The sequence below is a fragment of the Listeria grayi DSM 20601 genome, from assembly GCF_000148995.1.
Lineage (GTDB): Bacteria > Bacillota > Bacilli > Lactobacillales > Listeriaceae > Listeria > Listeria grayi.
Genome location: NZ_GL538353.1, coordinates 1 through 922,746, shown reverse-complemented (window position 1 = coordinate 922,746; position 922,746 = coordinate 1). Strand labels below are relative to the sequence as shown.

General features: G+C 42.4%; 897 protein-coding genes, 4 tRNA genes, 5 rRNA genes, 1 other RNA gene, 9 pseudogenes, 6 riboswitches and 5 other annotated features (1 of these 927 only partly in view). Of the genes and pseudogenes, 201 read left to right on the top strand and 715 right to left on the bottom strand.

Going from position 1 to position 922,746, the window contains the following annotated elements; translation table 11 throughout:
* The 5 genes from HMPREF0556_RS11990 to rapZ form a co-directional block, all read right to left on the bottom strand.
* On the bottom strand, positions 1 to 79 hold the 5' portion of the coding sequence (locus HMPREF0556_RS11990) for a GyrI-like domain-containing protein (protein ID WP_003758980.1). The gene continues 323 nt to the left of window position 1, outside the view; the window shows 79 of its 402 coding nt (coding positions 1–79); it begins with the start codon at positions 77 to 79; its stop codon lies beyond the left edge, outside the window.
* Between the two features lie 108 nt (positions 80 to 187).
* On the bottom strand, positions 188 to 1,201 hold the full coding sequence (namA, locus tag HMPREF0556_RS11985) for an NADPH dehydrogenase NamA (protein WP_003758979.1): 1,014 nt from the start codon (positions 1,199 to 1,201) through the stop codon (positions 188 to 190).
* Between the two features lie 20 nt (positions 1,202 to 1,221).
* On the bottom strand, positions 1,222 to 2,193 hold the full coding sequence (gene whiA, locus HMPREF0556_RS11980; protein ID WP_036105710.1) for a DNA-binding protein WhiA: 972 nt from the start codon (positions 2,191 to 2,193) through the stop codon (positions 1,222 to 1,224).
* Positions 2,194 to 2,206: 13 nt separating this feature from the next.
* On the bottom strand, positions 2,207 to 3,166 hold the full coding sequence (locus HMPREF0556_RS11975) for a gluconeogenesis factor YvcK family protein (RefSeq protein ID WP_003758975.1): 960 nt from the start codon (positions 3,164 to 3,166) through the stop codon (positions 2,207 to 2,209).
* Position 3,167: 1 nt separating this feature from the next.
* Entirely contained in the window at positions 3,168 to 4,043 is an 876-nt protein-coding gene (gene rapZ / locus HMPREF0556_RS11970; RefSeq protein WP_003758973.1) for an RNase adapter RapZ, read from the bottom strand.
* 192 nt (positions 4,044 to 4,235) lie between these two features.
* Between rapZ and HMPREF0556_RS11965 the strand changes: the two genes are divergently transcribed.
* The gene (locus HMPREF0556_RS11965; RefSeq protein WP_003758971.1) at positions 4,236 to 6,383 is read left to right on the top strand and encodes a HelD family protein; all 2,148 of its coding nucleotides are present in this window, start codon (positions 4,236 to 4,238) and stop codon (positions 6,381 to 6,383) included.
* Positions 6,384 to 6,423: 40 nt separating this feature from the next.
* Here HMPREF0556_RS11965 and HMPREF0556_RS11960 read toward each other — a convergent pair whose 3' ends face one another.
* Positions 6,424 to 6,990 (bottom strand): GNAT family N-acetyltransferase, encoded by a 567-nt coding sequence (locus HMPREF0556_RS11960; RefSeq protein WP_003758969.1) that lies wholly within the window; start codon positions 6,988 to 6,990, stop codon positions 6,424 to 6,426.
* Between the two features lie 149 nt (positions 6,991 to 7,139).
* On the opposite strand from HMPREF0556_RS11960, the gene HMPREF0556_RS11955 reads away from it, so the two are divergent.
* The gene (locus tag HMPREF0556_RS11955; protein WP_003758967.1) at positions 7,140 to 8,198 is read left to right on the top strand and encodes an ABC transporter ATP-binding protein; all 1,059 of its coding nucleotides are present in this window, start codon (positions 7,140 to 7,142) and stop codon (positions 8,196 to 8,198) included.
* A gap of 217 nt (positions 8,199 to 8,415) precedes the next feature.
* Here the strand turns inward: HMPREF0556_RS11955 and HMPREF0556_RS11950 are convergent, their stop codons facing one another.
* The 14 genes and pseudogenes from HMPREF0556_RS11950 to HMPREF0556_RS11890 all read right to left on the bottom strand — a co-directional run bounded on the left by HMPREF0556_RS11950 (position 8,416) and on the right by HMPREF0556_RS11890 (position 22,313).
* Positions 8,416 to 10,143 (bottom strand): phospho-sugar mutase, encoded by a 1,728-nt coding sequence (locus tag HMPREF0556_RS11950; protein WP_003758965.1) that lies wholly within the window; start codon positions 10,141 to 10,143, stop codon positions 8,416 to 8,418.
* A gap of 19 nt (positions 10,144 to 10,162) precedes the next feature.
* Positions 10,163 to 11,158 (bottom strand): LacI family DNA-binding transcriptional regulator, encoded by a 996-nt coding sequence (locus tag HMPREF0556_RS11945; RefSeq protein WP_003758964.1) that lies wholly within the window; start codon positions 11,156 to 11,158, stop codon positions 10,163 to 10,165.
* 108 nt (positions 11,159 to 11,266) lie between these two features.
* Complete coding sequence (gene galT / locus HMPREF0556_RS11940; protein WP_003758963.1) at positions 11,267 to 12,742, bottom strand: UDP-glucose--hexose-1-phosphate uridylyltransferase; 1,476 nt, start codon at positions 12,740 to 12,742, stop codon at positions 11,267 to 11,269.
* Positions 12,743 to 12,758: 16 nt separating this feature from the next.
* Positions 12,759 to 13,751 (bottom strand): UDP-glucose 4-epimerase GalE, encoded by a 993-nt coding sequence (galE, locus tag HMPREF0556_RS11935; RefSeq protein ID WP_003758961.1) that lies wholly within the window; start codon positions 13,749 to 13,751, stop codon positions 12,759 to 12,761.
* The gene (locus HMPREF0556_RS11930; protein WP_003758959.1) at positions 13,748 to 14,920 is read right to left on the bottom strand and encodes a galactokinase; all 1,173 of its coding nucleotides are present in this window, start codon (positions 14,918 to 14,920) and stop codon (positions 13,748 to 13,750) included. The genes galE and HMPREF0556_RS11930 overlap by 4 nt, the downstream gene beginning before the upstream one ends.
* Positions 14,921 to 15,024: 104 nt before the next feature.
* The gene (locus tag HMPREF0556_RS11925) at positions 15,025 to 15,729 is read right to left on the bottom strand and encodes a glucosamine-6-phosphate deaminase (protein ID WP_003758957.1); all 705 of its coding nucleotides are present in this window, start codon (positions 15,727 to 15,729) and stop codon (positions 15,025 to 15,027) included.
* Between the two features lie 127 nt (positions 15,730 to 15,856).
* A complete protein-coding gene (gene trxB / locus HMPREF0556_RS11920; protein ID WP_003758956.1) occupies positions 15,857 to 16,816 on the bottom strand; it encodes a thioredoxin-disulfide reductase in 960 nt (319 codons plus the stop codon).
* A gap of 70 nt (positions 16,817 to 16,886) precedes the next feature.
* The gene (locus HMPREF0556_RS11915) at positions 16,887 to 18,248 is read right to left on the bottom strand and encodes a tetratricopeptide repeat protein (protein WP_003758955.1); all 1,362 of its coding nucleotides are present in this window, start codon (positions 18,246 to 18,248) and stop codon (positions 16,887 to 16,889) included.
* A gap of 127 nt (positions 18,249 to 18,375) precedes the next feature.
* Positions 18,376 to 18,858 carry an acyltransferase gene (locus tag HMPREF0556_RS11910; protein ID WP_003758954.1) on the bottom strand — a complete coding sequence of 161 codons (483 nt, stop codon included), beginning with the start codon at positions 18,856 to 18,858 and terminating at the stop codon, positions 18,376 to 18,378.
* Positions 18,858 to 19,514 (bottom strand): pyrophosphatase PpaX, encoded by a 657-nt coding sequence (ppaX, locus tag HMPREF0556_RS11905; protein ID WP_040486796.1) that lies wholly within the window; start codon positions 19,512 to 19,514, stop codon positions 18,858 to 18,860. Before ppaX ends, HMPREF0556_RS11910 begins: the two co-directional genes overlap by 1 nt.
* A 44-nt stretch (positions 19,515 to 19,558) precedes the next feature.
* Complete coding sequence (lgt, locus tag HMPREF0556_RS11900) at positions 19,559 to 20,371, bottom strand: prolipoprotein diacylglyceryl transferase (RefSeq protein WP_003758952.1); 813 nt, start codon at positions 20,369 to 20,371, stop codon at positions 19,559 to 19,561.
* A gap of 20 nt (positions 20,372 to 20,391) precedes the next feature.
* The gene (gene hprK, locus HMPREF0556_RS11895) at positions 20,392 to 21,330 is read right to left on the bottom strand and encodes an HPr(Ser) kinase/phosphatase (RefSeq protein WP_003758951.1); all 939 of its coding nucleotides are present in this window, start codon (positions 21,328 to 21,330) and stop codon (positions 20,392 to 20,394) included.
* Positions 21,331 to 21,404: 74 nt separating this feature from the next.
* Positions 21,405 to 21,626 (bottom strand): annotated as a pseudogene (locus HMPREF0556_RS13090) (helix-turn-helix domain-containing protein); the annotation flags it as partial.
* A 12-nt stretch (positions 21,627 to 21,638) separates the two neighbouring features.
* Positions 21,639 to 22,313 (bottom strand): AraC family ligand binding domain-containing protein, encoded by a 675-nt coding sequence (locus HMPREF0556_RS11890; protein WP_050777032.1) that lies wholly within the window; start codon positions 22,311 to 22,313, stop codon positions 21,639 to 21,641.
* A gap of 125 nt (positions 22,314 to 22,438) precedes the next feature.
* Here HMPREF0556_RS11890 and HMPREF0556_RS11885 point away from each other — a divergent pair, with 125 nt between their 5' ends.
* The 7 genes and pseudogenes from HMPREF0556_RS11885 (at position 22,439) to HMPREF0556_RS11860 (ending at position 32,178) form a co-directional block, all read left to right on the top strand.
* Positions 22,439 to 25,711 carry a DUF5107 domain-containing protein gene (locus tag HMPREF0556_RS11885; RefSeq protein WP_003758948.1) on the top strand — a complete coding sequence of 1,091 codons (3,273 nt, stop codon included), beginning with the start codon at positions 22,439 to 22,441 and terminating at the stop codon, positions 25,709 to 25,711.
* Between the two features lie 52 nt (positions 25,712 to 25,763).
* A complete protein-coding gene (locus tag HMPREF0556_RS11880) occupies positions 25,764 to 26,747 on the top strand; it encodes an aldose epimerase family protein (RefSeq protein WP_003758947.1) in 984 nt (327 codons plus the stop codon).
* Between the two features lie 165 nt (positions 26,748 to 26,912).
* Positions 26,913 to 27,098: a hypothetical protein gene (locus tag HMPREF0556_RS13085; RefSeq protein ID WP_206740633.1), complete on the top strand. Its 186-nt coding sequence runs from the start codon at positions 26,913 to 26,915 to the stop codon at positions 27,096 to 27,098.
* A pseudogene (locus tag HMPREF0556_RS13630) lies at positions 27,058 to 28,164 on the top strand (ABC transporter substrate-binding protein). Before HMPREF0556_RS13085 ends, HMPREF0556_RS13630 begins: the two are co-directional and overlap by 41 nt.
* A gap of 76 nt (positions 28,165 to 28,240) precedes the next feature.
* Positions 28,241 to 29,119 carry a carbohydrate ABC transporter permease gene (locus tag HMPREF0556_RS11870; protein ID WP_003758940.1) on the top strand — a complete coding sequence of 293 codons (879 nt, stop codon included), beginning with the start codon at positions 28,241 to 28,243 and terminating at the stop codon, positions 29,117 to 29,119.
* Positions 29,120 to 29,136: 17 nt separating this feature from the next.
* Complete coding sequence (locus HMPREF0556_RS11865) at positions 29,137 to 29,961, top strand: carbohydrate ABC transporter permease (RefSeq protein ID WP_003758938.1); 825 nt, start codon at positions 29,137 to 29,139, stop codon at positions 29,959 to 29,961.
* 18 nt (positions 29,962 to 29,979) lie between these two features.
* Positions 29,980 to 32,178 (top strand): annotated as a pseudogene (locus tag HMPREF0556_RS11860) (alpha-galactosidase).
* Between the two features lie 38 nt (positions 32,179 to 32,216).
* Here HMPREF0556_RS11860 and HMPREF0556_RS11855 read toward each other — a convergent pair.
* From HMPREF0556_RS11855 to HMPREF0556_RS11825, 7 genes are all read right to left on the bottom strand, one after another.
* Positions 32,217 to 32,570, bottom strand: a complete 354-nt coding sequence (locus HMPREF0556_RS11855) for a phage holin family protein (protein WP_003758932.1) — start codon at positions 32,568 to 32,570, stop codon at positions 32,217 to 32,219.
* 6 nt (positions 32,571 to 32,576) lie between these two features.
* Positions 32,577 to 32,777 (bottom strand): PspC domain-containing protein, encoded by a 201-nt coding sequence (locus HMPREF0556_RS11850; protein ID WP_003758930.1) that lies wholly within the window; start codon positions 32,775 to 32,777, stop codon positions 32,577 to 32,579.
* 2 nt (positions 32,778 to 32,779) lie between these two features.
* Positions 32,780 to 33,976, bottom strand: a complete 1,197-nt coding sequence (locus tag HMPREF0556_RS11845; protein ID WP_003758929.1) for a DUF4097 family beta strand repeat-containing protein — start codon at positions 33,974 to 33,976, stop codon at positions 32,780 to 32,782.
* 71 nt (positions 33,977 to 34,047) lie between these two features.
* Positions 34,048 to 35,289, bottom strand: coding sequence for a DUF4097 family beta strand repeat-containing protein (locus HMPREF0556_RS11840; RefSeq protein ID WP_003758926.1), 1,242 nt, complete (start codon positions 35,287 to 35,289; stop codon positions 34,048 to 34,050).
* 174 nt (positions 35,290 to 35,463) lie between these two features.
* Positions 35,464 to 38,328 (bottom strand): excinuclease ABC subunit UvrA, encoded by a 2,865-nt coding sequence (gene uvrA / locus HMPREF0556_RS11835; RefSeq protein ID WP_003758924.1) that lies wholly within the window; start codon positions 38,326 to 38,328, stop codon positions 35,464 to 35,466.
* Positions 38,329 to 38,335: 7 nt separating this feature from the next.
* A complete protein-coding gene (gene uvrB, locus HMPREF0556_RS11830; RefSeq protein ID WP_003758921.1) occupies positions 38,336 to 40,309 on the bottom strand; it encodes an excinuclease ABC subunit UvrB in 1,974 nt (657 codons plus the stop codon).
* A 182-nt stretch (positions 40,310 to 40,491) separates the two neighbouring features.
* A complete protein-coding gene (locus tag HMPREF0556_RS11825; protein WP_003758919.1) occupies positions 40,492 to 41,193 on the bottom strand; it encodes a cyclic nucleotide-binding domain-containing protein in 702 nt (233 codons plus the stop codon).
* A gap of 325 nt (positions 41,194 to 41,518) precedes the next feature.
* Between HMPREF0556_RS11825 and HMPREF0556_RS11820 the strand changes: the two genes are divergently transcribed.
* The 3 genes from HMPREF0556_RS11820 to HMPREF0556_RS11810 all read left to right on the top strand — a co-directional run bounded on the left by HMPREF0556_RS11820 (position 41,519) and on the right by HMPREF0556_RS11810 (position 44,093).
* Positions 41,519 to 42,442, top strand: coding sequence for a LytTR family transcriptional regulator DNA-binding domain-containing protein (locus HMPREF0556_RS11820; protein WP_003758917.1), 924 nt, complete (start codon positions 41,519 to 41,521; stop codon positions 42,440 to 42,442).
* Positions 42,443 to 42,538: 96 nt separating this feature from the next.
* Positions 42,539 to 43,387 carry an ABC transporter ATP-binding protein gene (locus HMPREF0556_RS11815; RefSeq protein WP_003758914.1) on the top strand — a complete coding sequence of 283 codons (849 nt, stop codon included), beginning with the start codon at positions 42,539 to 42,541 and terminating at the stop codon, positions 43,385 to 43,387.
* A gap of 1 nt (position 43,388) precedes the next feature.
* On the top strand, positions 43,389 to 44,093 hold the full coding sequence (locus tag HMPREF0556_RS11810; RefSeq protein WP_003758911.1) for an ABC transporter permease: 705 nt from the start codon (positions 43,389 to 43,391) through the stop codon (positions 44,091 to 44,093).
* Between the two features lie 45 nt (positions 44,094 to 44,138).
* On the opposite strand, the gene abc-f (HMPREF0556_RS11805) is transcribed toward HMPREF0556_RS11810, so the two are convergent.
* The 30 genes from abc-f (HMPREF0556_RS11805) to HMPREF0556_RS11660 all read right to left on the bottom strand — a co-directional run bounded on the left by abc-f (HMPREF0556_RS11805) (position 44,139) and on the right by HMPREF0556_RS11660 (position 75,178).
* A complete protein-coding gene (gene abc-f, locus HMPREF0556_RS11805; protein ID WP_003758910.1) occupies positions 44,139 to 45,689 on the bottom strand; it encodes a ribosomal protection-like ABC-F family protein in 1,551 nt (516 codons plus the stop codon).
* Positions 45,690 to 45,987: 298 nt separating this feature from the next.
* Complete coding sequence (locus HMPREF0556_RS11800) at positions 45,988 to 46,224, bottom strand: CsbA family protein (protein ID WP_036105802.1); 237 nt, start codon at positions 46,222 to 46,224, stop codon at positions 45,988 to 45,990.
* A gap of 17 nt (positions 46,225 to 46,241) precedes the next feature.
* Entirely contained in the window at positions 46,242 to 46,892 is a 651-nt protein-coding gene (locus HMPREF0556_RS11795) for an HD domain-containing protein (RefSeq protein ID WP_003758906.1), read from the bottom strand.
* A gap of 4 nt (positions 46,893 to 46,896) precedes the next feature.
* Positions 46,897 to 47,277 (bottom strand): hypothetical protein, encoded by a 381-nt coding sequence (locus HMPREF0556_RS11790; protein ID WP_040486793.1) that lies wholly within the window; start codon positions 47,275 to 47,277, stop codon positions 46,897 to 46,899.
* Between the two features lie 95 nt (positions 47,278 to 47,372).
* Positions 47,373 to 47,678 carry an ArsR/SmtB family transcription factor gene (locus HMPREF0556_RS11785; protein WP_036105657.1) on the bottom strand — a complete coding sequence of 102 codons (306 nt, stop codon included), beginning with the start codon at positions 47,676 to 47,678 and terminating at the stop codon, positions 47,373 to 47,375.
* 80 nt (positions 47,679 to 47,758) lie between these two features.
* Positions 47,759 to 48,418 (bottom strand): phosphate signaling complex protein PhoU, encoded by a 660-nt coding sequence (gene phoU, locus HMPREF0556_RS11780; protein WP_003758900.1) that lies wholly within the window; start codon positions 48,416 to 48,418, stop codon positions 47,759 to 47,761.
* Between the two features lie 12 nt (positions 48,419 to 48,430).
* Positions 48,431 to 49,207, bottom strand: coding sequence for a phosphate ABC transporter ATP-binding protein PstB (pstB, locus tag HMPREF0556_RS11775; protein WP_003758898.1), 777 nt, complete (start codon positions 49,205 to 49,207; stop codon positions 48,431 to 48,433).
* A 12-nt stretch (positions 49,208 to 49,219) separates the two neighbouring features.
* Positions 49,220 to 49,990, bottom strand: a complete 771-nt coding sequence (pstB, locus tag HMPREF0556_RS11770) for a phosphate ABC transporter ATP-binding protein PstB (RefSeq protein ID WP_003758896.1) — start codon at positions 49,988 to 49,990, stop codon at positions 49,220 to 49,222.
* A 22-nt stretch (positions 49,991 to 50,012) separates the two neighbouring features.
* Entirely contained in the window at positions 50,013 to 50,897 is an 885-nt protein-coding gene (gene pstA, locus HMPREF0556_RS11765) for a phosphate ABC transporter permease PstA (protein ID WP_003758893.1), read from the bottom strand.
* Complete coding sequence (gene pstC, locus HMPREF0556_RS11760) at positions 50,894 to 51,820, bottom strand: phosphate ABC transporter permease subunit PstC (protein ID WP_003758890.1); 927 nt, start codon at positions 51,818 to 51,820, stop codon at positions 50,894 to 50,896. Before pstC ends, pstA begins: the two co-directional genes overlap by 4 nt.
* 92 nt (positions 51,821 to 51,912) lie before the next feature.
* Entirely contained in the window at positions 51,913 to 52,812 is a 900-nt protein-coding gene (locus HMPREF0556_RS11755) for a phosphate ABC transporter substrate-binding protein (RefSeq protein WP_003758888.1), read from the bottom strand.
* Positions 52,813 to 53,026: 214 nt separating this feature from the next.
* A complete protein-coding gene (locus HMPREF0556_RS11750) occupies positions 53,027 to 53,686 on the bottom strand; it encodes a TetR/AcrR family transcriptional regulator (RefSeq protein ID WP_003758885.1) in 660 nt (219 codons plus the stop codon).
* Positions 53,687 to 53,700: 14 nt separating this feature from the next.
* The gene (locus HMPREF0556_RS11745; protein ID WP_036105646.1) at positions 53,701 to 54,837 is read right to left on the bottom strand and encodes an ABC transporter permease; all 1,137 of its coding nucleotides are present in this window, start codon (positions 54,835 to 54,837) and stop codon (positions 53,701 to 53,703) included.
* Positions 54,837 to 55,556: an ABC transporter ATP-binding protein gene (locus tag HMPREF0556_RS11740; protein ID WP_003758879.1), complete on the bottom strand. Its 720-nt coding sequence runs from the start codon at positions 55,554 to 55,556 to the stop codon at positions 54,837 to 54,839. The genes HMPREF0556_RS11745 and HMPREF0556_RS11740 overlap by 1 nt, the downstream gene beginning before the upstream one ends.
* 132 nt (positions 55,557 to 55,688) lie before the next feature.
* Positions 55,689 to 57,464, bottom strand: coding sequence for a two-component system histidine kinase PnpS (pnpS, locus tag HMPREF0556_RS11735; RefSeq protein WP_003758876.1), 1,776 nt, complete (start codon positions 57,462 to 57,464; stop codon positions 55,689 to 55,691).
* Positions 57,464 to 58,171 (bottom strand): response regulator transcription factor, encoded by a 708-nt coding sequence (locus HMPREF0556_RS11730; RefSeq protein WP_003758874.1) that lies wholly within the window; start codon positions 58,169 to 58,171, stop codon positions 57,464 to 57,466. The genes pnpS and HMPREF0556_RS11730 overlap by 1 nt, the downstream gene beginning before the upstream one ends.
* A gap of 133 nt (positions 58,172 to 58,304) precedes the next feature.
* Positions 58,305 to 59,480: a S1C family serine protease gene (locus HMPREF0556_RS11725; protein ID WP_003758872.1), complete on the bottom strand. Its 1,176-nt coding sequence runs from the start codon at positions 59,478 to 59,480 to the stop codon at positions 58,305 to 58,307.
* A gap of 21 nt (positions 59,481 to 59,501) precedes the next feature.
* The gene (cls, locus tag HMPREF0556_RS11720; RefSeq protein WP_003758870.1) at positions 59,502 to 60,950 is read right to left on the bottom strand and encodes a cardiolipin synthase; all 1,449 of its coding nucleotides are present in this window, start codon (positions 60,948 to 60,950) and stop codon (positions 59,502 to 59,504) included.
* A 152-nt stretch (positions 60,951 to 61,102) separates the two neighbouring features.
* The gene (locus HMPREF0556_RS11715; RefSeq protein ID WP_040486887.1) at positions 61,103 to 62,428 is read right to left on the bottom strand and encodes a murein hydrolase activator EnvC family protein; all 1,326 of its coding nucleotides are present in this window, start codon (positions 62,426 to 62,428) and stop codon (positions 61,103 to 61,105) included.
* 109 nt (positions 62,429 to 62,537) lie between these two features.
* Positions 62,538 to 63,791: an NlpC/P60 family protein gene (locus HMPREF0556_RS11710; RefSeq protein ID WP_003758866.1), complete on the bottom strand. Its 1,254-nt coding sequence runs from the start codon at positions 63,789 to 63,791 to the stop codon at positions 62,538 to 62,540.
* 74 nt (positions 63,792 to 63,865) lie between these two features.
* On the bottom strand, positions 63,866 to 64,750 hold the full coding sequence (gene ftsX / locus HMPREF0556_RS11705) for a permease-like cell division protein FtsX (RefSeq protein WP_036105629.1): 885 nt from the start codon (positions 64,748 to 64,750) through the stop codon (positions 63,866 to 63,868).
* Positions 64,740 to 65,426, bottom strand: a complete 687-nt coding sequence (gene ftsE / locus HMPREF0556_RS11700) for a cell division ATP-binding protein FtsE (protein ID WP_003758860.1) — start codon at positions 65,424 to 65,426, stop codon at positions 64,740 to 64,742. The genes ftsX and ftsE overlap by 11 nt, the downstream gene beginning before the upstream one ends.
* Before the next feature lie 374 nt (positions 65,427 to 65,800).
* On the bottom strand, positions 65,801 to 66,664 hold the full coding sequence (locus tag HMPREF0556_RS11695) for a YitT family protein (protein ID WP_003758859.1): 864 nt from the start codon (positions 66,662 to 66,664) through the stop codon (positions 65,801 to 65,803).
* Between the two features lie 10 nt (positions 66,665 to 66,674).
* Positions 66,675 to 67,776 (bottom strand): peptide chain release factor 2 gene (gene prfB, locus HMPREF0556_RS11690; protein ID WP_139028115.1). Its coding sequence is split into 2 segments (ribosomal slippage): positions 66,675 to 67,703 and positions 67,705 to 67,776, totalling 1,101 coding nucleotides; the frame shifts between segments, so codons are not numbered across the junction.
* 264 nt (positions 67,777 to 68,040) lie between these two features.
* Positions 68,041 to 70,554: a preprotein translocase subunit SecA gene (secA, locus tag HMPREF0556_RS11685; RefSeq protein ID WP_003758854.1), complete on the bottom strand. Its 2,514-nt coding sequence runs from the start codon at positions 70,552 to 70,554 to the stop codon at positions 68,041 to 68,043.
* 183 nt (positions 70,555 to 70,737) lie between these two features.
* A complete protein-coding gene (gene hpf, locus HMPREF0556_RS11680; protein WP_003758852.1) occupies positions 70,738 to 71,307 on the bottom strand; it encodes a ribosome hibernation-promoting factor, HPF/YfiA family in 570 nt (189 codons plus the stop codon).
* Between the two features lie 187 nt (positions 71,308 to 71,494).
* Entirely contained in the window at positions 71,495 to 72,163 is a 669-nt protein-coding gene (locus tag HMPREF0556_RS13230) for a ComF family protein (RefSeq protein ID WP_003758850.1), read from the bottom strand.
* A complete protein-coding gene (locus HMPREF0556_RS11670) occupies positions 72,160 to 73,470 on the bottom strand; it encodes an ATP-dependent helicase ComFA (protein WP_003758848.1) in 1,311 nt (436 codons plus the stop codon). The genes HMPREF0556_RS13230 and HMPREF0556_RS11670 overlap by 4 nt, the downstream gene beginning before the upstream one ends.
* 158 nt (positions 73,471 to 73,628) lie before the next feature.
* Positions 73,629 to 74,480, bottom strand: coding sequence for a DegV family protein (locus HMPREF0556_RS11665; protein ID WP_003758846.1), 852 nt, complete (start codon positions 74,478 to 74,480; stop codon positions 73,629 to 73,631).
* Positions 74,481 to 74,491: 11 nt separating this feature from the next.
* On the bottom strand, positions 74,492 to 75,178 hold the full coding sequence (locus tag HMPREF0556_RS11660) for a response regulator transcription factor (RefSeq protein WP_040486792.1): 687 nt from the start codon (positions 75,176 to 75,178) through the stop codon (positions 74,492 to 74,494).
* Between the two features lie 398 nt (positions 75,179 to 75,576).
* On the opposite strand from HMPREF0556_RS11660, the gene HMPREF0556_RS11655 reads away from it, so the two are divergent.
* The 3 genes from HMPREF0556_RS11655 (at position 75,577) to HMPREF0556_RS11645 (ending at position 78,063) form a co-directional block, all read left to right on the top strand.
* Positions 75,577 to 76,209 carry a YigZ family protein gene (locus HMPREF0556_RS11655; RefSeq protein WP_003758842.1) on the top strand — a complete coding sequence of 211 codons (633 nt, stop codon included), beginning with the start codon at positions 75,577 to 75,579 and terminating at the stop codon, positions 76,207 to 76,209.
* 3 nt (positions 76,210 to 76,212) lie between these two features.
* Positions 76,213 to 76,767: a GNAT family N-acetyltransferase gene (locus HMPREF0556_RS11650; RefSeq protein WP_003758840.1), complete on the top strand. Its 555-nt coding sequence runs from the start codon at positions 76,213 to 76,215 to the stop codon at positions 76,765 to 76,767.
* Between the two features lie 210 nt (positions 76,768 to 76,977).
* A complete protein-coding gene (locus tag HMPREF0556_RS11645; RefSeq protein WP_003758839.1) occupies positions 76,978 to 78,063 on the top strand; it encodes an LCP family protein in 1,086 nt (361 codons plus the stop codon).
* Between the two features lie 41 nt (positions 78,064 to 78,104).
* Here HMPREF0556_RS11645 and HMPREF0556_RS11640 read toward each other — a convergent pair whose 3' ends face one another.
* From HMPREF0556_RS11640 to fba, 41 genes are all read right to left on the bottom strand, one after another.
* Complete coding sequence (locus tag HMPREF0556_RS11640; protein ID WP_003758837.1) at positions 78,105 to 79,157, bottom strand: glycosyltransferase family 4 protein; 1,053 nt, start codon at positions 79,155 to 79,157, stop codon at positions 78,105 to 78,107.
* A 3-nt stretch (positions 79,158 to 79,160) separates the two neighbouring features.
* Positions 79,161 to 80,285 (bottom strand): o-succinylbenzoate synthase, encoded by a 1,125-nt coding sequence (gene menC / locus HMPREF0556_RS11635; RefSeq protein ID WP_003758833.1) that lies wholly within the window; start codon positions 80,283 to 80,285, stop codon positions 79,161 to 79,163.
* Positions 80,286 to 80,290: 5 nt separating this feature from the next.
* Entirely contained in the window at positions 80,291 to 81,031 is a 741-nt protein-coding gene (locus HMPREF0556_RS11630) for a WecB/TagA/CpsF family glycosyltransferase (RefSeq protein WP_003758831.1), read from the bottom strand.
* A gap of 140 nt (positions 81,032 to 81,171) precedes the next feature.
* Complete coding sequence (gene apf / locus HMPREF0556_RS13625) at positions 81,172 to 81,906, bottom strand: aggregation-promoting factor (protein ID WP_003758830.1); 735 nt, start codon at positions 81,904 to 81,906, stop codon at positions 81,172 to 81,174.
* A 617-nt stretch (positions 81,907 to 82,523) separates the two neighbouring features.
* On the bottom strand, positions 82,524 to 82,958 hold the full coding sequence (gene fabZ, locus HMPREF0556_RS11620) for a 3-hydroxyacyl-ACP dehydratase FabZ (RefSeq protein ID WP_003758829.1): 435 nt from the start codon (positions 82,956 to 82,958) through the stop codon (positions 82,524 to 82,526).
* A gap of 21 nt (positions 82,959 to 82,979) precedes the next feature.
* Positions 82,980 to 83,978, bottom strand: coding sequence for a rod shape-determining protein MreB (mreB, locus tag HMPREF0556_RS11615; protein WP_003758827.1), 999 nt, complete (start codon positions 83,976 to 83,978; stop codon positions 82,980 to 82,982).
* Positions 83,979 to 84,124: 146 nt separating this feature from the next.
* Complete coding sequence (gene murA / locus HMPREF0556_RS11610; protein ID WP_036105602.1) at positions 84,125 to 85,420, bottom strand: UDP-N-acetylglucosamine 1-carboxyvinyltransferase; 1,296 nt, start codon at positions 85,418 to 85,420, stop codon at positions 84,125 to 84,127.
* A 320-nt stretch (positions 85,421 to 85,740) separates the two neighbouring features.
* Complete coding sequence (locus HMPREF0556_RS11605; protein ID WP_040486791.1) at positions 85,741 to 85,977, bottom strand: DUF1146 family protein; 237 nt, start codon at positions 85,975 to 85,977, stop codon at positions 85,741 to 85,743.
* Between the two features lie 62 nt (positions 85,978 to 86,039).
* Positions 86,040 to 86,444, bottom strand: coding sequence for a F0F1 ATP synthase subunit epsilon (locus HMPREF0556_RS11600; protein WP_003758820.1), 405 nt, complete (start codon positions 86,442 to 86,444; stop codon positions 86,040 to 86,042).
* A gap of 21 nt (positions 86,445 to 86,465) precedes the next feature.
* On the bottom strand, positions 86,466 to 87,887 hold the full coding sequence (atpD, locus tag HMPREF0556_RS11595; protein WP_003758818.1) for a F0F1 ATP synthase subunit beta: 1,422 nt from the start codon (positions 87,885 to 87,887) through the stop codon (positions 86,466 to 86,468).
* A 46-nt stretch (positions 87,888 to 87,933) separates the two neighbouring features.
* Positions 87,934 to 88,803: a F0F1 ATP synthase subunit gamma gene (locus HMPREF0556_RS11590; RefSeq protein WP_003758817.1), complete on the bottom strand. Its 870-nt coding sequence runs from the start codon at positions 88,801 to 88,803 to the stop codon at positions 87,934 to 87,936.
* 34 nt (positions 88,804 to 88,837) lie between these two features.
* The gene (gene atpA / locus HMPREF0556_RS11585; protein WP_003758815.1) at positions 88,838 to 90,352 is read right to left on the bottom strand and encodes a F0F1 ATP synthase subunit alpha; all 1,515 of its coding nucleotides are present in this window, start codon (positions 90,350 to 90,352) and stop codon (positions 88,838 to 88,840) included.
* A 26-nt stretch (positions 90,353 to 90,378) separates the two neighbouring features.
* Positions 90,379 to 90,918 carry a F0F1 ATP synthase subunit delta gene (locus HMPREF0556_RS11580; RefSeq protein ID WP_003758813.1) on the bottom strand — a complete coding sequence of 180 codons (540 nt, stop codon included), beginning with the start codon at positions 90,916 to 90,918 and terminating at the stop codon, positions 90,379 to 90,381.
* On the bottom strand, positions 90,915 to 91,424 hold the full coding sequence (atpF, locus tag HMPREF0556_RS11575) for a F0F1 ATP synthase subunit B (protein ID WP_036105595.1): 510 nt from the start codon (positions 91,422 to 91,424) through the stop codon (positions 90,915 to 90,917). The genes HMPREF0556_RS11580 and atpF overlap by 4 nt, the downstream gene beginning before the upstream one ends.
* Before the next feature lie 57 nt (positions 91,425 to 91,481).
* Positions 91,482 to 91,700 (bottom strand): F0F1 ATP synthase subunit C, encoded by a 219-nt coding sequence (gene atpE / locus HMPREF0556_RS11570; RefSeq protein WP_003758810.1) that lies wholly within the window; start codon positions 91,698 to 91,700, stop codon positions 91,482 to 91,484.
* Between the two features lie 68 nt (positions 91,701 to 91,768).
* Positions 91,769 to 92,485: a F0F1 ATP synthase subunit A gene (atpB, locus tag HMPREF0556_RS11565; RefSeq protein WP_003758807.1), complete on the bottom strand. Its 717-nt coding sequence runs from the start codon at positions 92,483 to 92,485 to the stop codon at positions 91,769 to 91,771.
* 6 nt (positions 92,486 to 92,491) lie between these two features.
* Positions 92,492 to 92,890 carry an ATP synthase subunit I gene (locus tag HMPREF0556_RS11560; RefSeq protein WP_003758805.1) on the bottom strand — a complete coding sequence of 133 codons (399 nt, stop codon included), beginning with the start codon at positions 92,888 to 92,890 and terminating at the stop codon, positions 92,492 to 92,494.
* Between the two features lie 620 nt (positions 92,891 to 93,510).
* Complete coding sequence (gene wecB / locus HMPREF0556_RS11555) at positions 93,511 to 94,650, bottom strand: non-hydrolyzing UDP-N-acetylglucosamine 2-epimerase (RefSeq protein WP_003758803.1); 1,140 nt, start codon at positions 94,648 to 94,650, stop codon at positions 93,511 to 93,513.
* A 24-nt stretch (positions 94,651 to 94,674) separates the two neighbouring features.
* On the bottom strand, positions 94,675 to 95,304 hold the full coding sequence (upp, locus tag HMPREF0556_RS11550; protein ID WP_003758801.1) for a uracil phosphoribosyltransferase: 630 nt from the start codon (positions 95,302 to 95,304) through the stop codon (positions 94,675 to 94,677).
* A gap of 144 nt (positions 95,305 to 95,448) precedes the next feature.
* Positions 95,449 to 96,690, bottom strand: a complete 1,242-nt coding sequence (gene glyA, locus HMPREF0556_RS11545) for a serine hydroxymethyltransferase (RefSeq protein ID WP_040486790.1) — start codon at positions 96,688 to 96,690, stop codon at positions 95,449 to 95,451.
* A gap of 108 nt (positions 96,691 to 96,798) precedes the next feature.
* Complete coding sequence (locus HMPREF0556_RS11540; protein ID WP_003758798.1) at positions 96,799 to 97,212, bottom strand: low molecular weight protein arginine phosphatase; 414 nt, start codon at positions 97,210 to 97,212, stop codon at positions 96,799 to 96,801.
* A gap of 17 nt (positions 97,213 to 97,229) precedes the next feature.
* Positions 97,230 to 98,261 carry an L-threonylcarbamoyladenylate synthase gene (locus HMPREF0556_RS11535; RefSeq protein ID WP_003758796.1) on the bottom strand — a complete coding sequence of 344 codons (1,032 nt, stop codon included), beginning with the start codon at positions 98,259 to 98,261 and terminating at the stop codon, positions 97,230 to 97,232.
* A gap of 275 nt (positions 98,262 to 98,536) precedes the next feature.
* A complete protein-coding gene (gene prmC, locus HMPREF0556_RS11530; protein ID WP_003758794.1) occupies positions 98,537 to 99,394 on the bottom strand; it encodes a peptide chain release factor N(5)-glutamine methyltransferase in 858 nt (285 codons plus the stop codon).
* A complete protein-coding gene (gene prfA, locus HMPREF0556_RS11525; protein WP_003758792.1) occupies positions 99,384 to 100,460 on the bottom strand; it encodes a peptide chain release factor 1 in 1,077 nt (358 codons plus the stop codon). Before prfA ends, prmC begins: the two co-directional genes overlap by 11 nt.
* A gap of 18 nt (positions 100,461 to 100,478) precedes the next feature.
* Entirely contained in the window at positions 100,479 to 101,054 is a 576-nt protein-coding gene (locus HMPREF0556_RS11520; protein WP_003758789.1) for a thymidine kinase, read from the bottom strand.
* 126 nt (positions 101,055 to 101,180) lie between these two features.
* On the bottom strand, positions 101,181 to 102,596 hold the full coding sequence (locus HMPREF0556_RS11515; protein WP_003758788.1) for an MDR family MFS transporter: 1,416 nt from the start codon (positions 102,594 to 102,596) through the stop codon (positions 101,181 to 101,183).
* A 127-nt stretch (positions 102,597 to 102,723) separates the two neighbouring features.
* Positions 102,724 to 103,191 (bottom strand): MarR family transcriptional regulator, encoded by a 468-nt coding sequence (locus tag HMPREF0556_RS11510; protein WP_003758786.1) that lies wholly within the window; start codon positions 103,189 to 103,191, stop codon positions 102,724 to 102,726.
* Positions 103,192 to 103,299: 108 nt separating this feature from the next.
* Entirely contained in the window at positions 103,300 to 104,166 is an 867-nt protein-coding gene (gene thrB / locus HMPREF0556_RS11505) for a homoserine kinase (protein ID WP_003758785.1), read from the bottom strand.
* Complete coding sequence (gene thrC, locus HMPREF0556_RS11500) at positions 104,166 to 105,221, bottom strand: threonine synthase (RefSeq protein WP_003758783.1); 1,056 nt, start codon at positions 105,219 to 105,221, stop codon at positions 104,166 to 104,168. The genes thrB and thrC overlap by 1 nt, the downstream gene beginning before the upstream one ends.
* Positions 105,222 to 105,224: 3 nt before the next feature.
* Positions 105,225 to 106,511 (bottom strand): homoserine dehydrogenase, encoded by a 1,287-nt coding sequence (locus HMPREF0556_RS11495; RefSeq protein WP_003758781.1) that lies wholly within the window; start codon positions 106,509 to 106,511, stop codon positions 105,225 to 105,227.
* Positions 106,512 to 106,695: 184 nt separating this feature from the next.
* The gene (locus HMPREF0556_RS11490) at positions 106,696 to 106,881 is read right to left on the bottom strand and encodes a hypothetical protein (protein WP_003758779.1); all 186 of its coding nucleotides are present in this window, start codon (positions 106,879 to 106,881) and stop codon (positions 106,696 to 106,698) included.
* Between the two features lie 122 nt (positions 106,882 to 107,003).
* Positions 107,004 to 107,498: a hypothetical protein gene (locus HMPREF0556_RS11485; RefSeq protein ID WP_003758777.1), complete on the bottom strand. Its 495-nt coding sequence runs from the start codon at positions 107,496 to 107,498 to the stop codon at positions 107,004 to 107,006.
* Positions 107,491 to 108,291, bottom strand: coding sequence for a DUF3100 domain-containing protein (locus tag HMPREF0556_RS11480; protein WP_003758774.1), 801 nt, complete (start codon positions 108,289 to 108,291; stop codon positions 107,491 to 107,493). Before HMPREF0556_RS11480 ends, HMPREF0556_RS11485 begins: the two co-directional genes overlap by 8 nt.
* 15 nt (positions 108,292 to 108,306) lie before the next feature.
* Positions 108,307 to 109,563, bottom strand: coding sequence for a M20/M25/M40 family metallo-hydrolase (locus tag HMPREF0556_RS11475; protein WP_003758772.1), 1,257 nt, complete (start codon positions 109,561 to 109,563; stop codon positions 108,307 to 108,309).
* A 174-nt stretch (positions 109,564 to 109,737) separates the two neighbouring features.
* Complete coding sequence (locus HMPREF0556_RS11470; protein WP_003758770.1) at positions 109,738 to 109,983, bottom strand: type B 50S ribosomal protein L31; 246 nt, start codon at positions 109,981 to 109,983, stop codon at positions 109,738 to 109,740.
* A gap of 101 nt (positions 109,984 to 110,084) precedes the next feature.
* Positions 110,085 to 111,356 carry a transcription termination factor Rho gene (gene rho / locus HMPREF0556_RS11465; protein WP_040486789.1) on the bottom strand — a complete coding sequence of 424 codons (1,272 nt, stop codon included), beginning with the start codon at positions 111,354 to 111,356 and terminating at the stop codon, positions 110,085 to 110,087.
* 99 nt (positions 111,357 to 111,455) lie between these two features.
* Positions 111,456 to 112,730 carry a UDP-N-acetylglucosamine 1-carboxyvinyltransferase gene (locus HMPREF0556_RS11460; RefSeq protein ID WP_040486880.1) on the bottom strand — a complete coding sequence of 425 codons (1,275 nt, stop codon included), beginning with the start codon at positions 112,728 to 112,730 and terminating at the stop codon, positions 111,456 to 111,458.
* 90 nt (positions 112,731 to 112,820) lie between these two features.
* Positions 112,821 to 113,876, bottom strand: coding sequence for a lysylphosphatidylglycerol synthase transmembrane domain-containing protein (locus HMPREF0556_RS11455; protein ID WP_040486788.1), 1,056 nt, complete (start codon positions 113,874 to 113,876; stop codon positions 112,821 to 112,823).
* Positions 113,877 to 113,878: 2 nt separating this feature from the next.
* Positions 113,879 to 114,904 carry a glycosyltransferase family 4 protein gene (locus HMPREF0556_RS11450; RefSeq protein WP_003758762.1) on the bottom strand — a complete coding sequence of 342 codons (1,026 nt, stop codon included), beginning with the start codon at positions 114,902 to 114,904 and terminating at the stop codon, positions 113,879 to 113,881.
* Positions 114,897 to 116,183, bottom strand: coding sequence for a glycosyltransferase family 4 protein (locus tag HMPREF0556_RS11445; RefSeq protein WP_003758758.1), 1,287 nt, complete (start codon positions 116,181 to 116,183; stop codon positions 114,897 to 114,899). Before HMPREF0556_RS11445 ends, HMPREF0556_RS11450 begins: the two co-directional genes overlap by 8 nt.
* 274 nt (positions 116,184 to 116,457) lie before the next feature.
* Positions 116,458 to 117,312: a class II fructose-1,6-bisphosphate aldolase gene (gene fba / locus HMPREF0556_RS11440; protein ID WP_003758756.1), complete on the bottom strand. Its 855-nt coding sequence runs from the start codon at positions 117,310 to 117,312 to the stop codon at positions 116,458 to 116,460.
* A gap of 505 nt (positions 117,313 to 117,817) precedes the next feature.
* On the opposite strand from fba, the gene HMPREF0556_RS11435 reads away from it, so the two are divergent.
* Both HMPREF0556_RS11435 and HMPREF0556_RS11430 read left to right on the top strand, forming a co-directional pair.
* Positions 117,818 to 119,620 (top strand): GW domain-containing glycosaminoglycan-binding protein, encoded by a 1,803-nt coding sequence (locus HMPREF0556_RS11435; RefSeq protein ID WP_050777027.1) that lies wholly within the window; start codon positions 117,818 to 117,820, stop codon positions 119,618 to 119,620.
* A 77-nt stretch (positions 119,621 to 119,697) separates the two neighbouring features.
* Complete coding sequence (locus tag HMPREF0556_RS11430) at positions 119,698 to 120,330, top strand: LysE family translocator (protein WP_003758751.1); 633 nt, start codon at positions 119,698 to 119,700, stop codon at positions 120,328 to 120,330.
* Positions 120,331 to 120,374: 44 nt separating this feature from the next.
* Here HMPREF0556_RS11430 and HMPREF0556_RS11425 read toward each other — a convergent pair whose 3' ends face one another.
* From HMPREF0556_RS11425 to HMPREF0556_RS11405, 5 genes are all read right to left on the bottom strand, one after another.
* The gene (locus HMPREF0556_RS11425; protein WP_003758749.1) at positions 120,375 to 121,970 is read right to left on the bottom strand and encodes a CTP synthase; all 1,596 of its coding nucleotides are present in this window, start codon (positions 121,968 to 121,970) and stop codon (positions 120,375 to 120,377) included.
* Between the two features lie 270 nt (positions 121,971 to 122,240).
* A complete protein-coding gene (gene rpoE / locus HMPREF0556_RS11420) occupies positions 122,241 to 122,744 on the bottom strand; it encodes a DNA-directed RNA polymerase subunit delta (RefSeq protein WP_036105852.1) in 504 nt (167 codons plus the stop codon).
* Positions 122,745 to 123,124: 380 nt separating this feature from the next.
* The gene (argS, locus tag HMPREF0556_RS11415) at positions 123,125 to 124,795 is read right to left on the bottom strand and encodes an arginine--tRNA ligase (protein WP_003758745.1); all 1,671 of its coding nucleotides are present in this window, start codon (positions 124,793 to 124,795) and stop codon (positions 123,125 to 123,127) included.
* Positions 124,792 to 125,244 carry a YwiB family protein gene (locus tag HMPREF0556_RS11410; RefSeq protein WP_003758743.1) on the bottom strand — a complete coding sequence of 151 codons (453 nt, stop codon included), beginning with the start codon at positions 125,242 to 125,244 and terminating at the stop codon, positions 124,792 to 124,794. The genes argS and HMPREF0556_RS11410 overlap by 4 nt, the downstream gene beginning before the upstream one ends.
* A gap of 74 nt (positions 125,245 to 125,318) precedes the next feature.
* The gene (locus HMPREF0556_RS11405) at positions 125,319 to 125,969 is read right to left on the bottom strand and encodes a site-2 protease family protein (RefSeq protein ID WP_003758741.1); all 651 of its coding nucleotides are present in this window, start codon (positions 125,967 to 125,969) and stop codon (positions 125,319 to 125,321) included.
* A gap of 60 nt (positions 125,970 to 126,029) precedes the next feature.
* Here HMPREF0556_RS11405 and HMPREF0556_RS11400 point away from each other — a divergent pair, with 60 nt between their 5' ends.
* Positions 126,030 to 126,215: a 2-hydroxymuconate tautomerase gene (locus HMPREF0556_RS11400; RefSeq protein ID WP_003758739.1), complete on the top strand. Its 186-nt coding sequence runs from the start codon at positions 126,030 to 126,032 to the stop codon at positions 126,213 to 126,215.
* A gap of 31 nt (positions 126,216 to 126,246) precedes the next feature.
* On the opposite strand, the gene HMPREF0556_RS11395 is transcribed toward HMPREF0556_RS11400, so the two are convergent.
* Together HMPREF0556_RS11395 and lipL are read right to left on the bottom strand one after the other, a co-directional pair.
* Positions 126,247 to 127,566 (bottom strand): HD domain-containing protein, encoded by a 1,320-nt coding sequence (locus tag HMPREF0556_RS11395; protein ID WP_003758738.1) that lies wholly within the window; start codon positions 127,564 to 127,566, stop codon positions 126,247 to 126,249.
* A 16-nt stretch (positions 127,567 to 127,582) separates the two neighbouring features.
* A complete protein-coding gene (gene lipL, locus HMPREF0556_RS11390; RefSeq protein ID WP_003758737.1) occupies positions 127,583 to 128,428 on the bottom strand; it encodes a lipoyl-[GcvH]:protein N-lipoyltransferase in 846 nt (281 codons plus the stop codon).
* A 217-nt stretch (positions 128,429 to 128,645) separates the two neighbouring features.
* On the opposite strand from lipL, the gene HMPREF0556_RS11385 reads away from it, so the two are divergent.
* The gene (locus tag HMPREF0556_RS11385) at positions 128,646 to 130,385 is read left to right on the top strand and encodes a glycosyltransferase family 2 protein (protein ID WP_003758734.1); all 1,740 of its coding nucleotides are present in this window, start codon (positions 128,646 to 128,648) and stop codon (positions 130,383 to 130,385) included.
* Between the two features lie 45 nt (positions 130,386 to 130,430).
* Here the strand turns inward: HMPREF0556_RS11385 and HMPREF0556_RS11380 are convergent, their stop codons facing one another.
* From HMPREF0556_RS11380 to HMPREF0556_RS11290, 19 genes are all read right to left on the bottom strand, one after another.
* On the bottom strand, positions 130,431 to 130,622 hold the full coding sequence (locus tag HMPREF0556_RS11380; protein WP_115345989.1) for a hypothetical protein: 192 nt from the start codon (positions 130,620 to 130,622) through the stop codon (positions 130,431 to 130,433).
* Between the two features lie 16 nt (positions 130,623 to 130,638).
* Complete coding sequence (locus tag HMPREF0556_RS11375; RefSeq protein WP_040486787.1) at positions 130,639 to 130,974, bottom strand: YxeA family protein; 336 nt, start codon at positions 130,972 to 130,974, stop codon at positions 130,639 to 130,641.
* A 165-nt stretch (positions 130,975 to 131,139) separates the two neighbouring features.
* Positions 131,140 to 132,753, bottom strand: a complete 1,614-nt coding sequence (locus HMPREF0556_RS11370; protein ID WP_050777041.1) for a peptide ABC transporter substrate-binding protein — start codon at positions 132,751 to 132,753, stop codon at positions 131,140 to 131,142.
* A 163-nt stretch (positions 132,754 to 132,916) separates the two neighbouring features.
* Complete coding sequence (locus HMPREF0556_RS11365; protein WP_003758725.1) at positions 132,917 to 133,534, bottom strand: DUF1648 domain-containing protein; 618 nt, start codon at positions 133,532 to 133,534, stop codon at positions 132,917 to 132,919.
* 18 nt (positions 133,535 to 133,552) lie between these two features.
* Positions 133,553 to 134,188: an isochorismatase family protein gene (locus HMPREF0556_RS11360; protein ID WP_003758723.1), complete on the bottom strand. Its 636-nt coding sequence runs from the start codon at positions 134,186 to 134,188 to the stop codon at positions 133,553 to 133,555.
* The gene (locus HMPREF0556_RS11355; RefSeq protein WP_003758722.1) at positions 134,185 to 134,712 is read right to left on the bottom strand and encodes a dihydrofolate reductase family protein; all 528 of its coding nucleotides are present in this window, start codon (positions 134,710 to 134,712) and stop codon (positions 134,185 to 134,187) included. Before HMPREF0556_RS11355 ends, HMPREF0556_RS11360 begins: the two co-directional genes overlap by 4 nt.
* A gap of 3 nt (positions 134,713 to 134,715) precedes the next feature.
* Positions 134,716 to 135,735: a zinc-binding alcohol dehydrogenase family protein gene (locus HMPREF0556_RS11350; RefSeq protein ID WP_003758719.1), complete on the bottom strand. Its 1,020-nt coding sequence runs from the start codon at positions 135,733 to 135,735 to the stop codon at positions 134,716 to 134,718.
* A gap of 114 nt (positions 135,736 to 135,849) precedes the next feature.
* A complete protein-coding gene (locus HMPREF0556_RS11345) occupies positions 135,850 to 136,080 on the bottom strand; it encodes a hypothetical protein (RefSeq protein ID WP_003758718.1) in 231 nt (76 codons plus the stop codon).
* A gap of 70 nt (positions 136,081 to 136,150) precedes the next feature.
* Positions 136,151 to 137,047, bottom strand: coding sequence for a cation diffusion facilitator family transporter (locus tag HMPREF0556_RS11340; RefSeq protein WP_003758717.1), 897 nt, complete (start codon positions 137,045 to 137,047; stop codon positions 136,151 to 136,153).
* Between the two features lie 80 nt (positions 137,048 to 137,127).
* Positions 137,128 to 137,928, bottom strand: a complete 801-nt coding sequence (locus tag HMPREF0556_RS11335; RefSeq protein ID WP_050777040.1) for a Cof-type HAD-IIB family hydrolase — start codon at positions 137,926 to 137,928, stop codon at positions 137,128 to 137,130.
* A gap of 51 nt (positions 137,929 to 137,979) precedes the next feature.
* Complete coding sequence (proC, locus tag HMPREF0556_RS11330) at positions 137,980 to 138,786, bottom strand: pyrroline-5-carboxylate reductase (RefSeq protein WP_003758715.1); 807 nt, start codon at positions 138,784 to 138,786, stop codon at positions 137,980 to 137,982.
* 82 nt (positions 138,787 to 138,868) lie between these two features.
* Positions 138,869 to 140,344, bottom strand: coding sequence for an MDR family MFS transporter (locus tag HMPREF0556_RS11325; RefSeq protein WP_003758714.1), 1,476 nt, complete (start codon positions 140,342 to 140,344; stop codon positions 138,869 to 138,871).
* Between the two features lie 93 nt (positions 140,345 to 140,437).
* Positions 140,438 to 141,328, bottom strand: coding sequence for a TetR/AcrR family transcriptional regulator (locus HMPREF0556_RS11320; RefSeq protein WP_003758713.1), 891 nt, complete (start codon positions 141,326 to 141,328; stop codon positions 140,438 to 140,440).
* A gap of 142 nt (positions 141,329 to 141,470) precedes the next feature.
* Positions 141,471 to 141,543, bottom strand: a tRNA-Thr gene (locus HMPREF0556_RS11315).
* 24 nt (positions 141,544 to 141,567) lie between these two features.
* Positions 141,568 to 141,643: transfer RNA gene (locus HMPREF0556_RS11310), tRNA-Asn, on the bottom strand.
* A 14-nt stretch (positions 141,644 to 141,657) separates the two neighbouring features.
* A 5S ribosomal RNA gene (gene rrf / locus HMPREF0556_RS11305) occupies positions 141,658 to 141,773 on the bottom strand.
* A gap of 73 nt (positions 141,774 to 141,846) precedes the next feature.
* Positions 141,847 to 144,779: ribosomal RNA gene (locus HMPREF0556_RS11300) — 23S ribosomal RNA — on the bottom strand.
* Between the two features lie 234 nt (positions 144,780 to 145,013).
* Positions 145,014 to 146,566: ribosomal RNA gene (locus HMPREF0556_RS11295) — 16S ribosomal RNA — on the bottom strand.
* Positions 146,567 to 146,887: 321 nt separating this feature from the next.
* Entirely contained in the window at positions 146,888 to 147,484 is a 597-nt protein-coding gene (locus HMPREF0556_RS11290; protein ID WP_040486786.1) for an HD domain-containing protein, read from the bottom strand.
* A 79-nt stretch (positions 147,485 to 147,563) separates the two neighbouring features.
* Between HMPREF0556_RS11290 and HMPREF0556_RS11285 the strand changes: the two genes are divergently transcribed.
* Complete coding sequence (locus HMPREF0556_RS11285) at positions 147,564 to 148,337, top strand: ABC transporter ATP-binding protein (RefSeq protein WP_003758711.1); 774 nt, start codon at positions 147,564 to 147,566, stop codon at positions 148,335 to 148,337.
* Positions 148,338 to 148,354: 17 nt separating this feature from the next.
* Positions 148,355 to 149,170 carry a dihydrodipicolinate synthase family protein gene (locus HMPREF0556_RS11280; protein WP_139028111.1) on the top strand — a complete coding sequence of 272 codons (816 nt, stop codon included), beginning with the start codon at positions 148,355 to 148,357 and terminating at the stop codon, positions 149,168 to 149,170.
* Between the two features lie 47 nt (positions 149,171 to 149,217).
* Here HMPREF0556_RS11280 and pepT read toward each other — a convergent pair whose 3' ends face one another.
* Positions 149,218 to 150,450 (bottom strand): peptidase T, encoded by a 1,233-nt coding sequence (gene pepT / locus HMPREF0556_RS11275; RefSeq protein ID WP_003758709.1) that lies wholly within the window; start codon positions 150,448 to 150,450, stop codon positions 149,218 to 149,220.
* Positions 150,451 to 150,587: 137 nt separating this feature from the next.
* On the opposite strand from pepT, the gene HMPREF0556_RS11270 reads away from it, so the two are divergent.
* Positions 150,588 to 151,352 (top strand): exodeoxyribonuclease III, encoded by a 765-nt coding sequence (locus HMPREF0556_RS11270; protein WP_003758708.1) that lies wholly within the window; start codon positions 150,588 to 150,590, stop codon positions 151,350 to 151,352.
* Between the two features lie 34 nt (positions 151,353 to 151,386).
* Here HMPREF0556_RS11270 and HMPREF0556_RS11265 read toward each other — a convergent pair whose 3' ends face one another.
* Positions 151,387 to 152,559 (bottom strand): amidohydrolase, encoded by a 1,173-nt coding sequence (locus tag HMPREF0556_RS11265; protein WP_003758707.1) that lies wholly within the window; start codon positions 152,557 to 152,559, stop codon positions 151,387 to 151,389.
* A gap of 149 nt (positions 152,560 to 152,708) precedes the next feature.
* Here HMPREF0556_RS11265 and HMPREF0556_RS11260 point away from each other — a divergent pair, with 149 nt between their 5' ends.
* Positions 152,709 to 154,130 (top strand): MFS transporter, encoded by a 1,422-nt coding sequence (locus HMPREF0556_RS11260; RefSeq protein ID WP_003758706.1) that lies wholly within the window; start codon positions 152,709 to 152,711, stop codon positions 154,128 to 154,130.
* 105 nt (positions 154,131 to 154,235) lie between these two features.
* Here the strand turns inward: HMPREF0556_RS11260 and rplT are convergent, their stop codons facing one another.
* The 12 genes from rplT to neuB form a co-directional block, all read right to left on the bottom strand.
* Complete coding sequence (gene rplT, locus HMPREF0556_RS11255) at positions 154,236 to 154,595, bottom strand: 50S ribosomal protein L20 (RefSeq protein WP_003758704.1); 360 nt, start codon at positions 154,593 to 154,595, stop codon at positions 154,236 to 154,238.
* A 41-nt stretch (positions 154,596 to 154,636) separates the two neighbouring features.
* Entirely contained in the window at positions 154,637 to 154,837 is a 201-nt protein-coding gene (gene rpmI / locus HMPREF0556_RS11250; protein ID WP_003758702.1) for a 50S ribosomal protein L35, read from the bottom strand.
* A 21-nt stretch (positions 154,838 to 154,858) separates the two neighbouring features.
* Complete coding sequence (gene infC, locus HMPREF0556_RS11245) at positions 154,859 to 155,374, bottom strand: translation initiation factor IF-3 (protein ID WP_077904819.1); 516 nt, start codon at positions 155,372 to 155,374, stop codon at positions 154,859 to 154,861.
* Between the two features lie 77 nt (positions 155,375 to 155,451).
* Positions 155,452 to 155,590 (bottom strand) — a sequence feature (ribosomal protein L20 leader region).
* A gap of 51 nt (positions 155,591 to 155,641) precedes the next feature.
* Positions 155,642 to 157,240 (bottom strand): HAD-IIIC family phosphatase, encoded by a 1,599-nt coding sequence (locus tag HMPREF0556_RS11240; protein WP_003758698.1) that lies wholly within the window; start codon positions 157,238 to 157,240, stop codon positions 155,642 to 155,644.
* Positions 157,233 to 158,897, bottom strand: a complete 1,665-nt coding sequence (locus HMPREF0556_RS11235; protein WP_040486785.1) for a polysaccharide deacetylase family protein — start codon at positions 158,895 to 158,897, stop codon at positions 157,233 to 157,235. Before HMPREF0556_RS11235 ends, HMPREF0556_RS11240 begins: the two co-directional genes overlap by 8 nt.
* A gap of 88 nt (positions 158,898 to 158,985) precedes the next feature.
* Positions 158,986 to 159,195 carry a phosphopantetheine-binding protein gene (locus HMPREF0556_RS11230; RefSeq protein ID WP_003758694.1) on the bottom strand — a complete coding sequence of 70 codons (210 nt, stop codon included), beginning with the start codon at positions 159,193 to 159,195 and terminating at the stop codon, positions 158,986 to 158,988.
* A complete protein-coding gene (locus HMPREF0556_RS11225) occupies positions 159,185 to 159,967 on the bottom strand; it encodes a hypothetical protein (protein WP_003758691.1) in 783 nt (260 codons plus the stop codon). The genes HMPREF0556_RS11230 and HMPREF0556_RS11225 overlap by 11 nt, the downstream gene beginning before the upstream one ends.
* Positions 159,954 to 161,282 carry a hypothetical protein gene (locus tag HMPREF0556_RS11220; protein WP_040486784.1) on the bottom strand — a complete coding sequence of 443 codons (1,329 nt, stop codon included), beginning with the start codon at positions 161,280 to 161,282 and terminating at the stop codon, positions 159,954 to 159,956. Before HMPREF0556_RS11220 ends, HMPREF0556_RS11225 begins: the two co-directional genes overlap by 14 nt.
* Positions 161,279 to 162,529 carry a cytidylyltransferase domain-containing protein gene (locus HMPREF0556_RS11215; protein WP_003758686.1) on the bottom strand — a complete coding sequence of 417 codons (1,251 nt, stop codon included), beginning with the start codon at positions 162,527 to 162,529 and terminating at the stop codon, positions 161,279 to 161,281. The genes HMPREF0556_RS11220 and HMPREF0556_RS11215 overlap by 4 nt, the downstream gene beginning before the upstream one ends.
* A gap of 16 nt (positions 162,530 to 162,545) precedes the next feature.
* A complete protein-coding gene (locus HMPREF0556_RS11210) occupies positions 162,546 to 163,172 on the bottom strand; it encodes an acetyltransferase (RefSeq protein ID WP_003758683.1) in 627 nt (208 codons plus the stop codon).
* Positions 163,173 to 164,324, bottom strand: coding sequence for a UDP-N-acetylglucosamine 2-epimerase (gene neuC, locus HMPREF0556_RS11205; RefSeq protein ID WP_003758682.1), 1,152 nt, complete (start codon positions 164,322 to 164,324; stop codon positions 163,173 to 163,175).
* On the bottom strand, positions 164,321 to 165,349 hold the full coding sequence (gene neuB, locus HMPREF0556_RS11200) for an N-acetylneuraminate synthase (protein ID WP_003758680.1): 1,029 nt from the start codon (positions 165,347 to 165,349) through the stop codon (positions 164,321 to 164,323). The genes neuC and neuB overlap by 4 nt, the downstream gene beginning before the upstream one ends.
* 452 nt (positions 165,350 to 165,801) lie before the next feature.
* Here neuB and HMPREF0556_RS11195 point away from each other — a divergent pair, with 452 nt between their 5' ends.
* Positions 165,802 to 167,916, top strand: coding sequence for a CDP-glycerol glycerophosphotransferase family protein (locus HMPREF0556_RS11195; protein WP_003758678.1), 2,115 nt, complete (start codon positions 165,802 to 165,804; stop codon positions 167,914 to 167,916).
* Positions 167,917 to 167,958: 42 nt separating this feature from the next.
* On the opposite strand, the gene HMPREF0556_RS13065 is transcribed toward HMPREF0556_RS11195, so the two are convergent.
* From HMPREF0556_RS13065 to HMPREF0556_RS11080, 23 genes are all read right to left on the bottom strand, one after another.
* Entirely contained in the window at positions 167,959 to 171,336 is a 3,378-nt protein-coding gene (locus HMPREF0556_RS13065) for a CDP-glycerol glycerophosphotransferase family protein (RefSeq protein ID WP_003758676.1), read from the bottom strand.
* Between the two features lie 249 nt (positions 171,337 to 171,585).
* Complete coding sequence (rplS, locus tag HMPREF0556_RS11185; protein WP_003758674.1) at positions 171,586 to 171,930, bottom strand: 50S ribosomal protein L19; 345 nt, start codon at positions 171,928 to 171,930, stop codon at positions 171,586 to 171,588.
* Between the two features lie 127 nt (positions 171,931 to 172,057).
* Positions 172,058 to 172,795 carry a tRNA (guanosine(37)-N1)-methyltransferase TrmD gene (trmD, locus tag HMPREF0556_RS11180; protein ID WP_003758672.1) on the bottom strand — a complete coding sequence of 246 codons (738 nt, stop codon included), beginning with the start codon at positions 172,793 to 172,795 and terminating at the stop codon, positions 172,058 to 172,060.
* Positions 172,796 to 172,797: 2 nt separating this feature from the next.
* Positions 172,798 to 173,313: a ribosome maturation factor RimM gene (rimM, locus tag HMPREF0556_RS11175; protein WP_003758670.1), complete on the bottom strand. Its 516-nt coding sequence runs from the start codon at positions 173,311 to 173,313 to the stop codon at positions 172,798 to 172,800.
* Between the two features lie 9 nt (positions 173,314 to 173,322).
* Positions 173,323 to 173,712 carry a YlqD family protein gene (locus HMPREF0556_RS11170; protein WP_003758667.1) on the bottom strand — a complete coding sequence of 130 codons (390 nt, stop codon included), beginning with the start codon at positions 173,710 to 173,712 and terminating at the stop codon, positions 173,323 to 173,325.
* Positions 173,713 to 173,803: 91 nt separating this feature from the next.
* Positions 173,804 to 174,535, bottom strand: coding sequence for a gamma-glutamyl-gamma-aminobutyrate hydrolase family protein (locus tag HMPREF0556_RS11165; RefSeq protein WP_003758664.1), 732 nt, complete (start codon positions 174,533 to 174,535; stop codon positions 173,804 to 173,806).
* 90 nt (positions 174,536 to 174,625) lie between these two features.
* The gene (locus tag HMPREF0556_RS11160; protein ID WP_003758662.1) at positions 174,626 to 174,856 is read right to left on the bottom strand and encodes a KH domain-containing protein; all 231 of its coding nucleotides are present in this window, start codon (positions 174,854 to 174,856) and stop codon (positions 174,626 to 174,628) included.
* 14 nt (positions 174,857 to 174,870) lie between these two features.
* A complete protein-coding gene (gene rpsP, locus HMPREF0556_RS11155; protein ID WP_003758659.1) occupies positions 174,871 to 175,143 on the bottom strand; it encodes a 30S ribosomal protein S16 in 273 nt (90 codons plus the stop codon).
* 96 nt (positions 175,144 to 175,239) lie between these two features.
* Entirely contained in the window at positions 175,240 to 176,601 is a 1,362-nt protein-coding gene (gene ffh, locus HMPREF0556_RS11150; protein ID WP_003758657.1) for a signal recognition particle protein, read from the bottom strand.
* 12 nt (positions 176,602 to 176,613) lie between these two features.
* Positions 176,614 to 176,946, bottom strand: coding sequence for a putative DNA-binding protein (locus HMPREF0556_RS11145; RefSeq protein WP_003758656.1), 333 nt, complete (start codon positions 176,944 to 176,946; stop codon positions 176,614 to 176,616).
* A gap of 108 nt (positions 176,947 to 177,054) precedes the next feature.
* On the bottom strand, positions 177,055 to 178,038 hold the full coding sequence (ftsY, locus tag HMPREF0556_RS11140) for a signal recognition particle-docking protein FtsY (protein ID WP_003758654.1): 984 nt from the start codon (positions 178,036 to 178,038) through the stop codon (positions 177,055 to 177,057).
* An 18-nt stretch (positions 178,039 to 178,056) separates the two neighbouring features.
* The gene (gene smc, locus HMPREF0556_RS11135; RefSeq protein ID WP_003758651.1) at positions 178,057 to 181,614 is read right to left on the bottom strand and encodes a chromosome segregation protein SMC; all 3,558 of its coding nucleotides are present in this window, start codon (positions 181,612 to 181,614) and stop codon (positions 178,057 to 178,059) included.
* A gap of 25 nt (positions 181,615 to 181,639) precedes the next feature.
* Positions 181,640 to 182,332, bottom strand: a complete 693-nt coding sequence (rnc, locus tag HMPREF0556_RS11130; protein ID WP_003758648.1) for a ribonuclease III — start codon at positions 182,330 to 182,332, stop codon at positions 181,640 to 181,642.
* A gap of 189 nt (positions 182,333 to 182,521) precedes the next feature.
* The gene (locus HMPREF0556_RS11125; protein ID WP_036107204.1) at positions 182,522 to 182,755 is read right to left on the bottom strand and encodes an acyl carrier protein; all 234 of its coding nucleotides are present in this window, start codon (positions 182,753 to 182,755) and stop codon (positions 182,522 to 182,524) included.
* Positions 182,756 to 182,830: 75 nt separating this feature from the next.
* A complete protein-coding gene (gene fabG / locus HMPREF0556_RS11120) occupies positions 182,831 to 183,577 on the bottom strand; it encodes a 3-oxoacyl-[acyl-carrier-protein] reductase (protein WP_003758645.1) in 747 nt (248 codons plus the stop codon).
* A 6-nt stretch (positions 183,578 to 183,583) separates the two neighbouring features.
* The gene (gene fabD / locus HMPREF0556_RS11115) at positions 183,584 to 184,525 is read right to left on the bottom strand and encodes an ACP S-malonyltransferase (protein ID WP_003758644.1); all 942 of its coding nucleotides are present in this window, start codon (positions 184,523 to 184,525) and stop codon (positions 183,584 to 183,586) included.
* Positions 184,518 to 185,531, bottom strand: coding sequence for a phosphate acyltransferase PlsX (plsX, locus tag HMPREF0556_RS11110; protein WP_036106919.1), 1,014 nt, complete (start codon positions 185,529 to 185,531; stop codon positions 184,518 to 184,520). The genes fabD and plsX overlap by 8 nt, the downstream gene beginning before the upstream one ends.
* Before the next feature lie 5 nt (positions 185,532 to 185,536).
* Complete coding sequence (gene fapR / locus HMPREF0556_RS11105; RefSeq protein ID WP_040486783.1) at positions 185,537 to 186,118, bottom strand: transcription factor FapR; 582 nt, start codon at positions 186,116 to 186,118, stop codon at positions 185,537 to 185,539.
* A gap of 192 nt (positions 186,119 to 186,310) precedes the next feature.
* Positions 186,311 to 188,383 carry an ATP-dependent DNA helicase RecG gene (recG, locus tag HMPREF0556_RS11100; RefSeq protein WP_241762108.1) on the bottom strand — a complete coding sequence of 691 codons (2,073 nt, stop codon included), beginning with the start codon at positions 188,381 to 188,383 and terminating at the stop codon, positions 186,311 to 186,313.
* Positions 188,343 to 189,242: an L-serine ammonia-lyase, iron-sulfur-dependent, subunit alpha gene (sdaAA, locus tag HMPREF0556_RS11095; protein ID WP_003758635.1), complete on the bottom strand. Its 900-nt coding sequence runs from the start codon at positions 189,240 to 189,242 to the stop codon at positions 188,343 to 188,345. Before sdaAA ends, recG begins: the two co-directional genes overlap by 41 nt.
* A 72-nt stretch (positions 189,243 to 189,314) precedes the next feature.
* Positions 189,315 to 189,977 (bottom strand): L-serine ammonia-lyase, iron-sulfur-dependent subunit beta, encoded by a 663-nt coding sequence (sdaAB, locus tag HMPREF0556_RS11090; protein ID WP_003758633.1) that lies wholly within the window; start codon positions 189,975 to 189,977, stop codon positions 189,315 to 189,317.
* Between the two features lie 26 nt (positions 189,978 to 190,003).
* Complete coding sequence (locus HMPREF0556_RS11085; RefSeq protein WP_003758631.1) at positions 190,004 to 191,662, bottom strand: DAK2 domain-containing protein; 1,659 nt, start codon at positions 191,660 to 191,662, stop codon at positions 190,004 to 190,006.
* A gap of 16 nt (positions 191,663 to 191,678) precedes the next feature.
* Positions 191,679 to 192,041, bottom strand: coding sequence for an Asp23/Gls24 family envelope stress response protein (locus tag HMPREF0556_RS11080; protein ID WP_003758629.1), 363 nt, complete (start codon positions 192,039 to 192,041; stop codon positions 191,679 to 191,681).
* Positions 192,042 to 192,289: 248 nt separating this feature from the next.
* Here HMPREF0556_RS11080 and rpmB point away from each other — a divergent pair, with 248 nt between their 5' ends.
* Entirely contained in the window at positions 192,290 to 192,478 is a 189-nt protein-coding gene (rpmB, locus tag HMPREF0556_RS11075) for a 50S ribosomal protein L28 (protein WP_003758626.1), read from the top strand.
* A gap of 93 nt (positions 192,479 to 192,571) precedes the next feature.
* Here rpmB and HMPREF0556_RS11070 read toward each other — a convergent pair whose 3' ends face one another.
* On the bottom strand, positions 192,572 to 194,317 hold the full coding sequence (locus HMPREF0556_RS11070; RefSeq protein ID WP_139028109.1) for a sigma-54-dependent transcriptional regulator: 1,746 nt from the start codon (positions 194,315 to 194,317) through the stop codon (positions 192,572 to 192,574).
* Between the two features lie 185 nt (positions 194,318 to 194,502).
* On the opposite strand from HMPREF0556_RS11070, the gene pdxA reads away from it, so the two are divergent.
* From pdxA to HMPREF0556_RS11055, 3 genes are read left to right on the top strand one after another with little or no spacing between them, the layout of a single operon-like run.
* Positions 194,503 to 195,540, top strand: a complete 1,038-nt coding sequence (gene pdxA, locus HMPREF0556_RS11065) for a 4-hydroxythreonine-4-phosphate dehydrogenase PdxA (RefSeq protein ID WP_003758622.1) — start codon at positions 194,503 to 194,505, stop codon at positions 195,538 to 195,540.
* Between the two features lie 22 nt (positions 195,541 to 195,562).
* Positions 195,563 to 196,522 (top strand): 2-keto-3-deoxygluconate permease, encoded by a 960-nt coding sequence (locus HMPREF0556_RS11060; RefSeq protein WP_003758620.1) that lies wholly within the window; start codon positions 195,563 to 195,565, stop codon positions 196,520 to 196,522.
* Positions 196,523 to 196,528: 6 nt separating this feature from the next.
* Positions 196,529 to 197,746 (top strand): four-carbon acid sugar kinase family protein, encoded by a 1,218-nt coding sequence (locus HMPREF0556_RS11055; RefSeq protein WP_003758618.1) that lies wholly within the window; start codon positions 196,529 to 196,531, stop codon positions 197,744 to 197,746.
* A gap of 46 nt (positions 197,747 to 197,792) precedes the next feature.
* Here the strand turns inward: HMPREF0556_RS11055 and HMPREF0556_RS11050 are convergent, their stop codons facing one another.
* The 17 genes from HMPREF0556_RS11050 to HMPREF0556_RS10970 form a co-directional block, all read right to left on the bottom strand.
* Positions 197,793 to 198,134: a hypothetical protein gene (locus HMPREF0556_RS11050; protein WP_003758617.1), complete on the bottom strand. Its 342-nt coding sequence runs from the start codon at positions 198,132 to 198,134 to the stop codon at positions 197,793 to 197,795.
* A 1-nt stretch (position 198,135) separates the two neighbouring features.
* Complete coding sequence (locus HMPREF0556_RS11045; RefSeq protein WP_003758615.1) at positions 198,136 to 198,789, bottom strand: thiamine diphosphokinase; 654 nt, start codon at positions 198,787 to 198,789, stop codon at positions 198,136 to 198,138.
* A 21-nt stretch (positions 198,790 to 198,810) separates the two neighbouring features.
* Positions 198,811 to 199,467, bottom strand: coding sequence for a ribulose-phosphate 3-epimerase (gene rpe / locus HMPREF0556_RS11040; protein WP_003758613.1), 657 nt, complete (start codon positions 199,465 to 199,467; stop codon positions 198,811 to 198,813).
* Positions 199,468 to 199,470: 3 nt separating this feature from the next.
* Positions 199,471 to 200,343 (bottom strand): ribosome small subunit-dependent GTPase A, encoded by an 873-nt coding sequence (gene rsgA, locus HMPREF0556_RS11035; RefSeq protein WP_036106940.1) that lies wholly within the window; start codon positions 200,341 to 200,343, stop codon positions 199,471 to 199,473.
* Positions 200,344 to 200,356: 13 nt separating this feature from the next.
* On the bottom strand, positions 200,357 to 202,321 hold the full coding sequence (gene pknB, locus HMPREF0556_RS11030) for a Stk1 family PASTA domain-containing Ser/Thr kinase (protein WP_003758610.1): 1,965 nt from the start codon (positions 202,319 to 202,321) through the stop codon (positions 200,357 to 200,359).
* On the bottom strand, positions 202,318 to 203,073 hold the full coding sequence (locus tag HMPREF0556_RS11025; protein WP_003758608.1) for a Stp1/IreP family PP2C-type Ser/Thr phosphatase: 756 nt from the start codon (positions 203,071 to 203,073) through the stop codon (positions 202,318 to 202,320). Before HMPREF0556_RS11025 ends, pknB begins: the two co-directional genes overlap by 4 nt.
* A gap of 14 nt (positions 203,074 to 203,087) precedes the next feature.
* Entirely contained in the window at positions 203,088 to 204,425 is a 1,338-nt protein-coding gene (rsmB, locus tag HMPREF0556_RS11020; RefSeq protein WP_003758606.1) for a 16S rRNA (cytosine(967)-C(5))-methyltransferase RsmB, read from the bottom strand.
* Positions 204,426 to 205,370 (bottom strand): methionyl-tRNA formyltransferase, encoded by a 945-nt coding sequence (gene fmt / locus HMPREF0556_RS11015; protein ID WP_003758604.1) that lies wholly within the window; start codon positions 205,368 to 205,370, stop codon positions 204,426 to 204,428.
* A 15-nt stretch (positions 205,371 to 205,385) separates the two neighbouring features.
* Complete coding sequence (gene priA / locus HMPREF0556_RS11010; RefSeq protein ID WP_003758602.1) at positions 205,386 to 207,785, bottom strand: primosomal protein N'; 2,400 nt, start codon at positions 207,783 to 207,785, stop codon at positions 205,386 to 205,388.
* On the bottom strand, positions 207,786 to 208,988 hold the full coding sequence (coaBC, locus tag HMPREF0556_RS11005; RefSeq protein WP_077904818.1) for a bifunctional phosphopantothenoylcysteine decarboxylase/phosphopantothenate--cysteine ligase CoaBC: 1,203 nt from the start codon (positions 208,986 to 208,988) through the stop codon (positions 207,786 to 207,788).
* A gap of 137 nt (positions 208,989 to 209,125) precedes the next feature.
* Positions 209,126 to 209,326: a DNA-directed RNA polymerase subunit omega gene (rpoZ, locus tag HMPREF0556_RS11000; RefSeq protein ID WP_115346412.1), complete on the bottom strand. Its 201-nt coding sequence runs from the start codon at positions 209,324 to 209,326 to the stop codon at positions 209,126 to 209,128.
* Positions 209,326 to 209,943, bottom strand: a complete 618-nt coding sequence (gene gmk, locus HMPREF0556_RS10995) for a guanylate kinase (RefSeq protein WP_036106949.1) — start codon at positions 209,941 to 209,943, stop codon at positions 209,326 to 209,328. The genes rpoZ and gmk overlap by 1 nt, the downstream gene beginning before the upstream one ends.
* Before the next feature lie 168 nt (positions 209,944 to 210,111).
* A complete protein-coding gene (locus HMPREF0556_RS13225; RefSeq protein WP_003758593.1) occupies positions 210,112 to 211,254 on the bottom strand; it encodes an ABC transporter permease in 1,143 nt (380 codons plus the stop codon).
* Positions 211,255 to 212,358 carry an ABC transporter permease gene (locus HMPREF0556_RS10985; RefSeq protein WP_003758591.1) on the bottom strand — a complete coding sequence of 368 codons (1,104 nt, stop codon included), beginning with the start codon at positions 212,356 to 212,358 and terminating at the stop codon, positions 211,255 to 211,257.
* A 15-nt stretch (positions 212,359 to 212,373) separates the two neighbouring features.
* Positions 212,374 to 213,315, bottom strand: coding sequence for an ABC transporter ATP-binding protein (locus HMPREF0556_RS10980; protein WP_036106954.1), 942 nt, complete (start codon positions 213,313 to 213,315; stop codon positions 212,374 to 212,376).
* Between the two features lie 95 nt (positions 213,316 to 213,410).
* Positions 213,411 to 214,538 carry a sensor histidine kinase gene (locus HMPREF0556_RS10975; RefSeq protein WP_003758586.1) on the bottom strand — a complete coding sequence of 376 codons (1,128 nt, stop codon included), beginning with the start codon at positions 214,536 to 214,538 and terminating at the stop codon, positions 213,411 to 213,413.
* Positions 214,538 to 215,179, bottom strand: a complete 642-nt coding sequence (locus tag HMPREF0556_RS10970; protein WP_003758585.1) for a response regulator — start codon at positions 215,177 to 215,179, stop codon at positions 214,538 to 214,540. Before HMPREF0556_RS10970 ends, HMPREF0556_RS10975 begins: the two co-directional genes overlap by 1 nt.
* A 111-nt stretch (positions 215,180 to 215,290) precedes the next feature.
* Here HMPREF0556_RS10970 and HMPREF0556_RS10965 point away from each other — a divergent pair, with 111 nt between their 5' ends.
* Entirely contained in the window at positions 215,291 to 216,979 is a 1,689-nt protein-coding gene (locus HMPREF0556_RS10965; protein ID WP_003758582.1) for an Rqc2 family fibronectin-binding protein, read from the top strand.
* A gap of 313 nt (positions 216,980 to 217,292) precedes the next feature.
* On the opposite strand, the gene HMPREF0556_RS10960 is transcribed toward HMPREF0556_RS10965, so the two are convergent.
* Positions 217,293 to 218,036 (bottom strand): LysR family transcriptional regulator, encoded by a 744-nt coding sequence (locus HMPREF0556_RS10960; RefSeq protein ID WP_003758580.1) that lies wholly within the window; start codon positions 218,034 to 218,036, stop codon positions 217,293 to 217,295.
* Positions 218,037 to 218,146: 110 nt separating this feature from the next.
* Here HMPREF0556_RS10960 and HMPREF0556_RS10955 point away from each other — a divergent pair, with 110 nt between their 5' ends.
* Positions 218,147 to 218,671: a DUF4865 family protein gene (locus HMPREF0556_RS10955; protein ID WP_003758578.1), complete on the top strand. Its 525-nt coding sequence runs from the start codon at positions 218,147 to 218,149 to the stop codon at positions 218,669 to 218,671.
* A gap of 39 nt (positions 218,672 to 218,710) precedes the next feature.
* Here HMPREF0556_RS10955 and pyrE read toward each other — a convergent pair whose 3' ends face one another.
* From pyrE to HMPREF0556_RS10890, 13 genes are all read right to left on the bottom strand, one after another.
* Positions 218,711 to 219,334, bottom strand: coding sequence for an orotate phosphoribosyltransferase (pyrE, locus tag HMPREF0556_RS10950; RefSeq protein ID WP_003758576.1), 624 nt, complete (start codon positions 219,332 to 219,334; stop codon positions 218,711 to 218,713).
* A gap of 2 nt (positions 219,335 to 219,336) precedes the next feature.
* Positions 219,337 to 220,041, bottom strand: a complete 705-nt coding sequence (gene pyrF / locus HMPREF0556_RS10945) for an orotidine-5'-phosphate decarboxylase (protein ID WP_003758573.1) — start codon at positions 220,039 to 220,041, stop codon at positions 219,337 to 219,339.
* Positions 220,042 to 220,045: 4 nt separating this feature from the next.
* Positions 220,046 to 220,948 (bottom strand): dihydroorotate dehydrogenase, encoded by a 903-nt coding sequence (locus HMPREF0556_RS10940; protein WP_003758571.1) that lies wholly within the window; start codon positions 220,946 to 220,948, stop codon positions 220,046 to 220,048.
* A complete protein-coding gene (locus HMPREF0556_RS10935; RefSeq protein WP_261795817.1) occupies positions 220,945 to 221,751 on the bottom strand; it encodes a dihydroorotate dehydrogenase electron transfer subunit in 807 nt (268 codons plus the stop codon). The genes HMPREF0556_RS10940 and HMPREF0556_RS10935 overlap by 4 nt, the downstream gene beginning before the upstream one ends.
* On the bottom strand, positions 221,729 to 224,938 hold the full coding sequence (gene carB, locus HMPREF0556_RS10930; protein ID WP_003758568.1) for a carbamoyl-phosphate synthase large subunit: 3,210 nt from the start codon (positions 224,936 to 224,938) through the stop codon (positions 221,729 to 221,731). The genes HMPREF0556_RS10935 and carB overlap by 23 nt, the downstream gene beginning before the upstream one ends.
* A complete protein-coding gene (locus tag HMPREF0556_RS10925; protein WP_003758566.1) occupies positions 224,931 to 226,025 on the bottom strand; it encodes a carbamoyl phosphate synthase small subunit in 1,095 nt (364 codons plus the stop codon). The genes carB and HMPREF0556_RS10925 overlap by 8 nt, the downstream gene beginning before the upstream one ends.
* On the bottom strand, positions 226,026 to 227,303 hold the full coding sequence (locus tag HMPREF0556_RS10920; protein ID WP_003758565.1) for a dihydroorotase: 1,278 nt from the start codon (positions 227,301 to 227,303) through the stop codon (positions 226,026 to 226,028).
* The gene (locus HMPREF0556_RS10915; RefSeq protein ID WP_003758563.1) at positions 227,291 to 228,202 is read right to left on the bottom strand and encodes an aspartate carbamoyltransferase catalytic subunit; all 912 of its coding nucleotides are present in this window, start codon (positions 228,200 to 228,202) and stop codon (positions 227,291 to 227,293) included. Before HMPREF0556_RS10915 ends, HMPREF0556_RS10920 begins: the two co-directional genes overlap by 13 nt.
* A gap of 25 nt (positions 228,203 to 228,227) precedes the next feature.
* Complete coding sequence (locus HMPREF0556_RS10910) at positions 228,228 to 229,511, bottom strand: solute carrier family 23 protein (protein ID WP_003758562.1); 1,284 nt, start codon at positions 229,509 to 229,511, stop codon at positions 228,228 to 228,230.
* Positions 229,512 to 229,723: 212 nt separating this feature from the next.
* Complete coding sequence (gene pyrR / locus HMPREF0556_RS10905; RefSeq protein ID WP_003758560.1) at positions 229,724 to 230,269, bottom strand: bifunctional pyr operon transcriptional regulator/uracil phosphoribosyltransferase PyrR; 546 nt, start codon at positions 230,267 to 230,269, stop codon at positions 229,724 to 229,726.
* Positions 230,270 to 230,483: 214 nt separating this feature from the next.
* Positions 230,484 to 231,392 (bottom strand): RluA family pseudouridine synthase, encoded by a 909-nt coding sequence (locus tag HMPREF0556_RS10900; RefSeq protein WP_003758558.1) that lies wholly within the window; start codon positions 231,390 to 231,392, stop codon positions 230,484 to 230,486.
* Positions 231,392 to 231,856, bottom strand: coding sequence for a signal peptidase II (gene lspA / locus HMPREF0556_RS10895; protein ID WP_036107219.1), 465 nt, complete (start codon positions 231,854 to 231,856; stop codon positions 231,392 to 231,394). The genes HMPREF0556_RS10900 and lspA overlap by 1 nt, the downstream gene beginning before the upstream one ends.
* A gap of 98 nt (positions 231,857 to 231,954) precedes the next feature.
* Positions 231,955 to 233,238: an NCS2 family permease gene (locus HMPREF0556_RS10890; protein WP_040486867.1), complete on the bottom strand. Its 1,284-nt coding sequence runs from the start codon at positions 233,236 to 233,238 to the stop codon at positions 231,955 to 231,957.
* A gap of 178 nt (positions 233,239 to 233,416) precedes the next feature.
* On the opposite strand from HMPREF0556_RS10890, the gene HMPREF0556_RS10885 reads away from it, so the two are divergent.
* Positions 233,417 to 234,760 carry an MATE family efflux transporter gene (locus tag HMPREF0556_RS10885; protein WP_003758552.1) on the top strand — a complete coding sequence of 448 codons (1,344 nt, stop codon included), beginning with the start codon at positions 233,417 to 233,419 and terminating at the stop codon, positions 234,758 to 234,760.
* Between the two features lie 71 nt (positions 234,761 to 234,831).
* On the opposite strand, the gene HMPREF0556_RS10880 is transcribed toward HMPREF0556_RS10885, so the two are convergent.
* From HMPREF0556_RS10880 to HMPREF0556_RS10795, 18 genes are all read right to left on the bottom strand, one after another.
* On the bottom strand, positions 234,832 to 235,305 hold the full coding sequence (locus HMPREF0556_RS10880; protein ID WP_003758549.1) for a hypothetical protein: 474 nt from the start codon (positions 235,303 to 235,305) through the stop codon (positions 234,832 to 234,834).
* 17 nt (positions 235,306 to 235,322) lie between these two features.
* The gene (locus HMPREF0556_RS10875; RefSeq protein ID WP_003758547.1) at positions 235,323 to 236,228 is read right to left on the bottom strand and encodes a hypothetical protein; all 906 of its coding nucleotides are present in this window, start codon (positions 236,226 to 236,228) and stop codon (positions 235,323 to 235,325) included.
* Between the two features lie 258 nt (positions 236,229 to 236,486).
* Positions 236,487 to 237,665, bottom strand: a complete 1,179-nt coding sequence (locus HMPREF0556_RS10870) for an NAD(P)/FAD-dependent oxidoreductase (protein WP_003758545.1) — start codon at positions 237,663 to 237,665, stop codon at positions 236,487 to 236,489.
* Positions 237,666 to 237,685: 20 nt separating this feature from the next.
* Positions 237,686 to 238,483, bottom strand: coding sequence for an SDR family NAD(P)-dependent oxidoreductase (locus tag HMPREF0556_RS10865; RefSeq protein ID WP_036106982.1), 798 nt, complete (start codon positions 238,481 to 238,483; stop codon positions 237,686 to 237,688).
* 144 nt (positions 238,484 to 238,627) lie between these two features.
* Positions 238,628 to 239,044 (bottom strand): MarR family winged helix-turn-helix transcriptional regulator, encoded by a 417-nt coding sequence (locus HMPREF0556_RS10860; RefSeq protein ID WP_003758540.1) that lies wholly within the window; start codon positions 239,042 to 239,044, stop codon positions 238,628 to 238,630.
* A 10-nt stretch (positions 239,045 to 239,054) separates the two neighbouring features.
* Positions 239,055 to 240,518, bottom strand: a complete 1,464-nt coding sequence (locus HMPREF0556_RS10855; RefSeq protein ID WP_003758538.1) for a lmo1851 family serine protease — start codon at positions 240,516 to 240,518, stop codon at positions 239,055 to 239,057.
* A gap of 160 nt (positions 240,519 to 240,678) precedes the next feature.
* The gene (locus tag HMPREF0556_RS10850) at positions 240,679 to 240,882 is read right to left on the bottom strand and encodes a heavy-metal-associated domain-containing protein (RefSeq protein WP_003758535.1); all 204 of its coding nucleotides are present in this window, start codon (positions 240,880 to 240,882) and stop codon (positions 240,679 to 240,681) included.
* Between the two features lie 3 nt (positions 240,883 to 240,885).
* A complete protein-coding gene (locus tag HMPREF0556_RS10845; protein WP_003758534.1) occupies positions 240,886 to 243,108 on the bottom strand; it encodes a heavy metal translocating P-type ATPase in 2,223 nt (740 codons plus the stop codon).
* Positions 243,109 to 243,125: 17 nt separating this feature from the next.
* Complete coding sequence (locus HMPREF0556_RS10840) at positions 243,126 to 243,419, bottom strand: metal-sensing transcriptional repressor (RefSeq protein WP_036106994.1); 294 nt, start codon at positions 243,417 to 243,419, stop codon at positions 243,126 to 243,128.
* Between the two features lie 130 nt (positions 243,420 to 243,549).
* The gene (locus HMPREF0556_RS10835) at positions 243,550 to 244,386 is read right to left on the bottom strand and encodes a M15 family metallopeptidase (RefSeq protein ID WP_003758530.1); all 837 of its coding nucleotides are present in this window, start codon (positions 244,384 to 244,386) and stop codon (positions 243,550 to 243,552) included.
* 30 nt (positions 244,387 to 244,416) lie between these two features.
* The gene (gene deoD / locus HMPREF0556_RS10830) at positions 244,417 to 245,118 is read right to left on the bottom strand and encodes a purine-nucleoside phosphorylase (protein ID WP_003758528.1); all 702 of its coding nucleotides are present in this window, start codon (positions 245,116 to 245,118) and stop codon (positions 244,417 to 244,419) included.
* A 14-nt stretch (positions 245,119 to 245,132) separates the two neighbouring features.
* Complete coding sequence (locus tag HMPREF0556_RS10825; protein WP_036106997.1) at positions 245,133 to 245,363, bottom strand: YozE family protein; 231 nt, start codon at positions 245,361 to 245,363, stop codon at positions 245,133 to 245,135.
* A 61-nt stretch (positions 245,364 to 245,424) separates the two neighbouring features.
* Positions 245,425 to 246,330, bottom strand: coding sequence for a Gfo/Idh/MocA family protein (locus tag HMPREF0556_RS10820; protein ID WP_050777024.1), 906 nt, complete (start codon positions 246,328 to 246,330; stop codon positions 245,425 to 245,427).
* A 59-nt stretch (positions 246,331 to 246,389) separates the two neighbouring features.
* Positions 246,390 to 246,827 carry a peptide-methionine (R)-S-oxide reductase MsrB gene (msrB, locus tag HMPREF0556_RS10815; protein ID WP_003758523.1) on the bottom strand — a complete coding sequence of 146 codons (438 nt, stop codon included), beginning with the start codon at positions 246,825 to 246,827 and terminating at the stop codon, positions 246,390 to 246,392.
* 6 nt (positions 246,828 to 246,833) lie between these two features.
* The gene (msrA, locus tag HMPREF0556_RS10810; RefSeq protein ID WP_003758520.1) at positions 246,834 to 247,367 is read right to left on the bottom strand and encodes a peptide-methionine (S)-S-oxide reductase MsrA; all 534 of its coding nucleotides are present in this window, start codon (positions 247,365 to 247,367) and stop codon (positions 246,834 to 246,836) included.
* 13 nt (positions 247,368 to 247,380) lie between these two features.
* The gene (locus HMPREF0556_RS10805) at positions 247,381 to 247,992 is read right to left on the bottom strand and encodes a YpmS family protein (protein ID WP_003758519.1); all 612 of its coding nucleotides are present in this window, start codon (positions 247,990 to 247,992) and stop codon (positions 247,381 to 247,383) included.
* A 15-nt stretch (positions 247,993 to 248,007) separates the two neighbouring features.
* Positions 248,008 to 248,826 (bottom strand): SGNH/GDSL hydrolase family protein, encoded by an 819-nt coding sequence (locus HMPREF0556_RS10800; protein WP_003758516.1) that lies wholly within the window; start codon positions 248,824 to 248,826, stop codon positions 248,008 to 248,010.
* A gap of 5 nt (positions 248,827 to 248,831) precedes the next feature.
* Positions 248,832 to 249,665, bottom strand: coding sequence for a DegV family protein (locus tag HMPREF0556_RS10795; protein ID WP_003758515.1), 834 nt, complete (start codon positions 249,663 to 249,665; stop codon positions 248,832 to 248,834).
* A 321-nt stretch (positions 249,666 to 249,986) separates the two neighbouring features.
* Here HMPREF0556_RS10795 and trhA point away from each other — a divergent pair, with 321 nt between their 5' ends.
* The gene (gene trhA, locus HMPREF0556_RS10790; protein ID WP_040486775.1) at positions 249,987 to 250,625 is read left to right on the top strand and encodes a PAQR family membrane homeostasis protein TrhA; all 639 of its coding nucleotides are present in this window, start codon (positions 249,987 to 249,989) and stop codon (positions 250,623 to 250,625) included.
* Positions 250,626 to 250,699: 74 nt separating this feature from the next.
* Here trhA and HMPREF0556_RS10785 read toward each other — a convergent pair whose 3' ends face one another.
* The gene (locus HMPREF0556_RS10785; protein WP_003758510.1) at positions 250,700 to 251,572 is read right to left on the bottom strand and encodes an SDR family oxidoreductase; all 873 of its coding nucleotides are present in this window, start codon (positions 251,570 to 251,572) and stop codon (positions 250,700 to 250,702) included.
* A 144-nt stretch (positions 251,573 to 251,716) separates the two neighbouring features.
* Between HMPREF0556_RS10785 and HMPREF0556_RS10780 the strand changes: the two genes are divergently transcribed.
* Positions 251,717 to 252,298, top strand: coding sequence for a TetR family transcriptional regulator (locus HMPREF0556_RS10780; RefSeq protein ID WP_003758508.1), 582 nt, complete (start codon positions 251,717 to 251,719; stop codon positions 252,296 to 252,298).
* A 234-nt stretch (positions 252,299 to 252,532) separates the two neighbouring features.
* Positions 252,533 to 253,912, top strand: coding sequence for an L-cystine transporter (locus HMPREF0556_RS10775; protein ID WP_003758506.1), 1,380 nt, complete (start codon positions 252,533 to 252,535; stop codon positions 253,910 to 253,912).
* A gap of 42 nt (positions 253,913 to 253,954) precedes the next feature.
* Here the strand turns inward: HMPREF0556_RS10775 and HMPREF0556_RS10770 are convergent, their stop codons facing one another.
* Genes HMPREF0556_RS10770 through abc-f (HMPREF0556_RS10750) form a run of 5 tightly spaced genes read right to left on the bottom strand, consistent with a single transcriptional unit; the run spans position 253,955 to position 259,118 of the window.
* Positions 253,955 to 254,905: an aromatic acid exporter family protein gene (locus HMPREF0556_RS10770; protein WP_003758505.1), complete on the bottom strand. Its 951-nt coding sequence runs from the start codon at positions 254,903 to 254,905 to the stop codon at positions 253,955 to 253,957.
* Between the two features lie 20 nt (positions 254,906 to 254,925).
* Positions 254,926 to 255,774, bottom strand: coding sequence for a methyltransferase domain-containing protein (locus tag HMPREF0556_RS10765; protein WP_003758503.1), 849 nt, complete (start codon positions 255,772 to 255,774; stop codon positions 254,926 to 254,928).
* A complete protein-coding gene (locus HMPREF0556_RS10760) occupies positions 255,771 to 256,262 on the bottom strand; it encodes a dihydrofolate reductase (RefSeq protein WP_003758501.1) in 492 nt (163 codons plus the stop codon). Before HMPREF0556_RS10760 ends, HMPREF0556_RS10765 begins: the two co-directional genes overlap by 4 nt.
* A gap of 16 nt (positions 256,263 to 256,278) precedes the next feature.
* Positions 256,279 to 257,223: a thymidylate synthase gene (locus HMPREF0556_RS10755; RefSeq protein ID WP_003758499.1), complete on the bottom strand. Its 945-nt coding sequence runs from the start codon at positions 257,221 to 257,223 to the stop codon at positions 256,279 to 256,281.
* Complete coding sequence (gene abc-f / locus HMPREF0556_RS10750; RefSeq protein WP_003758497.1) at positions 257,220 to 259,118, bottom strand: ribosomal protection-like ABC-F family protein; 1,899 nt, start codon at positions 259,116 to 259,118, stop codon at positions 257,220 to 257,222. The genes HMPREF0556_RS10755 and abc-f (HMPREF0556_RS10750) overlap by 4 nt, the downstream gene beginning before the upstream one ends.
* A gap of 192 nt (positions 259,119 to 259,310) precedes the next feature.
* Between abc-f (HMPREF0556_RS10750) and HMPREF0556_RS10745 the strand changes: the two genes are divergently transcribed.
* The gene (locus HMPREF0556_RS10745; protein WP_003758495.1) at positions 259,311 to 260,498 is read left to right on the top strand and encodes a serine hydrolase domain-containing protein; all 1,188 of its coding nucleotides are present in this window, start codon (positions 259,311 to 259,313) and stop codon (positions 260,496 to 260,498) included.
* Positions 260,499 to 260,541: 43 nt separating this feature from the next.
* Here HMPREF0556_RS10745 and HMPREF0556_RS10740 read toward each other — a convergent pair whose 3' ends face one another.
* Positions 260,542 to 262,224: a formate--tetrahydrofolate ligase gene (locus tag HMPREF0556_RS10740; protein WP_003758493.1), complete on the bottom strand. Its 1,683-nt coding sequence runs from the start codon at positions 262,222 to 262,224 to the stop codon at positions 260,542 to 260,544.
* A 90-nt stretch (positions 262,225 to 262,314) separates the two neighbouring features.
* Complete coding sequence (gene mntR, locus HMPREF0556_RS10735) at positions 262,315 to 262,734, bottom strand: transcriptional regulator MntR (RefSeq protein WP_040486773.1); 420 nt, start codon at positions 262,732 to 262,734, stop codon at positions 262,315 to 262,317.
* A 306-nt stretch (positions 262,735 to 263,040) separates the two neighbouring features.
* Here mntR and cspD (HMPREF0556_RS10730) point away from each other — a divergent pair, with 306 nt between their 5' ends.
* Both cspD (HMPREF0556_RS10730) and HMPREF0556_RS10725 read left to right on the top strand, forming a co-directional pair.
* Positions 263,041 to 263,244, top strand: coding sequence for a cold-shock protein CspD (cspD, locus tag HMPREF0556_RS10730; RefSeq protein WP_003758486.1), 204 nt, complete (start codon positions 263,041 to 263,043; stop codon positions 263,242 to 263,244).
* Positions 263,245 to 263,359: 115 nt separating this feature from the next.
* Positions 263,360 to 263,752, top strand: a complete 393-nt coding sequence (locus HMPREF0556_RS10725) for a ribonuclease HI family protein (RefSeq protein ID WP_050777036.1) — start codon at positions 263,360 to 263,362, stop codon at positions 263,750 to 263,752.
* A 17-nt stretch (positions 263,753 to 263,769) separates the two neighbouring features.
* Here the strand turns inward: HMPREF0556_RS10725 and HMPREF0556_RS10720 are convergent, their stop codons facing one another.
* The 3 genes from HMPREF0556_RS10720 to HMPREF0556_RS10710 all read right to left on the bottom strand — a co-directional run bounded on the left by HMPREF0556_RS10720 (position 263,770) and on the right by HMPREF0556_RS10710 (position 266,493).
* The gene (locus tag HMPREF0556_RS10720; protein WP_003758481.1) at positions 263,770 to 265,077 is read right to left on the bottom strand and encodes a DNA-directed DNA polymerase subunit UmuC; all 1,308 of its coding nucleotides are present in this window, start codon (positions 265,075 to 265,077) and stop codon (positions 263,770 to 263,772) included.
* A gap of 130 nt (positions 265,078 to 265,207) precedes the next feature.
* Entirely contained in the window at positions 265,208 to 265,672 is a 465-nt protein-coding gene (locus HMPREF0556_RS10715; RefSeq protein ID WP_003758480.1) for a GNAT family N-acetyltransferase, read from the bottom strand.
* A gap of 71 nt (positions 265,673 to 265,743) precedes the next feature.
* Complete coding sequence (locus HMPREF0556_RS10710) at positions 265,744 to 266,493, bottom strand: SDR family oxidoreductase (RefSeq protein WP_003758478.1); 750 nt, start codon at positions 266,491 to 266,493, stop codon at positions 265,744 to 265,746.
* Between the two features lie 159 nt (positions 266,494 to 266,652).
* Here HMPREF0556_RS10710 and HMPREF0556_RS13060 point away from each other — a divergent pair, with 159 nt between their 5' ends.
* Positions 266,653 to 267,258 (top strand): TetR/AcrR family transcriptional regulator, encoded by a 606-nt coding sequence (locus HMPREF0556_RS13060; protein ID WP_003758476.1) that lies wholly within the window; start codon positions 266,653 to 266,655, stop codon positions 267,256 to 267,258.
* Positions 267,259 to 267,305: 47 nt separating this feature from the next.
* On the opposite strand, the gene HMPREF0556_RS10700 is transcribed toward HMPREF0556_RS13060, so the two are convergent.
* The 10 genes from HMPREF0556_RS10700 to HMPREF0556_RS10660 form a co-directional block, all read right to left on the bottom strand.
* Complete coding sequence (locus HMPREF0556_RS10700; protein WP_003758473.1) at positions 267,306 to 268,178, bottom strand: 5'-3' exonuclease; 873 nt, start codon at positions 268,176 to 268,178, stop codon at positions 267,306 to 267,308.
* Positions 268,179 to 268,246: 68 nt separating this feature from the next.
* Positions 268,247 to 268,516 carry a 30S ribosomal protein S14 gene (gene rpsN / locus HMPREF0556_RS10695; RefSeq protein ID WP_003758471.1) on the bottom strand — a complete coding sequence of 90 codons (270 nt, stop codon included), beginning with the start codon at positions 268,514 to 268,516 and terminating at the stop codon, positions 268,247 to 268,249.
* Between the two features lie 122 nt (positions 268,517 to 268,638).
* Positions 268,639 to 269,943 carry a nucleobase:cation symporter-2 family protein gene (locus HMPREF0556_RS10690; RefSeq protein ID WP_003758469.1) on the bottom strand — a complete coding sequence of 435 codons (1,305 nt, stop codon included), beginning with the start codon at positions 269,941 to 269,943 and terminating at the stop codon, positions 268,639 to 268,641.
* A 3-nt stretch (positions 269,944 to 269,946) separates the two neighbouring features.
* Positions 269,947 to 270,525, bottom strand: coding sequence for a xanthine phosphoribosyltransferase (locus HMPREF0556_RS10685; RefSeq protein ID WP_003758468.1), 579 nt, complete (start codon positions 270,523 to 270,525; stop codon positions 269,947 to 269,949).
* A gap of 81 nt (positions 270,526 to 270,606) precedes the next feature.
* A riboswitch (purine riboswitch) is annotated at positions 270,607 to 270,708 on the bottom strand.
* A gap of 29 nt (positions 270,709 to 270,737) precedes the next feature.
* Positions 270,738 to 272,252: a carboxypeptidase M32 gene (locus HMPREF0556_RS10680; RefSeq protein ID WP_003758467.1), complete on the bottom strand. Its 1,515-nt coding sequence runs from the start codon at positions 272,250 to 272,252 to the stop codon at positions 270,738 to 270,740.
* Between the two features lie 2 nt (positions 272,253 to 272,254).
* Positions 272,255 to 273,403 carry a THUMP domain-containing class I SAM-dependent RNA methyltransferase gene (locus HMPREF0556_RS10675; RefSeq protein WP_003758465.1) on the bottom strand — a complete coding sequence of 383 codons (1,149 nt, stop codon included), beginning with the start codon at positions 273,401 to 273,403 and terminating at the stop codon, positions 272,255 to 272,257.
* Between the two features lie 165 nt (positions 273,404 to 273,568).
* Positions 273,569 to 273,937, bottom strand: an RNA gene (gene rnpB / locus HMPREF0556_RS13220) — RNase P RNA component class B.
* 15 nt (positions 273,938 to 273,952) lie between these two features.
* Positions 273,953 to 274,288, bottom strand: a complete 336-nt coding sequence (gene gpsB / locus HMPREF0556_RS10670; RefSeq protein ID WP_003758462.1) for a cell division regulator GpsB — start codon at positions 274,286 to 274,288, stop codon at positions 273,953 to 273,955.
* A gap of 113 nt (positions 274,289 to 274,401) precedes the next feature.
* On the bottom strand, positions 274,402 to 274,950 hold the full coding sequence (locus tag HMPREF0556_RS10665) for an SLOG family protein (RefSeq protein ID WP_003758460.1): 549 nt from the start codon (positions 274,948 to 274,950) through the stop codon (positions 274,402 to 274,404).
* Positions 274,947 to 275,315, bottom strand: coding sequence for a YppE family protein (locus tag HMPREF0556_RS10660; RefSeq protein ID WP_036107046.1), 369 nt, complete (start codon positions 275,313 to 275,315; stop codon positions 274,947 to 274,949). Before HMPREF0556_RS10660 ends, HMPREF0556_RS10665 begins: the two co-directional genes overlap by 4 nt.
* A 270-nt stretch (positions 275,316 to 275,585) precedes the next feature.
* On the opposite strand from HMPREF0556_RS10660, the gene recU reads away from it, so the two are divergent.
* Together recU and HMPREF0556_RS10650 are read left to right on the top strand one after the other, a co-directional pair.
* The gene (recU, locus tag HMPREF0556_RS10655; protein WP_003758457.1) at positions 275,586 to 276,185 is read left to right on the top strand and encodes a Holliday junction resolvase RecU; all 600 of its coding nucleotides are present in this window, start codon (positions 275,586 to 275,588) and stop codon (positions 276,183 to 276,185) included.
* Positions 276,186 to 276,215: 30 nt separating this feature from the next.
* Positions 276,216 to 278,795: a transglycosylase domain-containing protein gene (locus HMPREF0556_RS10650; RefSeq protein ID WP_003758455.1), complete on the top strand. Its 2,580-nt coding sequence runs from the start codon at positions 276,216 to 276,218 to the stop codon at positions 278,793 to 278,795.
* A gap of 50 nt (positions 278,796 to 278,845) precedes the next feature.
* On the opposite strand, the gene HMPREF0556_RS10645 is transcribed toward HMPREF0556_RS10650, so the two are convergent.
* The 21 genes from HMPREF0556_RS10645 to HMPREF0556_RS10545 all read right to left on the bottom strand — a co-directional run bounded on the left by HMPREF0556_RS10645 (position 278,846) and on the right by HMPREF0556_RS10545 (position 298,426).
* Positions 278,846 to 279,334 carry a YpoC family protein gene (locus HMPREF0556_RS10645; protein ID WP_003758453.1) on the bottom strand — a complete coding sequence of 163 codons (489 nt, stop codon included), beginning with the start codon at positions 279,332 to 279,334 and terminating at the stop codon, positions 278,846 to 278,848.
* The gene (gene nth, locus HMPREF0556_RS10640; protein WP_003758451.1) at positions 279,327 to 279,986 is read right to left on the bottom strand and encodes an endonuclease III; all 660 of its coding nucleotides are present in this window, start codon (positions 279,984 to 279,986) and stop codon (positions 279,327 to 279,329) included. The genes HMPREF0556_RS10645 and nth overlap by 8 nt, the downstream gene beginning before the upstream one ends.
* 8 nt (positions 279,987 to 279,994) lie before the next feature.
* Entirely contained in the window at positions 279,995 to 280,702 is a 708-nt protein-coding gene (locus HMPREF0556_RS10635) for a DnaD domain-containing protein (RefSeq protein WP_003758450.1), read from the bottom strand.
* A 164-nt stretch (positions 280,703 to 280,866) separates the two neighbouring features.
* The gene (asnS, locus tag HMPREF0556_RS10630) at positions 280,867 to 282,159 is read right to left on the bottom strand and encodes an asparagine--tRNA ligase (protein ID WP_003758449.1); all 1,293 of its coding nucleotides are present in this window, start codon (positions 282,157 to 282,159) and stop codon (positions 280,867 to 280,869) included.
* A gap of 14 nt (positions 282,160 to 282,173) precedes the next feature.
* Positions 282,174 to 283,358, bottom strand: a complete 1,185-nt coding sequence (locus tag HMPREF0556_RS10625; protein ID WP_003758448.1) for a pyridoxal phosphate-dependent aminotransferase — start codon at positions 283,356 to 283,358, stop codon at positions 282,174 to 282,176.
* Between the two features lie 19 nt (positions 283,359 to 283,377).
* Positions 283,378 to 283,893, bottom strand: coding sequence for a cell wall elongation regulator TseB-like domain-containing protein (locus HMPREF0556_RS10620; protein WP_232020851.1), 516 nt, complete (start codon positions 283,891 to 283,893; stop codon positions 283,378 to 283,380).
* A 107-nt stretch (positions 283,894 to 284,000) separates the two neighbouring features.
* Positions 284,001 to 286,790 (bottom strand): ATP-dependent DNA helicase DinG, encoded by a 2,790-nt coding sequence (gene dinG / locus HMPREF0556_RS10615; RefSeq protein WP_003758446.1) that lies wholly within the window; start codon positions 286,788 to 286,790, stop codon positions 284,001 to 284,003.
* Between the two features lie 90 nt (positions 286,791 to 286,880).
* Entirely contained in the window at positions 286,881 to 287,267 is a 387-nt protein-coding gene (gene panD, locus HMPREF0556_RS10610; RefSeq protein ID WP_003758445.1) for an aspartate 1-decarboxylase, read from the bottom strand.
* Complete coding sequence (panC, locus tag HMPREF0556_RS10605; RefSeq protein ID WP_003758444.1) at positions 287,260 to 288,129, bottom strand: pantoate--beta-alanine ligase; 870 nt, start codon at positions 288,127 to 288,129, stop codon at positions 287,260 to 287,262. The genes panD and panC overlap by 8 nt, the downstream gene beginning before the upstream one ends.
* A 4-nt stretch (positions 288,130 to 288,133) precedes the next feature.
* The gene (gene panB / locus HMPREF0556_RS10600) at positions 288,134 to 288,967 is read right to left on the bottom strand and encodes a 3-methyl-2-oxobutanoate hydroxymethyltransferase (RefSeq protein WP_003758443.1); all 834 of its coding nucleotides are present in this window, start codon (positions 288,965 to 288,967) and stop codon (positions 288,134 to 288,136) included.
* Positions 288,968 to 289,148: 181 nt separating this feature from the next.
* Positions 289,149 to 289,610, bottom strand: a complete 462-nt coding sequence (locus HMPREF0556_RS10595) for a hypothetical protein (protein WP_003758442.1) — start codon at positions 289,608 to 289,610, stop codon at positions 289,149 to 289,151.
* Between the two features lie 26 nt (positions 289,611 to 289,636).
* Positions 289,637 to 290,077: a hypothetical protein gene (locus HMPREF0556_RS10590; protein ID WP_003758441.1), complete on the bottom strand. Its 441-nt coding sequence runs from the start codon at positions 290,075 to 290,077 to the stop codon at positions 289,637 to 289,639.
* Positions 290,078 to 290,143: 66 nt separating this feature from the next.
* Positions 290,144 to 290,599, bottom strand: coding sequence for a hypothetical protein (locus HMPREF0556_RS10585; protein ID WP_139028105.1), 456 nt, complete (start codon positions 290,597 to 290,599; stop codon positions 290,144 to 290,146).
* An 18-nt stretch (positions 290,600 to 290,617) separates the two neighbouring features.
* Positions 290,618 to 292,534, bottom strand: coding sequence for a GW dipeptide domain-containing protein (locus HMPREF0556_RS10580; RefSeq protein ID WP_003758438.1), 1,917 nt, complete (start codon positions 292,532 to 292,534; stop codon positions 290,618 to 290,620).
* 211 nt (positions 292,535 to 292,745) lie between these two features.
* Positions 292,746 to 293,204 carry a thioredoxin family protein gene (locus tag HMPREF0556_RS10575; RefSeq protein WP_003758436.1) on the bottom strand — a complete coding sequence of 153 codons (459 nt, stop codon included), beginning with the start codon at positions 293,202 to 293,204 and terminating at the stop codon, positions 292,746 to 292,748.
* Positions 293,205 to 293,222: 18 nt separating this feature from the next.
* Positions 293,223 to 294,197, bottom strand: coding sequence for a biotin--[acetyl-CoA-carboxylase] ligase (locus HMPREF0556_RS10570; protein ID WP_003758434.1), 975 nt, complete (start codon positions 294,195 to 294,197; stop codon positions 293,223 to 293,225).
* Positions 294,181 to 295,368, bottom strand: coding sequence for a CCA tRNA nucleotidyltransferase (locus tag HMPREF0556_RS10565; protein ID WP_003758432.1), 1,188 nt, complete (start codon positions 295,366 to 295,368; stop codon positions 294,181 to 294,183). Before HMPREF0556_RS10565 ends, HMPREF0556_RS10570 begins: the two co-directional genes overlap by 17 nt.
* A gap of 34 nt (positions 295,369 to 295,402) precedes the next feature.
* The gene (dapB, locus tag HMPREF0556_RS10560) at positions 295,403 to 296,194 is read right to left on the bottom strand and encodes a 4-hydroxy-tetrahydrodipicolinate reductase (RefSeq protein WP_003758430.1); all 792 of its coding nucleotides are present in this window, start codon (positions 296,192 to 296,194) and stop codon (positions 295,403 to 295,405) included.
* Entirely contained in the window at positions 296,191 to 296,523 is a 333-nt protein-coding gene (locus HMPREF0556_RS10555; RefSeq protein WP_003758429.1) for a nucleotide pyrophosphohydrolase, read from the bottom strand. Before HMPREF0556_RS10555 ends, dapB begins: the two co-directional genes overlap by 4 nt.
* Positions 296,524 to 296,676: 153 nt before the next feature.
* The gene (locus tag HMPREF0556_RS10550; protein WP_003758427.1) at positions 296,677 to 297,786 is read right to left on the bottom strand and encodes an NAD(P)/FAD-dependent oxidoreductase; all 1,110 of its coding nucleotides are present in this window, start codon (positions 297,784 to 297,786) and stop codon (positions 296,677 to 296,679) included.
* Entirely contained in the window at positions 297,779 to 298,426 is a 648-nt protein-coding gene (locus HMPREF0556_RS10545; protein ID WP_040486770.1) for a uracil-DNA glycosylase, read from the bottom strand. The genes HMPREF0556_RS10550 and HMPREF0556_RS10545 overlap by 8 nt, the downstream gene beginning before the upstream one ends.
* A gap of 92 nt (positions 298,427 to 298,518) precedes the next feature.
* On the opposite strand from HMPREF0556_RS10545, the gene HMPREF0556_RS10540 reads away from it, so the two are divergent.
* Complete coding sequence (locus HMPREF0556_RS10540; RefSeq protein WP_003758424.1) at positions 298,519 to 299,520, top strand: serine hydrolase domain-containing protein; 1,002 nt, start codon at positions 298,519 to 298,521, stop codon at positions 299,518 to 299,520.
* On the opposite strand, the gene HMPREF0556_RS10535 is transcribed toward HMPREF0556_RS10540, so the two are convergent.
* The 25 genes from HMPREF0556_RS10535 to HMPREF0556_RS10415 form a co-directional block, all read right to left on the bottom strand.
* Entirely contained in the window at positions 299,517 to 300,800 is a 1,284-nt protein-coding gene (locus HMPREF0556_RS10535; protein ID WP_040486768.1) for a BaiN/RdsA family NAD(P)/FAD-dependent oxidoreductase, read from the bottom strand. The genes HMPREF0556_RS10540 and HMPREF0556_RS10535 overlap by 4 nt on opposite strands.
* A 125-nt stretch (positions 300,801 to 300,925) precedes the next feature.
* Entirely contained in the window at positions 300,926 to 301,609 is a 684-nt protein-coding gene (locus HMPREF0556_RS10530) for a zinc metallopeptidase (RefSeq protein WP_003758420.1), read from the bottom strand.
* A gap of 146 nt (positions 301,610 to 301,755) precedes the next feature.
* A complete protein-coding gene (locus tag HMPREF0556_RS10525) occupies positions 301,756 to 302,355 on the bottom strand; it encodes a DUF1405 domain-containing protein (protein WP_003758418.1) in 600 nt (199 codons plus the stop codon).
* A 72-nt stretch (positions 302,356 to 302,427) separates the two neighbouring features.
* A complete protein-coding gene (locus HMPREF0556_RS10520) occupies positions 302,428 to 302,967 on the bottom strand; it encodes a ReoY family proteolytic degradation factor (RefSeq protein ID WP_003758416.1) in 540 nt (179 codons plus the stop codon).
* Between the two features lie 28 nt (positions 302,968 to 302,995).
* The gene (locus HMPREF0556_RS10515; RefSeq protein ID WP_003758415.1) at positions 302,996 to 304,249 is read right to left on the bottom strand and encodes a tetratricopeptide repeat protein; all 1,254 of its coding nucleotides are present in this window, start codon (positions 304,247 to 304,249) and stop codon (positions 302,996 to 302,998) included.
* Between the two features lie 128 nt (positions 304,250 to 304,377).
* Complete coding sequence (gene aroA / locus HMPREF0556_RS10510) at positions 304,378 to 305,667, bottom strand: 3-phosphoshikimate 1-carboxyvinyltransferase (RefSeq protein ID WP_003758413.1); 1,290 nt, start codon at positions 305,665 to 305,667, stop codon at positions 304,378 to 304,380.
* 3 nt (positions 305,668 to 305,670) lie between these two features.
* Positions 305,671 to 306,783, bottom strand: coding sequence for a prephenate dehydrogenase (locus tag HMPREF0556_RS10505; protein ID WP_003758411.1), 1,113 nt, complete (start codon positions 306,781 to 306,783; stop codon positions 305,671 to 305,673).
* A gap of 11 nt (positions 306,784 to 306,794) precedes the next feature.
* Positions 306,795 to 307,886: a histidinol-phosphate transaminase gene (gene hisC, locus HMPREF0556_RS10500; RefSeq protein WP_003758408.1), complete on the bottom strand. Its 1,092-nt coding sequence runs from the start codon at positions 307,884 to 307,886 to the stop codon at positions 306,795 to 306,797.
* 2 nt (positions 307,887 to 307,888) lie between these two features.
* Entirely contained in the window at positions 307,889 to 308,260 is a 372-nt protein-coding gene (gene aroH / locus HMPREF0556_RS10495) for a chorismate mutase (RefSeq protein WP_036107134.1), read from the bottom strand.
* A 14-nt stretch (positions 308,261 to 308,274) separates the two neighbouring features.
* Positions 308,275 to 309,354 carry a 3-dehydroquinate synthase gene (gene aroB, locus HMPREF0556_RS10490; RefSeq protein ID WP_003758404.1) on the bottom strand — a complete coding sequence of 360 codons (1,080 nt, stop codon included), beginning with the start codon at positions 309,352 to 309,354 and terminating at the stop codon, positions 308,275 to 308,277.
* Positions 309,355 to 309,356: 2 nt separating this feature from the next.
* Positions 309,357 to 310,523 (bottom strand): chorismate synthase, encoded by a 1,167-nt coding sequence (gene aroC, locus HMPREF0556_RS10485; RefSeq protein ID WP_003758402.1) that lies wholly within the window; start codon positions 310,521 to 310,523, stop codon positions 309,357 to 309,359.
* Between the two features lie 183 nt (positions 310,524 to 310,706).
* The gene (gene ndk / locus HMPREF0556_RS10480; protein ID WP_003758399.1) at positions 310,707 to 311,150 is read right to left on the bottom strand and encodes a nucleoside-diphosphate kinase; all 444 of its coding nucleotides are present in this window, start codon (positions 311,148 to 311,150) and stop codon (positions 310,707 to 310,709) included.
* A gap of 19 nt (positions 311,151 to 311,169) precedes the next feature.
* Positions 311,170 to 312,141 (bottom strand): heptaprenyl diphosphate synthase component II, encoded by a 972-nt coding sequence (gene hepT, locus HMPREF0556_RS10475; protein WP_003758398.1) that lies wholly within the window; start codon positions 312,139 to 312,141, stop codon positions 311,170 to 311,172.
* Between the two features lie 9 nt (positions 312,142 to 312,150).
* The gene (locus tag HMPREF0556_RS10470; protein WP_003758396.1) at positions 312,151 to 312,864 is read right to left on the bottom strand and encodes a demethylmenaquinone methyltransferase; all 714 of its coding nucleotides are present in this window, start codon (positions 312,862 to 312,864) and stop codon (positions 312,151 to 312,153) included.
* A 19-nt stretch (positions 312,865 to 312,883) separates the two neighbouring features.
* Positions 312,884 to 313,648, bottom strand: a complete 765-nt coding sequence (locus HMPREF0556_RS10465; protein ID WP_003758394.1) for a heptaprenyl diphosphate synthase component 1 — start codon at positions 313,646 to 313,648, stop codon at positions 312,884 to 312,886.
* Between the two features lie 65 nt (positions 313,649 to 313,713).
* A complete protein-coding gene (gene folE, locus HMPREF0556_RS10460) occupies positions 313,714 to 314,271 on the bottom strand; it encodes a GTP cyclohydrolase I FolE (RefSeq protein WP_003758393.1) in 558 nt (185 codons plus the stop codon).
* Positions 314,272 to 314,467: 196 nt separating this feature from the next.
* The gene (locus tag HMPREF0556_RS10455) at positions 314,468 to 314,776 is read right to left on the bottom strand and encodes an HU family DNA-binding protein (RefSeq protein ID WP_159099860.1); all 309 of its coding nucleotides are present in this window, start codon (positions 314,774 to 314,776) and stop codon (positions 314,468 to 314,470) included.
* Positions 314,777 to 315,017: 241 nt separating this feature from the next.
* Positions 315,018 to 316,043 (bottom strand): NAD(P)H-dependent glycerol-3-phosphate dehydrogenase, encoded by a 1,026-nt coding sequence (locus tag HMPREF0556_RS10450; RefSeq protein WP_003758389.1) that lies wholly within the window; start codon positions 316,041 to 316,043, stop codon positions 315,018 to 315,020.
* 12 nt (positions 316,044 to 316,055) lie between these two features.
* Positions 316,056 to 317,366 carry a ribosome biogenesis GTPase Der gene (der, locus tag HMPREF0556_RS10445; RefSeq protein ID WP_036107159.1) on the bottom strand — a complete coding sequence of 437 codons (1,311 nt, stop codon included), beginning with the start codon at positions 317,364 to 317,366 and terminating at the stop codon, positions 316,056 to 316,058.
* 157 nt (positions 317,367 to 317,523) lie between these two features.
* Positions 317,524 to 318,672, bottom strand: coding sequence for a 30S ribosomal protein S1 (gene rpsA, locus HMPREF0556_RS10440; RefSeq protein WP_003758384.1), 1,149 nt, complete (start codon positions 318,670 to 318,672; stop codon positions 317,524 to 317,526).
* A 342-nt stretch (positions 318,673 to 319,014) separates the two neighbouring features.
* The gene (gene cmk, locus HMPREF0556_RS10435; protein ID WP_036107245.1) at positions 319,015 to 319,686 is read right to left on the bottom strand and encodes a (d)CMP kinase; all 672 of its coding nucleotides are present in this window, start codon (positions 319,684 to 319,686) and stop codon (positions 319,015 to 319,017) included.
* Positions 319,687 to 319,700: 14 nt separating this feature from the next.
* Complete coding sequence (locus HMPREF0556_RS10430) at positions 319,701 to 320,663, bottom strand: asparaginase (RefSeq protein WP_003758377.1); 963 nt, start codon at positions 320,661 to 320,663, stop codon at positions 319,701 to 319,703.
* 78 nt (positions 320,664 to 320,741) lie between these two features.
* A complete protein-coding gene (locus tag HMPREF0556_RS10425) occupies positions 320,742 to 321,515 on the bottom strand; it encodes a LysM peptidoglycan-binding domain-containing protein (RefSeq protein ID WP_003758375.1) in 774 nt (257 codons plus the stop codon).
* 176 nt (positions 321,516 to 321,691) lie between these two features.
* Positions 321,692 to 323,098 (bottom strand): RecQ family ATP-dependent DNA helicase, encoded by a 1,407-nt coding sequence (locus tag HMPREF0556_RS10420; protein ID WP_003758372.1) that lies wholly within the window; start codon positions 323,096 to 323,098, stop codon positions 321,692 to 321,694.
* Positions 323,098 to 324,129 (bottom strand): YpbB family protein, encoded by a 1,032-nt coding sequence (locus tag HMPREF0556_RS10415; protein ID WP_040486764.1) that lies wholly within the window; start codon positions 324,127 to 324,129, stop codon positions 323,098 to 323,100. The genes HMPREF0556_RS10420 and HMPREF0556_RS10415 overlap by 1 nt, the downstream gene beginning before the upstream one ends.
* Before the next feature lie 100 nt (positions 324,130 to 324,229).
* Between HMPREF0556_RS10415 and HMPREF0556_RS10410 the strand changes: the two genes are divergently transcribed.
* Positions 324,230 to 324,463 (top strand): ferredoxin, encoded by a 234-nt coding sequence (locus HMPREF0556_RS10410; RefSeq protein ID WP_003758367.1) that lies wholly within the window; start codon positions 324,230 to 324,232, stop codon positions 324,461 to 324,463.
* Positions 324,464 to 324,494: 31 nt separating this feature from the next.
* On the opposite strand, the gene HMPREF0556_RS10405 is transcribed toward HMPREF0556_RS10410, so the two are convergent.
* The 14 genes from HMPREF0556_RS10405 to HMPREF0556_RS10340 all read right to left on the bottom strand — a co-directional run bounded on the left by HMPREF0556_RS10405 (position 324,495) and on the right by HMPREF0556_RS10340 (position 337,805).
* Positions 324,495 to 325,097, bottom strand: a complete 603-nt coding sequence (locus tag HMPREF0556_RS10405; RefSeq protein ID WP_003758365.1) for an ECF transporter S component — start codon at positions 325,095 to 325,097, stop codon at positions 324,495 to 324,497.
* Between the two features lie 162 nt (positions 325,098 to 325,259).
* A riboswitch (FMN riboswitch) is annotated at positions 325,260 to 325,382 on the bottom strand.
* Positions 325,383 to 325,434: 52 nt separating this feature from the next.
* Entirely contained in the window at positions 325,435 to 325,974 is a 540-nt protein-coding gene (locus HMPREF0556_RS10400; RefSeq protein WP_003758362.1) for an acyl-CoA thioesterase, read from the bottom strand.
* A complete protein-coding gene (locus HMPREF0556_RS10395; RefSeq protein WP_003758360.1) occupies positions 325,952 to 327,757 on the bottom strand; it encodes a HAMP domain-containing sensor histidine kinase in 1,806 nt (601 codons plus the stop codon). Before HMPREF0556_RS10395 ends, HMPREF0556_RS10400 begins: the two co-directional genes overlap by 23 nt.
* Positions 327,758 to 327,815: 58 nt before the next feature.
* Positions 327,816 to 328,535, bottom strand: coding sequence for a response regulator transcription factor (locus HMPREF0556_RS10390; RefSeq protein WP_003758358.1), 720 nt, complete (start codon positions 328,533 to 328,535; stop codon positions 327,816 to 327,818).
* A gap of 130 nt (positions 328,536 to 328,665) precedes the next feature.
* Positions 328,666 to 329,397 (bottom strand): pseudouridine synthase, encoded by a 732-nt coding sequence (locus tag HMPREF0556_RS10385; protein ID WP_003758356.1) that lies wholly within the window; start codon positions 329,395 to 329,397, stop codon positions 328,666 to 328,668.
* Complete coding sequence (scpB, locus tag HMPREF0556_RS10380) at positions 329,397 to 329,990, bottom strand: SMC-Scp complex subunit ScpB (protein WP_003758355.1); 594 nt, start codon at positions 329,988 to 329,990, stop codon at positions 329,397 to 329,399. Before scpB ends, HMPREF0556_RS10385 begins: the two co-directional genes overlap by 1 nt.
* Positions 329,987 to 330,736 carry a segregation/condensation protein A gene (locus HMPREF0556_RS10375; protein ID WP_003758353.1) on the bottom strand — a complete coding sequence of 250 codons (750 nt, stop codon included), beginning with the start codon at positions 330,734 to 330,736 and terminating at the stop codon, positions 329,987 to 329,989. The genes scpB and HMPREF0556_RS10375 overlap by 4 nt, the downstream gene beginning before the upstream one ends.
* A gap of 12 nt (positions 330,737 to 330,748) precedes the next feature.
* Complete coding sequence (lysA, locus tag HMPREF0556_RS10370) at positions 330,749 to 332,062, bottom strand: diaminopimelate decarboxylase (RefSeq protein WP_036107186.1); 1,314 nt, start codon at positions 332,060 to 332,062, stop codon at positions 330,749 to 330,751.
* A gap of 145 nt (positions 332,063 to 332,207) precedes the next feature.
* Entirely contained in the window at positions 332,208 to 333,026 is an 819-nt protein-coding gene (locus tag HMPREF0556_RS10365; RefSeq protein WP_003758350.1) for a purine-nucleoside phosphorylase, read from the bottom strand.
* Positions 333,027 to 333,058: 32 nt separating this feature from the next.
* Entirely contained in the window at positions 333,059 to 333,949 is an 891-nt protein-coding gene (gene xerD / locus HMPREF0556_RS10360) for a site-specific tyrosine recombinase XerD (RefSeq protein WP_003758348.1), read from the bottom strand.
* A 111-nt stretch (positions 333,950 to 334,060) separates the two neighbouring features.
* Positions 334,061 to 334,519: a ferric iron uptake transcriptional regulator gene (gene fur / locus HMPREF0556_RS10355; protein WP_036107192.1), complete on the bottom strand. Its 459-nt coding sequence runs from the start codon at positions 334,517 to 334,519 to the stop codon at positions 334,061 to 334,063.
* Positions 334,520 to 334,706: 187 nt separating this feature from the next.
* The gene (locus tag HMPREF0556_RS10350) at positions 334,707 to 335,729 is read right to left on the bottom strand and encodes a FecCD family ABC transporter permease (protein WP_003758345.1); all 1,023 of its coding nucleotides are present in this window, start codon (positions 335,727 to 335,729) and stop codon (positions 334,707 to 334,709) included.
* Position 335,730: 1 nt separating this feature from the next.
* On the bottom strand, positions 335,731 to 336,756 hold the full coding sequence (locus HMPREF0556_RS10345; RefSeq protein WP_036107194.1) for a FecCD family ABC transporter permease: 1,026 nt from the start codon (positions 336,754 to 336,756) through the stop codon (positions 335,731 to 335,733).
* 116 nt (positions 336,757 to 336,872) lie between these two features.
* A complete protein-coding gene (locus tag HMPREF0556_RS10340; RefSeq protein WP_003758342.1) occupies positions 336,873 to 337,805 on the bottom strand; it encodes an iron-hydroxamate ABC transporter substrate-binding protein in 933 nt (310 codons plus the stop codon).
* A gap of 159 nt (positions 337,806 to 337,964) precedes the next feature.
* Between HMPREF0556_RS10340 and HMPREF0556_RS10335 the strand changes: the two genes are divergently transcribed.
* Together HMPREF0556_RS10335 and HMPREF0556_RS10330 are read left to right on the top strand one after the other, a co-directional pair.
* A complete protein-coding gene (locus tag HMPREF0556_RS10335; RefSeq protein WP_050777022.1) occupies positions 337,965 to 338,807 on the top strand; it encodes an ABC transporter ATP-binding protein in 843 nt (280 codons plus the stop codon).
* Entirely contained in the window at positions 338,788 to 339,792 is a 1,005-nt protein-coding gene (locus HMPREF0556_RS10330; protein WP_003758338.1) for an NAD(P)/FAD-dependent oxidoreductase, read from the top strand. The genes HMPREF0556_RS10335 and HMPREF0556_RS10330 overlap by 20 nt, the downstream gene beginning before the upstream one ends.
* A gap of 117 nt (positions 339,793 to 339,909) precedes the next feature.
* Here the strand turns inward: HMPREF0556_RS10330 and HMPREF0556_RS10325 are convergent, their stop codons facing one another.
* Positions 339,910 to 340,452, bottom strand: coding sequence for an NUDIX domain-containing protein (locus tag HMPREF0556_RS10325; protein WP_003758337.1), 543 nt, complete (start codon positions 340,450 to 340,452; stop codon positions 339,910 to 339,912).
* A 200-nt stretch (positions 340,453 to 340,652) separates the two neighbouring features.
* Here HMPREF0556_RS10325 and HMPREF0556_RS10320 point away from each other — a divergent pair, with 200 nt between their 5' ends.
* Together HMPREF0556_RS10320 and HMPREF0556_RS10315 are read left to right on the top strand one after the other, a co-directional pair.
* A complete protein-coding gene (locus tag HMPREF0556_RS10320; protein WP_036104728.1) occupies positions 340,653 to 341,303 on the top strand; it encodes a 5-bromo-4-chloroindolyl phosphate hydrolysis family protein in 651 nt (216 codons plus the stop codon).
* Complete coding sequence (locus HMPREF0556_RS10315) at positions 341,290 to 342,477, top strand: toxic anion resistance protein (protein ID WP_003758334.1); 1,188 nt, start codon at positions 341,290 to 341,292, stop codon at positions 342,475 to 342,477. The genes HMPREF0556_RS10320 and HMPREF0556_RS10315 overlap by 14 nt, the downstream gene beginning before the upstream one ends.
* A gap of 38 nt (positions 342,478 to 342,515) precedes the next feature.
* Here the strand turns inward: HMPREF0556_RS10315 and dinB are convergent, their stop codons facing one another.
* The 3 genes from dinB to rnz all read right to left on the bottom strand — a co-directional run bounded on the left by dinB (position 342,516) and on the right by rnz (position 345,379).
* On the bottom strand, positions 342,516 to 343,586 hold the full coding sequence (gene dinB, locus HMPREF0556_RS10310) for a DNA polymerase IV (RefSeq protein WP_003758332.1): 1,071 nt from the start codon (positions 343,584 to 343,586) through the stop codon (positions 342,516 to 342,518).
* An 88-nt stretch (positions 343,587 to 343,674) separates the two neighbouring features.
* Positions 343,675 to 344,451: an SDR family NAD(P)-dependent oxidoreductase gene (locus HMPREF0556_RS10305; protein ID WP_040486759.1), complete on the bottom strand. Its 777-nt coding sequence runs from the start codon at positions 344,449 to 344,451 to the stop codon at positions 343,675 to 343,677.
* Between the two features lie 13 nt (positions 344,452 to 344,464).
* A complete protein-coding gene (rnz, locus tag HMPREF0556_RS10300) occupies positions 344,465 to 345,379 on the bottom strand; it encodes a ribonuclease Z (RefSeq protein WP_040486861.1) in 915 nt (304 codons plus the stop codon).
* Between the two features lie 259 nt (positions 345,380 to 345,638).
* Between rnz and zwf the strand changes: the two genes are divergently transcribed.
* The 3 genes from zwf (at position 345,639) to HMPREF0556_RS13455 (ending at position 347,922) form a co-directional block, all read left to right on the top strand.
* On the top strand, positions 345,639 to 347,108 hold the full coding sequence (gene zwf / locus HMPREF0556_RS10295; RefSeq protein WP_003758325.1) for a glucose-6-phosphate dehydrogenase: 1,470 nt from the start codon (positions 345,639 to 345,641) through the stop codon (positions 347,106 to 347,108).
* A gap of 216 nt (positions 347,109 to 347,324) precedes the next feature.
* Complete coding sequence (locus tag HMPREF0556_RS10290; RefSeq protein WP_003758323.1) at positions 347,325 to 347,771, top strand: YueI family protein; 447 nt, start codon at positions 347,325 to 347,327, stop codon at positions 347,769 to 347,771.
* Positions 347,772 to 347,784: 13 nt separating this feature from the next.
* Entirely contained in the window at positions 347,785 to 347,922 is a 138-nt protein-coding gene (locus HMPREF0556_RS13455; protein WP_003758321.1) for a hypothetical protein, read from the top strand.
* Here the strand turns inward: HMPREF0556_RS13455 and HMPREF0556_RS10285 are convergent.
* The gene (locus HMPREF0556_RS10285; RefSeq protein WP_003758319.1) at positions 347,919 to 348,362 is read right to left on the bottom strand and encodes a DUF6884 domain-containing protein; all 444 of its coding nucleotides are present in this window, start codon (positions 348,360 to 348,362) and stop codon (positions 347,919 to 347,921) included. The two genes, HMPREF0556_RS13455 and HMPREF0556_RS10285, sit on opposite strands and share 4 nt — an antisense overlap.
* A gap of 4 nt (positions 348,363 to 348,366) precedes the next feature.
* Entirely contained in the window at positions 348,367 to 348,900 is a 534-nt protein-coding gene (locus tag HMPREF0556_RS10280) for a GNAT family N-acetyltransferase (protein WP_003758318.1), read from the bottom strand.
* 602 nt (positions 348,901 to 349,502) lie between these two features.
* On the opposite strand from HMPREF0556_RS10280, the gene ilvD reads away from it, so the two are divergent.
* From ilvD to ilvA, 9 genes are all read left to right on the top strand, one after another.
* Positions 349,503 to 351,194 (top strand): dihydroxy-acid dehydratase, encoded by a 1,692-nt coding sequence (gene ilvD / locus HMPREF0556_RS10275; protein ID WP_003758312.1) that lies wholly within the window; start codon positions 349,503 to 349,505, stop codon positions 351,192 to 351,194.
* A 26-nt stretch (positions 351,195 to 351,220) separates the two neighbouring features.
* Positions 351,221 to 352,936, top strand: a complete 1,716-nt coding sequence (ilvB, locus tag HMPREF0556_RS10270) for a biosynthetic-type acetolactate synthase large subunit (protein ID WP_040486757.1) — start codon at positions 351,221 to 351,223, stop codon at positions 352,934 to 352,936.
* Position 352,937: 1 nt separating this feature from the next.
* The gene (ilvN, locus tag HMPREF0556_RS10265; RefSeq protein ID WP_003758310.1) at positions 352,938 to 353,429 is read left to right on the top strand and encodes an acetolactate synthase small subunit; all 492 of its coding nucleotides are present in this window, start codon (positions 352,938 to 352,940) and stop codon (positions 353,427 to 353,429) included.
* Positions 353,430 to 353,487: 58 nt separating this feature from the next.
* On the top strand, positions 353,488 to 354,483 hold the full coding sequence (gene ilvC / locus HMPREF0556_RS10260; protein ID WP_003758309.1) for a ketol-acid reductoisomerase: 996 nt from the start codon (positions 353,488 to 353,490) through the stop codon (positions 354,481 to 354,483).
* 157 nt (positions 354,484 to 354,640) lie between these two features.
* Positions 354,641 to 356,179, top strand: a complete 1,539-nt coding sequence (locus HMPREF0556_RS10255) for a 2-isopropylmalate synthase (RefSeq protein ID WP_003758307.1) — start codon at positions 354,641 to 354,643, stop codon at positions 356,177 to 356,179.
* Complete coding sequence (gene leuB, locus HMPREF0556_RS10250) at positions 356,176 to 357,228, top strand: 3-isopropylmalate dehydrogenase (protein ID WP_003758305.1); 1,053 nt, start codon at positions 356,176 to 356,178, stop codon at positions 357,226 to 357,228. The genes HMPREF0556_RS10255 and leuB overlap by 4 nt, the downstream gene beginning before the upstream one ends.
* A gap of 1 nt (position 357,229) precedes the next feature.
* Entirely contained in the window at positions 357,230 to 358,627 is a 1,398-nt protein-coding gene (leuC, locus tag HMPREF0556_RS10245; RefSeq protein WP_003758303.1) for a 3-isopropylmalate dehydratase large subunit, read from the top strand.
* The gene (leuD, locus tag HMPREF0556_RS10240) at positions 358,605 to 359,195 is read left to right on the top strand and encodes a 3-isopropylmalate dehydratase small subunit (RefSeq protein WP_003758299.1); all 591 of its coding nucleotides are present in this window, start codon (positions 358,605 to 358,607) and stop codon (positions 359,193 to 359,195) included. The genes leuC and leuD overlap by 23 nt, the downstream gene beginning before the upstream one ends.
* A 24-nt stretch (positions 359,196 to 359,219) precedes the next feature.
* Complete coding sequence (ilvA, locus tag HMPREF0556_RS10235; RefSeq protein ID WP_003758297.1) at positions 359,220 to 360,488, top strand: threonine ammonia-lyase IlvA; 1,269 nt, start codon at positions 359,220 to 359,222, stop codon at positions 360,486 to 360,488.
* Between the two features lie 44 nt (positions 360,489 to 360,532).
* On the opposite strand, the gene HMPREF0556_RS10230 is transcribed toward ilvA, so the two are convergent.
* Positions 360,533 to 362,062 (bottom strand): putative mucin/carbohydrate-binding domain-containing protein, encoded by a 1,530-nt coding sequence (locus tag HMPREF0556_RS10230; RefSeq protein ID WP_003758296.1) that lies wholly within the window; start codon positions 362,060 to 362,062, stop codon positions 360,533 to 360,535.
* Positions 362,031 to 362,756: a hypothetical protein gene (locus HMPREF0556_RS13725; protein WP_003758294.1), complete on the bottom strand. Its 726-nt coding sequence runs from the start codon at positions 362,754 to 362,756 to the stop codon at positions 362,031 to 362,033. The genes HMPREF0556_RS10230 and HMPREF0556_RS13725 overlap by 32 nt, the downstream gene beginning before the upstream one ends.
* A gap of 215 nt (positions 362,757 to 362,971) precedes the next feature.
* Between HMPREF0556_RS13725 and budA the strand changes: the two genes are divergently transcribed.
* A complete protein-coding gene (gene budA / locus HMPREF0556_RS10225; RefSeq protein WP_003758292.1) occupies positions 362,972 to 363,688 on the top strand; it encodes an acetolactate decarboxylase in 717 nt (238 codons plus the stop codon).
* Between the two features lie 40 nt (positions 363,689 to 363,728).
* On the opposite strand, the gene HMPREF0556_RS10220 is transcribed toward budA, so the two are convergent.
* The 39 genes from HMPREF0556_RS10220 to HMPREF0556_RS10030 form a co-directional block, all read right to left on the bottom strand.
* A complete protein-coding gene (locus HMPREF0556_RS10220) occupies positions 363,729 to 364,841 on the bottom strand; it encodes a low temperature requirement protein A (RefSeq protein WP_003758290.1) in 1,113 nt (370 codons plus the stop codon).
* A gap of 245 nt (positions 364,842 to 365,086) precedes the next feature.
* Positions 365,087 to 365,485: a DUF4064 domain-containing protein gene (locus HMPREF0556_RS10215; RefSeq protein WP_003758289.1), complete on the bottom strand. Its 399-nt coding sequence runs from the start codon at positions 365,483 to 365,485 to the stop codon at positions 365,087 to 365,089.
* Positions 365,486 to 365,555: 70 nt separating this feature from the next.
* Entirely contained in the window at positions 365,556 to 366,086 is a 531-nt protein-coding gene (locus tag HMPREF0556_RS10210) for a hypothetical protein (protein ID WP_040486754.1), read from the bottom strand.
* Between the two features lie 157 nt (positions 366,087 to 366,243).
* Positions 366,244 to 366,870, bottom strand: a complete 627-nt coding sequence (locus tag HMPREF0556_RS10205) for a DUF5105 domain-containing protein (protein WP_040486752.1) — start codon at positions 366,868 to 366,870, stop codon at positions 366,244 to 366,246.
* A 183-nt stretch (positions 366,871 to 367,053) separates the two neighbouring features.
* Complete coding sequence (locus tag HMPREF0556_RS10200) at positions 367,054 to 367,359, bottom strand: hypothetical protein (protein WP_003758282.1); 306 nt, start codon at positions 367,357 to 367,359, stop codon at positions 367,054 to 367,056.
* Between the two features lie 418 nt (positions 367,360 to 367,777).
* The gene (locus HMPREF0556_RS10195; protein WP_003758280.1) at positions 367,778 to 368,053 is read right to left on the bottom strand and encodes a hypothetical protein; all 276 of its coding nucleotides are present in this window, start codon (positions 368,051 to 368,053) and stop codon (positions 367,778 to 367,780) included.
* Between the two features lie 260 nt (positions 368,054 to 368,313).
* Positions 368,314 to 370,587: a glycoside hydrolase family 31 protein gene (locus tag HMPREF0556_RS10190; RefSeq protein ID WP_003758278.1), complete on the bottom strand. Its 2,274-nt coding sequence runs from the start codon at positions 370,585 to 370,587 to the stop codon at positions 368,314 to 368,316.
* 30 nt (positions 370,588 to 370,617) lie between these two features.
* Positions 370,618 to 371,646 carry a LacI family DNA-binding transcriptional regulator gene (locus HMPREF0556_RS10185; RefSeq protein WP_003758277.1) on the bottom strand — a complete coding sequence of 343 codons (1,029 nt, stop codon included), beginning with the start codon at positions 371,644 to 371,646 and terminating at the stop codon, positions 370,618 to 370,620.
* A gap of 61 nt (positions 371,647 to 371,707) precedes the next feature.
* A complete protein-coding gene (locus HMPREF0556_RS10180; RefSeq protein WP_003758274.1) occupies positions 371,708 to 372,541 on the bottom strand; it encodes a carbohydrate ABC transporter permease in 834 nt (277 codons plus the stop codon).
* Positions 372,538 to 373,422, bottom strand: a complete 885-nt coding sequence (locus HMPREF0556_RS10175; RefSeq protein WP_040486750.1) for a carbohydrate ABC transporter permease — start codon at positions 373,420 to 373,422, stop codon at positions 372,538 to 372,540. The genes HMPREF0556_RS10180 and HMPREF0556_RS10175 overlap by 4 nt, the downstream gene beginning before the upstream one ends.
* 59 nt (positions 373,423 to 373,481) lie before the next feature.
* Positions 373,482 to 374,861, bottom strand: a complete 1,380-nt coding sequence (locus HMPREF0556_RS10170) for an extracellular solute-binding protein (protein WP_003758270.1) — start codon at positions 374,859 to 374,861, stop codon at positions 373,482 to 373,484.
* Positions 374,862 to 375,217: 356 nt separating this feature from the next.
* The gene (locus HMPREF0556_RS10165; protein ID WP_003758268.1) at positions 375,218 to 376,231 is read right to left on the bottom strand and encodes a LacI family DNA-binding transcriptional regulator; all 1,014 of its coding nucleotides are present in this window, start codon (positions 376,229 to 376,231) and stop codon (positions 375,218 to 375,220) included.
* A gap of 129 nt (positions 376,232 to 376,360) precedes the next feature.
* Entirely contained in the window at positions 376,361 to 378,052 is a 1,692-nt protein-coding gene (alsS, locus tag HMPREF0556_RS10160) for an acetolactate synthase AlsS (RefSeq protein WP_003758266.1), read from the bottom strand.
* Positions 378,053 to 378,261: 209 nt separating this feature from the next.
* Positions 378,262 to 378,462 carry a cold-shock protein CspD gene (gene cspD, locus HMPREF0556_RS10155; protein ID WP_003758264.1) on the bottom strand — a complete coding sequence of 67 codons (201 nt, stop codon included), beginning with the start codon at positions 378,460 to 378,462 and terminating at the stop codon, positions 378,262 to 378,264.
* 366 nt (positions 378,463 to 378,828) lie between these two features.
* Positions 378,829 to 379,527, bottom strand: a complete 699-nt coding sequence (locus tag HMPREF0556_RS10150) for a phosphatase PAP2 family protein (protein WP_003758261.1) — start codon at positions 379,525 to 379,527, stop codon at positions 378,829 to 378,831.
* Between the two features lie 12 nt (positions 379,528 to 379,539).
* Entirely contained in the window at positions 379,540 to 380,529 is a 990-nt protein-coding gene (gene dapF / locus HMPREF0556_RS10145) for a diaminopimelate epimerase (RefSeq protein WP_003758259.1), read from the bottom strand.
* 97 nt (positions 380,530 to 380,626) lie between these two features.
* Positions 380,627 to 383,389: an isoleucine--tRNA ligase gene (ileS, locus tag HMPREF0556_RS10140; RefSeq protein WP_040486858.1), complete on the bottom strand. Its 2,763-nt coding sequence runs from the start codon at positions 383,387 to 383,389 to the stop codon at positions 380,627 to 380,629.
* 50 nt (positions 383,390 to 383,439) lie between these two features.
* Positions 383,440 to 383,661: a binding site (T-box leader), on the bottom strand.
* The gene (locus HMPREF0556_RS10135; protein ID WP_003758256.1) at positions 383,636 to 384,166 is read right to left on the bottom strand and encodes a DivIVA domain-containing protein; all 531 of its coding nucleotides are present in this window, start codon (positions 384,164 to 384,166) and stop codon (positions 383,636 to 383,638) included. (Overlaps the previous feature by 26 nt.)
* A 120-nt stretch (positions 384,167 to 384,286) precedes the next feature.
* The gene (locus HMPREF0556_RS10130; RefSeq protein WP_003758254.1) at positions 384,287 to 384,808 is read right to left on the bottom strand and encodes a transcription repressor NadR; all 522 of its coding nucleotides are present in this window, start codon (positions 384,806 to 384,808) and stop codon (positions 384,287 to 384,289) included.
* Positions 384,809 to 384,823: 15 nt separating this feature from the next.
* Positions 384,824 to 385,600 (bottom strand): YlmH family RNA-binding protein, encoded by a 777-nt coding sequence (locus HMPREF0556_RS10125; RefSeq protein WP_003758252.1) that lies wholly within the window; start codon positions 385,598 to 385,600, stop codon positions 384,824 to 384,826.
* An 88-nt stretch (positions 385,601 to 385,688) separates the two neighbouring features.
* A complete protein-coding gene (locus HMPREF0556_RS10120) occupies positions 385,689 to 385,979 on the bottom strand; it encodes a YggT family protein (protein ID WP_003758251.1) in 291 nt (96 codons plus the stop codon).
* 22 nt (positions 385,980 to 386,001) lie between these two features.
* Positions 386,002 to 386,448, bottom strand: a complete 447-nt coding sequence (locus HMPREF0556_RS10115; RefSeq protein WP_003758249.1) for a cell division protein SepF — start codon at positions 386,446 to 386,448, stop codon at positions 386,002 to 386,004.
* 25 nt (positions 386,449 to 386,473) lie between these two features.
* Positions 386,474 to 387,142, bottom strand: a complete 669-nt coding sequence (locus HMPREF0556_RS10110; RefSeq protein ID WP_040486748.1) for a YggS family pyridoxal phosphate-dependent enzyme — start codon at positions 387,140 to 387,142, stop codon at positions 386,474 to 386,476.
* A 60-nt stretch (positions 387,143 to 387,202) separates the two neighbouring features.
* Positions 387,203 to 388,357 carry a cell division protein FtsZ gene (gene ftsZ, locus HMPREF0556_RS10105; protein WP_003758246.1) on the bottom strand — a complete coding sequence of 385 codons (1,155 nt, stop codon included), beginning with the start codon at positions 388,355 to 388,357 and terminating at the stop codon, positions 387,203 to 387,205.
* Between the two features lie 49 nt (positions 388,358 to 388,406).
* Entirely contained in the window at positions 388,407 to 389,684 is a 1,278-nt protein-coding gene (ftsA, locus tag HMPREF0556_RS10100) for a cell division protein FtsA (RefSeq protein ID WP_003758244.1), read from the bottom strand.
* A 222-nt stretch (positions 389,685 to 389,906) separates the two neighbouring features.
* Positions 389,907 to 390,683 (bottom strand): cell division protein FtsQ/DivIB, encoded by a 777-nt coding sequence (locus HMPREF0556_RS10095; RefSeq protein ID WP_040486745.1) that lies wholly within the window; start codon positions 390,681 to 390,683, stop codon positions 389,907 to 389,909.
* Positions 390,684 to 390,704: 21 nt separating this feature from the next.
* Positions 390,705 to 391,790, bottom strand: coding sequence for an undecaprenyldiphospho-muramoylpentapeptide beta-N-acetylglucosaminyltransferase (gene murG / locus HMPREF0556_RS10090; RefSeq protein WP_003758240.1), 1,086 nt, complete (start codon positions 391,788 to 391,790; stop codon positions 390,705 to 390,707).
* Entirely contained in the window at positions 391,787 to 393,154 is a 1,368-nt protein-coding gene (gene murD / locus HMPREF0556_RS10085; protein ID WP_003758238.1) for a UDP-N-acetylmuramoyl-L-alanine--D-glutamate ligase, read from the bottom strand. The genes murG and murD overlap by 4 nt, the downstream gene beginning before the upstream one ends.
* A gap of 123 nt (positions 393,155 to 393,277) precedes the next feature.
* Positions 393,278 to 394,255: a phospho-N-acetylmuramoyl-pentapeptide-transferase gene (gene mraY / locus HMPREF0556_RS10080; RefSeq protein ID WP_003758236.1), complete on the bottom strand. Its 978-nt coding sequence runs from the start codon at positions 394,253 to 394,255 to the stop codon at positions 393,278 to 393,280.
* 53 nt (positions 394,256 to 394,308) lie between these two features.
* Complete coding sequence (locus tag HMPREF0556_RS10075; RefSeq protein ID WP_040486743.1) at positions 394,309 to 395,784, bottom strand: UDP-N-acetylmuramoyl-L-alanyl-D-glutamate--2,6-diaminopimelate ligase; 1,476 nt, start codon at positions 395,782 to 395,784, stop codon at positions 394,309 to 394,311.
* Positions 395,785 to 395,964: 180 nt separating this feature from the next.
* The gene (locus HMPREF0556_RS10070; RefSeq protein ID WP_003758233.1) at positions 395,965 to 398,223 is read right to left on the bottom strand and encodes a penicillin-binding protein; all 2,259 of its coding nucleotides are present in this window, start codon (positions 398,221 to 398,223) and stop codon (positions 395,965 to 395,967) included.
* Complete coding sequence (ftsL, locus tag HMPREF0556_RS10065; protein ID WP_003758231.1) at positions 398,220 to 398,588, bottom strand: cell division protein FtsL; 369 nt, start codon at positions 398,586 to 398,588, stop codon at positions 398,220 to 398,222. The genes HMPREF0556_RS10070 and ftsL overlap by 4 nt, the downstream gene beginning before the upstream one ends.
* A gap of 22 nt (positions 398,589 to 398,610) precedes the next feature.
* A complete protein-coding gene (gene rsmH, locus HMPREF0556_RS10060) occupies positions 398,611 to 399,543 on the bottom strand; it encodes a 16S rRNA (cytosine(1402)-N(4))-methyltransferase RsmH (protein ID WP_036104611.1) in 933 nt (310 codons plus the stop codon).
* Positions 399,544 to 399,557: 14 nt separating this feature from the next.
* Positions 399,558 to 399,989: a division/cell wall cluster transcriptional repressor MraZ gene (mraZ, locus tag HMPREF0556_RS10055; RefSeq protein ID WP_003758227.1), complete on the bottom strand. Its 432-nt coding sequence runs from the start codon at positions 399,987 to 399,989 to the stop codon at positions 399,558 to 399,560.
* A 468-nt stretch (positions 399,990 to 400,457) separates the two neighbouring features.
* Complete coding sequence (locus tag HMPREF0556_RS10050) at positions 400,458 to 400,805, bottom strand: DoxX family protein (RefSeq protein WP_003758225.1); 348 nt, start codon at positions 400,803 to 400,805, stop codon at positions 400,458 to 400,460.
* Between the two features lie 178 nt (positions 400,806 to 400,983).
* Positions 400,984 to 401,370: a DUF3397 domain-containing protein gene (locus tag HMPREF0556_RS10045; RefSeq protein ID WP_003758223.1), complete on the bottom strand. Its 387-nt coding sequence runs from the start codon at positions 401,368 to 401,370 to the stop codon at positions 400,984 to 400,986.
* Position 401,371: 1 nt separating this feature from the next.
* On the bottom strand, positions 401,372 to 402,274 hold the full coding sequence (locus tag HMPREF0556_RS10040; protein ID WP_003758222.1) for a 2-dehydropantoate 2-reductase: 903 nt from the start codon (positions 402,272 to 402,274) through the stop codon (positions 401,372 to 401,374).
* A 140-nt stretch (positions 402,275 to 402,414) separates the two neighbouring features.
* Complete coding sequence (gene rpmF, locus HMPREF0556_RS10035) at positions 402,415 to 402,588, bottom strand: 50S ribosomal protein L32 (RefSeq protein ID WP_003758220.1); 174 nt, start codon at positions 402,586 to 402,588, stop codon at positions 402,415 to 402,417.
* Positions 402,589 to 402,680: 92 nt separating this feature from the next.
* Positions 402,681 to 403,211 carry a YceD family protein gene (locus tag HMPREF0556_RS10030; protein WP_040486741.1) on the bottom strand — a complete coding sequence of 177 codons (531 nt, stop codon included), beginning with the start codon at positions 403,209 to 403,211 and terminating at the stop codon, positions 402,681 to 402,683.
* A gap of 151 nt (positions 403,212 to 403,362) precedes the next feature.
* Between HMPREF0556_RS10030 and HMPREF0556_RS10025 the strand changes: the two genes are divergently transcribed.
* Positions 403,363 to 404,535, top strand: coding sequence for a nucleotidyltransferase (locus HMPREF0556_RS10025; RefSeq protein WP_003758217.1), 1,173 nt, complete (start codon positions 403,363 to 403,365; stop codon positions 404,533 to 404,535).
* On the opposite strand, the gene HMPREF0556_RS10020 is transcribed toward HMPREF0556_RS10025, so the two are convergent.
* The 7 genes from HMPREF0556_RS10020 to cyoE form a co-directional block, all read right to left on the bottom strand.
* Positions 404,528 to 405,574 (bottom strand): SepM family pheromone-processing serine protease, encoded by a 1,047-nt coding sequence (locus HMPREF0556_RS10020; protein ID WP_003758215.1) that lies wholly within the window; start codon positions 405,572 to 405,574, stop codon positions 404,528 to 404,530. The two genes, HMPREF0556_RS10025 and HMPREF0556_RS10020, sit on opposite strands and share 8 nt — an antisense overlap.
* Before the next feature lie 20 nt (positions 405,575 to 405,594).
* A complete protein-coding gene (coaD, locus tag HMPREF0556_RS10015) occupies positions 405,595 to 406,077 on the bottom strand; it encodes a pantetheine-phosphate adenylyltransferase (RefSeq protein ID WP_003758213.1) in 483 nt (160 codons plus the stop codon).
* Entirely contained in the window at positions 406,070 to 406,639 is a 570-nt protein-coding gene (gene rsmD, locus HMPREF0556_RS10010; RefSeq protein ID WP_003758212.1) for a 16S rRNA (guanine(966)-N(2))-methyltransferase RsmD, read from the bottom strand. Before rsmD ends, coaD begins: the two co-directional genes overlap by 8 nt.
* A gap of 64 nt (positions 406,640 to 406,703) precedes the next feature.
* On the bottom strand, positions 406,704 to 406,985 hold the full coding sequence (locus HMPREF0556_RS10005) for a DUF2129 domain-containing protein (RefSeq protein WP_036104632.1): 282 nt from the start codon (positions 406,983 to 406,985) through the stop codon (positions 406,704 to 406,706).
* A 30-nt stretch (positions 406,986 to 407,015) separates the two neighbouring features.
* Positions 407,016 to 407,465 (bottom strand): YlbF/YmcA family competence regulator, encoded by a 450-nt coding sequence (locus HMPREF0556_RS10000; RefSeq protein ID WP_036104633.1) that lies wholly within the window; start codon positions 407,463 to 407,465, stop codon positions 407,016 to 407,018.
* 74 nt (positions 407,466 to 407,539) lie between these two features.
* Positions 407,540 to 408,598, bottom strand: coding sequence for a CAP domain-containing protein (locus tag HMPREF0556_RS09995; RefSeq protein WP_003758207.1), 1,059 nt, complete (start codon positions 408,596 to 408,598; stop codon positions 407,540 to 407,542).
* A gap of 145 nt (positions 408,599 to 408,743) precedes the next feature.
* The gene (cyoE, locus tag HMPREF0556_RS09990) at positions 408,744 to 409,652 is read right to left on the bottom strand and encodes a heme o synthase (RefSeq protein WP_003758205.1); all 909 of its coding nucleotides are present in this window, start codon (positions 409,650 to 409,652) and stop codon (positions 408,744 to 408,746) included.
* A gap of 229 nt (positions 409,653 to 409,881) precedes the next feature.
* Between cyoE and HMPREF0556_RS09985 the strand changes: the two genes are divergently transcribed.
* The gene (locus tag HMPREF0556_RS09985) at positions 409,882 to 410,799 is read left to right on the top strand and encodes a COX15/CtaA family protein (protein ID WP_003758203.1); all 918 of its coding nucleotides are present in this window, start codon (positions 409,882 to 409,884) and stop codon (positions 410,797 to 410,799) included.
* A 40-nt stretch (positions 410,800 to 410,839) separates the two neighbouring features.
* Here HMPREF0556_RS09985 and HMPREF0556_RS09980 read toward each other — a convergent pair whose 3' ends face one another.
* The 4 genes from HMPREF0556_RS09980 to HMPREF0556_RS09965 all read right to left on the bottom strand — a co-directional run bounded on the left by HMPREF0556_RS09980 (position 410,840) and on the right by HMPREF0556_RS09965 (position 416,779).
* Entirely contained in the window at positions 410,840 to 412,612 is a 1,773-nt protein-coding gene (locus tag HMPREF0556_RS09980) for an ABC transporter ATP-binding protein (RefSeq protein ID WP_003758202.1), read from the bottom strand.
* Positions 412,612 to 414,333, bottom strand: coding sequence for an ABC transporter ATP-binding protein (locus tag HMPREF0556_RS09975; protein WP_003758201.1), 1,722 nt, complete (start codon positions 414,331 to 414,333; stop codon positions 412,612 to 412,614). The genes HMPREF0556_RS09980 and HMPREF0556_RS09975 overlap by 1 nt, the downstream gene beginning before the upstream one ends.
* 205 nt (positions 414,334 to 414,538) lie before the next feature.
* Entirely contained in the window at positions 414,539 to 415,159 is a 621-nt protein-coding gene (locus tag HMPREF0556_RS09970) for a YcnI family copper-binding membrane protein (protein ID WP_003758198.1), read from the bottom strand.
* A 15-nt stretch (positions 415,160 to 415,174) separates the two neighbouring features.
* Positions 415,175 to 416,779: a copper resistance CopC/CopD family protein gene (locus HMPREF0556_RS09965; RefSeq protein ID WP_003758196.1), complete on the bottom strand. Its 1,605-nt coding sequence runs from the start codon at positions 416,777 to 416,779 to the stop codon at positions 415,175 to 415,177.
* 150 nt (positions 416,780 to 416,929) lie between these two features.
* Between HMPREF0556_RS09965 and mscL the strand changes: the two genes are divergently transcribed.
* The 3 genes from mscL (at position 416,930) to HMPREF0556_RS09950 (ending at position 419,405) form a co-directional block, all read left to right on the top strand.
* Positions 416,930 to 417,316 (top strand): large conductance mechanosensitive channel protein MscL, encoded by a 387-nt coding sequence (mscL, locus tag HMPREF0556_RS09960; RefSeq protein WP_003758194.1) that lies wholly within the window; start codon positions 416,930 to 416,932, stop codon positions 417,314 to 417,316.
* 69 nt (positions 417,317 to 417,385) lie between these two features.
* On the top strand, positions 417,386 to 417,868 hold the full coding sequence (locus HMPREF0556_RS09955; RefSeq protein ID WP_003758192.1) for a GNAT family N-acetyltransferase: 483 nt from the start codon (positions 417,386 to 417,388) through the stop codon (positions 417,866 to 417,868).
* A 178-nt stretch (positions 417,869 to 418,046) separates the two neighbouring features.
* Positions 418,047 to 419,405 (top strand): branched-chain amino acid transporter BcaP, encoded by a 1,359-nt coding sequence (locus tag HMPREF0556_RS09950; protein WP_036104743.1) that lies wholly within the window; start codon positions 418,047 to 418,049, stop codon positions 419,403 to 419,405.
* Between the two features lie 263 nt (positions 419,406 to 419,668).
* On the opposite strand, the gene HMPREF0556_RS09945 is transcribed toward HMPREF0556_RS09950, so the two are convergent.
* Complete coding sequence (locus tag HMPREF0556_RS09945; protein ID WP_003758188.1) at positions 419,669 to 419,911, bottom strand: hypothetical protein; 243 nt, start codon at positions 419,909 to 419,911, stop codon at positions 419,669 to 419,671.
* A 569-nt stretch (positions 419,912 to 420,480) separates the two neighbouring features.
* On the opposite strand from HMPREF0556_RS09945, the gene HMPREF0556_RS13710 reads away from it, so the two are divergent.
* A complete protein-coding gene (locus HMPREF0556_RS13710) occupies positions 420,481 to 420,609 on the top strand; it encodes a hypothetical protein (protein ID WP_261795815.1) in 129 nt (42 codons plus the stop codon).
* Between the two features lies 1 nt (position 420,610).
* Positions 420,611 to 420,796, top strand: a complete 186-nt coding sequence (locus HMPREF0556_RS09940) for a hypothetical protein (RefSeq protein ID WP_003758185.1) — start codon at positions 420,611 to 420,613, stop codon at positions 420,794 to 420,796.
* Between the two features lie 62 nt (positions 420,797 to 420,858).
* Here the strand turns inward: HMPREF0556_RS09940 and HMPREF0556_RS09935 are convergent, their stop codons facing one another.
* From HMPREF0556_RS09935 to HMPREF0556_RS09895, 9 genes are all read right to left on the bottom strand, one after another.
* Entirely contained in the window at positions 420,859 to 421,095 is a 237-nt protein-coding gene (locus HMPREF0556_RS09935; protein WP_003758184.1) for a hypothetical protein, read from the bottom strand.
* 1 nt (position 421,096) lies between these two features.
* Positions 421,097 to 421,384 carry a hypothetical protein gene (locus HMPREF0556_RS09930; protein ID WP_003758182.1) on the bottom strand — a complete coding sequence of 96 codons (288 nt, stop codon included), beginning with the start codon at positions 421,382 to 421,384 and terminating at the stop codon, positions 421,097 to 421,099.
* 19 nt (positions 421,385 to 421,403) lie between these two features.
* Positions 421,404 to 422,003 carry a hypothetical protein gene (locus HMPREF0556_RS09925; RefSeq protein ID WP_003758181.1) on the bottom strand — a complete coding sequence of 200 codons (600 nt, stop codon included), beginning with the start codon at positions 422,001 to 422,003 and terminating at the stop codon, positions 421,404 to 421,406.
* 161 nt (positions 422,004 to 422,164) lie between these two features.
* Positions 422,165 to 422,737 carry a PBECR4 domain-containing protein gene (locus HMPREF0556_RS09920; RefSeq protein WP_139028103.1) on the bottom strand — a complete coding sequence of 191 codons (573 nt, stop codon included), beginning with the start codon at positions 422,735 to 422,737 and terminating at the stop codon, positions 422,165 to 422,167.
* 338 nt (positions 422,738 to 423,075) lie between these two features.
* The gene (locus HMPREF0556_RS09915) at positions 423,076 to 424,062 is read right to left on the bottom strand and encodes a GH25 family lysozyme (RefSeq protein ID WP_003758179.1); all 987 of its coding nucleotides are present in this window, start codon (positions 424,060 to 424,062) and stop codon (positions 423,076 to 423,078) included.
* Positions 424,062 to 424,346 carry a phage holin gene (locus tag HMPREF0556_RS09910; RefSeq protein ID WP_003758178.1) on the bottom strand — a complete coding sequence of 95 codons (285 nt, stop codon included), beginning with the start codon at positions 424,344 to 424,346 and terminating at the stop codon, positions 424,062 to 424,064. The genes HMPREF0556_RS09915 and HMPREF0556_RS09910 overlap by 1 nt, the downstream gene beginning before the upstream one ends.
* A 12-nt stretch (positions 424,347 to 424,358) precedes the next feature.
* Entirely contained in the window at positions 424,359 to 424,754 is a 396-nt protein-coding gene (locus tag HMPREF0556_RS09905) for a hypothetical protein (RefSeq protein WP_003758177.1), read from the bottom strand.
* Positions 424,721 to 425,176 carry a hypothetical protein gene (locus HMPREF0556_RS09900; RefSeq protein WP_003758176.1) on the bottom strand — a complete coding sequence of 152 codons (456 nt, stop codon included), beginning with the start codon at positions 425,174 to 425,176 and terminating at the stop codon, positions 424,721 to 424,723. Before HMPREF0556_RS09900 ends, HMPREF0556_RS09905 begins: the two co-directional genes overlap by 34 nt.
* Positions 425,177 to 425,205: 29 nt before the next feature.
* Positions 425,206 to 425,892: a hypothetical protein gene (locus HMPREF0556_RS09895; RefSeq protein WP_040486738.1), complete on the bottom strand. Its 687-nt coding sequence runs from the start codon at positions 425,890 to 425,892 to the stop codon at positions 425,206 to 425,208.
* 120 nt (positions 425,893 to 426,012) lie between these two features.
* Between HMPREF0556_RS09895 and HMPREF0556_RS13705 the strand changes: the two genes are divergently transcribed.
* The 3 genes from HMPREF0556_RS13705 (at position 426,013) to HMPREF0556_RS09885 (ending at position 427,508) form a co-directional block, all read left to right on the top strand.
* Positions 426,013 to 426,141, top strand: coding sequence for a hypothetical protein (locus HMPREF0556_RS13705; protein WP_003758174.1), 129 nt, complete (start codon positions 426,013 to 426,015; stop codon positions 426,139 to 426,141).
* Complete coding sequence (locus HMPREF0556_RS13700; RefSeq protein ID WP_003758173.1) at positions 426,135 to 426,266, top strand: hypothetical protein; 132 nt, start codon at positions 426,135 to 426,137, stop codon at positions 426,264 to 426,266. Before HMPREF0556_RS13705 ends, HMPREF0556_RS13700 begins: the two co-directional genes overlap by 7 nt.
* Before the next feature lie 69 nt (positions 426,267 to 426,335).
* Complete coding sequence (locus HMPREF0556_RS09885; RefSeq protein WP_003758172.1) at positions 426,336 to 427,508, top strand: site-specific integrase; 1,173 nt, start codon at positions 426,336 to 426,338, stop codon at positions 427,506 to 427,508.
* A gap of 109 nt (positions 427,509 to 427,617) precedes the next feature.
* Here the strand turns inward: HMPREF0556_RS09885 and groL are convergent, their stop codons facing one another.
* Together groL and groES are read right to left on the bottom strand one after the other, a co-directional pair.
* Complete coding sequence (groL, locus tag HMPREF0556_RS09880) at positions 427,618 to 429,246, bottom strand: chaperonin GroEL (RefSeq protein ID WP_003758171.1); 1,629 nt, start codon at positions 429,244 to 429,246, stop codon at positions 427,618 to 427,620.
* 28 nt (positions 429,247 to 429,274) lie between these two features.
* The gene (gene groES, locus HMPREF0556_RS09875; RefSeq protein WP_036104647.1) at positions 429,275 to 429,556 is read right to left on the bottom strand and encodes a co-chaperone GroES; all 282 of its coding nucleotides are present in this window, start codon (positions 429,554 to 429,556) and stop codon (positions 429,275 to 429,277) included.
* Positions 429,557 to 429,775: 219 nt separating this feature from the next.
* Between groES and HMPREF0556_RS09870 the strand changes: the two genes are divergently transcribed.
* Both HMPREF0556_RS09870 and HMPREF0556_RS09865 read left to right on the top strand, forming a co-directional pair.
* Positions 429,776 to 430,459, top strand: coding sequence for a CPBP family intramembrane glutamic endopeptidase (locus HMPREF0556_RS09870; protein WP_003758167.1), 684 nt, complete (start codon positions 429,776 to 429,778; stop codon positions 430,457 to 430,459).
* Positions 430,460 to 430,462: 3 nt separating this feature from the next.
* Positions 430,463 to 430,657 (top strand): YdiK family protein, encoded by a 195-nt coding sequence (locus HMPREF0556_RS09865; RefSeq protein WP_003758166.1) that lies wholly within the window; start codon positions 430,463 to 430,465, stop codon positions 430,655 to 430,657.
* Positions 430,658 to 430,703: 46 nt separating this feature from the next.
* Here HMPREF0556_RS09865 and HMPREF0556_RS09860 read toward each other — a convergent pair whose 3' ends face one another.
* The gene (locus HMPREF0556_RS09860) at positions 430,704 to 431,345 is read right to left on the bottom strand and encodes a redox-sensing transcriptional repressor Rex (protein WP_036104659.1); all 642 of its coding nucleotides are present in this window, start codon (positions 431,343 to 431,345) and stop codon (positions 430,704 to 430,706) included.
* Positions 431,346 to 431,663: 318 nt separating this feature from the next.
* On the opposite strand from HMPREF0556_RS09860, the gene HMPREF0556_RS09855 reads away from it, so the two are divergent.
* Positions 431,664 to 433,616: an ABC-F family ATP-binding cassette domain-containing protein gene (locus HMPREF0556_RS09855; RefSeq protein ID WP_003758163.1), complete on the top strand. Its 1,953-nt coding sequence runs from the start codon at positions 431,664 to 431,666 to the stop codon at positions 433,614 to 433,616.
* A gap of 32 nt (positions 433,617 to 433,648) precedes the next feature.
* Here HMPREF0556_RS09855 and tsaD read toward each other — a convergent pair whose 3' ends face one another.
* The 6 genes from tsaD to HMPREF0556_RS09825 all read right to left on the bottom strand — a co-directional run bounded on the left by tsaD (position 433,649) and on the right by HMPREF0556_RS09825 (position 437,064).
* A complete protein-coding gene (gene tsaD / locus HMPREF0556_RS09850) occupies positions 433,649 to 434,665 on the bottom strand; it encodes a tRNA (adenosine(37)-N6)-threonylcarbamoyltransferase complex transferase subunit TsaD (RefSeq protein ID WP_003758161.1) in 1,017 nt (338 codons plus the stop codon).
* Entirely contained in the window at positions 434,665 to 435,144 is a 480-nt protein-coding gene (rimI, locus tag HMPREF0556_RS09845) for a ribosomal protein S18-alanine N-acetyltransferase (protein WP_003758159.1), read from the bottom strand. Before rimI ends, tsaD begins: the two co-directional genes overlap by 1 nt.
* Positions 435,117 to 435,788 (bottom strand): tRNA (adenosine(37)-N6)-threonylcarbamoyltransferase complex dimerization subunit type 1 TsaB, encoded by a 672-nt coding sequence (gene tsaB, locus HMPREF0556_RS09840; RefSeq protein ID WP_003758157.1) that lies wholly within the window; start codon positions 435,786 to 435,788, stop codon positions 435,117 to 435,119. Before tsaB ends, rimI begins: the two co-directional genes overlap by 28 nt.
* The gene (gene tsaE, locus HMPREF0556_RS09835) at positions 435,785 to 436,243 is read right to left on the bottom strand and encodes a tRNA (adenosine(37)-N6)-threonylcarbamoyltransferase complex ATPase subunit type 1 TsaE (protein WP_003758155.1); all 459 of its coding nucleotides are present in this window, start codon (positions 436,241 to 436,243) and stop codon (positions 435,785 to 435,787) included. The genes tsaB and tsaE overlap by 4 nt, the downstream gene beginning before the upstream one ends.
* An 82-nt stretch (positions 436,244 to 436,325) precedes the next feature.
* Positions 436,326 to 436,682 carry a fluoride efflux transporter CrcB gene (gene crcB, locus HMPREF0556_RS09830; RefSeq protein ID WP_003758153.1) on the bottom strand — a complete coding sequence of 119 codons (357 nt, stop codon included), beginning with the start codon at positions 436,680 to 436,682 and terminating at the stop codon, positions 436,326 to 436,328.
* Positions 436,672 to 437,064, bottom strand: coding sequence for a fluoride efflux transporter FluC (locus HMPREF0556_RS09825; RefSeq protein WP_003758152.1), 393 nt, complete (start codon positions 437,062 to 437,064; stop codon positions 436,672 to 436,674). Before HMPREF0556_RS09825 ends, crcB begins: the two co-directional genes overlap by 11 nt.
* A 152-nt stretch (positions 437,065 to 437,216) precedes the next feature.
* On the opposite strand from HMPREF0556_RS09825, the gene HMPREF0556_RS09820 reads away from it, so the two are divergent.
* Positions 437,217 to 437,300, top strand: a tRNA-Leu gene (locus HMPREF0556_RS09820).
* Between the two features lie 155 nt (positions 437,301 to 437,455).
* Positions 437,456 to 438,400, top strand: a complete 945-nt coding sequence (locus HMPREF0556_RS09815; RefSeq protein ID WP_003758151.1) for a tyrosine-type recombinase/integrase — start codon at positions 437,456 to 437,458, stop codon at positions 438,398 to 438,400.
* Positions 438,401 to 438,600: 200 nt separating this feature from the next.
* Here the strand turns inward: HMPREF0556_RS09815 and HMPREF0556_RS13695 are convergent, their stop codons facing one another.
* The 4 genes from HMPREF0556_RS13695 to istA form a co-directional block, all read right to left on the bottom strand.
* Positions 438,601 to 438,732, bottom strand: a complete 132-nt coding sequence (locus HMPREF0556_RS13695; protein WP_003758148.1) for a hypothetical protein — start codon at positions 438,730 to 438,732, stop codon at positions 438,601 to 438,603.
* Positions 438,733 to 438,757: 25 nt separating this feature from the next.
* Positions 438,758 to 439,282, bottom strand: coding sequence for a hypothetical protein (locus HMPREF0556_RS09810; RefSeq protein ID WP_040486735.1), 525 nt, complete (start codon positions 439,280 to 439,282; stop codon positions 438,758 to 438,760).
* 595 nt (positions 439,283 to 439,877) lie between these two features.
* Positions 439,878 to 440,633, bottom strand: coding sequence for an IS21-like element helper ATPase IstB (gene istB, locus HMPREF0556_RS09805; protein ID WP_013315180.1), 756 nt, complete (start codon positions 440,631 to 440,633; stop codon positions 439,878 to 439,880).
* A 10-nt stretch (positions 440,634 to 440,643) separates the two neighbouring features.
* Positions 440,644 to 441,870 carry an IS21 family transposase gene (istA, locus tag HMPREF0556_RS09800; RefSeq protein ID WP_003755396.1) on the bottom strand — a complete coding sequence of 409 codons (1,227 nt, stop codon included), beginning with the start codon at positions 441,868 to 441,870 and terminating at the stop codon, positions 440,644 to 440,646.
* Between the two features lie 277 nt (positions 441,871 to 442,147).
* Here istA and HMPREF0556_RS13450 point away from each other — a divergent pair, with 277 nt between their 5' ends.
* Entirely contained in the window at positions 442,148 to 442,297 is a 150-nt protein-coding gene (locus HMPREF0556_RS13450) for a hypothetical protein (protein WP_003758142.1), read from the top strand.
* A gap of 11 nt (positions 442,298 to 442,308) precedes the next feature.
* Here the strand turns inward: HMPREF0556_RS13450 and HMPREF0556_RS09795 are convergent, their stop codons facing one another.
* Together HMPREF0556_RS09795 and HMPREF0556_RS09790 are read right to left on the bottom strand one after the other, a co-directional pair.
* A complete protein-coding gene (locus tag HMPREF0556_RS09795; protein WP_003758140.1) occupies positions 442,309 to 443,667 on the bottom strand; it encodes a DUF2254 domain-containing protein in 1,359 nt (452 codons plus the stop codon).
* Positions 443,668 to 443,776: 109 nt separating this feature from the next.
* Complete coding sequence (locus HMPREF0556_RS09790) at positions 443,777 to 444,820, bottom strand: alpha/beta hydrolase (RefSeq protein ID WP_003758137.1); 1,044 nt, start codon at positions 444,818 to 444,820, stop codon at positions 443,777 to 443,779.
* Between the two features lie 204 nt (positions 444,821 to 445,024).
* Here HMPREF0556_RS09790 and HMPREF0556_RS09785 point away from each other — a divergent pair, with 204 nt between their 5' ends.
* A complete protein-coding gene (locus HMPREF0556_RS09785; RefSeq protein WP_003758134.1) occupies positions 445,025 to 446,239 on the top strand; it encodes an argininosuccinate synthase in 1,215 nt (404 codons plus the stop codon).
* A gap of 3 nt (positions 446,240 to 446,242) precedes the next feature.
* Positions 446,243 to 447,610, top strand: coding sequence for an argininosuccinate lyase (argH, locus tag HMPREF0556_RS09780; protein ID WP_003758133.1), 1,368 nt, complete (start codon positions 446,243 to 446,245; stop codon positions 447,608 to 447,610).
* 21 nt (positions 447,611 to 447,631) lie between these two features.
* Here argH and HMPREF0556_RS09775 read toward each other — a convergent pair whose 3' ends face one another.
* Genes HMPREF0556_RS09775 through HMPREF0556_RS09765 form a run of 3 tightly spaced genes read right to left on the bottom strand, consistent with a single transcriptional unit; the run spans position 447,632 to position 449,801 of the window.
* The gene (locus HMPREF0556_RS09775) at positions 447,632 to 448,498 is read right to left on the bottom strand and encodes an ROK family protein (protein ID WP_003758131.1); all 867 of its coding nucleotides are present in this window, start codon (positions 448,496 to 448,498) and stop codon (positions 447,632 to 447,634) included.
* A gap of 40 nt (positions 448,499 to 448,538) precedes the next feature.
* Complete coding sequence (locus HMPREF0556_RS09770) at positions 448,539 to 449,081, bottom strand: HD domain-containing protein (RefSeq protein WP_003758129.1); 543 nt, start codon at positions 449,079 to 449,081, stop codon at positions 448,539 to 448,541.
* 24 nt (positions 449,082 to 449,105) lie between these two features.
* Complete coding sequence (locus HMPREF0556_RS09765) at positions 449,106 to 449,801, bottom strand: carbonic anhydrase (protein ID WP_003758127.1); 696 nt, start codon at positions 449,799 to 449,801, stop codon at positions 449,106 to 449,108.
* A gap of 214 nt (positions 449,802 to 450,015) precedes the next feature.
* On the opposite strand from HMPREF0556_RS09765, the gene HMPREF0556_RS09760 reads away from it, so the two are divergent.
* Entirely contained in the window at positions 450,016 to 451,311 is a 1,296-nt protein-coding gene (locus tag HMPREF0556_RS09760) for an arsenic transporter (protein ID WP_003758125.1), read from the top strand.
* 34 nt (positions 451,312 to 451,345) lie between these two features.
* Here HMPREF0556_RS09760 and HMPREF0556_RS09755 read toward each other — a convergent pair whose 3' ends face one another.
* The 5 genes and pseudogenes from HMPREF0556_RS09755 to HMPREF0556_RS09735 all read right to left on the bottom strand — a co-directional run bounded on the left by HMPREF0556_RS09755 (position 451,346) and on the right by HMPREF0556_RS09735 (position 455,694).
* Positions 451,346 to 452,419 carry an ABC transporter substrate-binding protein gene (locus HMPREF0556_RS09755; RefSeq protein ID WP_003758123.1) on the bottom strand — a complete coding sequence of 358 codons (1,074 nt, stop codon included), beginning with the start codon at positions 452,417 to 452,419 and terminating at the stop codon, positions 451,346 to 451,348.
* Positions 452,416 to 453,224, bottom strand: a pseudogene (locus tag HMPREF0556_RS09750) (ABC transporter permease). The gene HMPREF0556_RS09755 and the pseudogene HMPREF0556_RS09750 overlap by 4 nt, the downstream one beginning before the upstream one ends.
* The gene (locus tag HMPREF0556_RS09745; protein WP_003758120.1) at positions 453,221 to 454,036 is read right to left on the bottom strand and encodes an ABC transporter permease; all 816 of its coding nucleotides are present in this window, start codon (positions 454,034 to 454,036) and stop codon (positions 453,221 to 453,223) included. Before HMPREF0556_RS09745 ends, HMPREF0556_RS09750 begins: the two are co-directional and overlap by 4 nt.
* Positions 454,037 to 455,131 (bottom strand): ABC transporter ATP-binding protein, encoded by a 1,095-nt coding sequence (locus HMPREF0556_RS09740; protein WP_003758117.1) that lies wholly within the window; start codon positions 455,129 to 455,131, stop codon positions 454,037 to 454,039.
* Between the two features lie 20 nt (positions 455,132 to 455,151).
* On the bottom strand, positions 455,152 to 455,694 hold the full coding sequence (locus HMPREF0556_RS09735; RefSeq protein ID WP_003758116.1) for a helix-turn-helix domain-containing protein: 543 nt from the start codon (positions 455,692 to 455,694) through the stop codon (positions 455,152 to 455,154).
* A gap of 270 nt (positions 455,695 to 455,964) precedes the next feature.
* Here HMPREF0556_RS09735 and HMPREF0556_RS09730 point away from each other — a divergent pair, with 270 nt between their 5' ends.
* Positions 455,965 to 456,330, top strand: a complete 366-nt coding sequence (locus HMPREF0556_RS09730) for a hypothetical protein (protein ID WP_003758112.1) — start codon at positions 455,965 to 455,967, stop codon at positions 456,328 to 456,330.
* A 19-nt stretch (positions 456,331 to 456,349) separates the two neighbouring features.
* On the opposite strand, the gene cobA is transcribed toward HMPREF0556_RS09730, so the two are convergent.
* The 8 genes from cobA to HMPREF0556_RS09690 form a co-directional block, all read right to left on the bottom strand.
* The gene (gene cobA / locus HMPREF0556_RS09725; RefSeq protein WP_003758110.1) at positions 456,350 to 457,327 is read right to left on the bottom strand and encodes a uroporphyrinogen-III C-methyltransferase; all 978 of its coding nucleotides are present in this window, start codon (positions 457,325 to 457,327) and stop codon (positions 456,350 to 456,352) included.
* On the bottom strand, positions 457,324 to 457,638 hold the full coding sequence (gene nirD / locus HMPREF0556_RS09720; protein WP_003758108.1) for a nitrite reductase small subunit NirD: 315 nt from the start codon (positions 457,636 to 457,638) through the stop codon (positions 457,324 to 457,326). The genes cobA and nirD overlap by 4 nt, the downstream gene beginning before the upstream one ends.
* A 4-nt stretch (positions 457,639 to 457,642) precedes the next feature.
* Positions 457,643 to 460,042 (bottom strand): nitrite reductase large subunit NirB, encoded by a 2,400-nt coding sequence (gene nirB, locus HMPREF0556_RS09715; protein ID WP_003758105.1) that lies wholly within the window; start codon positions 460,040 to 460,042, stop codon positions 457,643 to 457,645.
* A 131-nt stretch (positions 460,043 to 460,173) separates the two neighbouring features.
* Positions 460,174 to 460,656: a precorrin-2 dehydrogenase/sirohydrochlorin ferrochelatase family protein gene (locus HMPREF0556_RS09710; RefSeq protein ID WP_003758103.1), complete on the bottom strand. Its 483-nt coding sequence runs from the start codon at positions 460,654 to 460,656 to the stop codon at positions 460,174 to 460,176.
* On the bottom strand, positions 460,653 to 461,363 hold the full coding sequence (locus tag HMPREF0556_RS09705; protein WP_169309001.1) for a sirohydrochlorin chelatase: 711 nt from the start codon (positions 461,361 to 461,363) through the stop codon (positions 460,653 to 460,655). Before HMPREF0556_RS09705 ends, HMPREF0556_RS09710 begins: the two co-directional genes overlap by 4 nt.
* Positions 461,364 to 461,462: 99 nt before the next feature.
* Positions 461,463 to 463,511 carry a Na+/H+ antiporter gene (locus HMPREF0556_RS09700; RefSeq protein ID WP_003758100.1) on the bottom strand — a complete coding sequence of 683 codons (2,049 nt, stop codon included), beginning with the start codon at positions 463,509 to 463,511 and terminating at the stop codon, positions 461,463 to 461,465.
* Positions 463,512 to 463,608: 97 nt separating this feature from the next.
* Complete coding sequence (locus HMPREF0556_RS09695; protein WP_003758098.1) at positions 463,609 to 464,247, bottom strand: GTP pyrophosphokinase; 639 nt, start codon at positions 464,245 to 464,247, stop codon at positions 463,609 to 463,611.
* Positions 464,248 to 464,589: 342 nt separating this feature from the next.
* Positions 464,590 to 464,907 carry an iron-sulfur cluster biosynthesis family protein gene (locus HMPREF0556_RS09690; protein ID WP_003758097.1) on the bottom strand — a complete coding sequence of 106 codons (318 nt, stop codon included), beginning with the start codon at positions 464,905 to 464,907 and terminating at the stop codon, positions 464,590 to 464,592.
* A 135-nt stretch (positions 464,908 to 465,042) separates the two neighbouring features.
* Between HMPREF0556_RS09690 and ytvA the strand changes: the two genes are divergently transcribed.
* The 7 genes from ytvA to HMPREF0556_RS09655 all read left to right on the top strand — a co-directional run bounded on the left by ytvA (position 465,043) and on the right by HMPREF0556_RS09655 (position 471,151).
* On the top strand, positions 465,043 to 465,816 hold the full coding sequence (gene ytvA / locus HMPREF0556_RS09685) for a YtvA family blue-light photoreceptor (protein WP_003758096.1): 774 nt from the start codon (positions 465,043 to 465,045) through the stop codon (positions 465,814 to 465,816).
* Between the two features lie 75 nt (positions 465,817 to 465,891).
* Positions 465,892 to 466,082: riboswitch (Lysine riboswitch) on the top strand.
* An 86-nt stretch (positions 466,083 to 466,168) separates the two neighbouring features.
* Positions 466,169 to 467,626: an amino acid permease gene (locus HMPREF0556_RS09680; RefSeq protein ID WP_003758095.1), complete on the top strand. Its 1,458-nt coding sequence runs from the start codon at positions 466,169 to 466,171 to the stop codon at positions 467,624 to 467,626.
* Positions 467,627 to 467,704: 78 nt separating this feature from the next.
* The gene (locus HMPREF0556_RS09675; protein ID WP_036104711.1) at positions 467,705 to 468,241 is read left to right on the top strand and encodes a YceI family protein; all 537 of its coding nucleotides are present in this window, start codon (positions 467,705 to 467,707) and stop codon (positions 468,239 to 468,241) included.
* Positions 468,242 to 468,361: 120 nt separating this feature from the next.
* Positions 468,362 to 469,267, top strand: coding sequence for an EamA family transporter RarD (gene rarD, locus HMPREF0556_RS09670; protein ID WP_003758092.1), 906 nt, complete (start codon positions 468,362 to 468,364; stop codon positions 469,265 to 469,267).
* An 82-nt stretch (positions 469,268 to 469,349) separates the two neighbouring features.
* Positions 469,350 to 469,991 (top strand): NAD(P)-dependent oxidoreductase, encoded by a 642-nt coding sequence (locus HMPREF0556_RS09665; RefSeq protein WP_003758091.1) that lies wholly within the window; start codon positions 469,350 to 469,352, stop codon positions 469,989 to 469,991.
* A gap of 122 nt (positions 469,992 to 470,113) precedes the next feature.
* Entirely contained in the window at positions 470,114 to 470,584 is a 471-nt protein-coding gene (gene ybaK / locus HMPREF0556_RS09660; RefSeq protein WP_003758089.1) for a Cys-tRNA(Pro) deacylase, read from the top strand.
* Between the two features lie 99 nt (positions 470,585 to 470,683).
* Positions 470,684 to 471,151 (top strand): DUF986 family protein, encoded by a 468-nt coding sequence (locus HMPREF0556_RS09655; RefSeq protein ID WP_036107840.1) that lies wholly within the window; start codon positions 470,684 to 470,686, stop codon positions 471,149 to 471,151.
* A 47-nt stretch (positions 471,152 to 471,198) separates the two neighbouring features.
* Here HMPREF0556_RS09655 and HMPREF0556_RS09650 read toward each other — a convergent pair whose 3' ends face one another.
* The gene (locus tag HMPREF0556_RS09650; protein WP_040486732.1) at positions 471,199 to 471,579 is read right to left on the bottom strand and encodes a hypothetical protein; all 381 of its coding nucleotides are present in this window, start codon (positions 471,577 to 471,579) and stop codon (positions 471,199 to 471,201) included.
* 128 nt (positions 471,580 to 471,707) lie between these two features.
* Entirely contained in the window at positions 471,708 to 472,601 is an 894-nt protein-coding gene (locus HMPREF0556_RS09645) for a diacylglycerol/lipid kinase family protein (RefSeq protein ID WP_040486729.1), read from the bottom strand.
* 169 nt (positions 472,602 to 472,770) lie between these two features.
* Here HMPREF0556_RS09645 and HMPREF0556_RS09640 point away from each other — a divergent pair, with 169 nt between their 5' ends.
* Positions 472,771 to 473,772, top strand: a complete 1,002-nt coding sequence (locus HMPREF0556_RS09640) for an oxidoreductase (protein ID WP_003758081.1) — start codon at positions 472,771 to 472,773, stop codon at positions 473,770 to 473,772.
* A 60-nt stretch (positions 473,773 to 473,832) separates the two neighbouring features.
* Positions 473,833 to 474,687: pseudogene (locus HMPREF0556_RS09635) on the top strand (aldo/keto reductase).
* 70 nt (positions 474,688 to 474,757) lie between these two features.
* Here the strand turns inward: HMPREF0556_RS09635 and HMPREF0556_RS09630 are convergent.
* From HMPREF0556_RS09630 to HMPREF0556_RS09620, 3 genes are all read right to left on the bottom strand, one after another.
* Entirely contained in the window at positions 474,758 to 475,405 is a 648-nt protein-coding gene (locus HMPREF0556_RS09630; RefSeq protein WP_003758074.1) for a GntR family transcriptional regulator, read from the bottom strand.
* A 24-nt stretch (positions 475,406 to 475,429) separates the two neighbouring features.
* Positions 475,430 to 476,191 (bottom strand): hypothetical protein, encoded by a 762-nt coding sequence (locus tag HMPREF0556_RS09625; RefSeq protein WP_003758072.1) that lies wholly within the window; start codon positions 476,189 to 476,191, stop codon positions 475,430 to 475,432.
* Positions 476,192 to 476,312: 121 nt separating this feature from the next.
* Complete coding sequence (locus HMPREF0556_RS09620; RefSeq protein WP_003758070.1) at positions 476,313 to 477,254, bottom strand: NADP-dependent oxidoreductase; 942 nt, start codon at positions 477,252 to 477,254, stop codon at positions 476,313 to 476,315.
* A 147-nt stretch (positions 477,255 to 477,401) separates the two neighbouring features.
* On the opposite strand from HMPREF0556_RS09620, the gene HMPREF0556_RS09615 reads away from it, so the two are divergent.
* Positions 477,402 to 478,034 (top strand): FMN-dependent NADH-azoreductase, encoded by a 633-nt coding sequence (locus HMPREF0556_RS09615; protein WP_040486723.1) that lies wholly within the window; start codon positions 477,402 to 477,404, stop codon positions 478,032 to 478,034.
* A gap of 39 nt (positions 478,035 to 478,073) precedes the next feature.
* Here the strand turns inward: HMPREF0556_RS09615 and HMPREF0556_RS09610 are convergent, their stop codons facing one another.
* Positions 478,074 to 485,528, bottom strand: a complete 7,455-nt coding sequence (locus HMPREF0556_RS09610) for an isopeptide-forming domain-containing fimbrial protein (RefSeq protein ID WP_003758068.1) — start codon at positions 485,526 to 485,528, stop codon at positions 478,074 to 478,076.
* Between the two features lie 236 nt (positions 485,529 to 485,764).
* On the opposite strand from HMPREF0556_RS09610, the gene HMPREF0556_RS09605 reads away from it, so the two are divergent.
* Positions 485,765 to 486,262 carry a VanZ family protein gene (locus tag HMPREF0556_RS09605; RefSeq protein WP_003758066.1) on the top strand — a complete coding sequence of 166 codons (498 nt, stop codon included), beginning with the start codon at positions 485,765 to 485,767 and terminating at the stop codon, positions 486,260 to 486,262.
* A 41-nt stretch (positions 486,263 to 486,303) separates the two neighbouring features.
* On the opposite strand, the gene HMPREF0556_RS09600 is transcribed toward HMPREF0556_RS09605, so the two are convergent.
* Entirely contained in the window at positions 486,304 to 489,195 is a 2,892-nt protein-coding gene (locus tag HMPREF0556_RS09600) for a S8 family serine peptidase (RefSeq protein ID WP_003758063.1), read from the bottom strand.
* A gap of 214 nt (positions 489,196 to 489,409) precedes the next feature.
* On the opposite strand from HMPREF0556_RS09600, the gene HMPREF0556_RS09595 reads away from it, so the two are divergent.
* Positions 489,410 to 489,637, top strand: a complete 228-nt coding sequence (locus HMPREF0556_RS09595; protein WP_143471292.1) for a DUF2798 domain-containing protein — start codon at positions 489,410 to 489,412, stop codon at positions 489,635 to 489,637.
* Positions 489,638 to 489,712: 75 nt separating this feature from the next.
* On the opposite strand, the gene HMPREF0556_RS09590 is transcribed toward HMPREF0556_RS09595, so the two are convergent.
* Genes HMPREF0556_RS09590 through HMPREF0556_RS09575 form a run of 4 tightly spaced genes read right to left on the bottom strand, consistent with a single transcriptional unit; the run spans position 489,713 to position 494,098 of the window.
* Positions 489,713 to 490,063, bottom strand: a complete 351-nt coding sequence (locus HMPREF0556_RS09590) for a hypothetical protein (RefSeq protein ID WP_003758059.1) — start codon at positions 490,061 to 490,063, stop codon at positions 489,713 to 489,715.
* Between the two features lie 23 nt (positions 490,064 to 490,086).
* Entirely contained in the window at positions 490,087 to 491,910 is a 1,824-nt protein-coding gene (locus tag HMPREF0556_RS09585) for an ABC transporter ATP-binding protein (protein WP_003758057.1), read from the bottom strand.
* Complete coding sequence (locus tag HMPREF0556_RS09580; protein ID WP_003758055.1) at positions 491,907 to 493,631, bottom strand: ABC transporter ATP-binding protein; 1,725 nt, start codon at positions 493,629 to 493,631, stop codon at positions 491,907 to 491,909. The genes HMPREF0556_RS09585 and HMPREF0556_RS09580 overlap by 4 nt, the downstream gene beginning before the upstream one ends.
* An 8-nt stretch (positions 493,632 to 493,639) precedes the next feature.
* Positions 493,640 to 494,098: a MarR family winged helix-turn-helix transcriptional regulator gene (locus tag HMPREF0556_RS09575; RefSeq protein ID WP_003758054.1), complete on the bottom strand. Its 459-nt coding sequence runs from the start codon at positions 494,096 to 494,098 to the stop codon at positions 493,640 to 493,642.
* A gap of 217 nt (positions 494,099 to 494,315) precedes the next feature.
* Here HMPREF0556_RS09575 and HMPREF0556_RS09570 point away from each other — a divergent pair, with 217 nt between their 5' ends.
* Positions 494,316 to 495,656 carry an MATE family efflux transporter gene (locus HMPREF0556_RS09570; protein WP_003758053.1) on the top strand — a complete coding sequence of 447 codons (1,341 nt, stop codon included), beginning with the start codon at positions 494,316 to 494,318 and terminating at the stop codon, positions 495,654 to 495,656.
* 66 nt (positions 495,657 to 495,722) lie between these two features.
* Positions 495,723 to 496,106, top strand: a complete 384-nt coding sequence (locus HMPREF0556_RS09565) for a hypothetical protein (RefSeq protein ID WP_036107874.1) — start codon at positions 495,723 to 495,725, stop codon at positions 496,104 to 496,106.
* Between the two features lie 39 nt (positions 496,107 to 496,145).
* Here the strand turns inward: HMPREF0556_RS09565 and HMPREF0556_RS09560 are convergent, their stop codons facing one another.
* From HMPREF0556_RS09560 to HMPREF0556_RS09550, 3 genes are all read right to left on the bottom strand, one after another.
* Complete coding sequence (locus HMPREF0556_RS09560) at positions 496,146 to 496,649, bottom strand: GNAT family N-acetyltransferase (protein WP_003758049.1); 504 nt, start codon at positions 496,647 to 496,649, stop codon at positions 496,146 to 496,148.
* Between the two features lie 81 nt (positions 496,650 to 496,730).
* The gene (locus HMPREF0556_RS09555; RefSeq protein WP_003758047.1) at positions 496,731 to 497,054 is read right to left on the bottom strand and encodes a DUF1700 domain-containing protein; all 324 of its coding nucleotides are present in this window, start codon (positions 497,052 to 497,054) and stop codon (positions 496,731 to 496,733) included.
* The gene (locus tag HMPREF0556_RS09550) at positions 497,051 to 497,377 is read right to left on the bottom strand and encodes a PadR family transcriptional regulator (protein ID WP_003758044.1); all 327 of its coding nucleotides are present in this window, start codon (positions 497,375 to 497,377) and stop codon (positions 497,051 to 497,053) included. The genes HMPREF0556_RS09555 and HMPREF0556_RS09550 overlap by 4 nt, the downstream gene beginning before the upstream one ends.
* 144 nt (positions 497,378 to 497,521) lie before the next feature.
* Between HMPREF0556_RS09550 and HMPREF0556_RS09545 the strand changes: the two genes are divergently transcribed.
* The 5 genes from HMPREF0556_RS09545 (at position 497,522) to metX (ending at position 501,791) form a co-directional block, all read left to right on the top strand.
* A complete protein-coding gene (locus HMPREF0556_RS09545) occupies positions 497,522 to 498,079 on the top strand; it encodes a biotin transporter BioY (RefSeq protein ID WP_003758042.1) in 558 nt (185 codons plus the stop codon).
* Positions 498,080 to 498,142: 63 nt separating this feature from the next.
* Complete coding sequence (locus tag HMPREF0556_RS09540) at positions 498,143 to 498,832, top strand: Crp/Fnr family transcriptional regulator (protein WP_040486719.1); 690 nt, start codon at positions 498,143 to 498,145, stop codon at positions 498,830 to 498,832.
* 116 nt (positions 498,833 to 498,948) lie between these two features.
* A complete protein-coding gene (locus tag HMPREF0556_RS09535) occupies positions 498,949 to 499,293 on the top strand; it encodes a hypothetical protein (protein WP_003758038.1) in 345 nt (114 codons plus the stop codon).
* Complete coding sequence (locus tag HMPREF0556_RS09530) at positions 499,266 to 500,438, top strand: Ig-like domain-containing protein (RefSeq protein WP_003758037.1); 1,173 nt, start codon at positions 499,266 to 499,268, stop codon at positions 500,436 to 500,438. The genes HMPREF0556_RS09535 and HMPREF0556_RS09530 overlap by 28 nt, the downstream gene beginning before the upstream one ends.
* Positions 500,439 to 500,494: 56 nt before the next feature.
* A riboswitch (SAM riboswitch) is annotated at positions 500,495 to 500,595 on the top strand.
* Between the two features lie 86 nt (positions 500,596 to 500,681).
* Complete coding sequence (gene metX / locus HMPREF0556_RS09525) at positions 500,682 to 501,791, top strand: homoserine O-acetyltransferase MetX (protein ID WP_040486718.1); 1,110 nt, start codon at positions 500,682 to 500,684, stop codon at positions 501,789 to 501,791.
* Between the two features lie 28 nt (positions 501,792 to 501,819).
* Here metX and HMPREF0556_RS13055 read toward each other — a convergent pair whose 3' ends face one another.
* Together HMPREF0556_RS13055 and HMPREF0556_RS09515 are read right to left on the bottom strand one after the other, a co-directional pair.
* Complete coding sequence (locus HMPREF0556_RS13055) at positions 501,820 to 502,767, bottom strand: class F sortase (protein ID WP_003758033.1); 948 nt, start codon at positions 502,765 to 502,767, stop codon at positions 501,820 to 501,822.
* Positions 502,768 to 502,779: 12 nt separating this feature from the next.
* The gene (locus HMPREF0556_RS09515) at positions 502,780 to 504,126 is read right to left on the bottom strand and encodes a hypothetical protein (protein ID WP_003758031.1); all 1,347 of its coding nucleotides are present in this window, start codon (positions 504,124 to 504,126) and stop codon (positions 502,780 to 502,782) included.
* 191 nt (positions 504,127 to 504,317) lie between these two features.
* Between HMPREF0556_RS09515 and HMPREF0556_RS09510 the strand changes: the two genes are divergently transcribed.
* On the top strand, positions 504,318 to 504,875 hold the full coding sequence (locus HMPREF0556_RS09510) for an RNA polymerase sigma factor (protein WP_003758028.1): 558 nt from the start codon (positions 504,318 to 504,320) through the stop codon (positions 504,873 to 504,875).
* Positions 504,868 to 505,596: an anti-sigma factor gene (locus HMPREF0556_RS09505; RefSeq protein ID WP_003758026.1), complete on the top strand. Its 729-nt coding sequence runs from the start codon at positions 504,868 to 504,870 to the stop codon at positions 505,594 to 505,596. Before HMPREF0556_RS09510 ends, HMPREF0556_RS09505 begins: the two co-directional genes overlap by 8 nt.
* A gap of 102 nt (positions 505,597 to 505,698) precedes the next feature.
* Here the strand turns inward: HMPREF0556_RS09505 and HMPREF0556_RS09500 are convergent, their stop codons facing one another.
* Positions 505,699 to 506,499 (bottom strand): formate/nitrite transporter family protein, encoded by an 801-nt coding sequence (locus HMPREF0556_RS09500; protein ID WP_040486849.1) that lies wholly within the window; start codon positions 506,497 to 506,499, stop codon positions 505,699 to 505,701.
* Positions 506,500 to 506,719: 220 nt separating this feature from the next.
* On the opposite strand from HMPREF0556_RS09500, the gene HMPREF0556_RS09495 reads away from it, so the two are divergent.
* Together HMPREF0556_RS09495 and HMPREF0556_RS09490 are read left to right on the top strand one after the other, a co-directional pair.
* Positions 506,720 to 507,598, top strand: coding sequence for an SDR family oxidoreductase (locus HMPREF0556_RS09495; protein ID WP_003758022.1), 879 nt, complete (start codon positions 506,720 to 506,722; stop codon positions 507,596 to 507,598).
* 17 nt (positions 507,599 to 507,615) lie between these two features.
* Positions 507,616 to 508,032 (top strand): DUF2188 domain-containing protein, encoded by a 417-nt coding sequence (locus HMPREF0556_RS09490; protein WP_003758021.1) that lies wholly within the window; start codon positions 507,616 to 507,618, stop codon positions 508,030 to 508,032.
* A 24-nt stretch (positions 508,033 to 508,056) separates the two neighbouring features.
* Here HMPREF0556_RS09490 and HMPREF0556_RS09485 read toward each other — a convergent pair whose 3' ends face one another.
* The 3 genes from HMPREF0556_RS09485 to secA2 all read right to left on the bottom strand — a co-directional run bounded on the left by HMPREF0556_RS09485 (position 508,057) and on the right by secA2 (position 512,369).
* Entirely contained in the window at positions 508,057 to 508,716 is a 660-nt protein-coding gene (locus tag HMPREF0556_RS09485; protein ID WP_040486717.1) for an N-acetylmannosamine-6-phosphate 2-epimerase, read from the bottom strand.
* Between the two features lie 62 nt (positions 508,717 to 508,778).
* Positions 508,779 to 509,969, bottom strand: coding sequence for an AI-2E family transporter (locus HMPREF0556_RS09480; RefSeq protein ID WP_003758016.1), 1,191 nt, complete (start codon positions 509,967 to 509,969; stop codon positions 508,779 to 508,781).
* Between the two features lie 75 nt (positions 509,970 to 510,044).
* On the bottom strand, positions 510,045 to 512,369 hold the full coding sequence (secA2, locus tag HMPREF0556_RS09475) for an accessory Sec system translocase SecA2 (RefSeq protein WP_003758014.1): 2,325 nt from the start codon (positions 512,367 to 512,369) through the stop codon (positions 510,045 to 510,047).
* Positions 512,370 to 512,808: 439 nt separating this feature from the next.
* On the opposite strand from secA2, the gene HMPREF0556_RS09470 reads away from it, so the two are divergent.
* Both HMPREF0556_RS09470 and HMPREF0556_RS09465 read left to right on the top strand, forming a co-directional pair.
* On the top strand, positions 512,809 to 514,350 hold the full coding sequence (locus HMPREF0556_RS09470; protein WP_003758011.1) for a LysM peptidoglycan-binding domain-containing protein: 1,542 nt from the start codon (positions 512,809 to 512,811) through the stop codon (positions 514,348 to 514,350).
* A gap of 72 nt (positions 514,351 to 514,422) precedes the next feature.
* The gene (locus HMPREF0556_RS09465; RefSeq protein WP_003758010.1) at positions 514,423 to 515,610 is read left to right on the top strand and encodes a class I SAM-dependent rRNA methyltransferase; all 1,188 of its coding nucleotides are present in this window, start codon (positions 514,423 to 514,425) and stop codon (positions 515,608 to 515,610) included.
* Positions 515,611 to 515,821: 211 nt separating this feature from the next.
* Here HMPREF0556_RS09465 and HMPREF0556_RS09460 read toward each other — a convergent pair whose 3' ends face one another.
* Positions 515,822 to 516,028 (bottom strand): YdbC family protein, encoded by a 207-nt coding sequence (locus HMPREF0556_RS09460; protein WP_003758007.1) that lies wholly within the window; start codon positions 516,026 to 516,028, stop codon positions 515,822 to 515,824.
* A gap of 128 nt (positions 516,029 to 516,156) precedes the next feature.
* Here HMPREF0556_RS09460 and HMPREF0556_RS09455 point away from each other — a divergent pair, with 128 nt between their 5' ends.
* Together HMPREF0556_RS09455 and HMPREF0556_RS09450 are read left to right on the top strand one after the other, a co-directional pair.
* On the top strand, positions 516,157 to 516,867 hold the full coding sequence (locus tag HMPREF0556_RS09455) for a threonine/serine exporter family protein (protein ID WP_050777034.1): 711 nt from the start codon (positions 516,157 to 516,159) through the stop codon (positions 516,865 to 516,867).
* Between the two features lie 12 nt (positions 516,868 to 516,879).
* A complete protein-coding gene (locus HMPREF0556_RS09450; RefSeq protein WP_003758004.1) occupies positions 516,880 to 517,332 on the top strand; it encodes a threonine/serine exporter family protein in 453 nt (150 codons plus the stop codon).
* 53 nt (positions 517,333 to 517,385) lie between these two features.
* Here HMPREF0556_RS09450 and HMPREF0556_RS09445 read toward each other — a convergent pair whose 3' ends face one another.
* Both HMPREF0556_RS09445 and HMPREF0556_RS09440 read right to left on the bottom strand, forming a co-directional pair.
* On the bottom strand, positions 517,386 to 518,114 hold the full coding sequence (locus tag HMPREF0556_RS09445) for a GntR family transcriptional regulator (RefSeq protein WP_003758003.1): 729 nt from the start codon (positions 518,112 to 518,114) through the stop codon (positions 517,386 to 517,388).
* Positions 518,115 to 518,158: 44 nt separating this feature from the next.
* On the bottom strand, positions 518,159 to 519,550 hold the full coding sequence (locus HMPREF0556_RS09440) for a glycoside hydrolase family 1 protein (RefSeq protein ID WP_003758000.1): 1,392 nt from the start codon (positions 519,548 to 519,550) through the stop codon (positions 518,159 to 518,161).
* Positions 519,551 to 519,655: 105 nt separating this feature from the next.
* Positions 519,656 to 519,757: riboswitch (purine riboswitch) on the top strand.
* Between the two features lie 77 nt (positions 519,758 to 519,834).
* Between HMPREF0556_RS09440 and HMPREF0556_RS09435 the strand changes: the two genes are divergently transcribed.
* A complete protein-coding gene (locus HMPREF0556_RS09435) occupies positions 519,835 to 521,130 on the top strand; it encodes an NCS2 family permease (RefSeq protein WP_003757998.1) in 1,296 nt (431 codons plus the stop codon).
* Between the two features lie 39 nt (positions 521,131 to 521,169).
* On the opposite strand, the gene HMPREF0556_RS09430 is transcribed toward HMPREF0556_RS09435, so the two are convergent.
* Complete coding sequence (locus HMPREF0556_RS09430; RefSeq protein WP_003757994.1) at positions 521,170 to 522,165, bottom strand: alpha/beta hydrolase; 996 nt, start codon at positions 522,163 to 522,165, stop codon at positions 521,170 to 521,172.
* Between the two features lie 50 nt (positions 522,166 to 522,215).
* Here HMPREF0556_RS09430 and HMPREF0556_RS09425 point away from each other — a divergent pair, with 50 nt between their 5' ends.
* On the top strand, positions 522,216 to 522,515 hold the full coding sequence (locus HMPREF0556_RS09425; RefSeq protein WP_040486715.1) for an MGMT family protein: 300 nt from the start codon (positions 522,216 to 522,218) through the stop codon (positions 522,513 to 522,515).
* Here the strand turns inward: HMPREF0556_RS09425 and hisJ are convergent.
* The 4 genes from hisJ to HMPREF0556_RS09410 form a co-directional block, all read right to left on the bottom strand.
* On the bottom strand, positions 522,512 to 523,321 hold the full coding sequence (hisJ, locus tag HMPREF0556_RS09420) for a histidinol-phosphatase HisJ (RefSeq protein ID WP_003757991.1): 810 nt from the start codon (positions 523,319 to 523,321) through the stop codon (positions 522,512 to 522,514). The genes HMPREF0556_RS09425 and hisJ overlap by 4 nt on opposite strands.
* Positions 523,322 to 523,408: 87 nt before the next feature.
* Positions 523,409 to 523,837: an NAD(P)-dependent oxidoreductase gene (locus tag HMPREF0556_RS09415; RefSeq protein ID WP_003757989.1), complete on the bottom strand. Its 429-nt coding sequence runs from the start codon at positions 523,835 to 523,837 to the stop codon at positions 523,409 to 523,411.
* Positions 523,804 to 524,040, bottom strand: coding sequence for an NAD(P)H-binding protein (locus HMPREF0556_RS13620; protein ID WP_241762101.1), 237 nt, complete (start codon positions 524,038 to 524,040; stop codon positions 523,804 to 523,806). The genes HMPREF0556_RS09415 and HMPREF0556_RS13620 overlap by 34 nt, the downstream gene beginning before the upstream one ends.
* Before the next feature lie 105 nt (positions 524,041 to 524,145).
* The gene (locus tag HMPREF0556_RS09410) at positions 524,146 to 524,469 is read right to left on the bottom strand and encodes a winged helix-turn-helix transcriptional regulator (RefSeq protein ID WP_040486714.1); all 324 of its coding nucleotides are present in this window, start codon (positions 524,467 to 524,469) and stop codon (positions 524,146 to 524,148) included.
* A 166-nt stretch (positions 524,470 to 524,635) separates the two neighbouring features.
* Between HMPREF0556_RS09410 and hisZ the strand changes: the two genes are divergently transcribed.
* Genes hisZ through hisE form a run of 9 tightly spaced genes read left to right on the top strand, consistent with a single transcriptional unit; the run spans position 524,636 to position 531,037 of the window.
* Entirely contained in the window at positions 524,636 to 525,820 is a 1,185-nt protein-coding gene (gene hisZ / locus HMPREF0556_RS09405; RefSeq protein WP_003757984.1) for an ATP phosphoribosyltransferase regulatory subunit, read from the top strand.
* A 1-nt stretch (position 525,821) separates the two neighbouring features.
* Positions 525,822 to 526,454, top strand: coding sequence for an ATP phosphoribosyltransferase (gene hisG, locus HMPREF0556_RS09400; RefSeq protein WP_003757982.1), 633 nt, complete (start codon positions 525,822 to 525,824; stop codon positions 526,452 to 526,454).
* Positions 526,455 to 526,456: 2 nt separating this feature from the next.
* Positions 526,457 to 527,746 carry a histidinol dehydrogenase gene (gene hisD, locus HMPREF0556_RS09395; RefSeq protein ID WP_003757980.1) on the top strand — a complete coding sequence of 430 codons (1,290 nt, stop codon included), beginning with the start codon at positions 526,457 to 526,459 and terminating at the stop codon, positions 527,744 to 527,746.
* Positions 527,747 to 528,331 carry an imidazoleglycerol-phosphate dehydratase HisB gene (gene hisB, locus HMPREF0556_RS13500; protein ID WP_003757977.1) on the top strand — a complete coding sequence of 195 codons (585 nt, stop codon included), beginning with the start codon at positions 527,747 to 527,749 and terminating at the stop codon, positions 528,329 to 528,331.
* Positions 528,332 to 528,964 (top strand): imidazole glycerol phosphate synthase subunit HisH, encoded by a 633-nt coding sequence (hisH, locus tag HMPREF0556_RS09385; RefSeq protein WP_003757975.1) that lies wholly within the window; start codon positions 528,332 to 528,334, stop codon positions 528,962 to 528,964.
* Entirely contained in the window at positions 528,937 to 529,659 is a 723-nt protein-coding gene (gene hisA / locus HMPREF0556_RS09380; protein ID WP_003757973.1) for a 1-(5-phosphoribosyl)-5-[(5-phosphoribosylamino)methylideneamino]imidazole-4-carboxamide isomerase, read from the top strand. Before hisH ends, hisA begins: the two co-directional genes overlap by 28 nt.
* The gene (gene hisF / locus HMPREF0556_RS09375) at positions 529,649 to 530,404 is read left to right on the top strand and encodes an imidazole glycerol phosphate synthase subunit HisF (RefSeq protein ID WP_003757971.1); all 756 of its coding nucleotides are present in this window, start codon (positions 529,649 to 529,651) and stop codon (positions 530,402 to 530,404) included. Before hisA ends, hisF begins: the two co-directional genes overlap by 11 nt.
* A gap of 2 nt (positions 530,405 to 530,406) precedes the next feature.
* Positions 530,407 to 530,736: a phosphoribosyl-AMP cyclohydrolase gene (gene hisI, locus HMPREF0556_RS09370; protein WP_139028124.1), complete on the top strand. Its 330-nt coding sequence runs from the start codon at positions 530,407 to 530,409 to the stop codon at positions 530,734 to 530,736.
* Positions 530,726 to 531,037 carry a phosphoribosyl-ATP diphosphatase gene (hisE, locus tag HMPREF0556_RS09365; RefSeq protein ID WP_040486711.1) on the top strand — a complete coding sequence of 104 codons (312 nt, stop codon included), beginning with the start codon at positions 530,726 to 530,728 and terminating at the stop codon, positions 531,035 to 531,037. The genes hisI and hisE overlap by 11 nt, the downstream gene beginning before the upstream one ends.
* A 43-nt stretch (positions 531,038 to 531,080) precedes the next feature.
* Here hisE and HMPREF0556_RS09360 read toward each other — a convergent pair whose 3' ends face one another.
* Positions 531,081 to 531,647, bottom strand: coding sequence for a TetR/AcrR family transcriptional regulator (locus tag HMPREF0556_RS09360; protein ID WP_003757964.1), 567 nt, complete (start codon positions 531,645 to 531,647; stop codon positions 531,081 to 531,083).
* A 97-nt stretch (positions 531,648 to 531,744) separates the two neighbouring features.
* Here HMPREF0556_RS09360 and HMPREF0556_RS09355 point away from each other — a divergent pair, with 97 nt between their 5' ends.
* A complete protein-coding gene (locus HMPREF0556_RS09355) occupies positions 531,745 to 532,494 on the top strand; it encodes an MBL fold metallo-hydrolase (protein WP_040486709.1) in 750 nt (249 codons plus the stop codon).
* The gene (locus HMPREF0556_RS09350; RefSeq protein WP_077904801.1) at positions 532,445 to 533,563 is read left to right on the top strand and encodes an AbrB family transcriptional regulator; all 1,119 of its coding nucleotides are present in this window, start codon (positions 532,445 to 532,447) and stop codon (positions 533,561 to 533,563) included. The genes HMPREF0556_RS09355 and HMPREF0556_RS09350 overlap by 50 nt, the downstream gene beginning before the upstream one ends.
* Positions 533,564 to 533,875: 312 nt before the next feature.
* Here HMPREF0556_RS09350 and HMPREF0556_RS09345 read toward each other — a convergent pair whose 3' ends face one another.
* The 3 genes from HMPREF0556_RS09345 to HMPREF0556_RS09335 form a co-directional block, all read right to left on the bottom strand.
* Positions 533,876 to 534,187 carry a PTS sugar transporter subunit IIB gene (locus tag HMPREF0556_RS09345; protein WP_003757958.1) on the bottom strand — a complete coding sequence of 104 codons (312 nt, stop codon included), beginning with the start codon at positions 534,185 to 534,187 and terminating at the stop codon, positions 533,876 to 533,878.
* Between the two features lie 68 nt (positions 534,188 to 534,255).
* Positions 534,256 to 534,798 carry a DUF1697 domain-containing protein gene (locus HMPREF0556_RS09340; protein ID WP_040486708.1) on the bottom strand — a complete coding sequence of 181 codons (543 nt, stop codon included), beginning with the start codon at positions 534,796 to 534,798 and terminating at the stop codon, positions 534,256 to 534,258.
* Positions 534,799 to 534,858: 60 nt separating this feature from the next.
* Entirely contained in the window at positions 534,859 to 535,632 is a 774-nt protein-coding gene (locus HMPREF0556_RS09335) for a 2OG-Fe dioxygenase family protein (RefSeq protein WP_036107978.1), read from the bottom strand.
* A gap of 214 nt (positions 535,633 to 535,846) precedes the next feature.
* Here HMPREF0556_RS09335 and gdhA point away from each other — a divergent pair, with 214 nt between their 5' ends.
* Positions 535,847 to 537,205: an NADP-specific glutamate dehydrogenase gene (gdhA, locus tag HMPREF0556_RS09330; RefSeq protein WP_040486847.1), complete on the top strand. Its 1,359-nt coding sequence runs from the start codon at positions 535,847 to 535,849 to the stop codon at positions 537,203 to 537,205.
* Positions 537,206 to 537,480: 275 nt separating this feature from the next.
* Positions 537,481 to 538,527, top strand: a complete 1,047-nt coding sequence (locus tag HMPREF0556_RS09325) for a lactonase family protein (RefSeq protein WP_003757946.1) — start codon at positions 537,481 to 537,483, stop codon at positions 538,525 to 538,527.
* 43 nt (positions 538,528 to 538,570) lie between these two features.
* Here HMPREF0556_RS09325 and HMPREF0556_RS09320 read toward each other — a convergent pair whose 3' ends face one another.
* A complete protein-coding gene (locus HMPREF0556_RS09320) occupies positions 538,571 to 539,308 on the bottom strand; it encodes a tyrosine-protein phosphatase (protein ID WP_003757945.1) in 738 nt (245 codons plus the stop codon).
* A gap of 106 nt (positions 539,309 to 539,414) precedes the next feature.
* Between HMPREF0556_RS09320 and HMPREF0556_RS09315 the strand changes: the two genes are divergently transcribed.
* The gene (locus tag HMPREF0556_RS09315; protein ID WP_040486706.1) at positions 539,415 to 539,996 is read left to right on the top strand and encodes an FUSC family protein; all 582 of its coding nucleotides are present in this window, start codon (positions 539,415 to 539,417) and stop codon (positions 539,994 to 539,996) included.
* A gap of 56 nt (positions 539,997 to 540,052) precedes the next feature.
* Here HMPREF0556_RS09315 and HMPREF0556_RS09310 read toward each other — a convergent pair whose 3' ends face one another.
* Positions 540,053 to 540,808 (bottom strand): alpha/beta hydrolase, encoded by a 756-nt coding sequence (locus HMPREF0556_RS09310; protein ID WP_003757941.1) that lies wholly within the window; start codon positions 540,806 to 540,808, stop codon positions 540,053 to 540,055.
* 247 nt (positions 540,809 to 541,055) lie between these two features.
* Here HMPREF0556_RS09310 and HMPREF0556_RS09305 point away from each other — a divergent pair, with 247 nt between their 5' ends.
* Positions 541,056 to 542,294, top strand: a complete 1,239-nt coding sequence (locus tag HMPREF0556_RS09305; protein ID WP_003757940.1) for a sugar ABC transporter substrate-binding protein — start codon at positions 541,056 to 541,058, stop codon at positions 542,292 to 542,294.
* A gap of 42 nt (positions 542,295 to 542,336) precedes the next feature.
* On the opposite strand, the gene proS is transcribed toward HMPREF0556_RS09305, so the two are convergent.
* The 3 genes from proS to HMPREF0556_RS09290 all read right to left on the bottom strand — a co-directional run bounded on the left by proS (position 542,337) and on the right by HMPREF0556_RS09290 (position 545,996).
* Entirely contained in the window at positions 542,337 to 543,773 is a 1,437-nt protein-coding gene (gene proS, locus HMPREF0556_RS09300; protein ID WP_036108050.1) for a proline--tRNA ligase, read from the bottom strand.
* 39 nt (positions 543,774 to 543,812) lie between these two features.
* Positions 543,813 to 544,010: a binding site (T-box leader), on the bottom strand.
* Positions 543,995 to 545,434, bottom strand: a complete 1,440-nt coding sequence (locus HMPREF0556_RS09295) for a DHA2 family efflux MFS transporter permease subunit (RefSeq protein ID WP_003757936.1) — start codon at positions 545,432 to 545,434, stop codon at positions 543,995 to 543,997. It overlaps the preceding feature by 16 nt.
* A 130-nt stretch (positions 545,435 to 545,564) precedes the next feature.
* Complete coding sequence (locus HMPREF0556_RS09290; protein ID WP_003757934.1) at positions 545,565 to 545,996, bottom strand: universal stress protein; 432 nt, start codon at positions 545,994 to 545,996, stop codon at positions 545,565 to 545,567.
* Positions 545,997 to 546,142: 146 nt separating this feature from the next.
* On the opposite strand from HMPREF0556_RS09290, the gene HMPREF0556_RS09285 reads away from it, so the two are divergent.
* Complete coding sequence (locus HMPREF0556_RS09285; protein ID WP_003757930.1) at positions 546,143 to 546,598, top strand: MarR family transcriptional regulator; 456 nt, start codon at positions 546,143 to 546,145, stop codon at positions 546,596 to 546,598.
* Positions 546,599 to 546,604: 6 nt separating this feature from the next.
* Entirely contained in the window at positions 546,605 to 546,964 is a 360-nt protein-coding gene (locus tag HMPREF0556_RS09280) for a Lin0512 family protein (RefSeq protein ID WP_003757928.1), read from the top strand.
* Between the two features lie 39 nt (positions 546,965 to 547,003).
* Here HMPREF0556_RS09280 and HMPREF0556_RS09275 read toward each other — a convergent pair whose 3' ends face one another.
* The 11 genes from HMPREF0556_RS09275 to aldA form a co-directional block, all read right to left on the bottom strand.
* Positions 547,004 to 547,939, bottom strand: a complete 936-nt coding sequence (locus HMPREF0556_RS09275) for a ribose-phosphate diphosphokinase (protein ID WP_003757926.1) — start codon at positions 547,937 to 547,939, stop codon at positions 547,004 to 547,006.
* Positions 547,940 to 548,164: 225 nt separating this feature from the next.
* A complete protein-coding gene (gene aroD / locus HMPREF0556_RS09270) occupies positions 548,165 to 548,920 on the bottom strand; it encodes a type I 3-dehydroquinate dehydratase (protein WP_003757924.1) in 756 nt (251 codons plus the stop codon).
* A 17-nt stretch (positions 548,921 to 548,937) separates the two neighbouring features.
* The gene (locus HMPREF0556_RS09265) at positions 548,938 to 549,633 is read right to left on the bottom strand and encodes an NUDIX domain-containing protein (RefSeq protein ID WP_003757922.1); all 696 of its coding nucleotides are present in this window, start codon (positions 549,631 to 549,633) and stop codon (positions 548,938 to 548,940) included.
* A gap of 169 nt (positions 549,634 to 549,802) precedes the next feature.
* Complete coding sequence (locus HMPREF0556_RS09260; RefSeq protein ID WP_003757920.1) at positions 549,803 to 550,069, bottom strand: hypothetical protein; 267 nt, start codon at positions 550,067 to 550,069, stop codon at positions 549,803 to 549,805.
* Position 550,070: 1 nt separating this feature from the next.
* Positions 550,071 to 550,439: a hypothetical protein gene (locus tag HMPREF0556_RS09255; RefSeq protein ID WP_003757919.1), complete on the bottom strand. Its 369-nt coding sequence runs from the start codon at positions 550,437 to 550,439 to the stop codon at positions 550,071 to 550,073.
* Positions 550,439 to 551,689 carry a lipase family protein gene (locus HMPREF0556_RS09250; protein WP_003757917.1) on the bottom strand — a complete coding sequence of 417 codons (1,251 nt, stop codon included), beginning with the start codon at positions 551,687 to 551,689 and terminating at the stop codon, positions 550,439 to 550,441. The genes HMPREF0556_RS09255 and HMPREF0556_RS09250 overlap by 1 nt, the downstream gene beginning before the upstream one ends.
* On the bottom strand, positions 551,682 to 552,083 hold the full coding sequence (locus tag HMPREF0556_RS09245) for a DUF1310 family protein (protein WP_003757915.1): 402 nt from the start codon (positions 552,081 to 552,083) through the stop codon (positions 551,682 to 551,684). Before HMPREF0556_RS09245 ends, HMPREF0556_RS09250 begins: the two co-directional genes overlap by 8 nt.
* A 239-nt stretch (positions 552,084 to 552,322) precedes the next feature.
* The gene (locus tag HMPREF0556_RS09240; protein WP_003757912.1) at positions 552,323 to 552,901 is read right to left on the bottom strand and encodes a nitroreductase family protein; all 579 of its coding nucleotides are present in this window, start codon (positions 552,899 to 552,901) and stop codon (positions 552,323 to 552,325) included.
* Between the two features lie 21 nt (positions 552,902 to 552,922).
* The gene (gene isdG, locus HMPREF0556_RS09235) at positions 552,923 to 553,291 is read right to left on the bottom strand and encodes a heme oxygenase IsdG (RefSeq protein WP_040486705.1); all 369 of its coding nucleotides are present in this window, start codon (positions 553,289 to 553,291) and stop codon (positions 552,923 to 552,925) included.
* A 133-nt stretch (positions 553,292 to 553,424) separates the two neighbouring features.
* Positions 553,425 to 554,528: a dual-specificity RNA methyltransferase RlmN gene (rlmN, locus tag HMPREF0556_RS09230; RefSeq protein WP_003757909.1), complete on the bottom strand. Its 1,104-nt coding sequence runs from the start codon at positions 554,526 to 554,528 to the stop codon at positions 553,425 to 553,427.
* Positions 554,529 to 554,619: 91 nt separating this feature from the next.
* Entirely contained in the window at positions 554,620 to 556,047 is a 1,428-nt protein-coding gene (aldA, locus tag HMPREF0556_RS09225) for an aldehyde dehydrogenase (RefSeq protein ID WP_003757907.1), read from the bottom strand.
* A 130-nt stretch (positions 556,048 to 556,177) separates the two neighbouring features.
* On the opposite strand from aldA, the gene HMPREF0556_RS09220 reads away from it, so the two are divergent.
* Genes HMPREF0556_RS09220 through HMPREF0556_RS09210 form a run of 3 tightly spaced genes read left to right on the top strand, consistent with a single transcriptional unit; the run spans position 556,178 to position 560,384 of the window.
* Complete coding sequence (locus tag HMPREF0556_RS09220) at positions 556,178 to 557,125, top strand: AAA family ATPase (protein ID WP_003757906.1); 948 nt, start codon at positions 556,178 to 556,180, stop codon at positions 557,123 to 557,125.
* Positions 557,126 to 557,131: 6 nt separating this feature from the next.
* On the top strand, positions 557,132 to 558,244 hold the full coding sequence (locus HMPREF0556_RS09215) for a DUF58 domain-containing protein (protein ID WP_003757905.1): 1,113 nt from the start codon (positions 557,132 to 557,134) through the stop codon (positions 558,242 to 558,244).
* Positions 558,237 to 560,384 (top strand): transglutaminase TgpA family protein, encoded by a 2,148-nt coding sequence (locus tag HMPREF0556_RS09210; protein ID WP_003757904.1) that lies wholly within the window; start codon positions 558,237 to 558,239, stop codon positions 560,382 to 560,384. Before HMPREF0556_RS09215 ends, HMPREF0556_RS09210 begins: the two co-directional genes overlap by 8 nt.
* A 71-nt stretch (positions 560,385 to 560,455) precedes the next feature.
* On the opposite strand, the gene HMPREF0556_RS09205 is transcribed toward HMPREF0556_RS09210, so the two are convergent.
* Positions 560,456 to 561,388 (bottom strand): LCP family protein, encoded by a 933-nt coding sequence (locus HMPREF0556_RS09205; RefSeq protein ID WP_003757903.1) that lies wholly within the window; start codon positions 561,386 to 561,388, stop codon positions 560,456 to 560,458.
* Between the two features lie 183 nt (positions 561,389 to 561,571).
* Here HMPREF0556_RS09205 and pbp4 point away from each other — a divergent pair, with 183 nt between their 5' ends.
* Positions 561,572 to 563,617 carry a penicillin-binding protein PBP4(5) gene (gene pbp4, locus HMPREF0556_RS09200; protein ID WP_003757902.1) on the top strand — a complete coding sequence of 682 codons (2,046 nt, stop codon included), beginning with the start codon at positions 561,572 to 561,574 and terminating at the stop codon, positions 563,615 to 563,617.
* A gap of 51 nt (positions 563,618 to 563,668) precedes the next feature.
* Here pbp4 and HMPREF0556_RS09195 read toward each other — a convergent pair whose 3' ends face one another.
* The 7 genes from HMPREF0556_RS09195 to HMPREF0556_RS09165 all read right to left on the bottom strand — a co-directional run bounded on the left by HMPREF0556_RS09195 (position 563,669) and on the right by HMPREF0556_RS09165 (position 570,083).
* Positions 563,669 to 565,057 carry a polysaccharide deacetylase family protein gene (locus HMPREF0556_RS09195; RefSeq protein ID WP_003757901.1) on the bottom strand — a complete coding sequence of 463 codons (1,389 nt, stop codon included), beginning with the start codon at positions 565,055 to 565,057 and terminating at the stop codon, positions 563,669 to 563,671.
* A gap of 187 nt (positions 565,058 to 565,244) precedes the next feature.
* Positions 565,245 to 565,463, bottom strand: coding sequence for a hypothetical protein (locus tag HMPREF0556_RS09190; RefSeq protein ID WP_036108062.1), 219 nt, complete (start codon positions 565,461 to 565,463; stop codon positions 565,245 to 565,247).
* A gap of 66 nt (positions 565,464 to 565,529) precedes the next feature.
* The gene (locus tag HMPREF0556_RS09185) at positions 565,530 to 565,949 is read right to left on the bottom strand and encodes a NusG domain II-containing protein (protein ID WP_036108012.1); all 420 of its coding nucleotides are present in this window, start codon (positions 565,947 to 565,949) and stop codon (positions 565,530 to 565,532) included.
* Positions 565,950 to 566,015: 66 nt separating this feature from the next.
* Complete coding sequence (locus HMPREF0556_RS09180) at positions 566,016 to 567,023, bottom strand: inorganic phosphate transporter (protein WP_003757898.1); 1,008 nt, start codon at positions 567,021 to 567,023, stop codon at positions 566,016 to 566,018.
* Positions 567,024 to 567,111: 88 nt separating this feature from the next.
* On the bottom strand, positions 567,112 to 567,486 hold the full coding sequence (locus tag HMPREF0556_RS09175) for a hypothetical protein (protein ID WP_003757897.1): 375 nt from the start codon (positions 567,484 to 567,486) through the stop codon (positions 567,112 to 567,114).
* Between the two features lie 8 nt (positions 567,487 to 567,494).
* Positions 567,495 to 568,898 carry an amino acid permease gene (locus tag HMPREF0556_RS09170; protein ID WP_003757896.1) on the bottom strand — a complete coding sequence of 468 codons (1,404 nt, stop codon included), beginning with the start codon at positions 568,896 to 568,898 and terminating at the stop codon, positions 567,495 to 567,497.
* A gap of 126 nt (positions 568,899 to 569,024) precedes the next feature.
* Positions 569,025 to 570,083 carry an FAD:protein FMN transferase gene (locus HMPREF0556_RS09165; RefSeq protein WP_040486703.1) on the bottom strand — a complete coding sequence of 353 codons (1,059 nt, stop codon included), beginning with the start codon at positions 570,081 to 570,083 and terminating at the stop codon, positions 569,025 to 569,027.
* A gap of 146 nt (positions 570,084 to 570,229) precedes the next feature.
* Here HMPREF0556_RS09165 and HMPREF0556_RS09160 point away from each other — a divergent pair, with 146 nt between their 5' ends.
* Positions 570,230 to 571,081, top strand: coding sequence for an STAS domain-containing protein (locus HMPREF0556_RS09160; RefSeq protein ID WP_003757894.1), 852 nt, complete (start codon positions 570,230 to 570,232; stop codon positions 571,079 to 571,081).
* A gap of 44 nt (positions 571,082 to 571,125) precedes the next feature.
* Here HMPREF0556_RS09160 and HMPREF0556_RS09155 read toward each other — a convergent pair whose 3' ends face one another.
* From HMPREF0556_RS09155 to HMPREF0556_RS09125, 7 genes are all read right to left on the bottom strand, one after another.
* On the bottom strand, positions 571,126 to 572,007 hold the full coding sequence (locus HMPREF0556_RS09155) for an ROK family protein (RefSeq protein ID WP_003757892.1): 882 nt from the start codon (positions 572,005 to 572,007) through the stop codon (positions 571,126 to 571,128).
* A gap of 79 nt (positions 572,008 to 572,086) precedes the next feature.
* On the bottom strand, positions 572,087 to 573,181 hold the full coding sequence (gene uvrC / locus HMPREF0556_RS09150; protein WP_040486845.1) for an excinuclease ABC subunit UvrC: 1,095 nt from the start codon (positions 573,179 to 573,181) through the stop codon (positions 572,087 to 572,089).
* Between the two features lie 166 nt (positions 573,182 to 573,347).
* Positions 573,348 to 573,986 (bottom strand): NlpC/P60 family protein, encoded by a 639-nt coding sequence (locus HMPREF0556_RS09145; protein WP_376701033.1) that lies wholly within the window; start codon positions 573,984 to 573,986, stop codon positions 573,348 to 573,350.
* Positions 573,987 to 574,180: 194 nt separating this feature from the next.
* The gene (locus tag HMPREF0556_RS09140; protein WP_003757885.1) at positions 574,181 to 575,644 is read right to left on the bottom strand and encodes an MFS transporter; all 1,464 of its coding nucleotides are present in this window, start codon (positions 575,642 to 575,644) and stop codon (positions 574,181 to 574,183) included.
* 121 nt (positions 575,645 to 575,765) lie between these two features.
* A complete protein-coding gene (locus HMPREF0556_RS09135; protein ID WP_003757883.1) occupies positions 575,766 to 576,509 on the bottom strand; it encodes an SDR family NAD(P)-dependent oxidoreductase in 744 nt (247 codons plus the stop codon).
* A gap of 92 nt (positions 576,510 to 576,601) precedes the next feature.
* Positions 576,602 to 577,234, bottom strand: a complete 633-nt coding sequence (locus HMPREF0556_RS09130; RefSeq protein ID WP_003757880.1) for a nitroreductase family protein — start codon at positions 577,232 to 577,234, stop codon at positions 576,602 to 576,604.
* The gene (locus tag HMPREF0556_RS09125) at positions 577,234 to 577,533 is read right to left on the bottom strand and encodes a putative quinol monooxygenase (RefSeq protein ID WP_040486701.1); all 300 of its coding nucleotides are present in this window, start codon (positions 577,531 to 577,533) and stop codon (positions 577,234 to 577,236) included. The genes HMPREF0556_RS09130 and HMPREF0556_RS09125 overlap by 1 nt, the downstream gene beginning before the upstream one ends.
* A gap of 116 nt (positions 577,534 to 577,649) precedes the next feature.
* Here HMPREF0556_RS09125 and HMPREF0556_RS09120 point away from each other — a divergent pair, with 116 nt between their 5' ends.
* The gene (locus HMPREF0556_RS09120) at positions 577,650 to 577,958 is read left to right on the top strand and encodes an ArsR/SmtB family transcription factor (RefSeq protein ID WP_003757877.1); all 309 of its coding nucleotides are present in this window, start codon (positions 577,650 to 577,652) and stop codon (positions 577,956 to 577,958) included.
* 40 nt (positions 577,959 to 577,998) lie between these two features.
* Complete coding sequence (locus HMPREF0556_RS09115) at positions 577,999 to 578,598, top strand: short chain dehydrogenase (RefSeq protein WP_003757876.1); 600 nt, start codon at positions 577,999 to 578,001, stop codon at positions 578,596 to 578,598.
* A 199-nt stretch (positions 578,599 to 578,797) separates the two neighbouring features.
* Here the strand turns inward: HMPREF0556_RS09115 and HMPREF0556_RS09110 are convergent, their stop codons facing one another.
* Genes HMPREF0556_RS09110 through HMPREF0556_RS09100 form a run of 3 tightly spaced genes read right to left on the bottom strand, consistent with a single transcriptional unit; the run spans position 578,798 to position 581,733 of the window.
* On the bottom strand, positions 578,798 to 579,514 hold the full coding sequence (locus HMPREF0556_RS09110) for a LutC/YkgG family protein (protein WP_003757875.1): 717 nt from the start codon (positions 579,512 to 579,514) through the stop codon (positions 578,798 to 578,800).
* A complete protein-coding gene (locus tag HMPREF0556_RS09105) occupies positions 579,511 to 580,983 on the bottom strand; it encodes a LutB/LldF family L-lactate oxidation iron-sulfur protein (protein WP_003757874.1) in 1,473 nt (490 codons plus the stop codon). The genes HMPREF0556_RS09110 and HMPREF0556_RS09105 overlap by 4 nt, the downstream gene beginning before the upstream one ends.
* A gap of 12 nt (positions 580,984 to 580,995) precedes the next feature.
* A complete protein-coding gene (locus tag HMPREF0556_RS09100) occupies positions 580,996 to 581,733 on the bottom strand; it encodes a (Fe-S)-binding protein (RefSeq protein WP_036108452.1) in 738 nt (245 codons plus the stop codon).
* Positions 581,734 to 581,965: 232 nt separating this feature from the next.
* Here HMPREF0556_RS09100 and HMPREF0556_RS09095 point away from each other — a divergent pair, with 232 nt between their 5' ends.
* The 4 genes from HMPREF0556_RS09095 (at position 581,966) to HMPREF0556_RS09080 (ending at position 585,183) form a co-directional block, all read left to right on the top strand.
* Positions 581,966 to 583,633 carry a peptide ABC transporter substrate-binding protein gene (locus HMPREF0556_RS09095; RefSeq protein ID WP_003757869.1) on the top strand — a complete coding sequence of 556 codons (1,668 nt, stop codon included), beginning with the start codon at positions 581,966 to 581,968 and terminating at the stop codon, positions 583,631 to 583,633.
* 257 nt (positions 583,634 to 583,890) lie between these two features.
* Complete coding sequence (locus HMPREF0556_RS09090) at positions 583,891 to 584,307, top strand: SRPBCC family protein (protein ID WP_003757866.1); 417 nt, start codon at positions 583,891 to 583,893, stop codon at positions 584,305 to 584,307.
* Positions 584,304 to 584,768 (top strand): MarR family winged helix-turn-helix transcriptional regulator, encoded by a 465-nt coding sequence (locus tag HMPREF0556_RS09085; protein WP_003757865.1) that lies wholly within the window; start codon positions 584,304 to 584,306, stop codon positions 584,766 to 584,768. Before HMPREF0556_RS09090 ends, HMPREF0556_RS09085 begins: the two co-directional genes overlap by 4 nt.
* A complete protein-coding gene (locus tag HMPREF0556_RS09080; RefSeq protein ID WP_036103299.1) occupies positions 584,761 to 585,183 on the top strand; it encodes an EVE domain-containing protein in 423 nt (140 codons plus the stop codon). Before HMPREF0556_RS09085 ends, HMPREF0556_RS09080 begins: the two co-directional genes overlap by 8 nt.
* A 26-nt stretch (positions 585,184 to 585,209) precedes the next feature.
* Here the strand turns inward: HMPREF0556_RS09080 and HMPREF0556_RS09075 are convergent, their stop codons facing one another.
* From HMPREF0556_RS09075 to HMPREF0556_RS09040, 8 genes are all read right to left on the bottom strand, one after another.
* Positions 585,210 to 586,157, bottom strand: a complete 948-nt coding sequence (locus HMPREF0556_RS09075) for an NAD(P)-dependent oxidoreductase (RefSeq protein ID WP_003757861.1) — start codon at positions 586,155 to 586,157, stop codon at positions 585,210 to 585,212.
* Between the two features lie 17 nt (positions 586,158 to 586,174).
* Positions 586,175 to 586,867 (bottom strand): thiaminase II, encoded by a 693-nt coding sequence (tenA, locus tag HMPREF0556_RS09070; RefSeq protein WP_040486700.1) that lies wholly within the window; start codon positions 586,865 to 586,867, stop codon positions 586,175 to 586,177.
* A 194-nt stretch (positions 586,868 to 587,061) separates the two neighbouring features.
* Positions 587,062 to 587,457 carry a cytidine deaminase gene (locus HMPREF0556_RS09065; protein ID WP_003757857.1) on the bottom strand — a complete coding sequence of 132 codons (396 nt, stop codon included), beginning with the start codon at positions 587,455 to 587,457 and terminating at the stop codon, positions 587,062 to 587,064.
* A 13-nt stretch (positions 587,458 to 587,470) separates the two neighbouring features.
* Positions 587,471 to 588,772, bottom strand: a complete 1,302-nt coding sequence (locus HMPREF0556_RS09060) for a pyrimidine-nucleoside phosphorylase (RefSeq protein WP_003757855.1) — start codon at positions 588,770 to 588,772, stop codon at positions 587,471 to 587,473.
* A 20-nt stretch (positions 588,773 to 588,792) separates the two neighbouring features.
* Positions 588,793 to 589,977 carry a phosphopentomutase gene (gene deoB, locus HMPREF0556_RS09055; RefSeq protein WP_003757853.1) on the bottom strand — a complete coding sequence of 395 codons (1,185 nt, stop codon included), beginning with the start codon at positions 589,975 to 589,977 and terminating at the stop codon, positions 588,793 to 588,795.
* 21 nt (positions 589,978 to 589,998) lie between these two features.
* The gene (locus tag HMPREF0556_RS09050; RefSeq protein WP_003757851.1) at positions 589,999 to 591,180 is read right to left on the bottom strand and encodes a NupC/NupG family nucleoside CNT transporter; all 1,182 of its coding nucleotides are present in this window, start codon (positions 591,178 to 591,180) and stop codon (positions 589,999 to 590,001) included.
* A 118-nt stretch (positions 591,181 to 591,298) separates the two neighbouring features.
* Positions 591,299 to 591,964 (bottom strand): deoxyribose-phosphate aldolase, encoded by a 666-nt coding sequence (gene deoC / locus HMPREF0556_RS09045; RefSeq protein WP_003757848.1) that lies wholly within the window; start codon positions 591,962 to 591,964, stop codon positions 591,299 to 591,301.
* Positions 591,965 to 592,114: 150 nt separating this feature from the next.
* Positions 592,115 to 592,453, bottom strand: a complete 339-nt coding sequence (locus HMPREF0556_RS09040) for a zinc ribbon domain-containing protein YjdM (RefSeq protein WP_003757846.1) — start codon at positions 592,451 to 592,453, stop codon at positions 592,115 to 592,117.
* Positions 592,454 to 592,588: 135 nt separating this feature from the next.
* On the opposite strand from HMPREF0556_RS09040, the gene HMPREF0556_RS09035 reads away from it, so the two are divergent.
* Both HMPREF0556_RS09035 and HMPREF0556_RS09030 read left to right on the top strand, forming a co-directional pair.
* A complete protein-coding gene (locus HMPREF0556_RS09035) occupies positions 592,589 to 593,308 on the top strand; it encodes a YebC/PmpR family DNA-binding transcriptional regulator (RefSeq protein WP_003757844.1) in 720 nt (239 codons plus the stop codon).
* Between the two features lie 113 nt (positions 593,309 to 593,421).
* Positions 593,422 to 594,309 (top strand): LysR family transcriptional regulator, encoded by an 888-nt coding sequence (locus HMPREF0556_RS09030; protein WP_003757843.1) that lies wholly within the window; start codon positions 593,422 to 593,424, stop codon positions 594,307 to 594,309.
* A gap of 30 nt (positions 594,310 to 594,339) precedes the next feature.
* Here the strand turns inward: HMPREF0556_RS09030 and HMPREF0556_RS09025 are convergent, their stop codons facing one another.
* Positions 594,340 to 594,870, bottom strand: coding sequence for a GNAT family N-acetyltransferase (locus HMPREF0556_RS09025; RefSeq protein WP_003757841.1), 531 nt, complete (start codon positions 594,868 to 594,870; stop codon positions 594,340 to 594,342).
* Between the two features lie 5 nt (positions 594,871 to 594,875).
* The gene (gene fabF, locus HMPREF0556_RS09020) at positions 594,876 to 596,120 is read right to left on the bottom strand and encodes a beta-ketoacyl-ACP synthase II (RefSeq protein WP_003757839.1); all 1,245 of its coding nucleotides are present in this window, start codon (positions 596,118 to 596,120) and stop codon (positions 594,876 to 594,878) included.
* Between the two features lie 98 nt (positions 596,121 to 596,218).
* Between fabF and HMPREF0556_RS09015 the strand changes: the two genes are divergently transcribed.
* The 6 genes from HMPREF0556_RS09015 to HMPREF0556_RS08995 all read left to right on the top strand — a co-directional run bounded on the left by HMPREF0556_RS09015 (position 596,219) and on the right by HMPREF0556_RS08995 (position 604,062).
* On the top strand, positions 596,219 to 597,046 hold the full coding sequence (locus tag HMPREF0556_RS09015) for a helix-turn-helix transcriptional regulator (protein WP_036103322.1): 828 nt from the start codon (positions 596,219 to 596,221) through the stop codon (positions 597,044 to 597,046).
* Between the two features lie 117 nt (positions 597,047 to 597,163).
* Positions 597,164 to 598,795 carry an NAD-dependent malic enzyme gene (locus tag HMPREF0556_RS09010; protein WP_040486699.1) on the top strand — a complete coding sequence of 544 codons (1,632 nt, stop codon included), beginning with the start codon at positions 597,164 to 597,166 and terminating at the stop codon, positions 598,793 to 598,795.
* A gap of 31 nt (positions 598,796 to 598,826) precedes the next feature.
* A complete protein-coding gene (locus HMPREF0556_RS09005) occupies positions 598,827 to 599,792 on the top strand; it encodes an AEC family transporter (protein ID WP_003757833.1) in 966 nt (321 codons plus the stop codon).
* 183 nt (positions 599,793 to 599,975) lie between these two features.
* Positions 599,976 to 600,071, top strand: a complete 96-nt coding sequence (locus HMPREF0556_RS13325) for a type I toxin-antitoxin system Fst family toxin (protein ID WP_115346255.1) — start codon at positions 599,976 to 599,978, stop codon at positions 600,069 to 600,071.
* A 238-nt stretch (positions 600,072 to 600,309) separates the two neighbouring features.
* Positions 600,310 to 600,657, top strand: a complete 348-nt coding sequence (locus HMPREF0556_RS09000) for a hypothetical protein (protein ID WP_036103329.1) — start codon at positions 600,310 to 600,312, stop codon at positions 600,655 to 600,657.
* 291 nt (positions 600,658 to 600,948) lie between these two features.
* Positions 600,949 to 604,062 (top strand): CDP-glycerol glycerophosphotransferase family protein, encoded by a 3,114-nt coding sequence (locus HMPREF0556_RS08995; RefSeq protein WP_003757827.1) that lies wholly within the window; start codon positions 600,949 to 600,951, stop codon positions 604,060 to 604,062.
* A gap of 53 nt (positions 604,063 to 604,115) precedes the next feature.
* Here HMPREF0556_RS08995 and HMPREF0556_RS08990 read toward each other — a convergent pair whose 3' ends face one another.
* The 3 genes from HMPREF0556_RS08990 to HMPREF0556_RS08980 form a co-directional block, all read right to left on the bottom strand.
* Entirely contained in the window at positions 604,116 to 604,901 is a 786-nt protein-coding gene (locus HMPREF0556_RS08990; protein ID WP_040486698.1) for an alpha/beta hydrolase, read from the bottom strand.
* An 82-nt stretch (positions 604,902 to 604,983) separates the two neighbouring features.
* Positions 604,984 to 606,330 carry a PTS sugar transporter subunit IIC gene (locus tag HMPREF0556_RS08985; RefSeq protein ID WP_003757823.1) on the bottom strand — a complete coding sequence of 449 codons (1,347 nt, stop codon included), beginning with the start codon at positions 606,328 to 606,330 and terminating at the stop codon, positions 604,984 to 604,986.
* 13 nt (positions 606,331 to 606,343) lie between these two features.
* On the bottom strand, positions 606,344 to 608,575 hold the full coding sequence (locus HMPREF0556_RS08980) for a glycoside hydrolase family 3 N-terminal domain-containing protein (RefSeq protein WP_003757821.1): 2,232 nt from the start codon (positions 608,573 to 608,575) through the stop codon (positions 606,344 to 606,346).
* Positions 608,576 to 608,694: 119 nt separating this feature from the next.
* On the opposite strand from HMPREF0556_RS08980, the gene HMPREF0556_RS08975 reads away from it, so the two are divergent.
* Positions 608,695 to 609,864 carry a helix-turn-helix domain-containing protein gene (locus HMPREF0556_RS08975; protein ID WP_003757820.1) on the top strand — a complete coding sequence of 390 codons (1,170 nt, stop codon included), beginning with the start codon at positions 608,695 to 608,697 and terminating at the stop codon, positions 609,862 to 609,864.
* Here HMPREF0556_RS08975 and HMPREF0556_RS08970 read toward each other — a convergent pair.
* The 5 genes from HMPREF0556_RS08970 to HMPREF0556_RS08950 form a co-directional block, all read right to left on the bottom strand.
* Positions 609,859 to 610,755 carry an ROK family protein gene (locus HMPREF0556_RS08970; RefSeq protein ID WP_003757818.1) on the bottom strand — a complete coding sequence of 299 codons (897 nt, stop codon included), beginning with the start codon at positions 610,753 to 610,755 and terminating at the stop codon, positions 609,859 to 609,861. The genes HMPREF0556_RS08975 and HMPREF0556_RS08970 overlap by 6 nt on opposite strands.
* 12 nt (positions 610,756 to 610,767) lie before the next feature.
* Positions 610,768 to 611,709 (bottom strand): DUF7916 family protein, encoded by a 942-nt coding sequence (locus HMPREF0556_RS08965; protein WP_003757816.1) that lies wholly within the window; start codon positions 611,707 to 611,709, stop codon positions 610,768 to 610,770.
* A gap of 127 nt (positions 611,710 to 611,836) precedes the next feature.
* Entirely contained in the window at positions 611,837 to 613,102 is a 1,266-nt protein-coding gene (gene efeB, locus HMPREF0556_RS08960; RefSeq protein ID WP_003757813.1) for an iron uptake transporter deferrochelatase/peroxidase subunit, read from the bottom strand.
* A gap of 19 nt (positions 613,103 to 613,121) precedes the next feature.
* On the bottom strand, positions 613,122 to 614,279 hold the full coding sequence (efeO, locus tag HMPREF0556_RS08955; RefSeq protein ID WP_003757812.1) for an iron uptake system protein EfeO: 1,158 nt from the start codon (positions 614,277 to 614,279) through the stop codon (positions 613,122 to 613,124).
* Positions 614,280 to 615,707: an FTR1 family iron permease gene (locus tag HMPREF0556_RS08950; protein ID WP_040486842.1), complete on the bottom strand. Its 1,428-nt coding sequence runs from the start codon at positions 615,705 to 615,707 to the stop codon at positions 614,280 to 614,282.
* A 180-nt stretch (positions 615,708 to 615,887) separates the two neighbouring features.
* On the opposite strand from HMPREF0556_RS08950, the gene HMPREF0556_RS08945 reads away from it, so the two are divergent.
* The gene (locus HMPREF0556_RS08945) at positions 615,888 to 616,067 is read left to right on the top strand and encodes a twin-arginine translocase TatA/TatE family subunit (protein ID WP_003757809.1); all 180 of its coding nucleotides are present in this window, start codon (positions 615,888 to 615,890) and stop codon (positions 616,065 to 616,067) included.
* Complete coding sequence (gene tatC, locus HMPREF0556_RS08940) at positions 616,060 to 616,776, top strand: twin-arginine translocase subunit TatC (protein ID WP_003757807.1); 717 nt, start codon at positions 616,060 to 616,062, stop codon at positions 616,774 to 616,776. Before HMPREF0556_RS08945 ends, tatC begins: the two co-directional genes overlap by 8 nt.
* 81 nt (positions 616,777 to 616,857) lie before the next feature.
* Here the strand turns inward: tatC and HMPREF0556_RS08935 are convergent, their stop codons facing one another.
* The 6 genes from HMPREF0556_RS08935 to HMPREF0556_RS08915 form a co-directional block, all read right to left on the bottom strand.
* Complete coding sequence (locus tag HMPREF0556_RS08935; RefSeq protein ID WP_003757805.1) at positions 616,858 to 617,490, bottom strand: DUF5105 domain-containing protein; 633 nt, start codon at positions 617,488 to 617,490, stop codon at positions 616,858 to 616,860.
* Positions 617,491 to 617,673: 183 nt separating this feature from the next.
* Positions 617,674 to 618,408 carry a carbohydrate deacetylase gene (locus HMPREF0556_RS08930; RefSeq protein WP_036103393.1) on the bottom strand — a complete coding sequence of 245 codons (735 nt, stop codon included), beginning with the start codon at positions 618,406 to 618,408 and terminating at the stop codon, positions 617,674 to 617,676.
* A 105-nt stretch (positions 618,409 to 618,513) separates the two neighbouring features.
* On the bottom strand, positions 618,514 to 618,807 hold the full coding sequence (locus tag HMPREF0556_RS13720) for an MFS transporter (protein WP_003757799.1): 294 nt from the start codon (positions 618,805 to 618,807) through the stop codon (positions 618,514 to 618,516).
* A gap of 47 nt (positions 618,808 to 618,854) precedes the next feature.
* Complete coding sequence (locus HMPREF0556_RS08925; RefSeq protein WP_003757797.1) at positions 618,855 to 619,664, bottom strand: MFS transporter; 810 nt, start codon at positions 619,662 to 619,664, stop codon at positions 618,855 to 618,857.
* Between the two features lie 195 nt (positions 619,665 to 619,859).
* Positions 619,860 to 620,705, bottom strand: a complete 846-nt coding sequence (locus HMPREF0556_RS08920) for a chitosanase (RefSeq protein ID WP_003757795.1) — start codon at positions 620,703 to 620,705, stop codon at positions 619,860 to 619,862.
* A gap of 21 nt (positions 620,706 to 620,726) precedes the next feature.
* A complete protein-coding gene (locus HMPREF0556_RS08915; protein WP_036103362.1) occupies positions 620,727 to 621,989 on the bottom strand; it encodes a PTS sugar transporter subunit IIC in 1,263 nt (420 codons plus the stop codon).
* Between the two features lie 204 nt (positions 621,990 to 622,193).
* On the opposite strand from HMPREF0556_RS08915, the gene HMPREF0556_RS08910 reads away from it, so the two are divergent.
* Positions 622,194 to 622,958: a MurR/RpiR family transcriptional regulator gene (locus HMPREF0556_RS08910; RefSeq protein ID WP_003757791.1), complete on the top strand. Its 765-nt coding sequence runs from the start codon at positions 622,194 to 622,196 to the stop codon at positions 622,956 to 622,958.
* 114 nt (positions 622,959 to 623,072) lie between these two features.
* Positions 623,073 to 623,966, top strand: coding sequence for a L,D-transpeptidase family protein (locus HMPREF0556_RS13050; RefSeq protein WP_003757789.1), 894 nt, complete (start codon positions 623,073 to 623,075; stop codon positions 623,964 to 623,966).
* 42 nt (positions 623,967 to 624,008) lie between these two features.
* On the opposite strand, the gene HMPREF0556_RS08900 is transcribed toward HMPREF0556_RS13050, so the two are convergent.
* The 18 genes and pseudogenes from HMPREF0556_RS08900 to fdrA form a co-directional block, all read right to left on the bottom strand.
* Entirely contained in the window at positions 624,009 to 624,602 is a 594-nt protein-coding gene (locus HMPREF0556_RS08900; RefSeq protein WP_040486697.1) for a YdeI/OmpD-associated family protein, read from the bottom strand.
* A 29-nt stretch (positions 624,603 to 624,631) separates the two neighbouring features.
* The gene (locus tag HMPREF0556_RS08895; RefSeq protein WP_003757785.1) at positions 624,632 to 624,934 is read right to left on the bottom strand and encodes a rhodanese-like domain-containing protein; all 303 of its coding nucleotides are present in this window, start codon (positions 624,932 to 624,934) and stop codon (positions 624,632 to 624,634) included.
* Between the two features lie 15 nt (positions 624,935 to 624,949).
* Entirely contained in the window at positions 624,950 to 626,383 is a 1,434-nt protein-coding gene (locus HMPREF0556_RS08890) for a polysaccharide pyruvyl transferase family protein (protein WP_003757783.1), read from the bottom strand.
* Positions 626,384 to 626,436: 53 nt separating this feature from the next.
* Positions 626,437 to 626,715, bottom strand: coding sequence for a toxin-antitoxin system YwqK family antitoxin (locus HMPREF0556_RS08885; RefSeq protein ID WP_040486695.1), 279 nt, complete (start codon positions 626,713 to 626,715; stop codon positions 626,437 to 626,439).
* Positions 626,716 to 626,950: 235 nt separating this feature from the next.
* The gene (locus tag HMPREF0556_RS08880; protein WP_003757780.1) at positions 626,951 to 627,241 is read right to left on the bottom strand and encodes a hypothetical protein; all 291 of its coding nucleotides are present in this window, start codon (positions 627,239 to 627,241) and stop codon (positions 626,951 to 626,953) included.
* Between the two features lie 420 nt (positions 627,242 to 627,661).
* Positions 627,662 to 628,159, bottom strand: coding sequence for a hypothetical protein (locus HMPREF0556_RS08870; RefSeq protein WP_003757776.1), 498 nt, complete (start codon positions 628,157 to 628,159; stop codon positions 627,662 to 627,664).
* A 24-nt stretch (positions 628,160 to 628,183) separates the two neighbouring features.
* Positions 628,184 to 629,372, bottom strand: a pseudogene (locus HMPREF0556_RS08865) (glycoside hydrolase domain-containing protein).
* 443 nt (positions 629,373 to 629,815) lie between these two features.
* Complete coding sequence (gene map / locus HMPREF0556_RS08860; RefSeq protein WP_003757771.1) at positions 629,816 to 630,571, bottom strand: type I methionyl aminopeptidase; 756 nt, start codon at positions 630,569 to 630,571, stop codon at positions 629,816 to 629,818.
* Positions 630,572 to 630,666: 95 nt separating this feature from the next.
* Positions 630,667 to 631,881 (bottom strand): amidohydrolase family protein, encoded by a 1,215-nt coding sequence (locus tag HMPREF0556_RS08855; protein ID WP_003757769.1) that lies wholly within the window; start codon positions 631,879 to 631,881, stop codon positions 630,667 to 630,669.
* Between the two features lie 10 nt (positions 631,882 to 631,891).
* Positions 631,892 to 633,115 (bottom strand): amidohydrolase, encoded by a 1,224-nt coding sequence (locus HMPREF0556_RS08850; RefSeq protein ID WP_003757766.1) that lies wholly within the window; start codon positions 633,113 to 633,115, stop codon positions 631,892 to 631,894.
* Positions 633,115 to 634,428: an amidohydrolase gene (locus HMPREF0556_RS08845; protein WP_003757764.1), complete on the bottom strand. Its 1,314-nt coding sequence runs from the start codon at positions 634,426 to 634,428 to the stop codon at positions 633,115 to 633,117. Before HMPREF0556_RS08845 ends, HMPREF0556_RS08850 begins: the two co-directional genes overlap by 1 nt.
* 14 nt (positions 634,429 to 634,442) lie before the next feature.
* Positions 634,443 to 636,107, bottom strand: coding sequence for a peptide ABC transporter substrate-binding protein (locus HMPREF0556_RS08840; protein ID WP_003757763.1), 1,665 nt, complete (start codon positions 636,105 to 636,107; stop codon positions 634,443 to 634,445).
* A 103-nt stretch (positions 636,108 to 636,210) separates the two neighbouring features.
* Positions 636,211 to 637,437: an amidohydrolase family protein gene (locus tag HMPREF0556_RS08835; protein ID WP_003757760.1), complete on the bottom strand. Its 1,227-nt coding sequence runs from the start codon at positions 637,435 to 637,437 to the stop codon at positions 636,211 to 636,213.
* Between the two features lie 20 nt (positions 637,438 to 637,457).
* Positions 637,458 to 638,816: a hypothetical protein gene (locus HMPREF0556_RS08830; RefSeq protein WP_003757758.1), complete on the bottom strand. Its 1,359-nt coding sequence runs from the start codon at positions 638,814 to 638,816 to the stop codon at positions 637,458 to 637,460.
* 33 nt (positions 638,817 to 638,849) lie between these two features.
* Positions 638,850 to 639,797, bottom strand: a complete 948-nt coding sequence (gene arcC / locus HMPREF0556_RS08825) for a carbamate kinase (protein WP_040486693.1) — start codon at positions 639,795 to 639,797, stop codon at positions 638,850 to 638,852.
* Positions 639,797 to 640,633 carry an oxamate carbamoyltransferase subunit AllH family protein gene (locus HMPREF0556_RS08820; RefSeq protein ID WP_040486692.1) on the bottom strand — a complete coding sequence of 279 codons (837 nt, stop codon included), beginning with the start codon at positions 640,631 to 640,633 and terminating at the stop codon, positions 639,797 to 639,799. The genes arcC and HMPREF0556_RS08820 overlap by 1 nt, the downstream gene beginning before the upstream one ends.
* Positions 640,634 to 640,637: 4 nt before the next feature.
* Positions 640,638 to 641,891: a YlbE family protein gene (locus HMPREF0556_RS13615; protein ID WP_232020862.1), complete on the bottom strand. Its 1,254-nt coding sequence runs from the start codon at positions 641,889 to 641,891 to the stop codon at positions 640,638 to 640,640.
* A gap of 18 nt (positions 641,892 to 641,909) precedes the next feature.
* Positions 641,910 to 643,628 (bottom strand): annotated as a pseudogene (fdrA, locus tag HMPREF0556_RS13610) (acyl-CoA synthetase FdrA); the annotation flags it as partial.
* 194 nt (positions 643,629 to 643,822) lie between these two features.
* On the opposite strand from fdrA, the gene HMPREF0556_RS08805 reads away from it, so the two are divergent.
* A complete protein-coding gene (locus HMPREF0556_RS08805) occupies positions 643,823 to 645,451 on the top strand; it encodes a PucR family transcriptional regulator (protein ID WP_040486691.1) in 1,629 nt (542 codons plus the stop codon).
* 89 nt (positions 645,452 to 645,540) lie between these two features.
* Here HMPREF0556_RS08805 and HMPREF0556_RS08800 read toward each other — a convergent pair whose 3' ends face one another.
* The 3 genes and pseudogenes from HMPREF0556_RS08800 to HMPREF0556_RS08790 all read right to left on the bottom strand — a co-directional run bounded on the left by HMPREF0556_RS08800 (position 645,541) and on the right by HMPREF0556_RS08790 (position 649,062).
* Complete coding sequence (locus tag HMPREF0556_RS08800; RefSeq protein ID WP_003757747.1) at positions 645,541 to 646,092, bottom strand: NADPH-dependent FMN reductase; 552 nt, start codon at positions 646,090 to 646,092, stop codon at positions 645,541 to 645,543.
* A gap of 193 nt (positions 646,093 to 646,285) precedes the next feature.
* Entirely contained in the window at positions 646,286 to 647,626 is a 1,341-nt protein-coding gene (locus HMPREF0556_RS08795; protein WP_003757744.1) for a PTS sugar transporter subunit IIC, read from the bottom strand.
* A pseudogene (locus HMPREF0556_RS08790) lies at positions 647,610 to 649,062 on the bottom strand (glycoside hydrolase family 1 protein). Before HMPREF0556_RS08790 ends, HMPREF0556_RS08795 begins: the two are co-directional and overlap by 17 nt.
* A gap of 163 nt (positions 649,063 to 649,225) precedes the next feature.
* Here HMPREF0556_RS08790 and HMPREF0556_RS08785 point away from each other — a divergent pair.
* Positions 649,226 to 649,942 (top strand): GntR family transcriptional regulator, encoded by a 717-nt coding sequence (locus tag HMPREF0556_RS08785; protein WP_003757739.1) that lies wholly within the window; start codon positions 649,226 to 649,228, stop codon positions 649,940 to 649,942.
* On the opposite strand, the gene HMPREF0556_RS08780 is transcribed toward HMPREF0556_RS08785, so the two are convergent.
* The 20 genes from HMPREF0556_RS08780 to ssuE all read right to left on the bottom strand — a co-directional run bounded on the left by HMPREF0556_RS08780 (position 649,936) and on the right by ssuE (position 668,394).
* Entirely contained in the window at positions 649,936 to 650,775 is an 840-nt protein-coding gene (locus HMPREF0556_RS08780) for a fructosamine kinase family protein (protein ID WP_003757737.1), read from the bottom strand. The genes HMPREF0556_RS08785 and HMPREF0556_RS08780 overlap by 7 nt on opposite strands.
* Before the next feature lie 118 nt (positions 650,776 to 650,893).
* Complete coding sequence (locus HMPREF0556_RS08775; protein ID WP_003757735.1) at positions 650,894 to 651,616, bottom strand: hypothetical protein; 723 nt, start codon at positions 651,614 to 651,616, stop codon at positions 650,894 to 650,896.
* 166 nt (positions 651,617 to 651,782) lie between these two features.
* On the bottom strand, positions 651,783 to 652,220 hold the full coding sequence (locus HMPREF0556_RS08770; protein WP_003757733.1) for an Lrp/AsnC family transcriptional regulator: 438 nt from the start codon (positions 652,218 to 652,220) through the stop codon (positions 651,783 to 651,785).
* A gap of 35 nt (positions 652,221 to 652,255) precedes the next feature.
* Entirely contained in the window at positions 652,256 to 653,371 is a 1,116-nt protein-coding gene (gene ald / locus HMPREF0556_RS08765) for an alanine dehydrogenase (protein WP_003757732.1), read from the bottom strand.
* A 16-nt stretch (positions 653,372 to 653,387) separates the two neighbouring features.
* A complete protein-coding gene (gene kynU / locus HMPREF0556_RS08760; RefSeq protein WP_003757731.1) occupies positions 653,388 to 654,671 on the bottom strand; it encodes a kynureninase in 1,284 nt (427 codons plus the stop codon).
* A complete protein-coding gene (locus HMPREF0556_RS08755; protein WP_003757727.1) occupies positions 654,668 to 655,861 on the bottom strand; it encodes an MFS transporter in 1,194 nt (397 codons plus the stop codon). Before HMPREF0556_RS08755 ends, kynU begins: the two co-directional genes overlap by 4 nt.
* A gap of 259 nt (positions 655,862 to 656,120) precedes the next feature.
* Positions 656,121 to 656,750, bottom strand: coding sequence for a Cna B-type domain-containing protein (locus HMPREF0556_RS13040; RefSeq protein ID WP_050777019.1), 630 nt, complete (start codon positions 656,748 to 656,750; stop codon positions 656,121 to 656,123).
* Complete coding sequence (locus HMPREF0556_RS08750; protein WP_003757723.1) at positions 656,701 to 658,323, bottom strand: SpaA isopeptide-forming pilin-related protein; 1,623 nt, start codon at positions 658,321 to 658,323, stop codon at positions 656,701 to 656,703. Before HMPREF0556_RS08750 ends, HMPREF0556_RS13040 begins: the two co-directional genes overlap by 50 nt.
* Positions 658,324 to 658,769: 446 nt before the next feature.
* On the bottom strand, positions 658,770 to 659,612 hold the full coding sequence (locus HMPREF0556_RS08745; RefSeq protein WP_050777018.1) for a pyridoxamine kinase: 843 nt from the start codon (positions 659,610 to 659,612) through the stop codon (positions 658,770 to 658,772).
* Between the two features lie 126 nt (positions 659,613 to 659,738).
* Entirely contained in the window at positions 659,739 to 660,866 is a 1,128-nt protein-coding gene (locus tag HMPREF0556_RS08740; RefSeq protein WP_003757720.1) for an amidohydrolase, read from the bottom strand.
* Complete coding sequence (locus HMPREF0556_RS08735; RefSeq protein WP_003757718.1) at positions 660,859 to 662,166, bottom strand: LLM class flavin-dependent oxidoreductase; 1,308 nt, start codon at positions 662,164 to 662,166, stop codon at positions 660,859 to 660,861. The genes HMPREF0556_RS08740 and HMPREF0556_RS08735 overlap by 8 nt, the downstream gene beginning before the upstream one ends.
* Entirely contained in the window at positions 662,167 to 662,436 is a 270-nt protein-coding gene (locus HMPREF0556_RS08730) for a glutaredoxin family protein (protein ID WP_003757716.1), read from the bottom strand.
* A complete protein-coding gene (locus HMPREF0556_RS08725) occupies positions 662,423 to 663,436 on the bottom strand; it encodes an MsnO8 family LLM class oxidoreductase (RefSeq protein WP_003757714.1) in 1,014 nt (337 codons plus the stop codon). Before HMPREF0556_RS08725 ends, HMPREF0556_RS08730 begins: the two co-directional genes overlap by 14 nt.
* Positions 663,433 to 664,215: an amino acid ABC transporter ATP-binding protein gene (locus HMPREF0556_RS08720; RefSeq protein WP_003757712.1), complete on the bottom strand. Its 783-nt coding sequence runs from the start codon at positions 664,213 to 664,215 to the stop codon at positions 663,433 to 663,435. The genes HMPREF0556_RS08725 and HMPREF0556_RS08720 overlap by 4 nt, the downstream gene beginning before the upstream one ends.
* Positions 664,212 to 664,919, bottom strand: coding sequence for an amino acid ABC transporter permease (locus HMPREF0556_RS08715; RefSeq protein WP_040486689.1), 708 nt, complete (start codon positions 664,917 to 664,919; stop codon positions 664,212 to 664,214). Before HMPREF0556_RS08715 ends, HMPREF0556_RS08720 begins: the two co-directional genes overlap by 4 nt.
* A 16-nt stretch (positions 664,920 to 664,935) precedes the next feature.
* A complete protein-coding gene (locus tag HMPREF0556_RS08710) occupies positions 664,936 to 665,652 on the bottom strand; it encodes an amino acid ABC transporter permease (protein ID WP_040486688.1) in 717 nt (238 codons plus the stop codon).
* 14 nt (positions 665,653 to 665,666) lie between these two features.
* Positions 665,667 to 666,464, bottom strand: coding sequence for an amino acid ABC transporter substrate-binding protein (locus HMPREF0556_RS08705; protein ID WP_003757707.1), 798 nt, complete (start codon positions 666,462 to 666,464; stop codon positions 665,667 to 665,669).
* 14 nt (positions 666,465 to 666,478) lie between these two features.
* On the bottom strand, positions 666,479 to 667,285 hold the full coding sequence (locus HMPREF0556_RS08700) for an amino acid ABC transporter substrate-binding protein (RefSeq protein WP_040486687.1): 807 nt from the start codon (positions 667,283 to 667,285) through the stop codon (positions 666,479 to 666,481).
* Positions 667,286 to 667,298: 13 nt separating this feature from the next.
* Positions 667,299 to 667,838 (bottom strand): GNAT family N-acetyltransferase, encoded by a 540-nt coding sequence (locus HMPREF0556_RS08695; protein ID WP_040486686.1) that lies wholly within the window; start codon positions 667,836 to 667,838, stop codon positions 667,299 to 667,301.
* A gap of 13 nt (positions 667,839 to 667,851) precedes the next feature.
* On the bottom strand, positions 667,852 to 668,394 hold the full coding sequence (gene ssuE, locus HMPREF0556_RS08690; RefSeq protein WP_003757701.1) for an NADPH-dependent FMN reductase: 543 nt from the start codon (positions 668,392 to 668,394) through the stop codon (positions 667,852 to 667,854).
* Between the two features lie 226 nt (positions 668,395 to 668,620).
* On the opposite strand from ssuE, the gene HMPREF0556_RS08685 reads away from it, so the two are divergent.
* The gene (locus HMPREF0556_RS08685; RefSeq protein ID WP_040486685.1) at positions 668,621 to 669,520 is read left to right on the top strand and encodes a LysR family transcriptional regulator; all 900 of its coding nucleotides are present in this window, start codon (positions 668,621 to 668,623) and stop codon (positions 669,518 to 669,520) included.
* A 4-nt stretch (positions 669,521 to 669,524) separates the two neighbouring features.
* Here HMPREF0556_RS08685 and HMPREF0556_RS08680 read toward each other — a convergent pair whose 3' ends face one another.
* Positions 669,525 to 670,289 carry a flavodoxin family protein gene (locus HMPREF0556_RS08680; RefSeq protein WP_003757698.1) on the bottom strand — a complete coding sequence of 255 codons (765 nt, stop codon included), beginning with the start codon at positions 670,287 to 670,289 and terminating at the stop codon, positions 669,525 to 669,527.
* A 115-nt stretch (positions 670,290 to 670,404) separates the two neighbouring features.
* Positions 670,405 to 671,373, bottom strand: coding sequence for a YeiH family protein (locus HMPREF0556_RS08675; protein WP_077904815.1), 969 nt, complete (start codon positions 671,371 to 671,373; stop codon positions 670,405 to 670,407).
* A gap of 152 nt (positions 671,374 to 671,525) precedes the next feature.
* Here HMPREF0556_RS08675 and HMPREF0556_RS08670 point away from each other — a divergent pair, with 152 nt between their 5' ends.
* A complete protein-coding gene (locus HMPREF0556_RS08670; protein ID WP_003757694.1) occupies positions 671,526 to 672,410 on the top strand; it encodes a LysR family transcriptional regulator in 885 nt (294 codons plus the stop codon).
* 181 nt (positions 672,411 to 672,591) lie between these two features.
* Here HMPREF0556_RS08670 and HMPREF0556_RS08665 read toward each other — a convergent pair whose 3' ends face one another.
* Entirely contained in the window at positions 672,592 to 673,446 is an 855-nt protein-coding gene (locus tag HMPREF0556_RS08665; RefSeq protein WP_003757692.1) for a CPBP family intramembrane glutamic endopeptidase, read from the bottom strand.
* Between the two features lie 124 nt (positions 673,447 to 673,570).
* Here HMPREF0556_RS08665 and HMPREF0556_RS08660 point away from each other — a divergent pair, with 124 nt between their 5' ends.
* Complete coding sequence (locus HMPREF0556_RS08660) at positions 673,571 to 674,473, top strand: MerR family transcriptional regulator (RefSeq protein WP_003757690.1); 903 nt, start codon at positions 673,571 to 673,573, stop codon at positions 674,471 to 674,473.
* Positions 674,474 to 674,589: 116 nt separating this feature from the next.
* On the opposite strand, the gene HMPREF0556_RS08655 is transcribed toward HMPREF0556_RS08660, so the two are convergent.
* Genes HMPREF0556_RS08655 through norA form a run of 5 tightly spaced genes read right to left on the bottom strand, consistent with a single transcriptional unit; the run spans position 674,590 to position 678,773 of the window.
* Positions 674,590 to 675,396, bottom strand: coding sequence for an ABC transporter ATP-binding protein (locus HMPREF0556_RS08655; protein ID WP_036107731.1), 807 nt, complete (start codon positions 675,394 to 675,396; stop codon positions 674,590 to 674,592).
* A complete protein-coding gene (locus HMPREF0556_RS08650) occupies positions 675,396 to 676,430 on the bottom strand; it encodes a FecCD family ABC transporter permease (RefSeq protein ID WP_003757686.1) in 1,035 nt (344 codons plus the stop codon). Before HMPREF0556_RS08650 ends, HMPREF0556_RS08655 begins: the two co-directional genes overlap by 1 nt.
* On the bottom strand, positions 676,427 to 677,422 hold the full coding sequence (locus HMPREF0556_RS08645; RefSeq protein ID WP_382311535.1) for a FecCD family ABC transporter permease: 996 nt from the start codon (positions 677,420 to 677,422) through the stop codon (positions 676,427 to 676,429). Before HMPREF0556_RS08645 ends, HMPREF0556_RS08650 begins: the two co-directional genes overlap by 4 nt.
* 28 nt (positions 677,423 to 677,450) lie before the next feature.
* Positions 677,451 to 677,609 carry a hypothetical protein gene (locus tag HMPREF0556_RS13210; RefSeq protein ID WP_422119872.1) on the bottom strand — a complete coding sequence of 53 codons (159 nt, stop codon included), beginning with the start codon at positions 677,607 to 677,609 and terminating at the stop codon, positions 677,451 to 677,453.
* Between the two features lie 21 nt (positions 677,610 to 677,630).
* A complete protein-coding gene (gene norA / locus HMPREF0556_RS08640; RefSeq protein WP_003757679.1) occupies positions 677,631 to 678,773 on the bottom strand; it encodes a multidrug efflux MFS transporter NorA in 1,143 nt (380 codons plus the stop codon).
* Positions 678,774 to 678,895: 122 nt separating this feature from the next.
* On the opposite strand from norA, the gene HMPREF0556_RS13035 reads away from it, so the two are divergent.
* The 3 genes from HMPREF0556_RS13035 to HMPREF0556_RS08625 all read left to right on the top strand — a co-directional run bounded on the left by HMPREF0556_RS13035 (position 678,896) and on the right by HMPREF0556_RS08625 (position 681,155).
* Entirely contained in the window at positions 678,896 to 679,426 is a 531-nt protein-coding gene (locus tag HMPREF0556_RS13035; RefSeq protein ID WP_003757677.1) for a TetR/AcrR family transcriptional regulator, read from the top strand.
* A gap of 79 nt (positions 679,427 to 679,505) precedes the next feature.
* A complete protein-coding gene (locus HMPREF0556_RS08630; protein ID WP_003757675.1) occupies positions 679,506 to 680,576 on the top strand; it encodes an LLM class flavin-dependent oxidoreductase in 1,071 nt (356 codons plus the stop codon).
* 12 nt (positions 680,577 to 680,588) lie between these two features.
* Entirely contained in the window at positions 680,589 to 681,155 is a 567-nt protein-coding gene (locus tag HMPREF0556_RS08625; protein ID WP_003757673.1) for an NADPH-dependent FMN reductase, read from the top strand.
* A gap of 165 nt (positions 681,156 to 681,320) precedes the next feature.
* Here the strand turns inward: HMPREF0556_RS08625 and HMPREF0556_RS08620 are convergent, their stop codons facing one another.
* The 13 genes from HMPREF0556_RS08620 to HMPREF0556_RS13680 all read right to left on the bottom strand — a co-directional run bounded on the left by HMPREF0556_RS08620 (position 681,321) and on the right by HMPREF0556_RS13680 (position 693,141).
* Positions 681,321 to 682,070: a PRD domain-containing protein gene (locus HMPREF0556_RS08620; protein WP_003757671.1), complete on the bottom strand. Its 750-nt coding sequence runs from the start codon at positions 682,068 to 682,070 to the stop codon at positions 681,321 to 681,323.
* 6 nt (positions 682,071 to 682,076) lie between these two features.
* Positions 682,077 to 682,487, bottom strand: coding sequence for a sulfite exporter TauE/SafE family protein (locus HMPREF0556_RS13690; RefSeq protein WP_003757668.1), 411 nt, complete (start codon positions 682,485 to 682,487; stop codon positions 682,077 to 682,079).
* A gap of 17 nt (positions 682,488 to 682,504) precedes the next feature.
* Positions 682,505 to 682,852 (bottom strand): TSUP family transporter, encoded by a 348-nt coding sequence (locus HMPREF0556_RS13685; protein ID WP_003757666.1) that lies wholly within the window; start codon positions 682,850 to 682,852, stop codon positions 682,505 to 682,507.
* On the bottom strand, positions 682,852 to 684,318 hold the full coding sequence (locus HMPREF0556_RS08610) for a sulfatase (protein WP_003757664.1): 1,467 nt from the start codon (positions 684,316 to 684,318) through the stop codon (positions 682,852 to 682,854). The genes HMPREF0556_RS13685 and HMPREF0556_RS08610 overlap by 1 nt, the downstream gene beginning before the upstream one ends.
* 1 nt (position 684,319) lies before the next feature.
* Complete coding sequence (locus HMPREF0556_RS08605) at positions 684,320 to 685,432, bottom strand: radical SAM/SPASM domain-containing protein (protein WP_003757662.1); 1,113 nt, start codon at positions 685,430 to 685,432, stop codon at positions 684,320 to 684,322.
* A gap of 19 nt (positions 685,433 to 685,451) precedes the next feature.
* Entirely contained in the window at positions 685,452 to 685,637 is a 186-nt protein-coding gene (locus tag HMPREF0556_RS13600) for a hypothetical protein (RefSeq protein ID WP_003757660.1), read from the bottom strand.
* Positions 685,638 to 685,648: 11 nt separating this feature from the next.
* Positions 685,649 to 686,857 carry a PTS transporter subunit EIIC gene (locus HMPREF0556_RS08600; protein ID WP_003757658.1) on the bottom strand — a complete coding sequence of 403 codons (1,209 nt, stop codon included), beginning with the start codon at positions 686,855 to 686,857 and terminating at the stop codon, positions 685,649 to 685,651.
* Positions 686,858 to 687,058: 201 nt separating this feature from the next.
* Entirely contained in the window at positions 687,059 to 688,390 is a 1,332-nt protein-coding gene (locus tag HMPREF0556_RS08595; protein WP_003757656.1) for a GntP family permease, read from the bottom strand.
* A gap of 16 nt (positions 688,391 to 688,406) precedes the next feature.
* Positions 688,407 to 689,408: a sugar kinase gene (locus HMPREF0556_RS08590; protein WP_003757654.1), complete on the bottom strand. Its 1,002-nt coding sequence runs from the start codon at positions 689,406 to 689,408 to the stop codon at positions 688,407 to 688,409.
* A 17-nt stretch (positions 689,409 to 689,425) separates the two neighbouring features.
* Positions 689,426 to 690,166: a 2-dehydro-3-deoxy-phosphogluconate aldolase gene (gene dagF, locus HMPREF0556_RS08585; protein ID WP_003757652.1), complete on the bottom strand. Its 741-nt coding sequence runs from the start codon at positions 690,164 to 690,166 to the stop codon at positions 689,426 to 689,428.
* Positions 690,166 to 691,281: a DgaE family pyridoxal phosphate-dependent ammonia lyase gene (locus tag HMPREF0556_RS08580; RefSeq protein WP_003757650.1), complete on the bottom strand. Its 1,116-nt coding sequence runs from the start codon at positions 691,279 to 691,281 to the stop codon at positions 690,166 to 690,168. Before HMPREF0556_RS08580 ends, dagF begins: the two co-directional genes overlap by 1 nt.
* The gene (locus HMPREF0556_RS08575) at positions 691,271 to 692,374 is read right to left on the bottom strand and encodes an amidohydrolase/deacetylase family metallohydrolase (protein ID WP_040486683.1); all 1,104 of its coding nucleotides are present in this window, start codon (positions 692,372 to 692,374) and stop codon (positions 691,271 to 691,273) included. Before HMPREF0556_RS08575 ends, HMPREF0556_RS08580 begins: the two co-directional genes overlap by 11 nt.
* A 65-nt stretch (positions 692,375 to 692,439) precedes the next feature.
* Positions 692,440 to 693,141 (bottom strand): GntR family transcriptional regulator, encoded by a 702-nt coding sequence (locus HMPREF0556_RS13680; RefSeq protein WP_003757646.1) that lies wholly within the window; start codon positions 693,139 to 693,141, stop codon positions 692,440 to 692,442.
* Positions 693,142 to 693,290: 149 nt separating this feature from the next.
* On the opposite strand from HMPREF0556_RS13680, the gene HMPREF0556_RS08565 reads away from it, so the two are divergent.
* Together HMPREF0556_RS08565 and HMPREF0556_RS08560 are read left to right on the top strand one after the other, a co-directional pair.
* Positions 693,291 to 694,223, top strand: coding sequence for a DMT family transporter (locus tag HMPREF0556_RS08565; protein WP_003757644.1), 933 nt, complete (start codon positions 693,291 to 693,293; stop codon positions 694,221 to 694,223).
* Positions 694,224 to 694,372: 149 nt separating this feature from the next.
* Positions 694,373 to 695,896 (top strand): AMP-binding protein, encoded by a 1,524-nt coding sequence (locus tag HMPREF0556_RS08560; protein ID WP_040486682.1) that lies wholly within the window; start codon positions 694,373 to 694,375, stop codon positions 695,894 to 695,896.
* A 141-nt stretch (positions 695,897 to 696,037) separates the two neighbouring features.
* Here the strand turns inward: HMPREF0556_RS08560 and HMPREF0556_RS13585 are convergent, their stop codons facing one another.
* Positions 696,038 to 696,424, bottom strand: a complete 387-nt coding sequence (locus HMPREF0556_RS13585; protein WP_003757640.1) for a 3D domain-containing protein — start codon at positions 696,422 to 696,424, stop codon at positions 696,038 to 696,040.
* Positions 696,425 to 696,675: 251 nt separating this feature from the next.
* On the opposite strand from HMPREF0556_RS13585, the gene HMPREF0556_RS08550 reads away from it, so the two are divergent.
* From HMPREF0556_RS08550 to HMPREF0556_RS08540, 3 genes are all read left to right on the top strand, one after another.
* Positions 696,676 to 697,068 carry a DUF4064 domain-containing protein gene (locus tag HMPREF0556_RS08550; protein ID WP_036103244.1) on the top strand — a complete coding sequence of 131 codons (393 nt, stop codon included), beginning with the start codon at positions 696,676 to 696,678 and terminating at the stop codon, positions 697,066 to 697,068.
* A 215-nt stretch (positions 697,069 to 697,283) separates the two neighbouring features.
* Entirely contained in the window at positions 697,284 to 698,150 is an 867-nt protein-coding gene (locus HMPREF0556_RS08545; RefSeq protein WP_003757636.1) for an LptM family lipoprotein, read from the top strand.
* A 135-nt stretch (positions 698,151 to 698,285) separates the two neighbouring features.
* A complete protein-coding gene (locus tag HMPREF0556_RS08540) occupies positions 698,286 to 699,653 on the top strand; it encodes an amino acid permease (RefSeq protein WP_003757635.1) in 1,368 nt (455 codons plus the stop codon).
* 40 nt (positions 699,654 to 699,693) lie between these two features.
* Here the strand turns inward: HMPREF0556_RS08540 and HMPREF0556_RS08535 are convergent, their stop codons facing one another.
* The 12 genes from HMPREF0556_RS08535 to HMPREF0556_RS08480 form a co-directional block, all read right to left on the bottom strand.
* Positions 699,694 to 701,454 (bottom strand): oligopeptide ABC transporter substrate-binding protein, encoded by a 1,761-nt coding sequence (locus tag HMPREF0556_RS08535; protein WP_003757633.1) that lies wholly within the window; start codon positions 701,452 to 701,454, stop codon positions 699,694 to 699,696.
* A gap of 18 nt (positions 701,455 to 701,472) precedes the next feature.
* Entirely contained in the window at positions 701,473 to 702,375 is a 903-nt protein-coding gene (locus HMPREF0556_RS08530) for an ABC transporter permease (RefSeq protein ID WP_003757632.1), read from the bottom strand.
* Positions 702,376 to 702,394: 19 nt separating this feature from the next.
* Positions 702,395 to 703,363, bottom strand: a complete 969-nt coding sequence (opp4B, locus tag HMPREF0556_RS08525; RefSeq protein ID WP_003757628.1) for an oligopeptide ABC transporter permease — start codon at positions 703,361 to 703,363, stop codon at positions 702,395 to 702,397.
* On the bottom strand, positions 703,363 to 704,304 hold the full coding sequence (locus HMPREF0556_RS08520; RefSeq protein WP_003757625.1) for an ABC transporter ATP-binding protein: 942 nt from the start codon (positions 704,302 to 704,304) through the stop codon (positions 703,363 to 703,365). The genes opp4B and HMPREF0556_RS08520 overlap by 1 nt, the downstream gene beginning before the upstream one ends.
* Complete coding sequence (locus HMPREF0556_RS08515) at positions 704,305 to 705,312, bottom strand: ABC transporter ATP-binding protein (protein WP_003757622.1); 1,008 nt, start codon at positions 705,310 to 705,312, stop codon at positions 704,305 to 704,307.
* Positions 705,313 to 705,668: 356 nt separating this feature from the next.
* On the bottom strand, positions 705,669 to 706,394 hold the full coding sequence (locus HMPREF0556_RS08510; RefSeq protein ID WP_003757620.1) for a DUF981 family protein: 726 nt from the start codon (positions 706,392 to 706,394) through the stop codon (positions 705,669 to 705,671).
* Positions 706,395 to 706,694: 300 nt separating this feature from the next.
* On the bottom strand, positions 706,695 to 706,946 hold the full coding sequence (locus tag HMPREF0556_RS08505; protein WP_003757618.1) for a hypothetical protein: 252 nt from the start codon (positions 706,944 to 706,946) through the stop codon (positions 706,695 to 706,697).
* A gap of 14 nt (positions 706,947 to 706,960) precedes the next feature.
* Positions 706,961 to 708,265, bottom strand: coding sequence for a PTS sugar transporter subunit IIC (locus tag HMPREF0556_RS08500; protein WP_003757616.1), 1,305 nt, complete (start codon positions 708,263 to 708,265; stop codon positions 706,961 to 706,963).
* A gap of 304 nt (positions 708,266 to 708,569) precedes the next feature.
* Positions 708,570 to 709,325: a MurR/RpiR family transcriptional regulator gene (locus HMPREF0556_RS08495; protein ID WP_003757613.1), complete on the bottom strand. Its 756-nt coding sequence runs from the start codon at positions 709,323 to 709,325 to the stop codon at positions 708,570 to 708,572.
* Positions 709,326 to 709,422: 97 nt separating this feature from the next.
* Positions 709,423 to 710,409, bottom strand: a complete 987-nt coding sequence (locus tag HMPREF0556_RS08490) for a sugar kinase (protein WP_003757612.1) — start codon at positions 710,407 to 710,409, stop codon at positions 709,423 to 709,425.
* Entirely contained in the window at positions 710,406 to 711,059 is a 654-nt protein-coding gene (locus tag HMPREF0556_RS08485; protein WP_003757611.1) for a bifunctional 2-keto-4-hydroxyglutarate aldolase/2-keto-3-deoxy-6-phosphogluconate aldolase, read from the bottom strand. Before HMPREF0556_RS08485 ends, HMPREF0556_RS08490 begins: the two co-directional genes overlap by 4 nt.
* Positions 711,060 to 711,084: 25 nt before the next feature.
* Positions 711,085 to 712,920: a glucose PTS transporter subunit IIA gene (locus HMPREF0556_RS08480; protein ID WP_003757609.1), complete on the bottom strand. Its 1,836-nt coding sequence runs from the start codon at positions 712,918 to 712,920 to the stop codon at positions 711,085 to 711,087.
* 254 nt (positions 712,921 to 713,174) lie between these two features.
* Between HMPREF0556_RS08480 and HMPREF0556_RS08475 the strand changes: the two genes are divergently transcribed.
* Positions 713,175 to 714,374: an enolase C-terminal domain-like protein gene (locus HMPREF0556_RS08475; protein ID WP_003757607.1), complete on the top strand. Its 1,200-nt coding sequence runs from the start codon at positions 713,175 to 713,177 to the stop codon at positions 714,372 to 714,374.
* 39 nt (positions 714,375 to 714,413) lie between these two features.
* Here HMPREF0556_RS08475 and HMPREF0556_RS08470 read toward each other — a convergent pair whose 3' ends face one another.
* The 6 genes from HMPREF0556_RS08470 to HMPREF0556_RS08445 all read right to left on the bottom strand — a co-directional run bounded on the left by HMPREF0556_RS08470 (position 714,414) and on the right by HMPREF0556_RS08445 (position 721,740).
* Positions 714,414 to 715,136: a GntR family transcriptional regulator gene (locus HMPREF0556_RS08470; protein WP_003757605.1), complete on the bottom strand. Its 723-nt coding sequence runs from the start codon at positions 715,134 to 715,136 to the stop codon at positions 714,414 to 714,416.
* A 125-nt stretch (positions 715,137 to 715,261) separates the two neighbouring features.
* On the bottom strand, positions 715,262 to 717,853 hold the full coding sequence (locus HMPREF0556_RS08465; RefSeq protein WP_003757603.1) for an alpha-mannosidase: 2,592 nt from the start codon (positions 717,851 to 717,853) through the stop codon (positions 715,262 to 715,264).
* 14 nt (positions 717,854 to 717,867) lie between these two features.
* Complete coding sequence (locus HMPREF0556_RS08460) at positions 717,868 to 718,974, bottom strand: PTS fructose transporter subunit IIC (RefSeq protein WP_003757600.1); 1,107 nt, start codon at positions 718,972 to 718,974, stop codon at positions 717,868 to 717,870.
* An 11-nt stretch (positions 718,975 to 718,985) separates the two neighbouring features.
* Entirely contained in the window at positions 718,986 to 719,306 is a 321-nt protein-coding gene (locus tag HMPREF0556_RS08455; RefSeq protein WP_003757598.1) for a PTS fructose transporter subunit IIB, read from the bottom strand.
* A complete protein-coding gene (locus HMPREF0556_RS08450) occupies positions 719,303 to 719,767 on the bottom strand; it encodes a PTS sugar transporter subunit IIA (protein ID WP_003757596.1) in 465 nt (154 codons plus the stop codon). Before HMPREF0556_RS08450 ends, HMPREF0556_RS08455 begins: the two co-directional genes overlap by 4 nt.
* On the bottom strand, positions 719,767 to 721,740 hold the full coding sequence (locus HMPREF0556_RS08445; RefSeq protein ID WP_040486681.1) for a BglG family transcription antiterminator: 1,974 nt from the start codon (positions 721,738 to 721,740) through the stop codon (positions 719,767 to 719,769). The genes HMPREF0556_RS08450 and HMPREF0556_RS08445 overlap by 1 nt, the downstream gene beginning before the upstream one ends.
* Before the next feature lie 157 nt (positions 721,741 to 721,897).
* Between HMPREF0556_RS08445 and HMPREF0556_RS08440 the strand changes: the two genes are divergently transcribed.
* Entirely contained in the window at positions 721,898 to 722,755 is an 858-nt protein-coding gene (locus HMPREF0556_RS08440; RefSeq protein WP_003757593.1) for a GRP family sugar transporter, read from the top strand.
* 85 nt (positions 722,756 to 722,840) lie between these two features.
* On the opposite strand, the gene HMPREF0556_RS08435 is transcribed toward HMPREF0556_RS08440, so the two are convergent.
* The 4 genes from HMPREF0556_RS08435 to HMPREF0556_RS08420 all read right to left on the bottom strand — a co-directional run bounded on the left by HMPREF0556_RS08435 (position 722,841) and on the right by HMPREF0556_RS08420 (position 728,544).
* The gene (locus HMPREF0556_RS08435; RefSeq protein ID WP_003757592.1) at positions 722,841 to 726,038 is read right to left on the bottom strand and encodes a CDP-glycerol--glycerophosphate glycerophosphotransferase; all 3,198 of its coding nucleotides are present in this window, start codon (positions 726,036 to 726,038) and stop codon (positions 722,841 to 722,843) included.
* A 175-nt stretch (positions 726,039 to 726,213) separates the two neighbouring features.
* Entirely contained in the window at positions 726,214 to 727,293 is a 1,080-nt protein-coding gene (locus HMPREF0556_RS08430) for a hypothetical protein (RefSeq protein ID WP_003757591.1), read from the bottom strand.
* Positions 727,290 to 728,174, bottom strand: coding sequence for an ATP-binding cassette domain-containing protein (locus HMPREF0556_RS08425; protein ID WP_003757590.1), 885 nt, complete (start codon positions 728,172 to 728,174; stop codon positions 727,290 to 727,292). The genes HMPREF0556_RS08430 and HMPREF0556_RS08425 overlap by 4 nt, the downstream gene beginning before the upstream one ends.
* Position 728,175: 1 nt before the next feature.
* A complete protein-coding gene (locus HMPREF0556_RS08420) occupies positions 728,176 to 728,544 on the bottom strand; it encodes a GntR family transcriptional regulator (protein ID WP_003757589.1) in 369 nt (122 codons plus the stop codon).
* A 201-nt stretch (positions 728,545 to 728,745) separates the two neighbouring features.
* On the opposite strand from HMPREF0556_RS08420, the gene HMPREF0556_RS08415 reads away from it, so the two are divergent.
* On the top strand, positions 728,746 to 729,186 hold the full coding sequence (locus HMPREF0556_RS08415; RefSeq protein ID WP_003757588.1) for a hypothetical protein: 441 nt from the start codon (positions 728,746 to 728,748) through the stop codon (positions 729,184 to 729,186).
* A gap of 42 nt (positions 729,187 to 729,228) precedes the next feature.
* Here the strand turns inward: HMPREF0556_RS08415 and HMPREF0556_RS08410 are convergent, their stop codons facing one another.
* Positions 729,229 to 730,200, bottom strand: a complete 972-nt coding sequence (locus HMPREF0556_RS08410) for a Gfo/Idh/MocA family protein (RefSeq protein WP_040486680.1) — start codon at positions 730,198 to 730,200, stop codon at positions 729,229 to 729,231.
* Positions 730,201 to 730,335: 135 nt separating this feature from the next.
* On the opposite strand from HMPREF0556_RS08410, the gene HMPREF0556_RS08405 reads away from it, so the two are divergent.
* The gene (locus HMPREF0556_RS08405) at positions 730,336 to 730,701 is read left to right on the top strand and encodes a cupin domain-containing protein (RefSeq protein WP_003757586.1); all 366 of its coding nucleotides are present in this window, start codon (positions 730,336 to 730,338) and stop codon (positions 730,699 to 730,701) included.
* On the opposite strand, the gene HMPREF0556_RS08400 is transcribed toward HMPREF0556_RS08405, so the two are convergent.
* The 3 genes from HMPREF0556_RS08400 to HMPREF0556_RS08390 form a co-directional block, all read right to left on the bottom strand.
* The gene (locus tag HMPREF0556_RS08400; RefSeq protein WP_003757585.1) at positions 730,698 to 732,017 is read right to left on the bottom strand and encodes an FAD-dependent oxidoreductase; all 1,320 of its coding nucleotides are present in this window, start codon (positions 732,015 to 732,017) and stop codon (positions 730,698 to 730,700) included. The genes HMPREF0556_RS08405 and HMPREF0556_RS08400 overlap by 4 nt on opposite strands.
* Before the next feature lie 89 nt (positions 732,018 to 732,106).
* Positions 732,107 to 733,057, bottom strand: coding sequence for an alpha/beta hydrolase (locus HMPREF0556_RS08395; RefSeq protein ID WP_003757584.1), 951 nt, complete (start codon positions 733,055 to 733,057; stop codon positions 732,107 to 732,109).
* Positions 733,058 to 733,163: 106 nt separating this feature from the next.
* Positions 733,164 to 733,706, bottom strand: a complete 543-nt coding sequence (locus HMPREF0556_RS08390; protein ID WP_003757583.1) for a DUF924 family protein — start codon at positions 733,704 to 733,706, stop codon at positions 733,164 to 733,166.
* Positions 733,707 to 733,815: 109 nt separating this feature from the next.
* On the opposite strand from HMPREF0556_RS08390, the gene HMPREF0556_RS13675 reads away from it, so the two are divergent.
* Positions 733,816 to 734,430 carry a pentapeptide repeat-containing protein gene (locus HMPREF0556_RS13675; RefSeq protein ID WP_077904813.1) on the top strand — a complete coding sequence of 205 codons (615 nt, stop codon included), beginning with the start codon at positions 733,816 to 733,818 and terminating at the stop codon, positions 734,428 to 734,430.
* 236 nt (positions 734,431 to 734,666) lie between these two features.
* Positions 734,667 to 734,972 (top strand): Cif family virulence factor, encoded by a 306-nt coding sequence (locus HMPREF0556_RS08385; protein ID WP_003757581.1) that lies wholly within the window; start codon positions 734,667 to 734,669, stop codon positions 734,970 to 734,972.
* 41 nt (positions 734,973 to 735,013) lie between these two features.
* On the opposite strand, the gene HMPREF0556_RS08380 is transcribed toward HMPREF0556_RS08385, so the two are convergent.
* From HMPREF0556_RS08380 to HMPREF0556_RS08370, 3 genes are all read right to left on the bottom strand, one after another.
* Positions 735,014 to 736,147, bottom strand: a complete 1,134-nt coding sequence (locus tag HMPREF0556_RS08380) for an MFS transporter (protein WP_003757580.1) — start codon at positions 736,145 to 736,147, stop codon at positions 735,014 to 735,016.
* A 65-nt stretch (positions 736,148 to 736,212) separates the two neighbouring features.
* Positions 736,213 to 736,764: a TetR/AcrR family transcriptional regulator gene (locus HMPREF0556_RS08375; protein ID WP_040486678.1), complete on the bottom strand. Its 552-nt coding sequence runs from the start codon at positions 736,762 to 736,764 to the stop codon at positions 736,213 to 736,215.
* 75 nt (positions 736,765 to 736,839) lie between these two features.
* A complete protein-coding gene (locus HMPREF0556_RS08370) occupies positions 736,840 to 737,331 on the bottom strand; it encodes a kinase (RefSeq protein ID WP_003757578.1) in 492 nt (163 codons plus the stop codon).
* 260 nt (positions 737,332 to 737,591) lie between these two features.
* On the opposite strand from HMPREF0556_RS08370, the gene HMPREF0556_RS08365 reads away from it, so the two are divergent.
* Entirely contained in the window at positions 737,592 to 737,969 is a 378-nt protein-coding gene (locus HMPREF0556_RS08365; RefSeq protein WP_040486677.1) for a hypothetical protein, read from the top strand.
* 57 nt (positions 737,970 to 738,026) lie between these two features.
* Here the strand turns inward: HMPREF0556_RS08365 and HMPREF0556_RS08360 are convergent, their stop codons facing one another.
* Entirely contained in the window at positions 738,027 to 738,575 is a 549-nt protein-coding gene (locus tag HMPREF0556_RS08360) for a hypothetical protein (protein WP_003757574.1), read from the bottom strand.
* A 56-nt stretch (positions 738,576 to 738,631) separates the two neighbouring features.
* Entirely contained in the window at positions 738,632 to 738,958 is a 327-nt protein-coding gene (locus tag HMPREF0556_RS08355; protein ID WP_050777017.1) for a DUF1433 domain-containing protein, read from the bottom strand.
* Positions 738,959 to 739,078: 120 nt separating this feature from the next.
* On the opposite strand from HMPREF0556_RS08355, the gene HMPREF0556_RS08350 reads away from it, so the two are divergent.
* Complete coding sequence (locus tag HMPREF0556_RS08350; protein ID WP_003757571.1) at positions 739,079 to 740,191, top strand: DUF6792 domain-containing protein; 1,113 nt, start codon at positions 739,079 to 739,081, stop codon at positions 740,189 to 740,191.
* A 23-nt stretch (positions 740,192 to 740,214) separates the two neighbouring features.
* Complete coding sequence (locus tag HMPREF0556_RS08345) at positions 740,215 to 740,601, top strand: hypothetical protein (protein WP_003757568.1); 387 nt, start codon at positions 740,215 to 740,217, stop codon at positions 740,599 to 740,601.
* Positions 740,602 to 740,724: 123 nt separating this feature from the next.
* Here HMPREF0556_RS08345 and pdxT read toward each other — a convergent pair whose 3' ends face one another.
* On the bottom strand, positions 740,725 to 741,300 hold the full coding sequence (pdxT, locus tag HMPREF0556_RS08340; RefSeq protein ID WP_003757566.1) for a pyridoxal 5'-phosphate synthase glutaminase subunit PdxT: 576 nt from the start codon (positions 741,298 to 741,300) through the stop codon (positions 740,725 to 740,727).
* 1 nt (position 741,301) lies between these two features.
* Positions 741,302 to 742,189 (bottom strand): pyridoxal 5'-phosphate synthase lyase subunit PdxS, encoded by an 888-nt coding sequence (pdxS, locus tag HMPREF0556_RS08335; protein WP_040486676.1) that lies wholly within the window; start codon positions 742,187 to 742,189, stop codon positions 741,302 to 741,304.
* Positions 742,190 to 742,310: 121 nt separating this feature from the next.
* On the opposite strand from pdxS, the gene HMPREF0556_RS08330 reads away from it, so the two are divergent.
* Entirely contained in the window at positions 742,311 to 743,741 is a 1,431-nt protein-coding gene (locus tag HMPREF0556_RS08330; RefSeq protein ID WP_003757562.1) for an aminotransferase-like domain-containing protein, read from the top strand.
* 62 nt (positions 743,742 to 743,803) lie between these two features.
* Here HMPREF0556_RS08330 and HMPREF0556_RS08325 read toward each other — a convergent pair whose 3' ends face one another.
* Positions 743,804 to 744,202, bottom strand: coding sequence for an Lrp/AsnC family transcriptional regulator (locus HMPREF0556_RS08325; protein ID WP_003757561.1), 399 nt, complete (start codon positions 744,200 to 744,202; stop codon positions 743,804 to 743,806).
* A 119-nt stretch (positions 744,203 to 744,321) separates the two neighbouring features.
* Here HMPREF0556_RS08325 and HMPREF0556_RS08320 point away from each other — a divergent pair, with 119 nt between their 5' ends.
* Positions 744,322 to 744,867, top strand: coding sequence for a cysteine hydrolase family protein (locus tag HMPREF0556_RS08320; protein WP_003757559.1), 546 nt, complete (start codon positions 744,322 to 744,324; stop codon positions 744,865 to 744,867).
* 12 nt (positions 744,868 to 744,879) lie between these two features.
* Here the strand turns inward: HMPREF0556_RS08320 and HMPREF0556_RS08315 are convergent, their stop codons facing one another.
* From HMPREF0556_RS08315 to HMPREF0556_RS08265, 11 genes are all read right to left on the bottom strand, one after another.
* The gene (locus HMPREF0556_RS08315) at positions 744,880 to 745,692 is read right to left on the bottom strand and encodes an NAD(P)H-dependent flavin oxidoreductase (protein ID WP_003757557.1); all 813 of its coding nucleotides are present in this window, start codon (positions 745,690 to 745,692) and stop codon (positions 744,880 to 744,882) included.
* Positions 745,658 to 746,431 (bottom strand): SDR family NAD(P)-dependent oxidoreductase, encoded by a 774-nt coding sequence (locus tag HMPREF0556_RS08310; RefSeq protein ID WP_003757554.1) that lies wholly within the window; start codon positions 746,429 to 746,431, stop codon positions 745,658 to 745,660. The genes HMPREF0556_RS08315 and HMPREF0556_RS08310 overlap by 35 nt, the downstream gene beginning before the upstream one ends.
* Positions 746,421 to 746,702 (bottom strand): hotdog family protein, encoded by a 282-nt coding sequence (locus HMPREF0556_RS08305; RefSeq protein ID WP_003757553.1) that lies wholly within the window; start codon positions 746,700 to 746,702, stop codon positions 746,421 to 746,423. Before HMPREF0556_RS08305 ends, HMPREF0556_RS08310 begins: the two co-directional genes overlap by 11 nt.
* Positions 746,703 to 746,705: 3 nt before the next feature.
* Positions 746,706 to 747,026: a hypothetical protein gene (locus HMPREF0556_RS08300; protein WP_003757551.1), complete on the bottom strand. Its 321-nt coding sequence runs from the start codon at positions 747,024 to 747,026 to the stop codon at positions 746,706 to 746,708.
* The gene (locus HMPREF0556_RS08295; protein ID WP_003757548.1) at positions 747,023 to 748,171 is read right to left on the bottom strand and encodes a thiolase family protein; all 1,149 of its coding nucleotides are present in this window, start codon (positions 748,169 to 748,171) and stop codon (positions 747,023 to 747,025) included. Before HMPREF0556_RS08295 ends, HMPREF0556_RS08300 begins: the two co-directional genes overlap by 4 nt.
* 1 nt (position 748,172) lies before the next feature.
* Positions 748,173 to 749,474 (bottom strand): AMP-binding protein, encoded by a 1,302-nt coding sequence (locus HMPREF0556_RS08290; RefSeq protein ID WP_003757546.1) that lies wholly within the window; start codon positions 749,472 to 749,474, stop codon positions 748,173 to 748,175.
* Positions 749,464 to 750,009 carry a biotin transporter BioY gene (locus HMPREF0556_RS08285; RefSeq protein WP_003757544.1) on the bottom strand — a complete coding sequence of 182 codons (546 nt, stop codon included), beginning with the start codon at positions 750,007 to 750,009 and terminating at the stop codon, positions 749,464 to 749,466. Before HMPREF0556_RS08285 ends, HMPREF0556_RS08290 begins: the two co-directional genes overlap by 11 nt.
* A gap of 178 nt (positions 750,010 to 750,187) precedes the next feature.
* The gene (modD, locus tag HMPREF0556_RS08280) at positions 750,188 to 751,048 is read right to left on the bottom strand and encodes a ModD protein (RefSeq protein ID WP_197531926.1); all 861 of its coding nucleotides are present in this window, start codon (positions 751,046 to 751,048) and stop codon (positions 750,188 to 750,190) included.
* 14 nt (positions 751,049 to 751,062) lie between these two features.
* Positions 751,063 to 751,629, bottom strand: coding sequence for an ATP-binding cassette domain-containing protein (locus HMPREF0556_RS08275; protein WP_003757540.1), 567 nt, complete (start codon positions 751,627 to 751,629; stop codon positions 751,063 to 751,065).
* Positions 751,626 to 752,393 (bottom strand): ABC transporter permease, encoded by a 768-nt coding sequence (locus tag HMPREF0556_RS08270; RefSeq protein ID WP_003757538.1) that lies wholly within the window; start codon positions 752,391 to 752,393, stop codon positions 751,626 to 751,628. Before HMPREF0556_RS08270 ends, HMPREF0556_RS08275 begins: the two co-directional genes overlap by 4 nt.
* A complete protein-coding gene (locus HMPREF0556_RS08265; RefSeq protein ID WP_003757537.1) occupies positions 752,390 to 753,397 on the bottom strand; it encodes an ABC transporter substrate-binding protein in 1,008 nt (335 codons plus the stop codon). The genes HMPREF0556_RS08270 and HMPREF0556_RS08265 overlap by 4 nt, the downstream gene beginning before the upstream one ends.
* A gap of 211 nt (positions 753,398 to 753,608) precedes the next feature.
* Between HMPREF0556_RS08265 and HMPREF0556_RS08260 the strand changes: the two genes are divergently transcribed.
* Positions 753,609 to 754,625: an alpha/beta hydrolase gene (locus HMPREF0556_RS08260; protein ID WP_003757535.1), complete on the top strand. Its 1,017-nt coding sequence runs from the start codon at positions 753,609 to 753,611 to the stop codon at positions 754,623 to 754,625.
* Positions 754,626 to 754,732: 107 nt separating this feature from the next.
* Here the strand turns inward: HMPREF0556_RS08260 and HMPREF0556_RS08255 are convergent, their stop codons facing one another.
* The 15 genes from HMPREF0556_RS08255 to HMPREF0556_RS08185 all read right to left on the bottom strand — a co-directional run bounded on the left by HMPREF0556_RS08255 (position 754,733) and on the right by HMPREF0556_RS08185 (position 775,651).
* The gene (locus HMPREF0556_RS08255) at positions 754,733 to 756,235 is read right to left on the bottom strand and encodes a DNA/RNA helicase domain-containing protein (protein ID WP_040486674.1); all 1,503 of its coding nucleotides are present in this window, start codon (positions 756,233 to 756,235) and stop codon (positions 754,733 to 754,735) included.
* Positions 756,236 to 756,333: 98 nt separating this feature from the next.
* Positions 756,334 to 759,765, bottom strand: coding sequence for an FtsX-like permease family protein (locus HMPREF0556_RS08250; RefSeq protein WP_003757531.1), 3,432 nt, complete (start codon positions 759,763 to 759,765; stop codon positions 756,334 to 756,336).
* Between the two features lie 13 nt (positions 759,766 to 759,778).
* Positions 759,779 to 760,480, bottom strand: a complete 702-nt coding sequence (locus HMPREF0556_RS08245) for an ABC transporter ATP-binding protein (protein WP_003757530.1) — start codon at positions 760,478 to 760,480, stop codon at positions 759,779 to 759,781.
* Positions 760,481 to 760,625: 145 nt separating this feature from the next.
* Entirely contained in the window at positions 760,626 to 761,276 is a 651-nt protein-coding gene (pgmB, locus tag HMPREF0556_RS08240) for a beta-phosphoglucomutase (RefSeq protein WP_003757526.1), read from the bottom strand.
* Between the two features lie 14 nt (positions 761,277 to 761,290).
* Entirely contained in the window at positions 761,291 to 762,916 is a 1,626-nt protein-coding gene (locus HMPREF0556_RS08235; RefSeq protein WP_003757525.1) for a glycoside hydrolase family 13 protein, read from the bottom strand.
* Position 762,917: 1 nt separating this feature from the next.
* The gene (locus tag HMPREF0556_RS08230) at positions 762,918 to 765,212 is read right to left on the bottom strand and encodes a glycoside hydrolase family 65 protein (protein WP_003757522.1); all 2,295 of its coding nucleotides are present in this window, start codon (positions 765,210 to 765,212) and stop codon (positions 762,918 to 762,920) included.
* Positions 765,193 to 766,008 carry a hypothetical protein gene (locus tag HMPREF0556_RS08225; RefSeq protein WP_003757521.1) on the bottom strand — a complete coding sequence of 272 codons (816 nt, stop codon included), beginning with the start codon at positions 766,006 to 766,008 and terminating at the stop codon, positions 765,193 to 765,195. The genes HMPREF0556_RS08230 and HMPREF0556_RS08225 overlap by 20 nt, the downstream gene beginning before the upstream one ends.
* 21 nt (positions 766,009 to 766,029) lie before the next feature.
* Positions 766,030 to 766,878 (bottom strand): sugar ABC transporter permease, encoded by an 849-nt coding sequence (locus HMPREF0556_RS08220; RefSeq protein ID WP_003757519.1) that lies wholly within the window; start codon positions 766,876 to 766,878, stop codon positions 766,030 to 766,032.
* Between the two features lie 3 nt (positions 766,879 to 766,881).
* Complete coding sequence (locus tag HMPREF0556_RS08215) at positions 766,882 to 768,174, bottom strand: carbohydrate ABC transporter permease (RefSeq protein WP_040486673.1); 1,293 nt, start codon at positions 768,172 to 768,174, stop codon at positions 766,882 to 766,884.
* A gap of 73 nt (positions 768,175 to 768,247) precedes the next feature.
* Positions 768,248 to 769,510, bottom strand: coding sequence for an extracellular solute-binding protein (locus HMPREF0556_RS08210; protein ID WP_003757514.1), 1,263 nt, complete (start codon positions 769,508 to 769,510; stop codon positions 768,248 to 768,250).
* A gap of 82 nt (positions 769,511 to 769,592) precedes the next feature.
* Positions 769,593 to 771,377 carry a glycoside hydrolase family 13 protein gene (locus HMPREF0556_RS08205; RefSeq protein ID WP_003757512.1) on the bottom strand — a complete coding sequence of 595 codons (1,785 nt, stop codon included), beginning with the start codon at positions 771,375 to 771,377 and terminating at the stop codon, positions 769,593 to 769,595.
* The gene (locus HMPREF0556_RS08200; protein ID WP_003757510.1) at positions 771,377 to 773,041 is read right to left on the bottom strand and encodes an alpha-glucosidase; all 1,665 of its coding nucleotides are present in this window, start codon (positions 773,039 to 773,041) and stop codon (positions 771,377 to 771,379) included. The genes HMPREF0556_RS08205 and HMPREF0556_RS08200 overlap by 1 nt, the downstream gene beginning before the upstream one ends.
* A gap of 114 nt (positions 773,042 to 773,155) precedes the next feature.
* Positions 773,156 to 774,112, bottom strand: coding sequence for a LacI family DNA-binding transcriptional regulator (locus tag HMPREF0556_RS08195; protein ID WP_003757507.1), 957 nt, complete (start codon positions 774,110 to 774,112; stop codon positions 773,156 to 773,158).
* 216 nt (positions 774,113 to 774,328) lie between these two features.
* Positions 774,329 to 774,769, bottom strand: coding sequence for an Rrf2 family transcriptional regulator (locus HMPREF0556_RS08190; RefSeq protein ID WP_003757506.1), 441 nt, complete (start codon positions 774,767 to 774,769; stop codon positions 774,329 to 774,331).
* 36 nt (positions 774,770 to 774,805) lie between these two features.
* On the bottom strand, positions 774,806 to 775,651 hold the full coding sequence (locus HMPREF0556_RS08185; RefSeq protein ID WP_040486672.1) for an NAD(P)H-binding protein: 846 nt from the start codon (positions 775,649 to 775,651) through the stop codon (positions 774,806 to 774,808).
* A 279-nt stretch (positions 775,652 to 775,930) separates the two neighbouring features.
* Between HMPREF0556_RS08185 and HMPREF0556_RS08180 the strand changes: the two genes are divergently transcribed.
* The 3 genes from HMPREF0556_RS08180 (at position 775,931) to HMPREF0556_RS08170 (ending at position 780,898) form a co-directional block, all read left to right on the top strand.
* The gene (locus tag HMPREF0556_RS08180; RefSeq protein ID WP_003757501.1) at positions 775,931 to 778,306 is read left to right on the top strand and encodes a phosphoketolase family protein; all 2,376 of its coding nucleotides are present in this window, start codon (positions 775,931 to 775,933) and stop codon (positions 778,304 to 778,306) included.
* Between the two features lie 228 nt (positions 778,307 to 778,534).
* On the top strand, positions 778,535 to 779,704 hold the full coding sequence (locus HMPREF0556_RS08175; protein WP_003757500.1) for a hypothetical protein: 1,170 nt from the start codon (positions 778,535 to 778,537) through the stop codon (positions 779,702 to 779,704).
* A gap of 12 nt (positions 779,705 to 779,716) precedes the next feature.
* Positions 779,717 to 780,898 carry a metal-dependent hydrolase family protein gene (locus tag HMPREF0556_RS08170; RefSeq protein WP_003757498.1) on the top strand — a complete coding sequence of 394 codons (1,182 nt, stop codon included), beginning with the start codon at positions 779,717 to 779,719 and terminating at the stop codon, positions 780,896 to 780,898.
* 360 nt (positions 780,899 to 781,258) lie between these two features.
* Here the strand turns inward: HMPREF0556_RS08170 and HMPREF0556_RS08165 are convergent, their stop codons facing one another.
* A complete protein-coding gene (locus HMPREF0556_RS08165) occupies positions 781,259 to 781,825 on the bottom strand; it encodes a TetR/AcrR family transcriptional regulator (protein ID WP_003757496.1) in 567 nt (188 codons plus the stop codon).
* A gap of 123 nt (positions 781,826 to 781,948) precedes the next feature.
* Between HMPREF0556_RS08165 and HMPREF0556_RS08160 the strand changes: the two genes are divergently transcribed.
* Positions 781,949 to 782,866 carry an SDR family oxidoreductase gene (locus HMPREF0556_RS08160; protein ID WP_040486671.1) on the top strand — a complete coding sequence of 306 codons (918 nt, stop codon included), beginning with the start codon at positions 781,949 to 781,951 and terminating at the stop codon, positions 782,864 to 782,866.
* Positions 782,867 to 783,059: 193 nt separating this feature from the next.
* Here HMPREF0556_RS08160 and HMPREF0556_RS08155 read toward each other — a convergent pair whose 3' ends face one another.
* Positions 783,060 to 784,433 carry an MATE family efflux transporter gene (locus HMPREF0556_RS08155; RefSeq protein ID WP_003757489.1) on the bottom strand — a complete coding sequence of 458 codons (1,374 nt, stop codon included), beginning with the start codon at positions 784,431 to 784,433 and terminating at the stop codon, positions 783,060 to 783,062.
* 163 nt (positions 784,434 to 784,596) lie between these two features.
* On the opposite strand from HMPREF0556_RS08155, the gene HMPREF0556_RS08150 reads away from it, so the two are divergent.
* Positions 784,597 to 784,935 carry a hypothetical protein gene (locus tag HMPREF0556_RS08150; protein ID WP_040486670.1) on the top strand — a complete coding sequence of 113 codons (339 nt, stop codon included), beginning with the start codon at positions 784,597 to 784,599 and terminating at the stop codon, positions 784,933 to 784,935.
* 54 nt (positions 784,936 to 784,989) lie between these two features.
* On the opposite strand, the gene rpmF (HMPREF0556_RS08145) is transcribed toward HMPREF0556_RS08150, so the two are convergent.
* On the bottom strand, positions 784,990 to 785,154 hold the full coding sequence (gene rpmF, locus HMPREF0556_RS08145) for a 50S ribosomal protein L32 (protein ID WP_003757485.1): 165 nt from the start codon (positions 785,152 to 785,154) through the stop codon (positions 784,990 to 784,992).
* A 12-nt stretch (positions 785,155 to 785,166) separates the two neighbouring features.
* On the bottom strand, positions 785,167 to 785,289 hold the full coding sequence (locus tag HMPREF0556_RS13435) for a putative metal homeostasis protein (RefSeq protein ID WP_003757483.1): 123 nt from the start codon (positions 785,287 to 785,289) through the stop codon (positions 785,167 to 785,169).
* A gap of 168 nt (positions 785,290 to 785,457) precedes the next feature.
* On the opposite strand from HMPREF0556_RS13435, the gene HMPREF0556_RS08140 reads away from it, so the two are divergent.
* On the top strand, positions 785,458 to 785,832 hold the full coding sequence (locus tag HMPREF0556_RS08140; protein WP_003757481.1) for a hypothetical protein: 375 nt from the start codon (positions 785,458 to 785,460) through the stop codon (positions 785,830 to 785,832).
* Here HMPREF0556_RS08140 and HMPREF0556_RS08135 read toward each other — a convergent pair whose 3' ends face one another.
* Positions 785,833 to 787,206: a cryptochrome/photolyase family protein gene (locus HMPREF0556_RS08135; protein WP_003757479.1), complete on the bottom strand. Its 1,374-nt coding sequence runs from the start codon at positions 787,204 to 787,206 to the stop codon at positions 785,833 to 785,835.
* A 4-nt stretch (positions 787,207 to 787,210) separates the two neighbouring features.
* Positions 787,211 to 787,672, bottom strand: a complete 462-nt coding sequence (locus tag HMPREF0556_RS08130) for an antibiotic biosynthesis monooxygenase family protein (RefSeq protein WP_003757477.1) — start codon at positions 787,670 to 787,672, stop codon at positions 787,211 to 787,213.
* Positions 787,673 to 787,886: 214 nt separating this feature from the next.
* On the opposite strand from HMPREF0556_RS08130, the gene HMPREF0556_RS08125 reads away from it, so the two are divergent.
* Positions 787,887 to 789,368: an aldehyde dehydrogenase family protein gene (locus tag HMPREF0556_RS08125; protein WP_040486668.1), complete on the top strand. Its 1,482-nt coding sequence runs from the start codon at positions 787,887 to 787,889 to the stop codon at positions 789,366 to 789,368.
* 67 nt (positions 789,369 to 789,435) lie between these two features.
* Here HMPREF0556_RS08125 and HMPREF0556_RS08120 read toward each other — a convergent pair whose 3' ends face one another.
* Positions 789,436 to 790,380, bottom strand: a complete 945-nt coding sequence (locus HMPREF0556_RS08120) for an NAD(P)-dependent oxidoreductase (RefSeq protein WP_040486667.1) — start codon at positions 790,378 to 790,380, stop codon at positions 789,436 to 789,438.
* Positions 790,381 to 790,630: 250 nt separating this feature from the next.
* On the opposite strand from HMPREF0556_RS08120, the gene HMPREF0556_RS08115 reads away from it, so the two are divergent.
* The gene (locus tag HMPREF0556_RS08115; protein WP_003757470.1) at positions 790,631 to 791,377 is read left to right on the top strand and encodes a sulfite exporter TauE/SafE family protein; all 747 of its coding nucleotides are present in this window, start codon (positions 790,631 to 790,633) and stop codon (positions 791,375 to 791,377) included.
* 102 nt (positions 791,378 to 791,479) lie between these two features.
* Positions 791,480 to 791,944 (top strand): GNAT family N-acetyltransferase, encoded by a 465-nt coding sequence (locus HMPREF0556_RS08110; RefSeq protein ID WP_036103675.1) that lies wholly within the window; start codon positions 791,480 to 791,482, stop codon positions 791,942 to 791,944.
* On the opposite strand, the gene HMPREF0556_RS08105 is transcribed toward HMPREF0556_RS08110, so the two are convergent.
* From HMPREF0556_RS08105 to HMPREF0556_RS08080, 5 genes are all read right to left on the bottom strand, one after another.
* The gene (locus HMPREF0556_RS08105; protein ID WP_040486666.1) at positions 791,939 to 792,685 is read right to left on the bottom strand and encodes a DUF6612 family protein; all 747 of its coding nucleotides are present in this window, start codon (positions 792,683 to 792,685) and stop codon (positions 791,939 to 791,941) included. The genes HMPREF0556_RS08110 and HMPREF0556_RS08105 overlap by 6 nt on opposite strands.
* Before the next feature lie 734 nt (positions 792,686 to 793,419).
* On the bottom strand, positions 793,420 to 793,911 hold the full coding sequence (locus HMPREF0556_RS13025; protein ID WP_003757462.1) for a hypothetical protein: 492 nt from the start codon (positions 793,909 to 793,911) through the stop codon (positions 793,420 to 793,422).
* Positions 793,912 to 793,939: 28 nt separating this feature from the next.
* A complete protein-coding gene (locus HMPREF0556_RS08090; RefSeq protein WP_003757460.1) occupies positions 793,940 to 794,227 on the bottom strand; it encodes a hypothetical protein in 288 nt (95 codons plus the stop codon).
* Positions 794,228 to 794,609: 382 nt separating this feature from the next.
* Positions 794,610 to 795,260, bottom strand: coding sequence for a beta-phosphoglucomutase (pgmB, locus tag HMPREF0556_RS08085; RefSeq protein ID WP_003757457.1), 651 nt, complete (start codon positions 795,258 to 795,260; stop codon positions 794,610 to 794,612).
* Between the two features lie 20 nt (positions 795,261 to 795,280).
* On the bottom strand, positions 795,281 to 797,980 hold the full coding sequence (locus HMPREF0556_RS08080) for a glycoside hydrolase family 65 protein (RefSeq protein WP_003757456.1): 2,700 nt from the start codon (positions 797,978 to 797,980) through the stop codon (positions 795,281 to 795,283).
* A 159-nt stretch (positions 797,981 to 798,139) separates the two neighbouring features.
* Between HMPREF0556_RS08080 and treR the strand changes: the two genes are divergently transcribed.
* The 3 genes and pseudogenes from treR (at position 798,140) to HMPREF0556_RS13580 (ending at position 800,954) form a co-directional block, all read left to right on the top strand.
* Positions 798,140 to 798,865: a trehalose operon repressor gene (gene treR / locus HMPREF0556_RS08075; RefSeq protein ID WP_003757454.1), complete on the top strand. Its 726-nt coding sequence runs from the start codon at positions 798,140 to 798,142 to the stop codon at positions 798,863 to 798,865.
* A 139-nt stretch (positions 798,866 to 799,004) separates the two neighbouring features.
* Positions 799,005 to 800,417 (top strand): annotated as a pseudogene (treP, locus tag HMPREF0556_RS08070) (PTS system trehalose-specific EIIBC component); the annotation flags it as partial.
* A complete protein-coding gene (locus HMPREF0556_RS13580; RefSeq protein ID WP_241762106.1) occupies positions 800,400 to 800,954 on the top strand; it encodes a PTS sugar transporter subunit IIA in 555 nt (184 codons plus the stop codon). The pseudogene treP and the gene HMPREF0556_RS13580, both read left to right, overlap by 18 nt.
* A 188-nt stretch (positions 800,955 to 801,142) precedes the next feature.
* Here the strand turns inward: HMPREF0556_RS13580 and HMPREF0556_RS08065 are convergent, their stop codons facing one another.
* From HMPREF0556_RS08065 to HMPREF0556_RS08035, 7 genes are all read right to left on the bottom strand, one after another.
* Positions 801,143 to 801,529 (bottom strand): DUF956 family protein, encoded by a 387-nt coding sequence (locus HMPREF0556_RS08065; protein ID WP_003757449.1) that lies wholly within the window; start codon positions 801,527 to 801,529, stop codon positions 801,143 to 801,145.
* Between the two features lie 235 nt (positions 801,530 to 801,764).
* Positions 801,765 to 802,676, bottom strand: coding sequence for a PTS system mannose/fructose/sorbose family transporter subunit IID (locus tag HMPREF0556_RS08060; protein ID WP_003757445.1), 912 nt, complete (start codon positions 802,674 to 802,676; stop codon positions 801,765 to 801,767).
* A gap of 22 nt (positions 802,677 to 802,698) precedes the next feature.
* On the bottom strand, positions 802,699 to 803,511 hold the full coding sequence (locus HMPREF0556_RS08055; protein ID WP_003757443.1) for a PTS mannose/fructose/sorbose transporter subunit IIC: 813 nt from the start codon (positions 803,509 to 803,511) through the stop codon (positions 802,699 to 802,701).
* A gap of 29 nt (positions 803,512 to 803,540) precedes the next feature.
* Positions 803,541 to 804,524 (bottom strand): mannose/fructose/sorbose PTS transporter subunit IIA, encoded by a 984-nt coding sequence (locus HMPREF0556_RS08050; RefSeq protein ID WP_036103656.1) that lies wholly within the window; start codon positions 804,522 to 804,524, stop codon positions 803,541 to 803,543.
* Positions 804,525 to 804,678: 154 nt separating this feature from the next.
* A complete protein-coding gene (locus tag HMPREF0556_RS08045; protein ID WP_197531928.1) occupies positions 804,679 to 805,167 on the bottom strand; it encodes a PTS sugar transporter subunit IIB in 489 nt (162 codons plus the stop codon).
* A 178-nt stretch (positions 805,168 to 805,345) separates the two neighbouring features.
* The gene (locus tag HMPREF0556_RS08040; protein ID WP_003757436.1) at positions 805,346 to 808,153 is read right to left on the bottom strand and encodes a sigma-54-dependent transcriptional regulator; all 2,808 of its coding nucleotides are present in this window, start codon (positions 808,151 to 808,153) and stop codon (positions 805,346 to 805,348) included.
* Between the two features lie 145 nt (positions 808,154 to 808,298).
* Entirely contained in the window at positions 808,299 to 808,868 is a 570-nt protein-coding gene (locus HMPREF0556_RS08035) for a hypothetical protein (protein ID WP_003757430.1), read from the bottom strand.
* A 118-nt stretch (positions 808,869 to 808,986) separates the two neighbouring features.
* On the opposite strand from HMPREF0556_RS08035, the gene HMPREF0556_RS08030 reads away from it, so the two are divergent.
* The gene (locus HMPREF0556_RS08030) at positions 808,987 to 809,721 is read left to right on the top strand and encodes an epoxyqueuosine reductase QueH (RefSeq protein ID WP_003757410.1); all 735 of its coding nucleotides are present in this window, start codon (positions 808,987 to 808,989) and stop codon (positions 809,719 to 809,721) included.
* Between the two features lie 25 nt (positions 809,722 to 809,746).
* Here the strand turns inward: HMPREF0556_RS08030 and HMPREF0556_RS08025 are convergent, their stop codons facing one another.
* The 25 genes from HMPREF0556_RS08025 to HMPREF0556_RS07910 all read right to left on the bottom strand — a co-directional run bounded on the left by HMPREF0556_RS08025 (position 809,747) and on the right by HMPREF0556_RS07910 (position 839,401).
* Positions 809,747 to 811,654 carry a BglG family transcription antiterminator gene (locus HMPREF0556_RS08025; RefSeq protein WP_040486663.1) on the bottom strand — a complete coding sequence of 636 codons (1,908 nt, stop codon included), beginning with the start codon at positions 811,652 to 811,654 and terminating at the stop codon, positions 809,747 to 809,749.
* A 75-nt stretch (positions 811,655 to 811,729) separates the two neighbouring features.
* A complete protein-coding gene (locus tag HMPREF0556_RS08020; RefSeq protein ID WP_003757406.1) occupies positions 811,730 to 813,175 on the bottom strand; it encodes a glycoside hydrolase family 1 protein in 1,446 nt (481 codons plus the stop codon).
* A 2-nt stretch (positions 813,176 to 813,177) separates the two neighbouring features.
* A complete protein-coding gene (locus HMPREF0556_RS08015) occupies positions 813,178 to 813,537 on the bottom strand; it encodes a PTS lactose/cellobiose transporter subunit IIA (protein WP_003757403.1) in 360 nt (119 codons plus the stop codon).
* Positions 813,538 to 813,552: 15 nt separating this feature from the next.
* Positions 813,553 to 814,821 carry a PTS sugar transporter subunit IIC gene (locus HMPREF0556_RS08010; protein WP_003757401.1) on the bottom strand — a complete coding sequence of 423 codons (1,269 nt, stop codon included), beginning with the start codon at positions 814,819 to 814,821 and terminating at the stop codon, positions 813,553 to 813,555.
* Between the two features lie 4 nt (positions 814,822 to 814,825).
* Positions 814,826 to 815,131 carry a PTS sugar transporter subunit IIB gene (locus HMPREF0556_RS08005; protein WP_003757399.1) on the bottom strand — a complete coding sequence of 102 codons (306 nt, stop codon included), beginning with the start codon at positions 815,129 to 815,131 and terminating at the stop codon, positions 814,826 to 814,828.
* 180 nt (positions 815,132 to 815,311) lie between these two features.
* Positions 815,312 to 819,163 (bottom strand): GH92 family glycosyl hydrolase, encoded by a 3,852-nt coding sequence (locus HMPREF0556_RS08000; protein ID WP_003757397.1) that lies wholly within the window; start codon positions 819,161 to 819,163, stop codon positions 815,312 to 815,314.
* Positions 819,164 to 819,278: 115 nt separating this feature from the next.
* Complete coding sequence (locus HMPREF0556_RS07995; protein WP_003757395.1) at positions 819,279 to 821,882, bottom strand: glycoside hydrolase family 38 N-terminal domain-containing protein; 2,604 nt, start codon at positions 821,880 to 821,882, stop codon at positions 819,279 to 819,281.
* A gap of 31 nt (positions 821,883 to 821,913) precedes the next feature.
* Complete coding sequence (locus HMPREF0556_RS07990; protein WP_003757393.1) at positions 821,914 to 822,948, bottom strand: PTS fructose transporter subunit IIC; 1,035 nt, start codon at positions 822,946 to 822,948, stop codon at positions 821,914 to 821,916.
* Between the two features lie 28 nt (positions 822,949 to 822,976).
* Positions 822,977 to 823,285 (bottom strand): PTS fructose transporter subunit IIB, encoded by a 309-nt coding sequence (locus HMPREF0556_RS07985; protein ID WP_003757390.1) that lies wholly within the window; start codon positions 823,283 to 823,285, stop codon positions 822,977 to 822,979.
* A 19-nt stretch (positions 823,286 to 823,304) separates the two neighbouring features.
* Complete coding sequence (locus tag HMPREF0556_RS07980; protein ID WP_003757387.1) at positions 823,305 to 823,754, bottom strand: PTS sugar transporter subunit IIA; 450 nt, start codon at positions 823,752 to 823,754, stop codon at positions 823,305 to 823,307.
* Positions 823,738 to 825,678, bottom strand: coding sequence for a BglG family transcription antiterminator (locus tag HMPREF0556_RS07975; protein WP_003757384.1), 1,941 nt, complete (start codon positions 825,676 to 825,678; stop codon positions 823,738 to 823,740). Before HMPREF0556_RS07975 ends, HMPREF0556_RS07980 begins: the two co-directional genes overlap by 17 nt.
* A gap of 210 nt (positions 825,679 to 825,888) precedes the next feature.
* The gene (locus tag HMPREF0556_RS07970; RefSeq protein ID WP_003757381.1) at positions 825,889 to 826,791 is read right to left on the bottom strand and encodes an aldo/keto reductase family protein; all 903 of its coding nucleotides are present in this window, start codon (positions 826,789 to 826,791) and stop codon (positions 825,889 to 825,891) included.
* A gap of 138 nt (positions 826,792 to 826,929) precedes the next feature.
* Entirely contained in the window at positions 826,930 to 827,508 is a 579-nt protein-coding gene (locus tag HMPREF0556_RS07965; RefSeq protein WP_003757379.1) for a 2-hydroxycarboxylate transporter family protein, read from the bottom strand.
* Between the two features lie 20 nt (positions 827,509 to 827,528).
* Positions 827,529 to 827,699, bottom strand: coding sequence for a hypothetical protein (locus HMPREF0556_RS13195; RefSeq protein ID WP_241762100.1), 171 nt, complete (start codon positions 827,697 to 827,699; stop codon positions 827,529 to 827,531).
* Between the two features lie 574 nt (positions 827,700 to 828,273).
* The gene (locus HMPREF0556_RS07960; RefSeq protein WP_040486662.1) at positions 828,274 to 828,477 is read right to left on the bottom strand and encodes a hypothetical protein; all 204 of its coding nucleotides are present in this window, start codon (positions 828,475 to 828,477) and stop codon (positions 828,274 to 828,276) included.
* A gap of 433 nt (positions 828,478 to 828,910) precedes the next feature.
* Positions 828,911 to 829,390, bottom strand: a complete 480-nt coding sequence (rlmH, locus tag HMPREF0556_RS07955) for a 23S rRNA (pseudouridine(1915)-N(3))-methyltransferase RlmH (protein ID WP_003757370.1) — start codon at positions 829,388 to 829,390, stop codon at positions 828,911 to 828,913.
* Positions 829,391 to 829,913: 523 nt separating this feature from the next.
* Positions 829,914 to 830,429, bottom strand: a complete 516-nt coding sequence (locus HMPREF0556_RS07950) for a type 1 glutamine amidotransferase domain-containing protein (RefSeq protein ID WP_003757368.1) — start codon at positions 830,427 to 830,429, stop codon at positions 829,914 to 829,916.
* 282 nt (positions 830,430 to 830,711) lie between these two features.
* Complete coding sequence (locus HMPREF0556_RS07945; protein ID WP_003757366.1) at positions 830,712 to 832,124, bottom strand: S1C family serine protease; 1,413 nt, start codon at positions 832,122 to 832,124, stop codon at positions 830,712 to 830,714.
* Positions 832,125 to 832,245: 121 nt separating this feature from the next.
* Positions 832,246 to 833,076 (bottom strand): MBL fold metallo-hydrolase, encoded by an 831-nt coding sequence (locus HMPREF0556_RS07940; protein ID WP_003757364.1) that lies wholly within the window; start codon positions 833,074 to 833,076, stop codon positions 832,246 to 832,248.
* 72 nt (positions 833,077 to 833,148) lie between these two features.
* The gene (locus tag HMPREF0556_RS07935) at positions 833,149 to 833,991 is read right to left on the bottom strand and encodes a two-component system regulatory protein YycI (protein WP_036103574.1); all 843 of its coding nucleotides are present in this window, start codon (positions 833,989 to 833,991) and stop codon (positions 833,149 to 833,151) included.
* Position 833,992: 1 nt separating this feature from the next.
* Positions 833,993 to 835,312 (bottom strand): YycH family regulatory protein, encoded by a 1,320-nt coding sequence (locus HMPREF0556_RS07930; protein ID WP_036103570.1) that lies wholly within the window; start codon positions 835,310 to 835,312, stop codon positions 833,993 to 833,995.
* A complete protein-coding gene (walK, locus tag HMPREF0556_RS07925; RefSeq protein ID WP_003757359.1) occupies positions 835,305 to 837,137 on the bottom strand; it encodes a cell wall metabolism sensor histidine kinase WalK in 1,833 nt (610 codons plus the stop codon). The genes HMPREF0556_RS07930 and walK overlap by 8 nt, the downstream gene beginning before the upstream one ends.
* A 9-nt stretch (positions 837,138 to 837,146) precedes the next feature.
* On the bottom strand, positions 837,147 to 837,860 hold the full coding sequence (yycF, locus tag HMPREF0556_RS07920) for a response regulator YycF (protein WP_003757357.1): 714 nt from the start codon (positions 837,858 to 837,860) through the stop codon (positions 837,147 to 837,149).
* Positions 837,861 to 838,065: 205 nt separating this feature from the next.
* Positions 838,066 to 838,138, bottom strand: a tRNA-Asp gene (locus tag HMPREF0556_RS07915).
* A gap of 84 nt (positions 838,139 to 838,222) precedes the next feature.
* Positions 838,223 to 839,401 carry a pyridoxal phosphate-dependent aminotransferase gene (locus HMPREF0556_RS07910; protein WP_003757354.1) on the bottom strand — a complete coding sequence of 393 codons (1,179 nt, stop codon included), beginning with the start codon at positions 839,399 to 839,401 and terminating at the stop codon, positions 838,223 to 838,225.
* 156 nt (positions 839,402 to 839,557) lie between these two features.
* A riboswitch (SAM riboswitch) is annotated at positions 839,558 to 839,665 on the top strand.
* Positions 839,666 to 839,758: 93 nt separating this feature from the next.
* Here HMPREF0556_RS07910 and HMPREF0556_RS07905 point away from each other — a divergent pair.
* The 4 genes from HMPREF0556_RS07905 to HMPREF0556_RS07890 are packed head-to-tail and all read left to right on the top strand — an operon-like array spanning position 839,759 to position 843,074.
* Complete coding sequence (locus HMPREF0556_RS07905) at positions 839,759 to 840,577, top strand: MetQ/NlpA family ABC transporter substrate-binding protein (RefSeq protein ID WP_003757352.1); 819 nt, start codon at positions 839,759 to 839,761, stop codon at positions 840,575 to 840,577.
* A gap of 11 nt (positions 840,578 to 840,588) precedes the next feature.
* Positions 840,589 to 841,605 carry a methionine ABC transporter ATP-binding protein gene (locus HMPREF0556_RS07900; protein WP_003757350.1) on the top strand — a complete coding sequence of 339 codons (1,017 nt, stop codon included), beginning with the start codon at positions 840,589 to 840,591 and terminating at the stop codon, positions 841,603 to 841,605.
* Positions 841,602 to 842,264, top strand: coding sequence for a methionine ABC transporter permease (locus tag HMPREF0556_RS07895; protein ID WP_003757348.1), 663 nt, complete (start codon positions 841,602 to 841,604; stop codon positions 842,262 to 842,264). The genes HMPREF0556_RS07900 and HMPREF0556_RS07895 overlap by 4 nt, the downstream gene beginning before the upstream one ends.
* Positions 842,265 to 842,291: 27 nt before the next feature.
* Entirely contained in the window at positions 842,292 to 843,074 is a 783-nt protein-coding gene (locus HMPREF0556_RS07890) for a carbon-nitrogen family hydrolase (RefSeq protein WP_077904812.1), read from the top strand.
* Positions 843,075 to 843,148: 74 nt separating this feature from the next.
* On the opposite strand, the gene nrdG is transcribed toward HMPREF0556_RS07890, so the two are convergent.
* Together nrdG and nrdD are read right to left on the bottom strand one after the other, a co-directional pair.
* Positions 843,149 to 843,700, bottom strand: coding sequence for an anaerobic ribonucleoside-triphosphate reductase activating protein (gene nrdG / locus HMPREF0556_RS07885; protein WP_003757343.1), 552 nt, complete (start codon positions 843,698 to 843,700; stop codon positions 843,149 to 843,151).
* Positions 843,693 to 845,846, bottom strand: a complete 2,154-nt coding sequence (nrdD, locus tag HMPREF0556_RS07880; RefSeq protein WP_003757342.1) for an anaerobic ribonucleoside-triphosphate reductase — start codon at positions 845,844 to 845,846, stop codon at positions 843,693 to 843,695. The genes nrdG and nrdD overlap by 8 nt, the downstream gene beginning before the upstream one ends.
* A gap of 260 nt (positions 845,847 to 846,106) precedes the next feature.
* Between nrdD and HMPREF0556_RS07875 the strand changes: the two genes are divergently transcribed.
* Complete coding sequence (locus tag HMPREF0556_RS07875) at positions 846,107 to 847,207, top strand: ABC transporter ATP-binding protein (RefSeq protein ID WP_003757341.1); 1,101 nt, start codon at positions 846,107 to 846,109, stop codon at positions 847,205 to 847,207.
* A gap of 60 nt (positions 847,208 to 847,267) precedes the next feature.
* Here the strand turns inward: HMPREF0556_RS07875 and HMPREF0556_RS07870 are convergent, their stop codons facing one another.
* Genes HMPREF0556_RS07870 through HMPREF0556_RS07860 form a run of 3 tightly spaced genes read right to left on the bottom strand, consistent with a single transcriptional unit; the run spans position 847,268 to position 850,680 of the window.
* On the bottom strand, positions 847,268 to 848,368 hold the full coding sequence (locus HMPREF0556_RS07870) for a DUF871 domain-containing protein (RefSeq protein ID WP_040486660.1): 1,101 nt from the start codon (positions 848,366 to 848,368) through the stop codon (positions 847,268 to 847,270).
* The gene (locus HMPREF0556_RS07865; RefSeq protein ID WP_003757338.1) at positions 848,356 to 849,294 is read right to left on the bottom strand and encodes an ROK family protein; all 939 of its coding nucleotides are present in this window, start codon (positions 849,292 to 849,294) and stop codon (positions 848,356 to 848,358) included. The genes HMPREF0556_RS07870 and HMPREF0556_RS07865 overlap by 13 nt, the downstream gene beginning before the upstream one ends.
* 15 nt (positions 849,295 to 849,309) lie before the next feature.
* On the bottom strand, positions 849,310 to 850,680 hold the full coding sequence (locus HMPREF0556_RS07860) for a glycoside hydrolase family 1 protein (protein WP_003757337.1): 1,371 nt from the start codon (positions 850,678 to 850,680) through the stop codon (positions 849,310 to 849,312).
* Between the two features lie 108 nt (positions 850,681 to 850,788).
* Between HMPREF0556_RS07860 and HMPREF0556_RS07855 the strand changes: the two genes are divergently transcribed.
* The 3 genes from HMPREF0556_RS07855 to HMPREF0556_RS07845 all read left to right on the top strand — a co-directional run bounded on the left by HMPREF0556_RS07855 (position 850,789) and on the right by HMPREF0556_RS07845 (position 853,624).
* On the top strand, positions 850,789 to 851,910 hold the full coding sequence (locus tag HMPREF0556_RS07855; protein WP_003757336.1) for a helix-turn-helix transcriptional regulator: 1,122 nt from the start codon (positions 850,789 to 850,791) through the stop codon (positions 851,908 to 851,910).
* A 197-nt stretch (positions 851,911 to 852,107) separates the two neighbouring features.
* Complete coding sequence (locus HMPREF0556_RS07850; RefSeq protein WP_003757335.1) at positions 852,108 to 853,370, top strand: MFS transporter; 1,263 nt, start codon at positions 852,108 to 852,110, stop codon at positions 853,368 to 853,370.
* A 17-nt stretch (positions 853,371 to 853,387) separates the two neighbouring features.
* Positions 853,388 to 853,624: a hypothetical protein gene (locus HMPREF0556_RS07845; RefSeq protein WP_003757334.1), complete on the top strand. Its 237-nt coding sequence runs from the start codon at positions 853,388 to 853,390 to the stop codon at positions 853,622 to 853,624.
* Between the two features lie 59 nt (positions 853,625 to 853,683).
* Here the strand turns inward: HMPREF0556_RS07845 and HMPREF0556_RS07840 are convergent, their stop codons facing one another.
* The 3 genes from HMPREF0556_RS07840 to HMPREF0556_RS13020 all read right to left on the bottom strand — a co-directional run bounded on the left by HMPREF0556_RS07840 (position 853,684) and on the right by HMPREF0556_RS13020 (position 855,681).
* The gene (locus tag HMPREF0556_RS07840) at positions 853,684 to 854,247 is read right to left on the bottom strand and encodes a Crp/Fnr family transcriptional regulator (RefSeq protein WP_169308999.1); all 564 of its coding nucleotides are present in this window, start codon (positions 854,245 to 854,247) and stop codon (positions 853,684 to 853,686) included.
* Between the two features lie 18 nt (positions 854,248 to 854,265).
* A complete protein-coding gene (locus HMPREF0556_RS07835) occupies positions 854,266 to 854,940 on the bottom strand; it encodes a cyclic nucleotide-binding domain-containing protein (protein WP_040486659.1) in 675 nt (224 codons plus the stop codon).
* A 303-nt stretch (positions 854,941 to 855,243) separates the two neighbouring features.
* The gene (locus HMPREF0556_RS13020) at positions 855,244 to 855,681 is read right to left on the bottom strand and encodes a GNAT family N-acetyltransferase (RefSeq protein WP_050777015.1); all 438 of its coding nucleotides are present in this window, start codon (positions 855,679 to 855,681) and stop codon (positions 855,244 to 855,246) included.
* A 106-nt stretch (positions 855,682 to 855,787) separates the two neighbouring features.
* Here HMPREF0556_RS13020 and yidA point away from each other — a divergent pair, with 106 nt between their 5' ends.
* A complete protein-coding gene (gene yidA / locus HMPREF0556_RS07825; protein ID WP_040486658.1) occupies positions 855,788 to 856,603 on the top strand; it encodes a sugar-phosphatase in 816 nt (271 codons plus the stop codon).
* A gap of 121 nt (positions 856,604 to 856,724) precedes the next feature.
* Positions 856,725 to 858,161 carry a glycoside hydrolase family 1 protein gene (locus HMPREF0556_RS07820; RefSeq protein WP_040486657.1) on the top strand — a complete coding sequence of 479 codons (1,437 nt, stop codon included), beginning with the start codon at positions 856,725 to 856,727 and terminating at the stop codon, positions 858,159 to 858,161.
* A 42-nt stretch (positions 858,162 to 858,203) separates the two neighbouring features.
* Here the strand turns inward: HMPREF0556_RS07820 and HMPREF0556_RS07815 are convergent, their stop codons facing one another.
* The 13 genes from HMPREF0556_RS07815 to HMPREF0556_RS07760 form a co-directional block, all read right to left on the bottom strand.
* Positions 858,204 to 858,830 (bottom strand): histidine phosphatase family protein, encoded by a 627-nt coding sequence (locus HMPREF0556_RS07815; protein WP_003757324.1) that lies wholly within the window; start codon positions 858,828 to 858,830, stop codon positions 858,204 to 858,206.
* 63 nt (positions 858,831 to 858,893) lie between these two features.
* A complete protein-coding gene (locus tag HMPREF0556_RS07810; RefSeq protein WP_003757322.1) occupies positions 858,894 to 859,736 on the bottom strand; it encodes a VOC family protein in 843 nt (280 codons plus the stop codon).
* A 130-nt stretch (positions 859,737 to 859,866) separates the two neighbouring features.
* On the bottom strand, positions 859,867 to 860,388 hold the full coding sequence (locus HMPREF0556_RS07805) for a GNAT family N-acetyltransferase (protein WP_003757320.1): 522 nt from the start codon (positions 860,386 to 860,388) through the stop codon (positions 859,867 to 859,869).
* Between the two features lie 105 nt (positions 860,389 to 860,493).
* The gene (locus HMPREF0556_RS07800) at positions 860,494 to 861,948 is read right to left on the bottom strand and encodes a glycoside hydrolase family 1 protein (RefSeq protein ID WP_003757318.1); all 1,455 of its coding nucleotides are present in this window, start codon (positions 861,946 to 861,948) and stop codon (positions 860,494 to 860,496) included.
* Between the two features lie 73 nt (positions 861,949 to 862,021).
* Positions 862,022 to 863,674, bottom strand: a complete 1,653-nt coding sequence (locus HMPREF0556_RS07795) for a glycosyltransferase (protein ID WP_003757315.1) — start codon at positions 863,672 to 863,674, stop codon at positions 862,022 to 862,024.
* Between the two features lie 358 nt (positions 863,675 to 864,032).
* Entirely contained in the window at positions 864,033 to 864,278 is a 246-nt protein-coding gene (locus tag HMPREF0556_RS07790; protein WP_040486656.1) for a hypothetical protein, read from the bottom strand.
* Between the two features lie 198 nt (positions 864,279 to 864,476).
* The gene (gene rpoC / locus HMPREF0556_RS07785; RefSeq protein ID WP_003757308.1) at positions 864,477 to 868,088 is read right to left on the bottom strand and encodes a DNA-directed RNA polymerase subunit beta'; all 3,612 of its coding nucleotides are present in this window, start codon (positions 868,086 to 868,088) and stop codon (positions 864,477 to 864,479) included.
* Positions 868,089 to 868,314: 226 nt separating this feature from the next.
* Positions 868,315 to 871,869: a DNA-directed RNA polymerase subunit beta gene (rpoB, locus tag HMPREF0556_RS07780; RefSeq protein ID WP_115346132.1), complete on the bottom strand. Its 3,555-nt coding sequence runs from the start codon at positions 871,867 to 871,869 to the stop codon at positions 868,315 to 868,317.
* 481 nt (positions 871,870 to 872,350) lie between these two features.
* Positions 872,351 to 872,869 (bottom strand): histidine phosphatase family protein, encoded by a 519-nt coding sequence (locus tag HMPREF0556_RS07775; protein WP_003757301.1) that lies wholly within the window; start codon positions 872,867 to 872,869, stop codon positions 872,351 to 872,353.
* 4 nt (positions 872,870 to 872,873) lie between these two features.
* On the bottom strand, positions 872,874 to 873,134 hold the full coding sequence (locus HMPREF0556_RS13670; RefSeq protein WP_003757299.1) for a phosphoglycerate mutase family protein: 261 nt from the start codon (positions 873,132 to 873,134) through the stop codon (positions 872,874 to 872,876).
* A 253-nt stretch (positions 873,135 to 873,387) separates the two neighbouring features.
* Positions 873,388 to 874,398 carry a type I glyceraldehyde-3-phosphate dehydrogenase gene (gap, locus tag HMPREF0556_RS07770; RefSeq protein ID WP_003757297.1) on the bottom strand — a complete coding sequence of 337 codons (1,011 nt, stop codon included), beginning with the start codon at positions 874,396 to 874,398 and terminating at the stop codon, positions 873,388 to 873,390.
* 55 nt (positions 874,399 to 874,453) lie between these two features.
* Entirely contained in the window at positions 874,454 to 877,150 is a 2,697-nt protein-coding gene (locus tag HMPREF0556_RS07765; protein WP_003757295.1) for an alpha-mannosidase, read from the bottom strand.
* A 12-nt stretch (positions 877,151 to 877,162) separates the two neighbouring features.
* Positions 877,163 to 878,452 (bottom strand): glycoside hydrolase family 125 protein, encoded by a 1,290-nt coding sequence (locus HMPREF0556_RS07760; protein WP_003757293.1) that lies wholly within the window; start codon positions 878,450 to 878,452, stop codon positions 877,163 to 877,165.
* 154 nt (positions 878,453 to 878,606) lie between these two features.
* On the opposite strand from HMPREF0556_RS07760, the gene HMPREF0556_RS07755 reads away from it, so the two are divergent.
* Positions 878,607 to 879,641: a GntR family transcriptional regulator gene (locus HMPREF0556_RS07755; RefSeq protein WP_003757291.1), complete on the top strand. Its 1,035-nt coding sequence runs from the start codon at positions 878,607 to 878,609 to the stop codon at positions 879,639 to 879,641.
* 14 nt (positions 879,642 to 879,655) lie between these two features.
* The gene (locus HMPREF0556_RS07750) at positions 879,656 to 881,842 is read left to right on the top strand and encodes a GH92 family glycosyl hydrolase (protein ID WP_040486655.1); all 2,187 of its coding nucleotides are present in this window, start codon (positions 879,656 to 879,658) and stop codon (positions 881,840 to 881,842) included.
* A gap of 62 nt (positions 881,843 to 881,904) precedes the next feature.
* On the opposite strand, the gene xylB is transcribed toward HMPREF0556_RS07750, so the two are convergent.
* From xylB to HMPREF0556_RS13425, 9 genes are all read right to left on the bottom strand, one after another.
* Entirely contained in the window at positions 881,905 to 883,362 is a 1,458-nt protein-coding gene (gene xylB / locus HMPREF0556_RS07745) for a xylulokinase (RefSeq protein ID WP_003757287.1), read from the bottom strand.
* Between the two features lie 11 nt (positions 883,363 to 883,373).
* A complete protein-coding gene (locus HMPREF0556_RS07740) occupies positions 883,374 to 884,333 on the bottom strand; it encodes an aldose epimerase family protein (protein ID WP_040486654.1) in 960 nt (319 codons plus the stop codon).
* Positions 884,334 to 884,376: 43 nt separating this feature from the next.
* Positions 884,377 to 884,895, bottom strand: a complete 519-nt coding sequence (locus tag HMPREF0556_RS07735; RefSeq protein WP_003757283.1) for a D-lyxose/D-mannose family sugar isomerase — start codon at positions 884,893 to 884,895, stop codon at positions 884,377 to 884,379.
* An 11-nt stretch (positions 884,896 to 884,906) separates the two neighbouring features.
* Positions 884,907 to 886,004, bottom strand: a complete 1,098-nt coding sequence (locus HMPREF0556_RS07730) for a PTS fructose transporter subunit IIC (RefSeq protein ID WP_003757277.1) — start codon at positions 886,002 to 886,004, stop codon at positions 884,907 to 884,909.
* 19 nt (positions 886,005 to 886,023) lie between these two features.
* Positions 886,024 to 886,332, bottom strand: a complete 309-nt coding sequence (locus HMPREF0556_RS07725) for a PTS fructose transporter subunit IIB (protein ID WP_003757276.1) — start codon at positions 886,330 to 886,332, stop codon at positions 886,024 to 886,026.
* Positions 886,333 to 886,353: 21 nt separating this feature from the next.
* Positions 886,354 to 887,220: a ketose-bisphosphate aldolase gene (locus HMPREF0556_RS07720; RefSeq protein WP_003757275.1), complete on the bottom strand. Its 867-nt coding sequence runs from the start codon at positions 887,218 to 887,220 to the stop codon at positions 886,354 to 886,356.
* A gap of 13 nt (positions 887,221 to 887,233) precedes the next feature.
* Positions 887,234 to 887,695 carry a PTS sugar transporter subunit IIA gene (locus tag HMPREF0556_RS07715; RefSeq protein WP_003757274.1) on the bottom strand — a complete coding sequence of 154 codons (462 nt, stop codon included), beginning with the start codon at positions 887,693 to 887,695 and terminating at the stop codon, positions 887,234 to 887,236.
* Positions 887,696 to 889,171 (bottom strand): BglG family transcription antiterminator, encoded by a 1,476-nt coding sequence (locus HMPREF0556_RS07710; RefSeq protein ID WP_003757273.1) that lies wholly within the window; start codon positions 889,169 to 889,171, stop codon positions 887,696 to 887,698.
* A gap of 195 nt (positions 889,172 to 889,366) precedes the next feature.
* On the bottom strand, positions 889,367 to 889,525 hold the full coding sequence (locus HMPREF0556_RS13425) for a hypothetical protein (RefSeq protein ID WP_003757272.1): 159 nt from the start codon (positions 889,523 to 889,525) through the stop codon (positions 889,367 to 889,369).
* Positions 889,526 to 889,545: 20 nt separating this feature from the next.
* On the opposite strand from HMPREF0556_RS13425, the gene HMPREF0556_RS13810 reads away from it, so the two are divergent.
* Positions 889,546 to 889,629, top strand: a complete 84-nt coding sequence (locus tag HMPREF0556_RS13810; protein WP_077904811.1) for an LPXTG cell wall anchor domain-containing protein — start codon at positions 889,546 to 889,548, stop codon at positions 889,627 to 889,629.
* Positions 889,630 to 889,718: 89 nt separating this feature from the next.
* On the opposite strand, the gene HMPREF0556_RS07705 is transcribed toward HMPREF0556_RS13810, so the two are convergent.
* The 26 genes from HMPREF0556_RS07705 to HMPREF0556_RS07585 all read right to left on the bottom strand — a co-directional run bounded on the left by HMPREF0556_RS07705 (position 889,719) and on the right by HMPREF0556_RS07585 (position 911,337).
* Positions 889,719 to 891,173, bottom strand: coding sequence for an ABC transporter substrate-binding protein (locus tag HMPREF0556_RS07705; RefSeq protein WP_003757270.1), 1,455 nt, complete (start codon positions 891,171 to 891,173; stop codon positions 889,719 to 889,721).
* Between the two features lie 121 nt (positions 891,174 to 891,294).
* Positions 891,295 to 892,779, bottom strand: coding sequence for a response regulator transcription factor (locus HMPREF0556_RS07700; protein ID WP_040486653.1), 1,485 nt, complete (start codon positions 892,777 to 892,779; stop codon positions 891,295 to 891,297).
* Positions 892,779 to 894,500 (bottom strand): sensor histidine kinase, encoded by a 1,722-nt coding sequence (locus tag HMPREF0556_RS07695; RefSeq protein ID WP_003757266.1) that lies wholly within the window; start codon positions 894,498 to 894,500, stop codon positions 892,779 to 892,781. Before HMPREF0556_RS07695 ends, HMPREF0556_RS07700 begins: the two co-directional genes overlap by 1 nt.
* A gap of 23 nt (positions 894,501 to 894,523) precedes the next feature.
* A complete protein-coding gene (locus HMPREF0556_RS07690) occupies positions 894,524 to 895,138 on the bottom strand; it encodes a YesL family protein (protein WP_003757264.1) in 615 nt (204 codons plus the stop codon).
* Between the two features lie 117 nt (positions 895,139 to 895,255).
* Positions 895,256 to 896,179, bottom strand: a complete 924-nt coding sequence (locus tag HMPREF0556_RS07685; protein ID WP_003757263.1) for a carbohydrate ABC transporter permease — start codon at positions 896,177 to 896,179, stop codon at positions 895,256 to 895,258.
* Positions 896,180 to 896,190: 11 nt separating this feature from the next.
* Entirely contained in the window at positions 896,191 to 897,120 is a 930-nt protein-coding gene (locus HMPREF0556_RS07680) for an ABC transporter permease (protein WP_040486652.1), read from the bottom strand.
* A gap of 149 nt (positions 897,121 to 897,269) precedes the next feature.
* A complete protein-coding gene (locus HMPREF0556_RS07675; protein ID WP_003757258.1) occupies positions 897,270 to 897,602 on the bottom strand; it encodes an AzlD domain-containing protein in 333 nt (110 codons plus the stop codon).
* Complete coding sequence (locus HMPREF0556_RS07670; protein ID WP_003757256.1) at positions 897,575 to 898,300, bottom strand: AzlC family ABC transporter permease; 726 nt, start codon at positions 898,298 to 898,300, stop codon at positions 897,575 to 897,577. The genes HMPREF0556_RS07675 and HMPREF0556_RS07670 overlap by 28 nt, the downstream gene beginning before the upstream one ends.
* A gap of 29 nt (positions 898,301 to 898,329) precedes the next feature.
* The gene (locus tag HMPREF0556_RS07665) at positions 898,330 to 898,932 is read right to left on the bottom strand and encodes a class I SAM-dependent methyltransferase (protein ID WP_003757255.1); all 603 of its coding nucleotides are present in this window, start codon (positions 898,930 to 898,932) and stop codon (positions 898,330 to 898,332) included.
* A 131-nt stretch (positions 898,933 to 899,063) separates the two neighbouring features.
* Positions 899,064 to 899,429: a 50S ribosomal protein L7/L12 gene (rplL, locus tag HMPREF0556_RS07660; RefSeq protein ID WP_003757253.1), complete on the bottom strand. Its 366-nt coding sequence runs from the start codon at positions 899,427 to 899,429 to the stop codon at positions 899,064 to 899,066.
* A gap of 38 nt (positions 899,430 to 899,467) precedes the next feature.
* Positions 899,468 to 899,968 (bottom strand): 50S ribosomal protein L10, encoded by a 501-nt coding sequence (gene rplJ, locus HMPREF0556_RS07655; RefSeq protein ID WP_003757252.1) that lies wholly within the window; start codon positions 899,966 to 899,968, stop codon positions 899,468 to 899,470.
* Between the two features lie 47 nt (positions 899,969 to 900,015).
* Positions 900,016 to 900,158: a sequence feature (ribosomal protein L10 leader region), on the bottom strand.
* A 47-nt stretch (positions 900,159 to 900,205) separates the two neighbouring features.
* Positions 900,206 to 900,895 carry a 50S ribosomal protein L1 gene (gene rplA, locus HMPREF0556_RS07650; RefSeq protein ID WP_003757250.1) on the bottom strand — a complete coding sequence of 230 codons (690 nt, stop codon included), beginning with the start codon at positions 900,893 to 900,895 and terminating at the stop codon, positions 900,206 to 900,208.
* Between the two features lie 41 nt (positions 900,896 to 900,936).
* Entirely contained in the window at positions 900,937 to 901,362 is a 426-nt protein-coding gene (rplK, locus tag HMPREF0556_RS07645; protein ID WP_036103429.1) for a 50S ribosomal protein L11, read from the bottom strand.
* 500 nt (positions 901,363 to 901,862) lie between these two features.
* Positions 901,863 to 902,651, bottom strand: a complete 789-nt coding sequence (locus HMPREF0556_RS07640; protein WP_197531927.1) for a tandem-type lipoprotein — start codon at positions 902,649 to 902,651, stop codon at positions 901,863 to 901,865.
* An 85-nt stretch (positions 902,652 to 902,736) separates the two neighbouring features.
* Positions 902,737 to 903,033 carry a WXG100 family type VII secretion target gene (locus HMPREF0556_RS07635; RefSeq protein WP_040486373.1) on the bottom strand — a complete coding sequence of 99 codons (297 nt, stop codon included), beginning with the start codon at positions 903,031 to 903,033 and terminating at the stop codon, positions 902,737 to 902,739.
* Positions 903,034 to 903,261: 228 nt separating this feature from the next.
* Positions 903,262 to 903,795 carry a transcription termination/antitermination protein NusG gene (gene nusG, locus HMPREF0556_RS07630; protein ID WP_003757240.1) on the bottom strand — a complete coding sequence of 178 codons (534 nt, stop codon included), beginning with the start codon at positions 903,793 to 903,795 and terminating at the stop codon, positions 903,262 to 903,264.
* Between the two features lie 127 nt (positions 903,796 to 903,922).
* Entirely contained in the window at positions 903,923 to 904,102 is a 180-nt protein-coding gene (secE, locus tag HMPREF0556_RS07625; protein WP_036108387.1) for a preprotein translocase subunit SecE, read from the bottom strand.
* A 20-nt stretch (positions 904,103 to 904,122) separates the two neighbouring features.
* Positions 904,123 to 904,272, bottom strand: coding sequence for a 50S ribosomal protein L33 (rpmG, locus tag HMPREF0556_RS13185; protein ID WP_077904810.1), 150 nt, complete (start codon positions 904,270 to 904,272; stop codon positions 904,123 to 904,125).
* A 96-nt stretch (positions 904,273 to 904,368) separates the two neighbouring features.
* On the bottom strand, positions 904,369 to 904,983 hold the full coding sequence (locus HMPREF0556_RS07620; protein WP_003757234.1) for an RNA polymerase factor sigma-70: 615 nt from the start codon (positions 904,981 to 904,983) through the stop codon (positions 904,369 to 904,371).
* 93 nt (positions 904,984 to 905,076) lie between these two features.
* A complete protein-coding gene (locus tag HMPREF0556_RS07615; RefSeq protein WP_003757232.1) occupies positions 905,077 to 905,589 on the bottom strand; it encodes an NYN domain-containing protein in 513 nt (170 codons plus the stop codon).
* Positions 905,590 to 905,592: 3 nt separating this feature from the next.
* Complete coding sequence (gene rlmB, locus HMPREF0556_RS07610; protein ID WP_003757230.1) at positions 905,593 to 906,342, bottom strand: 23S rRNA (guanosine(2251)-2'-O)-methyltransferase RlmB; 750 nt, start codon at positions 906,340 to 906,342, stop codon at positions 905,593 to 905,595.
* Between the two features lie 14 nt (positions 906,343 to 906,356).
* Positions 906,357 to 906,758 (bottom strand): Mini-ribonuclease 3, encoded by a 402-nt coding sequence (locus tag HMPREF0556_RS07605; protein ID WP_003757227.1) that lies wholly within the window; start codon positions 906,756 to 906,758, stop codon positions 906,357 to 906,359.
* Positions 906,755 to 908,176, bottom strand: coding sequence for a cysteine--tRNA ligase (cysS, locus tag HMPREF0556_RS07600; protein ID WP_003757225.1), 1,422 nt, complete (start codon positions 908,174 to 908,176; stop codon positions 906,755 to 906,757). The genes HMPREF0556_RS07605 and cysS overlap by 4 nt, the downstream gene beginning before the upstream one ends.
* Entirely contained in the window at positions 908,176 to 908,796 is a 621-nt protein-coding gene (gene epsC / locus HMPREF0556_RS07595) for a serine O-acetyltransferase EpsC (RefSeq protein WP_040486650.1), read from the bottom strand. The genes cysS and epsC overlap by 1 nt, the downstream gene beginning before the upstream one ends.
* 314 nt (positions 908,797 to 909,110) lie before the next feature.
* Positions 909,111 to 909,345 (bottom strand) — a binding site (T-box leader).
* Positions 909,346 to 909,618: 273 nt separating this feature from the next.
* Positions 909,619 to 910,467, bottom strand: coding sequence for an aldo/keto reductase (locus tag HMPREF0556_RS07590; protein WP_003757223.1), 849 nt, complete (start codon positions 910,465 to 910,467; stop codon positions 909,619 to 909,621).
* A 24-nt stretch (positions 910,468 to 910,491) separates the two neighbouring features.
* On the bottom strand, positions 910,492 to 911,337 hold the full coding sequence (locus tag HMPREF0556_RS07585) for an oxidoreductase (RefSeq protein WP_003757221.1): 846 nt from the start codon (positions 911,335 to 911,337) through the stop codon (positions 910,492 to 910,494).
* A 105-nt stretch (positions 911,338 to 911,442) separates the two neighbouring features.
* Here HMPREF0556_RS07585 and HMPREF0556_RS07580 point away from each other — a divergent pair, with 105 nt between their 5' ends.
* Entirely contained in the window at positions 911,443 to 911,823 is a 381-nt protein-coding gene (locus HMPREF0556_RS07580; RefSeq protein WP_003757219.1) for a MerR family transcriptional regulator, read from the top strand.
* A 38-nt stretch (positions 911,824 to 911,861) separates the two neighbouring features.
* On the opposite strand, the gene gltX is transcribed toward HMPREF0556_RS07580, so the two are convergent.
* From gltX to HMPREF0556_RS07525, 11 genes are all read right to left on the bottom strand, one after another.
* Complete coding sequence (gltX, locus tag HMPREF0556_RS07575) at positions 911,862 to 913,328, bottom strand: glutamate--tRNA ligase (RefSeq protein WP_040486814.1); 1,467 nt, start codon at positions 913,326 to 913,328, stop codon at positions 911,862 to 911,864.
* A gap of 16 nt (positions 913,329 to 913,344) precedes the next feature.
* Positions 913,345 to 913,818, bottom strand: a complete 474-nt coding sequence (gene ispF / locus HMPREF0556_RS07570; RefSeq protein ID WP_003757215.1) for a 2-C-methyl-D-erythritol 2,4-cyclodiphosphate synthase — start codon at positions 913,816 to 913,818, stop codon at positions 913,345 to 913,347.
* Positions 913,815 to 914,513 carry a 2-C-methyl-D-erythritol 4-phosphate cytidylyltransferase gene (ispD, locus tag HMPREF0556_RS07565; RefSeq protein ID WP_003757213.1) on the bottom strand — a complete coding sequence of 233 codons (699 nt, stop codon included), beginning with the start codon at positions 914,511 to 914,513 and terminating at the stop codon, positions 913,815 to 913,817. The genes ispF and ispD overlap by 4 nt, the downstream gene beginning before the upstream one ends.
* A gap of 16 nt (positions 914,514 to 914,529) precedes the next feature.
* On the bottom strand, positions 914,530 to 915,606 hold the full coding sequence (locus HMPREF0556_RS07560; protein ID WP_003757211.1) for a PIN/TRAM domain-containing protein: 1,077 nt from the start codon (positions 915,604 to 915,606) through the stop codon (positions 914,530 to 914,532).
* A gap of 111 nt (positions 915,607 to 915,717) precedes the next feature.
* Positions 915,718 to 917,127: a DNA repair protein RadA gene (gene radA, locus HMPREF0556_RS07555; protein ID WP_050777033.1), complete on the bottom strand. Its 1,410-nt coding sequence runs from the start codon at positions 917,125 to 917,127 to the stop codon at positions 915,718 to 915,720.
* 97 nt (positions 917,128 to 917,224) lie between these two features.
* The gene (locus tag HMPREF0556_RS07550) at positions 917,225 to 919,690 is read right to left on the bottom strand and encodes an ATP-dependent Clp protease ATP-binding subunit (protein WP_003757207.1); all 2,466 of its coding nucleotides are present in this window, start codon (positions 919,688 to 919,690) and stop codon (positions 917,225 to 917,227) included.
* Between the two features lie 29 nt (positions 919,691 to 919,719).
* A complete protein-coding gene (locus tag HMPREF0556_RS07545) occupies positions 919,720 to 920,751 on the bottom strand; it encodes a protein arginine kinase (RefSeq protein WP_003757205.1) in 1,032 nt (343 codons plus the stop codon).
* Positions 920,748 to 921,266 carry a UvrB/UvrC motif-containing protein gene (locus HMPREF0556_RS07540; RefSeq protein WP_003757203.1) on the bottom strand — a complete coding sequence of 173 codons (519 nt, stop codon included), beginning with the start codon at positions 921,264 to 921,266 and terminating at the stop codon, positions 920,748 to 920,750. Before HMPREF0556_RS07540 ends, HMPREF0556_RS07545 begins: the two co-directional genes overlap by 4 nt.
* A 12-nt stretch (positions 921,267 to 921,278) precedes the next feature.
* Positions 921,279 to 921,737, bottom strand: a complete 459-nt coding sequence (locus tag HMPREF0556_RS07535) for a CtsR family transcriptional regulator (RefSeq protein ID WP_003757202.1) — start codon at positions 921,735 to 921,737, stop codon at positions 921,279 to 921,281.
* A gap of 126 nt (positions 921,738 to 921,863) precedes the next feature.
* Positions 921,864 to 921,979, bottom strand: a 5S ribosomal RNA gene (gene rrf, locus HMPREF0556_RS07530).
* A gap of 73 nt (positions 921,980 to 922,052) precedes the next feature.
* Positions 922,053 to 922,746 (bottom strand): 23S ribosomal RNA (locus HMPREF0556_RS07525); the annotation flags it as partial.

The window sequence follows — 922,746 nt, the reverse complement described above, 5'->3', positions numbered from 1 at the left end:
CACCTGCCTCTTGGTTGTCCATTCGTTTTTTGCTACCGAGGACCATTTGATCTTCTAAAATTACTGGTTTACTGTTCATTTCTCCGCCTCCTTGAAAACAGTGTAGCAGATTAACTCTGACAACTGGATGTCAGCTTTTCCCTAAAAAAAACAGAGCCAAGAAAATGGCTCTGTTGATGTCTATTTATTACCAACCGCGTTCATATTGCTTAGGCGGTGTGATCTCTTCGCCTAATTCAAGTGCTGCTGTGCGGGCAAAGTATGGATCGCGTAATAATTCACGGCCAATGACGATCAAGTCGGCGCGTTCATTACCGAGAATCTCTTCTGCTTGCGCACCAGTCGTGATCATTCCAAGCGCACCGGTCGCGATGCCTGCTTTTTGACGCAGATCATCCGCATAGCGGGTTTGATATCCTGGGTAAACATTTGGACGGACAGGAACGTTTCCGCCTGTACTTACGTCGATCAATTGCACGCCATCTGCTTTCATCCATTTCGCGAAAGGAACATGATCTTCTAATGTCAAACCTCCATGAACATAATCCGTAGCGGAAATGCGGACAAGCAGTGGTCCATCCCAAACTTCGCGAATCGCACGAATGATCTCGCCGAGGATGCGATAGCGATTGCCTGCCGGACCGCCGTAAGTATCTTCGCGCCGGTTAGAAAGCGGGGATAAGAATTGATGCACTAAGTAACCATGTGCTGCATGTAATTCGATCACATCAAAGCCTGCTTCTTTTGCACGGAAAGCTGCACGTTTGAAGTCCGATACGATCTCTGCGATCTCATCTTTCGTCAATTCTTTTGGCTTTTTGTAGTCATCACTGAAAGCAATCGCAGAAGGCGCAACGATCTCTTCATCTAATTCTGCTTTTCGGCCGGCATGTGCTAATTGGATACCGACTTTCGCGTCATAGCTGTGAACACTGTCTACGATGCGTTTCAATGCCGGAATCTGTTCATCATTCCAAATCCCTAGATCTTGGTACGAGATTCTGCCGACTGCTTGGACAGCTGTTGCTTCAAGTAAGATCAAGCCAGTGCCGCCAACTGCTCTGGAAGCATAATGCGCTAAATGGAAATCTGTCGCGATTCCATCTTTCTTCTCCACCGAATACATGCACATTGGTGACATCACCAATCTATTTTTCAAAGTAACGTCTTTCATCTTATATTCTGAAAACAATTTTGACACGTTTACCGCTTCCTTTACATTTATAATTGTTTGACTTTGAGTCCCAGTCCTGAAGGTGATTCTCCATTTCTAAGCCGTTCTGCGATGGTATCCAGTTTCCGCAGCCGGTGATTGACCCCCGATTTACTTACTTGTCCGGAAGTCATCATCTCGCCCAGTTCTTTGAGTGAAACATCTTCGTGGGCGATCCTGAGTTCTGCGATTTCTTTCAATTTATCCGGCAAAGCTTCCAAGCCTACTTCTTGCTGGATGAATTTAATATTGTCGATCTGTCTTACCGCCGCATTGATCGTTTTATTCAAATTGGCTGTTTCACAGTTTACCAGACGATTGACGGAATTACGCATGTCACGCATGATCCTGACATCTTCAAAATGAAGTAGCGCCGTTGTAGCTCCGATCACGCTTAGAAACTCCGTGATTTTTTCGGCTTCTTTCAAATACGTGATAAAACCGTTTTTCCGTTCAAGTGTCCGGGCATGGAGCTCGAAACTATTCATCAGCTTACAGATCGCTTCATTGTGTTCTTCATATACAGAGAAAATCTCTAAATGATACGAAGAAGTATCCGGGTTATTGATCGAACCGCTTGCTAGGAAAGCACCGCGTAAGTATGCTCGCTTGTCGCCCCGTTTTTTGACGAAATCAGCATCGATCGATTTCGTAACAGAAAAATCATCCTGTAAAATGTGGAGATCTTCCAAGATGGCACGAGTGCGGGTCTTAAATCGAACAATGTAAACATTATTTTTCTTTAACTTCATTTTTTTACGAACTAATAATTCAATTGGGATTTCATAGAGGTCTTTTAAAAGCCGGTACATCCTTCTAGCAATCGCAGCATTCTCTGTTTGGATGTCCAAAACAAATGTCTGATTGGAAAAGGATAAGGCGCCATTCATCCGAATAAACGCGGCCAGCTCTAATTTTGCATCATGGTTATTGATTTCCAATTGTGTCAATTCTTTTTTAGTTTCTGATGCAAACGACACGCCTCTCACTCCTTTAATTATTATTTTGCGCCAATAACTTCATTAATACCGCAGCTACCTTCTTAGCATCGTGGCGTACTAACCCTTCTTCTGTAGAAAGAAAATCATCCGTCAGTGCATGGATGCCTAGCTTACCGATCTGCTCTGTATCATGCGCGACTTGCCGGACATCTTCCGGAAACATTAATTCGCGTGGTACTTCTGCTGTATTGATGAGCGTATGGTTGATGATCGGTTCTCCAACGTGATCATGGATAACGCGAATATGATCCAGATCGCTGAAATTATCTGTTTCACCGATCTGCGTAAGAATATTTGAAATATAAACTACGGGAGCTTCTGTTCGGATAAGTTCCGCAGCAATATCTTTTACCAATAAATTGGGGAGGATACTAGTATACAAGCTACCAGGCCCAATTACAATCAAATCAGCTTCGGCAATTGCTTGCACTGCTGTATCCAGTGGCTTTACATCAACAGGATCAATGAATACTCGCTTGATCGGCTGACCTTGCAGCGGGATCAATGACTCGCCGTTGATAAAACTGCCGTCTTGCATCTCGGCATGTAGCACAAGTGGTTCATCTGTTGCCGGAATCACCTGACCGCGAATCTTCAACACTTTTGAAAGCACTTGGATCGCATCGACGTAACTATCATTCAGCTGCGACAAGGCAGTTAAGATCAAATTTCCGATAACATGTCCGGACAGCTCTCCTTCGACTTCAAACCGATATTGAAAGAGATCGACGACACGCTGATCCACGTTGGAGAGCGCAAGCATTACATTACGGATATCGCCCGGTGGCAATACATTCATCTGTTTGCGGATCATGCCAGAACTTCCGCCATCATCTGCAACGGTTACGATCGCAGTGATGTTTACCTTTTCTTTTTTCAAACCTTTAAGTATGACCGGAAGCCCTGTTCCGCCTCCGATAACGACCACTTTCGGTAGCGTTTCTCTATCCATCTTAATTTCCCTTTCTCCGCTTCATATCTCTATGCGAAATAGTAACATCATATTTTTGACCGATCGCTTTTCCTACAAACGCCGACAAGGCGACTGAACGATGCTGACCGCCAGTACAACCGATCGCAATGCTGAGCTGCGTCTTGCCCTCCCGTTTGTAATAAGGAAGTGAAAACCAGAGCATATCGAGCAGTTTATCCAAATACGTCTGCGTTTCCGGCCATTTCATTACATAATCATTGACCTCTTCATCCAGCCCTGTTAGCGGCCGTAGGTTATCGACCCAATGCGGATTCGGTAAAAAACGAACATCAAACACCAGATCGGCATCGATCGGCAAACCATATTTAAAGCCGAACGAAGTCACTTGAACATTAAAAATATCTTTGCTTTCCGCCTTGAATTCTTGGTTGATCCGCTCACGCAGTTCACGCGGCGTCATATTCGATGTGTTGATAAGGAGTTGCGCGCGCCCCTTGAGATCTTGTAGCAACGCTCGTTCCGCTTGGATCCCTTCTAAAATCGAACCGTTTGGCTCCAGCGGATGATGCCTTCTTGTTTCTTTATAACGGGACACCAGTACTTGGTCATCCGCCTCCAAGAAAAGCACTTTCGTCGTAATAAAGCTCGTATTATCTAAATCATCTAGCGCCTTTTCAATCGAATCGAAGAACTCCCGTCCACGTAGATCCATTACAATCGCGATTTTATCCGTCTTACCGGATTCTTTCATCAGTTCCCAAAAGGTAGGCAGTAACGTTGGCGGCAAGTTGTCTACACAAAAAAACCCTACATCCTCTAGTGACTGCATCGCTACTGTTTTACCAGCTCCAGACATCCCTGTAATAATCACCAATTGAAGTTGGTTAGTGGACATTATTCCTCATCCTTCCCTATATATAAAACCATGTATTTTCTTCTATTCTACCATATTTTTAGTAAGAAAGAATCGGAATACGACCTAACCTCATTAGAAAAAAATGATTTCTCTCTATTTACTCGCTTGTAATGATTCCTCCTATGACTTATAATGATTGGTTAGTCTACTTTTTTATAAAGGAGAATGTGTATGAGCGATAAAGAAACCGAAAAAGAGGTGCGTTATCTCCAAGAAGTCTACGCAAAGTTGCTACACCAAGAGGAGGAATTAACTGCACTACTCAAAACAGCAAAAGAGGAAGGCATCTCATCAATAAAATCGATGGCAGAAGATACCAGTATGAATTTCGATAATATGTTCGATACAATGGAATCACTGGCGGCGATCGAATCCAAGAATAAAGAAATCGATCAGCTGAATATTAAAGTCAAAACTGCCGATACCCTTCTTCAAAAGATCAAACGTCTATTACAATCACCTTATTTCGGTAAAATCAATGTTGACTTTTTAGATGCGGAAGCGCCGGAAGACTTCTACATCGGTATCCATAATTTCGCAAATGATGCCGGCGATAACTTGATTTACGATTGGCGCTCCCCAATCGCGGAATTATTTTATAATAACGCTCTTGGAAATTCCTATTACAGCGTCCAGCAGCGGAAGATCCAAGTTGCCATCAACAATAGAAGACAGTTTATCATTGCAAAAGACAAGTTGCTCAAATTTTTTGATACCTCGATCGCGATCCAAGACGATGTATTGCTGGAAGCGCTCGAACATAACGCCACTACTCAAATGAAAGACATTACTTCTACCATCCAGCAAGAACAGAATCGTATTATCCGCGACCAGAAAAATCATATCATTTTGGTAAATGGTGTCGCGGGAAGTGGGAAAACATCGACGATCATGCAGCGCATCGCCTATCTGCTTTATTCACTGCGACAAGAAATCACTGTAGACAATATGTTGATTTTATCGCCCAACACTAACTTTGTTACTTATATTTCCAATGTTTTACCTGCTCTAGGTGAAAAGAATCCTACTAACCTTACATTCCGGGAGCTCATTCAGCGTCAGCTAACTGATCCACTCGAAACAGAACCACAGTATTTCGCCAGGATCAGCAAAGAAACCGTTGATGCACAAGCAGTAGTCCTACGCAGCAAAGCTTTTATCGATCACATCAAACAAGTTGACGAGCTGCCGCTGAACGATTCCTTTATTCGTAGCATCACTCAAAATGGTAAGGTCATTATTTCTAAAGAGAGAATAGCCGCAATCTATGCAAACGCCCCAGCAGCACCGCTGAAAAAAGTACAAGCCGTCAAAGAAGCACTACTAGATCATTGGAAAAAGCGCCTTCGCACCGAAGCAAAAAGCGCTGCCGCTCAAGATTTATTCTTATCCTTAACAGAAGATCAACAGCAGAAATACTTTGGGAAATTGATCACCGCAGACGATGAAAAAAGTGTTTTAAATTATACGCAACTCTTATTGGCAAGGCGCTATCGTAAAGTGACCAAAGCCATTCAGGAAAATAAATGGCTCAACAGCGCAAAAATATTGGAACATCTATATTCCACCTATCAAAAGCAGCCCTATCAATGGCAGGATCCTGCCACTTTCACAGTGGATGAAGCGACCGCTTTGCTTGCTATCCGTCATTTTCTGATCGAAAAAAGCCATACACCCGCGATTCGCTTTCTATTGATCGATGAGGTTCAAGATTACACGCCAGCGCAGATCTGCTTACTAGCTGAACTATTTCCCAACAGCGATTTTACCATGGTCGGCGATGAAAATCAGGCGATCTTCAACACAGCGATCTCGTTTGCTGAGATCACCTGCTGTTTTTCTACTCGAAATACATCCATCGCGCGATACGATCTGTTAAACAGCTACCGTTCCAGCGGCGTCATCACTGAACTCTTCGGTCAGTTAGCTGCCTCCACTAAAAGGCTGACCATTGTTCCCGTCCGCCCAGCAGGACACCCGCCGCAAGTTTTTAAAATCGAAGACCCGCGAGAACTGATCCCATTGGTAGGCAAGCTGTTGGAAGAACTACAACACGAACTGCTAACGATCATTACAAAGACAAGCGCAGAAGCGGACAAAATCGCTGCCTTATTTGCCAGTGATGCACAGGTCAGCGTTTTGCCGATCAGTGTCTCGAAAGGGCTGGAGTTTTCCAATGTGCTTGTGTACGATATTTCTGCGGATAATTATAATACCGCTAGAGATAACCGCATCCTCTATACGGCGATCTCGCGGGGAATGCAGCGACTGTTTTTGACGTACGCCGGAGAAATGACAAAAAGCCTTCATATTGAATAAAAAACGAGACGGGAACAATCCCGTCTCGTTTTGCTTTGTTTCAGTGCGGCCCATGAATCGCTGCAAATTCTGACTTTAATAAAGCATAGGTGTTAAAATCTCGAAATTCTCCCCTGATCAACTTACTTTGTTTCAGTGTGCCTTCTAGCATAAATCCGCATTTTTCCGCAACTCGATTACTTCCTTTGTTTTCTGTGTCGGCAACCAACGTGATTCGGTTCAATGCCAGCGTTTCAAACCCGATCTGACAAAGTTTTTGTACACATTTAGGGGCAATACCTTTTCCAATATAAGCAGAATTGATCCAATATCCGATTTCTGCAGAATGATTTGCCGCATCAATAAAATGCAAGTCGATTGCTCCGACAATCTTGCTTTCATAGGCAATCAGATACAGTCTATCTGTCCCCTTCGCATAACCCGCCAGCTTGATCCTGAAATAATTTTCTTCATCTGCAAGTTCGTTCGTATCATCCACATAGTTTAAAAACTTCCGCAGATGTTCGCGATCGTTATCCAACACGGCATAAAGATCCTTGGCATTTTCAAGTGATGGCTGAACTAAATCAATTTTTTCGTCGACAGATAATGTGAAATTATAATGCATTTTCCCTCTCTCCCGCCATTCTTATTTTCCTAATAATAGCATACCAGCAGGTGTTTTAGAAATTCTCCACTTCCACATTGACGATTTCCGCTATTAATTATACGATAGAAAGAGAATGAATCTGAATCTAGTAAAGAAAAGGGAAGAATATGGAAAAAAAACAGGCAGTTCAACTTATAAATGTATCCAAAAAATATAATTTATTAAAAAGCCGCAACGATAAACTTAAAAATATGTTTTTCAATAAACAAACAGATACTTTCTGGGCATTGCGCAATGTTAATTTGACGATTTATCAAGGCGAGACAATTGGATTAGTCGGGATCAATGGCGCCGGGAAATCCACGCTTTCCAATGTGATCTCCGAATCGATCATCCCCACGCACGGTGAAGTGCTTATCAACGGCGAAGTTTCTTTGCTTGCGATCAAAGTTGGTCTGAAAAATGCCTTATCTGGTGTAGAAAATATTAAATTAAAACTATTGATGCATGGATTGAACCCCAAACAGATCCAAGAACTGTTGCCTTCTATCATTGAATTTGCCGATATTGGTACCTTCATTGACCAGCCAATCAAGAATTACTCTAGCGGAATGCGGTCACGGTTGGGATTTGCAATTTGTGTGCATTTAGATCCAGACATCCTCATCATTGATGAAGCACTCTCTGTCGGCGACCAAACTTTCTACCAAAAATGTGTAGACCGAATCGATGAATTGAAAAATTCCGGGAAAACCATTATTTTCGTCAGTCATTCTTTAGCGCAAGTCAAAAAACTTTGCGACCGGATCGTCTGGATGCATTACGGTGAAGTCCGCGCATTCGGCGAAGCACAGCAGATCGCAAAGGATTATGACGCCTTTATCAAAGAATATAAGGCGATGCCAAAAAAAGAGCGCAAAGCCTACATTGCCGCCTATCGGGAAGAACAAAAGCAGGACACACATATTCTTGTTGATGAAAAAGAGACCGAAAAAAAACACAAGCCGATCACGAATATTCTGCTAGGGATACTATTAGTGGAATACCTGCTCTTCTTCGGTGGTTTAGTTGTGACAGATACATCGCTGTCCGGTCTGATCAAAAGTTGGGGGAAACACGCCCCGGCAACTAGCCAGCAGAGTCCGAAAAAGATCGATCAGGCGGATAAAAAAATAAAAAAAGGACGAGCTTTTTCACAAATAGCTCGTCCTTTTTTTATACATTAACGATTGCAGGCTTCACGATTCTGCGCTCGCGAATAGCTAAGAATACACTTATGAAAATAAAATCGACTATTGCTAAGCAAGTACGATCTGCCAAAGCAACACATGCTGCTCCGCCATTATCAGTTCACCCATATAAACTAAACTCCAAAAAGTAAATAAACAAGTCCATTTTTTTAAACAAAATAAACAGGCTCCCCTCCCGGAAAGCCCGTTCCTTTTATTCTACTTTTGCCAGCAACCCTGCTTTGACTGCTTCTAATTTTCGTTCACTTGCCTCGGCACTTTCGCCTTTCACGCTAAAATAAAATTTGATTTTTGGCTCTGTTCCAGAAGGACGCAGTGCGAACCAGGAACCATCTTCAAGAAAACATTTCAATACATCTGCTTTTGGAAGCTCGATTGCTGTTTCTTCACCGGTTTCTAAATTCGTTTCTATTTGTGTTAAATAGTCTTCAATTCGAGCGATTGGTTCGTCCCCGATTTTTTTCGGGAGTTCTGCACGGAAATCATGCATGATTGCTTTGATTTTCTCTGAGCCATCTTTTCCGGACATCGTTTTGGAAATAAGGGCCTCTTTGTAGTAGCCAAATTGCTCAAACAAGGCTTCCAGTTCTTCAAAGAGTGTCCGATTTTGCTGTTTGCTGGACAGGGCTACTTCGCAGATCGACAGCACTGCTTGGATCGCATCTTTGTCGCGTGTGAAGGATTTGACCATATACCCGTTGCTTTCTTCATAACCGAATTCAAAAGTATGGGAGCCGCTTGCTTCAAATTCTTTGATTTTTTCTGCAATAAATTTGAAACCAGTCAAAACTTCGATCATTTTAGCGCCATAGAAGGAAGCGATGTCTTTACCAATGTCGCTTGTCACGATTGATTTTAAGACTGCTGCGTTTGCCGGAAGCTGGCCGAGTGCTTTCATTTGTTTCAGGCGATAGTTTAAGATCAGCGCACCGATCTGATTTCCAGACAACACTTCAAAACTACCAGAACTATCGCGAACAGCAACGCCTAAGCGGTCTGCATCCGGGTCGGTCCCCACTAAGATATCAGCATCGTATTTTTCCCCATATTCAATTGCTTTTAGGAATGCTTCCTTATTTTCTGGATTTGGCGATTTGACGGTTTTAAAGTCAGGATCATTGATGAATTGTTCCTCGACTTTGATGATATTTGTAAAACCAACACTTTCCAGAGCTGGTACGCCTAAGATTCCGCCAGTTCCGTGCAATGGCGTAAAGACGATTTTCAGATCTTTTCCTTTTGTATTTACTAGATCCTTATCCACGATCACCTCTTTAACACGGTTTAGATAAGGTTCATCAACTTTGCTGCTGATGACTTCTAACAGCCCTTTTTCTTTTAATTCGTGGATAGGAGCTGCTTTGATTGCAAAAATATCCTCGATCGCTTCGATATGATTCGTCACGATGTCAGCAGATTCTGGCGGCATTTGCCCGCCATCCTCGCCGTAAATTTTATAGCCATTATATTCCGGCGGATTGTGGCTCGCCGTAACAACGATCCCGCTGAAGCAATTTAAGTAGCGTACTGCGAAAGAAAGTTCGGGAGTAGGACGTAATGATTCGAATACATACGATTGAATCCCGCGTTCGCCTAAAACAGCAGCAGATTCATACGCAAATTCTTGTGACATATGTCTTGGATCATAAGCGATCGCTACTCCGCGTGCTTTTGCCGCGTCTCCATTGCTTTCAATAAACGCAGCCAGACCACTGGTTGCTTTGCGGATCGTATAGATATTCATTCGATTCGATCCGGGACCGATGATACCGCGCATGCCGGCAGTTCCGAACTCCATGTCGCGATAAAAACTGTCCTCCAACTGTTTATCATCTTCTTTGATTGTTTCTAATTGTTTTTTTAAAGCTGGATCCAGTTCTTTATTTGCGACCCATTTTTGATAATTTTCTTGCCAACTCATTATATGTATCCCCTCTCCTTTATTTTACCTCACTACTTTCGCGGATAATCAAATCGGTTGCGATCATTACTTTTTTGGCAACGTCTCTTTCCCCAGTCAATCGCTCATGTAAGAGCTTCATCGCTGTTTCGCCCATCAGTTCGGTGTAGACCCGCACCGTGCTAAGTGGTGGATAGACGTACTTTGCAACACTGGTATCATTCAATCCAATCACTGCCACTTGCTCTGGCACCTTGATTTTCGCATGTTGAAGTGCACGCAATGCACCGATCGCAATAGAATCATTTGCAGCAAAAAAGGCGGACGGCAGCTGCGTTCCTAATGTTTGGATCGCTTCCGTCATTAACTGATAACCTGATTCAACGTTGAATGCCCCTGTAAATACCATCTGTTCATCATAGCGGCCCTTCTTTTCCAAATATGCCTGAAAACTACTGGCTCTGGTGTCTGTGATGATCGAGGAATGGTCAGTGAAAAACTCTTCTCCGCCTAAAAAGCCGATCTTCGAATGACCTTGATCAATAAAATAATCGATCACGCTAATAACACCCTGATCCAAGTCGGCGACGACCGAATCCAATCGACGAACAGACATATCTTGATCTGTAAAGCAAATCGGTACTCGATATGTCTCCAGCTTTTCAATTTGCTTGTCGCTGAATTTACCAATGGCAATGATTCCTTCTGCGCCCTTGAGCATCGTTTCTGCGTCTTGTGTAACAGAAACAAACTGGTAGCCAAGCTCTGCGGCTTTTGCTTCGACGCCCATGCGGATCGCCAAATAGTAAATGTCCATCAGCTCTTCTTGTTCAGTATACCATTTGACAAGTGCGATCTTGGCATGCTTTTTTTGTTTTTTCTGTTTATGTTTCGTATAATGCAGAGACTCCGCGACTTCAAAAATTCGTTTTTTTGTTTCATCGCTGGTCGATAATGTATTGTCAAAATTCAAGACTCGTGAAACCGTTGCTGCGGAAACACCCGCTTTTTCAGCAATATCTTTGATTGTTGCCACGCTGCCACCTCCACATGTTTCCCCTTTATTCTACCAAGTTATCTGCCATTCGTCTATTTCAAAATCAGAAGCACCTGAAACCGCTTCGATTCCAGAGTGATCCGTTTTTTATAATGTAGTTGTAAATCGCTGGAAGGCGACTTTTCCTGCCGTTGTCTGCTTGAACACACCGGCATCGGTCAATACCTCCAAGAACCGTTCCGCTACTGCTTGTTTGAGTACGTCTTGGCTATTGGCTTCTGTAATTGTTTGCTTGGCTTTCACAGTATCTGCCCAGTCGAGATGGATCGCTTTGATATTCGATGGTTTGTTCAGCCAGTAGGCCCTCACTTCTTCCAGTTCTTCTTTCAGCCTTGCTGGTAAAATTGCCAATCCCATTACTTCGATCAAGCCGATATTTTCTTTTTTGATATGTTGTACGTTGGGATGTGGGTGAAAAATGCCATCTGGAAACTCGGCGGATGTCCGATTATTGCGCAACACGATATCCAGTTCGTAATCATCCGCTTTTTGCCGTGCGATCGGTGTGACTGTATTATGCGGCTGATCCGTTTCCGCAATGATAGAAGCGCTTTCATCGTTATAACTTTTCCACGTGTTAAATACGTGTACAGCTGCATCTATTAATATGTCTTTCTTTTTATGACGCAACCTAATAACAGAAAGCGGCCAATGTAAGACTTCTGCTTCTATTTCTGGAAAATCAGTCATTACAAACGAATACCAGACTTCTGCCTGTTCCATTGGGAAATTATGCGCCCCGCCTTGATAGTGATCATGCGTCAAAATCGAACCGCCCACGATTGGTAGATCGGCATTTGAACCAACAAAGTAGTGTGGGAACTGCTCTACGATCCCTAACAAATTAGCAAACGTCTTCCGATTAATTTGCATAGGTCGGTGCTCTTTTGCTAAAAAGATCGAATGCTCTTCATAATACGCGTAGGGCGAAAACTGAAAGCCCCATGGCTCCCCAGCCAATTCCAGTTGAATAATACGATGATTTGTTCTCGCAGGGTGCTTGCTATTGCCCAAGTAGCCTTCATTTTCCATACATAACAAACAAGTAGGATAATTCCCAGTCGGCGTGTTTTTTTCAAGTGCGATCTGCTTGGGATCTTTCTCTGGCTTCGCAAGATTGATCGTGATCTCTAAATCGCCATAGTTAGTTGCTGTCTGATAACGAATATTTCTCGCTAGTTCACGCGTTTTTATGTAATTACTGGCTTTGCTCCATTCGTGAAAATAATCGGTCGCTTGCTGCGGAGATTGCGCGTAACGTCGCTGAAATTCTTGATTCAATTCGGATGGAAGTGGTACAAATAGATCCATGATAGCACTTTCAAGTTGTTCTTTTTCAGAATCGATTGCTGAAATAATACCGCTTTGGACAGCAAATTCGATCAGTTTATCTAATAATTGGAGGAGCGGTCCAGGCTCCTCCGCAGGCATGCAGTTTTCATAATCGGATAACGCCAATAATGCCAGTAGCCGGTTTCGGATATAGATTTCATCGGCTTCGGTCAGATTTCCAGCTTGCTTGTTTGCTGCTAGGAAATCTGTTATTACTTGGGAAATATCCATGTAGATTCACTCCATTTTACTTGTCCTCAAAACCGTGTGGATGCGATTGATGCCAATTCCATGCAGAAGCAATGATTTCGGACACGTTTGTATTTTTGGGTTCCCAACCTAATATTTTTCTAGCTTTGTCACTAGAAGCAATCAGTGTACTTGGATCTCCTTTTCGTCTCGGAACTACTTTCGCCGGGATCTCTTTTCCGGTAACTTCTCTTGCTGCTTCCAGCATTTGTTGCACAGAGAAGCCGCTGCTGCTGCCTAAGTTGAAAATATTGCTTTCCCCGCCTTTTTTCAAATACTCCAAAGCCAAAATGTGTGCGTCGATCAAATCAACGACATGAACATAATCACGGATACATGTGCCGTCTTCGGTCGGATAGTCATCACCAAAGATCGATAGCTCTTCCCGTTGACCTAAAGCAACTTGTAGAATGATCGGCACTAAGTGTGATTCCGGGTCATGATCTTCTCCGATGGTCCCATCTGCCTTTGCACCGGCAACATTAAAGTAGCGTAACGCGACAAATTTTATCCCGTAAGCAATATCACACCATTTCATCATTTTTTCCATGATCAATTTCGTATCACCGTAAGTGCTTTCCGGATTTGTCCGCATGTCTTCTGTGATCGGAATCTGTTCTGGTTCGCCATAAGTAGCTGCGGAAGAAGAAAACACGATGGCTTTCACACCAAATTTCTCCATTACTTCCAAGACGATTTGTGTACCATACACATTGTTATTTAGATAAGTCAGCGGAATCTCCATGGATTCGCCAACTAGTGAGTTAGCGGCAAAATGGACGACTCCCTCTACATTTTCTTTTTCAAAAACACTTTCCAAAAAGGCTTTATCCCGAATATCTCCTTGATAGAATGTTGCTTTTTCATGAACGGCTTTTTCATGACCAGTCTGCAAATTATCTACCACAGCCACTGCGTAGCCTTTCTCAATCAATTGATCCACTGCATGCGAGCCAATGTAACCAGCTCCTCCAAGTACTAAAATACTCATGTTTCATCCTCCTCCAAAATCGTTGCCCCGTCACTAATATCTGCTATATAAAAATCAGCTGCATAACCTATTTTTTCTTGGTAACGTTGGCCTACTTGCTGGATAAACGTGTCAATATGAGCATCTTCTACAATCGCGATCGCGCAGCCGCCAAAACCTGCTCCCGTCATTCTCGCCCCGACGACGCCCGGCAACTGCCACGCTGTCTCCACCAGTATATCTAATTCTACACCAGTTACCTCGTAATCGTCACGCAAAGATTCATGTGATTCATTCATTAGTTTGCCGAAAGCCGCTAATTTTCCCTGTTTCAGTGCCGCCGCAGCTTCCAATGTCCGAATATTTTCGCTAACAGCATGTTTGGCCCGTTTTCGCATGAGTGGCGGTAGCTGTTCTGCATGGGAGGTAAATTCCTCATTTGTCAATTCACCCAGCGCTTGGATCGAGAGTGCTTGATTGAGTATTTTCACGGCTTCCTCACATTCTTGGCGGCGCTCATTATACTTCGAATCGGCTAATTCCCTGCGCTTGTTCGTGTTCATAATAACGATCTTGTGCGCCTGCAGTTCTAGGGGCACTAACTCATAGTCCAATGTCTGACAATCAAGCAGAATCGCATGATCCTTTTTCCCCATTCCCACGGCAAATTGATCCATGATCCCTGAGTTGACACCAATAAAAGCATTTTCGACTTTTTGTCCTAGTTTTATCAGTTCAAGCCTCGACACCTCTAATTGGAACAGGTCTTTGACAATGACCCCGGTCAACATTTCAATCGAAGCAGAGGAACTCAGCCCAGCGCCATTAGGCAGATTCCCATAAAACAGAATGTCCATTCCTTGGTTGATCGCATACCCACTATCTTTCAAGTAGCGAATGACGCCTTTTGGATAATTTGCCCAATCATCTTTCTTGCGATAATCCAATTCGTTGACGGTACACGAGATAATTCCTTTATCCGGAAAATTTTCCGAATAGAACCGAACCTGATCGTCTTCCCGCAAGCTAGCTACTCCATAAGTTCCGAGCGAGATCGCACAGGGGAAAACATGTCCTCCGTTATAATCGGTATGTTCCCCGATCAAATTGATTCTTCCCGGAGCAAAAAACAGTATTCCTTCTTTTTTGAATACGCTTTCAAAAAGAGATTTCACCTTTTGTTTTTCCATGACTTACCTCCTAGCTTTGATAAATCCACTATATAACATTTACTAAATTTTATCAACCTTTTTACTAAAAAACATCTTTCTAATTATAGAAAGATGTCGTTTACTTATAGATCCGCTGCCGCTTCCTGATCAAGAATAACAGTGAGGTTCGGATGTAATTGCAAGATCGAGGCTGGGATATTCCTATCGATCGGACCACTTAGCGCCCGTTTGATAATACCTGCCTTATGCGAGCCATTCGCTATCAGTATTAGCTGTTTTACTTTCATAATGGAAGCCGCCCCCATCGTAACGAATGATGCGGGAAGCTTTTCACCGGAATCGGCCTTTGCCCATTCATACCACGAATACTCTGGCTTTATCAGGACTTCATGTGTATGACGATTGAATTCAGTGGACTGCGGCATATTCGCACAAAAATGTCCATCCTCTCCAATGCCGATCAGCATCGCATCCAGTCCACCTGCGTTTGCGATTCTTTGATCCTGTTCTTGATAATTACTTAAATTCAATAGGTGGATCTGTTCGGACGAAATATTAGCTGGCTGGAAAAACAACTTTTGCAACGCTGCTTCCGTCATTCCTTTTTCTTCTCCTAATTCGACGATCTCATCAAAATTATAATAATGCACATTTTGATAGGCTGCATTGTTTTTTACTCGCGGAATCAGCGCCGTATATGTGCTTTGCGGCGTATTTCCGGCAGTAATGGAAATATTTACCCGCTTATCTTCCGTCATTTTCCCTAAAAGGATACTTGCTGCTAGATTTCCTAATGCTTCATAACTTTCTGTGATGATTATTTTCATGTCTTCGGCTCCTTTGTTTTAAAATGGATTACTTTTTTACTATACGTCATGTAATGCATTACATGGCAAGTCATAAAATAAAAAAAGGAAGGATCTCCATGGAGATCCTTCCTTTTTTACAATTTCTCTATTCTGAAACCGTCTCTGTGAGCGATTCCTTCAACTCTTCTACATATTTTTGCGCATTTTGTCCAGCTAGACCGCCGTCGCCTGCTGCGGTAACGATCTGACGTAGACTTTTCGCCCTAACATCGCCTGCTGCAAAGATTCCGGGAATCTCTGTACGCAATTCTTCATCTGTTATGATGTAGCCTTCTCCGTCTGTGATCCCCAAATCTTGGAATGGTTTGGTAAGCGGAACTAAGCCAACGTAGATAAACACGCCGTCAGCAGAAACCGTTTTTTCCGAACCGTCTTCTGTCGAAATAATTTTCACACCAGTTACTTTTGAGCCGTCGCCAACGATTTCTTCTGCTGTATGGTTCCAAATGAAATCTACTTTGTCATTTTTAAAAGCACGGTCTTGTAAGATTTGTTGCGCACGCAATTTATCGCGGCGATGAATGATCGTCACTTTGCTTGCATATCTTGTTAAATAGGTTCCTTCTTCTACCGCGGAATCGCCACCACCGACTACCACCAATTCACGGTTTTTGAAAAATGCTCCGTCACAGACTGCGCAGTAAGAAACGCCACGTCCGCTAAGTTCATCTTCGCCCGGAACACCTAATTTGCGATGTTCTGCTCCTGTTGCGATGATGATTGCTCGACCTTTATATGCCTTTGATCCTGCATATACTGTTTTGTATGCTAACTCATTATCGATTCCTTTAATATCACCATATGCATATTCAGCACCGAATTGTTTTGCACCGCTGAACATTTTGTCTGAAAGATCCGGTCCTAAAATAGAATCAAATCCTGGATAGTTTTCAACTTCTGCCGTATTCACCATTTGTCCACCAGGAACACCGCGTTCGATCATCAACGTATCAAGATCTGCGCGTGAAGTATATAAAGCTGCTGTCATCCCAGCTGGTCCTGCTCCAATAATAATCACATCATAAATTTTGTCTTCGCTTGCCATGCTGATACCTCCTTGTCCGTCTAACTACTCTAATCCTAATACGATAGACGTATTAAGTCTATTTTTCTGCTCATTTTGAGGATTTTAGCCCCTCTAACCCAGGCAAACTGAGTTCCTCTTCCTTTGCATTTGCAGAAAGCAGCTCCGCAAAAACATCCTTGTAAAAGCCGCTATCCGCTGAAGTCAGCTGGTCTGTTTTATGTTCTAGCAAACGACAAAGATAGTAGGTATTTTTTTCTTCTATGGAATCGCCCATTGTTTTAAAATCTGTCAATATCAAATATGCGTCATAATCCCAACTGCTTTGATCGAACAGTGGGTCAAATAAAAGCAGCTCCGCCCGATTAGCAGAATGTGCCAACTGATACGCCCCATAAAGTTTTTCAGCAGGTTGCGTTGACCGAAGCAGCGCAATAATTTCCAGTACATCGTTTTGGCGATCATTCTTCCATGGAAAATTCGTTGGTTCATAGCCACTGATAATTGTGAAAAGCTGCCATAGATCTTCGGCCGACTCCATTTCACCGCTGAATGCTTCTACTTTCGCAAAATAGTAATAGTAAGCTGTTTTATCTACGACTTCCGTCTCTGCCAACTGAACAAACAACGCCCGTGCTTTCTCAATGTTGCCCAGCATCGTGTGGACGATCGCTAGTTTTTCTTTGTGATGCACTAGTGTTGGTGCAACATGATCCAAGCGGCCGTAAATTTCCCGACAACTTTCCATATCTGCTTTATAAAAATAATACATACACAGATCCGCAAGTCCCATCAAGTTTCCTGGATCACGATCGATCAGTTCCAGCAATACTTTCAATCCTTCCGCTTCTTTCAATTGACGAAAATCCAGCAATGCCAGTTGATTGTATGCTGGCCAAAAATTCGGCTCCCGGAGCAGGACGCCTTCTAAGAACTGAGCAGCTGCTTCCATGTTTTCGCTAGCTTCATAGCGCCGCCACTCTTTGATATAATCCTGAAATTGTTGTTCGATATTCGCAAACTGGTTTTCCCGTAAATGACGGATAGGATTTTCTTCCGCCAGCACTTCCAACAGATCCTCGACTTCTTCTGCATATTCACCATCCGGATCAAGCTCCAAATAGCGTTTTGCATATTGGATCGCATGACTGATATCGTTCAAATACGCAAAGTTATTGGCAATAAAATAATAACAATAGTGCAAGGAAGTATCGAGGGTATCGATCACTTGCAGCAGCAAACGGTTCGATTTCAAAAATTGTCCTAATTCTGTATAACAAATTGCCAATTGGCATAAAATAATTGGATCATTTGGAGATAAGTCGTTCGCACGCAGAAGATAGCGGACTGCTTCTTTCATTTCTCCTTCTCGAAAAGCATGAATACCGCGTTCAAAATAATAATGACCACTGGGAAGAAAACGAATAATATTTTGTTTGGACTCTTGTTTCATAGTTCTCTCCACCTCTTTCGTCTATGTTTAAGAGTATAACATAGACCTGTTTATGCGAATAGAGCGCCTTGTTATTTATCCGAATTTTCCCCGCAAAAAAAGAGTTCCGTTTTCCCAGAACTCTTTTTTAGTCTCGGATCTGCAGTGGATTCCCATAAGCAAAACTGCCAGACGGAACATCTTTCGATACCACTGCTCCAGCTGCTATCGTTGCATTGTCGCCGATCCTAACGCCCGGCAATACCGTTACATTCGCGCCGATCATTACGTTATCGCCGATCGTCACATTTCCGACACGGTATTCTTTGATCAAATATTCATGTGTCAAGATCGTGCTATGAAAACCAATGATCGTATTTTGTCCGATCGTGATTTTTTCCGGGAAAAACAAATCCATCGTGACTTTAAAAGCTACGGCAGAATGTGTTCCGATCTTCATCCGCATTCCGCGCCGATAAAGATTGCGTTTCCCCGTCATAAATGGATAATAGCGGGCGATCTCATTGATGAGCGTATTCTTGAAGACTTTCCAAAACGATACGGTGCGGTAAACTTGAAACAGCGTATTCACTTCTGGATCAGGGGCTTGGAATCGCTCGAGCTTTCTCATTATTCATCCTCATCTGCCATGATCGGCAAGATGTCGCTCATCTTTTCCAGCAGAAAATCTGGTTCTAGCTGCTGCATGAAGGCTTCTCCCTTCAATGACCAAGCTACACCAGCCGTTTTCGTTCCCGCATTTTTCCCCGCTAGGATATCATGCGAATTATCGCCGATCATAATAGCTTCTTCTTTCGTTGAATTAAGTAGGCTGAGCGCCATGTTGATGCCTTCCGGGTCTGGTTTTGGCTGGCTTACTTGATCTAAACCGATCACTACTTGGAAAAATTTGTCCAAACCAGTCAACCGTAAACCACGCATGACTGTCTCGTACATTTTGGTCGATACGATCGCTAATTTATAATCAGATTCATATAAAGAACGGATCGTTTCATAAACACCGTCAAATTCCACAACCATTTCATCATGATTCTCTAAATTGAATACCCGATAGAATTCCATCATTTCTTCCGCCCGATCCGGATCGATTTTTGAAAAAGTATCGATCAATGATGGTCCCATAAATGGCAGGATATCTTCCTGAGTATATTCCTTTTCAGGTGTAAAATGTTTAAAAGTCTCTTGAAAAGAACGAATGATCAAGTGATTCGTATTGATCAACGTGCCATCTAAATCAAACAATAATGTTGTAAGTGCTTTTGTCATTTTCATTTCCTCTCTTTTCGGTAAAGACATGTCCCGTGCACTAGTTATTTTTTCGTATCCAGATAATAAGGTGGATTGCTTCTCACACGGCGATATACGATGATCGCGATTGCTACGACAACTAATATCACTGCCAACACTTGGGAAACTCTAAACGCCCCCCACATCAAGCTGTCTGTACGCATTCCTTCGATAAAGAAACGACCGACGGAGTACCAGATCACATAGGATAAAAAGACCTCTCCACGGCGTACTTTTGTCCGTCTAATGATAAGCAGAATGATAAAGCCGATGACGTTCCATAAACTTTCATACAGAAAAGTCGGCTGATAATAGACACCGCTGATATACATTTGATCGATAATAAATTTCGGCAAGTGCAGATTTTCCAAGAAACCTCTTGTCACGGCTGCACCATGCGCCTCTTGATTCATGAAGTTGCCCCATCTGCCGATAGCTTGAGCAATGATCAGGCTCGGTGCTGCGATGTCTGCAAGCTGCCAGAAAGAGATCTTCTTCACTCTGGTAAAAATGATAGCCGTTATTACTGCTCCGATCAAAGCGCCATAGATCGCGATGCCGCCGTGCCAGATTTTAATGATCTCACCAGGATTTTCCTTGTAGAAATCCCATTCAAATGCGACATAATAGATTCTCGCTGAGATGACAGAGATCGGAATTGCCCAGATCAACAGATCAACAAAAATCTCTTTATCAAATTTCCGCTTGGAAGATTCGTACAAAGCTAGCAGTAATGCAATGACAACACCACAGGCAATGATCACCCCATACCATTTGATCGATATTTCTCCGATTTGCAGTGCCACCGGGTCCAGCGGCTTGATTCCATTTTCCATTTAAATCCTACTTTCTTTCATCAATCGCTGATACTGCGATTGTGATCAATATATTTGCTTAAATCACTTGTGAATTTTTCTGCGGCGTCGTATCCCATGTTTTTCAACCTGAAATTCATTGCCGCTACTTCGATAATGATGGCTAAGTTTCGTCCGGGACGAACTGGGATCGTTATTTTCGGGATTTCCAAATCGAATATTTTCGTTGTTTCGGTAGTTAGCCCCACGCGGTCATATTGTTTATTTGGATCCCAGTTTTCCAAATCGACCACCAAAGTGATTTTTTTGCTGGAACGCACTGCGCCGGCACCAAATAATGTCATGACATCAATGATACCAAGGCCGCGGATTTCAAGCAAGTGTTCGATGATCGCCGGTGAGGAGCCGATCAATGATATCTCGTCTTCTTGACGGATCTCGACATTATCGTCCGCTACTAAGCGATGACCGCGCTTGATAAGTTCTAGCGCCGTTTCGCTTTTGCCTACTCCGCTGTTCCCAGTGATCAGTACGCCTAAACCGTAGATATCGACCAAGACGCCATGCTTGGAGATCACAGGAGCAAGTTTGCTCTCTAAAAAGTTTGTGATATATACCGAGAGCCGCGTCGTCTTAAGACGTGAGCGTAGTACTGGGATACCTGCCTTATCCGCTGCTTCGACCAACTCTTTCGGAACTTCTAAACTACGGGCAATAATAAACGCCGGTGTACGGCTAGTACACATTTGCGTATAACGTTTCAAGCGTTCTTCGGCGGACATTCCTTCTGAAAAGGAGATTTCCGTCATTCCAAATAATTGTACACGGTCTTCTGGGTAATAAGAAAAGAAACCTGTCAACTCTAAACCGGGACGCGACAGATCACTTGTCATGATCGTCCGGTCGAGTCCTTTATCTGAGCCAATCAATTCTAGTTTCAAACGTTTTTTCAATTCATTTACGGTAACGGTTTTCGTCATCCAAATACCTCCGTTGTTCTCTTTTTAGCAGTTCCCCTTCATTTTACCACTTTCGCGGCATGTGTAACAGTGATTTATTTGAAGTGAAATTCCTGACGCATGAGTGAAGGCTCTTGGACCGACACTTGTTTCCGATATACTTTTGGTGAAAGTCCCATATATTTCTTAAACAAACGTGAAAAATAGTATGGATCTTCGTAGCCGACTTTCTTGGCGATCTCATAGATCTTCATATCGGTCAATTTCATAAATTTACAGGCTTGGTCGATCTTCAATTGAATGAAATACTCGATCGGCGAAGTTTGTGTCTACTTTTTAAAAATACTGCCTAAATAACTTTGCGATATATTAAGCTGATAAGTCAGATCTTTCAGCGTCAATTCTTTCTCAATGTTTTCATTCATATAGCGGATGCATTTAGTCAGATACTGATTCTGTTTGTCATAAGAAACTTTATCTTCCAGCAGATAAATTTCCACCAATAGCAGTTCGAGCAATTTGGAGGCTGCAATAATATGATGCAGATGATGTTCTTTCTCCGACACATCAAGCAGATCGATAAAATGGTTTTGAATCAAGCTTTTTTTGGCCGGTAAATTGATTTTGACCTTTTTCTTCGCGACATTGCCGATGTTCGTTGTGATATCGCTTACAAAACGGATCCATAAAATCGACCACGGATGGTCGCCTTTCGTATAATAGCGATGCGGCGTTTTAGCAGGAATACAGAAAATTTCTCCATTTTTAAGTTGGATCGTTTCCTTGTTCAGCAGTTCGATGATTCCTTCGCCTTCGATACAATAAATCAAAATATTTTCCGGTGTGCCTTCGAATCTCTCGCGATAATGATACTGCGCAGATGGATACAAGCCGATCTCAGTGATGTAAGAACCATGGATCAAAAGATGTGCCAAAAGTTCTGATTGATTATCGAGTGGGAAAACGATATGTTTTTCATCTTTAAAACCATCTCGTTTTTGCATCATGTCCCCTCCTCTTTTTAAACTAAAAAAATAAAATAGTCCATTAATTCAATAGTATAACCTATTTTTATCTGAAACGCTTCCTTGTATGCTTTAATTAACCAAACTAAAAGGAGTGTTTTATTATGAAATCTGGTTCTGTGACCGCCTGGGAAGAAAGTGTTGTTATACCTACCTATGAAGTAGGCGATCCTGACAAAAACCCATTGTTTTTTGAAAAGCGCGTTTACCAAGGAAGCAGCGGAAAAGTCTATCCTTTGCCGGTAACCGAGAAAATCAGTGATACAAAAGTCGACAAAACTTATCAAGCTGTCTTCTTAGAAAATGATTATTTAAAAGTAATGCTCTTACCGGAATTAGGTGGACGTATCCATTCTGCAATCGATAAAACCAATCAATATGATTTTGTTTATCACAATCATGTTATCAAGCCTGCTCTGGTGGGGCTTTGCGGACCATGGATCTCAGGCGGGATCGAATTTAACTGGCCGCAGCATCATCGTCCCAGCACTTTCATGCCAGTTGAGTATACAATCGTAGAAAATCCAGATGGCAGCAAAACCGTATGGACTGGCGAGATCGATCAAATGTACGGAACAAAAGGGAGCGCCGGTTTCACGCTATATCCGGATAAAGCTTACATTGAAATAACGGGAAAAGTCTTTAATCGTACAGATATTCCGCAAACATTCTTATGGTGGGCCAATCCAGCTGTCCCCGTCAACGATCATACGATCTCTGTCTTTCCTCCTGACGTCCATGCCGTCATGGATCATGGGAAGCGTGCCGTATCAAGTTTTCCGATCGCTACCGGTGAATATTATAAATACGATTATTCAGCAGGAATCGACATTTCCCGCTATAAAAACATCAAAGTCCCTACCTCATATATGGCTTACCACTCTGATTATGATTTTATCGGAAATTATGACGAAGCCAAACAAGCCGGCCTCTTGCATGTTGCTGATCATCACGTTTCCCCAGGGAAAAAGCAATGGACATGGGGAAACAGCGATTTCGGAAAAGCATGGGATCGCAATTTAACAGATGAAGATGGTCCTTACATCGAGTTGATGACAGGTGTCTTCACGGATAATCAGCCAGATTTCACTTGGCTCAAACCGTATGAAGAAAAAACTTTCAAGCAGTATTTCATGCCATACAAAGGCGTTGGCCGAATCAAAAATGCGACGATCGATGCTGCCTTGAATCTCGAGACAAATGAAGCCGGCGTTTGTGCAAAAGTCTATGTCACCGCCATTCAAAAAGACGCAAGGCTGACATTAGAGCAAGCGGGCAATTTGCTATACGAAGAAGTGGTTACGCTTACACCGGAGAGTTCCTTTGAACGGATACTTACGAATATACCACCGCTCACAGATGCAACCCTTTCTCTGTATTCTGCCGACGACCACTTATTAGCAGACTACCATCTCCACTCACAAGATTTGCAACCACTGCCCGAACCAGCTGAAGCACTGGCCGAGCCACAACAATTGAAGTCGACAGAAGAATTATTCTTAGCAGCGACACATATCGAACAATACCGTCATGCTACTTTAGATGCTGAAACCTACTATGTGGAAGGACTTCGTCGCGATCCTTCTGACATTCGTTTGAATAACGCTTATGGTCTCTTTTTATTCAAAAAAGGATTGCTGGAAGAAAGCAAGCGCTATTTCCAACGTGCATTGCAGAAACAAACTTGGAAAACGCCCAACCCCTATAATGGTGAAGCTCGTTTCAACTTGGGGATCGTACAAAAACTACTCGGCGAAGAGCAAGCGGCTTATGATGCTTTTTACAAAGCAACATGGAATGAGGATACGCAAGCTGGTGCTTTTTACCAATTAGCTTCTCTGGAAGCCAAACAGCATCGCTATCCGCAAGCGCTGGAATTTGTTGACAAAGCGCTGGTCAAGAACAGCCATAATATGAAAGCTCGTGTCCTACGACTCGCACTGCTTCGCAAACTTGGCGAATCTACAGAAACAGAGATACTTGCTAACCTTGAAATCGATGCCCTTGATCTAGGAACTTGGTACGAATATTCCCAGCTCTTCCCAGATAAACAGTCACACTGGGAAAAATTGATGCGTGGATCACGCAATAACTATTTAGAGTTGGCGCTTGATTATCTTCATGCCGGCCAATTTGAAGAAGCAGAACAAATTCTTAAACACTTCCCAGGAAATAGTCCGCTGCCACTTTATTATCGCGCTTATATCCATTTACTGAAAGAAGAGCAAACACAAGCGCAAGCTCTTATTGAGCAAGCAGAACAGGCAGATCCTGACTATTGCTTCCCAAACAAGATCGAAGAAGCAGTGATCCTTTCGGCCATTGTCCGTTATGATCCAACTGCCGGCTTTGCAAAATATTTCCTGGGTAATTTATTGTATGACAAAAAAAATCGGGAACAAGCAATGCAACTATGGGAGGCAACCGCGGAACTTCTACCCGACTTTCCAACCGTACACCGCAATCTGTCTTTTGCTTACTATAATGTTGCGCATGACCTGACTAAAGCCAGCCAAGCCATCGATCGCGCTTTTGCGCTTGCACCAACCGACGCACGTCTTCTACTCGAAAAAGATCTGCTGGCAAAAAAACAAAACCTTTCGTTGCAAACGCGTTTGACGATTTTCGAAGCACATCTCGAAACTGTTAAGAAACGTGATGATCTCTATATTGAATATATTACGACCTTAAACACGCTCGGCCATTACCAGCAAGCGCTGGGATTATTAGAATCACACATTTTCCATCCATGGGAAGGCGGAGAAGGCAAAGTCAGCGGGCAATACGTCTTTGCTTTGATCGAATCGGCGAAACAACTGCTAGACTCTGATCCCACTAGAGCAATTGAGTTATTGGAACACACCCTTGTTTACCCTGATAACCTGGGAGAAGGGAAATTGCCAAACGTAAAAGATACGCTTTCCTATTATTATTTGGCAAAAGCGCATGAAGCACAGGGTGATGTAGCGAAGGCAAAAACTTACTATCAATTAGCAACAAGCGGTGATATCGAACCGGAAAGTGTACTCTATTATAATGATCAGCCCGCAGATACCATTCTTTATCAAGGTCTAGCGTATGAAGCACTAAACCTTCCCGAAAAAGCCAGAACTTGCTATCATAAATTGATCAGTTATGGCGAAAAGCATCTTTTCGATGATGTAAAATATGATTATTTTGCTGTTTCTTTACCGGCAACAGTGGTGTATGCAGAAGATATCCGACAAAACAACCGTTTTTACTGCCGTTATTTGATTGCTCTTGGCAACGCTGGTTTAGGGAACAATGTATCTGCGCAAGAGCAACTTGCTAAATTAGCCCACGAAGACTATTCGCACCAAGGCGTTTCCCGCCATTTGGAGCTTGTAGCAAATTAAGATCCGGACAGCAGAGAACCATCTCTGCTGTCTTTCCAAGGAGGAAAAAATAATGACTACACTCACGATACATCGCTTGCAAAACAAACAAGGTACGTCTTTAGAATTACTTAACTACGGCGCCACACTTTATCGTGTATTAACCAAAGATAAAAACGGTGAGCTGCGAAATATCATACTTAGTTTATCCTCGCCAGAAGCCTATCTTACGCAAAAAACCTATCTGGGTGCCAGTATTGGTCGCGTAGCAGGTCGAACTAGCCAAGGCGTTTGGGGAGCGCATCAGCTTGAACGAAATGAAGGACTGAATCACCTACATGGCGGGACGATCGGCTTCGAATCACGTTATTTTTCTGCTCAACCATTCAAAACCGAGAATTCCCAAGGCGTTACTTTTTCCTATGACAGCCCTGATGGGGAAAATGGTTACCCCGGAAATCTACATGCCGAGATCTGTTATACACTGTATGAGGACAATCACTTTACCATCGAATATACCGGTGAAACAGATGCAACGACCCTATTCAATCCGACTAACCACGCCTATTTTAATCTTTCCGGCGAAACAACGATCGCGCAACACGTTCTTTCCGTAAAAAGCACTGCCTATCTACCTATCAATGCTGAAAATCTTCCCAGCGACAGCATCCATTCCGTAACTGACACCGGGTTCGACTTGCAAAGTCCAGCACCCCTTTCAGAAATACTGACAAAGCCAGATATCAAAGCCGACAACGGATTGAACCACCCCTTTATGCTAGAAGAAAAAGCAACACAGATTCACCTCGCTTCGTCCAAGAGCGGTATTGATCTGCAGATAGGCACTACTTATCCCTGCGCTGTGCTCTACACAGGAAGTCACTTCAACAATGATTTCCAATTAGATAATGGACATGCCGTCAGCCCTTATGCCGGCATAGCTTTCGAGACTCAGTTTCCTCCCGATGCCATCCGTCACCCTGCCTTTGGCGATATCCAATTGCATCCGGGAGAAAAATTTCACGCAAAAACCAGTTATCAGCTTGGTATCTTTTAAAGGAAGATTGTCCATTTTTCCAGCAATTTAATCTATTTGAAAGCCTAGCTAATTCTCATATAATTAGCTTATTCGTTAGCATCTCTACTCACCATCGGTAATGACCAGTTCGTTTTTTAGTAAGCGCTTTCTTAAAAATATATTACAAGAAGGGAAGAAAATATGATGAAAAAATGGATGCTTTTGGCACTTACCCTTATTCTTGCAATCGGACTAAGTGCATGTGGCGGTTCTTCATCCGGAAAATCAGCAAATAATGGAAAAACTGTTCTGACACTAGCTCTTTGGGATACCAATCAGAAAAAAAGCGATGCAAGAAATGGCAGATGCCTTTACCAAAGAAAATCCTAATATCAAGATCAAAGTCGAAGTAACACCTTGGGATCAATACTGGACCAAATTACAGGCAGGTGCTTCCGGCGGAAATACAGCAGATGTCTTCTGGATGTCACCAGAACAAGTATTTACATACGCAAACGGCAATGCCTTAATGGACTTGAAAGACCGCATCAAGAAAGACAATTATGATATGAGCAAGTATCCGAAAAACTTGGTAGACTCTATGAACGTAAAAGGCAAACAATTAGGTATACCAAAAGATGATAGCACTGTTGGACTTTGGTATAACAAAGATCTTTTTGATAAAGCCGGCGTTTCCTACCCTGATGACAAGTGGACTTGGGATGATTGGATGGACGCTGCTAAAAAACTGACAGATAAGAAAAAAGGGGTATATGGTATGGCTGCCCCGGATAACGGTCAAAATTTCATCTATAACCTTATTTATGCAAATGGTTCCGATTTCTTCACCAAAGATGGGAAAAAGAGCCTTTATGACACACCTGCCAATATCGAAGCGATCAAATACGGTGTCTCTTTCATCAAGAATGGTTACTCTCCAACTACTGCAGACTTCGCAAGTACAACGCCAGATCAATATTTCGAATCTGGGAAAGTCGCCATGATCACAGCAGGTTCATGAATGGCGACCGAATATACCGCCATTGACGGTTTAAATGCAGATGTCGCGCCTATTCCGAAAAACAAAACTAAAGGTACCATCTCTTCAGGAATGGCTTACTCGATCTCAGCTAATACGCAACATCCAGATGCAGCATGGAAATTTGTGAAATTCATGGGCGGCAAAAAAGCCAATACGATTCAATCCTCTTCTGGAGCAGCTGTTTCCGCATATGAAAATACACAAGAACCATATGTTAAGAAGTTCCCATCTATCAATGCTCAAGTATTCGTTGATGCAATCGATTACGGCAAATCTTCCTACATGGTAGAGAGCCGAGCAGATTGGATCACAACAGAGCAGGAAATCATGACAAAGATCTTCTCGCTTCAAGAATCCCCTGAAAAAGGATTAAAGGACCTTGCCAAACAAATCAATGGCTTCACAAATAAATAAACTCAGAAACGCCTCTGTCAGCATTTTTTTAGAGGCGTTTCCCTTACCATATCCCGATCAAAGGAGATGAATCCACATGGAGCGAAGTACTGGCACGTTACAATCCAACAAACGAAAAAAACAAGTATGGGCCCTCCTGTTTGTTGCCCCTACCATTTTATTGATCTTGATCTTGAATGTCTGGCCGATCATCCAAAGTATCTGGTATAGCTTCAATGATGTCAAAGGCTTAGGAAAACCGACTTGGGTCGGAATGGCGAACTATTTCCAAGCATTTCATGATCCTGCACTTTTAAAAGCTTTATGGAACACCGCTCTTTATACGATCGTGACCGTTCCAGTAGGTACGATCCTATCACTTGTAGTAGCAGTGTTTCTAAATTCTAAAATAAAAGGAAAAACCTTTTTCCGTGTTATTTATTTTATCCCTGTCGTCTCTGCACCCGTTGCCGTTTCGATGGTATGGAAATGGCTTTATAACGGGCAATACGGATTGATCAATTATTTCTTGTCCTTTTTCGGTGTGAAGGGGCCTGATTGGATAGGTGACCCGAAATTCGCACTTTGGTCGATCATTGGCTACAATATGGTCATTCTGCTCGGCGGTCTACAAGATATTCCAAAAACTTATTACGAAGCCGCAGAGATCGATGGTGCCGGACCAATCACCAAATTTTTCAAAGTAACGATCCCACTTGTTTCCCCTACTCTATTTTTTGTCGTCATCACGACTTTCATAGGGGCCCTTCAAGTATTCGATTATATCTTGATGATGCTCGGAACCAGTCCAGCGCTTCAAAATTCAAAATCGATCGTTTACTTGTTCTACCAATATACATTCGTCAACAATAACAAAGGTTATGGCGCAAGTATCGCGATCATTCTGTTAGTTATTATCCTCATTCTGACGCTTATCCAAATGAAGCTGCAGAAAAAATGGGTCCACTATAAATAATAAAGGAGTGCCTTTACATGAAAAAAATGCAAAAAGGTCATCTGCTCATTTATCTGATCCTTTCATTAGGCGCGGTATTGATGGTTGGCCCGTTTATTTGGAGTATCTTGACTGCCTTTAAAACACTTACCGAATCATTGCGTTTCCCGCCGACTTTTTTACCCGCTCACTGGGGCTGGCAAAATTTCGTTGACGTTTGGCAAGCATTGCCATTCACGGATTACTTTCTCAATACATTTTGGATGATTTTGGGACGCGTTCTTATTTCTACGATCATCAGCGCGACTGCCGGATTCGCCTTTGCAAGATTGAAATTCAAAGGAAACAACCTGCTTTTTATGCTCGTTCTGCTTACCATGATGATCCCCGCTCAAGTGTATATCTTGCCACAATACTTAATGATCTCCAAACTAGGCTTGACCAATACGATCAGTGCCTTGATCATCCCAGGCATGGCAAGCGCATTTGGAACTTTCTTGATGCGACAGTTCTTTATGAGTGTTCCTGATGAATTAGAAGAAGCGGCAGAATTAGATGGTTGCAATACTTTACAGCTATTCTTCCAAGTAATGCTTCCGCTGGCAAAAGCACCGTTGACATCCTTAGCGATCTTCACCTCGCTTTTCGCCTGGAAGGATCTCATGTGGCCGCTGATCGTCAACATGTCCCCTGAGAAGATGCCGCTCTCATCTGGGCTTGCTCTACTGCAAGGACAATACACTACCAACTATCCGCAGCTCATGGCCGGCTCTGTTATTGCCACTATTCCAATGGTCATTCTTTTCATCATTTTCCAAAAACGATTTGTGCAAGGAATCGCCTCTACCGGTTCCAAAAATTAACAAGGAGCGTTTTTATTTATGCCAATTCAATTCAATCAAAAAAAGAAACAATTTCACCTTTATAACGATACATTAAGCTATATTATGGAACTCGACCAAGACAAATATCTTACTCATCTCTATTACGGTGAAAGAATTCGCAACTTTACCATGCAACGTCCCTATCCAGAGATCGACCGCTCCTCCTTTTCACCTAATCCTGAAAATCCCTCTACACGAGGATTCTCACTGGATGTTATTTTACAAGAAATGCCGGGGCAAGATTCCGGCGATTATCGTGAACCGGCCTTTGAGATCATTTATCCAGATGGCACAAGTGCTACTCATTTCGCCTACAAAAGCCACCGAACCTTCGCTGGTAAAAAAGCGCTTCCCGGTCTCCCAGCTACATACGTAAAAACAGACAGCGAAGCAGAGACTTTGGAAATCACATTGATCGACTCCATTCGGCAAGTTGAAGCTGTCCTTAGCTACACCATCTTCGAAAAATTATCCGTTATCACCAAATCGATTTCCTTTAAAAACACTGGTACAAAAGCAGTTACGTTGCTTCGTGCTTTTTCCAGCTGTTTCGAATTTCCAGATGCCGACTTTGATTGCATTCAGCTGCCTGGTGCGTGGGCTAGAGAAAAGCAGCTAGTCAGACATCCGATCCACCACGGCTTCCATGTACTAGACAGCAAACGCGGAGCAAGCGGTGTTGCACAGCAGCCCTTCATGGCATTAGCAAGAAAGGGAACCGATGAAAATACCGGCGAAGTCTATGGTTTCCATTTCGTCTATAGTGGGAATTTCAGCATCCGGACCCAGGTCGATACTTACTCGCAGACTCGTGTGCTAGTTGGTCTTAATCCATATCACTTTTCTTGGAAACTCGGCCCCGGAGAGTCATTCCAAACACCTGAAGTCGTTTCTGTTTACGCTAAAAATGGCCTGAACGAAATGAGCCACAATTATCATGCCTTGTACATCAATCATCTTGCTCGCGGGGAACATCAATATAAAGAACGACCTGTTTTGATCAACAATTGGGAAAGCACTTACTTCGATTTCAATGAAACCAAGCTGCTTCAACTGGCAAAGAGGGCCAAAGACATCGGCGTTGAATTACTCGTGCTGGACGATGGTTAGTTTGGCCACCGCGATGATGATACGACCTCCCTCGGCGATTGGAGCGTTGACAAACGAAAACTTCCCAATGGTCTGGATCATTTAGCAAATGAAGTAAATAAACTTGGTTTGAAATTCGGTCTTTGGTTTGAACCGGAAATGGTCTCCAAAGACAGTAGCTTATACCGCGAACATCCTGACTGGCACATCCATGTCGACAAATACCCGCTTTCAGTCGGTAGAAATCAATATGTACTGGATTTCAGTCGGGAAGATGTCCGGGAAGGTATCTATCAACAACTGACAAAAATCTTGGACGCAACACCGATAGACTATATCAAGTGGGACATGAACCGCAATATCACCGAGCTTGGCAACCGTATCCTTCCCGCTGATCAGCAAATGGAAATCAGCCATCGCTATATCCTCGGTCTTTATGAACTTTTGGAAAAATTGACGACGCGCTATCCGCATATTTTATTTGAAAACTGCTCCGGCGGCGGTGGTCGCTTTGACCCGGGAATGACTTACTACATGCCGCAAAGCTGGGCAAGTGACAATACAGATGGCTACGATCGTATCAAGATCCAATACGGAACAAGCTTGATTTTCCCGCCCGTCATGATCTGCGCTCAGCTTTCTGAAGCACCTAATCATCAGGTCGGTCGCACCACGCCACTTGCTACTAGAGCAAATGTAGCAATGAGCGCAAATTTTGGTGTCATGCTCGATTTGGAAAAAGAAAGCAAGGAAACACTCGATTACACCAAACATGCGATCACGTGGTATAAAGAGCACCGCCGACTGCTACAGTTCGGGACCTTTTATCGACTAGAAAATCCCTTCACCAGCAATTTCGCTGCCTGGAGTTTTATTGCTCCTAATCAAGAAGAAGCAGTCGTTTTCTTTTTCAAAGCATTGGGTAGTGCCTCGGAACCCTTGGTAAAATTACATTTACAAGGTCTAAACCCTGATTATTATTATCAATGTGATCAAAAAGTATATAGCGGTGAAGAATTGATGAAATTCGGGCTTTATTTAAATGAAGATCTGCACGGCGATTTTCTCAGCCAAGTCTTTCATTTCACTAAAATAGATCAACCATAAAAAAACCTACTAAACCTTAAAAAAGGTTTAGAGGTTTTTTAATGAGCTTTGCGTTCGCCGATAACCGAATTGATGACCATATTGGCAAATGCCATCAAAGCCGCGATCAGCAAGGCCACTCCAAAACTAGCAATTTCAAATCGAGCACCGACAAAGTAAGATGTCAGTTCCAACATCACAGCGTTCACTACAAAAGTAAATAAACCCAATGTGAAAAAGTTGATCGGCAATGTCAGTAATAATAAAACCGGTCGAACGAGCAGATTCAAAATAGCCAATACAACACTCGCGATCAATGCAGTCATAAAACCATCCACATAGAAGCTAGAGAAGAAGCCGGATAATGCCATGAACAACAAAGCATTAATAACGATTCCGCTTAAAAAACGCATAATGATCTATCCCCTCCACTCCGAGTCAGGATCTGCTGGAATAATGATTGCCGCCAAGATATAGAGCAGAATGCCGCTACCAAAGATCAAGCTCGCCACGATCCAAAGTAATCGCACTAATGTTGCGTCAATACCAAAGTAGTCGGCAAGTCCACCACATACACCTGCTAATTTTTTATCATAAGTAGATCGATATAGTTTACGCATCCTTAAACACTCCTCTCTTTTGTTTCACTGAGTTTAATAATTCCTTTGCCGACTTTCGCTTCTAATGTCGACGTACTTATTTCTTCTGCATTTTGTGTGAATACAACTGTATCCTCGCTATTATCCCAGATTTTAGCATTTTTTAAGTCGAAGTAGATTTTTTCTTTTTTCGTGTGCAGTGAACCATCAACATTCCAGCTATCAGGTACTTGGATACGAATATCGCCGTTCGGTGCCTTTAAATCGACACTGCTTGCTAAATCGTTCTCCAATATAAAGTCGATATCGCCTTGTTCAGTTCGCGCAGCAGTAGTTAGTGCATTTCCTTGGATAGTGATGTCGCCTTTTCGTGTGCTAATGTCGACATTTTCCACCCGGCAGTTTTGAACATAAACTTCGCCTTCTGTCAATTCAGCATTCAGAAATTTCCCGCTGACACCTCGTGATCGTAATTCGCCATTGCGCAGTTTTAAAATAATGTCATCTGTTTCAACATCGTCAAATCTTAATTTCCCATTTAAAATCTGGATCTTGATTTGTTCATACAATCTTTTCGGGATCGTAAGCACCATATCTGTTTTTAAAATATCTTTTTTAGATTCAAATAATAATGTATCCGGAGAAATATCCAACATAGTGTTGCTGAAAAAGTAATCCCACATTTTTTCTTCGCTTAGATGTCTTACGGGACCGCCGTTGTCTTGAGTACTCAATAATACACGCAGCTTGGCTTCTTCTTTTTCCCATGTGCGAACAACTACATCACCATGAGACACCCGCAAAATCAAATTAGTGAATGTTGCTTCTGGAAAAGGAAATTCTTTACTGAAATGCGGTCTTGAAGTCGCGGTTCTTTTTTGTGCGTGATGATTTCCCTGTGCTGTAGAATGTCTTGGGTGACGGTGGTGTGAATAACCACTTCTTTTACGATCGATGCGGCGATTGATGCGGTCGTAGCGATCAGCGATTTTCTGTGCTTGCCGCTCCCGCACATCTTCCATTGTGACTTTTTCAGAAGGAATGATAAACAGCGCAATAATATAGACCAAGATTGGCAAACCTGATTTCATTGTAAAAATAGTGATAGCAACATATATGATGCGGAGGATGGTGGAATCTATACCGATGTATTCCCCTAACCCTCCTAAAACACCGCCGATTTTCCTATCTACTCGTGATCTTTGTAATTTTTTTTCCATATCAGTGCGCGTCCTTTCTTTTGATTATGTAACGCCCAGAAGCAGCAAATGCTGCCTCTAGAACAAAGCGGTTATTTTGCTTCTTTGATCTTCACACTTCCAGCAGTTGTTTCTGCGCGGATCGCGATGTTTGCTTCACCGTTCGGGATTTTTGTGAAAGTCATTTTTTTGTGGACCGTTTCTGATTTTGAATCCAGCACTTCCACGTCTTTGAAATCAACACGTAGTTTTCCGAAATTGGTATGGATCTCGCCATCGATCCCAATTTCTTTCGGTAGACTGATCTCCACGTCGCCGGTACCTGTTTTCGCTTCAATCGAAGTCGCAGTGGGTTCTGTTAAGTAATATTGGATATTGCCGTTTTTCGTTTTCAAAACGCCTGCGTAAAATTCTCCTTTTGCTGCTACACCACCGTTGAATGTCTTCAATGAAATGTCGCGCACTTCCCCATTTTGGATGCGGACATTACCATTCACTGTTTCAAGTTCTACTAGCGTTGCCGAGATCGTTCCAATACTTACATTACCATTGGTAGTCTTGACGAAGAGATCTCTTCCTTGTAATTCATCCATATGGACATTGCCGTTGAGTAATTTGATCGATGCATAATCATATAAACGTTTTGGTAGATAAACTGTCAGGTTCGTCACGATCTGCTTCGATTTAGATTCAAAACGCAGTGTTTCTTCATCGACACGTAATGTTGTTTTATCAAAAAAGATCTGCAATGCTTCGTCTTCTGGATATTCCTTGAACAACTTGATCGTCGCTTGGATGCGAACATCTTCATTGTCGGAAGGCTTGAATTCTACATTCCCATTCGCGATATCGAATTCTAAGATGGAAAGTGTCGTATCGTGATAAACGAATTCTCTTTCCAATTTGGTAGATGTTAAGAACGGGAATGGCATATCCTTAACTTGTTTAAATGCAGAGTTTAGGAAAGAGCCTAGTTTCTCGCCTGCTTGGGAAAGATCGCCTATCACACTTTGGAAACGATCGTTTTCTTCTGCGGTCTCTTTCGCATTTTTTGCGTTATCTGCTTTCGTTTCTTTTTTACGTTCATGAGATCTGCGGTTGTTGCGCGGTCTATGAGGATTGCGTCCGTTATTCCACCCTTGCGAGAAGTCGTAGGATTCTTCTTCAGCGGTTTCCGCTTCTAATTCTGGTTCTTGCTCTGTTTCTCTGATCTTCTCCGTTGCAACGGTTTTTCCTTCTTTTTTCGAAATATTTTCAAGCAATGTTAATGCTTCATCTGTTGAAAGGATACCTTGTTTTACGAGTTCAATAATGCGTTCACGTTCGTTTTCCACTGCTAATCTCCTCCTTTTATACTTAAAGACCTTGGATCGTTCATTAGCTTATAGTCTTATTATGAAGGATTTCTTGGATTCTGTCATACAACTAGAGAATGATTATTTATATAGACTTTTGATGTGTTCGTATCAAAAAACGTATCGAGGGTTTAATCTCGATACGTTTCGGCATTATTTTTCTGCTGCTTTGATTTTATCTTTTGTGCGTTTGGTGTCTCTCTCAAGTACTGGTTTCAAGTATTTTCCTGTATAGGATTTCTTGGAGCGGGCTACTTTTTCAGGTGTCCCTGTGGCAACGATCTCACCACCGCCATCGCCGCCTTCTGGTCCAAGATCGATAAGATGATCCGCTTGTTTGATGACATCTAAATTATGTTCGATGACCAATACGGTATCGCCATTATCGACTAATCGCTGTAAGACTTTCAGCAAACGGCTGATATCATCGGCATGAAGGCCCGTCGTTGGTTCGTCTAAGATATAGAAAGATTTCCCTGTACTGCGTTTATGCAGCTCGGAAGCCAGCTTGACCCGTTGTGCTTCCCCACCGGAAAGCGTGGTAGCTGGTTGGCCAAGCCGGATATAGCCTAATCCTACATCCACGATCGTTTGCAGTTTGCGTGCGATTTTCGGTTGATTTTTGAAAAACTCCAGACCTTCTTCAACGGTCATTTCCAATACTTCGGCAATGTTTTTACCTTTATAATGGATGTCCAGTGTTTCGCTATTGTAACGTTTGCCATGGCAAACTTCACATGGCACATAAACGTCTGGCAAAAAGTGCATCTCGATCTTGATGATTCCGTCTCCACGACAAGCCTCACAGCGACCGCCTTTTACGTTGAAACTGAATCTTCCTTTTTTATAACCGCGCATTTTCGCTTCATTCGTGCTGGCAAACAAATCACGGATATCATCAAAAGCACCTGTATAAGTAGCAGGGTTAGAACGTGGCGTTCTACCGATCGGTGATTGATCGATATCGATGATTTTTTCTAAGTTGTCGATCCCTTTGATTTCTTTGTGCTCACCTGGCTTAGCAGTCGCTCGGTTGAGTTTGCGTGACAGGGCTTTACGCAACACTTCATTGACTAGTGAACTTTTTCCTGATCCAGATACGCCGGTCACGGCGGTGAACGTTCCTAGCGGGATCTCTGTGCTTACATTTTTCAGGTTATTGGCTTTGGCACCAATGATCTCCAGCTTTTTGCCATTGCCCTTTCTACGTTCGGTAGGAATGGCAATGAATTTTTTACCGGATAAATAGTCGCCTGTGATGGAATTTTTATTGGCTTTTACTTCTTCTGGTGTTCCTTCTGCAACGATCTGACCGCCATGTTCTCCTGCTCCGGGTCCGATATCGATCAGATAGTCAGCCGCCATCATCGTGTCTTCGTCATGTTCTACAACGATCAGTGTATTGCCGATGTCACGCATATTTTTCAGTGTATGGATCAGCCGATCATTATCGCGCTGATGCAAGCCGATCGATGGCTCATCAAGGATATATAAGACTCCTGTCAGCCTAGAACCGATCTGTGTTGCCAAGCGGATCCGCTGGGCTTCCCCGCCGGATAATGTTCCAGCTGAACGACTCATGGTCAAGTATTCTAACCCAACATTTTCTAAAAAGCCAAGTCTTGAATGAACTTCTTTCAAAATAGGTGCTGCGATCTGCGAATCTTTTTCAGATAAAGTCAGGCTATCGAAAAAGGCCAATCCTTCTACAATCGAAAAATTGCTTACTTCGCCAAGATGCTTATCTGCGATCTTAACAGAGAGTGCTTCTTCTTTTAGACGATAGCCATGGCAGGTCGGACATGGCAGGTATGTCATGTACTGCGACATTTGTTCTCTGGTAAAATCAGAATTTGTTTCCCGGTAGCGTCTTTCGATATTCGGCAGGACGCCTTCAAAAGGCATCCATATTTCCCGCGTCATACCGAAGTCATTTTTATATTTGAAGAAAAATTCTTCGGTCCCAGAGCCATGCAGAATGATATCTTGTTTGACTTTCGGGAGTTTCTCAAAGGGCACATCCATGTCGATATCAAATTCTTCACAGGCAGATGCCAACATTTGTGGATAATATTGTGAACTGATCGGTTTCCATGGAACGATGGCACCAGCACTAAGTGATAGCGACCGATCCGGGATCACTGTATCTACGTCTACCTCTAGTTTTGTTCCCAAGCCATCACAAGTTGGGCAAGCACCAAATGGACTGTTGAAAGAAAACATCCGCGGTTCTAATTCGCCGACAGTGAAGCCACAATATGGGCAGGCATAATGCTCGCTGAACAAAAGTTCTTTCTCGTCGATAATGTCTACGATCGCATAGCCGTCTGCTAAACGAAGCGCAGATTCCAGCGAGTCGTATAGCCGGGAATGAACCCCTTCTTTTAATACGATCCGATCGATGATGATCTCGATCGAGTGTTTTTTATTTTTCTCAAGTTCGATCTCATCGTTGATATCAAGAATCTCACCGTCTACTCGTACACGAACGAAACCTTGTTTTTTGATTTCTTCTAGCGATTTTTTATGAGAACCTTTTTTACCGGAAATAATCGGTGCCATTACTTGCAGTCTTGTCTTTTCCGGATATTCCAACACGCGTTCCACCATTTGTTCAATGGTCTGTGAAGTGATCTCGATACCATGATTGGGACAAATTGGATGTCCGACACGTGCATAAAGCAACCGTAAATAATCATGAACTTCTGTCACGGTACCAACTGTGGATCGTGGATTGCGGCTAGTTGTCTTTTGGTCGATCGAGATCGCCGGGCTTAGTCCTTCGATCGTATCAACATCAGGTTTATCCATTTGTCCTAAAAATTGACGGGCATAGGCGGATAATGATTCTACATACCGTCGTTGCCCTTCGGCGTAAATCGTGTCGAAGGCTAATGATGATTTCCCTGAACCGGATAAACCAGTCATAACGACTAATTTATCGCGAGGTATAACCACATCGATATTTTTTAGATTATGTGCGCGTGCACCTTTGATGACAATTTTATCTTTTTCCAAATTCGTCTCATCCTTCCGCCTTTATTTCTAATAAAGCATCCCGCAGTTCCGCTGCTCGTTCAAAGTCAAGCGCTTTGGCAGCCTGCTTCATTTCTCGTTCCATTTCTTCGATAAAAGCGGCTCTTTCTTCTTTCGTCATTTTGCTGATGTCTGTCAGTTCTGCTTCTTCCTCTTCAGCGGCGACGGTGGCTGTGATTGCTCCGCGGATATCTTTCTTGATCGTTTGTGGTGTGATACCGTGTTCTTCATTGTAGGCGATTTGGATCTCACGGCGACGTTGCGTTTCATTGATCGCATTCGTCATGGAATCCGTATAACGGTCAGCATACATGATGACTTTTCCGTTTTCATTACGAGCTGCCCGGCCGATCGTTTGGATCAGCGAACGCTCGGAGCGCAGGAATCCTTCTTTATCGGCATCCAAAATCGCAACGAGCGATACTTCCGGAAGATCGATCCCTTCACGAAGCAAGTTGATCCCGACAAGCACATCATATACGCCTAAACGCAAATCGCGAATGATCTCGATTCGTTCAAGCGTTTTGACTTCCGAATGCAGATATTGGACTTTTACGCCTGCTTCTTTTAAATAATCGGTAAGGTCTTCGGACATTTTTTTCGTCAATGTCGTAATCAGGACACGTTCATTTTTGGTAACGCGTTCCGCGATCTCATCCATTAAATCATCGATCTGTCCTGGGATCGGTCTTACTTCAATGACCGGATCAAGCAGACCAGTCGGCCGAATGATTTGTTCGATGACATCTGGGTTTTTTTCCAATTCATATGGTCCCGGTGTTGCGGATACATACATGATCTGGTTGACATGCTTCTCGAATTCTTCAAATTTAAGTGGACGGTTATCCAGCGCAGAAGGTAAGCGGAAGCCATGATCGATCAAGACTTGTTTACGAGCTTGGTCTCCGTTATACATGGCACGGATCTGCGGCATCGTAACATGCGATTCGTCAATGACCATCTGAAAATCATCTGGGAAATAATCTAGCAATGTATATGGCGTTGACCCTGGCGCACGAAGCGCTAAGTGTCTGGAATAGTTTTCGATCCCCGAACAATAGCCCATTTCTTCCATCATTTCCAAGTCATAATTCGTCCGTTGTTCTAACCGTTGCGCTTCTAGTAATTTATCATTATCACGCAATTCTTTTAAACGGTCTTTTAATTCGGTCTTTATGTTGACCATAGCTTTTTCTAAAATATCACGACGGGTCACAAAGTGGGACGCCGGAAAGATCGATACGTGTTCCCGATCACCGATGATCTCACCAGTCAAGGCATCCACTTCGCGAATCCGTTCAATCTCATCTCCAAAAAATTCAACGCGGATACAGTGTTCATCACGAGAAGCTGGGAAGATCTCAACAACATCGCCGCGTACTCGAAAACGGCCACGCTGAAAATCGATATCGTTACGGTCATACTGGATATCGACTAATTTACGAAGCAACTGGTCGCGCCCGATCTCCATTCCAGTTCGCAATGAAACAAGCATCGCCCCATATTCCTCTGGCGAACCTAAGCCATAGATACACGATACACTTGCGATGATGATAACATCTCGTCTCTCAAATAAAGAAGCTGTCGCAGAATGTCGCAGTTTATCGATCTCATCATTGATGCTGGCATCTTTTTCGATATAGGTATCGCTTTGCGGCACGTACGCTTCCGGCTGATAATAATCATAATAGCTGACAAAATATTCGACTGCATTATTTGGGAAGAATTCCTTGAATTCACTATACAATTGTCCGGCTAGTGTTTTATTATGCGCCATTACTAGCGTTGGTTTATTGACTTCTTGAATAACATTGGACACAGTAAATGTTTTCCCTGTTCCTGTCGCTCCAAGTAATGTTTGATGTTTGATCCCTTTATTTAACCCCGCCACCAATTTTTCAATCGCCTTTGGCTGGTCTCCTTGCGGTGAATACTTAGAGACTAATTCAAATTGATCTTTCAATTCGGAATCCCCCGTTCTTTTCTGTTTATTCCCTGTTACCCGTTTTTTAAGAATAAAAAGCCTTTTCGCACGGAATAGTTACCTTTATTTTATCATAAAAACATCCATTCTCCTAACAAAAAGCGAAAATACGTTCGTCTTTTTGACTATTACATGAAAAAAAAGCTTACCGCAGTAAGCTTTTAATTTTGAGTTGTGATCTTTTCCGAAAAAGATGATTTTTTCTGCAGACTTACATAATCTAGCACGATAGGCGATTGTTTCAACAATAGCTGTTCTTCCCGCCATTTTTTGAAAACGATGGTTATTTCTGATTTATCTAGCTGTAAAAGCTTGGCTAAATAGGATTCATTGACATAATCTGGAAATACCAACATCCTATTTACCTTTTCTGGACTAAGTCCTAAATTCATCCAAGTAAGTTCCACCAGTTCATTAGCAATCTTTTTTTCTATTGTTGATTTTGAGTAATAATGTTGATGCGTCATGTACACTAAAAAAGAACTTACTTGCTGCAACATCAGCTGCATGTACTGTGGATTGGCAAACATGTGGTCTAGGAAATAATTCTTTTGCACCCGGAATACTTTTCCATCCGTAAGCGCCATGACCCGATATTCAAAAAATGGGCTGCGTAATTGTTCATTGACGAAATGTTCGATTCCACAAAAGCTCTCTGCTCCTAATAGATGGATTGGAACCCATTCTCCTTCTTGAAAAATCTCCATTCTGGCAGCGCCTTGTTCAATAAAACTAAAGTAATCCGGCGATAATGGTGCTTTATACTGATAGATGACCTCTTCTGCTCGCCAAAATTCCTTTTTCGTATATTCATTCGCCAACATTACGTTTGTAGTTAAAAATGTAATCAATTCATTTAACATGTGATTCCTCACTCCAATAATCTTTCTAAAACTATGTTCCCAACTTTTAAATTGCGTTCTATCTTTTAACTAGATAATCTCTTCCTGTTTTATCTATATTTTCATCATAAAGAAATTCACTTCAAAAAACAGTTCTTATTTTTAAAGTAAATTTTTAAAAATGCAAAGTACTGCTTTTCGACTATGGTTGTAATCCATCACTTTCTTCGCCTATTATAAAGATAGTTTTTATTGCCTTTAGGAAAAATGTCAAATATGAAAGTTATCTTTAAAATTAAATCTACTAAAAGTAAGCTATGCTATACTTAGTAAATATTAAATTTAAATGGAGATGGTCCCAATCGAAATTTACACACATCCTGATAAAAGAAGCGTAATCGATTCTGCATTATCTATAATTATTGCAGAAAATGAATTACAGCTTAATATACTGCACCTTAATGAGTTAGAAACCGTTCATCTTGACGTCTTGAATGACCGCTTGCCGGAACGGATGAAAGTATCCGAACTGATTGTGTTCTGGTTAAAATGGTACGACCTGCGTCAAGATGTAGCACTTATATTGGAAAAATACCATTTGACTCCTTATGCAGCAATCTATTATAAAGATCTACAGCCTCCACAGCGGCGTCTGCTGCAGATCGCCAAGCTGGCTATCAAGCCTTATACCAAAATCATCCTCAAAGAGCCGTTACAAAACATTGATATTGAAACGAAGGACCGCGTGATCGCATTATTAAAAGAAATCAGTGCTTCTAAACAGATTATTTGTTTGACTAACAATACCGAAGAAGCCATGTTACTGTCCAATAATTGTTACCGTTTAACGCCGCATGATTTTAAACCGATCCAGATACAGGAAAACAATAACGAAACTCCATTAGAAGAAGCTGTCCCGCGAACGCTCCAAGTGAGACGTATCGCAGTGAAAGTAAATGACAAGACAATGCTGCTTGATCCAATCGATATCGACTATGTCGAAAGCCAAGAAGGGAAAGTACTGCTTCATGTCGATGATGAGGTCTATTCACAAGAATCTACGCTTCAAAAAGTAGAGGATATAATCCGAAATTATGGCTTTTACCGCTGTCATCGTTCTTATATCGTCAATCTGCAAAAAATAAGCGAGATTGTTTCCTGGTCAAAAAACACGTACTCCCTTCGCTTGAATAATTCCAAAAGTACGTTGATCCCTCTTTCTAGACAAAAAATAAAAGAAATTGAACAACATTTCGATCTATCCTTGTAACTTTTCATCCGCTAAGAGGTACATCTCATCTCCATTTAGCTGCAACAGATCAGCCAGTATATTACACTGTTGTTGAATCTAAAGGAGGTTTAAGAATTGGAAAATATTATTAAAGTAAATCAGTTGACCAAACATCTTTCCGGCACCAGAATCATCGATGCGATGACATTCCAAGTGAAAAAAGGAGAGATTTTCGGTTTTTTGGGCCCTAGCGGTTCTGGAAAAACGACCACCATCAAAATGCTCACAGGGAAGTACTATCCATCTGGGGGCGAAATAGAGGTACTCGGCTTTCCACAATCAAAGATCGGCAGTTCTGCTTTCGCCAATAAAGTCGGCATACTATCGGATCATAGCGCCTTATATGAACGTCTGACCGTCCAAGATAATTTGATGCTTTTTGCGAAACTATACGATATGCCTCAAACAAAAATCGAAGAAGCCTTAGCATTTGTCGATTTAGCAGACAGCAAAAAGAAAGTGATCAAAACCTTATCTGCTGGAATGAAGCAGCGTGTCTTATTAGCCAAAACGATCATGCATGAACCTGAACTGCTTTTCTTAGATGAGCCAACTTCCTCTCTTGATCCGATGACAATGGCTCATATCCACAACGGGTTGAAAGCACTCAACGAAAAGGGAACTACTATCTTTCTGACCACTCACAATATGGAAGAAGCAAATCATTTATGCCATCGTGTTGCATTCATTGAATCAGGAATGTTAAAAGTCATTGGTACACCAGAGGAATTACGATTTAGGCATTCTAATCAAACAATCAAAGTAATCCATAAAAACGGCAATGTTAAAAGACTAGATATGAACATGGATGCCGCTCGTTATATTTCCGATATGATCGAAGTGGACGACCTCAAATTTATTTCCTCCGATCTACCGAGCTTAGGCGATGTTTTTCTAAAAGTTACTGGAAAGGAGCTGCTGTAAGATGCATATGAATCGGATCCATGCAATGATAGAAAAAGATCTTAAGGAATTTTTGCGAAATCCTGCATTATTCTTTATGCCGTTAGTCGTTTTTCTATTCAGTTATATTTATCGAATGGTCTCGCAATCAACTCCGAATGGACCGCATAGCACCTTAATATATTCAGTCATTTCTATGGCTTTTATTGCAGCAAGTGCGGCTGTCATTTTAGCATTGATGACTGAAGAACAAGAAAAAGGTACATTAGAGGGGCTCACCGAATCACCGGCGACTTCGATTGAGATCCTGAGTTCCAAAGCGGTCATTGGTATTATTATCTCGATAATTACTACCATTATCAGTCTGTTTATTTTAAATTTGTCCGTTCATTTACAACCAATCGAATATGCAGCATTAGTCATTCTGTTGCTGCTTTTCACGATGTTTGGTCTGATTGCAGGCTTGCTGGCGAAAAGCGCAGGGAGCTCAACGTTTTATAACATGCTTTTGTTTTTCATTTTTGGGATGAGTATTATGTATGAGTTGTTTTTCCCGACGATCGGCAGCCCATTGTTCGAGAAAATCATTTTGTTTCTCCCTTCTAACTTAGCTTATCATCTACATGCAGATAATAAGCCTATCAATTTTGTATACCTATCGATTTGGCTGATAGCAGCAATCATTGTGTTGACGGCCGTGTTTAAGTCTAATACCAAGAAGCGCTAAATAAAAAGAAGAGGCTGCCCTCTTCTTTTTTTATTTCCCGGGTAATTATCTTTCATCCAATTGCTTCTTCACTTCGGCGATTTCTTGATTGATCTGCTGGATCTTTTCAATCGGTATCTCCATGTCTGCGATCCATTCATTTTTTCTCATCGTCAGTAGCTGTAATTTCGACTCCAACTCCGCTGTTTCTGCTGAGGAGTGGTTGAGTTTCGTTGTGTCAAGCAGTTCCTTGGATTGGATAACTAATTCCCTCGTCGCTACTTGGTCGATAAATGCCTTATCATGTGAAACGATCAGAACACCGCCTTGATATGCATTTAAGAATCTTTCCAACGCTTCTAAGGCTTGGATATCCAAATAATTCGTTGGCTCGTCCAAGATCAAGACATTACTGTCGCTCACCAATATCTGGACAAGTCCCAGTCTGACCCGTTCGCCGCCACTTAAGCTGTCCGCGAGCTGCAAGACTTTTTCTTGACGAAAACCCATTGCTCCAAGAATATCAAAAATGACTTGATCCGGCTGTGTGGAAAATTGCTTGGCATTATCGAAAATCGTTTTTTGCATCTCGATCGTTTGGAAGTCTTGCGAGAAATAACCGATTTTGGCTTTCTCGGAAACATAAATCTCCGGACTATCATTTGCCAACAATTTTTTGATCAATGTGGTCTTACCGCTTCGATTCGGACCAATTAGTGCCAGCCGTTCCCCATCTGACCAATGGAAAGTTGCGTTCTTCAGTAATAGACGGTCAGCTACCTTTAGATCTAACGCTGTTATCCGCATGATCGTTTTACCATTGAACTGTGGCAGTCCTTGATCAACTAATTGAATCGTTTTTGCTTTTTTTACTTTTTCTACTTCGCTTAAACTTTCTTTGCGGTGTTCCAAACTTTTAGCCGTTGCCGCCATTTTCCGCTGTTTACCGTCGAAATTACCGACTAACGACATTGCTCGCGCTTCCGAGGAGCTCATACCTTTTGGCGGTTTACGCATACGATCCGCTTTTATTTTTCGTTTTTGGATCTCTGCTTCGAGTTTTTTCTTCTCTTGCGTATACTGCACAAAAGCTTGTTCTTTTTTCTCGATATATTTTTCTTTTTGCTCTAAATAAGTTTGATAATTCACTGGATACTCGGTATAAACCTGATTCTCGATCTCCCAGATCGAAGTTGCTAATTCTGTCAGCAAGTGGCGGTCATGTGTTACGAAAACAATGATCCCCGGATAGCGTTTCAGTTTATTGATCAGCCATTCTTGGTTAGCGCGGTCTAGGTTAGCGCTCGGCTCATCCAGCAATAAAATCTCTGGTCGTGCCTTCAACGCTTGATTTAAGTAGGCGCGAACTTGTTCTCCGCCGCTTTGTGTCGTATTTTCCTTTAATTGTGGTACTAGATAGCAACTTCCTGTCAAATCGATTTCGCCGTCATAGTCCGTATCTTTTCCTGTTAGCATTCGCAGTAAGGTCGTCTTCCCTCCACCGTTTTTGCCGACTATCCCTATTCTCGCGGCTTGTCTTGCTTGCAGATGTTTGATTGTAAACAATTTTTGTCCAGAAATTTCTTTTTGGATATTTGTTAGTATGATTTGTGCCATTACGCATCGTCTCCTTTTCTAGCTAATTTAAAAAGTGGAAACAAAAAAACCTCCAATCTTTACCAGAATTGGAAGTTGCATATAATGGCGCAAAAAAAACACTAATAAGCCGTATACGTAGGCTAAAAAGGAATATTTACTGCGTCATTATTTGCTTTAACACCGATTCTGGTCATAGTTATCCTAATAAAAAGTCGTTTTATTAAAATAGCAGCAGATTTCGGGTTAAAATTTCATAATGACACATACCTCTTACTTTCCTAGATTTTGTTTATAGTCTATCACAATTAATCATTTTTCACAAATTGTCTCTTTCTTTTAGTTTACGCAGCATCACGGTTGCCAAGTAAAAGCCGACTGTCATTGAAAAGGCATCGATCACAATAAGCCACCATGTGTCTGTGTATCCCAATTTGGAAGATGCAGCTATCAGTCCTACCATCAGTATCAGACCGACGTATCTGCTGTAAGTTATCCGCGCAAAGACAACAACTAATAAACAGGGCAGGATAAAAGCCGAGATAAGCTGGTCGATCATGCGCGAGACCTCCTTTATTCTTCTTCTTTTAAGACATTTGACATAACGGTATTCGTAAGTTGCGGTAGTTCTGTTTTTTCGATCCCTTTTTCGGCAAGCATATCTGGAAGGATCTCATCAAGAAAATACTGTGCACTTGCCATTTCCCGGAACTGATAAATCGTCGCTAAGGCTTCCGTATAGATCTCGATGAAGACATTTTCAGGATTACCTTTTTGAATCTCACCAAAGGATTCATATAGCAAGTCGACTTTATCCGCTACGGCTAAGATCTTGCCTTCAATCGTCTGATCCTTACCTTCTTTTAGGAAATAGCGGTAGGCTTTTTGGAAACGTTCCGGTATTTCCCGCTCAATAAAGTTATGTGTCATACTTTCTTCTACTTCCGAGAGCATTTCCCGTAGTTCCGGAGTGGCGTATTTTACCGGCGTTTTGATGTCGCCGATGAATAATTCGGAGTAATCATGGTTCAATGCTTTTTCATAAAGAGAACGCCAATCGATCTCATTCCCTGCTTGTTCCTCCACTAATCCTAAGAATTGGGCAATGCTGGTTACTTTATAAGAATGTTCAGCCACAGAATGTTCTTGGTATTTGAACTTTCCGGGGCAGCGATAAATATTTTCTAAATCCGATAAACTTTGGAAGTATTGATGAATCCCCATCGAATCAATCCTTTCCTTTTTTATTGGTAGGGCTCGTTTTTTCTACCTCTCGCATAATAAGCGCAGCGATATAACCGAGAATCATGATAAGTGCTGCGGAGAAATTGCGGAAATTGTCGCTGGCAAAAATAAGGATGATAGCGGCAAGCATAAGTGTGAGAATATTTCCCCACAAGAATAATTTCTGACGCCGGGCAGTGTTTACCTCAAGCGAGCGATAGATCGTCTGGTAGCACAGGTACTGTACGAGGACGTACTCGATGATCGACAGCACGATAACGAGTGTCAACTGTTCTTTCCAGATGATCGCTGCTACTGCGATCGCAAGTAGAACGATAAAGCAAGTGACGGCACTGATCTTTTCTAAAGTAGTCCTTTTTTTCAAATTTTTTCCTCCAGTACGATAGTTTGTTTTCATTTTACTACACATTGCAGGTTTTAGCAGTAAAAAAAGTTCCCTCTATAAGCAAGAGAGAACTTTTAATGATGTTCTACATGTCGGATCGTTTGTTTCAATAGTTCTAAAACGTGCTTGTCATCTTGTGTATAATAAATAGAAGTTCCCTCTCGTCTTGATTTTACTAGACGAAGGTTTTTAAGAAAACGTAGCTGATGGGATACAGTCGTTTGGTTAAAGCCAAGGCTTCTTGCGATCTCGCCGACTGAGTATTCTTTATCACTGAGCAGATATAATATTTGTACGCGTGTTGGATCAGCCATCGCTTTAAATATTTGCGTGATGGAGAATAAAGTCTCTTCATCTAGTTTTGTTTCTAATTCTTCCATCTTCATTCCTCCGTTCTGCTGACGATACTTATACATATCATAGCTAAATAGGAATGATTCCGCAAGTTATAGAGCTTTTTCTAACGATTCAAATCTTCAATTTGACCGCTTTTCAGATAAACGACCCATTCGCAGACGTTGGTCACGTAGTCGCCGATTCGTTCTAAGTATTGAGCGACAAACAGCAGGCGAGATGCTTCTTCCAGATCATCTGGGTGCGCCTGCATAAAGGCGATACATTTTTCATATACGACTTTGTGTAGCGCATCGACTTTGTTATCCCGCTCTGCCACGCTTCGAGCAGATTCGTCATCTTCTGCCAAGTATGCATTTAGGGCGTCATGAAGCATGTCTTTTACGATCGCGCCCATCTCACTGATTTCCGGTATCGGCTGAACAACTTTACTGTCACCGATTTTCCGTGTCATTCGAGCAATGCTGACGGCATGGTCACCGATCCGTTCCAAATCAGAGGTCGTTTTTAAGACGGTTACGATCTTACGCAGATCTCCACCGACCGGCTGCTGTAAGGCGATCAATTCAAAGGAAGTATGTTCTAATTCAAGCTCCATATGATTGATCGCTTTGTCTTCTGCGATCACTTGATCGGCCATGGCGGTATCGCGTTCTACTAATGCTTTTACTGCTTTGATAACCGCCTCATTTGCCAACATTCCCATTTCTAATAAATGCTGATGCAAGTCATTAAGCTGTTCTGTGAAATTTCTCCGAACTGTCATGGTTTGTCCTCCTTATCCAAATCTTCCTGAGATATAGTCTTCTGTTTCCTTTGCATGCGGGTTGGTAAAAATCGTCGTCGTATCTGCAAACTCTACGATTCTTCCGTTTAAGAAGAACGCGGTTTCGTCTGATACTCGAGAAGCTTGCTGCATATTATGCGTTACAATAATAATCGTATAATCTTTCTTTAATTCCAAGATCAATTCTTCTATTTTTGCTGTTGAAATCGGGTCTAGTGCAGAAGTCGGTTCGTCCATCAAGATAATATCTGGCTTCACAGCAAGCACGCGGGCAATACATAAACGTTGTTGCTGTCCGCCTGACATCCCTAAAGCACTTTCATTCAAACGATCTTTTACTTCGTCCCAAAGCACTGCTTTACGCAGGCTTTCTTCCACGATCGCATCTAATTCTTTCTTGTTTTTCACGCCGTGCATACGTGGGCCGTAAGCGACATTGTCATAGATCGAAAAGGGAAACGGATTCCCCTGTTGGAATACCATCCCGACTTTCTTACGCAGATCGACGAAGTCCACTTTAGGCTGCTGGATATTATGATCTCCTAATTCGATTTTCCCAGTCGTTTTCACAGATGGAATCAAATCGTTCATCCGGTTAAGTGTCCGCAGAAAGGTCGACTTTCCACAACCTGAAGGTCCAATCAAGGCAGTGACTTTGTTTTGCTTGATGGCAAGATTCACATTAAAAAGTGCTTGCTTCTCACCGTAAAACAAATTTAGATCGGTTACATCTACTGCTGTTTCGGTATTATTTAATGTCGTTGTCATGGTTTCCCCTCCTTAACCGAAATTCCCGGAAATATAGGCTTCCGTTCTTTTCTCTTGTGGATTTGTAAAAATTTGTACAGTATCTGCAAACTCCACGACTTCTCCTAAATAGAAGAAGGCAGTGTAATCAGAGATACGACCGGCTTGTTGCATATTGTGTGTCACGATCGCGATCGTATATTTTTTCTTCAACTCTGCTATCAGATCTTCAATCTTGCTTGTTGAGATTGGATCAAGCGCTGACGCCGGTTCATCGAGAAGTAAGATTTGTGGTTCCATTGCGATTGCTCTGGCAATACAAAGCCGCTGCTGCTGCCCACCTGATAATGCCAAGGCACTTTTATTCAGTTCATCTTTTACTTCATCCCAAAGCGCTGCATCGCGGAGACTTTTTTCGACGCGTTCGTTCAATTCTTTTTTATTTTTGATACCATGCCGTTTTAATGCAAAAGCAATATTTTCATAAATCGATTTACTGAACGGATTCGGTTTTTGGAAAACCATCCCGATTTCTTTTCTTACTTGATAAAGGTCGACTTCTGGTCGATTGATATCTGTGTCACCATACCAGATATGTCCTTCCATCCTACAACCGTCGATTTCATTGTTCATTCGATTGAGGGCGCGTAAATATGTGGACTTACCACAGCCGGAAGGTCCAATCAGTGCGGTGACTTTATTTTTTTCAAATGGCAGGCTGACTCCTTTGATGGCATGATTATCGCCATAATATACATGCAAGTCTTCCGTTGCCATAGCATGATGGTTTTTTGCTGTTATCATTTCTTTTCACTCCTTCTCGTCATCAGGCTGATGTCATCCGTTTATACAGGATGCGACCAACTATTCTTGCTAGGATGTTAAAGATCAAGACAGATAAGATCAAGACTGCTGAAGCACCGTCAGATACAGCGGCTGCGTCAGGCATGACCCCTTCCCCGTTGATTTTCCAGATGTGGACTGCAAGTGTTTCTGCTGGGCGGAAAATATTGAGCGGTGAAGTTGCGCTGAATGGATTCCAATTTGTAAAATCAAGAATAGGCGTACTTTGCCCTGCGGTGAAAATCAGTGCTGCAGCTTCTCCGAATACTCTTCCGGCACCAAGAATAACGCCTGTGATAATTGCCGGCAGAGCAGCTGGAACTAATACGCGTGTGATCGTTTCCCAGCGTGAAAGTCCTAATGCCAACCCTGCTTCCCGCTGTGCATCCGGGATCGAGCGCAGTGCATCTTCAACAACGCGTATCAAGAGCGGTAAGTTAAAGATCGTCAGCGTCAGAGCTCCGGAAAGGACGGAGAAGCTCCAGCCCATTTGAATAACGAATACTAAAAAGCCAAATAGGCCGACGACAATGGATGGTAAGGAAGATAAAACTTCGATCATCGTTCTTACAAAATCAGTGATCCAGTTTTGTTTGGCATATTCAGACATATAGATTCCTGCACCGATCGCGATTGGTACAGAGATGATCATTGTGATGACTAGCATATAAAAGGAATTCCAGATCTCAGGTGCGATCCCGCCGCCTGCTTGGAATGATTGTGGTGGTGTCGAAAGAAATTTCCAGCTGATCTCCGGTAGTCCTTTTACAAGGATATAGCCGAGTAAACCTGCTAGCACACAGACGATAAGGAAAGCGATCAAATAAAATATCACGGTAGCGATCTTGTCTTTTGTTTTAACATTCATTTCACTTTCCTCCTACGTCCGATAAACCGAATAATCAAGATAAACACTAATGACATTGCTAAAAGTACCATTGCAAGCGACCATAGTACGTTATTATCGAGGGTTCCCATGACCGTGTTGCCCATCCCCATTGTGAGGATACTGGTCAGCGTGGAAGCCGGTTCAAATAAGGAAGTCGGGATGACTGCTGAATTCCCGATGACCATTTGGACGGCAAGTGCTTCACCGAATGCACGAGCCATACCGAACACAACGGCGGTAAGCAGTCCGGAACGAGCACTTCGTAAAATAACTCTCCAGATCGTTTGCCATCTCGTTGCACCTAGAGCAAGAGAAGCTTGGCGATAAGAAGTCGGAACAGCTTTGATCGCATCGACACTAAGCGAGGTGACGGTTGGCAAGATCATAACTGTTAGAACGACTGTTGCTGCTGCGATACCAAAACCGCTGCCAGCGATGTGTTCCCGAATAAATGGCACGACAACGCTTAGTCCGATAAACCCGTAAACAACGGAAGGGATACCAACTAATAATTCCATTACCGGCTGCAAGATCCTTTTTCCAAAGCGAGGTGAGATCTCGACCATGAATACGGCTGCTCCGATCGCAAGTGGTGCCGCGATCACGGCTGCAAAGAGAGTTACCCCAAATGAACCGATGATCATCGGAAGTGCACCGACTAATGCATTTCCTGCGCTGTCTAATTTTGTTGGGTTCCAGTTTTTGCCACTAATAAAATCAATGAACGAGACTTTATTAGTGAAAAAAGTTGCTAGCCCCTTCGAGATGACAAAGTATAATATTGAAATAGCTGCGATCACCATAATGGCGATGCAGATAAATGTAATGACTTTACCTGTTGTTTCTAAGCGTGCTTTTTTGGAAGTGTGTTTTCGTTTACTTGTCTTAGATATTGCTTCCAATTGCGTAAGCTCCTTTCTTGCTCCCCTGTTTCTAAATAAATGAAGCGTCTATCCCTCCTATCGCTGGAAGGATAGACGTTCAGTTGGAATTTTTATTTTACGTCTGTTACTTTGCCGTCTGTTGTTCTTTCTACTTTCATGGACTTGATGGATTGGTAACCTAATTTGCCTACTAGCGAATCTTGAACATCACCGGAAAGCATGTAGTCGATGAATGTTTTAGTTAAGCCTTTTGCTTCACCATTCGTGTACATGTGTTCATATCCCCAAACTTTCCAATCGTTCGTTGCCACGTTGTCTTCTGTTGGTTTCACGTTGTCGATCGATACGCCAACTACGGAATCATCAATGTAAGAGAATGCTAGGTAGCTGATAGAACCTTTTGTTTCAGTAACGATTTTACGAACAGTTCCTGAAGAATCTTGTTCTTGTGCTTTGACCGGAGTTGCACCTTTTAATGCCCATTTTTCGAAAACAGCACGAGTACCGCTTCCTTCAGCACGGTTGATGATCGTGATTTTTTCATCTTTCCCGCCAACTTCTTTCCAGTTTTTCACTTTACCAGTGAAAACATCGATCAATTGTTTTTGAGATAAGTTTGTGATGCCTGTGTCTTTGTTTACTACAGGAGCCATACCAACAACTGCAACTTTGTGATCTACGATTTTAGAAGCGTCTACGCCATCTTTTTCTTCTGCGAATACATCTGAGTTACCGATATCGACTGCGCCTTGTTGTACTTGTGTAAGTCCAGTACCAGAACCGCCGCCTTGTACGTTAACTTGTGCTTTCGGGTTTTTGCTAGTGAAATCTTTGGATGCTGCTTCTACTAATGGTTGTAATGCTGTAGAGCCGACTGCTGTGATCGTTCCGGATGTATCTGATTTCTTGCTATCTGCTTTTGAAGAATTCGAACCACTATTTCCACATGCACTGAAAATAAGTAGTACTGCTCCCAATAATGCCACTATCCCAAATAAACGTTTTCTCATTTTTTATTTCCCACCTTAATTAGTTTTAGTAGTTAGTTCTTACAGTCTTTACTATAAAGTAGCAGCGTTAAGGCATTATGTAGCAAATGTTAAGATAATGTAAATGTTAAAATTTATATCGATATTCTGTAAATTTCGTTACAGAAACTATTCAAAACATTGCGTTTGCAATTAAAAAAGGACACCGGCGCTGTGCCCATGTCCTGCTTGGTCATTATTTCTTTACGATTCCCTTCGTTATATAAAGAATCGTGTTTTCTACTTCAACTTCATCTTCCCAAGAAATATTTGGAGCGAGGAAGAAACGAGTGAGCAGAAAACCGATCACATTAGTTAATATCGCCCGCAGAATCGTATCATCTGGCAAATCGACCAACTCTCCTTGCGCCTTGTAATGCTGGATGATTTTTACTAAAGTCGGTTTGACTCTGGTGGAAAAAATACCGATGAACCGCTCGCGCAGATCCTCTTGATAAAAAAGCTCCATGGCGAATATTTTAATGATCTGGCTATTTTCATCTACAAAAGCAAAACGATTTTTGATAATTTCCCTCAAAAATGAAGCAAAGCTTGGATACGCCTGGATCAATACTTCGCTTTTAAACTCTTCGGCAACTGGCGGCACGATCTTTCCAAGAATAGCAGGTGTGGTAATTGCCTGCAAGAGTTCTTTTTTAGTTTTATAGTGGCGAAATACCGTCCCTTCTGCTACATCTGCCAGCTTGGCGATCTCACTTGTACTTGTTGCCGCATAACCTTTTTCTGCAAAAAGAGCAATTGCAGCTATAAGAATATTTTTTTGTTTTGGGCTTAACTGTTTTTCTTCTTCTGCTGCCTCTAACACCAACTGCAGTAAATTTATTTTTTCCGCCACACTGATCCCTCTTTCTACATTTTTCGATATTTTTTAAGTGCAAACATATTTAAAATCAAAAAACCAATCGCAAAAAGTAATAATATGCCTATATCATATTGAATCGCTGAGAACCCTTGTCCTTTTATCATAACAGCTTGCAAAGCATCTGCACCATAATAAAATGGCATGATGTGAGCGATCCACTGAAGCCAGTTTGCCATTCCTTCGATCGAAAAGATGCCACAAAACAATACTTGCGGTACGATCACGATCGGAATAAATTGAATGATTTGGAATTCGCTGCTGGCAAAGGTCGAAAGCAACATCCCCAGCGCCATGGATACAAATGCCAATAATAGTGTGATCAGCAGGACGTACCAGATCGAACCATTTGCGATCATCCCCAATACGTTGACCGCATAAAAAACCACCAGCACCGATTGGATAACGGCAAAGATACCAAAACCAATCAGATATCCAAGTTCCAATTCGAACCGCTTGATCGGCGTCACCATCAATCTCTCCAATGTTCCAGTGGTTCGCTCCCTCAAGAATGAGATTCCTGCGATCAGAAAGACGAAGAAGAAAACAAAGAAGCCGATGAAGATTGGCGCGATCGTGTCGAAATAGCTAGTATCTTTATCTCCATATACATAGTTAGTATGGACCTTGAGATGTTGCGGTTTGCTGATTTTCGGCTGTTTGAGCTGTGGCCCTTGTGGAAGTTGTTTGACAACTTGCTGCAATTCCTTAATTGTTTGTGTCATTTCTTTCGTTGTCGCAGTAAATTGCTTTTGTTCGCTCTTTTTCAATGCTTGCTGAAATTTCTGCGCGATTTCTTTGGTTTTATTCGGGTCGTCGTTTTGAAAAGTAAGCGTGAGCGTCTTCCCTTTTTTGATGATCACGGCATCATAGTCATTTTCTTTGATGAGCTTGTCCGCGGAAACATCGGAAGAAATCGTTTTTAGCGTCATATCTGTATCCCGCAGTGTTTTTGTAAAAGTGGCGGATAATCCTTGAATCCCGACATTCGGTGTAATGCTGTCACTTTGAAATAAAAAGTGAAGTAGTGTAAGTAAGAGTAATGGTGCTAAAAACAGAAGCGCCAATGTGCGCTTGTCGCGGCGAAATTGATTCATGATCCGTTTTACAATGGCTGCGATCCGCATCATTCATCCCTCCCAAATCTCAAAAATGCTTCTTCCAATTCAGCGCTATGCGTCTGCTCTTTCAGCGCTTGCGGCGAGCCAGTCGCGATAACGCAGCCTTCTCGGATCATTGTCAACCGGTCGCATTTTTCCGCTTCATCCATGACATGCGTCGTTACCAAGATCCCTTTGCCACTCTCTTTCAACTTTCGTAATTCTTCCCAGATCGACTTGCGGAGTTCGGGATCGATTCCAACTGTCGGCTCATCTAATATCAAAACGGCTGGGTCAACGAGTAGAGCAATCGCCAATGACAGACGTCTTTTCATACCACCGGAAAAATCTGCCACTCTTTTCTTCATTTCTGCGGTCAATCCAACTATTTCCGCAGCATAGGTGATTCTTTCTTTTTTATATGTTTTTTTTAAGCCATAAAGCGACGCGAAGAAATCCAAATTTTCATACGCAGTCAATTCGGTGTATAAGGCATCCGATTGTGCCATATACCCGATCTTCTTCATTACTGTTAAGGTCGGCATCTTGGCATCCAGCACTATCACTTCTCCACTGCTCGCCTTTTCCATCCCGATGATCGCTTTCACCAGTGTTGTTTTCCCGGCACCGGAAGGCCCAATCAGCCCGTAGATTTCACCTTGCTTTACTTGAATCGCAACATCCTTTAAAATTTGTTTCTTTTGAAATTTAATATTGAGGTTGTTTGTTTCGATCAATATGCTCACCTTTCATCCCTCCATCTACTAAAATGAGTGATTACTCACTTACATTCTAAAAGATATAGATAAGAATGTAAAGCGTTATTATTTTTAGGTATCAAAAAAGACGCGAGATGTATTATACCCCGCGCCTTTCTATTATTTTGTTTTTGGCAAGTGGATAGAAAAAGTCGTTCCCTCTCCTTCAACACTTGCTACTTCGATTCTTCCGCCCAGCTGTTCCGTCAAATGTTTCACGATCGAAAGTCCCAGTCCTGTTCCCCCGGAGTACCGGCTGCGCGCTTTATCCACGCGATAAAAGCGTTCAAATACTCGCTCGATCTCTTTAGCTGGTATTCCAATTCCATTATCTGCCACCGTAAACAGGACTTCATGCGGGCTTTCTTCCACATCAACTTTCACTGTTCCATTTTCCGGCGTATACGCCACCGCATTGGAAACCAGATTGATGATGATTTGTTTCAATTTGTCATTATCCGTTTCGATTGGCAGTGGTTTAGCTGCATGCGGTAAGACTAAATCAATGTTTTTTTGCTTGGCTGATTCGGTCACTGTCTGCGCTGCTTCTGTGATGGTCTGGTAAATATCGACCACTTCTTGATTGATAGGCAAGGCATGCTGCTCGATCCTTGATAACGCTAAAATGTCTAAAATCAGTCGATGGAGCCTGTCGCTCTCATCTTTCATGATACCTAGGAATTTTTTCAAGAGTGCTTCATCATACATCGCGCCATCCAAGAGCGTTTCCGCAAAACCTTTGAGCGCAGTAACGGGTGTTTTGAGTTCGTGCGAAACATTCGTGACAAATTCTGTCCGAACATTTTCCAAATGCTTGATTTGGGTGATATCATGTAGCAGCAGGATCAATCCGGTTATCTCCCCTTGATCAGTCAGAATCGGCGATACGTTGGCGTCTAATGTCATCTCTTTCGGGAAATATAGCGTGATCTCTTCGCGTTGTAATGATTTCGTCTGAATGGCTGCTTCTACTAATTGGGTAAGTGCAAAGCTTTTGATGACCTCGTAGTAATATTTGCCAGCGATAGAAGGTGTATCAAGCAACTCGTACATCATTTTATTTGTCATGATGACCATCTTGTCATTATTTATCAGCATAACGCCGCTGACAAGATTTTGGAGAACCGCAGTCAAACGTTGTTCATTTTGCTTGATTGCCTGCATTTGTGATTCCAAGCTTTCTGCTAAAGCATTGACACTTATAGCCAAGTCTTGGAGTTCCCCACTCGCACGGCCTCGGATACGGCTGTTATAACGATGTTGCGCCAGGTTTTCAGATACTTCGATGATCTCTTGGACCGGTTTAGTTACTCGTCTTGCGATCCACAAGCTAATTAATGCAATAATGATTATCGCTACTCCAAAGACGATCGCTAAGTTTTCCCATAATTGAAAAACAGCTTTTTCGACCGAATCCAGCGATACCGATACTCGAACCACACCGGTGATCTGGTCATTATGCAGGATCGGAACAGCTACATACAACATCCCATAGCCCAATGTATGACTGCGATGTGTTGCTACGCCTAGATCTTCGCCACTTTTTAAAATCGCTCGAACTTCCGGCCGATTAGCATGATTTTCCAGTTTAGCAGGATCTTTTTTCGTATCCGCCAGCACTTTCCCATTTTTATTGATAACGGTGATACGAGCTTCGACTTTCTTGTTAAAAGGCATGAGTTGCTTCTGCAATGCTGCTCCATCACCTTGCAGATCTGTACTATCTTCAAGACGACTTGACTCGATCAAGATACGTGCATCATCCTGCAGCTCTTTTTCCTTATTTTCAATATATGTAGTCCGAATAAATTCACCGGAAACAAATCCGATGCAGACAATAACGATAAAGAACAGACTGATAAAACTGACCCCTATCTTCATCCATAACTTTTTCATTATTTCATATTCTCCATTTTGTAACCGAAGCCGCGGATCGTTTTGATGTAAAGCGGACGTTTCGTATCCGGTTCCACTTTTTCCCGCAAATGGCTGACATGAACATCAACGATCCGTGTTTCCCCAATATAATCATAGTTCCAAACCGCATCAAGAAGCTGATCACGAGAAAATACCTTACCTTTGTTGGTTGCTAGGAAAAGCAGCAGTTCGAATTCTTTCGGAGTAAGTTCTAAGAGTTGATCTCCGCGGTAAGCTTCATAACTCTCAGGGAAAATGTGTAAGTCTCCAATCGTTAATTCCGCCGTCGGGCTTTCGGTTTCCTCCGCAGCTTCCTTTCGGCTTTCCGTTCTGCGCATGATCGCTTTGATTCGAGCTACTACTTCACGCGGGCTGAATGGTTTTGTCAAATAGTCATCGGCCCCAAGCTCTAGTCCGATGATTTTATCCAGTTCTTCATCCTTCGCCGTTAGCATCAATATCGGTACATCGATTTTTTCCGAGCGTAATTTTTTAGTTACTTCGATTCCGTCCATTCCTGGCAGCATCAAATCAAGTACGATCAAATCAGGCTTTTCAGCAATGGCTAATTCGTATCCTTCTTGCCCGTCAGAAGCTGTAATAACCTCGAAACCTGCTTTTTCAATATTAAATTGTAATAATGTTACAATCGAAAGTTCATCATCTACTACAAGGATCTTCGTCATATCGGTTCTCCTTTATTCGTTCTTTTACTAAAATATAGCATGAATTTACAAATATGGTACCGAAAACACTTATTCTTTACACAAACTTAAAAAAAGTCGGTACTTATCATTTCCCCAGATAAGCACCGGCTTTCTATTTCGGTTCCACTAATAAAACGCCTAATTCATAAGACTCATTTTCATAAAGCGCCGTTTGCTCGATCCGCGGCTCTTGCTTCGTATCCAGTACTTTAAGCTTGCAGAAAGCGCGGTTGAGATTAAGTGCGGCGTAAAACTGTTCCCTATTCGCCACTTTTTTGCCATTCACTTCGACGATTTTATCGCCTGCTATCAAATTCATTCTTTCCGCTGGAGATCCTGCTTTTGCGCCTAAGAGCATAAGACCATCTGCTTGTGGAGCGTAGCGTTTTGGTAAATGTCGATCACGTCTGGTCTGCATGATTGAGATTACGATCCTACCGATGATCGCAACAAGCGCTGCAGCCAATGTAAGGATCGGCCAAACAAAGCTCAACCCGGCCAATATTGCTACCACGATCGCCAGTAACAAGACATGTTTCGCTAATCTTCTCACAGCTTGAACAGGCTCTTCCCCTTGCACCTCCATTTGATACCCGAAAGCAAAAGGAACGATCACTAATGCGAAGGTATGTGACCCGATCGATAAGACCGGCCACCAGTCAAACAGGCCTACAATGACACTTCCGGGGATGAATAAAACGACCGGAATAAACCACAATTTTTTCAATTGGAAAGCACCTATTAATTTGCCACGCCGGCTTTTGCGTAATGTCGGCATGTTTCCTTTGCGCTTCGTCACAAAAATCAGCAATGCTTCCGCGAAGAGAAATACGCTCAGCAGCACAGTCAACGAGAGCATCAACGGATCCTCCAAAACTGCCCCTTTTTTACTAGGGAATCCTATCAATGCCGGAATCTCCCATTTATTGAACAGTAAAATGTAAAAAAGCAAATTCGTTACACCAAGTAAGATCGCCGCTGAATGCAATCGGAAAGCAAATATCAGCAAACTGATGACACTTACGCAGTTGAACAGCACCAGCCATTCATATGTAACGGTTCCTCCAACCACGATACTGATAATAGAAATCACCAGTCCGACTAATAGTCCGTAGCCAAATAATCGTTTCAGTTCTTGCCCCGCAGGAGCGATCCCCACGTGGAAATATCTTCGTTCTTGTCTTACGCGTCTATAGCCTACTAGCAGCGTAGCCAACACAGTAATATAGAGTACTGGCTGCATAAACAATCTGCCGATCATTGCGAGAATTTCTATCCATAAGTTCATGCGGATTCCAGCCTTTCTTTTTTATAGTATAGGAGATAATAACCGACTTACCGCTTCTTTGAATTTGATCCAAAGCGAACGGCTGACATAAAGTTCCTTTGTCAGTTGATAAGACTTCAAGATATCTTCCAAATAAATATCCTCTAATTGCTGTACCAGTTTTTTATCATAAATAAAAGCATTGACTTCAAAATTCAACCGGAAACTTCTAAAATCCATATTGGCAGTACCGACAGAAGCGATCTCGCCGTCGACTACCATTGTTTTAGCATGGATGAAGCCATTATCATAAATAAAGATCTTCGCACCAGTTTCAATAAGTTCACCGATATAACTCGTCGTCGCCCGATATACGAAGGCATGATCCGGCTTATTAGGGATCATGATGCGTACATCTACGCCAGATAAAGAAGCGATTTTCAGCGCTTCCAACAAACTCGCATCCGGAATAAAGTAAGGCGTTTGCAGATAAATATATTTTTTCGCCGAATTGATCATTTTGATATAACCGTTCTTGATCTGCTGCCAATCGGAATCTGGTCCGCTTGAAACGATCTGCATGCTAGACTGCCCTTCTCCGTAGAATGCTGGGAAATAACGGGATTTATAATCTAGTTTCTGCAGCGGCTTCGCTGAATTCCAATCCATGATGAATCGCGTTTGCATCGCATAGACCGCTTTTCCACTCACACGCAAATGTGTATCGCGCCAATAGCCGAATTTCTTCGCTAGTCCGAGGTACTCCTCCCCAATATTGAACCCACCAATATAACCAGTCTTTCCATCGATGATCGCCAGCTTACGGTGATTGCGATAGTTCAGTCGGAAATTGATAAGCGGAAATTTAGAGGGGAAAAACGGATGCACTTCTCCGCCATTTTTCACTAATTGTTTAAAAAAAGATTTCTTTGTTGTTCTGGAACCCATTGCATCATAAACGACCTTCACGTTTAAGCCTTGAGCTGCCTTACGCTCCAGTACTTCCAAAATACGTTTCCCTAAATTATCCGAGCGGAACGTATAATATAGCAAATGGATATGATCGGTGGCATTTTCCATATCGCGCACCAATGCATCAAATTTTTCGTGTCCGTCGACAAAAATATCGACATCATTATCTTGCGTTAAAATTGCCCCATCATTGACAAGCAGTAAATAAATCAAATCACGATGTTTCTTAACATTGTCATCGCTGAATGGAAATTCTTTCTGGCGGATCAAATCGATTTGATTCGCGGTCGACTCTTTCAAGCCGATTTTTTCCTGACCTTTCCAATCAAATATTTTTTTCCTTGATAACTTTCTGCCGAATATCAAATAGATGAGAAACCCCAATATTGGAATAAAAGTCAATACTAGAAGCCATGCCCATGTCGCAGATGTATCACGTCTTTCCAAAAAGACAGTAACGGCTGCAAAGAACACGTTCAGCACTAATAAAACCACTAAAAACAAAGCTACTATCCCCATTGTGTTCCCCTTTCCCTAATTATAACTGTTCCTTTTATAATAGCATAAAATAATATCATTATGTTAAAACTTTCAGAAAAACAGTTTCGTGTTTATGCAAAAAAATGGCCCTTTGGATCAAATAACATCCAAAAAGCCATTTTCCCGATTTTTTATAGGTACGGTGCAGGATTGACCGGTACACCATTTTTATGGATTTCAAAATGCAGATGCTGACCAGTCGCTTGACCAGTCGCTCCCATGATCCCGATTTCTTGGCCTTGGCTCACGTGCTGCCCTGCTGTCACCTTTAGGCTTCCAGCTTTCATGTGTCCGTAAAGCGTTTGGTAGCCGTTGCCATGATTGATTTCTACGACATAACCATAACCGCCATAACCACTTCCGGAAACTCCAAATCCAGCAAAAACCACTGTTCCAGAAGCTGCTGCATGGATAGGAACCGTTCCACCTGTAGCGATATCCTGTCCTTTATGCGATTCATGCTGACCAGTTACTGGATTAGTCCGATCGCTGAATGGCGATGTCAGCATACCAGCAGCTGGCTTAATAAACATACCATTACCACTGTTATCCGCTGTTTTTTCCGTGCTGCTGGAAGATGAGCCCGCACTACGCGCAACCGTGTCATGCTGTTGGACTGTCTGCTGTTTAGATTCATCAGCTGCTTTTGCCGCTTTCTTCTCTGCTTCTGCTTGTCGTTTTGCTTCAGCAATTCGAGATTTTTCTGAAGTAAGTGCTGAAGCCACTTGCGATTCTGCTTCATTTAAAGAACCTTTTTGACTTTCTAAAGTAGCTTTTTCACTTTGTGATAAATGTTTTTTCTTCGCCAGGTTTAGGATCAAATCGTTTTTTTCTAATTTTTGACTTTCCATATTATTTCGAGCGATCTTGACCTCTTCTGCCAGCTGTTTCACTTTTGCAAGTTGTTTCTTTTCTTTTTCTTGCGTATCTTTCAAATCATTCTTATCTCGATTTTGCTCATCCATGATCGTTTTATCAGCTTTCACGATTGTTGTTACGATTCCAACGCGGTCGATCAGATCACTAAAATCATCCGAATCCATCAAGAGGGATAAGTAATTATCTGCTGTTCCGTTTTTTTGCAACGTCCGAGCGCGCTCATTGAGTACTTCTTGACGTGCCTTGATTTCTTTTTTCAAAGCTTGGATCTTATCCGCGATTCGTTTGATCTCTTGTTTTTCTTTTGTAACCGCTTCTTGCTGTTTCTTTAATTTTAAATTCGTTTTTTCGATATTCTCAAGTAATTCATTCAAATCCTTGGAAGCATCTTTCTTTTGTTCTTCTAATTTGTCGATTTCCGATTGTTTTTCTTGCGTTTCTTTATCTAAATTCGTTTTTTTGTCTTTAATAGATTCCTGCTTTTTCTCCAAATCACCTATAGTGGCAGCTTGTGCGTTAAAAGGCTGAAACATAAGTCCAACACTCAAAAAAGCAAGCAATCCAATATGTAAAATCAATTTTTTCATAACTCGTTCCTTTCTATTTTGCCGAAAAATAAAAAGTACCCCTGAAAATTCGCAAAGGTACTTTTCTATTTTTAAAATTCACATTAATTGGTCTTACTTATTAGAAATTTGCTACGCGACCGTAACCAACTAAATATTTAGCCCAATATCCGCTTGTGATGTTATCGTATTTTACGCCATCATTTTGCGCATTGATCATTGTTCCACCGCCAACGTAGATCCCAACGTGAGCGATTCCTCCACCGTAGCTGAAGAATACTAAGTCACCTGGTTTGGCTTGGCTTGCACTGATTTTTGTTGCTGCGCCATATTGTGCACCAGAAGTTCTTGGAAGAGAAATTCCAGCGGCACGGAAAGCATGTTGTGTGAATCCAGAACAGTCAAATGCGTCCGGTCCAGTTGCTCCTAAACGGTAGCTCTTTCCTAGTTGTGCTTTTGCATCTGCGATCATTGCTCCGTAACCTTTTCCTGCTGGAGCGCTCGAATTGTCGCCGCCTGAGTTAGATGAAGAGCTTGTATTGCTAGTGCTTTTTGAATTGTGTGAAGCGCTTGAGTTAGAAGAGCTGTTATCGTTGTTAGAAGTATGTGTGACAGCAGGTGTATTATCGGAATCATTTTCTTGTGTTGTTGCTACTGCTTTGGTTGCTTCTTCTAATGCTTTTGCTTTTTCTTCTGCTGCTTTTGCTTGCTTGTTACGTTCGCTTACAAGACCAGCTTTTTCGTTTTCAGCTTTTGCTTGTTCAGCAGCAATGCTCGCTACTAAAGCTTCTTTTTTCGCTTTTTGGCTTTCAATGCTGTTTTGTTCTTCTTCGTATTTTTGAATAGCAGTTTGTTGTTCCGCTTGTTTTTCTTTTACGGAATCTTGTTTCGCTTTAAGTTCGTTCACATCTTTTTGTTGTTCTTCTAATATTGATTTGTCAGAGGAAACTAATTGATTTACAGCAGATACACGGTTGATCAAATCAGATAAGTTTTCGGAATTGATAATGATGTCCACATACGTATTTGAGTTAGAAGTTTTTTGCATCGCACGTGCGCGTTCTTTTAAAACTTCTTGGCGTTGTTGGATACGTTCATTGATAACTTTAATTTGTTGGTTCAATTCTTTTAATTCTTTACTTGTTTGATCGAATTTCACTTGTAAAGATTTTGCATTTTCTTTAGTTTTTTCGATTTTAGTAATCAGATCAGATAATGTACTTTGTAAATCATCCTTTTTAGATTTCAAACTATCGATTTTGCTGTCTTTTGCTTGGATATCCTTGTTGATGTCCGCAAAAGCGTTTGTTGTGAACGCTGGTGTTAAACTAATGACTGCTGCAAGTGAAAGTGCTACAAATGCATTTTTTTTCAATTAATTTACCTCCTAAAGCTCCCTAGCCTTATTGTTTTATTTTCGTTTACACGGGTATATACCTACTATTAAAATTAAACTTTCAAGAATCTGCGAATGGAAATCGCGCTGCCCCAAATACCGATAACAACTCCGATAGCGATTACTAGACCGCTGATCTCATACGCGAATGGCGTCGGTGGTAATAGTGAAAGTGAACTGCTGGCTAATTTTGGATTTACGATACGATACGTATTGATATATCCAATGAATGTTAGGATAACCGGAATAATTGCTCCGATGAAACCTAGCCAAGCACCTTCCAAAATGAACGGCCACCTAATGAACCAGTTTGTTGCGCCAACTAATTTCATAATCTCGATTTCTCTTCTTCTAGAGAAGATAGCGATCTTGATCGTATTCGAGATCAGGAACATGGCTGTTAGTACCAAGCCGATACTTAAAACGATTCCACCATATCTTGCCCATTTAAGTGTGTTAAATAATTTATCAACTGTTTTCTTACCATAATCGACATTGTCGACATTTTTCAGTTGGTGGATTTCTTCGGCCACCATTTTCGTTTGTTCTGGTTTTTCAGCTTGAACCACAAAAACATCATAAAGCGGATTGTTTTGTTTGAAGAGGTTGAAGTTTTTGCCATAGAAGCCAACTAATTTTTTAAGTTGTTCTTCCTTGGAAGAAAAAGTGACTTTTTCAACTCCATTAAGCTGCTCGATTTGATTTTTCAATGTATCTTGTTCTGCTTGTTTCGCGCCGAGACTGATATGTACATTGATTTGTACGTTGTTCTCCACATCGGATGCAAGTTTATTGACGTTGAGCAAAATCGCGAAAAACACACTCACTAAGATCAACGTAACAGTTACTGCACTGGCTGCCGCAAATGTCATCCAGCCGTTCCGATAAATACTCTTGAAACTTTCTTTGACGTGTCGCCCAAATGTTCTAAATTTCATAGCCATATTCTCCTTGCTCTTCATCCCGTACGATTCGTCCATTTTCGATGGCGATAACACGATGTTTCAATGTGTTCACAATTTCTTTATTGTGCGTTGCCATTACGATGGTCGTTCCGCGATTGCTGATTTCTTCCAAGATATTCATGATCTCCCACGAAGTATCCGGATCCAAGTTTCCTGTAGGTTCGTCAGCTATCAAGACTTTGGGCATGTTGGCTATTGAACGGGCGATAGAGATACGCTGTTGTTCTCCACCTGACAGTTCATCCGGCAACATCCGAACTTTATGTTTCAAGTTTACTAAGTCCAGCACTTCCATGACACGTTCCTTGATAACGGCTGGCTCAGCTTCTACTACCTCCATTGCGTAGGCAATGTTTTCGTAGACGGTTTTGCTTTGGAGTAATTTGTAATCTTGGAAGACAACTCCAACGTGTCTACGAAGATATGGCACTTCCCGATTTTTCATATTGATCAGGTCAAAAGAATCTACTCTGATATTACCTTTCGTTGCACGTTCTTCACGATAGATCATCTTGATAAAAGTAGATTTCCCAGCTCCACTTGGTCCAACAACATAAACAAATTCACCTTGTTTTATATGTACATTGAGTCCGTTCGCAGCTGTAATGCCGTTTGGATATTTTTTATATACATCTTCCATGAGTATCATGTTATCACCTTGCTATGCCTTTCCTTTTTAGATTACTTAGCAATGCAAACCTGAGTTCTAGAAAGATATATATGTCTGCAGGGCATATCCCTGCATCACATGCTCCATTATACCATTCTAGTTTTTCATCTATAGGTTATTTACATTACAGTTATATGTCGCGCTTTACATTGACTGATTGATTTGTAACAAGTAATTTTTCATACTTTCAGAGCGGAACTTGGAAATTTCCACTGGTACCAATTGTACATGTTTTTACTAAGAATTAACATTACAACCACATTAAAAATGATTACAGTTGCTTCTCCCTTTTTTCGGGTAGTTATCGCGACTATAAAAAAAGCTTGAGACCATTGCGGTATCAAGCTTTTTCATTATAATGTAAATCCTTCTCCTAATACTTCGCTGGCGCTCATGACCACGACAAAGGCATTCGGATCGATTTCTTTGATCACTTCTTTTAAACGGGTAAATTCTCGTTGCTCGATCACGCAAAGCAGGATCTGCTTTTCATCATCTGTATAACCACCTTGCGCAGATAATCGGGTGATTCCGCGGTCGATTTTATAAAGCACTGCTTCCCGGATCGCATCTTGATTTTCTGAGATGATCAGGACAGATTTCGACTGGTTGAGACCTACTTGCACCAAATCGATGGTTTTACTAGTTGCGTATAGCGCAACTAACGCATAAAGTCCAGATTCCACGTCAAAAACAGCCATAGCCGTAACCACCACGAAGCCATCGATGAGCGCGACACATATACCTAAGGATAGATGCGTGTACTTATGCAATATTTGTGCGACAACATCTGTTCCGCCTGTCGAAGCTTTGCCACGGAAAACGATTCCCAATCCTGCTCCGACCAGCACGCCACCAAACAGAGCAGCAACGAGTGGCTGATGTGTCCACGTATCGAAATGCTGCGTCAGATAAACGAATAGTGGCAGTAGCATCGTTCCCACAAATGTCTTGATCCCAAACTGATAGCCCAAAAACAATACGCCTGCGATAAAGAGAGGGATATTAAACGCCCATTGAATAAATGCTGGTGTCCAGCCTGTAAGCGAGTTGAGAATCGTGCTTATCCCGCTTACACCGCCCGAAGCCACGTGGTTCGGTAGTAATAGCGTATTAAAAGCAATCGCAATTATAGCTGCTCCTATGATTACATATATATATTCCATCCATTTGGATACTATCCTTGCAGAGGACTTTTTACGACGTTTTTTATTCATTACTTACTCCTTAATTTATCTTTGAACGCAAGTAGGCGTTGATAAAGTCATCGATTTCCCCGTCCATGACAGCTTGTGTATTTCCGGTCTCGACTTCCGTGCGGTGATCTTTGACCATCGAATAAGGATGGAAAACGTATGAACGAATTTGACTACCCCATCCGATTTCTTTTTGTTCCCCACGAATCGCTGCAAGTTCTTGTTCTTTTTCTTCTTGTTCTTTTTGGTATAGTTTCGTTTTTAGCATTTTCATTGCTTGTTCCCGGTTTTTCAACTGTGAACGCTCTGATTGACAAGTAACCACGATCCCCGTCGGCAAGTGAGTCATCCGAACAGCTGAATCGGTCGTATTGATATGCTGTCCACCTGCACCAGTAGCGCGGTAAGTATCGATTTTCAAATCTTCAGGGCGCACTTCGATCTCGATATCATCATTCAATTCCGGCATCACATCTACCGAAACAAACGATGTATGACGACGGCCTGAAGAATCAAACGGCGAGATCCGTACTAAACGATGAATGCCTTTTTCTGCTTTTAAATAACCGTAAGCATTCAATCCTTTGATCAGCAGAGTGACACTTTTGATCCCAGCTTCATCGCCAGCTTGATAATCCAACATTTCAACCTTGAATCCTTTTTTATCGGCAAAGCGCTGATACATACGCAGCAACATCGATCCCCAATCTTGTGATTCTGTGCCGCCCGCGCCTGGATGAATTTCTAAGATCGCATTGTTTTTGTCATATGGCTCGCTTAAAATCATTTTCAATTCAAAATCTTTCAGTTCGCGGACAAACGTCTGCAACTCTTCTTCCACTTGCTCTTTTAGATCGGCATCTAGCTCTTCCCGTAAAAGCTCTAAGCTGACTTCCAGATTCTCCTGTTGTTCTTCTAATTGATGAAACGCTTGATACGTGTCTTTTAATCCATTAGCCTCATTGATGACCGTTTGAGCTCCTTGTTGATCATTCCAAAAACTCGGGTCCAGCATTTGATCTTCTAACTCGGCAATACGGGCTTCCATGCTTTCTAAGTCAAAGAGACCCCCTAAAGTCTTTGATTTGTACCGCCGTTTGTTCTAATTCATTACGAATATCCGCTAATTCCATTTCTATTTTCCACCTTTTGATTGTTATTTTAGGTTGCATACAGAAAGCGCCTTTTCTAAGGCGCTTCAGCTTGGCGAAAAACGCTCATCTTCGTCGTTAAAGCCTGCGTTCCGATGCTCACGTACACAAGTACGCTCCGCTTCGGTACTCAGCTTTGCCTAGAATCTAATCATTTTTCACCAAGCTGAAAACAGTAAAATAATGATTGAAATGGTGTTTTTCTTCAGTCTGAAGCGCCTTTTCTAAGGCGCTTTTCTATGTCGGCTAGTCTAGCTTACCATGACAGTTTTTGTACTTCTTGCCGCTGCCGCATGGGCAAGGGTCGTTGCGTCCGATGTGTTTGTCTTTTCTGATCGGTTGACGTTTTGCTTTTGGTTTTCCTTCTGACGGGTCGACTGCATCGCCTTTTGCCACTTGCTCCCGCTCAAGGTTTTGTTGGATCTCTGCTTTCATAATGTAGCGCGCCACATCTTCATCGATAGAATCGATCATTGTATCAAACATCGCAAATCCTTCAGATTGATATTCACGAAGCGGATCGATTTGACCGTAGGCACGTAAATGAATACCTTCTCGCAAGTGATCCATCGCATCAATATGATCTACCCATTTCGTATCGACTACACGAAGCAAGACTACTTTTTCAAATTCGTTAAACTCTTCTCGTGAAAGAAGTGTTTCTTTTTCATTATAGGCTTCTTTGATTTTTTCAAAGATAAAGTTTTGGATCTCTTCGCTATCTTTTTGTTTTAAATTATCCGTAGTGACAACGCCTTCTGGCAGCAGATTGGCATCTACATAATCAACGATCGCTTGTAGATTCCATTCCTCTTCTGGTTCATGACTGGAAGCATGAGCAGATACAATGCGGTTGATCGTCCGCTCGATCATCTGCTCAATGATCTCACGCAATCCATTGTCTGCATTGATAACTTCATAACGCTGTTTATAAATAACTTCACGTTGCTGACGCAAAACATCATCATATTGCAAGACTTGTTTACGGGAATCGAAGTTGTTTCCTTCTACACGTCTTTGCGCTGATTCTACAGCACGGCTAACCATTTTACTTTGGATCGCTTCATCACTCATGCCAAAGCGCTCCATCATGCTCTTCATGTTGTCCGACCCGAAACGACGCATCAATTCATCTTCCATAGAAAGATAGAATTGCGTTACACCTGGATCTCCTTGACGACCTGAACGACCACGCAACTGATTATCGATCCGGCGTGATTCATGACGTTCCGTACCGATAACCGCTAAACCGCCAGCTTCTACAGTACCTTCGCCAAGTTTAATATCCGTACCACGACCGGCCATATTGGTTGCGATCGTAACTGCACCTTTTTCACCCGCTTTGGCAATGATATCGGCTTCACGTTCATGCTGTTTTGCATTTAACACATCATGTTTTACGCCTTTGCGTTTTAGTTTTTGTGAAATCAATTCAGATGTTTCGATTGCTACCGTACCAACAAGAACTGGTTGACCATTGGCATGGCGTTCTGCAATGTCATCCACGACCGCACTGAATTTCGCATCCATGGTTGTATAGATCAAATCCGGTTTATCATCACGAATAATATCTTTATTCGTTGGGATCTCAATAACCCGCATGTTGTAGATATCGCGGAATTCTTCTTCTTCTGTTTTCGCTGTACCTGTCATCCCAGCTAATTTCTTATACATTCGGAAGTAGTTTTGGAAAGTGATCGTAGCCATCGTTTTCGATTCATTTTGAATCGTTACGCCTTCTTTAGCTTCTAAAGCTTGGTGTAATCCTTCGCTGAAGCGACGGCCTTTCATGATACGACCTGTAAATTGGTCCACGATCAGCACTTCGTCTTCTTGAACCACATAATCGACATCTAAGTCCATCGTGTAATTTGCTTTGAGTGCTTGCGCGATATGATGAAGAATCACCGTATTATCTAAATCAAAGAGGTTATCTACACCAAAATATTTTTCCCCTTTGGTCATTCCTTCTTCTGTTAATTGTACCGTTTTCGTCTTGATATCGACCGTAAAGTCAGTTTCTGCTGTTAAAGTTGTAACAAAAGAATTTGCCCGTACATAAAGCAGCGTAGATTTTTCTGCTTCTCCAGAAATAATCAGCGGTGTTCTCGCTTCATCGATAAGAATAGAATCGACTTCATCGATGATGGCAAAAGATAATGGCCGCTGAACCATTTCTTCTTTATAAACAACCATGTTATCACGCAGGTAATCGAATCCTAATTCGTTATTGGTATTATAGGTGATGTCAGCTAGATAAGCTTCTCGTTTTTCTTCACTGGACATAGAATTCAAGTTGAGTCCTACTCGCAAACCTAAGAAGTCGTAAAGCACACCCATTTCTTCTGCATCCCGGTGAGCCAAGTATTCATTGACCGTAACCACATGGACTCCTTCGCCAGAAAGCGCGTTTAAATAAACCGGCAATGTAGCTGTCAACGTTTTACCTTCACCAGTTTTCATTTCTGCAATATTACCCTCATGCAGCACGATGCCACCCATGAGCTGAACACGGAACGGATACAAGCCGAGTGCTCGTTTTGCGCCTTCGCGAGCAACCGCGAACGCCTCTACTAATAAATCATCTAAGGTCTCTCCATTTGCAAAACGCGCTTTGAATTCATCTGTTTTTCCGCGTAGTTGTTCATCAGATAGGCTTGCTGTTTCATCTGCTAATGCTTCTATTTGATCTGCCTTTTTCTCCAAATATTTTAAATCCTTTTTCCCAGATTCAAAAATTCGTTTTAATAAACCTGCCATTTTGATTCTCCTCTTCTGTTTCAACTTTATCCTGTCTTATATAAATTCTCGTTCATTTTTTCGATATGCTCCTTAATTTTATCACTAAACACGCAGAAAAGACAACATAATGATTAATTCACTTACTAGAAAAACGCCTTACCAATCAATCAGGTAAGGCGTCGCATTATTTTTAAAAATCACTCAGTCTGCTTCTGTTTCGATCAGACCATACTTCCCGTCTTTGCGTTTATATACAATGTTGGTTCCATTTGTCTCTGCATCGTTGAATACAAAGAAATTATGCCCCAACAAATTCATTTGCAAAACTGCTTCTTCGCTATCCATTGGTTTTAGAGAAAAACTCTTTGTTCTCACGATTTCAATATCATAATCGCTGTCCGTTTCTTCAGACGGCGTGCTATCATTGATCTCCGAAAATGCAAAGTAGTCTTTTTCGCTGCCTTTATCTCGGAATTTTCGGTTAACTTTCGTTTTATGCTTCCGGATTTGCCGTTCTAATTTATCTGCGATCAAGTCAACGCTTGCATACAAGTCACCATTTGTTTCTTCCGCACGTAATACTAGATTGGGAAGTGGGATTGTCACTTCGACCTTTGCACTCTTATCGGAATAAACTTTCAAATTGACGTGTACGTTTGCGTCTGGTGTTTCATTGAAGTATCTTTCTAATTTATCGATTTTCTTTTCCACATAATCTCGGATCGGTTCTGTAACTTCAATATTCTCACCACGAATGTTGTACTTAAGCATAGCAATTCCTCCTTTGAGATAAAACAAAAATCACAACCAAGAAGCGTTAACTTCTTACCTTTAGTCTACGGTATATACACTGTTTTTGCAAATATTTATACCATATTTTTGTAAAGGTTTTCTTTATTTTTATCCCATTATGATTTTATACTTTAGTTTCCACATTCGACCCGACCGCAAACCTTTTTTAACGAAAAATCGTAATTGCTTCAATTTGCTTTGCACCATGTTCATGCAAAAGTTCTGCTGCACAATGAAGTGTAGCGCCTGTTGTGTATACATCATCCACCAATAAAATCGTTTTGCCGTCTATAGTTGCATCCGCAGTCAAAGAGAAGATTTGTTCCATACGAAGTCGTTCTTTGCGGCTTTTTTTCGACTGTTTACCTTGCTCTTTTCGTTGCAGCCAGTTTTGGTACGGTTGGGCGATGACTTGCAAAAGCGCTTCTGTTTGATTAAAGCCCCGCTCTTGCAGACGGTCTTCATGCAGTGGAATAACAATGATTTCTTCTACCGAAAGCTGTTCCAATTGCTTTTGGAGCGGTCTGCTAAAAACACGTGCGATCTCATAGTCTCCTCGGAATTTAAATTGAGTTGTAACTTCCTTTGCAAATTCATTGTAGTGATATAGCGAATAGTTTTTTTGTAGATATGCACGGCCGCTAGTTCTCCAGCTTTCACAATCTCTACAGACTCCACTGACATCAGGTTTACTGCACCGCTCGCAACAAGGGGACTCTATAGGTTCAAAGGCATTCCTGCAGGTTTGGCAGCAGCGGTTTACATTGACCTCCCAAAAAGTCCAGCCGATTTTTTCCAGAATAACTGCTCCGCAAATAGGACACCTACGCTTCATCGCAGTAGTCCCGCTTCCCTAGCTAATCGGTTCATTTCATTGATTTGGCTGATCGCTCGGCAAATAGCAAGGGATTTTCCATAATGGAAAAAGCGTATCTCGCCTTGCGGGTATTCGGTTTTTCTTCCCACCCGTCCCGCGATCTGCACAAGTGCCGACTCGCTAAAAACTGCTTCTTCTGCACCGATAACACCGACTTGGACGTTTGGAAAAGTAACTCCCCTTTCCAGAATCGTAGTGGTGAGCAACAATTGTATTTTCCCTTGACGCAGTTTCTCTACTTTGCTCTTACGCTCCGGATCTTCTGCATAGACAGATTCCACATCTTTGTATGCCGCTTGAAAAAGCTGATAGCTTTTCTTCATCAGAGTAATGCTAGGAAAGAAGAGCAATACCGGTTTGTTTTTCGAGAGAATCATATCCAGCCATGTTTCGATCTGAAATGGCAGTTTGCCTTTTTTTAATCTCCTTTGCCAATTGCCTATCCAAACCGAGATTGGAACAGGAAGTGGATAGCCATGATATCGCGCCGGGATTTTGACATGATCGCGCAGCCCAGTCGCACATTCTTGTTGCCAAGTACGCGTTGGTGTAGCAGTAATATAAATTTGCGTACACTTTTCTTTCGCAGCTTTATCAACAGCATAAGCTAGAAGAGGATCTTGACTATATGGAAAAGCATCGACCTCATCTATAAAGACCGTATCAAAAGCTCGATAGTATCGGACTAGCTGATGGGTCGTCGCAATGACAAAGCGTTCTCCCAAGTACTTTTCTTCAGATCCGCCATATAAACAGCATTTCGAGACATGCGGAAATGCTGCTTCTAATCGCGGTTGTAATTCTAAGCATACATCTACCCGTGGTGTCGCCAGCGCCACGCGTTCGCCATTCTGCAAAGCCCGATCGATTCCGGCAAAAAGCATTTCTGTTTTGCCTGATCCTGCCACCGCCCATAGTAAGAGTGGCTTCTTCTCTACTACTGCTTGTACGATACGCTCACTTGCTTGCTGTTGCGCCTCCGACAAGTCTCCTTGCCATTCCAAAAATGTTCTCCTTGATGGTGCTTCTTCTTCGCTTTTTCTATAAAATAAAGTCGTGCAGGCATTGACGCGACCCATCTGAATACAGCGACGGCAATACAAACAATCCTTCTTCCCACATAAACAAGGCATCTTCCCAAAATCGTCCCGATTTCCGCAGCGAAAACAGCGAGGAGGGTTTCCATTGATCCCTGCAATTGTTTGTAAGCCATCCGTTGCTTCTAGTTCCGCCTTCGTATATAACTTCCCAGGAAAAACAGCCATTCTGCTACCTCCTTTGAAATAGTTATACACGATTTCTCCATTCTTTGCAGAAGCTACTTTCCTATTTTTAGCTAGGCTTCATTTCAAAAATAATATATTCTTCTATAAAAAAATAGTTTTTTGCACAGTGTTAGCTGCACAAAAAACTATTTTTACCTTTATTTGCTCGCCCAAGTCAATCCCAAAGCCTCTTCGCCTAAATGCGTTCCTATGACTGGACCGAAGTAAGACAAATGAAATTCAACCGTAGGGTAGTTTGTTTGTAAGACCTCTAGCCACTTTTGTCCACTCTCTGGATCATTGCCATGAATGACATAAGCTTGCTTTGCTTCTCCTCTTTTGACTGCTTGACCGAGTAATTCCTCAATTCGCTTCAATGCTTTTTTCTTAGTTCGTACTTTTTCAAAAAGTGTAATGACCTTATCTTCAAAATAAAGAATCGGTTTGATCTGTAATAAGCTTCCTATCAAGGCTTGCGCGCCTGAAAGGCGGCCGCCGCGTTGTAAGTTATTTAAATCATCCACAAGGAAATAAGCATCCATCGTTGTCAGCATTTTTTCCAACGCTTCGAGGATCTCCTGCGAATCACTGCCTTGCGCAATTAGTTCACTTGCTTTAATAGCTAGAGAACCTTGTGCCATGCAAGAAAGTCCAGAATCGATGCCGATCACTTCGATGCCTTCTACCATTTGACCAGACGACAGCGCATTTTGATAAGTTCCACTGATACCACTGGAAAGGTGGATGCTGAAGACATGGGTATACCCTTGTTCTTTCATTTCTTCAAATAATTGGACAAATTCCCCTGGTGAAGGTTGCGAAGAAGTTGGGAACTGGTCTGCCGCTTTTGCTTTTTCGTAAAATTCGGCTGTTGTAATATCAATTCCCTCTTTATAAACTTCACCGTCAATAATAACAGACAACGGGATGACGTGGATGTTATACTTTTCTACCGTTTCTGCCGGCAAATAAGCAGTGCTGTCCGTTACAACCGCAATCTTTTCTTTCATAATATCCCCCTTTAACGAATATAAACCCAACCATGCTTAATAGCAGTCACAACTGCTTGCGTACGATCATTTACTTTCATTTTCTGCAAAATACTACTCACATGATTTTTAACTGTTTTTTCACTGATAAAAAGTGCTTCCCCGATACTGCGGTTACTTTTCCCATCCGTCAACAATTGCAGTACCTCACATTCTCGATGGGTCAGCAAGTGCAATGGCATGTTCACTTCCGGCTGTCTGTAGCCATAATTACCCTGCGCAGAGCTGGAGCTGGCTAAATTTCGATATTCCCGAATCAATTTGATAGCGGCTTTTGGATGGATATAAGCACCGCCTTTATAAACTACTTTGATTGCTTCGATCAGTTCGTTCGCGTCCATTTCTTTTAATAGATAGCCGACTGCGCCAGTTTTCAAAGCAGATGAAACAAATTCATCAGAATCATGTATCGATAACATAATAATTTTTGCGCTTGGAAATTGCCTAATCAGCATCTCCGTGGCGTCTAAACCATTTACAGAGGGCATGTTGATATCCATCAAAATCACATCCGGACTCGCCTCTCTTACTTTTGACACAATATTTTTGCCATCTTCTGCTTCCAAGACCACTTCAAAAGAATCTTCCGTTTCAAGAATGTGTTTTAGTCCCTCGCGAAAGAGTTGGTGATCATCTACAATCATGATTTTGAGTGTCATTATGACTACTCCTCTCTTCATAAAAGTTATTTTGACCATGCAAAATAATCTTGTTGGTCAATTTATAGTGTTATTCATGATTTTCACCCTTTTTTAAGTAGTACTGGTTATTTATCATAACATACGCCAGAAATGGCCTGATGCCTTAGCTAATAACTTTCTATGCCATACAAAAATGTCTTAATACCTATTTACCCTTTTTCGACACCTGTCAAAAGTAATAGCAGAAATATTATAACATGGATTTGTTCCTACATCATCTCGAATAGCCCTTTTATGCAGAAACAACTGTACAAGCGTTCTACTATCCGCTAAAATAAAATCAGATTCGCTAGACTAAGTACAGCTTGCGGAAAAGGATTAGCTTTTAAGCAAGCGGCTTATATTGGAGGCATTTTATGCTGGAACAGTACCTTACCATCAAACAAACCGGTGAACATGAGATCGTGATCGATAAATCTCGCTTTATCTGTTCCGTTTCACGTGCAGAAACTGAGGAAGAAGCGCAATCATTTATCGCACAGATCAAAAAAAAGCATAATCAAGCCACGCACAATTGTTCTGCCTATTTGATCGGAGAAAGAGATCAACATCAAAAAGCCAACGATGATGGCGAACCAAGTGGAACTGCTGGCGTGCCAATGCTGGAGGTTTTAAAAAAACGCCGCTTAAAAAACACGGTGGTGGTCGTTACTCGCTATTTCGGCGGGATCAAATTGGGAGCCGGTGGTCTTGTTAGAGCTTATGGGAATTCTGTGAGCGAAGCACTCCAAGCGATCGGCGTCGTCGAACGGACACTGGCTACCTTAGTAAATTGTACGATTTCATATCCCCAACTTGGGAAAGTTGAAAATCTGCTTACGCAAGAAAATTATCAGATTTATGAAAAGAATTTCACCGAAAATGTTGTCTTGACCGTTTTTGTCGATCAAAATGATCTAGATACATTTGAAGCTTGGCTGATTGAAATGACGAATGGTCAAGTAGTATTAAAAAGGGGACAACAAAAATATCGCGAAAAGAGTGTTTAGTAAATGACAGACACTGAATTTTTAACGACTCTCCCAGAGGAGATCATCTCCAAGCGAGTCACCTTTAAGAAAACAAAAAGCGCTCATGCGGCGGCGCTTTTTTCCATTTGGTCGGATGAAGCTGTAGCAAGATACATGAATATCGAAAAATTCGCTACCGTTTCGCAAGCTCAAGAAATGATTCGATTGATCGAAGAAGAGCCTGCAGCCTGCCGTTATACATTATTCATTGAAGATCAGATCATAGGTTCGCTCGGCATCAATGATATCCTGTCTGCTGATAAGACAGCAGAGATCGGATACGAACTTGCCCAGCAATTTTGGCGCAGAGGCATTATGACTGAAGCGCTCACTACTTTTATCGAATTACTTGAAAAACAGACATATCTTCGCGGAGTCACAGCCAAGGTACTGCCCGATAATACCGCTTCGATCCGCTTACTAGAAAATCTGCACTTCGATTATCAGTCCACTACGAAGGAATTCGAGCTATATACACAAGACGTTTGTACGGTTCTGAATTTTTTTCGCCAGTTTCAGTCTCTAAAAGATACTTAAGAAATATTTAAATTTTCTTCTTTGTATATATATTTCGCATTTCATTAGGTATAATAAAGCGAGTACACACAAAATCGCTTTAATCTTTTTAAGAATTCTTTAGTTTTGTGTAATCTTCTTGTAGGAAACGCATGATAAAATGTTATCAGTGCGCAAAGCATTACAAACCAACTTGTTGTTGCTAAACCGAAATTTAAGGAGAATTGATATATGACTAAACAACCGAAAGATCGCTCTGCCCTGCGAAAATACAAAAAACGCAGAAGAGTTCTGTATTGGGTCTTGATTCCACTCATGGTGATTGTTCTATCTGGAGTCGGCTATGGTACTTACTTATTTGCAAAAACGAAACTAGCTGCTGATAATGCCTTTGAAGATGTACGGGACGGCAAAATGTCCGATCTGCGTACTTCCGAAGTGGAGCCTATCAAAGACAGTTTTTCTATTCTATTGATCGGTGTCGATACTGGTAAGAAACGAGCGTCTGACGGCCCAGCCCGAAGCGACTCGCTGATCTTAGCGACATTCAATGTGAAAGAAAACCGTGTAAAAATGACGAGTATCCCTCGTGACTCTTATGTACACATCAGCTACCCTAAGAAAGATATTGATACGTATACGAAAATAAATGCTGCTCATGCATATGGCGGCCCAGCGTTGACGATGCAGACGGTGCAGGAACAATTCAAAGTGCCGATCGATTATTATGTCCGATTCAATTTCGATTCATTCTTATCTATTGTTGATGCCCTCGGCGGTATCGATATGGACGTTCCAGTTACTTTCACCGAACAAAATTCAGACGATAAAGCAGGAGCGATCACACTTCACAAAGGAAGACAGCATTTGAACAGTGAACAAGCTCTAGCACTTGCTAGAACTCGTCACATCGATAACGACATCGAGCGCGGCAAGCGTCAGCAAATGATCATCAAAGCAATCGTGAAGAAAGCTTCTTCTATTAGCTCAATCAGTAAATATTCCAGCATTATCGACACCGTTGGAAAGAGCATGAAAACAAACTTGAAGTTTGATCAGATGCTTTCGATCGCTAAATACGGGATGACACACGATATCAAAATTGATTCTTTAGATCTTAAAGGCGGAGACGACCCGACAGATACGGTTTATTATTACAAATTAGATGAAAATTCTGTTCAGCAGATCGGTAATGAGTTTGCTAACGAATTAGACATCAACAAACCATTCCCAGGAGTACAGACTTATTCCGAAGCAATGAAGCAGGAAAATAAAGATTCTTCCTCAACGTCAACATCCGGAACAAGTTCTCCGTGATCACTAAAAAGGCTTCCTTCAATAATCGAAGGAAGCCTTTTTTATCTTCGTTTACGATGGATCTTCTGCAACAACTGCAGTATCGGCCGATAATTTTCCCCAACCAGACCAATAAATTCCACGATCACCTCTACACTTATAAGCAATAAGATCAACAAGATAGCCGCGCCCCAAGTAGTCGAAAACGAGAATACGAAGCCAGTCATTGAAAACAGCAATGCCATCGCATAGATCAGCAGCACCGTTTGGCGCGGTGTAAAGCCTAACGCCATCAGTCGATGATGCAGATGTGATCTGTCTGCCATGGAAATCGGAACTTTCGCTTTCCATCTTCGGATAATCGCAAAAAACGTATCGGAAAGTGGCACACCCAAGATGATGATTGGTACTAATAATGAGATAAAGGTAACGTTTTTGAACCCCATCAACGATAAAACAGCAATCATGTAGCCGAGAAATTGCGCTCCTGTATCTCCCATAAAAATGCTTGCCGGTGGAAAGTTAAAAATCAAGAATCCTAATACTGCAGCAGCTAGCACAAATGCGATCGGCGCAACAAAGGTATCCTTCAGCAAGATCGCCATGCCCGCAATCGTCATCAACGCAATAAAGGAAACTCCTCCTGCCAAGCCATCTAAACCATCGATCAAGTTGAGCGCATTAATGATTGCCACAATCCACAAAATAGAGATCGGGATCCCAAACACACCGAATTCCAGCTGTCCATAAAAAGGGATATTAATAAAGCCAATCGAAATATGCCCCCAAACCGTGACACATAATGCAGCAGCAATCTGGCCAAGCAATTTATAACGCGGCGCGAGTTCAATAATATCATCTATAATTCCTAAAATCACAATAATCAAGCCACCGACATAGACCGGCAAAAATTCCATCCAATCAATCGGCAAGAAAATGACGCCAGCTGTAAAGCCAAGAAAAAAAGCCACGCCGCCTAATGTAGCGGTGGTTTTCTTGTGCATATGCCTCTGTCTTGGCACATCTACCGCGCCAATCATAAAAGCGAGTTTCCTGACGACAGGCACTAAGATAAGCGCCACCAAAAAGCCAACTAAAATACTCCACCAAATCACCTATCACTCACCTTCTTTCTTATCGAAATAATATGTACCTTCACTTTTTGTAAACGTGCTCAGATCTTCTCGCAGTTCAACACCGATCCCAATACCAGAAGGAATACGTAGCGAGCCGTTTTCCAACACAAAATCTTCTGTCAAAATATCTTTTTCGAAATAACGGTCTGTCGCTGAGATATCCCCAGGGAACGTAAATACTTCATTCCCAGCCAAAGCCAAATTAAAAGCTCTCCCAATCCCCGCTTCATACATACCACCACACCAAACGAGCAGTTTGTTTTCCACACAAAATGAAATAATATCTAACGCTTCTGCGATCCCGCCAACTCTAGCGATTTTCAAATTAACTGCCTGACAGCTTCCCAAACGATAAGCTTGCTCCAAATCAGCAAGCGAACGGATATTTTCATCTAAACAGATTTTTGTCTGCAACTGTTTTTGGAGTTCTGCATGATAAAACAGATCGTTTACACCAAAAGGCTGTTCGATCATTTCCAAGTCAAGTGTGTCTATTTTTTTCAAGAGTTCTATATCCTGCCAGTCATAGGCAGAATTTGCATCTGCCATCATAGAAATAGACGGATATGCTTCGCGAACTGCTTTTAGATGTTCATAGTCTGAGCCTGGTTTGATTTTGATCTTGATACGCTGATAGCCTTCTTTCAAGTATGCTCCAACTGTTTTCACCAATGCTTCCGGCGTCGGTTGGATCCCAATGCTCACACCTACAGGAACAGTGCTTCTTTGCGTTCCCAGCAATTCGGCCAAGGAAATTCCTTTTCGTTTCGCATGTAAGTCCCACACCGCCGTTTCGACAGCAGCTTTGGCCATTTCATTCCCTCTGATCCAGCCAAACAGCGCTCTTACCTCTCGCGGATGACTAATCTCCTGCTTCATTAAAAGTGGCAGCAACAGCCTTCTAATAAGCCCAAATGCACCTTCTAAGGTTTCTTCGGTATAATCAGGCAACTCAAAAGCTTCTAATTCTCCATAACCAGTAAAGCCCTGCTCATCTTCTAAAGCCAGTAAAAAGAAGTGCTTGGCAGTCTGGACACCATAGCTAGTCTGGATATTTGCACGAAATGGCAAGGACAATTCTTTCCATTCTACTTTTCGGATCTGCATGTTCCTCACCTGTTTCTTCTTTTTTTCTCACGTCTGACCGCCATCATAAACTGCGGAATCGCAAAGTAGCGACGCCATCTGGAAGGATTCGTCATCAAGCGATAAAACCATTCCAACCGCAAGACGATCCAAAGCTTCGGCGCACGTTTGACGCTTCCAGAAAGCACGTCAAAGCTACCACCGACTCCCATGAAGATCCCTTTATCAAATGTAGGCAACTGCGATAAGATCCACTTTTCCTGCGCCGGAGCTCCTAAAGCCACAAAGACAAAGTCTGCTCCGCTACCACGGATCTCTTCCGCAATCGCCATGCTCTCATTCACATCAAAGTAGCCATGCCTGATCCCCACGATTTCTAACGCAGGATAAGCATCGGCTAATGTATTTTTCATTAATTCGCTTATTTCCGGCTTTGCGCCTAAAAAATAGACCCGTAATCTTTGCGCGCTTGCCGCCTCTAATACGCCCGTCAATGTATCAAACCCAGTTACACGTTCGGGAAGCGGATCACCGAATTGTTCAGCCGCCATTAAAATCCCGACGCCATCTGCAACGATATAGTCAGCTTGCAAAACAACTTGTTTAAAGGTGTTGTCTTGCCTAGTCTGCATGACGATCTCTGGATTCGCGGTCACAACAAACCGTTTTTTCCCTTCCAGTGCGTCTTGGATAAGCAGCTGCACAAATTCCGATTGCGTGACAGCCAAAAAAGGGATTCCTAATATATCTACTTGTTTTCGTTCCATATAATCAATTACTCCTCGTATAGACGATGATATCTTTTAGTTTATCATAAATCAATACGAGTTCCTAACCCTATCCGCGGCTTTCCACAAAAAAATAGGAAGCCTTAGCCGGCTTCCTATTTGATCATTTCATTTAATTCTTAGTACCAACCTTTAGATTCCCAGTGTGCTTTTGCATTGTCCCAAGAACCGTATCTTTCAGAAACATATTTGTCTGCTACACGTTCTTGGTTAGCAGCAGAATGATCCCCATTAAGATAAGAAGCGTCTAATTGATACTTCCCAACATAACGACCATTTCTAGCTGAGTAAGAACCGCCGGATTCGCGTTGTGCGATCCATGCTTTTGCAGAAGAGTTATTGCTTGAAGCAGCTGGTTTAGCTTCAGATGCAGTGCTTGCTTGTTGTTTGTTTTCAGCTGGTTGCGCTTGTTTTGGCGCTGGTTGTGCAGGTACTTGTTGTTTTGGTGCTGGAGCTGGTGTTGCCGCTACAGTTGGAGCCTCATTATTAGTGCCACCAATAGTTAATACTTGTCCTGTTACGATCAAATCGGAAGAAAGTTTATTCCAAGATTTCAAGTTAGCAACAGAAACGTTCTTCTTCTTAGCAATGTGACTAAGTGTATCTCCTTGTACTACTTTATATTTGGATACGTTAGAAGATCCTTCGTTAATTTTAAGAACTTGTCCAGGGAAAACGATGTTGGATTTTAGATTGTTTTCCTTCTTCAAGTCATTTATAGACACATTGTGAGTTTTCGATACTTTCCATAATGAATCCCCTTTTTGTACTTTAACCTCTGCGGCAAAAGTTGGGGTGGAGCTTGCTCCTGCGATAATCAATCCTGCAACTACCGCTACGAATGCTTTTTTCATGTAATAAAAACCTCCTTGTTAATTACGAGACTTATCGTACCACATGAAAAAACAGACTTGGTTACCAGAAAGTTAAACCTGTTTGACAGACGAGCCATATTTTGCGCTTTCATTGAAATATTTGTAAAAAAGCACGATTGCGGAATTTTTCAGACAACTTTAGTTTTTAGTGATTTCTGTCTTAAAAACCGACAAATCCCTTGTGCTGCAAGCAAATAACGATTTATCGTCAAAAAAAGTTCTTAGTTCATTAAATGAACTATTGATAGTAAAACAGACAATAATTGGAAAAATTTTCCATTACAATATTGAACTGTTTTTAGTGATTTTGTGGCTTGTTTTGTTGTTTTCTAGTTCTTTTTCGGGAAATTGAAGGAGTTTTATAACAAAATGTTACGAAAAAAGGCGAATTTGTGCGCTTTACTAATCAAAAATCTATTTTTGAGGGAGCTTTTTCTTTTCAAAATCGACATTTATTCTAAAGAGAAAATATCGTTTTATCCCGATAATAGCGCTACATAATCACTTTTTAACAGGTTGCCGAAAGCCAAATATTCCTGCATAATACTAAAAAAAAGAACCTACTCATTTTCACAAGCAAGCTCTTTTTTTCTCATTTATTCAGGTACATCCGATAAAGCAAACATAATTTCTGCTTCACAGACGATCTCATCTTCCACCGTTGCTTTCACTTTTGCTTTTGCAATAGCACCGCGCATTCTAGTGATTTCTGATTCTAAAACCAGCTGATCTCCTGGAATAACTTGGCGTTTAAAACGGCAACCATCAATGCCGGCAAATAAACCGATTTTATTTTCATTGCCATCAGCTCCTAGCATCGCGATCCCACTAGCTTGTGCTAATGCTTCTACGATCAAAACACCAGGCATAACCGGATAATCCGGGAAATGTCCATTGAAGAACTCTTCGTTCGCGGTGACATTTTTGATTGCTTTGACTTTTTTACCAGCCTCTACTTCAATTACTCTATCGATCAATAAAAAAGGATAGCGGTGAGGCAATATTTTTTTGATTTCTTTAATATCAAGCATGAACGATTTCCTCCTTATTACTTAGAATTTACTTGTCCCTTTCTTTTTAGAAAGAGCATCTAGTAAAATACCTGTTCCAAGCGCCACAACATCTAAAGGACTTTCTGTTACTAAAACAGGAACCTTCAATTGTTCTGCCAGCAATAAGTCTAAACCGTCCAGCAATGAGCCTCCACCTGTCATGATGATACCGCGGTCAATAATATCCGCAGATAATTCTGGTGGTGTTTGTTCGAGCACTTGTTTCGCCGCTTGAACAATGATCTGTAAGGAATCATGGATCGCTTCTTCCACTTCTTCACTTTGGATAGTGATCGTTTTTGGCAAACCGCTTAATAGATCTCTACCGCGAATCTCTAATTGTTCCTGCTTGTTCCCTTTAAAAGCTGTCCCAATTTGAATTTTAATGTTTTCAGAAGTTCTTTCACCAATCAATAAATTGTATTTACGCTTCACGTACTGAAGAATATCGTTGTCCCATACGTTACCGGCTACTTTTACGGATTGACTTGTTACGATGTCTCCCATAGAAAGGACCGCAATATCCGCCGTCCCACCGCCAATATCGATGACCATGTTGCCGCTTGGTTCATAAATATCCATGCCTGCACCGATCGCTGCGACTTTTGGTTCTTCTTCAAGGAAAATTTGCTTCCCACCGCTTTTCATTGCTACTTCTCTAATCGCATTTTGCTCTACCGTCGTGATATTCGTAGGGCAGCAGATCAAAATTCTCGGTTTTGAAAAAAAGGTACGCAAGTTAAGCTTTGTAATGAAGAAACGCAGCATCTCTTGTACAATATCAAAATCTGCAATCACACCGTCTTTCATTGGTCGAATCGCAGTAATATCTCCAGGTGTTCTCCCTACCATATTTCTTGCTTCAGTACCAACGGCTAAAACTGCACCCGTTTTATTGTTTACTGCTACTACAGATGGTTCATTAATCACAATACCTTTTCCCTTAACATGGATCAATACGTTTGCTGTTCCTAAATCTATGCCGACATCTTTTGCCATCTATCCATTAACTCCTCTCTTAATATGTATTTATCTTTTTATTTACACGCTTCTTTTGAATTATAGCACAAATCAAACAACGTTAGGAAAGCTTTTTCATAAAAAAACACCCCGTCAAAATTATTTGACGAGGTGTCGGATATTAATTATTCAAATAGAGAGGCAATTGGTTGAGTTTTTAAAACTTCATCATCTACACGTTCGATGTCAGCACCAAGCGCTTGAAGTTTTTTGTGGAAATTGAAGTAACCACGATCTAAGTATTTCAATTCTGTCACTTGTGTATATCCTTCAGCTACAAGTCCTGCAAGGATAAGTGCAGCCGCTGCACGTAAATCTGTTGCAGCAACTTCAGCTCCTTGAAGTTTTGCAGGTCCAGAAATAATAACCGAATGGCCTTCGATTTTCATGTCAGCATTCATGCGGCGCATTTCTTCCACATGCATAAAGCGATTTTCAAAAACCGTTTCTGTCATTAGGCTTGTACCTTCACTAAGCATTTGGATAATTGTCATTTGTGCTTGCATATCAGTAGGGAAACCTGGGTGAGGCATTGTTTTCACGTCAACAGCTTTTAGTTTTTCTGGAGCTATAACACGGATCCCTTTATCTTCCTCGATGATTTGAACGCCCATTTCTTCAAGCTTTGCAATAACGGAACTAATATGTTCTGGCACTGCATCTTCAATCAGAACATTACCGCCAGCGATTGCAGCAGCGATCATGAATGTTCCTACTTCAATACGGTCAGGAATAATATTATGTTCAGTTGCTACTAGTTCTTTCACGCCCTCAATACGGATAACTTCCGTACCAGCACCAATAACGCGTGCACCCATTTGATTCAAGAAGTTAGCCAAGTCAACAATCTCTGGTTCACGTGCTACGTTTTCGATAACAGTTGTACCTTCTGCAAGTGTCGCTGCCATCATGATATTTTGAGTTGCTCCTACACTAGGAAAATCTAAGTAAATTTTTGCACCTGTCAATTTTTCAGCAGTTGCTTCAATATAGCCATTTTCAATGTTCACGACAGCTCCCATTGCTTCAAAGCCCTTCAAATGAAGATCTACCGGGCGCGAACCAATCGCACATCCGCCTGGCAATGCCACTTTAGCAGAACCAGTTCGAGCCAACAAAGGCCCCATTACAACAACAGACGCCCGCATTTTACGCACATACTCAAACGGTGCATCAGAAGTGATCGCCCCGCTTGCATCTACAGTAACTTGTCCATCTTCAAATTGCACATCTGCGTTTAAATACTTCAATACTTCATTAATCGTATAGACATCTGATAAACTAGGTACATTATCTAATTTGCTTTTGCCTTTGCTCGCCAGTAAAGTTGCAGCAATAATTGGAAGAACAGCATTTTTTGCACCTTCGACCTTAACGGTACCGTTTAATTGTTTTCCTCCGCGAACAATAATTTTTTCCAAAACTAACCCCTCCGTGTTACTGATAACATCAATCAATTATTATTTATTCTCATTTACTTTATTTAGTTCATATAATTAATAATATCCAAATCATTCTACCATTTTTTACTATAACATTTCAACCGAAAAAAGACTACTAGAATTACTTCTATAAGTATACACAGAATGTAAGAAATTAAACTGTTTTCCATGAAAATCATGCTAAATTACCTAGGAAAAAGTTAATTACCTTGAAGATTTTGGCAAATATTATTGGCCACAGTAGAAAATTAGGCCTTTAGTAACAATTGTAACATTTAACATCTTTTCGACATATTTTGTTAAGAAAATAAATTCACGAGCTGTTTCGAAGCGGCAAGATATTCGAGAAAAAACTTGCTGACTGTATAACCGATCGCCACGGAAAGCAGTACGAAAAGCAATCTTGCTTGCATGACATGATTTTTTTTCAGCCATTTTTCGTATTGGATCGCTTGTAATGCCCAAAAAGCAATCACGGTGAAAAGTAGATGCGAGATGATGATCGTGATGGGTTGCTCCATAATAATATTATACATTTTAGTCTCCTTCCTTTTAATGAAGAAAAAACTCTCCATCTTTACGACAGAGAGTTTGGTTTTTAACGATGATTTTTTGCTTGAATGCGGTTTATTGCTCGTCGAAGCGCCAATTCAGCCATCAACTCGTCTACTTTTTGATCTTTTGCGAGTTGAAGTTCTTGTTCAGCACGTTCTTTTGCCTTCTCAGCGCGGTTGATATCAATATCTTGTTCACGTTCTGCCGTATCTGCTAGGATATTAACTTCTTCCCCATTAACTTCCATAAAGCCGCCGTTAACAGCCACCCATTCTTCTGAATCCTCCAACTTTATGCGGACGATATCAATGTTGAGTGGTGCGACAAGCGGGACATGTCCGTGCAAAATACCAAGTTCACCGGCTTTTGTCCGAGCAATCACCATATTAGCGTTACCTTCGTAGACAGGACCATCGGGAGTAACAATACTTACGTTTAATGAGCTCATTTTGTATCCCCTCCTGGATTATCAGACTTCAACGCCCATGTCTTTCGCTTTTTCCAGCACTTCTTCAATGCGTCCAACTAAACGGAAAGCATCTTCAGGAATGTGGTCATATTTACCAGCTAGAATATCCTTAAATCCTTTAACAGTTTCTTTTACTGGTACATACGAACCTGCTTGACCAGTAAATTGTTCTGCTACGTGGAAGTTTTGAGATAGGAAGAACTGCACGCGACGTGCACGTGAAACAGCTAGCTTATCTTCATCAGATAATTCATCCATACCTAGAATAGCAATGATATCTTGCAGTTCACGATAACGTTGCAATAAACGTTGTACGCCAGTTGCGATATTGTAATGTTCTTCTCCTACGATCTCTGGAGAAAGCGCACGGGAAGTAGAAGCAAGTGGGTCAACAGCTGGGTAAATACCTTGTTCTGTTAATTTACGTTCCAAGTTTGTTGTTGCATCTAAGTGAGCGAATGTTGTTGCTGGCGCTGGGTCAGTATAGTCATCGGCTGGTACATAGATCGCTTGGATAGAAGTTACAGAACCTACATTTGTAGAAGTGATCCGTTCTTGTAATTGTCCCATTTCCGTTGCCAGTGTTGGTTGGTAACCAACGGCTGATGGCATACGGCCTAATAGCGCTGATACTTCTGATCCGGCTTGAGTAAAGCGGAAGATGTTATCAATAAACAGCAATACATCTTGGTGTTCTACATCACGGAAGTATTCCGCAATTGTAAGACCAGTTAGGGCAACACGCATACGAGCACCTGGTGGCTCGTTCATTTGTCCAAATACCATGGCTGTTTTTTCAATAACGCCAGAATCTTTCATTTCAAAGTAAAGGTCGTTCCCTTCACGAGTACGTTCTCCAACGCCGGCGAATACGGAAATACCACCGTGTTCTTGAGCGATGTTATTGATCAATTCTTGAATAAGTACCGTTTTACCTACACCGGCACCACCGAAAAGTCCGATTTTACCACCTTTAACATATGGCGCTAGCAAGTCTACTACTTTGATACCTGTTTCCAGGATCTCCGTTTTCGTTGCTAGTTCATCAAAAGTTGGTGCCGGACGGTGAATTTTATTACGCTGTATATCCGCTGCAATTGGTTCGTCTAAGTCGATAGTTTCTCCTAATACGTTGAATACACGTCCTAGAGTAATATTTCCTACTGGAACAGTGATTGGACTTTCTGTATCACGTACAGCCATTCCTCTTTGAATACCATCTGTAGATTCCATTGCAATTGTACGAACCACGTCATCACCAAGTTGGATCGCAACTTCGAGTGTTAGACTGATGTCTTTTTCATTTTCGGACTTCGCTGAACCTTCCACAATTAGGGCATTATAGATTTCAGGCAGATTTCCGCCTTCAAATTTAACGTCTACAACTGGGCCCATAACTTGGATTACTTGTCCTTTTGCCATGCCGTTTTTCCTCCTCACTTACTTAACCGAAAATCGCTGGAACAGGCTACTCGAGTGCAGCTGCTCCTCCGACGATCTCAGTGATTTCTTGTGTAATCGCAGCTTGACGTGCGCGATTATATTGTAATGATAAATCATCGATAACATCCGATGCATTATCAGTTGCGCTCTTCATAGCTGTCATACGAGCAGCATGTTCCGCCGCTTTGGCATCAAGTAGGGAGCCAAAAATCAAACTCTCTACATATTGTGGTAACAAGACTTCTAGGATTTCTTCCTCAGAAGGCTCAAATTCATATGTGGTAAGATCTACTTCTTCTTCCCCCGCCTCGTGGAACTCTGTAAGTGGTAAAAGTTTTTCCTTACGAAGTTCGTTTGAAATGGAGTTGATGTGATGGATGTAATGGATATACACTTCATCAAATAGACCGTCTTCAAACATTTGAACCGTGTTTTTCGCGATTTCTTTGATTTCGGCAAAGCCTGGATGATCGGATATCCCTTGTACTTCAAGGACGATATTCATTCCTCTCGCTTTGAAAAAGTCACGGGCATTTCTACCAATCGCGATAATACCATATTCATCATCTGAATGATGATTGCTGTCGATTTCTTGGAATACGGATTTGATTACATTACTATTATACGAACCTGCTAGTCCCGTATCCGAAGTGATGACGATATGACCGATCCGTTTTACCGGACGTTTTACCATCATCGGATGGTCATTGCCATTTCCCGTAGCTGCTACGTGGGTCACTACTTCTTTGATTTTAGACACATAAGGCTGATAGGCGCGAGCATTCGCTTCCGCACGGCCTAGTTTAGAAGCAGAGACCATCTGCATAGCTTTTGTGATTTGGCTGGTTTTTTTCGTGGAACTGATTCGTTGTTTGATATCGATTAAAGATGCCAAAGATTTTCACCACCTTTGATTGGTTTGAAATTATTTATTCTTCTTCAGAAGCAACGAAAGTCTTTTTGAATTCGCTGATCGCATTGTTTACTGCGTCTGCTTCCGGAAGAGCTTTCGTTGTACGGATTGTTTCAAAAATTTCTGGGTGATTATGATCTACCCATGCGTAAAGTTCAGATTCAAATCTGCCTACATCGTTTACAGGGACATCATCCAAGAATTTATTAGTCAATGCGTACAAGATAAGCACTTGTTTTTCAACCTTTAGCGGTTTGTGTAAATCTTGTTTCAATACTTCGATCGTGCGTTTACCACGTTCTAGTCTTGAGCGGGTTGCTGCATCTAAGTCGGAACCGAATTGAGAGAATGACTCCAATTCACGGTAAGCTGCTAAGTCCAAACGAAGTGTACCGGCAACTTTTTTCATTGCTTTGATTTGAGCGGAGCCCCCAACACGAGATACGGAAAGTCCAGGGTTGATCGCTGGGCGCACACCAGAGAAGAACAAATCGGATTGTAAGAAGATTTGCCCGTCGGTGATCGAAATAACGTTCGTTGGGATATAAGCGGAGATATCTCCGGCTTGTGTTTCAACAAATGGAAGTGCAGTGATCGAGCCTCCACCTAGTGCCTCACTTAGTTTAGCGGCACGTTCAAGTAAGCGGGAGTGCAAGTAGAATACATCCCCTGGATAAGCTTCACGACCTGGAGGACGACGAAGTAATAGGGATAATTCACGGTAAGCTGCTGCTTGTTTGGATAAATCATCGTAAACGATCAAAACGTGTTTGCCGTTATACATGAATTCTTCACCCATTGCTACCCCAGCATATGGTGCTAGGTAAAGTAGTGGTGCTGGTTGAGATGCGGATGCAGATACAACGATCGTATAATCTAATGCACCGTGGCTACGTAAAGTTTCCACAGCGTTACGTACTGTAGATTCTTTTTGGCCGATCGCTACATAAATACAGATCATATCTTGGTCCGCTTGGTTTAAGATCGTATCGATCGCAACAGAAGTTTTACCTGTTTGACGGTCACCAATGATCAATTCACGTTGACCACGGCCGATCGGAACCAAGGCGTCAATCGCTTTGATACCAGTTTGTAGTGGTTCATCAACGGATTGACGTTGCATAACACCAGGAGCAATTGCTTCTACCGGACGAGTTGCGCTTGTTTCAATTGGGCCTAGGCCATCAATCGGTAAACCTAATGAGTTGACGACACGTCCAATTAAAGCCTCCCCAACGGGAACTTCCATGATTTTACCAGTACGGCGCACTTCATCGCCTTCGCGAATCTCAGTATAAGGTCCAAGAATAATAATACCAACATCATTCGTTTCTAAATTCTGAGCCATACCCATAACACCATTGGAGAATTCTAATAGTTCTCCTGCCATTGCATTATCAAGTCCATGAGCTCTTGCAATACCATCACCAATATACGTAACAGTACCGACATCACTCACTTTTAATTCAGATTGATAATTTTCAATCTGTTGTTTGATAATCGAGCTGATTTCTTCAGCCTTGATGCTCATTAAATTCACCCCTCGTTAAACGGGAACTAAGCCTTAATTTGCCGTTCCATGTCTTTTAATTTCGTTTTGATCGTATCGTCATAGATACGGTTGCCGATAACCACTTTCACGCCGCCTAATAAGGAAGGATCAATATGATTATGGATATTCAATTTATTCTTATTCATTTTTTTCGCAAACGCGTTCGATAAAGTTTCCTGTTCTTTTTCCGACAATGGAATAACAGAATATACTTCTGCATCAGCAACACCGTGGATATCATTGACATACTGTTGATAGACGTCGATGATTGCTAATAAGTAATCTTCCCGTGCTCGATCGATCAACAAAGAAATAAAGTTTTTAAGCTTTTCATCTAATCCGGCAATTACACTATCTACTAATGATTTCTTTTGCTCGATCGTGAAGGTTGGGTTATCTAGTAACTTAATGAAATCGGGTTGTGCGGTGAATGCTTTTTTTATTTCTGTTAATTGAGCGGCATAGGTATCTAGCGCATCGTTTTCTTTTGCGACGCTTAAAAGCGCATTGGCATAGCGGCTAGCTACTTCGATATCTTTACTCATTTATCATCAAGCCTTTCGATGTACTCTTCGATTAGGCTGGACTGAGCTTCTTCATCAAGATTTTTCTCAATAACTTTCGATGCGATAAGGACAGATAAAGAACCAACTTGATCGCGAAGAGCTGCGATCGCATCTTCTTTTTCGCGTGCGATGTCGCTTTTTGCTTCTTCTTTCAAACGCTCAGATTCGCTGCGCGCTGTTTGAATGATAGATTCACGCTCTTTTTCGCCAAGCTGTTTCGCATTTTCAATCATATTTTGAGCTTCTACTCTAGCTTCTTTAAGAACTTGTTTTTGTTCTTCTAACAGACCTTCAGCTTGTGCTCGGCTTTCTTCAGCCGCATCAATTTCAGAAGCAATGTGTTCTTCACGTTCTTTCATGATACCCATTAACGGTTTCCACGCAAAAATGCGGATCAGCGCTAATAGAATAATGAAAGCAACCAACGTAAACAGTACATCTCCCGCTGCAAATTCAGCACCTATTACAAATTGTGGATGTAACACGCCACGTTCACTCCTTTCCAAACATTCGCTTTAAACTACTCAGACAAGATTCTATGATTATTTATTAAGAACCATGAACGCAATAACAACAGCGATGATCGGAAGGGCTTCAACTAGCGCGATACCGATGAACATGATCGTTTGTAGCATAGAACGAGCTTCTGGTTGACGTGCAACACCTTCAACAGTTTTTGAAACAATAAGACCATTACCAATACCGGCACCTAACGCACCTAAACCTACTGCGATAGCAGCTGCAATAACACCTAAAGACATAATAAAAATCCTCCTTGATTTCTTTGAAATTTTTTATTTTAAGAATGACTGGTTCAATAAGTTTTTAATTAATGTTCGTCGCTAACTTTGTGAGCCATATAAACCATGGTTAGCATTGTAAAAATGTATGCTTGGATCGCTCCGATAAAGACGGAGAATGCTTGCCAAGCAATAGCAGGGATAATAGAGAAAATACCTACGAATATATTGACATGCGCAAGTTGTGTCGCAATCAAGGATAACAGTACTTCGCCGGCAAAGATATTACCGTAAAGCCGTAGTCCTAACGTCAATGTATTTGCAAATTCTTCTATTATTTTTAATGGGAATAAGAATTTCATCGGACTTAGATAAGTACCTGAGAAATAATTCTTAAATCCGCGCATCTTCACACCATAATAATGTGTCAGCGAGACGATCATGATCGCGAGTGTCAGCGTTACGATCGGATCTGCGGTTGGCGAGCGCCACCATACATTTCCGTGAACGGCGATTTGCATTGGCAAGCCAAGCATATTTGCTACAAATACAAACAACAATATCGTAATACCTAAAACGTGAAAGCGTCCACCCGTTTTCCAGTCCATATTACTGTTAATAATATTTCTAACAAAATCCATTACCCACTCAATAAAGTTTTGTTTTCCTGTTGGGCGCCGCTTTAAGTTTCTCGTACAAAAAATCGCAATAAACAGCACGATCACACAAGTAACAGTAATCATCAGTACATTGGATAGATTAAACGAGATCGGACCCAACTTTAATATTGGAAAATGTTCATCCAACTTGGTTCACCCCTCTCTTTTTGCAAACTTTTTTCTACGGTATAAGGAATAAACAATAAAATCTAGAAATGTAATCACATACACTAACCCTACGCCAAGCAGCGTACTATATATATGAAAATACTCAGGAAGTTTTGTCGCAATTATAGTTGCAAGGATAACACTACCTATTCTAGCAATCGTTCCCATTCCGTAGAACGGCTTGTTCTCTGCAAGCGCCTTTGTCATTGCATGAGTTCTTCTCATAAGCAGCCAGTAATTAAACCAACCTACGATAAGCCCCAATTTAAGTCCTAGAAATATGTGCACATAGGGAGTGAAGAACCAGCCTAATAGACAGGCACCAATGAAAGCAGCAAGATATTTTTCGTGTCGTTGATACATGCCGATCAGTGACTCTAACATGTTGGATGCAATCCTTTCTGCCTTAAAATAGCACTCTGTCTATAAGAAACAGAGACTAGAGGGCAACATTGTGAAAATAAATACATTCCTTCCCCTTAACCCTTTTTCCGCCACGTCTGAAAGCCTTATCAGCGTGTCATTTTTAAGCATACACAGGGCTAGAAGAAAAGTCAATACGCTTTCACAAATTACTCAACCTCATGTTAATAGTAACATAATTAAGACCTTCTACAAAACAATTGTTAGAAAAATCGCTAATATTTAACAATTTTAAAACGACGTTCCAAATACCTTAATGAAAAACCTACAACACCTCCAAATGATCATGAAATCACGTTTGATTTCTCACAAAACAAAATAAAAAAAGTCCTTCACCAGATTGGTAAAAGACTTGTATTTGTTTTCCAAGCAATCAAGTTCTTTTCCAATGCAAAAGAACGGAAAAAATGCTTATGCAAGAAGCACTTTTTGGGCTCTGCTATCAATAACATTGTAAATCTTATCACATGTTACGGAAAAGCTCTAGTGAAATCGTGTCTTGTAACGAATATGTAATATTTATCCGCTTACATTGATAAATAAAGAAAAAGAGCCGATTTTTCTAGCTCTTTTTCCTCTATTTATACAGTAAAATCTGTCGGTTTTTCCGTGTTTTCAAAATAACTACGGATCGCTGCCAAGATTCTTTTCGCTGCTTCGCCATCACCATACGGATTGCTGGCTTTTGCCATCGCCTCGTAAGCTGCTGGATCATCCAATAATTCCAAGGCTTCCTTATATAACGATTCTTTTGCCGTACCGATCAATTTCAAAGTTCCAGCCTCAACGCCTTCTGGCCGTTCGGTCGTATCGCGAAGAACCAGTACCGGAGTTCCCATTCCTGGCGCTTCTTCTTGTACGCCGCCGGAATCGGTAAAGACTAAATAAGCGCGTTTTAAGAAATTGTGGAAATCGATCGCATCCAATGGTTCGATCAGATGGATACGGGGATGGTCGCCGAGTACCTTCAACGCCTTTTCACGTACAGCCGGATTCAAGTGCATTGGATAGACTAATTCCACGTCAGGACGATCTTCCACGATTTGCCGAACCGCTTCAAACATTCCTTGCATCGGAGCGCCAAGATTTTCTCGACGATGTGCTGTCATTAGGATCAAACGATTATCGCCAAGGTTGTTTAAGATCGGATGGTGATAATCTTCTTTGACCGTTGTCTTCAAAGCATCGATCGCAGTATTGCCCGTGATATAGATGCTTTCGTTATTTTTCCCTTCTGCAAGCAAGTTGTTTTTAGCTTGTAGCGTTGGTGCAAAATGCAAGTCCGCTATCACACCTGTCAATTGACGATTCATTTCTTCTGGGAAAGGAGAATATTTATTCCACGTGCGCAGTCCTGCTTCTACGTGCCCAACACTTTTTTGCTCGTAAAATGCTGCTAGTCCAGCTGCAAAACTAGTGGTAGTATCCCCATGGACCAGGATAATATCTGGTTGATATTCCCGAATCGCTTCTGTTAAACCGTTTAAAACGCGTGACGTAATATCTGCTAATGTTTGACCAGCTTTCATGATATTCAGATCCACATCTGGGACCACACTAAAAATATCCAAAACTTGGTCTAGCATTTCACGATGCTGTGCAGTAATGACAACTTTTGAATCAAAGACATCGGATTGTTTTTGTAGTTCAATGGCTAACGGCGCCATTTTGATAGCTTCTGGTCTTGTACCAAACACACTCATTACCTTTATTTTCGTCATTAAAAGCTCCCTCTTTTTTTCCTCTTATTTTGTGCCGAATAAACGGTCGCCTGCATCTCCCAAGCCGGGTACGATGTAGCCTTCTTCGTTCAATTTTTCATCTAATCCTGCAATGTAGATGTCTACATCCGGATGTGCTTTTTCTAAAGCCGCTACGCCTTCTGGAGCTGCTACTAAACACATGAATTTGATATTTTTAGCACCGCGTTTTTTCAGACAGTCGATCGCCATGATTGCGGAACCGCCTGTTGCAAGCATTGGATCTACAACAATGAATAAGCGTTCTTCTACATCAGAAGGAAGTTTCACGAAATATTCTACTGGTTCTAATGAGTCGTGATCGCGGTATAAACCTACGTGGCCTACTTTAGCAGCTGGGATCAATTTTAAGATACCGTCCTGCATACCTAGACCTGCGCGTAAGATCGGAACAACGCCTAATTTTTTACCGGTCAATGTTTTGGCTGTCATTTTTTGGATCGGTGTTTCTACTTCAAAATCTTCTAATTCCATATCGCGAGTGATCTCGTAAGCCATCAGCGTTGCAATTTCGTCAACTAATTCTCGGAAAGCTTTTGTTCCTGTATTTTTATCTCGAACGATGGTTAATTTGTGTTGAACTAACGGGTGATTGATAATGTGTACATTTGACATTTTCCGCTCTCTCCTTCTTCTACTAAAAATTTCCTTCTCTTATTGTATCAGAAGATAACACATCTGCAAGTTTTTCTTGGAATTAATTCTTTTCTAGACAAAGACCTGCTTTCAATTAAAAAGCAGGTCTTTGTTTCTTTTGATTTATAAACTCGGATACAATGGGAAGGATGCTGTCAAATCGGATACTGCCGATTTCACTTTGGCAAGTACTTCTTCATCTTCGGAATCATGTAACACTTCTGCGATCAATTCTCCGACCTTAGCTGTTGCCGCTTCATCAAAGCCGCGGGTAGTGATTGCAGCTACGCCGATTCGGATTCCACTTGTCACAAATGGGCTCTCTGTTTCAAACGGGATCGTATTTTTATTGACAGTGATGCCAACTTCGTCTAATCGTTTTTCAGCTACTTTGCCGGTTAGGCCGAGCGGTTTTAGATCGATCAGCAGCAAGTGATTGTCGGAACCGCCTGTTAAGACGCTAATGCCTTGTTCTGTCAATGTCTTCGCTAACGCTTGGGAATTCTTGATGATTTGTTCTGCATACGTTTTAAATTCAGGTTGGAGAGCTTCCCCGAAGGCCACTGCCTTAGCAGCGATTACGTGCATAAGCGGTCCGCCTTGTATGCCTGGGAAAATGGCTTTATTTAGTTTCGCTTCCCACTCTGCTTTGGCAAGGATCAAGCCGCCACGGGGACCACGAAGTGTTTTATGTGTAGTAGAAGTAACGAAATCTGCATATAGGACAGGATTTTGATGGAGTCCAGCTGCCACTAGACCTGCGATGTGTGCCATATCGACCATGAGATAAGCCCCGACTTCATCAGCGATCTCGCGGAATTTGGCAAAATCGATTGCACGTGGATAGGCACTCGCACCTGCAACGATCATTTTTGGTTTATGTTCTAATGCTAATTCACGCACTTTCTCATAATCCAACAATTTTGTTTCAGGATCAACACCATATTCGATAAATTTATATAATAGTCCGCTGAAATTAACAGGACTTCCGTGCGTCAAATGACCACCATGAGAAAGGTTCATCCCCAAGACAACATCACCCGGTTTAATTGAAGCCTGATAAACAGCCATGTTTGCTTGAGCACCGGAGTGCGGCTGAACATTTGCGTATTCTGCACCGAACAATTTTTTGACACGATCGATCGCCAGATTTTCTACGATATCGACGTATTCACAACCGCCATAATATCGTTTTCCCGGATAACCTTCTGCATACTTGTTCGTAAGCACTGATCCCATCGCTTCAATCACTTGTTCACTGACAAAATTCTCAGAAGCGATCAACTCAATATTATTACGCTGTCTGCCAAGTTCTAATTTTATTGCATCAAATACTTCTTTATCCTGTTTTTGCAAATAAACCATTCCTCTGCCCCCATCCATTTTTTAAATTGAAAGAAAATTCCGTAATACCCTTATAATCCCTTATCTCATTAATAAATGCAAGTGTTTTTTATGAAAATACGATGATTTTTATTCTTTTTCAACAAAACGTTCGGATATAGCTTCTTGAAGTTCAGCAAAGCATGCTCGATAAGCCTCCATGGACTGGCCGTATGGATCAGCAATAGCTTTAGATGGGCGCAAGCTTTGGATGTTCTTTTTTACAAGTGGATAGCGATAACGTAATTCTTCTGCTTGTTGAGCTGTCATTGTATACACCTCATCTGCCCAATCCAGCAGTTCTTCGGAAACAAGCTGGGCATAATGTGTTTCATTCAAGCCATGCTCTCGCAGCAACTGTTTCGCAGACATCGCCAGCGGTTGACCTTGCAAGGCATGTGTTCCGGCTGACTGAACGTTCAGTTCCGGTCGCTTTTTCGCCAGTATCTTCTCTGCCATCGGACTGCGGCAGGTGTTCCCTGTACAAACAAATAAAACATTCACGGCACTCTCTCCTTTAGCTATTCTGTTAAATATTTTCCACCTGCTGCTTTTTCCAATCGGTTCATAAGTGCGACACCGATGCCAGCTTGTGGATATGTTTCTGCGAAAATGCACGTGACGTCTAAATGATCAAAGCTTCTTAAACCATCATATAAATGAGTAGCTGCTTCTGCTAATGAATTACCGGTACTGTAAACAGGAATGTCTTGTTGCAATACTGCTTTCTGTTTTTCCGAAATCAACAGTCCCGGTTTTTCGCCTCGTGCTTTTGCCGCTTCGATCTGCTTGATCCAATATGCACTGCTTCCTTCTATTAAATAAACCGGGGCTTGCGGAGCGTAATGTGTGTATTTCATTCCCGGCGCTTTGGGAGCTTCTGCTTCCTTGCTGGTTACAGCAGTGTATGCCAGTTGACCAATAACGGCTTCGATCTCTTCTTGGGTTACGCCGCCTGGTCTTAGTATCGCTGGAATCGGGACGGTACAGTCGATCACGGTTGACTCCAATCCGACACCAGTATCCCCGCCATCAATAATCCCAGCGATTTTGCCAGTCAGATCTTCTTGCACGTGCTGTGCGGTAGTAGGGCTTGGCCTGCCAGAACTGTTCGCACTTGGAGCTGCTAAGGGCAGACCGGAATAAGCTAAAAAGTCATGAGCTACCTCATTTTCAGGCATACGGATCCCGACACTCTGCAATCCAGCTGTTACATTTTTTGCTAGGCTACCTGCTTTTAAAGGCAAAATAATCGTCAAAGGACCTGGCCAAAAGTGCTTGATCAGTTCTTTAGCCTTATCGGGCACATCTGTTACAAGGCTTTCCAGTTGTTCAAGGTGTGCAATGTGGACAATTAGTGGATTATCAGAGGGTCTCCCTTTTGCGGTATATATTTTATCCACAGCTGCTTCATTCGTGGCATCTGCTCCTAATCCGTAGACTGTTTCTGTCGGAAAAGCGATACACTCGCCTGCTTTTAATAAGTCAGTGGCTGCTTGATAGATTTCCTCATTAGATGAGGTATCTGTAAGCTTCCAATAGTTCGTTTCCATATTTAGGAGACTCCTTTATTTTGTAATATCTCTATTTTAACGTCTTTTTTCCTTTTTTCACAGCCTTTTTCATATAAAGTTATCCACTTTCTGTGGATAATAACTTTGTCAATGTGGATAACTTCTTGTGAATTGTGGAAAAATCGTAAATATCTTTATTTAATCGTATTTTTAACATTAAGATATGATTAAAAAATTTTTTTTGCACAAATTTTTATCCACAGTTTTGTGGATAAAATAAATTATAAAAAAAGCGTCCTCACAAGAGAAACGCTCTATACCAACGCATTTGAACAAATAACCATTCGATCCTTCCCGTTGATATCTTTGTGGATAACTACAGGAACCTGTGGAAAACTTTTTTGAAATAGCGCTCTGACTGATTCACCTTGTTGATAACCGATTTCCACACCGATCCAAAAATTAGCTTCTACGATCGCTGGAAGTTGTTTCACAAGCTTCTCATAAATTGCTAACCCATTATTTTCAGCAAACAAAGCCAGTTCCGGTTCGTTTTTCAACACTAGATCCGACATGCCCAGCCGTTCGTGCTCGGCAATATATGGGGGATTAGCTATGATCAGCTGATATTTCTCACAGTTATCCACAAAATAATCCGCAACATCCGTTTCGATGCATCGCACTTCTGCACCGAGCTGCTGCGCATTTTTTTTACTAACTTGCAGTGCTTCGGGGGAAATATCCGATAATGTAATCGTAAGCTCCGGCAGCTCTTTTTTCATCGTGATCCCAATAACACCACTACCCGTACAAATATCCAGCACTTTTCGAAAGCCTGTTTTCTTTGCCGTTTCCAGTGCCTTATAAACCAATTCTTCTGTTTCTGGTCTCGGGATCAGTACGTGGTTATCCACATAAAAATCGTAGCCGAAAAAAGGAGCGGTCTTTAGGATATACTGGATCGGCTCGCCAGCTAGATAACGATCCAAATCTTGCAGACATTGCTGGTACATTTCTTGTTCCAGTGGCATTCCATGTGATTGCCACAGTTCCGAGCGAGTCAGCTGAAGCCTTGTTTCTACAATGATCTCACCGATATTGCTGTCTAAGTTTCCGGCAGCAAGTTTTTCACGGCATAGTTGTAGAAAGTCACCGATTCGCTTATTCTGCATCGTTTAAATGCTCCAACTTGCTTGTTTGATCTTCTACGATCAGTGCGTCGATGATTTCGTCGATCTTACCTTCCATCACTTGATCCAGTTTTTGGATCGTAAGGCCAATGCGATGATCGGTTACACGGTTTTGCGGAAAGTTATACGTCCGGATACGCTCTGAACGGTCGCCTGTTCCGACTGCAGATTTTCGATTTGCATCGTATTCTTCACGTGCTTCGCGTTCAAATTTATCATAGATCCGTGCACGTAAAACTTTCATTGCTTTTTCTTTATTTTTGATTTGAGAACGTTCGTCCTGCATCGATACAACGATTCCAGTCGGGATATGAGTAAGACGAACTGCGGACATGGTGGTATTGACGCTTTGTCCGCCTGCACCGGTGGAAGCAAATGTATCTGTCCGAATATCTTTATCTTGGATATCGATCTCCACGTCTTCTGCTTCTGGTAAAATCGCGACCGTTGCAGTAGAGGTATGAATACGACCGCCTGATTCTGTTTCTGGCACACGCTGTACACGGTGCGCCCCGTTTTCATATTTTAACCGGGAAAAAGCACCATCGCCATTGATCATCACAATGACTTCTTTATAACCGCCGATCCCAGTTGGATTGGCATCCATGATCTCCGCTTTCCAGCCTCGACTTTCTGCATAGCGGCTGTACATTCGGAATAGATCGCCGGCAAATAGTGCCGCTTCATCACCGCCTGCAGCTCCGCGGATCTCCATAATAACGTTTTTATCATCGTTCGGATCTTTAGGAACTAATAGTAATTTAAGTTTTTCTTCTAAATGGGTTTTGTTTTCTTGCAGTTCATTCAATTCTTCTTTTGCCATTTCACGCATGTCATCATCTAATTTTTCATTCAGCAGTTCTTTCGTTTCTGCAATTTGATCCGTCACTTCTTTATAATCGCGGTAAGTTTCCACGGTCTGACTGATAGAAGATTGTTCTTTTGAAAGATCACGCAGGCGCTTCGGATCAGAAACCACATCCGGATCGCTCAGCAATTCGTTTAATTCTTCATATCGATTTTCTACTGATTGTAATCGATCATACATTATCCTTCACCTCGTTCATTAGTTGATCGGCGGATGCGAATGACATTTTCGGCATACTGGATAGTATCGGTCATTTCCACCAATCATGATTTGTTCTCCGGTGTAAACCGGCTTTCCTTTATCGTCCACGCGTAGGACCATCGTGGCTTTTTTCGCACAAAACCAACAAATCGTTTTCATTTCTTCGATTTTATCTGCATACAGCAATAAATATTTAGAGCCTTCAAACAACTCATTGCGGAAATCATTTTTCAATCCGTAAGCAATAACAGGAATATTCAGTTCATCGACGATCTTTGCTAACTGAAAAACATGTTCTTTCTCTAAAAACTGTGATTCATCTAATAATACACAATAAGGTCTTGCTTCCATGCCAGCTACGATCTCAAAAATATCGGTATCATGGAATACGGGAGTAGCATCTCTTTTTAAGCCGATTCGGCTAGAGATCGTCCCAACTTTATCTCGATCGTCAATGCCAGATGTGAAAATGACGACTGGCTTATTTTGCTCTTCATAATTATGGGCAACTTTTAAAATCTCGATTGTTTTCCCACTGTTCATCGCGCCGTAGCGAAAAAATAACTGTGCCATTTGAAAACGCTCCTTACCTTTTAAACTCTTTTCCTATTTTATCATATCGGTTGCGTGCGTGGGGATAGTTTTTCCTTTTCTTAGCAACAAAAATAGACACCCGATCGGTGTCTATTGGAATGGCAGTTACTTTTCTGCCGCTTTTTTATTGGTGAGAAAGAAGCTCGGAATGAAAATCAAGGCAAGCACAATAGCTGAAACCAAAAATCCTGCTTGGTAGCCTCTCAAGCCATTTTCAATCGTTGGTTGCAAGCCCTGAATGAACGTTGCGACTGTAGTTGCGATGACAGCAGAGCCAAAACTCGAGCCAAGATTCTCAATAATGTTGACGCCAACGCCCGCTTCCGGAAGTTGTTTATTGTCTAGTCCGGTATAAGCATCGCTCATTAGCGGCAGATTGATACCGCCGATACTAGTTCCGCGGACAAATAATACGATCGCTATCCAGATCATACTAGTTTGATCTGTAATGAATACGAGCGGGATCGAGCCGATCAGCGAGAGGACAATGCTGACCATGACCACATATTTCGCGCCGAAACGGTCAATCATTTTTCCGATTATCGGACGCGTCACTAGCATGCCCAGACCTTGCGGAATAAGTGCGATCGCTGCTTCCATCGCTGTAAAGTGGCGGGAATTTTGGAAAAACAACGGAAGGATCAGCATTGGTCCCATGATGGCAATATTGGCTAGGAAGAGACCGACGCTTGAAGCGAGAAAACGCTTATGTGTAAATAGATTCATCGGCAACACCGTCTGATTCTTTTTGATTCGGTTATAAATAAAGTAAATAACTGCAAGGCCAAGTCCGATCCCGACCCAGAGAATCGTTTCGCTATTTTGGAATGATGCGTGATCAGCAGCTTTGGTGATCCCAAAAATCAAAGCAGCACTCATCAAAGATAAGTCAATGATACCAAAAACATCGAGCCTGCTCGCTTTATTGAAAGGTTCAAAGTCAGGGATCGTTTTCATCATCAAAGGTACGGCGATCAATACAACGAACACATTGATGAAGAAGATCCATTGCCATGATGCAGCCTGTATGATAAAGCCACCGATGACAGGTCCCAATATCGGGCCAAAGATCATTGGCGTCGTTACAATTGAGATGACTTTCCCTAAGTTTTCCGGTCCGGCTGTTTTTACGAGCAACGTGGACATCAGCGGAGTAATGATCCCGGCGCTAAAACCTTGTAATAAGCGGAATACAATAAAGCTGGACACATTCCAGCTGATTCCTGCAAGTACAGAAGTGATTCCGAAGACGATTACCGCTCCGATAAAGATTTTTTTACCGTTAAATTTATTCATCAGCCAGCCTGCAATTGGAACAGCGATCGCCAGCGCGAGTACATAGCCAGTTATTGCCCATTGAATGATATCCAGCGTGGTGCCAAAATCTTTTGTAAGTTTATCGACGGCGATATTTACCATCGTAGAATCTAGCATTGGGGCAATTGCTCCGAGCGCGATCGCCCAAGCAGCTGCCAGCACGTCTTTTGGTATTCCTGATTGTTTGGATTGATTTGTTGACATATTATTCTCCTTTCAGGAGTCGATTTTTATTTCCTTGGAAACAAAATAATATTATCACCTTTTTGTTTCCTTGTCAACAAAACAAAAAAACAACCCATCTTTGCAGATCAGGTTGCTTGCAATTTAATTATTCCGGCTTGTTATCCAACTTCTTTATTTCTTCATCCAAATGCTGACTGTAACGATCCATGATCAGCAACATATTCTCCCATTGTTCCTCGGTTACTTGTTCAAACACAGCTTTGTCCCGCTCTTGAAATTCTTGATGCAGCGCTTCATGGATATTGAATACGGCTTTTCCTTGCGTTGTAAGTTTATAGTAGATTTCTTTTTTATTCTCAGGATTCTGATACGTTTCGATAAGTCCTTTTTGAATGAGTTTTTTCGTCAGCTTGCTCATGGCGCCTCTCGTCATATAAAAAGCCTCCGCAAGTTTCGTCACATTAGGATCGGTACTTTTACCGATAAATTCAATGCAATGCACTTCGGAAGAGGTATAGTCCTTTAAACTGGCTTCCATTTTGATTTTGTTGAGCCAAACCATTTTATTAAACACATTTCTTATATTACGCATCACTTCTTCTTGTTTACTCATGCGCTACCCTCCCGCTTACTGCTTTTAGTATAGCGAATTATTGTTTCCGACGCAACAATAATTACTTTTTGAAATAAAAAAGGCACCCATGGGCACCTTTTATTTTATTCAATCAAAAATTTCCGATCCGCTTCCTTCTACTTCCAATTCCAAAATCGCAGCATCGGGATCAATCGTTTGCAACCGTTCTTTCAGCTTGTTGGTTTTATCGCTTGGAGCAAAAACGAGGACGGTCGGGCCAGCGCCGCTTAAACAAGTAGCATAAGCCCCGTTTTCTCGAGCTATTTTTCTTATTTCCAACAAATGTGGTACAAGTCGGGCGCGATATTTCTCATGCCAGCGATCTTTTTCAATCATTTTCCCTGCTAGTACCATGTCATTTTGCAACAATGCACCGATCATAACATTTGCGATACTGCTTGCTCGAACCGCTTCTTTGAACGGGATCTCTTGCGGCAAAACTGCTCGGCTTTCCGATGTCAGAAGTTCTGTTTTCGGAATAAATGCTAAAATACTGCAATTTGGGAAAAGATGTCGAACGTAGAAATCTTCCCCTTCTAATTTAGCTCCAATAGCGAGATTTCCGAGTATTGCCGGTGCAACATTATCTGGATGGCCTTCGATTTCTGCGGCGATCTCCACTTTTTCTTCTTTTGTCAGCGAGAGTCCTCCCAGCGCAACTGCCAATTCGATGCCAGCTACGACTGCTGCCGAGCTACTTCCCAGACCTCTTGCCGGAGGGATCGCTGATTCCATCACTAGCCGACGAGGTTTTATATCCGGGGCTAGCTGGAGAGCGGTTTGAATGATGATGTTGGTCGCATCGGCAGGGATTTCCGCTCCTAGCCCATGCTCGATATGCCATTCTGCTTGTTCTTCCATAACATCAAGCGTTAAATATAATGTCAGCGCCAAACCACAGGAGTCAAAACCAGGACCAAGATTCGCCGTAGTTGCCGGGACACGAATCCGCATCACGCTTTTACTCCGGCACGTAAATGGGCGCGCATTGCTTCGATCCCTTCCACGTGTGAAATCGGGATCTCATGGACAGACATGGCTGTGTCAGGATCCTTCAAGCCATTACCAGTAAATACAGCAACAACTTTTTCGCCTGGCTGGATCTCACCGCTCTTCACGTGCTGGATGATCCCTGCAAGAGAAGCCGCGGATCCAGGTTCGATAAAGATACCATCTTGGGCAGCGACTTTCTTATAGGCATTAATGATCTCGTCATCTGTTACAGAATGGATAAAGCCATGCGACTCATCACGCGCCGCTTCTGCCAATGACCAGCTTGCAGGATTACCGATCCGGATCGCTGTCGCAATCGTTTCTGGGTTATCGATTGGAGCACCTTGCACGATCGCTGCCGCGCCTTCTGCTTCAAAGCCGTGCATGCGCGGTAGTTTTGTATCATGCTTTTCATGCCATTCTTTGAAGCCCTTCCAGTAAGCCGAAATATTACCAGCATTTCCGACTGGGATCGCGAGTACATCCGGTGCATCGCCTAACTGCTCGCAAATTTCAAAAGCAGCTGTTTTTTGACCTTCCAAACGATATGGATTTACTGAATTCACGAGCGTTACTGCTTCGGTTTCAGCCAATTCTCGCACTGCTTGCAGCGCTTCATCGAAATTACCTTCGATCGCGATAATATCAGCACCGTACATAACTGCCTGCGCTAATTTCCCAAGCGCGACTTTCCCATCTGGAATAACGATGTAAGCTTTCAAGCCCGCACGTGTTGCATAGGCGGCCGCAGCTGCGGAAGTATTTCCAGTAGAGGCACAGATGACTGCTTCGGCACCTTCTTCCTTCGCTTTCGCAACTGCCATGACCATTCCGCGGTCTTTGAAAGAACCGGTTGGATTTAGTCCTTCGTATTTACCGTAAAGTTCAATGCCTAATTCTTTTGACAAACTCGGAAGCGGGATCAGCGGCGTGTTTCCCTCAGCTAATGATATGAAAGGTGTTTTCTCCGTTACGGGCAAATACGCTTGATATTTTTCTAACAATCCTTTATACATCTTTTATCCCTCCACTACTAAATAATTGGTGAAAATCTGCATTTCCGGTTCCTCTTCCACCCGTTTGGTTGCTTGTTCCAACTGCGCTTTACTCGTCGCATGTGTAACAATTACAACACTTGCTGTGAAATCATCGACAGGCTCTTGAAGGATCTTGTCAAAACCAACACCTGCTTCAGCAAAAATTTGCGTCAATTTTAAGAATGTTCCTGTTTTATCCACCATAGTTAGTCGCAGATAGTGCTTGGAAAAGATTTGTTCTTTGCTTGTATGTTTCGTTTCATGACGGTAGCTGTTAAAAGCATTCCCATTCGTTCCGAGTTTTGAGTTTTTTGCTACAGTGATCAAATCGCTGACAACACTCGTCGCTGTTGGCAGCTCCCCGGCTCCCGGTCCGTAAAACATCGTTTCACCGACAGCAGCTCCGGTTACGAATACAGCATTATTTTCGTAGTTTACTCCTGAAAGCGGATGCGAACGTGGCAATAGTACCGGCCCGACGTTCACATTAACAGAGCCATTTGTTTCTTCTGCTGTTCCGACTAATTTGATTTTATATCCTAATTGATAAGCGACTTCGATATCTTCTTTATTGATCGTTCTGATCCCATTCGTTTCCACGTCGTCAAGTTGGACATTCATGCCAAATGCAAGTCTCGTCATAATAACCATTTTGCGGGCGGCATCGATTCCGTCTACATCACTCGTCGGATCTGCTTCTGCAAATCCAAGTGCCTGTGCTTCCTCAAGCGCTTCCTCATAGGTTTTCTTTTCTTCTGTCATTTTCGTCAGCATAAAGTTTGTCGTCCCATTGACGATACCCATTACTTTCTGGATCTTGTCAGCAGCTAGACTATTTACGATCGTTCGTAAAATCGGGATCCCTCCCGCAACGCTCGCTTCATAAAACAAATCACATTTATTTTCTTGTGCGACTGCTACTAATTCATCGCCATGCAGCGCGATCAGATCTTTGTTGGCAGTTACCACATGTTTGCCGGCTCTTAGTGCTTGCAAAATATACTCGCGTGCGGTGGTAATGCTTCCCATCACCTCAACAATGACCGCTATTTCCGGATCTTCTAGTACGTCTTGCGGCTCAGTAGTCAAGGTAAAACCATTGGTCTCATAACGTCTTGCTTTTTCCACATCTCTGACAAGTACTTTTTTCACTGCAATGTCATAGCCTGTTACTTGACTTATTTTCTCTTGATGCTCTTCCAGGATATGGATGACGCCACTTCCGACAGTCCCAAAGCCTAGCACCCCTACTTGTAATTTTGCTCCCACACGAAAACCTCCTTATCGTTTCTAATAAACTGAAAATTTGTTAAAATGAAAAAATGTATTAGTCCTATTATAAGCAATCTATCTCTTCTAGTAAACCCTTGTTCGCAAATTGAGTAGAAAAAAAGCCCTTGCATAGAGCAACGGCCGCGAAACACGTGAATTAAAAAGTAGATTTTGTTTTCATTTACGATTGATCTTTTTTTCGTTTTTTTGTAAATCCATAAACAGCAAAACTAATGATATACACGGCAAGTAGGATAGCCACAACAATATATTCCATACGTTCCGAAATAATATTCGTTCCTTCCAGCGCAATAACCACGATTAAGCACGCCATAAATAATAATTGCACGTAATGTGTTTTTTTCATTTCAACTCTCCTCGGCTAAATTCATCCACATCATTATAACATGTTTATCCTCTCTTGAGACAAGTAGTCCACCCTAAAATAAAACCGCGCAGCATTATTGGATGCTTGCGCGGTCTACCTATTTAAATCGCTCCTGTCATCCACAATCCGATTTGCGAAACAACTGCACAACCTAAGTAAATACCAATGAAAACAAAGACTGCGACGATCGCAACGCGCCAAGAAGTCTTGGATAGGTCGACTAAATGATCAGCGACAGAGATTCCCGCAAATGCCAAGACTGGGGTTGTGATCGATAAAAAATCGACTGCTCCGATCACTTGAACGAAGAAGTTGAAGATCAAGCAGAATATCAACGATACTAGCGATACCCAGCCCAAGACCGGGAAATTCCGAATGAAGCCAACAGGGATTTTTTTCGTCAGATCAGAAATCAATATACCTAAGAAAGCAAATGCCCACAATACAAGCAGCCCTACAAAAGTCTGCCATTCGATTGGTGTTGATTCCGGATTTTTCCAGAGTTTGATCTGCTGTGTGAATAAAATCAGCGCAATGCTGAGCAGTAGAATCAATCCTGTTTTGATATATTTACGTTTGATCGTTTCGTTAGGCATGTTTTCTTCCTCCCTTTGTAAGCACGCGGTACATAAAGCGCTGCAATGGCACTGCTAAGAACACCATGATATACGTTCCTAAGAAGCTGGTCAAAAGCTGACTAGCAGCGGCATAAGAAGTAATCGTTCCTGCCATTTCTTTCGGCGACTGCGCTACCAATGAGGAAGAAGCTGCCGTCATCATACTTGCCGAGCCAATGCCTGAGCTCATCGCCAACGCTTTGATATCGAATCCTATATATAGAAGCAATGGCGCAAAAATACTGAAGAAAATCGCGCCGAACAATGTCCCGATCAAATAGATCGACAAGACGCCACGGCCTTCCGGAGAATTCAGTGTATATTTTTCCGAAATGTATGCCAGCTCGCCTTCACGCCCTAATCCCAAAGTTGCTCCAATCGCTTCGCGGCGCAACCCCAATGCAATGGCAATCGGCAGCCCAAGCAGAACTGTTCCGAGATTACCAAGTTCATGAATTACAAATACCCAACCGATGCTTAAAATATCTTTGATATGCGGCGCCACATCTGCACCATACCGCGCCATTAGTGGCAGCATGATAAAAATCAGATTTCGTCCAGCAAATTTCACATTATGTTCACTGTATATTTTCTTAAAAATCCCTCTACGAAAATATGGGATCCCAAAGATCATCCCGATCGCCACCGCGAAAACGAGCGGCAAGATCGTAATATCTACTTTCCCAATCTCGATCGTCTTGATGCCGATCAGTTCAGATACAGTGATGACCAGCAGTACAAAGGCGATAAAATACCCAAAATAATTCTTCATCCAATAAACCCCTTTTTAATTAGTGATCGAATGCAGTAACTCTTCATACGCCGCAAAAGAACGTTTGTATAATTTGTCTCTGTCCACATCGTTTAATTTGACCAATACTTCGCTTAAAAACTCGGGAAATGTCGTTAATACAAATTCCTCATCCGTCATTCTAAAATCATCGCCATGGATCGTTCCGGCAAAACCGCCATAACTAATTTGGATACAAGGAAACATAAATGCAAGATCGCCGATATCCCCTGCTGCTGCGATGCCTCCCCGATCATCAATAAGTGCGGTGATTTTTTTATTTTCCTCAAATGCTGTTTTGACAAAGGTATTCAAGTAGCGATCCTGAACAAATGGGAGATAACCCATTTGCGTCTCGATCTCTACTTTCCCGCCTAATGCTTGGGCGCTCCCTAAAGCCACATCATCCAAGCGCTTCGCCACCATTTTCATATAATCCGTCGATTTTGTCCGTAGATCCGTTCCGATCGTTACATGATTGGGAATGACATTCGTACTCATATCACTTGCCATCACGATCGGATTGAATCTTACAAGCTGATCATCACGGACTTGCTGACGCATTAGCCCCAGCCCAACATTGAAAAGCGTGGACATGCTGTAGGCATTGACACCGGAAAATGGATCAAATCCAGCATGTGCCGCTTTTCCTTCAAAACGGTAATGCTTATATAAAAATCCGGCGAGATCACAATCGATCTCGATCGTTGGTTCGGAAAATTCCTCTCCGATACTATGTACGCAAACCCCAAAATCAATATCATCGAAAACTCCTAAACGCATCGCTTCCGGCTTTCCGCCAAAATAAACGATCTCGCCCTGTGCTTTCAATTTTTCACGGTATTCCAGATCCAAGTACTCTTCCGCGGGAACAAACACAAAGCAGACATTATAGTTCCAGTTTTCATAAATTTTCGTTTCAGCTAAATACGCATAGAGCGAAAGCGCCGAAGTGATCTGTGTGAAGTGACCGCAATTATGTGCAGCTCCTGTTTCTTTGTCACTGTTGAAGTGACTAGGTGCATAGACCGCATCCAATTCGGCAATGAATGCCATCGTTACCGGTTTATCCTTGCTAAGATAAGTTTTTATTCCGGTCGTGCTGAAATACGTCAACTCCGCATCTGCATTTTCTTTTTTCAAAAAAGTTTCCACGAGTTCTTTCGTTTTCCATTCTTTGTATCCTAATTCCGGATTATCAAAAATATGCGCAGCAATGGTCTTCATTTCTTCAAAGTGTTCTTCAAAAAACATATTATTCGCCTCCAGCCACTATACTATGAGAAAAAAGCAATATTGTCAAGAGCGTTTCATCAATAACACGAATATTAACTAATATAAAGGTGATTATTGTATGTTATTTAACACCACAAAAAAATGCACCTGTTAAAAACAGGTGCATTCCAATTATTTTTCAGTTCAGGCAGCTTATTTGATGCCGTATTTTTTGTTGAAGCGGTCAACACGTCCATCAGCGGCAGCATGTTTTTGTTTACCAGTGTAGAATGGATGAGAGTCAGAAGAAATTTCCACACGAAGAAGTGGATATTCGTTTCCGTCTTCCCATGTAATTGTTTCACTGGAGTTTTTTGTAGAACCAGACAAGAATTTAAAATCTGTAGTAGTATCTACAAATACAACTGGTCGATAATTCGGATGAATTTCTTTTTTCATTATTTTCAACTCCTTCGCCCTGAATCATCTGAAACAGAGTTATTAACTGCATTACTTGCACAGTATCTTCATTATAACAAGCGTAAAGCAAACAAGCAAGGTTATTTTTTAAACATTTCCTGCTGCAGAAGCTCGTAAAAATCTGTGTTTGTTTCCGTTTTTTTCATATAGCGGATAAAACGTTCCGAGATATCAAGCCCATCTCCTTGCAGCGGCAGGACTTTTCGTATTTTCCACAATTGTTCTAAATTGTCTTGAGATAATAGCAATTCTTCTTTTCTTGTTCCGGATCTGCGCATATCGATCGCCGGGAAAATTCTTCGTTCGGCGAGGGCACGGTCGAGATGCAGTTCCATGTTGCCGGTTCCTTTAAATTCTTCATAGATGACATCGTCCATTCGCGAGCCGGTATCAATCAGAGCAGTGGCTAAAATCGTCAAACTACCACCTTCTTCGATATTTCGGGCTGCTCCGAAAAAGCGTTTCGGACGGTGAAATGCCGCCGGATCGATCCCGCCTGACAACGTTCTACCGCTAGGCGGAATAACTAAGTTGTAGGCACGGGCAAGGCGCGTGATACTGTCCATCAGAATAATGACATCGCGTTTCTGCTCCACAAGGCGCATCGCTCTCTCAAGAACGAGCTCCGCCACTTTGATATGATTTTCAGGTAGCTCGTCAAATGTAGAGCTGGCGACATCCGCTTCTACAGAACGCTCGATATCCGTTACTTCCTCTGGCCGCTCGTCGATCAATAGCATGATCAGTTCGGCCTCAGGATGATTTTTTGTGATACTATTGGCGATTTCCTTGAGCAAGATCGTCTTACCCGCTTTAGGTGGTGCAACGATCAAACCTCGCTGACCAAAGCCGATTGGCGAGATCATATCGATCGTCCTCGTTGAAAGCGGAAATTTCCCGGTTTCCAATTTTATTTGCCGATCTGGATAAAGAGGTGTCAATCCAGGGAAATGGACGCGTTCTTTCGCTACTTCCGGATCTTCTCCATTTACTGCTTCTACTTGCAGCAAACCAAAATAACGTTCATTTTCTTTTGGCGGTCTAGCCTTTCCGGAAACTTTGTCCCCTGTCCGCAAATCAAACCGGCGAATCTGGGAAGCAGATATGTATATATCTTCACTGCTGGAAGAATAATTGATTGGTCTTAAAAAGCCAAACCCCTCGGAAGGAATAATATCAAGTACGCCTTCCATAAAAAAGAAGCCTTCTTTTTCCGCATTTGATTTTAGAATCGCAAAAATAAGTTCTTTTTTCGATAGTTTGCTATAGTAGCTGATTTTATGTTCTTTCGCCAAGGCATAAATTTCTTTGATCGTTAAGTCCTCTAAATAAGAAATCGTCATTTTCGCCATCTGTTTACCACCTTTGTCTTTCATTTTTGATATTTCATAAGGAAGGGGAATGATGATAAATGAGGTAATCCCGTTAATTTGGGATTACCTCATTTCCATTTATTGAGCCGCGACATCAGCGGTTGTTACTTTTTCGATGTCTGCTCCGATATTGGAAAGTTTTTCGATAATGTTGGTATAGCCACGTTCGATGTGCTCGATACCGGTGATTTCTGTTTCACTTTCTGCTGTCAGAGCGGCAATGACCAGCGCTGCTCCAGCTCGTAGATCAGAAGCCTTTACGCTGGCTCCTTTTAAAGAAACAGGTCCCGTGATAACAGCTGAACGGCCATCGAGTTTAAACCGTCCACCCATTCTTTCCAGCTCGGCAATATGTTTAAAGCGGTCTGGATAGATCGTATCAGTGATAACACTGCTTCCCTCCGCATGCATCATCAATGCCGTAAGTGGCTGTTGAAGATCTGTCGGGAAGCCTGGATAAGAGTATGTCTTGATGTCCACTTTTTTCAGATTTTTTGCTTGTCCGATATACACGCTGTCTTCACCAAATTCGATCGGAACACCCATTTCATGTAATTTAGCAGTGATTCCTTCTAAATGTTCCGGAATGATATTTTGGATCGTAACGCCATCCCCACAAGCAGCAGCAAGTGTCATAAACGTACCCGCTTCAATCCGGTCAGGGATAATGGTATGCTTGCAGCCGTGCAACTTCTCCACGCCATTGATGCGGATCGTATCTGTTCCGGCACCTTTGATATTTGCTCCCATATTGTTTAGCAATGTAGCAACATCAATGATTTCCGGCTCTTTGGCAGCATTTTCGATAACTGTTTTGCCTTCTGCCTTTACAGCAGCAAGCATAATGTTGATCGTAGCCCCGACGCTGACCACATCTAAGTAGATTCTCGCACCAGTCAACTTCTCAGCGCGTAAATAAATCGCGCCTTGTTCATTCGTCACTTCTGCACCCAAAGCCACAAAGCCTTTAATATGCTGATCGATCGGACGCGGACCTAAATAGCAGCCGCCCGGAAGACCGATCACCGCTTTTTTGAAGCGACCTAGCATCGCTCCCATTAAGTAATAAGAGGCTCTCAGCTTTTTGACATTGCCATTTGGAAGCGGCATCGCCACTAAATGGCTTGGGTCGATCACTGCTGTATGTTTATCTTCCTGAACGGTACCGCCCAGTTCTTCTATGATTCGGTATAATGTATGGACATCGGATATATCGGGAAGGCCGTCGATCGACACTTGCGATTCTGCTAATATCGCAGCTGGTATAAGTGCCACCGCGCTATTTTTCGCACCATCGATCTGTACAGTTCCTTTTAATTTCTTCCCACCATGAACAATGAAACTATTTGTCATTTGGCCTTTACCTTCTTTCTCTTGCATTAGCAACTTTCCCCTATTATCGCTAAAACAGTTTGGTTTTGCAATGTTTTTGCCATGCTGTTTTTAAAGATCATCCTTGATATCGTTAAAATTCGAACGGAGTTGTTTCGACGTTTCGTCACTGATAAGCAGCGCTGCCCCGCCGAAGATAATACAGCTGTAATAAGTCACGATCCGCCATAAGATCATCGCCGCAAGCGCCTCGGCCGGAACCAGTAAAGCACCGAAAAGCAGCATAAATGTATATTCCGCCCCGCCTGCTCCTCCTGGCGTCGGCATTACGGTAGCAAACATGATGATAAAAGCATGGTACGTCATGGCAACAAAAAAGCCGATCGTACCCACATGCAGGCTCAACAATACAAAATATGGTATTGCGAAAAACACCCATAGTTGCAAAGAAGTCATCACGCAAGCCTTTACTAGGAGCCATTTATCCGCCCCGATCCGGTTAGTTTCTTGATGAAAACTCGTGATTCTTTCATCCAAAGCAAAACGCAGTTGCTCGTGCCGTTCTTTTTTTATAAAAAGTCGTGCCGGTATCAATAATAGATGTACGATCCGCTTTGTCAAGAATGTACTTTTCGCGATCAGCAGCAAGGCGGTAATAACAGCTAAATGAACCAAAAAGCCGATAAACACCAGATATTTGAGCTGCGGGACACCGTTTAATAAGTAATGCAGACCAAAAATCAAGACGATCAGGAAATTAAATACGATCATGGCTTGATAGATGATGAATTTTATCAACAGAACCGAACTTGCTTTCCCTGCATCCATTCCCTGCTTCATCAGCATTACTAATTGAGCTGGCTGCCCTCCTGTAGACATCGGCGTGATCGTGTTGAAAAATTGACCGATCATAGTGATGCGGAACGACGAACGAAAATGTTGTTTCTGATTGGCCGGCTTAGCAGCCATGTGTAAAACAATCGCTTCAAAAAGCCAATAAAGGAACATCAAGATAAAAGCAACGAGAAGCCACCAATAGTTGATATTCCGCAACGATTTTACAAAAGCCGAAAAATCCACTTTGCGAAATTGCCAAGCAACGAAGCCAAAACTGATGACTAAAACAATAAGAATATTTAACACATTTTTTGTTCTGGCGTTCACCACATTCACTCCTTATTCAGCAAACTGTGGTAAAATTCATCCCAACATGCCGCTAATCGATCTTCTGAATAATAAGCCGCTCCTTCAAGCGCCATCGCTTTCATATGTTCATAATAAGTTTCATCTTCGCGGAATCGTTCGATCGCTTCTTTAAAACCTTGGTTATCTTGGGCTTCCGCATAATAGCCTGTAAGAATTTCTTCATATAAATCTAGATCACGTAACAATACGGGTACACCGCAGCTCATCGCTTCTAAGATCGCCATCGGGAATAGTTCATTATAGGAAGGCATGAAAAAGAGATCCGCAGCATTGATACATTCATTCATCAGTGCTCGATCAATGATACCCAGAAACTTTACATTTGCAGGAGGGTTTTCATACACTTTTTTTAATTCTTCATATCCTGAAGTGATCATTCCAAACGAGAAACCACCCGCCCAAATAAATTGAACATCGGGAAGTTGCTTCGCCGTTTCGATAAAATCCATTACTCCTTTACGATGCTGTACTTGACCACTTCCAAGTACCACAAATCGATCCGGGGCAATGCCCAACCTTTTTCTAGCTGTTTCTTTTTCTTCTGCGGTATACGGAAAAAATGATTTTTTGGAAACAAAATTGGGAATGTATTGGATTTTTTCTTTTGGGATGTCATAGGCTTCAAGCTTGGGGATAAAGGAAGGGTTGACCACGACGATGTGATCCATTCTTTTGTAAAAGGCAATCAGATACTTGTAAAAAACTACCTTTGCTATCCACGGTAATTTCAAACTACCTTCCATTGTTTCCGGGATAAAATGCACATAGCCCAGATTAACGCCTCGTTTGCGTTTATTGAATGTAGAGAGAAAGAAAGGGAAGTCAACGGTATGATAATGTGTGATATCAGATCGACGTCGCTCATTCAACTTCATATCGATCTTATCCGGAAGCCTTTCTGCCAATAAATTGACTAGCTCCCGGTAAGCAGAAGCCACACCTTGTCCTTTTACTTTCTCCGCTGACGATAGCATTGTCAGTTTAATCACGACTCCTTGACCTCTCTTTCTGTTTTACACTGGTAGATGATGATAATGAAAAAACACGTGAAGCTAATTTGCTTTTCAAGATCGTAGAACGCTCACGAATAGCGGAAATCTTATTTTTAGCAACATGCAGTTTGGCAGTTTCGATATACGCACTTTCGATATTCGTTCCAAATTTATCTGCAGATAATTCTTGTACTTTATTTAAACCAGATCCAGCAATGTGTTCTTTGAATGTGGCATCTTGCAAGACATGCTTGATGACTGCTGCGATCTCATTATCTTCTTTGAATAATGCGGCAGTTTCTCCATCGGTCAAAAAGCCTTCGATACTTTCATCTCGTTTGGCGACAACTGGTAGGCGTGAAGCCATTGCTTCCGCATATGTCAATCCTTGTGTTTCGGTAGTAGAGGCACTGACAAATACATCCGCCAGCTGGTAATAGCTACTTATTTTTTCCCATTCTACTGCACCAGTGAACAGGATGTTTTCTCCCATACCTAGTTTTTCTGTTAGTTCTTGCAAGTCGCGCCGAACAGGCCCGTCACCGACGATCACTAACTTCGCGTTGGGGATATCGGCCAGAACATCCGGAAATGCTTTGATGACCGCATCGATATTTTTTTCTTGCGCAACTCTTCCTAGAGACAGCACTACCGGAGCATCGACATCTAAACCGATCTCTTCTTTTAGTGCACGGATATCGTCATAGTTGTCACCGTGTAAAAAGGAGCTTAAGTCTGTCCCAGTGGGAATCGTATACATCCATTTATGCACGCGACAATCTTCTAAATGATGCTTCACTTTTAAAGTGGGGGTGATCACCGCATCATAGCTTTCACAAAATGATTTTGTCATGCGTTTGACCATTGCAGGAGTTAGGATCTTCCCTTTCGCAATATAATGCAGGTAATTGATATACATCGTATGATACGTATGAACAGAAGGGATATCATATTTCTTCGCGATTTTTTTACCCAATAGCCCTAATGAAAATTCTGTATGTGTATGAATAATATCTAAATCTAATTGACCGACTAATTTAATAAATTTGTTGACCCCTGCTACTGCGATACGGCGTTCCGGGAAAAACAAAAACGGAATACTCGGCATACGGAATACCCGGCCTTTTTCACTTTCACGATCGGCATTAGGATCTGTAGTCGTAAAAATATACACATTATGGCCTCTTTTACGTAGCTCTTTTTCCATTATTTTAATAGATGTTGCTACTCCGCTGATTTGCGGGCTATAGGTATCTGTAAAAATTCCTATATTCATCGTTAACGCCTACTCTCTTCCTAGTAATTCAGCAATTGCACTCTTATTATAGCACATCTACAGAATCTGTCTTATTCTCTCATTATGACGGATTTATATTTATTATGCATGCGTCCATAGCATGATTTTAGTCTATTATATACTCTTACGCTAGCTTTTACTATCATAACATATCACTTGTGCAACAAGATATTTTTTCAAAAAAAAGACCAAAACATCCATCATTACTGACTTTTGTCTTGATCTTTTTTATTATATTAGTGAAATCAGCTCTTTACGCTTTTCCGTTAGAACCGAATTCTTGGATTTTTTCAGTAACTGTTTTGATGATCGCATCTACACCAGGTCCGATAACTTTACGAGGATCGTAAACTTTATCGTCAGTAGCTAATTTTTCGCGAACAGCAGCTGTCCAAACGATTTGGCATTCTGTGTTAACGTTGATTTTGCTGTGACCAAGTTCGATTGCTTTTTTGATTTGGTGTTCAGGAATACCAGAACCACCGTGAAGTACAAGTGGAGCACCAGTTAATTCGGAGATCTCTTTCATTTCGTCGAAGCCAAGTTTTGGTTCGCCGCTATAAGGACCGTGTACAGAACCAAGAGCAGCAGCTAATGCGTCTACTTCTGCTTCTTTAACAACGCGTAAACATTCATTTGGATCAGCATAGTTGATTCCGCCTGTTACGCCGTCTTCAGTACCACCAACAGTTCCAACTTCTGCTTCTACAGAAACACCTTTTGCGTGTGCATAGTCAACAACTTTTTTAGTCATTGCTACGTTTTCGTCGATTGGGTGATGAGAACCATCGATCATTACAGAAGAAAATCCTGCATCAATAGCAGCTTTACATGAATCAAAGCTAGAACCATGGTCTAAGTGGATTGCAACTGGTACAGTGATTTTCAAGTCTTCTACAAGACCTTCTGTCATTTTAACAACAGTTGTGAATCCTCCCATGTATTTAGCAGCACCTTCAGATACTCCCAAAATCACTGGAGATTTTTCTGCTTCTGCCGCTTTCAAAATAGCTTGTGTCCATTCAAGGTTATTGATGTTGAATTGACCTACAGCATATTTGCCTGCTAAAGCTTTTTTTAACATTTCTGTCATGCTAACGATTGGCATAATACTTGTTCCTCCTCAGGAATATAGAAAAGCTTTCACTTTCCTACTGTGATTTAATTTTCACTTCAGGAAAACTCTGACATTTTCCTTAACATCATTATGATAACAGATTTGTGATGACTTTACCATAACCACGAGGAAAAAAATTGCTATGAAATCGCTTTAAAACCAGATTTATTTTACTTCTTGCGATTCCCGATTTTTCTTTTCTATAGATAAGCCCCCTTCTTGTTTTCCTATTATTCATGAAACATACATCATCGCTTATAAGAATATGGCGTTTTTGTGACAATTCCTTCCCCTTAGTCCTAAGGTTGTCGAGCCGTATTCACAAGGCTTTCCTCCCGTATTGTGAAAAAAGCCTTCCCCTGATATTACTCGCTATACAAAAAATATAAATAAAATGTAACTATCTATCCATTGACGGGGTGCTGTGCTCTTGTCATAATGTAAATTGGACGCTAGTCTGATTTGCTGGCCCAATAAAAAAAGGAGGAGCTTTCTATTGAAAAAAGCCTTAAAACCCATTGTTTCTTTGAGCCTTGCCTCTGTCTTATTAATTCCTACTATTTCTGCAGAACCATTCGCAAAAGAAACAGCAAAAACGGAACAATCTACTAAAGATGATTCCATTTATATACCTAAAAATATCCGTGAGGGTAAAACAACGGAAGAAAATGACGGATTCGAAGATTATAAAGCTGATACAAATACTATTTTTAGTGCTTATGCAGCAAAAGCATCTTATGAAAATGTCAATAATTACATTAAAAAGAAAAAGTTTTCGACAGCAAAGATCGAGCAACAGCTGAAATCACAATTTCCTAAATTCGGCTACCGCAACGGGACTGATAAACCTGAAGGAATCGTTTTACACGAAACTGCCAACCCGACCTCTACCATCCAAGGTGAGATCAACTATATGTCTAACAATTACAACAATGCTTTCGTACATGCCTTTGTAGACAAATCGCATATCATCCAGATCCATCCGACAAAATATGCCGTTTGGGGAGCCGGTAAGTATGCCAACCAGCGCTTCATCCAATTTGAACTTGTACGTCACAAAACATTCGATGAATTTGCCCGTTCTATCAATAACTATGCCTATTATGCTGCTTATTTACTAAGACAATACAATATGCCGTTCGACAGCGCAGAATCCGATGGCAAAGGAACCGTGTGGACACATAACGCTGTTACAAAATATCTAGGCGGTACGAACCATACCGATCCTGTCGGCTATTTCTCGCAATGGGGATACAGCGTTAGTCAATTGAATACATTGATCAAAGAAAAATACGATGCCATGAAGGTTTATGAAAAAATCAAATCTGATATCGTATATACAGCCTATGCAAATGTAAAAGACGCAAAGACTTATAACATCTACAGCAAACCTTACAATACTTCGGGCGCAAAAAAAGTCGGCACATTAGCTAATTATAAATCCAAACAGATCCGTATCCTGCGCAAAGCACAAACAAGCAGAAATTGGTATCAAATCAGCGTGGACGGTAAAACGATCGGCTGGGTAGATACACGAGCTTTCTCGATATACTACAAAAAAGGCTCCAGCGATAAAGCAGTCAATCTGACACGTTACTTGAAAAAAGGACAAAGTGGCGCTTATTACTATCAATTACCGGTAGCTGATCCGCCTATCCGAACAGCAACTTTAAAAGCTCTTACTTCTAAAAAAATCACCGTTTATCAACAAGCAACAGTGAAAAACGTTTTATGGTATCACATCAAAGATGGCAGCAAAGTTCTTGGGTGGACACAGGCATCTAACCTGACCGCCAATGCCAATACGGCTGAAAAATACGATACGATCTACTCCGACATCACGTATACGGCCTACGCTACCGTAAAAAACGCAACGACCTACAATATTTATAGTCGTCCATTTAACACTTCCGGTGCAAAAAAAGTCAGTTCACTAGCAAGTTACAAGAGCAAAAAGATCCGCATCCACAGAAAAATCGTGACGGATCGATCTACTTGGTATCAAATCAGTGTAGATGGCAAAACGCTTGGCTGGACAGATAGCCGCGCTTTCTCGATCTTCTATAAAAAAGCAGTAACGGATAAGGCCGCTTCGCTAACGAAAAAAGTAGCGAAGAAAACAGACAGCTATTACTTACTTCCTGTCGACGACAATTCGATCAAAAAAGGAACTCTTTCCAGCTATGCAAGCAAGACACTAAAAATCGACCGCACCGCTACCGTTCAAAAAGTTGTGTGGTATCACATTTTAGATGGTTCTAAAGCAATTGGCTGGGTAAAAGCCAGCTCGTTGAAATAAGTATATAAGAAAGGCTTGAATTGATTTTCAAGCCTTTTTTTAATTTTCTATTGCAAAGTACATGGAGGTAAAAATAAATGCACGGTATCATTAACTACGAAAGTTTTCTTATTACAGGAATTTTAATCAATCTGATCCCCGGCGTTGATACCATGTACATTATCAGTCGAAGCGTTTCTCAAGGAAAAGCAGCTGGTATTTACTCCGTCATAGGAATCATGACTGGATCACTAACGCATACCCTCCTAGTATCCTTAGGACTTTCGATCATTCTTACAAAATCACTTCTCCTCTTCAACATCATTAAGCTAATCGGTGTCAGCTACCTCATTTACTTAGGTATTACCATGTTGTTGAATAAGAAAGGGGATAAACTAGAAGTGGTCGCTACAAAAGTGATCTCCATAAGAAAGATATACTTACAAGGTCTGCTGACCAGCTTGACCAACCCCAAAGTTGCGCTGTTCTTTGTTGCTTTCCTTCCTCAATTTGTGGATAAAAATGCAGCTTCTCCACTTTCTTTTCTATTGTTAGGTGGTACTTTCACACTTACCGGATTGATATGGTGTCTCTTTATTGCCAATTTCGCTGCTTATGTAACGAAGAAATTAAGGAACAGCCCAAAAATAAAAACATACTTAGACAAGCTGACCGGAGCCATCCTTATTGCAATGGGAATAAAGTTGTTTTTGACCAAAGCTCCTAAATAAAAAAAGCAGCGTGAGAGGCTTATACCTTCACGCTGCTTTTTATTTTATTTTGCTAAAGTTGCTCCAATAAATGCATTGAACAAACTTTGTGGTCTATTTGGACGCGAGATCAATTCAGGGTGATATTGACAAGCAACAAACCATGGATGATCTTGTAATTCCACTACCTCTACCAAACGACCATCTGGGCTAGTCGCGGAAACGACCATTCCAGCCTCTTCCATTCTTTCCCGATATTCATTGTTAAATTCATAACGGTGACGATGACGTTCTTCAACTAAAGATTTACCATACGCCTCAGAAGTTTTTGTTCCCTCTTTGATACGGGCAGGATATAAACCTAAACGAAGTGTTCCGCCTAGATCCTCGATATGCTTCTGTTCAGGAAGTAAGTCGATGATGTTGTAAGGTGTTTTCGGATCGATCTCTGCCGAATGCGCTCCTTCCAAGCCAAGCACATTACGGGCAAATTCAACTGTTGCCAGCTGCATTCCCAAGCAGATTCCGAAGAACGGCACTTTATTTTCACGTGCATATTGGATCGTTGCGATCTTCCCTTCAATCGCTCGGTCGCCAAAGCCGCCGGGTACCAAAATCCCATCTGCATCTTTCAAACGTTCTTTCACGTTTTCTGCTGTGATCAATTCGGAGTCTACCCAGTCGATATCGATGTCGACATTATGGTTGAATCCAGCATGACGCAAGGCTTCTGCCACGGATAAGTAAGCATCTTGCAAGGAAACATATTTCCCAACTAATGCAATCTTCACTTTCGTCGATAAGTGCATGACTTTATCCACAAGTGCTTTCCACTCTGTCATATCCGCTTCCGGAGCTTCTAATTCTAAATGACGCAATACGATATCGTCCATTTTTTGTTTCTGAAGGGAAAGCGGCACATTGTAAAGCGTGTCTTCATCGCGGGATTCAATAACTTCCGAAGCCTTGATATCACAAAACAGCGCGATCTTTTCTTTCATTTCTTGAGAAACCGGTTGTTCCGTTCTAACAACAATAATGTTCGGCTGGATCCCCAAGCTACGCAGTTCTTTTACACTATGCTGGGTTGGTTTTGTTTTCATTTCACCCGCTGCTTTGATGTATGGGATCAGCGTTGTATGGATATAAAGTACGTTTTCCGCACCAACATCCCCTTTGATCTGGCGAATTGCTTCTAAAAACGGTAATGATTCGATATCTCCAACCGTACCGCCGATCTCCGTAATGATGATATCTGAATCCGTCATCCGAGCTGCACGGAAAACCCGATCTTTCAACTCGTTTGTGATATGCGGAATGACTTGAACCGTTCCACCAAGATAATCTCCACGACGTTCTTTTTTGATTACTTCCGAATATACCTTACCAGTAGTCACATTGCTGTACTTGTTCAAATTGATATCAATAAAACGTTCATAATGCCCCAAGTCCAAGTCGGTTTCGGCACCATCGTCCGTTACAAAAACCTCACCATGTTGGTAAGGACTCATTGTCCCTGGGTCCACATTGATATATGGATCAAATTTTTGAATAGTTACACTTAGCCCGCGATTTTTGAGTAAACGCCCTAATGAAGCAGCGGTGATCCCCTTTCCTATCGAGGAAACTACTCCACCTGTAACGAAAATATACTTTGTCATTTAAAAATCTTCTCCTTCCTGTTAATGAATGTAAGAATGCTTACTCTTACTGGGGAAGAACTGCCTTCGATAACAATCCTAATACATTTATTGATACAATAACAAAAAAACTCCGCTTACTTCAAACAAGTAAGGGAGCAATGATTTAACCGTATACGTTGTCCCTATAAAAGGGAGCCCAAATAAAATACTACCCATTATGCTAAGAGAAGTCAAGCCTTTCTTGAAACATAAATAAAAAAGCCCTCTCCAACCGCGGAGAGGGAACACTTATTTGTCTTCTGGATCTTCTGTATAATCGCCATCCGAGTAATCATCTTCGACTGTTGCCAGATCGCCTTCGATTCCATCTGGTAATTGATCCGTATCATCATCGTCGTCATCCGTAAGCGCTTCGCTTAGAGAGATCGATTCTTCGCCTAATTCGCCAACTACATCTTCTTCGACAAATTCTTCATCGTCTAATAGATCGTCTTCTGCTACAGGAGAAGTTTGTGTTTGTACTTCCTCATCGATCGCATCGATCGGGTACCAAGAACGTAGTCCCCACATGTTATTTCCTAGAGAAATAAAATTACCGTTGATATTGATATCTGTATAAAACTGTACTAAACGATCTTTGATTTCATCATCATTAAGTCCTACAAAGTCTTGAACTTCTTTCGCTAATTCCGGGAAAGAAATGACTTCTTTACGTTCTTCTAAAAGATGGTGTGCAATTTCAATCAACGACAATTCACTGCGTTGTTCATCTGATAAATTAGTGTAATCCAAAATTGGCACGTCCTTTCTATATGCTCTATCTATAAAATTATTCATTTATCCTATAAATTATCTAACTTCCCTATTTTACATGGAAACCTCACGGAATACAACTACATATTTCATTCTCACCGCGACTTTAAAATTTGATACGCAACATAAAAAACTAAAATTGCAATCAAAAGTATTGGTATAGAGCCAAGTTGGTAGTTATACAGCATGTAGACTGCCACACATAAAAATAGAAACAGCACTGTTAAGATTATGATTCGCTTCATTTTTTTAAATCTCTCCGTTTGAAATCCATCTTTTGTAACTAACTTTAGTATCTTTCAGGCACAGTGTCAAACACTAACCATTTCGGAAATTGTTTGACACTGCATTTTTGTTATTTACATTTTTTCTGGAGCAGATACTCCTAAGAGTTTCAAACCATTGCGTAGTGTGACTTGCGCAGCTTTGATAAGCGCTAACCTTGCTTTTGAAATATCCGCTTCATCCGGATTCAATACTTTATTTGTATTGTAAAAGCGATGGAACGCTGATGCTAGATCATTTAGATACCTTACGATCCGATGCGGCGCACGCTTAGCAGCTGCTTCAGCAACTACATCGCTGAACTCGCCCAGCACTTTCAGCAAATCGATCTCTGTCTCTGTTTGCAGCAAGCTTACATCCAGACCATCACTGACCACAATCCCCTGTTCCTCTCCGGAACGCAAGATGCTGGAGATCCGAGCGTGCGCGTATTGCACGTAATAAACCGGATTTTCATTGGAAGTTGCTTTCGCCAAGCCCAAATCGAAGTTCATGTGGGTATCTGAGCTACGCATCGCAAAGAAATAGCGGACTGCATCCAGCCCCACTTCTTCCACTAAGTCTCGCATGGTAACAGATTTACCAGTTCGTTTGCTCATTTTGACTTGTTCGCCATTTTCATAAAGATGTACTAATTGAATGATTTCTACTTCCAATTGTGTTGGCGCATAACCAAGCGCTTCGATCGCACCGCGCATTCTCGGAATGTAACCATGGTGATCGGCTCCCCAAATATCGATCAAGATATCGAAGCCGCGCTCCAATTTGTTTAAATGATAGGCAATGTCCGGCAAGAAATAGGTATACGAACCGTCTGTTTTGATTAAAACACGGTCTTTATCATCGCCAAAGTCCGTCGTACGCAGCCATGTTGCACCATCTTGTTCATAAACGTAGCCATTTTTGCGAAGCACTTCCAGCGTTGGCAAAATTTTATTTTCTGCGTATAGTGATGATTCCGAGAACCAATTATCAAATCCTACGCGGAATGCTTCAAGGTCTGTGCGCAGCTTAGCCGTCTCAAAAGCTAATGCTTCGGTACGGAAAACATCGCGGCGTTCTTGCTCCTCCGCTTCGATATACTTGTCGCCGTATTTTTCAAAGAGCTTATTCCCCAATTCTTTGATATCAACACCATGATACCCGTCTTCTGGAAATGGCTTATCGATACCGCACGCTTCAAAATAGCGAGCTTCTGCAGATAGAACTAAGTTATTGATCTGATTTCCGGCATCATTGATATAGTACTCTCTGGAAACATCAAAACCTGCTGTAGAGAGAATGTTGGCTAGAGAGTCTCCGATCGCTGCACCACGGGCATGTCCCAGATGCAAGTCTCCTGTAGGATTAGCCGATACAAATTCAAGCTGGATCTTTTGACCTTTACCAAAATCAGACTCGCCGTAGCTGTCGCCTGCTTCCAAAATAACAGGTACCAATTCAGTAAGATACGCATTGTCAACAAAAAAGTTGATAAAACCTGGACCAGCCACATCGATCTTACGAATCAAGCTATCTTCAGTATCGATTTCTTTGATGATCGCCTCTGCGATCTGTTTGGGTGCCTTTTTCGCTACTCGAGCCAGCTGCATTGCGATATTAGTAGAATAATCACCATGCTGCTTCTCCTTTGGCACCTCTAATAAAATATCAGGAATCTCGCTTTCTGATAGTCCTAACGCTGCCACCGTTGCAGCCTTGATCTGCTCGATCAGCTGTTTTTGACTTTTTTGAATGACATTCATGCTTTATCCTCCTCAATTTTCAATGTAACCGTATAGGAACCGATCGGCTCCGCTTGACTTAATAAATCATATTGAAAACTCATGTTTCCTAAAAATAGCGCTTCTCCTGTTTGGTAATCCTCTTGAAAAGAAAGCAATTCCGTTTCAAAAGCGATTTTTCCCGCACCAGTATTCACATGAGCATTGCTTTTATTTTTATTTTTCAAAAAATGCATTCGCATAGAAACGGCGCCGTTCCGCAGCAACAAAAGTTCTCGTGCCGAGCTTTTCCAGACAGTCCGAATACTTCCCGCTTCTTGCTTCTCTTCATATTGAAGGTAATAGGCATTGTTTTCCTTGTAAAAAACGCCTGAAACCGACATTTCCGTTTGCTCTTCCGCATCCATTTGTCTGATGACCGTCAAGACTTGGATCTTAACCGGAATACGTTCCATTTGTTCATTTGCCATGCCATTCAAACCCCTTTCTGACAGAAGAATAGACGAGTTCCATTATAGTGAAATTTTCGTTAAAAAGCAACCTGTCAGCCGAGGAGCGTCAAGAAGAAATGCATCATTCCTTCAAAAATCCCCGGAATGAGATAACTAAAGATTGGTGTGATCGTAAAATTGGCAATCGGCGTAAGTGCGATCACGAGTAAAATCAAGATCGAATACTGTTCCACTGGCTGTAGTTTTTCCCGAGCAGACAATGGCAGGAATTCTACCAAGATCTGATAACCGTCCAGCGGAGGAAGAGGAATCAAGTTAAAAACGAATAATACGATATTCAACTGGATAAAGATATTCAAAAAATCTGTGAATATATTGTTATAGAGCATGCCGCCATTGCTGACGATCAGCACATAAATGATCACTCCGATAGCTGCCAGCAAGAAGTTGCTGAGTGGACCGGCAAGCGAAACAAGAATGCTGCCCCACTTGCGGTTCCGTAATTTAAAGCGATTGACCGGTGTGGGTTTTGCCCAGCCGAAGCCAACGATGATGATCATCAGCAAACCGAAGATATCTACATGCTCCACAGGGTTGATCGATAACCGACCTTCTCGCTTTGCCGTATCGTCACCGAACCACAATGCGACCGCAGCATGCGACCATTCGTGGACGGTAAAGGCGATTAAGATCGTGATGATGACATAAGGTATTGTCTCTAATGGGTAGGCTAAAAAATGCAATTGAATTGCTCCTTTGCGATGATTTTATGATATAATAATTGCTAAAATGAGGTGATTAAGATGCCATTTGTTACGATCAAATTTTTAGAAGGCCGCGATGATAGTCAAAAGAAAGCTCTCGTCGAAGAAGTGACCGAAGTTGTTTCTAAAAACCTAAAAGCTCCAAAAGAAAACATTCATGTATTTTTAGAAGAAATGAGCCCTACTGATTACGGGGTGGGCGGCGTTCGCAAGTCTGACAATTAAAAAACAAGCTAAGCTGCGGGATTCTCGCAGCTTATTTTTGTTCATGCGCATGTAGCAACGCAATGATCGCTTCGGCAACTTCTGTTTCAATATTGCCGCTTTCGATCAGGTCTTTCGGATAATATAGTTTAATATCTGTCTTGCGCTTTTCTCCCAAGACCTCAACGATCGGTGATTCCGTGGAAAGCTCATGCAGATCGCCATTCGCCATCAGCAATTGGATCGGCGCCTTCATTTCTTCATCATCCGGTAGATAGTTGTCGTAGGGAAGATCACTTGAAAAATCGATGACTAAATAATAATTTGGATCGATATCCGCTTTTTCCAGCAGACCTTTTAAGCGGACGTACAAGTCAGCATCTTCTGTTTGATTATAATCAATGTAGCTGAGCAGTCTTCGATTCAAGAAGCGCTGACATAGATCACTTAAAATGGCATCCTTCTCCTGTTGCCATTTCGCAAAGTAATACATCAACACGACATCGTCCAGCTCCACATACGTTTTCAGTGGCACTTCCTCATCGCTGAAAAATGGCAAGATCTCCCGCGGCTCCATTTGAAATTCAAACCCACCCTCATAAAGGGCCTTCACTCGTTCTAAGATTTTCCAAAGCAGCACTTCCGCACTCCGACTGACCGGGTGGAAATAAACTTGCTGATACATTTGATAGCGGCTGAAAATATAATCTTCTACTGCATGCATGCCTGAATATTTGATAATGATCCCATTTCCATCTGGACTAGGCCGCATAACACGCAAGATCCGCTCCATATCAAATTGACCGTAGCTTACACCGGTATAATAGGCATCTCGCAGTAAATAATCCATTCGATCCGCATCGATCTGACTCGAAATAAGCCGGACCATCGTTTGGTTAGGATGCGTTTTGGCAATGACAGAGGCGACTTCGTACGGAAATTCAGAGCTTACTCGCCTTAATACCGCACCCACTTCCGTTTCACCAGTAATGATCGCGCGGGTAAAAGCTTCATGATCGGTCGCAAAGACTTTTTCAAAAGCATGGGAAAAAGGGCCATGTCCGAGGTCATGCAACAAGGACGCACAGAGCGCCACTATCCTGTCTGTTTTGCTAACTGGGTAGTCAGTAGCAAAAGTAACGTCGATCACCCTTCTGACGATCTCATACACGCCTAGAGAATGATTGAACCGACTATGCTCGGCTCCATGAAAAGTCAAAGAAGTGGTTCCTAATTGATGTATTCGACGCAAACGCTGAAATTCCTTTGTTGCGATCAGATCCCAGATGATTTGATCATACACATGTACGTAGCCGTGGACCGGATCTTTAAATACTTTTTCTTTTTTTAATTTTTCTCCAAGATAATCCAATTAGCGCCACTCCCTCCTATAAATTTTCCAATACTTTTTCATTTCTTTTGATCAATCGTTCGTAATAAGCAGGAAATCGATCTAATTCCGCTGCATTCAGTGGACTCGACGTCAATTTACCCGCGTAAGTATGTATCGTTTGCAGAACTTTGATCAACACCGCGTTGATGTCGAGCGGCTCGCCAAGTAGCTCCGACAATGTCCCCATCACGTTTGGATCGACTTCCGGATATTCATATTTTGTTTGTTCCTTGCTACCGCTGATTTGGTAAAATGTCCGGATCAATTCAGAGCGAGCCTGCTGATTTCCTGCTACGCCTAAATAGATTTGCACGGCTACCCCTTTAGCCATTCTACGCTGGGATATCCCGGCAAATTTCTTATCATCGATGCTTAAGTCAAAACTGCCTGGGCAATAAGAATGCTTGATCTCTTTTGCTTCGATCCTGTCAGTCTCTGCTGCGAACATTTCCTTCACGAGCGCAAACATCGCTTCATAACCTCGTTCGATCGCGATCCCGCGTTCGACATCCGGTAAGATCATCGAGAGGTTAAGGACATCTTTATCTAACACGACTGCCAACCCTCCGGAATTACGGACAACGACACGATATCCTTCTTTTTGTAAATAAGCGATACCTTCTGCTATATGCGGTAGCTTGGAATCCTGGATCCCTAGCGAGATCGTTTTTTCATGCACCCAAGCTCTTAACGTTGGAGGCGCCAAATGAGAACCTACTGAATAGCAGAGCGTATCATCGGTAGCAAAGGACTGGATGGCATCGAAAGCTAGCTGAACAGTGCTGTGATCCACAAAGCGCCACTCGGACTGACTCAGAAGTTCGTGATTTTCTTTCTCCATGATTTCTTTCCTCTCTTTTGCATTTTCTTTTTGTCATTATAGCATAGAGTTATAGACAAAACCCCCATTTGACACCATTCTAAAATTATTCTTCACAAAACATTATCATTTCTCTTTATTGTAATGTATACTTCTAATTAGACATTTCACAAATTACACTATTTGAAATAGTAAAACTTTTCAAATAGCATTAATCCAAAGCAAAGGTTTTGATATTATGATCAGCAACAAGAGGTTTACCATTGGCATTGCCGCATACAATGCAGAAGCTTTTATTAGTGAAGGGTTGGAATCCATCGCTAATCAGCAATTTGATTTATCAAAGGTAGAGGTTCTCATCGTTGACGATTGCTCAACGGATAAAACAATAGAGATAATCGAACCCTACCAACGAACACTTGATCTTCGCTTGATAAAATTACCGGAGAATTCCGGGGGACCAGGCAAGCCTCGTAATACCGTGATCAAAGAGGCGCAAGGAGAATTCATTCTCTTTTTAGATGCTGATGACTACCTTCATCCAGATCTGCTTCGGGATGCAGAAACGATGATCGAAAATCACCAGTCAGAGGTTCTTTTATTCAAAATGAAAGGTGTAAATGGTCGGGGCGTCCCAAAATCGATGTTCCAAGAAACTGCTCCAGCGGTGGACTTGGTAGCATCCAAGATCATTTACACATTAAGTCCGACAAAAATGTTTCAAACCAAGCTGCTTCGCGAGCACAATATCTACTTCCCTGTCGATCTTAAAAGTGCCGAAGATCAGTTATTTACGATGCAGGCTTACTTACAAGCCAAAACGATCTCTGTATTGGCTGAGAAAGATTATTACTACTTAGTAACGCGGGAAGGCGACCATATGAGCGCTGCATATGTTGCTCCCGACAAGTTCTATCTAGTCATGAAAAAGATCATGCAAGCGATTTATGAAAGCGACCGTGAAAATAAAGATAGCATTGCCGCCGTATTTGTGAAACGTCATTTTATGCATTCTCGAACTACAAATTTCACACAAAAAATCGCCGATCCCCAAGAAAAAACAGAATGGTTCGCCCAATTAAATGATTTTGCTTTACAGATTCCCACTACTGTCGATGAGCACCTACCCGCCAATCTGCAAATATTGTTATCCGCAGGGCGCGCCTTGGATCTCGCTGCCTATGAAGACTTCGAATATCGAATCACCAATCAGTTATTTGATGCTTTCACTGTGAAAGGTACGCAGATCTTTGGACAGATACAAACTGCTCATGGATTGGGAGAACAGAATCTCAACGCTTATATCAAACCAGTCATTTCCATTACAAAGTTCGATTTAGATGCAGAACGGCTTCAATTGGAGATCGAGCTGGGGGATATGATCAAGGGACTTCATTTCCAGCCGGAAATCTTGCTCTATGACCGTAACAAAACAGAGCAGATCACGATCCCGCCACAAAAGCAACACGGCAATCGTACATTTATCTTTGATATTACCTTTGCCGAGCATGCGCAATTACTCGTCCAGAAAAAAATTTGGGATTTCTTTTTAACACTTCATTTTCAGCGTTTCAAGCTCACCAGACGAATCGGAAAAGTGCGAGAACCTTATCCCTATTCCCAAAAAACCAGTATCCTGACTACCCATGCAGCTGTTCAGAAAACGATTCGTCCCTATTTTACGGAAAATGATTTCCTATCGTTGCAGGTCGCTGATGCAAAACATATCAGCGCCACTTGCCAAGAATGGAGACCGTTTAAAAAACAATGTACACTTCAACTAAACGGCGCACCGTATAAATTGAACGCTGCTGTTACACTGCAATTGCAAGACAAGAAATTTCCGGCAGTAATCATCCAAGCAGAAGAATCTGCAGATGCTACTGTCATCCAACTACAGCTCAACAAACGTTGCTGGCAAAAAGCGCATCCCACACACATCGAACTCTCGCCATTATTGCGCTTGCCTATTCAATGAAAAAACAGCAGCCTCCTGTATACTCAGGAGGCTGCTGTTACTCGTTCAATCAAAAAATTGATCCGAATGTCTGCGGTTGTTCTGGTGATACCAGATCCGGTAAAGTCCGAAACAGATCGCTGCCAAAATGACTATCGGGATAATAACTGAGAACAGCTTTCCGATCAAATGCAGCGCGATGTTAAATCCGATCAATACCAGAATAATAGTGACAATGATTTTTAAAATATGACGCATAACGTTTCCTCCGTTTCTATTTTTCATCTAAATATTGAACTGTGCTGCCACCTTTATCACTCATCGGCGTCGCATTTACTAATAAATTATTTGCTCGGATAATTACCTTGTAGCGTTTATTCCGCTCTAAACTCTTACTACTCAAAAATTCAATTGTTTTTCTTTCTCCATTGCGATTCATACATCTTTCTTTAAATAAGTATCCATGGAAATTATTGCGGTGAATGGGTTTCCCTGCTTTTTCAACCGCTATGTAATAAGTATCTGCGGAAGCAGCAGGTGTTTGAAATTCTACAATAAAAACCGTGATGATAAGTAGTGCTGTCAACAGACCAAGTATCCCTTTCTTCAATTTCCTCACACCCTTTTTGTTGTTATCCTTATTATAGCTAATAAAGAAAACAAGCAGCGAACGGCTTCCGACTGAAAAATAATACTCCTTGAGGCTGATTTCTAAAAATTGCTTTTCACGAAAAAAGCGAAAGAATACCTTTTTCAGATTTTCTTTCGCTCATTTTTATTTTTTCACGATCCATTTGTAATTTTCAGCACCGATCGGATAAGTCACATAATCCTGCAAGTTATCTTTTTGCAAGTATGCCCGGCCACCTTGATAAAGCGGGATCAAAACTGCATTATCTTTTATTAGGATCCGCTCAGCCTGCAGTAAAGCGGTCCAGCGTTTTTCAACATCATTAGACAGCTTACCTTTCGCGCCTAGAACCAGCTTGTCGTATTTCTCGTTCTCGAAGCCAGTATGGTTACCTGGGCTATTGGTAATGAACAAGTTCAGATAGGTCAGCGGATCTTGATAGTCGCCGCCCCAACCGCCAAGTAGAAGTTCAAAGTCTTGAGTAACATCTGCTTTGAAACTTGCTTGGGTCGGAAGATTACGAATCTTGATCTTCAAGCCTGGTAAATTATTTTCCAACTGTGATTGGATATACTCGGATTGTTTCTTATCAAGCGACGTATCGCCAGTCGTTAGCGCTAGGGTCAGCTCTTTTTTGCCAAGCTCTTTCAATCCTTTTTGCCAATGCTTTTTAGCACTGTCTAATTGATAACCAAGTAGGTCGCCGTTCTCTTTGCGGAAATCTTCTTTTGTTTTCGGATCAAACATGATTCCTGCTGGCACATTGCCGTCTAAAGGCTTAGAACCATCTGCCAAAAGCTTGTCGACCATTGTTTCTTTGTCGATAGCCGTTGCCAGCGCGATTCGGATATCTTTGTTGGCAAGCACTGTTTTCTTGCCGTCTTTCCCTTGGTTCATTTTCATGTAGATCGAACGCCCTGTAGCAATGCGATGGAAAGCTTTATTTTTTTCGTATTGCTTTACAAAATCACCGTCCAGCGTCACACGATCTAATTTCCCAGTCGTATATAAATTTAAAGCGGCATTTGTATCTTTTACAACAGTTACGTGGATTTTCTTAGTTTTTACATTCTTCGCATCCCAATACGTATCGTTTTTCACATAATCCCAAGTAAGATTGGTTCCATTCCAATTATCTAATTTGTACGGACCGTTGGAGATCAAATAACGACTCGCTGTTGCATAACGATCGCCTTGCTTTTTGACATAGGCTTTGTTTTGCGGAAAAAACGTACCTGTCGTAAGCAATTCTTTGAAAATCGGCACCGGATTTTCCAGATCGACACGCAGTGTTTTCTCATCCAATGCTTTTACACCTAATGTATCGGGATCTTTTTTACCCGCTAATATTGGAGTAGCATTTTTAACGATTTCTTCCATTTGCGGGCCATATGCCGCAGCGGTCTTCGGATCAACTACTGTTTTCCAAGCATATTCAAAATCCGCGGCAGTTACCGGATCGCCGTTCGACCAGTTTGCATCTTTTCTTATTTTAAAAATGTATGTTTTACCATTGTTTTCGATTTTCGGTTCTGCTGCTGCGAGCGCTAGCTGTGGTTTTCCTTTTTTATCTAAGCGATACAGACCTTCAAAGATTTGATTGATCACTCGGAAGCTCACACTGTTATCGGCAAGTGTGGGACTAGCACTAGGTAAGGCACTTGTTTCCATAATGTTGACAACTTGAGCTGGTTTATTCGCTTTGTTACTTTGTGTTGTATTTTTACTTTGACATGCAGCAAGTACAACTAACATCATTATCGCTAGGATACTGATGTAAAACCCCTTACGTTTAAACAAATTGAATTCCTCCCTTATTTGATTGCGCAGTATATAAAAAGAAAATGACGGACGCTTCCATAAAAGCAAATATCCGTCATCATTATAAACAAAACTGTACCAGTTGTAAACAAAAACTGTATTATTGTTTTTTATTTAAATAAACACCTGAACCAAAAACTACTAAACTGATAATCAAAAAGAGCACAATGAAAAACAAACTCGGGTCGGTCGGGCTCAAAAATACCCGCAAGAAACAAATCACACCTGCCACGGTGAGCGTACTGACCGTAATGTCTTTCAGGCGATTTCGCGCCCAGGCATCTACTTTTTTAAAGCCGATCAGCGTTAAGAATTTAAAAAAATTCTTTGAATGCAACAGATAATGCGCGATCAGCCACATAATAAGTCCAGCGATCGCCAAACTCATTTTCGCCGTCGTCAGATCATAGCCTAAGCTATACAAGATCACACTGCCCTGCATCACCGCCAAGAATACCAGCACCAAATAAAAACAATATTTGAATTCCAGCAAAATATCGCTTTTTACTTTCTCAATGCCGTAATACTCGGTCACTAAGAAAGCAAGCATCAAGATTGGAATGATAAGCAAGCCAAGCCATTTTTGAGCGAATGTATCCGGTGAGAAATCACTACCGAAATGGATAGCTATTTCTGCCGGCAACATCGGGTATGCGATCAATGTCATTACAATCACGATTATGAGTACGCCAGTTGGGAAATAACCGATCCGTTTCATTACTCTCACCTTCCTACTCTATTTAGCAAAATAAGCAGCAAGTTCCTCTCGGTTGTCGATCATTTGAATATTCTTTGTATGTAAAAAAGTTTCTTTTGTTTTCCCCGTTCCTTCTTCTGTCAAACCTCGCGTGGCCGGAAGATAAACTAGGACTTTAAATCCCGCCCGCTGCAACTGCCATACGGTCGTTTGCACACAATAATCAAATGCCAATCCACCCACAATGACACAGCCTACTTCGCGTTCCCGAAGAAATTCAATTACTCCTGTGCTTAGGTTTTCATGGATATCATGGTAACAAGCCCCATAAGGATGCAAGTCCGGCTCCATTCCCTTCCAGATATAATAGTCATATTCCGTAGGTCTTGGCAGGCCTTCTAGAGACTCGAACCCTTTTGTTCCTGGCACACAATGTTTTACCCAAGTCAGATCGGCTTCCGGATATTCCAACGGCTGCAACATTTCTTCCGGCGTTGCTACCGTCCATACTGCTTGATCGGGATGCGCATCTTTACTGCCGATCCGATAATCGGCAAAGCCAGCCATATACTCGAGTTCCGGTACAATGGTGTCGCCGCCAGGAACAGGCAGCTCTTCCGGGCATAGTGGCGTGAATCCTTTTTGAACATCGACATCAAAAGCGGCTATTTTCATTTTGCTTCCTCCTGATTGTGATAGGTCAGCTGGGCAAATTGTCCAAACTGACTTACTGCTTTCAATGTCAATCCGATACTGCTAGCGACATCGAACAGCGGGATCCCCTTCCCAAGCAAGATCGGCGCTACAGTAATGACATATTCATCAATCACTTTTTCTTTTAAAAATTGTTTGATCAAATCCGCTCCGCCGACCAGCCAGATTTTTTCACCTTCGATCGAATCCAGCCAATCTTCTGAGCTTCCTTTTACAAATTTAGCATGTTCATCTTCCGTATTTGCTTGCTTACTAGAAAAGACATATACGGCCTTGTCAGCATAAGGGAAAGCATCTGTTAAGGAAAATATCTGCTGATAGGTTTTCTTCCCCATGACGACTGTATCGATATTTTCAAAAAAAGCGGCATAGCCCATATCGCCATCTTGATCGACCTGGTCGAACCAAGCTACACTGCCACTTTCATCTGCAATATAGCCATCTAAACTCATCGCGATATAAAGTGATACGTGCTTTCCCTCCATAGCTTAGTCAAATCCTTTCACTACTAATTTCCCAACCATTTTGCCTCGTTCGACCTCTTGATGTGCCTCTCTCATGGTGGCAGCATTAATTGGATGAAGTACTTTTTTCACCGTTGATTTTAGTTTTCCCATATCAAAAAGTGCCCCCGCCGCTTGTAATATTTCATGTTGTCTAATTAGGTCTGGTGTTTGATATTTTGATCTGGTGAACATAGATTCATATACAAATGTCGCACTTTTATCTTTCAAAAGATTCATTTTCACTGGGTCACTCAATTCGACAATGCTACAGATTTTGCCTTGGGGACGAATCAGTTTCTGCATCGTATCCCAATATTGATATGTGTCATGCAAGCAAAGTATATAATCTACACCATTAGCAAAACCTAAATCTTGGAGTTGCTTCTCTAAGTCTTCACGATGATTGACGACATGCTTTGCGCCCATCTCTTTGATCCACGCTGCTGTTTCTTCTCGGGAAGCCGTACTGATGACTTCAAGACCTGCATAAGTCGCGAGCTGGATCGCCACCGATCCTACTCCACCAGCACCGTTGATGATAAGAATCGATTTCCCCTCATCTTTATCTTCCTCGATCCCCAAACGTTCAAATAACGCTTCCCATGCGGTGATCGTCGTCAGCGGCATTCCAGCAGCCTCTTCGATAGTCAGCGATTTTGGTTTATTCCCTACGATTCTTTCATCAATCAGTATATACTCCGCATTCGATCCTTGCCTTGTCACATCACCGGCAAAATAAACTTCATCTCCTGGTTTGAACAATCCAGCTTTTTCTCCGGTTTCTCGAACGACCCCGACGGCATCATAGCCAAGAATCCGTGGATTTGTTTCACGCGGAACCTCTGCCTTTCGCTGTTTCGTATCGACCGGATTAACTGACACAGCCAAAATTTCTACTAATAGATCATGTCCTTTAGGAGTTTCCGGTTTATCCACTTCTAGATCAAGCAGACTTTTCTCTGCTTCGATCGGTAAATGTTCATATAGTCCTACTGCTTTCATCACACAACACCTCTAATTTCTATTTTTCCCGCTTTTCTTGATTTGAAGCATTCATTTTTGAAAATATATTGAAAACCACTACTTATTTATGAGCTAAATAAGCAGCGGTCCCCCTTACCATTTGTACTTATGGGAACCTTCTTCATCTTCCCACTTTATTTTCCCGGACACATTGCCGCTCTGATGGAGCAGCAGCGCACGGGCACCTTTCTTAAATAATGGAATAGCAATCACAACGCCCACTAGCGTCAATGCCGCGATCAGGCCGAGCCCGATCAATCCTATACCCAGCGCTACAATAAAAGCTTTCTTTAGAAATCTTCCTAGATCAAATTCCTCAGACATGTGGCTCACTCCTTCCTTTATTGGTTACATAGTAACATGAAGAATCGGATGTAAGCGAGAGATTACCACTTTAATTACAATGGTGACACTGCTTCGAATGACTTTCCAATTGGATCGTGCTGTGTTCTAAGTGATAGTTGCTTTGTAGGTATTTCTCAATCTGCGTCAAAATCGATTCACGGTCAGCATCATCTGTAACTTTCACATGTGCCGTAAGCGCTGTGAAATCTGAAGTGATCGCCCATATATGGAGATCATGCACTTCCTTTACACCATTTATCGCAAGCATATCTGTCGTGATCTTATCCATGTCGATGCTAGTCGGTTTCCCTTCCATCAAAATATGGATAGAATCTTTCAAAATTCGGAAGCCGCTCACTAGTACAAGAAAGGAAACGATAACGCTGGCAATCGGATCGGCTAGATTCCAGCCGAAGAAAATGATGAGCAAAGCTGCAATAATAGCACCAACGGAACCAAGCAGATCGCCAAAGACATGAAGTAAAGCACTCCGCATATTCAGATTTTCATGACTTTCCCCGCGCATCAAAATAACCGCGACTAAAATATTGATTAGCAGACCGAGCACGGAAATAATCATCATTCCAGGCCCAATAACATCAGGTGGCGCAAAAAAACGGTGATAGGCCTCATAAAAAATAAATAATGCGATAATAATAAGTGCTAACCCATTTAAAAATGCTGCTAAGATCTCAAATCGTTTATAACCATATGTTTTCGATTGATCTGCCGCCTTTTCTCCAAATTTAAATGCTGCCAAACTCAATCCTAAGGCAACCGCGTCACTGAACATATGTCCCGCATCCGAGAGCAACGCCAGACTGTTGGTCAGCAAACCGCCAACTATTTCTGCAACCATAAAAACGGCAATCAATATAAAACTAAGGAAGAGCGATTTTTTATTCGCATTATGTGCATGATTATGGCTGTGATGTTCGTGTGCCATCCCACTTCATTCCTTTCTATTTTTATTATATGTATATATTAGCATATAAGCATTAATACTGCAAAAAAATTGCTAGGAACTTATTTATTCCCTAGCAATTTTTCTTGGATATACACACCGACGCCGCCACTTTCATTGTCCAACGTTACTTCGTCAGCTCGTTCTAATGTAGTCGGGATCGCATTGGCAACTGCAACACCGATTTGAGAAGCTTCTAGCATCCCAGCGTCATTTTCATTATCGCCAAAGGCTGCAGTAGTAGTCAAATCGATATACCCTTGCGAGGCTAAATAACGCAGCCCATTTTCTTTGTCGATACCTTTATTCATAATGTCCACTAAGTTGGAAGCTGAAGAAAGAACTGATAATGGTAATCCGCTCAACGCTTGTTTTATCGCTGCTTGTTTCTCTTTACTTTCCTCGATCACAAGGATCTTCAAAGGAAATTCGCCTTCTTTCAATTCAGCCAGTGGATCTGCGGAGATTGTAAGTGGAACTTGTTCATTTTCCGGCAATGTCTCATTCAGCTTGTCAAAAAAGGCAATCTTTCCTGATTTTGATGGCCCTAAAATCCGTTCTGTCGTATAAATGTGGAAGTCCAAGCCTTGCGCGTGGATCGTAGCCAACACTTCTTTCACTAGATCCAAGGAAATATCACTTTTATAAAGGATCTCATTTTTTGTAAAATCACGAATCAAACCACCATTACAAGAAATTACTGGTGTCGTGATATTCAATTCATGGATAAATTTCAAAATTGCTAGGTCAAGACGTCCGGTAGCAAGGAATAATTGGTTTCCTTCTGCCTGCCATTCTCCTAAAACTTCCTTATTCAACGGATGGATCGCATCCCCCGCCTTTAATAATAACGTACTGTCCATATCTGTGACAATCGTGTTTATGTTTGTCAAACTGGTTCCCCTCTTTCCCTATTATTGATCTTGTTCCATTTCTTTATCACGCTTGATCGTTGCCGCTACACTTTTCATTACTGTAGGGACAAAACTATTGTCCAGCAACGCATCTACGCCTGCAATCGTTGTTCCGCCCGGCGAACAAACTTTATCAATCAGCGGCCAAGGTTCTTCCTCTGATTCTAAGATCATTTTGGCACTTCCCAAAACGGTTTGAGCAGCGATCCGCAATGCTTTTTGTTTATTCATCCCAGCTTTTACAGCACCTCTCGCGATCGAATCCATATATAAGAACGCGAACGCAGGTGCACTTCCAGCAATAGCAGTAAAGATACTGAATTCTTCTTCTGACACACGTTCTACGGCTCCCACCGTTTGAAAAATCGCTTCCGCCTGCTGCAGCTGTGCTTCCGAAGTCGCATCATTTGCTGCGATACCGGACATTGATTCGCCGATGACAGCATTCATATTCGGCATGACCCGAATCGCAGGGACCTCTGCACCAAATTGTTCAGACAACCATGCAGTGGTGATTCCAGCAGCAATCGAGATCACTGGTATTTTTTTCGCTTGAACAGCCATGCAAATCTCAGCGACCACATTCGGAAATCCAACTGGCTTGACCGCAAGTACAACAATATCGCTTTCTTCAACCAGCGCTTGGCTCGATGCAACTCCTGTTACATCCATTTTTGCAGCATAAGCTTCTGTTTTTTCAGAATGATGGTTGTAAACGAATATGGACTTTTCTATTTCAGTATCTTTTTTCAACCCGGAAATGATTCCTGTCGCCATATTTCCTGTACCAATGAATCCTATCTTCATCCTTTAACATCCTTTCGCAAAAAGTTCTTCTTCTAATATAGCACAAAAAAAGAGCCAGAGCGGCTCTTTTGTTTGCTGATAACTATTTTTTGATGATTGCTTCTTTTTTACGGTCTTGGATAAAGAAGCTCAATATCAGACCCAGTACAGAGAAGATGACCGCAACCATGAAGGCTGCTTCCATCCCGCCTAAATTGGCATCAAGTGCTTTTTGAGCAGCTTGAGTCGGATGACCAGCCATCCACATCTTACTTGGCATATTGTTTTTCGTGACATTCGTTAATACAGTGATCAATATCGCCGTTCCGATCGAACCGGCAATTTGACGAATCGTATTATTCACGGCTGTACCATGATTGATCAGTTTTTCCGGCAAAGCATTCATTCCGGCTGTACTTACTGGCATCATGACCATTGCGATCCCTAGGAAACGAACCGCATAGAAAATCACGACGTACCAGATAGATGTATCTGCTTTTAAGAAAATAAATGGTATCGTTCCGCCCGTTAGAATGATCAGGCCGATAATCGTCAGCCAACGCGCCCCAATCTTATCAAAGATGATCCCAGTCACAGGGCTCATGATCCCCATTACAAGTGCCCCTGGAAGAAGTAATAATCCCGAATGGAACGCAGACTCACCAAGAATGTTTTGGGTGTAAAGCGGTAAGACGATCTCTGCTCCGATCATTGCCATCATGACGATCGAACCTAAGATGACGGACAACGTGAAAATCGGATAGCGGAAAACACGCATTTCCAAGATCGGATTGTCGATCCGCAACTGGCGCCATACGAATAGGAATGTAAATACAGCTCCCAAGATCAGCATCGTTACCACACCTGGATCAGACCAGCCATCGTTTCCAGCTGCACTAAATCCGTAGAGCAACGAACCGAATCCTAATGTAGACAAAACAATCGAGAAATAATCGATTTTTGTATTTTTAAGAATGACTACTTTTTTCATTCCGAAAATAGCCAAAATAATATCAATAACAGCAATCGGTATCAAGATGATAAAGAGGACATGCCAGTCATATGAATCAACGACCCAACCAGACAACGTAGGACCGATTGCCGGAGCAAAGGCAATAACCAGCCCCATCAGCCCCATTATGGCTCCTCGTCGTTCCCTCGGGAAGATCAGTAAGAAAATCGTTTGCAAGAGCGGCATCATAATACCTGCTCCAGCTGCTTGAATGATCCGACCAATCAATAAAGTAGAAAACGAACCCGAAATGGCCGCAATCACCGTTCCGATAGTAAATACTATCATTGCTGTAAGAAACAAGACTTTTGAACTTATCTTTTCAATCAATAAGGCAGTGATCGGTATCATAATACCGTTCGTCAATAAAAATGCAGTTGTAAGCCACTGACCAGTCGCCGCAGTTATATCCAGATCCTTCATGATTTTCGGCAATGCAGTAGCAAGTATAGTCTGATTCAATACGGCCACAAATGCACCGACGATCATCGTAACTACTAAGAAGGCACGGCTATAATTTTTACCGTTCACATCGACTGCTTGCTCTGTAGGTGTAGTAGTTGTCACAATTATTCCCCTTCCTTCTCGCAAATAGCGAATAATTGTAGTATAAATAAAAAGAACTGCTAAGTCAATAAAAATATACTCATAGTATAAAATTTAGAATAAGCGATTGATATTACCCTCTAACTCCACGATTTCACTTTGGATCTCCGGCAACGCATTTTGCTTCAAATAAAGTAGCGTTCCTTGCACAATAAAGTGCCGTGGCGTTTCCTGAGTATTGACCTCGATCAGCAATGCCTTGAGCGACTCTTTATACTGCCACTTATCTTGATCCAAAATATCAAGCTCATCGATTTTATCAGCCAACGCTTCTACAGCTTCTCTTACCAAAGCTAGCCGTTTGTTCCGAACAAGATTGCTGTCCGATATAATTGCTTCAATATCCTCTTTCGTCATCATCAGGTCTTCGGTTTGGACAATATCTTCCACCAAAACATCCATTCGGCGCATGATATATAAAAGAATCCGATCAATAAAACTTTCATCCATATTTTTATGAGCCATTGTAAGCACTGCAATAATAAGCATCCCACACAGCATCCACGTAATATCAGCCTCGTACTTTTTAACACGCTTACCATAGACCTCTACTAACATCTGCTTCAGAAATTCAATCCCTTTATAACGAATACCACGAAGATATTCATTAAATTCTTTATCCCCGACACTGTTAGAAATTGTCACATCCAACACTTCGCCGTTATTTTTATTAAAGTTGATCATCATTTTTAAAACATCGATAAAGTTTTCTTTCTTAGTTTGAGACTGATTTGCCATGATCTGCTCTAAACGCTGGAATAAAATGGCATGTTCTTGCTTAAAAATAGCAATTGCCAGCTCTTCTTTAGAAGTAAAATAATTATAAAATGTTCCCTTTGAAACGCTGCTTTTATCTATTATATCTTGAACAGAAACTTGAAAATACCCCTTCGTCTGGAATAATTCTTTTGCTGCGAGTACGATTTGCGATTTCTTGGTCTTCATTTACTCCCCTCCATTATACCTATAGTATAAAATAAACTAGACGTTTATTCAAGTATAGGGACAGATACCTTATTTCATTTTGAGATATATTTAGCAATAAAAAAAGATAGTCAGCATTGGGAGCTGACTATCTTTTTTATTAAGCCACTTGTCGGACTTGAACCGACGACCCCTTCCTTACCATGGAAGTGCTCTACCAGCTGAGCTAAAGCGGCAATTATATTTTTATACACAAAAAATGGCTCCACAGGTAGGACTCGAACCTACGACCGATCGGTTAACAGCCGATTGCTCTACCAACTGAGCTACTGTGGAACAATAAAAAAATTGCCCGGCAGCGACCTACTCTCACAGGGGGAAACCCCCTACTACCATTGGCGCAGAGAAGCTTAACTACCGTGTTCGGGATGGGAACGGGTGTGACCTTCTCGCCATAACTACCAGACAATATAAGAGAAAAACATTCTCTCAAAACTAGAGAAGAAAGATTGTAAAGTTTTCACCGATAATCATTTTTATTGGTTAAGTCCTCGATCGATTAGTATTTGTCCGCTCCATATGTTGCCATACTTCCACTCCAAACCTATCTACCTGATCATCTTTCAGGGATCTTACTTTCCGAAGAAATGGGAAATCTCATCTTGAGGGGGGCTTCACGCTTAGATGCTTTCAGCGTTTATCCCTGCCGCACATAGCTACCCAGCGATGCTCCTGGCGGAACAACTGGTACACCAGCGGTGCGTCCATCCCGGTCCTCTCGTACTAAGGACAGCTCCTCTCAAATTTCCTGCGCCCGCGACGGATAGGGACCGAACTGTCTCACGACGTTCTGAACCCAGCTCGCGTGCCGCTTTAATGGGCGAACAGCCCAACCCTTGGGACCGACTACAGCCCCAGGATGCGACGAGCCGACATCGAGGTGCCAAACCTCCCCGTCGATGTGGACTCTTGGGGGAGATAAGCCTGTTATCCCCGGGGTAGCTTTTATCCGTTGAGCGATGGCCCTTCCATGCGGAACCACCGGATCACTAAGCCCGACTTTCGTCCCTGCTCGACTTGTCAGTCTCGCAGTCAAGCTCCCTTGTGCCTTTACACTCTGCGAATGATTTCCATCCATTCTGAGGGAACCTTTGGGCGCCTCCGTTACTCTTTAGGAGGCGACCGCCCCAGTCAAACTGCCCACCTGACACTGTCTCCCCACGCGCTAAGCGTGGCGGGTTAGAATGGTCATACAGCCAGGGTAGTATCCCACCATTGCCTCCTTGCACGCTGGCGCGCGCAGCTCTTAGGCTCCTACCTATCCTGTACAAGCGGTACAAACATTCCATATCAGGTTGCAGTAAAGCTCCACGGGGTCTTTCCGTCCTGTCGCAGGTAACCTGCATCTTCACAGGTACTATAATTTCACCGAGTCTCTCGTTGAGACAGTGCCCAGATCGTTGCGCCTTTCGTGCGGGTCGGAACTTACCCGACAAGGAATTTCGCTACCTTAGGACCGTTATAGTTACGGCCGCCGTTTACTGGGGCTTCAATTCGCACCTTCGCTTGCGCTAAGCGCTCCTCTTAACCTTCCAGCACCGGGCAGGCGTCAGCCCCTATACGTCACCTTACGGTTTTGCAGAGACCTGTGTTTTTGCTAAACAGTCGCCTGGGCCTATTCACTGCGGCTCTCTCGGGCTTTCACCCTAATAGAGCACCCCTTCTCCCGAAGTTACGGGGTCATTTTGCCGAGTTCCTTAACGAGAGTTCTCTCGCTCACCTTAGGATTCTCTCCTCATCTACCTGTGTCGGTTTGCGGTACGGGCAGTACAGTTCTAACTAGAGGCTTTTCTTGACAGCGTGAAATCAGGAACTTCCGTACTTAATTTCCTTCCCCATCACAGCTCATGCTTCGCGAGAAGCGGATTTGCCTACTTCTCACACTCACTGCTTGGACGCACCTTTCCATTCGTGCGATTCCTTATCCTTCTGTGTCACCCCATTGCTCAAACAAACGGCACTGGTACAGGAATATCAACCTGTTGTCCATCGCCTACGCCTATCGGCCTCGGCTTAGGTCCCGACTAACCCTGAGCGGACGAGCCTTCCTCAGGAAACCTTAGATATTCGGTGGAAGGGATTCTCACCCTTCTTTCGCTACTCATACCGGCATTCTCACTTCTAAGCGCTCCACCAGTCCTTCCGGTCTGACTTCAACGCCCTTAGAACGCTCTCCTACCACGAACATCCGAAGATGTTCATCCACAGTTTCGGTAATACGTTTAGCCCCGGTACATTTTCGGCGCGGGGTCACTCGACCAGTGAGCTATTACGCACTCTTTCAATGGTGGCTGCTTCTAAGCCAACATCCTGGTTGTCTAAGCAACCCCACATCCTTTTCCACTTAACGTATATTTTGGGACCTTAACTGGTGGTCTGGGCTGTTTCCCTTTCGACTACGGATCTTATCACTCGCAGTCTGACTCCCGAGTATAAGTACATGGCATTCGGAGTTTATCTGAATTCGGTAACCCGAGAAGGGCCCCTAGTCCAAACAGTGCTCTACCTCCACGACTCTTTACCTCGAGGCTAGCCCTAAAGCTATTTCGGAGAGAACCAGCTATCTCCAAGTTCGATTGGAATTTCTCCGCTACCCACACCTCATCCCCGCACTTTTCAACGTGCGTGGGTTCGGGCCTCCAGTAAGTATTACCTTACCTTCACCCTGGACATGGGTAGATCACCTGGTTTCGGGGCTACGACCTGTTACTTCATACGCCCTATTCAGACTCGCTTTCGCTACGGCTCCGCTTTTTCCGCTTAACCTTGCAACAAATCGTAACTCGCCGGTTCATTCTACAAAAGGCACGCTATCACCCATTAACGGGCTCTAACTACTTGTAGGCACACGGTTTCAGGTACTATTTCACTCCCCTTCCGGGGTGCTTTTCACCTTTCCCTCACGGTACTGGTTCACTATCGGTCACTAGGGAGTATTTAGCCTTGGGAGATGGTCCTCCCGGATTCCGACGGAATTTCACGTGTTCCGCCGTACTCAGGATCCACTCTGGAGGGAAAGACGTTTCGACTACCGGGCTTTTACCGTCTCTGGCGGGCCTTTCCAGACCGCTTCATCTACATCCTTCTTTTGTAACTCCGTATAGAGTGTCCTACAACCCCAAGAAGCAAGCTTCTTGGTTTGGGCTCTTTCCGTTTCGCTCGCCGCTACTCAGGAAATCGATTTTTCTTTCTCTTCCTCCAGGTACTTAGATGTTTCAGTTCCCTGGGTCTGCCTTCCTAACGCTATGTATTCACGTCAGGATACTATCCGACTAAAGATAGTGGGTTCCCCCATTCGGAAATCTCTGGATCAACGCTTACGTACAGCTCCCCAAAGCATATCGGTGTTAGTCCCGTCCTTCTTCGGCTCCTAGTGCCAAGGCATCCACCGTGCGCCCTTCCTAACTTAACCATTTACGCGATTGCGTAAGGTCTTTTTGCTTCTTCTGCGGTCAGCGATGACCACTTCCAAAGCGGAAAGTTTCACTTTCAGATGATTCTCGGTTACTTCTTTTTACAAGTTTTCACTTGTGATAACTTTACTAACTTTCTTATCTAGTTTTCAAAGAACGATTTTCTTAGAGAGAAAAAACCTCTCAAAACTGAACAAAAGAAGAATGAAAAACGCAAGTTTCCTATTCCTTAGAAAGGAGGTGATCCAGCCGCACCTTCCGATACGGCTACCTTGTTACGACTTCACCCCAATTATCTGTCCCACCTTCGGCGGCTGGCTCCATAAAGGTTACCCTACCGACTTCGGGTGTTACAAACTCTCGTGGTGTGACGGGCGGTGTGTACAAGGCCCGGGAACGTATTCACCGCGGCATGCTGATCCGCGATTACTAGCGATTCCGGCTTCATGTAGGCGAGTTGCAGCCTACAATCCGAACTGAGAATGATTTTATGGGATTAGCTTCACCTCGCGGCTTCGCGACCCTTTGTATCATCCATTGTAGCACGTGTGTAGCCCAGGTCATAAGGGGCATGATGATTTGACGTCATCCCCACCTTCCTCCGGCTTGCACCGTCAGTCACTTTAGAGTGCCCAACTAAATGCTGGCAACTAAAATCAAGGGTTGCGCTCGTTGCGGGACTTAACCCAACATCTCACGACACGAGCTGACGACAACCATGCACCACCTGTCACTTTGTCCCCGAAGGGAAAGCTCTGTCTCCAGAGTGGTCAAAGGATGTCAAGACCTGGTAAGGTTCTTCGCGTTGCTTCGAATTAAACCACATGCTCCACCGCTTGTGCGGGCCCCCGTCAATTCCTTTGAGTTTCAACCTTGCGGTCGTACTCCCCAGGCGGAGTGCTTAATGCGTTAGCTGCAGCACTAAGGGGCGGAAACCCCCTAACACTTAGCACTCATCGTTTACGGCGTGGACTACCAGGGTATCTAATCCTGTTTGCTCCCCACGCTTTCGCGCCTCAGCGTCAGTTACAGACCAGAGAGTCGCCTTCGCCACTGGTGTTCCTCCATATATCTCGGCATTTCACCGCTACACATGGAATTCCACTCTCCTCTTCTGCACTCTAAGTCTCCCAGTTTCCAATGACCCTCCCCGGTTAAGCCGGGGGCTTTCACATCAGACTTAAGAAACCGCCTGCGCGCGCTTTACGCCCAATAATTCCGGACAACGCTTGCCACCTACGTATTACCGCGGCTGCTGGCACGTAGTTAGCCGTGGCTTTCTGGTTAGATACCGTCAAGGGACAAGCAGTTACTCTTATCCTTGTTCTTCTCTAACAACAGTGCTTTACGATCCGAAAACCTTCTTCACACACGCGGCGTTGCTCCGTCAGACTTTCGTCCATTGCGGAAGATTCCCTACTGCTGCCTCCCGGAGGAGTCTGGGCCGTGTCTCAGTCCCAGTGTGGCCGATCACCCTCTCAGGTCGGCGATGCATCGTCGCCTTGGTAGGCCTTTACCCCACCAACTAGCTAATGCACCGCGGGCCCATCTGTAAGTGACAGCCGAAGCCGCCTTTCAAACCCGCTCCATGCGGAGCTGATTATTATTCGGTATTAGCTCCGGTTTCCCGGAGTTATCCCAATCTTACAGGCAGGTTGCCCACGTGTTACTCACCCGTCCGCCACTAACGACCAAAGGAGCAAGCTCCTAAGGTCATTCGTTCGACTTGCATGTATTAGGCACGCCGCCAGCGTTCGTCCTGAGCCAGGATCAAACTCTCTTTAAAATAAAGTGCGTTTGAATATTTATTCGTTTGACCGAATAAATTCCTCGCGTCATATATTGACTTCGCTAGCAATTACTTACTAGTTTGTTACTATTTGGAAACAACTTTTTGTTTCCGCTTGCGATGTTCCGAAACATACTGTTCCGTTACCATTTCGTCTTCTTTTTGTTCAGTTTTCAAAGGTCATAGCGCCTCTTGAGGCAACTTTTAAAGTATAGCACTCTGGACAATCAATGTCAACATTTTTTTAAATCACTGTTTTATTGTTCCTCTAGAGCTATTCTATTATATAACTTATTTACTCTAAACACAAGTACTTTTTTAAAGACTTATTTCTGCTTTCAATTCTTGTATAAAATGCTCCATCAATTTATGTCTTTTTTCTGCCAGTTCTTTCCCTGACTTTGTTTTCATAAGGTCTTTGATCAAGAAGAGTTTTTCATAAAAATGATAGACAGTGCTTTCTTCTGGATTTGATTTACTTGTGATGGGACGACCCTTAGATCCTCCATATGTGAAAGCGCGGGCGATGCCAATTGCACCTATCGCGTCTAATCGATCAGCATCTTGAACGATTTTTTCTTCTATAGAAACTGCTTGATAGGGATTTTTACCTTTCTTAAATGATACTGCTTTGATACCATGCATGACTTCTTCAATTTTTTCTGATACCAAGTGATGTGTTTCTAACCATTGTTTTAGTTCTTTTTCCTTTTCTCCTGGAGCTGTAGTCAGCTTTTCATCCATAAAATCATGGAATAAAGCGATTAGACTGATTAATTGGTAGTCTCCGCCTTCGTGTTTTTGTAAATAAATACTTGTTTTCCACACGCGTTCGATATGTTCCCAGTCGTGTCCAGTCGTTTCTGACAGAAAATAATTTTCCATCCACTGCTTTGCTTCTTCTATTATATCCATTTTTAAGCCTCCGATAGTAAAAGATAATAGTATTTTTTCAGATTGTTTTGTACACTTGTATAAAAAAGAGGTGACAAGCATGTTCACATTCACAGATGTATCTTTTCAACGTATGGATCGTACTATTCTAAAGCATATCAATTGGGAGGTGAAACCGCAAGAAAATTGGGCGATCCTTGGACTAAACGGATCAGGAAAAACAACGCTCCTGCAACTTTTGAACGGTTACCTCTGGCCAAGTCAAGGTAAATTAAATGTACTTGGTCAGGAATTTGGTAAAACTTCTATTCCTGAGCTTAGAAAATCTATTGGTTGGGTAAGTTCTGCTTTATCCCAGCAGATGAAGGAATATGAGGACGCAGAAATGATCGTACTGAGTGGTAAATTTGCCAGTATTGGTATCCATCAACTGTATTCGGAAGGTGAGCTTCAGGAAGCAAAAGATACGTTAACAGCTTGCGGCGGTGAAAAACTAATTGGCAAACGATTTGAGGTTCTTTCTCAAGGAGAACGCCAATTGGTGTTGATTGCTCGGGCAATGATGGCCAAGCCAGAACTGTTGATTCTTGATGAACCGTGTAATGGGCTTGATTTATTCGCTCGGGAGCGACTTCTTCAGCAGGTCAAGCGTATTGCTGAATCAGATGATCATCCAACCATGTTGTTTGTAACACACCATACGGAAGAGATCCTTCCTTGCTTTGATCAGATGATCTTACTTCGTGATGGGGAAATTACCAAACAAGGAGCAACGAAGTCATTGCTTAATGAAACGGTGTTAAGTACTTTTTACCAACAGCCTGTTCAACTAGTTCCATTGCGCAACGAAGCAATGGCAGTCTATCCCTATTAATGAAAAGGAGATTCTTTATGATTACAACTGATTTTCATGTCGCCGTTCCTACTGCCTTTACCGCAGACGAGGAATTAGATATCGAAAAAACGATCCATCATATTCGCTTTTTGCAAAACCAAGGAGTCCAGTCCGTACTTGTATGCGGTTCGACTGGTGAGCAGCACAGCTTGTTATTAGCTGAAAAACTGCAAATACTCCACGCATTGGAACAATCTGGTTTATTAGCGGAAATGGAAGTACTTTTTGGAGTGGCGAGTATTCGTCAAAAAGAAGCTGTTCTTTTGGCAGAAGCAGTCGCTGCTACGAAAGTGTCCGGTATTTTGCTAGGCTTCCCGGCTTATATCCTTCCCTCTCAGCAGCAGGCCAAAGATTATGCCGATGCCATTATTTCGGTTTGTCCACTGCCAGTGATTTTGTATAACAATCCTAAACGGACAGGTTTTCATCTTGAAAGCACAACTTTGCTGGATATGGTGCAGCGCCATACAACGATTATTGGTTTGAAAGAAGCTGGCGATAAAAAACGAGTAACGGAAATCCGATCACAGTTACCTCCGGATGCTTTTGCTTTTTATGCCGGTGGAGAAGCAGATTTGGCAGGAAAAATCGCGGCAGGATTTGATCGTCTTTCTTCTATCAGTGCAAACGTTTTGCCTCAAGAAATCTTCAGCTGGTTTACTGCGTTGCTGCAGCATAAGGAATATCAAAATAAGGAACTATTTACCGTGGTCGATACTATTTTGAAAGCAGAAAGTCCCTTACCAAAATTAAAACAGCTTCTCAAAGAGAATGGCTCCGATGTAGGGAACTGCCGAAGTCCCTTAAAATAAAAAAAGCTGGAAGGCAGAGAATACTCTCACCTTTCAGCTTTTTCAAATTAAGCTTGTTCTTCAAATAAACGTGCTACTTCAATAATGACTTGGGTTGCCTTTTCCATACTTTCTAAGGAAATAAATTCAAATTTACCATGGAAATTCTCTCCACCTGCAAAGATGTTTGGGGTTGGTAATCCTTTAAAGGAAAGCTGAGCACCATCTGTCCCGCCGCGGATCGGTTCAATGATCGGCACGATCGATAGATTTTTAAGCGCTTGTTCGGCAATATCGACGATTTCTTTTACAGGCTCGATTTTTTCCCGCATGTTATAGTATTGATCACGGATCTCGACGCTGATGTTTGTTTCACCGTACTTTGCTTGCAGTGCTTTTACTTCTGCCAGCATGTTGGCTTTTCGCTTTTCAAAGTTAGCATGGTCAAAGTCACGAATAATATAGTAGGAACTAGCAAGTTCTACTTCTCCTTTGAGCGAAATCAAGTGATAAAACCCTTCATAACCCTCTGTTTTTTCTGGAACTTCTTCTTTAGGCAGTTTATCGTTCAGTTCCATGGCGATTTTTAGCGCATTGACCATTTTATCTTTGGCAGTGCCGGGATGAACGCTGTTTCCTTTGAAAGTTAATTTTACTGCTGCGGCATTGAAGCTTTCGTATTCTAATTCTCCTAGTGGGCCGCCGTCCATTGTATAGGCATATTTTGCACCGAATGCTTCCACATCGAAACGCTCCGGTCCTCTGCCAATTTCTTCATCTGGCGTGAATGCTACGCGAATCGTACCGTGTTTGACTTCTGGATGCTCAAGCAAGTAGTTCATTGCGACAACGATTTCGGTAACACCGGCTTTGTCGTCGGCACCAAGCAAAGTCGTTCCATCGGTCGTGATCAGCGTTTGGCCTTTGTAATTTTTTAGATTGGGATATTGTGCTGGAGAAAGCACTACGCCTAGCGCTTGGTTCAAAACGATATCCCCGCCGTCATAATTTTCATGTAGCTGCGGGGAAACACCTTTGCCTGTTAGATCGGTTGCGGTATCAACGTGTGCCATGAAGCCTATCACAGGAACTGTTTTGTCGGTGTTTGCTGGTAAAGTAGCCATCACATAGCCATTTGCATCCATAGTCACTTCGGAGAGACCGATTTCCTTTAGTTCTTCAACGAGTACTTTAGCTAGTTCTAGTTGACCGGGTGTTGTTGGACAAGTCGTGCTTTCCTCGTTTGATTGTGTATCTATTTTTACATATTTCGTAAATCGTTTTAACAATTCTTGCTTCATTTCAATCACTCCTCTATGTAATTCTCTTTCATTATAGCCAACTTTTTAGGATATTCCCACGATTCCGCATTCTTTTTCTTCAAAAAAGGGCCAAACTATAGTACCATTTAATCTATCAAAGTAAAGTAGGTGGGAAAATGCGTTTTATTTCATGGAATGTCAATGGATTGCGTGCTGCTGTCAAAAAAGGCTTCTCCGACTATTTCAAAGAAGCGGATGCAGACATTTTTTGTGTGCAAGAAACGAAATTACAAGCAGGTCAAATCGAGCTGGAGGGTTTGGAAGGCTATCATGATTATTGGAATTATGCTGTCAAAAAGGGGTATTCGGGAACGGCGGTTTTCACGAAGGAAGAACCGCTGTCCGTACAATATGGTCTTCCCGAGGATGTGCACAATCAAGAAGGACGTGTGATCACACTAGAATTTCCAGCTTTTTATTTTGTTACTGTCTATACGCCGAATTCGCAAGCGGAATTGAAACGACTAGACTATCGTACGGAATGGGAGCAAGCTTTCGCCGATCATATTATTGCGCTTGATAAGCAGAAACCGGTCGTTTTTTGTGGTGACTTGAATGTGGCGCATCAAGAGATCGACTTAAAAAATCCGAAGACCAACCGCAAGAATCCTGGCTTTTCTGATCAAGAGCGGGCGATGTTTGGGCAATTATTAGATAATGGGTTTGTCGATACGTTCCGCTATTTGTATCCAGAGCAAGAAGACGCTTATTCTTGGTGGTCTTATCGGATGAATGCCCGGTCACGGAACGTTGGCTGGCGGATCGACTATTTCGTCGTTTCCAGCCGCCTATCTGATTCGATCCAAGAAGCACGTATCCATGCGGAGGTCTTGGGATCCGATCATTGTCCGGTCGAACTTGAGATTGCGATCGAAGAATAAAAAACGAAGCTCGGTAATAAGCTTCGTTTTTTTGTTATTTCTCGTTCAGAAAATGTGCTGCTACTTGCGCATAGAGCTCTGCCCCGATCTTCAATGTGTCTTCATCGACATTAAAGCGCCCGTGGTGGTGAGCAAAAGTTGTTTCTTTAGCAGGATTTCCTGTACCTACTAAGGCAAAACTTCCCATTGCCTCAAGCTGATAATAACTGAAATCTTCTCCAACAGTAGTTGGTTTTGCCGTTAAAAGCGTTTCCTCTCCGAATGTTTTACGGATCACCTCTTGTACAAATGCTGCACTGTCGTCATCATTGATAACTGGTGCCGGGCCTCGGCGATAATGGATCTCAGCGGTTCCGCCATATAATGCGGCTGTTTGGTTCGCATAATGACGGATCGCTTCTTCCACTTGGTCACGAAGACTTGGCTCAAAACAGCGTACAGTTCCTTGTAAAACGGCTTTTTCAGCTATAACATTATACTGGGTGCCTACTTCCATTTTCCCGATCGTGATCACAGTAGGTTCCAAGGGATCGATTTTCCGAGAAACGATGGTTTGGACGTTCTGGACAAAATCTGAGGCAATAATGGCAGCATCTATGGTTTCATGCGGCATTGCGCCGTGGCCGCCTTTCCCTGTAAAAATTATTTCCAAAATATCGGCAGCTGCAAATGCAGGTCCCTTAGGGCAGATGACTTTTCCTGCTGGTGCAGGCGACCAGATGTGGATGCCGAAAACTTGGTCGACATCTTTCATCGCGCCTTGCTCGATCATGACTTTTGCGCCCTCCCCGTTTTCTTCGGATGGTTGGAAAATCAGCCGGACATTCCCTTCTAAAGTATCTTTCGCTTCATATAATACCTTAGCAGCAGTAAGCAACATAGCAGTATGAGCATCGTGACCGCAGGCATGCATTTTTCCGGCTTCTGTTGATTTATAGGCGATATCATTTAATTCTTCAACTGGAAGTGCATCCATATCTGCTCGCAAGGCAATCGTTTTTCCAGAGGAGCCCCCTTTTATTTCTGCGATGATGCCAGTGGGTTCAGTTCTCAGGTAGTGGATACCGATTGCATCTAATGCTGCTGCGATTTTCTCTGTGGTTTGATATTCCTGCCACTGCAATTCTGGATGGCGATGCAATTCTCTTCTGAAAGCGATCAAAGCATCCTCTTCTTCTAAAATTCGGGAATGGATTTGTTTATACATAAAATACCTCCAGCACGTTTACTTTACTTCATAATCCCTATTATAACGAACCCACCAGTTAGTCGCAAAGTTCAAGTTTTACTTGTTGACTGTTTCCCTTTATTTCGGTAAAGTAAGTCTATTACATCACTAAAGAAGGAGATTCAAAAATGAGTAAAGAAGAAACAGGGAAAAAATGGGCATTGATCGCGATCATGCTGGGTGCTTTTTTATCCTTATTAGATACCACCATCGTCAATGTCGCCTTACCGGATATTGGGCGCGTTTTAAAAACATCCAGTCAAACGATCGAATGGGTGATTTCCGGATATGCCTTAGCTTTTGGGCTTGTCTTGATCACTGCTGGACGGCTTGGCGATAAATTTGGAAGAAAGCCGCTTTACATTATCGGCGTTGCTTTATTTTTATTGATGAGTATTACAGCTGGTTTCGCAACGTCAGGAACGAGTTTGATTATTTCACGTGTTGTTCAAGGACTGGCTGCTGGATTGTTCTTCCCGCAGATCAATGCCACGATCATGGATCTCTATCAAGGACCGAAGTTAGCTAAAGTATTTGGTATTTTAGGGGCTGTTATCGGTGTTGCAACTGCGATTGGTCCGCTTACCGGTGGATTGTTGATCAATACGTTTGGTGCTGACGACGGTTGGCGCTGGGTATTTTTTGTTAATGTCCCTATTGTTATTATCACATTGATTCTTGCTTTTATTTATATTCCTAAAGACAAAAAACAACCACATCAAGTGAAGTTTGATATCCCCGGCGTTTTTGGAATAACATTGGCGCTATTATTATTGTTATATCCGCTGGTTGCTCATGGGGCAAATGATTTCAGCTGGTTAGATTTTATTGTGATGCTGCTTTCCTTGCCGGTCTTTCTACTGCTTTATTGGTGGAGCGCGCGTCAAGAAAAACTTGGCAATCAGCCGATCATTTCGCCGAAGCTACTCAAAAACAAGAAGTTCTTGTCAGGAATGATTTTTTCACTTGTTTATTTTGCAGCTTTTACAAGTATTTTCTTTGTCCTTTCGCTCACTTGGCAGACTGGTTTTGGGAAATCAGCAATCAGTTCCGGACTTGCACTTAGTCCATTTGCCTTCGGAAGTATGTTCGCAGCGGCGAACAGTAATCGTTTTGTTCAAAAGTTAGGACGTAATTTATTCTTTATTGGATTGATCTTTATCATTCTGGGGCTTGCTGGGACAGCACTTGTATTTTATCTGCATAGTGACGTCTTCTCTGCATGGTGGCTAACATTGCCACTTCTCTTGGGCGGGATCGGCAGTGGTCTGATTATTGCACCGATCAACAGCTTCACCCTCTCGACTGTTTTACCGGAGCAACGTGGAGGCGCAAGCGGGCTGTTTAACACCGCACAACGAGTTGGCACATCGTTTGGGATCGCGATCGTTGGGACAGTTTATTTCCGGACATTGAGTACGATTGATGGAACCAGTCGAAGTGACGTGTTTTCTGGAAGTTTGCAGATGAGTATGTTAGTGAACATTGCGCTCTTGCTTATCTGTACGGCGTTAGTGTTTGCGTTACCGAAGAAAATCAGCGAGCGTTAAAATAGCTATCAAAAAAACTCCAATGAGACAAGCCATTGGAGTTTTTCTTTTGCCATATATTAGTAAAAAAACAGCTTGGCTTTTGCCAAACTGTTTCTGTCTTACTTATTTATTCAATGCATTTTTAGCTTGATCTGCTAAAGCGCCGAATGCTGCTGTATCATTTACTGCTAAGTCAGCAAGCATTTTACGGTTGATATCGATGCCAGCAAGTTTAAGTCCATGCATCAATTTGCTGTAAGATAGTTCATGCAAGCGAGCTGCCGCATTGATACGTGTGATCCATAATTTACGGAAATCACGTTTCTTTTGACGACGATCTCTGTAAGCATATTGGTAAGATTTCATTACCGCTTGGTTTGCTACTTTAAATAATGTATGTTTAGCGCCATAATATCCTTTGGCTAGTTTAATGACCTTTTTACGACGTTTGCGTGTTACTGTTCCGCCTTTTACGCGTGGCATATTGTCTACCTCCTAGATTTTACATAAATTAGTTGAATTGATTATTTCATTTTTGCGACCATTTGACGAATACGTTTGAAATCGCCAGCTGATACCATTGCTGCTTTACGCAATTTGCGTTTTTGTTTTTGTGATTTGTTTGCGAACATATGGCTAGTGAAACCATGTCTGCGTTTTAATTTACCAGTACCTGTTCTTTTTAAGCGTTTTGCAGTCCCACGGTGGGTTTTCATTTTTGGCATGAATATTTCCTCCTTAAAACTTTACTTTTCTTGAAGTGGCGCTAGGACTAAGAACATTGAACGTCCGTCCATTTTTGCTTTTTGCTCCACAGTACTTAGATCTGTACATTCAGTTGCAAAACGGTCAAGCACCTTTTGACCAATTTCTTTATGCGTAATCGCACGTCCTTTGAAGCGAATCGAACATTTCACTTTATCGCCTTTTTCAAGGAACTTGCGGGCATTACGTAATTTTGTGTTAAAGTCATGTTCATCGATAGTTGGGCTTAAGCGAACTTCTTTCATAACGATGACTTTTTGGTTTTTCCGGGCTTCTTTGTCTTTCTTTTGTTGTTCAAAACGGAATTTACCGTAGTCCATAATACGAGCTACTGGTGGTTTCGCATTCGGAGCAACAAGTACTAAGTCTAGATTGGCTTTTTCAGCGATACCGAGTGCTTCGACTTTGCTTTTCACACCTAGTTGTTCGCCTTCTTGGTCAATCAATCGTACCTCACGTGCGCGAATCCCATCGTTTACCAACATGTCTTTGCTAATAATAAGCCACCTCCAAATATTTCTGGTCCAACAAGCGAGAAAATTGCCTGCTTTAGATCTCGCTAGCCTGAACATTTCAGACCATTAAAAAACGGGCATGCTAGAAAGCAAGGCCCGCACATCCAAAATCACGACGAACGTGATATAGTGTTTGAAATGTTTGCCTGAAAACGTTCCGTTAACGAGGCGAGAAGCGGGTTGCTTCTTCTTTCTTGTATGATAACCTTTATTACTATATCACATGCATGCTTGCCTGTCAACAACTCTTTAATGACTAGTTGTTAGCAGAGAAGCGGTAAGGTATTTTTTCCCTAGTTCGCTTTGCAGAAAATCTTGGAAATAATGGTTCTTGTCTGTTTTACGATAGTCGATCTGAATTTTATTTCCCATACCGATGTGCTTGCTGATAGCTTCTTCTACTCCCCGCTTAAATACGCGACAGCTCATGACCCAATAATGGATGCGAGGTGTTTCATCGTGGATCACAACAGAGATGATCCCTTCTTCCCCCAAGCGATCCCGATAGCTTACTGCTGTGATTTTTTTACCTTCTGCTTCTAATGCTTTCAGTTTAGACAATGTAAAAATCGTTTTGTTGTTGTTGAATTGATTGGTTTTGTTGAGTAGTTGGATGACCCGGGCTTCGTTTGCTTCTGTGAATGCTTCGTAGGTCAATTCAATTTGCAACGACTGCAGAAAGCTGGTCAAATCCGTGCTGCTAGCAAGTTCTGCTTCGATTTTTTTGAAATTGTTATTGCGAGCTTTATCCGTCTCGGTCAGACTGATTTTTTCAAAATAGCCTCGCCATTCGAGTTCATAGTATAGATCCAGTTGATTGTTATAATGGAGCGTTGGTTGCTCCTCTCCAAGCGTTGCCTTTATTTCTGCTAGTTCTCGCTGATTGTCATCAATAAAAATGGTGTCACGGGGGTTGATATTCCATTTTTTTGCGATTGCTTGCAAATTATCACTTTTTGGCAACCAATTCAATTGTTTCAGGGAGAAAAGCCAGTCAAAATCGGCGAGTTTTTTCGCTTCGGTGGAAATACTTGCATCATTTTTGGAGGCTGCTGCCATGAATATTCCGGCTGCTTCTAATTTTTTAAGGTGTTTTTGATAGATTCGGTGATTACTGTTCTTGCGCTCCTGCAGATTGGCTTGGATCATTTCTGCGCCTTTATCGCCGATGATACCTGGCCAGTAGGTATTATCCAGATCGCTGATAATGCCTTTTTTCGCTTTACCAAGCCAAGCTTTCAGAATGTTTCGCAGGCTTTGCGCGCAGTAATACTGTCCTTCTAAACTGCTGCCATAACTGAAATGGTACAGCATCGTGGTGTCGAAATAATGCTGTAAGCCGACGAAGTTCGCAATGTAATTGGTGTCATTGATCTTAATGTGGTTGTCAGCTAAGGCGAATAAGCGTGTGTTCGCTTCTCGAATGATCGTCACTAAGCCTTGTGCATCTACAGCTTCTAAGTTTCCAGTTGGCCGGAAAGGTAGATATTCCAGCGTATTGATGATCAATAATGTGTCCGGATACTTCGCGCAGATCTGTTCCACTTGCTTCACGTATTGCCATACTGCAGCTTCAAAATCTTCTGCGAGGTAAAGCTGGAAACTACTTTCGTGAATGTGGATCGCATCCGCCTGTTTATCTTCGAGTAATAATTCTTCCCAGTAACGGTTAAAATCGCCACTTGTGATCTCGATCGGTGTGTCAGCCAGTTCATATTCCATTGCTTTTACCAAGTGATTATTGGCTGTCTGACCCATTGCCATAAATAAATGGATGGATTCTGCATCCTTGTTTTTTTCAACTTTTGCTGTCTTACGGATCATTTGAAAATAGTCTTCTTTATACATGCGCTTCCACTCCTTCGTTTACATAGGCATTCAATTCATTACAATCATAGCGATTCAAGTTTAAAGCGCCGCCTTCTGGAACGATGCTATAAGCAGATCTCGTTCCCCAGCCGAAACGGTAGCCAGCCTTTTGGTAGCATGCGCGTACTTCCTCGTTTTGACTTCCGAATGGATATGCCACTGTTTTACGCTTCATCAAATGCCCTAGTTGCTTCTCATATTGGACGATATCTGCTTCGATCTCCGCTGGCGAGTTGTCTGGAAGATGCGTATGTTTGCATGTATGGTTGCCAATGAGATGTTTCGTTGCCAACTGCATTTCCTCCGCTTGAGTCAGATAATAATCTTGATAATTGGCGGCTGGGATCTGTTCAAATAACGTTTCGATCAAGGCTTTCGCCAGCGATTCTTTTTGGAAATAACGTTTGATAAAAATGATCTCAGGTTTATCAAGTGAAGCAACTTGGCTGTAGCTTGCGTATTTTTCTTCAAACTGTGGTTCCTCCGATTGAATAGCAGTTAAGATCGCAGAAGGCCGGTAGTAGTTCAGGATCTGATGGATCTTATTCACTTGAAGCAAGTCCGCTGTTTCTCTAGCGGGCAGGAAAAATTGTCCTTCGATGCCTTTTTCTTCGAGGTAGCTTGCTGCACTGTATAAATGCTCTTTATAGCCGTCATCAAACGATACCATAAAGTATTCTTGGCGCTCGTCAAACTCGCCTTTTTCCAGTGTAGCCATATCCAGTGGCGCATAGTGTTCTGTTAGGTAGTCAATCTGCTTTTCAAAAATAGTTTTTGGCAAATAGTTGTTTACTGTTTGGACAGTTTCTTCTGAACGGATATAGTGGTACATAAAATTATTCACCAGTGCATACCGCTGCGTTAAGCGATTTGGCCTTCCCTGATCGGATCGCAACTGGAAAATGACTGGTTTATCGCCTTGATACGCATATTTTAAAGTAGCATTTTCGCCTAAGTATGGAGCCGTATAGATGGGGAAAAGCTGTTTATTTTCTTGCACTGACTTTAATCCCACCAATGCTTGATTGGTATAGACGGTCGCGTAAGGAAATTGCTCGATTTCCATGATTTCCTGCAGATCCGTTTCTGAAAACAAGGAAAGGTCTCCGATAATATCGCAGATCAATAAGAAATCATTCGCTTCTGTCTGGTATTTTTTATAAACGTATACAAGACCTGATGGCGTGTAATAGAAATAATAGGTAGTAAATGGGTTTTGGAAAAACCGTTTTTGATAGCGCTGCTCATCCATAATGCCCGGAAGTTGTTTACTTTCCAATTCTTCGGCTGTCAAAATAGTTCCAGAGATCGGCGCTTTCAGTGGTCTTTTTTCCGAATACTGATAGGCAAGTGTCTCTACTTGATAACCTAAGCGGCTATATAGCTGCTCGGCCTGTTTAGATAGACCGATAATACGTAGTGGCTTGTCTGTCAATGTTTTTTCGACTTCTTTCAGTAGCAAAAGCCCGTAAACCGAGCCTTGTTTGGCGCTCCACAGGGAGAGGAAGTATTCCGTTTTGTCAGGATAGAAACCTAAAATAGCGACAATTTCGGCTGCTTCTTCTAGCACAAACATATTGATGGGTTGTTTCTGGTCAAGTGTATTGGTGCCGGAAAAATATTCAAATACGAACATGGCTTTGCTCTTGCTTAAAATGTGATTGGCTTGGTAATGACTGTGAATAAACTGTTGAATCGCTGGAATATCACGGTAACGTGCTCTTCTAGAGTGAGGCATTGATCTTCGTTTCCAATACCTGAAGATTTTCTGCTGCCATCACATCATCTAACGAAATCGTCGCGCCGTGTTGCTCGAGTAATGCCATCAATTCGATCAAGCTCAATGAATCAAACCGCGGTACTTCCAGCAAATGTGTTTCCATGGAATCGATCGTTACATCAAAATTATCTTCCAGAAAGGCTTTAATTTGCATATTTATGTTCCTCCATTACTAATTCATTCATAAACTTATCCAATTCTTCTTTTAAGATCACTGGATTGTTGCTGGTCATTCGGCTGGTCACGTCGTCAGTGAATTTGACACGGTCGATTTTTGATTTGATTTTGTAGATTCGCAGCCGATAGTATAATTCAATCATGCCCTTGACAATCAAATATTCCAATTGCTGACGTTTCTTGCTGCGGACACGAACTTTGTCGAGGAAGAAATCGCCTACGCAGATCGAACCGAAACGGCTCTCTTCGTTGATCGAATATTTTTGCGTCGTTCCTTGGCAGATATTAATGACTTCCAGATCATTGCCTTCGTTATAGGCAAAAGTCTGTTTGCTGAGTGGAAAATGGACTTTCTTTTTATACAGAGAAACAGTGCGCACATAACGCTCTGTATCCTCACGGTTGAAATGGACCGTTTTGCCATTAATGCGGATCAGCGGCATTTCCATTTGGATATAGGGAATCTGAACGATCCGTTTTACTGGCTCGTAGATCCGGTTGAATACTTGTGGTTTATAAATCTCGAGTTGGGGCGGCAGCTCTTTTACTGGCTCGCCTTCGATATCGATCATGAAATTCTCGGCATTGATATTCGGAAAGTACGTAATATAATATTGTTTCTGATTTTTATGATCCAATAGTTTAAAATCGAGCAACACGATGTCTTTTTGGAAAGAAATATTTTCCTCCTCTAAGGCAGTAAAATGTGTTTCATCGATAAAAAAGACAACATTATCAGCTAATTTCATCTAAAACCTCTCCTACTGCTTTTTTTTGAAAAATATGATCCGCTTGTTTCAGTAAATCATATTGACTGATCTGCATATCGGTTAGTTCGTGCATAAAACCGGTGTAGATATATTTCTGGAATTCTTCACTATTTGTCACTTCTTGATAGCTGATCGAAACGGAATTCTGGCTCATGCTCTCGATCAACGCCGTGGAATAGCCACTGATGACCCATTTACTCTCTTGGATCCGTTCAAATGTGCTTTTCACATCATCGCTATACTCTACTTGAACGCGATACTGTTTGAGTTTTTGGATAAAACTTCTTTCAAAGTTCACCCCTAGCGGCATTCTGAAAATGATCGGATATGGGTTGTGTTTGGAGAGTGGCTCGATCAACGCTTCAAAATCCTTGTATTCCAGCTTTTGGACCACGACTAGAATCTGATCTTTTTTCGTAATAGACTGATCTTCTAAGAAAGCAGGACAGCGGTAAAGCACCTTGGAAGGATTGAAATGTAGCCGTTCTCCGAATACTGGGCCCCAAGCGACTAAGTAATCTGCGGTCACGACGCTCGGTGCGGAAAAAGCGAAACCGGGATGTAGTTCAGAAATATTGGCATATTGGACTTCGACCGTTGTGATACCCAGTTCTTTGGCTGCGTGGATCATACCTTGGTGGGCATAGCCTAGTGAAAGGAATACTTTTTCAACATGGTTCATTTGGAAAAATAATTTATAATTCAATTTATCAATGTAGTAATCTCGTAATTTCATAGTCAATAATTTCACGATTGGCATCCCTGTATAGCCGTTTGCCAATAGATCTGCTTCAAAGGCATTTAATGCCGCCAACTCTTCAGGTGTCCATGTAACAATATCGCTGCCAACAAATTGTTTGCTATAAATTTTAAAATCATCCGTTGAAAATGAAGCTTCGTAGCGATTGGGAGCATTTTTCCCATCTAAGTAGCGGTCAATCGGAATGCAGCGGTAGCCGGCATTTTCATAGTAGCGATAATACTCATCAAGCAGATTATCGCAGCCATCTTCCGTATATCTGCCGCGAAGCATAAAGACCACTGCTTTCTCACCAGGTCGCACGATCCGAAGTGACTTTTGTTTGCTTTGCGGAATGGTGGCGGAGGTTTTGTAGCGTCTGATGATACGCCCGATCCGCCCTTCGCTGGTACGGATACTTTGGTCAGTGATCAAATTCATAGTCGTTGGCACGGCGATCAGTTGGTAGACAGAAAAGTCCTCGCGCTTAATCGCATATAGCTGATGTTTTGTTTCTAGTCTGCGGATCGTTTCGATCGCTTCTGCACGGTTCATTGGACCAGCCTCCTTGTCCATGTCGTCTGATAAAAATTTTCTAAGATCGTATTTCCCGCTGCTGAAAAATGCAAGCCGTCTGTCGTATAGCTATACAGTAATTGTTTGTCAGCTGCCAGCTGGCTATTTGGATCTATCACTTCACAATTCCATTTTTCGCCTAAATAGTCGATGCGCTCATTTACTTCGGCGATCTGCTGATTGGAAACAGAAGCAACATATAAGGTGTACACAATTTTGACCAGTATGACTTCACAGCCCACTTGCTGCAGGTGCTTTAGGATCATTTCTAAATGCTGGGCCGTTTCTGCGGGAGTGTAATCCGTGATCAGATCATTGACACCTAGTGCGACAACAGCCATCTCCGGGATTTGCTGACCAATCAATTGCGGCAAATTCGCAGCAACAGTGGCAGCGGTGATTCCACCCATTGCCAAATTGGAAAAACCTTCTGGCAGTTCAAGTAGTTCTCCTCGTGAATCTGCCAGAAACCAATTTGGTTTCAGCTGCTTAGCTTTCCATGTCGAAAATCGATTTTCGTATAAGGCTTGATTTGCCTGTTCACGCGCTTGATAGTCAAAGTAGCGAGCACCGACCGCTTGATAGAAATCGGCTTTATCGTCTACATCAATGGACGTTTCCTTTTCCATTTCAAAGCCGCACGTTTCTGTAGTAAAGAAACTTTTATCTGCTAGATAAGCTTCCTTGGTGGAAAGATAGATCGCACCGTTAGGATAATAATAGTCAGCGCTGTTTTGCCGACGGTAGTTCTGATCCACACCGGCAATATCCGGCAGCTTTCCATCTGCTGTCATTGTTGTATAAAGCGCGGGACTTTTATCCGCTTTACTAACACTGACCAAATGGCGTGCCCCTGTTTTTTCAAATTGCTCTATCGCCGCTTGCACCTGTTCTGCAGTACGGAGCGGAGAAGTCGGCTGCAAAAGTGCAAATAAGGTATTCTCTGAAAACTGTTGGAGAAAATCAAGTACTACTTCCGCACTAGTCGTCTGATCACGTGCTAGTTCCGGTTCACGCAGTAAAACAGTCACGCCAGTTTGACGAATGATAGCGGCATATGCTTCGGAATCCGTAGAAACGTAAATATCTTCCGGAGAAAATGCGCCCGATTGAAGCGCCGCCTCGATCGTATGAAAAATAAGCGGTTTTCCCGCTAAAAACAACATGTTTTTATCTCTAAGTCCTTTGGAACCAGACCTTGCTGGTATCAGACATATTTTTTTCATTTCTTCACCTCAAATGCTATTTCACTTTTCTCGCTGGTGTTCCGACATAAGTGCCTGATTGTTCAATTGGCTTTACAACAACCGCTCCTGCACCGATGATCGACCAAGAAGCGACCTTCATCAATTGGATCACGACACTGCCGCTGCCGATATAGGAACCTGTTTCGATAACGGAGAATCCATTGATCGTTGCATTTGGCGAAATATTGCAATGACTCGCTACCGTTGTATGATGTTCCACCACTGCGCCTGTGTTAACGATGGTATTATCATGAATTTTCACTTTAGAACCGATAAATGCGCTGTATCCAATGAAGATACCTTTGCCAGCTACACTATCTTCTGTAAATAAGTGCGCACTTTTACTAATGATATTGATGAATTTGTCATAGTATTTTGACTTTAATGTATGAAAAACTTCTTGGCGCTTGCGATTATCACCAATTGTAATAAAAATCGCATCAATTTCTCCTGTTTCAAGGAAAGCGGCTGCTTCTGCAATTTTCCCTAGGATCGGATAACCGTTTCGTTCTGTCCAATCTTTATCATCAAAATAACCTACAAATTCATACTTTGTCAGATCTACTACCGGTAATACTGCATCAGAATGGCTACCTGCACCAATAAAAGCTAACTTTTCCATCTAAATCACCTGTTCCTTCCTATCATAAAATGGTTTTTGTTTGGCGATGCCTTGTTCTAGCTTCTCTGTGATGATTTGATATGCCAGATAGCTGGAACTTGGTTTTTCATAAGGATTATCAAATACAGTGACTGCTGCTAGCTTTTTGATACCTGCTAGAATTGCTGGGGCAGTGGACTCGCAGTGGATGACGCTTGGACCGCTTGTTCGTGCTTTCTGCCGATCTCCGATATTAAGCGATGGCCTTTGCAGCGACGGTACCTCGATCAAGCCGGAGGAAGAGTTACCGATCAAACCTTCTGAGTAACGAACGAGGGAATGATAGCTTTGCGTTTCTAATGAAGGGAAATAATAATGCCTGTCTCCTTCTGCGATAAATGCCAGGCATGCTTCGCGGATATAATCAGAACCGGTATCCGAATTGGAACCGATGAAGATACACTGCTTGTCCGTGCTTTGCAATGCTTCTAAAAGTGCTGTGATCTGTGCTTTTGCACTAGCTTTGCTATCTAGTGTGACCGGATGGAAAAGGATCACGTAGTAAGCATCTTCTAAGCGGCAATCCAGTTTGTTTTCTAGAGAGGCTTTGGTTAAAAGCAAGGTTTGCTTGCTGTTTTCGACACCTAGCGAACCGATATTATAGACCATTTGCGGAAGTTCGCCCATTTGAATGATGCGGTCTCTATGGTCATCGGTGGACGCTAAATGTAGGTGGCTCATTTTTGTGATGGCATGACGGATAAACTCATCATAGTTACCAAGTGTCAATTCCCCGCCATGTAGGTGACAGATCGGGACTTGATAGATCACAGCCACATTAGCAGCTGCCAACATTTCATATCGATCGCCTAAGATAATAAGCAGATCATAATGGTTGGCCGTAAACACTTCGCCTAGCCCCGCGGTCAGCTTTGCTAAGCCGCTTGTAATCGTCTGATTCGTGGTGTCCCGCAGCCCCATTGGAATCTCTTTAACGATCGGGATCTCATCTTTTTTGATTGTCAAAATCGTTTTCCCATACTTTTCTTCTAAATGCGTACCCGTCACGACCAGTTCAAGGCGAATCTCAGGATCTTCATGAAGCAATGTGATCAAGTTACGGAGGATACCGTATTCCGCTCTGGAGCCAGTTACTACACAAATTCGTTTCACTGGACATTCACCTGCACTTCCGGAGCAGCTTCTAATTCGATCAGATCATCTTCTGCAAAATCACGAGTACTTTCTTTGCCAAGGATCTCATACCATTTCATTGGGGAAATACCATTACCCGGACGTTTGACCGTCAAATTATCGGCTGTGAATATTTCTCCTTTGCGAATGGATCGCTTTGCAACAATCGACTTGCGGGCTGCTTCTCGATTTGCTAGTTCCGCAGCGACCGGTTTTTTGTCGCCAGTTCCGAGTGCCAATTCGATATGGCGAATCCCTTCTACTAAACGTTTTAAGATATCCGGCGTTGCACTCGCCCGGTGGTCTGGTCCCGGCAAATCATTATCGAGTGTAAAATGCTTTTCAATTACTTGAGCCCCCATGGCAACAGCGGCGATCGGTACTTCATAGCCAAGGGAATGATCGGAATAACCGATTTCCAGGTCTGGAAAAAGGGTTTGAAATGTCCGCAAGACCTGTAGATTCACATCTGGAAAAGCCGTTGGATATTCCGTTGTACAATGCAGGAGCGCAATATCTGATGTTCCATTTTCCTGCAAGACTTGAATCGCCGTGTGGATCTCCTCCAGATCCGCCATCCCGGTAGAAAGGATTACTTTTTTCTGTAGACCGCCGATTTTTTCTAAAAATGGTAAATTTGTAAGATCCCCGGAGGAAATCTTATAGATCGGCATATCGGTCTGAATCAGAAAATCAAGCGACTCATCATCGAAAGGTGTAGAGAAGACGGCTAATCCCTTTCCTTCCGCATAATTTTTTAATCCTAAATAGTCGTCATGGGACAACTCTAGTTTTCGTGTCATTTGGAGTTGTGATTCTTGCTCGCCTGTAGTTTCTTTTTGATAATTGGCTTTCGGCGCATGTTTCGAAATTAATTTATCCGCTTTAAAAGTTTGAAATTTAACAGCATCAACCCCGCATTTAGCAGCCTCATCAATCATTTGCTTCGCTAAATTTACATCACCATTATGGTTACATCCGATCTCTGCAATAATATACGTCATGAGGACACTTCCTTTTCTCTCTTTGATAAGGTGATTATAGCACTCAGAAATGCTGAATTGGGTGGATTTACAAAGACTTAACGGGGATTTACGAAGGGTTAACGGGAAATTAATGTGGCGGGGGGTTGCTGTTTCAAAGGGATTTGGGTAAAAGCAAAAGTTGCTTCGAAACGGGGCAAAAATCCAGTTGCTTTACTGCTGCATACTTTGTTTTTCAAAAAAACTTTACAATTTCTTAATATTCCCTGATAATAAGTATATATATTATCGGATTCATCATTTTAGAGATAAAAGGCATTCTTGATTTTTAACAGGATACTTAAATGACAGAGGCGAGTTGTATTAGTATGCCTCTGTTTATATTTTCGTGTGGGGATGTTAAAGGAGAAGGGCCTGTATATGATGAAGCCATTAGCTAAATTTGGGTTTACAAAGCGAAGGGAGACGCTGAAATGAACAAAATAAATTTAGTGAGCCATGATATCGTGATTCATGATATTGTAGCTCACTCAAATAGGATTCAATTCCACTTTGATCCAACTGTGTTACAAGATGAGCCCCTTTCTTTTGTCTTAATTAAAAGAAAAGAAGCTTTTGAAGTTCCAATACCGCATCTACTTAGAAGCGACACCTCAGAAACCACCACTGTCCAATTAGAATTACCCCCCTCTGCTTTTTACACCACTGGACGATTTGATATTTTCCTCAAGACTACCCATACACTTCATCGATTAACTACCTCATTGAGTAACTTTCCAGAAATACATGACCGTTATTTTGACTATTTCAAGTGCACATCGGACTGGTATGCAGTCCCTTATGTGGCAAAAAACAGTGCTGTAAGCATTTTTGTAGAAGAAAAACGTAAAGTCATTAGTGATCCTTTTGATGATGCGATTTTTTTACATCAGATCCATAAAAAAAATAATGAACTTCTTTTGACATTTCGAAATGAGTCGGCTTTGCCTATTCAGCAAATTTTGATCAAATACCGCAAAGCGGATACTACTTATACGATTCCAATCAAAAAACAGTCCGAAAAATATTTTTCTATCGCTTTTTCACCTTCAAAAATGGATTGGGAACAATTTTATTGGGACTTTTATGCAAGTTTCGATGTAGATGACGAAAAGATTTTATTGCGTGTGAAAAATACCCGGCTACGTAATAAATTGAAGCTACAATACTTTTCCTCTCATTATGATTTTGAATTATTCAATGGTTTCCATGTGATTCCATATATCACGATCAACGAACAGTTTAGTTTGAATTTCCGCAAAAAATCAGAATATGAGACGCGTGCTTATAAAGCGAAAGAAATAACGGCTTACGTGTTATATTGTTTATTTGGCTGGTTATTTGCTTTTTCGAAGATTTGGCTGGTTCATGAAAAATTTTCGGAGACGGCGCAGGATAATGCGTTTGCGTTTTTTAAGTACTTATACACAAATGCTTCCGAAAAAAGAGCGTATTTCGTCATCAAGGCTAATTCCCCAGACGCCCTCCTAACTGCCCCTTATAAAAAGCGGGTTGTCCACTTTATGAGCATCAAACATTTATTCTTATTACTCGTATCAAAACGAATTATTTCTTCCGAATCAAAAGGACATGGTTATGCATGGCGAGTATCGCAAGGTTTTATTCGTCCGATACTTGATCAAAAGCCTTTTATTTTCTTACAACATGGCGTATTGGGCCTAAAACAAATCGATAATGTTTTTAGAGCACATGGGATGAATCATGCTGATCTATTTGTTGCTTCTTCGATTTTTGAAAAAGAAATTATCAAAAAATATCTAGGCTATGCCGACAAAAATATCATGGTCACTGGTTTGGCGAGATGGGATGAGATATCAGAGCGCCCCCTTACTACGGAAAGAAAAGAAATCTTATGTATGCCTACATGGCGAAATTGGCTGGAAGAGGCTGACGAAGATACGTTTTTAAACTCGGAGTACTTTAAATATTATCAAAATTTAATCACATCTGAACGGTTACAAGCAATTTTGGCTGAAAATCAGGTTACTCTAAATTTTTATCTACATCCTAAATTCCTCAGTCTCTCACATCTATTTATAGATAATGAAAATCCATTTATTCGAATTTTATCTTTTGGCGAGGAAAAAATGAGTCAGTTAATCACAAACTCTAGAGCTTTAATAACTGATTATTCTAGTGTCGCTTGGGAATATCTATATAGTGATAAACCAACTATCTTTTTCCAATTCGATATCAACCAATATTTAGAATCTCAGGGTAGTTATATAGACTTAAAAGAAAATCTCTTTGGCCCTATTGCTTATGATTATGAAGCATTGCTTGATCATGTTAGCAACTTGATTGCCACTGACTTTAAAGTATTTCCATTTCATCAAGAATGGAAAAATAACTATCTCGCTTATACGGATGGAAAGCATTCAAAACGTATACTAGACGCTATAGTCGCATATGAAGGAAAAGAAACTTATAAACAAGCTCTCATAAGCAGGTTAAAGCGGAACACATTTGTACGGACGATTTGGCGAAAAGTAAAAAAAAATCATCTATTAAAAAAGCTAATCCATTGAATAAATCAATGGATTAGCTTTTTTTATATCAGTTTGTCACGCTTATATTAATTTCATGAATTTCAATATTCCAAGCTTTACTCTATTGAGCAAGGGGCGATTGTTATATTTTTTCTTAGCGATTTGCTCATACATCGAACTATTCAATATACCAGTATAGACACGTTGACTATTTTTATCATCAATATAAGCGAAATAATTCGGACGTATTGCTTGATATTCCGCTTTTTCCGAGAAGTCATTATCTATATAAGTCTTTGCAGCTTCGACAAGCGTATCAATATCAATTGCTCTATCACCAAATAAAACATCTTTCATTTCGATATAGCTTCCAGTTAGCTCCATATAAGTATCATAGTCGAACTGATAGAAAATAACAGGCTTAGCCATATAATACATTTCCCAGGCAACACTTGAATAATCTGTAATCAATAAAGCAGAACGCATCAATAGTTCATTGATTTTCACTTCCCCAAATGGAACCAAATTGAAATTATCAGAAGTAACATCGAATGTTCCAATATATTGTTTGAATTTAGGATGTAATAAAAAATTAATTATAACGTTATGCTTTTCAATATGTGCTGCTAGTTCTTTAGAATTCAAAAGTTTCATATAGCCAATATAATAATCAGACTCTAAAAACTCTTCTTCGGATACCTCGTCTAACCAGCTTCGCCAAGTAGGCATAATAAGTATTTCTTTAACTTTATTTTGTGAAGCAACATCTTCAAGAACGTCCCAACGCGGGAACCCAGAAACAATAATGTCTTTCGAATCGTAGCCTAAACCATTTTTTATGATGTTTTTTTCAAATTCAGAAGTAGTAACATACATACTTGCACCACTTGGTGATTCTTTTCTTAATATACTGTCATTTAATTTAAATGCAGTTACTCCGTGTTGTAAAAAAACAAATGTTTTTTTATTTAGTATATCTTTGATCTTACCTTTTTGATATCTCCACAAATAAGCATGACCACGTGTTTCAGAAGCAACTAATAATTCCGCAGCCTGTAAATAAACTAAATGTTTTACGCTCATAAAGGTAAGAACTCGATCTTCCATACCTTTTAAATTAGCAATATCTGGAGAATTTTCTTTGATTATATAGTAGATTTTTTTATTCTTATGATGCTCATAGCAATATTTGAAGAAGTAATATGAATTGTCTTGCGCAGTTTCGGATTCCTTTTCATAGACCAACCAGACTTTTTCAGCATCTAATTGATACTTGAACCTTTCATATAATTTTATTGCCTTTGTTTCGTTTTTCAAAGCCATATTATATACAGATTCGTCCATATTCCGATAAGCTATAAAAAGTACCCCTCGCTCAGTAATATATGGATAAAGCATATTCTCATTTAAAAATAAATAATTCCCACTGATATTATGATTTAAAGCATTGTTAAATTCTTTTTCATGACTCTCAACTCGCGAGTATACCCTTTCTTCTTCTATTTGAGCCACGAGAAAAACATCATAATAAAATTGTTCATACTGATGTTCCATTAAGTTTAATGTTGCTCTAATTAAAATAGAATGCCCCGTATACGTATAATCTACTAAATCCGCCTTGATAATCTGCTCCTTCACTTTAGATCGCAAAGTTAAAATAACGGATTCAGGAGTAATATTTTTTACATTTCCTGGGATAGTGAATTCCAGTTCAAGATCTAATTTGCCTTTCATTACCTGACATTTTTTAAGATTTGTTTTAAATTCATATTTTTCTTCAAAGATAAATTTCTTGTCTCGAATTACTGCGGATAATTCGTTATATTTAGACAAAAAGAGCATAAATAGTTGGTTCTTATTTTTTAGTGTTAGCATATTTGCTGGAGGCTTCATTGTATTTAAATATCGTTTAGCCTTTTCTTCTATTTTATGGTTAGGAATAAATAACTTCCCTCTATATATCATGAAATCATATGTGATCTCACAATAGAAATCATATCTACTTTTTTGGAATACCAAATCATCTATTAGATTATCCATAGAAATTAAAAAGCCGTTTTCCGTTTCAATATATTGTAATTTCACCTCTGTTTTTTCAGTTCTTTCAATTAGATAGAAATCAATCTTTTTATACGATTGTTTATCGGTCAGTTGAAATAATAGCTCTTTATCATTTACTTGATTAATTTTGATTCCTATTGCTCTGTTAAATACAGGAAGATTTCCAGCTATTGCTCCAATATTGAGGAGTTCTTTCTTTTTCTGGGACATAATACTAATCGAATTTAGTTTATAGTTGAATATAATTGAAAAATCTCCAGCAATTTTCCCTATTTCTCTATTTAAATAGGTTTCTTCTTCTGAAAGTGTGAAAGCAACTTTTTTATTTCCAAAGAATATAATAAGTTTCGCCTTCTCATAGGTAGTCAAAAATTCTTCCACTCTATTATCAAATGAAATTACTAAATCGTTCTCTATTTGTTGATATTCCAACATGTGTACTTTATTTTGGGCTGTTAAACCGATCGTTACTTTTTCCGTTATCGGTTCTCTAAATGACATAACAAGTTCAGCAGCCCTAGCTTCACACGTGATTATATTTGCTCTTGTATTATTATTATTTAATTCTTGTATATGCGCCTTTTCTGCAAAAAAAGCGATAGCATCAAAATATACACGACAATTGCTTTCTGTAATCAATAGGTGTCCACCAAAGTCAACATCAATCGTATTTTCAGAAATATATTCTGTACTAGTCTCATTATTGATCCGCAAATCACTTTCGATATAAAAGCTTTCTCCAAATGTAAGGAACTTCAATACATAGCGATCTACCACACGATGTGGATCTAGCTCTACTCGATATTTCACGTATTGCCTATTACCCTCTCCAAGCAGTTCCCAAAATCTAAGTTTGATGTATTTGCCATTTTCTTTCGCCATAAACATAGAATCTTGTAATATATATTTTCGATCCAATACTATTTCTACATAAGTCCCTAAATATTTTTCTATTTTAATATCAACTACATTTTTAATTTTTTCTTTACTTTCCTGCGCCAGTTGAAGCCTGTTACTATATAAGATACTTAAAAATCCATTTTTGGCAATGTAAGGCAAGAAATAATTTCTATTAGCATCTTTGATCCAATCGTTATAAAACCGATATTCTTCTTTTACTGTTTTATAAGGATATATTTGTATCCGCTTATTTTCTTTTATCTCGTTCAGATAAAAATCAAAAATCATTCCTTCAATTAAATTCTTGAAGGCCGCATTCTCAAAATCAATTATTATTCTGCTTTCAACGCTAATATCAGCATGAAAAACGGCCAATACATCTTTTGTTTTCCTATTTACTACTAATAATTTATCCCAATTTCTAAGGTGCTGATCTTTTCCCAAATAAATCCATACCTTATTCTCTCTAACTACATATTGTTCTATCTCTATTCCCACTAAATTACTCCCCTTTTACTTTCTAAATATTCTTACGTTTCATCAAATTCATTTCCCTTTAAAGTTTATTTTTATTTGTCATTTTGTTTTTACTCGCTTATTACTTCTTTTATTATGCTATTTTATAAATTAAGTGTCAACAGGGTTAGGGCTGTTCTTAGTAAGAATTCTTCGTAGAAATTCAATTTCTTGATTTTGCCACAAAAAAACAGCCGGCCAAGGCCGACTGTTTTCTCATAAGTTTGATTCTTAACGAATCTCTTTGATACGAGCAGCTTTACCACGCAAGTTGCGTAGGTAATAAAGTTTCGCACGACGAACTTTACCGCGACGGATCACTTCTAATTTAGCGATACGTGGAGTGTGTACAGGGAATGTACGTTCAACGCCTACGCCATTAGAAATTTTACGAACTGTGAAAGTTTCGCTGATTCCAGCTCCGCGACGTTTGATAACAACGCCTTCGAACAATTGGATACGTTCGCGAGTTCCTTCAACAACTTTCGCGTGAACGCGAACAGTGTCTCCGGGACGGAAGCTAGGGATATCAGATTTCAACTGATCTTTTGTGATTTCTTCGATAAGTTTATTCATGATTTTTTCTCTCCTTTATTCCAATATTCATACATACTTGTTATGCAGCGGAACATTGTAGTTAGACTGGAAAATCCAGTACCTCTAATAGAATACCACTTAACGGAATGACTGTAAAGTTTTTTTCTTACTTTTTATCTAGTTTTATCCAGCTTGCGAGCCATTTTTTCTGTTGGTCGCTAAGTTCTAACTGTTCCAATAGATCTGGTCTTCGCTCCCAGGTCCGGCGCAGTGATTCCATTTGTCGCCACTCTTCTATTTTAGCATGGTTGCCGTTTAAGAGGACTTCGGGTACTTTTAAGCCACGGAAATCGGCTGGTCTGGTGTAATGTGGGTGTTCAAGCAATCCGGTGGAGAAGGAGTCGCTTGCAGCGGATTCGCTGTTGCCAAGTGCTCCTGGGAGAAGGCGTACGATGCTGTCAACCATTGTCATGGCTGCAAGTTCTCCTCCGGTCAAAATATAATCGCCGATCGAGATCTCATCGGTGACGAGTTCTGTGCGGATGCGTTCGTCGTAGCCTTCATAATGGCCGCAGATGAAAATAAGCTGCTTTTCTGTTGCCAGTTCTTCTGCCAGTTTTTGGTTGAAGGGTTTGCCGGCTGGGTCCATAAGGATAACGCGGGGTCTCGTTTCTTCTGCTCTGACGGCTGCTACTGCGTCGAAAATCGGTTGTGCTTTGAGAAGCATTCCTGCCCCTCCGCCATATGGATAGTCATCAACGACGTGATGTTTGCCCTCTGCGTACTGGCGAAAATCAGTGACTGCTATATCGACGATCTCTTTTTCGATTGCTTTTTTTAAAATCGAATTCCCAAATACTCCGGTAAACATTTCTGGAAAAATCGAAAGAATGTCTACTTTCATTCCTATAACAATCCTTCCATAACTTCGATCGTGATTGTTTTTGTAGGGATATCGATCGTTTTTACGACATCCGCGATATAGGGAATCAGGATCTCTTTTTTGGCAGCCGTTTCCACTACCCAGACGTCGTTGGCGCCTGGTGTTAGGATCTCTTTGATTTCGCCAAGCGTTTCGCCTTCAGTAGTGACTACTGTGCAACCAATGATCTCATGAAAATAGTATGCATTTTCTTCGAGTGGCTGCAACTGGCTTTCTGTTACTTTAAGGACGCCTTCTTTTAAATGTTCTACCTGATTGATGCCCGTATAGCCTTCAAATGTCAACAAATCGAATGTTTTATGCTGCCGATGACTTTTGATCGTCAGGGGCTGTGCTGATCCGCCGGTTTTTGGTACGTAGTAAAGTATATTACCTGGTACATAGCGTTCTGCAGCAAAATCTGTGGTGGAGATCACACGTACTTCCCCCATCAATCCATGTGTGTTGACGATTTTTCCTACTTTATACATTTTTTCCATAGTTCACCTCTACCGTATTTCAATAACGATACCGTCTTTGACAATGATCTCGCTGCTTGTTTGGACATTTTTCCACTCGTCGCCAACTTTCACTTCTTGCAGTGCATCCAGTTCACGTTCTCTGATCTCGCTTCCAAGCGGCAGTATCTCCAACTGATTGATCTGAAAGTCTGCTAGTTTTACTTTTTCTCCTCGAAAATTTATTTCGCGGGAAAAGTAAGTAGCGATTTGGTTTTGATTATAGCCGCCGCTTTTATGCTCGGCTTTTTTTTGTTCAAAACGTAGCTGTTCGATTTCATTTTCTAGTTCGGCTCGCTGTTTTTGATAATAATGTAATAATTCTTGCTTGCTTGTTTCTGTCAATATCTGTTTGACTACTACTTTTTGGATAATCTTCACGTTCGCCCTCCTCTTTCGGGTTACATGGATTTCTCTTTTATTTTAGCAGTTCAGATAGCTAATTCCAACTGTTTTCCGTAAGCGGCAAAGATTATTCGTGTTTTTGTGCCGCTTGTAAAAAGATCTGAAACAGTTTTTGCGTCTCAGGATCACGCTGGAACATCATTTCCGGATGCCATTGGACACCGATGAACCAACTTGCTAGTTCGCGGCTTCCCTCCATTGCTTCGATCATCCCATCGGTAGTCCGTGCGGAAACGACTAGCTTGTCAGCGACCGTTTTGATAAATTGATGATGCAGGGAATTTACTACTTTCTTATCGGAGAAAAGCTGATTCAGCTGCGAATCTTTTTCGATATTGATCGTATGTGAGCCGAGTGTTTCATCGACGTGTTGCAGATGCTGTACGAGCGGCTGTTTGACATAGTTGACATCTTGGTACAAAGAACCGCCTAGGGCAACGTTGACAAGCTGTAGACCACGGCAGATCGCGAAAATTGGTTTGCCTGCTTCCAGTGCGGCATGGACGAGCGCCATTTCAAAATGATCACGCTGCGGGGAATAGGCACCGATCTCTGGATTTGGTTCTTCTAAATATAAGTGCGGCGAGATATCTTGGCCGCCTGTCAGTAAGAGACCGTCAATGAGCGAAATAGCTTGGGCTGCTGCTGCTGGTTTATCAATTGGCAAAACGACAGGAAGTCCGCCTGTTCCCTGGATCGCATCGACATAATGCTGCTGCGTGTATGTCACGCGGTGTCCGTAAAATGTATCTACTCCTTTTACCAGCCTATTGCCGGTGATTCCGATTACTGGTTTCATGCCTAGATCCCCTTTGCTTTTTTCTTATCTTATCAAAAAAAGACTGGTATATAAATCAGTCTGTTCTGATTCATACCCAGCCTCTTTTCATTAATCAGTAATTTCGAGATGTAGCTTTTTATTGTATTTAGAACCAGCTGCATAAACAACTGTGCGCATCGCTTTTGCGATTCGTCCTTGTTTACCAATAACACGCCCCATATCTTCTTTGTTTACTGATAATTTATAGGAAGTCGTCTTACCTGTCTCGGAGACAGATATAAGCACATCTTCCGGATGGTCCACAAGGGGTTTCACGATGGCGAGAATCAATTCTTCCATTCGCGTGCTCCTCCTTATTTACCTAATTTTTGGTTGTGGAATTTTTCCATGATACCTTCGTTACTGAATAAGTTACGAACTGTATCAGATGGTTTCGCACCATTATGCATCCATTTCAAAACAGACTCTTCATTGATTTTCACTTCTGCTGGATTTAACAACGGGTTGTATGTTCCAACAGTTTCGATCGAACGGCCATCACGTGGATAGCGAGAGTCAGCTACAACGATACGATAAAAAGGTTTCTTTTTAGAACCCATACGTTTTAAACGAATTTTAACTGCCATGTTTTTATTTACACCTCCATAATGTCTTACACAAGTATATATATTACCAGTAAAGCATTTGTTTGTAAAGTGTTTTTTCTTTACAGAACAATTTTTTTAAAATGGTAATTTAAAGTTGCCAAACGGGTTTTTGCCTTTTTTCATTTTTTTGCCCATCGCGCCGCCAGTCATCTGCTTCATCATTTTTTTCATTTCATTAAATTGTTTGAGCAGACGGTTGACTTCTTGAATCGGTCTGCCGCTTCCACGGGCGATCCGTTTTCTGCGGCCGGCATTAATGATGTCTGGATTGTCTTTTTCCATTTTCGTCATTGATTTGATGATCGCCTCGATGTGACCAAGCTGTTTATCATCGACTTGCATGTTGTCCATGCCTTTCATTTTCCCTGCACCGGGAAGCATTTTCATCAATTCATCGAGCGGGCCCATTTGTTTGACTTGTTGCAACTGTTCCAGAAAATCGTCTAATGTCATGCTGTTATCTTTGAGTTTTTGTTCCATTTCTTTTGCTTTTTCCGTGTCGATGTCTACCTGTGCTTTTTCAATCAAGGAGAGGACATCGCCCATTCCGAGGATACGAGATGCCATCCGATCTGGGTGGAACGTTTCTAATGCTTCCATTTTTTCGCCGGTCGCCACGAGTTTGATTGGTTTTCCAGTTACCGCGCGAATGGATAAAGCTGCCCCACCACGTGTGTCTCCATCGAGTTTGGTCAGGATCACACCGCTGACTTCGAGCTGTTCATTAAAGCTTTCTGCGACGTTTACTGCGTCTTGACCGGTCATCGAATCGACTACTAAGAAGATTTCATCCGGCGAAGCGACTTCTTTTACTTGTTTCAATTCGTCCATCAACGCATCATCGATATGCAGACGACCTGCTGTATCGATGATCACATAATCTAAATGGTCTTCTTTTGCTTTCGCGATCGCTTGTTTTGCGATTTCGACTGGGCTGACTTGATCTCCCAGCGAGAAGACTGGCATGCTGAGCTGTTTACCTAATGTTTCCAATTGCTGGATCGCTGCCGGACGATAAATATCGGCTGCTACTAACAGCGGTTTGCGGTTATATTTTTTCCGTAATAAGTTAGCCAATTTTCCTGTAGTAGTCGTTTTACCGGCACCTTGGAGGCCGACCATCATGAGTACCGTCGGCGGTTTATCTGCTACGGCGATCTTGCTTTCTTCGCCGCCCATCAGGTTGGTCAGTTCCTCTTGGACGATCTTGATAACCTGTTGACCTGGTGTCAGACTCTTCATGACGTCAGAACCAACTGCACGTTCGCTTACGGTCTTGATAAATTGTTTGACGACTTTGAAGTTTACATCGGCTTCGAGTAGTGCCAAACGTACTTCACGCATCATCTCTTTTACATCGGCTTCGGAAACTTTTCCTTTACCGCGGATTTTGTTCATTGTTTCTTGCAGTCTTCCTGCTAAACCTTCAAATGCCATTTCCTTTGCCTCCTATTCGGTCGCTTTAAGCTTTTCGATCCATTCTTCCAGCTGCTTGTCGAGTAATTTATTTTCCTGCAGATAGGTTTCGAGTTCTGTCAGCAGCTTTTCACGTTCTTCATATTTAGCGAGCATCCCGAGTTTCTGCTCATAATTCTCCAAGCTCTCTTCGGTCCTCTTTATATTATCATAAACTGCTTGCCGGCTCACTTCATATTCATCAGCGATCTCTCCTAAAGAAAAATCCTCCAAATAATACAGCGACACATAGTTTTTTTGTTTTTCTGTCAGCAGTCCTTGGTAGAAATCAAATAATAGATTCATTCGATTGGTCTTTTCAAACAAGGCGTGTCACCTCTCTTCTTCTAAAGGATACGGTTAAATGGCAGTACTGTCAAGCATATTCCGGACGGAGAAAAACAGCTAGCAAAACTTACTTGCTAGCTGAAAAAATTATTTCTCGTCGATCAGATCAGCAAACAATCCGTACACGTAATCTTCCGCGTCAAATGGTTGCAGATCGTCGATTTTTTCGCCTAGACCGATATATTTTACCGGGATTTGCAGGCCGTTTCGGATCGCGATCACGATCCCGCCCTTTGCTGTGCCGTCGAGTTTCGTGAGTACGATACCGCTGACATCGGTTGCTTCTTTGAATTGTTTTGCTTGGACGAAGGCGTTTTGACCTGTGGTCGCATCGAGAACAAGTAGCACTTCATGCGGCGCGTCTGGTACTTCGCGTCCAATAACTCGTTTTACTTTTTCAAGTTCGTTCATCAGATTTACTTTATTTTGTAGACGACCGGCTGTATCGCAGAGCAAGACATCTACGCCTCGGGCTTTGGCTGCTTGCAGTGCATCATACATTACAGCTGCAGGATCGCTTCCGGCTGTTTGTTTGATGACTTCAACGTTCGCACGTTCTCCCCAAACTTCCAGCTGTTCGATCGCCCCTGCTCGGAAAGTATCTCCTGCTGCCAGCATGACTTTTTTGCCTTGACTTTGCAGCATGTGCGCCATTTTGCCGATCGTTGTTGTTTTACCGACACCGTTGACGCCGACGAATAAAATAATATTCAAGCGACCGTCCTTTATATCTAGCGCTGGCTTTGCTTCTTCTTCACCTTCGTAGATCGCAACTAGTTTCTCGACGATGACTTCTTGTACTTCTTTCGGATCACTGATATTGCGTAGTTTTACTTCTTCGCGCAGCTGATCCACGAGTTCCATTACCGTATCAAAGCCAACATCAGCCCCAATCAGTACTTCTTCGAGTTCTTCAAAAAATTCCTCGTCTACTTTACGATAGCGTGCCATCATTTGATTCAATTTTCCTGAGAAATTTTGACGTGTTTTGCTTAGCCCATCTTTAAATTTCCCTGTCACGGAGTCAGTTTGTCCCGTGATTTTTTCTTTGATTTTCTTGAAAAAGGTCATGTTATTCTCTCCCCTGCTTTATTTCACAAGTTCTTCGGTTTCTTCTAAACGGACGGATACTAGTTTGGAGACGCCGGATTCCTGCATGGTCACACCGTACAGAACATCTGCTTCTTCCATGGTTCCTTTCCGGTGCGTAATGACGATAAACTGGGTGTCTGATTCAAACTGTTTGATATAGCGGCTGAAACGGATGACATTTGCCTCATCCAGTGCTGCTTCGACTTCATCGAGGATACAAAATGGCACTGGGCGGACACGAATGATCGCAAACAATAACGCGATGGCTGTAAGTGCCCGTTCGCCGCCGGAACGCAAGCTGAGGTTCTGCAGTTTCTTACCTGGTGGTTGAACGATGATGTCGATACCTGTTGTAAGCAGGTTTTCCGGTTCGGTAAGAACGAGTTTTGCCTCGCCGCCGCCGAATAATTCTGGAAAGACGATCGCGAATTCTGTTTGGATCGCTTCAAAACTGGCTTCAAAACGAATCTTCATTTCCTCGTCCATTTCACCCATCACATCAAATAGGGTTTCTTTGGCTGCTAGCAGATCTTCTTGCTGACCATTCAAGAATTGGAAGCGTTCCTCGATACGTTCAAATTCTTCGATCGCACCGAGATTGACAACGCCGAGTTCATCGATCGAACGTTTGAGCAAACGGACCTTGGAGCGCAACTGTTCCTGATCGACATCTGGCAAAATGTTTTCCTTTGCTTGCTCGAAATCAAGTTCATATGCTTCCTGTAGGCGGTTGATACGGCTTTGCATGTCGACTTCATAGCGACTGATCGCTACTTCGGCTTTATTGCGCTGTTCGCTGTAATACTGTGATTGCTCATTTTTCTGCTGCAACGTTTCTTCTTGCTTGGTCAAACTTTCTTGCAAGGCGATCCGCTTTTCGCGAAGCTGTTTCGCAGCTGTTTCACAGGTCGCCTTATCTGTCCGCGTTTGCTCGATCAGCTGCGTATATTCTTCTTCCGTCCTTGATTCGCTACGAATGGTTTGGATGCTTTCCAAGCGGTCTTCTGCGGCTTGCTTTTGCTGATATAACTCATTTAATTGATCTGTCAGCCGAGCTTCTTCGGTGCTTGTGTAGCCTAATTCTACTTTTTGAGCGGTGATCGTTTCTTTGAGATCAGCTAGCAAATGTAGGACTTCCGTGCGCTTGCTGTCTTGGATCTTGCTGTCTGCGAGCATCGTTTCGATCGCTTCGTTCATTTCAATGAGTAAGCGTTCGTTTGTTGCTTCTTCAGTCAGCAGCGCTTGTTTGCGTGCTTCGAGTTCATTTTTCTCTTTGAGATTGTCTGCTTTTTCATAATCATAGATTTTCAATTGGTGATTTTGGCGTTCTAGATTCTCTCTGCCACTGGAAAATTTACTGGTCCATTCTTGTTCTTGGATACGGAGTTTTTCCCCGGTGGAACGGATTTCTTCCAGCTGTTCGCGTTTGGTTTGGACATTTACCTTGCCTGCTGCGACGCTTGATTCAAATTGACTCGTTTGCTGCTGAAGGCTCTTTAACTGACTTTCCAGCTGCTCCAATTCATTTTTGCGTGTCAAGATCGAGGAGCGGCCTTTCGTTGTTGCTCCACCAGTCATCGAACCGCCTGCATTCACGACATCGCCGGCCAGTGAGACGATCCGGTAGCGATAATGTACGAGTTTTGCTAATTCATTGGCGCCCTTTAAATCTTTTGCTAAGATCGTTGTGCCTAGCGCGTTTTGAATAACCGGAGCGAGTGAAGGATCATGCGTGACGATCTGGCTGGCTACTGCTTCGAACGCTGGGTTCGCTTCTAATTGTTTCAGCGTCCCAGCTGGAAGTTCACGTGGCTGGATCGTTGTCAGCGGCAAGAATGTAGCGCGACCGGCACGTTTGGTTTTTAAATATTGGATTGCTTCGCGGGCAGCGCGTTCATCTTTTGTGACAATATGTTGGGCATTATTGTTCAAAGCGATTTCCATCGCGGTCTGATAATGTTCTGGGATCGTGACCAGTTCGACTAATGCACCAATGATGCCTGGTATTTCTGTTTTTGCTTTTAATACTTCGCGGACCCCTTGAAAAAAACCGGCATAGTCATCTGCGAGTTCCGCAAGTGTTTCTTTGCGTGCCTTGACCTGTTCGATAGCTTGGTAGTGCTTATAAAGGGCGCCCTCTTCTTGCGCAAGGCTTTGTTCAGCTGCTGTCAGTTCTTTTTTATTTGTTTCGTAGGTCGTCAGTTGTTCTTCTAGCTGCTTTCGAATCGATGCAAGCGTATTTTCCGTTGCTTCGATTTCTTCTTGTCTGGCGATCCGTTCTTTGCTGCTGTCGCCGTTTTCTTGTTCTAAGCGTGTTAACCTGGCATCGATCTGTTTCAATTGACGGTCGATATAGCCAACATCATTATGGATCGTCGTTTGGCGGTGTTTCAGTTCAATGTAGTCACTCTTTTTGTTTTCGATCGTATCTTCGGTGATATTATCAAGTTCTGCCAAATTGCGTTCGTACGCCTTCCGCTGCCGGTCAGCCAATTCCAGTTTCGTTTCTTTTTCCAATTTTTCTTCGAGCAACTGTTTGCGCTCTGCTTCTAACTGGGTGATTTTAGCTGTTGTCGCAGTGAGTGTTTCTTGGTGCGTTTGTTCCGTTTCACTGCTGTGCTTTTTCCGTTCCAGTTGCAGGTTGCGCTCGCCTTCAAGCTTTTCGAGAGACTGCGCTAGTTGCAACAGTTTCTGCTGATTGGCATCGATTTTTTCGTCTAGTTCGGTTAAAGATCGTTTTTGTTCCGTTACGTGCTGTTCTTCTTCACGGATCTTTTCGCGCAACTTGAAAAGAGCTTGGCTGTTGGCTGCGAAATCATCGCGTTCTTTTTCCAATTTCGTTTCTAAGCCGCCGATCTCAGTTGCTAGTAAGGAAACTTCATATTTTTCAAGTTCCTCTTTTTGAAAGAGATAGTCTTTCGCGATCGATGCTTGCATTTCAAGCGGTTCGAGTTGTCCTTCTAATTCATATAAGATATCTTGGACGCGATTTAAGTTTTCTTCTGTCTCTGTCAGCTTTTGTTCTGCTTGTTTCTTTCGTTGTTTATATTTTAATACGCCGGCAGCTTCTTCAAAGATCGTCCGTCGCTCTTCGGGTTTGCTGTTTAGGATCTCGTCGATCTTTCCTTGTGAAATGATCGAGAAGGACTCTCTGCCGAGGCCGGAATCCATGAAAAGTTCCACGATGTCTTTCAAACGGCATTGTTCATGATTGATGAGAAATTCGCTGTCGCCGTTTCGATAGATTCGTCTGGTGATGGCAATCTCCGAATAATCTAAAGGCAGGAAATGGTCTTCGTTTTCTAAAACCAAAGACACTTCTGCGAAATTGATTGGTTTGCGCGAATCACTTCCAGCAAAAATAACATCTCCCATGCGCCCTCCACGAAGGCTTTTGGCAGACTGCTCTCCCAGTACCCAGCGAATCGCTTCGGTGATATTGCTTTTCCCGCTTCCGTTTGGTCCTACGACGGCTGTCATGCCGGGAACAAAGTCCACGGTTACTTTATCTGCAAATGATTTGAAACCATTCATCTCTAATTTTTTGAGTAACAAGGCGGATACCTCCTTTGCCTGCCTTTTATTTACGGTGTAGTAATTTATTGATTGCTTCTTTTGCTGCGTTTTGTTCCGCTTGTTTTTTCGTTCTGCCTTCGCCTCTGCCAAGCATTTGGCCATTGACGACGACTTGTGCTTCGAAGGCTTTGCTGTGGGCAGGACCACTTTCCTCTAAAATATCATATTGGATCAGAACGTCGCGGTCACGCTGGACGATTTCTTGCAGTTGCGTTTTATGATCGACGGTTTCCAAAAAAGCGCCGGTATCGATTTTTGGAAAGATGACTCTTTCCAAGAAGCGGATGACATTTTTGAGCCCATTGTCTAAATAGAGCGCACCGATAAATGATTCAAACACATCGGCAAGTAATGCTGGACGTGTTCTCCCTCCCGCTTTTTCTTCGCCATTTCCTAAACGGATGTACTTGGAAAAATGAATATTTTCCGCAAACTCGACTAGTGAGGGTTCACAGACGATCGCGGCACGCATTTTAGTCAGTTGTCCTTCTGCGAGATTGGGGTATTTTTGAAATAGGTAATCGGAGACCGTAAGTTCCAAAACCGCATCTCCTAAAAATTCCAAGCGTTCGTTATCATTTAGCTTTTCCTTGCGATGTTCGTTCACATATGAAGAATGTGTGAATGCTTCTTGCAAAAGACCCACGTTTTCAAAAGTGAATCCTACGCTTTCTTGTAATTCTTCCCATTTGTCCATGTTAGCTGCTCCTCTCTTCTCTGCAAGTTTATTTTCTAAAGAGCCGATCTATTTAAAAGCTGCTTAGAAAATAAACTTCACTTTAGAGTGAAAAAGAGGCTGTCTTTCTGCTCCGCTTCATGCGCAGATAAACTACGCAAGCGCATGTCAAGCAAAGAGACACCCTCATTTATTCTTTCACATAAAGTTTTATGCGTTCTGCTCTATGTACTTCACTGCATCACCGACTGTAGCGATTTCAGCAGCGTCGTCATCAGAGATTTCAACTCCAAATTCATCTTCAAGTTCCATAACAAGTTCAACAACGTCTAGAGAATCTGCACCTAGATCGTCTTTGAAGGAAGCTTCCAAAGTTACTTTAGATTCTTCGACACCCAAACGGTCTACGATGATTTTCGTAACTTTTTCTAATACTTCTGCCATTTCCACTTCACCTCCCTCCAAGTATTATATAAGATAATCATGCCGCCGTAAACACTAATCGTAAAATAAAATCGATTAGTTCATTACCATGCCGCCGTCAATGGCGATCGTTTGGCCTGTAATATAGGCAGAGGCGTCGCTTGCAAGGAATAAAACAGCATTTGCCACATCATCTGTTGTCCCGTATTTGCCTAGCGGAATTTGGCTGAGCATCATTTCTTTTGTCTGTTCGTCTAGTTCGTCTGTCATTTCTGTCGTGATAAATCCAGGTGCGACAGCGTTGACGTTGATACCGCGTGCTGCAAGTTCGCGTGCACTCGTTTTGGTCAGGCCGATAACACCTGCTTTACTAGCAACATAGTTTGCTTGACCCGCATTTCCGATCAAACCAACGACAGAAGCGATATTGATGATCTTGCCATAACGCTGCTTCATCATGGTACGGCTAACTGCCTTCGTCGTCAAGAAAGTACCCTTGAGATTCGTCGCGATCACATCATCCCATTCATTTTCTTTCATACGCATCAGTAAGTTATCCCGAGTGATCCCTGCATTATTGACTAAGATATCGATTCTGCCAAACCGCTCTACGGCTTGTTTGAAGAGCGCTGTTACTTCTTCTGAATCTGCGATATTTGCTTTCATTGCTTCTACTTCCACGCCGATCTCCGTGATCTTAGCAGCTGTTTCTTTTGCTGCATCTGGACTGCCGTTATAGTTAAAAAAGATGTTCGCGCCGGCTTCGGCAAGTTTGATCGCGATCTCTCTGCCGATCCCGCGTGAAGCTCCTGTTACTACTGCTACTTTTCCAGTTAAATCCATTACGTCTTATTCCCCCTTCAATGTCTCAATGACTGTGTCTACGGATGCTACATCTCCCGCTGATAAAACGGTCACGCCTCTGTCGATCTTTTTGATCAAGCCGGCCAATACTTTCCCAGCTCCGATTTCCACAAACGTATCTACACCTTGGTCGATCAAATAACGAACGGTGTCTTCCCATAATACTGGTGAATAGATCTGCTCGATCAGATTCTTGGCAACCGTATCGCTAGAAGTCGTTGCTTCTGCATTACTATTAGCAACAACTGGGATCGCTCCGTCTTGGATCGTCACTTCTTGGAGTACTGGTACGAAGGCTTCAGAAGCTGGTTTCATCAAAGTAGAGTGGAACGGTCCACTTACTGCAAGCGGCATGGCACGTTTTGCGCCTTTTTCTTTTGCGAGTTCTGATGCTTTTTCTACTCCAGCTACAGAACCAGAAATAACGATTTGTCCTGGACAGTTTAAATTCGCAAGCTGCACGTCATCGCCGCCAGCTGTAACTTCCTCTGTCACGCTAGTTAACGTTTCCCGGTCTAATCCCAAAATCGCTGCCATGGCACCTTGTCCGTTCGGAACGGCTGCTTCCATCAATTGACCGCGTTTATTTACCAAATAGATAGCGTCTTCTGCTTTCAAATAGCCGCCAGCCACTAATGCGCTGTATTCGCCTAGACTGTGGCCTGCCACGTAATCCGCTTTGATCGCATGTGCTTCTAAGACACGTAGGATCGCCGTGCTATTTGTAACTAATGCCGGTTGCGCGTTTTCTGATTTTGTCAATTTTTCTATCGGTCCTTCTTGGATCAGCTCGGAAAGCGAAAAGCCGAGGCGTTTGTCTGCAGCTTCAAAAATGGCTGCTGCTTCTGGATATTTCTCCGCAACATCAAGTCCCATCCCGATTTTTTGCGAGCCTTGACCTGGAAATACAAAGGCGATCTTAGTCATTGTTCTTTATTCCTCCTACATCGATTTTATGGATTTCTGCTTTGATTGTTTCTACGATTTGTTTTTCGACCATATCGCGCACTTGACGGATCGTTGTGAAGATTCCTTTTGCGTTTGTCGCACCGTGTGCTTTTACCACTGGCGCTTGGATACCGAATAGACAGGCACCACCGTATTCACTATAATCCATTTTAGCACGAAGGCCATAAAGATCTTTGCGTAAAAAACTGGCAGCGAGCTTGTTTTTGATTCCGTTGTTCAAGCTCATTTTCAGCATGCTCATGACCGAAGAGGCAGTTCCTTCTACGGTTTTCAGTACCATATTACCGGTGAAACCATCTGCTACGACGATATCTGCCACATCCATCAAGAGATCGCGTGCTTCGACATTGCCGATAAAGTTATACGCGTTTTGATTTTTCATATATTGGAAAGCCGTTTTTGTCAGTTCATTTCCTTTTGTTTCTTCTGTTCCGATATTGAGCAGACCGACCCGCGGGTTTTCGATCTTGCGTACTTTTTCTGCATACACGGAACCCATCAGACCAAATTGCAGCAAATGCTCTGGTTTTGCTTCTGCATTGGCACCGGCATCCAGTAATACGAATCCTTTACCAGTGATAGTCGGTAAAGTCGGTGCAAGTGCAGGACGATCAATGCCTTTGATCCGGCCGATGATAAACAATCCGGTCGACATCAATGCTCCGGTGTTGCCGGCAGAAATACAGGCATCGGCTTCGTTGTTTTTAACCGCTTGAGCAGCTAAAACCATTGATGCTTTCTTTTTTCGTTTTACTGCACGGACAGGTTCGTCATCACTTTCGATTTTTTCGTCCGTATGTACAATGGTGATCCTAGTTTTGTCCGTTAGATATTCATTGATCTGTGCTTCGTCCCCATAGAGGATGTATTCTACATCTTTAAACTGAGCGGCAGCTTTCATCACACCTAACACAATTTCTTTAGGTGCGTGATCCCCGCCCATCGCATCGATTGCTATTTTCATATTCGTCATTCCTTTTTACTTTTTTCTGTAGCATGATACATTTCAAATTTACCTTTTAAAACGATTTCGTCACCGACATAGCTGTTGATATCAACGATCGTGATCGAGCGGTTATTTGTAGTCGGTCGCACTTTTGCTTTGGCTACCACTCGTTCGCCTTCATAAACGGAACGCACGAAACGAATCGTTGCTTGCGTGGTGAGGGCAAGCTTATTTGGGATGACAGCAGTTGCTAAGGAGTTGGCTTGGGCAAACAAATGATGTCCACGGGCTATTTTGTTGCGTTTAAAGACGTGTTCCGGTGTGACATCAAAAATCGAGATCGCACTGCGATTCAATTCAATGTCAATGATCTCGCCGATGATTTCATCAATCGGCAGACTTTTTACTGCATCTACATAGTTTTCACTTGCTACTTCCTTGATACGCTCCCGAAGTTCGGGTATCGCTAAAGCTACTCGGTCCAGTCTGATCGTCTGCACACTGACTTGAAATTTTTTGGCAAGTTGTTCATCCGTAATAAAAGGATTGTCTTTAATTGCTTCTCGTAATTTAGATTGTCTTTCCTGTTTGGAATATTTTTTCATTGCCATTCCTCATCTCGTTTTTTCGGTATGGGGTTTTAATACCTGCTACTAAATAGGATTGCAAAAAATGGGACAACTCTCTGAAAAAGAATAGTAGTCCCGAGCTTCATGCACACAAGCATTACGCTATAATGGTATAAAAAAACAAGTCGATATGCAAGTGTTTTATTTAAATAGCGATAAATACAGCGCTTAGTCCAGCTTCTGTGATTCAAATACACCTTCTGCTTGTAGTTGGGCGTAAAGCGCTTGATAGGCTGGATTTTCAGTAAGGTTTTCTGTAAAGATCAGTTCCGCTGCATCTTGACGAGCGATTTCTAGGACGCGGTAATCATGTACCATATCTGCGACTTGAAATTCCGGCACACCGCTTTGCTTACTTCCAAAAAATTCACCGGGGCCACGCAGTTCCAAATCACGTTCGCTGACAACGAAGCCATCATTCGTCTCCGTCATGATACTCATACGTTCCTTTCCGACCTCTGTTTTCGGATTGGCGATCAAGATACAGTATGATTGTTCGCTGCCTCGGCCAACCCGGCCACGCAACTGATGAAGCTGCGCTAAGCCAAACCGGTCCGCGTCATAGATGACCATCATCGTTGCATTGGGAACGTTGACGCCTACTTCCACGACAGTAGTCGAAACTAAGCAATCGAGATTATTTTCATTAAAATCACGCATGATGTCTTCTTTTTCTGCAGGAAGTAGTTTCCCATGCATCAGTCCAACTTTGTGACGGCCATGCCATTTTTGTTCTAAGATATTGTATACGTCGATCGCATTCTGGACGTCTAATTTCTCCGATTCTTCGATCAGCGGACAAATAATATAAACTTGTCTGCCTTTTTGGATCTCTTTTTCCATAAAGCCGATCACGCGATCCAACATCTCATGTTTGACCCAAAAGGTTTCGATCGCTTTTCGTCCAGCTGGCAGTTCGTCGATAATCGAAACGTCCATTTCGCCAAATGCCGTGATCGCCAAGGTTCTTGGGATCGGTGTCGCGGTCATAAACAGCACATCCGGATATTCGCCTTTTTCGCGCAGCACTCTTCGCTGTTTGACTCCGAAGCGATGCTGTTCATCCGTGATCACAAGTCCCAGTTTGGAAAAAACGACTTCTTCTTGGATCAACGCATGGGTGCCGACTACGACATCAATTGCACCGTCTTCGAGCAACTGCAATAACTCGCGCCGTTTTTTCCCTTTCACACTGCTTGTTAAAAGGGCTACGGTGATATCTAGTGGCTGCAAGAGTTCCACTAGAGAATTCGCATGCTGCTCTGCCAAAATCTCTGTCGGTACCATCAAGGCGGCTTGAAAACCGCTTTGAACAGCCGCATACATGGCAATTGAGGCAACGACGGTTTTCCCGGAGCCTACATCTCCTTGCAGCAGCCGGTTCATGTGGAAATGGGATTTCATATCGCCACAGATCTCATTGACAACTCGTTTTTGGGCGGAAGTTAGTGGAAATGGCAGGCCTTCGATATAATGGCGCAGTTTTTCTACGTCATAGTCGATCGAGATCCCCCCGGATTTTTCTCTTTCCAGCTTGCGGAAAAACTGCATTTTCAGTTGAAAGAGAAGAAACTCTTCATAAACAAAACGTCGGCGTGCTTGCTTGAGCGCATCCTCACTTTTCGGGAAGTGCATCGTAGCCAGCGCTTCCTGCCTGCCGATCAGCTGATATTTCTCCAGCCATTTTGGAGGAATGATCTCTTCAATATCTTGGAGATATAAGTCTAAGGCTTGTTTGACATATTTCTGGATCGTTTTATTGCGGATCGTGCCCTTTAATCGATAGACGCCTTCAAGTTCTTGTTCTTCTTGAAGTTCGCCTTTTTTCAATTTGCTACCGGTGATTTGAGCACGTGCCTTGTTCCATTTTCCTGAAACGGTAACGGTCTCCCCGACCACGATATTGTTTTTCAAATAGGGCTGGTTGAAAAAATCGACTTTCACGACTTGTTCGTGATCCGAGATCCGAAAAGAGAGTTTTGATTTTTTTCTGCCGTAAAAGGCGATCGTTGCCTCAGTCAGGACTTCGCCTTGGATCGTGATTCGCTCTTCATCTGCAACATCCATCAGATCTTTTAAGCGATAGTCTTCATAGCGATGCGGGAAGTTCCACAGCAAATCAGCTATCGTGTCAATCGCCAATTCATGAAAATGCTTTGCTGTTTCTTCGCCGACTCCTTTTAACGCGGAAAGTGGCAGCTTAGATAGATTCGTCACTGGTATTCTCCGGTGATAGGCCAAAGATCCGTTGTTGGATCGCTCTGCCTGTTGGTGTAGCTGCGAGTCCGCCTTCTGCTGTTTCCCGAAGCGAGCCTGGTATTTGGAGTCCGACACGATACATCGCTTCAATAACTTCATCACATGGGATTCTGCTGGTTACTCCTGCTAGCGCCATATCGGCTGAAATGATCGCTTGTGAGGCACCTAGCGCATTACGTTTGATGCAGGGAACTTCGACAAGACCTGCTACTGGATCGCACACAAGACCAAGCATATTTTTCATCGTGATCGCCATCGCGTGCGCTGATTGTTCCGGCGTTCCGCCCGCCGCTGCTACAACTGCTGCTGAAGCCATTGCACTTGCTGATCCGATCTCTGCTTGACACCCGCCTGCTGCCCCACTGATAAACGCATTGTTGGCAACCACATAACCGAATGCACCAGCTGTAAATAGAAAATCGACCATATCGGCTTTGGAGAGGCCGAGCTTATCTCTTACAGCGAATAGCACACCTGGAACGACACCAGCGCTTCCTGCTGTTGGTGTGGCGCAAATGATTCCCATAGCAGCATTCACTTCATTCGTCGCGACCGCTTTTGCCACTGCATCCAATAAAACGGGGCCAGATAAAAAGTTGCCTTTTTCGATATATGCTTTTATCAATGTAGCATCTCCGCCCGTTAATCCTGTGGTGGATGTTACTCCTGCTTCCCCATTTTCGATGGCTTGTTCCATCACTTCTAAATTATGTTCCATGGCTTGGACGATTTCCTCGCGTGGTGTGCCGGCAATCGACATTTCCCGGCGAATCATCAGTTCCGCAATGGTAATATTTTCTTTCGTGGCAATCTCCACTAGTTCTGCGACTGTTCGAAACATTCTATCACTCTCTTTCCTTCACATCTTTACAGGAAGAAACTTATCACATGCGAGTGATAAGTTTCTGAATGTTCATATGATGATGCTGGCTACCTGATAAATACCAGCTAATGCTGCGATCTGATCTAGTACTTCCTTACTTGCTGTCTGGTCTACTTCGATGACCATAAGTGCCTCGTCGCCTTTTACTTTGCGTGAGACTTTCATTTGACCGATATTGATTTGATTATCGGCAATGATACGGGAAACAGCGGCAATGGCGCCGTATTTATCTTGATGCAAGATCACGATCGCCGGTGCGGTCCCGGTGAATTCCAACTCAAATTCATTCAAGCGGACGATCTCGACTTTGCCACCGCCGATCGAAGCTCCCACTAATGTCATTTGCTGCATCCCGTTTTTCAAAACTAATTTGACTGTGTTCGGATGCGGTGGTTCTTCTTGCTCTTCAATAAATTGGATATGGATACCGGCATCAAGTGCCAGTTGTTTGGATACTTTTAGCTGTGGATCGTCCGGAGCTAGTTCAAGCAGTCCGCCGATCAATGCCACATCGGTGCCGTGCCCTTTATAGGTCTTGGCAAAAGAGCCGTATAAATGGATATCTACTTGCGAAGGCTGGTCGCCGAAAATACTTCTAGCGATCGATCCGATTTTGTTTGCCCCTGCTGTATGGGAACTGGATGGTCCTACCATAACTGGACCAATGATATCAAAAACACTATTATATTTCACGTTTACCGACTTCCTTCCGCCTTTTTTTATTCGACCGAGAACAAGAACGGATAGACAGGCTGACCGCCTTGATGGATCTCCAACTCGATATCCTCGTCTGTTTCTTCTAAATATGCGGCGATCGCATCGATATTAGTCTGTTCGACATTCTCGCCGACTAATACTGTAACAATCTCTACATCTTCGTCCAGCATAGCTGCTAATGTATCGATCGCTGTTTTTTCTAACGACGGCGTGCTGACTACGATCTTACTTTCAACAAGTCCAATAAAGTCATTTTTCTTGATAGCAACACCATCGATCGCCGTATCGCGGACCGCTGTTGTTACTTGACCGCTTTTCACTTCTTGACTCGCTTCTTTCATTGCTACTTCATTTGTTTCCAAGCTCTCATCTTCTTGGAAAGCAAGCAGTGCCGCCAGTCCTTGTGGGATCGATCTAGTCGGGATCACTTTTACTTTATCGTTGCCTGCTACTTCTGCAGCTTGTTCGGCAGCCATTTGGATATTTTTATTATTTGGAAGTACAAACACATACTCGGCATTTACTTGTTCGATCGCCTTTGTGATGTCTGCTGTACTAGGATTCATTGTTTGTCCGCCGGAAAGCACATATGTCGTGCCCATGCTTTTAAACAGTTCCTCAATACCACTTCCGGCAGAAATACTAATAATACCGTACTTCACAGTTGGCGTGGCGGATGCAGCTTCTTCGCCCACAATCGCTTGGTGCTGTTCCCGCATATTTTCGATCTTGATTTTAAGTAGCGTTCCGTATTGTTCGCCATAATTCAAGACTTCTCCAGGATGTTCGGCATGGACGTGGACTTTGACGATCTCCTCATCCGCTGCTACAAGTAAGGAATCACCCATTTCACTTAGATCTTGGCGGAATGCACCTTCGTCAAATGCTTTTTTCGTTGCTGGCTGATCTTTGATCTGTACGATCATTTCGGTACAGTAGCCGAATTCGATCTCACTTGTATCCATAAAATCTTGGACATGCCGATGATGTTCGGCGTTCACCAATTCCTTCATCGAATCGATCGCTTTTGATTCTGGAATCACTTCACCGGTAAGAATGCTCAAAAAGCCTTCATAAATAAACATCAGCCCTTGACCGCCACTGTCTACTACGCCCACTTCTTTCAGGACAGGTAATTGCTCTGGCGTATGTTCGAGCGCGATTTGGCCTTTTTCGACCACAGCACGCATTACTTTTTCAACATCATTTTCCGCTTTCGCTGCTTCCATTCCTGCTTTGGCTGCTTCGCGTGCCACTGTTAAAATGGTTCCCTCTACGGGTTTCATTACTGCTTTATAAGCCGTTTCTACGCCACGCGCAAAAGCGGCTGCAAATGTTTCTGCATCTAATTCTGTCTTTGTTTCGATGGCTTTTGCAAAACCGCGGAATAATTGAGAGAGAATAACACCAGAGTTCCCTCTTGCTCCCATCAATAATCCCTTTGCTAAACTTGCTCCTACACTACTTACAGTAGAATGGCTCGTTTTCGCAACTTCTGCCGCCCCGCTACTCATTGAAAGATTCATATTGGTTCCTGTATCGCCATCCGGCACTGGAAAAACATTCAGCGAATCTACAAATTCTGCTTGTTTTGCTAAGTTTTCAGCACCAAGCGCTATCATTGCTGCCAATTTTTCTGCATCGATCTGTTTCGTTCCCACTAGATAGTGTCCTCCCTTATAATTCCTTGGTTACGCGCACACCCTGCACATAGATATTGACGGATTCAACATGAATCCCAAGTGTTTTCTCTAATGTATATTTGACACGTTCTTGCACGGTATGAGCTACCTCAGAGATTTTTGTACCGAAGCTGACGATAATGTACATATCGATATGCAGTCCTTCTTCTTGTCTGACAATTATTCCTTTGGTGTAGTTTTCTCTACGCAAGATATCTGTTAAGCCATCGCGGATCTGATGTCTGCTTGCCATCCCGACGATCCCAAAATTTTCTTCTGCAGCGCCGCCGGCAATGGCCGCGATCACTTCATTTGTTATGTCTACTTTTCCTAGATTTGTTTCATATTCTAAGGCCACATTAATTCCTCCAAATTAGCATAATTATACGGAACGATTTCGTCTCCACTCTATTTTACTATAATCATTTATCAATGGAAAGCATAGGCAAAAACTTCTCTTCTGTCAAGTAAAATTTCTTTGCACCTTTTTCGCATAAACACTTGCAATGTTGTAATCGGTATGGTAAATTATTCTAGTGTATGAAAACATCAAACGTTTTTAATTTATGATAAAACGTCAAAGTGACTCTGTAAGGAGGGGTAATAATGGCTAAAGAATGTGTCATCACAGGTCGTCGATCACGCTCTGGTAACAAACGTTCTCACGCAATGAACTATAGCAAACGTACTTGGAAAGCTAACCTGCAAAAGGTCCGGATCCTAGTAAACGGTAAACCGAAAAAAGTTTGGGTTTCCGCTCGTGCGCTTAAATCTGGTAAAGTGGAACGTGTTTAATCGTATATAAGCGATCATGTTTCTCTAGATAATAGAGAAATCCGGCTGCAAGGAAGTAGTTACCGCTACTTTCCTTGCAGCTTTTTTGTTTTGTCAGCGAATATAGCGCCATAACGTGGTTCGGCTGATCCCCAGCTCTTCTGCCAGTTTCGTCTTATTCATGCCTGTCTCCTTTAATCTTGTCTGGATCAAATGGCTTACGATCTCATCGAGCGGCTCTCCTTTTTGATAGCCCACCCATTTTTGTTTCTCCCCACTTTCAGTTGTCAGGTCCATTTTAATAACTTGTTGCAGTTGCGCCTGTTTGATATAGGAACTTTCCGCGAGATAAAAACTCTCTTTGATGACGCGCTTAAATTCCCCATAATTACCAGGCCAGTGATACAGTTCTAATTCCCGTAGTGTCATTTTGTCAAAACCGACGACTTGCCGTTCATACTGCCGATTGAGCTTGTTGATGTAGATCGTTGCTAAGTTGGGGATATATTCCCGCCGTTTCCGAAGTGGCGCCAACTCAATATGTAGCAACGATAAGCTTTCTTCAAAAATGCCTTCGACCTGCTTTCTGGACAGCTGCTTTTCTTCTTTTGTATAGAAAGACAAGATGATTTTATTGCGTAAAATGAGTGCGGTATCGCGGATCGCCGAAAAGAGTTGGTTTAATTGATACAGCGATAGTGCGCCGATATTTTTCCAATGTATGACTTTATTATTTTCATAGAAAAAGGATGTTGTATTTTCCAGCCATTGGCGCAGCTCTTTATCCGTTACTTTCGCGCAGTCGATCTCATACCAAGTGTCGTTTGGATACAGGCTTTGCCGGTGCACTAATTCTGCTACATAATCGATCCCTGTTCCTCTTTCACCAGTAATGAAGACAATGTCGTCGCGCACACTATAGGAAGCGATCATATTAAAAAACGGCTCCGTTTCTGTGATTCGATAAAACAAATCAAAGGAAGAAAAAGAAGCATGTTCGGTCTCTCGTTCGGCAACCGCCCCGTAAATACTTAAAAAGGGTTTCTGCGTAATAATAAGCAAACATTCTGACTCGGAAAGTGGTTGTTTTTCCACGATATAAATTTCTTCTGCGTCCTGGATCACCTGTGTTTTCATTGTTTCAAAATGAATCTTTCGCTGCAGTTTTTGAACCGCGGCATGGTGAATATCTGAGAAAGTTACTTTCCCTGTATGATAGTGATAGAGCAACAAAGAGTATTTTTTATGCTGCAGCAGTGCTTGATAATAAGCGATCATTTGCTTTTTTTGCTGTAGTTGCTGACCGAGCAGACGTGCAAACATCAAGCCACGCTCAATACTTTCGCTACTTGAAACGACTTGTACGTAATTGAGTCCGACTTCTTTCGCTGCTCTAGTGGTGATCATATCGCCTAAGACCGTATCAAATCCTTCACTTTTAAGTACTTGTAGTAGCCCGCGAACTTCATTTTGCTGATGGATCGTAAAAATCGCGATGTCGTCTTGCAGAATTTCAGCGACTACTCCGGCACTCGTCGTGATACTTTGAAATCCGACTAGTGCACGTTTCCCCATATACTCCCGGCTGGACTGCAACATTTGCATAATATCATATTGGGAAACGCCGACATCGATGACCGGTAGCGTCATATGTTCCTTCAACAAGGTTGCCGTCCCGCCTCGCGAAATGATGATATCAAATTCGTGCTGCTCGATTTCCCGAACGGCAATGTCGAGCCCTGCCTCTAAATCCCCGACAAAGCATGTCAGCTGAATATCCGGTTGCTGTCTGGCTGTTGTTTCCAATAATTTTTTCAATCCTAAATAAGGTGCAATACCGAGAACTTTGATGGCTTTCATGGATTTATCCTTTCCGTTCAAATTTGAAACATTTTTACGAAAATCTGTACTTTTATTTTTAATTTTACTATTAACTTCCAAACGTTTCAAATTTAAACGCTTTTCTTTTTGTAAAGCGCTATCATTACCTAGCTAAAATCTTTATCATCAGTTTTGTAATCGATAACAAAAAGGAGAGAATACAAATGAAAAAACCAATTATTGCGATCACCATGGGAGATCCTGCCAGCATCGGACCGGAAATCTCGATCCGCACTTTATTAAATCCCACTTTATACGATACGACAAAACCACTCATTATCGGTGATCTAAATGTACTGGAAAAAGTGCAACAACTTTTAAAAATCGAACAAGTCACTTTTCATCGAATCACCTCTGTTCAAGATGCCTTATTCCAACCTGGAACAATCGATGTTTTTGATATGGAACTCGTCGATATCGACAAACTTACTTTTGGAGAAGTTTCTGAAATGGCTGGAGAGGCTGCTTTTCAATACGTTGTAAAAGCAATTGAACTGGCAAATGAGAACGCTGTAGATGCGACGGTGACAAATGCGATCAATAAAGAATCAATTAATTTAGCGGGACATCATTTTGCCGGCCATACCGAAATCTATGCGCATTATACAAATTCTGCCAAATACACGATGATGCTCGCACACGATAATATGCGGGTGGTCCATGTTTCCACGCATGTTTCCTTGCGTCAAGCTTGTGATCTGGTAAAAAAAGAACGGGTTCTTGATGTTATCCGCATCGCAAATGATGCGTGTAAACAACTAGGCATCGAAAAGCCAACTGTCGCAGTCGCTGGCTTAAATCCGCACAGCAGTGAAAACGGGCTGTTCGGAACAGAAGAAGCTGCCGAGATCATTCCAGCGATCGAGGCTGCCGAAGCGGAAGGTATATCTGTCGCTGGGCCTGTTCCTCCCGATACATTGTTCCCGAAAGCGATGGGCGGCTGGTACGATATTGTGGTCGCTATGTATCATGACCAAGGTCATATCCCGCTGAAATTAGTCGGTTTCCAATATGATCAGGAAGCGCAAAAATGGAATAATGTTTCCGGCGTCAATATCACACTTGGGCTACCGATCATTCGTACTTCTGTCGACCACGGTACTGCGTTCGATCAAGTAAACAAAGGCACCGCCAACCCGATCAGTTTGGAAAACGCGATCGACTACGCAGCTACATTAGCCAATCATAGACTCGCACAATAACAGAGAAGAAGGAGAAGATAACATGCAAATTTTAAAAACGATTCAAAAAGTCCCAGGTGGGCTGATGGTAGTTCCTTTGTTAGCCGGTGCTGCGGTCAACACTTTTATCCCCTCTGCACTTGATATCGGCGGATTCACCTCCGCCCTTTTCAAAACCGGAACCACTACGATGCTTGCCTTTTTCTGCCTATGCAATGGCGCGCAGATCAGCATCAAACAAGCTGGCCAGCCTCTACTTAAAGGTGGCGCGCTGACGTTATTCCGGCTTATCCTCGGAATCGTACTTGGCTGGCTGATCGGAACATTGTTTGGCGAAGCAGGTATTTGGGGTATCACCCCGCTGGCTTTGATTGCAGCGATGACAAATGCGAACGGCGGTCTGTATGCCGCACTTGCCGGGGAATACGGTGATTCCAGCGATGTCGGTGCGATTTCGATCACGACATTGATGGATGGTCCTTTCTTTGCGATGGTAGCACTTGGTCTTACCGGAACAGCCAAAGTCCCGGTGGAATTATTTATCGCTTGTCTTGTTCCGATTGTAATCGGTTTCATTTTAGGGAACTTAGACAAAGATATGCAAACTTTTTTGGAAAAGGGAACCGTGCTTCCGATTCCATTCTTCGCTTTTTCATTAGGCGCAGGGCTTAATTTTGCGCAAATCATCAAAGCCGGTCTCCCAGGTATCGTACTTGGCTTAGCGGTAACCGTCATTGCTGGTTTCGGTGGCTATTTTATCATGAAATATTTGATTCGATCAAAAACACCAGCAGTCGGTGGTGCGATTGGAACAGTGGCCGGCAATGCCGTGGCTACTCCAGCCGCCATTGCCGCTGTGGATCCAAACTTTTCAGCCATTGCTGCTGGATCAACGGTGCAAGTTGCTGCTTCGGTCATCATCACCGCGGTGCTTTGTCCGATATTAGTCAGCTTTTTGGTGAAACGGGAAAACAAAAAACAACTTTTGAGTAGTAAGGAATGAGCCGTTATGAAACGATTTTTGATTATTGCCGATGATTTTACCGGTGCGAATGATACTGGCGTACAATTAAGCAAACGGGGGATCTCGACAAAAGTATTTTTAAAGACGCTGACAAACCAGACGGCAGATTCTTATGTCATTGATACTGAATCACGCAATATGCCCAGCGAAACAGCTTACTCACATCTTGAAAAAATCATTGCTCCGATCGATTTTGAGCCATTTGATTTTGTCATCAAAAAAGTAGATTCGACATTGCGGGGAAATATTTTGGAAGAGCTGCAGGCAGTAGATGCCGCCTATCAAAGTGAATTGATCTTGTTTATGCCCGCATTGCCAGACCTTGGCCGAACAACTGTCGAGCAGATTCATTATATCAATGGCCAGCGTCTACTCGACACGGAGATCGCAAACGATCCTGTCAAACCTGTAACCACAGATAATATCCAAACGTTGCTGCAAAATGCATTTCCAGATGAAACGGTACACGCCCTTTCCCTTGATGCTATTTCTGCTGATGCAGAAGTCTTTCAAAACGGGCGTCTCTGGGCTGTGGATGCCCAAACGAATCATGATATGCAGACGATCATCCAATTGGCCCTGCAAACGCAGAAAAAAATCTTGTGGGTCGGTTCGGCGGGAATCGCGGACAACCTCATGGCACTTGAGATGCCGACCGCTCCTGCTTTGGCGCTAGTTGGCAGTGTGAGCGAAGTTACCAAGAAACAGATCCAATATGCGGAAAAACATAATATCGCTGTCATCCAAGTACCGATCCATGAGATCCTGCTTCATAAAAACCGTAGTCAATATGCAGCCAAAATCGCTCAGTCGCTAGCAGCAGGCAAAGATACGATCGTCCTTTCTTCTGCGAGTTATCACCGTTCTGAACTGGGAAAAACGATGGAGACCTGTGCTAAGTTGGGGATCAAACCGGAAGATGTCAATTTTACAGTGCAGAGTATTTTAGGCGATATTACTAGACGCGGCATGCAGGATCAGCAGATCGCCGGTATTTTTCTGACAGGCGGTGATACCGCGATCGGGTTCCTCGATCAGCTGGCATGTAGTACCGTGGAGATCTTAGAAGAAGTGTTGATCGGAATCCCGCTCATGCGCGTTTGTGGGACTGAAAATGATGGTCTAAAAATCATCACAAAAGCCGGTGCATTCGGGAATGAAGATGCCATTTATTTTGCCATGAAAAAGTTGAAATCCTTATAAAAAAAACGTTGAAAGTAGGTCTTGAGCCAACTTTCAACGTTTTTTTCTATTCTTTTATCACTTCATTTTCCAGATACACCCGTCTCGTTAAAATACTTGTAATGATGAAAACAGCGCCGACAAAGAGATAAATAAAAATCATCGAGCCTACACCTGCGATCATTAGTATGTTGCTTGCCCGTTGATAATATCCTTTAAATAAATAGACCGTGCCGACAATCAAGAATAAGTAAACCACGAAACCAATAATTAAAAGTGTTACATGAACGGCATTTAGTTTGCCCTCTTCTTTTAATTTTAATATGTTCATTACTGTGAAGATTTGGATCAGCAAGCCAAAAACCAGACCAGCCGATGCCGCTATTTTTGCCCATAAAGCAATTTTCATCTTAAACTCCCTCGTCTCTACTTTGACTCATTAAGATCAGCCCGCTTTGAAAGGAAAACTCGCCTTCCGTACCTAGAAATTCATTACTGGATAAAGCGACTCCAAATGGAAACGCGGCGTCAGTCAATGGATATTTAAAGCCTTTCAGTGTCAGCCCGTCTACATTCCCCATTGTTGTAAAGGCGACATATTGCATATCTTGGATTTTAGTAATGGTATGAGTGCCAGGTGCATACATTTTCAAAAAATTATAACGATCGATCAACTCTACCTTTTCGATTGCTTCGCGAAACTGCGGTTTTGTCAACATCATCAGGTTAGCAAGCAAGTGATCGATTCGACCGCCGCTTGTTCCGAAAATTCGGATCACATCCGCGCCTTGATCGATCGCCCATGTTAAACCTAGCTCCGTGTCTGTCTGGTCTTTTTCGGCTGGAAACTGTTCGATAGTTGCTACCTTCGCACGTACCATTTCGAGTTCAGCGGCAGTCAATGAATCGAAATCCCCTAACGCATGATCAGGTACGATGTCGTTTTCCAGCAACCATTTTGCGCCGCCGTCTACACCAAGCCAGATGATCGTTGGTTGATTGTATGCCTCTAGATCCGGTATTTCTCGCTGTGGTCCGCCGACCATGATATGAATAACCTTCATTTTCTCACCTGCCCTGACCTTTTAGTCCCCGACCACATTTCGCAGTGTCTCGATCGGAATGCTGCGATCTTTGCTTCCATATACATAACTTCCGGCAACAAAAATATCTGCGCCAGCTTCCTTACATAATCTAGCGGTCTTTTCATTGACGCCACCGTCTACTTCGATTTTGATATCCAGACCTTTTTCAGTGATCAGTTGCTTGAACGCTTTGATTTTTTCTAAGACTTCTGGAATGAATACTTGGCCGCCAAAACCTGGATTGACTGTCATAAACAGTACCATATCAAGCTCATGAAGGACATGCTGAAGGGTATCGATCGGTGTTGCTGGATTCAATACTGCAGCTGCTTTGACGTCATAAGAACGAATCAGCTGCAGGGAGCGGTGGAGATGCCTAGTCGCTTCCACATGTACGGAAATGAAGTCGGCACCTGCTTTGGCAAAAGCCGGGATATATGCATCCGGATCCTCGATCATCAAATGGACATCCAGCGGTAGTTTTGTAATCGGCCGGATCGCTTCCACCATAAGTGGTCCAAATGTGATATTCGGTACAAAATGTCCGTCCATTACATCGACGTGCAAGTAATCTGCTCCAAGTTCTTCTACTTCCTTAATATCTTTTGCTAGATTCGCAAAGTCTGCGCTTAAAATAGATGGTGCGATTTTCCCCATTTTTTAATACCTCGGCTTTCTATTTTTGATTTCTGCTAGGATCTGAAGATAGTGTTGATAGCGAAATCCTGCGATCTCGCCAGCTTCTACAGCTGTTTTCACGGCACATTTCGGCTCGGAATCATGCAAGCAACCGCGGAATTTACAGCTGCTGCCTGCTGCTTCGATCTCAGGAAAATAAATCTCGACTTCCTCTGGTTCCATTTCTTGCCACTCGATGGAGCTGAATCCCGGTGTATCCGCCACAAAACCATCGCCGATCGGTAAAAATTCTACATGTCTGGTCGTATGCTTGCCTCGTCCCAGACTTCCGGATATCTCCGCCGTTTTAAGACTGAGATCCGGATTCAGCCGGTTTAGGAAAGTGGATTTGCCGACACCGGATTGCCCCGCGATGACTGCCGTTTTTTTGCTGACAAGTTTTGTCAACTCACTTAAACTATCTGGCTCATCCAACAACAGGAATGGATACCCGATAGTTTGGTATATTGCCTGATACTGCCGAACCTCTTTTTGCACATCATTATCTGCCAGATCCAGTTTACTTACGCAAATGATTGGCTGGATCGTCTCTTTTTCGATCGCGACTAAAAAGCGGTCCAATAGATTTGTCGAAAAAGCTGGTTCCACCGCGGAAAACACCAAAATCGCGATATCTACATTGGCGATCGGTGGTCTGACGAGCGCGTTTTTGCGCGGCTCTATGTCCAGTACATAGCCATCTGTCAGATTTTCCGCTTGGAATTCAACCTCATCCCCGACGAGCGGTGTGATCTTGCGTTTACGAAAGTTCCCGCGGGCGCGGCATTGATAGGTGACGCCGTCCGCATAGACATAGTAAAAACCGCTTAATGCTTTAATAATTTGTCCCTTCAGTTGAAGCCCTCCTTTACTCTGGATAATCTACTGTTCCTTCATCGACCGTTTCCTTTTCCCGTACGATCCGATATTTTGCTTTCGAACCTTCTTCGATATCAAAATTGATGGTTACCGAAGTATCTTTTGTGATGTCTAGCTCACGGAATACGGAGGAATACGTGTGATTCTTATCCTCAATGAAAATTTGGACATGCTCTTGTTTTGGTTGATCGTCATCTGCTTCGTCATCGCTGTTATCTTCCTCTTTGTATGGGATCGTAAAGTCCTTGCTCACAGTCTTCACTTGTTTTTCCTTCTCGCCTTTGGAGATCACGACGGAAATGTTATCGCCTTTGGCCATAGATGTTCCGGCAGAAGGTTTTTGTGAAATGACTTGTCCTTCTAGAACAGAGTCCGAGTATTCTTCTGAACTGGAGATTTCCAGCTGATTGGTTTTGGCATAGTCTTCCGCCGCTTTTTTCGTAAAGCCGGATAAGTTGGCAAGCAAGACAGGTTCAGGCCCTTTGCTGACAACGAAAGATATATCTGTATCTTTTGCCACGACATCTTGGTTTGCCAGTGGATTTTGCGAAATGATCATTCCTTTGTCTTGTTCATCGCTGTATGCTTCCTGGCTGGAAACCGAGCGGAAACCCTGTTCATCCAATGTCTTTTTCACCGTATCGTAAGACTTGCCTGTATAATCTTCTAGTGTGATCTTTTTCGAGCCGACACTGATATATAAATTGATCCGGGAACCTTTTTCTACTTTCTTACCCGCTTTTGGATCGGTACTGATAATCTTGCCTTCCTCGATCTTATCACTGTTTTTCTCTATTGTTTTATTGACGTTGAAGCCTTGTGCTTCCAGATTGGAGATCGCGCTGGACTCCGTTTGATTGCTGACATTCGGAACTTCCACTGTCGTAGGTTGTTTGCCTAGATACCAAAGCACACCGATCAGAGCGGCAAATAGGAGAATCAAGATAAAGGTGATCCAGAAAACTTTTTTCCGGTTCTTCTTCTTTTTCGGCTTTTTCGGTGGTGTTTTAGCAGCTTCCGGTTCCGAAACCTTTGTATCCTCGATATTTTGCATGATGTTTGCAGGGATGATCGGGATCGTTTTTGTCACTTCGTTATCTTCTTTGAAGACAAACGGTGCTTCGTTCTTTCGCTCTGGGTCAAGTGCCGTCCGCAAATCTTTTTCCATTTCTTCAATGCTTTGGTAGCGAAGGAACGGATCTTTTGCAGTGGAGCGTAAAATAATATTATCAATACTTTGCGGAATGTCGGGATTTTGTTCTTTCACAGAAGGAACGGTAGTCTGCAAATGTTTGATGGCAATCGATACGGCCGATTCTCCGTCAAAAGGAACTTTTCCCATGATCATTTCATAAAGTACGATACCAAGTGCATAGATATCTGATTTCTGCGTAGCCATTCCACCTCTGGCTTGTTCTGGTGACAAATAATGGACAGAACCTAGCAATGAATTGGTTTGAGTGATCGATGTTTCCGATAATGCCATTGCGATTCCGAAATCCGTGATTTTAACGTTGCCTTGTTTATCGATCAGGATATTCTGTGGTTTCAGATCACGGTGAATGATTTGATGTTGATGCGCCACTTTTACTGCGGAAAGAATCTGCAGCATGATGTCGACGGTTTTTTCATACGGGATCGGATAATGTTCGTGTATGTATTGCTTGAGGTCCATTCCTTCCACATATTCCATGACGATATAATGCAGGTCATTTTCTTCCCCGACATCATATACGCCTACGATATTCGGATGAACTAAACTGGTAGCAGATTGAGCTTCTCGCTGAAAACGTCGAATCAAGTTGCTTTCATCCGCAAGGTCGATACGCAGGATCTTCACTGCTACATCTCTATCTAAGATAATGTCATGTGCTAAATAAACATTTGCCATGCCACCACCGCCAATAGACTCTAGGATCTTATAGCGATTACTGATCCGTTTACCAATCATCATATAGATTCACCCCTTCCCGTCAACTTTCGCTTCGCCAGCAAAACCGTGATATTGTCTTCGCCGCCTTTGTCGTTTGCTTTCGCAATAAAGATATTCGCTTTTTCAGCAAGTGTCCGTCCACTTGCTAGGATTGCTTCGATCTCTTGTTCGGATAACATATTCGTAAGTCCGTCTGAACACAGCAGCAAGATGTCGCTCGTCTGAATCGGAAATACAAAGGTATCAGTCACAACATCCTTTTCCACGCCCAGAGCACGTAATAAAATATTTTTGCGCGGATGGTTGAAAGCATCTTCTGCCGTTATTTCTCCTTTGCGCATCAATTCATGAACAAGTGAATGATCTTCTGTCAATTGAGTCAACTTATTATTTTGGAACAAATAGCCCCTGCTGTCACCAATATTGGCAACTACGAGCTGAGAATCGATCACGATCGCAGCAACGAGTGTCGTTCCCATTCCTTTTAAATCTATTTCTCTTTGCGCACGTTCCAAGATCGTTTGGTTAGCTAGCTCGATATGCGTTTTGAGCCATTGTTCGATCTCTTGCACCGTAAACAGCGAATCTGTCTGCTGCCAAGCTTCACTCAATGTGTGGACCGCCATTTCGCTGGCGATATCACCGGCCTGGTGACCGCCCATACCATCTGCAACGATGACGATCGAGATCCCATTTTTATTTTGAAAAACGCCACCGTTATCTTCATTATGTTGTCTGATCCTACCTCGATCTGTACGAAACTCTACTTGCATCTGTTTCACCTCTTTTAGATTCTGCTATTTTTCCGAATACTCGAAACGAAGAAACCATCGCTCCCGATCGCAGTCGGAAGCAGCTCTAAGTAATCTTCTGTCAATAGCTCCGCAACTGCTTTCGGCACTTGTACACGCTCTAGCTGAAATTCGGGATGATTGGCTAAAAAGGTTTTTAAAACAGTCGCATTTTCTTCTTTATCGATTGTACAAGTACTATATACTAATATACCATTTTCTTTTAATAACTGGCTAACTTCTTCTAAAATTTCTAGCTGGATCGCAGCAAGCCTTTGAATATCATTTTCTGTCTTGCTGTATTTGATATCCGGTTTACGACGCAGTACGCCAAAGCCGGAACAAGGCGCATCCACTAAGATCCGATCAAACATTTCCGGTTCAAAGACTTCGCTTGCCTTTCTCGCGTCATAAGCTTTGGTCCGAATATTCATCAAACCAAGCCGGTCAGCTGCCTGCTCGATCAGTTTGGTTTTTTTCTCATGGATATCCAGTGCATAGACGATCCCAGTACCGTTCATTTTTTCAGCGATGTGGGTGGTTTTCCCCCCAGGAGCGGCACAAGCATCGAGAACGGTCATTTGTTCTTCTAATTGGAGCGCGTATGCTGGTAGCATCGAACTTTCATCTTGGATGCTGATGATCCCCTTTTGATAAAGTCTTGTCTGTGCGACCGTTCCTTTTTCGACAATCAACGCTTCATCGAGATAGGGACTAGGGGTCGTTTCAATGTCGATTTGGCCTAATTCCTTCGCAGTCTGTTCGCGTGGCTGTTCCAAGCGGTTGACGCGGATCGTTTGATGCGGTGGCACTAGAAATGCCAGACCGATTTCCCGAAGCTGAGTCAAGCCAAATTGTTTTTCCCATCGTCTTGCCAGCCAAAGCGGCAGACTTGTCTCGATCGCTACTTGTTCCACTGGATCGGCAATATCAGTGATCGCTGGGATGCCCTGGCGGATCAAATTACGAAGCACGCCGTTGACAAATTTCGTTACTCCTTGGTGACTACGTTGTTTGGCGATCTCGCCTGCTTCATGCAGAATCGCGTGTTCGGGGACTTTGTCTAGATAGACAAGTTGGTAGACAGACATCCGCAAAAGTTCCAGCACCCAATCTTCTGGCTGTTTTTTTAAGAAAGTTTGCAAATAGTAATCCAATGTCAAGCGACGCTGTAATGTCCCATAAACTAGTTCTGTCAATAGATTACGATCCAGTGCTTCTAGTTTTGTTTTTTTAAGTGCGTCATTGATAAGTAAATGACTGAAAGATTGATTTTTTTCGATTTTGAGTAAGATTTCAAGTGCTGCTTCTCGGACACTTTGTGTTTTTTTCATTTATTCACCAAACCTTGCTTCATTTTTCAAACTCGCCAGCGCACCCGCTAGATAAGATTGGATCGTCATTTTCGGCTTACCGGCCGGTTGGATCACTGTTGGGAAAATCACTGTACCGTCTCCGGCTGATATCCCCAGCTGATCTTTTTGAGCAATGACGATCGTACCTGCTTCTGCTTCCACATGCTGATTATCATCGATCGTCGCTTCCCAGATCTTGAATGTCTTTCCAGCCAGCAGCGTGTAAGCGACAGGCCAAGGGGATAGACCGCGGATCTGGTTGAAGATCGTTCTTCCCGATTTCGACCAATCGATTTTTTCTTGTTCCCGGCTGATATTGCGGGCAAAGGTGACCTGTGATTCGTCTTGCGGGATTGCTTTCGTGCGTCCTGCCAAGAAATCTGGCAATGTTTCCATCAGCAAGTCGGCTCCTAATTGGCTTAATTTATCAAATAGAATGCCCGTATTATCGGCGTCTGTGATCGGAATAGCACGGCTGGCGATCATGTCTCCCGCATCCAGCGCTTCTTCCATATACATGATCGTTACACCTGTTTCTTTTTCACCATTCATTACCGCGTAATGCACTGGTGCCCCGCCGCGGTATTTTGGTAGCAGCGATGCATGGACATTGATAGCACCATGTTTTGGAGCATCTAACAATGCTTTTGGCAAGATCTGACCGTAAGCAGCGGTCACCAATAGATCCGCTTCTAGATCGATCAGTGTTTGGAGTTCCTCAGATGTACGCAATTTCTCAGGTTGATAAACGGGAATGCCATATTCTTCTGCTGCAACTTTTACCGGCGGCGGTGTCAAAACCCGCTTTCTACCAACAGGGCGATCCGGCTGGGTCACAACAGCGATACAGTCATATCGCTCGGCTAATCTTTTTAGGACAGGAACAGAAAATTCAGGAGTTCCCATAAAAATAATTTTTGTCATTCGTTCGCACGCTCCTTACATCATAATATAGGGTTGGACATCGATCGCGATAACAAGCCCTTTTGCTTGTTCTTTTTGGTAATGCGCTATAATTTCTTTTAAATCTTTTTTTAGTTCTGGCTCCGATTTATATTTGATAATGCTTTGATAGCGATATTTATTTTTGATTCGAGTGATCGTGCTTGGTACTGGGCCGAGGACAATACTCTGATCGGATAATTTGGAACGTAAAAATTGGCTGATCTCTTGAATGATTTGGATCACTTGACGTTCATTCTCGCCGCTGACATTGATAAGTGTCAGGTAATAAAACGGCGGGTAACCACCTAATTTTCGGATGCGCATCTCATGTTCATAAAAACCGTGGTAATCATGTTCTTTCGCAAATTCAATGCTATAGCTTTCCGGATTGTAGGTCTGGACGATGACTTCTCCTGTTAAATGACTACGTCCGGCCCTTCCGCTTACTTGCGTCAACAACTGGAAAGTTCGTTCCGAAGCGCGGAAGTCAGGTAGATTGAGCATCGTATCTGCGTTGAGCACACCTACTAATGTGATCGAAGGGAAGTCCAGACCTTTCGCGATCATTTGTGTGCCAAGTAAGATGTCGGCTTGTTTCTCTTTGAATTTTGTCAGTAGTTTTTCATGCGCACCCTTTGTCCGTGTAGTATCTACGTCCATTCGAATGATTTTCGCTTCTGGGATCAATTTATTAAGATTTTCTTCCACTTTTTGAGTCCCGGTGCCAAAGTAGCGGATATGTGGGCTCTCACAACTTGGGCAGTGCTGCGGCATTCGTTCTTCATGACCGCAGTAATGACATTTAAGCTGATTGCTTGCTTGGTGATAGGTCAATGAAATATCACAGTTCGGACATTCCGCCACATAGCCGCAGTCCCGGCACATCACGAAGGAGGCATAACCACGTCGATTCAGCATGAGGACGATCTGTTCTTTTTTCGCTAACCGATCTTTGATTTTTTCAAGCAATGCGGTGGAAAACATTGTTCGGTTGCCGCTGCGCAGTTCTTCACGCATATCGATGACTTCTACACTTGGCAAGGCTTGTTGGTTCACTCGCGCCTCTAGTTCCAGCATCTGGTAGCGGCCTTTTTTAGCCCGGGCAAAACTTTCCAGTGAGGGTGTTGCACTACCGAGCACGACCGGACAACCATGCCGTTTGGCGCGCCATATAGCTACATCGCGAGCATGATAACGAGGATTTTCTTCTTGTTTATAGCTGGATTCATGCTCTTCATCCATAATGATCAAACCAAGATTTTCAAACGGAGCAAAGACCGCGGAACGAGCACCGACCACGACTTTCGCTTCTCTGCGCTCGATCTTGCGCCATTCGTCATACTTTTCTCCCGCTGATAGAGCGCTGTGCAGAACGGCTACTTCTCCGCCGAATCTGGCTTTGAAGCGCTCGACCATTTGCGGAGTCAAGGCGATTTCCGGCACTAAGACGATGGCTTCTTTTCCTTCCGCCAATGTGGCTTCGATACTTTGTAAGTAAACCTCGGTTTTCCCGCTACCAGTAACACCGTGCAATAAAAATGTTTCCGGCCGGCTGTTTTGGCTTGCTTCGATGATTCGCTCGCACGCCTCTTTTTGAGCAGGTAGTAAAACCAGCGGCTTGCTTGCTTGAAATTCTCTGCCTTGATAGGGATCACGATTGATCTGACGGTCTTCAATCTGGATAAATCCTTGTTCCGCTGCTTTGCGGATCGTTGCGTCGGTGGCGATTTTTTCATCTTTTAAATATTTCACACGGACTGGTTCCGGGTTCACTTGTAGGTAAGCAAGCAACCTGGCTTGTGCTTTTGCTTGTTTGGGCAGCTGTTCGATCTGATCCGCTAGTTGTTGAATAGATAAGTTAGTGACCACGTATCGAGCCGTTTTCTTTGTTACTTTATTTTTGACTTGGTAAACGATTTCGACGCTACCGTCTTGCAACGGCTTTTTCAACTTCGGTAGCAAATTGTTAACTTCTGCTTGTTTGAAATCGAGCGTTTCTAGTCCATCAAATAATTGCCACAGCATCTCATCACTTTCGTCGCGGATCACAAAATACTTCTCGTATTTAGCACGCATTGCGGCTGGCAGCATGGCTTGATAAGCTGTAACGCGAAATGCCAAGGTGTCTTCAGCCAAATAATCGCCTAGTTCCATCAGTTCCGTGTTCAAGACGGGTAAAATATCCATTGTTCGCTCGATCGTTTTTAATTTCGGATTTGGTTCGGTTTCCGCTATTTCAACGACAAATCCTTGCACTTGCCGATTTCCAAAAGGAACGGAAACGCGCATCCCGGGCCGCATGACTTCAAGCAATGCCTCCGGGATCATATAATCAAAGGGGCGGTCTACTTGAAGCGCAGGCACATCCACGATAACTTTTGCTATTGGTATCATTTATTCATTTTCACTTCGCTTTATAATGAGCGCGATGATCTTTTGTGCTACCTCTGCTTTTGCAAGGATCGGCAGCTCATGGACAGCTCCGTTGTCTTCGTAGATAGTAACGATGTTTGTATCTGTTCCAAAACCTGCGCCGGATTCCGCTACGTTATTAGCGACGATAAAATCTGCATTTTTTTCTGACAATTTCTTTTTCGCATTTGTTTCTAAGTCCTGCGTTTCAGCAGCAAATCCGACCACTACTTGTCCTGGTCGTTTTTCGGTTCCGATCGTTTTTAGAATATCTTTAGTACGCTTCATGCTAACGGTAAAATCACCCGGTTGTTTTTTGATTTTATGGGCATGGACTTCAAGTGGCGTATAATCGGCAACTGCAGCGGTGAAAATAAAAATGTCTGTATCGGCTTGGTGTGTTTGTACGGCCTGATACATGGACTCCGCAGAATCAACGAGGACATGCGTCACACCACGTGGTACTGGCAAGGCATTCGTTGTAGCGATCAGGGTTACTTCCGCACCGCGCAAAGCAGCAGCTTCCGCGATCGCATAGCCCATTTTACCAGTCGAATGGTTGGTAAAATAGCGTACTGGATCGATCCTTTCACGCGTTGCTCCAGCAGTGACAAGTACTTTTTTGCCTGCTAGGTCATGCTGGTCGCCCCCGAAAAATTCTTCGATCCGAGCCACGATCTTCTCGGGTTCTTCAAGACGACCTCTACCAACATACCCACATGCTAAATAGCCTTCTTCAGGTTCTATAAAGCGGATGCCGTCAGCATATAGTTGTTCGATATTCCGTACAACAGCAGGGTGGCTGATCATATGGACATTCATGGCTGGCGCGACCCAGACTGGCGACTCTGTTGCTAGCAAGGTGGTGGTGATCAGATCATCAGCGATCCCGTTTGCCATTCTGCCGATCGTATTGGCAGTGGCTGGTGCGACGATAACGAGATCTGCCCAGTCTGCTAGATCGATATGTGCAACAACGCGAGAATCTTTTTCATCAAATGTATCGGTATAAACGTCATTACGCGACAATACTTGGAAAGACAAAGGCGGTACAAAGTTTGCGGCATGTTCAGATAACATGACTTTCACATTTGCACCGGCTTGAGTTAATTTGCTAGTCAGCGCCACGGCTTTATACACAGCGATACCGCCAGTGACTGCTAATAAAATGTTTTTTCCGTTCATCATAAACTTCCACCTCATTCATAAACTCTTCCATCCATTATAACATGACAGGCCCTTATTCTTACACAAAAAAACCGTAACGGCAAAAGAAATAGATGTACTCCACTCTTTTACCACTACGGTCTTTTAGATCCGGCTTAGTCTTCTTCCGAAAGTACTAAATTACCAGAATAAATCTCTTCCAGCGCTTTACCGACATATTTATCGGATTGATAACTTTCAAGCGTGCCGTTATCATTGTCCTGCTGCATTTGACGAGCTCGTTTCGCTGCTACTGTAACCAGCGAATACTTCGAGTCGATTTTTAATAATAGATTGTCAATTGACGGATATAACATCATTTTAACCCCTCCAACATTTTTTGATAACGATGAATCACGCGCTCCGTTTTCAGATGCTCGGTTTCCACGATACCTTTTATTTTTGCAACTGCATGTGAGACTTTATCATTTACAACCGCATAATCGTAAGAAGACATCATTTCGATCTCTTTTTTGGCTGTTTCCATCCGTTCTTCCACAACCGCCATTGATTCCGTCCCACGACCGACGATACGATTTTTCAATTCGGCAAGGTCAGGTGGTGTCAAAAAGATGAAGATCCCTTCCGGCATTTTTTCTCTGACTTGAAGTGCGCCCTGCACTTCGATCTCCAAGAAAATATCTACGCCACTCGCAAGTTTTTCTTCCACATAGTCCAGCGGTGTCCCATAGTAATTGCCCACGTACTCCGCGTATTCCAGCATTCTCCCAGCAGCGATCGCTTCTTCAAATACTTCTCGCGTCCGAAAATAATAATCTACGCCATCTTTTTCTCCCACGCGCGGTTTCCGCGTCGTCATCGAGATCGAATACTCGAATGTCGTAGCTTCATCTTTAAAAATCGCTTCTCTGACAGTACCTTTCCCCACTCCAGAAGGACCAGACAATACAATCAAAAGGCCACGTTCTGCCATTACTTCCCCTCCTGCCATTCATTTCGACGCTCTCACTTTTAACGTCCTTGTCGCATGTATGTTTCATTATAGCAAAATAAGCAGGAAAATCATATAGATTACGGAAATTTTTACAGCAGGAAGTTGGTTAGCACAAAAATCATCCAGGAACAGCTGGCTACAATTCTGCTAGATAAAACTATGCGTTTCTTCTGTGTGTTTATGTTTGTAGATCGCGATGGAAGCAAACAGCAGACTGTAAGCAAATAAGACAAAAATGGCAAATAATAAGCGGCCGCTAAGCGCATCATGCTGCATTTCTCCAATTGCATCCATGACCCAGTACTGCGGCATAAAGACTGCAACTTTCTGCATGAAAGCTGGCATGATCGAAACCGGTATCAACGCCCCTGATAATAAAGAAGAAAGCGTGAAAACAATCATTTGCAGCGCACTGACACTTGTCCTGTTTTTCGCCATAAAACCAAATACTAACGATAAAAGCACCGCCATGATCGCATAGATCAGCAAGATAGCGAACAATTCCAGATAAGAAAAACCAGGCTCGATATGGAAAACGAATTTCATCCCCACTAAGCATAGCATGATCTGGAAAACTAATGTGGCGAGCGCGAACAAGGAATTACTCGTTAAATATTGTCTGCTGGTAAATGGTGCAGCCATTAAACGGTAATAAGTCCCGTCTTCTTTTTCTTGGAAGATAAGCTCCCCGAGATTTCCAGCTGAATACAGCAGCATCATGCAGAAAAAGCCAATGATCGCACTAGTCATCATGATCGTCGTATCCTTTTCTACTCCTACTTGTTGCTCTTTGATCGTCACTTTCGCGTGTTCATACGCCTCTTTATATGTTTGGAAAGAATGATCCGGATCACTCAGCTGGACAAACTTGACTGTTCTGCTGATTTGATTATTGAGCAATGCCTTCACTTGATTGGAGATTTCTGCTCCGCGAACAGTCTGTATCTCAAAACCGCGTGGCTTTCCCTCTTTTAGACTGGCATTGCTTCCGGAATGAAAAACAATCAGCCCATCGATATTGCCATTAATAACTTTCTTCTTCCCGGTTTGATAATCCAGCAATTTTGTGTCGCTATTCGCTTGTAAGCCTTTAACCACTTCAGCAGTATAAACGCCATTGTCCTGATTGACGACACCGATCCGAAGGTGACTGATATTATCGCTGGATTGATAGGAGAAAAAGTAAATAATAATGCTGATGATCGGTGTACCAACCAAGACTAGCAGCCGAAATTTATTTTTCCAAAGAACTTGCGCATTATGTTTAAATAACCAGCCGATTGCTTGCATTTAGTACACTTCCTTTCGATTTTGCCAGAGAGTCATTAAAATGATCAACCCAATACCGATACTTAGATTCAGTAAAATCGGCAACATGGCTGCATTTGGTTCATGATTATATAAAATTTGCTTAACACTGTTGCTCGCCCAACCCAGCGGTGAGAATTTTTCCATTGCTGCTCCGTTCGTTGGGAAATAGGCGCCGCCCATAAAAGCAAAGACTTGGATCAACATGCCGCCAGCTCCGGTTATCACAGGGTTCCCGTTGCTGATCATATCGACTGTCATCCCTAGCAGTATCGCTAAGATCCCCAATGTGAAATAAGTCAGAGAAACGATCAATATATGATTGCCCCATTCCACGTGGAAAATAAACTGGGAGACGATCATCAGTATCGCTAAAATAAGCGCTAAAATGACTAATTCACCTAAAAAGTTGCCGACGATCAGTGCTTGCTTTTTGACAGGTGCGGTATAGATCCTGCCGATCGTGTGACGGGTCTTTTCCCCGCGCATGACATATGTGCCGCTATAAAAGTTGAACATCATCGACAGGGCGATCAGCGCGATCGCATAGTATTGGAATGAACTGACATTCTTAGAAGAACTCAATTTATGGACCGTGATCGCATTTTCGTCTACTTGTGCGGATTGCAACGCTAGTTTGACCTTACTCGGATCAACACGCATGACGCCATTTATTACTTGATAATTGGCTGTGAAGGCTTGGAGATAATTTTGCAATACACTATTTTCCACAACATCGGGATTGTTAGTAACCACATGAAGCGTTTTTGCGTCCGTTTTCACTACTGCAGTCACCTTGCCATTTTTCACAGCCCGTTCCCCCGCTTGCGCTTCCATTGGTCGGAATCTGACCCTATTACTGTCCGCTTTTTTCGCAAATGTTGCAAATGCTTTTCCCATTTGAGTTTTAGTATCTGCTTGATAAGCAATCGTTAGCTTATCTAACTTGATATTTTCGCTAAAACTGTTTTGAAGCGCACTACCGAGCACAAACATTAAAGCAAGCGGGAAAAGCAGCATGTAGATCACGTAGCTGCGGTCGCGCATTCCAAGTTTTACACTCTTTTTGAGGATATGCCAAATCATATGCCGTTCTCCTTTCTAATCTCGTAATTTTCGGCCTGTTAAATTTAAAAAAACAGTTTCTAAATTCAGCGTTTGCTGATTCACTTCCATGATCTCGATCTTTGCAGCGATCAAAGTCGCTAATACTTGATTGAGATTATTGACTTCAGTAGAAGAAGTCACACTGATTTCCGAATTCCCAATCAATTCTACGGTTTGAACACCCTTGATCTGTTTCAGGGCTTCTATGTCGATCGCATTACCATTAGCATTTATCTGGATACGCATATCTTTGACGTCCGTCACCAGTTGGATCAGTTCTTCTTTTGTACCCTCAGCGATGACTTTCCCATGATCTACAATCGCGATATAGTTGCATAATTCTTCTACTTCTTCCATGTAATGGCTAGTGTAAATAATCGTGGAACCACGGCGATTGAGCTTGTGGATCGACTCCAAAATATAATTACGCGACTGCGGATCGATCCCAACGGTTGGCTCATCCATAATAATCAATTCCGGCGAATGCGCGATCGCACATGCAATATTTAGCCGTCGCTTCATCCCTCCCGAAAAAGTTTTCGGACGCTCATTTAAATTATCAGCTAATCCTACGAATACCAACGCTTCTTTCGCGGCATCTTCCAACTTTGCGCCCCGAAGACCATACAGTCCGGCAAAAAATTTTACATTTTCTAATGCAGAAAGATCATTGTAAAGCGCTATTTCTTGAGGAACAAGACCAATTCGCTTTTTGATAGTCAGAGGGGCCGCATCCAATGATTCACCAAACACACGGATGTCTCCGCTAGTTCGCTTCATTAAACCGCTTAAAATATTGATTATCGTACTCTTTCCCGCCCCATTCGGACCAAGCAGACCAAAGCTTTGCCCTTGTTCTACAGTTAAACTGAGATTATCCACTGCTGTTTTCTTTTGGAATTTTTTTGTTAACCCCTCGATTTCGATAATATTCATTTCACTGCCTCTTTTCATTTTTCGTGATAGTTTCATTATAAAAAAGAAGTGAGAAATGCAGTAGTGCATTTTCTCACTTCTTTTCCATGAGTTTCTCATGATGTTGTTTCTTCCGTCGGTAATAAAGTCACGATCCCAAAACCGGATCGTGTATCAATGACAAGATTTCCTCCTAGTTTGGATGTTCGTTCTTCCATACCGATAATGCCCAGGTGCTTCTCAAAATGAGCCGTTCCTAACCCATTATCTTGGATCTTAAAGCGCACGATCTTATTCAAGACGGTCAGTTGGATATTCACTCGTGTGGCTTTGCTGTATTTCAGCACATTGGTCAATGCTTCATTTAAATTATGGTAACAGACATACCACATCGCTTGGGTCACCCTGCGTAAATCACCTTCATAATGAAAAACCGTTCTGATCTGATAATCATTTTCAAATTCTTCTAACTTTGCCTTCATCTGACTGATTGCAATACTTTCCTGCGCTGGTTTGGTTGCTTGGAGTGTTTTACGAATCGAATCGATGCCATTTTTATTGATCACGATCGCATTCCCTAATAGTTCACTTGCTTTCTCTGGATCTTTATAGAGAATCGCCTGCGCGGCTTCCAGCTGGATCAGGCCGCCTGTCAATGCGTGTCCGAGTTGATCATGGATCTGATGCGACAAATGATTTCTTTCCTCTAGTTTTGCTAGTTGTGTTTCCCGGAGAAATTGTGCTTTTTGCTGTTCCACTTTTTGCGACAGTTCTTCCATGTGTCTCTTAAGTGCTTCGTTAGCTTCCTCTTTGGCTTTCATCAAATGGTAGCCGCGTCCAAGCAAATGATAAAACAGCGCCAATATAACAGTCAAAAAGACATATGCTAATCTTTCTGTGAAATTTGGTAGAAAAAACACGCAACTATTCGCAAGTAACAGATATAGTAATGTGTCTCTCAACCTTTGCACTTCTTTTTCTAAGATCAAAGAAAGCAGCGGAAATGGGGCGAAGAAATATAGATAAGGTAAAGCAAGGCCAGCACTAAACAAAATTATAACAAGCAATGTGATTTTCCAGTAAAAAGGCTTTGCCAAGCACTCGATCAAGAGCGCCGCACTCAAATAGAGAAGCACACTCACTAGATAATAGCCAATCTGCATGTGACTGAGAGGCTGTTGTGTCAAAAACAATAAGAAAAATAGCGTGAAATAAATATCGAACTGTAATTTATAAAACACCATTACTCCGTTCCCCCCGCCTTACCTGTCAAATAAAAGATCGCCAATTGAGTTCGATGTTCTAGTCCTAATTTATTTAATAATGCCGAAATATTATTGGCAACGGTTCCTTCCGAGATAAACAGCTTTTTCGCGATTTCCTTATTCGACAACCCACTCGCTACAGCTTGGATCACATCTTGTTCCCGCGAGGTGAGCGGTAATTTAGCCATGTGCGCTTTCGTTTGGTTACCCGACAAAGCTACCTTCACCTTTTCCCAGATCTCCGCTTGCATGATATTTTGGTTTTGAACGACGCCTCGAACTGCAGCAATGATGATTTTAGGATCATTGTTTTTCAGCAGGTAGCCTTCCGCACCATTTCGGATCGCATCGATAATGTAGGCATCATCATCAAAAGTAGTTAGGATAATCACCTTCGTCTCTGTTTCCGCAGTTATCCGCTTCGCTGCCTCGACCCCATTCATGACTGGCATCCGAACATCCAGTAAAGCTACATCGATATCATATTCCAAACAATAATCCACGGCGGCTTGTCCATTCGCCACCGTGGCTGCGACTTCGATATCCGCTTCCATATCGAGAATAATCTCCAAACCACCTGTGATAAAAGCATTGTCATCCGCTAGTAAAAGTTTTATCATTTACGCCCGCCCCTTTTCATTTCCTCTTCATTCTAATCGAACCAAAAACAAGTCGTCAAGGCTATTCTATGCTACAATAGATGAGGATTACAGATAAAGGAGAACTGACCTATGTTTGATGCAATGTTTTTAAAAGCCTTAACAAAAGAACTAACGCTTGGAGCTGAAAGTGGTCGAATCATGAAAGTTCATCAGCCCTTCGCCCACGAATTAGTTCTTTATATACGAAAAAATCGTGAAAATAAACGCTTGCTGATTTCTGCACATCCGAGCTATGCCCGTGTTCAATTCACTGCAGACATTCCCGAAAATCCTTCTACGCCGCCCATGTTTTGTATGTTGCTGCGAAAATATCTAGAAGGCGCGGTTATTGAAAAAATCACCCAGCTTCCAAATGAGCGTATCTTAAAACTAGAGATCCGCGGGAAAGACGACATCGGCGAAAACCGCTTTTGCGAACTTTATATTGAGATCATGGGCCGTCATAGTAATATCGTACTGGTAGACCGGGAAAAAGGAACGATCGTTGATACGATCAAACACATCTCTCCTGCTCAAAACAGCTACCGTACATTACTTCCCGGTGCAGCGTATCGCTTGCCGCCACAGCCTGAAAAGCAAGATCCCTTCCAGTTCGACAGCAGCCAATTTGCCAAAAACGAACTTCCTTCCACGAAGGAACTTGTCAGCCAATTTGCCGGATTCAGTCCGCTCCTTGCCCAAGAGATCCGCTTGCGTGCCCAGGAAAGCAGTCTCACGCAAGCTTTTGATCAGGTGATCACCGCGGTTCGCTTGCATAGCGAAGAACAACCAAAAGCACTCTACTTCCGAAAAAATGAGAAAGAAGATTTCTACTTCATGCCTCTAGAGAGCATGACGGAGATCCTTGGCAGCTATGATTCGCTTAGCGAGCTGCTCGATGCATTTTATCTCGGCAAAGCTCGCCGTGATCGCGTCCATCAAGTCGCAAAAGATCTAGAGCGTTTGCTGACCAATGAGATCCAGCGCAACAAAACAAAGATCGAAAAATTAAAGCAAACATTGATAGAAGCAGACGAAGCCGATAAATACCGACACTACGGTGAACTTTTGACAGCGAATCTTCATCAAGTAAGCCGCGGAATGACCACGATCACAGTGGAAGATTTTTATAATGACATGAAGCCAGTAGCCATCCCGCTCGACACACGAAAAAGCGCTTCGCAAAATTCCCAAGCGTACTTTGCGAAATATCAAAAATTACGCAATGCCGTCGCTTATGTCAATGAGCAACTTACATTGACCGCGCAAGAAATCGAGTATTTGGAAACGATCCAGTCGCAGCTAGAGCTCGGCAATTCAGCCGACGTGGAAGAGATCCGTATCGAGCTTGCCGAACAAGGCTATCTGCGCTATAAAAACAAAGCTGGAAAACGGAAAAAACCGACCAATCCAACTCCTGAAAAATACCGTTCCAGTACCGGCCTTTCGATATTAGTCGGCAAAAACAATAAACAAAATGATTATTTGACGAATAAATTAGCGAAAAACAACGAACTTTGGTTCCACGTAAAAGATCTGCCCGGTTCCCATGTAGTCATCCAATCGCCAGATCCAGACGAAACTGCTATCGAAGAAGCTGCGATGATCGCCGCTTATTTTTCCAAGGCACGCTTGTCAGGAAGTGTTCCTGTTGATGCGACGCTGGTAAAGCATGTCAAAAAGCCCAACGGTGCAAAGCCGGGTTACGTGATTTATACAGATCAAACGACTTATTTTGTTACACCGGATGAAGAAAAAGTGCGGAGTTTGCGTCAATAATGGAAAAACCTGCTGTAGAGCGGGTTTCAGACTGAAGAAAAACACCATTTCAATCATTTCCTAGCTATTCCCAGCTTGGCGAAAAATGATTAGATTCTAGGCAAAGTCGAGTACCGAAGCGGAGCGTACTTAAGTACGTGAGCATCGAAACGCAGACTTTAACGACGAAGATGAGCGTTTTTCGCCAAGCTGAAACCTGCTGTAGAGCGGGCTTTTTTGTTATATAGAAGGTATTTGGATGGTTGCTGATATTGTGGAAGAAGGATATGGTTTTGAAAAGCAGACTTGGCAGCTGCTTTTTTATTTTTGCTTGCTATAATAGCTCATGGATCTGATATTCTATCGCATACGCTTCTGTTCCCGCTTTTTCCAATCCAGCCTCCTGCTCTAACAAATAATCAGGCAGAAGTGCTATTCCTTGCGATGCTTTGACCAAACTGATGATATTCCGTATCGAATCGATTTCGTGAATAGGATTTCCAGTGTCGATCTCGTCCAGCGACTTTTTCCGAAAAGGACACGTTTTATCTTTATTTACAAATAATGGTAGCGAGTTAGGTTGTTCTGCAGCAATTGCAATCATTAGTGAAGCATTCATTTCACCTTTTGCTATTACTTTATATGGACTTGTAGTTGGCAATTCCGTATATGAGAAAATGATGTCGTGTTGCGCTTGATCGGCTAATCTATTTATCTCCGTGGTTTTAACAATGGTAAAATCATATTCCGCTAGCGCATACCGTTCTTGATAAACGATCAAATAGTCAAATAAATTTTCTGATGTGACGATAGAAGCTTTTTGCTTGTTTTTTAATGCTTTTTTTATATTTTCAGTCTCAATAAGGATCTTGTTAGTATGTGTATAAAATTTTTCCCCGGCTATCGTAGGGGTCAAGCCTCTGGAAGTCCGAACAAATAATTGCGCGCCATATTCTTTTTCGATCTGCTTCAAACGCATGGTAACATTGGATTGCGCATAGCCAAGTACTTTTGCATCTTTATTCGTCGACTTTTCTTCATAGAGCTTTTGGTAAATCAAGAAATCATTGAGATTCATTTTACTGTCTCCTGTCGTTATCACTTTTTACGATAATAGTATCACATTTCGGTATTATTCAGGTAATAGAAAAGCGACTATACTTGTTGGTAGAAAGGATTGTGATAACGATGATAGGCATGCAGTATCAAGTACAGCTTCCTGCTGATTATGATATGGAGATAATAAAAGAACGGGTGCGGACAAACGGAACTAAGACAGATGGACTTCCGGATCTCCTATTTAAAGCATATTTGATCAGTGAGAAGAAGAAAAACCAATTTAACAGCTATAGTCCGCTTTATGTATGGAAAAAGACAGAAGGAATGACTAAATTTATTTTTGACGGTTTTTATGATAATATTCTACGATCATTCGGCTGGCAGCATATCGAAATCGGGATAACACAAAATGTGATCCTCAAAGAAGATTTTTATCAAAGCCAATATCTAACCGAAGAATATGTGGATATCCAGCCAACTAGCTCGTTACAGCAAGTTGTTTTTCCAACGCAACCACATCCAGATTCTACGGGACAGGTCATTATTTATAATCCGGACAAATGGAAATATGTATGTTATACCTTTTTTAAAACCGTTCCACCTCAGCAATTTGAAAAAAGTTATGAAATCCTTCATTTATCTACAGAAAATTAAAGAGCTGTGCCTGATTTATAGTCAGGCACAGCTTCTTTATCATTTCCCCCAATTTTCTGGGTCCTTGTTCCATTGCTTCAGCGGCTCGATCTCTGCTTCCGCTATGTATCCTTCTTGAAGTGCTGTATCGATCAACGTTTCGTAATCGGTCAATGTTCTAAGTTCCACTCCGGCCTCAGTAAATAATGCTTTCCCTTTGGCTAATCCGTAATTGAAGATTGCGACAACGCCGAGCACCTCAAGTCCGGCTTCTCGCAATGCTTCCACAGCTTTCAGCGAGCTTCCTCCTGTGGAGATCAAGTCTTCGATGACTACGACTTTCTGTCCGGGGGTGGCGACACCTTCGATCTGGTTGCCTTTGCCATGCTCTTTTGCCTTTGAACGAACATAGGCCATCGGTAATTCTAATTGATCACTTACCCATGCTGCATGCGGGATTCCGGCTGTTGCTGTTCCGGCGATCAGCTCTACTTGTGGAAAATTTTCTTGGATCAGTGTGCTTAATCCTTTAGCAATAAACTGTCTCACTTTCGGATATCCTAATGTCAGACGGTTGTCGCAATAGATCGGTGATTGGATCCCAGACGCCCACGTGAATGGCTCGTTTGGCTGTAAAAAAACGGCTTTGATATTCAATAATTGTTTAGCTGTTTCGGTTTGCATATTTAGTTCCCCCACTCTTCCAAAATTTGCTGATACGCTTTTAGCGGTGACTTTGCTTTCGTGATCGAGCGCCCGACAACGATACTTGATGCGCCGAGTTCTCTAGCTTCTTTTGGTGTAACGACTCGTTTTTGATCATCAACGCTATCGGACTTCAGCCGAATTCCTGGTGTAACACATAGGAATTCCGGATTGGTCGCTGCTTTGATCAGTCCGGCTTCTTTCGCAGAGCATACCACACCGTCAAGTCCGGCTTCTTGGGCTAATCGGCTATAGTGAACGACGGAATCGTTTAGACTTGCGCTTATCAGTTGCTCTTCCTGCATCGCGGCTTCACTCGTGCTAGTGAGTTGTGTGACGGCGATTATTTTCGGGACCTTGGTTCCAGAGCCGCTGATCAATCCTTCTTTTGCTGCTTCCATCATTGCTCGCCCCCCAGCGGCATGGACATTGACCATATCTACTTCAAGTCCTGCCAATACTTTCATTGCGCTCTTGACTGTATTGGGGATATCGTGCAATTTCAGATCCAAGAAAATTTGGTGTCCTTGTGTTTTTAGCTCATACAATAAATGCTGTCCGCCGGCATAAAAAAGTTCCATGCCGATTTTCACATATAAAGAGTCGTCCGTCTGCATCTGCGTCAAAAAATGATCGATCTCTGCTTTAGTAGCAAAATCAAGGGCCACAATCGGCTTGTCTGTCATTATTTCATCTCCTCTTCAAATCTGCTAGTTTTTCGATTCCCAGCTCATTCATCCGGGCTGGCAGATCACGAATCAAATTCGGGCAAATATAGGGTTCGGTAAAGTTCATCGTTCCGACGGCAACTGCATCCGCCCCTGCGATCAAGAATTCCAGCACATCATCTACGGTTTGGACACCGCCCATCCCGATAATAGGAATATTGCTCACTTCCCGTACTTGATGAATCATCCGGATCGCTACCGGTTTGATGGCTGGTCCTGATAGGCCGCCAGTTTGATTGGCTAGAATCGGTTTTCTGGTTTTCAGATCGATCCGCATGCCAAGAAGTGTATTGATCATTGTGAGGCCATCCGCACCTGCTGCTTCGATTGCTTGTGCGATCGAAACGATATCTGCCACATTTGGCGAAAGTTTCACATAGACGGGAACTTTTGCTACTGCTTTAACAGCTTTTGTCAGGTCATGGGCAATGTGCGGATCCGTGCCGAAAGTGATTCCTCCTTTTTTTACGTTAGGACAGGAGATATTCAGTTCGATGGCTTTTACCACCTTTGAATCACCAACGCGGGCGCAAACTTTGACATAATCGTCTACGGTCGTCCCGGCGACATTGGCAATGATCGGGGTATCGTATTGTTCCAAAAATGGCAATTCATGCGCCATAACATGTTCTAAGCCTGGATTCTGTAGACCGATCGCATTCAGCATTCCTGCGCTCGTTTCGGCAACACGTGGGGTTTCGTTTCCCTTCCGTACTTCTGGCGTGATCGCTTTGACCATGATGGCTCCCAGCTCACCAAGATCATAATATCGGCTGTATTCTTTCCCGAAACCAAAACAACCGGAAGCGGGCATGATCGGGTTTTTCAAAGAGAGTCCTGGGATTTCTACTTGTAATCGGTTCATAATTCCACCTCATCTGCACGGAAAACGGGGCCGTCTTCGCATACTTTCAGCCAGCTGTCGGTATCTTTTTTAGGGCAGACGCACGCATAGCATGCTCCGATCCCGCATGCCATCCGTTCTTCTAATGAAAGATACGTCTTACTTCCAGCGTAGCTTGACTTGACTGCTTGTAGCATTGGTCTTGGTCCGCAACTATACACCCGGTCCGGTTCTGGAAGCTTTCTCGTGATATCTGTGACAAACCCTTGTGTCCCGTAGCTACCGTCTACCGTGGCAATGTGCACGCTGCCGTAAGCAGCCATTTCTTTCTCGTAAAAGATATCTGTGTGGGACTGAAATCCATTCACAAACGTGACTTCTATCCCTTGAGCAGCGAGTTCTTTTCCAAGCTGATACATCGGCGGGACACCGATTCCGCCGCCGATCAATAATGCCGATTTCACGCCGGCTGTTTGTGCTTCGGAAACATCGAAGCCCGTTCCGAGCGGGCCTAGGCAGTCGACCGAATCATTGCTTTGTAATTTACTGAAGTCTTTCGTGCCTGCTCCCTCTACACGATACAGTAATGTGCAGGTGCCCGCTGCTTTATCATAGGAGCAGATACTTATTGGTCGGCGCAGCAGCAGTTCTGTCCGTACGGGACGCACCATCAAAAACTGACCTGGCTGCATGGTTGCTACATTTTCACCTTGCAGTACCAATTCATAAACATGTCTAGCGATTTCGGTTTGTTTGACTACCGTCATTGTTGTTTGCAGCATGATTTCACCCCGTTTCCTTTTAAACTGTTGCTGTCGCTGGATTGGTCTTCGTATTCATTGCTTCCATGCCGAACGATCTGGATTCCAGAACGCTTAGGATCGCTGCTGCTGTATCGAGCGATGTACAGACCGGCGTACCGTTCTCTACAGATTCACGGCGGATCTGGAAGCCATCCCGTTCTGGTCGTTTGCCTGTTGTTAAGGTATTGACCACGAGCGTTACTTGACCGCTGCGAATATAATCGATCAGTGTTTCTGTGTTTTCTCCGATTTTCTTCACTTGGGAAACTGGCACACCGGCTGCTTCCAGAACACTGGCTGTTCCTTGCGTTGCCATGATGGTAAAGCCGATATGGTTGAAACGTTTGGCAAGTTCGATTGCTTCTTCTTTATCGCGGTCGGCTACTGTCAGTAAAACTGTGCCATAATCGTGCATTTTTGTTCCGCTAGCTACAAAACCTTTGTAGAGCGCTTTTTCGAGTGTCAGGTCTTTTCCCATCACTTCGCCGGTGGATTTCATTTCTGGGCCGAGTGAGGTATCGACGCTACGCAGTTTTGCGAAAGAAAAGACCGGGACTTTAACGAAAATCTCTTGTTTTTCTGGAGCTAGTCCGCTTTCATAACCTAATTCCCGTAATGTTTTGCCTAAGATGATCTTGGTTGCTACATTTGCCATTGGGATGTCGGTGATCTTACTTAAAAATGGTGCGGTCCGGCTTGAGCGTGGATTGACTTCGATAACGAAAACTTCCTCGCCAGCAATGACATATTGGATATTTAGCATGCCAATGATATCCAGACCGATTGCGAGTCTTGTCGTATAATCCACGATCGTATCTTTTACTTTCTGACTGATTCGCTGTGCAGGATAAACCGCGATCGAGTCGCCGGAATGGACACCGGCACGTTCGATATGTTCCATGATTCCAGGGATCAAGACATTTTCTCCGTCGCTGATAGCATCCACTTCTACTTCTTGGCCTTGTACATAACGGTCAACGAGTACGGGATGTTTTGGATTTACTTTAACTGCATTATTCATATAATATTTCAAGCCTTCTTCCGACTCGACGATCTCCATGGCCCGGCCGCCTAATACATAGGAAGGTCTTACAAGAACTGGATAGCCGATTTGTCGAGCGATCGTCAATGCTTCTTCGACGGAAGTGGCTGTTTTTCCTTCTGGTTGAGGAATAGCTAATTTTTCTAGCGCTTTTTCAAACTCATCGCGGTTTTCGGCACGGTCGATGGCTTCTAAACTTGTGCCAAGGATTTTCACGCCTTTAGCAGCTAATCCTTCTGCTAAGTTGATAGCCGTTTGACCACCGAATTGGACCACGACACCGATCGGCTGTTCTAAATCGATGACATGCATCACGTCTTCTACCGTCAATGGCTCAAAGTAAAGCTTATCTGAGATACTGAAATCGGTAGATACTGTTTCGGGATTATTATTGATGATAATGGCTTCGTAGCCTGCCTGCTGAATCGCCCAAACGGAATGGACGGTCGCATAGTCGAATTCTACCCCTTGGCCGATCCGGATCGGGCCTGATCCAAGGACGATCACACTCTCTTTTGCTGTCGGTACGGATTCATTTTCTTCTTCGTAGGTGCTGTAAAAGTACGGCGTGGTCGATTCAAATTCAGCGGCACAGGTATCTACCATTTTGTAGACTGGTCTGATTCCTGCTTCTAATCTAACTGCCGTAACTTCGTCTTCGGAAGTCTGCCATAAGCGAGCGATCTCACTGTCGGCAAAACCATTTTGTTTCGCTTTTAGTAAAAGTGCTTTGTCCTGTGGGGCTTCTTTCAACAAGTTTTCTAGCGCGATCAGTCGCTCTAATTTATATAAAAAGAATAAATCGATTTTCGTGATCGCATGCAGTTCTTCGATTGTTTGACCTTTGCGAATGGCTGCTGCCAAGAAGAACAGGCGGTCATCTTCTGGATAAGCGATTTTGCTTGCCAGCAGTTCACTTGTCGCTTGTTCAGCTTCTTCTAAATAAAGATGGCTAGCGCCGATCTCAAGAGAACGAACTGCTTTCAAAAGGGCTTCTTCCCAGCTTCTACCGATCGCCATGACTTCCCCGGTCGCCTTCATTTGTGTACCAAGTCTACGATCAGCTTGTTCAAATTTATCAAAGGGGAAACGAGGGATTTTGGCTACTACATAGTCGAGTGTTGGCTCAAAGTGCGCATAAGTGGTTCCAGTTACTGGATTCTTGATCTCATCGAGTGTTAATCCCACCGCGATCTTAGCAGCCAATTTGGCGATCGGGTATCCTGTCGCTTTCGATGCGAGCGCTGAGGATCTGCTAACGCGTGGGTTGACTTCGATGACATAGTAATTATAACTGTCTGGATCGAGTGCTAGCTGAACGTTACAGCCGCCTTCAATTTCCAGTGCACGAATGATTTTCAGAGAAACATCGCGCAAGAGTTGATATTCCCGGTCAGAGAGGGTTTGGCTTGGTGCTACAACGATAGAATCGCCCGTATGGATACCTACTGGATCAATATTTTCCATATTGCAAACGACCATCGCATTATCATTAGCATCACGCATGACTTCATATTCTACTTCTTTGAAACCGGCGATGCTTTTTTCAAGCAGACATTGCGTGACTGGACTTAATTTCAAGCCACTGGAAACGATCTCCTGTAAGTCTTTGTCGTCATGACAAATGCCGCCACCGGAGCCACCGAGTGTATAAGCTGGACGGACGATCACTGGATAGCCGATTCTTTCGACAAACCGTTTCGCTTCTTCTAAGTTGTGGATAATATCGCTATCTGGAACCGGTTCACCAAGTTCATTCATTAAGTCGCGGAACGCTTCACGGTCTTCTGCTTTTTTGATAGCCGTTAGGTCTGTGCCCAACACTTCTACGCCACATTCTTCTAAAATGCCGGCTTCTGCCAGTTCCATGGCCATGTTGAGCCCGGTTTGACCGCCGAGTGTCGGCAAGATTGCATCTGGCCGTTCCTTGCGGATGATCCGGGAAACAAAATCCAGTGTAATCGGCTCGATGTATACTTTGTCAGCCATTTCTGTATCGGTCATGATCGTCGCCGGATTGGAATTGACGAGTACCACGCGGTATCCCTCTTCTTTTAGACTAAGGCAAGCTTGCGTACCTGCATAATCGAATTCTGCCGCTTGTCCGATGATGATCGGGCCAGAGCCGATTACAAGTATCGTTTGAATATCCGTTCTTTTAGGCATGTTCGATTTCCCCCTTTATTTTTACATCCATCATTTCCATGAAGCCATCGAACAAGTAGTTGACATCACTTGGTCCCGGATTTGCTTCCGGGTGGTATTGGACGGTATAGGCAGGATATTCGCGGTGCGCGAGTCCTTCGACCGTTTCATCATTCAATTCGATATGTGTGATTTCTAAATCTGTGTCTTGGAGAGACGCTTTATCAACAGCGTAACCATGGTTTTGTGCAGTAAAGTCGACCCGACCCGTTTTCAATTCTTTCACGGGATGATTGGCGCCACGGTGACCGAATTTTAGTTTGAATGTGTCTGCCCCATTGGCAAGCGCGAATAGCTGGTGGCCTAAACAGATCCCGAATAAAGGAATCTTCCCTTGAATACCGCGGATAAATTCGAGCGCTTCCGGTACATCTTTTGGATCTCCCGGTCCGTTGGAGAGCATAACGCCATCCGGGTGCATTGCTAATACTTCTGCAGCTGTCATATTGTAAGGGACGATCGTCACGTGGCAGCCTCGTTTGTTTAGTTCTTTCAAGATCGAAGCCTTTACGCCGTAATCAACGAGTACGACCCTTTTGCCGCTGCCAGGGCTGGCGAAAGCTTTGGAAGAAGATACTTGGCTCACTTGATCACTCGGCAGCCGTACCGAACGCAGATGGTGCAGTAGTGCTTCTTTATCTGCATTTGCATCTGTCAAGATCCCTTTCAGCGTTCCTTCTTTTCGAATCAATTTCGTCAGCTTTCGTGTGTCGATCCCTGCGATTCCCGGAATATCTTTTTCTTTCAGAAAGGCATCGAGTGTCATTTGGTTGCGCCAGTTTGACGGGAACTCCGCTGCTTCTTTTACAACCACGCCTTTTACAGAGGGCTGGATCGATTCAAAATCATCGCGGTTAATGCCGTAGTTGCCAACTAATGGATAAGTGAATGTAATGATCTGCCCGTAATAAGATGGATCGGTAAGGGTTTCTTGATAACCAGTCATTCCTGTGTTGAAGACTACTTCACCGATCGATTCCTTTGTACTACCAATTGCTTCTCCGATAAAATAATTGCCGTCTTCCAGCATCAAAATCCGTTTTGCCATTTAAGCTTCCCCCTCTTGATAAACCAGCTCACCGTTTGCGAATGTCATCACTGGATAACCTGCACATGTCACGCCAGCAAATGGTGTATTTCTTCCTTTTGAGTAAAAGGTATTTGGGTCGATCGTATTTTCTTTTTCCAGATCAATGACTGTGATGTCGGCCACTGCGCCTTCTTTCAAATCTCCATAGGGCAGCTGGAACACTCTAGCCGGTTTCGTTGTCATCCAGTCGAGCAATTGCTTGAGTGTCCATTTATTTGTTTTGACAAAGTTGGTATATAATAATGGGAAAGCTGTTTCGAGGCCGACGATTCCGAAGGCTGCTTGTTCCATAGGTACATCTTTTTCTGCTTCACTGTGCGGAGCATGATCTGTTGCGATGAAGTCGATCGTGCCATCAAGCAGTCCTTCCAGTAGTGCTTCTTGGTCTGCCTTGCTTCGAAGCGGCGGGTTCATTTTCCAATAACCATGATTTTCTGGAATATCTTCTTCGTTCAGCAAGAGATGATGCGGTGAAACTTCGGCTGTTACTTTGATTCCTGCCCGTTTCGCATCACGAACGACGCGCACAGATTCTTTCGTGGAAATGTGGCAGACATGATAATGGCAGTCTGCGGCTTCTGCTAAAAGAACATCACGGGCGATCTGAACAGATTCCGCAATGTTCGGAATACCTTTGATCCCCAATTCTTCGGAGATTTTCCCTTGATGGACGACGCCTCCGTAGATAAGCGAGTTATCTTCACAATGGGCAACGACCGCCATATTTAATTTTGCCGCTGCCTGCATCGCTTCATACATTGTTCCAGCAAGCTGTACGCCTACGCCATCATCGGTAAAAGCGAATGCACCTGCTTCTTTTAATCCTTCAAAATCAACAAGCTCTTCCGTTCCAAGTGCTTTTGTGATGGAAGCATATGGTAGGACGCGAACAACTGCTGTTTCTGCAATCCGTTTTTGGATACTTTCCATGATTTCTTTCGTATCCGGTACTGGTTTTGTATTTGGCATGGCGCAGATCGTTGTGTAGCCACCTTTTGCAGCTGACTTGGTGCCGCTTGCGATCGTTTCTTTGTATTCTCCGCCAGGTTCGCGCAAGTGGACATGTACATCAATGAAACCAGGCGATACCAATTTCCCCTTCACATCGATCACCTTTTCATCAGCAGCTTCGATCGTACTTGCAATTTTAGTAATTCGTCCTGCTTCGATCAAAATATCTTTTTGTTCTTTTTCTCCAGATTCGCTGATGATTGTTCCGTTTTTTAAAATGTACATGCTTTTACCCTCGTTTCTTTTTCTTTTAAAACCATTGCTAGAATCGCCATGCGTATGAATACGCCATTTGTCATTTGTTCCACGATCCGTGATTGTTTTGCTTCTACTAATTCACCTGCGATCTCGGTATCGCGGTTGACTGGACTTGGGTGCATGATGATCGCATTTGGTTTCATTGTCTTTGCAAGATCTGTCGTAAGCCCGTACTTGCGATGATACGTCTCTTTGGAAAAACCGGTCGGACTATCGTGGCGTTCGTGCTGGACCCGAAGCAGCATGATCACGTCTGCGGTCTGGATACATTCTTCTGTCGATAAATGCGGACCGTATTCTTTTGCTGTTTCATCGAGCCATTCGATCGGACCTCCGAAGCAGACTTCTGCGCCGAGACGATGCAAGGCTTTCATATTAGAATGAGCGACCCGACTATGCGAGATATCCCCCATAATTGCTACTTTTAATCCTTTAAAGGTGCCGAATTGTTCTCGAATGGTGAAGAGATCAAGCAGACATTGGCTAGGATGTTCTCCGCAGCCGTCGCCGCCGTTGATGATCGAAATATCCAGTTTGCGAAGCGGCTCATAGTATTTTTCTTCAAAGTGACGGATCACTGCCACGTCAACTCCGATCGCCTGCATCGTCAGCAAGGTATCGTAAAGTGTTTCACCTTTTGTGATACTGGAATGTCCTGGATCGAACGAGATCTCCCGCATCCCCAATTTCTGCTCTGCCATTTCAAAACTATGATGAGTACGGGTACTAGCTTCAAAAAACATATTGACGGCATATTTCGGTTCTGGTAGTGAGACTGTTTCCTGATGTTTGAATGCTGCCGCTCTGTCTAATAATGCTTCGATTTCTTCAATCCCTAGTTCTTCCATCGTGAGCAAATGTTTCATTTACATACGCCACCTTTTCCGAATTTTATTGATGTGTTTTTTTATCCACAGGGATGATCAAGTTAAGAAGGATCCCTACAATTGCTGCCATTGCCATTCCTGCGATTTTCACAGTATGGATCTGAACGAAGAATCCGCCGATCCCAATCACTAGTACGACTGATACGATGACAAGGTTGCGATTGATATTCAAGTCGATTTGGCTGTCGATCAGCATGCGGAGACCGCTCGAAGCGATAACACCGAACAGTAGCAAGGAAATCCCGCCTAAAACCGGTGCCGGTACAGAAGTTATGACTGCATTGATATAACCGACGAAGCCGAATAACACCGCGAGAACTGCTGCGCCCGCAATGACGAACACGCTGTAAACACGTGTGATCGCAAGCACACCGATATTTTCTCCATATGTAGTTACTGGTGGTCCACCGAGTAAGGATGCGACGATTGATGCTGTTCCGTCTCCTAAAAGGGAGCGATGCAGACCAGGTTCTTTAAAGAAGTTACGGTTGGTGATTTTATTTAATACGAGCTGATGTCCCATATGTTCTGCCATGGTCACAAATGCGAGCGGTGCCATGCTGAGAATGACGGTCAACGTTACGATTGGATCTGCGTCTTTGAAGGGGATCGTGAAATCCGGTACTGCGAAAAGCGAGGCTTGTTTGATCAGTGTATAGTCGACCAAACCAAGCGCCATGCTCGCTACATATCCAGCTGCAAATCCGAACAAGATCGGGATCAGTCCGAAAAATCCTTTGAATACCAGCATAGCCAAAATCGCTACGCCTAGTGTGATAAGTGCAACTGCGATCGCCTTACCGCTGTATCCTCCGCTAGTTACCCCCATTGCCATATTCGCAGCATTTGGCGCTAAGCTAAGTCCGATAACCATGATCACTGGACCAACTACGACCGGCGGCAATACCTTTTGAATCCAGTCCACCCCGGCGTAATACACGATCAATGAGACGATCGCATAAACTACGCCGACCGAGAATGTTCCGACCATGACGGAGCCCGGCGAGTGCTCTTGTTTGATAAACATGGTAAGCGGCGCAATGAAAGCAAAGCTCGATCCGAGATAAGCCGGTATTTTCCCACGGGTGATAACGAGGTAGGCAAGGGACCCTAATCCGCTCGACACTAACGCGACACCCGGACTCATTCCGGTAACACTCGGTACAAAGATCGTTGAACCGAACATTGTAAATAAGTGTTGTAGGCTCAAGATAAGCCAGTTATTCCATTTTGGTCTGTCTCCGATATCTAAGATCGGTTTTCCTGCTTGCATGTGATTCTCTTCCATTTCTCCACTTCCCTTTCTTGAATAAAAAAACTCTTTGCTAGAGGGCAGCAAAGAGTTTTGGTTAGAACGGTGCCTGGGTATCACTTTAGGCCTCGTTTCTCCTATCTTGCACTCTTTGTCAGCCTCTCTGGACTGCTTTTAAAAAAGTGTTACTAGCTTGGTTGAAAACACTCGTTTTCCATCAAGCTGAATCTATTAATGTGTGGGCTTATTTATTTTGAAATAATGACTGCGTCACTTGCAGCATCACTTTCTTCTAAATGAACAGCGATTCGTTCTTCTTTGGAAGTCGGTACATTTTTCCCGACAAAATCTGCACGAATCGGTAATTCCCTGTGGCCTCTGTCCGCGAGTACGGCCAACTGGATCTGCGCCGGTCTGCCGATATCCATGATCGCGTCCATTGCGGCACGCACGGTTCGGCCCGTATAAAGTACGTCATCGACAAGGACGACTGTCTTACCTTCGATCGAGAAATCGATTGCCGATCCATTTACAGAAGGCTCTTTTGTTGCTTCGTCTTTAAATGACAGATCGTCTCGATATAAGGAGATATCCAATTCTCCAACAGGAACTTCCGTCGATTCGATTGCCTGCATTCGTTCGGCAAGACGTTTCGCAATAAATATCCCGCGGGTCTTGATACCAATCAGCGCTAAATTCTTTGTCCCCTTATTTCGCTCGATGATCTCGTAGCTTACTCGGGTCAAAGCACGTTTTACAGCAGCTTCATCCATCACAATAACTTGCTCTGGCATAACTTATAACTCCCCTCCAAATAAAAAACCCCTCACCAGAAGCGGCAAGGGGGTAGATCGACATTGTAGACCAGTGGCTATACCTATACTACCACTGTCAAACAAACTCCGTTACCTTCTTAGCCTCTCTGGACTATGTTAAAGGACTATTTAATTTCTTTCTTTACTTTACTAAAAAAGCATCCATCTGTCAACCAGATTGGCGAAAAACGATTTATTCTTTTGTTCTCAATTTTTCGAGTACTTCTTCAAAATCAGCAGGTAGCGGTGATTCAAATGATAGTTCTTCCTTCGTCCGTGGATGCACGAAGCCTAACTTTTTCGCATGCAGATATTGGCCGTTACCAGGCAATGTGTTTTTTGGTCCGTATTTCGGATCGCCGGCAAGCGGATGTCCGATATATTTTAAATGGACACGGATCTGATGTGTTCTTCCTGTGTCTAATTGACAAGTAATCAGCGTGAAATCCCCAAAACGTTCCAGCACTTCAAAATGGGTGCGTGCTTCTTTACCATCACCAACGACGGCCATTTTTTGACGATCATCTTTTGCACGGCCGATCGGTGCTTCGATCGTTCCTTTTTGATGCGCGATATCACCGTGGACTAAGGCAACATATTCGCGATGTGATGTTTTCGCCTTCAATTGGCTTGCGAGCGATTCATGAGCCGCATCATTTTTAGCCACCATCAGTAAACCGGATGTATCTTTATCGATCCGGTGAACGATGCCAGGTCTGATTTTCCCATTGATCCCGGACAGATCCTTACAGTGGTATAGCAGCGCATTGACAAGCGTGCCGGTATAATGTCCGGCAGACGGATGCACCACCATTCCTTCCGGTTTGTTCACGACTAGCAGATCTTCATCTTCATAATAAATATCGAGCGGGATATCTTCGGCTTCGATCTCGATCACTTCAGGAGCACGTTCCTCCATTTCAACGATATCGCCAAGCTGACATTTGTAATTCGGCTTCACTACTTCCCCGTCCACCGTAACTTGCCCATCTTTCAAGAGCTGCTGCACGGAAGAACGACTTTTCGAAGCTTTTTCAGCCAAAAACTTATCGATCCGCATACCTTTTTCTGTTTCTTTTACTTCCACTTTAAGAGATTGCATTATTTTTTTCCTTTCGTTTTGCGATCATCAAGGAACACAAAAATGAGCATACATACGACACCAATACTTAGTGCTGCATCTGCCAAATTAAAAATCGGGAAGTAGTAGTTTCCCCATACAGTTTGCACAAAATCTACGACCTCATGACGCCACAATCGGTCGATAAAATTACCAAGTGCTCCGCCAAGGATCAGTGCCAAGCTGATACCAAACAATGTTTTTCCTTTAGCATAACGCTGCATGATATAGATGATCACTGCTACCACGATCACTGTAATGATATAGAAAAAGCTCATATGTCCTTCTAATATGCTCCAAGCTGCCCCATTATTTCGGAAACTAAACCAATATAAAAATCCTGGTATGACCTCTACTTGCTGACCGATCGTCAAATGTTCCACGACGAGCCATTTTGTAAACTGATCAATGCCGACCACAACGAGTGCGATCAAATAATAATAGATCAACGCTACTCCTCTTTTCTTACCCATTTTTTATAAAAAAAACCAGATCCTCCGTGCACGCGGCACAGAAACGATCTGGTCCTTTTATACCGCTTTTTTTATTGTATGATAAATTGCAATAAAAATAAAGCAGCAATGATGTACATGATCGGCGATAACGCTTCCGCTTTTTTTGTAAAAATACGTAAAAGCGGGTACGCAATGAAGCCGATCGCGATTCCGTCGACAATACTATAGCTGAATGGAATAATCACCACGATCAAAAATGCAGCAAATGTTCCGGCTGAGTCGGAAAAATCCATTTCCTTGAGTTCTTGGACCATCGAGATCCCAATGACGATCAAGATCGGTGCGATCGCGCTGCTTGGGATGAATCCCAAAAACGGCATGAAGAACAATGAACCTAAAAAGCAGATCGCCGTGACGATCGTTGCAAGTCCTGTTTTAGCACCACTTGCAAACATCGAACCGCTCTCAAGTGCCGAAACTGTTGGGCTCGTTCCGAAAATACCGGAAAAGAAGACCGTGATACTGCTCGCCCGCAAAACGCGCGGAAGAGCCTGTTCTTGTTTCAGCTGTCTCGTTTGGCCGTTTGTCAGTCCTACCGTTTCAAATACGATCACCATTGTCATCGTAAAGACAGCACTCCAAAAAGAAACGTTTCCGATATGAGAGAAATCAAGATGCCCAAAAACCGTGCTGATCGGTTTCAAACTGATACCACTGACAGCACTTGTGCTGCGGATACCAAATGCATAACCAATCAAGCTCCCAGCTAGCAAGCTCCATAAAAAAGCACCTGGAACTTTCCGGATCACTAGGATCATCGTCAGTAAAAGCGTGATCAGTGTCGAAATAACATACGGATCATGCATGGAACCGAGCTGAAGCACGGCATGCTCTCCTCGCATGATGACCGCGCCTTTTTCAAGCCCTAGCAAAACTAGAAACAAACCTAATCCGACAGTGATCCCTTGTTTAAGAATCAACGGGATCGCTTGATTCAGTTTTGTTGCAAACGGCGTGAAACAAAGGATCATAAATAGCAGACCACTGATCGCACAACTAGCAAGTGCTTCCTGCCAGCTGAGCCCCATATTTCCGACAAGCGTATACGCAAACAATGCATTGATACCCATTCCCGGCATCAAAATCAGTGGGACATTTGCATAAAATCCCATGACTAAACAGCCGAAAACCGTAATAAAAATCGTTGCTAGTGCCGCGCCTTGAGCCGGTACACCGGCTTCGGCCAAAATGGAACTGTTTACGACGATGATGTAAAAGACTGTGAAGAAGCCGATGATACCTGCCAGCACCTCTGTTTTCACAGAAGAACCGCGCTGATCAAGCGCAAACTTCCTTTCTACAAACTTTTTCATTTTTGTTTCCTCGATATGAAATTGTCCCTCTCCCAACCCGCAGAGTATTGCCCCTGCCACAGACCTTCATTATACCAAACCTTTCCTGATTTACAAAGCTATTTTTATAAATACAAGCGAAAAAAGATATGCTATACTAAATCCGTAGTACGCAATTTAAAGAGAGAGGACGCTTCCATTGCTATTTGAATCCTACATCGCTAAGAGCAGACACTTTTTGACGATTTTCACACCAATCGTCATCACCCAACTAACATTATTCTCGATGACTTTTTTCGATACAACGATGTCTGGTCATTATTCCAGCGGAGCTCTCGCCGGCGTCGCGATCGCCAGCTCATTGTGGGCGCCTGTCAACGCCGCCCTTTCTGGACTATTGATGGCGATCACTCCGATTATTTCCCAATTGATCGGCGCAAAAAAAGAATCCCAAGTACGCTCCTTTGTGCATAATGGTTTTTATATCGCCCTGATAGTAGCACTTTTGTTATTTTTTGTGCAGTTTGCATGTGTTCCTTCGATTTTGGAACACCTAGGCGTCACAGCAGACGTAAGAAAAATCGCGCATTCGTTCTTGATCGGCATCTGCATCGGACTGCCGGCATTTTTCCTGTCAGCCGTTTTGCGTTCTTTTATCGATGCGCTCGGCTTGACGCGCGTAACGATGCTGATCACGATCACCACCGTACCTTGCAATATCCTGCTCAATTACTTGCTTATTTTCGGAAAATGGGGTTTCCCAGAGCTTGGCGGAGCTGGGAGCGGTTTTGCTACAGGGATAACGTATTGGATCGTTTTGCTAGTAACGGTCATTTTGACGCTGACTCAGAATCGAATTCAAACCTTTCAGATCTGGAAGGCGCTCTCACCAATTAGTGCAAGTAAAATGAAAGAGATCATTCAGATCGGGATCCCTAACGCACTAACGATCTTATTTGAAACGAGCATTTTTTCTGCGGTAACCATATTAATGAGCCGATTCGGTACTTTCACGATCGCAGCTCATCAATCCGCCAACAGTATCTGTACATTGCTTTACGCATTTCCGCTTAGTATCGCTTCGACACTGACGATCTTAGTCGGCTATGAAGTCGGGGCGAAAAAACGGGCAGCTGCCCTTGCCTATCGGCGAATCGGATTGTTTTTTGGAGTCGGGATCGGTGTAATAAATGGTATTATACTGTTTTTGTTCCGCGATACGATCGCTACGTTCTATTCCACAGACAACAGCCTGCAACAATTGATCGCGCATTTCTTGCTCTATGCCATTTTGTTCCAATTCGCTGACAGCGTGCTATCCCCGGTACTTGGAACGCTACGTGGTTATAAAGATGTCTTGATCACTACGATCGTAGCCTTTATCGCTTATTGGGCAATAGGCTTGCCGGTCGGGTACTTCCTATCGTTCACACCACTTGCTGCATTCGGTTTTTGGATCGGTCTCAGCACGGGGCTTGGAGTAGCCGCAGCAACCTTGTATTTGCGGATGCGATGGACGGAGAGACGATTTTCATTTGATTAATTCGTGAAAAAACACGTGGGTCAACCTTTTGGAAAGTGGTTGATCCCGTGTTTTTTTAGTTGTTTTAGTCATCAATCGGTCTTGAATTTATCCAATATTCTATAGGAAAAATATTCTTGAATTTGTTGTTTTGTTGCCGAATTTTCTCCATATATACAATCCACCTCTACAGACTTACTGCGTGCGCGGTAAGTAAAATCATAGGTTATTTCACAATTTTTTATTGAATTAACTGCATCTTTATTTTTTAGCTTATGCCCATTTAAATACCTCTTATTTTTCAAAACTATTTTTTTCCATGTCTCATAATCTTTTTTTGTTGTGATCGTTTTCGGAAACCATTCTGCGCTAAATAGCGGTTGTGCGTTATAAGCCGTTTTCTTTAAAACAACAATTTCATTTTGAGGGATCCCTAACTTTTTAATTGCTTGATCAATTTGCGTATTAGCTTGATGAACCCGAATATAAATATAGCTTGTATACCCAACTATTGGAACAATAACGATAACTACAAGGATGAAACAAATCAACTTCCATTTCTTCAATCATTCCACTTCCTTACTTAATATGTTCCAATTTTTTTCGGAGCATACTTACTTGTAAATGTATTTGGCAGAGCTGAAGGCGATACAAATGTTAATCCAATCAGTTGAGGTTGTATAACATTAGCGTTGCCTGCCCCATAATAATAAGCTTGAAATACTAACTTTGAGCAGTAATTTGGATTTTTTGTTGATGTATAGGTGGTCACACGATAATCGATTTTCTTATTTTTTTCATATTTATGGTTACTATTCCAAAAAATTTTATCCGCATAACTTGCTGCTTTATTCGCTATACTTTTATTGGGGACTCGCCATAACTGGATCCAATAAGCGATATGTTTATCCGGCTTTATTCCCTGTTCACTCTTTCTGCCAAATATCCAATTATCCTTACTAAATTGATGATTATTGTTTTTGATTGCTTTCACTGTCCAATTCACAATGTTTCCTCCCCCAGTCATTTCTAAAATATAGTTATCGCTCGTTGCAATAGCGGCGTGACCCGTTCCCCCACTACTAACAATCAAAATATCACCTTTCCTAATTGCTTTTTTCAATTTATTCCCATTTGAAGTTTGGCTGCCGCGAAGCATGCTACTTGTCTTAGCTTCAGACGACGAGTGGCCTTCTCCATCTGGAAAAGCCCCGTAATTGGCAATTTCGCCAAACCAGCTCTTATAATCCAATCCAGATCCGACTATATTTTTCATTGCAAAGTAATCTGCCTTTCCTAAGTTATAGTTTTCTTGAAAGGCTTGAAAGGTATACCTATTTGGATTCACTTTCTTTTCACTGATTGCTTTTTGATAAAGCATTTGAACATCATTCGTGGTTGCCTCTGCGGATACATCACTACTGTCAAAATGGATGAATACGAGGATAGAGATGATGACTGTTATCGTGCTAGCGATTCTTATTTTCATGTTGTCTTCCTCCTTGATGTGTCTATCGATTTAGGTATGTTCATTCATTCTCATTGTATTGTATGCGCTATCATAAGTAAACAGAACGAACTTTTAAAATTTGTTAAAGCTTTCCATACCTTCATACCAATTACTCATGTTAATAGTTAATTATATTTCTAAAAATACCATTATGCGGTAAACTTTCACTATTTTTAACCATCCCATAAAAAAAGACAGCAAATCAAGTGGATTTGCTGTCTCCTTATTTTCTTACGTTCAACTTTTCTCCTTTAACTTGCCAACAAGTGGTTCTTCTGGCTTCGCAAGCAAGGCACGAACATCGTCCAGTTCCACCTCTACATTCCACAAGAGCACACCTTTCAACTCTCCTTCTTGTAAATAAAAGACGATTTTCCCGTTTTCGCGATCATCGATCACGGTATCAAGCGAGGCATCTAATGCGCCGATCGCCTGCCAAGAAATATCGAAAACGACGGAGTATAAATACGGGGTGTAGGTATAAAGTACGCTTGCTCCCGCCATTGCTTCGCCGACGACTTTCCCGGAATTGCGGGCATGATCAACGTGCTCTACGCGTTGTTTTCCTAAAATAGCATCTGGATAAAAAGCAATATCGCCTGCTGCCCAAATATTCGGATCACTTGTTTGGAATTGTTCATCGACGATCACGCCGTCATCCACTGCCAAACCGCTTTTTTCAGCTAATTCGATGCGTGGTTCTACGCCCAGTCCGATAACAAGTGCGTCTGCACTCATAACATCTCCGTTATCCAAAGTAACCTGAAGTCCATCATCTGTTTCTTCATACTTGTCTGCTTTTCTGCCAGTCACGATCTCTACGCCATTTTTTTCAAAAGTTTGGTGATATTCGCTAGCCAGTTGATCAGGGAACATGGAACTTCCTAATTTCTCATCGCTAACAACAAGCGTTACCTCTGCGCCATTTTGTACGAGCGCCGCGGCAATCTCTGTTCCGATATATCCTCCACCGACAACGATGAAATGTTTTTGCTCTTTGACAAGCTTGCGTAAATGCCTATAATCAGCAAAAGTACGGAAAGCAATGACGCGGTCGCTCGGTTCGCCTTTGATGCGGTTTGGTTCTCCGCCAGTGGCAAGGAGCAACTGCCCATAGCCGATTTTTTCTCCGCTGCCAAGTTCGATTTGCTTCGCCTCGCGATCGATAGCAGTTACTTTTGTTTCCAGTGCGATGTCGGCTCGTGTTTCCTTTTTCGTGTTCAATGGGACTTTATCTTCTGTGAAAGATTCATCGGTCCATAGTTTTTTACTTAGAGCCGGACGCGTATAAGGTTCATCCGTATCTGTGGAAAAAATACCGATCGAGCCCTCCTTATCATGTTCTCTAATTCCTCTCGCCGCGTAATCAGCGACCATCCCGCCGCCGACGATCACATATTGATATTCTTTTTGCATGATTGGTTCCCCTCTCTTCTTTAAAATGTGGCTACTGAACCGGAGTCAACGCGATAATTCGACCCGTTGACAAACGAAGCCTTATCCGAACATAGAAAAGTGATGACACTCGCAACTTCTTCTGGTTCTCCTCGGCGCTTCAACGCCATAAACGGCCGTTTTTCATCTAAAAAGGATGCAATGGCTTCTTCTTTTGTTACAGCTAGTTCCTTTTTCCGTTTATCCATCATTGCATCGGTCATAGGAGTGTGGATAAAAGCAGGAGAAACACAGTTCACAAGTAAACCTTCTTTGGCATAGGTCCGCGATAAGCCTTTGGCGAACGCCAAGATCCCGGCTTTTGAACAGCAGTATGGCAGCTCATCATCATATGGCTGCACGCCATCTTCTGAAGCCAACAACACTAATCGGCCCCAACCGCCTGCGCGCAAATCTGCTAAAAATTCTCTGACCACTCGTACTGGTCCTAACAGATCCACTTCGATCGTATCGACCCAGCCAGCGTCGTCGATTTCATGGAACAATCCTTGCGCTCCAGTAATACCAGCTGATTGGACCAAGATATCGATCTTCCCGACTTTTTCGGAAATAAATTGATGAAGTGCTTCTAGATCGGACACTTTGGTAATATCCGCAGGGTGGTAAAACACCTTTGCTCCCGAATCAAATTGATCCGCTGCTTCTTTCAAACGCTCTGTTTCTTTATCCGTCAAAATAACGGTCGTTCCTTCTTTTACTAATTGTTTCGCTGTCGCAAGCCCGATTCCTGAATCAGCACCCGTTACTAAAGCGATTTTCCCTTGTAGACCTAACTCCATGCTGTTTCCTCCTTCTTGGATCGTTTTCATATGGTTACTTTTTCCACTAAAAACAGGGAGGTAAACGTACGCATGCAAAAAAGCCCCTTATTTCGTTTGAAATAAAGGGCTCGCTTTTACTTAGAAACAAGATGGAAATGGTTTTTAGTCTAGCGGTGCTTCTGCCAGCTTTTTCAATAATCGTTTGAACTCCATTTCTTCTTCTGGTGTAAAAACCGAGAAATGCTTCATCATGATCGCACGCTTTTGTTTTTCAATATCCGCAACGAATGCTTGGCCAGCTTCAGTCAGGGATAATTCAATGATCCGCCGATCTTTCGTAGACCGCGAACGCGTGATAAAATCATTTTCGACTAACGCGTCCGTGATCGCTGTGATATGACTCGCCGAAACATCTAGCAGTTTTGCGAGATCAGACGTTTTTGTTACTTGGTTCGCGATCAAGTTTAGGATACGATATTCGCTACCACTCAATTTTTTCTTGAGAACACCTTCGACTTCGTGGCGCATGCTGTTGAAAATTCGTTTCGTGAACGTTTCAATCTCTAAATAGTTTTCCATCGCTACCACCTCATTTTACAAGTTCTTTTGCTTTTTTCAATTGAGGATCTGTTTTTTGCAAGTGTTTTTGGATTGCTTCGATCAATTTCGTTGTGGTCTTTCCAGTTACTTTACCAGTTTGTTCCAAATCATTTTCCGCTTGGAAACGGCTGACCGCATATTGCGTATCTAAGTCATAAAGGCCATCCACTTTGCCGACATTAAAGCCAAGGGCTTTTAGATACGTTTCAATATTTTTGACTTCTTTGCCGAAATCATTGAGCTGATACGTATTCTTAGGAGAAGGAACCGCACTTGTTGCATAAGCTGGCATCTTCACTTCATAATCCGGTTTGATCCCTTTTTCATGGATCCATTCGCCATCAGGAGTAAGCCATTTTGCGATCGTAAGTTTGATCGTTGAGCCGTCTTCTAGTGGTTCAGCCGTCTGAACGGTTCCTTTACCGAATGATTTTGTTCCTACTAATTTCACATTGCCGGATTCTTTTGCAGCTGCCGCAAGAATCTCCGAAGCGCTGGCACTGCCGCCGTCGATCAGAATCGTTGTCGGAACAGTGACTTTGTAATTGTCATGTTTCGCGCTGTCAGCTGTAATAACTGCTTTTTTACCGTCCCGTGGCTGCTCTTGCACAACGGTCTTGCCATTATCGATGAACAAACTGCTGATGTCGACAGCTTGATCAAGCAGGCCGCCGGGATTGCCGCGTAAATCCAGCACTAACCCTTTCATGCCTTTATCATCTTGTTTTTTCAATGCTTTTTCCAGCTCATTATAAGTGTTTTCAGAAAATGTGCTGATCGTAATGTGGGCGATCTTGTCTTTGCCCATCGTGCTATAAACCGTTTCTACCGGGATCTTGTCACGAGTGATCGTTAGGTTGAAAGACTTTTCTTCACCTGGACGCTGGATCACTAAGTCTACTTTTGACCCTTTTTCCCCGCGGATCTTTTGCGTTGCTTCAGTTGCCGTATTCCCTTTCAACGCTTTGCCGTTGACTTTAACGATCACATCTTGCGGTTTCAGGCCTGCTTTTTCGGCAGGCGAATTTTTGATTGGCGACACAACGACGATATTACCGTCTTTTTCTTGGATCTCTGCGCCGATACCTTCAAAACTGGAAGAGATCGTATCATCAAATTCTGATGCTTCTTTTTTAGACATAAACGTGGAGTATGGATCATCAAGAGAACCGACCATTCCTTTGATCGCACCATCGATCATTTTGCTGGCACTCGGTTCCTTATAGTATTTTTTAGCGATCTCATCATAAACACTATATAGTTTCGTAAATTCTTTACGCTCTGGAATGCTTACTTTTACTTGTTTATCCGCACCAAGCGACATGACGATCGTCGTCACCAATGCTGTAACGAAGACAAAAGCAAAAATCAGCATGATAAACGGAAATAATTTTATTTTTATATAGCCTTTTCCAAGCTTTTCATCTTTGTCTTGGGGATTTTCTTCACTCATATTTTCACCGCTTCTTTCTTTAAAAAACTATGCACTATGTATCAAAATTACATTTAACTCCCTCATTTTACCAGTTTTTAGATAATTTGGGTATCTTTTTGTAGGAATATAAAGAAAAACACTTCTGTCAGTGGATTATTCACTAACAGAAGTGTTCTTTTTATACGATCTCATACCCCGCATCTTCCACTGCTCCCTCCAAAACATCGTCTGTAACAGCTGCTTGTAAATGAAGCTTTGCTGTGCCGGATTCTAAGTCGACCTCAGCGCTCGTCACGCCAGCGACGCCTTCTAATGCACTTTTTACACGAGCGACGCAATGCGCGCATGTCATACCTTCGATTTCTAATACTTTTTCCATCATTTTCTACTTCCTTTCTGATTTCCATTTATATTTTTTAAGGCGAAGGGCATTGCTGACTACAGAAATGGAACTTCCTGCCATCGCAAGACCTGCTACCCATGGTGCTAATAATCCTAGTGCGGCGATCGGAATGCCAGCGCAGTTATAAGCCAATGCCCAGAAAAAATTTTGCTTGATGTTACGCATACTAACGCGGCTGAGTTCAATGGTTTGCGGAACAAGGGTCACGCGTTCGCCGATCAATGTGACATCGCCAGTTTCGATCGCAATGTCTGTTCCGGTACCGATGCTGATCCCGATATCTGCTCCCGCTAATGCTGGCGCGTCATTGATGCCGTCGCCGACAAAGCCGACCACTTCGCCTTTTTCTTGTAAATGGTTGACTAGCGTTTGCTTCTCTTCCGGCGTCTGTTCACTGTAATAGGTGTCCATGCCAAGCTGTTTGGCCATATTTTGGACGACGATCGTTTGATCTCCAGATGCTAAGATCGTTTTGATTCCTAATGCATGTAATTGGTCGATCGCGTCTTTGGCCTCTTTACGGACCGTATCGCTCAGTGCGAATGCCCCGGCATATTTTCCACCGATCGCCATTGCGATAACTGTTTTGCCTGCTTGTTCCCAGCTTTGTAATACCGTTTGTTTATCAGCTGGGATCGACGCTGCCGCTTGGATCGTTTTGAGCGAACCAACCACCACTTTCTCGCCGGCTTTCTTCGCATGGATCCCTTTACCAACACGGCTGCGGATCTTTTCGAGGTTCACGGCTGCTTGTACATCCGGATGATGAGCGGTCACGTGTTTGACGATTGCTTTGGCGATTGGATGCTCAGATGTTTGTTCTAACGCAAGAATGTCTGATAAAAAGTCGGGGTCGGCTTGATCTGTCTCACTTACTTGCAGTTTTCCCTCTGTCAACGTCCCAGTTTTGTCAAATACGACTGTCGAGATTTTTGAGGTACGTTCTAAGTGTTCGCCGCCTTTGAATAAAATACCTGTTTCGGCGCCCTTTCCCGTTCCTGCCATGATAGCGGTCGGAGTAGCGAGCCCAAGGGCACAAGGGCAGGCAATAACCAGAACAGCGATCGTTGCTTCTAATGAGCTCCCAAAATCGCCTGTCGCCAGTATCCACACGACAAATGTCAGTGCGGCGATCGCAACGACGATCGGGACGAAAATACCGGAGATCTTATCTGCTAAACGCTGGATCGGTGCTTTGCTACCTTGCGCCTCTTCTACAAGACGAATGATCGATTCCAAGACCGTTTCTTCCAAACGTTTGGTCATTTTAGCATCGATGGTACCGTCATAATTAATCGTTCCGCCGATCACTGCATCCCCGACTTTTTTCTCTTCTGGAATTGCTTCGCCTGTAATCATGGATTCATCGACGCTCGTTTCGCCGTGAATGATCTCCGCATCGACGGGAATTTTTTCGCCTGGCAAGATACGGACGGTATCACCGACTTTTAATTCATCGATATCGATCTTCACTAAGTTTTCGCCTTGCCAGATCAATGCTTCTTTGGGTTTTAAAGCTAGTAGATTACTGATCGATTCTGTGGTTCGTGAGGTCGCATAAGATTCCAGTAACTTCCCAAGCAAAATCAGCGTGATAAGTACTGCGCTTGTTTCAAAGTAATAATGCGGCATCGCCATGTGATCAAGCATCGCTATCACATACATGGCCAAACTGTAAAAGTATGCTGCCGAAGTTCCGAGTGCTACGAGTACATCCATATTTGCCATTTTGCCACGAAGCGATTTATAAGCGCCGTCGTAGAAACGATAACCGATGAAAAATTGAACGATCGTTGCAAGTATCAGCTGCACAGTCGGTGAAACGATCTTCATCGTCTGTTCGGCAAAAGCGGTATGTTCCACAGCTGGGATATGGCCGATCATCGTCAGCAATAATGGGAGTGACAAAACAGCCGAGATAACAAACCGACGTACTTCCTTTCGGTAGTTGGCTGCCAACATGTCGTCTTTCTCTTTTTTGGAAAGTAGCTCCGTTGCATCATAGCCGGCATGCTCCACGATCTCAATCAGTCTTTCTGTCGTCACGACCTCTGGATCATAGTAAACAGCCGCGTTTTCTGTTACTAAATTGACATTGGCTTTTTCGACTCCTTCTGCGCCATTCAATGCTTTTTCCACCCGGGTCGCACAGGCTGCGCAAGTCATGCCAAACACATTTAGATCCTGTCTTTTGGATTCTTCCATGCTTATTCCCTTCTTTCTTATGTCTTCGAAAATTGGCGGATCGCTTGAAGCAGATCGTCCATTGCCTCGCCTTTATCTTCTTCTGTAGTATGTGTCATACAATGTTCCGTATGGTGTTCCAATACTTCGAGTCCTACTTTTTTAAGGGCCTTATTCGCGGCGGATATCTGTACAAGAATATCCGTACAATAGCGATCATCTGCTACCATTTGCTGGATTCCCCGGACTTGGCCTTCGATCCGGCGTAACCGATGTTGGATTTGTTTCGTTGCCTCCTCGTCACGTGGGACGATCGGATGTTTTTTATCCATGCTCACGACCTCCTTTACTTTTCCATTATACCCCCCCAAGGTATTTAAGTAAAGAAAAAAACACCGGAAATACCTTCTTCAGGGAAAAACAGTTTGCTCGTTCCGAAGATCCGTATTTGCCGGCGTTCTTTTATTTTTGTAACGCGTTTATTTTTTGTTCCAACTCATGAACATGCTCGAAAAATTCTTCCAGCGTCCAATCGTGCTGGTAAATAATTGTGGCAGCATCTTTACCTACATAGCGATAATGCCACGATTCATATTCATACTTCGTAATAGCTTCTTTCCCTTTCATATAGCGCAGGATGAAGCCGAATTTATGGGCATTTTTCATCAGCCACTTGCCTTCTGGCGTTTCTCCAAAGGCAGAAGTGAGTTCGTAGGATTGGCTTTCTGAAGAGATATCCATTGCGAGTCCGGTCTGATGTTCACTGGTTCCTGGGAATGCGACTGCTTCTCGGGCTGCTTTATCGCCTTTGCTGCTAACTTCCGCTTGAAAAACTTGCTGCTGGCGTTTATAGGAGCGATAGCCTGAAACTGCAAACAGCGTATGTCCGTCTTGTTGTGCTGCTTGGAACATTTCTTTTAAATGGTCGGCTGCCGTTTTACGCATGTGCGCTTTTTCGATTTTTTGATCTCCAAATGAGAATTTCACATCAGGAACGACTAGATCCGTAGGTGCGTAGGTGGGCTGCAGCGAAAAGTCTTTATTGGCAAGGACGAGTAAATTAGCTTCGTTCTTGATATACGTGATGTCGTTTTTTTCCGTCAGCTTATTTTGTTTAGCAATGAATGGATAGAGCGGATCTTTTTTAAGCGTGGCAAGTTTCTCTTCTTTAGCAGAAGTTTTACTTTCCGTAGCGCTATTTTTTTCTGTCCCTTCCTGCTTGTTCTGGTTATAGTGGCTATTCACTGTCCCGGTGCAGGCGATCATGATCGCGACCGTGATGGAGATGAACGTATTCATAAATCAACAACCTTCCTTACTTCAAAAAGCTTATTTTACTGCTGCGTCTAGCGCAACTTCGATCATATCATTAAACGTCGTTTGGCGTTCTTCTGCACTGGTTTCTTCGCCAGTGAAGATATGGTCGCTTACTGTCAAGATCGCCAACGCCTTGCGTCCATATTTATGTGCCAAAGTATAGAGAGCTGCTGCTTCCATTTCGATTCCTAAAATTCCGTAATCTGCTAATTTTTGTTTGTCCAACTCGTCATTGTAGAAACGATCTGAGGAAAAGACATTACCGACTTTCATCGCTAAACCTTTTTCTACGCCTGCATCATAGGCACGTTTCAATAGATCAAAATCGGCAACCGGGGCAAATTCTACGCCCGGGAACGTATTTGTATTGATCTTGGAGTCAGTTGAAGCTGCTTGTGCGATGACAACGTCGCGAACTTTTACATCCTTTTGCATACCGCCCATTGTGCCGACACGGATCAAGTTTTTCACATCATAGCTTTGGATAAGTTCATTCACATAGATAGAGATCGACGGGATCCCCATTCCAGTTCCCATGACAGAGACTTTTTTGCCTTTATATGTACCTGTATAGCCCAGCATGCCCCGCACTTGATTAAATAATTTAGGTTCTTCTAAAAAGGTTTCGGCGATATATTTGGCACGTAGTGGATCGCCAGGCAGTAAGATCGTTTCCGCGATTTCGCCTGGTTTTGCTTCAATATGGATACTCATTTAAGTATTCCTCCTCATTTATGTTTTTCTTCGTCTAACAAATAGCTTTCCCAAAGTTCGTCAAAAATGCGCATGCTTGGCAGATAAGTTACGTTGAATTCCAAGTAATCGCATAACTGATGATAATTCGTAGACTGTTTCGGAAAGCCATGATCTCGGTAGGCATGCCTTGCAAATTCTGTTTTTTCATCGGATAATTCCGGGTCGCGATAGGTCATTAAATAATGATAGAATGATCGGCCCACGGTTATCACCTCTTTCATTGTTTCTGTATTTAATATAGTTGATTTTTCGAAAAAAAGAAAGTTACGATTGGATACTTTCTAAAATTTTTTCACACCATTCATGAGTGGCCAGTGCTTCCTTCATTGGTATAATAGGTTCTTCGCCTGTTTTCACTTGCTCAATAAAAGCAGTGATGATGGATTCAAAGCCCCGTTTGTAGAGCGTCGTATCCCAATCAGGGAAACGGCTAGTCGTTTGTTCGATCCCGACTTTGTGTTTTTTTACATCTAAATTTTGGACGGTCTGCTTCCCAGTCTTGGAAATGACCGTCAGTTCTTCTTCTGCCACGCCGCTATTGCGGTTCATACTGGCAGTGGCTACTTTATTCTTCGTTTGGAACTGTACCGTGATACTTGCCAGCTTTTCCGCTTCCCACTGCGGAATAGCGTGGAATCGTTCGATTGGTTCTGCTAAATGGAACAGCACCGTATCTACTACATGGATGAAATCATCAAAGATAAAATTGCGTGCTTCTGCAGGCTGATTGGCGCGATTTTTCTGCATCGTGATCATATTGACATCTGCCGTTTCTTTCAAAGCTTGATAAAAAGGGGCAAAACGCCGATTGAAGCCAGTGATCAATGCTACTCCTTTTTTGCTCGCCAACTCTGTCAATTCGCGTGCTTGCTGATAATTATCTGCCAATGGCTTGTCGACATAAGTCGGTACGCTTGCTTCCATCAATTCGCGGACGATCTCCGGATGCGAGACGGTCGCGCTGTGAACAAAAACTGCTTCTACCTCGCTATCGATCAGACTTTTTACAGAGTCATGCTCCGTAGCAAAGCGATATTTGGCTAATAGTTCCTTACGTTTCACTTCATTGCGCGTGTAAAGGTGCACTTCCACATCATTACGTCCTGCTATCACCGGTAAATAAGCTTTTTGTGCAATACTTCCAAGTCCAATAATTCCTAAACGAAACATTTGCGATCCCTCCATAATAAAAGCTAGAGACCACGATGTGGATCTCCAGCCTTTCTTTTTCATTCAAACAAAATATGATATTCGCCGTATCCTTCTTTTTCCAATTGGTCGATCGGAACAAACCGTAATGCCGCGGAGTTGATGCAATACCTAAGTCCGCCTTTGTCGCGCGGGCCATCAGGGAAAACATGCCCTAGATGTGAATCCGCATCTGTCGAACGAACTTCGGTCCGAATCATCCCAGCTGAGATGTCACGTTTTTCTTGCAGTTCTTCTTCATTGATCGGCTTTGTAAAACTCGGCCAGCCACAGCCGGCGTCATATTGATCCGTTGAGCTGAAAAGCGGCTTCCCGGAAACGATATCGACATAAATACCTTTAGCGGCGTTATCGTAAAACTCATTTTGAAACGGTCTTTCGGTAGCATTTTCTTGTGTCACTTTATATTGTAGGTCTGTTAGCTGTTTCAGTTTATCCTTCTTTTCAGATTCTTCCATAGCTATTCATCCTTTCCAAATGGACTCAATATATTGATCCCGACCAGATGCGCTTCGATAACCTTGATAATGCGCCGGGTTTTTCTTATAGAAATCTTGATGATAATCTTCTGCGGGATAGAAAGTTTCAGCCGGCTCGATTTGAGTGACGATCTCTTTTTTGAAGCGACCGCTGTTTTGTAAAGCTGCTTTGGATTTTTCAGCGATTTCTTTTTGCTTCTCATTATGGTAAAAAATAACAGGACGGTAAGAATCACCGCGATCGACGAACTGTCCGGCACTATCAGTCGGATCAGTTTGCTGCCAGTAAACTTCCACTAGATCTTCATATGGAAACAATTCCGGATCAAATGTGATTTGCACTGCTTCTGTATGTCCGGTCGTTCCGCTGCATACTTCCTCATAAGTTGGATTTACTGTATGTCCACCGGTATAGCCGGAAATGACACTTTCGATCCCTGGAATAGAATCGAACGGTTTGACCATGCACCAAAAACATCCTCCTGCGAATGTTGCTTGTTCGAGATTTTTTTCTGCCATGTTGATTGCCCCCTTATTTAACTGGTACTAAGAGTGTAAACGATATATCATCTTTCTTCAAATCTAGCGTATCGATGCTTACTTTGGTATCACCTTTTAATTTCAATCTCGTCAAGTCCAAGTAGATCTCTTGTTTTTTAGGAATGATCGTTACCCAGTCTGGGAATGTAAAGGACTTGCTGACATAGCGCATGACATAAGAGACCGGCAGTGGCAATGCGCCGACTGACATGTCTTCCAGTTTCAACTGCACATTCCCATCATCGACTACTGTCGGCAAGAAGGAGAGTCTAAGTTCGATCGGATGGTCAAAAAGATGTCCTGTCGCTTTAAAGTAAACTTTATTCCCGACAAAAATATCGTAACCGATATCCTGCTCATTACTGAAATCCTGCAAATAAGTGGCTACTAATTTATTTAGATCCGCTTTAGTAGTCGTGGTATGAAACGGAACGGCTTTTTTGTTGGAGATCAATTTCGCTGGTTCCGGCTCACTTTGCGGACTGAGGATGAAAATAGAAACGAAGATCCATGCCAAAAACACGAGGATGATCCCGATCGTGATCCAAAAAGCTAATTTCCAAGGGTTTCTTTTCCCTTTATTTCGATTTATTCTTTCACTCACTGTTCTAACACCTTTCTATTTTACTGCGTATAATGGGATTTTATTCGCGCGTAATTGTTTGCGAATCGATTTTTCAAGCGCTGTGGCGATTTTTTCATATCCTTTGCGATTCGGGTGGAAATGATCTTTCGCAAGCAGCGGATTTGGTTTATTCTGCCATTTTTTATCAAAGGTTTCGATCTTATCTGCGATCGGTATAAAATGCGCATTCGGAACTGTTTGGAGCGTTTCCTTTGATTTTGCATTCCATGCCGAGATGATTTCTTCAAATTCTTTGATATCGCCGAAATAGGTCGTATATGGATTATAGATACCGACCAGATAGATCGGCGCTCGGCTATTTTCTTTGCGGATCGCCTTCAGCAAGTCTTTCAGTTGTTTTTGAAAATGCTTGTTTCCTGTTGAAAAATCACTCACTTTTGTATTCAGCAACCGGCTTTTTAAAATCTTCATGACGTCATTGCCACCGATCGTGATGGTGATGATATTTGCCTGTTTGACATCTTTTTGGAAATTTGGCTGCGTGTTGAAGCGCTTGCTCAGCTGATCGATCTTGTTGCCCATGACGCCATAGTTTTTTGTGGTTATTTTTGTCACTTGCTTATCTTTCGCCAAGTCTTCCTTGATGATACCGACATAGCCGCCCGCTTTCGTCTCATCACCGATTCCTTCAGTCAGCGAATCTCCCATTGCTACTAAGTGGATGGGTGTTTTTTTCGGGGCTACTTCTTTTTTCAGCGGCTGCTTCCAAAAAATAAAAGCTATCGCGGCGGCCGCAAATATCAAGATGACTGTCAATAAAACGATGATTGTTCTCTTTTTCAACTTCTTCACTCACTTTACTCGGTATAATACATAACTGCAAAGGCACCTTTTCCGGCATGTGTCGCGATAACCGGGTCTGCAAATGAGATTGGCAATTTCAAGTGATTGATCCATTCTTTGGCACTTGTTTTGAAACTTTCTGCCAGCTGCCAACCATCTGCATGGACGATATCCAATGCAACGATCTTTTCTTTTTCTTCTTTTATTTTGTCTACTAAATACGTAATGATTTTTTTATTGCTGCGTACTTTTGCTTCTTCGGCTAATTCTCCATTGGAAAGCTTTGCGATCAGCTTGATTTGTAGCAAGTTTCCCAAAAGACCTTTCATTTTCCCGACACGTCCGCCTTTGATAAGGTTGTCAAGACTGACCACGACGATATACAGGCTCGTTTTCGCGCGGATTTCGGCAAGTCGTTGTTCGATGGCTGAGACGGTTTCAGTTTTTGCCAATTTTGCTGCTTCGATGACTTGAAAAGCAAGTCCGCGAGCAATGTAATCGGAATCGATCACGGTAATATCACCGCCTACGATCTCACTTGCTTGTCTGGCCGTCGCCACAGTTCCGCTTAGTTTTTCTGTCAAGTGGATGGAGATGATCTGATAGCCTTCTCGCACATACTTTTCGTATAGTTCCACAAATTTGCCGATTGCCGGCTGAGAAGATTTAGGCAATTTTTCGGCATGCTCCATTTTTTCCATAAAGCTCTCGGATTCGATATCTTCCCCAGGTACATACGTCGTGCCGTCTATTTCCACCGTTAGTGGAAGTACGTCAATATTGTATTGCTCTGCTTCCGCTTGTGTGATTTCTGCTGTGGAGTCTGTAATGATTTTAATTTTTGCCATATGCCTTCACATCCATTTCTTTAATTAGCCGTAACATTGTAAAAAATAGTAGTTCCATGCTGACGGAAAATTCAAACCTCAGGAAAAGCCAAGTTTCGAAACGATGCGTACTTTGGACGCATGAATCAAGCAAAGGCTTTAGTATAGTTTTCGCCATGTTGGTTTTATTTCTTCTATTATACAGGAAGTAAAGCTAGGTAGCCATTCATACACTTAGATATCCGTATGTAAAAGTAAAGATTTGCTAAGTAATTCGGCTTTTCCTTTCCAAGTTGTCTGATAAAGCGTATGATAAAGGTAATTAGAAAAGATGGTGATAAAATGGAAACAGGCACGCTGCAATATAATTGGAAAGAAGAGCTCGCAAACGCGATCACGCATGGCTTGGGCTTTTTGCTCAGCATCCCTGCACTCGTTCTCTTGATCGTTTTTGGCGCTCAAAAAGAAAATCCGATTTATTTAACAAGTTTTTTGATTTATGGGATCTCTCTCATGATTTTGTATATTTGTTCCACCTTGCTACACAGTTTTAAACCATGTAAGGCACGAACGGTTTTTAACATTCTGGACCATTCAGCGATCTACTTATTGATTGCCGGCTCTTATACACCCTTTGTCTTGATCACACTGCAAGGCCCGCTTGGTTGGACGTTGTTCGGCGTTGTCTGGGGACTTGCGATCGCCGGGATCGTTTATAAAGTCTTTATGACAGGCAAATTCAAAACGCTCTCTACCATTATTTATTTGTTGATGGGTTGGCTGGTGATTTTCGCTGCTAAATCCCTATACACGAATTTAAGTCCGGCTGGTTTTTATTTGCTACTGACTGGCGGTATCATGTTTACTGTGGGAGCCATTTTTTATAGCATTCCACATGTTCCCTATATGCATGCGATCTGGCATTTGTTTGTCATCGCGGGTACAGCATTTATGTATTTCTGTGTGCTATTCTTTGTTTAAGATGACTTGCTGAGTGAGTCGTTTCTTGTAACAAAAAGCTCCGCCGAAGAAATTTTTCGGCGGAGCTTTTTTGTTTATTTTCGTTGCTCTAGATCTTCTAATAATCCAAGATGGGTCGGTTCCCATCCTAAAGCAGCTTTCGTTAGTTCGTTGTCGCCCCAAACATTTCTTAAAGTGAACTTGGCCAACCATGTAAACTTGCCAGGAGCTTCTTCATCAGCAATTGCTTCGACAGGCAATCCTAGGCTTTCACCGATTTTCTCAGCAATGCTTTTTAACGGAATATCTGATTCCGCAACGCCGTGGTAAGCAGCCCCTTTTTCGCCTTTTTCAATCGCAAGCCGGTACAGCGTTGCGATATCTGCCAAGTGGACAGCGGACCAGTGATACGCTCCCTCGGCATAATAAGATCTGCCATTTTGCTTTGCAAGGTCGAAAAGTCCATCGATAAAACCGGAGTGTCCGTCTTCATGGACACTTGGTGCCGGCCGAACGATCATTACACGCACACCTTTATCTTGGTAGGTTAAGGCAGTTGTTTCACTAGGACCTCTTAAACTGCTTTTATCGATCGCATCCGTCTCTTTTTTGAGCTCACCAGCCGGAAATTGACCGATAGCAGAAGTCACGATAAAGGCTTTTTCAGTTCCAACTAAGGCATCGCCGATCGTTTGGATCACTTCTCTATCGATCCGGCTCGAGTTTTCCATGTTCGCCCAGTCGTGGATAAATCCTAAATGAATAACGCCATCTGCCTCCTTGGCTGCCTCAGCAATGATCTCCGTCGATTCCAGATCCCCTATCACTACCTCTCCGCCAATAGCTAAGATTTTTTCCTTTGCTGCTTCCGAGCGTGCTAACGAAACCACCTCATACTCCTTTTCCAAGAGTTCTTTTAGAACAGCACTTCCGATAAAACCACTTGCTCCTGTTAAAAATATTTTCATTTAAATCCGTCCTTCCGATTGATATATTTGCCTCGTACCTGTAAAATTACTAGCAAATAAGATAATTTGACACGAATGTCAGTCACTGACAAAGCCATTATAACTCTGTCAGTCACTGACGTCAATAACTAGGAGCCACTTAATATGGATAAAGAAAAAAAACAACCGCAATTAAATACCCGCGACAGACTGGAACAAGCCGCTTTAGAATTATTTGAGCAAAAAGGTTATTCCCTGACGACAGCGGAAGAAATCGCCAAAAGAGCAAACGTCACAGAAAGAACATTTTTCCGGTATTTTTCAGAAAAGAAAGAAGTTCTCTTCAGCGAATCGGCCACTTTTCTTCATTCGATCTTAGCAGAATTAGATCAACAGCCTAAAACAGTTTCGGATTTCGAGAAAGTATATCAAGCTTTTTATCGGGCGACCAAAGTCTTTTTCAAAGATCTACATGCCCACTCTAAATACAGAGCCAAGGTGATCTCCTCAACACAAGAATTAAGAGAACGAGAACAAACTAAATTTCATTTTATCGAAGCAAAAATCACGGAAAAACTGATCGAAGAAGGCAGTGATCCTTTTCAAGCTTCGATCGTTGCTAATTTAGGGATCAAAATTTTTGAATTTGCTTTTAACGACTGGGTCAATACCGAAGCAGAACTTCCTTTTGATGAGAAAATGGAGGAGACCAAAGCAAAGTTTATGAAGACGATCCAGCTCCTTTGATCTATTCCATTGTCTGAGTATCTTAAACGCTAGAATCTGCCTTCCACTCCTCCTTAGAATCTCAGCATTTTCATCAACCAAATATGGCTGATTTTCGATAGTCTGACGGCTCGCTAAGCGTGTCGTCTTTTTTAGGATTAAATCCATTGACAAAAAAGCCAATTCCATGTAAGGTAATACTTACAATTCTTATCGGAATTATATATTTTATTTTATTAAAGGGGGAAAAATGAATTGAATACGTTTTTGTTAGTGGTTAACTTAGTGATCGCTGCGCTGATTATTGCCGGTTTTATTTTTCTGGAGAAGAAACATGTTTCTTTTTCTAAACGGGTACTGCTTGCGTTAGCGATCGGGATCATCGCTGGTTTTATTATCCAGTTTACGTATGGTTCAGCAAGTCAGGTAACAACAGATACTACGAGCTGGTTAGGGATTATCGGCAGCGGGTATGTCAAATTTTTACAAATGATCTCGATCCCGCTGATCTTCATCTCGATCATTACGGCATTCACCAGATTGCAGCTTAAAACCAACGTTGCTAAAATCGGTCTATGGATCATTGGAACTTTGGTAGTAACTGCGGCGGTAGCTGCTTTGATCGGGATCGGTTATGCCCTTTTATTCCAACTCGATGCTAATCATATCTCACAAGGCACAATCGAGATTTCTAGAGCAAAAGAACTGCAAGATAAGTTCGCAAGTATCAGCAATCTCTCCTTCCCGCAAAAGATCTTGGAACTACTTCCATCCAATCCATTCTTGGATTTCACTGGAGCTAGAGCAACTTCCACGATCGCAGTCGTTATTTTCGCTGCCTTTATCGGTATTGCTTTCTTAGGTGTCAAACGCAAACAGCCAAAAGAGGCAGCAAGCTTCTCTGCAGGTGTTGATGCCGTTTACGCGATCATCTTGCGTATCGTCCGCTTGATCCTTCGTTTGACGCCATATGGTGTCTTTGCGATCATGACCAGCACGGTAGCAACTAGTGACTTGAACGCGATCTTGAAACTCGGAAACTTCGTGATTGCTTCTTATGTAGCGCTGATCTCGATGTTCATCGTTCACTTGCTGATCGTAAGTTTGTCCGGTGTCAACCCGATCACTTATGTGCGGACTGCGCTTCCGACACTTACATTTGCCTTCACATCACGTACAAGTGCTGGTGCCCTACCACTTAATATCGATGCTCAGCAAAAACTAGGAGTTCCTTCTGGGATCGCTAACTTTGCCGCCTCCTTTGGTTTATCCATCGGTCAAAATGGTTGTGCTGCGATCTATCCGGCGATGCTGGCGATCATGATCGCCCCAACAGCGGGTATCAATCCTGCTTCTTGGAGTTTTATCTTTACGGTTATCGCCGTTGTAGCAGTCAGCTCCTTTGGCGTAGCTGGTGTCGGCGGTGGTGCAACATTCGCTGCGATCATCGTCCTTTCGACATTGAACTTACCGGTCGGACTTGCCGGAGTATTGATTTCGATCGAACCGCTGATCGACATGGGACGTACTGCACTTAATGTCAGCGACAGCATGGTAGCAGGTATTGTCACTAGTCGAGCTACCGGTTCACTCGATAAGGAAAGCTCCGATCAAAATCTTGCTAGCGAAGCATAAAAAAAAATCCCCTCTGGCTCTAACTAAGCCGAGGGGATTTTTTTATACGCGCTGGATAAAATTGCGCTTGATCTCTAAAAAGTATCGCAGATCATTCATATATTGAAACAGTTTTGCCCGATGCTCAAACTCATTTCGTGTCTGTGGCAATTCGCTCTCCCGAAATTGATGAACGAGCTCCGTGACTGCCGCCACTAGTTCATCGGCGGGATTTTCTTCGGATAACGAATCCGCTGTTTTCTGCGTGATCTTCGCTAATTCCTTACTGTAAAATGTATCTTCTGAAAGTGTTACTAAATGCTCTTTCATCTGCAGCAGGATCTGGTATTGAACCAGCCGCATATCCATGTATTGTAGATAATACTGTTCCTGCTTGAAAAACTGGTTCTCACTATGATTTGTAGCCGCCTGTTTGGCCTCGAGCAACGCCAGATGCAGTCCCGGCAGCTCCTGATCCCTATCCTCGAACGACACTTGATTTGCAAGTTGATCCGCCATGCCACTCAAAATCGAACGCATCAGTTGCTCGATATGTTTCTGACTCGCTTTGATCCGATTTTCCATTTTCGGCATGTATAGATTCAGCAAAATCGCGATTCCCGCACCGACTGCCATCAGCAGCAATTCATTGGCAAACAATCCGACTGTTATCACACGCTCTACTAAAAGATGCGTCATCAAGACAGAACTGACCACAATACCGTCCGTCAGTTTAAATCGAACTGCTAGCGGAATAAATATCAGCAATGCAAAGCCGAACGCAAGCGCATTAAAGCCGATCACGTAAAAACAAAGCGCTGCAACCGCTAGGGCAAGGATTGCTGAGAATAATCGCTGATACGCTAGCTGCAAAGAGCTTTTTTTAGTGTTTTGGATACTTAAAATCGTGATCACACCTGCAGAAACGGCATAATCCAGCGAGAGCCAGTTGGCGATCCATATCGCAATACAGGCACCCACTGCTGTTTTTATCGTTCGCATGCCAATTCGCATCGCCACGCCTCCTCCCGCTGTTATTTTGCTTTGCCGACTAAAATACGGTAATCCACTGTATAAGTAGTCTGCGTCAGTAAAGCTTCCTTATCTTCCGCCTTTAAATGCCAGCCAAGCGGCGTCATCGTCAGCAGATCAGGTACTCGTTCTGGCGGAAGTTCAGCCGTGTAAGTCAGCCGTTCACTGCCGATCCATTCAAATGAAGCACGGAAGCGGTCCAGCACTTCTTGGTTAGAATAGCTTTCCTGCAAACGCGGGTCAAATTGGCGCAATTCCTGCAGATAATCAGTTTCCGGAACGACTTTTAACAAATAGCCGCCGGGCTTTAAGATCCGGGCAAATTCTTCATAATTGGAAGGCGATAAAATATTCAAAATCACATCTACACTGCGGGAAGCAAACGGACTATTTGCCAGATCTGCTACCGCCCACAAGATATCCGAAAAGTCACGAGCAGCTTGTTTGATTCCTTCTTTCGCAATATCCACACCGATATAAGTATACTCCTCACCCGTTAGCTGCTTGATCGCGGCCAGCTGACTGCCTTCCCCGCTTCCAGCATCAAGCACGACACCGTGCGGAAGGGTTTCAAGCAATTCTGTCAAACGCTGCGTCAGCCCCTGAAAAAAACCCGCTTCCGCAATGTGGTGACGTGCTTCAAACAGTACTTTATCATATTTCGTTTTATTTCCATGCGCCAGCAGATATAGATAGCCCGGTTTGGAAACATCGAATTGATGCCCCCGCTCACATACGAACGAGCCGGCGTCATTCGTATGAAAGCTTGTTTTACAGAGTGGACACTGATATAGCGACAAATGTGCTGCTAGTAATTGTTTTGCGGCTGCCAGTTTTGATAATCGATTCATTGGATCTCCTGCTCACGTTCATAAACAAGAAATGCATGCGGATACTTATTTTTTTCATCGATGTGACCAGGGGTCTCTTGGACTAATCGAAAGGCCGACCAGTCCAAGACAGGAAATGCCGTATCTGCGTCAAAGGTGGCTGCGATTTTTGTGACATAGAGGCGATCTGCATCATCCGCAAATAAAGCATAGATCTGTGCGCCGCCGATAATAAAAATAGCTTCTTTTTCCGCACGCTTTAAAATGTCTGCCTTTGTATGGACGACAGAAGCATCTGCCAATGTCAGCTCTGGATCTCTCGTCAATACGATATTTTCCCGGTTTGGCAGTGCTTTTCCAAGCGAGTCATATGTTTTTCTACCCATCACGATCGTCTTGCCGGTCGTTTGTTTTTTAAAGTAAGCCAGATCAGCTGGCAGTCGCCAAGGCATTTGGTTGTCTTTGCCGATGTTGCCATTCGCATCTTGGGCCCAAATCAAATTGATCATTTTCTGTGACCTCCTTTTATACTGAGATCGGCGCTTTGATCGCCGGGTGTGGTTCGTAGCCTTCTAACGAAATATCCGCTACCTCAAAATCAAAAATACTCGCCGGTTCTTCGGCTAATCGCAGCGTCGGCAATGCTTTCGGCTCGCGGCTCAGTTGTTCCTTCACTTGTTCGATATGGTTATTATATAAATGCGCATCACCCATCGTATGGATAAATTCACCGACTTCCAGCCCCGTTTCGCGCGCGATCAGATGAGTCAGCAGTGCGTAGCTCGCAATATTAAAAGGCACACCTAGGAAAATATCTGCACTACGCTGATATAATTGACACGATAGTTTTCCATCTGCTACATAGAACTGAAACATAGTATGGCAAGGAGGAAGCGCCATAGTCGGCACATCTTCCGGATTCCATGCAGAAACGATCAGACGTCTGGAATCAGGTGTCTTTTTGATAGCTTCGATCACTTCTTTCAATTGATCAATCGTTTCTCCGCTCGACGTTTTCCATTCCCGCCATTGTTTTCCATAAATGTTTCCCAGCTCCCCGTAAGTAGCTGCAAAGGCTTCGTCGGTTAAAATCGCTTGCTTGAATGCTTCCATTTCTTGTTTATATACTTCCCGGAAAGCTGCATCTTTTTCAGCCCGCAAGCCGAAATCCGTCATGTCAGGTCCTTTGTATGCTTCGCTTTTGACATATCTTTCAAAGGCCCATTCATTCCAGATATTGTTGTTGTGCTGCAGAAGGTAGCGTATATTCGTATCCCCGTGCAGGAACCACAATAACTCGCTGACCACTAGTCTGAAAGCTACTCGTTTTGTGGTTAAGATCGGAAACCCTTTTGCAAGGTCAAAGCGCATTTGATACCCAAATGTACTGATCGTTCCAGTTCCAGTTCGATCTCCTTTTTGCGTGCCGTGTTCCAGTACAAATTTTTCTAGTTCTAGATACTGTTTCATCGTCTTCCTCCTTCGTTTACATACATCGACAAATATTCCCAGCGCTCCATTTTCGTTTCTAGCTCGCTTTCCATCGATTCGATCCCGGCACTGATTTCAGATGCTCTGGTATAATCTGCACCTGTTGCCTCCAGTTCTTGGTTAGCCTTGATAATCGCTTGTTCTAACTGTTCGATATCTGCTTCGATCGTGTCCCACTCGCGTTGCTCTTGGTAAGACAATCGTGTCTTTTGTTTTGGCTCAGGTTTAGCCTCTTCCATTATTGTTTTCTTTGGTTTCGCTGCCTTTTTTTCGGTCGCTTCTTCTGTATCCAAATAATCCGTATAGGCGCCATAAAATGTCGTTATCTCGCCTCTGCCTTTGAAAATCAGCAGGCGCGCTGCTACTTTGTCTAGAAAATAGCGATCGTGGCTGACCGTGATGACCGTTCCCGCATAGCTTTCCAAATAATCTTCGAGCACAGTCAGTGTTTGTGTATCCAAGTCATTGGTCGGTTCATCCAGAAGCAAGACATTTGGTCGTTCCATCAAAATTTTCAGCAGGAAGAGCCGTCGTTTTTCCCCACCTGATAAACTGCTGATCTTGTTGCCATGCATTTGCGGCGGAAAAAGGAATTTTTCCAGCATCGCACTGACACTTAAAACTTCGCCGCCTGCCGTTTCTACTTGATTGCCGATTTCCTGCAGATAGGTAATGATCCGTTTATCAGGATCTAGGTCTTCATTCTGCTGCGTGTAGTAGCCGATGTTGACCGTCTGACCAATTGCGAGTTCCCCGCTATCGGGAGTCAATCTGCCTGCCAATAAATTGAGCAGCGTCGATTTTCCAGTACCATTACTGCCGGTTATCCCGATACGTTCGCCAGGTTGGATGATCAGATTGACATCTGTAAGGATCGGTTGCTCAGCGAAAGCTTTGGAAAGGTGTTTGATCTCAAAGACATCTTTCCCAAGACGCGCTGTTTGAAAATCCAATTCCAGCTCAGAGGAATCGGTTTTTGTTTTTACTTTTGTTTCCAAATCTTGAAATCTCGATTTACGCGCTTCTTGCTTTGTCCCTCTGCCTTGCGGTCCGCGCCTCATCCACGCCAATTCCCGCCGATAGAGATTTTTATTTTTGTCGACTTCTTTCGCTTCATTTTCCACACGGACAGCTTTTGCTTCGATAAACTTCTCATAATTACCGATGTAGCGGTAAAGATTGCCTTGATCCAGCTCGACAATATGATTGGTTACCTGATCTAAGAAATAACGGTCATGCGTCACGAGCAGCACGGCACCCTTAAAGCGTTTTAAATAATCGGTCAGCCATTTGATTGAGGCATAGTCTAAATGGTTGGTAGGCTCGTCTAAAATGAGCAGATCAGGTGTTTCGATCAGCACTTGACTGAGTCCGACCCGTTTGCGCTGTCCACCTGATAGCGATTTGATCTTCATCCCTAGATTATTGATCCCTAGTTTCTCCACGATCATCTTCGCTTCTGTTTCCACATCCCACGCCGAACTGGCTTCCATTTTTCTGCTCGCCTGTTCATAAGCAGCTAGCGCATCGCTGTCTTCTGGATGCTTCTCCATCAAGGGCAAAGCTTTTTCATACATACGGATCGCTTTCAAGCTCTCGGTCTCGCCTTGGAAGATCGCATCTAAGATCGTGGCTTCTTCCGGGAGTGCAGGATCTTGCGACAAATAACCGATCCGGTAATCTTTCGGTTTGGTCACTTCGCCTTTATCCGGGGCATCTTTCCCACTGATGATTTGCAGCAGTGAAGACTTACCTGTACCATTGACACCAATAAATCCGATTCGTTCGCCTTCCGTAATGGTTAGGGAAATATCTTGAAAAAGTGTTTTTTCACCATAGGTTTTGGTAATATCTTCTATTTTTAATTGTTTCATTCCTTATCAACTACTTTCCTTCAGTCTTATTTATTTTAAAAGAAAAACCGGAAAAAGGAAAGGAGATAAGTAAGGAGAATTTAATTTTCCCTTATAAAAATCTTTCTGTTTCCTTTTATTTCTCCCCTTGAAATCTGCTGACTTTTGTCCTATTGTGGAGATATAAACTTATTAACTGCTAGGAGTATGTCCATGTATCCACCAAAGAAAACACGCTCAGAGATGAATCGCCGCCGCAAAAGGCGCCGTCAGCTACTCATTCTTCTTTTTTTATTGCTTATTGCTGTCATTGCTGTGAAAATGGCTTGGCCGTCGCAAACTGCCACGGATAAGCCTGCGTCGTCAAAAAAAGAACCTATCCAATCCGAAAACCTTTCAAAAAAGAAAGCTAAAGCCCCTCAACAAAAAGCTAAACAAACGAAAACCATCAGTAAGCTGCCGGTATTGGACAGCTATTTGTCTTCCCTTCATTTCAGCGGTACCGCCATCGTGGTTCGAAACGGGAAAATAATCCTCCATAAAAGTTATGGCTATGCTGATCGGGAGCAAAAAAAAGCAAATACCAATCAAACAGTTTACTACATTGGTTCCGCTCAAAAAGCATTTATTGCCACCAGTATCATGCAGCTACAGGAAAAGCATCAATTGACTATTGACGATCCGATCGCTACTTACTTCCCCGATTTTCCAAACGGGAAAAATATCAAGATCCGCAATCTTCTGACACACACATCAGGAATCGTCGGTCATACGGAAGGGCAAAATGCGATCACACCAAAAGCACTGGTGAAGGATATTGAAAAACAAGGCATCCTCATCCAACCCGGTACTTGGCATTATCTGGATTCCAATTATACCGTCTTAGCCTATTTAGTAGAAAAATTAAGTAAACAATCACTGGAAAGCTATTTAAAAGCACATGTCTTCAAGCCTGCCGGTATTAGAGATGCTGGTTTTTACAAAGACTTTGCCAAAAACAAACATGCTTCTACTGGCTATTATTTAAAGCAGGATGGCACATACATGACCCCAAGCCTTCCTGATCTCTCGCAATTGTTCGGAGTAGGGAACATGTATATGCGGCCCTACGATATGTATTTATTTGACAAGGCTTTAAGCACCAAGAAATTGATCAATGCCGATAGCTACAAGGAAATGTTCACCAAAGGCAGCTCTTCCGGTTATGGCTTTGGGTTTTATGTCGATCCTGGCAGCTATAATAATCATGGTGTGCTAAATGGATGGAATGTTTCCAATAGTTTTAGTCATACTGGCAAAACGTTTGTTGTTTTATTTTCCAATATCCAAAACAACATCGCTTCCTTTGGGCAGGTAAACAATCATGTTTACGAACTGCTGAACGCAAGTAAATTTCAATAATAAAAAAGAGCAGCGAAATGATTTTCCGCTGCTCTTTCGTTATTTAAAACAAACCGATCGCATGTCCGTTTTCATCTACATCCATTTGCAGTGCCGCCGGTTTTTTCGGAAGTCCCGGCATTGTCATCACATCGCCTGTCAGTGCTACGACAAAACCTGCTCCTAATTTTGGAATGAATTCTCGAATGTGGATAACAAAATCTTCCGGACGTCCTAGCTTCGCGGCATCATCAGATAAAGAATACTGCGTTTTTGCCATGCAGATCGGATAACGGTCCCAACCGTATTTCTTGAATGTTTCAATTTGTTTTTGCGCCTTTGTCGAAAGCTCGACCCCAATAGCGCCGTAAACTTTCGTCACGATCTTATCTAATTTCACTTCCATTGTTTCTGCATCGTCATAAAGTCGTTTGTAGTCTGCTTCATCTTTGTCGATCACCCGAATGACCTGTTCTGCAAGATCTACTCCGCCGCTGCCACCTTTTTCCCAAACTTCTGTAAGGGAGACCGGGAAACCCGCTTCGGCACATAATTCCTGCAGCGCCTCTACTTCTGCGTCTGTATCAGTAATAAATTTATTGATGGCGATGACAAACGGCAGCTGGTAATGGTGGATCGATTCTGCATGTTTTTCCAAATTGGCAAATCCAGCATTCAAAGCTGCGACATTTTCTTCTGCTAAATCGGATTTCGCCACACCACCGTGCATTTTCAATGCCCGGATCGTTGCCACGATCACCACGCAGTCTGGTGCTTTTCCTAGTACTGGCACTTTGATATCCAAGAATTTTTCCGCACCAAGGTCCGCACCGAATCCTGCTTCCGTTACCACATAATCCCCTAGTTTCAAGGCAGCTTTTGTGGCTTGGATACTATTACAGCCGTGTGCGATATTAGCAAATGGGCCCCCATGGACGATAGCGGGCGTGTGTTCTAGTGTTTGGACTAGATTAGGCTTCAATGCATCCTTCAAAAGCAACGTCAACGCACCTTCAAAACCAAGTTCACCCACTGTGACAGGTTCGCGTCCAAACGTGTAACCGACGACGATCTCGCTCAGCCGTTTTTTCAAATCGGCAAGGTCACTGGCTAAACAAATAATCGCCATGATTTCCGAAGCAACCGTGATATCGAAGCCATCTTCACGTGGCACCCCTTGAATCGGCCCGCCAAGTCCTACCACAACATGCCGCAATGCACGGTCGTTCAAATCCACAACTCGTTTCCACGCGATTCTACGGCCATCTAGCTGCATCTCATTGCCCTGCTGCATATGATTATCGATAAAAGCTGACAAAGCATTGTTCGCTGCCGTAATGGCATGAAAATCCCCAGTAAAATGCAGGTTGATGTCTTCCATCGGGATCACTTGTGCATAACCGCCACCAGTCGCGCCGCCTTTGATCCCCATCGTTGGTCCTAAAGAAGGTTCGCGGAGCGCAATGACTGTCTGTTTCTCTTTTTGAGAAAGTGCATCGCCTAAGCCGACTGTCACCGTAGATTTCCCTTCCCCTGCTGGTGTAGGATTGATCGCCGTTACCAAGATCAGTTTCCCATCTTCTTTTTGTTCTAATGATTGGAGTGTCTGATAAGTCAATTTTGCTTTATTTTTTCCGTACAGTTCTAAATTTTCTTCTTCTAACCCAATTTTCGCTGCAACTTCGGTAATTGGCAAAATCTCCGCTGCTGTCGCAATCTCGATATCTGATTTCACGTGGCTCGCCATGTCGCTTCCCCTCCAATTATGTATTTATTTCTCCTTTTGGACACAAATGAAAAGAGGATATGCTATCTCACCCGCCTATCCGTCTCTCCTTTATTCTCCTTGTTTCGCTTGCAGTTCCTTTAGTTTTTGCTGCGCAGCTTCATTTTCCTCAAAATATTGCACCACATCACCAATACGGTCAATAGAATTCCAACTCAAGTGATGCTCGATTCCTTCAACATCATGATAAATATGTTCTTCTTCTACACCAATGATCGTTAGAAATCGTTCCAGCAGTGTATGCCGCTCTAATAAACGTTTCCCAACTTTTTTTCCCTTTGGCGTCAGTACTAGCCCCCGGTATTTTTCATATACCAGATACTCATCTTTATCTAGCTTCTGCACCATTTTTGTAACAGAACTCGGATGTACGAAAAGTTCGTCGGCAATGTCGGAAACACGTGCATAACCCTTCTTTTCTATAAGCGAGTAAATTTTTTCGATATAATCTTCCATGCTCGGTGTTGGCATATTACTCCCTCCAACTTTCAGAATTAACACTTCCATTGTACTATAGAAAAGCAAAGGAAGGAAGCAATATATGTCCTCACACGTTCTCATGTCACACTTGTTGTTCCAAAATCGGCAAAAGTTAAAAAATATTCTTGACGATATCCGAACAATTGTTTATAGTAAAGTTATCATAAAGCAAGTCTTTATGAATTTAGGCTGACTTGTATCCATGAGTATTTGACTGCCTTGAAATGTAAGCGCTATATATTGTAAGTCAGTATTCATCTTTACGATGTGTCACCGATAAAATGGGAGGATTCAAACATGCAAAATGGGAAAGTAAAATGGTTCAACAACGAAAAAGGCTATGGCTTCATCGAAACCGAAAATGGTGAGGATATCTTTGCTCACTTCACTGCAATTCAAGGTGACGGCTACAAAACACTAGAAGAAGGACAATCTGTAAGTTTTGAAGTTGTCGAAGGTAATCGCGGACCACAAGCAGCTAACATTGAAAAATTATCTTAAAATTTGCTAGTCACGTGCTAGTCCTTATAAATGTCTTGAAAGATCCCCTCTTTCAAGACATTTTTTATGAGGTTGTTTATAATAAAAGGACGATGATATAAGGAGGTTTTTGATGATGGAAATTTTTGTCGATGCTGCTTCAGCTGGCAATCCCGGATTGAGCGGTGCTGGCATCGTACTTAGCCAGGGCGAACTGCACGAACAATTAGCGATCCCGCTAGGAACGATGACAAACCACGAAGCTGAATTCATTGCGATCAAACTTGGTCTCCGCCGTGCTGTCAAGTTGGGAGAAACCGCTTTTGTCCGGGTTTACTCAGACTCTAAAGTAGCCATTGAAGCGATTGAAAAGCGCTTTGTCAAAAACCCGCTTTTCAAACCGCATTTGGAAGAGATCTTACAGCTTATCTCTCATTTCTCTTTATTTTTTATTGAATGGCGTTCTGTGACCAAAAACCGGAAAGCGGATGAATTAGCACGGCGCGCAATTCAATCTCAGCGCAAATGAACATGTCAGAATGCGTGTTATTTTTTATGTCCGCCAACCTTGCCGTTACGTATAATCCCATTCCCTGAGGCTGTATAACTAACGGCGCGCATGATCGCCTGCTTGCCGTACCGACCTCTGATCTGGTCGATCGTAAAATCCAACCGCCGCTTTTCTTCCAGTATCTCAGGGCTAGCAAATAAATTGAGCTGATGATAGCTTTCGGGTGTCACTCCGCCGATCGATATTCCAATCGACCTCACAGCATCCCCTTCGTAGTATTTACGAAAAAGCCGTAGAAAGGCTTCTTGAAATTGCCATGTTAAATTCGTAGCTGTATGCAGCTTCATTTGCCTAGAAAACCCTTTGATGGTCGAATGCGCGCTATTTCCGATCGAAAGCCGAATAAAATCTCCGACCGCAGAGTGGTTGCGCAGACGCTCTGCTACATTATCCACCATTTCCGCGATCACTACCTCTACCTCCGCTTGCAGATGATAGTCACGCATCAAAATCTGATTTCCTCCATAGCTTTTTTCCAATGTCTGGATCGCTTGGTCAAGCCGCGTGTAGTCTAAACCATTTGCATGATAAAAAAGCTGCTCGCCGATAATGCCAAATTCTTTCTTTAAGGCGGTCAGCGATGCGTGTGCTAAACTTTTGATCGTATAGATACCCAGCTTTTCCAACCTTAAAGCCGTTCTTCTCCCGATCCCCCAAAAATCCGTCAAACGCTTGATCTGCCAGATTTTTTCAGGGATATTCTCGTAATTCCAATAAGCGATCCCGCTTTCTCGATGTTTTGCTTCGTTATCCATTGCCAGTTTTGCAAGCAGTGGATTATCTCCGATCCCGATCGTGCAGTAAAGGCGAAACTGTTTATACATTTCTTGCTGCAGCGCTTGCACTAAATTAGCCAACCCGCCATAGAGCCGAACACTGCCAGTGACATCTAGGAAAGCTTCATCAATACTGTATACATGAACAAACTTCTTCTCCGTGTAGTGGTAAAAAAGCTGCTGGATCTTCATATTCATGTCAATATACATCTGCATATGTGGCTCAACAATTTTGACAGACGGATCGTTCGGGACTTCAAAAAGCCGATTCGTGGTATTGATGCCATAGTTTTTTTTCATCGCAGGGGTAGCTGCTAAAATAACGCCTCCTTTTTGTTGCAGATCGCTCACGACCACTAGATTGGTCTTAAATGGATCCAATCCGCGGATCGCACATTCGACACTCGCAAAATAACTTTTGATATCTACTGCCAAGATGACTCTTCTAGGTGCATGTTGATAATCGAATACTGGGTTCATTGCACCTACCAACTTTCGTAATTCCATTTCTCTTTCATTATAAGAACACACGTTCGTTTTTGCAATGGGTAATTGGTCCCTTTCCCGAAAAAAAACACAGCAATGTGACATTACTGTGCTTACTTGAAAATAATAAAATTATGTTGGCGCTCCATTTTCAGAGGTCTTTTTGCATAAAACAGCTATTCGGATCTTCTTGATAAGATCCAAAAGGCAATGTCTCTATAAAACCTAATTTTTTGTATAAATGCTGCGCAGGGATAAAATATGGTTCCGTTCCGGTTTCCAAACTGATGCGTTGATAATGACGTTCTTGCGCCTTTTGTATGGCAAATTCGACAAGCCGTTTTGCTACGCCTCGTTTTAAAAACTGCGGATGTGTTTTCAGCGATTTGAGTTCGCCGTGATCTGCTGCTAATTCTTTTAGTGCCACGCATCCCAAAATATCATTGCCATCCGTCAGCGTCCAAAAAGAAATATGCTCCGCTTGCAGTTCTTCGATTGCCAAAGCATGGACGCTTTCCTTTGGTGAGGTCGCATACATATCTTGTAAATGAAGTTCCAGTAGCTCGATTAATTTCGGATTGTTGAAATCTGCCTGTATAATGTCCAAAGCAGCCACCCTCTCTAACCATTAGCCTTTTTCTTTAGTATAGGGGATATTAGCTTTCTATAAAAGTAATATACCTGCTTTTATTCGATCTCTGCTTTCATTTTCTGATACATTCCAGCAACAGTTTCATTGATTTCTTTACGCGACATTTCCAGTACTTTTGCCGAATGTGCAAAGCCGATTTCTTCTTTGCCAGCTTGCATATCGCGGAAAACACTGTCGGCAAATTCGTCGGCATCTTCTCCGTTATTATGAAGTCCTGTACCACCTAAATCAGTATTGACTGCTGGTGGCAAAATTTCAATGACTTTGATAGCTGTTTCAGAAAGCTGATGACGCAAAGCCATCGTGAAAGCATGGACCGCTGCTTTCGAGGCGGAATAAATCGGGCTGATGACCATTGGAATGATCGCCAGACCAGAAGAAACATTTACGATCGTTGCTTGTTCTTTTTCTGCAAATAATTGGCTAAATAAAATCGCTAAGTGGATTGTAGCTTCTTCGTTTGCTTTTATTTCCTGCAAGTAATAATCCCAATTATTTCGCACATCTGCTTTTAAAAGATTAAATCTTTGCTGGATGCCTGCGTTGTTCACGAGAATATTCGTTTCCGGGTGATCCGCGCTGATCCAATCTACTAAGGCAATACGCTCAGCTTCATTCGTTAAATCACATTTTCTTGTGATTACTTCTGGATGCGCCGCTTGAACATCTGCCAATTTCTGCTCATTTCGTCCGCAAATAATGACGCGATCCCCTTGTTTTAAATAACGTTCTGCCAATTTCCAGCCAATGCCGGAACCTCCACCTGTAATAAGTACGGTATTCATATTCTTTCCCCTCTCTTATCTAGCATTCTCCTCCAGCTAAATACTCATTAACGATGAATATATTCACTGAACGCATTCATTATAGACCTTTTCTTTTCTAATTGCAAGGGGTATAATAATGGTACCTTAAATTAAAGCGTATAGGAGTGTCGATAGAACATGCTTACCAATCGCCAATTGCAAAAAAAGAAGACTGCTGAGATGCTTTATCAAGCGGCAGTCGAACTTATTCAAGAAAATGGTTATGAAAATACGACCGTCAGCAGCATTACAAAACGAGCTGGCGTTTCGACGGGAACTTTTTATGTTCATTTTAAATCGAAAGAAGATATCGTTCGAGAGATATTCTTTTCGGACTATGAAAAGCTTATTACCACTAAATTCCCAGCTTTTCTAAAGGAGCATCCAGAAGCATCCGTTGCAGAAAAAATAACGTATTTTTTATGGCTGAAGATTCCCTTTGTTATGGAAAAAGGAATCGATGTGACGACACTCACCTATATGACTTTCTTTTCAGAAGCTATGGACAAAACAAAGCCACTCAAAGAATGGACAATGCTGGCCACGCTTCAGGAATTATTGCTGGAAGCCGAAGAAAAGCATCTGCTAAAAGCAGATTATACGGCAGAAGCAGCCTTTGAGATCCTTTACTCTGCTATCCGCGGAAATGTGATCACTTGGATCTTGACTCGCGGTCAATTTGATCTTGAGGCACGGACCAAGACGGCTCTTCATTTAATGCTGCAAGAACTTTTCACAACATGATCACTAACAAAAAAAGCACAGCCCCGAATCGGGACTGTGCTTTCCGCTTATAAAAATTCACGTGCCAACATTTTCAATCCGTATTGCTGAATAACATCCTGGGCTGAAGAATGGAAACCATCAAATCTGCACTGCTCATAATTTACTTCAAGCGGAACAGCTACGTGGATCTCGGCAAGCTGCCGGCTCAGTTCCAGCATTGCCAAATCTTCTTGGATCTTACGTTTCTGAGCTGGTTTCAGTTGTTCCAAGTTGGCAAGGACGCCTTCGATCGAGCCAAACGTTTGGATCAATGTCAACGCTGTTTTTTCTCCGATCCCGCGTACACCTGGATATCCGTCTGAGGTATCCCCCATCAACGCCTTGACGTCGATAAATTGTTTTGGTGTGATGCCCATTTCTTCATAAAAAGTCGCTTCATCATAACGCTTATAATTGCCAAAGCCCTTCTGCATGATCCACACTTGATTGGACGGAGAAAGCAGCTGAAGCAGATCTTTATCGCCACTCAAGACCGTCGTAGAAAGGCTTTGCCCTAGCGATGCCGTGATCGTACCGATACAATCATCTGCTTCATAACCGGGAACACCCACATTCACAAAGCCGAATCCAGCAGCTACTTCTTTTGCCAAATCAAACTGCGGGATCATTTCTTCTGGTGGAGCCGTGCGGTTGGCCTTATAGCCGTCGTACAATTCATTGCGAAATGTCTTAGAGCCCATATCCCAACAAATAAGTGCGTGGGTTGGATCACTTTGCCGAAGTGCTGCCAGCAAATGTTTCATAAATCCTTGGACGCCGTTTGTGGGAATGCCATCTTGGTTGAACATAAATTGTTTGGATACAGCGGTCGCATAAAAGGCGCGGAATAACAAGGCCATCCCATCGACTACTAATAAGTTTTCTTGTTTGCTAACCATGCATGATTACCTCGTTTCTTCTCTATTGTAGTCCATTGTATCATAATACCAATAGAGAAAAAACCGGTTTACCAGCTCGCTTTTTTCACGCCAGGAATCTGACCTTTGTGAGCCAATTCGCGGAACCGGATGCGAGACATGTCAAATTTACGCATGTAGCCATGGGGACGCCCTGTTAGTGCACAACGATTATGGATACGTGTCGGCGACGCATCGCGAGGAAGTTTGCGTAGTCCTTCATAATCACCAGCTGCTTTCAGTTCTTTGCGTATTTCTGCATATTTAAGAGCCGTAGCCACTTGACGTTCATGTTTGGCGATTTTCGATTTTTTTGCCATAATGATCCTCCTTTTTCTTTTTCAAATCGTAATGATTACGTTTTACATCATACACCTCTTTCTTCTTCATTACAAGTCATTTGCACAAAAAAACACAGCGTATTTTACGCTGTGTCTCTCCTTTATTGTTCTACAGAAGATTCCTGCAGCTTTGTTTTTTCTTTTGGTGCAAGCCGGATATTGAAAATAATATTTAGCAGAATAGCGGTAATGCTTCCTGCTACGATTCCGTTGCTTGTGAACAGCTGTAAAAAAGCCGGCAAAACGTGGAATAAATTCGGAACAGCTGTCACACCAAGTCCCACACCAACGGAACAGGCAATGATAAGCAGATTTTCCTGAGAAGCAAAGTCGACTTTACCCAGCATTTTGATCCCCTGGGCAACGACCATTCCAAACATAGCCACCATCGCGCCGCCGAGAACAGCGGTCGGGATCGTGGTCGTCAATGCACCGATTTTTGGTACTAAACCAAGTACGAGTAAAAATCCCGCTGCGATATACATCACTTTTTTCGTTTTTACGCCTGATAATTGTACTAATCCGACATTCTGTGAATACGCAGTGTAGGGAAAAGTATTGAAGATCCCGCCGAGAATGATAGCCAGCCCTTCTGATCGATATCCCTTCGTCAGATCATTTGCTTTCAATTTTTGGCCAGTAATATCCGAAAGCGCAAAGTAAACGCCTGTTGATTCGACCATGCTGACAAGTGAGATCAAGATCATCGTGATGATAGCAGAAGCATGGAACGACGGCATCCCAAAGTAAAATGGCGTCGGCAAATGTAGCCAAGTCGCTTCGCTCACTGCACTGAGCGAGAGTCCTCTTGTAAAAGCGTCCACGATACTCCCGGCAAGCAGCCCGATCAATACTGCAATCGCTCGTAAAAAACCTTTGCCAAATTTAAAAATAAGAATAATCAATAATAATGTCCCAAATCCTAAAGCTAGATTATACGGCGAACCGAAATCTTTCGCGCCTTCCCCTCCAGCCAGATTATTGATCGCAACTGGAATAAGTGTCAGCCCGATCACGGTTACGACAGAACCAGTAACAACTGGCGGAAAAAAGCGGACGATCATGGAGAAGAATGGTGCGATCAAGAATACGAACACTCCTGACACAATGATCGCACCATAGATCGCACTGATACTCATCGACTGCCCGATCAAAATGATTGGCGCGATTGCTTGAACGGCACAGCCCAAGATCACTGGCAACCCGATCCCAAAGAAGCGATTGACGAATAATTGCAGACAGGTCGCTACCCCGCACATAAAAATATCAATGGAAACTAAATAAGTCATTTGCGCTGGTGAAAAATGCAACGCACCACCGATCAAAAGTGGAACGATCACTGCACCGGCATACATCGCCAGTACATGTTGCACACCTAAAAGCGTCAATTTCCCTTTACCAAACATGGCTCAATCCTCCCTCACAAATTCAATTCCCTTATCTGACAATGACGCGATCCGAGCAAGTGAATAAATCGGCACACCCGTTTTTTCTACTAATGTGCGGCCCTGCTGAAAAGATTTTTCAATAACGATTCCAATACCGACTACTTCTGCACCGCTCATTTCGGCGATCTCAAGCAATCCAATGATCGCTTGCCCGTTCGCTAAAAAGTCATCGATCAGCAGTAAACGATCATCAGCCTCTAAAAAAGCTTTTGAAACGGCGATCTCATTGCTTTCTTTTTTGGTATACGAATACACGGTGCTGGTATAAAGATTATCAGTTAGTGTCACAGACTTTTTCTTGCGGGCAAAAATAACTGGTACCCCCAGCTTTAAACCAGCAAAGACTGCCGGTGCAATGCCGGATGATTCGATCGTTACGATCTTGGTGATTCCTGCCTCACGGAATCGCTCGGCAAACGCCTCTCCCATTTTATCCATCAGTTCCGGATCGATCTGATGATTCAGGAAACTATCTACCTTCAACACATTTCCTTCTAAAACCGTTCCTTTTTCGCGAATATAGTTTTCCAACAATTGCATAGTATGTCACTCTCCCTCAATAAATAAAAAAAGCTTGTTCTCTAGTGAGAACAAGCCAAGACAATAGGATATACGCCTACCGTCAACTTCTATCTCACTTATAGTCCAGTCATTTACGGTAACCGGGTAGAAACGCGCCATCCCTATTATGGCAATTATATAAGTGTTCGATACGTAATAAAAACCAATTATACAGCTTTGCTGCTTGCTGGTCAATCTAATTGATAAACGAACTGATATCTTTTTTCCAGTAGGTCTAATAAATAATTCGGGTTCAGGGATTCTCCAGTTGTATCTTGTAAAATCTCCAATGGTTCTTTGAGCTTGCCGTACTGATGGACATGCTCGGTAAGCCAATTTTTGATTGGCGAATAATCATCACTTGCGATCACTTTTTCCACATTCGGGATCTCTTTCTGCAACTGATGATACATTTGCGCTGCATACATTAAACCAAGTGCGTAAGAAGGGAAATAACCGAAATCGCCTCCCGACCAGTGGATATCTTGCAGAACGCCTTCTGTATCATTTTCCGGTCTAATACCTAAATAGGCTTCATATTTGTCAGCCCATACTTGCGGCAGATCTTTCACTTCCAGTTCTTCATTGATCAATGCTTTTTCCAACTCATAGCGAATCATGATGTGCAGTGGATAAGTTAGAATATCTGCTTCGATCCGGATCAGCGAACTTTCCGTCAAATTCACAGCTCGGTAAAAATCTTCCAAGCTGACATTATCCAGGTGCGAATCTGCAACTTGCTGAAGCGCCGGATAATTACTTTTCCAAAATGCCAAACTAGAACCGACGATGATCTCGTAAAACAGCGATTGTGATTCGTGGATACCCATGGAAGCACCGCTCGCTAGGTTTGTTCCTACTAATCTCGGTGCAAAGTTCTGCTCATAGATTGCATGTCCGCCTTCATGGATGATTCCAAAGACAGCCATTTTGAAATTAGCTTCGTCATAGCGGGTGGTGATTCGGACATCGCCGGGGTTCATTCCGATCGCAAACGGGTGGATCGTATCGTCTAGTCTTCCTGCTTCAAAATCAAAGCCCATTTTTTCTAAAATAGAAATACTGAATGCTTTTTGTTTTTCTTTGGAAATACTGACTTTCAAGATATCGCGGTTTGGTTCCGAATCACTAGCCGCGATCTTTTCGCGCAAAGCTGTGATCCCTTTGCGCAATTTGGCAAAAACATCATCCAGCAAGGCAACTGTCATTCCTGGTTCATATTGATCCAGTAGCGTATCATACTTATCTGCTTCATATCCCCAATATGCTACAAAGCGGCGTTTCATTGCGATGATCTCAGTCAAATAAGGCTCCAGTATGCCAAAATCTTTTGCTTCGCGTGCTTCCGCCCATGCGGTTTCGCCTTGCGCGACCAATTTGGTATAAGCGGCATATTCTTTCGCCGGGATTTTTTTATTCCATTCATATTCTTTTTGAGAAACTTCTAATGTCTTGCGCGTAACTTCATCCAGTTGCTCTTTTACTGGCGCTAACTCGGCAATAAATGCGGCCATTTCGGTAGACGTTTTCATGTCAAAAATCTCGCTGGAAAGGACGCTGACTACTTCGGAACGCTGCTGCATGCCTTTAGCTGGGGCTTTGGTTCGCAGATCCCAAAATACTAATTCCAATGCTTCGCTGACGGCTTCGATTTTACGAATGTAGGCTAAAAACTCTGCTTGTAACTCTGCTGTTTCTTCTGACATGATTATTCCTCCGTTTCCATTCTTTTCGGACGCGGGCCCCAATATTGATAAAGGTCCGTACGCAGGTATCCGTTATATAATTTTCGTTTTTTAGTCGCTTTCTTACCGAACGCTTCTTCAAATGTTTCCAGCGACGTCAAGACATAGAAGGACCAAGTCGGGATCGTTGCAAAGATCTGTCCCATTTCTTCATAAAGCTCACGGACTGCTTCTTCATCTTCCAACCGTTCCCCGTAAGGCGGGTTGGCTACCATAACGCCGTATTCGTCTTCTGTATGGAAATCTTTCAGTTGCATCTGTTTGAAATGGATCAAATCTCCAAGGCCAGCTTCGATCGCATTTTGCTTCGCGATCTCTACCAAGCGGTGATCGATGTCAGAAGCTGCGATATGGAGCGGCTGATCATAATTCGCCAATTCCTCTGCCTCACTCCGTGCTTTTTCCCATATCGAGGCAGGCATCCAATCCCACTTTTCCGAAGCAAAAGTCCGGTTGAATCCAGGGGCGATGTTTTGACCGATCAATGCCGCTTCGATCGGAATCGTACCAGAACCGCAGACCGGATCATAAAACGGGCGGTCGGGATGCCAGTTTGTTAATAATACAAGTGCTGCTGCCATGGTTTCTTTCAGCGGCGCCGCACCTTGGGCAGTACGATAGCCACGTTTATGTAAGCCTGCTCCGCTCGTATCTAATGTGATCGTAACTTCATCTTTTAACAAAGCTACTTCCAGTTTGAAAAGTGCGCCTGTTTCCATCAGTCTACCAGAACGGCGATATTTATCGGACAAGCGATTAACTACTGCTTTTTTCACGATCGCCTGACAATCGGGCACACTATATAAGGTTGATTTTACCGATTTTCCGGCTACAGGAAAATTAGCATCCAATGGTAAAAAGTTTTCCCACGGTAATGCCTTTGTTTTTTCAAACAGCTCATCAAAAGTCGTCGCGTTGAATCTACCCACGACGATCTTGACACGGTCAGCCACACGCAGCCACAAATTCGTCCGTGCGATCGCCAACTTATCTCCTTCAAAATATACCTTACCATTATCTACTTTTGCCTCATAACCCAAGCGGCGTACTTCTTTGCCGACGATAGCTTCTAAACCTGAAGCCGCGGTAGCGACTAATTGAAATTTGTCCATGTCAGTTCATTCCCTTATCTTTTTTTCATTATCAAAAAAAGCTGTTTCACTCCTGAAACAGCTCCAATTTTTGAAAAATGGCGAAACAACGCCGTTTTTCTATCTTGCAGCGGGACAGACTTGTGCCGTTCCGCTGTTTCATTTAAATTCATCCTGAAAATAACGTTCTATAAGCCATGTTCTGTTCATTACTGCGTACAGGATAACAGTAAATCGATAATCATCTATCTGCGCGAATTAATTCGCACCTCTTCCCTTGTTCAATTTCCTCGGGAAAAGTGCCCCTACCATAGTTTGAGTTTCTCGCTCGTGGGGTTTACCGCGTTCCACTTCTGACATTTCTATCAGAACTTCGTCACTGTGGCACTTTCAAGGCTACTACATCATATCTTACGACTTAGATGGTTTACCTGCCGTCAGAGTTTGGTGGCTCTGCCTTGGCTTATTGTTTCACCAAGCACGATCACTACAGGCATCTCAGCACTGTGCGAGCATGGACTTTCCTCTGCGATCAAGCAGCGATTATCCGAACGTTATTTCATTTTTTATTTAATAATTGTCATTCAATTTGTTGCCGAAAACATGCTTTTCTAAGTTGGACAACCGTTTCAAAATGTCGAAATTCGTTGTTCCGACAGGCTGAACAGGTGCCGAGTCTACTTGCGAACTTGCAGAGCGTTTAGGCGTTTCGTCTAAGGCTTGCACCAAGCGGATGTTTTCTTCTCGTAGTGTTTCTATTTCTTGCGTAAAACTTCCATAATCTTTGATCACTAAATCTAAAAATTCGTCCACATCTTCCGGATTATATCCGCGAAGTCCGGTTTTAAATTCTTTTTCTAAAATTTCTTTGGCTGTTAAATTATATTCAAACTGTTCAGAAGCCATTATACTTCACCTCTATTTATGTGCTAACATAATATTTATCATTCTTATACCTATTCTTCCAAATATCACGGCTTTTGTCAATCTTATTCCGCAAAAAAGCAAAATCTTTCCTGTTAAAAATCACTGTTCATGTCTTCTACTACTTCTTGGAGCGCATAAAAATCGATCACACGAAGGAGATATGCTTCCCTTTCCTGTACCTGCCGCACTCGATCGTAGAAAAACTTCGGGCTTCCTTCCCGCTCTGCATCATAGACCATCAGCACGCCATCCGTGTTGTCGATGATAAATTGATCACGTAGCTGGAATTGGCGCGGATTCTCATAGGGACGATTCGTGATCGCAGCCTGATAGTCAGCGTCTGCTAATACTTCCGCATACCAGAGCTGATTTTGCTCATTCCATTTACTTTGCTGCTCTAAAAAAGGTTCGAGGACTGCTAATTTGACATCATAACCTTTCCATTTGCATTCGGCCACGACTTCTCCTGCCCAAAGCTCGATTCCCAGCTGTCCAGAAATAATGACCCATTCCAATCCGTCTTCGATCATGGCGACCAGTTCTCTGCGGATCGCTTCCTTTATGTAGGTCGCTTCGGGGGCATCTTTTTTGAAGATTCCCAGCTCAAAATTTTTATAACCGGTAACAAAAACACTTTTCACAGCGTGTCCTCTTTTCGTTCCAACAGCAAAAGGATTTTTGATAATGTATATTTGCTTGATTCATAATGATCAACGAAATGCTTGTAAAAAGATTTACCATTAAATGCGTTGACGGCGGTCATTTGAATATTCTCCGCAGCTTGATTCAGCTGCAGCTCGCCCAAGTAAAGCGGACGTTCCGAAATCACCCAAGGCAAAGCCACCAGCAAAAACGCATCACAGCGACGTTTCGCTTCATCGACAAATGGTTTCATATCTTCATAAAAATCGAAAGGTTGCTGGGAATCACGGTTTTCCAGATAAAGCTGCCAATTTTTTTCATTTTGCTCCAAGAGCGCTTCTGTTTTTTCTTTTAATTCTTTCATTTTCCGTAACATCCTTTGTCAGATTCTATGTTCAATATAGCATACCTGCGGGCAGAAAAACATCATTTCGACCCTATTGCTGTTTTCCTTTACTTTTTTTGAAAAAATTTAAATAAATCTTTAAAATCCTGAAAAGTCCTGCTCCCCCAAGGCGAAAGTGTGTTCTTGTTTTACAAAATCCACCTCAATGACTACTAAAATAATTTTTATTTGTTATAATAAGGGATAGTCCACGAATAGAATGTTTTTGAATGATTGAGGTGAAAAAAATTGGCGATTGGCTATCCGAATGGTAAAAAAAAGGAGATCCACAAACAGGTCTCGAAAAAACAAAAAGGAGTTATTGATTACGGTCGCCGCGGAATGTCTTTGGAAGATGATCTTAACGATACGAATCTCTATTACCTCGAGGCAGAAAAGGCAGTGATCCACAAGAAACCGACGCCTATCCAAATCGTAGGTGTTGATTATCCCAAACGAAGCAACGCCAAGATTAAAGAAGCTTATTTTAAGCAGCCTTCTACTACGGACTATAACGGTGTTTATAAAGGAAGATATTTAGACTTTGAAGCGAAAGAAACGACTAGCACGACTTCTTTCCCATTGCAGAATATGCACGAACATCAGATCACGCATATGCAACATGTGTTAAAACAAGACGCGATCGTGTTTGTTATTATTTCTTTTCGGACGCTACAAGAATGTTATTTTATACCTTTTCAATCTTTTTACCCATTCTGGGAACGTATGCTGAGCGGCGGAAGAAAGTCGATCACGCTTGCGGAAATACGTGAAAAGGCAGACCTGATTCCTTATGGTCTAAATCCACGACTTGATTTTTTGACGATTATCGATAAAATTTACTTTTGATCAAGTCTTTTAAAAGGAGGGAGATTTTTAATGGCAGACAAACCACAGACAAGATCTCAGTACCGCAAAACAACTAAAAAACAACCAGCAACAGCTAAAAAAGCGCAATCTAAAAAGCGGAATATCCCGCTATTGATATTTAAAATTATTTTCTTTGCCGCTTTATTCTGTGCTTTCTCTGGTATTACAGTCGGAGCTGCTGTGTTTTACCATTATGCAAAAGAAGCACCAAAATTAGTAGACTCGAAACTGCGCGACCCGCTTTCCTCCAAGATATTGGATAAAGATGGCAAGGTCTTTGCTGAAGTGGGGACCGAACAGCGCGAATATATTGAATACAAAGCAATTCCGCAGAAATTAAAAGATGCGATCCTCTCCACCGAGGACAGCCGCTTCTATCAACATGACGGAATCGATCCGATCCGTTTTGGCGGAGCAGTCGTAGCCAATATCAAAGATGGTTTCGGTGCGGAAGGCGCAAGTACCCTTTCTCAGCAGATCATCAAGATGTCCTACTTAGACTACACCAACAAAACGCTTGCTCGTAAATCGCAAGAAGCTTGGCTTGCCCTGCAACTTGAAGAAAAATACAGCAAAAACGATATTTTAGAGATCTACGTCAATAAAGTTTACATGTCTGACCGTGTTCACGGCATGCAGACAGCAGCGGAACATTATTATGGGAAGAAACTCGACAAACTGACACTTCCAGAAACGGCGCTTATCGGTGGAATGCCGCAAAGCCCGAACAGCTATAACCCCTATGAACATCCCAAAGCTGCAAAAGAACGCCGCAACACGGTACTGCACAATATGTATAAACATAACAAAATCAGTAAAGAAGACATGGATAAGGCGATCGCAACACCGATCAAAAAAGGACTGGTATCACTTGCCAAACGTAATGATAAGACTTACAAATATGATGCCTATGTGACACAAGTGCTGAATGAGATCCCGAAAAAATACGATGTTTACCGAGATGGCCTAACGATCCATACTTCCCTTGATCAAGATGCTCAAAAATATACTGAAAAAATGATGAACACCAATGAAATCGTTAATTACAGCGATAAAGATATGCAAGCCGGTATCGTAATGACGGATACGAAAAATGGTCGTATCTATGCGATCGGCGGTGCTCGTAATCAAAAAGTACAGCGTGGTTATAATTATGCGACGCAACTAAAACGTTCGGTCGGTTCTACCATGAAACCTATTGCTGATTACGGTCCTGCCTTTGAATATTTGAATTGGTCTACCGCTCACGTGCTGGATGATTCCAAATATACGTATTCCAACGGCGTTCCGATCAATGACTTCGACTTTGGCTTTAAAGGAAAAATGTCCCTTCGCGCTGCACTTTACCAGTCGCGAAACATTCCTGCTTTGAAGACACTCCAAGCTGTTGGGCTGGAAAACTCCCAATCATTTGCAAGCAAACTTGGTATGGATTATCCGCTGAAAGATTACGTCGAATCTTTTGCGATCGGTGCAAATGAAGCAAGTCCGCTACAATTAGCAGGCGCCTATGCAGCATTCGGCAACGATGGAAATTATACCAAGCCGCATGCTGTTGAAAAAATCGTGCTTTCAGATGGAAAAACAAGTATCGACATGGAACCAAAATCGTCGCGTGCGATGAAAGAATCCACTGCTTATATGGTAACGGATGTTCTCAAAGATGTACTGAAAGTCGGAACTGGTACTACAGCCGCTGTACCTGGTGTACCGGTTGCAGGTAAAACTGGTACAACGAACTTCTCTGCTGAACAAGCAGCAAAACACTATTATCCAAGCGGCGCTGCCCGTGATGCTTGGTTTGCTGGCTATTCTACCAATTACAGTATTGCTGTTTGGACCGGCTACAACAATGATAAGAAGAGCGAGGCAAAATACCTGTCTCCAGATGAGCAGCGAATCTCTCAACGAATGTTCAGCGCATTGATGGGACATGTTTCCGCAAATAGACAAACAAGTGATTTCCAAATGCCAAGCAATGTCGTCCGCATCCCAGTGATCAAAGGCAGCGATCCGGTCGTTCGAGCAGCATCTGGCACTCCTAGTGATCAAGTCAGCTACGAACTATTCTTATCCGGTCATTTACCTGCTAAAACAGCTTCGGCTCCGAAAAAAGATAAAGATGCCGATAAGAAAGATGATAAGGATAAGGATAAAAAAGAAGACGACCAAGACAAGGATAAAGACAAAAAAGAAGATACGGAAAAAGATAAACTAGATGCCCCTAGCAATTTATCTGCTAAGTATGACCAGAGCCGTAAAATCATTCGCGTCTCTTGGAACGGTGTCTCCGGTGCTTCTTCTTACGTCGTTACTGTAAATGGCTCCGCATCGACTGTCAGCTCCACTGCGATCGAAGTCAGCGGCGGGAAAGCAGGCTCCACTGTGAGCATAAGCGTCGTCGCTAAAAAAGATGGGCAGACGAGTGGTTCCGCTAGCACCAGTGTAGCAATCCCGAAAGAGGAAACCAATAACGATCCTGCTGACAACAACAAAGATAAGGATAAAGACAAAGACAAAGATAACGATAAGAATAAAGACGCCAACAAAGACAAAAAGGACAAGAAAGACAACGATAAAAAAGATTAAAAAAGACGCCCTAGGCAAAAGAAGTTCACTTCTCTCGCCTAGGGCGTTTATTATTGTTTGGCAATCAGTTTGCGCTGTTCTAAAAGCAATTCTTCCCACTGTTTGAATCCCGGATAGGTATGTCCATTCTCTAAAATATAAGTCAGCCGTTCTTCGATATTCATCGGTTTGATCTCAAGGGTCGCAATTTGTTTATCCAGTTCCCGCAACTGCACAGGACGCCCATTGCTCCAAAATAAAATCGATAAAAACAAGCCCAATCCGTCCCGTACTGTTATAGATTCGGGTTTTTCTTTTGCCTCAAAAGCTGCTTGAATGACTTCCGCCACGCTGCTCGCTTGTTTCGCTAGTTTGCGGCAAGCTTTTGCTTTATCCTCTTTCCATGGCATCACACCCGCTCCTTCGCGGAAAAATTGATGTTCTTGCCAGAATGGAAAGCCGCTTACATAAATAGATTCCGGATCGATTTCCTGCCATTCTGCACTTGGGAATGGAAATGCCGGATGCTGCAGTTCAAATGCATAAGCCTGTTCAGCCATCAAAGCCCCTCACTTTCGCTTGTTTCTTTCCTTCTCTGCAAATCGAAAGCAGCGGACATACTTGGCACTCCGGCTTTCTAGCTTTGCAGTGATAGCGTCCAAAGAAAATCATCGCGTGGTGCGCGTCTGACCACATTTCTTTGGGAAGTTTACGCATCAATGTTTGTTCTACTTCGGTAACCGAATCTTTCCAGCGACAGATCGCCAGTCGCTTGCTGACACGTTCCACATGCGTATCGACTGCCAACGCAGGGATACCAAATCCCACTGACAAAACGACATTTGCCGTCTTTCTGCCCACACCCGGCAGGCTCTCTAGTTCCGCATGCGTAGCCGGTACTTGACCGTCAAACGTTTTTAGCAGTTTACGCGATAAGCCTTGGATATTTTTTGCTTTGTTTTTGTACAAACCGATCGACCGAATATCATCCATCAGCTCCTCTACAGAAACATCCAGATAGTCTTCCGGCCGATGATATTTTTCAAATAGCGAGGCGGTCACACGATTAACGAGTACATCCGTACATTGTGCAGATAAGACAACAGCCACTAGCAGTTCAAATGTATTACGATGCTCCAATTCGCAATGCGCCATTGGAAACATGCGCTCCATTTCCTCTATACACATGATCGTTTGTTGTTTGGTTAACATCTATGCCCTCATCCTTTTCTTTTTTCCAGCCAATCATAAAGCGGGATCGAACCATCGCTTTTTTTCACTTCTGTATTTTCTTCCTGTCCATTCGACTTATGAAAGTTTTCGGAAACTTTTTTCGCATCTTGAGAGGTTTTCACGCCTTGTTTCGTCCAATTCAGCAAAATACGATCGATATACCGGAAATTGAGTTTTTGCGAAATCACAGCTTCTTTCAGCGCCTCTTGAATCACTTCGTTGCTCAGCCCATCTTGATCTAACCAGCTGCTGATCATTTCTGCTTCCATTGGAGAGAGCGGACGGCCAAATTCGGCTTCAAAAATCGTATACAGATTGACCTCCGTTTGCTGCTGCGAGGCAACTTTTGCCTCTTCTTCCTTATTCCAATATAACAAGCTCAGTTTTTTCCAGAGCGGCTGCAGACTGAAGGCTTCCGAAATAACAGCTTGCGACGCATTCTGTTCGATCGTCAAAATCCCTTTTTTCATTAGGCCATCCACGATCGCCATGACCTGAGCGGCAGAAAGCGACATTCTCGCAGCAATATCTTCCATAGACGGAAAACTTTCCTTATCGGTTGCAAAAGATTGAATTTGCAGGATACACATCATTTCTTGCTCATTCAATCCTAATTTCGTATAGTTTTTTAATAATACCTGCGGAAAAGAAACATTTCCCTCCGCTATCCAATTTTCTAATACCTTTTCATCCATTTTGCACACCTCACAGTGAAATTATACCATGATTCCAGCTGGAAAAATATAAAGGAGGCATAAAAAAACAAGGTAACCCGCGATTACCTTGTCAAATTAAGAAAAAATAATTAGAATCTTTTTTTCTTGCATTTGTGAGATCATCGCGGATCCCTTGCTTTCACTTATGGATAAAGTCGGTTCAGCAAACGAGGGAATGGAATCGTTTCGCGAACATGTTCCGTTCCAGATATCCAAGCGACGGTACGTTCCAATCCTAATCCAAAACCGGAATGCGGTACGGAGCCGTAGCGTGCCAAGTCGATGTACCAGCTATAGGCTTTTTCATCTAATTCATGTTCTTTCATCCGCTCTAGTAAAACACCCAAGTCATGGATCCGTTCAGAGCCGCCAATGATTTCTCCATAACCTTCCGGTGCGATCATATCAGCACAAAGGACTACTTGCTCATTGTCTGGATCTTCCGGCATATAGAATGGTTTGATTGCTTTTGGATAATGGGTGATGAACACTGGTTTCTCAAAGCTGTCTGCGATCGCTGTTTCATGCGGTGCCCCGAAGTCATCTCCCCATTCGATATCATCAAATCCAAGTTCATGTAACTTTTCAATTGCTTCTGTATATGTGATACGCGGGAATGGAGCAGTCATGCTTTCAAGGACGCTCACATCTCTGCCTAGTCGCTCTAGTTCTAGTTTGCAATTATCAAGTACTGCTTTTACTAAGAAAGCAACATACTGCTCTTGTACTTTCAAACTGTCTTCTAATTGATAGAAAGCCATTTCCGGTTCGATCATCCAAAACTCGATCAAATGACGTCTTGTTTTAGATTTTTCAGCACGGAAAGTTGGTCCGAATGAAAAAACCTTACCGAATGCCATTGCGGCTGCTTCCATATACAACTGACCACTTTGAGAAAGAAACGCATCTTCATCGAAATATTTCGTATGGAATAATTCTGTTGTTCCTTCTGGTGCACTTCCTGTTAAGATCGGTGGATCGATTTTGATGAATCCTTCATTGTTAAAGAATTCATAAGAAGCACGAATGATCTCGTTTCTGATTTTCATGATCGCGTGTTGGCGATTGGAGCGCAGCCATAAATGACGATGATCCATCAGGAACTCGGTGCCATGTTCTTTTGGTGTGATCGGGAAATCATGCGATTCACTGATCACTTTGACTCCGCTCACGGCAATCTCGTAGCCAAACGGCGAACGGGTATCTTCGTTGATTATGCCGGTCACATATAAGCTTGTTTCCTGCGTCAAAGATTTTGCCGCTTGGAAAATCTCTTCGCCAACTTCTGCTTTCACGACTACGCCTTGCATGAATCCTGTACCGTCGCGAAGTTGCAAGAAAGCAATTTTCCCGCTGGAACGTTTATTGGCAAGCCAAGCGCCGATCGTAACTTCTTTGCCGACATAGTCAGCTGATTGATTAATTGTAATTTTCACAGATTCTACACTCCCTATTTACTCATAAACTCATTTATTCTATCAATTGCCATTTGGAATAATTCCGGATCGGTGGCGTAAGATACTCGGATATAATCCGGCATTCCGAACCCAGATCCTGGGATCACTGCTACAAGAGCCTCTTCCAGTAATCCTTCTACAAAAGCATCAACAGAAGCATACCCTTTTTGCTTCGCTGCTTCTTTAGTTTCAATAAAGAAGTAAAATGCGCCCGCCGGCTTTTTCGGACGAAAGCCTGGAATCTTCTCCAACTGCGGGTAAAAACGATTCATTCGCTCTTCAAACGCCTGATACATTTGCTGAGGAACTTCTTGACTGCCATTGTAGGCTTCCACAGCTGCATACTGCGAATTGGATGTTGGATTACTGGTCAAATGATCCGCCAGTTTTGTCATGCCTGCAATCAATTCTGAAGCTGCTGCTGCATAACCGATCCGCCAACCTGTCATTGCGTATGCTTTGGAGACGCCGTTGATCACAATCGTCTGTGCATACAGTTTATCACTGAGACTCGCGATCGAAACGAGATCCTGTTTGTTACCGTAATAAAGTTTTTCGTAGATCTCATCGGAAATAATGTACAGACCGTGTTCTTCAGCAACTTTTCCGATTGCTTCGAGTTCCGCCTTCGTATAAGCCATCCCGGTAGGATTGTTAGGAGAATTGAGAACTAAAGCTTTCGTTTTCGGTGTGATCGCTTGTGCTAAACGAGCATCACTCAATTTGAAGTCTTCTTCAAAAGTGGTATCGATAAACACTGGAACACCGCCAGCCAACTTCACTTGTTCCGGATAAGTCACCCAGTAAGGGCCGGGAATGATAACCTCATCGCCTGGATCAATAATCGCTTGGAAGACCGAATACAAGACGTGCTTTGCCCCTGTTCCTACGAAGATCTGATTTGGTTCGTATGTTAGATGCTGATCGCGTGCTAATTTATCGACGATCGCTTGTTTTAATTCTGGTATCCCTGCAGAAGGCGTATATTTGGTATAGCCCTTTTCCATGGAATCCACAGCTGCCTGAATGATATTCGCAGGTGTATTGAAATCCGGTTCACCTGCTCCAAGCCCAATGACATCAATGCCGTTTTTTTTCATTTGTTTCGCTTTGGCAGTGATACTAAGTGTGGGTGAAGGAGCTACTTCTTGAATTCTTTTTGACAATGGTGTGCGCATGTTATTCCCTCCTACATAATCATAGATTCTCAATTGAATGGAGCACTTTGCCGTCTTCAAAAGATAAGTTGACATAGTTAAGGTTGCCATTTCCAGTCAAATACGTTACTTCCCAAATGGCTTTTTCATTTTCCATTCCAAGCTTCGTATGAAGGATCTTTTCTGGATTTTTTTCGCTGTGGATGATCGATCTTGCCTGCTTCTCCGAGATGCCATCTGCTGCATACTTAACGAATACTTTGCCAGACTTTTTCTTGGGGACCCAGACGATGATCTTCTTGTTTGCCTTATTCTTTCCAACTAGAACAGAATAATCTTCTTTTGGCCCATTATACAAATAAAAGCGACTTACATCTTTGATCGTAACGTACCCATTGATCCGATCCAGCGCCTCTTTCTGAGCAGCACGAACGGGCTTGTCCGCACTCCGCAGATAAAGCAGGAAGCAGGCGATGAGGATGAGAACGGCAGCAATACTGATATAAACCCATTTATTCACGCGTCTTCTTTGCTTTTTAGTTCGAATTCGTTGCATATTCTCGCTCATTTCTATAACTTTTCTCGCCGAATGTTCCGGCGCGTTTTATACTGTTTCCATTATAGCAATTGACAGGCTAGATTTGAAGCTAAAACCGGAAAATTTTAACTATCCTTAAAAAATGATTCGGTGATCGTCAAGATTTCTTCTTCATCTGCCGTGATGACTGGTGTTTGCGGAATCGAGGTTAAAAAGGCTTTTCCGAACTTTGTGGTTTCCAGACGGCTGTCGAATACAAAGACGATGCCCCGGTCTGTTTCCCGGCGGATCAAGCGACCGAAGCCTTGTTTGAAACGTAAAATCGCCTCTGGCAGCGAGTATGTTTGGAAGGCATTTTCACCACGCTCTTTCCGCAGGCTGATCTGCGCTTTGGCATACGGATCGTCTAGTGGAACGAAGGGAAGCCGAACGATCGCTAAACAAGAAAGTGCCTTACCAGGAATATCGATGCCTTCCCAAAAACTGGATGTCCCCAGTAAAATCGATTTTTGGAAAACTTGGAATTGCTTGGCCAATCGTGTAACACTTCCGGGGGATACCCCTTGCGCCAAGATGCGGAATGTTTCTAGGTCATGACTGCTTTTCAGATGATAATAGGTTTTTTGCAACATTTCAAAGGAAGTGAACAAGACGAGCATGCGACCATCCGTCCGTTTGGCGATTTTTGCCAAGTAACGGGCTAATTGCAGTGTATACATATCGACCGGTGTATCCTTGATCGGGGGCATATCTGTAGGGATCAACACTCGCGCTTGATTCTCATAATCAAACGGGGACTCGATCTGTCTGGTTATCAGCTCGCTTTCTTCTAAGCCAAGATTTTGGCAGATGAAGCGAAAATCACCTGTGATCGTAAGAGTCGCCGAGGTCAAAATAACCGTTTTTTTCTGATCGAAAAAGGTTTGTTTTAGCTGTTCGCTATTATCCAAACGAACCGATTTGATTCGCATACTTGTGATCGAGCGTTTGCTGTCGCTTTCCAGAGATAGCGCTTGAACCGGTACCTTTTGGTAGATCATCTGCGCCAGATCGTCTGTCATTTCTTGCCAATCAAGCAAAAAGGCATAAATCTCTTCTAAGAAGGCGCTCTCTGCTTCATCCCAATTCGTTTCTTCGGCTTTTGCTTTTGCTAGCAGCGCGTCCATTTGAAGAGCCGCCTCACGTAACAATTTATATACTTTTTCAGCAGCATAGAAAATATCGTCTGGCAGTGGCTCCGTTTCACTATTAGAAATGAGGCCCCTTTCCAGCTGATACAATTTTGTCTGCTTGGCATAATCCTGCAGCACTACAAAAAGCTCCTCTGATGCCTCACCTAATTTAAAAGCGGCGACATCAAGGTCGTAAAGCATTTCTGCTTGCGGGAACAGCATCGCCATTTTAGCCAGCAGCGAATACTTTTCCAACGAGCCGAGCTGATTTAGGAAATATTTGATTTTGCGGTAGGACAAAATAAACGTCCCGCGATCGCGTGCACTATCGGCAAAGTGATGTGCTTCATCAATAACTGCGACTTCATAATCAGGTAGGATCGCTTGTTTGCCGAAATGATCTGCTAAGAGGAGCGCGTGGTTGACGATCAATAGATCAGCGTGTCTGCTTTGTTCATAATTATAGCGATAAAAATCATAGTCTAGCCAGGGATCATGCTGCGCAGACAGATACCAACCGGTATGTTTCATCCGATTCCAAAAAAGCTCTCCGCCACTGGAAAGGTTTACTTCGCTGATATCCCCGGTAGTTGTTTCTGTAAGCCAAACAAGCAGTTTTAGCTTCGTGACAACGACATCGTATTGTGATTCATTTTCTTCTAAAAGTTGTTCAAATTTAAAGAGATTGAGATAATGATCTCTGCCCTTGAGTAGACTCACAGCAACCGGGAATCCAACGATTTTTTCCAGTAAGGGAATATCTTTCTCTACTAGCTGATTCTGCAAGAGCGTTGTATAAGTACTGATCACAACAGGCATGCCGCTTTGTTTGGCGTGATAAACAGCCGGTATAAAATAGCCAAGCGACTTCCCGATACCGGTTCCGGCCTCAATAAGTGCATGTCGCTTTTGCTCGATCGCCTGCTGGATCACATCCATCATTTCAAACTGTCCTGTCCGTTTAGTCAATGAAAGACCATTCTGCTCAAATAGCGCTGCTTTTGCTTGCGCCGTTTTCGGAAAAACATAGCTACTACTTTCTGCTGGCTCGGAAATAGTCGGTTTCTTGCGAATGACGAGACCACGATATTCCATTAATTCATCCGGCAATGCCTTCAGTTCTCGGTCTTTCTGCATCTCCAGTTCAAATAACAATTCCGGCAGATAATTTTTCAAGGATTGCGAGATCGTAGCCATTTTGCGAATAACCGGCAGCGGTAGATTTTCCAGTTTATCTAATAACAAGAGCAGCAGGTCCGCGGTTACTTCTGCATCACTATCCGCTTGATGCGGCCTGTCATGTCCTAATTTAAATTCATCCGAAAGGTCCTGCAATTTGTAGCTGTCGATTCCGGGATAAATGATCCGTGCTAATTCGACCGTATCCAGTTTTTTCGTTTTCGGTAGCGGATAACCTGCCCGCTGCATTTCGCGTGCTAAAAAAGTCCAGTCAAAAGAAACGTTGTGGGCCACAAAAATACAGTCTTCCAGCAGATTTTGAATGATTGGCGCCACATCCGTAAAAATCGGTGCATCGTAACAGTCACTTGGTTTTATGCCCGTCAGTTGTTGGATAAAAGGCGGTATTTCCCGTTCCGGATTGATAAAGGTAGAGTAAGTTTCTAAACGCTTAGAACCTTCTACTAGCGTTGCTGCAAACTGAATGATGCGGTCATGCCTATTCGCTTGGTTACCAGTAGTTTCTAAGTCTACTACTAAATACCTTTTTTCTTTTCTCTTCATAACTTTCTCCTTCCAACAACTTTGAACGATGTAAAAATATTCCAGCTACTAGTACCCTTTCTTCGAGTAGTAGCTGGAATAAGGATTTTACTATTCTAATGTCGTTTGTGCTTTTTCCTCATAAAGCACTTGTTCAATTATATTATTTTCTCCGAGTACAACTACTTTCGGCTGATGTGCTTTCACTTCTTCTGCCGTAAAGATCCCATAGCTGATGATAATAACGGTATCTCCTACTTGGGTATGTCTTGCCGCTGCCCCATTCAAACAAACGATGCCGCTGCCTCGTTTTCCAGGAATAATATACGTTTCGAGCCGCGCACCGTTATTATTATTGACGATCTGTACTTTCTCGTTCGGCAACATATCGACTTGTTCTAGAATCGCTTCATCGATCGTGATACTGCCGACATAATTTAAATTTGCTTCCGTGACCGTGGCACGATGGATCTTGCCATTCATCATTGTTCTAAACATGTGCTATCGCTTCTTCCTTATTTATTAATTCATTATCGATCAATCTGGCCTTGGAATATTTGACAGCCGCGGCAATAATAAGCGGTGCCTGCCAGTCATGTACAGCTTCAAATTCTGGATAGCTGTAAATCGCCAAGTAGGCAATTTTTTCATGGCTTTTTTGACTGTTGATCTTGTCTGTCATCGCTTGGACAATCACGCTCTCATTCGTTTCTCCACTCTCGATCAACTGTCTGCCAAGTAGCAGTGCTTGATGAATGATCGGTGCTTCGCTGCGTTCTTTTTTGGATAAATAGACATTGCGCGAACTTTTCGCCAGGCCATCCGCCTCACGAACAGTCGGTACGACAACGATCGTTAACGGAAAGAAATAATCGCGAACAAATCCTTCGACCACTGCCACCTGCTGGGCGTCTTTTTGACCAAAATACGCGCGGTTCGGCGACATTAAATGAAATAGTTTCATCAAAACTGTCACGACCCCATCAAAGTGACCTGCACGCTCAGCACCATCCAAAACGGCAACTCGTCGCTCCACATGTGGTTTCATCGAAAGCGGCTCCGGATACAACTCTTCCGCACTCGGCATAAAGAGTAGATCAACATGATTTTCTTCTGCTGTAGCAATATCTCGAGCTTCATCGCGTGGATAAGCATCGAAATCTTCATTAGGACCAAATTGCGTTGGATTGACAAATACACTCATAACGACACAGTCATTTTCCGCCTTTGCGCGTTCAACCAGTTGCATGTGTCCCTCGTGCAAATATCCCATTGTCGGTACAAAGCCAATGGATTTATCCTGCTTTTTCCATTTTGCAATATGCGCTGCGAGCGCTTCTCTAGTCCGAATCACTTCCATGCTGTCACTCGCCTCCGTATAAGCCCTTGATTTCTTCTTCCTTCATGTTGAAACTATGCTCCTCGCGTGGAAACGTGCCTGCCCTTACTTCATTGGTATATGCCAGCAATGCTTTTTCGATCGGTACGTCGATATCTGCATATCCCTTCACGAATTTAGCTCTTCTCGTAATCCCGTAACCAATAACATCGTGATACACCAAAATCTGGCCATCCGTATCTGGACCAGCTCCGATCCCGATAACAGGAATTGTAAGCAGCCGCGTGATCTCTTTTGCCAGCTGCCTTGGGATCGCTTCTAAAACTAAGGCGATCGCCCCAGCAGCCTGTACTTCTAAAGCACTTTTGATAAGGGCGCTACCTTCCGCAGCCGATTTCGCCCGGACTTTGTAGCTTCCAGTCAGACCGACACTTTGTGGCGTCAATCCCAGATGTGCGACTACCGGCGCCCCTGCCTCCGTAAGTGCCGTGATTTTTTCTATCACTTGACCAGCACCCTCCAGTTTCACAGCATTTGCTCCCGTCGCTTGGATGATTTCCCGCGCAGTAGCAATCGTTTCCGTAATGGAACCGTGATACGTCATAAATGGCAAATCTGTTACCATAAAGGTATTGGGTGCCCCGCGCCTCACCGCCTTACTGTGATGGATCATATCCGCAGCCGTGACTGGAATCGTAGAATCATAGCCAAGCACGACCATCCCTAGCGAATCCCCCACTAAGATCATATCCACATCCGCCTTCTCTGCATTCTTCGCAGACGGGTAATCATAAGCAGTGAGCATAGTTATTTTCTCGCCTGCTTCTTTCATTGCCAAAAAATCAATCGGTTTTTTCATGATTCAATCTCCTATTCGTCCCTGCCGGCAGTTGCCGATCAAGGCAAAATTTTTTTAAAAAAGGCGTGCTGTATATGCCAAATCTGGTCACATCCGTTGCACACCTGTATCGTACCATATTTTTAGGGATACATAAAGCACCAGACTTGTGTCTGGTGCTTGGGTCGATATAGGGGCATGCTTAAAATAAGGGGAAGAGAAGTGGTATCACGAACAAGCGCTTTTTGCGTTTGAATTTGAATGATTCTGTATGTTTTTTGCCGTTTTCTAGCCAAGTGATTCGCATGCCTTTAATGCTGTTGTCGGGGCCGTTGTAAAATGTTTCGTAATCGGTCAATGTTTTACCATCAAAGTTCCCTCCTCCTTTTTCAGCATCCGTTTTCATATATTTATTCTGATAGTTATTATCAGTCAATAGATCAACCGATTCGATCTCTGGTTCACTACCTGCATTCTGCCACGTTATTTTACCATTCCATGGATAACGCTCCGTATCAACGCCATCCATGCCTTTTCGAGGTTTATAGGCGGCTTTCCAATTATCGGATTCACCAATGATGATTGCGGGTTGAAAAGCGGAGAAAATGAACCAGGCTAATAGAAGTAGTAAGCCAGATAGTAGAAATAGCATCATTTTTTTCATTCATTTTTCCTTTCTATTTGAAATCGTTAAAATAACGGAAGAACAAATAATCGTTTTTCCCGCTTAAATTTAAATGATTCTGTCTGCTTTTTGCCATTCTCTTTCCATGTAATTCGCATGCCTTCGATACTATTGTCTGGGCCATTGTAAAATGTTTCAGTATCCTCAATGACTTTTCCGTTAAAATTACCATTTCCTTTTTTAGCAGCGTCTCTATCTAATTCATTTACATACTTATTATCAATCCATAAATCGACCGACTCGATTTGCGGTTCACTAAAAGAATGACGCCATTTTATTTTCCTACTCCATGGATAACGCTCCGTGTCAACGCCATCCATGCCTTTTCGGGGTTTATAGACTGCTTTCCAGTTTTCAGACTCACCGATGATGATTGCGGGATGGAAAGCAGAAAAAATCAGCCAGGCTAGAAGAAGTAGAAAACAGACTAGTAAGCATTTTTTCATTTATGTTTCCTTTCTTAACGGAGGAATCAACCTAATAATTTTTTAACAGCTATCCCATTATTTTCACTAAAATAATGGGAAGAGAAGTGGCATGACTAATAGACGCTTCTTGCGTTTGAATTTAAAAGTTTCCGTATGCTTTTTGCCGTTTTCTTGCCAAGTGATTCGCATACCTTTGATGCTGTTGTCGGGGCCGTTGTAAAAGGTTTCGGGATCATAAATCACTTTTCCATTAAAGTTATATTTTCCTTCGGAGGCATCTTTATCCAGAATCTCTTTGTATGCGCCCTCATACAATCCATCTACAGCTAATAATTTTAGATTACCCTCTTTATTTTTCCATGTTATTCTCCCGTTCCAAGGATAGCTAATCGAATCAGCAGCATCCCCTTTTCTAGGTTTATAGGTAGCTTTCCAATGATCAGACTCGCCAATGATGATTGCGGGTTGGAAAGCGGAGAAAATGAACCAAATCAGAAGAATTGTTATACTTATTAATAAATATACATATACTTTTTTCATCATTAACATCCTTTTCATTTAAAATCTAATTACTCGTATAGAGTCTCCTTTTTCATGAGCCTTTTTAATATTCCTTTTATAGTAATCTTTCGTATGCCCCGCCATATACAAAGTCTTATTACTTTTCTCCACAGCTATCATCGAGTGATAGTATCGCTTTCCACCTTTTTTCTTAAACTGAATAATATCTCCCGGTCTCGCATAAGAAATGGCAGAGTTAACATTTTTAAAACTCCTCACCGGTTTTCTTTTCGACCAATAAGCAGCAAAATCAGACACATTTATCCAAGAAGAGGAAACAGCGATTTCGTGATAGTCTGTCCAGACATTTACGAAACGATGTACATGTTGACTATACCAGTAAGACTCTGTTTTGTAGATATTACGCGGCACAGGTTTTTTAACTTTTTCGGACATCCGACCATTATACACACATTGAGAAACAAAATTCGTACAATCAACACCTTCACGGCGATAATTTTTATTTCTGTGCTTCCCCCATTTCTTCGCATACGCAATCGCCCGCTTCCGGTTATACCCTTTAGCCCTAAAAGCGGTAATATCGCTCTCGACAATATCATTATTCTCGATTTCTTCTTCCTCTGCGATTCGATTTAACTCACGGACCGTAGTATTTTGTTCCGCGATCAAAGGAGACTTGTCCTCGTCTTTTTCATCCGAAATTTCAGCTGTTTGCCGGCTTGAAATAGTAGCCTTTTTTTCTGCTTTTTCATCTGGCTCCGGCGTAATCAAATTCTCATCATCGATAATCGGTTCTTCTACCAGATCATCGTCTAAGTCGACCGAACTTTCGGTTTGCTCTCCTTCTGGAAATGCTTTTTCAGAAGGGGTGGATGTGTGCTTATGCAGATATTCGCTTAGGTAAGCGGTGATAATATCATAATCTTCCCGCTCTGCCAAATCATTGTCGCTATCCTCTAGTAATTGTTCGGTCGCAAAATTTACAAATGCTTCCGAATTTATCTTCATCGCTTTGTTATTCAATTTTAAATACGTTTGAATCACGTTCTCTACCTGTGCTACTTTAGAATCTTCTGTTAAATAGGTCGTTAAGTGTTCCGGCTTTATCCAGCCAAGTTGTTTTCCATCTTTTTCGATAAGCAAATATTTGGTTTCTCCTGCGCTTGATTTCAGGATGCGCTCTTTACTTACATGAACGGTATTGGAGATATAGCCGTTAATATCGTACTCCGTTCCCGATCCGTTAACAGGATTCCAATCTCCTTTGTAAATATTATCGTTGCCTTTGGCGATGATCACCTTATAGGAAACCGGTTTGTCCACATATGTAAGCGGCGTGTATAATTTGGTTCCCGCTTTATCTATCCAACCCACTTCTTTATAGGTGGAACCAATGAAAGAATAAATATTGAGCCAAGTGACTTTATTATCCGTTACGATTTCTCTTCTAACTTGTAAACTAAAATTATAATAGGGAGCAGATGTCCCGACTTTTTTAGCCCCCGGTGTGTTATGTGGCCCTTTACTGTAGATGCCGTCACTTTTCCTTGTGATCGTAGCAAAGTAATTCACGTCTTTTTTAGAAGTGATTTTTCGAAAATCGGCGCCTTGTTTGATCGCTTTTTTATCCACCCAACCGATCGTTTTTCCATCCATGTCTTTAAAATTTACCCATGTTCGTTTATTGTCGGTGACCCATTCATTGACAGCTTGATATTTTTTACCTATGTATTGTACTGAATTCCCTAACTTTTTCGCGCCCGGTGTATTATATGGTGCATGCCCAAAAACATTATATGTCGTGCTTGTTTTTACAATATCCATCGAATAATGAACATTCTTTTTAGAAGTGATTTTACTTGCAGCAGCTTTCCCTTGCAGCGGTAATGGAGGTATTAGGATAACGATAGTCAGTATAACGAGTAGTAATTTCTTGAGAAGTGTTTTTTTCATTTGTAAGCTCCTTTGGTGTAAGTTAACACAAATACTAAATGAAATCTTTTTGTAATGCAAGCGAAATTATTGATATAATTAAGGAAATTTAAATTATTTCTCAGTATGGTTAGAATGATTACCTTTATTGTTTCTATTCGTACCAAATAGAACAAGCAAGCTGATGCTAATAAAAAAGCAGCAGGAAATTATTTTCCCACTACTTCCTTTATTATTTATACTCCTTAAGCCAATCCGCTAATTTCTTTTTATCCGGTGTTGGTGAATAGGTAGCTTTTACTTTTCCATCTTTCATCGCTACTAGAGTAGGAACGGAATCAATATCGTATTTTTTCAGCAGTGCAGTCATGGCCTTCTCATCGACTTTTCTAGCTTTATCAACATTATAATAATCGATTTTACCAAGCTTTTGTTTTTTTACTTCCTTTTGAAACATCGGTTGAAAAGCTTGGCAGTCTTCGCATGTCGGTCTACCGACATAAATAATTTGACTGGCTTTATTTTTGACTTTTGTCTGCCAATCGTTTGGGGTGATCACATGCAGAAAATTTTTGCCTGCCGCTTCGGTTTGCTTGGCTTTTTCAGCCGCTGTTTTTGAGTTCGCTCCCCCACACGCACTTAATGTAACTAGCGCGGCAACCGCGACGAACATGGCGATCCATTTTTTCATTTTTCTATTTTCCTCCCCTTATTCCTTATCGAATTCAATATCCGCAGAATAAATTTCATGAATGACACCTTGCGCGTCCTCCATCAGTAGCACTCCTTCGTCTGAGATGCCTTTTACTTTCCCGCGGATACTTCCTTTCAATGTGCTGGCGATCATGGTTGACTGAAATGGGATCGCCTTGGATTCCCATAATAATTTGATTGGTTCAAATCCTTTTTCTGTATATAGCTGATAATATTTTTCAAAATAAAGCATGGCTGCTTGAAATAAGATAGTTCGAGAAACGGTTTCCCCGATTTCCTGACGCAATGAGGTAGCTTTGTTTTTTATTTCATCTGGAAAAGCGGCTTGGTTGACATTGATGCCGATTCCCAAGATAAGTGCTTCGATCTGGTCTGCTTCTGCCTGCATTTCCGTGAGCACTCCACATACTTTGCGTTTACCAATATAAATATCATTGGGCCATTTGATTTGCGGCGTTAGATCCGTTACTTTTTCAATTGCTTCAACAATCGCGAGTGAGGCAATGAAAGTAAATTGTGGTGCTTTTGCGATTGGGATATCTGGTTTTACGATGAGACTCATCCAAATACCTTGTCCTTTTTGCGAATCCCAGTTACGGTTCATTCTCCCTTTTCCCGTTTCCTGCTGATCACCAACGATCACTGTACCTTCCGGCGCCCCGTCGTTAACAGCCTTTTTTGCAACTAGTTGCGTAGAACCCACCGTTTCATAGAAGTAGAGGTTTTTCCCCATGAAGGTAGTAGCTAAATTTAAGAGCAGGGCATCGCGCGTGTATTGTTCCGCAGAAGCGCGCAGACGATAACCTTTATTGCGTACTGCTTCAATCAGAAAGCCTTCCGTGCGAAGCTGTTCCATTTGTTTCCAGATCGCTGTTCGAGAACAATTCAAATGATCCGCTATTTTTTGACCAGATAAAAAGTCATTTTCGTGCGCTTGGAATAATGCTAATAATCTATCTCGATTCTTCATCTACGACCCACCTTTTGATTGCATCCGACGTATTAGATAAACGACCTTGCACAATCTCTTTTTCTAATTTTTCAATTGTTATTTTCAGCCATTTGCCAGGTGCTTTCCCCGTCCAAGCCATCAAGTCCCGTCCGTCTGCCATTAATTCGTCGCGACTATGAATGGGCAGTTCGCCGTATTGCTTCAATAATTCATTTACTACTCCATCTTTCGCATACATGATCTCAAAAGCTGATCCTACTAAGCAAAGAACCTGCTCTCCGGCATAATAGAGATCTGTAGCTGTCCATTCCTCCGGATAATCCATCAAGCGTTCATAAGCTTTACTCACTACCTGAATGGTTTTATTCGATAATTTCCACGCTCGGAGAAATTGACTGGCGGATTCAGGTTTTACTGCCGCTGCAAGTAGCAGCCATGTTGCTAGTTCGTCTTGCAATTTGCTGAAATGCCATGTTGCTAGCTGCAGCAATGCTTCCTGTTTTCCTTGCAGTCCGGGCAAATAGACTTCTACACCGCTATCCACCAACAGTTTCAGTGCCTTGTTCACGGCTTTTCCTTGGAGAAGCTTGACCCATTCCGTTGTTTTTCGCTCCACCGCTGTATGCGCTAATAATGCTTTATTCTCTTGAAGCGCCTGCCGCGTTGCCTGATCCAACTGAAAGTCCAGTTGACTGACAAAACGGATCGCCCGCATCATCCGAAGCGCATCTTCGTGAAACCGTTCGTGTGGATCTCCGACAGCACAGATTTGTTTGGCAGTGATCGCTTCTTTTCCACGAAAAGGGTCAATAAACCGGCCTGCTGCATCCATCGCGATCGCATTCATTGTAAAATCACGGCGCCTCAGGTCTTCTGTCAATGAACGGATGAAAGTAACTTCTTTTGGCCGCCGAAAATCTTCATAGGTACCCTCTGTACGAAAAGTCGTTATTTCATAGAAGGTGCCATTTTCTCTGACAGTGACCGTCCCATGCTCAATACCTGTATCATATGTCTTTGGAAAAATCTCTTTTACCTCTTCAGGAAAAGCGCTCGTTGCGATATCGACATCGGCGATCTTTCTGCCAATGAGAAAATCGCGCACCGATCCGCCGACAAAATACGCTTCAAAGCCGGCAGCCGTTAATTTTTGTAAGACTGGCAAGGCTTGTTTGAAAATCTCGTCCACGTGTCCTCCTCCTAAACAGCACTATAAGCGGCGCTTAATCTAAAATATTTTCTAGTCCATAAATCAATGTAGCTAGTTCTGCAGTTTTGCGGATGGAGAGTGCTACGCCAGACATGAAAGATTCGCGGTGATACGAATCATGGCGAATCGTGAGCCCTTGTCCTTTAGCACCAAAGATAACTTCTTGATGGGCAACAAGTCCCGGCAGGCGAACACTGTGGATCCGCATACCGTCAAATTCTGCTCCCCTTGCTCCTGGAATCGTTTCTTCTTCACCTTCTGCGCCTTGCGAGATCGCTTTCCGTGTTTCGGCCATCATTTCAGCTGTTTTTCTCGCTGTACCGCTTGGGGCATCCAGTTTTTGATCATGATGCAGTTCGATGATCTCCACATTCGGGAAATATTTTGCTGCTTTTTGGGCAAACTGCATCATCAATACAGCGCCAACTGCAAAGTTAGGTGCAATGATCGCACCGGTTTTTTTCGATTCTGCGATCTCTGTTAATTCCTGCAACTGTTCCGTAGTGATTCCAGTTGTTCCGACCACTGCTCGAACACCGTTTTCCAAAATCGTTTTCGTATGTACGTATCCCACTTTTGGTGTCGTAAAATCAACGACACATTCCGGCTCTGCAGCTTTCAGCATGGCTTGCATATCGCCAAAAACAGGCACATCCAGCTCACTGAATGCTGTCACTTCATTGATGTTTTTCTCGCTGGGTTCATGATCCAATACGGCTACGAGTTCCATGTCCTCTGCCGCTAAGACCGTTTTGACTACTTCATGTCCCATTCTGCCTTTAAAACCAGATACTGCTACTTTCATTTGTCTTCCTCCTTTAAAGTCCAACGATTTTTATCTCGTGTATTGAATTTATTCATCACTCCGTCATGCGCGGCTTCTAGATCAACACCCAAAGAATTTGCCATGCAAATCAATACAAATAAACAATCGCCTAATTCCTCTTCGATTTTTTTCTCGGTCTCTGTTGTTTTTTTCGGTTTTTCTCCGTAGTAATGATTGATCTCTCTCGCAAGTTCGCCCGTTTCTTCGGTAATGCGCGCCATCATTGCTAACGGCGAAAAATAGCCTTCTTTGAACTGACCGATATGGGCATCTACTTCTTGCTGGAGCGCTTGCATCGTTTTCGCCATTGTCTTTTCCTCCGCTCATTTTATGATTGCTTTTATTATACCTAAGTTGGCAGTTAATTCCAACTGACGCTATTTGGGAAAATCATGTTTCCACGTAGTGAAAACATCCTTTTTGCTTTAAGAAAAAACTGATTTTCAAGCTGCTTTATAAGGCTAATTATTTTTTATATACTTTTGCGGATCATATAAAGAAAGCGCAAGTGGAAGTTCGTTTTCTAACGCCATGTCTGCCAGTAGTTTTCCAACATAAGGCCCTGTCGTCAGCCCTGAAGCACCTAATCCGTTAGCCACGTAAATATGTGCTTGACCCGGCAAACGTCCCATGAAGGGCGTAAAATCATTCGTATACGGTCTTGTACCTACTGTAATTTCTTTTCGTTCCCAATCTCTGAGCTGCGGCATAAACGTTTCCAGATCGGCAAGGATCTCTTCAGCTGCTACTTCTGTTGGTATTCGATCGAAGCCTTTACCTTTTTCATGTGTAGCTCCAATCAGCAATTCACCAGCGCCAAAAGGAACGATCGACTTGCTACTTGGAGGCAATATCACCGGCCAATCTTCTGTCAAAAGTTCTGGGACTTGGAGCCGTAACAGTTGTCCTTTTTGTGGCACAACGTCGATTTGATAGGCTGTCTGTTCAAATAAAGCCGGTAGCCATGCACCAGCCGTGAGAAATATTTTATCTGCCCGTACATTCGCGCCGTCCACAAGCAGATTCAATTCTTTGTCAAAAGAAGCGGTTCCTTTATGATACACAGCACCATGAGCAAATGCCGCTTGCAATAGGCTTTCCGTATACTGTTTTCCTTTGATCCGAGCTCCTCCACTGACAAAAACAGCGCCATAATCAACTGAAAGGAAAGGATAACGCGCCTGTAGTGCTTCCGCGTCCCAAGTCGTGATCGCTCCGATTTCTGGTGCCTCTTTTCGCCGTTCATGCGCCAACTCTTCTAGCGCCATTAATTTGGTAGTGCTGTCGCGAAGTAAGAGCGCGCCAGTTTGTTTGTAACTGCTTTTCCGATTGGTCAACCGCTCGATTTCTGTTGTTAATACGGGGTAGTATGCCGCACTTTGTTTGGCTAGTTCGTACCAAATTTTATTTCTTCGTTTCGAGAGCCACGGACAAATGATACCCGCTGCTGCTTTCGTTGCCTGACCTGGTTCTTCTTTATCGATGATTGTCACTTTAGCGCCGGTTTTTGCAAGATGATAAGCCGTACTCGCTCCTACGATCCCAGCACCAACGACGATATATTCATGCATCTTTCTTCCTCCCTATGTAGATCGCGATCTTGTCCCAGTCTTGTTCCATCAACGGCAACAGTTTCCGGTTGTAAAAAATAGCAGCAGGATGAAAAGTCGGGATGACAGTATAGTCTTTTTCCGTCCAATCGTATTGTTCCTTTGTTTGATTCCAAAACTGGATCGGTCCCTGATAAACGGTACCATGCGCAGCTGATACCGACCAGTCGCTTCCAAGCAGCCGCTTTAAACCAATATTTCCAAGCGTGACGATGACTTCCGGTGAGCTGGTTTCAATCTCATAATCTAGGACTGGTGCGTGCGCAATGATCTCTCCTTTATTCGGCGTGCGGTTATATCGTTTCCATTCATTGCGCTCCGTTTTGCGGTCCCATTTTTGCCTTTCTTTATATGGTCGGCTGCGAACGGCGCTGGTGATATAGACCTCATCACGCTGCACATTGGCGCGTGTCATCATCTTTTCCAGTTCTTTTCCTGCCCTACCAGTGAACGGGACGCCAGTATGGATCTCTGTTTCTCCCGGCGCTTCGCCTACCAGCATCAGCGTCGGATGTTCGACATCAGGACTGATGACAAAGCCTTCTAAAGCATAATTCGCTGCCCTTTTTTTGACAGTTTCGATCAATTTCTTTGGCAACATGGCTTTCCCTTCTTTCTGCTGAAAATGATTTATTTGAAATTTAGCTGGCGAACATGTCATAATAAGAAAAAAACGAAAAGGAGCTGATTCTCTTGTTTACACAAACGATCAAAGAGCTAGAGGACCTTTATAAGCAAGGAATCATCCCTGGTATCAGCTATCGGCTTTACTCCCCTGAAACTGTCTATTCGCATGTAGATGGCTGGAAGCAGACTGAACCTGCGCCGATTCCATTAGATGCAGCGATATCGTACCGTTACGATATCGCCTCCTTGACCAAAGTGATCGCAACGACAACAAGGATGCTTCAGCTTTTAGAAACCAAACGCGTGCATCTTCATGATACCGTGAGTACTTATCTGCCGGAATTTCGTTTCCCAGACGTAACGCTTTCTCAGTTGCTCACACATAGCTCTGGTCTTGCAAAAAACATTCCCGGCTACACGATCGAAACACCTGCTGCGGTCAAACAGTATTGTTATGATACCCCACTCCAAAGCGAACCAGGTTCTAAAGTCGCGTATGCCGATGTCAATTTTTTACTACTTGGTTTTATTATCGAGCAACTCGACGGAGACTTTGCCGCCAGCATCCAAGCAAATGTCATCGATCCATTAGGATTAAAAGAAACAGGATTTGCTCCGATAGCTGCTGATGTAGCGATCCCCACTGAATGGACGCGTGATCGTGGTCTTATCCAGGGAGAAGTCCATGATTACAAAGCATGGCGCAATGGTGGAGCCGCCGGTCATGCTGGTCTTTTCAGTTCGCTAACGGATCTAGGACGTTTCGTTCACTGTCTGTTGTTTGACAGCGGCAAACCGCTTTTTCAAACTACCGACTGGCAACGGTTGATTTCAACCAAACAGACCCCCAGTGGGGTGTTTGACCGAGCAATTGGTTGGGATCTAATAGCCACAGGTGATCATTACGCCAGTTACCATACTGGTTTTACGGGGACTTTCATTATAATCGATTTTATAAAACAAACGGCACTGATTGCTTTAAGTAATCGCGTCCATCCTACAAGAAACAATCCTGCTTTTTTAGAAGCACGCAATCACATCGTTACGACTTTTCTCTCCGAAAGTTAATTGTTTTTCGCACGCCAATAGCTACTAGCTGTTTCCGCTGCATACTTGCCGGCAGTGTGGCCGGTCACGAGGGCGCAAGTAATATTATAGCCACCAGTGTAGCCATTGATATCAAGGATTTCTCCGCAGAAAAAGAGTCCCGGCATTTTCTTTGACTCCATTTTACGAGGGTGGATCTCTTTTACCGAGACACCGCCTCCGGTCACAAACGCTTTCTCAAAATCAAGCGTTCCAGTCACATCAAAGCGAAAATCTTTCAGTAATGCGATCAGCTTCTCTATTTTTTTGGAGCTGATTTGTTTGTATTCTGCCAATGGATCGATTTGCGCGCGTTCCAGCATAAAGAGCAGCAGTTTTTCCTGTAGTAAATTAGGAAGCGCGTTTTTGATCGCTTTTTTCTCGTTTTCCTGCAGCAGTTTCAGCACACGCTGACGAAGTGCTTCTGCTGACAACTCTGGGAAAATATCCAGTTTCATTGGCACAGCTTGCTTTTGTTTTTTCATTTCGCGCTGCACAAACATGCTGCATCGCAAAGCTGCTGGACCAGAAACGCCAAAATGCGTGAAGATCATATCCATTTGATGCGTAATAACGGGCTTTCCTCTTTGATTCAAAACAGACAAGGCCACGTCTTGCAGCGAGATTCCCTGCAACGTACGCTCCTTGATGAACGCTTCATTCGAGGTGATCGGAACTTCTGTCGGATAAAGCTCTGTAATCGTGTGCCCTGCCGCTTTTGCCCAAGCATAGCCGTCTCCGGTCGAGCCAGTTCGCGGAACGGATTTCCCACCGACGGCAATGATAACTGCTGGAGCACTGATCTCCTTACCATCTTCCAGTTGGATCCCTGCTACTTTTTCAGCTTCATATCGGACTTTTGCCACCTTGGTTTTCATGAAGATATCCACTTGATATTTTTCGAGCTGCGTGATCATGGCTTCTGCTACAGACCGCGCACTATTAGAAACTGGAAACATTCGGCCATGGTCTTCTTCTTTCAGCGCAACGCCCAGCCCTTCAAAGAAAGCAATGATCGACTCATTATCGAAATCGTGAAAAGCACTATATAAAAACCGGCCATTTCCGGGGATATGACGAATGATCTCTTCCACGGGCAATCGATTGGTGACATTACATCTGCCCCCGCCGGAAAGAATCAGTTTTCGTCCTAATTTCGGTCCTTTTTCAACTAATAAAACCTTTTTATTGTGGCTTGCTGCACTGATGGCAGCCATGAGTCCAGAAGGTCCTCCGCCTATTACTATCACATCATAATCCATGTCATAACTCCTTTTTTGTTTTCGCTTGTTAAGTATATCAATTTCCCTATCGTTACTCAAGGATAGAAACCAGTTGTCAAACGCAAAAAAACCGCTCTCCCATGAGGAAAGAGCGGTCTTTTTTATCAGCTGCGGTTGCTGTTCGTGAAAATCAAGATCAAACGAAGCAGCTCCAAGACAGCTACTGCCATTGCAGCAACATAAGTCATCGCCGCGGCACTCAATACTTTTTTCGCGTGTGGTAGCTCTTGGCTGGTAACGATATTCAAACCCTCGATTTGAACGAGTGCCCGTTTGCTGGCATCGAATTCAACTGGCAAGGTGATCAGTTGGAATAATACACCAACCGCCATTAAAATAATCCCGATCAGCATCACACCTCGAATTTGAGCAATCATTCCGATAATCAAGAAAATCCAGGCCGAGTTCGAGCTGAACATCGTTACCGGAACGAGCGCTGAACGGAAACGCATAAAGGCGTAATCTTCCGCATCTTGGATCGCATGTCCGACTTCATGAGCTGCGACTGCGGAACCAGCGATCGTTCTGCCGGAAAAATTAGCTTCGGATAAGAAAACTTTTTTCTTACCGGGGTCATAATGATCGCTCAAAAATCCGGATGTCGGTTCGACAGCCACATCATGTAAGCCATTTTTATCTAAAATCATCCGTGCGACTTCTGCCCCAGTCAGACCGCTCTGTACGCCTACTTGCGCATATTTGTTATAAGTCGATTTCACTCGGTACTGTGCCCAGATCGGCAAAGCAGCCACAATGATAAAATACACAATGTAATTAGTAATTGGCATAGGAACATTCTCCTTTTATAAATTAACTTTATTAACTATATTATAAATTGTCCTAACTTTCCCCGCAAGTGCTTTTGCTCTAAATGAGTAAAATCTCATTTTCAGTGGGAAATTTAGCTAAAAAATGGCTTATTCTCATTGGATTTTCATTTTTGAAGATGCGAAAAATCGAGTATAAACCGATTTTTTCGAAGTCCACGAATGTAAACAAGAGCAAGCACCGCGATCGTGAGCCAAAAGGTAAAATATCCGATGATCGGCAGATAATGCTCCAATCCCATGTAGATCGGCATCTGCCCAAACACATAATCGATCACATCGTTGTGCAAGACCCAAATCGCCGCGACAGCAAAGTGCCAAAAACGAAAACGGAAATAAGGAATAAAAATCACTGCTTCCACTGCCATGAATGCGTGTGTTCCTGCCAGCATCAGGCTGGTCCAATAAAAATTTCCGTCGTGAAACATCAAAAACACATTCATCCCAACTGCCCAGGTCCCATATTTGATCAGCGTGACAAGTGCCAATGCTTCCATCAACGGCCAATGTCTGTGCAGTAAAATGCTCCCTAATGCAAATAGAAAAAAGAGCAGCGCTGTTGGACTATCCGGTACAAACAGCCAGTATTTTGGCGCCGTGATCTGCAGCTGCGGGATATACCAGATATAACCATAGATCGTGCCCAAGAGATTGCCGATAAATAGCAACCATAAAAAACTTTTTTTGTTAAGCAATGTATGTAGCACCTGTTCCTCTCCTTTTTAAAAAATCAGCTTGCACGCCTTTTCAGAAAAGGGGGTCAAGCTGATTCTATCTCACTATTTTTCTTTTAATTGGTGATAGGCTTCTGCCAATTTATAAAAGTCTTCTTCATTACGCTCATCTAATGCTTTATCGACTTGTTTCATGAGGTTTTCCTTTGCAAATACCGAGATACTCTCATCTAAGAAGGTTTTCGCTTCGTCTTTCGCTTCGTCATCGAGATGGAGCAAGGCATGCGGATTTTCTTCGCGGACAAGCGCATATTCGGGAGAAAGCCGGGCGCCGGAGAAATGGAGTTCGATATAAAGATCTTCATCCCAATTCAACCGAATATCGTGAAATGCTTTTTCCGGATCCGTAGTGACAATGTTTTCTTTAAAAAAACGAAAAGGTTCTGCGTTGCTGCCATGTGCACCTAATGAAAGACCGCGCTTATATCCTTCTAGGCTATCTACGAAATGGGCATACTTCAGTATCTGGTCATGACCAGCGATATAATTGAGTACCCACATGGATTCTCTGATCTTCATTTGATGATTATCCAACAACCACCTGATAAAATCTTTTTTGTCATTAATCGAAATAGATGCTTTCATATCCTTATCTCCTCTCCGTAATGAGGTCTTATTCCAGTAAAGAATCGATTTCCTGATCGTCTGGTTCAAGTGCTAAGTAAGCACGCAACAGTGCTTCTGATTGTTCTATTTCCCCTTCTTCTCGCAAGAATAAACCATATTCTCGTAAAAAAGTAGGATTTTGCTGGAAGTGTGTGGCAGCTGCTTCGTAGTTTACTTTGGCTTTATTATAATTTTCTGTTTCCTGATAAGCAAGTGCTAGATCCCAGAAAAGTTGAGGTTCTTTGACGATGTCCTCATCAAGCTGTTCGCCCAGCTCGATCACGCCTTCATAATCTTCTTTCGCGAGCAGCAGTTTATTAAGCGCAAGAATCGCTTCGGCATATTCCTCGTCCAGTACAATGGCTTGTCGAAGATAGTTTTCCGTATCTCCAAGCAAATGTAAACTTTCAGCGAGTTTAGCTGCCTCAAGATATAGCTCTTTATTAAACTCATCTTGTACGAGTCCTTCTTTCAATACTTCAAGCGCCTGCTCCGGCTTATTGTTTTCTTGGTAACTCTTCGCCAGATAGGTATATAAAGTGGTATAAGCCGGATCATGTTCTTTTAGATGCTCCAATGCATGGATGGCTTGGGTATATTCCTTTGCTTGGTATGCTGTAAGTCCATAACCGAATAATGTATCCATCGATTCATTCTCAGCAGTTGCTTTTTCATAATAAGGCAGTGCTTCTTCAAACGCACCACTTGCGGATAAGGCTTCCGCGATACGCTCGTAGACAGATACATGAGCAGCTTCAATAAAAGTGATGCCATTATCTAAGACCGCTTGATAACTTTGGACACTGGAAGCAAATCGGCCTTGTGACAGATAATATTCGCCTAATGCAAAGTCGATGATCGGTTCATCTGGAGCAAGCTGTTTCGCGTCTTGTAGTTTGCGTTCACTAACTTCGAACAACCCCTGCATTTGGTAAAGATCAGCTAAGACCAGTAGGCTTTCTAAATACGCTTCATCTTGTTTGTCCACTTTTTCCAAATACGCTTGGGCACTCTCGATATCGTCTTTTTCCAGTGCTACCTCGGCTGCACGCACAAGCAGTTCGCCTTCATCTTTATATTTGGCAAGTAGTAATTCATACAGATCTTCCGTTTCGTTTAAAAATCCCAGACTGAATAACTGTTCCGCTAAAAAGAACTGCTCTTCATCTGATCCATTTTGCAGCACTTCGTTAAAATAACCTTGTGCTTTTTTTATATCTTCATGCTCTAAGGCATGGAGCATTTTTTCTGCATTTTCCATTACGTAACCCCTCGTCTATAAAATCGTAGTACCTATTATACCATTTGCATTTTGCGGATAGAAAGAAATATGGCTTATAACTTCAAAAAGCGGATCACACACTGCTGCCAGCTTGTGATCCGCTTTTCTTATTGGTGTATCAATTTTTCTAGATCTGCGAAAAAAGCTGGATACGAAACCGAAACGGCTTCTGCTTTATCCAATTCTACTTCTCCACTCGTTACTAATAAAGCAGCGATTTGAAGCATCATGCCGATACGATGATCGCCGTAGCTAGTCACGTTTGCGCCATGAAGCGCAGTTTTGCCATGAATGATCAAACCGTCTTCGGTAGGTTCGATTCGGGCACCAAGTTTTGTCAATTCCGCCGCCACCGCATCGATTCGATTGGTCTCTTTCACTTTCAGTTCGGCAGCGTCTTTGATCACCGTCGTTCCTTCTGCTTGAGTAGCAAGTAACGCGATCACCGGGATCTCATCGATCAAGCGCGGTATCAAACTACCACTTATTTCTGTACCGTGTAGCTCGCTTGTCCGCACAATCAGGTCTGCAGATGGTTCGCCTTGATGGGTGCTAGGATTCGCTTGTTCCACGCTCCCTCCCATTTGCTCGATCACATCCAAGATGCCTGTACGAGTCGGGTTGATCCCAACGTTTTCTAAATGGATCTCGCTATTTTCCGCAAGTAATCCGGCTGCTAAGAAAAAGGCTGCGGAAGAAATATCGCCGGGCACCGTGATCGTTTGACCAGTCAATGTTTGATTACCAGTCACCCGGATCGTTTTACCTTCCGTTTGGATCGTCCCGCCAAACTGCCGGATCATCTGCTCGGTATGGTCACGCGTTTTTTCAAGTTCATGAATGACCGTTTCACCTTCTGCCTGTAATCCAGCTAAAATAATCGCACTTTTGACTTGGGCACTGGCAACTGGCATGTCATAGGTGATCGCTTGCAGTTTCCCATTATCGCGGATCGTGAGCGGTGCGAATTCGGAATCATCTTTCCCCGCAATCGATGCGCCCATTTCCTTCAAAGGAAGCATAACGCGATTCATCGGCCGGCGAGCAATCGACGAATCGCCGAAAAGAACAGCTGGTATGCGAGCACCTGTCAAAATCCCCATCAGTAAACGGATCGTCGTCCCTGAATTACCGACGTCAATAGGACCATCTGGCGCTTCAAGACCGGCAAAACCTTTTCCATGAACCTTCACTTTTTCGCCGTCATCTTCAATTTTTACGCCTAATTTCTGAAAAGCTGCCAATGTACCAAGACAATCGTCAGCACGTAAAAAATGCGTGATCGTTGTCGTTCCATTTGCTAAGGCACCGAACATAATACTGCGGTGTGAGATCGATTTGTCGCCGGGAACTTGGATATTCCCCTGCAGATTTTGTTTATTTATCCATAATTTCAACTGCTATTCCTCCTCGCCGTAGTGGCAGGCATAGCCACTCTTACTTTCAATACATACTTTCGCGCGTTCGCGGTCTTTATTGGTTTGGAAAGTAATTTGCAATACCCCAAAAATATCTTCGCGTGTTTCTAAGATCTTGATATTGGTCAAGCTGATTTCTTCTTCGGCCAAAAAGCCTGTGACTTCCGAGATGACACCAGGATAATCGGGAACGTCAACAAATAGATCATAGAAAGCAGGAATCGCTCCGCCTTCGTGGATCGGCAGCGAATCGCGAAATTCTTTCGCATCGTCGAAAAAGGAGTAGATGGTTGTTTCATTCTCCTGATCAATCATACGGATCGCTTCGTTCATACCATCGCGCCATACAGAGAGCTGCTGTTTCAAGATCGTGCGGTTGCTGAGCGAGATGTCTGTCCACATCCGCGGATCAGAGGAAGCAACGCGGGTGATGTCCCGAAAGCCACCTGCCGCTAGACGAAAGGCGGCTGGATGATCATTGGTAAAGTTTCTAGTTTGATTGACTAATGCAGCTGCCACGATATGCGGCAGATGACTCAGCATCCCGGTGATTTGATCGTGCTCTTTCGGGGCGATCTCCATAAATTTCGCATTTGTCCCTGTCAGCCATTTCCGAAGTTCTGCTACTTTTTCCGCTGATACAGTTGGTGGCGGTGTCAACAGATAATACGCATTTTCAAATAAAAGCGCCTTCGCTGCAGTAACACCACTTTTATGCGAACCAGCCATTGGATGGCCACCGATAAACGTCTTCCCTAATTCCAACAGTTCTGCAGCTGCTTGGATGATTCCTGATTTTGTGCTGCCGGTATCTGTAATAATGACATCCGGTTTTAATTGGATCGCCGGCAAGCGCTGCAGCAAGGCTTCGGTCTGTTTGACAGGTGACCCGAAGATCAATAGATCCGCTTTTGGTCCATCAATCTGCAGACTTTCACCAATTTCGTCGATCACGCCGAGTGCTTTGCCTTTTTCAAGTGTTGCTAAAGAAACATCGATACCAATGATGTGTGCTTCGGGATGTTCTTTTTTGATTGCTAGACTGATGGATCCACCGATCAATCCCAGCCCTACAATGACAACTGTTCCTTTCATACTATTTCTCCTTATCTATTTGCCAAAAGTTGTTTCAGTAACGTAATGACTGCTTCATTATCTTCCCGGCGTCCTACTGTGATCCGAATCGCAGTTGGGAATCCTAATGCAGCTCCGGAACGCGTGATATAGCCGTTTTTTTCCAAGTAATCAAAAATTTCACCTGCTGGTATATCGAGATCGAGCAATACAAAGTTGCTCTTAGAAGGATAGAGTTTTACCTCCGGATATTCGCTAGCGAATGCCTCATATTGTTTGATCCCCTGAGCATTTTCTGTGCGACATTTTTCAATAAAAGCCTGATCATTCAAAGCTTCGATTGCAAGCTGCTGTCCGGTTGTTGTCGTATTGAACGGCGGACGGATAATATTTAGTTTTTCAATCACTTCTTTTTGAGCGATTCCATACCCGACCCGTGAACTAGCTAGACCGTAGATCTTGCTGAAAGTCCGTGTAATGATGACATTCGGATAGCGACGCATCCAATCTTCATGCCGCTCCGGCACAGGCAGTACATAATCGATATACGCTTCATCCACTACCACAAGGCAGTCTGCTGGTACTTTGGCAATAAATGCTTCTAATTCAGTGGTATCGATATAATTCCCGGTCGGATTGTTTGGGTTACAGATCCAAACGATCGCTGTATTCGCATCGATCGCCGCTAACATTTTTTCTAAGTCATGCGAGCCATCTTCTAGCAGTCCGATCTCTCGAACTTCTGCGCCTTCTATCAATGCATTTTGGCGATATTGGACGAAAGTAGGAACGGCCATGACGGTATTCGTTTGTTCCGAAAGCAGACCGCGTGTCAATAATGCGATCAGTTCATCTACTCCAGCCGTGAAAATCAATTCTTCTTCAGAAACGCCATGATAGGCAGCCACGACTTTACGTAGCTCGCTTGCCCAGCCGTCTGGATAAATTTCTGTTGCTAAATGGGAATGAGCGATGACATCCTTCACTTGCGGCGATGCTCCTAATGGGTTTTCATTCGAAGATAATTTCACAATGCTTTCCAAGCCTAATTCCATCATTACTTCTTCTTCCCGTTTGCCAGGTTTATAAGAAGCTAAGCCATTTAATGATTTCTTCCATTTCATTTTTATTCCTCCTTGTTAGCCAAATCAGGTCGTAAACGCTTTGCTGCGTTCAGATACACATGCTTAATCCCCGCCAGGTCTGCTTCGATATTGGTAAAGACCATCATGCGGATACAAAGTGGGAGTGCATTCGGAACTGCCATTTCTAATGTGCTCATAACAGGAACCAGCTCAAACCCTGCTGTTTCACGAACAGCACGAGCCGGGAAGCCAGCATCGACATCTGGAGTGACTGTGATGATGACCGATACAAGCTCCTCTGCGGAAGAGATCGAATTCGCTGTTAAAATTTGCTGGAATAGTTCTTTCGTATGACTATAGATCTGTTCTTGGGTATTTGCTGGGATCGTTGTTGCTCCTCGGATCGCTCGCATTTTCTCACTCCTTTTCACGCATTTAATTCGTCAAAAATATGTTTCAGTTCTTGTTCCGTAGCTGGATAGATGACTGGTTCGCCGATTTTTTTCAGCAACACCATATTTACCTGGCCGTAAGTCGTTTTTTTATCGTGTTTCATGTTTTCAAATAGGGCTGTCCAATCTAAAGCAGCAGGTAAATGGACTTCATAGCCAAGTTTGGCAAGCCATTTTTTCCATGTCGCCACATCAAAATCAAGCTGATAAACTTGTTGACTCATTGCGATTGCATACAACATTCCGTAAATAACTGCTTCCCCATGCAGCCATTTTCCAAATCCACCGTAGGCTTCAAGCGCGTGACCAAATGTATGACCGAAATTCAGAAATGCTCTTACACCTTGTTCGGTTTCATCTTCGGCAACGATCTGTGCCTTGATCTCGATTCCACGTGCTAAGAAACTACTGAGATCTTTGGTATAAAGATCACTGGGTAGCCTGAAAGTTTCCATTAAAGCCGTTAACAATGTATGATCTTGGATCAGTGCATGTTTGATAAGTTCGGCAAATCCCGAGCGCATCTCGCGTTCTGACAGCGTTTGAAGTAGCGAGGTATCATAGATCACTGCTTCCGGCTGATAGAAGTTACCGATCATATTTTTCCCAAGCGGATGATTGATCGCTACTTTGCCACCGACAGCACTATCATGTGCCAGCACGGTCGTTGGTAGTTGATAAAAGGCGATGCCACGCATATAGGTCGCAGCTACAAAGCCACCTAGATCACCGATCACTCCGCCACCAAAAGCCACTAGCGCTGATTTGCGGTCCAATCCTTCTTCGATCGCTTTCGTCATTACTGCTTCATACACAGGAAATGTCTTCGCTGTTTCTCCACTTGGAGTAACGTAGTAAACGACATCCGCAAGCTGTGAAAAAGCCGTTTGCAATTTATCCAGTTGATAGTTTGCTACGTTTTCATCAGTCAAAACAAACACTTTGGAATACTTGCCTAGCTCTTTCACTAATTTTGGAAATGTTTCTTCCAATGCATTTGCGCTGATATAGACAGGATATGTTTTACTTGCGGCATGCACAGTGATTTCTGGCATAATCAAAACTCCTTCATAGCTTGACGGTACGCTTCCACTTGTTCTTTCAGTCCTTCAAAGCGGTCGCTGTCAAATTTATCCAACACTGCTTCGGCGACTTCCCAAGCAACTACTGCTTCGGCAACAACACTAGCAGCAGGAACAGCACAGCTGTCGGAACGTTCAACGCTGGCCGTGAATGCTTCTTTAGAATCGATATCGACACTTTGCAGCGGTTTGTATAATGTTGGGATCGGCTTCATGACTCCACGAACCACGATCGGCATTCCATTTGTCATGCCGCCTTCGAATCCGCCAAGATTATTACTTGTCCGTGTGTAGCCATCTTCTTCGGACCAAACGATCTCATCCATCACTTCGCTTCCTGGTTTGCGGGCCGCTTCAAAACCAACACCGAATTCTGCGCCTTTGAAAGCATTGATACTCACGATAGCACGGGCGATCTTGGCATCCAATTTTTTATCCCATTGGACATAACTGCCAAGTCCTGCGGGTACACCGCCAACTACTACTTCGACGATTCCACCGATCGTATCGCCATTTTTCTTTGCTTCATCGATTTTATCCATCATGGTCTGTTCACTATTTTTATCTAATGTACGCACTGGTGATGCTTCGGAAATGCTTTGGATCTCTTTGACAGTATAGTCTTTGTCCAGATCAGCTCGGACACCACCGATTTCAAGGACATGACCTGCAACTTCGATACCAAGCTCTGCCAATAGTTTTTTCGCTACTGCACCAGCTGCGACGCGTACGGTCGTTTCTCTCGCACTAGAACGTTCTAGGACATTCCGCATGTCGCGATGACCATATTTGATCCCGCCGACAAGATCAGCATGTCCCGGTCTTGGTCTGGAAACGCGTCTCGATTGTTCTTTTTTATCGGGTACAGGTTCGATGCTCATTACTGTTTCCCAATGTTTCCAGTCTTTATTCTCTACAAATAAAGCAAGCGGGGAAGCGAGTGTCTTCCCATGTCTTAATCCTGCTGTTACTTGGACTTGATCATTTTCGATCCGCATTCTTGCTCCGCGACCATGTCCGCCTTGACGTCTGCGCAGTTCATAGTTGATATCATCCGGTAATAAAGGTAGCCCTGCTGGCAACCCTTCAATAATCGTCGTTAATCCTGGTCCATGGGACTCTCCTGCAGTTAAATATCTCATTTATGCTCTCTCCTTTTTCCGCTCAATATTTTAGCGCTTTAAAGTATATGTGTATAATCTTAACATACTAGCACTTAGAAAACAATTCTTTGCTTCTGCTTTTTGAAATCCAGATTTATCAAAATAAACAGTTAATTATGCGAAAATCTGCCTCTTCTGGACAGATTTTCAAAACATATTTTATTATAACCACAAATCGTCTGCTTTTGGATAAGTCAAAATCTCTTTCTCTTCAAAATAAAGGGCGATCTCACGTTCGGCGCTTTCTATGCTGTCTGAGCCATGGATGATATTACGATTCGTATGCAAAGCATATTTGGCGCGGATCGTTCCTTGCGCAGCTTGTAGTGGATCTTTATCGCCCATCAGCAGCCGCACTAATTTCACAGCATCATCGCCTTCCCATACCATTGCAAATACCGGTCCGGACGTGATGAATGAAACAAGGTCTGGAAAGAAAGGTTTCCCTTTATGTTCTGCATAATGTTCCCCTGCCAGCTGTTCATCTAATTGCAGTAATTTGGCAGCAACAAGTTTTAATCCTTTGGCTTCAAGTGCTGCGATGACTTTACCGATCAAATTGCGATTTACACCATCTGGTTTTATCATGACATACGTTTTTTCCATCTTTGCTTCCTCCTTTAGATCAACTCTTCCGTTTTTCCAAACTGCTTACAATTTGTTTCAGCGATTTTCGAGCGGTCGATCGTGGTAATGTTTCCAAGATCGCAGTAGCTTTTTCTAAATAGCGGTCAGCGATCTCATCAGCTTGTTCTGCCGCCTTGGATGCTTTGACAATGGAAATACATTCTGCGATAAAATCTGCAGAGCTTTCCGAGGATAGCTGTTGTAATTTGGTTTTGAATGTGGGCTCATTTGCCATCGCCATAAAGACTGGCAATGTGATATTTCCTTGGCGCAGATCTTCTCCTGCCGGTTTACCGAGTTCCTTTTGCGAACCAACGAAATCGAGAACATCATCTTGGATCTGAAAGGCCATACCGACATAATAGCCAAACTGATAAAGTTTTTTCGTAGTTGCCGCGTCCTGTCCGGAAATAACGGCGCCGAGTCCGCAGCTCACGGCAATCAGCAAGGCCGTTTTGCGTTTGATTCGTCTTAAATATGTACGAATGCTTTGTGTCACATCGTATTTGGATTTTAATTGTTCGATCTCGCCAGTTGCAAGCTCTACTGTCACACTCGCAAGCATTTCGTGCGCTTCGATTTCTTTGATATTGGTCATGTAATCAAGCGATTTTGCAAAGAGATAGTCGCCTGTGTACATAGCAATATGATTTCCCCAGCGCGATTTGATGGTTTCCCGGCCGCGCCTCAAGCTTGCATTGTCCACCACATCATCATGAACGATCGATGCCATATGTATCAATTCTACAGCTACAGCTGCGTATTTCATTTTACTTTGATCGGGCTTTTCGGTAAGCCGGGCTGTCAAACATACAAATAACGGCCGAATCCGCTTCCCGCCTGCTTCCAAAAGGTGCAAAGCAGAGGCAGTAGTCGTTTCTGCTTCTGCACTAATGATTGCTTGTTTCAGCTCATGATTGATCATGTCCATGTCTTTTTCAATATTCGGATATAGAAAATTCAATTTCATGCTTGTCACCTATTGTTCCTTCTTTTTAAACCCAAAATGTGTCGCACTTGCGCCGCCGCTGTGCGAAATATATCTGACGTAGGAAAAGCCCGCTTCTTGGAACATTTCCGCTAATTTTTTCATGTCCGGGAAGTGGCGGGTCGATTCTTGCAACCAGCTGTATTCATTATAGCTTTTTGCAAATAATTTTCCAAATACCGGCATGACGAAACGGAAATAGCCGTTAAACAATTGCTTCCAGCCAGGGATCGTCGGATGAGAAGTGTCTAAGCAAGCGAACTGGCCGCCTGGTTTCAATACACGGTGGATTTCCTGCAAGACTTGCATGTAGTCCGGTACGTTTCTCAGTCCAAATCCGATCGTCACGTAGTCAAAGCTATTGTCTTCAAAAGGTAGTTCCATGGCATTGCCGTGTAATAATGCCACATTCTCGTAGCCTAATGCTGCTACTTTTTCCCTACCGACTTCCAGCATATTCTCGCTGAAATCCAGCCCGGTGACGTGCCCTTTGCTTCCGACAGCTTCCCGCATCTGGATCGACCAGTCTGCTGTTCCGCAACAAACGTCAAGCACAGCTGCGCCAGGTTTTACACGCATCAATTCCATCGTTTTTTTGCGCCATTTGACATGCAGTTTGAAGCTGATCAAACTATTCATACGGTCATATTCCGGAGATATTTTTTCAAATACTTGATGTACCTTTTCTTCTTTCGATTGCGTCATCACTGAATCCCTCTCTTTCTTATGCTGCTAGAAGTTCTTTAATCCTGATCACCAGTTTGGCTGACAGCGCGCTGCTTGTCAAACTGCCGCTTACTTCTGCTTTGACCGTATTGATGATTTCTCCAAGCCAGATCGCAAATGTCGCCTGACCTGTCTTGGCAAAATAACCGTGGTCATATGCGCCGACAAGACGAGAAGTATTCGTGGTTTCATATAACTGCCGCTCTAGCAACAGCCGTTTCAAGAGCAAAGTCTGCTTCGCAATGTGAAGAAACGCTTCTTCATTTCCGAAGTATTCTGCAAATCGCAAGGTGATCGCAGCGTTAGACTTGATAAGTTCTTCTAAAAATTCTTCATCGGTTGCCACATGCAGCTGATAAATATTCGTTTTGGCAGCATTGGTTTCTTCGACGCCCTTTTGGATCGCTTGGATCAAATCGATCTTTCCTTGACTTGCCAATGTCCGATAATACAAAGCGCTAAAATAATCTCCCGCTAACACAACAAGTTCCCGTTCTTCTTCTTTGAGGGGAAATTCGGCATTCGGCTCGTCGATCGTTTCATGCGTATCATGTGCTAAAATCACATACAATACGGCTTCAATGATCGCTCGTTTCTGATCCTCATCCTTTACATCCTGGATAGCCTCTTGAAGCCAAAGTAATTGGTCTTTATCTAACTCCGGCAGCAGATTATGCTTTTCTAAAAAGCGGATAATCTTCGGATCGGTAATCAATTGCTTTGCCCCCTCTTGCTTCGTATGTTCAGCTTGATATATCATCATTTATTCCCCTTTGTCCATAAATCCAATGTTTTAATTATAGCACAAAGACCTGCTCAGGGCTTCTATCAGCCTTTGATCAGCGACATAACTTCGCTTCTTAATTTATCGTCATTTCGAAAAGCACCGCGTACGGCGCTTGTGATTGTCTTTGTTCCCGGTTTATTGACACCGCGGATCGTCATACACATATGTTCCGCTTCAATGATCACCATCACACCAAGCGGTTTTAATTTTTCCATCATGATCTCTGCTACGGTCGTGGTGATGCGTTCCTGCAATTGAGGACGTTTACTGACATCATCGACTACCCGTGCTAGTTTGCTAAGTCCGGCAACACGACCGTGCTGTGGAAGGTAAGCTACATGAGCTACGCCATAAAACGGAACTAAATGATGCTCGCACATGGAAGAAAAACGAATATCTTTTACAAGTACTAATTCTTCATGCTGTTCTTCAAATACAGTATTGAAATGAACAGAAGGATCTTGATGCAGCCCTGCAAAAATTTCTTCATACATGCGAGCTACACGCATCGGTGTATCTAATAAGCCTTCGCGCTCTGGATTTTCACCCACCGCTTCTAAAATCATTTTTACTGCTTCAGCAATCTTATCTTTATCCATGATAACTCCCCTTTACTCCAGCGTCTCTACTTTGTATATCTTAACACAGGCTGATAGTTTGGTAAATCTTATTTGCTTACTGCTGGCATCAAAAAAAGCTTGTCAAAAACAATTAGCCAATCACTAATCTGTTTTTGACAAGCTGAAACCCCCGCTTAAAAAGCGAGGGTTTTGTATGCTTAAAGGTCTATGTAAATTATTTAACAGCTTCTTTAAGCGCTTTACCAGGTTTGAATGCTGGTACTTTACTTGCTGGAATGTCGATTTCTTCTTTTGTACGAGGGTTGCGTCCTTTACGAGCCGCACGTTCACGTACTTCGAAGTTACCGAATCCAATCAATTGAACTTTTTCACCTTTAGATAAAGAAGTTTGAATTGTTTCGAATACAGCTTCCACTGCTTTCGCTGCGTCTTTTTTAGATAGATCTGCAAGCTCAGCAACGTTGTTTACTAAATCAGTTTTGTTAGCCATGTCCTTGTTCACCTCCTTCACAGAATATACCATATTAGTTGACTGAGTTCCCTCTATCTTCATAGAAAGAAAATGAGAAAAACAGTTAAAATGGCTTGATTACTATATCTATCAGTAATTCTGATAAAAGATTATCACATAATCCTTAGAACTGCAAGGATTTACCTGTATTTATCCTAAAAAACCGCAATTTTAAACAAAAAATTAATTTTTTGTACACAAAATCGCTTGTGTCAAAGATAGAAAGCGCTTTTTTGTCGACCAGAAACCGACTTTATTTGTTAAAATCTTCGGCTTCTTTTTTCTTTTCGCGACCCATTAATTGATCAACAGCTTCACGCGCATTTTTCTCTTCAAATAAGATCTTGTAGATCGCATCGGTGATTGGCATATCAATGTCCAAACGTTCCGCCCACTGTTTGACAGCACGTGCGGTTCTAACACCTTCAACGACCATTCCCATTTTGTCCAGCACATCAGCCAGGCGTTCGCCTTTACCAAGCATATTCCCGGCACGCCAATTACGCGAGTGGCTGCTGGTACACGTAACGATCAGATCACCGATACCAGTCAAACCGTAGAAAGTCTGCGGATCAGAACCGACTGCGACTCCTAAGCGAGTGATCTCTGCCATGCCACGCGTCATCAAAGCCGCTTTGGCATTGTCGCCGTAGCCAAGCCCGTCAGAAATACCGGCACCTAATGCAATAATATTTTTTAAAGCGCCACCGATCTCCGCACCGATAACGTCAGCATTCGTATAGATCCGCATATTCGCATTCAAGAAAGCATCTTGCACGAATTCTGCTTCTTTCAGCTGACTGCTGCTGGCACATAATGTCGTTGGGTGGCGCAATGCCACTTCCTCCGCATGGCTTGGCCCAGAAAGCACTACCACTGCCTGACGCTTCTCTTCACGGATCTCTTCTTCAATAACTTCGCTCATTCGTAAATTCGTATCAGGTTCGATGCCTTTACTTACATGGACGATGATTTTCGGTTCTGTCAGTTGATCGTTGACTTGCTTACAAACTTCACGCATTGCGCTAGTTGGTATTGCCAAAACAACAATGGCTGCATCCGTTAATGCTTCTTGCAAGTCAAGTGTTGCCTTGACTTCGTTCGGAAGTAAGATTTCTTTCAAATAATGCTCATTTGTATGCGACTTGTTGATTTCATCCACGGTGCGAGCATTATTTCCCCAAATAATCGGTTTTTTACCATTATCGGCAAGTACCATCGCAAGTGCTGTTCCCCAGCTTCCTGCGCCTAAAACGGCAACCTTATTTGTAGCATTCATTGCGATCCCTCCTTATTTCCTTTTTCGAGCGATTACGCGGATCGGTGTACCTTCAAACGAGAATGTATCACGGATTCGGTTTTCTAAAAAGCGCTCATAAGAAAAGTGCATCAATTCCGGTTCATTTACAAATACCACGAATACAGGAGGCTTGACCGCCACTTGTGTGGTGTAGAAAATCTTGAGACGTTTGCCTTTATCCATTGGTGATGGATTCATCGCGACCGCATCACTGATAATATCATTCAGCATGCTGGATTGTACACGCAAGGAATGGTTTTCACTCACTTGATTGATGATCGGGAATAAATTGGTCAAGCGCTGTTTTGTTTTCGCCGATACATATACAATCGGTGCATAAGAAAGGAACAAGAATTGTTCGCGAATATCTGTCTCAAATGCCTTCATCGTTTTTTCATCTTTTTCGATAGCGTCCCACTTGTTGACAACGATAACGATCGCACGTCCTGCGTCATGCGCATAGCCAGCGATTTTCTTATCTTGTTCACGGATACCTTCTTCCGCATTTAAAACGACTAAAACAACATCACTGCGTTCGATCGCCCGCATTGCTCTAAGGACACTGTATTTCTCAGTTCCTTCATAAACTTTACCGCGTTTCCGCATTCCTGCTGTATCGATCATGATATATTCTTGATCATCATAAATATAAGACGTATCGATCGCATCACGCGTTGTTCCGGCAATGTCAGAAACAATTACCCGCTCTTCGCCGAGCAGTGCATTCAAAATAGACGATTTGCCGACATTTGGGCGACCAATCAAACTGAATTTAATAATATCGTCATCTTCTTCTACTTCATCTTCCGCAGGGAAATGTTTGCGGACCTCATCTAATAGATCCCCAAGTCCCAGACCGTGTGAACCGGAAATCGGAAATGGCTCCCCGAATCCTAACGAATAAAAATCATATATCTGCGTACGCATTTCTGGATTATCTACTTTATTGATTGCCAAAACAACCGGTTTTTGCGAACGGTATAAAATTTTAGCAACTTGTTCATCTGCATCTGTTACGCCTTCTCTACCATTGGTAATGAAGATAATAACATCCGCTTCATCAATTGCGATTTCTGCTTGCGCTCTGATTTGGTCTAAAAACGGTTCATCCGACAAATCAATACCACCTGTATCAATGATATTGAAATCTTTTCCTAACCATTCTGCAGAATTATAGATCCGATCCCGTGTTACGCCCGGAACATCCTCTACAATAGAAATACGTTCACCTACAATACGATTAAAAATAGTCGATTTCCCAACATTTGGGCGACCAACGATAGCAACTACTGGTTTTACCATGATCTCACCTTCTTTTTTCTTCCTGTTTATCAAACTTTCTTTAGTTTATCAGTAAAGCCGCACTCTGGCAATGGTTATTATGGACCGATACCGAAAAACAGCCAAGTAATGATTGATAGAATCAGTACTTGGCTGTTGTTTCACTTATGAAAAATCATTATTCATTTTCTTTATTTTGAATGTTTTTCAGCTGGTCACCGATGATATCGCTCATTTGGAAGCCGGTGCTCTCTTCTGGCAATTCGTATTCTGGTTCAGCATCCGGATCTTCTTGTAATGCTTTGATGCTCAAAGAAAGTCGTTTCTCGTCCAAGTTGACATCTAGAACTTTCACTTCCACTTCTTGGCCTTCTTTTAGAACTTCTTGCGGCGTTCCGATGTGTTTATGCGCGATTTGCGAAATATGCACAAGTCCTTCCACGCCGGGAGCTACTTCTACGAATGCACCAAAAGATACTAAACGAACGACTTTACCAGACAATACGCTGCCAGCAGGCATTTTTTCTGCGATATCGTCCCACGGTCCAGGTAATGTTTCTTTGATGGATAAAGAAATACGTTCATTTGCTTTATCGACGCTAAGCACTTTGACTTTCACTTCTTGGCCTTCTTCAAGGACTTCGCTTGGCTTATCGATATGGCTATAGGAGATTTGCGATACATGCACAAGTCCGTCTACGCCGCCAAGGTCGACAAAAGCACCAAAATCAGCTAGGCGTGCTACTTTTCCAGTCAAGACATCATTTTCGTGGATTTTTTCTAAAACTTCTTTTTTCTGTTCTAATTTTGCTTCTTCTAAAACGACACGGTGGCTCAAGATAACACGGTTATTTTCCGGCTCGAATTCCACGACTTTGAAAGTAAGAGTCTTTCCTTTATAATCGGAAAAATCTTCTACAAAACGGTCTTCTACTAAAGAGGCAGGGACAAATGCACGGATGCCTAGGTCCACTACGAGGCCACCTTTGACAACGTCGCTTACTTCCGCTTCAAAGACTTCACCGCTCTCAAACTTAACACGAACATCATCGGCTGCTTGCAGGGCATCTACTTTGCGTTTAGACAGTACAAGTAAATCCTCTTCAACTTTTGTTACGACCAAATCTAATGTATCACCAGTAGAAACGATATCAGAAGCATTTTCTACATGGACATTGGAAAGTTCACTGATCGGAACTACACCGTCTAGTTTGCTATCTGGGATCCCAACATAGACTTGTTTCTCTTCCACACTTGAAACAGTCCCAGTAACTCGGTCTCCTTCTTTGAAATTTTTCACTTCTACGTTCTCTAATTCTTCAGACATAGGTAGTCCTCCTTCATTCGTTTATCGAATTTAGGACTTTCTTGGTGCAATCGGATAGAAGTAGCTGGGAGTTCGTGTTTACCTGTGTATTTAGGAATAAAATAACGATTGATACTACCTGTCGCTAGCCTTCGATTCCAAAGAAAATCCTAGAGAAAAAACAAAATCTCTCCCTTCTAACTTGCTACAATTCAAGGCTTTTGTCAAGTTTTTTCTAAGCTGTCTTTAGGGAAAACAGGTCGAGAAAAGCGCTGTGGAGTCATAAAAAAACAGTCTTTTAGCAAGACTGTCCCTTTTATCTGCGAAAAAACTTCTGATCGCATGTATTATTTAATTTTTCATTCAAGCAATTTTCTGCTGCGCTAGCTCGAAGATTTTCCCAGCTACTTCATCGATCGACATCGAAGTCGTATCCAGCTCGATCGCATCGTCTGCTTTTTTCAGCGGTGAATGTTCTCTTGTGTAATCTAAATGGTCGCGTGCTTCGATCTCTTTTTTCAGCTGTTCGATATCTTCTTCAAAGCCCTTACGCTTATTTTCTTTATAGCGGCGTTCTGCTCGTTCTTCGACGCTCGCCAGTAAAAAGATCTTCAGTTCTGCATGCGGCAAGACCGCTGTCCCGATGTCGCGGCCGTCCATCACGATACCGCCTTCTTCTGCTAATTGATGCTGCAGTTTTTGCAAAGCAGTCCGAATAGAAAGGTGTGCAGCTACGATCGACACATGATTAGTTACTTCCGCCTTACGAATGACTTCGGTCACATTTTCTCCATTTATGTAAACTTGTTGTACTCTGCCTGGCTCAAATGTGATCGTACTTTTTTCCAGCAAAGCATGGATCGCTTTTTCGTCTTCGTAATCCAAGTTGTTTTGAAAGGCTAAATAGGTGACTGCACGATACATAGCTCCCGTATCGATATATACAAATCCTAATTTTTTAGCAACTATTTTTGCTACTGTACTTTTTCCAGCTGCCGCCGGTCCGTCAATTGCGATACAAATTTTTTTACTCATGATCGGTTCCTTTCTCATCTAAAGTTCTTTTGACTGATCTCTTCTTTTGCTGCCAACAAGACAGCTAATTTCATGCGCGCTTTTTTACTGTCGTAATCTTTTCCCAGTATAACACCGCGGTTATATAAATCAAAGGTGCTTCCTTCATAATCGTAAGTCGTGTAAACATTGCCTTCTTCCGCACTTGTCGTGATAACGACGGGAACACCGGCATCTAATGCACGGATGATCGCCGGCATCATTTTCGGTGCGACTTGCCCGCGTCCGACGCCTTCCAGCACGATTCCTGCCACATGATTGTCAAGCGCAGCATCGATAAACATACCGTCTGCTTCCAGATAACATTTTATCACAACGACTTGCGGCAAGGACAAATGGATATCATAGCATTCACGTTCGACCGGCTTTTGGTAAACAAAAACCTGATCATTATCAATGATACCTAAGTAACCAAAACCAAAGGCGCTGAAACCTTGGATATTGGAGGCATGCACTTTTTTGACATATCGTGCAGTAAAGATCCGTTCATTGAAAACAACAACGGTTCCAGCATCTTTAAGAACCGGCTCACAAGCTGTATAGATCGCGTGCCGAATATTGACATAAGCATCTGTCCCGGGTTCGTCCGGGGCCCGCTGTGATCCTGTAACTACGACTGGGCGGCTGTCAGTGATCGCTAAGTCAAGGAAGTACGCCGTTTCTTCTAAAGAATCAGTACCGTGGGTCACTACAATACCGTCATAAGCCTCATCCATATAGATCGTTTCGATCAATTGCTTCAACGCGATCAGATCATCAAATGTAATATGCATCGATGGTAATTGAAAAGTGGAATAAATATCGATTTGGATTTCTGTCGGCAGCTCACAAAGTGCCGCCAGTTCTTCGCCGGAGAGTTCTCCCGACGCCAGCTTCCCTGACATCGTCTTCTTGCTAGCGATCGTTCCTCCAGTTGTTATTAGCGCTACTTTTGCCATTTCCTTCCTCCTTTACAAGGCGAAAGAGTCTAAGCAGCTCTTTTCAAAAGCAATGCTTAGCCTCTTTCTTAAAATGATTTATTTAGGGATCACAAGGGTCGTTCCAACCGGTACGCTATCTCCCGACAATCCATTTGCTTGTTTGATTTTTGCTACGCCACTACTTGCTCCGGCGCTTCCGTATGCTGCTCTGGCGATACTATACAATGTATCTCCTGCTGCAACAGTATGAGAGCTAGCTGCTTGCTGTTTTTCTTTCTCTGCCTGTTGTTCTTTTTCAGCTTTTTCTTTGGCTGCTTGCTCTTTTTGGGCTTGTTCCTTTGCCGCCTGTTCTTTTTGCGCTTGCTCTTTGGCTGCCTGTTCTTGCTTCGCTTTTTCTGCGGCTGCTTGCTCTTTAGCTTTTTGGTCTTTTTCTTTTTTCTCTGCGGCAGCTTTCTCAGCTTTGGCTTTTTCTGCTTTTTTCTTTGCTGCATCTTCTTTGGCTTTCTTGTCAGCTTTTTCCTTTGCTGCCTTGGCCTTTTGTTCCTTCTCCGCTGCTGCCTGTTGTTTATCTTCTTTATTACTTGATGAAGCAACGCTGACTTTATTTTCTTCCTGCTTGACAGGATCATCATTATTATGCGTATTTAAAACAATCACAGTGACGATAACGATCACAAGCGGTATCGATATTAAAAAAATCATTAGCATATTCAAAAACGGGTAGCGAAAGAAGGACTTCTTTCGAGTTCGGCGGCTATCGCTCCGGGACAACATGGGCGGCTCGTTATTGAATTCATCTTTCTCTTCGTCCGAATACTCCCATTTGTAATCCTCTGGCTCTCGGTATTCATGTTTCTTTTTACGCGCCATTGAAGTTTTCCTCCTTTGGTAAAATATGAATCATTCCTTTTGCGCATACTTATATGTAGGCAGGAGTCGAAATCTCCTTGCAATAATTATACACATTTTTGTAATATACAACAATAGAAAAAAAGGAATTTCATGCGTTTTCATCGAGATTAGTTCTTAGGTCGCAGGAAAGATTTTCATCGCAACAAGTACGTCAGGTAATCTTCCCAGGTCTTTTGCGGTTTTGATCTCGCCTTCTCTTCAGAGCCGAAAAAGGCATCTAGAGAAGCTCCATCATTGTCGCAACATTCATTCGGAGCTGTTTCTACTTCATTTTCCCCAAAGTAATCCGTCAAAAACCTCCGTCGGCAAGTTTTTGTTTCGATGAAATTTTTCATTTGTTTTAGGTTATTCAATTTCCATACTTGCCGGCTCTGGATCTGCTGATTTATCTCTGCAGCAGTCAGCCCGCTTCGTGCATAATAATTTAAAAACCGCTGCTGCTGATCAGGCAAAGAAGCACGTTCCTTATCAGATAGAGAGAGCAGTGCCGGATCAGGTAGATCCCGATCTAATAATTGCGCTTGGATAAATTCGTCGCCGGCAGCATAAAGCAACAGCGCGGCACTTGGATCACCATCCCGACCCGCACGTCCGATCTCCTGCAGATACGCTTCGATATCAGCTGGCATATGATAATGGATCACATAGCGGATATCCGCTTTATCGATTCCCATTCCAAAGGCACTCGTTGCACAGATCACCGCAAGTTGTCCGCTGACGAACTGCTGCTGGATCGTGATCCGGTCTTCGATCTCCATTTCGCCATGATAAAATGCAGCCTGCATCCCAAATTCCCGGCTCAGTTCTTCTGCGATCTGCTGTGCCAGTTTTCGACTGGTAAAATAAATGATCCCCGGCGGTTTCAATTCTTGCAGCACTTGTATCAAGGCATCTTTTTTTGCTTTTGCAGAAACATATTTTTGGACAAAAAGTGCAATGTTTTCACGGTTGACGGAATAAATGATCTCCTCCCCGGAAGTGAGTTCCAATTGTTTCCAAATATCTGCCCGTACTTTTGCTGTTGCCGTAGCAGTCAACACTAATGTCAATAGCTCGCCCGCTTCCCGTCTGAATTTACCGAGTTCCAGGTAATCCGGGCGAAAATCGTGTCCCCACTGCGAGATGCAATGCGCTTCATCCACTACAAAAAGCCCGATTTTGATTTGCAAGAGTGCGCTTCTCACTTCTGGGTTACCAAGCATTTCCGGCGATAGGAAAATAAATTTATAGGCAGCCAGATCGCGGATCACCTGCTCTTTTTCTTCCCAATTCAAAAAACTGTTTAATGCAGTGACCCGTTTTTCTCCATATGCTTTCATCCGTTCCACTTGATCCTGCATCAGTGAGAGCAACGGCGAGACAATGAGGACAGCCCCCTCTGATAAGTAGCCAGCCAGCTGATAGCAGACCGTTTTCCCGGTTCCTGTCGGCAGCATCGCGAAGCAGTTTTTATTCGCTAGGATCGTCTCGATAACTTCCTTTTGTCCAGGGCGAAAAGAGGGATAACCTAAATAGCGTTGCAATGCTTGTTCTAGTTCCATCAATTCCCCTTCCTTTCCTTGCTTACCACCGCCAGCCGGATCTGATAATAGCTAAGCTGCGGGTAAACTTCCTTGATTGCTTTCAATTGTATGTAATTGCCTTGTTTGATTGCCGCAATCGTTGTTTCATCGGGCAGACCCGGCACCTCCAGATCTTCAAAAGTTGCCCGTAATTCGACAAAATGATCATGGATCGTACTTTCTTTAAGTCTTCGGCGGCTAGCCAATTCTTCCACGGAAAGCGTTTTTTTATCTAAGGTGCGAAAGAACTGGAACGTTTTGGTTGCCGATTGTGTCAGCGTACTGCTCCGGGTTGGCAAAAGCGGGGTAAGCACCGGAAATCGTTCTGGCGAAACTTCTAATTGTTCCACAACAAGATGGATCTGTTCCAACCAGTCAAAATAAACATCCCAGCTGCTTTTCCCGTCCTCCTGAGCTAATTGTTGCATCGTCAGCCCCATCCATTCGCCCCCAGAAAATTGACGAACGATTGCTTCTGGTGACAGTGCCGGCGGAAAAAGCCGAAATAATAGTTCCATTTCAGCGTAAAGCTGCTGCCGTAACTGTAACTTATCGCCGCTTTGCAGCTGTGAGGCGAGCCAGCGCTTGATATGTGTCTGAACGTAGGCATCCCGTACCACTGGCAAGTAATGTTCCTTACGATGTTTCCAGTTACTGGTGACTTGTACCGCTAATTTCCACGCAGAAAAAAAGAGAATCCCGCGCGCCGTGTAAGTAAAATCCTTGTAGTTTCGCTTGGCAAAACGATTTTCCTCATGATTGTTGATTTCATAGCCTTGTGCTGTTTCTATAACGACACCCGCATCCACCAAGTGGCGAAGGCGTGTTTGCAATTGTTCTGATTTCAATGTCGGTGTCAATCCAAAAAAACGTTCCATCCGAAAAAGGTGAATATCTTGAACAGCTTGACCCGTTCGCTTACCCGTCATGATCGCATAAATAAAAGGAAGTTTTCTTGGCGTAGTAAAGCCATTTAAAAGCATGATTAAATAATTGTCTAATTGATCCACTGTGTGTTCACCACCTGCCCCTATCATATCATAGAAACACGTGTTCTACAGCAATTTTCTGTTTTGTGGTATACTACCTTGTAGAAAAGGAGGAGCTGCTATGCCGAAATACGTTTGTGTGGATAAAGAAACCTGTATTGCCTGCGGTGCCTGCGCCCTTCATGCCCCTGAGATATTTGACTATGACGACGACGGTATCGCCTATTCGATGCTTGACAATAATCAAGGAAATTCCAAGATCCCGGAAAAGTGGCTAGAAAATGCAGAAATCGCAGAAGAAGCCTGCCCTTCTTTATCGATCCAGATCGCGGATGAGCCTTTTCAACATAAGTAAAAGCAGTGCTAATAACTAGCACTGCTTTTACTTATTTTTTATGTTTGTAAGCTCGTTTGCTTTTTTCTTTCGGCGAACGGTTACGTAAGATCCAAGGCTCTAAATAATTATATAGGATAAAGAAAATAACGCTGACGATCACACCTTTTAAGAGGTTAAAGGGGATAATAGAGTACGTAATAAGCGCTGTGATATCTACATTCTTAGGCAGACCGCCAATCTTGATATAAAATGGCAATAAGATAAAGTAATTAAACAAACACATAACCACCGTTATCGATATCGTCGCAAGTCCCGATGAAATCGCGAGAACGCGCTTTGATTGATAATAGCGGAATAAATAATAAATTGGAAAAACAAAGCTTAGTCCGGACAGAAAATTCGCAAATTCACCAATGGGCACACCAGCGATTCCTCCCGAAAACATAAACCATAAAACATTTTTCAAAAGCTCGATCAAAATCGCAGCTAGCGGACCAAACATAAACGCGCCAACCAATGCAGCGATATCGCTAAAATCAAGTTTCAAAAATGGTGCACTAGGCAAGATCGGAAATTCGATCACCATCAGCAAAAAGCCGATCGTGCTCAGTACGGCAACACTAACAAACGTTTTCAATGAATAATTTTTCATCAACCTATTCTCCTTTGATGTCCATCCAAAGAAAAGGAAGACGGCAGCTTTTTTACTTGATCCGATAAAAATCCCCTAACCAAAATAAGTTAGGGGAGAACAGACGAATATTCTAAAAAAGGCATAGCCAAAGAACATTGCGCAAGCAAAAAAGCTTACTGCCTACATCTTCTCCCATCCAGACTATACTGTCGGTCCTGGAATCACACCAGAGTCACCCGCAAAAAATGCGGATCGTGGACTATTACCACCGGTCGGGAATTACACCCTGCCCCGAAGATGAACGATATTTAATTTCTACATTATTTTATCATATTTTTAAAAATTAGCAAGCACGTTATTCCAGCCACGGTAATTCTGTACTCAAAGAAGCTGCCAGCGCCTTGCTTTGCTTCACGCGGTCCTTACGAGCTAAGCTGCGCGCCTCTGCCCCGGCATGGATTCGTTTTTCTTCATCCGATTGTGGGATCACACTGGCTACTTCTACGGAACGACCTTCTTCATTCAGCGCTACAAATGTTAAGAAAGAAGTCGCCGCCAGATAGCGTTCGCCTGTTTTCAAGTTTTCGGCGATCACTTTGACAAAAATCTCCATGGAACTTCTTCCGGTTGAGGAAACATAGGCTTCTAAACAAACCGAATGGTCGTTCTTGATTGGATTCAAAAAATCCACGGAGTCTGTAGAAGCTGTGACGATATCTGTCCGGCAGTGTCTCGAAGCACAGATCGAAGCAGCATCATCGATATAGGTCATCAGACGGCCACCAAACAGTGTATTATGATTATTGGTATCTTGCGGGAATACCCGGCTTGTTTTTACTACTAATGATTCTCGGCAAAATTTCGGTTCTATTTTACTCAATTGTATTCTCTCCATTCATTTGTAAAGGTAATTGGATAATAAAGGAAGATCCTTTTCCAAGCACACTTTCTACTTTGATATAACCACCATGGGCATCCACGATATTTTTAACGATCGCCAGTCCGATCCCGGTTCCTTTTGTTTCGCCTCGAATACGGGCTTTATCTGCTTTGTAAAAACGCTCAAAGAGATAGGGGATATCGGCTTCGCTTATCCCAGCACCATTATCTTGGATCGCGATCTTGATCCGGTCTTCCAGTTTTTCTAGCTGAACAGCGACTTTCCCCTCGTGCCCTTCCCGGCCGGTGTGCTGGATCGCATTCATGATCAAATTGATAAACACCTGTTCCATGCGATCCTGGTCAAAGAAATATGGGATATCCGCTGGTGCTGAAGATACTGCTAGGCTCACATGATTTTCTTCGGCCAATACTTGGAGGTTAGCCGTTACCTTATTCGCAAGCGCAGTGAGCGAACCTGCTTTTTTATCTAAATTAGTGAAGCCCGCTTCCATCCGCGCCAGATCCAGCATTTCGTTGACCAAGCGGCCGATCCGGAGCGATTCTTCATAAATGATCTCCGCAAATGCCCGCACTTCTTCTTCATTCTGCGCCACGCCATCAATAATCGCTTCACTGTAACCTTGGAGCATCGAGATCGGTGTCCGCAATTCATGCGAAACATTATTGAGAAAATCCGTCTTCATTTTTTCCAAACGGCGTTCTTCCGTCATATCCCGTAAAACCACCACGATGCTACGGATGATCGTGCCATCATAAAGCAATGTCAAGATCGCGACATAAGTTTTATCATCAACAGTCAACTCGCCTGTTATTTCTTGCTTTTGCTCGACTGCCTTAGCGATCAGCTCAGAAAGAACGGGCGGAACCAAGACGCGTGTTTCGTTTTCGCTGGAGAAAAACCAATGATGCAGAAATTCTTCTGCTGGTGGATTACTTAGTATGATTGTTTGCTCCACATCGAATTTGATAACTGCATCCGCCATGCCGATCAAAACGTTGGAAAACTGTTCCTTCTCTTGCTGCAAGGCACCGATGTTTCCTTGTAACTGCCTCGACATCTCTTGCAGTGCATTTCCTAGTTCACCGATCTCATCATGCGTATACGTCGGGATCTTTGCGTGGAAATTCCCTTTTGCGATCTCTTTAGCTGCCTTCCGCATTTGATTGAGCGGCACCACCATACGAGAAGAAAATAAAAATGAGATAAAGGTGGTGATAATGATTGCTACAATAATACTTAGTACGATCGAGTTTACAGCAGTACGATTCAATTTGACGATATCATCATAGAACTTATAAACATAGATCGTTCCTACTTTATCATTCGGAAGTGCAAACCGTTTCGCTGTCAATTCGACAGACATGGTCTGTTTGTTTACTTTAAAGTCATATTTTGTGTTGATTTTTCCATCGTTTTTCAGTTGCTGATCGATTTTTTTATCGGTCACCAGCTGATTTACTTGCTTCTCAGTTAGCGATCTTTTTGTCGGACTTCGATAGACGCGTTCGCCATTTTCAAATATAAGGACACCGATATTATCTTCTAATAAGTGCATCGCTGATTCATCAGCTGTATTCTGACGTACGACTTCGCCATTCTGCTTCATAAAACTTGTCAACTTATTGGCGATTTCGATATTGAGCTTTTCTGCCCGATCAATGTTTGTCTTCTCGTACATGACAGCAATGACCAAACCGCTGATAGAAAGGACCCCGATCAACAATAAGATGATAGTGCTCCAAATTTTCCAAACAATGCTGCCTCTGAGTTTCATCTAGTCGTCCTCCTCCATAGAAAAAAACTGCCTGTTTTCAATAACAAGCAGTCTATAATCAATCGTCTGGTACTCCTAGCTTATAACCTAATCCCCATACGGTGACTATCATTTTCCCTGCTTCTTCGGAAATATCATACAATTTTTCGCGTAGTCGCTTCACATGCGTATCGATCGTACGCAGATCGCCGACAAAATCATACCGCCAAATTTCTTTCAGCAGCGCTTCCCGGCTGTGTACACGTTCGGGTGTTCGCGCCATGAAATATAGCAGATCATATTCTTTCGGAGTCAGGTTTACTTTTTCACCATTAATGGTTACCAGATGGGACTCGTTATCAATGGTAAGGTTTGGAAAAGTGATCGTATCGCCGATTGAAAGAAGTGTGTCTTTGCCTTGTTCGCCACCACTTGCCCGTCGTAATACTGCTTTGACGCGCAAAACGACTTCGCGTGGGCTGAAAGGTTTGACGATATAATCATCCGCACCGACTTCAAACCCTTGGACACGATTGGATTCTTCTCCTTTGGCAGTGAGCATGACGATTGGTGTGGCTTTTGCCATCCGTATTTCCTTGCAGACTTCGATCCCGTCTTTCCCTGGCATCATCACATCAAGTAAAATAACATCGTAATCATATTTAAGCGCCATGTCGAGCGCATCGTCACCATTATCCGCTTCATCAATAAGATAACTTTCTCGTTCTAAATACATTTTCAATAAACGACGAATGCGATCTTCGTCATCGACAATAAGTACTTTTATCTGATTATTCATCCGTACTCATCCCCTTGCAAAAAGATTTCATAAATTTGAATTGCTTCTTTTCAAAATTATACCTGTTTTTTCCCCTTTGTGCCACTTTTAGTTCTATCCAAGCGGTATTTCAAGGTACCGGCTTATTTGACTATTTCAGTTTTCCAAAATTCGCTTGGGTCTTCAGCAATTTGACTTCATGATGAGAAAGCTCACGGCGTTCGCCTGCATTCATGCCTGCCACATTTAAAAAGGCATAAGCTTCGCGCATCAATTTTTGCACAGGAAAGCCAATTGATTCAAACATCTTCCGGACTTGTCTGTTTCTGCCTTCGTGGATCGTGATCTCAATGATCGCTTTTTCCTTCGCTTTATCTGCGGAGCGCAGTTTCACTTTTGCCGGAGCGGTTTTACGGCCGTCAATGACCACACCGCGTTCCAATCTACGGAGCTGCTCTTTCGTCGGGATTCCTTTTACACGGGCGATATATTGTTTTTCCACTTCATGTTTAGGATGCATCAATTTGTTCGCAAAGTCGCCATCATTTGTCATCAATAACAAACCCGATGTTTCATAATCCAGTCGGCCGACTGGATACAATCGCTCTGGGATATCCACAAAGTAATCGGCAACTGTTTTTCGTCCTTTATCATCTGTGACTGCTGATACAACACCTCTAGGTTTATAAAAGAGGAAATAACGGTGTTCTTCTTTTGTCAGTTCGATTCCTTCTACTTCGATCCTGTCATTTGGAGATACTTTTGTTCCAAGTTCACGGACAACTTCGCCATTTACGGTTACGCGTCCAGCAGCAATCAATTGTTCCGCTTTACGGCGGGAAGTGACTCCGCTATTTGCTATTACTTTCTGTAATCTTTCCATTATTTCTCCTCCTCTCTTTGTTTCTGGTTAAACCTGTCGAAAAACAGATCTAATTCTGTCTGTTCCAGTTCTTCTGCTTGATCTTCCAGCTGCGGCAATTCTGCGAGCGACTTCAATCCGAAGCTGTCTAAGAATTCATCTGTCGTAACATACAGTTTCGCTCTTCCGGCACCTTCTGCGCGGCCATGATCTTTAACAAGCCCTTTTGCTACTAATGTACGAATTGGACCGTCTGTGTGGACACCGCGGATCTCATCGATCTCCATCCGCGTGATCGGTTGTCTGTATGCAATAATGGCGAGTGTTTCCAAAGACGCTTGCGACAATGTCGATTGATCCGGGATCTCTACTAACTTACGCAGGTAATCTGCATGTTCTTTCTTTGTGGCTAATTGAAAACTCCCCGCTGTTTCTAGCAAAGTCAGTCCTCGGCTATCTTTACTGCGATAATCTTCTCCGACCGCTTCCAATAGATTAAGTACTTCGATATGGGTGATCCCCATGACCTGTACTAATTGCTCTACGGACAGTCCTTCATCGCCAGCCGCAAAAAGCAGACTTTCGAGGACTCCCATTTGGTTATTATCTGTCACTTGTCTTTTTCTTCCTTTCCTTGCACATATAAATCAGCAAAATTACCTACTTGTTCCACGATCACAAGTTTTCGCTTCATCAATTCCAGCAGCGCTAAAAAAGTAACTACTAAAGCCTCTCTGGTATTGCCTTCAAACAGCGCTTCAAACTTAGTTCGGTTGTTTTTAGCTGCTTTCAGCGTGACCATGACTTCATCCATTCGGTCCCCGATCGACACTTCCTGCGTCGTTATCCTTGTATGCAGCGGCTTCGCAAGCTTTTGTCTTCGCATCATCTTGTGAAAAGCGCTCAGCATATCCGGCAATCCGACATCTAGTTCTGCTTTTTCGATATCCTTTTCATAAATCTCCAAGTCCATCGGTGCTTTGCCAAAATAAAAACTTCTTTCTTGTTCACGTTCTTTTAATGTTTTGGCAGCTTCTTTGTATTTTTTATACTCCATCAGCTTCTGCACTAGCACTTCCCGCGGATCTTCTTCCAGCTCGTCCATGTCGAGGTCGATCGCAAGTTCTTGTTTTGGCAGCAGCATTTTGCTTTTGATCTGCAATAGCGTCGCAGCCATCACTAAATATTCGCTAGCGATATTTAGTTCCAGTTCCTGCATGGTATGCACAAATTCCATATACTGATCCGTTATTTCAGCCATCGGTATGTCGTAGATATCGATTTCCAGCTGGTTGATCAGATGAAGTAGCAAATCAAGCGGGCCTTCAAAAGCATCTACTTTAAAATTCATTTCTATCATTTTTTTACCGCCTTAGAATAATGACAAATCATTTTGGATCAAGTCATCATAAGTTTCTCTGGCAACAACTAGCTTATCGATACCGTTTTCGACAAAAACAACAGCAGGGCGGCAGATTCGGTTGTAATTGCTCGCCATTGCATAGCCATAAGCGCCGGTACAGAAAACAGCCAGTATTTCACCGCTTTGCATGTTTGGCAATGGAATATCCCAGATCAGCATATCCCCTGATTCACAGCATTTTCCGGCAATCGATACCGTTTCTTCGGCAGCTTTTTCCGGATGATTCGCGATCACAGCTTCGTATTTTGCATCATAAAGTGCAGGTCGGATATTATCGTTCATCCCGCCATCTACCGCAATATAATCCCGAATTCCCGGCACTTCTTTTCGCGAGCCGATGGAATAGAGTGTCGTTCCTGCTTCGCCGACTAACGCACGCCCAGGCTCGATCCAGATCTCCGGTACAGCGAGTTCATTTTGCTGGGCAACTTCTTTCACCTCTAAGATGATCTGGCGCACATATTCTGCTGGTTCCAGCGGTTCATCATCCGCTGTATAACGCACCCCGAATCCTCCTCCTAAGTTTAACACACTCGCCTTAAAGCCAAAAGCATCGCGCCACTCTACTAATTTATCCATGACACGGTGAGCAGCCACCTTAAAACCAGTCGTTTCAAAAATTTGCGACCCGATATGGCAGTGCAGCCCTTTCACATCAAAATACGCGGAATCTTGAAGCAACAGTTGTAAAGCTTTTTCTGCCTGTCCATTATCCAATCCAAAACCAAATTTAGAGTCTTCTTGCCCGGTTAAAATATAGTCATGTGTATGCGCTTCGATCCCCGGTGTCACTCGGACAAGAACAGATACTTTCTGCTGCCGTTCACTTAGGATCGTTTTTAGCAGATCGATCTCATAAAAATTATCGACGACGATACAACCAATCTCATAGTCTAGCGCCATTTCAATTTCTTCACGCGTTTTATTATTGCCATGAAAATGAATCAGCTCTGCAGGAAAACCTGCTTTTATCGCTGTATAAAGTTCTCCTCCAGAGACCACATCAACAGAAAGCCCTTCTTCCGCCATCAACTGATAGATCGCGATTGCCGAGAAGGCTTTGCTCGCATAAGCAACTTGTGCAGTGATACCCATTTCTTCAAATGTTCGTTTAAATCCTCTGGCGCGATCACGGATTAAAGCAACATCATACACATACAGAGGTGTGCCGTACTTTTCAGCCAGCTTTATCGTATCCACCCCTCCGATTTCCAGATGCCCTTCTTGGCTTGTTTTCATCGTTCCAAGACGCTCAAATGTCACTTCAATCCCACCTTTATCTCCAATTTTTACATTCACTTGTCTATAGTAGCATAAGACAAACAGTCGCGACAATAACATTATCAAATATATGAAAAAAAGCGGCTTCCAAAGGGAAAGCCGCTTCACGTAATAAAACTGTTCGCGTTTAAGCAAGTTTACTTAAAATCGCCCGTACATATTTCAAGAAAGTCTGCTGCACACGATCTGTCGTTTCGATAACTTCCTCGTGCGAAAGCGGCTGGTCAAGGATGCCTGCAGCCATATTTGTGATACAAGAGATCCCCAGCACATTTAGACCAGCATGGTTCGCAATAATAACTTCCGGAACCGTCGACATACCAACTGCATCTGCTCCTAGCGTACGCATCATTTTGATTTCTGCTGGTGTTTCATATGTCGGCCCACTGAATCCAGCATAGACGCCTTCTTGGATCGAGATCGAAAGTTCTGCCGCTACTTTACGCGCTAACACACGTAGTTCTGTTTTATAAGCATCCGACATATCAGGGAAACGCGGACCGAATTGGCTGTCATTTTTCCCGATCAGCGGGTTAGTTCCTGTGAAATTGATGTGATCCGAGATCAACATCAAGTCGCCAGCTTCATACAACTCATTGACACCGCCGGCAGCATTCGTCACGATCAGTGTTTCGACGCCTAAAGCTTTCATTACTCTAACAGGGAAAGTAACTTCCTGCATCGAATAGCCTTCGTAAAAATGAAAGCGACCTTGCATCGCGACCACTTCTTGTCCTTCTAAAGTTCCAAAAACAAATTGTCCAGCATGTCCTTCTACGGTTGAAACTGGAAAATGCGGGACATCTGCATACGATAACGCTGTCCGATCTTCTATTTCATCTGCCAAAACACCAAGACCAGATCCTAAAATCAAGCCGATCTTTGGTGTTTTCTCATAACTTTCCCGAATTTTACCAACTGCTTCTGTTACTTGATCCATACTCATCAATCATTCTCCTTAAAGGTTTATTTTTCTATTTAGGCACGTGGGTGATATTTCTTGTAGACATCTTGCAAACGTAGCTTGGTAACGTGCGTATAGATTTGGGTAGTGGAAATATCTGCATGTCCCAGCAATTCTTGAACAGAACGAAGGTCAGCACCATTTTCCAGTAAATGGGTCGCAAACGAATGACGCAGTGTATGTGGTGTGATCGGCTTATCGATGCCGGCTTTCTGAGCAAGCTGTTTTAGTAGCTTCCAAAAGCCTTGTCTGGTGAGTCCGCCGCCATGATGATTCAAAAACACATAATCATTGCGATATTTAGGTTTTCTCAGCTTGGGACGTGCTTCTTCTAAATACTTAGTAAGTACGGCCGTAGCTGTATGTCCAAGCGGTATGATCCGCTCCTTATCCCCTTTCCCGATCGTTTGGATAAATCCCATATGTAAATGCAGATCATCCAGCTTCAAATGGATCAGTTCCGAGACCCGCAGGCCTGTGGCATATAAAATCTCAAGCATAGCCTGATCACGAAGCCCGAGTATCGAATTCGGGTCGGGAGCAGCCAAGAGTTTCTCTACTTCTTCCAAATGGAGTACTTTCGGTAGCGCTTTCGTTTGTTTCGGTGTCTCGATCTGGATCATAGGATCATGATCCATTTTTTGGTCATGCAGTAAAAAATGAAAAAAAGAGCGCAATGAAGCTAAATAACGTGCAATCGTACGCGGAGATTTATCAGCATCGCGTGCAAAAGCAATAAATGCCACGACCGTTCCTCTGGTAATGCTGTTTGGATCGGTTATCCCCTCTATTTCTAAAAAGGAATCAAAATAACGCAAATCCCGCTTATACGCTTGAATGGTATTTGCCGCTAATCCTTTTTCCACAACTAAATAGTGCAAAAAGTCTTCCACATATGGTTGCATGTTCGCACCCCCTACCTTTTATTTTACCATGGATCCCAGTAGAGTATAAGCCTAAAAAAAGACTTATAATAAATTGCTTGTCTGTTCAAACAATTCACTATAAATCTTCTATTATTTATTCGTTTTTTTCGCTTCTTCCCGGCAATTCAAACAAATGCCCTGGAAAGTCAAACGATGGTCTTTCACTTGGAATTTCCAGCGATCTTCAATAATTTTTTCGACATCTTCCAGCAGGTCCTCTTGGATTTCTTCCACCGAACCACATTCGATGCAGACCAAGTGATGATGGAAATGTTTTGCACCTTCTTGTCTTAGATCATAACGCGATACACCATCGCCGAAGTTGATCTTATCCACTACTCGAAGTTCGGTAAGCAACTCAAGCGTCCGATAAACAGTCGCCAGCCCCGTATCAGGGGCGATCGCCTTCACTTGTAAGAAAACATCTTCTGCGCTTAAATGATCTTTTTCATTTTCGAGTAGAACGCGGACAGTAGCTTCTCGCTGCGGAGTTAATTTATAGCTGGCTTCATGTAATTGTGTTTTGATTCGTTCAATTCTACCTTCCATTCTGTTTCCTCCCAAACTTGCTTCATTAATTCTCATTATCAATTACTCTAGTTTATAATAATTACAATTAAAATGCAAGTTCTATTTGAAAATATATCCCATTTTAGCATTAAAAATGCTTGCCATAATCGCATTCTCATTAAAAATAATTATTAGATTATAATCATTATTCTAATTGATAATTGCTTCAAGATTTTGCTTTCGCCAGTAAATATAAAAAATACGGTGCACCGATAACCGCCACAACGATACCGGCAAAAATTTCTGAAGGCTGAATAATCAAGCGCCCGATCGTGTCTGCTAGTAATAGAAGAAGACCGCCAGCTAAGGCAGAGACCGACAACAGCCATTTATGTTCACTGCCTACTAGAGAACGGGCGATATGAGGACCGATCAATCCGACGAACGCGATCCCGCCGCTGACCGATACACATGCTGCAGCAAGCGCGACAGCCACAATAAGCAAAATAAACTTTTCCCGTTCGACACGCACACCAAGTCCCGTTGCGATCTGATCTCCGAAACCGAGAATATCCAGAGTTTTTGCTTTCCAAACAGCGATCAGGCAAGTGACGACAAACCACGGCAGCAAAGCAAATACATACTGCCAGCTGGAAGCCCAGATATTTCCAGCCACCCATTCCGCATACTTTTGGTAATTAAGCGGATCGAGTCGTACTGATAAAACGGTTATCAACGCAGAAATAGCAGCCGCGATCGCGATCCCTGTCAAAAGCAGTCTGTTTGGCAGTAGCCCTTCTTTTCGACTATAAGAAAGCCCGTAAACAACAAATGCTGTGATAATCGCGCCAACAAAGCCAACAAGCGGCATGAATAATACAGGAACATCGATGGTCGAAGGGAAAAAGGAAATATACAGCATCACAGCAAGCCCCGCCCCATTATTGATTCCAAGTATCCCTGGATCGGCAAGGCCATTACCAGAGATCCCTTGTAAGATCGCGCCGGAAACAGCAAGTCCGGCACCAACTAACAGCGCCACCACGATTCTTGGTAAACGAAATTCTGTGATGATAAGCTGCTGTTGTGGAGTTCCTAATCCGAAAAACGTTTTCCAGATATCCAAAAAAGGAATTTTGGAATACCCAGCATTGACACTATATGTAAACACTAGCACGATCAGAATGAGAAATATCGCCAATACGGCCAGCCGTCTTTTACGTCTTCTTTTTTCAGCTACTGTATACATCTCACAAGTTCCTCCTTTCTTTTCTTGCTACATAAAGGAAGAAAGGAACTCCGATCAATGCAAAAATCACACTGATTGGTGTCTCATACGGCGGATTAATCGTCCGCGCCAGAATATCAGCAGCGAGCGTCAACAAGGCTCCGATCACGGCCGAACAAGGAATGATCCAACGATAGTCCACTCCAACCAAAAATCGCGTCAAATGCGGAATGATCAACCCAATGAAACCAACTGGTCCAACGATCGAAACAGACAATCCAGCCAAAATAAGTACGATCACCATCGTAAAAATTTTTACCAATCCTGTTTTTTCTCCCAGTCCTACTGCGATATCTTCCCCAAGACTTAAAATCGTCACAGATTTACTGATAATGATCGCCCCCAAGAGACCTGCAAGGAGCCACGGCCATACATATTGCAGCTGACTCCACTTTACCCCGGCAACGCCACCTGCATACCAAAATGTCAGATTTTGGCTCAGCTTAAAATAGATCGCGATTCCTTCACTTAATGCTGTCAGCAAGGAACTAACAGCCGCACCAGCAAGCACTAGTTGCGTTGGCGATAAACCTCTTCCAGCCAAGGCACTTATTCCGAAAACAATCATCGCACCGATTGCCGCACCTAAAAAAGAAAACAAAATCAAATAGTTATAGCTCAATCCTGGCAAAAATGCAAAGCAAAGAGCAATCACAAAAGCACTCCCAGCATTCAAACCAAGCAAGCCTGAATCAGCAAGCGGATTGCGCGTCATTCCTTGCATCAAAGCACCCGCCACTGCTAAAGCGGCACCCACCATGATATCGGCCAGCACCCGAGGCACGCGAAGCTCCCAAATGATTTGATGTTGCGTATTTGTTTTATCAAAGTGAAAAAAAGAATCCCACACTGTGTCTAAATGAATATGCGCCGCTCCAACTGCGATCCCAACGAAAGTCAGTAAAACGACCGCTGCGATCCCAACAATCAAAACAACGATAGCCGCTGCAGGACGCGTTTTTATTTTTTCTAATTCCGCAATTTCCATTTTACCTACCACTCTCTCTATGCCATGCAAGCAATCTTGATCCTCCAAATTATAGCATAATTACGGCATATAATTGAATAGAAGTAGGCTGCACATACCCGCAACCTACTCACTTATTAATTCTTCAGTAATTTGTCCACAATAATATCGAGCTGGCCTTCGATCGCAACAGGATCATAATAGAACATTTTGTTAAAATCCATTTCGAATAAATGATTTTTCTTCAAGGCAGGCAAATCTTTCCAAATACCGCTTTCTTTCATATCTGCCAGTGTCCGTTCTCCTTGTTTTTGGCTTGATGAATAGGCAGTGACAAACATATAATCAGCAGCATAATCAGGCAATACCTCTAAGGAGATCTTTTTCCAATCTTGTCCTTCAAATACATCTTTTTTGATTTTTTTGGGTGGTTCCAATCCTAGCGCGTGATAAATGATCTGACCACCGCGCCCCATATTTTGTCCCATGATATAAAAATCTTTATCCTGGACTTCATAGATACCGAATGTTGCATTTTTAGAGAGCTTTCCTTGGATTTTCGCACGAGCTTGTTTTGCTTTTTCGTGATAGTCCGTGATCCATTTTTTTGCTTCGGTTTTTTTGTTTAAAAGCTCGCCAAACATTGTCAACTCTTCTTCGACTGTTTTTGTTGCTCCATATGGAATCAACACAGTGGGAGCGATTTTCGATAATTTCTTATATGTGTCTTCCTTGCTGACAATGATCAGATCTGGACTGAGTTCCGCTACTTTTTCTGCAGAAACTGGATCCCCGAGTTTTTTGACTCCTTTCATGTCATCTTTAATGAAGGGATTGTCAAATTGTGAGCTTGCCGTTGCAATCGGTTTAATACCGAGCGCGATCAAATCACCTGAGTAATCCTCTGTCACGATTTTTTTGGGATGCGCAGGAATCTTTACGGTCTTTTTATTTGTCATCGTATATGTACGCGTATCTTCCTTCTTTTCTTTACTGCTCGAAGCTGTATTCCCACAAGCGGCAAGCAAGCCCACCGCAATGATAGCGATTAATAAAACTATTTTTTTCAAATCTTTTCCCTCCTACATGTAATGAAATTGATAATCATTCTCAATAAATATATCAGCATTCATGATTGCTGACAACCCTTTTTCTACTTGCATAATAAAATAAAAGAAACTATACTAAGTATTGAGAATGATTATCACTATATACTGGAGCGATGCCCTGTGAAAAATCTCTATACCGAAAATCTCGAAATTTCTTACGATAAACGTGTCATTATCCATGACTTGAACATAGAAATCCCTAAAGGAAAAATCACGGCGCTTGTCGGTGCCAATGGTTGCGGGAAATCCACTATATTAAAGACATTGTCGCGCTTGATGAAACCAAGTAAAGGCAGCGTACTATTAGATGGAAAGAAAATCCACCGCCAATCTACCAAAGAATTGGCTAAGGAGATAGCGATCTTACCGCAAAACCCTTCTGCTCCAGACGGTCTGACCGTATTTGAACTGGTTTCTTACGGCAGAGCACCTCATCAAAGCAGTTTCAAACCAATGAGCCAAGAAGATCGAGACAAGGTTTTCTGGGCCCTACGAGTCACTAATCTGTTGGATTTTGCCGATGATCCGATCGAAAACTTATCGGGCGGACAAAGGCAACGTGCTTGGATCGCAATGGCGGTCGCCCAAGAAACAGATGTGCTGTTCCTTGATGAGCCAACCACCTTCCTCGATATGACGCATCAGCTAGATGTCCTTAACTTGTTAAAACAGCTTAATGAGGTCGAGAAGCGTACGATCGTTATGATCGTCCACGATCTGAATCATGCTTCCCGCTATGCAGATCATATGATCGCCATCAAAGACGGTGGTGTCTTTGCATCCGGCACACCTGCGACAGTGATGACAGAAAGTACACTTGAATCGGTATTCAACATCAAGGCGGATATTTTGATCGATCCTCGCAGCGGGGTCCCACTCTGCCTGCCATATGAAACATGTAACGGCTGCGAAATCAAAGAAGCTGCGGGAGGGGTAACCAATCTTGTCCAAGGAATTGTTTGACATCACCATTATCGGAGGCGGCCCGGTAGGCCTTTTTGCCTCCTTTTATAGCGGCCTACGGGCAATGAAAACGAAAATAATCGAAGCAGAACCAGATGTAGGCGGCAAAGTCCGCTACTTCTATCCAGAGAAACTCATCCATGACATCGGTGGCATTCCGGAAATACGTGGCAGCGATTTTGTCAATGGCTTAAAAGAACAAGCCGAAACATTTGAACCTGAGATCTGCTATAACGCGAAAGTCATTGATCTCAAACGTCTGGCAGACGGTACTTTTGAATTAACGGATAATACTGGAACAACACATTACAGCAGAACGGTTTTGATCGCAGTAGGCAGCGGAACCTATATCGTCAATCAGCTAGAAGCAGAGAACGCAGACAGCTTTGAAACTGCTATCCACTATCATGTGCGTGATTTAGAAGCTTTCCGCGGACAAGAAGTGATTGTTTCCGGCGGAGGCGACGCGGCAATGGATTGGGCACGAATGCTGGAAGATATCGCTGCAAAAGTCCATCTCGTTTACCGCGGGGAAGATTTCCGAGGCCACGAACGGCGTGTCCAAGAATTGCGTGCTTCCAATGTTAACGTCCTGGTTCAGCATGAGATCCAGTCGCTTTATGGTGAAAATGGCCAGTTAGAAGGTGTAACGCTGTTTTGTAAACAAACCAGTACTTCTTTCCAATTACCAGCAGCAGCTGTGTTCGTGAATCACGGCGTAAAGATCGATATCGGTACCATGCACGACTGGGGCTTCCAAACCGAAGAATACGGTATCGTAGTAGACGAAACTATGGCCACCACCGTCCCTGGTATTTATGCTTGCGGCGACGTAGCCATTTATCCCCGCAAGATCCGGATCATCGCTGCCGGTTTTCACGAAGGTCCGATCGCTGTTAATAGCGCAAAAAGATTTTTAGAACCGGATGCAGCGAATGAAGCGATGGTTAGTACGCACCATGAGAAGTTTATGCATTTGTCGTGAAAAAAGAAATCGATTAATAAAAGAATCGCTTGAATCCATTTTTAAAAATGGTATTTTCAAGCGATTCTTCTTTGTTAGTATCTAGTATTTACATGGAAAGACGACTCGATCTGTTTTTCATCTATACTGTTCCAACTCCAAATACTGCACCGCATACATTGTTTTTACATCAAAAATATTTCCTGTCTCTATCAATTGCTTTGCTTCTTCTAAAGAAACTTCGACCACATTGATAAATTCATCCTCATCTTTTGCAAGTGGATCGTCGGCTTTTTTCAATTTTTTGGCAACGTAAACATGCAGTACTTCGTCGGCAAACCCCGGCGAGGAGGCAAATGACGTTACATATGCCAAGTCATCAGTTTGGTATCCGGTTTCTTCCTCTAATTCTCGTTTCGCAGCTTCTATCCTATCTTCTTCCGGCTCTAATTTGCCAGCCGGAATCTCGATGATCGTTTTTTCCAATGGTTTGCGAAATTGTTCGACTAAAACTAATTTATCGTCTATAACTGGAATGATCGCTACTGCCCCTGGGTGTTTGACCAATTCCCGTTTCGCTTGATTACCATCGGGAAGCAAGACATCTGCTACTGTTAAGTCGATTATCTTTCCTTTATAAATAGTTGTTTCCGAAATTGTTTTTTCTTCTAAAGACCTCACGCATCTCCACCTGCTTTCATTTTCTCAAAGTATATCATATTGCGAGTCTTAGAGTAATTTACGTCCTTCGACGGATAAACACTTTACTAAAATTATGGTATGATTATAGCAATAAAAGTTTTCCTAACAGGGTATAGATAAATATAATGCGATTTGTTCGGCTAACGGACATATAAGTACATTGAAGGAGTAGATAAATGATGACATATTTTAAAAAAATCCTGGCGTTCTTAGGCTCCATTATTATTGTTTCCATAATTGGTGCGATCATAGATACGATTTTTTCCAACGGCTTGCTTACGGGTATCATCGTAATAGTCGCCGCAGTTGTTCTCTTCTTCTTCTCTTCACGTGCTGGCGACAAGGCAAGGGAGATCACGACCGGTCTCAAGAAAAAAGAATATAAATACATTCGGACAAATTTAGAAGAGGGGCGTACCAAGATCTTGCGCCTACAAAAAATCATGAATCAAAATAAAAATCTGTATTCTTTTCAAGAAAGAAATAAAACACTCCAGCTCACGAAACGGATCTACGGCATCGTCAAGGAAAATCCAAAACGTTTCTATGAAACAGAAGATTTCTTCTTCTCTCACCTTGACTCTTTAGTAGAATTGACGGAAAAATATGCCTTCTTAGAAAGGCAACCCGTTAAAGACAAAAAAATCTATCAAACGTTATCGGATACAAGAACATTGCTGAATGATTTGAGCCGCGTTATCGAAAAAGATTTATTCCAGCTACTCAAACGAGATGTGAACAGCTTGGATTTTGAACTGGAAGTCGCGAAGAATTCTATTTCGAGACAAAAACAAAAAATGGAAGGAGAAACGCGACATGACTCAAACTGACCCTACGAATGAAAAAGACCAAGTATTAGAAAAAGAAATTAATCAAACACTAGATGATCTACTCGCTAATCCCTTCGGAGAGGCTAAAACATCCGAAACAGCGATCACGAATTCTGAAAATGAACCAGCTGAGCGTCTAGTTGATATGCTCTCTGAACGTAATAAACAGCAAGCACAAGAATTGGCCAAACAAATTGAACCGGGTAACCAATCCGCGATTTTGAGCTATGGTGCGCCGGCCCAAGCAAAACTACATGATTTTTCGCATTCGATGTTGAACCACGTACAAAAACAAGATGTCGGACCGATCGGAGAGATCATCAGCGACCTAATGTATCGTCTTCAAGAAGCAGATCCGGACGAACTAGCTGCAAGAAACCGCAATATTTTCACGAAAGTCTTTCACCGTGTGAAACAATCCGTCAATGAGATTACTTCTAAATACCAAAAAATCGGCACCCAAATCGACCGCATCGCGTTGAAATTGGAACATGCCAAAAAACGATTGATTGAGGACAACTCCTTTTTAGAACAACTTTATGACAAAAATAAAGATTACTTCCAAGCGCTTAACATCTATATCGCTGCCGGAGAACTCAAATTAGAAGAAATCAACAAGACATTGATTCCGGAACTACGTAAAAAAGCTGAAGATACTGGAGATCAAATGGCGTATCAAGACGTCAATGACCTTACTCAATTTGCCGACCGCCTTGATAAACGTGTATATGACTTGAAATTAAGCCGCCAAATCACGATTCAGCAAGCACCACAGATTCGTTTGATCCAAAATACGAATCAAGCGTTGGCAGAAAAGATCCAATCCTCTATCATGAATGCTATTCCACTATGGAAAAACCAAGTTGCGATCGCTCTTACTCTATTAAGGCAACAACAGGCCGTCCAAGCACAGCGCAAAGTTTCCGAAACAACGAACGAACTCTTGAAACGTAATGCGGATATGTTGAAAACAAATGCCATTGAAACTGCCCGTGAAAACGAACGTGGCATTGTCGACATTGAAACATTGAAAGAAACGCAAACAAGTTTGATCGAAACATTGCAGGAAACATTGAAGATTCAGCAAGAAGGCCGCCAAAAACGTGTAGCAGCTGAAAAAGAATTGATTTCGATGGAACAAGAATTGAAAGAACGCCTTATTGAAATGAAATAATAAAACCCGTTATCCTCTGCGTGAGTGATAACGGGTTTTTATATGCCTTCTAATCGTAAATTTTCATAATACACAGGTTTGAGATTTGTGACGGTGAGGCCAATCAGCCGGATACTCTCTTCCCCGCTATAGCTGGCATTGAGTAATGCTTTTCCTGCTTGGAAGATGGCCTCCGAATCGTTGACATATTCACTGAGCGTCAACCTTCTTGTATAGGTCGTAAAATCGCGGTAGCGAATTTTAAGAACGACTGTTTTACCGTTTTTATGGATTTTTTGCAAACGCTCCGAGATCTGCGCGGCGAATTTCCTTAAATAGCGTTGGATCATTATTTCATCCCAAACATCTTTTTCAAAAGTGGTTTCCTTACCAACGGATTTCCGATCGCGATTTGGGTTGACAATGTTGCTAGATTGCCCACGGACGTGACGGTATAATTGGTAGCCATGTTTATTCAGTTCCCGCAGCAGATCCCATTCGCTCCAGGCTTTTAGATCTGCGCCTGTGTATATACCCAGACGATGCAGTTTCTCTGCTGTGACCTTCCCTACGCCATAGAATTTCGTGATCGGGATCCCTTCCAGAAATGCTTCTGCTTCTTCCGGTGGAACGACGGTAATACCGTGCGGTTTATGATAATCAGAAGCGATCTTGGCGATAAATTTATTATAAGAAACTCCTGCTGAAGCAGTAAGACCAAGCTCTCTAAAAATCGTTCGCTGGATATCTTGTGCAAGATAAGTCGCAGATTTCATTCCTACTTTATTATCCGTGACATCTAAGTAAGCCTCATCCAACGATAAAGGCTCGATCAAGTCGGTGTAACGGTGGAAGATGGCCCTGATCTGATTAGAAACTTCGACATAATGCGACATATTTCCATGAATAAAAATACCTTGTGGGCAAAGTTTGACTGCTTGTTTGGTCGGCATGGCAGAATGCACACCGAATTTTCGTGCTTCATAAGAACAAGTAGACACGACCCCGCGTTTATTCGGATCTCCCCCGATGATAAGCGGTTTGCCGCGATATTCAGGATGATCTCGCTGTTCAATAGATGCATAAAAAGCATCCATATCAATATGAATAATCTTCCGACTTGTATCCATAAGCGCCGCCTCCTAAAAAGAACATTTGTTCTATTTTAGTTTATCATATTTTCTCCAAAAAGAAAAGAAGCTGCTTTGCAAGAGCTTCTTACTTTTTCATAAATGCACGTTTTCCTAAGACTTCGATTAAGCTTGGCATTATTTGGTATATTCGCGTACCGATATTCATGGCAAAGGGTAAGTTGATCTCACGTTTTTTCTTTCCGAAAATCGAGACGATTTTATGCGCTACTTTTTTCGGATCGAGAACGAGGAACCCGACACTTTTTAAATAGTTGCCTGACGAATCCGCAATATCGAAAAAATTAGTAGCGATGGGGCCGGGATTAACGGTGGTGACATAGATGTTTTCCGGTGCTAATTCCATCCGCAATGCGTTGGAAAAACCGAGGACCGCATACTTAGTCGCAGAATAAACGGCCGATTTTGGGGTTGCGATCTTGCCTGCCTGGGAGGCGATATTGATGATATGTCCCGACTTGCGCTCCTGCATGGCTGGCAAAAGCAATTGCGTCAGCTGCATCAATCCTTGTACATTGGTCGCGAACATCTTCTCGATCGTTGCAAATGGAATAGCAGCAAATTCTTCAAATAAGCCAAAACCAGCACAATTGACAAGTATGTCTGGTGGATAAGTGACTAATAGGTCAGCAGCTATTTCTCCCACCGCTTCTCTATCAGTCATATCAAGCGAATAAACAGGACAATCGACTGCATATCGCTTTTGGATCTCTTCTGCCAGCGCTTCCAGTTTGTCCTTGCGGCGTGCTAGCAAAACTGGTTGATAGCCTTTTTCTGCTGCTTGGGTGGCGATTTCCCAGCCTAGTCCACTGGACGCCCCCGTAATAATGACGATTGGTCTCATCAAAACATCCTTTCTATATCGTAAAACGGCTAAAGTCATTAGCTAGTTCAGTTTCTGGGAAAAGGCTGCGCGCTTCTTCAAGTAATTGTCCGCTTCCTTCCTTATCATAGCGTGCACTGATGTGCGTGATGATAAGTCGTTTTGCTCCGGTTTTTTTCGCCAGTTCGGCAGCTTGATGCGTCGTGGAATGCATATATTCATGCGCCAACTTTTCTAATCCTGCTTCAAAAGTAGCTTCATGAACAATCACATCCGCATTTTCCCCTAGTTCTAGACTTGCCGGTATTTGTCTGGTATCCCCATAGATCGCAATGATCTTGCCAGCTTGCGAGGGGCCGATATAATCGCTGCCATCGATCGTTCTGCCGTCTTCCAATTCCACAGATTCGCCTTTTTTGATTGCTTGAAAAATCGGTCCCGGTGGCACGCCGATCTCCTGTAGTTTTTCGGCATATAACGCCCCTGGCTTGTCTTTTTGGACGATCCGATAGCCATAGCTAGCAATCCCGTGATCAAGCAGATCGCAGCTGACGGAAAATGTGTCGTCATCGAAAAGCAGGCCCGGCTCAATTTCTTCAAAAGCGATGGTATACGATAAGTGTGTGCCGCTGAGCCGCAGTGCACTCTCTACATATTCTTGAATCCCTTTTGGTCCGTAAATCGTGATTGGCTTCTCCTTGCCCTGAAACGAGCGACTACTTAGAAGTCCTGGCAATCCGAAAATATGATCGCCGTGCATATGGGTGATGAATATTTTTTCTAATTTACTCAATTTGATCGTGCTTTTTAAGATTTGATGTTGCGTTGCTTCTCCGCAATCAAACAGCCAAATCGATTTCCGCTCATCTAAAAGTGATAATGCGATCGAGGTAACATTTCTGCTTTTGGAAGGAAGTCCTGCCCCCGTTCCAAGAAATATGAGTTCCATAATGATTTTGTCCTTTCTTTCAGCTTCATAGATCCATTTTATCACATTTTCATGTATGATTGGAAAAACAAGTCTCTCTCTGGCTTCAGAAGATAAAATCTTCGCTCTGCGGTTCAATCATTTGCACAAACTCTTATTAACGGCTAAAATAATATGGAACTACTGGTGAGTTTTTTACTCATCATTTAAAATGCGTAATCAACTTCTGGCTGATTTCATAAATAAGACCTATAGGGACAAGAAAGAGGGTAAATAAAGTATGGCAGACAAGTTAGAACAAAAAGCTTTAATTACTATATTTGGTGGTACAGGGGATTTAGCAAATCGGAAACTTTACCCTTCTCTTTATCACCTTTTCAGAAAAGGCTATCTAAAGGAGCATTTTGCGGTTATCGGGACGGCACGGAGAGAATGGAGTGACGATTTTTTCCGGCAAAAAGTAACGGAATCGATTCAAGACATTGAAGGCTCAGAAAAAGACGCTGAAGCATTTGCTTCTCATTTCTATTATCAATCCCATGACGTGACCAATCGCGAATCTTATGTGAAGCTAAAAAATCTTTCTGAAAAGTTGGATGAAAAATATCAATTAGAAGGCAACCGATTATTTTACTTAGCGATGGCACCGAATTTCTTCGGAACGATCGCGAGTCGAATCCAATCAGAAGGTTTTGTTGATACGGAGGGCTTCCACCGTTTGATCATCGAGAAGCCATTCGGGCATGATCTAGAGAGCGCGAAGGAATTAAATGATAGTCTTCGCCTTGCTTTTAATGAAAATGAAATCTATCGTATCGATCATTATTTAGGCAAAGAATTAGTGCAGAACATTCCTGTACTTCGTTTCGCGAATCCGCTTTTAAATGCGGTCTGGAACAATAAGTATATTGCCAATATCCAAGTATCCTTGACGGAAACATTGGGCGTAGAAGAACGCGGACGCTATTATGATGAAAGTGGCGCGATTCGTGATATGATCCAAAACCATACGTTGCAAATCGTCTCATTGCTCGCAATGAACCCGCCAATCGATCTAACAACAGAAGATATCCGCAATGAAAAAGTACGGGCGCTTCGTTCGCTTCGAGTTTATGAAGGCAAAGAAGTGGCAGAAAACTTTGTCCGTGGTCAATATGGTGCTGGAGAAGTGGACGGCGAAACTTTAGAATCCTACCGCGATGACAAAAACGTTGACTCTGCTTCTACCACTGATACATTTGTAGCGGCGAAACTAATGGTCGATAACGATCGTTGGGCCGGTGTTCCTTTCTATATTCGTTCTGGTAAACGTCTTAATAAGAAAGCCACCCAAATCGCGATCGAATTTAAAAAGAATCCGCATCACTTGTTCGGCGATGAATCATTAGCAGGCAACACGCTTGTGATCAATGTACAGCCTGACGAAGGCATCTACCTTTACTTGAATGCGAAGAAGCCAGGCGGTGGCATGGAAAGTATGCCGATCCAATTGGATTACAGCCATACTTCTCCAGATGGCTCGCCTATTCCAGAAGCATACGAAAAACTGATCTTAGACAGCTTACGTGGCGACGCTACTTACTTCTCGCATTGGGATGAAGTTTCGACCTCATGGAATCTAGTCGATCATGTTATCGAGGAATGGAATAAAGAAACACCCGAGTTTCCAAATTATGCATCCGGTTCTACCGGACCAAAAGCAGCGGATGAATTGCTTGCCCGTGACGGCTTTAAATGGTTTGATAAATAAAAAAAAGCTTGAGCCTTTGGGTTCAAGCTTTTTTTTGAAGATAAATATTATTTCCAACTTGCCTACATAACGATCAGATCCTAGACAACGTCGAATACCTAGGAGCTTATGAGGCGTGAATCGAAACTGAGCGTTTGTCTGGCAAATCGTTTTTTATTTTCAAATCACTCCGTTCTCATGTTAAAATGAAAAAAAGAGCAATCAGGAGGTCCATCCATGGCTGAAAACGTAGAAGATTACTTAGAAAAAGGAATGTACGGCGCGAAAGAGATCAATCCTGAGGAAAAGAAAAAATTTCTCGGTACTTATCGCGAACGTGTGATTCTGGCAATGCATAAAGAAGATGTGCTAGCCGGCAAGTTTTTTGAGGAAATCAAACAAGCAATGCAGGCAGATCCACAGGCGAGATTACTCTTAAATAGTCAATTATCGTATGATTACTTACGTCCGTATATCCACCTCGCTGAAAAATATCATCATGCTTTTTCCCTTGTAACGCGCAAAGCAGAGGAAACAGATGTTTATTTGGTATTGACTGCAACAGAAGCAGTCGATAAGGAAACGATCTTCCTTAGTGAAAACACTGCTGACTTGCCAGAAAAAGAAGAAGAACAAAAAAAATCTTTTTTACAAAAAGTACAAGACCTTTTGAAAAAAGATTAGGAAGGAATTATGTATGTTAGCCATTATTGTGAAAGCCCTCGCGATACTGATGCTGCTTCAAGCACTGTATCTCTTTATCCGCCGCAACTTCGAATACGGTGTCCTCTTCCTTTTGATCACTGCAGCGCTCTTCATTCTTTCGCAAATCTAAAGCGGGCGCTGTTTTCCAATGGCTTCTTTCAGCATCTGCTGCATTTCCCCTATTCCTCGCGCTCCGACCAGCGGAAAAACAAACTGCTGTTCTGGTGCAGTTTTCTCCAATAAACGAATAAATTTTTTCCCGCCCAACATCACTATTACTTCTTGATTGATTTCTAGCTGCTTCCAACCTGCCTGCAGTTCCGCCAGTGAGATCGTTTCTGCATTGACACCATTATAATCGAAGCGCACATCATAACTTCCCGTTACCAAATCATCAGGTTTCAAAAAGCCGTACTTCGGCGATAAGATCAAATAACTTTCTCCCAGCATTTCGGCATAGCCCCGGCATAATCGATGAAAGGTTCCTGTATAGGCTTCTTTTGCTGGAACTGGACCCTTTTCAGGTTGTTTATCCCAGATCTTCGGTTTCCCCGACGGAATAATCATCATGCTGTTATTCCCCCTTTTCACGCAAATATTCCCAGCGCAACACTTTCCCTACCGGTTCATTGACGTCTTGACCTTCCATATAGGTAAAATGATTGTGCCGCAATACTTGGATGGATGCTTGGTTAGTTGCATAGCAGCGTGCAAAGATTTTGTGGATCACCGGTTCCTGCAAGAGCCAATTCAATAATTCTGCGATTGCTTCCGACATGTAACCTTGATTTTGATACGCGGGTACGATACTGTAGCCCAGCTCGATCTCCCCTGTTTCATCAGGATCACCTTGCCCTCCGATCTCACCAATGATCATTTTCGCTTCTTTTAAGACGACTAATTTGGTCCATCTCGTCATCGCCGGTTTTTTTTCTACGTTTTCTAATACATAAGGTAAATAAAAGAAAAAATCGATCCCCGGCCAATCTCGTGAGACTTCATAACCTGTTATTTCTTCCAAAGCCTCTGGTCCCTCGATCGTTGCCCGAATCATTTCTAACGAATACGTGATCAACAGTAATCTATCTGTTTCAATAATATGGTTCATATTGGTTGCCTTCTATCTGTAAATTTTAATAAGAATCCTATTCCGATAGTAACGGATATCGTTTCAAATGTAAAATAAAGGTCATTTTCAAAAAATAAAATTATTCAGACTATTTAGTTGACCTTTTATTTTTGTAAGCGATTACAAGTTAGTTATAGCAAAGATATAGTACCAGGTACTAAAAATCATTATCCTCCCCATTTAGCAGAATTGCTTGAATTGATAGAAAAATCCAAAATTAGCTGTTGACTTTCCTTAGGCAGACGTATATATTAATACTAACATCACTTGGCACACATAAGTGATCGCTGAAATCAAAATCGATAATTTAGAATTCCATTATGATTAAAGGGGTACGAGATCATGAAAAAGGCAAATCTAGTCATTACAATTTTATTACGCTGACAGGGCTATGAACATACTGTTTGATTTAACAGTTGTTTGAGTCCTGTTTATGATTAATGGGATTCTTACAAAGCATCCCATTTTGTTTTTGACAAATTGGGGTGCTTTTTTATTAGCAGGTACTAGAATCAATAATTTGTTTTTTCTAAATATTCAGCATTCACGAGGATAATTAATAAAGAAATGAGGGGTACGTTATGCGAAGTGACAAAATCAAAAAAGGTGTCGATCAGGCTCCAGCGCGCAGTCTGCTGAGAGCAACCGGCCAAATCAAAAGTTCTGGTGATATGAATAAACCATTTATCGCCATCTGTAATTCCTATATCGACATCGTTCCAGGACATGTCCATTTGCGGGAGCTGGCAGATGTAGCGAAAGAAGCGATCCGCGAAGCCGGAGGTATCCCCTTCGAATTCAATACGATCGGCGTTGATGATGGGATCGCAATGGGACATATTGGAATGCGCTATTCCCTCCCAAGCCGGGAAATCATCGCGGATGCAGCGGAAACGGTTATCAACGCTCACTGGTTCGATGGTGTTTTCTATATTCCGAACTGCGATAAGATCACACCCGGCATGCTACTCGCATCCGTTAGAACCAACGTACCAGCTATCTTTTGTTCCGGAGGCCCAATGAAAGCAGGATTATCTGCACATGGGAAAGCATTGACCCTTTCTTCGATGTTTGAAGCAGTTGGTGCCTTTAAAGAAGGAAGTATCTCTCAAGAAGATTTTCTCGATATGGAAGCAAATGCCTGTCCGACATGCGGCTCTTGTGCCGGGATGTTTACAGCCAACTCCATGAACTGTCTAATGGAGATCCTCGGTTTAGCACTTCCGGGAAATGGGACAACACTGGCAGTATCCGATGATCGGCGCGAATTGATCCGAAAATCTGCTTTCCACTTGATGGATCTCGTGAAAAAAGATATTCGTCCTAAAGATATCGTTACGAAAGATGCGATCGATGACGCATTTGCCTTAGACATGGCAATGGGAGGTTCGACCAATACCGTGCTGCATACACTGGCACTTGCAAACGAAGCAGGAATCGATTACGAACTGGATCGCATCAATGATATTGCAAAACGCGTCCCTTATCTTTCCAAAATCGCTCCTTCTTCTGCTTATTCCATGCATGATGTTCATGAAGCAGGCGGTGTATCGGCAATCATCAAAGAACTTGTCGATCTTGGCGGAGCGATCCATCCCGACCGCATCACCGTCACTGGGAAAACGATCCGCGAGAATGTGGAAGATGCTGTCATCATAAATGAACAAGTCATTCATCCAAAGGAAGATCCCTACAGCCCAGTCGGCGGTCTTTCCATCCTCTTCGGAAATATTGCGCCAAAGGGTGCTGCAATCAAAGTCGGCGGTGTGGATCCTTCTGTAAAAGTCTTTCGCGGCGAAGCGATCTGCTTCAGCACACATGACGAAGCAGTCGAAGCAATCGATAACCATACCGTTCAGGAAGGTCATGTCGTCGTGATCCGCTATGAAGGTCCAAAAGGCGGTCCGGGAATGCCAGAAATGCTCGCTCCTACTTCCAGTATCGTAGGACGCGGATTAGGTAAAGACGTGGCACTGATCACAGACGGACGCTTCTCAGGTGCAACGCGTGGTATTGCAGTCGGACATGTTTCTCCCGAAGCAGCAGCTGGCGGTCCGATCGGTCTTATCAACGACGGCGACATCATTACGATCGACCTTCCCAACCGGACACTGAATGTAGAAGTTTCCGATGAAGAATTAGAAGCCCGCAAGAAAGATGTTCCAAAATTCAAAGCAAAAGTGAAAACTGGTTATCTAGCAAGATATACGGCTCTCGTGACATCAGCACATACTGGTGGTGTTATGCAGATCCCAGAAGATTTGATAGATTGATCAATAACGACAAAGAGGTGAGGAAATTGGTTACACAAAGAGCAGCAACAACACAAGCAAGTCAGACAAAATCAGGAGCCGAACTCTTTATCGATGCCCTGAAAAAGCAGGATGTTGAAATGGTTTTCGGCTATCCCGGCGGCGCGGTCCTACCTATCTATGATGCCTTTTACAAAAGTAATTTCCCCCACATCCTAACACGGCATGAGCAAGGCGCCGTCCATGCAGCAGAAGGATATGCGCGGGTGACAGGCAAACCAGGTGTGGTTGTCGTTACTAGCGGCCCCGGTGCTACAAACGTATTGACAGGAATCGCTGATGCCATGAGTGATTCGATTCCACTAGTCGTTTTTACCGGTCAAGTGCATACACCCGGTATCGGGAAAGATGCTTTCCAAGAAGCAGATATGATCGGACTGACGATTCCTATCACCAAATATAATTATCAAGTCAGAGATATCAAAGAACTGCCACGTATCGTCAATGAAGCATTCCACATTGCGAATACCGGCCGAAAAGGACCTGTAGTAGTAGATATCCCTAAAGATCTCGGAATCGCTGAAACAGATACCGTGCATCCCGATACGATCAAACTACCAGGCTATCAGCCAACCTACATTCCGAATCTATTGCAAGTCGAAAAATTAGCACAAGCGATCTTAGCTGCTAAAAAGCCACTGATCTTGGCTGGCGCGGGAGTCAATCACTCCAAAGCAACAGCAGAACTGTTAGAATTTGCAGAACGCTATGATATCCCAGTTGTCAACACACTGCTCGGCCTAGGTAGTTTCCCTAATCACCACGAATTGTTCTTGGGTATGGGCGGTATGCACGGCTCTTATTCGGCAAATATGGCACTTACCGACTGCGACCTGCTGATCAATTTCGGTTCCCGTTTTGATGATCGCTTGGCCAGTGCACCAAAAGAATTTGCACCAAACGCCGTGATCGCTCATGTCGATATCGATCCGGCTGAGATCGGGAAAATCATTGAAACGCAGATCCCGATCGTAGCTGATATCCGGGCTACATTAGAAGCACTGCTTGCCATCCAAGTAACAGAAGCTTTCGACTTCTCGCATTGGCATAAGCTTAATACAACGCGTAAAAATCGGCATCCCTTCTCTTATGACCGCAACACCAAGACACAGATCAAACCGCAGCGCGTTATTGAGATCATTGGCGAGATCACACGCGGCGAAGCATTGGTCGCGACCGATGTCGGACAGCACCAAATGTGGGTGGCGCAGTTTTATCCGTTCCAATTTGACCATCAGATCATCACTAGCGGTGGCCTCGGTACTATGGGCTTCGGCTTCCCGGCAGCAGTAGGTGCACAACTCGCCTTCCCAGAAAAAACAGTCGTCGCTTTTGTTGGCGATGGTGGTTTCCAAATGACCAATCAAGAACTCGCGATCCTTGCTGGATATGGGATCAACGTCAAAGTCGTGATTTTGAACAATCATTCGCTTGGTATGGTCCGGCAATGGCAAACCAAATTCCACGGGGAACGTTACTCCCATTCGATTTTCGACAGTCAACCGGATTTTGTTAAATTAGCAGAAGCCTATGGCGTAAAAGGCTATCGTTTTACGAATCCAGAAACGATCGAAAACGATTTGAAAAAAGTATTTCTACAAACAGGTCCGGCAGTTATCGATGTTGAGATCCCTGGGGACGAGCAAGTGCTGCCGATGGTGCCAAGTGGAAAACCAAACCACCAAATGGAAGGAGTCGAATAAGATGCGCCGTATCATCACTGCTACTGTGAATAATTCTTCCGGCGTGCTAAACAGGATCACCGGTGTTATTTCCCGCCGGCAATACAACATCGACAGTATCTCTGTTGGCTGGACAGAAGAAGAAAATATCTCACGAATCACGATCGTTGTTCATGTCGACTCACTCTATGAGATCGAACAAGTAACGAAACAGCTCAACAAACAAATCGATGTCTTGAAAGTCAGCGATATTACAGATGACCCGCATATCGAACGAGAGCTGGCATTAGTAAAATTAAATGCACCTGCCCCGCTCCGCTCGGAATTAAATGCGGTGATTGAGCCTTTCCGCGCTACGATCATCGATGTCGGCACCAAAAACATCGTAGTCCAAGTCAGCGGCACAAGTGAAAAAGTCGATGCGTTTGTCGATACAGTCAAACCATATGGCATCAAGCAATTAGCACGAACAGGCGTGACCGGGTTTACCCGCAGCAGTAAAAAAAATAGTTGAGATTTCACTGAGAGCATCTGCTTTCTGAAATAGATATCAAACGTTGGAGGTTAGGAAAATGACAAAAGTATATTATGAAGATGCTGTAAAAGAAAATGCACTAACGGGGAAGAAAGTTGCCGTTATCGGTTATGGATCACAAGGACATGCGCATTCGCAAAATCTGCGTGACAATGGCAATGACGTTATCATCGGTATCCGCGAAGGACGTTCTAAAGAAAGTGCGAAAAACGACGGCTTCGATGTTTACTCCGTTGCCGAAGCGAGTAAACAAGCAGATGTCATCATGATCCTTCTACCAGACGAAATCCAAGGAGATACATACGAAAAAGAAATCAGCCCAAACTTGGAAGCAGGAAATGCCATTGTTTTCGCCCATGGTTTCAACATCCATTTTGATGTGATCAAACCTCCTACAGATGTAGATGTTTTCCTAGTTGCACCAAAAGGCCCCGGACATCTAGTAAGACGTACCTTTGTAGAAGGCGGTGCCGTCCCTTCCCTCTTCGCCGTCCACCAAGATGCCACTGGCAAAGCGCAGGACCTCGCCCTTTCTTATGCCAAAGGAATCGGAGCTACACGTGCCGGCGTTATCGAAACAACTTTCAAAGAAGAAACAGAAACGGATCTATTCGGTGAACAAGCTGTCCTATGCGGCGGTGCCACTCACCTTATCCAAGCAGGCTTTGAAACACTTGTAGAAGCAGGCTATCAACCGGAACTCGCTTACTTCGAAGTACTGCATGAGATGAAACTGATCGTAGACCTGATGTACGAAGGCGGAATGGAAAAAATGCGCTATTCGATCTCCAATACAGCAGAATATGGCGACTATGTATCCGGTCCGCGCATCGTGACCAGCGATACGAAGAAAGCGATGAAAGAAGTATTGACCGATATCCAAAATGGTAATTTTGCCAAATCGTTTATCGATGACAATAAAAACGGCTTCAAAGAATTTCACCGAATGCGCAAAGAACAGCAAGGTCATCAAATCGAAGCAGTCGGCAAAAATCTCCGCGAAATGATGCCGTTCGTAAATCCAAGAAAATAATTGTTAAAAAGCATCTAGCTTGGGAACCTCTGCAGCAGCAGAGCTCTTCCCTGCTTTTTGTTATCAGTTATGGGTTTTTGCCAGTCCAATGCCTATAACTGATAACAAAAACAACGTGTTTTTTGTATCTACAATACTAATGAAGAGGTGAAATCGAATGAAAAAGGTCCAGTTTTTTGACACAACTCTGAGAGATGGCGAACAAACACCTGGCGTTAATTTTGATGTAAAGGAGAAAATAAGAATCGCCTTACAACTCGAAAAACTAGGCATCGATTGTATCGAAGCGGGATTCCCGATTTCCTCTCCTGGTGATTTTGAATGTGTCAAAGCAATTGCTGATCAAATCAAAACAACAGCCGTAACAGGGCTTGCTCGTTGTGTGGAAAGGGATATCGACCGCGTCGCCGAAGCGCTGCAAAACGCGTATGCCCCGCAGATCCATATTTTCCTAGCCACCAGCGACGTTCACATGAAATACAAACTAAAAATGTCGCGAGCGGAAGTACTAGCATCGATCGATCATCATGTCCGCTATGCAGCCAAACAATTTGAGATCGTCCAGTTTTCACCGGAAGATGCCACTCGAACGGACCGCAGTTTCCTGATCGAAGCTGTACAGACGGCGATCACAGCTGGCGCAAAAGTCATCAATATCCCGGATACAGTCGGCTATACTAACCCTACTGAATTCGGCCAACTGTTCCGCGAACTCAGAGCAGCGATTCCTGAATTTGATGCTGTCACCTTCTCCTGCCACTGCCACGATGATCTCGGTATGGCAGTTGCGAACTCGCTAGCAGCGATTGAAAACGGTGCGACCCGTGTGGAAGCAACGATCAACGGTATTGGAGAACGAGCTGGTAATACGGCACTTGAAGAAGTTGCTGTTGCCCTGCATATTCGGAAAGATTTTTATCAAGCAGAAACAACTATCACACTCAATCAATTTAAAACGACAAGCGATCTCGTCAGTCGGCTTTCCGGCCTTCCTGTTCCGAAAAACAAAGCAGTTATCGGCGGCAATGCTTATGCACATGAATCCGGAATCCATCAAGACGGCGTCCTTAAAAACCCCGATACGTATGAAATCATCACTCCCGCTCTCGTCGGTGTAGAAAAGAATTCCTTGCCACTCGGCAAACTATCTGGCAAGCACGCTTTCCAAACAAAGCTGGCAGAACTTGGCTATGAGATCACAGCCGATGAACAATCGCGCTTGTTCAAACGCTTTAAACAACTGGCTGATGCCAAAAAACAGGTTACCGAAGAAGACATCCATGCACTTGTTTTAGGGGAATCGCAAGAAGCAGATAAACCCTTTGAATTGGAACACATGCAGATCCAATATGTTACAAATGGCATTCAAGCAGCGGTGCTTCGTATTAAAGATGCAACTGGCAAGATTGCCGAAGATGCTGCGACTGGTTCGGGCAGTATCGAAGCGATCTATAACGCGATCAACCGCCTTACCAATCAAACAGTTACCCTCTCTGATTACCGTATTCAATCCATTTCCGCAGGGCAAGACGCCCAAGCAGAAGTCCATGTCATTATTGAGACAACGAATGGTCGTCAGCTACACGGGATCGGCATCGACTATGACGTCCTGACCGCCAGTGCGAAAGCTTATCTACAGGCAGTTGGCAAAGTAGGTCAGACAGTCGCACCGCAAGAGGAGGTAAAAGAAGCATGACTAAGAAAATCGTCGTGTTGGCTGGAGATGGTATTGGTCCGGAGATCATGGACAGTGCCCTTTCTCTCCTCCAAACTATTCAAGCAGATTTCGAACTTGATTATCAGATCGAAAAATTCCTCTTCGGCGGAGCAGCGATCGATGCAACTGGTGTGCCACTTCCAAAAGAATCACTCGCTGCTTGCCGGCAAGCAGATGCCATCTTGCTGGGAGCGATTGGCGGTCCAAAATGGGATAACGCCAGCGAGCGCCCCGAAAGTGGTCTGCTTGCCCTACGTAAAGCACTTGGTTTATTTGCAAACATTCGCCCCATCCAAGTTCCCGATTCGATTGCTGCACTTTCACCACTTAAAGCAGAAATCGTCTCTGGCAGTGATTTTATCGTTGTCCGCGAACTGACAGGTGGTCTGTATTTTGGCGAACCAAAAGTTTTGGAGGAAACACATGCCACCGACACGCTCAACTACTCCAAGAAGGAAATCCAACGTATTTTGATCCAAGCATTTGAGATCGCGAAAACGCGAAAACAAAAGGTAACTTCTGTCGATAAAGCCAATGTGCTTGCCAGTAGCAAATTATGGCGGGAAACTGCGAATGAAGTTGCTGCTGATTATCCGACAGTTACATTAGAACATCTTTACGTTGATGCAGCAGCAATGCTACTGATCCAAAAGCCGACCGCATTCGACGTGATCGTCACAGAAAATCTGTTTGGCGATATTTTAAGCGACGAAGCTTCTGTCATTACCGGATCGCTCGGTCTGCTCCCTTCTGCCAGTCATGCGGAGCAAGGTCCTTCGCTTTACGAACCGATCCATGGATCCGCTCCTGATATCGCCGGACAAGACATCGCCAATCCGATGTCGATGATCAGCTCCGTTTCCTTGATGCTCCGCCAATCATTTGGCGAGTATCAAGCAAGTAAAAGATTAGACGAAGCCGCAGAAGCAGTAATGAAGGCAGGCATCCTCACTCGTGATTTAGGAGGAGATGCTTCTACCAGTACTTTTACCAAGGCCATTCAAAATAAATTAAAAGGAGGAGACTAAAATGGGACAAACGCTTTTTGACAAACTTTGGGATCGCCATGTCATATATGGAAAAGAAGGTGAACCACAATTATTATACGTCGATCTGCATTTGATCCATGAAGTTACTTCTCCCCAAGCCTTTGAAGGATTACGAATGGAAAACAGACCTGTTAGACGACCAGATCGGACTTTTGCCACGATGGATCATAATGTGCCGACAGAAGATATTTTCAACATCCATGATCTTGTTTCTAAAAAACAAATCGAAGCATTACAGAAAAACTGCGAAGAATTCGGGGTACGACTAGCTGATGTCGGTAGTGAACGCCAAGGAATCGTCCACATGGTCGGTCCGGAAACTGGTTTGACCCAGCCTGGCAAACTGATTGTCTGCGGTGATTCTCACACTGCGACGCACGGCGCTTTTGGCGCGATCGGCTTTGGGATCGGCTCCAGTGAAGTGGAACACGTCTTTGCCACCCAAACGATCTGGCAACAGAAACCTAAAAACATGGGAATCGAGATCACCGGTAAACTTCCAAAAGGTGTCTATGCGAAAGATATCATTCTCCATTTGATCGCTACTTACGGCGTTTCATTCGGAACCGGATATGCCGTTGAGTATTACGGGGAAGCAATCGAAGCGCTGACTATGGAAGAACGGATGACGATCTGCAATATGGCGATTGAAGGCGGGGCTAAAGTCGGATTGATGGCACCGGATCAAACCACTTTCGAATATGTCAAAGGTCGTGAATATGCACCAAGCGATTTTGACGCGGCTGTTCAAGATTGGCAAGCGTTCTATACGGATGAAGATGCTACCTATGATCTGCACCTCGAAGTCGATGTCAGCAAACTCGAGCCGTATGTGACTTGGGGAACCAATCCAGAAATGGGAGTTCCTTATTCCAGCGCTTTCCCTCCTATTAAGGACAGCAACTACGAACGCGCCTATGACTATATGGGGCTAAAACCCGGACAACGGGCAGAAGATATCGAACTTGGCTATGTGTTTATTGGTTCCTGCACGAACGCAAGGCTTTCCGATCTGGAAGAAGCCGCTCGTATTGTTGCTGGGAAAAAAGTAAAAGAAGGCATTCGCGCACTCGTCGTTCCCGGTTCCAGACAAGTACGTACACTCGCTGAGAAAAGTGGTCTGGATAAGATCTTTAAAGATGCTGGTTTTGAATGGCGTGAGCCTGGCTGTTCCATGTGTCTCGGAATGAATCCCGATCAAGTCCCGGATGGCGTCCACTGCGCGTCCACTTCCAACCGAAATTTCGAAGGACGGCAAGGAAAAGGTGCACGCACACATCTTGTATCGCCAGCTATGGCAGCGGCTGCCGCCATTCATGGTCATTTTGTCAATATTCGCGAGGAGGGGATTCTAAATGGAAGCAATCAAGGTGCATAATGGAAAAACGGTCGCACTGATGTACGATAATATCGATACGGATCAAATCATTCCGAAAAATTTCTTAAAACGAATCGAACGGACTGGTTTCGGCGAATTTTTATTCGATGAGTGGCGCTATTTAGCTAATCGAAAACCTAATCCGGATTTCCCACTCAACGAACCCAACCGCAAAGAGGCAACGATCCTGATAACTGGAGACAACTTTGGTTGTGGTTCCTCTCGGGAACATGCTGCTTGGGCACTCTTGGATTATGGTTTCAAAGTCATTATCGCCGGGAGCTACAGCGATATCTTTTATATGAACTGCACAAAGAATGGTGTTCTGCCAATCTCACTTTCCCAAGCGTCACGTGATCATCTTGCCAAACTTGGTGCAGAAGAATCGATCACGATCGACCTTCCGAACCAGCAAGTGATCGCAGGAGGTAAAACTTATGACTTTGAGATCGATCCGACTTGGAAAAATAAATTTATCGAAGGTTTGGACGATATCGCCATCACGATGCAGTATATCGATAACATCACGGCATATGAAGCAAAAATCAACACATATGAACAGGTCTGAAATCAAAAAAAGGTTGTGATAGGAATGGAATTAGTGGACTTATTGGTCACGAAAGAAGATGTCTTAGCTGCGTATGATACACTCAAATCAGTGGTACGTCATACACCATTGGAATATGATTTTTATTTATCACAAAAATATGATTGTCATGTTTACTTAAAGCGAGAAGATCAGCAGCAGGTGCGTTCTTTCAAGATCCGCGGCGCTTATTATGCGATCAAGCAATTGACAGCCGCGCAATTAGCAAATGGAGTAGTATGTGCTAGTGCCGGCAACCATGCGCAAGGTGTTGCTTACACATGCAATCAGCTCAAAGTCCCGGCAACCATTTTTATGCCTACCACTACACCAAAACAAAAAATCGATCAAGTCACATTTTTTGGCGGTACAGAAGTTACCGTCGAACTGATCGGCGATACTTTTGACGCTTCCTCTAAAGCAGCTGTCCGTTTCGCTAATGACAATCAGAAAACTATCATCCCTCCTTTTGACGATGCTAATGTGATTGCTGGCCAAGGCACATTGGCTGTAGAAATGCTGGAAGATCTGACAAACGAAAACAACGCTGCAGATTTTGTGTTTGCCGGAATCGGTGGTGGCGGTCTGATCAGTGGGATAAGTGCTTATTTGAAATCCACCAGCCCTTCCACTAAAATCATCGGTGTCGAACCAAGCGGAGCTCCTTCTATGGCAGCTGCTCTTGAACAAGACCATGTCGTTTGTTTAGAACAAATCGATAAATTTGTAGACGGTGCTGCCGTCAAACAGGTCGGCGAGCGTAATTTTCTCCATGTCAAGACATTGGTGGACGATGTGATCGATGTACCGGAAGGCGAAGTATGCAGCACGATCTTGGATCTCTATTCCAAACAAGCGATCGTTGCGGAACCAGCTGGTGCTTTATCCGTAGCTGCCTTGAATCATTATCGTGACAAGATCAAAGGTAAAACAGTCGTCTGCGTCGTCAGTGGTGGTAATAATGATATCAATCGGATGCAGGAAATCGAAGAACGTTCGCTCTTATTTGAAGGACTCAAGCATTACTTCATTGTCAACTTTCCGCAGCGTCCGGGGGCATTAAAAGAATTCGTCAACGAGGTCCTAGGTCCTGAAGATGACATTACCAAATTTGAATACACGAAGAAAGTAAATCGCGGGAATGGCCCTGTGATCATCGGGGTACTTTTGAAATATAAACAGGAATATCCCGACTTACTGAAACGAGTAGAAGCCTTTGATCCCAGCTTTATCGCCATTAATGAAAATCACATGCTGTATGGTTTATTGGTTTAAAAAAGGTAGCAACTGCTGAGGTTGCTACCTTTTTTAGTACTTTATTATTCCGAAAAGAGCGCTTGATAGTTATCGAGATAGACCGTTCTATTCGGCTCATCTAACAATTGGATCGCCTGTAGAAGCTGTTTCTTTGCCTCGGATTCAGCAAATGGCACATCCTTCAAATCAGCGTCATTTAAAAGCCTTGTTCCTTCTGCCTTGATTTTAACGATGAGATCTTCCTGAGGATCATTGGCAAGTGTTTTATTGCGCAGTCCCCATTTTGTCATTACCAGCGTATTCGTCTTTGTTGCCTTATCGATAATAGACTCAGACGAGCGAAGACGATTTTTTGTCTCGGCATGATAGATTTCCACGATGTCCCCTTCTTTGAAAGGAAACGAATCTTTTCCAACCTTTGTTCCAGTTCCTTCCATCGTCTTTTCATAACGTGTCATTCCTGCTGCATCTTTGACGACCACTTTCGCATAAGTTTCCCCGCTGTAATAACTATGCGGTTTTTCAGCAGTAACATCGAGCGTGGCGGAATCATCGTTTCGATTCGTCGTAAAAGTCGCGAATTTGGCATCGCCTAGTCCTAGGAGTTGGATGCTTTGATTTGCTAATTTACTGATGTTTATCTTTTCAAGTGAGATCTTCGCATCATTTTGGGCTTCTTTCACATAAACATAATGCGTATCAGCAATATATGGAGCGACTTCTTCCCCTGTGAACGTTACAGTATAAATACCATTTGGCACTTGTTTAAAGTCTAGTGTCTCTCCTTTCACAGTTTGCTCCGCGATCATTTTTGTTCCGTCTTTGAGCTGCAGTTTTGCTCCATTTAGCGCCTTTACATCCTCCGCTTTTAATTGGATACTCAGATTTCCTTTTAATCCTAAGGAAGCGATATCCTTATTCTGTACCATTTCAAAATTAGAATTGATCAATATTGTCGGATCTACTAGAGTGCGTGCACTAGCTAATTTGCTCTCCGGTATGATATCAGCGAGTGAAGCTATTGCTGGATAGGATTTTGCGCGGTTTTTAACAGCTTGATCATCTGCTAGTACTAGCCCCCACCGCTGCAAAACGGGTGTAAAGTCTTGCTTACTTGTTTCGCTGTAGTAGCGATTTAGCAAATCTGGCAGTGGGTAATCCGTTTTGCTGAAACCATTCTGATTGGCAAGCTCTCGATATCCTTGGTACATCTTAGTAAAAGCTTCATTTCCAGCTTTTTGTTTCAACATCGTCAGCAAAATCAACTTTTCGCGTAGATCTACAGAGCCATATGTTCCGTCTTGTTTGACCAATTTCGTATACAGATTTTTCTCTACCGCTTCTTTTTTCCCGTAATTAAAGAGCCAGCCGATTTGATCTGCTTTTTTCCCATATTTTTCATATTGGTATTGGACACCGAATAAGTTATTGGAAACTTCCCCTGTATACATGCCTTGTCCATCGAAACCGGCTTGATAGCCATGAGCGATCTCATGAAGCGTTGCCCAATCTATCTTTGTCAGCCACATATCTGTCGTTGCGTAGCTATTTGCCGTCCAATTACCGCCATAATAGGCGCCCCCCTGCACCATGACTATCCGCTTTTAAAAAGTAGCGATTACTGCCATTTTTATTGACCGCAGAACTATCATCGAAACCAGCAATTTGATTATAATAAGCAAATAAATCTTGATAATGCGCTATTAATTCATCTAAGGAAGCATAATCTTTGAGATTGCGAACTGCATTTTTATCTCGCTTCGGGATAAGTAGTTGAAAATCTTTCCCTTTGATCAACGCATAATTTCCATCCTTATCGTCCCATGTTTGAAAAAAGGTTTCCGCATCGCCATGATATGCATAAACAGGAAGCGGCTTCTGTGCCTGCTCACTATCTACCTCATATTCCAGCTGAGCACCTGACTCGCCATAAGGCGTGTCGACAAAAGGAACAAGTGCTTCCGTTCCACTAACCGTCGTCCAATCACTGCCGACTTTTACCGATTTTTCGGTTGCTGAATCATTTCCTAAAAGCCGGACCGTCAATGACTGCTTATAAGCTGGATTAGCTTGGCGGACTTTCAAGACTGTGTTTTCTCGTAAAATAAAGCCTAGATCTTGACGATCATGGTTCTTTCCTTTACTCATTCCCGCTTTAAAAATCCAAGTTGGTTCTTGAATACTGAATACATCTTTCTTCCCTGTTTCTTTGGCTTCTGCTTGCATACTGCCGATACATACAAGCAACACACTAACTATTACTAATAAAAATCCCGTTTTTTTCATTTCTATTCCTCCTTTTCTATACCTTTACTATACAATAAAATTCAAGACTTGTTAGGAAAACTGGGTGGTGTTCTTTAAAAATCTGTATTACAATCAAAAACTAACTGTTTTAATCAAATCTCTTTATTTAAAACAATTAAAGGTTTATACTATAATAGTAGAGGGAAAACCTGTATTAATAGTATTTAACTTTTTCAATAACACAAGGAGTGTTTATGATGACTAGAAAAAATCGTTTATTCCAACATTCCACCATGGCCGCATTAGTTGGCGGTTTGTTTAGTGGGACGACCACCTTTAAGGAGTTGCTCGCAAATGGTGATCTTGGAATTGGTACATTAGATGAATTTGACGGCGAATTGATCGTGGTTGACGGTAAAGCGTATCAGATCCGTTCTGACGGTAAAGCATATGAAGTGAAACCAGAAGATACAACGCCATACGCAAGTGTTTCTTTTTTTGATGCGGATACTTCCCTAACCATCGAGGAATCCAAATCAAAAGATGAAGTCGAAGCACTGATGGCTTCCCATATGCAAGGTCCGAATGTTTTTTACGCAGTCAAATTAACGGGAAACTTTCGTTATGTGGATACACGAGTTGTTCCTAAACAAACTAGACCTTATCCGCCACTTATTGAAGCAGTAAAAGAACAACCGACTTATCACTTCGAATATATCACTGGTACGATCGTCGGTTTTTGGACCCCCGCTTATATCAGTGGGATCGGCGTGGCGGGTTATCATATCCATTTCATTGATGATATGCGCCAAGTCGGTGGACACGTTTTCGATTACGAAATGTTGGACGGCACGGTCGAATTTGCGCAACAAACGGAGTTCGAATTACAGTTGCCACAAACAACGGAATTCTTACGAAGTGATTTGACAACGCCAGATATGCTGGATCAAATCGAAGCGGCAGAAAAATAAAAAAACTATTTCCTTTTACTAGGAAATAGTTTTTTTTGCTTCAAATGCCAGTATGTCTTTCAACATCACTATGCTGCTTCGACCATCGTAAACTAGCGACCATGCCAGTAATCGATAGAATGAAGATAGCTAGTAAAATCGAAATATTCGATATAAAACTCATTGCAAGCGCATTTACAATAATAATGCCAATAACACTATAAGGCAGTATTTTTGTTCGGAAAGCACGGTTATACACCCACCAATTGATAACAATGACCCCCAGATAAACAAGAAATGCTAGCAGTAAGCCTATTTTATTCGCCGTATCCCATTCAACGCCCACAACGCCATAGGTGGCAATCAAGAACTGCAGATTGATCGCAATGATGATAAAGACATGTAGATAAGCTGTTGCAAATCCTGTACTATTTTTCACCTTATTCATACCAAATCGATAATGATACATATAAATCCAGAACAGCATGATGACAAAAACAAAATAAATGACACTTCGGATCGTTACATGCTCGATCTCAATAGCATTGACTAGGAAAATCAATCCTTCGCCAAATAATAAAATGACAAATAAGCTCAGCCGCTCAGCAAGATGCCCAAAGTGGATGGGACTTTTTTTGGAAACTGGATAAAACAACAGTGGAAATACCACCGCTACCATGACAGAGACAAAATAGATCCAAAAGTGGATCCCAGCTGGTGCCAGCAGTCCAACTGTCGCGATCGCGCAGGAGAGTAACAATCCACCTGCATATACCAAAACTATTGCACGACTGGTATTGTTGCGTTTCAATATATAATTCAACACGTACTGCAACGCGATACTTAAAAATATCAATGTGGTCAGTCCTGTGAAGCTGATAAATGTTTTTTCAAAATCAGCATTGATCGTTTTCGACAAGAGAATCACTAAAAACATGTCAATAAAAACAAACATGTATTGATACCACTCTTTCTCAAAAAAGCGGTTGACCAATAGCGTGCGGTAGATCCAAATAGCGAAGAACACCAGAAAGAGCATCGTATTTTTCCCTAAACTTTCTAATGTCAGCAAACTTGGTGAGATATGTTCGACAGTATGATTGATCTGCGACAGCACATAGACAAAGATCAAGTCAAAGAACAGTTCGGACATACTCACTTCTTTTTCTTTCATAATTCATTCATCCCCTTTTATTAAAACCTATAAAAAATAGTACCATATTTCCCAGTAAATTTCAGTCTTATAAAAAAACAGCCTTATTTGCTAAGGCTGTTAGCACGTATAAAAGATAATAGCCATGATTAACTGCTTTTACGTTTTGTATAGATGAAAAAATGTCGCGAATCCACTTCCTATACTCGTTGATCATGTCACTTTTTATTTACCTCTCCGTTTTACCCAAAATTTCGTTAATAGTATTAATCGTAAAAAATATTACGTTTCTCTCTAGATGATTTTACTACTGACATAATGCCTGATATCAAAAACAGAACGCCTGTTATCCAGCCGTAACTAAAAAAGCAAAGCCCTCCTACTACTATGAGTGTAATCGACCAGCCTTTGATATTCTGCCCATTTTTCATTTTAAAGGCAGCTATAAATCCAATGATACAAGCTGCCACTGCTAAAAGGAAAAAATAGAAAACAATCCCTCCGCCTACAGTCAAGCCAATCACATCATCTGAAGTTAGTGCATCCGTATTTATAGATGTTCCTATTCCTAATAAGGCTAACATAATCCCCATAAATAAAATCCCAAGTATTGCAAGACTCGCTCCGATAATCGTCATAATAAATTCTGCTTTTCTTTGTTCCATTTCTTTTCTCCTTCAACTAGTTATTTTGTGACTTGAATAATACGCGTTCTCCGATTATGGTGTGTCAACCCTAGCTTTTCTCTACATAAGTCAACCAATAATCTTCGAATTTTTCTTTAAACACTTCAGTCCCAATCCGACCGCGTAAAGCTAAAACATGTACGCTGTTATCTATAAATTTCACTTGATATTTATAGATAACACTTTGTTTTTTGTTATATTGGCGATAGCACCCTATATCAACAACTTCTATCCACCGCTTTTTATATTGCTTTCCTTCCTCATAATAAGTAAAACCTTGTTCCTCCATTTTGTATAAAATGCCCTCATATTTAAGCATAATATTCAGATCAACAATGGCTGTTGCTAACATCGCAAAAGAAAAGGTTCCTGCTACTGAAAATAAAAAAATCAGATACATTCCGCCTATCAATAAAACAAGTAGCAATGCGATGATATTTATGATTAGAGATTGCCTTAGTACAAACTTACATATCGCAACTACTACAGCTGTTAGTGTTAAAACAATTAGTATGCCCATCGTAAACTCTTTAAAAATATCAGCCCATGTAATTCTAATCTCAAGTTTCCCATTGATCATGATTAGCAACAACCTCTTTTTTTACTCTTTTATCAATAAGTAGTACCTTCAAATTTTTTAGCTATTTCGGCCGTGCTATTGATTCCGATATCTTCAGTATCTATTTTCCACTTACTATTTACTTTCTTTAAATGGACCGTCGAAACGGTACTTGTCTTCAAAGGCATTTTGTAAGGATTTCCGGAAATTCTTTAATGACAATCCCTATAACGGCACTTTGTGTTTCTTTATAGCTTGCTTTATAGTTTGTTTCCTTTTGAAGTTTATTGGAAAGGTCGGACATTTGTGAATTTAGATCTGTAAGGCTGATAGTGCGTACTTTAACGCCGATATAAGCATCTTCTCCGGAAAAAGATTCTAACGTGTAAGCAACATGACCTCTAGAAGCGTTTCCTTTTTTTAATTCCTTCAATAAAGCAGTAAGATCTTTATCCGCAATAGGGTTTGAAAAAGTAAAATTCCGTTGAATTTTTTCCTTTGTTTCTGTATCAAATTCCTTTTTATCTGCTGTCAGACTATTTTCCACATACTTATCCGCATATAGATCTGACTTTCCAAGGTAAACTTCATTCACATAAGCTTTCAATGCTTTTTCGGCTTCCTTGCTCTTATCCTCATAATTTCGTGTATCAATTTTAAGACTTATTGGTTTAGCCTTTTTAATATTGGGGGCATAATTTAGTGTGTATACGCCTTGCTTCTCAATTTTAAAGACAATGTTTCCTGTTAAGGACGTGTCTGCAGTTATTTTCTTAGCTGTTAGATAATCGTTGTCCATAGACATATGAGAATAACCTATATAGCTTTCTGCATTCGTTGCTTCTTTTTCTTTATTTACTAAAGAAATTATTTGCCAATAATCTTTCTGTATCTGTACTATTATTGGTTAGTTTTATACGTAAAGATAGGTATTTCTCGTCATTTTCAGATTTAGGAATAACATACGTTCCTGATAATACTTTTATTGCTATACTTTTTTAGAAACTTCTACCGTTTTCGTTTCCCCTTTTTTCTTTGGTGACTCTGACCCTAGTGAACATCCCATTAATGAAATGCATACTAGTAAGGTTATACCAAGCATGCCGAATTTTTTCATAAATACCTCCTCTTTTCTATCTAATGCATTAATCCATAAGGCTGTCTTTTTTACGTGAGAATGACGCCGCTGTTTTTTCATAATAAAGGAGAGTCTACTAAATCGTTTTTTTAGTGCTGCTCTCCATAAAGCCCTTATATATTTCGAAAACAAGAGATTATGGATTGCTTGTATCATAATTTTTCCCTTTATTATCCTTTAAATGCGTATATCTTGTTCGCTTCTATATCGTATTTTTCTCCCCTTATTCATTAGTATGCTATCACATTAATTATAGCCTAGTTTTTTCTATTAAAATGTGACAAATTTCCGAATTTTTATCTGATTTTGTATCAAAAAAGTGAACTTTTTCGATCCCGATCTCTTATGGGAGCATTAAATTTGATTTTGGTGTTTTATATCTACTTATTCTTTTTATTAAAGCTCCACTTAGTGACGTTTGATTGACTATCTAGGAATATAAAGGAAAGCCAATTCCATCGACCAACTTATCTTCCCTTTACGCATGGCTTTTGCCAAATTTGAACGTGAACTGATATAGTATAAAAAAAACAGTATGGAAAGGAGAAAGTCCCACACTGTTTTCCCTATTTTTTTATTTCTGAATTTCTGTTGTCACGTTAGAAATCTCCATCTGTTGACTGGAGGTGTCTACAAAAAAAAGCCATACACCCAATAAGGCAAGGATAATCACTATTACTTGATAAACAATCGCTGTGATAGCAATAATTTTTACGCTAGTTGGATAATTTCTCCGCTTCGCAAGTAAATAGATGCTAGGAACTAATCCAATAACTGGTAGAGTGAAAGCCAAAATAGAAGCGATGATCAACCCTAGTATATTCATTATATCCATCGGTTCTTTGTTCATTTTATTTACTCCTTTCTAATCTATGATGTATATCCAATGACTATGAGTTTCACATCTTTATATGTATGTGAATCTAGTAGCATTATAGCATAACCCTACGCCTATTTCTGAATCTATAGACACCTCATGTCCAACAAAGAAAAAAATCAACTTTCGGCTTAACTTAAAGCCTTCAAAAGTTGATTTTTCCGACCTGAGAGCCTTATCCAAACAAGGCTCTCCCATAAGTAACACTAATTCTATCATTTCCCATCAAACTGTCAACTGTTTTTCACGTATAACATCTCATATAGTAATCCTTCTAAGCCTTTGATCTGCAATTGTCCTAGTACGGCGCCAATTTGGAAATCATCGCCTTGTGATTGCCAGATCGTGTACAAGCGGTCTTTGAGATCATAAGCGATTTCCGCTTTATCCAGCCGCCGATATACTTCTGCGGTCACATCTTGAACCTTATTCGGCTCTAGGGAGGCGAATATGGCTGTTTCACTTTCTAAAGCAAACATTTCTTTTTCTACTCGCTTTGCACCAACTGCTTCACCAAGTGCGGCAAAACCTTTTAAATGCAGGAGATGTGTTCGCTCTTTTGGTAAAATGCCAGCTGGATCTTCGACATGGAGATGGACTTTTTTCGCTTCTATATCCAATTCGACAGTCGTTTTCGCTTCATTGTCTCCTGCTTTTTCCACCATTGTAAAACGATTGCTTGCTCCTGCAAACAGCTGCCATTCCAGTGTGAGCGGCAATGTTTCGCCTTTAGTCTCAGCCGGATATTTATCTAGTGGGATGATTGCTCCTGCTTTGGCAAAAACAGGGTATTCTTCCAGACTTCTGAATACTTCAAGCTCCACATTTCCTTTATACCTTCTACCTGTGAAAAAATCATACCAGCTGCCTTCTGGAAGCCAGACTTTTGTGGAACCGTATTGCAGCTTTTTGTCCATTCGTTCTGTGATCGGCGCGACGATCAATTGTTCACCGAAATAATATTCATTCGGAACGTGGTATGCTTCTTCGCGATCTGGATTTAGGTAATAAATCGGCATGATCAATGGGATTCCATCGCGGTGAGTTTGCACATTCAGTGTATACAGATAAGGGATAAACGCATGTCGAAGGCGTAAGAAATCTTTCATTGCTTCTGCGACGATCGGGTTGAAACGCCATGGCTCTTTCCCAGTAAATGGGCTGCAAGAGCTGTGCAGACGATTGATCGGACTGAAAACGCCGAATTGATACCAACGCAGTGCCAATTCATCTTCGCGGTAACCTTGCATATGTCCGCCAATATCATGGCTCCACCACGTATAACCGATATTGGAAGCGGTCGCCGTGAAATAGGGTTGAAACGCCAAGGACTTCCATGAGATCACGGCATCGCCGGAAAATCCGATTGGGTAGCGATGGCTGCCCGGCCCAGCGTAGCGGGATAAAATGATGCCATTGGCGTGATTGGCTTGGATATCTTGATAATGATAGTGGTTCAGTAGCCAAAGTGGATCTAAACCGCGGTTACAGGTATTTGTCCCTTGCTGCCAGTCGATCCACCAGAAATCAACTCCCTCTTTTTCAAGCGGATGATGGACATCTTCAAAATAGGTTTCCCGAAAAGCGGGATTGTCGATATCAAACTTAGCTGGCTCTTCGATGCTAGGGTCCAGTCCCAATTTTTCTGCGACGACAGGGTATTGTTCTTCAAAAGCTAAAATCCCAGAAGCAGGATGCACATTGAGCGTTACTTTTAACCCTTTTTCGTGAAGCGTTTTCAAAAACCGTTTTGGATCGGGAAATAATTCGCGATTCCATGTGTAGCCTGTCCAGCCGCTTCCGAAACGTTCAGGAAGATCAGTCAGATGCCAATCCATATCGATCACGCTGACAGATAGCGGTACCTTTTCGTTTTCAAAGCGATCCATTAATTCCAAATATTCCCCTTCGTCATATTTCCAATATCTGCTCCACCAATTCCCTAGCGCATAACGTGGTAAAAGCGGTGTTTTACCTGTCAGTTTGTAAAAATCTTGGATTGCTTCTAAATAACTACGGCCATAACCGAAAAAGTACAGATCTTCTTCGGGTTGTTTTCGCGGCTCTGGATTATTATTTTCATCTAAAACAAAAGAATCCGAATCATCGAGGATCGCCAAGCCGGCCTTGCTGATGATGCCCTCTCCTAGCTCCGTGCTGCCGTCGATCATATCTAGCGTTCGAGCAGTGCCTTTCAGGGTTTCCGGAGTTGTCCCGTAATACCAGCGATTATTGTAGAGCGAATATTTATTTAAAACATCGATGAACAGATTATCTTTGGAAAAAGCTGCTTTATTATAATAAAGATGAAAGTGAGTAGTAATGATCTCTAGACGATTCTCTTCATCGATAAGATGATAGGCTACTTTACCAAGATCACGGTTCAAAACGGTCTGGGTCGGTGCATCTTCAAACACGCCGGTCTCGGAATATTCCAAGCGGATCAGTTTCTCCGTGATCAATGTAAATCGATAGGTCTCTCCTTGAATGATATTGTCTTCTTGCATGTAGTCCACTCCTTTGTTCAAATCTTAACATTAAGTCCGTTTCATCACGGATTCTCGTTCGATCAATTCGCCAGGCAAGATAAAATTCTTTTCCTGCTCCGTCTCTTTATTTGTGGTACGGCTCGCTAATACATCCACGGCCAATTCGCCTTTGCGTACTTGATCCAGACGAATGGTGGTAAGTGGCGGATCCATTAGTTTAGCATAGCGGATATCATCAAAGCCGATAATGGAAATGTGCTTTGGATCATAGCAATGATTTTCCTTTAGATAATGAATAAATTCCACCGCAAGAAAATCAGCAGTAACTACCAATGCAGTGATTTTATCCAGTTGTGTCACTATTTTCTCGAATTCAAAACTAGTAAAGCTCAAACGGTCATCGTATTGAAGTCCGTGCTCCGCTAAAGCTTGCTTATAGCCTTCAAAACGGTTGTGGATAACACCAGTGGCATCGATCTTAAATGGATAAGATAGGAAACCGATCTGCTCGTGACCGCAGTTTGCTAAATAATCCGTTGCCTGATAACCAACTTTTTTATCATCTGTATGGATAAAGCAGCGTTCCCACTTGCTCGTTTTCACTTCTTGCTTGGTTTCTTCTGAAAGGTGGGTATCGATAAAAATAACTGGTGCCTGAATCTTATGATCAATGGCCGCAAAAAAACTTTCCGATACCCCGACAGCGATAAAACCTTCAAATTTCCAATTCATTTGTACCGCTTCGACGTCTTCTACAGAAGTAATGTTGTGGATCAAGGTAAAATAACCATATTCTTTTGCTTTTTTCTCAATACCTTCCAAAATCTCGGTAACAAACGGATCTGCAAAGTTGATGCGTTCATTTTCCGAATAATAAAGTAGACCGATCAGTCGGGAAGAAGATTTTACGAGCGAACGAGCATTCATATTCGGTGTATAATTGTACTTTTTCATGATGGATTCGATCAGTTTGATTTTATCCGCGGAAACGCGGTGTGCCTTTTTATTGATCACATTCGACACAGTTGTCACACTTACACCAGATTCTTCTGCTATTTGTTTGATTGTAATTTTCATATTCTCACCAACTCTATTTTAATACAGTCATTATATGGTTTTTTTCGAAAAATTGATAGTTTTATTTGCCTGAGCCTTTCGCGATCCCTGCTACAAATTGCTTCTGGAAAATCAAATAAATAATGATGACCGGAATGATCGAGATGGATGTAGCGGCAAATAAACCGCCGTAATCCGTGCCATATTGACCATTGAACAAGCGTAGCCCTACAGAGATCAATTGTTTGTTTTCGTCATTGATCATGAGATAAGGCCAGAGGAAATCTTCCCAGACCCAAAGGAATTGGAAAATCGCCAAACTTGCGATCGTGTTGCGCGACATCGGTAAAATGATGCGATGGAAAATATAAAAATCCGATGCTCCGTCGATCCGAGCCGCTTCCATCATTTCATCAGAGATCTGCGAGATACTTTGCCGGAATAAAAAGATCCCGAAAGCACTTATCATGGAGGGAATGATCAACGACTTATACGAATCGAGCCAGCCGAACTGTAGCATCATCTCATATTTAGGGATGATCGTTACACACCACGGTAGCATCATTGTGGATAACACGATTCCGAAAATTACCTTTTTAAATCGGAAATGGAATTTCGCAAACACGAAGCCGATTGCTGCGCTCGTATAAATAATGATCACAGTGACGACGATCGCAATAAATAGACTGTTTGCAAACATCCGCATAAAATTGAAATTTTCCTGAACATTGATATAATTCTGCAGCGTCGACATCTTCGGAAAAAACGATCCACCGATTTTGACGATCTCGCTGTTTGGTGCAAAAGAGGACACCAGCATCCAGATAAAAGGAATGACCGTAATCAGCGCAAGCACTAATAATATCAGGTTAAAACCCCATTTAAACATTTTACTGGTAAGGGATTCTTGGATCATGGCGTCATCTTCCTTTCTCCGGTTACTTTAAACATGATCGCTGTAAGCAGCGCGATCATAACAAACAAAATGATACTCATTGCCGAAGCAGTACCGAAATTGTATTTCACAAATGCCTCGTCATAGATCAAATAGGAGATCACATAGGTGGAAGTCCCCGGACCGCCGTCCGTCATAATCAAGATTTGGATGTAGGTCTGTAAGTACGTAATTAAAGAAGTAATGACTACGAATAATGTCGTCGGTTTCAAGAGCGGCCAGGTAATACTTCTGAACTGCTGCCATTTTGAAGCGCCGTCAATGCTTGCTGCTTCGTAAACGTCGTCTGGCAAACTCATCAATCCACCGATGAAAATAACCGTCGCATAGCCGAAATCTTTCCAGATCGTCATGATAATAATAGCTGGCAAGGCATAATGCGAATTGTTGAGCCAATTGATATCCAGCCCGAACACTTTGTTGATCAGCCCGAATTGCGGATTATACAACCACATCCACACAAAGGAAACAGCTACGAGCGGTGTGATCGTCGGCATGTAGAACATCCCTTGGAAAAAGGACTTTACCTTTGTCATTTTGGAGTAGATCATCAGCGCCAGCCCTAATCCGATCACGACACGAAAAACAATCGCGAAGAAGGAAAAAATAAAGGTATTGCTGATCGAGCTCCAAAATAATTTATCAGCAAGGACATCTTTAAAATTTTGCAGGCCGACAAAATCATATTTATCAATGAGCGGATTCCAACCATGAAAACTCCCGGCGAATGCTTTATAGATCGGGTATACTAAGAAAATCGCGAGATAGATCACTAAGAGCAACATGGTTGTATTCTTAAAATCGAAAAACCGTAGTGCCTTCCGCTTTGCTTTCACTTCCATATTTCTCATCCTTTTTTAAAGGAGTACACCAAGTTCATCCCTTGATGCACTCCCCAAAATTAATTTGCTTCGTTATAGAATTTATATTTCGATTCGCTTGCTTTAAAATCGCTCTTCGCCATTTCTTTATCGATTTTCGCTTGTCCGTCTTTCAGCGCTTGGTCGACTGATTTACCGTTATAAAGCACATCCTCCATTGTTTGTGTCGAAGTCGATTCGATTACTGCTGGGAATGCGCCCGGCCAGATCAAACGGTCGATGCGGTTAGATAACGCTTTCAAAACTGGATCCGCTAAAATATCTTTGTCTTTCGCTAAGGATTTCTTCGTTGGGAAGGAAGCTAGATTCAATGCTCCTTGTTTCGAATAGTCATCATTTGCGAGCAAGTATTTCAAGAAGTCCTGCGCTACTGCTTGTTGCCCTTTCGTTTGATTTTTGTTGATACCTGGAGTACTTTCCCCGTTGTAGCGGTCATACGCGAATGGGGTATCTTTTGTCGGTGTTGGCGTTGGGAAAACCCCATAATCGATGTCCGGATATTTATTTTTCAGTTCTCCTTGATACCAACCCCATTTATAAACCATCGCACTTTGTCCATTTCCAAAGCTTTGAGAAGAATCTGTTCCGAAATCTTTGGAGCCGACTTTTTCTTTGTCATAGAGATCTTTCAGGAATTGGGTGTTTTCTTTGGTTGTTTTATTATCGAAATTCACTTTTTTGCCATCTTTATCAAAAAGCAGTGTTCCTTTTTGATAATTCAAGCCCTCGATCATCGCACTATATGTTTCACTGTTAAAATTGAAACCAGCTTGCGTGATCTTATCATTTTTTTCTTTAGTCAATTTTTTCGCTACTGCTGTGAATTCTTCCCATGTTTTCGGAATATCGCTCTCCGTTAAACCTGCTTCTTTCCATAATTTCTTGTTATAGTAAATGTTACCAGTATTGATAGAGATATCTGTGTAATAGATTTTACCGTCTACTACATGAGAAGGTACAGAAGTAAAGTCTGCTTCTAAGTCTTTGACTGGGATTTTGTATGCTGCCATGTAAGGCATCAACAAATCATTTTGAGAGTTGTGAACATTAAAGATCGCTGGTCCATTTTTCCCTTTCAGTGCTAATGGCAACTTCGTCCAGAAATCATCCCAAGGCTGGATAACTGTTTTGATCTTGACATTTGGATATGTTTTTTCATATTTTTTTGCTAATGCAATGGCAGGATCATTGTCGACCCATGTCCAGTACTCGATATCGATCGGTTCGCCTTTATTCACGAGATGATTAGGATCATATTTGACAGTTTGACCAATCGGATCAAGTCCTTTGTCTTTCTTCGTATCTTTCTTGCCACTCCCTGTGCTACTTCCACCTGATGAACAAGCTGCTAAGCTTACAACCATTAAAACTAAAACGACTGTAACTAATTTTTTCCACATAACAAGCCCTCCATTTTTAAGGTTTAACGTTAAACTGAATTACAAACAAAGTTTAACGTTAAACTTAAATTTTGTCAAGCGCTTACATTTTGATTTTAATGCCGTTTATCCTCGAAAAGCTTTTCCGTTCTATGGTTTGTCTTTAGAAAAAAAATCAAAAAAACTTAACAGTTATAAGCTGCTAAGTTCAAACGGAAGAAAAACACTATTTCAATCATTTCCTTGCTATTCCCGGCTTGGCGAAAAAATGATTAGATTCTAGGCAAAGTCGAGTACCGAAACGGAACGTACTTATGTAGGTGAGCATCGGAACGCAGACATTAACAACGAAGATAAGCGTTTTTCGCCAAGCTGGCTCAAACCGGTTGGTTGACTCGCGCTACGCTACCGCGTTCGATCAATTCGATCTCAAAATGCTGATTGCCTACTTTTTCCGTGGGTGCTTCAACTTTGCGTAGCAACAGTTCCGCCGCTGTTGCTCCGATTTGATAAACTGGCTGACGGACAGTCGTAAGCGGTGGTGTTGTAAATGCAGACATCTCGATATCATCAAATCCGATCACACTGAGGTCTTCCGGGATGCGGATTTTTTCTCCCCAGGCTGCCCGGTACGTTCCAAATGCCATTAAATCATTCGTTGCAAAAATCGCGGTAACGTCTTCTTTCAATAATCGCTCTGCCGCTTCATATCCGCCTTGTGTCGTTTGATTTGCTCGCTCGATATACTTCTCTTGGACTGGGATCCCGGCTTCTGCTAAAGCTTCAAAATATCCTTCCAACCGACCGCTGACATTGTAAAAAGTAGTATCCGACGTAATGATTCCGATTTTACGGTGACCATTTTCGATCAAGTGACGCGTGGCGATATAACCGCCTTGGACGTCGTCGATCGTGATCCGGCCTTCTTGACGGGGATTCAGTTGATGATCCAGCAAGATGTACGGGCGCTTTTTCACACGAATCGCACTAAGTGTCTTCTCATCGATCAAATGTGGTGTCGCGATAATAACACCGTCCACTGCCCGGTGCAGCAACTCTTCGACATATTGAAATTCCCGCTGGCGTTCATTAGAAGAGTTGCAGAGAATGATCATGTAATCATTTTGATTTAGGAAGTCTTCTGCCCCTTTGATCATTTGTGAGAAAAACGGATCAGTCACTTCCGGAACGATCATACCAATCGTGTTGGTGCGGGTAATGACCATGTTTTTCGCGAAGAAATTCGGTTTGTAATTTTGTTCCTTCGCTGTTTTCAATACACGTTCTCGAGTTGCAAGGCTGAACCGTTCTCCTTTTCCATTTAAGATTTGTGATACGGCGGTGATCGATACCCCTGTTGCTGCCGCTATTTCACGGATTGTCACTCCCATGTATTCTCCCCCTCGGCTTAATAAAGCGCCTTCATCATTATACGAGCCTATTGTCCTTTCCTTTAGTATACAAATAAAAAAGCCGCTCGTAAACGTTATTCTTGCTTACAAGCGGCTTTTTGCGGATTTTTAATAGAATTGGTCAGGAAGTAAGGTTTCTCCGAGCTGGATATTGTCGCGATAATCGATCGGAATATCGACTACCACAGGGCCTTCTGTGCGCATAGCTTCGGAAAGAACACTTTCCAATTCATCTGGATGATTGACACGAAGTCCTTTGGCACCAAAGCTTTCTGCATATTTCACGATATCGACAGCACCGAAACGCACTGCTGCTTCTTTACCGTATTTCATTTTTTGTTGGAAAGCAACCATATCATAGCTACCATCATTCCAAACTAAATGAACAAGTGGCGCATGAAGACGAACAGCTGTTTCAAGTTCCATTGCGGAAAACAAGAAACCTCCATCTCCAGAAATCGAAACTACTTTTTCGCCTGGACGAACAAGTGTTGCAGCAATGCCCCAAGGGAGTGCTACGCCTAGCGTCTGCATACCATTAGAGAAAAGCAGACGGCGCGGTTCATAGGAGCGGAAATGACGTGCCATCCAGATATAATGAGAGCCAACATCAACGGTTACAGTCACGTTGTCATCGATCATCGAACGCAATGTTTGAATGACGTGAAGCGGATGCACGACGTTGGAATCAGGATAAACCGGGGGAACATCTCGTTCTTCTAATTTACTGCGCAGATTATCTAAAACGGCAATTTCTTTGTCAGCCAATTCCAGACCGTCAAATTTTGCGTTGATCGAATCCACTGTCAAAGCAATGTTGCCGACTAATTCTGTCACAGGTTGATAATAATGGTCGATATCTGCCATAATGTCATCGATATGCACAATGGCATGTTCAGAACCTGCATTCCATGCTTTTGGATCGTATTCGATTGGATCGTAGCCAACTGTGATTACTAGATCTGCTTTATTCAATAAAATATCTCCTGGTTGATTGCGGAATAAGCCAACTCGTCCGAAGAAGTTAGTTTCTAGGTCGCGAGAAATGACACCGGCTGCTTGGAAAGTTTCGACAACAGGGATACTCGTTTTTTCCAATAAGCGTCTGATCGCACCGGTCACTTCAGGACTTGATGCCCGCATTCCTAGTAACAATACTGGTAATTTTGCTTTCTTCAAGCGCGCTACTAATTTCGCTACTTGTTCGGAAGAAGCTGGACCGCTTTTCGGCTTTTGAAGTGGGCGAATCGCTTTCACCGGCACATTTTCTTCCCCCACGATATCTTGCGGCAAGCTGACAAAAGCAGCACCTTGATTCGGTTCAGAAGCGGCACGAAATGCATTCGTGAGTGCTTCCGGAACGTTTTCGGCATGGATGACTTCTTCGCTGTATTTGGTGATTGGACGGAACAACGCAGCATTATCCATTGATTGATGTGTCCGTTTCAAACGATCTTGACGCGTAACATTTCCGGCGATCGCAACAACCGGATCCCCTTCTGCGGTTGCAGTGACAAGTCCAGTTGCTAAATTTGAAGCTCCTGGTCCACTGGTTACCATGACAACCCCTGGTTTCCCTGTAAGGCGCCCGATCGCAGCAGCCATAAATGCAGCATTTTGCTCATGCCGGCTGACAATCAACTCTGGTCCTCGATCTGCCATCACATCAAATACTTTATCGATCTTAGCACCTGGGATCCCGAATACATGCGTAACACCTTGATTGATCAACGTATCAACCACTAAATCGGCTCCTGATTTGGTTGCTTGTGCTTCTTTTGCTTTTTCCATTTCCATCATTCCTTGTTATAATTTATTATATTGATTTTATTAATACAGTTATATCTATAAAGACGATTATACTCTTATAATTGCATTTTACAAGGATTTTGTTTTATTTTCTGTTATATAATTAGTTTAAAACTGTATCAAAAGCTGTGACAATAAAAAAACCGGCAATGCTCCTTTCCCTGAGCATTGCCGGTTTTTTCGCTTCAACGGTCAAACGATTAAAGTTTAACTACGTTTTCAGCTTGAGGGCCACGTTGACCTTCAACGATTTCGAATTCTACGCTTTGACCTTCGTCAAGTGTTTTGAATCCGTCGCCTTGGATAGCGCTGAAGTGTACGAATACGTCGTCTCCACCTTCAACTTCGATGAAACCAAAGCCTTTTTCACTGTTGAACCATTTAACTGTACCTGTTTGCATAATTCACAAACCTCCAAAAAATTTTCTTAATATGTTCCTTTACTAACAAAAAACGACTGGAAACTGCCTTACAACAAGCTAACCTTTGTTTTTCATAAAAAAATTCACATATTATAAAGGGAATTAGACCAAAATGAAGAAGTATTAACACCCTTTATAAAATGTGAATTCTCGGTAACACTTTTGGTTCTATATTTTTATTACATTTATATAGTAACGCTTGTGCAGAAATTTTGCAAGCAAAATATAATACGGTTACAAGATTGAATATTCTTGCTTTTTCATTTTGACATGTCCTACCTTTACACGATCAAAAAAGGAAAACGAGACCACTCTGTTTAATGTGATCTCGTTTTTTAACGCCGATTAATTACCTAGATTTGTCTTATCATTCAAACGCCATTTGCGTAGCAGCTGATGCAGTGGTGCTTTTACAAGCAAGTATACTGCCACGGAGATCGTCGACGCTGCAACGCCGATCAATAATCCGCCCAGTACATCGGTTGGATAGTGGACCCCTAAGTAGATGCGCGAGTACATAATGCTGAGGATCAGTAGAAAAGCTACCACACCGATCACGATTCTTTGATAGACTTTATGAACGACGAGCATCAAGAAAAGTGCCGCTAAACTGAAAAATACTGCTGACGCTGTAGCATGTCCACTTGGGAAACTAAAACCGCTTTCCTGCACGAGCCACTGTCCTTGTGCTGGCCGAACTCGGCTCACGATATGTTTCAAAAGATAGTTCACGATGATAGCGCCCACCAATACCGTGCCTCCGAACCATAAGCCAGTGACAAATTTACGGAAAGCGAACAGGATCAAGGCAATAATAACCGTATAAACGATCACGAATTCTGCACTGCCGAGGTGTGTATAAAATTTGATGAATGCCGTTTTGCCACTTGTGAAGTCGGTATGGATATGATGGATCCAGTAAAGATCAAATTTAGCTACCCAATTGCTTTCTTTGATAATGCCGACCATGTCGATCAGAAACAGGATCAATGCCACGATCCCAACTGCTAGTAATGCTGTAATTGTTTTTTGATTCTTATTCATTTTGAGCTCCTTTTAGACATTTTCTTGTAAAAACGCGGTTGTTTCCTTTACGAGCTGCTGATAATTTTCTTCCTCACCAGTTTCTTTTGCTTGAATGACAGAAATACCTTCCGCTTCATCAAAACGGACGATTCCTGTCTTGGTGAATGTCGCGTTTCCAATCAAATGAAGTTTGTAAGTGCCGTCGTCGGCTTGTTCCGCCGTTACTTGCACCCTTCCGCCGTCATTATATACATGCGTCACTGCTTCCAGTGTATCATCATCTAGTTGCTTTTTGATGAGACTAGAGGCTGACATTGCTGTCCCGCAAGCATTGGTAAAGCCTACGCCGCGTTCAAACGTACGAACATAGATCTTATCCGCTGCCAATCGTTTAACGAAGCTGACATTGACGCCGTCAGGGAAATACGGATTTTCCCCATTCAGATAACTGGCTAACGTTTCTTGTTTATCAGAGTCCAACTGCTCTTGATCGACAAAACTGATCAAATGCGGATTAGGAACCGCTACAGTAGAAAAGGCAAGTTCGTTATCCAGCTCAGGAATCGGTTCGTTGAATACGGCTTTCCCATTGTAATGGAACGGCAATGCTTCCGGTTCAAATAAAACCGGCGAGATCTCGACTTGGTAAGTTGGGATTCCAAAACCAAGAGATTCTGCCTGTGCCACTTCTAGATTTGCTTTCATCGTTTCAACGATCAGCTGCTTTTCATCTTCTTTTTCCAACAAATAACGTGCTACTGTCCGCAGTCCATTCCCGCACATAGAGGCTTCGGAGGTATCACTGTTGAAAACGCGCATTTTATAGGCTGCACCGGCATTGATGCTTGCACTGACGAATAAGACGCCATCAGCACCACCAAGTTCATGCGAACGGTCACAGATCTGTTTGGTGAAGATCCGGCGGTTCACATCGGTCCAATCCACAATGCGGTTATCGATCTCATCAATAATAAAAAAGTCATTTTGAGAACCATGTACTTTGATAAATGTCAGTTCCATTGCTTTCACACCTTTACCCGTTTTTTTCTATTGTACCATTAAAAAATGGAGTCAGCGAGAAAACTCCATTCGCTGACTCCGCTCTGATTTATATCACTTATGCTTCATAATTTTTGGTGACAATATCCGCACAGCGCGCACAAAGTGTTGGGTGATTATGATCATGACCAACATCTGTTTTCACTACACGGCAGCGTTCGCATGTTTCGCCTTGCGCTTTTTCGACCAGTACGCTCACGTCTTCAAAAACGTGTGCTTCTGCTGGTGCTTGTGTTTCAGTATCCGCCAAGCTGAATTGCGATACAATCAGCAACTGCGCTAGATCACTGTCCAATCCGTCGATCAATTCTTTTACAGAAGCGGATGGATAAAGCGTTACTTTTGCTTCAAACGATTTACCGATCAATTTCGCATTCCGCGCTTCTTCCAATGCTTTTAAGACTTTATCGCGCAAGCTCATGAACGCATTCCATTCTGTTAACAAAGCATCTTGATTCGCAAATGTTTCACCAGCCGGTAATTCTGCTAATTGGACATAATCCTCTTCTTCTTTATAGAATTTCCAGATTTCTTCCGAAGTATGCGGCAAGATCGGTGTCAATAGTTTAGTAAGTGCGACAGCCGTTTGATAAAAGACGGTTTGCATACAGCGACGGGCGTGGCTGTTCTCTGGCTCGATATATACCACATCTTTGGCAAAGTCTAGATAGAAAGCAGAAAGTTCGCTTGTACAGAAGTTGACGATCGTTTTGTAGACCGATGAGAAAGCGTACGCGTCATAACCTTTGCGGATCGAGTCGATCACTTGGTTCAATCGTACTGTCATATATTGATCTACGGAACGAAGATCTTCAAATGCAACAGTATCAGCTTTTGGATCGAAGTCAGAAACGTTCGCAAGTAAGAAACGCAATGTGTTGCGGAGCTTGCGGTATACCTCGGCTACTTGATTCAGCGTATTCATATCTACACGGACATCAGATTCATAATCGACACTTGCTACCCAAAGACGCAGGATGTCAGCACCTAATTGATTCGTTACTTTCTTCGGTTCGATCGTATTTCCAAGAGATTTACTTTGCTTGCGGCCTTGCGGATCAAGTGTAAATCCTTGCGAAAGGACGGCTTTATAAGGTGCAACGCCATTGATCGCTACGCTGGTCGTGATACTGGAGTTGAACCAGCCGCGGTATTGATCCGAGCCTTCTAAATAAAGATCGGCCGGGAAGGTAAGATTCGGACGTTGTTTCAAGACCGCTTCATGAGAAGAACCGGAGTCGAACCATACATCCATGATATCTGTTTCTTTCGTAAATTCGCCGTTCGGGCTTCCTGGATGCGTAAATCCTTTTGGAAGCAAGTCTTTTGCTTCTCTTTCAAACCAAACATTCGAGCCATGTTCTGCAAAAAGTGCAGCTGCATGTTCGATCGTTTCTTTGCTTAGGATCGCTTCGCCATTTTCGGCATAGAAAATCGGCAGTGGAACACCCCAAGCACGTTGTCTGGAAATCACCCAGTCGCCGCGATCGCGGATCATATTGTAAAGACGAGTCTTGCCCCAAGGGATTACCCAATCGACTTTTTCTACTTCATCCAAAATGTTTTGACGGAAAGCATCGATCGAAGCAAACCATTGAGCGGTCGCACGGTAGATGACCGGTTTCTTTGTGCGCCAATCATGCGGATAGCTATGCGTGAAGAAATCGAGTTTCAGCAATGCTCCTTTTTCTTCCAACAATTCGGTGATCATTGGATTAGCTTTATCGTAGAAGATTCCTTCAAACCCTGGTGCTTCATCAGTGTAACAACCTCTGCTGTCTACAGGAGATAGAACTTCCAAGTCATATCTTTTCCCGATGAAATAATCGTCTTCCCCATGTCCTGGTGCTGTGTGGACGAGACCAGTACCAGCATCTAATGTCACGTGGTCGCCGATCATGACAAGCGATGTCCGGTCGTAGAATGGATGCTGCGCTGTTACATATTCCAGTTCGTCGCCTTTCACTTCTTGAAGGCTCTCATAGTCTTCCCAGCCGATCTCTTTTGCTACTTGTTCTAATAGTTCTTTTGCGATCACAAATTTGCGTTCGCCGACTTTTACCACAGAATAAGTATATTCTGGATTAACAGAGATTCCAAGGTTTGCTGGCAAAGTCCATGGTGTTGTTGTCCAGATAACAAGTTCTGCATCATCAGGTAGCACATCTTTTCCGTCTACTACTTTGAAAGCTACATAGATCGAAGCGGATTTTACATCTTTATATTCGATTTCAGCTTCTGCGAGCGAAGATTCACTGGAAGGTGACCAATAGATCGGTTTCAACCCTTTATAAATATATCCTTTTTCTGCCATTTTACCGAACACGCGGATTTGAGCTGCTTCATATTCCGGTTGCAACGTGATATACGGATTTTCCCAATCCGCAGCAACGCCAAGCCTTTTGAAATCTTCGCGTTGTTTGTCCACTTGACTCAGGGCATATTCCATACAATGTTTGCGATATTCTGCCATGGTCATTTCTTTGCGCTTCACGCCTTTATTGGCAAGTACTTGTTCGATCGGTAGACCATGTGTATCCCAACCTGGTACATACGGAGAACGGAAGCCTGTCATTGATTTATAGCGTACAATGATGTCTTTACTGATTTTGTTCAGCGAGTGGCCTAAGTGGATATTTCCGTTCGCATAAGGAGGCCCATCATGCAGGATGAAAGTCGGTTTTCCTTCATTTAATTCTTGACGACGTGCATAAATATCATTTTCTTCCCATTCTTTTTGCCATTCTAGTTCACGTACAGGTAAATTTCCACGCATTGGAAATGCTGTTTTCGGGATCAATAATGTTTCTTTATATTCCATGTTCACTTCTCCTTTTTTATTTAACATAAAACAAAAAATCTCCTCCCTAAAAAAGGGACGAGATGAATCGCGGTACCACCCTTGTTGATGACGACGGATCGCCACCCACTTTGATACACCTATAACGCTAGGTTCGCGCCATTTCTTACTTACTTTCGGAAACGGGACTCCAGAGTGATTTCAAAAGCGTTAAAGTTATCAGCCTCGCACCGTTCGCTGACTCGCTCAAACTTGTCTGCTCGCTTTTTACTTGTCTCCATCTTCGTCTGTTTGTTTGACTTCTTTTAGTTGTTTCAATTCCGTCGCATCGACATCATAAGACATCAACTGCTGCCAATCGTCGCTTTTGATAAGATCCATTTGCGCTTCCACTAACATTTTCAAACGTTCGCGGAAAACTTTGGATTGGCGTTTCAAGTCTTCGATCTCGATAGCCACTTTGCGTGCTTTCGATAACGAATCCCCTAAAATACGATCGGCATTTTTTTCTGCTTCACGAACGATCAGTTTCGCTTCTTTATTAGCAGAATGTTTGACTTCTTCTGCAGCAGTCTGCGCAACGATCAGTGATTTATTAAGTGTTTCTTCAATGTTGGTGAAGTGGCCAAGGCGTTCTTCACTGTTATTCAAAGTATCTTCCAGCTTTTTCTTTTCTTTGATCAATTGTTCATAGTCTTTAATGATCTGATCCAGAAAATCGTTCACTTCATCTTCATCATAGCCTCGAAAACTTCTAGTAAATTCTTTGTTATGTATATCTAATGGCGATAACGGCATAACGAGCACCTCCGCATGATTATTTCGATTCTTCGTTCTTGTATCTAAATATAATTACATTGTCCATTCTATCATAGTTGCTAGACTTTTCCTAGTTTTTCCCGAAAATTATTCGTTTTTTCAAATCAAGAATCCTGCTTTATCGAGCGCCGCGATTCCTTTGGAAATCTGTTCTTCTGTATCTGCCTCGATCGTATGCAGATGAACGCTTCCGGTCAATTCAGCGAGGAGTGAGGCATTGGTCGTGCGCACTTTCTGAATGAATTTATCGACATCGAAACGATTTTTCACATGAAGTGCCGCCGTAATTTCGCCATAAATCGGGTGTTCTACTGTTACATCTACCACAGTTATTCCACAGTCGACGAGCAAGGTGAGCTCTTGTTCGGTTTCTGCTTTCGTATGGTTGACAGCGATGATTTTGCGAATGCGATTATCTGTTTCAGGACGGACATAGACATAACCTTGTGGAGTGGCAGTGATCGGCTCGTCTTTCGCTTTTAAGAGCGAGATATCTTGAACGATCACTTGGCGGCTGACATTAGCCGCTTTCGCCAGTTCACTACCTGAAACCGGCGTGTTTGCTGTTTTCAACTGTTCTAAAATATAGTGGCGGCGTTTCTCGCCGAGCAGTTTTTCCACGATGCTCCTCCTCTCTTATTGTAAATAACCGATCGTGATCTTGTCCTTATCTTTTTTCGACTTGCCGTTTGTTTCCATCAATTTGATTCGGCCGTAGCCGCGCACAGAGATAATATCCTCGGCGACGCAAAGAAAGTCGGCGTTCTCAATCGTCTTCCAGTTCACTCTTACTAGACCGCCTTGAACGAGTTGCTTGGCCTTTTGGCGTGAGATATTATGGCTGGCAGCGATCAAAACATCTAAGCGCAGACTAGAAACGGTGATCGCTTTTTCGATCCAATCTACATGTGTCAGGATCGCATCCGTCAACGGGACCTCTTCTAACATGACGTTCACCTTGCCGATCTTCTCGATTTGCGTCGATAAATAATCTTTCATACTTGCTTCTACGAAAAACTGCCAAATATCTTCTTTTTCCAAAATGTCGCCGAAGATATCACGTTTCATTCCAAGCGACATCAGTGTCCCCAATATTTTTTGGTGCGTGAGTGTTGTGAATTTGACTGGATAGCGGATTTGGAAAAGGGCAATCTCAAAATCAGTTTCTGCCGGTTCGTAATAATCTGGATAGATCAATGCGCGGACGCGTTCCGTATGCGCACGACCACCATTAAAAGCAACTTTGATATTTTCATAGCTACCAATGACCGTTTGGACGATGAACTCCTGCCTCGGATCAAGAAAATGTGTGAGCCGTGGTGTGTATTCATCCTCTACTTGCGCCACTAGAGCTGTCATTTTATCAATAAAATCATATTCTTCTGGTCTAAAATGCTGGTAAATGCCTTCCATCGTAAATTCCCTCTTTCATCCCTTTTATTATACCATTTCTCTAAAAAAAGACTCGCTTCTGACAGCAAGTCTTCCTGTTATCCACCTTTTAAAATAACAGAGGAACGATATAATTAGCAATCAACATCGTTAACACACGCATTGCATACTGAAATACAATATATGCAATCAATGACGAAATATCAAACATGCCAATCGGCGGAATTATTTTTCTGAACGGTTCTAAAATCGGTTCGAAAATACGTCCTAATATTCGTCCAATTTTAGATTGGCGTGCTCCTGGGAACCAACTCATCAAAAAGTAAACAAACATTAAAGTCGGTAACCATTGGATGATAAATAACACAACATTAATTATCTGTAATAAAATCTCTTGCACCCTGCGTTACACCTCTCTATTTCTACATGAAGTTTTGTTCATCTAACATTTCAGAAATAGCGCCATCCACTTCCACGTTTTCAGGCGTGCAAAGGAAAATATTATTTCCGATTCTTTGAATGTCTCCACCAAGTGCATAAACTGTTCCACTTAAAAAGTCGACGATCCGAATTGCTTGATCGCGATTGATGCGCTGCAGATTGACAACAACAGAACGATAGTCTTTCAAATAATCGGCAAGTTCTTGCGCTTCCGCATAAACACGCGGTTCAACTAAAACCATTCGGCTGGAATATTGTGCTCCTTGCATGCTGACCACCTTCGACTCTTTTTCTACTGCTTGGAATCTATTTTTCTCTTTTTTAGGTCTTGTTTCGACCGGCTGTTTTTCTACTGTCTGCTCTTCTTCATATTGTGCCTCTTCTTCATCTAAGAAGAAAAAAGTCTTGAATTTATTTGCAATTCCCATATGAGTCACACCTCCAAAAATTAAATTATTCCACTAATGCTCTGCCGATTCGTATATGCGTCGCACCTTCTTCGATCGCGATCTCAAAATCATTGGTCATTCCCATGGATAGTTTTAAACATGGCGCTTGTCGCACAGCTAGTTTTTGAATTGCTTGGCCAAGCGCAGCTAAGTCAGTAAATGCTTGGCGGATGATAGCGTCGTCCTCAGTAAGTGGCGCCATTGTCATTAGACCGATCACTTTGATTTTTTGAAAATCAAAGCGATTTACAAAAGCAAGTGCTTCTTCCGGCGAAAAACCGTGTTTCGATGCTTCTCCGGTAATATTCACTTGCAGAAAACAAGGGATCTCTGTTTCTGCCCGCTTTTCGATCTCTACAGCCAGCGATTCACGATCCAAGGAATGCAGGCAGCTGATCAGAGGCAAGACTTGACGAACTTTTCTGGTCTGCAAGGAACCGATATAATGCCAGTCGATCGAATGGTCTTTTAGCTCGGCCGCTTTCTTGACAAGCACGTCAGCTCGATTTTCCCCAAATTGGCTTAACCCCAGCTGATGCAGATCAAGAATCTTCGCTGCATCTACATGCTTGGTAACGGCGATCAATTCCACAGAATCTGTGGAACGATCAGCTCGCTTGCATGCTGCTTCGATACGCTGTTTTACTTCTGTCAGTTTCGTTTGCTCATTCATGACTTCCCACCTATTATCTTTCACATTTTCCCATAATCCAGTATGCTGAAACCTAACTGTTTATTTACGGCGGTTACGATTGCGGATAAATGCTGGTACGTCAACATCATTTGCAGGGTCTACTTGTTCTTCGTGTCGTTTCGGCTGTTCGCCTTTTGGTTCTTGGTTGTCTTGTGTAGCATAATTCGGACGGTTTACTTGGATCGGCTGTGCATTATTGTTCGAGCGCGTTGCTTGGTTGCTACGTTGTGCCGCTTGTTTGCTTTCATCAAAGCCTGTAGCAATAACCGTAACGATCAATTCATCCTTTAACTCGTCGTTGATAACGGAACCGAAGATCATATTCACATCTTCATCTGAGGCATTGGAAACGATCTCAGCAGCTTCTTGTACTTCATACAAGCTAAGGTTCGATCCACCGGTAATATTCATCAGTACACCTTTTGCACCATCGATCGATGTTTCAAGAAGTGGAGACGAAATTGCTTTTTTGGCAGCATCGGCTGCACGGTTTTCGCCAGTAGCGATACCGATACCCATTAAAGCAGAACCACGGTTTGTCATAATCGTTTTCACATCGGCAAAGTCAAGGTTGATAAGTCCCGGTACAGCGATCAAATCAGAGATTCCTTGAACACCTTGGCGAAGCACGTTATCCGCTTCACGGAAAGCTTCTAGCATCGGTGTGTTTTTGTCGACGATTTGCAGTAAGCGGTCATTTGGGATAATGATAAGTGTATCAACCGCTTCTTTCATTGCTTCTGCACCATTTGATGCTTGTTTCGTACGTTTTGGACCTTCAAATCCGAATGGACGTGTCACAACACCAACAGTCAATGCTCCCATTTCTTTTGCGATCTGTGCGATGACCGGTGCAGCTCCTGTTCCAGTTCCGCCACCCATTCCGGCAGTTACAAAAACCATATCGGAACCTTTTAACGCTTCTTCGATTTGTTCGCGGCTTTCTTCTGCGGCTTTTTTACCGATTTCCGGTACAGCGCCAGCTCCAAGACCACGAGTCAATTTTGTTCCGATTTGTAATTTTGTTTCAGATTTTGCAAGTTTCAATGCTTGCGCGTCTGTATTAACAGAAATAAACTCAACGCCTTGCACGCCATGATCGATCATACGATTGACAGCGTTATTCCCGCCGCCGCCAACACCGATCACTTTGATTGTTGCCAAGCTTTCTGAAGTCGTATCAAACTCTAACATACTTTTGCCTCCTAGTTAACTGTTTTATTTCTTTTATCTTCCACTTTATTTATTCAAAAAATGCACCAAAAAAGTTTTTGACTTTCGTCGATACTTTTTCGTTATCCGACTTCTTAGGCTTCGGTTTAGGTGCTGATGTATTTGCTTGTTCCGTTTCGGTTAATTCTTGCGGCTTGCTACTTACATCGCGTCCTTCTACAAGAGCTTGCTCATAAGCGGATTGGATCAATCCGACTGCTGTCGTGAAACGTGGTTCACGAACACCGATGTAATCTGGGCTTGCGAGCCTGACATGAGAAGCAAATACTTTGCCTGCTAGATCAATAGAACCAGGGACAGCAACGCCGCCTCCGGTGATCACATAACCACCCGGCAAGTTAGATTTACCGACGCTTGCCAGATCATTGATCACAAGCTGGAAGATTTCTTCCATTCTTGCTTCAATGATATCTGCTACTTCCAACTGTGTAAAATGTTGCTTTTGGTTGCTGCCGATCACATCCACGCCGACAACTTCATCTGCGGATGCGTCATCATAAAAAGCATAGCCATGTTCGACTTTTACTTGCTCTGCATTTGCTGTAGAAGTATTCAGCCCAAGTGACAAGTCTTTGGAAATATTTTCGCCGCCGACAGAAAGGACATTTGTATATGTCAATTTCCCTTGTTCAAACACGCTGATCGTCGTCGTTCCAGCTCCAACGTTGATCAGAGCCGTTCCAAATTCTTTGTCATCTTCTGAAAGCGAGATCGATGCCTCCGCAAGCGGCTGCAAGACGATATCAGTTACTTCGAGACCAGCGCGTTCTACGCAGCGAAGTGTGTTATGTAAAATAGTTTTTGAGCCCGTAACCAATGTCCCTTCCATTTCCAAGCGGACACCGATCATTCTTCTTGGGTCTGTGATGCCAGAAAAACCATCTACAATAAACTGATCCGGAATCGTACTGATGATCTCACGGTCGGGAGCTAATGAAACGACTTGTGCCGCATCCATTACATTCCAAACATCGTCATCTGTGATCTCGTTGTTTTCGCTGCTTATTGCCACGATTCCGTGACACGGTTCCAAGTGGACTTGATTCGAAACGATACCAACGATCACTTGAGAAATCTCAACGCCGACCATTCTTTCTGCTTGTGAGATTGCTTTTTTAATGGAATCTACCGTCTTATCAATGTCGATAATAATTCCTTTTTTGATTCCTTGCGATGGGGATTCCCCCACACCGATTATATTGAGACGCTCATTTGCCATTTCGGCAATAATGACTTTAACGGAAGACGTCCCAATGTCTAAACTTACATAAATTTCATTATCATCCACGATCGGCACCTCCTCTAGTTACTGAAAAATTTATTTTGTCAATGTTTTATTTTTTTGAGTGCAGTTTCTATTTCTTTTTTGGCGTTGTTTATTCCTCTTAAAGGTTGAAATAACTTATTTCTAGTCTACACTAACTAGAAGCGTAATTAAAGCAGAAACTCGCAATTTTAATGGTTTTTTAAAGAAATTGTGAATTTTTCGGTTTTTTCAGAACATGCGTTTCTATTTTTTCTTTTTTTGTTTATTTTGCTGATAATAACTTTCAAAAATCGTTCCAACTTCTAAATCGATCGTTCCTTTTTGCCCTTCTTGCAATTGGGAGACGATTTGCGGATAGTGTTTCATTTTATCGGCAAAGGAGTAGATCGTCGCCTGCACTTGATTTCCATCGTTCATGAAAAGATGGATATGCTTTTTGTCAGTCTTAGTCGGTTCATAAATGATTTCTGAGATCGATTCGCGCACATCATCTGGCAGTTGTCCGACTTCCTTGATGAGCGATTTCAGCAGCGGACCGTTTTGGAAGTTTTTGAATAATAGACTGTTGCCGATCGGGAATTTTCGAGATTGATTTTTCAGCAAGATACCATTTTCCAAAATATCATAGTAGCTGCCGTCTTTCTGTTCGTAGCCGATCGTTTGGTATTCTTCGATATGTAATTGAATACGATTCAAGCCTTGCTGGGTCACAGTGGCTTTTTTGACCAATTTGTTTTTCTTCAGGTGCGCTGCAACCTGCTTCTTGTTGATCGCAAAAATGTATTCACCTATTTCCAAGTCGCTTTGGTCTTTCACGTCTTGCTCTGTCAACTGCTTATTGCCCTCCACGTAAATAACAGAAAGTTTACTGAGCGGGGATAGGAAATAAACAGTAATAAGAATAAGTAATGCAAAAAAGCTTACTAAGATGGTAAGATGGCGAAGCAACTTTTTGCGGCGGTATTTTTTTAATTCCGGGACTCGACTTTCCATCGAAATGACTCGTCTGTTTTCTGCCATCTTTCCAGCCTCCTTCACGTATTACTTCCGGATTTCCATCACCAATCTTGCTAATCGATCTGCGGCATCCGGCGTACCCATTTGTTTCGCTTCAAATCGCATTGCTTTTAATTTTTCAGCATCTAATATGATACTGTCGATTACTTGCATCATGTCCGTATTTTTCAGTTCTGCTTCTGTAATAACGACTGCTGCACCGTTTTTCTCCAGCGCACGGGCATTTTTCTCTTGATGATTAGCTGTTACATATGGACTTGGGATCAAGATACTCGGCAGTCCCAAGGCAGTCAATTCCGCAAGTGTCGTTGCCCCGGCTCTTGAAACAACCAAATCAACTGCATTTAAAATACTTGGCATATCATAAATAAACGGTACCACGCTGATATGGGTCCCTAAATTTGGCAGTGTATCTTTGATTTTTTCATAATGTACATCGCCGGTAACATACAGTAGCTGGTATGCACGTTGATCCCATTTGGGCAGGATCGTTTCGATTGCTTCGTTGATGCCTCTTGCGCCACGGCTTCCGCCAAAAACAAGCACTGTCTGTTTTTCCGGATCCAAACCATATTTTTGCAGAACGTCTGGGGCATCGATGCCCACTACTTCCTGGGCACGTGGATTACCGGTAAAGACGATTTTTTCAGAAGGAAAAGCATCACTGGCTTCTTCAAAGCAGATCGCTACTTTCGTCACGAAACGGCTCAAGAATTTATTCGTCAGTCCAGCCACACTGTTTTGTTCATGGATGATACTGGGGATATTGAGTCTGCTCGCCGCGTAAACGACAGGACCGCAAACATAGCCGCCTGTGCCGATCACGACATCGGGGCGAAATTCTTTCAGCAGTTGTTTGCTTTTTTTGACTCCTTTGAAAAAACGCATGACCGTTTTGAAATTCTCCATTGATAAAGAACGTTTGAATCCGGTGATGTCAATTGTTTCAAATGGGATCCCTTCGCGCGGGACGATTTTATTTTCCAGTCCCTTTTCTGTGCCGATATATAAAAATTCGGCGTCGGGATGGTTTTTTTTCAATTCTCGAACAAGGGCTAGAGCAGGATAGATATGACCGCCCGTTCCTCCTCCGCTAATTGCTATCTTCATTTTTCCACCTCATTTTGTAATGCTTCGATTGCTTCCATGTATTTATTCCCACGGACTTCAAATGTCCGATATTGATCCCAGCTGGCACATGCAGGTGAAAGCAGGATCACATCGCCGGGGCTGGAAGCTTCAAACGCCACCGGTACAGCTGCTTCGACATTTTCTACGTAGAAGACCTCTGTCCCCGATTGTTTGCCGATACGCCCGATTTTTTCCGCTGTTTCGCCAAAGCAGACTAAGGCTTTGACATGTTGGAAAAACGGCAGCAGTTCGTCAAACTCATTGCCGCGGTCGAGTCCGCCTGCAAGTAAAACTACAGGTTCCTTAAAACCCTTTAATGCACTCTGAGTCGCTAAAATATTAGTTGCCTTGGAATCGTTATAAAATTTTCTGCCGTGCCATTCGGTGACAAATTGAGTCCGATGTGGAACACCTTTGAACGTTTTTAAGACTTGCATGATCTGCTCATTGCTGACACCGATCGTTTTTGCGACTGCGATCGAAGCAAGGATATTTTCTAAGTTATGATCACCGGGCAGCAGAATATCGGCGCGTTCACCAACGATTTCATCATTGAACATCAATTTACCGTTTTGCACATAGCTTCCAAGTCCCAGCTTCTGTGTAGTGGAAAAGGGAACGATCTGTGCTTTCGTTTTTTTCGTCAATGTTTTTAATTCTTCTTGATCCCAGTTGATAACAAGAATATCATCGGCAGTTTGGTTTTTTTGGATTTTCCATTTTGCTTGGACGTATTCATCACGATCCGCATGATAATCCAAATGTGCTTCATAAATATTGGTGATCACCGAAATATGCGGGTGGAAAGTATCGATCCCCATCAATTGGAAGGAAGAGAGCTCCATCGTGATATATTGTTCAGGAAGCGCTTTGCTTGCAACCATAGAAGCTGGAAAGCCAATGTTCCCGGCCAATAGGGAATTATCCGCCTGACGCTCATTGAGCATATGATGGATGATGGTTGTTGTCGTTGTTTTTCCGTTTGTACCTGTGATACCGATGATCGGCGCATCTGAGATCTGATAAGCCAATTCGACTTCGGTAATTACCGGGATCTTCAGCTGCAGCGCTTTTTGGATCATTGGATTGTTGTACGGGATACCCGGATTTTTGATAACTAATTCAAACCCTTCATCCAATAATTCAATCGGATGCGAGCCACAGATCACTTTTATCCCTTGTTCTAAAAGTCCCTGTGCTTCCGGGTTTTCGCTAAATGGCTTTTGATCATTAACAGTAACGAATGCGCCAAGTTTGTGCATGATCGAAGCAGCGCTGACGCCACTTCTTGCGAGGCCTAAAACAAGCACTTTTTTATATTGATAGTCTTCTACTTTTTTCATTACTTCCCCCACCCTTTCTCTTTTCCAGAGAAGAATTATATTAAATATGACAGAAAAGCGTCACTTTTTCAGCATTTTCTTGTTCAGAAACGGCTAAGAAGAGACGCTTTATTGATTAAAACATTATCCATACCAAACCATGCATAGTGCTATAACCGCAGAAGCAAGTCCTACCACCCAAAAAGTAAGAACGACGCGCCACTCTTTCCAGCCACCAAGTTCGAAATGGTGATGGATCGGGGTCATGCGGAATATTCGTTTGCCTCCAGTGAGTTTAAAGTAAGCTACTTGTAAAATAACGGAAGCAGTTTCAATAACAAAGACGATACCGATCAAGAGCAATAGCCACTCTTGTTTTAAAAGGATCGAAACAGCAGCAATCGCGCCACCGAGCGCAAGCGAACCAGTATCTCCCATAAAGATTTTTGCCGGATTTTTGTTGAAGATCAAGAAACCGATCATTCCCCCGACAATCGCGAAACAAAACAGCGCGACATCATTTTGCTGCTGATGGACTGCAATGATACCAAAAGCAAGAAAGGCGATACTGCTAAGTCCTGATACTAAACCGTCTAGTCCGTCTGTCAAATTCACAGCGTTGGAAAAACCAACTAGCCAGAATAAAATGAAAATCACAAAGAACCAAGAAAGTGATACTTCGATGTCAGTAAACGGAACGCGTAATGTTTCCGCAAAATGATTAACGTGATAGATCACGAAAAAGAGAAGTGAAATAACAACTTGTCCAATAAATTTTTGCTTGGATGTAAGTCCAAGATTTCTTTTCTGTACCACTTTGATATAGTCATCCATAAATCCTAAGATCCCGAACAATACCAGCGTGATCAAAAGAAGCCAGCTTCCTGCCGTCATCTCTTTGTTTACGATTGCCATAAATAAGAAGCTGACGCAGATCGCGATCAAATAAATGATTGCTCCCATCGTTGGTGTTCCGGATTTCTTTTCATGTAGTTTTGGGCCTTCATCCCGAATGCTTTGACCAAATTTCAAGCGTACTAAATAAGGTATGAAAAGTGGTACTCCGATAACGGTAATAATAAAGGCGATAACAAGTGCTGACAATAACATATAAATGGACAATCTTTTTCTCCCCAATCTTTTTTTAAAGCTTAAATGGATTCATTACGTATATTTTATGCGAGTCTTTCCTTTTTTTCAATAGCTTCCCTTGCAACGGCGCGGTCATCAAAATCCAAGACTTGATCGCCGATGATTTGATAGGTTTCATGGCCTTTTCCAGCAATCAAGATAACATCGCCTGCCTGTGCTTCATTTACGGCATAGGTAATTGCTTCTTTGCGGTCCGTTCGTACCTGATAAACTGCATTTGCGGGAAGTCCTGCAAGCATATCTTGGATGATCGCCTCAGGGTCTTCGCTGCGCGGATTATCAGATGTGAAGACAGGATCGGTCGCATAATCGATCGCGATTTTTGCCATTTGCGGTCGTTTTCCTTTGTCACGGTCACCGCCACATCCGACAATTGCGAATACACGACTTCGTTTGAATTCTTCAATCGTTTCTAATACATTTAATAGTCCGTCTGGTGTATGGGCGTAATCAACGATGACAGTAAAATCTTGACCAGCATCGACGATTTCAAAACGGCCGGCGACACCTTGGACCTTTTCCAAAGAAGTGATTGCCTGATGTATCGGGATCTCAAGAGCATAACTGGTGGCAAGTGCAGCCAAACAGTTATAGATACTAAATTTGCCGATCATTTTGATCCGGACGTCAAAATCGCCATCCGGGGTATGCAGCTTGAAGGTCGTACCGCTGCTTGTTACCATGACATCAGTCGCGCCAAAATCGGCAGCTTTATCTATACCATATGTAATCACCGGAGCAGCTGTAGCTGTTTTCATCCGCTGACTTACTGGATCGTCTTGATTAATAATAGCATACTTCGGTTTTTCACTATCGTAGCTATTGCCAAGTTGGGCAAACAGCAAGCTTTTTGCGTAGGCATATTCTTCCATTGTCTTGTGATAGTCTAAGTGATCTTGTGATAAGTTCGTAAAGACCGCGATATCGAAATCCGTTCCGTAAGTCCGTCCTTGCACGAGTGCGTGAGAAGAAACTTCCATCGCAACTGTTTGCACATCCGCTGCCAGCATTTCATGATAGGTCCGCTGCAGTGTCAGGCTATCTGGTGTGGTATTTTTCGTTTCTAAGATCTCACGGCCGATTTTGCGATACATGGTTCCGATCAGCCCAGTTTCCGAGCCCGCATCGCGAACGATTTGTTCAACCAAATGCGTTACTGTCGTTTTACCATTTGTGCCGGTCACACCGATCATTTTCATTTTTTGCGATGGCGATCCATAAAAGCGGTCCGCCAAAATCGCCATTGCCCGTTTGCTGTCTTTCACATAAACAACCGGGATCGAAACATCGATTTCTTTTTCAGCTAAAATCGCTGTTGCACCATTCGCTTCAGCTTGTTTAGCAAATTGGTGCCCATCTACGATCTCGCCGTCGATACATATAAAAAGTGTTCCTGAAACTACTTTTCTGCTATCTTGTTCGATATTTGTGATCTCACCGGATAGATCTTGACTTGTTCGGTAGGCAGGAATGCTTGTTAAAAGCGTCTGTAATTTCAAAACTTCCATCTCCTTTATATACTTTCCAAGGAATAATCCTTATCTATCTTAGCAAAAACGACGCGCTAATGCTAGTCACCAATAGTCCTAAACAAGAAAAAGCAAAATGTGTCTATTATTGCCTGTTTTCAGGATAGACAAACATTTTGCTTTTATCTTCTACTCTTTCATTCCCGAAAATTATCCATTTAAAAGACTGCCAATGCCTTCGTTTTCTTGGACATCCGTTTCTTTTTTTGTTTCCGATTGACTTTTATGGTCATTATTCTTGTTAAAGGCATCCAACTTATCTGGTGAGACCATCTTCAGACGAATTTTCGACTTACTGTTGATAGTCGTTCCTTTCGTCACGTTTTGGCTTTTCACATAGCCGTCGCCTTGGAATTCAAATGGGATACCTGTGATTTCGGATACTTTGAGTGCATCGTCTTTCGACCAGTTCCGCATGTCAGGCATCGTCATTGCGCCTTCTGTCAGCATGACGACCCGTTGGCCTTTCAATAGAGTGGTTCCTGGTTTTGGTAGTTGTTGGACGATTTTTTTGCCGCTGCCGATAATGACAGGTGCAAGATCCTTTTTCTCCAACAGCTCTTTTGCTTCGGTCACTGATTTATCGGTAACCACTGGCGCTTTGATCACTTCTGACTTTTTGACCGTCGAAGGTTTGATATTCATATATTGCAGGCTGGTTTTCATGACTGGATTGAAAATATCGGCAACTGCTTGACCACCTGTTGATCCGGCAGGGCCGTTTTCAAGTTGTGGTTGCTGCATGGTCACATACATGATCAGTTTAGGATCATCTGCAGGTGCCATTCCCATAAAGGAAAAGAGGTAGTTATCCATGCCGTACATATATTTACCAGTTTTCGGATCAGCGATTTGCGCTGTCCCTGTTTTCCCTGCCACATCGTAACCGGGGATAGCGTATAATTTCCCAGTACCGTTTTCGCCATCGATAACATAACGCAGTTCTTCGCGTGTCCGTTTTGCTGTTGCGGCACTGATCGGCTGCCCGGTGATCTTGACTTTGGTTTTTTTCGTTTTCCCTGTATTCGGATCGGTGATTTTAGCAATCACATGCGGCTGTTTCATTTTGCCATCGCTCGCTACTGCTGTTGCAGCTTGGAGCATTTGCATCATCGAATAACTTGAACCTTGTCCGAAAACATTAGTTACTTTTTCAACAGGATAATTATAGACGATCTTCCCACTGCTTTCGTTTGGAAGATCAACGCCCGTTTTTTCACCAAATTTGAATTTCTTCAAATAAGATAAAAAGCGGTCGGTGCCTAATTTATCTAATAGTCTTGCGAAAGCAACGTTACTCGAACGTTCGAGTCCTTCCCGAAACGGGATCGAGCCCCAACCGACGCGATTATGATCGTGGATTTGAATATCGCCGACTTTATAGATACCGGATTTATAATACTCGTTAGGATTGTAAACTCCGGCATCGATTGCTGACGCTAACGAAAAGACTTTCATAACCGAACCTGGTTCATACGCATATTCGACAGGAAGGTCTTGCCATACACCACTGTTTTTTGATTCTAATCCAGCTTTTGTGCTTGGATTGAATGTCGGACGCTGGCTCATCGCTAGGATCTCTCCTGTTTTCGGATTAGCGACCACTGCCATCATGTTTTTGGGATGATATTTTTCATTGACCGAATTCATCGTGTCTTCGAGGAAAGTCTGGATTTTCTTATCAGTCGTCAACGTAATATTTTTCCCATCTACAGCAGGTTTCACATTCGTCTTGGAATTTGGCAGGATATAGCCCATGCGGTCAGTGCTGTAATTCAATTTGCCGTCCTTGCCTTCTAATTCATCATTCAATTGTTTTTCCAGTCCCATTTTCCCAACTAGCTGGTTCGTTTTTTCATCTCGTTGGGCAAAGCCGATCACTTCGGCTGCTAAGACGCCATTTGGATAAAAACGTTCCGCTTGTCTAGTGAAAATAAGGCCTGGCAATTTCGCTTTTTCAATTTTTTCTTTTGTCGCAACCGAGATGTTTTTCCCAGCTGCCCCAAATTCAACTTGGTATTTGTCTTTTTTCTGCAACTCTTTTAAAACAGCGTCTTCTTTGATTGGCAGATATTTCGCCAATACTTCGGCTGTTTTTTCTTTATCCACGACATGGAGCGGTGTTTTTTGGTCCTTGGAAGCGTCTTTGCTGAGAACTGCTGCTAGTGTAAAGGTTGACGTATCTTCGGCAAGCACTTCGCCTTTGGAGTCCAAGATCGAACCACGCTTCGCATCGATCGTTGTTGATTTCAAATGCTGTTTCGCTGCTTTTGCGGCTAACGGTACACCGTTGGAATAACCGCTGATTTGCAAGTATAGGAATTTGGCTGCTAACGCTAGGAATAGAACGGTAAATAAGGCAACAAGCAATAACGCCCCTCTTCTTCGATTCCCTATTCGCCGTTTCACTGGCCGCCAACTACTTTCACGTTTTCACCGTTTAGTTTTAGTCCCTTTTTCTTTGCTAATTTATACACACGTTCATAACGGCTAAGTGATTTTACTTCCGTAGAAAGGTCACCTGTCTGTTTTTCTTTCGCACTTACTTTTGTTTCTTGGTTTTGCGTCTTTTCATTAATGGAATAGATCTGTGCTTGCACACTGATAATGCGGAAGGCCATGATGAGTACAATGGCTACAGCGATCGAGATCAGTAATTTTTCTCCGAGGGTTACTTTTCCGCGTCTTAATGGTTGTTTGGACGGTTCTGGTACCGGAGCTTGCTTTCTATGTATATTAGGTGCTGCATCGGTTTTATAGGCCACATTGCTCATTAATTTCAACTCCTACATTGGTTTATTTCTTAGCGATCACTCGTAGTTTTGCCGATCGGGCACGATTATTCGTTGCCATTTCTGCTTCACTCGGCAAAATCGGTTTTCTGGTTACTAGTTCAAAATCCGGTTGATATTCATCAGGGATAACTGGCAAGCCTCGTGGTGTTTCTTGGGCCGTGGTTTTTTGTTTGAATAGTTGTTTGGTGATCCGGTCTTCCAAGGAATGGAAAGTGATCACGCTGATCCTACCGTTTGTTTTTAGTAGTAGCAATGCCTTTTCCAGTGACTCGCTCACGGCGTCAAGCTCATCGTTGACTGCGATGCGAATTGCTTGGAAAACGCGTTTTCCGGGATGTCCGCCCTTTCGTCTTGCCGGGGCTGGAATCGCGGTTTTAATGATGTCGACTAGCTCTCCAGTTGTTTCGATCGTTTTTTCGCTGCGACGACGTTCGATTTCTCTGGCGATCTGTTTGGAAAATTTTTCTTCTCCATATTGGAAAAAGATACGAACAAGATCTTCATAACGCCATTCGTTCACCACTTCTTTGGCTGTGAGTGATTGCTCCTGATCCATTCGCATGTCCAGTTCTGCGTCTTGATGATAGCTGAAACCTCTTTCACGGACATCGAGTTGCGGTGAAGAAACGCCAAGATCATATAAGATCCCGTCCACTTCCGTCACACCATGTTCTGCTAACGCTTCTTTCATAAATCGGAAATTGCTTTTTACGAAAGTAACACTCCCTGTATAAGGCGCAAGCCGCTCTTTTGCATGATCAATAGCGGTTTGGTCTTGGTCAAAAGCATATAAATGCCCTTTTTTATTTAATTTACTTAGTAGGTATTCCGAATGTCCTGCCCCGCCAAGTGTTGCATCTACATAAATGCCGTCGGGTTTGATATCCAGCATGTCTACTGTTTCATGTAGCAAAACGGTATCGTGTTTAAACAATTTGCTCACTCTCCTTAGATATCGAAGCCAATCATATTCTCAGCGATATCGGCAAAGGATTCCTCTGCTTCGCTGAAAGTAGTTTCCCACTCTGGTTTGCTCCATATTTCAATACGATTAGAAACTCCAATGATCACTGTTTCCTTTTCCAAGTCCGCGTATTGAAGCAAGTTAGAAGGAATATTGATCCGTCCTTGTTTATCCAATTCGCATTCTGATGCACCTGAAAAGAAGAAACGTGTAAAAGAACGAGCGTCCTTTTTAGTAAGTGGTAGATTTTGTAATTTATTTTCTAATTTGTCCCATTCTGCTTGTGGATAGGCGAATAAACACTTATCCAGTCCGCGGGTAATCACAAAGCTCTCGCCTAATGACTCACGAAATTTAGCCGGCACGATCAGCCGTCCCTTTATATCAATGTTGTGTTGATATTCTCCCATGAACATTAGACTTCACCCACTTTCTTATGTACCACTTTACCACATCTCCCCACTTCGCACCACATTTTTTCTAAATTTTTTCGATATTTTTGCCTAATCTTTTCCCGCTACATCTATAAACCTTTATTTAAAGCCATTCTTCAATTAGATGGATTGTGAAAAATTTGTGGGGAGCGGTGGGGGGATCTCCCACTTCTCCCCCACTTTTTATAAAGACATAACAAAAAGCCAACTTTTCTGAAGAAAAGTTGGCTCAGACTGAAGAAAAACACCATTTCAATCATTTCCTAGCTATTCCCAGCTTGGCGAAAAATGATTGGATTCTAGGCAAAGTCGAGTACCGAAGCGGAGCGTACTTGTGTACGTGAGCATCGGAACGCAGGCTTTAACGACGAAGATGAGCGTTTTTCGCCAAGCTGAGCCAACTTTTATGAAGAAAAGTTGGCTCCCTAATGTGTTATTTTTTGAATGGTATTATGCTTTCCATTGTAATACTTTGCTGAAACTTGATGTTGCTAATAAGTACAATAAATTGACGATGTAAACAAATTCCAATTCCATACTCGCTAGCCCTGACTGCCTTTTCACAGTGAAAATGGCACCGGCTAAGACGATAATAAGTAAAATGCTCACGTATGGAACCAACAGACCTAAGGCAAGGGCCAATCCGCCAATGATCTCGATCGCCACCACTAAGACGAGAATTGCTTGATTCAGTCCTAATTGATTAAAAAATGCGCCTGTCTGATCAAAATCGATAAGTTTGATGACTCCGTGATAAACAAATAATAGTCCGATAATCGCACGTAAGATAATCTTCATAACATCCTCCTTTCTCAATATACGCCATATTGTATAACAGCTGCATATAAGGAACAAGCTACTTTTCCTAACAATATCGTTAAGTTATGTATTAGTTCTGCGACAGTTATGTTAAATCTGACAATTTCAGTAAGGTTTAATGCAAAAAAAAGACAGTTCCCTCATGATCTGTCTTTTTTTATACCATATATAAATAAATGCTCCAGCCGATTCCAAACAAGCACAAAAGCAGATAAAGGATCGTCAGCACTAAAAACAGTACGCGCCAATATAGCCGGAAAAGCTTTCCGTAATGGATCTCGCCTTCTTTTTTCGCATAAAAGAAAGTGAGGAGTACTCCCAGCAAAAGCAGTACCAATAGAAAATTCAGTCCATATGTACGGTGGAAAAGCTGCCCGCTGAATGCCGGGATCGCCGCCAGTAAAAATAATGTAGCAGCGTCACAGGCATATTTGACCGCCCGTTGACCTCTCCGATAGCGGAATCTTAAAATAAAAACCGTTAGAAAGAAAACAAGTAGTGGGGAAACAACAAGCCAATATGAGATCGATTTAAGCCATTCCAATTTAAGACTTCCTTTCCAAGTGGATTATTTTTTCATAGATCAATTCAAGTAGCGGTGTACCAATTCCTTTTTCAGTCGCCATTTCTAAAATCGGTTTAAGAATGCTGCCTGCTTCCGTCGGCCGCTGGTTGGCAATATCCGTCGCCATGGATGAAAAATTCTCTGCTGTTCCCCGGCAGATCGCCACCACTTGTTCCCACTGATCGGTAAGTCCAAGCACGCCTTCTACTTCCGTCACAAGCACTTTTAAGATCCGCCGGTAGCCTTCTACTTCGATCAATTGGCCATTATTTACTTGCCAGATCGCAGTGAGTGGATTGATGCAACTGTTTGCGATCAATTTTCGGAATAGCATGGGTAGATAGTCGGCATGCTTCTGAAAGATAAACTCTGTCTGCGCCTCAAAAAAAGCATCCAACATCACCGTATCTTCTCTTATTTGGCGATAATAGCTGTAATTCGTTTTACCCATTCCACGCCAATCTAGCTGATTAAGCTGCTCGCGTACAGCACCATGTTCACTTGTCGCTACGATCACAGTCCGGGCGGGCAAATCATTTAAGTAAGCCAAATGTCCGATACCATTGGAAAGAAAACAAAGGACAATGTGTGCTGGCAATTGTCTAAGTAGCGGCATAAATGCTGGGAGTTGATAGGATTTAAGCGCTACAAAAAGAATATCGATCGACTGGGAGCTAGCGAGCTTTCCGCTGACCAAAGCTGCAGGAAACAGCTTTTTCCGCTTCGTTCCGATTGACAGCAACAGGCCATTTTGCGTAATTTTGCGCGCTTGTTCCTCTGTTCTCGTGTAGATCGTGGTCGGATAAGTTTTGCTGAAAGCTCCGCCATACAGCATCCCTAAGGCTCCACCACCTAACACACCGATTTTCATTTTCTGCTCCATGGCACTCTTCCTTTACGTGATTTCCTTTTATTTTACCAAACTCCTAGCGGCTTTGTACATAAATAAAAAACCACAAAAGACCCATGGCGTCTTTTGTGGTTTACAGATCAACAAGTAAGCGTTACTTGTTTTTACGCAATTTAGTTATTTACTACATCTTTACCATCATAATGTCCACATTCAGGACAAACACGGTGAGAAAGTTTGTATTCTCCACAGTTCGGGCATTCAGTCATGCCTGGAACTTCTAATTTATAATGCGTACGACGTTTGCGTTTTTTTGCTTTAGATGTTCTTCTAAAAGGTACTGCCATTTCTATACACCTCCTTGATAAAATGAAGCGGTTAGTGCCACTTCTAAATGAAGCAATTTGTAAATATATTCCAGCTTTGCTCAGGCTTGTGGCTACTCTTTTTCTTCATCGAAAAATTGCGCCAGCCCAGCAAGACGAGGATCCACTTTTGGTGCTGTCTGTTCTTTTGCAGCGAGGTTTTGTTCTTCTGTTTGCAGTTCCCATTCTTTTCCTTTTGGCAATGTTTCGGAATCTGCATCGCTACTAAAGACTTGCATTGGGATTTCTACTAATAAAAGTTCCTCTACTACAGGTGTAAGTTCCACAATATCTTGCTCCATCAAATGCCAAGACTCATCTAAGAGTTGTGCCGTACTTTTCGTAAACGATTCGATGCTGTGGATATCATAAGGTACTTGTACGTCTACTAATGTGCGTGCACAAGGTAACGTCCATTCGCCTTGCAGACGAAGCGTTGCCGTTACACTATCTTGACTGACTTGCAGGTTTCCCGTCACGTGGACAGGTGTTGCTTTTCTTACGTCTGGGTTGTTTGCTTTTAGAAATTCTTCTAAATCAACCTTTTCGTCTATTTCTAGTAAGTTTTCTGGTTGTTTTCGCAATTGAATCATAGACCATTTCATCATTTATCACTCCAAGCGCAACAAAAGATATTATAGCTTTTTCAGGCTCTTTTGTCAATATTTTTTCTTGACATTCCCTTTGTTCCTTCTTTCTACTTTTATGATAAACTAGAAATAAAACTTTTGCGAATAAAAAAGCGGAGGAATCAAAATGAATGTCACTGGTATCATTGTGGAATATAATCCTTTTCATAACGGACACGCCCTACACTTAAAGGCGGCGCGGGAAGCAACCGATGCAGATGTCGTGATCGCTGTAATGAGTGGCTCGTTTGTGCAACGCGGCGAACCGGCGATCGTTCCAAAATGGGAACGCGCCCAAATGGCGATCGATGCGGGTGTGGATATCGTGATCGAACTGCCGGTCTTGGCAGCTACACAGCAAGCAGCGGTTTTTGCGGAAAAGGCCGTTGAGCTGCTTGCAGCAATGCGAGTCAACCACCTTTTCTTCGGAAGCGAACATGGCGACAGCGAAGCATTTGTTCAATTATCCGAACAGATGCTCAAGCAACATGACGAATTTGCACATACATTGCAACATTTGCTGCAGCGAAAGGAAACATCTTATCCAGTTGCTTTTGCAACGGCTCTCCGATCTGTTTTTTCAAACACGAGCATCGATGTCACTAAGCCGAATAATATCCTTGGCTTTCATTATGCGCTAGCGATCGCTAAGAATCAGTTTGCTATCCAGTTGCATACGATGCCGCGCGCACATGCCGGTTTTCATGATCAAGCAATTACTCACCCCAGTATCGCTAGCGCTACGGCTATTCGTAGACTCTTGCTTGAACAAGGTCTAGAAGCAGCAAGCCATTATCTTCCCGCTACTACCAAAGCAATTTTAGCAGCCTATCACGGTCCTTTTATTTCGTGGGCGGATTATTACCCTTTCTTGCAATATCGCTTACTAACGGCAGAGCCCGCAGAATTAGCCGCAAACAGACTTGTAAGTGAAGGCATTGAAAACCGATTCCAAGCAGCGGCTCAAAAAAGTTCGGATTTCACTGCTTTCCTAAAATCCGTTCAGACAAAACGCTACAGCAATGCCAGAATCCAGCGGACTGCGCTGCATATCTTGCTTCATCACTTAAAAAGCGAGCACTATCAGCCTTATCTACGGATTCTCGGCATGTCTGCGGCTGGACGTAAATATATGACGACATGGAAAAAAGAAATTCCGCTGCCGATCGTTTCTACAGTTTCCAAGGCACCAGCCGAACTGCTGGAACTTGATTTACGGGCCACAGCTGTTTATACGCTACCAGTTGCTCTACAAGACTACCGGCAGGCAGATTTCACGCGGCCGCCTTATCTTACTTAACATTGTGTGTTAAATAGTTGAGCGCATCTTGAAAAGTTTTGACAGGGACGATCTTCATTTTAGAATGGATCGCCTTGGCTGTTTTTTTAGCTTCTGCATAGTTGCTGATCGCTCCCGGCTCTACTGCCAAAACAGCTTTTGTGATTTTATCATCTGGGGCAAAGAAAATACTTGCTCCACTTTTATCGGCTGCGACGATCTTTTGATCAATGCCGCCGATCCTGCCGACATTTCCAGCCGGGTCGATCGTTCCTGTCCCGGCTATTTGTTTGCCCTTAGACAAGTCATTTGGTGAAAAACGGCTGTAAAGTTCTAACGTGAACATCAAGCCAGCGGAAGGTCCGCCGATTTTTTCTGAATCAATGTCAGCTTTTGGCGAGGCTTTCACTGTTTTATCGTCGACTAGCGTGATCCCGATTCCTGGAGTTCCTTTTTTGTCCAATGCTATCAGTTTGATACGAACCGTTTTTGCTGCTTTTCTATCGCGTTTGTAAGTAAGCGAGACGGTAGCTCCGGTTTTCTTTGCTTTGACATATTTAATAAATGCCTCACTCGATTTGAATGCCTTCCCGTCGATCGCAGTAATTAGATCACCGGCCTTGATTTTTTTAGCAGCCGGTGTGTTGGTGCGAACACTGAGAACATAGATGCCTTGATAGTTGACTTGAAGCGGTCTTTTTGCCGCATGATAAGCCGCTTGGATCGCATTGTTTTTGGATTCGTTCATCATATACAGCTGTCTGACATTATACTCTGCATCGGTTTCGTTTTTATAACGAACATCGTCTACTTTTTCCAATTCATAATAGGGCATCATTTTAGCAAGCAGATACGTATAGGGATTCGCTTTCGCCATTGCCACTGTTACCAAGCTGAAAGACCCTTTCTTATGATCTGCTTTTCCAGAAACGGTAACAAGATCATTCAACTTTTCGGTTCCGCCCGGTTTAGAAATATAATAGGGAACGGGGATAAAAAAGCCGATAATCAAGATAACTAAAATAATAATGACCGCTATTTTTGTTTTTTGTTTGCGCATACGCTTAGTCCTCTCTTGCTTTATCTAAATTTCGCCTGAATAGCTTCTTCTACTGCTTTCGGAACGAGTCCGCTGATATCACCTTGGTACTTCGCAACTTCTTTGACGATACTGGAACTGAGGAAAGAATACTTGCTGTTTGTCATGACGAAGAAAGTTTCTACGTCTTCTTCCAATGTCCGGTTCATCGAAGCGATCTGCATTTCGTATTCAAAGTCGCTGACGGCACGAAGTCCGCGTACGATGGCCACTGCTCCCTTAGAGGCAGCATATTGGACAGTGAGGCCTTGCGCGCTCTCTACACGAACCTGCGGGATATGTGCCGTTACTTCCTTAATCAGTGCTAAACGTGTATCTAGATCAAAAAGCGGTTGTTTGGATGAATTAGCGAGTACGGAAACATATAGCACATCAAATACTTTGGCAGCTCGTTCAATAATATCCAAATGTCCATTAGTGATCGGGTCAAAACTCCCCGGAATGATCGCGATTTTTTCAGTCATTAGCGGTTTCCTCCTTATAGGAATAAATAGATAAGATCGTGATTCCGTAAGCTACCTCGCGAATCAAGTCACAGCTGGCAATCTGATCCGGCAGCATTTCTGCTTTTTCATGTTCCGCAACGATGACAGCCCCGTCAGCTAGCAGTGCTTGTTCTTCTAACATCTGGATGATCTTTTCCAAAGCATGCAGTTTATAAGGGGGATCGAGAAAAACTAGATCAAACTGCTTTTCCGACTGATGCAGAAGTTTGAGTGCCCGCTGCCAGTCATTGCGATAAACGGATGCTTGTTTATCCAGACGGACGCTTTTTAAATTCGTTTGGATCGTTTTCACTGCACTGATCGCCTGATCGATAAAGACAGCTTCCCCTGCGCCGCGACTCAATGCTTCAATTCCTAATCCTCCGCTTCCGGCAAATAGATCTAATACTTTCTCTCCATCGAAATAAGGACCGATAATGGAGAATAATGATTCTTTGATTTTATCGGTGGTCGGTCTGGTATCGTTGCCGGGAACGGCTTTCAACGCATGACCCTTTCTGTCGCCAGCGATAACTCTCATGTTTATCTACACCTTTCTATGGTTCATAAAAAGGAACTTAGGAAAAAACCTAAGCTCCCCTTTTTTATATACTGATCTGTACATCTTCCTGCCGTTTTTCTAAACCACTTTCTTTTTTGGATTCGTATTCGGTCTTTAAGAATGGCCGGTACGATTCTTCAATACGCTTCACATAGTGAAATCGTGAAAGTTTCTCCGTGATCTCAGGAATTCTGTCCATATCACAGTAAAGTACGGCATATTTCAGTTTACGTGATACATAATGTACATTCCCAAAGCGTTTCAATGACCGCACTTGCTTCAAGTGGCTCATCCAAATTACGATCGCTTGACGATCATTTTCCATTTCCTTCATCCCCTTTACCTCTCAGGATGATTATGCAGAGCAACCGCAACCGCCGCCTGAACCACAACCGCCCGTACTGCAAGCCGATTTTTGTTCAAAAAACGGATTGCCGGTAGGTACTTTGATGTTGTCAGAAACAGCACTTGCAAGAAGGATACTGATCTCATCGAGCAAAGATTGAAGATCCATTTCTGCTCGGCGGAAAACAGCTACATTTTCATCCATATCTACTTCGCGCTTGAAGGCACGTGCTTTTCGCGTTACTTCTTTATGATCAGGATGATAGCGTCCGAAACGACTAACTTCCTCATATTGTTCTTTTATTTTGGTGAACTGTTTGATTCTTGCTTGTGTTTCTGGATTAGTCTGCAGCGCTTCTTTTGCTGCTTGATAGGCTTCCATTTCTTCAGAGCCGATTATCATCTGCGAAAGTTCATCTGCCGCATCTAATAATGCCAAGTTTTCCATTGTTGCAAGCAAAATTGCCACCTCCATCAGTTAATTAAAAAGATATCCCCTATTATACCACGCTAGGCTGCTGATTGTCTTGCGTTTTATTTGGTCAGGAAATTCTGCGTATAGTACTTTTGAAAGGTGCCATTTCCTACTTCTTTGAAGGATTTATTGAGCAGATTTGCCCGGTGTCCTTCCGAGTTGAGCCAGCCTTCGACGACAGCACCGGCATCGATATAATTGAATGCGAGATTCTCACCGGCTTCTTTATACGGAATATTGGCCCGGGAGAAACGATCGGCAAGACTTCCATATTTAGGTGATTCATGATCAAAGTAATCATTGACTTTCATATCAACGCTGTGATTATAAGCAACGGTTGCCACTCGATCATTATAGAGAAGTGTCCCTACTCCATAACGGTCGCGAATAATGTTTGTGATTTCAAAAATCTGCTGATCTTCGGCAGCATCGATCTTCTTCCGTTTTTCTGGAGAAACGGTTTCAGTAAAGACATCGCCCTGGTATGTCATTTCGTAGGGATGTAGTTTGATCAGCGCTAATTTATTTACATATCTAATGCTTACCAATTTAGATGTCATTCTATCAAAATTAAGTTGTGCGTATACCCCGCTGCCTAAGTTTACCAATGGATGGATATTCAAGTCTTCCTCGGAAAGCTCGAAGCGGTAATAATTATCTTGGTAATAGAAAGCCAGATCTGATTGCAGATTCGCATCGGTAAAGATTTTTTCAGCCGACATTCCGATTTTATAAGGTTCCAAATTCAAGTCGTTACCAAGCGCATAGATGGTCTGTACTTTCTGATCTCGCACGCCTGCCTGCATATAACCTGCATTTTTCGGATTGAAAATATAACTTTGATAGCCGTATTCAGAAGGATCGATCCGCACCGGTTTGCCAAATTCTTTTTCTAGGCTGCTAACGTTTTTGTTAATGTATTTTGCCAAACTGGATTTTGAGACTAATTCTTTCTTCTCGTCTTTTGTTAGCTTTTTGTCTTTGAGGTGTTCATCTAACTTGACAGCTTTATCAGAAGGATTTTCATTGTTTACAGGCTTGCTAAAAAACAAATTCGTATTATAACCGATGAATAAGCAAATGGCTAATAATAGAATAACTTTAAGAATAAATTTCACTTTGACCCTCCCAGCTTGTATTTCTGCTATTCTTGGTTAGATACTATTATTGTAACGCAAATAAGCAGAGATTGGAATTGCGATATCTCCATTTTCCAATCAAAAAAGCATACCAGAAAGATCCGGCATGCTTTTTTTAGCTTTCTTATAAGAAAATCGCGATAACGACCATTGCAACGAACAAGATCGTCATGTAATTCAGTGAGTAGATAAACATCCATGTCGCCCATTTAGTGATGTCTTTCATTTTAAAACCATATAAGCCTAATGCGAGCCAGCCTAGGTTCAAGACGGTTGCTAATACAACGTAAACAGGTCCTAACGCTGTCATAAAGAATGGCAATACAGTTAAAAATACTACCCAGATCAACATGCTGATCCGTGTGCGTTCAAAGCCTTTTACAACAGGAAGCATGGGGATGCCTGCTGCACGGTATTCTTCCACCCGGCGGATCGCAATTGCATAGAAATGCGGCGGCTGCCAGCAGAACATAACTAGAAACAGCATGATCGGTACCCAACTAAAATGTGGCGTCACGGCGTACCAGCCGATCAGTGGTGGTACTGCACCGGAAAAACTGCCGATAATCGTGTTGCTGACTAGGTGACGCTTTGCCCACATCGTATAAACAACAGCATACAAAAAGACTCCAGCAATTCCGATTACACCAGCTTGCCAAGTCGTCATAAACAGCAAGATCGTTCCGACGATCCCTAAAACGCTGGCAATGATCATGGCACGGCTGCCGCTGATCTTACCAGTCATTGTCGGCCGGTCTTTTGTACGCTCCATCGCGCCATCGATATCCCGATCATAGACATTGTTAAATGCGCCAGAAGCAGCGACGATAAGTGCTGATCCAATAATAGTAAAGATGACAATGTTCATATTTTGCATAAAAGAAATACCATTCAATTGAAAAGCTAACCACATTCCTGTGAAAGCTGTAATGGTATTCGAGTTGACGATTCCTATTTTCACTAATTCTGTAAAGTCGCGTACCGTGAAACGGCTGTTTACGGCCGTGCTATACGCTCTTTCTTTTTGACTCACAAGTCTTCCCCCTCAAAAAATGCAGATAGATATTCAGTGATTGCGAACTGATTGCATATCAACTACTATTATGTGAAATCATTCGCTCATTGTCAATCAATTGGCTTGTTTTTTCCATTTTGTTCTCCTTTACTTCTATTTTAAAACAAGCTACAATTAAAATAATGTGTTTGTTACATTATTCATTTGTTCAGCAAGCATCCATCTTTAAAGGAGAGATAACTAACTGATGAGAAAATTCCTAAAGGTATGGTCGGTACTGACGATTTTATGTATGACATTCGTTGTGTTTGGCGGAGCGCTCGTAACAAAAACCGGTTCGGCTGATGGCTGCGGAAATACTTGGCCACTGTGTAATGGTCAATTTGTCCGCTTGACAGACGTCACCCCGCAAAAGATCATTGAGGTCATGCACCGAATGACGACAGGAGTCAGCACTATTTTTGTACTCGTTCTAGCAATCTGTTCTTGGATCTATATCAAAGACCGCCGCGAAGCAAAACCATTTGCCATCGTTGCAGTTCTTTTCTTGATTTTGCAGGCTTTCATGGGAGCTGCAGCCGTGATCTGGGGACAAAATCCTTATATTATGGCGCTCCACTTCGGTATCTCTGTGATCTGTTATGCCGCGATCGTGCTCTTGTGTCTGATGATCTTTGAAGTCGACCGCAAATTTGATGCCCGCAATCTCGTAATGGATACGAAATTACGAATCCATTTTTATTTAGTGACACTGTATACGTATATTACCATTTATACAGGTGCTTTGGTCCGTCATGAAAAAGCCAGTCTTGCCTTGCCAGTTTGGCCTTTCAAAAAAGGCGGGATCGTATTTCCTTCTTCCGTACAGGATTACGTTCAATACCTACATCGCTTTGCCGCACTACTATTGATTATTTGGGTCTTCTATATTGCCTGGATCGTTTTCAGACATTATTCACATTATCGCGTGCTTACATTCAGCATGGGACTTGCAATCACTTTCGTAGTGCTTCAGGCTGCAACTGGTATATTAACCGTTTATACAGGTGTCAATCTTTATATTTCCTTATGCCACAGCTTGATCATTACATTGCTGTTCGCCTTGTTTATTTACTTATGCATGCTTGCAACGCGAAGCAAACGCAATCGCTTGCGGATCCGCTGAACGTAAAAAAGCCCACTCCATCTCAGGAGTGGGCTTTTTGTTATTCCAAAACAAATTGATTATGATAAAGTTCTGCATAAAATCCTTTTTGCTTAAGTAGGCTTTCATGCGTTCCCTCTTCAATAATCTCGCCTTGATGTAAGACGGCGATATAATCTGCATCTAAAATCGTTTTTAACCGATGGGCGATCACAAAACTGGTCCGTCCAGAAATAACAGCATCCATGGCTTTTTGGATCTTACTTTCTGTTACTGTGTCCACATTACTTGTCGCTTCATCAAGGATCAGCAGACTTGGATTGGTCAAGATCGTGCGGGCAATGCTGATAAGCTGTTTCTGACCGACACTGAAAATACTGTTTTCATCGCTGATTTGTGTGTCATATCCTTTTTCTTGCTGAATGATGAAGTCATGGATATTCGCTTGTTTGGCTGCAGAAATGACTTCTTCTTCCGTTGCTTCTGGTTTTCCGAAAGCGATGTTTTCCCGAATCGTACCTGAGAAAAGAACGGAGTCTTGAAGCACGATCCCTACCTGTTTGCGCAACGCATGCAGTTCGATATCACGAATATCTTTTCCATCAAATAGAATCGCTCCGCCATCAACATTGTAAAAGCGATTGAGCAAATTCATGATCGTTGTTTTTCCGGAACCAGTCGGCCCGACGATCGCAACCATTTTCCCTTTATCAAGGGTCAAGTCGATGCCTTTCAATACGGGCGTTTCTTTATCATAACCGAAAGAGACGTTTTTCAATTCGACGCGTTCTTTAATTTCACCGATCGTGCCGACATTTTCCCGCTCTACTTCGTTTTGTTCTGCAAAAACTTCACTGACACGTCTTGCGCCTGTAATAGCGAGCTGCAGCATGTTGTATTGAGAAGAGATCTGGGTCAGTGGCATGTAGAACTGCTGCGAGTATTGTACGAACATTACTACTAAGCCAAGTGCGACTCCTCGTTCCAAACTGCCATTCAGCGCTAGGTAGCCACCGAAGAAAATGACGATCGCCGTATTCAAGAGAGAGATCCCCTGCATAACTGGGAATAACATCCCGGAATAAACTTGACCTTTATAAGTAGCATTTTTCACTTTTTCGTTGTGTTTCGTAAAGCCTGCAATCGTCTCTTCTTCCAGCCCGTTCGTAATCACGACTTTCTGTCCGGAGATCTTCTCATCGATATAGGCATTCAATTCGCCTAAACTGTCCTGTTGCAGATCCACATAGCGACGTGCTTTGCGGATGATGAGTGCTGCGATCACAATCGCGAATGGCGCAGCGATAAGAGTGATCAGCGCCAACTTCACATTTTGATTGAACATCATGATGATGACTCCGATCATTAATGCAAAGTTAGAAAGCACTTGAACGATAGCTTGGTTTAATGTATTGGAAATATTATCCATATCACTTGTAAACCGGCTCAGCATTTCGCCATCACTATGCTTATCGAAGAAGCGGATCGACAGTTTCTCCATTTTGCGGAATAAACCGATCCGCATCCGGTTGGTCGATTTCCCTGCAACCCCAGTCATAACAATCGATTGGATAAATGTCGCCACGGAAGTAAGAACATAGAAAAGCAGTAGCATCCATAAGATATGATGGAACTCGCTTTTATCATCCACACCGGTTTGGAAAAGCTTCACGGCATAATTAGCCAGCTCTTGGATCGCTTTCCCAATATACTGCGGTGCTTTGACCTGCAGATAAGTGGCGCCGACTACGGCTATCAAAATGATAAACAGTTGCAGTTTATATGCCCGAAGATAATACCAGAAAAAACGGCTGATCTGTTTAAATTCTTTCATTATTCTACCGCATCCTTTCCTTTTTGTGTGTCATAGATTTCTTGATAAACCGAGCTGGTTTCAAGCAATTCTTTATGACTGCCGACGCCGACAAGTTTTCCAGCATCAAGGACAAGGATTTTATCTGCATTGATAACGGAGGAGATTTTCTGTGCGATCACAAAAGTGGTTGTATCTTTCAATTCTCGGTTCAATGCCTCTTTTACTAATTTTTCGGAGCGAGCATCCAAAGCACTGGTGCTGTCATCCAAGATCAAGATTTTCGGATTCCCGATCACACCACGCGAAATCGAAAGTCGCTGTTTTTGACCACCGGAGAAATTGGCGCCGCGCTCTTCGACAATGCCTTCATAGCGCTTATCTTGTCTTTCAATAAATTCTTTCGCCTGGGCGATCGTTGTCGCTTGTTCCATATCGCTGATGGAAGCATCTTTTTTACCATGGCGCAGATTATCGGAGATCGACCCGGAAAACAGGATCGCTCGTTGCAGGACGATCGATACCGTTTGACGTAATGTCTTTTTGCTGACCGTTTTTAAGTCTTTGCCGCCGATAAGCACTTCGCCTTCTGTCGGATCATAAAGACGCGGAATCATTTGAGCGAGTGTTGATTTCCCAGCGCCTGTCGCACCAACGATCCCGATCATCTCACCGCTTTCTGCTTTAAAGGAAATGTGTGAAAGTGCATCTTGATCATCATTCTCATAACGGAAGCTGACATCACGGAATTCCACACTTCCCGGTAGTACTTCATCCTTGGCATTTTCGTCGTATTTGATATCTGCTTCTGTGTTCAGGATCTCATTGATACGTCCTAATGAAATAAAGGCACGTGAAGCAAACATTGTCATCATACCACCGATAATGATCGCCATCATGATTTGCATCAGATAATTCATAAAAGAGGCGATCGCACCGATTACTTCCGGATCACTTTTTACCATGTCCCCAACAAAATAGATCGAAACGACGATCGCTAAATTGGAAACGAGCATAAATGCCGGAATCATGACCGAGAACAATGTTCCGACAATGATCGTATGCCGGGTCAATTTGTCACTGGTATTCGTGAATTGCTTGATTTGATTATCTTCTTGGACAAAGGATTTGACGACCCGCATTCCCGCTAGATTTTCTTTCGCGATCGCATTGACACGATCAAGAAAATGCTGGATCTTGGCGAAGTGTTTCCCCATTGCCCCGAATGTTCCCATAACAATAAGAACCACAAGCACTACTAATAAAATAATGACCCACCAGAGAGCAGGCAATGTTATGAGCGCCAAAACAAAGCTCCCGATAAACATGACCGGGATCCTAGTCAGTGTTTGCAGACTCATCATCACGAGATTTTGGATCTGCGTAATATCATTGGTTTGCCGTACGACCAGATTTCCTGTTGAAAAGCGCTCGATGTTGCTGAACGAAAATGTCTGGATTCTGCGGAAACTGCTCTCACGAAGGTCCGCACCGACCCCTTGTGCTACTTTAGCAGAAATAATTGTGTTTAAAATACCTGCGATCAGACCGACAACTGCTACGATGATAAGCACGATCCCTATCGACGTAATACGGTCCATCTTATCTTTCATGATTGCATCAAGAACTTGCTGCAACAATTTCGGCTGCCACAATTGCGAGATGACCATGATAGTTACAAATAAGATGGATAAAATGGTCTGCAATCGGTATTTTTTCAAGTGCTGAAATAAAATCTGCATGTATGTATTCCTCCTCACATAAAGTCAAACGAACACTTATACTACTTTATCCAATTAAATAAGTCAAGCAGATCCAGACTAAATCAGTCTTGCGCCGTATCAGGAGTTGTTATTTTTCTTTTATACCCGTTTTTACAAATAAAAACTTCTTTCAGGTAAACAAAGCATGTCGCTTTGTCATCTAAAAGAAGTTTCACTTAAAAAATTATTTTCTTTTGCTCACAATCGCGATGATACTGATGACGATCGCGATCACGCTTGCTGCCAATGTGATCCATATAAGCCATGAATTGTTATCAGCTGGTGCAGCCGTTTCTGTAGCCTTTTTCTGTGTTAATGTTTTCCCGTGACTGTCGGCCGCCGTGCCGTTATCTACATCTTTTACGATCTTCGTTATAGCATGCGGAGTATCTGCATCTGCTCCGCCAGTCCATTCCACGATCGAACCATCTTGGTAATATTGATAGGCGTTCCATGGAATCGATGTTTCTTTATCCGGGTTCTTAGCACTGAATGTGAAGCGCATAAATTGTCCCGCCTTGATTCCGCCGTTTTGGGCCTGCCATGTGATTGTCTTTGCTTGTTTGGAAAATGTCGTTTTCCAGCCTGCCACCGGTTCATACGAACTGAATGACACTCCCGCCGGAAGCTTGACCACTACTTTCGTTGTATTGCTGTCCTTTTCAACTGGAACTTTGACTGTGTAAGTTTCATAAGCGCCTGTCGCACTTGTAGCCGGCAGGACTGTTACGTGCGCACTAGCAACTATTGGCAAACCGATGATCAATCCTACCATCAAGATAAAACCTAATACGTGTTTTTTCATTTATTATTTCTCCTTTTATTGAGTGATCGAAAAAGTAAATGTCTGATCGACATTTTGAAAATCTTTCGTCAGTGCGTGAACTTTTATTTCCCAATTTCCTGTTTGGTTTAAGTAAAGACCGCTAGCTGTGTAAAACGACTTTTCCCTTTTAGCTTGAAAAGTAACTTGCTGTTTCGTCTTTTTATTCACAGCAGTCAGTGAAACTTGCTGGAAGTCTGTGCGCGTAGAACCATCATTTTTTAAAAAGCTGACCACAAATTGATTTTCGCCTACTACTTTTGGCAATACTTGCAAATTGATTTTCGTCGTTGATGCTTTCGCCACGATCGTTTGATTGAATGCTTCCGGCGCGGCAGGCGGCGGTGTTTGCGTGTTAGTCAAAAATCCAGCGACGATCAATACCGCGATGCCGATCCCATACTCGACTATGATCGTTTTAAGCGGAAGCTGTTTGTTCGCCATATGGATAAGTAGATAATGTGCTAAACCGATTCCTCCCATTAATAGGAACAGACCGATCTTTATCACGATCAGCAGCCCATAAGTGGTGTGAAATAAATTGCCGATGCCGCCAAGATCCATGACCGCTAGCAATAAGCCGCTCATCAATATTCCGGCAACGCCAATAACGCCAATTGGAGAAAAACGCTCCCACTTCTCTTTTTTAGCAGGGTATTTCCATAAGGCGATCAGCATAACGAGCATCAACCCCACCCAACTGCTTGCTGCTGCAAGATGCAAGAAATTTGCTGCAATCGCGACGACTTTGTCAGAAGCAGCCGCCGAATGCCCCATCATTGCTTTTGTTATTAGCAGTCCAGTTAGTAAAATCGCTTCTAGAATCATAACTAGATAGCGTTTCCGCATTTTTTGCACATATACTGCTCCCCCAAGGAGCACCCACAAGACCAACTGAATCAACAAAAGATGACCAGTCGCGTTATTCCAAAAAATTTCTTGTGCAGAGCGCCAATCAAGTTGCCCGGCAATGATCAGAAGTTGGATCGGGATATTCAAAAGAAGTGCTACACCCGTAAACAGCCAAGCGCCTATATGCAGTCGATGCCATGCACGGCGCACCTCGCCCGGCATTTCCTCTTCCTTCCGAAAAATCCAGAAAGCAAAAAGGAGTGTGCCCGCAAACAAAGAAAACCCTATGTACAAAATAATTTTCTGCAAGGAGCTTACGACCGTCTGACTAGTATTACTTCCCGTGTCTGCTTGCTGAAATGCTTGATTTGTTTTCCCGAGTTTAAAGGCGATCTGTCCTTGTACAGGATGCCCATCTGCTGAAACAACGCGCCAACTCGCTGTGTATACGTCCGGCTTTAGATTTGACTTTAAACCAACTTCCACCACATGATCGTTTTCTTTGCTGACACGCGTTTTCCCAACAGAAACTTTTTTCCCGTCTGACCCCGTCACTTGAATACTAGGAAAATCTGCTTGGATCATTTCATCAAAAACAAGCCGTACTTGCTTTGGTGCCTTTTGAATATGGGATTGGTCTTTTGGATTAGAATTCTGCAAATAGGCGTGCGCAGAAGCATTTATGGGGATGATCATCCCTAAACTGATAATTGCCAGTATGCAAATAAAGAAGACTTTCCTTAATTTCATGATACGCTCTTTCCTACTTTCCTTTTTTCTTCTTCCTTAAAAATAGCATGACTTCTCATAGATGAAAAGAATTTGCTTCTTTTTTCATGATTTATTTCTTTCCTAACTTTGTAAATTCCTTTATACTTATAAGCATTAGGGGGTGAGATAATGAAAAACTTTATCGCAGAGTTTAAAATTTTTGCACTTCGGGGAAATGTCCTTGACTTAGCCGTTGGGGTCGTTATTGGAGCAGCTTTTGGTAAAATCGTCAGTTCATTAGTAGATTACATTATTATGCCGTTAGTGGGATTGATCTTAGGTGGTCTTGACTTCTCTAAGCTATCTTTCACAGTGGGTGATGCTGTTATAAAATATGGTGCCTTTATTCAGTCCATCGTGGATTTTGTCATCATTGCTTTTGCAATCTTCCTCTTTATCAAATTGATCAATACGCTCTCTCGCAAAAAAACGGAGGAGCCAGAACCGGAACCAACCGTTTCCGAGCAATACTTAGAAGAGATCCGCAATTTACTTAGAAATCAAAATCAACAATAACATGGTTGTAGAAGCCTCTGGACAGACATCGTTCAGAGGTTTTTATTATTTAAAATAAGGAGGAAAAAAATGATCCAGCTCAAAACAGAACGCTGCTTGATCCGCCCTTTTCAGCAAAGTGACATGGCGCGTTTTATCAGTTATCGAAATAACGACGTATGGATGCAGCATCAAGGATTCAAAGGGTTGACCCAATCCGAATATGAGCAAGCGCTTTTAAAGCCTGCTGATTTAAAAACCGGAGTTCAGTTGGCTATTATTTCCCAAAAAGCGGATAGATTGATTGGCGACCTGTACTTGCAGACGGAAGGAAAATCGGTTTGGCTGGGTTATACGATCCATCCCGATCATGCGAGACAAGGCTATGCATCAGAAGCCGTGCTAGGGGCAATGGATTATTTAGCTACCCAAGGTTTCGAGACGATCAAAGCCGGGATCGCCGAAGACAATACAGCTTCTATTGAATTGATCAAGAAGCTAGGGTACCGTTTTTTAGAAATAGAAGATGGCGAAGCGATTTATCTATATGCGCTTCGCCAAGTGGGACAATAAAATCTCCACCGTATTAAAATGACTATTGATGATCCAGGTTTTAGCGCCTTTTTGTATCCTTTCTCAAGATATAACATTCTATGATACGTGTACAAATACAAAATATTCTGATAAAATATAGAAAAAAGAGGTGAGCAAATTGAAAAACGCATTATTAAGGAAAAAAAGTATTGTAGATATGCAGAACAATCATCAAAGTTCGTTAAGAAAAGAATTAAAAACATTTGATTTAACGATGTTGGGTATTGGAGCGATCATCGGAACGGGGATCTTTGTTTTGACAGGGACTGGCGCACTAACAGCTGGGCCGGGACTTATTATTTCTTTTATTATTGCAGCATTGGCTTGTGGATTTGCTGCCCTATGCTATGCCGAATTTGCCTCCATGGTCCCTGCATCCGGCTCTGCTTATACGTATTCTTACGCTACTCTCGGAGAATTGGTAGCCTTCATTATCGGCTGGGATCTGCTACTCGAATATTTACTGGCAGTTAGTACCGTTTCCGTCGGCTGGTCTGGTTATTTCCAATCTTTATTAGCGGGCTTTGGTATCCATTTGCCGCATGCTTTGACAGCCGCACCTGGAGCAACGCCTGAAGGGGGCACTTATTTTAACCTCCCTGCTTTTATCATTGTTATTTTAGTTACCACATTGATCTCAATTGGTGTTCGGGAAACGAAACGCGTGAATAATATTATGGTAGTAGTCAAAGTAGCCGTCGTCCTATTATTTATCGTTGTTGCGATCTTCTATGTAAAACCTTCTAATTGGACACCGTTCTTGCCATTTGGTTTTAGCGGCGTCTTTACCGCAGCAGCGACAGTTTTCTTTGCCTTTATCGGTTTTGATGCCATTGCTTCCAGCGCAGAAGAAACGGTCAACCCGTCAAAAACACTTCCGAAAGGGATCTTGATATCACTAGGAATATGTACGGTTTTATACGTGGTGGTCACTGGTATCATGACAGGAGTCGTTCCATATAAAAACTTCGCTCCCTACATTGATCACCCCGTGTCCGCTGTCTTAAAAATTGCCGGTCAAAATTGGATTTCTGGGATCATCGATGTTGGTGCGATTCTCGGAATGACAACAGTTATGATCGTCATGCTTTATGGCCAAACAAGAATCACTTTTGCAATGTCGCGAGATGGCTTAGTCCCACCGATTTTTTCAAAAGTAAGCAAAAAATACAATACACCATTCATCGCCACTTGGGTATTCGGCCTCATCGCCGCGATTTTAGGTTCGCTTATTCCATTAGATGAATTGGCAGAACTCGTTAATATCGGAACACTAAGCGCATTCGTACTTGTCTCTTTCTCCATCTTGGTACTTCGCAAGACACAGCCGGATCTTCCGCGAGCATTCCGCACACCGCTCGTTCCACTCGTGCCTATTTTGGCAATTGGTTTCTGTCTGTTCTTGATCATTAATCTAAACCCGCTAACATGGGAACGTTTTGCGATTTGGCTAGTTGTTGGATTGGCACTTTATTTCCTTTATTCTAGGAAACATTCGAAATTGAATGAGAAATGATAAATAAAAAAGCGGTCGTTGTGGCCGCTTTTTTTTGGTGTTAGGTTATTTGTAAGTTTTTCTTAGATCATGCCGCTCGTTTATTATGCTATTTATGGGCTTTTACATATTTTCGTTTCCCTTTTAAACCAACTTATCTAGCTGTTGAAAGCAAAACAATGTTCCGTTACATTTCATAGAATTCTTTTAGATTAGTGGGCAAAATTGAAAACTATTATAATATAAGGAACTGAAATAATCCTAACTATTCCAGCGAGGTTTGTTTACCAATATAGCTCTTCTCTTCTATCAGTAATAGTTTTACCTTCAATTTCCCCACGTGTAAATAGTTCCTCCGCTGTTTCAAACCGTTGCGTATAAGAATCCTTTGACCTGGTAAGCAAAAAACTTCTAGGCTCTCCGTATAAGCGACTTATCCACCATTCATTATCATGAAAATAAAAAGAAATCTCTTCTTCATTCTCTTCGATACCTTTTTTAAATTCTACCCAATTTATTTTTTCCATCTTTATCACTCTCCTAGCACCCTTTTCCAGGTTTTAATTTACCAGTTTCCTTATCTTTATGCCAATTAAAAAGCACTGACTACGGAAACAAAAAAAGCGGTCATAAAGACCGCTTCAAAAACTAGTATTGAGCTATTTGCAAGGTTTCCCTTACATCATTCCGCCCGTTTATTATCCTTGTTCACAGCGTTTCGTGTACATTCATTTACCTATATAAAAACAACATTTCTAAGCGTCAAACATAAAAATGTTTCGCTATATTTCATGTAGCTTTTTTAATTTTGTGGGCAAAATGTGGGTAAGTATGAACTATTTCCATATAATAAATTATTTTAAATCAAAAAAACATTGACTTTATAACGTATACGTTATACAATAAGTATATAGAAAGGAGGTAAGAGAATGTGATAAAAATTAAAAGAACCGAAAAATTAGAAGTGACCTTGACAATCAATCTTCTAATTTTCCGGTTCACAATCACTAGAACATGGGAGCGTTAAGCTCCTGTGTTTCTAAATAAATTATATCACATTCATAAAACCATGAAAAGAATATTCAAAGGGTACACGATGTTTCATTACGATCATAAGACAGACAATAAAACAACAGAAGTTAATTTGAAATTTTATCCAGCATGGACAATCATTGTTGTTATAATCGTTGCATTGATTGTTCTGCGTGTGAAAGGAGTGATCTAAGATGGCAGATAAAACGTCAGAAGCACAAAAAGCAGCGAGCAAAAGATACAGAGATAAAAATAGAGAAAAAAATACCATTCAATCTTATAAACGATCTGGAAGAAAATTCATTCGCGATCACGCCACATTAGACGACCTAGAAGAATTCAAGCAACTTATTGCTGATCGTGAAAAGGAATTAAAATAACCCTCACTATTCCAGTGAGGGCGTTTTTTTGCATGGAAAAACCCGGCCGAAGCGAGGTTGATTTACCAATCAATTTCAGGAACTCTTTCAATGAATGGCTTTCCATCCATCATGCCATTTTTATAAAGTTCATCTGCTGTTTTGAAAAATTGTGTATATGTATCAGGAGCGGTTAAAAGATAACTTTTTTCTTCATCGTGTAACCGACTAATCCACCATTCTTCTTCTCTAAAATCGAAAGAAATTTCTTGTCCTTCATCAATCATTTCTTGAAAATTTCGCCATCCTTCTTCTGTCATTTTAGAGTATCCCAGTGACTTCGGCTTCTTTATTCTTGAAAATATCGTATAAGGTTTTGTCGCCTATCATTGCTTGATAAAAGAAATTCGTATGATCGTCGCCGAATGACTCACTAATTTCTTGACTATTTGAAAGCAATTGACGCCCTTCGTCGCCTGAGTAAGACATGAAATATTCATTTCCTTGATACTCAAATTCAATTTCTCGACCGCTTTCTACATATGCTAATACGTGCGTCCACTCTAACTTATCATCTGCCGGAAAATCATCATAAATTGTTTTGGTCATATTATTTTTACCTCCCTAATCAGTGCTTACTTCTATTTATTTTACCATTTTTTCCCCATGTTATTTTATGCCTATGTGGAAATTTCACATTTTGATTTTTAGAAACCGCATGAAAGTAATCAATGTCTAATTCTGCTTTTCCATTTTTGCCATAATATCTTCGTTGCTTCACTTTACCACCGGAGATTAGATCTTTAGATGAATACTTTTTCCCAGTCGGTGGTAGTTTACTATCTCCTTTTTTACTTACTTTCTTGGAATTATTCCCCTTAACCTTTTTACCTTTTTTCTTGGCTGACTTGTATTTTTGAGCTTTAGTTTTTTTCTTCTTCTTCTTTTTGCTCTTCTTCTTGCCTTTTTTACCTTTGTTTGATTTCGGCTTTGGCTTCGGTTTTGGCGTTGGCTTCGCAGGTCCTTTAAATCCTCCCGGCGCCGAAGAGCCGCCTCCGCCTCCGCCACCACCACGACCGCCATTGCTGGAATTCGGATAGCCATCAGGTGTTGCATTTGCTGCTGGGCTAGCAGTTTGTTCTTTTGCTATTGCTGCAGTCGCTGGTACACTTACAGAAAATAACATTAAACTAGCTGCAAATATGTACATTAGATGCTTTAATTTCATTCTCTCACACTCCTATTTATTTTCAAACATTTATTTTACCTGATTTCCCGATAAATGTCTGTGGAGATTTTGTGACAATTTGGAATGAAATGTGTCGTTTTATTGTGTAAATATGTAATGGTGAGGGTTGAAAACATAAAAAAAGCCCACCGGGTGGTGGGTTATAGCCATTCTATTGAGCTTATACTGGTCTTTCTCCTATTATTATATAAACAATTACTTTTCCCAGTCGTGTGGAGAGTAGTTAAAACAAAATAATCGGTCTCTGCTCTCTTTCTCAACCCTAAAACAACATACTCCTCAATTTTTTCTTCATAAAATACTATATCTAGTTTCATTCTGTTAGGCTTCATATCTCTTGTCATTACACAAGCATCAATGCCACCGTCATAGAAAATATTATGCAGAAAATTATATTGTAACATTCTTTTCTTCGATTCGTCATATCGATGATGCTTTTTCATTGATTCATGAGTCATTTTTTCTCGATGTACAGCGTCACATATCCTTTTCGCCCCAGTAAAGTTAGATGACTTATCCCAACCTAGCAAGTGAGGAAGATCGTTTTTGTGAAAGTGAACTTTTATATCTAATAATTTTTTATAGTTTGTATGTATTAGTATATCCTTGTTGTGAAAGTTGTTGATATAATCGTTCAATAGATTGAGCAAATGTATATGATTTGCTTCGCAGCATAGATAAAAATTAGTTTTTAAAGCTTTACCTTCTACCAACAAATGCGTATACACCCTCTCAAAATTAATAACCCTGCATTAAAGCAGGGTCTATGTAATGGGTAAGGGTAGGAAGGTGTCTCCTACCGGGACTAGTGAGCAGATATAAAGCCTCTGTCGGGCGACATGGCTACCACACTACCATATCAACGCATAGCTATGAGCGTGAAAGAGATTAACAAGCTACAAAGAGTTAAGGACTTTATGGGCTTTTAATCTCATATAGTATATTACCCCATTCAGATAAAAATTAAAAGCATTTTGCCGAAACTTTTAGTTTCTGTTCGTATTTTGTTCGATAAAAAACACCCACCCTCAACCGAGAGTGGGCTTTTTGGTTATTTAACACGCAACTTCTGCCCGACTTTAATTAAGTTAGGGTTTTTAATTTTATTCAATTTCCGCAACTTACTCACGCTCGTTTTATACTTCTTCGCAATTGCCGTTAAATTATCGCCACTTTTTACCGTGTAGTATTCTTTTTTGCTGGAATTGCTAGCGCCTTGCACTTTAATATCAGCACCCCACACCCAACTGTTAAGCTCTTTTAATAGATATTTATAGCTAGAACTACCATGTTTCTCTTTCTTCGCTTGAATGACCGTGTAGGCTTTATTTTTAACGCCTGTAGGAATCTTTTCGCCAGTAGCGTATCGATCAGCGTTTTTGCTTAACACGCCTTTTTGTCCTGCTTTGAACTTGCCTAGTTTCTTACCTGTAGACGGTTTGCTGTTGTGGCTGTCATCGGAAGGCTTGGCTGTAGCGCCGATAAACCAATCTAGCTTCTTGCTGCCATTCAATGTGTTAAGATCCACACGAGCATTAACTCCTGCTAGGCTACCGCTTGATGTGTGTTGCCAAAGATCACATGCGTACACGGGTTTATTGCCGTAGCGAGGAATCCAAACGAAATCAAACTGCTTGTAGTTGATTCCTAACGAGTTATAAAGATGATGTGCAATGTAGATGCCGACTTTACCAGCGCCAAGACGTCGTAACTCACCAACAAATGCTTTCGCGCCGGCTGCCATATCTCCCATTGTCTTGACTTCAATATCAGCCACCCAGAATTTGCTTGCTTTATCAGAACGATTGTAGAAGTCTTGCGCTTCTTTTTTTGCATCTGCCACGCTAACAAACCGTGTAAAAGCATACGATCCAAATGGAACGCCATACTTTTTAGCACCAGCGACATTGTTCTTATATTGTCTATCTGCAACATTAGAACCATCTTGCACCCGCAAAATGGCTAAATCCAATTCCTTACTTGCCTTTGACCAGTCTACTATCCCTTGGTGATGTGAAATATCAGCGATTTTTCCCATTATTTATCATCCTTTCGAGGTTCCGTGTAATTTAATACTTGCTTGCTGTCTGATAAACCATGCGTCGTTGGATCAACATAGTTCGCAATTAACGCAGATAACACTGCCACAATTGCCACAGGCTTGTTTAGAAACGTCATAAACGCATGACCTAACTGCGTCCAGCTGTCTAAATCAGACAACTGAAAGCCCCCTGCTGTCCATACGATCGTACCTAGTGTGACTAGTGTAAGCACCCACGTTCTCCAGTTTTTAAACCTTACTTGCCAGTTAAAATTTTTCATTATTTATTCCTCCTAATGCCAAATTAGTGGTGCAACCGTGAGCATTGTTCCGATTATGGTACAAATACCCCCAATGATCGCCACGATTATTGTTGTATTTCCTTCTCGCTTCTTTCCTTTTTGCGTGTTTGAAATTCTAAATTCCGCCATTTCAATGTCATGTTCCTGTTGCTTTTTAATAACGCCTTTTAAAGATACAGCCGTTTCTTTTGTATTCTCTACAATCTGCTGCAACGCGCCCGAAATAGGCAAAACTAAATCTTTAAGTTCCCCCATATCGTCTCTTAATTCATCTACATTTCTATCAACCTCCTTGATTTCGGTTCTGATCTCTTTTTTTAATTTATCGCCATGTTCTAAAAGATCGAGCCGGGTCACATATCTTTTTCTATCTTTTTCATCCTCCATAACTCCCAGCCTCCTGCTACTGATACAAATAAATTAAAACAAGCGCTTAATCCGTAGCGTATAGGCCATAGCTGTGTCGCTTGACTTTCAGCACTTGCACTTGCATATAAAAAGAGGACAAACACCCCGATAAGTCCTCCTATCAGCATATTGATAAATTTAGCCTTTGTTTCTTGAAATGCTGCAATGAAGATCAATACAGAACTGATCACAAACAAAAAACCCCATGTATCCATTGTCATGAGGTTTGCCATTAATTTGTAGGTTTTACTCTGCTCAATAATTTCATCGCCCTTGACGATTAAGAAACCGCCAGTAACCATGCTGAACAAACTGACCTGCAATAAATAAAGGATACTTAAATACTCTTTATAGGGCTTTTCGTATAACTGTAGCTTTACTTTCACCCACATCTTTTTCATAGGAACATCCCCTTACATAAAAAATAAGCCTAGTCTATCTTGGCTTTTAACTCATCAATTTCTTGTTTTAGTTTTTTGATAGCTAACATAAGATATCCGACTACACTCCCATCATCTCTTCCGTCACCAGTTGCACTTAAAAAGTGAGGATCGACATAGTATTGTTTTTCCTCATTAACATCATCAATAATAAAAGACGTATGGGTATTGCTTTCACCTTTAAAATTATATTGACGAACATCAGTATCAATAATAGCCTGCAAAGCATCGTCCAGATCAATCGTTTTTAAGTTTTCTTTCATAGAAAGAAGAGAAGATTGCTGTACAGATTTACAAGCAATATCAACACGTGCGCCGCCGGGCGTATTAGTGAAATAAATTGTTTGACCGTCTAAACTGCTGATTGAATGATCTTTCGAAAGCACCATGTTGCCAGCTTGAAAATGTTTGGGTGTAACGATATATCCCCACGCACTACTTTTGGAACTAACCGGCACAGTGAAAATATTGTTTCCTAAGACATCCTTTATTTTCCATTCGCCAGCTTGTGCAGAAGGAACAATATTGCCGTAGGTGTCATAATTAACACCATTTGATCCACTTGATCCAGCAAAAGTGATCTCTAAAGCATTTGCACTAAAGGCTAGCCCGCTAGAAACTGCGTCTAAACTGACAAATGTCGCAGGATTGTCGCCTTCTCTAATCGAAATAATCAATCCGTTACCGTCTAGTGTTGTAAAGGGCCATATTAAAATGTAGGAAAAGGGCCATCGAAAATGTAGGTACATGACAAATCTGATATTCTTTTTCATGAAACTATCCAAGGAGAGTGAATCATGAGAAAAGATGTCTTAGAAGGAGTGTTACTACACATTATGAATGAAATTCATCCTAATTTCGCAGCCCTTGCCAAACAATATAATTGTGATTATCGAACGGTTAAACGCTATATAGAGGCATGGTAATCAAACCGATCAAAACTGGACAAGTCATGCATACTCAAATCGGCGTTGGTTTTGAAAACAAAGGGAATGATATTAAGATTCAAATAGGTAAAGTAACATTTTCCGGGAAAATCAAAAATAAATAACCAAAGAAAGCCCTCGGGCTTTTCTTTATAGCTAAAAGCAGAACATACGTGCGAAAAGGAGTTGTTAGAATGGCTAGTTATCGTAAAAGGAATGGGAAATGGGAATATCGAATTAAATACCGCGATCCAGCTACTGGCAAAATAAAAGAAAAAATGAAAAGCGGATTTTCTCGTAAATCCGACTGCGTGGAAGCTGCTGCTGAAATGGAAAAGAAAATAAAACACGGTCATTTTAATAATGACGCTTCGGTTATGTTTCATGAATATGCCTTGAAGTGGTTAAAAGACTACGCTTCTAATAATAAACCTAGCACTGTCCGGCCTAGAGAAATAGAATATCGACGATTAGCTAAACACTTTGGCTATGCAAAAATTAATCAAATCACTTCTATTCAGTATCAAGATTATTTAAACAGCTTAAATGAAAAGTATGCTACGAATACTATATCAGGTACCCACTCTACTGCACGAATGATATTCAAGAGGGCTTATCAAGACAACTTAATCGATCGCGATCCAACATTATATGCAAAACTTCCTAAAAAAATAGAAACGGCACAATCTATACAAGACTCCATTAATAATAGGCGAGTAAAGATTTTTTCAAGAGAAGAAATCAGCCTTTTTCTGCATAATGCAAAAACACAAGGATTAAGTAACGATTTTGAAATTTTTTCTTTACTAGTGAATACTGGCATGCGAGTTGGCGAATTATGTGCTTTACAAGAAAATGCTTTGCTAAAAAAAGAAAACGGCTACTACATCAGAATTACGCAAACGATATACAACCCTACCAATAAAATGGATAAATACCAGCTACTCCCGCCTAAAACAAAAGGAAGCATTAGAGATATAGAAATATCTTATTATATTTACGAATTGATTAGGAAGCAAATAATCAAACAGAAAGAACTTTATATAGCGCTAGGCGGAGCCATGAAACGATTTATATTTTCTAAAGATTTCGGTTATCCCGAAACGCCCAAACAGATCGCCAATAGAATGCGCCGTATTTTAAAACTTTGTGATTTGCCATCTTATTATTCACCTCACAATTTTCGACATTCTTATGCTTCTATTTTAGAAGAGGAAGGCGTTCCAACATTATATATCCAAAAGCAACTTGGACATAGTACATTTGAAACTACTAAAGAAACCTATATCCATCTGACCGAAAAAACTCAAAAAGAAGCCTCGGAAAAAGTTTTAAATATAGCTGAATCTTTATCATCTGAAAGGTAGTGAAAAAGTACGAAAATAAAAAAATGTGGGCAAAATGTGGGTAAACAAGAAAAAAGCGGTCATAAAGACCGCTTTAAACATTGGTATTAAGCTATTTGCAAGGTTTCCCTTACATCATTCCGCCCATGCCGCCCATACCCATATCAGGTGCTGCAGCTGGTGCGTTTTCTTCTGGTTGGTCGGCAACTACGGCTTCTGTTGTAAGCAGTAATGCTGCTACGGAAGAAGCGTTTTGTAAAGCAGAACGAGTAACTTTAGTAGGATCCACGATACCAGCGTCGATCATGTTTACCCATTCGCCGTTTGCAGCGTTGAAGCCAACGCCAACTTTTTCATTTTTCAAACGTTCTACAATAACAGAGCCTTCTAGACCAGCATTGTGTGCGATTTGACGAACTGGTTCTTCTAAAGAACGAAGAACGATCTTGATACCAGTCGCTTCGTCGCCTGTTGCTTCTAGTTCTGCTACTTTATTGTACACATTGACAAGGGCTGTACCACCACCGGATACAATACCTTCTTCAACAGCAGCACGAGTAGAGTTTAACGCATCTTCAATGCGAAGTTTACGTTCTTTCAATTCTGTTTCAGTTGCTGCTCCGACTTTAACTACTGCAACTCCGCCAGCAAGTTTTGCTAAACGTTCTTGTAGTTTTTCTTTGTCGAATTCAGAAGTTGTTTCTTCCATTTGCGCACGGATTTGGTTAACACGTGCTTCGATTTGAGCAGATTCGCCAGCGCCTTCGACAACGGTTGTGTCGTCTTTCGTTACGACTACTTTGCTAGCTGTTCCCAATTGGTCAATAGTTGCTGTTTTAAGATCTAAGCCTAGGTCTTCGGTGATTACTTGACCACCTGTAAGGATCGCCAAGTCTTCCAGCATTGCTTTACGACGATCACCGAATCCTGGTGCTTTCACTGCTACGACGTTGAATGTACCGCGAAGTTTGTTTAACACAAGTGTTGCTTGTGCTTCGCCTTCCACGTCTTCCGCAACGATCAATAACGGACGGTTTTGTTGTACCACTTGTTCTAGTAATGGTAGGATTTCTTGGATGTTGTTTACCTTTTTATCAGTGATCAAGATATATGGTTTTTCTAATTCTGCGATCATTTTGTCAGAATCTGTTACCATGTAAGGGCTTGTGTAGCCGCGGTCGAATTGCATTCCTTCAACTACATCTAATTCTGTCGCAAAGCCTTTGGATTCCTCGATCGTGATGACGCCGTCGTTACCAACGCGTTCCATCGCTTCTGCAATCAATTTACCTACTTCTTCATCTCCAGAAGAAATCGCAGCGACTTGAGCGATCGATTCTTTCCCTTCGATCGGTTTAGAGATTGTTTTTAGTTCTTCGATCGCTGCTGCAACTGCTCGTTCAATCCCGCGGCGGATACCAACAGGGTTAGCACCAGCTGTTACATTTTTCAATCCTTCTTGGATCATTGCTTGAGCAAGAACTGTTGCTGTTGTCGTACCGTCTCCGGCTACGTCATTCGTTTTGGAAGCAACTTCAGAAACTAATTTTGCTCCCATATTTTCAAATTCATCTTCTAATTCGATTTCTTTTGCGATCGTCACACCATCATTTGTGATAAGTGGAGAACCGAATTTTTTGCCTAAAACAACGTTACGACCTTTTGGTCCAAGTGTTACTTTTACTGCGTTCGCTAATTGATCCACACCGCGTAGCATGGAACGACGAGCGTCTTCGCTGAATTTAATATCTTTTGCCATTTTATTATTCCCTCCATTTTATCTTAGATTAAACAATTGCTAAAATATCGTCCTCGCGGATAATCAAATAATCTTTGCCGTCATACGTTACTTCTGTACCAGAATACTTAGAGAAGATAATGCGATCATTTACTGCTACCTCTAGTTCTTGTTTAGTTCCGTTTTCTAGTACTTTGCCATTTCCTACTGCGATTACTTTGCCCTCTTGTGGCTTTTCCTTTGCTGAATCCGGCAACACGATACCGCTTGCAGTTTTTTCTTCTGCTTCAAGTACTTCAATAACGACACGATCTCCTAATGGTCTTAACAATGTAAATAACCTCCTCATAGTGATAGTTTCTATTTTTAGCACTCTAACGTTTTGAGTGCTAACACAATATTATAATAGTCAAAAATGGTAAGGAATGCAAGCAAAAACTACTAAAAAAATTTTTGGCGTTTTTTTATAATTGCTTGTTGTACCAATAATTAGTACAATAAAACGTAATAGTTCTTGAATATTTAAGTTTAGCTAGAAGGAAGCGATTTTTTGTCTAAAAGATATTTTTGGGTTTTAGTGGTTTATGTAATTAATTTTTTATCCGGCATTGTCGGTATCCCGATCGTACACGGGCTGGTTCTTCATTTCACCACGTTAGCGGGTAAGCAGGCTTTCAACCAAAGTGTTGTCATCTGGAATATTGTGGCGAATCTGATCACATTATTTGTCATCTGGCTGCTACTTCGCAAACAACCGGCAACTGATAAAGTACTTCGAGGAACCAAGGCAAGCGTTGGTATGAGCGTAGTTTGGGCTGTATCAGGCGTTCTGATACTCTTTGCCGGACAAGTAGTTGCCGGTTTGATCACGCAGTTGTTTATGGATACCCCTGCTGGCTCGGCAAATACGGAAATGCTGACATCTTTGACGAAACAGGCACCAGTCTTATTCGTGTTTATCACACTTATTGCGCCGGTCATTGAAGAAATCGTTTTTCGGAAAGTATTATTCGGTGGTCTCACCAATTGGATGAATATCCATGTGGCAGCGGTAATCAGCTCTTTGTTTTTCGCCCTTGGGCATGGTGACCTTCCATTTCTGCTGGTTTACTTTTCCATCGGTTTGATTCTTTGTTTCCTATATACGAAAACAAAGCGGATCACTGTCACCATTTTTGCGCATATGATCATGAATGCGATCGTTCTACTATTTTCTTTAGGTGGTGTTTCCTAAGTTATGAATGCAAATAAATCGATTTTCCAGGGATTGCTTTATATCGTTCTCGGCATTGTATTTGTGGTCTTTGCTGTGGAACAGGTAAATGATAGCGGCTGGACGATTCTCGCTTATGTCATCATGGCGATGGCAGCCATTGATTTTGTCACTGGTGCACGGTTTATCTTCATCGCCTTATTCAATCGTAAAAAATAAAAAAACTGCCGGAAAAGTATTTTGCTTTCCGGCAGTTTTTATTTACTTATTTATTTTGCGGATAGTTTTCCAAGAAGTAAATAAGTGTTTGTAATTCTGTCGTTAGATCAATGTGATGGACACGAACGTGTTTTGGTACACTGATACGAGCTGGTGTAAAGTTCAAGATCCCCTTTACATCTGCTTCTAACAATTTATCCACTGTGGCTTGCGCTTCACTTGACGGTACTGTCAAAATCACGACCTCCACATTGTTTTCGCGTAATGTTTCTTCCATATCATTTAAATGATAAATTGGTATATCTTGTTGGATCGTGCCTACTTTATCAGCATCGACATCAAAAGCAGCGGCGATCTTGATATTATTGTTTTTCATGAAGTTGTAATGCAGGAGCGCCATTCCTAAGTTCCCTACTCCAATGATAGCAACGTTAGTTTGTTTATCTTGACTTAGCGTTTTACTGAAGAAATCGAGGATATACGCTACATTATAGCCATAACCTTTCTTTCCAAGTGCTCCAAAATAGGAGAAATCACGACGAATGGTTGCAGAATCTACTTTCACTGCCTCACTTAATTCAGCAGATGATACGCGCTCTTTACCAGACTCATGTAGATATTTTAAATAACGATGATATAATGGCAAGCGTTTTGCTGTTGCTTGTGGAATTTTTGTATTTTCCTCCATCTTAACTTTTCCCTTCTTCCTTGAAAATTTTGCTAATTGAACCGAAGCACTTCTTAAAGATCTGCAGATAACTGCTCTCATTTTCACATGCTTGCTTTTATACTATAAACATTTCACAAAGAATGCACAAACTTTTTGCTCATGATTTTTCAAAAAACTAACAAAAAGCCGTTAGACATCATTTTACCATAAAAATTCACAAAAGAAATCACAAATTTTCACAAAAATATAATACGTGAAAAGAATTTTGATAGTCGCACGTTGCCTTTGCTAATTCTTTGAGCTAAACTAAAAGTAGTAAGTTAGAGGAGAGAAATCATGATTTTATTACAAGTACAGCAAATCAGCAAATATTTCGGGGCAGAAATAATCCTAGATAATATAAAATTAGAAGTAAAAACAAATGATCGAATTGCATTAGTCGGCCGCAATGGTGCTGGGAAATCCACCCTGCTAAAAATCATCGCTGGCGAACTGAGTTATGACGGGGGGACGATCTCCAAACCAAAACAGGTGAAGATCGGTTATTTGGCACAAAGCACACCCCTAGAATCAGAACGAACGATCTGGGCAGAGATGCTCACCGTTTTTACTGAGTTACAGCAAATGGAACGACAGCTGCGCGAGATCGAATTGAAAATCGCCGATCCGGAGATTATTTCCAACGAAGCGCAATTCCAATCGCTTTTGAAGCAATATGATGAACTGCAGCATAACTTCAAAGAACAAGGCGGTTATCAATACGAAGCCGATATCCGTTCGATCCTGCATGGTTTCCGCTTTTATGAAGCAGATTATGAGAAACCGATCCAATCCCTGAGCGGTGGTCAAAAAACACGGCTTTCCCTAGCGAAATTGTTGCTTTCCAAGCAAGATATCCTTATTCTCGATGAACCGACCAACCATTTGGACATCGATACGCTAACATGGCTGGAAAACTATCTGCAGAATTATCAGGGCGCATTGGTCATCGTTTCGCATGACCGTTATTTCTTAGATAAAGTCGTCAACCAAGTTTATGAGATCAGTCGCACGAAAATCGACCGTTTTGTCGGCAACTACAGCCAGTTCTTGGTTCAAAAACAAGCCAAGCTCGAAAAAGAATGGAAAGAATTCGATATGCAACAAAAGAAAATCGCGAAACTCGAAGATTTCGTTGCCCGCAATATCGTCCGTGCTTCTACGACAAAACGCGCGCAAAGCAGAAGAAAACAATTAGAAAAACTCGACCGAATCGATCGGCCAGAAGGCAGTGAGAAATCGGCACATTTTGGTTTCCATTTTTCCAAACCTACTGGAAAAGATGTGTTATCAACATACGATCTGGCGATTGGGTATCAAAAAGAGCAACCGATCGCTCAGCATATCCAGTTTGAAGTCAAACGTCCCGACAGTGTGGCGATCGTCGGTCCCAATGGTATCGGCAAAACCACCCTTTTAAAAACGTTGATCGAAAAATTGCCGCCATTATACGGCGACTTTGAATTTGGTTCCGGCGTTCAGATCGGCTATTACGATCAAGAACAAACCAATCTTTCCTCCAATAAAACTGTGCTCCAAGAATTATGGGACGATTTCCCCGATATGACCGAACAAGCTGTTCGGACATGCTTAGGCAATTTTCTATTTTCTGAGGAAGACTGCAGCAAACTGGTCTATAGCCTAAGCGGCGGTGAGAAAGCACGGCTGGCATTATCGAAGCTGACGCTACTTGGTGCTAATGTGTTGATCTTAGATGAACCGACCAACCACCTGGATATCGATAGCAAGGAAGTATTGGAAGCTGCACTGATCCAATTTGAGGGAACGATTTTATTCGTTTCGCATGACCGCTATTTTATCAACCGAATCGCTTCAAAAGTATTGGAAATGGCTCCTGATGGCGCGACGACATATTTAGGCGATTATGATTATTACTTGCAAAAACTAGCCGAGGCAGAGGAGATCGCCCGCTTAGATGCCGAGGAAGCAGCGAAACAAAACCCGTCTGCCCCGCTTCCAACTAGCAGCAGTCCAGCCAAAAATAGCTATCAGCAAGATAAAGAGCAGCAGAAGCAACGGCGAAAATTAGAGCGGCGCTTAACAGAGATTGAAAAAGAATTAGAAAAAACGGAAGCCCAAATTTCCGAATTGGAAAGCTTGCTTACAGAACCTACTGTTTATCAAGACCACGAAAAAGTATATGAGGTCAACACGCAATTAGAACAGCAGAAACAAGCAGCAGAAAAATGGATGGAAGAATGGGAAGAGGTTAGTGAAAATCTGGAATAGAAAAAAACAGCTGGCTAGCGTGCCAGCTGTTTTTATTTTTCTAATTCCAAACTTGGATCGGCATTCAGTGCCAAGCCACTCCGTTTGCCTTGTTCATAAGCAATTGTTCCTGCCGCTGCGATCATTGCCGCATTATCCCCGCAAAGCGATAATGGCGGAATGACCAGTTCTACTTCCGGCAACGCTTCAAAAGCAGCTTCCAAACCAGCTCGAAGTCCTTGATTCGCAGCTACACCGCCCGCTAATAATAATTGTTTGACGCCATAATGTTGTACCGCTCGCATGGTTTTCGTTACTAATACTTCTACCACACTCGCTTGGAAACTTGCCGCAAAATCTGCGTTGTTAAGTGTCTCACCACGTTGGCGCATATTATGCACTTGATTGATGAACGCTGATTTTAAACCGCTAAAACTGAAATCATAGTTATCTTCCCGAATCATCGCTCTGGGAAAAGGAAAAACAGCTTCGCCTTCCTTTGCTAAACGATCGATCTGCACACCGCCGGGATAAGCCAAGCCAAGTGTCCGAGCTACTTTATCATAGGCTTCGCCGGCTGCATCATCACGTGTTTCACCGATCACGTCAAAGGAATAATCTTCTTTCATCAAAACAAGTTCCGTATGTCCACCACTCACTACCAAGGCAAGCAGCGGAAATTTCAAAGCCGCCACCAAACGATTGGCATAGATATGTCCGGCGATATGGTGAACACCGATAAGTGGTTTTTGATGAGCAAATGCTAACGCCTTCGCAGCATTTACCCCGATAAGTAATGCCCCGACTAATCCCGGCCCCTCCGTCACAGCGATTGCTGTAACTTCATCGATCGTCACACCTGCTTCTGTCAATGCGGCTTCGATCACAATCGTGATCTGCTCGACATGATGCCGCGATGCGATCTCAGGAACCACACCGCCAAAACGTTTATGGCTCTCGATCTGCGAGGCGACAATATTTGAAAGGATCTCCGTACCATTTTTCACCACTGCTGCAGCTGTTTCATCACAGCTTGACTCGATTCCTAAAATATACTTGTCTTTTGTCATTATAGATCCACCCACATTACTAGTGCATTTTCGTGATTGTCCGGATAATAATTCTTACGGATCGCTCCGGGTTCGAAATGCAACTTTTTATATAAATTTTGTGCTTTCTGATTACTCACGCGAACTTCTAACGTCATGTGTGTGACACCAGCCATTTCCGCCTGCTGCATCAATTCCCGCAGCAACAGCTCGCCATAATGATTGCCTTGCTGTTCGGGATGAATCGCAATATTGGTGATGTGCCCTTCATCTAAGATCAGCCAGATCCCCGCATAGCCGATAATGACCGCGTCCAATTCGATGACGATATAAGCCGCAAATTCATTCAATACCAGTTCATTGCGAAAAGCCGTTTCCGTCCATGGCGAAGTAAATGCCGCTTTTTCAACACGTAGAATACCGGGTAAATCTTCCAGTTCCGCATTACGCAGAACTACTTTTCCCGACTCGTTCACTTGTTTTCCCTCGCTTCCAGCCACTTGCTTTCCGCCTCCGCAAGCTTCAAATAAGTTGGCACAAACTGCATGGCATTCTCGCCAGCTTCATTCAAAGCGAGTTTTACTAATGTACTAGCTCGTGCAAAGTTCAAATCGACCGATGCAAAAATCGCCCGATCCCCCAGCCGCTCGCTGATACGTTCCTTTAAAACAGGAGAAATGTCCCCAACGATGATCGCCCGGTCCGAGATGTGAGCAAGTAGTTCCTCCAAAGCGATATGCTGATCGGAAAATACACTCTTCCCTTGCTGATAAACCGCTCCATATACATTTCCGCGCCGTGCATCGATCAATGGCACTACTGGCTCCGTGGCGAAGGAAAAATTACCTGCAATCGCAGCTAATGACGAAATGCCCACGATAGGGATCTGCCGGTCCCAAGCAAGTGTCTTCGCAACTGTCACTCCGATCCGAAGCCCTGTATACGATCCCGGACCACTCGAAACAGCAATTTTCTTCAAGTCAGCAACCGCAATGCCACATTCTTCCAATAACTGTTCAATCGCCGGCATCAGCCGAACACTGTGATTTTTCTTTAAATTGGTCGTGAGCTCGCCTAATATTCCCGACGCATTCCCAACCGCGACACTCATCGTATCCGTTGCTGTATCGATTCCTAAAATCATTTCATCACCTCCGCACATAACGCCTCATAGCGGTTCCCCACCGGCTTCAGAACAATATCGCGCACCTCATCGCTCACCCGCGTGATCGTTATTTCCAAATAATCAGGAGGTAGAATGTCACGAATAAAGTGCGCCCATTCCACGACAGCAACACCGTCGCCCTCGATATATTCCTCGATCCCCAGGTCATCGCTGCCAGCTTCTTCCAGCCGATAAACGTCCAAATGATATAGGGGCAGTTTCCCCGATCGGTATTCCCGTAATATCGTAAACGTCGGACTTTTGACCATTTGGCTGATACCAAGACCTTCTGCAAGACCTTTTGTAAATGTCGTCTTCCCCGCGCCAAGATCACCTTCCAGCAAGATCAGATCCTGCCGCTTTAAATGTCCAGCTATTTTTTCCGCAAACTGGATCGTTTCCAGCGCGTTTTTCGTCTGTACACAATACTCCATTTCGTCACCTATCTCAATTTATTCTGTCATTATCATATCATATAATAATCAAAAACAATATCGCCGCTACTTCATCATCAGCTTACTTTCCCAGCCACAACCCAAACAAGACCGCTGCTAGTCCGCCGCCATAAGTAAGAAGTGCATAACTCACCATATTCCCTATTTTCCGATTGCGGAACAGTTCCACTAGATCGACTTGAAACGTCGAAAATGTCGTAAAACCCGCGATGATCCCCGTTCCGATAAACAACCGCCAATGTGCTGGGACTGCTATCGCCGTCAAATAGCCTAGCAACGTCGCACCGATCATATTGATCAAAAACGTTCCCAAGGGAAAAGCAAACCGCCAGTTCGCCTTAACAAGCAACGATAAGACATAGCGCCCGACCGCCCCGATACTGCTTCCTGCTGCCACCACTAAAAAGTTAATCCACATGGAGCGTCCTCCTTCTCTGCAACCGTGCACTTATTGAAAAACCATAAAACGCCAGCACTAGTCCCGCAACAGCGCTGATGATCCCATAAGTCATTGCTAACGCCACATGACCTGCCTCAAGCAGCTGGATCGTCTCCATGCTAAATGTAGAAAACGTCGTAAACGTTCCGATAAATCCTGTTCCGATCCCGGAAATAAACGCCTGCGAAAATATTTTTCGCGATTGCAGATAAGAAACCGCAAACCCCAATAAAAAGCTGCCAACCAGATTAACGATCAGCGTATGCCACGGAAATAGCCCGTCAGGAACGATAACACTCACCCCATACCGCGCCATGCCACCTAAAGCACCAAAAAAAAGAATATATCCATAATAATACATCTATGCCAACCACTTTTCGTTATTATTTATTCGTTTATTATAGCACGAGAGATATCATTATTGCGGATTATTTTAGTAGAAATCCGGCTTGACAATTATTATCGAAGCTAGTTATAATAACGTTACGCGTGAATTTCACGCACTAAAACAACGCGGTCGTGGCGGAATCGGCAGACGCGCTAGGTTGAGGGCCTAGTGGGGTAAAACCCGTGGAGGTTCAAGTCCTCTCGGCCGTATATAAAGTATGAAAACTCTTAGAGGTTCTAGGGGTTTTTCTTTTTTTCTTCTCCTTGTAAGTAGGTAGGCATAATTGGTAACTAGCCTAGTGGGTTAGCCTAGTGGGGTGGCTTAATGAGGTTGCCTAATGAGGTACTGATAGGAGGTAGAAAATATGGTAAGACGGAGGAAACTGACAGAAGCGGAAAAAAGCATCATTAATAAGGTTGTGAGGTATGATGATGATTTTCTTATTGAAGATTTTATTAGAAGCAGGAGGTTAAAGAACGTTAGAGAGACCACAATAAAATACTATCTTGACATTTTTAACGTATTAAACAGGGACAAGGTAAAAGTTGACCTAGATAAGCCATTATCAGAATTAAGTCAAAGAGATTTGGAAGATATTGTTATGTATTGGAAAAAATCATTAAAAGTGACAAGTATCAATAGCAAAATAAAGGCTTTTAAAGCATTTTACAATTATTTATTTAGTAAGAAATACATTAAAGTGAATCCTGTTGCTGATTTCAGTTTGCTTAGGCAAAGAGAAGAAATAAGAAAAACACTTGAAGCTAATGAAATAAAAAAGATAGCTAATTATTACAAACGAAAAGAAACATTTACAGCTTTCAGAGATTTGGTTTTGTTTCAGTTACTACTAGATACAGGTTTACGAATATCGGAAGCAATCAATATTAAAGTTCCTGACATACATGACGATTATATAGTAGTGGTAGAAACTAAAAATCTTACCCAAAGGATTGTATACATTTCTAAGTCGATGAAACAGAAATTAAACTCCTATATCTCTATTCGTGGAGAGTGTAACCACCAATATTTATTCATCATACAAGACGGAACCAAGTATACAAAGTATTCCTTCCAAGAAAGTTTACGGAATGCTGGGCGTATGTGTCAGTTAAGAAAACAAGTTAGTCCTCACGTATGTAGACGCACCTATGCGAAAAATGCAATTCTTAGTGGCATGGACGCCTTTTCTCTTGCTTCTCTTTTGGGTCATTCCTCCCTCGAAGTAACGAAGAGATACGTTCAGATTTGGGGGAATGATTTGAAAAAACAAGCTAAACTAAAAAGGGACTATGGTAATCTATTCTAATAAATAAATTTCGGGGGCGTTTTTCGCCCCCTCTTTTTTTTAATACACTTCCAAAATGTCATCAAAGGCTATCTTCTCCTAGCAACAACAAATAAACGCTCTTGTCATCAATAAGTAGTTAGACATAAAAAAGATAAGCTGAAAAACAAAAAATCAGCTTGCACTAAAAGTATAAATCAATACTCGTCATCATATCTAGTTTAATCTTTATTGTTATCCTTGCCAGAAAGCTTATCTAAAAAACCTTTCCAAGCATTTCCTCTTACTATAGAAGTAAAGAACAATAAAGCAATTATGATTACTCCGAATAAAATCATGCCTATGGTTTCCATGTATAACCCCTCCTCTATTAAGAGTTTACCGTCTAGAGTAGCATTTTGCTGATGCACTAATTGTAGCATAGCCTTGAGTTTGTAAGTTTGTATACCCGATGTGTTGTTTAGTCGACATTTTGTACTCGTATTTACTTTCTATCTTTTTGTATTTCTTTTTGACAGCACTTTGCTCTGCTCGACTAACCATATTGTAACCACTCATATCACTTTTAGTCAACCAAAAGTAAGTAGTGATGTAGTAACCTCCGTTATTATCATAAACCTTTTTAGATGCTTTCCATTTTTTGCTTTTAGCTGCTTTTAAGACAATATTGTTACTTTTTTCTACTTCAACATTATTGTACATTGCTTCGATTTCTAGCTGAACCTCATCAATTGTACTCCCCTTGTAATAAATGGGTTCTCCGACACCCGTATCATCTACATTTGCATCGTCTTCAACAACAACATTAACCGTATCAGCCTTTACAATATTAGCGGTATTGAACAAACTAAATGAGCCGAAAGCGATTACAAATGCCAACAATAATTTAATACTATTTTTCAAAATCTTCTCCCTCTTTCTATTTTTGTATGATGACTTGTTAGCCAACATAATAATTGTAACAAAAAAAAAGACTTTTAATTGTTCTAAATGTCCTGAAAGGTCTATATTTTGTCTTAAACGACTAGAAAACTGGATGAATTCAAAATATTGGTATACTAAAAATAAATTTTTTAGGTACTTACACCTGCTTATTTGTAATAAAAAAGCCCTGCCAATTAGGCAAGGCGGTTTATCTACTTACTATCAAACTGTTTTCTTTCTCTGTGTCTTATTTAGTAAATAACTAATTACTAGATAGACCACCATCCCCCCATAGAAAAAATAAAGGGACTTATCTGTAATAAAATGTACATAAATGAGAAGCAGAATACCCCAAACAATTTGGCAAACAAAATATATATACTTATTCAAAATTTCCACCTCTGATTATAATGAATTTTATCTATAGATGTAGTGTATCAAATATCTATCGACAGATACAATCCATGTGTGTATAGTAAAAGTAAAAAAGGATGATTTAACATGGTGTCAAGGGCCATATTAAAATGTTGGTTTTAGGCCACTGAAAATGTAGGTGAAAATCGTTTAAACGTTTTTACGATTTCACCTCTTTGTTTTCGCTATAACTCTTCATTCTATAAGAGGGCCCCGTAATTTGGATCAATTTAGAGTGATGGACCAACCGGTCCAGTAGCGCGTTGGTAAGCTTCTTGTTTCCAAATATTTCGGACCACTGGGATAGTGGGATATTGGTTGTAACAATCGTAGATTTTCTTTCATACCGCATATTAATCAGCTGAAAAAGTAAGTTGGAACCTTCTTTGGAGAAAGGTAAATAGCCGACTTCGTCGATAATCAACACCGAATAACCCGAATATTTTTTTAGCATCGTTTCGCTAGTTCCGCGCTTGTGAGCGCGGATCAAACGATTCACTAATTCAGTGCTCGTAATGAACAAACAACTTAAACCACGATCGATACATTCTAATCCAATTGAAACGGCTAAATGGGTCTTTCCAACACCACTATTTCCAATAAAGAGAATATTGTCATATGTGTCTAAAAAGCGTAATGTTAATAAATCCTGCATTTCCTTCTTTTTTATCCTTGGTTGAAAATCAAAATTGAAATCATGGAGTCGTTTGTGGTAGGGGAACATTGCACGCTTTAATACCTTTTTTTGACTTTCTTTTTTACGATAACTAATTTCTTGTTGGGTGAGCTCGAATAAAGAGTCTACAAGCGATTTATCACTTTTGGCAACCTCATCTAAATGGGCAGGTAGATTTTCTTTCATGCAAGATAAATTCAATTCGTTTAGTTGATTTAACAATTGATGGTAATGGGACATCATTTCCTCCTTATAGATCGTCATATGCATGTAAATTATCATCGACAAATCGCTCTAATTCTTCATCTTCTAAATATTTAAATACATCGGAACGCAAAATTTCAAGCGAGTCTTCGCGTTGATAATTAAGCGCTTTTTCACTTATAGGATGGGTTCGAATACATTTATCCCCATACCAAACAAATAGATTGTCCCTACGAATATCTAACGTCACTTCTTTCCCAATATATTTAACAGGAACAGAATATTTAGCATTTTGATATTGAACCATGGACTCCATCGATACCTTTCTCAGTAGACGTTTATTTCTAGAAACATAGCTGAGCAATTCTAAACGATGGATGGGAGCTAGTATGGGAAGCTCTTCCTTTAGTAAAACCGTCGGTTTGTTGTGGATGGCTTGTGAGACGGAGCCATTCAGATCTTGCATCAATTCATATATGATCTGTTTTAACTCTTGTACATCTGTAAATTCATAATTAAAGACCATTAAACGCTCAACTGTTCGGGCTAATGCTTCCACTTTCCCTTTTGTTTGGGGTCTAAAAGGACGACAAGCAATCGGATGGAATCCAGCATCTTTCGCAAATTGCCGGAATTTTTCATTGAAAACAGTTTGTGTGAATTGACTCTTACTACGGTCGACAACGGTTTTCATATTGTCAAACCAAATTTCTTGAGGAATACCGTTTCCGCAATATTCAAAGGCATTGACTAAACACTGAAAAACCGTCGGTTGTGTTCGATCAAAAGTGAGCTCTAAGTACTTCATTCTTGAGTAACCAAGAATATAGAGAAAAATATTGAAATAAAACACTTCACCGTCTCGGCTAACCATTTTAACGTTTTCTTTCCAATCTACTTGAGCAGAAAGACCGGGTGTGGTCTCAATACGAATCGTTGCTTTTTGTACTTTTTCTTCCCGGTATTTACGACAATAACGTTTAATCGTTGTATAACTCCCTTTATAACCTTTTTTACCTAAGAAATAAAAGATAGAAGCTGCCGAACAATTTAATTCTAATTTATCACGAATAATTTCTTCAAAACCATGAAGCAAAGGAGGGACCGAAGGTTTTCTCTCTCTAAGCTTATCTAAATCCCCCGTCAATCCAGCTTCATAATAGCGTTTAACCGTTCGATAATCACAATTATATTGTTTGGCAAGGGCTGCGAAATTAGGATGAATTTCATTCATAATGTGTAGTAACACTCCTTCTAAGACATCTTTTCTCATGATTCACTCTCCTTGGATAGTTTCATGAAAAAGAATATCAGATTTGTCATGTACCTACATTTTCGATGGCCCTTTTCCTACATTTTAATATGGCCCTTTAAAATATATTAAAAAACCATTCCCTAATTAGAGAGAATGGCGCAAGAAATAAGGTGCTTACTAGATAGGTTATGAAAGCCCTGTTGATATAAGTGAAGTGAACCCCTAAGTTAGACCAAAAAATCCAACTTTAGGGGCGCACTATAAAACAATGGGGTATCCAACTAGGAGGTACTACATGATCATCATTGAATGGCTCATCTCCCTTTTCCTCTCTCTTCTAGGTGACGGCATCCAAGATTTTGTCGGTGCTAAGCTCGCGAATCAAGAAAAGAGGAGAAAGCGAAGTAAAAAGAAAAACAAATATAACTTTGATCGGCTAAATTAAGTTTTTGATCTTTACAAAAACTTCGTCTTGATCTTCAAATAAGCATCCATCTTCTTTGTGTAAATAGCAATCTCATGAATAGAATCCAACATCATTTTCCGATCTTGTTGGTAAAAATGATCTTTGTTGGCAAACTCTAGCGTTTCTTGGATAAAATCCCAAATATCCTCAAAACGTTTAGGATTTACTACTTTAATAACGACAGCCATGGTGTAAAACAATTCATTAAACAGGACGTAATTGCCATTTAAATAATAGCGAACTTGCCCAAAACCTTCATGGAGGTAACTTCTAAAATCGATCAATTTGTAAACGACGCGAATCTGATTTTCTTTATCCTGTAGGTATGGCGCGGAAGAGACCGTTTTATCCATATAGATCAGTAGTTCTGCCATTTTGTGAAAGGTAGACTTTAATGTATGCGGGTCGTTATTTCCGATTGCTTTGATCGCCATGTCACTTAACTTGCCCATACTGTATTCCATGTCCTGCATCTCCGAACGTTTATGCCCGATCGTGATGAAGGTATTGTAGCTTTCTTGATCGACATTATCACAGCCGGGACCCCAATAGGAAAATAAAATGCTTCCTTCTAATACGAAATCCCCCGGTTTTGCTTCTAATTCAAGCATGATATCGTCTTTTCTCGCTTGCTCGATCAGCTGATAAAAATCGATCAGTTCAATGTAACCCGCCGTATCCGAGTGAAAAGATTGATGATTTTCCTTAGGTAAAAGCGAACTATCATCATCTGTACGATGAGGTTCTAATTCTTCTAATATGGTGGACTCCATAATCCCGATCGAGTTATTTTTCATCCGCTCCACAATATTATGTACTTGCAGCCATGTAACCGTATGATTAATAAAACCAATAAATACGATTGCTGTAAACAGTGTTACGATCACGCAAGAAATCGGAACGGCGGTGAAGGTATCGCGGGAACTCGTCGTCACAAATAAAAAGGAGATCAATGTAAAAACAAAGCTACCGTTAAATATCCCTAAGATATGCTGCGTTTTTCGATCAGCAACAAAATTGAGCAGCATCCGTGGAGTAAACTCGGAACTGAAAGTCGTTAAGACGACGAGGATCGAATTGAGTGTGTATGCACTGATCAGCAAAGTCCCACTTACTAAAACACCCAGTAGCGTTCTCGTGCTGACACTGCTAGCTGCCAGCATTTGGTTAACGTGATCAGGCATGTCCCACACCAGATCTATCACAAGTGGTACCGAAACAAGCGCTCCCGTTATCAGAATATAAATAAGCGGCTGGACCCAGATCGTTAGGTGCGTTTCATAGCGACGCTGCCTTCGATTCATTTGAAAATATTTTTTGATCGTCTTTGGTAAAAGTCGTTGAAACATATGGTTGTGCCTCCTTCTCTCTAGGTCTTATTACCACATTAGCAGGGTTAGAAACATCCGGGCACAAAAAAGGAACCCGAGATCAATCTCGGGTTCCTTTTCAAATACTTTATTTTTCTTGTAAAAATTCGCTGATCCATTCATACGTCTGCTTCGTTGCTTCCGAAGGCGTCGTCATGAAGTCATGCGTTACTTTGTCCAAACGTTTTGCAAATACTTTTACACCGGCATTCTTCAATTTTTCAGCATACGCTTCACCTTGATCGCGCAATGGATCGTATTCAGCGGTCACTAGGAAAGTATCTGGCAAACCACTGAGATCTTTGCTGCGGATCGGAGCAACGAGCGGATCGTATTTATGTTCGGTATTTTTAGAAAGATATAATTTGAAAAATTTATCTAAGGATTCTTTCGTCAATACATAACCGTCTTGGAATTCGTCCATCGAAGGATAAAGGACGGATGCGTCACGACTGAAAATATCTGTTGGCGGATATAATAGGATCTGTTTTGTGATGACCGGTCGGCCTTTTGCCTTCGCAAGCTGTGCTGTGACCGCTGCCAGATTGGCACCAGCGCTATCGCCGGCTACAACGATTCCTTCTGATTTAGCTTGCAAGCTAGTTGGATGACTTGCTACCCAAAGGAGCGCGCTGTAAGCATCTTCTACTGCTGCCGGGAAAGGATTTTCCGGAGCTAAGCGGTAATCTACGGAGACCACTTTCATTCCTGTTTTTTGCACGAGATTCCGAGCGATCGCATCAGTACTTTTTACATTCCCAACGACGAAGCCGCCGCCATGGAAATAGACCATGATGTCGTAAGGTCCTTTATCGGTTGGTGTATAGATTCGCAAATTCAGTTTTCCACCGGGCCCGTCGATTTTTTTATCTTCTACGTCGCCGATTTCAATTTCTTTTGCAGCTGGCAATGCTTTTTCAGTTAAGCGCATGTATTTATATCTGGAATCGACATCTGAGAGAGGCGCTTTATTTTTAACATATTCCTTGGCTGCCTCTTCTAAATTATCTAATACTTCTGGATTGAATTTCTTTTTGCCGTTTGCTTTTTTGTAAATAAAAAAGACTACCGCGAGTGGTAATAAGATGATACTGACGAATACGACCAGTATCCATTTTAGTACGCTTTTCATTTGCGTTCAGCTCCTTTGTACCTGATTTTCTACTCTGTAAGTATAGCAGTTTTATTGAAAAGAACCAATTATAAACGCTTACCTTAAAATGAATTTTTAAACAAATAAATGTATAAATATAATAAAAAGGGTTGTTTTTCGTTTTGTTCAATGGTAATATTAATTCAATAATTCGTATATTTATTAATAAAAGGAGTTGCTGACATGACAAAAGAAAAAATCGTACTTGCTTATTCCGGAGGTTTAGATACATCTGTAGCTATTCAATGGTTGCTGGAATCGGGCTATGATGTGATCGCCTGCTGTTTAGATGTTGGAGAAGGTAAAAACCTGGATTTCGTGAAAGAAAAAGCACTGACTGTTGGCGCAAGTGCTTCTTATACCATTGATGCCAAAGAAGAATTTGCGAAAGACTTTGCATTGATCGCCTTGCAAGCACACGCTTATTATGAAGGAAAATATCCGCTGATCTCCGCACTCAGTAGACCGCTGATCGCTAAAAAACTTGTCGAAGTAGCACGTACAGAAGGTGCCAGCGCAATCGCGCATGGCTGTACTGGGAAAGGAAATGACCAAGTACGTTTTGAAGTGGCGATCCATGCCTTAGCACCTGATTTGAAAGTTGTTGCTCCTGTTCGTGATTGGAAATGGTCGCGTGAAGAAGAAATCAATTATGCCAAAGAACATGACATTCCGGTTCCGATCGATCTAGATAATCCATTTTCGATCGATCAAAACTTGTGGGGCCGCAGCAATGAGTGTGGTGTGCTCGAAAATCCGTGGGTCGCACCTCCTGAGGAAGCCTATGATCTGACAACTAGTTTAGAAAACACGCCGGATCAAGCAGACATCATCGAGATCACCTTTGATCAAGGAGTTCCGATCGCTTTAAATGATCAAAACATCCCGCTTGCGGAATTGATCCTTACATTGAATGAAATCGCCGGCAAACATGGCGTTGGCCGGATCGACCACATCGAAAACCGTTTAGTTGGCATCAAATCACGTGAAGTTTACGAGTGCCCTGCTGCCGTCACATTGATCGCTGCTCATAAAGAGCTGGAAGACCTAACATTCGTTAGAGAGATCGCGCATTTCAAACCCGTGATCGAACAAAAAATCAGCGAAATGATCTATAACGGATTATGGTTCTCCCCGCTTACTAGCGCATTGACCGCCTTCCTTAAAACGACACAAAAATTTGTCAATGGAACGATCCGTGTGAAATTATTCAAAGGTCATGCCATCGTAGAAGGAAGAAAATCACCGAATTCCTTATATGATGAAAACCTAGCTACCTATACTTCTGCTGATACATTTGACCAAGAAGCAGCTGTCGGCTTTATCAAGCTTTGGGGACTGCCAACGAAGGTTCATGCAGAAGTCAATGCGAAAATCGAAGTAGATTCGGAGGTATAAGACATGGAAAAATTATGGGGCGGACGATTTACAGGGAAAAGTGAAGCGTGGATCGATGAATTCGGCGCCTCGATTTTCTATGATCAAAAGCTTGCGCAAGAAGATATCGAAGGAAGCAAAGCACACGTTACCATGCTTGGAAAAACCGGGATCATCAGTGAGGTGGAAGCAGCCGAGATCCTGCAAGGACTTACGATTTTAGAAGAAAAAGCTCAGCAAGGTAAGCTTTCTTTCACTAGTCAAAACGAAGATATCCATCTCAATATCGAAAAACTGCTTCATGATGAGATTGGTGCGGTAGCTGGGAAACTGCATACTGGTAGAAGCCGAAACGATCAAGTTGCAACGGATATGCATTTGTACTTAAAAAAACAAGTCCAGCTTATCCTAGAGGGTATCCAAGCTTTGAAGGAGACGCTAGTAGACAAAGCGGAACAGCATGTAGAAACGATCATGCCTGGCTATACGCATTTGCAACACGCCCAGCCGATCTCCTTTGCACACCATCTGCTTGCCTACCATGGTATGTTTGCCAGAGATTATGAACGCTTCTCCGAGAGCATCAAGCGGATCGACATTTCTCCACTTGGTTCAGCAGCGCTTGCCGGCACTACTTTCCCGATCGACCGGGAACTTACTGCAGAATTGCTCGGCTTTTCTAGTATTTACGAAAATAGTTTAGACGGCGTCAGCGATCGGGATTTTATTATCGAATTTTTGAGTAATGCCTCGTTGCTGATGATGCACTTATCACGTTTTTGCGAAGAATTGATTTTATGGACAAGTCATGAATTTCAATTTGTCGAATTGACGGATACGTATTCTACAGGCAGCTCGATCATGCCGCAGAAAAAAAATCCGGATATGGCAGAATTGATTCGTGGAAAAACCGGCCGTGTCTATGGGAATCTTTTCAGCTTGCTTACCGTTCTCAAAGGACTACCGCTTGCTTATAACAAGGATTTCCAGGAAGATAAAGAAGGCATGTTCGACACGGCAGAAACGGTGCAGAAATGTGTCGCTGTTTTTACCGGGATGATCGAAACAATGAAAGTCAATAAGCAAACCATGGCGGCTTCGACGGAAAAAGATTTCTCCAATGCCACCGAACTGGCGGACTATTTGGCGAAAAAAGGTGTTCCGTTCCGTGAGGCACATGAAATCGTCGGTAAACTAGTGCTTACTTGCACGCAAAATGGCCATTATCTGCAAGATATTCCTTTGGCAGATTATCAAGCAGTGCATCCGGCGATCGAAGCGGATATTTATGAAGTACTTGCCTCTAAGACAGCCGTTGAAAAACGAGATTCTTATGGCGGTACGGGCTTTGAACAAATCAAAGCCGCGATCGCACGCATAAAAAAAGGGTAGCCTAAGTGGCTACCTCTTTTTTTATTTACTTGCTTCAACAGCAAGTAACACACAACCAGTAATACCGGCATTATCTTCTAATTTCGGTGGTACGATATAGCTTTCCAGATCCGGCAGTTCGATGTAGTCATTATTAAGTGCTACGATCTTCTCGCGGATCAGCGGGAATAATTGGCGCTGCTTCATGACACCACCGCCGAGGACGATTCGTTCTGGTGACAGGATCAATGTATAATCCAGCAATGCTTTCGCCAAATAGCTGGCTTCCAGATCCCAAACGGCTTTGTCTTCGCTCAGATCAACGCCTTTTTTGCCCCAGCGCGCTTCGATCGCACTGCCAGCCGCCAGACCTTCCAGACAATTTTTATGGCTTGGACACGTACCTTCAAATGTATCTTCCTTTTCATTCCCAATTAAAATATGTCCCATTTCCGGGTGAGAATATCCTTCTAAGATTTTGCCATTTACGACCGCGCCTCCGCCAATGCCCGTTCCGACCGTTAAGTAGATACAGCTTTCCACATCTGCTGCCGCACCGAGTTTCACTTCTCCTAAGGCAGCTGCATTCACATCTGTCGTAAAGCCGATCGGTACATCGAATTTCGCTTTCATATTGCCGACAAAATCATAATTCCTCCACGCTAATTTCGGTGTTTGCGTGATATAGCCGTATGTATCGCTTTTTTTACGAATATCGATCGGTCCAAAAGAACCGATACCAATTGCAACAAGCTCCGCCCGATAGTTTTCAAAAAAAGCATATACTTTTTCCATCGTTATTTCCGGTTTCTCAGTCGGAAACGATTCGCGCTTGATGATTTTACCATTTTCCTCGCCGACTGCAACGACAAATTTCGTTCCGCCAGCTTCAATTGCTCCATAAAGCATGCTAAACTCCTCCTCTAAATAAAACGGTTACATTTTGTTGTTATTTACGGAAGATCCAGCCGACAAGCCTAGCATAGGTCTCAAAATAAGCTGGGATCTCCTTCGGGTCGAGCCCGTAAGTCATATTTTTCACAACACTTTGATTATACCACTTTTGCAGAGAATAGCCACGTTTAAAATAGTTCCAGACACGATCGCCTTCCGAGCTTAGCGCATACTTGACAGAAGTCAAATTGTCCAATTTATCTGCTACAATGATCGCTTTTTCTTCCAAAGAACCGTTTCTTACCACTTCAATTGTATGTGCTTTACGTTCTTCCCATGATAAATCTTTATTTTCCGTATGGGCAGCGACCAATTGCGCCACGTGCCTACCGAATTCTGTTTCGATTTCTTCTATCGTGATTGGCGTGTCCTCCACAACATCGTGAAGTAGTCCGGCAACAACGACATCAGTTCCAAATCCTGCTTGTTGTAAGATCCTGGCGACATTAAAAGGATGGGAAAAATAAGGCTCTCCAGTGATTTTGCGACGTTGGCCACGATGTGCTTCTTTTATAAATACTTTTGCTTTTTCATACATAGCTGGAAAGCCCCTTCCCCGTTCTTATTCTGATTCGACTACTGTCCGGCCATGGAGCGGTTGAACTGGTCTGACCGTCCCGCCGATTATTTTTTCGAAGGTTGCATGATCTGCCGGTGTAATCGTTGCTGGCTCTTTCAATACGATCCATGTCAGATTTTCAAGCGTTGGCGGTGTAGTGAGTGATCCCATGTAATGATAATAAGCTCGCTCTTTCGGCAAAAAATCCTCTACAGATAACTGGATCGTCCGCTGTTGTTCAAAATCCGGGAAAACTTTATTGAAGTCTTCAGCGAGTTCCTGCAAAACAGCATTCATTGCTTCGCCAAACTCCATCCATACACCAATCACTAATTTTTCTTGGTTTTCGTTTTCATGGACAAAATGCCATTCGATCGGTTTTTCCTTGCCATTCAACAGATGTTCAGACGGAATATGAGCGTGAAACGCAAATAACTTATAAAAGGTACCCTTATAGGTAACACCTTGTGTTTGATCTGTTGGGAAAGCATGTACACTATTCTCGATACGCTTGATCGTGAACGTATCCTTTATGTAGTGAAATGCTAATGGTTCTTTCGCTATTTTTTGAAGCTGATCTTGCTGAATGTCGATGGGAGATTGCTCCCTACCAGTATCGGCGATTTCAAATTCCGGACAAAGATGCCCCCACATCTCTGGTCCGCGTTCGCCATGGTAGTCCCAGGTCACTTGGTTCATATTCTTCTATTTCCTCCTTATAGCTGATTGTGCCATTTCATTATTTTAGCTGTTTCTTTATAAAAATAGCAAATATTTGCTACAAAGCCCGACCTCTTTTAAAGTAGGAATGAAACGGGTATTATAAAGATATTATGCTAACGTAATTTTCTATTTACCCGTTTTTCACTGTTTACAAGCATGAAATTCCATTATTTTTAAATAGGAGCTCAAAATGACCATTTTTTTAGCAATTCTCATTTTTTTCATCACTTTATTATTCGTGATCTGGCAGCCAAAAGGTCTTTCGATCGGTTGGTCCGCACTTGGGGGTGCAGCGTTAGTACTACTGCTCCAGATCGTCTCACTGGAGGATGTCTGGGCTGTGGTCAGGATCACTTGGAATGCGACACTGACATTTGTAGCACTTATCATCATTTCTTTAGTGCTGGATAAAATTGGTTTCTTTGAATGGGCCGCATTACACATGGCAAAGTTTGCCGGCGGACATGGCAAGCGGATGTTTTTAGCGTTGATCCTGCTTGGCGCTGTGATCGCCGGATTGTTTGCCAATGATGGCGCTTCGTTGATTCTTACCCCGATTGTACTCGCGATCGTGCGCACACTTGATTTTGATGACAAGCAGATCTTTCCGTTTATCATCGCTTCCGGATTTATTGCCGATACGACCAGCATGCCGCTCGTTGTCAGCAATCTCGTCAATATATTGTCGGCAGATTTCTTTCATATTTCTTTTTCCAGTTATGTCGTGCAGATGCTATTGCCAACGCTATTTTCTTTCCTAGCCAGCACGCTTGTTTTATATCTGTATTTCCGCAAAGCCCTACCGAAAACATATGACTTAGCACAAGTCAAAGTTCCCGCCGAGGCAATCCAAGATCGTCGACTATTCAAAATCAGCTGGCACCTACTTGCCATTCTGTTGGTCGGTTATTGGGTCGCACCAATCTTTAAACTTCCGATCTCAGTCATCGCGCTACCGGCTGCCGGCATCCTATTATACGCCAGCAAAAAAAGTCACTGGATCAAGGCCAAGCAAGTTTTGAAAGAAGCGCCCTGGAATATCGTCTTCTTTTCCGTAGGTATGTATGTTGTTGTATACGGCCTGCAAAATGCCGGGATCACAAAACTGCTAGCACAAATCATTCAAACAGCGAGTTCGCACGGCTTATTCGCATCGATACTTTCCATGGGATTCTTATCTGCCTTCCTCTCCTCCATCATGAACAATATGCCTGCCGTAATGATCCATGCACTGGCGATCGACCAAGTCCACGTGCACACCACGATTCATTCAGCACTTATATATGCCAATATCATCGGTGCCGATATCGGTCCGAAGATCACACCGATCGGCTCGCTAGCAACATTGATATGGCTTCATTTACTGAATAAGAAAGGGATTCAGATCTCTTGGCTACGGTATATGAAGATCGGGATCATTTTGACGGTTCCGGTGTTGTTTGTTACGCTTGTGGGCTTGTATGTTAGTGTGGTTTGGTTGCATTAAAAAAAGCTGAAGCCCGGGGCTTCAGCTTTTTTTATTATTTCCGATACATCTTCACTTCCAAAAACAACTCATTATAATAAGCCAACATCTTCTTCCCAAGATTATCATACACTTCCAAGTTTTCAAGTGCTTTTTTCGTTGGGTAAAAACGTTTGTCGTTAGCTATTTCTTTTGGAAGTAAGCTGACGGCTTTTTTATTTGGCGTTGCATAACCGATGTATTCTGCATTTTGTGCAGCGTTTTTAGGATCAAGCATAAAGTTGATAAATGTATGGGCTCCTTCTACATTTTTCGCTGTTTTTGGGATGACCATGTTGTCGAACCATAAGTTGGAACCATCTGTCGGGATGACATATTCTAAATCTTTATTTTCATCCAGCATTTCGGAGGCTTCTCCGGAGAATGTCACGGCCACGCCTGCTTCGTTATCAGCCATCAAAAGTTTGATCTCATCGCCGACGACAGCTTTCACATTTGGCATCAAATGTTGCAGCTTATTGCGTGCAGCTAATAGATCTTTTTTATTCGTATCATTCACGGATTTCCCCATGCTGTTAAGGCCAAGTCCCATGACTTCCCGCGCGCCGTCGATCAATAGGATCTGATTAGCGAGGTCTTTGTCCCAGAGTGTATCCCAATGGCTGAAGTCTTTATCAGGAAACATTTTCTTGTTATAAATGACTCCCAGTGTTCCCCAGAAATACGGCATTGAGTATTTATTATTTGTGTCAAAGGATAGATCCATAAATTGTTTATCGAGGTATTTTTCATTTGGTAGTTTTTTATGATCAAGTGGAATGAGCAGGTTTTCTTGTTTCATTTTGCTGATGGCATAATCGCTTGGTACTGCGACATCAAATGTGGTACCGCCTTGTTCGATTTTCGTCATCATCGCTTCATTTGAATCAAAGGTTTGGTAAATAACTTTGATGCCGGTCTGCTTTTCGAATTTCTTCAATAGCGCTGGATCGATGTAATCGCCCCAGTTATAAATGGTCAGCGTATTTTTGCCGGAATAACCTTCGCTGCGGTTCAAACTTGAAGCAAGCACCAGCATCACAAGCGCTAACAGGATGATCGGGATAAATATACTTACTAATCGCTTCATTCTTTCACAGCTCCTGTTCCTGCGCGTCCTGCTTTACTATTGCGCTGATTGATAAAGTAATAGCCAACTACCAGCAAGATCGTAAATAGGAATAACAGTGTCGATAACGCGTTGATCGATAAGGAGATCCCTTGCCAGCCCGCGAATAAATCTCAACGGATAACGTCGAGAAGCCATTTCCGGTGACAAAAAAGGTAACAGCAAAGTCATCTAATGAATAGGTCAATGCCATGAAAAAGCCGGCTAGTATCCCGGGTGAGATCGACGGCAGGATTACTTTGCTCAGCACCTGAAATTGACTGGCGCCGAGGTCTCGCGCTGCGTCTACCATTGTTGTGCTCATTTCTTGAAGCTTCGGTAGCACCATCAATACAACGATTGGAATGCTGAAAGCGATGTGCGATACCAACACCGAAGAAAAGCCGAGTTTGATTCCCAAAATAGTAAAGAAAATCAAAAAGCTGGCACCGATGATAACATCTGGACTAACGATCAAGACATTATTCAAACTAAGCAATGTATTTTTCGTAAATTGCTTTTGCAGATATTTGATCGCAAGCGCTCCGCAGACACCGACTAAGGTTGCGATCACGGAAGATAACAGTGCGATCACGAATGTATTAAGCACAATGATCAACAATCTGGTATCTTGAAAAACTTCCTTGTAATAAGCGAGCGTGAAACCTTTGAAATGGTGCATCGTCCCGCCGCTGTTGAAAGAATAGAAAATCAAGTAAAAGATGGGCGCGTACAAAATCACAAAAACGATGAACAGGTAAAGATTGCCCCATTTATTTCTTTTCATTTGTTCGTCCCTCCTTTACGTTTGCGTTTTGAACCGGTCAAAAACATAATAATGATCATTGCGATGATCAAAAACACACCGATCGTTGAGCCCATTCCCCAGTCCTGTGTGACCAAGAAATGTTCTTCGATCGCAGTACCAAGTGTGATGACGCGGTTTCCGGCAATCAATCTGGTGATCATGAACAATGAAAGTGCCGGAATAAAGACAGCCTGACAGCCTGCTTTCACTCCGTCAGCCGTCAATGGGAAAATCACCCGTTTGAAAGTCGTCCAGCTTGATGCACCAAGATCACGAGATGCTTGAATCAATGTCGGATTGATTTCTTCGACCGCATTAAAGATCGGCAGGATCATAAACGGGATAAAGATATACGTCGACACAAATAAGAAACTAAAATCAGTGAATAAGATCTGTTTCCCGCCGATGCCGATAAATTTCAAGAATTGATTGGCTGTTCCATAAGTGCCGAAAATCCCGATGAAGGCATAAGCTTTCAGCAGCAAATTAATCCAGGTCGGTAGAATGATCAAAAGCAGCCATAATTGTTTGTGTTTCAATTTTGTCAGCAAGTAGGCCGTTGGATAGGAGATCAATAACGTGAATAGCGTGATCAAAAACGCATACCAAAAGGAACTCAGCGTCATTTTCATATAAACGGGCGTAAAGAAATGCTGATAATTGCTAAATGTAAAATTGCCATTGATATCGAAAAAGGAATAATAAACGATCAGTAAGATGGGAGCCACAACAAACAGAATGATCCATAACAAATAAGGAACGAGATAGACAGCACGTGATTTCCGGCTCATTTATTCTACCTCGTCGTAGCTTTCCAAACGTTTGTCGAATTCTGCTTCTGTTTCGCCAAGGCGCATGACATGGATCGCTTCTGGCTCAAAAGCAAGTCCGATCTTGTCGCCGATCTTCACTTTGCGTGTCGTATGCACTAACCATTCGTTCCCATCAGTATCCATACAACCGATCTCATAATGGACGCCGCGGAACAATAGCCAGTCGACAGTTACTTGTAGTCTGCCATTTTCTGCAGAAGTGATTTCCAGATCTTCTGGACGCAGGACTACTTCGACTGTTTCATTTGCATGGAATCCTTGGTCCACACATTCAAAACGTCGGTTTACAAATTCCACTTCAAAATCTTGGATCATTTTCCCACTGACGATATTAGATTCGCCGATAAAATCCGCCACGAAACGGTTGAGCGGCTCATCATAGATGTCGATCGGCGTACCGCTTTGCTGAATCTCGCCTTTATTTAAAACAAAGATTTCATCGCTCATCGCCAGCGCTTCTTCTTGATCATGTGTAACAAAGATAAAAGTGATTCCGAGCCGGCGCTGCAATTCGCGCAGTTCGTACTGCATCTCTGTTCTTAATTTCAAATCCAACGCGGACAGTGGTTCATCGAGCAAGATCACTTCCGGTTCATTCACGATCGCCCGGGCGATCGCGACACGCTGCTTCTGACCGCCGGACATTTCAGCGATTTCCCGCTTTTCGTATCCTGCTAAATTGACAAACCGCAATGCTTCTTTCACTTTTTCATCAATTGCTGCTTTCTTCCATTTCTTGATTTTAAGTCCGAATGCTACATTTTCATAAACATTCAAATGTGGAAATAACGCGTAATCTTGGAATACCGTATTTACCGGACGTTTATTTGCTGGAATCGTATTTATAACACGATCATTCAAATGGATCTTTCCATCAGTTGCTTCTAAAAAACCTGCGATCAGACGCAGAATCGTTGTTTTTCCGCAGCCAGAAGGCCCTAGTAAGGTATAAAATTTCCCTCTTTCGATCTCAAAACTAACATTATCCAATACTGGTGGATCATTATCAAATTGCTTTGTCACGTTTTCAAAGCGAATAATTGTTTCTGCCACGTCAATTCCCCCTATTTCTCTTATAAATACGACTCCGTTGCGACAATAATCAGTTTCGCAGGTTGGTCGGTTTGGTTGATGATTCGATGTTCATCGGTTGCGCTAAAATAGACAGCTTCGCCATTTTTCGCTATATAGGCATTTTTCCCGATCAAAATCGTGATTTCGCCTTCTAATACATAGCCAAATGTTTCCGACAGCGAAGGTTCAAAGCTTTTAAACGCACTGTGCGCTGCTATTTCCAGCAGTACCGGTTCCATTTCTTTTTCATTCGATTCCGGGACAAGCCATTTTATTCTGTACCCTTTTTCTTCATCTTCAAAAAAAGTATGTTCTCCTTCGCCATAAATAACTTTTTGCGTATGTTCTTCTTCATCAAAGAACGCTTTTGGCGAACTGCCAAGCACTTCTAAAATATCAAAAAGCGTCACAATTGACGGAGAACTCAAATCACGTTCCAGCTGTGAAATATATCCTTTCGTCAAATCTGTCCGCTCGCCAAGTTCTTCCTGTGTTAAATTTTTACTTAATCGTAAGTTTTTGATTTTTTTCCCAATCTCCATGTCGCTATCCTCTCAAGTTTAAAAATAGTAAACATCAAGTCAGTATAGTTTAGTAAAAATAAACTTCAAGTTTACTTACAGCAAGGGTAATTATACATGATTCTTTGCGTTGGGGCAATGACTTTTTGGAAATTGACTCTCTCGGGAGTAAATGCGGCAATGTCAAGACTTAGGAAAGAAAAAAAGTTAGATTGTTTTAAAATCGTCACATTTTATCCACAGCAATTTTTCTAGTTCTTTAGTATCCTTTTAACTGAAAGGAGCTTTCAAATGAAACGACTACTCATTCATTTGTTTGGTTTTGTCATATCCTTATTTTTCTTAGGATATGCAGCCTACACTGTTATATATTTAGGTTATCTAGTTGATGCAAAAAATCTTAGCATCGAATCTCAAGTAAGCCATGCTCATCAATATTCGTGGTTGATTTTTTTCACTTCTCTAGCCGCGGTCTTATTGTTCGCACTGGCAATAATAAAGCAGGTTCGAACAAATACATGGTCTTTATTCGGTGCTTTATTTCTAGTTTTTGCCTTTGGATTAAGCTATTTTACCGTACATTCTATCAAGCAAGTAGAACAGACACCCGCCAAGCAGTTGTGCGTTCACAAAAAAACAGAAATGCTATCTCATTAGCATTTCTGTTTTTATTTTTTTAGCCAACAAATCCCTTTTCACTGTGACTAACGCCGATTCGTTTTTCTAATCTTGCTAGTAGATTAGCCGCTTCACTATCCAGAAAAACAATCTCATCCCAGCAAGCTGTTTCGTGCAAAATGCGCTGATGGATCGTATCAAATCGCTGATCAGCCGTTGCCACCGCCCACACATACGCACCTTTTTCGGTGTAGGAAGTGACTTGCTCGAAGCGAAGTGGCTTGCTGGAAACAAGGAGATAATTCTTTCCAAATAGCGGCAATTTCTCGAACCATGATTTGCCATGGTGCTCTTTGACGACATCGCCGATAAGGATCATAGCGGGATTATGGATCGCAGCTGCCTTCACTTTATGAATGATCGTGCCCACGTCGCCGATGATCGTCTTTTGTTTGCCTAGTGTTCCCCACTCAATTACAGCGACCGGAAGCTTTTTATCTGCGATCTGTAAGCAGATTTCCGTCAAATTCTCGATTCCCATGTAAAAAGCATAGGTTCCCTTGTCCAATGTCTGCAAACTCGGCAAGCCGTCGATCGCCCGATGTCCCGTTGCAAGTGTGGCATGACTGCAGTGCTCGCGATGTGTGAGCGGGATCCCGGCATAGATTGAAGCAGCCGAGGCGGCTGTTATACCGGGAATCACTTCATAGTCGATTCCATATTGGTTGATCCAATCCATTTCTTCCCCGACTCTGCCAAATACTGCTGGATCGCCGCCTTTCAATCGAACGACCTGTTTTCCGGAAAGTGCTTGCTCAACGATTGTTTCATTGATCTTGGTTTGACGCAGGCTATGTTTGTGCGGCTCTTTTCCGCAATAAATAAATGTGGCATCGGCTTTGGCTAGATATAACAGCAGCGGATTGACTAAGCGATCATAAATAATAACATCTGCTTGTTCGATCACCCTTCTCCCTTTGATCGTAAGCAGTTCGGGATCGCCGGGACCGGCGCCTACTAGCGAGATACGTGTCATTGTTCCATCACCAAGTACACATCGCCGTCCTCGACCACGGTTTGATAAGTTTCCACGCAACCATCGTCTGGCTCTTGTACTTTACCGTCTTCCAGTGAGATTTTGTAGTCATGGAGCGGACAGAAAACGAAATTGCCGGAAACCGTGCCTTCTGCTAGTGGACCTTCTTTATGTGGACATTTATTGTTGACTGCTTTGATCTCATCGTTAGAAAGTCTAAAAAGTGCAATCGTTTTATCATTATAATGTACTTCTCTCCCAATGCGAGGGATCAAGTCATCTAATTTCGATACAAATACTTTCTCTTTCATTTTCTCACACTCTTTCTACTTCATATAGTTTTTGTCTATCGTCTGATTCTAAAATGGCTTGCCATGGTTCTTTTCGTCCTGCCAAAGCTTTTTCCAGCTCTTTATTCAAATCTGCGCACAATGCCTGATCGGTAAGCACGGTCTGTACTTTTTCAAAGCCCATTCGTTCTAACCACGGAGCGGTCCGTTCGCCATAGATCCCTGTTTCGCGATAGTACTGCATCATTGCACCGCAAATCTCTATTACTTCTGCTTCGGTTTCTACGGTCGTCAGCAACTGACCTTGCTTGACTTCTGTACCGCCATTTCCGCCGATATAGATTTGAAAGCCGTTTTCTACACAGATGACACCGAAATCTTTGACGCCGGATTCTACACAGCTGCGTGGACATCCGGAAACGCCGATCTTAAATTTATGCGGGGTATCGACAAATTCAAATTTTCGTTCAAGCTTGATGCCTAATCCTAAAGAATCTTGCGTGCCAAAACGGCAATATTGCTGACCGACACAGGTTTTGACGGTACGCAGTGTTTTACCGTAAGCATAGCCGGAACGCATATCTAATTCTTCCCAGATCTGCGGTAATTGTTCTTTTTTCACACCGAACAGGCCGATTCGCTGACCGCCAGTTAATTTCACAAGCGGGATATCATATTTTTCCGCTGCTTTCGCAATTTTGATCAGCTGCTGTGGATCTGTCTTTCCGCCTTCCATTCGTGGGATAACACTATATGTGCCGTCTTTTTGGATATTGGCGTGCATCCGTTCGTTCACAAAACGCGAAGAAGGATCTTCTACATATTCGCCCGGCCACAGCATCGTCAAATAGTAATTCAGTGCCGGGCGACACTTGGAGCAGCCTTCTAAATTGGTAAACTCTAGCACATGGCGAACCTCTTTGGCTGTCTTTAGCTTTTTGGCTCCGATCAGCGTAATGATCTGATCGCGTGAAAGTGTGGTACAGCCACAGATCCCAGTTGGTGCACTTGCTACTTTATCGCCAAGTGTATATTCTAAGATATCGCCAATGATTGGTTTACACTTTCCGCATGAACCGCCTGCCTTCGTATGTGCTGTTACTTCGGCAATAGAACTGAGTCCTTTTTCTTGGATGGCACTGACGATATTGCCCTTGGTCACACCGTTACAGCCACAGACTGTTTCGTCATCCGGCATGTCTGCAATACTGGTTGCTTCTGTTTCGCCTGCTTTGTGCAGCATCGAGATCAATGTAAAATCAGTCACGGCTTCTTTTTTCTTGAGTAAATTGTAAAAACGGTTTCCTTCCGCTGTATCGCCATATAACACGATCCCAACTAATGTATCGTTTTCAATAAATAGCTTTTTATAGCAATTGTGAAGGCTGTCGAATACTTCTACTGCTTTTATGTCTTCCCCGCCTTGAATGCTTCCCGCCGAGAATAAATCGCAGCCGGATACTTTCAATTGCGTAAACATGGTACTTCCTTGGTAAGGAGCCGTTTCGATGTCGCATAAATGATCTGCTAAGATCTTCCCTTGCTCATAAAGCGGAGCAACTAGCCCGTAAACTCGTCCGTTATGCTCGGCACATTCGCCAACCGCAAAAACAGCTGGATCTGAAGCCTGCATAAAGTCATTCACCACAATGCCTCGGTTCACCTGTAGACCGGCATTTTTCGCTACACTTACTTCTGGACGAATCCCGATCGCCATTACCACCAGATCCGCTTCGATCTCCTCGCCATCGCTAAATCTAAGACCGGTCACCCGTTTTTCGCCCAGTATAGACTGGGTTGCTTTTTCCATTAAGAATTTCATGCCTTGTTTTTCCAAATCGGCTTTTAATAATTCGCCTGCCCGTTTGTCTAATTGCGTTTCCATCAACCATTCTGCTAAGTGGACGACCGTGACATCCATGCCTTGATCTAGCAGTCCACGAGCTGCCTCTAGACCGAGCAGTCCACCACCGATGACGGTAGCTTTTTGATAGTTTTTAGCCGTTTCCAGCATCGTATTCGTATCATCGATCGTCCGGAAACCAATAACACCTTCGAGCTGACTTCCTTCGATCGGTAAAATAAATGCCCTTGAACCGGTTGCCATCAATAATTTATCATAGTGGATACACTTACCAGACTGTGTGCCAACTTGTTTCGCTGTCACATCTACTGTTAGCGCCGGGTCGTGATTGATCAGGTCGATTTGATTTTCTTCATACCAAGCATATGGATTAGTGATAATTTCTTCTGTAGTCATTTTATTTTGCAGTACATTGGAGAGCATGATCCGATTGTAGTTCGGATAGGCTTCTTCTCCAATAATTGTAATTTCATATCTGTTTAGATCACGTTCCAGGATTTCCTCAATAGTTCTGACTCCGGCCATCCCGTTACCTATCATGACAAGCCTTTCTTTTTTCATATGATCGCTCCTTATTTTGTGAAACTTTGAACATTACTACTTTATTTTAAGGAACGCTTTATTTTTTGCCTATTAGGGAAATCACTATATTTATAAAAAAACCGGAAAACATTACTGTTTCCGGCGAATGATCATTTCTTTTTTTGACGACTAGCAAGTTGCTGCTCGATGCCTGCAAGTCGCTCATGTGTAAATAAATTTTCTAATTCTTGACGCAGCATTTTTGCGTAGGCTGGATTTTTTCCCTGTGTGGAAATAGCGATAGTGAGTGCATCCCGCTTGACCACGGCCATATTGGTAAACGTGGAATGCGTCTGATCCGAACAATCATTGACGAGGGCGTTTGAACCAGCATCGGCGCATATTTCCGCATTAACAGCAGCATCATCGGTAGCGGCGAAAATCAGAAATTGACCAGCTAGATCCGCCTTTTCATAGCACTTCTGGATTTTTTTAGCAGGGATCTCCTCCCAACCAATGCGGAATTCCGTGGCAATGACGGTCAGTTGTGGCTCAGCCGGGATAAGTTGTTGTGCTTTATATAGCGCCACTTTCCCGCCGCCGATGATCAGCACAGGACGATTTTTTAATTGGAGCATTACGGGGTATGTCATGAGCGCATCACTTCTTGAAGGTTATTTTCGATGGCTGTAAAAAGCTGTTCATCGAGTTGCAGGGAGTGCGTCCAAACGATTTTCAGCTTAGGTAGACGCGCTTTTAATTCCTGCTGCCATTTGCGCACGAGAATCCCGTCAAATAGGAAATAAGGAATGATCCCGATCCGGCTCGTAGATCTCATCAGTTGTTCTACTTTGGAGATCAATTGCGGTTCTCCATAAATAAACGCATAGCTGACCGGTTTTCCTAACTTTTCCGCAAGTTTCTGGGTAATTACTGTCATTTCAGGGGTAGGATAACTTTTACTCCCATGAACGAAAAGTAAAAATTGCTCCACTTCCATTTGGCTATCCGCTGCTCGATTGGCCGCCACTTGAATCGTAGCAGGGTCTGCTCCTAATGTTGCTGTTTGCTTAAATAGGATGTCCGGATACTTTTGCTGTAGCGTCGCCATAAACTGCGGAATATCTTCCTGCGCATGCATCGCTGAAAACAGTAATAGCGGTACCACGATAACTTCCGAAACGCCTTGCGCAATGAGACTATCCCCTGCTGCAGTCGGATCTGGCGTAGCTGCTTCTAAGAATCCCAAGGCGTGGAGAAACTCTGGATGCTGGGCTTCAAATGCTTTGACAAACGAATGCACTGCTTGATTTTTATCTGCTTTTTTACTGCCATGTGCGATGTATAAAATTCCTATCACTTTGTTCACCCGTTTTCGTTTTTCTATACTATAGCAGAATTGTTTGCAAACCGCCATATTCAAAAAAAGCCTGCATGCTTTCGCATACAGACTTCCTTTTTATGCCAGCTCTTCCTCTGACAAGTAAGTTTCAAGCATATTGATATTCTGCCTAAGTTCTCGGACTAGATCTCTGGACATTTTCCCAGCTTCATAAAACTGCTGGATCTCGTCGCGCTCTGCTTGGAAACCTGCCTGCTGAACTTCCCGTTTTTTCTGTTCGAATTTCCCGCGCGTGGTAAACGGCTTCCGCTCGCTATTAGCGCGTTTCAATGCAATGATATGCTCGGTGATCAAAGGTGCCAACCAGCTTTCATTTTCTGGCTTCAGTTCATCTTTCAAACGCTGCACGACTAATTCTTCGTTGCTGACACGGACACGCTGGATCTCTTGAAAAATCCCTTCTTGCTCGGATTTAAGATTTTTTGCTTTAGATTTAGTTTCCTGCCAATTCTTCGGATGTAGGATAAAACGTAAAATTCTTTTTAGAAATTTCAATGTTGTTTTGACGCGGAAACGAAAACGATTTTTAAGCGCGCCAGCCAGTAAATTAAGGTAATGCTGATAGCGGTAGCTCACGGCTGCACTGATTTCGCCATTATCTGTCATGCGTTGAGTATTTTCCCGCTGCCAATCGATCAGTTCTAAACGCTTATCGCGCTCTTCCTTGCTGACTCTACGATTCAAGCTAGTATTGTTTTGCTGCAGATCATAGATGCGCCGCCGATAATCTTCTACGACGATTTCTGTAGCTGCTTTATTTTCTGGCGTGATCTGTTCGTGTAATTCTCGGATGACATTTCTAAGTATCTTGATTCGGATCGCGCGTTCCACTCGATCGTCTGCTGTTTTATCGTCGCTTTTTGCCAATAACGGCAAAATGAAGGTCGCGATCAGCAACGAACACAAGATAACGCCGGAAGCGATACTGATGATCAGCGCCCGTTGCGGAAATGCGGATCCGTCTGCTAGCACAAATGGTATCGATAAACTACTGGCAAGTGTGACAGCGCCTCTGACTCCTGATAGCGAAGTCAATATAGCAGAGCGAATCCGCGGCTTCCCAACATTCTGACCGCCAAGCTGCTTTTTCCGCCAATTGGCGAGCCAGAAAGAATAGACCCAGATAAAGCGCAATAAGATCAGCGCTACGGTGATCAAAATGATATACGTGAATACTTGCAGATTGCTGATACCCGAATCATTCCAAACCGCTTGCATGATCGATGGAAGCTGTGTTCCTAAAATCAAAAAGACAAGCCCGTTCAATACAAATAAAATAACAGACCAAGTACTTTGCGAAACCATATTCAGCCGTACTAACTGCGGGTCGGTTTTTTTACGCTGCATCGAGTCCATGATCCCCGCGGCAACAACTGCCAAGATACCAGAAACATGCAATTCTTCGGCTGCTAAGTAAATCAAAAATGGTGTCAAAATCTGAATAAGCATGTGGAAGGTGACATCTTCCATTCCTAAACTGCGTACCCATTTGATGATTTTGATTTTCAAATAAGTAATAACGATACCAACTAAGATCCCGCCGATCGCAATGATCACGAAACTGTAGCTGGCATTAAACAAACTAAATGCGCCGGTGACCATCGCCGCGATCGCAAATTGGAAAGCCACTAAGCCAGAAGCATCATTCATCAGCGCTTCGCCTTCCAGCAAATGCATGATCCGCTTTGGCAAATTGATCCGTCCCGAGAGCGAACTTACAGCTACGGCATCCGTCGGCGCCAACGCTGCTGCTAGGGCAAACGCTGCCGCTAACGGAATCGTCGGTATCATCCAATGGACAAAATAACCGATAACAAGTACGGTAATAAAAACCAATCCTAAGGCGAGTACAAGGATCGCACTGCGCAAATGCCACAAAGCCTGTTTATCCGTTCGTCTGCCATCATTATAAAGCAGCGGTGCAATAAACATGACGAGAAATAGTTCCGGATTCAGTTTTAAATTTAAACTTAATGGAAATAAGGCGATCAAAACGCCTAAACCAATCTGGATCAATGGCACCGATACAAAAGGAACGAAGCGATTGATCAAATTAGAGATAAAAATAGCCACTAATAGAAGTAATACATATAAGAATATTTCCAAATTTTTGTTCCCCCTTCGAAGATGTGCTATTTCTATTATACCGTAATAATAAGGTTTCTTTCAAACTATTTAACTTTATTAACTATGTACCGTTGAACTATTTCTCGATATCAGCTTTATAAGCATCGATCTGTGTGTTGAGTTTTTTCATCTTGTCATCTAAAAAAGTAATAATATCGGCAGCTTCCTTTAGCTCATCCAGTAATTCCTGCGGCGCCTCCTGCTGATATTTATAATAGATCTTATGCTCTAAACTAGCCCAAAAGTCCATCGCGATCGTCCGAATCTGGATTTCAACTGTCATCCGCTCTGAACGATTGGTCAGAAAGATCGGTAGCTCGCAAAGCAGATGCAAGCTTCGATAACCATTCGGTTTTGGGTTCGTTACATAATCTTTCACTCGCAAGATCGTAATATCGTCTTGATTAGCCAACATATCATGGATCTTGAAAATATCCGATACAAAAGAACACGTTACTCGGATCCCCGCGATATCACGCACATGTTCTCGGGCATTTTCCGGGGTGATCTCCAGCCCTTTTTTCTCCAGCTTCGCCCCAATACTTTCCAGTGATTTGATTCGCGATTTGATATGCTCGACCGGATTATAATCATGGATAAATTGAAATTCTTCATTTAATATTTTCAGCTTCGTATTCACTTCATCCAATGCAAAACGATGAAGCAACATAATATCACGCCATTCGCGTAATTCTTCTACTGATGGTTGTTCCATGTGTGACCCTCGCTTTCTACTACTCCCTTTATTTTACTACATTTTTGCAGCGCGCAAAGTAATATGACGAAGATTTTAGTCTTTTCTCATATACTTTTCACATTACCGTCACAAAAAAAGACATGGAATAAATCCATGTCCCAGCTTGGCGAAAAACGCTCATCTTCGTCGTTAAAGCCTGCATTCCGATGCTCACGTACACAAGTACGCTCCGCTTCGGTACTCGGCTTTGACTAGAATCTAATCATTTTTCACCAAGTTGAAAACAGTAAAATAATGATTGAAATGGTGTTTTTCTTCAGTCTGAAACATGGAATAAATCCATGTCCCTTTCTATTTTCCTCAAGCAACGAACAGCAAATTCGTATTGTAGTAGCCAGAATCGCCTTTTAAGACAAGTGCATTTTTTTCTGGCAGATAATCGATCACAAGGGATTCTTCTAAGAAATTCATTGTCCAGTCTTTGATAAGCAAATCGCCGACATTGCTTTGGATAACTTTGTCTTCCGCAGTCACTTCACCAACTAAATGCAAGGAAAAAATACCGGAGTTTCCACAGCCACATCCTTCTGTTTCATAGAACAAATGTAGCATGCCTTCTTTATCGCCGCGCAATTCTTGGTAACGTTCGATTGCTTGCGGAGTAAATTGAATATACATAAAACCTCACCTCTTTAGCTTTATTATACGCCCCTTCCTTTTCCTTTGCTGTTATTTTGCTCACTTTTAGTAAGTTTCTCTTTCGCCTTTTCGTTCTTGTTTATGGTAAAATAGACGCATTAGGAGGTAATTGAATTGTCTGATACATATCCATACCCAAATTTTGATGTCGTTTTGGAAGCACTCAACATGTCCAGCGTTGGCGTTGTCATTACAGACGCCGCTCTAGAAAACAATCCTGTTATCTATGTAAATAAGGGGTTTGAAAAAAATACCGGCTATCTTGCTGAAGAAGTATTGGGAGAAAACTGTCGCTTTTTGCAGGGACCAGATACTGATCAAGCAGAAATCGCTAAAATTTCCGCTGCTGTTAAAAACCGCCGCAGTGTCCGTGCGTTTTTAAAGAACTATCACAAAAACGGTACTTATTTTTTTAATGAATTAACGATTGATCCAATCGTGGATGCAAATGGTCATCCTTATTTTGTCGGTATCCAAAAAGACGTTACCCGCGAACGTAATTATCAGTTCGAGTTAGAGAAATCACTGACGGAGATTCAGAAATTATCTACACCGATCGTCCCGATCACAGATAATATCTCTGTTTTGCCACTCGTTGGTACACTTGATAATGATCGTTTTGAGTACATGTCGGAAAATGTCAGCAACTACTTGGATACTAGTAAAGAAGATTACTTGGTCATTGATCTGTCTGGACTTGCTGATTTCAATGAAGATGTTGTGACCAACCTTGTAAAATTCCATAGCTTGTTAAAACTGACCGGCGTCGAATTGATCTTGACCGGATTATCGCCGAAATTTGCAATGCTGATGGTTCGCTATGAGCAAGATCTTGCTGGCATCATCACTTTCAGCAATGTAAAAGAAGCCTTGAAACATTACGAATAAAAAATCGAGGTTGCTTTCTCCGGCTAAATGGCTTATCATATAACACGAAATAAAATTTCATATAAAATCCCTTTTATACAGGGTAGAGGTTGCGAAAATCACTAGTAATTGCTGGGAAGCGGTCAAAGCCGCTTGCGATCAGCAAGGAACAGGATGCTCGCCGAAGTCTGAACTACTTTGATTCGTTTGGGCTGGGTCAATTGACGAAAGGCAATTGGACTGCTGCTAGAAAAAGTCTGATTCTAAGCAGGTGCGCTATCTGACAATAGTTGGGTTCTGATAGACAGTCACTTTTTCTCAGTGGCTGTTTTTTATATGTTTTAACCTATTTATAGAAAGGAAGAAATTTACATTGACTACGAAACAACAAGGAGAAATACGCCGCGAGCTAAAAACCCGCCACTTATCCATGATCGCGATCGGAGGATCGATCGGAACCGGTCTTTTCTTAGCAAGTGGTAATGCTATCCACACGGCTGGACCTGGTGGTGCGATCATTGCTTATATCGCGATCGGCTTAATGGTGTACTTCTTAATGACCAGTTTAGGAGAAATGGCGACTTACATGCCTGTTTCCGGCTCTTTCAGTACTTATGCGAACCGCTTTGTCGATCCTGCTTTCGGGTTTGCATTGGGGTGGAATTACTGGTTCAATTGGGCGATCACCCTCGCTGTCGATATTTCCACCGCTTCGATCATCGTGAAATTCTGGTTTCCACATTCGCCAAGTTGGCTGTGGAGCACGATTTTCCTTTTATTGATCTTCGGATTGAATGCTCTATCTGTTCGTGCTTATGGAGAATCTGAATATTGGTTTTCCATTATCAAGGTCGCGACAGTTATCGTTTTTCTGATCGTCGGTGTCTTGACGATCTTCGGTATCTTAGGCGGCCACTTCATCGGCTTCGAAAATTTCACGACCGGTAATGCGCCGATCAATGGCGGCTTTTTCGCCATTCTCGGAATCTTTCTTGTCGCCGGCTTTTCTTTCCAAGGGACTGAACTGGTAGGAATTGCCGCTGGTGAAAGTGAAAATCCGAAAGAAAGCGTTCCAAAAGCCATTAAACAAATTTTTTGGCGCATCCTGCTCTTTTATATTTTTGCTATTTTCATTATCGGTTTGATCATCCCTTATACAAGTCCGAATCTTCTAGGAAGTGAAGCGACAGAAGTTGCGATCAGCCCCTTCACGCTTGTTTTTGAAAAGGCCGGCCTTGCATTTGCTGCCTCAGTCATGAATGCGATCATTTTGACTTCTGTTCTGTCAGCTGGTAATTCCGGATTATATGCAGCGACGCGGATGCTATGGTCAATGGCGATGGAAAACAAAGCACCTAAGCTTCTCAAAAAAGTCAACCGTCGCGGTATCCCGATCGCCGCACTTGTTACCACGACAATCATTGGTGCCCTGACATTTATCACGACACTAAGCGAAAACGGCACAGTCATTTACACCTGGCTGCTAAGTGCTTCGGGGCTTACCGGTTTTATTGCCTGGGTCGGGATCGCGATCAGTCATTACCGTTTCCGCCGCGCTTTTGTCAAACAAGGGTATTCGCTGGATACGCTCGCTTATAAGGCCAAATTTTTCCCATTCGGACCAATTCTCGCATTAGCGCTTTGCTTATTAGTGATCGTTGGTCAAGATTATAATGCGTTTATCCATCCGGACTGGGGTAACCCGGGTTGGTGGCAACGTATTGCGATCTCTTATATCGGTCTGCCTGTCTTCCTTGTTTTCTGGCTAAGTTACAAGCTGATCCATAAAACGAAAGTGATTCCTTTGGAAGACTGCGAATTTGATAAATAAAATTTTATGTGAGGTTTGAAATTTCACCGTCGTGGTATTTACTAAAGGTAAAATATGTATTTATGGGAGGAATTCAGCATGACAGTAGAAAAATGGCAAGTAGATCCTGCACACAGCTCCATTGAATTTCAAGTGAAACATATGATGGTATCCAAAGTAAAAGGGGCCTTCAAAGACTTCTCCGCTTCTGTAGACATGGATCCGGAAGATCTGACAGATGCGAAAATTCATTTTGAAGTGGATGCTGCGAGTATTGATACAAGACAAGCCGATCGCGATAAACACCTTATCAGCGATGACTTCTTAAGCACAGAAAAATATCCAAAAATCACATTTGAATCCACCTCTGTTTCCAAAAAAGGAGACGACGAATATGATGTTACCGGCGATCTAACTATTCGCGGCGTAACGAAACCTGCTACTTTCCACGTTACCTTTGAAGGATCTGGAAAAGATCCAATGGGTGGAAAAACTGTTGCCGGCTTTGAAGCAACTGGCAAAATCAATCGTAAAGATTTTGATCTCACTTGGAATGTAGCACTGGAAACAGGCGGCGTTTTAGTTGGAGATGAAATCAAAATAAATATTCAATTAGAAGCAAGTCAAGCCGAATAAATCTAAGACATAGAAGGCTGCCACACATGGCAGTCTTTTTTTTGAGCAAATTACATAGTATTTCACTGCCACATGCGATAAGATAGGATACGTATGATTTTAAATTAGGGAGGGATTTTTTTGAACAACACAGAAAAGACACCGCTAATCGGTGTCATCTGCGGCATTATTGCCTATATTTTATGGGGTGTGCTGCCTATTTATTGGAAGCTCGCAGCGAACGTCCCTTCTATTGAGATATTGGCATACCGGATCATCTGGTCCTTTGTCTTTATGGTCTTCTTAGTCGTTTGTCTTCGCAAATCTCGCTCCGTTTTTGGCGAGGCGGTCGCCGTACTCAGAAAACCAAAAACATTTTTGGCTATCACTGCTGCTGCTGTTTTGATCACTGTAAATTGGTTTATTTTTATTTTTTCTGTCAACAGTGGACATGTTACGGAAGCCAGTCTCGGCTATTATATCAACCCGCTTGTGAATATCTTGCTAGCTACGGTTTTCCTAAAAGAACGTCTGAATCGCAGTGAAACGATTGCGGTTGTGGCTGCCTTCATTGGCGTTGTTATTCTAACTATCCATGTTGGACAAATGCCTTGGGCTGCGCTTGGGATGGCAGTGACATTCTCTTTGTATGGTCTGATCAAGAAATTTGTTCCCGTTTCGACATGGTCCGGTTTAACGCTGGAAACGTTGATCATAACACCTTTTGCACTTATTTTTGTTATTTTCTTTTCCAAAGACGGTTTTTTAGCATTTCCGATCGAAACGAACTTTATCTTAGTGGGAGCCGGGGTAGTCACAGCGATTCCATTGTTGCTATTTGCCACCGCTGCGAAAACTATCAATTATACATTACTCGGATTTTTACAATATATCGGACCGACGATCATGTTGGCACTGGGTGTATTACTTTATAACGAAAAATTCGACATGACTCAGCTAGTCGCGTTTATTTTCATCTGGTTCGCTTTGATCATCTTTACTTCTTCCCATATTATTTTGGCGCGCAAATCCCGCCAAACACGCTAAATCATCTTTAACATGTTTTTCTTTTACCAAAAGGGGAATATTAGTTTAGACGTTATAGAAAACATTTTAGGGGGCATTTAAAATGAAAATTGGCATTATAGGTGCAACTGGTAGAGCAGGTAACCGAATTATGGAAGAAGCATTGGAACGTGGACATGAAGTCACTGCCATCGTCCGCAATGCGGGAAAAGTTACCCATGAACATAAAGAAGTAGATATTCTGCAAAAGGATATTTTCGAGTTGACGCTTGCTGATTTGGAGGAATTGAATGTTGTTGTTGATGCATTCGGAGCTCCAGTGGAAGAATCAGAAAACCATGTGAAATCACTCGATCATTTAGTGGAGCTATTAAGTGGAACGACCTCACCGCGCTTGATCGTTGTCGGAGGAGCCGGCAGCTTGCATGTCGATGAAGCTGGTAGTTTGCTACTGGATACTAAAGGCATGCGAGAAGCACCCTATTATCCAACTGCTAAAGCACAAACAGAGCAACTTGAACATTTAAGAAAAGCATCTCATCAGTTGAGCTGGACCTATATTTCACCAGGAGCAATGTTTGAACCTGGTGAGAAAACTGGTAAATATCAAGTCGGCGAAGATCATCTTTTATTTGATAAAGACGGAAATAGTTTTATCAGCATGGAAGATTATGCAGTCGCCTTGCTCGATGAAATTGAGAAACCGCAGCACTTGAATAAACGTTTTACCGTTGCGAATGGATAATCATGTTTTAACGAAAGAATGTCAGTCGCTTATCTGCTGACATTCTTTTTTTGTTGATTTATTGCTTTATTATTTCAACAAGTATACTATTTTATATATCATCAAAAAGGAGTTGACTCCCTATGGCTCATAAAACAAATGCCTGCCGGCGCTTAGATAAGTTGGCGATTCCTTATCAGTTGCATGAATATGATTATTCAGAAGAACATTTGGACGCTGTTCATGCTGCGAAAGAGAATCATATTCCTGTCGAGCGTTTATTTAAGACATTAGTGGCGAAAGGCGATAAAACAGGAGTAACTGTTGCTTGTATTCCTGCGGATCAAACAATCGATTTGAAAAATCTGGCTAAAATAAGCCATAACAAAAAAATCGAGATGCTGCCGCTAAAAGAATTGGAAAAAACAACTGGCTATATACGTGGCGGCTGTTCTCCGATCGGGATGAAAAAACAATTCCCGACATATCTGGATCAAGCAGCTGAATCTCAGGAAACGATTTATATTTCAGCTGGCAAACGCGGTCTACAGTTGGAAATAAAGCCCGCCGATCTGGCAAAGGCCTGTCCGCTGACAGTTGCAGAGCTGACATGAAACTTTTAAGCTATTGCTACCGTTCTCATAGCGCTCGTGATACAATAAATAGGCAACCGTTTATTCGGTATTTTTTAAAGAAATGTGAGTGATCAAGAAGTGGAATTTAATGCGACCAATATTTTTTTGCTTATCATTATTGTATTAGCACTGGTTTTCGTGATTTATAATGACTTGCTTTTACCTGTTTTAAATGGGAAAACGGTTTTGACAGTTAAATTGCGCTCACGAGGAAAATCGGATGGTTATCTGTTTGTGGGGATCATCGCAGTCATGTTTATCACCAATACGTTTTATCGCGATGGAGAAATGGCTACTTCGATCTTACTGCTTATCTTAGGTGTGATCTTTATCTACATCTCTTTCATACGCGGTCGCAAGATCCTTTTCAAGTCAACTGGGTTTTATCATGCCTTGCTCTTCTTCCCCTACTCCACGATCGAACGCATCAATGTTTCCGAAGATGGATTCTTAGTGCTTGAAAATGGCAAACAGCGCTTAATGTTAGCTGCCAGAACAGAAGCAGATCTAAAGAAAATGATCAGCACGATCGAAACACACCGCTAAAAAAGGATGCTTTTCCTCTTTCGAATAAAGAGGAAAAGCATCCTTTTTTAATTACCTACATTTTCTACTATTATCTTAGGAACCGTTAGTTCAATAAATTTACCGTGTAATCTTTCTACCTCTTCACTAAAGTTGGTATCAAAACCGATGATACTCTCTTCCAAGCGAAGTACCGCAAAGCCGTCTTCTTCATAATCTTCCAACTGACCTACGATGAAAACTCCTTCATCATCTGCTTCTAACATACAATGTTTTTCGTCGCTTTCTTGAAGTGCTTCGACGCTTACTTTATCAGGAACGGTGACTTTGATCGTATACTTTCTCCCGGGCTCCGGTTCTTCGTCTGCCCAGACACCGATACATTCTCCATACGCGCTGACAAACTGAACTCTACCATTAGAAAGCTTTTCTTGAACCTTTATCTCCAATTTGACATATCCTCCTGTATTCAATGTTCCTTGCTAGTATACCACGATTTTCTCTTTTTTAACGGAAAATTTTTACTTTTATACTGCGAATTTTACCATAAAAGTCGGAAAATAGGTACTTTTACCACTTAGGAATTTTTGGGAACGAGGACTTGCAAATGGCTCGGCAATACTTCCAAATGGACTGGGAGACTTGGGCCCGGATCGCCATCGACATTTACGACGATGTCACTTTCGTCCGCTTGTACCTGCACTTTTTTCGTTTTGATATAAATAACATCATCGCTATTTTCCAATTTTCCGCTCAGTAATTTTGGTAGCATATTTGCGGTGCTTAGTAAATTCAATTTTGTTAATAAAAACAAATGCATGTATCCGTCATCGACTTTCGCATCTGATGCAAATGTTTCGATCCCGGCAACTGAATTAGTAAGGCCGATAATGACCATTGCTGCTTCGCCTTCCCATTTCCCCGCCTCATGCTCTACTTGAAAATGAAGAAGTTCCCCTTTGTTAAAAGCTTTCACGCCTTCAAAGAAATAAGCAAGCGACCCGAATTTTGTTTTTTGTTCTACATCTACTTTATCTACTGCTTGAGCGATCATTCCAGCTGCTACGACGTTCATAAAATAGCTGTCTTCGATCTTCCCAAGATCCATTGGTTTTAAAACTGCTTTTTCCAAAGCTTTGATCGCTTTTTCAGGTTTGCGTGGGATTCCGAGCGATCTTGCTAGGTCGTTGACAGTACCGAGTGGGATAAACCCAAATGCCGGTCTGTTGTCATGCGGTGCCAAACCATTGATCACTTCGTTTAGTGTTCCGTCACCGCCCATTGCAACGACTGCATCAAAATCCTGTTTTGCTGCATCAGAGGCGAAATCAGTAGCATCGCCGCCTTTTTCTGTTTCTTTGACGACCACATCTTCATATCTTTTTTCTAACACTTCTTTTGTCATGTCTTTATATTTTGCACCTTTTTCTTTACCTGAACTAGGATTTACGATCAATAACGCTTTCGCCATCTTCTTTTTCATTCCTTTCTGTCGTTACTTTTCCCATCAATGCAATGTTTCTCTATAAAAATTTTAACTGGTTTTCTTAGAAAAAACAAGAATCTGCCTTTGCTTGCTAATCTATTTTTGAAGATGTAAAGTAGTAATGTAAAGTAATCTACATAAAGGAGTGACAACCGTGTCTCAATTTGAAGCATTATTTGTGGAAAAAGAAGAAGAAAAAGTGAAATTAGCTTACCGGACGATTACCGAGGAGTCGCTTCCGGCTGGTGATGTCACCATTTCCGTTCATTATTCTGGTATCAACTACAAGGATGCGCTCGCAGCTTCCCCGAACGGCAATATCGTTAGAAATTATCCGTTTATTCCTGGAATCGATGCTGCTGGAACCGTTATCCATTCGGAGGATACGCGTTTCCAAGCAGGCGACCAAGTGATCGTCACAAGCTATGAACTAGGCGTCAGTCATTTCGGCGGCTACAGCGAACAGATCCGCGTTCCTGGCGACTGGGTCGTTCCGCTACCTGAGGGAATGTCACTCAAAGAAGCAATGAGTTACGGGACAGCTGGTTTCACAGCAGCTTTATCGGTGGAAGCAATCATCAATCATGGCATAAGACCGGAAGATGGCAAAATCGCAGTAAGCGGCGCAAGTGGCGGCGTTGGCTCGATTGCTACGGCTATTTTAGCAAAATTAGGCTACACTGTTGTTGCTTCTTCTGGTAAAAAGGACGCCGAGCCACTGCTGAAAAAATTAGGCGCGGCTGAAATAGTTGACCGCAGTGAATTTGCCCCGACCAAAATCAAAGCTTTGGGTAAACAAGCCTTCGCAGCGAGTCTTGATTGTGTGGGCGGTGATACCTTGGCGTACTTGATCTCCTCAACAAACTATGATGGTATCGTAACGACTTGCGGCATGGCGGCAAGCGGTAAACTGAACACCACTGTTTTTCCATTTATCTTACGCGGCGTTACGCTTAAAGGGATCGACTCTGTTTACTGTCCGATGGAAAAAAGATTGGCGATCTGGAAGCTGTTAGCGAGTACTTATCACATTGATAGCCTGGCAGAATTAACCACCTCGCTTCCTTTTCACGAACTTCCACCAGCCCTTTCCGAATTACTGAATGGTAATTCCCATTTAGGACGATACGTTGTCGAAGTAAAGCCTTCTAACTGACAGAAAAAGCCGCTTTGTGCTATGCTTAAAGTGAATTTTCAAGACGGAAGGATGGGGAAAATGGCGAATTTAGATTTGCACGCTACCGTGACACTGAACAATGGGGTAGAAATGCCCAAGTTAGGATTAGGAGTATGGAAAGCCAGCCAAGAAGATGCTGAGTAATCTGTCCGCACAGCAATCGAGAATGGTTACATCTTGATCGATACCGCAAAAGCTTACGGAAACGAAGAAGCTGTCCGTAAAGGAATCGAAGCAGGCTTAAAAGCAACTGGCAAAAAACGTGAAGACCTCTTTATCACCACAAAATTAGCAAATGAAGATCAAGGCTACGACAGTGCTTTAGAAAATTTCGAAGGCAGTTTGGAACGTCTAGGTTTAGATTATTTAGACCTTTACTTGATTCAATGGCCTGTCACTGGTAAATATAAAGAATCATGGAAAGCATTGGAAAAACTCTACGCGGAGAAAAAAGTCCGTGCGATCGGTGTCTGTAATTTTGACATTGAAACTATGGAAGATCTGCTTACAGATGCCAAAGTAGTGCCTGCAGTCGATCAAGTAGAGCTGCATCCGCTCTTGCAACAACCGGAACTGCGCGAGTATCTGGCGGATAAAGGGATTCACTTAGAAGCCTGGTCACCACTTGGCGGCGGTCAAGTACTCGGCAATAAAAATCTTGCCAAGATCGCTGCACGTTATAATAAATCCGTTGCCCAATTGATTATACGTTGGGGCTTGCAATTAGGCTTTACAACGATCCCAAAATCTGTTCATGAAGAGCGGATCATCGAGAACGCTGATGTTTTTGATTTCGAGATTTCAGAAGCAGATTTGAAAGAGATCGAGAAATTAGACGAAAATTACCGCAGCAGTTTTTGGGTAACAAGCTTTGATTGGTATAATATGAAATAGACTAAACAAGCTTTGCTCCCCACATTTTTATTGATATTAAAAAACACTACTATTCATATAGTAGTGTTTTTTAGCGGAATGCATTCAAAATCTGATGATTCAACATCGATTCCAGTACAGCCACAGCATCCTGTTTACTGCGTGTGTCCAATGCTTGAAACAGTTGATTTATATTCACGATCAAACGATCCAATGAACGATCGATCAGACTGCGAACATCTTGGTCACTAAATTCCTGCAGCTTTAGGAAAAGTTCTTTTACAATAAGGTTGTACTGGCTATTTGGAATAGCTTGTAAGATTGTATAAATAAATGTCTGCTCATACGTGAAGCCTTCTAAACCCATTTTACGATAAGCTTCTCGCCCTTCAGACACATCCAGCCGCCAAGATAGCGAATCGATCGACAGCTGCTTATCACAGATCTTTCCGATTGCTTCTTTTACAAACAAAAACATGACTTCAATGATTTCAAGATAGGACTCTTTCGTCACGATGCAGTCCTTTACAGTTGCCCCTCGATAATCTTCATACGTGGCATAGCCGTCTGCAGCAAGCATCCCCACCGCTTTTCGGATCGGCGTCCTACTCATCTCCAGTTGCTTCGACAGGGCACTTTCCACCAATCTAGTCCCCGCTGCTAGTTCGCCTGTTCGTATTTGATTTTTAAGTATCCGGTAGCACTTCCGCTCTGCCGTCTCGCGTTTTTCACTATCCATGAGCTTCCTACTTTCCTGTAAAGATTAGAAAAATGTCTTCGCGTTCACTAGTTCTGTGAGGAAATCATTTTTTTCCACTTTACTCTTCATTTCTAAAAACGGATGATACGTTGTGTTTTCTCCTACTAATAACAACGTTTGAATCGCAATGATCTCTTGTTTTAAATGATAGGTGCTTTGCAGCTTCAGCACTGCTCCTCTCGTTACAAGGCGCCAAATAGCTCGAATCAGGAAATATAACAAAATAGTTCCTATTAATAATAGTACAGCAGTGATGATTTTTTCAAGTGGTGTATATAAAGGAAAGAGGGCATTTTCAATCAAAACAGTAAAGATACTGGCACAAATGAGTCCAAAAATGAAAGTGAGCATCAATGGTGTTTGTCTGAAAACATGTTTATTTGTCAGTGTAGTATCTAGTAATACTAATAAGCGGTCTAAATCGTCTTTCGTTGCAAAACCGTTTTTGCGGAGATAGGCAGCCAAGATATAACGCTTTAATTTGGCAATATCATCAAAGTTATTTAGCCGATAATGAATGCGGATATATTTACGCGCCCGCCGGATGATCAATAAATAATAAACGAACGGCAATCCTAGAAAAAGTAGTATGGTACTAACAATGAGGAGTGCAAGTTGCGTGGTTATCAACGCCACGATAAAAAAAGCAATCATCAGTAAGGCAATACTAATAAAAATTACCCAATAACGCTTCAAAAAACTATGTATTAATTGCCACTCACTAAGTTTTTTAAAATAAAAAACTTTTAATTTTTCTATTTCCATTGCGACACTCTTTTCTATTTTTACCTTATCTTAGTAGTTTACCATGAGTTAATCGTTTATTAAAGCTAGTCCAAATAAATTTTATTAAAAAAAGCCTAGAATAATCTAGGCTTTCTTACAATTATTTAGCAAAAGTGATAACAATTTTACCAACAGCATGATGCGTTTCACTTAAAGCATGTGCATCGTAGAGACCTTTTTCAGAAAATGGGAAGGTTTCTCCAACGATCGCTTTGACGCTGCCATCTGCTAACAGATCAGCAATTTCTTGCAATTCCTGACCATTTGGTTCCAACCATATGGATTCAGCTTTGATTCCTTTTTCTTTCGCATACTCTTCATCTTCTAAACCGACGATGCTTACTAAACGTCCTTTTCCAGTCCGCAGTACTTGTAAACTTTTGCGCTGCACATCGCCGCCCATTGTATCAAAGACAACATCGATATCAGAAAGCACATCGACAAAATCAGTAGTCTTATAATCGATCACTTCATCTGCTCCCAAGTCTTTGACAAGCTGATGGTTGCGTTCGCTTGCCGTCGTGATCACATAGGCACCAGCATGTTTGGCAAATTGGATCGCAAGGGAACCAACGCCACCCGCGCCTGCATGGATCAATACTTTTTCACCTGCTTGCAGTTTTGCATGATCAAATAATGCTTGCCATGCTGTCAATCCTGCTAACGGGATCGAAGCTGCTTCTTCAAAAGAGATCTCCCGTGGTTTTCTTGCTAATAAATGGCTATCTACTAAGGTATATTCCGCGTACGTTCCAAAGCGTGTTGTTTCGGGACGAGCAAATATCTCATCGCCGACTTTAAAATCCGTTACTTCTTCGCCAACTTCAGAAATCACACCGGCAACATCCCAACCTAGAATGATCGGGAATTCCCAGTCCATCATTTGTTTCAAATATCCTTCTCTAAGCTTCCAATCGATTGGGTTGATCGAGGTTGCATATTCTTTAACGACTACTTGGTTCTTACCAGGTTTCGGTGTTGCTACTTCTTTCTCTTTCAATACTTCTTTTCCACCATAATGTTCAATGACAACTGCTTTCATTGATATGACCTCCTCTATCCGTTTAACCCTATCCTTTATCCGTTTTCTTAACTTTTTAAACTTTTTATTTGTTACTTTGTTTACAAACTAAAACAAAAGCGGTAGGATTAATAAGGTAATTACTTTTTGTAAGGGAGAATGAGTTATATGTCTAATGTTTTATTTATCAAGGCAAATGGTTTGCCTGCAGAACGTTCTGTAAGTGTTACTTTGTACGAAACGTTTTTAAAAAACTACAAAAGTTCTCATCCAGAAGATACGATTACAGAATTAAATCTATTTGAGGAAAACCTGCCTTATTATGATGTAACCATGATGAACGGTTTATTCAAAGAAGCTGCCGGCGAACCTCGGACAGAAGAAGAGCAAAAACTAGCGGATATTGCAAATGGCTACTTGGATCAATTCCTAGCTGCTGATAAAATCGTTATCGCGTTCCCACTTTGGAACTTAACGATTCCTGCTCAATTCTCGACGTATTTATTCTACTTGAACCAAGCAGGCAAGACTTTCAAATACACAGAACAAGGACCTGTTGGCCTTGTGACTGGCAAAAAAGTCGCACTTTTAAATGCACGTGGCGGTATTTATTCCGACGGCCCTGGCGTGGCACTAGAAATGTCTGTGAACTATGTTAGAAATATCTTTAACCATTTTGGTATCACTAGTTCTGATATCCAAGCTGTTGTCGTGGAAGGTCACAATGCTAACCCGGCAAAAGCACAAGATATTATCAGCGTAGGAAAAGAAGAAGCAGCTGCATTAGCTGAAAAATTCTAAAAAGCACTTTTCATTTTCAGACGTACCTAACACTTACTGTTAGGTACGTCTTTTTGCTTTCCGCAGAGCCAGACCGCTCAAAAGCAGAAGAAGTCCTGCAATTATCAAAATACCGGAAAGCTGATCACCTGTTTGCGGCAATAACGGATTCCGCTTTTCCACCTTCACTTCTACTTCGCAACTAGCCTGATGCGGACGAGGATCTTTAGTAGCAGGCGGATTTACCAATAGTGCAGTATTTCTAATACGTTTGCTTCCTTTTTTAGCTTTTATTTTCACTTGGAAGCGAAGAATATGCATTTCTCCTGCCGTTAATGGATCTAAACGACTGGTCAAATGATTCGCTTTCCAACCTGCTTTTTCATCGCTTACCAGGCGTCCGTTGATCGTTGTCGTTCCAACTACATATTCTAATTGCTCTTCTAAATCATCCACTACTGTCGGATCCAGCCATTTTCCACTTTTCGCTTCATTTCCGACTTTTATCATATAGGTCACTATTTGATTATTTGTCACTTTTTCCGGTGTTACTTCTTTTTCGATAAATGGCTGTGGTGTAGTCGTATTGGTTACAGGTTTAGACTGGCGATCCGGCATGTCCGGTAAGGAACCGACTGCTACATTTTTGATTTCTCCAGAGGCATTTTCATTAACGATGACTTTAAAATGTAAAATTGCCTGCTGCTCGATCGTAGCTAGTTTTACCTGAAGGTCATTCGCTGTTGTGTTATCTTCATAATCCAGCATCGTCCCCTTTTGGTCGACCACTTCCAAACTTCCTGGCACAAAGGTAAGCCCTGCCGGCAATTGATCTTTTATGGTAATTTCTTTCAATTTTGTATTCGGTATCAAATTATTTACACTGATCGAATAATGCAATTGATCCCTTACCTGTACCTGTTTGTTCTGGATAGCTTTTTCATTGGCATCATACACTTTCTTTTCCAAATTGATCGCATTATCAGGATTATCAACTGGAGTGGTCGTATTTACCTCTTCTGTTTTTGCTTCTTGCCGATCGCCGTCTTTACCATTTGCTGAAGCATAAGACTGTAGTTCCTTGGTTGGAGGCATTTCCCGAACGCGTACTTTCAGCGTGATGATATGCTTTTCGCCTGCTTCTAGATTATCTGCAGCCAAAGCAAGATTTCCAGTCGTCGTGAAACCAGCCTGCTGATCTGAAATGGGGATCCCATCCATTGTAGTACTCTCAGGAATGTAGTCTAAATGCGCATCCAATTTGTTATTTACAACTACTTCTAACCATTTTCCAGCTTGTGCTTGATTGCTGACTTCGATCGTGTACATGAATGTATCGCCAACTTTTGTGCGTTCCACATCTGCTTTTTGGGTGATCAATGGTTTAGGCTTGATTTGATTTAGGACTGGTGCGGTATCTGTAGCCTCCGTATTTTTCAAGATCACGCTAGCGATATTTTCTACCGTTCCACTGGCAGCTGATTTCACTCTCACTGCAAAGGTAATCGTTACCGGACTCTTATTGTCAAGCTGGTTTATCTGCAGATCCAAGTCCTGCCCACTCAATCCTCCTGAATAAGAAACTTGCTCCCCGTTAGCTTGACGTATTTGTAAGGAATCAGGGGCGACCTCGAAGACTTCGGGCACACGATCCAGAATTTGCAATTCATGCATGACCGTATCTTCTAGAGAGTTATTCACGGTAAGCTGGTAGTAGATCTGCTCGCCCACCTGTACCTCCTGTTGATGAATATCCTTTTTTTCCTCATTGAGAACTTGTTTTTGGATTGTTACTGCATGATTAGGATTCACCACAGGCAATTCACATATCGATTCTTTTGCGGAGACTGAACGGCCATCATTGTCTTCACCCGATGAAGTTGCTATATTTTGGATTTTCTGTTGTTTTGGGATCTCACTTATCTTCGCTTTGAATTTGATTTCGTGTGTTTCCCCAGCAGCAAGAGCAGAAAAATTGATCCGAAGCCTATTATCGGTCCAGTCCTTTTCCTCTTCTTGCGGTTCAAGCAGCTCGCCGTCGATCTTAGTTGTTCCTTTCAGATACATCAGCTCTTTGGGAAGAGTATCTTCGACATGTGCTTCGAACCATTTACCACCAGCTTCATCATTTTTAACTACAAGCGTATATTCCACTATTTCTCCTAAAACGGCTTGGTCATGGCTTACCGTTTTTTTGACGTATGGATGTGGTTCAACAATGGTGCTGACTTCATTGGAAAAAATCGGTTTTTCGCCAGACAGATTTACTGTAGCTTTATTTTTTACGATCCCGCTGGCTTCACTTGTTACCACGACATCGAAACGAATGATGGCACTTTTTCCTGCTTTTAATTCGGCTAGATCCAGAGCAAGCGTTTGTTGGTCAAAGCCACCCGTGTAAGCGCTCGACTCAGAAGTTTCCAAGGTATGCGGCAGTACTTGGAAGACGGAAGGTACCTGGTCTTTGATGTGAAGATCTCGTAATTTTGTTCCGCTGGTAAGATTCTCAACTTCTATTTCGTACTGAAGTCTATCTCCAACTGCCGCATATTTTGCATCGATATCTTGTCCAGCTTCATTTTGCACTCGTTTTTTTATTTGCAAGGAATCAGGATTGTTCTCAGCTTGGATAGTCGTTTTCGCTTCCTCTGGCTGATAGATCCTCCCATCCGCATCTTGTCCACTTCCCTGCATAGTGTTGATGATCCATTTATTTATTGGTGTTTCAATGTTTTTTGCTTGGAAAGTAACTTGGTGGACTTCTTGTTCCTGCATATCTGGCAAGGAGACCGTCAACCTATTATCTTTCCAACATGCTGCATCATCTAGCACTTTTTTACCATCTACCTGCAATGTCCCGCTTTGATATTGTAGATGTTCTGGCAATTGGTCTGTGATGAACGGAGAAAGCCACTTCCCTGCTTTTGGCTGATTGGCTGCTGTGAGTGTAAACGTAATGCTCTCTCCTAATTTGATTGATTGTTTATCCGCTTCTTTTTTCAAATATGGATTTGGTAGCGCACGCATACTTACTTCATTGGAGTCTATAGCAGGCTGGTTTGGTAGATTTGCCTGTGCCGTATTTTTTATATCGCCACTTGCTTCAGGTTTTACAGTTACCGCAAAAGTGATGAAGACTGGTTCTTTTTCAGTAATCGTTAGGTTTTGAAGATCCAATCCGGATTCGCTAAAACCACCTTGGTAAGGTACTGAGTTGCCATTTGCCTCCACTTGCAAGGAAGATTTGTCGATTGCGAGCACGGCTGCCAATTTATCTATTACCTGTACATCCTTCAATGTCGTATTGGCTACTTTATTGGTTACTTGCAAGCGATAATATACTTTATCCCCCACATTGATAATCGCGTTCTCCAAATGTTTTCCTTTTTCATCTATGATCTCTTTGCTGATATCGAGATCATCTTCCCCATAATCACTAGAGACCACCACTTCGGCCGGTGGCGGCGAATGCTCTTTTCCATCTTTATCAAAGCCTGTCACTGTCGCTGTATTGACTAATTTATTGGCAGGAGGTATTTCTACTATGCGTACTTGGAATCGTAGTAGATGGGTTTCACCAGCTTGTAATTTTTCAATTGTGGTCTCGTAACTATTTTCCTTCCAACCTTTATCCCCTATCGGCTTTTCATTGATCGTCGTAGTTCCCCGTATATAGTGTAAATAGGACGGTAATCTGTCTTTTAAACTGATCAGCTGCCACTCGCCGCCTCCCGCATTATTTTTCACTTCTATTTCGTAAGTAAAAATATCGCCTAATGCAGCTTTTTCAACGGAAGCCCGTTTTTGAACGCTTGGTCGTGGCGGATTTATCACGTCACTAGGATTGGATTCTTTTTCCGGAATCCCATCTAAGACAGCCGCCGCAACATTCTTGATCTCTCCGGATGCTTCTGGCGTGATCGTTGCTGCAAAACGGATAATGATAGGTGCTGTTCCTTTTAATTCCGCTAAGTCGATTGCGAGGTTGCCATTTTGAAACCCTCCGGTATAATCAGCAGTTTTTTTCTCTTGGGTCACCGTTAGCGTCTCTGGTTCAGCGCGGAGACCTTTTGGTATCATATCGTTGATGCGGATATGTTGTTGAACACTGTCAGCTATTTGATTCGTAACTAAAATCGAGTAGTAGACCTTATCGCCTGTCTGTACTTCTTTTTTATCCATATCCTTTCCGGCTTCGTCAGCGACTTGTTTTTCAATACGGATACCATCTGGAGAATTTGAAGCTGGAATTTCTGTTTCTGTTTTCACTGGAGGCGTTTCCTTCCCCTCAGCGTCTTCACCAGTTGCTTGTGCTTGATTGCGAATTTTATTATTGACTGGTTTTTTCGTTACTTTCACTTGGAAAGTGATCACCCTTTTTTCTCCTGCTTGCAGTTCTGGAAACTCAGTAGTCAATTCTTGATCTTGCCAAACTGCTGTCTGGTCACTTACGCTTTTCCCGTCTATTTTAGTACTGTCAGCGATATACTGCAGTTCTTCTGGCAACTTATCCTTGATCACCGGATGATGCCAAGCACCGCCGCCTTTGCCATTTTCGACAGTAAGCTGATAAGTAAGAAGTTCTCCGATTGTCGCTTCTTGTTTATTGACACTTTTTTGAATACTTGGCTGCGGTGGTGTAGTGGAGGAAGTTTCCGTTTTTTTCTCTGGTGTATCTGGAATTTGTGCAAAAGCAATATTTTTAATGGTTCCTGATGCGTTTGCTAGAATTTCTGCCTGGAAAGAAATTGTAATAGGTTTACTGTGCACTAATTCTGCTATGGTCAGTGCCAATTCATTTTTGTTGAATCCGCCTTGATAGTTTACATTGACCCCACCTGTCGCTACTTTCAAACTCGCCGTATCGACTTTCAAGCTGTTTGGAACGGCATCTTTGACATCAATAGCTTTTAAAGTCGTTCCGGCGATTTCGTTGGTTAGCTGGATGTGGTAATTTATCTTGGTACCTACTTCTACATTTTTCCCTTCTAAACTTTCCCCTTTAAGTGATCGGACTTGTTTCTGAATAGCCATTCCTTCATGATTTTGGACCGAGACGCTGCAGCTGGATTCTGACGGATTGCGCGGAGAGCCATCCGTGTCTTGACCTGTCGCGATCCCCCTATTTTCCACTATTCCATTTGGAGGCAAGGAAAGTACTTTTGCTTGAAATGTAATCCGTTTACTGGCACCTGCTGCTATATGATCGGTTCTATAGATCAGATGTTTGTTCGTCCATACCGCTTCTTTATCGGACACAGATTTGCCATCGATCTGTGTACTTCCTGGAATGTATGCTAGCTGTTCTGCAAGGTCGTCTTCTAATTTAACAGCTTCCCAACTGCCTGCTCCCGCTACATTTTTAAGTTCTATGGTGTAAGTGATTGTATCTCCTATCTTTACTTGCGTTTGATCAGCGGTTTTAGTAAGTAACGGTTTTGCTTGTAAAACATTTGGGACGATTTGAGTCACCGGCTCTGTCTGACCTGTCGGAATAACGACTTTATACGCCGTGTTATTTGGAGAATATCCAGCTAATGGTTTTATTTCTTTGACATAGTATTCCCCTGGCGACAAATGTGTGAAAACTAATTCTCCATTTGCATCTGTTTTTCCATCTGCTAATGACTCTTTTTTGGAATTGAGTAATGTAAATTCCACGCCTTGGAGCGATTTTTTTGAAACCGCATCTTGTTTGATGATTTTCATATCTCCGCTAGCGATTTTGGTATTGTTTGTTTTGATTGGCGCGGTCAGGTCGCTTTCAATCGTCGCAGCGTTATGGATCACGCCATATTTTTTAACACTTGCTTGAAAAGTGATGCGGATCTTGCTCCCGGCTTCTACTTCTTTTAGAGTAACGACGCCATTTTCCCATTTGGAAGCTACAGCTTTACCGTCAACGGTCACATTTAAACCACCTAGATAGGATAAAGAAGGATCTAACTGATCCGTGACCTTCACCGTTGGCAGCGTGACATTGTTTCTTTGGTCTGCCTCTGCAGAAATCTCATACTCGACGATGTCCCCTTTGGAAACGATCTGTTCCGTTTGAAAAGAAGTGTTTTTACTGACGTTCCTTACTTTCTTTTGCGTATTTAGAAAGCCTTGATCTGGTAGTTTGTTGATGCTGACAGCTTGGAAATTATGCATTCCACCGGTCGATCCGGTAAATCCCCAATATACTTTGGTGCCTCCGAAAACTTTCTGCACATCGGAAACCGTATATCTTTGTTCTGGATAACCTGCAAATTTATAAATGAATGTTTTGGTGGCTGCATCCCAGCGCATATTCAGCTTCTGCCATTTTCCATTTGCTAAGCGCGAACCATATAAGAGGTTCTCATGTTTCTTGACCGATAATGCCGGTTTTGTGATCGCGATATGACCGCTTTCTTTTGCTATATCCGGAACTTGTTCGTCATTTGTATTGGGTTCTGAACCGCCTTTTGCGTTGTAATAAGTATCGAATTCTAGCGTCAGTGCATTTTGAATATAGCTCGATTTTGAAATATTTGCATAAGCACCAATCCCAGCTCCAGTGGCACCAGTGGCTTCAAGACCGCGTGGATCATTTTGGAAGGTGAACGTCAGTCCGTCCGCACCGCCCTCAGAATGGGACTTGTTTCCTAAGTAATAATACATCTCCGTCGAAAAATCCGCACTTAAATTCAGCGGATATTTATACCATGCCCCGCCATACTGCCACTTTTCATCATCCGTTACGACGACTTCACTAGGGTATTGCTTATGTACATACGAATTCGCTTGCGAAATGACATTAAAACTTTTGCTGATGTCGATATCGCTGGCTGGCGGTGCAATTCCAAGGTCTACTGCGAGCGGAGCCGCTTTTGTTTTCGGGAGCGCTTTGCTTTCTTTTTTAGGAATTGCTGATGGCACTTTTTCCGTTGGTTCTTTAGGATCTTTTGGAACTTGCTGTTCTTGTTGCTTTTCTTCCCCTTTTTTATCTGTTTCCAGATTTTCTTTCTTTTCAGGCTCGATTACTTCAAAAGGGATAGGCTCGCTTTGCACCTCTCCATTTTCTAGGGACTGTCTCGCAGATAAAACTTCCTCCCCTAATACCGCCTCCTTATCTGCCTCCACCACTAAAAGTAGCTCGCCCGTTTTTTCAGGCGTTTTTTCCCAGTCTAAAATAAGCTGATTCGTATTGGCTTGATATTGCAATTTCATCTCAGCTAAATCGTTTTTTTCCTGTGTTTTTACTAGATTCAGTTTTGTCTTTTTAGGTAGCAAAATCGTGACTGGTTTATCAAATCCGTTTTTTTGTTTGAATTTTATCACATCGGCCTGCTTATTTTCCATCCGCCATTTTTTTAAAGGCTCATTTCTTTCTGTTTCGAAAAGCAGATCATTTGTTACCTGTTTTTCTTCTGTTGCTTGTCCCGTCTTTGTCTCCATCAAATAGTGATAGACATTCTGCACAAGCGGCTGGCATAGATAGAAAAAAAGCATCCATGAGAGAGCGGTGAGTGTGATTTTTTTGAGTGACATCTATTCTTCCCCCTAAAAAATAATAACTTGTTCCTTTTATAATACGGGGAGGAATTTAATTTAGAAATAACTCCAAATGCCAGTTTTGATCACTTGCCAGTTTTTTCGCCATAGTTTCAACACAAAAAATCATTTTACACTTTCGCTTTTTTAAATAACGGCTGGTTTGGCTCCTTTTCCTCGGAAAACAGTTTGGGAATATGCTACAATGAAATCATTTAAAAGGAGTGAAAAACATGAAACGACGGAACAAATGGGCGATTTTCGGCTTCTTTGGGGTCATTCTTATCATGGTGATCTTATTTCACTCTTCTTCGCAGCCTTATTCGCAGCAGTCTTTGGTGCCAACAATCGAGAAACTGCTTCCTGGCCATCCTTTTGAATCACAACTGGAGAAAATAGCATTTCCTTATGGTGGATCGGAAGTGAGTGTGAAACAGATGGGGTATGCCAAATTTTTGGAATTTTTTCTTCGCAAAGGGGCTCATTTTCTGACGTATTTTATAATGGGGCTTTGTTTATTTGTCGGCACTAATGCTACTTCTAGAAAGCCTCGGTTTGCTTTTCTGGTTGCCGCACTTTTATCGTTGGCATTTGCTGCCAGTGATGAGTTTCATCAAATGCTGACCGGTGATCGCACACCGCTTGTTCAAGATGTGCTGCTCGATTTTATTGGCGCTATTTGTGGGGCTTTGGTTGGAAGTCGTTTTTCAAAAAAATATTTTATAAAATAAAAAACCGTTTGCTAAATCACTTTTTAGCAAACGGCTTTTTATTATTTCGCTACTTTTTTCTTCGTAGCTTTGCTGGTATTTTTAGCTTTATCTTGGAGGGTTACAGCTAGGATCGTACCGCGTTTTTGTTTTTTGATTTTCACGGTGAATTTTCCTTTGCTGCTTACTTTTCCTTTAGCGATCGTCTTGTTTTTTACTTTAATGAATACCGTAGTTGCTTTTTCGCCGCTACCGGTCACTTTTGTTGTTTTCGTTGTCACCTTATTTACTTTTGGTGCGGCTGGTGCTGTAGCGTCTTTTACTGTTATTTTGGTAGCTTTGCTAGTGTAGCCAGCTTCATCTTTTACTGTTGCTGTTAATTTAGTAGCTGCTTTTTGTTTTTTGACTTTCAGACGGAACTTGCCTTGTTGATTGGCTTTCCCGGAAGCAATGACTCTATTTTTTTGGTTTTTGACAACGATTTTTCCTGCTGGTACGGTTTTCCCAGTGATGACTGTCGTCTTATCCGTTACTTTATTTAGTTTTGGTGCCGCTGGTGCTGTGCCTTTTACTACTAAAGCATGTAGCTGTGTTTCCAGTTTTTTACTTGGATTTGTGTAAACTGTATATAATTCTGTATTTTTCTTCTGACGCGGGAATTTCAGTTTATAGTTTCCTTTGCTGTCAGCTTTTGTAGTTGCGATGACTTTCGTTTTTTTATAGAGTTTGACGGTCGTGCCGGCAATCGTTTTGCCGCTTACTTCCCGTTTGTTATCGTATATTTTATTGATTACCGGATGTAAGGATTGTTTGGATAGCGTGTGCCACACATTTACAACACCATAACCATCATCTAATTGGAAAAATTTCGGCAATGGGAGCTTGTGTATTTCCCCCTCTTCGTCAATGACGATATTTTCATCCATGTCAGGGCTTTCTTCCCCGTAAAAATCAACGTGGTCGGCGTTCATTCTTAGATCAGCACGGACAGATGCCAAGCTGATTTTTTTGTTTTGCCCTTTCAGCAAGGCTACTAGCGCTGCCACATGAGGCGTTGCCATACTTGTTCCGTCCATATATTGGATATTGCCATTTGGAACTGTACTTGGGATTTTTGATCCTGGCGCGGCAACATCTAATTCCATTCCTTTATTAGAGTAATCGGCGATGATGCCGAATGGATTGGTTGCCCCTACTGCGATCGCATATTTGGAAGCACCTGGATAAGATACTGGTCCACTTTCGTTTCCGCTTGCTACTACAACGGGAATATTTTTAGCTGCTGCTTGCTTCATCATGTATTCCAATGTTGGGCTATAGTCGCCGCCGAGGCTCATATTAATGACATCTGCTTTTTGTTTGATCGCATATTGGATACCTAAAGCGATACTGTCAGTTTCACCCTCGCCGCTCTCATCTAGCACCTTGATTGGAAGAATCTTGGCATTTGCTGCGATACCGTTGATACCATATTGATTTGAAGCGTTAGCAGCAATGATTCCGGAAACATGTGTCCCGTGTTCATTGTCGTCTATATAGGAACCCTCGCCATTCGGATCGACGAAGTTTTTCCCTTCACTGCCTAGTACCTTACCTTGTAATTCGCGCAAACGATCATCTACACCTGTATCGATCACGGCTACTTTAACAGATGCTAGGTTTTTATTGGCAGTCGACTGCAAGAACTGCGACTGCTTGATGTCGACGTTGTTTCGGCCTTTATTGCTGGCTTTGCTATTGATGCTCCATTGATAATTTGCGTAGCTGGCTTCGGACGCTTTGTAGGTTTTTACTTCTTCGACAAAATCAACATTAGAAAGCTTATTGAAGCTCGCTTTTCTATTGCTTGCTTCTTGTTTGGAAAATGATTTTAACACGTTTGCTTTTTTCTCTTGATAAACGACATAAAAATCTTTCAATGCATTATCGGATGCTGGTGCGATACGTTCTGCTTTCATAGCAAACGCTGCTGTTTTTTGCTTCAATGATGCTGCAGAAGCATTGGGTTTCATTTTAACGATAAATTTCGACACACCTGGATCTGATAATTGTGTATCGATATGCAGCTGTTTCAAAATATCACTGACATGCGTCCCAGCTAGATCAGCGCTTTGAATATCATTTTGGATCTTTTCGATGTCTTTTTTTAATGGTGTTGGTACTTTTCCTTTTGTATATTCGGCTAGATCTTGGATCGCCTTTGCTTCCTCTTTGGATAGGACATAATCTTGTTTTGCAGCTAATGCTTTGAGCACTTTATTTATTTTTTTTAGATTTCCTGCTACTTGATTGCGTTCTGTAGCATTCACTAGTAATGATTTTACTAAATACGGAGAAGCACTGTAATATAATTTATTCAGTTTTTTCCCTGCATCGGATTTCAACAAAATCCCATCGCGGATCGTGCGCATATTTTTTAATTGGGTGATCGCGTCGCTTTTCCCTTGTTCTGCGACTTCCACCGCACAGTTACTGTCTTCCGCTGCGCCATATTGTGGCGCTACGAAAACTTGTTCATAACTTAATGTATAGGTTGCTTCTACTTGCTTATCGTCTTCTGGAATATACGAAACTTTTACCCAATAGTCCCCTTCCCAAGCTTTTGGAAAGTGGATCGTTGCTGTTCCGTCTTTCGTGCTTGTATCCGCTATGTACTCTGGAAAGCCCTCATCTTTTTCTGCTTGTTCTTTATTCGCGTATACGCTCAATTGAACGATCTGTTTGCTGCTCAAGGTGATTTTCAAATGCGTATCGGCTGTGTTTTGCAGATTTGGTGTAATCTTGTACCATGCCTCAGATTCTTTGGCAGGCAATTCCCCATTGATCGTTTCCCCATCAAATTGCTGTGCCTGATCGATCGTAGTAGCAGCGGCTAGTGCGCTGTTTCCTAACGGGATCATAAAAAATGATACAAACAACATAGTAATAATCAGTATGCTAAAAATTTTTTTCATTGTTCTCATTCACTCCTTTTTTTATATTTCAAATTTAACATTATCGTAATCTTTTTGCAATAATTTTCTAGGATAAAAAAGAATTTTGTGAAATTTTTATAAATTCGCTCCCTTGACAGCAGTCACTGACATGTTATAATATATTTTGTCAGTCACTGACATTTATAGACTGCACTTATTTTGGGTAATCAAAGGGGATGAAAATTTGTTTAAAGTGACACAAAAAAGATTTTATTTAATCACAAGAATCACGACATTGACGCTCACTACTGCGCTGATGTCTTTTGCTTTAACGTTGCTCAATCGAGGTATCGATGCGTTCCAAGTAACTGCTTGGTTAAAAGCATGGCTTTATGCTTTTGTCGCGATCGCTGTACTTAATCTGTTTCTTCCTAAAACGATCATTTCGTTGCTCCGCTTTATCATGCGTGCTGAGGATTAGCGATAGGCGCAGGTTCTCTTCATTAAAAAAACGAACTCCTCTTCCTATTAAATAGAAAGAGGAGTTCGTTTTTTGTTATTGTCTTGCATATTTCGCATAGATAAAAAGAGCTATCACGAGGCAGACAAGTGAGACGATCGGTCGAAAATAGATACCTGTATAAGTTGGAACGAAAAGAATGCCGAAGATCAAACTGAAACTCCAGATCAAAATCGATAAAGAAATCAAAAACATACTTTTCCTGGCTAAAAGCATCAATATTCCCGCGAGGATCATCCCGACTGTCAATGAATAACTGGTGATATGTGTTAATTTGGTAGAATAGCCTATCAAATTCAGACTTGTATTCTCGCCTTTTGTCAAATACTCTGCCACCCAGCTTATCACGCCTGTCTGGATGGATAAAATGCCACAAAAAATCCGCATACCTGTGTTCACCCACTTGTTTTTTAAATAGCCTGGGCTCCTGTGAACTGACTATTATAGAGATCAGCATAGAAACCATCTTTGGCAAGTAAGGATTGGTGAGTCCCTTTTTCGATAACATTCCCGTGGTCCATTACCAAGATCAAATCCGCATTACGAATAGTCGATAATCGATGCGCAATGACAAAACTTGTGCGGTCTTTCATCAAATTACCCATAGCCAACTGGATATTGAGTTCTGTTCGGGTATCTACACTGGAAGTCGCCTCATCCAAAATAAGAATAGAAGGGTCTGACAAGATCGCTCTAGCAATGGTAAGTAATTGTTTTTGTCCTTGGGAGATATTGCTTCCTTCTTCATTTAATATTGTATCATACCCATCTGGCAAGCGCCGAATAAATTCATCCGCATAAGCAGCTTTCGATGCGGCAATGATCTCTTCTTCGGTTGCGCCGTTCTTTCCGTAAGCGATATTTTCCCGAATCGTGCCATTGAAAAGCCAAGTGTCTTGTAAAACCATTCCGAATTTTTCTCGAACTTCTTCTTTTGTCATGTTTTTCGTATCGACGCCATCGATCCGGATCTCTCCTGCATCCACATCGTAAAAACGCATCAGCAGGTTGATGATCGTGGTCTTCCCTGCTCCGGTCGGGCCTACGATCGCTACCATCTGTCCTTTGTTCACGTAGAAATTTAGATCTTTCATTAAAGGTGTTTCTTCGTCATATCCGAATTTAACATGGTCAAAAATGATTGTATCTTCTTCTTCCGCATGAACAGGAATTTGTTCAGGAATAATGTCTTTTTCTTCTTCTGCGTCCATCATATCGAAAACGCGTTCTGCAGAGGCGATCGTCGATTGGATAACGTTCGCGATATTGGCAACACTGGAGATCGGTTGGGTAAATAATTGGACATATTGCGTGAATGATTGGATATCACCGACTTGGATCCGGCCATTCGTCACAAAGATCCCGCCGACTACGCAGACTGCTACATAACCTAAGTTGCCGACAAACATCATGACTGGCATCATGATCCCAGAAATGAATTGGGCTGTTTTTGCGGATTCATAGTATTCATTATTTACTTGATGAAATTTCTTCAGCGTTTTATTTTCTTGACCGAATGCCTTCACAACTGTTTGTCCACTAAATGTTTCTTCTACTGTATCATTAAGGATACCGAGATTCGATTGTTGAGAAGCAAAATATTTTTGTGATTTGCCGGCGATCAGCGAAATAAATGCGAAACTGATCGGCACAGTGGCTAGAACGATCAATGTCATTTGCCAACTGATCGTAAGCATCATGATCAATACGCCGACGATTTGAACAATAGCGGTAATCGCTTGTGTCAATGACTGCTGCAAGGTATTTGCGATGTTGTCCATATCATTGACTGCACGGCTCAAAATATCGCCGTTCGATCGTTTATCGTAATATCGCAACGGCAAGCGCGCCATTTTTTCTTTGAGGTCTTTACGCATATCATAAACGGTTTGCTGTGCCACGCTCGACATAACAAATTGTTGGATAAAGTTAAAAATCGAAGAGCCGATGTAAAGTATCAAGACAAAGAATAAAATATGAAAGACTTTATCACTGTCGACTCCGGCAGGCGACATAATGCCTTTGAAAATTTCCGTTGTTGCTTTTCCGAGCTCTTTTGGACTGAAAATATTAAAAATAGTGGATAGAATGGCGAAGAGGAACACCACACTGATAGCAATTGTCCGCGGCTTCATATAACCAAGTAAGCGGAACAATGTCTTTTTGAAATTTTTGGGTTTCGCTTTTTGAAGACCGGGACCGTTTGTCTTCCCGCCTTGTCGTGCTGCACTCATGCTATTTCCTCCTCTGATAACTGCGACTTCATAATTTCTTGGTAAATTTGATTATTTGCCTTGAGTTCATCATGCGTTCCGATCCCGGCAATTTCTCCTTCATTTAAAACGATGATCTGGTCGGAGTCGATAACCGATGTAATTCGCTGAGCAACGATGATCGTTACCGCATCTGTGATAGTTTCTTTTAAGCCTTTTCGTAATTTCGCATCTGTTTTGAAATCCAATGCAGAGAAACTATCATCAAATAAATAGATCGCCGGTTTGCGGATCAATGCTCTGGCGATCGCCAAACGCTGCTTTTGTCCGCCGGAGAAATTATTACCGCCTTGGGTAACGTGATGTGCTAATTTTTCAGGTAGTTTGGAAACAAATCCTTGCGCCTGAGCAAGCTCCAATGCTTCCCAAATTTCTGTATCGGTCGCATCTTCTTTTCCGTATTTCATATTAGAAGTGATCGTTCCGGTAAATAAATTCGCTTTTTGCGGTACTAACCCGATCAAACTCCTTAATTCTTCTTGTTCCATGTCTTTTACATCAATACCATTGATCTGGACACTTCCTGTCTCAGCATCATAAAAGCGTGGGATCATATTGAGTAGCGTTGATTTCCCTGAACCGGTACTGCCGATGATCGCCACTGTTTCGCCTGCTTTCGCGGAAAAACTGATATGTTGGATAACCGGTTTTTCGGCGCCTTCATAGCGGAAAGATACATTGTCAAAACTGATCATTGCTCCTTGACCAGCTGTTTGCGGCTGCTCTGGATCGAGGATCTCTGCTTCGATGTCTAATACTTCGTTGATACGTTCTGCGGAAGCTCCTGCACGAGGGATAAAAATGAAGACAGCTGATAACATCATAAATGCCATCATGATCTGCATCGCGTATTGGATAAATGCCATTAAGTCCCCAACTTGCATATTGCCGTCTTTGATCAACATACTTCCGATCCAAATGATCGCAATGCTCGTCAAGTTCATGATCAGCATCATCAGCGGGCTCATTAGCGACAATAGTCGGTTGACACTGATCGCAGTTTTAGCATAATCCCGGTTGGCGCCTTCAAACTTTGTCAATTCATCTTTATTATGATTAAACGCTCGGATAACGCGGATACCTGTCAATCCTTCCCGGATCACACGGTTTAGTTTATCCATCTTTTTTTGCAGCGATTTAAACTTCGGCATTGCCTTGCTCCCAAGTAAAACTACTAATAGTAGTAAAACAGGCAACACGACAACGAAGATCAATGATAATTTTGCGTTGTGCGATACAGCCATGATGATACCGCCGATAAGCATGATCGGTGCCATGACCATCATTCGCAGCATCATGTAGACAACGTTTTGGATCTGAACGACATCATTGGTCGTTCTTGTGATCAGTGAAGCTGTTCCTACTTTATCGAATTCTTGCAAGGAAAAACTTTCTACTTTCTTGAAAATGGTATCCCGAATATTGCGGCCAAATCCCATTGATACGCGCGACGCCAAAAATACGACGATGATCGAGATGATTCCTGATAATAGCGAGATGCCTAGCATTTTAAATCCGGTGGTCCAAATATAATGATTATCACCTTGGACAATTCCTTTATCAATGATATTAGACATCAATGTCGGTAAATACAACTGCCCCATCACTTGGGCAAAGGTCAGTACTAATACCGCTGTGATCCCTAACCAATATTCTTTCAATCGTTTCATTAATTTCAGCATTATTTCAATTATGCCTCCTCTTTCTCAGCCTTTTCATGGAGATATTCTGTCAATTTGTTCAATAGTTCTATGAGCATTTTCATATTATCTTCTCCGAGGTAACTGCTCATATCATCGAAGTTCCCTTGGAAACGTTGCATACCATCTTGGATCGCTTCTTTGCCTTTTTCCGTCAGAATGATATGTGTCGAGCGTTTATCCTCAGGATTTTGAACACGTTCCACCAAATTTTTGCTTTCTAGTGTCTGAAGGGTCTGCGTCACACTCGGTTTGGAGATCCGGAGCATTTTCCCGAGGTCGGAACCACGGATTTTTTTACCGTGATGTTCGCCAGCATGGAAAAGCATGAATAAAAATCGTGTTTCCGATTTGCCTAAGCCGTCGATCATAAAATTGCTCATCTCTGCTTTTTTGAAATCCATAAATGCTTTGATGACGGAATTACCTAAGTTTTGTTGTTCTTGCATGTCTGTCACCTCACTTTAATTAGTTAGCCTAACTAATTATATAAACCTTCTATTTGCTTGTCAAGCATCTTTTTCGAGTATTTTCTTTAGATGTATATACTTTTAGAAACGCTTAGCATATAATGGCTCTATTAGTCTAAAAACGGATATACTTTATATGTTTTTTTCAGTCTTCCCTGCCCGCTATATCTGTTTAGAAAGGAGTTTAATTTCATCTATGAGCAATTTAGAAAGAGCTAGCAAATTAGGGCTCTTCACATTAGCTTGGCCTATTTTTTTAGAACAGTTTCTGCGGATCATGATCAATTATGTCGATGTTTTTATGTTGGGACATTATTCGGATGATGCCGTCGCAGCAACTGGTGTTGCCAACCAAGTCTTGACGATCTCGATTATTATGTATGGTTTTATCAGTGTTGGTGTACAGATCTTAGTAGCACAGATGATCGGTGCCAAAAAACCGCAAATGATCGATCGCATCATTACCAATGGCATCGTTGTCGCCTTTTTGATTGGGGTCATCATGAGCGTTGTTTTCCTATTATTCTCCAGTTCTTTCCTTCGAGCATTGGGACTCAACGAACACCTAGTGGAAACAGGTCTCCCCTTCTTGCAGATCATTGGCGGAAGTTCGCTGATCATTGCGATCCATTCTGCGATCTTACCGATTTTGCGAACCTATGGTTATGTAAGACAAGCGATGTTTGTTCCTATTACTATCAGCGTTATTAATGTGATCGGCAATTATCTCTTCTTATACGGACCGCTTTCTTATTTAGATATGGGTGTAGCAGGGGTCGGTATATCTACTGCCATCGCGAACCTTGTCGGTATGGTCATGGCTATTATTTTATTGCAGAAATTGATCGGTTACCGGTTTTCATTCAAAAAAATCCAAGAGGTTTCCCGAAAACTGCTCGGTTCTATTTTACGACTGGGGCTTCCTTCTGCTGGGGAAAACTTGTCCTATGCGGGTTCTCAATTAGTGGTGACCGCGATCGTGGCCATTTTAGGGAGCGAGGCTTTGACGACAAAAGTATATGCGTCGAGTGTCAGTCAATTCGTCGCCTTGTTTTCGATCGCGATTGGCCAAGCTTCGCAGATCATGATCGGCCGGGCTGTTGGCGCAAAGGAAGTTGATAAGGCTTATAAACAAGGGCTGCGGAGCTGGAAGATCGGCTTGATCATTTCGATCAGTGTGAGTATTTGTATTTACGTATTCTCTGAACCGATCATGCACTTGTTTACTTCCAATGCGACGATCATCCAGATGACGAAGCAATTATTCTTGCTAGCGATTTTACTGGAAATTGGTAGGGCCACCAATATCATATTGATCAGCAGTTTAAATGCTACCGGTGATGTCCGTTTTCCATTTATTGTCGGGATCATCGTCATGTGGATAGTCAGTTTGCCATTTTCTTATGTATTGGGAATTTCAGCTGGGCTTGCTTTAGTAGGGGTGTGGATCGCTTATATCATTGATGAGGGCGTACGCGCTCTCATGATGTATCGGCGCTGGCGAAGTAAAGTATGGTCGCTACGCTCGATAATTTAACCAGGTATCCATATCGACAAGCGGAAAGATAATTTGGTATAATGCACGGTGGAGGAGGCGAATGCATTGCGATTCGTAATTGCGTATTTAAGCGTATTTATTTTAGGTGTTTTTGCTGTGATGGGGCTTGGCTTTATCTGGTTCGGCGCTTTCACTGTAAAATTGATTTTTACGTCGATTCTATTTGCTGCTCCGATCATTTTGGTCGGTTCGACAGCAGCCGAAATTTTTTATGGTTTTAGCAGAAAAGCCACTTTATCGCGTTTCTTACTTTGGGGCTTCATTTTCGGGATCATCATGACAGTCTTAGTATCAAGCGTGATCGATTTTAGAGCTTCTTTCCTGATTGTCATAGTAGCCATCCTAGCCGGTATCATTGCCAGCATTTTAGCACTGCTATTTTATTTTATCCGCGGCGGACATGGCGGACACGGAAAAGCATCGCTTTAAATAAAAACAGACGAAGCAGCAACGCTTCGTCTGTTTTTATTATTCGACTTCTTCTTCTAAATGATGATTAAGGAATAGTCTTACTGTTTCCAGATCATGCCCGTAAAAATCTTCTGTGAACGTTTCCAAAACAACGAATCCTCGTGCCTTGTAAAACTCGATCGCGTCTGTATTTGCTTTTTCAACATTAACATACATCGGAAGTGGGATATGGAAAAGGCTTGTTCCTTCTTCCAATAGTTTTGTACCTACGCCTTTTTTCGTCCGGTTCGGGAGCAGATAAAAAGCTGCCAGTTCACTTTTTCCTTTATCCAATTCAATAAAGTTAGCGAATCCGATTACTTGATCCGCCTCTTCTGCTACGGCAAAAGGAGTCGCGGAAATGCGGTTCGATAATGTCTCTTCACTATAAAACGTATTCAAAAAGTCATCTTGTACCTTTCTTGGAATAATATCCTCATATGTGGCATGCCAGGATTGATGCGCAATCTCTTGAATGGCTTTTACATCTTCTGTATTTGCTTTACGAATATTCACACCCACGTTGCTTCTCCCCTTTCGGTTTATATGTTAAAAAGTTTAATCTATTTATACCCTTTTTCAAAGTATTTTAACCTGAAAGCATTACACACTAAGAATAAAGAAAGCGATCATCATCAGTAGAAAGGGCACGACCAGAAATACAATTACTAGGATAAGTCCGCCGATCAACCAATATTTACGGCGATTGTTTTTTACCGGAGTCAGCTGTTCACCTTTTAAAAGATAGATATCAGCTACCAACTCATCCATATCTCCTAGATCAAAAGCGACTTCTTCCTCGCTTTTGCCACGCTCTTTACCAATTGCAAAGTGGGCTTGATATTCTGCCAATAGATTTTTGCGCTCCTGCGGGTCTAGACTTGCTAAACGCCCATTTAGTTCATTCAAAAATTGTTTTTCATTCATTCGCTTTTTCCCCCTGTTAGCAGCTCTTCCATTTGCTGCGTGAATTGCTGCCATTCTTTGGTCAATACTTGTAAATGTTGTTCTCCCGCCGCTGTGATCTGGTAATATTTTCGGGATGGTCCCTCCGAAGAATCCTGTAAATATGTCGTACACCAACCATCGCTGACCAGCCTACGAAGTATCGGATAAATCACGCCCTCGCCTACTTTGATATAAGTGGAAACTTGCTGCGCTAGTTCATAACCATAGCAGTCTTTTTCATGGATCAAATGCAGACAGCACAGTTCCAATGTTCCTTTTTTAAACTGAGAAACAATTGCCATGATACACGCTCCTTTGTTTTATGCTTTCAGTATACGCTTCACTACTAATTTATACAAGGTACTGAAAAAATAAAATAGTGACAAAAGTCGCTCTATAATGTTAACCTTTAAAAATAAAAAGTTTACATTAAAAAGGGGATTATTATGCGGAATCAAAAATTACAGCTACTCATTATTAATAGTTTATTTGCGGTCATCATCGCTATCTTGGCGCAGATCACCATTCCACTCGGCATCATCCCATTTACAGGACAAACGCTTGCTGTTGGGTTAGCTGCTACGATTCTAGGTTGGAAAAATGGTACGATCGCTATTCTTTTTTATATTTTTCTAGGCGCGATCGGCTTACCGGTTTTTCAAGGAGCAACATCGGGAGTCGGTGTTCTGCTCAGTCCAACAGGCGGTTTCCTGATCGGTTTCATCTTTAATGCAGCGATTACCGGCTATATGATCGAAAAAACAAATTTCCGTCCGATTCCGGCAGCGATCGCTAATGTGATCGGCGCATTCGTGACTCTAGTTTTCGGCACTTTCTGGCTGGCTTTTCAAGCACATTTAACCCTGCATCAAGCGTTTTTAGGTGGTTTTATTCCTTTTATCATTCCGGGAATAGTAAAAGCTGTCCTAGCCTCCTATCTCGGCTTGTTAGTTCGAAACCGCTTGGTAAAAGCCAAATTGTTACCTACTGCACTTTTAAAATAGTTCCTAAATAGCCGATTCTCCTTTATAATGAATTTGTATCATAAAAAAAGGGGACTCGGTTTTATGCTATTCAAAAAAAATAAAGCGCTTGCTTCTAGCAGCCTGCTGGATCTATTGCGCATTTCTAATGACACTAAGCTGCCTTACGAAAGACTGCAGTTTAAGCGCAATCAAGTAATGATCGAAGAAAATCGGTCCAACGATACCTTGTATATTTTGATCGAAGGTGTTGCCGTAGCTTATCAATCTACTAGCAAAGAAGACAGTATCCTGTATTTCTGCGGAAAAAATGAGTTGATCGGTTTCTTACAACCGGAAATCGACAATCAGACATTATTCGGCTTCCGAGCCATCAGCGATGTGATCGTTTATAAATTCGATCATTCCTACTTACTGGAACGCATCAATGCCACTGCTGAACCAGTTCGCCTCATTCAGCAGCTATATATCGCTAATACGGAAGCTTTGTTGTGGCGCGAACAGCTACTTCACCTTCCTACCGATAAACGCATCCTTGCAGCCCTACTTGCGCTCGGCGAAAAGTTTGGACGCACAGAACCAGACGGCTCGTATTTGATTCCATATTATTTCACTCAGAAAATTCTCGGGAGCTATTTACATATCGCTCGCACCTATGTAGCCATTAATCTGCAAAAGTTAGAAAAAGAGGGTATCCTTACGCTTTCCCCAAAACCATGGCAAATATACAAACCGGAAGAGCAGCAACTATTATTAAATGAATATTTTGCTTAGCTTGCCAACTTTTTGTCAAAAATCCGCCATCTTTCCCACTCCCTATTACTTATTCACTTATTATTTATAGCGGCAACATTGCTATTCTATAAAAAACATATAAAAGGAGCAAAAGAATGACAACAACGATCAAGAAATCACTTATTTGTTGGCTTGCTGTGCTTTTACTAATTTGTCTAAGCATCCCAAGCCATGTTTCGGCAGCTGCACCACTTGAAGGGCAAAAGATTGTCCATCCAAAAACGGCAGTAAGTTTCTCTACAGGACAAGTACCAACTCCGCAAGACTTTGTTGCTCTTTCCGAACAGGAAACAATAGAAAAAGTCCACTTTAAAGGCGACGTGCCAGATACGGCAACAGCAGGAATGCATACTGCAACGCTAGTAGTGAACTATCAAATGGTAGTCTGGAAACAATCACCGTTCCTTATAAAGTGGTTGCGATCCAGACGACAAATGTAACAGCCAAGCAAGATCTCCACTTCAAGCAAGGAGAAAAAACACCAGCAGCATCGGCGTTTATTACTGCGGAAGATCCTTCTAAGGTAAAATCCGCGGATTTCAAATCCGGAGCCGTACCTGATTTCACAACTGCTGGTCAAAAAACGATAGCGATCACGGTTGTATTTGCCGATGATACGTCCACAGAACTGCAAGTAAGCTATACGGTCACAGCGGTGCCACTCGCTCATGCAAAAATGGCACTTCGATTCCCAATCGGGAAAAAATTAGCAACAAGTGATCTACTTACAGCTGAATCCGGCGTTGCCCTTCGCGTCATAAAGGGACAGCTTTCTACTAGCAAAGTCGGTACTTTTTCTACAACAATCGAAGCTAAAAAAGGAGACCGCACCGAAACTTTTGCAGTCAGCTACCAAGTAATCGATACCGAAAAACCACTTATCCAACCGAAAAAAGATCAACTTTTTGTATTCGACAAAGGTACTACCATCAAGCCACAAGATCTAGTGACAGCTACAGATAACAGCGGCAAGGTTTCACTTACTTTCAAAAAAGGATGGGCACCAAAACCGAATCAACTGGGCGATCAGCTTGTAAGAGTAGTGGCTACTGATCCAGCAGGGAATTTTTCCGATATCGAAATAGCCATTATGATCTGGAATGATGTACCAACTTTAAAAACACCAAAGCTCGATTTTTCCAAAACAACGGATCTCAAACTCGTTGGCACTGCCGATCCTCACACGCTAGTGTTTATTTTGGACGGATATAGCGAACTGATTGGGTCTACCTATGCAGATAAAAACGGCTATTTTGCACTTGAACTTGAAACAGCGCTTCCTGAAGGGATGATCGTCTCTTTGACTGCGACAGATGAAGCGGGAAATTATAGCGGTATGAGTACCTACTTCTATGATGAGGAGGAAGAGGATTATACGGATCACGAGGATGGCGATGACCTGCAAGTTATCATCACGAGCCAGCGGGAAAGCGGCTTAGACAACCAAAACAATACCCTCGTGCTTCGCTCTGCTCGTGTCAAAAAACTGCCTAAAACTGGCGATTCGTTTCCAGTAGCTTCAGCCGGCGGACTGATAATTCTTTCAGCAGCCTATCTCTTGCTTCGGAAACCCAATATGCGCTGAGGACACCTTGACAATCCTTGCAATTAAGCGTAGTATAAAACTAATTTTATAACTATTTCTTATCTAGAAAGGTGGAGGGACTGGCCCTTTGAAGCCTTAGCAACCGGAATCTTAATTTACGGTGCTAATTCCAGCAGTATTTACTGAAAGATAAGTCGCGTTTATTCTATTAAAATCAACTCTAGCGACTTGTTCTCGCTAGAGTTTTTTTATTAAATCACGCATTAAAAGGGAGTGTTCGGAGTGTATTTAGAGCAAAAAGAGCTATTTGCCCACCATCCATTTATCTTAGAAAATGGGGAGCGGCTTGGTCCGATCACGATCGGTTATGAGACATATGGTACTTTGTCCCCTGAACGGGATAATTGTATTTTACTGGAACATGCGCTTACCGGTACGGCACATGCAGCTAAACATGATGAAGCAGATACGCCTGGCTGGTGGGATCCGTATATTGGACCGGGCAAAACAGTTGATACGAATAAATATTTTGTTGTCTGTACCAATGTGTTTGGCGGCTGTAGTGGGACGACTGGTCCCTCCTCTATCAATCCACAAACAGGAGAGGCCTTTCGTCTTGAATTTCCAGGCTTTAGTGTAAAAGATATTATCAAAGTACAAAGAGAGTTGTTAGAAGAACTACATATAACGAAGCTAAAAGCAGTCATTGGTGGTTCAATGGGTGGTATGCAGGCAACACAATGGGCGATCGATTATCCGGAAATAACAGAGAGTATCATCAACATCGCCTCTCCCCTCGCTTGCGGTCCTGATGCAATCGGCTATAATCTGATCATGCGTATGGCGATCCTGAATGACCCTGATTTCAACGGTGGAAACTATGTCGGGCAACCAGAAGGCGGACTTGCCACAGCCCGAATGATCGGCATGATGACGTACCGGACAAGCGAATTGTTTTCCAAACGCTTTGAACGCTTTACTGTGGCGGAATCTTCCCCGCGAGCTTTTTCCAAAGAGCATTTCCAGATCGAGTCTTACTTGCAGTATCAGGGCGACAGTTTTGTGGAACGCTTTGATGCCAACAGCTATCTTTATCTGACCAAAGCGATCGATCTTTTCGATGTCACATCAGCAGCAGAAAATGAACGGCCAGCATTTTCCGATATTTCCATTCCCTACTTATTGATTGGTATTACGACGGACCAACTGTTCCGCATCCATGATATCCGCAGACACTATCGCCTTTTGAAAGAGTGGCATGTTCCTGTCCACTATCACGAAATTGCTTCGGAATATGGACATGATGCTTTTTTAGTCGAAGAAGAAAAAGAAAAATTCGCGCCTGTCATTCAGCATTTTTTAGAAACAAAAACATTATCGACAATGCTATAAAAAAGCTGTCCTGATGGACAGCTTTTTTTTATCGTACCAAAGCCAGCACCGATTCCTCTAAATCGTAATTGACTGCGGTAACACCATATTTTTCGTATGATTTTGATTTGATCATAACGCTTTTTCTCTCGTGGGAAGCGACTTTGGCGATTCGCTTTTTTGTCCCTGTCTTGGTGTCTATTGCATACACATTGTAACCTACGACGGCTGCTTCCGGTGTGGAATGCCAGCTCAATGTCTGACCGCTTTTTTCAAGGTGGGTCGGGGCAACTGGTTTTTGCAAACGTTCTTGCCCGGAGTCATTCGTTAATTCTGCTGAAACTACCAGACGATCGATATGAGTTCGGCGCTTATGGTCAAAGGTTCCGGTGCAAGTAATCAAGTTAAGCATCGGCTTTGTATTGCTGCCAAAGATTTCAGATACCGGAGCTTTTTCTGCTAAATAACTTTTTCTCGTGCGAACAGTAAATGTCAGTTTGCGCTTGTTTTTATCATAGAGGTAAATATTGTCGCCAGGCTGTAGTTCTTTCAAATAAAAAAATACGGCTGGTCCTTTTTTACTGTCTACATGACCTGCGATCACTGCATTCCCATTGCTACCGGGATGTGTACCCGGCGAATACCAGCCTGTTTCGACTGTATTCGCTGGTACTTCCATTTCCCCGTTTTTTGCTTCTCCAACGGTCTTCACAGCAGCCTTTGCTTGGATTGCAGGGATCTCGATTCGTTTTGGTTCGATTCCCTGCTGATTGTTTCTCTGACGATTTTGGATCGTTTCGATTTCAGCTTGTTTGCTTTTCAAAACGGGAAAGCCGGCGATTCGGTTGACCACACTGCCGGATTTTTTTGGACGGTCATGAACTACCTTGATTTGCTGCTTACTTGCCTCGCTAAAAATGCCAAACGGCTTTAGCCAAATCGTTAACCCAATGATGAGTACTGCTGTGAAAATGAATGTTAGAGAAAGCTTTTTCATCCGTGAACACCTCTATTTGTTGCTTTTTACTTGACGGAAAGTGATAAATCCAGCAATGGCTAGGATAAGGGCTGTAAGAGCTACCCAGATCGTTGTTATCATGGAAGTATTATTTTCTGCGCCGCCCATTCCTGTATTCGGCATTTTAGTTGGGGCATTGTCCATAAATTTATCTGGATGCTGCATAACGATCGCATTACTTAACGCTTTACCGATGTCGAATGTTTGTGCAAATCCTTCACGCCATGTCTTGTAGCTTGCTGCATAGTTTCCTTGATTGCCTTGTTCAAATGCCATGGTTACTAATTTTTCGTGCTGCATGATGCCTTCATAAGCTGCTTGTTTCGGTAATTTATTGTCTGTAGCCGTGGACAAGAATGTCGAAAACTCATCTGCAAAATCTTTTGTCAATCTCATTTTCGCTTTATCTTCACCATTTTTGTTATCTGCTGCTGTCGCGCTAGCCAAGTCGGCTTGGGCAGCGATGTGATTTTTATTCCATACGTCACCGAATTGTTTAGAAGCATCATTACCATAAACGGAACCAATCGCTGTTTTTAAGCCTTCTGTATTTTGATCTTGTGCCCAATTGACAAAGTCATAATCCGGAGAGCCTTTTGTTCCCTCGTTCAAACTACGGACAGCAAGTGCATAATGTTGACTGATCAGCATATTCAAACCAGAACGTAAGTCAGCTGCTTTTGTATCCGCTTTTGTATTATCAAATTTTTCCGGTTTTTGTGTGGTGATTGCTGTGCTTAGCGCTTTGGAAACTCCAAAGATTTGTTCATATCCTTTTAGGAAATCTTCGTTGTATTTTTTATAATCTTTATCTACATACGCATCAAATGCTTGTTGTACGTCATTTTCATGTTCGCGAAGAGCTTGTTTTGCTGCCTTTTCAGGAAGTTTTCCTTCTGTCGCTGTATCTAAAAACTTAGCCATATCGTTAACAAATTTGTCGACTTCTTTATCTGCCTTATTTTGTGCTTGTTTGTCGCCATCTTTCACCGCTTGAGCATAATCGTCCGTTGCCATATTATGCGGGGCGAAAATCGCTTCAAATTGTTTGGCGCCATCTTCTCCATAGATATCAGCGATCGCCGGCTCCATGTCTTTTGCATTTTGGTCAAACGCTTTAGCAGCTTCTTTTGCCCCTTTGTCGCCGTCATAAGTTTTGACCATGGTATCGATCGCCAGCGTATAATGTTCCGAAAGCAAGTTGTCCAGTCCAGAACGTAATTCTGATGCTTTCGTTTCTACAGTCGGTTTCTCCGCTGCACTAACGTTTGCAGTCGCCATCGGTGTAAGTACAAGTGACAATCCAATAATTGGTGCAAGCAATCCTTTTAAATTCATTTTTTCCACTCCTTTTGATTTGTCTACATAAAGCTAACGAATGAAAAATGGAAACGGATCACTTTTTTTAAAAAAATTTTTTTATGAAATAATACATCTTTTTTTGTTGTTTTTTCGTAAGCTATTATAGAAATACTTTTCCCGAGGATTATGTTATTCTTAGATGAGGTCACAGATAAGGGGGAATACCAATGTCTGACGTGGATATCATCTTGTACGAACAAGTAGAGGATGGCCAGCGGGAAGCACTAGAAGCACTTTATGACAAGTATCATAAGCTTATTTTCTCATTTGCTTATCGAATGGTTAAAAATAAAGAACTTGCAGAAGAGATCGTGCAGGAAGTCTTCATTAAGATCTGGACAAAAAAAGGATTATACCAAGCAGAGAAAGGCAAATTTTCTTCTTGGCTCCTTACGATCACACGTAATTTATCGATCGACCTGATCCGCAAACAAAAAGAAGTCCCCTATGAATTACAGGAAGAACGTGAAAAAGTTCCGGATGGGCAACCCTTACCGGAAGACTTAACGATCTGGAAAGAAAAACGAGCAGAAATAAATCAAGCGCTCGCCGAATTAAAAGAAAATCAGCAGCAGATCATCCAATTATTTTATTTCCAGAGCTGTACGCAGGTACAGATCGCGACTAAGCTGGATATTCCGCTTGGCACCGTAAAAGGAAGACTGCGGCTCGCTTTAAAGCATCTAAAAGACATAATGGTGGAAAGGAGGAAATACGATGAATAAACAACAAGCAGAAGAAAAATTGATCGACTATTTAAATGGCTCGCTGACAGAATCAGAAACGCGGCAACTGGAAGAAGCATTGCAACAGTTTGCCAGTCTGCAAGAAGAATTAGACGAATTAAATGCCTTAATGGCTGATTTGCCGTATTCCTCTGAACCTGTTTCCCCAAATGATGGTATGAAGGAACGCATATTGGAAAATGTATTCAAAACTGACGAAACAAGTTCTCCTGCTGTAGAAGAACCGACTGTGATCGTCCATAAAAAGAAACGGAATTGGATTATCCCTTCATTAGTAGCCGTCTTAGCACTTTCACTGATCGGCAATATCATTTTTTATCAAACGCTCCAAGACCAAAAGCCAGCTACCCAGAACGCAACTGATACCAAGCGTGTGAAGATCTCTAAGGATCTCCAAGTTGCGAAAAATGCGCAGGGCCAAGCCATTGCCACTGTCATTCATGATAAGAATAGCGACAAGCTTGTTATAGAAGCAAGCGATCTTAAAAAGCTTTCCGACAAAGAGCGCTACCAAGTCTGGCTGCTGAAAGACGGTAAACCAAAACGAGCCGGCACTTTCATTGCCAATAGAGACGGCAGTGGCGGCGCCGTGCATGCAATCGCGAAAACAGACAGTTATGATACTGTGGCGATCACTGTAGAACCTGATGAAAACAGCAAGACACCGAAAGGTCCGATTATTTTAAGTGCCAAACTTTAATCCACATAAAATAAATAAAAAGCTGGGGAAGATGATCCCCAGCTTTTTGATGTTCTTATTTTGTCCTGTCAGATCCGAGCTTGCTCCAATCTGGGACTTTTTTTAATCTTTATAAATCGATTCTGTCCGGTTCAGCCATGCATAAAGCAAGCCGATAACGACTCCCCCGCCGACAAAGTTTCCTAAGAAGGCAAGTACTAGATTCTGGACGACATTTCCAACTGTCATAGCTACCATTGTTCCATGAGAAGCAAAGAATGCAAGCGAGAACGATGAAAAGTTGGCGATAACGTGCTCAAATCCTAAGAATGCAAAGATGAAAATAATGAAGATCATGCTGATAACTTTACCAGCGTCATCTTTCATCCGTAATGTACAAAGAACAGCAGTATTCACGACGATATTGGCGAAAATACCTTCTACAAAAATTTGAACCGGTGTTTTTTCTAATTTCCCGGCCACGGCTGTAAATAAAAAGTGATCGGGTGGTAAATTATGAAATGCTGATGTGAGGGAAACCAAGTAGCCGGCGATAATCCCGCCAACCAAGTTGAAACCTACACATAATAATAAGATTTTAAGTGCCTTACTCGGACGCACGATTTTTTGATAAACACCTGTCGTCATATACATCATATTCGATGTACCTAATTCTGCATTCATATAGATGATCATTACGAGCGACCAACTAAACATAAATGCATAAGTGATTTTCCCGAGACCGGGTGCAAAATGATCTACTTTATCCCCTATCATAACAGCCACTGCTGTTCCAAGTGTTAGGAATAAACAAGCTAGCATCGCGCGTAAAATATAACGAAAAATACTATTATTAACTAAATCCACTTTCTTACGCGTACTATAATCGATCTTTTGCATTAACGGACTGTTTTCTGCATCCACAACTTTCATCTCCAACTGAAAAAATTTTAGCCACCTTTTCGGCTTGTTCATTGTATCACGAAATTTATCCATTGAAAACAGTTTTCATAGATTTTTTTCAATCAAACGCTTTCAAATCATATTGTGCTAATTCCCTGTCCTATGGCTATTCAAACCCAATGTTTTTGATTTTGTACAGAGGGAAAAAGATAATTAATATTGCGATAGAAAGGATGATTAGATGTCAGACAAAAAAACAGGAAAAGTCGAAACACAAACCCCAAAAGAAGGTTATTTGATTGATGACGAATCGAAAAACGTCCATCCGGCTCCGAAAATCGTAAGCGATGATTATAAACCTGCGGATAAACTCCATGATAAAGTCGCGATCGTGACCGGTGGTGACAGTGGAATCGGTGCTAGTACAGCACTTTATTTTGCTAAAGAAGGGGCGGATATCGTTTTCACCTATTATGATGAAGAGGAAGATGCTGCACGGATGGTCGATTTGATTGAGGCAGAAGGTCGCCAAGTCGTTTCCATCAAAGGCGATGTCGGAGAGGAATCCTTTGCCGAGGAAGTTGTGAAAACGACGGTTGCTAAATTCGGCAAGATCGATATTTTAGTCAATGTAGCTGGGGAACAGCATGTCCAAGAACATCTTACAGACATCACCGCAGCACAACTCGATCGTACGTTTAGAACCAATATATTTAGTAACTTCTACTTTATAAAAGCTGCTCTTCCCCATTTGACGACGGGAGCATCTATTATCAATACTGCTTCCATTACTGCTTACCAAGGAAGTCCGGCGTTGCTTGATTATTCTTCGACTAAAGGCGCGATCGTCAGCTTTACTCGTTCCCTTTCGCAAAATCAAGACCTGTTAGATAGGAAAATCCGAGTAAATGCCGTCGCGCCAGGTCCGATCTGGACACCGCTTATCCCGGCGACTTTTACCGAAGAACAGCTGGAAAATTGGGGCGATACCGTTCCATTAGGACGTTCTGGTGAAGCTTATGAACTTGCACCGGCATATGTTTACCTTGCTTCCAGTGATTCTAGTTATGTAAGTGGCCAAACCATTCACGTCAATGGCGGCACTGTCATTAACGGTTAACGAAAGGAGGACAAAAAATGCCTTGGACAATGGATGATTATCCAGATTCATGGAAAAACTTGGATAAATTAGAACGAAAAAAAGCGATCGATATCGGAAATGCGTTATTGAAAGAAGGTTACAAAGATAGCCGAGCGATCCCGATCGCAACTGAGCAAGCTAAAGAATGGTACAAGCATGCTTCTGCTAGCGAAAAAGAAGATCTAAAATCAAAACATGTCACTCAGCATTCCAAAGACTCTGATTCCAGCGGAGCGGATACCGTCGATAAGCCAGTACATGTCCGCTACAAAGAGGATCATTGGGAAGTGAAATCTGAAGGCGCCAAACAAGCAAGCCATACTTTCGATACGAAGGAAGCAGCAAAAAAACGTGCTGAAAAAATTGCCGATAACCGTGGTACCAAAGTGATCGTGCATAAAAAAGAAGAGTAAGCAGCTGCTTACTCTTCTTTTTGCTTAAAAATCCGTAAATCGTTTTGCGATCTCTTGTGGCCTTGTAATTGCTGAACCTACCACAACAGAATATGCTCCTCTTTTATATGCCTCTGCCACTTCTGCTGGCTCTGTAATATGTCCCTCGCAGATAATAGGGATCGAGATAGCATTACGCAATTGTTCGAGCAGTTCAAAGTCAGGGCGCGGACGTGTTTTGGTATAAGGAGTGTACCCGGACAATGTAGTCGATACGCAATCAAATCCGACTTTTTCGGCCGCTATCCCTTCTTCTACATTCGAAATATCCGCCATTGCTAATTTATTTCCTTCGTGGATCTTGGCAACTAGTTCGCGTGTCGTTTCTCCGCCCGGCCGTTTTCGGTCTGTCGCATCTAATGCGATCATTTCAATATTGGTTTCTAGTAATGCCTCTACTTCCTTTGACGTCGCTGTGATATAAATCTCGGAGTCCGGATAATCGTGTTTGATAATACCGACGATCGGCAAATCAACATGTTTGCGTATCTCCTCAATATCAGCCACGCTATTCGCACGAATACCAGCTGCTCCGCCCTGTGCGACTGCCAGCGCCATTCTTCCCATAATGAAGGAACTGTGGAGCGGTTCGTTTTCCAACGCCTGGCAGGAGATGATCACTTTTCCTTTTACCTGTTCAAGCATAATCTTCCCCCCAATAAAAAACACTCCTTGCAGAAAAATGTAACAGCAAGAAGTGTTTTTGTTTATTCTTTTGGTTTATTTTGTTCTTGTGTTTCTCCCGGTTCTACTGGCGGATATTGACTTTCCGGTTGAACACCGTATAGTCCAGAGATCCGTTTGAACCAGTCAAAAGTATGCATGACCACGACACGAAGTACCGCGTAACCTGGTACAGCGAAGATGACGCCAAGGACACCGAAAAGATTTCCGGCAACCAAGATGACAAATAGAATCGTGATTGGATGTACTTTTAGGGATTTACCCATGATTTGTGGTGAAATAAATTTACCTTCCAGTAATTGTACCAATACCCAGACAACGACTAGCTTGAGCAAGAGCCAAGGTGATACGACGATTGCAATGATGATCGCTGGCGTGATTGCGATTGCTGGTCCTAAGTAAGGAACAACGCTTGTGAAAGCCGCGATGATCGCAAGTGTCAGTCCGTATGGTAGCCCAATGATCAAGTAGCCGATATAAAGCAAGATACCAATACAGAAGCTGACGATGATTTGACCACGGATATAAGAACTGATTTGATGGTTTGCTTCTTTTAAAACTTGTCTACTGTGTGCTCGTGCATTAACAGGAAGCAGTTTTAAAATAAATTCCGGCAGTTTTTTGCCGTCTTTTAATAAGTAGAACAAGACAAATGGTGTCGTAACGATCGCCAAAACAACTTCGGTAACTGTACCGACAAAGCTGCCGATACCATCGATCGCGCTATTGACAAAGCCTGTTCCTTTCGAAGAGATCGTTTTCGTGATCTCACTTAAATTGGAATTCAAGCGCTCTCTGATTTGATCAAATAAGCCTGTTTTCGAAAAGTTATCGAGCTCATTCGTAAGCTTATCCCAATAATCCGGGAACTTATTCAGTAAGCTGGCAATTTGGTCTTTCACTGCCGGTACGACAAAGCTGAAGAGTACGATCAATGCCCCGATAATAACGAGATAGAGCAGACCGATCGACCAGCCGCGTTTCCATTTATGTTTTTCCAGCCAATCTACCACTGGATTGAACAGGTAGTACAGGATTCCCGCTAAAATGATCGGCGCAGCGACCGTTTTTAAAATAACTCCTACCGGCTTGAAAATAAACGATATTTTTGTGAGAAGTAAAATATCTAACGCAACGATCAGAAAGATAAGTAATGCCAATACAAACTTATTCTCTATAAAGAATTGCTTAAACTTGGATAATTGATTTTTCATCTATTCACCTTCATTCCTTTTTATATATTCTTGAGTTACCCTTATTCTACCTAAAAAACATGGCACTGTCTAACCTTATCCCATTACTAACCCATCTGGTTCCAGTTCCAGCAAAGCATGTGCGAAATAAAAATGATACTCGGATTGAAATTTTTTAAACAATTCGCCGCCTTCTTTTTGATACATCACAAGCGGATCTTGCTGCGCGTAAGCACGCAGATGGATCCCTTCGCGTAACTGTACCATCTCATCTAAGTGCATGACCCACATTTGATCCATGAGATTTAGATAGACTTCTTTCTCGATCGCACTCATGGTTTCGGCAGGGATTTTTTCGCGTTGTCCCTTATGCCAGTTGATCAATTTTTCAATCACGACATCTGGATCTTCACGTTTGATTTCTTCCATAGACATAGGGAAGGAAGTTCCTGCTAAAAATTCTTCCTGACGTTTATAGGCTTCCTCCATGGTTTGCTCGTCGCCTGTTACTTTAAAAGTTTGTTCCGCGATCTCCCGCAAGATTTTTTCAGAAGATATGCCAAGCTTTTGACGCTGCAGTAATTCATTCCGCTCTTGATAAACCATTTTTCGTTGAAGGTCAATGACTTCATCGTAGGAGAGCAGCTCTTTCCGCAGATCATAATTGGCGCCTTCTAATCGTTTTTGCGCCTCGTATACATAAGTATGCAACCGCAGTTTATTAACTGGTTTGCCTGTCCGCGGTGCCCGTCGCAACAATTTTTCCCGCAGCTTTATCCAGCGTTTGCTATCATAATCAGCCAACAGGTCATCCTCCAGAGAGATCATAAACTTACTAAAGCCAAGGTCCCCCCGTCTGCCGGCACGTCCCATCAGCTGCAGATCGATCCGCCTACTTTCATGACGTTCTGTACCGATGACGGCTAATCCCCCCAGCTGATGGGCATCTTCATCTAATTTGATGTCCGTCCCACGTCCAGCCATATTTGTCGCTAAGGTCACCATACCTCGTTTACCCGCTTTCGCAATAATCTCGGCTTCCTGGGCATGGTTTTTAGCATTCAGCACTTGATGCGGAATATTGGCATCGGTGAGCAAGCCACTGATCCATTCGTTATTTTTGATCGAGGACGTTCCTATCAAAGTAGGCTGACCCTTATCATGACGCCACGAAACTTCGTAGATGATCGCCCGACCTTTTTCTTTTTGCGTATAGAAAATGTCATCAGGCATATCTTGCCGGTTGACTTTTAAATTGGTAGGGATCACCACGACGTCCATGCCGTAGATCTCTTTAAATTCTTCTTCTTCCGTCTTTGCCGTCCCCGTCATACCAGAAAGCTTTTTGTACATCCGGAAGTAGTTTTGGATCGTGATCGTTGCCAGTGTTCGCGATTCCTCTTTGACAGCAGCACCTTCTTTTGCTTCGATCGCTTGATGTAGGCCGTCATTGAAGCGACGTCCTGGCAATGCTCTTCCTGTATGCGGATCAATGATCAGCACTTCATCATCGAGCACGACATAATCCTTATCTTTCTGCATCAAAAAGTGCGCACGCAATGCCAGCATCGTAATCCGCAGAAAATTTTGCGTTTCTTCTAAATATAGCGACTCAACTTGCCAAAAGCGTTGGGCTTTCTCAATTCCGGCATCATTCAGCCAAACAAATCGTTTTTGCTCATCGATCTCATAATCATCTTTCAGCATACTTTGGACGAGTAACTCAGCATCTTGGTACAAGGAAAGATCTTCTTCTTTTTTATCTGAGATCAAAAGCGGCGTTCTTGCTTCATCAATAAGAATTGAATCTGCTTCATCGATCAACACAAAATCTAGTCCTGACTGAACTTTATCTTCCCAAGCACGGACCATGTTATCACGTAGATAGTCAAAGCCAAACTCTGCCGCGGTGCCATAAATGACATCTGCTGTATAAATGGCTTTTTTCTGAAATTTATCCAGCTGCGCTTCGTTCAGTGCAACGGATACACCTAAATATTCCAAGACCTGTCCGATCTCCTCGCGGTCCCGTTTCGCCAGATATTCATTTGCGGTGATCAAGTGCACACGATTGCCGCGAATAACCTCGATATACATCACAAAAAGCGAAACAAGCGTTTTACCTTCCCCGGTTTTCATTTCCGCTACTTTACCGTCGCCTAGTACAAGAGCTCCGATCAATTGAACAGTAACCGCTTCTAAACCGGTGATCCGTCTTGCAGCTTCTCGAGCAAGTGCAAAAATATTGATCTTATCTCGTTCTGTCATTTCTTTTGTTTTAAATTTTTCACGCCAAATGGCCGTTTGTTCTTTTAATTCCGCTTGGTCCATATTGTGATACAGACCTTCTTTTTTCACAATTTTCCGAGCGACTTCACGGTAAGCTCGGACGATTCGTTTGTCATTAAAACTTTGTTCCATTCTTATCGGCCTCCATCTTCCCTCATTATACAATAGATAAAAGAGTTAGAACAAATTCTTTTTTCCACAGTAATAATTTTCTCATTACTGTGGAAACGGTAAAAATAATATTACAATTAGATTAAATTTATCCACCACATAATTAGAAATTTTCTAATAAAAAGAAAATTTATATGTGATTTAGTTTACATTATCCTCTGTAAATGGCAAATTTATACTATTCCGCGCCTTAGGAAACACACGTTCTACTTCTATTTATTACAGCAAAGTTACAAATAACAATGATTTAAAAAGTAATTTTATTTGCTTTTGTAATAGACACATTGTCTTTTGAATTTAAAGTCTGTAAAATGGATATTAATCAAGCAAATCTGTTGAACTCATTCATTGATATAATCGGAATTTTAAAACTGAAATATAGAAAGGGGTCACATTTAATATGAAAAAAGCAACGATCGTTTCCGCTGCTGCTGGAATAGCTGTCACAGCATTCGCTGCTCCATCGGTTGTCTCAGCAAATACAGTGGTTGTCGCATCTGGTGATACACTTTGGGGGATCGCTTCCAAAACTGGTACTACCGTTGACCAACTAAAACAACTCAATAAACTTGACTCTGATAGAATCGTACCGGGACAAAAATTAACAATCAAAGAAGTAGCTGCTCAAAAAGTAGAAAAATCTGTTAGTGCAACATGGCTGAATGTTCGTCATGCTCCTGACGCAAATGAAAAAATACTTACTTCCCTAAAAGGCGGTACAGTTGTCAAAGTAGAAAGTTCTGAAGCTAATGGTTGGAACAAGATCTCTTTTGACAATGGTAAAACTGGTTATGTAAACGGAAAATACTTATCTGACGCAAAAGTCGCTGCTCCTGTCGTTACGAAAGCAGTGACCCACAAAGCAGAAGCAAAAGTCGCTGCTACTTCGACACACGCAGTTAAAGTGGATACGAACGCTTCTACTTACAAAGTAAAAAGCGGTGATACGATCTGGGCTTTATCTGTCAAATATGGCGTTCCTGTTCAAAAATTGATCGAATGGAATAATCTTTCTTCTTCTTCGATCTATGTTGGTCAAACGATCGCAGTAAAAGAAGCGGCTGCTAAAGCTGCTCCAACAACTGTAAAACAAGCCGCTCCTGCTAAAGTCGCTCCGAAACAAGAAGTGAAGCAAACAGCACCGGCTAAACAAGAACAAGCAAAACCGGCTGCTAAAGAAACAGTGAAACCAGCTGTTTCCAAGCCAAAAGCAGCTACACCAGCCCCTACAGCGAAACCAGCTGTAGAACAAAAAGTAAGTACACCTGCAGTTGACACAAGCGCTGCTACTTATAAAGTACAAAATGGTGATTCCCTTGGGAAAATCGCTTCTCTATTCAAAGTTTCAGTAGCTGATCTAACAAACTGGAACAACTTGAATGCAACCAGCACGATCTATGCTGGTCAAGAATTGAGCGTAAAAGCCAGTGCTGCAAAACCAAAAACTGCTGCTCCTGCGAAACCAGCAGTTTCTAAACCTGCTACCAGCACACCAGCTAAAGTAACACCAACTAATACAACAAATAACAGCACGCCAACAACAAATGTAAACAACAATACTTCGCAGTCTAGCAGTGCAAGCTTCTCTGCATTATATGCAGAAGCTAAAAAACACTTAGGCAAACCTTATACTTGGGGAGCTAGAGGCCCAAGCACATTTGACTGCTCTGGTTTCACTAGCTATGTTTTCAATCAAGTAGGTCTTAGCCTTTCTGGAAACTCTGCGACACAATATGCACACTCTATAAAGATCTCTAAATCGCAAGCACAACCAGGCGACTTGGTATTCTTTAACTACGGCAAAGGCATTGCCCACGTTGGTATCTACATCGGCGGTGGACAAATGATCGATGCACAAGATAACGGCGTTTCTATCGATAATATCTATGGAACTGGCTGGGGAAAATATCTAGTTGGCTTCGGTCGCGTAGCAAATTTCTAATAACGACTAATCACTAAGACCTGTAGGCGAAACAGCTTACAGGTCTTTTATTTGAATAGAAAGAGTGATAACATGGCAAAAACGTATACGATCCTTGCAGAAAATCAGCAGATCGCCAAAAAATACCGAGGCGGCTATCCCCTGATCCAAGCAGATAACTTTAAAAATTGGCCGCAGCAGATCGAAGAAGGCGCAGTATTGATACTAGCAGATCCTGGCCAAACATTTATCGCAAAGGGCTATTATGGCAAACAAAACAAAGGCGATGGCTGGGTGTTTTCTCAAAGAGAGACTGAACAATTGGACGAGACCTTTTTCACAGCTCGCTGGAAAAACGCTTTGCAAAAACGCCAAGCGCTCTTTGCAGATGAAACTACCACAGCATTTCGTTTATTTAATGGTGAAGGCGACCATTTTGGGGGATTAACGGTCGATTATTATGATGGTTATCTCCTTTTCCAATGGTATAGTGCCGGCGTCTATACCTATAAAGAAGCGATCATCCAAAGCTGGTTGCAGTTTGATTTTGTCAAAGGTATCTATGAGAAAAGACGCTTTGATAATACGAAGCAAGAAGATTTCGTTGCAGGAGAGCAAGCGGATTTTCCGATTATGATCCAAGAAAACGGTATTTCCTATGCAACTTATTTAAACGATGGCTGGATGACCGGTATTTTTCTTGATCAGCGCCAAGTAAGGCAGCGGATCACAGACGCGTATACGAACAATAAGCGCGTTTTAAATACCTTCTCCTATACCGGTGCTTTTTCCGTTGCAGCGGTCATGGGCGGTGCTTCTGCTACTACAAGTGTTGACGTTGCCGGACGCAGCCGAGCTAAAACACAAGAACAGTTTGAAGCGAATGGGATTGACCCTACTTCGCAAACGATCATCGTGGAAGATGTTTTTCAGTACTTCAAATATGCAGGACGTAAACAACTCGAGTTTGATCTGGTCGTCATCGATCCACCTAGTTTCGCACGCACAAAAAAGTTGACTTTCCGAGTTGCCAAGGACTACCCGAATTTGCTGAAAGAAACGATCGCGATCACTGCTGAAAAAGGGCACATCATCGCTTCGACTAATTATGCGGGCTATGGAATGACTGCTTTTAAAAAAGTAGTCGCAGAAGCCTTTGCAAATACAGGCCGAAGCTACCGTATTGTGGAGAGCTACACACTCCCTCCTGACTTTGCAGTTGATAAGGCATTTCCAGAAGGCAACTATTTGAAAGTTTTATTTATTGCATTGGACATATAAAAAAGACAGCAATCTAGCTGTCTCAGACTGAAGAAAAACACCATTTCAATCATTTCCTAGCTATTCCCAGCTTGGCGAAAAATGATTAGATTCTAGGCAAAGTCGAGTACCGAAGCGGAGCGTACTTAAGTACGTGAGCATCGAAACGCAGACTTTAACGACGAAGATGAGCGTTTTTCGCCAAGCTGAGACAGCAATCTAGCTGTCTTTTTTATAATAACTCCTTTAGCGCTTGCGCCTCTTCTTCCGTTAGGGTGATTCCTTTTCCCATTTTCTCATGATCCTCCGACCAATCACGGATATCATACTTCGGCTCTCTGCCATTCCAGCTAACTTTATTCAACTCTTTGCGCCAACCGCGGGCATTTTCAGAAAGTACACCGACTTCTTCTACGATCTCATATTCGATATTTGCCATTTATAATTGGTCTCCTTTCTTTTTTTCCTATAAATATAGTATCATAAATATAATATGGATTCAGCACACAGACAGAAAGGTGGCTTCTAAAATTGGATAAGCAAGACTATTTACTGGAAACCTGTTTGATGGCAGGCAAGATCATGATGGAAAGTGGCGCAGAAATGTATCGCGTGGAAGATACGATGATCCGGATCGCGGATACGGCCAGTAAAAAGCGCGGTATCAGTTTTGTGACGCCTACTGGTATTTTCATGTCGCTGGAAGGTGAACAGAATATCCAGCTTAAACAGATACCGGCGCGAACGATCAATTTGGAAAAAGTAGCGATGGTCAATGAGCTTTCCCGTTCTTTCGCTTCTAATGTGTTGACACTTCAAGAGCTGTATCAGCAACTGATGGCGCTAGATAACGAAACCAAGCACTTCCCTGTTTGGTTGCAGATCGCAGCCGGCAGCCTCGTGAGTGGGACGCTGATGATCATTTTCGGTGGCGCTTGGTATGATTTTATTGCGACTTGTTTGATCGGTGGACTTGGCTATGCGATTTATTATTATGCTAATTTATGGGTCAAAGTCAAATTCATGGCCGAGTTTCTTGCTTCCTTTGCCATCGGACTGTTTGCGGTCTTAGCTGTTCACCTGAATTTGGGTATTCATTTAAGTACGATGATAATCGGCAGTTTGATGCCGCTCGTTCCCGGGGTCCCGATCACCAACGCTGTCCGCGATTTGCTCGCCGGTCATCTGCTGAGCGGAATGGCGCGCGGTACAGAAGCATTGCTGACCTCTTGTGCGATCGGGATCGGCATTGCTGTCATCTTTCGTTTTTTCTTATAAAGGAGGAGTTTTATGTTTGCTACGATCTTGATCCACATCATCTGTAGTTACTTGGCAACGGTCGCCTTTGCTATCATTACGAATGTCCCGCGGAAAACGCTAAATGCTTGTGGCTGGACAGGAGCAACGGGCTGGATGGCTTTCTGGCTCTTCCAAAACTTCCACTTGGGTGTAGGCGCTGCCTCGATGGCAGGAGCTTTTGTGGTAGCCGTCTGCAGTCATTTTTTCGCGAAGTATAAAAAAATGCCGATCACGATTTTTAATATTCCCGGCCTTGTCCCGCTTGTTCCCGGTGGACTCGCTTATCAAGCTGTGCGTAATTTTGTGCTTGGCGATTATATCGAAGCGATCGGTTTTACGGTTCAAGTTGGTGTCGTGGCAGGTGCGATCGCAGCAGGCATCATGCTATCCGAAATATTCAACCATAGTATCCGCCGCTTTCGGGAAAATAAAGAACAAATCTAAAAAACACACGCTCTCTTCCGCATGTCAGCGGCTTGATCAGCGTGTGTTTTATGTTAGTGTCTGGAAATGTTGACAGTGGTAAAGACAAATTTATCATACCGATGGCGGGCTAATGAATATTCAAAAGCTGTGCCATTATTTAAGTAAACCGTTTGCTCTACTTCAAGCACCGGCTCTTCTTTCGTACAGTGCAAATATTCCCAGTCGAGTTCGCCTGATTTATCAGCGCGGATCTGTTTGTAAGAACTTGCTAGCTTCAAATGTAGCTCTTCTTGGATGTACTTGTAGATCGAGCCTTCTAATACAGACTGGTTGATCCCGGGGATCACTGTCACAGGCATATATGTCTGTTCCAATACATATGGCTCGTCCGCTACGCTGCGGATCCGTAAAATATCGTAAATTGGCGTTTCACGTTCGATATTGAGCCGTTCCGCAATCTTTTCGGTTGGAAAAATAACTTCAAATTTAATGACATTACTCGTCACACCTTTATCGTCTAACAGCTTTGTAAAACCATTCAATTCTTGATTATGGATCGTCAGCCGTTCTGCGTCGAGTGCCGATTTGATGATGAAAGTACCATGTCCTCGTTTTCGATAAAGAAAGCCTTCAAGGACAAGTACCTCGAGCGCTTTTTTCATTGTCATTCGACTACAGCCGAATTCCAGGGCGAGCGTCATTTCATCTGGTATCGGTTTATCTAACGGATACTTGAGATCCAAAATGCGGCTTCGCATTTCTTCTGCGATAAAACTATACTTCGTTTGATTTTGCGCCACAATACTCCTCCTCTACTTGCTTTCCTTATTTTACCACGCCTATCTTAGTCTTCAAAGCCATTATTTGCAGTAAGCTCTTTATACCAGTAACCAGATGCTTTGATCGTCCGTTTAAAGTTATTATCTAGATCGACTTCAACTAGACCGTAGCGGTTTTTATAAGCATTGGCCCAGCTCCAGCAATCCATGAATGTCCATAGATGATAGCCTAGGCAGTTGGCACCTTCATCGATGGCTTGATGTAAATAACGCAAATGATCTTTGATAAAATCGATCCGATAATGGTCATTGATCTTACCATCAGCACCGCGATAACGATCTTCTCCTTCTACGCCCATCCCGTTTTCTGAAATAAAGAATGGAATATTGTTATAATTGTCCCGCAGATTGATTGCCATGTCGTAGATTGCTTTTTCGTAAATTTCCCAGCCACGGTAAGGATTCATTTTGCGGTAAGGCATTTCATAATTATCAAATAGATGTTCCGGAATGAACGGTGCATCTGGATGTGGCATGTACTCTTTTGCTTTGACACGACGCGGCTGATAATAATTGACGCCGAGAATATCAATGATGTTGTTTTTGATGATAGCAAGATCCTCTGCCGTATGTTCAGGGATGAAATCACGTTCGCGCAAGATCTCAACAAGATCTTCTGGATATTCGCCTTTCGTTACTGGATCTAAGAAAGAACGGTTATAGAAAAGATCAGCAAGATGGGCGGCTTTTAGATCGGCTGGATTTTGACTGCGCGGATAAGAAGGCGTCAAGTTCAAGATCACACCGATTTTACCGTCTTGATTCAATTCATGATAATATTTTACCGCCAAAGCATGGGCAAGTGCAGTATGATAAGCCACTTGTGCTGCACGACCGAAATCATGGACGTTTGGATAATGCATGTCATATAAGTAGCCCATTTCCACTGGCACGATCGGTTCGTTGAAAGTAAACCAATATTTGACTTTGCTGCCAAATAGTTCGAAACACGTTTTCGCATAGTTCGCATATGCATCTACCACGGCACGGTTTTCAAAGCCGCCTTTTTCTTGCATAGCCATTGGCATATCAAAGTGATATAAGTTGATAAATGGCTCCACACCATTTGCGATCATTTCATCCAGCACATTATTGTAAAATTCCACTGCTTTCGGATTCACTTCTCCGCTTCCGTCAGGGATCAGGCGAGACCACTGGATCGAAGTCCGAAAAGAATTGTGCCCGGTTTGTTTCATCAATGCAATGTCTTCTTTATATTGATAATAAAAATTGGATGTATTTTGCGGACCTACACCATTAAAAAACTTCTCTGGTTCGATTTTGTACCAATGATCCCACACACTCGGTTTCTTGCCGTCGATAGTGCTGGCACCTTCCGTTTGTGGGCCGGATGCAGCGCTCCCCCACCAAAAGTTTTCTGGAAACGTATATTTCATTATTATCTCCTCCTTTTCGGTATTATTATAACTTATTTTTCTAAAAGTATAAACTAATTTTTATAAAAATATACAAGTAAAATTTTATATTGCGTAATGACTGAAAAAGGGCTACAATAAGCAAGTCGTATAAGTTCGGAAATAGGGTCCGGACGTTTCTACCAAGCAACCGTAAATTGCTAGGCTACGAGCTGCATATAGGAGTGTAGTGTCTATTTGACGCGCGCTTATTTGAAGCTCTTTCCAAATTATGTACGACAACATAAATAGGGAGGCTTTTTTTAATGAATCGTTTTTTTAAACTGCGGGAGAATAAAACTTCCGTACGCACAGAAATTCTTGCTGGACTAACTACTTTTTTATCCATGGCGTATGTCTTATTCGTCAACCCAACTATGCTGGCGACGACTGGGATGGATCTGCATGCTGTCTTTGTAGCCACAGTACTTGCTGCTGTTGTTGGTTCTGTAGTGATGGGACTTGTTGCCAATTATCCGATCGGACTCGCACCCGGGATGGGGCTTAATGCCTTTTTTGCTTATACGGTATGTGCGCAATGGGGTATCCCCTGGCAAACTGCGCTAAGCGGCGTATTGGTATCGGGACTTGTTTTTATTTGTTTAACATTATCTGGGATCCGCGAAAAAGTGATCAATGCGATCCCTGCTGAACTTAAATATGCCGTCGGTGCCGGCATCGGCTTTTTTATCGCCTTTTTGGGACTGAAAAATGCCGGGATCATCGTAGGTAACAAATCGACGATCGTCGCACTTGGAAATCTGCACAGCGGGCCTGTTTTACTAGCTGTCTTCGGAATCGTGATCACGGTCATTTATATGACACTTAACCTGCGCGGTGCGATTTTCCTAGGAATGATCACGACAGCGATCATCGGCATGATTTTCGGACTGATCGCTGTACCGCATCAGATCGTTTCTGGGATCCCAAGTATCTCACCGACTTTCGGACAAGCAATCATTCATTTGTCCGACATCTTCACGCCACAAATGTTGATCGTGATCTTGACTTTCTTCTTTATCGACTTCTTTGATACAGCCGGTACATTGGTAGCTGTTGCTAATCAAGCTGGTTTCGTTAAAGATAACAAAGTACCGCGTGCCGGTCGCTCTTTATTTTCTGATTCAGTAGCGACAGTCGTCGGTTCTATCTTTGGGACTTCGACCACGACTTCTTATGTGGAATCCACTGCTGGCGTTGCTGCTGGTGGAAGAACAGGTCTGACTGCGATTGTTGTCGGCATCTGCTTTGCCTTATCGCTCTTCTTCTCACCGCTACTTGGCGTTGTCACTAGCGCTGTCACTACACCGGCATTAGTGATCGTAGGTATTTTGATGATCGGGAATGTAGCCCACATTGACTGGTCAAAATTCGAAACAGCTGTACCAGCCTTCTTTATCGTCTTGATGATGGTGCTTACCTTCTCGATCGCAACCGGGATCGCGATTGGCTTTATTTTCTATCCGATTACCATGGTATTGAAAGGTCGCTATAAAGAAGTCCATCCACTGATGTATATCATGATGTTGCTCTTTATTTTGTATTTTGTGTTTGTAGTATAAAGGAAGCAAAAGCACAGCGAATTTCTCCGCTGTGCTTTTTTACATATTTTTTTCTAAAAATTGTAGCGTCTGCTCCCACGCCAACATGGCTTGCTTCGTTGATAAATCAAATTGATATTCATGCTTGATCTTGCCATCTTTTTTTGTAAAATATAATGTTTTCACCTGCACATGGTTCTCCCTTAAAGCACGCTCAAATGCTTTTGCGTGCAGATCAAACGAACTGGTATTACCATCTGTCAAAAATGTCGGCGGATAATCGGCGGAAATATGCTCCACGATCGAAGCCTGTTTCGCTTCCAGACTGTTTTCCCAATCGCGCCTGCCTAAGTAAGCCCAGCCGATCCGTTTCATAAAGAAGCGGCGTGCCGGATCTCTCACTTCCAGAATGCCCTGCAGATGATACGGCCCGCAGTAAAGCAGTGCCGCACGGATCGTCTCTATCGGGACAACCTGTTCAAGTCCCAACGCTTCTGCATAGTCTTTATTGGTTTGTATCGTAAGGAACTGAGCAGCCAGCTGAGCGCCCGCGGAATCTCCGCCAATGACTAGCCTAGCAAGGTCGAGCATTGGATAGTCCTGTTCCTTCGCTTTCAAAAAACGGTACGCATCTTGCATCTGCTGAACGGGACCGGGATAGATCCGTTCTGGCGCTACTTGATAATCGATCGATACAACGATGTAGCCCTTACTAGCCATCATCGTACTCCAATAAGTCGCTTTTTCTTTATTTCCGCCGACGAAAAAACCGCCATGCACCCAAAAAATCGTGCCTTTTGGCTGGCTGTTTTCTTTCGGAGAGTATATATCCAGCCGATTATTTGTGAAATCGGAGGAATAGGAAATATTCTTTTGGATGCGGACTTTTTGCTGATAATCTGCATAATGCTTCGGCTTTTTCCCCTTCCCATACGAGCAAGCCCGCAGCAGATAAACAGCTAGATGAGGAGAAAATAAGCTGATGCCGATAAATACAATAAGTACGGCAGCAAGTATGACAAGCACATAGCTGCCTGCCTGAATAAAATAGTTCATGTCGACTCCTTTGTTTTGTTATAATAAAAATGAAAGGGAGGCCAGAGATCATGATTCCAGCTGAATTTGAAGAACGTGTCTTTACCATTATCAAACAGATACCTCGTGGAAAAGTAACTACCTATGGTCAAATCGCCTACATGGCCAAATTCCCCCGTCATTCCAGACTGGTCGGCAGTTTGCTAAAAAAATCCGTTCGGCCGAAAACCGTTCCCTGCCATCGCGTCGTTAATAGTATGGGCCGTTTAGTCCCAGGCTGGGAAGAACAGCGCTATTTGCTGGAAGAAGAAAACGTTCCGTTTAAGCCGAATGGTTATGTAAACCTAAAACTTGCTTTTTGGCAAGGCTAGTAGCCCCTGCCAACTTCACTCGCTTGATGAGCATCCGAACCATAGACGAGCGGTATGCCCATTTGTTTGGCAAGCTGTACGACTTGTTCAGGTGGATACGTTTCTCGGCAATAGTCTTTAAAAAGTCCCGCCGCGTTATAATCTAATTCATAATTTCTCCTTTTGACAGATTGCAAGAGCTCCGTCATCTGCTCCATCGCATGCGCTGTCCATTCCGTTCCTTCGTTAAAATAATGCTGGAATTTTTGGCAAAGCGATAGGTGCCCGATCCGTTTCGGTTTGTAGCTGCCAAGATCTGCCTCGATCGATGTTGCTACCATATCGAAGTAAGCAGAACGGGCCTTGGCAAAATCTCCATAATACCCGATGATTCCTTCTTGATAATCCTCCGGGCTGAAATCGATTCCCCGATACCCGTCTTTTCCCGGCAAGAAATGAACGGACAAAATGCCATCATCTAATTGTTTTCCGTATTCTGCCAAAAAATCCCGCGTCCAATTTTCAAACGGCTTCAGATAATCGACTTCAAAACCGACCTCGATCGTGATATCGCTGGCATATTTATGTTTCAACGCATGCATTTTCTGCAGATAATAGCGAACATCGGTAAGCGCCATTGCCCCGGTTTCTACAACTTCCGGCGCGCCTCCAGATCGTTCTAGCAATTCTGGCGGCAGCGGTGCATGCTCCGTGATCGCGTAATGACTGAAACCTTGCTGGATCGCTGATCGGATATAAAGCTCTACATCATCATTTGAACCATGTGGACAAAATTCTGTATGGGTGTGACCATCTTTTTTAAGCAAATTCCATTCCTCCTGCCTATTCAGAATACACTGATTATAGCATAAAAAAAACGAGGAGACACTCCTCTCCTCGTCTTAACCCAAGACCTAATCAGCAATCACGGAAAAGCGTTTTCCAATGAAATCCCCTGTTTCGATCTCATCCACAACTGCCACTGCAAAATCCGCATATCCAATTGTATTTTCGCCTTTTTCATTGAAAGTAAGCCTATCATTGGAAACAATGGTAAACCTATTTGTCAGCGGTGCATCAACAACAAATAACGTTGCCGGACTTGCATAAGTCCAATTGACATCCGTTCTGATTTTAAGCGCATCAAATGCTTTTGCCATTGAAGTAGCCAGCGCTTTAAACTCTGCAGGCATATTCGGATCATCGATCACCCGGCTTGATTTCGCTTCATCTATATATAAACTTCCCGCACTTCCTACCACGAGCAGCCGTGTATGATGATGTCCGGATAATTGATCCGCAAGTTGTTTCAGCGTGGTTTGATGAAGTACACATTTTGCCATTCCCCAAACGCATCCACCACTACATCAAAAGCAGCTAGCTCTTCTGTTTGCAAATCAAAAATATCTTTTTCGATAACATCAACAGATTCAGCAACTTTCGAGCGGTCACGCACGATCGCAGTCACCTCATGTTTTCGTTTTACTGCCTCTGCTAAAATAAGCTTTCCTGCGTTTCCATTTGCTCCAATAATTCCAATTTTCATTGTATCTCCTCCTATGTCTCTCATTACTATGAGTCTAGCATACCCGGATATACTTGAAAATTACGCACTTTTTAGTAAGCTAGTTACCATTCGGAAAGTGCACCGCTACAAATGTTGCTCTCCCCACGCTGCCATAGAATCCAAAATCGGTCGCAATGTTTCCCCCAAATCGGTCAATCGATATTCGACATGCGGCGAACTAACTGGAAATACTTCTCGTGCCACCAATTCATGTTCGATCATTTCTTTCAAATTCTGTGTCAGTACTTTGGGAGAAATGCCAGGGATAAGCCTCTGCAATTCATTGAATCTCCGTTTTTCAAATAATAATTCCCGAATAATCAAGACTTTCCATTTATTACTGATCAATTGGATCGTTTTTTCTACAGGACAATCCACAAGCGGTGTCAGCCTTTTCGATTCTTCCATCGTTATCTCTCCTTCAACTTTTCGCTCTTTCAAGTTTGCTTTAGTTTACTGTAAACTTTCCCACAATGCAAAAGATATTTTTCCCAAAAATTCAATTGGTTTACAAAAACGCTTTAGTGTGTTACCATGCTAATTAACTAAAATCAACATAAAGGAGTTAAATCACGTGAATTGGAATCGAAATTTGCCAGCTGGAACCAATGACAAACTATTTCGCGAAGCAGAATCGGCTTTTCAAGTCGAACAACAAGTAAACAGCTTCTTTCAAAACCGCGGATTTAAACGAATCGAAACACCGATCATGGAATTCGAAGATGTCTTCAGAGCTAGCTCCGAGAGTGCCGCTGCGATCTACCGCTTCTTTGACTCAGAAGGCCGAACGATCGCGCTTCGTCCTGATATGACATTGCCGATCGGCCGCGTGATAAGCACCGCCGCCATTACACTTCCAGTCAAATTATCCTACAGCGGAAAAGTATTCCGCGCCCACCCGGAATTGATCGGTGAACAAAACGAACAGACCCAAGCAGGTATCGAGATCATCGGCTTTTCCTCTCTCAAAGCAGAGCTGGAATGTATTTTAAGCGGAATCACGATTCTATCAAATCTAGCGATCCCCAATTTCCAGATCGAGTTAGGGCATGCGGTCATCTATCAAGAAATCTTGAAACAACTACAATTAGACGATAAGACGGAATTAATTTTCAGAAAATTATTACTAAACAAAAGTATTTCCGGCATCAAAACCTTTGTGGCCGAGAATCCTAGTTCCCTCGATGATTTTATTTTAGAATTACCATGGTTGTTTGGCCCTGCTGAAGAAATTCTACAAAAAGCAAAACAACAGACTGATAATCGTGGTATTTTAGCTGCTTTGTCAGAGCTAGGGCGCACGGTCCAACTTGTCGAACAGGTAGAACCCGATGTTGCTTTGAGTATCGATCTCGGTTTGATCCAAGATTTTGATTATTACACCGGTTTGATTTTCCGCGGCTACGCTGATCATGCTTCTGAACATTTCCTCAGCGGCGGTCGTTATGACCTTCTGCTGGAACGCTTTGGCGGAAACCCCACTCCTGCCGTGGGATTGGCACTGCATCTGGATAAGATCGTTCGTCTGAAAAATAAAATCGGACAGCATTATAGAGCAAAAACGCCAGATAGCTTTGTCCATTATGGATTGGCCCAGTGGAAAGAAGCAGAACACTATCTCGCTGCTCATCCCGAAGCCGAACTTTCCTTTTTTGAGATTCCGGAAGAAAGCATTGCTTACGCGAAAAAATGGCAGATCAAACGCGTTATATTGATCAATGAAGCTGGTATCGCAGAAATTTATCGGGAGGCGGAATAAGATGAAACCATTGAAAATCGCCTTGACAAAAGGACGGCTAGAAAAGTCTGCTACCCTATTATTGGAAAAAGCAGGCATTGACTGCATGCTGTTAAAAGAAAAAAATCGTAAACTCATTTTTGAAAGCACTACCCAGCCTGTCACTTTCATTCTCGCAAAAGCACCTGATGTCACGACTTACGTCAAACACGGCGTGGTGGATGTCGGAATCGTCGGTAAAGATATATTGATGGAGCAATCACGTTCACACTACGAAATGCTAGATCTCAAAATCGGCATCTGCCAATTTTGCCTTGCCGCTGTCAAACCTTTTGCCGCCGAAAATTATCGCCGTAAAGTGATCGCGACAAAGTATCCGAACATCACCCGTAATTATTTTAACGAAAAAGGCGAAGATGTCGAGATCATCAAGATTGAAGGTTCCGTAGAACTTGCTCCGATCTTAGAACTTGCCGACGCGATCGTTGATATTGTAGAAACTGGTGCGACATTGCGGGAAAACGGACTGATGATACTAGATCAGATGTACCCGATTTCCGCAAGACTGATCGTCAACAAAGCCTCACTCAAACAAAATAAACAGCAGCTCGCAGGTTTCATACATCGTTTAGAAGCTGCTACACGGGAGGAATAAACATGAAATGGTTGCAAGGAGATTTTACTACCATCAAAGAACTGTTAGAAATAGAACGAACTAAAGATGATCCCCAAACTAAAAAAACAGCGGATGCTGTAGCCGCGATTATCCAAGCTGTCCGTTACGAGGGGGATGATGCGCTACGTGCTTATACAAACTCTTTTGATAATCAGGATATCCTTGATTTTCGTGTTAGCAGTGAAGTGATCACCGAAGCATTAAACAGCTGCGATCCTGAACTCTTAAAAAGTTTAACGACCGCGAAACAAAATATCGAAAGTTTTCATAAACAGCAGCTGGCAAATGGTTTTGTCGATACCGAAAAAGCTGGTGTCGTCCGCGGCCAATTATATCGCCCGATCGAAACAGTCGGCATCTATGTACCCGGCGGAACTGCCGCCTATCCTTCTTCTGTTTTAATGAACGCGATTCCCGCTAAGATCGCCGGTGTGTCCAGAATCGTCATGGTCACACCGCCTAGTGAAGCAGGAATTCCTTCCACTATTTTAGCTGCAGCTGCGCTTGCCGGCGTGGATGAGGTTTATAAGATCGGTGGCGCTCAAGCAATTGCCGCCCTTGCTTATGGCACAGAAAGTATACCAAAAGTAGATAAGATCATCGGACCGGGTAACCGCTTTGTTGCGGCGGCAAAACGCGCTGTCTTTGGCGAAGTCGGAATCGATATGATCGCAGGACCTTCCGAAATCGTTGTCGCTGCTGATGAAACAGCCAATCCTGCATTTATCGCTGCTGATCTATTATCACAAGCAGAACATGATCCGGAAGCAGCTGCCATTCTCATCACTACTTCGCAAACGATTGCCGAGCAAACAGAAAAAGCAGTCACGGATCAGCTGCAAACTTTGGCAAGGCGGGCGATCGCGGAACAAGCTTTGCAAGACCACGGTAAAATCATCGTGGCAGCATCGACCGCCGATTTATTTGAAATTGTAAATCTCCTTGCACCGGAGCATTTGGAAATCCAGCTGGAATCCCCTTTCTCCTATCTTCATGCCGTCAAACATGCTGGTTCGATTTTCCTAGGTAACTATGCCTCGGAGCCGCTCGGCGATTATGTAGCCGGTCCCAACCATGTCCTACCGACATCTGGAACGGCACGTTTTTCTTCCCCACTCAGTGTGTATGACTTTCAAAAAAGAATGTCATTTGTCAGCTACACAAAAGAAGCGCTCGAAGCAGAAAAAGATGCGATCATCCGGATCGCAGAATCAGAAGGACTACAAGCTCACGCAAGAGCCATTCAAATTCGTTATAAGGAGGAATTTTAAATGCGCCAAGCCAAACGAAGCCGCAATACCGCCGAAACGGAGATCACGATCGCTTTGAATCTCGATGAAGAAACCCCTGCTTCCATCGATACGGGAGTCGGTTTTTTTGATCATATGCTGATCCTATTCGCCAAACACAGTCGAATCTCGCTCAATGTCAAAGCAACAGGAGATACGTATGTCGATGCCCACCACACAGTCGAAGATGTCGGCATCCTGCTTGGCGAACTATTTAGCGAAGCGCTCGCCGAAAAGCAAGGAATCAACCGTTACGGCACCGCTTTTGTACCCATGGATGAAGCACTTGGTTTCGCTTCGATCGATTTAAGTGGTCGGTCCTATTTGGTTTTCGATGCTGCTTTTGAAAATCCAAAATTAGGCGATTTTGATACAGAACTGACGGAGGAATTCTTCCAAGCGGTCGCCAATAATGCCAAGCTGAACTTGCATGTCCGTGTCCTCTATGGTACCAACACTCACCATAAGATCGAAGCGTTGTTCAAAGCATTCGGTCGAGCGTTCCGGGAAGCCATTACGATCAATCCTGATATCCAAGGCATCAACTCGACCAAAGGAGTGTTGTAAATGTTAGCGATCATTGATTATGACACAGGAAATACAAAAAGCCTGCAGAAAGCTTTTTCCTATTTACAAACGGATACAGTGATCACGGCTGACCCAGCAATCATCGCCAAGGCGGAGGCACTCATTCTTCCAGGCGTAGGTGCTTTCCCCGAAGCAATGGCCGAGTTAACTTCCCGCGGACTTGTTCCTTTACTCAAAGAAGCCGCTGCAGCTGGCAAACCAATTCTCGGCGTGTGCCTTGGAATGCAATTATTACTAGAAGGCAGCGAAGAACATCGCTATACAAAAGGCCTAGGATTAATTCCCGGCACTGCGAAACGACTGCCAGCTAAGCCAGCAATGCCAGTACCTCATATGGGCTGGAACCAGTTAGAGTTACAACAAGGATCCCCACTCACCAAAGGATTGGCAGGCGAATATGTATACTATGTCCACTCCTATTATGCTGATTGCCCGTCAGGCTATATTTACGGATCAAGCACCTACAGCACCTCGGTCACTGGCATTATTGCCGCGGGTCATACTTATGGTGTCCAATTCCACCCGGAGAAAAGCGGTCAAGTCGGCCTAACGATTTTAAAAAATTTCATGGAGGTGGTTCGCGCATGCAGATCTTCCCAGCAATCGATATAAAAAACGGTAAATGCGTGAGACTTTACCAAGGCGATTTTGCTAAAGAAACAATGATGAATGCTGATCCCATTGATCAAGCTGCAAAATTCGCCGCGGCGGGAGCGACTTTCCTTCATATCGTGGATCTTGATGGCGCTGTTTCTGGCAAACCAACCAACATCGCTTTGATCCAACGTCTCCAGCAGCAAGTAAAAATCCCTATCCAAGTCGGCGGTGGTATTCGCACCATGACTCAGGTCGATACGTATCTACGTGCCGGTGCTGAACGCGTCATCATTGGCTCCGCAGCGTTATCTGATCCGGATTTTGTCAAAGCAGCTGTGACGAAATATGGTGATAAGATCATCATCGGAATCGATGCGAAAAACGGCTTCGTTGCGACAGAGGGATGGCTGCAGTTGTCGGATAAAAAGGCCACGACATTCGCTGGTGAAATCGCCAAACTCGGTGTCAACACGATTATTTATACAGACATCAGCAAAGACGGTACACTCGCTGGTCCCAATTTCGAGGAATTACGTGCGATCCAGAAAAGCGCGCGAATTGCTGTGATCGCCTCTGGAGGGGTCAGCTCCAAAGCAGATCTGGAACAATTGGCTGCAGAAGGGTTTTACGGGGCGATCGCCGGCAAAGCCCTCTATGAAGGGAAAATCACCATGGCGGATGTGCTGGAGGTGGAAGGTCATGCTTACTAAACGGATCATTCCCTGTCTTGACGTGACAAATGGACGCGTTGTGAAAGGCATCAATTTCATTTCGCTTACCGATGTCGGCGATCCCGTAGCGATAGCTGATGCTTATAACAAAGCCGGCGCAGATGAACTTGTTTTCTTAGATATTTCAGCAACGAACGAACAGCGAAAAACCCTGATTGATGTCGTGGAACGAACGGCTGAGCAAGTCTTTATACCACTCACAGTTGGCGGCGGCATAAGCAGTATTGCCGATATGAAAGCTCTTCTCCAAGCTGGCGCAGATAAAATATCCTTGAATTCAGCCGCAGTAAAAGATCCCGAACTGATCAAAGCCGGGGCTGAGAAATTCGGCTCACAATGCATCGTCGTTGCCATTGATGCCAAGCGGCATGGAAACAGTTGGCATGTTTATACACATGGCGGTAAAGTCGACACAGGACTTGATGCAGTGAAATGGGCACAGCAAGTAACCGAACTCGGTGCTGGCGAAATCCTGCTTACCAGCATGAATAAAGATGGCACCAAAAGCGGTTATGATCTAGCACTTACATCCAGCATCGCTTCCAGCGTATCCGTTCCCGTCATTGCTTCCGGAGGCTGCGGGACAAGCGATGATATCGTAGAAGTGTTTCAAAAGACTGAAGCCGGAGCTGCACTCGCCGCCAGCATTTTTCATTATGGTACCATCGCGATCCCCGATTTGAAGCAGCACCTGGCTAATAAAGGAGTGGAAATACGCTTATGACGATTCCCAAACTCGATTTTTCTAAAGGTCTGATTCCTGCCATCATTATCGAAGACGGCTCGCAAGAAGTCCTGATGCTCGCTTATATGAATGAAGAAAGCTTTCAAAAAACGCTAAGTAGCAATACGACTTGGTTTTACTCCCGTTCTAGGAGATCACTATGGAACAAAGGCGCTACAAGTGGCAATTTCCAGCACGTCAAAAAAATCATGACAGATTGCGATCAAGATACATTGCTGATCCACGTCGTCATCGACGGCCCAGCATGTCACACAGGTGAAAAAAGCTGCTTTTTCCAAACCATAAAGGAAGTGAATGAAGATGTTGACTAAATTATATGCCGAAATCGAACAGCGAAAAAACGAGCCCAAAGAAGGTTCCTACACCACCTACCTTTTTGAAAAAGGATTAGACAAGATTCTCAAAAAAGTGGGGGAAGAAACGACAGAAGTAGTCATCGCTGCCAAAAATGAGAATCAGGAATTGATTAGCGAAACAGCCGACCTTACTTATCACTTGCTCGTCTTATTAGTAGAAAAAGGCATACCGCTTTCCGTGATCGAAGAGGAACTGGAAGGACGCGTCGGGAAGATCAGTACGACGAAAGATCGAAGTGAGATCACGGATCTATAAATAAAAAACGACTTAGAAGTGGATTCTAAGTCGTTTTTGTTTCCTATTCCAAGGACTGGATATAATCCGCGATCATGCGCTCGAAACTTTCCTCGTGGTCGAGCTGGTGTCTAAAATAGCCCAAAAACACTAGCGAGATGTAGCCATGCAAAATACTGCGAAACTCTCTACTCTTATGCACCGTTTCTTCTTCTGACAGTGAATATGGGACTAAAATCTGGCGAATCATATACGTCATTTCTAAAAATTGGTTCGTCAACTGCTCATTATCAAAACTTGGACAATTAATAAATAGCTCATATCCTGCCCGGTTTTCAAACGCAATATCCCGATACGTCATGGCAAACGTGTGAATAGCATCTTTCCCGGCTTTTCCCAGTAAACTTTTTATCAATTGCTGATTCAGGTTCGCAACAAATGTTTCGGTCATCGCGATTTTTAAAACATCAATATTCGCAAAGTGATTATAAAGCGACGGATATTTTATATTCAGCCGTTCAGAGATCTTAGGGAAATTAATATGGGTGATCCCGATTTCATTCGCAAGTTCAAACGTGACATCGATGATTTTGGCTTTTGTCAAATTTCTTTTTTGCGCCAATGCCCTCACCTACTTTCTTGATAAATTTAGTTTACCATGATACAATTTATTCTACAAACTATTTTTTATAGTCATAAATTATTTTTTATATATGGAGGTTCTGATTTTGAAAATCAATGATTCGATTTATGTATTGCCAATCGAAGAAAGCGAACGAAATAACATGGTACTAAATATTACTGTACTTGTCGAAGGAGATAGCTATATGCTTGTCGACACCGGATTCTTAAATGACTTCGATGCGATTCAATCCGCTTTAAAAGAAGAAGGTCTAGCTGATAAAAAGCTAGCTGGAGTTATTTTGACTCATCAAGACGTCGACCATATCGGTAGTCTGCCCCAATTGGTAAACAAAAACGATTCTATCTCTGTTTTTGCTTTCGGAGAAGATGCAAAAGTAATCAACGGAAAAGAGCCGCTGATCAAATTGCCTGAAGAAAATAAGCCAGCATTATATGCGGCGTACCCAGAAGATGTGGTAAAAGAATTCCAAGCCTTTTATGACGGTTCTCAGGAAAATGTTACTCATTATTTAGATAACCAAAAAGTGATCTCGTTCGGAAGCGATTATCAAGTCCTCCCTACCCCTGGACATACGCCGGGACACATCTCCCTTTACCATGCTGACAGCCAGACATTGATCACTGGTGATGCGATGGTATCAGAAAATGGCGAACTATTTGGCCCGCGCAAACCAGTAACGCCAAATTATCCAGAAGCAATCGATTCCTTGCGTTCCTTTCTTGACCTTCCGCTAACGACAATCATCTGCTATCATGGCGGACTTGTTACCGGGGAAGACCTAAATGAACGGGTGGCGGAGATCATTGCTGAATACCAAGCAGCTTCCAATTAAAAAAACCGTATTCCCATTTTTACTAACGATCTTAGCAGGGCTTGCGGGGGCAGGACTTGCCATGCTCATCCACTTGCCAATACCTTGGCTACTTGGACCGATGCTGATTATCACGATTTTAAATCAGTTTGATAAGATCCCGCTCCATTTTCCAGCCATTTTGCGCCTAGCAGCTCTAATGATCGTTGGGTATACAGCCGGTACGAAAATCACGCTTGCTACTTTCAAACTGATCATCTCCCAGCTACCGATCATGGTGATCACCACCATCGTGCTGATTTTGATTGGGATCCTATTCAGCTACTTTATCAGTAAATGGACGACATTGGACTACCAAAGTCTGGTTGCCGGCAGTATGCCCGGCGGCGCGACCCAGATGATCTTGTATGCGCGTGAGCAAAAACATCTTGATCCAACGATCGTCTCGATTTTTCAGATTTTCCGTTTGGTCACTATTTTCCTGTTTGTGCCTATTATTTTATACACACCGCTGATTGGCGCTCATCATCAAAGTCAAGCCGTAGCAACGCATAATGCTGCTTCCGATTATTTCCTTTCTCAGTTTCCTTGGGCGAGTATTTTATTTTTCCTTATCGCTGTCTTGGTGTTTTCTGATTTAGGAAGATTCCTGCGTTTGCCGATCCATCAACTACTTGGTCCATTGCTCGGTATTGGTATTCTTAATATTTTCGGCATCCATGGCTTTAATGTCCCCCACGGGATCATCGGCGCCACACAATTGGCGCTTGGTATATACTTCGGATTAGGCATCAATCTAAAAGGAAATGCCAACAAAGCTACTCTCTTTATCAGCGCGATCATCAGTAATATCGTATTACTGTTTTGTATGGTTGGTATCAGCTTGTTATTGAACCAGCTTTTTCATTACGGAGAAACGACCACGTACTTGGCGATCGTTCCAGGCGGAATGGACCAAATCAGTTTGATTGCTACCACTATCTCTGCAAATGTCGGGCTTGTTGTAGGCTATCAAACCTTTCGCTCTATCTCTGTAAATCTGATCGCACCGTTCGTTTTCAAACATTTACTCCAAGAACGAAATAAATAGCCACTTTTTTCTATATAAATCAGCAAAAACAATATGGTGGTATCATTATTTTTCAACTATTGAAGAAGCGTAGATCAAAAAGACGTCTGTTTCATTTAAGAAACAGACGCCTCAGACTGAAGAAAAATACCATTCAAATGTTTTCGCTCTGTCTTTAGCTTGCCCGAAAAATGATTAGATTCTAGGCAAAGTTGAGTACCGAAGCGGAGCGTACTCGTGTACGTGAGCATCGGAACGCAGGCTTCAACGACGAAGATGGGCATTTTTCGGGCAAGCTAAGACATCTGTTTCATTTAAGAAACAGACGTCTTTCTATTTCAGCAGCTCCATCATCTGTCCGAACAGCTTCGGCGCTCCGATCGGTGTATAAAGTGGGCCATCGATCAGTAGGAATGGGATCTCATAATCCGCTAACTCTTGAAGCAACATCTCTTTATGAAAGCGTACTTGGGGGGCCAATAGAAAAATATCCCAGCCTCGTTCCGTCAATTTTTTGGCTACCCGCATCGTACCAACAGCTTCGATATAGAAATCGCTAATATCATTTTTTTTTGCTTCTTTACTTAAATAATTGGCTAATAGGGAAGAACTCATTCCCCCTGCGCAAGCCATTAAAACGTGCATCTTTTATTCCCCTTCCGTTTACTTTTCTCATTATAACAAGAAAGCGCTTACTAATGGAAGGCAGAAGGTTATTCTTTAATAAGCTGGAGTAGTTTTTTCGCTGTATTGGCATTGCGGATCGTTACGTTGGCATAGGCGGAACGCTTCACGATTTTAGACCATCGCGTTTTGGAAAAAGTAGCGACTGCTGCGGACCAAAAAACGATGGGCTCTGCGATGGCGACTTTCTCATAATCCGGTAGTGCTTCGCCAACTTCTTCTGCAATTTGGGTTGCTGTAAAAGGAGGAATGACAAAAATAGCATTGTGCTTGCTTTCCGGATCATTGCCCCACCAGTCGGGTGCTAGTTTCATTGCCTGTACAAAGGCGTTTGCTTCTATGACCCCGACAACGACACGGAATCCAAAGGTTTGCAGGATCGCTTCCTCACAACGCGATATCAGGCTTTCCAACGGAACTGTCTCAGTATCGAATAAAACATTGCCGCTATTGATGTAGGTCCGTACCCGCTCAAATCCCAGTTTTTCTAAACATAGACGTAAATCAGGCATCGCTACTTTATTTTTGCCACCGACATTGATTCCTCTCAATAGTAAAATATAAGTTGTCATTTTTTCTCCTCCTTTATTTAAAAAATCAGCTTGCAGCAAAATCTGCAAGCTGACTGTAGATTACAAAGCCTTGACCACAGTAGGCTGATAATCGATCAAAATAATGTCTCGAATCGCCGGTCCTGCTGCAGCGCCTTTTTTCACGCCGCTGACATAATGACTGACAAGCGCATCCGCAACCCCATAAGAACTCAACGCTTCCGTCAATTCAAACGAAGCTTTGATATGGCTTGGGTCGATAGCTTCGGGCAATTGATCGGTATCGCCGATAGTCGCGATCACATTATGTCCGCCGTCAACATTCAAACGTTGGATCAAATGAGCAAAGGTAAAAGGCTCGCCGTCACGATGCAGACAGTTGGGCGAAGAAACGGCTTCTTCCCCATCTTTTTCTACAATCAATCGAACAAAATGCACGCCAACATTGATCGGCATTTTCTCATCACGTTCTTGCCAATTGGTTTGCGCAAAATCATACTGGATAATATTTTTCAAAAGTTCCGTCGCGCGGACTTCTCCCGGTAATGCCGGAAAGGAACGATAGGCTTCTTTATATTCAGGATTGAAATCGCCTTGGAAATACTCCGCTACTTCATTTCCGTCTTCATCATGCATGCTGGGCAGCCACTCGACATGTAGGTTCCAAGGCATGATTACTGCTCGCGAAAAACGACGGTATCTTCCTTTCGTTTGCGCATACGCATCAGGCGGCATGGATGCAAAAGCTTGCTTCAATACCTCAAGCTCACTTTCCTTTATAGTAGGCAGCTCTGCACGCAGATCAAACTGGGCAAAACCGCTTTGTTTTAATTCATTCCAATAGTGTTGATTCATCTCTTTCACCCTTCCTAAACATATGTCTATTATACCATTTTTCTGTTTTGCCAGATACATCTCCCCCTTTTTTGTAAATTTCAGAAAATTTTTATAAAATGCTTGTTTTTATTTTCAATTACAGGTAAACTAACATCATAAGTGATATAAGATAACTTCTATTGTCACCAAACAAACTGTTAAGGAGTGTGGAAATATGAGCGATTCAGCAACGATGTCTGCTGCACAGACAGCAGCGAACAACTACGTTACTACCATTTTCCAAAAAATAAAGGAAAAAAGCCCCGGCGAAGTGGAATTCCAACAAGCCGTCGAAGAATTTTTGCATGCCATTGAGCCGATTTTAGCGCAAGATTCTAAATATGAAAAACATGGTATCCTTGAGCGACTTTTAGAACCAGAACGCTTTATCCAATTCCGTGTTGCTTGGCTAGATGACGAGGGAAAAGTACAAGTCAACCGCGGCTACCGCGTGCAGTTCAACAGCAGTATCGGACCTTATAAAGGCGGTTTGCGCTTCCATCCTTCCGTTTCTGCTAGTATCGTCAAGTTCCTTGGATTTGAACAGATCTTTAAAAATGCCCTGACTGGCTTACCGATCGGTGGCGGCAAAGGCGGTTCTGACTTTGATCCAAAAGGAAAATCAGATAATGAGATCATGCGTTTCTGCCAAAGTTTCATGACGGAATTGCAGCGGCATATCGGTCCAGATACGGATATCCCTGCCGGCGATATCGGTGTCGGTGGTCGGGAGATCGGCTATCTATTTGGTCAATATAAACGTATCCGTGGTGCTTATGATGCTGGAACGATCACTGGGAAAGGACTTCCATATGGCGGAAGTTTAGCACGAACCGAAGCTACCGGCTATGGGGTGATCTACTTTACCGTAGAGATGCTGAAATCGATCGGAGAATCTTTTGCTGGAAAAAAAGTCGTTGTTTCCGGTTCCGGCAATGTCGCGATCTATGCGATCGAAAAAGCGCAGGAGTTAGGTGCCACGGTCGTAGCCTGCAGTGATTCCAGCGGTTATATCTATGATAAGAACGGCTTAGATGTAGAACTAATCAAAGAATTGAAAGAAGTCAAACGTGCCCGCATCGAGAGCTATTTGGAGAAACATCCGACAGCGTCTTACGAAGCAAATGGCGATATTTGGAGTATTCCTTGCGACATCGCCCTTCCTTGCGCGACCCAAAACGAAATCAACGAAGCACAAGCTAACGAATTGATCCGTAATGGTGTGATCGCTGTTGCCGAAGGAGCGAATATGCCTTCTGACTTGCAAGCGATCGCTGCTTTCCAAGCAAATAATATCTTATTCGGGCCTGCTAAAGCTGCCAATGCTGGCGGAGTAGCCGTTTCCGCTCTGGAGATGGCGCAGAATAGCAGCCGAATGAGCTGGAGTTTTGAGGATGTCGATAACCAGCTACAGCTTATCATGCAGACGATCTATCAAAATTCCAGTAGCGCTGCATTAGATTATGAACGTCCCGGTAACTTAGTGATTGGAGCCAACATCGCCGGTTTTAAAAAAGTAGCCGATACGATGATCTCACAAGGCGTTTTATAAAAAAAAGCAAGTAGCCAGGTGGTGGTTGGCTACTTGCTTTTTTGCTTTCTAAAACATGTCTGTGGGGGAAGTGATTTATCTTAGAAAGCAATGAGATCTAATGGATATATTTATTATACATTTCTTTTATTTCTTTGTAAATACTTTTATTTCAAAAATATTTCATTATCCGTGTTTTGAGTAACTATCTAGTAACAATTGCGTATGCTTATTATTATCTTAGTGCATATGCTATAATGAATACGTTAACATTTATTGATTAGGAGGAATTTTGAATGGCAAATAAAGAAGCAACTGCATATATCGGGACCTATACAAAGGCAGAAAGCCAAGGTATTTATCGTCTCGTAGTCAACACCTCGACAGGCGAAATAAAAGAAAATAAATTAGCTGGGAAAGTAAACAACCCAACTTATTTAAAAATCAGCAATGACGAAAAACTGGTTTTTTCCGTTGCCAAAGACAATGACAATGGCGGTGTAGCGTCATTTTCCATTCAAGAAGATGGCACATTGCAATTCATCAATCAAGTGCTTGGAGCAGGTAGTCCTCCTTGTTACGTCGATCTTTCCGATGACAATCAGCGTCTAGTATCCGCCAACTATCACTTAGGAACGATTGTTTCCTATCCTGTTTTGGATGATGGCACTATTCAAACAGAAACCTCTGTTGTCCAACATAAAGGTAGCAGCGTGCACGAACGTCAAGAAAAGCCACATGCTCATTTTGCCGGTTATTCTCCGGATGGTAAACACGTGATCACTTGCGACTTAGGTACTGACCGAGTAACCACCTATTCGATCGAAGACGGTAAATTAGTAGAAGTATCTGAACTGGCCGTGACTCCCGGAAGTGGACCACGTCACTTGGACTTCCATCCGAACAAAAAATTTGTTTATATCATGACCGAACTTACTGCTGAAGTTATCGCAGCAGAATACAATGCGGATACGGGAAGCATCATTGCCTTCCAAACAGTTGCTTCCCTACCGGAAGATTTCACTGGCGCAAACACTGGCAGTGCGATCCATGTCTCGCCAAACGGAAAATTCTTATATGTTTCCAACCGCGGCCATGATTCGATCACTAGCTTTTCAATCGATCCGGATTCCGGTAAGCTAACCAAAATAGAGACTGTTTCTGTAGAAGGAAAAGGACCGCGTGATTTCGATCTTAATTTCACCGGCGAGATTTTACTTGCAGCAAACGAAAACACGAATAATGTCACTGTTTTCCAAGTAAATCAAGAAACTGGCGCATTGAAACTTCTGCAAAAAGAAGTAAAAGTTCCTGAACCAGTTTGTGTTAAATTCTTAAAATAAAAACTAAAAAAGTTATGCGGTTGATCCGCATAACTTTTTTTATTTACACTAAATATAATTGCTGCATTTCCCTAGTAAAATCTTTGGGCAGTTGCAAGCCATTTTGGAGATAACCCTCAAACCCGCCATAATGCTTTTGCACGAGCTGCTGCGCATATTCTAAAAAGCTCGGCTGAACGGTTAGCAGTGTTTCCAAGTCCCCACGGTCGAATACTTGATAAGTCGCCAAGATCTGCTGAATGATCCCGTCATTTGCTTTTTTACGCGCTGCATTGGTTGCTAAATAGTCAGCCATGATCGCTTCTGGCGGAACATCGAGCATTTTCAAGATCAGCGCTGCACCGATCCCAGTGCGGTCTTTTCCAGCAAAACAATGAAACACCAGTGGAACGTTCGCTTTTTCTACTACGATCTCAAAAAATGCTTGATATCCTTTTAAAGCTGACTCAGAAATGATCAGTTCCTCATAAATATTCTCCATTCGTTTTTCCGCTGAGCTTTTGCCGTTCATCAAGTCTTCAAAACTAGCCGTATTACCGTTGCTGCTGCTCATAATGTCGATGGCCGTATATGTTGCTCCCGTTACCACATCATCCGGTTTTTCCAAACGCTCACTCTCACTTCGAAAATCTACAATCCTTTTAAGCTGCAATTCACTCTCCAAATAATGTTTATCGGTTGGCGACAAATCGCATAATTCCCCGCTTCGGAACAACTTACCTGAAACTACTGTCTTTCCGGCATTATTTTGGACATTTCCTAAATCACGAAAATTAATCATTTTTAGCACTCCTTTGAAGTTTTACGTCGTAATTTCTGCTTTATACCATTTTACTATTAAAAAATGGTAAAATAAAACCATATTATAAATTTGAAGGATGTATGCTATGAAACATTTCCATTTTCGCCTAGGAATGCGCACGACAAAAACAGGTATCGCTGTCTTGCTCTGCATTTTGATCTATCATTTTTTTGATCGGCAGTATACGATGATCGCTGCCTTATCAGCGGTTTTCGCATTGCGAGAAGATATCAGCGCTACTTTTACATTCGGCAAAGCACGTATCTTAGGAAATACGCTCGGAGCAGTCGGTGCGATTATTTTTGCGCTGATCAGCCAGTATTTTCACTATAATTTCTGGATAGAACTATTTCTTATTCCGTTGCTCGTCATCGGGATCATCGTTCTTTTCGATGGTTTGGATTATAATGCCGGAATCATCGGTTCGGTGGCGACTTTGCTCATCATCATCTACACGATCCCTCATGGGCAGTCGGTTCTCTATGCGTTCCAGCGCTTGCTTGATACAGTTATCGGAGTGGCAGTTGCGATTATTGTCAACCGCGTGATCAAAACACCGAAGCCCAAAAAAGAACAAGAGATCACTTCCAAAGAAACCGAACTAGAAGAAGAATTAACTTCCCTTGAAAAGCAAAAAGAAGCCCTCAAAAAAAGTTCTTCAGATTAAAAGATGTTCTATGAGGAAAGCATCTTCCATAAGCAAGCAGCTTCCCTCATGGTTTATCAATGATGAAGATATTGTTTGATCTCCGAGAAGACATGTTCAAAATTAGGATACCAGAAATCCCAATCATGTTCTCCGTCACTTTCATAAAACTCGTAGTTCCCCCACTTTGCTTCTGCCAATTCTTGGAAGCGTTTATTATCCTCATATAAATAATCTTGTCTTCCGCAATATTGCTTCATCGCCGGCAAAGTCACATTGTCATCTGTTTGACGCAATAAATGGAAGAGGTTATTTTCAGATGATTCAAATTCGGAAATCGATCCAAAGATCCACTGAAACTCCTCTTCGCGTTCCGGCATCCGTTTCCGCATATCCGTTATATCGACTGCTGGGGAAAGCGCCCAGGCAGCTTTGATTTTATGGGGATAACGGAGCGCCCATTTCAAAGCCGCATACCCTCCCATGGAAAGCCCGGCCACAAAAGTATCTTCTGGTTTATCGCTGATTCGATACCATTGTTTTAATTTTTGTGGAAGCTCTTGGCTTACAAATGTCCAATATTTTCCACCTTGCTTCATATCTGTATAATAACTTCGGTGAACTTGCGGCATGACCACTGCAACCGGCATCTCATTCACATATTTCATTAGCGGACTATGCAGCAGATAGCCGTTATGATCGTCGGTCAATCCATGTAAGAGGTATAACACTGGAATAGCTTTTTCTCCGCTGACATTATCTGGCAACCACACGTTTAATTCGATATGCAGCGCTAAACTATCGGAAAATATCCGTAAAGATGAAACTGCCATTCTCTCCACTCCTTCTACTATATTTCTAGCATTTAATTTTTATTTTAATCCAAAGAAATGGAAAATACTAATTTTTAACCTTTCTATCGAAACGTTTTTATTGATGACTAAACTATAAACAGTATTTTACCCGTTCACCTCAAAACAAAAACCTTATTTTCATGAAATAAAACACTTGTAAACGATTACAAAATAGATTATAATAATTTTATCGAAACGTTTCTATTAAATAATTGGAGGGGAAATAATGAAAGGCGCAAAAAAGATTTGGGCATTAGTATTTGTTTTAACTTTAGCACTAGTACTTGGAGCATGTGGTTCAAGCGGCGGCAATTCTTCTAATAGTAAAGTATTAACAGTTTGGGCAATGGGAGATGAGGCGAAACAACTTCCCGACCTAGTCAAAGATTTTGAAAAAGAATCGGGGATCAAAGTAAAGATTCAAGCTATTCCTTGGTCCAATGCACATGATAAACTACTAACAGCAGTTGCTTCTAAATCAGGCCCTGATGTTGTCCAAATGGGAGCAACTTGGATGCCAGAATTTGTTAAAGCTGGGGCTTTGATGGATATCACGAAAGAAACAGAGAAAAAAGCAGCGCTTAACGAAGATAAATTTTACCCTGCATCAATCAAAACTGTAAAATATGATGATAAGATGTATGGTGTTCCTTGGTATGCTGATACACGTGTATTATACTATCGCACAGACCTATTGAAAAAAGTCGGTTATGATAAGGCTCCTGCTACTTGGGAAGAATTGCATGATGCTGGTAAAAAACTAGCGGATCGTGGCAAAGATATGTATGGCTTTAGTCTAGATGGCAAAGAGCAAACCATTGGCTTTATGTATGGAAAACAAAATGGTTCGCCGCTATTAAAAGATGGTAAACCTGTATTCAACCAAAAACCTTTCGTTGATGCTGTGAAATATATGGATTCTTTCTTTAAAGACGGAATTTCACCAAAAGAAGATCTAGGTTTAGATATCTCACAAAGCTTTGGCGGTGACGGCGTTGTCCCAATGTTCGTCAGTGGTCCATGGATGGTCAAAACGATCCAAGAAACTGTTCCTGATGTCAAAGGCAAATGGGCGACTAGTGTCCTTCCAAAAGGCAAAAACAACAACTCTCCATTTGGCGGCGCGAACTTGAGTGTCTTCAATTATAGCAAGAATAAAACCAATGCAGTTAAATTCTTAGAATATATGAGTAAACCTGATGTACAATTAAAATGGATGAAGATGACTACTTCCTTGCCAACTGGTCAAAAAGCATGGGAAGACAAATCTTTGAAAGAAAATCAATTCTACAAAACATTCGGTGAACAAATCAAACATGCAGAACCTTCCTTGCAAGTACCGCAATATGAAGAATTAGCACAAAGCTTCTTGAAAAACTTTGAGCAGATCTATCGCGGTGGCGCAAATGTACAAAAACAAATGGATAAATACAATCAAGAAGCAACTTCGATCCTCAAAAAATAAGGAAGATCGAAAAAGCGCTGTGTCACGTGACACAGCGCTTTTTTAATATGCTCTTGCAAAATGGATCAAACTTACCGCCGGTTTCCCGCAATGTGGACAGGTTTTGCCAGTAAGGTCTTTTTCTTCGTCTGTAAATGCCATACAACGAGCCGTTGCGGTCGTTTCTGTCTTGATGGCCTCTTCGCAACTTTCTTCCCCGCAATGCGGAGTAACAGCAAATCCGCCCGCTTTGATTTTACGGGTAAATTCTTCGGCTGACTCCGTATACAGAGTATTGGCTTCATTGCGACTTTTCGCTTGTTCAAACAAATTCCGTTGGATCGTCTCAAGCAGTTCCGTTACATACGCTTCTAATCCTTCCATTGCTACCGCCGTTTTTTCACCCGTATCACGGCGCACGACGATCACTTGTCCCGCTTCCATATCGCGTGGTCCCATTTCGATCCGAATAGGAATCCCTTTCATTTCAGATTCATTGAATTTCCAGCCAGGTTGCTTATCGGACAAATCGATCTTCGTGCGAATCCCCTTTTCTTGCAAACGTGCCAAAATGCTTTCTCCTGCTGCGATCACACCTTCTTTGTGCTGAGCGATCGGTACGATGATGACTTGGATAGGCGCGATTCGTGGTGGCAACATCAAACCGCGGTCATCACCATGCACCATGATGAGTGCACCGATCGTACGCGTCGTTATTCCCCATGAGGACTGGTATACCGGCGTATCGATACCTTCCCGGTTGGTAAACTCGATTCCAAAAGCACTGGAGAAGACATCGCCTAAATCATGAGAAGTTGCGATCTGCAGTGCTTTGCCATCATACATCAATGTTTCTAATGTATAAGTCTCGCGCGCACCGGCAAATCTTTCGCGCGCCGTTTTCCGGCCTTTGACAACAGGGATCGCCAGCAGCTCTTCGCAGACAGCTGTATATAGATCCAAAATCGCCATCACTTCTTCTTGCGCTTCTTCATGAGTCTCATGACAGGTATGTCCTTCCTGCCAGAGAAATTCTGTCGTACGCAAAAAGGGACGCGTATTTTTCTCAAGCCGGACAACATTCGCCCACTGATTATAACGCTTTGGTAAATCGCGGTGGGAGTGGATGATCTCTTTAAAATGTTCGGCAAATAATACTTCTGATGTCGGTCTGATCGCCAGACGTTCGGCTAGTTTTTCTTCCCCTGTTTCAGTGATCCAGGCAAGCTCCGGCGCAAAACCTTCCACATGCTCGGCTTCTTGCTTTAGTTTTCCTTCAGGGATCAAGAGTGGCATATAGACATTTTCATGCCCAGTCGCCTTCAAGTGCCGGTCGATATACTGCTGGATCCCTTCCCACAAGGCATAGCCTGTCGGCCGAATGACCATGCAACCTTTCACGCTGGAATAAGAAGCAAGTTCAGCTTTCAGCACGACATCCGTATACCATTGTGCGAAATCTTCTTCTCTTTTCGTTATTGCTTTGACAAAATCTTTCATCTTTTTTCCTCCTTTTTTATACAAAAAAAGCATTACTTCGATAGGGACCATTTCTGGCGGTACCACCCTATTTCAAAGCAATGCTTTACTCTCAGATCATGATAACGGTATGAAAACCGTGCATAATAGGCAAACTAAAAGGTAGGTTCAAAACAGTTTGTCAGGAGAGTTCTCAGCTTATCTCTCTTCTCTGTGTGACAGCACCTATTTTTACTGATCCTTTATCTTGGTTTTAATGTTTTTTCAGAATGTGCGCGCTTAATGAAAAGCGACAATACTAGCGCCACCGTTGCAATCGCTAAGCCGAAGAAAAAGGCTTGGTGAATGCCGTGAACAAGTGACAAACTGATTTCTTGTGGACTTGTGCTTCCCGCAGTCTTCATATAGGCTTTTTGGCCAGCCGTCATGATCGTGATCGCAATAGCTGTCCCCGTTGCTCCGGAAACCTGCTGTAAGGTATTCATAACAGCTGTTCCATCTGGATATAACTGGATCGGCAATTGGTTCAGCCCATTAGTCTGTGCAGGCATCATTACCATCGAGATCCCGATCATCAGTCCACTATGCAGCAGAATGATCGTCGTGATAGAGGTATTCACGTCTAAGAATAAAAAGCCGACCATCATACCAGCAGAAATGATACAACCAGGGATCGCTAATACGCGTGGACCAAATGCGTCGAACAAGCGACCTGTGATTGGTGAAAGCAACCCATTGATAACACCACCGGGAAGCAACACGAGTCCAGCGCTAAACGCAGCTAAGCCAATTCCTGCTTTCAGATAAAGCGGCAATAAGATCATCGTCGATAAAATCATCATAAACGCACAGAAAACAAGCAGTAATCCGGTCGTAAACATCGGATAGCGGAAAACACGCAGATCAAGCAACGGTTTTGGCATTTTCAACTGACGGATCGTGAAGAGGATCAAACTAATGACACCAATCGCGATCGATAAGATCACGATCCAACTGCCCCAGCCGTCTTCCCCTGCACTACTAAATCCATAAACGATCCCACCAAATCCGATCGTAGATAAAATAATCGATAAAACATCAATACGCGGCTTCGTTATCTCAGAGACGTTTTGCATAAAACGAATCCCAAAAAGAAGTGCGATCACTAAAAACGGTAGTGATATCCAGAAGATCCAGTTCCAAGTCAGATTTTCAACAATAAGCCCGGAAACAGTTGGTCCAATTGCCGGTGCAAATGTAATGACCAGACCGATGGTTCCCATTGCGGAACCCCTTTTATGTTCTGGAAAAATCAACAAGATCGTATTGAACATCAATGGAAGCAATAGCGACGTACCTACTGCTTGAACGACTCTTCCGATCAAAAGCATCGTAAATGTAGGCGAAAGTGCCGCTATCAGCGTTCCAACGATAGAAAAGCTGACAGATGCTATAAAAAGCGCTCTCGTGGTAAACCAACGGATCAACAATCCGGAGATCGGGACCAAAATACCAAGCGTCAATAAATAGGCGGTCGTGAGCCATTGGACTGTGGCAGAAGTAATATGGAAAAATTGAATAAGTTCTGTTAACGCCATATTGAGTGCTGTCTCACTAAACAAACCAATGAAGCCAGCGATCAAAAATGAAGCAACAATCAAGACAGGTTTTAGCTGCTCTTGTCCTTGCGAATGTTCTTTCAACTATTCGCCCCCCTTTTCTTTAGACCTTTAGATAGTCTTGTTTCGATAATACGAGAATTTCCAGCTATTGTCAATTTTCCGATTCGCGAAAAAAAGCCCCACCAAAGATTTGGAGGGCTTTACTGGGTTGTCACCGAACGATCAGCGTATCGCATCTTGCCTGTCTGGTCACAAAGGTAGAAACACTTCCTACAAGCAGTTTTTCGATTCGATTCAAACCGGTCGCCCCGACAACGATCAGGTCAGCTTGAAATTCCGCTGGGATATCAATTGCGATCAGCGTCTTCGGATTACCACTTTCTATATAATATCTGATTTCTTTAACGCCTTTTGCCTTCGCATTCTGTGCTAATTCCATCACTTTCTCTTTCAAATTCTGCTGCTCTTGATCCTCGATGCTGCCTTCAAATGATATACTTGGCGAAAAGCTGCGTACATCCACCACACTGACGATTCCCAGCACACTTTCATATTTGATCGCCAGTTCGACCGCTTCGTTAAATGCGCGGTCGGCTTCTTCCGATCCATCTACCGCTACTAAGATTCGATTATATTTTCCCATTTAACTCACCCTCTCTTTTCTTTCTATTTTCCCATACCCGAAATGAAAAAAGATATGCAAAAATCATCCAGATTATTCCCAACTTCCGGAAGCCTGAAAAAAATTTTATGGTATACTGTATTCATTGAAGAAAAAGGAGAAAGCTTATGGATAAAGAACAACTAAATCAGCAAATCGCATTATTCTATTTCGGCTATCGCACCTTTACAGAAACGGCGGATTTGATCATCGCCAAACATCAGCTCAAACGCCTGCATCACCGAATTTTATTTTTCACTGCCCGGATGCCCGGTCTGACGATCCACGATCTGCTTATGTTTCTCGAGATATCCAAACAAGCCTTACATAAGCCGCTTGCAGAACTTCGGGAACGGGAATTGATCCGTATCGAAGAGGGACAAGACGACCGCCGCAACCGCTGTTTATTCCTGACCGCTGCTGGGAATAGACTGGAGAGAGAACTCGGGATAGCCCAGCAAAAGCAAATGGAACAGATTTTTAATGAAATTGGCGGAGATGCAGCCGCTTCTTTCAAACAAGTCATGGAAGCCTATGCGGCAAATCGGCCGGGCACCAGTTATATCAAAGACTTTAAGGAGTGAGTAAACTTGGAAAAACTTTTATTTATCCAAACGGGATTTGGCGTTGACGTCCACGGTCAAAATATCACTAAGGCCGCAGAACGCGCTGTTCGTAATGCGATTTTCACAAATTCGATGCCTGGAATTGAAGGCCTTCTTCCTGATAATGACCTGAACAATATGGAAGTAAGGATCAAACTAGCACTTCCTTGTGATGAAGAAAAGCTTGATCATGAAAAAATCAAAGCAATCATTCCCTACGGCACCGTTACAATCGAAACAATGCCTGGCGGGATGCTGACAACAAGCGGAATCTTTTTAGAAGATAAAGAGGACGTCAATGATCTGATGTATATCGTGAATGCCTCTGTAGAAACCGGCTATTAACAAAAAAATCCAACCTTAGCAGGCTGGATTTTTTATTGCTTAAAATAACGGGTGCAGCGAATGATTTTCCTGTACACCGTGAATCGCTCGTCCTAAGATCTCGCTGATCGAGATCACTGTCATTTTATCAAGCAAACGAACAGCAGGAATGTCTATCGAGTCCGTGGTTACGATCTCGGAAATCGGCGAGGCATCTAGCACTTGAGCGGCATCTCCTGCCAAAACGGCATGCGTCGCACAAGCGATGACTTTCTCGGCACCTGCTTCTATCAGGACTTGAGCGGAAGTCATGGCACGTACTCCTGTATCAATGATATCATCAATGACGATAGCCACTTTGCCTTCGACGTTGCCGATGATATCCTGGATCTGATCTTCATGAGGGCGCTGTTTGCGATTTAAGATCGCGATAGAAGCGTTCAGTCGATCAGCTACTCTTCTTGCTCTGACGACACCACTATGATCTGGCGCTACCACGACAACATCTTCTTTTCCATAAGCTTCTTTTAAATGTTCGCTGATAAGCGGCAATGCAGAAACGTGGTCGATCGGGATATTGAAAAATCCTTGCAATTGTGCTGCATGGAGATCTACGGTGACTAGGCGTGTCGCTCCAGCTGTTTGAAGCAAATTTGCCAATAATTTTGCTGTGATCGGTTCGCGTGAACGTGCTTTGCGGTCTTGGCGTGAGTAGCCATAATACGGCATAATGATAGTGATCGTTGCAGCCGAAGCTCGTTTTAAAGCATCGATCATGATCAATAATTCCATCAAACGCTCATTGACATTGCTGTTCATTGACTGGATGATATACGCATTAGTCCCGCGCACACTCTCTCCGATATTTATTTTCACTTCGCCATCACTGAACTTCTGCAATTCTACTTCTGCTAACGGCATATCCAAAAACTTGGCGATCTTTACCGCTAGCGGCCGATCCTTGGTTACAGAAAAAAGCCTCATTTGCCCTGACATAGTTATCCCCTTTCAAAACGTTCCTTAAGTATCTACTCTTCTATTATATAGAAGCGAAAAAGGGTTCGCAACTTACAATTAGATTGCAAAAAAAAGCAGCCGACAGTTTACACTGTCGGCTGGCTTCCCTTCTACTGTTTTCCACAAAACATATATGTAGAAGGCGGCAGTGTTTTTCCACTGCTGTAGGCTCATCGCATAACTTGATTCTAGCATGCTTACTGGTTAAAGTAAAGAAGTATCGTGAAATAATTCCAGCAAGCTTCGTAATTGCCCTACTTCTACCTGTCCAGGAGCTGAGGCTTTTTCGAGCGTTCCAAAAGTAAGTACAGAGCCAAACAATTCCCCGGATACACGGCTGATCATTCCTTTATGCCCCATGGAGATCGCAATAAAAGGTCTACCATACTGCTGTTTGAAATGCTCGGCAACGCGGAGAAGCACAAGCACATCTGTACTATTTTTCGGCATCACGGCGATTTTCGGTAGATCAGCTCCTAATTGGACCATTCGCAGTAATCTCGCTGTAAGTTCATCTGCAGATGGTGTTTTTTCAAAATCATGACTAGAGAGAATAATGCGTGTTGCTGTATGTTTAACTGCTGCTAATAGCGTTTCCAGATCCGGCTGTGTGAGCTCGACGTCAACCATGTCGATCGTCCCCCACGTTGATGCTGAACGTATAACTGCTGCATAATCCGCATCCGAGATTTCTAGTGTCCCACCTTCTCTTTTGGTTCGGACAGTAAAGATCACCGGGATCTGTAGCCGCTCACGAAGTAGTGCTGCCGCTTTTTTTACGGCTCCCTCGTTCAGTAGATCTGTGAAAAAATCGGCACGCCATTCTACGACGTCTACTTGCTGTTCTGTTGCTAGCGTCGCTTCCTCCAGCAATTCTTCCACTGTATCCCCCATGATCGGTACACAAATCTTGGGCAGACCACTGCCAAAAGCCGTTTCTCTAATTGTGAGTGTCTCCATCTTTTTTCCTCCAAGACTTAATAAAAAATACTTCCCGCTTCTGCATCTTGTACAAAATGACAATGATCATCATGTGCTTCAATAAACGGTAAAAAGGCCACATTTTCAATAAAAGCAATTTTGTCTGGTAATACACCAGGTTTTGTACAAGCAGAAAGTCCCTCATACAGCTGCTCGGCTGTGAATGTATCAGGTAGAAAATCACGGATCGCTGTGGTCAGTGAAAACAAATCCGAAATGGCTTGATAAGCTTGTTTTAAAATGGCGATGTGATCAAAAGCGAGTGGCAGTTCCAAAGCTTCTTCGATTGGAAAAAGTTCTGCTTCTGCTGCATCATCAGCTGCTTGATAGGCAGCGATCGCTTCTTCTCTAGCAACCGCGTAAAATGCCTGTGAGATCATCCAGCCGCGCGGATCTCTTCCCGGCGTATCAAAGGTACCGAAAGCTGTCAAAGGAATATCCGTCAGTCCTGTTTCTTCCTCCAATTCCCGAATCGCAGCATCATGCGCCGTTTCCTGTTCCTCCACAAAACCGCCTGGAATCGCCCATTTCCCGCCTTCGATGTTTGCTTTACCTTCTGCATTTTCAGCTGCTCGTTTAATCAGCAAGACTTGTAATTTTCCAGCTTTTATCGTGGTGATCACGATATCGCTCGTATACCCGTCCGGAGTTCGATACTTGCTTGCTTGATAGTTGTTTTGATTCTCTTCCATCGCTATTCACTCCTTTTCTTTTTTATTTTAGCATAAAACGCAGGTTATTTTTATGTATTTGAGAAAGAGCATATCTCATAACCTAAAAATAATCCTAAAGTATGAAACTTTGGAGTATCTGATCATCATTGGAATAAGGAGAATTGCTAGCTTAGTTAAAAGTTTTCAATTAGATATTATCAAAATCTTTATCTATACTTTTAAATGCTTCCTGTGCTTTTTTTACCCACTTCCCCTTAGCAGAAGTGGCAAATTTGTCTAAATAATTCTTGCAATTGCTTTCTAGATCGGCAACGGAGTTTCTTTTTTGTTCCTTGATCAGTAATTTTCTATTTTCGGAAGTCGCATTTGCCTGACTTGCTGTGAATAAATGAATCATCTTTTTTTCTGTATTCTTTTGAATTTCTTTTAAAGAGTCCTCTAAAAATGGAATCATCCTACGTTTCGTTCCTTTCTTTACGCAGTTCTACAAGCTCTGTTTCTCTCGCTTCGATTTGCTTTTTATAGCCGCGTTCTAAATTCTCTTTTTTAATTTCTAACGCTTTAATTTTAGTTTGCACCAAAGCATTCTCTTCGTACTGTGCTTGTTCAAGGATATGATACGCATGTTGCAGAGGTGGAACTGAATCTTTACGGCCTTTTTTAATTGTAAAATGCAAGCGATCGATTGTTTGTTCCAGTTCTTTACGAAAGCGTTGTTTTATCGCAAGCGACATTTCTATATCAGCTTCTATCTTTTTCTTTTCACTACGAAAATTATCCACTTCGTTTTCCATACGAAGTCGTAAAGCTCTTTCCCTTTCCATTAGGCACCTCCGATTTCTGCTGCAAGTTCTTTATCGTTTTCTATTTGTGACTTGATGGCTGCACTAGTTTGCTTAATAAGGGCATCATAATTTTTTTCCATTTTCTTTAAGTTGGCTAACGCTTTTTCATAATCTTCTTTTGGTTTAGTTCGAATATTAGCCTCTGTAACGTTACCTTTTTCAAGAGCGCTTAATATTTCGTTTGTAGAAAGATGTTTTCCGATAATAGCTGCATTTTTTAACGTATCTTGCCATAATTTGTCTGCATTTTCTTTCCCTTTTTGAAAGATTTCCGTCAATGCTTGTATTTCACTTTGAATCGTTAACTTCATCCCTTCTGTAAGAATCAATGCTTCAGAAGCATCTAAATAAATTTTTTCCGCCAAGGAAAGAGAACCCTCCCGTTTTCGGAATTTCTTTTTTAAAAGTTCTAAATTTTTTAACCGATCTCCAGTCAATTGTTTGGCAAGTTTAGCGCTTCCTGATACATCTAGTTTCAGATTACCGTCTTTATCGAATTCATAACCACCCCACATATGTTGATCGGACATACTTCCTGTTGGTTTCCCGTCGATGGTTAATAGCGTTCCGATCGTAGGTTCCCCAGCTCCATAACCAATCGGTATCGAATCTCGCTTGTCGATATAGTTGAAAACGATATGCCTCCCATTCAATGCTTGTACCATTTCTTTTTGCTTTGCTGATAAAGTGGCATAAATATTGGGACCTTGATAGAAATAGGCACCATTTATACGGGATAATTCGCCTTTTTTCAAGTTTTCAAGCGCGTATTGTCCATCCATGGAACCAAGCGAATGCCCATAAATATGGATTTTAGCATTGGGATAATCTTTCAAAACATTATTAAGCGTATCCGAAGAGGATTTTAATTGCGCAGAAACGGCAGACGATTTGCCTGTATTAATTCGAGTAGCAGTTGGAATATCATTTATCCCCCAATCGCAAAACACATCTTTCGAATCACTGAATGTCTTGTCGATACCGGTGGATCCGCGGTAAAGAATGGTGACTTCTTTTACCTTGGAGCGTTCTCGAAAAGAAGCGGTTTTTGGGACGTAGTTGTTGGTGATGATGTAAGATTGTTCGCCTGTTTTTTTGTCGTTGAATTGGGAAACATAGCCAATTTTAGTATTCCCATTATTTATACTAACCTCTTTAGATTGCTGTAATTTGGCATACTCCTTTTTAGCTATTTGGACTCTTTCATCGTCGGTATATGCGTTACTCATTATTGTGCTCCTTTTCAGTTCTACCTAGGCGTTTTGATAATTCATAAGTTAGTACAATTCCATCACCTTTTAGTTTGTCATTTTTTCTTCCTAAATCATATTCAGCAGTTAAATTTTTATCATTATTTATAATTAAAGTTACCATAATTCCGCCCATTGGATTATGATCGATACTACTATAATCAATCTTATACGATTTAATTACACCCTCAGATGTCAATGATTTCGAGTCTATGTTCCTTAACCCATCTTCAAAAACCTCCTTTGCCTCGTCACTCTTCACAACTTTCAACATATCTTCATTCATTTTTTTATGATCCATATATATTTTCCCTCCAATCACTAAAATAAGAAGCAAAACTATCCCGATTGCATATAAAAGAAATTTCTTCATTACTCCATTCACCTCTTATGTAAATTATCATTTTCACCTCATTCTAACATATAGATACGCGAACGAAGTACGAACGATTCATGGAGATTTTATGGCGATTAGAGGATGAAAAAGCACGGATCTTTTATTCTAGATATTGTTTTATAGCAGTATTTTCAACTTTTACATAAGGTTACATAGAGAAATGTGAATTATTTTAATAAAAAAACACCCGCCGAAACGGATGTTTTTATCATTCCTTATTCAATTTCCGTTACCCATTCCTCGATCGGACTGCGCTTTTTCACTTCTGGGACATTGTCTTCCAAAACGCTGAGGTACAATATTCCGATTACTTTGTTTTCATCCGGGATATCCAAGGCACGGGCGAATGCTTTATCAAAAATAAATTTATTTGTTCGCCAGATCATGCCGACTCCTGCTTCCCAAGCTAATAATTGGAAGTTTTGGATAAAGGCGCTCACGGCCGCGATTGCTTCAAAGTCTTTCTTTTCTTCTTCGACTTGCTTTGCTGTAATAATGATGAGGTAAGGGGGTTTTTCTAGTTTTTGTTTGTTTTTTTCAAGCAACTCTTGTTTTTTCTCTGCTGCGATCGTGTCGCCTTGTGTTGCCTCGATACTTTTTCCGATTGCTTGGAGCAGCTTTTCTTTTCCTGATTTTGAGCCGATGATGTAGACATTCCAGGGTTCCTGCTTGCTGTGGAAAGGCGCATATGCTGCTTGTTCCAACAACAGATCTATTTTGGCGCGCTCGATTGGCGCGCTACTCGCACGTTTGATACTTCTTCTTGCTAAGATGGCTTTTGTTGTTTCTGTCACTTTGCTTCCTCCTTTAGGGGATCAGTGGATCTCTTTTTCAATCGGTTCTTGGATATGCACGATGTCATAACGTGCGATGCTATTGCCATGGACGCCTTTGCGCTGTTCTTTTTGTTCGCGCGAATCTTTTGTACGGCCGTGAGCACGTTTGAAAGAGTCGCTCTTTACCCAATTACGCTGTGCTTCTTCGCTGACCCATTTGCTGGTCACGACGACTTCTTCATGGTCTAAACTTTCGTCTGCATTCTTCCAAAGTTCAAACCCTAAGAATCCTTCCACTTCTGCAATATCTTTCGTTGGGGCGCCGTCGCCTAATTCGCCGGTAAATTGTTTGATTACTTGATCTCCAAATCCTTTTTCTACTTTAATAGTATTGGTCACTACGATCATGATTCTCGCCCTCTCTATTTTCAAAATAGTCAAATATATTATCTTATTATATGTGATAATGATTATCATTGTCAATTCTTTGTAAAAAAACAGCTTCTATTCTAATCGTTCCATTAGAATAGAAGCCATGACATCAAGCATTCTCATTGGCAGCAGCCCGGCGCATCCGTTCCCGAATGCCGACACGCTTGATTTGTTTACTTCGCAGTTGACCACAAGCTGCATCGATATCCGTCCCATGTTCGCGACGAACGACACAATTGATGCCGTTTTTCTTCAGCACATGATAAAACGCATTGATCGATTCTTCCGTACTGCGCTCGTAATCGATATGTTCCGCTACAGGGTTGTAGGGGATCATATTGACATAAGCCAGCTGGCTGTATGGTCTGATCAGTTGGGCTAATTCTTCCGCTTCTTTAACATGGTCATTGACATCTTTCAACATAATGTACTCAAATGTTACGCGGCGATTTGTTTTTTCGATGTAATATTCGATTGCTTCCATAAGTGTTTCGATCGAAAACGTCCGGTTGATACGCATGATCTGTGTGCGTAATTCATTATTAGGCGCATGCAAGGAGATCGCAAGGTTGACTTGCAGATCTTCGTCTGCGAATTCTTTGATCTTTGGTGCAAGACCACTTGTCGATACGGTGATATGCCGTGCTCCGATCGCAAGTCCGCTGTCACTGTTGACAACGTGCAGGAAGTTCATCAGATTTTCATAGTTATCGAAGGGTTCACCGATTCCCATGACAACAATATGACTGACCCGTTCGTCGCTGCCTCGGTCATCCAAGTAATATTGCACATTCATGATTTGTTCGACGATTTCGCCAGCTGATAAGTCTCTGCTTTTTTTCAGGATACCACTCGCACAAAATGTACAGCCGATGTTGCAGCCTACTTGGGTGGTCACACACACAGATAGACCGTATTTTTGTTTCATCAGGACGGTCTCGATCAAATTGCCATCTTGTAATTTAAATAAGTATTTGGTTGTACCATCTTTTGATTCTTGGATAATTTCTTTTTCTAATGTTTCCATTACAAAGGACTCTTCTAGCAAAGCAAGCGTCTCTTTTGGAACATTGGTCATTTCCGCAAAGCTTCTTACCCGTTTGCGATATAGCCAATCCCAGATCTGTTTGGCTCTGAACCCTTTTTGATCGCGTTCAACAAGCCAATCCGTTAATTTTTCCAGCGTGATACCATAAATGGAACTTTTTGACATTCTTTTTCCTCATTTCCCAGCATTCATTACTACCAAGATTATAGCTGTTTTTGCCTCAAGTAGCAATGCTTACTTCGATTAGAAAATGCTCCTATTCATAGCGCAAGTAGGCAACTGTCGTTTGTAAAAATTCTTCAAAGCCTTTGCGTCCATCTGCGCCCCCAAGTCCAGATTCGCGGAAGCCGGCATGGAAACCATTGATTGCTTCTTCTGCTTCACAGTTGACATATACTTCGCCAAAGCGGATTTCATTGATACCGCGCATGATCTCGCGATAGTTTTCCGAAAATAGATAGGAAGAAAGCCCGTAGACACTGTCATTGGCCAAGTCGATAACTTCATCAAATGTTTTATACGTCATGATCGGAACGACTGGTCCGAAAATTTCTTCATTCATGATTTCCATGTCTTGTGTCGCGTTGGTAATAATTGTTGGTTCAAAGAAATAACCTTTACCGCGGTCGATCTTATTTCCACCAATTAGAATCTTCGCACCTTCTTTTTCTGCACCAGCAACTAATTCGCTGATATGATCCAGCTGTTCTTTATTGATAATGCTACCGTAATCGGTTTTTTCATCGTAAGGATCGCCAACTTGCAGTTTTTCCATGCTAGCGCGTAATTCTTTGGTAAATGCTTCTGCAACATTTTCATGGACATATACACGTTCCGGACATGTACAAACTTGGCCGCTGTTTTTGATTCTCGCTTGTACGATATAACGGACAGCTTTTTGCAGATCCGCATGTTCGGTTACGATCGTTGGTGCTTTACCACCTAATTCGAGGTTTACTTTTTTGACTGTTTCGGCAGCTGCCTTCATGACTGCTTTCCCAGAACCCGTGCTCCCGGTAATGGAGATCAAATCGATATCTGGATGCTTAGACAGCTGATTCCCTACTTCCGAGCCGCTTCCAACAACGACTTGGAAAAGACCTGTTGGCAGGCTTGTTCTTTGCGTGTATTCGGCGATTTTCAGAGTATTCAGCGGGGACTCATTGCTTGGTTTGATAACGACCGAACAACCTGCAATCAGAGCTGGAATCAGCTTACGCATCAAAACAAAGACCGGTGCATTCCAAGGAAGGATTCCGCCTACAATGCCGATTGGTTTCTTTAAGAAGACGATCATTTCGTCATCGATCTCACTTGGGACTACTTCTGATTCTAAATGATATGCAAAGCCGGCCATATAATCAATGTATTGAATAGAACGTTCTATCTCACCAATTGCTTCTTTAAAAGTTTTCCCTTGTTCTTCTACATAGATTTTTGCTAATTCTTCTTTATTTTCCTCAAGGATCGGTTTTAGTTCTTTCACGATCTCGCTTCTTGCCGCCATTGTTTTTTTCGCCCATTCCTTTTGCGCTTCTTTGGCGCCGGCAATAGCTTCGTTTACATCTTGTTCATTTGATTGAGGCATGGTTTCGATAAATTTTTCTGTCACCGGATTGATCAGCTCTTTCGTCTTATCAGAATGACTTAATACAAATTTACCATTGATATAATTTTCCATCATTTTTAACTTCCTCCTCTATTGTTTCACTCTTTTTTGAGTTCCCCACAAGCATAAAATAAAACTTAATTTACAAGTAAATGGTAATATAGTAGCATTAGTACCATAATAAGCTGGAGAGCGAGGTAAGATAATGGCAAATATAGAAAGAAATCCGATAGAAACGCTTATAAATGAGGTGGAAAAAGCGATTGTCGGGAAACGTGAAACGATCAAATTATGTTTGACCGCTTTTTTAGCCAATGGACATGTTTTATTAGAAGATGTCCCGGGTGTTGGGAAAACGATGCTTGTCCGATCGCTTGCAAAAGCAATGGGGATACGTTTCAAGCGTATTCAGTTTACCCCTGACTTACTTCCAGCAGATGTGACAGGGATCTCCATTTTCAATCCGGAAACGCGTGAATTTGAATTCCGGCCTGGTCCGATCGTTGGCAATATCGTATTAGCCGATGAGATCAATCGTACTTCTCCCCGCACACAAGCTGCTTTACTAGAAGGAATGTCTGAAAACAGCGTCACCGTTGATGGCGTGACTCATTTATTAGAAGATCCGTTTTTCGTCATGGCGACGCAAAATCCAGTCGAATACGAAGGAACTTATCCGCTACCCGAAGCGCAGTTAGACCGTTTCCTGTTGAAACTTGCCATTGGCTATCCGACAGCAGAAGAAGAATTGGAACTACTTACACGTAAAGAGAAGACGGATACGCTTGCTTCTGTGAATGAAGTATTAGACAAAACAGCGATCTTGGCATTAAAAAAACAAGTTCAAGACGTTCATATCAATACCGAATTAAAGCAATACATCATCCAGCTGGTTCAAGAAACAAGAAACCACCCGAAGATCCTGCTCGGTGTAAGTCCGCGGGGGACCCTCGCTTTCATGCAAGCCGTAGCCGCATATGCCCTGATTGAAGGACGCGATTATGCCATTCCGGATGACGTCCAATATCTGGCACCCTTTATCTTTGAACACCGCCTACTCCTTAAAACAGCTTATCGCTTTGAAGCGGCTTCGATTCGTTCAATCGTCGAAGAGATCATAAGCACCGTTCCTATCCAGGCAAAGAAAGGATAATCCGATATGAAAAAGCAAACGCTCCGCTTTATCGGCAGGTGGGTTTTCTGGATCATCGTCTACGGCCTCGTCTGCCTGTTCACATTGTTTCAAGGCGACAAAGCCAGCTGGTTTTTAACTTATTTCATTACATTTATCCTACTATTGCTATTGATCGTCTCGATTTCACCACTGCGCAACTGGCGTATCCAGTATGCTCTCGCACAGCCATATTACGCAGCTGGCGAAACGATCCATGTCCATTTACAGCTACAGCGCAAAATCCCCTTTCTACAAGGTAATTTAAAAATCCAACAGCAGATCCGTTCCAAAACTGACACCAGCGGGTGGCTGGAACAGACTATTTCTCCATTTTTCCGTAAAAAGCTCCTTGTTCCGCTACCTGGCTTCCCTGCAAAACGTGGGCCTGTCGACTTTTCTACAGTCCGGCTGACCACCCGTGATCCTTTCAACTTGATCGCGAAAAGTATCCAGCTCGAAACAACTGAGACGTTGCTAGTGTATCCCGCTTATGAAAAAGCGTTAGCCCTTTCCATTGCTGATTCACTGTCGCAAGGCGAGCAAAATGCGGATCACTGGTCCTTGATGAAAAACGAAAATATCCACGGTCTACGCAAATTCCAAAACGGTGACCGTATCGCGCTGATTGATTGGAAAACTACAGCCAAAAAGAATGAACTTTTTATGAAAGAATACGAAAGTAGCCGCAATGCTGAACTACATGTCTTTTTTCATAATAAACATGCAGTTGATCACGAAACAAGTTTGACTGCCTGCTATTCCTTCGTTCGTCATTTATCGGAGCAAGGTCAGCCGATCGAATTATTGATTCCCACTGAAACTTTTCAACAAGCTGGCGAAGGTAAAGCATTCACCGAAACGATCGCGCATTTATTTGCCAATTTGGAAGCAAAGCCGGCAGATCAAGATTTACTGATTCCTGATGGTCCAACTATCGTCTTTACTCCCGAAATCGATGAAACGATCCAACGTATGCTGGAAAATTATCGTTATCATGATAGTTTAAAAATCGTTACTGCTCAGGGGGATCCCACGCTCCATTCTGATAAAGTCTTGGAACTTGCGGATCTTATAAGAAAGGAGGCGCGCAATGTCTAAACGAATCCTTAGTGGCTGCTTATTGGTATTTGCTTTCCTTTTGATTGCTGAGTGGGTGTATCCTTTTCATGATATCTTGAGAATCGGCGGTAGTTCGTGGACATTGCTGTTTATCGCCAGTTGCTTACTTGGCAGTTTCTTCCAACTGCGTTTTTATATTTCTTTTCCGATTCATTTCGTGTTGGTTTATCTTTTCAGCACTCTAGCGGTGAAAGGTACGAACCCGCTAAGGATCAGTGCTATTTCTACTTTCATAGACAACGTCCGAGATGGGATCGCAGCAATGACGGAATTATCCGCAAAAGCTGTGCCGCCGCTATTTATCTATCTTATTTTCTTAGTGGCATTATGGCTACTTGCCTATATCACGTTTTACTCTATTTTTCGGAAACAACGTGTTTTGAATATTCTTATCATGACATTGCTCTATTTGCTCATCATCAATACATTTACACAATATGACGCTACTTTTGCGATTGTCCGAAGCTGTCTGTTTGGATTTTTGATTCTATATCTCGCTAATTGGCAAGCCAATTTGAGTCCCTCCAGCCATGTCTTTAGCAAACGGATCTTTTATCATCTGGGCATATTCGCGCTATTATTTGCTATTCTTTTTGCAGCGACCCAGCTTCCCACGTATAAGCCCTATTTTGCCGATCCGATTCCGACGCTTAAAAGCAAGTTTGGTCTGCTGGATACAACCAGACAAATTGGCTACAGTGAAGATGATTCACGTCTAGGCGGTCCTTTAGAGAATGATAGTACTGAGGTCTTTCAAGTTCAGACTGAAAGTGCCCATTATTATCGCGTGGAAGCAAAATGGCAGTATACAGGAAAAGGCTGGGAAACGCCGAAAGCAGAAAAAACAAAGCCGCTTTCATCACAGACTGATTTTCCTATCGACCTGAATGACCGTTATGATACGAAAGCGAAAGAACAAATAGATATTGAATTCACTGCATCTAACGGTTATATTGCTTATCCATATGGTACGGACAAACTCCAAAGCGGTGCAAGTGATATACGCTACCAGCCCGCTGGCGACAAACTCACCACTGAAAATGGCATCAAGAAGTATCACATCGAACTGGAACCCCCTGTTTATGATATTCCTACGATGCAAAAAGCAAAGATGGATCAGCTCAACAAACAATTTCTCGCCCAGTATACCCAACTGCCCCGCGAACTGCCGAAACGAGTCAAGCGGTTAGCGGAAAAGGTGACTGCTGGTGAAAAAACAGCTTATGATAAAGCCAAGGCAATCGAGACTTATTTAAACAGCGGTGGACGTTTCACCTATAGTATCGAAAATGCGGATGTCACAGATCGCGGTAAAGACTATGTCGATCAATTCTTGTTCGACACAAAAATTGGCTACTGCGATAATTTTTCAACAGCCATGGTCGTGATGCTTCGTTCCTTAGGCATCCCTGCTCGTTGGGCGAAAGGCTTCAACAGTGGTACAATGATTGACGATGTTGAAATGACCTATCAGATCACGAACGATAACGCTCATTCATGGCCGGAAGTCTATTTTCCCGGTACTGGCTGGGTTCCCTTTGAGCCAACGACGACATTCAGCAATCCGGAAACTTTTACCGAGGCGCAAACTGAAGCTCCTGAGCAATCAGCCGATTCTACTAATGACAGTGAGGCTGATACTGAGACACCAGCGGAAAAACCGGATACGGCTACACCAAATCAGCAAAAGCAGGAACAACAAAAACAATCTAAAAAAGAGACTGCAAAATCGAAAACAACCTCTTCGAATGACCATTCCATTCTTTTATGGATAAGCACGATCACAGCGATCATCTTGCTCCTTTTAGCAATAGTCGCCTTCCTATTCCGGCGCCAGTTCACTGTATGGCGATTGAAACGCCAGTTAGAAAAAGAAGCGATCACTTTCACTGCCGCTTATGAACGACTACTTCATACATTGACAACAAGCCAGACAAAGCGTCAGTCTTCAGAAACGCTGCGTCAATTCGCTCAGCGCTTCAGCATGATAGACGGTCTAGCTGTATTAACACAGCGGTATGAACAGCTTACTTACGGAAATAGCTCAGAAAATATCATTTCTTCTGAAGAAAAAGCCTTGTTCTTGGGTATTCTTGCTAAGCTACCTTATAAAGTCTAAAAAAGCGCCCTGCTCCAAACATGATCTGTTTAGAGCAGGACGCTTTTTTATTTTAAAATCTGATACCGATATTATTTATTCAAAAAATCCTGCAAGGCTTTTGCATTAGCTGCAACATCATCCATTCGCAAAACGTCGCCTGGGCCATCGATTCGTTCAGGATGCCATAACCCTTTGGCTGGGATACTGAATTTTTCAAGCGGCTCGGTTTTGCCTAAGACAAAATCGATTCCTGTCTTGAATAACAAATTGCTGGGCAAGTCTGTCGCGGTATACCCTTGGAGTTTCCCTAAGACATCGGGAAGCTTTGTGATGCTACCTGCACTTACCGCTTGCTCTTTCAGTGCATTCAAAACTTGTTGCTGTCTCCGGATCCGGCCAAAGTCGCCTTCTGCATCATGACGGAAACGGGCGTACTGCAAGAGTGTTTTGCCGTCCATTTTTTGTTTTCCGGCTTTGATCGCAACATCAATATTCTTCGACATATTTTTCTCCGCATTGATCTCAATTCCGTCTGGCGCCAGCGTATCGACGATTTTAGGGAATTGCGAGAAATTAGCAACGACGTAATATTGGATATCCACATTGAAGTTTTCTTTGATCGTTTTCCGAACCAGTTCCGGCCCCCCGAACGAATAAGCAGCATTGATCTTGTTTTTTCCATGTCCCGGAATATCGACATATGTATCGCGCATGATCGATACTAGTTTTGGCGTGCCTGTTTTTTTATCGTATCTGGCGATCATGATCGAATCAGATCGTCCTCGATCTTTACCACGCGAATCACTTCCTAGGAGTAGCACATTGAAATCGCCGTTCCCAGATTTTACTCCGTTAAATGGAAATGACTGCAGTGTATTTTCTTTTTCAGCCTGTTTTAAACTCGATTTATATTTACTATAAGCAACTATTCCCGTGATAACCCCGATAATCAAAAAAATGACTACGATTGCTATGATTACACGACCTACACGTACTTTTCGTTTTTTTTGATGTTTCGCCATTTTTTCACCTCATTTTTTACACTTTACTCTACTATACTACAATAAATTTGCAAATAATTGGAAATGAAATAACTAAGAATTTTTAAAGATTGCATCTTTTTCAGCATAACTCGATTATTCTATACCCTTTTTCGCCATTAACGTGTAAACTAAAAGTATAAAAATAAAAAAGTAGGTGTTCAGATGTATAACCAGATAAACAAAAAGAAATCTAAAAAACCTATCTGGATCAGTATTGGGATCGTGGCAGCGCTTATTATTATCGCCGCGGGTGTATTTCTTTTTATTCACTTTAAAAACAGGGCATTGAATGAAGCAACTGCTGTTTCAGAATCATTTACAAAAAATCTACAAAAGCAGGAATATGCCAAACTCAAAAACGACGTCAACAGCGCATCACTGAAGAAAGTAGCCTTCACAAAACAGGAAATGGTCGATAAATACCAAACGGTTTATAACGGGATCGGCGCAAAAGATATCAAAATCAGTAATTTGAAAGTAAAACAGGCAAAAGAAAAGAATCAGTTTGCTTTGACATATGACTTAAAAATGACAACAGATTTGGGACCGCTGAAAACGAAACATTTTTCCGCGACACTTGCTCAAGAAGGCGATAAATGGAAAGTCAATTGGAAGCCGGATCTGATCTTCCCGAAGATGGTCAAATCAGATAAAGTCTTTTTCTCTTCTGACGATGCCAAGCGCGGTGATATCGTCGACCGTAATGGCAAAAAATTGGCAACGATGGATCATATCGAACAGTATGGCATCTTTCCTGAAAAACTTGGCAGCGGTAAGGAAAAAGAAAAAAATATCCAAGCAATCAGTAAAGAACTGCATGTCGAAACGGCTTTTGCAAAATCACAATTAGCACAATCATGGGTGAAGCCGGACAGTTTTGTTCCGCTCAAAAAATGGATCGAAAAAGGAACGCCTAAAGATCTTCCGGGTCTCGCCTCTTCTGCTATATCGATTCGTACCTACCCGCTTAATGAAGCAGCAGCCCAATTGATCGGTTATGTTGGCGAAGTCAGTGCTGACGACATCAAAAAGAATCCAGCGCTAGCAGCAGGAGATGTTATCGGGAAAACAGGCTTAGAACGTTATTTCGACAAACAATTACGCGGTAAAAACGGTGGGACGATCAAAATCGTCAACAGCCAAACAAAAAACGAGGAAGTGCTTCAACAAGTAGCCAAAGCAGATGGGAAGCCAATCAAATTGACGATCGATGCTGCTATTCAGCAAAAAGCTTTCGACAGCTTAGGGACCGAAACTGGACAAGCTACGATGATCAATCCGAAGAACGGTGATTTGCTTGCACTGGTCAGCACACCTTCCTTCAACCCCAACCAAATGACGGCTGGGATTTCTGCAAAGGATTATAAAAAACTTGCTGACAATAAAGACTTGCCATTCTTAGCTCGCTATACAACTCGCTATGCACCTGGATCGACTTTCAAGACGCTTACGGCAGCAGTCGGACTTGATCTAGGCGTGACGAAACCGGATAAAGTCCGTAAGATCTCCGGGTTGAAATGGCAAAAAGACAGTTCTTGGGGCAAATATTTTGTCACACGGGTGCATGACGTTCCATCTGTCAACATGACAGATGCCTTAGTATTCTCCGACAATATCTATTTTGCACAAGAAGGACTCGAGATCGGTGCGAAACGTTTGGAAGCAGGACTCAAGAAATTCAACTTTGACAAAGATTATAAAGATCTACCATTTACGATGAATCCTGGACAAATCTCCAACAAAGAAGGATTATCCTCCGAAGTGTTATTAGCAGACACTGCATATGGCCAAGGTCAATTGCTGCTGTCTTCCATTCAACAAGCGGTAGCCTACTCTGCCATCGCAAATCACGGGAAAATCCCGCAGCCTCGGCTGATTTTGGCAGATAAGGCTGCACCACTTGAACAGGCTGTGAAAGCTGATTCAGCTGATAAAGTCGCAGCGGCATTAGTGAAAACAGTCAGCGATCCTGGCGGAACAGCACACGCCTTAGCTTTAAACGGTAAAAAATTAGCCGCCAAGACTGGAACAGCAGAATTGAAAGAGAAACAAGGAGAATCCGGTAAAGAAAATGGATTCCTCTATACCTTCGATGCCGACAATCCCGATTTTCTCTTAGTAGGAATGGTAGAAGATGTCAATGGCCGCGGTGGCAGTGGTTTAGTTATTAAGCAATTGAAACCTTTAGTAGAAAGTATGTATAAATAAGAAAACGGTTTGGAAAGAAGCATCATGCTTTCTTTCCAAACCGTTTTTATTTTATTTCACAGTACGGTGATTATAGCTGCTGAAATATTCACAGCCTGATTGCAATTCTTGTCCGAGTAGTTTATTGACTGTTACAAATCTATAACCACGTTTTTTGAGTACTCGCAGTGTTTTATCTAAGCTGGCAGCAGTTTTGCCATGAATATCATGCATCAAGACGATCTCGCCTTGCCCTGCATTCGCCAGCACTGCTTTAGTTACACTATTTCCTGATTTCGCTTTCCAATCAAGCGTATCGATCGTCCATTCTACGATCGGCACACCAGCAACCTCTGCGACTTGCCGATCAATACCACCATATGGCGGCCTGACCACTGCTGGAAAATGCCCTGTGGCTTGATAGACAGCGATCTGTGTTCCCCAGATCTGCTGGGCTACTTCCTTCGCAAGACGCTTCGTCAATAATGGGTGATCCCAAGAATGATTACCGACTTGATGCCCTTCCGCCATTTCACGTTTGACCAATGCCGGATTTTTTTCAACATTGGAGCCAAGTACAAAGAAAGTTGCTTTGGCATGATGTTTGCGCAGAACATCCAGTATCTTTGGCGTATACAAACTGCTTGGACCATCATCAAAAGTAAGCGCAATGGTTTTCTTTTTGGAGATCCGTGGCACTTCTGGACGTGCATACTGTTTATTCAGATGCTTTTCTTTCAGCTGATAACCAATCGTTTTCAGTGGGATCGTTACTTTCTTGACTGTTTTCACATGCGGGATCTTGACTGGTAGGATCAGCGCTTCATTCGTCAAATGAAAATCATAGGCACCCGCCTTGTTTGGAAACTGGATAGCTGCTAGATCTTTTCCGTTGGCAACTCGAAGTTTGCCAGTACGGATCGCAGCTTCTGCCACGATTTTTTTGAATGCTGCTTTTTTATAGAAGGAATTCTTAAAAATCGACTGCAAAGTAAGCAGGTCATTAGTCGTTTGATCCAATGTCAAAGTTTGGATCAGCTCTCTTTTTTTCAATTGGACGAGCTTGGTTCCTTGACGTTCATAGCTGACTTTCTCAATGCGGAAACTGTCGGTATTCTTAGCAGAAGACTGTTCTTTAAACGTATAAAAATAGTAACGCGGTTTGTCGGATCGTAAGGCCTTCAAATCTTGCGCGATATACGTGTCCATTTGTTTCTTTACCAACTTATTATCCTGTTTGTCTTTGGTCAGCGGGATATACGTTGTGATCTGCACATCGCCCTGCTTGTGATGTGCCTTTCTAAAAGCGATCCCTGGGTTTTGTTTTACCGACTGGTCGATTTTCTTCTCTAGCTTTTCTTCCGCAACTTTGATCTGATGCTTGTGATACAACCATGTACCGATGATAAGCGCAGCTGCTGCAAGAATGATCAGCCCAATAAAGAGCCATTTTTTCTTCAAATCTGTACACCTCAATGGAAAAGAATCTTCCCCAACTCTTTTCTGGTACTATTATACACATGATAATAAAATTTTCTAGCGTTTTTGTTAATTTTTTGCTTTTCTTTAACTTTTTATGACAACTTTTCGACAAAAAAACTTGAAGCCGTATAGACTTCAAGTTGGGTCATGATTTATCCAATCGATATTACTTTTTCCAGCCTTTTTTAAATCCTTCGACAAAAGAACTCGAGGTTTTGGCGGCGGATTTTACAACGAGTGCGGAACCATAAATGGCGATCTTGGACAGATCACCGATCACCTCGCCTGCTTTACCAGCTGTTGTACTGATTTGTGTTGCGATCTCTTCTCCGGCTGCTTTTGCTTTTTCTTCATCAAATAGAATCAAACGTTCTTCTTCAGACAAAGTAAATCCCTCCGTTTCCATTTTTTTCATCCTACCAGATTTTTTCTGCTGGTTCAAGCAACAACATTAATTCGGGATAATGATATCGTTTGAGTCGGATTTCTGCGGTTTTTTGGTTTTTATATCTACGAATAATTTATGCGGCAAGCAGATGATCGTTTCGCCTGGCTTGCTTTTCCAACCCATTTTCACCCCGACTTGGTCCGGGCTGTTATCTTCCTTGATACGGATGCTTTCTCCTTTTACTTCCATGATATTATATTGCTTTCCTTTTCCATGAATCGTAAAAATATCGTCTCCCTTGTGGCCCGTCAACGTAATCTTCCGGATCTGTTTGCCATCTTGGGTAATGACTGCAACAACTTCTTTACCAGTTTCCTTTGCTTGGACAACTGAAAAAATGATGATCGGTAAGAAAGATAACAGGATCAATAAGGTGATTATGATAACATCAAATGGCCGAACCATTTTTAGATAAGATTTCATAGTAATAATCCTTTCTATCTCTTTGTTACCCATCATACAATATTTTCTACGAACTAGAAACCCTTTTTAGAAAAAGATTGCATTTAAAAGCCAAAACACAAGGGCAGCGAGCGTGCCTGAGAGCGGTAAGGTGATCAGCCAAGTAACGAGCATGTTTTTCCCCGTGCGCCAATTGACTTCTTTTTTATGATTTGCCGTCCCAACGCCCATGATCGAGCTGTCGATGACTTGTGTAGTACTCACCGGAAGTTTAGTCAATGTCGCTGTCATAATGACGGATAGTGAACTGAGATCAGCCGCTACTCCCGTTACTGGTTCGATTTTCATGATTTTTGTGCCGACAGTTTTGATGATTCGATATCCACCGATCGAAGAGCCTAGTGCCATTGCTGCTGCACACGAAATTTGCACCCAAAGCGGTACCCCTGCGGATTTAGATTGAAAGCCGCTAGTGATCAGCGCCAAAGTGATGATCCCCATTGTTTTTTGGGCATCATTCGTCCCATGTGAGTATGCTTGGATCGCTGCTGTAAAAATTTGTGCGATCCGGAAATGGCGATTTGCTTTCGCCCGCTTGCGATTGCGGAACAACCATTTTATCAAGGAATAGATCAAATAGCCGACGGTAAAACCTAAGATAGGTGAAATAATAAGTGCTAGGATGATCGTCAAAAAACCGGTGTAATTCAAGATCTGGAACGAATTTGCCGAAGCAACCGCTGCCCCGGCGATCGCCCCGATCAGCGCATGAGAAGAACTGCTCGGCATTCCTACCAACCATGTCAGTAGGTTCCATATAACTGCTGCAAGTACCCCGCATAAGACGACGAAAACACCATTTTCCAATTTAAATGGGTTGATAATACTACTAGTCAGCGATTCTGCTACCCCGGTAAAAGAGATGGCTCCCAAGAAATTCATGACCGCCGCCATGAGGATCGCTACTCTTGGCTTTAAAGCTCTTGTTGATATACATGTTGCTACTGCATTAGCGATATCATGGAATCCATTGATGAAATCAAATAGCAGTCCTGCTACGACGATGCAGATCGTAATAATTAAAATCGTATCCATATCCGTTCCCCTGACTTTTTCTTTTTCTTAAGGTTCTATACCCCAATAGAAAAAAACAATACCGCTTTAGGCAGTATTGTTTTGTCCTCTAGTTATAGCTATTTTCTCTTTTCACAACTGTCATAATTCCGGAAATCAAGTAAAGAATGCCGTGAATGCTAGCAATTTGCAAACCACCCAGTACAATCAAGACAACTCCCCAATTTTTTGCTTCCGGAGCATTGTATTTTAATTTATTAGCACTGATAAATCCGAGAACGACCGATGCTCCCATTAAGAGTAGGAAAAATAAAAAATAGATTCCCAGACCGATCACTCCAAATAGCACGTCACCCGCTGAGAAATCTTCTGGAAAGAAGGAAGCGATAAAACCAATCATTACTAACATGCCTACGCACCCTATAACGATTGTATTAACGATTGCTCCGATCAGTGCTAGTATATATTCTGTCCGTCTATTCATGTTATTTCTCAGATCCTTTTCTCATCTCTTAATTTCGAATGCCATACACCAAATGAGAAATACACGATCAAGCCGACTACAAACCAAATTGCAAAAGCAATCAAGGTGATACCAGAAAGGTTGATGATCAGATACACACACAGTAAGAGAGAAAGTGCCGGTACCACCGGATAAAATGGTGTTTTAAAACCAGTATCCGGAATATGTTTATTATTTCTCAAGAAGAATATACCTAATGATACCATAGCAAAAGCAAATAATGTACCGATATTGATCAATTCCGCTAATTTCGTCAGTGGGACTAAACCAGCGATGATACCCATCACAGTCGCAAAAATCAACGTATTGACTACCGGGGTATTATTACTGTTTACTTTCGCGAATGTTTTCGGCAGCAAGCCGTCACGACCCATTGCATAAATCAAGCGCGTCCCACCATAAGACATAACCAGGATAACAGTTGTCATCCCGACGATCGCTCCTAACGACAGCAGACCGGCGAACCAGTTTTGATTGATTGCTTGCAGGGCAAAAGCAACCGGTGCGCTCACATCTTTCAGCAAGTCATAGTGGATGATCCCTGTCAGTACTGCAGACAGTAGAATATAGAGCAGTGTACAGATAAATAGCGATGAAATGATCCCGATCGGCATATTTTTCTGCGGATTCTTGACTTCTTCCGAGGCGGTCGAAACAGCATCAAAACCTATATAGGCAAAGAACACCATCGAAGCACCGGTAATGATTCCTTTAAAGCCGAACGGCATGAACGGCTGCCAGTTGTCGGGCTTTACATAAAATGCGCCGACAACGATAAAGAGAACAACGACCGCTAATTTAACGATCACCATAATATTATTGACACGCGTTGATTCTCTGATCCCTAGACTCAGCAAGACGCCGATCACGATCACAACGACAAAGGCAAGCAAGTCGAAATACGTACCGGTGGCCGGATTGTAAGAGCCAGCGATCAGCTTTGGAATCTCTACATGGAATCCTGCAAGCAGACTTTGCATATAGGACGACCAGCCACTTGCGACCGCAGCGACTGCTAGACCATACTCAAGTAGCAGCGCCCAGCCAATGATCCAGGCAAAAATTTCTCCAAAAACATAATAGCTATATGTATAAGCACTTCCCGCAATGGGCAGCTTTGATGCAAATTCGGAATAACAGAGTGCCGCTAAACAACAGGCGATCCCTGCAATGATAAATGAAATAACGATCGCTGGACCGGAAACCACCGAAGCGATCTCGCCAGGTAAAATAAAAATCCCTGATCCAACTACTGCGCCGACACCTAACATCGTTAAGTCAAACGCTCCTAAGCTTTTTTTCAATTTCCCTTCTACAATTGTATCTTTTGTAAATATTTTCCGTCTAAACGGAGAATGACTCCCATCACTCATATGAAAACCTCCAATTCTGTATTGTTAGGGTAACATCTAAAGCAGAATTTTTCAACTAAAAATTTTTAATTGTGCGAATATTTCGTTTCCAAAGAGACACCTGTAAGACCTACAGGTGTCCTGATTTTATTTCGCCATATGAAAATTCTTAGCTGTCAAATGAAACTTCCCTTTTAAGCCAGAGGTGATATATACTTTCTTATCTTTGCTGACAAAAATTGCTTCCACGCCTTTTTGTTTTTCAATAAAAGCAAGTCCGTTTTTTATCCCTTCCGAAAATGCTGCCGAGGATAAGCCGTCACCTGTCAGCGATTTGTCAGATATGATCGATACACCGGCAATGTTGTTTTTGAATGGATAGCCGGTTTTCGGATCAAATAAATGATGATACTTCACACCGTCCGCTTCCAAATAACGTTCATAGATACCTGATGTGACGATCGATTTGTTATGCGCCGGCAAGTAGCCGATCAGCTGACCACGTGAGGAAAACGGATCCTGTATCCCGACTTTGAAAACATCGCCACTTGGGCTATTCCCATGGATAAGCACGTTGCCGCCTAGATCAATAATCGAAGACTGCACGCCTTCTTTATTAAAGACTTTCTGTACTTCATCGGCAATAAAGCCTTTGGCGATGCCTCCTAGATCAAGCTTCATCCCTTTTTTCTTAAGGAAAACGCTATGCTCTTTATCGTTCAGAACCACATTTTGATAACCGACTAACGGCAGACGTTCCTTGATTTCTTTATCCGTCGGTTTTTTTGCATCTGGGAAACCGATATGCCACAGTAAGGTGATCGGTCCGATCGTAATGTCTTTGCTTCCGCCGGTTTCTTTACTGTACAGAATACCCCGCTTGATCAGTTTATAGATATTTTTATCTACTGAAACAGGTTTTATCCCGCTTGCAGCATTGATTTTATCGACTTCAGATTCTTGTTTGAATTCATTATTGATATCGATTTTGATCGCTAATTCACGAATGCGTTTAAAACCTTTATCAAGGGCTGCCTCTTTGTCCTTGTCGTATACTTTTAACTTGACGATCGTGCCCATGATCACTTCCGATTTGATATAGGGTTCATCTTTTAATTCCACTTTTTTCTTTTCTTCCCCACAACCAGCTAATACCAATAGTGCTGCCACTGTAATGCTAAGCAGCCAGATACCTTTTCTCTTCATTTTGACACCCTTCCTATTCACTGTCCGTGCGTTCTTAATTTACCTCTAGCGCCGACAATTGTCAATATGCTAAATGATCTGCTTTCCGTATACTTTTTACTATTTTTTAGTATACTAATAAGTAGACATATAAAAGGAGGGGTTTTGTGTTAACGAACCAACATTTGTACGAATACTTAGAAGATAATGCTCATTCCTTAGCAGACAATTGGATAGAAGCGCTTGATCAAGGTGACAAAGATGATCTTTCTGTCATTTATACAACGGCGCTGATACGGGCTATCCAAACGAAAAACAATGAATTAAATGGCTTGTTAGCTCGAACGTTTACAGAAGATGCGGCCAGCTTCCAAAAAGATTTGGACAACTGGCTGAGAATGATCTCAACGGAGATCGAGTACTTGCAGACACCTATTCACTTTATTATTTCCGCATTTTATCGACTTCAAGGAAATTACATAGAAGCGATAAATACATTTTATCAAAGCAACTGTACTTCTTATTCGGCAGAAGATCTATATGCCTGGACCACTTCGATCTACATGCATATGGAAAAAATCATCCTTGCTTTTTTAGAAAAGCAGCAACAATTTGCAGAAAAACGACTGCGTTCACAGCAAGCAATGATCAATGAATTGAGTTCACCGGTCATTGCCCTGACAGAGTATACTTCTATTTTGCCATTAATGGGCTACTTGGACACAGAGCGGGGAACAAATTTTGCCGATAATGTGTTAGATCAATGTGTGGAAAAACAAATCAGCTGTTTAATGATCGATCTTTCGGCTGTGACACTCGTCAATACGAATCTCGCGCAAAAATTATTTACTTTGCTGGACATGTTGCACCTTGTTGGAATCGACACGGTTTTGTCTGGTGTTCGTCCAGAAATCGCGCAAACAGCGGTGCAGCTGGGAATCGATTTTGATGGGATCACGATCAAAGCGACTTTGGCGCATGCTATTCATGACCGATATGCAGAACTAGGTTATTTATAAACGACAAAAGACTTGAAGTGATTCAAGTCTTTTATCATGCACATTCAGGCATTGGAATATTTTTTTTGCTTTTCAAGAAAGTTAGCCACCGCGCCGATCAGATTGGCATCATTTTTAAAGTGGCAGATCTCAATGATCGGATCAAAATCTGTTAGTTTCATCGCTTCGCAGAACAAGCGCATCCGCCGATCTATCTCTTGCTTCAACCCTGCTTTGGCAGTTACTCCGCCACCTAAAATAATTTTTTCGGGATCGAGCATAAATTGCAGATTATACAATCCCAGTGTCAAAAAGTGATAAAATTTTTCCACTTCGGCTTTCGCTGACTCTTCCCCCGCTTCTGCAAGCGCAAAAACTTCTTCTCCACTGTAAGTTTTCCCCATTGCTATGGAATAGCGTCTCGCCATCGCGACAGGCGTTCCTAGCTCGCTGAAAGTCTTTCCACGATCAAGTACCATGATCCCGAATTCGCCGCCATACAGGTGCGCTCCACGCTGTAGCTGACGGTCAATGATCACTCCGCCACCGATACCGCTTCCCGCAACGACCACTAGCACATTTTGATTATTTTTCGCCGCTCCAAGCCAGACTTCCGCAAGCGCTGCACAATTAGCATCGTTTTCCAAGGAAATAGGCATACCAAGGCGCGTTTGGAGAATTTGTTCAAACGCTACTTCGTGGATATAAGGAACTGCGCTGATGCCGTCAATACGCCCACGGCTTTGATCTACTGCTCCGGGAACACTAAAAGCCGCTCCGGTCAGAGTAAAATCGACCCGCATCTGTGCACAGACCCCCTCCAGTTGTGTCAGCATCGTTTCCCAATCTTTCGGGGTGGTGAACTTTCCTTTTGCTTGTAATTCATCTGCCTCATAAACACCATATTTTACTGCCGAACCGCCAATATCAAAAGCGATGATTCCCATTTGTCCACTCCCTAACTTTTTCTACATTCTATCTCTAGCATAGCAAGCAACAGCAAGGATGTAAACGCTATTATAAAAATTATTTTGCTTCTCTAAGTCCATTAGGGAACTTTTCGAGTAAATGGGCATGCGCATGTAAGGCACTGCTGCTATTTTCGTTAGCAAGATGAACCTGTTCCAGTTTTTTTCCTCGTTTTGGCACTATGATCGGAATACCTAGCGCCGTTTTTAAATAACTTTGATCCAAATCCGCCGGGATGAGTAATTCTTTGGGCAACATGTTGTTGGGCTGCTGATAAAAAGCAATGATCGCTTCTTCCATCGACTGTTGCTGATCAGGTGAGAGGATCCCCCATTTTCTACCATTGATCGCGCCATTGCGGACGAAAAAGACATGAAAGCTCCGGTACCCGTTCCTTTCACTATAACCGACGATATCCCGACTGCTGAAATCGCCAAAAATAATATGTTGTTTCTCAACTGTTTCTTCGATTGCCAGAATAATATCCCGCAGTTCAGCTGCCCGTTCAAAATGAAGCGCTTCGATCTGACGCTTCATTTCTACCTTTAGCTGTTGCTTGACCTTCGATGCTTTCCCCTCTAAAAATTGAGTGATCTTCGTGATCTGCTTTTGATACATTTCCGGTGTTACTTCGTGATCACAAGGTCCGATGCAAAGCCCCATTTGATAGTATAGACAAGGCCGGCCAAGCTTCCCCTCACAACGGCAAAGCGGATATAGCCGTTGCAATAGTTCCATAGTCTGCCGCGCGGAATAACGGTTTGGATAAGGTCCGAAGTATTTGGCTTTGTCCTGCTTGATTTCCATTACGATCTCGATGATCGGATTTTTTTCATTGGTGATCTTGATGTACGGATAGCTAGTACCATCTTTCAGCTGAATATTGAAGGGTGGTTTATACGTGTGGATCAAAGACATTTCAAGCAACAATGCCTCTTTTTCGGAATCTGTCACGATATATTCTAAATCATTGATCAGTCTCACTAAACGAGCCGTTTTCCCGATTTGCGTCTTATTAAAATACGACCGGACTCGCTTTTTCAAGCATTTCGATTTGCCAATGTAAAGAATCTCACCGTTTTCATCTTTATATATATAACAACCTGGCGCTTCAGGTAATATGTTTAATTTTTCTTTCATGAGTGCTTCCATGAAAAAACTTCCTTTCAAAAAACGAATATACGTTCGCAAATATTTTACACCCGGCAATAGGGAAAGTAAAGAAAAACATTCCCAGTTCCGGAAATGTTTCCCCATGCTCTCCATTTAAAAACCTCTATCCTAACTTCATCTCTGAAATTAGAATAGAGGTCGTTTTTTATTTTAATTCAGCTACGCGTCCGTAACCAGCAATATATTTTTTCCAATAACCGGAAGAAATCTTGCTGTATTTAACGCCGCTGTTTTCTGCGTTGATCATTTCGCCAGAACCAACGTAGATTCCTACATGAGCGATTCCGCTACCATAATTGAAGAATACTAGGTCTCCTTTTTTAAGGTTTGCTTTCTTCACTTTTTTCGCGCTCTTATATTGTTGTTTTGCTGAACGCGGTAATTTTTTGTTTACTGATTTTTCATAGACATAACCTGTATAGCCAGAACAGTCAAAGCTTTTTGGTCCGCGAGCGCCGTATTTATATTTAGCACCTAAGTATTTTTTTGCTTCTTTATTTAAATTACTAAAGGTTTTAGCTTTATATGTAGTCAAGCACTTACCTGAAACATATCCGGTCTTACCTTTGTATGATGTTTTATACCAATTGTTTTTTGTTTTGCCAGTAAATGTTTTTACAAATCCCTTTTTATAAGAACCAATTACTTTCGCTTTGGTATTATCACTTGTGCGAATATTTGCGGAAACAGTTGTAATCATTTTATATTTTGCCGCTGCCTCTACCTTTGTTGACGTTGGCCAGGTGAAAGCACCTATGCTAACGACAATGATAAGCACAGTCATTATTAATTTATTGATCATAAATGCACCCCTTTTTCTAAGAAAACTTTACCAGTTGAACGTTACAGTCATGCAACAATAAAAAGACATTCTTTTTAAAATTTTTTCTGAAAATGAAACATTACGTAACGAAGTGTTTTTTCGCCCGCAAAAAAAGCCCCTAAGTCTTTACACTCAGGGGCTTCCGTTTCATTTGATCAAGATTCATTTTCGTCCATTTTTTCTTTGATATCTTTTGCTTCTTTTCGCCACCATAGCGAATCTTTCGGATTATCGACAGCTTCTTCTACTTCTTCCTCGCTTTCAACAGTTGGCAAGGAGCCTCGTAGCGATTTGCCTGAAGTATCTTTCAGCATAAAGGTAATGACGATGATCCCAACAAGGGCGACGAGCATCATGTAAAAGGCTGGCATCAAGCTATTGCCTGTTTTTTCGATCAAGAAGGAAGCAACAAGTGGCGTCGTCCCGCCAAAAATCGAAACAGATACATTAAAGGAGATCGACAAAGCGCGATAACGTACATCAGTAAAGAATAGTGTCGGTAGCAACGACGGCAAGGAACCTTCAAAGCAGGAAAGGAAAAGTGCTAGTAAAAGCAATCCTAAGAAGACAGTGATTGTATTGCCTGCTTGAATCAATAGAAATCCTGGTATCGAAAAGAGTAGAATGCCGACAAGTCCGACTTGGACCACACGCTTATTTCCTACTTTATCACTTAAATGACCTGCTAAGAATACAAATGGTATCATCAGCAACATAACGATCAGCAACATGATCAGACTTTTAGAGTTACCATATCCTAATACCGCATTTAAATGTGATGGCATGTAGGAAAGCAGCATGTAGTTGATTACGTTGAAGAAACAAACGATCACGACACTTACAAAGAGAAATTTCTTATGGTAACGGAAAATATCTTTCAAGCTGACGCCTTTATTTTCCTCGTTGCTTTGTTCTTCTTCCATTTCTTGGAAGGCAGGTGTTTCTTCTAAATTAGAGCGGAGATATAAACCGACTAGGCCAATCGGCGCTGCAATGAAGAACGGAATCCGCCAACCCCATTCGAGCATTTGCTGATCGCCAAGGATAAAGGTGATCAGTGTAACGATACCGGAACCGGCAATATAACCCGTCAGCGTTCCGACTTCAAGTCCACTTCCTAAGATACCGCGCTTTTTATCAGGCGCTGATTCTGCAATAAAGGTCATTGCACCAGAATACTCTCCACCCGTTGAGAATCCTTGTACTAACCGAGCAGCAAGTAATAGGAAGGAAGCCGTGATACCGATCGAATGATAGCTTGGGATAAGTCCGATACACAGTGTGGAAATCGCCATCATGATTATTGTGATCGACAAGACGCGTTTTCTTCCCCATTTATCACCTAAATAACCAAATACGAAGCCACCGATCGGACGCATGATAAATGCGATCGCAAACGTGGCGAATGTGTAAACTAATTGAAGTGTACCTTCTAAATTCGGGAAAAAGACTTTCCCAATAATAACAGCTAGATAAGAATAAATACCGAAGTCAAACCATTCCATTGCATTCCCAAGACCAGTAGCAAAAACGGCTTTCTTTGCTTTGTCCGTGTCAACAATCGTAATGTCATCCGGCTTTATTTTAAATTTTTGTTTTTTTACCTTCTTTTCTTTCATAACAAAATATGCCCCTTTTTAATTTAGTAATGCTTACTTTTACCCCGATTCTCTCTTTCTGAAACTTTTCATGAAAAAAGGACCTGCTGCATGAAGCAACAAGCCCTTGGAAAATATACTGTTAAACAGCTGTATAGCCACCATCGACTACTAAGATCGTTCCGGAGATGAAAGAAGCGTCATCGCTTGCTAAGAAAGCAACGGCATTTGCCACTTCTTCCGGTTTGCCTAACCGTCCCATTGGATGCAAATCGACCAAAGCTTGGCGATATTCGCCTTGCGCTGCCTCAATAAGCGGTGTATCAATATAACCGGGTCCAACAGCATTGACGCGGATCCCTTCCTTCGCATAGGTTGCTCCAAGCGTCTGCGTCAACAATTTGACGCCACCTTTAGCAGAAGCATACGCTGTTACGCCAGGTTTACCGGCAAGACTGTGGATCGAACCTGCATTGACGATCGAGCCACCTGTTCCTTGTTTGCGCATTTGTTCGATCGCATATTTATTAGAAAGGAAAACCCCGTTCAAATTGATATCGATCGTACGTTGCCATTTTTCATAGGACAGCTTGTCAATATTGTCATCTGCAGCAATACCTGCGTTGGCAAACATAATATCTAGCTTACCGAATTTTGCTACTGCTTCAGCGATAACATGTTTGACATCCTCCTCTTTCGTTACATCTGTTTTAACAAATAATACATCATACCCAGCTTTGCGAAATGATTCTGCGACACTTTCACCTTGGTCAGCAAAATCAGCGATCACTACTTTCGCGCCCTCTTTCACAAATTTTTCTGTGGTTGCTTTACCGATTCCGCTGGCGCCACCTGTAATGATTGCTACTTTGTCTTTTAATTGCATGTGAAATTCCCCCTTGATTGACTGATTATTCTATTTCTACCCTGATCAAACTAAATTAAAACGCAAAACAATTGCTTTGCGTTTTAACTCATTTATTTCCAAAAAGTAATTTCTTCCGCGGGCAGGCGATAAGATTCGTGGCCTTTACCTACTGCTTTTCCGATTGAAACGACCATGATCGCTTCATAGCGGTCTTTATCAAAGCCGAAAGTATCTAAAACTTCTTCGCGTTCAAATCCGCCGATCGGATTAGTGTCATAACCATACGCACGAGCAGTAAGCATAAGCTGCATTGCTGCCAAAGAGCCGTCGATCATGGCGATGCGTTTTTTCTCAGATTGGGGGATCACTTTATAAAGTGGTTCCAATTTTGCCATTTGCTCGTCTTTTCTTTCTTGAGGCATCAAGCCACGCGTAATTGCTTCGTCAAAAATACGGTGCGCGTTTTCAAAATGTTCCAAGTCGCCTAAAATGACGATCATTGCGGCAGATGTATCATTTTGCAGTTGGTTGAAACGAATTAGCGGACGCAATTTTTCTTTTCCTTCTGCGCTTTCGATGACAACAAAACGCCACGGTTGCATGTTGACAGAAGACGGAGCTTTTACAGTATCATTGATGATTTGTTTCATTTCTTCATTGGAGATTTTTACTTCTGGATCGAATTCGCGAATCGAGCGACGATTGGAGATAATATCTGAAAAATCATTGTTTACATAGGTCATTAGTTATTTCCTTCTTTCAATGGTTGTAATAAAGTAATTTCTGGTTTTGCTTCTAGTAATGTGGCACTTTGCTCTGAAAATCCCTTGAAATGCGCACTTTCATTATGACTTGCTACAGCAGCAGCGTCTTGCCATTGTTCTAACATATAGAAAACGTTTGGTTGATCGACAGCTTTTACAAGTTCATAGCGTACGTTACCTGTTTCTGCAGTAGAGGCAGCAATCAATGATTGAGCTTTTTCTACAAACGTATCGATTTTTTCAGTTTTGACAGTCAAACGTGCTTGGATAAAAATCATTTTGGATAGGCCTTCTTTCCAGTTTATTAGTTCGATTTTCATCGAACTATGTTAATGTAGCATATCTGAAAGTCTTCTGCAAGAAAAAGAAACTGGATTTATGATATGATAGAAATATGGACAATTTATCAGCTTTATCTAAAAAACGATTATTAACTTTTTTCCAAGCTCTTGCTGATCCAATCCGGTTAGACATCTTTTTATGTTTACTGGAAGAAAAACAACGGCGAGTGACGGAAAATAAGTATCATATTTCCAAGTCGACCCTATCCCACCATATCAAAGTTCTCAAAAACGCCAAACTGATTGCCGTTCAAAAAGAGGGTACAACACATATCTACTCGATCCATCCTGATTTCAAAGCTAACCGGGAGTTATTGTTTACCGTTTTAAAAGGCAGGGAAGAAACGTTGTATGAGGAGTAATGGCGTTTGTTGCCGTTATTTAAAGGAAGGATGATAAATAGTGAAAATATTGATTGTTGGGGCAAGTGGAACGATTGGACAAGCAGTTGCCGAAGAACTAGGTGCGAAACATGAAGTCATTCGTGCTAGTAGACATGACGCCGATGTCCATGTCGATATCACCTCTGTGGCGAGCATCGAAAAAATGTATGCGGAAGTAGGTCAAGTAGATGCAGTCATTAGTGCGACAGGCGGCGCACATTTTGCACCCCTTACTGAAATGACACCGGAACTCAATGATGTGGCTATCGAGAGCAAGTTGAAAGGTCAGATCCATCTCGTATTGTTAGGGTTAAATGCTCTGAAAGACGGTGGCAGTTTTACATTGACAACTGGCATCATGATGGATGATCCGATTCTGCAAGGTGCTTCTGCCGCTATGGCGAACGGAGGGATCAGAGCTTTCGTTAAATCAGCAGCAATTGAAATGCCGCGCGGAATCCGTATTAATAGCGTCAGTCCGAATGTCTTGCAGGAATCTTTAGACAAATACGGTGATTTCTTTGCCGGCTTTGAAGCTGTTCCTGCTAAACGTGTGGCGCTAGCTTATCTGAAGAGCGTGGAAGGTGCGCAGACTGGTCAGAATTATGAGGTCTACTAGGGAAGAATTTTAAGGGTCAGGCATGTGGCCTTTTCTTCTATATAATAAAGAAGAGCCGGAGAAGAAAATCGTATTCTTGATTTTCTTCCCCGGCTCTTTGTGTAGACTTTATTCTTAATGAAAAAATAACTGGCTCAAATTTGGAACAGTCATTTGTCATTATTTAACTTTCATTTAATTACGAGTTACTTTTTATTTTTCACTTATCTGTCACTATGACGTACGTCACCGCAATTGGTCCGTGCACGCCTACAACCAATTGCATTTCGATATCGCCAGAATTGGACGGACCGGAAATGAAATTGATGGAAGAGCCATAGGTTTGCCCCGTGTTTGTCTGTTCATCATAATATTTAGCTGCCTGTGTTGAACGGGGCACAATAACCGATTTGGGAATGATCGCGATATATTTTTCCGGCAAGAAATGGAAAGAGCGGCCTTGGTTCGGGCTGGACTCAACTACTACAGTCCCACTCTCTGCTAATAAAAATTCTGCAAAAGCAATTCCGATATTGGTATCTGCCGCTGTATCGATATTTGTTTTCCGATTCTCGTCGCCAGCTTTCCAGATTTTCACCTCGCAATTCGGCACGGCGTTTTCCAAGAAAGGATTAAGCCCAAATTGAATAAAGCGTTCATCTTGCGCTACCATGACTTTGCCATTTTGATAGTATTCTAAACGTTTCGCCAAGTCAGCAGACAAATGTTCGGAAGTCGTTTCGATCACATCAGTGTGAATCGTTTGGCATGCTTCTTTGGCGATTTCTAATAATTCCGTTTGGTTCTTATCTTGTAGCGTTTCTTCCACTACCGTATGAAGATAAGGCGGTCGTTCTACTTTTTCCGTCCGGCGCTCGCGACCTAGTTTTGCGGCGATATTATTTAGAAAAGCTTCCTGGTTTGGATTGGAACTCATTTCGATTTCCCTCCTTGCTCGTGCTTTTTGTACCAGTTGCGGAAGTTGTCTTTCGCTTTTGGTGGCCTTGGCAAATCGCGGACGGAGGTCCATCCTTTGATCATTCCTACGCCACCAGTCACAAACCCGCCGAATTGATACATGTTTTCGATCGCGTAATCTTGTTTGACACCAAACACTTTGACCCCTGCATGGGCAAACTTGAGTGCTTGCTGGAACATAAATGGCGAGCCGGTTGCTTTGGCGATAAATTTCATTTGCTGATTTTCAAAGCCGTGCTTCATTTTCAGCTCGTCCGTCATAACGCGACGATGCGCGATCAATAGTTCATGAAGCGGAATTTTGACTGGGCAGGTTTCTGTACAAGCCCCGCATAAACTGGAAGCATACGGCAACTCGCCGAATTGTTCGTAACCACCTAATACCGGCGATAGCACAGCACCGATCGGGCCGGGATAAATCGATCCGTAGCCATGACCGCCGATCGTCCGGTAGATGGGACAGACATTCAAACATGAGCCGCAGCGGATACATTGCAAGACCGATTGAAATTCTCCACCAAGAGCATTAGAGCGATTGTTATCCAAGATCACGACATGAAAATCTTCGGGGCCGTCCGCTTCTGCTGCTTGTTTTGGTCCGGAAAAAGTAATATAGCTAGTCAAGCTTTGACCGACTGCGCTACGTGATAATAGGTTATCCATGATCTCCGCATCCTGCATGGTCGGGACGATCCGTTCCATTCCCATCAAAACGATTTGCGTATCCGGGATACTTTCACAAAGATCAGCATTTCCTTCATTCGTTACTAAGTTCACCATTCCATTGTTAGCGACCGCAAAATTACAGCCGGTAATCCCGATATCCGCCTCTAAGAAAAATTCGCGCAGTACTTTTCTGGCAAACCTTGCCATATGCACCGGTTCATTATCACCATCATAACCGAGTTTTTCTTCAAACACTTTACGGATCTGCTCCCGATTTTTATGTATATCAGGAAAGACGATGTGGGAAGGTTCATCCCAATCATCCATTTGCAAGATAAATTCTGCCAGATCGGTCTCCATTACGGAAACTCCATCTAGTTCTAATAATAGTTTATCAAGATCGATCTCTGTTGTTACCATGGATTTTGATTTGACGATTTTTTTTGCTTGTTTTTGTTCGACTACGGTTTTCACATAATCCGTTGCTTCTTTTTCCGTTTGTGCAAAAAAGACCGTTCCGCCATTTTTTACAACGTTTTTACTAAATTCTTCGAGATAGTAATCGAGATTTTCTAGCGTATGCTGTCTGATTTGCTCGCCTACTTCGCGCCATTCTTCCCAATTTCCTAATTTTTCCCGCGAAGCTTCCCGTTTTACCCATTGGTCATCTTGTGATTTAGCCACAGCTTTACGCATAAAGCTGTCTTGGATTCCTTCTTCCACGCGTTCTTGAAAGGGTTTTGTACTTGTACTAAGTCCCATGATCTCTCCTCCTTAAAGTGCTACTTCGCTTTGAACGCCGCTGTTCAAGACTTCGGCAATGTGCATGATCTTGATTTCTTTTCCCAAGCGGTTGAATTTTCCACCGATATTCATTAAACAACCCATGTCGGCGCTGATCAAGATCTCTGCATCCGTTTCCACGATATCTGCTACTTTTTCGGAAACCATTTGTTCCGAGATCTCTGGCATTTTGACGGAGAAAGTTCCGCCGAATCCACAACAATTTTCCACATGCGGCAAGGCAATCATTTCCAAACCTTCTACTTCTTTTAATAATTCAAATGGTGCCTCGCGTTCTCCCAAGATCCTCGTCATATGACAAGAACGGTGATAGGTCGCTTTTCCCGCTAATTTTGCGCCTACATTTGTCTTCCCTAATACACGATAAATAAATTGGCTGAACTCATACGTTTTCTCGCTCAATTCCTTAGCAGCCTCGGCATATTCGGGGTCATCTTTAAAGATCTCCGCATATTCCCGCATCATCCCAACGCAAGAACCTGATGGTCCGACCACATATTCCGAATCTTTGAATGCTTCGAGCTGATTGATCAATGTTTTCCGAGTATCTTCCATGTAACCGCTGTTATAAGTGGGTTGCCCGCAGCAGACTTGCGACTCTGGAAAATCCGTTTCGCAGCCAAGCCGTTCTAAGCATTCCACCATTGCGATCCCAACATTCGGAAACATCATATCGACTAAACAAGTTGAAAAAATGCTGACTTTCATTTCATACGCCTCCATTATTTTTTTACTAAGTTGTTAAAACAAAGTCATTTTCGCCTCCATTTTAGCACAAATACGACTTACTTTCTAATAAGCATAAATACTAAATTATATCGTTATCGTTTGATAACAATTATTAAATGGTAATTACTCATTAGCAGATTTTAAAGTTGACTAATTTACTATGAATTATTATACTTAACTTACATTTAATTAGTTAAGGAGAAAAAATACTATGAACTTATTCAAGAAAGTCGCGCTTTTATCTTTGCTCACACTCTCATTTGCCCTATTACTCGCCGCCTGTGGTCAAAAAAACAGTGATACTTCTTCCAGCAATAATTCCACTGCTTCCAAAAAAGTTAATTTCCTTGAAACGAGTGAATTACTTACTTTAAACACGACGGATGAAGAGGATTTCACAAGTTTCACCGCTCAAAATCAAGTCTTCGAAGGGCTCTACGGCTTAGATAAGAAAGATAATTTTGTTCCTGCTGTCGCTGACGGCATGCCGAAGACAAACAAAGCCAAAACGGTTTACACAATCAAACTGAAGAAAAATGCAAAATGGTCCGATGGTTCGGCTGTTACTGCGAATGATTTTATTTATGCTTGGCGCAGAGCCGTTGATCCGAAGACTGCTCCTGGTTATGCTTCTCTATTCAAAGATTCTATCAAGAACGCAACAGCGATCAATGATGGGAAAATGCCGGCTGACAAGCTTGCGGTCAAAGCTCCAGATGATCATACGCTTGTCATCACACTGAAAAAACCCGTTCCATACTTTATTTCACTACTGTCATTTGAAACTTTCTTCCCCGAAAAACAAGCTTTCGTGGAAAAACAAGGCGATAAATATGGTACCGATGCGAAACATACACTATATAATGGACCTTTCGTAATGAAAGAATGGAAAGGCAATACTAGCAAGGAATGGACATATGCAAAAAACGAGCACTATTGGGATAAGAAAAACGTACAAGTAGGCGAGATCCACGTGAGCGTTGCAAAAGACATCAACGCTGGCGTCAACCTATTTGAAACGAAAAAAGCAGATCGTGCCCCACTTTCCGGCGATTATGCCAAGCAATATAAAAATCGCAAAGATTTCCAAACGGAAAACGATGCCTTGATCAACTACCTACGTTTCAACCAAAAACGCAGTGGCAAAAAAACACCACTGGCAAACAATGATCTGCGCCATGCGATCAGCTTAGCAGTAGATAAAGACACCCTTACAAAACAAGTATTAGGCGATGGCTCTTTTGCAGCCAACGGGCTTTTACCGAAAAACTTTGTTCAAAACCCTAAAACAGGAGCCGATTTCCGTGAAGACAGCGGCGATCACCTTGTTTACAATAAAGCAGAAGCGAAGACATATTTCGCCAAAGCTCAAAAACAATTAGGTAAAAAAGAAATCACGTTAGATTTGCTTGGCGATGACCAAGATACAACAAAAACGATCTTCGCTTATATCAAAGATCAATTGGAAAATAATTTGCCAGGCCTTAAAATCAATGTCCGCAATATCCCGGCAAAAACAGCTACTCAGTTTACACGTGACGGCAACTATGACATGTCTCTAAACGCTTGGATGCCTGACTTCAAAGACCCATGGACTTATAGCAGCTTGTTCTTATCGGATTACTACAACAACTCGATGGGCTACAGCAGCAAAGCTTATGATAAACTAGTCAACTCTACAGAAACAACACTGGCAACCAAACCGGAAGCTCGCTGGGATGCTTTCGTTAAATCTGAAAAAATCCTACTGGACGATGATGCTGCGATCTTGCCACTTTATCAAAGAAAAACAGCTGTCTTGCAAAATCCGAACTTGAGCGGTGTTCAGAAACATGCTTTTGGATCACCTTATAGTTATAAGTATATTCGGTTGAAATAAAACAACTCGTTCTTCCTAGGTATATAACTAAATAGAGCAGCCTCCAATAATGGGGGCTGCTTTTGTATATTCCTTCTAAATGAAAAACTGTTTCTCTTATTTACATTTGAATTTCTTGCTTCTCCTAATAAAGTAGTATGTACCATTTAGAAAGTCTTTCTATGATCAGTATTCAGTTTTTTTCTGTTTTTAATTGACTTATCAATAATAAGTATTTATATTATAAGTATACTTACAATAAGAAAGAAGGATATTTAATGAAACTAACATTTGAATTAAGCACTGACTTATCCCCCCAAAAAATCTGGCCAATGTATGCGGAAATAACAAATTGGTATAAATGGGAATCTGATTTAGAAAGTATTTCGCTGGAAGGTGACTTTGCAACAGGTACATTTGGCCAAATGACTCTACTAGGTCAGCCTCCTCTAAGGTTTGAATTGACTGAAGTACGGGCGGATAAAAGTTTTTGCGATAAAACAGTGATTCCAAAGCTTGGCGATTTGTATTTCTATCATGAATTAATTCTTAGAGATGGACACACCTCTGTTCGTCACTCTGTCGAACTTATCCCGATTGAAGGATTGGATCTTCAGAAAGGCCTCGATTTTTTACAGCAAGTATTTGCTGATGTCCCTGCTTCTGTCTCTCAACTAGTAGAGGCCTCCAGATGAATGAATTCCCTTCACATTTCCGAGAAAATGCAGACGCATCCATTGGTTTCTCTTTTATCCGGGTCTATAACTTATGGCACAGGAAAATAAAATCTGAACTTCAAAAAATCGAGCTTACACATCCACAATTCGTTATTCTAGCAACACTTGGCTATTTGGAACAATTTAATACAGAGATCACCCAGATAAATATTTCTCAAAATGCTGATATGGATGTAATGACAGTCTCAACCATCTTAAAAAACATGGAAAACAAACAATGGATCATACGCTTCCCATCTGAAAAAGACACACGGGCCAAAGCCGTTTCTTTAACGGAAAAAGGTTCCGGAAAATTAGCAGCAGCTTTACCTGTAGTGGAAAGAATCGATAGCCAATTTTTCGGGAAACTAGCGGAAAAACAAATGGAATTCAATCAGTTGCTTCATATATTTCTAGAAGGAGGAACTGATGATGACTAAATATTGGGTCGGAGTTGCGAGCAAGAACCATGTAGAGCTTGGTGTCGATGGCGGCTTTTCTCAGCTCTGTCATGGAAAACACGCACCACTTGTCAGAATGAAACCCGGAGATTTTATCTTTTATTATGCTCCCAAAGTATCCCTTGAAGGAAAGGAATCTTATCAAAGAATCATTGCGCTAGGGAAAATCGTAAGTGAGAAACCCTATCAAGTGTCAATGGGTGAGGATTTCCACCCTTATCGCAAGGATGTTTCTTTTTACCACCCAGAACGTGAGGTTCCACTTTCTGAACTAAATCAATTAGCAGAGTGGATAGAAGTGCGGCCAAGGCTACGTTACGGACACTTTGAAATCTCAAAAAGCTTATTTCAAGCAATTGGTATGCTGATGTTTCCGTCAAAAAAAGAGAAGTAAAGCCATAGCTTCACTTCTCTTTCTAATCAATAAACTGCATTCTCCGCTTCTTTCCCATGAAGCACAGCCTTCACATTCTCGATCGCCATCGCGGTCATTTGATAACGTGTTTCTGTATCCGCATTTCCGATATGCGGTGTCAGCACGACATTTTCAAATTCCTTGAACTGCTTGGAAAGTTTCGGTTCAAATTCAAAAACATCCAGTGCGACACCTGCGATTTCTTTATTTTTCAATGCTTTCAGCAAGGCTGCTTCTTCGATGATCGGTCCTCTTGCAGCATTAATAAGGAATGCAGTATTCTTCATAGCTGCAAAAGCTTTTTCATCGAACAAGTGCTTTAATTTCTCGCTGTAAGCTGCATGAATGGTAATAAAATCGCTGCTGGCGATCAGTGTTTCTTGGCTGACAAATTCGGCGGCAAATTTTTCGGCAGCTGGTTTTGGGTGATGTCCGGAGTAAATGATTTTCATTCCGAAGGCTTTTGCACGCTTTGCCACAGCTTGACCGATTTTACCAAGCCCGATAATGCCCAGTGTTTTTCCAGATAAGGAAGTGCCGAGGAAATAAGTGGTTGCCCAACCAGTGAAGGACTCTGGGGAAGTTCGAAGCAGGCGATCGCCTTCTGAGATACGTCTAGCAACATCTAACAGTAAACCAAATGTCAAATCGGCAGTGGCTGCTGTAGAAACAGCTGGTGTATTGGTCACAACGATTCCTGCTTGTTTTGCTGCTTCAATATCGATATTATCAAATCCTGCTCCGATATTAGCAATGATCTTCAATGAATCCGCCGCTTCAATAATTGCTGCATCGATTTTTTCTGACAATGGGATGATCATTGCCTCTACGCCCTTTAACGTGTCACGAAGAATTTCCGGTTTTGTACCGCGTTCCAAAAAAAGCAGTTCGTGATCTGCCAGCATTTGTTGATTCGTTTCTAAAATATCTCCAATAATTACTATTTTCGCCATTTCCCTGCCAACTCCTTTTATTTGATTGCTTGTTTTGCAGAAAACCGCCAGTCGATCTGATGGTAGGCCATTTCCCAAAAATGCCATTCTAATTCGCAGCTTCGTAAAAAGCGTTGTTTGGCTTTTTCGCGCGCTGCTTCATTTGATTGTGCAGCTTCTCGGTCAAGTAGATAGAATAATTTCGCAGTGGCACTTTCTTCTCCCACATTCGGATGATAAAAATCGATCCACTTGGCAAAAGGATTTGTTGCTTCGTTTTTACCGCTCACCGTATGTGCGACTGCGATTTCTTCATAAGTCCATGGACATGGCGCCAAGGAAGCTACAATATCCAGCAAGCTGCCTTCTCTTGCAGCGTTATACATATGTTCGTTATATAAATAAGCTGTCGGCGCTAAATCTGCATGTGTATGGGCTTCATAATCAATCGCAGCTACTTCTGAAAAAAGCTGATGCGGCGTTACTTCACTATGTAAAGTGAGATCGATCTGTTCTGAAAAGAACGCCATATCCGCTTTATTGTCGCATTTCATGATTGCCGCTGCGTAAATTTTCGCAAAGGCTTTCAAATAATTCGTATCTTGTTCGATATAAAACTGCAGCGCTTCTCTTGGTAGCTTTCCCTCCCCGATTCCGACAACAAACGGATGATCGTGGATCGCTGCCAAGATCGGCTGTGCTTCTTCTTTTAAATGCTCTGAAAACAACATCTTTTTTCCTCCTTTAGACAATGGAACAAACCCCATAAACCGGCAATGCTAACTGTAAACCTGCGACCTAAATCAAGTTCAAAGAGACCCGACACAACACCTATCTCAGCGTTTCGCTTCCCCAGTGTTCGATATGCTTTTAGAATAACACAAAAAAGACTTAGAGGCCTATTTGTCACCTCCAAGTCTTTTGTTTAATTCAGATCTTTCGGAGTAAACGCTCCTGGAAGAAGTTCTGCAACGGTAGTTTGAACGGTGTTTCCTTTCAAGTTCGTCAGGGTGACCGGCATATCCGGTTCACAAAATTCGCTGATGACTTGGCGACACGCGCCGCATGGGGCTACTGGGCCTTCTGTGTCAGCAACTACGACTAGATGCTGGAAGTCCTTTTCTCCCGTAGAAACGGCTTTGAAAATCGCTGTTCGTTCTGCGCAATTTGTTAGGCCAAATGAAGCATTTTCGATATTGCAGCCTTGGATGACCTCTCCGTCCTTGGTCACGAGTGCCGCCCCGACTGGAAAATGAGAATATGGTGTATAGGCAAATTCCCGTGCTTGTTTTGCTTTATCAATCACTTGATCGATATTCATGCAAATCCTCTCCTTACTCCGTAATTAACGTATGAATCAACGTTGGCTCTTCGGCATAATCAGCAATTTCAATATTCGCGTAAAGGCGTTCTTTGACATCGTCCACATTTTCTTTGTTGCTGTAGATCGTTACCAATGATTCGCCTTTTTCGACTTTATCGCCGACTTTCTTGTTGAGCATCAATCCTACTGCTAAATCGATTTCGTCTTCTTTCGTTGCTCTTCCTGCACCTAAGATCATCGCTGCTACGCCTAATTCATCGGCAACGATATTGCTTACATAGCCAGAATCTAGCGCTGGAAGTTCGATTTTATAAGCTGCTTGTGGTAATTTTTCAGGATCATCGACAATGCTAGCATCGCCGCCTTGATTTGTAAGGAACGATTTGAATTTCGCTAATGCCTTGCCGGAATCAATCACTTCTTGGAGCTTTTGACGCGCTTCTTCTAAGGTCGCTGCTTTTTTCGCCAGTACGACCATTTGACTGCCAAGTGTGAGAACAAGCTCTGTCAAGTCTTTTGGCCCTTGTCCTTTTAATGTATCGATCGCTTCCTTCACTTCAAGCGCGTTTCCGATCGCAAAACCGAGCGGTTGTGACATATCGGAAATTACAGCCATGGTTTTACGGCCGACATTATTGCCGATCTTCACCATCGCATGCGCAAGTGCTTCGGCATCTTCTTCTGTTTTCATGAAAGCGCCGGCGCCAGTTTTGACATCTAAAACGATCGCGTCCGCACCAGCAGCGATTTTTTTACTCATGATCGATGTTGCGATCAATGCCATAGAGTTGACGGTCCCAGTCACATCACGAAGCGCATAAAGCTTTTTATCAGCAGGAGTCAGGTTGCCGGATTGTCCAACGACCGCTACCTTATCGCGGTTCACAAGTTCGACGAAGTCTTGCTTGGATAATTCAATGTGGAAACCTTTGATTGCTTCTAATTTGTCGATCGTCCCACCTGTGTGACCAAGCCCGCGTCCGGACATTTTTGCTACAGGGACATCAAGTGCTGCGACAAGTGGCGCCAAGACTAACGTCGTGGTATCGCCAACGCCGCCCGTCGAGTGTTTGTCGACTTTTACGCCTTCGATAGCAGAAAGGTCGATCACATCACCGGAATTTACGATCGCCATCGTCAAGTCAGCGCGTTCTTGTTCATTCATATCTTGAAAGTAGATCGCCATTGCAAGCGCACTTACTTGATAATCCGGGATGTCTCCCTTTGTATAACCATCCACGAAGAAATTGATTTCTTCTGTAGAAAGAGCTTTGCCATCACGTTTTTTAGAGATTATGTCTACCATTCTCATTGCTTTTCATCCATCCCTTCTTATTTCAATTGATCTAAAAAGCTAGTGCCGTATTCCGGCATTTTCACTTTAAAATTATCTGCAACTGTTGCACCTAGATCAGAATACGTTTTACGCAGTCCTAGGTCAGAACCACCATTAAAGCGTTTCGAGAAAGCAATCAGCGGTACATATTCACGAGTGTGATCTGTTCCGCGATACGTCGGGTCATTCCCGTGATCAGCGGTAATCAGTAGTAAGTCATCTTCTTTGAGATTTGCAAATACTTCCGGCAAACGGCTGTCGAAGTCTTCAAGCGCTTTTCCGTAGCCTTCTGGATCACGGCGGTGCCCATAAAGAGCATCGAAGTCTACTAAGTTCAGGAAGCTCATGCCATGGAAATCTTCTTCTAATAAGTCGATAAATTTGTCCATGCCGTCCATATTGGATTTGGTACGGATCGATTTCGTTACGCCTTCATTATCGAAAATGTCGGAGATCTTTCCAAGCGCGATTGAATCCAAACCGCCGTCTTCTAACGCATTCATCACTGTTGCGCCGAATGGCTTCAAGGCATAGTCATGGCGATTGGAAGTTCTTTCAAATGTTTCCTTGGTTTTACCGACAAATGGTCTAGCAATGATGCGACCAAGCATATAAGGTTCATCACGTGTGATCTCACGGCAGTATTCACAAATGCGATATAATTCTTCTAGCGGAATGATCTCTTCATTTGCTGCGATCTGCAGTACGGAATCCGCCGAAGTGTAGACGATCAATGCACCGGTTTTAAGTTGCTCCTCGCCTAGTTCTTCCATAATCTCTGTCCCGCTGGCTGGCTTATTTCCAATAACTTTGCGACCAGAGAAATCCTCGATTTTTTGGATCAATTCATCTGGGAAGCCATCTGGGAAAACGCGGAAAGGTTTATCAATGAACAGCCCCATGATTTCCCAATGTCCTGTCATGGTATCTTTTCCTGCAGAAACTTCCTGCATTTTCGTATAATATGCAAGCGGCGCATCTGCTTTTGGTACGCCTTCGATCTCACGAATATTCGATAATCCTAGTTTTGCCATATTTGGCATTTTCAGACCACCACGGCTACCAGCAATGTGGCCTAATGTATCGACATCAAAATCATCAAACTCCGCTGCATCAGGTGCTTCCCCGATACCTACTGAGTCCATTACAATCACATGAATACGTTTGAATGCTTCTACCATTTAAATCCGCTCCTCTTCTATTTAATAAATCAATCCGACGATCGTTGCGCTGACAAAACTTACCAGCGTCGCGCCGAATAATAATTTTAATCCAAATTTTGCTACGACATTTCCTTGCTTCTCATGCAGACCTTTTACAGCGCCGGAAATGATTCCGATCGAAGAAAAGTTGGCAAAGGAAACCAAGAAAACCGATATGATCGCTGTGGTTCTGCCACTGAACGAAAAATGCCCTTGGCTAAGTGTCGTCATTGCCACAAATTCATTCGAAACCAATTTCGTTGCCATGATACTTCCTGCTTTGACAGCTTCATCCCAGGGGACACCCATCAAGAAGGCAAATGGCGCAAAAATATAACCTAATAGATCTTGGAAAGAAATACCGATGATACCGCTGAAAAGTGCATTGATCAATGCAATGATCGCTACAAACCCGATAAGCATCGCCGCTACTGTAATGGCTACTTTGAAACCATCCATGATATATTCGCCTAATACTTCAAAAAACGATTGTTTCTCTTCTTCTTGAACTTCTAAAATATCTTCGTCTGGATCAACTTTATATGGATTGATGATCGATGCGATGATAAATCCGCCAAACAAATTGAGCACGAGCGCCGTAACCACATAACGTGGCTGAAGCAGTGTCATATATGAACCAACGATCGACATCGAAACTGTCGACATCGCGGAAGCACATAATGTATACAAGCGATTCGCCGGCAGACGCCCTAATTGTTTTTTTACGGAAATAAAGACTTCCGATTGTCCCAGAATAGCGGACGCGACTGCGTTATAAGATTCTAGTTTTCCCATTCCGTTGACTTTACTCAAAAGGACCCCGATCCATTTGACGATGAACGGTAGGATCTTCCAATGTTGCAAGATTCCGATCAAGGCTGAAATAAAGATGATCGGCATCAAAACACCTAAGAAGAAAGTAGCCTGATCATGCTTGACAAGATTGCCGAATACAAACTCGACACCGCTATTGGCATAAGATAACAAATGGTTAAAGCCATTTGCGATTCCTTTGATCAAGAAATTCCCCACGCCGGTATTCAGTAGTAAAAAACCTAACACAAACTGTAGTACAAGCATTACGATCACAGGCCGATATTTTACTTGCTTCTTATTATTACTTGCCAGCCACGCAATGACTAAAAATACAATCAATCCAACGATTCCTACTAGATACTTCAAAACAAAACCTCCAAAAACATTTACAGCTATGCTGACACCGTTTACAGTTACCTGAACAAGTAAACCGTTTTACGATACAGCGTTTTCTTTCATCTCGCTAACCATAAATTGCTATTTTTTAGTAATCTGACTTACTTGTCTGATCCCCTGAAACAATTGCTACCCCTGCACTAGCGCCAATTCTCGTCGCTCCTGCTGCTACCATATCTTCTACATCTTGTTTGGTTCGTACACCGCCTGATGCCTTCACACCAATTGTTGGTCCTACAGTCTTACGCATCAATGCAACATCTTCTTTCGTCGCTCCACCAGTTGAAAAACCTGTTGATGTTTTAACAAAATCCGTTCCAGCTTTTACAGCGATCTCGCAAGCGCGAACCTTTTCTTCATCGGATAATAAACTTGTTTCGATGATAACTTTTACCAAAGTTCCGTTAGCCGCTTCTACGACTGCACGAATATCACTTTCTACCAAAGCATCATCTTTATCTTTCAAAGCCGCGATATTGATAACCATATCCACTTCGCCTGCTCCGTTTGCGATCGCGTCTTTTGCTTCAAACGCCTTCACAGCAGAAGTATTGGCTCCTAATGGAAAACCGATTACGGTACAAACTTTTACATCCGATCCTGCTAAAAGTTCGGCTGCCAGTTTTACCCAAGTTGGGTTGACACATACAGACGCAAATCCATATTCCTTTGCTTCTTTGCACAATTGCGTGATTTGTGCTTTTGTTGTTTCAGGTTTTAACGCTGTGTGATCGATCAGTTTTGCTAATTCCATGAAAATTACCCCTCTTTTCTCTGTTAAATTACTTTCATCATACCCTGTCAAAAGTATTTTGTAAACATGTAAGCGCTATATTCGGTCTTGCGTGACTTTTCTGGGAATTCACAGAAAAAAGCCGCCCCCTAAGGTGCAGCTCTCTTTTGATCAAGCTTTTTTTACAAATTCGGATTTTAACTTCATTGCTCCGAAGCCTGTAATTTTGCAATCTATATTATGATCGCCCTCTACAAGTCGGATGTTTTTTACTTTTGTCCCGATTTTAAGTGGAGTGGAACTCCCTTTTACTTTTAAATCTTTAATGATCGTAACGCTGTCGCCGTCGTTCAATAGAGCGCCATTTGCATCTTTGACGATCAATCCTGCATCTTGGGCCGCTGTTTCCTCTGGCGACCATTCATGTCCGCATTCCGGACAAACCAGCATTGCTCCGTCTTCATAGGTATATTCGGACTGGCATTCTGGGCATTTTGGTAAGGGTTGCATCTTGATTCCTCCTGTTCTCTACTATTAAGTATACTGAATTTCGTATGCTTTTCAAATTATTACTTAACAAAAGGCGATGTTTTCTTTATAATAGGAAAGAGTGTTTAACACCGAATTAGAAAGTGAGTGGAGAATATGGGCCGTAAATGGGCAAATATTAAGGAAAAAAAGGCTTCTAAAGACAAAAATACAAGTCGCATCTATGCAAAATTCGGTATCGAAATTTATGTAGCTGCAAAATCAGGAGAACCAGATCCACATGCTAACCAAAAATTGCGCTTTGTTATTGAACGTGCCAAGACTTATAATGTGCCGAAACACGTCATTGACCGCGCCATTGAAAAAGCAAAAGGCACAGGCGACGAAACTTATTCAGAACTTCGTTACGAAGGTTTTGGACCAAATGGTTCCATGATCATCGTGGATGCACTGACCAATAACGTCAACCGCACTGCTTCTGATGTTCGTGCTGCTTATAATAAAAATGGCGGAAATATGGGCGTGAGCGGTTCTGTTGCGTACATGTTTGATGATACAGCCATCTTCGGGATCACCGGAAAAGAAGAAGAGGAAGTCTTGGAACTATTGATGGAAGCGGATATTGATGCCCGCGATATCTTTATAGAAGAAGACCAAGTCATCATTTATGCTGAACCGGATGACTTCCATGCGGTTCAAGAAGCATTGAAATCCGCTGGTATTGAAGAATTTACAATCGCTGAGATCGAAATGATCCCTCAAAACGAAGTACCACTCGAAGGAGAAGACCTGGAGAAATTCGAGCGGTTGATCGACACATTAGAAGACTTGGAAGATGTCCAAAAAGTCTATCATAATGTGGCATTAGACGACTAATTAATAACTCCGATTTTGCAGGGTGGCAAATGTGCTTACATTATAGGCCTTTAACGAGGACGAATTAAAGCATCTGCCACCCTGCTTTACTTTTCCAAGAGAGGAGGATACACATGATTTTAAGCGACTTGCAGTATTTTATTACCCTTTGCGAAACGCATAATTTTACAAAAGCTTCTGAAAAGCTGTTTGTTTCTCAGCCTTCGATCTCGATGAGTATCCATCGTTTAGAAGAAGAAATGGGACAACAGCTGCTAATTCGTGGTCGTGGTCAAAAACCCCTTTATTTAACGCCAGCCGGTGAAAAAATGCTGGATTACGCCAAAATCATTATCCATGATGTTGAACGAATGCGGGAAGAAGTCAGCAACACTCCCTCTCGAAAATTAAAACTAGGCGTTCCTCCAATCATCGGTGCTTATTTTTTCCCCGAGATCATGAAACAGCTCTCAACGGAAGAAATCAATGCCTTTTCCACAGTGGAAACGGGCTCGATCGAGATGCATCAACTTTTGAAAGACGGCGAAGTAGATATGGCATTTATCGGTTCTGCGACGGAGGAAAAACCAGCAAATCTGGAATCGTATTTCATTGCGCGCGACGAGTTTGTGGTCTGCGTTTCAGAGTTACATCCGCTTGCCAAAAAGAAGACAATCGCGTTTTCCGAATTAAAGGGTTCCCGCTTCATTTCCTTGGGGAAAGGATTTCTGCAAAGCGATATTTTGGAGAAAACATGTCACGCAAACGGGATGGAAGAAGAAATCAATAATTTTTATTATACAGATGAGCTGCAAACAGCAAAATCACTTATTTCTTCCGATATCGGCGTTGGGCTGATGATCCGTTCTTCAGTCGGCACGCAGCGAAATATGGTCACACTGCGTTTGAAAGATCCGCTTTATTTTTATATTTATTTATGGGTAAACGACCTTTACCCGTTTACTGGCTATGAAAAGCAATTAAAGAAAAAGCTAGTCGAAGCCAGTTCTATTTTCATATAAAAAAGGATGGGAACAATTCCCATCCTTTTGTTAGTCCTCTAAATAAAAATAAATATCTGCCTTGCCCTCTTGCCGGGTATGCTTGTATACATCTGTATTTAGGCCACCGATCCGAAAACCGCTGTGCAGATAAAATAGGCAAGCTGCCAAATTATTATCTTGCCCGATCGTATAGATCCCACGTTTTCCAAGTTGCACTGCTTCTTCCTTTGCGCGTGCGATCAACAACTTGGCGATCCCGGATTTCCGGTATTTCTGCTTTACCTTTAAATCCATCAAGTACATATATTGGAACCAATCCTTCTGGATCACGGCGAGTCCCACGCATTCCTCATCCACATAAGCAGCTACGGCAAACCCGTTTTGGGAGACTTGCTCATAATCATAGGCTTCATCGGGAAAAGTCATTGTCGTTGTTTCAGAAAACAACTCTTTGTCATATTCCCATTTTTCATTGATTCGAGAAACGATCAGACGACCAAAAACATCAAAAGCTTCATTTTCTAGGTGAAGCGCTTCTTGATCTGCAGCTGTTACTATGTCGATTCGAATATTTGTCATTGTTTCTACTCCTTGTCAGCTTTATATTTCTTCAAAATAAGCACTGCATTATGGCCACCAAATCCAAAGGAATTAGACAGACCATATGTCAGACTGCGTTTTTCCGCAATAAAGGGAATGTGCAGATTCGATTCTATATGCGCCTCATCTAAGTTGATCGTTGGGGTTACCACATCTTCTTGCAGCATTTTTGCTAAGGCAAAAGCTTCAAACGCTCCGGCTGCACCTAACATATGGCCAGTCATAGATTTATTAGCTGTTACCAATGGGTCTGAATCTGTGAAAACTTGACGGATCGCTTTTTCTTCGGAAGCATCTCCGACAGGCGTACTAGTTGCGTGGGCACTGATGACGTCAATATCTTCAGCTGTGATCCCCGCATCTTCCAGCGCAAATTCCATTGCTTTCGCTGCTCCTTTTCCCTCTGGATCAGTCGCAACGATATGATAAGCATCCGAAGCGACACCATAACCTGTCACTTCTGCATAAATCGCTGCTCCCCGCTTTTCAGCGCTTGCTAGACTTTCTAAAATCAAAACAGTACTTCCTTCTGCAATGACAAAACCATCGCGGTCCTTGTGGAAAGGCCTGCTAGCTTGAGTGGGTTGTTCATTATTTTGCGATAATGCCTTCGCATTGCTGAAACCAGCGATTGCTACTTCATTGATCGCTGCTTCTGTGCCACCGGCAAATGCTGCGTCGATAAAACCATATTTGATTGCCCGGTAGGCTTCTCCGATCGAATTATTGCTAGTCGCACAAGCTGATGTGATCGACATTGTCGGTCCTTTTGCTTGGAAAGCCAAACTGATATTTGCAGTAGCTGCATTCGGCATCAGCATTGGTACTAATAAGGGGCTGACTCTGCGACTTCCTCGTTCTTTCAGTAATTCTACATTATCGATCAGAGATTGGATTCCCCCGATCCCCGAACCGACATAAACTCCAAAACGATACGGATCGATCGCTGCGTTTGCAAAATCACTGTCCGCATATGCCTCTTTGGCAGCTGCAAGTGCAAATAAAGAAAAGCGATCTAATTTCCGCAGTTCTTTTTTATCCAGATCTACATCTGCCTCTATATTTCTTATTTCACCAGCAATTTTGACTTTTAGATCGCTAGTATCTGTGTTTTCGATCGTACTGATTCCTGAAACGCCCTCTTTCAGCGCCTTCCAAGCTGTTTCTTTATTAAAACCTAACGGAGAAATAACCCCTATTCCGGTGATGACTACTCGATTTTCTACCATTTTTTCGCACTCCTCTCGATAATAGTATAGAATAGTTATTAACGTAGTACAATTTAGTAGTTATCCTAGGATAATTAGTGATAAGGAAGGTGACTGACTTGAATAACACGGAACGGCTCCAAGCATTATCCTCCTTTTTAAAGGAAAAAAGAAACGCGATCTCGCCTGAACAATTAGGGATTTCCACTGGTGGAAGAAGGCGTGTCCAAGGACTGCGTAGAGAGGAAGTTGCTCTATTAGCCGGGCTCAGTATCAGCTGGTACACACGTTTTGAACAAGGAAAAGATATCACCCTTTCCCTTGATGCGATCAACGCGATCGCTCGTGTCCTCCATTTAAATCAAGATGAAAAAAACTACTTGCTTTCTTTAGCTTATCGCTATCAACTGGCGGAAGAAGATGTGCCTATTTCACGCAAGAAGCCCAATGAAGCGATTCATCAAATCATTTCTGCCATGCCTAATTTCCCTATTTTGGTGACCGATCGGCATTTGCAGATCGTCGATTGGAATGAGCTAGCTACGAAAGTTTTTTTAGACTTTAATCAATTAGCTGGTAAAGATCGTAACCTCATTAAGATCTTGTTTACACGCGAAGAGATCCGCCGGCTTGCCATCAACTGGGAAGAATTCGTCAATGAGTTCATGGCGCTGTTTCGTGCCTATTATGGCCGTTTCTCCGGCGACACTTGGTACAGCACGTTTATTAATGAGATGACCACGACCAGTCCCAGATTTACTGCCTTTTGGAATGCAATGCAAGTCGCCAATGATCCGGAAATCATTTTGTTGTTCCGGCATTCCAAAGTCGGCAAACTGAATTTCAAGCTCACTTCCTTGCAGACGACTAGCCTTTTGAATGAATACCGCATCAATATCTTCATTCCCGAAACGAATAGTATTGAAAAAGTGGTTCGATTACAGTAACAATTTCTCTCAACCTATAAATATTATTTATAAGTCCATAAAAAAAGCATATTTTACTTTGTCCCATTTCGCTTCTACAATAGAAGTATCAATTAAAATGAAATGGGGCATTTTATCATGGAAAGTTTGAAAGGAAAATCTTTATTGAATCACCCTTTCTACAATAAGGGAACTGCTTTTACAGAGGAAGAACGCACGCGATATCAATTAGAAGGACTTTTACCTACGAAAGTTCGGACATTAGAGGAACAAATCGACTTGGAATATGGAAGCCTTTCCAAAATAGAAGATAATTATAAAAAGAATCAATATTTAATGAACATTTACAACACCAATCGGACACTATTTTACGCAATTGTCAGTGCACACTTAGTGGAACTTCTCCCAGTAATCTACACACCAACGATCGCTGACAGTGTCATGAAATATTCGCACGATTACAAAGTGCCAAACGATGCTGTTTTCTTGGATGTCAATCATCCGGAAACAATTAAGGCATCTCTTCAAAATGCCACTAGTGATTTAGAACAAATCGATCTACTAGTGATCACAGATGGTGAGGGAGTGCTTGGAATCGGCGACTGGGGCATCAATGGCGTTATGATCTCAGTCGGAAAACTTGCAGTCTACACCGTTGCTTCTGGACTTAATCCGCGTCACGTTTTGCCAATCGTCATCGACAATGGAACAAACCGTCAAGAATTACTAGATGATCCGAATTACCTTGGTAATCGCCACGCCCGTAAAACTGGCCAAGAATACTTGGATTATATTGATGCCTTTATCAAAGAAGCAGAAAACTTATTCCCAGATGTTTTATTCCACTGGGAAGATTTCGGACGCAGCAATGCTAGTGTTATCTTGGAAAAATATAAAAATGATTTGACTACTTTCAATGATGATATCCAAGGTACTGGTGTCATGATGGCAGCTGCTATGCATGCTGCTGCCGAAGTCTCAGCAAAAGCGATCCAAGATCACCGGTATGTTATCTTCGGTGCTGGTACTGCTGGAATCGGGGTTGCCGACCAGATCCGAAAAGAAATGGAACTAGCCGGTTTAAGCGAAGAAGATGCTTACAAACGCTTTTATCTCGTCGACCGCTATGGCTTGATAACAGAAGATATGGATGATTTGACGGAAGGACAAAAACGCTATGCTAGAGCTTCCTCAGAATTTGAAAAAGCATTGCCGACATTAGAAGAAACAATCGAAGCAGTCAAGCCTTCTGTATTGATCGGTACTTCTGGACAACCGGGTTCCTTCACTGAGAGCATTGTCAAAAAGATGGCAAGCTACAACGAACGTCCTGCTATTTTGCCGATTTCCAATCCAACGAAACTTTGTGAAGCAAAAGCAAGTGACATCATCAAATGGTCCGATGGCCAAGCGCTTGTCGTGACAGGAAGCCCTTCTGAACCCGTAGAATATAAAGGCGTCACTTACAAGATCGGCCAAGCAAACAATGCCCTTTTATATCCCGGACTTGGACTCGGGATCGTTGCTGCCAAAGCAAGCCAAGTAACCGAAAAAATGCTTTCCAGCGCAGCAAATGGAATCGTCTCTCTTCAAGATCTAGACAAGCGAGGTGCTGCTATTCTACCGCACGTCAAATATGTACGCGAAGCCTCAAAACTTGTAGCCATTGCTGTGGTTGAAGCTGCGATCGCTGATGGTGTAGCAACAAAAGAAATCGCTGATGCGACTCAAGCAGTAGAAAGTATTATGTGGGAACCCACTTATAAATAAAACGGGATAAAAAAGAAAGGAAGTCTTTGTTGTGGTTTTTTTCCAATCCATCCAAAGTGTCATCACGATCATCTTAATGATGGCACTCGGTTATTTTCTGAAAAAGTTCAAATGGTTCGACGATAATTTTGGTAAAAGTATTTCCGCTTTGATCACTAAAGTCGCACTGCCAGCATCTATCTTCGTGTCTGTGTTGAAATATCTGACACGCGACAGTTTAATGGAGTTATCAGGAAGTCTGATCTATCCAGCTGTTTCTGTTGTCCTTGGTTATCTGATCGCCTATTTGCTAGTGAAAATCTTGAAGATCAGACCTGGAAGACGAGGCATTTTCATGAATGCCGTTGTTAATGCAAATACTATCTTTATCGGGCTTCCACTTAATATCGCGTTATTTGGTGAAAAAAGCCTACCCTTCTTCTTGGTCTACTACATTATCAACACTGTTTCAACGTGGGCATTCGGCGTTTTCTTGATCCAAAACGATGATCCCACCCGAGATAAAAACAGTGAAAAACGCAAATTTAATTGGAAGAAACTCTTGCCGGCACCACTCGTCGGTTTTATCGTCGGGTTGATTTTCTTGCTCTTTAGCATTCCAGTCCCCGGCTTTATCGACTCCACACTCGGCTATGTCGGCAGCATCGTTACCCCACTTTCACTGATCTATATCGGGACAGTGCTGTATGATGCCGGTTTATCCAGTATCCGTTTTGAACGCGATACCGTGCTCGCCTTGATTGGTCGATTTGTCTTGTCGCCAGTATTGCTCATCATCATGATCTTGATCGGCGCACACGGCTTCGGAGCTGAATTACCAAAACTATTGAACCAAACACTGATCGTTCAATCCGCTACACCCATGTTAGCGGTGCTTCCGATCTTAGCAAATGAATCCAACGGCGATGTCAAATACGCTACCAATTTAGTAGTATCAAGTACTGTATTATTTATCATTGTTGTCCCAGTTTTGATGCAATTAATTCAATTTATGTAAGAAGAAAAAGCTGCTAATCTCAAAATTAGCAGCTTTTTTATATATCAAACTCCTCCATTTATCCAAAATCGCCTTCAAAATACAAAGTTCGCCAAAAACATACTGCCCAGCTAGACCACATGTTATAATCAGTGCGTCGTCTACCTTTCTGACGATTTAAAATCGCAGAAGGAGGTGTATTTGATGGCATTGACTTTTTCTAGCATCATTGCTCCGATCATTGCTGGTTGTGCAATCGCACTTTTCAAGCATTGGTTAGATCATCGAAGCAGTGAGTAATGTAGGCGACCGATCTAACACAAGTAAAAACACCCTAATGCGCACAACATTGGGGTGTTTTTGTGTTTTGATAACATTAACTTTTCTACCGTCATTATATATCATATAAGGAGTCAATTGCAACTCTTTTCCAGAGTTCTTAAATATCCTTGATCTCTTTAAACGCATTCTTTTTTTATTTTTTCTATCTTATTTCAAACAAATTGTGTATACTAAAAGCAAAAAGGAGCTGTTTAGATTGTTAAAAAAGGGATTTTCTATAATTTTAGCTAGTTTTCTGCTTTTTGGTATCAATGCCGTTCCAGCCGATGCTGCTACGCATTATAAACTGACTGCTTCGGTGAGCAATAAAAAACCGAAACAATACAGTACCATTATTTTATACACCAAAGGATTACCAAAAAAAGCAAGTTATAAAGCAACCTTCCACTATAAAACCAAAGATACTATTTATAAAGGCAAAGTCGGTACTCCTAAAAAAGTCCGCATCAGCCGTTCGACTAAAGGATTCAAAGTCAAAATCGATGTCGTTTCTAAATATAAAGGCAAGAAATATCATGCTAAAACAAGTTTCACTGCACGATGAAGAGAAAAAAGCGCCAACACGTTCATAAAGTGTTGGTGCTTTTTTTGTTTTGACTCGATTGGATAAAACAACTTTTCGGTTTTTACTTTAAATTTAGTTTTTTTGGCTCTATATATACTCATAAAAACACTTTTCATAGCCGATTTGTGAATTTTTACCTAGTTATCATCTTTTCTCTTATCTGGCACCGTCACAGCGCTTTTATATGCTATAATAAAGCACGAATTTTATATTTTCACAATACTAGCTGTATAAAAGAAGCACTACTAACTGCAAGGAGAGCTGATTACTTTGGAGAAAAACTTAGCAAAGAAAGCAACAAAAGAAATATGGCTGTTCAACAGTGGTTCTACATTTTCTGGAAATCCAAAATGGCTATTCCTCTATATTCGGGTCCATCGTCCAGATATTGAGGCTTATTGGATTTGCGATCAACAAGATTTAGTGAAAAAAATTCGGAAATTAGGCCATCCTGCGGCTACTTTTCGTTCTTTACAGGGGGAGAAATGGAAAAGACAAGCGGATGTTTTTGTTGTCGATCAAGTGAAAGAGCATCTCCCCATTTCTTTCCCGTCTACTATCAAAATATTGAATCTATGGCATGGTGTCGGTTGCAAAACGATCGAACGTGGTGTGAAATTTGGTGAGTTAAGGCAGCGGATCTATCAAAAGCATATCCGTTATTATTCTGTGTATCAAAATAACCAACTCTTTTTAGTGACTTCGCCGCTTATGGAAAAACATTTTCAAGAACAGATAGCCATTCCTGACGAAAATTTGATTCGTGCCGGCTATCCCGCTAATTCAAGAGAAAGTGATCTCACTACCTATTCACATGCGATTAAAGCAAGCAAAGGGCTGCCGGATGATGCCAAAATAATTTTGTATGCACCCACCTATCGCGATCGTTCGTTAACGAATTTTTTTGGGAAAGCCATCCCGGATATAGCCTCTTTGCTTGCCTTATTGCAAAAACAAAATGCGCTTTTTATTTTTAAGATTCATCCGCTAATGGCGCAAGACCCAATCTATCAGCAGCTACAAGCCAATTATAGCAATCATCCTAACCTACTTTTTTGGGATAATCAGCAGGATATTTATGAGATATTCAACCAGGTGGATATTGCTATTGTGGATTATTCATCAATTTTCTATGATTTATTGGCTTCTGGAGTTAAAAGCTTTATTCGTTACATATTTGATTACAAGGAATCTGACACCATGCGAGATTTTGCCTTTGATTATTTAGATATGACCTTTGGCACGCTCTGTTATGACTTTGAGACAATGTTACTTGCCTTAGAAGCACCGGTAGTAAGAGCAGGTGTGCAGACAGATATCGATCGCCTCGAAACATTATTTTGGGAATATGATCGGCCTGATAACTGCGAAAAAATCATTACCGCAACCCAGTGCTTTCAAATTAAGAATACAACTTTCCCAACGCTCTATAGTTTCGATATTTTTGATACATTGCTACGGAGGAAAACATTGGAACCGCTTGGTGTTTTTTATTATGTTCAGGATAAACTGCAGAACAGTCCGCTGGAATTCCCTGGCTATTTTCGTGATAATTACCAGCGTATCCGCAGACAGGCCGAGGCACAACTGCGCGATTACTACCGCAAATCGACTTCATTACGCGGCTCTGATCTGCTTGAGATCCAACTGGAAGAAATCTTCGCTAGACTCCAAACTCTGTATGATTTGACGACAGAGCAAACAGATTATTTGATGGAATTGGAATTAGAAGGAGAGCTTCAGACTATTGAGGGGATTCCAGAACAGATTGCTGCATGTCTGGAACTAAAGCAACGTGGCGAAACAGTGGTGCTTATCAGTGATATGTACTTGCCGGAAACATTTATGAAACAGCTATTGCGAAAAGTACATCCGGAATTAGCTGAATTACCGCTTTTCCTCTCATCAACAACTGGAGAGCAAAAGTCGACAAAAAAATTATATCTACGTGTCTTCGAAAGCTTGGATTACCGCTTTGAAAAGTGGATTCATCACGGCGATAATCAGCATGCAGATATCAAAATGGCACAATCACTCGGAATCGAAACTGTTTTCTGTCCACGACAAAAGTTCGAACAATATGAGCGAGCGCTCGTCAACCGTATTCCACATTATGATGGCTATTTAACAGCTGGATTATTTGCAAATTATCGTACGAAGGCCCGCCATTCCAGTGATTATTATATCTATGCCTTTGTCAGCATGTACTTCGTTCCTTATGTCCATTGGGCCTTAAAGCATGCCTTGCAACAAGGTACCGAAACAGTTTATTTCCTATCCAGAGATGGACATTATTTAAAATTGATCGCCGATACGCTGATCGCGCTTAAAAAATATCCACTTCGTACAAAATATCTGTATGGGTCGCGTAAAGCATGGCGTATTCCCTCTTTTGTGGAGGAGATCGACGAAGAGTTCTTTTCTCCATTTGGAAATTTTGAAGCTTTGACAGATTTTGATAGCGTACTTGAAGCACTTTGCGTAAATGAAGAAACATTCGACCGTCTCTTCCCTGAGCTGAATCATTTAAAGGCTTGTACAAATATCACATTAACGGAAAAACAAGAAATTATCTATGCAGCAAAAAATTCGAGTCATTACCGAGATTTTCTGCTGGCTTATGCCAAAGAGAAACGAATTTGTATCAATCAATATTTTCAGCAAGAAATCAATCCTGATGAAAAATTTGTTTTCATTGAATATTGGGGCCGCGGCTATACACAGGATTGTTTCAATCGCTTGTTGGCAGATGCTTTCGGGAAACCAATCCAAACCGTTTTCTACTATGCACGGAGTATTTATCCAAGCCACGGGCTATCGATCCGGCATAATTTCAATCCCAATCTAACTTCGCTTGTTTTTGTCGAGGCTATCTTTGCCACTGTGCCTTATCACAGTATCACTGCCTATCAATGGGATAAAACGATCGCTCGGCCAGTGATCGATTACAAGGAAAATACGGCTGGACTCCACAACGGCATCCAAGCGCTTCTGCCAGAATTCATCGCAGACTTTTACCAGCTCCCACTTCTGGATGAAGACGCACTCGAGCGTAGTTTATTTGACTTTGCGATCGATTATTTCCGTACATCTGCCTATAAAAACAGTTATATTATTGAAAATTTTGCGCCACTAAAAGATTCTGTCCGGTTGCATGCAAAAGAAGAAGAATATGCCCCCTGTATCCGGCTACGAGATTGTCTACCTAAATTGGCTGGACGTCCTATCGCTGTGCAGACAACCAATATGCGACTTTCGCTGGCGCGCTCTTCCCGCTTAGTAAGGCTGCTCTATCAAATAGAAAAGAAATGGCTAGAAAAAGCTGTTCGGCAATTAAAAATCCGACTGCGTTTCCTCAAACGAAAATTATTGTTTCGTTCCTGATTGCTTAACAAAAAGCCTGTTCCATATCGTTTATGGAACAGGCTTTGATTCATTTAATTCATCAGGGAATGGAACCATTTTAGAATCGGCTGGATCTCCTTATCCCAGTAATGCCAATTGTGATCACCTTCCGAATAGGAGGAAGTAAGGTCAACTCCTAGCTCATTTCCTAAGGTTTCAAAAGCTTTGTTTTGCTGGTATAGAAAATCTTCTTCACCACACCAAAGATAGAATTTCGGGAGAGGAACTCTATTATCTGCAGCTGTTTTTGCTAGGTAAAAAAGATCGTTCTCGGAGTGCTGCAATTCATGGAATTCGCCAAATACTCCCTTCCAGAATGCTTCGTTTCCATCATAAAAGTTCGCTTCATTTGCGATACCAAGAGCGCCGGATAAAGAGGCTACTGCTTGAAAGCTTTCAGGCTCTCGCAAACCGAGTTTAAATGCACCGTAACCGCCCATTGATAATCCTGCTGCGAAAGTGCGTGTCTTTTTAGTCGATAACTGCGGAAAAAAACCATGACAGATCGCCGGTAGTTCTTTAGCGATAAAGTCCCAATAGCGCAAACCATACATTGTATTGGTATACCAGCCCAAATGAGTCGTCGGCATAATCACCGCAAAGCCGTATTCCGCTGCATAGCGCTCGATCGAAGTCCTCCGCAACCAAATGGATTGATCGTCGCTCATCCCATGCAAGAGATACACAACGGGAATATCTTTTAGTGTTGGACTGCTTTCGATACCGATTTGATTTTGCTCTTGCTGTGGCAAGATCACGTTCATCGTCATGTTCATGCCAAGCTGATTAGAGAAAAAACTCACTTCTAACAATGCCATTTTAATTCCTCTTTTCTTTCGGTGGTAATGCTGATTCATTTGCCCTTGATCTTTGGCATTTCTCAGGCTTCCCTGTTAACTGTTATGCTTGTGCATTTTCTGCTTCGATTTCTGCTGCCGTTTCCATTTCTGTCTCTGCTTTACTTTCCATTTCTAATTGATATTCCTTTTTATCAGCGATTTTGATAAAAGGATACCAAATAAGTGCCGTTACTGCAAAACATATCAGCATAATAATCGTGTAATTGATTCCACCGGCTAATGGTGTTTTAACAAAAACTGGCGTTGTCCACGGCATAAGCGATGTGGTCGGATTCAAATTAACGGGTAAAATCGTACGGACAAGTCCCCATGAAAGGAAGCCACTGATGATCGGCGGTAAAATCTGAGGGATAAAGAAAATCGGATTCAAGATGATCGGCATCCCGAACATGATCGGTTCCGTGATTCCAAATAGAGATGGGACAAAGGACAGTTTTGCGAGCTGCTTCATTTTTGCTGATTTAGCTTTGAACATAAAAATCGTCACGATCCCGAGGAAATTAGAGGCCATGATTCCACCGGCAACGATGGAAGGCACTAAATAGGGAAGCGGTTGTCCATTTTGATAGGCAGCAATGTTAGTTGAGATCATCGTAAGTGTAATAGCACTAAGCGGTCCTTGCAGCACAGCATTGTGGATTCCAAAGAACCAAAGTAGACTAAGTAGCGACATAATGATGATGATTGACAGCGGGCTTGCAACTAATAAATTAAGTGGTGCATTGATCGTATTGACAAAGAAGTCAAATATATTTCCTGATTTAGTAAAACTGAATAAAACGCGGATCGCAAAGGCAACAATAAAAATGATCGTTACAACAAATACCGGCGCTAACGATTGTGTTACCATTGGAGGCACGCTGCTTGGCAATTTGATAACTAGATTTTTCGTGTTCAGGTAAGCATACAATCGCGTTACTATCAGCGCCACGAGCATCCCGATGAATATCCCTTGACCACCTAAATAGTCTAAACGCAATGCACCGATATTTGTCGGAACTTGTTTTCCGGCTTGTGTCACAACGGAAGCCACTGTTTGCGGCATGATCATTATAAAAAATGCTAATGAGATAATAGCGGCATTGCGCTGATTCACTTCCAAACGTTTGGCGTAAGACATTGCTAAACTGTAGATCACATATAAAGATAAGACACCCGTAGCACCATTTGTGATCGCGTTGATGTGTTCTGTCAGTCCCACTTGTTTGAGCCAAGCGATCCAGGCATTGATCGGGAAATTGCCGACGATCGTGATAAGTGCGACCCCGATCGTGATTGGACTCGCTCGAATGAAACCTTCCATCAAACTCCCAAGTATTTTATTGCGCTGTACCTTCTCAGCAAGGGGCATCAATGTTTTGTTCAATAGTGTTTCTAAATTAGCCATTTCTATTCCTCCTTTATTCTATCACGATGGAAATACTTTTATGGACATTATCTGAGCTTGTCGCGATCAAATAGCGATAGCTCCCTTTTTCTAACACGTGTTCTCCTGATTCATTTACATACCCTAGTGAATTACTATCCACTTCTATTTCTACTTCTTCTACGCTCTTGGCACGGACAAAAATTCGTTTACTCCCGACCAGTTCTTGAACAGGACGGACAATTTCAGATGCAGCTGCTTGGATATAAAATTGGATCACTTCTTCGCCGTCTACTTGGCTGGTATTCTGGATAGCCAGCTTAAAGCTAAATGTATCACCAGCTCGGCAGTGAACCGCAGCACTGTCAGTCGTTATTTGAAAGCTACTATAGGACAGGCCATAGCCAAATGGATATAGTGGCTCGTTTGCTTCATCGGTATAGCGGGAAGTAAAGCGCGGCTGCTGATTGCTTGTTCCCATTGGACGACCTGTTGAGTGATGGGCATAATAAATCGGGATCTGTCCTTCTGCACGTGGAAAGGTCATCGCCAAACGTCCGGATGGATTTGCTTTCCCTGTAAGAAGATTGCTGATACCGATCCCGCCCATCGTTCCCGGGTACCAGACGAGCAAGAGACTGTCGAAAAGCGTCGCTACTTCCGTTAGCACAAGTGGACGACCTGTATATAAAATACCTACGATCGGTTTTCCTGTTTTTTTAAGTTCCCGCAACAGATGCAGTTGTTTTTCCGGCAGATCCAAATGCGCTTTTGAGGCGCCTTCCCCGCTCTCCATGAAGTTTTCACCAAACGTAAATAAAATTTTATCTGCTTGTTTTGCCTTTTCAACCGCTTCCTGTACAAGTTCGTTTTCAGCATCGATTGGTCCATTGAGCTGTATGACAGCCTCTTTTAGCGGGCCGAAAGCTTCATAATCATCAAAGAGATTGTAGCCCTTGGATAAGAGCAGCTGCTGGTTTGGAAAATGCTGCTGCAGACCTTCTGCTAAGGAAATCGTGTCAAGCGGACTGCCAGTGACCGAAGCCCAAAATCCCAATGTCAATTTTGATGTGCCATATGGGCCGATCACCGCTAGTTTTTCAGGCTTTTCAAGTGGCAGCTGCTGGTCGTTTTTTAATAAGACACTGCTTTTTTCTACTAATTCTATCGCCGTTTGTTTGGCAGTAGCGGTCAAGATCTCACCCGCAGTTTCTGCTTCCAAACCACGATATGGATTTTCAAATAGGCCTAGTTCATTTTTTAATACTAAAATCCGTCGAACCGCTTCATCCAATAATTCCATTGGTAATTGATCGGATTCGATCAGCGACTGCAGCTCATTGGCATAACAGCTTGTCATCATGTCGATATCCACACCGGCTTCTAACGCTTTTTGCGCCGCCGTTTGCTTATCTTTCGCATAGCCGTGGTCGACGAGTTCTTCGATGGCAGCGAAATCAGAGATCAAAACACCATCGAAATTGTTTTCTTCTCGAAGGATCTTTCGATTTAGAAATTTATTTGCTGTAGCGGGAATGCCATTCAGCAGATTGAATGCTGTCATTACCAGCTTGGCATTTGCCTTTAAAGCTGCTTCATACGGTGGCAGATAGGTTTGCCGTAATTTCAGTAGCGACATGTCCACTGAATTATACTCTCTCCCTGCTTCAGGAGCGCCATATGCTGCAAAATGTTTGATCCCTGCTGCGACATGGTCTTCCTCAATGGTTTTTTCTTCGTTTAACTCGCCTTGATAGCCGGTGACTATGCTGTTCGCATATTGGGATGCCACGTAAACATCTTCGCCAGGTGATTCCATCACGCGTCCCCATCGCGGATCACGTACCAGATCGAGCATTGGCGAGAAAAGCACATGCAAGCCGTTGCGATAAGACTCTTTCGCTGTTTCTGTGGCACCCTTTTGGATCAGTTCAAAATCGAATGAACCGGCTTGGGCTAAGGGGATCGGGTTGATCGTTCGGAAACCATAGATCACATCTGCCATGATCAGCAGCGGAATCTTTTTGGGATGCTTATGCAAATATTCTGTTTGGATCTTTTTGATCTGCCGCCAATCATTTACATTGTAGACCGAACCGATCAAATCTAATTGAAAGTCTGAATGAAAGCCGATATCCTGCAGTGGCCCTGTATCAATTGTTTGCTTATCCTCCATATATACATTCCCACTGACTTGTACGACCTGCCCGATTTTTTCTTCTAATGTCAATGTTTGGAAAAGTGCTTCTAATTTCTCTTTTTTCACAGGATCCCTCCTAAAAGTAAGCGCTTTATTTTTAACTGATTTTATTATATAGTGAAAGAAACTAGCTTTATATCAAATTTTTTCTATTTGTGTCAAAAAACGAATATTCGGAGGTAACCATGGATTTAGAACGATTGACTAATATTTATAAAACCCTTTATAAACGAACCCATATCCCGATTCAAATCTTTGATGAAGCGGCTAATCCGCTTTTCCAGAAAACGACTTTTACTGAGTTACTACGGCCTTTTTTAGATAGACAGATCCCCAACGGAGCCAAAATGGTCCTCACCAATAACTATAAATTTCTTCATGCTACTTTTCCATATCGTTTTGCCGGTCAGCAGTTTTATATCTTGATTGGTCCTACACTGGTCCTCGGTGATATGAGTGAATCCATTATCGAGTTTCATGGAAAACGACTGCTATTGACCAAATATTTGGCAACAGAATCGGAAAAAGAATTTTTGGAATTTGTACAAATGATTTATCAGCTCACTATGGATGCTTCTTTAACGGAAAAAGATATTTCGATTTCACATATTGCCGCTGATCCACAGCAGACGCAGCCGAAAAAATTGTGGAAGGATTTTCTTTTTGACCGTCGCAGCCAAGAAGCAACTCGTGATTCTTATCAGTTTGAATTACGTTTTATCGATTATATCAAGCGCAATAAACGTGATAAAATTGAATGGCTCTTTAAAAAAGCGAGCGATACCTATGTCGTCCATTTATCTGTAAATGACTTGGAAGGACTACGATTGAAATTTTCATCACTTGTGACTCTAGTGACGCGGACCGCAATCGATTGCGGCGTTCCGCTGGATTCCGCCTTCAGTCTTTCGGATTCTTTGATACGCGGACTTGATTATATCCGCGCGCCGGCAGAATGTGCTTCGTATATGCACTATGCGACATTTGAATTTATGGATCTGATCCACGGTCAACCTTATGCTAATTATTCTGGCTTTATCAATCAGACGATCTCCTATATCGATGCGCATCTATACGAAAAAATCACGCTGCAGGAATTAGCGATAGTCACTAATCGGACGCCGGCTTATTTATCACATCAATTCAAGCAGGAAGTCGGTGAAACGATCAAGCATTATATTTTAGCGAGAAAAACAGAAGAAGCGAAAGAGCTACTGCTATTCACCGATCATAGTTATCAAGAAATTAGTACGCTGCTCTGCTTTGCGAGTCAAAGCCATTTTACCCAGCATTTCAAAAAAGCGACTACTTTAACGCCAAAACAATTTCGGATGCAGCACTTCCAGTATTTATGAGTGCGCTTGTTTCAACAGGTAAACCGCGCCGATCATGCCAGCATGATTATGAAGGGAACATGGTAGTAGGCGCGGCATTTGGATCAAGCCCAGGGTCGAATATGACTGACAGATCTCTTGATATGCAGATTGGATCGCTTCGATCACTGCTTCATTTGCGCTGATTCCGCCACCGATCAGGATCACATCCGGAGCTACAGTTACCGCTACATTGACCACTAAGAGCGCTACATCATGATAAAATTCTGCAATGCAGTCAGCTGCGATTTTATCACCGTTATCTCGGCGGCGAAAGATCTCTTCCGCTTCTAGAACACGTTCCTGCACTTTTATACTATAATTACGGCATAGACCAGCAACGACTCCGCTGTATCTTGCGGCTGCTTCTTCCTTATACGATTTGCTACGTCCGACTAGGCTTAACCCAAATTCTCCGGCTAATCCTCCCAGACCGCGATATAATTGATGATTGATATAGATCGCTCCGCCCACAGCAGTTCCAAGCGTCAGACAAACAAAATTTGCTTCATGTTTGGCATTCCCGATCCATTTTTCTGCTGCGGCGGCTGCTTTTCCGTCTGATTCTACATGGACAGGCAAACCTAATTCGGTGCTAAGCAGATCTGCTAACTGAATACCGATAAAGCCTTTGATTGCTCCTGCTGTCTGCATATATCCCTCGTCGTTGATGATTCCCGGGGTGCTGACCCCGACGCCGATGATCGAGTAAGTCTGCTGATATGTCTTTGTGATTTTTTTCAAGTCTGTGAGTAGCGCTTCCGACTCATATCGAGTAGGTATTTTCCCACTTTCGACGAGCTTTCCCAGATTATCAATGACGCCGTATTTCACATATGTTCCACCGATATCAATTCCAACATAATACGACATTTCGCAACACTCCTAACGTTTGATCGACCTTGCGATTATATTAATGGTATGTTTCTTCCCACGAATCGCCGAAGATAAAGCGAAGATCGCTTCTACTGGGGCTGAACCAAACATTCCCGCATCGCCAATATGTTGGATATCCACTCCAGCGATTTTATTTTTCAGGGCAATTTGTTCAATAGCATTATTGGAAGACGTTTCTTGACTCGTGCCAATCGTACTCATTGTCAAGATTCCCTTTGCCTTGGCATAATCGACTGCTTGCTTCATATCCTCTTCTGAAAACCCTGGAACTGTGCCGATCGACGGTAAGAGCAGCACATCTACTCCTGCTTTGGCATAAGCTTCTACAGCCGCTTGCGTTACCACTGGTTCTGCTGATCCCGAACTGTGCATTTTCCCGGCAAATATCAGACCGGAGAAATGCTGCTTGCTGATACGGATCGATGCAGCGATCGATTTCGTTGTCACGCCAGAACCAGGATTACCTGTCAAACAGATAAAGTCTGCACCCGCAGCTTCCGCTTTTTCGAGTGTTTCCTTGGTACAGGTTTGTCCTAATGATACTTGGTTACGTTCATTATTCATGGCGGCTTCCAAGTCGATTGGTTCCAAGTTTACGCCGATCGGACGACCGACTAATTCTTTGAGTTTTTTCAACGGGGCATCGTATTTGGTATAAGAACGGTCAATCAATACTTCATTGAGCGTAACACCGGGAAGACCCATGATGAGTGGGCGAAACGCATTGAAGCCGTTAAGCAGGATTAGATCCGCGCCGACTGACTTTGCAACTTCTGCGTTTGTTAGGGAGCGGGAATATGGAGAAGAGATCGCGCCTAAGCATTCTGCTAAAATCGTTCTCCCATCATTTGCTTTTACTGCTTGTTTTAAATCTTCCGCTGTCATTTTTTCAAAGTCACTTGTTTGACAGCTCATTAATCGTTTTACCATGTTATCCCTTCTTTCTGTGTGATGTGTCCATTATATAGAAAGCGCATACACTTATATATAAGATTTTTATGATATATATCAAAAAATCGTAACTTGATCGCAAAAAAAACCTCTCTAAAAGAGAGGTTTAATCACGAAAAATCTTTTCACCAAAATATTCTCCCGGCTCAAGTCCGCCTTGACAGGCAAAGAGTGCACTGCCGATCGGGATCGTATATTCATTGAGTTTATCCATTTTCCCCATGATTTTCAGCATTGGCAAAAATTGTTTGTCGGGGTTTTGCGTAAAACAGATGAACAGCAGGCCGGCATCTAAATTACCGGTTCGATTGTCTACGCCGGCTGTGTAGGAATAAGCGCGTCGCTGCATTTGTTGGTTGGTTTCTTTTGCTAGACGAACATGTGAATCCGTTGGTAGTTTTTTAGGATCGACTTTCTCGAATTCTCCTTTTTCACCATAGGCTGCTCCACTGTGTTTTTTACGACCGAATGTGTCTTCTTGATCCATCAAGGAAGAACGATCCCAGATTTCTAAGAGCATTTGGATCTTTCGATAACCAAGATAGCTACCGCCTTGCATCCATTCTGGTTCGCTTTTTTCTGCCCAAACTACTTTTTGAAAGCCGGATTTCGTCGCATGATCTTGATTGGCCGTACCATCTTTAAAACCAAACAGATTGCGCGGGGTTACTTCTTTCGGCGCCCGCAGGAACCCTTCTTCCAGCCAGCGGATCGTTGCTATCCCCGAGGCCAGACGGATAAAGTTACGGATACCGTGGAAGGCAACTTGCTGATCGTCTGCGCAAACTTGTACACAGATATCACCATCACAATATTCCTCCTTCAAACTGTCGTGCGCCATATGTGGGATCTGTTTTAAATAATGTGGACGTTTATGCTTGATGCCAAAGCGGTCTTTGCCGTCTTTTTCAAAGAAGGTCGGACCGTAGCCGATCGTAAAGGTCAGCTTGGCAGCGCCTAATCCGAGTGCTTCGCCAGTATCCGCAGGCGGCAGCATATCGTTATCATCATTTTGCAAATGCCCGCCTTGCGAAGTCAAATCGGCGAAACGAGTCCATGTTTGAAAAAGATCTATGACCTTTTTTCTGCTGGAAACTTCGATATCAAAGCTCGCCAAGTAACCATATGTTTGCTGCGATGTGATAATTCCTGCTTGATGCTTCCCATAAAAATCAACCGCGTCGATTTTCTTTTTGTTTTTGTTCACGGCTTGATAGGTATGATCTGCCATTGAGAGAAATGTACCAATCCCGCTTGCGCCGATCGCGATGCCGGTTCCTGCAACTGCAGATAGCTTCAGCATTTCCCGCCTTGTCATGCCTTTCTTATCAGGTATTTGATTTGACTTGTCTTGATCGTTCGTGTTTTTCATCTACCTCAAACTCCAATTTTTAAAAGATTTTCCCTGTTTTTGCCATCAATTCGGATAAGTGACTTAATTCATTGCTGATTTCACGGATCTGCTTTTTAGAAAGCTTTTTATAATTCACAAAGCTGTCGCCTTCACGATAGGCTGCAAGCGTGTCTTCCATTTTATTGAATGCCGCATCGATATCATCTGCTAGTTTTTTATCTTGGGCCGTAAGTGCAGGAACGATTGCTTGGTAAACTACTTTTGAACCTTCTACGTTGGCATTCAAGTCCACTAGGTCAGTGTGTGAATAGGCTTCTTCTTCCCCGGTGATCTTGGTCGTTGCTGCTTCGTTTAATAATTCCATTGCTCCCGCCACCATTGGTTTTGGTTCCAATTTTAGTTTTGCGACTTCTTTTTGAAGGGATTTAGCATCTTTGACTAATTGATCGGCATATTTATCCATACCGGCCAACGATTTTTTCTCCCAAAGGGCGCGTTCAATGACATGGTAACCCGTCCAATCTTTCTCATTATCTACGTCGTTGATACGTGCATCTAATTTAGGATCAAGATCGCCGAAGCTTTCTGCGATCGGTTCAATGCGTTCATAATAGACCCGCGGCGCTGAATATGCTGCTTTGGCTTTTTTGATATCGCCGGCTTTGACTGCTTTGGCGAAAGTTTCAGTAGCAGTCACAAATTGATCGGTTTGATCAACCACGTAAGCTTGGTATTTTTTCACTGCTTGTTTCAGTACTTCTGAAGATTTCGCTTTGTTTTCTTTAGCTTTGGAAAGGACATCTAGTGCTTTTTCTAAGCCAGTCGTATTCGTTTTCACTTCGTTATAATCTGGTTTCGAGTTTTTAGATGCATAGAAGATCGGTGTTTCATATTTTTCCACATCTGTGTATTGTAGCGGATAAAGATCACGAACGTTATTTTCAAATGCTAGCCAATGTTTGTGCATCGTATTGGCAGTCGCTTGGAAATTCCCTTTGTCTTCCTTTTCAGCTGCGGCGGTAACTTCTTTTAGTTCTTTTTGCATGTTTGCTACTTCTTTTTTCACAGCGTTTGCTTGTTTACTTTCCTTTGCTGGCTCTTTCTTTGTTTCCTCTTTGCTGCTGGTTTGATTGCCACACGCGACTAATAATACGGCGGTAAAAACGGTTAGAAAAATGACACTCCATTTTTTCATTTACTTAACTCCCTTTCGTTTGTGTATTTGCATATAAATCATTGTGCTAACTCCAAAAATAACGAGTACTAGTTGCGGTAAAAAGCTATACCAAGATGGATAAATGCTCAGTGCCGGAACGGAAGGCAGGTAATCCTGTACAATCGATGGCACTACGCCCGCCAGTTGCAAGCTGTGTATCCCGGAACCCATGAATTTGAAGCAGAGATAAAAGACCACTGCGCTGGAAGCCATGAAAAATGGCTTCATTGGCAGATAATTACTGAATTTCAAGATGAAAAAGGCGATCAATACCAGCACGCCAAGACCGACAACGATTCCCAGTATCAATTCTTCCATCGTCATCCGACCAGCCATTCCGATCAAAAAAACGACTGTTTCTAATCCCTCACGAAGAATTGCTAAAAATGCCAGCACGGCGAAGGAGATCTTCTTTCCACCCGAAATCGCTTGTTCACTTTTAGTTTGCAAAAAAGTGTTCCATTTTTTGATGTCCGAATTGCGGTGCAGCCAATAACTGACATACAGCATCATGATACTGGCGATCAATCCTGCCCAGCCGTTGATCAGATTGTTATTGTTCCCGAATGCAACGGTCGAAAGCCAGAAGGCGACGATCAATCCTAATCCAAGACTTGCCAGCAATCCGGCGACTGTTCCACCAACTACCCAGCGGCTAGCGGAGCGTGATTTTGTCCGTTTGGTGAACGTCAGTAAGGTAGCGATGATAAGCAGCGCCTCCAACCCTTCTCGAAACGGGATCAGTGCTGCATCGAACCATGTATAGGAAACATCGGCAAGTGGTTCCAAGCTGATGATCATTCGATTTAAGATTTTACCTGTCGATGCTTGCTGCTCTGGATTATTGATAGCAGCACCCAAAAGCATCAGATCGCGTTCCGCATTATCATACGCAGCCTGCGATTGACTGACTACTTCTCCTTCTACCGAAAGCCATTGTGTTGTCAGATCCTGAATTTGGATGCTTGCTTCTGGGTATTGCTTTTTCTGCACAAGTGCTTGCGTTTGTTTCAGCTTTACTATGTATGTCTGCAGTGTAATGGTCGTCTTTCCATTGTTGTCCGTAAAGGCACCGCTTTCGTAATTTTGGATAAAGATCCTTAATTGGTCCGTCGCGGCGAGAGCTTTCTTCTGTTCTTGGTTCAAAAGTCTTAGCGATACTTCGGCAATGCCATGATCGATATCTCCTGCCAGTTCATAGGACTTTTGTTTGACTTTCTGTTTATTCTGACTCCACCAGCGTTTGACTTGCATGAAACGTTCTTCAGCTTTTTCAAACTGTTTGGCCTTCACATCTTTGCTGATAGCAGTAAGGCTTGTGCTGACTTCTTTAGTAGTCGGCGAGGATTCACTCGCTTGGACCGGTGCCGAGAAAAGCAGCAGGCAAACAGTCATCAACAAGAGCATAAACCCAGTTGCTCTCTGCTTTCTCAAAGTATTAGCCTCCTTTAATTGATAATGATTATCAATATCATATGCTCTTTTTAGAAAATTGTCAATCTTTTTTAAACGTATTGACATCCTACCTAAAGTAGCATAAAATTATCACGATAATGATAATCATTTTCAATTAAGGAGTGGGTAAAATTGGCTATTGGTCCTGGAAGTATAATTTTCATCGTTGGTGCCGCTCTCGTCATTTTTGGTCCGAAAAAGTTGCCGGAACTTGGAAAAGCTGCCGGTGATACGTTAAGAGAATTCAAAAACGCCACTAAAGGGTTGATTGACGACACAACTAAAAAAGAGCCTACCGACAAGAATGACTGAAGAAGAAATGCCGCTCGGAGGCCATATTCGAGAACTGCGCGCCCGGTTGATCATTTGTATCCTCAGCCTTTTCGGCACATTTTTGATTGGTCTCTTATTTGCACGGCCAGTCCTCGTATTTCTGCAGCATGACAATCTACCTAAAGCCATCACTTTTCACATTTTTAAAGTAACTGATGCCTTTCAGATTTATATGGATATCGCTTTTGTGATTGGTTTGATACTGGCACTTCCGATCGTGCTGCTCCAACTGTGGCTGTTCATCAAGCCTGGACTGCATCCACGGGAGCAGAAAATGACATTGCGGTATATTCCGCTTATCTTCTGTTTGTTTCTGATCGGAGCCGGTTTTTCTTACCTCGTGATCTGTCCATTTATCATCACCTTTATGTTTGAGTTTTCAGCGCGCATCGCCGTGGAAAATACGATAGGTCTCGCCACTTACCTTCAGTTTTTACTGAAAATGGTAACAGCCTTTGGATTTTTATTTCAATTACCTGTCGTCATCATGTTCTTGACCAGGCTGCATCTCATTACTCCACAGTTCCTACGTAAAGTAAGGAAATATGCCTATTTTATTCTCCTTATTCTGGCTGCTTTGATTTCGCCACCGGAATTGATGTCACACTTATTGATCACATTGCCATTGATTATTCTATATGAAATCGGTGTATTTATTTCGAGTTATACGTATTCTAAAATGCCTTGATCCTACTCATGTAGATAGGATCAAGGCATTTTTTGGCACAAAAAAACCCCGCTGCCTGTTTAAGCAGCGGGGTTCTCTCGGTTAAATTCCGCCAGCAACGAATGCTGTACCGATTTGTTGGATAAAATCGTTTTGGTTTGCGATTTTCCATTTCTTGTTATCTTTATTTACTTCAAATTTCATTTCGACTGTAGCAGGAGTATCCACTGCTTTCGCTTTTTTGATTTCGTTTGTGTATAATTTGATGATTTTCACACGGTCAGTCGCAATAGAAGGATCTTTTTGTGCTTCTTTCATGACAGCTTTTTGAAGGTTGGTTGCAACGTCTTTCATGTTAAGACCTTTTGCTTTGATCTCCACAACTGGTTTTTCTTTGTCGTTATCTGTCACTTTAGTAGTGAAAGATGTTACTTCACGGTTACGTTTTTGGAAAGCTTTGTAGAATTTGCGGATTTCTTTATCAGCTTCTTCCCCAGTTGCACCGGATTGTGATTTAAAGCCATCGATAAAAGATTTTTCAAATTCTGTGTCAAAATCTCCGTTTGATTTACCATAGATTTTTTCCATGTTGTCTGTATTTTTACCATACAACATTGCTTCGACTGTTTGCTCAGCCGCTTTCTTTGGTTCTACACGATCGTTACCACATGCTGCTAGAACTAGCAAAAGTATAGATAGCGATGCAAATGCAACTAGCAATTTTACCTTTTTCATTTTTATTCCCCCTATTTTTTTGACACCTATCCCCCATTTTGATAAGCGCTAAATTGATCTCATATCCAAAGAATATGAACGTTACCATTATCCCTTATTTTTTCACAATGCACAATACAAATATTAAAATTAATTACAATTGTATAAAAAAACTAAGCATGGGGTGCTTAGTTTTTTTATACCCTATAGTTCTCTAAAATTAACCAATTCTATTTCACCTTGGTTTAAAAATTCCATGATTCTTGGATTTGTCAGCAACTCCAGTTCCTCTACTCGTTCCATATTGTAGCTCGTGATGTTTTTCAGACGGTTATCGAAGTATGCCGGGTGACACATGAATTCTACTACTTTATCCGTATCGCGGTGTTCATTGATTACTTCCTGCAGTGTTTCTAAAGTGGCATGCTCCCCGTAAAAACGGTTGCTGAATGTGCCTGGCTCTTTCACTTTTGCAGTGGTATTGCTCTCGTGTGAGCGAATCGCAAGGTCATATTTCTCAGCCAATTTGTTTTCGATCGGGTGCACAAATTCTTCTATATTGTGATGTACATCTAAATGGGTGACAGGAATTCCCGTTGCTAATACTTTCTCGATTTGAGCGGTATATTCCCGTTCGATCTCTGCTCCCCATTTTTCCAAGTCGAATTCTGCCCGAAACTTTTCTTGTGGAAGGAAATTATCTTCATTGTCTGTAATAAACTGCAGTCCTTTTGTTAGCGCTTTTCCAGAAGTCATTACTAAGTGGACTCCGATATCTAAACCAGGGTTTTCTTTCGCGATCTCTACCGCTAAGTCAAACGCTTCCCCCGTTGCCATCAGCGTCGTTGAGCGAACTACTCCTTTTTTATAAGCGTCTAAAATACCATAAACGGTACCTCTCGTTAATCCATAATCATCTGCATTAAATATAATTTTCATGGCTGTTGCTCCTTTCGATTCTATCTCTTCTATTCTATTGTAATCGATTTCACTGTATTCGTACATCGTAACACACCATGCCACCTTTGAGCGGCATGGTGCTTCTTAGCTTGCTTTTGTTTGTTTCAATTGGATCAGCAGCAAAATGAAGCCGATCAGCGTCAAAAGCGGTGCGATCAAAACGAGCCATTGAAGCGGCAACAACGCGACAATGATCCCACCAACGAAAGCTCCAAGCGCATTACCGACATTCATTGCTGACTGATTTAATGTACTTGCTAGCGTAGGCGCATCTTTAGAAACCTGCATGGTCCGGAATTGTAGACTTGGTCCAACTGAAAAAGCGATAATACCAAAAATAAAGACACCAAATGGAATCAAATAATAGCTGAATTGCATAAAGAATAAAATAATTTACCAGCCGATCATTGCTAAAATAATAATAATTAACCCTTTATCCATATTCCAATCCGCAAGCCGTCACCGACAAGATTGCCGATCGTTACGCCAACTCCGAAAATGACCAGAATCACAGCGACACCTAAGTCGTGATACCCACTTACCTCTCGTAAAACTGGCGAGATGTAGGTGAAAAATGCGAAAACACTGCTGAAACTGAATGTCGAAATAAGTAGCGACATCCACAGCTTTCCAGTCTTTAAAATCGACAGTTCTTTTCGAACTGAGCCAGTCGGATGGGTGTTCTTGTTTGGGACAAAGAAAAGAATCCACAAGAAAGCAATCACTCCAATAACGGCGATAATGGCAAAACTAGCACGCCAACCCCATTGCTGACCAATGATCGTTCCAAATGGTACGCCGATAATATTACTGACAGCTAAGCCAGAAAACATCAAGGCCATCGCGCTTGCTTGGCGTTTTGGTTCTACTAAACTAGTCGCGATGATCGCTCCCAGTCCAAAGAAAGAACCATGCGCAAGCGCTGTAACCACACGGCTCAGCATCATCACTGAGTAATTTCCAGCAACACTTGCAACGATATTTCCAAGTATAAAAATAAGCAGCAACAGCAGCAACGTCGTTTTTCGCTTCAAGCGATATGTCAGCAGCACGATGATCGGGCCGCCAACTGCGACACTTAGTGCATAAATGCTGATCAGCTGTCCTGCTTTGGAAACGGAAACATTTAAATCAGCAGCAACCTCCGTCAATAATCCCATAATTACAAATTCTGTCATCCCGATCGCAAATGCGCCGATGACTAATATCCATATTGGCAGCGGATATTTTTTCATAACAACTCCCCTTTCTCGCAGCCATTAGTCTATCATGCGGCTTTGGAAAGCGAAAGAAATCTGCTTGATTCAGATAGTCTTATGAGATTCCATGATCAAAAATCTATTAGTTTAGTGGCATGTGATTTGATTTGAAAAAGTAGCGACAAATTGTCTTAAAATAAGCACCGGGCTATTTGCTCCGGTGCTCTATTTTTATTTTGGTTCTTTTTTGATCACAAAAGGTGTTCCATACATTTTCCATTTCAGTGGTGTTTGCAGATCGTATTTCTTTTCTTTTAAAAATTTGCGTTGCGCAGTTACACGGCTGATGTCTTCGTGAGCTGCTTCAAGCCGCATTACTTTCACGCGTGCTTTGAAAAAGGCTTCCAGATATTTCGCTTCATTGCCGCCCTTAGCTGGTGTTTTTGCATGTTTGAGCGCTGCTTCGCGAATGCCGTAGAAGCTTTCCGGATGCGGAACAGAACCATCATCAGGTCCGTGCATCACGATCGCGTCATAATAGACGAACTGACCTAATGTGCGCAGGCCGTCTTTTTTAGCTTGCTTCACTGCTGGGTCGAAGTAAACTTTATCACGCAAATTGTTCTGCGCTTTTTGAAAAGTTTTATCTTTGGCAGCTTTTTTCCAGTCTTTTTCAAAAGCTTTGCCAAGTCCTTTGTGAGAAGCTGTACCATTTACTTTTTTCAAAGCAGGCAGATATTTTTTCAACACATTTTGCGGTTTCATTTTTGTATAACTTTCGACGAGCTGTAGCATGTCCCCAGTTCCAGAACAAAAACCGATAATCCCAGCTGTGTAGCCGCGGCCGTCTTTGATATCTTCAATATAGGCGTATTGTTTTTTCCATTTCAAGCTTGAATTCTCTGCACTGGAAACCAATTCCATCGCGATTTCTTTTTTAGCGGCAGTTTTTAGGGAAACAGCTGATTTTTTCGCGGTTGCTTCTGTTTCCTGGTCGCCGAAAACAAAGTAGCAAATAACGGAAACGATAATTGATAGGATGACGATAATGCTCGAAAATTTTAATCTTTTATCCATTCTATCCCTCTTTTCGATTATTTAAGCGTTAACAGACTGCGTTGCAATATCTTGGTCGCTTTTTTCCTTCTCAAGCATTTGTTTTTCCGCCATTTTGAAAAATGGTGCATAACAAACGATCGCAATGACGATCTCGATCGCTGACCAAACACCTGCTTTCCAATCCCAGCCGGTTGCCATAAGCGGACCGATGATCGGCGGCATTGTCCAAGGTACGAGGGTAACTGGTCTGCCGACGATGCCAAATGCCATCAATAAGTAAGTTAGTGTTGCTAAAACAAGTGGAATGAAGATAAATGGAATCATCATGATTGGATTCATAATGATCGGAAAACCAAAAATAACTGGTTCGTTGATCTCAAAACAAGCGCCCGGGAATGCTACTTTTCCGAGTTCTCGATATGTTTTGCTCTTAGAACGAAGCATCAATAACACTAATGTCAATGTCGCTCCTGTCCCGCCGACGTTTACAAATAAGCTTGAGAATCCAGAAGCGGTGATGTATGGCAGGCTTTGGTGATGCGCATAAGCAAGGGCATTAGCTGTAATGAACTGAATGAAGATCGGATCGGATACTCCTTCCAGTGTCATATCGCCATGCACGCCCGCACACCATAGCAAACTTACTAATAATGTGTAGATCAAGATTCCCGGCAGACTGTTTAAAGCAAATAATAATGGCGAGAAAACATGTTGGATAAATACGGTAACGTCAAAGCCAAGCGGAACACGAATGACCCAGAATAAAAATAAAATCAAAACTGCTGGAACGAGAGAAATAAACGAATTACTTACTGCCGGCGGAACACCTTGTGGCAAGCGGATGACCCAATTTCGTTTGATACAAAACCGATAGATCTCCGTGGTCACGATGCCAGCAATGATAGCAGTAAAAAGTCCTGAGGAATCAAAACCGCTCGTTGCTAACTCAAATTTATTCGTTAGTTGGGTAATGATAAAAGCCATTAATGCTAATGCTGCTCCTGAGATCGCATCTAAGCCGTAGCTTTTGCTGAGTTCATAGCCAATTCCCATTGCAGCAAGCAACGAGATGATCCCGAACGATCCGATAACCGCGGCATTGATCATGCCTTCGTATGGTTTCAAAAAGTTCAGCCAAGCTTGAATCGGGATATTTCCGATAATCAGAAACAAACTTCCGGCGATGATAGCCGGCAATGTAACGACTAAACCATTCCGGACTGCTAATAAATGGCGCTGATTCCCGATTTTTGTAAGCGGTGGAATCATTTTGTCTTGCATAAAATCCATAAATCCATTCACATTAAACTCCTCCTTTTTCATAAAAAACTTCTGTCTTTTGTTATGCTGTCGCAAGTATAGCCTACATTTATTTTTATGAAAAGGCTTTCTTTGTAAACGGTTAAAATTTTCAATTCTAGTATTTTGTTACCATTTTAAAACAAGTCGTTTTTTTTACTTTTTTTAGTGTTATACTGGTTTTATAGTTTATGAGGAGGAACTGCGATGTTATTTTTACCCTATCATGTCGATTTAAAAGATATTGACGTAGAGATCTATAATTATATCACCACCAATTTGGACAAAGTCATTTATATGCGTATCCGTGAATTAGCAGAAGCGACGCATGTAAGTACCACTACCATTCTCCGCTTCTGCAAAAAGTTCGATTGCGACGGTTATTCGGAATTCAAATTACGACTGCAGTTATTTGCCAAAGAAATGAATGCCCATCCCACTTCAGTGGAAGTTCCGGATGAACTCACCTACATCGAATTTCTGAAACGAACCGCGCAGCCCGATTTTCAGAATCAACTGGATAAAGCAGTTGGGATCTTGCAGGATGTCGACCTTGTTTTATTCGCCGGCATCGGTTCTTCCGGTACGATCGCAGAATATGGCGCCATGTTTTTCTCTTCCTTATTTACCCTAGCGCTCCACATCGAAGACCCGCTCAACCTACCGATCTATAACCTTTCCGAACGATTAGATGGAAAGATCTGCTTGTTTGCTCTATCGGTATCCGGTGAAAATGAAGATATCATCAGCTATATCAATCAATTGAAAATGCACCATTCTAAAATCATCTCCGTCACAAATAGTTCCAACTCCACGATCGCCAAAATTTCCGATGTCAATCTTTCTTATTATATGAATAAGGAAATGTATCAAGAAGCCAACATCACATCCCAGCTCCCAGCCGTTTACATTCTTGAAACACTTGCCAGACGGGTCCATAAAAACCAAACGAGCCCGCAAGAAGCAGAATAAGGTGTAACAAATTTATGGCATTGTTACCTGCTTTTAACCAAACCGCAAAAAGAAACCGCTTTTTTTCATGCTATAATGAACCCATGATCGAAAAAGGATGGGGGATAAAGAAATATGAAGCGAATCATACTGGGGATTTTCATACTTTTATTAAGTGTCGGCAGCGCGCTGCTCGTGTCATCACCTGCGCAAGCGGCCAGCAAGCAAGTTAAAATAACAGATAGTTCTACTTATATCAATCAAAAGGCCAATCCAAATTCCAAACGACTGAAACTGGCCAAAAAAGGACAAACTTACACCTATATCAGCTGGACAAAGGGCAAAGGCTACGCCAAAGGTGCCAATAAGATAAAAGTCGGCAGCAAAACCGGCTATGTTTCCGCAAAAGCATCGAAAGTAGTGACAAAAACAGCTCCTCTCAGCGCAACAACTGTTTCTAAAACTAAAACAGCTAAGAAAACCAAACAGATCTTGACTGTTCAAGCGAACAATACAACTAAAGCGACTGTCATCTTATGGCAGAAAGATAGCAAAAAGAAATGGAAGAAAGTCCGGACGATGAAAGGGATCGTTGGTAAAGGTGGCGTCGGAACGGCATCCGAAAGTTCGACAAAAACACCGAAAGGCAGCTATAAATTGGGCTTCGCTTTCGGTACATCCAATCCGGGTACCAAAGTTCCTTTCCGCAAGATAAAATCTAATTCCTATTGGAGCGGCACCAAAGGAAAAACATACAATACTTGGCAAAATAAATACCACAGCAAAAATGATGAACATTTAGCAAGTTATCCAAGTCAATATCAATATGCGATGGTCATTGAATATAATATGCATCCAGTGAAGCAAGGAAAAGGTTCCGCCTTCTTCCTGCATATCGATAATAAAAAGTATACCTACACATTAGGTTGTGTGGCAGTTCCTAAAAACGACATGAAATACCTAATGAAGAAACTGAATGGTGCTTATATCATTAATGTGAATAAGGCAAGTGAAGTCAAACAATATTAAAAAAAGTATCCGGAGCGCTTCCGGATACTTTTCTTATGTTATTTAATCCAATATTCCCTTACCAGCCAAGATCTTAGGTGCATATTTCTCAATACGGGCAATACGGGTCTTCGCTTGTTTAGCTTCTGCAAAATGGCGGATATAAGCCCGCTGCCGGCCAGGTGTCAATCCCTCAAAGGCCGTTTTAAAAGCAGGGTCTTCGGCCAATTTGGCTTGCAGTTCTTCTGGAACAGCGATCTCGGTTTGCTTTTTCGGTGGCAGTTTCAGTCCAGCCTTTTCAATTTCGATCGCTTCTGCAATATAACTCCGGATGCTCGGCTCCATATCACTGATCGTTTGGACATCTGTAAACCGCAATTGCCGTCCTACCTCCGTGTTTTCACCGGTCTTGATCAAAATGCTGTCCGGATCTTTCAGCAAAACGCCTTTAAAAAACAAAAGTGCAGCGTAGGCTTTGAAACCCTGAATGATCGCGATGTTTTTCCCTTCAAATGTGTAGCATGGCTTGCCCCATTTTAATTCCTCTTCAACATTGCAATCAATCAGGATCGAACGCAGACGCTCCATTTCTTGCGGCCAATTTTGAACCGTACTCAGATATTCATCCACTTTAGGATTCCATTTTTTCTCCGCCATTTTGAAAACCTCCATTTAGATTCGATTGCTCACGAGGAAGTGGTTTCTGATTGCCAATTATTCATTCCCCCTGAAACATTGGTTACTTGATAGCCTTGCGTTTGTAAAAAATCAGAAGCGATTTGCGAACGCCCGCCTAAATAACAAATCACATAGATCGGTTTTGTTCTATCTAACTGTTCATACTTGGCTGCCAGTTCATTGATCGGGATATTCACAGCACCGTCAATATGCGCCTCATCAAAATCGGCTGTTTCTCTTACATCTAATACGATTTGCGGCTGTTCCGCCAATGCGGCTTCCAGCTCTTCATTGGTAATGGTTGGATACATCTCTCTTGCCCCCTTCTAATTCTTGTCTATCATATCAAAAGGGGATTTCCATTTGCCAATGATTCGGCTCGCAATGTTCCGCGTACGGCGAATCGGTTTTTTCAAACTTTCTGGTAATACGCTTCTCAGACCATTGGCGTTCCGTGTTTGTTCCAGCACTGCGGTTTTAGCTTGCCAAAATTCTAGTAACTGCCGTTTTTCATTGTCCGTTTTTTCCTTTTGGACATCTAACCCTTGTTGCAGCCGAATGAGTTTTGCTTCATCAGAAATCGCCGTGATCGGTTCTACAGCTTCCGGCATGGAAGTGTTTACGACTATTTGATCTAAAGGCGCCGTTTTCCGCTGGTGATCTGTTTGGTAAATATGGTTGATGTTGTTCTTATCTAAAAACGCAATAAAATGTGCAAATCGTGCTGCGTGTACTTTTTCCGCTGAATGAAAATCCACTTGCTCCACTAAATCAGTGAGTTTAGTTCCAGCATGGACCTCTTGCACAGAAACGGCTGTCAACTGATGATAATCCGCCAATTCCCGCATTCGAGCATCTTGGACGATCGTAATATTTGGCGTGCCATTGATCGTTGCAACGATATTACCGTGCAGTCTCGTGCCAACACTAAGATCCGCCTGTTTGATGTACTCAAACCAAGTAGCAGCATTCAAAAAGAATTTCACCTTCCCACTTTTATACAAATCAGAAGTGATTTGGTGCGGATAGTTAGGCGCTGTTCCGCGAATGGAAGGACCACCTAAATAAGTCAGTGATAGTTCCGGATATACTTGCGGTACAAAGCAGTGATTGGGATATGTATGAGTAATGTTTTCTAAAAAATCTACAGCCCGCTTGAAAGATACATTACTTGCATTTACAGATATAGCTGCTTGCGAATCTAGTTTCAATGGCTTGATCCGTAGCGTGTCACCAAAGGTATATAGAGAGGGGCAGCCGATCACAGTATGATCCATTTCTGCTTGAAACCCTAATCTAGTTAAATAATCCGCTGTAATCTGTCCGCGCAGCCCAATCATTTGCGATTTGTTCAAAACCGCTGACACAAAAGCTTTAACGTCTTCATCAAATGCAAAGCCTTCCTTTAAGTTTGGTTCATAGGGTGCCCGCAATCCGACACCGATCACATAGACCGGAATCGTTAAACGGTTGAACAGCTCCGCATAGTCCCGCAGCTTTTTCCGAAAATCATGGCGAAAAGCATCGGCCAGCGGAAGTATGTAAGCATCATAATCTGCATTGATCTGCTCTGCTTGCATTGGATCGATCAGGTACCCATCTGCAAAAATTTCATTTTCTTCCGTCAGCAATGTCCGGATCACACTATGCTGATAAACCAAATTGCCACTATTGGAACCCATCCGATCTTTCGCCAGCATGTCGATCGCGGTGATCGGCTCATACGGCATCATTCCACATCTTACTAATAATCTTGCCACCTGTAAACTTCCTTTCTAAGTTGAATTCTCGTGTTGTATTGCGATGTCTCCGGCTATTCTCCCTTGTCTTTCTGCGCTTTCCCATTGATAAAATACGTTTCCTTTTCGATTTTCCCGTTATGATCATAGCGCAGCCACGGACCATGTTTATAATCGTCCATTAAATGACCAACCTGCCATAGTTTTCCACTTTTCCGATAAAAACGCCACTCTCCCTGCATTTTCCCATCGAAATGACCAATTGCTTTTAAAACACCGTTTTCGTAATAATACGAACGGAAACCGTCATGATCTTCCATTTTTATCTGTCCATTTCGATATTTGCCATTCATCTTATTCATCTCCTCATTTGATATGCTAAAAAAAGAGGATAGCCAGGTGGTTTTATTATAAAACATTTGCCAGGGGAGATTCTAGTTTTTTGTGTAGAAAATAGAAAAGGCATCAAAGGATTTAAACTACCGCTATCTTCTACCGATGTAAAGAAATTCTCACATGGATAGAAAGAGTACCCAGCAATCAGGCGTGCGCGTAACGTTTTTGTACCAGTCTTTCTGGAATGTGGTTTTATGAGTGAGAGGAAGCAATTCCAATTAAGATAGCGACCCCGTTTGAAAACGCAATAAAAATAGCACTTACTAGCAATATCACATTCAATACTTTTAATAACAGCAACGTTTTCATCTTTATTAAATAGAAAAAGAAACACGCGGTAATTAATGGCAGACCTGAAAAAATCAAGAGAATCGCTATTTCATTTTCAAATCCTAATGAACCATAATTTCCAATTGCGCCCAGCCAGCCTAATATTAATGTAACTACCATTAACATATAGCCCATCGTTAATTTACTTGTCATAATGCCCTCCTTGTTGTGTCTTTGGTCTTTTCCCTATCTCATTGCACATGATTTCACAAATAGATCTGTTTTTTTGCTTACGCCATTCTTATTACTTTTTATTGGTGTGCTTTTTTGAATAACCCCGCCTTTAACTTTTGCTGTCATGTCAACTACAGATAGGGAGAACTTTTTATTGCTGCTATACAATTTTTTGATAGCCTTTTGAGTATTCTCAGTACTTGAACTAACCACATTAAGTTGAATCACTTTGTTATTTTGCGCAACTCTATTGCTTATTTATAAAATAGAGTATACCAATGTTTTATACTTTTACCATTATCGTATACTCTAATGCTCTATTAAAATATTAAAAAAGCTGAAACATAAATCAAAAAACAATTTATGCTTCAGCCTCTCTATCGAGACAATATTTTGCCATTAAACATAGACTTTTAGTTTCATAAATATTAAAAAACTAATAATTGTACAAATTAGCCCTATAGCATATACGATAGTGATTCCTTGAAGGTGCCTTTTTAAAATACTAGTATTTTTCACGAAACCTCTTGAAAGACTGACAAAGAATAATACCTCTAATATACCAGCCAGAATCATTCCCGTTAGCGAATTGGTGGCATATCCATGTGCTAACGACCTGTCTCGAATAATCCCTGCCAGCCTTACATATTCACTTATAAATCCCAATGCATACCACCCAGAAAAAAATATCAAAACAAATGGAAATATCCTAAAAAGAATATATCGCACCCTTTTTTGCTTTCTATAACCTTTTATAGCGCTTTTTCCAGTAATTTTGATTTCTTTTCTATCATCCTTTGAAGTTTTAACAAAATAAAATATTCTCAATATAAAGATGACTACACTAGGAAAAATAAATAATGCTACAAATTTATTTAAAGTCAATATTCCGAACAAGTGGTTTCCTCCTACTTATTTAATCTATACAGCAAATACTAGAAAAGAAAATATTTCAATTAATATGGAAATAGTTAGGAAGGCTATTCCGGCCCCTACCATGGAATTCATCACTATTCCTGGCAAGTTAGCTGCATAGTCCAAGCTTGGATCCTTTACCTTTTGCAATTTATCGATATACTCTGCAGCCGGATATGGCGCATCCCCCGTAACTTGACGATAATACCATTCCAATCCTATTTCTACTTCTGTTTCTGCATTGCCCTGCTTCACCTTACACTTGGCCGTTATCTTCATGCCAATTTGATCAGGCTCTTCACTGCGAGTAGCTAGCCCACAAACCAATGTTCCTTCTTGGATTTTTGCTGCTACCCGATTGACCATATTCACAACATTCGTATAGTATAATTCGCCATATAGGCTGCGGTAAAGGTCTGCAACTTCCGTTTGAAAACGACTGGTCATTTGTCCATTCTTAATCTCAAACGGTAATTCCTTATCGGTAATATTGGACCATCCCTCTTTCGTCGTCATCCATAAATCTAATCCAGGGAGTTGATAAGGCCCATACGTTTGATCCAATTCAAACACGATATTTTCAAACGGTTGGAATAGGGGCATCGCTTGAATCAATTGATGCGCGCGTGCATTTAATTGATTATCGTTATCCACCACGAACTCCTTACAGCCAGGATCTTTTCCGGAAGAAGCTACTTGATCAAGATCTAATCCCGTACTTGTTGTAAATTCATAGAATTGATCAAAACACCAACCCTCTGGCATTCTAAATCCTAGATTACCGCTCCAACCAGTGGACATATCCGCTACAAGGAAATAATTGATGCCACTTTTTTGCGCATGTAAGCAGACATTTCGCGTTCCATAAATTCCGGTTTGATAGCCGTACGTGGACAAGATTTGTTTCGCTTGCGTAATATAAGGAATAACTGTCCCATCAATGTCGCCTTCTTGAAAATCGACATCTACTGCGAAATAGATGACCGTGCCTTTAGTTTGCTGCTTCCCCAGCCTTATAGCCATCTTGCAGCCCTTGTACTTCCGTAAAATATGCTGTTTCATACCCACCATCTTCATATAACGGAAAAATAGACCGTCCAGCATTCACGATGTTATTGATCTCTTCTACAGTAAGATATTTATTTCTCCTATTATCTCCCGTACCTACTGCTCCTGTCAAATAACGCCCGATCACGCTAAAGCCTGATTTTTTTGGTGGCCGCGATTTGCGTCGTGGTTAATAGTGCACTTCTATTAGTTATCTGAGATAATGCTCTGCTTAAAATAAATAATTCTTTTTTGTTATATTATAGATTACTATTTTAGGCTACAATAGATATAAAAAAAGTATTTTTATGCATACGTTGGCATTAAAACTGTTTAAAGATTATTATGCATGATGATCTCTTCGCGCTTTGAACTAAAGCTAGTGATAAACCAGTAAATACCTCTGTAAATAACATAGTTCAAAAATAAGAAGCTCCTGTTTTAGCAGTGCTTCTTTCCAAATAATGTTAACTTCCTTTCCTTACTACCTCCGATATTTTTACAATACCAAAAAAGCTTCGATTCCTTTCGATATATTCTGAAGGGAATCAAAGCTTTTATTTATTGTACTAGAAACTATCCTTATCCATTTTACGCAGTGACGATCTCAACTCCGTCTTTACGAACAATCAGCGAATGCTCTAGCTGACAAACTAGCGAATCTGGTCCGGCAGTGAGTGTCCAGCCGTCGTTGTTTTTTGGTTCGGCTTCAATTCCCTTTGTGGAAATGAAGGGTTCGAAGGCGATGACTTGGCCTTCTTTCAGCTTTTGTTTATCCCAGAAAGCATCTACATTATAAACATAGTCTGGTTTATCACGTAGCGAATGACCTACGCCGTGGCCTGTCAGGTTTTCAAGCACTTTATAGCCTAGTTCCTCCGCTTTTTCTTCTACTGTTCGACCAAGTTTTTGTAGGGTCGTGCCGGTTTTGATAACTTTCAAGGCATGGTTGAAAATTGTTTCTGTGTCTTGTACTAGTTTCGCGGCTTGACTATTTTTTTCGGTGACTGATCCAGCAATGAGGCTTTTGCCTGTATCGACATAATAGCCGTTATAAGCGCCGGATACGTCGATATTTACTAGTTCGCCATCTTGGATAACGCGGTCGCCGGGGATTCCGTGTGCGACTTCATCGCCGACACTGATACATGCGTAACCAGGAAATTGAAAGTCTTCTTTTGGTGCGGAGATCGCTCCTGCTTCCAAAAATGCTTCTTTTGCTATATCGTCTAATTCTTTGGTTGTGATGCCGGGCGCAACGTGGGCAATCACTTTTTCACGGATTTCCGCGAAGACTTTGCCTGCTTGTCTGATTCCAGCTAATTCTTCTTCTGTTTTGATTATCATTTTCTCACCACTTCTATTTTCGTCTCTTCTATATTCTAGCGGATTATGTCTAAAAAAAGTAGTGTTTTGTTTCAGAACGCCTTGTTTTTACGGGTTTATTTGATTTTTTCGCCTTGGTAGTAGGAATGTGTGACGCTTGTTTGCCGAGCGACGAATTCTGCTGAACTGTTTGCTTTTGTGAAGAGGAAAGTTGCTTCTGCTCCCTCGAATGGCCATGCTGGTTCTCCTGCTGGATTCAATGTCGTGATCCCATTTGTTACGAGGCCAAGGCTGGCTGTCATTCCTTCTAACGTTTTAATGCCGAAAAGTTCGCCATAGCGCGCCAATTTTTCTTGGATATTGCCGTCACCGTATGCGGACCAAGAATCATAGACATTATCACAGCCAATGTGTACTGGGACGCCGTAAGACTGTAGTTCTACTAATGGCGGGATCGTATTCGGTGTGATCGGAATGCTGGAAATGATATGGATTTTTTCATCAGCAAGTGCTTGGAAAACGGTCTTGCGTTCTTCGCCTGTAAAATCATTCAAGCCAAAAGCATGGCTGATGCTGACTTTATCTTGCCAGTTATATGCTTTTGTCAAGCGGATGATTTCCTTGATTGTTGCTTTTCCAGCTTCATCGCGGTCATGGACATGTAGGTCGATGCCGGCTTGATATTCGGCGGCGATCTCAAACTTCTGCTCCAAAGATTTTTTGTAATCTTGGTCAAGTGTATACGGATCCACACCGCCAATGATCGTTGCACCGTTTTCGAGAGCTTGTCTAACTAAGCTTTGTGATTCGGAACGCAGGAAGCCGTGTTGCGGGAAAGCGATCAATTCGTAGCCGATCGGATGTTTGTATTTTTGGATAGCGCGTTTTACATTTTCCAGATAATCTAATCCGCAGGCTGGTTCCACGTCCACGTGCGAACGGAAGAAAGAAACTCCATGATCGATTTCAATATCCAGTAAAGCTTCTGTCCGTTTCTCTGGCGCGATCTTCAGGGCATTTAATTGGCTGATTTCTGATTCAAAGCGTTCGACGATATTTTTTGCCGGCGATACTGGTTCAAAGTCTGTTCCTAATTTTGTTTTATCCAAATGACAATGCTTTTCCACAAGGCCAGGCAAAACAAGCTGACCTTTCATATCGATAACTTCCTCACCTGCTGTTGCCGGGAGCTCGCCCGCAACGATTTTTATGATTTTGCCATCTTGTACTTGCAGATGTTTTGTTTCTAATTTTGCACGATTGACGTAGCCTTTCTCATTGATAAAGCCCGTTTCGACTGATACATTTTGGAACCATTGTGTTTTTGTCATTTTAAAATTCCTACCTTTCCCATTCTACTTCTTTTCCACGCGCGATCAATTGCCGCTTTTGTGGTCGTCTAGCCGTCAATTCAGCTGAACTGGCAACATCTGCGAGAACAAAGCTTGCCTCGTCTCCGATTTTCGGCCAGATTTGATTACCTTTTGCATCAAGGGGAGTAATGCCGCCTGTGATATGACGCAAACCAGCGCGGAGGCCGCGTTCATCGGATTTGCGCGTAAGTTCACAGAAGTGTGCTGCTTTTTCTAAAATATCACTGGATACATATGGTCTCCACGAATCATAAAATCCGTCGCAACCGAGATGGACTGGTACTCCAGCCTGTGTAAGTTCGTCGATCGGTGGCAGTGTACTTCCTAAGCTGATCGGGATCGTAGACAAGATCTCCATCTGCTGCGCTGCCAGTCGCGTAATGATCTCCTGCCGTTCGCCTACTCCGATCTGGCCGAGGCAGAAAGCATGGCTGAAAGCACTAGTTATTTTTTCTTGGCTGTCTTCTACTAATTGTAACCAACTTTCGACTGTATAACTACCAAGATGCCCATTATCATGTAAATGGATGTCAACTGGCTTACCACTTTCCACAGCTAAGTCCATGGTCTGCGCTAACGAGCGTTCGACCGCATGATCGATACCACCTGGATCAAGTCCACCGACCATGGTCGCACCACTGCGCAGCGCTTCCCGCATCAATTGCGGAACGTCATGGCGAAGTAGGCCATGTTGAGGGAATGCCACGATGTCATAGGTGAGGATATCATCAAATTCGGCAAGTGCTGCAGCAACTCCTTCTAAATTTTTCAACCCAATATAAGGATCGATATTGACATGTGTGCGGATATGCGTTGTCCCTCTGCTGATAATACTTTTGATCATTTTTTCGGCACGTTCTTTGGTAGAAGGTGCTAATAAGGAAAGTTCCTCCGCTTCCAATATCAAACGTTCCCGCAAACTTGAAACCGGAACTGCGGCTTTCCAATTCAATGATAAATAGGTTTTATCCAAATGATTGTGCATATCTTTAAAGCTCGGGACTGCTAATTTCCCTTTAGCGTCGATCGTTTTTGCTATCTCAGCGGTTATCGGCTCAACTGCTGGTGATATTCCTGTTATTTTCCCTGCCTCGATCATGACATGGAAAAGTTCTGTTTTAGTTTTGATCCCGGTATCAAGTTGCTCTTCGCCGACTTCTAAGCGGACATTTTTCAACAAGGTCGTTCCCATCAGACTTCCTCCCATCTTTTCGGCGATTCATTTGTGTAAGCTACTTTTCCGCCTGCAACTAAATAATGGATATGCCGTTTTCGAGCAATCAAATGGGCTGTACTTTCAGCGTCGACTAAGATGAAGTCAGCGCGATCGCCTCGCTGTGGCCAGACTTGGACGCCTGCTTCATTTAGAGGAGTGACTCCCCCCGTTGCATAGCGCAATGTCCGGCTAAGCGAATATTCGTCAAGATATTTAAAACGTTCTGCGAGCAAGTTGAGCTTCGCGATCGTGTCGCCTGTGCCAAATGGCGACCAGTGATCGGTCAAGCTGTCATGGCCTACAGAAACAGAAACACCGCCGTCATACAACGCTTCTACCGGTATTGTGCGTCGATTGATCGGGATCGTTGATGTGACATCGATTCCTACTTCTGCTAAACGCGCGATCATTTCGTCTAATGCTTGTCCCTCTAAATCGGCAAGCCCAATGCCGTGACTGATCGTCACACGATTTTGCCAGTTGGCTTTTTCAGTATAGGCAGCTAATTTATAAAATTCATATTCACCAAGCGTATCCGGATTATGTAGGTGGATATCCAGGCCTTTGTCGAATTCCGTTGCGATCTCCATCATCGTTTGGAAAGAATGGTCGATATGACCGTCAACTGTAGAGGGATCAACACCCCCGACCAAGTCAGCACCCATGCGCATCGCTTCTTTCATCAAGCCAGTCACTTGCGAGCGGAGCAGTCCATGTTGCGGGAATGCAACGATCTCAGAGGTGATGCGATCACTATATTTTGCTAAGGCTTGTTTTGTGAGTTCGATGTGTTTGGTACCGATATACGGGTCAACGTTGCAATGTGTGCGGATATGCGTATGCCCATGGCGCAAATACAACTCAATCACTTTTTCTGCTCGTTCTTGTACCGTTGCCAACTGTTTAGGCAATAGTTCTTTTTCTTCTTCAAAACGCGTGAAGATACCGTTTGTCGCTGGTCTTACTGCTTGCCATTCACCGCCATAGTAAGTTTTGTCAATATGGATGTGCATTTCGCGTAAACTTGGAAGCATCAGTGCGCCGTTTGCATCAATGATTTCCGTATCTTTCTCTGATGGAATGATTTCTTTTGCGATCTGCATGATTTTTCCTGTTTCTACGAGGATATCAAAATAATCGGTTGCTGTACTTATAACTCTGCCGCTGCTGGTATTATAATTCGTTTCCAAACGAGCGTTTTTGATCAATAAAGCATGTGTCATGATTTCCCTGCCCTTCTGAACAGCCAAAAGCCACGCGAAGGGGATTTTTCCCTTCGCCTGGCTCATCGACCGCTTCCTGTTTATTTTACAAATGCGTATTTTAGACTGTAATCTGGGCCAAATGCGTGCCAGTACATATCCTTGATCGTTGTTCTCGACAAGATCGCTGCGGAACGGTTGTAAATCGGTGCAAGCATGGTATCCTCGTTGATCAGCATATTTTGCGCTTTGATAAAGTCTTCCATGCGTTTGGAATTATTTGTTGCGTCCACTGTGCGGGTAGCATCGATCAATTTATCATAAGCTTTATTATTATAAGCAATCCCACCAATGCCGCTGCCTGATTTAAAAATGCGCATTACTGTCAGTGGATCACGGTAGTCGGTTCCCCAGCCGCCAAGTTCCACATCATAGTCATGCTTGTTGTCCAGTTGGACGCGGCTCGTGAACGGAACCATTTTCACTTTGACTTTCAAGCCGGGCAGATTGGTTTCTAGTTGTGATTGGAAATATTCAGAGGATGTTTTCGCGATATCTGTATCATCTGTCAAAAATTCAAGCGTTACATTTTTTCCTAATTCTTGCTGAGCAAGTTTCCATTCTTTTTGCGCAGCTGCTTTGTTATATGTCAGGTAGTCATTCGCCTTTGCTGCAGCAGCTGTAAAGTCTTCTTTACCATCTGGACCTTTGGATTGACCTTTCGGGATCAGCTGATCTGTCGGGGTAGAACCATCGCTCAATACTTGATCGGTGAATTGTTTTTTATCAAATGCTTGGGCAACTGCTTTGCGCATATGTTCGTTCGCAAGTGGTGTTTTTTTGCCATTTCGTTCCGGGTTTAGTTTCAAAAAGAATGTGACGAACTGCGGTACGGATTTGAAATTTTTATCATTGAGGTACCGTTTTGCATATTCGGAATCCAATTTGTTGATAACATCTACTTTGTTGGTATTGAAAAGATTGATGCCCGTTCCCGGTGATTTTACAACAGTTACATTGACATCGGTTAGTTTCACTTTCTTTTTATCCCAGTATTCCGGATTTTTCTTGTAGGACCATTCTTTCGAAGTTCCATTCCAATTTGCCAATTGGAATGGCCCATTATAAACTAAATTATCTGAACTTTTAGCGTATTTTTTACCCTGTTTTTCGTTGAATTTCTGGTTTTTAGGGAAGAACACGGAATATGAAAGTATGGACTTGATATATGGAATCGGAACTTCTAATTGCACTTCTAAGGTATGCTTATCGATCGCTTTCACGCCTAATTCATCTACTTGTTTTTTCTTTTGGAAAATGGCTTCCGCATTTTTGATAACGCCGGAGAAGACATCTGCATTTGGTGAGGCGGTTGCTGGATCGACCATTTTCCGCCATGCGTATACAAAATCATCAGCAGTGACCGGATCGCCATTCGACCATTTGGCATCTTTGCGAAGATCAAATGTGTAAGTTTTCTTATCTTTTGAGATTTTCGGCTCTTTCGCTGCCACGCCAAGCTCGAATTCATCCTTTTTACCTAGCACGTATAGACCTTCATAGACCTGGCTCATTGCCAATGTAGAAGTTGTATCCGTCGCAAGTGCCGGATCCATGGTCGAGATCTCTGCTGCGGATGTTACGGTAAAGGATTGTTTCACCTTACCACCATTGCTTCCGTTTGCTGTATTTCCTCCACATGCTGTCGCGAATACGACTAACAATGCCAATATTCCTACCAATAGTTTTCGATTTACCTTTTTCAATATAAATCCCCCTTTATTTTCTGAAAAAACTTAATTTTTAGAATATATTATAGCATAGCTGTCAAGCGTGAAGAGAAAAACTCTCTTCACGCTCTCAGCTAGGTTACGCACGATTGATTTTTACTTCTTTGGTCGTTTCTACGGTCACGCGGCCGCTTTTGATCACAAATAGCCGTTCTGGGATGTCGATAATAGCATCATTGACCACTTTTGTATCTAATAACACTACATCTGCTTGATTGCCGACTGCAATGCCATATTTTTTAAGTCCGATCGCTCTGGCTGGATTAGTCGTGATCATCGGTAAAACGGAAGGCAGGTCATCAGCACCACCCAAATGCGCTACTGGTACTGCAAGCATGGCGATTTGCACTAGATCGCCATTGCCGTATGGTGTGAAAGCATTGCGAATGTTGTTAGTCGCCAAGCACACATTAACGCCGGCATCACGTAATTTACGAATCGGTGTCACGGCACGGCGGACATTATATGGATCTTTCCGGGCACCCAAGTGCAGATCCGTTGCCGGCAATGCCATCACGCTGATGTCAGCTTTCGCCATTGCTGCAATGATCGGTGTTAGTTTTTCTTCTGGTAAAGCATGCAGCGCAGTTAGATGACCTACTGATACGCGGCCTTGATAGCCTTCTGCAATTGTTTTTTCGCAAAGGTATTCGATCGATATCTCATCTGCTTCATCAGCAAAGTCTTGATGTAGATCGACATCCGCACCGTATTTCTTTGCGATCTCAAAAACAAGATCGATATGTTCTTTTGCAGGTGCATCGTTGTAAGGGATCCCGCCAACAACATCGGCCCCCATTTCCATAGCTTCGTACATCATTTTTTCCGTTCCTGGTGCCTTAAAGATACCTTCTTGCGGAAAAGCGACGACTTGCATATCTACCAGATCTCTATACTCTTCTTTTAGGCGAAGAATCGTTTTGAAGCCGGTAAAGCCTTGCGCTGGATCGAATTCCGAATGAGTCCGGATCGATGTGACGCCATGTGCGATCACCATTTCTAAGGCTTCTTTTGCCCGGCTGTACACATCCTCTTCGGTGAAAGTCGGTTTTAATTCAGCGGTTACGGCGATTGCTTCTTGCAACGTCCCCGACTGATTGGGTTTGCGACTTGCGATCAATGCTTTATCTAAGTGAATATGGCTTTCTACTAGGCCCGGGATCAGCACGCGGCCTTCCCCTTCGATCACACGATCTGCTGTTTCTGTGATGGTTTCGTTGATTGCGATAATGGCACCTTTATCGATTGCCACATCTTTTAATGGTTCACCGTCTTTAAGACGAACTTGTTTGATTAATAAATCCATTTTCTATCACCTCATCCTTTTTATGCGAAAATCAATGCAATGATAAGTAGCAGTACCGAAGCTAAACTTATCCACTTCACGTTTCCTTTTACAACCTCTAAAATCGGTATCTGGAATCCGGAAGATAATGCCTGCATCGTAATATTGACAAAACTCATTTGACTTCCAAGCCCGACCCCGATCGTTACAAAACCTAATGCAAGCGGTGAAAATCCTAATGATACGGCAACCGGAAGCACCAGTGTCAGTACCGAGCCGACATAGGCGCCAGCAGGTATACCAATCAAAATACCTGTTATCACGGCAACTGGAACAACTACAGCTTCCGGTGCTGATCTTGCAACACCAGCGATAACACCGAATGTACCAGTTTCTGCAATAATGTTGATAAAGGATAAGAAAATCCCTACTTGGAATAATCGTGTCAAAATGTATGTAGAACCGTCTACCATAGATTCTACCGTCTGATTCATTTTAAATTCTGTACACAAGAAAATCAAAATAAAGGTAACGACCATGTAAACTAATGGCGATAATAACTCAAAGCCGATCAATTTATTGACTACCGGTCCTAAAATAACGGCAAATAGTAAGAAAATAGCTGGAATGGTGATCTTAAATAATTGTTTGTTGTTCATATGTTGGAAGGTGTCGTTCTCATCCTGTTTGAAGCCGACGTTTCTTCTTTTTGTTCCCCAATAAGCTAAGATCACGGCAACAAGGACGAAAAACAGCCAGTACGGACGCATTGTTGCTACATAAGAGCCGACACTGATATCACCTAATTGCGACACGATGCTCGATTCTAATGATGCCGGTGAGGTGGTAAAAGATACTGCCGCTGCCAGCGACATCCCGGCAATCAATTCTGGAATAACACCGACTGCTGCAAATGCCAGCGGAGCAATAACCATTGCACTACCGCCGCCGATACCGGACATGTAAGTGGCTGCTGCGAGCAAGATAACGATAAAGGCAGATACTAATTCTACGCGTCCTTTCGTTGCTCGTTTTGCCAGTGTAAGTGCTGCGGAATAGCCACCCGATTTAAAAACCGCCATGGCGATCGCTGAGTTGATGATCGGTACTGTGTTTGTCAGCATTGTCGGAATCGTTTCGATAAACTGTTTGTTTGCTTCCGCTAAGCCGATTCCCCCGATCAGCATGGCGATCACGCCGCCCACAAGTCCCGCAATGATCATATCCACTTTTAAGAATAAAAGCAGCAAGACGATGATAAGCGGGATAATCACTAAAATAGCCATGAATCCTTTTGGATGAGCGGCTTTATCGATCTCTGCCGCATAAACAGGAATTGCGGATACGAGATAAAATACGATCCCAAACAATGCCATGATAAGCGTTCTTTTTCTGGTCATGCCGTTGTACCTCCTTTTTTTGGCCAATCTGTTTTACGAAACTGTATGACTTGCTTTGGAAATCACGGTTCCCTCTTCGGGATGCTGTAAGTTTTCTAAAGAAGTGATAATTGCTTGTTTCCCAGTGCGTTCGACAAAATCGATCGCTGCTTCGACTTTCGGCAGCATGCTTCCTGGCGGGAATTGTCCTTCTCCCGCCCAAACGCGTAGTTCTTCAGAGGTGACGTGTCCTAATTTCTGCTGATTCGGTTTGTTGAAATTCACATAAACATTATCGACACCTGTCAAAATAATGAGGATATCTGCATCAATGTCGGCAGCCAAACGCTCCGCGGCAGAGTCTTTATCGATCACTGCTTCGATACCTTGATAACTGTCGCCATCTTGATAGATCGGAATGCCTCCGCCACCACAAGCAATCGTGATAACGGCTTCGCTGACAAGATTGGCAATGACTTTGCTCTCCTTGATAGCCAGCGGTTTTGGCGAAGGAACCACGCGGCGAAAACCACGCCCGGAATCTTCAATAAAACGAAAGGCCTTATTATTTGCTGCAGCTGTTTTCACTTCTGCTTCTGATAAGAAAGGACCGATCGGCTTAGTAGGATTCAAAAAGGCATCGTCTTGTTTATCCACTATGATCTGTGTCAATACTGTAGCAACTTCCCTATCGATATGATGCGCCGCTAACGCATTGTCCAATGCGTTTTGCAGCCAATAGCCGATACTGCCTTGTGTCATTGCCACGGCAGCGTCTAGCGGCATTGCTGGATTTTCTTCTGAATCGCTTGCTGCCTGTTGCAAGATCAAATTTCCAACTTGCGGGCCATTGCCGTGAGCGATCACCAATTCATCGCCATTTTGGATAAAATTCAGCAAATATGCTACTGTTTTCTCAATATTGGCTTGTTGGGCTTCTGCGGATGCGTCACCGTCTAAAATGGCATTACCGCCTAATGCGACCACAACTCTTTTTTTCATCATGCTCCCCCTATGTGTTTCGTATGATTTGTTATTTTTAAATAAATCAGGGCTGCTTGCATACCAAGCAATGTGTCATTCCCAGATGTATGTCCCAGCTGCAGCAGCTTTTGGAAGGCTTCTTGCTGCATTTTTTCAACTTCCGCTGTCAAACTGTCAAAAAGTGCTTCGCTTACTTGACCTTCACAGACTGCTTCTATATAGGAGGCTGCTACACTGGTAGTTTTTTCCAGCGGCAGGCTGCGGAGAGCCTTTAGCCACAATGGTAAAAGCGAGGCATTGGCGATTTGCAAAACGGCGGTGTAGCCGACCAGCATATCATCTCCAGAAGGTGTCAATCCTTCGCCCAAACCTAGCATATCAAGCTGCAAGCTACGATGATCCCTCTCTACAAACGGAGTGGCTAACTTTGTTAGCGAGCGTGCCAATTTTTCATGGGAAGGCAGCGTAAGTAGTGGTAAATTTCCCAGCTGATCTGCTGCCTTTCCACTCGGTAGCTTCAGCGAACATTGTTTGAGTTTTGACAAGTCCAGATGGATAACTCCCCCTCTGGTGAAAATACGCAGTAAACCGGAACGGAACAGAACTAGATCATCGATCGAAGCAGTTGCCAGTAACGTGCGTATGCCTGCTCGAGTCAATGTACAACCATTGCAGGAAAGTCCGGCAGTTTCTTCCCCGATGTGAAATAGAAAACCTTCCGCTTCAATGTTCAAGCTGGTTTGAAAGATACTTCGCACATAGCCGGCTCGTCCTTCTTCAAGGCGGCGCAGCGCGTAACTGCTGCATGCCGTCCCCTCTGAAGTCAGCGAAATAGTCCCAACGGAAGAATTCACGGTCTTACACCAGATCCCATTTTTCAGCAAAGGCAACTAGTGCTTTTTCAAAACATTGGATCGGTGCGCGAACGGTTCCTGCACCAACTTGGCCCAGGCCTGCCACTTTACCTGCAATCCCGGTATTGATGAGTGGTGTGATTCCTGTTTCAACGACTTTGCAAATATCGATCCCTAGCGGTGTGCCTTGGAAATCCCAAGTCGGGATCGTGAAATTCGCATTGTTGGCGATACAGATCTCATCCATCTCGTCACTCACGCGTTTGGCGTCATCAAATCCGCCTGCTCCAACAAAACGTGTCACGCCTGGTGCAGCAATCATTGCCATACCACCAAAGCCGACTGTTTCTGCAATCGCACTGTCACCCATATCCGGATTTGCGTCTTCTTGGCTGAATCCTGTGAAAAATAATCCCTCTGGAGTATTAACAGGTGCTGTGAACCACTCTTCGCCTAGTCCGCTTACTTTGATCCCGAAGTTTTGACCATTGCGTGATAAGGTTGTCACGATGGTTCCTTCTTCAACCAGTTTCGCTGCATCGACGATCGATTTCCCAGTAGCCATCATAATATTGAGGAAAAATTGATCGGTATCAGCTAAAAATTGAATCACTGCTTCTTTTTTATCATCGGTAATATCAAGTGCTACGATCAGCGGTGCGACTTCTTTTAGGAAAACAAGGCTCGCCGCAATATTACGTTGGTGGAATTCATCTCCCATCGTGATCGCTTTTGCCATAATAACATTGACGTTGATCCCTTCTTTTTTGGAACGGATCGCTTCTCCTAAAACTGGGCCTAATGTATCTTTCATCCAAGTCAGACGGTCGATCACTTCGCTGTCGTAAGCACCAAAGCGTAGCACCCGGCCGATTCCTTCGTTTAATGTACAGTAAGCGCGATTTCCTTCTAAGCGATTTTCTACAACTAAGACAGGCATGCTGCCGGATGTGATTCCACCCATCGGGCCGACTGCATTGACATGATGACAGGGGATCAAGTTGATCTCGCCGTTTTCCAGTAAGGAACGTGCTTCGCTTTCTTCTTTTGCCCAGCCTTCAAAAAGGACAGCTCCGACGCAAGAACCTTGCATTGGATCAGACATATCTTCATATTTGATCGGTGGCCCTGCATGAAGTAGCGTTTTGCTGTTCAATTCATCGATCACACTGCCAGCCGGTACAACATCTACAAGATAAGGCGAACCTTGTCTGAAACGATCGACAACGGCATTATTCTGTTGACCAAGGTCTTTCAGCTGTTTGATTTTTTGCAGTATCTGGATCAACTTCACATTGCCACCAGCAGCTGGTTTCCAATCAAATTGAACGGATCTACTACCGAATTTTTGGATTGGTTCATTGAAATCAGCAATGCCGATATTGATGACTTCTGCTTTTTGATTTAAAAAGGCGATGATATTTTCGTTTGCGGCTGGTAATTCGATTTTTTCGCCTTGGTATGCTTTTTGTGTTTTAGCAGTTGCTGTGATGTGTTTGCCTAATAATTGCAAGCTGTAATCAACTGCTTGTGCATTGCTGTCTGTGACATGCATCCCTGCTTTTTCAAGCACTTTTTTTGCAGCGTCGAAATCTTGTGGATCGTTTTTCGTACCAACGATCGTCCCGACAATATGAAGCGAGCGAGTCGCTTTTGCTGCTTCGGCAAGCACTTCTTCGATCACTGGTGCCAATGTTTCTGCCATGTCTGCCGCTCCATAGCCTAAAACAACATCTAGCAAAATGATCCCGGTGCTGTCTTCTTGTGCTGTTTCTTTTATTTTCTGAACGCGGATCTCTGGATCGATCATTGGATGCGGTCTGCCTTGCGTATAAAGATCGTCCCCTAAATCAAGTATCTCGTGACCGTGCGCTCGTAGAACATAGCCTTCTTCTTTGATAACGCCACCCAGGTCAAGTGCTTCTGAGATCAACATCCCTGCTTCATTTGCAAGGGTACCGCCCGAATACAATCCCTTGATCACCTTACCTTCAAGTTTGGCATCCTTTTCTACTTGCGGTTTAGGGATCTCAGCTTCGATCGATTTCCCTTGTGATAGCGCCACTGCCAAGTGAGCTGTTTCTTCGAGCGTATGTGCAAAATAGACTTCGCCTTCATGTGCTGTTGGATTTTCTCCCAAGAATACTGCTACGACAGGTTTATCAATACCATGGAGCAATGTCACGACTTCATCACGAACTTCCTTTGCAGGCGGCTTGGAGATCACGACGATCACCTCAGTTGGATCGTGTTCTGCAAGAGCTAATAACGTATCTTTCATTGTAATAGCGCCAACTTCATCGGATAGATCGCGTCCGCCTGTACCGATCGCATGCGTTACCCCGCCGCCTAAGCGGTCAATAATCGTGGATACTTCTTGGATCCCTGTCCCAGAAGCACCAACAATGCTGATATTCCCGGGGCGGATCACATTAGTGAAAGCTAACGGAATACCACCGATCAGGCCGGTTCCGCAATCCGGACCCATTACAAGCAATCCTTTCTCATGCGCTTTCTTCTTCAAACGAACTTCCTCTTCTTTAGGCACGTTGTCACTGAATACAAACGCATTTAGCCCATTATCCAAAGCATTCTCGATCTCAGCTGCAGCATATGTTCCCGCTACCGAGATCAATGCGAGATTAGCATCAGGCAAAGCTTTTAAGGCACCATCCCAGTTTCTTACGGAAGCTGGTCCATTACCTGTATCTTCTTTTTTCACAGCAAGATCTTTTAAGAACTGATCGATTGCTTGTAGAGCCTCTTCTTCTATATCTTTACTTTCGATATCTAAAACGATCATCATATCATTCGAAGATGCTTTTTCAGCTTCTTCTGTAAGCAGCCCGGCTGCGTCAAAAATGGATTTATTGGCATCTGTCCCCATCATAACTTGGAGTTTATGGATGCCCTCCATTTTACTGATTTCTTTGGTCAGTAGCATGAGGCTGATTGAATCTTGATAGTTATTCGGCTTGATTACTGTACTTAACACGATAAACTTCCCCCAATCTCTTCTATAGCTTCATTCTATTCCAATTATTCGGCAATTACATTCTCATTATCAGATAAACAAACTCCATATTTTTATCTCTACGGGATAAAAGAAAACGAAATCATAACTTTACATTTTATCCTTTCCAGTGTAAAGTATGTTTTATGATTAATTCCTGAGAGGAGAAAATGACGATGACTGTTCTTGTTCGCGACTTACTTTCGCTACATTCTTTCCAAAATGCCAAGCTTGTTACTGGCCAAACGGGCATTCATAATGAGGTCGATAATATCATGATCATGGAAGCTCCTGATATCGAAAATTGGGTCACTCCAAATGAACTGCTGTTAACGAGCTTATATGGTTTTTCTAATTACAGCGAAGCAGAGTTGGAGTCATTTATCGCGAAGATCCATCATTTTGAATGCGCTGGTCTTATTGTCAAAACGGATCGCTTCGTTTCGCAGATTCCCAAAGCGATTATGGATAGTTGTACGAAATATCATCTGCCACTTTTCCAGATCGAACGTGACATCAAATATAACGACATTATGGTAGAAGTCATGCAGTTGCTCTTTAACGAGACGAATATGCTGCTTCAGCAATACCGGCTCATCAACCAAAAATTTATTTCCCTTGCGATGAATGGGACTTCTTACAAGGAGATCCTCGTGCTGTTGGAAAAACTGATCAACAATCCAGTATATTTATATAATCAACTGCATACTTCTGCTAAACCGATTTTGAGTGGGGATGAAGATTCAGAAGACGTAATGATTCTCTCTGATCTTTCTTCTGTCGAAAAGAAAGAACATACTAGTTATCACTACAAAGAACGGAATTTCCGCTATAAAAATAACGATCCACAAGTGTATCGCGAGATCGTCGTTCCTATTCCTCAAATCAAAGAGGAAAATCTTTATTTAGCTATTCGGGAAGCGGGAAAAGCCGTAGTCGCGATCGACTACATGGCGATCGAAAATGCGATCAGCTTTATTCAAATGGAGTATTTGAAACAGGCTTCCATCAGAGAGATGAAATATGGTTATTCCAACGACTTGATCGATGATCTGATCTCCGGCAAAGTTGATTCCAAAGCACAGCTTGAAATGATCCTAAACCAGTTTCGCATGGATATCGGCGGGCGTTACCGCTTTTTAACTGTCGAATCGAAGAATATCAACAATCAGCTGACGACCGACTTCAACAAATCGGATAAACATACCAATAATCTGATCGCTGCCTTCAAGAAAGTCTGGCCGGATATTGTTTACCGGATTCGACCTTATCGGATCAACTTTATTCTAAACACAAAAAATGAAACGATCATTACGCTGAAAAAGAAGCTCCAACAGTTGATCGATCAAACTAAAAGCCAACATTCCTACTTGCAGATCGGGATCAGCGAGGAAGGCACTGTCGACCTATTTCCGAAGCATTCGCAACAAGCGTTGGAAACGCTGCAGCTAGCGGCGAAGATCTATCCGCAGGCTTTCGTTATTTCATATGGCGATCTCGGTTTTTACCGCCTATTATTGAAACTGCCGAAAGACAGCAATTTCCTAGACTTTGTTCCCGAAGAACTTATCCAGTTGCAAACGCATAAAAATGAATTATACCGTACGCTTGTCACGTATCTGGATAATAATCAAAATATCAAAGCAAGTGCCGCAGCATTATTTATCCATCCAAAGACGATGAGCTACCGCATGAATAAAATCATTTCGATGCTGCAGATCGACTTGACGAATGCAGATGAAGTGACCCAGCTCAATATCGGGGTACGGCTTTTGAAAGTCGCAGAAGAACGACTAGCAGACTGAATAAAAAAAAGCGCATGAAGTCCTATTAATACCAGCCCCAGAAAGGATGGTTCATTAATAGTAACTTCATACGCTTTTTATTTATAAACTCAACGAATGCTTTTAAGTGCTTTACTCCACGACAGTAATTGATCAAGTAATTCGATCAATTCTGCATCATGAAATTCTGCAGGTGTGAATTCACTCATATTCAAAAAGTCTGTCATCAACGATAAATTGACTGTGCGTTGAACCGATGCAAGACCTTGCTCTGCAACGACAACACGCAAGTTTTCGATAGAACGAGCTGCTCCTAATCCGCCATACCCGATAAAGCCGACTGCTTTGTTTTTAAATTCTGGTTTCAAAAAGTCTAACGCATTTTTGAACGCTCCGGCTACCCCATGGTTATATTCTGCTGTGATAAAAATATAGCCATCGAAAGACGCGATTTTTTCAGACCAGTCGCTGATTGCTTTTTGTTGCCCTTCTGTCGGAACCTTTCCCAGAAATGGTAAGTCATAATCTGCAAGATCTACTAATTCATAGCTTGCTTCTATATCTTTATTGAAACCCGCCGCTTTATCTAAAGCCCAATCTGCAACGGCCTTACCGTTTCTTCCTTCTCTGACACTGCCTAATATAATTCCAATTTTCACCATACGATCACCTCATTCAATTATTGATCAGAAACACAAAATGTTATTTACTAACCAAAAGTAAGTATACACCCTTACTTTTAGTAAGTAAACCCTTTTGCTTTATTTTTTTGGACTTTTTCTTTTTGTCTTACTACTAATGCCTGCAAAAAAGCATCTCCCCGATTGTGAGAAGATGCTTTTTAACGCGAACAAATTAATTTTCCTGTTCCACTTTGTTTTCTTTTTCAGAGGCAAACGCAACTCGTTCATCCAATCGTAAGAACGGCAGGTATATAAAGATCGTTATCACGATTATGACAACCTGCAAAGCTGCTGCCCGCCAGTCACCGCCTGTTGCCAAGAATCCAGATAAGATCGGCGGGGTCGTCCATGGTGTCTGAACGACAACGTGATTGATCCAGCCGGCTGCAGTCGCATAGTATGCCGTTGTCAGCGAGAAGATCGGTGCGATCACGAACGGAATGATCAGCATTGGGTTGAAAACGATCGGTAATCCAAAGATGATCGGTTCACTGATATTGAAAATCGATGGTGCCGCTGATAATTTGGAAATATCTTTATAATCTTTTCGTCTGCCGAAAATAAAGATCGCGATCAGCAAGGAAATCGTATTTCCCGAACCACCCATAACGGCAAAAGTATCTTTGAAGGCCATATTGATGATATGTGGGATCGCTTGATGATGGGCATAAGCAAGCATATTTTCCTGCATATTTTGCAGTAAAAACGGATCTAGTAGCGGACCGGAAATGACCGCTTGGTGAATCCCTAATCCAAAGAATAGATTGGCGATCGACGTGATCAGCAAGAATCCAGGCAAACTTGTCGTTACATAGCTTAATGGTTTTGTGATGATCGTAGAGATCAGTGTATTGACATCCATATTCGCAAATGTTTGAACAACAAAGCTCAAGATTCCGAAGATAACAACGACCAGCATAATTGGGATCAATACGTTAAAAGAGCGGATAACTGCCGGCGGGATATTCCCGCTAATGTTGATTTGCATCCGTTTATTTTTAGACAGTTTGATAAATACATCCGTTGCTAGCAAGCCGACGATGATCCCCACGAACAGTCCAGCTGCGCCTGTGTAGCTTACAGGAATGATATTTGCGATCTCAACTGCTTTTTTGGCACCAGTTGGTACCATGTCCGCAACAAATGGCGTTACCACAATGATGGAAGAAAATGATACTAATATCGGAGCGATAAAATTCGTATAATTGCGGTTTAAACATAAATGATAGGACACCGCGATCGTTACCAGCAAAGTGATAACACCAAGCGTTCCGTTTGAGATCGATATTCCGATACTTTGCCAATGAGCAAGCGATTCAGAGGAAACGACATGGCTCATAAAACCAGATGGATCTAAAATCACTGAATTGATCAGTGTGATAAAACCCGCTAAAATCATAAAGGGCATAATACTTGCGAAAGCATCACGAAGAGAACGCAAATGAATTTGTCCTCCCAGCCTTTGTGCAACATTGATAAAACCATCTAATACTTTTTTATTGGATGAAGCCATTATCAATTTCCTCCTTTTTTCGTCCCTGCCAATTTAGTTACTTCATAGGCAAATCCGTTTTGATCTGCCATTTCCTTAAAGAACTTACCACTCTTCTTGATTGTCCGCTTCTGTGTTTTCAGATCCAGCGACACTAAGCCATAACGATTTTTGTAGCTATTGATCCACGACCAGCAGTCGATGAATGTCCATAGATGATAGCCGCGGACCGCACATCCTTCTTCAATCGCCTGATGCACATATGCCAAGTGGTCTTTGATAAAATCGATCCGGTAATCATCTATCACTTGACCTGACTCATCCATAAAACGTTCTTCATCCGCTACTCCCATCCCGTTTTCCGAAATAAAGGCTTCAATGTTGCCATAGTTGTCACGGATATCGATACAAAGATCATAAATACCGCGTTCATAAATTTCCCAGCCGCGATAAATATTCATCCGTTTCCCCGGCATATCATGTGCTTCAAAGAACCAGTCCGGTAAAAACGGTCCTTTCTCATTGATCGCTGTTAGTCTGGCTTTCACTCGGCGCGGTTCATAATAATTAAGCCCCAAGATCTGCGAAGTGTTTTCCTTGATCGTTTGCAGTTCCTCCGGCTCCACTTGTGGCAATTGGTCATACTCGCTCAAAAGCGTCGTCAAACGTTCCGGAAATGTCCCTTTTACCATTGGGTCTAAAAAGCTGCGGGTATAAAAAGCATCACAGATTTCTGCCGCTTCCAGATCAGCTGGATGTTGACTGCGCGGATAGGTGGGACTTAAATTCAAGATCACGCCTATTTTCGAATCTAGGTCGCGTTCCTTAAACGCCTTTATCGCTTCAGCGTGCGCTAGAATCGTGTAGAATGCTGCTTGCGCGCCACGTTTGAAGTCGATCAAGTTCGGATAATGGAAGTCTTCCAAATACCCGCCTAATATCGGACCTAGTGGCTCATTAAAAGTGAACCAATGGTAAACCTGATCCCCAAATGCGTCGAAACAAGCCGAGGCATAATGAACATACGCATCCACTACTTCTCTTGCTTCAAAACCACCTTTTTCTTGAAGTGCAAATGGCATATCAAAATGATACAAATTGGCAAACACCTTGATACCGCTTTCATTCATACGTGAAAATAAATCCCGATAAAAAGCGATCGCCTTCTGATTTACTTCGCCAGTGCCCCCATCTGGAAACATTCGTGCCCACGAGATCGATACTCGAAATGAATTATGTCCCGTTTCTTTCATCAATGCGACATCTTCTTGATAACGATTAAAATGATCGGTCGTCACTTCTGGTCCCACGCCTTGATAAAAGCGGTTCGGATCTTGCTCATACCAATGTTCCCAGATTGTTTTCGCTTTCCCTGTGTCACCTTTTCCTTCTGCTTGTTCTGCTGACCATGCCGAGCCCCACCAGAAGTCTTTCGGAAATGTTAAAAATGTTTTCATATTCACGCCTCCTTCATTACAGCCTAAATATAACACAGCTTCTTATAAAAGACAATATCTTTTTAAAAAGATATATACTTTTACTGAAAAGAACGTGTTTTTAATTAGAAGACATGATAAGTATATGTTATACTATACTTATTACCAATGAGGGGTGGAAAATTTGACAGAGATGGCAAAATACATGCAGATTTACATGGATATTAGAGAGAAGATCAACCAAAACCATTATGAGATCAATGAAAAATTACCGGATGGCAATTCGCTTGCTGTTCACTATCAATGCAGTAAACTAACGGTTAAAAAAGCATTAGATATGCTAGTGCAGGAAGGAATGATCATTCGCAGACGTGGCTCAGGAACATTTGTTAAATCACATGCACCGAATGCCAACGAATTTATTCTTTCTCCGCTTGCTGGGCTTGCAGATACCGTTGGGAGCGACCATATCCACTCCACAGTTGCTGTCTTTTCGATTGAAAAACCCTCCGCAGAGATCGCTCAAAAACTGGAGATCGAGGATGCTTATATCTACCGGATCGTCCGCGTGCGAGAAGTCGATCATCGTCCCTATTCGATCGAACATACTTTTATGCCGCTTTCGATCATTCCCGGTTTAGAACCGAAACACCTAGAGGGCTCTGTCTACAATTACATTCGTGAAACCTTGCATTTAAGAATCAAGAGCAACCATGTCTGGATTCGTGGTGATCGTTCCAACGCTGAAGACAGCAAGCTTTTGAACCTAAAAGAACCTACTTTTATGATGGAGATCGAAAAAGTAGGTCATTTAGAAGATGGCCGTGTTTTTGAATACTCAATCACGCGCCATACTTATGAAACTTTTGTTTTTGAAACTGTTTTTGTCCAAAATCAATAACTTTTCAAAATGCGATCAATGGAACCTAGATAGCTCGTACCGAAGACATTTAAATGCACGAGCAAATAATATAATTGGTACCAAGCTATCCGCTCATCGGCATCATCACGAAGCGGATAGTTTTTTTGATAGGCTTCATAAAAAGCATCATCAAAACTGCCAAATAGTTTTGTCATGGCGATATCTACTTCCCGATCGCCGTAATAAACCGCTGGATCAATAAATGTTACTTTGTTTTCCCGATTGAATAACACATTCCCGCCCCAGAGGTCTCCATGCAGCAGACTCGGCTCCACTTCGATATTCGTATAGGTTTTACGAATCTGCTCAGCCAATCGCTGCCACTGCGTCTCCCGATTTGCATTCCAATAACCGTTTTGAATAGTAAAATCGATTTGTGGCTGTAGCCGGTTTTCAATGTAAAATTCCGCCCAATCTGCCTTCCAGCCGTTGTATTGCGGCAGGCTGCCGATATAATTATCCTCTTCCAGCCCAAATGCATCTGCTGTCTGCCGGTGTATCTGTGCTAATTGTTCCCCTAATTCCGCTGGGTTACTGCGGTTTCCCGGTTCCACATAGGTCATCAATAAAAAAGCGTCGCTGTCCGTTTCTCCGGTTTTCAATACAGTCGGCGTATTTACTACTTTATTTAACTTTTCCAATCCCATCGCTTCTGCTTCAAAAAAGTCGGCATCCGTTTCCGGCTGCACTTTCAAGAAGTATTCCCCAGTTTCCGCGATCACTTGATAGTTGTCGTTGATATCTCCTCCTGCAACGGGTTTGATTGCATGGATCTCCCCAACTTCTAATAGCTCTTTCCATTTCGTATCCACCAAAAAAACCTCCTTTGTTAGTTATTACCACAATAACACTGATGGTAAAACTATATTCGGAAGTTTCATGCTATAAAAAAAAGAAATGGAGATCATTATCGTGATCTCCATTTCTTTTTTATTTTGCCACGCGGAAATTATAATCGCTGTATTTCCCTGCGTCATATCCTTTATAGCGGAAAGTATACAGGGCATCGCCATTGTTGTTTTCGACAAAGCCATATGCTTTCAGCTTTGCTTTTAATTGGTTTGCTCTGCCTTTATTAACAAAGTAATAATAATTGGAATAAGCACTTTGATTTTCGTAGTCTCGTTTTGTTTTATGTTTGATTGCTTTGAATGCTTTACGAACCTTGCTGACTTTATAGTCGATATTGATATTTAAAGAGGTTGTATAGTAATTTTTTCCTTTATAAGTGATTTGTACAAGATAGTTGCCTGGTTTTTTATGACTGACAAGGTAAGCGCCTTTCGCATTCTTCAAATGGGTAGAGCTTGTTTTTTTCGCATTCTTGTATACGAAGATGTTTTTATAGTTGGCTTTGTATACCCATGTTGGTTTTGTGTACATTTGTGACTTTGCAACATAACCGCTTGTTTTCCCAACTTTTACTTTGAAGTAACTTGCTTTTTTACTTGTTTTCGTACCTACTTTTTGATTTTGATTCAATAACTTGAGTTTTTTTGATTTCGTACTTTTGCCTTTATAAATATAGGCACCTTCTTTAGCATAATAGGAGATCGTTTTTGCTGCAGCTGTTGCTTTAGGTGGATTCAATCCGGCAACAACACTTAAAGCTAAAATTAAAACTAGACCTAATTTCATTAATTTTTTGTACATTTTATGTCCTCCTTTTTAAGTTGTTGTACTCTATTAAAGTATACTGCATTTACGCGCCACAAAATGTGACAAATTTTCGAACTTTTTTGTGAAGCACCTTATTTATTTGCACAAATGACAATGATTTTTGCTTAAAATAAAAAAGCTCGAGTAGATTCGAGCTTTTTTATTCAATTCGGATTTCCCGCTCGATCGGCGATTCTAGAATAATCGACGTATTGATCGTGCCATATGGCATAAGCTGATTCAGCAAGCGATCGATCTCTGCAATATCTTGGGCACGACCTTTCACGATATAATTTTCGCCGCCGGTCACAGCATGCGCTTCCGTAATGTTCGGATAGTTTTTGAGGACCTCGACAAGTTCGTGGATCGTTACTTGGATATTGCTGATCTTAATAATATACGGGATAGTCAAGCCCAACTTAGCTTCATTGATCTGGATCGTAAATTTCTCAATTACTCCATTTTCGATCAATCGATCCATGCGTGTTTTAACGCTGGGTTCCGATAATGAGATTTGCTTGGACATTTCCTTGATAGATATGCGGCTGTTGTGCTGTAATAACTGTAGTATTTTTTTATCGATCTCATCCATTTTCATCACCGTTTATATTCTATCATAAAATGTCATAACGGTTACAGTAAATCCGCGATAGCGCTGTATGGAAGTTGTTGTTCTTCACTTACTTTTTTTATGGTGAGTTTGCCATCTATGGCATTGATCCCCTTCGCTAGAGCTTCGTCATTTTTTGCTGCTTCACGTACTCCTTGGTTTGCGATTTTGACAGCATAAGGCATAGTCACATTAGTCAATGCTAATGTGGAGGTCCTTGGCACAGCGCCTGGCATATTGGCAACTGCATAATGGACGACGCCGAATTTTTCATAGGTGGGATCATCATGGGTCGTGATCCGGTCTGTTGTAGCGAAAATCCCTCCTTGGTCGACCGCAATGTCTACTAAAACAGATCCCGGCTTCATCGAGCGCACCATTTCTTCACTGACAAGTTTTGGTGCTTTGGCGCCGCCTGGCAAAAGAACAGCCCCGATGACAGCATCGGCATCTTTTACGACTTCTGCGATTTGATGGCTATTCGACATGTGGGTTTGAATCGCGTTCCCAAATAAATCATCTAATTGCGCCAGCCGTTTGGCGCTGACATCTAAGATCGTAACATTGGCACCAAGTCCGATCGCGATTTTCGCTGCGTTCGTTCCTGCCACGCCACCACCGATGATGACGACTGAGCCACGCTCTACCCCGGGAACCCCAGACAATAAAATCCCTTTTCCCCCATGTGGTTGTTCCAAGATTTGCGCAACTACTTGGGCAGACATTCTGCCCGCTACTTCACTCATCGGCGTCAGAAGCGGCAGACTTCCGTCAGAAAGCTGTACTGTTTCATAAGCAATTGCTGTCATTTCACTTGCTAAAATCGCTTCGGTCAGCTCTTTAGCTGGTGCTAAGTGGAGATACGTAAATAAAATCAGATCGGAACGGAAATACGGATATTCTTCCGGAAGTGGTTCTTTTACTTTCATGACCATATCTCCCTGCCACGCTTCCTGTGCCGTTTCCACAATTACTGCACCAGCTTCTTGATATTCTTTATCTGCGAAACCGGAACCTTCGCCAGCTTGCTTTTCGATCTGAACTTGATGACCGCTTTTTACCAGTTGTGAAACTCCTGCTGGGGTGATCGCTACTCGGTTTTCACGATTTTTGATTTCTTTTGGTACACCTATTTTCATGTTTGTTTCCTCCTTTTTATACGACTAACCCGCGTTTGTCGCTGTACTCCAGGAATGTCTTTTCAACAAAGATCTCCTCTAGTATCTCTACTACCCGATAAACTTCCTCATAAGACGTATAAAATGCAATTGGTGCTAAACGAATGACATTTGGTTCTCGAAAGTCTGGGATCACACCTTTATCTTTCAACGCCAGCGAAATGCGGTAAGCCTCATCATGTTCCAGACAAACATGTCCGCCGCGTGCCTCGTTTTCCCTTGGATTTCCCACGCCATAGCCATATGCCTGCAATTTCTCATCGATCAAATACATCAAATAGGCAGTGATCTGCAGTGATTTTTTTCTGATAGCTGGCATTCCAACTTGTGCAAAAATCTGCAATGCCCCTTCTAGTGGTGCCATGGAGAATAGTGATGGTGTTCCCACTTGCCAGCCGCTAGCGTCAGGTGCTGGTTCAAATGTATGTTTCAATTGGAATTGTGTTTCATCTTTATTCCCAAACCAGCCTGTCATCCCCGGCATTTTCGCAAAGTGTTTCTTATTGATGTAAAGACCGGCAATCGAGCCTGGACCACCGCCTAAATACTTATAGGTACACCAGACAGCAAAATCAGCCTGCAGTTCGGTAAAATTCATTTCGATCGCCCCAATCGCATGACAGAGATCCCAACCGATATAAATGCCACGTTTCCGAGCTGCTGTTGTGATTTTCTTCATATCGAGGATCTGGGCACTGCGATACAGTACTGCCGGCAACAAAATGAGCGCTACATCTGGCGTCATGGCTGCGATGATTTTCTCTGCTGACAATGTCTTGCCGTCCTCACTTGCCACCACTTTGACAGCTTCGCTTGGGTCCAGCCCCTTTAATCGAACTTGGCTGTCCACAGCGTATCGGTCTGTCGGGAAATTCAAGTCATCCACCAAGATTTTATATTTTTCCGTAGTCGGCTGATAAAACGTACTGATACATTGATGGATATTCGCAGTGGTACTGCCGGCAATTGCGATCTCACCAGCATCTGCATGAATCAGAGGAGCCGTCAATGCAGCAAGTTTATTGGAATAATGATAATACTTGCCATCTTCCACATTCCAGATCTTGATTCCTTCTTTTTTCCATACTTCCATCATTCTTAACAACGCGGCCTCAGCTTCTTTAGAAGAAAGCCCTAAGGAGTTGCCGTCCATATAAATTTCCCCAGGTTGAATATAGAAATGTTCTCTCATCTGCTTTAAATCATCTTGCTGATCCAATTCCCTCGCATAAGTTAGTCCGGTTTCAAATTTAGTCGTCATGATAATTCCTCCTCTTGTAATGATAATGTTCGCGTACTTGTGAGCCAGAAGAAAAGCGCTGCTGTAAATCCAATCGCTGCCACTCCTGCTAAAAGAAATATGCCAAAGCGCCAAGATGTTTTCTCAATCATTTTCGTAATGATCGGGGCGCCGATGAAAATGCCTAAATAATAAAGTAGATTGACCAGTGACATACTGTAACCGATCATCTTGCTATGTTTCGCAATGTGCGGCACCATGATCGTAACGGCGGATGACGAAAGACTCGCCGCCACCGACAGGCAGAAGATCTGCAGGATGTAAGTGGATGCACTCAAGTATGCACTGCCGAGACAAGCACATACCATTAGCAAAAAAGCAGTACTGATGATCAATCCCGGTTTTTTCGTCTTGTCGATCAGGTAGCCTGCCAGCACTCCAAATGGAATCCCGAAAAGCCCGAATAGACTTGCATAAAAATTAGCGACCGTCTTCGATAATCCATAATAATCAGTAAATAGCAGTGGATAAATATTGATAAAGGTGAATAACACGAATGCCATACAACCCTGCATCACCGCTAGTAGCCAGATCTTTTTATTTTTAGCCGCGATCCTAAACAAACCTTGCTCCCCAGCACTTCCCTCCGCTTTTGAGGAAGGCGCATTGAGAAACAGTGCAAAGCAGAAAAATAAAAGCAGACTAAGACAGCCGGTAAAGATCCATAATGACTGCAGACCAAACTGCGCCGCCATCGGTGCAAAGATATTCATGGCGATCAGTGACCCGGCAGCAGAAAAAGTCGTAAATATCCCGATCGCCGTACCACTATTATCGCTCTCCTTAAACCAATAACTGATCAGAACCACACCAGTCATCACGATCGTAGAAAACGATATCCCCTCAACAGCCCGTGAGATCAGCATTACCGTATAGTTCGAACTGACCGCTCCAAGAAAATTTCCTAATGCTAGACAAGCGGTTATGCCTAATAACAGTTTTTTCGCTCCAATTCGGGCAACGATCATACCACCGGGCAACGCAATAAAAATCCCTGAAACAGTGAAAATCGACATTATCCAAGATAATGCGGAAACAGATGTGTCGAACTTTGCTGCCAATTCTGGAATGACAGGCGGTACTTTCAACTGACTTAACGAAATAACGACCCCACCTGCATAAAGAAGTAAAAATTTGCCCCATCGACCCATTCTTTTAACCACCCCTTTTTAGTAAGCGCTCTCATTTATAATTTTATATTGTCTGCTCATTTCTGTATATAGCTTTCATAAGGAAATCGAGTACGATAACTTTATTAAATAAGTTTTTTAAGGTTTTTGTTTTCAAAAAGACAAAAATCTTTTTCGATCCATACTTAGCTCTCTTTTAAAGTCATTCAATCAAAAAAACGGACGTCCTACTCGTTCACAAATGAAAAAGTAGGACATCCGTTTTCGGTTGAAATTACTATTATTTTACAAGATACTTTTTATATTTTTTGCGAAGGATATAGGCAACTGCTGCAAGAATAATGATTCCTAATGCTACTGCACTTACGGATAATGTATCTCCCGTAGCAGGCAGATGTTTTTCGATCGTTCGGTGGATGCGATTTCCCGCAGGATCAGGGTCTTTAGGTTTATCGGGATTGGAATGATGTGGCGGCACCACACTATGATCGCTAGGGATATATTTATTTGTAAAGTCAAAACCGTCTTGTATCGTTTGATATCCTTTGACAGCCTTTTCTTTTACTGTATACGTGTACTGCTTTCCTTGCTTATCATATTTAGGAAGTCCATCGAATAAATACTTCCACTCCATTTTCTCATCGACTTTCTTGGATTTGAAGTATTTTCCATTCTGATAAAGCTTGATCGTAATAGTAGTTGGTCGCTTACCGGCTTTATCATGATCGTCTTCCCATGTCTTAGTACCGGATACACTTGTTGCTTCTATGTTCTCTTTAGTTACATGGACTGCTCCTTCTGCACCAGCTTGTACCTCAAAGGGAATAGGAGATGGATCTAAAATATAACCGGCGGGTGCTTTAGTCTCGATAAATCGATATTTCCCTGGCGCCAGCAGGCCTGACTTCACCAATCCGTCCCCCATCAGTTTTCAATTCTTTTTTCACTGTTTTGCCAGAAGCATCGACCACTTTAAATACCGCTCCGGCTAATGGATCTTTGGTCCTCGCATCAGATTTTTTTAAGATCGCACTGCCCTCTAAGGTAGTTGTAGCATCATTACTGTAAATATTTGTGCCTTCATAATTGATATATGCCTTATTCGTCACTTCATCCCCTTGTTTGGCCATCGGGTTAGAATAATCCACTTGAAAATCGATGGTCTGATTCGTTCCTTCGATGATGTCCTTCAATACCGTATAAGTGACCGTATGGCTTTTAGCATCGTATTCCCCTTTAGAAATCGCCTCATTATCGCGCTTCACGGTATGATCAAAAGTCGTATAGTCCGGCAGTGGGTCAACAATTTTAGTTCCGGCCGGGATGTTCCCACTTTTAGCTTTTGCTGTCAGCGAGTAAATAAATGTTCCTTTTGTTGTCGAGATTGTTGATTGACTAACCTTTTTAGAGAGCGTAATAAAATGGTAATTCGAACTATCCAACATCAGCGGTTCAGTTGCCGTTCTGAGCGTTGATCCATTACTCTCTAGTGTAGCCGTATTCATCTTGACTCCAAAGGTATCCGCCGTACTTCCGTCTTCTACTTTTTCTGCATACATAACGACAAAATTGTCTTTGGGAGTCAAATCACCAAAGTTGATAGCAAATCCATTTTTATCACTAGTGATTTTATCTGCATAATCAGCTGTGACAAATTTCCAAGCTATCGGGTTGCCGGTTTCGTTTTTATCCGTTACTTTAGCTATCTGAATATGTTGTACCGGCGTTTTATCTCCGCTAACTGGAATATATTTTCCCGGATCATGTAATTCTGTTTTTTCTGGCGTTTTATCTCGTAAAACAGCATTTTTTACATTTTGTTGATTATAGTTGACGACAATGGCAAAAATGTTGGAAGCCGGTTTATCCATACTCATCACTGCTGCACTGACTCCATCCACTGTTTTATGTGGTCGCGTGCTGAATTTGGATAATAGCGGTAAGCCGGAATTATCCGTTTGGATCTTGGATTGGTCTGTATCTTGACTGACTATTTTATCCCCTTTCGATAAGTCAGCTTGAAATTTCACATTATCAGGAACATTTTCGTCATTTTCTTTATAAACAGGAGCTTGATATTTGATTGTAAAGGTTTCCCCTGTAGCTTCATTGGGCTCGATCTTAGTATGATCATAAGCCACATTCAACACATAGTTACCCTCGGAATCCTCTGTCAACGCAGGATCTAGCAAATAAAACGGGTCTCCCAAGATCAAATTGTTTGTTAGATCATTTTTCTGTGCAACACTATTTTTGGGAATCTTTATTTCTATTTTCCCATCTTGATCCAACTTTCCTGCTGAGGCGGACAATGTAACTTTTAATTCGACTTGTTGTCTAGAAGATATGGTATCTGGGGAAGTGATCGTTACCCCTGGATCATCCCCTGCTTTTGCATGTACTTGGTTAACGGCAGTCGTTCCCCCTAAACACATACCAAAAATCAGGATACTGGTGATGATAATCTGCACTACTTTTCTCATGATTTATTCCTCCTTTGATCTGGATGTTAAATATATTACTTTTTGTCCACTGGAAAAGTATATACGATTTAATATACAAAAGGAATGAATTATTTGTGACGATATTTTGTCTTTTTATTGACGAATGTACAAGAAGATATGTTTGTTTTTTTCGCTCTATTTAAGCTATTAAAGTACACACACTCTCTGAATGCTGCTAGTTTCCTGCTAAACCTAATCTACAAAAAAGATATCGTTCCGCCTATTGGCTTTGCATAAAAAAAGACCCTTTGATTATTTATCAAAAAGGTCAGCTACTATTAGTTGCTCCAATATAATAAAGGACAGCTAATTAACAAAGGAAGTATTTATAATATCATATCGTTCTTGTAAATACATAAAAATGTCCTAAAAGGTCTCTATTATGTCTTAAACGCTTAAAATCCAGCCCATCATCTATATTTGCATCAACGATACGCTAGCCGCATCATCCGCATCGACAACTCCGGTAAAAATGGTTCAAACTGGATTCCATAGCGGACATCTTCCACTTCTTCATACGTGCTTTCAATAATCTTACTGGTAAAATTGATTGCTAAAGCCACTGCCTCTTGCAAGGATGCCCCGTGCACAAGTGCCCCTGTAACAATGCTGGCAAATAAATCACCGGTGCCAAAGTAATGGCCAGGTACTTTCGGAGCAAATTCATGGGAAAGACGTGCTTCGGATTGTGACATAAAGCTAGCACCGATATCTGGTCCCCGCTCCGTTCCAGTAATAATGACATTTTTCGGTCCTAAGCGGAATAAGGCTTGAAAATCTAGCAAGAGTTCGCTCCTGCTTAACGTTGGATTATATGCTTCACCGATCAACAGTGATGTTTCTGTCAGATTGGGAACGATGACATCTGCTTGCGCCACCAGTTTTTCCATTTCTTTCACATAAGCTGCATCAAAACCGCGATAAAGCTGACCACGGTCTGCCATAACAGGATCTACTAATAAAAAGCCGTTTTCATTTAAAAGCGCTTCTTTTGCCTCTGCTAAAAGTTCGATTTGCGCTCGTTCCCCTAAATAACCGGTATAGATCGCGTCAAATCGTATGTCTAGCGATTTCCAATGCGCGATCATTTTTTTCATTTCTTCTGTCAGTGATAAATAGCTATTTCCCGCAAATCCCGTATGTGTAGATAAAACTGCAGTTGGAAGGACACTTACTTCGATTCCCATGGCAGAAAGCACTGGCATGGCGATCCCAAGCGCAACTTTTCCGACGCCTGATAAATCATGTGCAATCAATACTTTTTTCATTTTTATATCTCCCTCTAATCGCATAGAATGATTTCTTACCAAGCATACTAAATTGGCTCCGCATAGTCAAAAGCAAGCCTTTACATTTAGGAATGCAGAAAAAAGAACCGAATCGGAATCCGGTTCTCATTTTGCGAGATAAGCGAGGGCAACTGCTTCAAAATAATGAGCTGCTTGGAGAATCACCGCTTCATTTGGTTCGATTTTAGGATGATGCAAGTCGAATTCCGACTCGGATCCAATCATCACAAAGGCGCCTGGCACTTTTTCTTGATAAAAAGCAAAATCTTCGCCGATCGCCATTTCCTGTAGTTCCCGTGTAGTCAATCCCAATTCCGAGGCCACTTGAAAAGCAAGTTCCGTCAGTGCTTCGTCATTGTTTATTGCCGGCGCGCCATTATACCAGTTAAATCTAATTTCTGTATCTGTCAGGTGGGCTAGTCCTTCTGTGACCCGTGTCATTTCGGCTTGGATCTGTTGCCGTACGCTTTGATCAAACGTGCGAACGGTTCCTTCCAAATAGGCTTGTTCCGGCAACACATTCCAAGTTGAACCACTGTGGAACTGAGTAACGCTGATTACGGCGTGGCTGGCTGGTGAAATCACTCTGCTGATGATCCGTTCCAAATTTTGGACAAGTTCTGCTCCGGCACTGATCGCATCTTTTCCTTCGTTCGGTTTGGCAGCATGCGCGCCTTTTCCAGTAATCGTTACTTCAAAACGGTCAACGCTTGCAGTCAATGCGCCCGTCTTCGTTCCAAAAGTTCCGACTGGCAGCGAAGGATCATTATGAACCCCGAAAATCGCTGCTACCCCTTCCAAAACGCCGGCTTGCAAAATGCTGCTGGCACCGTGACTTGTTTCTTCTGCGGGTTGGAAAATAAAGCGGACGGTTCCGGCCAGATCGGCGCGGTGTTCTTGGAGTAACAGAGCAGCACCGAGAAGAGCAGCGGTATGGATGTCATGTCCGCAAGCATGCATGATGCCAGGATGAACAGAGCGGAATGGCAGCTCTGTCTGCTCCTGGATCGGTAGCGCATCAATGTCTGACCGTAACGCGATCAATTTACCAGGTTTATCGCCCGCAATTTCAGCAATTATACCTGTTTTGAGTGGAAAATCCAAGATGGGGATGGCTGATTCTTCTAAAAATGCCCGTATTTTTCTAGTCGTTTCAAACTCTTGGTTAGAAAGTTCCGGATGCTGATGCAGATCGCGGCGGACTGCCGTCAATCTCTCTTCCAAATTACTCACTATAGATCACCTGCTGATCACTTGGGATCCGCAAATCCAAATTTTCTCTTAACAAGTTACTAGCATATTCTGTTTTATATAAACCACGTTCTTGCAGGATCGGAATGACTTTATCGACAAAATCGGTCAAGCCATGCGGATTATCAGAAGAGATAATAAAGCCATCTGCTGCTTCGTTGACAAACCACTCTTCGATCAAATCAGCCACCCGCTCTTTAGTCCCAATAAAAATCGGGCGCGGCGTGGCTGCTTCAATGGCAACTTCTCTAAGCGTCTGCCCTAATTCGCGTGACCGCCGCTTGATGCGATCTGTTGTGCTTTGAAAGGCATTTTTTCCGATGTCGCCCAACTCTGGGAAAGGTTCATCCAATTCATGTTTTGTAAAGTCATAATCGTCAAAAAACCTTCCTAAGAAAGTGACAGCGTGTTCGATCGGTACCAATTCTGCATACTGCTGATATTTCTCTTCTGCTTCTTCCGCAGTCTCTCCAATGATTGGTCCGATGCCCGGAAAAATCTTTGGATCATGGCCGTAAGCCGCCGCCTTCGATTTGACATCTTGGTAAAACGCCTGCGCTTCTTCTAAAGAATTAGCGTGGGTAAAAATCGCATCGGCATTCTTAGCAGCAAATGCTCTTCCAGTTTCTGAAGAGCCTGCTTGAAAAATCACCGGCTCGCCTTGTTCGCTTCGAGAAACATTCAGCGGACCCTCTACTTGAAAATACTCCCCTTTATGATGCAGCGGATGTAGCTTTTCCGAATCAAAAAACTGGCCGCTTTCTTTGTCATAAGTAAAGGCGTCATTTTCCCACGATTTCCATAAGCCGCGTACTACATCTAAATGCTCCTGTGCGATCTGATAACGTTCGGAATGTGGTGGCAGGTTTTTTTTACTATGATTGCGGGCCGCCCCTTCTTGCGGAGAGGTAACTAGGTTCCAACCGGCGCGTCCGGCGCTGATCTTGTCCAATGACGCTAGCTGGCGTGCCAAGGTAAAAGGCTCTGTAAAGGAAGTTGAAAATGTCCCTACTAAGCCGATATGATTGGTTGCAAGTGCCAGTGCTGACAAAATCGTGATCGGTTCAAAGCGGTTTAAGAAATGTGGAATCGATTTTTCGGAAATAAACAAACCGTCTGCAATGAAGAGAAAACTGAATAAGCCGCGTTCTGCCGTTTGTGCTCTTTGAATATAAAAATCTAGATTCGTGCTTGCCTTAGGATCGACATCTGGATGACGCCACGCATCCATGGAACCGCCGACACCGTGAATGATCGTTCCGAATTCTAATTGTTTCCCCATTCAATTCGCCACCTTTGCAATCGCATTTTTCACATGATCCAAACCAACTTCGATCACCGCATGATAATCGCCTGTTTCTTGATTCCCGATTTCCACTACCGGCACATGTCTGATGCCGTATTTGGTATCTAAGACATCTCTTAAATAATCATGTTCTGTCACATCGACTTCCTGATAAAGAATCTCCTCGGTCTCAAAATATTCCTTGATTTCTTGGCAATAGTGACATCCTTTTTTGCTCCAAATAACGATATTATTAGATACGGACATGTGCTTCCTCCTCCACAGCTTCTTTCAACCATTGGTATGACTGCTGTTTTTTCGTTTTATTTTTGATCGGGGTGAGTGCTAAAAAATCGTTGATCTGATACGTTTTCGCAAGTCTATGGATCTCTTTGCCGACTGTCTCTTTCACGCCAGTAATGACGCCAGCTTTTTGGATAATGAGCTCATAATCCTGCGTAACATTTTCCAAATAGGCTTCTGCACGCTCTCTTGTTCCGACATTGACACGCTTTCCATCGGCAAGTACGATTTTAACGGACTCTCTGGTTTCTACATATGCATGTGCTTCTTCGGCTTGCTCACTGATTGCAACGATCGCCGCCAGCTGGAATGATTTTGCTGCGTCGTTGCCGGTAAAGTTTGCTTCATATGCTTCCCGTGCTTCTTTTAAAACCGTTTCTTCTCCGTTGATAAAATAGGCAAAGACAAATCCAACACCAGCTTTGGCTGCCATTACAGCACTTTCAGCACTTCCGCCTAATAGAAATATCGGCACTTCTTCTTGCGGCAATGGTCTCGCTTGCAGATCTGCATACTTCCCGCGCGGAGCCTGTCTGGTGAACGTCAGTAGTTCAACCAATTTTGCTTCAAAGCTTGTTTTCTCCGCTTTGAATTCTGATTGAAGTGCTTCCGTTGCCAGTTGGAAACCGCCCGGCGCTTTTCCGACACCTAGTGCGATCCGGTTGGGCGCCAGATTAGCTAAGACATGAAACTGTTCGGCTACTTTAAAGGGGCTATAGTGCTGAAGCATGATCCCACCGGAAGCCAACTGAATGGTTGTTGTTTTGGCAGCTAAATAGCTGAGCAGGATCTCTGGTGCTGGGCCGACGACTTCTTCGGAAGCGTGATGTTCTGCCACCCAAAAGCGATGATAGCCGATCCGTTCGGCAAACTTGGCAAGGTCCACGGTGTTTTGCAGTGTTTCCCCAGGCGTTTCCGCTTCATCAGCAATACTTTGATCTAAAATACTGAGTCTGATTGTCATATCACCCGCTCCTCCTTTGGGACTTCTTTGATCTGATATAAGTAATCCGGTGAAACCCGGCGCAGAAATTGTTTGGTTCGTTCTTGCTGCGTATTTTCAAATACCTCTTTCGGTGTGCCCTGTTCGACAATGATCCCGCCATCCATGAAGACGACTTGATCAGCTACCCGCTTGGCAAATTCCATCTCGTGGGTAACGACAATCATCGTTACACCTAGACGTGCGATCTCCAGCATCACCTCCAGCACTTCCCCTACTAATTCCGGGTCAAGCGCGGCTGTTGGTTCATCAAACAAGATGACTTCCGGGTTGATCGCAAGTGCTCTTGCGATTCCCACCCGTTGCTTTTGCCCACCGGACAATTGACTGGGATAAGCGGATAATTTATCTTTCAGTCCAACTTTCGTCAACTCTTCGATCGCCCGTTCTTTCGCGATTTTTTTCGGGATCTTCCGAGCGATCACTAATCCTTCCATGACATTTTGCAAAACTGTCTTATGGGCAAATAAATTATAATGCTGAAAGACCATCGCCGTATGCTTACGCAGCGCAAGCACTTCTGCTTTCTTCGGATTCGTCGTTTGGATCACTTGCTCGCCGATCGCGATCTCGCCTTGTTCCGGACGTTCAAGCAAGTTTAAGCAGCGCAAGAAAGTCGTTTTGCCCGAGCCACTTGGGCCTAAAATCGTCACAACTTCGCCTTTTTTCACTTGCAGATCAATACCTTTCAAGACTTCATTGTCACCAAAACGTTTGTGAATATTCGTTGCCTGAATCATCTAACCCCTCCTTGATAAACAGTCAATTTTTTCTCCAATAATGCGTGAATCGCCTCAATAATCATCGTGAGTAGCCAATAAATGATCGCCGCTGCGATAAATGCATCTAAAAACGCGTAGTTATCGGATGCCACGATTGTTGCTGTCCCCGTTATTTCCGGTACTGCCACGATCGCTGCAATCGACGTGGTATGCAAAAAGCCGATCGCCAAATTGGTAAAGTTCGGCAGCGCGATAATGAAGGCCTGCGGGAAAAGTACCCGCCGCAACATTTCGCGATGTGTCATCCCAATGGAATAGGCAGCCTCGATCTGTCCAGCATCGACTGCGATGATTCCGGAGCGGATGCTTTCAGTTAAATAGGAACCGGCAGTGAAGGACAACGCAATGATCACAAAAATCGCTACCGGGATCTTATTTGCCGAGAGACCTAGGTCAAACTGCGAACTTAATTTATCAACGATGAGTGGGATCCCCAGATAGATAAGCATGATATGCAGGATCGCTGGTGTACTCCGGAAAAAAGAAACATAAAACTTACTGATTGGTTCCAAAATGCGCACATGTTTGATTTGGATAAAAGACATCAAGATCGCGATCAAAAAGCCGAACAATAGTGGAAAGAACGTCATGGCAAGTGTCAGCGGAATCGTTTTTACCATCGCTGTCAATGCTGTCCCAATAAAAGGAATATCTAATCCCATTTTTTCTTCCCCTCCTTTATATCTCCATATCGTAAACGGTGATAACGCGTGTATCATCCCGTTTCATAAACCGTTCTACCCATTTGAAGCCTTGTTCTAGTACAATCGCCGTTAAGTAATAAATAACTGCCAGTGCAATGTAAACTTCCAAAGAATGGTTGCTGGAAGAAATCAGTGTCTGTCCTCTCCCTGACATATCCATGACCCCGATTGAAAAAGCGAGGGATGTATCTTTCAGGAAACCGATGATCATATTGCCAAAATTAGGCATAGCTTGCAAAAGTGCTTGTGGCAGAACGATTCGCAGAAAAGTTTGTCTGCCGGTCAAGCCGATGCTGTAAGCCGCCTCTTCCTGTCCCTTCTCTACACTGTTCACTCCGGCGCGGACGATTTCTGCGATTCCGGCCGCGCTACTGAGTGCGTAAGTGGCGATCGCTGCGTACAGCGGGTCCATTTTGGATGTATCGATCCCTACCAGTGCAGTGATGGCTGGGATTCCATAAAAGACAATGAATAGCTGCACCATGATCGGTGTGCCGCGGAAAAAAGATATATATAATTTTCCGAGCTGACTTAAAACAGGAACACGGTAAATTCGAGTCAATGCCAGTAACAATCCCAAAATAAAGCCGAAAATCAGGGAGACAATCAAAATATAGAGCGTGATCGGTAAATATCCTAATAATGTCGGGATAAAGTCCCCGATCATTTTGATACTGAAACCTTTATCCATTTGCATTCACCTTCTTAATACTTCGATTTAGAATAATCTGCACCAAGCCATTTTTCGCTTAGTTTTTTCAAAGTCCCGTCATCAATGATCGACTGCAACGCTTTGTCGACATCTTTGCTTAATTTAGTTTCTTTCTTATGGAACATGAAGTAAACTTTTGCGTTTGACAATACATCGCCGACTACTTTTTCTTTGATGTCGCTTGTTTTATTTTGGAAATCCACGGCGAAAGGAGTTGAGATCGTTGCATCAGCGCGGCCCGTTTTCAATTGATTAGCCGTATCATTGGAGCCTTGACCTGCATAAGCGATCTTGAATTTATTGCCATTTTCTTCATTTACTTTTTTGAGGAAAGTTGCTTCATTACTTGTTGCGCTAGTGATCACACGTTTTCCTGCTAGATCGTCAATGCTTTTGATTGTCTTATTGTTTGCTAAAACTGTGAGTTGGATCGGAAAAACATTATACGCTACGTCATTAAATAAGAATTTTTGTGCCCGTTCTTTATTTTTTTCCATTTGGTGGGCGACCATATCTACTTTTTGGGAGCCGAGACTCACTAAGAGGTTAGAGAAGTCCATCGTTTTGAATTTAAATTTATAATTCGGCAGTCGTTTGTCGATCTCACGAATAAGTTCTACATCGTAGCCAGTCAATTTACCATTTTTATCAATAAAGCAAATGTTGGGAAATTGTGTTCCCGTTCCAACGGTGATCGTTTGTACCTTTTTGTCTGAGGCATCGGCGTTGGAGCAGGCCGTCAGTACTGTGAGTAATAGAACTGCAAGAATGCTTATTAATTTCTTTTTCATAAATATCCCCCTTTTTATTTAGCAAAGCTGGACTTGGAATAATCGCCGCCAAGCCACTTTTCACTCAATTTTTTTAATGTTCCGTCTTTTTCAAGTTCTTTGATGGCCGTATCCACTTCGTCCGCTAATTTTTTATTGTTTTTGGCAAAAATGAAATATACTTTGGTATCCAGGATTACTTTGCCGACTGTTTTTTGTTTTGCTGATTGTGTTTTGTTTTGAAAATCAACTGCAAACGGTGTGGAAAGTGTCGCATCTGCGCGTCCCGTTTCGATTTGGTTGGCGGCATCATTGGAGCCTTGGCCCGCATAGCGTAAATGGATCTTGTTGTCATTTTTCTTGTTGTAGTTGCGGATATAATCCGCGGCATTGCTGGTCGCGCCGACAATAACATTCTTGCCGTTTAGATCATCTAAGGTATGGATACTGTTATTGCTCTTTTTCGTGGTGATGTAGAGCGGTGAATAATTATATGGTTCTTGATTGAATAAAAATTGCTTTTCCCGTTCTTTGTTTTTCGCCATATTATGTGCCACGACATCGATCTTGCGATTTGCCAAACTTGTTAATAGGTTGGCAAAATCCATCGTTTTGAATTTAAATTGATAATCGGGAAGTTTCTTGTCAATCGCCCGCATAACTTCCACATCGTAACCAGTCAGTTTTCCGTTTTTATCAATAAAGCAGATATTCGGAAATTGTGTTCCAGTCCCAATAATAACTTGTTTTGGCCCACTTGATGCCTCCCCTTTTGCTCCGCAGCCCGAGAGCACGAGTGCCAGCAAAATTGCCCCTAAGATAATACGCCACTTTTTTCGCATTTGAACTCCCCTTTCATGTCCAGCTTGGAATTCCAAGCAAGCTTTCATCGAAACGTTCTGGTATCAATACTTTTCGCATCATCACCCCAACATCGCCATCGGGTGATTCATGTTCAAAATATACTTCATAGCCGCGTCTTTCATACATCGCCAGTAGCCATGGATGCTTCTTCGCTGAAGTCCCGAGTGTGAGCGCCGGTGCTTTGAGGGTATCTCGCAGCACCCGTTCTTCCACATAGGTCAACAATTTATTCCCGACTCCTTGGCCTTTGAGTTCCGGCTTCGTTGCAAACCACCAGACAAAAGGATATTTAGAAGGCGGGTTATTGCTTTCCCATGGAAAACGAATCGTGATCGTAGAGATGATCTCTCCATCGCGTTCCAATACAAACGCTGAGGAACGGATAATGTTTTCCGTTACCAATTTCAATGTAGCATTAGCCGATGGCCAGTCGATTCCCAAATCGCGGATCGGTTCAAAAGCATCTCTCAATAATTGTAAAAATGCCGGAGCATCCTCCACTTCTGCTAAACGAAAAATATCTGTCGTCATCTTGATTACCTCCTTATATATGAATCGGTCTTTTGAGTGCATCTTCAAACTCAGCAAGTGTTTGTGTCAGTCTGCTTTCTACTTCCTCTGCCAATTTAAATGTATTTTCCTCCGTAAGTTCTATTTGTTTATCGACTACGAATCTTCCGCGATGGATCAGCTCGGCACCAAGTTCTTTGATGACCGGATCCAAGGTGTATTGAATCGCTAGCACGTGGCCAACGGATCCTCCGATCGCAAGTGGTAAAACCGTCTTTCTTTCAAAAGCCTTTGGTGGCAGCAAGTCGAGGTAAGTTTTCAAGATACCGGAATAGGCTGCTTTAAAAATAGGAGTAAAAATAATGATTCCATCCGCTTCTAAAACTTTCTGATTAGCAGTTTGGATATCTACAGCTGCATAGTCAGCTTCGATCAGTGCACGTGCTTCGAGCTGATGCACTTGGATAATATCGATCTGAATTCGTTCCCGTTCCAAGTACTGCTTGGCGAACTGGATCAGCCCCGTCAGTCTAGATCGTTCCCGATTACCTCCGGCGATAAAAACAATTTTGGTCATTTCATTTCCTCCCTTTTCAATTCATACTCAATTACTTGGTTTTAATTACTATAGCGGATAAACGCATCCTTTTCCAATCAAAAAAAGTAATATCACACTTTAGTATTCTTAATAATTACCTATTCCCAACGCTATTCTTAGTATTTCAATCGGAATAACCATTGAATCTAACATCGCTTCATTGTATAATGTTAGAAATATCCAAAAAATCAAGGGGGCGATTTTATTGGAACTACGAGCTATCCAAACATTTACAACTATAGTCCAAGCCGGCAGTTTTCAAAAGGCGGCCAAGATATTGAATTATTCTCAGCCAACGATCTCGATGCGAATCAAACAGCTAGAACAGGACCTTGGCGTCCAATTGTTTGAACGCGGGAAAAGTTTGAAGCTGACAAAGGCTGGCAACATTTTTTATGAGCGTTCCAAGCAACTTTTGATCCAATATGAAGTGCTAGATCATACGATCTTCGACTTGCGTGCCGGCAATACTGGCGAGATCAAGATCGGTATTTCCGAACCAACTGCGAGCCTGGTACTTCCACACGTACTAACACCGTTTTTAGAAGAATATCCTAACTTGAACATTACCATTCTGGTGGAAGATGCGAATACTTGCAGCAAGAAGTTAGTGAAAGGTGAGATTGATTTTGCGATTTGCGGGGAGCCAGAATTGATATTGGAAAATTATTACAAAGTCTTCTACCGAGATTCACTCGATATTTTAGTCGCGGAAAAAAACCCGCTGGCATTGAAAGAAAGCGTGACGCTAGCAGATCTGAAAGAGGAGCGTTTTATTTTCACGCCTGCTAATTGCCCGATTCGGATCCAAATCGAGCAGGAATTGAAGCAGGCAATCGGCAGTACGTACAAGAAATTAGAGGTCTCCAGTAGCATGGCGCATAAACATTATGTAGCGCAGGATCTGGGCATTTCTATTTTCACGAAAACAGCGCATTTGAATACGGTTCCGGGCACAAAAGCGATTCCTGTGGAGGATCTCGATATCCATCCGCCAATCGGTATTTTGACTAACCAAAAAAAGGAATCCTTCGACATGATGACCGAAGAACTCCTTGAGCGGATAACCGCCTTTTTCCAAGCAAAAACGGAATTATCTTTATGAACGGCTATTTCCGCTTGTGGTTATGAACTGTTAGTGAATGTAGCATAATGGAAAGAAAGAGAAAGAAGATAATAACAAAAACAGCATAATCCACCCAAAAATTCGTCGTGTTGAACCAGCCGATCTTTTCAATCCCGACTTGGATACCACGAACGATCAATGTCGAAACTGCCAGCATAACGAATAACTGCACATATCTTTTCAAAACAAATCCTCCTCTGTCTAATTTTTGCCCGATTCTGCTCCCTACTTGTTTTGCTTCTTCTCTTTTTTTGGTAGGAAGCTGTTTTAAATGATAAGTTCCCGGCAGCACGATCTCGCCTACGCGGTGCATTCCTGCTGATGTGAATACTTGGTCGATCGTATTGAATGTGCCATTTGTTACTCCAGCTACTATGTTTTCAAAAGCACTTTTATAACATGAGGTAATGGAAATATACGTTTTATTTTTATAGCGCGTCGGCTTGACGTCGCCTCTTTTCGTCGTCGCTACAAACCTCGGCCGCATTGCATCTAAAAAGTTCTTCGCCAAGCCGCTGATGCCTCCCCAATAAGTGGGAGCCGCTAAGACGATACAGTCCGCATCTTCAATTTGTCGGCTGATTTTATTGATGACCGGGCCATTCATTTTCACATCATGATCCGCTAAATAAATGCAGTCGACTTCATTTCCTGCTTCAGCCGCGCCATCTAAAACAGCGTGGAGCATTTCGGCTGTCAGTCCCTCTTTATTGGTCGTCCCCAGAATCCCAATGACTTTTTTCATCATTCGTTCGCCTCCTTTTTGTTCAGATTATCACATGTAACCGGAAATGAAAATAGGGGATTTGCCTCAGGAATTAAAAGAGGAAGAAAACCCTCTAATTTTCTTCCTCTTTTAATTCCTATACAGAAAAATAAGTAGCTATCGCCAGCAGAATGGAAGTGATCCCCATCGCCAACAACGGACGCAGCGCTTTTTCTTTCAATCCTTTCAAATGAACATTAAGTCCTAGCCCAGTCATCGCCATCGTTAGCAAGAACGACGTCAAAAAAGAGATAAAAGCTAATAGCTGATTTGAAAGATGGATGTAATTGCCAAGCACGTAGCTACCGAATAAACTCATCGCGATAAAGCCAAGCAGGAACCATGGGAAGCTCACTTTCGTTTGCGTCCCGCCTGATTGTTTTTCGCGGCGTTTCATCCAATATACTAAAATAAAACTTAAAGGTACTAATAAAAGTACTCGGCCCAGTTTTGCTAGTAAGGCGATCGCAAGCGCATCTTTCCCAGCCGGCTCTGCAGCCAGGGCAACGTGCGCGATCTCATGCAGACTTACCCCTGACCAAATACCATATTGTGTTGCTGATATCGGCAGAAATTGTAGCAATACGGTATAGCCGACCGCGAATATCGTTCCGACTAAAGCGATGATCCCGGCTCCGATCGCCGAATCCTCTTCCTTTGCTTTCAAAATTGGCGAAACAGCCGCGATCGCTGCCGCTCCGCAAACGCCTGTCCCGATTCCTAGCAAAAGTGCCAGCTGCATATCTGCTTTCAGCCACTTCGCGATCAGTAGCGTCAAGCCGATCGAAAACAGAATCGTTAAGATATCTCGAGCTAAAAGGCCTAGTCCTTGATGTAACACCGTATCGATGTTTAATTTCAAGCCAAACAAAATAATCGCAAAGCGCAGTAATTTCTGCGAAGAAAATTGAACGCCACTGCGGATTTTTTCCGGATACCCGGCGATTTGGCGATAAATGATTGCTAAAATAATCGCACAAGCCAGTGGTCCTAACAAATGCAGACCTGGTAATGCTGCCAGCAAATAGCCGGCTACTGCCACTATAAAGGTGAAAATTATCCCCATCGCAAAGGGAATTGCTTTTTTATTTACCACTTATCTGTTACCCCCTTCATTCTCTCTTTACTATAAGCGGAGATCAATCATTAGTAAAATCAATTATTTATATATTAATCATTGAGATTTTCTATTATAATCAGAGAAAAGGAGGTTTTCAAGTGGAACATTTACTAACCGTTTTTATCGCTGTCACAGAGCACGGCAGTTTTACTAAAGCAGGCAGCTATCTCCATCTGACTCAGCCAACAGTCACAGCTAGTATCAAACAGCTGGAACGTAAATATAATGCTGTTTTATTAGACCGCACTAACAAATATGTCCGCTTGACCAAATCCGGCGAAGTTGTCTATCATTATGCTAAAAAAATGCAGCAGTACCAAATCAAGATGGAAAACGTTTTGGCCGATATGCACCAAAACGCCGCCGGTACAGTAACTATCGGCGCCAGCTATACCTACGGCGAATATATGCTTCCCGCTGTTATCGCCAAATTGCGAGCTACTTATCCCAATATCACGCCAGTCATCACGATCCAGAATTCAGAAAACATTTTAGACTTGCTGGCACATAACCAGCTGGACATCGGCATTATTGAGAAAAAACTGACCAACGATGTACTTACTATTCAGCCATTTCAAAATGATGAATTGGTATGTGTTTTCCCAGCAGATCATCCCGCTCTTCAAAAAAATCCATTGCTCCCAGCAGATTTAACTAAGGAAGATTGGATCATTCGTGAGGAAGGATCTGGAACAAGAGAAATGCAGATGGCTTTCTTGGAACGCGAAGCAATCCGTCTAGAAAAAATACCACTTGTCTTCAGCAGTACACAACCAATCAAGGAAGCGATCAAACTTGGACTCGGAATCTCCTTACTGTCACGGTTGTCAATACAAGCTGAGCTAGCAAGTGGTGAATTCCTTATGATCCAAGATCCAGCATTCACGATCAGCCGCTCGTTTTCGCTGGTGAAAAATAAAAATGATTATCCGCTGAAAATCACCGAATTAGTCGAAGCGATTATTTATAGCATGGCAAATTAAATCTGGTGGTCAGACACGCATCTATTTATTGGCATAGAAAAACACGGATAGGATCTCTATCCGTGCCAGCACAAAAAATGATTAAATTCTAGGCAAAGTCGAGTACGTATTTGTGACGCGTGAATCGAAACGTAGGCTTTAACGACGAAAATGAGCGTTTTTCAGGCAAGCTATTCGCTATTTACTTCCACTCTTCCCTATAAAAGCCGGTTTCAGGTAACGGGATCGTCTTCAATTGTCTCCAAGCACTCACGACAAGTGGTATGTAAATCACTATGAAAGCAGTGTTTACTATTAGAGAAGACATTGCTTGCGAAGGATCGGAACTGATGTAGGAAACTGAGTTCGTCCCAGAAAAGATAAGTGATCCCACCATAAGCAATAAGTCCGAGGCTCCATGAACGAGAGCGATGCCCCAGATGTTTCGGGTTTTCAAGTAGATAGCACCGAAGAAGAAACCAGCCATTCCGGCACTAATTGTTTTCAAAAGTGCTTGCAACAGCCCCAAGCCGCTTAGATCCAATCCTGTCTGGAACCAAGAAAGCAAGATATGAGCGAAACCGAAGATAAAACCGCCAATGGCAACCGCAGCGATAAGTCCTTGACGCGTTTTGCCCATTTTCACTAAGAAAGCTTGCAAAATCACACCGCGAAATAATCCTTCTTCAAATAAGCCGAGCAATAGATAGAAAATCACCGCTTGAAGAAGCATGATCAACCAATCTGGGTGTACAGCCCGATTGGAAGAAATAGCAGCAACAATAGTAAAGACACATCCCAAAATTCCTGGTAGAAGATAAAGCATGCTCTTTCTAAAGGTAAAGCCGATTCCTTGCCGTTTGAATTTAATAAGCGTGGTGCCGCCTATAGCAACAAGGAGAAGCATCGTCAGTAGCGTCAGTGGTATTTCTTGGTGCAGTTTCTCTAGGACTGTATCGCCAGCTGGAACCGTCAACAGGATGATGAAGGCAACGGTCAAGGCGAAAAAAGCCGTAAGCAAAGGGTATTTCCTTAAAAAGGTTCGTAATTTTATCATATTTGATTCTCCTTTAGTTAGAAGCTAGAACATTTGATTGGTGTCTAGCTTTCTATTATACTAAACTGTGATGTAACATCATAGTCAAGCATAAAATCAAATTTTTTTATATAAGGAGAACTTTATGAACGAAACAATGACCGCAAGTGCGTTTGCCAAGCTATGTAATACGACAAAAGCAACCCTTCGCTGGTATCGTAAAATAGGTGTATTAGAACCAGTTCAAGTAGGAAGCAATGGCTACGCTTATTATACAGTCGATCAAATGATCGAGTTCCGTATTATTCAGACATTGCAAAGCATTGGATATTCTCTCGAACAGATAAAGGCATACAATAATGGGGGCTTAGCCGAAACAGCTTCTTTCTATGACGAGCAGATCAGCCTGCTTGATCAGCGAATTACGGAACTGAATGAGAAACGTAATTTCTTGAAACACTTGCGAAGTGTCCAAAGCGAGCTAACTGATAAGTGGGGAGAACATCCGAAAGATGGGGATTGGCACATTCGGTTCTGCCAAAAGGAATCTTACTTGGTAATGAATGCGCCTATCAACGATACTTCTGTTTATCTGCAGCGCTTAGCAAACTTCCAACAATTATGCCAACAGATCGGACTTGGTACTAACGCTCCCATTGCGATGTTTTTTAATGAGAAAACCCTCGCTAAGCGGGAATTTGCCGAAGGATATTGTATCGCAACAAAAATCAGCGATCCTACTGCCATAAAGGAAAAACTTGCTCATCTAGATGCGGGAAACATAGAAATGCCTTACCTCATTTCCAGAGAAGCGGGCAATTATTTCGCCTACCTCACCACCCTCCCACTTGCCGAAGATGCTACCATTACTACAGATGTCGTCCCTTTCAGCAACCCTATGATCAATGGTCAAAATGCAGCGCTGGATCTTGCTTTACGGGAAGGCGCCACGCTGGAAATGGGATTGCTAGAAAGCTCACTTGCAGCGCCACCGCAGAAAGATGGGGGACAGCGGCTGTTTTTGGAATTGCTATTTGCAGCTTTTTGATAGAAAGAAACAGCAAAAAAAGACTGGCTGTCCAAATTTGGAGCAGTCAGTCTTTTGCTTGATAAACTTATTTTCTTTATAACTTAATTTATCCGATCCCAAAGTAGATCGCTCTTTTACTTCTTATCCCGGTGATACCTTCCTTTCGGCACAACGAGTGGCGTTCCAGAAACAGGATCCGTGATCACCGTACAGTCTAGCGCAAATACTTCTTTGATCAACTCGCTAGTAATGACCGATGAGGCTTTCCCCTCTGCGATCAATACACCTTCTTTAAGGGCAAAAACATGCTCCGCGTAGCGAACAGCCAAATTAATATCGTGCAGAACCATCACGATCGTGGTTCCATATTTACGGTTGAGATCCGTTAGCAGATCCAATATCTCGACTTGGTACGTGATATCGAGAAAGGTCGTTGGTTCGTCAAGAAACAAAATATCCGTTTGCTGAGCTAATGCCATCGCAATCCAGACACGCTGTTTCTGTCCTCCCGACAATGCCTCGATATCTCGATTGGCAAAAGCAGTGATATCCATCATTTCCATTGCTTCTGCTACTGCTTCATAATCCGCTTTTGACATACTGCTAAGCAAAGAATGATGCGGATAACGTCCGCGGCTGATCAGGTCAACTACTGTGATCCCCTCCGGCAAGACACGTTCTTGCGGAAGAACGCCAAGTGTTCTGGCAAATTCTTTCGCAGGGATCTTGCTGATTGCTTTGCCGTCTAGGATCACTTCTCCAGACATTGGCTTGATCAGCTTTGCCATGGTTTTCAACAGCGTCGATTTCCCGCAACCATTGGCTCCAATGATCACACTGATCTCGCCATCCAGTAGTTTCAGGTCGATATCATGGAGAATCGTTTTGCGGTCATAGCCCGCTGTCAGTTTTTCCACCCTGAACTCATGTTTTCGTTCCATCATAATTCTCCTTTTCGATTCATTCGAATAAGTAGCCAAATCAAGTATGGTGCGCCGACAAGCCCTGTCAAAACACCAACTGGGAAGCGGTAAGCAAATTGACCAACCAGATCCGCTGCTAAGACCAAACTCGCCCCCACAAGACCTGCTGGCAGACTATTTGCTTTCACCCCGCTGCCAACTAGCCGATTTGTGATCGGACCTGCTAGAAAACAAATAAAAGCGATCGGACCAGTTGTTGCCGTTGCCATGGCAAGCATCAGAACCGTGCTGATTATTAGAATGATCCGTGTCCGATCCGTCGCTACCCCAAGTGAAGCAGCTGTCTGCTCGCCAAGTTCCAGCATCGTCAGACTTTTCCCACAAAACAACACGATAACCGTAAAAATAAGAACAGTAATGATCAGCGGCGGGAGCTCCTCTGACTGGACGCCGTTCAAACTACCATTCAGCCATCGCAGTGCTGCCGGGATATCCTGTTGTTCACTAACAATCAGCAGATACGATATAAACGCGTCCAACATCGCCTGCATCCCGATCCCGATCAAAATCAGCCGACCGATTGAAAATGCTCTTCCTTGCGCTAAAAAGTAAATCACAAGCACTGTTGCCAAGCCACCTACAATGGAAGCAATAGAAACAACTGTCTGGCTAGTATGAAAGACAATAATACATAAAACCGCTGCTGCACTCGAACCTGAACTGATCCCTAAAACGTTCGGATTTGCCAACGGATTGCGTAAAATCGTTTGAAATACATAGCCGGCGATGCCAAATGCAAAACCGGCAAATAGACCTGCGAGCATTCGAGGCAACCTTAGCTCACTAATGGTAAACGAAACGCCGGGAACTTGCTCACCCAATAAAGCTCGGAAGACATCTTGGACAGGGTAGATCGTATGACCAAGCATCAGCATCGCTATGCAAAGACCAATTGTCAATAGCGCAAGCAAACTGGTAACAACGATCCAGCGCGCCTGTCTTTTTCTTGCACCTGCAAGGATAAATTTTATATCTCCTGTACTATTTTTCATAATGACCGCACTCTCAATCTTTTTGCTAATACAATCAGGATCGGCGCGCCAATAAACGCAGTAACGATTCCGACATTGATCTCACCCGGACTGGCGATCACACGACCAATAATATCCGCAAGTGTCAAAATGATTGCGCCGGAAAGTGCCGATATTGGAATAAGCAGCCGTAGATCTGGTCCCACTAGCAGTCGCGTCACATGCGTAGCTAGCAAACCGATAAAACCGATCGGTCCTGCTAGCGCAGTTGCCGCAGCGCACAGAATCACACCACCGGAAGCCGCACTTAACCGTAAAACACCTGGCTTGACGCCAAGTCCAGAAGCAACATCATCTCCAAGTGCAAGGGCATTGAGCGCCGGCGCCGTTAACAAGGCAATGCCAAAGCCGATGATCAAAAATGGCAAAAAAGCAGTGATCCCATTCCAAGTTGCAGAACCGACACTCCCTACTTGCCAAAAACGGAACTGATCCATGGCATAACTATTCGGAAGCATGACTGCGACCACAAGTGAAGAAAGAGCTGCACTTATGGCAGCTCCCGATAATACCAACTTGAGTGGCGTAACTCCCCCGCGTCCGGCCGCTCCGATACCAAATACCAAGACCGCCGTAAGACCCGCTCCCAGCAAAGCCAGCCAAATATAAGCACTAGCCGTACTGATTTGAAAAAAGGCGATTCCGCAGACTACGAATAAGCTAGCTCCCATATTGACTCCTAAAATGCTCGGATCAGCAAGCGGATTTCGTGTCACAGCCTGCATCAGGGAACCGGCAACGCCTAAAGCTGCTCCGCATAATAAGCTGAACACCGTTCGCGATAGCCGTTTCTGAACGATATTCGCACCATAGGAATCCGATTGATGATAAAACAAGCCGTCCATCAATTCATGGAAATTTACAAACCGAGCCCCTAAGCATAGCGACAATATCACACTGATGATAAGCAGCAGGCCGAGAAACATGACAAGTCTTTTCACCTTTTTCGGCATGATCTTGCTTACGTGCTTAAATGCTGGTTTATTCATCAACTTTATCAGCAGCTTTTCCTAACAGCTTCAAATAATCATCGATCGTGTATTCAATAGAAAGTGGCGTTGGCGTTCCAGCTGCAACAAGTGGCGTATCGCTAGCGATAAATGCTACCGAACCACGTTTGATCGCTGGGATCTTGCTCAACAAGGAAACAATCGTTTCCTTTTAGGCCTCATGTGCAAATTTATGGAAAATCAAAATCACACTTCCAACTAAGAAAAAAGCAATGGCGATGTAGATCGGATAGTGAATATCAAAATCATACACTAATCCGGCAAACAATGGGCCGATCAAGTTACCAACACTTGTAGCTGCTGAGTTCAATCCGCCAGCCGTTCCTTGATTCGCACCACCTAAGATCGAGAAATAATTTGTCATCGCCGGTCGAATCAAGTCAAACCCGATAAACATGACAAAACTGATCACCATGATCCAGCCGTAACTGTTTGAAATCGAGAATAAGCCGAAAATAATAATGGAATAAACTAATGAAATAAAGACCAGCTTGATCTCTCCGATTCGATGCACGACCCGTTCAAACAAACCGATTTGAAAAATCACCCCAATAATAGCACCACCTGTGATCGCGATCGAGATATCCTTTGGTGTGTAGCTCGCTTTATCTGCCGTATATAGTGGAAACATCGTCTCGATCGAAGAGATGCCATACGAAAGAATAAACATAATGATTACTGGAACAATAAAAGGTTTGTAAGAAAAAGCTTTTTTCAAATGCGTCTTTTCTGTCAGCTCCTCTGGCTGGTTCGTTTCTTCCAGCATAAACACCGAACTTAAAAAAGCAAGTATGCCCAATGCCCCAGCAAAAATAAACGGCGCACGATGCGAGATCTCTGCCAGAAAGCCGCCGATCCCTGGACCTACGATAAAACCGGTGTTGATTACTGCTGACATGTAGCTAAAGTTCTTTGCTCGTGTTGCCTTGGTCGAAAGGTCACCGATCATGCCATTAACGCCCGGCATGATGAAAGCCGCACTCACCCCGCCGAGAATTCGGGAAAGCATCAGAATGCTCAGCGAACCTCCCATCGCAAAAATAAACTCAGAGATTGAAAACAACAATAAGCCGATACAAATAATTTTTTTCTTGCCAAATTTATCTGCAGCTCTTCCGCTAAACGGGGAGCCTATCATTTGAAATAATGCAAAGACCGATACCAATACGCCCAGATCCCCACCTGTCAGATCAAGGTCTTTCAGAATCGTCGGTAGGACTGGAATCACGATACTGATTCCTAAAAAAACTAAAAATACGTTGAAGTAGAGGATATTTAATTTACTATTTTTCAATTAAAAACCACCTTTCTATACATTCTCACTTGTAGATAAGAAAGTTGTTTGATAAAATTTACTATACTAAACGTTCAGTACAGTAGTCAACCTTTATCGAAACTTAGGAGGCCATAAATTAATTGGTAAACAAACGAAAAGTGATTCTGACAACCGCTGCAAAAATCATTTATGAAGAAGGTATGCAGAAACTGACCATGGAGAATATCGCTAGCCACTGTGAAATGACAAAGGGCGGCTTATTATATCATTTTAAAAGTAAAAGCGATCTGCTACTACAAATGAATCAGATGGTAATTGAAGAATACGAAGCGAAAATCGAAGCTTATCAGCACGAATTGCAAGGTAAAAACATCTATACCCGTGCGTATGCCCTCGTCACCCTAGATTATATCAATAATAGTGAGAATATTTTGTTCCCCGCCGTTTTCATTTCTTCACACGAGCATAAAGAAAGCAAGCAGTTATGGGATACGTATAATGAAAAATGGGATCTTGAATTTGAAAAAGATGAAGCTGATTCGGAAGAGATATTAGCGCTCCGCCTAATGTGCGATGGCATCTGGTTTAGCATCATGTACAATTATACCTATGATACGAAAGAGCCGATCATTCAATTGATTCAAAAGTATTGCCGACTATTAGAAAAATGAGCACTATTTTTTACTTATTTTTAGTAAGGTGTTAATATTAAATAAGTGATAAAGTCCATAAAAGAAAGGTCGTCGCAAAATGAATCAAAATCCTTATATGCCTACATTTGATCCCAAAAAAGGATTGGAATTTGGCATTTATACTCTTGGAGATCATTTGACAAATCCACATACTGGAACAAAGATCTCTGCACAAGAACGTTTGAAGCAAATCAAAGAAATGGCTGTTTTAAGCGAGCAAGCAGGCCTTGATGTCTTCGTTGTCGGTGAGAGTCATCAGGACGGATTCGTTTCTCAAGCCCATGCTATCTTGTTGGCAGCAATCGCCGAAGCCACCAGTAAAATAAAAATCTCTAGTGGCTCTACGATCATTAGCACTTCTGATCCCGTCCGTGTTTTCGAGAATTTCTCTACGATCGATCTATTATCAAATGGACGCGCTGAAATCGTTGCCGGTCGTGCATCGCGCGTTGGTTTATTCGAGTTGTTGGGCTACGACCTAGCGGATTACGAAGAATTATTTGAAGAAAAATTTGATCTGCTTCTACAAATCAATCGATCAGAGTATTTAAATTGGAGCGGAAATTTCCGCAAACCACTTCGAAATGCCCATGTTCTGCCCCGACCGTTAAATGGTCATCTGCCGATTTGGCGTGCCGTTGGAGGTTCTCCGCAAAGCGCAATCAAAGCCGGTCGTGCAGGCGTCCCGATGTACATGGCTCATTTAGGCGGACCTGCTTCTGTCTTCAAACACACGATCGACAGCTATCGGGAAGCAGCAGACAGTAGCGGTTTCGATGCTAAATCGTTACCGATCGCAACTGCCGGATTTTTCTACGCTGCTGAAGATACGAAAACTGCTTTGCGCGAATATTATCCGCATATCAATGAAGGAATGCGGGTAACAAACGGACAAGGATTCCCTAAACAGGCTTTTGCCCAAGCCCAAGATAAACGCAGCATCATCAATGTCGGCTCTCCCGACGAGATCATCGAAAAAATTCTTTATCAGCACGAAATGTTTGAAAATCAGCGCTATATCGCGCAATTGGATTTTGGCGGTGTTCCTTTCGACAAAATCATGTCCAATATCGAACTGATTGGGGAAAAGATCCTTCCCGCAGTCAAAAAGTATACCGCGCAAAAATAGGAGGATAATCAGATGAAAGTAACTCTATTAGCAACTTCTGTGGTCGGCAGAAAGACCCGTTCAAGCTTAGAATTGGCAAAATCGATTCTTACGGAAAAATTCCCTACTATTGAATGCACGTTACTTGATTTAAAAGAATTGGATCTTATCTTCAGTGACGGTCGCAACTACTTGGATTATCAAGGCGATACTTTGCTCGTGACCAAAACATTAATGGAATCTGACATTATTTTGATCGGCACGCCAACTTTCCAAGCTTCGATCCCCGGCACGTTGAAAAATGTATTTGACCTGCTTCCGCCAAAAGCTTTTTTCAGAAAAACAGTCAGCGTCATTGCGACTGCTGGTTCTCCTAAACATTATCTCATGGTGGAAAATCAGCTCAAACCGATTCTTAATTACATGAAAGCAAATGTCGTTCCCAATTATGTTTTTTTGGAAGATCGGGATTTTGATCAGCAGAAGGTCATCAATGACGATGTCCATTTCCGGCTTGAGACCCTGATTGAAGATACGATCGTCCTCTCGCGGACATATCAACGGATTTGGGAAGAACAAGAAGCAGAATATGATTTTTAAAAGAAACGCCGCTCATTTGTAAGCGGCGTTTCTTTGTTGGTTTTTATCCATTTCGGGCACTTTTTCGTAAGCGCTCGATGTGTAAAACGAGGTATCCTACTTCCTCTTTAAGAGGCTCGCACTTATATTCTGCAGCTAAGTATTGGTTGATCTTCTTCGCGCATATCAACATATCAACGTATCCCGATAATTTTCGCTAATCAGCTGTGTCAGCATATCTATCTCTGACTCCTCTGACTTTCCCACCTGTCGTGATTCGAGCATCCGGTAAAGGTAATACTTCAAATGGGTCACGAAACGAATATAATCGATCGATTCCCGATTGATTTGGATGTTGTAAAAGCCGTTGATCAAATCAATGATATCCCGTACAATCAGCGAAAGCTTTTCTGTTTCTTTGATGAGCAAGTTTCCTTTGTTGGCATTCACAAAGTGTAATGCGATCGCGTAAGCATCTTCTGAGGGGAGATCCGCGTCTATTTGCGTATTGATATAATCGATTGCTTCATATCCGGCGCGGACTTCCAGCGGGAAAAGGGTTTTCATCTCCCACTGCAGCGGCGATTTGATGCGGTATTCTTGCTGGGCACATTCTACAGCAAACTGGATATGATCTGCCAAAGAGAGAATAATGCCGAAATTAAATTGCTGTCTAGTCGCTGCTTCTCCTAGCGCCGCTATTTTCTCAGCGATTTTCAAATAAAACTCCGGTACCGCCGCAATGACCTCTTCGATCTGCGTGGATGCAAGCTCATTTTGTGCTTTAAAAACGCGAGATACTTTATTAATATCGATCTCGTCCCCGATTTTCTTTCCAAAACTGATTCCTTTTCCAATAACGATCAGCTCTTCACCTTCTTGACTGACCATCGCAATATTGTTGTTGAGTGGTTGTTTGAGTATGATTGGAATCACCTGACTTTATTTAGTGAGTAGATTGAAGCTATTTAGAAAAATAACACCGATTATCATCCATTGATAGACGAGTACTACTTTCTTTTCACTCCAGATCCCGCTTAGCTTGGCACCGAAATAACCGCCGCATATGGCTGCCGGAATAATAACAGCCAAATAGCTTAGGTCAAAGCTGGCAAAACCTTCCGAAATCGCGATACCTGCTAGTTTGGAAAACTGTGAAAAGAAAATCGTGATAATCGAATAAACTGCCGCCGCTTTGATCGGCAGCCGAAAGCAGAACATCAGAAGTGCTACATTGATTGGTCCGCCACCGATTCCTAAAAAAGAAGCGAGACCCCCTAGCAAGAAACCGACCGCCAAAACCCAGCCGCTACTTTTTAAATGAATAGATTGCCAATTAAATCTACTGTACAAAAACGCATATCCTAATGTTAGGATAGTGACAATGATCTGGATATGCGCACCATGTTATCCTCCATATGGCTGGCAAGTAACAACTCCAGCAGTTTCCCACCAGCCAATCCGCCGAGAATCGATCCCAAGGAAATATAGATAGCCAACCTTGCTTGAAGTGCCATTCCGTTTCGCCACTGTTTTATAGTAGAAACAATAGCCATTGTCAGCACTGCCGCCGAGGCGTAAAACGATATTTCCGCTACGGAATGGATACCGATCAAATCAAACAGCGGCTTGATCAGTACCCCTCCGCCCATCCCTGATAAAGCACCGAGCATATTAGCAATGAGTATGATCCCAAAATACAAGAAATAACTGCTCACTATTCTGCTAATCCCAAGCGGACGAATTCTTCCGGCGGTGCATCTACTTTCTGCATCGCCGCGATCAATTTCCGGCACATCGTTTTCTCTAATGCATTGTCGCTGATGGGATGTGCTTGTTGTGGATCCTGTTTCATATCAAATAGCAAATGTCCAAAAGGATAGGTATCAAAGTGATTTTCCATTGGGATCCGAAGTACAGGGGCGCCATTTGTAAAACGTGTTCCCGCAGTCAACTCTATTTGATCCAACGCTTCCTGTTTAATGAAGCCGCGCATTTGTGCAGTGCTTAATGTGTAGCTGGCAAGCGGCTGATTATCCGGATAGGTGGAACTTCTCATGTATAGATAGCGGCAGTCAAAAATATTCACTTGCCCACCATTTGTTCCAAACAGGATCGTTTCATGTTGCTTTTGTTGTTCTTTTAACACTGGCAATAGTGACTTTCCATCCCGGGGAAGCGAATCTGGCACCTTAAAATAGTCCAGCAGTGTCGGTGGGATATCGATTGTCTGGCATAGTGCTTCGACCCGTTCTTCCGGTATCGTTTGATCAGGAACATGGATAAAAAATGGTAGATGAATCACTTCCTCATACATAGGCGGAAAATTTTTACCCAGCCAATCATGCTCGCCTAGCAGAAAGCCATGATCTGTATTGATAATAATCAACGTGTCGTCCCACATCTTATGGGTATCAAAGAAGTCCAGGATCTTCCCTAACTGGGTATCGCACATCGATACTAAAGCTGCATATTCTAGGCGCAGATCATCGATTCCTTCCGGCGTATCGTCTAAGTGCTGATATGCCGGCCAGTAAGGTACTTCTTCGCTTGCTTTATCTGTGTAGATAGCCCGATATTTTTCCGGCACATAAAATGGCTCATGCGGATCAAAACATTCGATCTGTAAAAACCAATCCTCCTTGTCATGATGCTGCGTCAGAAAATCAAGCCCAGCCTGAATCGTCCGTACTGTTGGCATTTCTTCTTCCTTTACTTGTCGCGTACGGTTCGCATAATGCTGTGTAACAGAGATTCCTTTCTTATTCAACGGATGTTCGTTCTGATTGGCCGAGGCCTGCGATCGTGGGACATAGCGGTCGCCTTCCTGACCGCGAAAACCTTCCCATGTCGAATATCGATTATGATACGTTGCACCTCCGTCCTCAAAATAATGCGAATGATCTGTTACCAAGTGCGTATAAATACCATGTGCCTGGAGCTTTTCAAAAATTGAGCCGTCAAAAGACTTTAACGGTCCCCAGCCACGATGTAGAAAATTATATTTTCCAGTATGCAGCTCTCTTCTCGCTGGCATACAAGGCATGCTTCCCCCATAAAATTGATCAAACGTCGTGCATTTTTCCCGTAGTCTTTCAAAATTAGGTGCTTCGACCCAATGATTCCCGTAATTGGGCAAAAAATCTTTCGACAATGTATCGAACATTATCATCACTGCACGCATCTCATCGACTCCTTTCTTCTTTTCTTGCTAATTGCTTTAACGTTTCGGCACATTCGCGCAAAAATGCTTGATACCCACAAAATGTGTCGCATTCGTTCACATACATTACCTGCTTCATCCGCTTACAGCCACCATTGCAGGATGCTTGAAATTCGCAGTTCCGACAATAATCGCTTTGTTGTTTAGCTGTTTGCAGAAAACAAGCGGCTGTCCGCCCAGCAAATAATTCACGCAAAGTGTGTTCTTGGATATTTCCTAAGCAGTAAGCATCCGTCGCATAAAAGTCGCAGGGATACACGCTTCCATCCGCTTCAATGACATATTGGATATTACAATTTCCCAGCATTCCACATGCTCCTATCAATCCTTTTCCATATAGATTCCCGACATCATCAAACAATTTGATGCTGATATAATGCCCTTGCTGATACTCCCGTAGCCAATAGCGGAACAGCTGTGTATAAAAAGAAGCAAAGTACTCAGGAGTGAGCGCAAAAGCAGATCTTTCCTCCGCTTCCAAGTCATCTAAGCATGGAATGAACTGGACGTAGCGGATTTGATTTTTTCGCAGAAATTCAAATACTTTTTTAGGATGTCTAGCTGTTTGATTGGTTAAAACCGTTAGAATATTATAGTCGACTTTATATTTATCCAGCAGTGCTTTGGTGCGGATCACACGTTTATACGTACCTTGCTGCTTGGCATCGACGCGATTCAAGTCATGAAATTCTTTGTCCATATCGATCGATAACCCTACAAGGAAATGATGCCGGCGGAAAAATTCGCACCATTTCTCTGTAATGATCGAGCCATTGGTCTGAATGGCATAATGTATCGTTACCTTTTTATCCTTCGCCGCTGCATAGGCAACAAATCGTTCAAAATAGTCCAGACCGGCAAGGGTCGGCTCCCCGCCCTGGAAAACAATACGTAAATGATCGTTTTCATCCAGATCGATAAAAATCTGATCGAGCATGGTTTTCATCACTTCCGGTTTCATTTTCCCAAACGATCTTACTTCCCTAGAATTCACGACATCCGCATAAAAACAGTATTTGCAGCGTAAATTACAAAGCGAAGAAGCTGGCTTTATCATCACAGAGATTTGCTTCATAGTCTCATCCTTTCATTGCTCAAGCAGCATTCGGCTTATCTTTCCAGAATAATAAAGTCAGCGCTAATGCAACCAGAAACGCAACTACGATACCGATCACAGCACCAAGCATCCCGCTATCCATAACGCCGTTATTGATATAATTGGGTAATGCAAAGATCCCCATACCACCTTGCAGATATGCTTTTGATCCAAGCGCCCCCATAATACCGCCACTTACACCGGCACCACAAATGTAAAAATGAATGGCCACTTATTCGGCAAAGTCACTCCGTAGATGGCGGGTTCGGAAATACCGAAGATCCCCGTTGCAAAGCAAGGTACACATAATGATTTCAGTTTCTGATTTTTAGTCTTGAGAAAGACACCTAGTACAGCGCCGATCGTTGCAAAGGGAGTTCCAAGCATAAGGGCAATGACAGGATCGTAACCGAATTGGCTAAGATTTATCAACGCGATCGGAATCAAGCCCCAATGTAGCCCGAACATCACGAATACTTGCCAGAAGCAGCCAATCAGCAAACCGGGGATGATCGGATTGATGTCGTATGCTCCTTTGATGACCATGCCGACAAAATCACCCAGCCAAGTCGCGATTGGACCAATCACTGCAAAGGTAAGCGGAATAACGATCAGTAATGTGAAGAAAGGCACTAAAAAGGCACTAACGATAGGATGAATCACCCTTTGCAGCCATTTTTCGATTTTTGCACCGAAATAGACCGCTACAATGATTGGAATAACGGATTGTGCATAATTCATCAGCAGGACGGGAATACCGAAAATTTCCATATGGATCGGTGTTTCAAAGATCGTATGCTTGAAAAGCACATAGAGCGGCTTCCCATTTTGGACCAAGCCTACAATACTCGGATAGATGAGGGAAGCGCCTGTGATGATCCCTAGCAATGGACTAAAGCCGAATTTTTTACTAGCCGTATAGCCTAAGATAACGGGGAAAAAGTAAAAAAAGGTATCGCCGATCGCCCACAAAAGAGTATATAGGCTGGATGTATTGGTCGTGGCTCCGACCGCAACAAGCAATGCTGCCAATCCTTTTATCATCCCCGACGCAGCCAGTGCTCCTAATGCCGGCGTGAAAATCCCGGAAATGACATCGATCAATTTGTCAAAGAGTTTCTCTTTTTTGTCGCTTTTTACAGCTGTTTCTTCCCCCTGCAAGCCGCTTGCTTCCAAAACAAATGGATAGACTTGCGCCACATGAGTGCCGATCACTACTTGATATTGTCCTGCACTTTGCATGACCGTGACGACATCCTCACGGTTTTTCAATTCTTCCGTGGCAGCTAAGGTCTCGTCTTTCAATTTGAACCGGAGCCTTGTTGCACAATGTACGACACTAATAATATTCTGTTTTCCGCCCACTTTTTCTACAATTATTTTTGCTAATTCTTGGTAAGTCATTTTTCTCCTCCTTGATGTTGGTTTTGTTTAGTGGCCAATAAACAAAAAAACCTAAGAAATAGACAAACTTCGCTAATGACGAAGTTTTCCATTTCTTAGGTTATGCTAACTTAATGTTACACCCGAAAGAAAACGTTTTCAATATTATTTATCATAGCCGCTTTCAAAGTCAATACTAAATTTCAACTCGGTTTCATGCTACTATACAAAGATGTCCACGATCAGCACAATGATAAAGACAACAAATGAAAGCAACGTTTCTAGTACTGTCCATGTCTTGAAAGTTTCTTTGACAGATAATCCTAAGTACTCTTTCACCAGCCAGAAACCACCGTCATTGACATGGGAAAGCATCAGCGATCCGGCTCCTGTCGCGATAACTAGCAAGGACATGTTGACCCCTGTCATATTCTCTACGATCGGCGCCACGATTCCTGCAGCTGTAGTCAAGGCTACCGTTGCTGATCCAGTTGCCACACGGATCAATCCAGCAATGACGAAGCTCATGACGATTGGCGATAAGTGCATATGCACGGCTAGATTCGCGATCGCATCTGCTACGCCTGCATCTGTCAGCACTTGTTTAAATGCTCCGCCAGCACCAATGATCAAGATGATCGAAGCGAGCGGCTTCATGCTCTCTTCTGTCAGGTCTTTGATCAATTTTCCTGATGCACCTAGTCGATGTCCCAAGAAAAAGTATGCCGCAAATACGGAAATAAGTAGTGCAACAAGCGGACTTCCGATGAAGGAAAGGACTTGATTGACTACTTTCGGCATGCTGATAAAGTTTTCCAACATCGATAGTAGCATCAAAATGATCGGTAAAAAGATGATCAAAAAAGAAATCGGCACGGAAGGCAGTTTATCTCGGTTCAACTGCACATCCGGGCGGATCAACTCTGGTTCGTTTTCTGGTATTATCCGTTTGCTGATATATTTCGCAAATAATGGCCCGGCAATGATCCCAGCTGGCAAAGCGAAACAAAGTGCATATAATAATACCGGTCCGACTTCTGCGTGATAAATACCAATGGCTGTCATGGCACCGGGGTGCGGCGGCAAAATGCCGTGAACGATCGATAGTCCGGCTAATACCGGTAATCCCAACAGCAAAATATTCTTTTTAACAGTTTTTTGGATCGAGAGAACGATCGGTAGCAAGATAACTAATCCGACTTCAAAAAAGACCGGTATCCCGATGATCAGTCCGGAAAAGAACATCGACCAAGGCAGACGTTTCGTCCCGAATTTTTTGACAAAAAAGTGCGCGATCTGCATACCGGCACCTGATGTCGACATCATTTTCCCAAGGATCGTCCCTAATGCCAAGATCCCGACAAGATGTCCCAGTACACCTCCAACGCCAGTTTCAAAGGAAGTTGTGATTTTTGCCCAATCCATGCCGGCAAAAATCGCTAAAAATAAGGTTGCTACTGATAAACTGATATATGCGTGCCATTTCCACCAGGAAACCCCTAAGATAACAATCCCGATTGCTATCACGGTAATAATCAATAAATAGATATCCATCTTCTCTCCTCCGTTCTTAGCGGATCAGTTCTTGGTGTGTTTCTTCCAAATAACGATAGACTGCTTCCAGCGACATCAAAGGTACGTCGCCTTCCGTAGTATGCGCCAAGATCGCATTCGCAACAGCAAACTTGAGCGTTTCCGCTGTCCCCAGTTGTTTAATATCGCCATAAATGATGCCGGCTGCAAAAGCATCCCCAGCTCCGATCCGGTCTAATGTTTTGACTTCCTTGCGCGTGCTTCTCTGCAGTTCTTCGCCTGCTATAAAGCCTAGCAAGTAATGTTTCCCGTCTTCATACGTTCGCTCTGTTCCTATCAGTGCTTCGATTTGATAACGCTTTCTAAAAACTTGGATCGTTTCCTCGAAATTATCTGCGCCAACTTCGCCTTGCTCCATCTCCAAAAGCTCAAACAGATCTCTTTTCCCGCCGAAAACAATGTCGCTATTTGCGAGCAGCGCTTCATACCGTTCTTTGATTTCCGCCGTTGTTTTATCTTTGTTAAGGCTCGGCCGGTAATTGAAATCGAAATATACTTTTTTATGTTGTTTTTTTGCTTCCGCTGCTAATCGAATAGCGGTTTCGTAAGTCGCTTCATTCAGCAAAGCCGTAATGCCGCATATGTGGACAAGATCAACGGCACGAACGGCTTCTACAATGGGATAATCGGCTGTCTCTGCTTTGCAAAAGGCGCTTTCCGAACGATTTTGATATGTCACCATGCTCGGCCGTTCTCCAAATCCCATTTCGACAAAATAGCTGCCAATAAATTCGCCTTTATAATGGATGAATTTATCGGAAATGCCATATTTATTGATCTGCGACCGCGCCATTGTCCCAATGCGATTGGCTGGAAGCGCGGTAAGCAGATACGTGTCAATCCCAAATGCGCCCAGACTCGCCAGCAAGTTGACGCCTGTGCCGGTGATCTGGTAAGTCAATTGGTTCGTTTGTTCCAATAATTGTTTGCCGGGTGGTGTATAGCGGATATTCGCCTCACCATAAGATAAGATCTTCATCTTTTTTCACTCCTAGCTTACTTCACGATTTCCTTGCAAATGCGGTATAATTCTGCCACATCGGTTGCTCGCGTATTGCCAGTTTCCGAATCAATGATCGAGCTGTAGACATGTGGAATGATTTTTTTCACGCCAGCGTCATAAGCAATGCGAACGATTTCTTCAAAGTTATCCAAATCGATTCCGCCTGTAGGCTCTAATGCAAAATCGTTTTCTGCGCATGCTCGTGCTACAGCTTTGAACTCTTCGATGTGTGCCAGCCCTTTCATCGGGAAATATTTGATGGAACTCGCACCTAGATCTTTTAATAGTGCGATCGCTGTTTCGACAGGTACTTCGGCGGGTTCTGCTTGGCTGCTGAGCGGTCCGGTGGCGATGTTTACGATACCCACTTTACCAGTCGGTGATACGAGCGCATTGACGAATGTTTCCGTTTGACCAAGCAAGGCGCGGGATGCACTTGCACCAGTAAAAACTTGATTGACATGCTGCGGCTGCAATTTTGCCGATACGCGTGTCACCATCTCACTTTGATTCGGATCCCCAGCGCCGAGACCAACAGAAAGCGCATTATCGGTCGCTGCGATATATTCTTTCATGTCTTCGATCGCGGCTTCATCGGTATCATAATTTTTCGTAAGGACGCCAAGCACAACATGTCCTTCCGCAGCTTCATAGCATTCTTTCGCATTTTCTACGGAGTTTGCTAATACATTCAAACAAATTCGGTCATTTAAAAAATTTGGTGTTTTTTGCATTACTTATTCCCACTTTCCATACTATTTTTTAGTCTTTCCGCGATTTTTTGTAGTTCTATATCGGTTACTGCCCGAATATCAAATTCGATAATGCCGTTATTGGCACGATATTCCCTTGTATAGACGGCTGGGCTCGTTTTTTTCAACTGCTCGATCAGCGGACGTGCTGCGGCTGGATCATCCGTCGTAACGGCGGCACGATAGATATCGCGTCCTGCTCCGTCCTGGACGATTTCAGCTGACAAGCCCTCCAATTGGTTGACAGCCTCCACGAATGGCGCTAAACGCTTCTGCATGGATTCGCCTGACTCTGTTCCTTCTTTTAAGTACTGTTCGATTGCTGCCGTGAAGCCGATGATATTTTCTTTGCCGATTTTCATCGCTCTGCCGATGCCCTTGCCTTGTTCACGTACCCAACTAACCGGGATCTTTTTGCCGATCACAAGTCCTGATGACGGCCCTTCGATCGCTTTTGCACCACTATAGATGACTAGATCTGCTCCTAAGCGGTAATATTTTTCAAGCTCTTCTTCTGCTGCAGCATCAACGATCAGCGGCAATTGGTATTTTTTCGCGATCTGCGCCATTTCTTCGACTGAAAGCATACTTTTTTGAACGGTATGATGACTTTTGATATAAAGCAGTGCGGCCGTTTGTTCAGTGATCATCGCTTCGACGTGATCCGGCGCACACATATTCGCATAGCCGGCTTCTGTTACTTTACCGCCGCCAAGTTCTACCATTACTTCTACCGCTGTGCCGTAATCTACATTATGCCCTTTTGGAAGAATGATCTCCCGGCGTGTGATCCGCTCGGTGTAAGGGTGGTAGGTATGATAAGCATCACCTTTGCCAATAACTCCAGCGACTGATTGAGCAATTCCTGCTGAGGCGCTGGAAACAACGATCGCGTCTTCTGCTCCTACTAAATCGGCAATATAAGCACCTGTTTTTTTGACGAGATCGCTCATTTCAAAAAAGCTTTGTCCTGCCAGTTTCTGTAGTTCGGCTACATGATCGGAAATTTTTGATACGCCTAAAATCGTCATTTTTCCAGAAGCATTGATTACTTCTTTTAATTGATATTTATCATAGATTGCTTCTTTAGATGTCATAAATGGCCCCCCCAATAATTGCTGTTGTTGGTTTTATAAGTTGGTTGATCGTTCTTGTGTTCCCGTTGGAATCAACGAGTTCTTTGGAACCGCTTCCCACATTAAAAATCGTAATGTCAGCGTCGGCGCCTTTTTTCAATTCCCCTTTCCCCTTCAGTTTAAAACTTGCTGCTGGATGGGAAGTTACCATAGGAATGATTTCTGCCAGCGAATAGCCGACTGCTAATAATTTTTCCAATGTCGTCGCCATATCATATACTGGCCCGCTTTCGCGATTGCGGTGATATAAGTCTGTACTGATCGTATATGGTGTAATATGTTCTGCTTTCGCTGCTTCGGCGACATCAAAATTGAAACTATCTGTACCATGACCGACATCGAAAATGATACCTTTCTCGTATGCTTCTTTTGCAAAATTTTTGATGCTGTGATTTTCCTTGTCGAAAATCCCGTTGGCTTTGCCATTAAAGCAATGTGTCACGATATCACCTTGTTCCAATTCTGCCAGGATGGTTTCTAATGTCGGCGGGTTTGAACCGATGTGGACCATAAGCGGCAAATCGACTTGCTGCTGGATCTTCTTTGCTTCCTCTAACGGCAAAATATCATTATCACCAACGACGGTCTTACTCATCCGTGCTTTCAAACCAACAATAAATGCTGGAAACGCTTTAACTTTCTCACGCACCAATTCAGCTTGGATATTGCGCATGTCCGATAATTCATCCTGCCGTACGATCCCTGTTTTAGAAATATTGATCATCGCAAAAACATTCGTTTTCACATCTTTCAATAACTGATGAAAACGATCCATGTTTTCTGCACCCGTAGAACCCGCATCAATGATCGTTGTCACGCCAGCTTTATAACCTTGTTCATCCGGCGAATCATAGTAAAGATCCATTTCTTCATAGCAATGAACATGATCATCGATCCAGCCTGCACTCACATAACTATCGCCATGTAGATCGATCACACGCTGCGCTTCTACTTCCAGATTGCTGCCGATCTCAGCGATTTTATCTGCTTGAATGGCAATATCAATGGTTTCTCGAGAAGGCGTACGTCCATTTTTTATCAAAATATCATACATCGTCATCCCTTCTTTCTCGTACATGATAACATTATAATGTTATCATGTAAAGAAAAAGCTTATCGTTAAACTTCATAGTGAATGCGATAAGCGTGAAGGTCGGTATTATAAAGGCCTAGCGAATATTCAATGATTTGTCCCGCTTCATTATATGAAAAACGGCGGCGTTCTAGCAAATGCGATGTTGCCGTCTTCAGAATTTCTTGTTCAGCTGCTGTCAACAGCTTGACATCGAATTCATCTTCAAAACGCGCGACTGTTTGACCATTTTCCTTCATTAATTGATAGAGCGATAATTGATCAAGCTGGGATTCGTTGATGCCATGATAAATATCGGCAAGGTAATGGGTATAGTAGATGAATGGTGCTCCGTCCAAATAATAGAGCCGCTTCACTTCTGTGACATTTCCTTGGAAAGCAACGCCCAGATCCGCGATTTCTTGTTTTTTCAGCGAGCGGATCGTTAAAATTTTCTTATCGACTTCCAGCCCTTCATCCGTCAAGATCGTAGAAAACGATTGGGCCTTCGCAAGTTTATTGAAAAGCCGGTTGCTGATGACTTTTGTACCGATCGCCCGCTGCTTTTCTAAATAGCCTTCCGAAACTAATAATTCGATTGCTTTACGGATCGTGATCTTGCTGACTTCGAACATCGCTTCTAATTCGTTTTCTGTTGGTATAAAGGAATCTACTGGGTATTTTCCTGTTAAAATATCTTTTTTGATTGCTTCGGAGATTGTTTGGTAAAGAATTGTTGTTTTTTTCATTCTGTTCTCCTTTCCGCGTCATTAGTCTATTATTTCCATAATTTGCCCAAAAATGCAATAGGGATCTTTTTTACAGACAAGTAATTAGACAAGCCGTTCATTCTATTGTACCATTTGAAGGATATCTATTTTGAAAGGACGATTATTTTATGATTGCACTCTTACTTATTGCCGGCTTGCTAGTCGGAATGATGCTGCCTGTTCAGACATCCGTAAACAATCACTTAGGCAAATTCACCCGCTCTCCGCTATTGGCATCCTTTATCTCTTTTTCCGTCGGTGCTTTATTTCTACTTATTATCAACATAATCATCAATCCTGCGAAACTGACTTTTTCACAAGTCTCCGGTCATTATCCTCCTTATATCTGGTTTTTAGGAGGGCTCTGCGGAATTATCTTTTTAACAGGAAATATTTTACTTTTACCGCGGCTTGGCGCTGCGATGACTGTTGTTACAACTGTGACTGGTCAAATGGTGATGAGCATCCTGATCGACTGGTTCGGTTTTTTTCATGCTCCCATTCACGGGATCTCGCTTGGCAGGATGATAGGCGTCATACTGATGCTCTTTGGGATTCTGTTGATGAACTATCTGCCGCGGGCAAAACGAAAAATCCAGACAACTGGTTCTTCTAAATGGTGGTTGATTGCCGGGTTTGGTTCTGGGTTATTGCCACCGATCCAAACTGCTGTAAACAGTCAGTTGCGCACAGCTGTCGATTCCTTTTTCCTAGCTTCCTTGATCTCTTTCGTAGTGGGTGTCATCATTTTAGCGCTTGTCGTAGCAATCTTCGTCCGCCGTTTTACTTTTTCAAAACGTAAGGATACAGGCGAAGAACTTCCATTATGGGCGTTTATCGGCGGCTTCCTCGGTGTAGCCTATGTGACAGCTAATATCGTGCTGATGCCGTATTTGGGCGTTGCACTTACGATCATGATCCTGCTTTGCGGACAAATGGTCATGGCGCTTTTGATCGATCATTTTGGGATGTTTTCGATTCCGAAGCAGCAGATCGATAATAAACGGATCATTGGGATCTTATTTATTATTGTCGGAATCATACTGGTTCATAGTTTTTAATTATTTTCTTATCGGCCCATCTTAAGTTACTCCTAAATATAATAGAAGTAACTTTTTTTCAAATTCACTTGTGAACTTATTAACATCTTCTAGACAATACCGCTGTAAATGCTATAATTAGTTCATAAACGAACAGAGGAGAAATGAAAATGTTCCATAAATATAAACCCCTTAATCTTTTCAGTAATTTTGCAGAAGCGGCAGAACGCTTTCCGCAAAGCCCCATGTATTTTGATGAAGTTTTACCCGCCTTCCCAGAGCTGCAGCTAGAAACGAACTACTTGGATTGTAAACAAGCGGTCATCCGCCGTGCTAGACAATTGAACGAAATGGGTGTTCAAAAAGAAGAAAAAGTCGTTATTTTCAAATCGGCTAAATTCGATACCTATCTCTTAGCAGTTGCTGTTTCTTATCTCGGCGCAGTACCGATCATGATTTCTCCTCATTTCCCCGCCGAAACAATGGATATCTTAGTTGGCCGGTTAGACGATCCATGGTTGATCAGTGATTCCCACACTGCTACTAAATGTAGCGAGCTGAAAAATCTTTCTGCTGACAAATTGATCGCATTGTCCGAGCTTCTGGAAGTCACCAGCCAAAAGCCATGCCAACAAGTTTTCCTTCCGAAAGATATGATTTCTTATATGACGCATACATCTGGCACGACTGGTGTTCCCAAATTGATTGCTCACTCGGCTAATTCGATGGGCTGGCGCACAAAATTGCAAAAAAATGTGCTTAGCTGGATCGATAAAAAAGGCTTAGTCGCTTTCCACATTTCACCCGTCCATTCCCGCTACAACATTGGCATATCTTCGCTCATGATAAAAGGCTTTCCGCTCCTTGCGATCGCAAATCCTTCTTTAGATAATGTGGAACAGACCTTATTGAAATATAAGCCGAAAGCGTTGGAAACACACCCAAATCATTTTGTACAATGGGCCTCTTTGGCAAAACGCAAACCAGAAGTATTTGCCAGCTTGAAATATTATCACTCTACTTTTGATGCGATCAATAAAGAAACAATGTCCGCTTTTCTACACTGTTCTTCTTATAAACATCCCGTCTTTCTGCAAATTTATGGACAAAGCGAATGCGGTCCGATGATCATTCGCCCGCATACCAAACGTTCGCTAAGGAAGACGAATGCACGCGCAATGGGTCTAGGCATGCCAAATCTGACAAAAGCACGAATCGTCGATACTGATGGAAATGTTGTCCCAGCCGGTACAAGTGGCAATATCCAATTGCTTTCTAAAGGACGCGCACTTACTTATTTCAAAGAAGACGCCCGCTTCCAAGAAAATGTGTACGGCAAATGGTGGGATAGCGGCGATTATGGTATGAAAGACCGCTTTGGTATTTTGTACTTGCAAGACCGTCAAGTCGATTTGGTAGAAAACATTGAAAGTACACTTGCGATCGAGGACAAACTGCTTGATGAACTGGATTTTCTAGAAGAAGTCGTGATCATTCGCGGAAAAGAGGGAAGCCCGCAGCCGATCCTTGCTACCCGAGAAGGAATGGAAATGAATTGGGACGCGTGGTTTGAGAAAATATCTGACTTACCGCACCTGAATCAGCCGATCTTGATGAGATCTGAAGAGATTCCGCGCACAGCGACCATGAAAGTACAGCGCCTACGCTTGGAAAAAGAACTAACAGAAGCTTAATAAATCGAAAAAAGAAGCCGAGTGTTGTGATGGCTTCTTTTTTCATTTTCCATAAAAAAAGACAGCCACAAAACGCGTGACTGTCAACTACAAAATAAATGAGTTAGTAAACTTTACCCGTTTATTTGGTTCGTTAATCTATTATTTGTATACTTTTATTTTTACTTTTTTACGTCCCCATTTTTTCGCTTTCGCTACGGTCTTCATGTGGACATCGATTTTCTTTCCTTTGATCGCGCCGCCAGTATCACCAGCCACAGCATAGCCATAACCTGGGATATAAACTTTGCTTCCAAGACGAATAACTTTAGGATCTACGGCAATTACACGTGGATGTTTTTTTAAGTTGATACCTTTTGAAGTAATGTGACCCATTCCTTTTTGTTTGTAGGAATAAGCACTAGCATTGACAGTGATCGTTTTTGCTTTCTTCGGTTTCGCATCTACATTTACGGAGTGAGGAACTACTAATGCTAATCCCAACACGACTATACATAATAACCCAACTAGACCTTTTTTAAAATTCAATATCGTTACCTGCCTTTTTTTATTTTACGTTTCGTATAAGATTTTTTAATCTTACCATTTAAATATTGCGGCAAGGTTACGAAACGAAAGCAATTTGACGACTTTATTTGTGCAGGACCACACATTTTGTAACAAAACTAAATAAAAACCTCGTTTTCCGGTGTTATTCCACGAAATTGTTCACAAAATCTCCACATTTGCTACATGTTTTTTATGCTATACTCAAAAAAGGGAAAAAAGGAGGAAATGAAATGAATCCACGCAAACCAGAGTTTATTTTAACACTTATTGGAGGAATCACAGGTATCATTGCTGCTATTACTGGCATGATCGGAGCAAGTGCTTCTAAAATGATCGGTAATTCAACTGACATGCAAAGCAGTTTGGAAATGTCTAGCAGTGATATCCAACAATTCGATTCTATCGGTAGTAAGCTGATGATTTTAGCTGTTATTGCTTTGATCGTTGCAATCATCTTATTTGTACTTTCTTTTCAGATCAAGAAGAATGCAAAAATGTTCGGTATCATCATTTTAATTCTTAGTGTCGCAGGATTTTTCTTACTGCAATTTTTATGGATCGTTCCTGGTGTTTTAGGAATCATTGCCGGGATTTTATGCCTAGCGCGTAAAGTTACACTTTAACTTTCATGGTCACCCTCCTAATATATGGGTAGGGTGATTTTTTATGCCCACTATTCCTAATTTCAAAGAAAATAGAAATATTTTTGTTTTTTATGTAAAAATATTGTAATATATGGTATCATCATTCTTGTAAGCTTTTTGCTTTCTTAAAAATAAAATATCGTTTTCTATGCGTTATTTTCATCATAAATATCTACCCCCTAGGAGGGATTACTTTGAAAAAATCACTATTTTTCTTGATTTTCATCATTTCCATTGTACTCCTTGCTAGTTGTTCTCAAAAAAATGATACCCCCGCTACATCTGATTCATCGAGTAGCAAACAAGAAAAACAGGATAAGCAAACAACTAGTAAAAAAGACAAGGAGAAATCTCAGCCAGCTCGCGCGACAGGCGACAAAGAGAAGGCTGAACCAAAAGTCAAGGAAGATACGAAAGCTCCTGCTCAAGATGACAAGCCCTTAACAGAATCACAAGTTATCGAAGCAGTAAAAGGTCAAGTGGATGCTGCCATCTCACTGCCACAAGTAGTACCGCTTTTAAAAGAAGGCAATCATCTTACTGCAAAGACTAGCGGCGATTTCAACAATTATACGGTCACATTCTTTGAGAGTGCTCAGCCGATTCCAATCAATAATAAGAAATTGAATGATCCTAAAGCTGCGCTAAAAAACAGCGTTGTACTGAAAAAAACTTACGCTTCCATTGATAAAGCGCAGGCGGCTATCAATTTTGAAAATTACAGCAATACCGGGAGCAATCCTGTTAATCTAGGTTCTGGTATCCAAGGTTATTCGGATGCCGGTGCAGGTCAAAAATATTTGTCCTGGAATGAAGGCAGATGGGCTATCTCCGTCCATTCTTCTACGATCGATGCAGAAGCAAATCTGGCACTTGCACGAAAAACCGTTGCTTTATTGAATAAACTGACATTGCCGATACCACATCAATTCGGTAGCATTATTTTCAATCTCAATGAAGATGACCATAATATTATGTGGCAAGAAGGAACCGTGGTCTATTCGATTTCCGGAAAAGAACCAATCAAGATTTTACAAGAAGCTTTGCATTTTGATAAATGATCGAAAAGCTGTGACGATTCTCATTGTCACAGCTTTTTCATGTTTTCGTTTAATTTCGACGAATTCTGTATGATATAATTGATTTCTAAACAGCTTTTGTCGAACTTAAAAATGGATTAAAGGGGTTTTTACAGAATGCAACCAAATAAGACACTCGCAAGGAATCTAAAAAATCGGCACATCCAACTTATTGCTATCGGTGGCGCGATCGGAACGGGATTATTTTTAGGTTCAGGAAGAGCTATCCATCTTGCTGGTCCATCGATTTTATTTGCCTACTTGATCACGGGGATCATCTGCTTTTTGATTATGAGAGCATTAGGCGAACTATTGTTATCTAACACAGAATATCACTCTTTCGTGGAATTTGTTCATGACTATTTAGGCAAAGGAGCAGCATTCGTAACGGGCTGGACCTATTGGTTCTGCTGGATCTGTATCGCTATGGCAGACCTTACGGCAGTTGGGCTTTATATTTCTTTCTGGTTTCCAAGCGTACCTCAATGGATTCCTGGATTGATCGCGTTGCTTATTCTTTTGATCATGAACCTGGCAACGGTCAAGCTCTTTGGAGAAATGGAATTCTGGTTTGCGTTGATCAAGATCATTGCGATCTTGGCATTGATCGCAACGGGGATCGTTTTGATCGTCTTGCACTATCCTACTAGTACCGGACATGTGGCGATCAGCAACTTATATAGTCATGGCGGCTTCTTTCCGAATGGGTTTCATGGTTTTGCACTCTCTTTCCAAATGGTCGTTTTCGCCTTTGTTGGGATCGAACTGGTTGGTCTGACTGCTGGGGAAACAGAAAATCCGGAAAAAACACTGCCAAAAGCGATCAATAATATCCCGCTACGGATCTTGATTTTCTATATTGGCTCGTTGTTTGTAATTATGAGCGTCTATCCTTGGAATAAAATCAGCATTTCAGAAAGTCCGTTTGTTCAGGTATTTACTACTGTCGGCGTTATCGCAGCGGCGGGCATCGTCAATTTTATCGTTCTTACTTCTGCCGCTTCAGCTTGCAACAGTGCTGTATTCAGTACCAGCCGTATGGTTTATTCGCTGGCGATGGAAAAAAACGCCCCGCAGACGCTTAGCAAGATCAATAAACGTCATGTACCGTCACGGGCATTATATTTTTCTGTTACCGTCATCTTTATTGTTATCGCGTTGAATTACTTGATTCCAAGTGCGGAAACAGTCTTTACATTGATATCCAGTATTTCAACCGTCTGTTTCTTGTACATATGGGCCGTGATCGTGATCTGTCATTATAAATATCGCAAAACAATGGCACCGGGAGCGAAGAAACACCGTTTTAAATTACCGTTTTTCCCGATTTCCAATATCGTGATCTTGGTATTTTTAGCAGCCATTCTGGTCGTGCTAGCATTCTCGGCGGAAACAAGGTTAGCGCTCTTTATCACACCTGCGTGGTTTATCTTACTGCTTGTGGTTTATACGTTTGTAAAGAAACGAAATCAATCCGTTAAATAGAAAAAGTCCTCCAAGGCTGTTGCTTTGGAGGACTTTTTCTTTATTTTGCTGCTTTATCAGTAACGTACATTTCTTGATACGTATTGTAAACTTCTGGATCTAAGCTATAACCTTGAAGACGTTTGTTGACCGGATTGAGTGAATAACGGAAAAGCGTCGGTACAACTGGTGCATCTTTTACCATCAGTTCTTGCCATTTTTTGTAAACATCCGCACGATAAGCCGTATCGAAGGCTTTTTCAGATTGACCTTCTGCCAGTAGTTTGTCATTTTCTTTACTTACATATCGGCTATAGTTGAAAGCTGATGTGCGGCTGTAAAGTCCTGCTGGGTTAACGTCTGTGCCTGTTCCCCAAGCGCCTAAGTAAATGTCGATATCTTTGTCATCTTTTTCGATCCGATCATAGAAGGAGTTGAATTCCATCAAGCGGCCGTCTGTCAATTCTACATGGATACCGATGTCTTTCCAGTTTTGGATGTAAAATTTAGCTAGCGGTTCAGCGATCTTGTCACCGGACATCGAAGCAAGATGGATAACAAGCGGTTTGCCGTCTGGAGTCAGTAGATAGCCATCTTTGTCTTTCTTCGTATAGCCAGCATCAGCTAGCAATTTCTTCGCTTTTTTAGGATCATAGGTGTAGCCTTTCAGATCTTTATCATAGAAAGAAGCGAAGTTCGGGATGATCAGGGAGTTAGCCGGAGTACGCAAACCTTTGTAGAGTGATTTACCTACTTCTGCATTGTTCATCGCATACGCCATAGCCTGACGAAGTTTCGGATCGGCCATTTTGGCATTTTTATCCATTACGTTCTCTTGTTTTTCTTTGTCATAATGTCCTAGCTTGAAACCTAGATAGCTGTAAGAAAGATCATTGTCCCCTAGGAAAGTGACATTGCTAGGTACTTTTTTAGGGTCATATTGTGCGGTCGGATACGAGAGCGCTAGATCATATTTCCCTTGCTTCAAGGATTCATTGATCGTATCTGGACTTGCGACAGACAAGTTCACGCCTGCTAATTTTGGTTTGCCAGCATAGTAATGTTCATTTGCCACAAATTTGACAGATTCGCCGGTAACCATTGATTTGATTTTAAATGGTCCATAGCCGACTGGGTTTTTACGAACGGGGTCAGAAGCGCTCATTTTTGCAACTGGGATGCCTTTAAATGCAGCTTTTTGGATCGGGTAAGACCATAAGCCGGCACGTAAGGTCGGATTGGCTGCTTTGTATGTGAGTTCGACAGTTTTATCGTCTACTTTTTTGATTCCCGAAATCTTATCTGCTTTACCTGCATGATAAGCATCCATGCCTTCGATCCCGCTAAAAGTATCATCATAACGAACGCCGTCATAATCTTTATTACCGATAACTTCAAATGCAAATATGTAGTCATCCGCTGTAACTGGTTTTCCATCTGACCATGCTAATTTATCATCGAGAGTAACGGTCACTTTTTTATTGTTGTCAGAGAATTTGATTTTCCCTGCCCCGTTATTGGCGATATTATAATCTTTATCTAAACCGAAAAGTGATGGATAAAAGAAACTTTCAATTTCTTGATCCGGAGTACCTTGTGTGAAGGCCGGGTTTAAGATCCCTTGGAACGGTGTATCGGATACGAGTGCTACATTAGCAACACCGTCCGCTTTTGCCTTCCCGTCTCCCTTAGTAGCTAATGGGAAGTCTTTCTTCACTTCTTTCGTTTTATCACTTGAGCCCGAGTTCCCGCCACAAGCTGCAAGTACAAGCAACACACCGATGATGATACTGATCAAACTGATTCTAGTTCTTTTTTTCATTCTATTCCCTCCAATTTTTTATGATTGTCTTTGACGAGCATCGGTCGCACGTTTAATGGATTGTCCGACAAAATTGATGCTCAGCATAAGCACTAATATTAATAAACAGGCCGGCAGCCACATCCACCAATAACTTTGAATGATATCGGGGTCCGTCGCATTGCTGACCAGTGTTCCTAAACTTGGGGTGCTGTCCGGTAGTCCAAAACCGAGATAACTTAATCCCGTTTCGATTCCGATATTTCCAGCTAGCGTCAGCGTAAAGTTGACAATTATCAGGGAGCTGAGGTTCGGCAATATCTGGAAAACGATGATCTTCCAATTTGCCGTTCCTAATGTCTTGGAAGCATTCACATAATCGGCTTGGCGCTCAGATAATACTTTGGCGCGGATCAGCCGGGTTTTTCCCACCCAGAGAAAGAGTGTCATGATCCCGATAAAAGCCCAGATGGAATAATTGGGAATGATCGTTACGACCACGATGATCATCATTAGCATCGGCAAAATATAAACAAAATCAACTAAACGCATGATCAAATTGTCTAATACCCCGCCGAAATAGCCAGAAATCAGTCCCAGAGTAAGTCCGATGATCGCGGAAAAAAGGGTAATGCAAAAGCCGATCGTAAAGGAATTGCGGGCGCCGATGATCAGCTGACCGAAAATATCGCGTCCTGCTGTATCCGTTCCTAACCAATGGGCGGAACTTGGCGCGCTTTGGAGTGCTAATAGATCGACATGTGTGACCGTATCTTGATTGACCACGAAGATCGAACCATAGATAACGACGATAAAAATAGCTAGAAAAACAAGCGAGATCATCGCCATTTTATCTTGAAAAACTTCCCTAATTAAGATCCGCATGCTCGAAGGAGCTTTCTGATTTTGTTCCAGTAATACTTCACTTTTTTCAATTTCCATCGTTTTCACTTCCTTTCTCTTAATCGACGCGGATTCGCGGATCGATCAAGCTGATGATAATATCGCTTAACAGTGTTCCCAGCAGTGTCAATAGCCCGGAGATCATCAATAATGCCGTGACGACCGGGAAATCACGCTGGGTGATGGAAGATAAGAACAGCTGACCTAGCCCTGGATAACTGAAGATCTGCTCGATAAAAATATTGCCGGCAATGACGCCTGTGATCTCTAAACCTAGAAAGGCAGCAATCGGCAGCATGGAATTGCGCAAAATATGCCGACGATAGACTTTGGATTCCGGAACGCCCTTGGATCGGGCTAGTTTTACAAAATCTTTCGGCTTCGTATCAATGATCTCATTGCGCAAAAACTGGATCGTCGTCGTCGTTTGCAGAAAGGCGATCGTAACGGCGGGCAGCAGCAAATGGTAGAACTTACTCATAAAATAGCCGAACGTTCCTTTCACTGCATCCGGTGAAACACTTCCGGATGTTGGGAAAAGATTCAGCACAAATCCGAAAACGAACAGCATCAGCAAAGCGAATACAAAGATCGGCATCGCGTAACTCAAATAGTTATAACCGACAACAAATTTGTCGATCGTCCGGTCTTGATACCGACCGCTCAATATCCCTAGTGGAATAGCGATCGCATAAGTAAGGATAAGACTGACAACGCCAAGCCAGAAAGTGTTCATGATCCGATCACCGATAATATTGACAACGGGAACCTGGTGACCGTATGATATTCCCAAATCCCCATGCAGCAACTGCAAGATCCAATGGTAATACTGGGTATACCACGGATCGTTCAATCCTAGCGACTGCCTGATCTCTTCCAGACGGGCAGCGCTTAAATGCGGGTTGCTGCCAATCATTCCAGATAACGCATCTCCCGGCATCAATTTTGCCAAGACGAAAATCAAGATACTCAAAATAAGTAACTGCGGCAGCATCACAATGATACGCCTTACAATAAATTTCCCCATTAGTAACCCCCTCCTTGCGGCAATGCAACATAATGCGACTCGCTGACTTGTTTTAGAGGATAAGGGAGCCCTTCCTGGTCAAAAAATTCACCTTGTCTTGTTTCAAACGCCTTTAAAGTGTTTTGCCGCAGCAAATGTTGCTGTTCTCGTTTTTTAGGATCGATATTTGGTATTGCGGCGATCAAACGTTGGGTATATATATGCTCAGGATGTTCGTAAACATCTTCCGCCACGCCCGACTCTACCAGACGGCCGCGGAACATGATCCCGATCTCATCACACATATGGCGCACGATTCCCAGATCATGACTAATAAATAAGTATGTAAGCTGGAATGTTTCTTGAATCTCTTTCATAAAGTTGAGTACTTGTGCTTGCACGGAAACATCCAGTGCGGAAACAGGTTCATCTGCAATGATCAGCTTCGGCTTCAACGTCAGGCTTCTGGCGATTCCGATCCGTTGACGCTGTCCACCTGAAAATTCATGCGGATATTTATAGATCACATTAGGATTCATTCCGACTTTTTCCAAAATATCCTGCACATAGAGCTGTTCTTCTTTTTTCGTCATTTTTTCGAAATTCCGCAGCGGTTCTGCAATGATATCGAGCACCCGTTTTTTGGGATTCAGTGAACTATAAGGATCTTGGAAGATCATTTGGATATCACGGCGCAATGGATGCCTGTTTTGATGCATCAACTGCTTTAGATCCTGTCCTTCAAACGAAATATCTCCGCTGGTCGATTTTGTCAGTCCTAAGATCGCCCGCCCAGTCGTGGACTTCCCGCAGCCGGATTCTCCGACCAGCCCATAGGTCTTACCTGCTTCGATATCGATCGACAAACCATCTACAGCTTTAACATGTCCGACCGTTCGCTTTAGAAGACCGCCGCGGATCGGGTAATGCACTTTCAGATCTTTTATTTGTAATAACGCCATTTAAAGTCCTTCTTTCTGTTCATTTTCCGTCCGAAAGTGAAAATGTTTCCAGCATGTACATCGTACGAAATGGCCTTCAGAAAGTTCATGCAATTCTGGATTTTCTTCATGGGCTTCGGCATCGATCCACGGGATCCGCGGGGCAAAACGACAATGCTTACGATCGATATCTTGCAAAGCTGGCACTACTCCTTCAATGACATGTAAGTTTGCTTCTTTTTCTGCCACTTGTGGCATGGAATTAAAAAGCGATCTCGTATATGGATGTTTCGGATCATCGAACAACTCTGCCACCGGGGCAAGCTCGACGATTTCTCCTGCATACATCACTGCAACGCGATCAGCCATTTCTGCTACTACACCTAAATCATGCGTAATCAAAATAATGCTGGAATCATATTCGATTTTGATCTGGCGCAGCAGCTCCAAGATCTGTGCTTGAATCGTTACGTCTAATGCAGTAGTCGGCTCATCCGCAATAATGACGGAGGGATTATTGATCATCGCGATCGAAATAACGATCCGTTGTCGCATACCGCCAGAAAGTTCATGCGGATAGCGTTTATATAACGCTTCCGGTTTATCAAAGCCTATCTTCCTAAGCAGATCACATACCGCTTGATACTTGGCTTTACTTGATTGATTACTATGATAATCCAAGTTTTCTTCAATTTGTTTTCCAACGGTCATCAAAGGATTGAGTGCTGTAAGCGGATCTTGAAAAATAATACTGATACCGGAACCGCGAATTTTATTCCATTCTCTATCAGAAAATTCAGTTATTTTTTCTTCATGAAAAAAAATATCCCCGCTGATGCGTGTATGGAGTGGGTCGTGTAATTTCATCAGCGCCAAAGCAAGCGCGCTTTTTCCACAACCTGATTCCCCTACAATCGCGATCGTTTCGTTGGGATAAATGTCAAGGCTCACGTTATCAACTGCTGCATAGTAGTTGTTATCGATCCGAAATGAAGTTGTTAAATTTCTAACTTCTAAAACTGCTCCCATTTATCATTACCTCTTCTCTTTATAGCGATCCATTATTTCGTTTGAAATATCTGAATATTACATAATAAAGATAAACCAATTACAATTAGTTGTCAATAGTTTTTCACGACATTAAAAAACGCCTATTTTTTGTAACCTCTTTCATAAAAATCGATATTTTTTGTAGTTTTTATTATATTTACTTGTATATTTTTGTAAAAACAGTTTCAGTAAGGAATTAAATATTTCTTTTAATTTATAAATAAAAAAACTACTTTGCCCACTATTTTTCTATAAAATATTTTTTATTACCTCACATATTCATGTTTTTTTAATCAAAAAAAGAACTTCCTTTATCGGAAGTTCTCGAAATTTCATTATTTCATTGTATGCACGATAAGTCCAATGTGGGTAAAGTAGTTCATGACACCGAATGCTACAAAGACAATCCCGGCAATAAGCCAAAGGATTCGGATCCATTTAACAAGCCCGGCAGACGGCTGCGGATTTAATATAAATGGAAATAGCGCAGCGCCAACTCCTGTGATCGCATATAGCAAAGAAATGAAACTAGCTTCTATAAATGGATAATTTGCTAACAGTCCCGAAATCGGTTCTTGAGGCGGTGCAGCGAATAGCTGAAAGCCGACACCTGCAAAGCCGATCGCAATCAGTGCTAGACCCATCGCGGCTCCGAAGTAAGACAGCGGTTTTAATAGATAGGGCAAATCGGTTGCTAACCGTTCGGAAATCGCTTTGGCGTCTCCTTCCTCTATTCCTGCTCTGCGATAAGCACTAACGCGCCTAAATAAGAGCACGGTGGCGCCAAGCAGTAAAACTCCAAATGCGAAGACTGGCTCACCGAAAATGATGTCATCGAATGGGAATCCGATTTTTGACAGCGGCCATGTGAGCGACATATGGGCGCCCGTTATCGTCAAAATAACCCCTAATATCCCAAAGCCTACTGCCCAGCCTTCTAAATGACTAGCTTTCCCCTTTTTGATGTGCGAACCAAATCGTAAAATCAGTAATAGTGCTACCCCTGTTGATACTGACATGATGGTGTTGTATACTGCCGTAACAGACCAATTAATAACCATTATCGACCCCTCCTTTTAATTTCGCTTACATCTTAAATATAGCAGTAACTTACTTATTGCGCTCGCTTTCTGCTTATAAAAAAGCCCTCTTCATCAGAGAGCTTTCAAACTAAAGAAAAACACTATTTTAATCATTTCCAGGCTATTCCTAGCTTGGCGAAAAATGATTAGATTCTAGGCAAAGTCGAGTACCGAAGCGGAGCGTACTTATGTACGTGAGCATCGGAACGCAGACTTTAACGACGAAGATGAGCGTTTTTCGTCAAGCTTAGCCCTCTTCATCAGAGAGCTTTTTCCATATCAGCGGCTGCTGAATTTCCTTCTAAAGGTGCCCGTCAACCAACTACCAATAAATGCTACCATAATAACTAATAGATAAGCATTGCCGATTACGAGCGCACTGAAGAATGCTCCCACCAGCAGAGCGACTAAGCTGACAATAAATACGAACCGAAAACGGATACGATAACTATTCGGCCATTTGTATAGAAAAATTTGAGCAGCGATAAATGAAATAATAAATAAGATTATCAACACGGTTTCATTTCCCATCGTCTTCCTCTCCTTTATGCTTCTTGTTCTGCTTCTCGCTGCGCTTCCAGTTCTAATTGTTGTTTCTCAAAGATTTTAAAGAACGGATAATAGATTGCAAGTGCGATACATAGATTGATGATCGCTAAGATCGCAGCTCCAATACTCCAGTTTGTACTCATCATCGCACCAAGCGGCCCGATCATGGTAAATGGCAGCTTGGCCATCATCATTGGGACAAGCCCTAAGATCGTTGCGATGTAAGAAATAATCGTCAAGACGATCGGTGTCAAAATGAAGGGAATAATCAAAATGGGATTCATCACGATCGGTGTACCAAATACGATCGGCTCATTGATATTGAAAATACCTGGAACGATCGTCAGCCGGCCCATCTGTTTTACGAACTTCACTTTTGATGTCAGGAACCAGATCGCAAGTGCGATCGTAGTTCCGGAACCACCGATTTGGACAAACCATTGTAGGAATTGTTCTGTAAATAAGTTTGGCAAGTGTGCCGCAGAACCGCTTTTTTCAAACGCATCCATATTTTCCAAAATAGCGGAATCCCACATCGGCCGAATAATTGGACCGAGAACTGCCTCGCCGTGGATACCGAATGACCAGAATAACTGGATCAAAAGAACAGTCAACAAGCCACCAAATAGGCTGTTTCCGACTAATAACTGCTTGAGCGGACTTACTAATAATGTGACGGTACTGTTAATGTCAAAATGCAGACCATAGCGGATGATCGCGAATAAAATAATAATGACAAATGTCGGGATCAATGCGGCAAAGGACTTGGATACAGCAGGAGGAACACTGCTCGGCATTTTGATCGTGATGTTTTTTTGAAGCAGAAAACGATAGATCTCAACGGAAATAATGGCAGTAACAATTGCTCCAAATAGGGAAGTAGAACTTAGATCGCCAATCGACAAATAGCGACCCGCATCGATCACTCCCTTTACATTATCCGTTACTTGGATAGGTACCACTACACTTATCAAAAAACCAAGCGTTGATAGCAATCCGGAACTGAGCGGATCTACTTTATAGGATTCTCCCAAAAAATGCCCAACACTGAATGCAGCATACAATGCCATTACACCAACGGTAAATCGAAACGGAATATCGAGGATTGGTCTGATCGGGGCGATCCACTCTTCATAACCATTGATCGGCAAATTAAGGAAAATAACGAACAAGGAGCCAACCACCGTAAGCGGCAATGTTGAGATCAAACCATTTCGGATAGCGACCAAATGTCTTTGCTTTCCGATTCTGTCAGCAACTGGTAGAAAATATCGCTCTAAAAAACTCATGATTCTGTGCATAATTATTTACTCCTTTTTTTAGAAATGTAAGTAAGCGCTTTTACAGTTGCATGATAACATTCCAAATTTTAGAAGTAAATGCTCGTAGCGGTGCGATGTCACTTTTCCAACTCAAGATGTTACAAGAAAAAGAATTGTTACAAATCGATAACGTTTGGCCGTGCTGACAAAGCCTTTATTTTCAATGCCTAGCTTTCTATTTGTTCGTTGCTTTTATATGTCAGAAGCAAAAACCTCGTCAAAATGTCACACCTTGTTACTTTTTTGTATTCTGTCTCTTTTTCACCGGTTTGTCACAGAAAAATCATTTCGCTGATTCTGCTTTCTTTTTCCGCACTTCTTTTGCCAAATATTCGACTGTATAAAGTGCTGGCACTTGCGAAGTAATGTCACTGTCGCCGATACTTTCGGTCGAGATGTAATAAGGGATATTGATATCGGAAAGTCGGGCGATCGTCGAATTGGCACTATTGGTGATCGAAATGATCGAGCTGTTGCTCTCAATAAAATGATTGAGATAATTCGTGATACTTTTCGTTTTCCCACCTACTGAAAGGGCGATCACACAGGTTTTTTCGGCCAATCCTTTATTGAAAAAGGAAACGGGATGGTTCTCCGGGTCTTCGATACTGAAAGCCATACTGAAGATAGAAGAAAAATACAGCGCGCCGTATTCGGCAATGATGTTCGAGGAACCTGAGCCAATGAAGACCACAAGATCTTTATCCGCTAGCAGATCAGCTGCAGCATCGATTCGTTCTTGATAAAATGATTCAGAGCTTCGCTGGATAAAATTCATAAAGGCGGATTCATCGACGGTATGTGTTTTCGGGATTTCTTCCATTTCTTCTAAGTAGATGCGTAGTTTGATTTTAAACTCGGAAAATCCGGCACAATCAAATTTTTTACAAAACCTAAGAATGCTTGCCGTACTACAATGGGTTGCTTTTGCTAAGTCACGGATTCGCATCAGTACGACTTTTTCTAAATGAGAGGTCACATATTTATATATTTCCACATCAATATTGCTTAATTCTGGATTATAATTCAGGAACAGCATATCTTCACCTTGCTTTCTGGGCTTTTTCTCGTCATTCTACCCCATACTACTATAGTTTTACTTATTTAAAAAGAGCAGCACGTATTGTGCTACTCTTTTAGCGAACGATCGCGCGGCTTTTATCAGCCGCAAAATCAGCAATCGTTTTTTCATCAAATGGGTTGATATCACCGTGGATACTATGCTTTAAACCTGCTGCTGCAGTTGCGAATTTTACCGTTTCATCCGGTCGCCATTCGGAAAGGATACCGTGGAGGACTGCGGCAGTATAAGCATCACCGCCGCCGACACGATCCACGATTGGGTAGATCGCATACTCTTCAGATTCCCAGCACTCCCCTTGTGTCCATAAATGTCCCTGCAACAAATGATGCGAGGCAGAAATCACGGTTCGCTTTGTTGCATAGAAGAGTTCGATATTGGGATATTTATCGTGCATTGCTTGATAATAATCCGTGGTCTCGCTTGAGATCTCAAAGAATGCTACGGCGTCCATCTGACCTGCCGAGCAGTAATCCACTAAAGGTAGCAGTTGCTGATAGGCTCGTTTCGCTGCTTCAAGCTCCCAAAGTTTGGCGCGATAATTCATATCGAAGCTGATCTTGATGCCGTTTCGTTTGGCCTCGCGAATGATTTTTACTACCATTTCCAACCAGAATGTCGATAAGGCGATCGTGATGCCTGACACATGCAGTACCCGAATACCTTTCAAAAGTTCTGATAGATCCCAATCCATTGACTTGTGCCTGGCAAAACTGGAATGTTGGCGGTCGTACACCACACTAGGAGCTTTCAGCGCTGTGCCGCTCTCTAAATAATAGGTTCCCAACCGATCGCCTGCTTCTACCACAAACGCGGTATCCACCTGATGGCGCCATAAATGTTCTACTGCCATTTTCCCGATCGGATTAGCCGGTACGACTGTTGCGATTCTGGTTGGATGGCCTAGTTTCGACAAATTAACAGCAACGTTTGCTTCCGCTCCGCCGATATGGATATCCAGAGCGGTCGTTTGCGAAAATGGGATACCTTGTTGCGTCGATAAGCGCATCAGCAATTCGCCGATTGTTACGACTTGTTTCATGCTGAATCGCCCCGTTTAGCCTTTTGGAAAGCTTCGGAATAAGCTCTTGCAAGGTCGGTCACTGCCGCAAAATCATTCTGTTCTGCCGGAGCAGTTAGATTACCGCCCACACCGACGGCAACGGCGCCAGCATCGATCCATTCTTTTATATTATCTGTACTCACTCCGCCGCTCGGCATCATGCTGACATATGGAAATGGTCCTTTGACTGCTTTGATATAAGAAGGTCCAAATACATTGCCCGGAAAGAGTTTGATGATATCTACACCATAAGTCAATGCAGTTTGCACTTCTTGTGGGGACAAACAACCTGGTAGATAAGGAACTTGATAGAGATTGCATAATTTCGCCGTTGCTTTATCAAAGGTAGGACTCACGATGAAAGAAGCGCCTGCCAAAATGGCGATCCGAGCAGTAGTGGCGTCCAAAACGGTTCCGGCACCGATCACAATATCGTCGTCAGCATATGCTGCTTTTAATTTGTGGATCAACTGATCTGCGCCCTCGATCGTGAACGTGATTTCCAGTACGCGGATATCGCCAGCTACGATGGCTTCACAGGTGCGAAATGCTCTCTCGATCGACTCTCCGCGAACAACTGCGATCACACCTTTTTCTTCTAATTGTTTCAAAATCCCTACTCGTTTCATTCTAACATCTCCAAATCTGTTTCTTTTAACTTAATGCAATGAAGCCGATCTCTTCGCCTGCTGTATATGTCGCTTTTTGTTCTTTCGGCATTGCTTTGATCTTATCCATATTCGTGATAACTACCATGATCGTAATATCTTTTCCAGCAGAAGCTACTTCGGCGATATCCATAGAAGCGATCTGTGTTTTTGTTCCCACCTTATCACCAACTTGGACAAGCGTTTCAAATGGTTTACCTGCTAAGCTAACAGTGTCGATCCCCATATGGACTAATACTTCTACCCCAGAAGGTGTGGTGATCCCGATCGCATGCTTTGTCGGGAAGATCGTGCTGATTACTCCGGCTACTGGCGCAAAAACCTCATTTCTATCTGGTTTGATCGCATAACCATCGCCAAGTGCTTTTGATGCAAATGCTTGATCTGCTACTTGTTCCAGCGCTATATATTCTCCAGTTGTGACCGCAGCTAATTCTAATTCTGTTTCCTCACTTTTTTCGCTTTCATCGTCACCAGGTTTTTTCACAAGGAAAATACCAGCCACGAAGGAAACAGCAATCGCAATAATGATACCTAAGACAGCGAAGATAAAGTATTTACCGATATAGGCCGGCAAACTGAAAATACTTGATAAGATATAACCATAGATCCGAACGCCAAAGGCACTGATAAAGGCAGAAGCCACGGCACTACCGATCGTTGCTGCTAGTAATGCTCGTTTATATTTAGTCAAAACACCGAAGAGAGCTGGTTCTGTGATTCCAAGCAGTCCAGAAAGTGCGGAAGAAATAATAACCGATTTTTCTTGTTGTGTTTTTGCTTTGCGGTACATTGCAAGTGTTGCACCGGTGATTGCCATATTTGCCATGAACATCATTGGCATCAGCATATCGTAGCCTTGGTTCGCAAAGTTTTGCAATGCGATCGGCGTCATCGCGTGATGCAGACCGGTAAGAATAGCAACTGGTCGAATCGCACCAACGACGATACCAGCCACAATCGGAGAAATTTTAAACAAGCCTTGAACGATCCAAGCAAGTCCGTCGCCTAAATAAATGCCGATCGGTCCAATAATAACTAAGGCAATCAAACCACCAATAAATAAAGAGAATGTCGGTGTGAAAACTGTTCGCAACACTCTTGGCAGTAGTCGATCGACCCAGCGATAAACATAACTTAATACTAATACTGAGAAAATGATTGGAATAACCGTTCCCGCGTAGTTAAATACTGGAATCGGGATAAATCCAAATAAATGGAATGCTTTGACGTTGCCAGCTGCTACTGCTGCTGTCATCGTTGGATACTGCATCGAAGCGGCAATAGCGACCGCTAGATATTGATTCGTCTTAAAGATTTTTGCTGCCGAGATAGCTACAAAGAATGGTAAGAATACAAAAACGCCACTGGCAAGCATATCTAAAACTTGAACGGTCGGACTTTGGTCGGAAATGACTTTCAGCGCCACCAACCCGGCGATAAGCCCTTTGATCATTCCGGCACCGGCGATCGCAGGTACGATTGGTCCGAATACACCAGAAACGATATCCATGAACATCGCTACAAGCCCACGTTTTTCACGTTTCCCATCGCTTTCTGTACCATCTTCATCAATGCCTAGCTCTTTCGCGAGCGGTTGGAAATAATCGTCAACATCTGTTCCAATAATGATTTGATATTGATTGTTTTGGTTTTGTGCTCCTACTACTTCAGGAATGTCTTTAATGGCTCCCTCTTTTATTAATGATTCATCTTTTATATCAAAACGTAATCGAGTCATACAATGCCACGCATTATTGATATTGGCTTTTCCGCCAAGGTTCTCAATGATGGTTTTTGCGACTTGCTCTTTTTTATCCATGATTACCCTTCCTTTTTTTCAAATTTTTGTGCGCGCTTACAAGAAAAAATATAACATAGAATGCCAGATAAGCAAAAAGGACAAAATCAATCAATTATTAATTAAATCATTGATATAAAGCCGTTTTCTAAATATAAATTTCAAAATTGGACTGGTTTTTATTGTTAATAGCTCATTCTTTCGATCCAAATTGACAGCGCCCGTCTTGAGGTGGTTCAATAGAGTTATCCAAGAATTAGAAAAGAGGAATTTTGATGAATCCGACATTGATCACAAATATCCACTGCTATGTTATCCGGCCTGATCGGCATAACCTTGTCGTGGTAAAGGTAGAAACTGATAAAGGTATTGCGGGATACGGATGTGCTACCTTTCAACAACGTCCTTTGGCAGTCAAAACAATGGTAGAGGAATACTTAACGCCGCTTCTGATTGGAAGAGATGCGAATAATATTGAGGATCTGTGGCAGATGATGATGGTAAATAGCTACTGGCGCAATGGTCCTGTGACGAATAACGCTGTTTCTGGAATCGATATGGCACTTTGGGATATCAAAGGGAAGCTCGCGGATATGCCGCTTTATCAACTTTTTGGCGGAAAATCCCGCGATGCGATAGCTGCTTATACGCATGCAGTAGCTGATGATCTAGACGAACTTTATGGTCAGATCGATCAGATCCGTGCAGAGGGCTATCACCATATCCGCTGTCAGCTTGGTTTTTATGGTGGAAACGCTACGAATTTCCATACGACCGATAATCCGACTTCCGGTTCTTATTTCGATCAAGGGCATTATATGCGGACAACGGTCAAAATGTTTCAAGCAATCCGTGAAAAATATGGCTATGACTTCGAGATCTTGCACGATGTCCATGAGCGTTTGTTCCCTAATCAAGCGCTGCAGTTTGCCAAAGATGTAGAGCCTTTCAAGCCTTATTACATTGAAGATATCCTGCCGCCTGATCAAAATGAGTGGCTTGCGCAGATTCGTCAGCAGACTGCTACCCCGATCGCAACGGGAGAATTATTCAATAATCCGATGGAGTGGAAAGCTTTAGTTACTGGGCGCCAAGTAGACTTCATGCGTTGCCATGTTTCCCAATTGGGCGGTATTACGCCAGCTCTCAAACTCGCTCATTTCTGCGATGCAATGGGGATCAGAATGGCTTGGCACACGCCTTCCGATATCACACCGATCGGCATGGCTGTGAATACGCACTTGAACATCCACTTGCATAATGCGGCAATCCAAGAAAACATCGACATCAAAGAGAATACAGAAAAACTGTTCACGAATATACCGCGCCCAAAAGCTGGCTACTTCTATCCAATCGAAAAAGCTGGTATCGGCGTGGCGTTCGCGGAAGAACTTGCGGCAGATTATCCAGTCGCTTATCGTCCCCATGAATGGACGCAAAGCCGGATTCCTGATGGAACGATCGTAACACCATGAAAAAAAAGCGTGAACCTTTTGAATAGGTTCACGCTTTTTTTAAATAAACAACTGATCACTCTGACGCTGGCGGTGATTCTCTTTATTAAACGGCGTAATATACGTACAGGTGTAATCAAGGGCTGTCACCTCGCTATATTCATAGACGATCCCGCCCTTCAGAATACAGCGGTTCTCGATTTTCATAGCTGGTATTCCCCGTTTACAGCCCATTAGCTGTGACTGCTCTTTATTGATGGTGACAGGGCTGTAAGAAGTGATATAGTGAGAAATCGTATAATTTTGTTGCTGGATATAGGCTTGGATCGAGTGGGCAATGTCTTCTACCTTTAAAGTTGGAAATAGTTTATACGGCAAACGGGAAGTTTCGATCTGAACGATTTGATAATTGACGATCCGAATGCGTTGGAATACCCAAATATCTTCATTCTCCGCCAATTCAAAAATCCGTTGATCTTCTTCTGTCGCTTTTTCTTTACGCAGGTAGATTGGTTTGGAAATGATCCGCCGATATGGCGTCGCGGTGATCGAGTTATAGATAAGCGGATTTTGGTTCACATTCTTCCGCACAAAGATACCTGATCCCTGGATCACATCGATCACGCCGATATCACGCAGTTTGGCGATCGCATCCTGGATCGTATAACGCGAAACTTCATAAAAAGTAGCTAAACTCCTTTGCGTCGGTAGCTTGCCTTCTGGATAGTGATTTTGGTAGATCTTGCTTAATAGATCTTGGATAATAAATTCTTTTTTCTTCATAACGATCCGCTTCTTTCTTTTAAAAATAGGCTCATAATGAATATAGCATGTTTGCGGAAAATGTGTGGAGCTAATTTGCTTTTCAAAAAAAAAAGTACGCCACGGGATCTGGCGTACTTTTGCTTTTATAGTGGTAAACGGAATGTTAGTGCACTGTAGGCAGGTACATTTCGCTTTGCTTCCTGTATTTCTTCTAATGCGTTGATTTGCTCAGCCTGCTGCAAGATCGTTGGAATCTCGATTGCTTCACTAGTCGGGTTTTCGATCCGAATCAGGTACTGATCTTGTTTGTAATAAGACGGATGACAAGTCGATACCAGAATATCTTCTGGCAAAGAGATCACTGAGAGTGTTTGCGGCACGGTGAGTTGTTGTCCGGTCGATTGGATTTTATTATCTAGGCGGTGTAGAAAATAATTATAATCCTGACGCAGATAATCCACGTTTTCTGCTGCAAAATATTTACCTAGTTGAGCTGTATTTTTTTCTGAAAAGGCTCCTTGTGCGAAAGAAATAGCAAAGTCATAGTTCCAGTCGCCCATCAACTGGGCTTTTTCTGTCGCCATCAAGATGTGTCCACGCTTGGTCGTATCACCAGATGCCCGGCCAGGACGATAAACAAGATCCGGTTTCCCCAGCTGATCCGTCGTTGCTAGTAACGTCAGCGCCAATGCCGTTCCCTGATGCTGATACTCTTTTATCCCTTTTGTAAATACCGAACAAACTGCTTCTTCATCTGAAACAGAGATATTTTGTTCCAGTGGCTCAATGTCGATCGGCATTTCACTATAGGTAGCTTCCCAGTCCGCCGGCACTCCTTTTGTCCGTTTAATAAAGCCAAACGGAAGAGACGCGTGATTATGATCCGTTTCGATGCCCGTCTCGACCAATAGGCGTAAACGATGGCTCCTAAGCGAGTTCTTGACATGCAATTCTCCATGTAAAAGTGGATCGCCCGTTTTTAATGTGAGCGTAGCAGTTAGTTGTAACACTCCTTCTTTGTGCGGGGTTAGCAGTCGATTTTCCAGATCATAAGGCAATGTATAACTTCCAGTCAGTTTCATTTTTTGTACGCCTTTTGCGGTACTTATTTCTGCTGTTTGGAAGGTTAGTTTGACTGGCGTGTCGCCGACTAATGGAGAAAAATCATAGGTGTCTCCAGCATTTGCTTCATCTACAAAGGAAAGGAATTGTTCGATTCTTTTTCCAAATGCTGTTTCAGCGGTCAACACACCATTTTCAAAGGAAACGGTAATAAAGTCATTGCTGATCTGAGCAGTTGGTTTTTGTTCCATACTAGGAAGTTCTTGCGTAGTAGAATGGAAAGAAACGACTTGATAACTTAGCCCCGGCAGTTTAACAGGCAACTGGATGCGTAGCAAATAATATCCAGGTTCTTCGATATATTCATTTCCTGCCGGCGTTTCAAACAATACATTTTCGCGTGCTTCGACATAATCTGCCTCAACAATCACCGCCTCCGGATGATCTGGAAAGCTGATTTGTTTCGTCGGAGAAATGACTTGGACTTCTTTTGTACCTTCAAAAGTCGTTAGCGCTGTATTGAAGAGTAGTATTTCCTGATTGCTGAGTCCCAAAGCTTCTGCTAGTTTTTTGCTGATGGTATTCTCGATGCTATCGGCGATTTCTTCTGCTTCTTTAAAACGATGCAGGATATCTTCAGCGACGGTATCAGAAACGCAGCCTCCTAAACTATCATGAGCGGCTCCTTCCAGCACTTTTTTCCAAGCAGTCATCAGCAAACGTTCACTGATATGGATCCCAGCTTTTTTGGCAATGACAAGCATTGGCTCGATCCGGTAAAGCAGTTTTGCTTCCAGCTGCGCGCTTTTCAACTTGATATCCATTCGGCTGGAACCAATCGTTTTATGAACGCGTGCTAGAACTGGGCTGCGGAACTCGCCTTGGTATGTTTCCAGATCTGGCAGCGCTTTGACATATTCTAGAAAATCCGCGTACGTACTCAATTCGTAGGTGTATTTGCCAATCGTATTGATTTTGGTGATCTTTTCCGAGAAATCTTTAATAATCGCTAGCTGATCATTTCCGGAAGGGATCAATACTTCGCGGTTGTCACCGAATTGCTGAATAAATTCGATCGCCGGATCCAATCTGCCTTCGACAAACTCTTTGGTTGGTTCGAGCAGCATGCCTGTACCGTAACCTTGAGGCATATTGACCGCATATACTTCGCTTTTGCCGTTTAAGCCCTGCCATTTGAAATAGGGACTGCTGACATGTTTGCCAAGATGAACCCCCCGCCAAAAGATAAACGTATCGAGACCAAGTTGTTCCAATATTGCTGGCACCTGAGCGTTAAATCCGAATGTATCCGGCAGATAGCCGATATCCATATATTCTCCGTACTTTTTACTTTCAAAAACACCGATCATGCCATTGCGAAGGATAGACTCAGCATGTGCATAAAATGCGTCTGATTGCGTAAACCACGGTCCAATAAAAAGCTGTTTCTTGGCGATCAATGCTTGGATATTCGATAATTTTTCCGGATATAGCGCCAAATAATCATCTAAGATCGAAAGCTGACCATCTAAAACAAAACTCGCTTCGGGATTTTTTTCTAATTCGACGATCGCATCGGTAAAAAGCTGTTCGCTGAGTACTAAAGCGTCCATCGCTGTAAAGTACCACTCTCTGTCCCAATGTGTATGATTGACGATATGTGCTTTAATCATATGCTCCTCCTAACTCAAGATTCCCATTCTGCGTCATCAAAATAATCTTCTACTTCTTCTTGTGCTTGATCCGTAGCTGTCGTTTTCCCGCGGAACAATACTGCTAGTCCAGCTACGACGCCAGTTCCTACTGCGATCGATAAGACATAAATCGGCCAGTGCATGACTGTAAACCAGCCATAAAAGCCACTGATCGGTGCTTGGTTCACTGCACCTAATCCTACTGCGAGTGCTCCGCCGACAGCGGAACCGATCACTGTAGAAGGAATTACTTTTAGCGGGGATTCGACAGCAAATGGAATCGCTCCCTCGCTGATACCAACGAGCCCCATTACGAGCGAAGATTTTCCGGCTTCGCGCAGTTCGGCGCTGTATTTTTTCTTAGCGATCAGAGTTGCTAGGCCCAATCCAAGTGGAGGAATAATAATGGCTACTTGCGCCGCTGTATTTGGTGCATAGATCCCGCTTGTCAATAGTGCCATTGCTGTAGTCACAGCTGCTTTGTTTACTGGTCCACCTAAGTCAAAACCGACCATGGCACCGATAATTGCTGCCATTAAGATCTGATTGGTACCGGAAAGACCATTGAGCCAGCTTTCAAGTGCGGTGTTCAGATTGGCAAAGGGAACACCGACCACATAATTAATAACTAATACCGTTATCAGCGTTCCGAAAACAGGAACTAAAAAGACGGGAACAATCGATGCTGCAGCTTTTGGTAATTTTACATATTTTTTGATTAATAAGCAGGCATAGCCGGCAATCAAACCTGCTGCCAAAGCGCCTAGAAATCCTGCACCGAGATCTTTTGCCAACAATCCGCCGACAAGTCCCGGCGCGATCGCCAGTTTATCCGAGATGGAATAGCCGATAAATGCAGCGATCACTGGGAACATCATCCCTAAAGCTAACCCACCAAAACCATCTAAACTATGAAGCAATGCGATCAAACCATTGGCACTGTCGCCATATTTCCCATCCCAGATGTCCGTGATTCCATAAAACGTTGCCCCTACCCTTGCTACTGCCATGATAACGGCGCCAGCGATAACAAGCGGGATCATGTATGAAATACCAGTTAAAACATGTTTTTTCAATTCATTTCCTATCTTCTTAAACATATTCGTCACTCCTATTTTTCATCGATTTTTGCTAAGGCATCTTGAATCACTTGCTCAGCGTTTTTGATTGGCGCACTTACTGGAACTTCCAAGATCGTTTTCCCTTCAAAACGCTCACGGTCGCGAACTTTGGTATCTACTGCGAAAATAACGACTTCACCGATCTGTACGTCTTTTTCTGTTAGTGTTCCTTCGATCCCTGTTGCTCCTTGTGTTTCTACTTTGATCAAATGACCCATTTTTTGTGCACCTTTTTTTAATGCTTGTGCTGCCATATACGTGTGTGCTACACCAGTAGCGCATGCTGTCACTGCGATAATTTTTCTTTTCATTGTTCATACACTCCTTCAGTAAATGATTGGATTACTTGTTCCGGACTTTCTGCCGCTTTTAAATCAAGCACGACTTGATCGTCCATTAATTTGGTTGCTATTTCAGCAAGGATCTTCAAATGGCCATCCGATTTGTCGTGTTCCGCGATCGCCAGTAGAAAAACGATCTCGACAGGCTTGTCATCCAGTGATTGCCATTCTACCGGCTGCGCAAGTTTTGCAAAGCCGATCGTAGATTCCGTGACTGCTGTACTTTTGCCATGCGGAATCGCTACACCAAACCCAATTCCCGTTGTCGCATGTTCTTCCCGCTGATTCACTGCTTCTAAAAACTGGGCTTCATCTGTTACGTTCCCGCAGCTTACCAATCGTTTGGTCAATGCTTGGATCACTTCCGCTTTTGTCGCCGCCTGCAAATCAAATTGCATCGCATTTGCTGATAAAATATCTGTTACTTTCATTACATCTCATCCTTTACTAAACATTCATTTAACGCTGCTATCGTTCTCGCATCCGTTACTTGTTCTAACCATCTTTTGTTATCGATTCGTTCATAAAATTCTTCGTAGAGTTTATCTAAGCTCAAATTGTGATTGTCATCCAGTGCTAAGAAAAACACTTTATCTACTTGCTCTTCGCCCCATTGGATCGGATGCACCAATGTCGCTACTACGATCGCTGATTGTTTGATCAAAGCCGGATCGGCATGTGGTGTCGCAAGTCCGTGGAAGGACGTATAGGACAGTTGTTCTCGCTGAATCGCACTCTGTAAAACGCCCGGTTCGGCGTAACCACTCTGCACCAGTCGCTCAGCAATAAAAGCTAGTACCTCTTCAAGTGTTGTCAATTCCAATTGTGGAAATAAAAGCTCCTCGTGGATCAGCTGCTTCAAAAATGAATTTTTTTGTTTTCGTTCTTGTGGCTTCATGATCTGCAATTGCTTGGACACATTAGCTAAATCGCTTTCCGTCATCATCGGACTAACGACAATGACTGGAATCGCGCTGTGTAGATCTAAATAGATCGTACTAATGATCAGATCCGCTTCGATATTTGGCTCTTCCATGATTTTTTGAACAGAGAATATCGCCGTCACTGTTAAATTTTTGAAATACTTTTTGATTCTGGCAGCTAATAACTGCGATGATCCTAAGCCAGTGCTACAAACTAACGCCACATTTAGTCCTTCCGGCTGCGATTTGGTCCGTTCATAAAATGCTTCGAAGTGGAGCGCGATATAAGCACTTTCATCTTCATTGATGTGTACATGGAATTTCTTTTCAAACGGAACTTTTACTCGAAGCGCTTGTTCAAACGCCAACGGGAAATTCTGTTTGATTTTACTTAGAAAAGGATTCGTGAAATTCATGCCTAGTTTCAAACGGTTAAGCGCCGACTTCAAATGCGTTGCCAATCCCTCGATCAGCTCAAAGTCATAAGCAGTGCCTGTCAATGTACTTTCGACAAACTGTTTAAAGTCATCATTTTCCGGCAAGCTAGAGGGTTGGATCAGTTCATCATTCCACTGATTATAGGCAGCGGATAAATGGATCTGGATATAATCCGCTTCAAACGCGGGGATCTCCAGTTCAAATCGCGCTTCCAACAACTCAACCAAATAGCGGGTGTTTTCTTTTTGCGTCATCACTAGATTTTTCACCGGGGAAACTTGTAACGCTTCGATATAATCGGCACTCTTGATCCTTTCCAGTGCGATTGCCAAATGGATAACTAATGATTCAAACGCATAATCCGTAAAAGCAAAGTTCTTTTCCCTGCTGAAAGTATGGACGACATCAATGATCTCTTTCAGTCCATCGGTTGGAAAAATCCCTGTCAGATTGACTTCGATCTGCTCAAACGCCTGTCTTACCTTGCCGTTTTCCTGTTTCAAGTACCAGTTATCTCCCCAGAAGTGATTGATCAATTTCGAGGTCAAACTACGTCTTTCCTGTTCGGTCAACCGCAATTTCATTCCCTTACTGGGCTTCTTATAGAGCGTTACTCCTTCTTTTTCCAGCATGTTCGTTACTTCTGCCATATCTTTTTCGATTGTTCCGCGACTGATAAACAATTCGTCTGCCAGCATTTGGATCGTAATAAAATCTGTCGTTTTCAATAGTTTGATAAAAATATAAACTACTCGTTCCTCCTTCGTCTGCGGCAGAGAACTTACTGGTTGATCAATGTTCTTCAACATGTCGCGGATCGTTTGCTTATCGCCTTCGATATAGATCCCGATCTTAGGTTTTCGAACGAGGACTAGTTGACTTGCTGTTAAAAAACTATCGATGACTTGCAGCGATCGCGAAACGGTTTTTTCGGAAACGGCCATTTCGGCAGCAATACGTTTGACAGTCGTGTAGCCATTTTTGACAATGAATTGGATCATTCGTTTTTCACGTGGACTCAACATTTTGGTTACCGCTTTCATTTTTTGAATTCCTTTCTGTAACTGTATTCTATCTTGAATAAAAGGTCCGGAAAACTCCCAAAACGACCACATTATATCTGGTCATTTTCGGTTATTGTTCCGCACTTGCTACTAATGGTAGATTGATAGAGAAATTAATATAGGAAGGAAGCGTATTATGTCTGGATTTATGTTTGCACTGCTTCCAGTTCTAGGCTGGGGATTTATGCCGATCTTGGCAAATCTGCGTAAAAGCACACCGGAAGAACAGCTACTGGGAACGTCGATCAGTGCCTTTCTTTTTGCGATCGTGGCGACACTCATTGTTTTACCTGCATTTACGGTGACATCCTTTGTCATCAGCTTATGTTCCGGAATCTTTTGGGGGATTGGCCAACTTTTGCAATTTCGTGGCATCCGGCTCTCGAGCGTTTCTACCGCCATGCCGATTTCCAATGGTTCCCAATTATTATTTGCTACTTTGATCGCCGTACTTTTTTTCCATGAGTGGAAGACCGCGGGACAAGTGGGAGTTGGTATTTTGGCTACTTGTTTGCTTATCATTGGGGTGATCATGACTGGCTTTAAAAAACAAAACCAAACTGTAAAAGAAGCAGTACCTTGGCAAGTTTATCAAACGATCCTTTTATCGTCTTTGTTTTTATCTTTCTACGTTGTTACTAACCAAGCCTTTCACATCACTGGTTTTTCCATTATTTTACCACAATCAGTTGGCATGCTTATCTTTGCATTTGCAGTAAACTATTTTAAAGCCAAGCGTCCAATTTATAAAAATGTCCGTTTTAATCTTCTGACTGGCTTATCTTGGTCGATTGCCAACATCGGGATGTTCCTAGCAACGATCACTCTCGGCGTCGCAACTAGCTTTTCAATCTCCCAAGCCTGCGTGATCATCGCGACATTGTTTGGGATTTGGATTTTCAAAGAGAAGAAAGCCCCGTTAGAATGGAGTTTTATCTTGACAGGTATCTTATTGATCATGGCTAGTGTGGTATTGTTGGGAATGATGAAATGATCGCTTTTCCACGACTTTTCAAACAAGAACTATGGTTGAATAGTAATAAAAGAGGCTTTAGCTTTGGCGCTAAAGCCTCTTTTGATTATTTCCCGATCACTTTCTCTACCACTTGTTCTGCAGCGTGACCATTTTCAAAAGCACAATACTTATTATAAAAAGCAGCATATTTATCTTGATATTCTGTTTCGATTGCTTCTATGTTTTGAATCGCGCTGATTAATTGCTGATTATTAAAAAGCAGCGGTCCTGGGGCTTCTTCTTCAAAATCCATATAAAAGCCGCGAAGATTATTTTTATAATGCTCAAAATCATATGTGAAAAACAGCAGTGGTCGTTTCGTATTGGCAAAATCGAACATTACAGATGAATAATCTGTGATACAGATATCACTGATCAGATACAGATCACTGATATCGTCATAGGAAGCCACATTTTTCACGAAACTATCTAAACTCGAATCCAAGACCAGAGCATTGCTGATAATAATATGCGGCCGAAGAAGCAGCACATATTCGTTGCCAAAAGCCTCTTTCATTTTAAATAGATCCATCTTCAAGTTTATGAGATGTTTATTGGCTTGGTTGACTTCATCATCTCTAAAAGTTGGCGCATACAAGATGACTTTCTTATCTGCCGGTAAGGAAAGTTTCTGTTTGATCAATGCTTCTTTATTATGCAACTCTTCTACCGAAATATTGTAAAAGATATCGTTTCTAGGATAGCCAACTTCTAAGATTTCTTTTTTGTACTGGAATGCAGACTGGAAGCATTGCGTTGCATATGGGCTTGGTGAAATCAAGTAATCCCATTTGCGCGTCGCAATATTTACCCGATCTTTATATCCATCATCTTTTCCTTCGAAAGTATCTACATCGTTCAACATCTTTTTCAATGGTGTGCCATGCCATGTTTGGATATATTCCGTTTTACGTTTCTTGCGTATATAGTAAGGGAAGTTTTGATTATTCACCCAATATTTTGCTTTCGACAAGTATTTGTAATAACTAGGACTTAATCGATCGACTGAAATAACATTTGGATCATCGAAGGGATAAATATTATTATTCACCCACACAATCTTATATCCTGCTTGTTTATTTTTCAAAACCTCATAGATGACTTTAGGGCTGTCTGCAACGGCTTTTCCCACATTGCTTTCAAAAACGATCAACTTATCGTCCAAACGTCCAAACGTAACAAGCCATTTATTATATAGTTGCATGGCTTTGAAATAATACTTACTTTTTCTAAAACGTAAGAAAACACGTTGTGCAAGCACATCATATTGAACCATATCTTTGATGCGGTTTTTCTTTTTAAAAGCAAGTGCTGCTTCGAAAATCCGCTTAGAATTGCTTTGATCTTGATATTGATTGAACTTATCAGCTTTAATCATCAGTTCTTTACCCATTTCAAAATCATTCGATTCAAAAGCAGTCAAAGCATCGATCAAACTAACTTCATCGCTTACGATCCTACCTGGCAACTCTTTCTCAATATCCAGATGGGACGGATATTTACCAATAAAACGATCACGGTCAAATTGATAATAGATGACCGGTTTATGCATGAAACTAAAGTCAAAAGCCACACTTGAATAATCGGTTATCATCAATTTGCTTTCTTTGATGAGATCCTGTACGTTTTCTTCACCTTGCTTGATTACTTTGATATGGGCGGGGACATCAAAATATTGGATAAACGGCTGCATGTTGGGATGCAAGCAAAATACGATCGTCGTCCCAGCTTCAGCTAATGCTTTTATTTTCGGATGTGCAAGTAACTCTGTATAGCGTTCCAAGTATTCAGAAGCCTGTAATAATTCAATATTGGAAAGCCAATCTCGCCAAGTCGGAATAATAAGGATCTGGTCTTTTGTTTCCCGCTTTTCTGTAAATAAATTATCGAATCGCGGCAGACCTGTAACCTTTATTTGATAGTTGTCATAGCCTAAATCCCGTTCTACGATTTGTTTTTCGCGTTCAGAACTCGTAATGAACAGATCAATATTAAAGTCTTTCAGTTGTTTGCCGTAAATTTGCGATAAATTCTTCAATCCTAATACACCATGTTGTAAAAAGACTTTTTTGGCTTTGATTTTCTTTGTGTAGCGATAACTATCGATTGGATAGATTTGTTCTGGATGGTGTGTGGAGCAGATAAAATCTGCCTTTAGCATGATATCAAAATGCTCTGGAGATTGATAGTAAATAATATTTCCAAAAGGTGCTACATTTTTCAATTCACTCGAATTCCGATCAATGACATAATAGACTTTTTCCTCTGGATGGTGTGTACGCATATATTTAAAGAAATGTAGTCCATTGTCTTGCGCTTTATAATATTTTTCACCCACGATCCAGATTTTCTTTTTATTCCTCACAAATAAGTTAGAAGAACGTTTCATACTTTTTAAATACGCTTCATAACTTTCCGTTGTATATGCATTTATTTTAAATGATAGATTTCTTCCTTTGAGCGTAAAATACGGCGTAACTGACTTCACTTGATTTTCCATTTTTTTGGAAACTTCGCCTCGCAAGAATCTTTCTACAATGACGCGCGGATTCCCTAATTTAACTCGAACCGGCTCTCTAAGTTCCACTGTCTTTGCCTGAATAAAAATATCAATAACATCTTCAGGATCAAAGTCATTTGTCATAAAGTCACGGAGACTTTCAATAATGTCAATGTCAAAAGCGTATACTTTTGTATTTGTTTTTTTGCTTTTAGAAAAAAAGGTGGCATTCAGTGGGATGATTTTGGCATTGTTTGCCAAGCGGGAAGTGATTACCAGCGAAGATACATCTAAATTGACATTCCGCAAACTAAATTTCCCAGTCATACGTACCTGTTCCTCATTGATTTTCATTTTATCAATATGTCTTCTTACAATATAATTAGTCGCCGGCAATTCATCCCCGATAAAAAATTGGAAAAAGCCATTAACGGTGATCCAAGGATAGATCGCTGTTTCTTCGTCTTTTACATCAGTTAAATCAGTCATGATCGTTTCGAATTTCTTCACATTGATTTTCATTTGATTTAAAAGAATACCATTGTTTTGTTCAAGAATAAGATAGATCTTATCCTGTTCATACTTTTTGAAAACTTGCAGTGCTTGCCTTAAATCCAAAATAAACTTATTCGTATCTTCTAGAGGCTCAAATTTGATCTCATCAAATTCATTCCGTAGATACAAACAAGTAATCGTCGTAATGGAGCTATCAAACTCTATCGTTATTTCATTTTTCAATTGTTCAACTTTTAGTAAATTCATTTTTTTCGCCTTCCTGTATATAATTATTCATTAAATCTGTTATCATAGCGGTTCAAACTATATAAGTGAAGCATTTCATTAAATATTTTACCATATAAAGTAAAAATAACTAGCTTTATATTAAAAATTTCACATAAAAAAAAAGAAGCATTTAAAGTGCTTCTTTTTTTACCACTCATTTTCTTGTTTTTCTGATCACGTTCCATTTATACATTAAAAGCCAAAAAATCACACCTACAGTAGCAGCAATCACTACGAACCAAATCGCTATTTTGATTAGATCGCCTAAGGTTGTTATCGTTGGATCGCCAGCTGCATTGTATGAAACGTCCGCATAAAGGCTACCCAATGCGATCGGGACATAAATCATCGCGACGCCGATCACCCATGGGCGAAGACGTGGAAACATCAAGAATTTCCCATTATTTTCGAGCGAGATCCGCTTAAACAACAAAAAGCCACCAACAAATAATAGCAATGCGATCACAAACAGCAATAATGCCATTAATAAGTAAAATTTATCGGAATTAACTTCTTCATAAGTCCATTTCTGCCAAAAGAAACCACTCTCTTCAAAATTTTTCCCCGTCGCAAAAGAGCGGATGTTTAAAATAATATTATTAAGACCGCTAGCGAAGAACACCGTTGCACTAATAAAAAAGCCGACTGCAACGATACATGCAGTAATTATTTCGCCAACCACCACTCCTACAACAATTCCAATTTCCCAAACAAATAGATAGAAAGCCGTCACCCAAAATAATCGGATAATCAGGCTGCCGAAGTTTGGTAAATATTGACTTGGGATTTGACTATATATATTTATTAATCCGAGTCCCATAAATAAGATCACACCAAGGATCAAAGGAACCAGTATGGTCAAATGCTTTACGAGAAATATCCTGGTTTTGCTAAACGGGATTCCAAACGTAAAGTAGTCCATATGTTTATTTTTTTCAAACACAGTAACTTTCAATCCAATAAATAAGAATATAAAGCTAAAAAATATCGACCAAGTTGCGAAAGAATCTATATTGACATGTAAACTTTCTTCAATCTCTTTGGGACTCATATGGGATTCTTTGTCTGCCTGATTATCTTTTATGAACTCAGCAGATTGATAATACTGCTTGTTATCTTTATATTGAGTAACTAATCCTGTACTATTCAACCATATCATCGCACCAAATAATACTAATGTCGCGATCACGATCCAGCCGGACTGCCGCCATTCTTTCCATATCAAACCGCTCATCTCGCATATACCTCCTCTTCGTCGCCCAAATGGTAAAGGAACAGGTCTTCCAGTGTGACCGCCAATTCATCCATAAAAATAGGGTCTAGTGCTTGGAACTGTGTACGGAGTTCCGGAGTCAGTTCTGGAATCAGCAAGGTATAGACGCGGCCGAATTGCTGGATTACGGTGCCGTGTTCCAATAATAGTGCAGGTAGCTTTTTCTCTTTAAAAGCGATTTGCAATTTGACCGCTTGTTCCCGCATGGTTTCCAAATGATAGGTCTTCGCAATACTATTGTCTTTGAGGATGTGGATATAATCCGCGATTGGTTCCAGTTCTTGCAGTCGGTGAGACGAGATAATGATGCCTAGCTGATTTTTATCGACTTCTTCTAGCAGGATCTGCATGATTTTCTTTTGAGCGATAATATCCAGTCCTTCCATTGGTTCGTCGAGTAAAAGATATTCTGCTCCGATCGAAAGTGCTAATATCAATCCGAAAAGTCCACTCATTCCTTTGGAGTAAGTTCCTAATTTATGCTGCGGATTCAATTTCACTTGTCTTAGCAAGACATCAAATTTTGCCCCATTAAAATTAGGGTATGTTTTTTGATAAAATTTCTTGATCGTTTTCACCTTGTAGCCATCCCAAGCATGAAGCTGATCTTGCAACATGAAGATTTTTGCTTTAAGTCGTGGATTTGCTAATAATGGTTGATTGTCGATCTCCACGGTTCCGCTATCCGGGGTATAATATCCCATTACAGTTCGAAATAGTGTGGTTTTTCCTACGCCATTGCGCCCAACCAAACCAACTATTTCACCTGGATTGATAGTTAGTGAGATGTTATCCAATAATAGCTTCCCATTGATCGTTTTACTTATGTTTTTAATCTCCATGCTACTCCTCCTCTGCTTCTTTGACCCAGTTATTGATCTCTGTTTCACTGATGCCCAATGCTTTTAAATGAATAACTGCTTCCTTCAAGCGTTTTTTTGCATCGAGCAACGTCTTTTCTGAAAGCATTTTGCCTGTCTGTTCTGTAATAAATGTGCCCCGTCCTTTGACAGTGCTTAAAATTTCCAGTCGTTCAAGCTCTTGGTATGCTTTACTAACTGTATTTGGATTGATACCTAGTAGCGCTGCTAGCTCACGGATCGAAGGTACTCTATCACCGGGTTCCAGTATGCCTTTCACTACTTGCGCCTGCATTTCATTGACGATCTGTTCATAGATTGGCAATCGACTTTTATTATCTAATTCAAACATGTATTCACCTGCTTTGTTTTTTGTATTAAGTGAACTACTCCAAATAGTACACTCGAGCCATCAAAAAGTCAACTCATAAAATATTTAGCCAGCCTACTGTGAGCAGCTTTCCGATTTTTTGATAATCGTGCAAAAATCAATCCCTGTATCGTCAACTTATCTGCTATACTAAAAGTAAATCGTTCAAAGGAGCATCATCCTATGCAGCCACTATTATCCGAACGCATTATTCGTTCGATTTCCAAATATATTCTTCAGTTTACCGATTATTGGTTTGAAAATTATATCCATCAGATCTTACCAACTGAAGTGACCGATCAGAAGGAGATTCTTACGGACTTTCGCCAGCAGACTGTCGAGACGATCGGTTCCGGTTTAAGAGCGATCGCCACTCAACGGATCGACGAAAAAGCGTATTTCGAGCTTGGCGCTGCTCAATTTGAAAATGGGATCACTTATGGACAGACGCTGGAACTTCGCTATGCCTTTGAAGAAGCGATGGAATGCTTTCTGATTCAAATCAATCAGCGACATGATCTGGAGCTTTCCGATCAGGAAATTGCCGATTATATCACAGCACTAAAGCAGTTAAATGATATTTTGACGCCGATCATTGCCGCTGGTCATGCCTCTAAACAATAAAAAAACACCAGCTCTGCTAAATTGCCGCAGCTGGTGTTTTCTTTATTTCTCAAATGGGAAAACGATGCCCCATTGTTCTCGGATCGTCGTCATAAGTGCTACCACATCTTCTGTCAGAGAAGCAGTCGGATTGGTTCCTGACGCAATAAAATTTTCCATACCGCGAACTTCATAGCGCATCGCATCGGCTCGATTACCCGCCGTGATTTCTTCTTCCGTTCCGTCCTGATACGTGATCAGCGCTTTATCTGCCCGTGAGAAATGATTGATCGTAATATAACCATGCTCATAGGCGACTATTCCCTGTTGTGGCATGCTCGCACGGAATGTCATTGTCACTACGGCCATTTCGCCAGCTTCGTTTTGCAAAACTACTCCAGACTGTTCGTCCACGCCAGTTTCGTATTTTTTCACACTCGTAGCGATCTCCGTCGGTTGCGAATTCAGAAAAACGCGTGCAAATGTCAGCGCATAAGTACCGATATCCAGTAATGCGCCGCCCGCTAGATCCATGCTGAAAAAACGATTATTGGGATCATTGGGCTGGTTTGCTCCAAATGTGACTTGGATCATTTTCAATTTCCCAAGTTTGCCGGAAGTGATTCGTGACTGCAGTTCCTCATAAAGCGGCATATGAAAGATCGTCATGGCTTCCGCTAATACAAGCTCTTTTTCCTCAGCCAATTTCTGCACCTCTTCCAGTTCAGCCGTGCTCACAGTGATCGCTTTTTCGGAAAAGACATGTTTCCCATGCTGAAGCGCCTTTTTGATATAGCCGTAATGATCCGAATGCGGGGTAGCGATATAAACGACATCGATCTTTTCATCGGCCATCAACGCATCAAAATCTGTATACACCTGCTTGATCCCGAATTCCGTTGCAAAAGCCTCGCCCTTTTCTTTATTCCGTGCGCCAACTGCATAGATATTGCATGCTTCCGCCTGCAGAGCTTTGGTAAATTGGTGAGCGATCCCGCCTGGTCCGATGATTGCCCAATTAAGTTTTTGCTTCATTTTCGTCATCCTTCCTCGCTTGATTCTTCATTTTATTATACCTATCCAAGAATGCGCTTTCAATAATTTACATCGCTGACTAACCACATACTTTATGCTATAATCATACTACTTTTATGAGGGGGGGATATATCTATGATTGAAAAAGTAAGTATCCAAGCAAAGGCGAAGCAGGTCACTCATCATTATGAACCAAAAGAAATCGCCGTAATCAACGATATGTCAGTAAAACTGGCAAAATTCGAAGGGCCTTTTACATGGCACAAGCATGATGACTCCGATGAATTGTTTCTAGTCATCAATGGTGAGTTGACGATTGAAATCGAAGGTCAATCTCCTGTCCATGCCAAAGAAAACGAATTGATCGTTATCCCGAAAGGCGTCAAACACCGCCCTAACCCGGATAAGGAAGTATTGATCGCCCTACTCGAGCCAACTGATCTATTGAATACCGGCGATGTCACTAACGAGTTCACTGTGAAATATATCGAAAAGATCTAACGCAACTGATCTGCTAAATAAAGCCCGCTTGCTGCCGCTTGACTCAGTGAACTGGTTATTCCAGAACAATCACCGATCAAATACAGGTCGGTGATCGTTGTTTCAAACACAGCATTCGTTTCTAGTTTAGGTGTATAAAGCTTGCTGTCCATTCCATATACGACCGTATCCCCATTGATTGGCCGATCCAGTAGCGTTTCCAATTGTTTGAGAAAGTCTGTTGTAGCTGTTACATATTCCGCGGGTATCTCCGCTGTTAAATCACTGAAATCAGCCTCTAATGTAGGCTCCACTTCTAGGTTATTTGCTTGAAAATGGTCGTCCAGTTCTGTTAGCCGACCGGCAACGATTCGTTCTTCGCCTTGATTGATGCCTCCAACCACCTTTTGCAAATACGCATTTGCCGCTGTTGCCGTAGGGAAATATTTCGGATAAAACAGTGTGAAATTTAAATTCGTGCTTGCCCCGGCTTCACGATAATTTTGTCCATCTGGCATGACCAGCCCTTCCTGCCGTTTTCGGATCACATTCCCATGCCTATTCATACAATAAGTAAAAGTTTCCCCATATCGTAGTTTTATTTCCTTTGCTCCTTGCAACAGTTGATCCAACTGGTCACCCGGCATTTCCACGCGCAACCCCAGATCTAGTCTGGCAGGCGCAAATTCCAACTCCCAGTTTGCAGCTATTTCCTGCAGCCATGTATTTCCCGATCGCCCTGTAGCGATAACGATTTGCTTTGCTTGAATCACATCCTGCGATGCAAGCGTCAACGAAAACGAGCTCATTTCTTTTTGCAACATCGCTACCTCCGTATCAAAGCTGAAATCAAACTCCGCTTGCAAAGCTTGGAAAAATGCTGCAAAAACAGCAATCGAAGTTTCCCGTCCTAAGTGTTTGGTCATCGTCGTCAAAACAGAAAATCCTAGTTTTTCTGCCCTTTCCTGCCAATCCACGTGACCAGTTATATACGTTTCCACTTTTTCCGCACCATAGCCATTCAGCACCTGTTCCACCTTTGCTGCGTATCCTTGCGCTTGTTGCTCTCCGATTTTCTCAGCCAACTCCCCACCAAAATCGTTGGTGAAATTATACTTTCCTTCTGAGATCCCTAGTCCGCCGAAACCCATAAATGCAGCGTCTGGCTTATCGCTTTGCAGCCGCTCTGGAAGCGGTCTACCTTTCTCGATGACGAGCACTTTTTTTCCGCTTCCTAAAAGTCCCAGCGCGGTAAAAACACCACTGACTCCAGCGCCAATAATGACGATATCATACATCCTGCTTCCCTCATTTCTCGACTCATTTAGCTTTATCATAGCGCATCTCACTCTTTTTCTAAAGCATTCCATGCGAAAAGCCAGTTATCTAATACAGATAACTGGCTTTTCGCTGTTTTCAACCAACCTTATTTACGAAGATCCTTCACCCAGCTAACAGCCTGGTTCATTGCTGCTCGTGTTGCTTTTGTTTGATCTAAGACATTCAGCATCACAAAGTCATGGATGATGCCTCCATATCTTGCCGCTGTAACAGGTACGCCGGCTGCTCTTAATTTATCAGCATATGCTTCGCCTTCATCACGAAGCACATCCGCTTCGCCAGTCAAAACCAGCGCTTCGGGAAGCCCTTTTAATTCATCCAATGAAGCACGCAGGGGTGAGGCGGTAATTTCTGCGCGGTCTGATTCTGAAGTGGTATATTGATCCCAGAACCATTTCATACCTTCTCTATATAAGAAGTACCCTGTGGCAAATTCCTGATACGAATCTGTGTCAAAATTAGCATCGGTTACTGGATAGAACAATAATTGCCCACTTAATTTCGGACCATTATTTTGTTTAGCCAAGAGCGTCATCACAGTAGCCATGTTGCCGCCGACGCTATCCCCTGCTACGATCAAGTTATCTGTATCCCAGTTGCGTTCCTCGCCAAGTTCTTTTACTTTTTTCAAAACCTCAAAGTTTTGATGAATCGCGGTAGGATATTTTGCTTCTGGTGAAAGGGAATATTCTGGGAAAACAACCACAGAATTAGTGCGGTAAGCAAGTTCACGAATCAATTTATCATGTGTATGCGCGTTTCCGAACACCCAACCAGCACCGTGAATGTAAAAAATAACGGGTAGTTTTTCTGTCGTATCTTCCGGTTCTACAAAACGAACATTGATCTTACCAAGCTCACCCAGATCGACTTCCTTGTCTTCCAGTGTCGCCGGATATTTATGAATCTCTGAGCTTTGGACTTCATCGACTAATTTTCGTCCTTCTGCTGGTTCAAGTTCAAATAAAAATGGTGAACTTGAATTATCATCACTGAATTTTTGAGCTGCTTCTTCTAACCGTACTTTTTTGGACATGTTAATTCCCCCTATTATTTTAAATTGCGCACAATTTAATTTTGCATAACTTAATTATACGACTTTTCGAATGAAAAGCAACTAGCTTGCTTCAAAAACTTTTCAATTAAAAAGAACTGCCTGGTTCTTTCAAGAAAGCCAACTCGTCCGCAGTGGACCTCCTGCCTAAGATCTGGTTGCGGTGCGGGTATCTGCCGAAGCGTAAGATAATATCCCGGTGCCGATGTTCAAACTCCAGATTTTGTTCCAGACCTGGTTCAGAAAAATATTTTACAGCCTCTTCATGAATAACGAGTGATTCAGCATGCATAAGCGGCATGTATAGAAACCCACGTTGCTCTGCAGGAAGCTTGACATTTTCCCCTGTCCGGATCGCCTCTTGCGCAAGTACTAGCGCCATACCGTCGCTTGCAAAAGAGCGTGGATCATTTCGATAGATATTTCGTGAAAATTGATCCAACACAATGATTTCTGCTAACCGGCCTTCGATCGTTTCTCGCCAGGAAAAACATTCTCCCCTCGCCGCTTGTTCTTGTAATTCCCCAAAGCGTGCCAGAATCTCCTCATCAAGCTTGTCGTCTTTCGCAAATCGCTGCTCTGGTGTTAATTCCTGAAACCAAAAATGCATCACTTCTGTTACTGTTACCATGCTGTCCACTCCTTCATCTAATTCGTTACTCTTCTCCTATACCCCAAAATAGTTTTTGCACACGCTAGACTTTTTTCGTTCGCAGCCCGTATAATGAGAGGTATCCCACATAAATCAGGAGGTCTTTATTATCATCATTACAGAAGAAACTCTGCCTATAGATGAATTTGTTGAAGAAACTGTTTATCAGCATTGCCATTTTTTATATGCCAATACATATGCAAGTGTTCAAAATGTTACTTTTATCGGTTGTACATTCGAGCAGCATGATTTTTCCGATTATACGTTTTTAGATTGCACTTTTCGAGGTATCGACTTCTCCAATCAAAAATTTGATCTTACCAAGTTTTACCGCAATAAGCTGGAAAACTGTAAATTTTTAGGAACTAGCTTTTATAAAGCTGTTCTTGTCGACAATCACTTTAGCGATTGTGTCCTTGATTTCAGTAATTTTAGTGAAGCAAAATCGAAAAACAATCGTTTTACCGCTTGCCGCCTGCAAGAAAGCTACTGGCAGGAAGTTACGATCGAAAAAGGGACTATATTTGAAAACTCCGAGCTCGGTGCAATGGACTTTATCGGCACAAATCTAAAAGGAGTCGATCTTTCCTCCTCCAACCTTTCTGAACTGCGGATAGACAGCAAAAAAATGAGCGGGCTGATTATCTCTCCCGCTCAAGCAAGCTATTTGATTCAATTATTTGGTGTCAAAATCAAAGACTGACTCCTTATTCTGTATTTTTATCAAATGCCACATAGCCATTCCAGATCGGCATCAAACAACTTTAAACTTTTTTATTAAGACTGACAGGATGTTGTCATATTAAAAGTGTTACGCTATGAAAGTAAATATTTTTAATATGAGTTATGGAGGTATAAGCATGGACAAACAATCATTACATTTAGAAAAAGATATTGAGGTGCTTCAATCCATTGTAAGAGAGATGGCCGCATCAATGAGTGGGGGAACAAAGCACTCGACATTGGGCAGAGGACGCGATTTGGTTCGATATTGGTGCTACTGCATCAAAAGGGGTAACACCTGCTTATAAAGAATTCGATGAAGCTTTCTCCAATCTAGCATCATGTGACGTTACTATTAAAGAAATGGACGTACTTATCACGGAAAGAATGGGAATCGTTTGTACCATTCAAAGCTGGGATCTGATTACCAAAAAAGACAACGAAAAAAGCAATCTCCTTGTTCGACAAACAGATTGTTTTGAAAAGCAAAATGGCGAATGGGACGGAAAATACGTGTTGTAAGCATTAAAAAGCCCTGTGCATTTGTACAGGCCTTTTTAACATCATTTTTTGGAGCGAGTGTCTGGTTTCAAAAGCAGTGTCGCATATCCGACTAATGCAGCACCAAAAAATAATGTTCCGTATCCTATCCAGCCTGCCACTATCCCCGAAACGGCTGCGCCAATAGCCTGTCCAAAGGCAAGTAGAAAAAACGGCATCCCCAAACCAAATGAAGGATTATCTTGAAACACCGAGATCCCCCAGACCAACAAAACTCCCGACATAAAAATATACGCACTTCCAAACAGCATCGGCGAAAGAAGCCCAAGAAAGTTATTCAGAGCAGGAATACTCAACAACAAAGAAGCAGTTGAAAGCGCAGCGATCGACATAATGTATGCCATCGCGATCCCGAACTTATGGATAAAGATCCCAACCGTTCCTCCCCATATTCCTGCTGCCCCAATAATCACCCAAAACCATTTTCCCACATAAACAGAAACAGTATCGACGTGCAGCATAAAATCACGCGAAAATAGCCAATAGGCAGAACAGGAAAAACCGATGACTAGCGCGGCAATTCCTAATTTGACAGCATGTCCTCGCTCTTTTTTAGATAGTTTCAGCCTTAGCTGGTGCTTAGTCTTCTCTTGTTTGGGCGTACCTTTATAATTCACAGCTGTTACCAAAATAGCGATCCCCATAAACAATACATAGGCTCCCCGCCAATTATCTACTAGCCAAATCGCTGTCAATCCTGCCAAAGCAGTTCCAATACTTGTCCCCGAATTGATCCAGGAATTCACTTGATTTTGCTTACTTTTTTCTATTTGACTGTCAACGATATCCGCATACGGCGGTGACGAAAATCCAGTACTCAATCCCGCTAAAAACACTCCCGTCCCTAATAGAACCGCATTAAACGAACCTGCGATCGACCCCAGCCCAGTAATAGCCGAAATCCCCGCAATCATTAAAATCGTTCGCGGCGGCCATTTATTAGCGACAATCATCGCCGTAACAATTGCCAGACAATAAGCTATATAGGATAAAGCAGAAACAATCCCGCTCGTTGCTTGGTTCATATGCAACGTTTGATTTATGCCTGGAAGCAACAACCCATAACTAAACCGTGAAAGCCCATAAGTGACTGCGATCATTGGCAATCCAGCCATTACTAAAACTTTACTTTTCATATCAACACCTCTTTATATAGAACGTTCATTATAATAAAAACTAAAAAATGATATGCAGCCTTCCATTAAGAAGAAAGCTGCATTTTCTTCGCTAGCATCAATGCGGTTGCTTTTACTGTTTCTATATCTAGTACTTGTGCCATTGAAGTTATTCCTTCCAAGATCATCACTGCCTCTATACTAAATGAGGAAGAAGCCTGAAAAAATGCCTGATCTGCAGCAATTTTGGCCAAAAGTCGTTTTTTATGATCGGTAGATAAAGTAACGATTTCCTCATTCACACCCGAATATTCTTGTTTCGCTCGTAAAAACATACAGCCATTCGCTGCTTCTTGATCGATCCATTCGATATGAGCGTTTATCAACGAATCCAAATAGCGTCCGGCGCCATTTTTACGATCGATTTTCTCTTCTAATAATTGCAGATACTTCGCTTCTCGGCGAACTAACACTTCTTTGATCAATTCTTCCTTCGATTGAAAATGGTAATACATCGTCATCGAAGCGACTTGTGCTTGCTCTAATATATTTTTTACACCAACGGCATGAAACCCATGTTGATAAAACAACGAGGTGGCTGTTTGAATCAGTGCTTCCTTTTTCAGTGATTTTTTCATTCCATCCTCTCCTTTATATAGAACGACCATTATAAATAATTTAACATGTCTATTGACAGAAAGCAACTTGCTTTTTTAAAGTGCAGCTCGTATAAATGCCACGGATTCCTCTAGTGTCAGTGCTTCTCCAAGGAACTTTTCTCCCGCTTCTCCCAACCAATCCGCGGGCAACCACCATTTTTCAAGTTCTGCGACTCCAAAATCAGCCGCTTTCCCTTTCATCTTGTGACGTCTTACCGTTTCTGGAAAAGAAATATCGCAATAATAAACTGCCGCCTCATCCTTGAAAAGCGTGATTAGCTCATGAAGCATGTCGCCATATTTGTGTTTAGCGAGAATCCCTTCCACAATCACATAGGCATAGTTCGCTCTCCCGTACTCTGCCAAATGACGAATCAGCTCGATGCTTGCGTTGCCGGCTGTATCTTTTACCGCCAGCATCTCCCGCCGAATCACGTCCTGCGAAAGAAGCAGCGCTCCTGTTCCTAAATTTTTTTGTAATGCTTTTGCGATCGTAGTTTTACCGCTGCCGGAATTTCCTCGAATAATAATTAGTTTTGCTGTCATTCTTTCTACTCCTTTCTCCAATTAGGAGATATGTTTTTAAATAAATAGACAGGGTAAACATGAACAAAGCAGCTTGGAGGCATCCTTCCAAGCCCAATAGTTTCATCCTTTATGATACGTTAATTTACGAAAAGCTAATTCATTCGTTCATTTTCGTAAACATAAATAAATATTTGAAACTTATTTGTAATATATGTATTTACTTTGTCATCAAGACGTGTTATATTTTCTATAGAAGCAAATTTAGGAGGTCTTTACTTATGAAATCTTTAAAAATCGTGGCCGTTGCGCTTTTAACAACTATCCTTATTCTCCCAACTGCATTTCAAAATACGGCTACTGCTGCTACCACAACGCAGAAACAAACTGCCGTGAAAAAAACGAAAACGACAAATAAAGCAGTGAAAAATCTGCATTTTAATAAGAAAACAAAGAAATTCACTGGAACAGCCAAAGCTAATCAACAACTCTACATCTGCTCGCCAGCTGATAAAAATTTTGGTGAAGGTGTCGTAAAAGCTAATAAAAAAGGACATTTCACAGCCGAATGGGCAACTGTCCCCGATAAAATCTATGTTTATCCTTTCAATAAAGAAGGACACACCACGAAAAAAATCACTTATATCGTCAATAAATAAGTTTTAACAAAAAGAACGGGATACTTTTACAATAAAAGTGTCCCGTTCTTTTTGCGTTCAGACATTCAACTGGATCGATAATTTAATAATAAAATGATCTTTTACGCCGACAAGTTCGCTGCAGTAATCCTCGTGATAAATTGGTCCCACAGTGTCCGCAAGGCGAATGTCCTCCATAAATTCTGGAATGCAGGATGTAACGTCTTCATTTTTAAGGATTTTAAATAAACAGAGATATTCTCCTGCCGGCTTCACGTAATTACTGTGTTTCTTTTCTACTCGCTGAAAAAAATTCGTGGCTTGGTTTATTGTTTCACCAACGTTATTATGTTCAAATAAAATACCATATTGATAACCATAATGTAGGAAATTATAAAAATCTGACGCCAGCTCCTGCCTAGGAAGAACTTGATAGTATTCGTCTTTGGTTAATTGCTCATGAAAAAGCACATTTGCTCCTTTGGCTTTGAATACAGCAAAGCGTTCACTCATAAATTCAATGCCCTCATAAATTTGTTGTAATTCCAATATTTTTTTCCGAATAGCCTGTTTTTGATTGGCGAGGATCTCTTCTTTGTCTGCTGTTTCCCGGTTTTGGAAAATCACCGCAATGTCTTTCAGTGACAGGCCGATCGTTTGATAGAGTTTGAAAGAAGCAATCCCTAATGGGATTGCTTCTCTTTTTGTTCTTCCAGTATTTTAGATACCTTCTTAACTTTAAAGCGATATTCCTTTTTAACAAGTCTATCTAATTCGTCCGATGTGGCACCGGAACTTTCAAAATTTGTATCGGGATCAACATCTGCATCGAATTTCAATTCAGGATCATCATTCACATAACCTTCTATAACATACGTTCCAGTGGGAATCGTGTGTATATCCGTATAAGTAATTTTTTTAATTCCTTCATAATTGTATTTATAGAAAAGTTCAATCCGAGATTTTTGTTTTTCTAGAATTGCTTCTTTTTCTTGTTCTTTTTTGTGCATATGCCAACCTCCTAGAAGTATGACTATTAAAATAGTAGCCAATATTGGTATAATAATTCTGTAGTTGTTTTTCAATTTCATCACCTAATGATGATTATAACATAATGAGAGGTTTTGCAGATGAATAATATAAACATCAAGGATAATCAATATTGGAGTCTATCAAGGGCAGCATACAGGGAATGGAACGAGGGCTCAAAGTTTGTAGACGAAGAAGGTCTTACATGGAAAATCATTTTAAAAGAAACTACACCTAATGGTTATCAAGGATATGCAGTAGTTCCAAAAAAAGACTATAAAGTAGATAAAACGGGCGATTTTTTCACAGGAAGAGTACAAAATGTAAAATATAATCACATAGTCATTATTTCTAGAGGAACAGAACCAACGAAATTTGGCGATCTCAAGGCAGATAGCAAGTATGTTGTTTTTGGATCAGATAAAAATAAAAAGCCCAATCAAATTAGGGATGCAGAAAATTTTTATAAGGTCGTTCAGAAACGCTTTTCTCCTAAAAAAACCTATGTCACTGGCCATAGCCTCGGTGGCGCTATTTCTCAAGACCTATCTGCGGAGTTCCAAACAGAAGGTGTCACATTTGCAGCGCCAAACGTCTATAATATTTTGACTCCAGAAGCTAAAAAAAGAGTTAGAGAAGGTCAAACCGATCGCTACATGATCGATTATACACATGATAACGAACAGATCGGACTCTTTTCGCAATGGGGCGCACCGCTTATTGGGCTTCAATTTGTGACAAAAGGAAAAGGGCATGGCATCGATAATTTCCTCCCCCACTTTAGCGGTAATGGATCAGCAGCAGTGAAAGTAGATCCAGATGCGACGATTCAATATGCGAACAGACTGAAGAACATCGCCTCCAATTTGGACAGTGTGATTAATGCCCTGGAAACCTACCGGGAAGAGGAAGAAAAAGAAGTGAAGAAAATGATTCGTGAGCTTAAGGCGGAAACCCACAGTGGGGGTATGTTGCACTTGCTAGATGAAAATGATGTGGAAGAGGCGGTTCGCGAGATCTCACGCAGTAAAGTTGGTGGTGTGTATCGTTTTCATGATGAAGAGGGGTTAGATTCGCTGATTCAAAAACTTCATAAAAAGAAAAAGGAGCTTTGGGATTTCGGCGATAAGGTCGGCTACGCAGCACACAGTTTTCGTGATAAAGATCGTGCACTTGGAAGCAAGATCACCCAGGCACTTAGAAAACAAATCTAACAACATCCAGGAGTGAGCATAAAATGAATTTTGAACATGAAATAAAACAAATTGAGAAAAGCATGGCCAAAGCCTTTGAAGCAGGTGCTACCCATGCGCTGAATAGCTTGAAAAAGCAAAAGCATTTTTTTGAAAAACAGATGATGTTGCAGCTATTAAAAGAGAAGGTGCATCAGAAGGCTGTGCGAATAGTATCAGCGCAAAAGCCAACGTTGACGGAAGCAAAGCCTTACTTTGAAGAGTGGTTTCAGGAATTTAATAAGATACAAGCTGGTTTGAAAGAATCTTTTGATTCCAAGACTGGAGATGTGATCGGTGAAAAAGTCATGCGATCACGTAATAAAATTGTTCGAGATTATAGTCAGGAATATCGGGAAATTATTAGCAGCGTGAAGATTGGTTTATTCTAATTTTTCAGCTATATATCTGGAAGCACCGAAAAAACAAAGGAATTGCTCGAAAACACCACTTTCAAAATTGGTTTCAAGCGATCCCTTTGTTTTTTGATTTATACCTCGAACGCTATAAATATGTTATATTCCCTCACAACACACATCCACAAAATACTGCATCAACCGCTCATCCTCCGTCAACTCTGGATGAAAAGCTGTCACTAGCACATTGCCCTCACGTGCTGCAACGATTTTATCATCTACATACGCTAGAACTTCTACTTCTTTTCCCGGCTCAAGCAGATAAGGTGCTCGAATGAATACAGCTCGAAATGGTGCTTTTCCTAAGGCGTCTATGGCAAGATCGGCTTCAAAGCTGTCCTTTTGTCTGCCAAAGCCATTGCGCATGGCGGTGTAGTGGCTAAAGCCCAGACTTTCTTCGCCGCCTTCGATCGCGGTTGCTGAAAGGACCATGCCAGCGCAAGTTCCGAAGATGCCTTTTCCGGCTTTATGGAAAGCTTTTAAAGGTTCCATAAAACCGTAGCGCAGAATGAGTTTACGAATGGCCGTACTTTCGCCGCCGGGGATTATCAATCCCGCTAGTTCATTTAGTTGTTCAGGTTTCTTCACAGTTACCGGGCTATTACCAGTTTTACGAATCATTTCTACATGTTCGCTTATAGCACCCTGCAATGCTAATACACCAATGTTTTTCATTTTACCAGCCCCGCTCTTGCATGCGTTCTTCTGGTGATAAATGGCTGATTTCGATTCCTTTCATGGCTGCGCCAAGTTCTTTAGATAGATTTCCGATCAGTTCATAATCATCATAATAAGTGGTTGCTTGAACGATCGCGTTTGCGAATTTAGCTGGATTATCCGATTTGAAGATCCCTGAACCAACGAATACGCCGTCAGCGCCAAGTTCCATCATTAAAGCTGCATCTGCTGGTGTCGCAACGCCGCCTGCTGCAAAATTGACCACTGGCAGCTTGCCAAGTGTTTTGATTTCCTTGATCAATTCATATGGTGCGCCTAGATTTTTGGCTGCTGTCATCAATTCATCGTTGTTCATGCCTTTGATCTGGCTGATTTGGCTATTCACGCGGCGCATATGTCTAACTGCTTCCACGATATTTCCCGTTCCCGGTTCGCCCTTTGTTCGCAACATTGCAGCTCCCTCGCCAATTCGGCGCAATGCTTCTCCTAAATCACGACAGCCGCATACAAATGGTACGGTGAAATTGCTTTTAAGTAGATGATATTCTTCGTCTGCTGGGGTCAGAACTTCGCTTTCATCGATATAGTCGACGCCCATTGCTTCTAGGATACGTGCTTCGGTAATGTGGCCGATACGTGCTTTAGCCATAACCGGAATCGATACGGCGTTCATTACTTCTTCTACGATACGTGGATCAGCCATTCTTGCAACGCCACCGGCTGCGCGGATATCAGAAGGTACGCGTTCCAGCGCCATAACGGCTACAGCTCCTGCTTCTTCAGCGATTTTCGCTTGTTCGGCGTTGATGACGTCCATGATAACCCCGCCTTTTTGCATTTGCGCCATTCCTCGTTTTACTCGCTCTGTTCCAGTTGTTTTTTCCAAATTAAACTCCTCCAGTTCGTGATTTGTATTCTTTATCTCTCTATGATATGCTAGAAAATAATTTACCAAAACAGCCAATTGGATGTTGTTTTTACCATCCAATTTTCAAAGGAGTAAAGACATGTGGCATTTAGAGTCAAAATCGGACTTGCCGCTTTACGGGCAGATCATCCAGTTGATTGAGAGAAAAATCGAAAATGGCGAACTATTGCCGGGGGAAAAACTGCCAGCGGAAAGAAAGTTGGCACAGTTGCTTGGGGTCAATCGCTCAACGATCGTGCGGGCACTCGACGAACTGGCAGCAAGTGGGAAATTGGTTCGGACGCAAGGAAGCGGTACACATGTAAATGAAGAAAAATGGGGGGTACTCACTACAGGGAAAACCAATTGGCGGCACTATGTCGACCAGGGTGGTTTTCATGCCGAAGATCCTTATATTCGAGATGTACATGCGCTTGCACTTCATGATTCAAAACAAGCGATCGACCTTGCAACTGGAGAATTGCCTGTGGAGCTGATGCCGCAAATCGAAACGCCTAGTCTTTCCTGGCAATCTTTTTTAGCAGAAGAATCGCAACACGATATACTCGGGTATTCACCACTGCGCCACACGATCCAAAAGCAAATGGCCGCAGCAGCTGGTATCAAAACGAATGCTGATCAAATTTTGATAACCTCGGGCGCTCAGCAGGCCATTTTTCTGATTACACAATGTCTACTTGCTCCCGGCGATGCGATCGCGATCGAGTCGCCTTCTTATTTTTATTCGCTTTCCCTTTTCCAATCAGCAGGACTGCGCATTTTTGCGCTACCGATGGATGAAGATGGTGTGATCATTTCAGATCTAGAAAAATTGTATCGCAAACACCGTATCAAAATGGTTTTTGTAAATCCGACTTTTCAAAACCCGACCGGTCTGCTTATGCCAGATAAGCGCCGGGCGCAACTGATTGAATGTTGTGCTGCACTTAAAATACCGATTGTGGAAGATGATCCTTTTGGTCCGCTCCTTGATTATTCGGACCAAGCGGTCACACCACTTAAAAAGCTGGACCCGGATAATGTACTTTACATCGGTTCACTTTCCAAAGTAATGGGCTCCAACACTCGAATCGGCTGGCTGGACGGACCTCCTGCTGTTGTCAACCGGTTGGCAGAAGCGCGTCAGGAAATGGACTTTGGATTAAGTATTTTCCCGCAGATCTTGGCCAATTATGTCTTGCAAACCGATTCGTTCCAGCAGCATTTAGACTTTTTACGGATCGAACTGCTCAAAAGGCGCGATCTGCTGATTGCGGCGTTAGAGCGTCACTTACCGAGCAAACTTGATTATCTTGTTCCTGAAGGTGGCTTCCATTTATATGTCAAACTTCCTGTAGCAACGATGCGAAAAAGTTTGTTCCCATTTTTTCTCGATAAAAAACTACTTGTGATGCCAAGTACGACTTTTGGAGAAAAGGCTCCCGCTATTCGCTTGACCTTTGCCAGAATAACAGAAAAAACCGCCGAGCAAGCGGCGGTGATCTTGAAAGATATCTTGGATAGTAATTAATTTTCCCCATACCTATGCAGGTCTATTCCAACTAGAATCGTACTCGTAGATCCTGGTAGTGTCTATCTTTTACTTCGATCACTCGCCACTGTTTCAACTTTGTAGCGTGCCCATTCGGAGATCACTTCAATGAAACGGTTCAATTCAGCCGGCGCGAAATGGCTAACGACCATGTAGCATGCTTGCCCAGTAACTTTGTAAAATTCTTCTATGTCAGGGAATGCATGGACGGCTGCTTCAAGTGCTGCAAATTGATTGGTGTCCATATATAAATAGATGAATTGTTTCGTTTCGTAATGGACTTTGATGGTGAATTTTTCGAGTGTTCCTTCTTCCATCAAGCGCATGATCCGGTTTCCAACGGCTTGTCCGGTCATGTGGATACGCTCACCGATTTCTTTATTCGTTAACCGGCTATTCTCCATCAGCAAATCTAAAATCTGTTTATCTTGAAGATCCATATGCTCACCTTTTTCATTATGAAAGTTTTTAGCTGCTTATTCTTTCAACAACTACTTTACGCAGTTTCTCATGCCTATTATACTTGCACTATCAATAAAAATAAAGATTGGGGCGATGAATGATGAAACAAGCATTAGTAATTATCGACATTCAAAATGATTATTTCCCCGGAGGAAAAATGGAACTGTCACAGCCGGAGGAAGCGTTGACAATAGTAAAGCAATTGGAAAAGCACTTTGCTGAAGCACATCTGCCAATCTTCTATATCCAGCACCTCAACCATCGCAAGGGAGCATCCTTCTTTGAGGCGGGGACTATAGGTGCTGAGCTACATGCGGAATTGGCAGTCGAAAAGGATGCTTTGATCATCGAAAAACACTTTCCGAATAGTTTTTATCAAACCGATTTAGAAGCGAAATTGCGGGAACTAAATGTAGAACAGCTCGTTATTACTGGGATGATGACACATATGTGCGTGGACTCCACCACTCGCGCTGCTGCCGAGCTTGGCTTTCAACCGATTTTGATTGGCGATGCCACTGCAACGCGTGATTTAGAAGTAGCTGAAAAAAAGGTTGCTGCTGCGGATGTGCAGACGGCGTTTTTAGCGGCATTGACTAGTTTTGCAGAGGTGAAACCAGCAGCTGATTATTTGCAGGGCTGAGAAAGTGTTACTCTAAACCCTTTGCTGGACCAGTTTTTCTATCCTCTCTTTGACAGAAACAATAGAATCCAACTTTCCAGCTGATATTCCACAAGGGATAAACGATTCATGATCGTTTATCCCTCTGATTTCTAACCCAATATCTCCTGTTATCACTACAATGTCTGACGGTTCAGCGGCAGCTATTTTCTCTTTTTGCTGTAGAGGCAATGGTGATTCTGTAGTAAGTAATAAGGGGGTGCCGATTTGAATCCCAATGGCTCCTTTTTCTAAAAAATGCTGTAATCCTTCATAATCACTGATCCCACCAGCTGCAATGATTGGTTTATCCAACGTATGGACAAGTATTTCTACTAATTCTCCGGTCGAATACTTGCCAATGTGTCCTCCAGATTCTAAGCCTTCCGCTATTATAATGTCCACATCCAAATCAGCGATCTTTTTTGCTTGCTTAGGGCTTCCGACTACTGCCAAGATGATTACTCCGGCCATTTTCAGCTGTTTCACTATCTCTGGTCGATATCCTGCACTCAGTGTGACAATCGGAACCTTTTCCGCTATCATGATGTTTGCGAATTCTTCGATATCCGGGTGTTTCAACATTAGATTGCAAGCAAATCTAATACCTGTCTTTTTTAATTTTTCAATTTCTTGTTGGCATTCTTTTGGCGAAAGACCATATGTTGACAGTGTTCCGAGAATCCCGTTTTTATCCATTTCAAGCACAAAATCCGCATTCGCTATCCCGGCCATCGCTCCTTGAATGATCGGATACTCGCTTTTAAACCACTTACCATCTGTACGCGCGTCGAACTGGTTCTTCATACATCATCACTCGCTTCCCATTAATGCTAAATATTTTACCAGTTTCCTTTATCTTCTGGTCTAACTGGTATAATGTATCAGCCAACAAATCGCTTGTTCCAATATTCCAGTATTCCGGAAAGGGCGTACCTGTCAGTTCTGCATGCTTCTTAGCCTTTTCAATCATTGGAGCTGTCATCGCAGTAATAGCAGCTGGGGAGATCGCATTTACTTGCACGCCATATTTTTCCCCTTCAAGTGCTAGTGATTTGGCTAGACCGATTAGCCCAGCTTTACTGGCGCTATAATTGACTTGTCCGAATGTCCCCTCAATACCGGCTAATGATGTCATTACATAGATGGACTTCTTCCCCTCTTGTTGGACCATTTGTCGAAATACTTGTTGGATCCAATTAAAACTAGCCAGTAAATTGGTCTGCAGCACTTCTTCCCATTCTTCGTTAGTCATTTTTAACATCGTTCTATCGCGGCAAATCCCCACATTGTAATAGAAACAATCGATTTTTTTGAATGGAAGAAGCACTTCTTTGATAAAAAGATGGCTAGCCCTCGAGTTTGTAGCGTCCACTTTTTCCACATATAGATTGCTTGCATTCAAAAATTTTTGTCTCAGTGCCAAAACATGCGCTTCTTTTCTTGAAAATGTGATCACTTGATAGCCTGCCCGCAAATATCTTTCCACCAGGGAAGCACCGATTCCACGTGTTCCGCCAGCAATCACAACGACTTTATCTTCCATAAGCAACTCCTTCTCCAATACATTCACCATTGGCAAAAACGACAAACTGATTATTATTTATAGAAAATTCCAAGCATTGGTCGCAGTAAAGCGGTTTTAAAAAGCGATACTCAAAATGGAGCATCTCTTGAATACCGAGAGCGCTTGTGATCTTCCCTTCCATAAATGCCATAAGTTGCATTCCAAAAACAATCCCGCTTTCATGGATCGGATTTTTATCATTAGAAACAGCTTTAAATAACCGCATGTCGTGTTGATTAAATGTGTCCATCGCTTACCTCACATATATTTTGGTTTCACACATAGCTACTAAACCATTTTGATAGATAGCTAGCTGATACTCCCAAATTTCTCCATTTGTTGTTTTAACATTACTTACGCGCTTTAAATGACAGTCATAGTAGGTGTTTAATGGGATTTGTTGCAATACTTCTATATGCTGTTCTACTAAGAAATGTTCTATTTCTGCTAATTCCTCTACTTCAAAGTGCTGCCATAACGTCAATAAAAAACTCTTTGGCCATGTAGAGCCAACGTAATGTGTAGCCAGCATATAACGTTCCACATCTTCCTGTGCTATAAAGAGTTTTTTCATTTCACGATTCTCTTGATAAGCAAAGCAGTCCCTTGACCGCCGCCTACACAAAGCGAGACGATACCATAAGTCCCACCGCATTCTGTCAGTTCTGTCATCAGTCTTCGTACCAAAATAGCGACTGTTGCACCAAATGGATGTCCAAAAGCTAAAGCTCCGCCGGAAACGTTTATCTTTTCAAGTGGCAAACTACCTAGTTGGATACATGCAAGGATTTGCGCGGAAAATGCTTCATTTATTTCAAAACGGTCGATCTCTTGATAACTCAATGACACCTCTTTTAGCAGCTTTTCGATTGCTTGGACTGGTGCCACACCAATCTCATTCGGGTTTACTCCTATTGATACACTATGAACCACTTCAAAGTCTGGTGTGATCTGATGTTCGTCGCAATACGAGCTGCTCGCCACTATAGAAAAACTGGCTCCATCATTCAATGGACTACTATTACCTGCTGTCAATGTTCCAGTATTCATAAAAACAGGTTTCAACTTACTTAATTTCTCTAGAGTAGTATCCAACCTTGGCGATTCATCTGCTGTATGCCCGTCGAAGGGTAATATCTCTGATTTAAAATGGCCCTTTAAATAGGCTTGCTTATATTTCTGCTGACTTCTTCGTGCATAATCATCCTGTGCTGTTCTGCTGATCTTTAACTTTTCAGCAACGGCTTCCGTAGCGATCCCCATATCGGGATCTCCATATTCTTCTGTTGATAATGCTTGTCGTTTTAAAATGCTCGGAGCAGTTGCATAGAGATTTGTTGGTCGTTCAATCTGCCAAGGGGCGCGGCTAGTACTTTCGACGCCTCCACAAATAATGAGCGCTGCCAGACCGCTCTTTATTTTTGCATATGCCAATGTAAATGCTTCTAAGCCGGATGCGCATTGTCTATCCACTGTAAAAGCAGGAACTTCTACAGGAAGACCGCTTTGCAATCCAATTTTGCGTGCTATGTTTCCTCCTCCTGAAACAATATTCCCAGTGATCAATTCAGCGACATCATGGGGATCTATGGAAGAACGGGAAAGCATTTGCTTGATTAATACAGCACCTAATATTTCTGGTTTCACATCCCTATATATCCCACCATATTTTCCGATTGGCAGACGAGCACTATCTATGATTACCACACGTTCTTCCATTTTATCTCTCCCTTCTTTTTGCTTTGCCACTGTGACTCAATTCAATTGCTTCCACATTATATAATTCATCTATCCTGATTTTTCTAATAGTCTTTTCTTGCAAATATCTATTTAGCTCTTCCAGCGATTGCGCTGTTTCTTTCCAGACGACATCCACTAAGATTTTCTCCCCGAAGACCCGGTCTTCTTTTTTAGAAACTCGCACATCTTTCACTTCCGGATGTCCCATAAGCTGTTCTTTGACTTGTTGGGCAAATACTTTCTCGCCACCTCGATTGATCTGGTCATCTTTTCTACCCAAATATACAAGAGATCGATCAAGATAGCCTAGATCTCCTGTAGAAACCAATTCAGTCGCAGGATTTATTTTTCCATATTCATAATATCCGGAAAATGTCATCGGACTCGTAATATTTATCTCTCCAATCCCATTTTCATCGGGATTCTTGATGTGAACATCGACATCTGGAAATAAGATCGCTTCCTTATCCATCGCGCCGCTTCTAAATTGGTAGGCGATAAAACTCGTTTCTGATGCTCCATAGTACGTCAATACACTTGAATTGGGATAATTTTTTTGAAATTGTTCATTTAAATAGGGATCAAAGCTTTCTCCACCAAGGTTAAATAGAAACTGCTGATCCGAATAAAATGCCTTTTTTTGAAATGCTAGCCTAAAAATGCTGGGAACTCCGCAAATTTCAAGCGGGCTCTTTTGTTGTTCTAGCAATTCTGGAAAAGATACTGCTTCTAAAAGAAAGGTCTTTCCTAAATAAAATGTCTCCAACAAGGTATACAATCCTAATGTATAATTCAAAGGGCTTAAGCATGCGACACGCTCTCCGGCAAATTGCTTTACTGTCCGGAATCTCGCAAAGCTAGCCACCCAACTGGCGTGATTCCGAATAAATCCTTTTTCCTCCCCCGTAGTTCCTGAGGTGAACGCAATAAACAAAGTATCATTCGGTAACTTTGTGTAAGCTGCTTTGCCATGAAAGCAAATGTCGTTGTCCGTCAAGACAACAATGGCCGGAAAATGCTGCGCCAATTGTCGAAGCTTTTGTTCGGAGACATTTTCCTCTACAGGAATAAATATCTTATTCAGTCCGATTACCGCAAAAAGATCAATGATCGTTTCTAACTTTCTTCCCATTGGAATAATAAAAAATAGTTCCTCCATCTGGCTCAGTTGGTGTTTTCTTTGTTCAATTGCTACCGAAAGTTCTCCATATGTAACGCAAGAGCCATTATTCCATTCGATCGCGTTATTTTCGGCCAAAGCATGCCAATTATCAACGCGCATTTTTCTCACCGGAATAACTGTATTTATGTAGCCGTGCACTTACAAAGGCAGCAATGAGTACTTTCAAGATATCTACTGGCAGAAACGTAGCACTCGCCTTCATTCCACTAAGAATAGATATGTTTCCAGCAAAGGCCAGCGAAAAGCCACCTAGGATATCGATCAATAGTGCACTGCCGATAAAATAGATAATAGCTAACAGCAAAAAATTCACTTTCTGTATTTTTTCTAGTAGAAAGCCTACGATTACAGGAGATAATAAATATCCGAGTAAATAACCGCCACTTGGTCCAATAAAAATAGCAGCTCCACCTCGACCACCGGATAAAAACGGCATTCCGATAAAAACGAAGAACAGAAAGGCCAAAACCGTTATAAAACCATTCTTTTTCCCCAGAAAAAAGCCGGTTGTCATAATAATCATATTTTGAAGTACAATTGGCACTGGAACACCTGGAATAGGTATAGCCACAAGTCCTGCAATAATAATTAGTGCTAGAAATACAGCGTTCCGAGTAATTTGTTTTGTTGACACTATAATACCCCCTCTAATTGTTAACCTTTTTAAATAAAAGGTTAACAATATTAAATCACATTTTTTCCCTTTGGCAATACTACGTAACAGAAATTAGTGTGTAAACGAAAAGCCACCTAACGTCCAGTACTGCTAAATGGACGTTAGGTGACTCTGATCGTGCTGGGCATTTTTATGGTTATGTCGCTTTTATTCCTTCGTTTCTCATCATCTTAACACCAATATCAATCGGCTTTGCATGATACAAACTTGTCGTGACGATTCCATCAATCGTGCACTTGGCATATTCTGCTAGATTCTGTTCGTTAATGCCGCCAGCAGCTAATAAGGTGCACTGCGGAAATTTACTTTTCAGATATACGGCACCTTGCTGCAAGTCGGTTGCTGGAACTTTATCGAATTGGATGCCGTCTGCTCCTAACCGAAGATATGTTTCTGCTTCTGTCAGATTGAAAGTTTCCACAATGATTTTTTTCTCGCAGTTCTTGGATTTTAAGCTTGCAAGTTTATATTCCAGTGCTTGCTGGCCACCCAACAAATGAAGATGTTGTTCAAAAATCAAAATCGATTCTGATAATCCCAATCGATGCGGCATTGCTCCTCCCGTTAAAATTGCCTTTGTCGCTAATTTTTTTGTCCCTGGAAATCCCTTTCGAGTGGTCAGTAAGGCAGCTTTTGAATCAGCTGCAGCCATAATGTCGATAAACTTACTCGTTTTCGTGGCAATAGCACTGCAGTGATCTAAAATATTCTGTCCGACTTTCCAAACGTGATTAAGGCTTTCTCCTGATCCAGTCCCGCTTAAAATCACCGAGCCAGCAGTGACTCTCGTTCCAGAGGGTACAAAATGATTGCGTTGTACGCTGCAATTCTGAAAAAGCCTCGCGACCTCTTCCGTTCCGCAAACCAAACAGTCTTCCCGAACCACGTAAGCAATTTCTCCGGCTATGTCGCCAATCCCTAGACTAAATGTCGTTAAATCAAAATACGGCAGGTCTTCCTCTAAAAAGGAATCCAGCTCTTGTTGCGTAAAAAACAAGGAAATCCTCTCCTTCATGGTTTCTTCAAATACAGTATTTGCGTGCAGTTCTGTTCTAATAACGCTATATCATGATCAATCAGCAAGACGGGCATCTCTTGACTAGCGGCTTGGATAAGGCTCGTCATTTTCTTCTTCATGTTCCGATCCAGTCCTTTGAAAGGCTCATCTAGCAGCAGTCCGTCAGCCGGGAAACAGAGTGCCCGAATCAGAGCGACTCGGCGCTTCATCCCACTGGAAAATGTCTGGACTGCTTGATTGGATGTCGTGATCTCCAATTCGGCAAATAGATTTTTGATTTTCACTTCATCATCACAGACGAGCCGTACATTTTCAAAAGCCGATAATTGCGGTAGCAGTCGATCTTCGGGGAACATAACTGCGAAACGATATTCCTTAGGCAGAACAATCTCTCCGGAGTCAGGTGATTCCAGACCGAGAATCAGCCGAGCCAGTGTCGTTTTACCGCAGCCAGAGGGACCTGTAATGCCATAAATCCCGCTAGTACCTATTTCCCATTTCAGTTGTGCCAACACTTGCAGTTCTCCAAAAGATTTCGTTATGCACTGACAACGTATCATGATTGCTCACCTTCTTTGTTTGGAAAAAGAAAGGGATAGATCAGCCAGCGGAGCAGCGCTGACAAGCTTTTCTCGACACCAATACTTACTGCGATGATCACGGTCGTCCATGCGAACAGTTGCAAGGTGTCAAAATAAACTTTGGCATCGGCAATATTTTTACCAATGCTTAACAACGGAGAAACGAGCACTTCAGCGGTAATTCCTGCTTTCCACGCATATCCGATCCCAGTTTGGAATGCGGCATAGAAAAAGGGATAGACAGCTGGAAAGTAAATCGTCCTTAATCGCTGCCAATGCGAAAATTCAAAGATCCCTGCCATTTCCAATAGTGCCGGATCTACATTCTGCAATCCTTTTTGCATATTTCCATAAATCACCGGGAACACCATCAAAAAAGCAACGATCATCGGTAAGTGGCTGGATTGCACAAAGGCTAGTACAAACATTGTAAATGAAGCAACCGGAGTTACTTTCATCATACTGACTAAGGGTTGAAACAGGGCAGTCAGCCAAGCGCTAGTATTTGTAACCAACGCCAAACTGCTTCCCAGCAGTAAGCCCAAGAAGAACCCAGCGAGAATATTGCCTAGCGAATGACAGATCGTCCAATAAAAAGCAGTTTCTTTTCCTAATTGGATCAGATAGCGCAAGACCGTCCACGGACCGACAAATAGTAGCGTATTGTCGATCAATGCCGCTGCCGCCTCCCAAAGCAGCAACCACAATAGTAAGATCAGACCTTTTTGAAGTACTGGTTTCATTTGGGGTGGTAATAGAATGCACTATCCGGAACTGCTCCGCCTACTGATTTCGGATTTGCTTCATATAAAACCTTGAAAAACGGTGTGAGTTTTTTTTCTGCTTCCTTTCCGGTCACAAAAACTTGATGTGATTTCGGGATCGCTGTCTTGGCAACTTTTTCAGGAATGATATTGAATTTATCACACAATGTTGAAGTTCCTTGCAAGTCACTGTGTACTTTTTGTGCGGATGCTTGATACTCCTTCATAAATCGCGTCACTGCCTGAGGATGTTTTTCCAAAAACTTTTTCGTTACAACAACGCAACCTTGTGCCATGATGGTATTGGGGTGCAAGGCCTCCCATTCCGCATTCAGATCCGCGATCACACGAACTTTTTTATTTGTTGCCATCACTTGTGATAAAGTCGGTTCCGGCAATGTAGCTATTTGAACTTGATTGGAGCTAAGTAGACTTGCCACTTCTTCATGTCCTGGTTTGTAGCTTATTTGTAAGTCTTGTTGTGGCTTCAGTCCTTTTTTAGCCAAGATATCGTTGAATGTATATTCCGGGATCGCGCCTTGTCCTGCACCTACTACATTTTTCCCTTTCAGATCTTCTAAACGTTTGATAGAAGGATCGGTTGTCACCACTTTTACGACACCGAGCGTGTTTACTGCCAACATCACGACATTTCCTTTTGTTTTTTGATAAAGGCTAGCTGCCATATTCGTCGGCACGGCGGCAATATCGATTTCTTGTGTGACCAATTTGCTCATTACTTCATCTGGCGCAGTGGCAACGCTGAATTGATAGTTATTTGCGGCCTTGCCCTTCTCGTTTTTTTCCATTAAGTTAACCATACTAATGCTGGAGAAGCCTTTTACCATCGACACATTTGTTTTTACGGCTGTATCCTTTGATTTGGAAGTCTGCTTCGTTTTACTACCGCATCCAGTTAAGGCGCTTACAAGAAAACAGATTGTCAAGAACGCTAAGAGATGCATCCACCATTTTTTATTCATGTTTTTTTCCTCCTAAGATGTAAATGAAATGTACGTTTCAAGTATAGCGGTAGTCTAGCGGAATGGCTATATCATCAAGTGAAATATCGCACATATATCTTTTTTATAGAGAAAACACTTATGGCCTCTCCATTTGCACGTTTCTTATTTACAAGCTGTCAATCTGGAAAACTATGCTATAATAAACCTTATTTGATAAGTGAGGAAAAAGATGAAAAGAAAATTATGGAAAATCTCCGCTTGGATAATCGGAATCTTGCTAGGACTGGTGTTATTGCTATTCATCGCCTTTCAAGTATCTCCAAGACCAGGCGCGCTGATCATCAATCATATGTTTGCTGCAGAAGTCCAGATCAAGGATAAACCTGCCTATGCACTAGCCAAAAACAATACGACGGTAAAATCGAATCGCAAGTATCCTTCTAAATTCAAGCAAAATGACTATGATATTTATTATCCGAAAAATATCAAAAAGCCTATCCCGGTGATTATTTGGCTGCATGGCGGTGGATATGTCGGTGGCGATAAATCAGGAATGAAAGAATTTGCTACCCGCATGGCTTCAGACGCTAAAGTTGCCGTTGTAGCAATAAACTATGAGCACGCTCCTGCCTCCCAGTATCCCAATCAAGTCCATCAAGTGGACGAATTGATCCAAACATTACAGAAGGACAAAGTGAAAGATACTCAGCTAGATCTAAGCCGTATTTTCTTTGGTGGTGATAGCGCCGGCTCTCAAATCGCCCTGCAATATGCTACCATTCAAACAAATAACAGCTATGCAAAACAAATGGATATGAAGCAATTGATCCCAAGCGGACATATCAAAGGTACTATTTCTTACTGTGGTCCTGTCGATTTAAAACAAACTGCCTTGCAGCATTCCAAAAGTAGATTTATGAAATTTTTTGTTACCACCGTTGCATGGTCCTTGATTGGGACAAAGGACTGGAAAGAAAGCGATAAGCTGCAGGAAGCAAGTTTAGTAGCGCATGTAAATAAAGACTTCCCGCCAACTTATATCACCGACGGCAATGCGTATTCCTTCCAAGAACAAGGGCACGCTTTAGCAGACCGGCTGAAAGAACTTGATGTTCCAGTGGCGCAGTTATTTTATACCTCGTCCAAAAAGGAAATAACCCATGAATATCAATTTGATTATGCGACTAAAGAAGCTAAGAAATGTTATCAGGAGACATTGCAGTTTGTGAATAGGTATAAAAAATAGTAGCCTGGTGCTAAAAAAAGAACTTTTACTTCTTGATAATAGGAGTAAAAGTTCTTTTTTTAAAATTTATATAACCTCTTAATCAAAATCATTTTAACAAGCATGTTCTATATTACTTCTAACAATTTAGACACTTCTATGAAGAGATTCTTATTCTCTATTATTATTAAACAAAGCTTTTTTCTACTTCTTGTCATGTTTTGAAAAAGCATCTTAGATGAATGATAATAGGAACTATTTGTACCTTCTAAAGTTAAAATATCTCCTTCTTTTTGATAATTAAAATTATTATCGATAATAATACAAACCTTATCAAACTCTTGTCCAATGACATCATGAGAATTATTATAAGAATTTTCATCTATGACATCAAATGGATCAGGACTATGCAAGCTAGGTGTATATTTAATTGGTGTCCAACCTTTTTCACTTAGCTTTTGCCAAAATATTAATCCATCATTATAACTTTTAAAATACTTTAATTGAATATTTCTATTAGAATTAGCTAACGGTATATCATTTTTATCATGCTTAAAAAATTTTTTTATAAATTCGGCCATTTCTACATTAGTTCTTATCTTATTTTTTAATCTATGTACATTTGACTGAGGAATATTCAATATAATTTCTTCTTTAATCTTAGTTCGAATTTCTGAATTGCTAAGGCATTGTTCTGGATCTAAAGAATAGACGACTAATACTCCAAATTGTTTTGCATATTCTTGAATAAACAATAATTGTTGTTTTTTTATTCTTTGACATTCATCAATTATTATAATATCAGTATCTTTTTCCCTTATGGTATTTTTTACTGACTTAATACTTTGTATACTAAATCCATATTTAGAGTTCAATATTCTATGTCCATCATTTAACTTCCCACAGTGAATAATCATTACCTTTTTATCCTCATGCATAAGCTCTTTTGCTAAATTATAAATCAATAACGTTTTACCTGTCCCGGCCTTACCTTCAATCAAATGTGATTCTTTATTCTTAAATAGATCACTTTTTATTAATTGTTGAATCTTATATTGATGTTGCGTTAAAAAATAATCCCCCTTAATAAAGGCATCTGTAGCATTAAATGGAGAGATTAAAAAGTCAGCTGGATTAAATAAGCGATCAGCATCAGACAATGTTACATTTAAAACTTTTTGTGCTTCTAAACAGCTCATAAGATCATCCGCACTATATTTTATCAGCTCTAATTGGTCCCCTAAACTAACTATACTATTATCTTCTTCTCTATAACAAAAATGTAAAGTTTGACAATTTAAAATCCCTAGATAATGCTTTTTCCTCTTCAATTGTCTTAAAACAGCTTCATCCGTAGCTTTTCGTTTTAATTCAATATTCACATTAAAATTTGTTCCAAATCTCAATAAATCAAATTCCTCACCTATTTGAGGGATTTTGTATCCAACAAAAAAATAATTAAAGTAATATTCTAAAAAATTATTATAATCGCCTATTTTTAATGTCGATATAAAACTACCTATAGTTTTCAATTCATGTTCTTTCATTACTACTTTATTTCGTTTTAAAAACTCTTCATAAGCATCCTCCGGTATTATACTCTCACTTTTTATCATAGTTGCTAAATCCATAGTATATTCCTCCCGTATCATTTTATATTTCTTTATCTATATAATAATTTATTCGTCAAAAAAAGTGAACTTCTAATAATTAGAAATTCACTTTTTAATCACTCTACCGATTTCAGCGCTTCGATCATATCAATTCGTTTCAGCTTAATATGCATGACGATCATGACCACGGCTGCAAACAGAAGCGTTAAAAGCGCGGAATATAGATAACTTAACCAGCCGATCGATGGGCTGAACATCATCTGGTCAACTTCGGCGGTCGTAATAACAAAGCGGTGCAGGAATGCTCCTGCAAAGAAGCCGACGAAGATTCCCATCAACGTTAAGATGATATTTTCCCGATACACATACATCGTGATTTCTTTAGGATAGAAGCCGAGCACTTTAATCGTTGAAAGTTCGCGGACGCGCTCGGAAATATTGATATTCGTCAAATTGTAAAGAACAACAAAAGCGAGCAGTGCTGCGGATGCGATCAATACCACAATGACCACGTCCAAACTATCCAGCGTATTGTCGAGTAAGGAACTGACGGTATTGGAATACGTGACGCCTAGCACCGCTTTACTGTCAACAAGTTTTTCTGCGTAAGCATTCTGCCATGAACTGGAGGTATCCTTCAAATGAAGTAGATCCAGATTGTAGACAGGCTTTTTGGAAAAGATTTTTTCGTAATACGCTGGTTTCATATATAAATAATGAAAGGCGTAATTTTCTGTTATGGCGGTGACTTTTATTTTATATTCTGTGTGACTACCATCGCGGACAGTCAAGTGATCGCCTGCTTTCACGTGATAGAGACGTGCCAATTTTTCGTTTAAAACTGCACCGTTATCAGGAATGCTTTCCCGTTTATGTGTCACACGATCACGAAGGACGATAAAGTCTGCGAACTTATCCATTCGTTTTGGTACGATCACCGAGACGTTTTGTGGACGTGTTCCATTTTTCACAGCGTCCAGATTATTTTGCGAAACTTCCAGACGACTGGAAATAGTAGTATCTTGCATAAGCGATCTGTACGTGGCTCTAGCAGTTTTCGGCGCTGTTTCATCCAGGTTGATGGCGGCGTCATAACGCATGATGTCGCCGTACTGGCGATCCGCAATATTGCTGATCGAGTCGCGTAGACCAAATCCTGTTAAGATCAGTGCTGTACATCCTGCCACGCCAAGCACTGTCATCAGCATGCGCTGTTTATAGCGAAATAGATTTCGTGCGGTGACCTTGCTGGTAAAGTTCATTCGTCTCCAGAGAAACGTCACGCGTTCCAGTAAGATTCGTTTGCCACTCTTCGGTGCCCGCGGCCGCATCAATACAGAAGCATTTGCTCGCAATTCTGCGCGACAGGCAATGAAGGCAGTCAGCGTCGTGCAGGCGATCGCAACGAGTAGGGAGATCGCAATGATTCCCCAATAGATACCGAGTGTGATATCCGGCATCGTGTACATGGTTTTATAAGCATTGAAAATGATTGACGGAAACACTTGAAACCCAATGATGATTCCAGCAATGCCGCCGAAAACACTTGCTAGTGAGCCGTATACCAGATATTTCAAGATAATGCTGCCGTTAGTGTATCCTAATGCCTTCAAGGTTCCGATCTGTGTCCGCTGCTCCTCGATCATCCGCGTCATTGTCGTTAGACAGACAAGGGCTGCAATCAGGAAAAAGAAGATGGGAAAGATCGTTGACATCGAAGACAGCCGATCGGCATTTTCTTGATACTCGCTGTAGCCTGGATTTGTGTTGCGATCAAGTACAAAATAATGAGGTTTTTTAAGCGCATCCAGCCGTTCTTGTTCGATCTGTAAATCTTTTTCTGCTTTGGCCAAGCGTTTCTCCGCTTTTGCTCGTTCTTTATGGAACAAAGCTAATTTAGTTTGGTAATTTGCTTCACCCGCTGTGATTTCTTTTAGAGCGGCAGCTAATTTCGCTTCACCTGCTGCTTTTTCACGCTGATACGTTTGCTTCCCAGCGTTCCATTTTGCCAAGCCTGCTTGATAATCGTGTTGTCCGTTCGCATAAGCAGTTTTGGCACTCGCTAATGCCGCTTTCTTTTGAGAAAGTGTCTTTTCGCCTTGGTCGATCCGGCGCTTTTCTTTTGCTAATTCTCTTTCCATCTGATCCAAATAGCGGTCAGCCTGATTTAAACGCGCTAGCAAAAATTTAAGGCCTTGCTGGACATCTTTGTCACTTACATCAGCGTTATCTGTCTGCTTCAAAAAGTCATCCAGTTCACCTTCATATTCGGAAAGTGCTTGTTTCAATGTTCGTTTTTCTTCTTTTGCGAGATCCATTTCTTCGATTGTACTTGTGATCTCCTTTTTTATGCCATTTCTATCATGAGAAAGATCTGCGATGTTGTTTTGTTTTTTTGCTTGCTGAAGTAGGTTTCTAGCTGTTTTTACAGCTGATTTGACTTGTACAACTTGTTTTTTCGCCTGCTGCCATACTTCTTTGCCTGATTTCAGCTCTTCTTCCGCCTGACTTAGCTGCTCTTCGCCGGAAGCAATCTTGGCTTTTGCACGCGCGAGCTTGGCTTTCGCTGCTTGCAGATCGCGATCGGCTTGTGTGAGTTTGGCTTGTGCAGCCGCGGAACGATTAGCGAGTTCGGTTTTTCCATGCTCGTATTTTGCCCTAGCATCTGCTAGCTTCGCCTTTGCAGCATCAAGTTTGGCTTGGTTTTTCGTCAATTTTTGGCGGGCTTGCCGTAGTTCTTTCTTACCGGCGTCGATTTTTTTCTGTGCGTTGGCTTTTATTTTGGCAAGCCTTGCTTTAGGTTGATCTTGCAAGGCGTTCTTGACTGCTTCTTTCGCCTGACGCGACTGTGTTTTATAGGATTCACTGTAAGCGTTTGTTTTGGCAAGCTGCTTAAAAGTGACATTCATTTGTGTGTAGACTGGTAGATCGAAGTCTTCCTTTGGTACGACGGCGAAAGCATCTGTTTGACCCGTTCCGATCGTACTACTGCCGCGCTCGCCTTTTTGGATATACATCGGTGTTTTTACAAAACCGACAATCGTATATGTGGCTGTTCGGAAATTTTTTGTTAGTTTGCTACCATCGCTATCGACGAATGTCACGCGATCGCCCAGTTTATAGTGCTTCCTCATTTTTGATTTACTGTCTAGCGCGATCTCCCTGCTCTTGTCTGGCAAGCGGCCAGCTATGGCTTGGTATTGATTGAGTTTTGTATCATTTGTGACTGAGAAAACTTTTGTGACTAGGTTGCTATTTTTCAAGAGTACATCTGCGCTATAACCCATTTCTACATGCTTTACATCATCAGCTGCTTGGATTGCTTTTTTGTCGGTCTCATCAAGCCCGTAAGTAGATTGGACCGAAAAGTGTGCTAATTGGTATTTCTTAAAATACGTATCAGCTGTTAAAAGCATGTCTGGACCGGTAGCTTTTAATCCGGAGAAAAAAGCTACGCCAAGCATGATTAAAAGAAAGATAGAAATAAAGCGGCTTTTGGAGTGCCATATCTCTCTGCAGATGTCTTTCCACAATGCCGTTCGCTTCAATTCTTTCTCCCTTCTACCACTCTATTTCGTCGATTGAAACAGGGGACTCATTTTCGCGTATTTTCCGTACTTTGGCATCATTGATCTCAATGATCCGATCGGCAATCGGCTTGATCGCTGTATTATGAGTGATCACGATAACGGTCGTTCCGGTCTTCCGGCAGGTATCTTGAAGCAATTTCAAGATTGCTTTTCCCGTTTCGTAATCCAGCGCGCCAGTAGGCTCATCACACAACAGTAATTTGGGGGATTTCGCCAAAGCGCGGGCAATCGCTACCCGCTGCTGTTCACCGCCCGATAATTGTGCTGGAAAGTTATCCAGCCGATGCCCCAGGCCAACACTTCGCAGCACTTCTTCCGCATCAAGTGCATTCGGCGATATCTGTGCCGCTAATTCTACATTTTCTTTTGCTGTCAAATTCGGGACTAAATTATAAAATTGAAAGACAAAACCGACATCATTGCGCCGATAACTGGTTAGATTACGCGCACTTAATGCTGCGATATCTGAACCATCTACTTTTACTTCTCCCGCATCACATGTATCCATTCCACCAAGAATATTCAGCACTGTGGATTTCCCTGCTCCCGAGGGACCTACAATGACAACAAACTCGCCTTCGTGGATCTGAAATGTAATCTTATCATTGGCAGTAACTGTATTTTCGCCCATTTGATAAAATTTTGATACTTCTTTCATCTCTACATAAGTCATTTATCGTACTCCTTTTTTCCATCTTCTCCACTCTCTATCTTACTATAGAAATGACTTTCAAAAAATAGTTTCTGGAAATTATTTAGGACTTGGTTTTTATGTGAAACGAAAAAGTCACTGCCTGGGGAATCAGGCAGTGACTTTTTTATATTTCCTTCCAACTAAAAGCCTCCAAAGAAGCTAAATGTTCATCTGCAGACGGCAGGTTTGCTGCCTTGCCAATACCGACTGCATACATTCCTGCTGCTTTGGCGGCGCTGCATCCTGCTTCGGAATCTTCAAAGACGACACACGTTTCCGGCGGCAGTCCCATTTTTTCGGCTCCACGCAGAAACACCTCCGGGTCGGGTTTCGCTTTCGCTACATCATTCCCGTCGACTAGTTCATCGAAATAGCGCAGCAAGCCAGTTCGCTCCAAGATCAATGGTGCATTTTTGCTTGCTGACCCCAATGCTATTCTGATTCCTTGCTCTCGCAAGTTTTCTAATGTCGGCTTCACCCCAGTCAAGATCTCTGAAGCATCCATTTCGGAAATATACGCGACATAACGTTCATTTTTCAGAGCTGCAAAGGCTTCTTTTTCGGACGCGGAGTATGTCGGATTGTTTCCCAGCGAAAGCAGGATTTCCAGCGAAGCCATTCGTGAAACACCTTTCAGCCGCTCGTTGTCATGCTCGGAAAAGGGGATCTCCAACTCTTCGGCGAGCGCCTGCCACGCCAAGAAATGATATTTGGCAGTATCTACTAATACGCCATCTAAGTCAAAAATAGCACCTTGATAAATTTGCTTTCCCACAGGCTTCTGCTCCTTTATTTCAATTTATAAACGACTGCTTCATAAGGACGCAGTGTTACTTCATGTAAAGAGATTTTGCTATCCGGATAGTTGCTCAAAATGATCTTTTCCGCAGTGTATCCGGCCAACTCGGCGGTCGTTTCGGCTTCATAAAAATTAGCCAGTATTAGCCACGTTTCCTGCTTGTTAGTACGCAAATAGGCATAGATCGCGGGATGTTCTGGCAGGAGTTCTTGATAGCTTCCCCAGACGATCAATTCATTTTCTTTGCGCAGTTGGACCAGTTTTTGATAATGATAAAAGAGGGAATTCAGATCTTGCAGGGCATTTTCCACATTGATGACATCATAACGCGGATTAAGTGCTAGCCATGGTGAACCGTCTGTGAAACCGCCGTTTTTGCTGTCATTCCACGGAATCGGCCGGCGGGCATTGTCTCGGCCCTTAGCGTTGATAGCGTGGAGAATCTCTGCTTCTGTATATCCTGCCGCCAAGCGCTCACGGTACATGTTGTGAGATTCGATGTCATCGGCTTCTTCGATCGCATTTATGGCCGTATTCGTCAGGCCGATTTCTTCTCCTTGGTAGATATAAGGGGTGCCTTTTTGTAAATGCAAAATCGTTGCCAGCATTTTTGCACTGACTTCGCGGTATTTTTCTGAATCGTTGCCAAGTCTGGAAACGACGCGCGGGAGATCGTGATTATTCCAAAACAAACTGTTCCAGCCGCGTTCGTCTAGTTTGGTCTGCCATTTGCTGAAGATTTGTTTTAATTTGAGAAAGTCCCATTCTTGCAAGTCCCACTTCTGTTTATCGGGTTGCTCATCCAGGGCAGCGTGTTCAAATTGAAAGACCATCGACAACTCTTCACGATCCGGATTCGTATAAAGCAAAGCCCCGCTTGGAGTAACGCCCCATGTTTCACCAACTGTCAGCACATTATATTTGCCGAATGTCTCGCGGTTCATTTCTTGTAAATACGTGTGCAACAGAGGACCGTTGGCAGTGATTTCCTTGTCGGGCTGTTTCCCGATCAAATCGATCACATCCATGCGGAAACCGCCGATCCCTTTTTCCAGCCAAAAATTCATCATCCGGTAGATCTCTTCGCGTACTTTTGGATTTTCCCAATTAAGGTCCGGTTGTTTTTTACTAAAAAGGTGCAGATAATACTCGTTGGTCGTTTCGTCTAATTCCCAAGCGGATCCGCTGAATGTCGAACGCAGTCCGTTTGGTAATTTGCCGTGATTAGGGCGCCAGATATAATAATCGCGGTAAGGATTATCTTTACTTTTTTTGGCTTCCTGGAACCAAGGATGTTCATCGGAGGTATGATTGACGACGAGATCCATGATAATCGCGATGCCGTGCTGCTTTGCTTCGGCGATCAATGCGTCCATATCTGCCATGGTGCCGTATTCCGGTGCGATCGCTTGGTAATCGCTGATATCGTAGCCGTTGTCGTCATTGGGAGAAGCACAAACTGGACTAAGCCAGATTGCTCCGATCCCCAATTTCTCCAAGTACGGCAGTTTCCGAATGATTCCTTGCAGATCTCCCACACCATCTTGGTTACTATCATAAAAACTGCGTGGGTAAATTTGATAAATGACTGTTTCCTGCCACCATTTTTTATTCATTTTATACCTCGCTTTTCTGTCTTTCTTGAACGGCTAATATCAGAGTATCTGTAACGGTATAGTTTTCCCCGTAAACAAGTAGCTCGATTGCTGATCCTTTCAATAAACGAATTGCTATGTTTTCTGCATCTATGGCGATTTCCAGCAGTCTTCCACGGTAATTCATTTTGAAGCGGTACGACTTCCAATTTTCTGGGCTGAACGGTGCAAAGCTAAGTTTACCGTTTGCTGTCCGCATTCCCGCAAATCCTTGGGCGATCGCCAGCCAGCTTCCGCTCATGGAAGTGATATGCAGTCCATCTTCCGTATCATTATTATAATTGTCCAAATCAAGACGTGCTGTTCTGCTATAAAGTTCCACCGCTTTTTCTTTCTCACCGATCTCTGCAGCCAAGATGGCATGGATGGAAGGCGAAAGCGAAGATTCATGGACTGTCAGCGGCTCGTAAAAATCGAAATTTCGACGTTTTTCCGCCAAGCTGTATTGATCATTGAAATAATATAATCCTTGTAAAACGTCTGCCTGCTTGATATAGCATGAGCGGAGGATCTTGTCCCAAGACCAGTTCTGGTTTAGCGGTAGTTCGTGTTTATCTAAATCAGCTACTGGCGTTAGATCTTTGTCTAAAAAAGTATCGTGTTGGACGAAGATCTGCCGTTTATCATCGAATGGCAAGTACATATGCGTCGCGATTTCTGCCCATTTGTTTTTTTCTTCATCGGAAACTTCTAATTCCACTTGTTTCGCTTTACTTACTTTGGTCAATGTTTCCAACGTATAACGAAGTTCCCATTGGGCGATCAAGTTTGTGTACCAATTGTTATTGACGTTATTTTCATATTCATTCGGTCCGGTTACGCCATGGATCATATATTGTTTTTTAGTTGCGGAATAATGAACGCGGTCTGCCCAGAAGCGGGCAATCCCTACTAACACATCTACCCCTTTTTCCAGCAAATACTGCTCATTGCCTGTGTAGTTCGTATAATTATAGATCGCATAAGCAATCGAGCCGTTGCGGTGAATTTCTTCAAAAGTGATCTCCCACTCGTTATGGCACTCTACACCGGTAAAAGTCACCATTGGGTAAAGAGCTCCTTGGAGGCCTTGCTTACCGGCATTGTGAAACGCTTCAGGAAGCTGTTTATAACGATATTGAAGTAGTTTTTCGGTAACGGCTTCATCCGTCAACGCTAAGTACATGGGAATAATGTAGGCTTCTGTATCCCAATAAGTTGCGCCGCCATATTTCTCGCCTGTAAAACCTTTAGGACCGACATTCAAGCGGTCGTCTTCACCATAATAAGTCGAAAACAGTTGAAAAATATTAAAGCGGATCCCTTGCTGTGCTTCTTCATCGCCGTCGATCACGACATCTGCTTGTTCCCAGCGTTCCCGCCAAGCCGTTGTTTGTCTTTCCAAATGTGTTTCGAAATCCATCTCAGTAAAAGCGCGCAGCAGTTGGACTGCTTTTTCGGTCTGCGCTTCTTCCGGGATATCACGGCTCGTTACCACGGCAACATATTTCGTCAGTTCCGCTGTTTCACCAGCTTCCAAAGAAAAAGCGATTTCTTCCTCTACTAATAAAGTGCTCTCCCCGCGGAGTAGTTCCTCCACTTGTGTCGCTTGATTTTCCATTACTGTGGTCACGCTGAACTGCGGGATCGAGAAATCATTTGGGATCGTTCTGACTGTAAGACCGCTTTGTTGACCGGAAAAGCGATGGCGTTCTTCCCAGAACATTTCATCGTAATTGCTGTCTTCATTGGTCACATTGCCATCGATCTTCGGTACTAATTGAATCGCAGCAATGCCTTCCAGCACTTCGGTCTCTACATGAACGATCGCGAGTTCCCGATCCACGATGCTGACGAACCGTTTAAATGTAAAACGTACTTTTGCTTGTTTCTGCGTTATCGTAAAGCGGCGGGTCAACACTCCATTGCTCATATCTAGTTCGAGTTCGAATGCTTCCGTTTCTATTTTTGCCAAATCGATCATCCGGTCATTGACGTAGATATCGACGCCGATAAAATTGGTGGCATTGATCACTTTCCCGAAATAATCCGGGTAGCCGTTTTTCCACCAGCCGACTCTTGTTTTATCCGGATACCAAACACCAGCAATATAAGTTCCCTGGTGGGTATCTCCCGAATATTGTTCTTCAAAATTTCCGCGCATTCCCATATAGCCGTTACCGATTGACGTCAAGCTCTCTTGCAATCGCTTGTTTTTCTGGTCTAAAAGGTGCGTACGGATTTTCCATGGATGGACTTCAAACAGTCGCTTTATCATGAGTAAACGCTCCTTTTTTCTGTTTCTTTAAATTTTTCGATGCCTCATTATCATTGAATCGGGTCTGCAGAAAGCTCAGTAATAATAGAATCATCCATGCTCCCGATTGGATCAGTAGTACAAGGGCGATATCTCCCGTTAGAAATCCGATTATCATGCCGATCAAACTAGCACTTCCTAGCGCATTTAGCATCAGTTGGATGGACTCTCGAAAAGAGTGAATCGTCGTGAAGCCGGTTTTTCTCGTTGCAAAAAGGATCAAGGCTCCCAACAATAAAATGAAAACATTACTGATCAATAACATACCGTTTGTAAGCAGGATCTTTCCTCCCGTTAAAAGTGGTTTATATTGTTTCTCCCAGCTGGACATTGCACTTTTTACAAGTGCTTGAAAAGTTGTCGGTTGCTTATGTGGCAGTTGGAGTGTCAGCGAGTAGCCGTTCTTATCTTTCAAAAATACGCGGTCATTCGGCAGCATTACCAACTGATTTTCACCATTGTATGTTTTTCCTGCTTTGCCAGTTGGTGTGAAGAAAAAGGAATTGCTGCGGTGTGACGCTGTTAGAGAGATTTCTTTTTGCGCCTTCGCTTCCTGCACCCAATTTGGCATATAGGTTTTTAGCGAGACGTTTTGTTTCGCAATGGTCAGAGCGAGCGGCATGGCAAGCAGCGCTGTGCAAGCCAGTATTGTCAGGATAATTTGAAAAAAGTTGGCACCCTGTCTGTTTTCAAATATCCGGCGCGACGAAAAAGTCGTGCCCAGATAGCGAAATAAATATGGATCGGTTCGTTTCATTCTGCTTGCTCCTCTCTTGTCTTAACCCTTCGTCCCGCCGGCGATCAGTCCTGATACAAAATGTTTTTGCAGCAGGAAGAATAAAATCGAGATCGGTACGGCGATCAAGATTGCGCCTGCCGAAAAAAGTACCACTTGCGGATTTTTCGCATCACTGATAAAAGTCTGCAGCCCAACAGCCACGGTATAACGTGTTTCGGAACGCAGCAGGAATTTCGCCAGCATATAATCACCAAATGGACCCATAAATGCCCAGAGCGCCTGTACTGCGATCATCGGTCGTACTAATGGCAAGACGATTTGGTAGAAGATCCGGAAATGACCTGCACCGTCTAGTTTTGCAGATTCATCAAGATCGATCGGCACTGTATCAAAGTAGCCTTTCATCAGCCAGGTATTCATCGGAATTCCCCCGCCGATGTAGATCGCAGTCAAGAACCAGAAGTGATCTAATGCGTTCAATAAAAGTGCCATGACATAAAAAGCTGTAAGTGCTGCCATTGTTGGCACCATTTGGATCACTAAGAAAAACAGCAGGCTTTTTTTGCGCCCGACAAAGCGATAGCGGCTGAATGTATATCCTGCCAGCGTAATGACTCCCACTTGGATGACCATCGTAAAGATCGCAATGACCAATGTATTGAAGTACCATTTGCCATAAAGGGTCTCTTGGAACAAACGACCAAAATTGGAAAGGGTCCATTTGCTGGAAAAGTCAAGTGCGAATGCTGTAACGTTCCCTACTTTAAACGCCGAATTGATCGTGATTAAAATGGGGTATAGAATCACGATCGATAAGACGATCATATAAAAATAAGTAAAGAATCGTGTCCAAAACTTACTGTGTTTGACAGAACTCATTTTTTTCATTGTTTAATCCCCCACCTTAAATGCGTTTGATTTTCGGAAAATAAGTAGCGATATCGCAATAACGATGATCGAGATCAATAACGTTACCGCAGCAGCCACCGAATATTGCGGCGAGCTTCCTGTTGTCAGTTTGAAGATCCATGAGATCAGGATATCCGTTGAACCGGCACCGCCGCCAACACTTCCCGGACCGCCCTTATTAAATAGATAGATCATCGAAAAGTTATTGAAGTTACCAGTATATTGCGTAATAAAGATTGGTGCTGCCACGAACATCACCATTGGAAAAGTGATTTTCCGGAACCGATTCCAAGCATTTGCACCATCGATTTTCGCTGCTTCATAAAGTTCATGCGGGATCGACTGCAAGATCCCAGTAACCATTACATAAATATAGGGGAACCCTAACCAGCCTTGAATCATGATAATTGCAGTTTTCGTCCAAAATGGATCGGTTTTCCAAGCGATACTTGGGATATCTACAAATGGGAGATGGTTCAGAAGCGGGATGACTTGCGTATTGATCGCACCGGCACTGTCATTGAAGATATTGGAAAAGCTTAGGATACTGATAAATGCTGGAACTGCCCATGGCAAAAGGAAAATAACACCGAAGAACCGTTTCCCTTTGATAAATGATTGATTGGCAATAACTGCTGTCGCGATCCCCAAAATGATCTGCAGTGTTGTTGCGCAAAGTGTCCAGATCACCGTCCAAATAAATACGGATGAAAAAGTTGCCCGATAAGAGCTCAAAAAGAAAATATTGAAAAAGTTTTTCACCCCTACCCAGTCGATCAATCCAGCCGGCGGGATGTGGTAGAAATCATAGTTTGTGAAGGCAATAAACACGGTCACTAAAACTGGAAAAACAATGATAAAGATCATCAATACGTAGGCTGGGAGCGTCAGCAGATATGGAAAGCCACCGTCCAGCACATTGCGTAAGATCGCTTTGGCACTTTGATTGATTTCTCTGCCTTGATTCCAGTGCAAGGCGACGATTTTCGCATCACGGATATTTATGAAGTAAAAACCAATAAAAATAATGGTGATCAGCAGCTGCAATGTCCCTTCGATCATCAGGAACATGGAATTATCGATCACCGGTGTTACACCAAGCGTGATCAATCCTTGTAGCGAACTAATTCCCCGTACTGCCATTTCAACTACGAAAGCTAAGAAAACTGCAAGGAACAAGATCCCTTTTAGCTTTTGCTGGTTATAAAATTGTCCAAGTCCAGGTATGATCGACAGCAGCATTGCTTTTTTTATAGACTTTTTATGTTCCCCCATTACTTGTCGCTCCTCATTCCTAAAATAGGTCGACAGAGACTGTGTTAGCCCCCTGTCGATCATTTATTCTTTTTTATTTACTGTATTTTTGCTGAATAGCATCTTTGATGACTTTTACCGCATCATTAGCAGATTTTTCCGGTGATTTTTTACCAGAACCAGCGTCGAACATCAAGTTCTCAGCGCCAGTCCATACTTCAGCCATTTCCGGGATGTTTGGAGTTGGATGTGCATTTGCATATTGGTCGACCACTGCTTTCGTCAATTCATCGTTTTTCGATTTTGCTGCTTCTCTTGCGGTTTGATTAGCTGGTACTTCGTTGGTCATGTCATAGAATTTTTCCTGATTTTTCGTATTTGTTACATAATCCAGCCATTTTTGTGCAACTGGTTTGTTTTTTGAGTAGCTGCTGACCACCCAGCCTTTTCCGCCGCCGAATGATTCATATTTCTTTCCGTTCACAAGTGTTGGGATCTCTGTTACCCCATAATTGATTTTGGCATTTTTGAAAGTTTGTGCTGCCCAAGGTCCGTTGATGATCGCCGCTGTTTTGCCTTTTGTAAATAAGTCTGTAATGAAATTGTCATTAGATGTAGAATCTTGCATTCCCTTTGGCCATACATCTTGGAACCACTTCGTCGCATAGGTGATGCCTTCGATCGAACCTTTGTTGTTCAAACCGATGTCCTTTGGATTCGTGCCGTTATCACCGAATACATAACCGCCATAACCTGCTAACAGGCCGTAGCTGTAGTAAAAGTCCGTCCATTTTGCTAAGAAACCGACATTTTTGCCAGACTCGCTTTTATAGTCGTATTTAGGATCTTTAGATAACGATTCCAATTCTTTGAAAGTCGTTGGTGCTTTTTTCAGAAGCTCTTTATTGTAATAAAGGACAAGCGTTTCGATAACAGCCGGCTCACCGTAGATCTTGCCTTTGACCGTTACTTGTTTTTCATCGGTTTTATCGTAGTCCGCTTTGTTACCCAATTTCACTTCTGCCAATTGCCCTTGTTGTCCCAGCGAGCCGATCCGGTCGTAAGCTGCCATCATCACATCAGGCGCTTTTCCGGCTGGGCCATCTAAAGAAAGTGCATCTAGCTGATCGAACATATCTTTTTTTACTACTTTTATCTTGACGTCGTTTTTCTTTTCAAAATCACCTTTGATGGCATTGACGTACTTTTCATAACCTTTATCAACAGAAATCGTTAATACTTTGCTGTCTTCCTTACTTCCCCCTGAGCCTTGCGTTCCACATGCTGATAACCCGATTAAAGCCCCTGCTAATAATACGCTGCCAAGCACACGTTTGACTCTTTGACTTTTCTTCATCTTCTTTCCTCCTCTTTAGTGTTTACGCATTTTATTATTTCGCTGTTACAACTGTTATGCAAGCGCTTTTTTAATGTTACCGCTAACACGATTTTTCAGTTGTTTCCCGGTAAATAATACAGCCATACTGTCCGACAGCCCAGCTACCGTCTTCTCCTTGCTCCGCTTGGTGATGGAAAAGCACGTCGCCATCATGTTCTACATAATAGGGAACATCACCGCAATTAAAGTAAGCAGTCCAAACCTCACCATTCCATTTACGGGCAAAAGCGATTTGCTTTTTCTCATCATCAGTTGCCAGCCAGACCAATTCCCCTTCGCTAAGCAGCTGATAGTTGTCTTTACGCAATTTGATCAATGCTTTTGTGAAAGCAAAGAACGTTTTATCTTGCTCATCCTCTTCCCAAATCATGCATCGGCGACAATCGGGATCATTTTCGCCAAGCATCCCGATTTCTGTACCATAATAAATGCATGGCGCGCCGATTTGTAAGAAGGTAAAGGCTAAAGTTGCTTTCGCTAAGTCTTTATTTTCCCCACAGATCGTCAATAATCTGGCCGTATCATGTGAATCGAGCATATTGAACATCATTTGGTTCGTTTGCTGCCGGTAAAGCATCAGCTGTTCGTTCAGGCCAGCGATCATTTTCGAGGCACTGATTTTTTTTTGGATAAAGAAATCTTCGATGGTTTCCGTAAAAGCGTAGTTCATTACCCCGTGGAATTCATCTCCTTGCAGCCAGCTTTGCGAGGAGTGCCAGATTTCTCCTAAAATATAAAAGTCCGGTTTCACGGCAGTTGTTGCCTGATAGAATTTCTTCCAAAAATGATGATCGACTTCATTCGCAACATCCAGGCGCCACGCATCAATATCAAATTCTTTGATCCAATAGGTCGCAATATCTAATAAATAAGCCTCCACTTCTGGATTGGCGGTATTTAATTTTGGCATGTGCGGTGTAAACGCAAAGCTGTCGAAAGAAAGTGTCGTTGCTCCTTCAAAATTGCCGTTTTCACCATAGCGAACAGGGAAATCACGAATATGGAACCAATCGCGATATTTAGAATCTGCTTCCTTCTCGATAACATCCTGCCACTCCGGTGATTTATCTCCCATGTGATTGAAAACTGCATCCAACATGATCCGAATTCCGCGGCGATGACATTCATCTACTAATTTCTTGAATAGTGCTTTGTCGCCAAAGTCAGGATCGATCTCGTAATAGTCGATTGTATCGTATTTATGATTGGAATTCGCTTTGAAAATCGGGCAGAAATAAATACCATTGATGCCAAGTCCCTCCAAATAGTCCAAATGATCGTAAACCCCTTGTAGATCGCCGCCGAATGAATCCGTGCGGTCAGGCAGTTTACTTCCCCACGGTAGGGTTCCTTCTGGATCGTTTGATACGTCACCGTTTGCAAACCGCTCAGGGAAAATTTGATACCAAACCGTTTCCTTCACCCATTCCGGTGCGTCAAACCGATCGATCTCGTGAAAATAAGGCAAGCGGAAATAGTAATTAGCCGTTTGGCACGTTGCCTCTGTGTAGGGAAAAGTCCCACGATCCCCATAAAAAACTTCTGCGCCGTCGTGATCGATCAAATGGAACGCATATTGTAAACGGCGATATGGCGCACCCGTTTCCAGTTGCCAATAATCATGTGTATCTGTGGAACCAATCTGTGTCATTTTTACTTCATGCTCGTACCATTTTTCCTCATTTAGTAAATAAGGATCGCCTTTTAGGACAAATACCTCTTGGATATCTGCTTTCGCCGTCCGTAAGCGGATATGCAACGTGTCCTGATCATAAAGATAAGCGTATTCACTCTCCGGACGATGATAAAATGCTGCTGTATTCATTATTTTTCTACTCCTTTCGTTTTGAAAACAATCATGCCGAATGGCGGCACGATGATATGATCTCGTTTTATTTGGAAATCAGCGGTATTCGCGAGCAAGATCGATGCTTCAGCAAGAGACGCCGAATATTCGATTGTTTCCGCACTGTGATTTGCCAGCACGATCGCATCTTGTCTTTTGGTTTTACGCCGATAGCCGAACAATGGTAGTTCTCCTGTATCTATCATTTCCCAGTTTCCAGCAATAAATAATTCCGTTTGCTTTAACTTCAGCAGTTGCCGATAAAATGCAGTAACTCGGTTTTGCTGGCTCGCCGCAGTAAAATCAGGTTCTTGATTAACCCCTGACCAAGGCGCCGTCTCTGAAAAACCGGCATAATCCGTATTCTCCCACTGCATCGCACCACGGCTGGCATCTTTGCTGGTCAAACTTGCCCATTCCAACAGTTGCTGCTCGTCATAACCTTTTTCCTGTCCTTCCCGCAGAAAATCTCTGGCTGCCTCTTCTTGAAAAGCAGTGATCTCCAGCATCACCAACTGCTGCATCGCGATTTCTTCACCGTAATAAAGCAGTGGGAGTCCACGCTGTAGATACATCAGTCCCGCTAGCATCATCTGGCTTCGCTCCCGCCATTTTCCGGTATCGCCAAACCTTGATATCGCCCGCGGTAGATCGTGATTATTCCAATATAAAACCGGGTAAATATCCGCTTGCTGCCACTGGGCCATCGTCTTTTTAAATGCCTGCCAATCCAGTGACTTCGGTAAAAATTGTTTAGGCAGATCTGCACGTATAGTCGGCTCTTTTTCAGGAAAATAACGAAAACTGATTACAGCATCGCAAAGATCAGCTTCTGGATCGCAGTACTCCTCTGCTAGCGTAGCATCCGCTGAGGCCGCTTCTCCTAAAAAGAACAGCTCCGGAAAATGGGCTTTCAAGCGCCCGATCCATTCTGACAAGTAGACCTTCACAGCCGGCAAATTTGCATAATAAGGCTCAGCAATGGGATATGTTTCTTCCCCGGACATCTGTTTGGAGAAATCCGCTTTTGCAATATGTATAAACGCATCCAAGCGAAAACCATCTACTCCTTTTCCCGCCCAAAATGCAGCGATCTGAAACATTTCTTCCCGAACTTGCGGATTTTGCCAATTTAGATCTGGCATTTCTTTTGCAAACAAATGAAAATAAGATTTTCCTAAAGAGGGCACATATTCCCAGACTGAACCGCCAAAAAAAGAACCCCAGTTATTGGGTTTGCCGCCGCCAGGAGTTTCCTGCCATACATAATAATCATGATAATCGCTCGCTGGTTCCTCCAGCGCTTTTTGAAACCAGATGTGTTGGTTCGATGTATGGTTCAAAACAAAGTCAAAAATAACGCGAATTCCTCTGTCATGGGCTGCTTGGATCAGCTGCTCCACATCCGTCATCGTTCCAAAAACTGGATCGATCGCGGTATAGTCGGAAACATCATAGCCATTATCGACTTGCGGTGATGTATAGATCGGATTGAGCCAGATCGTGTTGATCCCTAGATCGGCGATATGCTCGAGCCGCTGGATAATACCTTGGATGTCTCCGATCCCGTCATGGTTGGAATCTTGGAAACTTTTCGGATAGATCTGGTAGATCACTGCTTGCTGCCACCATTTACCTGCCATTTGGCTGACCTCCTTCTCTTTGCTACATACCTAGATTACCTAATAAAATAAGCGCTTTCAATATAATTCGAGCTGTTAGCGGTAACAAAAAACCTACCGCCTTTAGCGATAGGTTTACTCGATTACACGTGTGCTCCCGCGTTTGATCAATTGCGGTTCAAATCGTTTATAACCTTGTCTGGCATTGTTTTGATTCATTTTGCTAAGCAGCATCGTCACACAAGCTGCTCCCATATCCATGATTGGTTGTTTGATCGTTGTCAGCTGTGGTGAGCCGATTTGATCCAAAAAGACACCATCAAAACCGATCACACCGAATTGCTCCGGTACGTTGCCGTCCATTTTGATCAGTCCGCGTTCGATCCCTAAAGCCAAACGATCCGAGCTGCAAACAAAGCAGGTGTTTTGCTCCCACATTCCCCAATTATCTTCAATAAATTTCGCTGCATAGCGGGAATGATTATCAAAGCGATGGATCGTCGGCACCAATCCGTGGGCCTGCATTGCATTCACATAACCGGCTTCTCTCGAAAATTCAAATGCCTCATTGATGTCGATTCCGATGTAGATGATATGTTGATATTTTTGAGCAAGCGCATACTCGGTACTGATGCGCGTCCCCTCTTCATTATTTGTATCAATATAATCAATACCGTAGCGGTTTTCTCCAAAAAGAACGACTGGTGCTTCTAGTTTCTCGATCCATTCCAGATCCTTTTCACGAAACCCGGTAATGATATAGCCATCGCAGACCCCGATATCAAAGGCATTTTTCGTCACCAGTTGCATGGAATATTGATGTTTATCCAGTTCCTGCGCGATACCCATCAATAGATTCATATAGTAAGGCTCCGTGGTATCCATTTCTTCTAAAATAAAAAACTTGATGATCTGCGTGCGATTGTTGGCAAGCGCCTTCGCAGCAGCATTCGGGCGGTAATTGAGCTCATGCATAGCATCAAAAACCAATTTTTTCAATTCATCGGTCACAAGTTCAGGATGATTGATTACTCGTGAGACTGTCATTTTCGACACATTCGCTTTTTTAGCAACATCTGTTAAAGTTACCATCCATACCGTCCTTTCCAATATTCTTTTGTATCTGTGCGTGGAAAGTTAAGAAAAACTAGATGCGATTACCACTTTTTTCGTATACTCCTTATTATAGGCTTGCGGGAAATAGGTGGTCAAGAGGATAAAAAGAAAAACAATGCCTTCAAAACTGGCATTGTTTTAAATCGAATTGCAGTTTGATAAAACACCTTCCTTTTCAAAGGAAACTATCTATCAAACATTATCTTTTTTTTGAAGATGCTGCACCATAATATCATCGACAACAGTTTGTAAAGTCACTTCACGCATTTCCTGCTCCACATTGGCCTGTAATTGGTCATAAATACCATTGAGTGTGTGCTGGATATTCCCGCCAACGATGCACCGTGGATTCGTATTTTTATCAACATGCAAGATGCGATGGTCTTGTTCAATCGCTTGATAGATCTCTAGCAGACTGATTTCTTCCGCAGGTTTTGTCAAAACTGGAGCCACCGCGCCCGGCCTACTCTCTATTAAGCCTGCCTTCACTAATTGCGCCATCATGCGGCGGACTAGACTTGGATTGGATTCAATGCTGGCTGCTATTGCCTTGCTTGAGAGATCGCTATCTTTACAGATACACATATACGCAAGAATATGAATGCCATCACTTAGTTTATGCGAATACTTCATAAATTCCGTGCCTCATTTCTGATCGTCTGTTTGCGTTTATTTTTCTGTGACTTCTTTGATCGCCTTATCGATCGGAACTAGATCGTGTCCTAGAACTGCTTTAAGCTCAGCATCATTCCCATCTAATTCCCCTTGGCGGATCCAGCCTTGTATCAGCGTTACGAAGTTAGCTGTTTCTGCATCTAAGCCGCTGTCTTCCAATCCTTTTTTATAGGCAGCGTCATCCAGAGAAACAACCTCAAAATCTCCTGAAATATTGGCAGCTAGTTCTTGATGCGTAAGGCCATTCCCGGAAAATTCATAAACTTCTTTTGGCGCTTCAAGAACTAGTACTTTAGCAGCAGCTTCTGCGTACTCACGCTCTAATGCCCAACCAGTTCGGCCTTCACCAGCAGAATACACAAAAGGTTTTCCTGCTACTGCATTTTTTAAGTTAGAAAGTTCGTTTTCTAAATACCAGTTATTTCGTAGGAAAGAATGTGCGATTCCTGCCTTTAAAATTGCTGCTTCCGTGGTACGATGATCGATTGCTAGCAAAGCGGTTGCTTCTTCCAGATGAGGAAAACTTGTATATGCAATATAGCTGACGCTCGCTTCTTTTGCCGATTCAACTACATTTAAATGCTGCTCCTCACGTGTTACCGGGCCACCTGGGACAGAAGAAATAAATAAAAGACGATCAATGCCAGCCAATGATTTTGTTAATTCTTCCGGTTTCGTATAATCTCCGGCACGAACTTCTACACCTTCCGGAACAACTGCTTTTGCTTTTTCAGTATTTCTCGCTAAAGCAATGATGTCACTCGCTGGTACTAATTGACTTAATGCTTGAATGGCTGCTCTGCCAAATTTCCCTGTTGCTGCTGTAATACCATATTTCATCATAAAAAACTCCTTCTCTGGTTAATTTTTATCTTGTTATTATTATAGTAACAGGTTGTCCGGAAAGCAAGTACTTTGTTTCAAAGTCGATCATATCAGTAAACAAGTCCAGTACGATGCTGACCCTTTCGACTCACAAAAATTGGGCTCAAAAAGTATATATATTTCTATCAAAGTGTTCTATTATAATATTGTACAGAGAATCACAATCTTTTTTGCTCACGAAAACACAACGAGCATCGCTGGTTCTCAAAAAATATATAAAAGGACTGATTCGGTATGACTGATTATTCATCTCCAAATTATTTAGCAAAGGTTGATGCGTGGTGGCGGGCAGCAGATTTTATTTCTGTCGGACAATTGTATTTGAAAGGAAATCCATTGCTTCGTAGACCACTTGAAAAAGAAGATCTCAAAGTTCATCCAATTGGCCATTGGGGCACGATCTCCGGTCAAAATTTCATTTATGCGCATTTAAATCGTGTTATCAATAAGTATGATCTGAATATGTTTTACATTGAAGGGCCAGGTCACGGCGGTCAAGTAATGGTATCCAATTCTTATCTGGATGGCAGCTATACGGATACTTATCCAACGATCACACAAGATGAAGTTGGTCTGACAAAATTGTATAAACAATTTTCTTTCCCCGGCGGCATTGCTTCTCATGCTGCTCCTGAAACACCTGGTTCCCTTCACGAAGGTGGCGAACTCGGCTACGCGCTCTCTCATGCTACTGGCTCGATCTTAGACAACCCTGACGTGATCGCTGCTACAGTAATTGGCGATGGCGAAGCGGAAACGGGTCCATTATCCGCAGGCTGGTTCTCCAATACCTTTATCAATCCAGTTAACGACGGCGCCGTCCTTCCGATCTTATATTTAAACGGAGCAAAAATCTCCAATCCGACGATCCTCTCCCGCAAAACGGATAAAGAACTTACCTCCTTTTTCCAAGGATTGGGCTGGGACCCGATTTTCGTTGAAGGAGAAGATCCTGCGAAAGTTCACCCGCTTATGGCAGAAAAACTAGATCAGGCCATCGAGAAAATCAAAGCCATCCAAACAGAAGCACGCAAAGAAGCCGCAGATAAAGCAACAATGCCAACATGGCCAGTGATTCTCTTCCGGACACCAAAAGGCTGGACAGGTCCCAAAGAATGGAATAACGAACCAATTGAAGGAAGCTTCCGCGCCCACCAAGTTCCGATCCCAGTTGATCAGCATCATTTTGATCATGTCGACGCATTGGAAAACTGGCTGCAGTCTTATCGCCCTGAAGAACTGTTCACAGAAGAAGGCTCGTTAAAAGAAGAAATCAAATCCCTTGCACCAAAAAACCGCATGGCTACGAATCCGATCACGAATGGCGGAATCGATCCGCAACCACTGCGCTTACCTAGTTGGAAAGATTATGCTGTTGAGACTGCAAATAAAGACGTCATTACCCAAGATATGATTGAACTCGGTGGTTTCGTTCGCGATATCGTCAAGGAAAACCCTGATAACTTCCGTATTTTCGGACCAGATGAAACAAAATCAAACCGTTTGAATAAAGTCTTTGAAGTGACCAACCGCCAATGGATGAGCAAAGCAGAATTCCCACGTGACGAATGGTTGGCACCAGCTGGCCGCATCATCGATGGGCAGCTTTCCGAACACCAAGCAGAAGGCTTTTTGGAAGGATACGTCCTCACTGGTAGACATGGCTTTTTCGCCAGCTATGAATCCTTCCTACGCGTTGTCGATTCCATGCTGACCCAGCATTTCAAATGGCTTCGCAAAGCAAAAGAACAAACATGGCGGAACAGTTACCCATCGCTGAATGTGATCGCGACATCGACTGTTTTCCAACAAGATCATAATGGCTATACACATCAAGATCCAGGTGTTTTAACACATCTAGCAGAGAAAAAGCCGGAATTTATCCGCGAATATCTGCCAGCTGATACGAACTCGCTGCTAGCAGTCATGAACGAAGCTTTTCGTTCAGAAGAGCTGATCAACTTGATCGTGTCTTCTAAACATCCGCGTCCGCAATTCTATTCTGCTGAAGAAGCAGAAATACTAGTGAAGGACGGCTTGAAAATCATCGACTGGGCCTCCACAGTAAGCGAAGCCGAAGAGCCAGATGTCGTCATTGCTTCTGCCGGTACAGAGCCAAACTTAGAAGCACTTGCAGCGGTCACACTTTTAAATGAAGCCTTCCCTTCGTTGAAGATCCGCTTTATCAATATTGTCGACATTTTGAAATTACGCCATCCGGATATTGATCCGCGCGGCTTGACGGATGAAGAATTCGATCGTTATTTTACAACCGATAAACCGATCATTTTCGCCTTCCACAGCTATGAAGGCATGGTTCGCGACATCTTCTTCAACCGTCACAACCATAACTTGTTCATTCACGGCTACCGCGAAAACGGCGATATCACCACACCATTCGACATGCGTGTCCTTAGCGAAATGGATCGCTTCCACCTTGCGAAAGATGCTGCAGAGGCGGTTTATGGCGAGATCGCAACATCTTTCGCCGCTGAAATGGACGCTGTTTTAAGCAAACATCATCACTTTATCCGCGAAAATGGCGAAGATCTACCAGAGGTGGAAAATTGGAAATGGCAAGCATTGAAGACAGATTTATTGGAAGTATAACTTAAACACAATATGCTTTAAAGAAAGCGTGGAACATTCTCTGCTCCACGCTTTTTCTATTTCAGTGAGGGAGGATAGAAGTCTTGCCTCCCTTATTTTTTCGTGTTTGATTAGAGTTCCTCACCTCCGCCTTATTTAACTGAATTTATATTTTTTTCAGAAAAATCCCTTTATTTCGTTATTTTAATTTGCTATACTCGGAATAACAACTTTAGAAGGAGGCTTTTTATGATTACACTTTTTGCATTTTTAGGAGTAATGGCCGCCATTCTTATTGGAGAATGGCTTTCTACATTTACAAGGGCATTGATTCCGTCATTATTTATCACTGCTTTGATATTTTTATTTGGATTTTGGACGATCTTTCCCAAAGATATTGTTGCCAAGGCCAGTTTTGGTACAGAATTCGTCAGCCTGTGTGTCCCACTGCTGCTCGTTCACCTCGGCACGAGTATGAGCATCCGCGAGCTTGCTAGCCAGTGGCGTGCGATCATTATCGCTTTGACTGGGGTCTGCGGGACTTTGCTGTTGACGCTCACGATCTGCACCTATCTTTTCGATCTTCCAACCGTGCTTGCTGCTGTGCCGGCAATGGTAGGCGGTATCGTTTCTGCCCTTTTGATGAGCGAGAATTTAAAAGGCTTGGGACTCACTTCTCTAGCTGCCTTGCCTGTCTATATGATCATGTTTCACAGCATTTTCGGCTATCCGATCACCTCTTACATGTTGAAAAAGGAGGCAAAACGTTTGCAGAAGGAACGTGATGAAAATCCGGCTAGTCAGAAAATGACTGTTAGCACGCAAAAAGAACGGCCGAAAGTGATCGATCGGATGCCGGCGGATTACCGGACGAGTGCTTTTATTCTAGTCCGCATGATCCTGGTCGTTTTGGTCGCTTACGGCAGCAGCATTCTGCTCCATAATATCATCAATTTCAATATTCTCTGCTTATTATTCGGGATCGTTTTCAGCGAACTCGGTTTCTTGGAAAAAAATATATTACATAAAGCCGGCGTTTTCAACTGGCTGATGTACGGTTTGACAGCATATATCTTTATGCAGTTGAATACGTCTACCCCAAAAGGATTTATTTCATTTATCCCAGAGATCCTTACGTTGCTTGTGCTCGGAACGATTGGGATGTATATTTTCTCCCTCATTATCTCGAAGCTGCTGAAATTCTCGAAATACATGGGCTTTGCGACAGCTCTGACAGCACTGCTCGGGTTCCCGGCAGACTATATTTTAACAACGGATGTGATCAAAGAACTTGCAAGAGACGAAGAAGAAAAAGAATATATGACGAAACAGATGCTCCCGCCTATGCTCGTCGGTGGATTTGCTACCGTCTCGATCGCTTCGATCATCATCGCTTCCGTCTTCATTAAATTTTTATAAGGAGTGAACTTTATGACAACCATTTTATTTAAGCATGCCAACGTTTTTACAGGAAAAAATACGCAGTTTGAGCCATACGACTTTGCAATCGATACCAAAACCGGAACATTTATCGACCCTTCCTCAGGTAATTATCACGAGGTCGTGGATCTTTCTGGAAAATATGTGATGCCTGGACTTATCAATGCCCATACACATATTATTTTAGATCCTTTCTTCCAAATCGGCGGCTTGTCCTCTGTCAATAGCGTGGAGATCGATTCCGTAGTCAGCACCTATATCGCTGTCCAAAATCTGGAGAAACTATTAAAGCACGGTGTAACCTACATTCGTGATGTCGGTTCTACGTTTAACATCGACCTGCAGTTGTCCAAACTCGAACGAACAAACAAAATCACTGCTCCGGGGATCATCGGTTCCGGCCCCGCCATTGTTATGACAGGCGGGCACGGCAGCGAACTAGGGATCGAATCTGACGGGACTGATGAAACTCGCAAAAACGCACGCAAAAACATCAAAAACGGCGCTCGGAATATCAAATTGATGGCAACAGGTGGCGTAAGTATCGATGGCGAGACCCCCACGGATATCCAGCTGAGCATCGAAGAAATGAAGGCCGCTGTGAACGAAGCCCATCATAAAGGCTACACCGCCTGTGCCCATGCACAAGGAACAGAAGGTATCAAAAACGCACTCCATGCCGGCGTCGATTCGATCGAACACGGTATTTATCTCGATAATGAAGCCATTCAAATGATGCTCGATAAACAGACTTTCTTAGTCCCAACATTGATAGCTCCTTGGGCCATCAATCAGCATCCCGAAGCGCTGCCTGCATTCATGGTAAAAAAATCACAGGAAGTAGCCGAAGCTCACAAGATCAGTATCGGTAAAGCCGCCAAAGCTGGCGTGAAAATCGCAATGGGGACAGATTCTGGAACCCCTTTTAATGATTTTGAAAATGGTTCTGCATTTGAAATGGAATTAATGGTGGATGCTGGATTGTCGCCCTTAGAAGCACTGCAAGCTGCCTCTGTGAATGCCGCTGAGCTGTTGAAGATCGAGGGGCTGACCGGTTCGATCGAAACTGGCAAATTGGCAGATTTTCTTATTATCGATAATGACCCGCTTGCCGATATTCGAGCAGTTCAGGGTGAGAAGATTGTTTATAAAAAAGGGGTGAAGGTACAGTAAGGTTTATGCGGATGAACTTGGGTCCATACGGCAATGACCCCTACCAGGGGAGTCATTGCCGTTTTTCGATTTTTTTGTTCGCTTTTTGAGAGCGTGATTGTTTGACCTATCGACAGTCTCCCCCCGAACAGTACTAGACATAGTAGACATAGAATGCGTCACACCAGCTTTCATTACGGCCTTAAAAGCATCCAAACAAGTTCTTCAATATGCCTGTCTTTATCTCTGCGAAACTAGTACTATTGGAAGCCGATTATTGGTCTTCCCGCTTAGCTACGATATATGTTAAGTATAAAAAATGGATGTTTCCTGATTCTGTTTAAACAAAATCAAGAAACATCCATTTTTTTCACGCCTAGTTTACTTTTTCAAGGCATCCAAGACTATTTCGGCAATGTCCGTAAACGGGTAAGTATCTTTCTCGTATAATCCGTCCTTGATACTTAAAGCATGTTGGTGGAAAACATTAAATACCACACTCATATGCAGATTCACCGGTACATCCTTCAAGTAGCCTACTGAGATTCCTTCCTCTAATAACGTTATAACGATTTTGTTGGTACTTAAAACATCTTCATTCGTGAGGTTCAAGGACTTAATCTGTTCAATAATGGTTAGTCCATCGGGATATTTGATTGAATAATTATAGACAGACCAAATATACGTATCTATTCTCCTTTCGATGGGGATATCTTTATCTGTGAGAGCGATTAAGTCGTGCGTATCTCGGATTCGATCTAACTCCCTCTGATAAGCACTTAACAATAAATCATTTTTATTCTTAAAATAGAGATAAACGTTTGACTGAGCAATTCCCACTAGTTTAGCTACTTTCACTGTGGAAACTTTCGCTATTCCCTCCGTAAGAATAATCTGAGCAGTAGCTTCTTGAATCTTAACTATCTTTGAATCGTCTTTTTTCTTCATATTATTAGTATAAAACTTATTTTTTCATATTTCAATCTTAACAAAGATAGTTCTATCTTTTATAATCTTTTTAGAGATAGAACTATCTTTAAAGTTTTTTCCATTCGAGAAAGGATGATAACGTTGAAAATATTTATTACTGGAGCTACTGGATATGTCGGAACAAAGGTAACAAAAGAATTAATCGATCTTGGTCATGAGGTAGTGGGACTTGCACGTTCAGAAAATTCAGCTGAAAAACTGCGTACATTAGGTGCTTCTTCTGTAACCGGAGATTTAGAAAGTTTATCTGTATTAACAGAAGCGGCTGCAAATGCTGATGCTGTCTTGCATTTAGGTTTCCAACACAATTTTGATGAATTTGCAAAAGCTGGGCAAGTAGACAAAGCAGCGATTCTAGCATTAGCTGCTGGGATTAAAAGAACAAACAAACCCTTAATAATAACTTCCGGAACAGCGATGATTGGAACGAACGCTAATGAAAAACAAATTTCCGAAGATTACCGGATGCCAGCTGATCAAGAAGCGTCTACACCACGAAAATCAGAATACGTTGCTTATGATTTGATTGATGATGGCTACAATGTTGGGATTGTCAGATTAGCACCTAGTGTCCATGGACCCGAAGATCAACATGGATTCGTTAGACAATTGGCTGCAATAGCTGAACAAAATGGCAAATCTGCATACATTGGAGATGGATCCAACCGTTGGAATGCTGTTAGTCAAAAAGACGCTGCTCATTTATTTGTTTTAGCAGTAGATTATTTGCTAAACAAAGAAGTAAAGCTTAGAATTTTCAATGCCGTAGCTGAGAGTGCCATCACAGCTAAAGAAATAGCTCAAGCAATTGGCGATTATTTGAATGTTCCTACTGTTTCTCTTACGCAAGCAGAATCACAAGAACAACTAGGTTTTCTTGCAGGAATATTCGCTTTAGATGCACCCACTTCCAGTGACCAAACACAAAAAGAGCTAAACTGGACGCCTGTAGAACCAACTTTAATAGCAGATTTAAAAAGCGGTAGTTACTTCAAATAATGGACCTTTAGCTTTGTATTTCTGCTAAAGCTAAACAAATGGATTTGATCTTCTTCCAAATAGGAACGAAGACCAAATCCATTTCTTGTCTATAAATAAGAATTTTTACAAACTGACTTTGCTAATAATAATTATTATACACTTGGCGAAGTTGAGGTAGCTAACGGGCGCTGCTTAGTATAGTGTTTCTACCTCAAACCAACCGCTTCCGCATCCACTTCCCGCGATACAAACGCACCGCAAAGATGATGCCTCTGACGAACCATTCAAAACACATTGCTGCCCAAACGCCGAGCAATCCATATCCTAACGTGATTCCCAAGATATAGCCGAGTACGATTCGAATGCTCCACATCGTGATCAGCGAAACAACTGATGTGAAGGTCGCGTCCCCTGCGGCTCGGAGTGCAGAAGGGGTAATGAAGCTGAGTGGCCAGGCAATGATCCTTGCGACCGAAACCATCAGCAGCAGGACAAAAACTTGTTTTTCAACAGAAGCCGGAACGTGGAACAAGTCAATAAGCCATGGATAGACTGTGATGAGGATGACGCTGGTCAAAAGCGTGGTGATCGAAGAAAGCGCTAAGAAAGATAGCCAGAATTTCCGGACGCTTTTAGTATCTCCTGCCCCGATCGACTGCCCCACGATCGTAACTAATGCAAGCCCTAAGGAAGCCGGAATGATCTCTAGAAGCATGGTCAGTGAGTTGCCGATCGCGTTTGCTGTGAGGGCGAGTGTTCCTAATTGGACGATAAAGATCTGTGTCAGGATTTTTCCGCCGTTGAAGAAGAGCTGCTCGGCGGCAAACGGAAAGCCGATCGACATTACTTTTTTCATGATGTCGAAGTTAAAGGGCAAGAGCCGGGAGAAAGAAAAGTGGATCGATTGAGTCCGCTTGGTCAAATACCAGATCGACACACATCCGCCTAATAAGCGGGCGATATTCAGCGCAATGATCATGCCGACGATCCCTAAATGGAAAACTTGGATAAAGAGCAAGTTGAGAGCCACGTAGCTTAGATTGGTGAGTGCGGAGAGAAACAAAGAAGTTCGGGTATCCGCGACACCTCGCAAGACACCGCAAGCAGATTCAACGATTGCAAGTGCTGGATAGCTAAGCATCGAGCCGATCAGATAGACACTCGCATTTTTCATTACGGCCTCGCTGGAACCTCCAAACAAGCCTTCCAAAAGCGCTCGATGGAAAATCAACACGATAATCGCAAGCACGATGGCGATCCCAAAAACAGCGACCACTGTTGCGACTGCTGAGCGTTCGGCGAGCAATTCATCTCTTTTCCCACGAGCTTGGGCGACCACTACCGTACCTCCAGTCGAAAGTGCAATGAATACACTAATGAAGAAAATATTTAGTGATTCGACCATATTGACTGCACTGACGGCTGCGATGCCTGCCGAGCTTATCATTGCTGTATTCAAAAGTGCCATTCCAATAACAAAGCCTTGATCGATGACGATTGGAATTGTTAGCTGAACAACTTCTTTCGACGAGAACAATTCACTAGAAATAAAATTTTTCCCATATTGCTTTATTCTTGGAAACATAGCAGAATCGATCCTTTCTTTCAATATCTTTTCATTATAGCATTCACTCGCTCGATGTCTAGGAAGGTGATTCTGCTTTTACGCCTTGACAGCGCTCTCTTTTGCCTCTATGATAGAGAACAAAAAATCTCTCTTTTTTTCAGAGGAAATGGAGTTGTCGCACATGCAACAATTATTCGATTTAGATCAAGTCGCTATATTATGGTTTCAAGAAGAAGCTGGAAATAATCATTTGTTGATTTTAGATCCTGCCGACAGCACTTATCCGCTCAATTTTACCACCAAAGAAGCTGCCTTTCAGCACGCCTGCATGTATGCTGGTGATTGGTATGAAAAGCAGCTGATCACTATTACTAAAACTGCGGTCACTGCCGATAGTTATTTAAAAGCAGCAGCGTTATTTATGCAGCAGCTGCATATGGATCATGTAGATGACTTCGAGGTCACAACAGCATTCCGCCAAAAGATCCGAACATTGACATCTCACTATTTACCTAAGTAAGGGAACACGACTAAAGGCTCGGAAAGCAGAGGCTTTAGTCGTGTTTTTTGTCGCTCATAAAATTTGTTCGCCTTTGTAGGTTCCTGAAGGCGAGATATGATGACTTTTCTCGTATTCTCCTGTTTCTTTATTGTAATGGATCGCTGGCGCTGCAAATTTTTTGTTGCCACGTCTTTTTCTCTTTTTTGCTTTTGAAGTTTTGCGTGCTGGGACTGCCATTCTTTTCCCCTCCTATTTGATTCCTTTATTTTTGCGTTTATTGGTCAAAATAACCTTTAATGCCCGTTTTTTGGTTCTGCTGTTAGGACTTTTCAAACGACGATAAGCACTAGAAAGATCTGCTTTTTCTGACATTGTTATTTCCTCCTCTTTTCTAAATCGTAATCATTACGATTTAAACTTTATCATTGTTTATTCCTTTTTGTCAAGGTTTGCTCTTCGTCTCTCATTCAATGATTGCAATTTAAAGCGAAACAGGTTATACTCCTAAATAATAATGATTGCGATTTATGATGTGTTTCTGTGAAGCAGCTATTCGATATATATAATATGTCTATTTTGATCCAAGAAGAGACCGCCAGTTATCGCGTGTTAGTTGTCGATATTTACAGCGGCACGCTTATTTATCCTTTCGATACTTTGGATGCAGCGTTAAATCATGCTTTCCAAGAATTACAGGATTGGTTTCAAGAGATTTTAATTGATTTTGAAGAGATGAATAGCCACGATCCGCTTAGTCAAGCTGACTTTGATCGAATGGTTGCTTTCCCGCTCAGTCTTGCCGTTCCAAGCGAGCCATTTCAGGAATCATTTGCAGCGCAGCACGTAAAAACGCAACTCCAAGAAGAAGCTGCGCAAACATGGGAACGGATCGTCCGCTCGAATAGCAAACTCTGATCAGCGGCGGCCAAGTTTTTCCATTATGGCTTGACGGCTCTGTTTATGATCGACGATTGGAGCGGGATACGTTTTTCCGAGTTCGATATCACATTCAGCAGCCAATTTGGCTTTGTTCTTTTCAGTGTCATGCAGATATGCAGCGGGAACGGCTTTAAAAATCGGCAGATACTGTTTGATATAGGCACCATCCTGATCAAATCGTTCACTTTGCCGGATCGGATTGAACATGCGGAAGTAAGGAACAGCATCGGTTCCAGTTGAAGCAGACCACTGCCAGCCGTTGACGTTGGAGGCATTATCATAGTCGATCAGCTGACTGCGAAAGTAATCTTCTCCCCAACGCCAGTCGATAAAGAGATCTTTTGTCAAAAACTGGGAAACGACCATGCGCATGCGATTGTGCATATAGCCGGTTTGATTTAATTCCTGCATGGCAGCATCCACGATTGGATAACCCGTTTCTCCATTTTTCCAACGTTCAAAGTTTGCTTTATTCAAAGACCATTCGATTTGACGGTAATTCGGTTTAAAAGACTGCGTGGCCATCTCCGGATAAGTGACCATCAGGACATAGTAAAACTCTCGAAACAGCAGTTCCCGAATAAAAGCTTCGTAGTTTTTTTCATTCGCTTCCCGCTGATCGAGCAACTGATTGAAAATCTGCTGAATGTCGATCAAGCCATAAGCCAGATATACACTAAGCCAACTGGTTTTGATCTCTGCCAGAACTTCCCGATTGGTCTCATACGCTTCGATCGATTCATTCAAAAATGTCTGCCAATTTGCCACTGCCTGCTCCTCAGATAACCCGTCATCTGGATAGCTGTGATCAAGATGACCCGTTCCAGTGACCGTTATCTCACTTAACTGTTTTAGAGAATAGGCAGCAGGTTTTTGGATCGTCACATGTGGCCGATTTGCTTTATAAAAAGGCGTGAATACTTTATAGGGCTCGTCGCCGTTTTTAAAAGTTGCCCGCGGGTGGAAATAATGCTGGACACGAATCGTTTTTATTTCCAAACCAGCGGCTGTTAACTTCTCACGCTGATGCCGAATGTCATATTCTTCTTGATGATAACTCATGATATCCCCTGCCATTAGGATCGTATCGATTTTTTGCTTCTGACAGAATTCGGGTAATTTTTCATACGTCACTAAGAATGGCCGGATCTCATATTTTGCCAGTTCTGTTAGGAACTGGTTGACTGTTCCAAAGTAAAAAGCTTTTTTTCGTTCACTTGCCCCTTTGAGATCTTCCAGCGGAATAATAAAATAACACGCATCGATCTTAGAACGGTTTTGTTCCACATAGGAAAATAATGGATTATGCTTCGTTCGGAAGACGCGGTTTAAAAGCACACCAAGCTGCATATGGCTACATTCCTCCTTTTGACTGGAATCCCAGATGATAAGACTTCGTCCGGTCGACTACTTGGTTTTGATGATCTAATCCTTTGTCAGTGGCCCGTTTCTGATGGGTCTTTTGGTAAGATGTTGAAGCTTGCCAAGCGTGAAAATCTGCTTCTTCTTCCCACCATGTGATAATGATATAATGACGACTTTGTTCTGGGCGCAATACGCGGATCGCTAGAAAACCTTTATTTTCACTAAGACGTCTGGATCGCCCTAAAAAGCGTTTTTCAAAAGCAGCTTCCTGTCCAACTGCTACATAAATATAATTCAACACCGCAAAGCTCTGGACATCAGGAAGCACCCCTTCCCTATCAATACAATTGAATGATTGATCAGTTGTTCCATCGTTGATGCGGTATACTGTGCTATCATCCGTTTCTAATTTATAACTTGCTGTTTTATTTTTTAATTTGATCGTTCTCATCTCTGCTACCTCCGCTCGCTTTCCTCACCATTTTACTGCTCACATTTCCCTCTTTTCAAACCGCTCAAACCATTTGCGCCCAACTGTTTTCCAGTTTCAACGCATGACCGCTTTCTTTTGATATTCGGTCTAGGGAGGTTTATAATTGACTTGAAGTAAATGTAAGCGCTATTAAGCAAATTTTACTTCAAATCGATTGAAGGAGGTTTTTCTTTTGGTAAAAGATCTAAATGTTTTTGATGCGCATTACCAATTGTTTATCGGCGGGAAGTGGACAGATGGCACGGACGGCAACAAACTCACTTCATACAATCCAAGTAACGGGGAAGCGCTCGCTACTTTCATTGATGCATCAGATCAAGATGTCGATGCCGCTGTAAGTGCAGCCAAAGAAGCGCAGGAAAGTTGGAAGAAGGTTCCTGTAAAAGAAAAAAGCAAGTTACTACTCGACATCGCGGATGCTATCGATGCAAATTTAGATAAGCTCGCTTTAATGGAAACACTCGATAACGGGAAATCACTTCGCGAAACAACGAATGCAGATATCCCGCTTGCAGCCGATCATTTTCGCTATTTTGCAGGCGTGATCCGCAGCGAAGAAGATACGGTGAAACAAATCGATGAAAACACGCTTTCGCTGATCATCAAAGAACCAGTCGGCGTTGTCGGTCAAATCGTGCCCTGGAATTTTCCATTCTTAATGGGCGCTTGGAAAATCGCTCCCGCTATCGCAGCAGGAAATGCGGTCGTTATCCATCCATCGTCTAGCACTTCACTTAGTCTACTTGAATTAGGAAAGATCTTAGCAGACATTTTACCTGGTGGCGTTGTCAATATCGTGACCGGAAAAGGTTCCAAATCAGGAGAATATATGCAGCATCACAAAGGCTTCAATAAACTTGCTTTTACTGGTTCTACTTCTGTCGGCAGAAACATCGGCATCGCCGCAGCAGAAAATCTGATTCCTTCCACACTGGAACTTGGCGGAAAATCAGCCAACATTTTCTTTGATGATATGCCATTTGAGCAAGCCATCGAAGGCGCACAAAAAGGCATTCTTTTCAACCAAGGCCAAGTATGTAGCGCTGGTTCACGGATCTTTGTCCAAGAAAATGTCTATGATAAATTCGTCGCTGCACTGAAAGAGCAATTCCAAAAAGTAAAAGTCGGTTTACCATGGGAAGACGACGTGCAAATGGGAGCGCAGATCAACCAAGGTCAGCTCGATAAGATCCTGGAATACGTGGAGATCGGTAAAAAAGAAGGCGCAAACGTATTGACTGGCGGAGAAAAATTAGAAAACGACAAACTCAAAGATGGTGTCTTTTTAGAACCTACATTGCTGGAAACAACAAACGATACACGAGTAGCGCAAGAAGAGATCTTCGGCCCAGTAGCTACGATCATCAAATTCAAAGATGAAGAAGAAGTGATCAAGCTGGCAAATGATAATGAATACGGCTTGGCGGGCGGCGTTTGGTCCAGAGATATCAATCGGATATTCCGCGTTTCCAAAGCGATCCAAACTGGACGCGTGTGGGTCAACACCTACAATGCGTTTGAAGCCGGAACTCCATTTGGTGGTTACAAAAATTCCGGGATCGGCCGCGAAACGCATAAAATGATCTTGGATGCCTATACACAAGCGAAGAATATTTATATCAATTTGAATGAGGAAAAAGAAGGTCTTTATTAAGAGCATAGAAAAAGCACTTCCTGTTATAGCTCGCAACAGGAAGTGCTTTTCTATCTAGGAAACTAACTTAAAAAGCATTCAAATTATTTTGGGGCTGCTCCCCTTTTACGATTCGTTCAATATTTGCTACAAAGAAAGCATACCTTTTTTGATGGATTTTGTAACCATCCGGCATTCCTGCTGTATGCGGCGTAAGAATGACATTTTGCATGTCCCGCAATACGCTATCTTTCGCAAGTGGTTCCTCTTCAAAAACGTCTAAACAAGCCCCAGCAATTTCACCTGTCTTTAAAGCCTCGATCAGATCTTGTTCTGCTAAGATCCCGCCCCGCGCCGTATTGATAACAACCGCATTCTTTTTCATTTTTTTAAATGTCGCTGCGTCGATCAGCTTTTTAGTTTGCTGATTTAAAGAAACGTGGACACTGATAATATCCGCTTCACGGACAAGCGTATCAAAGCTGCACATTTTTACAGATCCAGGTGCTGTCCCTGCTGTGTTTCTCGCATAGGCGAATACTTTCATTCCAAAAGCTTGGCAAAAAGCGGCAACTTTTTTGCCGACAGCTCCCATGCCGATAATGCCGATCGTTTTCCCCTCTAGTTCGCTTCCAGCATAGGATAAGCGGTTCTCATCTTCACGATTTTTCATAAAAGCATCCAGCTGTGGAATATTTTTAAAATAGGCAAGCATTAATGCCATCACATGTTCTGCCACCGCTTGTGCGTTTACTCCAGCAGCATTAGCGACCCGTACGCCGAACTTTGTACAAGCATCCACATCGACATTATCGAATCCTGCGCCAGTTTGAATGAATTTCAATTCTTTTGCCGTTGCAAGCAATTCTTCATCCACTTGGATGTGCTCTGGAATAAGAACTTCACAATCTTCTAAATGTTTCATCATTTCTTCTCCAGGCGGAAGAATAACTACCGCCCACTTTTTCGGAAAAAGCGATAAAATGATTTCTTTTGTTTGCTTCGTAAATTCGCCCACTATCAAAACTTTCATACCCTTAACCACCTTTTCAGTTTAGCGTCCTATTCCGACTTATGCTGAGCCCCTGTATAATACTCATTATATATCACCTTTTTACAAATTCCACTATCTTGCTCTTATTACAGATCGTGCTTTTCTTCACATTAAAAAGCCGGTTTCCAACATGAGATCCACCTGCATTTCTTAAAATCCTATGGTATGATTATACAGTCATTTCCCAGCAGGAAAAGCGCACAGCTATTTTTAGGGAGTTGGAACTATCATGTTAATTATTATCACTATGGTTATTTTAGGATTACTTTTGGGATTTGTAGGGGCAGGAGGTGCGGGCGTCACACTTGCCGTACTTGTTGCATTCTTCAACATTCCCATCCACGTAGCAATCGGAACCTCTTTATTGGGGTTGATCTCCACAGCATTATTTGGTTCCATCAGTCATACCAGAGAGAAAAATATCGACTTTAAAATTGGAAGTTTTTTAGGATTATCTGGCGGCATTGGAGCACTTATTGACTCTTTCTGCGTTAAATATATACCAGAATCCAATTTGAGTTTATTAACTTCTATCGCCTTAATTTCATCTAGTATTATTTTATGGATCAGGATCTCTATTATGACGAACGGAAAAGAAAAAAATCTCCGCTTGAAAAGCATTATTCTGCGAGCTTTGTTTTTTGGTATTATTTTAGGAAGTATCTCCGGGCTATTCGGAATCGCATCTTCTGCTTTTATTCAAATCACACTACTACTCGCCTTTGGTCTTGATCTCCGAAAGTCGGCTGGAACTACAATGTTAGTAATTTTGCCTATTTCGTTGATTGGTGGTATCGGATACATTGCCAATGGCTATATCGATGTTTTGCTACTGATAAAAGTAATACTTGGAACTTCGTTCGGTACTTATATAGGGGCTAAGTTCACTAATAGATTGAGTCCGCTGATCTTGAAAATCGCCATGATCTCTGTCCCGCTAATTGGTGCTATTATCTTGATTTCAACCCATAACTAAAGTTTTTTTCGATCGCTTTGACCGCAAACAGCTCCTTTCTCGTTTATGACAGCGGATACGGGGTATCCACTAATACATAAAACAAAAAAGGAGCAAAAAACCATGGAAATCAAATTAGCAGACCTTGATTATCCCCCGTTCGTTCGCTTGATTGAAGAACACACGAAAGACATGTACGAAGATGTTCCGGAAGAGTATGATACGGCGATCAATATGGAAAATCTTCCTGACGAAAACGTCACATTTTGGAGCGTATTCGATGGCGATCAGTTAGCTGGTTGCGGCGCTTTAAAAGAACTAGGTGCGACACATGGGGAGATCAAATCAATCAAGACTCACCCGGATCATTTGCAAAAAGGCGTCGCCTCTCTGCTGATGGACTTTTTAACACAAGAAGCACAGCGGCGCGGTTACACGCGACTCAGCTTGGAAACAGGCACAACAGACGATTTCATTCCTGCCAGAGCGCTTTATGAAAAACTAGGATTTACTTACTGCGAGAGCTATTTAGACGGTCCAGCCGATCCGGAAAGTGTATTTATGACGAAAGTGCTTGACCCTTTATAGATTGATATCGGTCGGCGCCGGCAAGCTTGTCTTCTCATTATAGTTCATGAAGTCAGCATGAATAGCCATTTCTACTCTTTGACCGCTTTTTTCAGCCGTTACTTTTTGCGTTACTTGCTTCAAGTATTTTTTCTTCGCATCAACCGTGTAGGTCAGTACCAGTTTACTTTCAGAAGGCGGAATACTGGCAAGGCGAAGATTGTAGAAAGACCTGATTTTTTCAAACAGCTTTTCTCCTGTTCCAGTAAATGTAAATACATAATCATTGCCTTGCTTTTTCATTTTAAAGTCATCTGCCGTATTCGTGAACATATCGACTGCCGGAATATACGTCGTTTCGGTTTGCAAAGTCCCATTTCCGGAAATATCCTGCCAAGTGCCGCCTGACGATCTGATGTAGATTTTCTCTCCAGCAGCATACGTTTCTACTTCGCGGCTGCCTTGTTTCACGTTGGAAAGCAATTCCTTCAACACGCCGTCCTTATAAGTCATCTCCCCAGCGACTTCCGAATTATTCGTTTGCGGCGATGCCCCCACGACCCCGCCGGTTACTTTCACTTCGGCACCAGCTTGTTGTTTGATATACGTGACGTTATCCTCCGATTTGCGAACGATCTCGATCACATCTTGTTTCGTCAAAGTCTTTGGACGCTCTTTTGGTGGTGATTCCGCAGCTTCCTTACATCCACTGAGCACCAAGAGTCCCACAACGACAAGTAATACCCACCCTATTTTTTTCATCTTTCTCCCTCCTTTTTTGAAAGCCATTACAGTAATTACTTTTTTATACCCTTATTTTCACGCTTTAATATCTAAAAGTTAAATTATTTTTAAAATCATGACCACCCCGTATGAACAGATGGTTTGTTCTTTGACTGAAAGCCTCTTTTACCGACCTAAGCCTAAAGGCTTTCTGAGTGGTTGGCGAATCTCATTTAGTTTAGCATTTTTTAGGAAGGTTTTTTTATACCACGCTAAAGCTTTCTGGAACCACAGGCTTAGCCTGTGGTTTTCAATAAAACACAATAAAAAACTCCAGTTAAAAACCGGAGTTTTGGAATGCACACAAAAATTAAAATTTTACTTACCAACTATGATAATTGAGTTTGTTTAATATTTACCTATATTATACGGTAAATAAGCATCTCTAAAAGTATTTATAACTTGTGAAGGAGGAATGGGGGTCGTATAAGCAGGGTAGGGTTTCATGACATTAAGACTTCCACTTCCGTAGTAGTATGCTTGGTAGACTAATTTTGAGCAATAGTTCGGATTTTTTTGTTTCAACGCAAAATCCAGTTTATAGTTAATGTGGATATTTTTCTTTGCAGATCCAGTTGTAGAGTAATAATGTCTATCTGCATATGTTGCTACTTTTTTTGCCAGGCTTTTATTACGAACACGATATACATAGTTCCAATCTTTGCTATGATTTTGGAAATATTTTTTTGTTGTAACCTGTCTGTTATTATCTTTTATTCCTTATTCCAGTAACTTCCACCAGGCATTTCTAGAATATGCCCATCTCCATTAGCAATTGCTGCATGACCTATAAACCCTGAAAGTCTATATTGTGTAGTATATATGATATCTCCTGCTTTTATTGTTTTTATGAATTTATTCATATTGCGTGCTGTACTTCTTAACATCCCAATATTCTTAGAATCAGCTATACTATCATCAGTTAACGGAATGATTCCGTAATTATTATCCTCAACCCATTTACTAAAGCTATCGTTGTTGTCATATGTTTTTCCAATTTCATCATAAGTACTTTTTAAAAGAGATAATATAGAGGCTTTCCATTTTGCATAATCATATTTTTTACTATTTATTATGTCGTCTTTCACACCTTTGTTATACAACATTAAACTTTGGGGTTCTTCCGCCTTAGCATGAACACTGTTGCCTATAGTAATTGCTAACACCAGAGTGACTATAAGAAAAAAATTTCCCGTTTTTATCATTATTTTCCCCTCATTTCTAGTTGTTTTATCAGTGAGCAGAAGCTATTCCGATTAAAATAGCAATACCGTTTGAAATAGTAATTAAAATAGCGATTATTACTAGAACTATATTTAAAATTTTCAACGATACTGTTAGCTTATTCTTAAATAAATAGAAAAAGAAGCAAACGGTAATGAATGGTATACCTGCATAAATAAAAAGAATCGCTAGCTCATTATTAATTCCTAAAGAACCATAATTCCCCATTCCCCCGAGCCAACCTAGTACTAATGTGATTAACATGAATAGGTATCCTATCAATAATTTACTTTTCATTTTGTCCTCCTTGTCATATCCATCTATTATTTATGTTCATTCATTTTTATGATATTGCACTTTTATTCACAAGTCAAAAATTTTCGTTATTTAATAGCGATGATAAACTATAAGAGTAGCAAGAATACTACTAAATAAGACGGAATTTTTATCCACTATTAAAAAGATAAATGCGTTACAATTGCTCTGAGCAGCACCGGAAATATGACTTTCTCATTAAAATAAAACCCACCTCCCTACAATAGGACGGTGGGTAAAAAAGTTTATGAATTTATTATAACACACTATGCCAATAATATCTGGAACCACAGGCTTAGCCTGTGGTTTTCAATATAATACAAAAAACAAGACGGCCTTCGCTGTTCGAAGTCCGTCTATCCTGTCATTGCTGTAATAAGCGATCAATATCCAGTTCTGTCAGATCTGTTACCACCACATCTGCTTCCGGCAACGCTTCTGTTGTTTTAATACCGACTGCATACATACCGGCAGCTTTGATTCCGGCGATTCCAGCCTTGGCGTCTTCAAATCCGACAGCTTTCTCGGGGGCAACTGCTATGCTCGCTGCTGCTTTCAGAAAAATCTCCGGATCTGGTTTCCCTTTGGTAAGCGTATTTGGATCTACGATATGCGCAAAGTAATGGCTGACTTCCAGCTTATCTAAGATCATGGGCGCATTTTTTGAAGCGGATGCGATCGCACAAGGGATGCCTTTTGCTTTTGCTGCTTTTAAAAATCCGGCCACGCCTGGCAGCAAATCCTTTGGTGACAGGTCTTTCAAAAGTTCGACATAGTTCGTATTTTTCTTTGCAGCCAGTTCTTCTTTCTCCGCTTCGCTATATGCCGTTTCTTTCCCGCCATGTGCTATTATTTTTTCCAATGATTCCATTCGGCTGATCCCTTTAAGTGTTTCATTGAATTTCTCATCGATCGAAATTCCCAATTCATCTGCTAGTTCTTTCCATGCCTGGTAATGGAATTTAGCTGTATCCGTGATGACGCCGTCTAAATCGAAAATAAAACCTTCCCGCATGATTCTCTAAACCCCTCTCTTTAATAAGCAATCGTTATTTGCTCGCCAGCCGGTAGCTGATAAGTTTTTCCACGGACGGAAATGTCTGATGCTGTCGACGCAGTTACCGCTATTGTCTCTGCTGTGATCTCAAATTGATAGTTCACACCTCGGCGTACAAGCTGGAAGGCGATCTTTGTCCAATCTTCCGGTAAGCGTGGCTGGATCGATAATTGTTGTTTGCGAATATCTACACCTGCATAAGTAGCCAGAGTGACGTGCAGTGTTGCTGCCATAACTCCTGTATGAATTCCTTCTGCTGTCGTACCACCTTGGATGTCATTGTAGTCAGAGTATAAGGCTTCTTGATAAAATTTCCACGACAACGCATGCTGACCGACCATTTCTGCTAATTCAGCATGGACGATACGAGATAATGTCGAGCCGTGCGAAGTTCGCTGTAAGTAATATTCCAAGTTTTTTTCTAAATAGTCATCCGGCAGTTGATAGTCTAAGTCGCGAATGATCTCATCGATGTGTTGTTTATCCAAGTTATAGAAAGTCATCAACGTATCGGCTTGTTTGGAAACTTTGTAATCATCAGCTGACTTGCCTTCCGCTTTTAAGATTCGGTCCATTCGGTAAATATTGCCGTATTTCTCTTTATACGCATCCCAATCGATCTCTTTCAAATCAAAATAGCCTTCATACTGTGCAATGATTCCTTCGTCATTGATCTCAAGCTGTAATTGATGTTTGATCTTTTCATAGTCTTCCAAATCTGCTTCCGTAAGGCCTACTTTTGCACGGATCTTGGCCAATGTTTCCGAATCGAAACGTTCTCGTAGATCCGCCACTTCTTCAAATAGCCAAACGACCATCATATTTGTATAGGCGTTGTTTGTCAGCCCGCCTTCTTTGCTATCCGGGTATGCTTCGTGAAATTCGTCCGGTCCCATTACTTTCGGGATATCGTAGCGCTGTGTACTTTCATTGAATACGGCTGTGCTTTTCCAAAACTCAGCAATCTCTAAGAGCATTTCGATACCGTAGTTTTCCATGAATGCCTGATCATCTGTATTGACGTCATATAACCAGACGTTATAAGCGATCGCAAGCGAAACGTGGCGCTGTAGGCGACTGTAGTCATCGCCCCATTCACCATTCATCGGGTTCAAATGCAATAGCTGAGTTTGTTCTGTTCCGTCATGGCCGGATTGCCATGGGAACATTGCACCATCATAGTTTTCGCGAGCAGCACTTTCTTTGGCTGCGGCTAAGCGATTATAACGATAAAGCAGCAATTGTTTTGCTGTTTCCGGGAAATGATAGATATAGAATGGCAAAATGAAGATCTCATCCCAAAAGATGTGGCCACGGTAAGCTTCGCCATGCAGTCCTCGTGCTGTGATCGAAACATCGAGATTAGCACTGCTGAATGGTGTAGACGATACTAAAAGATGATAGGTATGCAACCGCAGCAGTTTTTGTGACATCATATCGCCTTCCACTTTGATATCAGCTTTCTCCCAGAGCGTTTGCCATGCTTGGCTGCTTTCGGCAAAAATATCTGCAAAGGATCTAACGGACATCGTTTCCGTTTTGAGTGCCTTGATATCGATTGGATTCTGCTGATGATCGGCATATACTTCTACCCGCTTTTCAAATGTGTAGGATTCGCCAAGCGCTGCCTCGAAGTTCGTTGCCTGCACAACTTTTCCTGCTTGGATAGCATTCGTAGTTTCGGTAGAGAAAATCGTTTTCTGCAGGACTTCGATCTGCGATTGGGCGGTTTTCGTATGGATAAAAGCGGTATTCCCTTCCGCCCCGAGATCCACCACATCATAATGGTGAGAATTGAGGGAACGGTATCTTTCGACATTACTGTTTTCAACCGTTCCATCTAATGTGGTGATCACCGTCAGTGGAGCAGAGAAGTTTAGCGGCCGTACCGTGTATCGAATCGCATATTCGTTCATTTTCGCCATATTGGCTACTTTCTCCGCCTTCCATTCCAGCTGCCGCCCTTCTGCATCTTCCACAATTGCTCTTGATTGGAAAAGTCCTGTTTGTAGATCTAACTTCCGTGTAAAATCCATTACTGTCACATTCTCAAATGTCAGAACTTCTCCGGAGGCAATCTTTACGCCGAGAAAACCAGCGCTGGCGTTGTTGACAAAGTCTTCATTGACCACTTTTGTATCAGCAACGACGGATTCCGCTTGATTATAAAGACCTGCAATATAAGTAGCCGGATATGTGCCACTAGTCTGTTCCATTTCCGGGCTCGTTCCTCTTAATCCGAGAAAACCATTTCCGATTGTCAGTAGCGATTCGATCGAGTATTCTTCCTTACCAGGTTCATAGCCTACATAATCTAAATTCCAAGTGATTGCTTCTGCTTTTGCTGCAAAGGCTTCCGACAAAGAGCCATACTGCGCGGCCTCTTTTTCATGCAAAAATGGTTTATTGGTTATTTCCGAAAACAGCTTTGCTAGATCGTACGCTTTTCCATTTGCATCTATGTAAGTGTTTTCATGTGTTTGTGCATTAAATTCTCCAGAAAGAATGCCACCTGCTATTCCTGCCGCCGATAAGCGCACCGTTTCTGTTATCTGAGAGAGCTCCGTGGTCAGAGAAGTTTTGTCCAGCGGAAATTTTGCTTCGCTCGTTATCTCTCCATGTTCGATTGTTTGGATCGCGATTTTTTCAGGGTGGAATGTCACCGCTAAATATTTCATTTCACAGCCTCCTATTGTAACTTGGATATACAAGTTTTCACACTGCAAGTATAGTTGATTTCGATCCAAAAAACAAGCGTTTTCTTTCTACCATTCCAAACACAAATGCTTCTTTCTATGGTAAAATGAGGTAGTTACTATTTTTAAAGTTAATGAGGTATGCACAAAATGAATAAATTTCATGACATATTTTTAGATTTGGAGAAAAAGATCCGCGATGATGTTTATCCAGTCAACTCCCTTCTGCCAAGCGAAAATCAATTAATGAAAATTTATAATGTTTCCAGAGAGACCATTCGTAAAGCGCTTGTACTGCTTATCAATGCCGGATATATCCAGAAGAAGCAGGGAAAAGGCTCGATCGTCATCAACTATCATAAGTTCGATTTCCCGATTTCCGGATTGACCAGTTATAAAGAGCTGAAAGACGCTCAGCACATCTACAGCAAAACGATCATCGCCGAGCTCTCACTCACTAGACCTACCGAACAACTGGCCAGACAAACAGGCTGGAGCACGCAAGATACGATTTGGCGCCTAGTGCGGCAACGCGAGATCGACGGAGAAAAAGTGATTTTGGATAAAGATTTTCTGCTGAAATCGATCATTCCCGACCTTCCATTAGAGGAAGCCGAAAATTCGATCTACCAATATTTTGAAAATGAACTTGGTCTCAAAATTGGATTTGCCCAAAAGGAGATCACTGCCGAACCAGTCACAGAAGAAGATAAAGCTTTAATGGATCTAGGCGACTCCACCCATGTCGTTGTCGTCCGCAGTGTCGTTCATTTAGAGGATACCCAGTGTTTTGAATATACCGAGTCGCGACACCGCTTAGATAAATTTAAATTTGTCGATTTCGCTCGAAGAAGACAACTTAATTAAAACCGCTAGCCTACTAACAGACTAGCGGTTTTTTATTTTAAAAATAAAACGCTTGCTTTTTTACAATTATCGGTTTATGATTATCATGAAATACAACTTATATATATAAGTGACTTCAAAAATGAAAGGGGTTTATTTTATGGGCAAGTATTCAGAAGATGCCAAGCAGCTGTTAGAATATGTCGGAGGAAAAGAAAACATCTCTGCTGTCACACACTGTGTAACGCGAATGCGGTTTGTGCTGGTCGACGATTCCAAAGCTGACAAAGAAGCGATTGAAGATATTCCTTCTGTAAAGGGCATGTTTACTAACGCTGGACAGTTTCAAGTTATCATCGGTAATGATGTTTCTACTTTCTATAACGACTTTACAGCTATTTCCGGAATTGAAGGCGTTTCCAAAGATGAAGCAAAAAGCATGGCAAAGAGTAAACAAAATCCGGTTCAAAAAGCCATTGCTGTTTTAGCAGAAATTTTCACACCGTTATTACCCGCAATTATTATTGGTGGTCTTATCTTAGGTTTCCGTAACGTGCTCGGGGATATCGACTTCGGCGGTAAAACGATCGTCGAGATGTCGCAATTTTGGACAGGAGTCAACGATTTCTTATGGCTGATCGGGGAAGCGATCTTCCACTTCTTACCAGTCGGAATCGTGTGGAGTATTACCAAAAAAATGGGGACGACACAGATTCTCGGTATCGTACTTGGGATCACGCTCGTTTCACCTCAGCTTCTCAACGCTTATTCCGTTGCTTCTACGGCAGCGAAAGACATCCCGTTTTGGGATTTCGGTTTTATCCATATCGATAAGATCGGTTATCAAGCACAAGTTATCCCGGCGATGCTTGCCGGTTTCATGCTCGCTTATTTAGAACGCTGGGCAAGAAAACATATTCCAGAAGTCGTCTCGATGATTTTCGTACCGCTGATCGCATTGGTGCCAACTGTTATCGCAGCACATGTTATTCTTGGTCCGATCGGTTGGACAGTAGGTTCTTGGATCTCTGCCGCTGTTAACGCAGGTCTTACTTCTTCTATTAGCTGGCTGTTTGGTGCTGTATTCGGTTTCGTATATGCACCGCTCGTTATCACCGGGCTCCATCATACGACGCTCGCCATTGACTCGCAGCTGATCGCGGACTTCCATAGTACCAATCTATGGCCAATGATCGCCCTTTCGAATATTGCACAAGGTTCCGCAGTTCTTGCTGTATACTTCCTTCATAAAGGGAATAAAAAAGAAGAGCAAGTATCTATCCCAGCAACGATCTCCGCTTACCTGGGTGTTACTGAGCCAGCAATGTTCGGGATCAACTTGAAATATCTGTATCCATTTATTGCCGCTATGATCGGTTCCGGTGTTGCCGGTATGTTCGTGACTATCTTCGGTGTAAGAGCGAACTCGATCGGTGTCGGCGGACTGCCAGGTATTTTGTCTATCCAGTCTAAATACTGGCTGATCTTCCTTGTAGCCATGGCAATCGCGATTGTCATTCCGTTCTTACTGACGATGTTCTTCCGCCGCGCTAATATTTTCAACAAGATCGACCGCGTCGGTGCTGCAACAACTGTCAATCCGATTAAAGAACAACCAACATCTTCTGCTTCTATAGCAGATACGAATAAAGGCATCAACTTTTTCGCACCGGCAGACGGCGAGCTTATTCCGATCTCAGAAGTAGACGACCCTGCTTTTGCACAAAAAACGATGGGCGACGGTTTCGCAGTGAAGCCGACGACCGGTGAAGTCTATTCCCCAGTAACAGGCGAGATCATCAGTATCTTTGAAACGAAGCATGCGATCGGTTACCAACTGGACAACGGCCTAGAAGTATTGCTTCACATGGGGATCGATACAGTCGAATTGAATGGCGAACCCTTTACACTTAAAGTCAAAATAGGCGATTTCGTTAAGCCAGAAACAAAGCTTGCACACATTGATTTAGAAAAAATCACTGCGGCCGGCAAAGGAACTGACTTGATTGTCGTAATCACAAATATGGAAAAAGTAAAAACCTTTACCTTAGAAACAAGTGGTCAAGTGAAAGCTCGTCAAGAAGTGGCGAGTGTGGAAGTACAAGAATAAGTAAAAGAAGAGCTTCGGTCTAGTTGACTGAAGCTCTTCTTTTATATGTATTATAGATTCTGATGGATCGGATAAATAGTAGTTTCAATAGGTTTCGGAAACATGCTTTTTGATAAAATAGCCCCCAACTCAACATAAAAAAACGCTTAAAGCACAGCAGCCCTAAGCGCGATTTCCGAGGTGATCGTTTACTTTTTTTTCTTTTTTCTTTGGAACATGACTTTAAACGAACCTTTGAGAACATCAAAAAAGCTGAGCGATGGCACCATATCAGCCGGATCCACATAGACTCTGATTGCCCTAAGGACTTCTTTCGGCCGTTTAGAAGAAAAGGTATACGTGCCATTTCTTTTTGTCTTGATCGCATAACGAGGAATCCACTTGCCCTTTAGCATGACAGAAGCAATCACTTGATCTACTTCTTCCCAGGGGATTTGGATGTACTTACGCACGTCACGGGAATTGAAAAACTCGAAGCCGTTATCTCCGATCAATATCTTCCCATAATCTGTAAGGCCCGTAAAAGCGGTAGCATCTATTGTCAAATCTACCTTTGTATTAATCGATTGAACCAATTACATCCGCTCCATTTCATTTATACTTCTTGCTTTTATTATACGTTTCTTTGAGCAATTTAGCCACAAAAAAAGCGGCTGGTCCAATAAGCCCAGCCACTTCTTTATGTGAACTATGATTGCCCCCAGATTTCTACGCTAACCTTCCGATCCCGTCATTCTCGGCGAAAACGGAAGGAGAACAGGCAGCAATTGTTTCTGTAACGGATTTTTTCAGAGAAAATCGTATTCGTTCTTATAGAAGTCCGATTACGTGTCCACCAACACCAACTACGAATAGTCCTAGAATGATGATGATTGGGCTGACTTTCTTCTTAAGCAACCACATACAGAAGAATGTAAGAAGTACTGCTGCAAGTCCTGGGATCAAGTTATCCAAGTTATTTTGCAACGTTGTAACTTTGATTTGCGATAATGCTAATCCTGCATCATGTTGTTCCAATGCAGTTTTGATACCTTGTGCGCCACTTGGAATCTTGTTCCAATCAATAAACGCGCCGTCATCTAATTTAACTTTAGATACAACTGGTGCAAAGTGAATCGATACCCATCTTTGTACGAGGGCGGCGAGGACGAACATCCCTAAAATGGAAGCGCCTTTTGTAATGTCTTGTAAAATACCACCGGAAAGGTCATCTGTGATTTTAGAACCAGCTCTATAAGCAAATTCTTGTGTATACCACATGAATCCCCAACGGATAAGGTTCCAAGCTACGAAGAAAATAATTGGGCCAAGAATACTTCCGCCCATTGCAAGCGAAGCTCCTAGTGCACCTAACATCGGACGAACTGTAAACCAGAATACTGGGTCACCAACACCGGCTAGTGGTCCCATCATACCAACTTTAACCCCTTGGATCGCTACATCATCAACTGGTGCGCCATTTGCACGTTCTTCTTCTAGTGCAAGTGTTACCCCAAGAATTGGTGAAGCAATGTATGGGTGAGTGTTAAAGAATTCTAAGTGACGTTGCAGCGCTGCTGAACGATCTTCTTTTGTTTTATATAATTTTTTGATTGCTGGAATCATGGAGAAAGCCCAACCACCATTTTGCATACGTTCATAGTTCCAAGAACCTTGAATGAACGTGGAGCGCCATGCTACGTTTAGGCGATCTTTTTTAGTTAACTCGATTTTTTCTGCCATTTCTCTTCTCCTCCTTTTAGGTTTAATAATCGTTTAAGATATCACCGAGTGGATCTCTAGAACTACCGCCGCCGTTTCCGCCGCCTGAGTTATTGCCTCCGCCCATTTTGGACAGGTTCAAGTAGATTAGAGCTAGAGCTACACCCAATGCACCTAATGCGATAAGTGTTAATTGAGAAATTGCAGCTACTACGAAACCGATGATGAAGAATGGCCATACTTCGCGTGTTGCCATCATGTTAATAACTAACGCATAACCAACGGCAACTACCATTCCCCCACCGATTGCCATACCATCAGTCAACCAAGCTGGCATGGATTCTAGGAATGATTGCACACTGTGTGCTGGAATGAATAGAAGTGCTGCTGCTGGGATCGCGATACGAATACCTTGCAGACAGATCGCAAAAATTTGTAACCATTCGATTCGTCTGATGTTGCCTTCTTCTGCCGCTCTATCCATTAAATGTACAACTGGTACAGCTAATGTACGAACGATCATTGTCAAGAAAAGACCAGCTACTGCAAGCGGAATTGCGATTGCGATCGCTGAAGGGATCCCTTTAACGCCTTGTTCACCTAATACTAAAATAATTGCTGACGCTACTGATGCAAGTGCTGCATCTGGTGCTACCGCTGCTCCGATGTTTGCCCATCCAAGCGCGATCATTTGAAGTGTACCACCAAGAATGATACCCGCTGTTAAGTTACCTGTTACTAAACCGATTAATGTACATGCCACTAGTGGTTGGTGAAATTGGAATTCATCTAGAATCCCTTCAATACCTGCTAGAAAGGCAACGATTACTACCAAGATCATTGATATAATAGACATAATAGGCCTCCTATTTTAAATTTGTTTTCTTACCCTTTTAACTCAGATTTTGCACGTTTGATGATTTCATCCATATTTGCACCAGAATCATTCGGTACTTTACGAACGTCGAATTTAATGCCTTTTGCTTTTAATTTCTCAAAAGCTTCCACATCTTCAGGTCCCATTGAAAGCACTTTGCTTACAACGACTTTCCCTACAGAGTGAGCCATCGAACCAACATTGATCTGGTCGATTTCCACGCCGCCTTCTACGACTCTAAGAACATCTTCTGGGTTTTCAAATAATAATAATGCTTTGGTATTGCCGAAACGTGGATCTTTTGCTACTTCGATCATCTTATCGACAGGGATAACGTTAGCTTTAACACCTGGTGGTGCAGCTTGTTCGATCAATTTCTTACGCAAGTCATCTTTGGAAACTGCGTCAGAAACAACGATGATCCGATTTGGTTGTGTAGATTTTGTCCAAGCAGTTGCTACTTGACCATGCAATAAACGGGAATCGACACGAGCCAAAACAAATTTGATTTTGCCGTCTCCTACTACTGTTCCTGGTGCTAGCGAACCTTTTGGTTGCTCTTCTACTGCAGCAGGTGCTGCTTCTTTTGGTTCTAGTTCTTCTGGTTTAATGCGTACTCCTTCTTTAGCTGTCCCAAGGATATGTGCAGCGATCTCTTGCGCAGATTCCATTGTGAAGCGCGATGCGTATGCTTCGATCAACATTGGTAAATTCAAACCGGCAACGATTGCCCACTTATCTTTATGTTCTTCATACAAGCTGTTTGCTTGGTTGAATGGAGTACCTCCCCATAGATCGACTAAGAACAATACTTCATCTTGATTATCAAAAGATGCAACAGCAGCTTCCATCTTTGCTTTGACATCATCTGGGCCTTCGCTTGGCATTAATGTAATTGCCTTAACATTCTCTTGTTCTCCGAAGATCATTGTACCGGATTGCAAGATACCTTCAGCAAATTCGCCATGGGTTGCGAGGATAATTCCTACCATCTCTCTACCTCCTAAATAATTAATCTTTATTTTTCCCAAATAGACGAAACTAACATAAGCTGTTTATCTTCATTCTATTAGTTTTGTCTACTCCGAAGCGCTTCTCTCCCTTTAATACCGCCCCCTCTCAAGTTTTCTGCTTGTTCTAAAGTTGTTATAATTTAGCTTTTTTTAGCGCTTCCATCAAACTTTGTTTACTGTCTGTCACTACTTTGCGAATCTCAAGCTCTATCCCGTGGCTGTCTAAATAGTTAAACGCCTCTAAATCAGCATCATTTACCGCAATGGTATTCGATATCATTTTCTTTCCTGCGGTATAGCCCATCGCACCAACATTTACTGTCGGGAAATAGATACCTGCTTTCACTACTTGTGCTACTTCGATCGGATTGGTAAATAATAAGATCACCCGAACGTCGTCAAACAGCTTATTGGAATAAACTTCAATCATTTTGCTAACAGTGATCACATTCACTTTGATACCCGGGGGAGCTGCTTGTAGAAGCAAAGTTTTCCGCAAATTATCTTTGGTCACAGCGTCGCTAACAACAATGATCCGTTGTATATCTAAGCGCTTTGCCCAAATTGTGGCAACCTGTCCGTGGATTAGCCGATCATCAATTCTTACTAATCGGATATCGATTCCCACCAACATCCCCTCTTTCTGTTTGGCTTATTATTTTGTTGTCTACTTTATATATTGCAAGTTCCGTGCCAACTGTAGTGTATTCTTCCGAAAATCTTTTAATACCAATGGATAAAGCGCAACCAAAAATAAACGGATAATACACTAATTAGTGTATTATCCGTTTATTGATACGCTATTTCACTTCTGCATCTAGTGTATTATTCAATATTTGCAGGATATAATAGATTTCTTCTGGTGGGATTGTGATCAATAATGCCGCTTCCAACATTCGCGCGATTTCCCGTACTTGAACAAAACGCTCTTCCTGTTCATCAAGCACTTGATCGTCTGGGATCTGCAGGCAATCCTGTCGCAATATCCGCTCGACCATACCACCTAAATGCATGACCATATTGATCGTAAATGCCTGATCGACTTCCTTTAAAAAGACGGCTGTCAATTCACTGGTGAAATCCCACAGCGGTTGCATCACTTTTTCCGGATTGATAAACGTGAAATTCTCACGTAGATACTTCTCGCAGAGTTCCCACGATTGATCATCATTGAGGACAACTGGATCAAACAAATTATCCGCATCAATGATCAGTTCTTGAAGGATCGTTTTTGCTTCGCCGGAGAAAAGTGCTTCCATCGGAATATATCTGACACCGATTTCCGGGTCCACGATACCTGTTACCGCCACAAGCTGGTAGTCTTTTTGCAGGTTCTCCAACACAGAATCCATTTCCACGATCGAGATCGGTAAAACTTCAAGATCCTGCTCACCGATTTCTAAAAGTGATTTTTCGATGACCTCTTTCATCCGTTTGGCGGTTCCTTGTCCAGATGCACAAATTGCTACGATCGCTTTTTTCGTGTGATGATTACTGTGCGCTGGCAAGCTTTCGACTTCTTGATCGACCGCATTGCCATAACCGCGGAAATTTTTTAGCGAATGGAATAAATAATCTAAGTCCGTATCGAGCAGCTCTGTTTTTCTGACTGCCTCCAATACTAACGCGGTCGTTACCATATCGACTGTGCGGACTGGGATCCCCGTTCGGCGATGGATCTCCTCGCTGAACGTTCCAAGCGAACCCATATCCACCAGCAAGAGCACGCCCCCGCCGTTGTTCACTAATTCCACTGCGCCCACGATTTCCTCGAGAGCAGCACGTGGTTTCATTTCTACTGGCATATCCACCGCTACGAGATTATCACTCCCGAACAACTGCTTGACTACTTGCGTCATACTCGTCGCGGTGCTGTTTCCATGTGCGGCAACCACGATCCCGATTCGTCCTGCTGCTTTTTCTTTTTTCAGTGAAACTAGAAGGACAGTAAGATATTCTACCTCTTCCATAGGGATGCTGATTTGATATTCTTCAAAGATCAAGGCTTTGATATCTAATGCAACTTCATATTCCTCGGGATATTTTTCCACCATTTTTCTGATGCTTTCGTTATTGGCTGCTTCCCCACGATTTTCGAGTTGCTGCCGTTTTAAAAAGGAACTGATATGCAAACTCATCGCATAGATAAAGTTTACTTGGAATGTATTATTGAGTTTACTTTTAGCAATTTCATAAATCCGCTTTGTTAAGTCAATTACTTTTTGTTCCACGATTTCTGCTAATTTATTTTCAATATCAAATGTTAAGCGATGATCTTTGTAAAAGGATTTCAAATGCACATTGATATCGGTCATGATAAACTGGTTGATCGATTCTTGATCAATGCCGTCGTCTTTCAGCAGCATCGACTTCTCGTTGATGATCTCGTATAAATTATAAGGCAGTTCATAGGAGTCGACCAACGGTGGCAAGAGGTTCTGATCCGGTGATACTTCCATGATAGCATCCAATCCTTGCGCTAGCTCTGCTAAAAATTGCCGGTCATCCGCCAAATGACTCAAACCGCTCTTGATCTCTTCTGTCAGATCCTCCAACGTAATCACGATCTCTTCGCTTTCCATTTGATTCAAAAAGCTTCGCGCACAGATCAGCTGGATATTCGATTTCAATTGCCCGACATTTCCATGCGTCACACTGCCGATCAGCGCTTTGACAACATCTTCCGTAAGCGAGATCTTGCGTTGGATGCGTTCTGCCTCAATGCCGACCATTAGTTTGACCAGGTCGATCTTCTCTTTTGTTTGCCGCTGATTGAAACTTGGTAAATGAATACTGATCGGGATTCGACGCATAAATGTATTTAATAAGTAAGAAGTCGCATCTTCTGTCGTCGCGCAAATGATGCGCACGTTGGCATGACGCTCTTTCGCCGTTTCGCCGAGTCGATTATATTTTCCATTGTCCATAAAATAGAAAATCATCTCTTGCCCTTCTGGAGGCAAGCGGTGGATCTCATCTAGAAAAAGCATCCCGCCGTCTGCTTTGGCGATCAGCCCTTCTTTTTCCTTGGTCGCACCAGTAAATGCACCCGCTGCATAGCCAAACAGATGACTCATCAGCAGTTCCGAATTATGCGCATAGTCCGCACAGTTGAAGACGATCAATTCCTGCTCCTCTTTGATAAGGCCTTTTGCCTTGGCAAATTCAAACATAATATGCGCAAAATGCGTTTTACCAGTACCAGTCGCACCAGTGATCAAACAGTTCAACCCGCGTGGCGGATATAAAATCGCCGCTTTGGCTTGTTCGATCGGCATTTTCATGCTGCCGCTACCGCCGATGACTTTTTGGAAAACATCTTTATATTCCGCTTGCCGCGGCGCTGCACCTGTCCGCTTCGCCGATTTTGCTTTATTCGGCACAGCAACTCGTCCGCTATCGACATAACGAACCGGTCTTCCGTCAATCTTGGCTAGCAGCCCGTCCTTAACAAGTTCATTCAAGTCTTTGCTAGCGTTGGTTCGTTGAATATCAAAAGCTGCTGCAACTTCATTTGTTGTCACTCCTGAGCCAGAAGCGATCTCTTCTGGACTTAATCCCTTTGTCCTTTTACTAACAAATAAATAGATTTTCTCTACCCGCTTCATCTTTCCCCCACCTTCATCTAAAGCAACTAAACTTCTCCCTCATTGGTGAACTTGTCTAATATCCCTTATATCCTACCATAATAAGTGGGTTTTTTGAACCTTTTTATCATGTCTGCTAGACAATAACGGTCCTAGCGAAGGTCGCTTACGGTAACCCAATATCTAAGAAATCCATCACATTAACGACCTTTTTATGTTCATTTAGAAAGAGAAACTCATAATTCCCGCCATCCATCAAAATTTGCTTCTCTTTTGCAGAAGGTTGCTTTTTGAGGGGAAGAACTATTTTATATTGATAATTTCCCCCTTTAGCAAGTGTTTTAAGATCGTTCCGAAATAGAGGCAACTTATTTTTATCGATCAACCGGTCTAAGTTAGTTTGATCTGTTTTGCTACGCACTGTATAGTAAGACGGCTTCTTGGTATGCTGCAATTTCTTTTCTAATTCCCTGCTAAAAGTTGCCTTAAAAGAAATGACCACTTGCTGGTTGTAGATTTTCACTTTAGGCTTGTCAGTAGACATGTTTGTACCAATGTTAGCTGCGTATTCTTCTATTGATGTATAACCCGTTTTTTTACTGATTGGTTTGTTTTCTATTTTTGAAGTAGCATCTGGAACGTTCTGACAACCGAATAATAGTCCTATTACTGCTAAAACAAAAATGATATGATATCTCTTTTTCTGCATTTCTTTCCTATCCCTCTCTTTTAACATATAATCTGATATTCCTTTAATAATAGCATTATGCCAGCCTAAAAATCATTTTTTACAGTTTGCTTATCTATTCACATATGCTAAACTAAACCTATCTAATCAAAGGAGTCCACCATCCATGTTCGATAGTGAAGAAATCTTAACCAGAATGAACGACGGTCAAAAAGTGAATTATGATAAAGTTCTGCAACGAATGATCCAAAATTGGGCGAAGAATGAAGTGCGTCCGCGGATTCTGCTACATAGCTGTTGTGCGCCTTGTAGTACTTATTCATTAGAATATCTCACTCGATTTGCTGATATCACGGTTTATTTTGCAAATTCGAATATTCATCCGCGCAGTGAATATGAACGGCGGAAATTAGTGCAGGAGCAGTTTATCGAGGCTTTCAATGCGAAAAATCAGACAGAGGTCGCTTTTTTAAGTGCTCCTTATGAACCCAATGTATTTATTCGTGAAGTCAAAAAGCTCCAGTTAGAAAATGAACCTGAGGGCGGCAAGCGCTGTTCTGCTTGTTTTCATATGCGGTTGGATATCGTCGCGCGAAAAGCCGAGGAACTCGGGTATGACTATTTTGGCAGTGCCCTTACCCTTTCACCAAAGAAAAATAGCCAAGTCATCAACGAGATCGGTATTGAGATCCAACAATTTTTCCAAACTCGCTATCTGCCAAGCGATTTCAAAAAAAATAATGGCTATCAAAGATCCATCGAGTTGTGCAAGGCTTATGACGTTTACCGGCAATGCTATTGCGGCTGTATTTTTGCGGCGGCGAAACAAAATATTGATTTTAAAGCTGTGAATAAAGAAGCAACAGCTTTTCTCAAAAAAAATGCCGACCGGCACTCCTAGCCCGGCGGCATTTTTTCTTTTCTTTTTATTCATCTGCATCCACCATTCCTTTCAGCCTGCCGATAAATTCCGCATAACTGCTCGACGTACTCAATTGTTTCGTATTCACTGCATCGGAAACGATCTCAATGAATCGTTCAAAAAAATCATTGAATACTTTGGATTCATCTTTGCTGATCGTCACAAACGCTATCAGTTTGACTGGATATGCTTCCCACATGACCGGTTCTTGCAATGTCATGACCGCTACACTGCTTTTCACCGCACTGATCTCGATAGCGTGTGGAATGGCGATGCCAGAAGGGAACCCCGTAGAAGACATGCTTTCCCGTTTTTCAACACTTTGCAGAAAATCCTCGCCGACATAGCCATTGTGTAGCAACCGCTGATTGATCTGCTTTCGGATCGCCTTTGGAGTTGCTGCTGCAAGGTCTACCTGATTGAAATACAACTCGGCTGGAATAAATTGATCGATATATTGATGCATTTTAACTTTTTGTTTCTGTTCTTTTATCTGATAGATTCTTTTTTCGATTTTTCTTAAATCATTTTGATGTAGAAGCGGCTGGATAAAGATAGCCCGTTCATATCGTTCAGCGATGCTGTGGTCAGTTGTCAGTAACATATCATAACTTTGAGCTTTGATAGCTGCTTCATTAGCTGTCTTGATAAATATCTGTTCGCCAAATGTGTTTTCCAGTTTTGCCACGATATTCTCGCTTAAATCATGGTAATCATTAGCGACCAGCAACAAAGAAGCTTGTTCGATGCTATTTTTCTGTGTTCCTAAAAATGAACCGATATGCAAAGCAATAAATGAGATCTCATCTTCGTTGAACCAGATAGCTAGCTTTTCTTGAATCAGTGAAGAAATGTACACGGAAATATCATAGATCAGCGGATAGGCCGTTTTTAGATCCAGTAAACTGCTGTTTCGTGCGAAGGTATCGTATTTGGAACGGTGATAAAGACTTTGCACGTGGATAGCCAGCTTATTGAAAAATTCCTGATCATCTCCGAGTTCGATCAAATAGGTCTTTTTGACTTGCTTCAATACATCATGCAGTGCCGTAATGATTTTTTCATCCACAACTTCTTTTAACTGTTTGTTCTTGCTGTTTGCCGAGGTTTCGTTTTGAATCCCGATGAAAAGCAGCGCCAACTGTTCGAGTTCCCCTTCTGAAAAATCAATGGCATATTCTTCTGCTAGTTTATCTGCGATTTCCTTTGCCAGCTCGTATTCTCTCTTTGTTTGAAAATCTTGGTTGTCCGTTTGCTTTTTAATGATGTGCCCTTGACGGATGCGTTCAATGCTGATTGCATAATGAAGTACGATATTATTCAATGTGTATTGATTGATACGGATCTCGTGTCCCGCAAATACCATACGGATCATCTCTTGAAGTGCAGCTAGTGAAATATAACCGATCATCTGCTGAATGCTTGCTTTCAGTTTTTCCTGCAGATTGCTTTCGTCATATAATAGTGAGATCATATAACGTCTCTTTGCCCGCTCCGTTCCGACCAGCTTTACAGTATCCTTTTCAAAGATGATCTGGATATTCTTCGCCGTAAATTCTTTTTTCATCTGCTGGATATCTGCTTTTAGGGTAGATTCAGAAATAAAAAGATTATCGGCTAATTCGTAAATATCGATCCCATCTGCTGATTTTTTCAACAATTCGAGAAGTATCCGTGACTTACGATCATTTCGTAGTGGTTGTTCGCCAATTGCCTTTATTTCCGTATTCAGCCGATAGCCATACGTACTTGCCGTGATTTTTCCCGGCAGTTCCGCATTGATGCTAGCTACTCGATTTCTGATCGTTCTCGTTGTACATTCGCAGTATGCCGCCAATTCCTTCGATGTTATCCAGCTATCTTTATGTTTTTCCAAAAAAGTCAATAAATCTTTCTGCTTTTCATTCAACATATTCATGGCCCCTAAAGCAAAGAGGAATGATTGTTTTGCGCTTTCCAGACAATCATCCTCTCTCCTATTATTTCCTTATAAAACTTCGCCGTTTGACGCGATCACCTTTTTATACCACTCAAAGCTGTCTTTCTTTATCCGTTTGCCTGATCCATTTCCTTCATTATCTAGATCGACATAGATAAAGCCATAACGTTTTTCCATTTGCGCGGAAGAGCAGCTGACGATATCGATCGGCCCCCAAGCGCAGTAAGCAATAACATCTACACCATCAGCCATAGCATTTTTCATTTGTTTGATGTGTTCGGATAAATAAGCGATCCGATAATCATCGTGCACGCTGCCGTCCTCCAGTTTATCGTACATCCCAAAACCATTTTCAGCAATAATGATCGCTTTTTGATAACGATCCCAATACTGCGAAAGCGAGTTGTACAAACCTTGCGGATCGACCGCCCATCCCCATGGGTTAGCTGTTAAATTAGGATTAGCGGTTACCGAAGCCGGGTTCAAATCATTTTTGCTGGAATCGACCATTTGCGAATAATAATACGAAATAGCGAGATAATCCATTGTATTATTTTTCAAAAGTTCCTTATCCGCTTCTGTGATCGATAATTCGATGGATTTGCTGGCAAAATAATTTAACGCGTATTGCGGGTATTCTCCGCGGAATTGTACATCTGTATAGAAGTATTGCATTCTGTTTCGCTTCAAAGCTAAAATAATGTCATCCGGTTTACAAGAAAACGGGTATGCCGTACAATCTGCTACCATCGTTCCCATTTGGATTTCCGGATTGATCGCTTTCGCATATTGAACCAACTGAGCACTAGCGACAAATTGATGATGCACCGCTTGGAAACTTGCTTCTTCATAATTATCTACCGTGTCATAAGCAACAGCTGTCGAGTTGAATGGTTCAAACTGGATCAGGTTGATTTGATTGATCGCGATCCAATATTTCACTTTCTTTTTGTAGCGATCTAAAACGACTTTACCATATTTCACAAACAAATCAATGACAGCACGATTATTCCAGCCGCCGTATTTAAGGGTGATCGAAACAGGTGTTTCATAATGTAGGATCGTGATGATCGGCTCCATTCCCAGCTCAATGATTTTATCGATCAAGCGGTCGTAATAAGCAAGCCCCGCTTCATTCGGCTCTGTTTCTTCTCCGGTCGGAAAAATCCGTGTCCAATCGATCGACGTCCGAAATGTTTTAAATCCCATTTCACTTAGCAAAGCCAGATCTTCGGGATACGTATGGTAAAAATCAATGCCATGCCGTTTGGGATAATAGCCGGTCTCATCCGCTAAGTTTGCTTTTACTTCTGCTACAGACATACCTTGATGTTGTGCCGCGCTGATTTCTTCATTCGATTTCTCAGGATAATACTTATGCAAGTCGGCTAAGCTGATACCTTTTCCATCTACTTTATAGGCACCCTCCGCTTGGTTCGCCGCGATCGCACCGCCCCAAAGAAAATCTTCCGGCATTGTAAATGCTGCTCTCATTTTTAAAGCCCTCCCATTTTAGCGTCTAATTTTGTAAATAATTTGATTAAATGTTCGCCGATCAAAATCTCGCTTTGTGCAGTCATCAGTGTATCTTGAGCATGACAGAACAGCGTTGAATAGCGAATCTGCTGACCAGATGCTTCCAATTGCAACGTATCCGTTTGCAATCCATGTGCAACCACAACTTCCTTTCTAGCTTCCTTGATCTCCTCTTTCGCCTTCTCGAATTTTGATTCCTCTAAACTCTCTAAGGACTGCACCAAGCAATCGCGAGCATTTCCCGCATGAACCAAAATATTCATCGATAGTTGATTTAAACGATCATTTTCTTCGATATATTCTTTTTTCTCTGTTTCCATAATACATCCTCCAAATCAATTAGAAGCCGCTTCTAGCTGTGATTCTTCTAAATTTTCTTTTGCTTCTTGTTTTAATAAAGAATTATCGTATGCCTTAAAGAACGGCAGGAAGATAACCCATGTGATGGCAAAAATAACAATACACACAATGACTGCCCGAAAGTCTTGCGTTGCCAAGTAGGAAGTGAACGGGTAAGGCATATACCAGAGCAAGAAGGAATGGGTCGGTATATTGACCAATCCTAGCGACATGGAAAGATATGCCAAGGATGGAACAAGTAGACTGTTGATCCACATCGGGATCATCAAGTACGGGTTGAATGCGATCGGTGCGCCAAACACTAATGGCTCATTGATATTGAAGATCGACGGTATAAATACCGCCTTTCCGATCGCTTTCAACTGCGCCGATCTACTGATTAGCAGCATCATAAAAGATAGTGCCAAAGTCGTTCCGATCCCGCCCATTGACGAGAATGCGTAGATGGTTTCCTGAGTAGCGATATTTACTGCTTTCGCACCATGAGCAACAGCATCGGCATTAGCAGCCAGTCCTGCCATATAAACAGGATAGATGACCGGCATCATTACCCAGCCCGAGATCCCGAATGTATATAGAAAAACGGGAATAAATACCGATAAAACAAAGCCCGGATAGGATTGGATGATGCTTGCTAACGGACTAAATACCAGTAAGACGACGTTGAAGAAATCAATATGGAACTGCACGGTTACAAGCCAGCCTGCAACCAAGATAAAAGTGATCGGCAGCAGGCTATTGAACCAGCCAACTACAAAATCCGGAATCGGCGTATCTTCGTCGAACAAGGATCTTTTCGCCGCTAGATTCATAACAAAACCTACAAATAATCCAGTAATGATTGCTAAAAACATTCCTGTTGCTCCAAAACGAGAAAGAATGAACGTGATTTCTCCCGATTCTTGAACCGTCGGGAAAAGCAGCATGAGAAACAGGACGACTGCCGTAGAACCAGAGATCAACTTTTGACCACTATGCCCCTTTTTCTCCATTAAATAGTAAGGAATCATAAAAGCAACGATCAGACCAAACATCCCAAATGAAAAATTACTGATCATGGAAAAGTCCGGCATCCAGTGGAATAAATTCCGCAGCAGCGAGATGACCGTTACCAGTGAACCCACGAACACCAATGGCAAAGCCGCCATGATCGAATCCTGAATCGCAGAGATCCATGGATTTTTCACGATCTTATTCACTTTCGGGGCAAATGTATTTGTCATAAAATCCATTATTCTATTCATTTTATTAGTCCTCCAAACTCAAAACTAGATCTAGCGCTTTCTCTCCGTTCAGCGAGCCATAAATATTTTGAGGGATAACAGCCGCTTTTACATGCTTGTCTTTCACTTGTTCTGTCAAATCATCTAGCATGTATGATAAATGCGGACCGATCAATAAATAGTCGATCTCATTGATTCGTTCATCCAGCTGCGATTCACTCGCCGCCTTTACCGAGATCGTTTCCCCTCTCTTCTTCGCAGCCTTCCGAATCGATGCCGCCATAAAACCACTTGAAGCGCCTGAACCACAAATCAGTAAAATGTTTTTCATTGTCTTCACCACTTTCTTTTATTTATACATTTATTATAGGATGCATAGATAGCGCTTACAAATTTACTTTTTTCCTCGGGGTAGGAAAGTATTGTTTGGTCGTAAAGCAAAAGCAGAAAAGGAAAATCGCCGTTTACGATTTTCCTTTTCTGCTTTTTTATGGAACCTTATAAATTTTCTTTAATTATTACCCAGCAGTTCTACTTCGCCTAATTCCCCGCTGCCAGAAAATACGAGCTTATAATGCTTGAATTTGCGGCTATTCGGGTTTATCAAGAATGGTTTCGTGAAATAATCATAGTTAAAATCAAGTTGCTTGATCGTGGATACTTTTTGCCATTTCTTGCCATTTTGCGAACCCAAGACTTTGATCGTTTTGAAAGTAGTCTTTGTTTTCGTGTTGGTCAATGTAAGCAATTTTACTTTTTTCGCTTTATTGAACGAAACAGTCAACTCATTTTTATTATCGATCTGTACGCTTGTTTTACTGTTGTTGTCGATCAGCTCTTGATAATTATCGATTGTAGATTTGACCGCAGAGCTGTGGTCTAAGACATCTGTTTTTACAGTTGGTGTCTTACCGCTTTTAGTCAGTGACATGGGTTTGTCTTTTGCGGCAGTACCTCGTTTTTTATTTGGTTTCGCCGACATATTGAATTTCAACGTACCGCCTTTCATGATCGTTTTGTAATCGATCGCTAAGCTTGTTATTCTCTTGCCATTGAAAGTAACTTTATCGACATACACATTTTTATCACTGTTGTTTGGTGCGTCTACGGTCAACGTTTTGCCATTTGGAAGTTTGATAGATGCCGATTTGAATAACGGTGATCCCAATACAAATTGGTTGCTTGATAGTGTGAGCGGATATAATCCCATGGAGGAAAGAATCTGCCAAGCGGATTGTTCGCCGTTATCTTCATCCCCGATATACCCTTGACCAAAATCAGATCCTACGTAAGTTCTTGCCAAGATATCACGTACATATTTTTGTGTTTTCCAAGGTTCGCTAGAGAAGGCATACATATACAAAATATGATGTGACGGCTGATTGCTATGCCCGTATTGCCCTAATTTCACTTCTCTAGCTTCCCGCATTTCATGGATGACACCTCCACTTGTGGTAAAATCACCCGGTGTATTAACGATACTGTCGATTTTCTCCGTCAGCTTTTTAGGTCCGCCATATAATGCAGCAAGCCCATTCCCATCTTGTGGCACTGATACTGCCATATTATAGGCATCTGTTTCAGTATAGTCGCGTGACCAGTCAATCGGCGAAAAATCAGATGCTTTTGTGGTCCATGAGCCATTTGCTTTCCGCCCTTTAAACCACTTGTTTTCGACTCCATTGCCGGAATAAAACATTTCCGTGTAGCCTAGCGCCCGGTTTTTATAATAAGCCGCTTCATCTTTATGACCTAGTTTTTTCGCCATTTTATAAAGTCCCAGATCATTGATGTAGCCTTCCATAGACCAAGACAATCCGAATGAATCTTCTTCAGATGGTACATAGCCGAGAAAAGCGGATTGATTGAGGTCTTTTCTGCCACCGTTTACTAGATCGTCGGAAAAGGCACTAGCATTTTTCAAAGCGGACTGATAAGCGGCTTCTTTATCCATTGAAATGTTTTTCATCATGGCGTCGGCGAAGATGATGTCAGAGTTGGTACCAACCATACTGTTTGTTCCGCCTGGTGCGATCCAGCGCGGCACCCAGCCTTGATCGCGGTAGTGCTGCACGAGTCCGTCTACTAATTCAGCTTCTTTTTTGGAAGTCGATAATAAAGAATATGCCGGCCAAGTCGTACGGTAGGTGTCCCAGAAACCGTTATTTGCATAAAGTTTTCCTGTTTTGATGACGGGTTTATCATCTGTTCCTTCATACGGACTGCTGTATACCCATTTTTCTTTTGCCGCTGTTCCGGCATTTTCAGAGTAAAGGTTTGGGTACATATATAAGCGGTACATGTTGGAATACAAGGTGGTTAGCTGATTACCGGTAGCACCTTTGACACTCACACGATCTAAAATGGCATTCCAATCTTTTTCTGCTTGTTTTTGCGCTTGTGCAAATGTATTTTTTTCCAATTCAAGTTGGTAATTATGCTTGGCTTGCGCTAGGCTTACAAACGAAGTAGCCACCTTCATTTCTACTTGATTGGTCTTTTCATCATCAAAACTGACAATTCCTTGCTTGCTGTTTTCCACTTTTGCGACGCTAAACGGCGTATCAAATTTGCCATATACATACATCGTCTTCATCCCATTGCTGGAATGCTTTGTCGCTGCTTCAAACGATTGGTCTTCTGTGTGATAGGTCAGCTTTCCATCTCCTCTAGCGGAATCAAAAACCACATTTTTGTGAGGAGCTGCTTTATCAAATGTAAAAGTCGTTACTGCTCCGTGCATCGTCGGTGTCAGTTTCATGGTTGCGCCGGCAGCGTTTGATTTATCAGGGAAACTTATCTGATAAAGCTGTGGTTTGGCAATTTCCTGTTCGTGACTGAATGCCGATGCATATTTTCCATGATCGATGTCCGCGCCACTCGTGACTTTTTGGCTGTCGATAGAAGTATTGACCATAAATTGCCATGTCCCTCTATCTCCGACCCAATAAGAAGGTTCATGACTGACTGTCATATATTGGAACTTCTTATCGCTATTGAGTTGATATTCGTAATTATTGTTGTCATTATAGTTCGTAGCTGGCGACCAGAAATTGAAGCCGTTCGGTACTGTAGTGGCCGGCAACGTCAGTCCACGTGAGAAATTCGTATTATTGTTGGTTCCTCGCAGCGTATTGACATAATCTACTTTTTGCATTGGCTGCGCAGGTTTCTCGTTGGTTAACTTGATATCATCAAAGTAGTCGGCAAATTGCTTTCCTTTTTTGGCATTCGGGTTGTGATAAGCCAATAATACGCGTTTGACGGTTTTACCATTTGCGACTTTACCGAGGTCGACAGTGATCTGGCTCCATTGATTGTATAAAAGTGTTTTCGATTCGCCTTGTTCTTGCGGGGAGACGATCACACCATCCTCGCTTTTCCCTTTGAGATCACTTAAATAGGTCCCATCGGCAAATTCTAGATCCACTGCTGCGTACATCGGTGTATAGTCGTAATCATAATGAGAATCATAGCTGCCGGACTCGGAAGTCGGCATGACCTTATACTGTAGTCGTGTATTTTTAGACACCTTGATATTGACGTCATTGACAATATTATTATAGGAGTAAGCATCTCCTCCCTTGGCGATCGAACCTTTTACAACAGCAGCTTTGTCACCAGTCCAGCCTTTGTTTTTAAGCTGATTGAGTGCATCTTTCGGTCCGGTGCTGATCTGCGAGCTCATTTGCGCGCTGGAAGTAGGATCGTCTTTCTTATCGCCTGTTCCCAAACGCAATTCCGCCAACTGTGTCATGCTTGCACCATTATTTTCTGAAACAGCTAACTTGTAGAATTTGTACTTTTCACTTGAAGCGATTGGATATTTTTTCCACATGCCCCGTTCACTGAAAGACTGATCTTTTCTTTCATCAATTGTTTGCCAATTTTCAGAATCATTGCTTCCCAGCAATTTCCAGCTTTTAAGATCTCGTCCTGGTTCATCATTGGCAGAAGCAAGTGCATAAACCTTCACTTCTTTCGCTTCTTTCAAAGGAAACGCGACCCACACGTTTTTCCCATTATTTTCATTGGTCAAAAATTTCGTGCTTACACTGTCATCAAATAGATTGGCCTTTATTTCCTGTTCGTTAAAATCTTTACTGCCAGTGATTTGATCGTTCACAACAGTATTAGTTATATCCCCATGGATAACCGGTGTAAAAGTACTAGTTACATTTCTTGCTGCTTTCTTTTGATTCAATTCATCTTGTACAAAATTTGTCTCTGTGCCGTCTTCAAATGATGTGTAAAAAAGCTGATTGTTCTTTGCTGCATGTCCCGTTTTTGCGTTCATCCCCGTTGCAGTTCCTATTGCGCAAATAACTACGATCATGTAAAAAACAAGCTTTTTCATCGTCATTTCCCATCCCCTTATTATTTTTTAAAGCGCTTTCATTATAGTAAAGATAGCTGGTGATTGCAAACTATAAAGAACAGTCGGCTGCCAAAAGCGCAGAGCGACTGTTCATCTGCATTTATTTAATCAATAGCGTCACATAATCAAAAGGCGCTATTTCTGACTGCATGGTGATTTCTTGCTCTAGCGCATTCACTACTCTGCCTTTTTGAAGCAGTTCCTCGGGAAGCTTCATCGGTTCGTCTGTTGGATTTGCCAAACGAACGACATAACTACCCACTTCCGAATAAGCTGGATAGATAGCGGAAACTAACATCTGATCTGTAATTTCTAATAGTGAAAACGTTGCTTGCGGTTTAGCTGGATATTGAAGCGGCCAGATTTTATTGTCTAAGCGGTTGATAAATTTATTCAATTCCTGTTTTTGGTAGGAAATACTCGGTGTTAACCGCGCGATAGCTGTTTTGGCAATCGCATGTTGATCCAGCGTTCCCTCAACGATTTCCACCGCAAACGTAAACTTTCGCTCGCCGATTTCTTGCGCTAAAGGAGTTGGCATCATAATATGCCCTTCATTCGTTGTATCACCGGAAGCACGTCCGGGACGCCAAGCTAGATCTGGTTTGCCGAGCTGTCCGGTAGTGGCAAATAAAGTAATCAGCAATTTGTCATCGATTCGCTCGTATTCTCTCAGCCCATCCGCAAAAGCAGTTAAAGTGCTACCTGCATATTCCACTGAAAGACTTTTCTCGAAGATATGGAGATCGACGGGTTTCTCAACATATTTTTCTTGCCAATCCGCCGGTACTGGGTCTGGTTTGTTGGTCACAAATCCGTTTTGAATCTGGGCAACTGTGGTTCCGCTTAGATCATCTACCTGCAACTGTAGGCGAACCCGATGCGATAATACTTGATTATCAAGCGTGATCTCTCCTTCGATCAGTGCATCTGCTTTCAAGTTGAGTGTCACTTGGAATGCTACCGGTTTAGTTTTCGGGTTTTCTGCCATCCGATCATCCAAATCATATGGCAAATCGGCTGAGCCTTCGATAATCAGGCTTTGTTTAGAACTGTCTTTCTCCACATGTGCTTTCTCAAACTGCAATGCTTTTTCAACCTCGTCAGCTAATGGAGAAAAGTCATACGTATCACCATTGTTGCCGCTATCAACAAGCCGGATGAAATCATGGATCTCGCGGCCGGTTTTGGTGGTCAGTGTTACCTTCCCCGCTTCAAAAGCCAACGTATACAAATCATTCGTGATGGATGTTTCTTCGGTAATCGTTGCTGTTTCTAAGGTTTTATCTCCGTCAATAAATTCAACCACGGTATAACCTAATCCTGGAATAGTGACATCTATCGCGATATCTAATTCGTAGTAGGCCGGTTCTGAGATATATTCAAACCCGGTAGCCACTAAACGCTTGATATTATGCCGTTCTGGATAGTATTTTTCATTGATAAGCACGGCTTTTTCACTGTCCTTAAAGCGGATGTTTTTCGTCCGACTGACAATATGGACTATTTTCTCACCACTAAAAGGAACAGGATCTGTGTTAAAGATCAGCACTTGTTGCGGAGTCAGTTCGAGGCTGTCTGCAAGCCGTTTTGCAATTAGATTTTCTAATCCTGCTGCGATTTCATATGCTTCTTTGGTGCGGTGGATGATGTCCTCCGCCACGTTATCGGAGACACATCCGCCAATGCTATCGTGCGCTTGATTTTCCATTGTTTTTTTCCATAAACGCTTTAATAGGCCGTTACTGACTTGAATATCATTTTTTTGCGCGATCACCATCAATGGTTCAATGCGTCGCAATATTCGCTGTTCCAGCTGGAAATTATCGAGTTTCATTTGGGAACGGACGGAACCGATAGAACGATGGACTCGTGAATAGACTGGTTCCCGTAACTCGCCCTGATAGCTGGGAAGATTCTGCTTTTGTCTGATCTGCTCGACATAAGCCGGATAATCAGAGATGACCGTTTCAAACTTGCTTGCTTCGTTGATTTGCGGCACAATTTTTTCCAGATTCCGTACCATGTTTTTTTGATCGATCCCCGACGGAATCAAAATGGTGCTATTATCGCCGTGATCTTGCAAAAATCCAATCGCCGGGTCTAATTTTTCTTTCACAAATGTCGAAATATTTTTCTGCGCTTCTATCGTCATAAGTCCTGTCATGTATCCAAACGGGAAATTCATTGCATAGACGGACCGCTCTCCAAGCCCTTTCCAGATAAAATAAGGGGAAGGAACTAATTTTTCAAAGTTTAACCCGCGCCAGCACATGAAATTGTCGATACCGACTTGATTCAATAATGTCGGCAGCTGAGCGTTGAATCCAAACGTATCAGGCAAATAACCGACCATCATTGGTTTTCCGTATTTTGCAGCAGTATCGTGGATCCCAATGATCAAGTTCCGTAAAATCGATTCTGCGTCTACCAATAGCGCATCAGTTTGGGCATACCATGGGCCAATAAACAACCGCTCTTCTGCTACCAGCTTTTGAATCACCGGCAGCTTTTCCGGATTGATCTCTACATACTCATCCACAATGGAAGACTGTCCATCCAAGCAGAAATTAGCATGCGGATTGTTTGTCAATTCATCTAATACTTCTGTAAAAACCTGATCGCTTAGAACCTTTGCATCCTCTGCTGTGAAATACCACTCTCGATCCCAGTGCGTATGCTGTACGATATGTGCTTTTGTCATGTTATCGACCTGCCTTTTTCATATTTTTGCGTTATGCTGCTTTTTTTGCTTCTTTTTTAAACTTGATCGATTTTAGTGTATTGACCATCAACGCTGTTATCAATCCGCCAACGATGATCGAAACACAGTAAAGCAATACATTAGAGGTAAATGGGATCGCCATAAAAGTTGCCAACATGGTATGTTGGGTGATCCCGAAGAAGCCGCTTAATCCGCATGCTGCTGCCGTACCCACGACAATACTAGGAATGACCCGCAGCGGATCAGCAACGGCGAAAGGAATCGTTCCTTCTGTGATACCGACTGCCCCCATGATGATTGCTGTTTTACCATTGTCCCGCTCTGCTTCCGAATAAAGTTTTTTATTGAGCAATGTTGCTAAAAACATGCCGAACGGCGGAATCGCAATGGCAAGTAGCATCGCTGTACTTGCTGCATAGCTGCCTGAAGAAAAGGAAGCGACACCAAATGCATACGCGATCTTATTGACAGGTCCCCCCATATCGAAAGCCATCATCGCACCTAAGATAGCCGCAAGCAGTGCTGCATTTGTACCCGACATGCCGTTTAACCAATGGGTCAATCCTTCTGTCAACATGGTGATCGGGGTCCCTACGACATACCAGAGTATCAAACCAATAATGGCAGTTGCAATAAATGGAATAATGATCAAAGATTTTAAGCTCATGATTTTTGCTGGCACTGGAAGTTTTTTCAATACGTTGACTAAATAGCCGACTGCCAAACCGGTGAACATCCCGCCGATAAATCCAGTCCCCATCTGTGAAGCAATCATCCCCGTAATAAACGCCGGGGCTAATCCAGGTCGATCAGCAATAGAATAGGCAATGTAACCGGAGATCATTGGTACAATAAAGTTCAAACCGGTTTGCCCGATCATTCGAATAACGCCCCAGAATGTATCCGTTGTATCCCAAACACCGCTTCCACCAAATATAACAGCAACAGAAGTAAGTAGACCTGCTGCGGTTACCAATGGAATCATGTAAGATACGCCACTTTGGAAGTGATTAAGCATTTCTTTCCCTACTTTTCTAGCATTCATTTTCTTACCCTCCTGAATTTTATAATACCTACAATAATGCTAATGCCTGCTTGATCGTTTTCTCGCCATCTTTGACAACATCTACCGTGCCGACTTCTAAAAGCTGTTTACCTTCAAATCGTTCTCGTTCTGCCACGTTTGTGTCTACGGCAAAGATCACGACATCTGCCGCTGCGATATCATCAGCTGACAATCTATTTTCGATCCCCATTGCTCCTTGCGTTTCAACCTTCATATCGATTGCTTCTTTTTTAGCAAATTTTTCTAAATTAGCTTTCGCCATATACGTATGCGCGATTCCGGCGATACATGCTGTTACTGCTACTATTTTTGTCATTTTCTTTTCCTCCTAGATTTTAAAATGCCAGCGCGTTTACAATAGCTTCTCGCGTAGATGCCTCTTTCAGTTGTGCTACAAATTCATCATCCATCAATTTTTCTGATAGCTCTGCTAATACGCGCAAATGTTCTTCTCCTTTATCTGCTGCTTTGATTGCAAGGAGAAATACAAATTTTACCGGTTTTTGATCTAATGATCCCCACTCTACAGGCTGCTTTAATTTAGCAAATGCCACCGTTGATTCTTGGACCGTCTCACTTTTCCCATGTGGGATAGCTAAATTATTCCCGATTCCCGTCGTCATATGAGCTTCCCGCTCAAAAACAGCGGTATGGAAGGTTTCAGCTTCATTGATAAAACCATTCTCATAAAGCTTTTCAGACATTTTTTCAATGACCTCTTGTTTTGTCGCCGCCTCTAAATCGAGTAGAATATTTTCTTTTTTTATTTTATTTTGTATCATCATATAAAACCTCTTTCAAAACGTTTGTTATTTCTGAATATGTTTTACAATGTGGTAATTTCTTCATTACTTTATGATTCGAGATCACTTCATTGAAGTACGCATAAATTTGATTGATCGATTCTTTGACAGCTTGATTCAAAGCAAAGAAGAAAACTACTTGGACGGTATCGCCATTCCAATCTATCCCGTTTTCATTTACATACATTGAGATCGATGGTTTATTTACATAAGTTATCTCAGCATGTGGCATTGCAAACATCCCCATCGCCGTGGAAGCTAATTTCTCACGTTTCAGACTGCCCTCATAGATGCCTTCATGGACATAGCCGTGTGTCAGTAGAGTGCTGGTTATTTTCTCTAAAACCGCATTCCTTTTCTCAGGACCCGCCGTGGAAATACATACAAATGTCTTTTTTAGAAGCTTTAAAAAAACGTCACTGGAACTAGTCGTGTGTTTTGTAAGAAAGGTGTTGATCTTTTGGATATCCGCATTTGTCATCAATGGGCTAACTACTAAAATCGGCGAATTTGATTTCTCGATAGGAATCGTGCTGATGATCAGTTCATCTTGGATGTTTGCTTTTTGCAAGTCCCGAATCCCTAAAACTTGTTTCACGTGAAGGGCCGCCCCAAACGTCTGCCTGATTCGCTGTTCCAGTAATTTGGAAGTCCCGTAACCGCTGCTGCAAACGAGAATAACCTCCCGCTTGGTCTGGGCTTCACGATCTAAAAAAGATTGGATGTGAAGTGTGATAAAAGCAATCTCGTCTTCATTGAGTTTAATCGCAAATCCAGCCTCGATCGCACTGGCTAATTCAATGCTGATAGCAAATGCGCCCGAAAAGTTTCCCTTGATTTCTTCTGTATACGGATTATGGATAGAAACTTCCAACTTCAATCGTTTGACCGCTGCATTTAAGTGAACGAGTAAGCTGTTTATCAGCTCTTCATCCGGACTGTACCCTCCTAATGTCGACCGGATGATCTGCTGAAGTTTTTCACTATCATCCAATACTTGCAGCATCTCTCCATCGGTATCATTTAAAGAACTTTTTTCGATTGCCAGAATATGGATGTCAATGTATTCTCTTTCATAATCAGGCAACTGGATTTGAAATTTCTCTTCAAGCAATTCGATTAGCAGCGTTGCATATTTAGAAGGTGCATTTGCCGGAGCGATTTTTTTATCGATATAGAAATTCTTTTTGATTCTTTCGATCGCGATCGCTAAGTGGATCGAGAGTGATTGGTATTCGTATTCTGTCACTTGCAGCGAAGTGGATTCAATAAATATATTCAGCACATTAGTGATCGAATGAAGTAGATTCACATCAATAATATTTGTGGTGTCGCCGATCATATTGATTCCGAGTTCCAGTTCTTCTTTTTTAAATAAATTAGTAGCAGTTACTCCGCCCCAATAGTAACTGATCACATCTGACATGAAATGACGCTTCATTTTCTCCGTAGCATCGATTTTGAGACCATTTCGGTTGCTTACAATCGCTACACCTTCTTTTTCCAGTCTCTTTCTGATTTCCTTGATCGTATTTTCCATAGTCGCTCGACTAACGAACAATTCATCTGCAAGATCCTGTATTTTCAAGTGACCTTTTGTATTAAGCAAACGCGAATATACATGCGTGATTCGGTCTTGGATGCTATCGTTTTTAGGTCGTTGCATCGACAGTAAAATGGAGAGCCATGCCTCCTCTGTCCCTACCATTTCTATCCCGAACCGCGGCTTTACATGAATCGCAACCTCTTCTTCCTCAGCCAATGATTCTTGCAATATTCGCACATACTTACTTGCCGTTTTCGTGGATACATTTAAATATTGAGCCAGTTCATTATAAGTCGTATGTCGATGCTCAATTAAATATTTTAAAACCTCGATATACTTGTATTCCAAAATCTCCTCCATACACTCACCTTCCTGAATACGCTTTCATTATAGCTTGATTACACTATTCGCCATACGGATACTTTTTCGCTTTTATTATGGAAGTTGCTTAGGTGAAACAACTATTTCTATTATCCCATTCCCTTTGAGAAAATTACTATTTTTTTATTTCCCATAAAAAAAGCAGCTAAAAGATTAGCTGCCCCCAGTTATTTATTAAGTAGTTTCTTTTTACCGCGCATCCCGCTCATAATGTGCTTCATACAACAAACCTTTTTCCAGCGCTTCTTCCGTTACCGAATCTTCCATTTTTTTAACGCTTTTTCGGTATTCGGCGGCCGAGAAGCGGTTCATCTGATCAATGGTATCCATATCTTCTGGACTGATCTCAAATTCGAGTTGGTAATTTTCCTTGACGCGTTCTGGCTTACTTGATTTTGGAATCACATGATAATCATGCTGTAGCGCCCATTTATTGAGTAATTGGCCAATGCTGACATGATAAGAATCACACAGCTGATCTAATTTGCTTTTTTCGTCATTCGACAGCTCTGAATCTGGATAAAACGGATTCGGAGTGAAATATGGTTTCAAAATCGAATAACCTGTCAGCAAAATCCCCTCATCAAGGCAATATGTTTCCAGTTCGACTGGTCGTGTTGTTGGCGAGCAGACGATTTGATTACAGTAAGGCTTGACACCTGTGCTTGCTTCAAGTTTTTTCAAGCCCTCGATTGAAAAGTTCGATACGCCCACATGTTTGATCACGCCATCTTTTTGTAGGTCAAGCAGATCTTGATAGGCTTTTAGATTTAATTCTTCGCTAAGCTCTGCATGTAGCAGTACCAGATCCAAATAATCCGTTTGCAGCCGTTTAAGCGATTGCTTCACAGATTCTTTCACGTGCTTTTTATAATTCGGCGGTGCGATTTTAGTCGTTAAGAAAAATTCCCCTCGCTCGATTTTCTGCTCCTGCAATATTTGACCGATATCATATTCATTATTATAAAGCTGTGCTGTGTCAAAATGGCGGTAGCCTGTTTCCCAAGCAGCTCTGATTGCTTCTGACAGTTCTTCCCGATCCGTTAATAACCATGTTCCAAGTCCAACTTTCGGTAATTCGTTTACAACCATTTTCTATTCCTCCTAAGATTCGTCTAATGACCTGTACCTCTGTGAATACCCTAGATAGCTCCAGAAAAAACCTTTTTTTAGCAAACAAAAAGCCTAATCTCTTTCAAAAGAAGACTAGACTTCCTACCGTAGTCTGTGCTAAGAAAGCAGTTGTATCAAGAACCCGGAAATAATCAAAATGATAGCGCCACCCATTCGATTACCCATTTGTGCAAATGCGATCAGTCCCATACGATTAGAGGCTGACAACACTGCGACATTACCCGTTCCGCCCATACTGTTATTACAGAAGCCGGCAGTGATACTTGCTTCGACCGGATAAAGTCCAAATAATTTCCCGATAAGGCCGGCTGATAGGGAGATCGTGATGATACTGGTCAAGCATAAAAGCATAAACTGCCAAGTCAATGACTGCGCTAAGACATTCAGGTCGATCAAGGCGATCCCGATACCTGCCAATACGGCAGCGGTTAGATTTTTCACGATCAAATTATTGAACATGATAGCACTTTCTTCATAATACGCTGGAATAAGATTGGCTACTTTACAAATAACGACAATAATAATCATAAAAGCATACGAATGGATTTTTGGTACAAAATAATTACCGATACTTCCAAGCATAAAGAAGGATAATGAAACTAGCAGCCCGACACCCATTTTCGTGATATCCAACTTTATTTCTTTTGGCTTTTCAGCGCTGAAATCACCGTCCATCAATGTTCCGTGCCCATTTGCTAGATCTTTGCTCTTACTTTTTCTCCTGCATATAATCTTGTTGGAAAATTGATTTGTTGTCCTTTTAAAACGGCGTATAATTTTAACATTGACTCAAGACCAATCAATTCCGATAATTCTTTATACAGCTCTGCCAAACAATCTTCATGTACCTTTGGTTCGTGAAACAATGTGTTCGTTTCCCTCCCTCTTTCATACATCTTTATCCTAGCAATATTTCTACGCAACTTCTAAGCTTTTATACAGCGCAATTTGCGGGCTTTTTGCGTTGAATAATCAATTATAAAAACATTGTTGCATAGTCACTTTCTCGATAATCCAAACCTTAACCTAAAAAAGAAGAAATCAATCTGATTAAATTTTTTAGGTTGAGGAAGTGCTGTTCATAAAAAGTGCTTTTTTTAATCTTCCTAAATAATATAAAAGACATCTACGAATTTCGATAGATAATTACATATATTACTAATTCGTTATTGTTGCTCATATTTCTTCATTATTGGAGTATCATTGTTTTTAATCCAAAAGGTCCAACATACTTTGGAATTCTCTAAAAAAGTATCTATTTTACCTATATAAGTGTTTGGCATCGGTTCCATTGAAAAATTTCTATATTCCATTCATTTTCTGAAAAATGTCTACTTAGAAATTGTTCTAGTTCTATAGGTAATTCACTCTTCTCCAATAACCCCTCTTCATAATGCATCATCTTACTCTGACACCATAGAAGTTTTTGCGCCAAATTCATTAATTCTCACCTCCTATTACGAATTTTTCTGCTATTATCCATTCCTCTTGATAAAAAAGCCCTCTATATAATGGACGGTTATTCTCAGCTAAACAAACAATCATTTCCCAATCTTGATAGTAGCATTGATGCACAATAAAATTTTCGGGTAATTTTGCCATACAAAAAAAGCGTTTCCGCAAAACGCTCTTTGTTAAAAACACACAAGTTGATCTCCTCCCTCGTTTACAAAAATAGACCGAATCTCCCCCGAGATTCGGTCTAGAGGATAATATATAAACGAAAAAGTCTTTAAAACATTAGTTTACTTCGAAATCACTGAAAAAGAGCAGACTGGCATTTCTAGCTAACGTTATAGCCCTGTTCTCACCAGTTTATTCTAGTCTCAAGTTTGCTCAACTTGAAGACCAGCTTATTGACTGAATTAAAATTTTTGGCGTAATAATTTACTTTTTCATGATCAGTGATTTTTTTCGTAAGTGTCCTCTTAAATACTGTTTTTTATGTTTTCTTTTAGTTTAGCACAAAGTAATATGAAAAAACTTGAATATATGACGAACAGTTTATGGCAAAAATATTTCTAAGAAAATACAACCGGAAAGATGATATTCCCAAACAGTATTATTAAAAACCGCATCACTTATGATACGGTTCCCCTCTCATAATCCGAAATGCTCGATAAACCTGCTCCACCAACACCAATCTCATCAATTGATGAGGAAGTGTCAGTTTTCCAAACGACATCTCCTCATCCGCTCGCTTCAACACATTATCCCCTAATCCAAGCGAACCACCGATCACAAACACGATCTTGCTTTTCCCATAAGTCATCAATTTTTCGATTCCCGCTGCGAACTGTTCGCTGGTTTTCTGCTTTCCGAGAATCGCCAGCGCAACTACATGAGCGTCATCACTGATCTTGCCTAGGATCCGTTCGCCTTCTTTTAGCTTGACTTGCTCCATTTCTGCTTGGCTAAGTACTTCTGGTGCTTTTTCATCCGGTAGTTCGATAATTTGGACTTTGGCATAGGCCTGCAATCTTTTTAAGTATTCATTGATTCCCTGTGTTAGATATTTTTCTTTTAATTTACCAACTGTTATGATTTGTATATTCATTTGTCCCCTCTTCTTTTCAAATTCTCTTCTATAAGAATACAACAATTTGCGAAAGTTTGCGCATTTATTTTCTGAATTTTTGGTTCTGCACAGTTTATCCCCGGTTTACTCACAAGTTATGCACAGATTTTATCCACATATCCACAGGCATTTTGGTATATTGTGGTTGAACATTTGTTCGTCGCAATATCTATGATTTTACTTTTTTAGTTATGCACAGGTTATCCACAACGTTTTCGATTTTACTTTTCTCCTCTATAAATTGTATACAAACCACTACTCGCCCAACTGGTATGGGTATTATTACCTGTCATGTTTTTTACCTTTACAAGGAACATTTCCACAGTTTATCCCCCGCTTATTAACAAGTTATCCCCAGGGTTTATCCACATATCCACAAGCACTTGCTAGATTTTGTGGACGAATTTCTGTTCGCCACTATATCTATTCCTCTTTCTTTTTAGTTATACACAGCTTTATCCACAAAAAAAGCCATCACCCAAACAGATGATGACTTTTGGTATTATTTTTCTAATTGTTTCAATGATTCTTTGATGAAGGCCGGGATGTCATCTGGATTACGGCTTGTCACGATGTTGTTATCCACTACTGCTTCTTCATCCTTCACATTTGCACCGGCATTTTCGAGATCTAATAGAATGGAAGTAAATCCGGTAACGGTTCTTCCTTTCAATTGACCTGTTTGGATAAGCAATTGCGGTCCATGACAAATGGCGAAGATCGGTTTATTTGCTTGTAAAAATTCAGTTGCGAATTTAACGAAGCGTTCATCGGCACGGAGTTGGTCAGGAGAAAAGCCGCCGGGAATGAACAACGCGTCAAAGTCTTTGGCGTTTACCTCATCGATACCTTTATCGATGGTTACAGGTGTCTGTTCTGCTTTACCCTTGACTGTTTTCCCAGATTCTTTTTCAATGGTCGTGACTTCATGTCCTTCTTTTTTGAATGCTTCTGCAGGGTCTGTGTACTCCACATCTTCAAATAAATCTGTGATAACTGTTGCTATTTTTTTACCCATTATATATCTCTCCTTTGATTTTGGCTACATATAATGTTTTCCACGTGTATTTATTTTTAAACATAAAAAGAACCCCTTAGGTAGGGATTCTCAGACTGAAGAAAAACACCATTTCAATCATTATTTTACTGTTTTCAGCTTGGTGAAAAAGGATTAGATTCTAGGCAAAGCCGAGTACCGAAGCGGAGCGCACTTGTGTACGTGAGCATCGGAACGCAGGCTTTAACGACGAAGATGAGCGTTTTTCGCCAAGCTGAGAACCCCTTAGGTAGGGGTTCTGAGTTACGCGCCTTCTTTCAAAGCAACCAATGTCAGAGTAGTGCTTTTCAATTTACCGTCACGGTAATATTTGATCGCGATCTTGTCGCCGATTTGAAGGTTTGGTGAATATAATTCTTTACGTAGGGAAATGGAGTTAGTAACTTTTTTGCCATTTAATTCTGTAATAACGTCATATTGTTTCAAACCTGCTTTAGCTGCGGCTGATGATTTGGTGACTTGTTGGACCATGGCGCCGTAGTTGATGTTTTCTGGAAGTTTCAAGACGCTCTTTTGTTGTGCGCTTGGGATCGTTTCAACGTCGCGAAGGGTCACGCCTAGGGACGGTCTCACTACTTCGCCTTTTGTTTCTAGTTGTTGAATGATTGGTTCTACGGTATTGATTGGAATGGAGAAGCTGATTCCTTCTACGTTCTGCATCGAGATTTTCATCGAGTTGATGCCGATGACTTGTCCTTGGATATTGATCAATGCACCGCCGCTGTTACCTGGGTTGACTGCTGCGTCTGTTTGGATAACGTCAGCTTCCCAATCTTCTTGGCCGTCGCTATTAGTGTCTACTGGTACGGCACGATTTAAGCCGGAAATGATTCCTTCTGTTACGGAACCGGAAAATTCTGTTCCAAGCGGACTCCCGATCGCAATTGCTGGTTCGCCGACTTTAAGGGAATCGGAATTGCCGAATTCTGCTACTTTAGAAACATTTTTGCCACTGATCTCTAAAACGGCCAAGTCATTCCATACATCAGTGCCCAGCAGTTTTGCAGAAGCTTTTTTACCGTTTGCAAAAGTTACTTCCAATTTCTCTGCGTTCGCGACAACGTGATTATTGGTAACGATATAAGCTTTGCCGTTTGCTTTTTTATAAATAACACCGGAACCTGAAGAAGCTTGTTTTTCGGAAGTGTTTCCGTCCAGTGGATCTCCGGAAGATTGATAGTTGAGTACGCTGACCACGGCATCTTGGACTTTGCCGACTGCTTTTGTAATGTTGGTCGTGGTATTAACGGAAACATTTTCTACTTTTTGGCCTTTTGTAGTTGTATTGACTGCATTATTTGTGATTGAATCGTTGTCATTATTCCATGGAATAAAATAAATGATAAGAGCGCCCACAATGACACCGATCAATCCGGTCAAAAAATAGCCAATAAAATTGCCTTTCCCGCCTTTGCGAGGTGGTTCGCCATTTCCACCGTTACTAGTATTGTGATTGTTATTGGGTGGTGGAGGTGTGTTGTCATTTCCTCCTTGTGTGAGCTCGGTGCGGAAAGGATCCCGATTATTCATTTCGTCAAAAAAAGTATCGGTCGAACTGATTGTTTCAGCTGGAATCTCTTGCGGAGAATTGGTGTTACTGACTTGCAGATCATTTTCCGTCTTTTCAGGGGAATTTTCTCTATTTGTTTCGTCCATTTTATTGCTCCTTCCTGAATAAATATCGTTGTTATCTTTATATTAATAAACAAATATGAAAAAATGATGAAAAAATTTTAAAAATATAAAGAAAGCAGAGAAAAGTTATCTCTGCAATTTCTTATATAGTAAATATGTCCGTTGGAACAGCCGGATCGGTATCAAACAATTCCAACTGCGTGCCAACGATGATATCCTGCGCTGCCAACGTCTGGCTCACGCTCATTCTCGCTAGATCTTTCATATTGTTATCTTTACTTAAATGTCCTAAGTAAATGCGTTTCGTCTTATCAGTGATCACTTCACTGATCGCAATGCCGGCATCTTCATTGCTGACGTGACCTTCATCTCCAAGAATACGTCGTTTCACGTTCCAAGGGTAGCGGCCCATCCGTAGCATCTCAATATCGTGGTTACTTTCAAATAAATAAGCATCCGCGCCTTTGATATGGCCTTTCATCCGATCGCTTACATATCCTGTATCGGTGATCATGACAAATTTTTTGTCGCCACTGTGAAAAATGTAAAACATCGGTTCGATCGCATCATGGGAAACACCGAAGCTTTCCACCTGCAGACTGCCGAATGATTTTACTGTTTCCATATCAAAATGGAATTTTTGATCTGAGTTTACTTCACCGATCATAGAATCCATTGCTTGCCATGTTTTTTGATTCGCAAAAACAGGCAGTTTATATTTACGAGCAATGACGCCGAGGCCTTTGATATGATCCACGTGCTCATGGGTAACCAAGATCGCATCCAAGTCCGACATTTTTCTGCCCACTTGTTCAAATAATCCTTCGATTTTCTTACCGCTTAGCCCGCAGTCCACCAATATCTTTTGGTCGCCTGTTTCGACTAAAGTTGCATTTCCTGAGCTTCCGCTTGCAAGAATACTAAAGCGGATCTGATCTGTCTGTATTTTTGTTTGGGCTGTTTCTGAAAACATTATTTTTTCCCCCTTGCAACCTCTGCTGCTTCTATTCTAACGCTATTTACGGAAAAAAGCATCTCTTGCTAACTATCTAGGGAGCAACATACCGCTTGCTTTTGTTTCTTCTAATCCTTTTTGTTCCATATCTGTAACATTAATGATCTGATTGTCCTCAGCATTAACTAATAAGAACTCTGTGACATTTTTGTTCTCGATCTCAAAACACCAAACTGGGAAATAAACATTCCCGGTGGAGAGTTTTACGGTCGTATAGTAGCCAAAAGTGATTGCTTTGATCTCGCTTTTCTGCTGCAGTTTCCCGTGCTGATAGATCGATTCAAGTGCAACGGAAGCAGAGATCAGGTCATTCTTTTCTTTCAGATCATTTTGTTTTTCCAGCAATGTCTGCTCATAAGAAGTAACTTCATTGTCGTTGTTGAGATAAAAGCGGACATACGCATTTTTCTCAAATAAGATCGGACTTTTGTGCATGACTTGATAATAGACCAGCTCATGTGCCTGTTCATCATACTTCCAAAAAGCATAGGATTTTCCTTTATAAACGTGATTTTCAATAAACTGTTTGAGATCGGGGTTGTCTTTTTTGGGATCTACTTGGATCGGCTTTTTCAATTGCGAATGCAAGATCGTTCCTTGATTTTGGATCGTAAGTGATTGATCTTTGAGCTCTTTCAACTCTTTTGTTTGAAAAATATATGGTTCTGCGGTAAAAATCGCTCCTGACGCCGACTTTTCCGAAAGATCGGCAGGATATTTGATATGATCGTTCCTCAGGTTTTCTTGAATGCTAGAAGAACTCAGTTTGTCAGTATTGTCGGCTAGTTTTTTATTGAACCAAACAACTCCGAGAAAGATGTCGACAAGCAGGAAAGTAATGATAAAGATGATTTCCGTCTTACGCCAATCCATATTAATTACCCCCCTCTGTGTCATTTACAGAAAACCAAGTTCCTTTGTATTGGAACATCCATACTGGTTCCAATTCGACAACGCGATTAAGCGAAGAGGTATTTTCCCAATTGGAGCGTTTCATTTCGTAGCCTGGCGCCATTGCATCAATGTTTTGCGGATCAACTGCTTTGCTCTTGATCAGTTTTTGATAGGCACTATAAGATGACTCTAACTTTACTTTCCGCTTCGCCGAATAGATCTCTGATTCGAACATGTAATACGGCCGGGTATAGCGGAAAACACTTTCCTGACCTTGTGCGACAGAAATCGTCGTCATTTTATCAGGATTGAACACCATCATATTGTGTACATCAAGCATAAAGTTCGTACTCCCACTGTTGACATCATAGCCAGCAAATGTAAAATTGCCAGTCCAGCCTGCGTGTTCATTGACAAAGTTAAAACTGTCTTGGATCATCATGGCTTGTTTTTGTTTAGGAAGCAGTTCCGGACGATTACGTTCTTGTGCCTGATTTACATATTCTAATGTTTTGTATTCAGGATTGACTTGAATGATACTGGAACCATTTGTGTAATTATTACCTTCATTTTTGATGGAATCCGAATCTTGGAAAAGCGCGGATATGAATAGGTTGATTTTGATCGAGCTGATGATAAATTTCCGAGAATCGATGTTTAACGGCGAACTGCTTAAATATAGTCGCCTGTTTTGATCGATAACCACATCATTTTCGATGAATGTATCCTTTGCTTTATTCACGATCGATGCTACTTCGTTCATATCCTTCTCCTGCAGACTGCTCTGGTAGATCGTGTGGTTTTGGTCATTTGCAAAATAAACCGTATGCAGACCTGTATCGCTGGCATTTTTATCGAAAATGATGCGGTTGAAAGAATCTGATTGCAGATTTTTACCAGAAACATGGAAAACCTGCGAAAAGATGGTGAACGGTATGGTAGTTGGATAGACTAATTCAAATGTATCATTTTGATGGATGATGCTCTCGTATGTTTCTGTTTTTTTCTTTTCGGAAACGAGCACTTCCGAGAACCCAAAAGTAGTTCCCCGGGAAGAAAGCGATTTGATCGCTGTCTCATCATTACTACTGAACTGTTTACCGTCTTTATTCCAAATCACTTTATATGGTTTGAAAGTTTGGGCAGCTGTCTGCTCTTTGCTGATCGTTGTTTTTTCGACATTTTTCACGTTGATAGCCTCATAATTCGGCTGTCCTTTCCAAATCGAATAGCTAAGAACGATACTGATAATTACAAGTATGGTCAACAATAAGCCTCTAAATCCATATCTTTTAGTCATCCCAATCATCCTCCGGTAAATCACTGTATGGTAGCGTAAAGTGAATCGTCGTGCCTCTGCCGTTGTTTCGTTCCGCCCAAATGTGGCCACCGTGAGACTCGATCACTTCTTTTGCGATCGCAAGGCCCAGACCTGTTCCGCCCATTTCCCGTGAGCGTGCTTTATCTACTCGGAAAAAGCGGTCGAAAACTTTGTCCAGATCTTCATCTGGAATGCCGAGACCTTCATCGGAAACGCTGATTTGGATCTTATCGCTCCATTTTTTCAAATAGAAGGAGATCCGTCCGCCATCAGGTGAGTATTTATTTGCATTTGAAATGATATTGTCCATTACCTGCATGATCTTATCTTCGTCGATCTCAATGATGATCGGCAATTTCGGAATATGCCGAATAAACATGATCGTATCTTTTTTCATCATTTCAAAGCGGTCGATAATATGATTGAAGAAATCCGTAAAGTTAACAAAACTTTTTTCAAGGCTTTCACGACCTGCATCCATACGGGACAGTTTCAAAAGATCATTAACTAGCCGGATCATCCGCTCTGTTTCGTTTTGCGTTACTTCTAAGAACTGCGGTGCGATCTCTTTATCTTCCCAGGCCCCATCGCGAAGTGCTTCTAAATAGCTGTTCATGCTGGTAAGCGGCGTACGTAGTTCATGCGATACATTGGATACGAAATCGCGGCGTTCTTGATTGACTTTTTCTTGGTCGGTGATATCGTGCAGTACGGCGATAACACCATTTACAAATCCAGTTTCCCGTTGGATGATCGAGAAATTCGCTTTTAGAATAAATGGTTTATTGTAGATCGTACGGTCTAGCGTCAATGCTTCATCAATATCCATCAAGTCCTCAAACTCATAATCTTCACCGATATCTAGCACGTCGATGATCGATTTCCCATTTGCTTCTTCATGCGGGATACGTAGCATTTTTTCAGCCGGTGAATTGATAAGGATTACTTTTCCTCGTCGGTCGGTTGCGATAACGCCATCTGTCATATAAGAAAGAACCGAGGAGAGCTTGCGTCTTTCCCCTTCTGTCATCGCTTGTGCTTCTTGGAGCCGCTTCGTCAGCATATTAAAAGACTCTGCCAGTTCTCCGATTTCATCATAGCCGTAGATTTTCACCTTACGAGAATAGTTCCCTCTAGCCATAGCATACGCTTGCCGTTTCATTTCTTTTATCGGTTTTGTGATCGTACGGGAAAGAATGATACCCATGATCGCGGTTATAAATAGGGAGATCGCGATCCCGGTAACAAAGATATTCGTAATATCATCTACTTGTTGGTAAACAGTTTGAATATCTGCAACTAGGTAAATAGCCCCAATCACTTGCCCTTTGTTTTTAATAGGAGAAACGTTGACCCAGACACGCTTTTTGTTAGCTTGGTCAATAAAGATCTTGTCTTCCGAACCGTTTCCGAGCGACAACGCACGTTTAACCAAGGTATCGTTAGACTTTTGACCTACGATACCTTGGTTATCTTTGTTCGATGTGCCGAGGATCTTTCCTCTGCTGTCGAGAACACGTACTTCATTGATCGAATCATTCGCTTGCACAAAGTCTGTCAGGGATTGTTCGATGAGCGCTTGTTCTTTCGACGTATTTTCACTATCATTTAAAATCTCTTCACGCGTATTATAATTAAGAAACGTCATGCTGCTGCGGATCGATTCTTTAAAGTTGTTCTCTAGTCGGCTTTCCAGCTCCCGTACAAAATAAACGCCAATGACCTGCATCGCAAGAATGATCAGCAGAATATAAATGATGACAAGTCTGAATTGTACAGATTGGAAAAATTTCTTTTTTAGCATACGGTCATCCTACTCCTGTTCAGGATTGCGTAAATAGTAGCCTACTCCACGTCTTGTTACTAGCCATGCCGGATGACTTGGATTATCTTCTATTTTTTCCCGCAGGCGTCGTACAGTTACGTCCACCGTGCGCACATCTCCAAAATAATCATAGCCCCAAACAGTTTGGAGCAAGTGCTCACGCGTCATTACTTGGCCAATATGTTTTGCCAGATAATGTAGCAGTTCAAATTCCCGATGTGTCAGTTCGATCGTGTCACCGCGTTTAGATACGACATATGCATCCGGGTGGATCGTCAGCGAACCGACTTCCAGCTCTGAATTTTCTTGATCTTCTGCTGCCTGCGAGCTCACTTGACTGTGGCGACGCAGATTAGCTTTCACACGAGCGATCAATTCACGATTGCTGAAAGGTTTCGTTACATAATCATCCGCTCCCAATTCCAATCCTAGCACTTTATCGATTTCCGAGTCTTTGGCAGTCACCATAATGATCGGCATATCGTATTTTTTCCGTACCTCACGGCAAACTTCCACACCGTCTCGCCCTGGTAACATAATATCTAATAAAATTAGATCCGGTTGTACTTCTTCTACTAATTGTAGTGCTTCATCGCCATCATAAGCACAATAAACATCAAAACCCTCTTTGTTAAGGTTAAATTTCACAATATCTGCAATTGGTTTTTCATCATCAACGACTAAAATCTTCTTTTCTGCCATTTAGTTGTATCCTCCTAATTCGTGGATTTGACTGACATATTGTCAGGACAGGCTTCGTTAATCTCTCGTTACATTCTCTGTTGCCATTCATTGGAGCACATAAGCTCACTTTATCTATTATAACATAAACATGAATTTATCTGAATTATACTTTATCTACAAAAAAAAGACCAGTGCTAAATTAGCAAGCTGATCTCTTCCTTAACGGTCCCGACGGGATTTGAACCCGCGATCTCCTGCGTGACAGGCAGGCATGTTAACCCCTACACCACGGAACCTTAGCACCTTAAAAATGGCACTTCCTCATTAAACCATGTTTTTGGCATTTGCGCAATACCTTTTTACATATTTTGGAAAAAATTTTACAATACGGCATTCCGGAAAGCCGTAGATGCTCCGATCCGGCGTGCTGCTTCTTCCAAGCGGTCTTCATTCATAAGCAGACCGACGCGAACATAACCTTCTCCTTCTTTACCAAATCCATTCCCTGGCGCAACAGCCACACTCACTTCTTCTAATAGAAAATCAGAAAAGCTCGCGCTCGTGAATCCAGTAGGTATTTTCAACCAAGCAAAGAATGAACCTGCTGGCGCGTCTACTTCCCAACCGATTTCCCGGCAAGCAGCGATAAAATGATCTCGTCTGCTTTCATACATTTTTCGCATTGCTTCCACGTCACTTTGATCACCAGTTAGCGCTGTTGCTGCAGCATCTTGGATAGCAGGAAACAAGCTGACATATAGATGGTCTTGAATCAGATTGATCGCACGGACGATTTCTTTATTCCCGACTGCAAAGGCGACCCGCCAGCCAGCCATATTATAAGTCTTAGATAATGTATACAATTCCACGCCAACTTCTTTTGCTCCTGCAGTTTGCAAAAAACTAACTGGTTTTTTGCCGTCAAAACCAATCGAAGCATAGGCAAAGTCATGAACTACTGTGATCGCGTGTTTCTTCGCAAGTGCTACGGTCTCCTCAAAAAAAGCAGGCGTTGCAACCGCACCAGTAGGATTATTTGGATAGTTCAAATACATCATTTCCGTCTTTTTAAGTGTTTCTGGAGAAAGTTTACTATAATCTGGCAGAAAATCATTTTTCGCGCGCAACGGCATCGTTTCATAATTCACTCCGCCAAGCACTACGCCTGATAGATAATCTGGATACCCCGGATCTGGCAGCAACATCCAGTCGCCTTCATCTAATACACACATCGGCAGTTCTACCAATCCTGTTTTCGAACCAAATAAGATTGCTACTTCTGTCTGCGGATCGATCTCTACTTGATACTCACGCTGATAAAATTCGGCTACCGCTTGTTTTAGTTCTAATTTCCCATCGAAGGGCGAATACTTATGGTTAAGCGGCTTGTCTGCTGCAATTTTCAATGCTTCCACGATATATTCCGGTGTCGGTTGATCCGGATTTCCCTGCCCTAAATTGATGACATCATGGCCCTCCGCAATTTTTTGATTCACTTTCGCGACCAATGTAGAGAAAAATTGTTCCGGCAATGCTTGTAGTTTTTGTGAGATTTTCATCTTCTGCACCTGCTTTCTGACTTATTTCATTGCTTTCCATATTAGTCTTTCCCGTTCCGTTTGTCTAGGGGATTTTTCTGAAAAGTTAAAAAGAGATTGACAATTCCCGCACAAATAGCGTATATTTTAAATTAACAAGTTTTAAAAAACTAAATTCTCTTATCTAGAGCGGCAGAGGGACTGGCCCTATGAAGCCCGGCAACCTAACTTTTTTTAGTGAAGGTGCTAATTCCAGCAACATTTCTAAATGTTGACAGATAAGAGAAGTCGGAATTTTACGAATCCCAACTTCTCTATCTGTGATAGAGAAGTTTTTTTATTACTTCAAAAGTATTTTACACAGGGAGGAAGAAAAAAATGAAAAAATCTTTTAAGGCAATTTTACTTGTAATCGCAGGTGCTGCATTGTTGGCACTAGCAGCATGTGGTGGTAATAAAGATGACGCACTCAGCACCAAAAAAATCAGTATCGGGGTAACTGGCGGTCCGCATCAGCAAATCGCCGAAGAAGTAAAAAAATTAGCGAAAAAAGATGGCTTGGACATCACGATCAAAACATTCGACGATTACAATACGCCGAATACAGCTTTAAACGATGGGGATATCGATACAAACAACTACCAAACGATCCCTTTCTTGGATCAACAAAAGAAAGACAAAGGCTATAAACTCAGCATCGCTTTCAAAACCGTTGCTTTCCCAATGGGTATCTATTCCAAACAGATCAAGGATATCAAGGATCTGAAAAAAGGCGACAAAATCGCGGTTCCTAACGATCCTGCGAATGAATACCGTGCTTTGAAACTATTTGAAAAAGCTGGTGTCATCAAACTCAAAAAAGGTGTTTCCCAAAAAGCAACGAAAAATGATGTTGCTGAAAATCCGCTTAAACTCGATATCGTGGAACTGGAAGCGTCACAGCTCCCTTCGCAATTAAGTGAAGTACGCGCTGCAGCAATCAACACGAACTTCGCAATGGGTGCCAACTTGACGATCAATGACGATGCGATCTATCACGAACCGATCAAAAACAACCCATATCCAAATGTGTTTGTCGTTCGGACAGCTAATAAAGACGATGAAGTCGTGAAAACACTTAAGAAATATTACCAATCTAAAGAATTAAAAGCATTTATCGAAAAAGAATTCAAAGGTTCTGTTGTACCTGCATTCTAGGAGTTGAAAACATGATTGAATTAGAAAATCTGTCAAAAACATTTACTGTTAATCGCAAAAAAGTAGAAGCTGTTAAAAATGTATCTTTAACCGTGAAAAAAGGGGAAATATTCGGCGTCGTGGGTTATTCCGGCGCTGGAAAAAGCACCTTAGTACGTTGTATCAATTACTTAGAAAAACCTGACGAAGGCAGCGTAAAAATCGACGGTGAAGATCTTTCTACACTTTATGCTTCTGAACTGCGCCACGCGCGCCGCAAAATCGGCATGATTTTCCAAGGATATAATCTACTCAAAACCGCTACCGTCTACGATAATATCGCGAAGCCACTTAAACTGAGTGGCTTTTCCAAATCCGTTATCAAAGAACGTGTGGAAAAATATCTTCAGATCGTCGGATTAAAGGATAAAGAGCATCATTTTCCCGCTCAGCTTTCCGGCGGTCAAAAGCAACGTGTCGCTATCGCTCGGGCACTGGCCTTTGAACCAGAGATCTTACTGAGCGATGAAGCAACCAGCGCATTAGACCCGGAAACGACCGAATCGATCCTAAATCTGCTGCTCAAGATCAATGAAGAATTGGGCATCACGATCTTCCTGATCACGCATGAACTCGAAGTGATCGAACGTATTTGCGATCGTGTGGCTGTGATGGAAAATGGAGAGATCGTGGAACAGGGAACCGTACTGGATATTTATACGAAAGCCGTTCACCCCACTACCAAGCGATTTATCGGTACAGAAGGCGGTTATGAGATCCCTGCTGATTTGCTGGAGAAATACGGGAAAACGGGGAAATTGGTTTCACTCTATTTCTTAGGGGACGAAGCTGACGAACCGGCACTTGCCTTAGTTTCCCGTAATTACGATGTCCTGCCTAGCATTTTAGCTGGCGGCATCACGCATTTCAAAAACGGCACGATCGGAAAACTGCTTGTTCATTTAAAGGGAAATGAAACAGCCAATCAAGATGCGATCGATTACTTGGTCAGTCAGCAAGTCGTTGTAGAGGAGGTTGAATTGCCATGAATGCTTTCATTGAAAACTGGGGACCTGTGATTTGGCAAGGTATCCTCGAAACATTGACAATGACGATCATCACACTCGTTATCGCAGTCATTATCGGTATTCCCCTCGGCGTGTTGCTTATTTTGACACGAAAAGGCGGACAAACAGAAAATCACTTCATTTATACGATTTTGAATTGGGTCATCAATATCTTGCGATCACTGCCTTTCATTATCTTGCTTTTCTTGATTTTACCAGTAACACGAGCAATCGTTGGTACTTCGATCGGTATCCAAGGGGTGATCTTGCCATTAGTCTTTTATACCGCTCCTTACATCGCGCGTTTAATGGAATCTACGCTTTTAGAAGTAGACCGCGGTGTGATCGAGGCTTATCAGGCAATGGGGATCTCCACGCCGAAGATCATTTTTTCTGTTATAATTCGCGAAGCCCGTTCCGGGATCGCACTCAGCCTTACCATCGCAACGATCGGCCTGATCGGTGCCACTGCAATGGCTGGTCTAGTCGGTGCCGGCGGTCTTGGAGCAATCGCTTATCAATATGGCTTCCAGCGTTATGAGCCGACTGTGATGTATACCACCATCGTTATTTTGATAATTATGGTACAATTACTTCAATCATTGGGGAATTTATTGGCTCGTAAACTTAAAAAAGACTAAGATTTGGGAATCAAACTGGGGGAGAAAATAATGAAAATCGCATTATGTCAAACAGATGTCGCCTTTCGTGATCCGGATAAAAATTATCAGGCCATCGAGCAGGCAGTGATCGAAGCAGCAAACAGCGGCGCCGACATCGTGGTGCTTCCTGAAATGTGGAATACCGGCTATTGCCTTTCTGAGTTAGCAGACTTTGCCGACCCTAATGGTGACCGGACAAAAGGCTTCCTTATTCGCTTGGCATTGCAGCAAAAAGTTACTATTATCGGTGGTTCCGTAGCGATTTCTGAAGAGGATCATTTCTCTAATATCATGTATGCTGTTGCTAAAGATGGCGACTTGCTCGCTTCTTATCGGAAAGTGCATCCATTTCAAGGTATGGATGAGCACACCTATATCAGACCTGGCAATAGCGCCAATCTTTTTCGGATCGGCGACCTCGCATGTGCTGGCTTTATCTGTTATGATATTCGTTTTCCAGAATGGCTGCGTAAACATGCTGCAAATGGTGCTGAAGTCCTTTTCGTTTCCGCACAGTGGCCCTCAGCGCGCATTACGCAATGGAAGCAACTGCTGATTGCCCGTGCGATCGAAAACCAAGCATTCGTCGTGGCCGTCAATCGTGTTGGTTCCGATCCTGCCAATCAATTCGGCGGTAATTCGCTGGTGATCCACCCTAGCGGTGAAATCATTGCTGAAGCCGACGATACACCGCAGAATCTTCTAGCAGAGATCAATTTGGCAGATGTAAAAAAAGTCAGAGAAGCCATGCCGGTTTTAGCAGATCGGCGACCAGAACTTTATTTTTAATAAAAAATCCTTCTATTGAAGACATCTATTTCAATCAAAAAAAGTGTTGGAAGCGAAATGCTCCCAACACTTTTTTAATTGAAATAACAGACCACTTCTCCGCTTGCCAACGATTTTTGGACATCAATGATGCGCTGATTGCTGGAACCGCGAAAGGCAAGGTTTGGATCAAACTTGTCTTGCTCAAAACGGCCGTCTACGAGTACATCGATCAGTGATAACAGTTCTAATTTATCAGCTGATTCCTGCATCATTTCTTCCCAGGTATAGCCAGTCCATGACCAAATGTCTTTTTCATTACCAAATCTAGCACGCATTTTTTTGACGATCGCAAGACAGGTCCCTGTGTTCAAAAACGGCTCCCCGCCAAGTAGTGTCAATCCCTGGACGCCTTCATGTGCCAAATCATTCAAGATTTTTGCTTCTAATTCATCGGTATATGGCACACCATATTTAAACGACTGTGCATAAGCGTTATAGCAGCCTTCGCAGTGAAACGGACAACCTGATACATACAGACTGCAACGCACGCCCTCACCGTCTACAAAATTGAATCCTTTATAATCAGCGATATAGCCTCTGCTTAGATTATCGGATACCCATTCTTTTGGCTTTGGATTATTCATCGCGACCGATCTCCATGTGTTTCACCCGTTTGCTGATTTCCACATGTCGTCCATGTACCATTGGCCGTTTCATCGGATTGCCAAGATAACCGCAAGTCCGTTTGACGACATCTGCCTTTTCAGGATCATTGTTCCCACAAGAAGGACATTCAAAGCCTTCTTTGGTTGGCTTGAATTCTCCCTCAAAACCGCATTCATAGCACTTATCGATTGGCGTATTCGTACCTAAGTAAGCAACGCGGTCGTAAGCATAGTCCCACACCGCTTCCAACGCTTTCGTATTATGGACCAATTTTGGATATTCGCAGTAATGGATAAAGCCGCCAGAAGAATAAAATGGATATTCTTTCTCGAAATCGATTTTTTCAAATGGCGTGATTTTTTTACGTACATCGTAGTGGAACGAATTTTGATAATATTCTTTGTCCGTAATATCTGGAATGCTGCCATATTTTTCACGATCCAAGCGATTGAAACGATCAGTCAGACTTTCACTTGGAGTGGCATAAACACTGAACCAATAGTCATATTTGTCACGCCAAGCATCTGCGTATTCTTTCAATTCCTTCACGATATCCAGTGTGAAGTCCTTCGCTACTTTGGTAGTTTCCCATTCACCACCGTAAAAAGCGGCGGCTGCTTCATACAAACCGATGTAGCCGATGGAAACGGTGGCACGTTTATTGGTAAATAGATCTTTGACCGATTCACCGTCATGCAGGCGTTTTCCGAAGGCGCCATATTTGTATAGAATCGGCGCATTTTCCGGTTGTGCTTGGCTGACACGTTTCAAACGGAACAGCAGCGCATCTTTTACGATCTGCATTCTTTCATGGAAAATTTTCCAAAATTTGTCTTGATCGCCCTCGCTTTGGATCGCTATTCTCGGCAAATTCAGCGTTACTACGCCAAGATTATTACGACCAGCATTGATAAATTCACCGTCTTCATTCTGCCAAGCTGGTAAAAATGAGCGGCAGCCCATTGGTACTTTGAAGTCCCCTGTGATCTCGGTCAATTTATCATAACTAAGCACGTCCGGATACATTCTTTTCGCCGAACACTGCAAGGCGAGCTGTTTAATATCATAATTGGGATCCTGCGCTTCTAAATTCACACCGCGTTTCAATGAAAATACTAATTTTGGAAAAATCGCCGTATGTTTGTCCTTCCCTACACCAAGCAATCGAACTTTCAAGATCGCCTGCTGGATCTCACGGGAGAAGAAACTTGTCCCCAAACCAAAACCAAGCGTCACGAAAGGTGTTTGCCCATTACTTGTATAAAGGGTGTTGATCTCATATTCCAAACTCTGCATAGCATCATAAATATCTTTTTTCGTTTTTTCGTGGGCATATTCTTCTTGCTTATCCGCAACGACCCAATCAGCCGCTTCTTCTTTATGTTTTTTATAATTAAGCTCTGCATAGATCGCTAGCACTTCATCGATTCTATCTACAGAACAGCCGCCGTATTGCGAACTTGCTACATTTGCGATGATTTGAGCAATCTGAGCCGTAGCCGTTTGGATCGACTTCGGACTCTCCACATTGGCGTTCCCGATCGTAAATCCTTTAGAAAGCATTCCTTCAATATCGATCAGGCAGCAGTTCGTCATTGCATGGTACGGGCTGTAGTCCAAATCATGGAAATGGATATCTCCCTTTAAATGTGCATTCGCTACATGTTTCGGCAGCATGAATTTCAAGGCGTAACTCTTTGCCACTGCCCCAGCTGTCAAATCTCGTTGCGTATTAAAAACGGTGGCATCTTTATTTGCATTTTCATTTACGACAGAAGCATCTTTATTCAAGAGTTTCTCCACACTTTTTGTCATATCGGTAATGTTGTCGCGTTCACTGTCGCGATCATGACGATATTCAATGTATGCTCTTGCTACGTCTGGGTATTCGGATTTCATCAGCACATTTTCTACGGTTTCCTGAATCTTCTCGATCGTCAAGACAGTATCGTTTGCCAATTCATTCACAATGTTTTCTAAAAAAACGTCTATTTGATTTTCAGCATCTGTTTCCTGCGCATTCATCGCCGCCAAAATAGCTTTTCTTATTTTCCCTGGGTCGAAATCGACTTGTCTTCCATCACGCTTTTCCACTACTTGCTGCGTTTCTTTTTCTGTATACATCAAAAAGCCTCCAATCACAATATGTAGTACCTACAATTAAATACTAACACGAAATAATGTATTTTTCTACCAGTAAAATGATTTCTTTTTTATCAGATAGTTTACAATAATAGCTACATTTTTCTTCTTCCAAAAAGAAAATAACTCTCTTTTAGAAGATCTGCCCAAAAAAAGCCCCCATTTTTGTGCAACGTGACATTTCCTAATAAACCGCTTTCATTTATACTGAGAACTATCATAAGAAGAAAGAGGCGAGTCGTTTGGCACAATTATCCTTAGAACATATTTATAAAATTTATGACAATAAAGTAACTGCTGTATCAGATTTTAATTTAGAGATCGATGATAAAGAATTTATCGTTTTTGTTGGTCCATCTGGTTGTGGTAAATCTACTACACTTCGGATGATCGCCGGATTGGAAGAGATTTCTAAAGGAACGCTTAGTATCGATGGAAAGGTAATGAATAACGTTGCGCCTAAAGATCGTGATATCGCGATGGTTTTCCAAAACTATGCGCTATATCCGCATATGACAGTTTTTGATAATATGGCTTTCGGATTGAAATTAAGAAAGACGCCAAAATCAGAAATCAAAGAGCGTGTCGATCATGCAGCAGACATTCTTGGCTTGACGGATTATTTAAAACGGAAGCCAAGCGCGCTTTCCGGTGGTCAGCGCCAACGTGTCGCATTAGGTCGTGCGATTGTCCGTGATGCAAATGTTTTCTTGATGGATGAACCGTTGTCCAACTTGGATGCCAAATTACGTGTTCAAATGCGTGCAGAGATCACGAAATTACATCAGCAATTAGATACAACAATGATCTACGTTACCCATGACCAAACAGAAGCGATGACAATGGCTACTCGGATCGTCATCATGAAAGACGGCGTCATCCAACAAGTCGGGGCGCCAAAAAATGTGTACGATCACCCGATCAATATGTTTGTTGCCGGCTTTATCGGTAGTCCAGCAATGAATTTCTTCCGCGGCCGTCTGGAAGGCAAAAACTTTATTACTGATAATTTCACGATTGTTGTCCCGGAAGGCAAGCTTAAAGCCCTTACTAGCAAAGGCTACGATGGCAAAGAAATCATCTTCGGTATTCGTCCAGAAGATATCCACGACGAACCGATCATGATCGAAGCAAATCCTGGCTATACATTCCAAGCTCAAACGATCGTTGCAGAATTGACTGGTGCGGAATTCCTGCTACATAGCAAAGTCGGCAATGAAGAATTCGTCGCTCGCGTTGATTCCCGCTCGAATCATCAACCATTTGAAGAAATCACATTAGCATTTGAAATGACAAAATCTCACTTCTTTGACCCAACAACAGAAGAAAATATTACGGAGTAAATAACGAAAAACGCTCGCCAAAAGATAGCTTGATGCTATCCTTGGCGGGCGTTTTTCTGTTTAGCTATGGCGTAGATTTGTAAATGTAAATTGATCAAATGGTTTTAATCCATCTAATAGCGGTAGATATTCTGGTGCGATTTTCCCGATCTTATTGATTCGCGGATCATTTGGACGCGATTTCAAAGCGATCTGGACTTCTCCCTTGTATTGACCGTATTCTTGATTTAAGAGTAAAATATCGCCTCTTTCGATTGGTTGGTTCTCATTATTAACTGGCAATTCATGCTTGTAATATTTCAAGCGCGTCATAGAAGAGCGGATCATATAACTGGAATAATCGCCTCGATAAGTATGCAGCTCCTCAAAAATGATTTTTTCTTCTAATTCTGTCAGATCATTTGCAGGAAGAATACCAATTGGCGTCACAGCTGCATGGAAAGCGCTGGCTGCTTGCTTTAATTCTGCATCACTGGCGTAGGCATTTCCAATAATAATATCGTCTACCGCCTCCAAACTCTTCATATGCGCAACTTGGATGGCTAACGGCAGTCGACGATGTGTTTCCAACGTGCATAGTCCTTCCTGCAGTGGCCACGGGCCGATCTCTGCCTGTTGTGACGTTACAAAAGCCGCTGTCCGAAGCTGATAGGCTTGGAATTTTTTACTACATGCGAGAAAGTAAGCTTCCTCTAAGCCCGTATATGCTTGCGGAAAAAAATTATGCGAGCCGATCAAATGAGATCTGCGAGGGTGATGATCCATGATCAGATCCAAATAATGATTGTCATTGCTCATATTGATCTCTATCAAAAAACCATATTCATTTTTCGTCAGCAAAGCTTCTTCTTTCCCAGTAAATCCCATATCAAGACGAATCCCCGCTATTTTCCAATCCTCAAAGTATCCCAAGTCTTGTGGTTTGATTCCCAAAACTTCAAAAGTACGGGGATTGACGTCTAAAATAGTTTCAAATCCTAATCCATGCGCTTTGATAGTCGTTTTCTTGATCCGCTCGATATGAGTTGGATCAGGTTCACCAAAAAGCAGTAGATTAATGAATAAGCGTGTAAAGCCATATTCTTTGGCGTGTTCTAAATAAGCAACGTCTGCTTCATATGCCGTCTTTTCCGGATATAAACTAACTCCTAATTTACCCACTTCCATTCCTCCTTGTTTTCTTGAATATAATGGTAAACGGCTCCTAATATTCCGGCACTGTTGCGAAATTTACAAGGAAGGATCTCCGGAGCGCCGACTGCGGAAACATCTGTATAACGCGTAAACAAGTCATTTACTGCTTGCTTCACGTTCGCCATTATCTCCTCATTGGCACTCACGCCACCACCGATCAAAATCCGTTCGGGATCATACATCACAGTGATATTCAAGATCGTCACTGCTACATTTTGATAAAATTCATTGAAACTCTCTTGAGCGATCCCCCCACCCGACTTTGCTTCTTTCAAGATTGTCGGGATATCAGTCTGCCAATCAGCTAGGTTAAAGACGCCCTTTTTAAAATTATAGATGCGGCAGAGTCCTGCGACTGCTCCGGCAAAAAAACTGACGGATTCATAACCGACTGGGCGAGTATTTCCCCGCCCCAATAGTGAAATACCGACTTCCCCAGCTGCACCGGTTCGTCCAGTCAAAAGCTGGTCATTCAATACAACAGCGCCGCCAACTCCTGTTCCTAATGTCAGACAAAAGTAATTTTTTATATTCTTCCCGTGTCCCAGCCATTTCTCAGACAAAGCCGCGGCATTCGCATCATTGATCACCTGAACGCTTGCCCCTGTCATTTTTGTCAATTCTGCTTGGATATTACGCGATTTGAATCCTGGGATCGCTCCTGCTGTGATCATTGTTCCATCCTGTGAAATAACGCCAGGAAGGCTGATCGCCACTTTGTCGATTCCTTTTCGCTGATAACCAGCTATGATCGCCGTCAATTTTGCCAGCAGACCTTCTGGATCTTCCCGCTTCGTCGGCATGGATTCTTGCTCCAGAATATTTCCATCTGCATCTACTAAACCGAATTTGATAAAACTGCCGCCAATATCGATTCCTACATATTTCTGCATGTCGCATGTCCTTTCTTATTTAAGATCTTGTCCACCCGTCCGAATCACCTTGTTATACCAGTAAAAACTGTCTTTTTTGTAGCGTTTCAGTTCTTTTAAATCAAAATCGGAGCGGTCCACATAGACAAAACCATATCGTTTTCGAAATCCTTCGTGCGTACTTATCAAATCAATAGCGCTCCACGGGCAATAGCCGAACAGCTCGACACCTTCCTCGATCGCTTGTTGCATTTGCTCGATGTGGCTGCGTAAATAATCGATTCGATAATCATCATGGATCTTACCATCCGCTGTTAATTCATCACGCTGCCCCAACCCATTTTCCGTGATGATCAGTGGAAGACGATAGCGGCTATAGATCTGGTGAGCGGTGTTGCGCAGCCCGACCGGATCGATCGGCCAATTAGCAAATGTGGTAGTTTGCAGATGTTCATTCTTTTCGCCCTTAAAAAACCCAGGAATCGCAAAGCTGTCTTGCTGATCCTTAGCTGCACTCTCCTTCCCATCACTAGCCGAAACGGTAGAGGAGTTATAATAATTGAAGGCGATAAAATCAGCTGTATTTTCTTTCATGACTTGGCGGTCTTCCGCTGTGATCTCCGGCACTGCATCTAATTTTTCTAAAATCCGCCATGCCATGTGATTGTATGTACCAAAGACTGCCGCATCTAAAAACAGCCAGTTTCTAAAAGCACTAAAATATTCGGCTGCCAGCATATCTTCCGGTCTTTCTGTTTTTGGATACACACAGGAAATATTCGGTGCCGGTCCTATTTTCCCCGGATAATTCCCTTCATGATAAAGCTTCATTGCCCTTGCTTGTGCCACTAACATATGATGGTTGCCTTGAAAAGTATCCTTCCAAGAAGTTTTATTTCCCTCCAGCACTCTACTGGCAAAAACAAGCATGTTTTGCTCATTGATCGTCTGCCAATAAGTCACACGATCCCCGAAATTATCAAATAAAACCTGGCAGTACTCGGTAAACGCATCGATCGTTTCCCGATTTAGCCAGCCGCCCTTTTCATGCAGTGAAGCCGGTAAGTCAAAGTGAAAGACTGTCGGAATCGGTTCGATATCGTTTGCGATCAGCTCGTCAATCAGATCATTGTAAAATTGGATACCTTTCGGGTTTACTTTCCCATGCGGCATTATACGTGTCCAAGCAATAGAGAAGCGGTATGCTTTTAACCCCAGCTCCTTAAACAGCGCGACATCTTCTTTATAGTGATAGTAATGATCACTGGCGATTTTAAAATCCGTCGTCCCTTCAAACGGTGGACGAATATCTTGAACAGAGGCTTCCTTGCCATCTTCCTCCCAAGCCCCCTCCACTTGATAGGCACTGGTGGAAGCTCCCCATAAAAAGTTATCTTTGAATGTCATTATATTCAGACCCCTCTCCTAATAATACTTTCATTATATAGATAAAAACGCTTTCAATATATCAAAAAAATTGGTATTATATTAAAAAATTATGTATGGGGCGATTTTTTGAAAGCATTCTTATTAAAACTGCAAGCTATTCAATCCTTATTGGACTTCCCTTTTGTAATTTTATCGGAAGATCAATGCGTCTATCAGAAAAACATTACAAGTATCTTAGAAATCGAACAGATCAATACGCTCGTTAAAAACACTGACATTTCAAAAGATATCTTGGTTTTCCATACCAAGAAAGCAACCTATTTATCTTTTCTTTTTCAAAGCAATAAAATCTCTTATCATTTCGCTAGCCTGTTCCCCAAAGCATTTTTCGATAAACAACAATTGATTGCCTATCAACAAGATCCCGCTTCACTCGGCAATGATCCAGAAAAGAAAAAAGTATTAGATCTTATTCATTTGATTTATTACGCACTTGTTCCAGATAATGACCCAACAATACGAACTGCCAGCACTGAAGCCTTCCCAGCACCAAAGCTTGAGCGTGAGCGCTTGGAAGAGCCTAATTTCTCCGATAGCTATGAATTGGAAAAAATATTGATCAATCAATTGAAAACTGGCGACGCAGTAAGTATCCAGCGCATTTTAGATAAATTTGACCGCGCTGGTGACCGTCAAGTAATCGATTTGAAAAGTGTCGAGCAAAAGAAATACATTCTTGTCAGCATGATCACTTTGATCACTCGAGCATCGATTTCTTTTGGTGTTGCTCCTAATACCGCCTATCATTATTCCGATGTTTTCCTACAAGAGATCCATTTGCTGAACAAACATGAGCAGTTTCGCCCACTGGCTGAAAAAATGAATATCACGTTCCAGCTATTGATCCAAAACAAGCAAAAGCGGTTTGATTCCAAAGTCGTTAATGATTGCATTGATTATATCCAACAGAATATTTATGAAAAAATCACTAATGCCGATCTAGCAGAATACACCGGATATAACCGCAGTTATTTATCAACTGTTTTTTATGAAAAAACTGGTCAAACGATCCGCTCCTTTATCCAAGAAATGAAAATCGAAGAATCAAAGTATTTATTGCAGCACACCGACATGACATTGCAAGATATTACTTCTAAACTGAATTTCAGCAATCAAAGCTACTTCAGTAAACTTTTTAAGGATCAATCTCATATGACACCAAAAGAATTTCGGCTAACGCTTTTATAACTGATCGATCCAGTATCGACTGGAATTTTTTCAAGTTTCTAACTTCTTTAATAAAACACTGGATTTTCTATTAGAAATCTCCTCGTTTTTGCTATAAGCTATTTTTGATAATCGTCACTCGCACATCAAAATCGGTATTCTTTGCTGGCCATTTTGTAAGCGCTTGATTTTATTAAATTTAGAAATGAGGGGAACCTATGAAAACAAATTATAAACGTTTAGTAACTGCTGTCATTATCGGCTATACATTCCTTTCTGTCGCACTTCTTACGCCGGCGCTTGTATTATTAAGCGTTCGAGTTATCAATCTTGATTCAGAGAATTACACGACAACATTTGGTCTATGTTCCGCATTTGGTACTGTATTCGCTATTTTTGGTCCTCCGATCGGCGGCGCTCTTGGCGACCGAACCAGACTTGCATTCGGTCGCCGAAAAACGTGGCTGGTGATTGGTGGGGTGCTTGGAGCGATCGGCATGCTGCTAATGGGGCTGAGCCATTCGATTCTCTATGTGATCATCGGCTGGATCATCGTGCAATTTTTCTATAATATCGCAGGCGCTTCCTTTGCTGGATTGATGCCCGACCAAGTGCCTGTCTCCAAACGTGCTTCTTACTCCGGACTAATAGGCATCGTTCAACCATTGGGCGTATTGTTCGGTATGATCTTGGCGGCATTGCTAAATAAAGATTACCCCGCTTTCCTATGGATTCTACTTGCGATCATGGGAATCGCCGGTCCAGTTATTACATGCCTATTGATTCGAGATACACCAGCTAATCCTGTCCCTCATGCTAAAAAGTCATTGATTCGAACTTTATCCTCTATTTATCCTAGTCCACGAAAATACCCTAACTATACCAAAGCGATTTTTCTTAAAATCTTTGTTTTGATGGGATATGGAAGTACCGCTTATTTGACTATCATGTTGGCCAAGCGGCTTGGTATGTCTGGCGATGAAGCAGGACATGTGGTTTCTTTGATCAATATCGCTGCTCTCTTTTTTACTGCCATGATGAGCATTGTCGGCGGCATATTGAGCGACAAATTCAAAAAACAACGTCCTTTCATTTGCATGGGAGCGATCTTTATTATCATTGGACTTCTGTTTGATATGATGGCAACTTCTATACCGATCGTAGTCATCGGATCCGTTATGGTCGCTCTAGGTTTTGGCTTATTCAATTCCTCTGATGCCGCACTTGTAATGCGCGTACTACCAAACATGGATAATGCTGGTAAAGACGTTGGGATTATGGCATCGGCTAATAACCTACAAGGCGTGCTGATCCCAATGCTCGCTCCCATGCTGCTTGGAATCGGCAGCTGGTATGCGTTTTTTGGTGGAGTTTCAATCTTTGTGATCTTGGGGATCATTATTTTGTATACTATTCCTGAAGATCCTCGCTATAAAGCATCTCTAGAGGAACAAACGATAAAAGAAGTTATTGTGAAATAAAAAGGGGGACTTATGATATGGAAACAAAGAAAATCTATATCGATCCAGAGAAATTTGCCTATCATGTTATTGCGGGATTTCAGCCAGAAGAAAATAATGACGTTGCTGCCAGTAAAATGATGCTGACTCGCTATCTTACTGCCTACTATCTGATCGAGCAGTTCAACCAGTTAGAAGAAGCGCAATTTAATACCCTCAACAATATCGATTATAATAAAATATTGACGTTTTTAGGTACTATCAAATTCCATTGATGATTAGAAGAGAAAAACCGGAAAGATCGATTATCTTCTCGGTTTTTTCTCTGTTTTCACTAGTTGTTTTTGACCATTTCTTTCTCTGTCCACTTCTCCCAAAATAAAATAATCCATTTCTGCCTAGTAGCTTCTAGCAGTCCAACCTTGCAGAACCGCTTCAAAATAACATTCAAATATTCCCTTGTAACGAAGGTATACTTCGCGATCTCCTCTTGCGTAAAAATCGCCGGGATCGTGCAGCTGCTATCTTCCTTGATTCCGATTTCTTCTCCAACTTGAATAAAAAAGTCTTTGATTCGTTCTTCTGCCGATAATGACATGATCTTGATCTTGTTTTCGATCTTTTTCATCACGGCTTGTTCTGCTTCTTTTTTCAGCATCTCGTATGATTGCAGGATAAACGTATCCCCGATTTCCAATAAGACAACATTTCCCTTTGCTTTATAATGAAAAATCGGACACAAAAATTCTGCATCGTCAAAAAGGATCTCACCCTCTTTGATGATGTTGATGAGCTGATCACTGGTATGGCGGACTATCATTCCCTCCACGATCATAAAATTGCCTGTTTCGCAGATTTCTTGATTATTTTTATAGACCTTCAATTTGTTGTTTTTCATTTTCATTCGCCTCACTTTTTATATAATCGGAGATACTTCAGTATTTCTATCTGTGGCATGATGAAAAGCTTCGATGTCGTGGATATACCAGTAACTTTCATATTGGCTCAGCAATTCTTGCCGCCGAAAAAGATTCAGCGTCTCTGCAACGATTCCGCGGGAACAGCAACAATATGAAGCAATCAGCTGGATCGTTAAAAACTTAGGTAGCAGCACCCCCTGCTCCGCTTTCTTCCCAAATCTTCTGGCGGCTTCTTTTAAAAACAGCGCAACTCGATCGCCGCATGAAAAATCAAATTGCCGCTCAAAATAATATCTGTTTATCAAGCTCTGTTCCAAAATATAAAACAATAGGACAGAGAGTACTTCCCCTTTTTCTAGGACATCAATAACTTCATTGGCATCTAATTCAATAACTTCACTGGCTGTAAGTGCAATGATCTCAGAATCTATCGTTCGATAAAAATATTCTAATAGTACTGTGCTGTCATCCAGAAATTCTACTCCCGTTTTTTGTCTCCCACCGACTTTTCGGATAAAGACTCCTTCTGAAACGATATACATTTTCTCTTTTTGCAAGTATAGACGGTTTCTTCTCTTGTACCGGATGGCTTTGCCTCTAACTTTATGCAGAATATATTCGATTATACTTTTATCGGCGGTAATAAATTGCTGCATCTCAAAAAAGTCCAACTATTATCAACCCCCTGCATCTATATTTCTATCTTACAGATAGAACATGGGTTGCGATAGACTTGCGTTTGCTCAAAACAAGCAAGTGGCAGGGGTTTCGCCATATATTTTTCATATTTTAAAAAGTAGGTAATCGCTATGAAATTGCTTTTTTGGCTCAAAATCAACATTTTAACCATTTATTTATCCATTTTATAAAAGAAATTTGTTTTTTTGACTTAAAAATTACAAATTTTTATTGCACAAACGCCGCATTTCTTGCATAAAAAAAGCCGGGAATTTCTCCCAACTCTTTTAACGACATCAAACTGTCAGCTGAAACGTTACGATCTCTGCATCTGCTTTTACTTGATAACCAATATGCGTAAGAAACGCTGCTGCCTCTGTCTCTGTTTTTGCAAGTTTGATCTGCAATGCATTTGCTCCGCTATCTGCTGCCCATTCTGCGATTGTTTGATTCAGCAAACGGCCCAATCCTTGTTTCTGTACTTCAGGAACGAGCGCAAAGCTATCGATCGTCCATACTTTATCGGCAGGCGTATCAGCAGTTATGAAAAGCAGACCTACTGGGTTTTCGTCGTTGTCCTTGACAGCAATGATAAATTCATTGCGGTTATCTGCTTCCAGTGCCTGTTCGATCGCCGAAACTCTTGCCTTGTCCAGCTCTAATTGTTCATTGATCGTTTCAAAAATAGCTCTTGTTTGGTTGTTTAAAAATTGAATATGATAATGCCACTTCATTCTTTCACTCTTTTCTTCCAGTTTCCTCCATCTTGACACAAATCACATTTAGTTTCAATATCTATGCTATACTAGAGGAGAAATTTAGTAAAAAGGGGTTATGATAGTGTATAAATTAGTAGCAATCGATATTGATGGAACCTTGCTGAATGATGCTCATGAAATTACAACGGAAGTAAAACAAGCGATCCGCAAAGCAAAAGCGATGGGTGTAAAAGTCGTTCTTTGTACCGGTCGTCCGCTTGTTGGCGTGGCCCAGTATCTAAGTGATCTGGAACTTCGCGAAGAAGGCGATTATGTCATCACTTTTAACGGCGCCCTCATTCAAGACACCTTTACAAAAGAAGTTATTTCTCATTTGACGCTGACAAAAGAAGATCTGGAAGAAATTTATCAAACTAGTAAGGATATAAACTTACATATGCATTTCTTTGATGATAAATTCATCTACACACCAAATCGTCATGTCGGTAAGTATACGATCGTTGAAGCTTACCTAACGAATAGTCAGCTCTTGATCGAAGACATTGAGAATATCCCCGAAGACTTTTTGATGTCGAAGGCGATGTTTATCGATGAAGGCCCTACACTAGAAGCAGGTATTGCGAAACTCAGTGATGAATTCCGCGAGAAATACAATCTAGTCCGCAGTGCTTCTTTCTATTTGGAAGTATTGAATAAACAAGCGAGCAAAGGCAATGCTGTCAAGCTGTTAGCAGAAACACTTGGCATCAAACAATCCGAAGTCATCGCTATCGGCGATCACGAAAACGATACGACCATGATCGAATACGCCGGTCTGGGCGTTGCGATGGGAAATGCCATTCCTGCTATTAAAGAGTTGGCTAACCATGTAACGACTACCAATAACGAAAGCGGCGTAGCCAAAGTATTTGAAGACTTTATTTTGAATAACCACTAACCAAAAAAACAAGAAAAAGCGGTTTCCCGTTTTTTTCTTGTTTTTTTTAGTTTTTTGCTGTCTTTTTAAAAGATTATACTTTAAAATTAAATAGTAAATATTTTTAATGGAGGTTAATGAGATGGAACATGTAAATCGAACAAGTTTCCCCAAAGATTTCCTATGGGGCTCGGCTTCAGCAGCTTATCAAATCGAAGGCGCTTGGGACGAAGACGGCAAAGGGCCTTCTGTCTGGGATAATTACGTCCGCATCCCAGGTACTACTTTTGAAGGAACAAACGGTGATGTTGCAGTCGATCATTATCACCGCTACAAAGAAGATGTACAACTGATGGCTGATATGGGCCTCAAAGCCTACCGTTTTTCTGTCGCTTGGTCACGTATCCTGCCTACTGGCAAGGGAGAAGTCAATGAAGCAGGCATTGCTTTCTACGACAACTTGATCAATGAGTTGATCAAACACCACATTGAACCTGTCTTGACACTTTATCACTGGGATATCCCGCAAGCGTTATTTGACGAATATGGCGGCTGGGAATCGCGTCAAGTGATTGATGACTTTACCAATTATTCGAAAATTTTATTTGAACGATTCGGTGACCGCGTGAAATACTGGGTTTCTCTGAATGAGCAAAATATTTTCGTTGGAATGGGTTATGGCACTGCTCTTCATCCGCCAAAAGTACAAGACATGAAGCGCATGTACCAAGTCAATCACATTGCGAACCTAGCAAATGCAAGCGTTATCAATGCTTTTCATGAGATCGTGCCAACTGGTAAGATCGGTCCAAGTTTTGCATATACGCCGCACTATCCTGTGGACACTGATCCTAAAAATGTCCTTGCTGCCGAAAATGCCGAAGAATTGAACAGTTATTTCTGGATGGATGTCTATGCCAATGGTCGTTATCCTTCTAGCATTCTGAAAAACCTGGAAGAAAAAGGGATCGCTCCCCAAATCGAAGACGGTGATATGGAACTGCTTCGTTCTGCCAAGCCGGACTTTATGGGTGTAAACTATTACCAATCCGCAACGGTCGCTCACAACCCGATCGACGGCGTCACACAAAGTTCTGAAATGAATACCACCGGTAAAAAAGGAACTTCCAAAGAAACAGGAATCCCAGGTGTTTACAAAAAAGTCGTCAATCCTTATGTGAAAACGACGAACTGGGATTGGACGATCGATCCTGAAGGCCTTCGCATTGCCTTGCGCCGCATCAACAGCCGCTATGATTTGCCGATCCTGATCACGGAAAATGGTTTGGGTGAATTTGATAAACTGGAAAATGGCAAAATCAATGACAGTTATCGGATCGACTATCTGCAAAATCACGCAAGTGCGATCCGCGATGCTATCAGCGACGGCGTTACGGTACTTGGCTACTGCACATGGAGCTTCACTGATCTACTCAGCTGGCTGAACGGCTACCAAAAGCGCTATGGTTTCGTCTACGTCGACCGCGATGTCTCCGATGATGCGCCGATGACACGTATTCCGAAAGAAAGTTATTATTGGTATCAACATGTGATCGAAACAAATGGTGAGGAACTATAAGTTAGAAAAAAGCTTGAGACAGAAAAATATCTCAAGCTTTTTTTATACTAAATGCTCCACCTGATTAAGCGCCTCGACCTCATACTTGCCGTCTTCATAGCAGACAACACTTACGCTCGTATTCAAGATGCGGGCAGCTTTTGTACGATAATCCTCTACGCCACCGCCTGCCAATAGATGCAGTAGTAAGGAGAGTGTCATGCCATGGGAAACGATCAAAATATTGCCTTCCTCATGGTTAGCGACTATTTTTTCCAAGCCGCCGCGCACACGGTCAGCCAGTTCATAGAACGTTTCGCCGCCGTTTACTTCTGCAGTGTAAGCCGCCGCATCCGTCATGAAGATCTCTCGTTCTTCTGGAAAGTCGCGGTCCAGATCCAAGATCGAAACGCCTTCCCAAGTTCCGAAGTGCATTTCGCGCAGTTCTTCAAGTGGGTGAAGCGGATATTTTTCGTTCGTGATCAAATTAGCTGTATCTTGTGTACGTTTACTTGTACTCGTATAAACGGCTTCAAATGGTATATCTCGAAGAATGTCGCCAACAGCTTTTGCGCCGTTGATCCCTTCTTCTACTAACGGCGAATCTCCCCAGCCCTGCATTTGTCTGGAAATATTCCATTCCGTTTTTCCGTGTCTTATAAAATAGAATCGCAATACTTTTTTATCCAATCCGTACTTCCTCCTTCATACTGTCTTTTAAATTGTATCATGAAGGAAATAAATTGATAAGCCTTAATTTGCTTCCAAGCCAAATCCCGGCGTAGCGGTAGCGATCTCGATCAGCAAGCCATGCGTTTCTTTAAAATAGATCGACTGAAATGCGCCATGATCTTTGATTTCGGAATGTTTGATTTTTTTCTTTTTCAAATAGGCCTGCCATTGTTCTAACGATGCTTCATTGGAAGTGCGAAAAGCGATATGGCTGACTGCTCCCGCTCCAATTGGCTGCACACTCAAATCCGGCCGCGATTCTACATGGATTTCACTAGCCGGTCCGCTTTGAAAAACAGTAAGATATTTCTCATCCTCCTCGTAGGCCCCTTTGCGTATATAACCAAATAATTTCACGAGCATATCATCCGTTCGCATTTTTTTGAAAATGGAAAATCGCACCGGGCCCAGTCCCAAAATCTGATATTCAAGAGGTATCGGACTTTCTTCCCAAAGTTGGTGCACAGGCCGTAGCAGTTCATTTTCTGCAACGATCAGATGCACTCTCAACCCATCGGGATCGCACAGAGAAATCCCTTCCCGGCCGTATTCGGTAATGGATTGGTATGAAATATCATATTCGTTAAAGCGCTTACCAAAATAAACGAGTGAAGCTTTGGATGGTACTGTAAAACCGATGACAGAAATTTGATTTCTTCCGAATATAGTTGGTAGCGCTTCCTTTTCTTCGACAAATGCAACTAACGTCCCCGGTGTCCCTAACGCATCCCCATAATAAATGAATTTCTCTGACTCGTCTGCTTCTTTCACGGTTCGAAGTCCTAATACTTCTGCATAAAAGAAGCGATTCTTTTCTAAATCAGTCGTTACCGCTGTAATGTGGTGAAGCCCGGCAATCTCCATATGAAGCCCTCCTAAATCGTTATGACTGTCTTCATTATAGCGAATGTAGACCGCGGTATTCAATGCACAGAGTCTATTCCGGTATATGTTTCATTAAATTGGAAAAAACGGTACATTATTAGTTTTCTGTTCAACCATTCCACTCATAAGCTAGTCGTTTTCCATTTTCATCTGGTGTTACATAAATGATACCGCGGTAGCTAAAATCGAATTTCTTGATATAATGCTGCATGCGGACATTCAATTCGTGGGTATCGATACGGACTTGCGAACAGCCTTTCGCTACGGATAAGCTGATAAGATTGGAGAAAAAATATTGACCCAGTTGCCTTCCGCGGTACTCGGCAGAGATCGCGATACGGTGGATCGTCGTGTAAGGAGTATTCTCGTTCAGCCAGCTCCCTGCTTCGATCTTCGCATAGTTTTTTTCCTTTTCTTCCAGCAATGTCGCTGTTCCTGCTATCCTTTTTCCGCATATCAGTACATAGCAGCAACCGCTCGCGATGTCGGCTATCAGCACTTCTTCATTCGGATGGCCATCCTGCCATTGCGGACTACCCTCTTGTTTCAGCAGCTGCTTTGCTTCTCCAATGATCTGCATGATTGCTACTAGATCTCTCTCTTTTGCTTGGCGTATATAAATTCCTGCCATCCTTAACTCCCTCCAACTCGTTCAATCCGAAATTACGTTTATTATAGCGTTTTTCGGCATAGAAAAACAAGCCAGTGATCTACACTGGCTTGCGAGAAAAATATCTTATAACGTTTCTCCATTTGACTCGATTACTTGTTTGTACCAGAAAAATGAATCTTTGCGGGAACGTGCTAATGTTCCGTTGCCGTCGTCGTCTTGATCGACATAGATGAAACCATAGCGTTTCGACATTTCGCTTGTGGAAGCACTGACTAGATCGATCGGTCCCCAGCTTGTATAGCCGATCAACTCCACGCCGTCAGTAATCGCTTCTTGCATTTGTTCGATATGCTTGCGTAAATAATCGATCCGGTATTCATCATGGATCGAGCCATCTGCTTCTACTTCATCATATGCACCAAGTCCGTTTTCTACGATGAAAAGCGGGAGCTCATAACGGGTATAAAAGTCATTCAGTGTATAGCGAAGGCCTTTCGGATCGATCTGCCAGCCCCAATCGGATGTTTCCAAATAAGGGTTTTTCACTCCGCCCATTAGATTGCCGGAACTGGTTTGCGCTTCTGGACTGCTCGATGTGGAAAGCGACATATAATAACTGAAAGAAATAAAATCGACAGTGTGGGCTTTCAAGATCTCGTCGTCGCCGACTTCTTTTTGAATATGAATATCCTTTTCTTCAAAATATCGTTTCATGAAGAATGGATATTCACCCTTTGCATGTACGTCCGTAAAGAAGAGGTTCATTTGGTTTAGTTTCTGCGCCTTTAAAATATCATCTGGGTTATTGGTAGCAGGATAAGTCGCCATTCGCGCAAGCATACAGCCTACTTGGGATCCTGGAATGATCTCATGCGCAAGTTTAGTTGCTAAGCTACTTGCAACTAACTGATGATGCGCCGCTTGGTAGCAAAGCTGCAGTTTGTTTTCGGCACTTTCGACCAAAACCCCGCCGCCTGTATACGGACTAAGCGTGATCACATTGATCTCATTGAATGTCAGCCAATATTTCACTTTGGAACGATAACGTTTAAAAACCGTTTCCGCGTAGTTCATAAAGAAACCGATCACACGTCGATCTGCCCAGCCATTATATTTCAGCGTCAATTGAAGCGGCGTTTCATAATGTGACAATGTGACCAGTGGCTCGATCCCATATTTCAGACATTCATCAAAGACATCATCATAAAATCGAAGACCTGCTTCGTTTGGTTCGGCATCGTCGCCATTCGGAAAGATCCGCGCCCAGTTGATCGATAGCCGGAAAACTTTAAAGCCCATTTCTGCAAACAAAGCAATATCTTCCTTATAATGATGATAAAAATCAATGCCGTCGCGTTTCGGAAAACGACCCTCTTCCTTACCAGACAGGATCGCCTCGATTTCTTCCCGCGTAACGTCCAGCGCATGATCTTTGGTACGCTCTGCTTTAGGGATATACCGCACCATATCTGCTGTCGAAAGCCCCTTGCCGTCTAAATCATACGCACCTTCGACTTGATTGGCAGCTGTAGCACCGCCCCATAAAAATCCTTCTGGAAATTTCTTCACTACTGACATATAACCTGCACCTCTTTCTGTTATTCATGAACCAAGCATAAACTGTGTAATGCATTACATGTCAAGAACGAAATCACTTTCCTTCCAAGACTTCTTCCAGCATTTTAACGGCTTCTTTATTGTATGCTTTATAATCGAATTTTTTAAAATCATCATAGCCCAACAAGAGTTTTTCCATGCCTTCCACTAGCCCTTCTGTGCTTTTATCTACTAACAAACCATAACCGTCTTTCAAAATACTGTAGCAACCGGGGATATTCGTCGATACGATCGGCTTTTCAAGAACCAGACATTCCAGCAGCACCATCGGCTGTCCTTCATGGATAGATGATAAAACAAAAGCATCGCATGCGTTTATTATCGGAAAAGGATTCTCCAGCTGGCCGAGGATATGGACTTTATCCTCCAGTCCTAATTCGCTGGTATACTTCTTCAATTCTTCTTCTAGTTCACCAAGCCCGATAATAAAAAGCTGTGTATCTGCATGTTTTTCTTGTAGCTGTTTAAATGCTTTTATCAGCCCTTTATGGTTTTTTTCTGGCGACAATCTTCCCATCGTCACAAAGTTGAAAGTATCGGAGGGAATCTCGATATCGTTGTCTTCCTTTGCAGAACTTAGGATGGCTTCATAATCGATCGAATTGTGGATATAGGTCATCTTGCTCGTATCCTGAACGACATGTTCCAGATGTTGTTTATTCACTTCTCCTGTTTGTTTGGCAACAGAAACGATCACGTCAAAGTAATTATAAAGCGGGAAGATGATATTCAGATCTGATCTGTGCTTATACGCTTTCCCTAGCTTTTTACTATACTCTTGCATCATCTCATTATGTTGATAAATGATTTTCCTCGGACTATTAGAGGAAGCGAGCAACAATGTCCAATATTTGAAATAGCCGTCAAAATCAAGGGCAATATCGATCTCGATATTCCCGAGTACGCGTTGTAATTCTCTTTGATAAATCGTTTTGATCTCATCAGTCAGAAAACCGGTAGGCCCATTTTTCATTAAATGTTCTAATGGATGACAATGAAAATCTAAAAAGACCTCTTCCTCATCGTGAGCAATATTGATATTGCCTGGGATCTGAATCTTGATAACGTGTTCCGGTATCTTTTTAAAGTTGAGGGCTTCATAATACGGTAATTTTTCTTGCTCAATGACAATGATCTGGTATTTATCTTTATTCAAGTTTTTCATTAAGTTAAGGGCAGAAGAAGTGATCCCATTATTCTTGAAGCCGCCACAGTACATGACGATATTCTTTTTGGCTTTTGATGTTGCCAGCTGCTCTCTCCGCTTGATAAAAGTATAATTGTTCGATGGCACTATTTGCCCGTCGATGATAGTTTTCATGTTTTTAGGTAGTTCCAAGCTACCTTCATGCTCGATAATATAATCCGCATGGAGCAAAAGTCTTGTCAAGTTTGCGTTCCATTCTTTGGTATAGCTGATAAAGATATAAGTTTGCCCTTCTCGTTTTGAAAAGAAAGTCGGTAACTCTACATCTGCAATAATGTATTCTGCAGTGGCTAGGCATCTTATATTTTCTACAGTTTCCAACTTTTCAAGATCAAACCGTTGTTTTTTCTTCAATTCCGGATTGTCTGCTATAATTTTTTCAACAATCTCTGCTGCTGTTTGTTGCATCACAAAAGCAACTGTGTTCTCCTTGATTTCTTCTTCCAACCAACTTTTCACATAACTGCTTTTCAAGTTCATCCTGATTCCTCCCTCTCTTTTTGGTAAAGAAAAAAGACGTTCCCCGCGCCTTTCTTTCTTCTTATCCCTTATAATCGTGCTGTATATCCAATTACTAGACTCGCGGCCAAAACAACTACTAAAGCTACAATAATGATCCACCACATATTGGCAGAAATTTTCCTATTCACTCTTTTGCTCATAGCGCAAAACATCCTTTTAGACTGCATTTTTTGAGAAATAGAACTCTTTTCTTTTTTGTTTATGAAGATATATTCCACTTCTCTTCATTGGCTAAACAATAAACGCAGAATTTTAAGCAATTTGTCCTAAAATGTTAAACATCTTAACATTGGTTTCGCAATTATTCTTGCTTAGCCTACATAAAATCCCTTGCTTTTTTAATTCTTTTAACGACTTCATTACCTTTAGCAGTCAACCGGAAGTGCTGATCCTCTTCCAAGATAAAGTTTTTCCCCTTTAGAAATGACACGGCCTTGGTGATATCTCCTTCAGTAAAACTAATATGAGGAAAATTAGCGGCAATTTCTGATTGGTTGGAAGCTAAAGGCTGTATTCCTGCTTCTATCGAAAGTAGCATGATACATTTCAGCTCGTCTAACATGAGAACATCTCCCTTTTTTTGTAGCTGCAAAAAAAGAGTACTCAAATAAAGAATGGCTTCTTTCATGAGTACTCACAGATTTTAGTTTGGAATTTTTACTAGTCTTATTATCATCATAATAACACGAATAGGGTGGTTTTACTATGTTTTGGATATAAAAAAATGCTCCTTCACCGAAATGAAGGAGCAATGTTTCTTTTATAATGTTGTGATTTCGTCAGACTCGCTTAATGCGGGTTTGTCAGCAATAACTTCTGATTTCAGTTTACGGTAGCGACCGATACCTGTACCAGCTGGGACTAATTTACCTAGGATTACGTTTTCTTTCAATCCTAGCAATTCGTCACGTTTTCCTTTGATTGCCGCATCTGTAAGGACACGAGTTGTTTCTTGGAAGGAAGCAGCGGACAAGAAGGAATCTGTTTCCAAGGAAGCTTTCGTGATTCCTAGCAATACTGGACGACCTGTTGCTGGTTGTTTGCCGGCAAGGATCGTATCGCGGTTAGCTTCCGTGAATGTTTGGATATCCATAAGTGTTCCTGGAAGGATGTTTGTATCCCCAGTATCCATGACACGGATCTTACGTAACATTTGACGTACCATAACTTCGACGTGTTTATCGCCGATTTCTACCCCTTGCATACGGTAAACTTTTTGTACTTCTGCAAGTAGATATTCTTGTACGGATAATACGTCACGTACGCGGATCAATGCTTTTGGATCGATAGAACCTTCTGTTAATGCTTCACCACGGTCCAACATAGAACCAACTTCGACTCTTAGACGTGCTGTGTAAGGAACGGTGTAGGAACGACGGTCGTCAACACCTTGGATCGTGATTTCTAGACCGCGATCGCGTCCTTCTTCGATCGAAACGACTTCACCAGCAACTTCTGTGATCGTAGCTTGTCCTTTTGGATTACGGGCTTCAAAAATTTCTTGGATACGAGGAAGACCTTGTGTGATATCGTCTCCGGCAACCCCACCAGTATGGAACGTACGCATTGTAAGCTGTGTACCTGGTTCCCCAATGGATTGGGCAGCGATGATACCAACTGCTTCTCCGACTTCCACTTCTGTACCTGTTGCCAAGTTTTTACCGTAACATTTCTTACATACACCATGTTTCGTGTTACATGTAAAGGCAGAACGGATCGAAACTTCTTCGATACCTGCGCCAATGATTTGTACCGCAATATCTTCGGTGATCAAATCATTTTCTTTTACGATGATCTCGTTTGTTTCCGGATGTCTGATCGTTTTACGAGCATAACGTCCTTCCAAACGTTCTTCCAGTGGTTCGATGATTTCCGTACCTTCGCGGATCGCTTTGATTGTTAGACCACGGTCAGTACCACAATCGTCTTCACGAATGATAACATCTTGCGCTACGTCAACCAAACGACGAGTCAAGTAACCGGAATCGGCTGTTTTAAGGGCTGTATCGGTAAGACCTTTACGAGCACCATGGGTAGAGATGAAGTATTCTAAGACCGTTAGACCTTCACGGAAATTGGAAGTGATCGGAAGTTCTACGATACGTCCGGATGGATCGGCCATTAGACCACGCATACCGGCAAGTTGTGTAAAGTTGGAGATGTTACCACGAGCTCCAGAATCTTGCATCATGAAGATTGGGTTCAAGCGTTCCAAACTCAAGATCAGTTTATTTTGGATCTCATCTTTGGCAGCATTCCAAACACCGATAACACGTTCATAACGTTCATCATCTGTAATCAGACCACGACGGAATTGTTTGGTGATTTTTTCAACTTTGTCATGTGCTTTTTCAAGGATCTCCGGTTTTTCTTGGAGTGTCAAGATATCCGCGATACCAACTGTGATGCCGGCTTTTGTGGAGATCTTGAATCCTAGATCTTTCATGCGGTCAAGCATTTTGGAAGTTTCCGTAATGTGGAACTTCTTGAATACTTCTGCAATGATGTTTCCTAAGATACCTTTTTTGAATGGATCGATCAACGGTTGGTTCGCGATATGCGTTTTCACATCTGTTGTTGTATCGACAAAGTATTTCGTAGGTGTTTCGATTTCAAGGTTATATTTCGTTGGTTCGTTGATATACGGGAATGATTCCGGAAGAATCGTGTTGAATACCAATTTACCAACGGTTGTGATCAACAATTGTTTACGTTGTTCTTCTGTAAAGCGTTCATTTTGGATCGATCCAGCATAAACCCCGATACGAGAATGCAAATGCACGTAACCGTTTGTATAAGCGATCATTGCTTCGTTGATATCTTTGAAAACTAAACCTTCGCCGACAGCATTTTCACGTTCTAATGTTAAGTAGTAGTTACCTAGTACCATATCTTGAGATGGTGTTACAACTGGTTTACCATCTTTTGGATTTAGAATGTTTTGAGCTGCGAGCATTAGAAGACGAGCTTCTGCTTGTGCTTCTGCAGACAATGGCACGTGGACCGCCATTTGGTCACCATCGAAGTCAGCGTTGTAAGCTGTACATACTAGCGGGTGAAGACGGATCGCCCGGCCTTCTACAAGCGTTGGTTCAAATGCTTGGATACCAAGACGGTGAAGTGTAGGTGCGCGGTTAAGGAGAACCGGATGTTCCCGGATAACTTCTTCTAAAACGTCCCAAACTTCAGCTGCCATACGTTCGATCTTACGTTTTGCGCTCTTGATATTGTGTGCTAAACCGCGAGAAACGAGCTCTTTCATAACAAATGGTTTGAATAATTCAAGCGCCATTTCTTTTGGCAGACCACATTGATACATTTTAAGGTTTGGACCTACGACGATAACGGAACGACCGGAATAGTCGACACGTTTACCTAGTAAGTTTTGACGGAAACGTCCTTGTTTCCCTTTCAGCATGTGAGAAAGAGATTTCAATGGGCGATTACCTGGTCCTGTAACTGGACGACCGCGACGACCGTTATCGATCAATGCGTCGACAGCTTCTTGGAGCATACGTTTTTCATTTTGCACGATGATGTTAGGCGCACCTAAATCAAGCAAACGTTTCAAACGGTTGTTCCGGTTGATAACCCGGCGGTACAAGTCATTCAAGTCACTTGTTGCAAAACGTCCACCTTCTAATTGAACCATTGGACGGATTTCCGGCGGGATAACAGGTAGTACATCCAAGATCATCCAGCTTGGCTCATTGCCGGAATTACGGAATGCTTCCATTACTTCCAAACGACGAATAGCACGTGTACGACGTTGTCCTTGTGCTGTTTGAAGTTCAGCTTTCAATTCTTGTGTTTCTTTTTCTAGATCGATGTCAGAAAGAATCTTTTTGATTGCTTCTGCACCCATTCCAGCGTGGAAATTTTTCCCGTATTTTTCACGGTAAACACGGTATTCTTTTTCAGAAAGTAATTGTTTCTTTTCTAGTGGGGTATCGCCTGGTTCAGTTACAACGTAGGAAGCGAAGTAAATGATTTCTTCCAGTGCACGCGGGCTCATGTCCATTACAAGACCCATACGGCTTGGGATACCTTTGAAATACCAAATGTGAGAAACAGGAGCAGCTAGCTCAATGTGTCCCATACGTTCACGACGTACTTTGGATTTGGTCACTTCTACGCCGCAACGGTCACAAACTACGCCTTTATAACGTACGCGTTTGTACTTACCACACGAACATTCCCAGTCTTTCATTGGACCAAAGATACGTTCACAGAACAAACCGTCGCGTTCTGGTTTTAAAGTTCTGTAGTTGATGGTTTCTGGTTTTTTAACTTCACCATGTGACCACGAACGAATTTTATCCGGAGATGCAAGACCAATTTTCATATACTCAAAATTATTGACATCTAACAAGTGCCCAACCTCCTAATTATAATTCGGAAGAAGCTGCCTGTTAAAGAAACAAAAGCCTCTTTAACAGCCACATCCTTCTGTTTGATTTTTATCGGAAAACAAATTTGCGTTGCGGAAATCGTTATTTCTAACCTTTTCCGCCAGCACCCAGCGAGACGGCAAATGAAGATGAGCGTTTGTCGTTTCGCTGCGTTTATTTGTTTTGGAGTCTTAACTATCGGGCTGGTTAATCAACCTGCTCGGTCTGTGCTTCTTCTGGTTTCACGATATTGAACGCTTCGTTTTGACCAGCGAAATCGTCATCGTCTAGATCACGGAATTCGATTTCTTCTTCGTCAGCAGAAAGGATCTTAACATCCATACCAAGACTTTGAAGTTCTTTTATTAATACTTTAAAGGATTCTGGTACACCTGGTTGCGGTACACTTTCACCCTTAACGATTGCTTCGTAAGTTTTCACACGTCCTACAACATCATCGGACTTGATTGTTAGGATCTCTTGAAGCGTATAAGCCGCGCCGTAAGCTTCAAGCGCCCAAACTTCCATTTCCCCGAAACGTTGTCCACCGAATTGTGCTTTACCACCAAGCGGTTGTTGTGTAACAAGGGAATAAGGTCCAGTTGAACGAGCATGTAATTTGTCGTCGACCATGTGGGCAAGTTTGATCATATACATGATACCAACGGAAACACGGTTATCGAAAGGTTCGCCAGTACGTCCATCGTACAGGATCGTTTTCGCATCGCGTGCCATGCCGGCTTCTTCTACAGTGCTCCACACATCTTCTTCGTTTGCACCATCAAATACTGGTGTCGCAACATGGATGCCAAGTGCACGAGCTGCCATACCAAGATGCAATTCTAGTACTTGTCCAATGTTCATCCGTGATGGAACCCCTAGTGGGTTAAGCATGATGTCGACTGGTGTGCCATCAGGCATAAACGGCATATCTTCTTCAGGTAAAATACGAGAGATAACCCCTTTATTACCATGACGACCGGCCATTTTGTCCCCTTCATGGATTTTACGTTTTTGAACGATATAAACACGTACTAATTGGTTAACACCTGGTGGTAATTCGTCGCCAGCTTCACGTGTAAAGATTTTAACATCCAATACGATTCCGCCGCCACCATGTGGTACACGAAGAGAAGTATCACGAACTTCACGCGCTTTTTCACCAAAGATGGCATGCAATAAGCGTTCTTCAGCAGTTAGTTCCGTTACACCCTTAGGCGTTACTTTACCAACAAGCAAGTCGTTGTCTTTTACTTCGGCACCGACACGGATGATTCCGCGTTCATCAAGGTCACGCAATGCGTCTTCCCCAACGTTTGGAATATCACGAGTCATTTCTTCAGGTCCAAGTTTTGTATCACGAGCTTCTGATTCAAATTCTTCGATATGAATAGAAGTATAAACGTCATCTTTAACAAGACGTTCGCTCATGATGATCGCATCCTCGTAGTTGTAACCATCCCATGTCATGAAGGCAACAAGTACGTTACGTCCAAGTGCAAGTTCGCCGGAATCCATCGAAGGACCATTAGCAAGGATCTCACCTTTGACAACGCGATCGCCTTCTGCAACGTTTGGACGTTGGTTATAACAGGTTCCTTGGTTGGAACGAACGAATTTGCGAAGTGTATATTTATCGATACCGCCTGTAACTTCTGTACCATCTACATCGGATACACGGCGAATCCAGATTTCTTTTGCTTCTACGTGTTCTACAATGCCATCATACTTTGCAGTAATCGCAGCACCGGAGTCTTTCGCAGAAACGTGTTCCATACCAGTACCTACGAAAGGTGCTTCTGGGTGCATAAGCGGAACAGCTTGACGTTGCATGTTCGCTCCCATCAGCGCACGGTTGGAGTCATCGTTTTCTAAGAAAGGAATACATGCTGTCGCAACGGACACAACTTGTTTAGGAGATACGTCCATGTAATCGACACGTTCTTTTGTAACAGCTAAGTTCTCGGAACGGAAACGAGCCATAACTTCTTCTTCTGCAAAAGAGCCATCATCGTCTAGTTTCGAGTTTGCTTGTGCTACTACATAGTTATCTTCTTCATCTGCTGTCAGATAATCGATCTTATCTGTAACGCGGTTCGTTTCAGGATCCACACGACGGTACGGTGTTTCGATGAAACCAAATTTGTTTACTTTCGCATAAGAAGAAAGGGAGTTGATCAATCCGATGTTCGGGCCTTCTGGCGTTTCGATCGGACACATACGGCCATAGTGAGAGTAGTGAACGTCACGTACTTCATAACCAGCACGTTCACGAGTCAAACCACCAGGTCCAAGCGCAGATAGACGACGTTTGTGCGTCAATTCGCCAAGCGGATTCGTTTGATCCATGAATTGCGATAACTGGGAGCTACCGAAGAATTCTTTGATAGACGCCACAACTGGACGGATGTTGATCAATTGTTGTGGTGTGATCGTACTCATATCTTGAATCGACATACGTTCGCGTACCACACGTTCCATACGAGATAGACCAATACGGAATTGATTTTGCAACAATTCGCCGACAGAACGCAAACGACGGTTTCCTAAATGGTCGATGTCATCTGTGTCGCCAACGCCATGCAGCAAGTTGAAGAAATAACTGATCGAAGAAACGATATCAGATGGTGTAATGTGCTTCACATCTTCTTCGATGTACGCATTACCAATGATATTGATTTCTTTTTCTTCATCATTTGGTGCATAGATTTTGATGGATTGAACAACAACGCTGTCATCCATGATTCCATTGGAAGGATGAAGTGTGCGGAAACCAACACCGCTTTCTAAATTCGGGATGATTTGGTCCAGCGCACGGCGGTCCAAAATATCACCTTTAGAAGCAATGATCTCACCTGTTTCAGGATCAACTAATGTTTCTGCTAAACGTTGGTTGAACAAACGGTTTTTCAAATGTAATTTTTTGTTGATTTTATAACGTCCTACGCTTGCCAGATCATAGCGTTTTGGATCGAAGAAACGGGAAATAAGTAAGTTTCTCGCATTTTCAACAGTAGGCGGTTCACCCGGACGTAGACGTTCGTAAATCTCAAGCAACGCTTTTTCAGCGTTATCTGTATTATCTTTTTCTAATGTATTGCGTAAATATTCGTTATCACCGACAAGTTCGATGATATCTTGGTCAGAACCGAAACCTAGTGCACGCAACAATACCGTTACTGGTAATTTACGTGTACGGTCGATCCGAACATGGACAACATCTTTCGCATCTGTTTCATATTCCAGCCAAGCCCCACGGTTAGGGATAACAGTGGAACCAAATCCAGTACGACCATTTTTGTCGATCTTATCATTGAAATAAACACCAGGAGAACGTACTAATTGGGAAACGATAACACGTTCTGCCCCATTAATAATGAAAGTACCCATTTCTGTCATCAGCGGGAAATCGCCCATGAATACTTCTTGGTCTTTCACTTCTCCGGTTTCTTTGTTGATCAATCTTAGTTTGACACGTAGTGGAGCTGCATAGTTAGCATCTCTGCTCTTGGATTCTTCAACCGAATACTTAGGTTCTCCAAGATCGTAGTCGATAAATTCAAGCGATAGATTTCCAGCAAAGTCTTCGATCGGAGAAATATCTCGGAACATTTCACGAAGCCCTTCGTCTAGGAACCATTGATAAGATGCCGTTTGAATTTCGATCAAGTTAGGTAATTCTAACACTTCACTGATACGCGCGTAACTTCTACGCGTGCGATGACGTCCGTATTTCACATCATGTCCTGACAAACTATTCACCCCTCAAAATAATTAAAATATATTAGCACACTCTCTAAGTCAAAAGCGCCTGCGTTTGAACCTTCCGCACCCGGAGTTTAAGTAATTTAAGCAGATTCATTTGCGTACAATGACTGCTTCCTTAAACACCGTCTATCAAAAGCTTCCTGACCGCCTGCCTCAGAATGGATCATTCTTTCTTCTACCCTAACTTGTCTGAGTGGAACTTCCAAACGAATAAACTACACGGAAAAGACAAAAAGAAAGCGGATTTCAATCTCTTATCTGAAAACCACGTCCGTGTTTAATTATACTGTCTTTTTTGTTGTCATTTTGGCATGAAAACGACATAACGACCCTAGTGTAGATTATGTTGGCATTATATTATAATACAACAACCCAGCGCCTTTGTCAAGCTGTTTCTCCAGCTTAACTGCTTCTCCTTATTTCTTCCTATTATAATAAACAGCAGCGGCAGTCATCCTCGCCACTGCTGCTGCATTTATTCTTCTATATAACTGGTATCCCCTATCTTGCCTACTGTAAATTTGCCATTTTCATACGTGAGTTCAGTAACACTGGCATTTGGCAACTGCTGATCTGTATTTGCGTCCGTCCAATCGCTTATCATACTTGTGATCGCCATGCCGTGAGAAACGACCAGCACTTTCCCGCCGCCAGCTTTTCTCTGTTTTTCAGCAATTTCTTTCATTTCTGCCTGCATCCGCTTTTTAACCTCCGCACGTGTTTCTGCTTGTTTGGAAGTATCATTAGCGACGATCGCATCTACCGCTTTGTCCAAGCCGACTTTATCCAAATTAGCGACAAGATCATCCATATCTTTATAGCCTAGTGTTTTCGCAGCCTTTCCCCACATATTTTCATCAAAATCACCTTCAAAGATTCCAAAACCGTTTTCACGCAGTTTCGGTGATTCGTTCACTTCTTTTTTCTCCTCACCCATTGCCTTTAAGATCAATTCCGCTGTTTCGCGCGCGCGACCTGAATCGCTAGTATACACGGCGTCAAAATCGATTTTCTTTTTTTTTCAGTCCTTTGCCCAGATCTGACGCTACATCACGACCGTCTTTCGTCAGCGGTGTGTCTGACCAGCCTTGCGCACGGTGAACCTGATTAAACATCGTTTTCCCATGTCTGGTTACATAGATCGTGACTTTCTCGTTTTTTTCTTTCTCGGGAGCCGACTTTGTTTCTCCGCCGTTCCCACACGCCACTAAGCTTAAACTCATTAGAAGGATAACTACTATACTGCTGATTTTTTTCATTTCTTGTTGCACTCCTTTTTTGTTTGAAATAAAAGAAAAAACCTAAATCAAGGAGAAATAGCACTTCTCCACGACTTAGGTTTTGCCTGCTTCACCAGTAACAACCCTGTTTATTTAATGCTATAATAGCACGAATCTCCCTTTCTAGCAAGCGCTTTCATAAAAATACTATAAAGATATGTAAAAAACTCGTTTAGCGGAGAAATACTTATTCCCGCTAAACGAGTGGCTGTTTTAATCGTTTTTTCAGATTTTACAAGTTAGAAAATTTTTCCAACAAGCGAATCATTTGGCATGTAAAACCGTATTCGTTATCATACCAAGCAACCGTTTTGACTAATTGGAAATCACCAGAAGTGGTAACTTCAGTTTGCGTCGGATCAAAAATGGAACCATATGTCGTTCCGATCACGTCGCCGGATACGATTTCGCGATCGTCGTAGCCGAAAGAAGGATTGTTTTCGGTATGCTTTTTGAGCGCCGAGTTCACTTCATCGGCTGTTACTTTTTTGTCTAAAATAGCAACCAATTCTGTCAGGGAACCATCCACTACAGGAACACGTTGGGCATGGCCTTGTAGCTTGCCGTTCAATTCAGGGATAACTAACCCGATCGCCTTGGCTGCTCCGGTAGAGTGAGGGATCGTATTATCTGCTGCCGAGCGGGCTGCTCGCAAATTCCCGCCACGCACTGGACCATCAAGTAGCATTTGTGTCGACGTATACGCATGGACAGTAGTCATCGTTCCTACCTTGATACCGAATTCTTCATGTAAGAAATAAGCCAGCGGTGCCAGACAGTTTGTCGTACAAGAACCTGCAGAAATAATTTGATCGTCAGCAGTCAGCGTATCGTCATTTACATTGTAGACGATGGTTTTCATTTGTCCTGCGGGTGCCGAGATCACCACTCGTTTCACTCCAGCATCTAAATGTGCTTTTGCTTTTTCTTCAGAGGTATAGAAACCTGTACATTCCAATACAATATCGACGCCGTCTTTTTCAACCCAAGGGATCTTGCTTGCATCCGGCTCTGCGTAAACTCTCGTTTCGACGCCGTCCACTTTTATTCCTTCCGATGTGGCAGTTACTTCACCTGCATAAGTACCATGCGTAGAATCAAATTGCAGCAGATGTGCTAGGACTTCCGGGCTTGTCAGGTCATTGATCGCCACGACCTCGATATCATCAGAAACTTCTTTTATCCTGCGAAATGCCAAGCGGCCGATCCGGCCAAAACCATTGATACCAACTTTTACCGTCATACTTATCCCCTCCACCATTAATATACCGCTAGTATGCGCTTCTCAACTGATTTTTTCAACCGATATGATTGGTATTTTCAAATCCCAGGGTAACGATTTCCGCACCTTTTATCTGACCTTCAAAAGCACCTGTTTTTTCTTCTAGCAAATTGGATCTGTACAGCTGTTTTCCGGCAAAGCGAACACGCAGATCAGCAATACGTTCCGTTAAATTATATCCTCGGAGAAGTAGATCGCTTGATGCTTCTTTATACTTCAATGCGGTTACGGAAAACGCATCCCCTTCGACTTCCAGAAAATGATGTTCCGGCGATTGCGTTCCAGTATGAATACTAGTTTGACTAAACGTGAACGGAATCTGGAAGTTTTTCGCACGTTGATAAGTAGCTGTTTCTTCGCCCGCTTGATGAAACTCGATGGCAAATGCGACTTGCTGCGCACCTAAACATTGCGCTTCCGGCGTCGGGAAGTAACCCCAGTCACCCAGTTCCCCTACGGAGCGTAAGAGTGTGAGCGCGATTTTCGGTTTCGCTTCATTTAGGATCTCATATTCATTTAAACCATAATTGCTGACGGTGATCCCTTTTGATTCGTCCGCCAGATGCACAAATTGATGCTGATGCTGCGGATTTGTCGGGTTTTCCCATACAGTTGCCGGGCGATTCGGGCGTGTCACTGTTTCAAAAATACTGTCTGCTTGGTGCTGCTCAGTGTGTATATCGGTTTGAATGATCGCACGAAGACGGTGATCTTTCACTTGGTTATCGAAGGCGCTGAAAACTTGCAGTTGACGGTTATACTTCTCTAATCGAAGTGTCGTATGGATAACAAATGGCACCATCTCAACCGAACGCTTTGCTTCGCGGCGGCGGAATTCTTTGATTGCTTTTTGTTCACGTGCAAGCGTGTCATCTGCTGAGTGCGGCACCATCATTGTGGAAACTATTTCGATCTCAGCTACGTTTGCTGTATTGGAAAGCATGGTTACTGCGGTATCGCCGTCTTTGGAATAAATGCGTTTGCTATCCGCGGGTTCAAAGAAAATGTATTCGTTTCCGATATCTCCAGTTTCTTCATAATAGAGCACGTCTTCATAGTTAGTACCCGTTTGTTTATCAAACACAGCAACCGTGCCGTCTTCTCCTACCTGTACACGCAAATAATCATTTTCCATTAGGCGCGGTTCCGCCGAAACTAGATTTTCTATTTCTGCCGCTTCAGCAGATTGTACCAAAGCGTAAGTTCGCCAGCTAAACGCCGGCATCTCTTCTAAGAACAGCGCCACTTTTACATAGCGTGCCATATACGGCACGCGGAAGCCATCTTTTGGAAGGTCATAACCGAACCGAACTTCGCTTCCCACCAAATCAAATGCTACTGTTTCGCCATGAGTATCCTGAACGCAGATAGTCGGAATGCCTTTCTTTTCGAGTTTATCATAAAGGGTTTCATGATCATGGCCAGCGAATAAAATGCGTTCCCACTCGATCTCAACGATCACGCTTCCCGTCTTACGTGCTCCCGCTGTGTTCCAGACTACAAAAGGTTTGGCATCAGCTGGAAAGGCGCTGGTATCAACTTTTGCTGCCAGATAGTCAGCTGCTTCCGTAGCGATATAATCTGCTACTTCCTCTGCTTCGGCAAAACGTTCTACCATGGTGCGGTGAACTTCATCGACACTGCAACCGCAGATACTGTCGTGCGGATGGTTCTGCATCAGCTTTTTCCAAGCATAACGCAGTGGATCATGCGGATATGCTTTGCCAGCTTCTCCCGCCATCACTGACAGCGGTTCGGCAATGTTCTCCAGCAGTCTGCTTACTTTTGTATTTGCTTGTTTTAAATAAATACGGGCAGAGGCAGTATTAGCGAGCGTGTACCAACCATCCGATTCCTGACTAGTGAGTTCCCCCTCCACTTGGTTTAAATCTGCCGGGAGTTCTGCACGTACTGCTTTCAGATAATCATCAAAATTACTATGCACAAACTCGATCTCCGGATAAAGTTCATTTGCCAGCTGAATCGCAGCGGACAGATCTTTTTGAACTGGCTGATGATCACAACCATTCATCATCAACAGCTGATTAGTAGAGGCATAGCGTTTTGCATCTGCAAGCTTTTCATCCCAAAAAGCTCGTGCTGCTTCGCGTTCGCTTGGGATCTCATTCCCATTACTGTACCAATTCGCGAATAATAGTCCCAGCACCTTGCTCCCATCTGGACCTTGCCACCACATTTCCGAAAACGGCGAGGTATACTTATCATCATTGATGACGACATTATTAAAGCCAGTCGGTTTCACACCGCGGCCAAATGCCGCCACATCGATCCCGCCTTGCTGTAATATTTGCGCTGCCTGCCCCATATTACCGAACGTATCTGGAAAATAGCCAACAGAAACAGGATCCACTCCCCACTTTTTAACCGTCTCCATCCCTACAAGCATATTACGAACATTGGATTCACTGCTGGTAAGTAAGGCATCTTGTAAAATATAAAACGGCCCGATCTTTAATTTCCCGGCTTGCACCGCTTGCCTTAATTCCTGCTCTTTCTCCGGTCTCACTTCCAAATAATCTTCTAAGATAATGGTTTGACCATCTAAGTGAAAATAGCGAAATGCAGGATCTTTTTGAAAAAGTTCCAGCAGATCATCGATCAGTTCGATCAAGCGCATGTGGTGCTTTTCATATGGCAAGTACCATTCTCTGTCCCAGTGACTGTGCGAAATAACGTGTACAACTTCTTTCATGTCGTTGCCCTCCTATTTTTGGATTTGGATATCAAAATAATCCATAACAAGCTCACAAAACATCATATTTGCCCAAGAAAACCATTCTCTGGTGTAATTATTCGGGTTATTGACATCGAATCCTTCGTGCATCAGATTGGTACCGCCATCGCAAGCCACAAGCGTATTCAAGATCCGTTCTTTCTCAGCTTTGCTGGTCGTTGTCATTCCTTCCATCGCAAGCGCGATCGGCCAGATATATTCCGGTGGTGTGTGCGAACTCCCGATTCCTTTTGCATATTCCCCTTCATAAAAATAAGGATTTTCTTTGCTCGTAATCACTTTTCTTGTCGCTAGATATAGAGGATCATCCGCATCGCAATAGCCGAGGTACGGCGCTGATAAGAGATTGGGCACATTGGAATCATCCATGATCTTGGCGCTTCCTTTGCCGTCTACTTCATACGCGTAAATTTTTTCGCCAGTTTCAGACGTTGTCACGCCGTATGTTTTTATACCTTTTTCGATTTCATCACGGAGCTGTTTGATCTGTGCTGTTTTTTGTTCACTTGGTAAAATCGTCGTAAATATCTCTCTTAAATAATCCAAGACCACGATAGCAAACATATTACTTGGCACGAGATACCCGTAAATGCAAGCATCGTCGCTCGGTCTAAAACCAGACCAAGTCATCCCTGTCCAAGCAACTTTACTACCGACCCCGTCTTCCACAAGCGTATCTTCTTTCCGATCTGTATCACGGACAAAACGGTATGGCGAGTTTTCATGATGTTGTTCTGTTTCCCATACCGCCAAGATCTTGTCGACCGCTTGTTCAAATGTAGCATTGAAATGACTTGTGTCGCCAGTTGCTTTGTATAATAAGTAGCTAAGTTGAACGGGGTAGCAAAGTGAATCGATTTCATATTTGCGTTCCCATATTTCCGGAAGCATCTCCGTATGATCCGTTTGATGTCCAGCTCCATTTGCTGTTTCATTGAAGGCGTTTGCATAAGGATCTAAACAAATAAACTGCATTTGCCGTTCCACTAGGCCAGCTATCATTTTCGCGATTTCTGCATCTTCTTTTGCTACCACAAGATACGGACGCACTTGCGCAGTGGAATCCCGCAGCCACATCGCCGGTATATCGCCTGTCAGTACAAAAGTTGTTTCGTCTGGCAACCGTTTTATGGTCGTTAATAAAGTATTTGCAAAACATGCGTTGAAATTTTTCGCCCAATCCGCATGTGCTGTTCCGCATTTTTCCGTAATTGTCTGCATGAAGTTTTTAACCGCTGTCGGTACTTCTTGATATGCCATTATCAACACTCCTCTAAATTTGATATATCATTTATACTCCACTACAGTATAATGAGGCTGACTCAAAATTGCAACCTTCAATTCTATTTTGATTTTACAAGCTTGATATGCTATTATAAATTTGATATATCAATTATAGAAAAGGTGACGAAGCATGCCAAAAAAACCCATCTATCAGGAAATATACGATTTTTTAGCAAAAAAAATCTTAACTGGCGAACTAGCTGTCGGCGAGCAAGTCCCAACTGAGCAAAGCCTTGCGCAAAGTTTTCATACAAGCCGTATCACTTCTAAACGTGCGTTGACAGATTTAGAAAATAAAGGCTTAGTAGAACGCATCCAAGGAAAGGGCACATTTGTAAAAGCCGCCGGAGAGCATGTGCCGCAGCAGCCACAAAAGAAAATCTTATTTTTATCTCCCTTCCCTAACCAGCACGATCTCGGCAATTTCACCGCCGGAATGTTGCCTTATTTGACCTCTCAGGGCTATCAGCTCCATATTCAAGATGATACTTATTTGACGCAGCCTAATTTTTTTGAATTGATCGGTCAATATGACGGCATGATCTATTATCCGCTGTTCAGCAATTCCAATTTAGCCATTTTATATCAATTGGCTTATCAAAAATTCCCGATCGTTCTGCTGGATAAAAAAGTGGAGGAGCTGGATCTACCATTAGTTACAGCGGACAATTTCGGCGGTGTTTATACAGCAACTAAAAGACTTTTGCAGACGCATGAACGCATTGCCTTTTTACATCATACGCCGCTAGGTCAGATATCCACTGTGCGCCAGCGTTATCTCGGTTATTTGCAAGCACTTCTTGAAACGGGACAATCCTTCCAAACAGCACCGAATACAGATGCGAGCCAAGATGATGCTGCTCTATTGCAGTCTTATTTAGACAGTGGTGTCAGTGCAGTCATCGCAGAAAACGATCTTGTGGCTATCCATTTTATGAAAGTAGCGAAACAAGCAGGAATCAACATTCCGGAACAGCTTTCCATTGTTGGCTTTGATAATATCCAAGCCGCAAGTTTGGTAGAACCGGCGCTTAGCACGATCTCGCAGGACTTTCTAGCAATGGGAGAAGCCGCAGCAAATATGCTTTTGCAAGTCATCGCTAAGAAAGAACCCGCAAATGTCGAAGTACCCGTCCAATGGATCGAACGGGAGTCCCATTATTAACAGGAGTGATAACAATGAAAGCCATACAAATCGATACACGTCAGGGTACTGCCAATTCCGCTACTTATTCCAATGGAAATACACTACCTTATACCGGCGTTCCCTGGGGAATGAATTATTTTGTCGCCCAAACCACCAACGAAAAAGGGAGCTGGTTTTTTCATCCGCAAGATCATACTTTTCAAGGCTTTCGGCTGACTCACCAGCCAAGTCCATGGATGGGCGATTTTTCACAGCTACTTTTAACACCGCTTACAGGAGAGATCCAGCAGCATACGCTTTACGGCATTCAAAGTTCCTATCGTCCGGAAGAAGCTGTATTTAATCCGCACTATTTAAAAATCAAACAGCTCCGTTATCAGATTACAAGTGAATTAGTTCCCAGTACATATGGCGCAAAGTTAAAAATCCATTATGCTAAGAATGATTTGCATAGTCTTTTATTTTCTGCACCAGCTGAAAGCGCGATCGCCGTAGATTTTGACACCAATATTGTCACTGGTTATGTAAAAAACTTTGCTGATTGTGTGGATAAAAATTTTAAAATGTATTTTGCATTTACAGCGGATCAGATTTTTTCTCCGGCAGAAACTGGTTTTTTTGAAGGGGAAATAAGAAAAGCGGCTGATCATAATCAAGCGGATGACCAACTTTTTCAGCTCGCTTTCCGTGAATTTTCCAGCGGGACAGCGGTGGTCACGATCGCTACCAGTTTTATCAGTCCAGAGCAAGCTCAACTTAATTTACAACGGGAGCTGACGGACGACTTTTACACGACAAAAGAAAAAGCAGAAACCGCTTGGAATGATTACTTAGGAAAGATCAACATAACGGATCGCGATAGCAAAAAAGTAAGCACATTTTATCACTGCCTGTACCGAACTGGTCTTTTTCCGCAGCGTTTTTATGAATATGATGCGTTGAAGCAGCCGATTCATTACAATACAACGGCTAAGCGAGTAGAAAAAGGGATCTTATATACCAATAATGGCTTCTGGGATACTTATAAAACGGTCTTTCCGCTTTATTCCCTCTTGGTTCCGGAATTATACGCAGAAATGTTGGAAGGCTTCTTGAATAGCTATCGTGAAAGCGGCTATCTACCGAAGTGGCTCTCTCCTGATGAGCGCGGCATGATGCCGGGGACACTGATCGATGCAGTTATTGCGGATGCAGCGGTAAAAAACATTGGTGCTGAACTGATGCCGGACTTTTTGAAAGCAATGGAATATACGGCGTCTACTCCTTCCGCGAATGGCAATTACGGACGGCAAGGCGGCAAAGATTATGAACGCTTGGGTTACGTGCCACTAAGTTATCATGAAAGCGTCAACCACACGCTTGATTATGCGTATAGCGATTTCTGTATCTCTGTTGTGGCGGGGTATCTGGGATTGCCTGATAAAGCGAAAAAATACCGCGATCGCTCCCGCAATTACCAGCAGCTATTCAGCAAAGCAGATGGCTTTATGCGCGCAAAAGATGAAAACGGCCAATTCCGCACCCCCTTCAATCCTTTCGCTTGGGGCGGGGATTATGCAGAAGGTAGCGCTTGGCAAAGTAGTTTTGCTGTTTTCCACGATTTTGCCGGGCTGATCGAACAATTCGGCGGAGAAAATGCCTTCTTAGCTCGCTTGACGGAACTGGCAAATACGCCTCCTACTTTCGATGTCACTGGCTATCCTTATGAGATACACGAAATGAGTGAGATGGCAATGATCGACTTTGGCCAGATCGCGCTTTCCAATCAGCCAAGTTTCCACATCCCTTATCTGTTTACTTATGCAAAACGTCCTGATTTGACTCAATTATTAGTCAAACAGGCATGCAGTCGATTTTTTGATGATTCCTTTACCGGTTTCCCAGGCGACGAGGATAACGGCAGTATGGCAGGCTGGTATGTTTGGAGCACACTTGGTTTATATCCGGTAACGCCTGGCAGCGGCGAATATGTTTTGGGGATCCCTGCTTTTGATGAAGTAGTCATTACTCTGCCAACCGGGAAAATCGTGCGGATCTCTAGTCACAATAATACCGTCCAACATCAGTTTGTTGCAGGACTGAAATGGAATGGCGAAGTGTTTAAAAAGCTTGCGATCTCGCATCAGGAATTGGTTTGCGGGGCAGAACTGGAGTTTGAATTGGGTCTCGTACCGCCACTTGGTGTTTACGGCACAGCTATACCGCCTTTTTCAATTTAACGAGAATAGTAAAAAATCGCATGGAAATACCATTTGTAAATGGTTTTCCTGCGATTTTTTTCTTAGGAATCCAATTGATCACTCCACGTTTTGAACTGTTCAAAATAAACGTCATACTGTTTTGACCGCTCGTTATCAGGAAAATAACTTCGCTTCACACGATTATATTTTTCAAGTACGCTTTTCGCATCCAGCCGCGACTCGCTAAGTACTGCACAGATCATAGCGCCAAAAGCCGGGCCTTCATCTAGTTCGAGGACTTCGATCTCAGAGCCGAAAACATCTGCGAACATTTGCAGCCAAAACGGATTTTTGACCACACCGCCGATGATGCGGAATTTAGGTAAAGCTGGTGTTTCCATATTTAAAAAGACATTTTTCAAAGAAAAAGCAATGCCTTCTAAAACAGAGCGAATCAGATCTGCTCGTTTGTGGTGCGCTTTTAAATTAGTGAAAGAAGCAGATAGATCCGCATTATAATAAGGGCTCCGTTCACCAAACAAGTAGGGAACGAAGATAACACCGTTGCTTCCGATCGGGCTTTCTTCCGCTGTTTTTGTAAAAGTTTCAAAGCTTTCGGTGGGAGCCATGATTTGTTTCAGCCAATCGAGCGAATAGCCTGCTGAGAGCGTCACGCCCATTTTATAATTCATACCTTCTAACGCAGAATGAAAATAATGGAAACGCCCGTCTACTTGGGTATGCGTTTCGGTATCATAAAAGAGTACCACGCCGGAAGTTCCCACAGAAATCAATCCCTGCTGATCAAAGTCTGCGATCGTTCCCAACGCACCGCAAGCATTGTCAGCCCCGCCCATAATGATGCGAATATCATTTGTAAGCTTAAATTTTTGCTTTAACGCGGCTTTCAGATTTCCCGCTACTGCGGTCGACGGAATCACATCCGGACATTTTTCGATTGGTATCTCCCACTGCTGTAGTAAATTTTTGTCCCATTCGCCTACTTCGAGATCGTATAAAATCGTTCCCGCTGCATCAGATGGTTCGGTATGTAGCTTTCCAGTGAGATAATAGACCAAATAATCTTTGGGCAGCACAAACTTCCACGTTTTATCCCAAAGCTCAGGTTCATGTTTCTGTACCCAACGGATCTTGGGTAGTGTAAATCCTTCGAGGGCGATGTTTTTTTCATGTTTCAATAAATGCGCCTTCGCTTGCTCGTTCAATTCGCGGACTTCCGCAGTGGTTCGCGTATCGTTCCATAAGATCGCATTGCGAAGGGGCTTTCCGTCATTATCTAGCAGGACGAGTGAGTGCATTTGTCCTGAAAAGCTGATTGCTCGGATACTGCTTTTCAGATCAGAATATTTATCCAGCAGTTTTGCAAAAGCAGTTTCAAATGCGTCTATCCATAATTGCGGGTCCTGCTCGCTGTATCCAGTATGTTCGGAAACGATGGCGTAAGCACTGCTCTCACTTCCCAGTATACCTCCCTTTTCATCGCCCACAATGATTTTCAGCGAGCTGCTGCCTAAATCGACCCCTAAATAATAGTTCATTCCTTTCCCTCCTATATCAACTCATAATCTGTAAACGCAGTATAATGCTGCCTAAGTTTGTCGGCTGATCCACTCTGGAGATAATTCGGCAGACGCTGCATTTCAAAAGTGATGCCGCCGAATTTACGAATGTTTTCTTGGTTTGGCTCTGCTACTTTATTCAGTGTGTAGATCACAGCTGCTTCTTGATTTGTCCGGATCTTCAGTTGGTTCTTCCGATCAGCGGACTGCAAAATGATTCGAGGTACCGTTTCGCTTTTTTTCGGAAAATAGTACGCCAGATCAATACCTCCCGCACAGATCTCAGAGAGTTCTGTGCCGATTTGAAGTGCTTCTCCCACCTGTTTCCTCGTTCTGAAATCAAATGCTTGATAAAGCGGATCATCCAAATCAGCCAGTTCTCCTGTCGGGACACATTGCTCATCGATGAGCTGCAACTTTGCGTCTTCAGTTTGCAGCCAATGTGTTTCTATAGTCGCAGCTGTTTCTTGATTTAAATTGAAATACATATGGTTGGTCAAATTAAAAACGGTAGGCTCAGCGGCGTATCCGCTAATCTCTATTATAAAATGATTCGCCTGCAATTTATAAATGATTTGAATCGAAGCAGGCTCATAATCAGAAGAATCATCTTGATAAGTGAGTGAATAACGATCTGTGTCGATTCTTTCAACTTGCCACTTTACTTGATGCAAGCCATGTTTGCCGCCGTGCAAATGAATACCGCCTTCATTCTGATCTAGCGTCACGAGATCTCCAACTGCATTTCGATAAAACGGCGGGAATGTTCGCCCAGCGTTTCGACCGATCATAGTACCGAAAAAATGAGGATTTTGCACATATTTTTCTATATCCGTATAATGAAGCACATAATTTGTATTGGTCTTCCGATTGATCAATTTGGTGATGATTCCGCCATGATCCAAAAATTCCAAGTGGATCGCATCATTTTCCAGTGTATAAGTATGCAATGATTTTCCTCCTTTAAAAAAGAGAGACAAGGCGCACCTTGTCTCAACCTCTTACAATATTGGGGTCCGTAAAGACATCGCTCTCATCGTCGCTTGGAGAAGAAAATTCTGAGATGACAGCCCCTTCTGCACCTGCTTGAAACCAATGTTTGATATTTGGATCGATCGTGTATTGATCGCCAGGATATAAAATGATTTCATGTCTGACAGTATAATAAGCATCTTTTCCTGGCGGTATCTCGCTGGCGATCCCGCCTTCTGGCTCAGGGCCTTCCACATATAAGTAGACGCTCCCTTTTCTGCAACGGAATGTTTCCTGCTTTCCGGGAATATCTCCTTTTGGAGGGTGCCGGTGTTCTGGACATGTTTGTTTCGGCAAAAGTACCATCTCTTTGGCACAATAGCGGTCGTTATTGACATAGACAATCAAGTTAAGTGCTTCTGTTTCGATATTATCAAGCCCAAAATCGGCAAAATCGATACGGTTTAATTCTGATTCCGTCAATGCAATCCCGGAGTCCAAGAATGCTTTTTTGACGCGTGCTTCATAGTCTTTCATCATTGATCCTCCAATCAGCTGATTTTCATATCGTCCCATGAGATATCGTCTTCTTCTTTTTCTTCCACAATAACTTCTGCATTCGGGTCAACACGTTTTTTCAAGATCAAGATCGATACAGCGGTCGCAAGCGAGCCAATCAGTAGCGCTGCCAAAAATGCCCACGGGTGAGTCATCGTCGGAATAGCAAACATTCCTGATGCCGGGATGTGACTGTCTGCGCCCCATAACATGCTGAGCCCGCCGCCAATCGCGCCGCCGATACCTGTGGCAATGACATTTCGTAACAAGTCATTCAATACGATCGGGAAACAACCTTCTGTAATCTGGCAGATCCCCATTGGAAAAGCGGTCTTCAATGTTTCTATCTCCTGACGATTAAAAATATTCTTGCGGATGACTTTCCCGATAAAATAAGCCATTGTAAGCCCAAAAGGTGTTACCATCGATGCTAATATCAATACGGTGATCGGTTCATAGATCCCTTCGGAAAACATGGCAAACACAAATGCGAAAACAACTTTATTGATCGCGCCGCCATAGTCGATTGAAGATAAGATACCGATGATTGCTCCGTAAACGAAGAGCGAAGAAGTATTCAAGCCGCCTAAGTAGTCAGTGATCAAACCGGTAAACCAGTTGATTGGCGTCCCGATAATGTAATACATGACCAGTCCGGCGATAAAAGAACTTAGGAATGGAATGACAAGTGTCGGCATCAGCCCTTGCATCCAGCTAGGTACTTTAATGAAAGCTGTAATAAGTAAAACCACAATACCAGCAATATATCCGCCGACTAACCCGCCTAGAAAACCTGCGCCAATACCGTTCGCAACCATCCCGACGATCAAGCCTGGTGCAATACCCGGCTTATCCGAAATGGAGTAGGCAATCGCTGTGGATACGATCATCGGCAAAAGTCCAAGGCCATAGCCACCCATGGTGGTCATTGCATCCGCAAAAGAAAAACCTTCTTTGAATTTTTCGATCGTTTCGCCGCCTAGCATATTTCCGATCGCAAGCAAAAAACCTGAAGCTACTACAATGGGCAAAAAGAATGAGATCGCTGTCATTAAATGCTTTTTAAAACCTATGTTTTTGAGTGCTTCCATCAAACTTACCTCCTACTTTTTATACTTTCAGCTCTTCTAATTTTTCGATCAGCTTGGTTGGGGATTTTACAACAAGTCCAGTTGGTACTTCCACGATCTTTTTACCTGAAAAGCGTTCTCTGCCGCCAATCTTGATATCCGCTGCGATCACCACGACATCTGCTTCGCGGATCTCTTGGTCCGTCAAGGGATCTTGTGTCCCCGACAGACCTTGTGTTTCGATTGCTACTTCATGACCTCTGCTTGTACCTGCTTTGATCAATTTTTCTTTCGCGATATAAGTGTGGGCGATACCCGCAGTACAAGCTGCGATTCCTACGATTTTCATCAACAAACACTCCTTTGCGATTTAGTAATACTTCACTTTATCATTCGACTTGAATAAATGGATCTTTTCAAGTGCTACTTTTTTCGTTTCTTCCATACACGCTGGGAATAAGACATTTGGCTCGCGGATCTCGCTGTTCCCGCCATTTAAAACTTCCCGTAATTTATTCGCGAATACGATTTTGATATCGCTTGAGATATTGATCTTGTTGATCCCCATCGTTACAGCCGTGCGGATCTCATCGTCTGGATTACTGGAACCGCCATGCAATACCAGCGGAATGTCTACGCGACCGGCAATATCTTCTAAAATATCAAGTCGCAGTTTCGGATCAAGATTTTTCGGATAGATCCCATGAGCTGTTCCGATCGCCACAGCTAAACTATCTACATCTGTTTGCGCGATAAAGTCTTTCGCAACTTCTGGATCTGTATAAATGACCTCGGTCACGCCGCCTTCAACAGTATTCCCAGTGTCGCCGATCGTTCCAAGTTCTGCCTCTACCGATACTCCGACCGGATGCGCCGCTGCTACGACTTTTTTTGTGATAGCAATATTTTCTTCAAATGATAAGTGAGAAGCGTCGATCATAACAGATGTAAATCCTAATTGAATGGCATGAATCACTTGTTCATAGCTAGCACCGTGGTCCAAATGGATACAAACAGGTACCTTGCTGTGGTTGCCTAAGAATTTGACTTGGTCGACAAAACTGTCTGTCAGAAAACTCAATTCATCTGGATGGATCGCGATCATAACGGGAGACTGCGCCTCTTCGCAAGCTTCCATCACCGCATTTAAAAGTTGTCCTGAACCTGCATTGAAAGCCGGCACCGCGAATCCATGTTCATTTGCTACTCCCAAAATTTCTTTTCCGCTTACTAACATTATTATCTCTCCTTTAAGATTTAGTGATCAATCTATACAAACCATCTATCGTCTGAACTTTTTTTAAGTTCTCGATAAATGTTTCGTCCGCTAATAGAATGGCGATTTTCTGCAGCAATAAAATGTGCGTCGTATTTGCGTCTGTATCTCTTACTGCGAAAAGAATAACAACACTGACACCACCTCCATCCAGTGTTTCCCATTCGATCTCACGCTTCAGTGTGGCAATGGCGACGGTCGTTTCCAGCACTGCTTCTGATTTCCCATGCGGGATCGCAATCCCTTCGCCGATTCCCGTTTCGCCTTCTGTTTCGCGTAAATAGACGTCGTCAAGAAACATTTTTTTATTTGAGATATAGCCTTCCTGCTCCAGCAGATCCCCTAATTCTTCTAAGATCTCTGCTTTGCTGTTAGCTTCTGAATTGATACGCAGTAGATTTTTATGGACGATTTTTTCTAATTCAAGTACTTCCATTTAATTCATCTCCTTAAAAAAGTAATTGATCGTTTGGATATCTTTTTCTGTAAGCAGCGGTCCGATATTAAGGACTGGGATCTTGCCGATCTGCATCGGTACTCGAATCGTAGAAAAAATCAAATCGATATTTTCGTTGATAAAATCCAAGTTTTTCCTGGCTTGGCGTTGGCTCATGGTCGCGACGATATTCAAGTCGGGAAAGCGCTGCTGGACTCTTATTTTGAGAAGTTCTGAGGTTCCGACTCCTGTGGAACAAATCAACAAGAGGTTTTTCTGTTCCTTTTGTTTGATCTTATATTTTTCAAAGTAAAGGGTGATGTAGCCCGTTTCGGCATTGTTGATTTTTTTCTCGAATGCTAGTTCTTTATTTATTTCGCTAGATACCGCTTTTACTTTTAAATAGGTGTCGCGGTATTCAGAGATCACTTCATCCAACATATTGTTTTCGATCCCGATCCCAAGCCGTAATCGGCTGAGCATGGGTAAAACATGCTGATAGAGGTCTTCATAAAGTGATCTTTGCGAAGGTAGCAGACTGATATCACTGATGCCGAAAAATCGAGTAATGTAAGTTGTCGTGATCTCTTCGGCAAGTTTCTTATCGATATGGCTGCTTTCACGTTTTTGGATATTGATAGAATAGACATTTTGAAATAGGAAATACGTTTCCAGCTCATTTAAAGCAACGCCAACGTATTCTGTGACATTTTTGACGATTTTTTCTGCCACTTCCTTAATATCTGAATTGGCTTCCATCAAAAGCCGTTCATCGTTTTCGAGCGGTTCCTGACTTTCCAAGTAGCGCACTTTGCCATCACGGTAGCGTTTGATCAGCATGAAAATGTGTGTGTAAAGGGCGACGTCATAAGGATAATTGATGTATTCACCGATTTTTTCTTCGATCAGGGCGATCTGACTGTCGATAAAGTGTTTATCGAGATTGTTGATCTCGACGTTGATTTCGCCCAAACTATTGTTTTTGTTGATTTCCAGCAATAAACTATTGATTGCTTTACGAATATTCGTTTCTTTTCCGCTCAGCCAGATAAAATCCTGATCATAGTGTAGATTCAATTCAAAACGACTGACGATCGCACCGATCTTTTTCATTTTTCGAACCCGTGAACTCTCGCTCAAGTATTCATAATTAGGTAAACTTCTACGCACCGTTTTTTTCGGATGTTTAAAAAGTAGTGTCAGTACTTCATCAAATAAGTCATTTTCCTCTTTTATCGGAACAACAGAGTAAATATCTTTATTGAGAAAAAAGTTATTCAGTTTGTATCCCTTTCCTGCTTCTGAATCTACGAGTGGGACGTGGTAATCTTTTAAAGAGATCTCGTTGATCCGCTTGACGATCCGGTAGATCGTCTTCGAGGAAACATATAATTCTTTTGATAGGTATTTCGCAGAAACAAATTCTTCAAAGTTTAGATGATTGAGTAAAAGATTTTCTTTAGAACTGAATATCATGTCCCTCACCTCTTGACCTTATTATATCGTTATTGTATTCGCTTACATTTCAGTTTATGTCTATAGTTACGGACAATCTGATCCTATCTCCGCATCCAATCACTCCTTTTCTTATTTATTAAGTAAAAAAAGAAACTAGCATTGGATCTGCTAATTCTTTCTTTAATATTCGCTCATAAGCGCGAGAAAAGCTACTTATAAAGCTTTTTTATTTTCTAAAATCGTTACTTCTGTTCGGGCAAGTTCTTGATTATGATTGTTTTTCCCAACGACTGCTACCTTACTGTTTGCAGAAATACCGAGTCCTTTGACATAATAACGAAACTCGCCGCTTACATGACGGAAGCTTACCACACACAGGTGACAACAATCCAATCGTATGGGTATTAGTAGGATTGTTCGCCATTGTTGGAGCTATCTTCTTTATACTTTCTGGAAAGAGAAAAGAAAAACATTAAAGCACGAAAAAACCAGCCTCCCCTTTTTTGGAGGCTGGTTTTTTTGTTAAGATAAGCAAAAGGGCGGAAAATACCGCTTTTAAAATCATTTATTGTTGTTTCTTAAACGCATCATACTGCTTTTGGATCTCATCTCTTACTTTATCATAACCCGCTTTTTTCAATTTCTTGTCCATTTCCGGAATTGCTTTATCTGGATCTAATGTCCCGGTATTCAAGCCATCCACATATTGATTCATGACATTCGAAATATTGGATAATTCGGTTTTCACTGAATCAGTGTTGAAATTGAAACCTAATAGCGGCGTTTGTTTTGCTGCTTTGATTTTGTCATCACGTTCTTTGATCTTCGCTGGGCTGACATTATCTGTTGGGTAAATGATTTTGTTATTACCAGTATTCCATGCAGATAAGTGATTATTTGGTTTGTAGCCGTCTAATAATTTTACGCGGCCATTATCGACTTTTTTCCAAGCTTTTCCTTCGATTCCATAGATCAATGTATTTAGGATGGATGGATCAGAATTAAGTACGCCTAACACTTCTACTGCTTTTTCTTTGTGTTTCGAGTTGCTGGAAACGACAAAGTTAGCGATTTGGGCTTGTGTATTGGTTTTATAAGCGTCTGTGATCGGTTTAGAGACAAGCGGCTGCCCTGCTGCTTGTGTTAAGATCGTGTCGCCGTAATCGAATGGCCCTTGTGTTTCTTGGCGAACGAACCATGTGCTGCTGTTTAGCGGATATTCGTTTGTGCTGGTAGCTGCATCTTGAGCAACATATCCATCTTTGTAATATTTGTGCATCGTCCGTAAGTTGTCTTTCATTCTTTCATTATCGTATTGATTGATGATCTTCGTTCCGTCGCCTTTTAGATCAATAGCAAACGGCATTTTGTTCTCTAATGGATATTCCATGTTCGATTCCACTTTAAACCCTTGACCAGCGGCGATCGGCGTTACACTTTTTTCTTTTTCTTTGATAACTTTAAGTAACGGCGCTAGATCTTGGTAGCTCTTAACGTTTTTGATGTCAAGATCATATTTGTCTAAGTAATGTTTGTTGAATGTCAGCACTTGTTGGGCAAAGACATTGGCATTCACTGGGAACGCATATAATTTCCCGTTGACAGTATTTCCTTTGATATAAGCCGGATCTAATTGATCGTACGCTTTTTTCGCATGTTTCGGCAATAATTTTGTCAAATCTGTATAAGCACCTTTTTGAGCATTGATCACATAACTATTGGCATAAGCAATGTCGTAATTTTCTCCGGACGAAACGATAACAGACATTTTCTTAGGATAATCGCCCCAAGTAATGAAGCGCATATCCAGTGTTGCACCTGTTTCTTTTTTGATTTTCTTATTTGCATCCGCAAGCAGTGCATCGAAACCTTCTGGCTTATCACCAATTTGATACATGACGATCTTGCCGCCGGATGCTTTCCCTTCTGTCGGTTTACCTGATAAACTACAAGCACCGAGCATAGCAACAACGGATAAAGCAATAACCCCAAGTACAACTTTTTTTGACCAGTTTTTCATTTGTACTGTCACTCCTTTTATTTTATCTCCTAAAGAAAACGCTTTCTAAATAAATTATACTTTCTACGCCTAAATAAAAAAGGTACAAATCATATGTAAAAATAGATAAATCATAGCTTTTTTATTCTAGCGGGTCAAAGTTGCTTTGGTATTGCTCGCGGAATTCTTTCGGCGAGATACCGCAGATCTTTTTGAAACTCTTATAGAAATAGCCCGCACTTGTATACCCCGTCTTATCCGCGATCTCATTGATCGTATCACTGGTATCGACTAAGAAATTCTGCGCCTTTTTGATGCGGTATTGATGCAAGTACTGAGAAAAACTTTTATTTGTTTCTTTTTTGAAAAGCTGTCCGACGTACATCGTATTCATATGCAGCCGATTCGCCACATCTTTCAAGTTGAGCTGCTGATCATATTCATTATGAATGATTGCCAACACATCTTGGACATGTTCGGAATATTGCCGTTTTCCTTTTTGCGCCCGTATCTCGGTAATCGTTTCTTCAATCACAAGCTGCAGCTCTTCAAAATTTTGACTGATTGCGATCTTCTCTGCATGCTCTTGATAAAAATGTTCCGTGACTGTTTCAAATTGTCGATAAAGATCGATGAAAATCAAAAAAACGATGTGCCTTGTGTAATTTGGCAGTGCTTCTGACTTTTTGAGCGTATCAAAAATCTTCGTGATCTCCGCTTGTACTGTTTCAAAATCACGGATCGATAGTGCTTTGTTGAAGGCAACGAATGAAATGGACGGAAGTGCGCCTCGAGCTGCTACGTCATTCGCTTCCATTTCCTGGATACCTTTTCCAGTATAAAAATCATGGAGTTGACTCGATCCTAAAGCACTGTCATAACTAAGCGAAACGTCTTTGAAATCCACGATTGTCTCGCCGACGACGATTTCCGTATCCAGCAGCTGCAAGTCCTGCTGTAAATCAGCGATCAGGCATTTAATCGGCCGCTTTTCACCTTGATAGATGAGCAACCAGCGATCGATCTCATGCACAAATACTACTAGCGGCTGCTGTTTTTGGAGCAAATATTCTTTGATTGCCGTTTCATTTTCCGGTCGGTCAATAAAAACAACGGTGAAATTCTCTTGCGCCACATTGATTCCTTGCTTTGCTAGATAACCTTCCAGCGCGTCATAGTCCACTTCATCATGCAGCCAGTTCACTAGAAAATACGCCTGTAAGTAATCCTGCTGCTGCTCTTGCTGACGATCTTCTTCAATCAGCGCACCGACCCGGTTCAGCGTCTCGATCATTTCCACTTTATTGACCGGCTTGAGCAGATAATTCTCTGTCCCCAGATTCAACGTATCTTTCACATATTGAAATTCCTGATATCCGGAAAGCATGATCGAACGAAATAAGCAGCCGCTTTTCTTCGCTTGCTCTAAAAATTCGATCCCTGACATAATCGGCATATTGACATCTAAAACGATCAGATCAACAGGTTCCTGCCGAATAAATTCCAGCGCCTCCAAGCCATTGCGAGCCGTACCAACTACTTCATAGCCTAACGACTCCCAAGGAATCAGCTTTCGCAAGCCATTAATGATCATGTATTCATCATCCGCTAATAATACCTTATACATCATATCCCCTCCTTTTGATCAGCACGCCTCAGTGGAAAACGAATCTGCGCCGTGACTCCGCCGCTCTCGTTCTGCTGAAAGGTAAAGCTATACTGGTTATCAAAATAAACCCGCAGCCGCTCATTAACATTGCGGATACCAATTGATTCTGCGCCTTCCAGCGAATTTTTTTGCTTCAATTCCATATTTAGTGTCTCAATCTCCGTTACAGTCATACCTAGGCCATTATCCGCTACCGAAATAACGATCTCCCCATTTTCCGAAAAAGCTTTCAAACTACCGGCATTATCGATCCGACTATAGTCGATCCCATGTAAGAAATAATTTTCTAACAGTGGCTGGATAATAAATTTCGGAATAACGACTTCCTTGACTTCCTCTGCTACCGAAAAGGAATAAGCCAGCCGATCCGGGTAGCGCATTTGATACAGGTAGAAATATTTCTCACAGAATTCCAGTTCTGCTGCAATCGTTGTAGTTTTTTCCTGTGAAATATTGTTCCGTAGTAGCGTAGCAAAGGCGTACACCACATCTGCTAGATCATCTGCTTCCAAGCTAACGGCATACATGCGGATATATTCCAACGTATTATATAAAAAGTGGGGATTGATCTGCGACTGTAAAGCCCGCATATGAGCATCCCGCTGCGCCAACTCCAAGCGATAAATATCATCCATATACTGATTGATATTATCCAGCATTTGATTGATTCCATTCGAGATCGCATACAGTTCTCCCTGCTTATCTGCTTCTTCGATCCGCGCTTCCAATTTCCCGGAAGAAACGTCTTCCATCGAGCGCAAAATACTTTTGACCTGAGCATCATATTTAGAAAACATTTTGTACAATGCCGTGATCAAGAGCAGATCCAATAATACCACACCAACCCACAGAATCGAAAGCGGACCTAACAAGGCGATCCACACTTGCTTTCCCGCAACAACTGTCACGATTTTATAACCGTTACTGGCAGTTACGGACTGCATAAAGTAATGATTTTCCGAAAGTGATGCCAATGAATTGTTTTTGAGCCCCTGCTTTAAGACTGATAGGCTACTATCTGCCGCATTCATTCGATAATCATATACTAAGTTATTCTGCTCCGTCGTCACAAACAAAGATACTGGTAAATTAGCCCCATATGTCACCAATGTTTGCTTAAACTCCTTCGCTCGCAATGTCAAATACAAAGTTCCCATCTGTTCCAACGTATTAGGATTGATAAGCACTTTCTGGATGCGTACTCCTTCTTTCTCCACCGGTAGTCGCTGCAGAAATTGACCGTTTTTATTATCCAAGCTTGAGTACAGGACTTTTTTCTCATTATTGAGCGAGATTCCGATCGCTGTGATCGTATCATCGTCATAATAGATTTCCCGTAACTGCTGTGGCAAGTAAATAAACCCCGAGCCGTTATTGTCCCGTTGTTGGTGGATACTGTATTTCAAGTAATCGGATTCATTCTTTTCAAAAAAAGCCTGCAGATTGTCGATCTTATCCTGATTGCTGACTAAATCCCGGATAAGCAGATCCAGCTTTGAATTCTTTTCCCGAATAATATCCGCTACATGTCCTGCCGACTGCGCTAATGCGATTTTAGCTTTTTTTCGTTCTTGGTGGATCATGGAGTAGCTGATCAAGACAGCAAATACAGTGATCGCAACCAGTAAAATAAACGCATATGTCTTGAGCAGCTGTTTGAAAACATTCCGTTTCCCCATAATCGGCTGTTTCCTCCCTTATATTATTCCATCCCAAACTTCGCATTCATCTGCTGATAAATTCCTTTAGTAATAAATAGTACATAAATAACTAACAAACTTACTGTTCCGAATAGTAACAGCGCCGGACTTTTATAGGTAATAACTGCCACCACAAGGATGCCCGCCAGTAGTTTGATGATTGTGAAGAAGTTTGTGAAAAAAACAAGCAACGTCAATTTCAAGATATTTCGAAATGACGTCTGATAACGCGAATCAGTGACTAATGCCAAGATAAAGCAGACAGCTACCAGCACTATCGCACCGATAAGGATACAACTCGTCATCAAAAAGAAGATCCCTTTCACTTGCACCGCCGCATATAGGCTGTAGAGCAATATTCCTGCACAACCAGCGAACAAATAAAACAGGGCATTCCCACGTTTGAAATTTTCTTTATAAAAACGCCATGCCACCCGCCAAGTGATTTCTTTCGTATCGAATTCAAACTCGTACGCCAGATTCGTGATCGTCAGCCAAGCAGGGCCGATACCAAGTACGATCCCGCCGACAAACATCAATCCTACAAAAATCACATGCATTTTAATGACTGCATAACAGCGAATAAAAATCTGTTCCAGCATTCTTCCCACTACCATACTTTCTCCTCCAAACGCTTCCTTTTTATTATATAGGAAAATCTTCGCTTATAGCGCTAAAATTTCTAAATATATCAGAAAGAGAGCGCACCACGATCTGCCCTCTTTCAACATGTATTATTCTTTTACCCCGCCGATCGTCATTCCGCGGACAAAGTATTTTTGGAAGAACGGATAGCTCAAAGCAATTGGCAGCGTCGAGATCACGACCATTGCCATCCGTGTCGCTTCTTTAGGGATACTCGAAATATTGCCGGCCAAATTTCCGCTCATAGAGGCATTCTGCGCCATATAATCAATATTGGATTGGATCTTCATCAGCAAGTACTGCAATGGAACCAGACTGTCGCTTTGGATATAGAGCAACGCATTGAACCAGTCATTCCAGTACCCTAGCGCTGCAAACAAACTGATTGTCGCGATCCCTGGCACCGCAAGTGGCACAACGATACGGGCAAAGATTCTGAACTCACCGGCACCATCGATCCGCGCTGACTCAATGATCGCATTGGGAACTGAGCGCAGGAAGAATGTCCGCATCACGATAATATTAAATGGACTCAACGCCATCGGTAAAATCAGCGCCCATACTGTATCTTTCAGATGTAGCATATTTGTCATGATGATATAGCCTGGTACAAGCCCTGGACTAAACAACATCGTGATCAACGCAAAGAATGTCAAAAACCGGCGCCACTTGAAATTTGGACGCGAGATCGCGTACGCATAAGTAGACGTGAAACTGACATTCACCAAAGTCCCGACTACCGTTACAAAAACCGTTATGAACAACGATTGCAGAATCTGTTCCTTCATTTCATACAAGTAGCGATAACCCTCAAAGCTCCACTGCTGCGGCCATAATTGATACCCATTCGTCAGCAAAGACTGCTCGCTCGTCATAGAGATCACGATAACGAATAGTAACGGAAATACACAGATAAAAGCAAACACGCCAACTAATAATGTGAAAAATAAATTTGTTTTTTTACCAAATGTCCGATGTCTTACTTCTATAATCGATTGCTTTTTTCGTTTCATTTTCTCTCCTCCTAGAACAATGCCGACTCTTTATCGAATCTTCGTACAATCAAGTTTGTGATCACAACTAAAGCAAAACCAACTAATGATTGATAAAGTCCAGCTGCCGCAGCCATCCCAATGTCACCCGTACTCGTTAATCCATTATAGATATAGGTATCTAAAACAGAGGTAACTTCCGTCAAAGCGCCCGAATTATGTGGGATCTGATAAAACAATCCAAAATCGGCGCGGAAAATATTTCCCACCGCAAGGATCGTTAAAACAGACATCAACGGGATCAGTTGTGGAATCGTGACATTCTTGATCTGCTGCCATTTCGAAGCACCATCGATCTGTGCCGCTTCGTAATAAGTCGGATCGATCCCCATGACCGTCGCAAAGTAGATAATACTGTTATAGCCGATCCCCTTCCAAATACCCATAAAGAGAATGATCAGCGGCCAGTACTTCGGCTCATTATACCAGCTGATACTCTCGCCACCATGCGAAGTAATAATGCTGTTGAGCAGGCCTTTATCTGGACTCAAGAACGCATAGACAAAGTAACTGATAACGACCCAAGATAGGAAATACGGAAGCAACATCGAAGTTTGAAAAACCTTGACCGTTAATTTTGATCGCAGCTCGCTCATTACGATCGCCAAGAAAACGGCCCCGATCAGACCAATCACAATAAATCCTAAATTATATAAAATCGTGTTCCGTGTAATCAAATACGCATTGTCCGAAGAAAATAAGAATTTGAAATTATCCAGCCCCACCCACGGGCTTTCCTTCAAGCTCTGTAAAAAACCGCCAGCAGCATAGTGGAAATTTTTAAATGCCACTACGTTCCCGAAAACAGGTATGTAAAAAAAGATGATCAACCAAACAACTCCTGGCAAACACATCGCCAAAAACGCCTTATTCCGCATAAATTCTCGTGCCCATTTTTTCATCTTCTGTCCCTCACTTCCTTGTTGACCCTTCATTATCTCCATTGTAACGAATGATTTTTCTTTCAAAAAGGAACAAATTATAGAAAAAAAGAGAAGAACTATATATCTTCACAAAAAAAGCTGCCCCCGAAGGAACAACTTGTACTTCTTTACGCGATACCAAACAACCGCAGTGCCGCCATTGAGACCACACCAATGATCACGACCCATAGCAGGCTCTTCGTGAGAATCGCTGTCAAAATACTCGGCAGCGCCGCAAGCAGGTTATCCAGTTTGATCCCAGGAAAGTGACCTGGATGATCCACTAGCAGACCTTGAATGAACAACGCTGTCAAAATACATAAAGGGACATAAGACAGATACTGCATGACCACTTCGGGGAGATCCCACTTTCGGACAAGTATAAAAGGAGCCACGCGTGGCAGCCAAGTGACGATACCGCAGCCGATAACTGCTAGAAGTGTGTAGAGAGAGATTTCCATCTATCCATCACCACCCCGATCAAACAGCCTAACAACGTTGCAGCCAATATCGACAATTCCGGTGTCATCAACCGCATAAAAATAAGCACTAAACAACTGACAGTAAGCATCACCAACAAACTTTTCCCGATCGTTTTGCTTTTATCACTGATCAGTTGTAAATATAATAATCCGATAAACATCGCTAAAAGTGCAAAATCTAATCCAAATGCTTCTGGATTCGGCAGCCACCCACCAATAAAGGCCCCAATAATACAAGCAACGATCCACGTAATATAAGCCGTAATATTCAGACCATGCATCCAGGCAGGCGTCACAGCCTTTTTATTCCCGATCCGATTCATTGCGACCGCGAATGATTCATCCGTCAATAGCGAACCGATCCCAACGTTGCTCCATAAAGAAGCCTTCTTAAACGTTGGTGCAACCGCCATACTCATCAAAGCATTCCTCGAATTTATCAAAAAAGTCGTCACGATGATCGCCGATAACGGACTCGCCAGTGCCAGCATCCCGGAAATAATAAACTGCGCAGCCCCCGCATAAACAACTGCCGCAAGCAAGATTATCTCCAAAAGACTAAGACCAGACGTCTTGCCAACCACGCCAGCAGCGATCCCGATCCCAAGATACCCTAACACGGTCGGCAAACACGCTTTCACTCCATCTACAAATGTCAGTTCATCCGTCTGTTTCATTATCTGCACCTCACTCTTATCTGCATAAATTACTGTTTGACACTTTTATAGATAAAATATCCTTTGTCTCTAGCGACCATTTCCACATTACCAAAAACAGCTTCCATTTTCTTTTGAGCAGAGGGCCCACCTTGTTTTTTCTGAATAACGATCCAAAGCTCACCGCCACTGATCAAATGGCCATAGGCATCACTGAGAATCTGGTGAACAATCACCTTCCCTGCCCGGATTGGCGGATTGCTTAGAATATAACGATAATCATCAACCGTCACATTTTCATAAACCGAACTTTCAAAGATAGCCGCATTATCGATATGATTCAATGTCGCATTTTCCTTTGCTAGTTCAATCGCCCGTTCATTCACATCGACCATATCGATTCTCATTGCCGGATAAGCCTTTGCCAAAGCAAGCCCAATTGGTCCATATCCACAGCCGACATCTAATACTTTTCCATCAGTGCTATTCGGGGCAAAGTTCTCTATTAATAAACGCGAGCCGAAGTCGACTGTATTTTTGGAAAAAACGCCACTATCACTTATAAAGCTTAGTGTATTATTTTTTAACTGAAAATCCCATTTTTTTCGATTATGATCCAATTCTTTATTATTTGTATAATAATGCTGATTCATCTTTTTCCCCTTACTTTCCCATGTATTCTTGCTATAACTATAACAAAACTACGGAAGTGTAACAATAAAAATCGTTTCGAGCACAAAAAAAGGCACCATCATAAAATGACAGTACCTTTGATCGAGTAAAATTATTTGAATTCTACGCCAGCGCCAACTTCTTCAAGTTTAGCTTTGATTTCTTCAGCTTCTTCTTTAGTAACGCCTTCTTTAAGAGCTTTAGGAGCGTTATCAACAACTTCTTTAGCTTCTTTCAAGCCAAGACCAGTGATTTCACGAACCACTTTGATAACTTTGATTTTAGAATCTCCAGCAGAAGTAAGTTCTACTGTGAATTCAGTTTGCTCAGCAGCAGCAGCGCCACCAGCAGCAGCTACAGCTACAGGAGCTGCAGCAGTTACGCCAAATTCTTCTTCAATTGCTTTTACTAAATCGTTTAGTTCTAATACAGACGCTTCTTTTACGGAAGCAATGATTTCTTCAATGTTTAAAGCCATTTTAAAATTCCTCCATTATAATTGGTTTTTTTGTTTGATTAAGCTTCTTGTTCTTCTTTTTGATCCGCTACTGCTTTAGTAGCAATTGCTAAGCCACGAACTGGAGCTTGTAGTACGTTGCAAAGCATGGATAGCAAACCTTCGCGAGATGGAAGATCAGCAAGTGCTTTGATTTCTTCAAGAGAAGAAACTTTACCTTCGATGATCCCCGCTTTGATTTCAAGCGCTTCATGATCTTTGGAAAAGTCATTCAAGATCTTAGCAGGTGCAACTACGTCTTCATTACTAAATGCAATCGCATTTGGACCAGTCAATACTTTGTCCAAACCTTCTAAAGAATTGGCAGCTACTGCACGACGAGTCAATGAGTTTTTGTAAACTTTAAAGTCGATTCCAGCTTCACGTAATTGTTTACGTAATTCTGTTACTTCTGCTACGTTAAGACCACGATAGTCAACGATGACAGTAGAAACACTTTCTTCGATCTTAGTTTTGATTTCATTAACTGCATTTTGTTTAGCTTCAATAATTTTACTCATTCTTACACCTCCGTCCACTGATATGAATTTCTATGACCCCGAGTATTCGGAGCAAATAAAAACCTCTGTGAACCGTAGACACAGAGGTTTTCGCTAATTCGCCGGAGCGAAAAAGCAATCGTTAATCCTCGGGTGGCAAATTTAAGTGCAAGCGCACGCCAACTGTCTACGGTCAGGATATTTATTTGTATCAACTAGCCAAGTCTATCAAAATTCTATATACAAGTCAAGCTTATATTATAGACTGAATGTGTCAACTTGGATACCAGGTCCGTAAGTAGTAGTTACGGAAAGATTTTTCACGTAAGTACCTTTCGCAGATGCTGGTTTTGCTTTTTGAATAACATCATTTACAGTACGGAAGTTTTCAACTAAAGCGTCAGTTCCGAAAGAAACTTTACCGATCGCAGCATGGATGTTACCGGATTTATCAACACGGTATTCTACTTTACCAGCTTTGATTTCGTTAACAGCTTTTGTTACGTCCATTGTTACTGTACCAGTTTTAGGGTTAGGCATTAAACCTTTTGGTCCAAGCACACGGCCTAGTTTACCAACTTCGCCCATCATGTCAGGTGTCGCAACGATTACATCAAAGTCGAACCAACCTTGCGTAATTTTTGTTACGTATTCAGAATCGCCTACGTAATCAGCGCCAGCAGCTTCAGCTTCTTTTGCTTTATCACCTTTTGCGAATACTAATACGCGAGCAGTTTTACCAGTTCCGTTTGGCAATACAACAGCGCCACGGATTTGTTGGTCTGCTTTTTTAGGATCCACGCCAAGACGGAATGCTACTTCAACAGTCGCATCGAATTTAGCGTAATCGATTTCTTTAGCAAGTGCAATTGCTTCTTCAATAGCATATGCTTTGTTTGTATCTACTTTTTTCAAAGCTTCTTGATACTTTTTACCTTTCTTAGCCATTTCTTTTCCTCCTTATTGTTTCACTTTGGGAAATGCGCGTTTTAGTCTTGGACTGTGATGCCCATTGAACGTGCAGTACCTTCTACCATCAACATTGCAGCATTAACATCTGCAGCGTTTAAGTCAGGCATTTTAGTTTCCGCGATTTCTTGTACTTGAGCACGAGTTACCGTAGCAACTTTCGTTTTGTTTGGTTCACCAGAACCTTTTTCCACTTTAGCAGCTTTTTTAAGCAATACTGCAGCTGGCGGTGTTTTAGTGATGAACGTGAACGAACGGTCTTCAAATACAGTGATAACAACAGGAATGATAAGACCAGCTTGATCGGCTGTACGAGCGTTGAACTCTTTACAGAATCCCATGATATTAACACCAGCTTGACCTAGTGCAGGTCCAACTGGAGGTGCAGGATTTGCTTTCCCAGCAGGGATTTGTAATTTCACTTCTTTAATCACTTTTTTAGCCACGAGACATACCTCCTTAAGTCCGTGATGTGGTTGTATGGGGCTGATATTTCCCCTCCCACGTTGAAAAATACGCATAGAAAGCGTACTTTTCTATAGTAACACGGATTTGATAGGAAGGCAAGGGCTAGTCGATGAATTTGTATTTGTATCCGCCTTTGCTGTCTTTCTCTGCAAAGTAAAGCTGATTACAACAGCGAGATTTATAGAAGATATCCAAACCCATGTATCCTGTACCTGTATATAGAATTAGAAAGCACCTTTATTTTTTGCACTTCAAAGGATTCTGAGGGATACTATCTGTTAGCCAAACCTTCTCATTGCCCAAAACGAATAACGTTTTTTTTCGTGTTTTTTTGATTGTCGCAAGCTCCGCACTGATATTGTCTAGGATGTTATCCAGCATTTACTCGCCTCCATTTGCTTTGAAAAGCCGAAGCTCTTCTTCATAGTGGACGAACTGTTTTTGGTAGTCCCGTCTTTGTCTTTCAACTTGTAATCATTCATTGATCATCCTCCGTATTAGCAGGTTGATAATCAATTGAATCAGTAAAATAATTATCTACCTTTTTATCAAAAGTAAATTCAATATTTTTATATCCAACCGAACCTGAACTACCATCCAAATTTCCTCTACCTTTTAATAACAGAATCGTCTCTTTATCAGTTGGGATTTCATATCGCTTTCTTAATTGTTTCACATTGGGATCATCATTCGTCAATTGATATTCAAGCTCATACATCGGTACTTCGGGATTATACATTTTATCAATATTTTTATATTGATTCAGTTGTTTAAACTCTCCATACTGTACAAAAAATTGAAAGTTCTCTATTTTTTCTCTTAATTTAGGATCAGAAACTGCTTTTACTAAATGAAAACCATTTTCATCGTACGTTACAGGGTATTTTTTCTCATTATTTTCATCTAATTTTTCTTCGTTCGTTGTATCTAGGTAATAATAACCTTTTGCAGTATGTGTATTTCTATTTATACGCAACAACATACCTTCTGTGTGGAGCGGATCCTTTTTTGAAGTACTGATAGACATTTCGGAATTCAAAACCCAAACGCCCTTATCCCCTTTCTCAAACTCATCATCTCGATACCCTTCCATATCATAAAAAGCCTCTAAGTTCTTTGTCGGATACATTGCCAGCACTTTTTCAAAGCTTTGTTCCGTTTTTTCCGCTTTTTCATTTGTACTAGATTCTCCGAATCCACCTAATAAAGTCATTATCGTCATTCCTCCTATCAATATGGATATCACTATTTTTTTCTTCAAATCGATTTCCTCCCGCCTATCATTCCCGTATGCTCTTTTTTATGGAAAAAGCCATACACATTCGTGCATGACTTTTCCAGTTTTGGAAACCTTAATTGAGACCAAAGTTCTGCGATAACTCGCGATCATGGTTCTCCACAGAAGTCGCTGTTTTCTCTAATTGGCCTTGGATCTGGTCGAGTAGATCGGAGAATTGGACGACTTTTGGTTTTAGTTGGTTGAATTGCTCATCAAAACGTGCGAAGGCTTGCCCTTCCCATTCTCCTCGTAATTGTTCTTGTAGATTTTTCAAGTTATTCAAGATCTGATCGATTTCTCGTGCGCTCGTCCCGTATTTCTTGGCGCGATCCCGTAATTCTGCCGGGCTCATTCTGATTTGTCCTGCCATTTCATTCTCTCCTTTGATGTCTGTTTTTACTGTACTCTTGTATTTTAGCACAGCCTGGTGCGAACGAAAGGCGAACGTTTTCTGAACTTTCTGTGACAAAAAAATGAAGCTTGTCATAATTAGATAAAAAGGCCTAAAAATCATAAATTTTATACATATTCTCTTCCCGCTCTTATACATCCCCAACAAAAAAGCAGCCTGCCTAAGCAAGCTGCTTTCCCTATACCATTAGATTTTCTCGATTTGATTAAAATCGACTTCGACTGGTGTTTCTCGGCCAAACATGTTGACCATCACTTTCGCTTTTCCTTTATCATTATCCATCTCATCGACTTTACCGGAGAATTCCGCAAATGGACCTTCTTTTACCATTACCGTTTCGCCGACTTCAAAGTCTGCTTCGACTGTGCGGTCGTTCATTCCCATGCTCTTCAGAATGCGCTCTGCTTCTTCTGGAAGAAGGGCTGTCGGCTTGCTTCCTGCGCCGGCTGAACCGACAAATCCTGTTACACCTGGTGTATTACGTACTACATACCAGGAATCGTCTGTCATTACGATCTCAACTAATACATAACCAGGGAACACTTTGCGTTTCAGTGTTTTTGTTTTGCCGTTCTTCACTTCTGTTTCTTCTTCTTCCGGAACGATAACGCGGAAAATTTGATCCGTCATTCCCATTGATTCGACCCGTTTTTCTAAATTTGCTTTTACTTTATTTTCATAACCTGAATAGGTGTGGACTACATACCAGTTTTTTTCCATTACTTTTTTGGCTGCACCGTTTGCGAGCCATCCTCCTTCATTTTTCTCTCCAAAATAAAAAACCCGACAAAAAATACGGGTCTAACTCAAGGAGTATTATAACACTATTACTTCCCGAAGTACAATACTAGATTACCAATTTGATTAATTGTTCGATACCAAAGTCAATAACCATAAAGAACACAGCAAACAAAATAACTGTAATGATAACTGTTACTGTATATGTCACTAATTCTTTTCTAGTTGGCCATGAAACTTTTCGCATTTCAGAAATGACGTTATGGAAAAAATTTGAAAGTGCAGACATATGAATTACCTCCATTTTAACTATTTTGTTTCGCGATGTAATGTATGCTTATTGCAGTGGCGGCAGAATTTCTTTACCTCTAGTCGAACTTGTTTATTTGTCCCGCTGGCAGTAATGGTATAATTACGCGAACCACACTCTGCACAGGCAAGGGAAGCTTTTCTTTTCATTGAATCATCTAACCCCGCAATCATTTATATACTCATTTTAAGTATATCGCATCACTATTAGTCTACCACTTGTCTCAGATATCGTCAAACTCTTTTTCAATCAAACTGCGCACCCATTTTTTTCTTGATCCGCTGCAGCGCGTTGTCGATCGCTTTGATATTTTTACCGAAATGGTCTGCCATTTCTTGGTAGCTCTTGCCTTCCAAATAGCAGCGCAAGACTTCTTTTTCAAAAGGGCTGGTTACTTTCTCAAGCCGCTCGGCAATATCGATCCGGTCTTCACTTTTCAGCAAATAATCTTCTGGCGTCTGTGCCGCCTGTTCTGAGATCACATCCAGCAACGTCCAATCTAAGCCATGTTCTTCTGTCATCGGAGTATCCAAAGAAAGGGATTGGTTCAGCGGCTGATTTTTTTGGCGCGCCGAACGTTTGACCGCCGACAGCAGCTGTCTGTTGATGCAGATCTCGGCAAATGTCCGAAAGCTGGCTTCTTTGTCCGGGGAAAAGTCCCGAATCGCCTTAAAAAGACCAATCATCGCTTCCTGCAATAGATCATCACGCTCTGCACCTTGTAAAAAATATTGGGTTGCTTTCCAATACATGATTGGCTGATATTTTTGAAAGAAATAATCCAGAGCTTCCGTATCTCCATTTTTAGCAAGGTCGATTCTGCTTCTATCTTCGGCATCACTGCTATTTTGACTACTCACTTTTATCTGACTCCTTTTAATACTTCTCGGCGTTCCAATAAGTATTGATCGTGTGCATCCATTATAGCGACTTGCATGGAAAGGCGTCCATCTTTATTTTTCGCCTCTTCTCCATTTTTCCAGCTGTTCCATCACTTCAAAATCGATATTTAGATCCGTTTTCGGATCACTTTGTTTGATTTTCTTTATTTTCTGACCTATTTTCTTACCCATTTCCTGAATTTCAAAAAGCAGTTCGCGAGATGAGATCCGCAACGCTCCCTGACCGAAAATCGCCCACTGTTCTGTGTAATCAGAAGTTGCAACGATGATCTGGGTCTTGGCATTCTTCCATTCGATTGCTTTGCGTTCGATATATTCATCTGCCGTTTCATCTTTTTTAGTAAACACGATTTCTACTTGATGTTTATTGGTCTTACGTTTTGCTCCGCTGACATATTGCGCATCAAACACGACAACCACGCGATAACCCGTATAGCTCTTATACTCCGCCATCGCCTCTAGCAAACGCTCTCTGGCTGCTTCCAAATTCTGCGCTTTGAGCATACTTAGTTCTGGCCAAGCTCCAATCACATTATAGCCATCTACTAATAAAATATGTTCCACGGATCATCCCTCCAATGGATAACGCTTGCGATAAACTTCATATAATAAAATACTTGCTGCTACCGAAGCATTTAAGGAAGTCACTTTTCCTTTCATAGGAAGATGTACGAGAAAATCACATTTTTCGCGAACCAATCTGCTCATTCCGGCTCCCTCGCTGCCGATTACGATTCCAAGTGGCATATCTACGTCCATTGTCCGATAATCGCTGCTTCCTTTCGCATCCGTTCCGAAGATCCATAACCCGCGATCTTTTAGCACATCGATCGTTTTGTTTAAATTCGTTACTCGTACTACAGGAATATGCTCGATTGCACCAGTAGAAGCCTTGGCAACGGTCTGCGTCAAGCCGACTGAGCGTCTGTTCGGGATAATGATCCCATGGGCACCAACTGCATCTGCCGTCCGCATGATCGATCCTAAATTATGCGGATCTTCTAATTCATCTAATAAAATGAAGAACGGTTGCTCATTCCGGGTACTCGCCCGCTCAAAGAGTTCATCTAGCTCCGCATATTGATAAGCCGATATTTGCGCAGCGACACCTTGGTGAGCGCCTTCTACGACCTTATCGATTTTCTGTTTCGGTACAAATTGGATTTGTAGTTTTCGTTCTTTAGCAAGTGCGATAACTTGCTTCATCACACCTTTTTGAGAAGCTTCCGCAATATAGATTTTTTGGATATCGCGTTCCGACCGCAGCGCTTCTAATACCGGGTTTCTACCGCCGATCCATTCTTGTTCATTTTCCATTTACTTGCCTCTTCTCATTTTTTATTTTCAACTATCTCCCGCGCTTTTTCCATTACTTCTGTTAAACGCGTTTCTTCTTCCGCTAAATGCAGATAGCCTATGACTGCTTCAAAAGCCGTCGATAAGTTATAGATTTTCGGATCGACATTTTTCGGTATACTATACGATTTAGCATTTCTGCCACGCTTCGCATAACTCATTTCTTCTTCCGTCAAAAATCCCGTTTCCATCATTTCTTGTAGGGAAAATGCTTGCCCTTTCGCTGAAACAAAACGCGTAGCTGCTTTATGCAGTCCATTTGGTTTTGTTTTCCCCGAAGCAAGCAGATATTCCCGGATATATACTTCATAAATAGCGTCTCCCATATAAGCAAGCGCCAAGCCGTTCAGCTGTTTAAAATCTTTCACCTTACTCATTCTTCGCCTCGCTTGAAACGTGTGCCATGAGCAGTATCTTCCAAAATGATATGTTTAGAACGCAACAGTTCGCGAATCTCATCAGCACGCTCAAAGTTTCTTTCATTCCGTGCTTTGAGCCGTTCTTCGATCAGTGCTTCGATTTCCTCATCTGCTAATTCAAATGCCTGCTCTGTCTCCAGTTTAAGCCCTAAAACATTGGCAAACAACTGCAACATACTTAGGAATTCGCGTAAAACAGTAATAGATACATCTTCTTCTGCCAAATAAATATTTGCCCGTTTTGCTAGTTCATGAAAAACGGTAATGGCGTTTGCTGTATTAAAATCGTCATCCATTTCATCTTCGAAACTTTGCTTCAATTCTGTAAGCTGTTCCAGCCAGTCCTCCGTTGTTTCTTCATCAGCCACATCTTCTTCAGCATGTTGTATCCGGTAATCAATGTTCTGATAAGCAGTCCGTAAGCGTTCCAAACTATTTTTCGCATCTTCCAATGTGTCTTCACTTAATGAGATCGGATTCCGGTAATGGACAGATAACATAAAGAATCGTACAACATCGGGGGCGTGCTCTGCTAAAACATCATGTAAAGTAATAAAATTCCCCAATGATTTGGACATTTTTTCTCCATCAATGTTAAGAAACGCATTGTGCATCCAATAATTAGCAAATTGTTTTCCAGTCCGTGCTTCTGACTGCGCGATTTCATCCTCGTGATGCGGAAAGATCAAGTCATGACCACCGGCATGGATATCGATCGTATCCCCTAAAAACTTCTGGGCCATCGCCGAGCATTCAATGTGCCAGCCTGGTCTGCCTTTCCCCCATGGACTTTCCCAGTTTATTTCTCCTGGTTTAGCAGCTTTCCACAATGTAAAGTCAAGTTCATCACGCTTTTTATCGGTCGTTTCTACACGGATACCATGCTGCAGGTCCTGCAACGGCTGATGAGAAAGCTTACCATAAGCATCAAATTTTTTCGTTGCGAAATAGACATCGCCCGCCGATTCATAAGCATATCCCTTATCAACTAACGCTTGGATAAAGTCAATGATTTCCTGCATATTTTCCGTCACACGTGGATTGGTCGTCGCACGCGCAACATTTAATTGATCGACATCTTCAAAGAACGCATGGATAAATTTATCCGCCACTTCCGGAACCGTCAAGTCCAGTTCCTCCGCCGCACGGATCAGTTTATCATCCACATCTGTAAAATTAGATACATAATTAACATCATATCCCCGATAAGTCAAATACCTTCTGACTGTATCAAAAAAGATAATTGGTCTAGCATTACCAATATGAATATAGTTATAAACAGTAGGACCACATACATACATACTGACTTTCCCGTTTACTAATGGTTTAAAAACTTCCTTTTCTCTTGTGAGTGTATTAAATAATTGTAAGGCCATTATTTACGCTCCTTCTCTTCTAATAGTCGCTCGATTTTTCTCTCTAATTCATTTACCCGTACTAATAAACTGTCAATATCCGGTTCCGCATGCGCTACCCGTCTACCGTTCAAACGCACGACTTTCGCCGGCACCCCTACTACCGTTGCATCTGGCGGAACATCCTTCAAGACCACCGCACCTGCACCGATTTTAGAATCTGCTCCAAGCACGACAGGCCCGAGCACTTTGGCTCCTGCGGAAATAAATACTCGATCACCGACCGTTGGATGTCTTTTCCCAATATCTTTCCCTGTTCCGCCTAGCGTAACCCCATGAAAAATCACAACATCATCGCCGATTATAGCTGTTTCGCCAATAACTACCCCTGCACCATGATCAATAAAAAAACGTCGCCCGATCTCCGCGCCAGGGTGAATCTCCACATTTGTAAAAAATCTTGCAAATTGAGAAATGACCTTCGCGAATAACGGCATTCGATGCGTATAAAAAAAGTGCGCTACCCGATGCCACCATAACGCATGTAGACCTGGATTCGTGATGACAGCATCCCAAAAACCTCGGGTGGCTGGGTCATTCTTATTGATTGCTTCTGTATCTTCTTTTAAACGGTTAGGCACTGTGCGTTCCTCCTTTGGTTTTGCTGGGGGGCTGGGTTGGTTTGTGTGATTTTTTATGGATATGTGCTGGTGAATCGCTTTGTTTGGACGGGAAGTATGGATTTCATAAGTCTTTGTCCTATGAATATTGCACCTGTAACTCGCTTTGCTCGAATAGGGGATATGGTTTTCATAGGACTTTGTCCTATGAATATTGCACCCGTAACTCGCTTTGCTCGAATCGGGAAGTATGGTTTTCATAGGACTTTGTCCTATGAATATTGCACCCGTAACTCGCTTTGCTCGAACGGGTGCAACAAAAAAGACGCCCTCTATACAGAGACGTCTAGCGCGGTTCCACTCTGTTTGAGTTGCGTCTCTTCGTTTTACATTCAGACAGCTTCTCCAACTTTAAGGCATTGTAACGGGTGGCTTCCGTCTAAGGATACTTTGATTTCCCCTTAGAATTCAAGGACGCATTTCAAAAGCATTTCACTGAACTGCTTCCAGCCTGTGGCAGTTCTCTCTATAAGTTTCGGGCTTTTTACTTCTTCCTATCTACACTTTGACCAGGATTAATAATACCTTTATTATAACAGCTGAAATGCAATATGCAACTAAAAATTCTTTCTGTTGGCTGTGGATTGGGATCCTTTTTGGGGTTAGGGGGGGGCGTGTTTTATATGTCTTTGTCTTATGAATATTGCACCTGTAACTCGCTTGGCTCGAACGGGGATATGGTTTTCATAGGACTTTGTCCTATGAATATTGCACCCGTAACTCGCTTGGCTCGAACGGGTGCAACAAAAAGGAAAGTTCGTAATGAACTTTCCTTCGAATGCTTTAAATGTTGTCCAATGTTTCGATTTCTTCTGCTGAGAGTGTGATCTCTCCTGCTGCGATGTTTGATTTTAAGTGGTCAATGGAAGAGGTTCCTGGGATAGGAAGGATAACGTCGGATTTTTGTAGTAACCATGCTAATGCGATCTGTGCCGGTGCTGCGTTGTGTGCTTTAGCGATTTTCACTAGTGATTGTTGGCTGTCGTTTGTCAATTCCCCTGTTGCGAGCGGGAACCATGGAATGAATGCGATGTTGTTTTCTTCTGCGTATTTTAATACTTCTTCATCCGCACGGTCAATCAAGTTATAGCGATTTTGAACAGAAGCGATCGGTGCGATTTTTTGTGCTTCTTTCAATTGGTCGACCGTAACTTGCGACAATCCGATATGTCTGATTTTGCCTTCTTTTTGCATGTCTGCTAACACACCAACTTGTTCTTCGATCGTGTAGTCAGGATCGATCCGATGCAACTGCAGCAAGTCAATTTTTTCTAAGCCTAATGAAAATAGGTTCAATTCGACTTGTTGGCGTAAATAAGCAGGATTACCTAGCGGAGTCCATATGTTTGGGCCTTGGCGTGTATTCCCTACTTTTGTTGCAATAACTTTCTTTTCTTCTCCGTTATATTCTTTCAATGCTTTTTTTACATATAAATTAGCATAAAATGGTCCGTAAGCATCCGCAGTATCTATGAAATTGATTTCACTTTCCAACACCGCTTTTAATACATCGACTGCTTTTTCCGGATCTTTATACGGTCCAAAAACGCCTTCGCCTGTAAGTTGCATGGTTCCATAACCTAACCGATTAACTTCTAATCCATCTGAAAATGTAAATGTCTTTTTCGTCATTTTACTTTTCCTCCTCTTTCGATTTTATTTCCAAAAATCTTCGTCACCATAATCGACATGATTAGATACTTCTTCCCAATCTGCCAAATCTGACAACACCTTTTCTACCTTTGCATGCGCACGCTTAAAGGCATTTTGTCCCATGAGAAAGTGTAGCGGGGCATTTTCGCTCTCAACAGCTTTTATCATTGCCTTGGCAGCAAGTTCCGGCGAACCAGTTTGTTCTCCAGAAAAGCCGTGTGTCCGTTCAATATTAGCGCGTGCAGTAGTTTTATAGTCATCGATCTCCACTTTCGTTTCGACGGAAGACCCGCCAGCCCATTCAGTACGAAAAGGTCCTGGCTCTACATTTGTCACTTTGATACCAAGCGGCTCTAGTTCTTTTGCCAACGCAGCCGCAAAACCTTCTACCGCAAATTTCGTTGCATTATAATAACCAAACCCCGGTGAGCCGTCCAAACCACCGATAGACGTAATATTTAGGATATGGCCTTCGCGTTGTTTTCTAAATTGAGGTAAAAAAGCCCTCGTTATATTACTTACACCCCAGAAGTTAGTTTCAAACATTTGGCGTACATCTGCAACATCACTTTCTTCAACCGCGCCAAAGTAGCCATAACCTGCATTATTAACCAAAACATCAATTCGTCCGAAGCGTTCTAATGTTGCTTGAACAGCTGCGTCCACTTGTTTTTCATCATTTACATCAAGTGGAAGAGCCAATCCATTTTCATTTCCGGCGATAGCTTCCTCTGCTTTTTCTATTTTTCGAGCCGTAGCCACGACAGAATAACCTTGTTCCAGCAATTCCTTCGTAAGCTCTTTTCCAAATCCGGAAGATGTTCCCGTGATAAACCAAACTTTTTTCATAGTGGATCACCTCAACCTTTCTCATTTGTTTTTCAACTACAGATTGAGTATAATACCTTATAGTTACTAGAAGGCAAGTATCTTTTTCTAAAAGGAGGAAAAATTATGTATACGATTAAAGAAGCCGCCGAAAAAGAAGGTTTAAGTACTTATGCACTGCGCTTTTATCATGATAAAGGCCTTTTGCCAGCTGTGCAGCGCGATGCAAATAATAATCGTGTTTTCACTGAAAAAGATCTTATTTCCATACATTTTGTCAAGTGCCTTAGAAATTCAGGAATGCCTCTAAAACAAATCAAACACTACATGACATTAGTCGTAGACGGCGACAAAACAATCGCCGAGCGGTTAGAATTATTGAAAGAGACACGAGAATTCGTATTGGATCAGCAAAAGAAAATCGCCGAAGAATTGAAAACACTAGAACGAAAAATCACAAATTACGAGCATACTTTGGTTTCCAACGGCGATACCAGCTGTAAATAAAAAAACGATCTTTCTTTAATCGAAAGATCGTTTTTATTTTATTTATTCAACCAACTATGAAGACGTTTCAATACCTTTTCTTTGCCTAATACTTCAATAGCAAGAGGTAATTCAGGACCGTGCATTTCCCCTGTTGTTACGATTCGAATCGGCATGAACAATCCTTTTCCTTTTACAGATGTTGCTTTTTGAACCCGTTTGATAGCTGCTTTGATCTCAGCTGCTTCAAAATTTTCCAATTCTGCCACTTCTTTTGCAAAAGCATCAATCACGACAGGAACAGTTTCTGCCTCTAACACTTCTTGTTCTTCCGCATCAAAGGTAACTTCATCAGTAAAGAACATCTCCGACAATGGAACGATCTCTGCTCCGTAACTCATTTGCTCATGGTAAAGCGAAACTAATTTATTGACCCATTCGGCTTCTTCCGCCGTCAACTCCTTAGAAACAACACCTGCTTCTTGCAAATGAGGTAAGGATAATTCAACTACTTTTTCAAGCGGCAAAGCTTTCACATATTGATTGTTTACCCATGTCAGCTTAGCTTTATCAAATAATGCCGGAGACTTGGACAAACGATTTTCATCAAATATCTTGATAAACGCTTCTTTCGAGAAAATCTCTTCTTCTCCTTCAGGCGACCAGCCAAGCATAGCGATAAAGTTGAATAATGCCTCTGGTAAATATCCAAGATCACGATATTGCTCGATAAATTGGATAATGGAACCATCGCGCTTGCTTAGTTTTTTTCTACTTTCATTGACGATCAATGTCATATGGCCAAATACAGGTGGTTCCCAGCCAAAGGCTTTATAGATCATCAATTGTTTTGGCGTATTGGAAATGTGATCATCACCACGCAACACATGCGAGATCTCCATCATATGGTCATCCACTGCTACAGCAAAGTTGTACGTAGGAATTCCGTCTTTTTTAACAATGACGAAGTCGCCAATGCCGTTTGAGTCAAAGGATACTTCATCTTTTACAATATCGTTAAACGTAATTGTTTCATCAGCAGGAACTTTGAAGCGGATACTAGGACGAATTCCTTGTGCTTCTTTTTCAGCTTGTTGTTCTTTAGTCAAGTGACGACATTTTCCGCTGTAACGAGGCATCTCGCCGCGCGCTTTTTGTGCTTCTCGTTCTGCATCCAATTCTTCTTCTGTACAGTAACATTTATACGCTAAACCTTTTTCCAACAATTCTTCAATCAGCGGATTGTAAATATCTGCACGCTCGGATTGGCGGTATGGTCCGTACTTCCCAGGAACATCGACACCTTCGTCCCATTCTACGCCGAGCCATTTCAAATTGTTCATTTGGCTTTCTTCTCCGCCTTCAACATTACGTTTTGCATCTGTATCTTCAATCCGGACGATAAAGTCCCCGCCGTGATGTTTCGCAAATAAATAATTGAATAAAGCTGTACGTGCATTCCCTATATGCAAAAAGCCAGTTGGACTTGGTGCATAACGCACCCGTACTTTTTTTGATCCTTCCATCATACAAACACTCCTTTTATTTTTCCAATAAAACTACAGCTAGACTTGCGATCCCTTCTTCTCGACCAACAAATCCCATCATTTCCGATGTCGTAGCTTTAACATTTACTTGGTCTAATTCTGCTCCTAAAAGCTCCGCGATATGTTCACGCATTGCCTTGATGTAGGGAGCCATTTTTGGTTTCTCTGCAATGACCGTACAGTCTAAATTTCCTAATTGGTAGCCATCCTGCTGGATCTCTTTCCAAATGATCGAAAGTAGCTGACTAGAATCAGCATCTTTATACTGGTCATCCGTGTCAGGAAAAAAATACCCAATATCGCGCTTACAGACAGCACCTATAATAGCATCTGTGATGGCATGAAGCAATACATCTGCATCACTGTGCCCTAAAAGTCCAAGCTCATGAGGAATCTCAATCCCGCCAATAATCAACTTGCGATTTTCAGCTAATTGATGAACATCATAGCCTTGTCCGATTCGGATCATGCTCTGTCACCTCTCCTTGCCTTCAGAATAGCCTTTGCGATGACGATATCATCAGGAGTAGTCAGCTTGATATTGTGATAGCTTCCTTCCACCATTTCAACACGTTTACCAATATATTCGACTAAACTTGCGTCATCTGTACCTAAGTATTTTTCCTTTTTCGCTATCTTATGTGCCAACTTGATAACGTTTGGCTGAAACCCCTGTGGAGTCTGGACTTGCCACAATTCACTTCGGTCAGGTGTTTCGACTACTACACCTTGCTTTACCCGTTTGATCGTATCTTTAGCAGGGACACCGCAGATCACAGCATCACTCTGTGTTAAGCATATCAGAATTCGCTCGACGACTACTTTATCGAGAAACGGTCTGGCACCATCATGGATAAGGATCGGGCGTTCACCAGAACAGTGATCCAACCCACAGCCCACACTCCACTGCCTTTCTGCCCCGCCGGAAACGAGGGTAATTCGGTCGCTGTAAGTTTTCATGTCCCTTTTTAAAACAGAACGCAATTCTGATTGTTCCTCTTCTCGACAAACAAGAATGATCTGCTTGCATCGTTCATCTGCCAAAAACAGGGCAAGACTATGCATAAAAAGCGGCTTCCCGCCAATTTCCAACCAGATCTTGTTCTTTTTCAACTGCATCCGTTTTCCTTGACCTGCAGCTAATAAAATCAATTCATACTCCATATCGCGGCTCCGTTTATCAAACTGGCTTTGCAAAAATCATTCTTCCAGCTGAAGTCTGCAGTACACTTGTCACTTCAACTTGTTTGGTTTCATTGATAAATTTACGTCCTTCTTCTACGACGATCATTGTTCCGTCATCTAAATAAGCAACACCTTGATTATGTTCTTTCCCGTCTTTAACGATCAATACAGTCATCTTCTCGCCCGGCAACACTACAGGTTTCACAGCATTGGCAAGATCATTGATGTTAAGTACCGGAACATTTTGGAACTCACAGACTTTATTCAGATTATAGTCGTTCGTGACTACGATTCCATCCATTAATTTCGCAAGTTTGATCAATTTACTATCTACTTCCGGGATTTCTTCAAAATCCCCATCATACATCTCTACTGCGATCGTTGGATCTTTTTGGATTCGATTCAAGATATCGAGCCCTCTTCTTCCCCGCGTGCGTTTCAATGTATCAGAAGAATCAGCGATATGCTGGAGCTCCGCTAAAACGAATAATGGGATAACGATCGTGCCGTCTAAAAATCCTGTTTGTAGGATGTCGGCAATTCGTCCGTCAATAATAACACTTGTGTCCAAAATTTTATATTTCTGCCCAAATTTTTCAGTTTTTTCTTGTGGTTCTTCTGCTGCTTTTTTCTTTGTCATCCGATTACTGAATAAGTTGACCAACTCATTTTTTCTGCTGTTCCCCACTCGGAAACCTAAATATCCTAAAACAAGGGTCAAGAGAATCGGAACGATAGAATTGATAATTAGTATTCGTGTTTGGCTAAGCGCATTTCCAACTAAATAGGCGATGATCAACCCAACGATCAAGCCTAATCCGCCGTAAATCAATGTAGAACCTGAGATTCCTGTCAATTTTCTCTCTAACCAGTTAAATGCGGCTTCGATATATTTCACCGCCCAGAAAGTAATAAGATAAAATATAAGTGCACCAATCAAAACATTTGTATAAGGGTTATTAAGGAAAATCTGATTCTCGAGGCCGAGCGCGCTCCAAAGATAAGGCAGCTCTACAACGCCCAATGTAGCTCCAATCAAAATCAGGCATATACGAATGACCCATTTCAACATGTTATTTTCCTCCTTTCTTTTCTATAAAATAAATTACAGTTTGCGATACAGTAAACGCACTTCCATTCTACACCATAAAAATGCTATACCGCAAATTGTAATCAAGATTTTTTATTTCGGTAGTGCTTTTATTAATGCTTGCGTAATCGTATCTACTCCGATGATCTCAATGCCTGCAGGAACTTTCCAGCTTCCTTCATTGTTGCTTGGGATAAAAATACGTTTAAACCCTAATTTTGCTGCTTCTTTTACGCGTTGCTCGATTCTCGACACTCGGCGTATTTCTCCAGTCAATCCGACTTCCCCGATAAAACAATCTGTGTTATTTGTCGGTTTATCCCGATAGCTGGATGCAATGCTGATAGCAATTGCCAAATCGACTGCCGGTTCGTCCAATTTCACACCGCCAGCTGCCTTTAAATACGCATCTTGGTTCTGCAGCATCAGTCCTGCCCGTTTTTCTAAAACCGCCATGATCAAAGAAACTTTATTATGATCAAGTCCCGTTGCCATACGTTTCGCATTTCCATACATGGTTGGGGATACAAGTGCTTGTATCTCTACTAATACTGGCCTTGTGCCTTCTAATGAAACCACAACAGTCGATCCCGAAGCGCCTTCTAAACGTTCTTCGAGGAAAACTTCTGAAGGATTCGCCACTTCTACTAAACCGACATCGCGCATCTCAAATATGCCCAGTTCATTTGTAGAACCAAAACGATTTTTCACAGCCCGTAAAATTCGGTAAGCATGGTGGCGCTCACCTTCAAAATACAGCACTGTATCTACCATATGTTCTAATAAACGAGGCCCAGCGATCGCGCCTTCCTTCGTTACATGACCAACAATAAAGATAGCAATGTTTTGTGTTTTAGCGATCTGCATCAATGCTGCCGTACACTCTCGAACTTGTGAAACGCTTCCGGCAGCACTCGTAACATCGGGATGGTAAATGGTTTGAATGGAATCGATAACGACAAATTCCGGTTTGACAAACTGGATCGTATCTTGGATGGCCTCTAAGTTGGTCTCTGCAAATAGATACAGATTGTCTCCTGACACTTGCAGGCGCTCTGCACGCAGTTTTGTTTGCCGTACAGATTCTTCGCCGGATATATAAAGGACTTTTTTCCCTGATACACTTAGTTCTGCTGAAACTTGCAGAAGAAGGGTAGATTTCCCTATCCCGGGATCGCCACCTACCAAGATCATTGATCCGACAACTACTCCACCACCTAATACCCGGTTCAGTTCCGGCATTTTCGTCATGATCCGTTCTTCTTTCTCACTTGCTACTTGATTGATAGGAGTAGCTTTTGCTGGTTCCCCAGCTGTATGTGAAAAGGTTGCGCGGCCTTTTTTGCTTGGCGTCAGCGCTTCTACCATTTGATTCCATTCTCCGCAGCTCGGACATTTCCCCATCCATTTCGGGGATTCATAGCCGCAATTATTGCAGACAAATTTTGTTGTTTTTTTTGCCAAAGTATTCGCCTCCCATGATGCTATTTTAACACAGATCATGCGTTCGTATTTGTTTTTTTCTAAAATCGTTTTTTCAACGCTGATTATGTATTTAAAGGGCCTTTTCCTGATTTTCAAGGAAAAGGCCCTCCTAATGTTATTTTGTTTTTACCTGTTTAGCAGCCTTTTTAGTAGCAGGTGCTTTCTTATTTGTTCTTACTTCCAGTTCGCCAGCTTTTACGCCGATCTCTACCGCATCGCCGACAACGATTTTTCCGCGAAGCAGTTCTTCGGAAAGTCTATCCTCGATGTTGCGTTGGATAGCCCGTTTCAGCGGACGTGCTCCATATTCAGGATCGTAGCCGTCTTTGGCGATTTTTGCTTTTGCGCCTTCTGTCAACGTAACATGGATATCTTGAGCCGCAAGACGTTTCGTCAATTGTTTTGTCAGCAGCGTGACGATTTCTTTCAATTCTTTATCCTGTAAAGCATGGAAAACAATTGTTTCGTCAATCCGGTTGATAAACTCTGGACGGAAAACTTGTTTCAATTCTTGCAAGACGCGTTGTTCCATTGCTTTATGATCTTTCCGTGGATCTGTGACCAAAAAGCCAACCGATTTATCTTGTTGCATTTCACGCGCACCGACATTCGATGTCATGATGATAACGGTATTTCGGAAATCGACTACACGGCCTTTGGAATCTGTCAAACGGCCATCATCTAAAACTTGAAGCAACATGTTGAATACATCTGGATGTGCTTTTTCGATTTCATCTAATAGGATGACCGAATAAGGTTTTTGACGAACTTTCTCTGTCAGCTGTCCGCCTTCCTCATAACCTACATATCCTGGTGGCGAACCGACCAAACGAGCAGTGGAGAATTTTTCCATATACTCGGACATGTCGATTCGGATCATAGCTTCTTCATCGCCAAACATCGACTCAGCCAATGCTCTAGCTAGCTCTGTTTTACCGACCCCAGTTGGGCCTAAGAAGATAAAGGAACCAATTGGGCGCTTAGGATCTTTGAGTCCTGCTCTCGCACGTCTTACAGCCAAGGAGACTGCTTTAACAGCACTTTCTTGACCGATGACGCGTTGGTGAAGCAATTTCTCCATATTTAGCAACTTATCGGTCTCAGTTTCTGCCAATTTCATCACAGGAATTCCTGTCCAGCTAGCAACAACTTCTGCCACGATATCCTCGGTTACCTCATTATGATCCATTCCTTGCTTTTGCTGCCATGTCGATTTTGTTTTTTCTAGTTCTTTTTTCAGTTTTTGTTCTTTATCACGAAGCGAAGCAGCCTTTTCAAATTCTTGGCCTTGGACAGCTGCGTCTTTTTCTTTTTTCAATTCTGCAAGTTCTTCTTCCATTTGTTTTACATTAGATGGCGTTGTATAAGCTTTCAACCTTACTTTAGAACCAGCTTCATCGATAACATCGATTGCTTTATCTGGTAAAAAGCGGTCCGAAATATAGCGGTCGGATAAGCGTACTGCAGCCTCTAATGCGGAATCCGTGATGGCAACACGGTGATGTGCTTCATAACGATCACGCAGACCGTGCAAGATTTGAATCGACTCATCCACAGTTGGTTCATCTACTTTCACGGGTTGGAAACGACGTTCTAACGCAGCGTCTTTTTCAATGTACTTGCGATATTCATCTAAAGTAGTGGCACCAATGCATTGTAGTTCTCCGCGAGCTAGTGGCGGCTTCAAGATATTTGACGCATCGATTGCACCTTCTGCTCCACCAGCACCGATCAATGTATGAAGTTCATCGATAAACAGGATCACGTTCCCTGCTTGTCTGATTTCATCCATTACTTTTTTCAAACGATCTTCGAATTCACCACGATATTTTGTGCCGGCTACCACAGTACCCATATCAAGTGTCATGACACGTTTTCCGCGAAGAGTTTCCGGAACTTCATTTTTAACGATTTGTTGTGCTAAGCCTTCAGCGATCGCGGTTTTACCAACACCAGGTTCCCCGATCAATACTGGATTATTCTTCGTTCTTCTGCTCAATACTTCGATCACGCGCTGAATTTCCTTTGCACGCCCGATCACTGGATCCAAGTTTTCTTCTCTTGCGATCACAGTCAGGTCTCGTGCCAAGCTGTCTAATGTTGGGGTTGCTTGTGTATTGGTTTGACGGCCTGCACTTGCAGCATCACTACTACCTAACAGCTGCAAGACTTGTTGTCTTGCTTTATTTAGACTAACGCCTAAATTACTTAATACCCGAGCTGCTACTCCTTCACCCTCACGGATCAGCCCCAATAAGATATGCTCCGTACCAACATACGTATGACCTAATTTTCTAGCTTCATCCATAGAAAGTTCGATTACTTTCTTAGCCCGAGGTGTATATTGGATTGTCGTCACGGTTTTATCGCCCTCACCGATCAATGCCTCTACTTCTTGTTGTACTTTTTCAGAACTTACTTCTAACTCATATAAAGCCTTGGCAGCTATTCCTTCGCCTTCTCTTACTAATCCTAGTAAAATATGTTCTGTACCAAGATTGCTGTGTTTTAACCGGATAGCTTCTTCTTGGGAAAGTGCAAGAACCTTTTGCGCTCGTTGTGTAAATCTTCCAAACATCATAATGAATTCCTCCTTAATGTTACGTTCAATTATGATTCATTTTTTTCTAATAAATCTCTTATGACTCTTGCACGAATTACCTTCTCTTCAAAATCATTCAAATCATGTCCAGCTGCTTGTCGCAAAAATGCTGGTTGCGAGAATATTACCAGTTCGTTCACTTTTTCGCGAGTAATATGCTCAAGATACCCTAATTCTACGCCTAGTCTTAAATCAGAAATCGCATCTGAACTTTCAGCTTCTGTAATCATCCGGCAATTTTCAAGCAGTCCATACGCTCTAAAAATACGATCTTCTAACGCGATATGATATTTTTGCTTGAGCATTGTTCGTGCCACTCGTTCCTGCATAATGACTTGCATAACGATCTCCGTTAAATCTTCAATAATTTCCAATTCCGTTTTTCCTAGAGTGACTTGATTGGAAATCTGAAAAATATTACTGGATGGCAGACTGCCTTCTCCATACATTCCTCTTACCACAAAGCCAAGGTGCCTAATCGCTTCGATCATTTTTTTTATCTGTTTTGTTGTCACAAGCCCTGGAAGATGTACCATAGCAGAAGCTCTTAGGCCAGTCCCCACATTTGTAACACAGCTTGTCAGATAACCAAACTGTTCATCATACGCAAAACCCAATTTTGCTTCCATTTCATTTTCGATTTGAAGTGCTTTTTCTAAAGCCTCTTCTAAATTCAATCCTGAGACCATACTCTGAATCCGGATATGGTCTTCTTCATTGATCATGATACTAAGATTCTGTTTTTCATTGATAGCAACCGCACCATGCTCGCTTTTACTCATCAAGTAAGGACTGATAAAGTGCTTCTCTACAAGTAATGCTTTTTCCAGCATTTGCATATCATTCATCTTCAACAGTTGAAAACTTTCATCAAGGCTACCAAATACGGAATCAATAGTTTGCTCTTTTTGCAAATAAACTGGAAACACTTTATTCGGAAGGTTTCTCGCAATTCTCACACGAGAACTTAAGACTACATCACTTTCTTCGCCTCGAGCTTCTAACCAAGTATTTAAACGGGGTTCAAAGAAGTTTGTCATCCAGCATCCCCTCCCTTGAGCACTTTAATTTGATCTCTTAACAAGGCAGCCTCTTCAAAAGCTTCTGATTCGATCGCTTCTTGCAGCTTTCTTTTCAACGCCTCGATCTGCTCTATAATATCAGCTTGTTTTGTAGTTGCAATCGGCCTTTTCCCAACGTGCTGCCGATAACTATTTTGTACTTGGCTTATATAGGGCAGCAAGTTTTCCCGAAAGGCTTCATAACATTGTTCACAACCGAGTCTATTATTAGCAACAAATTCGGAAAAAGCTAACCCGCAGGATGGACAACTTTTCTCTTCACTGTGAGTATGTTGTTTGTTTTGTAATAAAGACAACATTTGCAATGTGAAATCAGTATAAGTATCCACAATTTCAGAAAATTTTTCAGATGATTGCAGTTGATTTTTTGCGGCACACGATTCGCAAAGATACAATGTTTTGCTTTGTCCTTCATTATTTATTTGTTTAATAACCACAACTGCTTCATTTTTACCACAATCTTCACACAGCATTAGCTCACCTCGTTAATCATATTTTAGCGCAACCAACATTGATTCTAAAATGCGACTCCGTAAAATATCTCTATCCGGTAATGGCAAAATCAGAACATCTCTATCTAAAGCAGATAAAATGATTCTTGCTTCTTTCTTATTGATAACACGTTCTTCTAACAGACGGAAAATAACATCTTCCGCAAAAGATTGAGAAACTTTTTTGTCATGCAACATTGCAATAATAGCTTCTAAAAGTTGTAATTTATCATTCATTTTCACTTTTATGATTCGGATATAACCGCCACCACCGCGCTTGCTCTCTACAATATATCCACGCTCCATCGTAAAGCGTGTATTAATAACATAGTTTATTTGCGAAGGAACACATTCAAACTTATCAGCAACTTCACTACGTTTTATCTCGATTGCTTCGTTGTTTTCTAAGACTTGTTTCAAATATGCTTCGATAATATCTGATATATTTTTCAACGGATAGACTCCTTTCTTAACTTTGACTAACTTTGACTTTAATTATACTAAATTTAGAAGAAACGCACAATAAAAAGCTCTTTAAAACAAAATAAAAAGCCTAGAAATATCTAGACTTTTCAAGGTGCCCGGCAGCGACCTACTCTCACAGGGGGAAACCCCCTACTACCATTGGCGCAGAGAAGCTTAACTACCGTGTTCGGGATGGGAACGGGTGTGACCTTCTCGCCATAACTACCAGACAATATAAGAGAAAAACATTCTCTCAAAACTAGAGAAGAAAGATTGTAAAGTTTTCACCGATAATCATTTTTATTGGTTAAGTCCTCGATCGATTAGTATTTGTCCGCTCCATATGTTGCCATACTTCCACTCCAAACCTATCTACCTGATCATCTTTCAGGGATCTTACTTTCCGAAGAAATGGGAAATCTCATCTTGAGGGGGGCTTCACGCTTAGATGCTTTCAGCGTTTATCCCTGCCGCACATAGCTACCCAGCGATGCTCCTGGCGGAACAACTGGTACACCAGCGGTGCGTCCATCCCGGTCCTCTCGTACTAAGGACAGCTCCTCTCAAATTTCCTGCGCCCGCGACGGATAGGGACCGAACTGTCTCACGACGTTCTGAACCCAGCTCGCGTGCCGCTTTAATGGGCGAACAGCCCAACCCTTGGGACCGACTACAGCCCCAGGATGCGACGAGCCGACATCGAGGTGCCAAACCTCCCCGTCGATGTGGACTCTTGGGGGAGATAAGCCTGTTATCCCCGGGGTAGCTTTTATCCGTTGAGCGATGGCCCTTCCATGCGGAACCACCGGATCACTAAGCCCGACTTTCGTCCCTGCTCGACTTGTCAGTCTCGCAGTCAAGCTCCCTTGTGCCTTTACACTCTGCGAATCATTTCCATCCATTCTGAGGGAACCTTTGGGCGCCTCCGTTACTCTTTAGGAGGCGACCGCCCCAGTCAAACTGCCCACCTGACACTGTCTCCCCACGCGCTAAGCGT

Bases quoted from the DNA above. Each gene is read 5' to 3' on its own strand.
- HMPREF0556_RS11975 (WP_003758975.1), bottom strand. From the start codon at position 3,166: ATGGATAGAGAAACGCTACCGAAAGTGGTCGTTATCGGAGGCGGAACA.
- rapZ (WP_003758973.1), bottom strand. From the start codon at position 4,043: ATGTCCACTAACCAACTTCAATTGGTGATTATTACAGGGATGTCTGGA.
- HMPREF0556_RS11965 (WP_003758971.1), top strand. From the start codon at position 4,236: ATGAGCGATAAAGAAACCGAAAAAGAGGTGCGTTATCTCCAAGAAGTC.
- HMPREF0556_RS11960 (WP_003758969.1), bottom strand. From the start codon at position 6,990: ATGCATTATAATTTCACATTATCTGTCGACGAAAAAATTGATTTAGTT.
- HMPREF0556_RS11955 (WP_003758967.1), top strand. From the start codon at position 7,140: ATGGAAAAAAAACAGGCAGTTCAACTTATAAATGTATCCAAAAAATAT.
- HMPREF0556_RS11950 (WP_003758965.1), bottom strand. From the start codon at position 10,143: ATGAGTTGGCAAGAAAATTATCAAAAATGGGTCGCAAATAAAGAACTG.
- galT (WP_003758963.1), bottom strand. From the start codon at position 12,742: ATGGATATTTCCCAAGTAATAACAGATTTCCTAGCAGCAAACAAGCAA.
- galE (WP_003758961.1), bottom strand. From the start codon at position 13,751: ATGAGTATTTTAGTACTTGGAGGAGCTGGTTACATTGGCTCGCATGCA.
- HMPREF0556_RS11930 (WP_003758959.1), bottom strand. From the start codon at position 14,920: ATGGAAAAACAAAAGGTGAAATCTCTTTTTGAAAGCGTATTCAAAAAA.
- HMPREF0556_RS11925 (WP_003758957.1), bottom strand. From the start codon at position 15,729: ATGAAAATAATCATCACAGAAAGTTATGAAGCATTAGGAAATCTAGCA.
- trxB (WP_003758956.1), bottom strand. From the start codon at position 16,816: ATGGCAAGCGAAGACAAAATTTATGATGTGATTATTATTGGAGCAGGA.
- HMPREF0556_RS11915 (WP_003758955.1), bottom strand. From the start codon at position 18,248: ATGAAACAAGAGTCCAAACAAAATATTATTCGTTTTCTTCCCAGTGGT.
- HMPREF0556_RS11910 (WP_003758954.1), bottom strand. From the start codon at position 18,858: ATGAGAAAGCTCGAGCGATTCCAAGCCCCTGATCCAGAAGTGAATACG.
- ppaX (WP_040486796.1), bottom strand. From the start codon at position 19,514: ATGACAAAAGCACTTACAACATTATTGTTTGATTTAGATGGCACGTTG.
- lgt (WP_003758952.1), bottom strand. From the start codon at position 20,371: ATGGAAAATGGAATCAAGCCGCTGGACCCGGTGGCACTGCAAATCGGA.
- hprK (WP_003758951.1), bottom strand. From the start codon at position 21,330: ATGACGAAAACCGTTACCGTAAATGAATTGAAAAAACGTTTGAAACTA.
- HMPREF0556_RS11890 (WP_050777032.1), bottom strand. From the start codon at position 22,313: ATGCAAAAACGAGATGGTTTTAAAGATGAAAAACATATCGTTTTCCCA.
- HMPREF0556_RS11885 (WP_003758948.1), top strand. From the start codon at position 22,439: ATGAAATCTGGTTCTGTGACCGCCTGGGAAGAAAGTGTTGTTATACCT.
- HMPREF0556_RS11880 (WP_003758947.1), top strand. From the start codon at position 25,764: ATGACTACACTCACGATACATCGCTTGCAAAACAAACAAGGTACGTCT.
- HMPREF0556_RS13085 (WP_206740633.1), top strand. From the start codon at position 26,913: ATGAAAAAATGGATGCTTTTGGCACTTACCCTTATTCTTGCAATCGGA.
- HMPREF0556_RS11870 (WP_003758940.1), top strand. From the start codon at position 28,241: ATGGAGCGAAGTACTGGCACGTTACAATCCAACAAACGAAAAAAACAA.
- HMPREF0556_RS11865 (WP_003758938.1), top strand. From the start codon at position 29,137: ATGAAAAAAATGCAAAAAGGTCATCTGCTCATTTATCTGATCCTTTCA.
- HMPREF0556_RS11855 (WP_003758932.1), bottom strand. From the start codon at position 32,570: ATGCGTTTTTTAAGCGGAATCGTTATTAATGCTTTGTTGTTCATGGCA.
- HMPREF0556_RS11850 (WP_003758930.1), bottom strand. From the start codon at position 32,777: ATGCGTAAACTATATCGATCTACTTATGATAAAAAATTAGCAGGTGTA.
- HMPREF0556_RS11845 (WP_003758929.1), bottom strand. From the start codon at position 33,976: ATGGAAAAAAAATTACAAAGATCACGAGTAGATAGGAAAATCGGCGGT.
- HMPREF0556_RS11825 (WP_003758919.1), bottom strand. From the start codon at position 41,193: ATGTTAAATGAATTGATTACATTTTTAACTACAAACGTAATGTTGGCG.
- HMPREF0556_RS11820 (WP_003758917.1), top strand. From the start codon at position 41,519: ATGGAGATGGTCCCAATCGAAATTTACACACATCCTGATAAAAGAAGC.
- HMPREF0556_RS11810 (WP_003758911.1), top strand. From the start codon at position 43,389: ATGCATATGAATCGGATCCATGCAATGATAGAAAAAGATCTTAAGGAA.
- abc-f (WP_003758910.1), bottom strand. From the start codon at position 45,689: ATGGCACAAATCATACTAACAAATATCCAAAAAGAAATTTCTGGACAA.
- HMPREF0556_RS11795 (WP_003758906.1), bottom strand. From the start codon at position 46,892: ATGGGGATTCATCAATACTTCCAAAGTTTATCGGATTTAGAAAATATT.
- HMPREF0556_RS11785 (WP_036105657.1), bottom strand. From the start codon at position 47,678: ATGGAAGAATTAGAAACAAAACTAGATGAAGAGACTTTATTCTCCATC.
- phoU (WP_003758900.1), bottom strand. From the start codon at position 48,418: ATGACAGTTCGGAGAAATTTCACAGAACAGCTTAATGACTTGCATCAG.
- pstB (WP_003758898.1), bottom strand. From the start codon at position 49,207: ATGACAACGACATTAAATAATACCGAAACAGCAGTAGATGTAACCGAT.
- pstB (WP_003758896.1), bottom strand. From the start codon at position 49,990: ATGATAACAGCAAAAAACCATCATGCTATGGCAACGGAAGACTTGCAT.
- pstA (WP_003758893.1), bottom strand. From the start codon at position 50,897: ATGAATGTTAAAACAAAAGACAAGATCGCTACCGTGATATTTTATTTG.
- HMPREF0556_RS11755 (WP_003758888.1), bottom strand. From the start codon at position 52,812: ATGAGAAAACGTTTATTTGGGATAGTGGCATTATTGGGAGCAGTACTA.
- HMPREF0556_RS11745 (WP_036105646.1), bottom strand. From the start codon at position 54,837: ATGCGGATCGCAGCCATTGTAAAACGGATCATGAATCAATTTCGCCGC.
- pnpS (WP_003758876.1), bottom strand. From the start codon at position 57,464: ATGAAAAAGTTATGGATGAAGATAGGGGTCAGTTTTATCAGTCTGTTC.
- HMPREF0556_RS11730 (WP_003758874.1), bottom strand. From the start codon at position 58,171: ATGACGAAGATCCTTGTAGTAGATGATGAACTTTCGATTGTAACATTA.
- HMPREF0556_RS11725 (WP_003758872.1), bottom strand. From the start codon at position 59,480: ATGAACTTATGGATAGAAATTCTCGCAATGATCGGCAGATTGTTTATG.
- cls (WP_003758870.1), bottom strand. From the start codon at position 60,950: ATGGGGATAGTAGCTTTGTTTTTAGTGGTTTTATTAGTGCTGAACGTG.
- ftsX (WP_036105629.1), bottom strand. From the start codon at position 64,750: ATGAAATTTAGAACATTTGGGCGACACGTCAAAGAAAGTTTCAAGAGT.
- ftsE (WP_003758860.1), bottom strand. From the start codon at position 65,426: ATGATACTCATGGAAGATGTATATAAAAAATATCCAAACGGCATTACA.
- HMPREF0556_RS11695 (WP_003758859.1), bottom strand. From the start codon at position 66,664: ATGAATAAAAAACGTCGTAAAAAGTCCTCTGCAAGGATAGTATCCAAA.
- secA (WP_003758854.1), bottom strand. From the start codon at position 70,554: ATGGCAGGTTTATTAAAACGAATTTTTGAATCTGGGAAAAAGGATTTA.
- hpf (WP_003758852.1), bottom strand. From the start codon at position 71,307: ATGCTTAAGTACAACATTCGTGGTGAGAATATTGAAGTTACAGAACCG.
- HMPREF0556_RS13230 (WP_003758850.1), bottom strand. From the start codon at position 72,163: ATGAAGCGTAGGTGTCCTATTTGCGGAGCAGTTATTCTGGAAAAAATC.
- HMPREF0556_RS11670 (WP_003758848.1), bottom strand. From the start codon at position 73,470: ATGGCTGTTTTTCCTGGGAAGTTATATACGAAGGCGGAACTAGAAGCA.
- HMPREF0556_RS11665 (WP_003758846.1), bottom strand. From the start codon at position 74,480: ATGAAAGAAAAGATTGCGGTTGTAACGGACAGCACTGCTTATTTGCCG.
- HMPREF0556_RS11660 (WP_040486792.1), bottom strand. From the start codon at position 75,178: ATGACACTCAAAATCATGATTGTAGATGATCACCAACTCTTTCGCGAG.
- HMPREF0556_RS11655 (WP_003758842.1), top strand. From the start codon at position 75,577: ATGCTGGAACAGTACCTTACCATCAAACAAACCGGTGAACATGAGATC.
- HMPREF0556_RS11650 (WP_003758840.1), top strand. From the start codon at position 76,213: ATGACAGACACTGAATTTTTAACGACTCTCCCAGAGGAGATCATCTCC.
- HMPREF0556_RS11645 (WP_003758839.1), top strand. From the start codon at position 76,978: ATGACTAAACAACCGAAAGATCGCTCTGCCCTGCGAAAATACAAAAAA.
- menC (WP_003758833.1), bottom strand. From the start codon at position 80,285: ATGCAGATCCGAAAAGTAGAATGGAAAGAATTGTCCTTGCCATTTCGT.
- HMPREF0556_RS11630 (WP_003758831.1), bottom strand. From the start codon at position 81,031: ATGGAACGAAAACAAGTAGATATATTAGGAATCCCTTTTTTGGCTGTC.
- apf (WP_003758830.1), bottom strand. From the start codon at position 81,906: ATGAAAAAAGCATTCGTAGCGGTAGTTGCAGGATTGATTATCGCAGGA.
- fabZ (WP_003758829.1), bottom strand. From the start codon at position 82,958: ATGCTTGATATTAAAGAAATCAAAAAAATATTGCCTCACCGCTATCCT.
- mreB (WP_003758827.1), bottom strand. From the start codon at position 83,978: ATGGCAAAAGATGTCGGCATAGATTTAGGAACAGCAAACGTATTGATC.
- HMPREF0556_RS11605 (WP_040486791.1), bottom strand. From the start codon at position 85,977: ATGTATAATATTATTATGGAGCAACCCATCACGATCATCATCTCGCAT.
- HMPREF0556_RS11600 (WP_003758820.1), bottom strand. From the start codon at position 86,444: ATGAGCTCATTAAACGTAAGTATTGTTACTCCCGATGGTCCTGTCTAC.
- atpD (WP_003758818.1), bottom strand. From the start codon at position 87,887: ATGGCAAAAGGACAAGTAATCCAAGTTATGGGCCCAGTTGTAGACGTT.
- atpA (WP_003758815.1), bottom strand. From the start codon at position 90,352: ATGAGCATCAAGGCTGAAGAAATCAGCTCGATTATCAAACAACAGATT.
- HMPREF0556_RS11580 (WP_003758813.1), bottom strand. From the start codon at position 90,918: ATGAGTAAAGATATCGAAGTAGCTAGCCGCTATGCCAATGCGCTTTTA.
- atpE (WP_003758810.1), bottom strand. From the start codon at position 91,700: ATGTCTTTAGGTGTTATTGCAGCTGCTATCGCAGTAGGTTTAGGTGCG.
- HMPREF0556_RS11560 (WP_003758805.1), bottom strand. From the start codon at position 92,890: ATGTTAGAGTCACTGATCGGCATGTATCAACGACACGAAAAATATCTT.
- wecB (WP_003758803.1), bottom strand. From the start codon at position 94,650: ATGACGAAAATAAAGGTAATGAGTGTGTTTGGTACAAGACCAGAAGCT.
- upp (WP_003758801.1), bottom strand. From the start codon at position 95,304: ATGTCAAATGTACACATTATCAATCACCCGTTAGTTCAACACAAATTA.
- glyA (WP_040486790.1), bottom strand. From the start codon at position 96,690: ATGGTTTATTTGCAAAAACAGGATAAAGAAGTATTTGATGCAATAAAA.
- HMPREF0556_RS11535 (WP_003758796.1), bottom strand. From the start codon at position 98,261: ATGGAAACGAACTATTGGAAGCTTACAGATACCTCATCTAATGAGGAA.
- prmC (WP_003758794.1), bottom strand. From the start codon at position 99,394: ATGCAGAATAAGCGAATCGGTGACTTTCTACAACTATGCCGTGAAAAA.
- prfA (WP_003758792.1), bottom strand. From the start codon at position 100,460: ATGTATGATCGATTACAATCAGTAGAAAATCGATATGAAGAATTAAAC.
- HMPREF0556_RS11520 (WP_003758789.1), bottom strand. From the start codon at position 101,054: ATGGCACAGTTATTTTTTCGCTACGGCGCGATGAACAGTGGGAAAACA.
- HMPREF0556_RS11515 (WP_003758788.1), bottom strand. From the start codon at position 102,596: ATGTCAACAAATCAATCCAAACAATCAGGAATACCAAAAGACGTGCTG.
- HMPREF0556_RS11510 (WP_003758786.1), bottom strand. From the start codon at position 103,191: ATGAGTAAACAAGAAGAAGTGATGCGTAATATAAGAAATGTGTTTAAT.
- thrB (WP_003758785.1), bottom strand. From the start codon at position 104,166: ATGCGGATTCGTGTCCCGGCAACTACGGCGAATCTTGGTCCTGGTTTT.
- thrC (WP_003758783.1), bottom strand. From the start codon at position 105,221: ATGTATAAAGGATTGTTAGAAAAATATCAAGCGTATTTGCCCGTAACG.
- HMPREF0556_RS11490 (WP_003758779.1), bottom strand. From the start codon at position 106,881: ATGAAAAAAACACATTACGTGCAATTATTATTTATGGCGTGCTTAATC.
- HMPREF0556_RS11485 (WP_003758777.1), bottom strand. From the start codon at position 107,498: ATGCCTAACGAAACGATCAAACGTAAATATATCAAAACAGGATTGATT.
- HMPREF0556_RS11480 (WP_003758774.1), bottom strand. From the start codon at position 108,291: ATGAAGAATTATTTTGGGTATTTTATCGCCTTTGTACTGCTGGTCATC.
- HMPREF0556_RS11475 (WP_003758772.1), bottom strand. From the start codon at position 109,563: ATGTTTTTTGAAGAACACTTTGAAGAAATGAAGACCATTGCTGCGCAT.
- HMPREF0556_RS11470 (WP_003758770.1), bottom strand. From the start codon at position 109,983: ATGAAAAAAGAAATTCATCCGAATTATCGACCAGTTGTATTTGTAGAT.
- rho (WP_040486789.1), bottom strand. From the start codon at position 111,356: ATGGCGAAAATGACGATTTCTTATTTAGAGGACTTAACGATCAAAGAA.
- HMPREF0556_RS11460 (WP_040486880.1), bottom strand. From the start codon at position 112,730: ATGACAAATAGTTTCATTGTTCATGGTGGGAAGAAATTAAAAGGAACT.
- HMPREF0556_RS11445 (WP_003758758.1), bottom strand. From the start codon at position 116,183: ATGAATATAGGAATTTTTACAGATACCTATAGCCCGCAAATCAGCGGA.
- fba (WP_003758756.1), bottom strand. From the start codon at position 117,312: ATGCCAATCGTTAGCATGACAGAAATGTTAAAAAAAGCTTTAGCAGGC.
- HMPREF0556_RS11430 (WP_003758751.1), top strand. From the start codon at position 119,698: ATGCACGGTATCATTAACTACGAAAGTTTTCTTATTACAGGAATTTTA.
- HMPREF0556_RS11425 (WP_003758749.1), bottom strand. From the start codon at position 121,970: ATGACAAAGTATATTTTCGTTACAGGTGGAGTAGTTTCCTCGATAGGA.
- argS (WP_003758745.1), bottom strand. From the start codon at position 124,795: ATGAATGTCATTCAAAAAAGTCAAAAACAGCTGATCGAGCAGATCAAG.
- HMPREF0556_RS11410 (WP_003758743.1), bottom strand. From the start codon at position 125,244: ATGGCAAATGAACAAATGGAACGTATTCCGGTTAAGATCCAAGTCTTG.
- HMPREF0556_RS11400 (WP_003758739.1), top strand. From the start codon at position 126,030: ATGCCATTTGTTACGATCAAATTTTTAGAAGGCCGCGATGATAGTCAA.
- lipL (WP_003758737.1), bottom strand. From the start codon at position 128,428: ATGGAGAAAGAAAATCACGAACTTCTGAGTCAGTCCGAGTGGCGCTTT.
- HMPREF0556_RS11385 (WP_003758734.1), top strand. From the start codon at position 128,646: ATGATCAGCAACAAGAGGTTTACCATTGGCATTGCCGCATACAATGCA.
- HMPREF0556_RS11380 (WP_115345989.1), bottom strand. From the start codon at position 130,622: ATGCGTCATATTTTAAAAATCATTGTCACTATTATTCTGGTATTGATC.
- HMPREF0556_RS11370 (WP_050777041.1), bottom strand. From the start codon at position 132,753: ATGATGTTAGTTGTACTTGCTGCATGTCAAAGTAAAAATACAACACAA.
- HMPREF0556_RS11365 (WP_003758725.1), bottom strand. From the start codon at position 133,534: ATGAAACGGATCGGTTATTTCCCAACTGGCGTACTCATAATCGTGATT.
- HMPREF0556_RS11360 (WP_003758723.1), bottom strand. From the start codon at position 134,188: ATGAAAATAGCCGCTTTTGATGTCGATGTTCAAAAAGGATTCACGCCA.
- HMPREF0556_RS11355 (WP_003758722.1), bottom strand. From the start codon at position 134,712: ATGGAGGGAAAGCACGTATCACTTTATATCGCGATGAGTTTAGATGGC.
- HMPREF0556_RS11350 (WP_003758719.1), bottom strand. From the start codon at position 135,735: ATGAAAGCAGTAGGACTATATGAACATTTACCGATCGAAGCAGAGAAA.
- HMPREF0556_RS11345 (WP_003758718.1), bottom strand. From the start codon at position 136,080: ATGTCTGAGGAATTTGATCTAGGAAGATTTCTAAAGAAAGCTTTTATT.
- HMPREF0556_RS11340 (WP_003758717.1), bottom strand. From the start codon at position 137,047: ATGGCACACGAACATCACAGCCATAATCATGCACATAATGCGAATAAA.
- HMPREF0556_RS11335 (WP_050777040.1), bottom strand. From the start codon at position 137,928: ATGGACAGTACGTTATTATTAAAGGCGGGGGATGCGATCCATCCGTTG.
- proC (WP_003758715.1), bottom strand. From the start codon at position 138,786: ATGAAGATAGGATTCATTGGTACAGGAAATATGGCGACAGGAATCATT.
- HMPREF0556_RS11320 (WP_003758713.1), bottom strand. From the start codon at position 141,328: ATGAAGACCAAGAAATCGCAAATCGTACTCGCAGCAAAAGAATTATTC.
- HMPREF0556_RS11290 (WP_040486786.1), bottom strand. From the start codon at position 147,484: ATGGATATAATAGAAGAAGCAAAGCAGTGGATGGAAAATTATTTTCTG.
- HMPREF0556_RS11285 (WP_003758711.1), top strand. From the start codon at position 147,564: ATGTTCACATTCACAGATGTATCTTTTCAACGTATGGATCGTACTATT.
- HMPREF0556_RS11280 (WP_139028111.1), top strand. From the start codon at position 148,355: ATGATTACAACTGATTTTCATGTCGCCGTTCCTACTGCCTTTACCGCA.
- pepT (WP_003758709.1), bottom strand. From the start codon at position 150,450: ATGAAGCAAGAATTGTTAAAACGATTTACGAAATATGTAAAAATAGAT.
- HMPREF0556_RS11270 (WP_003758708.1), top strand. From the start codon at position 150,588: ATGCGTTTTATTTCATGGAATGTCAATGGATTGCGTGCTGCTGTCAAA.
- HMPREF0556_RS11265 (WP_003758707.1), bottom strand. From the start codon at position 152,559: ATGTATAAACAAATCCATTCCCGAATTTTAGAAGAAGAGGATGCTTTG.
- HMPREF0556_RS11260 (WP_003758706.1), top strand. From the start codon at position 152,709: ATGAGTAAAGAAGAAACAGGGAAAAAATGGGCATTGATCGCGATCATG.
- rplT (WP_003758704.1), bottom strand. From the start codon at position 154,595: ATGCCACGCGTAAAAGGCGGAACAGTAACACGCAAACGTCGTAAAAAG.
- rpmI (WP_003758702.1), bottom strand. From the start codon at position 154,837: ATGCCAAAAATGAAAACCCACCGTGGGACTGCAAAACGCTTAAAAAGA.
- HMPREF0556_RS11240 (WP_003758698.1), bottom strand. From the start codon at position 157,240: ATGTATAAAGAAGACTATTTTCAAATGATCCGTAAGACAGCAAAAGTT.
- HMPREF0556_RS11235 (WP_040486785.1), bottom strand. From the start codon at position 158,897: ATGTTCGTATTTGAATATTTTTCCGGCACCAATACACTTGACCAGAAA.
- HMPREF0556_RS11230 (WP_003758694.1), bottom strand. From the start codon at position 159,195: ATGCAAATTAAAGCCTTTCTGGAAGATAATTTTGATGTAACGATCGAT.
- HMPREF0556_RS11225 (WP_003758691.1), bottom strand. From the start codon at position 159,967: ATGAAATTAGCTGATAATGTTGTCTTTTTTATCGATGAAACACATTTT.
- HMPREF0556_RS11220 (WP_040486784.1), bottom strand. From the start codon at position 161,282: ATGAACCGTGCAGAAGCGATCGAAACGATCCGCAGACTAGAAACAAAA.
- HMPREF0556_RS11215 (WP_003758686.1), bottom strand. From the start codon at position 162,529: ATGAAAAAAATATGTCTGATACCAGCAAGGTCTGGTTCCAAAGGACTT.
- HMPREF0556_RS11210 (WP_003758683.1), bottom strand. From the start codon at position 163,172: ATGGAAAAGTTAGCTTTTATTGGTGCAGGTAGCCATTCTGATGCAGTA.
- neuB (WP_003758680.1), bottom strand. From the start codon at position 165,349: ATGACGTATATTATTGCAGAGATCGGATGTAACCATAATGGTGATGTA.
- HMPREF0556_RS11195 (WP_003758678.1), top strand. From the start codon at position 165,802: ATGAACAAAATAAATTTAGTGAGCCATGATATCGTGATTCATGATATT.
- rplS (WP_003758674.1), bottom strand. From the start codon at position 171,930: ATGAATAAACTTATCGAAGAAATCACAAAAGATCAGTTGAAATCTGAT.
- trmD (WP_003758672.1), bottom strand. From the start codon at position 172,795: ATGAAAGTAGACATTCTTTCGATTTTTCCAGAAATGTTTACCGGAGTA.
- rimM (WP_003758670.1), bottom strand. From the start codon at position 173,313: ATGGAAAAAATGTATAAAGTAGGAAAAATCGTCAACACACATGGATTG.
- HMPREF0556_RS11165 (WP_003758664.1), bottom strand. From the start codon at position 174,535: ATGAAACCAGTAATCGGAATCACCGGCAATAGGCTGGTAAAAGGAGTA.
- HMPREF0556_RS11160 (WP_003758662.1), bottom strand. From the start codon at position 174,856: ATGGAAGAATTGATTCTCGCCATCGTGAAACCCCTTGTGGACCATCCG.
- rpsP (WP_003758659.1), bottom strand. From the start codon at position 175,143: ATGGCAGTTAAAATTCGTTTAAAACGTATGGGTTCTAAAAAGAAACCT.
- ffh (WP_003758657.1), bottom strand. From the start codon at position 176,601: ATGGCATTTGAAGGTTTAGCAGGAAGACTGCAAGAAACAATGAACAAA.
- ftsY (WP_003758654.1), bottom strand. From the start codon at position 178,038: ATGACCTTTTTCAAGAAAATCAAAGAAAAAATCACGGGACAAACTGAC.
- rnc (WP_003758648.1), bottom strand. From the start codon at position 182,332: ATGGACAAATGGGAAGAATTACAAGAAAGCGTAGGATTCACTTTTGAA.
- HMPREF0556_RS11125 (WP_036107204.1), bottom strand. From the start codon at position 182,755: ATGGCAGAAGTATTAGAAAAAGTTACGAAAATCATCGTAGACCGTTTG.
- fabG (WP_003758645.1), bottom strand. From the start codon at position 183,577: ATGGATTTAACTGGAAAAGTAGCAGTAGTAACAGGAGCTTCACGCGGG.
- fabD (WP_003758644.1), bottom strand. From the start codon at position 184,525: ATGACTAAGATCGCCTTTGTATTTCCAGGTCAAGGCTCGCAAAAAATC.
- plsX (WP_036106919.1), bottom strand. From the start codon at position 185,531: ATGAAAATAGCAATCGATGCGATGGGCGGGGATCACGCACCTAAAGAA.
- fapR (WP_040486783.1), bottom strand. From the start codon at position 186,118: ATGAAAAAATATTCCAAACAGGAAAGACAATCTAAATTACGAGAAGCA.
- sdaAA (WP_003758635.1), bottom strand. From the start codon at position 189,242: ATGTTTCGAACAGTCGCAGAACTAGTGGAGATTGCCACGAAAGAAAAT.
- rpmB (WP_003758626.1), top strand. From the start codon at position 192,290: ATGGCTAAAGAATGTGTCATCACAGGTCGTCGATCACGCTCTGGTAAC.
- HMPREF0556_RS11070 (WP_139028109.1), bottom strand. From the start codon at position 194,317: ATGAAAGCCATCAAAGTTCTCGGTATTGCACCTTATTTAGGATTGAAA.
- pdxA (WP_003758622.1), top strand. From the start codon at position 194,503: ATGAAAAAACCAATTATTGCGATCACCATGGGAGATCCTGCCAGCATC.
- HMPREF0556_RS11060 (WP_003758620.1), top strand. From the start codon at position 195,563: ATGCAAATTTTAAAAACGATTCAAAAAGTCCCAGGTGGGCTGATGGTA.
- HMPREF0556_RS11055 (WP_003758618.1), top strand. From the start codon at position 196,529: ATGAAACGATTTTTGATTATTGCCGATGATTTTACCGGTGCGAATGAT.
- HMPREF0556_RS11050 (WP_003758617.1), bottom strand. From the start codon at position 198,134: ATGAAAATTGCTTTATGGGCAAAAATAGCGGCATCGGCTGGTCTGGTT.
- HMPREF0556_RS11045 (WP_003758615.1), bottom strand. From the start codon at position 198,789: ATGAAGGTTATTCATATCATGGTCGGCGGACCACAGCGAGAAATACCG.
- rpe (WP_003758613.1), bottom strand. From the start codon at position 199,467: ATGGGGAAAATCGCACCATCTATTTTAAGCGCAGACTTTGCGAATCTA.
- pknB (WP_003758610.1), bottom strand. From the start codon at position 202,321: ATGATGATTGGTAAACGGATCAGTAATCGCTATAAGATCCTAGAGTCT.
- HMPREF0556_RS11025 (WP_003758608.1), bottom strand. From the start codon at position 203,073: ATGCAAGTAGAGTTTCGTACAGATCGAGGTAGGATCAGACAACATAAT.
- rsmB (WP_003758606.1), bottom strand. From the start codon at position 204,425: ATGAAAAAAACACAAAGTGTCCGAGAAGCAGCACTTGAAATCTTACTC.
- fmt (WP_003758604.1), bottom strand. From the start codon at position 205,370: ATGACAAAAATTATTTTTATGGGAACTCCTGAATTTTCTGTTCCTGTC.
- priA (WP_003758602.1), bottom strand. From the start codon at position 207,785: ATGATACCAATAGCAAAAGTTATCGTGGATGTGCCTGCGCTTCAAGTA.
- coaBC (WP_077904818.1), bottom strand. From the start codon at position 208,988: ATGAACGGAAAAAACATTTTATTAGCAGTCACTGGCGGTATCGCTGTG.
- rpoZ (WP_115346412.1), bottom strand. From the start codon at position 209,326: ATGTTATATCCGTCAATTGACAATCTATTATTAAAAATCGACTCGAAG.
- gmk (WP_036106949.1), bottom strand. From the start codon at position 209,943: ATGGCAGAACGTGGCCTTTTGATTGTATTGTCTGGTCCTTCTGGAGTG.
- HMPREF0556_RS13225 (WP_003758593.1), bottom strand. From the start codon at position 211,254: ATGCAAGCAATCGGCTGGTTATTTAAACATAATGCGCAAGTTCTTTGG.
- HMPREF0556_RS10985 (WP_003758591.1), bottom strand. From the start codon at position 212,358: ATGATTTGGCATATCCTCAAAAAGAGTGTAAAACTTGGAATGCGCGAC.
- HMPREF0556_RS10980 (WP_036106954.1), bottom strand. From the start codon at position 213,315: ATGAATATTATCGAAATCGAGGGGTTAACAAAAAAATTCCAAAAGAAA.
- HMPREF0556_RS10975 (WP_003758586.1), bottom strand. From the start codon at position 214,538: ATGGTGTTTTATAAATTACAGTTCGATATTTATTTCACGCTATTTTTC.
- HMPREF0556_RS10970 (WP_003758585.1), bottom strand. From the start codon at position 215,179: ATGATAAAACTTTTACTAGCGGATGACAATGCTTTTATCACAGGTGGT.
- HMPREF0556_RS10965 (WP_003758582.1), top strand. From the start codon at position 215,291: ATGTTTGATGCAATGTTTTTAAAAGCCTTAACAAAAGAACTAACGCTT.
- HMPREF0556_RS10960 (WP_003758580.1), bottom strand. From the start codon at position 218,036: ATGAATCTCAATGATTTCTTGATTTACCAAAAGCTCTATGAAGAAAAG.
- HMPREF0556_RS10955 (WP_003758578.1), top strand. From the start codon at position 218,147: ATGATAGGCATGCAGTATCAAGTACAGCTTCCTGCTGATTATGATATG.
- pyrE (WP_003758576.1), bottom strand. From the start codon at position 219,334: ATGCAAACCGAAACAGCTAAACAATTATTGAATATCAAAGCCGTTTTT.
- pyrF (WP_003758573.1), bottom strand. From the start codon at position 220,041: ATGACAGACAAGCCGATTGTGGCCCTTGATTTTGCTACTAAAGCAGAG.
- HMPREF0556_RS10940 (WP_003758571.1), bottom strand. From the start codon at position 220,948: ATGAACCGATTACAAGTAGAAATCCCAGGACTCTCTTTGAAAAACCCG.
- carB (WP_003758568.1), bottom strand. From the start codon at position 224,938: ATGCCTAAAAGAACGGATATTCAAACGATACTTGTAATCGGCTCTGGC.
- HMPREF0556_RS10925 (WP_003758566.1), bottom strand. From the start codon at position 226,025: ATGGCAAAACGGATTTTGATGCTGGAAGACGGCAATTATTTTATCGGA.
- HMPREF0556_RS10920 (WP_003758565.1), bottom strand. From the start codon at position 227,303: ATGTACATTTTAAAAAACGGAACAATCATCAGCGAATCTGGAGAAAAA.
- HMPREF0556_RS10915 (WP_003758563.1), bottom strand. From the start codon at position 228,202: ATGAAACATTTGCTCACGATGGAAGAACTAGGGATTGAAGAAATCGAA.
- HMPREF0556_RS10910 (WP_003758562.1), bottom strand. From the start codon at position 229,511: ATGGAAGAGAATCACATGCAAGCAGGAAAACCGATCTTAGATATCGGA.
- pyrR (WP_003758560.1), bottom strand. From the start codon at position 230,269: ATGCCAGAGCAAGTTATTGTGATGGATGAAGCTGCTGTAAAACGTGCT.
- HMPREF0556_RS10900 (WP_003758558.1), bottom strand. From the start codon at position 231,392: ATGCAATCTCTTAAAGTGGAAGTAAAAGAAACAGAAAAAGGTATGCGG.
- HMPREF0556_RS10890 (WP_040486867.1), bottom strand. From the start codon at position 233,238: ATGAAAAAGTTTGTAGAAAGGAAGTTTGCGCTTGATCAGCGCGGTTCT.
- HMPREF0556_RS10875 (WP_003758547.1), bottom strand. From the start codon at position 236,228: ATGAAAATAAGAATCGCTAGCACGATAACAGTCATCATCTCTATCCTC.
- HMPREF0556_RS10870 (WP_003758545.1), bottom strand. From the start codon at position 237,665: ATGCAAAAAGAATATCAATATGTGATCGTCGGCGGCGGGATGGTCGCT.
- HMPREF0556_RS10865 (WP_036106982.1), bottom strand. From the start codon at position 238,483: ATGGAGTTAGGTCTACAAGGGAAAATCGCTTTAGTAACGGGTGCTGAT.
- HMPREF0556_RS10860 (WP_003758540.1), bottom strand. From the start codon at position 239,044: ATGGAAAACTATTTAGAGATTGAAACGTTCACGAAACGAATTTTCAAC.
- HMPREF0556_RS10855 (WP_003758538.1), bottom strand. From the start codon at position 240,518: ATGAGTGAAGAAAATCCCCAAGACAAAGATGAAAAGCTTGGAAAAGGC.
- HMPREF0556_RS10850 (WP_003758535.1), bottom strand. From the start codon at position 240,882: ATGATGGAAAAAGTATTAGAAATCGAAGGTATGACATGCGCGCATTGC.
- HMPREF0556_RS10845 (WP_003758534.1), bottom strand. From the start codon at position 243,108: ATGGAAGAATCCAAAAGACAGGATCTAAATGTGTTTGGCATGACTTGC.
- HMPREF0556_RS10840 (WP_036106994.1), bottom strand. From the start codon at position 243,419: ATGGATAAAAAACATCCGATCGTCCCACGTGACGAGGAGGCAACGAAA.
- HMPREF0556_RS10835 (WP_003758530.1), bottom strand. From the start codon at position 244,386: ATGAATACGTTCATCTCCATCACGGTCGCGATCATGATCGCCTGCACC.
- deoD (WP_003758528.1), bottom strand. From the start codon at position 245,118: ATGAGTATCCATATTGAAGCAAAACCAGGCGAAATCGCGGAAACGATC.
- HMPREF0556_RS10820 (WP_050777024.1), bottom strand. From the start codon at position 246,330: ATGTTTCGTTTAGGAATTATTGGACTTGGAAGTATTGCACAAAAAGCT.
- msrB (WP_003758523.1), bottom strand. From the start codon at position 246,827: ATGGAAGAATCTGAAAAGAAGGATAAACTGAAACAGCTAACAGACCTA.
- msrA (WP_003758520.1), bottom strand. From the start codon at position 247,367: ATGGCAGAAAAAAATCTCGAACAAGCAACATTCGCAGGAGGATGTTTT.
- HMPREF0556_RS10795 (WP_003758515.1), bottom strand. From the start codon at position 249,665: ATGGCAAAAATTAAAATCATTACAGACTCCACAGCAGAAATCACACAA.
- trhA (WP_040486775.1), top strand. From the start codon at position 249,987: ATGGAAACAGGCACGCTGCAATATAATTGGAAAGAAGAGCTCGCAAAC.
- HMPREF0556_RS10785 (WP_003758510.1), bottom strand. From the start codon at position 251,572: ATGAAAATATTTTTAACAGGAGCAAGTGGTTTTATCGGAAGTGCTGTT.
- HMPREF0556_RS10780 (WP_003758508.1), top strand. From the start codon at position 251,717: ATGGATAAAGAAAAAAAACAACCGCAATTAAATACCCGCGACAGACTG.
- HMPREF0556_RS10770 (WP_003758505.1), bottom strand. From the start codon at position 254,905: ATGCGAATTGGCATGCGAACGATAAAAACAGCAGTGGGTGCCTGTATT.
- HMPREF0556_RS10765 (WP_003758503.1), bottom strand. From the start codon at position 255,774: ATGAATCGATTATCAAAACTGGCAGCCGCAAAACAATTACTAGCAGCA.
- HMPREF0556_RS10760 (WP_003758501.1), bottom strand. From the start codon at position 256,262: ATGATCAATTTGATTTGGGCCCAAGATGCGAATGGCAACATCGGCAAA.
- HMPREF0556_RS10755 (WP_003758499.1), bottom strand. From the start codon at position 257,223: ATGAAACAGTATCTAGAACTAGAAAAATTTGTACTGGAACACGGCACG.
- abc-f (WP_003758497.1), bottom strand. From the start codon at position 259,118: ATGAAACAATTAAAAATAGAAGATATTACCAAAACCTATGGTGAAAAA.
- HMPREF0556_RS10745 (WP_003758495.1), top strand. From the start codon at position 259,311: ATGTATCCACCAAAGAAAACACGCTCAGAGATGAATCGCCGCCGCAAA.
- HMPREF0556_RS10740 (WP_003758493.1), bottom strand. From the start codon at position 262,224: ATGGCGAGCCACGTGAAATCAGATATCGAGATTGCGACAGCAGCGGAG.
- mntR (WP_040486773.1), bottom strand. From the start codon at position 262,734: ATGCCAACACCGAGCATGGAAGATTATATCGAAAAAATTTACTCGCTT.
- cspD (WP_003758486.1), top strand. From the start codon at position 263,041: ATGCAAAATGGGAAAGTAAAATGGTTCAACAACGAAAAAGGCTATGGC.
- HMPREF0556_RS10725 (WP_050777036.1), top strand. From the start codon at position 263,360: ATGGAAATTTTTGTCGATGCTGCTTCAGCTGGCAATCCCGGATTGAGC.
- HMPREF0556_RS10720 (WP_003758481.1), bottom strand. From the start codon at position 265,077: ATGGAATTACGAAAGTTGGTAGGTGCAATGAACCCAGTATTCGATTAT.
- HMPREF0556_RS10710 (WP_003758478.1), bottom strand. From the start codon at position 266,493: ATGAATACCGTACTTATTACAGGTGGAGGTTCCGGCATTGGCTGGAAA.
- HMPREF0556_RS13060 (WP_003758476.1), top strand. From the start codon at position 266,653: ATGCTTACCAATCGCCAATTGCAAAAAAAGAAGACTGCTGAGATGCTT.
- HMPREF0556_RS10700 (WP_003758473.1), bottom strand. From the start codon at position 268,178: ATGGTTAGCAAACAAGAAAACTTATTAGTAGTCGATGGGATGGCCTTG.
- rpsN (WP_003758471.1), bottom strand. From the start codon at position 268,516: ATGGCAAAAAAATCGAAAATCGCCAAACATGAACGTCAAGTGGCTACG.
- HMPREF0556_RS10690 (WP_003758469.1), bottom strand. From the start codon at position 269,943: ATGTTTGGTAAAGGGAAATTGACGCTTTTAGGTGTGCAACATGTACTG.
- HMPREF0556_RS10685 (WP_003758468.1), bottom strand. From the start codon at position 270,525: ATGCAATTGTTGGAAAACTATATTCGCGAAAAAGGAACGGTTTTAGAA.
- HMPREF0556_RS10680 (WP_003758467.1), bottom strand. From the start codon at position 272,252: ATGTCAGAAGAAACAGCAGAGTTACAAGCAGAGTTTTTAGCCTACATT.
- HMPREF0556_RS10675 (WP_003758465.1), bottom strand. From the start codon at position 273,403: ATGGACAAATTTCAATTAGTCGCTACCGCGGCTTCAGGTTTAGAAGCT.
- gpsB (WP_003758462.1), bottom strand. From the start codon at position 274,288: ATGGCTTCTGAACAGTTTGAATATAATTTAACAGCCAAAGAAATTTTA.
- HMPREF0556_RS10660 (WP_036107046.1), bottom strand. From the start codon at position 275,315: ATGAAAGAATTAAAAGAAAAAACAGAAGCGCTCTTGGAGCAAAATGAA.
- HMPREF0556_RS10650 (WP_003758455.1), top strand. From the start codon at position 276,216: ATGGCAGACAAACCACAGACAAGATCTCAGTACCGCAAAACAACTAAA.
- HMPREF0556_RS10645 (WP_003758453.1), bottom strand. From the start codon at position 279,334: ATGGCTGAACAGGCTTATGCATTTGAACTGCAGCATCCGGCATTTCCA.
- nth (WP_003758451.1), bottom strand. From the start codon at position 279,986: ATGTTAACCAAACAACAAACGATCATGTGTATAGAGGAAATGGAGCGC.
- HMPREF0556_RS10635 (WP_003758450.1), bottom strand. From the start codon at position 280,702: ATGGATGAAAAGGTATTAGAAAATTGGATAGCGGAGGGAAATGTTTCT.
- HMPREF0556_RS10625 (WP_003758448.1), bottom strand. From the start codon at position 283,358: ATGCGCACACCATTGTCAAAAAGAATTCAAGAAGTAGCTCCTTCACCC.
- HMPREF0556_RS10620 (WP_232020851.1), bottom strand. From the start codon at position 283,893: ATGCAACGAATTCGAACTAAAAAGCAAAGAAGACGCGTGAATAAATGG.
- dinG (WP_003758446.1), bottom strand. From the start codon at position 286,790: ATGAAGAGAAAAGAAAAAAGGTATTTAGTAGTAGACTTAGAAACTACT.
- panD (WP_003758445.1), bottom strand. From the start codon at position 287,267: ATGTTTAGAACAATGATGAATGGCAAGATCCATCGTGCCACGGTCACG.
- panC (WP_003758444.1), bottom strand. From the start codon at position 288,129: ATGGAAGTGATTCGGACTAGAGAAGCGCTCGCAGCGCATATTGCAAAA.
- panB (WP_003758443.1), bottom strand. From the start codon at position 288,967: ATGAAAAAACCGATTGATTTTTTGGCAATGAAAGAAGCAGGCGAGAAA.
- HMPREF0556_RS10595 (WP_003758442.1), bottom strand. From the start codon at position 289,610: ATGAAAAAAATGATGCTATTTCTACTATCTGGCTTACTACTTCTATTA.
- HMPREF0556_RS10590 (WP_003758441.1), bottom strand. From the start codon at position 290,077: ATGAAAAAATGCTTACTAGTCTGTTTTCTACTTCTTCTAGCCTGGCTG.
- HMPREF0556_RS10585 (WP_139028105.1), bottom strand. From the start codon at position 290,599: ATGAAAAAAGTATATGTATATTTATTAATAAGTATAACAATTCTTCTG.
- HMPREF0556_RS10580 (WP_003758438.1), bottom strand. From the start codon at position 292,534: ATGAAAAAAACACTTCTCAAGAAATTACTACTCGTTATACTGACTATC.
- HMPREF0556_RS10575 (WP_003758436.1), bottom strand. From the start codon at position 293,204: ATGAAAAAATGGATCGCCATGTTCGTCGCGGTTGCCGCGCTAGTTACA.
- HMPREF0556_RS10570 (WP_003758434.1), bottom strand. From the start codon at position 294,197: ATGAAGAATCGAGATAGATTATTAGCATTATTCCAAGCGCACGAAAAT.
- dapB (WP_003758430.1), bottom strand. From the start codon at position 296,194: ATGAAAGTAGCAGTATCTGGTTTTAAAGGCAGAATGGGACATGAAGTA.
- HMPREF0556_RS10555 (WP_003758429.1), bottom strand. From the start codon at position 296,523: ATGGCGAAAACGATGCAAGCGCTCCAGCAAGAAGTAGATGCCCATATC.
- HMPREF0556_RS10550 (WP_003758427.1), bottom strand. From the start codon at position 297,786: ATGCATGAATATATCGTCGTTGGTGCTGGGATCGTAGGAGCGAGTACG.
- HMPREF0556_RS10545 (WP_040486770.1), bottom strand. From the start codon at position 298,426: ATGTTGCCAAAGAAATTGATCGAAACTGTCAAAAAAAGGGCAGCGAAT.
- HMPREF0556_RS10535 (WP_040486768.1), bottom strand. From the start codon at position 300,800: ATGGATTATGATGTGATAGTAATAGGCGGAGGACCTTCTGGACTCATG.
- HMPREF0556_RS10530 (WP_003758420.1), bottom strand. From the start codon at position 301,609: ATGCCAATTACTAATTACATTGTGTATTTTATCATTGTGGCTGCTTTG.
- HMPREF0556_RS10520 (WP_003758416.1), bottom strand. From the start codon at position 302,967: ATGAAAGCATCTATTTCGATTAATGACAAAAAAGATTTTATCAGGTGG.
- HMPREF0556_RS10515 (WP_003758415.1), bottom strand. From the start codon at position 304,249: ATGGAAAATGCAGAAAAAATGCTCCATGCCTTAGAGCATGAAGATATA.
- HMPREF0556_RS10505 (WP_003758411.1), bottom strand. From the start codon at position 306,783: ATGAAAGGAACAGTTGTCATTGTAGGGCTGGGATTGATCGGTGGATCC.
- hisC (WP_003758408.1), bottom strand. From the start codon at position 307,886: ATGAAATGGAAGAAATCATTAAATGGCTTAGCTTCTTATAAACCTGGC.
- aroH (WP_036107134.1), bottom strand. From the start codon at position 308,260: ATGCGAGCGATCCGAGGAGCAACAACGATCCCAGCAAATACCCAAGAA.
- aroB (WP_003758404.1), bottom strand. From the start codon at position 309,354: ATGCCAGAAATCACTGTGCATGCCGCAAGTAAAACATATCCTGTCTAT.
- aroC (WP_003758402.1), bottom strand. From the start codon at position 310,523: ATGAGATATTTAACTGCAGGAGAGTCCCATGGACCAGGATTAACGACG.
- ndk (WP_003758399.1), bottom strand. From the start codon at position 311,150: ATGGAAAAAACGTATGTCATGATAAAACCAGATGGTGTAAATCGCAAT.
- hepT (WP_003758398.1), bottom strand. From the start codon at position 312,141: ATGAAATTGAATTTTCTATATCCGAATATTGAAAAAGACATGGACATG.
- HMPREF0556_RS10470 (WP_003758396.1), bottom strand. From the start codon at position 312,864: ATGACGCAATCGAAAGAAGAAAAGGTACATCAAGTATTTGAAAAAATA.
- HMPREF0556_RS10465 (WP_003758394.1), bottom strand. From the start codon at position 313,648: ATGATGATATATCAAGCTGAACATACGAAGCAAGAGGGGGCAAAGCAA.
- folE (WP_003758393.1), bottom strand. From the start codon at position 314,271: ATGGATAAAGATAAGATTGCTGAAGCAGTAAAAATGATTTTAGAAGCG.
- HMPREF0556_RS10455 (WP_159099860.1), bottom strand. From the start codon at position 314,776: ATGGTATATTCTGTGAAGGAGGTGAACAAGGACATGGCTAACAAAACT.
- HMPREF0556_RS10450 (WP_003758389.1), bottom strand. From the start codon at position 316,043: ATGAATGCTACAAATAAGGTTGCCGTTTTAGGCGCAGGAAGCTGGGGA.
- der (WP_036107159.1), bottom strand. From the start codon at position 317,366: ATGGTAAAACCAGTAGTTGCTATCGTTGGTCGCCCAAATGTTGGGAAA.
- rpsA (WP_003758384.1), bottom strand. From the start codon at position 318,672: ATGTCTGAAGAATTAGAGAACGTAGAAGTGAAAAATTTCAAAGAAGGA.
- cmk (WP_036107245.1), bottom strand. From the start codon at position 319,686: ATGAGTAAAAAAATTTGTATCGCAATTGACGGACCGGCGGCAGCTGGA.
- HMPREF0556_RS10430 (WP_003758377.1), bottom strand. From the start codon at position 320,663: ATGGCAAAAGTAGCGCTAATAACAACTGGAGGAACGATCGCTAGCAAG.
- HMPREF0556_RS10425 (WP_003758375.1), bottom strand. From the start codon at position 321,515: ATGGCGCGTAAAAAGAAACATGAATACCGAGAGCCAGAGGATTACAAA.
- HMPREF0556_RS10420 (WP_003758372.1), bottom strand. From the start codon at position 323,098: ATGGAACTAGAACAAGCATTGCAACGCTATTTAGGTTATCCCTCTTTT.
- HMPREF0556_RS10410 (WP_003758367.1), top strand. From the start codon at position 324,230: ATGCCGAAATACGTTTGTGTGGATAAAGAAACCTGTATTGCCTGCGGT.
- HMPREF0556_RS10405 (WP_003758365.1), bottom strand. From the start codon at position 325,097: ATGAAAAATTATTCATTGAAAACGTTTGTTAGTGTTGCCGTACTGAGC.
- HMPREF0556_RS10400 (WP_003758362.1), bottom strand. From the start codon at position 325,974: ATGGAGAGAATACAATTGAGTAAAATAGAACCGAAATTTTGCCGAGAA.
- HMPREF0556_RS10395 (WP_003758360.1), bottom strand. From the start codon at position 327,757: ATGAAACTCAGAGGCAGCATTGTTTGGAAAATTTGGAGCACTATCATC.
- HMPREF0556_RS10390 (WP_003758358.1), bottom strand. From the start codon at position 328,535: ATGAATAATCAGATAAAAGTACTTATTGTCGATGACGAAGATCGCATT.
- HMPREF0556_RS10385 (WP_003758356.1), bottom strand. From the start codon at position 329,397: ATGGAAAGATTACAGAAAGTAATAGCAAATAGCGGAGTCACTTCCCGC.
- HMPREF0556_RS10375 (WP_003758353.1), bottom strand. From the start codon at position 330,736: ATGATAGAAATGAATTTTAAAGTAGATGCTTTTGAAGGCCCGCTTGAT.
- HMPREF0556_RS10365 (WP_003758350.1), bottom strand. From the start codon at position 333,026: ATGAGTATGGATCAAGTAACAGAAGCAGTTGGTAAAATTCGGGAAAGT.
- xerD (WP_003758348.1), bottom strand. From the start codon at position 333,949: ATGCAACCATATGTGGAAGACTTTTTGCACTATTTAGTTGTGGAAAAA.
- fur (WP_036107192.1), bottom strand. From the start codon at position 334,519: ATGGAAGGTAGAATTGAACGAATCAAAACACAATTACATGAAGCCAGC.
- HMPREF0556_RS10350 (WP_003758345.1), bottom strand. From the start codon at position 335,729: ATGTATACAGTAGCTGAAAAAAGAAGACGTAAAAGACGGCTGGCCGTA.
- HMPREF0556_RS10345 (WP_036107194.1), bottom strand. From the start codon at position 336,756: ATGGAAATTGCGGAATTAGAAAAAATAAAAACGCGTCCTGCAGCGGCT.
- HMPREF0556_RS10320 (WP_036104728.1), top strand. From the start codon at position 340,653: ATGACATATTTTAAAAAAATCCTGGCGTTCTTAGGCTCCATTATTATT.
- HMPREF0556_RS10315 (WP_003758334.1), top strand. From the start codon at position 341,290: ATGACTCAAACTGACCCTACGAATGAAAAAGACCAAGTATTAGAAAAA.
- dinB (WP_003758332.1), bottom strand. From the start codon at position 343,586: ATGGATACAAGTCGGAAGATTATTCATATTGATATGGATGCTTTTTAT.
- HMPREF0556_RS10305 (WP_040486759.1), bottom strand. From the start codon at position 344,451: ATGAGACCAATCGTCATTATTACGGGGGCGTCCAGTGGACTAGGCTGG.
- rnz (WP_040486861.1), bottom strand. From the start codon at position 345,379: ATGGAACTCATATTTCTTGGAACGGGGGCAGGACTTCCTTCCAAAAGC.
- zwf (WP_003758325.1), top strand. From the start codon at position 345,639: ATGGCAGACAAGTTAGAACAAAAAGCTTTAATTACTATATTTGGTGGT.
- HMPREF0556_RS10290 (WP_003758323.1), top strand. From the start codon at position 347,325: ATGGCTGAAAACGTAGAAGATTACTTAGAAAAAGGAATGTACGGCGCG.
- HMPREF0556_RS13455 (WP_003758321.1), top strand. From the start codon at position 347,785: ATGTTAGCCATTATTGTGAAAGCCCTCGCGATACTGATGCTGCTTCAA.
- HMPREF0556_RS10285 (WP_003758319.1), bottom strand. From the start codon at position 348,362: ATGATGATTATTCCGTCGGGGAAACCGAAGATCTGGGATAAACAACCT.
- HMPREF0556_RS10280 (WP_003758318.1), bottom strand. From the start codon at position 348,900: ATGAACCATATTATTGAAACAGATAGATTACTGTTGATCACGTATTCG.
- ilvD (WP_003758312.1), top strand. From the start codon at position 349,503: ATGCGAAGTGACAAAATCAAAAAAGGTGTCGATCAGGCTCCAGCGCGC.
- ilvN (WP_003758310.1), top strand. From the start codon at position 352,938: ATGCGCCGTATCATCACTGCTACTGTGAATAATTCTTCCGGCGTGCTA.
- ilvC (WP_003758309.1), top strand. From the start codon at position 353,488: ATGACAAAAGTATATTATGAAGATGCTGTAAAAGAAAATGCACTAACG.
- HMPREF0556_RS10255 (WP_003758307.1), top strand. From the start codon at position 354,641: ATGAAAAAGGTCCAGTTTTTTGACACAACTCTGAGAGATGGCGAACAA.
- leuB (WP_003758305.1), top strand. From the start codon at position 356,176: ATGACTAAGAAAATCGTCGTGTTGGCTGGAGATGGTATTGGTCCGGAG.
- leuC (WP_003758303.1), top strand. From the start codon at position 357,230: ATGGGACAAACGCTTTTTGACAAACTTTGGGATCGCCATGTCATATAT.
- leuD (WP_003758299.1), top strand. From the start codon at position 358,605: ATGGAAGCAATCAAGGTGCATAATGGAAAAACGGTCGCACTGATGTAC.
- ilvA (WP_003758297.1), top strand. From the start codon at position 359,220: ATGGAATTAGTGGACTTATTGGTCACGAAAGAAGATGTCTTAGCTGCG.
- HMPREF0556_RS10230 (WP_003758296.1), bottom strand. From the start codon at position 362,062: ATGGTGCAGGGGGGCGCCTATTATGGCGGTAATTGGACGGCAAATAGC.
- HMPREF0556_RS13725 (WP_003758294.1), bottom strand. From the start codon at position 362,756: ATGAAAAAAACGGGATTTTTATTAGTAATAGTTAGTGTGTTGCTTGTA.
- budA (WP_003758292.1), top strand. From the start codon at position 362,972: ATGATGACTAGAAAAAATCGTTTATTCCAACATTCCACCATGGCCGCA.
- HMPREF0556_RS10220 (WP_003758290.1), bottom strand. From the start codon at position 364,841: ATGAAAGAAAAAGAAGTGAGTATGTCCGAACTGTTCTTTGACTTGATC.
- HMPREF0556_RS10215 (WP_003758289.1), bottom strand. From the start codon at position 365,485: ATGGAACAAAGAAAAGCAGAATTTATTATGACGATTATCGGAGCGAGT.
- HMPREF0556_RS10210 (WP_040486754.1), bottom strand. From the start codon at position 366,086: ATGATCAATGGGAAACTTGAGATTAGAATTACATGGGCTGATATTTTT.
- HMPREF0556_RS10205 (WP_040486752.1), bottom strand. From the start codon at position 366,870: ATGTCTATGGACAACGATTATCTAACAGCTAAGAAAATAACTGCAGAC.
- HMPREF0556_RS10200 (WP_003758282.1), bottom strand. From the start codon at position 367,359: ATGATACAAGCAATCCATAATCTCTTGTTTTCGAAATATATAAGGGCT.
- HMPREF0556_RS10195 (WP_003758280.1), bottom strand. From the start codon at position 368,053: ATGAACAAAGAACCGATGGATATAATGAATATACTAGGGTTGATCATC.
- HMPREF0556_RS10190 (WP_003758278.1), bottom strand. From the start codon at position 370,587: ATGCAAGAAGACAATATCATTCAAGGAGAGACCTATCGATTTACATTG.
- HMPREF0556_RS10185 (WP_003758277.1), bottom strand. From the start codon at position 371,646: ATGAAAATTACAATCAAACAAATAGCAGAAGAATCTGGTGTAAGTGTG.
- HMPREF0556_RS10180 (WP_003758274.1), bottom strand. From the start codon at position 372,541: ATGATCCAAGAATCCCTTACCAGTAAAATGTTTAAATGGGGTTTTAAC.
- HMPREF0556_RS10175 (WP_040486750.1), bottom strand. From the start codon at position 373,422: ATGGAAGTGAAAGCAAAGCGGAAGGCACTACGGTTTTTCGATTTTAAG.
- HMPREF0556_RS10170 (WP_003758270.1), bottom strand. From the start codon at position 374,861: ATGTGGAAAAAATTAGTTACAGTCGTTTTAGTTTTAATGGTTGTAAGC.
- HMPREF0556_RS10165 (WP_003758268.1), bottom strand. From the start codon at position 376,231: ATGGGAGTGACAATCCGTGAAATAGCGGCAGCAACAGGGGTATCGATC.
- alsS (WP_003758266.1), bottom strand. From the start codon at position 378,052: ATGATGGAAATGGAAAAAGCAAAAGAAGCACAAGCAACCAAATCAGGA.
- cspD (WP_003758264.1), bottom strand. From the start codon at position 378,462: ATGCAAACAGGTACAGTTAAATGGTTCAACAGTGAAAAAGGCTTTGGT.
- HMPREF0556_RS10150 (WP_003758261.1), bottom strand. From the start codon at position 379,527: ATGAATAAGAATCAAAAAACAATTACAGCATTACTAGCAGTTGGGATC.
- dapF (WP_003758259.1), bottom strand. From the start codon at position 380,529: ATGGAACTGACATTTATCAAAGTACATGGTTCTCAAAATGACTTTTTT.
- ileS (WP_040486858.1), bottom strand. From the start codon at position 383,389: ATGGAATATAAAGAAACATTATTGATCCCGAAAACAGCATTTCCAATG.
- HMPREF0556_RS10135 (WP_003758256.1), bottom strand. From the start codon at position 384,166: ATGCCGTTATCGCCATTAGATATACATAACAAAGAATTTACTAGAAGT.
- HMPREF0556_RS10125 (WP_003758252.1), bottom strand. From the start codon at position 385,600: ATGGAAGGCATTTACCAGCATTTTAGACCAGAAGAATATGATTTTATT.
- HMPREF0556_RS10115 (WP_003758249.1), bottom strand. From the start codon at position 386,448: ATGGGAATTGCAAATAAATTCAAGACTTTTTTCTTCTTAGATGAAGAA.
- HMPREF0556_RS10110 (WP_040486748.1), bottom strand. From the start codon at position 387,142: ATGAATGAGCAAACGAAACTGACAGAAGTAAAACAGCGTATCGAAGCA.
- ftsZ (WP_003758246.1), bottom strand. From the start codon at position 388,357: ATGTTAGAGTTTGATACGACTTCAGAAAGCTTGGCAACAATCAAAGTG.
- HMPREF0556_RS10095 (WP_040486745.1), bottom strand. From the start codon at position 390,683: ATGGCAGAAAACAGACGAGTCATTTCGATGGAAAGTCGAGTCCCGGAA.
- murG (WP_003758240.1), bottom strand. From the start codon at position 391,790: ATGAAGATAGCAATTAGCGGAGGAGGAACGGGCGGTCATATCTATCCT.
- murD (WP_003758238.1), bottom strand. From the start codon at position 393,154: ATGAAAAAAGTAGAAGACTATCAATATAAAAAAGTGCTTGTTTTAGGC.
- ftsL (WP_003758231.1), bottom strand. From the start codon at position 398,588: ATGAGCAATGTGGCCTATAAAACCGATGCAGCACCTAATATACATAGA.
- mraZ (WP_003758227.1), bottom strand. From the start codon at position 399,989: ATGTTCATGGGAGAATATCAACACAACATTGATATAAAGGGACGGCTG.
- HMPREF0556_RS10050 (WP_003758225.1), bottom strand. From the start codon at position 400,805: ATGAAGATTATCTTACGTGCGATTATCGGACTATTATTTGTTTATCAC.
- HMPREF0556_RS10040 (WP_003758222.1), bottom strand. From the start codon at position 402,274: ATGGAGCAGAAAATGAAAATCGGTGTGTTAGGTGGTGGAGCCTTAGGG.
- rpmF (WP_003758220.1), bottom strand. From the start codon at position 402,588: ATGGCAGTACCTTTTAGAAGAACATCTAAAGCAAAAAAACGCAAACGT.
- HMPREF0556_RS10030 (WP_040486741.1), bottom strand. From the start codon at position 403,211: ATGAAATGGTCTATGATTCAATTGCGAAAACAACCAGAAAACTTACTA.
- HMPREF0556_RS10025 (WP_003758217.1), top strand. From the start codon at position 403,363: ATGAATGTCACTGGTATCATTGTGGAATATAATCCTTTTCATAACGGA.
- HMPREF0556_RS10020 (WP_003758215.1), bottom strand. From the start codon at position 405,574: ATGCGCAAACAAAAAACAAAAATAGCGGTCATTATTATTTTAGTTATC.
- coaD (WP_003758213.1), bottom strand. From the start codon at position 406,077: ATGACTGAAAAAATCGCGATCATTCCGGGGAGTTTTGACCCGATCACT.
- rsmD (WP_003758212.1), bottom strand. From the start codon at position 406,639: ATGAGAGTTATCGCTGGCGACAGAAAGGGTCATGCGTTGAAAGCCGTT.
- HMPREF0556_RS10005 (WP_036104632.1), bottom strand. From the start codon at position 406,985: ATGGAAAATGATCGTCAAGCGATCGTAATTTGGATGAGCCACTTGAAG.
- HMPREF0556_RS09985 (WP_003758203.1), top strand. From the start codon at position 409,882: ATGAGAAAATTCCTAAAGGTATGGTCGGTACTGACGATTTTATGTATG.
- HMPREF0556_RS09980 (WP_003758202.1), bottom strand. From the start codon at position 412,612: ATGAAAGAATTTAAACAGATCAGCCGTTTTTTCTGGTATTATCTTCGG.
- HMPREF0556_RS09975 (WP_003758201.1), bottom strand. From the start codon at position 414,333: ATGCAGATTTTATTTCAGCACTTGAAAAAATACCGATTGCAGACCATT.
- HMPREF0556_RS09970 (WP_003758198.1), bottom strand. From the start codon at position 415,159: ATGAAAAAACACGTATTAGGTTTTATCTTGATGGTAGGATTGATCATC.
- HMPREF0556_RS09965 (WP_003758196.1), bottom strand. From the start codon at position 416,779: ATGAAATTAAGGAAAGTCTTCTTTATTTGCATACTGGCAATTATCAGT.
- mscL (WP_003758194.1), top strand. From the start codon at position 416,930: ATGAAAAACTTTATCGCAGAGTTTAAAATTTTTGCACTTCGGGGAAAT.
- HMPREF0556_RS09955 (WP_003758192.1), top strand. From the start codon at position 417,386: ATGATCCAGCTCAAAACAGAACGCTGCTTGATCCGCCCTTTTCAGCAA.
- HMPREF0556_RS09950 (WP_036104743.1), top strand. From the start codon at position 418,047: ATGCAGAACAATCATCAAAGTTCGTTAAGAAAAGAATTAAAAACATTT.
- HMPREF0556_RS09945 (WP_003758188.1), bottom strand. From the start codon at position 419,911: ATGGAAAAAATAAATTGGGTAGAATTTAAAAAAGGTATCGAAGAGAAT.
- HMPREF0556_RS13710 (WP_261795815.1), top strand. From the start codon at position 420,481: ATGTTTCATTACGATCATAAGACAGACAATAAAACAACAGAAGTTAAT.
- HMPREF0556_RS09940 (WP_003758185.1), top strand. From the start codon at position 420,611: ATGGCAGATAAAACGTCAGAAGCACAAAAAGCAGCGAGCAAAAGATAC.
- HMPREF0556_RS09935 (WP_003758184.1), bottom strand. From the start codon at position 421,095: ATGACAGAAGAAGGATGGCGAAATTTTCAAGAAATGATTGATGAAGGA.
- HMPREF0556_RS09930 (WP_003758182.1), bottom strand. From the start codon at position 421,384: ATGACCAAAACAATTTATGATGATTTTCCGGCAGATGATAAGTTAGAG.
- HMPREF0556_RS09925 (WP_003758181.1), bottom strand. From the start codon at position 422,003: ATGAAATTAAAGCATCTAATGTACATATTTGCAGCTAGTTTAATGTTA.
- HMPREF0556_RS09915 (WP_003758179.1), bottom strand. From the start codon at position 424,062: ATGGGAAAAATCGCTGATATTTCACATCACCAAGGGATAGTAGACTGG.
- HMPREF0556_RS09910 (WP_003758178.1), bottom strand. From the start codon at position 424,346: ATGAAAAATTTTAACTGGCAAGTAAGGTTTAAAAACTGGAGAACGTGG.
- HMPREF0556_RS09905 (WP_003758177.1), bottom strand. From the start codon at position 424,754: ATGGAGGATGAAAAAGATAGAAAAAGATATGTGACCCGGCTCGATCTT.
- HMPREF0556_RS09900 (WP_003758176.1), bottom strand. From the start codon at position 425,176: ATGAAAAAGATGTGGGTGAAAGTAAAGCTACAGTTATACGAAAAGCCC.
- HMPREF0556_RS13705 (WP_003758174.1), top strand. From the start codon at position 426,013: ATGAGAAAAGATGTCTTAGAAGGAGTGTTACTACACATTATGAATGAA.
- HMPREF0556_RS13700 (WP_003758173.1), top strand. From the start codon at position 426,135: ATGGTAATCAAACCGATCAAAACTGGACAAGTCATGCATACTCAAATC.
- HMPREF0556_RS09885 (WP_003758172.1), top strand. From the start codon at position 426,336: ATGGCTAGTTATCGTAAAAGGAATGGGAAATGGGAATATCGAATTAAA.
- groL (WP_003758171.1), bottom strand. From the start codon at position 429,246: ATGGCAAAAGATATTAAATTCAGCGAAGACGCTCGTCGTTCCATGCTA.
- HMPREF0556_RS09865 (WP_003758166.1), top strand. From the start codon at position 430,463: ATGAATGCAAATAAATCGATTTTCCAGGGATTGCTTTATATCGTTCTC.
- HMPREF0556_RS09860 (WP_036104659.1), bottom strand. From the start codon at position 431,345: ATGGAGGAAAATACAAAAATTCCACAAGCAACAGCAAAACGCTTGCCA.
- HMPREF0556_RS09855 (WP_003758163.1), top strand. From the start codon at position 431,664: ATGATTTTATTACAAGTACAGCAAATCAGCAAATATTTCGGGGCAGAA.
- tsaD (WP_003758161.1), bottom strand. From the start codon at position 434,665: ATGACAAAAGACAAGTATATTTTAGGAATCGAGTCAAGCTGTGATGAA.
- tsaB (WP_003758157.1), bottom strand. From the start codon at position 435,788: ATGATTTTAGGAATCGATACAGCAACGGATACGATGAGTGTCGCGGTT.
- tsaE (WP_003758155.1), bottom strand. From the start codon at position 436,243: ATGGAGTATTGTGTACAGACGAAAAACGCGCTGGAAACGATCCAGTTT.
- crcB (WP_003758153.1), bottom strand. From the start codon at position 436,682: ATGTGGATTAACTTTTTAGTGGTGGCAGCAGGAAGCAGTATCGGGGCG.
- HMPREF0556_RS09825 (WP_003758152.1), bottom strand. From the start codon at position 437,064: ATGTATTATTATGGATATATTCTTTTTTTTGGTGCTTTAGGTGGCATG.
- HMPREF0556_RS09815 (WP_003758151.1), top strand. From the start codon at position 437,456: ATGGTAAGACGGAGGAAACTGACAGAAGCGGAAAAAAGCATCATTAAT.
- HMPREF0556_RS13695 (WP_003758148.1), bottom strand. From the start codon at position 438,732: ATGGAAACCATAGGCATGATTTTATTCGGAGTAATCATAATTGCTTTA.
- istB (WP_013315180.1), bottom strand. From the start codon at position 440,633: ATGTCCCATTACCATCAATTGTTAAATCAACTAAACGAATTGAATTTA.
- istA (WP_003755396.1), bottom strand. From the start codon at position 441,870: ATGAGAAAAGATGTCTTAGAAGGAGTGTTACTACACATTATGAATGAA.
- HMPREF0556_RS13450 (WP_003758142.1), top strand. From the start codon at position 442,148: ATGATCATCATTGAATGGCTCATCTCCCTTTTCCTCTCTCTTCTAGGT.
- HMPREF0556_RS09795 (WP_003758140.1), bottom strand. From the start codon at position 443,667: ATGTTTCAACGACTTTTACCAAAGACGATCAAAAAATATTTTCAAATG.
- HMPREF0556_RS09790 (WP_003758137.1), bottom strand. From the start codon at position 444,820: ATGAAAAGCGTACTAAAATGGATACTGGTCGTATTCGTCAGTATCATC.
- HMPREF0556_RS09785 (WP_003758134.1), top strand. From the start codon at position 445,025: ATGACAAAAGAAAAAATCGTACTTGCTTATTCCGGAGGTTTAGATACA.
- argH (WP_003758133.1), top strand. From the start codon at position 446,243: ATGGAAAAATTATGGGGCGGACGATTTACAGGGAAAAGTGAAGCGTGG.
- HMPREF0556_RS09775 (WP_003758131.1), bottom strand. From the start codon at position 448,498: ATGCTTTATGGAGCAATTGAAGCTGGCGGAACGAAATTTGTCGTTGCA.
- HMPREF0556_RS09770 (WP_003758129.1), bottom strand. From the start codon at position 449,081: ATGTATGAAAAAGCAAAAGTATTTATAAAAGAAGCACATCGTGGCCAA.
- HMPREF0556_RS09765 (WP_003758127.1), bottom strand. From the start codon at position 449,801: ATGAACCAAGTGACCTGGGACTACCATGGCGAACGCGGACCAGAGATG.
- HMPREF0556_RS09760 (WP_003758125.1), top strand. From the start codon at position 450,016: ATGACCATTTTTTTAGCAATTCTCATTTTTTTCATCACTTTATTATTC.
- HMPREF0556_RS09755 (WP_003758123.1), bottom strand. From the start codon at position 452,419: ATGAAGCGATTAGTAAGTATATTTATCCCGATCATCCTGTTAGCGCTT.
- HMPREF0556_RS09745 (WP_003758120.1), bottom strand. From the start codon at position 454,036: ATGAGCCGGAAATCACGTGCTGTCTATCTCGTTCCTTATTTGTTATGG.
- HMPREF0556_RS09735 (WP_003758116.1), bottom strand. From the start codon at position 455,694: ATGGAGATTGGGAAAAAAATCAAAAACTTACGATTAAGTAAAAATTTA.
- HMPREF0556_RS09730 (WP_003758112.1), top strand. From the start codon at position 455,965: ATGAAACGACTACTCATTCATTTGTTTGGTTTTGTCATATCCTTATTT.
- cobA (WP_003758110.1), bottom strand. From the start codon at position 457,327: ATGACACGTATCTCGCTAGTAGGCGCCGGTCCCGGCGATCCCGAACTG.
- nirD (WP_003758108.1), bottom strand. From the start codon at position 457,638: ATGAAAGAGAAAGTATTTGTATCGAAATTAGATGACTTGATCCCTCGC.
- nirB (WP_003758105.1), bottom strand. From the start codon at position 460,042: ATGAAAAAAGAAAGGCTTGTCATGATAGGTAACGGGATGGCCGGAGTC.
- HMPREF0556_RS09710 (WP_003758103.1), bottom strand. From the start codon at position 460,656: ATGACATACCCCGTAATGCTCCAATTAAAAAATCGTCCTGTGCTGATC.
- HMPREF0556_RS09695 (WP_003758098.1), bottom strand. From the start codon at position 464,247: ATGGAACAACCATCAGTAGAAGAATTACGCGAATGGCGTGATATTATG.
- HMPREF0556_RS09690 (WP_003758097.1), bottom strand. From the start codon at position 464,907: ATGTATATTCAATTTACTCCGCAAGCAATCGAACGTTACCAAGAATTG.
- HMPREF0556_RS09675 (WP_036104711.1), top strand. From the start codon at position 467,705: ATGACAGTAGAAAAATGGCAAGTAGATCCTGCACACAGCTCCATTGAA.
- HMPREF0556_RS09665 (WP_003758091.1), top strand. From the start codon at position 469,350: ATGAAAATTGGCATTATAGGTGCAACTGGTAGAGCAGGTAACCGAATT.
- ybaK (WP_003758089.1), top strand. From the start codon at position 470,114: ATGGCTCATAAAACAAATGCCTGCCGGCGCTTAGATAAGTTGGCGATT.
- HMPREF0556_RS09645 (WP_040486729.1), bottom strand. From the start codon at position 472,601: ATGGCGAAAGCGTTATTGATCGTAAATCCTAGTTCAGGTAAAGAAAAA.
- HMPREF0556_RS09630 (WP_003758074.1), bottom strand. From the start codon at position 475,405: ATGGATAGTGAAAAACGCGAGACGGCAGAGCGGAAGTGCTACCGGATA.
- HMPREF0556_RS09625 (WP_003758072.1), bottom strand. From the start codon at position 476,191: ATGGAAATAGAAAAATTAAAAGTTTTTTATTTTAAAAAACTTAGTGAG.
- HMPREF0556_RS09620 (WP_003758070.1), bottom strand. From the start codon at position 477,254: ATGAAAGCAGTTGTCATTGAACATTATGGTGGAAAAGAAGTATTGAAA.
- HMPREF0556_RS09615 (WP_040486723.1), top strand. From the start codon at position 477,402: ATGTCTAATGTTTTATTTATCAAGGCAAATGGTTTGCCTGCAGAACGT.
- HMPREF0556_RS09610 (WP_003758068.1), bottom strand. From the start codon at position 485,528: ATGTCACTCAAAAAAATCACACTCACCGCTCTCTCATGGATGCTTTTT.
- HMPREF0556_RS09605 (WP_003758066.1), top strand. From the start codon at position 485,765: ATGAAACGACGGAACAAATGGGCGATTTTCGGCTTCTTTGGGGTCATT.
- HMPREF0556_RS09600 (WP_003758063.1), bottom strand. From the start codon at position 489,195: ATGAAAAAAATTTTTAGCATACTGATTATTACTATGTTGTTTGTATCA.
- HMPREF0556_RS09590 (WP_003758059.1), bottom strand. From the start codon at position 490,063: ATGCGGATTTTTTGTGGCATTTTATCCATCCAGACAGGCGTGATAAGC.
- HMPREF0556_RS09585 (WP_003758057.1), bottom strand. From the start codon at position 491,910: ATGAGTGCAGCACGACAAGGCGGGAAGACAAACGGTCCCGGTCTTCAA.
- HMPREF0556_RS09580 (WP_003758055.1), bottom strand. From the start codon at position 493,631: ATGCTGAAATTAATGAAACGATTGAAAGAATATTGGTTAGGGATCACA.
- HMPREF0556_RS09575 (WP_003758054.1), bottom strand. From the start codon at position 494,098: ATGCAAGAACAACAAAACTTAGGTAATTCCGTCATCAAAGCATTTATG.
- HMPREF0556_RS09570 (WP_003758053.1), top strand. From the start codon at position 494,316: ATGAGCAATTTAGAAAGAGCTAGCAAATTAGGGCTCTTCACATTAGCT.
- HMPREF0556_RS09555 (WP_003758047.1), bottom strand. From the start codon at position 497,054: ATGAATGAAAAACAATTTTTGAATGAACTAAATGGGCGTTTAGCAAGT.
- HMPREF0556_RS09550 (WP_003758044.1), bottom strand. From the start codon at position 497,377: ATGGCAATTGTTTCTCAGTTTAAAAAAGGAACATTGGAACTGTGCTGT.
- HMPREF0556_RS09545 (WP_003758042.1), top strand. From the start codon at position 497,522: ATGCGGAATCAAAAATTACAGCTACTCATTATTAATAGTTTATTTGCG.
- HMPREF0556_RS09540 (WP_040486719.1), top strand. From the start codon at position 498,143: ATGCTATTCAAAAAAAATAAAGCGCTTGCTTCTAGCAGCCTGCTGGAT.
- HMPREF0556_RS09535 (WP_003758038.1), top strand. From the start codon at position 498,949: ATGACAACAACGATCAAGAAATCACTTATTTGTTGGCTTGCTGTGCTT.
- HMPREF0556_RS13055 (WP_003758033.1), bottom strand. From the start codon at position 502,767: ATGAAAAAGCTTTCTCTAACATTCATTTTCACAGCAGTACTCATCATT.
- HMPREF0556_RS09515 (WP_003758031.1), bottom strand. From the start codon at position 504,126: ATGAATTTAAAAGGATTGCTTGCACCAATTATTGGATTGTCACTTGTA.
- HMPREF0556_RS09510 (WP_003758028.1), top strand. From the start codon at position 504,318: ATGTCTGACGTGGATATCATCTTGTACGAACAAGTAGAGGATGGCCAG.
- HMPREF0556_RS09505 (WP_003758026.1), top strand. From the start codon at position 504,868: ATGAATAAACAACAAGCAGAAGAAAAATTGATCGACTATTTAAATGGC.
- HMPREF0556_RS09495 (WP_003758022.1), top strand. From the start codon at position 506,720: ATGTCAGACAAAAAAACAGGAAAAGTCGAAACACAAACCCCAAAAGAA.
- HMPREF0556_RS09490 (WP_003758021.1), top strand. From the start codon at position 507,616: ATGCCTTGGACAATGGATGATTATCCAGATTCATGGAAAAACTTGGAT.
- HMPREF0556_RS09485 (WP_040486717.1), bottom strand. From the start codon at position 508,716: ATGCTTGAACAGGTAAAAGGAAAAGTGATCATCTCCTGCCAGGCGTTG.
- HMPREF0556_RS09480 (WP_003758016.1), bottom strand. From the start codon at position 509,969: ATGAAAAATCAATTATCCAAGTTTAAGCAATTCTTTATAGAGAATAAG.
- secA2 (WP_003758014.1), bottom strand. From the start codon at position 512,369: ATGGAACAAAGTTTTAATGACAAACGAATCGTCCGAGCTTACCGTGAA.
- HMPREF0556_RS09470 (WP_003758011.1), top strand. From the start codon at position 512,809: ATGAAAAAAGCAACGATCGTTTCCGCTGCTGCTGGAATAGCTGTCACA.
- HMPREF0556_RS09465 (WP_003758010.1), top strand. From the start codon at position 514,423: ATGGCAAAAACGTATACGATCCTTGCAGAAAATCAGCAGATCGCCAAA.
- HMPREF0556_RS09460 (WP_003758007.1), bottom strand. From the start codon at position 516,028: ATGGCAAATATCGAATATGAGATCGTAGAAGAAGTCGGTGTACTTTCT.
- HMPREF0556_RS09455 (WP_050777034.1), top strand. From the start codon at position 516,157: ATGGCAGGCAAGATCATGATGGAAAGTGGCGCAGAAATGTATCGCGTG.
- HMPREF0556_RS09450 (WP_003758004.1), top strand. From the start codon at position 516,880: ATGTTTGCTACGATCTTGATCCACATCATCTGTAGTTACTTGGCAACG.
- HMPREF0556_RS09440 (WP_003758000.1), bottom strand. From the start codon at position 519,550: ATGAAATATACGTTTCCAGAAAACTTTTGGTGGGGGAGCGCTGCATCC.
- HMPREF0556_RS09435 (WP_003757998.1), top strand. From the start codon at position 519,835: ATGAATCGTTTTTTTAAACTGCGGGAGAATAAAACTTCCGTACGCACA.
- HMPREF0556_RS09430 (WP_003757994.1), bottom strand. From the start codon at position 522,165: ATGAACTATTTTATTCAGGCAGGCAGCTATGTGCTTGTCATACTTGCT.
- HMPREF0556_RS09425 (WP_040486715.1), top strand. From the start codon at position 522,216: ATGATTCCAGCTGAATTTGAAGAACGTGTCTTTACCATTATCAAACAG.
- HMPREF0556_RS09415 (WP_003757989.1), bottom strand. From the start codon at position 523,837: ATGGCAAAATGTGTACTTCATCAAACCACGCTGAAACAACTTGCGGAT.
- HMPREF0556_RS13620 (WP_241762101.1), bottom strand. From the start codon at position 524,040: ATGAAAATTGGAATTATTGGAGCAAATGGAAACGCAGGAAAGCTTATT.
- HMPREF0556_RS09410 (WP_040486714.1), bottom strand. From the start codon at position 524,469: ATGGAAGAATCGAAAAGGCTGACACCGCTTGTGGATTGTCCTGTAGAA.
- hisG (WP_003757982.1), top strand. From the start codon at position 525,822: ATGAAACCATTGAAAATCGCCTTGACAAAAGGACGGCTAGAAAAGTCT.
- hisD (WP_003757980.1), top strand. From the start codon at position 526,457: ATGAAATGGTTGCAAGGAGATTTTACTACCATCAAAGAACTGTTAGAA.
- hisB (WP_003757977.1), top strand. From the start codon at position 527,747: ATGCGCCAAGCCAAACGAAGCCGCAATACCGCCGAAACGGAGATCACG.
- hisH (WP_003757975.1), top strand. From the start codon at position 528,332: ATGTTAGCGATCATTGATTATGACACAGGAAATACAAAAAGCCTGCAG.
- hisA (WP_003757973.1), top strand. From the start codon at position 528,937: ATGCAGATCTTCCCAGCAATCGATATAAAAAACGGTAAATGCGTGAGA.
- hisF (WP_003757971.1), top strand. From the start codon at position 529,649: ATGCTTACTAAACGGATCATTCCCTGTCTTGACGTGACAAATGGACGC.
- hisE (WP_040486711.1), top strand. From the start codon at position 530,726: ATGTTGACTAAATTATATGCCGAAATCGAACAGCGAAAAAACGAGCCC.
- HMPREF0556_RS09350 (WP_077904801.1), top strand. From the start codon at position 532,445: ATGAACGGGTGGCGGAGATCATTGCTGAATACCAAGCAGCTTCCAATT.
- HMPREF0556_RS09345 (WP_003757958.1), bottom strand. From the start codon at position 534,187: ATGCACGTTTTAATGGCTTGCGCAGGGGGAATGAGTTCTTCCCTATTA.
- HMPREF0556_RS09340 (WP_040486708.1), bottom strand. From the start codon at position 534,798: ATGACAACTTATATTTTACTATTGAGAGGAATCAATGTCGGTGGCAAA.
- HMPREF0556_RS09335 (WP_036107978.1), bottom strand. From the start codon at position 535,632: ATGAATCAACACTATTGGAATGAATTAAAACAAAGCGGTTTTGCCCAG.
- gdhA (WP_040486847.1), top strand. From the start codon at position 535,847: ATGTCTGCTGCACAGACAGCAGCGAACAACTACGTTACTACCATTTTC.
- HMPREF0556_RS09325 (WP_003757946.1), top strand. From the start codon at position 537,481: ATGGCAAATAAAGAAGCAACTGCATATATCGGGACCTATACAAAGGCA.
- HMPREF0556_RS09320 (WP_003757945.1), bottom strand. From the start codon at position 539,308: ATGATTAATTTTCGTGATTTAGGAAATGTCCAAAATAATGCCGGAAAG.
- HMPREF0556_RS09315 (WP_040486706.1), top strand. From the start codon at position 539,415: ATGAAACATTTCCATTTTCGCCTAGGAATGCGCACGACAAAAACAGGT.
- HMPREF0556_RS09310 (WP_003757941.1), bottom strand. From the start codon at position 540,808: ATGGCAGTTTCATCTTTACGGATATTTTCCGATAGTTTAGCGCTGCAT.
- HMPREF0556_RS09305 (WP_003757940.1), top strand. From the start codon at position 541,056: ATGAAAGGCGCAAAAAAGATTTGGGCATTAGTATTTGTTTTAACTTTA.
- proS (WP_036108050.1), bottom strand. From the start codon at position 543,773: ATGAAAGATTTTGTCAAAGCAATAACGAAAAGAGAAGAAGATTTCGCA.
- HMPREF0556_RS09290 (WP_003757934.1), bottom strand. From the start codon at position 545,996: ATGGGAAAATATAATCGAATCTTAGTAGCGGTAGATGGATCGGAAGAA.
- HMPREF0556_RS09285 (WP_003757930.1), top strand. From the start codon at position 546,143: ATGGATAAAGAACAACTAAATCAGCAAATCGCATTATTCTATTTCGGC.
- HMPREF0556_RS09275 (WP_003757926.1), bottom strand. From the start codon at position 547,939: ATGTCAGGGCAAATGAGGCTTTTTTCTGTAACCAAGGATCGGCCGCTA.
- aroD (WP_003757924.1), bottom strand. From the start codon at position 548,920: ATGGAGACACTCACAATTAGAGAAACGGCTTTTGGCAGTGGTCTGCCC.
- HMPREF0556_RS09265 (WP_003757922.1), bottom strand. From the start codon at position 549,633: ATGGAAGAGAATCAAAACAACTATCAAGCAAGCAAGTATCGAACTCCG.
- HMPREF0556_RS09260 (WP_003757920.1), bottom strand. From the start codon at position 550,069: ATGATTCCATTTTTAGAGGACTCTTTAAAAGAAATTCAAAAGAATACA.
- HMPREF0556_RS09255 (WP_003757919.1), bottom strand. From the start codon at position 550,439: ATGGAAAGGGAAAGAGCTTTACGACTTCGTATGGAAAACGAAGTGGAT.
- HMPREF0556_RS09250 (WP_003757917.1), bottom strand. From the start codon at position 551,689: ATGAGTAACGCATATACCGACGATGAAAGAGTCCAAATAGCTAAAAAG.
- HMPREF0556_RS09245 (WP_003757915.1), bottom strand. From the start codon at position 552,083: ATGAAGAAATTTCTTTTATATGCAATCGGGATAGTTTTGCTTCTTATT.
- isdG (WP_040486705.1), bottom strand. From the start codon at position 553,291: ATGATCGTAGTGACCAATACTATTAAAGTAGAAAAAGGATTTGGAGAT.
- rlmN (WP_003757909.1), bottom strand. From the start codon at position 554,528: ATGTCAAAAAGTTCCATTTATGGTATCACGCTGGAAAAATTAACGGAT.
- aldA (WP_003757907.1), bottom strand. From the start codon at position 556,047: ATGATGGAAAATTATATCAATGGTAAATTTGTATTAAGTCATTCTGAT.
- HMPREF0556_RS09220 (WP_003757906.1), top strand. From the start codon at position 556,178: ATGGCAAATATAGAAAGAAATCCGATAGAAACGCTTATAAATGAGGTG.
- HMPREF0556_RS09215 (WP_003757905.1), top strand. From the start codon at position 557,132: ATGAAAAAGCAAACGCTCCGCTTTATCGGCAGGTGGGTTTTCTGGATC.
- HMPREF0556_RS09210 (WP_003757904.1), top strand. From the start codon at position 558,237: ATGTCTAAACGAATCCTTAGTGGCTGCTTATTGGTATTTGCTTTCCTT.
- HMPREF0556_RS09205 (WP_003757903.1), bottom strand. From the start codon at position 561,388: ATGGCGAAACATCAAAAAAAACGAAAAGTACGTGTAGGTCGTGTAATC.
- pbp4 (WP_003757902.1), top strand. From the start codon at position 561,572: ATGTATAACCAGATAAACAAAAAGAAATCTAAAAAACCTATCTGGATC.
- HMPREF0556_RS09185 (WP_036108012.1), bottom strand. From the start codon at position 565,949: ATGAAATCTTATCTAAAAATGGTTCGGCCATTTGATGTTATCATAATC.
- HMPREF0556_RS09180 (WP_003757898.1), bottom strand. From the start codon at position 567,023: ATGGATACGATTTTAATTATTACGATCTGCATCGTCGTAGCAGGACTG.
- HMPREF0556_RS09175 (WP_003757897.1), bottom strand. From the start codon at position 567,486: ATGAATAGACGGACAGAATATATACTAGCACTGATCGGAGCAATCGTT.
- HMPREF0556_RS09170 (WP_003757896.1), bottom strand. From the start codon at position 568,898: ATGAGTGATGGGAGTCATTCTCCGTTTAGACGGAAAATATTTACAAAA.
- HMPREF0556_RS09165 (WP_040486703.1), bottom strand. From the start codon at position 570,083: ATGAAGAGAAAAGGTATCTGGCTGCTTAGCATTACAGTGGCAGCACTA.
- HMPREF0556_RS09155 (WP_003757892.1), bottom strand. From the start codon at position 572,007: ATGGGAATCATCGCTTTTGATATTGGCGGTTCGGCAGTAAAATATGGT.
- uvrC (WP_040486845.1), bottom strand. From the start codon at position 573,181: ATGGAAGCACTCATGAAAGAAAAATTAAACATATTACCTGAAGCGCCA.
- HMPREF0556_RS09145 (WP_376701033.1), bottom strand. From the start codon at position 573,986: ATGACTGTGCTTATCATTGTCGTTAGCATAGGTGCTTTCACCTGGCCA.
- HMPREF0556_RS09140 (WP_003757885.1), bottom strand. From the start codon at position 575,644: ATGAAAGAAAAGAAGGTAAAAAAACAAAAATTTAAAATAAAGCCGGAT.
- HMPREF0556_RS09135 (WP_003757883.1), bottom strand. From the start codon at position 576,509: ATGCAATTAAAAGACAAAGTAGCAATCATTACAGGTGGCGCCAGCGGA.
- HMPREF0556_RS09130 (WP_003757880.1), bottom strand. From the start codon at position 577,234: ATGACCTATGTAAACAATGATTTTTCAGATATTATCTCCAATCGTCGC.
- HMPREF0556_RS09125 (WP_040486701.1), bottom strand. From the start codon at position 577,533: ATGATTTTTATCCAAGCACGTTTGACTGTCAAAACTGAAAAAATCGAT.
- HMPREF0556_RS09120 (WP_003757877.1), top strand. From the start codon at position 577,650: ATGGACAATTTATCAGCTTTATCTAAAAAACGATTATTAACTTTTTTC.
- HMPREF0556_RS09110 (WP_003757875.1), bottom strand. From the start codon at position 579,514: ATGAGTTCCAATCCAAACCAGGAAGCTTTTCTAAATAATATCGCCGCA.
- HMPREF0556_RS09105 (WP_003757874.1), bottom strand. From the start codon at position 580,983: ATGGGACTTAGTACAAGTACAAAACCCTTTCAAGAACGCGTGGAAGAA.
- HMPREF0556_RS09100 (WP_036108452.1), bottom strand. From the start codon at position 581,733: ATGAAAGTCAGCATTTTTTCAACTTGTTTAGTCGATATGATGTTTCCG.
- HMPREF0556_RS09095 (WP_003757869.1), top strand. From the start codon at position 581,966: ATGAACTTATTCAAGAAAGTCGCGCTTTTATCTTTGCTCACACTCTCA.
- HMPREF0556_RS09090 (WP_003757866.1), top strand. From the start codon at position 583,891: ATGAAACTAACATTTGAATTAAGCACTGACTTATCCCCCCAAAAAATC.
- HMPREF0556_RS09085 (WP_003757865.1), top strand. From the start codon at position 584,304: ATGAATGAATTCCCTTCACATTTCCGAGAAAATGCAGACGCATCCATT.
- HMPREF0556_RS09080 (WP_036103299.1), top strand. From the start codon at position 584,761: ATGACTAAATATTGGGTCGGAGTTGCGAGCAAGAACCATGTAGAGCTT.
- HMPREF0556_RS09075 (WP_003757861.1), bottom strand. From the start codon at position 586,157: ATGGCGAAAATAGTAATTATTGGAGATATTTTAGAAACGAATCAACAA.
- tenA (WP_040486700.1), bottom strand. From the start codon at position 586,867: ATGTTGTTTTCAGAGCATTTAAAAGAAGAAGCACAGCCGATCTTGGCA.
- HMPREF0556_RS09065 (WP_003757857.1), bottom strand. From the start codon at position 587,457: ATGAATATCGATCAAGTGATTGATAAAGCAAAACAAGCACGGGAATTT.
- HMPREF0556_RS09060 (WP_003757855.1), bottom strand. From the start codon at position 588,772: ATGAGAATGGTAGACATAATCTCTAAAAAACGTGATGGCAAAGCTCTT.
- deoB (WP_003757853.1), bottom strand. From the start codon at position 589,977: ATGGTAGAAGCATTCAAACGTATTCATGTGATTGTAATGGACTCAGTA.
- deoC (WP_003757848.1), bottom strand. From the start codon at position 591,964: ATGGAATTAGCAAAACTGATCGATCACACAGCGTTAAAACCTGAAACA.
- HMPREF0556_RS09040 (WP_003757846.1), bottom strand. From the start codon at position 592,453: ATGCAACCCTTACCAAAATGCCCAGAATGCCAGTCCGAATATACCTAT.
- HMPREF0556_RS09035 (WP_003757844.1), top strand. From the start codon at position 592,589: ATGGGCCGTAAATGGGCAAATATTAAGGAAAAAAAGGCTTCTAAAGAC.
- HMPREF0556_RS09030 (WP_003757843.1), top strand. From the start codon at position 593,422: ATGATTTTAAGCGACTTGCAGTATTTTATTACCCTTTGCGAAACGCAT.
- HMPREF0556_RS09025 (WP_003757841.1), bottom strand. From the start codon at position 594,870: ATGACAAATATTCGAATCGACATAGTAACAGCTGCAGATCAAGAAGCG.
- fabF (WP_003757839.1), bottom strand. From the start codon at position 596,120: ATGGTAGAAAATCGAGTAGTCATCACCGGAATAGGGGTTATTTCTCCG.
- HMPREF0556_RS09010 (WP_040486699.1), top strand. From the start codon at position 597,164: ATGGAAAGTTTGAAAGGAAAATCTTTATTGAATCACCCTTTCTACAAT.
- HMPREF0556_RS13325 (WP_115346255.1), top strand. From the start codon at position 599,976: ATGGCATTGACTTTTTCTAGCATCATTGCTCCGATCATTGCTGGTTGT.
- HMPREF0556_RS08990 (WP_040486698.1), bottom strand. From the start codon at position 604,901: ATGGCATTGTTAGAAGTGAGTTTTTTCTCTAATCAGCTTGGCATGAAC.
- HMPREF0556_RS08985 (WP_003757823.1), bottom strand. From the start codon at position 606,330: ATGGCTAATTTAGAAACACTATTGAACAAAACATTGATGCCCCTTGCT.
- HMPREF0556_RS08975 (WP_003757820.1), top strand. From the start codon at position 608,695: ATGGATTTAGAACGATTGACTAATATTTATAAAACCCTTTATAAACGA.
- HMPREF0556_RS08970 (WP_003757818.1), bottom strand. From the start codon at position 610,755: ATGTCGTATTATGTTGGAATTGATATCGGTGGAACATATGTGAAATAC.
- HMPREF0556_RS08965 (WP_003757816.1), bottom strand. From the start codon at position 611,709: ATGGTAAAACGATTAATGAGCTGTCAAACAAGTGACTTTGAAAAAATG.
- efeB (WP_003757813.1), bottom strand. From the start codon at position 613,102: ATGAAAAACACGAACGATCAAGACAAGTCAAATCAAATACCTGATAAG.
- efeO (WP_003757812.1), bottom strand. From the start codon at position 614,279: ATGAAAAAATGGAGTGTCATTTTTCTAACCGTTTTTACCGCCGTATTA.
- HMPREF0556_RS08950 (WP_040486842.1), bottom strand. From the start codon at position 615,707: ATGCTCTTGTTGATGACTGTTTGCCTGCTGCTTTTCTCGGCACCGGTC.
- tatC (WP_003757807.1), top strand. From the start codon at position 616,060: ATGACTGAAGAAGAAATGCCGCTCGGAGGCCATATTCGAGAACTGCGC.
- HMPREF0556_RS08935 (WP_003757805.1), bottom strand. From the start codon at position 617,490: ATGAAAAAGGTAAAATTGCTAGTTGCATTTGCATCGCTATCTATACTT.
- HMPREF0556_RS08930 (WP_036103393.1), bottom strand. From the start codon at position 618,408: ATGAAAATTATATTTAATGCAGATGATTATGGATTAACGAGAGGTACC.
- HMPREF0556_RS13720 (WP_003757799.1), bottom strand. From the start codon at position 618,807: ATGCAATTCAGCTATTATTTGATTCCATTTGGTGTCTTTATTTTTGGT.
- HMPREF0556_RS08925 (WP_003757797.1), bottom strand. From the start codon at position 619,664: ATGAAAAAATATCCGCTGCCAATATGGATATTAGTCATCGGCGCATTT.
- HMPREF0556_RS08920 (WP_003757795.1), bottom strand. From the start codon at position 620,705: ATGGATAAAAGATTAAAATTTTCGAGCATTATCGTCATCCTATCAATT.
- HMPREF0556_RS08910 (WP_003757791.1), top strand. From the start codon at position 622,194: ATGTTATTTTTACCCTATCATGTCGATTTAAAAGATATTGACGTAGAG.
- HMPREF0556_RS13050 (WP_003757789.1), top strand. From the start codon at position 623,073: ATGAAGCGAATCATACTGGGGATTTTCATACTTTTATTAAGTGTCGGC.
- HMPREF0556_RS08900 (WP_040486697.1), bottom strand. From the start codon at position 624,602: ATGGCGGAGAAAAAATGGAATCCTAAAGTGGATGAATATCTGAGTACG.
- HMPREF0556_RS08895 (WP_003757785.1), bottom strand. From the start codon at position 624,934: ATGTATCCAACCATTACCAATGAAGAGCTGGAAGCCGCATTGGCGGAA.
- HMPREF0556_RS08885 (WP_040486695.1), bottom strand. From the start codon at position 626,715: ATGAATGGCAAATATCGAAATGGACAGATAAAAATGGAAGATCATGAC.
- HMPREF0556_RS08880 (WP_003757780.1), bottom strand. From the start codon at position 627,241: ATGACAAGTAAATTAACGATGGGCTATATGTTAATGGTAGTTACATTA.
- map (WP_003757771.1), bottom strand. From the start codon at position 630,571: ATGATAATCAAAACAGAAGAAGAATTAGCTGGAATCAGACAAGCAGGC.
- HMPREF0556_RS08855 (WP_003757769.1), bottom strand. From the start codon at position 631,881: ATGACAAAAACACAATGGTTCCAAAATGTATCAGTCGAAACGGGCTTT.
- HMPREF0556_RS08850 (WP_003757766.1), bottom strand. From the start codon at position 633,115: ATGGGAACGACCTTGTTGAAAAATGTCCGCTTAGAAGTCGGCGAAGAG.
- HMPREF0556_RS08845 (WP_003757764.1), bottom strand. From the start codon at position 634,428: ATGAGCCAGGCGAAGGGAAAAATCCCCTTCGCGTGGCTTTTGGCTGTT.
- HMPREF0556_RS08835 (WP_003757760.1), bottom strand. From the start codon at position 637,437: ATGGATTTATTAATCAAACAAGTTCGTCTTAAAGACGGTGAACCATTA.
- HMPREF0556_RS08830 (WP_003757758.1), bottom strand. From the start codon at position 638,816: ATGACCAGAAAAAGAACGCTTATCATGGCATTGTTTGGGATCGTATTT.
- arcC (WP_040486693.1), bottom strand. From the start codon at position 639,797: ATGAAAAAAAGAGTTGTGGTCGCATTAGGCGGTAATGCCATTTTAGAC.
- HMPREF0556_RS08805 (WP_040486691.1), top strand. From the start codon at position 643,823: ATGACTGTTCTTGTTCGCGACTTACTTTCGCTACATTCTTTCCAAAAT.
- HMPREF0556_RS08800 (WP_003757747.1), bottom strand. From the start codon at position 646,092: ATGGTGAAAATTGGAATTATATTAGGCAGTGTCAGAGAAGGAAGAAAC.
- HMPREF0556_RS08795 (WP_003757744.1), bottom strand. From the start codon at position 647,626: ATGGCTTCATCCAATAAAAAAGTATTAGATGGTTTTATCAATGTTGCA.
- HMPREF0556_RS08775 (WP_003757735.1), bottom strand. From the start codon at position 651,616: ATGTACAAAAAATTAATGAAATTAGGTCTAGTTTTAATTTTAGCTTTA.
- HMPREF0556_RS08770 (WP_003757733.1), bottom strand. From the start codon at position 652,220: ATGAAAATGGATGAGATCGATAAAAAAATACTACAGTTATTACAGCAC.
- ald (WP_003757732.1), bottom strand. From the start codon at position 653,371: ATGAAAATAGGTGTACCAAAAGAAATCAAAAATCGTGAAAACCGAGTA.
- kynU (WP_003757731.1), bottom strand. From the start codon at position 654,671: ATGACGACTAAATTTGAAACCGGACTAACTTATGCGAGGGAATTGGAT.
- HMPREF0556_RS08755 (WP_003757727.1), bottom strand. From the start codon at position 655,861: ATGGGTCGATGGGGCAAATTTTTACTTCTTTATGCAGGTGGGGTCGTT.
- HMPREF0556_RS08750 (WP_003757723.1), bottom strand. From the start codon at position 658,323: ATGAGAAAAGTAGTGCAGATTATCATCACCAGTATCCTGATTTTTGGT.
- HMPREF0556_RS08745 (WP_050777018.1), bottom strand. From the start codon at position 659,612: ATGAAAAAAGTATTGATTGCACATGATTTATCAGGCGTCGGAAAAGTT.
- HMPREF0556_RS08735 (WP_003757718.1), bottom strand. From the start codon at position 662,166: ATGGGGAAACAATTAGAATTCGGAACGATCATTCACGGTGTCGGCGGT.
- HMPREF0556_RS08730 (WP_003757716.1), bottom strand. From the start codon at position 662,436: ATGTCCGTATCTAATAATATCGTTATTTGGAGCAAAAAAGGATGTCAC.
- HMPREF0556_RS08725 (WP_003757714.1), bottom strand. From the start codon at position 663,436: ATGACAATCAGACTCAGTATTTTAGATCAAAGTATTGCTGATGAAGCG.
- HMPREF0556_RS08720 (WP_003757712.1), bottom strand. From the start codon at position 664,215: ATGATTCAGGCAACGAATATTCACAAACGTTTTGGTGACAATGAAGTC.
- HMPREF0556_RS08715 (WP_040486689.1), bottom strand. From the start codon at position 664,919: ATGGGATTAGATATTCCTTTTATTGGGACAGCATTGACAGCGATGGTA.
- HMPREF0556_RS08710 (WP_040486688.1), bottom strand. From the start codon at position 665,652: ATGGATAAAGGTTTCAGTATCAAAATGATCGGGGACTTTATCCCGACA.
- HMPREF0556_RS08705 (WP_003757707.1), bottom strand. From the start codon at position 666,464: ATGAAAAAGAAATTAATAAGCATTCTTGCAGTTCTATTACTCACAGTA.
- HMPREF0556_RS08700 (WP_040486687.1), bottom strand. From the start codon at position 667,285: ATGCGAAAAAAGTGGCGTATTATCTTAGGGGCAATTTTGCTGGCACTC.
- HMPREF0556_RS08695 (WP_040486686.1), bottom strand. From the start codon at position 667,838: ATGACGACAGATATTTTTCGTTTAGCAGAAGTGGAGGATGCTCCGGCA.
- ssuE (WP_003757701.1), bottom strand. From the start codon at position 668,394: ATGACCAAAATTGTTTTTATCGCCGGAGGTAATCGGGAACGATCTAGA.
- HMPREF0556_RS08680 (WP_003757698.1), bottom strand. From the start codon at position 670,289: ATGATGAAAAAAGTCATTGGGATTCTGGGGACGACCAATAAAGAGGGA.
- HMPREF0556_RS08675 (WP_077904815.1), bottom strand. From the start codon at position 671,373: ATGGGGATAATTTTCACCTTTATAGTGGCAGTAGCCGGCTATTTGCTG.
- HMPREF0556_RS08665 (WP_003757692.1), bottom strand. From the start codon at position 673,446: ATGATAAAATTACGAACCTTTTTAAGGAAATACCCTTTGCTTACGGCT.
- HMPREF0556_RS08660 (WP_003757690.1), top strand. From the start codon at position 673,571: ATGAACGAAACAATGACCGCAAGTGCGTTTGCCAAGCTATGTAATACG.
- HMPREF0556_RS08655 (WP_036107731.1), bottom strand. From the start codon at position 675,396: ATGGAACGAAAACATGAGTTCAGGGTGGAAAAACTGACAGCGGGCTAT.
- HMPREF0556_RS08650 (WP_003757686.1), bottom strand. From the start codon at position 676,430: ATGAAAAATAGTACAGGAGATATAAAATTTATCCTTGCAGGTGCAAGA.
- HMPREF0556_RS08645 (WP_382311535.1), bottom strand. From the start codon at position 677,422: ATGCCGAAAAAGGTGAAAAGACTTGTCATGTTTCTCGGCCTGCTGCTT.
- HMPREF0556_RS08630 (WP_003757675.1), top strand. From the start codon at position 679,506: ATGAATCAAAATCCTTATATGCCTACATTTGATCCCAAAAAAGGATTG.
- HMPREF0556_RS08625 (WP_003757673.1), top strand. From the start codon at position 680,589: ATGAAAGTAACTCTATTAGCAACTTCTGTGGTCGGCAGAAAGACCCGT.
- HMPREF0556_RS08610 (WP_003757664.1), bottom strand. From the start codon at position 684,318: ATGCGTGCAGTGATGATAATGTTCGATACATTGTCGAAAGATTTTTTG.
- HMPREF0556_RS08605 (WP_003757662.1), bottom strand. From the start codon at position 685,432: ATGAAGCAAATCTCTGTGATGATAAAGCCAGCTTCTTCGCTTTGTAAT.
- HMPREF0556_RS13600 (WP_003757660.1), bottom strand. From the start codon at position 685,637: ATGGGGGCGCTTGGATCAAAAGCATATCTGCAAGGTGGTATGGGGATC.
- HMPREF0556_RS08600 (WP_003757658.1), bottom strand. From the start codon at position 686,857: ATGACTTACCAAGAATTAGCAAAAATAATTGTAGAAAAAGTGGGCGGA.
- HMPREF0556_RS08595 (WP_003757656.1), bottom strand. From the start codon at position 688,390: ATGGATATCTATTTATTGATTATTACCGTGATAGCAATCGGGATTGTT.
- HMPREF0556_RS08590 (WP_003757654.1), bottom strand. From the start codon at position 689,408: ATGAAGATCTTATCTTATGGTGAGGCGAATATCCGCTATACACCACCC.
- dagF (WP_003757652.1), bottom strand. From the start codon at position 690,166: ATGCAAAAAACACCAAATTTTTTAAATGACCGAATTTGTTTGAATGTA.
- HMPREF0556_RS08580 (WP_003757650.1), bottom strand. From the start codon at position 691,281: ATGACATCTAAAGAAGCAATCTATGATAAATATCAATTAAAAGAAGTA.
- HMPREF0556_RS08575 (WP_040486683.1), bottom strand. From the start codon at position 692,374: ATGTATGATATTTTGATAAAAAATGGACGTACGCCTTCTCGAGAAACC.
- HMPREF0556_RS13680 (WP_003757646.1), bottom strand. From the start codon at position 693,141: ATGAAAAAAACAACAATTCTTTACCAAACAATCTCCGAAGCAATCAAA.
- HMPREF0556_RS08565 (WP_003757644.1), top strand. From the start codon at position 693,291: ATGATTGCACTCTTACTTATTGCCGGCTTGCTAGTCGGAATGATGCTG.
- HMPREF0556_RS08560 (WP_040486682.1), top strand. From the start codon at position 694,373: ATGTTCCATAAATATAAACCCCTTAATCTTTTCAGTAATTTTGCAGAA.
- HMPREF0556_RS08550 (WP_036103244.1), top strand. From the start codon at position 696,676: ATGAATCCACGCAAACCAGAGTTTATTTTAACACTTATTGGAGGAATC.
- HMPREF0556_RS08540 (WP_003757635.1), top strand. From the start codon at position 698,286: ATGCAACCAAATAAGACACTCGCAAGGAATCTAAAAAATCGGCACATC.
- HMPREF0556_RS08535 (WP_003757633.1), bottom strand. From the start codon at position 701,454: ATGAAAAAAAGAACTAGAATCAGTTTGATCAGTATCATCATCGGTGTG.
- HMPREF0556_RS08530 (WP_003757632.1), bottom strand. From the start codon at position 702,375: ATGGAAATTGAAAAAAGTGAAGTATTACTGGAACAAAATCAGAAAGCT.
- opp4B (WP_003757628.1), bottom strand. From the start codon at position 703,363: ATGGGGAAATTTATTGTAAGGCGTATCATTGTGATGCTGCCGCAGTTA.
- HMPREF0556_RS08520 (WP_003757625.1), bottom strand. From the start codon at position 704,304: ATGGCGTTATTACAAATAAAAGATCTGAAAGTGCATTACCCGATCCGC.
- HMPREF0556_RS08515 (WP_003757622.1), bottom strand. From the start codon at position 705,312: ATGGGAGCAGTTTTAGAAGTTAGAAATTTAACAACTTCATTTCGGATC.
- HMPREF0556_RS08510 (WP_003757620.1), bottom strand. From the start codon at position 706,394: ATGGTTATTAATTGGTCTGTTACGGCAGTATACAACACCATCATGTCA.
- HMPREF0556_RS08505 (WP_003757618.1), bottom strand. From the start codon at position 706,946: ATGGGAAATGAAACCGTGTTGATAATCTTATTTATTATTTCATTTATC.
- HMPREF0556_RS08500 (WP_003757616.1), bottom strand. From the start codon at position 708,265: ATGCACAGAATCATGAGTTTTTTAGAGCGATATTTTCTACCAGTTGCT.
- HMPREF0556_RS08495 (WP_003757613.1), bottom strand. From the start codon at position 709,325: ATGCTGTTCCTGAATTATAATCCAGAATTAAGCAATATTGATGTGGAA.
- HMPREF0556_RS08490 (WP_003757612.1), bottom strand. From the start codon at position 710,409: ATGAAACAAGTCGTAACAATCGGCGAATTGCTGATGCGCTTATCGACG.
- HMPREF0556_RS08485 (WP_003757611.1), bottom strand. From the start codon at position 711,059: ATGAAACGAGTAGGGATTTTGAAACAATTAGAAGAAAAAGGTGTGATC.
- HMPREF0556_RS08480 (WP_003757609.1), bottom strand. From the start codon at position 712,920: ATGGATAAAAAAGAGCAAGTCGCAAAAACCATCATTGAGAACCTTGGC.
- HMPREF0556_RS08475 (WP_003757607.1), top strand. From the start codon at position 713,175: ATGAATCCGACATTGATCACAAATATCCACTGCTATGTTATCCGGCCT.
- HMPREF0556_RS08470 (WP_003757605.1), bottom strand. From the start codon at position 715,136: ATGAAGAAAAAAGAATTTATTATCCAAGATCTATTAAGCAAGATCTAC.
- HMPREF0556_RS08465 (WP_003757603.1), bottom strand. From the start codon at position 717,853: ATGATTAAAGCACATATCGTCAATCATACACATTGGGACAGAGAGTGG.
- HMPREF0556_RS08460 (WP_003757600.1), bottom strand. From the start codon at position 718,974: ATGTTTAAGAAGATAGGAAATGAATTGAAAAAACATGTTTTAACTGGT.
- HMPREF0556_RS08455 (WP_003757598.1), bottom strand. From the start codon at position 719,306: ATGAAAAGAAAAATTATCGCAGTGACAGCATGCGCTACTGGTGTAGCA.
- HMPREF0556_RS08450 (WP_003757596.1), bottom strand. From the start codon at position 719,767: ATGAAAGTAACAGATATTTTATCAGCAAATGCGATGCAATTTGATTTG.
- HMPREF0556_RS08445 (WP_040486681.1), bottom strand. From the start codon at position 721,740: ATGAAAGCGGTAACCAAAATGTTGAGTCCACGTGAAAAACGAATGATC.
- HMPREF0556_RS08440 (WP_003757593.1), top strand. From the start codon at position 721,898: ATGTCTGGATTTATGTTTGCACTGCTTCCAGTTCTAGGCTGGGGATTT.
- HMPREF0556_RS08435 (WP_003757592.1), bottom strand. From the start codon at position 726,038: ATGAATTTACTAAAAGTTGAACAATTGAAAAATGAAATAACGATAGAG.
- HMPREF0556_RS08430 (WP_003757591.1), bottom strand. From the start codon at position 727,293: ATGAGCGGTTTGATATGGAAAGAATGGCGGCAGTCCGGCTGGATCGTG.
- HMPREF0556_RS08425 (WP_003757590.1), bottom strand. From the start codon at position 728,174: ATGGAGATTAAAAACATAAGTAAAACGATCAATGGGAAGCTATTATTG.
- HMPREF0556_RS08420 (WP_003757589.1), bottom strand. From the start codon at position 728,544: ATGTTTGAATTAGATAATAAAAGTCGATTGCCAATCTATGAACAGATC.
- HMPREF0556_RS08415 (WP_003757588.1), top strand. From the start codon at position 728,746: ATGCAGCCACTATTATCCGAACGCATTATTCGTTCGATTTCCAAATAT.
- HMPREF0556_RS08410 (WP_040486680.1), bottom strand. From the start codon at position 730,200: ATGAAGCAAAAACTTAATTGGGCAATCATCGGACCAGGCGGGATCGCT.
- HMPREF0556_RS08405 (WP_003757586.1), top strand. From the start codon at position 730,336: ATGATTGAAAAAGTAAGTATCCAAGCAAAGGCGAAGCAGGTCACTCAT.
- HMPREF0556_RS08400 (WP_003757585.1), bottom strand. From the start codon at position 732,017: ATGATAAAGCTAAATGAGTCGAGAAATGAGGGAAGCAGGATGTATGAT.
- HMPREF0556_RS08395 (WP_003757584.1), bottom strand. From the start codon at position 733,057: ATGTCCAAAAAAGTACGGTTAGAAGAAGCAGCTCAAAAATTCAGTGAT.
- HMPREF0556_RS08390 (WP_003757583.1), bottom strand. From the start codon at position 733,706: ATGGTAACAGTAACAGAAGTGATGCATTTTTGGTTTCAGGAATTAACA.
- HMPREF0556_RS08380 (WP_003757580.1), bottom strand. From the start codon at position 736,147: ATGAAAAGTAAAGTTTTAGTAATGGCTGGATTGCCAATGATCGCAGTC.
- HMPREF0556_RS08375 (WP_040486678.1), bottom strand. From the start codon at position 736,764: ATGAAAAAATCACTGAAAAAGGAAGCACTGATTCAAACAGCCACCTCG.
- HMPREF0556_RS08370 (WP_003757578.1), bottom strand. From the start codon at position 737,331: ATGACAGCAAAACTAATTATTATTCGAGGAAATTCCGGCAGCGGTAAA.
- HMPREF0556_RS08365 (WP_040486677.1), top strand. From the start codon at position 737,592: ATGAAATCTTTAAAAATCGTGGCCGTTGCGCTTTTAACAACTATCCTT.
- HMPREF0556_RS08355 (WP_050777017.1), bottom strand. From the start codon at position 738,958: ATGCACAAAAAAGAACAAGAAAAAGAAGCAATTCTAGAAAAACAAAAA.
- HMPREF0556_RS08350 (WP_003757571.1), top strand. From the start codon at position 739,079: ATGAATAATATAAACATCAAGGATAATCAATATTGGAGTCTATCAAGG.
- HMPREF0556_RS08345 (WP_003757568.1), top strand. From the start codon at position 740,215: ATGAATTTTGAACATGAAATAAAACAAATTGAGAAAAGCATGGCCAAA.
- pdxT (WP_003757566.1), bottom strand. From the start codon at position 741,300: ATGAAAAACATTGGTGTATTAGCATTGCAGGGTGCTATAAGCGAACAT.
- HMPREF0556_RS08330 (WP_003757562.1), top strand. From the start codon at position 742,311: ATGTGGCATTTAGAGTCAAAATCGGACTTGCCGCTTTACGGGCAGATC.
- HMPREF0556_RS08325 (WP_003757561.1), bottom strand. From the start codon at position 744,202: ATGGATCTTCAAGATAAACAGATTTTAGATTTGCTGATGGAGAATAGC.
- HMPREF0556_RS08320 (WP_003757559.1), top strand. From the start codon at position 744,322: ATGATGAAACAAGCATTAGTAATTATCGACATTCAAAATGATTATTTC.
- HMPREF0556_RS08315 (WP_003757557.1), bottom strand. From the start codon at position 745,692: ATGAAGAACCAGTTCGACGCGCGTACAGATGGTAAGTGGTTTAAAAGC.
- HMPREF0556_RS08310 (WP_003757554.1), bottom strand. From the start codon at position 746,431: ATGGAAGATAAAGTCGTTGTGATTGCTGGCGGAACACGTGGAATCGGT.
- HMPREF0556_RS08305 (WP_003757553.1), bottom strand. From the start codon at position 746,702: ATGGACACATTTAATCAACACGACATGCGGTTATTTAAAGCTGTTTCT.
- HMPREF0556_RS08300 (WP_003757551.1), bottom strand. From the start codon at position 747,026: ATGAAAAAACTCTTTATAGCACAGGAAGATGTGGAACGTTATATGCTG.
- HMPREF0556_RS08295 (WP_003757548.1), bottom strand. From the start codon at position 748,171: ATGGAAGAACGTGTGGTAATCATAGATAGTGCTCGTCTGCCAATCGGA.
- HMPREF0556_RS08290 (WP_003757546.1), bottom strand. From the start codon at position 749,474: ATGCGCGTTGATAATTGGCATGCTTTGGCCGAAAATAACGCGATCGAA.
- HMPREF0556_RS08275 (WP_003757540.1), bottom strand. From the start codon at position 751,629: ATGATACGTTGTCAGTGCATAACGAAATCTTTTGGAGAACTGCAAGTG.
- HMPREF0556_RS08270 (WP_003757538.1), bottom strand. From the start codon at position 752,393: ATGAAACCAGTACTTCAAAAAGGTCTGATCTTACTATTGTGGTTGCTG.
- HMPREF0556_RS08265 (WP_003757537.1), bottom strand. From the start codon at position 753,397: ATGAATAAAAAATGGTGGATGCATCTCTTAGCGTTCTTGACAATCTGT.
- HMPREF0556_RS08260 (WP_003757535.1), top strand. From the start codon at position 753,609: ATGAAAAGAAAATTATGGAAAATCTCCGCTTGGATAATCGGAATCTTG.
- HMPREF0556_RS08255 (WP_040486674.1), bottom strand. From the start codon at position 756,235: ATGGATTTAGCAACTATGATAAAAAGTGAGAGTATAATACCGGAGGAT.
- HMPREF0556_RS08245 (WP_003757530.1), bottom strand. From the start codon at position 760,480: ATGACTTATGTAGAGATGAAAGAAGTATCAAAATTTTATCAAATGGGC.
- HMPREF0556_RS08235 (WP_003757525.1), bottom strand. From the start codon at position 762,916: ATGAATAAAAAATGGTGGCAGGAAACAGTCATTTATCAAATTTACCCA.
- HMPREF0556_RS08230 (WP_003757522.1), bottom strand. From the start codon at position 765,212: ATGATAAAGCGACTGTTTGAAGTCCATCCATGGAAAATCCGTACGCAC.
- HMPREF0556_RS08225 (WP_003757521.1), bottom strand. From the start codon at position 766,008: ATGAAACGAACCGATCCATATTTATTTCGCTATCTGGGCACGACTTTT.
- HMPREF0556_RS08220 (WP_003757519.1), bottom strand. From the start codon at position 766,878: ATGAAAAAAATGAGTTCTGTCAAACACAGTAAGTTTTGGACACGATTC.
- HMPREF0556_RS08215 (WP_040486673.1), bottom strand. From the start codon at position 768,174: ATGGGGGAACATAAAAAGTCTATAAAAAAAGCAATGCTGCTGTCGATC.
- HMPREF0556_RS08210 (WP_003757514.1), bottom strand. From the start codon at position 769,510: ATGAAGAAAAGTCAAAGAGTCAAACGTGTGCTTGGCAGCGTATTATTA.
- HMPREF0556_RS08205 (WP_003757512.1), bottom strand. From the start codon at position 771,377: ATGAATACAGCAGCATTTTATCATCGTCCGGAGAGTGAATACGCTTAT.
- HMPREF0556_RS08200 (WP_003757510.1), bottom strand. From the start codon at position 773,041: ATGGCAGGTAAATGGTGGCAGCAAGCAGTGATCTACCAGATCTATCCG.
- HMPREF0556_RS08195 (WP_003757507.1), bottom strand. From the start codon at position 774,112: ATGGTAACTTTAACAGATGTTGCTAAAAAAGCGAATGTGTCGAAAATG.
- HMPREF0556_RS08190 (WP_003757506.1), bottom strand. From the start codon at position 774,769: ATGAAGTATTCGCATAAACTAAGTGATGGCATTCATATTCTTGCGTAT.
- HMPREF0556_RS08185 (WP_040486672.1), bottom strand. From the start codon at position 775,651: ATGAAATATGGTATTACAGCAGCAACAGGGAAATTTGGCAGAGCAGCC.
- HMPREF0556_RS08180 (WP_003757501.1), top strand. From the start codon at position 775,931: ATGACTGATTATTCATCTCCAAATTATTTAGCAAAGGTTGATGCGTGG.
- HMPREF0556_RS08175 (WP_003757500.1), top strand. From the start codon at position 778,535: ATGATTACACTTTTTGCATTTTTAGGAGTAATGGCCGCCATTCTTATT.
- HMPREF0556_RS08170 (WP_003757498.1), top strand. From the start codon at position 779,717: ATGACAACCATTTTATTTAAGCATGCCAACGTTTTTACAGGAAAAAAT.
- HMPREF0556_RS08165 (WP_003757496.1), bottom strand. From the start codon at position 781,825: ATGAAGAAAAAAGACGATTCAAAGATAGTTAAGATTCAAGAAGCTACT.
- HMPREF0556_RS08155 (WP_003757489.1), bottom strand. From the start codon at position 784,433: ATGTTTCCAAGAATAAAGCAATATGGGAAAAATTTTATTTCTAGTGAA.
- HMPREF0556_RS08150 (WP_040486670.1), top strand. From the start codon at position 784,597: ATGCAACAATTATTCGATTTAGATCAAGTCGCTATATTATGGTTTCAA.
- rpmF (WP_003757485.1), bottom strand. From the start codon at position 785,154: ATGGCAGTCCCAGCACGCAAAACTTCAAAAGCAAAAAAGAGAAAAAGA.
- HMPREF0556_RS13435 (WP_003757483.1), bottom strand. From the start codon at position 785,289: ATGTCAGAAAAAGCAGATCTTTCTAGTGCTTATCGTCGTTTGAAAAGT.
- HMPREF0556_RS08135 (WP_003757479.1), bottom strand. From the start codon at position 787,206: ATGCAGCTTGGTGTGCTTTTAAACCGCGTCTTCCGAACGAAGCATAAT.
- HMPREF0556_RS08130 (WP_003757477.1), bottom strand. From the start codon at position 787,672: ATGAGAACGATCAAATTAAAAAATAAAACAGCAAGTTATAAATTAGAA.
- HMPREF0556_RS08120 (WP_040486667.1), bottom strand. From the start codon at position 790,380: ATGAAAGTTTTGATAGTGGGCGAATTTACGAAGCAAACAAAAGAAATC.
- HMPREF0556_RS08115 (WP_003757470.1), top strand. From the start codon at position 790,631: ATGTTAATTATTATCACTATGGTTATTTTAGGATTACTTTTGGGATTT.
- HMPREF0556_RS08110 (WP_036103675.1), top strand. From the start codon at position 791,480: ATGGAAATCAAATTAGCAGACCTTGATTATCCCCCGTTCGTTCGCTTG.
- HMPREF0556_RS08105 (WP_040486666.1), bottom strand. From the start codon at position 792,685: ATGAAAAAAATAGGGTGGGTATTACTTGTCGTTGTGGGACTCTTGGTG.
- HMPREF0556_RS13025 (WP_003757462.1), bottom strand. From the start codon at position 793,911: ATGATAAAAACGGGAAATTTTTTTCTTATAGTCACTCTGGTGTTAGCA.
- HMPREF0556_RS08090 (WP_003757460.1), bottom strand. From the start codon at position 794,227: ATGAAAAGTAAATTATTGATAGGATACCTATTCATGTTAATCACATTA.
- pgmB (WP_003757457.1), bottom strand. From the start codon at position 795,260: ATGCGGGAAGGTTTTATTTTCGATTTAGACGGCGTCATCACGGATACA.
- HMPREF0556_RS08080 (WP_003757456.1), bottom strand. From the start codon at position 797,980: ATGAAATATTTAGCGGTGACATTCCACCCTGAAAAAATCGCGATCCAA.
- treR (WP_003757454.1), top strand. From the start codon at position 798,140: ATGCACAAAATGAATAAATTTCATGACATATTTTTAGATTTGGAGAAA.
- HMPREF0556_RS08060 (WP_003757445.1), bottom strand. From the start codon at position 802,676: ATGGCAGAAAAAATCGAGTTAACTAAAAAAGATCGCCTAAACGTAGCA.
- HMPREF0556_RS08055 (WP_003757443.1), bottom strand. From the start codon at position 803,511: ATGTCTATTATATCAATGATCTTGGTAGTAATCGTTGCCTTTCTAGCA.
- HMPREF0556_RS08050 (WP_036103656.1), bottom strand. From the start codon at position 804,524: ATGGTAGGAATTATCCTCGCAACCCATGGCGAATTTGCTGAAGGTATC.
- HMPREF0556_RS08040 (WP_003757436.1), bottom strand. From the start codon at position 808,153: ATGAAGCGGGTAGAGAAAATCTATTTATTTGTTAGTAAAAGGACAAAG.
- HMPREF0556_RS08035 (WP_003757430.1), bottom strand. From the start codon at position 808,868: ATGTTAAAAGAGAGGGATAGGAAAGAAATGCAGAAAAAGAGATATCAT.
- HMPREF0556_RS08030 (WP_003757410.1), top strand. From the start codon at position 808,987: ATGTTCGATAGTGAAGAAATCTTAACCAGAATGAACGACGGTCAAAAA.
- HMPREF0556_RS08025 (WP_040486663.1), bottom strand. From the start codon at position 811,654: ATGTTGAATGAAAAGCAGAAAGATTTATTGACTTTTTTGGAAAAACAT.
- HMPREF0556_RS08020 (WP_003757406.1), bottom strand. From the start codon at position 813,175: ATGAGAGCAGCATTTACAATGCCGGAAGATTTTCTTTGGGGCGGTGCG.
- HMPREF0556_RS08015 (WP_003757403.1), bottom strand. From the start codon at position 813,537: ATGGAAACAGAGAAAAAAGAATATATCGAAGAAAATGATCGTTTAAAT.
- HMPREF0556_RS08010 (WP_003757401.1), bottom strand. From the start codon at position 814,821: ATGAATAGAATAATGGATTTTATGACAAATACATTTGCCCCGAAAGTG.
- HMPREF0556_RS08005 (WP_003757399.1), bottom strand. From the start codon at position 815,131: ATGAAAAACATTTTACTGATTTGTGGTTCAGGCGCTTCAAGTGGTTTT.
- HMPREF0556_RS08000 (WP_003757397.1), bottom strand. From the start codon at position 819,163: ATGACGATGAAAAAGCTTGTTTTTTACATGATCGTAGTTATTTGCGCA.
- HMPREF0556_RS07995 (WP_003757395.1), bottom strand. From the start codon at position 821,882: ATGACAAAAGCACATATCGTACAGCATACGCACTGGGATCGAGAGTGG.
- HMPREF0556_RS07990 (WP_003757393.1), bottom strand. From the start codon at position 822,948: ATGAATGCTAGAAAAGTAGGGAAAGAAATGCTTAATCACTTCCAAAGT.
- HMPREF0556_RS07985 (WP_003757390.1), bottom strand. From the start codon at position 823,285: ATGACAAAAATAGTAGCAGTAACAGCATGTATCGCCGGAATCGCGCAT.
- HMPREF0556_RS07980 (WP_003757387.1), bottom strand. From the start codon at position 823,754: ATGATGATACAAAATAAAATAAAAAAAGAAAATATTCTACTCGATTTA.
- HMPREF0556_RS07975 (WP_003757384.1), bottom strand. From the start codon at position 825,678: ATGGAGGAGATTTTGGAATACAAGTATATCGAGGTTTTAAAATATTTA.
- HMPREF0556_RS07970 (WP_003757381.1), bottom strand. From the start codon at position 826,791: ATGGTTGTAAACGAATTACCGAAAGTTGGACTTGGAACATGGTTATTA.
- HMPREF0556_RS07965 (WP_003757379.1), bottom strand. From the start codon at position 827,508: ATGGACGGTGATTTCAGCGCTGAAAAGCCAAAAGAAATAAAGTTGGAT.
- rlmH (WP_003757370.1), bottom strand. From the start codon at position 829,390: ATGAATATACAAATCATAACAGTTGGTAAATTAAAAGAAAAATATCTA.
- HMPREF0556_RS07950 (WP_003757368.1), bottom strand. From the start codon at position 830,429: ATGGGTAAAAAAATAGCAACAGTTATCACAGATTTATTTGAAGATGTG.
- HMPREF0556_RS07945 (WP_003757366.1), bottom strand. From the start codon at position 832,124: ATGGACGAAACAAATAGAGAAAATTCCCCTGAAAAGACGGAAAATGAT.
- HMPREF0556_RS07940 (WP_003757364.1), bottom strand. From the start codon at position 833,076: ATGTTTTCAGAAACAGCCCAAACAAAAATACAGACAGATCAGATCCGC.
- HMPREF0556_RS07935 (WP_036103574.1), bottom strand. From the start codon at position 833,991: ATGGATTGGCGTAAGACGGAAATCATCTTTATCATTACTTTCCTGCTT.
- HMPREF0556_RS07930 (WP_036103570.1), bottom strand. From the start codon at position 835,312: ATGACTAAAAGATATGGATTTAGAGGCTTATTGTTGACCATACTTGTA.
- walK (WP_003757359.1), bottom strand. From the start codon at position 837,137: ATGCTAAAAAAGAAATTTTTCCAATCTGTACAATTCAGACTTGTCATC.
- yycF (WP_003757357.1), bottom strand. From the start codon at position 837,860: ATGGCAGAAAAGAAGATTTTAGTCGTTGATGATGAAAAACCAATTGCA.
- HMPREF0556_RS07910 (WP_003757354.1), bottom strand. From the start codon at position 839,401: ATGAAAATCTCACAAAAACTACAAGCATTGCCGGAACAATTTTTCTCT.
- HMPREF0556_RS07905 (WP_003757352.1), top strand. From the start codon at position 839,759: ATGAAAAAATCTTTTAAGGCAATTTTACTTGTAATCGCAGGTGCTGCA.
- HMPREF0556_RS07900 (WP_003757350.1), top strand. From the start codon at position 840,589: ATGATTGAATTAGAAAATCTGTCAAAAACATTTACTGTTAATCGCAAA.
- HMPREF0556_RS07895 (WP_003757348.1), top strand. From the start codon at position 841,602: ATGAATGCTTTCATTGAAAACTGGGGACCTGTGATTTGGCAAGGTATC.
- nrdG (WP_003757343.1), bottom strand. From the start codon at position 843,700: ATGAATAATCCAAAGCCAAAAGAATGGGTATCCGATAATCTAAGCAGA.
- nrdD (WP_003757342.1), bottom strand. From the start codon at position 845,846: ATGTATACAGAAAAAGAAACGCAGCAAGTAGTGGAAAAGCGTGATGGA.
- HMPREF0556_RS07865 (WP_003757338.1), bottom strand. From the start codon at position 849,294: ATGCAGAAATATGTAGGAATCGATATTGGCGGCAGTTTTATCAAATTC.
- HMPREF0556_RS07860 (WP_003757337.1), bottom strand. From the start codon at position 850,680: ATGACATTCAAAGATAACTTTTTATGGGGAGCTTCCACCAGTGCCTAT.
- HMPREF0556_RS07850 (WP_003757335.1), top strand. From the start codon at position 852,108: ATGAAAACAAATTATAAACGTTTAGTAACTGCTGTCATTATCGGCTAT.
- HMPREF0556_RS07845 (WP_003757334.1), top strand. From the start codon at position 853,388: ATGGAAACAAAGAAAATCTATATCGATCCAGAGAAATTTGCCTATCAT.
- HMPREF0556_RS07840 (WP_169308999.1), bottom strand. From the start codon at position 854,247: ATGAAAAACAACAAATTGAAGGTCTATAAAAATAATCAAGAAATCTGC.
- HMPREF0556_RS13020 (WP_050777015.1), bottom strand. From the start codon at position 855,681: ATGAAGTGGCATTATCATATTCAATTTTTAAACAACCAAACAAGAGCT.
- HMPREF0556_RS07820 (WP_040486657.1), top strand. From the start codon at position 856,725: ATGGAACATGTAAATCGAACAAGTTTCCCCAAAGATTTCCTATGGGGC.
- HMPREF0556_RS07810 (WP_003757322.1), bottom strand. From the start codon at position 859,736: ATGGAGATTGCCGGGCTTCACCACATTACAGCGGTAACGACTGATTTA.
- HMPREF0556_RS07805 (WP_003757320.1), bottom strand. From the start codon at position 860,388: ATGGCAGGAATTTATATACGCCAAGCAAAAGAGAGAGATCTAGTAGCA.
- HMPREF0556_RS07800 (WP_003757318.1), bottom strand. From the start codon at position 861,948: ATGTCAGTAGTGAAGAAATTTCCAGAAGGATTTTTATGGGGCGGTGCT.
- HMPREF0556_RS07795 (WP_003757315.1), bottom strand. From the start codon at position 863,674: ATGAACTTGAAAAGCAGTTATGTGAAAAGTTGGTTGGAAGAAGAAATC.
- HMPREF0556_RS07790 (WP_040486656.1), bottom strand. From the start codon at position 864,278: ATGTTAGACGAGCTGAAATGTATCATGCTACTTTCGATAGAAGCAGGA.
- HMPREF0556_RS13670 (WP_003757299.1), bottom strand. From the start codon at position 873,134: ATGAAAAAAATCAGCAGTATAGTAGTTATCCTTCTAATGAGTTTAAGC.
- gap (WP_003757297.1), bottom strand. From the start codon at position 874,398: ATGACGGTAAAAGTTGGTATCAATGGTTTTGGCCGGATCGGCCGCTTG.
- HMPREF0556_RS07765 (WP_003757295.1), bottom strand. From the start codon at position 877,150: ATGAAAGAAGTTGTACACGTTATTTCGCACAGTCACTGGGACAGAGAA.
- HMPREF0556_RS07760 (WP_003757293.1), bottom strand. From the start codon at position 878,452: ATGGCATATCAAGAAGTACCGACAGCGGTTAAAAACTTCATGCAGACA.
- HMPREF0556_RS07755 (WP_003757291.1), top strand. From the start codon at position 878,607: ATGCCAAAAAAACCCATCTATCAGGAAATATACGATTTTTTAGCAAAA.
- HMPREF0556_RS07750 (WP_040486655.1), top strand. From the start codon at position 879,656: ATGAAAGCCATACAAATCGATACACGTCAGGGTACTGCCAATTCCGCT.
- xylB (WP_003757287.1), bottom strand. From the start codon at position 883,362: ATGAACTATTATTTAGGGGTCGATTTAGGCAGCAGCTCGCTGAAAATC.
- HMPREF0556_RS07735 (WP_003757283.1), bottom strand. From the start codon at position 884,895: ATGATGAAAGACTATGAAGCACGCGTCAAAAAAGCATTCTTGGACTCC.
- HMPREF0556_RS07730 (WP_003757277.1), bottom strand. From the start codon at position 886,004: ATGGAAGCACTCAAAAACATAGGTTTTAAAAAGCATTTAATGACAGCG.
- HMPREF0556_RS07725 (WP_003757276.1), bottom strand. From the start codon at position 886,332: ATGAAAATCGTAGGAATCGCAGCTTGTACTGCGGGTATCGCCCACACT.
- HMPREF0556_RS07720 (WP_003757275.1), bottom strand. From the start codon at position 887,220: ATGTTAGTAAGCGGAAAAGAAATTTTGGGAGTAGCAAATGAACATGGA.
- HMPREF0556_RS07715 (WP_003757274.1), bottom strand. From the start codon at position 887,695: ATGGAAGTACTTGAATTAGAAAAAATCGTCCATAAAAATCTACTGCGT.
- HMPREF0556_RS07710 (WP_003757273.1), bottom strand. From the start codon at position 889,171: ATGATATTCAGTTCTAAAGAAAATCTTTTACTCAATCATCTAAACTTT.
- HMPREF0556_RS07705 (WP_003757270.1), bottom strand. From the start codon at position 891,173: ATGAAAAACTGGTCAAAAAAAGTTGTACTTGGGGTTATTGCTTTATCC.
- HMPREF0556_RS07700 (WP_040486653.1), bottom strand. From the start codon at position 892,779: ATGTATAAGGTATTATTAGCGGATGATGAATACATGATCATTAATGGC.
- HMPREF0556_RS07695 (WP_003757266.1), bottom strand. From the start codon at position 894,500: ATGGGGAAACGGAATGTTTTCAAACAGCTGCTCAAGACATATGCGTTT.
- HMPREF0556_RS07690 (WP_003757264.1), bottom strand. From the start codon at position 895,138: ATGGTAGTGGGAAGAATGCTGGAACAGATTTTTATTCGCTGTTATGCA.
- HMPREF0556_RS07685 (WP_003757263.1), bottom strand. From the start codon at position 896,179: ATGAAACGAAAAAAGCAATCGATTATAGAAGTAAGACATCGGACATTT.
- HMPREF0556_RS07680 (WP_040486652.1), bottom strand. From the start codon at position 897,120: ATGAAAAAATGGGCACGAGAATTTATGCGGAATAAGGCGTTTTTGGCG.
- HMPREF0556_RS07675 (WP_003757258.1), bottom strand. From the start codon at position 897,602: ATGGAAATCTCTCTCTACACACTTCTAGCAGTTATCGGCTGCGGTATC.
- HMPREF0556_RS07670 (WP_003757256.1), bottom strand. From the start codon at position 898,300: ATGAAACAGACGGATGAACTGACATTTGTAGATGGAGTGAAAGCGTGT.
- HMPREF0556_RS07665 (WP_003757255.1), bottom strand. From the start codon at position 898,932: ATGAATCAGCATTATTATACAAATAATAAAGAATTGGATCATAATCGA.
- rplL (WP_003757253.1), bottom strand. From the start codon at position 899,429: ATGGCTTTAAACATTGAAGAAATCATTGCTTCCGTAAAAGAAGCGTCT.
- rplJ (WP_003757252.1), bottom strand. From the start codon at position 899,968: ATGAGTAAAATTATTGAAGCTAAACAAAATGCAGTTAATGAAATCAAA.
- rplA (WP_003757250.1), bottom strand. From the start codon at position 900,895: ATGGCTAAGAAAGGTAAAAAGTATCAAGAAGCTTTGAAAAAAGTAGAT.
- HMPREF0556_RS07635 (WP_040486373.1), bottom strand. From the start codon at position 903,033: ATGGCAGGACAAATCAGAATGAGCCCGGCAGAATTACGGGATCGCGCC.
- nusG (WP_003757240.1), bottom strand. From the start codon at position 903,795: ATGGAAAAAAACTGGTATGTAGTCCACACCTATTCAGGTTATGAAAAT.
- secE (WP_036108387.1), bottom strand. From the start codon at position 904,102: ATGTCTGCACTTTCAAATTTTTTCCATAACGTCATTTCTGAAATGCGA.
- rpmG (WP_077904810.1), bottom strand. From the start codon at position 904,272: ATGAAAAGAAAAGCTTCCCTTGCCTGTGCAGAGTGTGGTTCGCGTAAT.
- rlmB (WP_003757230.1), bottom strand. From the start codon at position 906,342: ATGGAAAATGAACAAGAATGGATCGGCGGTAGAAACCCGGTATTAGAA.
- HMPREF0556_RS07605 (WP_003757227.1), bottom strand. From the start codon at position 906,758: ATGAGTAAGGTGAAAGATTTTAAACAGCTGAACGGCTTGGCGCTTGCT.
- cysS (WP_003757225.1), bottom strand. From the start codon at position 908,176: ATGGCCTTACAATTATTTAATACACTCACAAGAGAAAAGGAAGTTTTT.
- HMPREF0556_RS07590 (WP_003757223.1), bottom strand. From the start codon at position 910,467: ATGACGAAAAAGACATTTACATTTTCAGATGGATTAGAAGTTAATCGG.
- HMPREF0556_RS07585 (WP_003757221.1), bottom strand. From the start codon at position 911,337: ATGAAAAAAGTTTGGTTTATCACGGGAACATCTTCCGGATTTGGAAAA.
- HMPREF0556_RS07580 (WP_003757219.1), top strand. From the start codon at position 911,443: ATGTATACGATTAAAGAAGCCGCCGAAAAAGAAGGTTTAAGTACTTAT.
- gltX (WP_040486814.1), bottom strand. From the start codon at position 913,328: ATGGAAGGATCAAAAAAAGTACGGGTGCGTTATGCACCAAGTCCAACT.
- ispF (WP_003757215.1), bottom strand. From the start codon at position 913,818: ATGATCCGAATCGGACAAGGCTATGATGTTCATCAATTAGCTGAAAAT.
- ispD (WP_003757213.1), bottom strand. From the start codon at position 914,513: ATGGAGTATGAATTGATTTTATTAGCTGCAGGTCAAGGAAAACGGATG.
- HMPREF0556_RS07560 (WP_003757211.1), bottom strand. From the start codon at position 915,606: ATGTTGAAATGGGTCATTCGTATATGCCTGATTTTGATTGGAGCTACA.
- radA (WP_050777033.1), bottom strand. From the start codon at position 917,127: ATGATCTGTGTTAAAATAGCATCATGGGAGGCGAATACTTTGGCAAAA.
- HMPREF0556_RS07550 (WP_003757207.1), bottom strand. From the start codon at position 919,690: ATGATGTTTGGAAGATTTACACAACGAGCGCAAAAGGTTCTTGCACTT.
- HMPREF0556_RS07545 (WP_003757205.1), bottom strand. From the start codon at position 920,751: ATGACAAACTTCTTTGAACCCCGTTTAAATACTTGGTTAGAAGCTCGA.
- HMPREF0556_RS07540 (WP_003757203.1), bottom strand. From the start codon at position 921,266: ATGCTGTGTGAAGATTGTGGTAAAAATGAAGCAGTTGTGGTTATTAAA.